The 914801-nt window shown below is 65.2% G+C and carries 808 protein-coding genes, 3 tRNA genes, 1 other RNA gene, 7 pseudogenes and 1 riboswitch (2 of these 820 only partly in view); of the genes and pseudogenes, 429 read left to right on the forward strand and 390 right to left on the reverse strand.

What is annotated here, in order from left to right; genetic code table 11:
- A protein-coding gene (locus DCM80_RS16055; protein WP_257192583.1) for a thiamine pyrophosphate-binding protein crosses the window boundary here: on the forward strand, positions 1–1054 show its 3' portion. The gene continues 608 nt to the left of window position 1, outside the view; the window shows 1054 of its 1662 coding nt (coding positions 609–1662); the start codon falls outside the window, past its left edge; its stop codon occupies positions 1052–1054.
- A gap of 147 nt (positions 1055–1201) precedes the next feature.
- Here DCM80_RS16055 and DCM80_RS16060 read toward each other — a convergent pair whose 3' ends face one another.
- Positions 1202–2581 carry an LLM class flavin-dependent oxidoreductase gene (locus DCM80_RS16060; RefSeq protein WP_257192585.1) on the reverse strand — a complete coding sequence of 460 codons (1380 nt, stop codon included), beginning with the start codon at positions 2579–2581 and terminating at the stop codon, positions 1202–1204.
- 303 nt (positions 2582–2884) lie between these two features.
- On the opposite strand from DCM80_RS16060, the gene DCM80_RS16065 reads away from it, so the two are divergent.
- The 6 genes from DCM80_RS16065 (at position 2885) to DCM80_RS16090 (ending at position 8805) form a co-directional block, all read left to right on the forward strand.
- Positions 2885–4282: a M20 family metallopeptidase gene (locus DCM80_RS16065; RefSeq protein WP_257192587.1), complete on the forward strand. Its 1398-nt coding sequence runs from the start codon at positions 2885–2887 to the stop codon at positions 4280–4282.
- Positions 4283–4367: 85 nt separating this feature from the next.
- Positions 4368–5279, forward strand: a complete 912-nt coding sequence (locus DCM80_RS16070; protein ID WP_257176396.1) for an amino acid ABC transporter substrate-binding protein — start codon at positions 4368–4370, stop codon at positions 5277–5279.
- 128 nt (positions 5280–5407) lie between these two features.
- Positions 5408–6139 carry an amino acid ABC transporter permease gene (locus DCM80_RS16075; protein WP_028134274.1) on the forward strand — a complete coding sequence of 244 codons (732 nt, stop codon included), beginning with the start codon at positions 5408–5410 and terminating at the stop codon, positions 6137–6139.
- 2 nt (positions 6140–6141) lie between these two features.
- Positions 6142–6834 carry an amino acid ABC transporter permease gene (locus DCM80_RS16080; protein WP_257176398.1) on the forward strand — a complete coding sequence of 231 codons (693 nt, stop codon included), beginning with the start codon at positions 6142–6144 and terminating at the stop codon, positions 6832–6834.
- A 192-nt stretch (positions 6835–7026) separates the two neighbouring features.
- Positions 7027–7758: an amino acid ABC transporter ATP-binding protein gene (locus DCM80_RS16085; protein WP_028134276.1), complete on the forward strand. Its 732-nt coding sequence runs from the start codon at positions 7027–7029 to the stop codon at positions 7756–7758.
- Positions 7759–7944: 186 nt separating this feature from the next.
- Entirely contained in the window at positions 7945–8805 is an 861-nt protein-coding gene (locus tag DCM80_RS16090) for a D-amino-acid transaminase (protein WP_257192589.1), read from the forward strand.
- Between the two features lie 133 nt (positions 8806–8938).
- Here DCM80_RS16090 and DCM80_RS16095 read toward each other — a convergent pair whose 3' ends face one another.
- The 3 genes from DCM80_RS16095 to DCM80_RS16105 are packed head-to-tail and all read right to left on the reverse strand — an operon-like array spanning position 8939 to position 12196.
- The gene (locus DCM80_RS16095; protein ID WP_257192591.1) at positions 8939–9400 is read right to left on the reverse strand and encodes a carboxymuconolactone decarboxylase family protein; all 462 of its coding nucleotides are present in this window, start codon (positions 9398–9400) and stop codon (positions 8939–8941) included.
- A gap of 26 nt (positions 9401–9426) precedes the next feature.
- A complete protein-coding gene (locus tag DCM80_RS16100; protein WP_257192592.1) occupies positions 9427–11040 on the reverse strand; it encodes an MDR family MFS transporter in 1614 nt (537 codons plus the stop codon).
- Between the two features lie 4 nt (positions 11041–11044).
- Positions 11045–12196, reverse strand: a complete 1152-nt coding sequence (locus DCM80_RS16105) for an HlyD family secretion protein (protein ID WP_257192593.1) — start codon at positions 12194–12196, stop codon at positions 11045–11047.
- 133 nt (positions 12197–12329) lie between these two features.
- Between DCM80_RS16105 and DCM80_RS16110 the strand changes: the two genes are divergently transcribed.
- A complete protein-coding gene (locus DCM80_RS16110; RefSeq protein WP_257176404.1) occupies positions 12330–13241 on the forward strand; it encodes a LysR family transcriptional regulator in 912 nt (303 codons plus the stop codon).
- Positions 13242–13250: 9 nt separating this feature from the next.
- On the opposite strand, the gene DCM80_RS16115 is transcribed toward DCM80_RS16110, so the two are convergent.
- Positions 13251–16682, reverse strand: a complete 3432-nt coding sequence (locus DCM80_RS16115) for an indolepyruvate ferredoxin oxidoreductase family protein (RefSeq protein ID WP_257192594.1) — start codon at positions 16680–16682, stop codon at positions 13251–13253.
- Between the two features lie 152 nt (positions 16683–16834).
- Between DCM80_RS16115 and DCM80_RS16120 the strand changes: the two genes are divergently transcribed.
- Positions 16835–17290 (forward strand): Lrp/AsnC family transcriptional regulator, encoded by a 456-nt coding sequence (locus DCM80_RS16120; protein WP_257192595.1) that lies wholly within the window; start codon positions 16835–16837, stop codon positions 17288–17290.
- Between the two features lie 111 nt (positions 17291–17401).
- Here the strand turns inward: DCM80_RS16120 and DCM80_RS16125 are convergent, their stop codons facing one another.
- Positions 17402–18760: an LLM class flavin-dependent oxidoreductase gene (locus tag DCM80_RS16125; protein ID WP_257192597.1), complete on the reverse strand. Its 1359-nt coding sequence runs from the start codon at positions 18758–18760 to the stop codon at positions 17402–17404.
- Between the two features lie 508 nt (positions 18761–19268).
- Here DCM80_RS16125 and DCM80_RS16130 point away from each other — a divergent pair.
- Complete coding sequence (locus DCM80_RS16130; protein WP_257192599.1) at positions 19269–23384, forward strand: GAF domain-containing protein; 4116 nt, start codon at positions 19269–19271, stop codon at positions 23382–23384.
- 80 nt (positions 23385–23464) lie between these two features.
- Here the strand turns inward: DCM80_RS16130 and galE are convergent, their stop codons facing one another.
- From galE to DCM80_RS16150, 4 genes are all read right to left on the reverse strand, one after another.
- Complete coding sequence (gene galE, locus DCM80_RS16135; protein WP_257192600.1) at positions 23465–24457, reverse strand: UDP-glucose 4-epimerase GalE; 993 nt, start codon at positions 24455–24457, stop codon at positions 23465–23467.
- A 19-nt stretch (positions 24458–24476) separates the two neighbouring features.
- Positions 24477–25280, reverse strand: a complete 804-nt coding sequence (locus DCM80_RS16140) for a WecB/TagA/CpsF family glycosyltransferase (RefSeq protein WP_257192601.1) — start codon at positions 25278–25280, stop codon at positions 24477–24479.
- Positions 25273–27645, reverse strand: a complete 2373-nt coding sequence (locus DCM80_RS16145; protein WP_257192602.1) for an exopolysaccharide transport family protein — start codon at positions 27643–27645, stop codon at positions 25273–25275. Before DCM80_RS16145 ends, DCM80_RS16140 begins: the two co-directional genes overlap by 8 nt.
- Before the next feature lie 291 nt (positions 27646–27936).
- Positions 27937–28734, reverse strand: a complete 798-nt coding sequence (locus DCM80_RS16150) for a bifunctional 2-polyprenyl-6-hydroxyphenol methylase/3-demethylubiquinol 3-O-methyltransferase UbiG (protein ID WP_257192603.1) — start codon at positions 28732–28734, stop codon at positions 27937–27939.
- Positions 28735–29127: 393 nt separating this feature from the next.
- Between DCM80_RS16150 and DCM80_RS16155 the strand changes: the two genes are divergently transcribed.
- Positions 29128–30156: a glycosyltransferase family 2 protein gene (locus DCM80_RS16155; protein WP_257192604.1), complete on the forward strand. Its 1029-nt coding sequence runs from the start codon at positions 29128–29130 to the stop codon at positions 30154–30156.
- Between the two features lie 3 nt (positions 30157–30159).
- On the opposite strand, the gene DCM80_RS16160 is transcribed toward DCM80_RS16155, so the two are convergent.
- A complete protein-coding gene (locus DCM80_RS16160; RefSeq protein WP_257192605.1) occupies positions 30160–31152 on the reverse strand; it encodes a glycosyltransferase in 993 nt (330 codons plus the stop codon).
- A 243-nt stretch (positions 31153–31395) separates the two neighbouring features.
- On the opposite strand from DCM80_RS16160, the gene DCM80_RS16165 reads away from it, so the two are divergent.
- The 3 genes from DCM80_RS16165 to DCM80_RS16175 are packed head-to-tail and all read left to right on the forward strand — an operon-like array spanning position 31396 to position 35006.
- Positions 31396–32496 carry a glycosyltransferase family 1 protein gene (locus DCM80_RS16165; protein ID WP_257192606.1) on the forward strand — a complete coding sequence of 367 codons (1101 nt, stop codon included), beginning with the start codon at positions 31396–31398 and terminating at the stop codon, positions 32494–32496.
- A gap of 15 nt (positions 32497–32511) precedes the next feature.
- Positions 32512–33864, forward strand: coding sequence for an O-antigen ligase (locus DCM80_RS16170; RefSeq protein WP_257192607.1), 1353 nt, complete (start codon positions 32512–32514; stop codon positions 33862–33864).
- Complete coding sequence (locus DCM80_RS16175; RefSeq protein WP_257192608.1) at positions 33861–35006, forward strand: GNAT family N-acetyltransferase; 1146 nt, start codon at positions 33861–33863, stop codon at positions 35004–35006. Before DCM80_RS16170 ends, DCM80_RS16175 begins: the two co-directional genes overlap by 4 nt.
- A 55-nt stretch (positions 35007–35061) precedes the next feature.
- Here DCM80_RS16175 and wrbA read toward each other — a convergent pair whose 3' ends face one another.
- From wrbA to DCM80_RS16190, 3 genes are read right to left on the reverse strand one after another with little or no spacing between them, the layout of a single operon-like run.
- Positions 35062–35661, reverse strand: a complete 600-nt coding sequence (gene wrbA, locus DCM80_RS16180) for an NAD(P)H:quinone oxidoreductase (RefSeq protein ID WP_257192609.1) — start codon at positions 35659–35661, stop codon at positions 35062–35064.
- 41 nt (positions 35662–35702) lie between these two features.
- Positions 35703–36401 carry a pirin family protein gene (locus DCM80_RS16185; protein ID WP_257192610.1) on the reverse strand — a complete coding sequence of 233 codons (699 nt, stop codon included), beginning with the start codon at positions 36399–36401 and terminating at the stop codon, positions 35703–35705.
- 37 nt (positions 36402–36438) lie between these two features.
- Entirely contained in the window at positions 36439–37191 is a 753-nt protein-coding gene (locus tag DCM80_RS16190; protein ID WP_257192611.1) for an SDR family NAD(P)-dependent oxidoreductase, read from the reverse strand.
- 120 nt (positions 37192–37311) lie between these two features.
- On the opposite strand from DCM80_RS16190, the gene DCM80_RS16195 reads away from it, so the two are divergent.
- Together DCM80_RS16195 and DCM80_RS16200 are read left to right on the forward strand one after the other, a co-directional pair.
- Positions 37312–38244, forward strand: a complete 933-nt coding sequence (locus tag DCM80_RS16195; RefSeq protein WP_257192613.1) for a LysR family transcriptional regulator — start codon at positions 37312–37314, stop codon at positions 38242–38244.
- A gap of 169 nt (positions 38245–38413) precedes the next feature.
- Positions 38414–38905, forward strand: coding sequence for a transposase (locus tag DCM80_RS16200; protein WP_274069669.1), 492 nt, complete (start codon positions 38414–38416; stop codon positions 38903–38905).
- Positions 38906–39301: 396 nt separating this feature from the next.
- On the opposite strand, the pseudogene DCM80_RS16205 reads toward DCM80_RS16200, so the two are convergent.
- Positions 39302–39478, reverse strand: a pseudogene (locus tag DCM80_RS16205) (IS5/IS1182 family transposase); the annotation flags it as partial.
- 219 nt (positions 39479–39697) lie between these two features.
- The gene (locus DCM80_RS16210) at positions 39698–40870 is read right to left on the reverse strand and encodes an ABC transporter substrate-binding protein (RefSeq protein WP_257192615.1); all 1173 of its coding nucleotides are present in this window, start codon (positions 40868–40870) and stop codon (positions 39698–39700) included.
- A 308-nt stretch (positions 40871–41178) separates the two neighbouring features.
- Between DCM80_RS16210 and DCM80_RS16215 the strand changes: the two genes are divergently transcribed.
- A complete protein-coding gene (locus tag DCM80_RS16215; protein ID WP_257192616.1) occupies positions 41179–42441 on the forward strand; it encodes an NAD(P)/FAD-dependent oxidoreductase in 1263 nt (420 codons plus the stop codon).
- Between the two features lie 122 nt (positions 42442–42563).
- Here the strand turns inward: DCM80_RS16215 and DCM80_RS16220 are convergent, their stop codons facing one another.
- The 3 genes from DCM80_RS16220 to DCM80_RS16230 form a co-directional block, all read right to left on the reverse strand.
- The gene (locus tag DCM80_RS16220; RefSeq protein ID WP_257192617.1) at positions 42564–43775 is read right to left on the reverse strand and encodes an ABC transporter substrate-binding protein; all 1212 of its coding nucleotides are present in this window, start codon (positions 43773–43775) and stop codon (positions 42564–42566) included.
- Positions 43776–43850: 75 nt separating this feature from the next.
- Positions 43851–44174, reverse strand: a complete 324-nt coding sequence (locus tag DCM80_RS16225; RefSeq protein WP_257192618.1) for a (2Fe-2S)-binding protein — start codon at positions 44172–44174, stop codon at positions 43851–43853.
- Positions 44175–44185: 11 nt separating this feature from the next.
- Positions 44186–45406: a cytochrome P450 gene (locus tag DCM80_RS16230; RefSeq protein ID WP_257192619.1), complete on the reverse strand. Its 1221-nt coding sequence runs from the start codon at positions 45404–45406 to the stop codon at positions 44186–44188.
- Positions 45407–45489: 83 nt separating this feature from the next.
- Between DCM80_RS16230 and DCM80_RS16235 the strand changes: the two genes are divergently transcribed.
- A complete protein-coding gene (locus tag DCM80_RS16235) occupies positions 45490–45996 on the forward strand; it encodes a MarR family winged helix-turn-helix transcriptional regulator (protein ID WP_257192620.1) in 507 nt (168 codons plus the stop codon).
- Between the two features lie 402 nt (positions 45997–46398).
- Here DCM80_RS16235 and DCM80_RS16240 read toward each other — a convergent pair whose 3' ends face one another.
- On the reverse strand, positions 46399–48255 hold the full coding sequence (locus DCM80_RS16240) for a feruloyl-CoA synthase (protein ID WP_257192621.1): 1857 nt from the start codon (positions 48253–48255) through the stop codon (positions 46399–46401).
- 151 nt (positions 48256–48406) lie between these two features.
- Here DCM80_RS16240 and DCM80_RS16245 point away from each other — a divergent pair, with 151 nt between their 5' ends.
- Complete coding sequence (locus tag DCM80_RS16245) at positions 48407–48901, forward strand: MarR family winged helix-turn-helix transcriptional regulator (protein WP_257192622.1); 495 nt, start codon at positions 48407–48409, stop codon at positions 48899–48901.
- Positions 48902–49095: 194 nt separating this feature from the next.
- Positions 49096–50904 carry an allophanate hydrolase gene (gene atzF / locus DCM80_RS16250; RefSeq protein ID WP_257192623.1) on the forward strand — a complete coding sequence of 603 codons (1809 nt, stop codon included), beginning with the start codon at positions 49096–49098 and terminating at the stop codon, positions 50902–50904.
- Positions 50905–51772: 868 nt separating this feature from the next.
- Here the strand turns inward: atzF and DCM80_RS16255 are convergent.
- Positions 51773–52030: a hypothetical protein gene (locus tag DCM80_RS16255; protein WP_257192624.1), complete on the reverse strand. Its 258-nt coding sequence runs from the start codon at positions 52028–52030 to the stop codon at positions 51773–51775.
- Between the two features lie 149 nt (positions 52031–52179).
- Here DCM80_RS16255 and DCM80_RS16260 point away from each other — a divergent pair, with 149 nt between their 5' ends.
- Both DCM80_RS16260 and DCM80_RS16265 read left to right on the forward strand, forming a co-directional pair.
- Positions 52180–53166 (forward strand): tripartite tricarboxylate transporter substrate binding protein, encoded by a 987-nt coding sequence (locus tag DCM80_RS16260; RefSeq protein ID WP_257192625.1) that lies wholly within the window; start codon positions 52180–52182, stop codon positions 53164–53166.
- A 95-nt stretch (positions 53167–53261) separates the two neighbouring features.
- A complete protein-coding gene (locus DCM80_RS16265; protein ID WP_257192626.1) occupies positions 53262–53612 on the forward strand; it encodes a hypothetical protein in 351 nt (116 codons plus the stop codon).
- A gap of 65 nt (positions 53613–53677) precedes the next feature.
- Here the strand turns inward: DCM80_RS16265 and DCM80_RS16270 are convergent, their stop codons facing one another.
- The 4 genes from DCM80_RS16270 to DCM80_RS16285 form a co-directional block, all read right to left on the reverse strand.
- Positions 53678–54505 (reverse strand): adenylate/guanylate cyclase domain-containing protein, encoded by an 828-nt coding sequence (locus DCM80_RS16270; protein ID WP_257197959.1) that lies wholly within the window; start codon positions 54503–54505, stop codon positions 53678–53680.
- Positions 54506–54540: 35 nt separating this feature from the next.
- Entirely contained in the window at positions 54541–55032 is a 492-nt protein-coding gene (locus tag DCM80_RS16275; protein WP_257192627.1) for a YbaK/EbsC family protein, read from the reverse strand.
- A 40-nt stretch (positions 55033–55072) separates the two neighbouring features.
- Positions 55073–55804 (reverse strand): haloacid dehalogenase type II, encoded by a 732-nt coding sequence (locus tag DCM80_RS16280; RefSeq protein ID WP_257192628.1) that lies wholly within the window; start codon positions 55802–55804, stop codon positions 55073–55075.
- A 154-nt stretch (positions 55805–55958) separates the two neighbouring features.
- A complete protein-coding gene (locus tag DCM80_RS16285) occupies positions 55959–56339 on the reverse strand; it encodes a DUF5413 family protein (RefSeq protein ID WP_257192629.1) in 381 nt (126 codons plus the stop codon).
- A 280-nt stretch (positions 56340–56619) separates the two neighbouring features.
- On the opposite strand from DCM80_RS16285, the gene DCM80_RS16290 reads away from it, so the two are divergent.
- On the forward strand, positions 56620–57156 hold the full coding sequence (locus tag DCM80_RS16290; protein WP_257192630.1) for a hypothetical protein: 537 nt from the start codon (positions 56620–56622) through the stop codon (positions 57154–57156).
- 273 nt (positions 57157–57429) lie between these two features.
- Positions 57430–57750: a hypothetical protein gene (locus tag DCM80_RS16295; RefSeq protein WP_257192631.1), complete on the forward strand. Its 321-nt coding sequence runs from the start codon at positions 57430–57432 to the stop codon at positions 57748–57750.
- A 110-nt stretch (positions 57751–57860) separates the two neighbouring features.
- On the opposite strand, the gene DCM80_RS16300 is transcribed toward DCM80_RS16295, so the two are convergent.
- Complete coding sequence (locus tag DCM80_RS16300; protein WP_257192632.1) at positions 57861–58295, reverse strand: helix-turn-helix domain-containing protein; 435 nt, start codon at positions 58293–58295, stop codon at positions 57861–57863.
- 84 nt (positions 58296–58379) lie between these two features.
- Here DCM80_RS16300 and DCM80_RS16305 point away from each other — a divergent pair, with 84 nt between their 5' ends.
- Both DCM80_RS16305 and DCM80_RS16310 read left to right on the forward strand, forming a co-directional pair.
- A complete protein-coding gene (locus DCM80_RS16305; protein WP_257192633.1) occupies positions 58380–59114 on the forward strand; it encodes an SDR family NAD(P)-dependent oxidoreductase in 735 nt (244 codons plus the stop codon).
- 241 nt (positions 59115–59355) lie between these two features.
- Positions 59356–62559, forward strand: coding sequence for an ABC transporter substrate-binding protein (locus DCM80_RS16310; protein WP_257192634.1), 3204 nt, complete (start codon positions 59356–59358; stop codon positions 62557–62559).
- Between the two features lie 87 nt (positions 62560–62646).
- Here the strand turns inward: DCM80_RS16310 and DCM80_RS16315 are convergent, their stop codons facing one another.
- Positions 62647–63531 (reverse strand): amidohydrolase family protein, encoded by an 885-nt coding sequence (locus DCM80_RS16315; RefSeq protein WP_257192635.1) that lies wholly within the window; start codon positions 63529–63531, stop codon positions 62647–62649.
- Between the two features lie 311 nt (positions 63532–63842).
- Between DCM80_RS16315 and ykgO the strand changes: the two genes are divergently transcribed.
- The 3 genes from ykgO (at position 63843) to DCM80_RS16330 (ending at position 65128) form a co-directional block, all read left to right on the forward strand.
- Positions 63843–63968, forward strand: coding sequence for a type B 50S ribosomal protein L36 (gene ykgO, locus DCM80_RS16320; RefSeq protein ID WP_006611362.1), 126 nt, complete (start codon positions 63843–63845; stop codon positions 63966–63968).
- A 132-nt stretch (positions 63969–64100) separates the two neighbouring features.
- Positions 64101–64742, forward strand: a complete 642-nt coding sequence (locus DCM80_RS16325; RefSeq protein ID WP_257192636.1) for a tetratricopeptide repeat protein — start codon at positions 64101–64103, stop codon at positions 64740–64742.
- 125 nt (positions 64743–64867) lie between these two features.
- The gene (locus DCM80_RS16330; protein ID WP_257192637.1) at positions 64868–65128 is read left to right on the forward strand and encodes a hypothetical protein; all 261 of its coding nucleotides are present in this window, start codon (positions 64868–64870) and stop codon (positions 65126–65128) included.
- A 7-nt stretch (positions 65129–65135) separates the two neighbouring features.
- On the opposite strand, the gene DCM80_RS16335 is transcribed toward DCM80_RS16330, so the two are convergent.
- On the reverse strand, positions 65136–65318 hold the full coding sequence (locus DCM80_RS16335; RefSeq protein ID WP_028134306.1) for a hypothetical protein: 183 nt from the start codon (positions 65316–65318) through the stop codon (positions 65136–65138).
- A 330-nt stretch (positions 65319–65648) separates the two neighbouring features.
- Here DCM80_RS16335 and DCM80_RS16340 point away from each other — a divergent pair, with 330 nt between their 5' ends.
- Positions 65649–66605 carry an alpha/beta fold hydrolase gene (locus DCM80_RS16340; RefSeq protein ID WP_257192638.1) on the forward strand — a complete coding sequence of 319 codons (957 nt, stop codon included), beginning with the start codon at positions 65649–65651 and terminating at the stop codon, positions 66603–66605.
- A gap of 1026 nt (positions 66606–67631) precedes the next feature.
- Here the strand turns inward: DCM80_RS16340 and cycA are convergent.
- Positions 67632–68027 carry a cytochrome c-550 CycA gene (gene cycA / locus DCM80_RS16345; protein ID WP_257192639.1) on the reverse strand — a complete coding sequence of 132 codons (396 nt, stop codon included), beginning with the start codon at positions 68025–68027 and terminating at the stop codon, positions 67632–67634.
- Between the two features lie 228 nt (positions 68028–68255).
- Between cycA and DCM80_RS16350 the strand changes: the two genes are divergently transcribed.
- From DCM80_RS16350 to DCM80_RS16370, 5 genes are all read left to right on the forward strand, one after another.
- Positions 68256–69749 carry an FAD-linked oxidase C-terminal domain-containing protein gene (locus tag DCM80_RS16350; RefSeq protein WP_257176437.1) on the forward strand — a complete coding sequence of 498 codons (1494 nt, stop codon included), beginning with the start codon at positions 68256–68258 and terminating at the stop codon, positions 69747–69749.
- A gap of 59 nt (positions 69750–69808) precedes the next feature.
- Positions 69809–71047, forward strand: coding sequence for an FAD-binding protein (locus DCM80_RS16355; protein ID WP_257192640.1), 1239 nt, complete (start codon positions 69809–69811; stop codon positions 71045–71047).
- The gene (glcF, locus tag DCM80_RS16360; protein ID WP_257192641.1) at positions 71044–72366 is read left to right on the forward strand and encodes a glycolate oxidase subunit GlcF; all 1323 of its coding nucleotides are present in this window, start codon (positions 71044–71046) and stop codon (positions 72364–72366) included. Before DCM80_RS16355 ends, glcF begins: the two co-directional genes overlap by 4 nt.
- Positions 72321–72833 carry a hypothetical protein gene (locus DCM80_RS16365; RefSeq protein ID WP_257192642.1) on the forward strand — a complete coding sequence of 171 codons (513 nt, stop codon included), beginning with the start codon at positions 72321–72323 and terminating at the stop codon, positions 72831–72833. The genes glcF and DCM80_RS16365 overlap by 46 nt, the downstream gene beginning before the upstream one ends.
- A gap of 384 nt (positions 72834–73217) precedes the next feature.
- The gene (locus DCM80_RS16370) at positions 73218–74213 is read left to right on the forward strand and encodes a TorF family putative porin (RefSeq protein ID WP_257192643.1); all 996 of its coding nucleotides are present in this window, start codon (positions 73218–73220) and stop codon (positions 74211–74213) included.
- A gap of 153 nt (positions 74214–74366) precedes the next feature.
- On the opposite strand, the gene DCM80_RS16375 is transcribed toward DCM80_RS16370, so the two are convergent.
- Positions 74367–76124 (reverse strand): ABC transporter ATP-binding protein/permease, encoded by a 1758-nt coding sequence (locus tag DCM80_RS16375; protein WP_257192644.1) that lies wholly within the window; start codon positions 76122–76124, stop codon positions 74367–74369.
- 311 nt (positions 76125–76435) lie between these two features.
- Here DCM80_RS16375 and DCM80_RS16380 point away from each other — a divergent pair, with 311 nt between their 5' ends.
- Together DCM80_RS16380 and DCM80_RS16385 are read left to right on the forward strand one after the other, a co-directional pair.
- The gene (locus tag DCM80_RS16380; RefSeq protein ID WP_257192645.1) at positions 76436–78100 is read left to right on the forward strand and encodes an L-lactate permease; all 1665 of its coding nucleotides are present in this window, start codon (positions 76436–76438) and stop codon (positions 78098–78100) included.
- 137 nt (positions 78101–78237) lie between these two features.
- The gene (locus DCM80_RS16385) at positions 78238–78636 is read left to right on the forward strand and encodes an META domain-containing protein (protein WP_257192646.1); all 399 of its coding nucleotides are present in this window, start codon (positions 78238–78240) and stop codon (positions 78634–78636) included.
- Between the two features lie 44 nt (positions 78637–78680).
- Here the strand turns inward: DCM80_RS16385 and DCM80_RS16390 are convergent, their stop codons facing one another.
- Complete coding sequence (locus DCM80_RS16390) at positions 78681–82742, reverse strand: helix-turn-helix transcriptional regulator (RefSeq protein WP_257192647.1); 4062 nt, start codon at positions 82740–82742, stop codon at positions 78681–78683.
- Positions 82743–82887: 145 nt separating this feature from the next.
- Between DCM80_RS16390 and DCM80_RS16395 the strand changes: the two genes are divergently transcribed.
- On the forward strand, positions 82888–83997 hold the full coding sequence (locus tag DCM80_RS16395) for a Fic family protein (RefSeq protein ID WP_257192648.1): 1110 nt from the start codon (positions 82888–82890) through the stop codon (positions 83995–83997).
- A 78-nt stretch (positions 83998–84075) separates the two neighbouring features.
- Here DCM80_RS16395 and DCM80_RS16400 read toward each other — a convergent pair whose 3' ends face one another.
- From DCM80_RS16400 to groES, 3 genes are all read right to left on the reverse strand, one after another.
- The gene (locus DCM80_RS16400; RefSeq protein ID WP_257192649.1) at positions 84076–85299 is read right to left on the reverse strand and encodes a hypothetical protein; all 1224 of its coding nucleotides are present in this window, start codon (positions 85297–85299) and stop codon (positions 84076–84078) included.
- A 141-nt stretch (positions 85300–85440) separates the two neighbouring features.
- A complete protein-coding gene (groL, locus tag DCM80_RS16405) occupies positions 85441–87072 on the reverse strand; it encodes a chaperonin GroEL (protein ID WP_028134319.1) in 1632 nt (543 codons plus the stop codon).
- Between the two features lie 139 nt (positions 87073–87211).
- Complete coding sequence (gene groES, locus DCM80_RS16410; RefSeq protein ID WP_028134320.1) at positions 87212–87508, reverse strand: co-chaperone GroES; 297 nt, start codon at positions 87506–87508, stop codon at positions 87212–87214.
- 316 nt (positions 87509–87824) lie between these two features.
- Between groES and DCM80_RS16415 the strand changes: the two genes are divergently transcribed.
- The gene (locus DCM80_RS16415) at positions 87825–88346 is read left to right on the forward strand and encodes a hypothetical protein (RefSeq protein ID WP_257192650.1); all 522 of its coding nucleotides are present in this window, start codon (positions 87825–87827) and stop codon (positions 88344–88346) included.
- Positions 88347–88533: 187 nt separating this feature from the next.
- Here the strand turns inward: DCM80_RS16415 and DCM80_RS16420 are convergent, their stop codons facing one another.
- Positions 88534–89319, reverse strand: a complete 786-nt coding sequence (locus tag DCM80_RS16420; protein WP_028134322.1) for a protein phosphatase CheZ — start codon at positions 89317–89319, stop codon at positions 88534–88536.
- Positions 89320–89635: 316 nt separating this feature from the next.
- On the opposite strand from DCM80_RS16420, the gene DCM80_RS16425 reads away from it, so the two are divergent.
- Positions 89636–90478 (forward strand): L,D-transpeptidase, encoded by an 843-nt coding sequence (locus DCM80_RS16425; RefSeq protein WP_257192651.1) that lies wholly within the window; start codon positions 89636–89638, stop codon positions 90476–90478.
- Between the two features lie 72 nt (positions 90479–90550).
- Here DCM80_RS16425 and DCM80_RS16430 read toward each other — a convergent pair whose 3' ends face one another.
- The 6 genes from DCM80_RS16430 to DCM80_RS16455 all read right to left on the reverse strand — a co-directional run bounded on the left by DCM80_RS16430 (position 90551) and on the right by DCM80_RS16455 (position 96045).
- Positions 90551–91363, reverse strand: coding sequence for a DUF2076 domain-containing protein (locus tag DCM80_RS16430; RefSeq protein WP_257192652.1), 813 nt, complete (start codon positions 91361–91363; stop codon positions 90551–90553).
- Between the two features lie 123 nt (positions 91364–91486).
- Complete coding sequence (locus DCM80_RS16435) at positions 91487–92332, reverse strand: ChbG/HpnK family deacetylase (protein WP_257192653.1); 846 nt, start codon at positions 92330–92332, stop codon at positions 91487–91489.
- On the reverse strand, positions 92329–93375 hold the full coding sequence (locus DCM80_RS16440) for a glycosyltransferase family 2 protein (protein WP_257192654.1): 1047 nt from the start codon (positions 93373–93375) through the stop codon (positions 92329–92331). Before DCM80_RS16440 ends, DCM80_RS16435 begins: the two co-directional genes overlap by 4 nt.
- Positions 93376–93476: 101 nt before the next feature.
- Positions 93477–94454 carry an ATP phosphoribosyltransferase gene (hisG, locus tag DCM80_RS16445; protein ID WP_257192657.1) on the reverse strand — a complete coding sequence of 326 codons (978 nt, stop codon included), beginning with the start codon at positions 94452–94454 and terminating at the stop codon, positions 93477–93479.
- Between the two features lie 2 nt (positions 94455–94456).
- On the reverse strand, positions 94457–95608 hold the full coding sequence (locus tag DCM80_RS16450; RefSeq protein ID WP_257192658.1) for an ATP phosphoribosyltransferase regulatory subunit: 1152 nt from the start codon (positions 95606–95608) through the stop codon (positions 94457–94459).
- A 224-nt stretch (positions 95609–95832) separates the two neighbouring features.
- Entirely contained in the window at positions 95833–96045 is a 213-nt protein-coding gene (locus DCM80_RS16455; protein WP_257192660.1) for a hypothetical protein, read from the reverse strand.
- Positions 96046–96255: 210 nt separating this feature from the next.
- On the opposite strand from DCM80_RS16455, the gene DCM80_RS16460 reads away from it, so the two are divergent.
- Together DCM80_RS16460 and DCM80_RS16465 are read left to right on the forward strand one after the other, a co-directional pair.
- Positions 96256–96759: a hypothetical protein gene (locus DCM80_RS16460; protein ID WP_257176453.1), complete on the forward strand. Its 504-nt coding sequence runs from the start codon at positions 96256–96258 to the stop codon at positions 96757–96759.
- Positions 96760–96769: 10 nt separating this feature from the next.
- Entirely contained in the window at positions 96770–97780 is a 1011-nt protein-coding gene (locus tag DCM80_RS16465; protein ID WP_257192661.1) for an AraC family transcriptional regulator, read from the forward strand.
- Between the two features lies 1 nt (position 97781).
- Here DCM80_RS16465 and DCM80_RS16470 read toward each other — a convergent pair whose 3' ends face one another.
- Positions 97782–98537: a 16S rRNA (uracil(1498)-N(3))-methyltransferase gene (locus DCM80_RS16470; RefSeq protein WP_257192662.1), complete on the reverse strand. Its 756-nt coding sequence runs from the start codon at positions 98535–98537 to the stop codon at positions 97782–97784.
- 210 nt (positions 98538–98747) lie between these two features.
- Here DCM80_RS16470 and DCM80_RS16475 point away from each other — a divergent pair, with 210 nt between their 5' ends.
- Both DCM80_RS16475 and ubiA read left to right on the forward strand, forming a co-directional pair.
- Positions 98748–99401, forward strand: coding sequence for a hypothetical protein (locus tag DCM80_RS16475; RefSeq protein ID WP_257192663.1), 654 nt, complete (start codon positions 98748–98750; stop codon positions 99399–99401).
- Positions 99398–100330 carry a 4-hydroxybenzoate octaprenyltransferase gene (gene ubiA / locus DCM80_RS16480; protein WP_257192664.1) on the forward strand — a complete coding sequence of 311 codons (933 nt, stop codon included), beginning with the start codon at positions 99398–99400 and terminating at the stop codon, positions 100328–100330. The genes DCM80_RS16475 and ubiA overlap by 4 nt, the downstream gene beginning before the upstream one ends.
- Before the next feature lie 399 nt (positions 100331–100729).
- Here the strand turns inward: ubiA and DCM80_RS16485 are convergent, their stop codons facing one another.
- Positions 100730–101248 (reverse strand): DUF6101 family protein, encoded by a 519-nt coding sequence (locus tag DCM80_RS16485; protein ID WP_257192665.1) that lies wholly within the window; start codon positions 101246–101248, stop codon positions 100730–100732.
- Positions 101249–101513: 265 nt separating this feature from the next.
- Here DCM80_RS16485 and DCM80_RS16490 point away from each other — a divergent pair, with 265 nt between their 5' ends.
- The 6 genes from DCM80_RS16490 to lpxK all read left to right on the forward strand — a co-directional run bounded on the left by DCM80_RS16490 (position 101514) and on the right by lpxK (position 107053).
- Positions 101514–102902, forward strand: coding sequence for a TldD/PmbA family protein (locus DCM80_RS16490; RefSeq protein WP_257192666.1), 1389 nt, complete (start codon positions 101514–101516; stop codon positions 102900–102902).
- The gene (locus DCM80_RS16495; protein ID WP_257192667.1) at positions 102889–103698 is read left to right on the forward strand and encodes a 3'(2'),5'-bisphosphate nucleotidase CysQ; all 810 of its coding nucleotides are present in this window, start codon (positions 102889–102891) and stop codon (positions 103696–103698) included. The genes DCM80_RS16490 and DCM80_RS16495 overlap by 14 nt, the downstream gene beginning before the upstream one ends.
- A 78-nt stretch (positions 103699–103776) precedes the next feature.
- Positions 103777–104019 carry a DUF4170 domain-containing protein gene (locus DCM80_RS16500; RefSeq protein WP_257192669.1) on the forward strand — a complete coding sequence of 81 codons (243 nt, stop codon included), beginning with the start codon at positions 103777–103779 and terminating at the stop codon, positions 104017–104019.
- Positions 104016–104735: a lysophospholipid acyltransferase family protein gene (locus DCM80_RS16505; RefSeq protein WP_257192670.1), complete on the forward strand. Its 720-nt coding sequence runs from the start codon at positions 104016–104018 to the stop codon at positions 104733–104735. The genes DCM80_RS16500 and DCM80_RS16505 overlap by 4 nt, the downstream gene beginning before the upstream one ends.
- Entirely contained in the window at positions 104698–106044 is a 1347-nt protein-coding gene (locus tag DCM80_RS16510; protein ID WP_257192671.1) for a 3-deoxy-D-manno-octulosonic acid transferase, read from the forward strand. Before DCM80_RS16505 ends, DCM80_RS16510 begins: the two co-directional genes overlap by 38 nt.
- Positions 106037–107053: a tetraacyldisaccharide 4'-kinase gene (gene lpxK, locus DCM80_RS16515; RefSeq protein WP_257192672.1), complete on the forward strand. Its 1017-nt coding sequence runs from the start codon at positions 106037–106039 to the stop codon at positions 107051–107053. Before DCM80_RS16510 ends, lpxK begins: the two co-directional genes overlap by 8 nt.
- Positions 107054–107252: 199 nt before the next feature.
- On the opposite strand, the gene DCM80_RS16520 is transcribed toward lpxK, so the two are convergent.
- Positions 107253–107483, reverse strand: a complete 231-nt coding sequence (locus DCM80_RS16520; RefSeq protein ID WP_257192674.1) for a DUF2093 domain-containing protein — start codon at positions 107481–107483, stop codon at positions 107253–107255.
- A gap of 196 nt (positions 107484–107679) precedes the next feature.
- Here DCM80_RS16520 and DCM80_RS16525 point away from each other — a divergent pair, with 196 nt between their 5' ends.
- Together DCM80_RS16525 and DCM80_RS16530 are read left to right on the forward strand one after the other, a co-directional pair.
- Positions 107680–108507 (forward strand): dienelactone hydrolase family protein, encoded by an 828-nt coding sequence (locus tag DCM80_RS16525; RefSeq protein WP_257192676.1) that lies wholly within the window; start codon positions 107680–107682, stop codon positions 108505–108507.
- A gap of 48 nt (positions 108508–108555) precedes the next feature.
- Positions 108556–108702, forward strand: a complete 147-nt coding sequence (locus tag DCM80_RS16530) for a hypothetical protein (protein WP_257192678.1) — start codon at positions 108556–108558, stop codon at positions 108700–108702.
- A 154-nt stretch (positions 108703–108856) separates the two neighbouring features.
- On the opposite strand, the gene xseA is transcribed toward DCM80_RS16530, so the two are convergent.
- Positions 108857–110479, reverse strand: a complete 1623-nt coding sequence (gene xseA, locus DCM80_RS16535) for an exodeoxyribonuclease VII large subunit (protein WP_257192680.1) — start codon at positions 110477–110479, stop codon at positions 108857–108859.
- A 264-nt stretch (positions 110480–110743) separates the two neighbouring features.
- Here xseA and DCM80_RS16540 point away from each other — a divergent pair, with 264 nt between their 5' ends.
- The 4 genes from DCM80_RS16540 to DCM80_RS16555 all read left to right on the forward strand — a co-directional run bounded on the left by DCM80_RS16540 (position 110744) and on the right by DCM80_RS16555 (position 114047).
- Positions 110744–110974, forward strand: coding sequence for a hypothetical protein (locus DCM80_RS16540; RefSeq protein WP_257192681.1), 231 nt, complete (start codon positions 110744–110746; stop codon positions 110972–110974).
- 185 nt (positions 110975–111159) lie between these two features.
- On the forward strand, positions 111160–111966 hold the full coding sequence (locus DCM80_RS16545) for an acetoacetate decarboxylase family protein (protein ID WP_257192682.1): 807 nt from the start codon (positions 111160–111162) through the stop codon (positions 111964–111966).
- 87 nt (positions 111967–112053) lie between these two features.
- The gene (locus DCM80_RS16550) at positions 112054–113292 is read left to right on the forward strand and encodes an ABC transporter substrate-binding protein (protein WP_373569359.1); all 1239 of its coding nucleotides are present in this window, start codon (positions 112054–112056) and stop codon (positions 113290–113292) included.
- Positions 113289–114047 carry an SDR family NAD(P)-dependent oxidoreductase gene (locus DCM80_RS16555; protein WP_257192684.1) on the forward strand — a complete coding sequence of 253 codons (759 nt, stop codon included), beginning with the start codon at positions 113289–113291 and terminating at the stop codon, positions 114045–114047. The genes DCM80_RS16550 and DCM80_RS16555 overlap by 4 nt, the downstream gene beginning before the upstream one ends.
- A gap of 221 nt (positions 114048–114268) precedes the next feature.
- Here the strand turns inward: DCM80_RS16555 and DCM80_RS16560 are convergent, their stop codons facing one another.
- From DCM80_RS16560 to DCM80_RS16575, 4 genes and pseudogenes are all read right to left on the reverse strand, one after another.
- Complete coding sequence (locus DCM80_RS16560; protein ID WP_257192685.1) at positions 114269–115036, reverse strand: IclR family transcriptional regulator; 768 nt, start codon at positions 115034–115036, stop codon at positions 114269–114271.
- 158 nt (positions 115037–115194) lie between these two features.
- Positions 115195–115728, reverse strand: a pseudogene (locus tag DCM80_RS16565) (transposase).
- A gap of 66 nt (positions 115729–115794) precedes the next feature.
- Entirely contained in the window at positions 115795–116763 is a 969-nt protein-coding gene (locus DCM80_RS16570) for a hypothetical protein (RefSeq protein WP_257192686.1), read from the reverse strand.
- Between the two features lie 838 nt (positions 116764–117601).
- A complete protein-coding gene (locus DCM80_RS16575) occupies positions 117602–118843 on the reverse strand; it encodes a hypothetical protein (RefSeq protein WP_257192687.1) in 1242 nt (413 codons plus the stop codon).
- Positions 118844–119194: 351 nt separating this feature from the next.
- Between DCM80_RS16575 and purD the strand changes: the two genes are divergently transcribed.
- Positions 119195–120478, forward strand: a complete 1284-nt coding sequence (gene purD / locus DCM80_RS16580; protein WP_257192689.1) for a phosphoribosylamine--glycine ligase — start codon at positions 119195–119197, stop codon at positions 120476–120478.
- Between the two features lie 198 nt (positions 120479–120676).
- Entirely contained in the window at positions 120677–121579 is a 903-nt protein-coding gene (locus DCM80_RS16585) for an alpha/beta fold hydrolase (protein WP_257192691.1), read from the forward strand.
- A 163-nt stretch (positions 121580–121742) separates the two neighbouring features.
- On the opposite strand, the gene DCM80_RS16590 is transcribed toward DCM80_RS16585, so the two are convergent.
- Positions 121743–122201 carry a nucleoside deaminase gene (locus DCM80_RS16590; RefSeq protein ID WP_257197961.1) on the reverse strand — a complete coding sequence of 153 codons (459 nt, stop codon included), beginning with the start codon at positions 122199–122201 and terminating at the stop codon, positions 121743–121745.
- 119 nt (positions 122202–122320) lie between these two features.
- Here DCM80_RS16590 and DCM80_RS16595 point away from each other — a divergent pair, with 119 nt between their 5' ends.
- Together DCM80_RS16595 and rsmD are read left to right on the forward strand one after the other, a co-directional pair.
- Positions 122321–124408 carry a pseudouridine synthase gene (locus DCM80_RS16595; RefSeq protein WP_257192692.1) on the forward strand — a complete coding sequence of 696 codons (2088 nt, stop codon included), beginning with the start codon at positions 122321–122323 and terminating at the stop codon, positions 124406–124408.
- Between the two features lie 282 nt (positions 124409–124690).
- On the forward strand, positions 124691–125245 hold the full coding sequence (gene rsmD / locus DCM80_RS16600; RefSeq protein WP_257192693.1) for a 16S rRNA (guanine(966)-N(2))-methyltransferase RsmD: 555 nt from the start codon (positions 124691–124693) through the stop codon (positions 125243–125245).
- Between the two features lie 120 nt (positions 125246–125365).
- On the opposite strand, the gene mutL is transcribed toward rsmD, so the two are convergent.
- A complete protein-coding gene (gene mutL, locus DCM80_RS16605) occupies positions 125366–127180 on the reverse strand; it encodes a DNA mismatch repair endonuclease MutL (protein WP_257192694.1) in 1815 nt (604 codons plus the stop codon).
- Positions 127181–127496: 316 nt separating this feature from the next.
- Between mutL and DCM80_RS16610 the strand changes: the two genes are divergently transcribed.
- Positions 127497–127802 (forward strand): hypothetical protein, encoded by a 306-nt coding sequence (locus tag DCM80_RS16610; RefSeq protein WP_257192695.1) that lies wholly within the window; start codon positions 127497–127499, stop codon positions 127800–127802.
- 176 nt (positions 127803–127978) lie between these two features.
- Here DCM80_RS16610 and arfB read toward each other — a convergent pair whose 3' ends face one another.
- The 7 genes from arfB to DCM80_RS16645 form a co-directional block, all read right to left on the reverse strand.
- Complete coding sequence (arfB, locus tag DCM80_RS16615) at positions 127979–128395, reverse strand: alternative ribosome rescue aminoacyl-tRNA hydrolase ArfB (protein ID WP_257192697.1); 417 nt, start codon at positions 128393–128395, stop codon at positions 127979–127981.
- A gap of 119 nt (positions 128396–128514) precedes the next feature.
- Positions 128515–129882 carry a pitrilysin family protein gene (locus tag DCM80_RS16620; protein WP_257192698.1) on the reverse strand — a complete coding sequence of 456 codons (1368 nt, stop codon included), beginning with the start codon at positions 129880–129882 and terminating at the stop codon, positions 128515–128517.
- Entirely contained in the window at positions 129879–131273 is a 1395-nt protein-coding gene (locus DCM80_RS16625) for a pitrilysin family protein (RefSeq protein ID WP_257192699.1), read from the reverse strand. Before DCM80_RS16625 ends, DCM80_RS16620 begins: the two co-directional genes overlap by 4 nt.
- A gap of 183 nt (positions 131274–131456) precedes the next feature.
- Positions 131457–132188 (reverse strand): hypothetical protein, encoded by a 732-nt coding sequence (locus DCM80_RS16630; RefSeq protein WP_257192700.1) that lies wholly within the window; start codon positions 132186–132188, stop codon positions 131457–131459.
- A gap of 95 nt (positions 132189–132283) precedes the next feature.
- On the reverse strand, positions 132284–132778 hold the full coding sequence (lspA, locus tag DCM80_RS16635) for a signal peptidase II (protein ID WP_257192701.1): 495 nt from the start codon (positions 132776–132778) through the stop codon (positions 132284–132286).
- Between the two features lie 8 nt (positions 132779–132786).
- The gene (gene ileS / locus DCM80_RS16640; RefSeq protein WP_257192702.1) at positions 132787–135831 is read right to left on the reverse strand and encodes an isoleucine--tRNA ligase; all 3045 of its coding nucleotides are present in this window, start codon (positions 135829–135831) and stop codon (positions 132787–132789) included.
- A 206-nt stretch (positions 135832–136037) separates the two neighbouring features.
- Positions 136038–137009 carry a bifunctional riboflavin kinase/FAD synthetase gene (locus tag DCM80_RS16645; RefSeq protein ID WP_257192703.1) on the reverse strand — a complete coding sequence of 324 codons (972 nt, stop codon included), beginning with the start codon at positions 137007–137009 and terminating at the stop codon, positions 136038–136040.
- 229 nt (positions 137010–137238) lie between these two features.
- On the opposite strand from DCM80_RS16645, the gene DCM80_RS16650 reads away from it, so the two are divergent.
- The gene (locus tag DCM80_RS16650) at positions 137239–137634 is read left to right on the forward strand and encodes a response regulator (RefSeq protein WP_008567674.1); all 396 of its coding nucleotides are present in this window, start codon (positions 137239–137241) and stop codon (positions 137632–137634) included.
- Positions 137635–137849: 215 nt separating this feature from the next.
- Here the strand turns inward: DCM80_RS16650 and DCM80_RS16655 are convergent, their stop codons facing one another.
- Complete coding sequence (locus DCM80_RS16655; protein ID WP_257192704.1) at positions 137850–138704, reverse strand: TIGR01459 family HAD-type hydrolase; 855 nt, start codon at positions 138702–138704, stop codon at positions 137850–137852.
- Between the two features lie 15 nt (positions 138705–138719).
- Positions 138720–140261, reverse strand: coding sequence for an EAL domain-containing protein (locus DCM80_RS16660; protein WP_257192705.1), 1542 nt, complete (start codon positions 140259–140261; stop codon positions 138720–138722).
- A 273-nt stretch (positions 140262–140534) separates the two neighbouring features.
- On the opposite strand from DCM80_RS16660, the gene DCM80_RS16665 reads away from it, so the two are divergent.
- Positions 140535–141374 carry a class I SAM-dependent methyltransferase gene (locus DCM80_RS16665; protein WP_257192706.1) on the forward strand — a complete coding sequence of 280 codons (840 nt, stop codon included), beginning with the start codon at positions 140535–140537 and terminating at the stop codon, positions 141372–141374.
- A gap of 65 nt (positions 141375–141439) precedes the next feature.
- On the opposite strand, the gene DCM80_RS16670 is transcribed toward DCM80_RS16665, so the two are convergent.
- The 7 genes from DCM80_RS16670 to uvrC all read right to left on the reverse strand — a co-directional run bounded on the left by DCM80_RS16670 (position 141440) and on the right by uvrC (position 147891).
- A complete protein-coding gene (locus tag DCM80_RS16670; RefSeq protein WP_257192707.1) occupies positions 141440–142570 on the reverse strand; it encodes a YihY/virulence factor BrkB family protein in 1131 nt (376 codons plus the stop codon).
- Positions 142570–143157, reverse strand: coding sequence for a phage holin family protein (locus DCM80_RS16675; RefSeq protein ID WP_257192708.1), 588 nt, complete (start codon positions 143155–143157; stop codon positions 142570–142572). Before DCM80_RS16675 ends, DCM80_RS16670 begins: the two co-directional genes overlap by 1 nt.
- Positions 143158–143249: 92 nt before the next feature.
- The gene (prmB, locus tag DCM80_RS16680) at positions 143250–144209 is read right to left on the reverse strand and encodes a 50S ribosomal protein L3 N(5)-glutamine methyltransferase (RefSeq protein WP_257192709.1); all 960 of its coding nucleotides are present in this window, start codon (positions 144207–144209) and stop codon (positions 143250–143252) included.
- The gene (locus DCM80_RS16685) at positions 144209–144676 is read right to left on the reverse strand and encodes a molybdenum cofactor biosynthesis protein MoaE (protein WP_257192710.1); all 468 of its coding nucleotides are present in this window, start codon (positions 144674–144676) and stop codon (positions 144209–144211) included. Before DCM80_RS16685 ends, prmB begins: the two co-directional genes overlap by 1 nt.
- A 180-nt stretch (positions 144677–144856) precedes the next feature.
- Positions 144857–145108: a molybdopterin converting factor subunit 1 gene (gene moaD / locus DCM80_RS16690; protein WP_257192711.1), complete on the reverse strand. Its 252-nt coding sequence runs from the start codon at positions 145106–145108 to the stop codon at positions 144857–144859.
- Positions 145105–145722, reverse strand: a complete 618-nt coding sequence (gene pgsA / locus DCM80_RS16695) for a CDP-diacylglycerol--glycerol-3-phosphate 3-phosphatidyltransferase (protein WP_028134375.1) — start codon at positions 145720–145722, stop codon at positions 145105–145107. Before pgsA ends, moaD begins: the two co-directional genes overlap by 4 nt.
- Before the next feature lie 108 nt (positions 145723–145830).
- Complete coding sequence (uvrC, locus tag DCM80_RS16700) at positions 145831–147891, reverse strand: excinuclease ABC subunit UvrC (protein WP_257192712.1); 2061 nt, start codon at positions 147889–147891, stop codon at positions 145831–145833.
- 241 nt (positions 147892–148132) lie between these two features.
- Between uvrC and DCM80_RS16705 the strand changes: the two genes are divergently transcribed.
- A complete protein-coding gene (locus DCM80_RS16705) occupies positions 148133–148756 on the forward strand; it encodes an outer membrane protein (protein WP_028134377.1) in 624 nt (207 codons plus the stop codon).
- Between the two features lie 98 nt (positions 148757–148854).
- Here DCM80_RS16705 and DCM80_RS16710 read toward each other — a convergent pair whose 3' ends face one another.
- The 4 genes from DCM80_RS16710 to DCM80_RS16725 form a co-directional block, all read right to left on the reverse strand.
- The gene (locus tag DCM80_RS16710; protein WP_008544396.1) at positions 148855–149070 is read right to left on the reverse strand and encodes a cold-shock protein; all 216 of its coding nucleotides are present in this window, start codon (positions 149068–149070) and stop codon (positions 148855–148857) included.
- A 266-nt stretch (positions 149071–149336) separates the two neighbouring features.
- Positions 149337–150197 carry a 23S rRNA (adenine(2030)-N(6))-methyltransferase RlmJ gene (locus DCM80_RS16715; protein WP_257192713.1) on the reverse strand — a complete coding sequence of 287 codons (861 nt, stop codon included), beginning with the start codon at positions 150195–150197 and terminating at the stop codon, positions 149337–149339.
- Between the two features lie 209 nt (positions 150198–150406).
- Positions 150407–151111: a ribonuclease T2 gene (locus DCM80_RS16720; RefSeq protein ID WP_028134379.1), complete on the reverse strand. Its 705-nt coding sequence runs from the start codon at positions 151109–151111 to the stop codon at positions 150407–150409.
- Between the two features lie 118 nt (positions 151112–151229).
- Positions 151230–151691 (reverse strand): hypothetical protein, encoded by a 462-nt coding sequence (locus DCM80_RS16725; protein WP_028134380.1) that lies wholly within the window; start codon positions 151689–151691, stop codon positions 151230–151232.
- 185 nt (positions 151692–151876) lie between these two features.
- Between DCM80_RS16725 and DCM80_RS16730 the strand changes: the two genes are divergently transcribed.
- Together DCM80_RS16730 and DCM80_RS16735 are read left to right on the forward strand one after the other, a co-directional pair.
- Positions 151877–152176: a hypothetical protein gene (locus tag DCM80_RS16730; protein ID WP_028134381.1), complete on the forward strand. Its 300-nt coding sequence runs from the start codon at positions 151877–151879 to the stop codon at positions 152174–152176.
- A gap of 41 nt (positions 152177–152217) precedes the next feature.
- Positions 152218–152748, forward strand: a complete 531-nt coding sequence (locus DCM80_RS16735; protein ID WP_257192714.1) for a DUF3617 family protein — start codon at positions 152218–152220, stop codon at positions 152746–152748.
- Between the two features lie 66 nt (positions 152749–152814).
- Here the strand turns inward: DCM80_RS16735 and DCM80_RS16740 are convergent, their stop codons facing one another.
- The 3 genes from DCM80_RS16740 to DCM80_RS16750 are packed head-to-tail and all read right to left on the reverse strand — an operon-like array spanning position 152815 to position 155492.
- Positions 152815–154203 (reverse strand): ATP-binding protein, encoded by a 1389-nt coding sequence (locus DCM80_RS16740; protein ID WP_257192715.1) that lies wholly within the window; start codon positions 154201–154203, stop codon positions 152815–152817.
- Positions 154204–154221: 18 nt separating this feature from the next.
- Positions 154222–154953, reverse strand: a complete 732-nt coding sequence (locus DCM80_RS16745) for a response regulator (RefSeq protein ID WP_257176499.1) — start codon at positions 154951–154953, stop codon at positions 154222–154224.
- Positions 154950–155492 carry a MarR family winged helix-turn-helix transcriptional regulator gene (locus DCM80_RS16750; protein ID WP_257192716.1) on the reverse strand — a complete coding sequence of 181 codons (543 nt, stop codon included), beginning with the start codon at positions 155490–155492 and terminating at the stop codon, positions 154950–154952. The genes DCM80_RS16745 and DCM80_RS16750 overlap by 4 nt, the downstream gene beginning before the upstream one ends.
- Positions 155493–155831: 339 nt before the next feature.
- On the opposite strand from DCM80_RS16750, the gene DCM80_RS16755 reads away from it, so the two are divergent.
- The 5 genes from DCM80_RS16755 to DCM80_RS16775 all read left to right on the forward strand — a co-directional run bounded on the left by DCM80_RS16755 (position 155832) and on the right by DCM80_RS16775 (position 160014).
- A complete protein-coding gene (locus DCM80_RS16755; protein WP_028134386.1) occupies positions 155832–156914 on the forward strand; it encodes a branched-chain amino acid aminotransferase in 1083 nt (360 codons plus the stop codon).
- A 206-nt stretch (positions 156915–157120) separates the two neighbouring features.
- Complete coding sequence (locus DCM80_RS16760) at positions 157121–157645, forward strand: YegJ family protein (RefSeq protein ID WP_257192718.1); 525 nt, start codon at positions 157121–157123, stop codon at positions 157643–157645.
- A 136-nt stretch (positions 157646–157781) separates the two neighbouring features.
- Positions 157782–159230 (forward strand): histidine--tRNA ligase, encoded by a 1449-nt coding sequence (gene hisS / locus DCM80_RS16765; protein WP_373569414.1) that lies wholly within the window; start codon positions 157782–157784, stop codon positions 159228–159230.
- Positions 159231–159285: 55 nt separating this feature from the next.
- Entirely contained in the window at positions 159286–159534 is a 249-nt protein-coding gene (locus tag DCM80_RS16770) for a 4-oxalocrotonate tautomerase family protein (protein WP_257176504.1), read from the forward strand.
- Between the two features lie 87 nt (positions 159535–159621).
- A complete protein-coding gene (locus DCM80_RS16775) occupies positions 159622–160014 on the forward strand; it encodes a thioesterase family protein (RefSeq protein WP_257192720.1) in 393 nt (130 codons plus the stop codon).
- Positions 160015–160124: 110 nt separating this feature from the next.
- Here the strand turns inward: DCM80_RS16775 and proC are convergent, their stop codons facing one another.
- Entirely contained in the window at positions 160125–160949 is an 825-nt protein-coding gene (gene proC / locus DCM80_RS16780; RefSeq protein WP_257192721.1) for a pyrroline-5-carboxylate reductase, read from the reverse strand.
- A gap of 197 nt (positions 160950–161146) precedes the next feature.
- A complete protein-coding gene (locus tag DCM80_RS16785) occupies positions 161147–161647 on the reverse strand; it encodes a YbjN domain-containing protein (protein WP_257176507.1) in 501 nt (166 codons plus the stop codon).
- Positions 161648–162108: 461 nt separating this feature from the next.
- Positions 162109–162266, forward strand: a riboswitch (FMN riboswitch).
- Between the two features lie 77 nt (positions 162267–162343).
- Between DCM80_RS16785 and DCM80_RS16790 the strand changes: the two genes are divergently transcribed.
- Positions 162344–162904, forward strand: a complete 561-nt coding sequence (locus DCM80_RS16790) for a 6,7-dimethyl-8-ribityllumazine synthase (RefSeq protein ID WP_257176508.1) — start codon at positions 162344–162346, stop codon at positions 162902–162904.
- Positions 162905–163023: 119 nt separating this feature from the next.
- Here the strand turns inward: DCM80_RS16790 and DCM80_RS16795 are convergent, their stop codons facing one another.
- From DCM80_RS16795 to lgt, 5 genes are all read right to left on the reverse strand, one after another.
- The gene (locus tag DCM80_RS16795; protein ID WP_257176509.1) at positions 163024–163977 is read right to left on the reverse strand and encodes a ribose-phosphate pyrophosphokinase; all 954 of its coding nucleotides are present in this window, start codon (positions 163975–163977) and stop codon (positions 163024–163026) included.
- Positions 163978–164169: 192 nt separating this feature from the next.
- Entirely contained in the window at positions 164170–164796 is a 627-nt protein-coding gene (locus DCM80_RS16800) for a hypothetical protein (RefSeq protein ID WP_257192723.1), read from the reverse strand.
- Positions 164797–164909: 113 nt separating this feature from the next.
- Positions 164910–165677 carry a peptidoglycan editing factor PgeF gene (gene pgeF, locus DCM80_RS16805; RefSeq protein ID WP_257192725.1) on the reverse strand — a complete coding sequence of 256 codons (768 nt, stop codon included), beginning with the start codon at positions 165675–165677 and terminating at the stop codon, positions 164910–164912.
- Positions 165677–166792 (reverse strand): class I SAM-dependent methyltransferase, encoded by a 1116-nt coding sequence (locus DCM80_RS16810; protein WP_257192726.1) that lies wholly within the window; start codon positions 166790–166792, stop codon positions 165677–165679. Before DCM80_RS16810 ends, pgeF begins: the two co-directional genes overlap by 1 nt.
- Positions 166793–166813: 21 nt before the next feature.
- A complete protein-coding gene (lgt, locus tag DCM80_RS16815; RefSeq protein ID WP_257192729.1) occupies positions 166814–167659 on the reverse strand; it encodes a prolipoprotein diacylglyceryl transferase in 846 nt (281 codons plus the stop codon).
- Between the two features lie 198 nt (positions 167660–167857).
- Here lgt and DCM80_RS16820 point away from each other — a divergent pair, with 198 nt between their 5' ends.
- From DCM80_RS16820 to ychF, 4 genes are all read left to right on the forward strand, one after another.
- On the forward strand, positions 167858–168109 hold the full coding sequence (locus DCM80_RS16820) for an accessory factor UbiK family protein (RefSeq protein WP_007596812.1): 252 nt from the start codon (positions 167858–167860) through the stop codon (positions 168107–168109).
- A gap of 256 nt (positions 168110–168365) precedes the next feature.
- Positions 168366–169082: a 50S ribosomal protein L25/general stress protein Ctc gene (locus DCM80_RS16825; protein WP_257176514.1), complete on the forward strand. Its 717-nt coding sequence runs from the start codon at positions 168366–168368 to the stop codon at positions 169080–169082.
- A 61-nt stretch (positions 169083–169143) separates the two neighbouring features.
- The gene (gene pth, locus DCM80_RS16830; protein ID WP_257192730.1) at positions 169144–169749 is read left to right on the forward strand and encodes an aminoacyl-tRNA hydrolase; all 606 of its coding nucleotides are present in this window, start codon (positions 169144–169146) and stop codon (positions 169747–169749) included.
- A 148-nt stretch (positions 169750–169897) separates the two neighbouring features.
- Positions 169898–170995 (forward strand): redox-regulated ATPase YchF, encoded by a 1098-nt coding sequence (gene ychF, locus DCM80_RS16835; RefSeq protein ID WP_257192731.1) that lies wholly within the window; start codon positions 169898–169900, stop codon positions 170993–170995.
- A 124-nt stretch (positions 170996–171119) separates the two neighbouring features.
- On the opposite strand, the gene DCM80_RS16840 is transcribed toward ychF, so the two are convergent.
- Entirely contained in the window at positions 171120–171416 is a 297-nt protein-coding gene (locus DCM80_RS16840) for a DUF4282 domain-containing protein (RefSeq protein WP_126259079.1), read from the reverse strand.
- Positions 171417–171582: 166 nt separating this feature from the next.
- Here DCM80_RS16840 and DCM80_RS16845 point away from each other — a divergent pair, with 166 nt between their 5' ends.
- The 3 genes from DCM80_RS16845 to DCM80_RS16855 all read left to right on the forward strand — a co-directional run bounded on the left by DCM80_RS16845 (position 171583) and on the right by DCM80_RS16855 (position 172859).
- On the forward strand, positions 171583–172035 hold the full coding sequence (locus DCM80_RS16845) for a MaoC family dehydratase (RefSeq protein ID WP_257192733.1): 453 nt from the start codon (positions 171583–171585) through the stop codon (positions 172033–172035).
- A complete protein-coding gene (locus DCM80_RS16850; RefSeq protein ID WP_257192735.1) occupies positions 172035–172514 on the forward strand; it encodes a MaoC family dehydratase in 480 nt (159 codons plus the stop codon). Before DCM80_RS16845 ends, DCM80_RS16850 begins: the two co-directional genes overlap by 1 nt.
- Before the next feature lie 198 nt (positions 172515–172712).
- The gene (locus DCM80_RS16855) at positions 172713–172859 is read left to right on the forward strand and encodes a hypothetical protein (RefSeq protein WP_028134406.1); all 147 of its coding nucleotides are present in this window, start codon (positions 172713–172715) and stop codon (positions 172857–172859) included.
- Between the two features lie 39 nt (positions 172860–172898).
- On the opposite strand, the gene DCM80_RS16860 is transcribed toward DCM80_RS16855, so the two are convergent.
- From DCM80_RS16860 to DCM80_RS16880, 5 genes are all read right to left on the reverse strand, one after another.
- Positions 172899–173036 (reverse strand): hypothetical protein, encoded by a 138-nt coding sequence (locus DCM80_RS16860; RefSeq protein WP_007614812.1) that lies wholly within the window; start codon positions 173034–173036, stop codon positions 172899–172901.
- A gap of 286 nt (positions 173037–173322) precedes the next feature.
- Positions 173323–173745, reverse strand: a complete 423-nt coding sequence (locus DCM80_RS16865; protein WP_097657569.1) for a hypothetical protein — start codon at positions 173743–173745, stop codon at positions 173323–173325.
- A gap of 242 nt (positions 173746–173987) precedes the next feature.
- Positions 173988–174911 carry a hypothetical protein gene (locus tag DCM80_RS16870; RefSeq protein WP_257192736.1) on the reverse strand — a complete coding sequence of 308 codons (924 nt, stop codon included), beginning with the start codon at positions 174909–174911 and terminating at the stop codon, positions 173988–173990.
- Between the two features lie 369 nt (positions 174912–175280).
- Positions 175281–175721 carry a nuclear transport factor 2 family protein gene (locus tag DCM80_RS16875; protein WP_257192737.1) on the reverse strand — a complete coding sequence of 147 codons (441 nt, stop codon included), beginning with the start codon at positions 175719–175721 and terminating at the stop codon, positions 175281–175283.
- A gap of 222 nt (positions 175722–175943) precedes the next feature.
- A complete protein-coding gene (locus DCM80_RS16880; protein ID WP_257192738.1) occupies positions 175944–176390 on the reverse strand; it encodes a nuclear transport factor 2 family protein in 447 nt (148 codons plus the stop codon).
- A 388-nt stretch (positions 176391–176778) separates the two neighbouring features.
- Between DCM80_RS16880 and DCM80_RS16885 the strand changes: the two genes are divergently transcribed.
- Entirely contained in the window at positions 176779–177165 is a 387-nt protein-coding gene (locus DCM80_RS16885) for a hypothetical protein (RefSeq protein WP_257192739.1), read from the forward strand.
- Between the two features lie 930 nt (positions 177166–178095).
- Here DCM80_RS16885 and DCM80_RS16890 read toward each other — a convergent pair.
- The 6 genes from DCM80_RS16890 to DCM80_RS16915 all read right to left on the reverse strand — a co-directional run bounded on the left by DCM80_RS16890 (position 178096) and on the right by DCM80_RS16915 (position 184794).
- Positions 178096–179181: a DGQHR domain-containing protein gene (locus DCM80_RS16890; RefSeq protein WP_257192740.1), complete on the reverse strand. Its 1086-nt coding sequence runs from the start codon at positions 179179–179181 to the stop codon at positions 178096–178098.
- A gap of 10 nt (positions 179182–179191) precedes the next feature.
- The gene (locus DCM80_RS16895) at positions 179192–180064 is read right to left on the reverse strand and encodes a HEPN domain-containing protein (RefSeq protein WP_257192741.1); all 873 of its coding nucleotides are present in this window, start codon (positions 180062–180064) and stop codon (positions 179192–179194) included.
- A 115-nt stretch (positions 180065–180179) separates the two neighbouring features.
- Complete coding sequence (uvrB, locus tag DCM80_RS16900) at positions 180180–183143, reverse strand: excinuclease ABC subunit UvrB (protein WP_257192742.1); 2964 nt, start codon at positions 183141–183143, stop codon at positions 180180–180182.
- A 93-nt stretch (positions 183144–183236) separates the two neighbouring features.
- The gene (locus tag DCM80_RS16905) at positions 183237–183467 is read right to left on the reverse strand and encodes a hypothetical protein (RefSeq protein ID WP_257197962.1); all 231 of its coding nucleotides are present in this window, start codon (positions 183465–183467) and stop codon (positions 183237–183239) included.
- A gap of 56 nt (positions 183468–183523) precedes the next feature.
- On the reverse strand, positions 183524–183748 hold the full coding sequence (locus DCM80_RS16910; RefSeq protein ID WP_028134417.1) for a hypothetical protein: 225 nt from the start codon (positions 183746–183748) through the stop codon (positions 183524–183526).
- A gap of 128 nt (positions 183749–183876) precedes the next feature.
- Positions 183877–184794: a LysR substrate-binding domain-containing protein gene (locus tag DCM80_RS16915; protein ID WP_257192744.1), complete on the reverse strand. Its 918-nt coding sequence runs from the start codon at positions 184792–184794 to the stop codon at positions 183877–183879.
- A 264-nt stretch (positions 184795–185058) separates the two neighbouring features.
- Here DCM80_RS16915 and DCM80_RS16920 point away from each other — a divergent pair, with 264 nt between their 5' ends.
- The 5 genes from DCM80_RS16920 (at position 185059) to DCM80_RS16940 (ending at position 189136) form a co-directional block, all read left to right on the forward strand.
- Complete coding sequence (locus DCM80_RS16920) at positions 185059–185838, forward strand: sulfite exporter TauE/SafE family protein (protein ID WP_257192746.1); 780 nt, start codon at positions 185059–185061, stop codon at positions 185836–185838.
- Positions 185835–186065, forward strand: coding sequence for a hypothetical protein (locus tag DCM80_RS16925; protein WP_257192747.1), 231 nt, complete (start codon positions 185835–185837; stop codon positions 186063–186065). The genes DCM80_RS16920 and DCM80_RS16925 overlap by 4 nt, the downstream gene beginning before the upstream one ends.
- 175 nt (positions 186066–186240) lie before the next feature.
- Positions 186241–186939 carry a glutathione S-transferase family protein gene (locus DCM80_RS16930; RefSeq protein WP_257192748.1) on the forward strand — a complete coding sequence of 233 codons (699 nt, stop codon included), beginning with the start codon at positions 186241–186243 and terminating at the stop codon, positions 186937–186939.
- A 370-nt stretch (positions 186940–187309) separates the two neighbouring features.
- Positions 187310–188779, forward strand: a complete 1470-nt coding sequence (locus tag DCM80_RS16935; RefSeq protein ID WP_257192749.1) for an AMP nucleosidase — start codon at positions 187310–187312, stop codon at positions 188777–188779.
- An 81-nt stretch (positions 188780–188860) separates the two neighbouring features.
- On the forward strand, positions 188861–189136 hold the full coding sequence (locus DCM80_RS16940) for a DUF1488 domain-containing protein (protein WP_257192750.1): 276 nt from the start codon (positions 188861–188863) through the stop codon (positions 189134–189136).
- A gap of 169 nt (positions 189137–189305) precedes the next feature.
- On the opposite strand, the gene DCM80_RS16945 is transcribed toward DCM80_RS16940, so the two are convergent.
- Entirely contained in the window at positions 189306–189788 is a 483-nt protein-coding gene (locus DCM80_RS16945) for a CinA family protein (RefSeq protein WP_257192751.1), read from the reverse strand.
- 144 nt (positions 189789–189932) lie between these two features.
- Between DCM80_RS16945 and DCM80_RS16950 the strand changes: the two genes are divergently transcribed.
- The 3 genes from DCM80_RS16950 to DCM80_RS16960 are packed head-to-tail and all read left to right on the forward strand — an operon-like array spanning position 189933 to position 192539.
- Positions 189933–190991 carry an amidohydrolase family protein gene (locus tag DCM80_RS16950; RefSeq protein ID WP_257192753.1) on the forward strand — a complete coding sequence of 353 codons (1059 nt, stop codon included), beginning with the start codon at positions 189933–189935 and terminating at the stop codon, positions 190989–190991.
- Positions 190992–191016: 25 nt separating this feature from the next.
- A complete protein-coding gene (locus DCM80_RS16955) occupies positions 191017–192126 on the forward strand; it encodes an amidohydrolase family protein (protein WP_257176230.1) in 1110 nt (369 codons plus the stop codon).
- The gene (locus DCM80_RS16960) at positions 192126–192539 is read left to right on the forward strand and encodes a Rieske (2Fe-2S) protein (protein ID WP_212372252.1); all 414 of its coding nucleotides are present in this window, start codon (positions 192126–192128) and stop codon (positions 192537–192539) included. Before DCM80_RS16955 ends, DCM80_RS16960 begins: the two co-directional genes overlap by 1 nt.
- Positions 192540–192696: 157 nt before the next feature.
- Here DCM80_RS16960 and DCM80_RS16965 read toward each other — a convergent pair whose 3' ends face one another.
- Positions 192697–193596: a transcriptional regulator GcvA gene (locus DCM80_RS16965; RefSeq protein WP_257192755.1), complete on the reverse strand. Its 900-nt coding sequence runs from the start codon at positions 193594–193596 to the stop codon at positions 192697–192699.
- A gap of 110 nt (positions 193597–193706) precedes the next feature.
- Between DCM80_RS16965 and DCM80_RS16970 the strand changes: the two genes are divergently transcribed.
- Both DCM80_RS16970 and DCM80_RS16975 read left to right on the forward strand, forming a co-directional pair.
- The gene (locus DCM80_RS16970) at positions 193707–193910 is read left to right on the forward strand and encodes a DUF1127 domain-containing protein (protein ID WP_257192756.1); all 204 of its coding nucleotides are present in this window, start codon (positions 193707–193709) and stop codon (positions 193908–193910) included.
- A gap of 68 nt (positions 193911–193978) precedes the next feature.
- A complete protein-coding gene (locus DCM80_RS16975; protein WP_257192757.1) occupies positions 193979–194602 on the forward strand; it encodes a GNAT family N-acetyltransferase in 624 nt (207 codons plus the stop codon).
- A gap of 193 nt (positions 194603–194795) precedes the next feature.
- Here the strand turns inward: DCM80_RS16975 and DCM80_RS16980 are convergent, their stop codons facing one another.
- Entirely contained in the window at positions 194796–195626 is an 831-nt protein-coding gene (locus tag DCM80_RS16980) for an enoyl-CoA hydratase (protein ID WP_257192758.1), read from the reverse strand.
- Between the two features lie 121 nt (positions 195627–195747).
- Entirely contained in the window at positions 195748–196449 is a 702-nt protein-coding gene (locus DCM80_RS16985) for an SDR family NAD(P)-dependent oxidoreductase (protein ID WP_257192759.1), read from the reverse strand.
- 229 nt (positions 196450–196678) lie between these two features.
- Here DCM80_RS16985 and DCM80_RS16990 point away from each other — a divergent pair, with 229 nt between their 5' ends.
- Positions 196679–198463, forward strand: coding sequence for an acyl-CoA dehydrogenase family protein (locus DCM80_RS16990; RefSeq protein ID WP_257192760.1), 1785 nt, complete (start codon positions 196679–196681; stop codon positions 198461–198463).
- 196 nt (positions 198464–198659) lie between these two features.
- The gene (locus DCM80_RS16995) at positions 198660–199748 is read left to right on the forward strand and encodes a Zn-dependent alcohol dehydrogenase (RefSeq protein ID WP_257176238.1); all 1089 of its coding nucleotides are present in this window, start codon (positions 198660–198662) and stop codon (positions 199746–199748) included.
- A gap of 21 nt (positions 199749–199769) precedes the next feature.
- Here the strand turns inward: DCM80_RS16995 and DCM80_RS17000 are convergent, their stop codons facing one another.
- The 8 genes from DCM80_RS17000 to DCM80_RS17035 all read right to left on the reverse strand — a co-directional run bounded on the left by DCM80_RS17000 (position 199770) and on the right by DCM80_RS17035 (position 209172).
- Complete coding sequence (locus tag DCM80_RS17000) at positions 199770–201113, reverse strand: hypothetical protein (protein ID WP_257192761.1); 1344 nt, start codon at positions 201111–201113, stop codon at positions 199770–199772.
- Between the two features lie 384 nt (positions 201114–201497).
- Positions 201498–202970, reverse strand: a complete 1473-nt coding sequence (locus tag DCM80_RS17005) for an amidase (protein WP_257192762.1) — start codon at positions 202968–202970, stop codon at positions 201498–201500.
- Between the two features lie 243 nt (positions 202971–203213).
- Positions 203214–204185 carry an iron exporter MbfA gene (gene mbfA, locus DCM80_RS17010; RefSeq protein ID WP_257176241.1) on the reverse strand — a complete coding sequence of 324 codons (972 nt, stop codon included), beginning with the start codon at positions 204183–204185 and terminating at the stop codon, positions 203214–203216.
- A 67-nt stretch (positions 204186–204252) separates the two neighbouring features.
- Positions 204253–205401 carry an alpha/beta hydrolase gene (locus tag DCM80_RS17015; RefSeq protein WP_257192763.1) on the reverse strand — a complete coding sequence of 383 codons (1149 nt, stop codon included), beginning with the start codon at positions 205399–205401 and terminating at the stop codon, positions 204253–204255.
- Positions 205402–205549: 148 nt separating this feature from the next.
- Positions 205550–206416, reverse strand: a complete 867-nt coding sequence (locus DCM80_RS17020; RefSeq protein ID WP_257192765.1) for an MBL fold metallo-hydrolase — start codon at positions 206414–206416, stop codon at positions 205550–205552.
- A 15-nt stretch (positions 206417–206431) separates the two neighbouring features.
- Positions 206432–207043 (reverse strand): glutathione S-transferase family protein, encoded by a 612-nt coding sequence (locus DCM80_RS17025; RefSeq protein WP_257192766.1) that lies wholly within the window; start codon positions 207041–207043, stop codon positions 206432–206434.
- Positions 207044–207226: 183 nt separating this feature from the next.
- A complete protein-coding gene (locus DCM80_RS17030) occupies positions 207227–208069 on the reverse strand; it encodes a fumarylacetoacetate hydrolase family protein (protein WP_257192767.1) in 843 nt (280 codons plus the stop codon).
- A gap of 254 nt (positions 208070–208323) precedes the next feature.
- Complete coding sequence (locus tag DCM80_RS17035) at positions 208324–209172, reverse strand: MBL fold metallo-hydrolase (protein WP_257192768.1); 849 nt, start codon at positions 209170–209172, stop codon at positions 208324–208326.
- Positions 209173–209466: 294 nt separating this feature from the next.
- Here DCM80_RS17035 and DCM80_RS31300 point away from each other — a divergent pair.
- Positions 209467–209622: pseudogene (locus DCM80_RS31300) on the forward strand (DUF3775 domain-containing protein); the annotation flags it as partial.
- Between the two features lie 249 nt (positions 209623–209871).
- Here DCM80_RS31300 and DCM80_RS17045 read toward each other — a convergent pair.
- The 4 genes from DCM80_RS17045 to DCM80_RS17060 form a co-directional block, all read right to left on the reverse strand.
- Complete coding sequence (locus DCM80_RS17045) at positions 209872–210654, reverse strand: SDR family oxidoreductase (protein ID WP_028138631.1); 783 nt, start codon at positions 210652–210654, stop codon at positions 209872–209874.
- A 213-nt stretch (positions 210655–210867) separates the two neighbouring features.
- Positions 210868–211380: a CvpA family protein gene (locus DCM80_RS17050; protein WP_257192770.1), complete on the reverse strand. Its 513-nt coding sequence runs from the start codon at positions 211378–211380 to the stop codon at positions 210868–210870.
- Positions 211381–211684: 304 nt separating this feature from the next.
- A complete protein-coding gene (locus tag DCM80_RS17055; RefSeq protein ID WP_257192771.1) occupies positions 211685–213283 on the reverse strand; it encodes a GMC family oxidoreductase in 1599 nt (532 codons plus the stop codon).
- 143 nt (positions 213284–213426) lie between these two features.
- A complete protein-coding gene (locus DCM80_RS17060; protein ID WP_373569415.1) occupies positions 213427–214803 on the reverse strand; it encodes a coniferyl aldehyde dehydrogenase in 1377 nt (458 codons plus the stop codon).
- Positions 214804–215168: 365 nt separating this feature from the next.
- Here DCM80_RS17060 and DCM80_RS17065 point away from each other — a divergent pair.
- Positions 215169–215245, forward strand: a tRNA-Met gene (locus DCM80_RS17065).
- A gap of 232 nt (positions 215246–215477) precedes the next feature.
- On the opposite strand, the gene DCM80_RS17070 is transcribed toward DCM80_RS17065, so the two are convergent.
- Positions 215478–215969 carry a hypothetical protein gene (locus DCM80_RS17070; protein WP_257192773.1) on the reverse strand — a complete coding sequence of 164 codons (492 nt, stop codon included), beginning with the start codon at positions 215967–215969 and terminating at the stop codon, positions 215478–215480.
- A 286-nt stretch (positions 215970–216255) separates the two neighbouring features.
- Here DCM80_RS17070 and DCM80_RS17075 point away from each other — a divergent pair, with 286 nt between their 5' ends.
- Positions 216256–219309 carry an AAA family ATPase gene (locus DCM80_RS17075; protein ID WP_257197963.1) on the forward strand — a complete coding sequence of 1018 codons (3054 nt, stop codon included), beginning with the start codon at positions 216256–216258 and terminating at the stop codon, positions 219307–219309.
- Positions 219310–219446: 137 nt separating this feature from the next.
- Here the strand turns inward: DCM80_RS17075 and DCM80_RS17080 are convergent, their stop codons facing one another.
- The 4 genes from DCM80_RS17080 to DCM80_RS17095 all read right to left on the reverse strand — a co-directional run bounded on the left by DCM80_RS17080 (position 219447) and on the right by DCM80_RS17095 (position 225837).
- The gene (locus DCM80_RS17080) at positions 219447–220559 is read right to left on the reverse strand and encodes an ABC transporter permease (RefSeq protein ID WP_257180813.1); all 1113 of its coding nucleotides are present in this window, start codon (positions 220557–220559) and stop codon (positions 219447–219449) included.
- 2 nt (positions 220560–220561) lie between these two features.
- Entirely contained in the window at positions 220562–223336 is a 2775-nt protein-coding gene (gene rbbA / locus DCM80_RS17085) for a ribosome-associated ATPase/putative transporter RbbA (protein ID WP_257192774.1), read from the reverse strand.
- Entirely contained in the window at positions 223333–224400 is a 1068-nt protein-coding gene (locus DCM80_RS17090; protein WP_257192775.1) for an HlyD family secretion protein, read from the reverse strand. Before DCM80_RS17090 ends, rbbA begins: the two co-directional genes overlap by 4 nt.
- Before the next feature lie 231 nt (positions 224401–224631).
- Positions 224632–225837, reverse strand: a complete 1206-nt coding sequence (locus tag DCM80_RS17095) for an ABC transporter substrate-binding protein (RefSeq protein WP_257192777.1) — start codon at positions 225835–225837, stop codon at positions 224632–224634.
- Between the two features lie 210 nt (positions 225838–226047).
- On the opposite strand from DCM80_RS17095, the gene DCM80_RS17100 reads away from it, so the two are divergent.
- Entirely contained in the window at positions 226048–227661 is a 1614-nt protein-coding gene (locus tag DCM80_RS17100) for an acyl-CoA synthetase (RefSeq protein ID WP_257192779.1), read from the forward strand.
- 73 nt (positions 227662–227734) lie between these two features.
- Here DCM80_RS17100 and DCM80_RS17105 read toward each other — a convergent pair whose 3' ends face one another.
- Positions 227735–228685 (reverse strand): AraC family transcriptional regulator, encoded by a 951-nt coding sequence (locus DCM80_RS17105; protein WP_257192780.1) that lies wholly within the window; start codon positions 228683–228685, stop codon positions 227735–227737.
- A 191-nt stretch (positions 228686–228876) separates the two neighbouring features.
- Positions 228877–230079, reverse strand: a complete 1203-nt coding sequence (locus DCM80_RS17110; protein ID WP_257192781.1) for an MFS transporter — start codon at positions 230077–230079, stop codon at positions 228877–228879.
- 173 nt (positions 230080–230252) lie between these two features.
- On the opposite strand from DCM80_RS17110, the gene DCM80_RS17115 reads away from it, so the two are divergent.
- From DCM80_RS17115 to DCM80_RS17130, 4 genes are all read left to right on the forward strand, one after another.
- The gene (locus tag DCM80_RS17115) at positions 230253–231056 is read left to right on the forward strand and encodes an MBL fold metallo-hydrolase (RefSeq protein WP_257192782.1); all 804 of its coding nucleotides are present in this window, start codon (positions 230253–230255) and stop codon (positions 231054–231056) included.
- A 138-nt stretch (positions 231057–231194) separates the two neighbouring features.
- A complete protein-coding gene (locus DCM80_RS17120) occupies positions 231195–232211 on the forward strand; it encodes an alpha/beta fold hydrolase (RefSeq protein ID WP_257192783.1) in 1017 nt (338 codons plus the stop codon).
- Positions 232212–232227: 16 nt separating this feature from the next.
- Positions 232228–233175, forward strand: coding sequence for a fatty acid desaturase (locus DCM80_RS17125; protein ID WP_257192784.1), 948 nt, complete (start codon positions 232228–232230; stop codon positions 233173–233175).
- 291 nt (positions 233176–233466) lie between these two features.
- On the forward strand, positions 233467–234699 hold the full coding sequence (locus tag DCM80_RS17130) for an EAL domain-containing protein (protein WP_257192785.1): 1233 nt from the start codon (positions 233467–233469) through the stop codon (positions 234697–234699).
- A 54-nt stretch (positions 234700–234753) separates the two neighbouring features.
- On the opposite strand, the gene DCM80_RS17135 is transcribed toward DCM80_RS17130, so the two are convergent.
- Both DCM80_RS17135 and DCM80_RS17140 read right to left on the reverse strand, forming a co-directional pair.
- Positions 234754–235002, reverse strand: a complete 249-nt coding sequence (locus tag DCM80_RS17135) for a hypothetical protein (protein ID WP_028138614.1) — start codon at positions 235000–235002, stop codon at positions 234754–234756.
- 98 nt (positions 235003–235100) lie between these two features.
- Entirely contained in the window at positions 235101–236120 is a 1020-nt protein-coding gene (locus tag DCM80_RS17140; protein WP_257192786.1) for a YafY family protein, read from the reverse strand.
- Positions 236121–236209: 89 nt separating this feature from the next.
- On the opposite strand from DCM80_RS17140, the gene DCM80_RS17145 reads away from it, so the two are divergent.
- Positions 236210–236854, forward strand: a complete 645-nt coding sequence (locus tag DCM80_RS17145; RefSeq protein ID WP_257192787.1) for a glutathione S-transferase family protein — start codon at positions 236210–236212, stop codon at positions 236852–236854.
- A gap of 76 nt (positions 236855–236930) precedes the next feature.
- Here DCM80_RS17145 and DCM80_RS17150 read toward each other — a convergent pair whose 3' ends face one another.
- Complete coding sequence (locus tag DCM80_RS17150; RefSeq protein ID WP_257192788.1) at positions 236931–237716, reverse strand: enoyl-CoA hydratase/isomerase family protein; 786 nt, start codon at positions 237714–237716, stop codon at positions 236931–236933.
- Here DCM80_RS17150 and DCM80_RS17155 point away from each other — a divergent pair.
- Positions 237703–237939, forward strand: coding sequence for a hypothetical protein (locus DCM80_RS17155; RefSeq protein WP_257192789.1), 237 nt, complete (start codon positions 237703–237705; stop codon positions 237937–237939). The two genes, DCM80_RS17150 and DCM80_RS17155, sit on opposite strands and share 14 nt — an antisense overlap.
- Here the strand turns inward: DCM80_RS17155 and DCM80_RS17160 are convergent.
- Both DCM80_RS17160 and DCM80_RS17165 read right to left on the reverse strand, forming a co-directional pair.
- Positions 237927–238139 (reverse strand): hypothetical protein, encoded by a 213-nt coding sequence (locus DCM80_RS17160; protein ID WP_257192791.1) that lies wholly within the window; start codon positions 238137–238139, stop codon positions 237927–237929. The genes DCM80_RS17155 and DCM80_RS17160 overlap by 13 nt on opposite strands.
- Before the next feature lie 154 nt (positions 238140–238293).
- The gene (locus DCM80_RS17165; protein WP_257192792.1) at positions 238294–239739 is read right to left on the reverse strand and encodes a TAXI family TRAP transporter solute-binding subunit; all 1446 of its coding nucleotides are present in this window, start codon (positions 239737–239739) and stop codon (positions 238294–238296) included.
- Positions 239740–240154: 415 nt separating this feature from the next.
- Between DCM80_RS17165 and DCM80_RS17170 the strand changes: the two genes are divergently transcribed.
- Together DCM80_RS17170 and DCM80_RS17175 are read left to right on the forward strand one after the other, a co-directional pair.
- Positions 240155–240502: a DUF3307 domain-containing protein gene (locus DCM80_RS17170; protein WP_049820470.1), complete on the forward strand. Its 348-nt coding sequence runs from the start codon at positions 240155–240157 to the stop codon at positions 240500–240502.
- A gap of 258 nt (positions 240503–240760) precedes the next feature.
- Complete coding sequence (locus DCM80_RS17175; RefSeq protein ID WP_257192793.1) at positions 240761–241159, forward strand: hypothetical protein; 399 nt, start codon at positions 240761–240763, stop codon at positions 241157–241159.
- On the opposite strand, the gene DCM80_RS17180 is transcribed toward DCM80_RS17175, so the two are convergent.
- Both DCM80_RS17180 and DCM80_RS17185 read right to left on the reverse strand, forming a co-directional pair.
- Positions 241156–241479 carry a YkgJ family cysteine cluster protein gene (locus tag DCM80_RS17180; protein WP_257192795.1) on the reverse strand — a complete coding sequence of 108 codons (324 nt, stop codon included), beginning with the start codon at positions 241477–241479 and terminating at the stop codon, positions 241156–241158. The two genes, DCM80_RS17175 and DCM80_RS17180, sit on opposite strands and share 4 nt — an antisense overlap.
- A 5-nt stretch (positions 241480–241484) precedes the next feature.
- Positions 241485–242183 carry a YafY family protein gene (locus DCM80_RS17185; protein WP_212087737.1) on the reverse strand — a complete coding sequence of 233 codons (699 nt, stop codon included), beginning with the start codon at positions 242181–242183 and terminating at the stop codon, positions 241485–241487.
- 113 nt (positions 242184–242296) lie between these two features.
- Here DCM80_RS17185 and DCM80_RS17190 point away from each other — a divergent pair, with 113 nt between their 5' ends.
- Both DCM80_RS17190 and DCM80_RS17195 read left to right on the forward strand, forming a co-directional pair.
- On the forward strand, positions 242297–242557 hold the full coding sequence (locus tag DCM80_RS17190) for a hypothetical protein (RefSeq protein WP_028138605.1): 261 nt from the start codon (positions 242297–242299) through the stop codon (positions 242555–242557).
- A 36-nt stretch (positions 242558–242593) separates the two neighbouring features.
- Positions 242594–243322 carry a glutathione S-transferase family protein gene (locus DCM80_RS17195; protein WP_028138604.1) on the forward strand — a complete coding sequence of 243 codons (729 nt, stop codon included), beginning with the start codon at positions 242594–242596 and terminating at the stop codon, positions 243320–243322.
- A gap of 189 nt (positions 243323–243511) precedes the next feature.
- Here DCM80_RS17195 and DCM80_RS17200 read toward each other — a convergent pair whose 3' ends face one another.
- The 9 genes from DCM80_RS17200 to DCM80_RS17240 form a co-directional block, all read right to left on the reverse strand.
- Positions 243512–244663 carry an ABC transporter substrate-binding protein gene (locus DCM80_RS17200; RefSeq protein WP_257192796.1) on the reverse strand — a complete coding sequence of 384 codons (1152 nt, stop codon included), beginning with the start codon at positions 244661–244663 and terminating at the stop codon, positions 243512–243514.
- Positions 244664–244741: 78 nt separating this feature from the next.
- Positions 244742–245161, reverse strand: a complete 420-nt coding sequence (locus DCM80_RS17205; RefSeq protein WP_257197964.1) for a thioesterase family protein — start codon at positions 245159–245161, stop codon at positions 244742–244744.
- 184 nt (positions 245162–245345) lie between these two features.
- Positions 245346–246107: an SDR family NAD(P)-dependent oxidoreductase gene (locus tag DCM80_RS17210; RefSeq protein ID WP_257192797.1), complete on the reverse strand. Its 762-nt coding sequence runs from the start codon at positions 246105–246107 to the stop codon at positions 245346–245348.
- Positions 246108–246132: 25 nt separating this feature from the next.
- Entirely contained in the window at positions 246133–248016 is a 1884-nt protein-coding gene (locus tag DCM80_RS17215; protein ID WP_257192798.1) for a feruloyl-CoA synthase, read from the reverse strand.
- The gene (locus DCM80_RS17220; protein WP_028138599.1) at positions 248013–248822 is read right to left on the reverse strand and encodes a crotonase/enoyl-CoA hydratase family protein; all 810 of its coding nucleotides are present in this window, start codon (positions 248820–248822) and stop codon (positions 248013–248015) included. Before DCM80_RS17220 ends, DCM80_RS17215 begins: the two co-directional genes overlap by 4 nt.
- A 254-nt stretch (positions 248823–249076) precedes the next feature.
- Positions 249077–249538, reverse strand: coding sequence for a DUF3237 domain-containing protein (locus DCM80_RS17225; protein WP_257192799.1), 462 nt, complete (start codon positions 249536–249538; stop codon positions 249077–249079).
- 11 nt (positions 249539–249549) lie between these two features.
- Positions 249550–250869, reverse strand: a complete 1320-nt coding sequence (locus DCM80_RS17230; protein WP_257192800.1) for a TRAP transporter large permease — start codon at positions 250867–250869, stop codon at positions 249550–249552.
- A 2-nt stretch (positions 250870–250871) separates the two neighbouring features.
- Positions 250872–251381 (reverse strand): TRAP transporter small permease, encoded by a 510-nt coding sequence (locus DCM80_RS17235; RefSeq protein WP_257176274.1) that lies wholly within the window; start codon positions 251379–251381, stop codon positions 250872–250874.
- A gap of 207 nt (positions 251382–251588) precedes the next feature.
- A complete protein-coding gene (locus DCM80_RS17240) occupies positions 251589–252605 on the reverse strand; it encodes a TRAP transporter substrate-binding protein (protein WP_257192801.1) in 1017 nt (338 codons plus the stop codon).
- Between the two features lie 252 nt (positions 252606–252857).
- On the opposite strand from DCM80_RS17240, the gene pobA reads away from it, so the two are divergent.
- Together pobA and DCM80_RS17250 are read left to right on the forward strand one after the other, a co-directional pair.
- Positions 252858–254027 (forward strand): 4-hydroxybenzoate 3-monooxygenase, encoded by a 1170-nt coding sequence (gene pobA / locus DCM80_RS17245; RefSeq protein WP_257192802.1) that lies wholly within the window; start codon positions 252858–252860, stop codon positions 254025–254027.
- Between the two features lie 218 nt (positions 254028–254245).
- The gene (locus DCM80_RS17250) at positions 254246–254665 is read left to right on the forward strand and encodes a PaaI family thioesterase (RefSeq protein WP_257192803.1); all 420 of its coding nucleotides are present in this window, start codon (positions 254246–254248) and stop codon (positions 254663–254665) included.
- A gap of 143 nt (positions 254666–254808) precedes the next feature.
- Here DCM80_RS17250 and DCM80_RS17255 read toward each other — a convergent pair whose 3' ends face one another.
- Entirely contained in the window at positions 254809–255693 is an 885-nt protein-coding gene (locus DCM80_RS17255; RefSeq protein ID WP_257192804.1) for a LysR family transcriptional regulator, read from the reverse strand.
- Positions 255694–255814: 121 nt separating this feature from the next.
- Here DCM80_RS17255 and DCM80_RS17260 point away from each other — a divergent pair, with 121 nt between their 5' ends.
- The gene (locus DCM80_RS17260) at positions 255815–256438 is read left to right on the forward strand and encodes a pyridoxamine 5'-phosphate oxidase family protein (RefSeq protein WP_257192805.1); all 624 of its coding nucleotides are present in this window, start codon (positions 255815–255817) and stop codon (positions 256436–256438) included.
- A gap of 154 nt (positions 256439–256592) precedes the next feature.
- Here the strand turns inward: DCM80_RS17260 and DCM80_RS17265 are convergent, their stop codons facing one another.
- The 3 genes from DCM80_RS17265 to DCM80_RS17275 are packed head-to-tail and all read right to left on the reverse strand — an operon-like array spanning position 256593 to position 260138.
- Positions 256593–257324 carry an ABC transporter ATP-binding protein gene (locus DCM80_RS17265; protein WP_257192806.1) on the reverse strand — a complete coding sequence of 244 codons (732 nt, stop codon included), beginning with the start codon at positions 257322–257324 and terminating at the stop codon, positions 256593–256595.
- Positions 257321–259090 carry an ATP-binding cassette domain-containing protein gene (locus tag DCM80_RS17270; RefSeq protein WP_257192807.1) on the reverse strand — a complete coding sequence of 590 codons (1770 nt, stop codon included), beginning with the start codon at positions 259088–259090 and terminating at the stop codon, positions 257321–257323. The genes DCM80_RS17265 and DCM80_RS17270 overlap by 4 nt, the downstream gene beginning before the upstream one ends.
- A gap of 7 nt (positions 259091–259097) precedes the next feature.
- The gene (locus tag DCM80_RS17275) at positions 259098–260138 is read right to left on the reverse strand and encodes a branched-chain amino acid ABC transporter permease (protein WP_257192809.1); all 1041 of its coding nucleotides are present in this window, start codon (positions 260136–260138) and stop codon (positions 259098–259100) included.
- 175 nt (positions 260139–260313) lie between these two features.
- Between DCM80_RS17275 and DCM80_RS17280 the strand changes: the two genes are divergently transcribed.
- The 8 genes from DCM80_RS17280 to DCM80_RS17315 all read left to right on the forward strand — a co-directional run bounded on the left by DCM80_RS17280 (position 260314) and on the right by DCM80_RS17315 (position 268466).
- Positions 260314–260859 carry a MarR family winged helix-turn-helix transcriptional regulator gene (locus DCM80_RS17280; protein WP_257192810.1) on the forward strand — a complete coding sequence of 182 codons (546 nt, stop codon included), beginning with the start codon at positions 260314–260316 and terminating at the stop codon, positions 260857–260859.
- Between the two features lie 221 nt (positions 260860–261080).
- The gene (locus DCM80_RS17285; RefSeq protein ID WP_028138585.1) at positions 261081–261353 is read left to right on the forward strand and encodes a helix-turn-helix transcriptional regulator; all 273 of its coding nucleotides are present in this window, start codon (positions 261081–261083) and stop codon (positions 261351–261353) included.
- A gap of 13 nt (positions 261354–261366) precedes the next feature.
- Complete coding sequence (gene hyfB, locus DCM80_RS17290) at positions 261367–263367, forward strand: hydrogenase 4 subunit B (protein ID WP_257192811.1); 2001 nt, start codon at positions 261367–261369, stop codon at positions 263365–263367.
- Positions 263364–264320 (forward strand): respiratory chain complex I subunit 1 family protein, encoded by a 957-nt coding sequence (locus DCM80_RS17295; protein ID WP_257192812.1) that lies wholly within the window; start codon positions 263364–263366, stop codon positions 264318–264320. The genes hyfB and DCM80_RS17295 overlap by 4 nt, the downstream gene beginning before the upstream one ends.
- 1 nt (position 264321) lies before the next feature.
- Complete coding sequence (locus DCM80_RS17300; RefSeq protein ID WP_257176582.1) at positions 264322–264984, forward strand: hydrogenase-4 component E; 663 nt, start codon at positions 264322–264324, stop codon at positions 264982–264984.
- On the forward strand, positions 264981–266420 hold the full coding sequence (locus DCM80_RS17305; protein WP_257192813.1) for a hydrogenase 4 subunit F: 1440 nt from the start codon (positions 264981–264983) through the stop codon (positions 266418–266420). Before DCM80_RS17300 ends, DCM80_RS17305 begins: the two co-directional genes overlap by 4 nt.
- Positions 266421–266423: 3 nt before the next feature.
- The gene (locus DCM80_RS17310) at positions 266424–267938 is read left to right on the forward strand and encodes a nickel-dependent hydrogenase large subunit (RefSeq protein WP_257192815.1); all 1515 of its coding nucleotides are present in this window, start codon (positions 266424–266426) and stop codon (positions 267936–267938) included.
- A gap of 3 nt (positions 267939–267941) precedes the next feature.
- A complete protein-coding gene (locus DCM80_RS17315; RefSeq protein ID WP_257192816.1) occupies positions 267942–268466 on the forward strand; it encodes an NADH-quinone oxidoreductase subunit B family protein in 525 nt (174 codons plus the stop codon).
- A gap of 50 nt (positions 268467–268516) precedes the next feature.
- Here DCM80_RS17315 and DCM80_RS17320 read toward each other — a convergent pair whose 3' ends face one another.
- The 10 genes from DCM80_RS17320 to DCM80_RS17365 form a co-directional block, all read right to left on the reverse strand.
- A complete protein-coding gene (locus tag DCM80_RS17320; RefSeq protein WP_257192817.1) occupies positions 268517–269800 on the reverse strand; it encodes a glycerate kinase in 1284 nt (427 codons plus the stop codon).
- Positions 269801–269993: 193 nt separating this feature from the next.
- Positions 269994–271223 (reverse strand): ABC transporter substrate-binding protein, encoded by a 1230-nt coding sequence (locus tag DCM80_RS17325; protein ID WP_257192818.1) that lies wholly within the window; start codon positions 271221–271223, stop codon positions 269994–269996.
- A 177-nt stretch (positions 271224–271400) separates the two neighbouring features.
- Positions 271401–272630, reverse strand: a complete 1230-nt coding sequence (locus tag DCM80_RS17330; protein ID WP_257192819.1) for an ABC transporter substrate-binding protein — start codon at positions 272628–272630, stop codon at positions 271401–271403.
- Between the two features lie 258 nt (positions 272631–272888).
- Positions 272889–274115 carry an ABC transporter substrate-binding protein gene (locus DCM80_RS17335; protein WP_257192820.1) on the reverse strand — a complete coding sequence of 409 codons (1227 nt, stop codon included), beginning with the start codon at positions 274113–274115 and terminating at the stop codon, positions 272889–272891.
- Positions 274116–274233: 118 nt separating this feature from the next.
- Complete coding sequence (locus tag DCM80_RS17340) at positions 274234–275469, reverse strand: ABC transporter substrate-binding protein (RefSeq protein WP_257176589.1); 1236 nt, start codon at positions 275467–275469, stop codon at positions 274234–274236.
- Between the two features lie 36 nt (positions 275470–275505).
- Positions 275506–276525: a branched-chain amino acid ABC transporter permease gene (locus tag DCM80_RS17345; protein ID WP_028138573.1), complete on the reverse strand. Its 1020-nt coding sequence runs from the start codon at positions 276523–276525 to the stop codon at positions 275506–275508.
- A gap of 2 nt (positions 276526–276527) precedes the next feature.
- Positions 276528–277406 (reverse strand): branched-chain amino acid ABC transporter permease, encoded by an 879-nt coding sequence (locus DCM80_RS17350; protein ID WP_028138572.1) that lies wholly within the window; start codon positions 277404–277406, stop codon positions 276528–276530.
- A gap of 219 nt (positions 277407–277625) precedes the next feature.
- The gene (locus DCM80_RS17355; protein ID WP_028138571.1) at positions 277626–278339 is read right to left on the reverse strand and encodes an ABC transporter ATP-binding protein; all 714 of its coding nucleotides are present in this window, start codon (positions 278337–278339) and stop codon (positions 277626–277628) included.
- Entirely contained in the window at positions 278336–279133 is a 798-nt protein-coding gene (locus DCM80_RS17360; RefSeq protein ID WP_257176593.1) for an ABC transporter ATP-binding protein, read from the reverse strand. Before DCM80_RS17360 ends, DCM80_RS17355 begins: the two co-directional genes overlap by 4 nt.
- Positions 279134–279199: 66 nt before the next feature.
- A complete protein-coding gene (locus tag DCM80_RS17365) occupies positions 279200–280066 on the reverse strand; it encodes an IclR family transcriptional regulator (RefSeq protein ID WP_028138569.1) in 867 nt (288 codons plus the stop codon).
- Between the two features lie 131 nt (positions 280067–280197).
- Between DCM80_RS17365 and DCM80_RS17370 the strand changes: the two genes are divergently transcribed.
- The 8 genes from DCM80_RS17370 to DCM80_RS17405 all read left to right on the forward strand — a co-directional run bounded on the left by DCM80_RS17370 (position 280198) and on the right by DCM80_RS17405 (position 291520).
- Complete coding sequence (locus tag DCM80_RS17370) at positions 280198–282294, forward strand: 3-hydroxyacyl-CoA dehydrogenase NAD-binding domain-containing protein (protein ID WP_257192821.1); 2097 nt, start codon at positions 280198–280200, stop codon at positions 282292–282294.
- 97 nt (positions 282295–282391) lie between these two features.
- Complete coding sequence (pimA, locus tag DCM80_RS17375; protein WP_257192822.1) at positions 282392–284074, forward strand: dicarboxylate--CoA ligase PimA; 1683 nt, start codon at positions 282392–282394, stop codon at positions 284072–284074.
- Positions 284071–285258 (forward strand): acetyl-CoA C-acyltransferase, encoded by a 1188-nt coding sequence (locus DCM80_RS17380; protein ID WP_257192823.1) that lies wholly within the window; start codon positions 284071–284073, stop codon positions 285256–285258. The genes pimA and DCM80_RS17380 overlap by 4 nt, the downstream gene beginning before the upstream one ends.
- A gap of 170 nt (positions 285259–285428) precedes the next feature.
- Positions 285429–286619, forward strand: coding sequence for a pimeloyl-CoA dehydrogenase large subunit (gene pimC, locus DCM80_RS17385; protein WP_257192824.1), 1191 nt, complete (start codon positions 285429–285431; stop codon positions 286617–286619).
- Positions 286620–286787: 168 nt separating this feature from the next.
- The gene (gene pimD / locus DCM80_RS17390) at positions 286788–287930 is read left to right on the forward strand and encodes a pimeloyl-CoA dehydrogenase small subunit (protein WP_257192825.1); all 1143 of its coding nucleotides are present in this window, start codon (positions 286788–286790) and stop codon (positions 287928–287930) included.
- Between the two features lie 157 nt (positions 287931–288087).
- On the forward strand, positions 288088–288861 hold the full coding sequence (locus DCM80_RS17395) for an SDR family NAD(P)-dependent oxidoreductase (protein WP_257192826.1): 774 nt from the start codon (positions 288088–288090) through the stop codon (positions 288859–288861).
- Positions 288862–289128: 267 nt separating this feature from the next.
- On the forward strand, positions 289129–290634 hold the full coding sequence (glpK, locus tag DCM80_RS17400) for a glycerol kinase GlpK (protein ID WP_257192827.1): 1506 nt from the start codon (positions 289129–289131) through the stop codon (positions 290632–290634).
- Between the two features lie 292 nt (positions 290635–290926).
- Complete coding sequence (locus tag DCM80_RS17405; RefSeq protein ID WP_257192828.1) at positions 290927–291520, forward strand: N-acetyltransferase; 594 nt, start codon at positions 290927–290929, stop codon at positions 291518–291520.
- 90 nt (positions 291521–291610) lie between these two features.
- Here the strand turns inward: DCM80_RS17405 and DCM80_RS17410 are convergent, their stop codons facing one another.
- Together DCM80_RS17410 and DCM80_RS17415 are read right to left on the reverse strand one after the other, a co-directional pair.
- On the reverse strand, positions 291611–292030 hold the full coding sequence (locus DCM80_RS17410; RefSeq protein ID WP_257192829.1) for a DUF6636 domain-containing protein: 420 nt from the start codon (positions 292028–292030) through the stop codon (positions 291611–291613).
- Between the two features lie 11 nt (positions 292031–292041).
- On the reverse strand, positions 292042–293025 hold the full coding sequence (locus DCM80_RS17415) for a threonine/serine dehydratase (protein WP_257192830.1): 984 nt from the start codon (positions 293023–293025) through the stop codon (positions 292042–292044).
- 27 nt (positions 293026–293052) lie between these two features.
- Between DCM80_RS17415 and DCM80_RS17420 the strand changes: the two genes are divergently transcribed.
- Together DCM80_RS17420 and DCM80_RS17425 are read left to right on the forward strand one after the other, a co-directional pair.
- Entirely contained in the window at positions 293053–293355 is a 303-nt protein-coding gene (locus DCM80_RS17420) for a helix-turn-helix transcriptional regulator (RefSeq protein ID WP_024340569.1), read from the forward strand.
- 140 nt (positions 293356–293495) lie between these two features.
- Complete coding sequence (locus DCM80_RS17425) at positions 293496–294125, forward strand: glutathione S-transferase family protein (protein WP_257192832.1); 630 nt, start codon at positions 293496–293498, stop codon at positions 294123–294125.
- Positions 294126–294453: 328 nt separating this feature from the next.
- On the opposite strand, the gene metH is transcribed toward DCM80_RS17425, so the two are convergent.
- Together metH and metF are read right to left on the reverse strand one after the other, a co-directional pair.
- Positions 294454–298299 carry a methionine synthase gene (gene metH / locus DCM80_RS17430; RefSeq protein ID WP_257192833.1) on the reverse strand — a complete coding sequence of 1282 codons (3846 nt, stop codon included), beginning with the start codon at positions 298297–298299 and terminating at the stop codon, positions 294454–294456.
- Between the two features lie 6 nt (positions 298300–298305).
- The gene (metF, locus tag DCM80_RS17435) at positions 298306–299226 is read right to left on the reverse strand and encodes a methylenetetrahydrofolate reductase [NAD(P)H] (protein WP_257176609.1); all 921 of its coding nucleotides are present in this window, start codon (positions 299224–299226) and stop codon (positions 298306–298308) included.
- Between the two features lie 410 nt (positions 299227–299636).
- Here metF and DCM80_RS17440 point away from each other — a divergent pair, with 410 nt between their 5' ends.
- Positions 299637–300653 carry an LLM class flavin-dependent oxidoreductase gene (locus DCM80_RS17440; protein ID WP_257192834.1) on the forward strand — a complete coding sequence of 339 codons (1017 nt, stop codon included), beginning with the start codon at positions 299637–299639 and terminating at the stop codon, positions 300651–300653.
- Between the two features lie 128 nt (positions 300654–300781).
- On the opposite strand, the gene DCM80_RS17445 is transcribed toward DCM80_RS17440, so the two are convergent.
- Together DCM80_RS17445 and DCM80_RS17450 are read right to left on the reverse strand one after the other, a co-directional pair.
- The gene (locus DCM80_RS17445; RefSeq protein WP_257192835.1) at positions 300782–301642 is read right to left on the reverse strand and encodes a prephenate dehydratase; all 861 of its coding nucleotides are present in this window, start codon (positions 301640–301642) and stop codon (positions 300782–300784) included.
- Positions 301643–301663: 21 nt separating this feature from the next.
- Entirely contained in the window at positions 301664–302404 is a 741-nt protein-coding gene (locus DCM80_RS17450; protein WP_257176613.1) for a 3-deoxy-manno-octulosonate cytidylyltransferase, read from the reverse strand.
- Between the two features lie 246 nt (positions 302405–302650).
- Between DCM80_RS17450 and DCM80_RS17455 the strand changes: the two genes are divergently transcribed.
- From DCM80_RS17455 to DCM80_RS17480, 6 genes are all read left to right on the forward strand, one after another.
- On the forward strand, positions 302651–303205 hold the full coding sequence (locus tag DCM80_RS17455; protein ID WP_257192836.1) for a cytochrome c family protein: 555 nt from the start codon (positions 302651–302653) through the stop codon (positions 303203–303205).
- A 212-nt stretch (positions 303206–303417) separates the two neighbouring features.
- Positions 303418–305319 carry an extracellular solute-binding protein gene (locus DCM80_RS17460; protein ID WP_257192837.1) on the forward strand — a complete coding sequence of 634 codons (1902 nt, stop codon included), beginning with the start codon at positions 303418–303420 and terminating at the stop codon, positions 305317–305319.
- A 14-nt stretch (positions 305320–305333) separates the two neighbouring features.
- A complete protein-coding gene (locus DCM80_RS17465) occupies positions 305334–307217 on the forward strand; it encodes an extracellular solute-binding protein (RefSeq protein ID WP_257192838.1) in 1884 nt (627 codons plus the stop codon).
- Between the two features lie 2 nt (positions 307218–307219).
- On the forward strand, positions 307220–308329 hold the full coding sequence (locus DCM80_RS17470; protein ID WP_028138547.1) for a microcin C ABC transporter permease YejB: 1110 nt from the start codon (positions 307220–307222) through the stop codon (positions 308327–308329).
- Complete coding sequence (locus DCM80_RS17475; protein ID WP_257192839.1) at positions 308329–309507, forward strand: ABC transporter permease; 1179 nt, start codon at positions 308329–308331, stop codon at positions 309505–309507. Before DCM80_RS17470 ends, DCM80_RS17475 begins: the two co-directional genes overlap by 1 nt.
- A 4-nt stretch (positions 309508–309511) precedes the next feature.
- The gene (locus tag DCM80_RS17480; RefSeq protein WP_257192840.1) at positions 309512–311149 is read left to right on the forward strand and encodes an ABC transporter ATP-binding protein; all 1638 of its coding nucleotides are present in this window, start codon (positions 309512–309514) and stop codon (positions 311147–311149) included.
- Between the two features lie 6 nt (positions 311150–311155).
- Here the strand turns inward: DCM80_RS17480 and DCM80_RS17485 are convergent, their stop codons facing one another.
- Together DCM80_RS17485 and DCM80_RS17490 are read right to left on the reverse strand one after the other, a co-directional pair.
- Positions 311156–311998, reverse strand: a complete 843-nt coding sequence (locus DCM80_RS17485) for a C40 family peptidase (protein WP_257192841.1) — start codon at positions 311996–311998, stop codon at positions 311156–311158.
- The gene (locus DCM80_RS17490) at positions 311991–313361 is read right to left on the reverse strand and encodes a M17 family metallopeptidase (protein ID WP_257192842.1); all 1371 of its coding nucleotides are present in this window, start codon (positions 313359–313361) and stop codon (positions 311991–311993) included. Before DCM80_RS17490 ends, DCM80_RS17485 begins: the two co-directional genes overlap by 8 nt.
- A gap of 199 nt (positions 313362–313560) precedes the next feature.
- On the opposite strand from DCM80_RS17490, the gene DCM80_RS17495 reads away from it, so the two are divergent.
- Together DCM80_RS17495 and DCM80_RS17500 are read left to right on the forward strand one after the other, a co-directional pair.
- Positions 313561–313764, forward strand: a complete 204-nt coding sequence (locus DCM80_RS17495) for a hypothetical protein (protein WP_257192843.1) — start codon at positions 313561–313563, stop codon at positions 313762–313764.
- 183 nt (positions 313765–313947) lie between these two features.
- Positions 313948–314763 (forward strand): tetratricopeptide repeat protein, encoded by an 816-nt coding sequence (locus DCM80_RS17500; RefSeq protein ID WP_257192844.1) that lies wholly within the window; start codon positions 313948–313950, stop codon positions 314761–314763.
- Positions 314764–314824: 61 nt separating this feature from the next.
- Here the strand turns inward: DCM80_RS17500 and DCM80_RS17505 are convergent, their stop codons facing one another.
- From DCM80_RS17505 to DCM80_RS17550, 10 genes are all read right to left on the reverse strand, one after another.
- Entirely contained in the window at positions 314825–315799 is a 975-nt protein-coding gene (locus DCM80_RS17505) for a type II secretion system F family protein (protein WP_028138540.1), read from the reverse strand.
- Between the two features lie 9 nt (positions 315800–315808).
- Entirely contained in the window at positions 315809–316786 is a 978-nt protein-coding gene (locus DCM80_RS17510; protein ID WP_257192845.1) for a type II secretion system F family protein, read from the reverse strand.
- A gap of 16 nt (positions 316787–316802) precedes the next feature.
- Positions 316803–318272: a CpaF family protein gene (locus DCM80_RS17515; protein WP_028138538.1), complete on the reverse strand. Its 1470-nt coding sequence runs from the start codon at positions 318270–318272 to the stop codon at positions 316803–316805.
- 20 nt (positions 318273–318292) lie between these two features.
- Positions 318293–319561, reverse strand: coding sequence for an AAA family ATPase (locus DCM80_RS17520; RefSeq protein WP_257192846.1), 1269 nt, complete (start codon positions 319559–319561; stop codon positions 318293–318295).
- Positions 319558–320292 (reverse strand): CpaD family pilus assembly protein, encoded by a 735-nt coding sequence (locus DCM80_RS17525; RefSeq protein WP_257192847.1) that lies wholly within the window; start codon positions 320290–320292, stop codon positions 319558–319560. The genes DCM80_RS17520 and DCM80_RS17525 overlap by 4 nt, the downstream gene beginning before the upstream one ends.
- A gap of 20 nt (positions 320293–320312) precedes the next feature.
- Positions 320313–321788 carry a type II and III secretion system protein family protein gene (locus tag DCM80_RS17530; protein WP_257197965.1) on the reverse strand — a complete coding sequence of 492 codons (1476 nt, stop codon included), beginning with the start codon at positions 321786–321788 and terminating at the stop codon, positions 320313–320315.
- A gap of 11 nt (positions 321789–321799) precedes the next feature.
- Positions 321800–322600 carry a Flp pilus assembly protein CpaB gene (gene cpaB / locus DCM80_RS17535; RefSeq protein WP_028138534.1) on the reverse strand — a complete coding sequence of 267 codons (801 nt, stop codon included), beginning with the start codon at positions 322598–322600 and terminating at the stop codon, positions 321800–321802.
- 128 nt (positions 322601–322728) lie between these two features.
- Positions 322729–323253, reverse strand: coding sequence for a prepilin peptidase (locus DCM80_RS17540; protein WP_257176625.1), 525 nt, complete (start codon positions 323251–323253; stop codon positions 322729–322731).
- A gap of 123 nt (positions 323254–323376) precedes the next feature.
- Positions 323377–323517, reverse strand: coding sequence for a hypothetical protein (locus DCM80_RS17545; protein WP_196236097.1), 141 nt, complete (start codon positions 323515–323517; stop codon positions 323377–323379).
- A gap of 76 nt (positions 323518–323593) precedes the next feature.
- Positions 323594–323758 (reverse strand): Flp family type IVb pilin, encoded by a 165-nt coding sequence (locus DCM80_RS17550; protein ID WP_028138532.1) that lies wholly within the window; start codon positions 323756–323758, stop codon positions 323594–323596.
- A 266-nt stretch (positions 323759–324024) separates the two neighbouring features.
- On the opposite strand from DCM80_RS17550, the gene DCM80_RS17555 reads away from it, so the two are divergent.
- The 4 genes from DCM80_RS17555 (at position 324025) to DCM80_RS17570 (ending at position 326949) form a co-directional block, all read left to right on the forward strand.
- Positions 324025–324852, forward strand: a complete 828-nt coding sequence (locus DCM80_RS17555; RefSeq protein ID WP_028138531.1) for a sterol desaturase family protein — start codon at positions 324025–324027, stop codon at positions 324850–324852.
- Between the two features lie 156 nt (positions 324853–325008).
- Positions 325009–325506: a pilus assembly protein N-terminal domain-containing protein gene (locus DCM80_RS17560; protein ID WP_257192848.1), complete on the forward strand. Its 498-nt coding sequence runs from the start codon at positions 325009–325011 to the stop codon at positions 325504–325506.
- 229 nt (positions 325507–325735) lie between these two features.
- On the forward strand, positions 325736–326311 hold the full coding sequence (locus DCM80_RS17565) for a TadE/TadG family type IV pilus assembly protein (RefSeq protein ID WP_257192849.1): 576 nt from the start codon (positions 325736–325738) through the stop codon (positions 326309–326311).
- Between the two features lie 23 nt (positions 326312–326334).
- The gene (locus DCM80_RS17570; RefSeq protein ID WP_257192850.1) at positions 326335–326949 is read left to right on the forward strand and encodes a TadE/TadG family type IV pilus assembly protein; all 615 of its coding nucleotides are present in this window, start codon (positions 326335–326337) and stop codon (positions 326947–326949) included.
- Between the two features lie 93 nt (positions 326950–327042).
- Here the strand turns inward: DCM80_RS17570 and DCM80_RS17575 are convergent, their stop codons facing one another.
- The 3 genes from DCM80_RS17575 to DCM80_RS17585 form a co-directional block, all read right to left on the reverse strand.
- A complete protein-coding gene (locus DCM80_RS17575; RefSeq protein WP_028138527.1) occupies positions 327043–327255 on the reverse strand; it encodes a cold-shock protein in 213 nt (70 codons plus the stop codon).
- A gap of 259 nt (positions 327256–327514) precedes the next feature.
- Positions 327515–327802 (reverse strand): translation initiation factor IF-1, encoded by a 288-nt coding sequence (infA, locus tag DCM80_RS17580; protein WP_008131890.1) that lies wholly within the window; start codon positions 327800–327802, stop codon positions 327515–327517.
- A gap of 24 nt (positions 327803–327826) precedes the next feature.
- Complete coding sequence (locus DCM80_RS17585; protein ID WP_257192851.1) at positions 327827–329389, reverse strand: DEAD/DEAH box helicase; 1563 nt, start codon at positions 329387–329389, stop codon at positions 327827–327829.
- Between the two features lie 504 nt (positions 329390–329893).
- On the opposite strand from DCM80_RS17585, the gene urtA reads away from it, so the two are divergent.
- The 15 genes from urtA to DCM80_RS17660 all read left to right on the forward strand — a co-directional run bounded on the left by urtA (position 329894) and on the right by DCM80_RS17660 (position 343959).
- The gene (gene urtA / locus DCM80_RS17590; protein WP_028138525.1) at positions 329894–331216 is read left to right on the forward strand and encodes an urea ABC transporter substrate-binding protein; all 1323 of its coding nucleotides are present in this window, start codon (positions 329894–329896) and stop codon (positions 331214–331216) included.
- 84 nt (positions 331217–331300) lie between these two features.
- Complete coding sequence (urtB, locus tag DCM80_RS17595) at positions 331301–332908, forward strand: urea ABC transporter permease subunit UrtB (RefSeq protein WP_257192852.1); 1608 nt, start codon at positions 331301–331303, stop codon at positions 332906–332908.
- Positions 332905–334074, forward strand: coding sequence for an urea ABC transporter permease subunit UrtC (gene urtC, locus DCM80_RS17600; protein WP_257176633.1), 1170 nt, complete (start codon positions 332905–332907; stop codon positions 334072–334074). Before urtB ends, urtC begins: the two co-directional genes overlap by 4 nt.
- A gap of 6 nt (positions 334075–334080) precedes the next feature.
- Complete coding sequence (gene urtD / locus DCM80_RS17605) at positions 334081–334842, forward strand: urea ABC transporter ATP-binding protein UrtD (protein WP_257192853.1); 762 nt, start codon at positions 334081–334083, stop codon at positions 334840–334842.
- Between the two features lie 3 nt (positions 334843–334845).
- Positions 334846–335541, forward strand: a complete 696-nt coding sequence (gene urtE, locus DCM80_RS17610) for an urea ABC transporter ATP-binding subunit UrtE (protein ID WP_257192854.1) — start codon at positions 334846–334848, stop codon at positions 335539–335541.
- A 31-nt stretch (positions 335542–335572) separates the two neighbouring features.
- The gene (locus tag DCM80_RS17615; protein WP_257192855.1) at positions 335573–336403 is read left to right on the forward strand and encodes an urease accessory protein UreD; all 831 of its coding nucleotides are present in this window, start codon (positions 335573–335575) and stop codon (positions 336401–336403) included.
- Positions 336404–336439: 36 nt separating this feature from the next.
- A complete protein-coding gene (locus DCM80_RS17620) occupies positions 336440–336742 on the forward strand; it encodes an urease subunit gamma (protein WP_007605424.1) in 303 nt (100 codons plus the stop codon).
- A 170-nt stretch (positions 336743–336912) separates the two neighbouring features.
- Positions 336913–337218 (forward strand): urease subunit beta, encoded by a 306-nt coding sequence (locus tag DCM80_RS17625; RefSeq protein WP_025576653.1) that lies wholly within the window; start codon positions 336913–336915, stop codon positions 337216–337218.
- Positions 337219–337275: 57 nt separating this feature from the next.
- Complete coding sequence (locus DCM80_RS17630; RefSeq protein ID WP_257192856.1) at positions 337276–337815, forward strand: HD domain-containing protein; 540 nt, start codon at positions 337276–337278, stop codon at positions 337813–337815.
- A gap of 34 nt (positions 337816–337849) precedes the next feature.
- Positions 337850–339565 (forward strand): urease subunit alpha, encoded by a 1716-nt coding sequence (ureC, locus tag DCM80_RS17635; protein WP_257192857.1) that lies wholly within the window; start codon positions 337850–337852, stop codon positions 339563–339565.
- A gap of 127 nt (positions 339566–339692) precedes the next feature.
- A complete protein-coding gene (locus DCM80_RS17640) occupies positions 339693–339992 on the forward strand; it encodes a putative quinol monooxygenase (protein ID WP_027573733.1) in 300 nt (99 codons plus the stop codon).
- A gap of 11 nt (positions 339993–340003) precedes the next feature.
- On the forward strand, positions 340004–340639 hold the full coding sequence (ureE, locus tag DCM80_RS17645) for an urease accessory protein UreE (RefSeq protein WP_257192858.1): 636 nt from the start codon (positions 340004–340006) through the stop codon (positions 340637–340639).
- Positions 340620–341348 (forward strand): urease accessory protein UreF, encoded by a 729-nt coding sequence (locus tag DCM80_RS17650; RefSeq protein WP_306594653.1) that lies wholly within the window; start codon positions 340620–340622, stop codon positions 341346–341348. Before ureE ends, DCM80_RS17650 begins: the two co-directional genes overlap by 20 nt.
- A 40-nt stretch (positions 341349–341388) precedes the next feature.
- Entirely contained in the window at positions 341389–342012 is a 624-nt protein-coding gene (ureG, locus tag DCM80_RS17655) for an urease accessory protein UreG (RefSeq protein WP_257192859.1), read from the forward strand.
- Positions 342013–342300: 288 nt separating this feature from the next.
- A complete protein-coding gene (locus DCM80_RS17660; protein WP_257176643.1) occupies positions 342301–343959 on the forward strand; it encodes an HWE histidine kinase domain-containing protein in 1659 nt (552 codons plus the stop codon).
- Here the strand turns inward: DCM80_RS17660 and DCM80_RS17665 are convergent.
- The 5 genes from DCM80_RS17665 to DCM80_RS17685 all read right to left on the reverse strand — a co-directional run bounded on the left by DCM80_RS17665 (position 343956) and on the right by DCM80_RS17685 (position 348122).
- Positions 343956–344570, reverse strand: coding sequence for a TetR/AcrR family transcriptional regulator (locus DCM80_RS17665; protein ID WP_257192860.1), 615 nt, complete (start codon positions 344568–344570; stop codon positions 343956–343958). The two genes, DCM80_RS17660 and DCM80_RS17665, sit on opposite strands and share 4 nt — an antisense overlap.
- 88 nt (positions 344571–344658) lie before the next feature.
- Positions 344659–345831 (reverse strand): OpgC domain-containing protein, encoded by a 1173-nt coding sequence (locus DCM80_RS17670; RefSeq protein WP_257192861.1) that lies wholly within the window; start codon positions 345829–345831, stop codon positions 344659–344661.
- Between the two features lie 176 nt (positions 345832–346007).
- A complete protein-coding gene (locus DCM80_RS17675) occupies positions 346008–346463 on the reverse strand; it encodes a hypothetical protein (protein WP_257192862.1) in 456 nt (151 codons plus the stop codon).
- A gap of 96 nt (positions 346464–346559) precedes the next feature.
- On the reverse strand, positions 346560–346931 hold the full coding sequence (locus tag DCM80_RS17680) for a YqjD family protein (protein ID WP_028138509.1): 372 nt from the start codon (positions 346929–346931) through the stop codon (positions 346560–346562).
- 78 nt (positions 346932–347009) lie between these two features.
- A complete protein-coding gene (locus DCM80_RS17685; protein WP_257192863.1) occupies positions 347010–348122 on the reverse strand; it encodes an AI-2E family transporter in 1113 nt (370 codons plus the stop codon).
- Positions 348123–348330: 208 nt separating this feature from the next.
- Here DCM80_RS17685 and DCM80_RS17690 point away from each other — a divergent pair, with 208 nt between their 5' ends.
- The 3 genes from DCM80_RS17690 to DCM80_RS17700 all read left to right on the forward strand — a co-directional run bounded on the left by DCM80_RS17690 (position 348331) and on the right by DCM80_RS17700 (position 350043).
- Complete coding sequence (locus DCM80_RS17690) at positions 348331–349110, forward strand: L,D-transpeptidase (RefSeq protein WP_257192864.1); 780 nt, start codon at positions 348331–348333, stop codon at positions 349108–349110.
- 17 nt (positions 349111–349127) lie between these two features.
- Positions 349128–349781, forward strand: a complete 654-nt coding sequence (locus DCM80_RS17695) for a DUF2865 domain-containing protein (protein WP_257192865.1) — start codon at positions 349128–349130, stop codon at positions 349779–349781.
- Positions 349782–349887: 106 nt separating this feature from the next.
- Positions 349888–350043 (forward strand): Thivi_2564 family membrane protein, encoded by a 156-nt coding sequence (locus tag DCM80_RS17700; RefSeq protein WP_008546817.1) that lies wholly within the window; start codon positions 349888–349890, stop codon positions 350041–350043.
- 66 nt (positions 350044–350109) lie between these two features.
- On the opposite strand, the gene DCM80_RS17705 is transcribed toward DCM80_RS17700, so the two are convergent.
- The 4 genes from DCM80_RS17705 to cysD all read right to left on the reverse strand — a co-directional run bounded on the left by DCM80_RS17705 (position 350110) and on the right by cysD (position 355625).
- Positions 350110–350310, reverse strand: a complete 201-nt coding sequence (locus DCM80_RS17705; RefSeq protein ID WP_257192866.1) for a CsbD family protein — start codon at positions 350308–350310, stop codon at positions 350110–350112.
- Between the two features lie 129 nt (positions 350311–350439).
- Positions 350440–352605, reverse strand: coding sequence for a malate synthase G (locus tag DCM80_RS17710; RefSeq protein WP_257192867.1), 2166 nt, complete (start codon positions 352603–352605; stop codon positions 350440–350442).
- Positions 352606–352892: 287 nt separating this feature from the next.
- Entirely contained in the window at positions 352893–354809 is a 1917-nt protein-coding gene (gene cysC / locus DCM80_RS17715) for an adenylyl-sulfate kinase (protein ID WP_257192868.1), read from the reverse strand.
- Positions 354810–354830: 21 nt separating this feature from the next.
- A complete protein-coding gene (gene cysD, locus DCM80_RS17720) occupies positions 354831–355625 on the reverse strand; it encodes a sulfate adenylyltransferase subunit CysD (RefSeq protein ID WP_126259757.1) in 795 nt (264 codons plus the stop codon).
- Positions 355626–355870: 245 nt separating this feature from the next.
- Between cysD and cysG the strand changes: the two genes are divergently transcribed.
- The 12 genes from cysG (at position 355871) to DCM80_RS17780 (ending at position 367112) form a co-directional block, all read left to right on the forward strand.
- Positions 355871–357295 carry a siroheme synthase CysG gene (gene cysG, locus DCM80_RS17725; protein WP_257192869.1) on the forward strand — a complete coding sequence of 475 codons (1425 nt, stop codon included), beginning with the start codon at positions 355871–355873 and terminating at the stop codon, positions 357293–357295.
- Entirely contained in the window at positions 357292–357609 is a 318-nt protein-coding gene (locus DCM80_RS17730; RefSeq protein WP_028138500.1) for a DUF2849 domain-containing protein, read from the forward strand. The genes cysG and DCM80_RS17730 overlap by 4 nt, the downstream gene beginning before the upstream one ends.
- A gap of 11 nt (positions 357610–357620) precedes the next feature.
- Positions 357621–359276, forward strand: coding sequence for a nitrite/sulfite reductase (locus DCM80_RS17735; protein ID WP_257192870.1), 1656 nt, complete (start codon positions 357621–357623; stop codon positions 359274–359276).
- On the forward strand, positions 359263–359778 hold the full coding sequence (locus DCM80_RS17740; RefSeq protein WP_257192871.1) for a DUF934 domain-containing protein: 516 nt from the start codon (positions 359263–359265) through the stop codon (positions 359776–359778). The genes DCM80_RS17735 and DCM80_RS17740 overlap by 14 nt, the downstream gene beginning before the upstream one ends.
- Positions 359775–360506, forward strand: a complete 732-nt coding sequence (locus tag DCM80_RS17745; RefSeq protein ID WP_257192872.1) for a phosphoadenylyl-sulfate reductase — start codon at positions 359775–359777, stop codon at positions 360504–360506. Before DCM80_RS17740 ends, DCM80_RS17745 begins: the two co-directional genes overlap by 4 nt.
- A 108-nt stretch (positions 360507–360614) precedes the next feature.
- Positions 360615–361628: a sulfate ABC transporter substrate-binding protein gene (locus DCM80_RS17750; protein WP_257197967.1), complete on the forward strand. Its 1014-nt coding sequence runs from the start codon at positions 360615–360617 to the stop codon at positions 361626–361628.
- 39 nt (positions 361629–361667) lie between these two features.
- Positions 361668–362504, forward strand: a complete 837-nt coding sequence (gene cysT, locus DCM80_RS17755) for a sulfate ABC transporter permease subunit CysT (RefSeq protein WP_257176658.1) — start codon at positions 361668–361670, stop codon at positions 362502–362504.
- Positions 362505–362512: 8 nt separating this feature from the next.
- The gene (cysW, locus tag DCM80_RS17760) at positions 362513–363421 is read left to right on the forward strand and encodes a sulfate ABC transporter permease subunit CysW (RefSeq protein ID WP_257192873.1); all 909 of its coding nucleotides are present in this window, start codon (positions 362513–362515) and stop codon (positions 363419–363421) included.
- Positions 363411–364445 carry a sulfate/molybdate ABC transporter ATP-binding protein gene (locus tag DCM80_RS17765; protein WP_257192874.1) on the forward strand — a complete coding sequence of 345 codons (1035 nt, stop codon included), beginning with the start codon at positions 363411–363413 and terminating at the stop codon, positions 364443–364445. The genes cysW and DCM80_RS17765 overlap by 11 nt, the downstream gene beginning before the upstream one ends.
- 123 nt (positions 364446–364568) lie before the next feature.
- Positions 364569–365069 carry a CAP domain-containing protein gene (locus DCM80_RS17770; RefSeq protein ID WP_028138492.1) on the forward strand — a complete coding sequence of 167 codons (501 nt, stop codon included), beginning with the start codon at positions 364569–364571 and terminating at the stop codon, positions 365067–365069.
- Between the two features lie 77 nt (positions 365070–365146).
- On the forward strand, positions 365147–366331 hold the full coding sequence (locus tag DCM80_RS17775) for a patatin-like phospholipase family protein (RefSeq protein ID WP_257192875.1): 1185 nt from the start codon (positions 365147–365149) through the stop codon (positions 366329–366331).
- On the forward strand, positions 366324–367112 hold the full coding sequence (locus tag DCM80_RS17780; RefSeq protein WP_257176663.1) for a 3-hydroxybutyrate dehydrogenase: 789 nt from the start codon (positions 366324–366326) through the stop codon (positions 367110–367112). Before DCM80_RS17775 ends, DCM80_RS17780 begins: the two co-directional genes overlap by 8 nt.
- Positions 367113–367267: 155 nt before the next feature.
- On the opposite strand, the gene DCM80_RS17785 is transcribed toward DCM80_RS17780, so the two are convergent.
- The 3 genes from DCM80_RS17785 to DCM80_RS17795 form a co-directional block, all read right to left on the reverse strand.
- Positions 367268–368092 carry a sulfite exporter TauE/SafE family protein gene (locus tag DCM80_RS17785; RefSeq protein WP_257192876.1) on the reverse strand — a complete coding sequence of 275 codons (825 nt, stop codon included), beginning with the start codon at positions 368090–368092 and terminating at the stop codon, positions 367268–367270.
- Between the two features lie 197 nt (positions 368093–368289).
- On the reverse strand, positions 368290–369657 hold the full coding sequence (locus DCM80_RS17790) for a flippase (protein WP_373569360.1): 1368 nt from the start codon (positions 369655–369657) through the stop codon (positions 368290–368292).
- Positions 369658–369761: 104 nt separating this feature from the next.
- Positions 369762–370601 carry a protein-disulfide reductase DsbD domain-containing protein gene (locus DCM80_RS17795; protein WP_257192879.1) on the reverse strand — a complete coding sequence of 280 codons (840 nt, stop codon included), beginning with the start codon at positions 370599–370601 and terminating at the stop codon, positions 369762–369764.
- A gap of 142 nt (positions 370602–370743) precedes the next feature.
- Here DCM80_RS17795 and DCM80_RS17800 point away from each other — a divergent pair, with 142 nt between their 5' ends.
- Positions 370744–371388, forward strand: a complete 645-nt coding sequence (locus DCM80_RS17800; RefSeq protein WP_028138486.1) for a YqgE/AlgH family protein — start codon at positions 370744–370746, stop codon at positions 371386–371388.
- A gap of 165 nt (positions 371389–371553) precedes the next feature.
- Here DCM80_RS17800 and DCM80_RS17805 read toward each other — a convergent pair whose 3' ends face one another.
- Positions 371554–372441, reverse strand: a complete 888-nt coding sequence (locus DCM80_RS17805; protein WP_257192880.1) for a TauD/TfdA family dioxygenase — start codon at positions 372439–372441, stop codon at positions 371554–371556.
- A 98-nt stretch (positions 372442–372539) separates the two neighbouring features.
- Positions 372540–373319 (reverse strand): SDR family NAD(P)-dependent oxidoreductase, encoded by a 780-nt coding sequence (locus DCM80_RS17810; protein ID WP_257192881.1) that lies wholly within the window; start codon positions 373317–373319, stop codon positions 372540–372542.
- A gap of 98 nt (positions 373320–373417) precedes the next feature.
- Here DCM80_RS17810 and DCM80_RS17815 point away from each other — a divergent pair, with 98 nt between their 5' ends.
- Positions 373418–374155 (forward strand): SDR family NAD(P)-dependent oxidoreductase, encoded by a 738-nt coding sequence (locus DCM80_RS17815; RefSeq protein ID WP_257192882.1) that lies wholly within the window; start codon positions 373418–373420, stop codon positions 374153–374155.
- Between the two features lie 83 nt (positions 374156–374238).
- Positions 374239–374607: a CsbD family protein gene (locus tag DCM80_RS17820; protein ID WP_028138482.1), complete on the forward strand. Its 369-nt coding sequence runs from the start codon at positions 374239–374241 to the stop codon at positions 374605–374607.
- A gap of 173 nt (positions 374608–374780) precedes the next feature.
- Here the strand turns inward: DCM80_RS17820 and DCM80_RS17825 are convergent, their stop codons facing one another.
- Together DCM80_RS17825 and DCM80_RS17830 are read right to left on the reverse strand one after the other, a co-directional pair.
- Positions 374781–376490, reverse strand: a complete 1710-nt coding sequence (locus tag DCM80_RS17825; RefSeq protein ID WP_257192883.1) for a DUF459 domain-containing protein — start codon at positions 376488–376490, stop codon at positions 374781–374783.
- Between the two features lie 170 nt (positions 376491–376660).
- The gene (locus DCM80_RS17830) at positions 376661–378055 is read right to left on the reverse strand and encodes a lytic murein transglycosylase (protein WP_257197969.1); all 1395 of its coding nucleotides are present in this window, start codon (positions 378053–378055) and stop codon (positions 376661–376663) included.
- A 222-nt stretch (positions 378056–378277) separates the two neighbouring features.
- Between DCM80_RS17830 and DCM80_RS17835 the strand changes: the two genes are divergently transcribed.
- Positions 378278–379153, forward strand: coding sequence for a UTP--glucose-1-phosphate uridylyltransferase (locus tag DCM80_RS17835; RefSeq protein WP_028138479.1), 876 nt, complete (start codon positions 378278–378280; stop codon positions 379151–379153).
- Between the two features lie 105 nt (positions 379154–379258).
- On the opposite strand, the gene DCM80_RS17840 is transcribed toward DCM80_RS17835, so the two are convergent.
- A complete protein-coding gene (locus DCM80_RS17840) occupies positions 379259–380755 on the reverse strand; it encodes a diguanylate cyclase (protein WP_257192885.1) in 1497 nt (498 codons plus the stop codon).
- A 154-nt stretch (positions 380756–380909) separates the two neighbouring features.
- On the opposite strand from DCM80_RS17840, the gene DCM80_RS17845 reads away from it, so the two are divergent.
- Positions 380910–381173: a hypothetical protein gene (locus DCM80_RS17845; RefSeq protein ID WP_028138477.1), complete on the forward strand. Its 264-nt coding sequence runs from the start codon at positions 380910–380912 to the stop codon at positions 381171–381173.
- Between the two features lie 127 nt (positions 381174–381300).
- Here the strand turns inward: DCM80_RS17845 and DCM80_RS17850 are convergent, their stop codons facing one another.
- Together DCM80_RS17850 and DCM80_RS17855 are read right to left on the reverse strand one after the other, a co-directional pair.
- Positions 381301–384177 carry an EAL domain-containing protein gene (locus DCM80_RS17850; RefSeq protein WP_257192887.1) on the reverse strand — a complete coding sequence of 959 codons (2877 nt, stop codon included), beginning with the start codon at positions 384175–384177 and terminating at the stop codon, positions 381301–381303.
- Positions 384178–384316: 139 nt separating this feature from the next.
- Entirely contained in the window at positions 384317–385315 is a 999-nt protein-coding gene (locus DCM80_RS17855) for an NAD(P)H-quinone oxidoreductase (RefSeq protein WP_257192888.1), read from the reverse strand.
- Between the two features lie 117 nt (positions 385316–385432).
- Between DCM80_RS17855 and DCM80_RS17860 the strand changes: the two genes are divergently transcribed.
- Complete coding sequence (locus DCM80_RS17860; RefSeq protein ID WP_257192889.1) at positions 385433–385624, forward strand: DUF1192 domain-containing protein; 192 nt, start codon at positions 385433–385435, stop codon at positions 385622–385624.
- Between the two features lie 500 nt (positions 385625–386124).
- Positions 386125–386634, forward strand: coding sequence for a DUF1465 family protein (locus tag DCM80_RS17865; protein ID WP_028138473.1), 510 nt, complete (start codon positions 386125–386127; stop codon positions 386632–386634).
- A gap of 190 nt (positions 386635–386824) precedes the next feature.
- Here the strand turns inward: DCM80_RS17865 and rpmE are convergent, their stop codons facing one another.
- Positions 386825–387052: a 50S ribosomal protein L31 gene (rpmE, locus tag DCM80_RS17870; RefSeq protein WP_011084323.1), complete on the reverse strand. Its 228-nt coding sequence runs from the start codon at positions 387050–387052 to the stop codon at positions 386825–386827.
- Positions 387053–387249: 197 nt separating this feature from the next.
- Between rpmE and DCM80_RS17875 the strand changes: the two genes are divergently transcribed.
- Positions 387250–389100: an ABC transporter ATP-binding protein/permease gene (locus DCM80_RS17875; RefSeq protein WP_257192891.1), complete on the forward strand. Its 1851-nt coding sequence runs from the start codon at positions 387250–387252 to the stop codon at positions 389098–389100.
- 166 nt (positions 389101–389266) lie between these two features.
- Here the strand turns inward: DCM80_RS17875 and DCM80_RS17880 are convergent, their stop codons facing one another.
- The 3 genes from DCM80_RS17880 to DCM80_RS17890 form a co-directional block, all read right to left on the reverse strand.
- Positions 389267–389713 carry a GNAT family N-acetyltransferase gene (locus DCM80_RS17880; RefSeq protein ID WP_257192892.1) on the reverse strand — a complete coding sequence of 149 codons (447 nt, stop codon included), beginning with the start codon at positions 389711–389713 and terminating at the stop codon, positions 389267–389269.
- Complete coding sequence (locus tag DCM80_RS17885) at positions 389713–390741, reverse strand: peptidoglycan -binding protein (protein ID WP_257192894.1); 1029 nt, start codon at positions 390739–390741, stop codon at positions 389713–389715. The genes DCM80_RS17880 and DCM80_RS17885 overlap by 1 nt, the downstream gene beginning before the upstream one ends.
- Before the next feature lie 158 nt (positions 390742–390899).
- The gene (locus DCM80_RS17890; protein WP_028138469.1) at positions 390900–391919 is read right to left on the reverse strand and encodes a hypothetical protein; all 1020 of its coding nucleotides are present in this window, start codon (positions 391917–391919) and stop codon (positions 390900–390902) included.
- Positions 391920–392086: 167 nt separating this feature from the next.
- Here DCM80_RS17890 and DCM80_RS17895 point away from each other — a divergent pair, with 167 nt between their 5' ends.
- The 3 genes from DCM80_RS17895 (at position 392087) to DCM80_RS17905 (ending at position 397839) form a co-directional block, all read left to right on the forward strand.
- Complete coding sequence (locus tag DCM80_RS17895; protein WP_257192895.1) at positions 392087–393106, forward strand: cyclopropane-fatty-acyl-phospholipid synthase family protein; 1020 nt, start codon at positions 392087–392089, stop codon at positions 393104–393106.
- Positions 393107–393325: 219 nt separating this feature from the next.
- Positions 393326–394519: an efflux RND transporter periplasmic adaptor subunit gene (locus tag DCM80_RS17900; protein ID WP_257192896.1), complete on the forward strand. Its 1194-nt coding sequence runs from the start codon at positions 393326–393328 to the stop codon at positions 394517–394519.
- Positions 394520–394677: 158 nt separating this feature from the next.
- The gene (locus DCM80_RS17905; protein ID WP_257192897.1) at positions 394678–397839 is read left to right on the forward strand and encodes a multidrug efflux RND transporter permease subunit; all 3162 of its coding nucleotides are present in this window, start codon (positions 394678–394680) and stop codon (positions 397837–397839) included.
- A 289-nt stretch (positions 397840–398128) separates the two neighbouring features.
- Here the strand turns inward: DCM80_RS17905 and DCM80_RS17910 are convergent, their stop codons facing one another.
- The 9 genes from DCM80_RS17910 to tkt (DCM80_RS17950) all read right to left on the reverse strand — a co-directional run bounded on the left by DCM80_RS17910 (position 398129) and on the right by tkt (DCM80_RS17950) (position 408398).
- Complete coding sequence (locus tag DCM80_RS17910) at positions 398129–398650, reverse strand: N-acetyltransferase (RefSeq protein WP_257192898.1); 522 nt, start codon at positions 398648–398650, stop codon at positions 398129–398131.
- Positions 398651–398787: 137 nt separating this feature from the next.
- On the reverse strand, positions 398788–399579 hold the full coding sequence (locus tag DCM80_RS17915; protein WP_257192899.1) for an inositol monophosphatase family protein: 792 nt from the start codon (positions 399577–399579) through the stop codon (positions 398788–398790).
- A gap of 129 nt (positions 399580–399708) precedes the next feature.
- Positions 399709–400782 carry a tetratricopeptide repeat protein gene (locus DCM80_RS17920; RefSeq protein WP_257192900.1) on the reverse strand — a complete coding sequence of 358 codons (1074 nt, stop codon included), beginning with the start codon at positions 400780–400782 and terminating at the stop codon, positions 399709–399711.
- A gap of 8 nt (positions 400783–400790) precedes the next feature.
- Positions 400791–401480, reverse strand: a complete 690-nt coding sequence (locus tag DCM80_RS17925) for a thiamine phosphate synthase (protein ID WP_257192901.1) — start codon at positions 401478–401480, stop codon at positions 400791–400793.
- 3 nt (positions 401481–401483) lie between these two features.
- On the reverse strand, positions 401484–402524 hold the full coding sequence (locus DCM80_RS17930; protein ID WP_257192902.1) for a class I fructose-bisphosphate aldolase: 1041 nt from the start codon (positions 402522–402524) through the stop codon (positions 401484–401486).
- 257 nt (positions 402525–402781) lie between these two features.
- The gene (gene fba, locus DCM80_RS17935) at positions 402782–403849 is read right to left on the reverse strand and encodes a class II fructose-bisphosphate aldolase (RefSeq protein WP_257176687.1); all 1068 of its coding nucleotides are present in this window, start codon (positions 403847–403849) and stop codon (positions 402782–402784) included.
- 54 nt (positions 403850–403903) lie between these two features.
- Positions 403904–405100, reverse strand: a complete 1197-nt coding sequence (gene pgk / locus DCM80_RS17940; protein ID WP_257192903.1) for a phosphoglycerate kinase — start codon at positions 405098–405100, stop codon at positions 403904–403906.
- A gap of 156 nt (positions 405101–405256) precedes the next feature.
- Complete coding sequence (gene gap, locus DCM80_RS17945) at positions 405257–406264, reverse strand: type I glyceraldehyde-3-phosphate dehydrogenase (RefSeq protein WP_257176688.1); 1008 nt, start codon at positions 406262–406264, stop codon at positions 405257–405259.
- A gap of 148 nt (positions 406265–406412) precedes the next feature.
- Entirely contained in the window at positions 406413–408398 is a 1986-nt protein-coding gene (tkt, locus tag DCM80_RS17950) for a transketolase (protein WP_257192904.1), read from the reverse strand.
- Positions 408399–408773: 375 nt separating this feature from the next.
- Between tkt (DCM80_RS17950) and DCM80_RS17955 the strand changes: the two genes are divergently transcribed.
- The 5 genes from DCM80_RS17955 to DCM80_RS17975 all read left to right on the forward strand — a co-directional run bounded on the left by DCM80_RS17955 (position 408774) and on the right by DCM80_RS17975 (position 411479).
- Entirely contained in the window at positions 408774–409094 is a 321-nt protein-coding gene (locus DCM80_RS17955) for a DUF4164 domain-containing protein (RefSeq protein ID WP_028138456.1), read from the forward strand.
- Positions 409091–409474, forward strand: a complete 384-nt coding sequence (locus DCM80_RS17960) for a cell division protein ZapA (protein ID WP_028138455.1) — start codon at positions 409091–409093, stop codon at positions 409472–409474. Before DCM80_RS17955 ends, DCM80_RS17960 begins: the two co-directional genes overlap by 4 nt.
- 255 nt (positions 409475–409729) lie before the next feature.
- Positions 409730–409890, forward strand: a non-coding RNA gene (gene ssrS, locus DCM80_RS17965) — 6S RNA.
- 190 nt (positions 409891–410080) lie between these two features.
- Positions 410081–410677: a 5-formyltetrahydrofolate cyclo-ligase gene (locus DCM80_RS17970; RefSeq protein ID WP_257192905.1), complete on the forward strand. Its 597-nt coding sequence runs from the start codon at positions 410081–410083 to the stop codon at positions 410675–410677.
- The gene (locus tag DCM80_RS17975) at positions 410655–411479 is read left to right on the forward strand and encodes a TIGR00282 family metallophosphoesterase (RefSeq protein WP_257192906.1); all 825 of its coding nucleotides are present in this window, start codon (positions 410655–410657) and stop codon (positions 411477–411479) included. Before DCM80_RS17970 ends, DCM80_RS17975 begins: the two co-directional genes overlap by 23 nt.
- A 170-nt stretch (positions 411480–411649) precedes the next feature.
- On the opposite strand, the gene DCM80_RS17980 is transcribed toward DCM80_RS17975, so the two are convergent.
- From DCM80_RS17980 to DCM80_RS17995, 4 genes are all read right to left on the reverse strand, one after another.
- Positions 411650–411835 carry a hypothetical protein gene (locus tag DCM80_RS17980; RefSeq protein WP_257192907.1) on the reverse strand — a complete coding sequence of 62 codons (186 nt, stop codon included), beginning with the start codon at positions 411833–411835 and terminating at the stop codon, positions 411650–411652.
- A gap of 321 nt (positions 411836–412156) precedes the next feature.
- On the reverse strand, positions 412157–413293 hold the full coding sequence (locus DCM80_RS17985) for a DSD1 family PLP-dependent enzyme (protein WP_257192908.1): 1137 nt from the start codon (positions 413291–413293) through the stop codon (positions 412157–412159).
- A 303-nt stretch (positions 413294–413596) separates the two neighbouring features.
- Positions 413597–415021: a methyl-accepting chemotaxis protein gene (locus DCM80_RS17990; RefSeq protein ID WP_257192909.1), complete on the reverse strand. Its 1425-nt coding sequence runs from the start codon at positions 415019–415021 to the stop codon at positions 413597–413599.
- 107 nt (positions 415022–415128) lie between these two features.
- Positions 415129–416877: a methyl-accepting chemotaxis protein gene (locus tag DCM80_RS17995; RefSeq protein ID WP_257192910.1), complete on the reverse strand. Its 1749-nt coding sequence runs from the start codon at positions 416875–416877 to the stop codon at positions 415129–415131.
- Positions 416878–417100: 223 nt separating this feature from the next.
- Here DCM80_RS17995 and DCM80_RS18000 point away from each other — a divergent pair, with 223 nt between their 5' ends.
- The 7 genes from DCM80_RS18000 (at position 417101) to DCM80_RS18030 (ending at position 422499) form a co-directional block, all read left to right on the forward strand.
- Positions 417101–417847 (forward strand): YebC/PmpR family DNA-binding transcriptional regulator, encoded by a 747-nt coding sequence (locus tag DCM80_RS18000; protein WP_028138448.1) that lies wholly within the window; start codon positions 417101–417103, stop codon positions 417845–417847.
- 211 nt (positions 417848–418058) lie between these two features.
- Entirely contained in the window at positions 418059–418586 is a 528-nt protein-coding gene (gene ruvC / locus DCM80_RS18005) for a crossover junction endodeoxyribonuclease RuvC (protein WP_257192911.1), read from the forward strand.
- On the forward strand, positions 418583–419200 hold the full coding sequence (gene ruvA / locus DCM80_RS18010; RefSeq protein ID WP_035998377.1) for a Holliday junction branch migration protein RuvA: 618 nt from the start codon (positions 418583–418585) through the stop codon (positions 419198–419200). Before ruvC ends, ruvA begins: the two co-directional genes overlap by 4 nt.
- Before the next feature lie 124 nt (positions 419201–419324).
- Entirely contained in the window at positions 419325–420383 is a 1059-nt protein-coding gene (ruvB, locus tag DCM80_RS18015) for a Holliday junction branch migration DNA helicase RuvB (protein WP_257192912.1), read from the forward strand.
- A gap of 129 nt (positions 420384–420512) precedes the next feature.
- Complete coding sequence (locus tag DCM80_RS18020; protein ID WP_257192913.1) at positions 420513–421433, forward strand: metallophosphoesterase; 921 nt, start codon at positions 420513–420515, stop codon at positions 421431–421433.
- 70 nt (positions 421434–421503) lie between these two features.
- Positions 421504–421953, forward strand: coding sequence for a tol-pal system-associated acyl-CoA thioesterase (gene ybgC / locus DCM80_RS18025; protein WP_028138443.1), 450 nt, complete (start codon positions 421504–421506; stop codon positions 421951–421953).
- Between the two features lie 78 nt (positions 421954–422031).
- Positions 422032–422499 (forward strand): nuclear transport factor 2 family protein, encoded by a 468-nt coding sequence (locus tag DCM80_RS18030; protein ID WP_257192914.1) that lies wholly within the window; start codon positions 422032–422034, stop codon positions 422497–422499.
- A gap of 410 nt (positions 422500–422909) precedes the next feature.
- Here DCM80_RS18030 and DCM80_RS18035 read toward each other — a convergent pair whose 3' ends face one another.
- Positions 422910–423617, reverse strand: a complete 708-nt coding sequence (locus DCM80_RS18035) for a type 1 glutamine amidotransferase (protein WP_257192915.1) — start codon at positions 423615–423617, stop codon at positions 422910–422912.
- 67 nt (positions 423618–423684) lie between these two features.
- Positions 423685–424611 carry a LysR substrate-binding domain-containing protein gene (locus DCM80_RS18040; RefSeq protein WP_028138440.1) on the reverse strand — a complete coding sequence of 309 codons (927 nt, stop codon included), beginning with the start codon at positions 424609–424611 and terminating at the stop codon, positions 423685–423687.
- Positions 424612–424882: 271 nt separating this feature from the next.
- On the opposite strand from DCM80_RS18040, the gene DCM80_RS18045 reads away from it, so the two are divergent.
- The 20 genes and pseudogenes from DCM80_RS18045 (at position 424883) to DCM80_RS18140 (ending at position 451119) form a co-directional block, all read left to right on the forward strand.
- Positions 424883–425917, forward strand: coding sequence for an ABC transporter substrate-binding protein (locus DCM80_RS18045; RefSeq protein ID WP_257176704.1), 1035 nt, complete (start codon positions 424883–424885; stop codon positions 425915–425917).
- 23 nt (positions 425918–425940) lie between these two features.
- Entirely contained in the window at positions 425941–426981 is a 1041-nt protein-coding gene (locus tag DCM80_RS18050) for an ABC transporter ATP-binding protein (RefSeq protein ID WP_257192916.1), read from the forward strand.
- Positions 426978–427853, forward strand: a complete 876-nt coding sequence (locus DCM80_RS18055) for an ABC transporter permease (protein WP_257192917.1) — start codon at positions 426978–426980, stop codon at positions 427851–427853. Before DCM80_RS18050 ends, DCM80_RS18055 begins: the two co-directional genes overlap by 4 nt.
- Positions 427850–428656, forward strand: a complete 807-nt coding sequence (locus tag DCM80_RS18060; protein ID WP_257192918.1) for an ABC transporter permease — start codon at positions 427850–427852, stop codon at positions 428654–428656. Before DCM80_RS18055 ends, DCM80_RS18060 begins: the two co-directional genes overlap by 4 nt.
- An 8-nt stretch (positions 428657–428664) precedes the next feature.
- A complete protein-coding gene (locus DCM80_RS18065; RefSeq protein ID WP_257192919.1) occupies positions 428665–429801 on the forward strand; it encodes an FAD-binding oxidoreductase in 1137 nt (378 codons plus the stop codon).
- A gap of 277 nt (positions 429802–430078) precedes the next feature.
- On the forward strand, positions 430079–430375 hold the full coding sequence (locus DCM80_RS18070) for a (2Fe-2S)-binding protein (protein ID WP_257176709.1): 297 nt from the start codon (positions 430079–430081) through the stop codon (positions 430373–430375).
- On the forward strand, positions 430372–431790 hold the full coding sequence (locus tag DCM80_RS18075) for an FAD-dependent oxidoreductase (protein ID WP_257192921.1): 1419 nt from the start codon (positions 430372–430374) through the stop codon (positions 431788–431790). Before DCM80_RS18070 ends, DCM80_RS18075 begins: the two co-directional genes overlap by 4 nt.
- Entirely contained in the window at positions 431787–432914 is a 1128-nt protein-coding gene (locus DCM80_RS18080; protein WP_257192922.1) for an FAD-binding oxidoreductase, read from the forward strand. The genes DCM80_RS18075 and DCM80_RS18080 overlap by 4 nt, the downstream gene beginning before the upstream one ends.
- A 247-nt stretch (positions 432915–433161) precedes the next feature.
- Positions 433162–433509, forward strand: coding sequence for a RidA family protein (locus DCM80_RS18085; RefSeq protein WP_257192923.1), 348 nt, complete (start codon positions 433162–433164; stop codon positions 433507–433509).
- Positions 433510–433679: 170 nt separating this feature from the next.
- Positions 433680–435293, forward strand: a complete 1614-nt coding sequence (locus DCM80_RS18090; protein WP_257192925.1) for an ABC-F family ATP-binding cassette domain-containing protein — start codon at positions 433680–433682, stop codon at positions 435291–435293.
- A 414-nt stretch (positions 435294–435707) separates the two neighbouring features.
- A complete protein-coding gene (locus DCM80_RS18095) occupies positions 435708–437027 on the forward strand; it encodes a solute carrier family 23 protein (protein ID WP_257192927.1) in 1320 nt (439 codons plus the stop codon).
- A 65-nt stretch (positions 437028–437092) separates the two neighbouring features.
- Entirely contained in the window at positions 437093–437929 is an 837-nt protein-coding gene (locus DCM80_RS18100; RefSeq protein WP_257192929.1) for an SDR family oxidoreductase, read from the forward strand.
- Between the two features lie 118 nt (positions 437930–438047).
- Positions 438048–439850: a cation:proton antiporter gene (locus DCM80_RS18105; RefSeq protein WP_257192930.1), complete on the forward strand. Its 1803-nt coding sequence runs from the start codon at positions 438048–438050 to the stop codon at positions 439848–439850.
- 37 nt (positions 439851–439887) lie between these two features.
- Positions 439888–440694, forward strand: coding sequence for an NAD-dependent protein deacetylase (locus DCM80_RS18110; protein ID WP_257192931.1), 807 nt, complete (start codon positions 439888–439890; stop codon positions 440692–440694).
- Between the two features lie 140 nt (positions 440695–440834).
- Positions 440835–442917 (forward strand): annotated as a pseudogene (locus tag DCM80_RS18115) (hydantoinase/oxoprolinase family protein).
- 2 nt (positions 442918–442919) lie between these two features.
- Positions 442920–444578: a hydantoinase B/oxoprolinase family protein gene (locus tag DCM80_RS18120; protein ID WP_257192932.1), complete on the forward strand. Its 1659-nt coding sequence runs from the start codon at positions 442920–442922 to the stop codon at positions 444576–444578.
- Between the two features lie 34 nt (positions 444579–444612).
- The gene (locus DCM80_RS18125; protein WP_257192933.1) at positions 444613–445614 is read left to right on the forward strand and encodes a TRAP transporter substrate-binding protein; all 1002 of its coding nucleotides are present in this window, start codon (positions 444613–444615) and stop codon (positions 445612–445614) included.
- 10 nt (positions 445615–445624) lie between these two features.
- The gene (locus DCM80_RS18130; protein ID WP_257192934.1) at positions 445625–446218 is read left to right on the forward strand and encodes a TRAP transporter small permease subunit; all 594 of its coding nucleotides are present in this window, start codon (positions 445625–445627) and stop codon (positions 446216–446218) included.
- Positions 446219–446249: 31 nt separating this feature from the next.
- On the forward strand, positions 446250–447554 hold the full coding sequence (locus tag DCM80_RS18135; RefSeq protein WP_257192935.1) for a TRAP transporter large permease: 1305 nt from the start codon (positions 446250–446252) through the stop codon (positions 447552–447554).
- 1414 nt (positions 447555–448968) lie between these two features.
- On the forward strand, positions 448969–451119 hold the full coding sequence (locus DCM80_RS18140; protein WP_257197970.1) for a methyl-accepting chemotaxis protein: 2151 nt from the start codon (positions 448969–448971) through the stop codon (positions 451117–451119).
- A gap of 113 nt (positions 451120–451232) precedes the next feature.
- On the opposite strand, the gene DCM80_RS18145 is transcribed toward DCM80_RS18140, so the two are convergent.
- The gene (locus DCM80_RS18145) at positions 451233–451877 is read right to left on the reverse strand and encodes a glutathione binding-like protein (protein ID WP_257192937.1); all 645 of its coding nucleotides are present in this window, start codon (positions 451875–451877) and stop codon (positions 451233–451235) included.
- A 103-nt stretch (positions 451878–451980) separates the two neighbouring features.
- Here DCM80_RS18145 and DCM80_RS18150 point away from each other — a divergent pair, with 103 nt between their 5' ends.
- Complete coding sequence (locus tag DCM80_RS18150) at positions 451981–452625, forward strand: TetR/AcrR family transcriptional regulator (protein WP_257192938.1); 645 nt, start codon at positions 451981–451983, stop codon at positions 452623–452625.
- A 177-nt stretch (positions 452626–452802) separates the two neighbouring features.
- Here DCM80_RS18150 and DCM80_RS18155 read toward each other — a convergent pair whose 3' ends face one another.
- Together DCM80_RS18155 and DCM80_RS18160 are read right to left on the reverse strand one after the other, a co-directional pair.
- Entirely contained in the window at positions 452803–454770 is a 1968-nt protein-coding gene (locus DCM80_RS18155) for a methyl-accepting chemotaxis protein (protein WP_257192939.1), read from the reverse strand.
- A 96-nt stretch (positions 454771–454866) separates the two neighbouring features.
- A complete protein-coding gene (locus DCM80_RS18160; protein ID WP_257192940.1) occupies positions 454867–455832 on the reverse strand; it encodes a glyoxylate/hydroxypyruvate reductase A in 966 nt (321 codons plus the stop codon).
- A gap of 141 nt (positions 455833–455973) precedes the next feature.
- Between DCM80_RS18160 and DCM80_RS18165 the strand changes: the two genes are divergently transcribed.
- From DCM80_RS18165 to DCM80_RS18180, 4 genes are all read left to right on the forward strand, one after another.
- Positions 455974–456342: a YciI family protein gene (locus DCM80_RS18165; RefSeq protein ID WP_028138414.1), complete on the forward strand. Its 369-nt coding sequence runs from the start codon at positions 455974–455976 to the stop codon at positions 456340–456342.
- Positions 456339–457613 carry an RNA polymerase sigma factor gene (locus DCM80_RS18170; RefSeq protein ID WP_257192941.1) on the forward strand — a complete coding sequence of 425 codons (1275 nt, stop codon included), beginning with the start codon at positions 456339–456341 and terminating at the stop codon, positions 457611–457613. The genes DCM80_RS18165 and DCM80_RS18170 overlap by 4 nt, the downstream gene beginning before the upstream one ends.
- A 96-nt stretch (positions 457614–457709) precedes the next feature.
- Positions 457710–458249 (forward strand): SRPBCC family protein, encoded by a 540-nt coding sequence (locus DCM80_RS18175; protein WP_257192943.1) that lies wholly within the window; start codon positions 457710–457712, stop codon positions 458247–458249.
- A gap of 30 nt (positions 458250–458279) precedes the next feature.
- A complete protein-coding gene (locus DCM80_RS18180) occupies positions 458280–458690 on the forward strand; it encodes a VOC family protein (protein WP_257192944.1) in 411 nt (136 codons plus the stop codon).
- Between the two features lie 106 nt (positions 458691–458796).
- Here DCM80_RS18180 and DCM80_RS18185 read toward each other — a convergent pair whose 3' ends face one another.
- From DCM80_RS18185 to DCM80_RS18200, 4 genes are all read right to left on the reverse strand, one after another.
- Positions 458797–459156: a hypothetical protein gene (locus tag DCM80_RS18185; RefSeq protein ID WP_257197971.1), complete on the reverse strand. Its 360-nt coding sequence runs from the start codon at positions 459154–459156 to the stop codon at positions 458797–458799.
- A gap of 537 nt (positions 459157–459693) precedes the next feature.
- Complete coding sequence (locus tag DCM80_RS18190) at positions 459694–460128, reverse strand: hypothetical protein (RefSeq protein WP_257192945.1); 435 nt, start codon at positions 460126–460128, stop codon at positions 459694–459696.
- Between the two features lie 126 nt (positions 460129–460254).
- Positions 460255–461043, reverse strand: coding sequence for an SDR family NAD(P)-dependent oxidoreductase (locus DCM80_RS18195; protein ID WP_257192947.1), 789 nt, complete (start codon positions 461041–461043; stop codon positions 460255–460257).
- 108 nt (positions 461044–461151) lie between these two features.
- Positions 461152–462816 (reverse strand): PAS domain-containing methyl-accepting chemotaxis protein, encoded by a 1665-nt coding sequence (locus DCM80_RS18200; RefSeq protein ID WP_257192948.1) that lies wholly within the window; start codon positions 462814–462816, stop codon positions 461152–461154.
- A gap of 550 nt (positions 462817–463366) precedes the next feature.
- On the opposite strand from DCM80_RS18200, the gene DCM80_RS18205 reads away from it, so the two are divergent.
- The 4 genes from DCM80_RS18205 to DCM80_RS18220 all read left to right on the forward strand — a co-directional run bounded on the left by DCM80_RS18205 (position 463367) and on the right by DCM80_RS18220 (position 465736).
- Positions 463367–463771, forward strand: coding sequence for a YciI family protein (locus DCM80_RS18205; RefSeq protein ID WP_257192949.1), 405 nt, complete (start codon positions 463367–463369; stop codon positions 463769–463771).
- 57 nt (positions 463772–463828) lie between these two features.
- Positions 463829–464194 (forward strand): YciI family protein, encoded by a 366-nt coding sequence (locus tag DCM80_RS18210; protein WP_257192950.1) that lies wholly within the window; start codon positions 463829–463831, stop codon positions 464192–464194.
- 189 nt (positions 464195–464383) lie between these two features.
- Positions 464384–465124 carry a TetR/AcrR family transcriptional regulator gene (locus DCM80_RS18215; RefSeq protein WP_028138405.1) on the forward strand — a complete coding sequence of 247 codons (741 nt, stop codon included), beginning with the start codon at positions 464384–464386 and terminating at the stop codon, positions 465122–465124.
- A gap of 120 nt (positions 465125–465244) precedes the next feature.
- Complete coding sequence (locus tag DCM80_RS18220; protein ID WP_257176734.1) at positions 465245–465736, forward strand: DUF2852 domain-containing protein; 492 nt, start codon at positions 465245–465247, stop codon at positions 465734–465736.
- A gap of 160 nt (positions 465737–465896) precedes the next feature.
- On the opposite strand, the gene DCM80_RS18225 is transcribed toward DCM80_RS18220, so the two are convergent.
- Positions 465897–467060: an acyl-CoA desaturase gene (locus tag DCM80_RS18225; protein ID WP_257192952.1), complete on the reverse strand. Its 1164-nt coding sequence runs from the start codon at positions 467058–467060 to the stop codon at positions 465897–465899.
- 305 nt (positions 467061–467365) lie between these two features.
- Between DCM80_RS18225 and DCM80_RS18230 the strand changes: the two genes are divergently transcribed.
- The 14 genes from DCM80_RS18230 to DCM80_RS18295 all read left to right on the forward strand — a co-directional run bounded on the left by DCM80_RS18230 (position 467366) and on the right by DCM80_RS18295 (position 485081).
- Positions 467366–468133, forward strand: coding sequence for a serine acetyltransferase (locus tag DCM80_RS18230; RefSeq protein ID WP_257192953.1), 768 nt, complete (start codon positions 467366–467368; stop codon positions 468131–468133).
- 598 nt (positions 468134–468731) lie between these two features.
- Positions 468732–469448 (forward strand): protein TolQ, encoded by a 717-nt coding sequence (gene tolQ / locus DCM80_RS18235; protein ID WP_028138400.1) that lies wholly within the window; start codon positions 468732–468734, stop codon positions 469446–469448.
- A 43-nt stretch (positions 469449–469491) separates the two neighbouring features.
- Complete coding sequence (gene tolR, locus DCM80_RS18240; RefSeq protein WP_014439796.1) at positions 469492–469941, forward strand: protein TolR; 450 nt, start codon at positions 469492–469494, stop codon at positions 469939–469941.
- Between the two features lie 3 nt (positions 469942–469944).
- Positions 469945–470904 carry a protein TolA gene (locus DCM80_RS18245; RefSeq protein WP_257192954.1) on the forward strand — a complete coding sequence of 320 codons (960 nt, stop codon included), beginning with the start codon at positions 469945–469947 and terminating at the stop codon, positions 470902–470904.
- Between the two features lie 41 nt (positions 470905–470945).
- Positions 470946–472295: a Tol-Pal system beta propeller repeat protein TolB gene (gene tolB / locus DCM80_RS18250; RefSeq protein ID WP_257197972.1), complete on the forward strand. Its 1350-nt coding sequence runs from the start codon at positions 470946–470948 to the stop codon at positions 472293–472295.
- Between the two features lie 239 nt (positions 472296–472534).
- Positions 472535–474865 (forward strand): bifunctional diguanylate cyclase/phosphodiesterase, encoded by a 2331-nt coding sequence (locus tag DCM80_RS18255; RefSeq protein ID WP_257192955.1) that lies wholly within the window; start codon positions 472535–472537, stop codon positions 474863–474865.
- A 143-nt stretch (positions 474866–475008) separates the two neighbouring features.
- Entirely contained in the window at positions 475009–475749 is a 741-nt protein-coding gene (locus DCM80_RS18260) for a hypothetical protein (protein ID WP_049820397.1), read from the forward strand.
- 270 nt (positions 475750–476019) lie between these two features.
- Positions 476020–476508 carry a peptidoglycan-associated lipoprotein Pal gene (pal, locus tag DCM80_RS18265; protein ID WP_018317777.1) on the forward strand — a complete coding sequence of 163 codons (489 nt, stop codon included), beginning with the start codon at positions 476020–476022 and terminating at the stop codon, positions 476506–476508.
- 216 nt (positions 476509–476724) lie between these two features.
- Positions 476725–477819, forward strand: a complete 1095-nt coding sequence (ybgF, locus tag DCM80_RS18270; protein ID WP_257192957.1) for a tol-pal system protein YbgF — start codon at positions 476725–476727, stop codon at positions 477817–477819.
- A gap of 82 nt (positions 477820–477901) precedes the next feature.
- Entirely contained in the window at positions 477902–478960 is a 1059-nt protein-coding gene (gene tilS, locus DCM80_RS18275) for a tRNA lysidine(34) synthetase TilS (RefSeq protein ID WP_257192958.1), read from the forward strand.
- Between the two features lie 275 nt (positions 478961–479235).
- Positions 479236–481161 carry an ATP-dependent zinc metalloprotease FtsH gene (gene ftsH / locus DCM80_RS18280; protein ID WP_097659839.1) on the forward strand — a complete coding sequence of 642 codons (1926 nt, stop codon included), beginning with the start codon at positions 479236–479238 and terminating at the stop codon, positions 481159–481161.
- 20 nt (positions 481162–481181) lie between these two features.
- Positions 481182–482258, forward strand: coding sequence for a universal stress protein (locus tag DCM80_RS18285; protein WP_306594393.1), 1077 nt, complete (start codon positions 481182–481184; stop codon positions 482256–482258).
- Between the two features lie 9 nt (positions 482259–482267).
- Complete coding sequence (locus DCM80_RS18290; protein WP_257192959.1) at positions 482268–483500, forward strand: APC family permease; 1233 nt, start codon at positions 482268–482270, stop codon at positions 483498–483500.
- 201 nt (positions 483501–483701) lie between these two features.
- A complete protein-coding gene (locus DCM80_RS18295) occupies positions 483702–485081 on the forward strand; it encodes a hypothetical protein (RefSeq protein ID WP_257192960.1) in 1380 nt (459 codons plus the stop codon).
- A gap of 2 nt (positions 485082–485083) precedes the next feature.
- Here the strand turns inward: DCM80_RS18295 and DCM80_RS18300 are convergent, their stop codons facing one another.
- From DCM80_RS18300 to DCM80_RS18315, 4 genes are all read right to left on the reverse strand, one after another.
- Positions 485084–485767, reverse strand: coding sequence for a class I SAM-dependent methyltransferase (locus DCM80_RS18300; RefSeq protein ID WP_257192961.1), 684 nt, complete (start codon positions 485765–485767; stop codon positions 485084–485086).
- Positions 485768–485775: 8 nt separating this feature from the next.
- On the reverse strand, positions 485776–486771 hold the full coding sequence (locus DCM80_RS18305; protein ID WP_028138388.1) for a glycosyltransferase family 2 protein: 996 nt from the start codon (positions 486769–486771) through the stop codon (positions 485776–485778).
- A gap of 158 nt (positions 486772–486929) precedes the next feature.
- Positions 486930–488432, reverse strand: coding sequence for a hypothetical protein (locus DCM80_RS18310; protein ID WP_257192962.1), 1503 nt, complete (start codon positions 488430–488432; stop codon positions 486930–486932).
- Between the two features lie 32 nt (positions 488433–488464).
- Positions 488465–489970, reverse strand: a complete 1506-nt coding sequence (locus DCM80_RS18315; protein WP_257192963.1) for a hypothetical protein — start codon at positions 489968–489970, stop codon at positions 488465–488467.
- Between the two features lie 415 nt (positions 489971–490385).
- Here DCM80_RS18315 and DCM80_RS18320 point away from each other — a divergent pair, with 415 nt between their 5' ends.
- Together DCM80_RS18320 and DCM80_RS18325 are read left to right on the forward strand one after the other, a co-directional pair.
- Positions 490386–490550: a Flp family type IVb pilin gene (locus DCM80_RS18320; RefSeq protein ID WP_126258786.1), complete on the forward strand. Its 165-nt coding sequence runs from the start codon at positions 490386–490388 to the stop codon at positions 490548–490550.
- A 507-nt stretch (positions 490551–491057) separates the two neighbouring features.
- Positions 491058–491738, forward strand: coding sequence for a TetR/AcrR family transcriptional regulator (locus DCM80_RS18325; protein WP_257192964.1), 681 nt, complete (start codon positions 491058–491060; stop codon positions 491736–491738).
- A gap of 150 nt (positions 491739–491888) precedes the next feature.
- Here the strand turns inward: DCM80_RS18325 and pyk are convergent, their stop codons facing one another.
- Together pyk and DCM80_RS18335 are read right to left on the reverse strand one after the other, a co-directional pair.
- A complete protein-coding gene (pyk, locus tag DCM80_RS18330; protein WP_028138382.1) occupies positions 491889–493325 on the reverse strand; it encodes a pyruvate kinase in 1437 nt (478 codons plus the stop codon).
- A complete protein-coding gene (locus tag DCM80_RS18335; RefSeq protein ID WP_257192965.1) occupies positions 493322–493912 on the reverse strand; it encodes a DUF1036 domain-containing protein in 591 nt (196 codons plus the stop codon). The genes pyk and DCM80_RS18335 overlap by 4 nt, the downstream gene beginning before the upstream one ends.
- A 174-nt stretch (positions 493913–494086) precedes the next feature.
- Here DCM80_RS18335 and DCM80_RS18340 point away from each other — a divergent pair, with 174 nt between their 5' ends.
- From DCM80_RS18340 to DCM80_RS18350, 3 genes are all read left to right on the forward strand, one after another.
- A complete protein-coding gene (locus DCM80_RS18340; RefSeq protein WP_257176750.1) occupies positions 494087–494392 on the forward strand; it encodes a DUF1244 domain-containing protein in 306 nt (101 codons plus the stop codon).
- 190 nt (positions 494393–494582) lie between these two features.
- Entirely contained in the window at positions 494583–494855 is a 273-nt protein-coding gene (locus DCM80_RS18345) for a DUF2312 domain-containing protein (protein WP_008546273.1), read from the forward strand.
- Between the two features lie 151 nt (positions 494856–495006).
- Positions 495007–495432: a DUF1801 domain-containing protein gene (locus tag DCM80_RS18350; RefSeq protein WP_257176751.1), complete on the forward strand. Its 426-nt coding sequence runs from the start codon at positions 495007–495009 to the stop codon at positions 495430–495432.
- 116 nt (positions 495433–495548) lie between these two features.
- On the opposite strand, the gene DCM80_RS18355 is transcribed toward DCM80_RS18350, so the two are convergent.
- The 3 genes from DCM80_RS18355 to DCM80_RS18365 all read right to left on the reverse strand — a co-directional run bounded on the left by DCM80_RS18355 (position 495549) and on the right by DCM80_RS18365 (position 501393).
- Complete coding sequence (locus tag DCM80_RS18355) at positions 495549–497171, reverse strand: DUF882 domain-containing protein (protein WP_257192966.1); 1623 nt, start codon at positions 497169–497171, stop codon at positions 495549–495551.
- A gap of 269 nt (positions 497172–497440) precedes the next feature.
- A complete protein-coding gene (locus DCM80_RS18360) occupies positions 497441–499564 on the reverse strand; it encodes a murein L,D-transpeptidase (RefSeq protein ID WP_257192967.1) in 2124 nt (707 codons plus the stop codon).
- Positions 499565–499896: 332 nt separating this feature from the next.
- Complete coding sequence (locus DCM80_RS18365) at positions 499897–501393, reverse strand: sigma-54 dependent transcriptional regulator (protein WP_257192968.1); 1497 nt, start codon at positions 501391–501393, stop codon at positions 499897–499899.
- Between the two features lie 127 nt (positions 501394–501520).
- Between DCM80_RS18365 and DCM80_RS18370 the strand changes: the two genes are divergently transcribed.
- The 13 genes from DCM80_RS18370 to DCM80_RS18430 all read left to right on the forward strand — a co-directional run bounded on the left by DCM80_RS18370 (position 501521) and on the right by DCM80_RS18430 (position 512411).
- Positions 501521–503446, forward strand: coding sequence for a M3 family oligoendopeptidase (locus DCM80_RS18370; RefSeq protein ID WP_257192969.1), 1926 nt, complete (start codon positions 501521–501523; stop codon positions 503444–503446).
- Between the two features lie 90 nt (positions 503447–503536).
- A complete protein-coding gene (locus DCM80_RS18375) occupies positions 503537–503761 on the forward strand; it encodes an AbrB family transcriptional regulator (RefSeq protein WP_257192970.1) in 225 nt (74 codons plus the stop codon).
- 12 nt (positions 503762–503773) lie between these two features.
- The gene (locus tag DCM80_RS18380; protein WP_257176756.1) at positions 503774–504169 is read left to right on the forward strand and encodes a type II toxin-antitoxin system death-on-curing family toxin; all 396 of its coding nucleotides are present in this window, start codon (positions 503774–503776) and stop codon (positions 504167–504169) included.
- A 97-nt stretch (positions 504170–504266) separates the two neighbouring features.
- Positions 504267–504419 carry an aa3-type cytochrome c oxidase subunit IV gene (locus DCM80_RS18385; protein ID WP_018317799.1) on the forward strand — a complete coding sequence of 51 codons (153 nt, stop codon included), beginning with the start codon at positions 504267–504269 and terminating at the stop codon, positions 504417–504419.
- Between the two features lie 138 nt (positions 504420–504557).
- The gene (locus tag DCM80_RS18390) at positions 504558–505685 is read left to right on the forward strand and encodes a Re/Si-specific NAD(P)(+) transhydrogenase subunit alpha (RefSeq protein WP_257192971.1); all 1128 of its coding nucleotides are present in this window, start codon (positions 504558–504560) and stop codon (positions 505683–505685) included.
- A gap of 12 nt (positions 505686–505697) precedes the next feature.
- Positions 505698–506015: a proton-translocating transhydrogenase family protein gene (locus tag DCM80_RS18395; protein ID WP_028138374.1), complete on the forward strand. Its 318-nt coding sequence runs from the start codon at positions 505698–505700 to the stop codon at positions 506013–506015.
- A gap of 39 nt (positions 506016–506054) precedes the next feature.
- Positions 506055–507452 carry an NAD(P)(+) transhydrogenase (Re/Si-specific) subunit beta gene (locus tag DCM80_RS18400; protein WP_028138373.1) on the forward strand — a complete coding sequence of 466 codons (1398 nt, stop codon included), beginning with the start codon at positions 506055–506057 and terminating at the stop codon, positions 507450–507452.
- Between the two features lie 20 nt (positions 507453–507472).
- Positions 507473–507613: a hypothetical protein gene (locus DCM80_RS18405; RefSeq protein ID WP_257192972.1), complete on the forward strand. Its 141-nt coding sequence runs from the start codon at positions 507473–507475 to the stop codon at positions 507611–507613.
- A 53-nt stretch (positions 507614–507666) separates the two neighbouring features.
- Positions 507667–508467, forward strand: coding sequence for an alpha/beta hydrolase (locus DCM80_RS18410; RefSeq protein WP_257192973.1), 801 nt, complete (start codon positions 507667–507669; stop codon positions 508465–508467).
- A gap of 97 nt (positions 508468–508564) precedes the next feature.
- Complete coding sequence (locus tag DCM80_RS18415) at positions 508565–509899, forward strand: sodium:proton antiporter (RefSeq protein WP_257197974.1); 1335 nt, start codon at positions 508565–508567, stop codon at positions 509897–509899.
- 49 nt (positions 509900–509948) lie between these two features.
- Positions 509949–511046: a calcium:proton antiporter gene (locus DCM80_RS18420; RefSeq protein ID WP_257192974.1), complete on the forward strand. Its 1098-nt coding sequence runs from the start codon at positions 509949–509951 to the stop codon at positions 511044–511046.
- 57 nt (positions 511047–511103) lie between these two features.
- Positions 511104–511388 carry a cupin domain-containing protein gene (locus tag DCM80_RS18425; RefSeq protein WP_257192975.1) on the forward strand — a complete coding sequence of 95 codons (285 nt, stop codon included), beginning with the start codon at positions 511104–511106 and terminating at the stop codon, positions 511386–511388.
- 93 nt (positions 511389–511481) lie between these two features.
- The gene (locus tag DCM80_RS18430; RefSeq protein ID WP_257192976.1) at positions 511482–512411 is read left to right on the forward strand and encodes a hypothetical protein; all 930 of its coding nucleotides are present in this window, start codon (positions 511482–511484) and stop codon (positions 512409–512411) included.
- A gap of 25 nt (positions 512412–512436) precedes the next feature.
- Here DCM80_RS18430 and DCM80_RS18435 read toward each other — a convergent pair whose 3' ends face one another.
- Both DCM80_RS18435 and rpsU read right to left on the reverse strand, forming a co-directional pair.
- A complete protein-coding gene (locus DCM80_RS18435; RefSeq protein WP_306594397.1) occupies positions 512437–513087 on the reverse strand; it encodes a tetratricopeptide repeat protein in 651 nt (216 codons plus the stop codon).
- Between the two features lie 173 nt (positions 513088–513260).
- Positions 513261–513557 (reverse strand): 30S ribosomal protein S21, encoded by a 297-nt coding sequence (rpsU, locus tag DCM80_RS18440; protein WP_008546194.1) that lies wholly within the window; start codon positions 513555–513557, stop codon positions 513261–513263.
- Positions 513558–513816: 259 nt separating this feature from the next.
- Between rpsU and aqpZ the strand changes: the two genes are divergently transcribed.
- The gene (aqpZ, locus tag DCM80_RS18445) at positions 513817–514539 is read left to right on the forward strand and encodes an aquaporin Z (protein WP_257192978.1); all 723 of its coding nucleotides are present in this window, start codon (positions 513817–513819) and stop codon (positions 514537–514539) included.
- A gap of 37 nt (positions 514540–514576) precedes the next feature.
- Here the strand turns inward: aqpZ and DCM80_RS18450 are convergent, their stop codons facing one another.
- Complete coding sequence (locus DCM80_RS18450; protein WP_257192979.1) at positions 514577–515683, reverse strand: 5-(carboxyamino)imidazole ribonucleotide synthase; 1107 nt, start codon at positions 515681–515683, stop codon at positions 514577–514579.
- Positions 515680–516168: a 5-(carboxyamino)imidazole ribonucleotide mutase gene (gene purE / locus DCM80_RS18455; RefSeq protein ID WP_257176763.1), complete on the reverse strand. Its 489-nt coding sequence runs from the start codon at positions 516166–516168 to the stop codon at positions 515680–515682. The genes DCM80_RS18450 and purE overlap by 4 nt, the downstream gene beginning before the upstream one ends.
- Positions 516169–516309: 141 nt before the next feature.
- On the opposite strand from purE, the gene DCM80_RS18460 reads away from it, so the two are divergent.
- Positions 516310–517035, forward strand: coding sequence for a GGDEF domain-containing protein (locus DCM80_RS18460; RefSeq protein ID WP_257192980.1), 726 nt, complete (start codon positions 516310–516312; stop codon positions 517033–517035).
- A gap of 3 nt (positions 517036–517038) precedes the next feature.
- Here DCM80_RS18460 and DCM80_RS18465 read toward each other — a convergent pair whose 3' ends face one another.
- The 3 genes from DCM80_RS18465 to DCM80_RS18475 form a co-directional block, all read right to left on the reverse strand.
- Positions 517039–517290 carry a hypothetical protein gene (locus DCM80_RS18465; protein WP_028138362.1) on the reverse strand — a complete coding sequence of 84 codons (252 nt, stop codon included), beginning with the start codon at positions 517288–517290 and terminating at the stop codon, positions 517039–517041.
- Between the two features lie 21 nt (positions 517291–517311).
- The gene (locus DCM80_RS18470) at positions 517312–517530 is read right to left on the reverse strand and encodes a hypothetical protein (protein WP_026201909.1); all 219 of its coding nucleotides are present in this window, start codon (positions 517528–517530) and stop codon (positions 517312–517314) included.
- A 114-nt stretch (positions 517531–517644) separates the two neighbouring features.
- Positions 517645–517851, reverse strand: a complete 207-nt coding sequence (locus DCM80_RS18475) for a YdcH family protein (protein ID WP_008546179.1) — start codon at positions 517849–517851, stop codon at positions 517645–517647.
- A 330-nt stretch (positions 517852–518181) separates the two neighbouring features.
- Here DCM80_RS18475 and DCM80_RS18480 point away from each other — a divergent pair, with 330 nt between their 5' ends.
- A complete protein-coding gene (locus tag DCM80_RS18480) occupies positions 518182–518361 on the forward strand; it encodes a YdcH family protein (RefSeq protein WP_028138361.1) in 180 nt (59 codons plus the stop codon).
- 128 nt (positions 518362–518489) lie between these two features.
- On the opposite strand, the gene DCM80_RS18485 is transcribed toward DCM80_RS18480, so the two are convergent.
- Complete coding sequence (locus DCM80_RS18485) at positions 518490–519593, reverse strand: NAD(P)/FAD-dependent oxidoreductase (RefSeq protein WP_257192982.1); 1104 nt, start codon at positions 519591–519593, stop codon at positions 518490–518492.
- A gap of 202 nt (positions 519594–519795) precedes the next feature.
- Here DCM80_RS18485 and DCM80_RS18490 point away from each other — a divergent pair, with 202 nt between their 5' ends.
- From DCM80_RS18490 to DCM80_RS18510, 5 genes are all read left to right on the forward strand, one after another.
- The gene (locus DCM80_RS18490; protein WP_257192984.1) at positions 519796–522480 is read left to right on the forward strand and encodes an EAL domain-containing protein; all 2685 of its coding nucleotides are present in this window, start codon (positions 519796–519798) and stop codon (positions 522478–522480) included.
- 36 nt (positions 522481–522516) lie between these two features.
- Positions 522517–523986, forward strand: a complete 1470-nt coding sequence (locus tag DCM80_RS18495; RefSeq protein ID WP_257192985.1) for a glycerol-3-phosphate dehydrogenase — start codon at positions 522517–522519, stop codon at positions 523984–523986.
- Between the two features lie 61 nt (positions 523987–524047).
- On the forward strand, positions 524048–525217 hold the full coding sequence (locus DCM80_RS18500) for an ABC transporter ATP-binding protein (RefSeq protein ID WP_257192986.1): 1170 nt from the start codon (positions 524048–524050) through the stop codon (positions 525215–525217).
- Entirely contained in the window at positions 525214–526128 is a 915-nt protein-coding gene (locus DCM80_RS18505) for an ABC transporter permease (protein WP_257192987.1), read from the forward strand. Before DCM80_RS18500 ends, DCM80_RS18505 begins: the two co-directional genes overlap by 4 nt.
- Before the next feature lie 4 nt (positions 526129–526132).
- Positions 526133–526945 carry an ABC transporter permease gene (locus tag DCM80_RS18510; protein ID WP_257192988.1) on the forward strand — a complete coding sequence of 271 codons (813 nt, stop codon included), beginning with the start codon at positions 526133–526135 and terminating at the stop codon, positions 526943–526945.
- A 135-nt stretch (positions 526946–527080) separates the two neighbouring features.
- Here the strand turns inward: DCM80_RS18510 and DCM80_RS18515 are convergent, their stop codons facing one another.
- From DCM80_RS18515 to DCM80_RS18530, 4 genes are all read right to left on the reverse strand, one after another.
- Complete coding sequence (locus DCM80_RS18515; RefSeq protein ID WP_257192989.1) at positions 527081–527932, reverse strand: carbohydrate ABC transporter permease; 852 nt, start codon at positions 527930–527932, stop codon at positions 527081–527083.
- Complete coding sequence (locus tag DCM80_RS18520; protein ID WP_028138353.1) at positions 527929–528801, reverse strand: carbohydrate ABC transporter permease; 873 nt, start codon at positions 528799–528801, stop codon at positions 527929–527931. The genes DCM80_RS18515 and DCM80_RS18520 overlap by 4 nt, the downstream gene beginning before the upstream one ends.
- 94 nt (positions 528802–528895) lie before the next feature.
- The gene (locus DCM80_RS18525) at positions 528896–530281 is read right to left on the reverse strand and encodes an ABC transporter substrate-binding protein (RefSeq protein WP_028138352.1); all 1386 of its coding nucleotides are present in this window, start codon (positions 530279–530281) and stop codon (positions 528896–528898) included.
- A 208-nt stretch (positions 530282–530489) separates the two neighbouring features.
- The gene (locus DCM80_RS18530; RefSeq protein WP_257192990.1) at positions 530490–532382 is read right to left on the reverse strand and encodes an AsmA family protein; all 1893 of its coding nucleotides are present in this window, start codon (positions 532380–532382) and stop codon (positions 530490–530492) included.
- A gap of 287 nt (positions 532383–532669) precedes the next feature.
- Here DCM80_RS18530 and DCM80_RS18535 point away from each other — a divergent pair, with 287 nt between their 5' ends.
- Genes DCM80_RS18535 through DCM80_RS18545 form a run of 3 tightly spaced genes read left to right on the forward strand, consistent with a single transcriptional unit; the run spans position 532670 to position 534705 of the window.
- Positions 532670–533377, forward strand: a complete 708-nt coding sequence (locus DCM80_RS18535; protein ID WP_018317833.1) for a CoA transferase subunit A — start codon at positions 532670–532672, stop codon at positions 533375–533377.
- A gap of 18 nt (positions 533378–533395) precedes the next feature.
- Positions 533396–534046 (forward strand): CoA transferase subunit B, encoded by a 651-nt coding sequence (locus DCM80_RS18540; protein WP_257176773.1) that lies wholly within the window; start codon positions 533396–533398, stop codon positions 534044–534046.
- 23 nt (positions 534047–534069) lie between these two features.
- Complete coding sequence (locus DCM80_RS18545) at positions 534070–534705, forward strand: GNAT family N-acetyltransferase (protein WP_257192993.1); 636 nt, start codon at positions 534070–534072, stop codon at positions 534703–534705.
- Between the two features lie 43 nt (positions 534706–534748).
- Here DCM80_RS18545 and DCM80_RS18550 read toward each other — a convergent pair whose 3' ends face one another.
- The 5 genes from DCM80_RS18550 to DCM80_RS18570 all read right to left on the reverse strand — a co-directional run bounded on the left by DCM80_RS18550 (position 534749) and on the right by DCM80_RS18570 (position 540338).
- Positions 534749–536395 (reverse strand): iron ABC transporter permease, encoded by a 1647-nt coding sequence (locus DCM80_RS18550; protein ID WP_257192995.1) that lies wholly within the window; start codon positions 536393–536395, stop codon positions 534749–534751.
- Positions 536396–536450: 55 nt separating this feature from the next.
- Complete coding sequence (locus DCM80_RS18555) at positions 536451–537476, reverse strand: Fe(3+) ABC transporter substrate-binding protein (RefSeq protein WP_257192997.1); 1026 nt, start codon at positions 537474–537476, stop codon at positions 536451–536453.
- 174 nt (positions 537477–537650) lie between these two features.
- Positions 537651–538529 (reverse strand): formylglycine-generating enzyme family protein, encoded by an 879-nt coding sequence (locus tag DCM80_RS18560; protein WP_257192998.1) that lies wholly within the window; start codon positions 538527–538529, stop codon positions 537651–537653.
- A 54-nt stretch (positions 538530–538583) separates the two neighbouring features.
- Positions 538584–539681 carry a copper-containing nitrite reductase gene (nirK, locus tag DCM80_RS18565; protein ID WP_257192999.1) on the reverse strand — a complete coding sequence of 366 codons (1098 nt, stop codon included), beginning with the start codon at positions 539679–539681 and terminating at the stop codon, positions 538584–538586.
- Positions 539682–540137: 456 nt separating this feature from the next.
- Entirely contained in the window at positions 540138–540338 is a 201-nt protein-coding gene (locus tag DCM80_RS18570; protein WP_257176779.1) for a hypothetical protein, read from the reverse strand.
- A 165-nt stretch (positions 540339–540503) separates the two neighbouring features.
- On the opposite strand from DCM80_RS18570, the gene hemN reads away from it, so the two are divergent.
- The gene (gene hemN / locus DCM80_RS18575; RefSeq protein WP_257193000.1) at positions 540504–541856 is read left to right on the forward strand and encodes an oxygen-independent coproporphyrinogen III oxidase; all 1353 of its coding nucleotides are present in this window, start codon (positions 540504–540506) and stop codon (positions 541854–541856) included.
- A 213-nt stretch (positions 541857–542069) separates the two neighbouring features.
- On the forward strand, positions 542070–542267 hold the full coding sequence (locus DCM80_RS18580) for a DUF1858 domain-containing protein (protein WP_028138343.1): 198 nt from the start codon (positions 542070–542072) through the stop codon (positions 542265–542267).
- A 117-nt stretch (positions 542268–542384) separates the two neighbouring features.
- On the opposite strand, the gene DCM80_RS18585 is transcribed toward DCM80_RS18580, so the two are convergent.
- The gene (locus DCM80_RS18585) at positions 542385–543095 is read right to left on the reverse strand and encodes a Crp/Fnr family transcriptional regulator (RefSeq protein WP_257193001.1); all 711 of its coding nucleotides are present in this window, start codon (positions 543093–543095) and stop codon (positions 542385–542387) included.
- A gap of 129 nt (positions 543096–543224) precedes the next feature.
- Between DCM80_RS18585 and DCM80_RS18590 the strand changes: the two genes are divergently transcribed.
- Positions 543225–544436 (forward strand): NnrS family protein, encoded by a 1212-nt coding sequence (locus tag DCM80_RS18590; RefSeq protein WP_257193002.1) that lies wholly within the window; start codon positions 543225–543227, stop codon positions 544434–544436.
- Positions 544437–544438: 2 nt separating this feature from the next.
- On the opposite strand, the gene DCM80_RS18595 is transcribed toward DCM80_RS18590, so the two are convergent.
- Positions 544439–545470 carry an AraC family transcriptional regulator gene (locus DCM80_RS18595; protein WP_257193003.1) on the reverse strand — a complete coding sequence of 344 codons (1032 nt, stop codon included), beginning with the start codon at positions 545468–545470 and terminating at the stop codon, positions 544439–544441.
- Between the two features lie 204 nt (positions 545471–545674).
- On the opposite strand from DCM80_RS18595, the gene DCM80_RS18600 reads away from it, so the two are divergent.
- Complete coding sequence (locus DCM80_RS18600; protein ID WP_257193004.1) at positions 545675–546295, forward strand: response regulator transcription factor; 621 nt, start codon at positions 545675–545677, stop codon at positions 546293–546295.
- Positions 546296–546460: 165 nt separating this feature from the next.
- Positions 546461–548140 (forward strand): mucoidy inhibitor MuiA family protein, encoded by a 1680-nt coding sequence (locus DCM80_RS18605; RefSeq protein ID WP_257193005.1) that lies wholly within the window; start codon positions 546461–546463, stop codon positions 548138–548140.
- Between the two features lie 166 nt (positions 548141–548306).
- Here DCM80_RS18605 and DCM80_RS18610 read toward each other — a convergent pair whose 3' ends face one another.
- Genes DCM80_RS18610 through DCM80_RS18625 form a run of 4 tightly spaced genes read right to left on the reverse strand, consistent with a single transcriptional unit; the run spans position 548307 to position 551358 of the window.
- Positions 548307–549107 (reverse strand): heme ABC transporter ATP-binding protein, encoded by an 801-nt coding sequence (locus DCM80_RS18610; protein ID WP_257193007.1) that lies wholly within the window; start codon positions 549105–549107, stop codon positions 548307–548309.
- Entirely contained in the window at positions 549104–550195 is a 1092-nt protein-coding gene (locus tag DCM80_RS18615) for an iron ABC transporter permease (protein ID WP_257193008.1), read from the reverse strand. Before DCM80_RS18615 ends, DCM80_RS18610 begins: the two co-directional genes overlap by 4 nt.
- Positions 550192–551145, reverse strand: a complete 954-nt coding sequence (locus DCM80_RS18620) for a hemin ABC transporter substrate-binding protein (RefSeq protein WP_257193009.1) — start codon at positions 551143–551145, stop codon at positions 550192–550194. Before DCM80_RS18620 ends, DCM80_RS18615 begins: the two co-directional genes overlap by 4 nt.
- A gap of 6 nt (positions 551146–551151) precedes the next feature.
- The gene (locus tag DCM80_RS18625; protein WP_257197975.1) at positions 551152–551358 is read right to left on the reverse strand and encodes a hemin uptake protein HemP; all 207 of its coding nucleotides are present in this window, start codon (positions 551356–551358) and stop codon (positions 551152–551154) included.
- A 270-nt stretch (positions 551359–551628) separates the two neighbouring features.
- Here DCM80_RS18625 and DCM80_RS18630 point away from each other — a divergent pair, with 270 nt between their 5' ends.
- The 6 genes from DCM80_RS18630 to DCM80_RS18655 all read left to right on the forward strand — a co-directional run bounded on the left by DCM80_RS18630 (position 551629) and on the right by DCM80_RS18655 (position 557097).
- Entirely contained in the window at positions 551629–554022 is a 2394-nt protein-coding gene (locus DCM80_RS18630) for a TonB-dependent hemoglobin/transferrin/lactoferrin family receptor (protein WP_257197976.1), read from the forward strand.
- 118 nt (positions 554023–554140) lie between these two features.
- The gene (locus tag DCM80_RS18635) at positions 554141–554476 is read left to right on the forward strand and encodes an antibiotic biosynthesis monooxygenase (RefSeq protein WP_035998838.1); all 336 of its coding nucleotides are present in this window, start codon (positions 554141–554143) and stop codon (positions 554474–554476) included.
- A 24-nt stretch (positions 554477–554500) separates the two neighbouring features.
- Complete coding sequence (gene hutX / locus DCM80_RS18640; protein ID WP_257193011.1) at positions 554501–555016, forward strand: heme utilization cystosolic carrier protein HutX; 516 nt, start codon at positions 554501–554503, stop codon at positions 555014–555016.
- Between the two features lie 23 nt (positions 555017–555039).
- Positions 555040–555816, forward strand: coding sequence for a tonB-system energizer ExbB (exbB, locus tag DCM80_RS18645; protein WP_257193013.1), 777 nt, complete (start codon positions 555040–555042; stop codon positions 555814–555816).
- A 4-nt stretch (positions 555817–555820) separates the two neighbouring features.
- The gene (exbD, locus tag DCM80_RS18650; protein ID WP_257193014.1) at positions 555821–556267 is read left to right on the forward strand and encodes a TonB system transport protein ExbD; all 447 of its coding nucleotides are present in this window, start codon (positions 555821–555823) and stop codon (positions 556265–556267) included.
- On the forward strand, positions 556267–557097 hold the full coding sequence (locus DCM80_RS18655; protein WP_257193015.1) for an energy transducer TonB: 831 nt from the start codon (positions 556267–556269) through the stop codon (positions 557095–557097). Before exbD ends, DCM80_RS18655 begins: the two co-directional genes overlap by 1 nt.
- Positions 557098–557297: 200 nt before the next feature.
- Here DCM80_RS18655 and DCM80_RS18660 read toward each other — a convergent pair whose 3' ends face one another.
- The 5 genes from DCM80_RS18660 to DCM80_RS18680 form a co-directional block, all read right to left on the reverse strand.
- Complete coding sequence (locus tag DCM80_RS18660; RefSeq protein ID WP_257193017.1) at positions 557298–558653, reverse strand: esterase-like activity of phytase family protein; 1356 nt, start codon at positions 558651–558653, stop codon at positions 557298–557300.
- Between the two features lie 129 nt (positions 558654–558782).
- A complete protein-coding gene (locus DCM80_RS18665; protein ID WP_373568113.1) occupies positions 558783–559682 on the reverse strand; it encodes a carbohydrate ABC transporter permease in 900 nt (299 codons plus the stop codon).
- Positions 559675–560631 (reverse strand): carbohydrate ABC transporter permease, encoded by a 957-nt coding sequence (locus tag DCM80_RS18670; RefSeq protein ID WP_257193018.1) that lies wholly within the window; start codon positions 560629–560631, stop codon positions 559675–559677. Before DCM80_RS18670 ends, DCM80_RS18665 begins: the two co-directional genes overlap by 8 nt.
- 139 nt (positions 560632–560770) lie before the next feature.
- On the reverse strand, positions 560771–562111 hold the full coding sequence (locus tag DCM80_RS18675) for an ABC transporter substrate-binding protein (RefSeq protein ID WP_257193019.1): 1341 nt from the start codon (positions 562109–562111) through the stop codon (positions 560771–560773).
- An 86-nt stretch (positions 562112–562197) separates the two neighbouring features.
- A complete protein-coding gene (locus tag DCM80_RS18680) occupies positions 562198–563241 on the reverse strand; it encodes a C-terminal binding protein (RefSeq protein WP_257193021.1) in 1044 nt (347 codons plus the stop codon).
- Between the two features lie 253 nt (positions 563242–563494).
- On the opposite strand from DCM80_RS18680, the pseudogene DCM80_RS18685 reads away from it, so the two are divergent.
- Positions 563495–565157: pseudogene (locus tag DCM80_RS18685) on the forward strand (methyl-accepting chemotaxis protein).
- 121 nt (positions 565158–565278) lie between these two features.
- On the opposite strand, the gene DCM80_RS18690 reads toward DCM80_RS18685, so the two are convergent.
- Both DCM80_RS18690 and DCM80_RS18695 read right to left on the reverse strand, forming a co-directional pair.
- Positions 565279–566256 (reverse strand): tripartite tricarboxylate transporter substrate binding protein, encoded by a 978-nt coding sequence (locus DCM80_RS18690; RefSeq protein ID WP_028138321.1) that lies wholly within the window; start codon positions 566254–566256, stop codon positions 565279–565281.
- 99 nt (positions 566257–566355) lie between these two features.
- A complete protein-coding gene (locus DCM80_RS18695; protein WP_028138320.1) occupies positions 566356–567291 on the reverse strand; it encodes a DMT family transporter in 936 nt (311 codons plus the stop codon).
- A gap of 104 nt (positions 567292–567395) precedes the next feature.
- Here DCM80_RS18695 and DCM80_RS18700 point away from each other — a divergent pair, with 104 nt between their 5' ends.
- Positions 567396–567785: a DUF1330 domain-containing protein gene (locus tag DCM80_RS18700; protein ID WP_257197977.1), complete on the forward strand. Its 390-nt coding sequence runs from the start codon at positions 567396–567398 to the stop codon at positions 567783–567785.
- Between the two features lie 57 nt (positions 567786–567842).
- Here DCM80_RS18700 and DCM80_RS18705 read toward each other — a convergent pair whose 3' ends face one another.
- Complete coding sequence (locus DCM80_RS18705; protein WP_257193023.1) at positions 567843–568775, reverse strand: DMT family transporter; 933 nt, start codon at positions 568773–568775, stop codon at positions 567843–567845.
- Positions 568776–569108: 333 nt separating this feature from the next.
- On the opposite strand from DCM80_RS18705, the gene DCM80_RS18710 reads away from it, so the two are divergent.
- From DCM80_RS18710 to DCM80_RS18730, 5 genes are all read left to right on the forward strand, one after another.
- Positions 569109–570377 (forward strand): efflux RND transporter periplasmic adaptor subunit, encoded by a 1269-nt coding sequence (locus tag DCM80_RS18710; RefSeq protein ID WP_257193024.1) that lies wholly within the window; start codon positions 569109–569111, stop codon positions 570375–570377.
- The gene (locus DCM80_RS18715; RefSeq protein ID WP_257193025.1) at positions 570374–571600 is read left to right on the forward strand and encodes an ABC transporter permease; all 1227 of its coding nucleotides are present in this window, start codon (positions 570374–570376) and stop codon (positions 571598–571600) included. Before DCM80_RS18710 ends, DCM80_RS18715 begins: the two co-directional genes overlap by 4 nt.
- The gene (locus tag DCM80_RS18720) at positions 571593–572276 is read left to right on the forward strand and encodes an ABC transporter ATP-binding protein (RefSeq protein WP_257193026.1); all 684 of its coding nucleotides are present in this window, start codon (positions 571593–571595) and stop codon (positions 572274–572276) included. Before DCM80_RS18715 ends, DCM80_RS18720 begins: the two co-directional genes overlap by 8 nt.
- Positions 572277–572516: 240 nt before the next feature.
- Positions 572517–573809, forward strand: a complete 1293-nt coding sequence (locus DCM80_RS18725) for an adenylosuccinate synthase (RefSeq protein ID WP_257193028.1) — start codon at positions 572517–572519, stop codon at positions 573807–573809.
- Between the two features lie 37 nt (positions 573810–573846).
- A complete protein-coding gene (locus DCM80_RS18730; RefSeq protein WP_257193029.1) occupies positions 573847–575451 on the forward strand; it encodes a hypothetical protein in 1605 nt (534 codons plus the stop codon).
- A gap of 131 nt (positions 575452–575582) precedes the next feature.
- On the opposite strand, the gene DCM80_RS18735 is transcribed toward DCM80_RS18730, so the two are convergent.
- The 3 genes from DCM80_RS18735 to DCM80_RS18745 all read right to left on the reverse strand — a co-directional run bounded on the left by DCM80_RS18735 (position 575583) and on the right by DCM80_RS18745 (position 576625).
- A complete protein-coding gene (locus DCM80_RS18735) occupies positions 575583–575870 on the reverse strand; it encodes a hypothetical protein (protein WP_257193031.1) in 288 nt (95 codons plus the stop codon).
- 247 nt (positions 575871–576117) lie between these two features.
- Complete coding sequence (locus DCM80_RS18740) at positions 576118–576348, reverse strand: hypothetical protein (protein WP_257176805.1); 231 nt, start codon at positions 576346–576348, stop codon at positions 576118–576120.
- A 37-nt stretch (positions 576349–576385) separates the two neighbouring features.
- Positions 576386–576625, reverse strand: a complete 240-nt coding sequence (locus DCM80_RS18745) for a hypothetical protein (RefSeq protein ID WP_257193033.1) — start codon at positions 576623–576625, stop codon at positions 576386–576388.
- A 143-nt stretch (positions 576626–576768) separates the two neighbouring features.
- On the opposite strand from DCM80_RS18745, the gene DCM80_RS18750 reads away from it, so the two are divergent.
- Both DCM80_RS18750 and DCM80_RS18755 read left to right on the forward strand, forming a co-directional pair.
- Positions 576769–577194, forward strand: a complete 426-nt coding sequence (locus DCM80_RS18750; RefSeq protein WP_257193034.1) for a DUF5413 family protein — start codon at positions 576769–576771, stop codon at positions 577192–577194.
- Between the two features lie 61 nt (positions 577195–577255).
- The gene (locus tag DCM80_RS18755) at positions 577256–577813 is read left to right on the forward strand and encodes a DUF4112 domain-containing protein (RefSeq protein WP_257193036.1); all 558 of its coding nucleotides are present in this window, start codon (positions 577256–577258) and stop codon (positions 577811–577813) included.
- A 125-nt stretch (positions 577814–577938) separates the two neighbouring features.
- On the opposite strand, the gene DCM80_RS18760 is transcribed toward DCM80_RS18755, so the two are convergent.
- From DCM80_RS18760 to msrA, 4 genes are all read right to left on the reverse strand, one after another.
- The gene (locus DCM80_RS18760; protein WP_027560969.1) at positions 577939–578232 is read right to left on the reverse strand and encodes a hypothetical protein; all 294 of its coding nucleotides are present in this window, start codon (positions 578230–578232) and stop codon (positions 577939–577941) included.
- 214 nt (positions 578233–578446) lie between these two features.
- Entirely contained in the window at positions 578447–578611 is a 165-nt protein-coding gene (locus tag DCM80_RS18765; RefSeq protein WP_257176809.1) for a DUF3309 family protein, read from the reverse strand.
- 108 nt (positions 578612–578719) lie between these two features.
- Positions 578720–579139 (reverse strand): peptide-methionine (R)-S-oxide reductase MsrB, encoded by a 420-nt coding sequence (gene msrB, locus DCM80_RS18770; RefSeq protein WP_257176810.1) that lies wholly within the window; start codon positions 579137–579139, stop codon positions 578720–578722.
- A 30-nt stretch (positions 579140–579169) separates the two neighbouring features.
- Entirely contained in the window at positions 579170–579874 is a 705-nt protein-coding gene (gene msrA, locus DCM80_RS18775) for a peptide-methionine (S)-S-oxide reductase MsrA (RefSeq protein WP_257193038.1), read from the reverse strand.
- 284 nt (positions 579875–580158) lie between these two features.
- Between msrA and DCM80_RS18780 the strand changes: the two genes are divergently transcribed.
- Positions 580159–581841: a caspase family protein gene (locus DCM80_RS18780; RefSeq protein WP_257193039.1), complete on the forward strand. Its 1683-nt coding sequence runs from the start codon at positions 580159–580161 to the stop codon at positions 581839–581841.
- Positions 581842–581856: 15 nt separating this feature from the next.
- On the opposite strand, the gene DCM80_RS18785 is transcribed toward DCM80_RS18780, so the two are convergent.
- Together DCM80_RS18785 and DCM80_RS18790 are read right to left on the reverse strand one after the other, a co-directional pair.
- Positions 581857–583233 (reverse strand): S9 family peptidase, encoded by a 1377-nt coding sequence (locus tag DCM80_RS18785; RefSeq protein ID WP_257193040.1) that lies wholly within the window; start codon positions 583231–583233, stop codon positions 581857–581859.
- A gap of 198 nt (positions 583234–583431) precedes the next feature.
- Entirely contained in the window at positions 583432–584547 is a 1116-nt protein-coding gene (locus DCM80_RS18790; protein ID WP_257193041.1) for an ATP-dependent RecD-like DNA helicase, read from the reverse strand.
- Positions 584548–585040: 493 nt separating this feature from the next.
- On the opposite strand from DCM80_RS18790, the gene DCM80_RS18795 reads away from it, so the two are divergent.
- From DCM80_RS18795 to DCM80_RS18870, 16 genes are all read left to right on the forward strand, one after another.
- Positions 585041–585295, forward strand: a complete 255-nt coding sequence (locus DCM80_RS18795; protein WP_257193042.1) for a 4Fe-4S dicluster domain-containing protein — start codon at positions 585041–585043, stop codon at positions 585293–585295.
- Positions 585288–585623 (forward strand): chaperone NapD, encoded by a 336-nt coding sequence (locus DCM80_RS18800; protein WP_257193043.1) that lies wholly within the window; start codon positions 585288–585290, stop codon positions 585621–585623. Before DCM80_RS18795 ends, DCM80_RS18800 begins: the two co-directional genes overlap by 8 nt.
- Before the next feature lie 26 nt (positions 585624–585649).
- Positions 585650–588199, forward strand: a complete 2550-nt coding sequence (gene napA, locus DCM80_RS18805; RefSeq protein WP_257193044.1) for a nitrate reductase catalytic subunit NapA — start codon at positions 585650–585652, stop codon at positions 588197–588199.
- Between the two features lie 19 nt (positions 588200–588218).
- Positions 588219–588983 carry a ferredoxin-type protein NapG gene (gene napG / locus DCM80_RS18810; RefSeq protein ID WP_257193046.1) on the forward strand — a complete coding sequence of 255 codons (765 nt, stop codon included), beginning with the start codon at positions 588219–588221 and terminating at the stop codon, positions 588981–588983.
- Positions 588980–589924, forward strand: a complete 945-nt coding sequence (napH, locus tag DCM80_RS18815; protein ID WP_257193047.1) for a quinol dehydrogenase ferredoxin subunit NapH — start codon at positions 588980–588982, stop codon at positions 589922–589924. Before napG ends, napH begins: the two co-directional genes overlap by 4 nt.
- Positions 589921–590388 carry a nitrate reductase cytochrome c-type subunit gene (locus tag DCM80_RS18820; protein WP_257193049.1) on the forward strand — a complete coding sequence of 156 codons (468 nt, stop codon included), beginning with the start codon at positions 589921–589923 and terminating at the stop codon, positions 590386–590388. The genes napH and DCM80_RS18820 overlap by 4 nt, the downstream gene beginning before the upstream one ends.
- A gap of 7 nt (positions 590389–590395) precedes the next feature.
- Positions 590396–591112 carry a NapC/NirT family cytochrome c gene (locus DCM80_RS18825; RefSeq protein ID WP_063831455.1) on the forward strand — a complete coding sequence of 239 codons (717 nt, stop codon included), beginning with the start codon at positions 590396–590398 and terminating at the stop codon, positions 591110–591112.
- Positions 591113–591117: 5 nt separating this feature from the next.
- Positions 591118–591660: a DUF2478 domain-containing protein gene (locus tag DCM80_RS18830; protein WP_257193050.1), complete on the forward strand. Its 543-nt coding sequence runs from the start codon at positions 591118–591120 to the stop codon at positions 591658–591660.
- 126 nt (positions 591661–591786) lie between these two features.
- Positions 591787–592989, forward strand: coding sequence for an LLM class flavin-dependent oxidoreductase (locus DCM80_RS18835; RefSeq protein WP_257193051.1), 1203 nt, complete (start codon positions 591787–591789; stop codon positions 592987–592989).
- Positions 592990–593215: 226 nt separating this feature from the next.
- Complete coding sequence (locus tag DCM80_RS18840) at positions 593216–593992, forward strand: LuxR C-terminal-related transcriptional regulator (protein WP_257193053.1); 777 nt, start codon at positions 593216–593218, stop codon at positions 593990–593992.
- A 602-nt stretch (positions 593993–594594) separates the two neighbouring features.
- A complete protein-coding gene (locus tag DCM80_RS18845; RefSeq protein WP_257193054.1) occupies positions 594595–596784 on the forward strand; it encodes a type I secretion system permease/ATPase in 2190 nt (729 codons plus the stop codon).
- A complete protein-coding gene (locus DCM80_RS18850) occupies positions 596781–598244 on the forward strand; it encodes an HlyD family type I secretion periplasmic adaptor subunit (protein WP_257193055.1) in 1464 nt (487 codons plus the stop codon). Before DCM80_RS18845 ends, DCM80_RS18850 begins: the two co-directional genes overlap by 4 nt.
- 9 nt (positions 598245–598253) lie before the next feature.
- Positions 598254–598661, forward strand: coding sequence for a hypothetical protein (locus DCM80_RS18855; RefSeq protein ID WP_257193056.1), 408 nt, complete (start codon positions 598254–598256; stop codon positions 598659–598661).
- A gap of 576 nt (positions 598662–599237) precedes the next feature.
- A complete protein-coding gene (locus DCM80_RS18860) occupies positions 599238–599846 on the forward strand; it encodes a toxin-activating lysine-acyltransferase (protein WP_257193057.1) in 609 nt (202 codons plus the stop codon).
- A gap of 100 nt (positions 599847–599946) precedes the next feature.
- Complete coding sequence (locus tag DCM80_RS18865; protein WP_257193059.1) at positions 599947–600354, forward strand: hypothetical protein; 408 nt, start codon at positions 599947–599949, stop codon at positions 600352–600354.
- A 287-nt stretch (positions 600355–600641) separates the two neighbouring features.
- Entirely contained in the window at positions 600642–633875 is a 33234-nt protein-coding gene (locus DCM80_RS18870) for a tandem-95 repeat protein (protein WP_257198120.1), read from the forward strand.
- Positions 633876–633938: 63 nt separating this feature from the next.
- Here the strand turns inward: DCM80_RS18870 and DCM80_RS18875 are convergent, their stop codons facing one another.
- The 13 genes from DCM80_RS18875 to DCM80_RS18935 form a co-directional block, all read right to left on the reverse strand.
- Positions 633939–635660: an SDR family NAD(P)-dependent oxidoreductase gene (locus tag DCM80_RS18875; RefSeq protein WP_257193060.1), complete on the reverse strand. Its 1722-nt coding sequence runs from the start codon at positions 635658–635660 to the stop codon at positions 633939–633941.
- A 92-nt stretch (positions 635661–635752) separates the two neighbouring features.
- Positions 635753–636514, reverse strand: a complete 762-nt coding sequence (locus DCM80_RS18880; RefSeq protein ID WP_257193061.1) for an ABC transporter permease — start codon at positions 636512–636514, stop codon at positions 635753–635755.
- Positions 636511–637203, reverse strand: a complete 693-nt coding sequence (locus DCM80_RS18885) for an ABC transporter permease (RefSeq protein WP_257193062.1) — start codon at positions 637201–637203, stop codon at positions 636511–636513. The genes DCM80_RS18880 and DCM80_RS18885 overlap by 4 nt, the downstream gene beginning before the upstream one ends.
- Positions 637204–637270: 67 nt before the next feature.
- Positions 637271–638074, reverse strand: a complete 804-nt coding sequence (locus DCM80_RS18890) for an ABC transporter ATP-binding protein (RefSeq protein WP_257193063.1) — start codon at positions 638072–638074, stop codon at positions 637271–637273.
- Positions 638071–639021, reverse strand: a complete 951-nt coding sequence (locus DCM80_RS18895) for an ABC transporter substrate-binding protein (protein ID WP_257193064.1) — start codon at positions 639019–639021, stop codon at positions 638071–638073. Before DCM80_RS18895 ends, DCM80_RS18890 begins: the two co-directional genes overlap by 4 nt.
- Before the next feature lie 130 nt (positions 639022–639151).
- Complete coding sequence (locus DCM80_RS18900) at positions 639152–639916, reverse strand: LuxR C-terminal-related transcriptional regulator (protein ID WP_257193065.1); 765 nt, start codon at positions 639914–639916, stop codon at positions 639152–639154.
- A gap of 297 nt (positions 639917–640213) precedes the next feature.
- Positions 640214–640660 carry a ribose 5-phosphate isomerase B gene (rpiB, locus tag DCM80_RS18905; RefSeq protein WP_257193066.1) on the reverse strand — a complete coding sequence of 149 codons (447 nt, stop codon included), beginning with the start codon at positions 640658–640660 and terminating at the stop codon, positions 640214–640216.
- Between the two features lie 70 nt (positions 640661–640730).
- Positions 640731–641525, reverse strand: a complete 795-nt coding sequence (locus DCM80_RS18910) for a transporter substrate-binding domain-containing protein (RefSeq protein WP_257193067.1) — start codon at positions 641523–641525, stop codon at positions 640731–640733.
- A 19-nt stretch (positions 641526–641544) separates the two neighbouring features.
- Entirely contained in the window at positions 641545–642300 is a 756-nt protein-coding gene (locus DCM80_RS18915; protein WP_257193068.1) for an amino acid ABC transporter ATP-binding protein, read from the reverse strand.
- A gap of 1 nt (position 642301) precedes the next feature.
- The gene (locus DCM80_RS18920; RefSeq protein WP_257193070.1) at positions 642302–642970 is read right to left on the reverse strand and encodes an amino acid ABC transporter permease; all 669 of its coding nucleotides are present in this window, start codon (positions 642968–642970) and stop codon (positions 642302–642304) included.
- A 7-nt stretch (positions 642971–642977) separates the two neighbouring features.
- On the reverse strand, positions 642978–643661 hold the full coding sequence (locus DCM80_RS18925) for an amino acid ABC transporter permease (protein WP_257193071.1): 684 nt from the start codon (positions 643659–643661) through the stop codon (positions 642978–642980).
- A 10-nt stretch (positions 643662–643671) separates the two neighbouring features.
- Complete coding sequence (locus tag DCM80_RS18930; protein ID WP_257193072.1) at positions 643672–644571, reverse strand: NAD(P)-dependent oxidoreductase; 900 nt, start codon at positions 644569–644571, stop codon at positions 643672–643674.
- A 42-nt stretch (positions 644572–644613) separates the two neighbouring features.
- Positions 644614–645354: a FadR/GntR family transcriptional regulator gene (locus tag DCM80_RS18935; RefSeq protein ID WP_257193073.1), complete on the reverse strand. Its 741-nt coding sequence runs from the start codon at positions 645352–645354 to the stop codon at positions 644614–644616.
- A 233-nt stretch (positions 645355–645587) separates the two neighbouring features.
- Here DCM80_RS18935 and dusA point away from each other — a divergent pair, with 233 nt between their 5' ends.
- The 3 genes from dusA (at position 645588) to DCM80_RS18950 (ending at position 648148) form a co-directional block, all read left to right on the forward strand.
- Positions 645588–646571: a tRNA dihydrouridine(20/20a) synthase DusA gene (gene dusA / locus DCM80_RS18940; RefSeq protein WP_257193074.1), complete on the forward strand. Its 984-nt coding sequence runs from the start codon at positions 645588–645590 to the stop codon at positions 646569–646571.
- Between the two features lie 133 nt (positions 646572–646704).
- Complete coding sequence (locus DCM80_RS18945) at positions 646705–647871, forward strand: cytochrome P450 (RefSeq protein ID WP_257193075.1); 1167 nt, start codon at positions 646705–646707, stop codon at positions 647869–647871.
- A 118-nt stretch (positions 647872–647989) separates the two neighbouring features.
- Entirely contained in the window at positions 647990–648148 is a 159-nt protein-coding gene (locus tag DCM80_RS18950; RefSeq protein WP_257176840.1) for a hypothetical protein, read from the forward strand.
- A gap of 123 nt (positions 648149–648271) precedes the next feature.
- Here DCM80_RS18950 and DCM80_RS18955 read toward each other — a convergent pair whose 3' ends face one another.
- From DCM80_RS18955 to DCM80_RS18995, 9 genes are all read right to left on the reverse strand, one after another.
- The gene (locus DCM80_RS18955) at positions 648272–649420 is read right to left on the reverse strand and encodes a M20 family metallopeptidase (RefSeq protein WP_257193076.1); all 1149 of its coding nucleotides are present in this window, start codon (positions 649418–649420) and stop codon (positions 648272–648274) included.
- 308 nt (positions 649421–649728) lie between these two features.
- The gene (locus tag DCM80_RS18960) at positions 649729–651114 is read right to left on the reverse strand and encodes a sigma-54-dependent Fis family transcriptional regulator (RefSeq protein ID WP_257193077.1); all 1386 of its coding nucleotides are present in this window, start codon (positions 651112–651114) and stop codon (positions 649729–649731) included.
- A gap of 56 nt (positions 651115–651170) precedes the next feature.
- Complete coding sequence (gene fliN, locus DCM80_RS18965; RefSeq protein ID WP_028138288.1) at positions 651171–651521, reverse strand: flagellar motor switch protein FliN; 351 nt, start codon at positions 651519–651521, stop codon at positions 651171–651173.
- A gap of 3 nt (positions 651522–651524) precedes the next feature.
- Positions 651525–652148, reverse strand: a complete 624-nt coding sequence (locus DCM80_RS18970) for a FliH/SctL family protein (protein WP_257193078.1) — start codon at positions 652146–652148, stop codon at positions 651525–651527.
- Positions 652148–653245, reverse strand: a complete 1098-nt coding sequence (gene fliG / locus DCM80_RS18975) for a flagellar motor switch protein FliG (protein ID WP_028138286.1) — start codon at positions 653243–653245, stop codon at positions 652148–652150. Before fliG ends, DCM80_RS18970 begins: the two co-directional genes overlap by 1 nt.
- A 32-nt stretch (positions 653246–653277) precedes the next feature.
- The gene (gene fliF / locus DCM80_RS18980) at positions 653278–654891 is read right to left on the reverse strand and encodes a flagellar basal-body MS-ring/collar protein FliF (protein ID WP_257193080.1); all 1614 of its coding nucleotides are present in this window, start codon (positions 654889–654891) and stop codon (positions 653278–653280) included.
- Between the two features lie 193 nt (positions 654892–655084).
- Entirely contained in the window at positions 655085–655360 is a 276-nt protein-coding gene (locus DCM80_RS18985; RefSeq protein ID WP_002714638.1) for a DUF1153 domain-containing protein, read from the reverse strand.
- Between the two features lie 393 nt (positions 655361–655753).
- Positions 655754–656458, reverse strand: coding sequence for a flagellar hook assembly protein FlgD (locus DCM80_RS18990; protein ID WP_028138284.1), 705 nt, complete (start codon positions 656456–656458; stop codon positions 655754–655756).
- A gap of 12 nt (positions 656459–656470) precedes the next feature.
- Positions 656471–658030, reverse strand: a complete 1560-nt coding sequence (locus DCM80_RS18995) for a flagellar hook-length control protein FliK (protein WP_306594417.1) — start codon at positions 658028–658030, stop codon at positions 656471–656473.
- A gap of 379 nt (positions 658031–658409) precedes the next feature.
- Here DCM80_RS18995 and mnmA point away from each other — a divergent pair, with 379 nt between their 5' ends.
- From mnmA to DCM80_RS19045, 10 genes are all read left to right on the forward strand, one after another.
- Positions 658410–659591: a tRNA 2-thiouridine(34) synthase MnmA gene (gene mnmA, locus DCM80_RS19000; protein ID WP_257193083.1), complete on the forward strand. Its 1182-nt coding sequence runs from the start codon at positions 658410–658412 to the stop codon at positions 659589–659591.
- 247 nt (positions 659592–659838) lie between these two features.
- Positions 659839–660477 carry a class I SAM-dependent methyltransferase gene (locus DCM80_RS19005; protein ID WP_257193085.1) on the forward strand — a complete coding sequence of 213 codons (639 nt, stop codon included), beginning with the start codon at positions 659839–659841 and terminating at the stop codon, positions 660475–660477.
- 44 nt (positions 660478–660521) lie between these two features.
- The gene (locus DCM80_RS19010) at positions 660522–660878 is read left to right on the forward strand and encodes a hypothetical protein (RefSeq protein WP_257176848.1); all 357 of its coding nucleotides are present in this window, start codon (positions 660522–660524) and stop codon (positions 660876–660878) included.
- A 241-nt stretch (positions 660879–661119) separates the two neighbouring features.
- A tRNA-Met gene (locus tag DCM80_RS19015) sits at positions 661120–661196 on the forward strand.
- Between the two features lie 1053 nt (positions 661197–662249).
- Positions 662250–663305, forward strand: a complete 1056-nt coding sequence (locus DCM80_RS19020) for a sugar phosphate isomerase/epimerase (protein WP_257193086.1) — start codon at positions 662250–662252, stop codon at positions 663303–663305.
- 15 nt (positions 663306–663320) lie between these two features.
- Positions 663321–664496 (forward strand): Gfo/Idh/MocA family protein, encoded by a 1176-nt coding sequence (locus DCM80_RS19025; RefSeq protein WP_257193087.1) that lies wholly within the window; start codon positions 663321–663323, stop codon positions 664494–664496.
- Positions 664497–664891: 395 nt separating this feature from the next.
- Entirely contained in the window at positions 664892–665719 is an 828-nt protein-coding gene (locus DCM80_RS19030) for a BTAD domain-containing putative transcriptional regulator (RefSeq protein WP_257193088.1), read from the forward strand.
- A 96-nt stretch (positions 665720–665815) separates the two neighbouring features.
- Positions 665816–666997 (forward strand): hypothetical protein, encoded by a 1182-nt coding sequence (locus tag DCM80_RS19035; protein WP_257193089.1) that lies wholly within the window; start codon positions 665816–665818, stop codon positions 666995–666997.
- A 62-nt stretch (positions 666998–667059) separates the two neighbouring features.
- Entirely contained in the window at positions 667060–667290 is a 231-nt protein-coding gene (locus DCM80_RS19040; protein WP_257176854.1) for a hypothetical protein, read from the forward strand.
- A gap of 47 nt (positions 667291–667337) precedes the next feature.
- Positions 667338–669284: a S8 family serine peptidase gene (locus DCM80_RS19045; RefSeq protein WP_257193090.1), complete on the forward strand. Its 1947-nt coding sequence runs from the start codon at positions 667338–667340 to the stop codon at positions 669282–669284.
- Positions 669285–670796: 1512 nt separating this feature from the next.
- Here the strand turns inward: DCM80_RS19045 and ppsA are convergent.
- Together ppsA and DCM80_RS19055 are read right to left on the reverse strand one after the other, a co-directional pair.
- A complete protein-coding gene (gene ppsA, locus DCM80_RS19050; protein ID WP_257193091.1) occupies positions 670797–673262 on the reverse strand; it encodes a phosphoenolpyruvate synthase in 2466 nt (821 codons plus the stop codon).
- Between the two features lie 108 nt (positions 673263–673370).
- The gene (locus DCM80_RS19055) at positions 673371–674312 is read right to left on the reverse strand and encodes a 1-phosphofructokinase family hexose kinase (protein WP_257193092.1); all 942 of its coding nucleotides are present in this window, start codon (positions 674310–674312) and stop codon (positions 673371–673373) included.
- 323 nt (positions 674313–674635) lie between these two features.
- On the opposite strand from DCM80_RS19055, the gene DCM80_RS19060 reads away from it, so the two are divergent.
- The 3 genes from DCM80_RS19060 to DCM80_RS19070 all read left to right on the forward strand — a co-directional run bounded on the left by DCM80_RS19060 (position 674636) and on the right by DCM80_RS19070 (position 675393).
- Complete coding sequence (locus DCM80_RS19060; RefSeq protein ID WP_257176858.1) at positions 674636–674797, forward strand: DUF2934 domain-containing protein; 162 nt, start codon at positions 674636–674638, stop codon at positions 674795–674797.
- Positions 674794–674979, forward strand: coding sequence for a hypothetical protein (locus tag DCM80_RS19065; protein WP_257193093.1), 186 nt, complete (start codon positions 674794–674796; stop codon positions 674977–674979). Before DCM80_RS19060 ends, DCM80_RS19065 begins: the two co-directional genes overlap by 4 nt.
- A 126-nt stretch (positions 674980–675105) precedes the next feature.
- Positions 675106–675393, forward strand: coding sequence for a DUF2934 domain-containing protein (locus DCM80_RS19070; protein WP_257193094.1), 288 nt, complete (start codon positions 675106–675108; stop codon positions 675391–675393).
- A gap of 493 nt (positions 675394–675886) precedes the next feature.
- Here DCM80_RS19070 and DCM80_RS19075 read toward each other — a convergent pair whose 3' ends face one another.
- On the reverse strand, positions 675887–677674 hold the full coding sequence (locus DCM80_RS19075) for a peptide ABC transporter substrate-binding protein (RefSeq protein WP_257193095.1): 1788 nt from the start codon (positions 677672–677674) through the stop codon (positions 675887–675889).
- Between the two features lie 405 nt (positions 677675–678079).
- Here DCM80_RS19075 and DCM80_RS19080 point away from each other — a divergent pair, with 405 nt between their 5' ends.
- Positions 678080–679114: a putative FMN-dependent luciferase-like monooxygenase gene (locus DCM80_RS19080; RefSeq protein ID WP_257193096.1), complete on the forward strand. Its 1035-nt coding sequence runs from the start codon at positions 678080–678082 to the stop codon at positions 679112–679114.
- 40 nt (positions 679115–679154) lie between these two features.
- Here the strand turns inward: DCM80_RS19080 and DCM80_RS19085 are convergent, their stop codons facing one another.
- Positions 679155–680666, reverse strand: coding sequence for an ATP-binding protein (locus DCM80_RS19085; RefSeq protein ID WP_257193097.1), 1512 nt, complete (start codon positions 680664–680666; stop codon positions 679155–679157).
- Positions 680667–680935: 269 nt separating this feature from the next.
- Between DCM80_RS19085 and DCM80_RS19090 the strand changes: the two genes are divergently transcribed.
- Complete coding sequence (locus DCM80_RS19090) at positions 680936–681520, forward strand: LysE family translocator (protein ID WP_257193098.1); 585 nt, start codon at positions 680936–680938, stop codon at positions 681518–681520.
- 29 nt (positions 681521–681549) lie between these two features.
- Here the strand turns inward: DCM80_RS19090 and DCM80_RS19095 are convergent, their stop codons facing one another.
- From DCM80_RS19095 to DCM80_RS19110, 4 genes are all read right to left on the reverse strand, one after another.
- The gene (locus DCM80_RS19095; protein WP_257193099.1) at positions 681550–682614 is read right to left on the reverse strand and encodes a ketopantoate reductase family protein; all 1065 of its coding nucleotides are present in this window, start codon (positions 682612–682614) and stop codon (positions 681550–681552) included.
- A 132-nt stretch (positions 682615–682746) separates the two neighbouring features.
- Positions 682747–683325 carry a MarR family winged helix-turn-helix transcriptional regulator gene (locus tag DCM80_RS19100; protein ID WP_257193100.1) on the reverse strand — a complete coding sequence of 193 codons (579 nt, stop codon included), beginning with the start codon at positions 683323–683325 and terminating at the stop codon, positions 682747–682749.
- A gap of 317 nt (positions 683326–683642) precedes the next feature.
- Positions 683643–684911, reverse strand: coding sequence for a serine hydrolase (locus tag DCM80_RS19105; protein WP_257193101.1), 1269 nt, complete (start codon positions 684909–684911; stop codon positions 683643–683645).
- Between the two features lie 118 nt (positions 684912–685029).
- Positions 685030–685878: an SDR family oxidoreductase gene (locus tag DCM80_RS19110; protein WP_257193102.1), complete on the reverse strand. Its 849-nt coding sequence runs from the start codon at positions 685876–685878 to the stop codon at positions 685030–685032.
- Between the two features lie 145 nt (positions 685879–686023).
- On the opposite strand from DCM80_RS19110, the gene DCM80_RS19115 reads away from it, so the two are divergent.
- Positions 686024–686824 (forward strand): HAD family hydrolase, encoded by an 801-nt coding sequence (locus tag DCM80_RS19115; protein WP_257193103.1) that lies wholly within the window; start codon positions 686024–686026, stop codon positions 686822–686824.
- Between the two features lie 82 nt (positions 686825–686906).
- Entirely contained in the window at positions 686907–687935 is a 1029-nt protein-coding gene (locus DCM80_RS19120; protein WP_257193104.1) for a lytic transglycosylase domain-containing protein, read from the forward strand.
- 509 nt (positions 687936–688444) lie between these two features.
- On the opposite strand, the gene DCM80_RS19125 is transcribed toward DCM80_RS19120, so the two are convergent.
- Positions 688445–688852: a nuclear transport factor 2 family protein gene (locus DCM80_RS19125; protein WP_257193105.1), complete on the reverse strand. Its 408-nt coding sequence runs from the start codon at positions 688850–688852 to the stop codon at positions 688445–688447.
- Positions 688853–688941: 89 nt separating this feature from the next.
- The gene (locus DCM80_RS19130; RefSeq protein WP_257193106.1) at positions 688942–690426 is read right to left on the reverse strand and encodes a mannitol dehydrogenase family protein; all 1485 of its coding nucleotides are present in this window, start codon (positions 690424–690426) and stop codon (positions 688942–688944) included.
- 157 nt (positions 690427–690583) lie between these two features.
- Between DCM80_RS19130 and DCM80_RS19135 the strand changes: the two genes are divergently transcribed.
- The 6 genes from DCM80_RS19135 to uxuA all read left to right on the forward strand — a co-directional run bounded on the left by DCM80_RS19135 (position 690584) and on the right by uxuA (position 696880).
- Positions 690584–691396 carry a FadR/GntR family transcriptional regulator gene (locus DCM80_RS19135; RefSeq protein ID WP_257193107.1) on the forward strand — a complete coding sequence of 271 codons (813 nt, stop codon included), beginning with the start codon at positions 690584–690586 and terminating at the stop codon, positions 691394–691396.
- A gap of 70 nt (positions 691397–691466) precedes the next feature.
- Positions 691467–692444, forward strand: coding sequence for a sialic acid TRAP transporter substrate-binding protein SiaP (locus DCM80_RS19140; RefSeq protein WP_257193108.1), 978 nt, complete (start codon positions 691467–691469; stop codon positions 692442–692444).
- A gap of 195 nt (positions 692445–692639) precedes the next feature.
- The gene (locus DCM80_RS19145) at positions 692640–693218 is read left to right on the forward strand and encodes a TRAP transporter small permease (protein WP_257176873.1); all 579 of its coding nucleotides are present in this window, start codon (positions 692640–692642) and stop codon (positions 693216–693218) included.
- A gap of 4 nt (positions 693219–693222) precedes the next feature.
- The gene (locus DCM80_RS19150; protein WP_257193109.1) at positions 693223–694629 is read left to right on the forward strand and encodes a TRAP transporter large permease; all 1407 of its coding nucleotides are present in this window, start codon (positions 693223–693225) and stop codon (positions 694627–694629) included.
- Complete coding sequence (locus DCM80_RS19155; protein WP_257193110.1) at positions 694626–695675, forward strand: L-idonate 5-dehydrogenase; 1050 nt, start codon at positions 694626–694628, stop codon at positions 695673–695675. The genes DCM80_RS19150 and DCM80_RS19155 overlap by 4 nt, the downstream gene beginning before the upstream one ends.
- 14 nt (positions 695676–695689) lie before the next feature.
- On the forward strand, positions 695690–696880 hold the full coding sequence (uxuA, locus tag DCM80_RS19160; protein WP_257193111.1) for a mannonate dehydratase: 1191 nt from the start codon (positions 695690–695692) through the stop codon (positions 696878–696880).
- Positions 696881–697128: 248 nt separating this feature from the next.
- Here the strand turns inward: uxuA and DCM80_RS19165 are convergent, their stop codons facing one another.
- Positions 697129–698067: a LysR family transcriptional regulator gene (locus DCM80_RS19165; protein ID WP_257193113.1), complete on the reverse strand. Its 939-nt coding sequence runs from the start codon at positions 698065–698067 to the stop codon at positions 697129–697131.
- A gap of 211 nt (positions 698068–698278) precedes the next feature.
- On the opposite strand from DCM80_RS19165, the gene DCM80_RS19170 reads away from it, so the two are divergent.
- From DCM80_RS19170 to DCM80_RS19195, 6 genes are all read left to right on the forward strand, one after another.
- Positions 698279–699358, forward strand: a complete 1080-nt coding sequence (locus tag DCM80_RS19170; RefSeq protein ID WP_257193114.1) for an ABC transporter ATP-binding protein — start codon at positions 698279–698281, stop codon at positions 699356–699358.
- 49 nt (positions 699359–699407) lie between these two features.
- The gene (locus DCM80_RS19175; protein WP_257193115.1) at positions 699408–700124 is read left to right on the forward strand and encodes an HAD family hydrolase; all 717 of its coding nucleotides are present in this window, start codon (positions 699408–699410) and stop codon (positions 700122–700124) included.
- Between the two features lie 16 nt (positions 700125–700140).
- Positions 700141–701448 carry an FAD-binding oxidoreductase gene (locus DCM80_RS19180; RefSeq protein WP_257193116.1) on the forward strand — a complete coding sequence of 436 codons (1308 nt, stop codon included), beginning with the start codon at positions 700141–700143 and terminating at the stop codon, positions 701446–701448.
- 22 nt (positions 701449–701470) lie between these two features.
- Positions 701471–702517, forward strand: coding sequence for an ABC transporter substrate-binding protein (locus DCM80_RS19185; RefSeq protein ID WP_257193117.1), 1047 nt, complete (start codon positions 701471–701473; stop codon positions 702515–702517).
- 69 nt (positions 702518–702586) lie between these two features.
- Positions 702587–703399: an ABC transporter permease gene (locus DCM80_RS19190; protein ID WP_257197978.1), complete on the forward strand. Its 813-nt coding sequence runs from the start codon at positions 702587–702589 to the stop codon at positions 703397–703399.
- Entirely contained in the window at positions 703396–704178 is a 783-nt protein-coding gene (locus DCM80_RS19195; protein ID WP_257193118.1) for an ABC transporter permease, read from the forward strand. Before DCM80_RS19190 ends, DCM80_RS19195 begins: the two co-directional genes overlap by 4 nt.
- Before the next feature lie 67 nt (positions 704179–704245).
- Here DCM80_RS19195 and DCM80_RS19200 read toward each other — a convergent pair whose 3' ends face one another.
- Positions 704246–704935: an aspartate/glutamate racemase family protein gene (locus tag DCM80_RS19200; RefSeq protein ID WP_257193119.1), complete on the reverse strand. Its 690-nt coding sequence runs from the start codon at positions 704933–704935 to the stop codon at positions 704246–704248.
- A gap of 241 nt (positions 704936–705176) precedes the next feature.
- On the opposite strand from DCM80_RS19200, the gene DCM80_RS19205 reads away from it, so the two are divergent.
- The 4 genes and pseudogenes from DCM80_RS19205 to DCM80_RS19220 all read left to right on the forward strand — a co-directional run bounded on the left by DCM80_RS19205 (position 705177) and on the right by DCM80_RS19220 (position 709685).
- Positions 705177–706838 carry a thiamine pyrophosphate-binding protein gene (locus DCM80_RS19205; RefSeq protein ID WP_257193120.1) on the forward strand — a complete coding sequence of 554 codons (1662 nt, stop codon included), beginning with the start codon at positions 705177–705179 and terminating at the stop codon, positions 706836–706838.
- A gap of 4 nt (positions 706839–706842) precedes the next feature.
- A pseudogene (locus DCM80_RS19210) lies at positions 706843–708113 on the forward strand (NAD(P)/FAD-dependent oxidoreductase).
- Between the two features lie 9 nt (positions 708114–708122).
- Positions 708123–708866: an aspartate/glutamate racemase family protein gene (locus tag DCM80_RS19215; RefSeq protein WP_257193121.1), complete on the forward strand. Its 744-nt coding sequence runs from the start codon at positions 708123–708125 to the stop codon at positions 708864–708866.
- A 39-nt stretch (positions 708867–708905) separates the two neighbouring features.
- Positions 708906–709685, forward strand: coding sequence for an SDR family NAD(P)-dependent oxidoreductase (locus tag DCM80_RS19220; RefSeq protein ID WP_257193122.1), 780 nt, complete (start codon positions 708906–708908; stop codon positions 709683–709685).
- Positions 709686–709858: 173 nt separating this feature from the next.
- Here the strand turns inward: DCM80_RS19220 and DCM80_RS19225 are convergent, their stop codons facing one another.
- The 3 genes from DCM80_RS19225 to DCM80_RS19235 are packed head-to-tail and all read right to left on the reverse strand — an operon-like array spanning position 709859 to position 713629.
- On the reverse strand, positions 709859–710653 hold the full coding sequence (locus DCM80_RS19225) for an IclR family transcriptional regulator (protein ID WP_257193123.1): 795 nt from the start codon (positions 710651–710653) through the stop codon (positions 709859–709861).
- A gap of 20 nt (positions 710654–710673) precedes the next feature.
- Positions 710674–712407, reverse strand: coding sequence for an FAD-dependent oxidoreductase (locus tag DCM80_RS19230; RefSeq protein WP_257193124.1), 1734 nt, complete (start codon positions 712405–712407; stop codon positions 710674–710676).
- Between the two features lie 7 nt (positions 712408–712414).
- The gene (locus DCM80_RS19235) at positions 712415–713629 is read right to left on the reverse strand and encodes an ABC transporter substrate-binding protein (protein WP_257193125.1); all 1215 of its coding nucleotides are present in this window, start codon (positions 713627–713629) and stop codon (positions 712415–712417) included.
- Positions 713630–714085: 456 nt separating this feature from the next.
- Between DCM80_RS19235 and DCM80_RS19240 the strand changes: the two genes are divergently transcribed.
- From DCM80_RS19240 to DCM80_RS19255, 4 genes are all read left to right on the forward strand, one after another.
- Positions 714086–714547 carry an Hsp20 family protein gene (locus DCM80_RS19240; RefSeq protein WP_257193126.1) on the forward strand — a complete coding sequence of 154 codons (462 nt, stop codon included), beginning with the start codon at positions 714086–714088 and terminating at the stop codon, positions 714545–714547.
- Between the two features lie 117 nt (positions 714548–714664).
- Complete coding sequence (locus DCM80_RS19245) at positions 714665–715000, forward strand: hypothetical protein (protein ID WP_257176892.1); 336 nt, start codon at positions 714665–714667, stop codon at positions 714998–715000.
- Between the two features lie 155 nt (positions 715001–715155).
- Entirely contained in the window at positions 715156–716262 is a 1107-nt protein-coding gene (locus tag DCM80_RS19250) for a trypsin-like peptidase domain-containing protein (protein WP_257193127.1), read from the forward strand.
- A gap of 183 nt (positions 716263–716445) precedes the next feature.
- The gene (locus tag DCM80_RS19255) at positions 716446–716829 is read left to right on the forward strand and encodes a hypothetical protein (protein ID WP_257193128.1); all 384 of its coding nucleotides are present in this window, start codon (positions 716446–716448) and stop codon (positions 716827–716829) included.
- A 49-nt stretch (positions 716830–716878) separates the two neighbouring features.
- Here the strand turns inward: DCM80_RS19255 and DCM80_RS19260 are convergent, their stop codons facing one another.
- Together DCM80_RS19260 and DCM80_RS19265 are read right to left on the reverse strand one after the other, a co-directional pair.
- Positions 716879–717730 carry a CoA ester lyase gene (locus DCM80_RS19260; RefSeq protein WP_257193129.1) on the reverse strand — a complete coding sequence of 284 codons (852 nt, stop codon included), beginning with the start codon at positions 717728–717730 and terminating at the stop codon, positions 716879–716881.
- Positions 717730–718182 (reverse strand): MaoC family dehydratase, encoded by a 453-nt coding sequence (locus DCM80_RS19265; protein WP_028138231.1) that lies wholly within the window; start codon positions 718180–718182, stop codon positions 717730–717732. Before DCM80_RS19265 ends, DCM80_RS19260 begins: the two co-directional genes overlap by 1 nt.
- Before the next feature lie 232 nt (positions 718183–718414).
- On the opposite strand from DCM80_RS19265, the gene DCM80_RS19270 reads away from it, so the two are divergent.
- Positions 718415–719581 carry an acyl-CoA dehydrogenase family protein gene (locus DCM80_RS19270; RefSeq protein WP_257193130.1) on the forward strand — a complete coding sequence of 389 codons (1167 nt, stop codon included), beginning with the start codon at positions 718415–718417 and terminating at the stop codon, positions 719579–719581.
- A 21-nt stretch (positions 719582–719602) separates the two neighbouring features.
- Here the strand turns inward: DCM80_RS19270 and DCM80_RS19275 are convergent, their stop codons facing one another.
- Positions 719603–721177 (reverse strand): AMP-binding protein, encoded by a 1575-nt coding sequence (locus DCM80_RS19275; RefSeq protein ID WP_257193131.1) that lies wholly within the window; start codon positions 721175–721177, stop codon positions 719603–719605.
- 33 nt (positions 721178–721210) lie between these two features.
- A complete protein-coding gene (gene upp / locus DCM80_RS19280) occupies positions 721211–721846 on the reverse strand; it encodes a uracil phosphoribosyltransferase (protein ID WP_257193132.1) in 636 nt (211 codons plus the stop codon).
- A 322-nt stretch (positions 721847–722168) separates the two neighbouring features.
- Between upp and DCM80_RS19285 the strand changes: the two genes are divergently transcribed.
- From DCM80_RS19285 to DCM80_RS19315, 7 genes and pseudogenes are all read left to right on the forward strand, one after another.
- Complete coding sequence (locus DCM80_RS19285) at positions 722169–722258, forward strand: K(+)-transporting ATPase subunit F (protein WP_007595755.1); 90 nt, start codon at positions 722169–722171, stop codon at positions 722256–722258.
- A gap of 112 nt (positions 722259–722370) precedes the next feature.
- Positions 722371–724074, forward strand: a complete 1704-nt coding sequence (gene kdpA / locus DCM80_RS19290) for a potassium-transporting ATPase subunit KdpA (RefSeq protein ID WP_257193133.1) — start codon at positions 722371–722373, stop codon at positions 724072–724074.
- Positions 724075–724098: 24 nt separating this feature from the next.
- Positions 724099–726216: a potassium-transporting ATPase subunit KdpB gene (kdpB, locus tag DCM80_RS19295; RefSeq protein ID WP_257193134.1), complete on the forward strand. Its 2118-nt coding sequence runs from the start codon at positions 724099–724101 to the stop codon at positions 726214–726216.
- 111 nt (positions 726217–726327) lie between these two features.
- Positions 726328–726933, forward strand: a complete 606-nt coding sequence (locus DCM80_RS19300; RefSeq protein ID WP_257193135.1) for a K(+)-transporting ATPase subunit C — start codon at positions 726328–726330, stop codon at positions 726931–726933.
- 40 nt (positions 726934–726973) lie between these two features.
- Positions 726974–729697 (forward strand): sensor histidine kinase KdpD, encoded by a 2724-nt coding sequence (locus DCM80_RS19305; protein ID WP_257193137.1) that lies wholly within the window; start codon positions 726974–726976, stop codon positions 729695–729697.
- Entirely contained in the window at positions 729694–730383 is a 690-nt protein-coding gene (locus tag DCM80_RS19310; protein WP_257193138.1) for a response regulator, read from the forward strand. Before DCM80_RS19305 ends, DCM80_RS19310 begins: the two co-directional genes overlap by 4 nt.
- Before the next feature lie 173 nt (positions 730384–730556).
- Positions 730557–730736, forward strand: a pseudogene (locus tag DCM80_RS19315) (IS5/IS1182 family transposase); the annotation flags it as partial.
- 154 nt (positions 730737–730890) lie between these two features.
- Here DCM80_RS19315 and DCM80_RS19320 read toward each other — a convergent pair.
- Positions 730891–731775 (reverse strand): Ku protein, encoded by an 885-nt coding sequence (locus DCM80_RS19320; protein ID WP_257193139.1) that lies wholly within the window; start codon positions 731773–731775, stop codon positions 730891–730893.
- A 116-nt stretch (positions 731776–731891) separates the two neighbouring features.
- On the opposite strand from DCM80_RS19320, the gene ligD reads away from it, so the two are divergent.
- On the forward strand, positions 731892–734573 hold the full coding sequence (ligD, locus tag DCM80_RS19325) for a DNA ligase D (protein ID WP_257193140.1): 2682 nt from the start codon (positions 731892–731894) through the stop codon (positions 734571–734573).
- 103 nt (positions 734574–734676) lie between these two features.
- On the opposite strand, the gene DCM80_RS19330 is transcribed toward ligD, so the two are convergent.
- A complete protein-coding gene (locus DCM80_RS19330) occupies positions 734677–734841 on the reverse strand; it encodes a DUF3309 family protein (RefSeq protein WP_008560028.1) in 165 nt (54 codons plus the stop codon).
- A 180-nt stretch (positions 734842–735021) separates the two neighbouring features.
- On the opposite strand from DCM80_RS19330, the gene DCM80_RS19335 reads away from it, so the two are divergent.
- Positions 735022–735339, forward strand: a complete 318-nt coding sequence (locus DCM80_RS19335; protein ID WP_126255122.1) for a polyhydroxyalkanoic acid system family protein — start codon at positions 735022–735024, stop codon at positions 735337–735339.
- 2 nt (positions 735340–735341) lie between these two features.
- On the opposite strand, the gene treY is transcribed toward DCM80_RS19335, so the two are convergent.
- The 6 genes from treY to DCM80_RS19365 are packed head-to-tail and all read right to left on the reverse strand — an operon-like array spanning position 735342 to position 749344.
- Positions 735342–738128, reverse strand: coding sequence for a malto-oligosyltrehalose synthase (gene treY / locus DCM80_RS19340; protein WP_257193141.1), 2787 nt, complete (start codon positions 738126–738128; stop codon positions 735342–735344).
- A gap of 1 nt (position 738129) precedes the next feature.
- Entirely contained in the window at positions 738130–739884 is a 1755-nt protein-coding gene (gene treZ / locus DCM80_RS19345; RefSeq protein ID WP_257193142.1) for a malto-oligosyltrehalose trehalohydrolase, read from the reverse strand.
- Positions 739881–741959, reverse strand: a complete 2079-nt coding sequence (glgX, locus tag DCM80_RS19350; RefSeq protein ID WP_257193144.1) for a glycogen debranching protein GlgX — start codon at positions 741957–741959, stop codon at positions 739881–739883. The genes treZ and glgX overlap by 4 nt, the downstream gene beginning before the upstream one ends.
- 3 nt (positions 741960–741962) lie before the next feature.
- Positions 741963–744101: a 1,4-alpha-glucan branching protein GlgB gene (gene glgB / locus DCM80_RS19355; protein WP_257193145.1), complete on the reverse strand. Its 2139-nt coding sequence runs from the start codon at positions 744099–744101 to the stop codon at positions 741963–741965.
- Entirely contained in the window at positions 744094–747387 is a 3294-nt protein-coding gene (gene treS, locus DCM80_RS19360; protein WP_257193146.1) for a maltose alpha-D-glucosyltransferase, read from the reverse strand. The genes glgB and treS overlap by 8 nt, the downstream gene beginning before the upstream one ends.
- Positions 747388–747397: 10 nt before the next feature.
- Positions 747398–749344 carry a maltotransferase domain-containing protein gene (locus DCM80_RS19365; RefSeq protein WP_257193147.1) on the reverse strand — a complete coding sequence of 649 codons (1947 nt, stop codon included), beginning with the start codon at positions 749342–749344 and terminating at the stop codon, positions 747398–747400.
- A 220-nt stretch (positions 749345–749564) separates the two neighbouring features.
- Between DCM80_RS19365 and malQ the strand changes: the two genes are divergently transcribed.
- Together malQ and DCM80_RS19375 are read left to right on the forward strand one after the other, a co-directional pair.
- Positions 749565–751526, forward strand: a complete 1962-nt coding sequence (gene malQ / locus DCM80_RS19370) for a 4-alpha-glucanotransferase (RefSeq protein WP_257193148.1) — start codon at positions 749565–749567, stop codon at positions 751524–751526.
- A gap of 30 nt (positions 751527–751556) precedes the next feature.
- Positions 751557–753356: a glycoside hydrolase family 15 protein gene (locus DCM80_RS19375; RefSeq protein ID WP_257193149.1), complete on the forward strand. Its 1800-nt coding sequence runs from the start codon at positions 751557–751559 to the stop codon at positions 753354–753356.
- 448 nt (positions 753357–753804) lie between these two features.
- On the opposite strand, the gene DCM80_RS19380 is transcribed toward DCM80_RS19375, so the two are convergent.
- From DCM80_RS19380 to DCM80_RS19405, 6 genes are read right to left on the reverse strand one after another with little or no spacing between them, the layout of a single operon-like run.
- On the reverse strand, positions 753805–754617 hold the full coding sequence (locus DCM80_RS19380; RefSeq protein ID WP_257193151.1) for an HAD family hydrolase: 813 nt from the start codon (positions 754615–754617) through the stop codon (positions 753805–753807).
- A 25-nt stretch (positions 754618–754642) separates the two neighbouring features.
- Positions 754643–755173 carry a gluconokinase gene (locus DCM80_RS19385; RefSeq protein WP_257193152.1) on the reverse strand — a complete coding sequence of 177 codons (531 nt, stop codon included), beginning with the start codon at positions 755171–755173 and terminating at the stop codon, positions 754643–754645.
- Positions 755160–755909 (reverse strand): 6-phosphogluconolactonase, encoded by a 750-nt coding sequence (gene pgl / locus DCM80_RS19390; RefSeq protein ID WP_257193153.1) that lies wholly within the window; start codon positions 755907–755909, stop codon positions 755160–755162. Before pgl ends, DCM80_RS19385 begins: the two co-directional genes overlap by 14 nt.
- Complete coding sequence (zwf, locus tag DCM80_RS19395) at positions 755909–757420, reverse strand: glucose-6-phosphate dehydrogenase (protein WP_257193154.1); 1512 nt, start codon at positions 757418–757420, stop codon at positions 755909–755911. Before zwf ends, pgl begins: the two co-directional genes overlap by 1 nt.
- A 27-nt stretch (positions 757421–757447) precedes the next feature.
- Complete coding sequence (gnd, locus tag DCM80_RS19400) at positions 757448–758443, reverse strand: phosphogluconate dehydrogenase (NAD(+)-dependent, decarboxylating) (protein ID WP_257193156.1); 996 nt, start codon at positions 758441–758443, stop codon at positions 757448–757450.
- 12 nt (positions 758444–758455) lie between these two features.
- Entirely contained in the window at positions 758456–761305 is a 2850-nt protein-coding gene (locus tag DCM80_RS19405) for a bifunctional transaldolase/phosoglucose isomerase (protein WP_257193158.1), read from the reverse strand.
- 785 nt (positions 761306–762090) lie between these two features.
- Here DCM80_RS19405 and DCM80_RS19410 point away from each other — a divergent pair.
- From DCM80_RS19410 to DCM80_RS19420, 3 genes are read left to right on the forward strand one after another with little or no spacing between them, the layout of a single operon-like run.
- Entirely contained in the window at positions 762091–764034 is a 1944-nt protein-coding gene (locus DCM80_RS19410) for a PrkA family serine protein kinase (protein ID WP_028138205.1), read from the forward strand.
- Positions 764035–764064: 30 nt separating this feature from the next.
- Positions 764065–765342 carry a YeaH/YhbH family protein gene (locus DCM80_RS19415; protein WP_257197979.1) on the forward strand — a complete coding sequence of 426 codons (1278 nt, stop codon included), beginning with the start codon at positions 764065–764067 and terminating at the stop codon, positions 765340–765342.
- Positions 765339–766877 carry a SpoVR family protein gene (locus DCM80_RS19420; RefSeq protein WP_257176923.1) on the forward strand — a complete coding sequence of 513 codons (1539 nt, stop codon included), beginning with the start codon at positions 765339–765341 and terminating at the stop codon, positions 766875–766877. Before DCM80_RS19415 ends, DCM80_RS19420 begins: the two co-directional genes overlap by 4 nt.
- A gap of 229 nt (positions 766878–767106) precedes the next feature.
- Here DCM80_RS19420 and DCM80_RS19425 read toward each other — a convergent pair whose 3' ends face one another.
- From DCM80_RS19425 to pqqA, 16 genes are all read right to left on the reverse strand, one after another.
- The gene (locus tag DCM80_RS19425; protein ID WP_257193160.1) at positions 767107–767547 is read right to left on the reverse strand and encodes a DUF1801 domain-containing protein; all 441 of its coding nucleotides are present in this window, start codon (positions 767545–767547) and stop codon (positions 767107–767109) included.
- A 7-nt stretch (positions 767548–767554) separates the two neighbouring features.
- Positions 767555–767758 (reverse strand): hypothetical protein, encoded by a 204-nt coding sequence (locus DCM80_RS19430; RefSeq protein ID WP_257193161.1) that lies wholly within the window; start codon positions 767756–767758, stop codon positions 767555–767557.
- Between the two features lie 45 nt (positions 767759–767803).
- Positions 767804–768235: an SRPBCC domain-containing protein gene (locus tag DCM80_RS19435; protein WP_257193162.1), complete on the reverse strand. Its 432-nt coding sequence runs from the start codon at positions 768233–768235 to the stop codon at positions 767804–767806.
- Positions 768232–768555 carry a helix-turn-helix transcriptional regulator gene (locus DCM80_RS19440; protein ID WP_126255144.1) on the reverse strand — a complete coding sequence of 108 codons (324 nt, stop codon included), beginning with the start codon at positions 768553–768555 and terminating at the stop codon, positions 768232–768234. Before DCM80_RS19440 ends, DCM80_RS19435 begins: the two co-directional genes overlap by 4 nt.
- A gap of 244 nt (positions 768556–768799) precedes the next feature.
- Positions 768800–769249, reverse strand: coding sequence for a DsrE family protein (locus DCM80_RS19445; RefSeq protein ID WP_257193163.1), 450 nt, complete (start codon positions 769247–769249; stop codon positions 768800–768802).
- A 35-nt stretch (positions 769250–769284) separates the two neighbouring features.
- A complete protein-coding gene (locus DCM80_RS19450) occupies positions 769285–769905 on the reverse strand; it encodes a hypothetical protein (protein WP_257193165.1) in 621 nt (206 codons plus the stop codon).
- Positions 769906–770011: 106 nt separating this feature from the next.
- On the reverse strand, positions 770012–771067 hold the full coding sequence (locus DCM80_RS19455) for a 2-oxoacid:ferredoxin oxidoreductase subunit beta (protein WP_257193166.1): 1056 nt from the start codon (positions 771065–771067) through the stop codon (positions 770012–770014).
- Positions 771064–772911, reverse strand: coding sequence for a 2-oxoacid:acceptor oxidoreductase subunit alpha (locus DCM80_RS19460; RefSeq protein WP_257193167.1), 1848 nt, complete (start codon positions 772909–772911; stop codon positions 771064–771066). The genes DCM80_RS19455 and DCM80_RS19460 overlap by 4 nt, the downstream gene beginning before the upstream one ends.
- A complete protein-coding gene (locus DCM80_RS19465; protein WP_257193169.1) occupies positions 772881–774680 on the reverse strand; it encodes an FAD-dependent oxidoreductase in 1800 nt (599 codons plus the stop codon). The genes DCM80_RS19460 and DCM80_RS19465 overlap by 31 nt, the downstream gene beginning before the upstream one ends.
- 239 nt (positions 774681–774919) lie before the next feature.
- A complete protein-coding gene (locus DCM80_RS19470; protein WP_257193170.1) occupies positions 774920–775597 on the reverse strand; it encodes a DUF4286 family protein in 678 nt (225 codons plus the stop codon).
- Between the two features lie 145 nt (positions 775598–775742).
- Complete coding sequence (gene pip, locus DCM80_RS19475) at positions 775743–776729, reverse strand: prolyl aminopeptidase (protein WP_257193171.1); 987 nt, start codon at positions 776727–776729, stop codon at positions 775743–775745.
- Positions 776719–777900: a pyrroloquinoline quinone biosynthesis protein PqqE gene (gene pqqE / locus DCM80_RS19480; protein WP_257193172.1), complete on the reverse strand. Its 1182-nt coding sequence runs from the start codon at positions 777898–777900 to the stop codon at positions 776719–776721. Before pqqE ends, pip begins: the two co-directional genes overlap by 11 nt.
- On the reverse strand, positions 777897–778208 hold the full coding sequence (gene pqqD, locus DCM80_RS19485; protein ID WP_257193173.1) for a pyrroloquinoline quinone biosynthesis peptide chaperone PqqD: 312 nt from the start codon (positions 778206–778208) through the stop codon (positions 777897–777899). The genes pqqE and pqqD overlap by 4 nt, the downstream gene beginning before the upstream one ends.
- Positions 778209–778219: 11 nt before the next feature.
- The gene (gene pqqC, locus DCM80_RS19490) at positions 778220–778975 is read right to left on the reverse strand and encodes a pyrroloquinoline-quinone synthase PqqC (protein ID WP_373569416.1); all 756 of its coding nucleotides are present in this window, start codon (positions 778973–778975) and stop codon (positions 778220–778222) included.
- A 20-nt stretch (positions 778976–778995) separates the two neighbouring features.
- Positions 778996–779925, reverse strand: a complete 930-nt coding sequence (gene pqqB / locus DCM80_RS19495) for a pyrroloquinoline quinone biosynthesis protein PqqB (RefSeq protein WP_257193175.1) — start codon at positions 779923–779925, stop codon at positions 778996–778998.
- Positions 779926–780056: 131 nt separating this feature from the next.
- Positions 780057–780137: a pyrroloquinoline quinone precursor peptide PqqA gene (gene pqqA, locus DCM80_RS19500; protein WP_007595659.1), complete on the reverse strand. Its 81-nt coding sequence runs from the start codon at positions 780135–780137 to the stop codon at positions 780057–780059.
- A gap of 265 nt (positions 780138–780402) precedes the next feature.
- On the opposite strand from pqqA, the gene DCM80_RS19505 reads away from it, so the two are divergent.
- The 5 genes from DCM80_RS19505 to tarD all read left to right on the forward strand — a co-directional run bounded on the left by DCM80_RS19505 (position 780403) and on the right by tarD (position 784371).
- Entirely contained in the window at positions 780403–780660 is a 258-nt protein-coding gene (locus DCM80_RS19505; protein WP_257193176.1) for a hypothetical protein, read from the forward strand.
- Between the two features lie 272 nt (positions 780661–780932).
- Positions 780933–782333, forward strand: coding sequence for an amidase family protein (locus DCM80_RS19510; RefSeq protein WP_257193178.1), 1401 nt, complete (start codon positions 780933–780935; stop codon positions 782331–782333).
- Positions 782334–782335: 2 nt separating this feature from the next.
- A complete protein-coding gene (locus DCM80_RS19515; protein ID WP_257193180.1) occupies positions 782336–782812 on the forward strand; it encodes a glutathione peroxidase in 477 nt (158 codons plus the stop codon).
- Positions 782813–782823: 11 nt separating this feature from the next.
- Positions 782824–783066 carry a DUF3297 family protein gene (locus DCM80_RS19520; protein WP_257193182.1) on the forward strand — a complete coding sequence of 81 codons (243 nt, stop codon included), beginning with the start codon at positions 782824–782826 and terminating at the stop codon, positions 783064–783066.
- 135 nt (positions 783067–783201) lie between these two features.
- The gene (gene tarD / locus DCM80_RS19525) at positions 783202–784371 is read left to right on the forward strand and encodes a D(-)-tartrate dehydratase (RefSeq protein WP_257193183.1); all 1170 of its coding nucleotides are present in this window, start codon (positions 783202–783204) and stop codon (positions 784369–784371) included.
- 129 nt (positions 784372–784500) lie between these two features.
- Here the strand turns inward: tarD and DCM80_RS19530 are convergent, their stop codons facing one another.
- Entirely contained in the window at positions 784501–785853 is a 1353-nt protein-coding gene (locus DCM80_RS19530; RefSeq protein WP_257193184.1) for a malonyl-CoA decarboxylase, read from the reverse strand.
- A 290-nt stretch (positions 785854–786143) separates the two neighbouring features.
- Positions 786144–786968: a helix-turn-helix transcriptional regulator gene (locus tag DCM80_RS19535; RefSeq protein WP_257193186.1), complete on the reverse strand. Its 825-nt coding sequence runs from the start codon at positions 786966–786968 to the stop codon at positions 786144–786146.
- 52 nt (positions 786969–787020) lie between these two features.
- Here DCM80_RS19535 and DCM80_RS19540 point away from each other — a divergent pair, with 52 nt between their 5' ends.
- Positions 787021–788193, forward strand: coding sequence for an MFS transporter (locus DCM80_RS19540; RefSeq protein ID WP_257193187.1), 1173 nt, complete (start codon positions 787021–787023; stop codon positions 788191–788193).
- Positions 788194–788721: 528 nt separating this feature from the next.
- The gene (locus DCM80_RS19545) at positions 788722–790989 is read left to right on the forward strand and encodes a cation:proton antiporter (RefSeq protein ID WP_257193190.1); all 2268 of its coding nucleotides are present in this window, start codon (positions 788722–788724) and stop codon (positions 790987–790989) included.
- 183 nt (positions 790990–791172) lie between these two features.
- Here DCM80_RS19545 and DCM80_RS19550 read toward each other — a convergent pair whose 3' ends face one another.
- Together DCM80_RS19550 and DCM80_RS19555 are read right to left on the reverse strand one after the other, a co-directional pair.
- Entirely contained in the window at positions 791173–794325 is a 3153-nt protein-coding gene (locus DCM80_RS19550) for an efflux RND transporter permease subunit (RefSeq protein WP_257193191.1), read from the reverse strand.
- 9 nt (positions 794326–794334) lie between these two features.
- Positions 794335–795528 (reverse strand): efflux RND transporter periplasmic adaptor subunit, encoded by a 1194-nt coding sequence (locus DCM80_RS19555; protein ID WP_257176948.1) that lies wholly within the window; start codon positions 795526–795528, stop codon positions 794335–794337.
- A 230-nt stretch (positions 795529–795758) separates the two neighbouring features.
- On the opposite strand from DCM80_RS19555, the gene DCM80_RS19560 reads away from it, so the two are divergent.
- Positions 795759–796493 (forward strand): ABC transporter substrate-binding protein, encoded by a 735-nt coding sequence (locus DCM80_RS19560; protein ID WP_257193194.1) that lies wholly within the window; start codon positions 795759–795761, stop codon positions 796491–796493.
- A 157-nt stretch (positions 796494–796650) separates the two neighbouring features.
- Here DCM80_RS19560 and DCM80_RS19565 read toward each other — a convergent pair whose 3' ends face one another.
- Positions 796651–797553: a hypothetical protein gene (locus DCM80_RS19565; protein ID WP_257193195.1), complete on the reverse strand. Its 903-nt coding sequence runs from the start codon at positions 797551–797553 to the stop codon at positions 796651–796653.
- Positions 797554–797703: 150 nt separating this feature from the next.
- Here DCM80_RS19565 and DCM80_RS19570 point away from each other — a divergent pair, with 150 nt between their 5' ends.
- Positions 797704–798474 (forward strand): outer membrane protein, encoded by a 771-nt coding sequence (locus tag DCM80_RS19570; protein WP_257193196.1) that lies wholly within the window; start codon positions 797704–797706, stop codon positions 798472–798474.
- Positions 798475–798632: 158 nt separating this feature from the next.
- Here the strand turns inward: DCM80_RS19570 and DCM80_RS19575 are convergent, their stop codons facing one another.
- The 3 genes from DCM80_RS19575 to DCM80_RS19585 all read right to left on the reverse strand — a co-directional run bounded on the left by DCM80_RS19575 (position 798633) and on the right by DCM80_RS19585 (position 801831).
- On the reverse strand, positions 798633–799700 hold the full coding sequence (locus DCM80_RS19575) for a hypothetical protein (protein WP_257193197.1): 1068 nt from the start codon (positions 799698–799700) through the stop codon (positions 798633–798635).
- 89 nt (positions 799701–799789) lie between these two features.
- Positions 799790–801280 carry an NAD(P)/FAD-dependent oxidoreductase gene (locus tag DCM80_RS19580; protein WP_257193198.1) on the reverse strand — a complete coding sequence of 497 codons (1491 nt, stop codon included), beginning with the start codon at positions 801278–801280 and terminating at the stop codon, positions 799790–799792.
- A 101-nt stretch (positions 801281–801381) separates the two neighbouring features.
- Complete coding sequence (locus tag DCM80_RS19585; RefSeq protein ID WP_061027189.1) at positions 801382–801831, reverse strand: cupin domain-containing protein; 450 nt, start codon at positions 801829–801831, stop codon at positions 801382–801384.
- 188 nt (positions 801832–802019) lie between these two features.
- Here DCM80_RS19585 and DCM80_RS19590 point away from each other — a divergent pair, with 188 nt between their 5' ends.
- On the forward strand, positions 802020–803045 hold the full coding sequence (locus tag DCM80_RS19590) for an AraC family transcriptional regulator (protein ID WP_257193200.1): 1026 nt from the start codon (positions 802020–802022) through the stop codon (positions 803043–803045).
- 142 nt (positions 803046–803187) lie between these two features.
- Here DCM80_RS19590 and DCM80_RS19595 read toward each other — a convergent pair whose 3' ends face one another.
- Positions 803188–803817, reverse strand: a complete 630-nt coding sequence (locus tag DCM80_RS19595) for a TetR/AcrR family transcriptional regulator (protein WP_257193201.1) — start codon at positions 803815–803817, stop codon at positions 803188–803190.
- A gap of 101 nt (positions 803818–803918) precedes the next feature.
- Here DCM80_RS19595 and DCM80_RS19600 point away from each other — a divergent pair, with 101 nt between their 5' ends.
- Together DCM80_RS19600 and DCM80_RS19605 are read left to right on the forward strand one after the other, a co-directional pair.
- Positions 803919–804854: an NAD(P)H-binding protein gene (locus DCM80_RS19600; protein ID WP_257193203.1), complete on the forward strand. Its 936-nt coding sequence runs from the start codon at positions 803919–803921 to the stop codon at positions 804852–804854.
- Positions 804855–804981: 127 nt separating this feature from the next.
- Complete coding sequence (locus DCM80_RS19605; RefSeq protein WP_257193205.1) at positions 804982–805986, forward strand: alpha/beta fold hydrolase; 1005 nt, start codon at positions 804982–804984, stop codon at positions 805984–805986.
- A 16-nt stretch (positions 805987–806002) separates the two neighbouring features.
- On the opposite strand, the gene DCM80_RS19610 is transcribed toward DCM80_RS19605, so the two are convergent.
- On the reverse strand, positions 806003–807226 hold the full coding sequence (locus DCM80_RS19610) for a polyhydroxyalkanoate depolymerase (RefSeq protein ID WP_257193206.1): 1224 nt from the start codon (positions 807224–807226) through the stop codon (positions 806003–806005).
- Between the two features lie 158 nt (positions 807227–807384).
- Between DCM80_RS19610 and DCM80_RS19615 the strand changes: the two genes are divergently transcribed.
- Positions 807385–808041 (forward strand): glutathione S-transferase family protein, encoded by a 657-nt coding sequence (locus tag DCM80_RS19615; protein ID WP_257193207.1) that lies wholly within the window; start codon positions 807385–807387, stop codon positions 808039–808041.
- A 280-nt stretch (positions 808042–808321) separates the two neighbouring features.
- Here the strand turns inward: DCM80_RS19615 and DCM80_RS19620 are convergent, their stop codons facing one another.
- Complete coding sequence (locus DCM80_RS19620; protein WP_257176967.1) at positions 808322–808546, reverse strand: hypothetical protein; 225 nt, start codon at positions 808544–808546, stop codon at positions 808322–808324.
- 184 nt (positions 808547–808730) lie between these two features.
- Here DCM80_RS19620 and DCM80_RS19625 point away from each other — a divergent pair, with 184 nt between their 5' ends.
- Complete coding sequence (locus tag DCM80_RS19625; RefSeq protein ID WP_257193208.1) at positions 808731–809084, forward strand: hypothetical protein; 354 nt, start codon at positions 808731–808733, stop codon at positions 809082–809084.
- 8 nt (positions 809085–809092) lie between these two features.
- Here DCM80_RS19625 and DCM80_RS19630 read toward each other — a convergent pair whose 3' ends face one another.
- Positions 809093–810196 (reverse strand): mandelate racemase/muconate lactonizing enzyme family protein, encoded by a 1104-nt coding sequence (locus DCM80_RS19630; RefSeq protein ID WP_257193209.1) that lies wholly within the window; start codon positions 810194–810196, stop codon positions 809093–809095.
- A 171-nt stretch (positions 810197–810367) separates the two neighbouring features.
- Here DCM80_RS19630 and DCM80_RS19635 point away from each other — a divergent pair, with 171 nt between their 5' ends.
- From DCM80_RS19635 to DCM80_RS19650, 4 genes are all read left to right on the forward strand, one after another.
- Complete coding sequence (locus DCM80_RS19635) at positions 810368–811225, forward strand: AraC family transcriptional regulator (RefSeq protein ID WP_257193211.1); 858 nt, start codon at positions 810368–810370, stop codon at positions 811223–811225.
- Between the two features lie 136 nt (positions 811226–811361).
- Positions 811362–812288, forward strand: a complete 927-nt coding sequence (locus DCM80_RS19640; protein ID WP_257193212.1) for an SMP-30/gluconolactonase/LRE family protein — start codon at positions 811362–811364, stop codon at positions 812286–812288.
- A gap of 158 nt (positions 812289–812446) precedes the next feature.
- Positions 812447–813040 (forward strand): GNAT family N-acetyltransferase, encoded by a 594-nt coding sequence (locus DCM80_RS19645; protein ID WP_257193213.1) that lies wholly within the window; start codon positions 812447–812449, stop codon positions 813038–813040.
- 222 nt (positions 813041–813262) lie between these two features.
- Positions 813263–814909 carry a GMC family oxidoreductase gene (locus DCM80_RS19650; protein WP_257193214.1) on the forward strand — a complete coding sequence of 549 codons (1647 nt, stop codon included), beginning with the start codon at positions 813263–813265 and terminating at the stop codon, positions 814907–814909.
- Between the two features lie 1053 nt (positions 814910–815962).
- On the opposite strand, the gene DCM80_RS19655 is transcribed toward DCM80_RS19650, so the two are convergent.
- On the reverse strand, positions 815963–816805 hold the full coding sequence (locus tag DCM80_RS19655) for a MoxR family ATPase (protein ID WP_028138153.1): 843 nt from the start codon (positions 816803–816805) through the stop codon (positions 815963–815965).
- 106 nt (positions 816806–816911) lie between these two features.
- Positions 816912–817157, reverse strand: a complete 246-nt coding sequence (locus tag DCM80_RS19660; RefSeq protein ID WP_027519717.1) for a GlsB/YeaQ/YmgE family stress response membrane protein — start codon at positions 817155–817157, stop codon at positions 816912–816914.
- Positions 817158–817410: 253 nt separating this feature from the next.
- Here DCM80_RS19660 and DCM80_RS19665 point away from each other — a divergent pair, with 253 nt between their 5' ends.
- From DCM80_RS19665 to sseA, 3 genes are all read left to right on the forward strand, one after another.
- Complete coding sequence (locus tag DCM80_RS19665) at positions 817411–818586, forward strand: VWA domain-containing protein (RefSeq protein WP_028138152.1); 1176 nt, start codon at positions 817411–817413, stop codon at positions 818584–818586.
- Positions 818587–818715: 129 nt separating this feature from the next.
- Complete coding sequence (locus tag DCM80_RS19670; protein WP_257193215.1) at positions 818716–819129, forward strand: rhodanese-like domain-containing protein; 414 nt, start codon at positions 818716–818718, stop codon at positions 819127–819129.
- Between the two features lie 190 nt (positions 819130–819319).
- Positions 819320–820174 (forward strand): 3-mercaptopyruvate sulfurtransferase, encoded by an 855-nt coding sequence (gene sseA / locus DCM80_RS19675; protein WP_257193216.1) that lies wholly within the window; start codon positions 819320–819322, stop codon positions 820172–820174.
- Positions 820175–820232: 58 nt separating this feature from the next.
- On the opposite strand, the gene DCM80_RS19680 is transcribed toward sseA, so the two are convergent.
- Positions 820233–821039 carry a hypothetical protein gene (locus tag DCM80_RS19680; protein WP_257193217.1) on the reverse strand — a complete coding sequence of 269 codons (807 nt, stop codon included), beginning with the start codon at positions 821037–821039 and terminating at the stop codon, positions 820233–820235.
- A 369-nt stretch (positions 821040–821408) separates the two neighbouring features.
- Here DCM80_RS19680 and DCM80_RS19685 point away from each other — a divergent pair, with 369 nt between their 5' ends.
- Positions 821409–822623: a L,D-transpeptidase gene (locus DCM80_RS19685; RefSeq protein ID WP_257193218.1), complete on the forward strand. Its 1215-nt coding sequence runs from the start codon at positions 821409–821411 to the stop codon at positions 822621–822623.
- Positions 822624–822680: 57 nt separating this feature from the next.
- On the opposite strand, the gene DCM80_RS19690 is transcribed toward DCM80_RS19685, so the two are convergent.
- A complete protein-coding gene (locus tag DCM80_RS19690; RefSeq protein WP_257176977.1) occupies positions 822681–823643 on the reverse strand; it encodes a D-2-hydroxyacid dehydrogenase family protein in 963 nt (320 codons plus the stop codon).
- Positions 823644–823771: 128 nt separating this feature from the next.
- Positions 823772–823987 carry a hypothetical protein gene (locus DCM80_RS19695; protein ID WP_063201904.1) on the reverse strand — a complete coding sequence of 72 codons (216 nt, stop codon included), beginning with the start codon at positions 823985–823987 and terminating at the stop codon, positions 823772–823774.
- A gap of 235 nt (positions 823988–824222) precedes the next feature.
- On the opposite strand from DCM80_RS19695, the gene ettA reads away from it, so the two are divergent.
- Positions 824223–825872 carry an energy-dependent translational throttle protein EttA gene (ettA, locus tag DCM80_RS19700; protein ID WP_257193219.1) on the forward strand — a complete coding sequence of 550 codons (1650 nt, stop codon included), beginning with the start codon at positions 824223–824225 and terminating at the stop codon, positions 825870–825872.
- Positions 825873–825879: 7 nt separating this feature from the next.
- Complete coding sequence (locus tag DCM80_RS19705; protein ID WP_257193220.1) at positions 825880–827106, forward strand: lytic murein transglycosylase; 1227 nt, start codon at positions 825880–825882, stop codon at positions 827104–827106.
- A 93-nt stretch (positions 827107–827199) separates the two neighbouring features.
- On the opposite strand, the gene DCM80_RS19710 is transcribed toward DCM80_RS19705, so the two are convergent.
- Positions 827200–827478 carry a hypothetical protein gene (locus DCM80_RS19710; protein WP_028138143.1) on the reverse strand — a complete coding sequence of 93 codons (279 nt, stop codon included), beginning with the start codon at positions 827476–827478 and terminating at the stop codon, positions 827200–827202.
- Positions 827479–827717: 239 nt separating this feature from the next.
- The gene (locus DCM80_RS19715; RefSeq protein ID WP_257193222.1) at positions 827718–828056 is read right to left on the reverse strand and encodes a hypothetical protein; all 339 of its coding nucleotides are present in this window, start codon (positions 828054–828056) and stop codon (positions 827718–827720) included.
- A 132-nt stretch (positions 828057–828188) separates the two neighbouring features.
- On the opposite strand from DCM80_RS19715, the gene DCM80_RS19720 reads away from it, so the two are divergent.
- The 3 genes from DCM80_RS19720 to bfr all read left to right on the forward strand — a co-directional run bounded on the left by DCM80_RS19720 (position 828189) and on the right by bfr (position 829562).
- Positions 828189–828506, forward strand: a complete 318-nt coding sequence (locus tag DCM80_RS19720; RefSeq protein ID WP_257193223.1) for a hypothetical protein — start codon at positions 828189–828191, stop codon at positions 828504–828506.
- A 161-nt stretch (positions 828507–828667) separates the two neighbouring features.
- A complete protein-coding gene (locus tag DCM80_RS19725; RefSeq protein WP_257176983.1) occupies positions 828668–828940 on the forward strand; it encodes a bacterioferritin-associated ferredoxin in 273 nt (90 codons plus the stop codon).
- Positions 828941–829073: 133 nt separating this feature from the next.
- Positions 829074–829562 (forward strand): bacterioferritin, encoded by a 489-nt coding sequence (gene bfr / locus DCM80_RS19730; RefSeq protein ID WP_024339472.1) that lies wholly within the window; start codon positions 829074–829076, stop codon positions 829560–829562.
- Between the two features lie 131 nt (positions 829563–829693).
- Here bfr and DCM80_RS19735 read toward each other — a convergent pair whose 3' ends face one another.
- From DCM80_RS19735 to DCM80_RS19745, 3 genes are all read right to left on the reverse strand, one after another.
- Positions 829694–830296 (reverse strand): MSMEG_1061 family FMN-dependent PPOX-type flavoprotein, encoded by a 603-nt coding sequence (locus DCM80_RS19735; RefSeq protein WP_257193224.1) that lies wholly within the window; start codon positions 830294–830296, stop codon positions 829694–829696.
- A gap of 77 nt (positions 830297–830373) precedes the next feature.
- Positions 830374–830727, reverse strand: a complete 354-nt coding sequence (locus DCM80_RS19740) for a hypothetical protein (RefSeq protein ID WP_028138138.1) — start codon at positions 830725–830727, stop codon at positions 830374–830376.
- 148 nt (positions 830728–830875) lie between these two features.
- Positions 830876–831952: an alpha/beta fold hydrolase gene (locus DCM80_RS19745; RefSeq protein WP_257197980.1), complete on the reverse strand. Its 1077-nt coding sequence runs from the start codon at positions 831950–831952 to the stop codon at positions 830876–830878.
- A 137-nt stretch (positions 831953–832089) separates the two neighbouring features.
- Between DCM80_RS19745 and DCM80_RS19750 the strand changes: the two genes are divergently transcribed.
- Together DCM80_RS19750 and DCM80_RS19755 are read left to right on the forward strand one after the other, a co-directional pair.
- On the forward strand, positions 832090–832356 hold the full coding sequence (locus DCM80_RS19750; protein WP_257193225.1) for a DUF2277 domain-containing protein: 267 nt from the start codon (positions 832090–832092) through the stop codon (positions 832354–832356).
- Positions 832357–832475: 119 nt separating this feature from the next.
- Entirely contained in the window at positions 832476–832697 is a 222-nt protein-coding gene (locus DCM80_RS19755) for a hypothetical protein (RefSeq protein WP_028138135.1), read from the forward strand.
- 41 nt (positions 832698–832738) lie between these two features.
- Here DCM80_RS19755 and DCM80_RS19760 read toward each other — a convergent pair whose 3' ends face one another.
- Complete coding sequence (locus DCM80_RS19760) at positions 832739–832987, reverse strand: helix-turn-helix domain-containing protein (RefSeq protein ID WP_028138133.1); 249 nt, start codon at positions 832985–832987, stop codon at positions 832739–832741.
- A 187-nt stretch (positions 832988–833174) separates the two neighbouring features.
- On the reverse strand, positions 833175–833942 hold the full coding sequence (locus DCM80_RS19765) for an SDR family NAD(P)-dependent oxidoreductase (RefSeq protein WP_257193226.1): 768 nt from the start codon (positions 833940–833942) through the stop codon (positions 833175–833177).
- 111 nt (positions 833943–834053) lie between these two features.
- Here DCM80_RS19765 and DCM80_RS19770 point away from each other — a divergent pair, with 111 nt between their 5' ends.
- A complete protein-coding gene (locus DCM80_RS19770) occupies positions 834054–834551 on the forward strand; it encodes a J domain-containing protein (protein ID WP_257193227.1) in 498 nt (165 codons plus the stop codon).
- 389 nt (positions 834552–834940) lie between these two features.
- Here DCM80_RS19770 and DCM80_RS19775 read toward each other — a convergent pair whose 3' ends face one another.
- Positions 834941–835747 carry a uracil-DNA glycosylase family protein gene (locus DCM80_RS19775; RefSeq protein WP_257193228.1) on the reverse strand — a complete coding sequence of 269 codons (807 nt, stop codon included), beginning with the start codon at positions 835745–835747 and terminating at the stop codon, positions 834941–834943.
- A 134-nt stretch (positions 835748–835881) separates the two neighbouring features.
- Here DCM80_RS19775 and DCM80_RS19780 point away from each other — a divergent pair, with 134 nt between their 5' ends.
- The 3 genes from DCM80_RS19780 (at position 835882) to DCM80_RS19790 (ending at position 840540) form a co-directional block, all read left to right on the forward strand.
- Complete coding sequence (locus DCM80_RS19780) at positions 835882–837543, forward strand: electron transfer flavoprotein-ubiquinone oxidoreductase (RefSeq protein ID WP_257193229.1); 1662 nt, start codon at positions 835882–835884, stop codon at positions 837541–837543.
- 288 nt (positions 837544–837831) lie between these two features.
- Positions 837832–839631 carry a tetratricopeptide repeat protein gene (locus DCM80_RS19785; RefSeq protein ID WP_257193230.1) on the forward strand — a complete coding sequence of 600 codons (1800 nt, stop codon included), beginning with the start codon at positions 837832–837834 and terminating at the stop codon, positions 839629–839631.
- Positions 839632–839655: 24 nt separating this feature from the next.
- The gene (locus DCM80_RS19790; RefSeq protein ID WP_257193231.1) at positions 839656–840540 is read left to right on the forward strand and encodes a 4-(cytidine 5'-diphospho)-2-C-methyl-D-erythritol kinase; all 885 of its coding nucleotides are present in this window, start codon (positions 839656–839658) and stop codon (positions 840538–840540) included.
- A gap of 122 nt (positions 840541–840662) precedes the next feature.
- Here DCM80_RS19790 and DCM80_RS19795 read toward each other — a convergent pair whose 3' ends face one another.
- The 5 genes from DCM80_RS19795 to DCM80_RS19815 form a co-directional block, all read right to left on the reverse strand.
- On the reverse strand, positions 840663–841541 hold the full coding sequence (locus DCM80_RS19795) for an alpha/beta fold hydrolase (protein WP_257193232.1): 879 nt from the start codon (positions 841539–841541) through the stop codon (positions 840663–840665).
- Positions 841534–842166, reverse strand: coding sequence for a LysE family translocator (locus tag DCM80_RS19800; RefSeq protein WP_257193233.1), 633 nt, complete (start codon positions 842164–842166; stop codon positions 841534–841536). The genes DCM80_RS19795 and DCM80_RS19800 overlap by 8 nt, the downstream gene beginning before the upstream one ends.
- Before the next feature lie 59 nt (positions 842167–842225).
- On the reverse strand, positions 842226–843488 hold the full coding sequence (fabF, locus tag DCM80_RS19805; protein ID WP_257193234.1) for a beta-ketoacyl-ACP synthase II: 1263 nt from the start codon (positions 843486–843488) through the stop codon (positions 842226–842228).
- A gap of 1 nt (position 843489) precedes the next feature.
- Complete coding sequence (locus DCM80_RS19810) at positions 843490–844005, reverse strand: helix-turn-helix domain-containing protein (protein WP_257193235.1); 516 nt, start codon at positions 844003–844005, stop codon at positions 843490–843492.
- Between the two features lie 552 nt (positions 844006–844557).
- A complete protein-coding gene (locus DCM80_RS19815) occupies positions 844558–845565 on the reverse strand; it encodes a polyprenyl synthetase family protein (RefSeq protein ID WP_257193236.1) in 1008 nt (335 codons plus the stop codon).
- A gap of 132 nt (positions 845566–845697) precedes the next feature.
- Between DCM80_RS19815 and DCM80_RS19820 the strand changes: the two genes are divergently transcribed.
- The 6 genes from DCM80_RS19820 to glyS all read left to right on the forward strand — a co-directional run bounded on the left by DCM80_RS19820 (position 845698) and on the right by glyS (position 851368).
- Positions 845698–845925 (forward strand): DUF2007 domain-containing protein, encoded by a 228-nt coding sequence (locus DCM80_RS19820; protein WP_028134904.1) that lies wholly within the window; start codon positions 845698–845700, stop codon positions 845923–845925.
- Positions 845918–846682: a tRNA1(Val) (adenine(37)-N6)-methyltransferase gene (locus tag DCM80_RS19825; RefSeq protein ID WP_257197981.1), complete on the forward strand. Its 765-nt coding sequence runs from the start codon at positions 845918–845920 to the stop codon at positions 846680–846682. The genes DCM80_RS19820 and DCM80_RS19825 overlap by 8 nt, the downstream gene beginning before the upstream one ends.
- Positions 846683–846896: 214 nt before the next feature.
- Positions 846897–847805, forward strand: coding sequence for a S49 family peptidase (locus DCM80_RS19830; protein ID WP_257193237.1), 909 nt, complete (start codon positions 846897–846899; stop codon positions 847803–847805).
- A gap of 104 nt (positions 847806–847909) precedes the next feature.
- Positions 847910–848101: a hypothetical protein gene (locus tag DCM80_RS19835; protein WP_028134907.1), complete on the forward strand. Its 192-nt coding sequence runs from the start codon at positions 847910–847912 to the stop codon at positions 848099–848101.
- 229 nt (positions 848102–848330) lie between these two features.
- Positions 848331–849269 (forward strand): glycine--tRNA ligase subunit alpha, encoded by a 939-nt coding sequence (locus DCM80_RS19840; protein ID WP_257176098.1) that lies wholly within the window; start codon positions 848331–848333, stop codon positions 849267–849269.
- Positions 849269–851368 carry a glycine--tRNA ligase subunit beta gene (glyS, locus tag DCM80_RS19845; protein WP_257193239.1) on the forward strand — a complete coding sequence of 700 codons (2100 nt, stop codon included), beginning with the start codon at positions 849269–849271 and terminating at the stop codon, positions 851366–851368. The genes DCM80_RS19840 and glyS overlap by 1 nt, the downstream gene beginning before the upstream one ends.
- Positions 851369–851660: 292 nt before the next feature.
- Here the strand turns inward: glyS and DCM80_RS19850 are convergent, their stop codons facing one another.
- The gene (locus tag DCM80_RS19850) at positions 851661–852014 is read right to left on the reverse strand and encodes a DUF1236 domain-containing protein (RefSeq protein WP_028134910.1); all 354 of its coding nucleotides are present in this window, start codon (positions 852012–852014) and stop codon (positions 851661–851663) included.
- A 222-nt stretch (positions 852015–852236) separates the two neighbouring features.
- Between DCM80_RS19850 and DCM80_RS19855 the strand changes: the two genes are divergently transcribed.
- From DCM80_RS19855 to DCM80_RS19865, 3 genes are all read left to right on the forward strand, one after another.
- Positions 852237–852392, forward strand: a complete 156-nt coding sequence (locus tag DCM80_RS19855; protein ID WP_008562090.1) for a DUF3096 domain-containing protein — start codon at positions 852237–852239, stop codon at positions 852390–852392.
- Between the two features lie 96 nt (positions 852393–852488).
- Positions 852489–855452, forward strand: a complete 2964-nt coding sequence (gene ppdK, locus DCM80_RS19860) for a pyruvate, phosphate dikinase (protein ID WP_257193241.1) — start codon at positions 852489–852491, stop codon at positions 855450–855452.
- A gap of 599 nt (positions 855453–856051) precedes the next feature.
- Positions 856052–857506, forward strand: a complete 1455-nt coding sequence (locus DCM80_RS19865; protein ID WP_257193243.1) for a cell wall hydrolase — start codon at positions 856052–856054, stop codon at positions 857504–857506.
- 56 nt (positions 857507–857562) lie between these two features.
- Here the strand turns inward: DCM80_RS19865 and nadC are convergent, their stop codons facing one another.
- From nadC to nadA, 3 genes are read right to left on the reverse strand one after another with little or no spacing between them, the layout of a single operon-like run.
- Positions 857563–858438, reverse strand: coding sequence for a carboxylating nicotinate-nucleotide diphosphorylase (gene nadC, locus DCM80_RS19870; RefSeq protein WP_257193245.1), 876 nt, complete (start codon positions 858436–858438; stop codon positions 857563–857565).
- Positions 858439–858449: 11 nt separating this feature from the next.
- Positions 858450–860054, reverse strand: coding sequence for an L-aspartate oxidase (locus DCM80_RS19875; RefSeq protein ID WP_257193246.1), 1605 nt, complete (start codon positions 860052–860054; stop codon positions 858450–858452).
- Positions 860055–860063: 9 nt separating this feature from the next.
- The gene (gene nadA / locus DCM80_RS19880) at positions 860064–861170 is read right to left on the reverse strand and encodes a quinolinate synthase NadA (RefSeq protein WP_257193247.1); all 1107 of its coding nucleotides are present in this window, start codon (positions 861168–861170) and stop codon (positions 860064–860066) included.
- A 334-nt stretch (positions 861171–861504) separates the two neighbouring features.
- Between nadA and DCM80_RS19885 the strand changes: the two genes are divergently transcribed.
- The 7 genes from DCM80_RS19885 to DCM80_RS19915 all read left to right on the forward strand — a co-directional run bounded on the left by DCM80_RS19885 (position 861505) and on the right by DCM80_RS19915 (position 870996).
- Entirely contained in the window at positions 861505–862758 is a 1254-nt protein-coding gene (locus DCM80_RS19885) for an MFS transporter (protein ID WP_257193248.1), read from the forward strand.
- Positions 862759–862799: 41 nt separating this feature from the next.
- Positions 862800–863786, forward strand: a complete 987-nt coding sequence (locus DCM80_RS19890; RefSeq protein ID WP_257193249.1) for an MDR family oxidoreductase — start codon at positions 862800–862802, stop codon at positions 863784–863786.
- Between the two features lie 113 nt (positions 863787–863899).
- A complete protein-coding gene (locus DCM80_RS19895; RefSeq protein ID WP_028134917.1) occupies positions 863900–864511 on the forward strand; it encodes a hypothetical protein in 612 nt (203 codons plus the stop codon).
- Between the two features lie 163 nt (positions 864512–864674).
- Positions 864675–864920, forward strand: coding sequence for a hypothetical protein (locus tag DCM80_RS19900; RefSeq protein WP_257193250.1), 246 nt, complete (start codon positions 864675–864677; stop codon positions 864918–864920).
- A gap of 206 nt (positions 864921–865126) precedes the next feature.
- Positions 865127–866863: a methyl-accepting chemotaxis protein gene (locus DCM80_RS19905; protein ID WP_257193251.1), complete on the forward strand. Its 1737-nt coding sequence runs from the start codon at positions 865127–865129 to the stop codon at positions 866861–866863.
- 193 nt (positions 866864–867056) lie between these two features.
- Positions 867057–869027 (forward strand): methyl-accepting chemotaxis protein, encoded by a 1971-nt coding sequence (locus tag DCM80_RS19910; RefSeq protein ID WP_257193252.1) that lies wholly within the window; start codon positions 867057–867059, stop codon positions 869025–869027.
- 280 nt (positions 869028–869307) lie between these two features.
- On the forward strand, positions 869308–870996 hold the full coding sequence (locus DCM80_RS19915; RefSeq protein ID WP_257193253.1) for a methyl-accepting chemotaxis protein: 1689 nt from the start codon (positions 869308–869310) through the stop codon (positions 870994–870996).
- A 6-nt stretch (positions 870997–871002) separates the two neighbouring features.
- Here DCM80_RS19915 and DCM80_RS19920 read toward each other — a convergent pair whose 3' ends face one another.
- From DCM80_RS19920 to DCM80_RS19945, 6 genes are all read right to left on the reverse strand, one after another.
- A complete protein-coding gene (locus tag DCM80_RS19920) occupies positions 871003–873720 on the reverse strand; it encodes a DUF2339 domain-containing protein (RefSeq protein WP_257193255.1) in 2718 nt (905 codons plus the stop codon).
- Positions 873721–873771: 51 nt separating this feature from the next.
- Positions 873772–874740: an NAD regulator gene (locus tag DCM80_RS19925; protein WP_257193257.1), complete on the reverse strand. Its 969-nt coding sequence runs from the start codon at positions 874738–874740 to the stop codon at positions 873772–873774.
- A 220-nt stretch (positions 874741–874960) separates the two neighbouring features.
- Positions 874961–875467 carry a tyrosine phosphatase family protein gene (locus DCM80_RS19930; RefSeq protein WP_028134924.1) on the reverse strand — a complete coding sequence of 169 codons (507 nt, stop codon included), beginning with the start codon at positions 875465–875467 and terminating at the stop codon, positions 874961–874963.
- Positions 875468–875633: 166 nt separating this feature from the next.
- Entirely contained in the window at positions 875634–876248 is a 615-nt protein-coding gene (locus DCM80_RS19935) for an HD family hydrolase (RefSeq protein ID WP_257193258.1), read from the reverse strand.
- Complete coding sequence (locus DCM80_RS19940; protein WP_257193260.1) at positions 876245–876871, reverse strand: DNA-3-methyladenine glycosylase I; 627 nt, start codon at positions 876869–876871, stop codon at positions 876245–876247. The genes DCM80_RS19935 and DCM80_RS19940 overlap by 4 nt, the downstream gene beginning before the upstream one ends.
- Positions 876868–877743 carry a folate-binding protein YgfZ gene (locus DCM80_RS19945; RefSeq protein WP_257193262.1) on the reverse strand — a complete coding sequence of 292 codons (876 nt, stop codon included), beginning with the start codon at positions 877741–877743 and terminating at the stop codon, positions 876868–876870. Before DCM80_RS19945 ends, DCM80_RS19940 begins: the two co-directional genes overlap by 4 nt.
- A 101-nt stretch (positions 877744–877844) precedes the next feature.
- Here DCM80_RS19945 and DCM80_RS19950 point away from each other — a divergent pair, with 101 nt between their 5' ends.
- From DCM80_RS19950 to DCM80_RS19970, 5 genes are all read left to right on the forward strand, one after another.
- Positions 877845–879179: a dihydroorotase gene (locus tag DCM80_RS19950; RefSeq protein ID WP_257193263.1), complete on the forward strand. Its 1335-nt coding sequence runs from the start codon at positions 877845–877847 to the stop codon at positions 879177–879179.
- Between the two features lie 166 nt (positions 879180–879345).
- Entirely contained in the window at positions 879346–880215 is an 870-nt protein-coding gene (locus tag DCM80_RS19955) for a sulfurtransferase (RefSeq protein ID WP_257193264.1), read from the forward strand.
- A gap of 98 nt (positions 880216–880313) precedes the next feature.
- Complete coding sequence (locus DCM80_RS19960; RefSeq protein WP_257193265.1) at positions 880314–881006, forward strand: RNA polymerase sigma factor; 693 nt, start codon at positions 880314–880316, stop codon at positions 881004–881006.
- Between the two features lie 85 nt (positions 881007–881091).
- The gene (locus DCM80_RS19965; RefSeq protein WP_257193267.1) at positions 881092–881625 is read left to right on the forward strand and encodes a DUF4142 domain-containing protein; all 534 of its coding nucleotides are present in this window, start codon (positions 881092–881094) and stop codon (positions 881623–881625) included.
- Positions 881626–881638: 13 nt separating this feature from the next.
- Positions 881639–881956 carry a cupredoxin domain-containing protein gene (locus DCM80_RS19970; RefSeq protein WP_257197982.1) on the forward strand — a complete coding sequence of 106 codons (318 nt, stop codon included), beginning with the start codon at positions 881639–881641 and terminating at the stop codon, positions 881954–881956.
- A 190-nt stretch (positions 881957–882146) separates the two neighbouring features.
- On the opposite strand, the gene DCM80_RS19975 is transcribed toward DCM80_RS19970, so the two are convergent.
- The 4 genes from DCM80_RS19975 to DCM80_RS19990 form a co-directional block, all read right to left on the reverse strand.
- Positions 882147–882413: a hypothetical protein gene (locus DCM80_RS19975; RefSeq protein WP_028134933.1), complete on the reverse strand. Its 267-nt coding sequence runs from the start codon at positions 882411–882413 to the stop codon at positions 882147–882149.
- A gap of 291 nt (positions 882414–882704) precedes the next feature.
- Positions 882705–883082 (reverse strand): TIGR02301 family protein, encoded by a 378-nt coding sequence (locus tag DCM80_RS19980; RefSeq protein ID WP_257193268.1) that lies wholly within the window; start codon positions 883080–883082, stop codon positions 882705–882707.
- 46 nt (positions 883083–883128) lie between these two features.
- A complete protein-coding gene (locus tag DCM80_RS19985; protein ID WP_257197983.1) occupies positions 883129–883572 on the reverse strand; it encodes an NUDIX hydrolase in 444 nt (147 codons plus the stop codon).
- 18 nt (positions 883573–883590) lie between these two features.
- Complete coding sequence (locus tag DCM80_RS19990) at positions 883591–884091, reverse strand: hypothetical protein (RefSeq protein WP_028134936.1); 501 nt, start codon at positions 884089–884091, stop codon at positions 883591–883593.
- 62 nt (positions 884092–884153) lie between these two features.
- Here DCM80_RS19990 and DCM80_RS19995 point away from each other — a divergent pair, with 62 nt between their 5' ends.
- Positions 884154–884912 carry an SOS response-associated peptidase gene (locus DCM80_RS19995; protein WP_257193269.1) on the forward strand — a complete coding sequence of 253 codons (759 nt, stop codon included), beginning with the start codon at positions 884154–884156 and terminating at the stop codon, positions 884910–884912.
- Between the two features lie 112 nt (positions 884913–885024).
- On the opposite strand, the gene DCM80_RS20000 is transcribed toward DCM80_RS19995, so the two are convergent.
- The 6 genes from DCM80_RS20000 to DCM80_RS20025 form a co-directional block, all read right to left on the reverse strand.
- A complete protein-coding gene (locus tag DCM80_RS20000) occupies positions 885025–886218 on the reverse strand; it encodes a CaiB/BaiF CoA-transferase family protein (protein ID WP_257193270.1) in 1194 nt (397 codons plus the stop codon).
- Between the two features lie 132 nt (positions 886219–886350).
- Complete coding sequence (locus DCM80_RS20005; protein ID WP_257193272.1) at positions 886351–887280, reverse strand: glycine/sarcosine/betaine reductase selenoprotein B family protein; 930 nt, start codon at positions 887278–887280, stop codon at positions 886351–886353.
- A 280-nt stretch (positions 887281–887560) separates the two neighbouring features.
- Positions 887561–888142 carry an NUDIX domain-containing protein gene (locus tag DCM80_RS20010; RefSeq protein ID WP_257193273.1) on the reverse strand — a complete coding sequence of 194 codons (582 nt, stop codon included), beginning with the start codon at positions 888140–888142 and terminating at the stop codon, positions 887561–887563.
- Between the two features lie 9 nt (positions 888143–888151).
- Entirely contained in the window at positions 888152–888595 is a 444-nt protein-coding gene (locus tag DCM80_RS20015) for a GNAT family acetyltransferase (RefSeq protein ID WP_257193274.1), read from the reverse strand.
- The gene (locus DCM80_RS20020) at positions 888592–890019 is read right to left on the reverse strand and encodes an FAD-binding oxidoreductase (RefSeq protein WP_257193275.1); all 1428 of its coding nucleotides are present in this window, start codon (positions 890017–890019) and stop codon (positions 888592–888594) included. Before DCM80_RS20020 ends, DCM80_RS20015 begins: the two co-directional genes overlap by 4 nt.
- A 23-nt stretch (positions 890020–890042) precedes the next feature.
- Positions 890043–891032, reverse strand: a complete 990-nt coding sequence (locus tag DCM80_RS20025; RefSeq protein WP_257193277.1) for an L-threonylcarbamoyladenylate synthase — start codon at positions 891030–891032, stop codon at positions 890043–890045.
- Between the two features lie 68 nt (positions 891033–891100).
- Between DCM80_RS20025 and DCM80_RS20030 the strand changes: the two genes are divergently transcribed.
- Positions 891101–891177 (forward strand) — tRNA-Pro (locus DCM80_RS20030).
- A 578-nt stretch (positions 891178–891755) separates the two neighbouring features.
- Here the strand turns inward: DCM80_RS20030 and DCM80_RS20035 are convergent.
- From DCM80_RS20035 to DCM80_RS20045, 3 genes are all read right to left on the reverse strand, one after another.
- Complete coding sequence (locus DCM80_RS20035) at positions 891756–892850, reverse strand: XRE family transcriptional regulator (protein ID WP_257193278.1); 1095 nt, start codon at positions 892848–892850, stop codon at positions 891756–891758.
- Between the two features lie 70 nt (positions 892851–892920).
- On the reverse strand, positions 892921–893517 hold the full coding sequence (locus DCM80_RS20040; RefSeq protein ID WP_257193279.1) for a hypothetical protein: 597 nt from the start codon (positions 893515–893517) through the stop codon (positions 892921–892923).
- A gap of 216 nt (positions 893518–893733) precedes the next feature.
- Positions 893734–894240 (reverse strand): hypothetical protein, encoded by a 507-nt coding sequence (locus DCM80_RS20045; protein WP_257193280.1) that lies wholly within the window; start codon positions 894238–894240, stop codon positions 893734–893736.
- Between the two features lie 76 nt (positions 894241–894316).
- On the opposite strand from DCM80_RS20045, the gene DCM80_RS20050 reads away from it, so the two are divergent.
- On the forward strand, positions 894317–894781 hold the full coding sequence (locus tag DCM80_RS20050; RefSeq protein WP_373569417.1) for a fasciclin domain-containing protein: 465 nt from the start codon (positions 894317–894319) through the stop codon (positions 894779–894781).
- Positions 894782–894877: 96 nt separating this feature from the next.
- On the opposite strand, the gene DCM80_RS20055 is transcribed toward DCM80_RS20050, so the two are convergent.
- Both DCM80_RS20055 and DCM80_RS20060 read right to left on the reverse strand, forming a co-directional pair.
- Positions 894878–895204 (reverse strand): hypothetical protein, encoded by a 327-nt coding sequence (locus DCM80_RS20055; RefSeq protein WP_257193282.1) that lies wholly within the window; start codon positions 895202–895204, stop codon positions 894878–894880.
- A 211-nt stretch (positions 895205–895415) separates the two neighbouring features.
- Positions 895416–895640 carry a hypothetical protein gene (locus DCM80_RS20060; RefSeq protein ID WP_257193283.1) on the reverse strand — a complete coding sequence of 75 codons (225 nt, stop codon included), beginning with the start codon at positions 895638–895640 and terminating at the stop codon, positions 895416–895418.
- 276 nt (positions 895641–895916) lie between these two features.
- On the opposite strand from DCM80_RS20060, the gene DCM80_RS20065 reads away from it, so the two are divergent.
- From DCM80_RS20065 to DCM80_RS20075, 3 genes are all read left to right on the forward strand, one after another.
- Positions 895917–896873 (forward strand): N-carbamoyl-D-amino-acid hydrolase, encoded by a 957-nt coding sequence (locus tag DCM80_RS20065; RefSeq protein WP_257193284.1) that lies wholly within the window; start codon positions 895917–895919, stop codon positions 896871–896873.
- Between the two features lie 1362 nt (positions 896874–898235).
- A complete protein-coding gene (locus DCM80_RS20070) occupies positions 898236–898655 on the forward strand; it encodes a DUF4118 domain-containing protein (RefSeq protein ID WP_257193285.1) in 420 nt (139 codons plus the stop codon).
- Positions 898656–898805: 150 nt separating this feature from the next.
- Complete coding sequence (locus tag DCM80_RS20075; protein WP_257193287.1) at positions 898806–899003, forward strand: hypothetical protein; 198 nt, start codon at positions 898806–898808, stop codon at positions 899001–899003.
- 242 nt (positions 899004–899245) lie between these two features.
- On the opposite strand, the gene DCM80_RS20080 is transcribed toward DCM80_RS20075, so the two are convergent.
- A complete protein-coding gene (locus DCM80_RS20080) occupies positions 899246–900223 on the reverse strand; it encodes a LysR family transcriptional regulator (protein WP_257193288.1) in 978 nt (325 codons plus the stop codon).
- Positions 900224–900344: 121 nt separating this feature from the next.
- Between DCM80_RS20080 and DCM80_RS20085 the strand changes: the two genes are divergently transcribed.
- The 11 genes from DCM80_RS20085 to DCM80_RS20135 all read left to right on the forward strand — a co-directional run bounded on the left by DCM80_RS20085 (position 900345) and on the right by DCM80_RS20135 (position 912737).
- Entirely contained in the window at positions 900345–901382 is a 1038-nt protein-coding gene (locus DCM80_RS20085) for a class 1 fructose-bisphosphatase (RefSeq protein WP_257193290.1), read from the forward strand.
- Between the two features lie 12 nt (positions 901383–901394).
- Complete coding sequence (locus tag DCM80_RS20090) at positions 901395–902270, forward strand: phosphoribulokinase (protein ID WP_135167820.1); 876 nt, start codon at positions 901395–901397, stop codon at positions 902268–902270.
- 28 nt (positions 902271–902298) lie between these two features.
- Positions 902299–904317, forward strand: coding sequence for a transketolase (gene tkt, locus DCM80_RS20095; RefSeq protein WP_257193291.1), 2019 nt, complete (start codon positions 902299–902301; stop codon positions 904315–904317).
- Between the two features lie 12 nt (positions 904318–904329).
- Positions 904330–905415: a class II fructose-bisphosphate aldolase gene (fba, locus tag DCM80_RS20100; RefSeq protein ID WP_257193292.1), complete on the forward strand. Its 1086-nt coding sequence runs from the start codon at positions 904330–904332 to the stop codon at positions 905413–905415.
- 37 nt (positions 905416–905452) lie between these two features.
- On the forward strand, positions 905453–906913 hold the full coding sequence (locus DCM80_RS20105; RefSeq protein WP_257193294.1) for a form I ribulose bisphosphate carboxylase large subunit: 1461 nt from the start codon (positions 905453–905455) through the stop codon (positions 906911–906913).
- An 11-nt stretch (positions 906914–906924) separates the two neighbouring features.
- Positions 906925–907332, forward strand: a complete 408-nt coding sequence (locus DCM80_RS20110) for a ribulose bisphosphate carboxylase small subunit (protein WP_257193295.1) — start codon at positions 906925–906927, stop codon at positions 907330–907332.
- Between the two features lie 98 nt (positions 907333–907430).
- A complete protein-coding gene (gene cbbX / locus DCM80_RS20115) occupies positions 907431–908363 on the forward strand; it encodes a CbbX protein (RefSeq protein WP_257193296.1) in 933 nt (310 codons plus the stop codon).
- Positions 908360–909097, forward strand: a complete 738-nt coding sequence (gene rpe / locus DCM80_RS20120; protein ID WP_257193297.1) for a ribulose-phosphate 3-epimerase — start codon at positions 908360–908362, stop codon at positions 909095–909097. The genes cbbX and rpe overlap by 4 nt, the downstream gene beginning before the upstream one ends.
- 187 nt (positions 909098–909284) lie before the next feature.
- Positions 909285–910436 carry an FIST signal transduction protein gene (locus tag DCM80_RS20125; protein WP_257193298.1) on the forward strand — a complete coding sequence of 384 codons (1152 nt, stop codon included), beginning with the start codon at positions 909285–909287 and terminating at the stop codon, positions 910434–910436.
- Positions 910433–912310 (forward strand): bifunctional diguanylate cyclase/phosphodiesterase, encoded by a 1878-nt coding sequence (locus DCM80_RS20130; protein ID WP_257193300.1) that lies wholly within the window; start codon positions 910433–910435, stop codon positions 912308–912310. Before DCM80_RS20125 ends, DCM80_RS20130 begins: the two co-directional genes overlap by 4 nt.
- 214 nt (positions 912311–912524) lie before the next feature.
- Positions 912525–912737, forward strand: coding sequence for a hypothetical protein (locus DCM80_RS20135; protein ID WP_126256719.1), 213 nt, complete (start codon positions 912525–912527; stop codon positions 912735–912737).
- Between the two features lie 14 nt (positions 912738–912751).
- Here the strand turns inward: DCM80_RS20135 and DCM80_RS20140 are convergent, their stop codons facing one another.
- Positions 912752–913588, reverse strand: a complete 837-nt coding sequence (locus DCM80_RS20140; protein WP_257193302.1) for a universal stress protein — start codon at positions 913586–913588, stop codon at positions 912752–912754.
- 206 nt (positions 913589–913794) lie between these two features.
- Here DCM80_RS20140 and DCM80_RS20145 point away from each other — a divergent pair, with 206 nt between their 5' ends.
- Positions 913795–914801, forward strand: partial view of a Do family serine endopeptidase gene (locus DCM80_RS20145; protein WP_257193304.1) — the 5' portion only. Its footprint extends 541 nt past the window's final position; the window shows 1007 of its 1548 coding nt (coding positions 1–1007); the start codon lies at positions 913795–913797; its stop codon lies off the right edge, out of view.

Raw genomic sequence — 914801 nt, forward strand, 5'->3', positions numbered from 1 at the left:
GCGCCCCGTCATCGTCACCATGGACGAGGTGGTCAAGAGCGATGCGCTGAAGGAGGCGGCCGAGCTCGCCGAGCTACTCGGCGCCGCCGCTTACCAGTCTTCGACGCCGTATGGATCGCACTTCCTCTCGGAGAGCCCGAGCTTCGTCGGCACGCTGGCGCGCGTGCAGAAGGTCGCGCGCGATACGCTGGCGCCGTACGACCTCCTGATCGCGCTCGGCGGCGATCCCCTGCGCATGTCGGTCTATAGCGAGGTCGATGCGCTGCCGGATGGCCTCGGCATCGTGCAGATCGGCCTGGTCGACTGGGAGATCGCCAAGAATTACGGCGCCGAGATCGCGCTGAAGGCCGATCTGAAGGAAACGCTGCGCGCGCTGATCCCGGTGCTGAAGGAGATGGGCGGCGCCACACTCGCGAGCCGGGCAAAGCAGCGCCTTGCCGAGCTCGCGCCGAACAACTGGGCCGCACGCCGCGCCGCGCTGGTCGAGCAGATCGGCAAGAGCGCCGGCCGCACGCCGATCGATCCCGACTTCCTGGTGCTGCAGATGGTCGAGGCCATGCCTGAGACTGCGATCCTGGTCGACGAAGGCCTCACCTCCAGCCGCCACGTCACGGCGCTGCGGCCGCACCGCGACCGCTACGGGTATCACGGCCTTGCCTCCGGCGGCATCGGCTGGGGCTTGCCGGCCTCGGTCGGCGCCAGCATCGCCAATCCGGATCGTCCCGTCGTCTGCTTCTCGGGCGATGGCAGCGCGATGTATTCGATCCAGTCGCTGTGGACGGCGGCGCATCACAAGCTGCCGCTCAACGTCGTCATCGCCAACAATGGCGGCTACCGCATCATCAAGCAGCGCCTGCTCGCCTTCCACGGTGACGACAATTACGTCGGCATGGATTTCGCCGATCCGCCGGTGGATTTCGCCGGCGTCGCACGAGCGCTCGGCTGCGAGGCGATCAAGGTCAGCGATCCCGGCGAGCTGAAGGCGACGCTGGCGTCGGCGTTTGGCCGGCCGGGGACCAAGCTGATCGAGGTGATGGTGGACGGGAAGGTGTAGGGCGGCGCTGTCTCCACGCACTCAACTGTCATCGCCCGACTTGATCGGGCGATCCAGTATTCCAGAGACGGTTGTGATTCCTCGATAGGCCGCGGCGTACTGGATGCCCCGGTCAAGCCGGGGCATGACAGCGAGTGTGTGGCGGCTCTACCCCTCCTTCCCCACCCGATGCCCTGCTGCCGGATGCGGCGCATCGAGCCTCGCACGCCCCTGGCCGAACAGCTTCTCCCGCAGCGTGCCCTTGGCATACTCGCTCTTGTAGCGCCCGCGCTTGGTCAGCTCCGGCACCAGCATGTCGGCGATGTCCTCGAAATCGCCGGGCGAGATCGCGAAGGCCACGTTGAGGCCGTCGACGTCGGTCTTCTCGAACCAGTCCTCGATCTTGTCGGCGACGCTTTCGGGCGTGCCGACCACGACCGGGCCGGCGCCGCCGATGCCGACATGCTCGATGACGTCGCGCACGGTCCAGACGCGGTCAGGGTCGCCGCGCGTGACGTTGTCGAGCGCGCTGCGACCGGCATCGTTCTGGACGTGACGCACCTGCTGGTCGAGCTCGTAGCCGGAGAAATCGATACCGGTCCATCCCGACATCAGCGCCAGCGCGCCTTCCGGATTGATGTGCGCGCGGTAGTCGGCATATTTCGCCGCCGCCTCGGCCTCGCTGTTGCCGAGGATGATCGTCATCATGCTGAACATCAGGATCTCCGCCGGGTTGCGGCCGAGTGCGGCGGCCTCCTGGCGGATCGCCGACACGCGCGGCGCGATGATCTTGGCCGACGGTCCCGACATGAACACGCATTCGGCATGCCTCGCGGCGAACTGCCGGCCGCGCGGCGAGGTGCCTGCCTGGTACAGCACCGGCGTGCGCTGCGGCGAGGGCTCGCTGAGATGGATGGTGTTGTTGATGCGGTAGTTCGCGCCGTCATGATTGACGCGATGCACCTTGCTGGGATCGGTGAAGATGCCGCGCTTGCGGTCACGCAGCACGGCGTCGTCCTCCCAGCTGCCTTCCCAGAGCTTGTAGACGACCTCCATGTATTCGTCGGCGATGTCGTAGCGGTCGTCGTGCCCGGTCTGCTTGTCCTTGCCGGCGCCGCGCGCGGCGCTGTCGAGATAGCCGGTGACGACGTTCCAGCCGATCCGCCCTTCGGTGAGGTGATCGAGCGTCGACATCCGCCGCGCGAACGGATATGGCGGCTCGAACGACAGGTTGCTGGTGACGCCGAAGCCGAGATTCTGCGTCACCGCGGCCATCGCCGAGAGCAGCAGCAGCGGCTCGTTCGACGGCGTCTGAGCCGCGTTGCGCAAGGCCGCGTCAGGGCTGTTGCCATAGACATCGTAGACCCCGAGCACGTCGGCCAGGAACAGCCCGTCGAAACGGCCGCGCTCCAGCGTCCTGGCCAGATCGATCCAGTAGGGCAGGCGGTTGTAGTCGGCGGTGCGGTCGCGTGGATGGGTCCACAGGCCGGGCGACTGATGAGCGACGCAATTCATCGCAAAGGCGTTGAGTCTGATCTGCTTTGCCATGCTGGCTCCCGGCGCACTGTACTGAGCGCTCTTCGAATGATAGAGGTGCGCCCGAACTTGACGCCTGACTTGGCGAAGTTCTTGCATATCGCTTGCGCTTGGCAAGGCCAAAATCAGCGGCACTGCTGGGCATGGCAAGCCAATCTCAAGCAAGCAAGGACGAAATCCCAACAGAAGTACAAGAGAATTGGAAGTACAAGAGAACTGCAAGCGAAGTACAAGAACTATCCAACTCCCTGCCACTTTCGGAGGCCAACCCGTATCGGGTAAGGTCCTTCGTCCTGAAGTCCCGAAAAGCAAGTCATGACCAGAGCCGACGCCATCGCCCGCGCCCGTGAGGATTTCAAATCCGGCGCATTCCTCGCCGAGCTCGACCGCCGCGTCGCCTTCAAGACCGAGAGCCAGAATACCTCCCGTGGACCCGAGCTGCGCGCCTATCTGGAGCAGGAGATGCAGCCGGCCTTCGCCGCGCTGGATTTCACCAGCCGTATCGTCGAGTCCCCCAGCGGCAAGGCGCCGTTCCTGCTCGCCGAGCATCACGAGAGTGCCTCCGCGCCGACCGTGCTGATCTACGGCCATGGCGACGTCGTCGACGGCATGGAAGGCGAGTGGCGCGACGGGCGCGATCCCTGGCGCACAACGGTTGCGGGCGCGCGGCTCTATGGCCGCGGCACCGCCGACAACAAGGGGCAGCACAGCATCAACATGGCGGCGCTCCGCGCCGTGCGCGATGCCCGCGGCGGCAAGCTCGGCTTCAACGCCAAGTTCATCGTCGAGATGGGCGAGGAGATCGGCTCGCCCGATCTCGGCAAGGTCTGCGACCTCAACCGCGACGCGCTCAGGGCGGATCTGTTCGTGGCCTCCGACGGGCCGCGCCTGTCTGCCGACCGTCCGACCCTGTTCCTCGGTTGCCGCGGCGGCATTCGCATTCATCTGGATGTGAACCTGCGCGACGGCGGCCATCATTCCGGCAATTGGGGCGGCGTGCTGGCCAATCCCGCCACCATTCTGGTCAACGCGATCTCGACGCTGGTCGATGGCCACGGCCGCCTGCAGCTCGAAGCGCTGAAGCCGCCGCGGCTCACCAACCAGATCCGCTCCTATCTGGCCGATGTGCAGGTGGTGCCGAGCGCGGACGAACCCGCACTGGCGGAGAACTGGGGCGAGGAGGGTCTTTCGGCCGCCGAGCGGCTCTACGCCTGGAATACGCTGGAAGTGCTGGCGATGTCGTCGGGCAACATCGAGAAGCCGGCCAACGCCATTCCGGGCCATGCCAATGCCGTGCTGCAACTGCGTTTCGTGGTCGGGACCAAGATCGAGGGCCTGGTCGAAGCCATCCGCGCGCATCTGGCCGCTAAGGGTTTTCCGATGGTCGAGGTGCGGGCGGCCCAGAGTTTTGCTGCATCGCGCACAGACTTCGATAGCCCCTGGATCAAATGGGCGGCGCATTCGGTGCAGGAGACCACCGGCAAGGCGCCGGCCGTGCTGCCGAATTTCGGCGGCTCGCTTCCCAATGACGTGTTCTCCGAAATCCTCGGCCTGCCGACGATCTGGGTCCCGCACTCCTATCCCGGCTGCTCCCAGCATGCGCCCAATGAGCACATTCTGCTGCCTCTGACCGAAGAGGCCTTGACGGTGATGGCCGGGCTGTTCTGGGATCTCGGCCAATTGCCAGGACCGTTAACTCGCCCGCTAAACTAAGTCTCGATCCAGCCAAAAGTCACATTCTAATCCCGGCCGATTTGTGCTTGCATCCGGCCGCATCATCCTGAAAGGGGACAAAAAAGTGAAACATTTCCGTAGCATCGGACTCGCGCTCGCCGCGACCTTCGTCGTCAGCCAGGCCGGCGCCCAGCAGCTGACCGGCACGCTGAAGAACATCAAGGACACCGGCGCCATCACGCTGGGCTTCCGCGACTCCTCGATCCCGTTCTCCTATCTCGACGACAACCAGAAGCCCGTCGGCTTCGCGATGGACATCTGCTACAAGATCGTCGACGCCGTGAAGAAGGAGCTCAAGCTCGACAAGCTCGAGGTCAAGCTCAACCCGGTGACCTCGGCGACGCGTATTCCGCTGATGGCCAACGGCACCATCGACCTCGAATGCGGCTCGACCACCAACAACGCCGAGCGCCAGAAGCAGGTCGCCTTCACCAACACCCACTACCTGACCGCCAGCCGCTACGTCTTCAAGAAGTCCAGCGGCCTGAAGTCGATCGACGATCTCAAGGGCAAGACGGTGGTCTCGACCGCCGGCACCACCAACATCAAGCAGCTCACCGAGGCCAATGTCGCCAAGAGCCTCGGCGCCAACATCATCCCCGCCAAGGACCACGCCGAGGCCTTCCTGATGGTCGAGACCGACCGCGCGGTCGCCTTCGTCATGGACGACATCCTGCTGGCGAGCCTCGTCGCCGGCTCGAAGTCGCCGGGCGACTACGAGATCTCCAAGGACGCCTTCTCCAAGCCCGAGCCCTACGGCATCATGCTGCGCAGGGACGATCCCGCCTTCAAGAAGGTGGTCGATGCGGCAACCGCCGCGCTCTATACCTCGGGCGAAGCCCAGAAGATCTACGACAAGTGGTTCACGCAGAAGATCCCGCCGAAGGGCCTGAACCTCAACACCCCGATCTCGGCCGAGCTGAAGAACGAGTTCGCCAAGCCGACGGACTCGCCGAATCCGGACGACTATAAATAAGCACAACCTCGATCTTTCGATCGGGATCATGTCCGGCCACTCTTGACACTGGAGTGGCCGGACATTTGCATAGGCGCCAGGACCTTCTCTTAAGGCATCCATAGCTGGCGCGTTCGCGCGGGGGACACGTGAACTACAACTGGAACTGGGGAATCTTTTTCCAGCCGAACCCGATGGGGACCGGCACCTATCTCGACATGCTCTTGTCGGGCCTGGTGCTGACCCTCAAGACCGCGGCGCTGGCCTGGGTCATCGCGCTGATCACCGGCTCGCTCGTCGGCGTGATGCGCACGCTGCCGTCGAAGGGGGCGAACTGGTTCGGCTTTGCCTATGTCGAATTCTTCCGCAACATGCCGCTGCTGGTGCAACTCTTCCTGTGGTACTTCGTGCTGCCGGAGTTGCTGCCGAAAGCCGCCGGCACCTGGCTGAAGCAGCTGCCCAACGCGCCGTTCTGGACGGCGGCGATCGGCGTCGGCTTCTTCATGTCGGCGCGCGTTGCCGTGCAACTGCAGGCCGGCATCAGCTCGCTGCCGCGCGGGCAGAAGATGGCCGCGACGGCGCTGGGCCTGACCACCGCGCAGGGCTATCGCTACGTGCTGCTGCCGATGGCATTCCGCATCATCCTGCCGCCGCTGACCTCTGAATTCCTCAATACCATCAAGAACACGGCGGTCGCGATCACCATCGGCCTGCTCGAGCTGACCGGACAGGCGCGCTCGATGCAGGAATTCTCGTTCCAGGTGTTCGAAGCGTTCACCGCCGCGACCATCCTGTATCTCCTCGTCAACGCCGTTGTCGTGACCGCGATGCGCTTCCTCGAGCGCTGGGTCGCGATCCCCGGCTACATCACGGGGAAATAGCGATGTTCGGCAATCTCGATTTCGACGTCATCCGCCGCGCGCTGCCCTATCTTTTCTTCGAGGGCATGACGTTCACGCTGACGCTGACGGGCCTCGCAGCGCTGGGCGGTCTCATCTTCGGCACGGCCCTCGCCATGATGCGGCTCTCGGGCTTCAAGATCCTCGGCCGGGCCGCCGGGATCTATGTCGACTTCATGCGCTCGCTGCCGCTGGTGCTGGTGATCTTCTGGTTCTACTTCCTGGTGCCCTATATCGGGCAGTGGGTGACCGGTGCCTCGCGTCCGATCAGCGTCGGTGCCTTCGCGTCCTCGCTCATCACCTTCATCATGTTCGAGGCGGCGTATTTCTCGGAGATCATGCGCGCCGGCATCCAGTCGATCTCGCGCGGCCAGCCGGCCGCCGCCAGTGCGCTGGGGCTGACCTACGCCCAGACCATGCGCTACGTCGTGCTGCCGCAGGCGTTCCGCAACATGCTGCCGGTCCTGATCACGCAGACCATCGTGCTGTTTCAGGACACCTCGCTGGTCTACGTCCTCTCGATCACGGACTTCCTGGGCGCGGCAAGCAAGGTCGCGCAGCGCGACGGGCGCCTCGTCGAGATGTACCTGTTCGCAGCCGTGGTCTACTTCACCATTTCCTGTATCGCGTCCTACGGCGTCCGCCGCCTGCAGGCGCGCATCGCCATCATTCGCTAGGTGTGACTTGGATTTGAGCTCGCGATACGTGGTGCCCCTTCACCTCTGCCATAGGGAGAGGTCGGATCGCTTCAGCGATCCGGGTGAGGGGTCTTGCGCCAACGATAGACCTGTACCCCTCACCCGGCGCTTCGCGCCGACCTCTCCCCAAGGGAGAGGTGAACCGAGCCAGCTGAGGCATTTGAGACGCTCATGATCGAAATCAGCCACGTCAACAAATGGTACACGCCGAGCTTCCAGGTGCTGACCGATTGCACGACCAGCGTCACCAAGGGCGAGGTCGTGGTGGTCTGCGGCCCCTCGGGCTCGGGCAAGTCGACGCTGATCAAATGCGTCAATGCGCTGGAGCCGTTCCAGAGCGGCGATATCCTGGTCGACGGCACCAAGGTCAACGATCCCAAGACCGATCTACCGAAGCTGCGCTCGCGCGTCGGCATGGTGTTCCAGCACTTCGAGCTGTTTCCGCACCTCAAGATCATCGACAATCTCTGCCTCGCGCAGGAGAAGGTGCTTGGGCGGCCGCATGACAAGTCGGTCACCAAGGGCATGCAGCTCTTGGAGCGTGTCGGCCTCAAGGAGCAGGCGCAGAAATTCCCGGCGCAGCTCTCCGGCGGCCAGCAGCAGCGCGTCGCGATCGCCCGTGCGCTGGCCATGGATCCGATCGTCATGCTGTTCGACGAGCCGACCTCGGCGCTCGATCCTGAAATGGTCAGCGAGGTGCTCGACGTCATGGTCGATCTCGCCCGCGAAGGTATGACCATGATGGTCGTCACCCACGAGATGGGCTTTGCCCGCAAGGTCGCCAACCGCGTGATCTTCATGGACCGCGGCGAGATCGTCGAGGATGCGGCCAAGGAGGACTTCTTCGGCAAGCCCCGCAGCGACCGCGCACAGAAGTTCTTGTCGAAGATTCTCTCCCACTGACCGATCGTCATCCCGGGGCGCGCGTAGCGCGAGCCCGGGATCCATCGGGCGGCAGTACCGGGGTGAGATGGATTCCGGGCTCATTCGCTGCGCGAATGCCCCGGAATGACGGATCGTGGGTTTATCCAGCCCGCCAAATCTCCTATATCGGTGGCCAATTCCCTTTCCCTCCCCAGGAGACCTGCCTTGGACCCGATCGCCTACGTCAATGGCTCATTCGTCCCGCTCTCCGAAGCCAAGATCTCGGTGCTCGATCGCGGCTTCCTGTTCGCCGACGGCATCTACGAGGTCTCGGCCGTGCTCGACGGCAAGCTGGTCGACAACGCCTCGCATCTGGCGCGGCTGGAGCGGTCGGTCGGCGAGATCAAGCTGAAGCTGCCGGAGACGATCGAGCGCATCACCGAGCTGCAGAAGGAGCTGATCGCGCGCAACAAGCTCGCGAACGGTCTCGTCTATCTCCAGGTGACGCGCGGCGCCGACAAGGGCCGTGACTTCGCCTTCCCCAAGGGCGACGTCAAATCGAGCCTGGTGATGTTCACCTCGGAAAAGGACATCATCAACGCTTCGTCGGCCAAGACCGGCATCAGCGTCATCACGGTGCCAGACATCCGCTGGGAGCGGCGCGACATCAAGAGCGTGGCGCTGCTGGCGCAGGTCTTGGCGAAGCAGGCCGCGGCCGAGGCCGGCGCGGGCGAGGCCTGGATGCTGGAAGATGGCTACGTCACCGAGGGCGGTTCGTCCTCGGCGTTCATCCTCACCAAGGACGACGTCATCGTGACCCGCAAGAACTCCAACGCGATCCTGCCGGGCTGCACCCGCAAGGCCGTGGTGGCGCTCGCCGAGGAACGCCAGCTCCGCGTCGAGGAGCGTTCGTTCACGGTCGCCGAGGCGCTTGCGGCCAAGGAGGCCTTTGCCACCTCGGCATCGCTGTTCGTCCAGCCGGTGGTCGCGATCGACGGCCAGAAGATCGGCGACGGCAAGCCGGGCCCGATGGCCACGCGCCTGCGCGAGATCTACGTGGAGTTCGCCAAGGCGACCGCGGTCTGAGCCACGCGCAGCTGTCGTAGCCATCGTAGGGTGGGCAAAGGCGCGAAGCGCCGTGCCCCCGTCCTCTCTCCTGTCAGCCACAGAACGTGGGCACGCTTCGCTTTGCCCACCCTACGAGACCTCTCCTTGCAGCCTACGCCACCGACGCCTTCACCTTCACCGGATGCACCGCGCGGAACGCGATCGCGATCCTGTTCCAGGCGTTGATGGCGCCGATCAGCATGGTCAGGTTCACCGTCTCTTCCTCGGAGAACTGCGCACGAACCTGCTCGTAGACATCATCGGGCGCGTGGGTCTGCGAGATCAGCGTTACCGATTCCGTCCAGGCCAGGGCCGCGCGCTCGCGGTCGGAATAGAGCGGGGATTCGTGCCAGGCATTGAGCAGGTAGATGCGCTGTTCGGTCTCGCCGCGCTTGCGGGCGTCCTCGGTGTGCATGTTGATGCAGAAGGCGCAGCCGTTGATCTGCGACGCCCGGATCTTGACCAACTCGATCAGCGATTTCTCGAGTCCGGTGGACTGGATCTGCGCCTCCAGCGCCATCAGCGCCTTCATCGTATCGGGCGCGGCCTGGAAGTAGTTCATGCGAGGCTTCATCTTCGGTCTCCTTTCTCGTGGTGAGGTCAGTGAGCGCCACCGGCCGTGGTCTGGCCGGACTTCTTCAGGAAGAGGACGGCGATCAGCGCCACGATCAGCGCCATGCCGAGCAGATAGAAGGTGTCGCTGAAGGCGAGGATATAGGCCTGCTTCTGCACGATACGGCCGATCGCGACATAGGCGCGATGCGCGGCGTCGGCATGGTCGAGGATGCCGTGATTGACGAAATACTGCGTCAGTTGCTCCAGCCGGGTGCGGGTGGCCTGCTCGAATACCGAGACCGACTGCATCAGCACGTTGGAATGATACTGCTCGCGCTTGGTCAGGACCGTTTGCAGCAGCGCGATGCCGACGGCGCCGCCGAGATTGCGCATCATGTTGAACAGGCCGGAGGCCGAGCCCGCGTTCTCCGGCTCGATGCCGGCGGTCGCGACGGCCGATAGCGGCGCCATCACCAGCGCCTGGCCGACGGCGCGAACGATGTTGGGCCACATCAGTTGATCGGCGGCGTAGTCGCTGGTCATATGGATGTTCATGAAGTTGGAGGCCGCGAACAGAACGAAGCCGATGCCGATGATGATCCGCGCGTCGAATTTCTGCATCAGGCGCGGCACCAGCGGGATCAGCACGAGTTGCGGCAATCCCGTCCAGGCCAGCACCATGCCGATCTGCTCGGCGTTGTAGCCCTGGATGCGTGCCAGATATTGCGGCAGGATGAAGACCGAGCCGTATAGCGCGATGCCCAGCAGGAAGTTCGCGAGCATGCCGAAGCCGAAATTGCGGCGGACGAGCAGGCGCAGATTGAGCAGCGGCTTCTTCACCGTCAATTCGATGATCAGGAAGGTGATCAGCGCAACGGCCGCGATCACCGAGAGCTTGACGATGAAAGGCGAGCCCAACCAGTCGTCCTTGTTGCCTTCCTCCAGCACGGTCTGCAACGCCGACAGGCCGATGGCCATGGTGACGATGCCGGCCCAGTCGCCCTCGCGCAGCAGCGAGAGCCTCATCGGCTTGGGCTCGAGCGCGTACCAGAGCATGCCGACCATGACCGCGCCGGGGACGAGGTTGACGTAGAAGATGTACTCCCAGCCGAAATTCTCGGTGAGATAGCCGCCGATGGTCGGGCCGATCGCAGGCGCGAACGTTGCCGACAGCGCGAACAACGCCAGGCCCACCGGCTGCTTGGCGCGCGGCAGCAACGTGATGATCAGCGTGAACGCCATCGGGATGAGCACGCCGCCGGTGAACCCTTGCACGGCGCGCAGCACGATCATCTGGGACAGGTCCTGCGCCAGCGCGCAAGCGGCCGACAGCAGCAGGAACAGGATCGCATTGGTGAGGAGATAGATGCGGATCGAGAACACCTGCGCGAGCCAGCCGGAGAGCGGGATCACGACGATCTCGGCCACGAGATAGGATGTCGAGATCCAGCCGCCGTCGTCGATGCCGGCGCCGATCGCGCCCTGGATGTCGGCGAGCGAGGCGTTGACGATCTGGATGTTCAGCACCGCCATGAACGCGCCGAGCGTGGCCCCGATCACCGCAATCCAGGTTTTTGCAGAGACTGCCGCCGCGGCGGGAGCAGCGGCAGCGGCGGGGAGGCGGGCGGCGTCGTTGACGGTCGGTTGCAGCGTGCTCATGGCTTCAGCCGCCGTTCGCGCGCGAGGTATTGCCGGCGAGGCGCTTTTCCGTCTCGCGCTCGGCAAGCACCGTAGCTTTCGTATCGACGGTCGGCACGGCCGACATGCCGGGGCGCAGCAGGCCGGTGAGGCTGTGGTCGTCGAGCACGATCTTCACGGGAACGCGCTGCACGATCTTGGTGAAATTGCCGGTCGCGTTGTCCGGCGGCAGCAGCGCGAATTCGAGCCCGCTCGCCGGCGACAGGCTGTCGACGTGGCCCCGCAGGGTCTTGTCACGGAAGCTGTCGACGCGCAGCTCGACCGGCTGTCCGGGGCGCATATGCGTGAGCTGGGTCTCCTTGAAGTTCGCAACGACGTAGACCGCATCGAGCGGCACCAGCGCCATCAATTGCGTCCCGGCCTGGACGTATTGGCCGACCCGCAAGCTGCGGGCGCCGACCGTGCCGTCGACCGGCGCGGTGATCTCGGTATAGGACAGGTTCAGCGCCGCCTGCTGCGCGGCCGCGCGTGCCCGCTCGAGCTGGGCCGCTGCCTGCGCGCGCTGGGTGGTGAGCACATCGACCTTGCGCTGCGCGGCGACGAGGCCGGACTTGGCGTGCTGCAATTGCGCGCTGCTGGCGCGCAGCGTCGCGTCGGTCTGCTGCGCACGCTGGATCGTGCCGGAGCCCGACTTCATCAGATCGTCGTAGCGGGCGCGCTCTTGCTGCGCGAATTTCAGATTGGCGTCCGCCGCGGCGACATCGGCCGTGCTCTGCTCGATGATCGGCTGCTGCAGTTCGAGCTGGGCATCGATGTTGCGCACCGAGGCTTCGGCGGCAGCGACGTCGGCTTTGGCCTGCTCGAGCGCCGTCTTGAAGTCGCGGTCGTCGATCTCCGCCAGCGTCTGGCCGGCCCTGACCCTCTCGTTGTCGCTGACGAGCACCTTGGCGATGTAGCCGGAGACCTTCGGCGCGATGATCGTGGAGTCCGCCTTCACATAGGCGTCGTCGGTGGATTCCAGGTAGCGGCCTGTTTTCAGGTAGTCGTAGCCATAATCGCCGGCCACCGCGACGCCGATCGCCAGCACTAGGCCGAATGCTGCGCGCCTGATCGCCTGCCGGGACGGGCGCAGGCCTATTTTTTCATTGTTTCCAGCGACATAAGAAGCGTTCGACATGGCATCCTCGGACTTTCCAGACGCCCCTTCGAAATGGTGCGCTGTGGGTACCGGTAAGATGCGCTGTCCCAGCGATTGTGATAATCGTTGGATTGATGGAAGCATTGTCCAGTGAAAGTGGATAATCTCGGCTGTGGATCGCTTTACCAGCCTGACCGCCTTTGTCCATGTGGTTGAAAATGGAGGCTTTTCGGCCGCCGGGCGCCGGCTCGACATGTCGACGACCATGGTCAGCAATCACGTCCAGGCGCTGGAGGACCGGCTCGGGGTGCGCCTGCTCAACCGCACCACGCGGAAGGTGAGCCTCACCGAAATCGGCAAGGCCTATTACGCTCGCTCCATCCAGATTCTCGCCGATCTCGAGCAGGCCGACGACATCGCGAGCGAACTGCAGTCGGTGCCTCGCGGCACGCTGCGCATTCACGTCGCCACCCATATGGTGCCGTTCGTCGCGCCGGTTGTGGCGAAGCTGCTCTCGACCTATCCGGAGCTCAAGGTCGATCTGCGCATGGGCGAGGCCGATGTCGATCTCATCGAGGAAGGCTACGACGTCGCCTTGCGTATGACCCCGCCGCCGGATTCGAGCCTGATCGTGCGGAGCCTTGCGACCTGGCGTCACGTGCTGTGTTGCTCCCACGATTACATCGAGAAGCATGGCAAAGTGCAGAAGCTCGACGAGCTCACGGGGCATAATTGCGGACGGCATTTGAACTATCCGTTCGGCGACGAATGGCGCTTCCTTGATCGCAAGGGCACGCCGGCCTCCGTCCGTGTTTCGGGCAGCTTCGTCACCAACAGCGGGGAAGCGCTGCGAAAGGTCGCGCTGGAGGGTGCGGCCGTCTGCCTGATGGCCGGGTTTCTCATTCAGGACGATCTGGAAGCCGGCCGCCTCGTGCGGCTCTTGCCGGAATATCGGACCGTCGAGCTGTCCATGAACGCAGTCTATCCGCACCGTCATCATCTCTCGGCGAAGGTCAGGACCTTCATCGACCTGATCGTGCATCACAGCGCCGAGCAGCAGAAGCTGATCAATCCCTATTCGTGAGGCCCGCGGTCAGGCCGCTCGCAGCGCCGTCGGCCGCGCCAACAGGGATTCGACCTCCGCCTTCACGGAAGCGATCGCGGTCTCTTTCACCGGCCCATAACCGCGGATCTCCAGGGGCGCCCTGGCAATCGCGACGAGATCGGGAAGCCGCGCCGCGTCGAGCTCGCCGAGCATCCGTTCGATCAGCATTTCATACCACGCAATCAGGTCGCGCTCGGTGCGCCGTTCCCGGGTGTAGCCGAACGGATCGAACGGCGTGCCGCGCAGCCCCTTCAAGCGCGCGAGGATGGCGAGCGGCATCTGGATCCACTGGCCGAAGACGCGTTTGCGCGGGCGTCCACGTGCGTCGCGCTCCGAGGGGAGGAATGGCGGGGCGAGGTGATATCGGACACTGAAGCCATCCTCGAACTCGCGCTTCAGCTCGTCGAGGAAGCCGCTCTGCATGTGCAGGCGCGCCACCTCGTATTCGTCCTTGTAGGCCATCAGCTTGAACAGGGCGCGTGCGATGGCCTCGGTCAGGGCTTCGCTGTTGAGGGCAGCCTCGGCGCGACGAACCCTCGCGATCGTCGTTCGGTAGCGCGCCGCATAGGCGCTGTCCTGATAGGCGGTGAGAAAGTCGGCGCGACGGTCGATGATCTGGTCGAGCGTCTCGGCCTCCGGCGCTTCCGTCGCCTTCGGCAGGAAATCGGGATCGGAAGCCGCGATCCGGCCCCAGGCAAAGGCCTGCTTGTTGCGCTCGACCGCGACGCCGTTGAGCTCGATCGCGCGTAGCAGCGCCTGCAACGAAATCGGGACCAGCCCGCCCTGCCAGGCAAAGCCGAGCATGATGATGTTGGCATAGACGGCATCGCCGAGCAGCCGTTCGGCCAGCGCGTTGGCGTTGACCGTGGCGAGATTGTGCTCGCCGACGACGCGGCCGATCGCGCCCAGCCGGGCGGCGGAGGCGAGATCGGCGTCGCGGAAGCGGACGACGTCGCCGGTCGGCATCTCCGCGGTGTTGACCGCGGCCCGCGTGCCGCGGCGGTAGGTGCCGGATGCCTTCGGCGAGGAGCTGACGACCAGATCGCAGCTCATCAGCGCATCGGCCGCGCCCTGGTCGATGCGCACCTGGTGCAAGGCCTCGGGATCCGGTGCGAGGCGAATATAGCTCAGCACGGGCCCGAACTTCTGCGCAAAGCCGGTGAAGTCCAGCACCGAGACGCCCAGGCGTTCGAGGTGCGCGGCCATGCCGATCAACGCGCCGACCGTGATCACCCCGGTGCCGCCGACACCGGTCACGAGCAGATCGTAGGGGCGGTCGAGCGGGGCAGCGGGGGGCAGGGCAAGCGTGGCCGCCCGGCCGACGGCGTCGATCTGGCTTGCGCTCTTCTTCCGGCGCGCCGCGCCTTCGACGGTGACGAAGCTCGGGCAAAAGCCGTTGAGACAGGAAAAATCCTTGTTGCAGGCCGACAGGTTGATCTGTCGCTTGCGGCCGAACGGTGTCTCCTTCGGCTCGACGCTGAGGCAGTTGGATTCCACCGAGCAGTCGCCGCAACCTTCGCAGACGAGATCGTTGATATAGGCGAAGCGCTTGGGATCGGTCATCTGCCCGCGCTTGCGCCGGCGCCGCTTCTCGGTGGCGCAGGTCTGCTGGTAGATCAGGACCGAGACGCCGGGGATGTCGCGCAGCTCGCGCTGCACGGCATCCATCGCCTCGCGCGGATGGATGGTGACGCCATCAGGCAGGTCGGCGGGCGAAAACTGTGCGGGATCATCCGATACCAGCGCGATACGCCCCACGCCTTCGGCGCGAACGCTGTGCGCGATCGCATGGACGCTGACGGGACCGTCGACCGGCTGGCCGCCGGTCATCGCGACGGCATCGTTGAATAGGATCTTGTAGGTGATGTTGGCCTTCGCCGCGATCGCCTGCCGGATCGCCATCGAGCCGGAATGGTAATAGGTGCCTTCGCCGAGGTTCTGGAACACGTGCTTGCGGCCGGTGAATCTCGACGAAGCCGCCCAGTTTACGCCTTCGCCGCCCATCTGGATCAGCGACGAGGTCTCCCGGTCCATCCAGCTCGCCATGAAATGGCAGCCGATGCCGGCCAGCGCCTTCGATCCCTCGGGCACTTTCGTCGAAATGTTGTGCGGGCAGCCCGAGCAGAAATAGGGCGTGCGCGTTGCGCCCGCGACATTGATGCTGCGCGCCGCCTCCGGCAGCAGCGCGGCTGCGCGGGCGGCGAGATTGAGGCCCGGAAACATCGGATCGAGCCGGCGGGCCAGCACGCCCGCGAGCGCGCGCGGCGACAATTCCCCGATCCACGAGATCAGCCTTGCCCCGGTTTCATCGTGCTTGCCGACCATGCGTTCGGGCTTGCTGCCGGGATAGTCGTAAAAATACTCCTTGAACTGGCTCTCGATGATGCCGCGCTTCTCCTCGACCACGAGGATCTCGCGCTTGCCTTTCACGAAGGCCATGGCGTCGTGCAGCGCCAGCGGCCAGACCATGCCGACCTTGTAGACGTCGATCCCGATGCTGCGGCAGGCGGCCTCATCGAGGCCCATCAACCGCAGTGCCTCCATCAGATCGAGATGCGCCTTGCCCGTGGTGACGATGCCGTAGGTGGCGTCCGGGATATCATAGATGTGACGATCGATCGGATTGGCCTTGGCGAAGGCATAGACCGCGTGCTTCTTCGCCTCCAGCCGCTCCTCGATCTGCGGGCCCGGCAAGTCCGGCCAGCGATAGTGCAGTCCATCGGGCGGCGGCGTGAAATCGGGCGTGCGGAAGGCGCGCGGCGGGCGCAGCGCGACCGATGCGCCCGCCTCCACGATCTCCGAGATCGCCTTGAAGCCGACCCACATGCCGGAGAAGCGGCTCAGCGCGTAACCATATTCGCCGAACGTGAGATACTCGCCGACGCTGGCCGGATGCAGCGTCGGCATGAACCAGCTCATGAAGGCGACGTCGGATTGGTGCGGCATCGAGGAGGAGACGCAGCCGTGATCGTCGCCGGCGACGACCAGCACGCCGCCATGGGGCGAGGAGCCGTAGGCATTGCCGTGCTTGAGCGCGTCGCCGGAACGATCGACGCCGGGGCCCTTGCCGTACCAGAGTCCGAACACGCCATCGACCTCGCGGTCGCGTTGCGTCTCGACCTGCTGCGAGCCGAGCACCGCGGTCGCAGCTAAGTCCTCGTTGACGGCCGGCAGAAACTCGATGCGGTCCCGCTTCAGGCGTTCCTGGATGCGCCAGAGTTCGAGATCGATGCCGCCGAGCGGCGAGCCGCGATAGCCGGAGATGAAGCCGGCGGTGTTGAGACCCGCGGCACGGTCGCGCCTCGCCTGGTCGAGCGCGATGCGGACGATGGCCTGCGTTCCCGTGAGGAAGACGCGGCCCTCGGCGCGGTCGTAGCGGTCGGAGAGCTCGTAGCTGTCGAGTGACGAAATGGCGTCCATGGCAGACCTCGCGCGGCACCCTGCCGAATAGTGGAAGGGTATGCCCGGAGCCTTGGTAGTTCTTACCTATTCATTCGCATGGAAGGCAATTTCTGGTACAATTTTTCATATGGATGCGGATGTTGGTAGGGTTGACTGAATTGTGAGGTTCCATGATTGAAGACCAGGACACCCGGATTCTCGCCCACCTCCAGAAGGACGGCCGCGCCACCAACCAGCAACTGGCGGACGAGGTCGGTATGTCCACCTCCGCATGCTGGCGCCGGGTGCGCGCGCTGGAGGAGGCTGGCGTCATTCAGGGTTATGCGGCCCTGGTCGCGCGCGAGCAGGCAGGGTTTGCGATGTCGGCCATCCTCCACGTCTCGCTGGAGCGGCACGACGCGAAGTTCGTCGACGAATTCGTCGCCAGGGTCACGAGGCGCCGCGAAGTGCTGGAGTGCTTTGCGACCACGGGCGATGCCGACTACCATCTGCGCGTCGTCGTGCAGGACATGGCAGCCTACAACCGCTTCCTCGACGAGTTCATGTTTCGCATCCCCGGCATCCGCTATGTCCGCAGCAACGTGGTGTTGAAGGAGATCAAGTCGAGCGTGGCGCTGCCGTTTTGAGAGTGGCTCGCACAGCTGTCGTAGGGTGGGCAAAGGCGCGTTCGCGCCGTGCCCACGTTCTCGCCTTGATTTGCGAAAGTGGTGGGCACGCTTCCGCCTTCCCTCTGCGAGCTAATCCCGCGGCTGGACCTTCCAGGCACCGACCGCCGGCCGCTCGAGCCCGAGATTCTCCCGGAGCGTCTTGCCACGATAGTCCTTCTGGAATAGGCCACGGCGCTGCAGCTCCGGCACGATATGCCGGACGAAATCGGCGTAGGAGCCGGGCACGCAGGTCGCGGCGATGACAAATCCGTCGCAGCCGCGCTCGACGAACATCTCCTCCAATTTGTCGGCGATCTCCTTGGGGCCGCCGACCATCGCATCCTGAACCTGGCCGCGGCCGGAGAAGGTGACGAAGTCGCGCGCGCTCGGATTGCTCTTGCCGGACGCCTTCAGCACGCCATCGCGGATGCCCAGAATGCCCTGCATGCTCTTCAATTCGTCCGTCGTCAGCGGCTCGTCGAGGTCCTTGGAGGCAAAGTCGTAGTTGAGCGCTTCGGCAAGCAGCGACAGGGCGTCGATCTCAAGCGGTAGCTTGTTGATGAGCGCCATCTTGTCCTCGGCCTCCGCCCTGGTCGCAGCGCAGACCGGCGTCGTCAGATTGCAGAGGAGTATCCGGTCGGGGTCGCGGCCGGCCTTGGCGGCTTCGTTGCGCACGGCAGCATAGCCCTCCTTGGCCGCGGCAAGATTTCGCGCGGCCGTGAAGATCACCTCGCCCCATCGGCCCGCAAAGCGCTGGCCGCGGCCGGAGGCGCCGGCCTGGATGATCACGGGATGGCCCTGTTGCGAGCGCGGCACCGTGAACGGTCCGCGCGACTTGAAGGCCGGTCCCTTGTGATCGAGCCGCTTCACCTTGCTCGGATCGGCAAAGCGGCCGCTTTGCTTGTCCATGATGAGCGCGCCGTCTTCCCAGGTGTCCCAGTGACCGAGCACCACCTCCATGAACTCGTCGGCGCGGTCGTAACGGGAATCGTGTTCGGGATGCGAATCCCGTCCCATGTTGAGGGCTTCGCCGTCATTGAGCGAAGTCACGACGTTCCAGCCCGCGCGCCCGCCGGACATCAGATCGAGCGTTGCGAAACGGCGCGCGACGTCGAAGGGTTCGTAGTAAGTTGTCGAGCAGGTCGCGCCAAGGCCGAGCTTGTCGGTGACCATGCCCATCGTGGTCAGAACGATCAGCGGATCCATCTTCACGCAGCGGATGCCGTATTCGACGGTGTGGGCGTGGTCGTTGCCGTAGCGGTCCGGCATGGCCAGGCGATCGTCGAAGAAGGCCATGTGGAATTTGCCGGCTTCGAGAATTCTGGCGATCTCCTGATAATAATCGGCCGACATCGAATCGTCGCGTGAGTCCGGATGCCGCCAGGAGCTCGGCAGGTTGGTGCAGTTCTGCGCCTGGAGGAAGCCGACCAGGACCATCTGTCGCGTCATGCTGTTCTCCCTTCCGTCATGCCAGACCGAGGACGGCGTCGAGCCGGCATTCCCTCGCCAGCGCGCAGCCTTTGCCACGTGGCACCCTCGATCTCGATCCTGTCGCGCAGGCGCTGTTGCACGCGCGGGCCTTCGATCTCGCCGGGATAGGGGACGCCCGGCGGAGCAGGGGCCGCGCTGATTTGCGTGAGACGATCGGCTTGGCGATCGGCATGGCGTTCCCGGAGATTCCTGCCCTTCGCGGGCAATGGTTGTTGAGGCCATCGTCTCAAAGCGCAGTTGCGATATCAACCGGCTGTAAACCAAGACAGGGCTGCAAATTCCAAGAGAGACCGCCTTCGGTGGAGGAATCGTCCACGCTGCGGTATTTTCCGGCAGTCTGGCGCGGTCGTTCGCAGCTCGTTCACTTTGATTGACAGTTTGCAGCGCGCAATAACGACCATTTAGGCGATGGGCCTTCATAAGGTCACCTGGGAAGAACAGGCAGAATGCCCCGGGAGCTGAGATCGTGACGACGACACTCGCGCGCACCTTTGCGGCGTTGAGCGCCATCAACGAAGCGATTCTCTATGCGACATCGCCGGACGAGCTGTACCAGAAGGTCTGCGACGCCGGGTTCTCCAGCGGGGATTTTTTGGCCGTCGCCGTGTTCCTGGTCGAACCGGACGGCCGCCGTTTGCGGTTCGCGGCCGGCTCCGGCGACGACATCCCGCGGCTGCGCTCGATCATGGTCACGACGGAAGCCGGCACGCCTGAAGGATCGGGCGTCGGGGGCGAGGCGTTTCGCGAGCAGAAGCTGTGCATCAGCAACGATTACCTCAACGATCCACGCTCGCTGGCGTGGCGCCAGGGCGCCGCTTCGGCCCATATCGGCGCGGCTGCCGCGCTGCCGCTGCTGTGCAACGGCAAGAGCGTCGGCGTGCTGTATGTGACCCGAAGCGAGGCCAATTCGCTGGACGACGAGATGGTGTCGCTGTTCGAGCGCATGTCGGCCAACATTTCCTATGCGCTCGACAACTTCGCGCGTGAGACCGCGCGGCAAACCAGCGAACGGGCGACGCGGCGGCTCAATCGCATGTTCGGCGCGCTCAGCGCCACCAACGAGGCCATCCTGCGTGCCAAGACCGAGCAGGAGCTCTATCAGCGCGTCTGCGATGCCTCCGTTCACGGCGGCAAATCCCTCTCGACCGTCATTTTGCTGAAGGAGCCGGATTCCGATTGGCTGAAGCCAGCTGCGGGTACCGGCCAGAACCTGGAATTGGTTGCTCGAACCCGGTACTCCGTCGATCCGGCAAATCCCTATGGCCGCGGCATTACAGGGGAAGTATTCCGCTCGCAGAAGCCGTGCCTGGAAGACGATCTGCCCGGTCGCACCAAGGGGACGCCGTGGGAGCAGGCCAATATCAATACCGGCGTCGCCGCCTGCGTCGCCGCTCCTCTGATCAAGCATGGTCAGAGCGTCGGCGTCATGCTGTCCTTCATCAGCCGGTCCTGGGCCAAGGACGAAGAAGTCGTCGCGCTGATGCTGCGGCTTGCGGAGAACGTCTGCTTTGCTCTCGACAATTTCGATCGTGAGTCCGAGAAGACCCGGATTGCGGTGGAGGAGGAGCGCCTGGCGCGCATGTATGCCGCGCTCAGCGCCACGAACGAAGCCATCCTCCGCGCTCATTCGCGTACCGAGCTGTTCGATCTCGTCTGCGAGGCGACCGCCAAGGGCGCCAAGTTCACCTCGGCCAATATCGCGCTGGTCGACCATGACGCCGAGCTGCTGCGCGTCGTCGCCTGTTACGGGCCGAATGCGAACGAGGTTCGCAACTTCAAGTTCTCCACCTCCGAGCAGGTGCCGGAAGGCCGCGGCCTGACCGGCACCGCCTACCGTACGCGCCGGCCCGCCGTCAGCAACGACGTGCTCGCGGACGAGCGCATCGCGCCGTGGCACGACCGCGCGCGCCGCACGGGAATCGCATCCTCCGCCGCCTTGCCGCTGTTCAGCGGCGACCGGGTCGAGGGCGTGTTCTTGTTCAACTCTCCGGAGATCGGCACCTTCACGGACGAATTCGTCGAGTTGCTGAGCAGGCTCCAGGCCAATGTCGCCTTCGCCCTGGAAAGCTTCGATCGCGCCGAGGAGAAGGCGCATACCGACAGGCAGCGCAATCGCCTGAGCGGGATGTTCGAGGCACTGAGCGCAACCAATGAGGCCATCATCCGCGCCAAGACGCGCGAGGAGCTGTTCGAGGCCGCCTGCCAGGCCGGCGTCCTCGGCGACGTGTTCGCCTCGGCCACGATCGGCATCATCGACAGGGACAACGAAGTGCTTCGTGTCGCCGCGGTCAAGGGACGTCTGAAGGAGCAGATGGTCGGGCGCACCTGCAACCTTGCCGCCGGCCATCCCGAGGGTCAGGGCATCATCGGGATGTCGATCCGGACCCGCCGGCCCAGCGTCATGAACGACTACCTCAACGACCCGCGCTCGATGCACTGGCGGACGAAGGCGATCGAGGACGGAACGCGGGCTGCCGCCAGCTTCCCGCTCCTGAAGGCAGGCCAGGAGCCGATCGGCATCCTGCTTTTCCTTGCGACCGAAGACAACACGTTCACGCCCGACCTGGTCGAATTGCTTGGACGCCTCGCCGAGAACGTGTCGTTCGCGCTCGACAACTTCGACCGGGCCGAGGAGAAGGCCCGCACCGAGGCGCAGAAGGAGCGGCTGACACGCATGTTCGCGGCCCTGAGCGCGACCAACGAGGCGATCATGCGGGCGAAGTCGCGGGCCGAGCTGTTCGATCTCGTGTGTCTCGCGGCCTCGAATGGCGCCAAGTTCACGTCGACGACCATCGCGCTGGCCAGCGCCGGGAGCGATCAGCTGGAAATCGTGGCGAGCGCGGGCCCGTCTGCCGATACCACGCGCAACGTCCGCCTCTCCATCGATCCGGAGCGGCCCGAAGGGCGCGGGATGAGCGGCACGGCGTTCCGCACGCGCCAGCCCTGCATCAGCAACGACTATCTGAACGATGATCGTGTCCGCGCCTTCCACGCCATCGTGCGCAGCGACGGCGCGCGCTCGGGCGCGGCGTTTCCGCTCATCGTGCACGACCAGGCCGTCGGCGTCATGATCTACATGTCGACCGAGCCCGGCACCTTCACGGCCGAGTTCGTCGAGCTGTTGCAGCGTCTCGCCGACAATGTCTCGTTTGCGATGGAGAACTTCGATCGCGCCGACGCCAAGAATCAGGCGGACGAACGGATCGAATACCTCGCCTCGCATGACAGCCTGACCGACCTTCCGAACCGCGAGACCTTCAACGGGCTCCTGCGCGAGGCGATCGCCACGGCAGAGCGTCACGATCACCGCTTTGCGGTGCTGTTCATCGATCTCGACCGCTTCAAGGTCATCAACGATTCGCTGGGGCACGAGGCCGGCGACCTGCTTCTGCTCGAAGTGGCGAACCGCCTCCGCGGCGCGCTGCGGGCAAGCGACGTGGTGGCGCGGCTCGGCGGCGACGAGTTCGTGGTGATCCTCGATCAGTGCGGCAGGATCGATGACGTCCAGCGCATCGCGACCGAGCTCTTGACTGCACTCGCCCAGCCCATGGAGCTGGCCGGGCACGAATGTCACACCACGGCGTCGATCGGCATCGCGATGTATCCGGCCAACGGTGCCGACGCGCAGACGCTGACCAAGAACGCCGACATGGCGATGTATCTCGCCAAGGAAGACGGCAAGAACGGCTATCGCTTCTTCTCCAAGGAAGTGAAGACCCAGTCGATCGAAAGGCTGTCGCTGGAGAGTGCGCTGCGCCGGGCGCTGGAGCGCGGGCAGTTCTCGCTGAACTACCAGCCCAAGGTGGAGATGGAGACCGGCCAGATCACCGGCGTGGAGGCGTTGCTGCGCTGGGCCCATCCCGATCTCGGCAACGTCTCGCCGGCGCAGTTCATTCCGCTCGCGGAAGAAACCGGACTGATCGTGCCGATCGGCCGCTGGGTGCTCAACGAGGCCTGCGCGCAGGCCATGGCCTGGCAGCGCAGCGGCCTGTTGCCGTTATCGATGGCGGTCAACCTGTCGCCGCGGCAGTTCGCCGACGAGCATCTGTTGCAGGACGTCGACGAGGCGTTGGCGGCCAGCGGCATGTCGCCGGTGCTGCTCCAGCTCGAAGTCACCGAGAGCATGATGATGCGCAATGTCGGCCGCGCGCTCAAGGTGCTCGACGCCATCCAAAGCCGCGGCATTCGCCTCGCCATCGACGATTTCGGCACCGGCTATTCGTCGATGTCGCTGATGAAGCACTTCCCGATCGACACCATCAAGATCGACCGCTCCTTCGTGCGCGACCTGCCGCAGGATTCCGAAGACCAGGCGATCGCGCAGGCGATCATCAGCATGGGCAAGGCGCTCGGCATGACCGTGGTCGCCGAAGGCGTCGAGAACGCCGAGCAGGAGGCGTTCCTGCGCTCCCATGGCTGCGACGAGATGCAGGGCTTCCTCGTCTCGAAACCCCTGCCGGCACGGCAGATGGCCGAGCTGCTGCGGCCGATGGTCCTGCCTGTCGCCCCGCCGCTCCAGCCGGAGCCGGACGCTGCCGCCACGGAAGCCGCGGCGTCACGGCTGAAACGCGCCGCCGTCTGACGGCTGCAGCTCGTTCACCTCTCCGCTTGCAGGAGAGGGAGCGCAGCTCCGATGTGTCGATCAGACCCGATCCAAAGGCCCTATCGCGCCCTGAACGGATGTGCCTTCTGGTGCCAGGCCCAGGCGGTGCGGATCACATTCGCCAGGTCGGAGTGACGCGGCGCGAAATTCAGCACCTTTCTCGCAGCCGACGGATCTGCGACCAGATACGTGGGATCGCCCGCGCGCCGCGGCTTGACGGTGTGCGGTACCTCGCGCCCGGTCTCCTGCCGGATGGCGTCGAGGATCTGGCGCACCGAGAATCCGGAGCCGGTGCCGAGATTGAAGCTGCCGCCGGCGTGTCCGCCTTCCAGAAGCTTCAGCGCCGCGACATGCGCCGCCGCGAGGTCGGTGACGTGGATGTAGTCGCGGATCGCGGTGCCGTCGGGCGTGGCGTAATCGTCGCCGAACACGGCGAAATCGACATGTCCCTGAAGCGCCATCATCGCGCGCGGAATGAGATGGGTTTCGTTGTCACGCAGTTCCCCGATGCCACCGCCCGGATCGGCGCCGCTGGCGTTGAAATAGCGCAGGCAGAACGCGCCGAAGCCATAGGCGGTGCGATAATCAGCGAGCATCCTCTCGATCATCAGCTTCGAGGCGCCGTAGGGATTGATCGGCACGCAGGGGAAGTCTTCCGGCAGTTCCTTGGAATCGGCGTTGCCATAGACCGCGCCGGTCGAGGAGAACACGATGCGATGGCAGTTCGCGTTGCGCATCGCCTGCAATAGCGACAGCGTTCCCTGCACGTTGTTGACATAGTATTTCTGCGGGTCGGTCATGGACTCGCCGACCAGGCTCGCCGCCGCGAAATGCATCACCGCCGTAATCTTGTGGTCGGCGAAGGCGCGCGCCAGCGTCGTGCCGTCCAGCAGATCGCCCGTGACCAGGGGGCCGGCGACGAAGCTGCGATGGCCTGTCGAGAGATTGTCATAAACGACGGGCTGATAGCCGGCGGCGGTCAATGCGCGGCAGGCATGCGAGCCAATATAGCCCGCGCCTCCTGTGACGAGGACAGTCGGTCGGTCGGTCATGTCGTCTTGTGCTCTTCTCTTAGCGGACGGGTCGGTTGCGGCTGAAGAGAAGATAGAGCGCGCGGGGGTTGGTGGTCAAATAGCGCCAGAGCAGGCGGCGTGGCTCGAGCAAGGTGCGCCAGGCCCATTCGAGTCCGACTTTCTGCATCCAACGCGGCGCGCGGGAACGGCTGCCTGACAAGAAATTGAAGAGGCCGCCGGATGTCTTGATAACGCCAACATTGGTGAGATGCGGCGTGAATTCCTTCACGAATGCCTGCTCGTTGGGCACGCCGAGCGCGACCCACAGATAATCCGGCGCAAGCGCGTTGATCTCCTCGACCTTCGCGCGCAGCTCTTCGCCGCGCAGATAGCCGTGGCTGTGCCCGACGATCTTCAGCTTTGGATACATCTTCCGGACGTTCTCGACCGCCGCGATGTTCTCGGCCTCGCTGGCGCCGAACATGTAGAAGGTGCGGCCCAGCGCTTCCGCCTTGCGCGCGACGACGTGGAACAGGTCGGTGGTCGCGACCCGCTCCGGCAGCGGAAACCAGGATTGCAGCTTCGAGGCGGCGACCAGCGGCTGGCCGTCGGCGTTGATCAGGTCGGCGGCACGGAACAGGCGCTCGGTCTGCGGCTCGGTCGAGCAGCGCGCCAGCACCTCGCCATTGGCCGAGGTCAGGAACAGCGGACGGCCGATGCGGCTGTCGGGATCGGTCGCCTCGATCATGAAATCGGCGGTCTCTTCCAGATCGATCGCGGCCATGCGAAGCCCGCCGACGGTGATCCGCGGCACGTCGGCAGTTGCTGCCCGTCCGTCGAGGTTGACGCGGCGCTCAAGCATATTGTCTGCCTCGCTGACGCGTTTCAATTGCAGGGGTGAGCTCGTCGAGCACGACGCCGACGAGCTTGCGCTCGGCGCGGCCGAGTGCGGTCAGGATCTCTTCGAGACTGTCGTTGATGTCGAGGCTGGTCGGCAGCACCGCCACCAGCGCGTCGGTGTCGTCGAGCAGCTTGCGGCTGCCGGCAAGAAGCGGCATTGCAGGGCCGTCGAGGATCACGAGGTCGTAGCCGCCTGCGGCGCGCGCCTGCGCGATCGCCTTGCGGATCGCGTCGGCGGCCTTGCCGGCATCGCCCTCGCCGGCCGGCAGCACCGAAATGCCGTTGACCGTCTTGAGCTCGCGTGCGGCCTTGCTGCCGATCGAGAGCCAGCCGAGCTTGCTCGGCTCGTTCCTGCCGGGGCGGGCGACCTTGTTCGACAGCGCGTGGGTCTGATGGTCGGCGTCGATCATGAGCACGCGGGCGCCATCGCGCGCAGCCGCGAGGGCGAAGTTCAGCGCACTCACGCTGCGCCCGGCGGTCTCGCCGCTGCCGATCAGCGCAATGACGGGCATCGGCTTGCCGCCGGCGCGACGGGCTGCGGCCGTCCGCATGTCGCGCCAGGCGTTGAGCAGCTTCGTCAGCGGAAAGCCGGGCCGCAGCGTCGGCCAGCCCAGCCGGGTGAGATCGACGCCGCCGCCGTTGGCGAGGATGGCGCCGAGCGTGTGAATGACGTCGGCCTCCTGAAGGCGCGCGATCAGCGGCTTCTCGATCAGGGGGTTTTCGACCATCGCGGGCTGCAGCGGTGGCGCGGCAAGCTCGGGCGGGAGCTGCGCGATCTCGGGGGCCCGCGACGGCTGTTCGGGCCGCGGAGCTTCCAGCGCCCGCGAAACCTCGGGAGCGCGCACTGTCTCGGGCGCCGGCTTGCGTTCGCGGCGGACTGGCGCGGGCACTGGCGCGTTTGCGCCGGCGAACAGAAGCTCGACCGCGACGAACCAGCTCGAGGCCGCAAGCGCGCCGAAGATGAAGCCGATCATGGCGAACAGGCTCATCGCGGGCGGGAACGAGCGCCGCTGCGGCACGGTCGCCTCGCCGATGACGCGGGCCGCCGAGGTGTTCAGGCTCTCCTGCTCCTCGGTCTCGCGGGAGCGCTTCAGGAAGGATTGGTAGACGTCGCGGCTGGCATCGGCTTCGCGCTCCAGCTCGCGCAGGCGCACGGCGGCCTGGCTGAGCTGGACGCTCTGCCGCTTCTGCGCCTCCAGCGCCCGGTTGAGCGAGGCTTCGTAATCGCGGGCGCGCGTCAGGTCGTTCCTGGCGGCCTGGGCGAAACGGTCGATCTCTTCGCTGATGGTGCGCTTGAGGTCCTCGACCTGCTTCTCGGTCTGGCGCAGCGCCGGATGGCGTGGTCCGAGCTCGCCGGCCTGCTCGGCGTATTTCTTGCGCGCATCGGCATATTGCGCGCGCAAATTTGCGATCGTCGGCGATTGCAGCGCTTCCGGAATCGCGCCGGCATCGGCAGCGGTCCGGCGGCTCGCCTCGATCTGGTCGAGCCGTGCCTGGGCATCCATCGTCGCCGCGCGCGCCGCGGAAAGCCGCTGGTTGCTGGCCGAGAGCTGCTGGTCGCTGATCAGCGCATCCTGGGTGCCGACAAAATTGTTCTGGGCCTTGTAGGTGGCGAGCGCCGTCTCGGCGTTGCGCAGCCGCTCGCGCAGCTCCTTGAGGCGGCCGGAGAGATCGCTGGTGGCGCGCCGTGCGGCCGAAGCCTGCGAATTGCGGGATTCGGCGAGATAGGCACTGGTCAGCGTGTTGGCGAGCATCGCCGCCTTCGCCGGATCGGTCGACCAGACCTCGATGTCGACGATGAAGCTCTTTTCGGTCTTGCGAATCGTGATGTGCCTGTTCAGCGCCTCGAGCGCCGCAAGCTGCACCTCGGTGTTGGCCGCAGCCGAAGGCGCCCGGGGCTGAAGGCCAATCAAGCTGAGCAGCGACGACATCAGGCTCCTGCCGTCGCTGCCGCCGAATTCCGGATCCTTGTCGAGACCGGCCTGCTCGATCACCTTGAGCAGGACACTGTTGGCGGTGATCAGGCGCGCCTGGCTCTCCACCACCATGGACATGCCGGAGACGTCCTGCGCGCGCGGCGTCAGCTCCCGGTCGACGAGCTGAAGCTCGCGCGGGTCGACATAGAGCTGGGCGGTGGCGGTGTAGCGGGGCGTCAGGCTCTTGCCGATGGTGACGGCAAGCGTTGCGCCGAGCAGGGCAGCCGCGGCAATCGCGACCTTGCGCCGCCACAGCAGATGGGCGAGCTCCACCACGTTGAAGCCGGCCTGAGATCTCAGATGCAGAGGCTCGGGTCTCGCCCGATCGATCGGCTGGTTATAGTCAAGCATGATCCCCAGCTTTCATTCCAAGTGCCGCAGGCTGAGGGGTTACTCTTCGCTCTACGCCACGCACCCGGGATATAGGTGCCCAATCAACGCAACAGGGAAAATTAACCATACTCATTGAGGGACTATTCACCGAAATGGCAAACAAAGCGTTTAAGCGCCCGCCGCTCCGCGCTGCGTCCGCGTGATGCCGGCCATGCGCTGGGCCCCTCGAGATTAACGGTTCGTTACCGCGCACGGCGCTGCCGCGCGACTCCGCTTGCTCCGTAATGGGCCGCGCGCGCGTCATGATGGTCAGCGCTTCCGCAGGATGACGTGATAGTCGCCGCGGCGGACGTCGACGCCGCGCGGAAGCACGGCGTTCAGCACCGCGGCGCCGGCGTCCACGACAGAAGCGAACAGCGGCTTGCGCCGGCGCATTTCGGGATAGCGCGGACTTTCCACCTCACGACGGTAGATCATCTCGAGCCCGTTGGCGGCCGCGAAGGCTTCCAGCCGGGGCAGTGTCACCAGCGGGTGAAAGAAGGTCGGGAATGGCGGCTCGCCGGGCAGACCGGCATCCTTGATGCCGCGAATGTGCCGGTAGAACCAGACGTGGAACCAGTGCGGCGAATATTTGGTGATGATTCCGGACAGCGAGCGGGGATTGGGGGCGCCGATCAGGATCAGGCCGCCGCGCTTGAGCGCGTCGCGGAAATTCAATAGCGCGGCGTCGACCTGGGGCAGATGCTCGATCACGTTGTAGCAGATCACGAGATCGAAGCTCTCGCGCCCGAAACGATAGGTTTGCACGTCGCCCAGGATCGCCTCGTCCGCGTAGCTGTTGTTGCGGACCTGGTCCTCGTCGATGTCGACGACGGTGACCTTGCTGCGGCGGAGCAATTCCGGCGGCATCACGCTGCACGAGCCGCCGCCGGCTTCGTAGATGGCGAGCTCAGTGTTCGGCAGTTCGCTGCGCAGCACCTCGTGCACGGCGAGCAGGCTGTCGCGGGCTTCGCCGGGGACGAGATCGTGCAGGGCCTTACCGGGTGCAGTGGCGGGGATACGGATCGCCGTGGCTGTCGCGAAATCGATCGTGGCTGGCTTGTTCATGTTTTTTGACCGCGCTTGTTCTAATCAAATTTACAGGAAAAGACTCGCTTGCCCGAAGAGCAAATCCGATGCCGCGACGGCTCACCGGTTGCGGTGCTTACGGTCGGGTTAATGCGCACACGCATTAACTACGGCATTGTTCATGTTGGGGCTCCGTCGGCGCGTGGACCGCGAATTGCAGTATCACGCACGCATCATTGCGCGGGAGAAGCAGGCGAAAGCGGTCAAGCGCGCGATGTTGCTTCAGCACGGCCGGCAGACCGGCGCGAGGCCGCGGCACGCGCCTTCGCGGGCTGCCCATTTTGGCACGCATCTGTCCCGCGGCGGTGTGCCGTCGCGGGATGCACGATTGAAGCAGGGCTTTTTCAACATATCTCGGACATCTAGAACGTCATGACATTGATCCCGACAGACCTGTCCGCCACGCACATCTCCGATGCCGTGCGCGATCCCAACCGGGAGATCGCGGCGAGCTCCCGCGTTCTCGACTTGTCGGTCGGCATTGTCGTCTGCATTCCCTGCTTCCGCCGGCCGCAGCACCTGCGGCTGACGCTGGAATCGCTGGCGAACCAGCGTACCCCGCGTTCTTTTGCCGTCGTCATGGTCGAGAACGACGCCGCGCGGCGCGAAAGCGCGCCGGTCGCCGCCGAGTTTCTCGCCGCCGGCAGGCTCCAGGGCGTGTGCCTTGTCGAGAAGCGGCAGGGCAATTGCCAGGCGATCAACGCTGCGTTCGAGACGGCGCAAGCGCTGTTTCCCGCCGCGACCCGCTTCCTGATGATCGACGACGACGAGATCGCCTCACCCGACTGGCTCGAGCTGATGGTCCGCACCGCGGAAGCGACCGGCGCCGACGTGGTCGGCGGGCCAGTGCTGCCGGTGTTTGAGGATGCCAGCAAGCCGTGGCTGTCGCGTCATCCCGCCTTCCGTCCCGCCTACGATTATTCCGGCGCGGTGCCGCTGATCTACGGCTGCGGCAATTGCCTGATCACGCGCGCGGTCTTCGAGCGGTTCGAGCGTCCCGCGTTCGACCTGCGGTTCAATTTCCTCGGCGGCGGCGATTGCGACTTCTTCGTGCGGTGCCGTGATGCCGGGATGACGTTCCACTGGACGGCGGAGGCCGTCATCACCGAGACCGTGCCGCACAGCCGCACCAGCCTCGGCTGGGTCGCAACGCGCGGCCTGCGCATCGGCGCGATCAATTATCGCGTGCAGTATAAGGCTGCTCGCAGCGCAGGGGCGCGCGCCTGGGTATTTGCGCGGATGCTCGGACGGCTGCCGCTGTCGTTGGTCCGGTCCGTTCGCCTGCTGGCGACGTCGAAGGCCGTCGTCGCCATGCATCCGGCGCTGGTGGCGCTCGGCTCCATGCTCGCGGCGTTCGGCTTCGCGCCGAAGCCCTATGAAGCCTCCAAGATCGTGTCGTGACGGCTAGATGCCGAAGCGGGCGAGGGCGGTCCTCGCCGCGGCGCGCGGCAGCGCCTTGAGCGAACGCCGGCCGATCATTCCGAGATAGCCGAAGGCCTGGCGATATCTGCCGAAGCGAACGGCCTGCATCGCCGCATAGGTGATGAGGTGCAGCTCGGCGGCAAGGCGCAGCGCAGGCGCGGTTCCCGCGGGCAATCTCGCCAGGATCAGTCCGTCGTCGAACACCCGCGCGATGGCGGGGAAGAAGTCCTTCGGCGTCCGGACCGCCGCGTTCATGGTGTTTGCGGTGTGCAGACGATAATCGAGCAGCAGCTTCGGCGCGAACTCGAACTCGCCGATCGCGGCAAGGCGGCACCAGCAATGCCAGTCCTCGCAATATTGCAGCGAGGTGTCGAAGCCACCGACGGCGCGGAACGCCTCCGCACGCGCGAGCGCGATGCCGCCGTTGACGATGAAATTGCCGGCTGCGAGCCGCGTCAGCACGTCGCCGGACGGCTTGCGGCGTCCCTTCAGAAGGCCGCGCCGGCCGATCTGGCGTCCGTCGCTGTCGATCGTGTTGTAGTCGCCATAGACCAGAACCGCCCGCGGCGCGCCGCGTGCCGCCGCCAGGAGCGCGGCCACCGCGCCGAGGCGGAGGCGGTCGTCGGCATCGAGGAAGAGCAGCCATTCGCCCCCGGCATATCGTGCGCCGAGATTGCGCGCGGCCGATACGCCGGCGCCTTCATTCGTCACCAGGCGCAGTCGCGGGTCGTGAATGGCGCGGACGATCGCCGTGGTGTCGTCAGTGGAACCGTCGTCGACGACGATCACCTCGCCCACCTCGCGCTGCGCCAGCGCGCTGGCCAAGGTCTCGCCGATATAGGTGGCAGCGTTCTTGGCGGGAATGACGACGGATACCGATGTGGTCGGGCTCGACGGCAGCGGCTGGCGCGTCGCCGGCACGATGCGGGTGGAGGCCGGCAAATCGAGAACCTGTTCGGCGGTGATCTGAACCACGGCACGCCCTTAAGAGTCTGTTAACCAGGGCGCAACTGCTGAACGGACGATGCGATCGGTCACAGCGTTGGCCCCTTGCGAATGATATCCGCATTACGGCCTGATCGTTGACGCGAAGGCATATGTCGGCGTGCTTTCGTCAATTAGCGTTAAGCCGCTGGCATTAAGCCTGTGGCAAATTTGGAAGAGGGCGTCAGCCGGTCCCATGCGAGAATGCGGGCACGGTTGCCGCGGATGGATCCAGTGCCCGCCAAGACGTTCGAACACGACCCCGATGCGATGATCCTCAACCTCTTCTACGAGGACAAGGACGATCGCTGGTTTCCCGGCGACCGGCATCTGCGGCGCACGGCGCGCCGCTTGCTGCTCGGCGAGCCGCGCATGAGCGGACAGCTTCGCGTGTTCCTCAATCTCTGCGCGGGGCTCGACCGGCTCGGGATCCGCTACCGCGTCAACGATTACCGTTACATCGCGCAGCATCCCGACGAGCTCGCCTGCATCATCGGACGGACCTTCCTGCTCGACAAGTTCGCGTGGAAGAATCCGATCCTGCTCGGTGTCGCCGCCCACAATCATCCGCTCGACGATCCTGATCTGTTCAAGCGTCTGCCGGTCAAGAAGGTCGTGGTGCCCGGTTCCTGGTACGTCGACATGTATCGGCCGTACTGGCCCGACACCGAGGCCTGGCCGGTCGGCATCGACACCGATCTGTGGGCGCCGTCGCAGGCCGCGCAGAAGTCCGTCGACGTGCTGATCTACGACAAGGTGCACTGGGATCGCGAGCGCTATGCGCCGGAATTGATCGAGCCGGTCCGTGCCCGGCTCGCCAGGGAGGGACGCTCGTTCACGGAGTTACGCTACGGCAGCTACAAGGAGGAAGACTATCGGGAGGCGCTGGCGGCCTCGCGCGCGATGATCTTTCTGTGCCAGAGCGAAAGCCAGGGCATCGCCTATCAGCAGGCCTTGGCTTGCGGCGTGCCGGTGTTCGCCTGGGATCCGGGCGGGCCGTGGCGAGACCCCGATTATTATCCGCACCGCGTGCAGTTCGCGCCGGTGTCCTCGGTGCCGTACTGGGACCAGCGCTGCGGCGCCAAGTTCGTCGACGTCGCGGGGTTCGAGGCGGGATGGGACGAGTTCTGGGCCGGCTGTGCCGCGGGCGCGTTCGACCCGCGCGGCTATATCCTGGACAACCTCACGCTCGAGCAGCGCGCGCTGCAATACTACGAGATCGCGCGCAGCATCGTGCGGCCGCACGCCGCGCAGAGCTCCGGCACGGCTGTTGACGGACGCTCGGCGGCGGTGAGCCAGGATCCGGAGCTCCACCGGCGTTACCAGATGTCTTGAGCGATGGACCGCAGCATGGACCGCAGCATCGCCGATATGACCGACCACGAGAGCCGATCGCTCGGCGACGTGCTGCGCGACGGCTTGGCGAAGCTGAACGCCGCGCAGGCCGGGCGCGGCGTCGTCGCGGTCGCGTCGCTGCTGCTGGTGCTGGTGACGCTCGATCCGTTCCCCGACCTGCGCAATCCCGACGTCACCACGGTCGTCGGCGGGCGAATGGCGCTGACCTATGTCTCATGGGGGCTCCTGGCCGCGGTCGCGGCGCTGTTCGCAGCTCGCACCGATGCCCCCGCGCTGAAGACTCTGGTGACGCCGCTTCATCTCTGTCTCGTGGGCTGGCTTCTGGTCAACATCGTCCTGTCCGAGAGCCGTGGCGTGTCGATGCAGCGCTTCGTGCTCCTCGTCAGCATGACGTCGCTCGCAGTCCTGCTGCCATTGCTGCCGCCGACGCAGCGCAGCTTCAACCTGTGCCTGGGTGCTGCCGCGCTGGTGTTGCTCGCGCTCTGCTATCTCGGCGTCCTGCTCGCGCCGCAATACTCGATTCACACCGCGCTCGACGTCACCGAGCCGCATCTCGCCGGCGACTGGCGCGGCAGTTTCGGCCACAAGAACGTCGCCTCGCCCGTGATGACGATCCTGGTCTATGTCGGCATCTATCTGTCCGCCGTCGGCTCGTTCGTGATGGGGCCCGCGATTGCCGGGCTGGCCGGCCTGTTCCTGATCTTCACCGGCGGCAAGACCTCGTCGGTGCTGTGTCTTGCGATCTACGCGCTCGCCTCGCTGGTCTATGTCACCCCCAGCCTGTGGCTGAAGCGGATCATCTGCTTCGTGCCGCTGATCGCGATGAACCTGCTGACAGTCGGCAGCGTCCTGAGTCCGGCGCTCGGGTCGATGACGCGGCTGCTTCCGCTCGATCCCACCTTCACCGGCCGTTCCGCGATCTGGGAGTTCGCGCTCGCGGCCGTCGCCGAGAAGCCGATCACCGGTCACGGCTATGCGGCTTTCTGGGACGACGTCACGGCACGGCAGACCGCGCAGGGCGCGGAATGGGCGACGTCCGCGGCGCACAGCCACAACGCTTATCTCGACCTTGCGGTCACCATCGGTCTGCCGGGCCTGCTGCTGGTGGTCCTGGTCTTCGTGCTCGCACCGCTCGGCAATTTCCAGTCGGCCCAGGCCCACAGCCGCAGTGGGGCCCTGGCAAAGCTGTTCCTGACCGTGTGGCTGTTCGGCCTGTATTACGGCACGACCGAGACCTTCCTGCTCGAACGGCAGAATCCGATCTGGTTCCTGTTCGCGCTGGCCGTGGCCGGCCTGCACTTCCTGGCCAGGTTCCAATGCGTTGCGCAAGCGGATCCGAAGCCATGACGTGTCTCGGCGTCGAGCAATTGGACGGCCTTGTCTCCACCACGTCGGGACTGGCGATCGATTTCGTGCGTGACTGGCGGCAGGCCGCTTCGCGCCTGAGCGCCGGGCGTCGCACCGCCTTTCAGCATGGCTACTGGCTCGAGGCCTGGTATCAGGCGTTCGATGACGTCGCGCCGTTGATTGCCGTGATCTGCGATGCCGCCACCGGCAAGGAGATCGCGATCGTGCCGATGATCAGCCACGTCAGGCGCGGCATCCGCATCGTCGAATTCGCCGATCTCGGCGTCTCCGACAAGAACGCGCCGATCGTGGCGCCCGATGCCGCATTGAATGCGGCGGCGGCGAATGCGATCGGCATGGCGCTGGTCGAGGCGTTGCGCGCCTTGCCGGACCGCTTCGATCTGCTGCGGCTGAGGAAGATGCCGGTCCAGGTCGGCGGCAAGCCGAACCCGCTGGTGGCGCTCGGGCGGATCGGATCCTGCTCGCTCAACGGCAACCTCGTGCTGTTGGGCGATGATTACGGGGCCTATCAGGCGTCGATCAAGCGCATGCAGATGCCGCGGTGCTGGCGCGTCTTCGACCGGCACCAGGGCGCGCGGTTCGAGATCGCTGCGGACGTTGCGCGCGCGCGTGAGCTGCTGGACGTGATGGACGTGCAGCAGCAGGCGCGCATGCAGAACCTCGGCTCGCCGTTCGTTCTCAACGACGAGACCCACGCGCGGTTCTATCGCGATGTCGTGCGCCAGGGCCTTGGCGAAGGCTATGCCGTGGTTTCGGCATTGGTCTGCGACGAGGGTGTCATCGGCACCTCGTTCGGCGTCAGGCAAGGCGCGACTTACTACTTGCTGCGCATCAGTCACGCCGGCGATTCCTGGTCGAGCTGCTCCCCCGGGCTGCTGATCATCGAGCGCACCATGGCGGCGCTGCATGCAAAGGGCGTGCGCCGCTTCGACCTCAGCATCGGCAATCAGGACTACAAGCGCCGTTTCGGCGCCGAGCGTATGCCGCTGACCGACGTCAGCGTCGCGCTGTCATGGCGAGGCTTGCCCTTTGCGTGGCGCGATCATGCCGCGCAGGGCCTGCGCCGCTATCCCGCGGCCGCTTCCCTTGCGGCGCGAGCCATGGGCAAAGGCATACGCTGAAGCGGCATTCCCGGCTGGGAATGCCGCGGGCGCATCGGCCTTGCGGCCGCGCAGCTCAACCATGGAGCTTCCTGGCCGTCTCCGCGATCTGGCGTCCCTGGTAGCGCGCGCCGGCGAGCTCGTTGGCGCTGGGCTGGCGGCTGCCGTCGCCGCCGGTGATGGTGGTGGCGCCGTAGGGCGCGCCGCCGGTGACCTCGTCGAGCTTCATCTGGCCGGCAAAGCCGTAGTTCATGCCGACCACGACCATGCCGAAATGCAGGAGGTTGGTGATGATCGAGAACAGCGTCGTCTCCTGGCCGCCATGCTGGGTCGCGGTCGAGGTGAAGGCGCCGCCGACCTTGCCGTGCAGCGCGCCCTTGGCCCAGAGCCCGCCGGCCTGGTCGAGGAAGTTCGCCATCTGCGAGGCCATGCGTCCGAAGCGTGTGCCGGTGCCGACGATGATCGCGTCGTAATTGGCGAGGTCATCGACCTTGGCAATGGGAGCGACCTGATCAAGCTTGTAGTGCGAAGCTTTCGCGACTTCGGCCGGCACCAGATCGGGCACACGCTTGATGTCGACGGTCGCGCCGGCCTCGCGCGCGCCTTCGGCGACGGCATTGGCCATAGCTTCGATATGGCCATAGGCGGAATAATAGAGGACGAGAACTTTGGTCATGATGGTCTCCGTTAATTGGATGAGATCGGTGTTGTCAGGTGTTACGCCGCGTCGACGAGCACGAGCTCGGAGTCTTCGAGCGCCGTGATCGTCAGCCGCTCCTCGTCGCGGATCGCGGCGCCGTCGCGGGCGTTGACGCGTACGCCGTTGACCTCGACGGCGCCTGCCGCGGGCACCAGGTAGATGTGCCGCGCTTGCTGCGGCGCGTATTCCGCGCTCTCGCCGGCTTTCAGCGTGGTGGCGAGCACCCGTGCGTCGGCGCGGATCGGCAGCGCGTCGGTATCGCCCTCGAGGCCGCTGGCAATGGTGACGAGCTTGCCGGAGCGATCGGCCTTCGGAAACGGCTTCGAGCCCCAGGTCGGCTGGCCGCCGCGTTGCGTCGGCTCGATCCAGATCTGGAAGATGCGCGTCCTGGTCGGCTCCAGATTGTACTCGGAGTGGCGAATGCCGCTGCCGGCGCTCATCACCTGCACGTCGCCCGCTTCGGTGCGGCCTTCGTTGCCGAGGCTGTCCTGGTGGGTGATCGCACCCTCGCGCACATAGGTGATGATTTCCATGTTGGCGTGGGGATGGGCGGGAAAGCCGGTGTTCGGCGCGATCTCGTCGTCGTTCCATACGCGCAAGGCGCCGTGGCCCATATTGTCGGGGTCATAATGGCTGGCGAAGGAGAAATGATGTTTCGCTTTCAGCCAGCCATGGTCGGCGCCGCCGAGCTTGTCGAAAGGTCTGAGTTCGATCATCTGCGTGATTCCTTGAGTTGAACGGTCGGCGCGTTGATCAGGCGCCAAATCCGCCGTCGACGTTGAGCACGGTGCCGGTGACGAAGGAGGCCTCGGGGCTTGCGAGGAAGACGATTCCGGCTGCAACTTCCTCGGGACGCCCGAAGCGTTGCAGCGCATGCTGCTTGCGCTGGGTCTCGGCGAACTCGCCGCCGTCCTTCGGGTTCATGTCGGTATCGATCGAGCCGGGCTGCACCACGTTGACAGTGATGCCGCGCGGGCCGAGGTCGCGGGCCGCGCCCTTGGTGTAGCCGACGACCGCGGCCTTGGTGGCGACGTAGTCGGCAAGACCGGGAAACGACGCGCGGTCGGCCAGCATCGATCCGACTGTGACGATGCGGCCACCTTCACCCATCAATTGCGAGGCAGCGCGGATCGCCGCGATCACGCCATGCACGTTGATCTGATCCTGGCGCGCCAGCGCTTCCGTGTCGGCCTTGGCATCGTCGATGCCGCCGCCGGCGGCGACGCCGGCATTGTTGACGAGGATGTCGAGATGGCCGAATTCCCTGGCGACGTCGGTCACGAGCTGCGTGACGTCCCTGGCCGAGGCCTGGTCGGCCCTGAAGGCGCGGGCCTTGACGCCCTTGGCCTTCAATTCAGTGACGACCGCTTCCGCCTTGTCCGGCGAGGCGACATAGCTGATGGCGACATCCGCGCCCTGGTCAGCGAGGGCGCGGGCAGAGGCCGCGCCGATGCCGCGCGAACCGCCGGTGACGAGAGCGACCTTGCCTGAGAGCTTCTTGGTCATTTGGATTTCTCCATTGCTTGGATCTGCGATTGCCCTCTTGGATAAGCCTCCGCCTGTGGTATAGAAATAGAAACTGTTGAAACGCATTGTTTCCCAAAAATAGCCCAGGCGGATTGCTCCATGGCGAAGCTCCCGGATTTCGAGGCGCTGGCGATTTTTGCAAAAGTCGTGGAATTGCGGTCGTTTGCAGGAGCCGCCAGCGAGCTGGCGACGTCCAAGGCGACGGTGTCCAAGGCGGTCACGCGGCTGGAGGAGCGGCTCGGCGCGCGCCTGTTCAACCGCACCTCGCGCCGGCTTGCGCTGACCGATGCCGGCCACAAGCTCGCCGAGCCCGCCACGCGCCTTCTGGCCGACGGCGAGGCGGCGGAGAACGAGGCCTTGGCGCAGTCGGTGGCGCCGCGCGGCCTGGTGCGGCTCGCCGTGCCCATGACGTTCGGCATCAAGGCGGTGGCGCCGCTGCTGCCGGAATTCTTCGCGGCCTATCCGGAAGTCTCGGTCGACCTGCACTTGAGCGATGCGACAATCGACCTGATCGGCGAAGGCTTCGACATGGCGGTGCGAATCGCACGGCTGCCGGACTCCTCACTGATCGCGCGGCGGCTCTTCACCATGCCGCGCTTCACCGTGGCCGCGCCGTCCTATCTCAAGCGCCATGGCCGGCCGACGCACCCGATGCATCTGGCCGCGCACAAATGCTTCAGCTACGCCTACATGTCGACGCCGAACGTCTGGCACTACACCAATTCAGCCGGCGAGCAGGCCAGCGTGCGGCCGGGCGGACAGCTCCGCGTCAACAACGGCGAAGCCGTGATGCCGGCGCTGATCGCCGGCCTCGGCATCGCCGAGCTGCCCGAGTTCATCGTCGGCGAGGCGATCTCCTCCGGCGCCGTCGAAGTGATCCTGAAGGACTGGAAACAGGCCGAAGGCGCAGTGCATCTGGTGACGCCGCCCGGCGGCCCCCGGCCGGCGCGCGTCGAGGCGCTCGGCGACTTCCTCGCGGCCAAGCTCCCGGGCACATGCAAGCGGCGGACGAAGAAGAGTGGCAAGGCGTGACGACGACCTTTGGTGGGCACGGCGCGCGAAGAGCGCGCCTTTGCCCACCCTACGCGATCCCGCTAGTCTATGGTTCGTGCAAGCTCTCGTAGGGTGGGCAAAGCGAAGCGTGCCCACGTCTTGCTTGAGAGGATCGCAAGTGTCTCGATATCGGCGCGCGCAAGGCGGCATGTTCTTCTTCACGGTCGTGCTCGAAGATCGGTCGAGCGCCTTGCTCGTAGATCATGTCGATCGCCTCAGGCGAATCTACCGGACTGTCCAGCAACGCCGCCCGTTCGAGACGGTCGCGATCTGTATCCTGCCGGACCACCTCCACGCGATTTGGACGTTGCCGGAGGGCGACGTCGATTTTTCATCGCGCTGGAATCTCATTAAAGGTGGATTCTCGCGTGGCTTGGAGGCCGGGCCGCCTTCAATGAGCAAATTGAAGAAGCGCGAGAAGGGCATTTGGCAGCGTCGCTATTGGGAGCACGCCATTCGCGATGATGCGGACCTGGAGCACCACGTGGACTACATCCATTTCAACCCGGTGAAGCACGGCCTCGTCAGGCGTGTGCGCGACTGGCCGTTTAGCAGCTTCCATCGCTGCGTGGAGAGCGGCATCCTGCCACTGGATTGGGGCGGTGATATGAGGGACATTGCGGGGCAATTCGGCGAGTGATCGTGGGCACGGCGCTTCGCGCCTTTGCCCACCCTACGAGATCTCATCAATCTATCGCTCGTGCACGCCATCGTAGGGTGGGCAAAGCGAAGCGTGCCCACGTCTTTGCTTGATAAGATCACAAATGTCCTGATATCGGCGCGCGTCAGGCAGCATGTTCTCCTTCGCCCCTTCATCGCTAGGTGGAGCAGGGCACTCTTCCTCTGGAAAGGGCGGAGCATGCGCGGCATCGTCGGACAATTCGGCGAGTGATCGTGGGCACGGCGCTTCGCGCCTTTGCCCACCCTCATATGGGGGTTTGTGAGTCAAGGCCTGTCGATTGGCTTGAGTGAGTTTGGCACGGTGCGAGGGCGGCGCGCGGAGCCATGCGTAGCGCAGCGCGACGACCGTGATCCGATAAGCCCAGATCACCCGCACCGGATGATCCTGCCCGATCAGGCTATCGATATCGACCGCTCGCAATTCGACCTGATCGCGCACCGGCTCTCGCAGCCGAGGTGCGCCCCGTGGCACCGCTTCGGCCTGCCGTGCCGACTGCTCCGGCAATTCGCCAAAACGTCCGTCGTCAGCCATCATTCTCTCCAGCAGATCAGTCTGCCCAGAGAATCACATTCGCCCGACGCGCGGTACAAAAGATTCACAGCCTCGTAGGGTGGGCAAAGGCGCGCTTGCGCCGTGCCCACCACCTCTCAATGATTGATAAGAATGGTGGGCACGCTTCGCTTTGCCCACCCTACGATACTTACAATTGAGGGGGCAGAAGAGCCCCCTCATCCGGTAGCTACACCATCCTCACTTCATCTTGCACTTGTCGTGGAAGCGATCCTGGTCGTTCTCCACGATGGTCGCCACCGTCTTCAGCGCGAGCTGGCCTTCGGAATCCTTGACCACGTCCTGCAGATAGAAGCTCTGCACCGGGATATGGTTGTTGCCGTACTTGAACGCGCCGCGCACCGACTTGAAGTTGGCCTTCTCCATCTCGGCCTTCATCGCGTCCTTCTTGCTGGTGTCGCCCTTCACCGCGACAACCGCGCTGTTGATGAGCTGTGCGGCGTCGTAGGATTGCGCGCCGTAATAGGTCGGGCGCAGGCCGGTGTACTTCTTGCGATAGTCGGCGACGAAGCGCTTGTTCTGCTCGTTGGGAAGGTCATTTACCCATTCCTGCGCGCCGGGAACGCCGAGCGCGTTCTCCTTCTGCAGCGGCAGCGACAGCTCGTCGATGGTGAAGGCGGTGTAGAGCGGCATCGTGCTCTTCAGGCCGGCTTGGGCGTATTGATTGAGGAACTGCACGCCGGCCGCGCCCGGATAGAACACGAAGATCGACTCGGCGCCCGAGGCGCGCGCCTTGGAGAGCTCGGCGGAGAAATCGAGCTGGCTCGGCCAGACCGTGTATTCCTCGCCCTTGATCTCGCCCTTGAACGTGCTCTTCAGGCCTGCGAGCATGTCCTTGCCGGCGGCGTAGTTCGGTCCGATCAGGAACACGCTCTTGACGCCCTTCTGGTTCATGTAGAGGCCCATCGCCTGCGGCGTCTGGTCATTCTGCCAGGAGGTCGAGAACACGTAAGGCGAGCACAGCTCGCCCGCGAGCTGCGACGGGCCGGCATTGGCCGAGATCAGGAAAGTCTGGGAATCGACGGCCGTCTTCAGCGAGGCCAGCAGCACGTTCGACCAGATATAGCCGACGATGAAATCGACCTTGTCCGACTGCACCAGCTTCTCGGTCTTCTGCTTGCCGACATCGGGCTTCTGGCCGTCGTCCTCGTAGATCACCTCGACCGGCTTGCCGTCCATCTTGCGGCCCAGATGATCCAGCGCGAGCTCGAAGGAGTTGCGCATGTCGTTGCCGATCACGGCGGTCGGACCGCTGAAGGTCGAGACGAAACCGATCTTGATGGTGTCGCCGGCGAACGCCGGGCTCGCCAGCACCAGCGCCGCTGCGCCCGCCAGCCAGAATGCCGTCCTCATAATCACTCCCCTCCTTATGATTGAGCCCGCAAGCGGGGTGATCGCCGCCCGGGCCTTCTCTATTGAACGCAAAATCTGTCGCGCCGCCAATGGCTCAGCGCCCGCCCCTGCACCATATTTCGCCCCGATCGCGGATGGCAAGAAATATAATGCTACTCCATCGGCCAATGCCCTCGTTAGGCTGCGGCGCTTTTTCGCCCCGGATCGATACACCCCGCCTATGCCGCGATTGATGGCCTCTATTGGACCGCGGCCCCCGATCCGCACTTAAATGAGCAGGAAGCATCAGCGAGATTCGAGGGCGTATCATGGCCGCACATCCCCATCGCGTCGTCATCGTCGGCGCCGGCTTCGGCGGGCTGGAGGCGACCTACCGGCTCGCGGACGCGGGCGTCGAGATCACGCTGATCGACCGCCGCAACCATCATCTGTTTCAGCCGCTGCTCTACCAGGTCGCGACCGCCTCGCTCGCGACCAGCGAGATCGCCTGGCCGATCCGCCATCTCATGCGCGACCGGCCCGAAGTGACGACGCTGTTTGCGACCGTCAGCGGCGTCGATGCGGCACGACGCTGCGTGCTGATCGACGACGGCAGCGAGGTACCCTACGACACGCTGGTGCTGGCGACCGGCGCGCGGCACGCCTATTTCGGCCACGACGAGTGGGAGCAATGGGCGCCCGGGCTGAAGACGCTGGAGGATGCGACCACCTTGCGCCGTCACATCCTGGTGGCGTTCGAGCGTGCCGAGCGCGAGACCGATCCGGCAAAGCGCGCGGCGCGGCTGACCTTCGTCATCGTCGGCGCCGGCCCGACCGGCGTCGAGCTCGCCGGCACCATCGCCGAAATGGCGCGCCATACGCTGCCCGGCGATTTCCGCAACATCGACACGACGACAGCACGGGTGGTGCTGATCGAGGCGGGGCCGCGCGTGCTCGCCGGCTTCGCCGACGACCTCTCGGCCTACGCGCAGGCGTCGCTGGAGAAGATCGGCGTCGAGGTCGTGCTGGGACAGGCGGTCACCGAGATCAACCGCGAGGGCGTCATGTTCGGCGGCAAGCTGCTCGAAGCCAAGACCAGGATCTGGGCCGCCGGCGTGCGCGCCTCGCCCGCCGCCGAATGGCTGGGGGCACCGCACGATCGCGCCGGACGCGTGCTGGTCGAGGCCGACCTCACCATATCAGGCCATCCCGAGATCTTTGCGATCGGCGACACCGTCAGCGTCAACGCCTGGGACGGCAAGCCGGTGCCGGGCATCGCGCCGGCGGCCAAGCAGCAGGGCCGTCACGTCGCCGCGACCATCAAGGCCCGCCTGCGGGGCGCTGCGACGGGCCCGTTCCGCTACAAGCACGCCGGCAGCCTGGCTCAGATCGGCAAGCGGGTCGCCGTCATCGATTTCGGCCGCTTCAAGCTGCGCGGCGCGATCGCGTGGTGGATCTGGGGCATCGCCCACATCTACTTCCTAATCGGCCTCCGCCACCGGCTCAGCGTCGCCTTGAGCTGGCTCTGGATCTACGCGCGCGACCAGCGCGCGGCGCGGCTGATCACGCAGGGATCAAGCAAGGTGGTGTAGGGCTCGTGTCCCGGACGCGGCGCGGCATGAAATGACGCGACGCAGGGCCGAGACCCAGGAGACTGTGGGCCCCGGCTCTGCGGCGCAACGCTTCGCGCTGCACCGCGTCCGGGGCACGAGACCTACTTCACCAGCTCGCACCCGCCCTCCGCCAGCGGACGGAAGGCCTGGTCGGCGGGAATTGTCGAGACCAGCTTGTAATAATCGTACGGATATTTCGACTCCTCCGGCTTCTTCACCTCGAACAAATACATGGGGTGCACGACGCGGCCGTCCTGGCGGATCGTGGTATCGCCGAACAATTTGTCCTTGCCCTTGAATTTCTTCATCTCGGGCACGGCATCCTTGGCATTGTCGCTGCCGGTCGCCGCGACGGCGTTGAGATAAGCCAGCGTCGAGGCATAGACGCCGGCCTGATTGCCGCTCGGCATCTTGCCGTTCATGCCGGGCCGCGCGGCGAAGCGCTTGGCGAAAGCGCGGGTGTCGTCGTTCATGTCCCAATAGAAGGCTTCCATGAGCTGCAAGCCCTGCGCGACCTTGATGCCCATGCCGTGAACGTCGTTGATGAAGAGCAGAAAGGCGACGAGCTTCTGGCCGCTCTGCTGGATGCCGAACTCGGCAGCCTGCTTCACGGCGTTGATGGTGTCGCCGCCGGCATTGGCCAGGCCGATCACCTTGGCCTTCGAGCTCTGCGCCTGCAACAGGAAGGATGCGAAGTCGGAGGTGCCGAGCGGATGCTTGGAGGAGCCCAGCACCTTGCCGCCGTGACCCTCGATGTATTTCTGCGCCTCGGCCTCGATGCCCTTGCCGAGGGCGTAATCGACCGTGAGGAAGTACCAGTCCTTGCCGCCGCGCGACATCATCGCGGCCGCCGTGGTGTTGCCGGTGGCCCAGGTGTCGTTGACCCATTGGATGGTGTTGGGCGAGCAGGCCTTGCCGGTGAGATCGGAGCTTGCGGTCGACGACGCCAGGAACGTCACCCGGCTGTCGCGCAGCAGCGTGTTGATGGAAAGACCGACCGCCGAGTTCGGCACGTCGACGATGGCATCGACGCCTTCGACATCGAGCCATTTGCGGGCGATGGCGTTGCCGACGTCGGCCTTGTTCTGGTGGTCGGCATAGACGATCTCGACCTTGATGTTCTTAGCCCCGCCGTTGAAATCCTCCGCCGCCATGCGTGCGGCTTCCACCGAGCCCATGCCGTTGGTGTCCTGGAAGATGCCGGAGATGTCGTTGAGCACGCCAATCCGCACGACATTGTCCGAGATTTCGGCGCTTGCCGCGCCGGCGACCAGGCTCGCGGCCAGCGCGAACGTCCACTTCAGATGTTTCATGTTTCCCTTCCCTGTTGATGCGTTGCCGCGCCGGTCGTTGCCGGGAGCGGTCGAAAGATCAGTTGGCTTTGCAGGTCAGACTTGCCGTTCCGGCAGCCTCACGATGAGCCCGTCGAGCTCCGGCGTGATCGTGATCTGGCAGGACAGCCGGCTGTTCGGCCGCCGCTCGCTCGCGGTGCCGTCGAGCAAAGCGTCCTCGTCGTCGGCCATCTCAGGCAGGTGCGCGAGCCAGCCTTCATCGACATAGACGTGACAGGTCGCGCACATGGCGTTGCCGCCGCATTCGGCCAGAATGCCGTCGAGGCCGTGACGGGTCGCCGCCTGCATGGCGCTCTCCTCACCTGAGGTCTCGACGCGCTGGGACTTGCCGTCGGCATGGATGAAAGTGATGGCGGGCATGAAGCTCCTCGTCAGGCCGGGGTGATGGTCACGGGCAGGCTGTCGAGCCCGCGCAGCGTGTTATTGAAGCGGCGTTTCGGCTCGCCCGTGATCTCGATTGTCGCGACACGGCGCGCCAGCGCGGTCAGCATCACCTCGCCTTCGAGGCGGGCGACGAGCTGGCCGACGCACATGTGGATGCCCGAGCCGAAGCCGACATGGCCGGAGGTGCGGCGGGTGATGTCGTAGCTGTCGGGCCGGTCCCAGCGCCTGGGATCGCGATTGGCGGCGGCGAGGAACATCAGCACCTTCTCGCCCTCGCCGATCGTGGCGCCCGAGAGCTCGACCTCGCGCGTGGTGGTCCGGAAGAAGGTCTGCACCGGGCTTTCGAACCGCACCGCCTCCTCGAAGGCGTTGCGCGCCAGCGTCGGATCATCACGCAGGCGCTGCCACTGGTCGGGAAAGCGCGCGAGGCAATAGACGGCGGCCCCGATGCCGTTGACCGTGGTGTCGAGGCCGGCCGACAGCAGCGAGCGCACCAGCAGCGGCGCCTCGGTGGCCGTGATCTCGCCATGGTCGACCCGGGCATGAATGCAGGCCCCGAAGCCGCCGGGCGCAAGGTTGTCGCGCTGGCACTGCTCGGCGACATAGGCCTGATGCGGCGCCGAGCGCGCGATCGCCTGCTGGCGCAGCTCATTCGGCGGGCCGAACGCGTTGAACACGACGCTGGCGTAGGGAATCAGATGCTCGCGTCCCTCCGGCTTCAGGCCCAGCGCATCCGGAAAGATCGAGAGCGGATAGGCCTCGGCGAGATCGGCGATCGCGTCGAAGCTGCGCTTCTCCAGCAGCGCGTCCACCCGCTGCTCCGCCGCGGCGGCGAAGCGGTCGCGCACCTGCTTCATCGCGGTCGGCGACAGCACTTTCGACAGCACGGCCCGGGTGCGGGTGTGCGCGGGCGGGTCGGCCTCGAGGATCAGGCTCGGCGGCCGCCACGGCGTCTCCTTCTTGAAGTCGGACAGGCCGACACCGCGGCTGGAGCAGAACGTCGCGGGATCGTTCAGCACCGCATGGACCTCGGCATAGCGCGCCAGGCCATAGACGTTCCATTTGTCGAGATAGACCACCGGCCCCGCCTCCCGCAGCCGCTGATGTGCGGGATATGGGTCGGCGAAGAACGTCATGTCGAACGGATCGACGTCGAGGTGCGGGACGGAAGCAGGGCCCGTCGAGGCCGGGGCGCCGGATGCGGTCATGGAAGACCTCCCTCATTTTGATCTTGTGAAAGGGCGGCGCATGCCATTAGGTCTTTGGGCCCACCGCGAGTCAGAACCCCGACATGCCCGCGCCTTCGACCAGATCCCGGCAAAAGCCTGCGCCCAATGATGCGGGGCCGACGCTCGATCTCGACCGGTACGTCCCCGCGTTCGTCACCTTCATCGCCAACAAGCTCTCGAACAGCGCGACCGCGTTCTATCAGCGCGAGTTCGGCGTCAACGTCACGGAATGGCGGATCATGTCGCTGCTGGCGATCGAGCCCGGCATTCCGGCCTCGCGCATCTGTCACGTCATCGGCTTCGACAAGGGGCCGGTGAGTCGGACGCTGGCCGGCCTCGAGAAGCGCGGCCTGGTCTCGATCCGCACCGACCCCAATGACGGCCGCACCCATTCGATCGCGCTGACGGCAAAGGGCCGCACCACGCATGACAGGGTGATCGTGGCGGCGCTCGAGCGCGAACGGCGGCTGTTGTCGTGCCTCAACAAGGACGAGCGCGAGGTGCTGATCAATCTGCTCCGCCGGCTGCACGACAATCTCGGCGCGGTCACCGGCGGCATCGGGCCCTGACGGGTCGCGCTTCAGGCGCCACCTTCCGTCACGTCCAGGCATGCGCCGACGCTTGCCGGCGGCACCGTTCGGGCCGAGCATTGTTTCCTCCAGGATCGGACGCGGCAGTTTCCCTGCCGTCATCGCTGCCTGGAATGGTTCGCACGAATTAGTTGCCTAGGCAACAAAATAATCGGCAATATATTGCGGCAGGCGGTTGGCGTAGTTGCGAGCCCGGATCTCGTGTCCCGGACGCGCCGCAGCGCGAAACGCTGCTGCGCAGAGCCGGGACCCAGCCGCCGCAGTGCATTGGGATAGATGGGCCCCGGCTCAGCAGCGCATCACACCGGACGATGCTTCGCATCGCCGGGAGTGCTGCGCTGCGTCCGGGGCACCGAGAGGAATATCCGTCGCAACAGTGTCTCAGCCGGCGCAGCCGACCCACGCGTCCGGCGCATCATCATTCAACCGCGCCACCGCGTCCGCACGCCGCGCCAGCACGGCGCGCTGGTTGATGTAGCCCTTGTCGGTGATCTCGCCGCCGTCGACCGACGGTGGCTCGGCGAGCAGCAGCGCGCGCGTGGCGTGACCAGAGGAGTTGGGGCCCTGCTGCTTCAGTCTTGCGAGGCCCTGCGCGATGGCGCGCCTGACCTTGTCATGGGCGAGCACCTCGCTCACATCGGCGGTCTCGCCCAGGCCGGCCTGGGCGCGGCAGGCCGCGACGTTGGGGAACACCAGAAAGCGCACCTCGTCGCCGCCATGGCCAGCGACCACGATGTCCTGCGCCAGCGGCGCCAGGGCAGCGATGCCGGCGACGCGCAGCGTGCCGACATTGACCCAGGTGCCGGAGTTGAGCTTGAAATCCTCGGCGACGCGGCCGTCGAAGAACAGGCCGCGCTCCGGCCGCGCATCGTCGGCGAGCTTGACGGCATCGCCGATCAGGTAAAAGCCCTCGTCGTCGAAGGCCTGCCGGGTCAGCTCCGGCGCCTTCCAATAGCCCGGCGTGACGTTGGGACCGCGCACGCGCACCTCCAGCTTGTCGCCGGAGGTGACGAGCTTCAATTCGGTGCCGGGAATGGGCACGCCGATATTGCCGGAGCGCTGGGCGAGGAAATGACAGTCGGTCGCCAGCGGCGACGTTTCCGTCGAGCCCCAGGCCGAAACCATCGGCAGCGCGCGGCCGACGGTCTTGATCGAAAGTTCCTCGAGCGCGTCCCAGAGATTCTGCGGCAGAGCGGCGCCGGCATAGAAGGCGAATTTCACCTCGCCGAAGAAGCGGCGGCGCAGCTCCTCGTCGCCGCGCAGCGCCGCGATCAGCATGTCGAAGCCGCGCGGCACGTTGAAATAGACCGTCGGCATCACACTGTTCAAATTGGCCAACGAGGTCGCGAACAGCCCAGGCGCGGGCTTGCCGCCGTCGATGTAGAGCGAGCCGCCGTTGCGCAGCACGAGATTGAAATTGTGGTTGGCGCCGAAAGTATGGCTCCAGGGCAGCCAGTCCAGGATGACGAGATCGCCGCGCGTCTGCTCGAGAAACGTCCAGGTCTGCGCCTTGGCCTGCTGGCTCGAGGTCAGCATGCGCTGGGTGTTGATGACGGCTTTCGGCGTGCCGGTCGAGCCTGACGTGAACAGGAACTTTGCGATCGTGTCCGGTGTCACCGCGGCGAAGGCAGTTGCGACGTCGGGGCTCTCCGGCGTTGCCGCGACGGCGCGGAAAGCGAGCGCGCCGGCGTCATCCTCATTGCCGCTGATGATCTGCGCATCGTGCAGCGGCGCGATAGCGGCCAGCGCGGCCGCGAAGGCCCTGGTCGCAGAGACGTAGATCGCGCCCGGCTCGAGCAGCGCGATCATGCTCTTGAGCTTCTCGAAATCCCGGGACATCAGCGAATAGGCGGGCGAGATCGCGGCCGAGGGCACGCCGACATGCTGGGCGGCGAGCGCGAGCAGCGCGTGATCGATGCTGTTGTCGGAGAGGATCGCGAGCGGGCGTTCCGCGCTGAGGCCCTGCGCCAGGATCCAGGACGCGGCCGCGCGCACCTGGCGCAGCGCCTGCGCATAGGTGACGGTGATCCAGGGCGCTTCGACATTGCCGCGCTCGGCGAGGAAGATCGCATCCGGCGTCTGCCGCGCAAAATGCTCCAGCCAGTCGCCGACGCAGCGCGCGCTATCGCCGAGCGGTTCGGGCGATCGCAACACGATGCTGCCGTCGGCGCGATGCTCTGCGACCGTCCGCGGGCTTGCGAACAGGCCCGCAACGTCACCACGTGGGGCGACTGTCATATGGGTCTCCTCCCTCCGTCCGGATACGGATCGGCCGCAACCTCGTTCGGGCTGCTTTGGGCATAATGTTGGGCATGACAATTGTTGTCGTCAACAACAATCTTTCGCTTACGGCCCTGGCGCGCTAAGGTTGCCGCACGGGAGACACGATGTGACAGCCAGCGCCCCCCAGACTGCCCCACGCAAGCGCGCCGGCAATGGCGCGACGCCTCGCGATGCCGCCGACGACATCGGGCTCGATGCGCTGGTCGGGCACGCCGGCTATGCGGTGCGGCGCTTCCAGATCTGGATTTTCCAGGACTTCATCAAGACGCTTCGCGCGGTCGACATCAGGCCGACGCAATATTCGGTGCTGACGCTGATCGGCGCCAATCCGGGCCTGTCGCAGATGGCGGTGGCCAAGCGTCTCGGCATCGAGCGCGCCCGGCTGGTGCACCTGCTCGACAGCCTTGAGCAGCGCAAGTACCTCAAGCGGATCAAGTCGAAGGCGGACCGCCGATCCCACGCGCTGCACCTCACCGCGCAGGGCGAGACGGCGCTGGCGAAATTCAAGCGGCTCGCGGCTGAGCACGAGCGGCACGTCGAAGAGAAGATCGGCAAGGAAAACCGGGCGCAGCTGCTCCGGATCCTCGCTGGCTTCACCTGATCCCCACTGCCCATGATTTGAGCAGATGCCTGTCGAAGGGCGGTGACGCCGGCGCCGATGCGCTTGACGAAATACCTCATAAGCATCTGATCACACGATAATTTTCTAGATCGATAGCGCCGTCCCGCCATTGTACACAATGGCACATCGCTTGCTTCGTGGCGGTGAGGATAGATTGCCGGAGTTTTGTCGCCATGGGGGCTGAGCAGCCTGAAACGATCGCCGCGATTGTGGCCGCGCATCGCGCCGGCACGCTGACGCCGGCAGAGACGGTCGCGCGGACCTATCAGCGCATTCGCGATCACGGCGATCCCGCCATCTTCATCAGCCTGCGCGACGAGAAGGATGCGGTCGTGGAGGCCGAGAGGCTCGCCGCGCGCGCGGATGCCGCCGGCCTGCCGCTGTACGGCGTGCCGGTCGCGGTGAAGGACAATATCGACGCGCTGGGCTTTGCGACCACCGCGGCCTGCCCCGCCTTCTCCACCGCGCCGACACATGATGCGACCGCGGTGGCGAGGCTGCGCGCTGCCGGTGCCATCATCATCGGCAAGACCAATCTCGACCAGTTCGCGACCGGCCTCGTCGGCGTACGCTCACCCTACGGCATTCCCCGGAATTCGGTGCGCGACGATCTCATTCCCGGCGGTTCGAGCTCCGGCTCCGCCGTGGCGGTCGGCGCCGGCCTCGTGCCGCTGTCGCTCGGCACCGATACTGCCGGCTCGGGGCGGGTGCCGGCGATGCTCAACAACATCGTCGGGCTGAAGCCAAGCCTCGGCATGATCTCGAATGCAGGCCTCGTGCCCGCCTGCCGCACCCTCGACTGCATCTCGGTATTCGCTCTGACGGTGGATGATGCTGCGCTCGCCCTGTCGGTGATGGCGGGACCGGACCCGGCCGATCCCTTCTCACGCGACCGGCCGCTTGGCGCGATGACGCCGCTCCCGGCAGATCTGCGCCTCGGCGTGCCGCGCAACGGACAGCTGATCTTCTTCGGCGACAAGGATGCCGAGACTGCCTACGCCGAGGCGCTGAAGCGCTGGACCGCGCTCGGCGCAACGCTGGTCGAGTTCGACCTCGAGCCGTTCTACGAGACGGCGCGGCTGCTCTATGAGGGCCCTTGGGTCGCCGAGCGCTATCTCGTGATCAAGGATCTGCTCGCCTCCGCGCCCGATGCGATCCATCCCGTGACGCGCGAGATCACCGCGGCCGGCGCGCGGCTGACGGCGGCCGAGACCTTTTCGGCGCTGTACCGCCTGCAAGGCCTGCGCAGGATCGCCGAGCGCACCTTCGCCAATATCGACGCGCTGGTGCTGCCGACGGCGCCGACGGCCTATACGACCGCGCAGGTGCTCGCCAATCCGATCGAGCTCAACAGCCGGCTCGGCACTTACACCAATTTCGTCAACCTGCTCGACCTCTGCGGCCTGGCGCTGCCGGCGTCGATGCGCGCCGACGGCATTCCGTTCGGCATCACGCTGCTCGCCCCCGCGGGGCATGACGCGCTGCTCGCGAGCATCGGCCGCGTCTTCCATGCGAATACCAAGCTCGATCTCGGCGCAAAGGGTGCGGCGCAAGCACCGCTCGCGCCGCTGCCGGCAAGCCGCAGTGAGGACATCCCGATCGCCGTGGTCGGCGCGCATCTGTCCGGCATGGTGCTGAATGGCGAGTTGAAAGCGCTGAACGGACGCCTGATCGAGGCAACCAGGACTGCGGCCGATTACAAGCTCTACGCGCTCAAGACCACCCCGCCGAAGCCCGGCATGCTGCGCGTCGCCGCCGGCACGGGCGCGGCGATCGAGCTGGAGATCTGGTCGCTGTCGCCAGCCGCCTTCGGCCAATTCGTCAACGCGATTCCGTCGCCGATGGCGATCGGCACGGTGCGCCTTGCCGATGGCCGCAGCGTGAAGGGATTTCTGGTCGAGCCGGAGGTGCTGGGCGATGCGCGTGATATCACGGCTTATGGGGGATGGCGCGCATATATGAAGGAAGCCACCAAGGCGTAGGTGTCGTAGGATGGGCAAAGGCGTGCTCTTTGCGCGCCGTGCCCACCTTCACCAAATCGTGGGCACGCTTCGCTTTGCCCACCCTGTACCCTTCTAGCGTTCGGAGGCCAGTCAGTTGGTGTAAGCTGGTCGGCCGGGCCGATCCGCCGGGAGCCGCCTTGCCCACCTGTGCCTTGAGCACCGACGTAGGACCCGCGCCGAAAATTGTGCCATTATGGTCGGTGGTGAGCGTGGCTGTCGATGCTTGCATCTGACTCTCCGTGGGTTCGAGTGTGGAAACCCAAACCTACCGGAAAGGCCACGCTCACCGCCCATGGAATCTACGAGATCTCATCAATCTATCGCTCGTGCACGCTATCGTAGAGTGGGCAAAGCGAAGCGTGCCCACGTCTTTGCCTGAGAAGATCACAAATGTCCTGATATCGGCGCGCGTCAGGCAGCATGTTCTCCTTCGCCCTTTCATCGCTAGGTGGAGCAGGGCACTCTTCCTCTGGAAAGAGCGGAGCATGCGCGGCATCTTCGGACAATTCGCGAGTAATCGTGGGCACGGCGCTTCGCGCCTTTGCCCACCCTACGAGATCTCATCAGTCCATCGCTCGTGCACGCCATCGTAGGGTGGGCAAAGCGGAGCGTGCCCACGTCTTTGCCTGAGAAGATCACAAATGTCCTGATATCGGCGCGCGTCAGGCAGCATGTTCTCCTTCGCCCCTTCATCGCTAGGTGGAGCAGGGCACTCTTCCTCTGGAAAGAGCGGAGCATGCGCGGCATCGTCGGACAATTCGGCGAGTGATCGTGGGCACGGCGCGCGAAGAGCGCGCCTTTGCCCACCCTACGGGATCTCATCAATCCATCGCTCATGCGTGCTCGACTACGACACCTTCACGCCGTCGATCGCGACGACGCGCAAGCTCGGCTTCAGCGTCTCGTCGAGCTGCGTCTTCAATTCGTGAACCCGCGGATCGCTCGATCGTGCGGCGCACACGCCGTATTGACGGACCGATTTCGTCAGGGCGCGCCGCGCCTCCGGCGTCCGCGTCAATTCGGGCTGTGCCAGCCGCAACACGATCGCCGCGAGATTCACCAGCATCTCGTCGAGCGCGACGTCGATGGTCGCCGGATTCCGCATCGCTCACTCTCCTCGATCGGGCAACGGCGGGTCCAGACATGCGTTCCAGACGGAGGCGGACATGGCTAACGCTTCGTAAACGTCTTGTTCTCGCCGCTCGGCGCGTTAGGCTGGCGGCCAAACAAGGAAGATCAGGGGGAGGCACCATCATGGATCGACGCGATCTCCTGCGCGCCGCCGCAGCATTGCCGTTGTTGCGCATTGCCTGGCCTGCTCCGGCCTTCGCGCAAGCCTATCCGGCGCGCAACTTCACCATGATCGTGCCGTTTCCGGCCGGAGGTCAGGCCGATCTCGCGGCGCGTCCGGTGGCGATGGCGCTGGAGCGGATCCTGGGCAAGCCCGTGATCGTCGACAACCGGGCCGGCGGCGGCGGCGGTTCGGTCGGCAATGCCGCGGCGGCGCGCGCGGAGCCCGACGGCTACACGCTGCTGATGACGCTGTCCTCGCTCGCGGTGCTGCCCGAGGCCGACCGGCTGTTCGACCGTCCCGCCGCCTACGAGGTCTCGCAGTTCATGCCGATCGCGCGGGTGCTCGCCGATCCCACGCTGCTGGCGGTGCCGGCGTCGGCCCCGTGGAAGACGGCGCAGGATTTCGTCGAGGATGCGAAGCGGCGCCCCGGCCAGATCCCCTACGGCTCGTCGGGGCCGTACGGCACGCTGCATGTGGCGATGGAGATGTTCGCATGCAGCGCCGGCATCAAGCTGCTGCACGTGCCGTTCCGCGGCGCAGGTCCCGCGCTCACCGCGATCCTCGGTGGCACCGTGCAGGCGATCGCCGCAGCGCCGGGGACGTTGAAGCCGCAGGTCGACGACGGCAAGCTGCGCGTGCTCGGCAATTGCGGCGCGCAGCGCATCGCGAGCTTTCCCGACCTGCCGACCTTCCAGGAGCTCGGCTACAAGGATGTCGAGTTTTACATCTGGGCCGGGCTGTTCGCACAGAGCTCACTTCCCGCGCCGATCGCGACCCGTCTGCGCGAGGCGATGGCGCAGGTGATGGCGAGTCCCGACGTGCTCAAGGTGTTCGAAACATCGGGCAGCCTCGTCGCCTATCAGGACGCACCCGCCTTCGCGCAGTTCGTCGCCGCGGACAGCGCGCGGCTGATCGCGGCGGTGAAGAAGATCGGCAAGGTGGAATAGGTTCCGAACCTGTTTTCACATTTTGTTGTTGGTCCAGAACCGGCTGCCGCCTCATTGATTGTTGAAAGTCGATGGCAACGCAGAAGGATCGGGACATGCGAACAGAGCGGATTGCGCTGGGTATGGCGCTCGCGATCGGCGGCATCCTCGCGCAGAGCGCGGCTTCCGCGCAAGAATACCGCGGCACGATGGAGCAGCAGATGGCCTGCACGCCGGATGTGTGGCGTCTGTGCAGCGACCAGATTCCGGACGTCGGCCGCATCACGGCCTGTCTGCAGCAGAACACACCGCAGCTCTCGAGCGGCTGCCGTGCCGTGTTCCAGGCCAACAACCAGATGCCGCCGCAGCAGCAGGTTCCGCGGGGTCGCGCCGCGCCGCCGCGCTACAATGCTCCGCCGCCCCCAGCTCCGCCGGCGCAGCCGGGTCCCTATGATGATGACGAATAGACTCGTGAAAGCTTGATCGGGAAACCGCGCGCGGCACGGGCCCGGATCCGGCCGCGCCGCCTCGTTCAGCGCTCTGTCCTGCTGTCCGATTCCGGTCGGTTTCCGAGCACCATCCGCATCACCATTCCGAAGAGAATGGCTGCCACAGGCCAATGGAACCAGATCGTACGGCTGGTGAGCAGATTGATCGCAATCAGTAAGGCCGACACCGTGAGGGCCGCTGCAACCGGGCGGGGCAGCCTTGCGAGCCAGGTCGAGACGACATTCGTCGCCGAAGTTGGCATACCCCTGTTTTCCATCCGCGCAGCGCGCGCACGCTCTGAGGGAGCCGCGCTCGCCTCGGTCGGGAAGCTCTGTTGTGCGGCTCGGCCGCCCAGGGTCAGGCGATAACTGGTCAGGGGAGCGATGTTCTTCATCGGGCGCTGGCCGAGACAGTCGAAGCCAACGGACAATTTGTTGTGGACCTGATCGTAGACGGAGCTCGAGATCACGACGCCGCCGGGCTCGGCGAGCTCCTGCAGCCGGGCCGCGATATTGACCCCGTCGCCATAGATGTCGGAGCCGTCCACCATCACGTCGCCGAGGTTGATGCCGATGCGAAACTGCATCGGGCTGGCCTGCGGCGCGTCCGAAGCCTGACTGGAAATTTCCTGCTGAATCTCGACCGCGCATTGCACGGCTTCGACGACGCTGGCGAACTCGGCGATCACCGCATCGCCCCAGGTATTGACGATGCGGCCGTCATGGCGCTCGACCAATCGCGCAATCGCCGCGCGGTAGCGGCGCAGCGTCTCCAACGTTCCGGTCTCGTCCGCTTCCATGAGGCGGGAATAGCCGTACACGTCAGCGCACAGCACGGTGGTCAGTCGTCGTTTCACCTTGTCGTCGGCCATGGTCGCCATGCTAGCCTCCCTGGCCGGCAAATGCATCAGGCATCCTGTCCGCTGCCGCCGTTCGCCCTGACCTCGCAGACATCGACCCATTCGGCCGCGGTGAGCTCGGCCATCCGCTCCGGCGTGATGCGCACGGCGCTGTGGGTCGAGCCTGCGGCCGGCACCACGACGTCGAATGCCTTCAGGGAGACGTCGCAATAGACCGGCAGCGGCGACTTCAGCCCGAACGGACAGACGCCGCCGACCTCGTGGCCGGTGATGGCGGCGACTTCCTCCAGCCCCAGCATCTTCGGCTTGCCGCCGAACTGCGCCTTGACCTTCTTGTTGTCCATCCGCGAGGTGCCGGCGGCCACGATCAGGATCACGCGTTCGCCGACGCGCAAGCTCAGGGTCTTGGCGATCATGCCGGGCTCGACGCCATAGGCTTCGGCGGCGAGCGGCACCGTGGCCGAGCTGATCGGCGATTCCATCACGGTGATGTCGGGGGCTTTTTCGGCGAAGAAGGCGCGAACGGATTCCAGGCTCATTCCAGTCAGCTCATTCCAGGCTTGCGGGCGGTTGGCGATGCTAAGCGATTCCCGGCAACTCAGAGAGCGAACGGACACGGTGGTCCGGTGCAAAGCCAAGCTCGTCCATCTGGGTGCGGATCGCCTTGAACATCGTCAGCGGTGCCACGAGTTCGGTCTCGACGCAAGCCAGCGCCATGGCTTCCGGCGTCACCCGCTCGATCCAGGCGACGTTGAGCCCGAACGACTTTGCCCCCGCCGCGTCCCAGGGATTGGAGGACACGAACAGAACCTCGTTCGGCGCGGTCCCGAGCACTTCCCCGATCAGCTCGTAGGCCGCCGGGCTCGGCTTGAAGATCTTCTTGGCGTCGACGCTGATGGTGGCATCGAGCAGGCGGTCGAGCCCGGAATTGCGCACCAGCGCATTCAGCATGTCCGGGCTGCCATTGGAGAGGATGGCCAGTCGCCGCGGCTTCAAGGCGGTGAGCGCGGCGGCTGCATCCGGATAGAGATCGAGATGCAGATATTTCTCGATCACCCGCTCGAACGCCTCGCTCTCATAGGCCAGTCCCAGCATCCGAAGCGTATAGGCGAGGGAGTCGCGGGTGACCGCGGCAAAATCCTGGTAGCGTCCCATCAGCGAGCGCAGCCAGGTGTATTCGAGCTGCTTGATGCGCCAGACCTGCGTGATGATCGCGCCATAGCCCGGAAACGCATCCTCGGTGACGTCGGCGACCGACTGGATGTCGTACAGCGTCCCGTAGGCGTCGAACACGACGGCTTTGATGCTCATGGGCTGTCCTTCCAGGCAGGTGTGGTCACAAGAACTCGGCTCGGGGGAGCGTGGAGTATCGTCAGCTTACCAGAGCAAAGCGGAAGTCTGCCACTGCAAGAGCGAACTGCGGCTTGTGACCCGAAGCGGACATCGTGAACACTGCCGATAACGTTCATGCAGTATTCTTTGACCATTCTGAGAGCCAGGAGCACGCCACGGCCGCGACTGCTCCAATAAGACCCATTCTGTAATCAAAAGGGAGCGGGTGCTCTGCGAAATAGTTGTTTAGAGCCAAGAGGTACGTTGCGAGGTATCCAATCACACCCGTTGCAAACCACCGTCCAACAGACATGACTCCGCTGCGTTCAAGCGCTAGATCGGCCACCGCCGCAATAAGAGCGGGGCCCAAGCCGAATATGAACGCAAAGGGCAAAAACAAGAGGAACCCAACACCAAAGATCACACTCATGCCCTTCAATCCATCAGACATGATCAACATGACGACGTATCCCAAGATAGGACCGACTATCAAAAAAATGGAAAAGCGCTTCATACGTGAGTCCGTACTGCAACAGGCGTTCGCAGTCTATGTCATGACGAAATCCCGCAGCGGGCTTTCCACTTCGATGGATAGGGGACAATGAACATTGACAATCAAACATGACGAGATCGACGTTCTTCCTCGAAGCTAAGGCGCATCTGCTCATGGCGCCATAGCCGACCAGATTTGCTCAACCTGAGTTCTTCGTGTTTTGACCCAAGGCGGACATCATCTGTTCAACTTCTCAGAATTGGATTAGGTTATCACTGCAACCTGTCGGTGTGGAGTGTAGATGAAATCTGTCAAGCGAAGTCTGGCTCTTGTCACTGCGATGTTGAGCGCAAGCATTGGCAGTCTGCCGCATTCTGCGGCGACGGAGAACAACACGCCTGTTGCGTATTTTTCAGAGGAGACGCCAGACAATCTCTCGGAGGCGCTGAACAATTTACCTCCCGATGGTAAGGATGTTGTCGTTGCGAAAGTTCGCTTGCAGGTACCCCCAATATGGATGGGCGGCCGTCACTGCGAGGGTTGTACCAACGATATATGGTTCACCCGTCTGAAGATCACTGAGGTTCTCAGAGGCAAAGCTGAAACCGGGCAGATGCTCGACGTTCTCCTAGGCCAGCGTAGCGAACACCGAAGGTACATCGCCCTTCCTTGTACGCCCCATCAACGCAGTCTTGAGTACACCGTGACCATCTATTCAGCGGACGATGGCAAACATCGGCTCGCTTCATTCCCGATCAGCAAATCTCGATATGATGGATTCTCCGCTGAGTGCCTTGCATATGAACGCGAGCGATCAAAGTCAGGATTTCGCGATTAGCGCGTGGGTCCGCTTCTGGCCCGGTGGCGAAGGCCCGTGTGGCTCAGATATGGTCTGCTGATCGGGGTAGACCGGAAGTGGCACGGCGCCAGGCAAACCGGCGCTGTTGACCCATAGCGGATTTGAGAGTGCGCGCTAATTGCGACCGTTCCAATGGCCCGTTCACGGATTGAACCACCCACGACGAGCGAGATCGACGCAGAACATTTACTTTGTGAGTACCAATTGCTGTGCACTGATCCAGGTCAACGAGCGCAATCGAAAGAAGTGACGATGTGGTACATCATTTGGTGCAACGCATTTGCATTTGCGTTTGCTGCTTTTGTTTTTCCACTTCTGGGTCGCAATCATCCAGTCTTGACCTGGGGCCTCGCGATCGGCGCTAATATCCCAGCGGTCTTCTTTCTCGCTTATCTTGATTTTTGGACCGCCAATTGGGCCAAGGCGCTTATTGCCGGTCTTCTCGTATTTTTCGGCTTTGGTGGCCTTGGCATTGGGGCGTTGGTAGGGCTCGCCATAGCGAGCTTCTTCGGGGACAGCATCGCACGGAGGTTTCATTCGATCCTACAAAAGATCGAGGAAGCTCGTGGATAATGCAGCAAGTTGCCCCTTTTCTGATATTGGCCCAAGCCGGACTCACGGCCAGTCCCGCCACTTCGCTGCAATCAGGGGCGGAGCAGACCTCGGACGAAGAGCAGCGCAAGCTAGGCACGCGGCGAACGTTCTCGCCGCGTCCAGGTCGCCCGCTCGGCGAACACCCGGCTGACTTCCGCCATGTGCTCCGTGCCCCATGAGCAGAGCGGCACGAGGGCCTGGGCGAGGCTGTGCCCCAGAGGCGTGAGGCTGTAGTCCACCCGCGGCGGCACCTCCTTGTAGTCGGTGCGCTTCACCAGGCCGTCGGCCTCCAATTCCTTGAGCTGCTGGATCAGCACCTTGTCGCTGACGTCGCGTATGGCGCGGCGGAGCTCGCCATAGCGGGTCGGGCCGTCCTGGGCGACGAAGTACAGGATCAGCGGCTTCCACTTGCCCGCGATGACCCGCAGGGTGGCATCCAGCCCGCAGGTGAATCCGGGCAGATTCGGCGTGCAACGCTGAACGGTTGAAGGCGTCTGGGTCGGCGGAAAGGTCGGGTCTGACATTTTTGGGTACTTACCTAAAGGTGCATACTTGTCGATAGGTGGGTACGCCGCCAGCTCAGTGCAACCTCAGTGAAGGAGCACATCATGAGCAGACTACAAGGCAAGACGGCAGTGGTGACCGGCGGTGGCACCGGCATCGGGTTTGGCGCGGCGAAGCGGTTCATCGACGAAGGCGCCTTCGTCTACATTTTCGCGCGGCGGCAGGAGCAGCTCGACGCCGCCGTGACGAAGCTCGGATCCCAGGCGCGCGCCGTCAGGGGTTCGGTGACCGATCTGTCCGATCTGGACCGGCTCTACGAGACAGTCAGGAAGGAACGAGGTACGCTCGACGTTCTCTTCGCCAATGCGGGGACCGGGCTGTTCGCCCCGCTCGGCGAGATCACGGTCGAGCACTACGATCATATCTTCGACGTCAACGTGAAAGGGCTGGTGTTCACCGTGCAGAAGGCTCTGCCGCTGATGACGAAGGGCGCCTCGATCATCCTGACCGGCTCGAGCACGGGCGTGATGGGGACGCCGCAGTTCAGCATCTACAGCGCGACCAAGGCCGCGATCCGCAATCTGGCGCGCAGTTGGGCGCAGGACCTGCGCGGCACCGGCATCCGCGTCAACGTGTTGTCGCCGGGGCCGACCAAGACCGAGCTGGCGCTCGAGATCGTCGGCGAGGAAGCATTCGACGCGCTCGGCAGCAGCACGCCGATCGGGCGGGTCGGCGATCCCTCCGAGACGGGCGCGGTGGCCGCGTTCCTGGCGTCGTCGGACAGCAGCTTCATGACCGGCGGCGAGGTCTTCGTGGACGGAGGCCTGGCGCAGGTGTGAGGTTTTGAGGGCTTCGATCGGGGATCGAGGCCCTCAATGCCCTGATTCAGAATGGTCGGCTTTCATCTTGCCTCATGGGGCGACCGGTGCCAGCGTCTTCCCGTCGATGAACTGCCGGAGTCCCTTGACCCAGATCAAACATCCGACGGTGCCGAAAATTAGCGTTTCGAGGCGCCGCCATGCCTGACTGAAACCCTCCCGGACACCGATGCCCTTTCCTGAGTGCCCGAAGCTCTTGCGAATGCGAAAGCGGGTCCCAGGCCCGCTCGCCGGCGCACTGTTCCGGATCCTCGCACTTGTGCCGTTCTGGATTGCGCCTGCGCAAGTTCACGCCCTCGAAAAGGTGTCTTTGCAGCTCAAATGGCTGCACCAGTTCCAGTTCGCCGGCTATTACGTTGCTCTCGAGAAGGGCTTCTATCGGGATGCCGGGCTTGAAGTCGAGATCAGACCAGGCGGCCCCGGCATCGATGCGACGATTGACGTCGGCTCGGGCAAGGCCGATTTCGGCGTATGCATGACCGGCGTCCTGCTGCCCCAACCCGGCCTCGCAAAGCTGACGGTGCTGGGCGTGATCTTTCAGCACTCCGCCGCGAACATTCTCGTGCCCAGCCGCGCCCGCATCAACGCCCCTTCGGAACTCACCGGCCGCCGCCTGATGGACGCGTCGGGCAGCGAGGATCTCGCCGCCATGCTCAAGCAGCAAGGCGTGGAGTACGCCGCGCTGCCGCGCGTCGAGCACACCGGCAACCCGCTCGACCTGGTGGCCGGCAAGGCGGATGCGATGGTGTCATATGTGACCAACGAGCCGTTCGTGCTCGAGCAGAACGGCATTCCCTACCGCTCGTTCACGCCGAGAACGTTCGGCTTCGACTTCTATGGCGACAATCTTTGCACCACTGAAGAGCTGTCGCGCCGCAAGCCGGAGATGGTGCGAGCGTTTCTCGCCGCGAGCCTGAAGGGCTGGGAGCAGGCCCTCGCCGAGAAGCAGGAGACGGTCGAGTTGATCCTGCGCAACTATCCGGTGATCAAGTCGCGCGAGGCTCTGATGTTCGAGGCCGTGCGGACCGAGGCGCTGATCCAGCCGGGATTGATCAAGCTCGGCAGCCAGACGGCCGAGCGCTGGAGGGCCATCGCAAAGATCTACCAGGATCTCGGCCTGCTTCCAAAAGGCAGGTTGCCGGCTCCGCCATTTCACGAGCCTCTATCCGACAGGCTGGATCGCTGGATGACTCTCGCCGCAATCGGCGCGATTCCGGTGTTGACCATCGCCGGGGCGCTTGTCGTGTATCGCCGGTTTGCCCGGTCGAAGTCCAGGCAATTGCGCTTGAGTCTCGTGATGGCCGGCTTGTTCGTCTGCCTCAGCATCCCGATTCTCATCTTTATTCTGGGCTTCAACCACCAGAAGAACAGCGAGGCGATCGTCTCGCTGCTGAAGGAGCAGACCGAGAAATCCCGCTTCGCCACGATCGAGAGCATCGAGAACCTGATGCGCGGCGTCAACGGCATGCTCGGGCTGCTCTCCGAAGCAGTGGCGGCGCAGCCTTCCTTCTTCCGAACGGAGGACAGTCGGGATGCGCTCTACCGTGTTCTCACCTCGTCGAGCCAGATTGATGCCGCTTACGTCAGCTTCGAGGACGGCTATCATCGCGTCGTGACGCGCGTCGACGCGGATCGCAAACGGTCGGACAAGCAGATACCGGCAGACGCCAACTGGCATTCGAGCTTCGTCGACCCGTTCTCCCTGGGAAGTGACCGGAAGCGACACCGTACGTTCTACGATATATGGCCGCACGCGATCGCGGCCTATGATGCACCATCCTCGCTCGACGTGCGGACTCTCCCGGGCTACGGCGCTGCGCGCGAGTCCAGAGCGCTCTACGTCACGGCGCCCTCCATCAACCCGGATACCGGTTATCCCATCATCTCGGCACGCTACCCGATCTACCGCGGAGACGGCCAATTCCTCGGCTGCGCGTCCGTCAACATCACTTTCGACGTCCTCTCGCGGTACCTCGCCAAGCAGCGGCCAAGCATCAACAGCATGACGATCATCGCCGATCCCAATGACGGCAAGGTCGTTGCCTCGTCGGAGCGCGAGAAGGTGATCAGCCTTGCGACCGGCTCGCTGCAGATCGCGACGCTGGCGAATATCGATGATCCCGACGTCCGTGAGGCCTACCGCCTGCACATCGAAACCAACCGGGACGACTTCGTGTTCAACTCCCGCAGGGACGGCCGCGAGATCAGCGCCTCGTTCGCCCGGTTTCCCGAAAGCTTCGGCAGCCCCTGGCAGTCGGTCATCCTGACGCCGACGGACGATTTCGTCGGGCAGTTGCGCGAGACGAACCAGAAGATCGTCCTCACGATCGTCGTTCTGACAGCGGTCGAGCTGATGCTCATTTTCCTGCTGGCGCGGCGGTTGACCCGTCCGCTGGAGAAGGTCACGCGCGAGTTGGAGGCGATCGAGGATCTCTCCTTCGAGAAGCGGAGTGCAACCTCCTCGAGGATCAAGGAGATCGCCCAGTTGCAGAGCGCGGCAACGCTGCTGCGGAGCTCACTGCAATCCTTCTCGTCCTTCGTTCCGGTCGAGGTGGTGAAGGGATTGGTCAAATCCGGCGTCCCCCTGGAACTCGGCGTAGAGCGCCGTTGCCTGACGATATTCTTCTCCGACATAGAGAACTTCTCGAGCCTCGCCGAGCAGAAGGACTCCGACGTCTTGCTGCAGCAGATGTCCGGCTATTTCGACGCCGTGTCCCGCGCGATCGGCGAAGAAGAGGGTACCGTGGACAAGTTCATCGGCGACGGAGTGATGGCATTCTGGGGCGCGCCTGCCGTGATGGCCGAGCCGGCCTTGAAAGCATGCCGTGGCGCGCTCCGCTCCCTGCGCCGGATCGAAGGGCTCAACGCAGGCTGGGTCGCGCAGGGGCTCCCGCCCTTTCGTGTGCGAATCGGCTTGAATACCGGCGAGGTGTTGGTGGGGAATGTCGGGTCGGCCGAACGTTTCAGCTATACGGCAATGGGTGATGGCGTGAATGTCGCTTCACGGCTGGAAGGGCTCAACAAGCAGTTCGGGACGAACATCTGCGTGAGCGAAAGCGTCGTCCGCGCGGCGGGTGAGGCCATCCTGGTGCGGCCGCTTCGCCGAGTGACCGTCAAGGGACGCGAGCAGCGCTTCATGATCTACGAATTGCTCGGCATCGCCGGAGCCGACGATCCCGAACTGAGCCCGCCGATGGACGCTGCCGAGCGGATCCAATTGACGTCGAAGGCGTCCGCCCTGTTTGAGGCTGGCAAGTTCGGCGACGCCATGACCGCCTATCAAGTGCTGCTCAAGCGATGTCCCGACGACCCAGTGGCCAAGGCGATGCTTTCGGCGCCCGAATTGCTTGCCGAAGCGCCCTTAGGACTGCCGGAGATTCAGCACGGCATGAACGATGCGGGATGATTGGTTGGCGACCGTCAAGTCGATGCTTTGCGCATGAGGGCTGCGGTGACCCGCGGCCCTCGCTGCGTTGCGGTGATCGAGGAGCGACTAGATCCCCAGCAGCTTCCTTGCGTTGGCCTTCAGCACCTTCGGCCGGATCTCGTCGCGGATGTCGATCTTGGCGAAATCCGACAGCCAGCGGTCGGGCGTGATCACGGGCCAGTCCGAGCCGAACAGCATCTTGTCCTGCAGGATCGAGTTGATGTAGCGCACCAGGATCGGCGGAAAGTATTTCGGCGACCAGCCGGAGAGGTCGATATAGACGTTGGGCTTGTGGGTCGCGACCGACAGCGCCTCTTCCTGCCAGGGGAAGGAGGGGTGCGCGAGGATGATCTTGAGGTCGGGGAAATCGGCCGCGACGTCGTCCATGTACATCGGGTTGGAATATTTCAGCCGCATCCCCATGCCGCCGGGCATGCCCGAGCCGACGCCGGTCTGGCCGGTGTGAAACAGCGCGATGGCGCCGCCATTGTTGATCTCTTCGTAGAGCGGATAGGCCATGCGGTCGTTGGCGTAGAAGCCCTGCATGGTCGGATGGAATTTGAAGCCGCGCACGCCGTATTCCTCGATCAGCTTGCGCGCCTCGCGCGCCCCGAGCTTGCCCTTGTGCGGGTCGATCGAGACGAAGGGGATGAGGACGTCGAGATGATCGGAGGCGACCTCCAGCATCTCGTAATTGTTGTAGCGGCGGAAGCCGGTCTCGCGCTCGGCATCGACGGGGAAGATCACCGCGGCGATGTTCTTGGAGCGGTAATAGGCCGCGGTCTCCGGCACCGTCGGCGGATGCTTGTTCGGCGACTTGAAATACTCCGCCATCTGCGCCTGGAAGTCGTCATAGCCGTCGTCGGGATGGCAGCCGCAGGGCTCCTCGGCGTGGGTATGGATGTCGATGGCGACGACCTTCTCGATATCAGGCAGCTTCAGCTTCGGCATGGGTGTCCTCCCGACGGGTTGCCGAATTGATTATATGATATAACGAATTTGGCAAGGCATCGTGGAAAGGTCCTGATTGGCCTGGTGATAAATCCGGCCGATCCGGCCGCTTTGACCGTGCATGGGGTTGTTTTCGAGAATTTGCCAGGCCGGAAGGCGGCAGTGAACATTGACATCACCTGCCGCCATGCCTTAAGAACCGCCCCGTCCCGGGCGGTCGTCCGCCAGCGGGAAAAATCTCATTTTGCCACATTCGCGCGTGCCGCAACGGTAGTGCCGAACACGGCCTTTCGAACGTTCAGGATTCCGCCATGAAGGTCCGTAACTCGCTGAAATCGCTGCGCGGTCGCCATCGCGCCAACCGCCTGGTCCGCCGCAAGGGCCGGGTCTATGTGATCAACAAGGTGCAGCGCCGCTTCAAGGCGCGCCAGGGTTGATCTGCCAAGGCTGATCTCAAGGCTGATATCAGTCCGGCCGGACGCTCTCGCGTTCCCGCAACACCACTGCTCACACGAGTTTGACGCCGCCTTTGCTTTGCAAGGGCGGCTTTGCGCGTTTAGACTTTCACCATGGCAGTGAGATTCCCGCATTCGCGCACTTTGTGTCTGGCTCTTGTGCTGGGAACCGTCGGGCTCGCTCCGGCGCTGGCGCAGCAGATCGAGCCGCCGAGTCCGCCCGGCAAGCAGAAGAAGCTGCCGGAGGCGCCGGCCAAGCTGCCCAAGGTCGACCGCACCAAGAATCTCGATTTCCTGTTCGGCGCGCTGAAGGCGGCGCCCGACGAGGTCAGCGCCAAGCATGTCGAAGCGCGGATCTGGGCGATCTGGCTCCAGACCCCCAGCGACACCGCGGCGCTGTTGATGGCGCGCGCCAAGACCGCGGTCGACGCCAAGAAGATCGAGGTCGCGATCAAGCTGCTGGACTCGGTCATCAAGCTGAGGCCCGACTACATCGAGGCCTGGAACCGGCGCGCCACGCTGTATTACATGCAGAACGATTATGGCCGCTCGCTTGCGGACATCCAGCAGGTGCTGATCCGGGAGCCGCGCCATTTCGGCGCGCTCGCAGGCCTCGGCATGATCATGCAGGAGGTTGGTGACGAGAAGCGCGCGCTCGACGCCTACCGCAAGGCACTCGCCGTCAATCCGCACCTCGAGAAGATCCCCGACCAGGTCAAGTCGCTGACCGAGAAGGTCGAAGGACGCGATATCTAGCCTCAAAATCGATCAACTCTTGAGGGAGCGTGGCGTCTTCGGGTTAACCACGATCCCAAGCGCGGCATCGTGCGGACTATTGCTCGCGCCGCCGCAGGCATACCTGCATGGCAGGAGCGAAAGCCATGAAGCGTTTGATCTTTGCAGGGTGCTTGCTGCTCGCATCGGGGACGGCGAGTCTGGCCGACGGATTGTTCTGGGTGGTCGGCAACCGCGCCACCGGAAAATGCAATATCGTGACCAGCAATCCGATCATCATCGGCGATATCTGGTTCGGCGACGGTCCCTACAAGTCGAGGGCCGATGCCAAGCTTGCCCGTTCGACGATCCGCGTCTGTCCCGCGCTCACGCCGGACGAGGAAAAGGACGAGGACGGCACGAACTAGCCTGCCTTCAATGCAGGACGCTGCCGCCGCGCTCGACCAGGCCGCGATCGGCCGCTGCCGCGTAGGCCCTTGCCAGCTCCGCTTCGAGATGCTCGTTGATCAGCAGCAGCGCCCGCACGGCGCCGCGCAGGTCGCCGTTGCAGCTGGCGACGATTTCGTCGATCGCAGTGTCGTTTGATCTGAAGCTCATCGAAAATCCTCCGGTTCAAACCAGGACAATTTCTGCCGGTCTTTCCCACATCCCCTGGGGCCTGCGAGGAGGATCGGCGCCCACCCGCGCCTAGATGGCGGAACCGACCATGGCGATTATATGGACGCCGCGATGACGGCTGCATGAAGCCGTTCCGGGCTTGCGTATGCCCGTGGAATATTGTTGATTCCATTGAGTTTTTACGTTCTGCAATTGTGCACATATCCACAGCCCCGGCATTTCGGTGGAACACGGAAAGCCGAAGGCAGCGAAACTGCCGCCCTCCAGACCCGTAACTGCCCTGTGCCCAGGATCACCCGGATTCTCCCCATGATCGTGATGTCAGTCGTGACGGCGCTGGTTGTGCTGGCGCTGGTCACGCAGGCCGGGATCGTCGCCGTGCAGCGCGCCTTTCCGCCGCAGGGCGAGATGGTGGACGTCGACGGCGCGACGCTTCACGTCGTCGACATCGGCAAGCGCGGTGCCGGCTTGCCGATCGTGATGCTGCACGGTGCGAGCTCCAATCTCGAAGCGATGCGGCGCCCGCTCGGCGACATCGTTGCCAGGGACCATCGCGTCATTCTGGTCGATCGCCCCGGCCATGGCTGGAGCACGCGTGCGCGGCGGCAGGATTCCACGCCGCAGATCCAGGCGCGGATGATCGACGAGGCGCTTGCAAAGCTCGGGATCGAGCGTGCGGTCTTCGTGGTGCATTCCTGGAGCGGCGCGCTCGGCGCGCGGCTTGCGCTCGATCATCCCGGCCGCGTTGCGGGCCTCGTCATGCTCGCGCCCGTCACCCATCCCTGGCGCGGCGGCGTCGGCCGTTACAACGAGATCATCGCGACGCCGGTGATCGGTCCGCTGCTCGCCTACACCATCACCCTGCCGCTCGGTTACTTTCTCGCCGAACCCGGCGCGCGCAGCGTATTCCTGCCGCAAATGATGCCCGATGGATTCGTGCGGGATTCCGCGACGCCGCTCTTGCTGCGCCCGCGCGAATTCATCGCCAACGCCTATGATCTGGTGACGCTGAAGGAGGCGGTTGCGGCGCAAGTCGCACGCTATGGCGAGATCGAGGCGCCGGTGACGGTCATCGCTGGCGAGCCCGACAAGACGGTGAAAACCAACATCCACGCCCGCCCGTTCGCGGCCACGGTGCCGAATGCGAAGCTGATCGTGCTGCCCGATCTCGGCCACATGGTGCAGAACGCCGTGCCCGACCGCGTGAAGGCGGAGATCGAGGCAATGATCGGGAGGATCGTCCCGGCACAGGCCGCAGCCGATTAGAATTTTTCGCGCTCTCGTAGGGTGGGCAAAGGCGCACTTGCGCCGTGCCCACGATCTGCGTGTGGTTGGCGAGAATTCGTGGGCACGTCGCGCAAGAGCGCGCCTTTGCCCAACCTACGGCACCTGGTGTGTCGCCCTCTGTCAATCCACCGGCACGAAAATATTCCACTTTACCGAAATTCGGTTTTGGCGTATGTGTCGTCCATCCCGGCTCATCCAGGAGGGGCGATCTCGAGGTCGTCTTGATCGCGAGCCGGGCTTGCGGTGGACGCGGCAGCGTCGGCATGAGAGGTGCGGGCAGGGCGGGTAGTCCCTGTGAGCCCGTGGCCGCGTGCGGACGAACGGCGCTGTTCAGTTCGTCGCGCCAACATTCGACGGCTACGTGCACGATGCCGTCGACCCTGTGGCGCTCACGAATGTGCGTACGGCAAAACCGTGTGGTCCTGGCCGTCGTTGCTACGGTCAAGCTTCCGCGAAGGTGCGAGCGAGCCCAACCGGGCAGGCTGCATCATCCAATTCGCGGGGCGAGGGAGGCCAGAAGGAAAGTTCGGCTCCCGGGAGAGCACGGCATAAGCCGTCCGACCATCGCGCAGGGAAGGCCGAGTGATCGGCACCACCTGTATGCTGCTGTGCGGTTCTTCCTGCGTGTGCATTTTCGCGCAGCGGACCGCGGGTGCGTAGTCAGCACCCGGCCTTCCCTGCGCCCTCCTGGATTTGAGGGCGGAGACGCAAGCAAAGCTCGGGCGAATTGCGCCGCGAGGTCGAAGAGGCGTGTCTGTGAGTCGAGCTGCGTGTCACAACCTCGATCTCGTAGGGTGGGCAAAGCGCAGCGTGCCCACGCGTCTATCTCCGCATTTGAAAGGTCGTGGGCACGGCGCCAGTGCGCCTTTGCCCACCCTACGACACCGCAGCCGGATGTGCACTGGAGTATCGCAATGCCATGCAGAAAACGTGTCGAAACAACAAGCGGCAGCTCCGGTCCTGATGCGATCGGAACCGGAGCTGCAGCGGCCGCATCAGGCGTTCTTACTGCTTGACCTTCCCGTCCTTGTCGTATTGGGCAATGAACGCCCAGAGATTGTTGATCTCGGTCTCGTTCTTGATGCCGGCGAACGCCATCTTGGTGCCGGGGATCTTGGCCTTGGGGTCCTTGATGTATTCCTTGAACACGGCCTCGTCCCAGGTGATGCCGGAATTCTTGTTCGCATCCGAGTAATTATAGCCCTCGACCGTGCCCGACTTGCGGCCGTTGAGGCCGTTGAGCTCGGGGCCGACCTTGTTCTTGGCGCCTTCGCCGATCGCGTGGCAGGCCAGGCATTTGTTGAACGATGTCTTGCCGGCTGCGACATCCTGCGCCATCGCGGCGGGTGCGGCGGCAATCATTGTGAGGATCGTCAGTGCGCCAAAGGTCAGTTTTGTCATAAGTGTGCTCTTCGTCTCTTCCCGGGTCAGATGGAGGGCCTTGTTTTGGCAGGTCCGATGCAATTGGACAAGCCGCGAAACCTTGACAGGTTTCCTGCTAGCAGGCTTGTCCCAGAGAGAACTTGCGCTGCAACAAAGCAATGCGACCTTCGGAGGACCTACCCAAAGCGGGCAAGACATGATTGATTTGCTGCGACTTTTTCATCTGGCGGACGAGAGCTTCTGAAAATGGCCATCATGATGCCCGCAAGCGACCAGGCCGTGCTCGCACGCCGCGCCGAGATCGTTGCTGCGCTGCGCGCCATCGTGCCCGGCGAGGGCGTGATCGATACGCCTGCCGAAATGCGCGCCTACGAGTCCGACGGGCTCACGGCCTATCGGCAGCCGCCGATGGTCGTTGTCCTGCCCGACACGACCGAGCAGGTCTCGCTCATCCTGAAATATTGTGCAGGGCAAGGCATCAAGGTGGTGCCGCGCGGCTCCGGCACGTCGCTGTCCGGCGGCGCGCTGCCGCTCGAGGACGGCGTGCTGCTCGGCCTCGGCAAGTTCAAGCGCATCCGCGAGATCGATTTCGACAATCGCGTCGTCGTCACCGAGCCTGGGGTCACCAATCTCGCCATCAGCCAGGCGGTGGCGCATGCCGGCTTCTACTACGCGCCCGACCCGTCCTCGCAGATCGCCTGCTCGATCGGCGGCAATGTCGCGGAAAATTCCGGCGGCGTGCACTGCCTGAAATACGGCATGACCACCAACAACGTGCTCGGCTGCGAGATCGTGCTGATGAGCGGGGAGATCCTGCGCATCGGCGGCAAGGGGTGCGAGAACCCGGGCTACGACCTGATGGGCGTCATCACCGGCTCCGAAGGCCTGCTCGGCGTCATCACGGAGATCACGGTGCGCATCCTGCAGAAGCCGGAGACGGCGCGCGCGCTGATGGTCGGCTTTGCCGAAGTCGAGGCCGCCGGCGAATGCGTGGCGCGCATCATCGGCGCCGGCATCATCCCCGGCGGCATGGAGATGATGGACAAGCCGGCGATCCACGCCGCGGAAGCCTTCGTCCATGCCGGCTATCCGCTCGACGTCGAGGCGCTGCTGATCATCGAGCTCGACGGTCCCAAGATCGAGGTCGACGAGCTGATCGTTCGTGTCGAAAGCATCGCACGAGGCTGCGGCTCGGTGACGCTGCAGATCTCCAATTCGGAGGCCGAGCGCAATCTGTTCTGGGCCGGCCGTAAGGCCGCATTCCCGGCGGTGGGGCGCATCTCGCCCGATTATCTCTGCATGGACGGCACCATTCCGCGCGGCGCGCTGCCGAAGGCACTGGCGCGCATCCGCGAGCTCGGCGAAAAATACCAGCTCGGCTGCGCCAACGTGTTCCACGCCGGCGACGGCAATCTACACCCGCTGATCCTCTACGATGCCAACAAGCCCGGCGAGATCGAGCGCGCCGAAGCCTTCGGTGCCGACATCCTGCGCGCCTGCGTCGAATTCGGCGGCGTGCTCACGGGCGAGCACGGCGTCGGCATCGAGAAGCGGGACCTGATGCCTGACATGTTCAGCGAGATCGACCTGAACCAGCAGCAGCGGCTGAAATGCGCGTTCGATTCCCAGGGCCTGCTCAATCCCGGAAAAGTGTTCCCGACCCTGCACCGCTGTGCCGAGCTCGGCCGCATGCATGTGCATGCCGGCAAGCTGGCGTTCCCCGACATCCCGCGGTTCTAGCGCGATCGTGGCAAGCGTCGAATTGCTTTTCGTTGTAAACTTGGATACCGCCTTTTCCCGTGGATACGCTCAAGGTCAGAGACGCCAAAGACGTCGAAGAAGTCGTGCGCGCGGCGATCGCGAACGAGCAGCCGCTCGAGATCGTCGGGCATGGCGGTAAGCGCAGCATCGGCCATGCCATGGCGACCAATGCGGTGCTCGACGTCTCCGCGCTCAACGCCGTCAGCTCCTACGAGCCCAACGAGCTCATCATCACGCTGCAGGCCGGCGCGCCGCTGGCCGACGTGCTGGCGCTGATCGACGCCAAGAACCAGCAATTCGCCTTCGAGCCGATGGATACGGCGCCGCTGCTCGGTACGCCCCCAGGCGGCACCATCGGCGGCATGATCGCGGCCGGGCTCGCCGGTCCGCGCCGGATCAGGGCGGGTGGGGCGCGTGATCACCTGCTCGGGGCGCACGCCGTCTCCGGCTTCGGCGACAGCTTCAAGACCGGCGGCAAGGTGGTGAAGAACGTCACCGGCTACGACCTCTGCAAGCTGCTGGCGGGATCCTGGGGCACGCTGTCGGTCATGACCGAGGTCACGCTGAAGGTGATGCCGAAACCCGAGGCGGAGCGGACACTGTTGTTCCGCGGCCTCGACGATGCCACGGCCAACAAGGCCATGACCGCGGCGCTCGGCTCGCCCTTCGACGTCTCCGCCGCCGCGCATCTGCCGTCTCAGACGTTCCGCGCCAAGGCCGACGGGCTTGGCGATCTCGCCGGCGATGGCGAGGCGCTGACCCTGCTGCGGCTCGAGGGCATCACGGCCTCCGCCGCCCACCGCGCCGGTTCGCTGGGCGAATTGCTGGCGCCGTTTGGAACCGCGACGCTGATCGAGGATGCCGCTTCGGCGGCGCTGTGGACCGCGATCCGCGACGTGCTGCCGTTCGCGGCTAGCGGCGCGCTCGGCGCCTGGCCGGTGTGGCGGATCGTCTGCCCGCCCGCCTCGGGTGCTGCGCTCGGCACGCAATTGGCGCGCGAGACCGGCGGCGAGGTGATCTACGATTGGGGCGGCGGCCTGATCTGGGCGGCGCTGCCGCCGAAGGACGACGCACACGGCCCGGCGGTGCGCGCGCGTGCCAACGCCCTCGGCGGGCACGCCACGCTGATCCGGGCGACCGAGGAGGTCAGGCGCAATGTCGACGTGTTCCATCCGCAGGCATCCGGCATCGCCGCCCTGAGCGAGCGGGTCCGCGCCAGCTTCGATCCGAAGACCATCCTGAACCGGGGACGGCTCACGCGGAGCGCTGCCGAATGAAGACCGAATTCTCCCTGTCGCAGCTCGCCGACCCCGACATCGCCGAAGCCGACAAGATCCTGCGCGCCTGCGTCCATTGCGGCTTCTGCACGGCAACTTGCCCGACCTATGTGCTGCTCGGTGACGAGCTCGATAGTCCGCGCGGCCGCATCTATCTGATCAAGGAGATGCTGGAGAAGGACCAGGCGCCGACCGCGGAGGTGGTCAAGCACGTCGACCGCTGCCTGTCGTGTCTGGCCTGTATGACGACCTGCCCCTCGGGGGTGAACTACATGCACCTCGTCGACCAGGCCCGGGTCAGGATCGAGCAGCGCTATCAGCGACCCCTGACTGAGCGGCTGCTGCGCCGGGTGCTGGCCTTCGTCCTGCCGGACCCGCAGCGATTTCGCATCAGCATGGTGCTGGCCCGGCTGGCCCGTCCGCTGGCCGTGTTCCTGCCGACTCCGCGCCCCTCGGCCACGCCCGGCCTGGTCCAGCGCCTCAAGGCGATGCTGGCGCTGGCCCCGCACCGGCTGCCGTCGCCGGGGCCTCTGCCGGGCAGCGTGTTCGCCGCGCTCGGCAAGAAGCGCGGCCGGGTCGCGCTGCTGCAGGGCTGTGCCCAGCAGGTTCTGGCGCCGCGCATCAACCAGGCCGCCATCAGCCTGCTCACCCGTCACGGCATCGAGGTCGTCCTGGTCAAGGACGAGCAGTGCTGCGGGGCGCTGACCCATCATCTCGGCGACGACCGCGACGCCTTGGCCCGCGCTCGCGCCAATGTCACGGCCTGGCAGAAGGAAGCGGCAGGCGAGGGGCTCGACGCGATCCTGGTGACCACGTCCGGCTGCGGCACCGTGATCAAGGACTACGGCTATCTGCTGCGGGAAGACAAAACGTTCGCGGCCGATGCGGCAAAGGTGTCTGCGCTCGCCAAGGACATCACCGAATATGTTGCCGGCCTCGGACTCGAACCGACCGCGCGCCAGGACAACATCGTCGTCGCCTATCACTCAGCATGTTCGCTGCAGCACGGGCAGAAAATCACGGCCCTTCCGAAAGAATTGCTTTCCAAGAATGGATTCGTGGTGAAAGATGTCCCGGAGAGCCATTTGTGTTGCGGTTCGGCGGGGACTTACAACATTCTCCAACCCGAGCTTGCGGGCCGGTTGCGCGATCGCAAGGTCGCCAACATCGCGAGCATCAAGCCGGACATGATTGCCGCGGGCAATATCGGCTGCATGGTGCAGATTGCCAGTGGCACGTCAGTTCCGGTCGTACACACGATTGAGCTTCTCGATTGGGCGACGGGCGGGTCGCGGCCGGCACTGAACGCGTCAGTTTGAGCTTTCAGAGCCTGAACTTTCCTCCCGAGGTGACGACTGAAGACGCCCGATCACCATTGTTCGGCGGCAACAGGAGGACCACGATGGCGAAAGCGAAGAAGAAGAAAAGCAAGAAGGCCAAAAAGGCCAAGAAGGTTGTAGCGGCGAAGAAGAGCGCCAGGAAGGCAACCAAGAAGTCCGCGAAGAAGTCGGCCAAGAAGTCTGCCAAGAAATCTGTCAAGAAATCGAAGAAGGCCGCTCCCAGGAAGGCCGGGAAGAAGGCTGCGAAGACGTCGGCCAAGAAGGCTGTGAAGAAGGCGGCCCCGAAGAAAGCCGCGAAGAAAGCGGCACCGAAGAAGGCGAAGGCAGCTCCCGCGCCGAAGCCGTCAGCACCGCCGGCCGCTCCGGCTCCCGAGCCGGCAGCGGAGACGAGTTGGGCGATGCCTTCGTCTTCTGCGGAAGCGGCCCCGGCCGAGGAGCAACGCTAAAGCACAATCCGGACAAGTGCTGCCAATGAAGGCCGCTGCGGTGACGCTGCGGCCTTTTTGCATCGCGACCAGCATCTCCGGCAAGGCGTTCCCCTTTGGGGCGGCTGATTCGTAGCCGGATTGCCACGCGAGCGGTCGTCCCCGTACTTGCACGGGCCGCTCTGTGCCCATTGGAATGCAAGTAATGTGATCAAGAAGACACACAGGCCGACAACCTTTCGTGGAATCGTCAAAACGCCCAAAAAGGCGGCAGATGCCCGTGATTTTTGCTTCACGGGCCCCATCCCACCATCCAGATTGTCGCAGTAACGTGATTTTGCACACAGGTCGTTCGCCGGGGGGCTTCCGGGATCCGACTGCGTAGAACTGGCGATGGGGATCGAAATGAAGAAAGTGGCTTTGTTAGCAACGGCGCTGGCAATCGTGACGACGGGATCGGCTTTCGCGGCGGACATGCACGTGAAGGCGCTGAGGGCCCCGCCGCCGCCGGCCTTCGATCCGTGGGATATCGCCTTCGGCGGCGCGATCATGAGCAACTACGTCTTCCGCGGTATCACGCAGTCGAACAACAAGCCGTCGGTCGCCGCGTATTTCGAGCCGCGCTACAACGTCACCAAGGACCTCCAGCTCTATATCGGCGTGGCCGGTGAGAGCATCTCCTTCCCGAACCGCGCCGCGGCCGAAATCGACATCTACGGCGGTATCCGCCCGACCTTCGGCGCCTTCGCCTTCGACATCGGTGTCTGGGGCTACCTCTATCCCGGCGGGACCTGCTACTACGGTGGCACCGGCGTTGATAATATCGGAGTCTTCCACGGCGCCGAGTGCGCCGCGAACGCCTTGCCGAATGGCAACGTGATGAAGAGGGACGTCAGCTTCTTCGAAGTCTACGGCAAGATGCTCTACACGGTGAACGACAATTGGGCGTTCGGCATCAACGAGTACTACTCGCCGAACTTCCTCAACACCGGCGCCTGGGGCAACTACACCTCGATCACGGGCAAGTGGACGGCGCCGAGCGCGACCTTCGGTGCGAGCGGTGTCGGCATGTATGTGTCGGGCGAATTCGGCCGTCAGTGGTTCGGCACCTCCGACAGCTTCTACGGCGTCCCGGCCTTCCCGAACGGCATCAAGTACGCCGACTACAACACCTGGAACATCGGTGTCGGCTTCACGTACAAGGTGATGACGCTGGACCTGCGTTACTCCGACACCGACTTGAGCAAGGGTGACTGTAACGCCTTCACCAGCGACTTCACCGCTGGCGGCACGACCAACGTGACCCCGATCAATCCGACCGGCGTCGGCTCCAAGTGGTGCGGCGCGACCGGCATTGCCAAGCTCTCGTTCGACCTGACGGCGATGACCAACCTGAAGTAAGTTTCTTCCCGGAACGACTTAGCGAGGGCGGCAGGGCAACCTGCCGCCCTTTTGCTTTGAGGGCCTGAGACAACGCGAGGGGGGCCGGAGGTTGCCGGGGGGCCGCTCGCAACGACGGACGCCGGAGCGAGCTGCTCCCTTTCCGGCCGGCCCTCAGCGCGCCGTGGTCGGCTCCGGCGCCGCCTCGCCGCGCGTCCCGAGCACGTGGATATTGCCATCCGGCACCAGCGCCACCTTGCGGGTATGGAAGGCGTCCAGCGTCGAGCGGTGGCCGATCGAGACGATGGTGGCCTGCGGCAGCTTCTCCGTCAGCAGCCGGTAGAGCCGGTCCTCGGACGGCTCGTCCAGCGAGGCGGTCGCCTCGTCGAGGAAGAGATAATCGGGCACGTGCAGCACCGCGCGGGCAAGGCCGAGGCGCTGCTGTTCACCCAGCGACAATGTCCGATTCCAGTGCGCGTCCTCGTCGAGCCGGTCCGCCAGGCGCGGCATGCCGACCGCAACCAGCGCGTCGCGGATCTTCTCGGGCGGGATCGAGCCGTGCCCGGCTGGATAGATAACGGCGTCGCCGAGCGGGCCGATCGGGAAATACGGTCGCTGCGGCAGCATCATCAGCTTCGCCTTCTCAGGGATCGCGATCGTGCCGGTGCCGAACGGCCAGATGCCGGCCATGGCCCGGAACAATGTCGATTTGCCGGAGCCCGACGCGCCGGTCACCAGCACCCGCTCCGATGGCTGGATCGTGAAGGCGTTGGCCGCGACCAGAGGCGCGCCGTTCGGCAGTTTGACGAGCAATTGCTCGAGCGTGATGGCCTCGGCCCTCGAAGGCACGACGTCGATAGCCGGTTCGAGCGTCGCGCCGCGGGCGGCGGCGCTGACCGACATCTCGAAGCCGTCGAGGCGGGCGATCACGGCACGCCACTCGGCGAGCGAGCGATAGGCCGTGACGAAGAACGACAGCGCGTCCTGCACGCTCCCGAACGCCGAGCCGGTCTGCATCATGTCGCCGAGCTGGATGCGCTTGGCGAAATAGGCAGGCGCCACCACTACATAGGGAAACAGCGTCGCGGCCTGGCCATAGCTGGCCGTGAACGCGGTCAGCCGCTTGGTCCGGCTCATGATCTCGTACCAATTGCCGATGACGAAGCCGAAGCGTTGCAGCAGCCGCCCGCGCTCGGCGTTCTCGCCCTTCAACAGGGCGATCTGCTCTGAATTCTCGCGCACGCGGATCAGGTTGAAGCGAAAATCGGCCTCGAAGCGCTGCTGCTCGAAATTCAGGTTGATGAGCGGGGCGCCGATCCAATGCGTCAGCGCGGTGCCCGCGATCGCGTAGGCCACCGCGCACCAGACCAGAAAACCGGGGACGACGATGTCGGTGCCGTAAATGTACAAGGGCGCCTTGTAGGACAGGCCCCAGAGGATGACGATGAACGAGGCCAGCGTCACGATGGAGGACAACAGGCCGAGGCCGATGCTCAGCGTCTGTTCGACGAAGGTCTTGACGTCCTCGGTGATGCGCTGGTCCGGGTTGTCGGCGGCGTCGCCCTTGAGCTGCATGCGGTAATGCGTGGCGCCGTCGAGCCATTCCCCGAGATAATGTCGCGTCAGCCATTGCCGCCAGCGGATCTGCAGCCATTGGTTCAGGTAGAGCTTGTAGACGGCCAGCGCGACGAAGGTGAAGGCAAGGCCCAGGAAGATCCAGACCTCCTTGACGAACTCGGGCAGATCGTAGGCCTGCAGCGCGCTGTAGAACCGGTTCTGCCATTGATTGAGCAGCACGTTGATCGCGACCAGCACCAGCTCCATCGCGACGATGACGGCGAGCAGGCCGCGGCCGGCCCATTTGTCCTCCGACCGGAAATAGGGAGCGGCGATTCGCCAGACGATCGCGAGCGTGGCGCTGATGTTGTTCACAGAGCGGGGTCTCCTCGGGGAATGTGGACAAATGGCCGGAGCCAAGGACTTGAAACCATGGCGGAAAGCGGCGCGCCTAGACTAAAGTCGCAGGTTCTGCAATTTGCGTTGTCTTGTCGCACCCCGCAACCCTAGCATGGCCTTCGACGGCGCGGGCCAGCGGCGCTCGGGGATTTCGCGACCTTGTGAGCGGACGGGAACCGCTGCATTCGCGAGGCATTCGCCCCCAGCGCGGGTGTATCGCTTCGAACATCAAGCAGGATCGGCTCTCCACGCGGGCCGCCTGCCGCAACATGCGTGGGGAGAAGACCATGTGGAATCAAATCTATGATCCATTGCACAGCCCGGTCCTGTCGACGATTGCGGCGGCAGTGCCCGTCGTCACGCTGCTGGTGCTGATCGCGAGCGGCCGCGTCCAGGCCCATATCGCGGCCATCATCGCCGTGATCGTGACCAACCTGATCACGATCTTCGTTTTCACCATGCCGGCGAACATGTCGATCCGCGCCTCGGTGCTGGGCATCGTCACCGGGTTTTTCCCGATCGGCTGGATCGTCCTCAACGTCATCTTCCTCTACCAGGTGACGGTGAGCACCGGCCGGTTCGAATTGCTCAAGCGCGCGGTCGGCGGCGTCACCGAGGACCGGCGGCTGCAATTGCTGCTGATCGCGTTCTCGTTCGGGGCGTTCTTCGAGGGCGCCTCGGGCTTCGGCACGCCGGTCGCGATCACCGGCGCCGTGCTGATCGGGCTCGGCTTCTCGCCGCTCGCGGCCTCCGGCCTGTCGCTGATCGCCAACACCGCGCCGGTCGCCTATGGCGCGCTGGGCACGCCGATCCAGGGCCTTGCCTCGGTCACCGGGCTCGATCCCTACATCCTCGGCGCGATGGTCGGACGGCAATTGCCGTTCTTCTCGCTGCTCGTGCCGTTCTGGGTGGTGTGGGCGTTCGCGGGCTGGAAGGGCATGAAGGATGTCTGGCCGGCGATCCTCGTCACCGGCGTGTCGTTCGCAATCCCGCAATTCGTGATCTCGAACTACATCAATCCCTGGATCGTCGACATCGGCGCATCGCTGATCTCGATGGGGGCGCTGATCCTGTTCCTGAAGGTCTGGCGGCCGAGGGAGCTCTGGCTGTCGCCGGCGCTGCGCGGCCGCGACGAATCGGCGGCGACCATGGCGGCCGCAAAGCCGATCGACAGGACGCCGCTGACGCAGAGTGAGCTGTTCAGCGCGCTGTTGCCGTGGGCCATCGTCTGCATCGTGATGCTGATTTGGGGCAACGGCGCCTTCAAGGGCTGGGCGAATTCGATTTTCGTCTGGAACTATCCCGTCCCCGAGCTGCATCAGATGATCAACAAGATGCCGCCGGTCGCGCCGGGGCCGACCAAAGAGAGCGCGGTGTTCGCCTTCACCTATCTCTCCTTCACCGGCACGGGCATGCTGATCGCGGCGATCATCTCCGGCGTCCTGATGGGGGTCGGTCCCGGCCGGCTCCTGACCGAATACGGCCGGACCATCCGGCTCTGCGCGATCTCGCTGGTGACGATCTCGGCGATGCTCGCGATCGGCACGCTGACGCGCCTGTCGGGCGTCGACGCGACGCTCGGTCTCGCCTTCGCGGCCACCGGCGTGCTCTATCCCTTCTTCGGCACGCTGCTCGGCTGGCTCGGCGTGGCGCTGACGGGATCGGATACGTCGTCCAATATCCTGTTCGGAAACCTGCAGAAGATCACCTCCGAGCAGCTCGGCCTGTCGCCGATCCTGATGAGCGCGGCGAACTCGTCCGGCGGCGTGATGGGCAAGATGATCGACGCCCAGTCGATCGTGGTCGCCTCCACCGCGACCAATTGGTACGGGCATGAGGGCACCATCCTGCGCTTCGTGTTCTGGCACTCGATCGTGCTGGCGTGCCTCGTCGGCGTGCTCGTGACGTTGCAGGCCTATGTCTGGCCGTTCACGGAGATGGTCCTGAAGTAGCGGGCCACCTCCGGCTTTCGACGCAGATCCCCGCGAGGTTCGCCCTCGCGGGGATTTTGCAGCTTGATTGAGCGAACCTTCTCAATGGCGCCGCCGTCTTATAGAAGGTGCGCAAATCAGGTCGGACGAGAGGTCTCATGGTCGGGTTCAAGCGGTTGGTGTGTGCGGCGGTTGCAATGCTCGCGATGTCCGCGCCCGCGCGTGCCGAGGACGGCTTTCCGTTCGGCACCGAGATGACGCTGGAAGCGCTGCCGCAAGCGGGCTCCAAGCGGATTCCGAACATCGAGATCGGCGACCACGGCGAGGTCGTGCTGGAGCTCTGGTGCAAGGGCGGCAAGGGCCAGTTCTCGGTCGCCGGCAATACCGTGATCTTCGTTCCCGGGCAGATCCAGGACCGCTCCTGCCCGCCGGCAAGAGCCCAGGCCGACGACGAACTCGTCGCAGCGCTGAGCAGTGTCGAGACCTGGAAGCGCCAGGGCGACGTGCTCACGCTGATCGGCCCGAAGTCGCTGCGCTTCAGGACGACGGGGAATTGATTAGCGTATGCTCGACCGTCCGAAGTTGCGAAGGCAAGCCAAGTTCATCGCCAATTCTGGCGCTCCGCATCGTCATCGTGCGCCTTTGCCTGACGCTCGTAGTTTTTTGCAAGACTTTCAAGAATTCCCGAGGTGCGCGGCCAATCGAAGGCTGCGGCCTTTGCCCAGTCCCGGTATTTCTTCACTTCCTGGCGTTCCAGATCGCCGCCGGCTCCTGATGGTCGCATGGTTACGCCACGGCGATTCATTTTTCCGATCTCTACGCCTGTTTCCAAATGAGGACTGCTAATCGCCTCGATGACTTCGCGGATGGGTTCGGCGGGCCAAATGCCGTCTGCATCAACCGTTGAAGCCGAAAGGAGCTCACCAATTTTCTGGTCCGCAACAACGCTTCGACCTCTCTCTTGCGCAAGCCTGCGTGCCTCTGTGATCCAAGTTTCAAGTGTGGAGCCGTCGATTGAGCCGTCGGGGGACGTACCCGGGATCACGTTCCAAAGCCGCAGCAGCCTATAGGCCTGAGAAGCGATGAGGCGAGCCTGCTCCTCGTTCTCAACCGGTGGATCAACCACGCCGCTGTCTTCGCTCGGCTTGAAAACTGCGCATATCAGCTGGACGAAAAGATCGGGGTTGGAAGCCAACTCCGTCATGATCGCGGTCGCTTTCCGTTCCGAATGCTCGAACATCGGCAGGTACTGCCATTCGAGCTGCGCAAGTTGTTTCGGGGATATGTCGTCAGCTTTGTCGAGCTGCTTGAAGATTTCCTGAGCGTAGTGCTGGAACATCGTTTGATCGTTTGAGTGCGGTTGGCTGTCGAACGGTTGTCTAACGGACTCCGTTAATGCCCTCGCGAGCAGGTCGGATTTGAAGTTCCTTCCGCCATGCAAATGGAGGCCAATCAGGTGCACGCTAGTGCGCGCTCGTCCGGCTTCAATGAATTTCTCTACTGCGTAAGCAGGATCTGAATCATCTTCCCTGTTCCATTGAAGGGGTAGCTTTTTCCAATAACGTTCTTCGACTGTCTCGCCAGCGCGTTTGGCAAGTTGCCACACCCAGCCAGCCGACGGGAGCGCCAGCAGGATTGTCAAAAGCGCGTCTTCTCCCCAGGTGTTTCGCAAAGCTTCATCGAACAGGGCTTCGACCCATTCGCGGCCGGCAGCAAAATGCCAGGCCCACACTATGCCACGCGCGAAGTCTTGGTCGGTTTTCCGTTCGCTGCGGAGTGCGCGGACGAGAAGCTCCTTGCGGATATTCTCAGGAAGGTTGGACTCGGCAATCGCCTGGCCAAGGTAGCCGGGTTCTCGGACGGTGCCGACGAGGTCGAAAAGTGCGTCGACCCCATTGCTCTCTAGGAACGTTTGTGCCGCGCTGGATCTTTCGGACTGAAGCAGACGCCGATCCTCCTCCCAATCCCCTGTTGGATCGGGTAAGGAAACAGAAGTCTCGAATAACCAGGCGATGCGTTCGATCGGGTCCAGCGGAGCGAGCGCGTCATAGATTGCTTGGAGTTGGGCCGTATCATTAGCTGGGAGCGCCCAATCAGCATCCTTGAAGCTGCGCTGGTGGTTCAGCACGCTCCTGAGCTTGTCGCGCAGCATCTCGCGATCTTCCCTGGTGAGGTTGCCTTGGACGACAAGCTCCAACTGCTCGGATGCTTTTTCGCGCTTGTCTCCAAGATCGCTCCACCGATCAAGTAAGGTGACCCAGCGCTCCGCATTCGAGCCAACATCCTCAAGAAGGCGATCCAGGACTGCTTCGGCGCCTTTGCCGATCAGCTGATAGGTGACGACTTCCTTCTTGTCGGTTGAGAAGTCGCGCCAGCGCGGGAGTGGGGTTGGTGAGAAAGAGTCATGGCCCGTGGGCAGGATACCCAGCATCAGCTTCCAGGCCGGGTTCGGATACCGTTTCCTGATGCGGTCCAGAACCTTCAGGCGTTGGCTGTACGTGGCGTTCGTCTGCGGGCTCCAGAGTAAGAACGCGGTGCGGAGGCTGGCGGCCGGCCGGTTCGCATAGCGCCCGCCACGGTCCAACTCATCAAGCCGCGCGAGCACCAGCGAAACGTGGGGCAGGTGTTGCGGCGCCCAGGCAAGCGACTCCAGCGCCCACAACAGGTCTGAGAGATGCTCAGAGCTGCCGAAGATTGGGTTCTCGTCGGGCTTGAATAGCTCCGCGATTGGAGGATTTTCGTTGTCGAGGCTGTCGTCCAGCGCCGAGAGGAATTCGTCGGGTGAAGCTTCGGCAAGCAGCTGGAAATCTCGCGACAGTGACCACCAGCGCTGGCTATCAGCGCCCCGAAGCACTTTACGGACAACGGCGTCGGGATAATGTTCCGCCTTGGGCACCATCGTTGCGCGGTCGCCAAACAGCGCCAGCAAGATCAGGGTATCGCCTAAGCCATGCCGTAGGTATCTCGAATATTCTGGCTCGATTCCCAGCACAGACGCATTCCAGCGATCTTCGGGGTTCATGGTGTAGCGCGGGTCGGCAGCGCTCAGTACGTCGATCGCCGCGGACCGGTACCGTTCGATATCTGCGACCGTAAAATGGGACGCCAAAAGAAACCAGGCATCGCGCGGCGAAGCGATCTTCCAGGCTGATCCGACCTTGCGCAGCGGGGTGTCAAACTCGCCGGCAAATGGCGCGATGCTGGCGATGAAGGCGTCGTAGGACATCTCTGACAGCCGCGCCATGATTTCCTTGTCGGAAGCTCGGCTCTCGTCCCACATCCCGGCCAGCAGCGCGGCAAGCAATGCGCGGGAGATCGTGCCCTGTGCCCATTGTGGCAACCGGATCGCCGCGGCCGGCATCAGCCGACGCAGGATAGCCAGGCTTCGCGCGGAGTCGCGCGCAAAAGCCTTTGCCCTGTCCTCCGGAACGCCGATCGTCATCAGGGCTGTCTCAATACCTTCGCGTGATGGCCTCTCCAGCTTCCGTATGGTGCCTTGCACGCCCGGGGTCTGACCAAATGCCGCCAAGACATGATGGCCATTGGCCGCGACCGTCTCCGCGACGCCGGTCTCGGGTTCGAGTATCACGATGATCAGACGCGAGCGGCTACCGGCCAGTTGTCGGGCCGCATCAGAATTCGCGGCGACGACGCAGCGCGCGGAATAGTGCTCAGCGATGTCGGGGGGCAGCTGATGGATCGTCGCGTAAACGAAGGCGGCAACCTCCTCCGAACTTTCGCTCTGGATGGCGATCGCCGAATGCTTGGCCCGCAACCAGCGGAGCAAGGCTGCGCTGTCTTCATCCCGATCGCTGAGGACAAGATCGGGAGGAAGCGGCCACTGCGTAGCAAGCGACCATTCTAACCACACTTCTTCTAGCTGGCGCACGCCTGGGGGACGCTTTCCTAGAGCGGTCGCTAACCATTGGCCTACGGATGGATAGAGCTCGATCCAGTGGAGCAGGTCGGTGCCGTCGTAGGCTTTGACATCTTTCCAGACGCCTTCAGCGCGCTTTTGCTTAGCCCATTCGTCCTTCTTTGGCCAGGGGCGGGGAGTGACGAAGACAAACGTCGTATCGCTTTGTGTAAGGGCCAGTGGGTCGCCGGTTCGCTTCGCGTAGTCTCCGTCTGCCTTCCCGGCAATGTCCTTGCGTTGCGTCCCGATCTCCCACCCGGTCGATCCGGCCGGGACATATTCGGAGGCGACCGTGGCCTGGGTGATGCCGTCCCAGCCTGCCATCTGGATGGCCTCGTCGGACGGGAAGTGCAGCGAGGCATTGCCGCTCGCGCGGATGAGCTTGGCGAGCAGGCTCGGCATCGAAGCTTGGCCATCGCGGCGTTCGGCCCATTGAGCGAGGTCAGTGCCGTTCACATATTGGATCGGCGCGCCAGTCTTCGTGACATCGGCGAGCTGCGGCAGCGGGGGGCCCTTAACGGCGCCGCCAGCCGGAAAGGAAATGCCGGCGCGCTCGAATGCCGCCCGCATGGCTTCTGCGTTCTGCGGGACCGGTGTCCGACGTCCCCGCTCAAAGTCAGCCACGGTCGAGGTGGCGATGTTGGCGTTGGTGGCAAGGTCCTGCTGTGACCACGCCAAAAGCGCACGTGCGGCGCGAGCCTGTGCTGGCGTAAGTTCGCGAGGGGGGGCGGAACCGGGCTTCTTCATGTCATATTATTTATATGACGTCCTATCTTTGCGCGCAAGTCTTTGCCAGTGAAGAGAAAAACGCCCTTATTCCAATCACCAAATGATCGGAATGTCTTGAAGATGAAGAGATTAGCCCCATACTCCCTGCTGAGGGGGCTGAGTTATGGTTTATATTCACGAAAGAGCGGAGTGGCCGGAATTCCAATGGAATGCCGAAAAGCTTTCTGAAATCCTGGCCCAGGTCCGTCACCAACAAGGCCGGCTTCTGGGTAGAATGGAGAGTCTGGGCTTTAAGCTGAAGGCGGAAGCCTCGCTTCAGTCGCTGACCGAGGAGATTGTCAAATCGAGCGAGATCGAGGGCGAGATTCTTGACCGCGATCAGGTCCGCTCGTCGATCGCCCAGCGGCTGGGCATGGACATTGGCGCTCTGACGCCCGCTGAACGGCACGTCGATGGCGTGGTCGAACTGATGCTCGATGCCACCCAGAAATACGACCAGGCTCTGACTGCCGAGCGATTGTTCGGCTGGCATGCTGCGCTCTTTCCAACAGGACGTAGCGGCATGCGCAAAATCACCACTGGCGGTTGGCGTACCGACGAAACTGGCCCCATGCAGGTGGTGTCGGGGGCTGTCGGCCGCGAAAAGGTGCACTTCGAAGCACCAGCCGCCAAGCGACTTCCGGCCGAGATGAGGGCGTTTCTAGACTGGTTCAACGCGGAGCGGGAGAAAGATCCCGTCATTAAAGCTGCGCTCGCGCACTTGTGGTTCGTGACCATCCATCCTTTCGAAGATGGCAACGGACGTATCGCGCGCGCCATCGCCGATCTGGCGCTTGCGCGGTCCGAGCACAGCCCGCAACGCTTCTACAGCATGTCCGCGCAAATACGGAAGGACCGCAAGGCCTATTACGACATCCTGGAGCGAACGCAGCGCGGGACGCTCGACATCACTAATTGGCTCGACTGGTTCCTGGGCTGTCTGGGTCGCGCTTTCGATGGCGCCGACGCAATCGTCGGCAACGTTCTGCAGAAGGCGGCATTTTGGGAGAAGCACGGCGCCAGTGATCTCAACGACCGCCAAAGACTTATGTTGAATCGCTTGCTCGAAGGTTTTGAGGGAAAACTTACTTCATCGAAGTGGGAAAAGATTGCCAAGACGTCGCAGCCAACCGCAACGCGCGACATCAATGATCTGATCAAGCGCGGCATTCTTCAAAAGGATGAAGCTGGAGGCCGCAGCACCAGCTATTCGCTTATTGTACCCGCCGAATAAGCCGGGTCGCGATTTTCGGTCTGAAGCCTCCGGGACGCTGCAGCGCTTCGCGCTGCGTCCGGGGCACGATAGCGCCGCTTACTTCCACACCGATTGGTCGGCGTCCCAGCGCTGGCCTTTGAGCTCCTTGGCGAGCGCCTCGATCGAACCGTTGTCGTCGGGCAGGTCGCCTTCCTCGTCGATCGAGGCGTCATCGGAGAGCTTGAGCTTGGCGCCGCCGCTCTCGTCGGCCGTCGTCGTCGCGGGGCTGCCGATCCAGAGCATGAGCTTGTCGGTGGTGCCCGGTCTGTCCGGCGAGACCAGCCCGGCGACCTCGATCGTGTCGGTCAGCTCGAGCGCCGGAAAATCCTGGTTCGGCCGCTTGAAGACCAGCATGAGCTTGCCCGTGGCGGCGTTGAAGCTCTGCGAGACCGGCTTTGCCGCGAGTGTCCGGCTCAAGACGTTCGAGACGGCCGCCGCCAGCTTGCTGCGGTTGATCCTGTCGCCCTCGCGCCAGTCGGCCGCGGGAAAGCGGATGGTGCGGTCCATCTCGGTCATGCCGGCGGTCCAGCCTGCGGCCGTGACGCCGGGCATCGCCTTGAACTTCGCCAGCAGCGCGGCGGCGCGCTCGGGATCGACCGACATGTTGAGGGTCTGCTCGCCCGCGCGCAGCGCGTCGCAGCCGACATTGAGGCTGGCCAGCGTCACCTCGACCTCCTGGCCCTTCAGGCTCTTCAGGAAGTCGGTCGCGGCCTCGAGCTTGACCTTGACCGCGATCGCCTCCGGCGAAACGTCGGTGAAATCCTTCGGCTGCGGCGTGATGCCGTCGTCGGAGGTCTGGTTCTCCAGGAATTCCCTCTCGCTGAGATCGGAATTGTCGGGCGATGTGACCTCGGTCACCGCCTGGCCGATGCTGATCTGGCCGCGAAACTCGAAGGTGTCTCCGCTCTGCTTGCGCAGCAGCTTGACGCTAACGGGCGCCTTCTCATTGACGCTCTGCGTGGTGCCGGTCAGCGTCTGGCCCGCGACCTGGAGATTGACGACGAAGCGGTCCTTGCGGTCGGAATTCCTCGCGATCGGGTAACAGACGTCGAGCACGGCCGCGGTGACCGTCTTGCCCTGGCGCGTCTCCTTCAGGATCACGTCGGCATTGCCGTCCATCAACCCGTCGAGGGAGGTGAAATAGCGCGTCTCCACGCCGCCGGGCGCCGTGGCCTTGGGCGACAGCTTCACCTGGGCGGAAGCGACCTCAGGCGCAGCCGCAAGCAGGGCCGCCAGCAGAGCCGTCAGGACAATCGTCAGACAAACCGGAAGCGCGCGCATCGCGAAAATCCCTGATCAAGAATCGGCGCGCCACCGTAGTGGGTTTTGGCCGTCGGTTGAATCGGAAAGCTGAAGGCAGGATCGGCAAAAAAGAAGGCCGCCCGGAGGCGGCCTTCACAACACTGTAATGGAAGGACGGAGTTAGAAGCCGCCCATGCCGCCGCCGGCGGGCATCGCGGGCGGGGCTTCCTTCTTCGGCGTCTCGGCGACCATGGCCTCGGTAGTCACCAGCAGGCCGGCCACGGAGGAGGCGTCCTGCAGCGCGGTGCGCACCACCTTGGCGGGATCGATGATGCCCTTCTCGACCATGTCGACATAGTCCTCGTTCTGGGCGTCGAAGCCGAAGGTCTCGGACTTGTTCTCCAGGATCTTGCCGACCACGATCGAGCCTTCCACGCCGGCATTCTCGGCGATCTGGCGGATCGGGGCTTCGAGCGCCTTCAGCACGATGTTGATGCCGGCCTGGACATCGTCATTGTCGTTGGAGAGGCGGCCGACGGCCTTCTTGGCGCGGAGCAGCGCGACGCCGCCGCCGGGGACGATGCCTTCCTGCACCGCGGCGCGGGTGGCGTTGAGCGCGTCCTCGACACGGTCCTTCTTCTCCTTGACCTCGATCTCGGTCGCGCCGCCGACGCGGATCACCGCGACGCCGCCCGCGAGCTTGGCGAGGCGCTCCTGGAGCTTCTCGCGGTCGTAGTCCGAGGTGGTCTCCTCGATCTGGGCCTTGATCTGGCCGACGCGGGCCTCGATGTCGGGCTTCTTGCCGGCGCCGTTCACGATGGTGGTGTTCTCCTTGTCGATCACCACCTTCTTGGCGCGGCCCAGCATCTTGACCGTGACGTTCTCGAGCTTCATGCCGAGGTCTTCGGAGATCAGCTGGCCGCCGGTCAGGATCGCGATATCCTCGAGCATGGCCTTGCGGCGGTCGCCGAAGCCCGGCGCCTTGACGGCGGCAACCTTGAGGCCGCCGCGCAGACGGTTGACGACCAGGGTGGCCAGCGCCTCGCCCTCGACGTCCTCCGCGATGATGACGAGCGGCTTGCCCGACTGCACCACCGCTTCCAGCACCGGCAGCATGGCCTGCAGGCCCGAGAGCTTCTTCTCGTGCAGGAGGATGTAGGCGTCCTCGAGCTCGGCGGTCATCTTCTCGGGGTTGGTGACGAAGTAGGGGCTGAGATAGCCGCGGTCGAACTTCATGCCTTCGACGATGTCGACTTCGGTATCGAGCGACTTGTTCTCCTCGACGGTGATGACGCCCTCGTTGCCGACCTTCTGCATCGCCTGGGCGATCATCTTGCCGATGGCGGCATCGCCGTTGGCCGAGATGGTGCCGACCTGGGCGACCTCGGAGGAGGCGGCGACCGGCTTGGCGCGCTTCTCGATGTCCTTGACGACGGCCGCCACGGCGCTGTCGATGCCGCGCTTGAGGTCCATCGGGTTCATGCCGGCGGCAACCGCCTTGGCGCCTTCGCGCACGATGGCCTGGGCCAGCACGGTCGCGGTGGTGGTGCCGTCGCCGGCGAGGTCGTTGGTCTTGGAAGCGACCTCGCGCACCATCTGGGCGCCCATGTTCTCGAACTTGTCCTCGAGCTCGATCTCCTTGGCGACGGTGACGCCGTCCTTGGTGATGCGGGGCGCGCCGAACGACTTCTCGATGACGACGTTGCGGCCCTTCGGGCCGAGCGTCACCTTGACGGCGTTGGCGAGAATGTCGACGCCGCGCAGCATGCGATCGCGCGCGTCTCCGGAAAACTTGACCTCTTTGGCAGCCATTTCTGCAATCCCTCGTTTTTCGTGATGTGTCTGCCGCTCGCTCGTCGCGTCGCTTCCGGGATCGAACCCGGCGGAATGATGGATGCCCGGATCGCGTGGATCCGGGCACGACATTCAGCGGCTGTTCAGTCGGATGGCCTTAGGCCAGCACGCCCATGATGTCCGACTCCTTCATGATCAGGAGCTCTTCGTTGTCGATCTTGACCTCGGTGCCCGACCACTTGCCGAACAGCACGCGGTCGCCGACCTTGAGGTCGATCGGGGTCAGCTTGCCGGTCTCGTCGCGGCCGCCCGGGCCGACGGCGACGACCTCGCCCTGGGACGGCTTTTCCTTGGCGGTGTCCGGAATGATGATGCCGCCCTTGGTCTTTTCCTCGGCGTCGATACGTTTGACCACGACACGGTCATGCAGCGGACGAAATTTGGATTTAGCCATGACGTTTCCCTTTGGAGGCTCGCTTCGGAAGGAGTGGAAGTGGGTGCGGCGGCGCTTCCGTCCATCCCCTATCCCGAAGATCGAACGGCGCGCTTAGCAATCGGGCTTTCCGAGTGCTAATAGTGGGCTCGGAAATATGGCTTGGCCGCGATCCTGTCAAGCAAAGGTGGTTAAGCGATTGGTGAGGCGGATATAGGATGGTGGCATTGGAAACTTGTTCGGGGCGCCGACGTATCAAAGGACGTCATTGCTCCGGCAGCTTTTTTGCGCTTGGCTGCAGGAGGGGTGCGGCCATGGTCTTGCTCGGGGGAATGCCATGATCAGTTCAGCTCACGCGCGCGCGGTTGCCAATCTGGCGGCTGCCTCTTGTCTGGCGCTGTTGCTGGGCGCCTGTGGCGGCGGCATGAGCCTGCCGTCCTTCTCGTCGTCCCCGCCGCCGCCCGAAGCGGAGCCGGGCGTCGCCCCGGAAATGCCTGCGACCATTCGCGCCGACGAGATCGTGGGCCGCTGGGGTCTGGCCTCGTTCCAGAACCCGGCCGACCGCGCCCGCACCGAGGCGGCCGCCCGGGCCCAGTGCAAGAATCCCTACGTGATCACCGCCGGTTCCTCCGGCGGCGTGATCATGCATCTGGCCGACCAGGCGACGCCCCAGGAGCTGCGGCTGAAGGGCTCGCCGAGCGGCAAGAACTACATCGGGCCGGCGGGGCCGACCCCGGGCGACCAGGACCGCGAAATCATCTCCTTCGACGGCCGCGTCCTGATCACCCGCTTCATCGACAAGGACGCCGCCACCCGTTACGGCAACATGGTCTACGTCCGTTGCGCACCGAGGGCGTAGTCACCACACTTTGTCATGCCCGCGCAGGCGGGCATCCAGTACGCCGCGGCTTCTCGGCTCGAGCCTCGCTGTCTCTGGAATACTGGATCGTCCGCCTTCGCGGACGATGACAGCGGAGTGTATGACCAAAAGCAAAAAAACGCCGGCCCCAGGGCCGGCGTTTTGCTATTCCGTAGTCCGCGTCCGCTCAGTCGAACAGCGCGTCGATGTCGTCCTGCGAGGCGTGACCGACGTCGCCGTTGAGCTTCGGACCGTTGAGCAGCTTTTCGTCCTCGCTGCGATTGTCCACATGCGCCGGCACGTGGGACTTGATCGCGTCGACGCCGCCCCAGATGTCCATCATCGCATTGATGTGCTGCTCGATGAACTTCATCGTCGTCATGACCTTGCTGATGCGCTGGCCGGTCAGGTCCTGGAAGTTGCAGGCTTCGAAGATCGAGATGACACGTTCCTGGATGTCGTCGGCGAGCCGCTTCTGCTGGTCGATCGAGTCCACCTTGGACATCGCGCTGGCGGCCTGGTCGATCGATTCCGCGGCTTCGAGGATCTGCTGCGTCGCCTGTTCGGTGCCGCCGACCACTGCGCCGAGCTCGCCATTGACCTTGGCCATCTCGCCGCCGTCGAAGCTCTTGCCGTGCAGCGTCGCGATCTCGCGCTTGGTGCGGTCGATGGCGTCATGGATCAGGTCGAGCTCGACCTTCAATTTCTCGCACTGCTCGATCTGGGCCCGATAGGTCTCGAGCATCGTGCGAGCCTCGGAAAGCTCGTGGGCGGTGGAGGCGTCGATCGCCGCCATGGCCGCGCTACCGGACAGCGGGGCCGCCGTGACGCCCTTCGCCATCTGCGCGCGGATCGCGCGTAGCTCGGCCATGATCTCGCTATGCATCGGGATTGCCTCTTCGGTTACGTCCAAAATCGGCATCTCGCCACCAGCGATATCCTCGACGCGAAAACGTTTGCGGTGAACAGCCATCAGGATACTCCCCCCACCTCACACACGCGTCTTTGTAGGCAGAAGCGATTTAACACGAAGTTCACAGCCGGAACTGTTGTGCGGCGTCGCGCGCCGCATTGCAAAGAAGCGATTAACCATGGCTGCGCCGCGTTCATCGAAAATAAACGCTGATCGCCAAATTGCCGCTGCGCTCGCGACGTGGTGAATCCAAACGCGCCTTCCGTTTACCAAACAAAACGGCTTTTGCCTTTTATTGACCACGTCGAAGGGTGCGGATCAGCCACCGGCTCTCCACGACGCATGTGATCTAGACGAAACAGTACAGAGTACGTCGATGTTCAAGAAAATGTCTGTCGCGCTGCTCGGCAGCGCCTGCACCTTCATGGCCGGCGCGAGCGACGCCGGCGCCTTCGACAACAGAGTGCCGAGCGATCCGCCTGCGGTGCTCTATGCGCCGCAACTGCCGCCGGCGCCGGTGCGCGTCGCCTCCAATTCGAACATGGGCGGCGGCTTCATCGAATTCCTGTTCGGCGACGGCCCCGGCCGCGGTCCGGCCTACGCGCCCGAGCGGCCGGTGTATCAGCAGCAGCCGGCCTATTACGATCAGCGCCGCCTGCCGCCGATGGGCGAGCCGCAGATGCAGGGCGGGTATCAACAGGGCGGGTATCAGCCGGGGGGCTATCAGCAAAGCGCGCTCCAGCAGGAGGCGGTCGATCCGCGGCAGCGTCCGCTCGATCCGAAATTCGAGAAACAACTCGTTGACTATAGCGGCAAGGAAAGTCCCGGGACGATCGTCGTCGATACCCCGAACAAGTTCCTCTACCTGGTCGAGGGCAACGGCCGGGCGATGCGCTACGGCATCGGTGTGGGGCGTCCCGGCTTCACCTGGTCCGGGGTGAAGTCGATCACGGCCAAGCGCGAATGGCCGGACTGGACGCCGCCGGCCGAGATGCTGGCGCGCCGGCCGGATCTGCCCCGGCACATGGAAGGCGGTCCGGAAAATCCGCTTGGCGCCCGCGCGATGTATCTGGGCTCGACGCTCTACCGCATCCACGGCTCCAACGAGCCCTGGACCATCGGCACCAACGTTTCCTCCGGCTGCATCCGCATGCGCAACGAGGACGTCATCGACCTCTATGGCCGCGTCAATGTCGGCACCAAGGTCGTGGTGTTGTGATCGCCTGAGTTGCGAAATGAAAACGGCCGCCATCCGGGCGGCCGTCTTTGCTTGTGCGGCTATCGGACGACGTCACGCGTAGTCGCTGCCGCCGTCGTCGTCGCCGCCGAAATCGCTGTCGTCGGCCATGTCCATGTTGTCGCCGTGATCATCGTAGCTGTGATCGCTGTTGCTCCGGTCGTCGTTCGACGCCTGGTCGAAGAAGCCCTGGCGGGAATCCCGGTTCGAGCCGATGTCGTTGAGGCCGGCATCGCGCGCGAGCGATCCGCCGGACTGGTCGCTGCCACCCCAAGGACTTCCACCGGCGCTGCGGTCGCCGAGCGAATTGCCGTCGCCGAAGCCCTGCTGGTGCGATCCGCCGCCCATCATGCCGCGGATGCTGGAGAGCAGTAGCGAGCCGCCGACGACGCCGGCCGCGGCCGCCGCGGCGGTGCCCAGGAACGAGCCGCCGCCACCGCCGCCCACGGGCGGGGCACCGTAACCTTGCCCCGGACCTTGTCCGTAAGGCGGCGCGCCGTAGCCGGGTTGGGTCTGCATCGCCTGTCCGGTGTTCCACGCCGGCCGCGAGTCGCGCGGCGGCACGTTCGGAACCGAGCCGCGCGAGGGGCCGCCGCCGAACAGCGTGTCACGCATGGTGTCGAGGAAGCCGCCGGACTGTGCCTGCTCGGGCGCATGCGCCGCTTCCAGCTCCTGGATGCGGGCATTCGCACGCTTCAGCGCCTCGTCCTGCACCAGCGTGGTCTGCACCAGCGCATAGACCGCGCCGGGCGCCTTGCGCAGGCCATCGGAGATCGCGGCGATCGCATCGGGATCGCGCGGTGCATTTTCCAGCTTTGAGAGCCGGGCGAAAAGGTCGTCGACGAGCTGGCGTTCCTGCGGCGTCATGATCAGTCTCCCTCGCGCAAAACAAGCGCGAGCCAGATGTAGGGTTCCATTGTGGCCCCAACAGTGCCGGCCGGATTAAATTTCGGTATGCGACAAGCTGCCCCGCGGCCTGCCTCCGCCGTTTCACCCCAGCGTGGCGCGGCTGTCCGCCAGCAGGCGCGCGAAGGCGTCGCTGGCGAGAAAAGCGTGCTCCCGCTCGCGGACATCCGTCATCGGGTCGAGGCCGGCAAGGACATCGTCGACGAAGCCGGGATGGCACATGACGAGGCCGCCGTCGGGGAGGCCTTGCAGGAATTGCCGCATCAGCGCGCCGAAATCGGCCGCCCGCGTGAAATCATAGGCGCCGGCAAAGGCGGGATTGAAGCTGAGGCCGGCGCTGCCGGCGCGGCGGCGGAACTGCGCGCTGAGACCGTCGAGCACCATGGCCTTTGGCGTGGCCAGCCGATGCCTCAGCGGAAGATTGCGGCCGCCCTGGCGGACCCAGGCGTTTGGCGCAGCCTCGGCCACCGCATCGACGAAGCCGTCGCGCACCTGCGGAAAGAGCTGCACATGCTGGTGACCGTCGACGAAGTCGGGAGCGCGGCCGAACGCGTCCATGAAGGCGGCGAGCTGCGCCTTCACCTCGTTGCGGACGAATTCCCGGTCGAGCCGCCGCAAGACGCCCGCGCGCAACAGCTTTGGAAACGGCATAAACATGTCGCCGTCCAAGGGGCGGAAATGCATGGTGAGCGGCCGGAACGGCGCCGACAGCGTCACGTGCAATCCAATCCCGCAGCGCGGGCTCGCAGTCGCGGCGTCCTGGAGCGCTGCGACCTCGCTGCGCGCGATCGCAGGTCCCACCACCATCACAGAGGTGGCGTTGAGGCGGCCGCGTTCGATCAGGTCGCGGATGGCGCGGTTGACGCCCGGGCTGATGCCGTAATCGTCGGCGCAGAGCCAGATCTGTCGCGCCGGCGCCGCCGCGCTCATTCGGCCGCCGTCCTCTTGGCATCGTCGTCCGCCTTGCCTGCCTCGAAGTGCTTCTCGCTGTGCTCGGCGACGAAGTAGATCGGGCGCGCCTTCAGCTCGGAGAGGATCTTGCCGATATACTCGCCGACGATGCCGATCATGATGAGCTGCACGCCGCCGATCGTCATCAGGCCGATCACGAGCGAAGGATAGCCGGGCACCTGCTTGCCGGTCGTGAGCACCTCCCAGAGGATCGAAAGGCCGAACAGGAAGGCGCCTCCGGCGAGAATGACGCCGAACAGGCTGGCGAAGCGCAAGGGCGCCACCGAAAACGAGGTCAGGCCCTCGATCGACAGGCCGAGCAGGCTTGCGGCGTTGAAGGTGGTGACGCCATGGGCGCGCGCCGCCGGCTCGTAATCGACCCGGATCTGGCGGAATCCGATCCAGCTGGCGAGGCCTTTGAAGAAGCGGTTGCGCTCGGGCAATTGCCGGAGCGCGGCGACAGCGCGCGGGGAGAGCAGGCGGAAGTCGCCGGCGTCCTCGGGAATCTTCTGCCGTGCGCCCCAATTGATCAGCGCATAGAAGCCGTGCACGGCGAGGCGGCGCAGGAAGGTCTCGTTGTCGCGATGCGCCTTGGCGGTGTAGACGACGTCATAGCCGTCTTCGATCCAGTGCCGCACCAGCTGCTCGATCAGGGCCGGCGGATGCTGGCCGTCACCGTCCATGAACATGACGGCGCCGAGCCGGGCATGGTCGAGGCCGGCCATCAGCGCCGCCTCCTTGCCGAAATTGCGCGACAGCGACACCACCTGGACGTCGATCGCATCGGCCGGCAGGCTACGGGCGATCGCCAAGGTCGCATCCTTGCTGCCGTCGTCGACATAGACGATCTCGCAAGACAGCCGATAGCGCTCCCGCAGGGTTTTCGCGAGATCGCAGATGCGCTGATGCAGGCCGGCGAGGCCTGCCGCCTCGTTGTAGACGGGGACGACAATCGACAGCCCCTTCGCGGCGGCGGTGCTCGCGGTGGTCGTCATGCCTGATACGTCAGAGCCCAGTATCATCGGTCGAGGTTCCAGAGGCGTTCAAAGTCATCTCAACAGCATATGGTAGCTGCCGCTTGCTGTCGCAAAGCTGAACGGAAAAGCCGAACCGGCCCTGGGGCTCACCGCCGCAGGAACGTCTCGAGCTTCGCGAACAGCGGGTTCTCCCGGTCGAACACGTAGTCCAGCGAGACCACCGAGACGGTCTCGGCGCCATGCTCGCGCAGGAAGCTCGCCAGCGCATAGAGCTGCCCTGGCGGGCAGTGCAACGTCAGCATGCCTGACGAGGTCGGCCCGCCGAACGGAGCTTCGACGCCGAACCGGCTATGGGCTTCGCCGAGCAGGGCGGCGTCGCATTGCCGGAAGCGGGTGCGGACCTCGCGGTATTTGTTGGCCCGCGCCCTTGCGGCGATGTGATCGAGGATGATCCGCGCGGTCTCCCGCGCCTGCGGCGACCAGTCGGCTTCCTTCGAGGCGACCAGATTGGCCTGGCTGCGCAGGATCACGCCGTCGTCGAGCACCCGCAAGCCGTTGGCGGCGAGCGTCGCGCCGGTCGTGGTGATGTCGACGATCAGCTCGGCGCTGCCGGCCGCAGGAGCGCCTTCGGTCGCGCCGGCGCTTTCGACGATGCGGTAATCGGTGATGCCGTGGCTCTGGAAGAACGCGCGGGTGAGATTGACGAACTTGGTCGCGACCCGCATCCGCATGTGATGCTGCTCGCGGAAGCCGGTGGTGACGTCGTCGAGGTCGGCCATGGTGCGGACATCGATCCAGGCCTGCGGCACCGCAACGACGACGTCGGCAAAGCCGAAGCCGAGTCCGTCGATCAGCGACACGCGCTTATCGGCATCGGCGATGTTCTCGCGCACCAGATCCTCGCCGGTGACGCCAAGATGCGCGAAGCCGCGCGACAATTGCGATGCGATCTCGCTCGCCGAGAGATAGGCGACCTCGACATCGTCGAGGCCGGCGATGATACCGCGATAGTCGCGGGCGCCACCGGCTTTCGATAGCTTGAGGCCGGCGCGGGCGAAGAAGGCCTCCGTGTTTTCCTGCAGGCGGCCCTTGGAGGGAACGGCCAGAACGAACGGCGCGCTCATGATCAAGCCTCCACCTTGCGGCCGATCCTGGTCAGCGCATCCACCCAGACCGAGAAGCCGACCGCGGCAATGGGTTCAGCCGACCCGAGCTGGGTCATCAGCCCGTCATAGCGGCCGCCGGCCACCAGCGGCTCGGCGCCGTTGCCCCGGTGATGCAGCTCGAACTCGAAGCCGGTGTAATAGTCGAGGCCGCGTCCGAACGCGGTCGAGAAACGCGTCTGCTTCACGTCGATGCCGCGCGCGGCCATGAAGCCGACCCGGCTCTCGAACTGGTCGATGGCCGCAGCAAGGTCGAGCTTTGCATCGGCGGTGAGCGCGCGCAGCGCGGCGATGGAATCGTCGGGATTGCCTGATATCGACAGGAAGCGCTTGAGCACGGTGATCGCCTCACGCGGCAGCGCGCCGCCCTTCAGCGTCGACTGCTCGAGGAAGCGATCGGCGATCTCGGCGGTGGTGCGTCCCCCGACATTGGTGGTGCCGGCAATCGACATCAGGTCGGTGACGAAGGCGAGCGCGGCCTTGCGGTCGGAGCCGGCGAGCGCGGCCAGCACGCCCTGATATTCGCTTGGGCTCGCGGTGGTCGCAGCCGCCAGCCGCTCCAGGTCCTGCTCGAGGCTGATCTTGCGGTTGAAATCCTTGACCAGGCGGCGGCGCCAGACCGGATAGAGGTCGAGCGCATCGAGCAGCGCGTTGAACAGCGCCACGTCGCCGGTGCGGATCTCGACATCGCGGACGCCGAAGGCCGCGGTCGCCTCCAGCGCCAGCGCCAGCGTCTCGGCGTCGGCCGCGGCACGGTCCTGGCGGCCGAACGATTCGATGCCGGCCTGCAGGAATTCGCTGGCCTGGCCGCTGCGGTAGCGAAACACCGGGCCGAGATAGCTGAACCCGGCCGGCTGGCCGGCGCGGCTGGAGGCGAGGTAGTCGCGGGCGACCGGAATGGTCAGGTCCGGACGCAGGCACAGCTCCTCGCCCGTGAGGTCGGTGGTCAGGTACAGGCTCTTGCGGATGTCCTCGCCGGAGAGGTCGAGGAACGGCTCGGCCGGTTGCAGGATCGCCGGCTCGGCCCTGACATAGCCGGCCTGCGCGAACGACAAGAGCAGCGTATCCGCCCAGGCGGCGGAGCCGGCAGCATTTGAGGTGGCAGTCGCGGTCATGACGGAGGTCCATCGTCCCGGTGGAACCGGGCAGGGCAGGGAAGGACAGGAATTGCGCAGCCCTTAGCATGGCCGATGCGCGGTTTCGACCTCCAAAGGATCAATCGCTTAACGAGTTTGGCGCGAAGCAGGCCGGTTGGTCAGGTCCGCAAAGAAGGTCTGCTTTCCATTCGACTTGAGTAATATAATACCGCAGCTCCTTTGTTGCGGCTGGCGAGCCGGCGTCATTCAGTCGGCCGAGCGACGTCTCTGACCGGCTCCGAGGCATCGGTCGCGGCAACGGCTGGTGTGGCCGCAGCGGACGGGGCTTCCTGAGCCAGCCGCTCTGCGCATTCGAGTACCTTCTGTCGTCTGCCGGAGTCGGTGAGGCGGAGAAAGGCTCTGATGAGGCGCAGCTCCTCGTACCGGCTCGCGTCCGGCACGACATCGTCATTCATCGCCATCTCTCTCCCATCGCGATCGTCACCTCGATGTGACCCGCGCTCTTCGCGAACGCATCGACGCACGATGGATCGATGCGGCCGACGCTCCGGCGTCACATTGAGAAACTGAGAACCGCTGGCAAGCCGCCGCATACTCATTTTGGGTATGGCGGGTGATCCGTTCGCCGCAGCCATCGTTTACAAGACAAATGCTGGTTTCGATTCATGCGCAATACTTCAGACATTATCCGGACGGTCTCGCGACACACGCTGGCCTACATGCTGTTCTCGATGAGCGAGCTGTTCCGGCACTATGACGAATTCGATCCGCTGGACCTTCTGATCATTCATGCGGTCCTGAACGCGAACGTCATTCATGTGATGAACGATCCGGTGCTGGACGAGAGGTTCTCCAGCATCCACGCGGTCGAGCCGGACGTGATCAAGCAAGGCGTCTCCCGTGCGGCACTGTCGCGCTTCCTCAGCCTGCCGCTCGAGACGGTTCGCCGCCGCGTCACGGGATTGAAGCGGCGAAAGATCCTCGAAGAGACCAAAGCCGGACTCATCGTGACCGAGCAGAACGCGTTCAGGTTCGGAAACAACCACGAACTGCAGAAGACCAACATGCTGCTGCTGACCAAGCTGCTGCGCGATCTCAGGCGTGCCGGCATCAACGGGCCGGATGATCTGCGCGCTTCCAAGGCGGCCGCGGCAAGGAAAGCAAAGTAAGCGGCACAACATGAATCAGGGCGATATCGATATCGCGCGCAAAGGAGCGGAAACGCCGGCGGGCAGCCGCTCGACATCCTTCCAGCGTCTCAAGCCCTCGTCGGCCCTCGAGCTGCGAGCCTATGACATCGACCATTTCGGCGAAACGGAGAGATATGCCGGCGCGTCCAGCATGCCCTTGTCGCCGGGAGCGACGGCCATCATGCGTGCGCGGCTCGACTTGCCGAGCCTGACCCTGTCCCTGGTGAAGACCTTTCCGCGGATCATTCGCGGCTATCAATTGACGAATGCCGCCGTCGTCGTGGTGCCGATGGATCACGTCACCTCGGCCCGTATCAACGGGCAATCGATAGGGCATTCCGTCGTGGTTCTGAGAGGCGTCTCCGATTGCCTGGTGCACGAGCCGGAGGGCCGGCTGATAGCCGTCGTGTCTTTTACCCCGCCCCGGCGCGAGCCCTGGACGCAACTGGGTGACGGCTACCATCTGGTGAACCCGGCCTCGGACGTCCTTGCCTCGTTGCGTCGTCTGGTCTGCGTCACGCTCGAAATCGCAGCGCATGATCCGGACTTTCTCAACGAGCCGATGTCGCTGACCGCCGTCGAGCAATCTCTGCTCAGCACGATGGAAGCTGCGCTGAGCAGCAGCGCAAAGGACAGACCCGTTTCGTCCACGACGGATGGCTATCGGCGCATCGTCGCAGACATGGAACGGCTGATCCGGCAGGATCTGACGATCTGGCACAAGACGCCCGAACTCGCGGAGCAGGTGGGCGTCTCCGTCCGCACGCTCCAGAGCGCGACCCAGGCCATCTGCGGCCTCAGCCCGCATCGCTATAGCCGGGTTCTGCGCCTCTGGTCGGTGCGCAAGCAGCTGGGCAACGGCGGGGGGCACCGCAGTGTGAAGGCCTGCGCGATTGCGCACGGCTTCGGGCATCTGGGCGAGTTCGCGGCGAGTTACAAGGCAGCCTTCGGAGAGCTGCCATCCGAGACCCTGCGTCGCGCCGTGCGGGACACGATCTAGGTTAGCCCCCTTTACTGCCCCAATCGCCCAATACCGCCTGGACCAGCGCCAGCGCCGCCACGGCGGCGGTGTCGGCCCGCATGATCCGGGGGCCGAGGGCGAGCCGGAGGATCTTGGGCTGCCGCAGCAGCAGGGCCCGCTCGTCCTCGGCAAAGCCGCCTTCCGGGCCGATCAGGACGTCGATACCTTGTCCGGCCGCGCGCACGGCTTGCAGGCTCTGAACCGGGTCTTCGACCTCCGCTGCCTCGTCGCAGAAGATCAGGAGGCGGTCGGCCGGGCGCTGGCTGAGGAAGCGCTCCAGGGCCACCGGTTCTGCGACGCTGGCGATGCTCAGGATGCCGCACTGCTCGGCTGCCTCGACGACATTGGCCCGCATCCGCTCGGTGTTGACGCGGGAGGCCTGGGTGAACCGTGTCAGAACCGGATGCAGCGCGGCGGCGCCCATCTCGATGGCCTTCTGGACCATGTAGTCGAGCCGGGCGTGCTTCAGCGGGGCGAAGACGTAGGCGAGGTCGGCAAGCCGGTCCTGGGGCCGGGTCTGCTGGAGGACGACGAGGCCGTCCGGCCGCTTGCGGCCTTCAATGGCGGCCTGCCACTCGCCGTCCCGGCCGTTGAACGCCAAGACCTCGGCCCCGGCGGAAAGCCGCAGCACGTTGCCGAGATAATTGCTCTGGTCGCGGTCGAGCGCGACCCTGGCGTCCTGGGCAAGGGGGGCATCGACGAACAGGCGGGGGGCTCGAAAATCGTGGGAGGGCATCGTTCAAAAGTCCAATTTGGCGCCGTTATTAACCGAAAGCGGCCATTTCGGGGGTAAATATTGCCAAGCAGCCGCGTCGGTGCGCCGCGCTCTTGCCCTATTCGGCGGGTTGTTAAGCGCCGGCGGGAATCGTAAAATCGCGAGCACGCTGGTTGCGCTTCGATTGGAAGACGCTGGACCCCGTAAGCTCCTGCCGGAGAGATTTTCTTGATGATCCGTCATTTGATGGTTCCGATCGCAGCCGCCATGGTCACCATGGGCGCCTCTTGTGCCTATGCGCAAAGCGCGTTCCCGGCTCCCCTGCCCAACCAGGCCCCCGCCAGTTCACCGTTTCCGCCGGTGAACGGTGCGGCGCCGACCGCGTCGGTCGGTACGACTCCGCAATCGTCATTTCCCGTGAACGGCGCGGCGCCGATCGGTGGCGCCGGTGCCTTCGGCGCGGCTCCGCCGACGCAAGCCGGTCCCGGCGAGGATTGCATGAAGGCCTTCATGCCCCTGCGCGAAGAAGCCGAGAAGCGCGGCAAGCTGATCAAGGCCGCGAGCGACCGTCACGCGCCGCCTGACGAGGCCTGCAAGCTGATCCGCAATTTCAGCCAGGCCGAGAGCAAGATGATCAAGTACATCGAGACTCACGCCGCCAAATGCGGAATTCCGGCGCAGGTCGGCGCGCAGATGAAGGATGGCCACAAGAACACCGAGGCCATGGCCAACAAGGTCTGCAACGTCGCGCAGCAACAGCAGGCGCGCCCGGCAGGCCCGTCGCTGAGCGAGGTGCTGGGGTCGGCCTCGGCGCCCGAGGCCAATGCCGGCAAGAAGGGCGGCAGCACCTTCGACACGCTCAACGGCAACGTCCTCACCCGATGAGCGACGCGTCCGCCCGCGTTGCCGATTCCACCGGCAACTGGGTCGATACGCTCGCGCCGCCTTGGGCACGGCCTTACCTCCGCTTGTCCCGCTTCGATCGTCCGATCGGCTCCTGGCTGCTGCTGATGCCATGCTGGTGGTCGGCGGCGCTCGCGAGCGGCATGGCGCATGACGTCCGCGGACTGCCGCTCACCATCGTGCTGTTCTTCATCGGCGCCTTCGTGATGCGCGGCGCGGGCTGCACCTGGAATGACATCACCGACCGCGATCTCGACGACAAGGTCGAGCGCACCCGCTCGCGGCCGCTGCCGTCGGGGCAGGTGAGCACGAAGCAGGCGCTGGCCTTCATGGTCCTGCAGGCGCTGGTCGGTCTCGTGGTGCTGCTGCAGTTCAACCGCTTCGCGATCGCGACCGGCATCGCATCGCTCCTGATCGTCGCGATCTATCCCTTCATGAAGCGGATCACCTGGTGGCCGCAGATCGTGCTCGGGCTTGCCTTCTCCTGGGGCGCGCTGATGGGGTTTGCCGTCACCTTCGGCCGCATCGACGTCACTGCGCTGGTGCTCTATGCCGGCGCGATCTCCTGGGTGATCGGCTATGACACGGTCTACGCGCATCAGGACGCCGAAGACGACGCGCTGATCGGCATCAAGTCGACCGCACGCCTGTTCGGCGCGCATACGCACCAGGCGCTGATCCTGTTCTACGGGCTGTCGGTGATGCTGATCGGCGTCGCGCTCGCCTCGGCCGATGCGCTCTGGCCGGCCTGGCTCGGCCTCGCCGCCTTCGCCGCGCATCTGGCGTGGCAGATCGTGCGCCTGCGGATCGAGGATCCGGAATTGTGTTTGCGCCTGTTCAAGTCGAACAAGCATGCGGGCTTGCTGCTGTTCGCGGGATTGCTCGCGGACGCGGTGATGCGGTCGGCGTAAATTCGTAGATTCCATGGGCGGTGAGCGTGGCCTTTCCGGTAGGTTTGGGTTTCCACACTCGAACCCACGGAGAGTCAGATGCAAGCATCGACAGCCACGCTCACCACCGACCATAATGGCACAATTTTCAGGTGATGCAGTGAGCTGCATAAATCTTCGGAAGCCAATCCTCGCCCGGATCACGGTCGTCGCGCTGCGCTACGCATGGCTCCGCGCGCCGCCCTCGCACCGTGCCAAACTCACTCAAGCCAATCGATAGGCCTTGACTCACAAATCCCCATATGAGGGTGGGCAAAGGCGCATTTGCGCCGTGCCCACGATCTCTCGATGATTGAAAAAGAAGGTGGGCACGCTTGCGCTTTGCCCACCCTACGGCACCTACGGCACCGTGATTGCCGCCTAATTCCGCGCGATGATCTCGCGCTCTTCGCGATGCACGGGCAACTCGCGCGCCATCGCAACACGGCGACGCATCAGGAATTTCGGACGACGGGCGCGGATCGCGTTGGCGCGGCGGCGGCGGGCTGCGGGCTTGCGGGCGCCCTCGTCGAGCTGGGGCAGCGCGAAGATTTCGCTCCAGACCGCCCAGGCTTCCGCGAGTTCTTCGCCATCGGCCCCGACCAGCAGCGGCACGGACAGCGAGGGATCGCGATGCACCAGCACGAGGGCCTGGGCCTCGTCGTTGCCGCGCAGCGCGACGCCGGTGAAGTCGCTGACGCGAACATTGATCGCCATCTGCATGCCGCGGACGGCACGGCGCAGCACGACACGTTCGCGATGAAGCTCGATCTGCCTCGTATATCCGTCGGCGCGCGGGTCGTGCGCATCGAAGCGGACCGGAAGGGAAAGAGGGTCGAGCCGCAGCGAGCGGCTCGACCCGGCGGGGTGGGCCCCGCATGTTGCTGTTTGACGCCTCACGGCTCTAGTTCTCCCCGCCGGGATTATGTTCCCGGTCGATGCGAGGACCTTAGCGCGCGCTCTTCCGAAACCGCTTAAAAAGGCTGGTTAACCCACCGTCACTGCTCCTCATGATTGACAAGACCTTGGCGCGCATGATTGACGAGACGTTGCGCCGACGGTGCGAATCTGAGCTTTTGGCGGGCTGAAAATGCTTGAAGTCCGCGCGATCAGGGCACATCTGTGGGTTCCGGTCCCCGCACCCCGCCCCAACAGGATTTCGTTCGTGAACTCTTCACCGTCCGCAAGCTCGACCACAGCCCATCGCGACCTGTTCGATCAGTCCGCGCTCTCCGATCTCGCGCAGCGGCTGGTCGAGGCGGCCAGGCGCGCGGGCGCGGATGCGGCCGATGCGGTCGCGGTGCGCGGCGTCTCGCAAGGCGTCGAGGTGCGCGACGGACGCGTCGAGGAATCCGAGCGGTCGGAGGGCGACGATGTCGGCCTGCGGGTGCTGGTCGGCCAGCGCCAGGCGGTGGTCTCGACCAACGACGTCAGCGGCGATGCCGTGACCAAGCTTGCCGAACGCGCGGTCGCGATGGCGCGCGTCGCGCCCGACGACAAATATGTCGGCCTCGCCGATCCCGCGCTGCTCGCGCGCGATTTCCCCGATCTCGACCTGCTCGATCCCGGCGTGCCCGCAACCAGCGAGCTCGAGCGCCGCGCGCTCGCGGCCGAAGCCGCGGCGCTCGCGGTGAAGGGCGTGACAAAATCCGGCGGCGCCTCGGCTTCGGCCGGCATCGGCGGCATGGTGCTCGTCACCTCGACCGGCTTCCACGGCTCCTACCTGCGCTCCAGCCAGGGCATCTCGGCCACCGCCATCTCGGGCGAGGGCACCGGCATGGAGCGCGACTACGACTTCACCTCGGCGCCGCATGCCGCCGATCTGTTGTCGCCGGAAGCCGTCGGCCGTTCCGCCGGAGAGCGCACCGTGGCGCGCTCCAATCCGCGCAAGGTCGAAACCTGCAAGGTCCCCGTCGTGTTCGATCCGCGCGTTGCCGGCTCGCTGGTCGGTCATCTCGTCGGCGCCATCAACGGCGCCTCGATCGCGCGCAAGACCAGCTTCCTGAAGGACAAGCTCGGCCAGCAGCTGTTCGCCAACAACATCCGCATCATCGACGATCCCCTGCGCAAGCGCGGCCTGCGCTCGCAGACCTTCGACGCCGAGGGCGTCGCGGTGAAGAGAACCGCGCTGGTCGACGAGGGCGTGCTGACGACCTGGCTGCTCGATTGCGCCACCGCGCGCGAGCTCGGCCTCGTCACCACCGGCCACGCCCATCGCGGCGTCTCCTCCTCGCCGTCGCCCGGACCGTACAATCTGCATCTCGAGCCCGGCACGCCGAGCCCGGCCGAGCTGATCTCCGACATCAGCCAAGGTTTCTACGTCACCGATCTGATCGGCTCCGGCGTCAACGGCGTGACCGGCGATTACAGCCGCGGCGCTTCCGGCTTCTGGATCGAGAACGGCGAGATCACCTATCCCGTCAGCGAAGTCACCATCGCCGGCCATCTGTTCGAGATCTTCAAGTCGATGCAGCCCGCGAACAATCTCGAATTCCGCTACGGCATCAATGCGCCGACGGTGCGCATCGAGGGTTTGACGCTTGGCGGACGCTGACGCGAACGACACGATCCTGACGCGCGACGCGGCGCTGCTGCAGGACGCGGTGCGGGAAGCTGGCACGCTGGCGCAGTCGATGTTCCGGACCGAGCTGAAGAAGTGGACCAAGGGCGCCTCCTCGCCGGTGTCGGAGGCCGACATCGCCGTCAACGATCTGCTCGAAACGCGCTTGCGCAGCGCGACGCCGGATTATGGCTGGCTGTCCGAGGAGAGCGCCGATGACGCTGACCGGCTGTCGCGACGGCTGACCTGGATCGTCGATCCCATCGACGGCACCCGCAACTATCTCGGCGGCCATGACGAATGGTGCGTCAGCGTCGCACTGGTCGCGGATGCTGCACCGGTGCTTGCCGCGGTGTTCGCGCCGACGACCGGCGAGTTCTTCTTCGCCGTGCGAGGCCAGGGCACGACGCTCAACGACAAGCCGGTGCGGGCGAGCTCCGGAGCCGAACTGGATTTCGCCCGCGTCGCGGGGCCGAAGCCGCTGGTCGAGCGGCTGAAGCCGTCGCTCGGCGAGATCAAGCTGCATCCGCGAATCGGCTCGCTGGCGTTGCGGCTGTGCCGGGTCGCCCATGGCGCGCTGGATGCGGCTTTTGCGGGGGGCAACAGCCACGATTGGGACCTTGCGGCGGCCGATTTGATCGTGCAGGAAGCCGATGGTAGGATGAGCGACCTCTCCGGAGAACCCATCCTCTATAACCGCCGGGAAGTGGCGCACGGGGTGCTGGTGGCAGCGGGACGCGATCGTCATGCGGGCATTGTCGCGCATTTTCGAAGCCGCCCCCTGGCCTGAAGCGCTCGTCGTCGTGCCTGTCAAACACTGTGCTTGTCGAACACTGCTTTGCCGGGCAGCCCGTTAGGAACAGAACTGATGCCAGATAGTGCCCCGCAGCAATTGCTTCACCTCGTCATCGGCGGCGAGCTCGTCGATCTCGAGCAGAATGTCTTCAAGAATCTCGACGACGTCGAGATCGTCGGCCTCTATCCGAATTACGCGAGCGCCCACGCCGCCTGGCGGGCCAAGGCGCAGTCGACGGTCGACAACGCGCAGATGCGCTATTTCATCGTCCATCTCCATCGGCTGCTCGACCCGAATCAAGAACCGGCACGTTGAAGAGACTGCTTCGCAATACGCTGCGGAGCAGCTGGTTTCAGCGTGCCGTCGGGGTTCTGGCGGCCGAATATCTGCGCCTGGTCTGGCGGACCAACAAGTTCACGCTGGATCCGCCCGACGTCTATGAACGCGTCGAGCCGCAGCTCCCGGCGATCTTCGCCTTCTGGCACGGCCAGCATTTCCTCACGCCCTTCATCAAGAACCAGAACAAGGCCTCCTATCGCGCCAAGGTCCTGATCTCCCGTCACCGCGACGGCGAGTTCAACGCCATCGCGGTGGAGCGGCTCGGCATCGGCCTGATCCGCGGTTCCGGCGATCATGGCGGCGCCTTCCACCGCAAGGGCGGAGTCGGCGCCTTCAAGGAAATGGTGCGGACGCTCCAGGACGGTTGTAATGTCGCGCTGACTGCCGATGTCCCCAAGCGCGCCCGCGTGGCCGGGCTCGGAATCATCATGCTGGCACGGGAATCGGGGCGGCCGATCATGCCTTTCGCGATGGCGACGAGCCGCTTCATCCGGCTGAAGAACTGGGACCGCACCACCATCAACCTGCCGTTCGGGCGCGGCGCCCTGGTCGGCATCAAGGAAATCCACGTTCCCGCAGATGCCGACGCCGCCACGATGGAAGCGTTGCGGCTGGAGCTGGAAGAGACGTTGAACGAGGCGACCCGCCGCGCCTATGCGCAGCTCGGCCGCCCGGGGCCGCAAGATGGCTAAATCGCTGCCCATTGCGCTGCCGATGACGTTGCGGATGTATCGGCGCCTGGCCGCGGGTCTGGTGCCGCTTGCGCCTGTGCTGATCAAGCGGCGGCTGAGGCAAGGCAAGGAAGACCCCGCGCGCGTCGGCGAGCGGCGCGGCATCTCACGCGACGTGCGGCCGCATGGCCCGCTGGTCTGGATCCACGGCGCCAGCGTCGGCGAGGTGCTGGCCGCGGCGGCGCTGATCGAGCGTTTGCGCGATCTCAACCTGCGCATCCTGCTCACCTCGGGCACCGTCACCTCGGCTGCCGTGGTCGCAAAGCGCTTTCCGCCCGATGTCATCCATCAATACGTGCCGTATGATTCGCCGCGCTACGTCGCGCGCTTCCTCGACCATTGGAAGCCGTCGCTGGCCTTGTTCACCGAATCCGATCTGTGGCCGAACCTGATCCTGGCCGGGGCGGCGCGCCGCGTGCCGATGGTGCTGATCAACGGCCGGATGTCGCCGCGCTCCTTCCCGCGCTGGCAGCGCATGCACGGCACCATCTCGGCGCTGCTGTCGCGGTTCGACATTTGCCTGGCGCAGTCGAAGATCGATGCCGAGCGCTTCTCCGCGCTGGGCGGCCGCGATGTCGTCACCACGGGCAATCTCAAGCTCGACGTGCCGGCGCCGCCGGCCGATCCCGCCAGGCTCGAGCGGCTGATGGCGATGACGCGCGGCCGGCCGATCATCGTCGCGGCTTCGACCCATCCGGGCGAGGACGAGATGCTGGTCGCGGCGCATCGCAGCCTGGTCGGCTTCTTCCCGCAGCTCCTCACCGTGATCGTGCCGCGGCATCCCGATCGCGGCTCTTCGATCGCCGGCCTGGTCACGGCCTCGGGCCTGACGCCGGCGTTGCGCTCGCGCGAGGAGCTGCCGACCGCGACCACCGACATCTATGTCGCCGACACCATGGGCGAGCTCGGCCTGTTCTACCGCCTCTCGCCGATCGTGTTCATGGGCGGATCGCTGATCCGCCACGGCGGGCAGAATCCGATCGAGGCGATCAAGCTCGGCGCCGCCGTCATCCATGGTCCGCACGTCTTCAACTTCGCCGAATTGTTTGAGACGCTCGATGCGAGCGGCGCGGCGCGGCAGGCCGATACGCAGGAGGCGCTGGTCAAGCAGCTCGGCCTGCTGCTGGCCGAGCCCACCGTCCGCGAGAAGATGCAGCGCGCCGGCGCCGGTGTGGTCGAGCAGCTCGGCGGCGCGCTGGATCGCACCATGACGGCGCTCGAGCCCTATCTGCTGCAATTGCGGATCGAGATGGGGGCCGCCAATGCGTGAGCCGGCCTTCTGGTACCGGCCACGTTCTCTTGCTTCATATGCGTTATGGCCGCTCGGGGCGCTCTATGGCACGATCGCCGAATGGCGCATGCTGCGCCAGAGCACCGACGCCGGCATTCCCGTGATCTGCGTCGGCAATTACCATGTCGGCGGCGCCGGCAAGACCCCGACCGTGCTGGCGCTGACGAAGCTGCTGCGCGCGCTCGGCGAGACGCCGGTGGTGCTCAGCCGCGGCTATGGCGGGCGCCTGAAAGGCCCCGTCATGGTCGACCGCGCCCGCCACAATGCGGCCGATGTCGGCGACGAGCCCTTGATGATGGCGCGCGACGTCCCGGTCGCGGTCGCGCGCGACCGCCTCGACGGTGTCGCGCTGGCGAAGTCGCAAGGCGCCACCATGATCCTGATGGACGACGGTTTTCAGAACCCGCGCCTGCTCAAGGACGCCTCGCTGATCGTGATCGACAGTGAGCGCGGCCTCGGCAATGGCGAGGTGTTTCCCGCCGGTCCCTTGCGCGCGCCGCTGCAGGCCCAGCTTGCGCGCACCGACGCGCTGGTGCTGATCGGCGACGGCCGTGCCGCCAACGACGTCGCCGCCGAGCTCGCCAAGCGCAACAAGCCCGAGCTGCGCGCGCGGCTGAAGCCGGATCCGGCTTCGCTCGCGCGGCTGCACGGAGGGAAGGTATTCGCCTTCGCCGGCATCGGCGATCCCGAACGCTTCTTCCGCACCCTCCGCGCCTGCGGCATCGAGGTCGCGCGCACGCGCGCCTTCGCCGATCATCACATGTTCTCGGGCGAGGAGATCGCAGCTCTCGCGGCGGAGGCCCGGCGCGAGCAGCTCACGCTGGTGACGACGGAGAAGGACCTCGCACGCCTCTATGGCAGCGAGGGCGTGCCTGACGACATCGTGGCGTTCGCCGTCACTCTCGAGTTCGACGATCCCGCCAAGCTGCGGAAATTGATCGGCGACCATCTCTACAAGGCGCGCGAGCGACGGTTTTCGCGGCGCTGATGATCTCGTAGGGTGGGCAAAGGCGCAACGCGCCGTGCCCACGATCTGCTGCGTTCGGAGACAGGTGGTGGGCACGCTGCGCTTTGCCCACCCTACGCCACTGCACTACCCACCATTCAGCCGACATTCATCGCAATCCTTCTATCGATCTTCCGACGAGGAGAGTTCGATGAGTTTGCCGTCAGCCGTCGCTGCGAGATCACGATTCCTGCGGTTTCGGCGCGCCGGGAAAATACCGCTGCAGGACGGCGGCGGGCGTGGCGTAGGCCTCCTGCAGGTCGACGCTCCAGTACTTCAGCTCGTCGAGCGGGATCCGGACGTCGGTGATCGCGCAGCGCACGAAGGTCCCCGGCGAGATCACGCGGAAATCGCCGTCGAGATATTGCACCTGCGCTTCGCCATGGCCCGAGGGGCCGAACTTGTTCAGCACGGTCGAAAGTCTCCGTGGAAGGCCGCTCGCAAAGGAAACCCCTGGAGGGCACGATGTGTTGGCCGGGATGTAGCATAGATAGGGCGGCTTGTCCGCCCGGTAAACCCACCGGCTTGTGATGTTTTGCCGCCGCTCCCGCGTGATCATGCCTTCCGCGAAGCAGCGCTGGTTCCGGCACCTCCGACGGCAGAGTCCGATGCGCCTTCGATTGACCGCCCTGTTCGCGATGCTGCTGATCTCGGCCGCGCGTGCTGCCCCGGCGCCGCTAGCAGTCGAGATTCCGCTGGCGTCAGGCATCCTCCATGCGCAGCTCTACAAGCCCGACGGCGCAGGCCCGTTTCCGACCGTGATCGCGCTGCATGGCTGTGGTGGGCTCAGTGGCCATTCCGACTCCGTCCTGCCGCGCTATCGCGACTGGGCCGAGCGTCTGCTCAAAGCCGGTAACGCCGTGCTGTGGCCCGACAGCTACGGCTCGCGCGAGCTCGGGCCGCAATGCCGCGTCAAGGAGATGCACGTCAAGGCGCGGCGTGAGCGCGTCGGCGACATCGCGGCGGCGCGGGCCTGGCTGATGAAGCAGAGTTGGGTGGCGCGCGACCGCGTCAGCCTGATGGGCTGGGCCAATGGCGCCAGCGCGCTGCTCTGGGCCGTGCGTCCGCAGAGTGCCGCGCGGGACCTGGGTCCGGATTTGGGTCCGGATTTCCGTGCCGCGATCGCGTTCTATCCCGACTGCCGGATCTCCGCCGGCCTCGGCTGGAGCACGCGGGTGCCCACACTGGTGCTGATCGGCGCCGATGACGACGTCTCGTCTCCGCCCGCCTGCCGCCAGATGGTCGAAGGCGCGCATGGCCGCAGCGCGCTCGCGCGCATCGTGGTCTATCCCGGCGCCGATCACGATTTCGACCGCGCCACCACGCCGCTGCACGCCAGCAACGATGCCGCAGCAATCGGGCGCGGCCATCCCGGCATGGAGGCACAAGCGCGCGCGGAGTCGCAGAAGGACGTCGTGAAGTGGCTGGCGCGGTAGCCGATGAAGCGCCTTGGTTCGGCCACGATATCGATTCAACGCAATGCCATGCGCAACCGCATCACCCTGCTCTCGGCATTCGCCGTCTTCACCGTCGCGCTCTGCCTCTACGAAGCCCACCCCGGCGCTCCCTTGCGCGCGCCGGACCATTGCGGCTTCTGGACCACGATCGACGCGGGATTGTCGTGTCGCTGAAGGCGCGGCTCGTCGTACATACTCGCTGTCATCGTCCGCGAAGGCGGACGATCCAGTACGCCGAGACGTCTGTGAGTCACCGCGAAGCCACGGCGTACTGGATTCCCCGCCTACGCGGGGAATGACATTGAGGGTGGAGCGCCGCCGTCGTGCCTCAGAACAAACTGCCCTGATCCACCGGCTTGGCCACGCGCCTCGGCGCGGGCTTGGCATCCTGCGCGGCCGACTTTGGCTGCGCCGGCGCGCGTTTTGCTGCTGGCGCCGGGCGATCCGCATCCGCGGTCGCGCCGACGCGGCCATCGGCGAACTCGATCTCGACGCGCGCGCCTGGACCGATCGCATCGGCCGCATGCACGGGATGGCCGGCCTCGTCGCGCACCAGCGCAAAGCCGCGCGCGAGCACGCTGCGGTAGGACAGCGCGGAGAGCAGCTTGCCGCTGTTCTCGACGCGGGCCTCCAGCCGCTGCATCAGCGTGACGAGCGCGCGGCCGGCGCGCTCGCCAAGGCGATGCGTGCGCTCGCGCTGGCGGGCAATGGCGTTGCGCTGCGCCTGCGCATTGGAGAGTTTTGAAGCGCGCAGGCGAATCTGGAGCCCGGCAAAGCGGTCGCGCCGCTGCCGCAGCAGCGAGCGCGCGGACAGGCCGAGCCGTTCGCCGCACACTGTCAGGCGATGGTCGGCCTGTGCGATCTGGCCGTGCAGCACCCGCAGCGTCAGCTTTGAGCTGGCCGCGGTGAACCTGCGGAAATGCGCGTGCGTGTTGGCCTTGAGACAGCGGGGCAGGGAGGCGCCCGCCGCATCCAGCCGTTGCCGGGGAATGGCGAGCAGATCGCCGGCCGCCGGCAGCGCGCGCACGGCGGCGCGCAGCTCGCTGCGGCGGCTTTCCTGGGCGCGTAGCCAATAGGCGCGGGTGCGGCGGCCGAGATCGGCGACCTCGACGAACAGATCGCTGCGCACCGGCACCGCCATCTCGGCCGCCGCCGTCGGCGTCGGCGCGCGCTTGTCGGCGACGAAGTCGATCAGCGTGATGTCGGTCTCGTGCCCCACCGCCGAGATCAGCGGGATCATGCTTTCGCTTGCTGCCCGCACCACGATCTCCTCGTTGAACGACCAGAGATCCTCAAGCGAGCCGCCGCCGCGCGCGACGATCAGCACGTCGGGCCGCGGAATCTTGCCGCCCTCGGGCAGCGCGTTGAAGCCGCGGATCGCCGCGGCGACCTGTTCGGCCGAGCCTTCGCCCTGCACCTTCACCGGCCACACCAGCACGCGGCGGGGGAAGCGGTCCTCCAGCCGGTGCAGGATGTCGCGGATCACGGCGCCGGTCGGCGAGGTCACGACGCCGATCACCTCCGGCAGCCAGGGCAGCAGCTGCTTGCGCGCCTCGTCGAACAGGCCTTCGGCGGCAAGCTTCTTCTTGCGCTCCTCCATCAGCGCCATCAGCGCGCCGATGCCGGCCGGCTCCAGCGCCTCGATCACGATCTGGTATTTCGAGGAGCCCGGATAGGTCGTCAGCTTGCCGGTGGCGATCACCTCGAGCCCCTCCTGGGGCTTGAAGCGCATCCGGCCGTGCACGCCCTTCCAGATCACCGCCTCGATCTTGGCGCTCTCGTCCTTGAGCGCGAAATAGCAATGGCCGGAGGAATGGGCGCCGCGAAAGCCGGAGATCTCGCCGCGGACCCGGACGTGACCGTAGGTGTCCTCCACCGTCCGCTTCAGGGACTGGGAGAGCTCGGAGACGGTGAATTCAAAGGCGTTGTTGAGTTGTTCCGCAGGCGGCATTGAGCAAACGATTCGGTGTTTCGGGGTCGAGGGGCGACGTTAAGGATTTTCGCCAGCCAGCGCCAGCCTCCGCCGTCATTCCGGGGCGCGCCCTCCTGGGCGCGAGCTATGGTGCGCACTTGCGCACCTGAGAATCCATCCCACCGCCGACGCTGCGGCACAATGGATTCTCGCACGTGCGCAAGTGCGCCCATAGTTCGTGCTGCGCGCGCCCCTCAAAATGCGATCTCAAGTGAGGCCGCGCACAGATGGGCCGACTTCTTCATGGCATTGCTGTCCCACTTCAAAGAGGGAACGGCAATGAGCCACAACTGGACGGTTCGCTGGAAGGGCCTGATCTTCGCCGGCTACGGCGTGCTGATCGCACTCGTCGCGAACAAGTTTGTCTTCGACGGGCCGGGCTGGAGCAAGTTCCTCGTGATGCTTGTCCTCGCGGGACTGCTTGGTGCGATTGGTCATCGCATCGGGCGCAAGCAAATGCGCGATGGAATCTGATGTCCGCGGGGTGAAGTTGTCTCCCTCCGCCGTGCCTCGCAGTCATTTGCGTGATCCCATCTGAGATCGTTCCGGCGCGCCACCCCGGTCGCCACCACGGCGGCGGGCGGGCGCGGCTTGACTCATCCATGATTTCATATATGCAATTACTAAATCATATATGAAAACAGAGGAAGCCAAGCCCGATGAGCGATGTGATCACCGATCCCGACGATCCGCGTCGACGCGTGTTTGGCGACTACCGGCTCAAGCCGGGTAGCGGGGTCAATCCCCCCTATTCGCCGGCCTATCCGGTGGAGTGGGGCTGCACCCTGCGTACTGTCGAGGTCATGACCCGGGTCGCGCCGGGCAAGGTCGCCGCGCTGCTTGCCGACACCCCGTTCGAGATCGCGAGCGATCGCGTCGCCTTCCGCTTCATGCGTTCGCCCGGGCATTCGCTGGCCGTGCACGCCGGCGAGATGTTCGACCTGATGATCTCCGTGCCGGTGCGCTACAAGGGGCTGTTCACCGAGACGCACATCTTCATGTATTGCAGCGATCCCATGGGGATCTGCGCGGGACGCGAGGTGTTCGGCTACACCAAGAAGGATACAAACTACGCCTTCGACGAGCATCCGGACGGATCGATCACTGGATGGGTCCGGCGCCGCGGCATTCCGCTGGCCGATTTCTCCTTCAAGCCGGATCAATCTGCGCCGGTCGTTCGAATCGTCGACGGCGACGAATTGCCGGCCGGTGAGATCCACGTGCGCCGCCTGCCGCATCCCGAGCGGCTCGGCACGGCCTATTCCGACATCGTCTATCGCCGTACCCCGTTGAAATATTCCACGCCGGTGCCGGGCCGCGCCACCATGACCCTTCATGCCAGCCCGTACGATCCGATCGCCGAGCTCGATCCGGAAATCCTCGGCGCGCACTTCATGGTGTCGGACGTCTATGGCGGCGGCTTCGAGGTCGAGGACCGCCGGCTCATCGAGCGGCTCGTTCCGTAACGAGGAGATAGGCCTGCGCGCGATGCGCGCGCGGGCGACAAAATAGACATGCGTGCAGAAGCACGAACCGGCAAGGGAGGTTTGGACATGGTGGGACGATATCGGGTGAGCCGCCGGCGGCTGCTGGCCGGCGCGGGTGGTCTTGCATTGGGCATGGCAGGGCTTGGCGCGCGGGCGCAGGAGACGAAGCCGCTTCGCATCGGCGTGCTGACGGACATGTCCAGCCTCTATGCCGACGTCACCGGTCCGGGCTCGGTGCTCGGCGCCAGGATGGCCGTCGAGGATTTCCAGGCGGCCCACAAGATCGCCCGCCCGATCGAGGTGATCAGCGGCGACCACATGAACAAGGCCGATGTCGGCGCCAACATCGCGCGCGAGTGGATCGATCGCCAGGGCGTCGACGTGATCGTCGACGCGCCCAATTCGGCCGTCGCGCTCGCGGTCCGCAACATCGTGCAGCAGAACAACAAGACATTGCTGGTCTCGGGCGCCTCGTCGTCGGACCTCACCGGCAAGTCCTGCTCGCCCAATCTCGTGCACTGGACCTACGACACTTACGCGCTCTCGTCCGGTGTCGCGCGCGCCGTGGTCGAGAGTGGCGGCAAGAGCTGGTTCCTGCTCACCGCCGACTACGCCTTCGGCCATGCCATGGAAGGCGACATCAAGAACGTCGTGCAGAAATTCGGCGGCAAGGTCCTCGGCGGGGTCCGCACGCCGATCAACACGCAGGACTTCTCCTCCTTCCTGCTGCAGGCCCAGGCCTCGAAGGCGGAGATCATCGCCCTGGTCAATGCCGGCGGCGACACCATCAATTCGATCAAGCAGGCGGTCGAGTTCGGCATCCCGCAAGGCGGCCAGCGCGTGGTGGCGACCGTGCTCTATCTCAGCGACGTGCACTCGCTCGGCCTCAAGATCGCGCAGGGCCTGCAGTTCACCGAATCCTTCTACTGGGACCTGAACGACGAGACCCGCGCCTGGACCAAGCGGTTCGCGCCGCGCAACAACGGCCGCTACCCCACCGCCTTGCACGCCGGCGCCTACGCAACGACGCTGCACTACCTCAAGGCGGTCGCCGCGCTCGGCGCCTCCGGCGACGGCAAGGCCGCGGTCGAGCAGATGAAGAAGCTGCCGACCAACGATCCCCTGTTCGGCAAGGGCAGCGTGCGCGCCGACGGCCGCAAGCTGCACAACATGTATCTGTTCGAGGTGAAGAAGCCCGAGGAATCCAAGCAGCCCTGGGATTACTACAAGCTGGTCAAGACCATCGGGCCGGCCGAGGCCTGGCGGCCCCTGGAGGACGGCGGCTGCGAGTTCCTGAAATCATGACCACAGATGACCGCCGGCCGGTGGCGCTCGTCACCGGCGGCGGCGGCGATATCGGACGCGCCATTGCGCTGAGGCTGGCGCGGATGAGCGCTGCGGTCGCGATCGTCGACCGCGATGACGCCGCGGCCAACGCCGTGGCGCGGCTCGTCGAGGACGCCGGCGGCAAGGCGCTCGCCATCGGCGCCGACGTCTCCAGCGCGCGCGAGACCGCCGCTTTCGTCGAGACGGTCGAGGCACGATTGGGGCCGATCGGCATCTTCGCCAACAACGCCGGCATCGAGGGTGTCGTCGCCCCACTGCACCAATACCCCGACGACACGTTCGATCGGGTGCTGCAGGTCAACGTGAAGGGGGTCTTCCTCGGCCTCAAGCACGTGCTCGCGCGAATGATCCCGCGCGGCGCGGGCACGATCGTCAACACAGCTTCGACGTCGGCGATCCGCGGCCGGGCCGGGCTCGCCGGCTACGTCGCCTCCAAGCACGCGGTGCTTGGATTGACGCGCACCGCGGCGCTGGAGGTCGGTGCAACGAAGATCCGGATCAATGCCGTCCTGCCCGGGCCGATCGAGTCGCGCATGATCCGGGAATTGGAGGGGCAGGCGCGCGACAACGCGGTGGCCTTGCGCCGAAACGGTGCGGCTGCCCATGGGCGGCCGCAGGACGTCGCCAACGTCGTGGCCTTTCTCGCGTCCGACGAGGCGGCGCATGTCAATGGTGCGGCCTGGGTCGTCGACGGCGGAATGACCGTGGCCTAAAGGTAAGGGCTGTCGCGTGTGAAGAAAACGTGGCTGCCAGTTTGCCCGCGGCGCATCCTTCGAGACGCACGCCTGCGGCGCGCCCTCAGGATGAGGTCGTGCATTGCTGCGAGATGTTAGACCCTCATGGTGAGGAGGCCGCCGCAGGCGGGGCGTCTCGAACCATGCAGGCCCGGCTCCGCCCGCAACATCCCGGTGCGACATGCGGCAGCCCTCGTTGCCTAGGCGATGCCGCCGATCTTCTCGGAGACGATCCTGGCCGCGCTGCGCAGCTCGGCGGCGATGGTGCTGGCCTCGTTCGCCGGGATCTGATCCTGCCTGACCAGCGGCACGGTCAATGCCGCCACCGCGCGGCCGGAGGCTTCGACGATTGGGCAGCTATAGGCGAGAATGCGGGTGTAGCCGTCGGCATTGGAGAAATTTCCCCCGTCCGAGGAAATGCGGTCGAGCGCCGCCAGCGCCTTCTTTGCGCTGATGCGATCATGCGCGGCGATGACCTGCGCCAGCTCCTCGCGCCGACCCTCGAGCTGAAAGGCCGCCAGGACCTTCGCCGAAGCGTATTGCTGGGTAAGCGGAAACACCGCGCCGACCTTGACCGACCAGCCCATCAGCCATTCCGGCTCGATGCGGGCAATCACCATGAACTGCTCGCCGTGCAGCACCGTGAGATGACAGGACAATTGCACGCGCGAGGCCAGCTGCTCCATCACCGGCAGCGCCGCCTTCAATAGCCGCTCGGTCGGCGGGAATTGCGAGGCGATCCGGAACAGCTTCAGCGTCAAGGTGTATTCGCCGGTCGCGGGATCCCGCGCGACATAGCCCCGCCGCTCCAGCGCCACCAACATGCGGAAAATCTCGCCGACGGAGCGCCCGACGGTCTCGGCGAGCTGCTTCTGCGTCAGCCCCCGCGACGCCCCCGCCAGCGCCTCCAGAAGGTCCAACCCCTTTTCCAGGGCGGGCGCGCCGGGCTGTAATTTCTCAGCGGTCATCCATCAGGCCTTGTCGATCCGGCCATATGTGCCGGGGAGCGGAATGGCCTTCGATGTACCCGATCGCTCGCGCCGCGAAAAGTCGTCCATCCGATGCGCGCCGGGCATGACTCGGAGCTCGTAGGATGGGTTGAGCCCTTGCGAAACCCATCACTGCTCTATCCCCGCTCTCCGTAATCGCGACCGTCATCCGACTGATCGCCGGCCCCATCGGCCGGGTAATTGCCGAGTTTCACGTGGCGATGAAACGAGGAGGGCGCCCAGTCACGGACTCTGGTGACGAGCCCGTGCTTGACCGGATTGATGTGACCATATTGACATGCCGCGCGAAATCGACCTCGTCGCGAATGGTATGCTCCCAATATCTGCGTTGCCAGATGCCCCGTTCACCTCTGGCCGCTCGGCTTTGCGATATCCTCTCGTTGCGCGCCAGACCGCGCGAAAAGGTGGACTTGATCAACTGCCAACGCATTGCAAAATCGGCATCGCCTTCCGGCAACGTCCACACCGTGTGAAGGTGATCAGGCAGCACCACGATGGCATCGATCGTGAACGGATGGCGCCGATGCGTTTCGCGAAACGCCGTGCGCAACAACCCTACGTGATCCGTCAGCAACGATAGCCTCCGCTCCGCCGGATTGACGGAAGAAGAAGCCCCCACCCCGAACGAAGTTGCGGCGGTACGCGGTCACGACGCGATCTTCTCACGAAACAAGCGCGATGGGTCTCGCAACGGCTCAATCCATCCTACGCGTTCATCATGATCTTGGCCTCAGGCGCGGCTCGACTTCATTGAAGCCCCTAGCATTCATGCCAGATGCGAAGCCCTTACCGGAAGATAGTTCGACATGGTGCTTTATTGCCAATGGTGAAAACTGTTGCGCGAAAGGAATAGCGTGCTGCTGCAGGTATTGATCAAAGAATGATTTATGAACAACGTCGATACCTAACGTTTGCATGCGGTCAAACCAAGACGCGGCTGGAGTCGCTTCGTGTCTTACCACGCGTACCCAGGGCGTTAGAGTAAGCGATTGTTGATCGCCTTCGATGCGGGCCGCGATCATCGGGGCATCAAGAACCGCTATCGCAAGGGGGATGTGACAGTCGAAGTAACGCGCCGTCTTTGGCGGCTCTTCTTGCTTCTTAAAATATCGCAATGCCTTTGCGAGCGGAAGAATCGTGTTTTGAAATGCGTCAGTGCCTGATAGCTCGATAGCTGATCCCTTTCGAGTACATTTTGAGAACGTCATGCACGGTTCGGCCGCGTTTAGAATAAACGGGTGATTGGAAAGGCTCAGCGCTCCCAAAATTGTCTCTGTGTATGTCGAACTATCATCGTCGGTCGTAAGAGCGATTTTGTCTTGAGCGAGCCCCGCGAAATAAGGAAATTCGGGAAGTCGTGGCCGTGTAGCAGAGATGAAGAAAACGTATGGAAGATCAGATTGTTTACACTCGATCAGCAGGTCTAGCGTCGGTCGAACAAAAGGTTGATCCTCGCTTTGTAGATCGAACATCCTTCGAGATGCCCAGATGTCAAGCGTCCGAAGTGCCCCGCTGTCGCCATCTACAAAACTCCACTCCTCCTGCACCCGAAAGTCTACACCAAGCTTGTTAGCAATAATCGTTTGAAGAGGGTAACCCGACTTCTGGACTGCTTGGAGAATTTGCTCATCGGTAACGCCGGCGCTCAAAGCGTTCTCGGGAGTGTTTTTAGGTTCACTTTGCATGTTATTTCCGGGTGGTTATGCAAAAGAAATACTGGGATTTCCAAAGCGAACGTTGCCTAAATTTTTGAATGTGGTCGGAAAGGTTCTTTAGAGCTCGAAGGATGGGTTGAGCCCTTGCGAAACCCATCGCTTTACTCCCGCTCTCCGTCATCGGGGCTCTCATGCAATCACAACTGAAGATGAATCGCAGTTGGCACTCGGTCGGCCAATTCTTTGGGCCCATCGAGAGACACGTAGGATGGGTTTCGCAAGGGCTCAACCCATCCTACGGGCTGAAAAAAATCTTCGCCAGCGGCCTTCCGGAGCATCTCGTGCACCGAAATATGTGGCGGGCGGCGGTTAAGATTCCTGCCTAACGCCTCAAAATTCACGTGTTAGATCAAGCACTAATCAACATAGTGAGCGACCGCGCTTTAAATACTCGTACCATGTTGCAGTCTAACTATCTGAGATTCCAACAATTCCACTTAATCTGTGCCGGCCTTTTTGCGCAGATTTGGCAGCACGTGCCTAAGTAGAAAAGTCCCCCTGAACGATTCGGCTCTCAAGAATTCAAATGGAGAGCTGTGTCATGTCGGACAAACTTCTGGTCAATCTCTGGGGTGCGAGTATCAGCGCCGATGGCGTCTGGGCGATCGGTGCCGCGGTTGCTATCGTGATTGTGGTCGCGCTAACGAGAAGGACTCGGTCGTAGAAGGCTACTTCTTCGAAGTGCTCGATGATGCGTCTATATCGATACCAGCTGCCTTGCTGTTTGATGATCTTGTGACGCCATCCGAAAGTCATGTGGAGTTGGGGTTGCATCATCACTCCCACAGTCCCAATTCGATCCACTCGCTTATCGCACCGTTCCCCCGGCCACCACGTCGACGGCGGACCGCTCGCCGAAATTTTTGTCGGCCGCAACGTGACCAGTTGGCTGCGCGCCTTCCGTCGCTCCGGCTGACGGCTCGGGTTTGACCTTTGTTACGTTGATGCCCCCGTTGCCGTCGGGAGACGGTACCCATTCATCCGACTTCGCGCCCAATAGGCCGCGGCCAAGCTGCACCTTTGCGAAATTATTGTGGACGACATCGAGTGGCAAAATGGGATCTTCGGAGCGGTCGGAAGACGACGCGATGATAGCCGAAACCCCGGCGTGCTCATTGTTGACGAACATTGAGGTCGGCACCGGGCTTCCATTTGCGCTCTTAATGGACCACTGGATTCCGATATACGGTTTTCCAAAAGCACCGGTCGCCTTGTCTATTGGGATTGCAACCGGGCCAGCCGGGTAGACTGCTTCAACGGCATAGGGGAGCCCAGAAATCCCGTGATCAACGGGAAGCGCACCGAGCTGGCAGCCATTTACCGCAATGATGTAGGCATCATTCCTTCCAACAATGCCTTTGGCGCGATATTTCTTGAGCTTCTTCGCCTTCTCATCGACGGCGGTAATCCACCGTCGCCGCACTTCCTCGTGCGGCACGTCCCCAACCTTGAATTCGCCGGGCTTTGGAAACTCCAAATAGTCTTCGGGGACTCCCATGGGCTCCGGCGAAACCGCCTCAATCCAATAGACCCTGCCTTCGTGCTCGAACCTGAAGTCTGGTCCTTTGGCAGCGGTTGTGATCTTGAAGCCGAGTGCATCGAGATGACGCGCTATCATCATTTCCCAGACGCGTTGCAAGATTTTGGCCTTGTTGCCGCTCAACAATTCTGTGACGAAGTGCTCTGACGCCAAATTGAGGGCAAGAAATTTCTCCCAGGCCAGAAGAACGCACGACTTGTAGTGCGGCGCCGCCGAATACTGTGTGTCAAGGAAAGTGCGGACACTCTGATCCCATCGCGCTTTCCGCTGGCCCACCGTTTCGCGCGCCTTTGGTGGACCGACAAATCTATTCTTGATGTCACGAGGAAATTTGCCACGGCGGTGCTTTCGCCACCAGCCTTCGACCATCCGTACGTATAGGGCAGCCCTGTGTTCGCGTCGCCGCAACTCTTCGAGCAGCGCTCGGGCACGAACTCGGTTCGGCGCTGCTGCGGACATTCTGTCGACGCGAATCTGCTGGCGCACGACGCGCTTTTTCGCCTGCGTCAAGCGTAGACGCGCTTCCGAAACGAAAGGAGGTTCGCTTTTTCGTGGCATGGACCATCAAAGGAAGAATGAAATGATACCGCAACTTAAACGATAGGTGGGAATCCCTATCCGCAACGACAATGGCTGAGCACGAGGACATTTTGCCGATGTACCGGCCCCCCCGAACCGCCCGTCCACTCTCGTACAATAGCTAGCGATTTCGGGCATTTTCGCTGTCCCACAACAAGGGGAGAAGGGGAGAGGAGCTTCGGTGCTCCCCGAAATGACGGGGAGTTCGGCCCGCATCCCCCTTCACACCCACCCCGATTCATGCGACCTCCGCCCCAGCAAACCCCTCATTCTGAGCCCCTTATGCACATCCTCCTGCTCGGTTCCGGCGGTCGCGAACATGCTCTCGCGTGGAAGATCGCGGCCTCTCCCCTGGTGACCAAATTCTGGTGCGCGCCCGGCAATGCCGGGATCGCCAGGGAGGCGGAGTGCGTGGCGCTGGATGTCGCCGACCACGCCGCGGTGATCGATTTCTGCAAGGCGAACAAGGTCGAGCTCGTGGTGGTCGGGCCGGAGACGCCGCTGGCGGCCGGCATCGTCGACGATCTCACCGCCGCCGGCATCAAGGCGTTCGGGCCGAGCAGGGCGGCGGCGCAGCTCGAAAGCTCCAAGGGGTTCACCAAGGCGCTGTGCACCGAATTCGGCATTCCCACGGGCGCCTACAAGCGGTTCACCAAGGCCAGTGACGCGCGCGCCTATGTGCAGAGCCAGGGCGCGCCGATCGTGGTGAAGGCCGACGGGCTTGCCGCCGGCAAGGGCGTCGTCGTCGCGAAAACCGTGCGCGAGGCGGAGGATGCCATCGCCATGATGTTCGAGGGCGCCTTCGGCGAGGCCGGCGCGGAGGTCGTGATCGAGGAGTTTCTGCCGGGACGCGAGATCAGCTTCTTTGCGCTGTGCGACGGCGAGACTGCGATCCCGCTGGCCTCCGCGCAGGACCACAAGCGCGTGTTCGACCACGACGTCGGCCCGAACACCGGCGGCATGGGCGCCTATTCGCCGACGCCGCTGGTGACGCCGGCGATCCACGATGCCATCATGGCCAAGATCATCCTGCCGACGGTCTCGGGCATGAAGAGCCGCGGCACGCCGTTCCGCGGCGTGCTCTATGCCGGCATCATGCTGACGACGCAGGGGCCAAAGCTGTTCGAGTTCAACGTCCGCTTCGGCGATCCTGAATGCCAGGTGCTGATGTTGCGCATGATGAGCGACCTCGTGCCGGCGCTCCTTGCGTCATGTGATGGCCAGCTGAAGAATTTCGATCTGCGCTGGCACAAGGAAAGCGCGCTCACCGTGGTGATGGCCGCACAAGGCTATCCCGGCGACTATCAAAAAGGGACTCGCATCGAGGGGCTCGACGACGCGGCCAAGGTGGACAAGGTCGAGATCTTCCACGCCGGCACGGTGGCGAAGGACGGCGCCATCCTCGCCAATGGCGGCCGCGTGCTCAATGTCTGCGCGCTGGGCGCGACCGTGACCGAAGCGCAGGCGCGCGCCTACCAGGCCGTCGACCGCATCCGCTGGCCGGAGGGCTTCTGCCGCCGCGACATCGGCTGGCAGGCGGTGGAGGCGGAGAAGGCCAAAGGCTGAGAATCGGCTGACAGGGGCCGCCAAGGCTTGGCTTTGCGGGCTCTCCGTCACCGGATCGCCACATGCGCACCCCAGAATGTGCAATCAGTCATTGGGCTTAGTGGCCCCGATGATGATACCGGTACTGTGCATGGGGTTGTTTTCGCACTTTTTGGTGTCGGGGGCCGACCCCGACTGGCCCCTCAAGGATGCAACAAGATGTCCGACCTCGCCGACCTCTATCCGGGCTTTGCCTCCGAGTGGATCGATACCTCCTTCGGCCGCGTCTTCGCCCGCGTCGGCGGCAAGGGCCCGCCGCTGCTGCTCCTGCACGGCTTCTCCGAGACCCACGTGATGTGGCACCAGGTGGCGCCTGAACTGGCCGAGCACTTCACGCTGATCATCGCCGATCTGCCGGGCTACGGCTGGTCCGACATGCCCGAGAGCGACGCGCTGCACATCCCCTACAGCAAGCGCGCGATGGCGAAGGCCATGGTCGAAATGATGGAGCGGCTCGGCCACGTGCACTTCGCGCTCGCCGGCCACGACCGCGGCGGCCGGGTCTCCTACCGCCTCGCGCTCGACCATCCCGGCCGGCTGTCGAAGCTCGCGGTGCTCGATATCCTGCCGACCTATAATTACTGGGAGCGGATGAACCGCGCCTACGCGCTGAAGATCTATCACTGGACCTTCCTGGCGCAGCCCTATCCGCTGCCGGAGACGCTGATCTCTGGCCAGGGCGAGTTCTTCCTGCGCTTCAAGATGGCGAGCCAGACCAAGTCGAAAACGTTAGAGGCGATCGATCCGCGGGCGCTCGACCATTACCTCGCCCCGTTCCGCGATCCCGCCCGCATCCATGCGATGTGCGAGGATTATCGCGCCGGCGCCTATTTCGACTACGACCTCGACAAGGCGGATTTCGAGGCCGGCAAGAAGATCACCATTCCCATGCTGGCGCTGTGGGGCAATGCCGGCGTGGCGCAAGCCGCCGCGACGCCGCTGGACACCTGGAAGCAATGGGCGACCAACGTTGCGGGGATGCCGGTGGATTCCGGCCACTTCCTCACAGAGGAAAATCCCGACGTGACCGCGAAGGCGCTGCGGGAGTTCTTCGCGGGCTGAGCGACGCTCCGCGCCCAACACTCAACTGTCATCGTCCGCGAAGGCGGACGATCCAGTACTCCGTGACGGTGGTGGTTGAAACGATGGGCCGCGACGTACTGGATGCCCCGCCTTCGTGCGCAATTGCGCACTACGCGGGGCATGACAGCGCAGGGTGGCGCCGTCACCGCCGCTCCCGGAAGAACGCCTTGAGCAGCCGCGCCGCTTCGGTCTCGCCGACGCCGGAATAGACGTCCGGCGCGTGATGGCAGGTCGGCGAGGCAAAGAAGCGCACGCCTGATTCCACCGCGCCGCCCTTGGGGTCGGCGGCGCCGTAATAGAGCCGCCTGACCCTTGCAAACGAGATCGCGCCCGCACACATGGTGCAGGGCTCCAGCGTCACGTAGAGGTCGCAGTCGACGAGGCGTTCGCTGCCGATCTTCTTTGCGGCTTCGCGCAGCGCGACCATCTCGGCATGGGCGGTCGGGTCGTAATCGGTCAGCGTCCGGTTGGCGGCGGTGGCGATCACCTCGTCATTGCGGACCACCACGCATCCGACCGGAACTTCGCCCGCCTTTCCGGCGTTTTCGGCCGTTTTGAGCGCCAAATCCATGAAAGAGGGGGCTTTCAAGCCTCGTATCATCGCCAGAAACCTGCTAGTAGCTCCGCCTTCAGCAAGAGTGGATACCGATTTTGCCTGAGCATGCGGCTCGGAACGAGCGCGCGCAATGCTCATCGCGCTACCCCCAAGTGAGATCATTCATGCCTCGCGACAGCGACAAAGACAACGATTCCCGCGGCCGGCGAGGCCCGCCCAAAGGCGGCCGCAGCGGCAAGGCGCGCGGCCCCGAGAAGAAGTTCGCCAAGCGCGGCTTCGAGGGCAAGAAAGAGGGAAGGAGCGAGGGGAGGGGCGATCGCGACAGCCGTCCATTCCGTCGCCGCGAGGAGGGCGATGCCCCGCGCCGGGATTCGTCCGACCGTCCGCGCTTCAAGCGCGACGATCGCAGCGGCGAAGGCCGCGGCGAGCGCAGCTTCAAGCCGCGTGGCGACCGGCCGTTCGCCGATCGTGGAGCGCGCGATGGCGACAAGCGCTCCTTCAAGCCGCGCGGCGACCGCCCGCCCCAAGGCCGTGACGACCGTCCGCCGCGCAGCCGCGATCGCGACGAGTCGCGTCCCGCCGGCCGGTTCGGCGACAAGAAGTTCGGCGACAAGCGGCCATATTCGCCGCGCGGCGACCGCCCCGAGCGCAAGTTCGACGGCGAGCGCAAGTTTTCGCGCGATGGCGACCGTCCGCGCGATCGTGGCGAGCGCGGCGAGTCGAAGCCCTGGCAGAAGCGCGACGACCGTCCGCGCGGCGATCGGCCGCCGCGCAAGGATTTTGGCAAGGATTTTGGCAAGGGTTTTAGCAAGGGTCCGCGCAAGGATTTCGGCGGCCGTGACCGCAGCGACGACAAGCCCTGGCAGAAGCGCGACGAAAATCGCGAGGGCGGCCGCGGCGAGGATCGCCCGCGGTTCTCGCGCTCACGCGACGATCGCGCCTCGGGCGATCGCCCGTTCCGCGAGCGGCCCAAATTCGACCGGCCGCGCGAGGATCGTCCAAAGTTCGACCGCCCCCGCCGTGACGGCGATGGCGACCGCGGAGGGCGCGGTGGCGACCGGCCGAAATTCAATCGTCCGCGCGAGCGCTCGGAAGGCCGTTCCGATTGGCACGAGCATCCGCGCAGCGAAGGCCGTTTCGGCGATCGTCCGCGCCGTGAAAACGAGGACGACAGCAGGATCTTCGAGAAACGTCCCGCCTTCGGCGGCCGCGGTGCCTATCGTGAGCGCGATCGTGATGCCGACCGGCGGCCGCGCCGGGACGAAGCGCCGAAGCCGAAGAAGGCCGGCGAGCGCATCGCCAAGGTGCTGGCGCGCGCGGGCCTCGCCTCGCGCCGCGACGCCGAGGAGATGGTCACGCAGGGCCGCGTCACCGTCAATGGCCGCGTCATCAACTCGCCCGCGCTGGACATCACCAGGAACGACGTCGTCATGGTCGACGGCAAGCCGTTGCCGGAGCGCGAGCGCACGCGGCTGTTCCTCTATCACAAGCCGCGCGGACTGATGACCACGCATGACGATCCCGAGGGGCGTCCGACCGTGTTCGACAATCTGCCGGAAGGTCTGCCGCGGCTGATCAGCGTCGGCCGGCTCGATTTCAATACCGAGGGCCTCTTGCTGCTCACCAATGACGGCGGGCTCGCCCGCACGCTGGAGCTGCCCGATACCGGCTGGCTGCGCCGCTACCGCGTTCGCGCCCACGGCGACGTCACCCAGGCGCAGCTCGACGAGCTCAAGGGTGGCATCGAGATCGAGGGCGTCAAATACGGTCCGATCGAGGCGACGCTGGAGCGCGATCAGGGCGCCAATGTCTGGCTGGTGTTCGCGATCCGCGAAGGCAAGAACCGCGAGGTGCGCAACATCTGCGCCCATCTCGGCCTCGAGGTGAACCGGCTGATCCGCGTCTCCTATGGCCCGTTCCAACTCGGCGAGGTCCCGGAAGGCCAGGTCGAGGAGATCAAGTCGCGGGTGCTGCGCGAGCAGCTCGGCGACAAAGTGATCGAGAAGTCGGGGGCGCAGTTCGACGTGCCCGCGAAGCCGGCCGCGCGCGAGGACGATGCGCCGCGCGAGACGAAGCCCGCCAGCAAGCGCGCCGTGATCAACGACCGCAAGGGCCGCCGCGTGCTGGTGCAGCGCACCGGCAGCGAGGAGGCGCGCGAGCGCAACGAGGAACAGGCCAGCGGCTACGGCCCGCCGCGCCGTCCCAAGCGCGGCTATCACGGCAAGCGCGACCTGACGCCGCGGGAGGATTGAGGTGGAGTCCGCCGCGTCACTCGGCTCCGTCTCATTCCCTCCCCCCTTGTGGGCAGGGGAATCGCATTTGCTTTCACGGGGGCGGCCTGCGGGCTTGCTGCGCCTCTCCCGTTTGCGGGAGAGGCCGACGCGCTCGCAGAGCGCGGCGGGTGAGGGTTCTCGCCGCGCAGGTACATACTTGGCAAATTCTCAACAACCCCACCGCGGAGACACCCTCTCCCCAACCCTCCCCCGCAAGCGGGGGAGGGAGCTCACTGTTTGCGTGGTCAAGAGGGCAACGTAATGCGCGTCGTTGGCGGTCGCTTGAAGGGGCGCAATCTGGCCTCGCCGTCCTCGCGCGACATTCGCCCGACGGCGGACCGCTTGCGCGAGTCCGTGTTCAACATCCTCGTGCACGCCTATGGCGATCCGATTGCCGATGCGCGCGTGCTCGACCTGTTCGCCGGCACCGGGGCGCTCGGCATCGAAGCGGTCTCGCGCGGGGCGAAGTTCACGCTGTTCGTCGACAATGGCGCGGAAGCGCGGGCGCTGTTGCGCAACAATGTCGAGACGCTGGGCCTGGGTGGCGTCACCAAGGTCTATCGGCGCGACGCGACCGATCTGGGCCCCGCGCATCCCGTCGAGCCGTTCTCGCTGGTGTTCCTCGATCCGCCCTATGGCAAGGGCTTTGCGGAGAAGGCGCTGGCGTCCTTGCGCGATGGCGGCTGGCTGACGCCGGGCGCGCTGCTGGTGGTGGAGGAAGCCAAGGCCGCGCAGTTCGTGACGCCGGAGGGGTTTGAGGAATTGGAGCGGCGCGCGTATGACGACACGGAGTTCGTGTTTCTGCGGAAGCCGTAGTCGAGTTCTCGTAGGGTGGGCAAAGGCGCAACGCGCCGTGCCCACGATCTCTGCATGATTGAGACAGGTGGTGGGCACGCTTCGCTTTGCCCACCCTACGGCGGCTCGACTACGGCACCGTCACCTTCGCCCGAACAGCTTCTCCACGTCGCTCAGCTTCAGCTCGACATAGGTCGGCCGGCCGTGATTGCACTGGCCGGAGTTCGGGGTCGCCTCCATCTCGCGCAGCAAGGCATTCATCTCTTCCGGCCGCAGCCTTCGGCCGGCGCGCACCGAGCCGTGGCAGGCCATGGTCGCCGCGACGTGCATCAGGCGGCGCTCCAGCGGCAGCGCCTCGTCCCATTCGGCCATGTGCTCGGAGAGATCGCGCAACAGGCCGCCGGCATTGGTCTTGCCGAGCAGCGAGGGCGTCTCGCGCACCGCGACTGCGCCGGGGCCGAAGGATTCGATGGCGAGGCCGAACGAGGCGAGCTCCTCGCTGCGCTCCAGCAGGCGCTCGACCGTGGCCTCGTCCATCTCGACGATCTCGGGAATGAGCAGGATCTGCCGCTGCACGCCGTTCGTAGCCAGCGACGCCTTCAGCCGCTCATAGACGATGCGCTCATGTGCAGCGTGCTGGTCGACGATGATGAGGCCGTCGCGGGTTTGCGAGACGATATAGGTCTCGTGGATCTGCGTGCGCGCCGCGCCGAGCGGCCGGTCGACGAGGTCCGCCACCGGCTGCGTCTCGAACCGCACATCCGCGCTGGGTGCACCGACATCGAACGCGGCCTGCGCGCGCTCGGCGAAAGCGGGCGCCGCAGAGCCCTCGAACGGCGGCATCGGCGAGACAGGCGCAGCGGGCGAGGCGCGCCAGTCCCAGCTCGCGGGACGCTGCGGCGTGAAAGCGGGCCGGAACGCGGACAGGGCGCTCTCGCCGCTGTTGGCGGCGGTACGGCGTCCCTCGCGCGCCAGGGCCTCCTTCAATCCGTGCACGATCAGCGCGCGGACGAGGCCGGCATTGCGGAACCGCACCTCGGTCTTGGCCGGATGCACGTTGGCGTCGACCTCGCGCGGATCGAGCGTGACGAACAGCGCCAGCACCGGATGGCGGTCACGCGGCAGATAGTCGGAATAGGCCGCGCGCACCGCGCCGAGAATCAGCTTGTCCCGCACCGGACGGCCGTTGACGAAAAGATACTGCCCGAGTGCGTTGGCCTTGGTCAGCGCCGGTGCCGCCGCATAGCCGGCGACGACGATGCCCTCGCGCTCGGCATGCACCTCGATGGCGTGGCTGCGAAACTCCGCGCCCAGGATGTCGCCGAGCCGGGTCAGCCGTCCGGCCGCGCCGGGCAGCGCGGCGGCCCAGGTCACCGGCGCGCGCTCCTCGCCGGCCAGCGTGAAGGCGATATCGGGTCGCGCCATGGCGAGACGCCGCACCACCTCGCGGATCGCCTCGGCTTCGGTGCGGTCGGTCTTGAGGAATTTCAGCCGCGCCGGCGTCGCATAGAAGAGGTCGCCGACCTCGACGCGCGTGCCGTGCGCCAGCGCCGCCGGCATGATCTCGGACTTTTCGCCGCCTTCGACCGTCAGTGCCCAGGCATGCGGCTCGCTGGCGTGGCGCGTGGTGATGGAGAGCCGCGCGACAGAGCCGATCGAGGGCAGCGCCTCGCCGCGGAAGCCGAGGGTCCGAATCTGGAGCAGGTCCTCGTCGTCGAGCTTGGAGGTGGCATGGCGCTCGACCGCGAGCGCGAGATCTTTCGCGGTCATGCCGCCGCCGTCATCGGTGATGCCGATCCGCCGCCGCCCGCCGCCATCGGTGAAGACGTCGATCCGGCTCGCGCCGGCATCGATCGCGTTTTCGACCAGCTCCTTGACCACACTCGCGGGGCGCTCGACCACCTCGCCGGCGGCGATGCGGTTGACGATCTGCTCTGGAAGTTGGCGGACGGGCATGAGCTCACTCGGCGAATGTCCCAATCTAACGCCACCTCGCAACAAATGCATGGGGAAGGTTGCGCTTCCCACATACCAGATGTGGGAATCTTCAGCATTCAACGGTCGTTGACGAATGCGGCGCGGGCTCGCGCGTTGCCGCATATGAGGAGTGCAATTCCGCGAAACCGCCGCGAAATCCCTAAACCATCAACACACGATACGGCTTGGATGAGCACCGCGCCGTTCGCACGCTTGACGCGATGTCACGGTCCAATCCAGGCGAACGGCGCTGTGAACCATTGGACTGTCATCGCGGAAAATCCAGGAGAAATGGATGAAGTTGGTCAAGACCTCGATGATCGCATGCGCTCTGTCGGCCTTCATTGCGACGCCCGTTCTCGCGCAAAGCGCGCCCCCCACCGCCAAGCCGGGCGGCACCGTGCAAAGCAAACCCATGCAGGGCAGCACGATGGGTAGCGGCGACGAGGAGATGAATGCGCAGCCGGGCGCTGCGGGCGAGAAGACCGGCATGAAGACGACCAAGGGCACCCGAGGCACGGCCGGCACCACGGGCAGCGCGACGCACAAGGGGACGGCCGACGATGCCGCGACCGGCGCCGCCCCGTCCAAGCGGTACTGAGATCACGGCGGATCGTTCAGCTCTTCCGCTTGCGCATGCGGGAGAAGACGGCGCGGAGCGCCGGGTGAGGGCTTTCTCGGCGTCGGGATTGTCCCGTTGCGGAGACACCCTCTCCCCGACCCTCCCCCGCAAGCGGGGGAGGGAGTTCACTGCCGATGCCGATGCATCCTCGCGCTTTAATCGTCGAAGCTCCGGCCGCGTCCGGCCTTGATGTCGCTGCGGCGCTTCTTGCCTTCGAGACGGCGCTGCTTCGAGCCGAAGGTCGGCTTTGTCGCGCGCCGCGGCTTTGGCCGCACCATCGCCTCGCTGAGGATTTCGACCAGCCGGTCGATGGCATCCTGGCGGTTGCGCTCCTGGGTGCGGAAGCGCTGTGCGTGGATCACGATGACGCCGTCCTTGGTCATGCGCTGGCCGGCGATGCGGGCGAGGCGTAGCGCCGCATCCTCCGGCAAGGTCAGCTTGCGCGTGTCGAAACGCAGTTGGGCCGAGGTCGCGACCTTGTTGACGTTCTGCCCGCCCGGGCCGGAGGCGCGGACAAAGCCGATCTCGATGTCGTCCTCGTCGATGACGAGATCGCGGGATATCCGCAGCATGATGGCACCATTCGTGATGTCCGGACATATCGCGGACGTCTACGTTCGGCAATGGTGCTTTCTGGAAACGCAAAATGGCCGGGCGGGCCCGGCCATTTTGGGAAGGCAAGAGAGCAACGTCAGTTCGACTTCGTCGCCGGTGCCGCCGCCGGTTGCGCTGCGGCCTGCGGGGCACGGCCGACGACGACGGTCAGCAGGCCCTGGCCCCAGAGCCGCCGGGCGGCCGCCTTGGCGTGGTCCAGCGTCACGGCATCGACGATGGCGTTACGCTTCTCGATATAGTCGATCGGCAGCTTGTCCTGCTGGTACTGCAGCAGCGCTTGCGCCAGCTTGGAGGAGGTGTCGAGCGCCAGCATCTGCGAGCCCTTGAGGTAGGACTTGGCCTCGTCGAGCTCCTTCTGCGTCGGACCTTCCTCGGCGATCCGGCGCACTTCCTTCTCGATGGCATCGATGGTGTCGCCGGCGCGGTCGGCGCGCGTGCCGGTATTGCCGATGAAGATCGCCGAATGCTCCATCCAGAGCAGCGATTCGAACACCGAATAGGCGAGGCCTCGCTTCTCGCGGACCTCGCGATAGAGGCGCGAGGATAATCCGCCGCCGCCGAGGATGTGGTTGACGACATAGGCCGCCATGAAGTTGGGATCGCTGCGCTTCACCCCGGGCCCGCCGAAGGTGATCACGGTCTGCGGCACGTCGAGGGTGACGAAGGCGCGTTGCGGCGGCTTTGCGGCCTCGACGTCGGGGACCGGCGTCAGGTTGGCCTTGGCGGGCAGGGCGCCGAAGGTGTGATCGAGCAGCTTGCCGAGGGCCACCGGATCGACGTCGCCGACGACTGCGATCTTCAGCCCATCCCTGGCCAGCACGCGGCCGACATAGTCCTTCATGTCGGCGACCGTGATGGTCGGCACGCTGTCGAGGTTGCCGTTGGTCTGCCGGCCGTAGGGATGATCGCCGAAGGCGACCTCCAGGAATTTGCGGCTCGCCAGCGAGGTCGGGTTGGTGGTCTCGCGGCGCAGGCCCGAGATGACCTGGGAGCGGATGCGTTCGACGTCGGCGGGGTTGAAATGCGGCGAGGTCAGCGCGCCCCGCAAGAGATCGAAGGCCTCGTCCTTGTTGTCGCGCAGCATGCGCAGGCTGCCGCGGAAGGTGTCGCGGGTGGCATTGAAGGACAGCTCGATGGCGCGGCGGTCGAGCCGCTCGTGGAAGGTCTTGGAATCGAGATCGGCGGAGCCTTCATCGAGCAGGTCGCCGACCAGATTGGCGACGCCAGGCTTGTCCTTGGGATCCTGGGCCGAGCCGCCGGCAAAGGAATATTCCATGGCGATTAGCGGCACGGTCGCGTCCTGCACGAACCAGGCCTCGATGCCGCCGGGCGAGACCAGGCGCTGGATCTTCGCGGCAGCCAGCGACGGCGACACCGCAGCCAGCGCGAGCGCGGCGCCGGCGACGAACGAGACTGCAACGCGTCGAAGGAAGGGATAGGTCACGAACGCTTCTCCTCGCGCTTGGCAGCACTGGTGTCCTTGATCAGATAGCCCGTGACCGAGCGCTTCTTCTCGAGCCATTTCTGCGCGACGGCACGGACCTGCTCGGCGGTGACCGCGCGGATGCGGTCGGGCCAGCTCCTGATGTCCTCGATCGACAGGCCGGTGGTCAGCGCGCCGCCATACCAGCGTGCCAGCACTGCCTGGTTGTCCTGGGCGTAGATCGCTTCCGCGATGAGCTGGGTCTTCACGCGCTCCAGATCCTCGGCGCGGATCGGGTTCTGCGCCACGTTGGCGATGACGCCGTCGACCGCCTGCTCGATCTCTGCGAAGCTGACGCCGGCTTTCGGCGCGGCCGAGATCGCGAACTGGGTCGGGTCGAGCGCGATGCTGGAATAGCTGGCGTTGGCTGAGACCGCGAGCGGCTTGTCGACGACGAGGGCGCGGTAGAGATAGGAATTGCTGCCGCTGCCCATCAGCTGCGCCAGCACGTCGAGGGCCGCGCTTTCGCCGGCCGCAGCCGTGGTTGCCGAGGGCACGAGATAATAGCGCCGCATGTTCGGCTGCTCGACGCGCGGATCGGCCAGCGTCACGGTGCGCGGGGCAGCGGGCTCTGGCTCCTGCGGACGGACGCGCCGTGCCGGGATGGCAGGCTGCGCCGGGATCGAGCCGAAATTGCGCTCGACCAGCGGGCGGATTTCGGCGGCGTCGACGTCGCCGGCGATCACCAGGATCGCGTTGTTCGGCGCATAGAAGCGGCGGTAGAAGGCGAGCGCGTCCTCGCGATCGAGCTTCTCGATCTCCTGATGCCAGCCGATCACAGGCCGGCCGTAGGGATGATTGAGATAGAGCGCTGCCATGATCTGCTCGTTCAACCGCGCGTCGGGATTGTTGGCGACGCGCATGTTGTACTCTTCGAGCACGACATCGCGCTCGGGCAGCACGTTCTCGTCCTTGAGGATCAGGCCGGTCATGCGGTCGGCCTCAAACTCCATCATGGTCGGCAGCTGCTCTTTCGGCACACGCTGGTAGTAATTGGTGTAGTCGACCGAGGTCGAGGCGTTCTCGTTGCCGCCGACGCGGAGCACGGTCTGGGAGAACTCGCCGGCGGGATGCTTCGAGGTGCCCTTGAACATCAGGTGCTCGAGGAAATGCGCGAGCCCGGATTTTCCCGGCGTCTCGTCGGCCGAGCCGACCTTGTACCAGATCATCTCCGTGACCACGGGCGTGCGGTGATCCGGGATCACCACGACCTGCATGCCGTTGTTGAGCGTGAAGCTGGCGGGCGGGGCCGATGTGACCGTGGTCTGGGCGAGGGCCGCACCTGATGTCAGGACAGGGGTGGACAGCAGCGCGGCAAGGAGGCAGGCAGCCGATCGGTAAGAGGGCATCATGATCCTTTTGGAACGCCGAGGTCCGGATCGCCGGCTCGGAGGCACCGCATGCTACACCGTGCGGCTGAGGCTTCGCGTCACGAAGCAGAGAACGCCATCAACGCGGGAGCAGCCAAGCCGAAGCCATGCCAATGGCCGGCAGCCAGCTCCACGGCCCAAAATGTCCGGGCCTGGACAGGAGTGCTATTGCACCTTCTCCTTGCCGGACAGGATGTCGAAATAGGTTCGCTTCGAGTTGTCCGGCCCGGAGCCGTAGGCGTAGTTCGGCGAGGGCGTCTGGTATCCCGGCGGCGGCTCCACCAGCGATTGGCGCGGCGGCTCCGACGTAAACTGCTTCGACTCGGGCTCGTTGCCCTTGAACAATTTGAACAGTCCACCGGTGTATCCGAGCTGGGCGGGGCTGAGAGTCGGATTGGCGGTGTTGGTGCCCGGCTGAACCGGATCATTGCTGGTCTTTCCGGCGGCGGCCGTCTTGTGGGCGTTCATCTCGGCGGGCGAGAGCGGCCGGGCATTCTTCAGATACTCCGCTGCCTTGTCCCCGCCCCCCTTCTTCCGCGCGGCAATGGCGTCCTTGCGACGCTTCTCGTCGGGGTCCTTCGGCCAGTTCGGCGCAACCGCGGCCTCCGCCGCGGCCGGCGGCGGCAGGTCGAGCTTGGGCGGCACGACCAGCGGCGAACGCTCACGGTATTCGATGCCGGGCTTCTCCATGCTCTTGGCGCCAAGGCCGGACATCAGATTGTCGATGAGCTTCTCTTCGAAGGTCATGTCGTCGTCCTCGTCGTCATCACCAGCGCGGGCGGCGCCGGTCGACATGACGAGGCCAATGCCGAGCGCGACAGCGGACAATTTCAAAGCCCGCCAGACCCCCCATTGGGAGTCTCGAACCATTGAACCGCTGGTCTTCGAGCTGCGCATTACGATACCTGTTCCATATTGTGGCAGATCGCCGCTCAAACGCGGCCAGTCCCTCGCAAAACCGGGTTCCGCCTGCCGGTCCGTATCGGCCGGGATCAGGGCGCTTTTGCGGCGGGTACCCCCAGGAAGGAATCATACAATAGCGCCGCCACCCCAGCAACGATCGCCACGTCCGCGAGGTTAAACACGTACCAATTATAGGTATTTCCGCCGATCTCGATGTGGAACAGCGCGAAATCGACCACCGCGCCATGGATCAGGCGGTCGATGCCGTTGCCGATGGCGCCACCGATGATCAGGCCCAGCGCAACCGTGACAAGCCTGGTGTGCGAGCGGGCCATCCAGATCGCCAAGGCGACCACGGCGAGCGCCTTGACCGCCATCAGCGCGAGCTGCGCCGCCTGGCTGTCGTGCTGCAGCCAGCCGAAGCTGATGCCGATATTCCAGGCCAGCACCAGGTCGAAGAACGGCGTCACCCTGACGACGCCGCGCCGGGCGAGGTCGAAGACGTTCAGCAGCCAGAGCTTCGAGGCCTGGTCGGCCACCAGCGTGACGATTGCCGCGAGGATGCCGGCGCCAAGCGGGGTCATGCGGGGAATCAGACCGCCACCCCCAACGCCTTCCATTCGCGCAGCGCCTTGGCGTCGCGCGGGGTGACGTCGGGGTACTCAGGATCGTCGCCGACAAACTGCGAGATCTTCCAGGATCGGGCGCATTTGGTGCCGACCGCCTTCTCCACCACCACCGCGACGCCGGGCACCGCATCGAGGCGGAACGCAGCGGCCGGCGCCTCGCCCTCACGCACCTCGTAATTCGAGGTGATGCAGACTTCGGCCAGATCGATGTCGAACAATTTCGCCAGCATGTCGCGGTCGGCGACATGGATCACCGGCGAGGCCTCCAGCGAGGAGCCGATGTTCTTGGCGGCGCGTTCGAGCTCGAGCGCGCCGGTGACGACGCGGCGAACGTTGCGGATCGTCTCCCACTTCGCGGCGAGCCTGTCGTCGCGCAAGCCTTCGAGATCGGTCGGGAACAGCGTCAGATGCACCGACGGCTCGGCGCCGGGGCGGTACATGCGCCAGGCTTCCTCCGCGGTGAAGCTGAGGATCGGCGCCAGCCATTTCAGCACCGAGGTGCACAACAGGTCGATCGTCGTGAGCGCCGCCTTGCGGGTCAGGGAGGACGGCGGATCGCAATACAGCGTGTCCTTGCGGATGTCGAAATAGAACGCCGAGAGCTCGCTGTTGAGGAAGGCGGAGAGGGTTGCGACCACGGTCTTGTAGTCGAACTCCCGATAGGCCTTGTCGATGGCGGCGGCGCGCACCGCCAGCTCGTGCAGCATCAGCCGCTCGAGCTCCGGCATCTCGGCGGGCGCGACCGCCTCGGCCGGCTTGTAATGATGCAGCGTGCCGAGCATCCAGCGCACCGTGTTGCGCAGCTTGCGATAGGTCTCGACCGTGTTCTTCAGAATCTCGGGACCGATGCGCTGGTCGTCGGTGTAGTCGCAGGACGCGACCCAGAGCCGGAGGATGTCGGCGCCGGATTCCTTGATGACGGCCTGCGGCTCGATGGTGTTGCCGAGCGACTTCGACATCTTGCGGCCGTCCTCGGCCTGAGTGAAGCCGTGGGTCAGCACGATGTCGTAAGGCGCGCGGCCGCGCGTGCCGCAGCTCTCCAGCAGCGACGAGTGGAACCAGCCGCGATGCTGGTCCGAGCCTTCCAGATACATCACCGTGTCGGCGCCGCCGTCGACCTTGCGCTTGATGCCGGCGAGCCCGGGAAACTGCTCGGGGTCTTCCAGCACGAAAGCGTGGGTCGAGCCGGAATCGAACCAGACGTCGAGAATGTCGTCGACCTTCTGCCAATCCTCGCTCGCGCGCTCCCCGAGGAAGCGCTCGCGCGCGCCTGTCGCGTACCAGGCGTCGGCGCCTTCTTTCTCGAACGCCTCGCCGATGCGGGTGTTGACCGCCTCGTCCTGTAGGATCTCGGCGGAGCCGTCGCCCTTCTCGCGCACGAATACGGCGATCGGCACGCCCCAGGCGCGCTGGCGCGAGATCACCCAGTCGGGCCGCGCCTCGATCATGCCGTTGATGCGGTTCTCGCCCGAGGGCGGCACCCATTGCGTCACAGAGATCGCGTGCAGCGCGCGGGCGCGCAGCGTGTCGCCGCTCTTGGTCTTGCCATTTGCCGCGACGTCCATAGCGCCGGGCTTGCCCGGCGCGTCCACGACAGGCTTGTCCATCGCGATGAACCATTGCGGCGTGTTGCGGAAGATCACCGGCTTCTTGGAGCGCCAGGAATGCGGATATTGATGCTTCAGCCGGCCGCGCGCGATCAGCATGCCTTTCTCGACCAGCGCCTTGATCACGGCCTCGTTGGCGTCGCCCTTCTCGCCCTTGTCCGTGATGACGCGCTTGCCGGTAAATCCGGGCGCATGATCGGTGTAGGCGCCGTTCTCGTCGACGGTGTAAGGGATGGCGGTGTTGATGCCGCGCGCATCGAGATCGCGTGCATGCGCCATCCAGACATCGAAGTCCTCGCGGCCGTGGCCAGGCGCCGTGTGCACGAAGCCGGTGCCGGTGTCGTCGGTGACGTGGTCGCCGGGCAATAGCGGCACGATGAAGTCGTAGCCGCCGCCAACGCCCTTCAGTGGATGGGCGCATTCGATCGCGTCCATGGTGTCGCCGGGGACGTCGCGGAGCTTCTCGTAGGCGGTCACGCGCGCCTGCTTGAAGACCTCTTCAGCGAGCGCGTCGGCGAGGATCAGGAGATCGCCGGTCTTGGTCCAATTGTCGGCGGGCGCGTCCGTCACCTTGTAAAGGCCGTAGGCGATCTTCGGCGAGAACGAGATGGCGCGGTTGCCGGGCAGGGTCCACGGCGTCGTGGTCCAGATCACGACGCTCGCGGAGGCGAGCGCGCCATGCGCGGGCGAGGTCACCGGGAATTTCACCCATACTGTATCGGAGGTGTGGTCCTCGTACTCGACCTCGGCCTCGGCCAGCGCCGTCTTCTCGACCACGCTCCACATCACCGGCTTGGAGCCGCGATAGAGCGTGCCGTTGGCGGCGAACTTCATCAGCTCGCGCGCGATCTGGGCTTCGGCCGGGAAGCTCATGGTGGCGTAGGGATGATCCCAGTCGCCGATGACGCCGAGGCGCTTGAACTCCTCGCGCTGCACGCCGAGCCAGTGCGTGGCATAGGCGCGGCACTCCCGGCGGAAGTCGATCATCGCGGCGGAGTCGCGGAAGTCGGGCTTCTGCTTGCCCTTCTTGCGATAATGCTCCTCCTCGACCTTCCACTCGATCGGCAGGCCGTGGCAGTCCCAGCCCGGCACGTAATTGGAATCGAAGCCGAGCATCTGCTGGCTCTTGGTGACGAGATCCTTGAGGATCTTGTTCAGCGCCGTGCCGATATGGATGTTGCCGTTGGCGTAGGGCGGGCCGTCATGCAGCACGAACTTGGCGCGGCCGCGGGCGCTCTCGCGCAGCTTCTCGTAGAGGCCGATCTCGTACCAGCGCTTGAGGATCTCCGGCTCGCGCTGCGGCAGGCCGGCGCGCATCGGGAATTCGGTCTGCGGCAGGAACAGGGTCTTCGAATAGTCTTTGGCTTCGGACTTTTGGGACTTTTGCGGCTTTTCGGACATGAGGCTGACTGGCTCGGAATGGCGCGGGAACGGATGGCGATGCGGAAATCGCGGGGGTGAAACGACCAAATCCCGGTCTTGCGCCGAGCCCGTGGGCTCAGGCGGAAGCCGGGCCGCTAATCCCTATGATGCGCCGCGCAAACATGGGCTCTCCATAGCAGGGGGCCAAAGGAAGCGCAAAGGTTCGGGAAGGCCGGATTCGGGGCTCAATCGACGGCGCCGAGCCGCGGAAACGCGTCCGGGGCGGCGGCCAGGATGGCGCGGGCGCGGGCGGAATCGTCGTCCATCTGCCGGATCAGGGCCTCGATGCCCTCGAACTTCAACTCCTCGCGGATGAAGCCGATGAAGGCGCAATCCAGCGCCTGCCCGTAGAGATCGCCCTTGAAGTCGAACAGGAATATCTCCAGCAGCGGGGCACCGTTGTCGAAGGTCGGGCGGCGGCCGAAGCTTGCCACCCCGTCCAGCCGCTCGGTGCCGCGGCCGACCCGGACCGCATAGATGCCGTGCTTCAGGCCGCAATTGGCATCGAGGCGGATGTTGGCGGTGGGATAGCCGAGATCGCGGCCGCGCTTCTCGCCGTGGATCACCTCGCCGGTGATGAACCAGGGTGCGCCCAGCATGGTTGTGGCCTCGTCGAGCTGGCCTTCGGCGAGGGCGATGCGGATCGCGCTGGAGGAGACCGGCCGCTCGTCGATATCGACATGCGGCTGCACGTCGACTTCGATGCCGAGCCGGGGCGCCTCGTTGACCAGCAGGCTCGGCGAGCCGACCCGTCCCTTGCCGAAATGGAAGTCGTAACCCACCGCGATGCCGCTGACGCCGAGCCGTCCGATTAGGTCTTGGTGAATGAAATCTTGCGCGCTGGTTCCGGCGCGTGCCTTGTCGAAGGTCATGACCACGGCGCCGGCAAGCCCGGTGCCGGCCAGAAGCCGCAGCTTGGCCGGTTCGTCCGTCAGGCGGAATTGCGGGGTGTTGGGGCTGAAGAACCGCCGCGGATGCGGCTCGAAGGTCAGTGCCAAAGCGGGGCGGCCATGGGTCCGGCCCATTTCCAGGGCGGCGGCGATCACGGCGCGGTGACCCAGATGAACCCCGTCGAAATTGCCCATGGCGACCACGGCGCCCCTTGGAATCGCGGAAACGGGCGTGGTGTCGCGGATAACGTTAAAATGCGGGGCCATCAGGGGAATTCTCGAACCGGCGGGACCGGCCGGGACCGTGGCGCGACCGGCCCGATGAAGTCAAGCGGCAGGGGGAGCGCCGAATCCCACGCAATTTCAGTTCTTTCGGGCCGCCCCCAATTAACGCGCTGTTTAACGCCTTGGTGCTAGTCCTTGCATCTGGAGCAGGCGGGCCCCGGCCCGGCAGGTCCGATCGTAATATTCCTGGGTATGCGTTGGGGGAGTCGAGATGGCGGTTGATTTGTCGATGCCGGTTCTGGTGGTGGATGACTACAGCACCATGATCCGCATCATCAGGAATCTGCTGAAGCAGCTTGGCTTCGAGAACATCGATGATGCCAGCGACGGTTCGGCAGCGCTGAACAAGATGCGCGGCAAGAAGTACGGGCTCGTGATCTCCGACTGGAACATGGAGCCGATGACGGGGTACGACCTCTTGCGCGAAGTGCGCGCGGATCCGAACCTCGCCACCACGCCGTTCATCATGATCACGGCGGAATCCAAGACCGAGAACGTGATCGCGGCCAAGAAGGCCGGCGTGAACAATTACATCGTCAAGCCGTTCAACGCGGCGACGCTGAAGACCAAGATCGAGGCGGTGTTCCCGGACATGGCAAGCGCGTAAGCGCGCACCTGACCGTAAAACAACCAGCCATAGATGTCGTCATGCCCGGCTTGTCCCGGGCATCCACGTTTTTGGATCTGCAAAGCAAGTCGTGGATGGCCGGGCCTTCGCCTCGCCGAAGCGGCTTCGGCCGCGCAGGCGGGTCAAGCCCGGCCATGACGCGTCCAGGGCTCAGCAATTGGTCTAAGCCCGCACCATTTGCGCGGACTTCGCCGTCACCACTTCAATTCGCGCATCAGCGCCTTCGGCGGGTGGCCGAACAATTCCAGCACCGATGCCGGGTCGAGCTGGTCGAGGCCCTCGAACTCCTCGGCATGGATGCCGCGGGTCACGAACAGGCAGTCGATGCCGAATTCGCGCGCGCCGGTTAAGTCGGTGCGGACGGAATCGCCGATCGCCAGCACCTTCTTCCGGTCGATTGGGTGGCCCTGGCGTTCACCGGCGAGCGCCATCGCGCGCTCGTAGATCGGACGGTGCGGCTTGCCGTAGAAGATCACCTCGCCGCCGAGCTCGCGATAGAGCTCCGCGATGGCGCCGGCGCAGTAGATCAGCCGGTCGCCGCGTTCCACCACGATGTCGGGATTGGCGCAGACCAGCGTCAGCTTGCGCTCGCGCGCCTTCAGCATCATGCCGCGATAGTCTTCCGCCGTCTCGGTCTCGTCGTCATAGAGCCCTGTGCAGACGATGTAGTCGGCCTCCTCCAGCGGCGCGGTCTTCGCGTCGAGGCCGCGGTAGATCGAATTGTCGCGTTCGGGCCCGAGCCAGAACATCTTGCGGCCGGGATGCTCGGCGACATAGAGCCGGGTCAGGTCGCCCGACGAGACGATCGCGTCGTAGGTCTCGTCGGCGACGCCGAGCTTGCGCAATTGCCGCTGCACGGAATCTGCCGGCCGCGGCGCGTTGGTGATCAGGATCACCGTACCGCCGTGGCTGCGATAAGTGTGCAGCGCCTCGCAGGCTTCAGGGAAGGATTCGAGGCCGTTGTGGACGACGCCCCAGATGTCGCTGAGAACGACCTCCACACCGCCCACGAGCTCGCGCAGGCTTTCGGCGAAATGCAGCGTGGTCATGATAGGTGCGGCCGATCAGATGCGGCGCGCCAGCGCCGCGTTGCCGGTGATGCGTTGTGCCGGAGCAGCGGCTGACGCCGCGCCAGATGTCGCGCCAGTTGTGGTACCTTGGCTGGGGGGAGCGGAGCCATTGGATCCTTGCGTGTCCTGCGCCTGGTTCGGCGCGGCCCCGCCGGTAGCAGATGCCCCTTCCGGCCGCAATGGTCGGGGCGGCGCGAACAGGAAGCCCTGGCCGAACCGCACGTCATAATCGAGCAGGTCCACGACCGCGCGCTCGCCCTCGATCCTTTCGGCGATCAGGTCGATGCCGAAGCGGCCGAGCAGGTCGGAGAGGTCGGAGGGATGGATGTCCGAGGTCGACGCCTGCCTGGGGTCGAGCAGCAGCGCGGCCGGCACCTTGATGAAGCGCACCCCGCGGTCGGCCAGCTCGCGCGGCTCGATGCGCAGGTCCGTGACGTGGTCCATCGAGAAGCGGAAGCCGCGCTGGGCGAGTGCGGCGAGATTCTCGGTCTCGGCCGTGCCAAGATTGCGGAACGTCGATTGCTTGAACTCCAGCACGAGCGAGGGCGCCAGTGCCCGGTTGGCTTCGAGGAAGTCGAGGCATTGTGCGAAGGTGGTGGAATTGCCGAGCGTGGACGCCGCGACGTTGCAGAACACGCCGACGTCCTTGTTGCGCACCATCAGGCGCCGCAGCACCTGCACACAGCGCAGCATCACCATGTTGTCGATGCGCCCGATCAGCCCCGAAGCCTCCGCGATGCTGATGAACTCCTCGGCTGCGATCAACTGGTCGCGTTCGTCGCGCAGGCGCGTCACCGCCTCGTAAAACCGCACCTTGCGCTGCGGCAGCGTCACCATCGGCTGCAGGAAGATGTCGATGCGGTTCTCGTCGATGGCATTGCGCAACGTCGCCAGCAATTGAGTCTGGTTGCGACCGGTGGCCGTCTGAACCGGGTTGGAGGTCGGGGTCTGGATCGCCGGCGCCGGCCGCGGCTGCGCCGAGGGAGGCGGAGGTGAAGGGGCTGCGGTGAGCGGGGGAGGGGCGGCCGGCCGCTCCTCGAACGGCGCAACCAGCTCGATCGACGCCTCCGGCTCGGACTTCAGCTTGGACCTGAGCTCGGACTTGGCGACCGGGGCGGGCGCCGCCGCGGCGCCGGCCAGCATGTCCTCATGAGCCGACACGGTGGTGGCGAGCTGTCTGACCAATCCGCCGAGCTCGTTGATCTCGCCGACCACCGACTGGATGCGGTCGGAGTTGGTCGAATTGGACGAGGCGATGCGTGCCTCGATCGCGGCCAGCCGGCGGCCGAACTCGGCCACCTGGCGGGCGAGGTCGGCGGTGCCGCGCGACAGATCGGTGATCTGGCCGCCGACGTCGCTGCGGTCACGCAGCCGCATCGACACGGCGTTGTAGAGGATCAGGAAGGTCAGCGCGGTGAGCGCCACGATCGCGGACTCGGTTCCGCTGATGCCGGCAACGGCGTAGAGCACAAGCCCGAGCGAGGCCGCGACCAGAACCATGCAGATGGCGATGAAAATCGTCGAAATGCGAATCATGCCGCGCGTTACGCCTCAAGAGCTGACTGCCTCACCCGGGAAAACACGGGTCGCGTTCGAACCCGTCGCGGCTCATGCTCCCCCAAGCAATGCATGACCCTAACATCATTGTTGATTCGAGGGGATAGTGACTGTCTGGCGGCCTGCATCAGGCTCGTCGCGGCTCCCATCAGCAAATCAAGGCGCTCTCAGCGCAAAATAACGCTGCTCTCAAGGCCAGCGGACCGCATGCGCCCTATCGTCCCGGCGTTTTCAACCCCAGGAGATTTGCCCATGTCGACATCCGCAGCCCTCAAACAGCCCACATCCCAGCCCGATCTTGCTGCCGTCAAGCAGCGCCAGCACGGTGCCTGGTCGTCGGGCGACTACGCCGTTGTCGGCACCACCTTGCAGATCGTCGGCGAACAGCTCTGTGAGGCCATCGACTTGCGCGCCGGCAGCAAGGTGCTGGACGTCGCCGCCGGCAACGGCAACGCGACACTGGCCGCGGCGCGGCGCTGGTGTGACGTCACATCCACCGACTATGTGCCGGCGCTGCTCAAGCGCGGCCAGGAGCGCGCGGCGGCGGACCATCTGACGGTCGAATTTCGCGAGGCTGACGCCGAAGCGCTGCCGTTTGCGGACGCGAGCTACGACGTCGTGCTCTCGACCTTCGGCGTGATGTTCACACCCGATCAGGAAAAGGCGGCCTCCGAGCTTGCGCGCGTCTGCAAATCCGGCGGCAAGATCGGCCTTGCCAACTGGACCCCACAGGGTTTCATCGGCCAGCTGTTCAGGACCATCGGCAAGCATCTGCCGCCGCCAGCCGGGGTGAAGTCTCCGGCCCTCTGGGGCACGCCGGCGCGGCTCGAGGAGATGTTCAAAAGCCAGGCCTCGGATATTTCGGCCGAACCGCGCATGTTCGTGTTCCGCTATCGCTCGCCCGAGCACTGGCTCGACGTCTTCAAGACCTTCTACGGGCCGACGCTGAAGGCGTTCGCCGCGCTCGACGAGAGCGGGCAGGCCGCGCTGAGGCGCGATCTCCTGGCGCTGCTCGGCGAGTTCAACCATGCCGATGACGGCACCATCGTCGTGCACAGCGAATATCTGGAAGCCGTCATCACCAAGCGCTGACATGCCGCTCGATCGGGCCGGGTGAGCTCCGGCCCGATCGTCGTCATGGCTAAAATGGCGCGGCGTCAGGCTGGCGCGGCGGCGCCGACTGTGTCGGCCGAAACCGCATCGCGGGTGCCGAGCGGCTTGGGCTGCCCCTCGGTCGTGTCCCTCAGCGTCTGCCGCTCGATCTCCGAATTCAGCTCGGCCCCGAACATGATGACGATCGCCGACATCCACATCCACGTCATCAGGCCGATCGCGGCGCCGAGAGAGCCATAGGTGGCGTTGTAATTGGCGAATTCGGAGAGATACCAGGACAGCAGTGCCGAACCGGCGATCCAGAGCAGGGCGGCTATCACCGCGCCGAGGCTCAGCCATTGCCAGCGTGGTGCATCGCGGCTGGGCGCGAAGCGGTAGAGGATCGCGAGCGCCACCAGCAGGACGAGGAACATGAGCGGCCATCGTGCCAGCGCCACGATCAGCTTGCTCTCGGGCGCCATGCCGAGATGAGTGAGTGCCAGCGGGAAGGCGACGACAACGCCCACCATCACCAGCAGCGCCACGATGCCGCCGATCGTGAAGGCGAGCGACACCATGTTGAGCTTGATGAAGCTGCGCTTCTCCCGCTCCTCATAAGCGACATTGAGGGCATCGAAGATCGACTTGACCCCGGCATTGGCGCTCCAGATCGCCAGTACGAGGCCGAACAGGAAAGTGGCGCCCAGCGTGGTATTGCCGTTCGACACCACGCGCGCCACCTGGTCCTCGACGATCTGGAAGGAACCCTCGGGCAGCATGGTTGCCAGCGTCTGCAGGTTGGCGCTGATCGTGGCGGGATCGGCGAACAGGCCGTAAGAGGAAACCAGCGCCGTGACCGCCGGAAAGATCGCGAGCAGCCCGAAGAACACGACGCCGCCCGCGGTCGCGAGCAGACGGTCCTCGTCGATGCGCTGATAGGTCCGCCAGAAGATATCCTTCCAGCCGGCCCACGGGATCGAGAACGGGCTCTTCGCATGGCGGCCGCGGCCGGGCTGCACGGCCGCGTGCGCCGGGTGTGTTTCCGGCGAATTCGCCTCGCCTTTGCGGTGGTCTGGCGGAGGGCCCGACCCGACGAGGCCCGAGCCCTGAAAGTAGCGCTCCGCCGTCAGCACGAACACGGCTGTCGCCGCCACCAGCAGCCAGGAATCGATCTGCTCGGAACGCCGCACCAGCATCAAGCGTCCAATCGGTGACCGTGCCGCCTGCGGCGCGCCGCCGTATACCCCGCCAGTCCAATCGCCGCGAGCATCAGGCCAAGCTGCACGGGCCGGTTGGTGCGAACCGGCCAGGCTCTTGCGCCATGGCGGCGCTCGCCCGGCGCCAGCGGCGCAAGGGGAATCGTGGTCGCGACCTCTTTCACGGCCTCCTTGACCGTTCCGCGGGGAATCCGCGGGGTCGCAATGGCAACGCGCAACCGGCTGGCAAGCGGCACGATCGGCTTGGATTTGCGCCTCATCTGCGCCATCGCCACGCCGGCGCAGACCGCCGCCAGCACCAGCAGCACGCCCGCGACGGCACCGAAACCCCAGAACTGCCCGTAGCTGATGGCAACCCAGCGGTACAAGGCGATCAGGCCGACGAAGAATGTCGCCATGACGAATAGGCCCGCGGCCGCGAACAGCCCGCCGGCCACCGCGTAAGACGTCACCTTGCCGGTGGCCTGGCTGGTCTGGTCGCGCAGATAGGATTGCGCGGCGCGTTTGACGTGATTGAGCTTCAGCGCCATGCCGGCGCGCAGCAATTCGCCCGATGGCGCGAGCATCTGGACATCCTCCGAGAGCGGCAAAATTCGTTCGGGGGATGAACGTGGCCGAATTTGACTTGTTCCGACGGCGCTCCGTCCGTTCTGATGAATCAGCGGAGATCGGCGGCCGCGATCCAGAACACCTCGCCCTCGGATTCCTCGGTGTCGAGCCAGAGCAGCGGCAGGTCCGGGAAAGCCTCGTCGACCAGCTCCCGGCCGCGGCCGATCTCGCAGAGCAGCCCGCCATCGGGCGTCAGGTGATCCGGCGCCTCGCGCAGGATGCGGCGCACCACGTCGAGGCCGTCGGCGCCGCCATCGAAGGCGAGCTTGGGCTCGGCCCGGCATTCCGGCGGCAGCGCGGCCATGCCTTCGGCATCGACGTAAGGCGGGTTGGTGATGATCAGATCGTACCTGCTGTCACCGAGGGGAGCGAACAGGTCGCCGCGATAGAGGCTGATCCGCGCCTCGAGCCCGTAGTCGCCGACATTTCGGGCGGCGACTTCGAGCGCCCCCTTGGAGATGTCGACGGCATCGACAACGGCGTTTGGGAAATGATGCGCGGCGAGGATGGCGAGGCAGCCCGACCCGGTGCAGAGATCGAGCACGCGCCCGACGGCGGTGGGATCGTCGATCAGCGATCCGGCCTCGCCGTCGCCGCCGAAATGCGAATCCAGGAGCTCGCCGATGAAGGAGCGCGGAACGATGACGCGCTCATCGACATAGAACGGCAGGCCGCGCATGTAGATCTTGTTGACGAGATAGGCGGCCGGTTTGCGCGTGGTCACGCGCTGGTGGACCAGATCGAGGACGGTCCCGCCTTCTGCGGCCGTGACGCGTGCGCTGGCGAAGCTCTCGAGCTGCTCGGGATGCAGATGCAGCGCCTCGCAGACCAGAAAGGCGGCTTCGGCGACCGGATCCGTCGTGCCGTGGGCAAAAGCGAGCTTGGCCTCGTTGAAGCGGCTCACCGCATAGCGGACGAAATCGAGCAGCGTGAGCAGCTCGCCGCGCCCCACTTTCGCGAGCTTTGGCGCGGCGCGGCCGCGCGCGGTCTTCTTGGATGCTCTTGCCATCAGGATTTGGTCCAGCGTGCGGCGGCTTCGTCGTCACGGGCCTGGGCTTCGACCCAGCCGGTGCCGGTCGCGCTCTCTTCCTTCTTCCAGAACGGCGCGTTGGTCTTGAGGTAATCCATCAGGAACTCGGCCGCCTGGAACGCGGCCTGGCGATGCTGCGAGGCGGTCAGCACCAGCACGATGTTCTGGCCCGGCATGAAGCGGCCGACACGGTGGATCACCGTGACGCCGTTGAGCGGCCAGCGCGAAACGGCTTCGTCGGCATGACGCCTGATCTCTTCCTCGGCCATGCCGGGATAATGCTCGAGCGTCAGCGCCGCGACCTTGGCGCTGTCGTCGTCGGCGCGGCAGATGCCGGAGAAGCTCACGACCGCGCCGATATCGGTGCGGCTACGGGTCAGCGCGGCGATCTCGCGGGCAATATCGAAATCGTCTTCCTGGATGCGAATGGTGACCGGGCAGCTCATGGCGTAGCTGCTCCCACACCTCTCCCATGGGGAGAGGTCGCGCCGAAGGCGCGGGTGAGGGGATTCGCTCTCTCGTGGGACTTGTGCCCCCTCACCCGATTTGCTGCGCAAATCGACCTCTCCCCGTTGGGGAGAGGTGAGGCGGCACCGTATGCTGGTTTGCCCGTCGACATTGCGACACTAGCCGCCGGTCATCGGCGGGAAGAACGCGATCTCCCGGGCGCCGGCGATCGCGGCGTCCGACGTGACGTGGGCGTGGTCGATGGCGGCGCGGATCACCTTCGGCTTCTCGAATGCGTAGGCATAGGCCTCGCTCTGGCCGGACAGCCAGGCGATCAGCTCCCCGACGGTGCGCACGCTCGGCGGCGGCTCGATGGTCTCCTCCGCCTTGCCGACGCGCTCGCGCACCCAGGCGAAATACTTCACCTTCATCCCTCGTCCTCCTTGATGAGGTGATGGATGCCGGCGCGGAAATAATCGTAGCCGGTGTAGATGGTCACGATCGCCGAGGCCCAGAGCAGCGCCAATCCGATCATCGAGACCACGGGCACCACCTCGTCGCCGGCAGGTCCGGCGAGCAGGAAACCGATCGCGACGAGCTGGACCGTGGTCTTCCACTTCGCAAGCTTGGTCACGGGTACGCTGACGCGGAGCGCGGCGAGGTATTCGCGCAGGCCCGAGACCAGGATCTCGCGGCACAGGATCACGATGGCGGCCCACAGCGACCAGCCGTGGATGATGCCGTCGGCGGCCAGCATCAAGAGGCAGGAGGCGACCAGCAGCTTGTCGGCGATCGGATCCAGCATCCGGCCGAAGGCCGATTGCTGATTCCAGATTCGCGCATAATAGCCGTCGAGGTAATCGGTGACCGCGGCCGCGATGAAGAGGGCGACCGCGACCCAGCGCAGCCACAGCGGCTGATCCAGAATCGACTGCGCATAGATGCACCCGACCACGACCGGGATCGCGGCGATCCGGCCATAGGTCAGGAGATTGGGGAGGGACATCGCGCGGCTGGTGGTCCCTCGTGTCGTGGCGATGTTCATCCGTCCTACCAATACCGCTGCAGCCTGAAGGTCAACCGTTCCGCTCCCCAGATGGGGTGCGGGATGCGACGACCATATGACCGAGGCTACCTTTGGGTCCCCTTTAGTTCATCCCGGCTGGGGATGGAAATACTCGAAAATCCTGCGCGCGCTCTCGGCACTCACCCCTGGAACCTTGCCGAGATCGGCGATCGACGCGCGCTCGATCTCCTTCAGGGTCCCGAAATGATGCAGCAAGGCACGTTTGCGTGACGGGCCGATGCCCGGAATCTCCTGCAAACCGGCCTCGCGGATGTCCTTCTTGCGCAGCTTGCGGTGCGAGCCGATGACGAAGCGGTGGGCCTCGTCGCGCAGGCGCTGGATGAAATAGAGCACGGGGTCGCGCGGCTCCAGCTTGATGGCCTCGCGTTCGGGCATGAACAGGGTCTCGCGGCCAGCATCCCGGTCCGGACCCTTGGCCACCGACATCAGCGACACCTGGCTCAGGCCGAGATTGGCGAAGATCTCGCGGACGGCGTTGAGCTGGCCGCGGCCGCCGTCGATGATGACGAGGTCGGGCCATTGCGGAAAATCGTCGTCCTTGGCCTTGGTGCCGGCATCCTCGGGCGGATTGATCAGGCGCTTGAAGCGCCGCTCCAGCACCTCGCGCATCATGGCGAAGTCGTCGCCGGGCGTGATCCCTTCCGACTTGATGTTGAACTTGCGATACTGGTTCTTCACGAAGCCGTCGGACCCGGCGACGATCATGGCGCCGACCGCATTGGTGCCCTGGATATGGCTGTTGTCGTAGACCTCGATGCGCTTCGGGACATGGGGCAGGCTCAGCGTCGCGGCCATGGCCTCCAGCAGCCGGCTCTGCGTGGCGGTGTCGGCGAGCTTGCGGCCGAGCGCCTCGCGCGCATTGGTCAGGGCGTGGATGACCAGCTCCTTCTTCTCGCCGCGCTTGGGCGCGGTGACCTCGACCTTGTGGCCGGCCTTGATCGCCAGCGCATTGGCGAGCAGCTCGCTCTCCTCGATCTCGTGCGAGAGCAGGATGTTCCTGGGCGGCGGCTTGTCGTCGTAGAACTGCGCGAGGAAGGAGCCGAGCACCTCTTCGGGGGTGAATGACTTCTCCGCGCGCGGAAAATAGGCGCGGTTGCCCCAGTTCTGGCCGGTGCGGAAGAAGAACACCTCGACGCAGGAGAACCCGCCCTCCTGGTGGATGGCGAACACGTCGGCTTCCTCGACCGTGCGCGGATTGATGCCCTGCTGCGACTGGATCGCCGACAGCGCGGCGAGGCGGTCGCGGTAGAGCGCGGCGCGCTCGAACTCGAGCTCACCCGCCGCCTTCTCCATCTCGCCGGCGAGCTCCTGCTTCACCGCGTGGCTCTTGCCGGACAGGAAGTCGCTCGCCTCGCGTACCAGCGTCGTATAGCCGCCGAAGTCGATCTCGCGGGTGCAGGGGCCGGCGCAGCGGCGGATCTGGTAGAGCAGGCAGGGCCGGGTTCGGCTCTCGAAGAAGGAATCGGTGCAAGAGCGGATCAGGAACGCGCGCTGCAGCGCCGTGATGGTGCGGTTGACCGCCCCGGCGGAGGCGAACGGACCGAAATAGCGGCCGGGCCGGCTCTGCGCGCCGCGATGTTTCAGGATCTGCGGCGCCCAATGGTCGCCGGTGATCAGGATATAGGGAAACGACTTGTCGTCGCGCAGCTGCACGTTGAAACGTGGCCGCAGCTGCTTGATGAGGTTGGCCTCCAGCAGCAGCGCTTCGGTCTCGGTGTTGGTCGAGACGATCTCCACCGTCACGGTGGCGGCGATCATGCGCAGGATACGCGCCGGCTGCGGCGCGCTCTGCCGCGCATAGCTCGACAGGCGCTTCTTGACGTTCTTGGCCTTGCCGACATAGAGCACGTCGGCATTGGCGTTGAGCATGCGATAGACACCGGGAGAGGTCGGGGCGAGGCGGACCGCGCGCTCGATCGCCTCATGGCCGGTCGCCAGCGGCTCCTCGCCGACCGCGCCGCTCTCCTCCAGGATATCAGGCAGCCGCGAATCATCCTCGTCGTCGCCGCCCGGGGCGGCGGGATCGACGTCCGGCGCCGTCAACGCCTCCGGCGGCACGTCGCTCGCGGCAGCGCGGGGCAATTTGCGCGCGCGATCGTCCGGATTGTCGGTGGAATCGTGAACCATGGGGCGAATTTAGGCGCTCGGGGTGCCGATTTGAAGTTCCGGCCGTGCGGCACGCACGGGACGGCGGCGGTAACGCTTCCTTAAGTCTGTTAACAGCGCGGTAACCCGGCTTAACAGCCCTTTAAGCTAAAACTCTCGATAAATCCTACGCGAAAAAGTGGTGGTTCCGTAACCATGCGGTTTGCCTCGCGCGGCAAGCGCAGGCGCCGCAGCGGCGACGGCAGTTGCGTTGGAGTGTGTGATGAAGAGGCTCGTTGTGGGCGCGGCCACGTTGGTTGCAGCCGGCTGGACAGCTTCGGCAGAGGCCGCCGATCTCAATTACGGGCAGCGCGCCCCCTATACCGTCAACCAGCCGCTCAATGCCTATAGCTGGGCGGGTCCCTATCTCGGCGGCAACATCGGCTACGAATGGGGCTCGGTCGACAACAATCCCTCGAAGCCGTCGGGCTTCGTCGGCGGCGTGCAGGCCGGCTACAATTTCCAGAACGGCCCTTGGGTGTTCGGGGTCGAGGGCGATATCCAGGCCAGCGGCGCCGACGATACTTTCGCGCCGTGGAAGTTCTCCAATCCGTGGTTCGGCACGCTGCGCGGCCGCGCCGGCTACGCCTTCAACAACGTGCTGTTCTACGGCACCGCGGGCCTTGCGTTCGGCGAGCTGCGTGGACAGACCTTCGGCTGGGCGGAATCGCACACCACCGCCGGCTGGACCATCGGCGGCGGCGCGGAAGTCGGCCTCACTTCGAACTGGAGCGCCAAGCTCGAATATCTCTACATCGACCTGTCGACCAGCCAGTTCGCGATTACGGGGGTGTCAAACGGCTATAGCGCCAGCGTCGTTCGCGCAGGCGTGAACTATCGTTTCTGATAGCTGAAGAAGAAAATACCGGACAACACCTTCCCGGCCGCTCGCGGCCGGGATTTTTTTGCGCGAAATATTGCGCCGCGTGCTTTGCGTCAGGCCCGCTAGGAGAGGATGACCAGGTTGACCGCCTTCGGCCCCTTCCCCTTCTTGTCCGGTTCGACTTCGAAAGTAATGCGCTGTCCTTCCGCAAGGTCCTTCAGTCCGGCCCGCTCCACAGCAGTAATGTGCACGAAGACGTCGCGGCCGCCGTCGTCAGGCTTGATGAAACCGTAGCCGCGTTCGCCGTTGAAAAACTTGACCGTTCCCGTCATGGCCATCGGGAAACTCCCCCTCATTGCTCCTCCGCCGCGACGCAGACTCACGTCGCGACATGACCGGGCCTTACGAAGCCCGGGAGAGCTGGCCATCCTTGGACGGACCCTGACGGTCCGGCCGGATCTTTCTTAGGCCTTCACTCCGCCGCAACCATTCGCGGAAGCGGAACGTAAAGCCAGTCACAGAAACAGCATAATACGGTTCTCTGCGGATTGACTACCGCTCCTGCATATTTTTCCCAAGAATGCCGGAGTGTTACGGCTTTGCTTTAGGGCTTGGGTACCTCCAATCGGAATCTGGCGGCGCCGCCTTGGCCGAGCGGCATTTCCAGCTCGGGCAGGATGGTCTTGAGCTCGCCCTGCAGCGTGTAGGGCGGGTTGACGATCAGCAGCCCGGCAGAGGAAAGAGCTCCGCCATCGAGCTGGGGCGCGACGCTGAATTCGAGGCGCAGGCATTTTCCGGGCGGTTTTGCTGCGGCTGCGAGCCGTGCCACCGTCTGGGCCAGCGTGTCGGTGGCACGGCGGGTCTTGGCCGGATACCAGATGACATAGATACCGGTCGGCCATTTCGCGAAGGCGGTGGAGAAGGCTTCGCCCAACCGCTCGAACTCGTCCTTGGCCTCGAACGGCGGATCGATCAGCACGAGGCCGCGCCGCTCCTTCGGCGGCACGAAGGCCGGCAGCGCCACCCAGCCGTCGAGGTCGACCACGCGGGCCTGTTCGTCGCGGCGCAGCACGCCGATCAGCGCCTTCCGCGCCTTCGGCTCGAGCTCGCAGGCCACCAGCCGGTCCTGCGGCCTGAGCAGGCCGCGCGCGATCAGCGGCGAGCCCGGATAGGCCTTGAGCTCCCCCTTCGGATTGTAGGCGCGCACGATGTCGAGATAGGGCTTGGTCAGCGCCGCGCTCTCGTTCGACAAACGGGCCTGCATCAGCCGCGCGATGCCGGTGAGCCATTCGCCGCTCCGGCGCGCCTCGTCGCCGTCGAGATCGTAGAGGCCGGCTCCGGCATGGGTATCGATGACGCGGAACGGACCCGGCTTGTCCTGCAGATAGGTGATGATGCGAGCCAGCACGATGTGCTTGATGACATCGGCGAAGTTGCCGGCGTGGAAGGCGTGGCGGTAGTTCATGCAACAGCACTACGCCACGCGGGCGCTTGAGCAAAGAGGCGCAATCATGTGTCCCGGACGCGTCGCAGCGTGCAGCGCTGCGACGCTGAGCCGGGACCCAGCGGCCACGGAGGCCAATGCAGCATGGGCCCCGGCTCTGCAGCGCACCGCCGAAGAGGCGCTGCGCTGCGTCCGGGGCACGAGAGAAGGGCGCTGCGCGCAATAATGGATCAACCGCCCCTGATCGGCGGCATCGTCACCTGCTCGCGGCGGCAGGCGCGGCGGTCGGTTTCCTCGCAGGCGCGGAATTGCAGGTCCTTGCTGAGGCAGATGCGGACCTCGGAGAGCCTGGTCCGGTTGCAGGTGACGGAGACGGCGGCATTGCTGAGACCGGGGTTGGCCTTGATGAAGGCCTCCTCGACCTCCGCCGGCGCCACCGTCTTGGCCTGCGAAAGATCGAGATATTCGGCCGGGATCTTGATCGCGGCGCGCGCTTTGCGGATCGTCTCGAAATAGCTGCGGCCCTCGAGCCCGGAGCAAGTGCCGTGCTTGTCCCATTCGTTGAAGATCAGGCCCGTCGCCGGCATCAGGTCGAGCATCGATGAGACGATGTTGCGATTCAGCCGCGGTGCCGGGCGCTGGCAATATTCCGGGAAGCCGGCTTCATATTGCGGCCACAGCCCATGCACCACGAACGCATAGGGCCGTCCGCCGCACTGCATCTGGGAACGGCCGCCGCGCTCTGCCGCTTCCTCGCAGAACGAGGGCGACCACGACAGCGCCAGCACATAGAAATCGAACTCGCCCGGTGCGTTCTGCCGCTTATCCTGCGCCATGGCGTCACCGGCGAACGAGGCGAGGCCGGCGGCCAGGATCAGGGAAAGGGCCAGCGAGATCACCAGGCGAGAGAAGGAATGCAATCCGGGATGAAACATGGCAACGCCCCTCAACTAGACTGTGCAAGGAAGCCTAGCAGGCGACAAGAACATTTCAAGAACAAAATTCCGGCGACCGCCGTTTGACCGGTGCTGGCCGACGCAGGGCGCCCCCGACTCAAGGCCTGGCGGCGCGGCAGGCCGGATTGTAGGCCCAGTTGCGGTCGAGCCCGACCACGCACCATTCGACGCCGCTGCCGTAGCCGGCGAAGCCGCCATCCTCGATGAGCGAGTAGTGCACCTTGCGAACCTTGCCGTCGGTGAGCATGGCGTCAGCGCTGCAATAGCGGCGCGGGATGTTGTCGGACTGCCAGGGCCGGAACGCGGTCTCGTGAACGGCTGAGAAGCCGGTGATCTTCAACGAGGAATTCCAGAACGTGCTTTCCTTTTCCCAGAACTGGGTCGCGATCGTCGGCAGCGCCCGGTCGCAACCGGCGACGGCGCCGTCATAGCGCGGTCCGCTGAGCCAGAAATTCATCTCCAGCGGATTGGCGGCCCTGGCCTCGCCGAGCGACACCGCCCCGAGCATGAGGCCGAGCACGGCGGCATAGCGGAATGATTTCAGGGAGGGCGCGCGCATGGACAATCCGGACAGCTAAGCTCTTGCGAAGGCCGGACGGTGCCGCGAAGGCCAGGGGAGGTCAAGTGCAGCGCGGCAACACTTCGCCAGGACTTGACCACAAGGTCGCGGTCGGCACGGCTTCGGTTCTTTCCACTTCCATCCCGGCACCGTAAACTGGAGGCCAGCCAATTGGAGTGACGGGAATGCGAATCATTGCGGCCGCGGGTCTTCTCGCCAGCCTGGTTGCCTCGGGTATGACGGCGAGCCAGTCGGCGCGTGCCGATTATGTGCCGCCGTTCAAGGGCAACGACACCGGCGGCATCATCGCCTATTCGATGGCCACCCAGGTCGATGCCCGGCAGGTCGCGGTCGATCACTGCGCGCGCTACGGCAAGGTGGTCAAATTCCTGGGCGTGCAGGCCTATGAGGGCGGCTACATCTCGTTCTCCTGCCGCTGGGTGCCCTACGGCGCCGCCGAGCAGCCGATCCGCACGCTCTACTGAGACGTTGTCGTAACGCCGCAATCTCTCAGTTCGGAGACCCCATGACGCGCAAACTCGCTTTGCTCGGCTCGATGCTTTGCTTTGCGGTGACGGCGGGCAGCGCCAGTGCCGACGATCTGCCGGTGCGCAAGGCCGGCCTCTGGGAAATGAAGCTGGCCACATCAGGCTCGCCCGTGCCCGAGATGACCATGCAGCACTGCACCGACGAGACCGTCGACAAGGAGATGAGCAACAACGTCTCCCCGATGGCCAAGCAGATCTGCGCCAAGCAGGAGATCAAGAAGACCGCCACCGGCTATGTCAGCGATTCCGAGTGCAGCGTCGCCGGCGTCAACACGACCTCGCACGCCGAGATCACGGGCGATTTCAACTCGGCCTACACGGTGAAGACCACATCGCATGCGAAAGGCGGCGCCGCCGGCGCTGCGGGGCGCGATACGACCATGACGCTGCAAGCGAAATGGCTGGGGGCGTGCAAGCCGGACCAGAAGCCCGGCGACATCGTGATGCCCGGCGGCTTCAAGATGAACGTGCGCGACATGGACAAGCTGAAGGCGCTGCTGCCGAAGTAGGGTGAGTAGTCGCTCGGAAGTTGGTGCGCTTCCTCGCCCCGTTCTTGCGGGGAGAGGTGAAGCGGCCTACACCGGGATCCGCACGCTCGCCCGCAATCCGCCCATCGGGCTGTCGCCGAGCGTGATGTCGCCGCCGTGGGAGCGGGCGATGTCGCGGGCGATGGCAAGGCCGAGGCCGGTGCCGCCTTCGTCCTGGTTGCGGGCGTTGTCCAGCCGCAGGAACGGCTTGAACACTTCTTCGCGCAAATGCGCGGGAATGCCCGGGCCGTCGTCGTCGATCGTCACGGTCAAATAACGGTGATCGCGCTGGCCGGTGATGGCGATGTTCTTGCCGTAGCGCGCCGCGTTGGTGACGAGGTTGGCGAGGCAGCGCTTGAACGAGGCCGGCTTCACCGTCACCACCGGCAGGCCGTGGAAGGCGACGGTCGCGGTGTGGCCATGGCGCTCGGCGTCGCTGCGCAGCTCCTCCAGCGCCTGCGCCATGTCGGTCGGCTGCGATTGCTCGCCGGAATCGCCGCGGGCGAAGGCGAGGTAATCCTCCAGCATCATCGACATCTCGTCGACGTCCTTGCGCATGCCTTCGAGCTCGGGGCTGTCGCCGATCAGCGCCAGCTCGAGCTTGAAGCGGGTCAGGATGGTGCGCAGATCGTGGCTGACGCCGGCGAGCATCGCCGTGCGCTGCTCCATGGTGCGCTCGATGCGCGATTTCATCTCGAGAAAGGCGACGGAGGCGCGCCGCACCTCGCGCGCGCCGCGCGGGCGGAAGTTCGGGGCTTCGCGGCCCTTGCCGAAGCTTTCGGCGGCATCGGCCAGCCGCAGGATCGGCTTGATCTGGTTGCGCAGGAACAGCACCGCGACGATCAGCAGGATCGAGGACGTGCCGACCATCCAGAACAGGAAGATCTCCGAGTTCGAGGCATAGGCGGCGCTGCGCTGCGCGAACACGCGCATCACCGCATCGTCGAGCTGGATGCGGATCTCGACGAGGTTGGAGCGGCCGACCGTGTCGATCCAGAACGAGCGTCCGATCTGGCGGCCGAGCTGCACCGACAGGGTCTGGTCGAGCAGCGAGAAGAACGGCTTCGGCCCCGGCGGCGGCATGTCGCCAGCGGGCAGGAAATCGACCACGAGGCCGAGCCGCTGCTGGGCGATGCGGCGGATCTGGTCGCGATCCCGGTCCTGCGGATAGCCCTTGTAGACGTCGATCAGGGCGGCGATGTCCTGCACCACCGCGGCCGAGAGGCGGCGCGTCACCGTGTTCCAGTGCCGCTCCATGAACACGAAGGCGACGACCGATTGTAGCACCACCATCGGCACGATCATGATGAGAAGCGCGCGGGCGTAGAGGCCGGTCGGCATCCAGCCCTTGAACGCATTGCCCATCCAGCCATTGGCGGCGGAGACGCGGCCGGCGGCGCTCTTCAGAAGCGTCAGGCCGGTATCGATCGTGCTCATCTGGCGCGCTTCACTTGATTATGGCGAGGCCACCAGCCGGTAGCCGATGCCGCGCACCGCCTGGAGGAACAGCGGATTGGCGGGGTCGGTCTCGATCTTGCGCCGGAGGCGGTTGATCTGCACGTCGACGGCGCGCTCGTTGACGCTGCCATTGCCGGTCAGCGCGCTGCGCGGCACGGTCTCGCCCGGCGTCTCCGAGAGAATGCGCAGCATCTCGCGCTCGCGGTCGGTGAGGTGGATGACCTCCTCGCCCTGGCGCAGCTCGCCGCGCTCGAGGTGGTAGATGTAGGGACCGAAGGCGATCTTCTCGATCGTCGTGGCCTGCGGCGGCGGAGCGGCGCGCTTGAGGATGTTGTTGATGCGCAGCGCCAGCTCGCGCGGCTCGAACGGTTTTGCCACGTAGTCGTCGGCGCCGATCTGCAGGCCCTCGATGCGGGCCTCCGCCTCGTGCCGCGCCGTGAGCATCACGATCGGCACCGAGGAGGATGTGCGGATGAAGCGGGCGAGGTCGAAGCCGGTCTCGCCGGGCATCATCACGTCGAGGATCAAGAGGTCGAAATGCAGACCCAGCAGTTTCGATCGTGCATCGCCGGCGCTCGCGGCCGTGGTGACGCGGTAGCCCTCGCCGGCAAGGAAGCGCGAGAGCAGATCGCGGATGCGGCGGTCGTCGTCGACCAGCAGCAGATGCGGCGCGTCGTCGGCAGGGCGCGCCGGCGGACGGGCGAGAGTGGCAGCGAGCGACACGGTCACTCCTTGGCGGTTTGATTGACGGAAGCGAAGATGGTCTCGAGCACCTTGTCCGGATCGTCCCGATCGATCATCGCGCGCAGGAAGCGCTTGACCGTCTCGGCGTCCTGCGGACCGATCTCGGCGAGCGCCTTGGTGATCCGCGTGGTCTGCAGTCCGGCGAGCTTCTGCACCAGCGCCTCGCCTTTCGGCGTCGCATAGAGCAGGCGCTGGCGGCGGTCGTTGTCACCGGTCTTCTGCACGATGTAGCCCTCGTCCAGGAGCTGCTTGAGCACGCGGCCGAGCGATTGCTTGGTGATGCGCAGGACGTCGAGCAGGTCGGCGACCTTGAGGCCGGGATAACGGTAGACGAAGTGCATGACCCGGTGATGGGCCCGGCCGAAACCGAAAGCCTCCAGCTCCTGGTCGGGATCGCCGACGAAATCGCGATAGGCGAAGAACAGCAGCTCGATGATATCCCAGCGCAAATTGCCTCCATCGCCTGCCGCCGGCCGGGGCTCGGCGGCGTCTTCAGCGGGACTCGCGAAATTTATGTCAGGCATATTGACGTATCTTGGGTTCAATGTTACAAAACGATCAGTCCGCACGAAATTTTAGGTCGTTTCGCGGCGGGCGGCATCGAAGCGGGACGGCGGAAAGAGCCGGACAGGCGACGACGGCCGGATCAGATCTACCGTGCGATTGTCGAGCGGCATTTCGGCAAAACATACTGGACTTCCGCCTCCCGCAAAAGCATGTCCTCAGCGACATGCTGGCCACGGGAAACCGGCCGTAACAAGGCTGGCGACGGGGTCCGGCCAGAAACCAATCGAGCCGGCCGGCCCCGACGGGGAGGGCGGGCGTGAGAAACAGCGCCGTTACCGGCAGCGGGAGCCAAGGACATGAGCATGACATTCGACATCCAGCCCGCAACCCATCCGACCCCCGAGAAGGACCGCGTCGCCAAGCTGGTCGACCCCGGCTTCGGGCGGGTCTTTACCGATCACATGGCGATTGTCCGCTACAACCAGGCCAAGGGCGGCTGGTACGAGGCGAAGATCGAAGCGCGCGCCAATTTCCAGCTCGATCCGGCCGGCGCGGTGCTGCACTACGCCCAGGAGATCTTCGAAGGCCTGAAGGCTTACAAGCGCGACGATGGCGGCGTGAACCTGTTCCGGCCCGACGCCAATGCGCGCCGCTTCAGGGATTCCGCCGACCGCATGGCGATGGCGCAGCTGCCCGAGGACGTCTTCATCGAGGCGGTCGAGCAGGTCGTGCGCATCGACCGCGCCTGGATGCCGGGCGGCGAGGGCAGTCTCTATCTGCGTCCCTTCATGATCGCGAGTGAGACCTTCCTCGGCGTCAAGCCGTCGTCGGAATACATCTTCTCGGTCATCGCCTCGCCGGTCGGCTCCTATTTCAAGGGCGGCCCTGCGCCGGTCTCGATCTGGGTGTCGGAGAACTACACGCGCGCCGCGGTCGGCGGCACCGGCGCGGTCAAATGCGGCGGCAATTATGCCGCCAGCCTGCGTGCGCAGGCGGAGGCGATGCAGCACGGCTGCGATCAGGTCGTCTTCCTCGATGCGATCGAGCGCCGCTACGTCGAGGAGCTCGGCGGCATGAACGTGTTCTTCGTGTTCGACGACGGCTCGCTCTCGACGCCGCCGCTCGGCACCATCCTGCCCGGCATCACCCGCGATTCCATCATCACGCTCGCCCGCGATGCCGGCAAGACCGTGCGCGAGGAGCCCTATTCGCTCGAGCAATGGCGCAAGGATGCCGCCAGCGGCAGGTTGAAGGAAGCCTTTGCCTGCGGCACCGCCGCCGTGATCTCGCCGATCGGCAAGGTGCGTTCGGTCAGCGGCGATTTCGAGATCTCGGGCGGCGCCGCCGGCCCCGTCGCCATGGGCCTGCGCAAGCAGCTCGTCGACATCCAGTACGGCCGCACCAACGATCCGCACAACTGGATCCGCAAGGTGTTTTGATCTCTCGTGTCCCGGACGCGCGAAGCGCGAGCCGGGACCCAGAGTGCCAGTGGCTGGACCCCGGATTAGCAGAGCACCGCGCCGCCAAGAGGCGTCACGCTGCGCAGCATCCGGGGAACGCCGGCCGGTATCTGACACCATGAACGCCCCGCCATGATCCCGCGACAAAGCCCAGGAAACATCAAGTCATCCTGGACATCGCGCTCATGGCAACCAGACTCCCCCAGCCCATCAAGTGGGTCGTTCTCGCCGCAATCACCGGCATCTCGGTGTTCGGCATCCTGACGATCGGCCCGACGCACGAGGTCGTCGCGCAAGACCGTTCGCCGATCGTCGACGTGCGCACTGGCGATCCCGAGATGAATGCGGCGATGGCGCGGGCCCGCGGCACGCTGCCGGCCTTCTGGGCCTCCTACGAGGCGCAGAAGCCGTCCGAGACCGGGCACGCCCTGAAGGTGCGCTTTGCGACCCGCAAGGGCGGCGAGCACATCTGGATCGGCGAGGTGAAGAAACAGCCCGGCGGGACCTTTATCGGCCTTTTTGCCAACCAGCCCCGCGATCTGCCGGGCAAGCACGCCGGCGACAAGGTTTCGTTCACTGAGGCCGACATCTCGGACTGGATGTTCATGCGCAACGGCAAGATCGTCGGTGGCGAAACCATCAAGCCGACGCTGAAATCGCTGCCGAAGGCGGACGCTGATGCGCTGCGGGCGCGGATGGAGCAGCCGTAGAGCAGTTGCCGCCTCGCGCCCCGGCTGGTAAACGCCGCGCATGGCCGAGAAACTCAAAAAACCCCAGAAACTGAAGGCGCGCCTGCCGCGCGGGCTCGAGGATCGCGATCCCTCAGCGATCCGGGCGACGCGCGAGATGGTCGAGACAATCCGTGCCGTCTACGAGCTCTACGGTTTCGAGCCGGTGGAGACGCCGGCGATGGAATATACCGACGCGCTCGGCAAGTTCCTGCCCGATCTGGACCGTCCGAACGAGGGCGTGTTCTCGTTCCAGGACGACGACGAGCAGTGGATCAGCCTGCGCTACGATTTGACGGCGCCACTCGCCCGCTATGTCGGCGAGCGCTACGGCACCGACGCGCTGGTCCTTCCCTATCGCAGCTACCGCGTCGGCTATGTCTTCCGCAACGAGAAGCCGGGCCCCGGCCGCTTCCGCCAGTTCATGCAGTTCGATGCCGACACGGTCGGCTCGGCGACACCGGCGGCGGACGCCGAGATCTGCATGATGGCGGCGGACACGATGGAGGCGCTCGGCATCGCGCGCGGCCAGTATGTCGTGAAGGTGAACAACCGAAAAGTGCTCGACGGCGTGCTGGAAATCATTGGGCTCGGCGGAGACGAGAATTCCGGCCGACGCCTCACCGTTCTAAGAGCTATTGATAAAGCCGACAAGTTCGAGTGGGCTGAGATAGAAAAGCTGCTTGGTCCTGGAAGAAAAGATCCGAGCGGTGACTTTACCAAAGGCGCTGGGTTGGACTCTGACCAGATCGAGGCCATTCGTCAGAGCTTACAATTCCGATTCAAGTTCGAACAACTTCCTGACGGCGCATGGCACAACCAGTTAGTCGGCGAACTGCCCCAGCGCTACTCTGCCATGGAAGGCAAAGGCCTTCTTGGAACTGGACTCGATGAGTTAGGCGAGATTGCAAAGCTCGTTATCGCAGCAGGCTATGGCGCAGACCGCATCAAGATCGACCCCTCCGTCGTGCGCGGTCTCGAATATTACACCGGCCCTGTCTATGAGGTCGAACTCCTGCTCGACACCAAGGACGAGAAGGGCCGTCCCGTGCGGTTCGGCTCGGTTGGCGGCGGCGGGCGCTATGACGGCCTCGTCTCGCGCTTCCGCGGCGAGCCGGTGCCGGCGACCGGCTTCTCGATCGGCGTGTCGCGCCTGCAGGCCGCGCTGACGCTGCTCGGCAAGCTCGACACCAAGCAGGACTTCGGTCCCGTCGTCGTTACCGTGTTCGACCGCGACCGCGTCGCCGACTATCAAAAGATGGTGGCGTCCTTGCGCACCGCCGGCATCCGGGCGGAGCTGTATCTCGGCAACCCCAAGAACATGGGCAACCAGCTCAAATATGCCGATCGCCGCAACTCGCCCTGTGTGATCATCCAGGGCTCCGACGAGAAGGCGCGCGGCGAGTTGCAGATCAAGGACCTGATCGAAGGCGCCAAGGCGGCCGCCGCGATCGCCTCCAACCAGGAATGGCGTGAGAGCCGCCCGGCGCAGTTCTCGTGCAGCGAAGCCGATCTCGTTGCGAAAGTGCGCGAGGTCCTGGCCCGCCATGACGTAAAGTGGGGATAGCCATTCCGGCTGGCCGCCACGCCCGGGCTTGTCCCGGGCATCCACGTCTTGTTTGATGGCGACCGTCAATGGCCGGCGTCCGGCCGCAAGGGAGAGAACAATGCCTGAGATCACCATCAGCATGGCCGAAGGCCGCACCGACGAGCAGAAGGCCGGCATGATGCGCGACATCACGCAGGCGCTGGTGAAGAATCTCGGCGTCGATGCCGATGCCGTCGTCATCCAGATCAACGAAGCCCCGCTCCGCCACAAGATGAAGGGTGGCAAGACCTTCGTGGAACGCGCGGCGGCGGCGAAGAAGTAGCCGCTTCTCAAGCGTCAATCACCACTGTCGTCCCGGATCGGCGCGCGCATAAGGCGCTCTTGTCCGGGACGACATCGAGCAAGACCCATGGACGCACGCGATTTCATCACGATCGGCATGAGCGCCGAGCGCACGCTGGTGGTGCCGGCCGAGCGCACGGTCGGGCATTTCGTGCCCGGCATGCCCTTTGCTTATGCGACGCCGATGATGATCCTGGAGATGGAGATGACCTCGGGCGATGCGATCCGCTCAGCGTTGCAGCCGGGCTGGGTCACTGTCGGCACCGAGGTCGACATCCGCCATCTCGCGGCCGCCCTCGTCGGCGCGACGGTGCGAACCACCGCGAAGGTGGTCGCCGTCGAGCGCCGCGTCATCCGCTTCGAGGTCGAGGCCTACGAGGGCACGCGCAAGCTCGGCGAAGGCCGCCACGCCCGCGGGCTCGTCAATGTCGAGACGTTCAACAAGCGGCTGGGCAAGTAGGGTGATCTCGTAGGGTGGGCAAAGGCGCCTTCGCCGTGCCCACCATCTGCAATTGTTGAGAGACGGTGGGCACGTCGCTTACGCTCCTTTGCCCACCCTACAGCACCGTCCTACTTCGCCAATTCCTTCGACCGCTTGGTCGCCGCAGCAATCGCGCGGATCATGAGATCGCGCAGGCCCGGCTCTGCCATCAGCACGCCGAGCGCCGCAGCCGTAGTGCCGCCGGGCGAGGTGACGTTCTGGCGCAGTGTTCCGGCGGGCAGCTCCGACTGGTGCAGCAGCTCGCCGGAGCCGGAGACGGTTTGGCGCGCGAGCCTCATTGCGAGCGCCTCGGGCAATCCGGCTTCGACGCCGGCGCGTGCCAGCTCCTCGGCGAGCAGGAACACATAGGCTGGCCCTGAGCCGGACACGGCCGTCACCGCGTCCATGAGGCCCTCGTCCTCGACCCATTCGACCGCGCCGGTGGCGCGCAGCAGCGCGTCGGCCAGTGCGCGCTGCGCGGTGCTGACGTCGTTGGCCGCGACGGCGACGGTGATGCCGCGGCCGATCGCGGCCGGCGTGTTCGGCATGGCGCGCACCACGGCGCCGCCACAGACCTCCTGGAGCGAGGCGATCGTGGTTCCCGCCATGATCGAGACCACCGAGGTCTTGTCCGAGACGAATGCTTTCAACCTGGTGCCGGCCTCGCGGAACATCTGCGGCTTCACCGCGACGACCAGCGTCTCGACGGGGCCTGCCGTCGTCGCATCGGGATTGAGCGCGACGCCCCTGGCGGCGAGCGCGGTGATCTCGGGCGACAGATGCGGATCGATCACGGCGACGCGGCGCGGGTCGAGCCCGCCCGAGAGCCATCCGGTCAGCATCGCGCCGCCCATCTTGCCGGCGCCAGCAAGCAGGATGGTGCCGGTGATGTTTTGGAGAGGATTGTTTGCCATCGCGGTTGCCACACACTCAGTGTCGTCCCCGCGAAAGCGGGGACCCCCGCGCGAGCGCTTGCTCGTCGCGTTACCACAGGCGATTCTAGTGGATCGAGGTGTTGGCAACAAGCCGCGTGCCACAAGGGGCATCACGCGGTATGGATCCCGGATCGGCGCGCGCTTGTCCGGGACGACAGCGGAGGGCGAGGAGCGCCCTACGCCTCTCCGACCGTGTCGAACATCGCGGCGTCCATGGCCTCGGTGGTGGTCTTGCCCGCCCACACCACGAACTGGAACGCCGGGAAATAGCGCTCGCAGGCATGGATGGCGCCGGCAAGCATGGCCTCGCATTGCGCGGTCGAGGCGGTGAGGCCGCCCGGCAGCACCAGGGCCTGGCGGTGCATCACCATGCCGGTGTTGGTCCACAGATCGAAATGACCGACCCACAGCTGCTCGTTGACGGCGGCGACGAGCCGCTGCACCTCGCCGCGGCGCGCGTGCGGAATCTTCATGTCGAAGGCGCAGGCCAGATGCAGCGCCTCGATCTCGCCCATCCAGGTGAAGGAGAGCTGGTAGTCGGTCCATTGTCCCTTCGAGACAATCGTGAGTTCGTCTTCGCCGGAGCGTTCGAACGGCCAGTTGTTGCTGGCAGCGATATCCTCGACCACCGCGAGCGGATGGCTTCTGGAATCGATAGTGCCTTCGAGCAGGGACATGCCGTCTCGACCTCTTGCCTTCTTGTTGTCCTTGATACGCACGCGGTCGGCCCGGCACGCTCTCCCTCAACGTCGCTGCTGCGATCCCTCAGGGTCGCTCATGCGATCCCCAGGTCGCTGTTGCGATCCCCTCGGATCAGCGCGGGCCTGTCGCGGATCAAGTGATGTGATTTGCGGAATCTGCGCAACGGGGTCCGGAGTCCGTCCACAAGCCAGGACTCGTTCGTCCACAGCTCATCTCCGCCACAATTCTTAACGTCGAAAGCCTCGGATCCCGATCGAGGAGAACAAACCGGAATCGGATTCGGGGGCGCCAATCGTCAATTCCGTCCCGCGAGGGCCGGACCGCCAACAGGACCCCTACGCCGGCATGGGACCATGCGATTTGCCCATGCGGAACGCGCTTGCCGCGCCGGCGGGCCGGCGGCATATTTCCGCCCAGGCCGTTCATCCCGAGCGGCCGATGTTCTCAGGGCGGGGTGAAAGTCCCCACCGGCGGTAAGGGCCGAAAGGCCCAAGCCCGCGAGCGCCTTCCCCAAGGGGATCCCGAAGGGAAGGGTCAGCAGATTCGGTGCAACTCCGAAGCCGACGGTCAAAGTCCGGATGAAAGAGAACGGTCGGTAGCAGACGCATCGCAAGGTGCGGCTGCTTGTCGTTCCGTGTGCCCTGATTCTGGTCCTTAAACCGAGGAAAGCCATGAATCAGATGTTGCAAGACCCCCAAGTCCAAAACTCAGACGTCCAACCGCCGCCGGTTCCGCAAGGACCCGCGACCGGGCATCCACGCTTTGCCAAACCGCAGCGGGTTGCTTTCGTACAGGCCTGCTGGCATCGCGACGTGGTCGAGGAGGCCCGCATCGCCTTCCTGAAGGAGGCGGAGGCAAGGCACCTCACCCATGTCGACGTGTTCGAGGTGCCGGGCTCGTTCGAGATCCCGCTGCACGCGCAGGTCCTCGCCAAGACGCGTCGCTACACCGCGATCGTCGCGGCCGGCCTCGTCGTCGATGGCGGCATCTATCGCCACGAATTCGTCGCCGACACCGTGATCAAGGCCTTGATGGACGTGCAGCTGCGCACCGAGGTGCCGGTGTTCTCGGCGGTGCTGACGCCGCAGCAATTCCACGAGACCGAGGTGCACTACGATTTCTTCCGCAAGCATTTCGCCATCAAGGGCGTGGAAGTCGCGGCAGCCTGTGCCGAGACCTTGCTCGGCCTGGAGCGCCTGCGCGGTCAGGTCGCCGCGGGGATCGTGGGGTAGGCAGGCTGCCGTAGGGTGGGCAAAGCGCAAGCGTGCCCACCTTCTCTCGCAAATGAAAAAAGGTGGGCACGGCGCTTTGCGCCTTTGCCCACCCTACGAGACCTCTCGGATCGAAAAAATCAGTCGAACAGGCTCGACACCGATTCTTCCGCGGCCGTGCGCGCGATCGCGTCCGAGATCAGGCTGCCGATCGGCAGCGTGCGGATGTTCGGCGCCTTGGTCACCGCCTCCGTCGGCAGGATCGAGTCGGTGATCACCAGCTCCTTCAGCTTGGAGCCGGAGATGCGGGCGGCCGCGCCGCCGGAGAGCACGCCGTGCGTGATGTAGGCGTAGACGTCCTTGGCGCCCTTGGCGAGCAGTGCGTCGGCCGCATTCACCAGCGTGCCGCCGGAATCGACGATGTCGTCGACGAGGATACAGGTGTAGCCGGCGACATCGCCGATCACGTTCATGACCTCGGATTCGCCCGGGCGCTCACGGCGCTTGTCGACGATCGCAAGCGGGGTGTTGATGCGCTTGGCGAGGCCGCGCGCGCGGGCCACGCCGCCGACGTCGGGCGAGATCACCATCACCTTGGAGAGGTCGAACTTGTCCTTGATGTCGCGCACCATCAGCGGCGCCGCATAGAGATTGTCGGTCGGAATGTCGAAGAAGCCCTGGATCTGGCCGGCATGCAGGTCGAGCGTCATGACGCGGTCGACGCCGGCCTGCGTGATCAGATTGGCGACGAGCTTGGCCGAGATCGGCGTGCGCGAGCCCGATTTGCGGTCCTGCCGGGCATAGCCGAAATAGGGCAGCACCGCGGTGATGCGGCGCGCCGAGGAGCGGCGCAGCGCGTCGGTGATGATCAGGAGCTCCATCAGATGGTCGTTCGCGGGAAACGAGGTCGACTGGATGACGAAGGCATCCGAGCCGCGGACGTTCTCCTGGATCTCGACGAAGATCTCCATGTCGGCGAAGCGCCGGACCACCGCCTTGGTCAGCGGCAGGTCGAGGCCTTGCGCGATCGCCTGCGCGAGGGCCGGATTGGAGTTGCCGGCGACGAGCTTGATGGAGCCGTTTTTGGCCGACATAGACGCTTCCTCCCGCGCTTTGCTGGATACGACGTTCAACATCTCAGATCCCACTGGAAGCACGGTTATGACGGGCGAGGAAATATCAGGCGGGAGGCTGCAATGGCAACCCGGAAGGCTACGTTTTCCCTTCGAAAATCCTGAGTCGGGCCAACGGTTTGGCCGCAACTTGAGGCCGTGGTTTAGCGGGGGTTATCGCTCGGCATAGCCGAGCGCGGAGGACGGCATGTCCGACGTCGGCGCCTCGGGAATCACGCTCGCCACCGCCGGTCCCCGCAAGCCGGGCGCTGCGCCAGGCGTGTCCGGCGAGCCGTTGATCATGTTGGAAAGTCCGCTGAATCCGGCCTGGGCGATCTTCCGCAGCACCAGATCGTCGGCGGCCGCCCAAGCATCACGTGTCGCGTCGCGGCCGGCCTTGACCGAGGTCGGTTCCTCGCCGGACAGGCGCAGCGCGCGCTGCTGATTGGCGTCGTAGACGTCCCAGACCCAGGCGATCACGGTCTTGCCGCGGACGATCTGGGCGGAGAGGTAGCTGCGCACGCGGTAGGCGGCCGAGCCCTCGCGGGAGACCACGGACAGGCTGCGCAGCTTGGATTCGCTGTCGAGCACGCCGACCATGCGGTCGAACACTTGCGGCGGCGGCCCGTCGATCGATTCGAACGCCACCGTCGCGCCCGAGCCGGTGCTCGGCGCCATCGCATAGGAATTGGCGGCGCCGCCACCGCCGGCACAGCCGCCAAGCGCGGTCGCCGCCGCCAGCAGCATGACCGCCAGCACGCGCGAACCCGCACGGCCCAGGATGAATGACGCGTCCCTCATTATGGAGGGCAGCGATATCGTTAAAATCGATTAAGGTCTAGGGCGGCGGTGGCACAGGCCAGTGTCATCGCCCCGGACCCTCGCCCCGGAATGACACGGAGTTGCCTGTGTGTTCACGCTTCGAGCGCGATGGCGTGGACGTGGCGGCCGTAATCCGGCTCCTTGCGATGCACCGAGCGGCGATAGCTGAAGAAGCGCTCGTCGGCATAGGTGTCGAGGCCGAGATCGTCGATCATCAGGATGCCGGCGGCCTCGAGCCGCTGGCGGATGAAGCCGGCGAGATCGAACATCGCGTGTCCCTCGCGCACCGAGGGGATGAAGAACATGGCGTTGTCCGCATCCGCCTCGATGAAGCGCGCCACGAACTCGTTGCCGACCTCGTAGCTCTCCTGCCGGATCAGCGGCCCGATCGCGGCGATGATGCCGCCGCGGGTGGCGCCGAGATCCTCCATCGCCGAGATCGTCGCCTCCAGCACGCCGGTGAGCGCGCCTTTCCAGCCGGCATGTGCGCCGCCGATCACGCGTGCATGGGGATCGACGAACAGCACCGGTCCGCAATCGGCTGTGGAGACGCCGAGCGCGATGCCGGGCGTTTTCGTCACCAGCGCATCACCCTTCGGCCGCGGCCCGCTCGGCCATGGTGTCTCGGCAACCAGCACGTCGGGCGAGTGGACCTGGTGCAGGCTGAGGAAGCGGTCCGCGCCGACACCAACATGTTCGGCCATGCGGCGGCGGTTCTCCGCAACGAGGCCCTGATCGTCGTTGGAGCCGAGCCCGCCGTTCAGCGCGGCATAGATGCCGCCGGAGACGCCGCCTTCACGCGTGAAGAAGGCATGGCGCAGGCCGGGCACCGCTGCCAGCAGCGAGGAGGTGAGCGTCATCAATTGCCTCCGGCCTGTTCGAAATCGCTGAGGCCGGCAATGCCCGTCAGCCGCGGCTCGGAGATGCCGAGCACCTTGAACATCGAGCCCATGCCGCTGCGCCCGGTGTCGGTCAGGCGCTTGAGCGCGATCGAAATGTCGGTGGCGACTTCCGGCGTGGCCTTCTGCATCAAAGCGGCGGCCCTGGTATCGATGCCGATGCGCTTGAGGAAGTCGCCTTGCGTCACCGGCCCGTGCACGCGCGCGCCGACGTCCTCGGCCGCGCGCGCCAGCGCCTGGAAGTCGACATGGGCAGTGACGTCGGCCTGGCCGGGCGCCTTGAGGGGATCGACGAAGGTGTGGCGGGCAATCGCCTGGAAGGTGTCGCCGGCGTCGCTGCGCAGATGGCCGTAGTCGATGATCAGCGCCGCGCCGTCCTGGTCGCGCACGCGGGTGGCGAGCTTCATGATCTCGCCGTCGGGCCGCCATTCGAACACGGCGCCGACGGGTGCGGCGCGCACCAGGGGCGGCAGCAGCACGTCGAAGCGCGGGGTCGGCTCCGGCGCTGCGCCGAACTGAAGTTTGCCGTTGCCGTCGATCTCGATCACGCGCTCGTGCCAGCCGTTCTCGAGGCGGACCATCTGGTGAATCGGCAGCACGTCGAAATATTCGTTGGCGAGGATGATGCTCGGGCCATCCGGCACGTCGTCGATGCCGTCGTGCCAGGAGATGTTGCGCACGGCGGACAGCGTCGCACCCTGCCGCTCGCGCAGGACCGGATTGACCTCGACCATGTGGATATGGAGCGCCTGGTACAGCGGCGGCAGCACGCGAAGCGCGCGCAGCGCATCCGCCATCATGGTGCCGCGGCCGGGGCCGAGCTCGATCAGCCGCAGGAATTGCGGCGAGCCCATCTGCTTCCACACCGAGGCGGTCCACAGGCCCAGCAACTCGCCGAACATCTGGCTGACCTCGGGCGCGGTGGTGAAGTCGCCCTCACGGCCGAGCGGATCGCGCGAGACGTAATAGCCATGGCGCGGATGCATCAGGCACAGTTCCATGTAGCGCCAGACCGGCATCGGGCCCGACGCCTTGATCAGCGCCTTGATCTCGTCGAGTAGCGGCTGGTCGGTCACGGCGTACTTTCTCGAAATGAATTAACGAATGGCCTGGGCTGGCTGCGGCGCACCGCGCCTGACTGCCAATACAATAAGGATGAGGCCGACGATAAGCATCGGGATCGACAGCAGCATGCCCATGGTTAACCCGCCCCAGAGGAAACCAAGCTGTGCGTCCGGCTCGCGGAAATGCTCGCCGGCGATGCGGGCCAGGCCGTAGATCAGGATGAAGGCGCCGAGGATCATGCCGGGCCGCTTCAGCGCGCCGAAGCGGATCATGACCGCGAGCACGGTGAACAGCAGGATGCCTTCCATGCCGGCCTGGTAGAGCTGGCTCGGATGGCGCGGCAATTGCGTCGGATCGTTGGGGAAGATCATGGCCCAGGGCAGGCTCGCATCGGTGACGCGGCCCCACAATTCGCCGTTGATGAAATTGGCGATCCGCCCGAGCAGCAGCCCGACCGGGGCGACCGCGGTGGTGATGTCGCCGAGCGACAGGATCGGGATCTTGTTGCGATGGGCAAACCACATCACCGCGACGACGCAGCCGAGGAAGCCGCCATGGAAGGACATGCCGCCCTCCCATAGCCTGAAGATCGCGGCGGGATGATCGATGAAGAAGGGCAGGTTGTAGAACAGCACGTAGCCGGTGCGGCCGCCGAGGATGATGCCGAGCGTCACCCAGAGGATGAAGTCGTCGATCTGGAGCAGCGAGATCGGCGCGGGTCCGCCCCACAGCCGCTTGTTCTTCAGCAGCGAGCGCGCATAGAGCCAGCCGAACACGATGCCGCAGATATAGGCCAGCGCATACCATCGGATCGCGAACGGGCCGATCTCGAGCGCGATCGGCTTGAAGGCGGGGAAGTCGATCAGAAGAAGCTGCATCGCGCCTTCTATGTCCAAGCGAAATCGCGGCGGTCGGCGCCTTCAGGCGCCCTGTGATTCTTCTTATGCAGGGACGTCGAGTACGATTGCAAGGATACCGGGGCATGACAAGGTTAGCACCCCGCGGCTCTTGAACCGCTCCGTTCGGATTGCCATTGTGTTTCGGAGAGTTCGCGCAAAGTTTATCGGAGGCCCGCCATGACCCAGACCAACAACCGGTTTTTCGACGAGATCGGCCGCCTGATGAACGACGCCGCCGGGGCCGCCCAGGGCGTCAAGCGCGAGTTCGACACGGTGATGCGGACCCAGGCGGAGAAATTCCTGCGCGACATGGATCTGGTCAAGCGCGAGGAGTTCGAGGCGGTCAAGGACATGGCGCGCCTGGCGCGCGAGGAGAACGAGGCGCTGAAGGCGCGCATCGCGGCGCTGGAGGCCAAGCTCGGCGGGTGACGACGGTCCCGTAGCCCGGATGGAGCGGTAGCGAAATCCGGGAGGGTCGTCCCGCAAGGTGAGAGCCCCGGATTGCGCTGCGCTCCATCCGGGCTACTCCGTGCGGGCCGGCAGCCCATTCTCCTTGTCATTTCCGCAGCTTCCGGGTAAAAGCCCGCCACGTTCGTGGCCCCCGCACCCCTGGAGGCTTGCTGCGAGCTATGCCATGGGCCGCGCTGCGGCCCATTAACTTTTGCAAAAACAAGGACTTAACGACATGGCGACGACCGTCAAGGAATTGAAGGCGACCGCACGTCCGAAGAGCGGCAAGGGGGCCGCCCGGGCTGAGCGTCGCGCCGGGCGCGTGCCCGGAGTGATCTATGGCAACAACCAGCCCCCGGTGACGATCTCGATCGAAGATCGCGAACTGCGCCAGCGCATCCTCGCCGGCCGGTTCCTGACCACGCTGGTGGACATCGATCTCGAGGGCAAGAAGCACCGCGTGATTCCGCGCGATTATCACCTCGATCCGGTCAAGGACTTCCCGATCCATGTCGACTTCATGCGGCTCGGCGAAGGCGCCACCATCCGCATCAGCGTGCCCTTGCACGTCGTGAAGGCGGAAAGCTCCCCGGGCGTGAAGCGCGGCGGCACCGTCAACATCGTCGCCCACGCGATCGAGCTCGAATGCGGCGTCGAGAGCATTCCGCAGTACATCGAGGCCGACGTCGGCGCGCTCGAAATCGGTCACTCGCTGCATCTGTCCGACGTCAAGCTGCCGGCCGGCGTGAAGGCGCTGACCCGCGAGGACGCGACCCTCGTCACCATCGTGCCGCCGTCCGGCTACGCCGAAGAGCAGAAGGCCGCGGCTGCGGCTGCGGCTCCGGGCGCTGCTGCGGCGGCTCCGGCCGCTGGCGCTGCGGCTCCGGCTGCGGGCGCTGCTGCACCGGCCGCTGCTGCCAAGGCTCCCGCCGGCGGCGACAAGAAGAAGTAATCTCTCAGATGAGCTGGCGCGCGGTCCCTGATCGCGCGCTGGCTGAGGGGCGCGCCGCGTCATGCGACTCTTTGTTGGGCTCGGCAATCCCGGCGCGAAGTACGCACGCAACCGGCACAATATCGGCTTCATGGCCGTCGACGAGATCGCGCGGCGTCATGGCTTTGCGCCCTGGCGCCGCAGGTTTCAGGGCGAGACCTCGGAAGGCACGCTCGGACCTGAGCGCGTGATCTTGCTCAAGCCGACGACCTACATGAACGAGTCCGGCCGCAGCGTTCAGGAGGCGGCGAGCTTCTTCAAGATCGCGCCCGGCGACGTCACGGTGTTCCATGACGAGCTCGAGCTGCCGCCGGGCAAGGTGCGGGTGAAGATCGGCGGCGGCATCGCCGGCCACAACGGCCTGCGGTCGATCTCGGCGCATATCGGCAACGACTATCGCCGCGTGCGCCTCGGCATCGGTCATCCCGGCGTCAAGGAACTGGTGCACGGCCACGTGCTGTCGGACTTTGCCAAGGCCGACAACGAGTGGGTGGCGACGCTGTGCGAGGCGGTGGCCGAGCACGCAGGCCTGGTTGCCAAGGGCACGGACGCGACCTTCGCCAACAGGGTGCATCTGGCCATGCAGGCCAAGGGGTTTTTGACCAAGGACGACAACGGCAAGGAATAAGGTCGCCGTTTTCTCCGTCATGCCCGGAAAGAAGCGCGAAGCGCGTCTTCGCGCTAGATGTTCCGGGCATCCACGTTCTTATTCCGCGCGTCAAGGCGTGGATGGCCGGGACGAAGCCCGGCCATGACGAATACGGATAGAGGATACCATGGGATTCAAATGCGGGATCGTCGGATTGCCCAATGTCGGCAAGTCGACCTTGTTCAACGCGCTGACCGAGACGGCCGCGGCGCAGGCCGCGAACTATCCGTTCTGCACCATCGAGCCGAATGTCGGCGAGGTCGCCGTGCCGGATCCGCGGCTGGAGAAGCTCGCCGCCATCGCCAAGTCCGGCCAGATCATCCCGACCCGGCTGACCTTCGTCGACATCGCGGGCCTGGTGCGCGGCGCCTCCAAGGGCGAGGGCCTCGGCAACCAGTTCCTCGCCAACATCCGCGAGGTCGACGCCATCGCGCATGTGGTGCGCTGCTTCGAGGATTCCGACGTCACCCATGTCGAGGGCAAGATCGCCCCGCTCGCCGACATCGAGACCATCGAGACCGAGCTGATGCTCGCCGACCTCGACAGCCTCGAGAAGCGCGTCGACAACCTCACCAAGAAGGCCAAGGGCAACGACAAGGACGCCAAGGAGCAGCTCGACCTGGTCAACCGCACCCTGGTGCTGCTGCGCGAGGGCAAGCCCGCGCGCCTCGTCGAGCGCAAGGCGGAGGAGGAGCGCGCCTTCGCCATGCTCGGCCTGCTGTCCTCCAAGCCGGTGCTCTATGTCTGCAACGTCGAGGAAGGCTCGGCCGCCACCGGCAACGCCTTCTCCAAGGCGGTCGAAGAGCAGGCGGCCAAGGAAGGCGCGGTCGCCGTCGTCATCTCCGCCAAGATCGAATCCGAGATCGCCACCATCTCGCGCGAGGAGCGCGCCGAGTTCCTGGAGACGCTCGGCCTGGACGAGGCCGGTCTCGATCGCCTGATCCGCGCCGGCTACAGGCTGCTCGACCTCATCACCTATTTCACCGTCGGCCCGAAGGAGGCGCGCGCCTGGACCATCCATCGCGGCACCAAGGCCCCGGCGGCGGCCGGTGTGATTCACACCGACTTCGAGAAAGGCTTCATCCGCGCCGAGACCATCGCGTTTGACGACTACGTTGCGCTCGGCGGCGAGGCTGGCGCGCGCGATGCCGGCAAGCTCCGCCTCGAGGGCAAGGAATACGTCGTCGCCGATGGCGACGTGATGCATTTCAGGTTCAATAATTAAGCTGCGAACATCGGTGCTGTAGGGTGGGCAAAGCGTAGCGTGCCCACGCATTTTTCACGATCGAGAGAGATGGTGGGCACGGCGCAAACGCGCCTTTGCCCACCCTACCGCACCTGCATGATCCTTATCGCATCCCGCCGCCCTGGTCGCGGATCGCGCCGAGATGCTCGTTGATGCGGAAGACGATCAGGATCAGCTCCGCGAGGATGCGCGAGAACACGATTCCGACGACGACGCTGGCGATCGAGGACAGCAGCACCAGGAAGCCGCCGAACGGGCTGATCGCCATCGCGGCGAGCCCGGAGAAGATGCCGGAGAGACCGAACAGGCAGATCAGCGCGATCACCAGCCAATAGAAGGTCTTGATGATCGTCGGCGTGATGAAGCGGTCCCATTGGAAAAGGTCGCTGAATGAAAACATTGTTCTCCCCAGGGCACTGGGCCTTGATAAACCGATCGCGGCCCTCGGTCGATCCGACTCGGATCAACGCCGCCAGGCGGTATGTAGCACGAGCCATGCGGGCCGGCGGGTTGAGATTGCCGCAAAGTGCGGCCACAATCTGTCATTCCTGCAAAGCTTTCCCCAGATGACCCTGACCTTCGAAGATTTCCCGCCCGGCCGGTTCGGCACGTTCGGCCCGCGCCATGTCACCCGCGACGAAATTTTGGCCTTTGCCGCCGAGTTCGATCCGCAGCCGATGCACCTGGACGAGGAGGCTGCCAGCAAAAGCATGCTGCGCGGCCTGTCCGGCTCGGGCTGGCATCTCTGCTCGCTGATGATGCGGATGATGGCCGACGGCTTCATCACCCGCGCCGCATCGCTGGGATCGCCCGGCGTCGACGAAGTGCGTTGGCTCTCGCCGCTGCGGCCCGGCGACGACCTCATGCTCGAGGTCGATGTGCTGGAGGCGCGCACCTCGAAGAGCCGGCCCGAGCTCGGCATCGTCAAGTTCAAATGCACCGTGCACAACGCCAAGGGGGAGGCGCTCGCCGAGATGACGTCGCCGATCCTGATCAAGCGGCGCGAGGGAGCGGTCTGATGCGGTTCTTCGACGACATCGAGATCGGCCAGCGCCGCGAGATCGGCAGCTATACGTTCACGGCCGAGGCCATCAAGACATTCGCCGCCAAGTTCGATCCGCAGCGTTTTCATCTCGACGAGGAGGAGGGCAAGAACTCGCTGTTCGGCGGGCTTGCCGCGTCGGGCTGGCATGTCGGCTCGGCCTGCATGAGCCTGCTCGTCGCCGACGGCCAGCGTCTGGCGCGCGAGGCCGCCTCGCGCGGCGAGGAGGTCGCGGTATGGGGCCCGTCGCCGGGCTTTCGCGACCTGCGCTGGATCAGGCCGGTGCTCGCCGGCGACACCGTCGCTTATGTCAACGTCGTCACCGACAAGCGCATCTCGGCCTCGCGCCCCGGCTGGGGCATCCTGACCGCCCGCACCACCGGCACCAACCAGCGCGGTGAAGACGTCTATTCCATCACCGCTTCAGCCTTCGTGCCCAAGCGGAAGTGCGGTTAGATCTGTTCCAAGATGAACGGTCCAAATGATGCGCGAGTGTTGCCCGCGCGCTATGGACGCGATTCGGGACGGCTGCCATAAGCCTGCGCAACATGGTTACCGCGAAGCGTTTTTGCGGAACCAGTGAGTTGCTAACTAATTATGAACCTGTCGCTGTCTATTTGAAACGAATTGGGCAGACGACAGGGGACGAGGACCATGGCAGATCGCGGCGCACTCAAGTTTGTTGGATTTATCTTCGCGACCGCGACTCTCGCAGTGATGCTGGTCGCCGGCATGGTGGTGAAGGGCTATGCTGATGGCGCCTACACCCTGGAAGCCTCGGTCGCCGAGGCGAGCCGGTAACACTTCGTTCATCTTTCGCGGCCGGCATCCGGCCGCGCCTCAACGGCTATAGACGAACGCCAGGATGGCGATCGCAACCGCCAGCAGCCCGACAAAGCGCAGCATGATCGTGCCGAATTGATTCGGCGCGGGCCGCAACGGTATCGGGTCCGTGGTGTCGGGCCGAATGCTTTCCATCTGAAATGTCCCCCAGCCCGGCCACGGCGGCACGGGCGCTTGGCGTTGGTCGTCGGGCAAGGGCGGAGGGTTCAACGCGCACGTCGTGTCCCGGACGCGCTGCAGCGCTGTTGCGCTGCTGCGCAGAGCCGGGACCCATCTGAGGCCATTCGACTGAGCCATGGGCCCCGGCTCTGCGGCGCGTCACTGCGTGCCGCACCGCGTCCGGGGCACGAAACCTTCGGGAATCAAAACCGCCGCGCTCTCTTTCGAGAACGCGGCGGTTCGGTGATGCTTCGGTGAACGATCAGCTGTTGCGCAGGCCGTCGGCGGCGCGCTTCCACTGCGCGACGTTGTCGGCGATCATGCGGGTCGACTTCATCGCGGCCTGGCTGAGCTGGGCATAGCCGGAGATCTCGCGCTGGACGCGCTGGCCTTCGGCATGGAGCAGGTCGCGCAGGCTCTCGAGCTCGGAGATCAGGTTCTCGATCTCGGCGAGCGAGGTGCCGGCGACGCGCTGGATCAGCGAGTTGACGTTGTTGACGGTGGCCTCCGCGCTCGGGTCGAGCGGCGGCGCGTCGGTGGTGGTCGACGCCGGGCGGCGCAGATAGGCGATATCGTTGCGGACGAAGTCGCGGATGCCGGCCTCGACCTCGGTCACGGCGGCGAGGTTGGTGTCGACCGTCTCGGTCTCGGTGGCTTCGATCTTTTCCGGACGCATGGCGTTCATCGTTGTTCCCCTGTTCGCGTTGAGCGCAGCGCGAGTGTCCCCCGCACGACGACGTCTGTGAGGCTTCCTTATCAGGGCGTCCGATTTTGACCGCAAATGGGCCGAGATGCGGCAAGGGCGGACCATTCGGGGGTTTTGCCGTGGCGTATGGTTAGGAGAGTGTGAACGCCGGTGCGGGGATGCGAAGCTCTAGCCAGGTCGGCGGCCTGCTCCCTCGCCCCGCGTGCGGGGAGAGGCGAAAGTCACCAGCTCTTCTTGAAGCCGGCCGTCACGCTCTTGTTGACCGCGCCTTGCGAGGTCTCGCCGACCGAGCCGGAGACGGTGACGTTGTCGAACAGCTTTTGCTCGGCGCCGACCTTGCGCAGCCATTTGTCGTCGGTGGTCGACAGCGTCTGGCCGGCGGTGATGCTGGTGCCGGTGTCGCTGAGGGTGACCCTGGCGGACTGGTCGGTCTCGTAATTGCGGATGATGTGGCCGCCGATGCCGGGCACCGCGCCGCTGCCCTGCTGGTTGACGCTGTAGCCGTTCTGAAGTGTCAGCGAGGTGTCGCCCGACAGCGGCACCGCTTTGGTCAGCGAGGCCCCGATCCTGCTCTGCTCGGCGCCGGGATCGACGCGGGCTTCCACCGCGGTCTTGTCCCAGATCGCGCCCGCGCCGGGTGCGGTTGCCGTCGCCCAGGCGCTGCCGGAGGATTGCGGCAGGTTGCCGCCGTTGCCGGCCTTCTGCGCCAGCAGCTCGGACATCGTCCGCGGCTCGCTCGCCACCGTCATGTCGGCGCCGACCCGCGTGTCCCAGAACGGGGACACGGACTGCTTCACCGTCACCGCCGAGGAGCCGTTCGCGTTGGCATTGGACGACCAATCCAGCCCGTCCCTGGCGGCGGCCTGGGCGCGCTTCTTGGCGGCCATGGGATCGATGCCGGTGCCGGCATCGATCGCGAGCTGGCTCCAGTCGAGCTTGTCGACGTCGATGTCCTTCATCACGTCGGGGTCGCTGACGTCGGGGGCCTCCGCCACGGCCTCTGGCTCGGCCTCGTCGTCAGCTGCGTTCGCCGGAGGGGAGAAGGGCGGAATGATCTGCGCCTGTAACGTCAGGACCGAGCCCAAAATGAATGCGGCCACCAGCAATGGCAGCCTGGTCCAGCCAAACCCTGTCGAGAATTCCATCGTCCTGCCCGCAAACCCCAGCGCATGCTGCCGATAACATATATCGGCCCCAGGCCCTGCGCCATTCCGCACCCGGACATGATGGTTCATCGTCGCGAAATTGTGACGAATATTCGAGGCGGCGAACCAACGGGCCGCGCGAGAGGCGCGCGCCCGATGACGAGCTTCTGGCGCGACGGCATCCGGCGGGGCTGGAGGCCAGGACGTCGCAGCCGGCATCGTCATCGGTCCCGAACGGCGGGGCCCGTTGGTGTCCCCCCTAGAGCGCGACGATCATCATCGCGCTTCAGGTTGTCGCTTGCGCATGATCTTTTCGGAAAACCGCTGCGCACTTTGCGCTAACGCGGCCCTTCGGGTCCGGATCATGCGTCAGCCGACGCGGGTCATCTTCGGCAGATGAATGGCGCGGCCGAGCGCCTGCTCGACCAGGTCGAACGTGTCGATCAGGACGCGCATGCTGACGAGCTTGCCTGCCCTGAACTGGGCGAACTGCGCGACCCGCAGGCTGATCGGCTTGTTGGAATCCAGGGCCGTGAGCGAATAGCGCACCATCGAGGCGGCGGAATCGACGCCGAGCATGATGCTCTCGCGGTCGAAGCGGTGGACACTAAAATTGTCGGCGAGCTGGTGGATGACATCGAGCACGGCCGCCTTGCCCCGGCGTGCGCCGAGGAAGGGAAACATGTCGATCGGGCCGTAGAGCGCCCACTCGACGTCCTCGTCGATCAGGGCCTCGATATCCTCGAAATGCCGGTCGTTGATCGCGCGGTGCAACGCGCGCGAGAAACGCCAGAGGCTGTGCTCTGTCATTTTGGGCAGTCCTGAAGCTGGCTTGCGAAAGGAAACGAAAAACATCCCCACGCGCAGTCAGGCGCCGGGGATCAACTCATTTGTATACGAACAATGTAGCGGGCTTCGGCCAGAACGCAATTCACGTTTTTGCAATGCACCATTGAACGGGATTTTGTGAAATTTACAATAGACCCCCGTAATCTTCCGGGTTCGGATCCGGGTTCCAGGCAAGCAGGGCGATCAATCCGCCTGCATGCCCGTGATCAGCGGTCCGATCTCGCGCTCCAGCACCTGCTGCACCAGATCGTAGGAATCGATGATCTCGCGGATCTCGGCCACCAGCCCGCCCCGGAAAGTGTAGAACACCGCCATGTCGAACTGCACGATGCGGTCGTTGCTGCGCTTCCTGAAATAGGTCTGCATGTAGGTCGCGACCGCCTCGCCCTCGGCGACGATGTGCGGCGCCTTGTAGCGGATTTCGGAATAGCGCGACCAGATCGTCTGCCACAGCTCGCGCAGTTCGGCCTTGCCGTGGCGCGGCACCATGTGCGGCAGCACGTCGATCGGCGCGTGGGTGAGGAAGTCGACGTCGTCGGTGCAGCAGGCCAGCGCCGTCTCGATGTCCCCGCGGGCGAAGGCGTCGAGCAGATGCACGATACGCTGGCGATTGAGCTTCTCGATCGACATTCCGCCCATCCTTTTTCTTGGCCGTTGTGCAACGCTAGCGCGTGGTGCCGCGGACCGGCAATCCACGAAATCACAGGGATGTTCCAGACCTTATGACGCGCCGGCGCAATGCCAGGTTCATGGCGTGCAATTGAAAGTTGCGTGATGGGCCGGCTGCACGAATTCGTGCCGGATCAGTTGCGTGGTTCGCCACGGCCCAGTGCGTAATGCGCAACTCGGCTCCGCGCAGCCGCCCGGAACCGCCAGTTGTAGTCTGTCATTCCGGGGCGCCGCGGAGCGGCGAGCCCGGAATCCATCGTGGGACAGTCGGCTATGGGGCGTGACCCGCCTCACATCACCCCCTGGCCGGTAGGGGTAGCGTCCTCCCATGTCACCAGGGAGACGTGCCATGGCTGCCATCGCCAGAGTCCGAAAGTCCCGCCTGCACAACGCGCTCGAAGGCCTCGCGCTGACCGCGATCCTGCAGAGCTTTCCGACCTTCGCCCTGGCCGCCTTCCTGCTCAAGCTCTGCGGCGACCACGACCTCGCCGGCGATCCCGGCGTCGCCATCTTCGTCGCCATCGCCTCGCTCGCCCACGCGCTGCTGGCCGTGACGTTCGGCCCGAGCCTCCCGCATTTGTTCAAGACCGTCTACGAGCCGAAATTCTTCGAGGCCCATCTGTCGCTGTCCGACAAGATCACCGCATGGCGAACCCAGCCGGTCGCCTCGCTGCAACTCGTCACCATCGTGCTGCTGCTGTCGGTGATGGCGGTGGTGACGGCGAGCGTGGGGTGAGGGTGTGTTTGCTGTCTCGATCGTCATTGCGAGCGCAGCGAAGCAACCCTGAGCCCCGCCGCGGAGACATTCCTGGATTGCTTCGCTGCGCTCGCAATGACGAATGTGTCGTGAGGAGATCGCTCGATTCCTTGCATTTTTCATGGCACGCACACCTCCGCATTCCCGCGGCGCGTTTCGCCCGAGCTTTGCCTGGTCGCGCGCCCCGTTTGGAAGAGAAGGCGCAGGGAAGGCCGGGAGCCGATTGGCTCCCGTGGCCGCCTGTGCAGATGGTAGTCTGCGTGTGCAGGCACAGGCGGAAAGACCACAGGGCAACCGGGACATCCCGGCCTTCCCTGCGCGATGGTTGGAACGGCTTATGTCGCGCTCTCCCCGGGGAGCGTTGCACTATTGCCCCCGTCACCTCGCGGATCACGACACGCCGGCCCGGTTGGGCCGCTCGTGTCACCGCAAGGCTTGGCGCCAGAACCCCGGGCGCCAGGACCACACGATTTTGCCGTACACGCATCCCACCTGTCGAAAGCGCGCCGTCCTGCTCACGGTTGCCCGCCCTGCAAAACCTCTCGCGCCAATGGGACCCGTGTCCACCGCCGTCCGGCCCCATGTCGTGACGATCGCGATACGCCCTCTCCGTGGGCCGGAGTGAGCGAGACATACGATAATTCCGAATTTCGGTAAAGTGAAATACTTTCGCGTGGAGCTGTTGACGCGTCGGGCAAAACAGTGCGTGGGGTGGGGCCAGGCTCCTGCGGCGTCATTGCGAGGGGCCCTTGCGACGAAGCAATCGAGGCTGTCGACGAAGACGATGGAGCTCTGCCAGACTCCGTCTGAAGCACCCACCCGGTTGCCTCGCTCTAGCGCGTGACTATAGTGTTGCTGCTTTCGGTGTGGCAGTGGTTACGGCGAGTGCAAGTTAAGAAGCGAAGAGGGCTATCTGTCAGCCATGATCTTCTGGAAGAGAGATTTAACGGAAACTCCTGACTCATCTGCAAACTCACCAACCACCGCATCTCGAATCCGAACTGCACCACCGCGGCCGCTGAAGCCTTTGAAGTCACCGTCGTTGCTCCAATCCCATCGCTTTCCGGACTTCAAAATTTTGAGCATGTCCTCTGTTTTGTATTTCCCCTGGCCGAGAGTTCGATCGATGACCTCCGCGCCAATGAAGCATGCACCCCAAAGTCCGGCACCTCGCAAGAGCAAGTAGCTTCCCGGAGTAGTCCAAGCTTCAGGCTGATAGCGCTTAAGCGCGAGAAAATAGTTCTTAATCGTCTTATACTGAGCATCAACATCGTTGAGTGCGTTTAGCTTAGTTGGGCGAGAGAACATATATTCTATGCCCGATTTCAGTGTTCTAAGTGGAATAAACGTGCCGGCAGATCGTTTACCACCTTCATAGACCAATCTGTGAAATGGGCTTTCTTCGTCGCTAGCAAGCTGTTCCGCAATATAGAGAGCAGGCGACGTCCGTTTTATTGTCTGTTGGCCAGCGAGCCGGGCGTCTATTTTGTCCAAATGACTCGTGTTCATTCGTCTCTGGTTGTTATTGATGTCCCTGAAGATGATCAGCTCTTTCTTTAGGTCGATATTTCCCGCAATGCAGAATGACACTATTCGGTCGATTGGCTCGTATCCCTCAACGCTGCCGTCGCCAAAATAAAGACGATGATTGCCATCCACCCGAGAGATGATGATTCGCTTCGAACGCTCTGCGAGATTGTCATCAATCTGCAGAACGCCGTACCCTGATGCCTTGTCCTTGAACGTAAACTTGATCGCTTTGGAGTCGCGGGCGCATAAAAAAACCTCGGGCCAATACCCAAACTCGCTATTGCGGACATACTCGTAAGCTTCGCGCGCATGTTTGGGGCTAAGGTCACGCTGCGTGCCTGTGGGGTTCGAATCTGCGTCGTAAACGTCTGGCCTTGAGATTCTAGACAGATCCGAGAGCTTCGCGAAGCCTCGATAAACTTTCACGCCTAGAACTTCGCCGGAAATGGCAGGGATCTTCAGCATCTGCGTGATCCTATACGATAGGTTGAGCCGAGCCGAGCACGAGCCCAAGGCAATGCTTCGACCAATCTCGCGGAGGCGGCTGATTTAAGAAGGTGTAGTAGTAGAGCATGGCCGCTTTCGAATACTTTAAAATGTCGGGCATGCGCTGTTCTATATCCCCGATCGCTCTCTGCGCTCTTTGCTGATGGGCGCTACCGTGTACGATGCGGCTTCTTACGTCGTATAGAGTCTTGAACATCTCGTATGCCACTTCTTTGTCTTGTTGGCAGGCAAAGGCGAGATAGAGTGACAACCGAAACGATATTTCTGTTGTTTCATCTAGCATCGTTTCGAGAGCGACGGCGAGGTCGATTATTTTGTCTTCGACGCGATCGCGGCGAAGAGCCGAGTTGAAGCGATCCATCATGATGCTGACGCGAGCATCCGCACTGATTGCCTGCGATGTAAGATGGAAAACCTTCTGCAAATCGGCAGCCCCAGTTCCCTCAATCAAACGATACTGTTGCGATAAAGACGAGGGCCCGGGCAATTGGTTGTGTTTTCCGGCCTTAAATTTTGCCGTCTTCTTTCTACCGGTTTCTTGGATCACTACCGAGAAGGGAAATGACAGCGCGTCAAGGCCGCAGAAGAAGTTCAAAGTTAAGGCAAGCAGTTGGCCGTTTGCAAAGATCGTTTCATCTGAGACGTCGTCGTCCGCTTCAAAGTAGATACAGCGGAAACGCGATGTTAGAGGTCCTTGATAGTCGTTCGGACAGAATCGAAGTATTGTCCCGTGATCAGTCTCATTCACGTGGGACAAGTAGTGTCTATCGGAAAAGTTGAAAACCGGCCCGCGCAAAAAAGTAAAAGACCGCGCAAGCACGGGAAAAATCACTTTTGCCATGCTCCCCCCAACCCAATCAAATAATCACCTAAGGAAGACGTGGGTCAAGTCCAGAGGTTGAGAGCAAAGGTCTGCTCATTCGACGCGCGCGTCGCTAGAGCCGGTTGATCTTTCGCTACCTCTTCTTCCACCCCCCGCGCCGTCCCGGCATTCCACCCGTCGACTTCGGCGCCGGCCCGAACTCAGGCCCCGACTGTCGCGAGTCCGTCGGCTGGATGATCCGGCTGGTGCTGCCGAACGGCTTTGACGGCAGTGCGCGATTTTCACGGAAGGGCAGCGACTCCGGCCCGTGCATCTCGTCGAGATGCGGCTTGTGCACCTTCGAGCCGCTGCCGCCGCCGCTGGCTTTCAGTGCGGAGCTCACGGTCTTTTTCTTCATCGCGCTGACCGGCAAATTCGCCGCGTCGCCGTATTTCCTCGTGCCCGCATAGGCGCCGGCCTTGCCGGCGACGGTGCGCTGCTTGGCGGTGGGATCGTCGACCACCGCGAGCTCCGTGGCGCGCAGGCGCTTGACCTCGTCGCGCAGGCGCGCGGCTTCCTCGAAGTTCAGGTCGGCGGCGGCTTCGCGCATCCTGGTTTCGAGATCGGCGAGCACGGCCTCGAAATTGTGGCCGATCGAGATGACGTCGTCGGTCATGTCGTGGCCGCCGACCTCGACCAGCACGTGGTCGCGCTCGTAGACGGAGTTGAGGATGTCGCCGATCTGCTTCTTGACGCTCTCCGGCGTGATGCCGTTGGCGTTGTTGTACTCGACCTGCTTCTCGCGGCGGCGGTTGGTCTCGGCGATGGCGCGCTCCATCGAGCCGGTCATCTGGTCGGCGTAGAGGATCACCTTGCCGTCGACGTTGCGCGCGGCGCGGCCGATGGTCTGGATCAGCGAGGTCTCGCTGCGCAGAAAACCTTCCTTGTCGGCGTCGAGGATGGCGACCAGCGCGCATTCGGGAATGTCGAGGCCCTCGCGCAACAGGTTGATGCCGACCAGCGCGTCGAAGGCACCGAGGCGTAGATCGCGGATGATCTCGATGCGCTCGATGGTGTCGATGTCCGAGTGCATGTAGCGGACGCGGATGCCCTGCTCGTGCAGATATTCGGTGAGGTCCTCCGCCATCCGCTTGGTCAGCACCGTGATCAGCGAGCGATAGCCGGCCTGCGCGGTCGCACGCACCTCGCCGACGAGATCGTCGACCTGGGTACGGGCCGGGCGAATGTCGACCGGCGGATCGATCAGTCCGGTCGGGCGAATGACCTGCTCGACGAACACGCCGCCGCTCTCGTTCAGCTCCCAGCCGCTCGGGGTCGCCGACACCGCGACGGTCTGCGGCCGCATCATGTCCCATTCCTCGAAGCGCAAGGGGCGGTTGTCCATGCAGGAGGGCAGGCGGAAGCCGTATTCGGCCAGCGTCGCCTTGCGGCGGAAGTCGCCGCGGAACATGGCGCCGATCTGCGGGATGGTGACGTGGCTCTCGTCGGCGAAGATCAGCGCATTGTCGGGCACGTATTCGAACAGCGTCGGCGGCGGCTCGCCGGGGCGGCGCCCGGTGAGGTAGCGCGAATAGTTCTCGATGCCGGCGCAGCTTCCCGTCGCCTCCATCATCTCGAGGTCGAAGGTGGTGCGCTGCTCCAGCCGCTGCGCCTCCAGCAGCCGCCCCTGGTTGTGGAGCTGGTCGAGCCGCTGCTTCAGCTCCGACTTGATCGACTTGATCGCCTGCACCAGCGTCGGCCGCGGCGTCACATAATGCGAGTTGGCGTACATCTTGATGAATTCGAGCTCGTCCTGCTTGTGGCCGGTGAGCGGATCGAACTCCTCGATGCTCTCGATGGTGTCGCCGAACAGGTTCACGCGCCAGGCGCGATCCTCATAGTGGGCCGGGAAGATGTCGATGACGTCGCCGCGCACGCGGAAGGTGCCGCGGGTGAAGTCGGCCTGGGTGCGCTTGTACTGCAATGCGACGAGGTCGGCGATCAGCTGGCGCTGGTCGATGCGCTCGCCCTTCTTCAGCGCGAAGGTCATCGCGGTGTAAGTCTCGACCGAGCCGATACCGTAGATGCACGACACCGACGCCACGATGATGACGTCGTCGCGTTCGAGCAGCGCGCGCGTCGCCGAGTGGCGCATGCGGTCGATCTGCTCGTTGATCGAGGAATCCTTCTCGATATAGGTGTCGGTGCGCGGGACGTAGGCTTCGGGCTGGTAGTAATCGTAATACGAGACGAAATACTCGACCGCGTTATCAGGGAAGAAGTTCTTGAACTCGCCGTAGAGCTGGGCGGCCAGCGTCTTGTTCGGCGCCAGGATCAGGGCCGGGCGCTGCGTCTTCTCGATGACCTGCGCCATGGTGTAGGTCTTGCCCGAGCCGGTGACGCCGAGCAGCACCTGGGTGCGGTCGTTGCGATTGATGCCCTCGACCAGCTCGGCGATCGCGGTCGGCTGGTCGCCGCGGGGCTCGTAGGACGACTTGATCTCGAAGCGCACGCCGCCTTCGGACTTTTCCGGGCGCGGCGGCCGGTGCGGCGTCCACACCTTGGCGGAGCCGTCGTCCTTGCGGAATTCCGGCCGGCCCTCGCGGATCAGCGATTCCAGCGCATCGGCGGTGGCCTTGACGCCGAGCGCTTCCATCTTGCTGCGCGGCGGCCGCGCCAGCGCCTCGGCATCGTCCTCCTCGGTGGGAAGCCCGAGCTGCCGCGCCAGTTCCGGATCGAGCGTCGGGATCGTGGCCGCCGTGCCGTAATTGGCCTGCGGCGCCTCATCAAAGCCTTCGGCCGACGCGCGGGCGCCTGCTGGCTGCGGATTTGGGCGCAGCGGCATCGGGCGGGCGGTATCTTGCGGAAACTCCTTCGGTGTCGAGGCGCGCGCGCGATGTGCGGCGGCCTCGCCGCCGGAGCGGCGGTCGCGCGAATTGTCCGGCGGCGGCTGCAATCCGGTGCCCGATCCGAGCCCGGCGTCGCCGCGATTGATGGCGGGATTGAGCAATTCGGCCAGCGCCGGCCCGATCGGCTGCACGTCGGGCCGGTGCGCCTTCGAGTTCGGGGTCTTGGGGGATTTGCCGGATTTTTCGGAGGATGCAGGTTTCTTCGCCATGAGGCGAATATGGGACGAGTCCGCCTCCCGATAAAGGGCGAATGGCCGTCGCCATGCAGGCTGCTGACAGCAGGTTGGCAGCAGCAGGGAACCTTACGCCGCCGGCAGCGGGCCCTCGCCGTCCTCGTTCGCCTGATAGGGTTCGAGGATGTCGAGATGGAGGCCGCCGCAATCGGTGCAGCGCATGGCCCAGTACTCGCATCCGGCCCGCCCGCCGATGACCCGGAGCACGGTGAGCTCGCCGTTGCATTCCGGGCAGTTGGACAGCACGGCGCGGGCGTAGATCCTCGGCCGCGACGGGTCTTCGAATTCGATGACTGACATGACCATTTGCCCCTTCTTGACCCGCGCTGTCCCTGGTTGCCTGCCGTCTGCCGCGCTCATTCGTCGTCGCTGTCGGTCCGCCGGCGGAAGCGGTCGATGTGGTGCTTGGCGTCGGCGATCGCGGCGTTCTGATCCGGCCAGGCGAAACCGACTTCCATGGCCGGAAACAGCACGCCGTCGATGGCGAGGGGGCTGAGATCGGCGCGGCGGATGCGGGCGTGCCAGAGGCCTTTGCCAGCCTCGAAGGATTCGATGTCAAAGCCGTCGTAGAGGGTCGTCATGGTCGTCCCCGAAAGTGTTCCGTACGTGTCTTGTTGGAGGGTCAGGGGACCACGATTGCGATTTTCGGGATGTGAAGCCGTTCACAAGCGGGCGGCTTTTTTGCCGCTGGACGTCAGTTCTTGGGGCGTCAGTTCCGCGCCGCCGTACGGCCGCTCCGCTTGCCCGGGCGGGCCGCGGGTTCCGCCGCCGCCCGCATGATCCAGCGGCGGAACGCGGCGAAGTCGCGCTGCTCGGTCTGGAAGCTGCGATAGAGCAGATACCAGCGCATGCCCTTGGGTACCGAGAGGTCGAACGGCGCCACCAGCCGGCCGGCGGCGAGGTCGTCGTCGATATAGGGGCGGATGCCCATGGCGATGCCGAGCCCGTCGGCGGCGGCCTGCAGCGCCTGGCCGTAGAACTGAAACTCCGGCCCGCGCGCGTTGATGCGGGTGACACCCGCGGCCTTCAGCCAGATCGGCCAGTCCTCGGGCGAGTGCGCGACCCGGATCAGGCTCGGTCCCTTCAAATCGGCCGGGCGCTTCAGCCCGCTCGCAAGTCGCGGCACGCAGACCGGCGTGAGGTCACCGGCGAACAGCGGCTCGGCGACGAGGCCGGGCCAGTCGCCGGTGCCGAGCTTGATGCCGCAGTTCCAGTCTTCGCCGAACGGCACCGAGGCGCCGCCGGTGGTGAAGCGCACCTCGATATCCGGCTCCTCGCTGCGAAACTCCGACAGGCGCGGGATCAGCCAGCGCATCGCAAAGGTGTGGCCGACGCCGATGGTGAGCACGCGGACGCTCGCCGGCGCCGTCACCTGCGCGGTGAGGCTGGCCAGCGCATCGAAGATCGGCGTCAGCCCGCTCTGATAGGCGCGGCCGGCCTGCGTCATCACCAGGCGATTGGCCTTGCGCTCGAACAGCGCGACGCCGAGCCGCTCTTCCAGCAGATGCACCATGCGGCTGACCGCGGCCGCCGACACGCTCAGCTCGAGCCCGGCCGCGGCAAAGCTGCCGGTCCGCGCCGCCGCCTCGAATGCCTTGATGCCGTTGAGAAACAACAGCCGCCGCAAATGACTACCCTCAGGAAAGCTGATGCCAGGGCAAGATAACTCAGTTTGCGGGGCAGCGGCAAGCGAGGCACGCTCTCCTTCGCCTCTCCCCGCCTGCGGGGAGAGGCCGACGCGCGGAACGCGCGGCGGGTGAGGGGGAGTCTCCGCGAGTCCAACTGCCACCTCCCTTGCGGAGACTCCCCCTCACCCCAACCCTCTCCCCGCAAGCGGGGCGAGGGAGTGAAACAGTTTGCGTCGCTCACTCGCCCTCAGGAGATTCTCGTCGTGACGCCCCTCATGATCGCTGCCCTCGGATTGCTGATGGTCGCCACTGCGTTCCTGTCGGGGCTGTTCGGCATGGCGGGCGGGCTGATCCTGATCGGCGTGCTGTTGGCCTTGATGCCGCTGCCGACCGCGATGGTGCTGCACGCGATCACGCAGATGGCCTCGAACGGCTGGCGCGCGTTGCTGTGGCGGGCGCATATCCGCTGGCGGCCGGTCGCGAATTACATGGTCGGCGCCGCCGTCGCGCTCGCAGCGTGGTCGCTCACGCGCTACGTGCCGGACAAGCCGATTGCGCTGCTGCTGCTCGGCATCACCCCGTTCATGGCGCGGCTCCTGCCTGCGAACATCAAGCCGGACCCTGATCGTCTCTGGCAGGGCACGGTCTACGGCACGATCTGCATGGGCCTGATGCTGATGACCGGCGTCTCCGGCCCGCTGCTCGACACCTTCTTCCTCGGCGGCAATTTCGGCCGGCGCGAGAAGGTGGCGACCAAAGCGATGTGCCAGGTGGTCAGCCATTTCACCAAGCTGATCTATTTCGGCGGCATCATCGATCAGGCCGCAAGCCTCGATCCCGTGCTCGCCGGCGTCGCGATCGCCGCCTCGATGCTCGGCACCACGCTGGCGCGGCGCATCCTGGAGGCGATGACCGATCAGCAGTTCATCGCCTGGTCGAACAAGCTGATCACCACCATTGCCTGCTACTACATCGCCTATGGCGGCTGGCTTTTGCTTCGCGCCCCCGTGCTGGCCGCCTTCGACAAGGGAGGTTTGCAATGAGCGAGACTGCCGATCCGCTGGTGCTGGACTTCGTCGAATGGGTCGCGCGCGAGCCGCGCGCCTATGCCGAGGTGATCTCGACCTGGAAGACCTCGTGCCCGCGCCTCACCATCTGGGAAGACGCCGCTGAGCGCGGCTATGTCGCGCGCGAGACGATTGCCGGCCTCGGGCTGGTGATCGCGGTGACGGAGAGCGGCGAGAGGTTGCTGCGCGCGAACGGCCGGTGATGCCTCCACATCGTCATTGCGAGCGCCGGCGAAGCAATCCAGAATGGGAGACCCTCACCCTGAGGAGCGCGCATCTTGCGCGCGTCTCGAAGGGCGAGGCCGAGCTCAGGCCTTCATCCTTCGAGACGCGCGTTCCGCGCTCCTCAGGATGAGGAGCTGACAGGAAAGGCCTTTCATGCCACTCAAGCTCTACGAACTCGTCGGCACCGACCCCTCGCGCCCGTTCAGCCCGTATTGCTGGCGCACGCGGATGGCACTGGCGCACAAGGGATTGGCGGCGGAATCGCTGCCCTGGCGCTTCACCGAAAAGAGCACGCTGGTGCCGCACGGCTCGGAGAAGGTGCCGGTGCTGCTGCACGTAGACAAGCCGATCGTCGATTCCTGGACCATCGCGACCTATCTCGAGGATAAATTTCCGGATCGTCCGTCGCTGTTCGGCGGCGAGGGCGGCCGCGCCATGGCGCGCATGATCAATGCATGGGGCGATATCGCCATCGTCGGCGGCATCTTCCCGCTGATCGTCGCCGACATTCCGAACAATCTCGGCGAGACCGACGCGGCCTATTTCCGCCAATCGCGCGAGGCGCGCTTCGGCGGCAAGAGCCTGGAAGATGTCATGTCGAGCCGCGACACCGGCGTGGTCGCCTTCCGCAAATCGCTCGAGGTGATGCGCCAGACGCTGAAGAAGCAGCCCTTCATCGGCGGCGGCGCGCCGAACTATGCCGACTACATCGTGTTCGGCGGCTTCCAATGGGCGCGCGTGGTCAGCCCATTCAAGCTGCTCGAGGCGGACGATCCGATCCATGCCTGGCGCGAAAAACTGCTCGACGCGTTCGACGGCATGGCGCGGACATCGCCGGGACATCAAGTGTAGGTTTCGTAGAGTGGGCAAAGGCGCAAAGCGCCGTGCCCACCACTCTCTCGATCGAAAAAATGCGTGGGCACGCTGCGCTTTGCCCACCCTACGAGGCTGTGAATCTTTTGTACCGCGCGTCGGGCGAATGTGATTCTCTGGGCAGACTGATCTGCTGGAGAGAATGATGGCTGACGACGGACTTTTTGGCCAGATGCTGTCCAGGATGCCGAAGGCACCGGCAACGCCGGCGCAACGCGTCCTGGACTGCATCGAGCACGGCGCTACCATATCGCTCAAGGGCGATCTCCCCTTGACCACGGGTAGGAGGTCCTACGGCACCTTCTTTGCTATAGTTCGACTCGAAGCCTCAATAGCCACCGGTCGACCCATGCAGTCTCTTCCCTCCATCGCCACCGAAACCTTCTCCGACGCATCTCTCGCCGTCGCCCGTCTCGAAGAGATCTACGAGCGCAACACAAAATTCCTGCGCGAGCGGTTCGAGGCCTATGTCGGTGGCGAGGCCGTTACCACGCGGGTGCGGGCCTATTATCCCTTCGTGCGCATCACCACCGCAACGCATGCACGGCTGGATTCGCGCCTTGCCTACGGCTTCGTCGCCGGGCCCGGCGTGCATGAAACCAGCGTGACGCGGCCGGATCTGTTCCGCAGCTATCTCGTCGAGCAGATCGGATTGCTGATCCAGAATCACGGCGTGCCCGTCGAGATCGGCGAGTCGGCCGAGCCGATCCCGATCCATTTCGCTTATCGCCGCGACATCAATATCGAGGCCGCCATCACCACCAGCGAGAATTCGGTCGCGACGCGATCGCTGCGCGATGCGTTCGACGTGCCGGATCTCGCCGCCATCGACGATTCCATCGCCGACGGCACCTTCGAGCTTCGGCCCGGTGCGGCCGAGCCGCTGTCGCTGTTCCGCGCCGCCCGCGTCGACTATTCGCTGCGTCGGCTCTATCACTACACCGGCACCGATCCCGAATATTTCCAGAACTTCGTGATCTTCACCAATTACCAGTTCTACGTCGACGCTTTCGCGCAGCTCTGTCAGCAGCGCCTTCAGTCGGGCGAGGCGGGCCTCGATGCCTTTGTCGCGCCGGGCAACGTCATCACGCAGAGCGGCGGCGCGGTCAGCGGCATCGCGCCCGCGCGCATGCCGCAGATGCCGGCCTTCCATCTGGTCGTATCGGGCTATCGCGGCATCACCCTGATCAATATCGGCACCGGCCCGTCGAACGCGCGCAACGTCACCGACCACGTCGCCGTGCTGCGCCCGCACGCCTGGCTGATGCTCGGCCATTGCGCGGGCCTGCGCAACACGCAGCGGCTCGGCGATTACGTGCTCGCGCATGGCTATGTGCGCGAGGACCACGTGCTCGACCGCGAGCTGCCGCCGTGGGTGCCGATTCCGGCGCTGGCCGAGATGCAGGTCGCGCTCGAAGAGGCGGTCGAGGACGTCACCGGCCTCGAAGGTTTCGAGCTCAAGCGCCTGATGCGGACGGGGACGGTGGCGAGCGTCGACAACCGCAATTGGGAGATCTCCGGGCCCGCGGTGATCCGCCGCCTGTCGCAATCGCGCGCCGTTGCGCTCGACATGGAATCGGCCGCGATCGCCGCCAACGGCTACCGCTTCCGCGTGCCTTACGGCACGTTGCTGTGCGTCTCCGACAAGCCGCTGCACGGCGAGATCAAGCTCGCCGGCATGGCCAGCGAATTCTACCGCCGCCGCGTCGGCCAACATCTCGAGATCGGCCTGAAGGCGCTGGAACGGCTCAAGCAGCAGGAAACGGAGCGGCTGCATTCGCGAAAGCTTCGCAGCTTTGCCGAGGTGGCGTTCCAGTAGGGCGAAGTTGCTCTTTGCTGCTGACAACCGGAGCGATTTTCAGCATTGTCCGTCGCGGGGGTGCTCGACCGGGACGACTTGATGCCACTGACGCGCGACAGGATCATCGGCCACGACCATGAACGGCTGGCCTTTCGCTTCACCATGCTGAACGACGGCGAGGTCGTGCATTGCCAGATCAGCGACGCCGCGATGGACGAGCTCGCGGGCATGCAGGGCACCGAAAGCAGCGCGCGGCAGGCGCAGTTCCTGTCGCTGCGCGAGTCCATCGAGCGGATCGCGTCGGATGTCTATGATGAAGCGCCGCGAGTGCAGGGATATGTGGTGCGGATCTTCATGCGGCATCTGGGACGGTAGCCGTAGCGCTTTCTCCGCCGTCATGCCCGCGCAGGCGGGCATCCAGTACTCCGCGGCTTCTCGATTCCAGCCGCGCCGTCTCGGAGTACTGGATCGCCCGGTCGAGGCCGGGCGACGACAGTGGTGTTGGTGGCGAGGCCGCCCCGGCTCATTCAAGGCGAGTAGCAGCTTAGCCCTCCAATTTCCGCAACAGCAGCTTCAGCGTCGCCGCAGCGAACATTTGCATGTTGCCGAACCGGTCATTGCTCCCCGTCTCCAGCGTCATCACCTCCGACGCAGGGCCTGCAACCGCCATGCAGCTATGACCCGCCGCGTCGCCGTAACGGTTGCCGGTGGGGCCGGCTGCGCCGGTCTCCGACAAGCCCCAGTCGCTGCCGAAGCGCGTTCGCATCTGTCCGGCCAGCAGCTGTGCGTAGGGCTCAGACGAGGAGCGGAAGCCCCTCATTCCTTCGTCCGAAATATCCATCAGCACGCGCCTGGCGTCTCGGGTGTAGACCACCGCGCCGCCGAGGAAATAGGCGGACGCGCCGGGTACCGCGAGCAGGCTCGCGGCGATCAGGCCGCCGGTGGAGGATTCGGCGACGGCAATGGTCTGTTTGCGCGCGATCAGTTTGGCGGCGATCTGTTCCGCAATGCCGACGAGTTCTTTCATTCCCTGAACCTCTCGTTTCCCGCAACCGAGCTGCGCCTTCCTAGCATATGCCGGAAGCCTTGGCCGAGTTGCGGGCGACCGGCAGGCCTGATTGAATGGCGGGGACAGAAAAGACAAGCGAGGAAACGTGAGAAGGGAGACGTCATGGCGTCCCTGATCGCCGGCGGGGTGGATTGCGATGTGCATCCGGCCGTGCCGCATCTGACCAGCCTGCTGCCCTACCTGAACGATTATTGGCGCGATCAGGTGACGACGCGCGGCATGGTCGACCTCATCTCGCAATCCTATCCCGAGAGGTCGCCGATCACGGCGCGGCCCGACTGGCGTCCCGAGAGCGGCAAACCCGGCGAGAGCCTGGAGGACATGCAGCGTCACGTGCTCGATCCCTTCCAGCTCAAGCATGCCATCTGCAATCCGCTCTACGGCGTGCAGATGGTGTTCTCCGAGGACATGCAGGCGGCCTTCTGCCGTGCGTTGAACGACTGGCTCGTGACGGAGTGGCTCGATCGCGATCCGCGGCTGCGCGGCTCGATTGTGATTCCCACCCAAAGCGTCGAGAAAGCCGTGGCCGAGATCGAGCGCTGTGCGCAGGACAGGCGCTTCGTGCAGGTGCTGATGCTGGTGATGGGCGACACGCTGCTCGGCAAGCGCGCGCTGTGGCCGATCTACGAGGCCGCGGAGCGGCTGGAACTACCCGTCGGCATCCACGCCGGTTCCGCCTATCACAATCCGCCGACCGCGGTGGGATGGGGTTCCTATCACATCGAGGATTATGTCGGTCAGGCCCAGGCGTTCCAGACCCAGCTCACCAGCCTGATCGTCGAGGGCGTCTTCGCCAAATATCCGCGCCTGAAAATGGTGATGCTGGAATCGGGCGTCTCCTGGATCTCGCCCTATCTCTGGCGGTTGCACAAGTTCTGGCGCGGGGTGCGGATGGAGACGCCGTGGGTCGATCGCGCGCCGCTGGACATTGTGCGCAGCAACATCCGCTTCTCGTTACAGCCATTTGATGCACCGCCGGATGAGGCGACATTAAATCGCCTGTTTGAGCATATGCAGTCCGACGAATTGGTCCTATTCTCCACGGACTATCCGCACTGGCAATTCGACGGCCAGGACGCGCTGCCCGAAGGTCTGTCCCCCGATCTCGTGCGCAAGATCATGATCGACAATCCGCATGCAACCTATCCCCGCCTGAAATGAGCCCGCTGCCAGAGGAGGCAAGGCGATGAATATCCAGTTCCGCGAGAACCAAGAAGCCGCGTCCCCCCTGACCGCCAAGACCGCGATCGCGGACTGCGACATCCATCCGGCCCGCGCCACCCGCACCGAGCTCTATCCCTATCTCGCCAAACGCTGGCAGCATCATCTCGAAGTCTACGGCGTCCATGCCTATCAGGGCATGATGGAAGGCCCGCCTTACCCCAAGGCGCAGCCCAACGCCTCGCGCCGCGACGCCTATCCGCCCGAGGGCGGGCCGCAGGGATCTTCGCTGTCCTTCATGCAGAAGCAGCTGCTCGATCCCAACAACGTGCAGCTGGGCGTGCTCAATCCGCTCAACACCGGGCAGGGCATCCGCAATCACGAGCTGTCGGCCGCCTTGTGCTCGGCGATCAACGACTGGCAGATCGACAAATGGACCAGCAAGGACAAGCGGCTGAAGGCGTCCATCGTCGTCGGCAATGAGGACGGCCTCGCGGCCGCCGCCGAGATCCGCGAGCGCGCCGGCGACAAGAACTTCGTGCAGGTGCTGCTGCTCAGCCGCAATGTCGAGCCACTTGGCCAGCGCCGCTACTGGCCGATCTACCAGGCCGCGGAAGAAGCGGGGCTCCCTGTCGGCGTGCATGCCTTTGGCTTCGGCGGCAATCCGATCACGCCGTCGGGCTGGCCTTCCTATTACATCGAGGAGATGGTCGGGCATTCGCAGTGCCAGCAATCGGCGCTGGCGAGCCTCGTGCTGGAAGGCGTGTTCGAACGTTTCCCGAAGCTGAAGATGGTGATGATCGAGGCCGGATTCGGCTGGGCGCCGTCGCTGGCGTGGCGGCTCGACAAGGCCTGGCAGCGCCTGCGCAGCGAGGTGCCACATGTGAAGCGGCCGCCCTCGGAATATATCCGCGAGCAGGTGTGGTGGACCACGCAGCCGATGGAGGATCCTGAAAGGCGCGAGGATCTGTTCGACGTCATCAACTGGATCGGCTGGGACCGGCTCTTGTTCGCGACCGACTATCCGCATTGGGACTACGACGAGCCCTCGCGCGTCTTGCCGGCGGGCGTCAGCGAGGCCAATCGCGAGGCGTTCTATCTCGGCAATGCCAAGAAGCTGTACGGCATTTCCTGATGGCGAGACACGTCATCGCACCGGTCGACGAGCTTCCGCCGGGCACGCGAAAATTCCTCGAGATCGACGGACGGCCGATCGCGGTCTTCAACATCAAGGGCGAATATTTCGGCCTGATGAACCGCTGCCCGCATCAGGGCGCGGCGCTGTGCGAGGGTCCGCTGATCGGCCTCGCGCAGTCCAGCAATCCCGGCGAGATCGAGTACACCAAGCTCGGCGAGATCATCCGCTGCCCCTGGCACGGCTGGGAGTTCGACATCCGCACCGGCCAGTCCTATTGCGACCCCCGCCGCTTCCGCGTGAAGGCCTATCCGGCCCATGTCGAGCCCGGCGCGAGCGTGGTCAAGGGGCCGTATGTCGCCGAGACGATCCCGGTGAGCGTCGAGAGCGATTACGTGGTGGTGGAGCTGTAACTCTCGCCGTCATTCCGGGGCAGCCCGCAGGGCTGAACCCGGAATCCATCGTACAGCGGAACGGCGGCAAAAATGGATTCTCTGATGCGCAATTGCGCATCGTAGCTCGCGCTACGCGCGCCCCGGAATGACAGCAAAGCGGGCAAGCCGCTGCTTTTCAGGCCTTGTTCTGCGTCGCAGCAATCAGCCACTGCCTGAACGCGGTCAGCTTCGGCGCCTCGCGGCGGCCCTCCGGGGCGACCAGGTAGAAACCGGCATCGGCCGGCAGTGCGATCTTGAAGGGCACCACCAGCCGGCCCTTGGCGATGTCGTCTTGCACATAGGAGGTCCGCCCCATCGCCACGCCGATGCCGTCGATCGCGGCCTGGATGGTCATGAAGATCATGTCGAACGTGATGCCGGGATGCCTGGCGATGTCGGCCGGCAGGCCCGCCGCGGTCAGCCATAGCCGCCAGTCGTCGCTGTTGGTGCTCGAAGTGTGCAGCAGCGCATGGTTGCGCAGATCCTCCGGCCGGCGCAGCGGCTTGTCGCCGTGCAGCAGCGAAGGGCTGCACACCGGAAACAGCTCGTCCGCCATCAGCCAATCGGCGCGCAGGCCCGGCCACTGGCCGCGGCCGTAGCGGATCGCCGCATCGACATTGTCGCGCTGGAAGTCGACGAGGCTGGTCGAGGTGGTGATGCGCACATCAAGGCCGGGATGCTGCTCCTGGAAATCGCTCAGCCGCGGCAGCAGCCATTTCGCGGCGAGCGAAGCCAGCGTCGACACCGTCAGCACCTTGTCGTCGTCCTTGCGCAGCAACCGGTCGGTCGCAAGCCGCAGGTCGTTGAAGGCGGCGCGGACGCCCGGCAGGTAGTCGCGCGCTTCCGGCGTCAGGGCCAGCGCGCGGTTCTGCCGGATGAACAGGCGAATGCCGAGCTCCTCCTCGAGCCTGCGGATCTGATGGCTGATCGCGGTCTGCGTCACGTTCAGCTCGCTGGCTGCCAGCGTGAAGCTGAGATGGCGCGCGGCAGCCTCGAACGCCCGCAATCCGTTGAGGGACGGCAATCTGGCAGTCATTTGGCAGCAGGATACATGACGTTATTTCATGCGAAAAGGTACAAATTGTCGTTTGTCGCAGTGCACCAGGAAGCAGATATTAGCGGTCAAGTTAGCTCTAGGAGCTCGAAATGTCTACTTTGACCCACAACTCGATGACAAATCATCATGCGCCTGGCTTGATCGAGCAGATCGGCGAGACGCTCCACGTCTGGCATGAGCGCTACCGTAACAGGCGCGAGCTCGCGCAATGGACCGCACGCGATCTCCAGGACGTCGGACTGTCCTGGTCCGATATCGCCTTCGAGGCCGAGAAACCCTTCTGGCGGGCCTGATTGGCCGCCAAGCCGGCGCCGCCTGACCGCAGGGGCGCCGGCGCTCCCTTTCCCGGATGGCATGTGTCATGGGCACCCTTCGCCTCGAAGACCTGAAGCAATATTCGGACACGCTGCGCACCCGGCACGGCGAGGCGCTCAACGTCCGCTTCGTCGAGCCGCGCGACACCGAGGAACTCCAGCACTATTTCCGCTCGCTCTCGACCCGCGCGCGCTACAACCGTTTCTTCGGCGCCGTCAGCGAATTGCCGGAAGGGTTGCTGCGCGACTTCCTCCAGATCGGCGATCGCGAGCGCTTCACGATCGTGGCAACCATGCTGGTCGACGGCTTCGAGACCATCGTCGCCGAGGCGCGCTACGCGCTGCATGTCGAAACCGCGACGCTCGAATTCGGCCTGTCGGTCCATGACCGCTGGCAGGGCCACGGCATCGCCACCGCGCTGATGAAGAACCTGGAATGCCGCGCCGCCGCGCTTGGTGCCGAGCAGATGTTCGGCGAGACGCTGCGCTCCAACGAGTCCATGGTGTCGCTCGCGCGCAAGTCCGGCTTCGCATTCGTCAATCATCCCGACGATTGGAAGCTGGTTCGCTTCGGCAAGGAGATCTCGGTCGCGCCGAAAGACATCCCCTGCGCGAGCTGGCGCCTCGCCGCCCTTTCCCGTCAGGCCGAACGCCCCTCAGCCTCGGCCTGACACCACTGAGAAGCCCGGCCTGGTCTCCAGCGCCGGGCTCTTTTTCTGCCTCCTCGTCCCTCTCTCCATCGTCATTCCGGGGCGCGCGAAGCGCGAGCCCGGAATCCATTTCACCGCGCGCTCTGCAGAAAAATGGATTCCGGGCTCGATGCTGCGCATCGCCCCGGAATGACCTCGTGGAGAGGTTGAGCTCCTACTTCCCCGTAAACACCGCTTTCCTCTTCTCGATGAACGCCTGCACCGCCTCCTTGTGGTCGGCGGTCGTGGTGAGGCGCACCAGCCGCTCGGCCTCGTGGTCGCGCGCGGTCTCGAAGTCAAACAGCACGGCCTCGTCGAGATTGTCCTTCATGTAGCGCAGCGCGAGGCGCGGACCTTCGGCGAGCGATTTGGCCAGCGCGAACGCCTCCGTCTGCAACTTGTCGTCGGGCACGACACGGTTGACGAGCCCGATCGCTTCGGCCCGTGCGGCATCGACGCGGTCGCCGGTGAACATCAATTCGCGTGCCCGCGCGGTGCCGACCAGCCGCGTCAGCAGCCAGGCGATGCCGTAATCGCCCGACAGCGCGATGCGGGCATAGCCGGTGGCGACGAAGGCCGATCGCGCGGCAATGCGGATGTCGCAGGCCATGGCGATGGCAAGGCCGGCGCCGACCGCGGGGCCGGGCAGGGCGGCGATGGTCGGCTTGCGCACCGACACCAGCGCGCCGGTCAGCAGCCGCTGCCGCTCCTGCAGATCGGCGACCTTGTCGTCGAAGGACATTTCGAGCTTCTTGGGATCGCGATGCGCGCCCATGCCCTTGACGTTGCCGCCGGCGCAGAAGGCCTCGCCCGCGCCGGTGAGCAGCAGCGCGCCGACCTCGCGATCCTCGCCACAGGTCCGGATCATCGTGCGCAGCGCCGGCGTCAGCGCGTCCGACAGCGAATTGCGCGCCTCCGGCCGATTCAGCGTGATGACGGCGACGCGGTCGCGGATGACGCAGAGGAGCTCGTTGGTGCCGGTGTCGATACTGGTCTCCGTGGTCATGTTCGCTCTCTCCCTTCTCTCGCAGGGTGGGCAAAGCGGAGCGTGCCCACGTCTTTTGCGCAATTTCGCCGAGATCGTGGGCGCGGCGCTTTGCGCCTTGCCCACCCAACGGCAGCTCGCCTCAAAAATTCTCCACCCAGGGCCGCAGCTCCAGCTCCCAGCTCCAGGCGCTGCGCGGCTGCTGCAAGACGTTCCAATAGCTCTGCGCGATCGCATCGGGGTCGAGCATCGAATCCGGTCTGTCCGCGGCCTCCGTCCGCGCCGCGCTGCGAATGCCGCCGTCGATCACGAAATGCGCGACATGAATGCCCTGCGGCGACAGCTCGCGCGCCAGGCTTTGTGCCAGTCCGCGCAGCGCGAACTTGCCCATCGCGAACGAGGCCGACAGCGCATAGCCCTTGACGCTGGCCGAAGCGCCGGTGAACAGGATCGCACCGTGCCTGTCCGGCAGCATGCGTTTTGCGGCCTGTTGCGCCACCAGGAAACCGCCATAGGCGCTGACCGCCATCGCGTTGGCGACGTCGGCCGGAATGAGGTCGACGAACGGCCCGCGCGTGCGGCCGCTGGCATTGTAGACCACGAGGTCGGGCGTGCCGATCTCGCGCTCGACCAGGCCGAACAGCCGCCCGACCTCCTCCGGATCCGCCGCGTTGCAGGCATAGGCCTTCGCGCCGGTCTCGCTGCAGAGCGCGCCAAGCTTCTCGATCTTGCGCGCGGCCAGCGCCACGCGAATATTCTGCGCGGAGAGCAGCCGCGCCAGCGACGCGCTCAGGCCTTCGCCGGCGCCGACGATGAGGGCGATCTTGTATTTTGGATGTTCCATGGCGTGATCTCTTGGGATGGGAGCCGTAGATCTATGCACGCCGACGCGAACAACCAGCCGGCGCGATCACAATTCCGCAGAGCGAATTGCTCCTTCACGGCGATCATGCCTCCCTGACAATTTGCGGCTTTATCGCTTTCCGCGGCTGGAGCATGATCGACATCATCCCAAGCGGCAAGCGCCAAATCAGCGCAAAATGTCCGCACGGCGGAAACGAGTGAGGACGATCATGCACAAGCCGGCCCCAGCACAGCCGAACAACGTCGCGGCCGAGCCATCCGGCCTGCTGGCGCCAGATACCACAGGCATGAATTTCTACCGCGCCGATCCTGCGCTGAGAGATCTCTTGCGCATCCATCTGCCGGAGTCCTTGTTTCGCCACATCGAGCCGCATCTCGACCGGCTCGGCGAGCTCGCCGGCGGCCGGCTCGACGAATGCGCGCGGCTTGCCGACCGGCACACGCCCATTCTGCACCAGCGCGACAAGTTCGGCCGCGACGTGCAGTCGATCGAATATCACCCGGCCTACCGCGAGCTGGAGAACGCCGCCTTCGGCGAGTTCGGAATTCACGCGCTCTCGATCCGCAAGGGCATCATGGGCTGGCCGGATAAATATCCCGTGGTGGCCAAGCATGCCTTCACCTTTCTGTTCAACCAGACCGAATTCGGCATGGGCTGCCCGATCAACGTCACCGACGGCTGCGCCAAGCTATTGGCGAACTTCGGCAGCGAGGCGCTGAAGGCGAAATATCTGGACGGCCTGACCTCGACCGACATGAGCAAGCTGACGCAGGGCGGCCAGTTCATGACCGAGAAGGAGGGCGGCTCCGACGTCGGCACGCTCACCACGCGCGCGGTGCAGGAGGGCGATCATTGGCGCCTCTATGGTGAAAAATGGTTCTGCTCGAACGCGGACGCCAAGGTCGTGATGCTGCTGGCGCGTCCTGAAGGCGCCGGCCCCGGCACGCGCGGCGTCGGCCTGTTCCTGATGCCGCGCTTCCTCGACGACGGCGCGCAGAACAATTACCGGATCGTGCGTCTCAAGGACAAGCTCGGCACCCGTTCGATGGCCTCGGGCGAGATCAAGCTGGAAGGCGCGATCGCCTACGCGGTCGGCAAGCTCGACCGCGGCTTCGTGCAGATGGCCGAGATGGTGAACTCCTCGCGGCTCTCCAACGGCGTCAAGTCCACCGCGCTGATGCGGCGTGCCTATCACGATGCCATGACGGTCGCGAAAAACCGCGTGGTGTTCGGCAGCCGCATCATCGACCTGCCGCTCGGCCGCCGCCAGATGCTGAAGATCATGCTGCCGGTCGAGCAGGCGCTGTCGATGAGCTTCCTCACCGCAGACGCGCTCGACCGCGCGGAAGCCGGCAGCCAGGACGCGGCGGCGCTGCTGCGCATCCTCACGCCGACGCTGAAATTCCGCGCCACCCGCGATGCGCGCAAGGTCTGCGGCGATTCGCTCGAGATGCGCGGCGGCATCGGCTATATTGAGGAGTTCGCCACCGCGCGGCTGCTGCGCGATGCCCATCTCGGCTCGGTCTGGGAAGGCACCGGCAACATCGTGGCCATCGATGCGCTCCGGCGCGCGGTCGGCCGGCACGGCGCGGAGTCCGCGCTCGCGGCCGATCTGCAGGCCCGGCTCGACGACAGCGCCTCGGTGCCACAGGCCTGGCGCGACCGTTTGCGCGACCTCACCGATCGCGCCGTCAGCTTCGCGCGCGAGGTCGCGAGCAAGTCCGAGAACGAGGCGGATGCCCGCCGCGCCACCAGCCTGCTCTATCATGTCGCCAGCGCGGTTGCGCTCGCCTGGGAAGCGCACCGCATCCACGACATGCGCGGCGATGCGCGCCGCCTGTTGCTCTCGCGCCTCGTCATCGACCACAGGGTGTCGCCGAGTGATCCGTTCCGGCTGACGGAAAATGCCGCGCAAGCGAAGATCGCCGCGTTGCTGCTCGGCGATCGCGATGCCGGCATGAGCGAGGTTGGCGAACTGGTTCTGGCGGCGTAGGCTTCTTCACCTCTCCCATAGGGAGAGGTCGGATCGCGCCAGCGATCCGGGTGAGGGGTTACGTTCTCACGTGAAACCAGAACCCCTCACCCGGAATCGCATCTTGCGATGCGCTTCCGACCTCTCCCTATGGGAGAGGTGAAGAGCCGACGCCGTATAAGCGATACTCAACGAAACAAACACTGAGGAAACACCGATGAAGGCCGCCGTCCTCCATGAAGTCAACCAGCCGCTCGTCATCGAGGATGTCAGCCTGCCGAAGCCGGGTCCGCGCGAGGTCCTGATCCGCACGGCGGTCGCCGGTCTCTGCCATTCCGACCTGCACTTCATGGAAGGACTCTATCCGCATCCGCTGCCCGCAGTGCTCGGGCACGAATCCGCAGGGGTCGTCGAGCAGGTCGGCTCCGATGTGACCTACGTCAAGCCGGGCGACCACGTCGTCACCTGCCTGTCAGTGTTTTGCGGCACCTGCGACAATTGCACCACCGGCCGCACCGTGCTCTGCACCGACACCACGGTGAAGATGCTGCCGGGCGTCTCGAACCGGATGCAATGGTCGAAGCCGGAGAAGCTGCACCAGTTCCTGAATCTCTCCTCCTTCGCCGAGCAGATGCTGGTGCACGAGAACGCCATCGTCAAAATCAGGAGAGAAATGCCGCTCGATCTCGCCGCGCTGATCGGCTGCGGCGTCATCACCGGCTACGGCGCGGTGGTGAACACGGCGAAGGTGACGGCGGGCGAGACGGTCGCCGTGATCGGCTGCGGCGGCGTCGGCATGGCCGCGATCAACGGCGCGCAGATCGCCGGCGCCGGCCGCATCATCGCCATCGACACCAATCCGGCCAAGCTGCAGCTCGCCACCAAGCTGGGCGCGACCGACATCATCAACCCCGCCGACGGCGACGTCGTGAAGCAGGTGCGCGACCTCACCAATGGCGGCGTGCATCATTCCTTCGAGGTGCTCGGCCGCAAGGAGACCGCCGAGCAGGCCTTCGGCATGCTCGCTTCCGGCGGCACCGCCACCATCGTCGGCATGATTCCGTTCGGCCAGAAGATCGAGCTGCACGGCTTCGACTTCCTGCGCGAGCGCAGGATCCAGGGCTCGTCGATGGGCTCGAACCATTTTCGCGTCGACATGCCGCGGTTGGTGGATTTCTACCTGCGCGGTCGCCTGCACCTGGAGGACTGGATCTCGGCGAAATTGAAGCTGAACGAGATCAACGAAGGCTTTGCCAACATGAAAGCCGGCAAGACGCTGCGCAGCGTGATCATGTTCGACAGCTAGCACGGCTGATGCCGCGCCCGATCAGGCGCGCGACTCCTTTATGAGCAGCAGCGTCATGAGCGCGGCAAGGCCGGCGGCGAGCATATAGGCAGGGGATATGTTCAGGCCGGCACCTGCGAACAGCAAATAGGAGAACAATCCTGCCGTCGACGCAATGAAGCCGAGCCAGGCCAGTTTGGGAAGGCGAAATCCACGTTCGCCCTGGCGGAGATCGAGCGCGAGGTAGAACACCAGGAAGCTGTTGCAGAGCGCCGCCGGCAACAGGCCCATGACGATCTCGCTCTCGAATGCAAGATAGGACAGCACGCCGTCGACCTGGGCAATCACCGCGAACGGCAGATAGCGCAGGTTGATGCAGGCCAGGGCGATGCTCGCAAGCTCGAACGCGTAGAAGTAGCGCTCATGCATCTTCGGAAGCAGGTACGGCATCAGAATGAGCGACGCGCATGCGACGAGCAGGATGAATTCCGGCCCGGTCCGCTTGGACTGTGCGATGAAGATCGATAGGGCAAGCCCGCTCGCTGCCGCGAGCACCAGACCAATGGCGACTCCGACCGTGTAGGGCGTTGCTCCCGCGAACACCCAGACGTTCGCTGCATTCATGGTCAGGTGATGAAATGTGCTGGCTTGGCCGAGATAGACGCCGAGCACGGAGACCAGAGATCGGCCTGCAACGAGAACGGGAATGGCGAGGATCGCATAGGCTCCCGGAATGGCGGCAAGCCACGCCAGGTGAATCTTGCGGCGCAAGATCATGCCGAGCACGAACGGTCCCAGGAATACGCCCTGCGCTTTCACCGAGCAGCCTATTGCGAAATGCAGAACGCCATTTCGGTTGCGCATGAACATCGCCACGGACAGCAGCGTGAAGAAGGTCCAGATCGAATCGGCCTGCCCCCACATCGCTCCATTGAAGAGCACCGTCGGTGCAAGCCAGACCGAGCAGAAGGCCAGGGACGCGCGCAATGGTACCCTTGTCGCTCGCCACACCATCTGCGCGGCGACGATCGCGCAACCGAGCTCGAATATCGCCGAGATTGTCTTCACCAGCGAAAGGGGCCGGCCGAGCCAATCAAAGCCGGTGGCGATCAGCAGGAGGTAGCTGTAGAATGGGGTGTAGTTGGTGAAAGGCTCGGCCAGCGCGCCAATGCCGTGATCCCGAGCAAAGGTGTACCACGGGATCAGGAATTGAACGGCGTCGCTGTTGGTGTGCTCCCGGGCGAGGTATCGAAATGCAAGGCCCGCAAATCCACACGCCAGCATGAGGACGATCGGAATGCGCCATCTCTCGGGCAACGATCGGTCTGCATTGACGCGACGATAGGAATTGCGGAGCGCGCCTATCTCGATTGTGTCATTCGTCACGCAATCATTCCAGGATTCGAGCGGTACGCTTCGCCAGGTTCACGAGCACTTCGAGCTTCGCAGCGCGTTTGTCGCGACGCCCTCGCGGTCGAAGACTCCTGACGGTACTTCGCGGCTTACAGTCTTGACGGGCGAACAATTGCCAGTTGTATAAATCTCAGATGTGCAGTTTGCCCGATGCTTGGGAAAAGATTGTTTGGTTAGCGATTGCTTTACAGATGTTCATCGAATCCCGCCCTGTCATTTCCGGGGCGCGCGGAGCGCGAACCCGGAATCCTGATATTGTCTTCTCCGTCATCGCGAGCGACTTCTCCGCCGTAACTCGAAGAGCGAAGGCGGAGCTGAAGCCGTCCAACCGGAAGAGCTTCTCGCCATGACGGGCGACTAATCGTCGAACATCTTCGGCGGCACGAACCCGCCGAACTCGCGCTCGATCAGCTCGGCGAGCCTGAGCGGCGTGCGGTCTTCCAACCACGGGCCGACGATCTGCACGCCGACAGGCAGGCCGCCCTTCGACAGGCCCAACGGAACGGCCGTCGAAGGCAGGCCGGGCAAGGTCGCAATCCCCGGCCAAGCCAGCTGGTCGGAATAGGGGTAATCCTTGCCGTCGATGCTAATGCGCCGCAGGTTCTGGTCCGGCGAATGGTCATGCGGAAAGGCCGGCGTCGGCATGATCGGGCAGATCACCGCGTCGAAGCTCTTGAACAGCGCGCGCCATTGTGCACGCAGCCCGGCGCGGGCGCCGGCGTCGAGTACCCAGGCGCGGTGGCTTGCGGTGATGCCGCGCAGTCGCTCCGCACCGAGGCTGCGATCCTCGGGCGAAAGCTGGCTCGCCCGTGCCTGCGCATCCGCAAGCTCTTCGGGCGGGAAGAAGGCGCCGAGAAAGCTCATGAGCATGCGCATGTAGAGCCGCGATGCCTCCGTGAAGTCCGGGAGCTGGCCGCTCTCGCGTGCGATCTTCGTGCCGGCCTTCGCCAGATCAGTTGCGAGCCTGTCGATCGCGCCGCGGACGTCCCCGTCGGTCGGCAACAGCGGGTGGCTGTCGATCACCAGGACGCGAAAGTCGCGCAACGAATGATGCCGTGCAGCGGGCAGGTCGAGCTTGTAGGCGACACCGGCGTCCAGCGGTTCCGGCCCGGCCATGACGTCGAGCAGCAGGGTAAGATCAGCCGCCGTTCGCGCCATCGGCCCGATGACGGCGAGGTCGCCCTCGCGCGGAATCGCCGGAAATGGCGGCGGGGTCTCACCGCGCGACGGACAGAGATTGAGAGTCGGCTTGTGCGCGAAGATGCCGCAATGAAACGCCGGCACCCGCAGCGAGCCGCCGATGTCGGAGCCGGTGGCGAGCGCGCAATAACCTGCGGCGAGGGCTGCCGACGATCCTCCGGACGATCCACCCGGGGTGCGGCCGAGATCATAGGGGTTGTTCGTGGTGCCGTAGATGTCGTTGTAGCTCTGCCAGTCGCCGAGGCCTACCGGCACGTTGGTCTTGCCGAGGATCACGCCGCCAGCCTGTTTGATGCGTGCGACCGGCAACGCGTCTTCGGCAGGCTTGAAATTCCTCTGCGGCGGGAATCCCCAGGTCGTCGGCAGGCCGGCGATGTTGAAGGATTCCTTCACCGTCACGGGCAGGCCGAGCAGCGGCTTGCGCTCACCGCGTGCCAGGGCGTCGTCCGCCTCGCGCGCGGCACCGAGAGCGCGATCGAAATCCCGGACGCAGATCGCGTTGATCTTGCCGTCGTGCCGCTCGATACGGGCGATCGCGTCCTGGGTGAGTTCGACCGCGGAGACCTTCTTCGCGCTCAATGCGGCCGACAGCTCGACCGCGCTCTTGAAACTCCATTCCGATTTGGCCACCGCGCGTCTCCTGTTCCGGTTGTTGAAGGATGGTGCGCAGTTTGGCCGGATCTCGCAACGGCTGTTTGATGGAGATTGCCATGCCGGCTGCTGGTTATCGGGCAGATCCAACGACAGAGTCGGTGTCATCGCCCGGCTTGACCGGGCGATCCAGTACTCCGTGACAGCAGTGATAGCGTCGATGGGCCGCGGCGTACTGGATCGCCCGCCTTCGCGGGCGATGACAGGGGAATGTGAGGCGGCTTACGCCGCCCCGATCAATATCCCGACCGCGAGCACGATGGCGCCGCCGAGCACGATCTGGAACACGGCCTGGAGGAACGGCGTATCCATGTAGCGCGAGCGGATGAAGGCGATCGCCCACAATTCGAAGAACACCACGACGCAGGCGATCGCCGTTGCGATCCAGAACGCGTTGGCCCAAGTGTCGGGCACCAGATAGGGCGCGGTGTGGCCGAGCCCGCCGAGCGTGGTCATCGCGCCGCAGGTGACGCCGCGCAGCCAGGGCGAGCCGCGCCCCGTCAGCGAGCCGTCGTCGGACAGCGCTTCCGCAAAGCCCATGCTGATGCCGGCACCGATCGAGGCGGCAAGGCCGACGAGAAACGTCTGCCAGTTCTGGTGGGTGGCGAAGGCGGCCGCGAACAGCGGCGCCAGCGTCGAGACCGAGCCGTCCATCAGGCCGGCAAGGCCGGGCTGGACATATTGCAGCACGAACATGCGGCGGTTGGTGCGATCCTCCTCGGCGCGGACGTCGGAACTCAGGATCTCCCCGGTCAACTTGGCGGCGGTCTCCTCGTGACCTTTCTCGGCTTCGGCGAGGTCGCCGAGCAGGCGGCGCACGCCGACGTCCTGGGCCTGTTCGGCGGCCTTCACGTAGAAGCGCTCCGCCTGCATCTCCATGGTCTCGACTTCCCTGCGGATGGCATCGAGCGACAGGTTCTTGGTGAGCCAGACCGGACGGCGACGCAGGAACCCCTTGACGTCCTCGCGGCGGATTGGCGGCAGATGCGGGCCGAAGCGTTGCTCGTACAATTCCAGCAACATGTGCCGGTGGCCGCGCTCCTCCTCGGCCATCTGCTCGAACAATTTCGCCGAGTCCGGATAGCGCTCCTTCAAGTCCTCGGCGAAAGTCATGTAGATGCGGCTATCCTCCTCCTCGGAGGAGATCGCGACCGCCAGCACCTCGCGCTCGGTCAGATCGGCAAAATTCTTCACGGCGGCCCTGTCATCTCAGTTTAGAATTATTCTAAACTATATAGGAGGCCGCTGTTCCCAGGTCAAATCAGGCCGTGCGCGCTCTTGCGAGGAAGTCGAGCAGCAGTCGGTTAACTTCGGCCGGTTGCTCCTGCTGCACCCAATGGCCGGCGCCGTCGACGAGATGGCAGCCGAGCATGTTCGTGCAAGCGCGCGCCTGCATCGCCTCGAACACGCCGGGGCGCTGGTAAGTGCCCCAATCCTGCCTGCCCGAGATGAAGCACGAGGGCACGTCGATACTGCGGCCAGAGAACAATTGCATCTCATTGTTCAACATGCCTGAGGTGCCGTAGCGATACCATTGCAGCCCGCCCTGGAATCCGGTGCGGCCATATTCGGCGCTGTAATAGGCGAGCTCGCTGTCCGGCAGCCATTGGTTGGCGGCGATCGCCGCGGGCGAGGGCATCTCCTTCGCGACGGTTTCCGCCATGGTCTCGTCGGCGTCCATCACGTAGTAGGTCGGCAGCTTCGCAAGCTCACCTGCCGACCACGACTCGAGCGGGTAGGGCTTGTTGCCGGTCCAGTCCGCGCTCTTGTGATGGTAATAGGCGCGCAGGAAATCGTGCACGCCCTGTGGCGCGCGGAGCATGTCGGCGTTGGCCTCGCGCGTCGAATAGTACCATTGATAGTGCTTGCGCGGACGCGGCTGCGCGGCGAGCTCGCGATGCACGGGGTCTTCGACTGGAGGCTTTGCGTGAGCATCAACCGTGTTGAATGGCAGCGGCGGCGCTCCGCCGAACGGCGCGCTCATCAGCGTCACCGAACGAAACACGTCGGGCCTGATCAGCGCGCACCAGGCCGCGACCGGGCTGCCGAAATCATGTCCGACCACATCGACCTGCCGGTAGCCGAACGCCGACACCAGAGCGAGCGCATCGCGCACCAGGTTGAGCAGCGAGAACGGCGCAAGATCGCCGTCGTAATCCGCGCTCCAGCCCATGGTGCGGCCATAGCCGCGCTGGTCCGGCGCGATGACGTGATAGCCGGCCGCGGCGAGCGCCGGCATCACCTTGCGCCAGGAGAACGCTAGTTCAGGAAAACCGTGCAGCAGGAGAATGCAAGGACGCCCCCTGGTCTCGAAGCCGGCTTCGAGCACGTGCATGCGCAAGCCGTTGATGTTGTCGATGGCGCGCGAGCGAATGCCGGCGGGGAGGGGAATGTCAGGGAGTGTTGTCATGATATTCTCCACACGAGCAGTATCGTAGGGTGGGCAAAGGCGCAAAGCGCCGTGCCCACCATTTCTCATAATGCACGGAATCGTGGGCACGCTTCCGCCTTCGCTCTTCGAGCTACGGCGGAAGCTTTACCCACCCTACGGCATCTCGCTAAACCGACTCACACACGAACGCGTTGCCCTTGCGCCGAATCTTCCCCACCGACGGCGAGGGAAAATGCGCGGTGCAGCACAGCGTGTCGGTGTCGCAATAGCGCTCCAGAAAGCCCCGGCGCGTCGTTGCCGCCTTGGCCGGATCGACGTCGAACTTGATCGACAGCTCCGGATAGAGCGTCTGCAGCGGCGAGTGCATGAGATCGCCGGAGAACACCGCATCGTCCTTGCCGCGCCCCATCGTGATCGCGATATGGCCGGGCGTGTGGCCCGGCGTCGGCAGGATGCGAACGTGATCGCCGATCTCGTGGTCGTTGCCGACCAGCTCGTGCCTGTTGGCCGCGACCACCGGCAGCACGCTGTCGGCGAAGGGTGGGACTTCCGCCTTCGCGTTCTGCGCGGACCAATGGTCGAATTCCTGCTTGGCGAAGACATAGCGTGCCTTCGGGAAGGTCGGTACCCAGCGGCCGTTCTCCAGCCGCGTATTCCAGCCGACGTGGTCGACATGGAGATGTGTGCACATCACGACGTCGATGTCGTCAGGCGAGAACCCGGCGGCACCCAGCGCCCGCAAATAGGTGTCGTCCGTCTTCATGTTCCATTTCGGCCGCGGCCGCGGCTTGTCGTTGCCGATGCAGCTGTCGACCAAAACGGTGTGATGCGGTGTCTTCACCACGTAGGACTGGAAGCACAGCAGCAGAACATCCTGTTCGTCCAGCGCCCTGGCTTCGCGCATCCAGGCCCGGTTCTCGGCCAGCACCTCCGCCGTCAATCCCGGCTGCATCTCCAGCGCCGGGACGAACGAGGTCTCCTGCTCGACGATGCGATGGATGGTGAGATCGCCGACTGAGAACTTCAGGCTCATGAGAACTCCCAAGATTTACGCGGCCGGCGGCACGGAGATCTTCACGGAAGGTCGCTCCAGCATCTTCTGGTGGAAAGCGTCGAGCTTCGGATAGGCCTTGCGCCAGCCGCAATCGGCGAAGCGGAAATCGGCATAACCGAGCACGCAGACGAGACCGATCTGCGAGATATCGAACGGGCCGTTCAGCACCTCCGGCATGTTCTCGAAGCGCGCCATGCCGGTCCAGGCCCGGTTCCAATGATCGTCCGACCAGGCCTGCCATTGCAGGCCCTGCGGCCGCACCATCTTCTCGTAGCGGCACAGCAGCATGGAATCGAGCATGCCGTTGATCAGGGAGTGATTGGTCTTGGCCTTCCAGCGCCGCGGACCGTAATCCGGGATCAGGCTGCCGCCGGCCATCTCGTTGAGATATTCGACGATGACGTAGGAGTCCAAGATGACGTCGCCGTCATTGGTGATCAGCACCGGCAGCTTCTTCAGCGGCGTGATCTTCGAATAATCCTCGTTGGCCGTGCCCGGCGCCACGCTCGCGGGCGTGAATTCGATCTTGTCGATCAGCCCGAGCTCGATCGCGGCGATGCGGACCTTGCGGGCGAAGGGCGAGGCGGGGGAGAAGGTGAGCTTCATGGGAAATACCTCTATCCAGACACACAGTCCTCATCCCGAGGAGCGCGCCCCCTGGCGCGCGTCTCGAAGGATGGACAACGAGGGATGGTCTCTCGTCACCCGGCGCGAACGTCGGGCAACCGTGCTTGTGGCGCATCCTTCGAGACGCGCGCGTTGCGCGCTCCTCAGGATGAGGGCGGAGGCTTACGCCGCGATGATCTCCTGCCTCTGCTCGCCGAGGCCCTCGATGCCGAGCGTGACGACGTCGCCGACATTGAGGAAGGTCGGCGGCTTCATGCCGAGGCCGACGCCGGGCGGGGTGCCGGTCGTGATGACGTCGCCGGGCAGCAGCGTCATGAACTGCGAGACGTAGGAGATGCACTTGGCCATGGAGAAGATCATGGTCTTGGTCGAGCCGGTCTGGCGGCGTTGGCCGTTGACATCCAGCCACATCGACAGATTCTGCACGTCCTTGATCTCGTCCTTGGTCGCGAGCCACGGTCCGAGCGGGCCGAACGTGTCGTGCGACTTGCCCTTGGTCCACTGGCCCAGGCGCTCGATCTGGAAGGCGCGCTCGGAGACGTCGTTGCAGACGCAATAGCCGGCGACATGGTTCAGCGCGTCGGCTTCCGAGACGTATTTGGCGCGGGTGCCGATGATGGCGGCGATCTCGACCTCCCAGTCGAGCTTGGTCGAGCCGCGCGGCTTCTCGACCGGATCGTTCGGGCCGGACAACGAGGTGTTGGCCTTCATGAAGATGATCGGCTCGCTCGGGATGTCGGCGCCGGTCTCCTTGGCATGGTCGGAATAGTTGAGGCCGATCGCGACGAATTTCGAGATGCCGGTTACTGGCGCGCCGAACCGCGGCTTGCCGGAGATTGCGGGCAGCGAGGCGGGATCGAGGCCTGCCAGCTTCTTCAGGCTCTCCGGCGAATAGGCCTCACCCGTGAGGTCCTTCACATGCGCGGAGAGGTCGCGCAACTGGCCGGATTTGTCGATCAGGCCGGGCTTTTCCGCACCCTTCTCGCCGTAACGAACAAGCTTCATTCTCGTTTCTCCCTGGAGATTGGACCGATCGGTTAATAGCTTCATGGAACAGGGCGGCTGGAAATTCAACCGCCGAAAGGCGGCGCATTGCAGGCTTCTGGATTCGGTGGGCGCGATCGTGTCCCGGACGCGGTGCAGCGTGAAACGCTGCTCCGCGGAGCCGGGACCCGGATCACGTTCGCCGCAAGCGCGCAGCATGGGCCCCGGCTTGGCAGCGCATCACTTCGTGCTGCGCAGCATCCGGGGCACGAGACCTAGCCCAGCGCCACGAACCGGAATGCGTCTCCGTCTCGCCTGATGCGGCCGGCCGCGAAATGGCCGCCGATCACCAATGTCGGCGTGTCGGCAAAGCGGCCGAACAGCGCTGCCCTCGTTTCGGCCGATTGCGCCTGGTCGGAATCCGCGGTCGAGGACCAGTCGAGATGCGCCATCTGGCAGGGGTGATGGGCGACGTCGCCGGTGAGCAGGCCCTGTTCGCCGTCCGACGTGATCAGGATGCTCATATGGCCGGGACTGTGCCCCGGGGTCGGGATCATGCTGATCTCCTCGCAGAGCCGGTGGTCGCTTGCGATCAGATCGGCCCGGCCGGCATCGACGATCGGCTGCACGGAATCGTTGAACACCGCCGCCTTGTCCGGCTCGGTGGAGTGGTCGCGCCAGTGCTCGTATTCGGTCTTGCCGAACACATAGCGCGCGTTTGCAAAGGCCGGCACCCATTTGCCGTCCACCAGCTTCGTATTCCAGCCGACGTGGTCGACGTGAAGATGCGTGCACAGCACGGTATCGATGCTCTCAGGCGCAAAGCCGGCCGCGCTCATCGTCTCCAGGAACGGCGTGCTGCGGTTGTTCCAGGTCGGGACGTTGCGGCCCTGCTTGTCGTTGCCGAGCCCGGTATCGACCACGATGCGGCGCGAAGGCGTCTCCACCACCAGCGAATGGATCGACATCTTCAGCCGGCCTTCGTCGGTGGCAAAATGCGGGATCAGCCAGGGCAGCTTCTGGATCTCCTCGTTGGTCGCGAGCGGCAGGATGAAGCGGGTCGAGCCGACCGTCTCCAATTCCACCACCTTGGTGATCTTCACCCGACCGACCTTCCATTGCATCCGGCACCTCCCCATGGTCTTGTTTTGGTGCCGAAACATGCGCCGTTTCCGCCATGATGCGCAATGGATCATCTGACGCGATGCGGCGTTATCGCCGGAACCGGAGGAGGAGCCATGCCAGAGCTTGCAATATCGGCTGACAAAGTCGCCTTCATCATCGAGAAGGCGCGCGAATTCGACGTCAAGGAGGGCGATTCTGATCCGGATTCCGGCTCGAATCCGAGCGATGACGATGCGCTCGACGTTCTCGAGGACGACGGCTCCGATCCCGTCGTCCAGGAACTCGGCAGCTTCATGATCGCCTTGAACGAGGACGAGCAGCTCGATCTCGTCGCGTTGACTTGGCTCGGTCGCGGCGACGGCACGATCGATGATTGGGACGATCTGCGCGCCCGCGCGGCGGAGGCTCGCACCGAATATCGCAGCCCGCGCCGCGAAACGGTGCATTATCTGCTCGGCGAGCCCATGCTCGGCGACCTGCTCGCCGACGGGCTCGATGCATTCGGCATCGACTGGACCGACGAGCGCACGACGGCCGATTCCTCCGGCCCCAGCCAGCAGGACGAGGACGAGCCGACCAAACAGCGGTGAGTTCTTACGCGCGGACCAGCCTCGCCAACAACTGCCAGCGAACGACCATCATGGCCGGGACAAGCCCGGCCATGACGACGTGGATGCTTCGGCGTCCTACAACGCCAACTACAGCGTCCCCGGGAACGCGCCGCCATCGAGCAGGATGTTCTGCCCGGTGATGAAGCCGGCCTTGGCGCCGCACAGGAAGGCGCAGGCATAGCCGAACTCGTCGGGCTGGCCGAAGCGGCCGGCGGGATTGAGCTTGGCGCGCTCGGCCAGAATCTGCTGCGGCGTGACGCCACGCTTGTCGGCTTCGCCCTTCGCAGTGCTGGTCAGGCGGTCGGTCTCGAACGGGCCCGGCAACAGGCCGTTGATGGTGACGTTGTTGATCACGGTCTTGCGCGACAGGCCGGCGATGAAGCCGGTGAGGCCGGCGCGCGCGCCGTTGGAGAGGCCGAGGATGTCGATCGGCGCCTTCACTGCGGCCGAGGTGATGTTGACGATGCGGCCGAACTTGCGCGCCATCATGCCGTCCACGGTCGCCTTGATCAGCTCGATCGGGGTCAGCATGTTGGCGTCGATCGCCTTGATCCAGTCGTCGCGGGTCCAGTTGCGGAAATCGCCGGGCGGCGGGCCGCCGGCATTGTTGATCAGGATGTCGGGCTCCGGGCATGCCTTCAGCACGGCTTCGCGGCCAGCCGGCGTCGTGATGTCGCCGACGATCTCGGTCACCGTGACCTCGGGATAGGCCTTGCGGATCTCGTCGGCCGTCTTCTTCAGCGCCTCGGCGCCGCGCGCGGTCAGCGTGACGTGAACGCCGGCGTCCGCCAGCGAGATGGCGCAGGCACGGCCGAGGCCCTTGCTGGATGCGCAGACAATGGCGCGGCGGCCTTTGATCCCAAGATCCACTGTTTCACTCCCGTAAATGTCAGGCAGGTTTTGGATAGCGGACACTTTAGCCAATCGTGGCGCCGCTGATAAGGCATGGGCTCGCACCAAAATGCATGCGCCCGGCGCCAGCGATGCAAATGCGCCGACCGAGCATGATCCGGAAAAGTGTGTGACGATTTTCCGAAAAGATCATGCTCAAAGAAATGATCTGGAGCGCGATTATATCGCGCTCTAGATCCGCCGCTCCTGCTTGAGGCGGTCGATCGCGGAGGCCGCTTCCGGCGGCAGCGATTTGAAGCCCATCTGCCCCGCCATCGAGAATAGCGGCCGCAGATGCGAGCCGGCCAGAAACGGCGGCTGGCGATTGGTCGGCACGAGCTGGTCGAACACCAGGACCAAAGTGGTGGCGACGAGACCGACCCTGACGGCGCCGAGCGCGGCGCCGCCGAGCCGGTCGCCGATGCCGGCCTCGCCGATGGTGTCGTTCAGCGCGATGCGGCCGATATGCCCGAACAGCATGCCGACCACGACGAAGATGCCGAAGAACCAGATCCAGTTCTGCAGCATCGGCGAATTCGGGTTACCTGCGATCTGCGGCGCGATCAGCGGCATCAGCGCGACCGCGATCGGCGCGGCGAGGAGATAGGCGAGGATGGTCATGGCGCTGCGTAAGAGGCCGGTCCTGAAACCGAAGCCGACCGCGACGGCGAGCGCGGCGTAGACGGCGAGATCGAAACTGTTCATGCGCGCAACCCTGCCTTGACGGAGCAAGTGAACGCAAGTCCGATCATTCCGGTTTCAGATCGTTAAAATCGTCTGCATTTTTGGCGAGCGCTACGCGCAGGAACCCGCCGCGCTGCAAATGAACTTCACTCCGCTGTCGTCCCGGACAAGCGCGCCCTCAGTCGCGCGCAGATCCGGGACCCAACCACAGGACGTGATTTGACGAAGACTCGGAGTTGCCATCGCGTCCCACACTTCTCCCTGTGGTTATGGGTCCCCGCGTGCGCGGGAACGACAGCGGAAGATGACGCGGCGGCATCGTCTCTCAACTCGTCCGCATCTCTGCCCGGATCATATCCGCCGCCTTCTCCCCGATCATGATGGTCGGTGCATTGGTGTTGCCGCCGATCAGGGTCGGCATGATCGAGGCATCGACGACGCGCAATCGCTCGACGCCGTGCACCTTCAGCGCGGGATCGACCACGGCCATCGCATCCGTCCCCATCTTGCAGGTGCCGACGGGGTGATAGACGGTGTCGACGCGCTCGCGCAGGATGGCGCGGATGTCGTCGTCGGTCTTCACGTTCGCCGTGAACATGTCCTGCTTCTGCAGCGCGCGCAGCGCCGGCGTCTCCATCAGCCGCCGCGTGGCCTTGAAGCCCGCGACCAGGGTCTCCAGATCGTCGTCCTCGCCGAGAAAGTTCGGATCGATCATCGGCGCCGCGAGCGGGTCGGCGCTTTTCAGCCAGACGCTGCCGCGGCTCTTCGGCCTGAGCAGGCAGACATGGCATGAGAAACCCGCCTGCTTGTGCTTCTTGCGGCCATGGTCGTCGAGCATCGCGATGACGAAGTGGAGCTGGATGTCCGGTATGTCGAGGTCGGGCCGCGTCTTCAGGAAGCCGCCGCACTCGGCGAAATTGGTCGTCATCAGGCCGCGCCGCTCGCGGCGGTATTGCTGGATGCCGCGGAGCAGGGACGGCAGCCGGCCGAGCGAAGCGTGAACGAAATGCGGATAGTCGGAGGCGTAGACGAACACGAAATCCGGATGGTCCTGCAGATTGCGCCCGACGCCCGGCAGATGATGCACGACGCCGATGCCGTGCGCACGGAGCGAATCGCCGTCGCCGACACCCGACAGCATCAGCAATTGCGGGGACTGGAAGGCGCCGGAGGCGAGGATCACCTCGCGGCGGGCGCGCAGCTGCTTTGTCTGCCTGCCCTGCACATATTCGATGCCGACCGCGCGGTTGCCTTCGAACAGGATCTTCGTGGCGTGCGCGCCGGTCTCGACGCGCAGATTGGCGCGCTTGCCCATGTGGGGTTGCACATAGGCGCGCGCCGCGCTCCAGCGCTCGCCGTTGTGCTGCGTCGCCTGGTAGCTGCCGAGGCCTTCCTGGTCCTCGCCGTTGAAGTCCTCGCGGATGCGAAACTGCGCCTCGCGCGCGGCCTGATGGAAGACCTCGTGGATCGGATTGTCCGAGCGCAGCCTGTTGACATGCAGCGGGCCGCCCTTGCCGTGATACTCGCCGTCGAAGTCGGAATTGTCCTCCGAGCGCTTGAAATAGGGCAGCACGTCGGCATACGACCAGCCGGCATTGCCGAGCGAGGCCCAATGGTCGTAGTCCCGCTTGTGGCCGCGGATGTAGACCATGGCGTTAATCGCCGAGGAGCCGCCGAGGCCCTTGCCGCGCGGCTGATATCCGATGCGGCCGTTCAATCCCTTCTGCGGAACGGTATCGAAAGCCCAGTTGGCTGGGCTGTATGGCAGGGCGAGCCCGAACGGCGTGGTGATCCGCCAGCTGTCGTTGCGTCCGCCGGCATCGAGCAGCGCGACGGATGTCCCCGAATCCTCCGACAGCCGCCCCGCGACGGTGCAGCCGCCCGAGCCCGCGCCCACGACGATGAAATCGAATGTGTCAGTCACTTGTTTCCCCCTGTCTCTCGTCATTCCGGGGCGCGCGGAGCGCGAGCCCGGAATCCATTGATCCGCATGACGTGCTGCGAAATGGATTCTCAGGTGCGCAATTGCGCACCATAGTTCGCTTCGCGCCCCGGAATGACTGATACCTACGACATGAACCGCATCAGCTTCTCCAGCCGCGCGATCTTGCCGCCATAAGGCGGATAGAGGTCGGCGAGGCGGTTGAACTTGGAGCGATAGAACACCGGCTTCAGCTTGCTGAAGGTGCGAAAGCCCCATTCGCCGTGATAGGCCCCGGTGCCGGATGCGCCGACGCCGCCCATCGGCTGATTGATCTGGGTGAAGTGGAACAGGCAGTCGTTGATGGTGACGCCGCCGGAGACGGTGCGCGCCAGCACCTCGTCGCGCGCGGCCCCGTCCTTGCCGAACCAGTACAGCGCCAGCGGCCGGTCGCGATGGTTGATGAAGGCGATGGCATCGGCCGGATTGCGGGTGCCAAGCAGCGGCAGCACCGGCCCGAAAATCTCCTCCTGCATCACCGCCATCGCTGCGGTCGCGCCGACGATCAGCGTCGGCGGGAATTTGCGGTGCGCCTTCCAGTTCGGATCGTCCGCCGTGGCCGGCTGCAGGATTTTTGCGCCGTGCTGCGCCGCATCGGCGACCAGGCTTTCGAGCCGCGCATAATGCCGGTCCGAGATGATCGAGGTGTAGTCCTTGTTGGAAGGATCGGTGCCGAACATCCGCCGCATCTGGGCCCGCACCTTCTCGGCAAAGGCCTGCAGCGATGGCTCCGGCACCAGCACGTAATCCGGCGCGATGCAGGTCTGTCCCGCATTGAGCAGCTTGCCGTAGGCGATGCGCTCGGCCGCTTCATCGAGGTCGGCCGAGGCGTCGATGATCGCCGGCGACTTGCCGCCGAGCTCGAGCGTGACAGGCGTCAGGTTGCGCCCCGCGGCCTCCGCGACCAGCCGCCCGACCCGGGTCGAGCCGGTGAAGACGAGATGATCGAACGGCAGGCGCGCAAAGCCTTGCGCGATTTCGCCCTCGATGCCGGTGACGAGCAACTCGGTCGCATCGAACCTCGCGGCGATCGTCTGCTTCAGCAGGGCTGCGAAGTGCGGCGTCAGCTCGCTCGGCTTGATCAGCACGCGGTTGCCGGCGGCGAGCGCGCCGATCGCGGGCGCGAGCGTGAGCTGGAGCGGATAATTCCAGGGCGCGATGATGCCGACGACGCCGAGCGGCTGCGGCATCAGCCGGTTGCGGGCGGGGAGGAATTGCAGCGCGGTCGCGACCCGCTGCGGCGCCATCCAGGCCTTCAGGTGCTTGGTGGCGTGCCGGATCTCGGAGAACAGCAGCATGGTCTCGGCGATGGTCGTCTCGACCGCCGAGCGGTGGCCGAAATCGGCCGAGATCGCCTGCCGGAAGCGCTCCTCGTTGTCGGCGACGACGGCGCGCAGCCGCGCCAGCCGGTCGAGCCGCTCGGCAAGGCCGGGCGCGGCCTCGTCCCGCGACCGCGCGACCATGGCGTGGAAGGCCTCTTCCAGAGCCCGCAGCGGGGCGCTCGTCAGGGATTTGTCCACGGCGTTCCTCCCTTCAGCTGCGTTTCAGCTGAATCTTGTTGCCGCAAGCTGTCCCTTTGTGGAACTTCTGGCAAGACCTCAGGGAAAGCAGCGGAAATCGGTCGATTCCCCTGTCATAAAGTCGAAAAAAACGTGCCCGCAGCCCTTTCCAAAGCCGGCCCGCCTTGATACATACGCCCCGCACCCGATGGGCACTGCCCCGGGGTTGCCTTCCAAGGAAGCCTTTGGGACGGACTGGAAAAGCCACGCGAGCAGCGCCGGCCTCAACCGACCGTCCCGGCATTTACCGAAGGCATGCAGGTGTTTAACGCGGGGTGGAGCAGCCCGGTAGCTCGTCAGGCTCATAACCTGAAGGTCATAGGTTCAAATCCTATCCCCGCAACCAAATTCGGATTTAACCGGATCCGATACGAAAATGGCCCGCTTGATGCGGGCCATTTTTGTTTTTGCAGCTGATCGCTGATTGGAGAGTTGCGTGCTGTCCGTCGCGCACATGCAAGTCAGTAGCGTGATTCGGAATTACCGACGCTGCCGGTCTGACGGGGAATGCAGCCGGCACGATCCCTCTTCATCGAGTTGAGTGCACGTCACAGTAATGCCGAAGGCTGGGATAGTGCTCAAGACCTGTACGGGCAGACCATGGTCAGCTTCAGCAGCGTCGGCTTGTCCGAGCCCTTTTTGTACTCCCACTCCAGCCGGATCTCGTGGCGATGGGCATAGGCGTCGTTCGGCGCGTGGACGATGATGTTGGTCTTCATCGGGATCGGCGGCTCGGAGTTGAAGCACTTCCGCACGCAGGCATCGAGCAGGTCGCATCGCGTCAGCGGGATGACGCCGGGCTCGTCCCTGGATAGCGGCACCGTGTTCGGCTGGGTGCTGAGATCGACGCGGGCCCGGCCCTTCTCCTTGTGCCAGTACTTGGCGCTTCCCTGCGGCCACCTCGATGGCGGGTTCAGGATCAAATGGTATTGGCCGTATTCCAGGGTCGGCAGATCGATGTCATCCGACGCCTTGAGCTTGGCCACGCTCTTCTTCATGTTCGCCAAGGGATAGTAATTGCTGTTCATCAAGTCTCGAAATGCCTTGCCGCTATATGTCTTGCCGCCCATCGCCTTGTCCTTTGATTTGATCCAATCAACCAGGGTGGCCCGCAGCCCGGCACAGCTCGTTGGCCAGAACGACAGCCCTCGGCGCCCCCAGAACGCGCGGCCCCACGTTCGCGCGCGCAAACGCTATCACCCGAAATTGTGCGTCGTCCAGAGAGATACCGGCTGGTGAGGCCGCCATGCGTGCGTGCAAGTTCGATTGCCACGAATCTTCCGATAGGTAATCTTGCGTCAGGCTCCTCGCGAGCGCCGACCGAAGGACGGTGCTGCGACTTTTGAAGGCACGGAAATGTATTGTGCCGCGTGTCAGTCGGCGATCGACCCAGGCGATAGCTGGTGCTCCAAATGCGGGGTGGCCGTGCGGCGCTCCGAACCGGAGAGCGAACGGCGGTTCGTAACGATTCTCCGTGCCGACGTCGTGGACTCGACCGGGCTCGTTGCAGATCTCGATCCGGAGGAGGCGGTCTCGCGCCTGGAGCCGGCGTTGGCTGCGATGAGAGGCGCGGTTCGTCAGTTCGGAGGCATCGTCAGCAAGGAATTGGGCGACGGGCTCTCTGCGGTGTTCGGTGCTCCGATCGCGGACGACAATCATGCGCCGCTGGCCTGCCATGCGGCGATCGAGTTGGTCCGGCGCGTTGCAAGCCTGGGTGACCCCGACCTTAAGGTTCGCGTGGGTCTCCACTCCGGCCATGTCGTTGCCTATATGGTCGCCAGCGAGTTTTCCAAGGTTTACGAGATTGGCGGAGCGGCCCAGCACCTGGCCGCCCGGCTGGAGGCGGCGGCCGAGGCGAATCAGATCTATGTGTCGCAGGCCTGCCAGGAGCTTGCCGAAGGGCACGTCCGATTCGAGTTTCTGGGTGGCAAGCCGCTACGCGGCTTCAATCAGTCCGTGCCGGTCTATCGGATCGTTGGGGCCAGCGATCTGTCGAGTTGGCGGGTGCGGCGTGCGCGCAGCGTCTCGCGATTCGTCGATCGGACGACCGAGCGGGCGTTGCTGGCTCGTGCGGTCGAGGGCGCCGGAACGGGCCGGCAGACGGTTCTGCTGCTGGGCGATGCCGGCATCGGCAAATCGCGGCTCGCGCACGAATTTGTCCAGGAGCTCAGGCCCCACGGCTGGCGCCTGATCGACGCCGAGTGCAGCCCGAACCTCCAGGGGGCGCCATTCAGCACGCTCAAGCGTCTGCTGCTCTCGGCTCTGGAGGCGGCCGCCAAGGACCCCGGCAGCCCCTCGGATCCCCGCAACGATCTGGGCGAGATTGAGCGTTGCGCCCTCGACGCCGTGCTCGATCTGCCGATTACCAATCCGCAGTGGAATCAGCTCGAGCCTCACGCCCGGGGACGCGCAATCTCCGAGGTCAGCTGTGCCATCGTCGAGCGCCTCGCCCGTCGCCAGCCGACGGTCCTGCTGCTCGAGGATCTGCACTGGATCGACCGGGCCAGCGATACGATCGTGGCGACGATGGCTTCGCTTCAGGTGCCGGGTCTGCTCGTCCTCCTCACGTCCAGGCCAAACGGCATGCCGGTCTGGATTGCGCGCTGCCGCGCCGAGATCGTCGCGATGCAGGCTCTCGACGATGACTCGGGGTTGGCCATGCTGGCCGACATGCTCGGTCCCTCCACGGCGAACGACGATCTGAAGAACCGGATCATCTCGCACACGGCCAATGTCCCCCTGTTCATCGAGGAGGTGTGCCGCGGGCTTCGGGACAGCGGAACGCTCCACGGCCAATGGGGCGATCTCGCGCTGATGCGGCCGATCGAGGAGCTCGGCATTCCCTCGAGCATTCAGGGGGTCATTGCCGCGCGGCTCGATCGGGTGTCGCGGCCGGAACGCTCCATTCTGCAGGTCGCGGCCGCGCTTGGCCCGCGATCGAGCGTCGCCATGCTTCGCACGCTGCTCGAGCTGCCCGAGGACAGCCTGCAGGATTGCCTCGCCTCGCTCGATCGCGCCGAACTGCTGGTCAGGATCGACAGCGAGTTGGGCGACGTGCTCGAGTTTCGGCACGAGATGGTCCGCCAGGTGACCTATGATTCCATGGTCGAAAAGGTGCGCGAAGGCATTCACGCGCGCATTCTTGCGAGGCTGGAGAGCGACGGGGCGGGCGCGGATGAGCCCGACGCGCTGTGCTATCACGCGGTGCGCGCCCGCGATTGGCCCAAGGCGTTCAGCCACGGCAGAAGCGCGGGCCGAAAATGCTTGAGCCGCTCGGCATTTTTGGACGCGGCCAGCTATTTCGAGATTGCGATGGGCTCGCTGGACAAGACGCCCATGACGCCTTTGCGGGAGATGGACGCCATCGACTTGCGGACGGAAGCGCGAGCGGCGTTCATTGCGTCCGGTCAGGTGACCGAGTGGCTAGATCTCGGAAAGGACGCCGAGCGCCGGGCGGGGGCGATCGACGACATCGGACGCAAGGTCGCCGCCATGACGGTCAGAGCGGGCGCGCAGAACTTCTTCGGAGCGCCGGTCGAAGCCGTCGCCGTTTCGGAAGAGGTGGCTCGTCTCGCAGAACAATGGGGCAATGCGGGTTGGCTCAATCTCGCTCGATACAGTCTCGGACAGGCGTATTTCCTCGCCGGCCGCTTTCGCGAGGCAGCGCTGACATTGACCGAGGCTCACGCGCAGTTGGAGGGGCCGCAAGCCATCGCCCCGACCGGCACGACGCCGCGCTCCCTCCTCCTCCTCTGCTGCATGATGAAGAGCTTCACCCATACCGTCATGGGTGAGTTCGCCGCCGCCGAGCAGCTCCAGCAGCAGGCCGCCGCGATCGCCGAGGAGACGGGCCGTCCCTACGACCGCGTCGCCGCCGCCTATAGCGGCGGCTGGCTCATGCTCGGCCGGGGCGAGCCGGCGGCGGCCGCCGCCATGCTCGAAGATGGCTTCGTCCTGGCGCAGAAGCATGGCATCCGGCTGTTCGTGCCGGTGCTCGCCTGCCACCTCGGCATGGCCTATCTGGAGCAGGGGCTGCTGGACCGGGCGCGCGGCATGCTGACCGAGGCGCGCGAGGAGGCGAAGGCGGTCGGCTATACCTCCGCGGTGCTGCGCAGCTCGATCTACCTGGCGCTCGCGACCTGGCGTCTCGGCGATGGTCAGGCGGCGCAGAACATGCTGCGCGAGGCGCGCAACACCGCGCGACAGCAGGGGTTTTCCGGGCTCGAGGCCGAGGCCCTGTTCGGCGAGGCCGTGGTGACGCCCGTCACCAGCGAGAACGGCAAGGCCGCCGTCCTCGCGTCTTTGCGCGGGGCCATCGCGATCGCGTCCGAAAGCGGCGCGCGGCCGCTGCAGCGCAAGGCCGAGGCGATGCTGACCGGGATGCTGGCCCGGGGCAATGAGCTGAGCTGACTCCGTTTCCCGCTCCGGTCAGCCCGCGCAACGTGCCTGAGCTGCCCGACAAGCCAAGTAAATACTGTAGGCAAACCAATGGCTTGGCTACTGTGCATGGGGTTGTTTTCGCGCTTTTTGCAGCGCGGCCCCGTGTCTCACGCCAGGAACGCGCGGAACCGGCGCAGCGCGATCGCGAAGAAGACGCCGCCGATCACGGCGAGCGCGAGAAGCTGCGGCCACACCGATTCCAGGCCCGCGCCGCGGAACAGGATGGCCTGGGCCAGCATCACAAAATGCGTGTTGGGCGCCGCCAGCATGATGTCCTGGACGAATTGCGGCATGCTCTCCCGCGGCGTCATGCTGCCGGACAGAGTCTGCAGCGGCAGAAGGGTCATCATCAGCAGCAATCCGAACTGCGGCATCGATCCGGTGACGGTGGCGAGAAAGATGCCCATGCTGGTGGTGGCAAACAGCTGCAGCGCCGCCCCCAGCAGAAAGAGTGCGACGGAGCCGTCGATCGTGATCGCCAGCCAGCCCTTGATCACGAAGACGATCGACAGCGCGGAGGCCGCGAGCACCGCCAGCCCCATCGACCACACCTTGCTGACCATGATCTCCAGCGGCGTGACCGGCATCACCAGCAAATGCTCGATCGTCCCGTGCTCGCGCTCGCGGATCAGCGCCGCGCCGGTCAGGATGATCGAGAGCATGGTGATCGAGGTGATGAGCTCGTCGACGGCGCCGAACCAGGATTTCTTCAGCTCGGGGTTGAAGCGTGCCCGCAGGGTCAGCTCGATCGGCACGCTCTGCGCATTGCGCGTCCGCGCCAGGAACTCCGCAATCTCCGCGCTGACGATCTGCTCGACATAGCCGCCGCCGTTGAACGCCTGCGAAATCCGCGTTGCGTCGACGTTCAGCTGAATGGCCGGCGACTTCCGCGCCAGCAGGTCGCGCTGGAATTCCGGCGGGATGTTCAGCGCAAACGTGTCGAGCCCGGCGTCCATCCGCCGGTCCATTTCATATTGCGAGATCAGCCGCGGCTCGGAGAAGTACGGCGCCGTGAATGCCAGGTCGATGCGGTTGGAGACTGGCGAACGGTCCTCGTCGACGATGGCGATCGCGGCTCGGTTCAGCGTCTCCGGCAGCGCCTTGGCCCCGGCATAGATTGCGAGCGTGAAGGAATAGACGATGAGCACGAGCAGCATGGGGTCGCGCACCAGGCCGCGCAGTTCCTTGACCCCGAGCTGAAATACGTGGTCGAGCCGCATGATCACCGGGCCTGTTTCTTCAGCAGCATTGCGCCGGCGGTCATCAGAACCGGTATCATGACGGCGAGCGCCAGCAGGTCGTTGTGGAGCGTGTCGAAGCCGAGGCCCTTGGAGAAGGTGCCGCGCGAGATCGTAACGAAATAGGTGGTGGGATAGAGCTGCCCGATCGCGGCCCCCAGGCCCTGGAGCGAGGAGACCGGATCGATCAGGCCGGAATATTGGATGGCCGGGATCAACGTGATCAGGACGGTGCCGAACAGCGCGGCGATCTGGCTTTTCATGAAGGCCGAGATCACCAGTCCCATGCTGGTCGTCGCCGTGACATACAACAGGGCGGCAAGGGCATAGGTCGCAAAGCTTCCCGTGAAGGGAACGCCGAAGACGGTGAGCGCGAAGCCGACCAGGAGGAGGAAATTGGCGAAGGCGAGCACGACATAGGGCAGTTGCGTGCCGAGCAGGAATTCCAGCCGCGTCACCGGGGTGACGTAGAAATTGACGATCGAGCCGAGCTCCTTCTCGCGCACGACGGCGAGCGCAGCGAGCACCGCCGGAATCAGGACCAGCAGCAGCGGGATGATGCCCGGCGCCATGGCGACGACGCTGATGACGTCGGGATTGTAGCGATAGCGCAGCTGGAGCTGGTAGGCGCCGGCGATCGCCGCCTCGCCATAGAGCTCGCGTCCCTTCTGCGCGAGCCAGTTGGCGTGGATCGCCTGGGCGTAGGAGCGCAGCGTCTCGGCTCGCGTCGGATTGGCGCCGTCGACCCAGGCGCCGATCTCGACATGGCGGCCGCGGCTGACGTCGCGGCCAAAGCCCGGCGGCAGCTCGATGGCGAGGCCGATCTCGCCGGCACGCATGCGGCGGTCGAGATCGGCGTAGTCGGTGATCGGAGGTTTCTCGGTGAAGTAGCGCGAGCCCGAGATCTGAAGGCTGTAGTCGCGGCTGATCGCGCTGTCGTCGCGGTCGAGCACGGCGAAGGTCAGGTTCTCGACGTCCATGCTGATGCCGTAGCCGAGCACGAACAGCAGCAGCACGCTGCCGAGAATCGCGAGCGTGGCCCGGATCGGGTCGCGCCGCAGCTCGAGCGTCTCCCGCCGGGAATAGGCGAGCATGCGCGTCAAACTGAATGCGGCGTTGCTCCGGGCCGGCGGCGCGGCGGTTGCCGGTGCAGGCGCTGGCAAGGCGGCCGCCGGCTGGCCGGCCGGCTCGGTCGCGTCCGCGATCGCCTGTTCCAGGCAGGCGATGAAGGCCTGCTCCAGCGTCGCGGTACCGTGCGCAGCCACGATCGCCGCAGGCGTGTCCGACGTCAGCACCTTGCCGGCATGCATCAGCGAGATCCGGTCGCAACGCTCCGCCTCGTTCATGAAATGGGTGGAGACGAAGATGGTGACGTTGTCCTTGCGGGAGAGTTCGGCGAGGATCTGCCAGAAGCGGTCGCGAGCGACCGGATCGACGCCCGAGGTCGGCTCGTCGAGGATGAGGATGTCGGGCGCATGGATCATGGCGACCGCCAGCGACAAGCGCTGCCGCAGTCCGAGCGGCAACGCATCGGGCAGAGAATCGGCGACCTCGGCGAGATCGAACCGGGCGATCATCTCCTCGATGCGCGGGGCGATGGTGTCCGCCGGCAGCTGGAACAGCCGCGCATGCAGGTCGAGATTTTGCGCGACCGTGAGCTCGGAATAGAGCGAGAAGCCCTGCGACATGTAGCCGATGCGTCGCCGCACCGACATGTCGCCGGCATCAATGGCGTTGCCGAACAGCCGCGCGGTGCCTTCGCTGACCGGCAGCAGGCCGGTGAGCATCTTCATGGTCGTGGTCTTGCCGCACCCATTGGAGCCGAGGAAGCCGAAGATCTCGCCCTTCCTGATGCGGAAACTGACGTCGTCGACGGCCACGAAGCCGTTGAACCGCCGCGTCAGGTGGTCGGCCTCGATCGCGATCTCGTCATGGTCCTCGCCGCGCGGCGGGATGACGACATCGGTATGATTGCCGCGATCGGCTTCGGGCAAGAGGCGGATGAAGGCTTCATCGAGCGTGTCGGCGCCGGTCTGCTGCTTGAGCGCGGCCGGCGTTCCGGTCGCCAGCACGCGGCCGGCATTCATCGCGATCAGAAAATCGAACTGAGCGGCCTCTTCCATATAGGCGGTCGAGACGATCACGCTCATGCCGGGCCGGCCAGCGCGGATCGAGGCGATCAATTCCCAGAACTGGCGGCGCGACAGCGGATCGACGCCGGTGGTCGGCTCGTCCAGGATCAAGAGGTCGGGATCGTGGATCAAAGCGCAGCACAGGCCGACCTTCTGCTTCATGCCGCCGGACAGCTTAGCCGCCGGCCGGTCGGCGAAGGGCGCGAGGCCGGTGTCGCGCAGCAGACCGGCGATCCGTCTGTTGCGCTCCGCCTTTTCGTGCCCGAACAGGCGGCCGAAGAAGTCGATGTTCTCGAACACCGACAGCGTCGGATACAGGTTCTTGCCGAGCCCCTGCGGCATGTAGGCGATGTCGGGACATACGTTGCGGCGGTGGCGCGCGCTCGCCATGTCGCCGCCGAGCACGTGGACATGCCCCTGCTGGATGGCGCGGGCCCCGGCGATCAGCGAGAGCAGGCTGGATTTGCCGACGCCGTCGGGGCCGATCAGTCCCACCATGCAGCCGGACGGAAGGTCGAGCGTGATCGCTTCCAGTGCGCGGGTCTTGCCGTAGCTCAAGCCCACGTCGTCGAGATGCACCACGCTGCCGGGCGCGGCAGGCAGCTCGGCTGCGGCCCCGGTGCTCATCTCGTCAGCTTGACGTTGAGATTGCCTGGCCATTGCGCGACCGGATCGAGCTGCACATAGGCCATGCCCGGCAGGCCGGTCTTCACCTGCTCGATGTGCTGGCGCAGCAGCTCGGGCGCGATATGCGCCTTGATGCGGAACATCAGCTTCTGGCGCTCCTCCTCGGTCTCGACGGTCTTTGGCGTGAATTGCGCGACGTCGGCGACGAAAGTGGCCTTGGCGGGGATGACGTATTGCGGGATGGCGTCGAGCACCAGACGCACCTCGGCACCGATCGCGACCCGGCCGGCGGCGGCCGTCGGCAGGAAGAACGTCATGTAGACGTCGCCGAGATCGACCATGTTGAGGACGCGGCCGCCGGCGGCGAGCACTTCGCCGGGCTGCGACACGCGATACTGCACGCGGCCGTCGCGCGGCGCCTTCAGCACGCTGTCATTGAGGTCGGCATTGATGCTTTCGATCGCGGCCTTTGCCGCGTCGACGGCAGCGCCGGCGTCGATCACCATGGCGCGGGCGGAGCTGATCGCAGCCTCGGATGCCGCGACCTGGGCGTGGGAGGCGGCGAGCGCCGCCTTTGCCGTGGCGTTGGCGGAGCGGTCGTCGTCCAGGACCTGCTGCGCCACCGCGCTGGACTTGATCAATTGTTCGGAGCGATCGAGCTTGCGGCTCGTGGTGTCGAGCTGCGCGACGCGCTGGTCGACCACGGCCTCCGCAGCCTTGCGTTCGGCCTCGCGCTGGTTCACCAGGCTCTTCGCGGTCTCGACATTGATCGCGGCGCGCTGCAGCTGCGCCTCGGCCTGGCGGCGCTGCGCCTGCAATTGCTCGGTGTCCATGCGCGCCAGCACCTGGCCGGCGCGGACGAAGTCGCCTTCGCCAACCAGGATGTCGCGGATCCGGCCCGGCGTCTTGGTCGCGATGTCGATCTCGACCGCTTCGATGCGGCCGTTGCCGCGGGCGAAGCCTGCCGGCAGCGTGTTGGTATCGCGGTGCTGCCAATAATAGTAGCCGCCACCTGCAACGAGGACGGCGATCGCGGCGATGACGCGACCCGAAGTGAAGTTCATCTGTTCAAAACGCCGTGAGGCGGCGCCCATTGTTGAGAGACGTGCGCCCGGCCGCTGATCGCGGCAGGGCGACCTCAACATCGCAGCGAATTTTGCATCGCAGCTTGACGCAGATCAGACGGTGGCGTGAAGCGTGTGCCTCTAATTTGGGCTGCGCGTCGTCCTCGCCGTCGTCCGCTTGATGGGTCAAGCGGACGAGAGAAGCTTGCTGTCGGCGCGATCCAGGCCGGATCACTTCACCAGTGGGCAGCCGCCATCTTTCAGCGGGCGGAATGCCTGGTCGGCAGGAACCTCGGCGAGGAGCTTGTAATAATCCCACGGCCCCTTCGATTCCTCGGGCTTCTTCACCTGGAACAGGTACATGCTGTGCACCATGCGGCCGTCCTCGCGCAGCACGCCATTGTCGGTGAAGGCATCCTTCACCGGCAGCTCGCGCATCTTCGCCATCACCGTCTTGGTGTCCCTGGTGCCGGCCGCCTGCACGGCTTTGAGATAATGCAGCGTAGCGCTGTAGGTCGCCGCCTGGTTCATCGTCGGCATGCGCTTGACGCGTTCCAGGAAGCGCTTGCCGAAGGCGCGGGTCTTGTCGTTGAGGTCCCAGTAATAGGCCTCGGTGACGATCAGGCCCTGCGCCATCTTGAGCCCGAGGCTGTGCACGTCGGAGATGAACATCACGATCGCGGCCAGGTTCTGGCCGCCGGCCACGATGCCGAATTCGCCGGCCTGCTTGATCGCGTTGATGGTGTCGCCGCCGCCATTGGCGAGGCCGATGATCTTGGCCTTGGACGCCTGGGCCTGGAGCAGGAACGAGGAGAAATCCGCCGTATTGAGCGGATGCTTGACGCTGCCCAGCACCTTGCCGCCCGCCGCCTTCACGACGTCGCCGGTATCGCGCTCAACCGAATGGCCGAACAGGTAGTCGGCGGTGAGGAAGAACCAGGTGTCGCCGCCGTTCTTGACGATGGCGCCGCCGACGGTGTGCGCGTTGGCGTAGGTGTCGTAGGTCCAGTGCGCGGTATAGGGCGAGCAGGACTTTCCCGTGATGTCGGAGCTCGCCGCGTCCGTCACGATCATGATCTTCTCGTATTGCTTCGACAGCTCCATCACCGCGAGCGCGGTCGCCGAGGTCGGCAGGTCGATGATCATGTCGACGCCCTCGGTCTCCCACCATTTGCGGGCGATGGTGGAGGCGACGTCGGGCTTGTTGAGCACGTCGGCCGAGACCATGTCGATCGGCTTGCCGAACATCTGGCCGCCGAAATCCTCGATCGCCATCTTGGTCGCCTCGACATTTCCCATGCCGCCGATGTCGGAATAGACCGAGGAGAAGTCGGAGAGCACTCCGATCTTGAGTGGGGCCTGCTGGGCGAAGGATGGATTGATTGCGAACGATGCGAGCCCTGCCGCGAAGGCGGCACGCATAATAATCCGGCACATGGTATTTCCTCTGATTTTATAGTTGGTGCGCCGGTTCAGATTGCCTCGGCGAAGCGGCAATTCTTGCGTAACGACGCCGCGCATGCGAGCCGAATTGACGCGGCCCATCGCGCCGACTACGGTTTGCGCAAACATCGGAATCCCGCGAATGCAACGGCGTCGTCCCATGCTCCGCGGATATCCGGCAGATTGCCAATTCAGGGGACGGGAATGACCGGAGACATTGCAGCCACCATCTCGAAAGCGCGCGAGCATTCCATCGGCGATCTGCTGCGCCGTTCGGCGGGGCGCGAGCCGAGCAAGCTCGCGGTGAGCTGCGGCGAGGTGCGCTGGAGCTTTGCCGAGATGGATGCGATCTGCAACCGGCTCGGCCGCGGCCTGCTCGGCCTCGGCGTCAGGAAGGGCGATCGCATCGCGGTGCTGTCACGCAATTCGCACGCCTTCGCCGCGCTGCGCTTTGCGGCGGCGCGGATCGGCGCCGTGCTGGTGCCGGTCAATTTCATGCTCAATCCCGAGGAGATCAATTTCATCCTGAAAAGCTCTGGGGCAAGATTGCTCGCAACCGGGCCGGACTTCGTCGAGTCCGCGCGCGCAGCCAGCGCCAAGGATTGCGCGGTCGAGAACATGATCTGGCTGCCGGGCGAGGATCCCGCGACCGCGCCCGCTGGCCTCACCACCTTCGACGACCTGCTTGATGCCGACGGCTCGTTCCTGGAAGCGTCGGTCGACAGCCGGGATCTCGCCCAGATCGTCTACACCTCGGGCACGGAATCCCTGCCCAAGGGCGCGATGCTGACCCATGAAGCCGTGATGTGGCAGTATGTCAGCTGCATCATCGACGGCGGCATGAGCGTTGAGGACAGGTTCCTGCACGCGTTGCCGCTCTATCATTGCGCCCAGCTCGACGTGTTCCTGGGACCGCAAGTCTATCTCGGTGCCTCCGGCGTGATCACGGGCAAGCCGACCGCCGACAACATCCTGGCGCTGATCCAGGCGCACGAGATCACCTCGTTCTTCGCGCCGCCGACGATCTGGATCGCGATGTTGCGCTCGCCGAACTTCGACAAGACCGATCTGTCGACCCTGCAGAAGGGCTATTACGGCGCCTCGATCATGCCGGTGGAGGTCCTGCTCGAGCTTCAGCGTCGACTGCCCGCCGTCAAATTCTGGAACTTCTACGGCCAGACCGAGATCGCGCCGCTCGCGACCGTGCTGCGGCCGGAGGACCAGCTGCGGAAAGCGGGCTCGGCCGGCAAGCCCGTGCTCAACGTCGAGACGCGCGTGGTCAACAATGCGATGGAGGACGTCAAGGTCGGCGAGGTCGGCGAGATCGTGCACCGCTCGCCGCATCTGCTCTCCGGCTATTACAACGATCCCGTGAAGACCGCGGCGGCGTTCTCGGGCGGCTGGTTTCACTCCGGCGATCTCGCCACCGTCGACGACGAGGGCCACATCACCGTGGTCGACCGCGTCAAGGACATGATCAAGACCGGCGGCGAGAACGTCGCGAGCCGCGAGGTCGAGGAGATGGTCTATCGCATTCCCGCCGTGTCGGAGGTCGCCGTGGTCGGCCTGCCAGATCCGCGCTGGATCGAAGCGGTCACGGCGATCGTGGTGGTCAAGAGCGGCGAGAAGCTCGACGAAGAGACCGTCATCAAGCATTGCGCCGGCCAGATGGCGCATTTCAAGGTACCCAAGCGCGTCATCTTCGTCGAGGCCCTGCCGAAGAATCCGAGCGGCAAGCTGCTCAAGCGCGAGCTGCGCCAGCGTTTCGTCGGCGGCGAGACGCTCGACAAGGCGGTGCAGAAGAGCTTTGGCACCTAAGCGGGAGCGCTTCCGCACGCGCTGCGCCGATGCCGCAGGGCAGCCATTTCGGCAAGATCGTGCTTGAGTTCGCTTAGCCGGCCTCGCCGGAAAGCTTCCTGACGTCGTCCGGGGTCTGTCCGAAGCGGCGGCGAAACGCGCGATGGAAATAGGAGACGTCGTGGAAGCCCGCGAGCTGCGCGATCTCGATGATCTTACGGGTGCGCATGGCGGGATTTCGGAGCAACCGCTCGGCGCGCAGCAAGCGTTGCTCCAGCACGAAGCCGCTATAGGTGATGCCGGCCTGCTCGAACAGCAGCTGGATCGTCCGTGGGCTGATGCGATGCGCGGCCGAAAGACCGGTCAGCGACAGCCCGGGGCTGTCCAGCCGCGCCAGGATGTCGGACTTGAGCGTTTCGAAACGCGCTGCCGCAAGGCCGCGCATGCGCGCCTCCTCGGCGGCATCGCCGCGGGCTCCGATCATCAGCACGGCGAGGTCGAACAGGTGCTGCGAGACCGCGTCGAGCTCGGCCGGGGCGAGCTTGTCCGAATGCGTGTGCGCGAGGTCATAATACCGCAGGAACATCGATGTGATCGGCCTGGTGCCAGGGATCGGCTGCGCGATCAGGTCCTCGGCATTCGGGCACGCGCGCAGCAGCGCCTTGCGGGGCAACAATGCGGTTTGAAAGTTGCCGTAGGCCATTTGACTGACTCTGGCCCCCCTGATCGACGGATCTCCGATCGTGAGGTCGCCGGCCGCGACGTTCAGCGGGCGCCTGCCCATGGTGCCGCTCAGATCCGAATTCGGTGACATGACGACGACCAATTCGTCGTTGGTGCCCATGGACACGAAGCTCATCGGCGTCCCGTAGGAGGCGGACAGCCTCAGGCGCGGAAGGATGGCCGGCGTGATCGTACGGTGCACTGGGCCGTCCCCGATCGGAACGAAATCGGTCCCCATCACCTTCCGGCAGAACTGCTCGCGCCACCCCTCATAGGCCGGCCCAGTCGGATCGCCGCTGAATGAGAGCTGTGGCTGTGTCATCGATCGGAAGGTGCAGGTTCGTCGGTGATTTGGAGCAAGGTTGTACCGTCAGGCCGGTGCACCGCAACGGCAAAAGCGCAGGATTGCGTGATAAGCCACTCGCGATGACGCGCGAAGACCGCGACGCGGTGCCGCAGCTCGGTGCGCCGGATCGCACGAGCGGTTCGGCGGTGTTCGCGCGATGGCGAAGCTCAGTACTTCTTCACCGCCGCCCCGAGCGCGAACCACAGCAGCATCGATGCGAGGCCAAAGCCGCCGAGCAGCAGGAAGGTCGGCCCGTAGCCGATCCATTGTGCGATCCAGCCGCCGAGCGCGGGACTGAGGCTGGCGCCGACGCCCTGCACCGTGATCACGGCGCCCTGGCCGAGATTGATGCGACCGGTCCCGTTGAGTGCGCGCGCGACCATGCCGGGAACGGCGACCGTCTGCAGTCCTGTGCCGATGCCGTCGAGTACCTGCATCGGCACCACGCCCCACCATCCCGTGACGAAGAACGCCAGCACGCCGCGGATTGGCAGGAACATGAAGGAGATCAGGATGATCGGCCAGTAATTGCGCTTGCTCGCCGCCTTCATTGCGATCAGCGAGGTCACGACCATGACGCCCTGCGCGATCACCACGGTGGTCGCGACGAAGCTCGGGCCGTTGGCCTGTCCCTCGGCGACCGCCGCAAGTCCGTAGAGCGGGACGATCGCAGCGTTGCCGAGATGAAACGTCGCGAGCGCCAGCGCCAGCACCAGCAGAGCGCGGTGCTTTAGCAGCATCGTGAACGCGTCCGGCGCGCTGTCCGGATCGTCCTCCTTGCAGCCGCGCGCGGCGCGATCGTCGATCGCCTTCGCCGGGATCATCATCACGCAGGCGATCGCGATGGCGCCGAACAGGGCGGCCAGTGCGAACACGGCAAAATAGCCGTACTTGTAGCCGAGATAGCCCGAGAGCGCAGCGCCAACCATGTTGCCGGCGTGGTTGTAGGCCTGGTTGCGGCCGTTGAGCGCGTTGAAGCCCTTCTGCTTGGCGATGCCGAGCGTGATGCCCGTGACGGCCGGCACGATCGCGGCGCTCGCCAGCGATTGCGCCACTTGCGAAAACGTCACCGCCCAGAAATTCTGCGAGATCAGGATGATCGCAGAGGCCGAGACCACGCAGATGCCGGGAATCACGACCCACATCCGCTTGTTGCGGCTGGCATCGATGAAGCCGCCGATCGGCGTCGTGACCAGCATGCCGGCGACGTTGCCGATCGTCATCGCGGTGCCGATCAGTCCGGTCGCCCAGCCGCGCTCCTGAAGGAAGACGCCGACGAAAGGCCCGATGCCCGACTGCATGTCGGCCATGAAGAAGTTGAGCGCGAACAGGGGCCAGATACGGGACGGGGAGGGAGGCCGCGATGTCATCGATACCCAAGCATGCTGTTCGTCTGTCGTGATCCTCTTGGCCAATCGATCTGGCGTTGACCCGAACGTAACGGACGCTCGCTGCGTTGGTTCCCGTCACTGCTGATGCTCACCGACCTTGCCGAAGGCGCGTTCGCAATGTCATCCTGCAATCTTCCTGCGGAGCTCGAGCCATGCCTCTCTGGACCTGCGAAACCTGCGGCGCGCAATTCCCGAGCGGCGGAAATCCGCCCGCCTCCTGCGTGATCTGCGAGGACGAGCGGCAGTTCGTGAACTGGAACGGACAGACCTTTCTCACGCGCGAGCAGCTCGCGCGGGGACATCGCGTGGTGGGCCGCGACGATCTTGGCCTCACCGGCATCGGCCTGGAACCGAGCTTCGCCATCGGGCAGCGCGCGCTGCTGGTGCCTCAAGGCGACGGCTGCGTGATGTGGGATTGCATTCCACTCGCAACCGATGAAGCCATCCAATACGTCGCAGCGCTCGGCGGACTGAAGGCAATCGCGATCTCGCACCCGCACTATTACGGCGCGGTCGCCGACTGGAGCGACACCTTTGGTGGCGTGCCGGTCTATCTGCATGCGGACGATCGCGCTTTCGTGACGCGACCGCATTCTTCGATCGTGCACTGGACCGGCGAAAGCCACCGGATCTCCGACGATGTGCTGCTGCTGCGAACCGGCGGTCATTTCGCCGGCGCCACCATGCTGCACTCGGCGCTCAGTGCGGACGGCAGGGGTGCGCTGCTCACCGGCGACATCGCTCAAGTGACGATGGACCGCCGCTTCGTCAGCTTCATGTACTCCTATCCCAACTACATGCCGCTCAATGCAGCCGCGGTACGGCGGATCGCGGCAGCCGTCGAGCCGCTCGCCTTCGATCGCATCTATGGCGCGTGGTGGGGGCGCAACATCGCCGGCGGTGCCAAGGCCGCCTTCGCGGCGTCGGTCGCGCGCTATATGGCGGCCATCGCCTGAGACGGATCTATCTTGCTTGTCTTGAATAACTGTACTATAAGTACAGTATAGACTGCAATGATGCAGATGCGGTCCGGCATGATCGATGCATCGTGCAAGTCGCGGCACTCTGTGGCCGCGTGAGCGGGAGTTGGACGCATGACGGGGCCGCGGGACTACGAGATTTTCGACGCCGGTGACGTCACGCTGCAATCCGGGGCCGTCCTCCCCTCGTTGAAGCTCGCCTACAAGACCTATGGCACGCTGACCCCGGCCAGGGACAACGTCATCCTCTATCCGACCTCGTTCAGCGCGCAGCACATCGACACCGAATGGCTGATCGGGCCCGACGGTGTGCTGGACCCCACGCGCTACTTCATCGTCATCCCGAACCTCTTGGGCAACGGCCTGTCATCCTCGCCGTCGAATACCCCGGCGCCGTTTCCCGAGGTGAGCTATCACGATGCCGTCGCGGTCCAGCACCGGCTTCTCACCGAGCGCCTTGGCATTTCGAAGCTGGCCCTCGTCTACGGCTGGTCGATGGGCGGCATGCAGGCCTATCACTGGGCGGCGCTGCATCCCGACATGGTTGCGCGCGCGGCCGTGGTCTGCGGCAGTGCGCGTTGCGCACCCTACAATTACGTCTTCCTCGAAAGCGTGAAGGCCGCGCTCACCGCCGATCCCGCTTTCCGCAAAGGCCGCTTCGCCGAGAAGCCGGTCGCCGGTTATCGCGCCATGGGGCGCGTCTATGCCGGCTGGGCGATGTCGCACGGCTTCTATCGCGACGAGCTCTGGCGCGAGGCTGGCTTCACCTCGCTCGAGGACTATCTCGTCCGCACCTGGGACGCGACATTTGCCCGGCGCGACGCCAATGATCTTCTGGCGCAGATCGGCATCTGGCAGAACGGCGATATCAGCCGCTGCGCGAGGTTCGCAGGCGATTTCGATCGCGCGCTGGCGGCCGTCAAGGCTCACATGCTGCTGATGCCGGGCGCGACCGATCGTTATTTCGACGTTCGCGACAACGAGGACGAACTCGGCCGGCTGGTGAACGCGAAATCGGCCGTGCTGCATCCGATCCCGTCGCTGCATGGCCATCGCGCCGGCAACCCATTCAACAATCCGCGCGACCTGGCTTTCCTCAAGGCCGAGGTCGCGGCGCTTCTCGGCAAGTAGGACAGGCATTTCGATCATGACCGACACGACCGTTTCAGAGCCCGGCCACCGCCTGAAGCCGCTGACGCCGACGATGCTGCGCGATCTGTCGGTCCGCTCCGATCTCAAGGGCGCTATGCAGACCACTGGCCATTATGGCGCGATCGTGCTGGTGGGCGCGGCGATCTCTGTGGTTTCCTCGAGATGGGGCGTGATCTGGGCGTTGCCGTTGATGGCGGTGCAGGGTTATATCGTCGCCTTCCTGTTCATGGCGGTGCACGAGACCGCGCACAAGACCGCGTTCAGGAGTCGCGGCCTCAATCTTGCCGTGGGCCACGTCTCGGCCTTCATCATCGGATTGCCTTACGAATATTACTGCCTGTTTCACTGGGATCATCACCGCTACACCCAGGATCCTGACAAGGATCCCGAGCTGATCGTCGGGGTGAAACCGGCATCCGACACGCAGCTCGCGATCGCCTATAGCGGCCTGCTCCAGGTCGCCGGCCGTCTCCGGCTGATGCTCGGCCATGCAGTCACCGGCAACGTCACCGTGCCCTGGATCCCCGAGAGCAAGCGCGCCGTCATCGTCAGAGAGGCGCGGGTCTATGTCGCGCTCTATGCTCTGCTGCTGGCGCTCTCGCTGTGGTTCACGTCAGCGCTACTGCTCTGGGCCTGGATCGTCCCGCTCATCATCGGGCAGTTCTTCCTGCGACCCTATCTCTATGCCGAGCACACCGGCTGCGAGCGCACCCGCAGCGCTTTTGAGAACACGCGCACCACCTACACCGCCGCGATCGTCAAATGGTTCGCATGGAACATGCCATACCATGTCGAGCACCACGCCTATCCCTCGATCCCGTTTCACGCGCTGCCGAAGCTGAACGCAATCGTCGACGACGAGATCGTCCATCGCGGCCACGGCTACATCCGAACGACGCGCGAGACCTGGACCTGGTTTCGCCAGCAGCGGCAGGCCGGCTAGGCGGACGAGCGCCCATGGAGATTCCCGTAGTTTGTCGTGGGTTTGCCGGCTTCCGATAGCGAGCTTTACGACGTGTTCATGCACTTGCTCGATGGCCCGGAGCATTCCGGTACCGTGCCGTCGCGCTCGGCATAAACCTGATCAAAATCAATCGCTTGGCGCCTCGAAGAAGATGCCTAACGAATTCCTCCGGATCGGGAAAGTTTTAGCCGTGTTGTATTCATGACCAGGCGAGACCGCTGCTGTAAGCGTTGTGGGCATCAACGCCGCCGACGTCTGGAGAGTTTGGTGATGAGTGCGACGAGAGGCCGTCTTCTTGTGGTCGACGACGACCTGGTGCAGCGAGTCCTGATCGGCAAGATCGGGGCGAAACTCGGCTACGAGACGGTCGTTGCGTCCTCCTATGAGGCCGCAACCGAGCTGCTGGGCCGCGAGGCCTTCGAGATCATGGCGCTCGACCTGTCGCTCGGAGAGCGGGACGGGGTGGAGCTGTTGCACTTCGTCGCCGAGCGAGGCCTCCGCGAGATGTCGATCGTCATCATCAGCGGCTGCGACGATCGTATCATGAAGGCCACGCGACGGGTCGCGAACGGGTTGAAGCTGTCGGTCGGCGGATGCCTGACAAAGCCGCTCGATCTGAACCGCTTGCGCAGCGCACTCGAATCTCCGCGGCGTGCGCCGCTGGCCGCGGCATCGACCTCGCCGCAGCTCCCGATCACGCCGGCGAGAATCATGCGCGGCCTCGCCGACCGCGAATTCTTCGTCGAGTTTCAGCCGAAGATCTCGCTTGAGACCGGAAGGGTCGTCGGCGCCGAGGCGCTCGCACGCTGGCGCACCGCCGAATTCGGCATGATCTCGCCCATGGTCTTCATTCCGATCGCCGAGGAGGCCGGCCTCATGCGCGAGGTGACCGATTGCATCCTGTCATCGGCGATGTCGCAGGGCCGCAAGCTGATCGAGCGCAATCCCGGCTTCACCATTGCCGTCAACATTTCGGGCTCGCTGATGTCCGATCTGGCCTTGCCCGACCGGATCGAGGAGATCCTGCGCCGCGAGAACATCTCGCCGACCTCGCTGACGGTGGAGATCACCGAGACTTCGGCCATGGCCGACGTCGAGCGTGCCAACGACATCCTGGTGCGGCTGCGGCTCAAGAAGATCGGGACGGCCATCGACGATTTCGGTACCGGCTATTCGTCGCTCGCGGCCCTGGCGCGGCTGCCGTTCAGCGAGCTGAAGATCGACCAGTCGTTCATCAAGGGCTGCGAATCCGACGATGACATGATGAAGATCGTCGATGCCTCGGTGGCGCTGGCGAAAGCGTTCAACATGAAGGTCGTGGCCGAGGGCGTCGAGAGCTCCGAAGCGCTCGAGATCATCCGCCGGATCGGCTGCGATGTCGCCCAGGGCTACTTCTTTGCGCCCTCGCTGCGGCGATCGCGCGCCGAACGGTGGATCTCCGAGCGCAATGCTCTCGCCGACGGGCACGGGGCATCGGCGACGCCGGTAGCTCTCGCAGGCTGAGATGGCGAACCCCGGTCGCCGGGCGACCGGGATTCGTCAACAGATGCAGGCGGCTCAGTAGATCCCGTAGGCGCAGACATTGACGACGCGCACGCGCAGGCCGTGACGGGTCCGGACCAGGCGTTCCTGGTAGCAATTGCTGACGCCGGTGTTGAGGTAGATGCCGCCGAAGCCCCAACCGGGACCCCAGTGGTGATGACCGTGATGGTGATGGAAGCCGCCGGCCGAAGCGGCGGTCGGGGCCAGAGCGGCAACGCCGAGCGAACCGGCGGCGATCAGACCGAGAGCAAGCTTACGAAACATCTTCATTCTCCATTTGGCGCTAGGGCCGTTGTTGTGTCCCTGCATCTCGGTCGGGCCGAGATGCGATCGCGTTCACGCGGGATCAGGAGAATCGTGTTTCAGGATTGTTTCGTGGCCTGCGGCTTAATGTGCCGGTGTGATGTTTTCCGCGCCGCGCGGTAGCGCGCGGCCATCGCCTGCGTCAGTTCCGTCATCTTGTCGCGGAGATCGGCGGGCTCCAGCACTTCGGCCTCGGGGCCGAGCCGCAACAATTCGGCCGCGGCGTGCCAGGATGTCTTGCCGACAGGGACGCGCGCAATGCGCCAGCCATCGGCATCACCGGCCTCTGCTAGCTGCGTACGCGCCTTGACGTAAGGCTGGCTCATTGCGTCGAGCAGCTTGACGCCGAACGGCGACAGCCGCACCACCGCGACATTGGGGTGCATCTCGGCCTCGAGGCGAAGTGTCGCGGCCTGCCAATAGGCAGCAAGATCGAAATCGGTGGGGCGCTCGAAGTTTTCGTCGAGCGCCGTGCAGTCGAGCACGCGCGCGACACGATAGGTGCGCACGCTGGCGTCGACCTGGCCCGCGAGGTACCAGTTCCCGCCCTTCAGCACGAGGCCGAGCGGCGCGAGACGGCGCTGCTTCTCGGAACGCCAGCTCCGGTAGCGGATTTTTATCAATATCCCGCGCAGCACCGCGCCGGCAATCGTGCGTAGATGTTTCGGTTCTTCCGCCTCGCCAAACCAGCCGGGCGCATCCAGGTGAAAGCGCCCCTGCATACGACTGGCGTCCTCGCGCAGATGGGCGGGCAGCGCCGCCATCAGCTTGTTCTGCGCGGCGATCATCGCCGCATCGAGGCCGAGGGCCGCCGCAGGACCGGGCAATCCGGTCAGGAACAGCGCGCCTGCCTCGCTCTGCGACAGGCCGTTCAGTCGCACGCGGTAGCCGTCGAGCAGGCGATAGCCGCCCTCCGCGCCGCGGTCGGCGTAGACGGGGACGCCCGACGCCGCGAGCGCGTCAATGTCGCGATAGATCGTGCGCACCGAGACCTCGCAGGACTCCGCAAGCTCGGGCGCAGTGACCTGCCCCCTGGCTTGGAGGGTGGTGAGGATCGACAGCATCCGGCTCGCGCGCATGATTTCCTTAAACCATACCTGACAGAGGATGTCAGGTATGGGTCTCTACAAGATGCGCCTTGCCAGAGAGCGCCCCAGGAGAGCCTGCCATGACCGATCCGAACCGCATCACGCTATATTATTCACCGCAAAGCCGCGCCACCGGCACGCGGGTGCTGCTGGAGGAGCTGGGGGCGCCTTATGATCTCCACGTCCTCAACATGAAGTCCGGCGAGCAACGGAAGCCGGCCTATCTCGCCATCAATCCGCTCGGCAAGGTCCCGGCGATCCGCCACGGCGAGGCCCTAGTGACCGAGCAGGTCGCGATCACCATTCATCTCGCTGATCTCTTCCCGCAGGCGGGTCTGACACCTGCCCGGAACGATCCTCTGCGCGGTCCATATCTACGCTGGATCGCCTATTACGGCTCATCCTTCGAGCCGGCGCTGATCGACAAGTTCATGCAGCGCGAGCCGGCGCCCATCACGCAGTCGCCCTATGCCGACTACGACACCATGCTCGGCGCGCTCGAAGCGCAACTGTCGAGGGGGCCGTATCTGCTCGGCGAACGCATGACGGCTTCCGATGTGTTGTGGGGCGTGGCGTTCAGCTGGACCATGATGTTCGGCATCGTTCCGAAGAAGGACGTCTTCGTCCGCTACGCCGAGCGCATGACCTCGCGACCGGCATTCCAGCGCATCAACGCGGCCGATGAGGAGATGGCCGCGCAGCATGCCAAGGCGGCGGGAGCGTAAAGGCTTTCGTTCTGATGGCGGGAAACGGGACGACAATGCAGTATGAAGCGTCTCCTCGTGCTCCCCGACCCGTCCCTCAAAACCTCGGCGCTCTCTTCTCTGCGAATGCCTTGATGCCTTCCTTGATCTCCTCGCCGCGCATGCTGTCGCGGTGGCGCTGGTCGGCGGCACCATCATCGAGCTCGCCGCGGGCGAATTCGTTGATGGCGCGCTTCATGCCGGCCATCGCCTGCGGCGCGTTGCCGGCGAGAACCGTCGCGAGCTGGTCGACCTCCTCGTCCAGGTACTCCACCGGCACCATGGCGGTGAGATAGCCGATCCGCAGCATCTCCGGGGCGCCGATCTTTTGCGCGGTCAGGAACAGTCGCTTCGCGTTGTCGATGCCGAGCCGGGTGACGTAGCGCTTGATGCCGCTCCGGTAATAATGCAGCCCGAGCCGTGCGGCCGGCATGAACATCTCGGCGGTGTCGACGCCGATGCGGAAATCGCAGGCGAGCGCGAGATCGGTCGAGCCGCCATAGACGCCGCCGTTGAGCCGGCAGATCGTCGGCACGCCGAGATCCTCCAGCCGGTTGACGACGAGTTCGAAGGCAGAGCCCGCGCTCTCCTGCTCGTTTGCGCTGACGGCGCGCTCGGCGACCGAGTTGAGGTCATACCCGGCGGAGAAGGCGCGGCCGGTGCCGGTGAGCACCAGTACGCGGATGGCTGGATCGGCCTCGATCAGGTCGAACAGCCTGACGAGTTCGTCGAGGTCTTCCGCCTGGAGCCGGTTGAGATGCTTCGGCCGGTTGAGGCGGATGGTGGCGCGTGCGCCGTCGCATTGGAGCAGGGGGCTGGTCGCTGCGTCGGTGACGTCCGACATTCTTGTCTCCATCCTATTTGTTGTCGAGGGCGCGGCGTTTGGCCTCAGCGTCGACGGTGTCGGCGAGGGGGGCCGTGCCATCTCGAAGCTGTCGGAGGCCGCAGCGTCCGGCACCACCTCGCGCACCCAGAGCACGCCGCTGCTCCGACAGCAAGACCCTGCTGAGTGCGCCGAAGGTGACCGCGACACCGGCCGCCTTGGTCGCGGGGTCTACCTGAAATGAGGCGGCTCGTCGTAACCGCGCCGGCTGCTGAAGAACAGCAACACCATCAGCCCGACGCCGACGATGATGGAAAACCCCGCGCCCAGCGCCACATAGCCTTCCGTCGGAATCGGCTCGCCTTCGACCGCTATTGCGGAATAGGCGAAGTACCCGGCCGCCGCCAGCATTCCCAGGAGGAGGATGATGAGAAGTGCACGCATGCGGCGGTTTCCGGTTGCAGCAGAACCAACGGTTGCAGATCACGCTGGTTCCAGACTACCGACAGCGCGGAGGTCACAGCCCCAAGCCGCGTGCCCGGACGCAGTGCAGCACGTCGTGATGCGCTGCAGCCGCGGCCCCGAACGACCTGGCTGCTCAGGCGCTCTGGGCGGTCTTCACGACCACGACATTGCTGTCGTCGTGCGGGGCGGGGCCGGCGCCCGGCGCCGACTTCTCGGTCTCGCTGGCATGACGTTTCAGATAGTCGCGGCGCATGCCGATCTCGTCGCGGACGAACTCGTAGCCCAGCTTGAAGGTGTCGAGCCCATCGGTACTGATCGTGCCGTCTCGCAGGCCGATGACGGCGCCGCGCAGGATGCCCTCGAGCTCGTCCTGAAGACATTCGAGCTGATCCAGCGAGTGGGCGTGCTCGATCCGCTCGCCGATGTCGAGGATGGCGGTGGAGAGTTCGCTGGCCTTCTCCGGCGCGATGCGGGTGATCTTGGCGTAGATCGCGGCGAAGATCGAGCCGATGACGCTGAGCGCGGCGGCGCCCACATACATCAAGTCGCTGTACTTATCCATGAACGACTTGGTGTCGTCGTTGATGTAATCGGCCGCGCCCTGGTGCGCCATCACGAAGGCATCCTTCTCGACGGAGGCCGGCTCGATCCTGGTGGCAAAGCCGTTGTCGAGCCCGAGCGCGGATTTGTTCTCGTAGACGATGCGGGCGAGCTCGCCTGCCGTGCTCGGGGACATCCTGGATTGCGCCACCAGCAGCCATTCCAGCCCGATCGTGTCGAGGTCGTCATCGGGAATTTGCGGGGATGTCGACAGCGTGCCTGCCGTGAGCGTCTCGCTGGAAATGCCGGGAAGCCTGCGCGCCAGCGCCTTGGCCTCGTCGATCGCGTTGAGCGTGAAGCCGCCGCGCCGGGCGACCTGCTCATAGGCCTTGTCCCTGACAGCCCTGGAGGCATGGACGACGGCGACGACCGCGCCAAAGCCGTTTGCCGGTGCGAACAGCTTGTCGAGCGTTGCGCCCTGCGGCGCCATCTGGATCTCCGCCGCGTCCGGACGGTCGGGGATGTCGAGAATGCTGCGCACGAAGGCGAGGGAGGATTCGCTCTCGGCGAGAACCGCGACCTTCTTCTTCTTCAGCTCGGCGATCGATTTGATCTTCCTGTTGCCGGGACCGAGCAGGAGCACGAGATCGTGCTCGAGGATCGCGAGCGTGCGCGCCCGCAGCGGGACCTTGGCGTCGGTGCGCAAGACGGCGAGGTCGGCCTGCTTGCGGTCGAACTGTGCGAGCGCCTTGGCGCTGTCGGCGCTGTTGACGATCTTGATCCGCAAGCGCGAGGCGTTGGACGTCAGCACGCTGGCAAGCTTGGCCGCGAACAGCGCCTCGTCGGTGTTGGGAGCGCCGACGGCAAAGGTCAGCGTTTCCGAATTGTGCAGCATCACGCGGCCGGCCCAGACCGTGGCCAGCGACAACAGCAGGGTCAGCACGACGTAGAGGAAGACCTGCTGCTGATTGGTCTTGATCACCTTGGGGCGCCGGGGCGGCGGTTCGGTGAGTGACGAAGTCGGGCCTTCAGTACTCATGGCAGCACTCTGGCCTTATTGTCTCGGTGGCGGGCAGCTCGCCGATGCGATCGCGGGGGGCGCCCCAAAATTCGTAAACGTCTGAAAAAAGAACGATATTCTCTGTCTGGAATGATAGCGCGAAGGCCGCGGAAAGCAAATTTCGAGCCGACGGTAACCTTACGCGAGGCTGCCGAGGCTATGGCTCGCCCTATGCCCAGTTAGCCACACTTGGCGAATTTCCGGTTCCCCCGGCTGCATTCCGCCGCGGGAGATGTCATAAATCGCGCCTCCCGGCGATTTGACCGGTCCAGACCTGGTTCAAGAATAAGTTGCGCTGAACGCTCCAATTTTCCTTGTCACGTCAATGAGGGCGTCAGCCTTGTCGTTTCCACCCATGTCATCGGCGGTTCCGGTCGAAGCGCTCATTGGCTGGATGTTGCTGCTCACTTTCAAGCACATCATCGCCGACTTCGTCCTCCAGACCGCCTGGATGGCGCACGGCAAGGACCAGAAGCACGGCTGGGCCCTGCCGCTTCTGGTGCACTGCCTCGTTCACCTTGCGGTTGCACTGCCGCTGATCCTGATCGTGGCGCCGAAATTCTGGTTCGTGGCCTTCATCGACTTCGTGATCCACATCACGATCGACCGCGCCAAGGGGTTCGTCTCGGCGAATTTCGGGGTCGACCTGGCGCATCCCTGGTTCTGGACCCTGATCGGCGTCGACCAGGCGCTGCATCATCTGACCGGCTTCGGGCTTTCCATCTTCATGGCGGCGAACTGAAACCAGCGATTGATCCCGTAGCCCGGACGGAGCGAAGCGCAATCCGGGATTCGTTCCAGACGGCGCAACCGAGCGATGCGGTTAGTCTGGCCCCGGATTACGCTTGCGCTCCATCCGGGCTACGCAGCTCCTCACGAGCTTCTTCCTGCGGTCCTGATTCGTCCACAGGCGCAAGCACCCCGGGTGACTACCGGCCGGCGTGGTTAACCTTTCATTAGAGAATTGCGCTGCATCTTCCTCACACGAGGGAGAACTGCAATGTTTTCAAGCCGCGACGCCTTTGAAAGCGATTTCTGCCCGGTTCGCGACGAACTCCTTGGCGAGATGTACCGCGCCAGCGAGAGTGGCCTGCCGAGGTTGGTTGAGAGTGTTTCCCCTGACGCACGCGCCAGGCTGGCGCTGTTCTGCTATCGCCGCAACCATTTGCATTCGCTGGCGGTCGTGATCGCAGCGAGCTGCAGCGAGCGCGACCTGATCGAGAACGGCGGCCGTGTCGGCTCGACGCTCTATGCGCTGTCGCGGGAGGGCGCTGCGAAAGCCTCGCCTTCGCTGTCGGGCGGCCGCAAGCCGATCACGCTGTCGACCAAGCCGCTGTCGGTGCTCGCCCCGCTCGATGACGAGCTCGACGACGAGATCGGCGAAGCCGTTCCCGCCTAAACGATTGCGATCACCGGCAATCCGAACTTCCGCCGCGCCATCGCGCATTCGGCATCGCCCGGCATGCAGGTGCGGCACACCTCCGGCCGCGTCGCATAGATGCCGCACGCGGTGGCTTTCCCGATGTCCCCCTGCAGGGCCGAGCAGCGATCGCCCTCGCAGCGCATGCCGGACTGGCGTTCGTTGACCAGCGTCTCCGGAATCGCAGCGAGCTCCTCGTCGCTCTCGATCGAGAAGCGCGGCCAGTTGGCCGAATAGGCGCAGCACGCACCGCAACTCTGGCAGCAACTCGACGGATCGATGGGGGAGCTCTCCTGCATCCTCGTCACGTGTCCTTTGGCGGGCCCCAGACCAGGCTCTGCCGCCATCTTGCGCGCAGCACGTCGCGTCGTTCCGGATATTTCTCGTCGAGATAGTTCGCCTCCACGACGCGGTCGGTGCGGAAGCTGCGGAAGTCGCCGCGCAGCTCGCACCAGGCGGCAAGCAGCCGCACCGCTTCGAGATAGCCGACCGAGATCGGCCAGATCATGCGCTCGCTGGCGCGGCCCTGCTCGTCGCGATAGCGCAGCATGATCTTCTTGCCTTCGTGGATCTGGGTGCGGGTGCGCGCCATGTCCAGGCGGTCCGGCTCCCTGTTCCAGCTTGGGCGCGCGCGGCTCGCCGGCTCCAGCACGAAGGGGCGCAAGCGTTCGGGCACGGTGTCTGCGATCTTGGCCATCAGATCTTCGGCCGCGCGCGCCAGCGCCGAATCGGCATGGCCGGCGACCCATTGCGCGCCCAGCACGGCCGCCTCGATCTCGTCGGGCGTCAGCATCAAGGGCGGCAAGTCGAATCCCTTCTCCAGGATGTAGCCCATGCCGGCTTCGCCGCGGATCGGCACGCGCTGGCCGATCAGCGTTGCGATGTCGCGATAGATCGTGCGCTTCGAGGTCTCGAGCTCGGCCGCGATGGCGTCCGCCGTCAGCGGCTTACGCGTGCGCCGGAGCACCTGGATGATCTGAAACAGCCGGTCGGCGCGTCTCATGACAATTCTCTTATCGGTGGTTTTTCAGCAAGCGGCGCGCGGCTGCTGACAGGATGTTGGCAGCAGGGGGGTTCTATACCGGGGACAACACATCGACTGAAGGGGATTTGTCCATGATCATTCCAACCCATTTCGGCCCGGCGATTCCGATGCTGCGGGCACAGGCGTGGTCCGTATCGGCATTCGGCCGCCTCGTTTCGCTCGATCTCATGGCCGTCGATCTCCGGTTTGCTCTCGCAAGCGTGGTGGCACGCTCGCTGACCCAGGCCGCGGACGCGCTGGTCCGCCACGTGATGGGCCGCGCCTGGCGGGGAGCCCGCTTCGCAGAACATATCACGGCTGCTGCCACCATGGTGGCAGCAGCCGGTCGCTAGGTTCCGTCGACTTTCGAGAGGTTCAGGAGAGTTCGCATGATCACGCTTTACGGCTTCGGCACCGGCTTCGGCCTGCCGGAAATCAGCCCCTTCGTCACCAAGACGGAGGTGCAGCTCAAGATGGCGGGACTGCCCTACCGGAAGGAGCGGGCGATGCCGCCGGCCTCACCCAAGGGGCAATTGCCGTTCATCGACGACGGCGGTGAGGCGGTGGCTGATTCCACCTTCATCCGCGCCCATATCGAGCGTCGCTACGGCTTCGATTTCGATGCCGGCCTGTCGCTGGCCGAGCGTGCGCAGGCCTGGGCGTTCGAACGGATGGTCGAGCACCATGTCTACTGGGGGCTGGTCGGGGCGCGCTGGGTCGATCCGGTGAATTTCGCCAAGGGACCCGCGCACTTCTTCGACGGCGCACCGGAGCACAACCGCGAGAAGCTGCGCGAGGATGCGCAGTTCCGCGTCGCCGAGAACTATCTGCTCTCCGGCCTCGGCCGCCACGCCCCCGATGACGACGTCGACCTCGCCGTGCGCTCGTTGTTTGCGCTCTCGGTGCAGCTCGGCGACAAGGCGTACCTGATGGGCAGCAAGCCCTGCGGCGTCGACGCCACCGCCTTCGGTATGCTCGCCGGCGTCCTGACGCCGTTTTTCGAATCGACCTTGCGCGAGCGCGCCGAGTCCTTTCCGAACCTCACCGCCTTTGTCGACCGCATGATGGAGACGTACTACCCCGAATTCGCCTGGGCCCCGCTGCGGCAGGCGGCGTAGCGCTGATGTCGCCACACCGTCATGGCCGGGCTTGTCCCGGCCATCCACGCCTTGCCGCACGGCACGAAGAGCGTGGATGCCCGGGACAAGCCCGGGCGTGACGACCTCAGGGCGGTTTCGAACCAGAAGCCAAAAACAAAAGAGCCGGCCCATCGGCCGGCTCTCGTCGTCTTGACGTGTTCGTCGCGCCTACTTCACCAGCGTGTACTTGCCGTCCTTCACCGTGAGCAGGATGCGGGCGCGTTCGTCGACGCCATAACGGTCCTTTTCGGTGAAGTTGTAGACGCCCTGGCTTGCCGCGAGGTCCTTCTCCGACAGCAGCGCCTGACGGATGGCTTCGCGGAATTCCGGCGTGCCGGGCTTGGCCGTCTTCAGCGCCACCGGGACGACGCGCTTCAGGATCTCGAACGCATCGTAGGAATGGCCGGCGAACTGGCTTCGGCTGTTCGGGCCGTACTTGGCCTCATAGGCCGCGTTCAGCGCGAGGCCCGGCTTCTTGGTCAGCGCGCTGTCCGGCTGTTCCTCGGGGGCCATGACGGGGCCAGACGCCATCAGCACGCCTTCCGCCGCTTTGCCGGCGATGCGGATGAAGTCCATGCTGGCGGCACCGTGGGTCTGGTAGATCAGGCCCTTGTAGCCGCGTTCACGCAGCTCGGTCTGCGGCAGCGCGGCCGCGGTGCCGGATGCGCCGACCAGGATGGCGTCGGGATTGGCGGCGACCAGTTTCAGCACCTGTCCGGTCACCGAGGTGTCGGGACGGGCGAAACGCTCCTCGTCGACGATGGTCATGCCCATCGGCACGGCCTGCGCCTTCAGATCGTTGAACCAGAGATCGCCGTAGGAGTCGGAATAGCCGATATAGCCGAGCGTCTTCACGCCCTTGGCCTTCATGTGGTCGTACAGCACCTTGCCGACGATCGGAATCGGCTGCGGCATTGCGACCGACCACTTCATGCGCTCCGGCGTGATCGGGAACGGCGCCAGGCCGAAATGCGGAATGCCGGCTTCGTTGGCGACGTTGGAGACGGCGATCGTCGGCGGCGTCAGCGCCGAGCCCATGATGACGTCGGCCTTGGATTCGGTCACGAAGCGGCGGGCGTTCGTGGTCGCGGTGGTGGGATCGCCGCCGTCGTCGAGCACGATCACCTTCAGCGGCACTCCGCCGATCTCCTTCGGCACGAACTCCAGCGCGTTGCGCTCGGGAATGCCGAGCGCCGCGCCCGGCCCGGTCGTGGTTGTGGTGATGCCGATGGTGACTTCGGCGGTCTGGGCGAGTGCGGGCAGCACTGGCAGCGCCAGCGCGGCCGCGGTGACGGCAGCGGTCAAATAAAAGCGTTTCATGTATTCCTCCCTTGACGTGGTTCTTTGAAAGCAGAAATCGGGGGGTATTTCAGCCCCCTCTTTTGGTGATGCGGCGATTTAGCTTCCCGTGAACTTGGCTACCATTTCCGCCGGGAATGGTGCCGATTTCAGCTTGTCGGGGTTACCGGGATCGCGGCCGACCAGCACGCGGGTCTCGAACCCCTCGAGCGCCAGCGCCTCGCCCTTGTAGACGTTGTGCTTCACCTCGAAGCTCGAGCGCTTGATGCTCTCGATTCTCGTTTCAATGGTGATCCAGTCGCCATAGGTCGAGGGGATGTAGAACTTGGCCCGCGTGTCGACCATGGGGATGCCCACCAGGCCGTATTTGCGGACCAAATCCTGCTTGGAGAAGCCGGCGACCTCGAACAGGGTCGAGGTCGAATCGTCGAACATCGCGAAATAGCGCGGGTAGTAGACGATGTTGGCGGGGTCGCAGTCGCCCCACTGGATCTGGACCTCGCGCCGGTTCACGAACATGCGGTTGGTGCTCACTGGTGCCGGTCCTCACCTCTCCCGCAGGGAGAGGTCGAATTGCGCAGCAATTCGGGTGAGGGAGTACGCTCTCTCGATGGGGCAAGGCCCCTCACCCGGCGCTGCGCGCCGACCTCTCCCAATGGGAGAGGTAAGGTCGAGGTCGCTGTTGCAATCTCGCTCATCAATTTTACTTCGGCGCCATGCGCAGCGAGCCGTCAAGGCGCACCACCTCGCCGTTTAGGTACGCGTTCTCGACCATGTGCAGCGCGAGCGCGGCGAATTCGTCGGCATTGCCGAGCCGGCGCGGGAAGGGGATGGCGGCGGCCAGCGAATCCTGGGCTTCCTGCGGCAGGTTGGCGAGCAGCGGCGTCAGGAACAGGCCGGGGGCGATCGTCAGCACGCGGACGCCGAATTGCGCCAGCTCACGCGCGATCGGCAGCGTCATGCCGACGATGCCGCCCTTGGACGCCGAATAGGCGGATTGCCCGATCTGACCGTCATAGGCGGCGACGGAGGCGGTGTTGATGATGACGCCGCGCTCGCCGGTCGCCTGCGGCTCCAGCTTGGACATCTCGGTGGCGGCAAGGCGCAGCATGTTGAAGGTGCCGATCAGGTTGACCTTGATCACCTTGTCGAAATCGGCGAGCGCCATCGGGCCGTCGCGGCCGACCACGCGCTTGGCAACGCCGATGCCGGCGCAATTGACCAGCACGCGCGCCGGGCCGTGGGCCTTCGCAGCCTGCGCCACCGCGGCTTCGGCGGAGGCGGCATCGGACACGTCGCAGGTCACGGCCACGCCCTTGATCTCGGCGGCAACCGTCTCGGCGAGCTTGGTGTTGAGATCGCACACCGCGACCTTGGCGCCCTGGGCCGCCAGCTTTCGCGCGGTCGCCGCGCCCAGTCCCGATGCGCCGCCGGTGACGATGGCTGCCTGATCCTTCAACAACATGGCGTTCTCCTGTAGCGTTGATTTCTCATCCGACCGATATCACACGGCCCGACGGATTGGCAGCGTAGAGCTCCTCGATCAATTCGGTGCGGTGCTCCAGCACGGCGCGCTGGTTGATCGAGCCCTTGTCGGTGACCTCGCCCTTGTCGATCGACAGCGGCGTGTCCATCAGGATGGCGCGCGTGATGCGTGTCGAGGATCCCGTGGCCTGGCTGAGGAAACCGGTCAGGCGCTCGCGGAAAGCTTCGCGGACCAGACGGTCGCGCGTCGCGACGACGAGGTCATCGGCCGGCAGCGTCGGATTGATCAGCCGGCAACCGTCGAGGTCGAGCACCACCAGCGCGGAAATCTCGTCGCGGTTGATGCCGGCGATGACGACGTCGCGCACCAGCGGTGCGCAGGCCGCGGTGAGGCGCGCGCGTAAGGGGCCGACGCTGACCCAGGTGCCGCTGGCAAGCTTGAAGTCTTCGCCGACACGGCCGTCGAAATCGAAGCCGGCGTTGAGATCGTCGGGATCGGCGGGCTTGAGCGCATCGCCCATCTTGTAAAATCCTTCCTCGTCGAAGGACTTCGCGCTGATGTCGGGCTGGCGCCAGTAGCCGGGCATGACGTTCGGCCCCTTGGCCCTCACCTCCAGCTTGCCGTTGTTCGGCACCAGCTTGGCGTCGTTGCCCGAAACGGGCAGGCCGACATGGCCGGAGCGGCTGGTGCGCGGATTGACCGACATGAAGAACGGCGCGGTCTCGGTCGCGCCCAGCCCGGTCAGCATCGGCACGCGATAACCTTTTTCCTTCACCGCGAGCTCGTCGAGGCTGTCCCAGATGAACGGCGAGAGCGCCGCGCCCGAGAAGAACATCGCGTGCAGGCGGTCGAAGAATTTTGCGCGCAGGCCCTGATCCTCGCGCAAATAGGGCAGCAGCGATTCATAGCCTTTGGGCACGTTGAAATAGACCGTCGGCGAGATTTCCTGGAGATTGCGCACGGTCTCCTCGATGCCCCCAGGCATCGGCTTGCCGGCGTCCAGATACATCGAGCCGCCATTGTAGAGCGTCAGTCCGATATTGTGGTTGCCGCCGAAAGTGTGATTCCAGGGCAGCCAGTCGACGATGACCGGCGGCTCGTCCTTCAGGAAAGCGAGCGTCTCACGCAGCATCACCTGGTTGGCGCAGATCATGCGCTGGGTGTTGATGACGGCCTTCGGATTGCCGGTCGAGCCCGAGGTCAGCAGGAATTTCGCGATGGTATCGGGGCCGATCCTGCCATGGACGTCGTCGAGATCGCTGCGGGTCGGCGTCGCCATGAGGTCGGCGAGCAGCGTGACGTCGCGGCCCGGCACGCGGCCATAGGAGGCCGCGATCTCGGTGCCGAGCGAGACATTGGCGGCGAGCGCATCGGCGAACTTGTCGGCATCCTCGGCGAAGACGAGGCCGGGCGTCAGCAGCTTCATCAGATAGGACAGCTTGCCGTAGTCCTTCGACACCAACGAATAGGCCGGCGATACCGGGCAGAACGGAATGCCGGCGTAGAACGCGCCGAACGCGACCAAGGCGTGGTCGATCGAGTTGCCGGAGAGGATCACGACCGGCCGCTCCGCCGACAGGCCGCGCGCAATCAGGCTCGAAGCGATGTGCCGGCTCGCGACGAGCAGCTCGGCGTAAGTGATCTTGCGCCAGCCGCGGCCGCCTTCGCGCTCCGCCATGAAGACGCGATCCGGCGTGGTCGCCGCCCAATGATGCAGGCGGTCGGTGAGGCGGACGGGATAGTCGCCGAGCGGCTGCTTCGGCCTGAGGTAGATCGTGCCGTCGTCGCGCCGTTCGATATTGACGGCGGGATCGCCGAACGAGATGGGCCGCAGCGGGAAAGCACTCGCGCCGCGCTCCATGCTGGAAGAGGACGGCTGCGCGCTCATGGCTTCGGCTTTACCTTTGCGGTCTTGTGCTCGAGGAATTCACGGATCCGGCGTTTTGCCTCCTTGTCGCTCTGCGCCACGGTCGCCATCAGCGATTCCATCAACAGACCGGTCTGCGGATTGGCCTCCGCGATCATCGGCAGCGCCTGAAGCACGGCGAAATTGGTCAGCGGCGCGTTGGAGGCAACCTTGGTCGCAAGCTCCATGGCCTTGCCGAGCGCGTTGCCGGCTTCCGTCACATATTGCGCGAAGCCGTAGGATGCGCCTTCGGTCGCGCTATAGACGCGCCCCGTCAGCATCATGTCCATCATCCGGGCGACGCCGATCAGCCGCGGCAGCCGCACCGAGCCGCCGCCGCCGACGAAGATGCCGCGTTGTCCTTCCGGCAGCGCGAAATAGGTCGAGGGCTCGGCGACGCGGATATGCGCCGAGCAGGCGAGTTCCAGCCCGCCGCCGATCACGGCGCCCTTCAGGGCCGCGATCACGGGCACGCGGCTGTACTGGATGCGGTCGAATACCCGGTGCCACATCTGGGAATGCAGCAGGCCGCCGGTCGCGTCATGCTCGGTCAGCTCGGAGAGGTCGAGGCCGGAGGAGAAATGGTCGCCGATGCCGTGGATGACGACGGCGCCGATGTCCTCGGGCAGGGACGCAAAACACTCGCCGATTTCCAGGATGATGCCGTCATTGAGCGCATTGCGCTTGGCCGGCCGGTTCAGACCCACGGTCAGAACCCGGTCCACCCTCTCGATCCGGAGTAGCCCGGAGCCACCCGCGGCAGCGGTCTCGGCGTTTCCCTGTGTCATTTGCGTCCTTGTCAGAATAGTTATGTTGTATAACGAATTCTGGGGGAGTCAAGGTCAAGGAGGGCAGGACGATATCAACCCCAGGCAGGGATCGGTTGCCGGGGTCTGACGCCGCGGCCAGAGGCTCGGGGCGTTTTGACGCGCTGCTGCTGCCTCCCCCTCCGTCATTGCGAGCGCAGCGAAGCAATCCAGAATCTTTCCACGGAGGGACTCTGGATTGCTTCGCTGCGCTCGCAATGACGAGGTAGTAGCTCTTACAGCACCTGATGCACGTCGATCACGACGCGGTCCGCGTGCCGCGCCGCGGAGCCGACGAAAATGTGCTCCATCAACCAGCGATACTTCTCGTGCCCGGTCTCGAACTTCGGCACGGTGCGGAAATAGATGAGTTTGGGATCGACCGGCTCGCCGCGCTTGAGTTTCTGCAGCAGCTCGACCGGGCCAAAGCGCATGCCCTTGTTCTCGACATAGACCACGGCGCCGTCGTCGGTCTCGAAGGCGTATTTCGCTTCGAGATCGATCAGCTCGTTGGGGCGGATGGTCTGGAAGTCGGCGCCGAACGGCAGCACCTTGCCTGATATCGCACCTTTCACCTCGCCGCCGATGATCGGGATGATGCGACGAACGCCGATCCCGGTCTCGCCGGCGGTGACGACGTCGCCGATGCGCGCGGTGATGGTGAAGGCGTATTTGGTCTGGAGGGTGGGTGTGGTCATCGCGTCGCCTCTCAATTCGCCATCATCCGGGTTGGCAGCCAAGTCGCCAGCAGCGGGAAGGCGATCAGGATCACGAGGCGGATGAGGTCGGTTGCCACAAACGGGATCACGCCCCTGAAGATGGTGGTGAAGGAGACGTCCTTCACCACGCTTTTTATGACGAAGACGTTCATGCCGACCGGCGGATGGATCAGGCCGAGCTCGACGGTCATGACGATGATGACGCCAAACCAGATCGGGTCGAAGCCGAGATGCATGATGACGGGGAAGATGATCGGCACGGTCAGGATGATCATCGCCATGGCGTCCATCAGGCAGCCGAGCACGAGATACATCACCATGATCAGCGCCAGCACGCCGTAGGGGCCGAGGCCGAGGCCAGTGAGGAATTCCGTGACCTTCTGCGGCGTCTGCGTCATCGTCAGGAAATAGCCGAAGATCAGGGCGCCGATCAGCACGGTGAACACGGCGGCCGCGGTGCGGGTTGCCTGCAGCAGAGAGGCCAGCACCTTCTCGCGATCGAGACGGCCGGTCAGCACGCCGATGATGAAGGCGCCGGTGGCGCCGACGCCGCCGGCTTCGGTCGGGGTGAAGCGCGGCAGGAAGGGCAGGCCGTAGAGGCCGCCGATCACGAATATGAACAGCAGCACCGGCGCCCAGATGTCCTTCAGCCCGGCGAAGCGTTCGCGCCACGACGTCGCCTTGCCCTTGGGCAGGAAATCGGGACGGAAATAGCCGATCAGGAAAATCGTGATCATGTACATGCTCATCGCCAGAAGGCCGGGAATGATGCCGGCGATGAACAGCTTTCCGATATCCTGCTCGGTGATGATGCCGTAGACCGCGAGCACGGTGGACGGCGGCAGCATCGCGCCCAGCGTGCCGCCGGCCGCGATCACGCCGGTGGCGAAGGATTGCGGATAGCCGAACCGGCGCATCTCGGGATAGGCGACGGCGGAGAAGGTCGCGGCGGTCGCGACCGAGGAGCCGCAGATCGCGGCAAAGCCGCCGCAGGCGCCGACGGTGGCGATGCCGAGCCCGCCGCGCAAATGGCCGACAAAGCCGTTGGCGGCGCGGAACAGCTCGCGGCTCATGCCGGAATTGCTGACGAATGAGCCCATCAGCAGGAACATCGGGATCACGCCGAAGGTGTAATCGGTCACCGTCCGCATGGTGACCTGGCCCACCATCTTCAGGGCCGGCGTCGAACCGACGAGGTAGCTGAAGCCGGTCACGCCGACGAGGCCCATCGCCATGCCGACGGGCACGCGCAGCAGCATCAGGGCGAACAGGGATACGAAGCCGATGACGGCGACGGCGTCGGTACTCATCGTCACTCCGTCACCTTGATCTTCGGTTCTTGCATGTCTTCGGGGTGAAAGATCAGCCGGTACGTGCGGATCGCGATCAGCAGCACGGCGCAGACGTCGCCGATCCAGGCGACGAGGAAGAATGGCCAGGTCGGCATGTGCAGGTCGAAGGTCTGGACATTGTCGTTGTAGGTCAGCCGGACCTTGTCGAACAGCGTCCAGGTCTGCACCGTCACGACGAACAGCAGCACCAGCGTCGCGAACACGTCGATCATGCGCTGGTAGCGCGGCCCGACATTGGCCCAGATCAGGTCCACGGTGATGTGGGTGCCGCGATAGGAGGTCGCGGCGATGCCCCAGAAGATGAGGATGCCGAGCAGCATGCGGCCGATGTCGAAGCTGTCGGGAATCGAATAGTTCAGCGTGTTGCGCAGCAGCACCGACAGGAAGATGTCGAGCGCGACGATGCCGACGAAGCCGGCCGCGATCCATTCGATCGAGTCGATCACGCGATCCATCCAGGAGCGCTTCATGAGGAAGAATCCTATCCAGTCCAGCGAAGCCGGTTCAGGTTTTCCGCGAGGGAGACGCGCTCCCTCCCCCGCTTGCGGGGGAGCGTTGGGGAGAGGGTGCTTCTGCAAATCGAGAGCCCCCAAGAGGAGAGAGCCCTCACCCGCGCCTTCGGCGCGACCTCTCCCGCGAACGGGAGAGGTGCAGCAAGCGTCTGATCGGCCGCGGCGTCACTCCGCCAGTGCGTTGTACTTCTTCAGCGAGGCCTTGAGGTCCGCGAGCGCGGCATCCGGATCGGCGCCGGCCTTCTTGGCGCCTTCGCTCCAGGTCTTCACCAAGGGCTCGGCGGCCTTCTTCCAGGCGGCTGTCTGCTCGGCCGTCAGCTTGTAGACCTCGTGGCTGGATTCCGCTTTCACCTTGGCGATGCCGGCATCCTCGAACTTGCCCCAGTGCTCGCCGACGACGCCTGCCATCTCGACCGAGCAGTTCTTGTCGATCGCGGCCTTCTGCTTGTCGGACATCGCATTGTACTTGTCCTTGTTGATCACGAACACGAAGGTCGTGGTGTAGAGCGGCGCCTCCATGTCGTACTTGGTCACCTTGTCGATGCCGAACAGTACCAGCGAGCCCCAGGGGAAGGTGACGCCGTCGGCGACGCCGCGCTCGATGATGTCGCGCACTTCCGGCGCCGAGGATTGCACGTTGGTGCCGCCGAGCGAAGTGACGAAGTTCGCCATGGTGGCGTGCGCCGGGCGGATCTTCATGCCCTTCACGTCTTCGGGCATCACGATCTTCTTGGTCTTGGAATGGAAGGACGAGGGCGAGTGGACGAAGGCGAGACAGTATTTGACGTCCTTCATCTCCTTCTCGGCATGTTTGCGATACCAGGCGTCCAGGCCCATCGAGCCGCCCTTGGCGTCCGAGATCAGGAACGGCAGCTCGCCGGCGCCGATGATCGGGAAGCGGCCGGGCTGATAACCGGGATTGACGTAGGTGACGTCGGCGATGCCGTCGCGCGCCATGTCGTAATGGTCGAACGCCTTGCCGAGCTGCTGGGCCGGAAAAACCTTGCCCTTGATGGTGCCGCCGGAATCCTTCTCCACCGCCGCGGCCCAGTCTTCCAGCGACTTCTGCAGCGGATGTGAAGCCGGTACCCAGTGCGAGATCTTCAGATCGAAGGTCTTGTCCTGCGCCAAGGCAGGCGTCACGCTCGCGGCCAGCAGCAATGCCAGACAGGCTCTTCTCATCACGCGTCTCTCCCTGTTGTCGACGGCGGGCTTCGACGGCCCGGTCTGATTAATTAACATGTTATCTAGATGGCGGACGGGTTCAAGCCGGAATTGGCGCGCATCCACCGTCAGCCCTGTTGCATGGACTTGTCGCCTTCGCGGCGACCGCGCTCCCCTTTTGCCCAACGATTATATGGTATAATTATCCTGAGCATCTTGAAGCGACAAGCAGGCCGCTACGAAAGCCTACAGGATCGGGAGGAGCAAGTATTGCGGACAAAAGTCGCAATCATCGGGGCCGGGCCGGCCGGATTGTTGCTTGGGCAACTGCTGCACGCTTACGGCATCGACAATGTCATTCTGGAGCGGCAGAGCCCGGACTACGTGCTCGGCCGTATCCGCGCCGGCCTGCTGGAGGAGGGAACCGTCGCGCTGCTCGACCAGGTCGGGGCGGGCACCCGGGCGCATGCCGAGGGTCTGGTGCACGAGGGCATCGAGCTCGCATTTTCCGGGCGCCGTCATCGCATCGACATGAAGGGTGCGACCGGCAAGACGGTCATGATCTACGGGCAGACCGAGGTCACGCTCGATCTGATGAATGCGCGCAAGACCACCGGTCTCGTCTCGGTCTATGAGGCCAAAGACGTCCAGGTGCACGATTTCGACGGCAGTCACCCGCGCGTAACTTACGTCAAGGACGGCGTCACCCACACGCTCGATTGCGACTTCATCGCCGGCTGCGACGGTTTCCACGGCGTCAGCCGGGCCAGTGTTCCGGCCTCTGCGATCGAGGAGTTCGAGCGGGTCTATCCGTTCGGCTGGCTCGGCATTCTCTCGGACACGCCGCCGGTCAGCCACGAGCTGATCTACTCCAACCACGCCCGCGGCTTTGCGCTCTGCACGATGCGCTCGACCAGGCGCAGCCGCTATTACGTGCAATGTTCGCTCGACGACCATGTCGACCAATGGCCGGACGACCGCTTCTGGGACGAATTGAAGCGCCGGCTGGATCAGGAGGCGGCCGACAGCCTCGTCACGGGCCCCTCGATCGAGAAGAGCATCGCGCCGCTACGCAGCTTCGTCGCCGAGCCGATGCGCTTCGGCAGGATGTTCCTGTGCGGCGACGCCGCCCACATCGTGCCGCCGACCGGCGCCAAGGGCCTCAACCTCGCCGCCAGCGACGCGCATTATCTGGCGGGCGCGCTGCGCGAATTCTACGACGAGAAGTCCAGCGCCGGCATCGACGCCTATTCCGGCAAGGCGCTGGCCCGGGTCTGGAAAGCGGTGCGCTTCTCCTGGTGGATGACCTCGATGCTGCACAAATTCCCCGACACCGGCAGCATCGGCGCGCGCATCCAGCTCGCCGAGCTTGATTACGTCACCCAGTCGCAGGCGGCCATGACGTCGCTCTCGGAGAATTACGTCGGGCTGCCGTTTTAAGGACGGTGCCGTAGGGTGGGCAAAGCGTAAGCGTGCCCACCAATTTTCTCAATTGTGCAGAGATCGTGGGCACGGCGCTACGCGCCTTTGACCACCCTACGCGATCTGTGCCCTCGCGCGTTTCAAACACGCGCGCAAATCCCGTTTGAAACTTTGTAATTGATGCGCCCACCGCGTCCGTCGTGTTGAATGTTGCCGACACGCAACGCGAGACAGCCATGACCCTCACCGACATCCCCGCCGGCTTCGAGCCGCATTTCCGCAAGGCGCCGCTCACCGATCCCTGGGAGCCGCTTTACTCCAAGAAGACCGGGAAAGGCGTCACCGTGGGATTGCGGCTGGCGACGCCGCACACCAACGCGCGCGGGCTGATCCATGGCGGGTTGATTGCCGCGCTGGCCGATGCCGCCATGGGCTATAGCTGTGCCCAGGCGACGGGCTGGTCGACCTCGTTGGTCACCATCTCGCTGTCGGTCGACTATGCCGGGGCCGCCGAGATCGGCCAATGGCTCGCTGTCGAGGGCGAGGCGATCAAGACCGGCACCACAGTCTGTTTCGCGCAATGCCTGGCGAAAGCCGACGATGCCGTGATCGCGCGGGCGAGCGGGACGTTCCGCGTGGTGCCGAAGAAGGGGTGATACTCTCCGTGTCCCGGACGCGCTGCAGCGTGCAACGCTGCTGCGCAGAGCCGGGACCCATACTCGCATGGGACCGTACTGCTTTCTGGAGCCCGGCTCTGCGGAGCGGCACTTCGCGCCGCACCGCGTCCGGGACACGCGACCTACCCAAACCTCCATTCCGCCGTCTCTACCACGAGATCGATCAACGCGCGCACCTTGGCCGAGAGCAGGCGCGAGGTCGGGTAGACGATGTGGATCGGCAGCGCCGGCTGCTCGTATGCCGCCAGCACGATCTTCAGCCGCCCGCGCTTCAGCCCCTCCGCGGCCTGATAGGCCAGCACCCGTGTCACGCCGCCGCCGGCCTCGGCATATTGCAGGGCGGCGTCGGCGCTGTTGCTGGTGAAGCGCGGCGCGACCGTCACCTCGATGTCGCGGCCGTCCTGCATGAAATGCCAGCTCGCGGACGGGCCGAACTGGATGGTCTGGTGCTCGCGCAGCGCCTCCGGCGTCCTCGGCTCGCCATGGCGCTTGAGATAGGCGGGCGCGGCCACCACGATCCGCCGCATCTCGCCGACCTGACGCGCCACCAGCGAGGAATCGGCGAGGTGGCCGATGCGCACCGCGGCGTCGACGGCGTCCTCGACCAGGTTGACGAGATGGTCGGAGAGCCGCAATTCGCAGGCAACCTCGGGATAGCGCTTGAGATAGGCGGTCATGACCGGCCCGACATGCAGCCGGCCGAAGCCGACCGGGGCCGAGACCACCAGCCGCCCGCTCGGCCGGTTGCGCTCCTCCCGCGCGGAGCCGTCGGCTTCCTCGACATCGGCGAGGATCCGCCGCGCCCGCTCCAGATAGCGCGTGCCGACATCGGTCAGCGTCACCTGCCGCGTGGTCCGCTGCAGCAGCCGCGCGCCGAGATGCTCCTCCAGCGCCGCGATCAGCCGCGTCACCGCCGAGGGTGACAGCCGCAGCTTGCGCGCCGCCGGCGCAAAGCCGCCGAGATCGGCGACGGTGACGAAGACATGCATGGCTTCGAGGCGGTCCATGGGATTATTGCATATATTGCAATGATGAAGTGTCAAGTGGATCGATTGTTTGGGCCTTTGGAAGGTCCATCTTGACCCGTGACAGACGCACCGATGCGCCGGAAATCCAGGAGTTATCCCGATGACGGCAACCCACACCTATGCCAGCGACGTCGCCTTTTCGCCGGCGGTGAAATCGATCCAGACCCGAAAGGGATCGCGCGAGGGCTATGCCCATGCCGAGCAGCGAGGATGGCGCACCGAGGTCGACGAGAACCTCGCCGCGTTCCTCGCCGACGCCAGCAGTTTCTATTTCGCCACTGCATCGGCCGACGGCCAGCCCTATATCCAGCACCGCGGCGGTCCGAAGGGATTCCTGAAGGTCTTGGACAAGCAGACGCTGGCCTTCACCGACTACGCCGGCAACCGGCAATACATCACGCAGGGAAACCTCTCGGAGAATCCCAAGGCCTACATCTTCGTGATGGACTACGCCCATCGCCGCCGGGTGAAGATCTGGGGCGAGGCGCGCGTCGTCGAGGACGACGAGGCGCTGACGGCCTCGTTGATGCCGAAGGGTTACCGCGCCCGGCCGGAGCAGGTGATCCTGTTCAGGATCGCGGCCTGGGACTCCAACTGCCCGCAGCACATCCCGCAGAAGTTCGACGCGCCCGATGTCGCAGCCGCGCTCGCGGCGCGAGATGCGAGGATCGCAGAGCTGGAAGCGGAGGTTGCGGCGCTACGGGGGAAGAAGGGGGCGGGTTGAGGCTGACCTCTGCAGTTCTCACGCTCCGGTGTCATGCCCCGCGAAGGCGGGGCATCCAGTACGCCGAGGCGTGTCGATCAATCACTAACGCCGCCGCGTACTGGATCGCCCGCCTTCGCGGGCGATGACAGTGAGTGCGTCGGGGCGCCTTGATCTAAATCGCGCTCGCGCCTTCGTGCTGGAAGCCGAGATAGCTCGCCGCCACCCGCTCGTTCGCGGCAATGTCGCTGGCCTTGCCGCTGAGCACGAACTCGCCGAGCTCCATCACGTAAGCCTGGTCCGCGATCTTCAGCGCCGCCTGCGCGTTCTGCTCGACCAGCAGCACGGAGACGCCGGCGGCGCGGAGCTCGGCGACGATACGGAAGATGTCGGCGACGATGATCGGGGCGAGGCCGAGGCTCGGCTCGTCCAGCATCAGCAGCTTCGGCTCGCCCATCAGGGCGCGGCCCATCGCGAGCATCTGCTGCTCGCCGCCCGAGAGCGTGCCGGCGAGCTGCTTGCGCCGCTCCTTGAGCCGCGGAAACAGCGTGTAGACCCGCTCCATCGAGGCCCTCGCCTTGGACCTCTCGATACGGAAGGCGCCAAGCTCGAGATTGTCCTCGACATTCATGGTCACGAACAATTCGCGGTGCTCGGGAACGAGGCCTAGCCCCATCGCGACGCGGTCCTCGATGTCGAGCCGGGCGAGATCCTCACCCGCAAAGACGACGCGGCCTTTCAGCGGCAGGATGCCCATGATGGCGGACAGCAGCGTGGTCTTGCCGGCACCGTTGGCGCCGACGATGGTGACGATCTGGTTGGCCCCGACCTCGAGCGAGACCGAGCGCACTGCCTCGACCTTGCCGTAGGCGACATGGGCGTCGGTGACGGACAACAGCGCGCTCATGCCGCCACTCCGAGATAGGCCTTGATCACTTCGGGATTGGTCTTGATCGTGGCGGGGGTGCCCTCGGCGATCTTGGTGCCGAAATCGAGCACCACGATGCGGTCGGCAAGGTTCATGACGAAGCCCATGTCGTGCTCGACCAGAAGCACGCTCATGCCGCCGTCGCGCAAGTCACGCAGCAGCGTCGCCAGCCGCTGCTTCTCCATGTGGCGCAGGCCTGCGGCGGGCTCGTCGAGCAGCAGCAGCATCGGATCGACGCAGAGCGCCCGCGCGATCTCGACGATGCGCTGCTGTCCCAGCGACAGCGAGCCTGCGAGCTGGTGCATCTGCTCGGTGAGGCCGACGCGCTCGATCTGGCGGGCGGCCTCCGCAAGCAGCTTTGCCTCGTCGGCGCGATCGAGCCGCAGCATCGAGGAGATCGGCCCGGAATGGCCGCGCAGATGCGCGCCGATCGCGACGTTCTCCAGCACGGTCATGTCGGGGACGAGCTTCACGTGCTGGAAGGTCCTGCTGATGCCGAGCTTGACGATCTCCTGCGGCGGCGCGTTGTCGACCTTCTTGCCGAGCACCGAGATCGAGCCTGACGTCGCCGACAGCACGCCGGTGATCAGGTTGAAGGTCGTGCTCTTGCCGGCGCCGTTCGGGCCGATCAGCGCGACGATCTCGCGGGCCTGGACGTCGAACGAGACGTTGTTGACCGCGACCACGCCGCCGAACTGTTTCCGTGCCTTGTCGACCTGGAGCAGGACGCCGGACTCGCCGGCCGCACGGGCGCGATGTTCCAGCTTCTGCGAGGTGTCGGGCTTCCTGCCGCTCGTGCGCTCCGGCAGGAACGACATCAGCCAGGGCCAGAGACCGCCGGGCGCGAGCTGCAGCAGCGCCACCAGCATGATGCCGAATACGATGGTCTCGACCTGGCCGGAGCCCGGCAGGATCAGCGGCAGATAGCTTTGCAGCACCTCCTTCAGGACCACGACGATCGCGGCGCCCAGAACGCCGCCCCAGACGTAGCCGGCGCCGCCGACCACGGCGATGAAGAGATATTCGATGCCCATATGCGCGCCGAACGGGGTCGGGTTCACCGCGCGCTGGAGATGGGCGTAGAGCCATCCCGAGAGGCCGGCGAGCACCGCTGCATGGATGAACACCAGCAGCTTGGCGCGCGGCGTGTGCACGCCGAAGGCTTCCGCCGCGACATGGCCGCGCCTGAGCGCGCGGATGGCACGGCCGGTGCGGGAGTCCAGCAGATTCATCGTCAGCAGTGCCGAAATGATCACGGCGATCCAGATCGCGTAATAGATCGAGCCGGGCGAGAGCATCTTGAAGGTGCCGATCGACAGCGGCGGGATCGCCGAGATGCCGTCGTTCCGTCCCAGGAATTCCAGCTTGCTGAATAGATAGAACAGGCCGAGCCCCCAGGCGATCGTGCCGAGCGGCAGATAATGGCCGGACAGGCGGACGGTGATCAGGCCGAGCAGCACCGCGAACAGACCGCTGACGAGGAGCGAGAGCGGCAGCGTCAGCCATGGCGACACGCCGTAGGCCGTCGACAGCACCGCGGTGGTGTAGGCCCCGAAGCCGACGAAGGCGGCTTGGCCGAACGAGGTGAGACCGCCGACGCCGGTCAGCAGCACGAGGCCCATCGCGACCAGGGCGGCGAGGCCGATATTGTCGAGCAGCACGATCCAGAATGGGGGCATTCCCGGGACGAACGGGATCGCCGCCATCACGAGCGCGAAGACAATGATGGGAAGCCGGCTCTGCATCTTGGCCTCAGTCCTTCTCTTCCTCGACCGCCGGCGCGGCGAGCGAGCGCAGCAGCAGCACGGGGATCAAGAGCATGAAAACGATCACTTCCTTGTAGTTGGAGGCATAGAAGGACGAGAACGCCTCGACGATGCCGACCACCAGCGCCGCGACGGCGGTCAAGGGGTAGCTGACGAGACCGCCGATGATCGCGGCGACGAAGCCCTTCAGGCCGATCAGGAAGCCGGAGTCGTAATAGAGCGTCGTGATCGGCACGATCATGATGCCCGACAGCGCACCGATGACGGAGGCCAGCAGGAAAGCGATCTGCCCCGACAAGGTGGTGCGGATGCCGGCGAGCCGCGCCCCGAGACGGTTCACGGCGGTCGCGCGCAGCGCCTTGCCGTAGAGCGTCAGGCCGAAGAACAGCCAGAGCCCGACGATGAAGGCGACGGTGATGGCGTAGACGGTGATGCTCTGGCCGGTGAAGCGCAACGCGCCGGCGGTAAAGGCGCCGGACAGCACGGCCGGTCCGCGCTGACCTTCGGCGCCGAAGAACAGAAGGCCGAGGCCCTGCAGCGCGAGGTGGACGCCCACGGAGGCGATCAGCAACACTAGCACCGAGGTGTGCGCCAGCGGCTGGAACGCGATCCGGTAGAGATAAAGGCCGATCATCGCGACGATCACCAGCGACAGCGCGATGCAGATTGCGACCGGCGGCTTCTGGGCGGCGAAGTACACGGTCAGCGCCAGCACGATGGAAGGCAGCACGATGTTCGTGATGAGGCTGCGCACGACCAGCCGCCCGTGCAGCGCCTTGCGCGCCACGAACAGGTCGAAGGCGAAGGCACCGATGCCGAGCGCCAGCGCGAGCTTGGCCGTCCCCGGCATCTGGCCGGCGGCCAGCGAGGCATAGGTCAGCGCACCGTAGGTGACGAATTCGCCCTGGGGGATGAGGATGACGCGGGTGACGGCGAATACCAGCACCAGCGCCAGGCCGAGCAGCGCATAGATCGCGCCATTGGTGATGCCGTCCTGCACCAGGAACAGCATGATTGTGGTATTCAAGACCGGACGCTCCCCTCATATTACGAACCGGTCCGCTCGATTGCGGTGGACGGTCCGCTCACAGCCGTTGAAACACGCATGCGATATTTGATATGGTCCATAACAATTATCAAATATAACATCAAGGGTGGGGAACGACCCGTCCCGAATTTAACGGGATTACGAGCACGAGGCGATGACCGTTTCCAAGGCCGTTGAAAAGTCCGCTGAAAAGACCTCCGAAAAGCCGGCCGATCCGGCCAAGGGCCGCAAGGACGCGGTCGAATCGCAGGGGCAGGGGGCCGCCGAGGCACTCCAGCTCGGCGGGCTTTCCGAGCAGCTGGGCTATGTCTTGAAGCGGGCGCAGCTCAAGGTGTTCGAGAATTTCCTGCGCTGCATGGCTTCGCTCCAGCTCACGCCGGCGCAGTTCTCGGTGCTGCTGCTGGTCGAGAAAAATCCCGGCCGTAACCAGACCGAGATCGCATCCACCCTCGGCATCCTCAGGCCGAACTTCGTGGCGATGCTCGACAACCTCGAGAGCCGCGACCTCTGCGCGCGGATCCGCTCCACCAACGACCGCCGCTCGCACATCCTGGTGCTGACCGACAAGGGCAAGGCCGTGCTGGCCCGCGCCAAGAAGCTGGTCGCCACCAAGCACGAGGCCCGGCTGAACGATCTGCTCGGGCAAAGCAACCGCGAAGCGCTGATCGCGATGCTCTCGAAGATCGCCAACGAGTTTTGAGGCGGGCGGTCACTCCTCAAGTGCGCGAGAGCGCCCCTGGAATCTTTCGGCGCATTTCCGTGGTTGCCATGCCACCGGCTTTATTGGCCTCCGGCACGGGCGTCCGCGTCCCCTCGACCGGATATGACGCGCTGCATATATAAAATGATGCTTGAAACATCATTTCATGGGCCATAAGCTCGGCAAATCAATCATTGTAGCCGCCACGGACATTCTGCCCCGTGATCACCGCCGCGCAGCTTCGAGCCGCCCGTGCCTTGCTCAGGATCGATCAGCGCGAACTCGCGCAGCGCTGTTCGCTGTCGCTGCCGACGATCCAGCGCATGGAGGCCTCCGAAGGGGTGATCCGCGGCAATGTCGATTCCCTGGTGAAGCTGGTTGAGGCGCTGTCGGTTGCCGGCATCGAGCTGATCGCCGAGGGAGCGGTGTCAACCGCCGGGGGCCGCGGGGTGCGGTTGAGATCTCCACCTCCCGGCGCGGACGACAAGCCATGATCGAGGCCCCGCCATGATCGCCGTCGCGCTATGGTCGGTGGCGGCTCTGCTGGCGCTGGCGCCTGCGGGAATCCTGCTGTCGACGCACCGGCGCGGCTCGATCATCCTTTACGGCGGCTGCCTGATCGCGACAGCGACGCTCTGCGTCACGGCGCTGTCCGGTCTGCTCCATTCCCCTCAGCCGGCGCCGAGCGCGGTGCTGCCGATCGGCCTGCCCTGGCTCGGTGCTCATTTCCGGCTCGATGCGCTGTCCGCCTTCTTCCTCGTCGTCGTCAATCTCGGCGGCGTCGCGGCGAGCCTGTTCGCGCTCGGTTACTCCAGGCACGAGGACTCCTCCGGCCGCGTGCTGCCGTTCTATCCCGCCTACCTCGCAGCGATGAACGTCGTCGTGCTGGCAAACGATGCCTTCAGCTTCCTGGTCGCCTGGGAATTCATGTCGCTGACCTCCTGGGCGATGGTCGTGTCGCATCACCGGGACCCGGAGAATGTCCGCGCCGGCTTCGTCTATATCCTGATGGCAAGTTTCGGCACGCTGGCGCTGCTGCTCGCCTTCGGCCTGCTCGCGAGCGACGCCGGTTACGATTTCGATGCGATCCGAGCCTCGCATCCTTCCGCTACGCTGACCGGCACGGTCATCATCCTCGTGCTGCTGGGCGCCGGTTCCAAGGCCGGCCTGGTGCCGCTGCATGCCTGGCTGCCGCTCGCCCATCCCGCCGCGCCCAGCCACGTCTCCGCGCTCATGAGCGGCGTCATGACCAAGGTCGCCGTCTACGGCTTCGTGCGCATCGTCTTTGATCTCGTGCCCGAACCGGTGTGGTGGTGGAGCATGGTGGTGCTGCTGGTCGGCGCTCCGACGGCGACGCTCGGCGTGCTCTATGCGCTGATGCAGCGCGACATCAAGCGCGTGCTCGCCTATTCCACGATCGAGAACATCGGCATCATCTTCACCGGCCTCGGGCTGGCGCTGGCTTTCAAGGCGGAAGGGCTCGACTGGGTGGCGGCGCTCGCCTTCACCGCGGCGATGCTGCACGTCTTCAATCATGCGCTGTTCAAGAGCCTGTTGTTCTTCGGCGCCGGCGCGGTGCTGGGAGCGACCGGCGAGCGCGACATGGAGAAGCTCGGCGGACTGATCCATCGCATGCCGAAGACGGCGTTCGCGGTGCTAGTCGGCTGCGTCGCGATCTCGGCATTGCCGCCGTTCAACGGCTTCGTTTCGGAATGGCTGACCTTTCAGGCGATCCTGCTTTCGCCGCAACTGCCCTCCTGGGGCCTCAAGCTCGTCATCCCGGCGGTCGGAGGTCTGCTGGCGCTCGCGGCCGCCTTTGCCGCAGCCTGCTTCGTCAAGCTCTATGGCATCAGCTTCCTCGGTCGGCCGCGTTCGGATGTCGCGGCGGCGGCGCACGAGACCGACCGCTTCTCGCTGACCGCGATGTTCGGGCTTGCCGCCCTCTGCCTCATTGCCGGAATCCTGCCGGGACTGTTCATCGACGTACTGGCGCCGGTGAGCAAGGATATGGTCGGCAACGTGATGCCGCATCAGGTCGGGTTGCAATGGCTCACCATCGTGCCGATCGCGGAAAGCCGCAGTTCCTATAACGGCCTTCTGGTGTTCCTGTTCGTGGCACTGTGCGGCACGGCGGCGGCGTCAGCCATTCACCGTCTCGCCTCCGACCGCGTACGCCGCGCGCCGGCCTGGGATTGCGGCTATCCCGACGCGGATCCGGCGATCCAGTACTCGGCCTCCAGCTTCTCGCAGCCGATCCGCCGCGTGTTCGGCAGCGTCATCTTTGGCGCACGCGAGATCGGCGAGATGCCGCCGCCGTCCTCGCCGCTTCCCGCGCGGCTCACGGTCGAACTGCACGATCTGATCTGGGAGGGGCTGTACGCGCCGGTCGCGAAGGCCATCGGCTATGCGACGGACCGCATCAATATCCTGCAGTTCTTCAGCATCCGCCGCTACCTGACGCTGGTGTTCGTGGCGCTGATCGTGCTGTTGCTGGTGGTGGCCCTATGAGCGGGCTGCGCGACATCCTCTCCCAGGGCGCGCAGATGTCGCTGGTGCTGGGACTCGCGCCACTGCTGACGGGATTCGTGCGGAAGGTGAAAGCACGGCTGCTACGCCGGCGCGGGCCGCCGCTGCTCCAACCTTATCGCGACCTCATCCGCCTGATGCGCAAGGACGTCGTGCTCGCGGACAACGCATCCTGGCTGTTCCGCGTCATTCCCTACCTGATGTTCGCGGGCACCTGGGTCGCCGCGTCGCTGGTGCCGACCTTCGGCAATGGTCTGTTGTTCTCCTGGACCGCCGATCTCATCGCCATCACTGCGCTGCTCGGCAGCGCCCGTTTCTTCCAGGCGCTCGCCGGCATGGATGTCGGAACCGCCTTCGGCGGCATCGGCTCCAGCCGTGAGGTGATGATCGCCTCCCTCGCCGAGCCCGCGATGCTGATCACCGCGTTCTCGGTCGCAATGATCGCCGGCTCGACGCAGCTTTCCACGGTAGCCGAGTTCATGGGCTCGGACGCGGTCGGCCTGCGTGTGTCGTTGGGGATGGCGTTCGTGGCGCTGACCATCGTGGCGCTGGCGGAGAATGCCCGCATCCCGGTCGATAACCCCGCCACCCATCTCGAGCTCACCATGGTGCACGAGGCCATGGTGCTGGAATATTCAGGGCGGCATCTCGCGCTGATCGACTTGTCCTCGCAGCTCAAGCTTCTGCTCTATGTCTCGCTGATCGCCTGCGTGTTCCTGCCATGGGGCACGGCGACCGCGGATGCGAGCCTTGCAAGGCTCGCATCCGGCGCGCTGGTCTATCTCGGCAAGCTCATGGCCCTCGGCTTCCTGCTTGCGCTGTTCGAGACCGCGATCGCCAAGATGCGCGTGTTCCGGATTCCGGAGTTCCTGGGTGCGGCGCTGATGCTGGCATTGCTTGCCACGCTGTTGCGCTTCGTGTCGGGGAGCCTCTGAGATGAGCAGCCTGCAATTCGACATCGCCCATCTGCTCGCCGGCTCCCTCGTGCTGGCGAGCTTCATGATGCTCTACCAGGATCGGCTCTATGCGCTGCTCAACGTCTATGCGCTGCATGCCGGCGTGCTGGCGCTGTCGGTGGGCTGGCAGGCCTATGTGCAGCACGCGCCGCATCTCTATATCACGGCGCTGATCGCGCTGGTCTTCAAGGCCATCATCATCCCCGTGGCGCTGCACCGGATCATCAAGCGGCTCGGGATCCACCGCGAGATCGAGAACGTGATCGGCATCGGGCTGACGATGATGGCCGGGATCGGCCTCGTCGCGCTGTCGATGGTGGTGATGTTGCGGGTGACGCCGGGCGCCGACGCGCTTGCGCGCGAGGACCTCGCCTTCGCGCTGTCGGTGGTGCTACTGGGGCTCTTGATCATGGTTACGCGACGCAACGCCGTGAGCCAGGTCGTCGGCTTCATGTCGCTGGAGAACGGGCTGGTGCTGGCGGCAACCGGCGCCAAGGGCATGCCGCTGGTGGTCGAGATCAGCGTCGCCTTCTCGGTGCTGATCGCCTTCATCGTGATCGGGATATTCCTGTTCCGCATCCGCGAGCGCTTCGACAGCGTGGACGTACAGGCGCTCGATCGCTTCCGGGGAGAGCGGCGATGACGATCGATGCGCTCGGTGCGATCCTGCTGATCCCGTCCGTCTCCGCCGCTCTGCTCGCGGTTCTGCCCGGCTACATGCTGGCGGCGAAGCTCAACATCGTCGCGGCGCTCGCGACCTTCCTCACTTCGGTGTCCCTGTTCGTGATCGAGCCGACGTCCGGGCAATATCTGCTGCTCGACGACCTCAACAAGGTCTTCATCGTTCTGACGACCTTCATCGGCTTCACGACATCGGTCTTCAGCGCGAGCTACATTAACCACGAGATCGAGATCGGGCGGCTGACGCCGGCCTTCCTGCGCTTCTATCACGCGATGTATCAGATGCTGATGTTCGCGATGAACCTCGCGCTGGTCGCCAACAATATCGGCCTGATGTGGGTCGCGGTCGAGGTGGCGACGCTGACGACCGTGCTGATGGTCGGTATCTACCGCACCCATGAGGCGCTGGAAGCCGCATGGAAATACTTCATCCTCGGCAGCGTCGGCATCGCGCTGGCGCTGTTCGGCACCATCCTGGTCTATATGGCGGCGCGCCCGGCGGTGGGCGAGGGGCTCGACGGCATGGTGTGGACGGTGCTGGTGAAGCACGCCGCACAGTTCGATCCGGCGTTGCTCAACGTCGCCTTCGTCTTCCTCCTGCTTGGCTACGGCACCAAGGTCGGCCTGGCGCCGTTGCACGCCTGGCTGCCGGATGCGCATGCGGAGGGCCCGACGCCGATCTCGGCGGTGCTGTCAGGTCTGCTGCTCAATGTCGCGCTCTATGCGCTGCTGCGATTCAAGATGATGCTCGCGGTCAACTCCGAGGCGATCACGCCGGGTCCGCTGATGGTGACCATGGGCCTGACCTCGGTGATCTTCGCCGCGCTGATGCTGTACCGTCGACGCGACATCAAGCGGATGTTCGCCTATTCCTCGATCGAGCATATGGGCATCATCGTCTTCGCCTTCGGCATGGGCGGCCCGCTCGCCAATTTCGCGGCCCTGTTGCACATGGCCATGCATTCGCTGACCAAGTCGGCGATCTTCTTCGCCGTCGGCCATATCGCGCAGGTCAAGGGCACACAGAAGATCGCCGATATCGGCGGCCTCACGACGACCAACCCCGTGCTCGGCTGGGGCCTGATGCTCGGCGTGGTCGCCATCGTCGGGCTGCCGCCGTTCGGCATCTTCATGAGCGAGTTTCTGGTGGTGAGCTCGACATTCGCACGCGCGCCCTGGCTGACGGTGATCCTGGTGCTCGGCATCATCATCGCGCTGGGCGGGCTTTTCCTGCGGGTCGGCGTGGTGATGTTCGGCGAGCCCAAGGGCAAGACCGCCCCCGCTGAAGCCTCCTACGTGCCGATGTTCACGCACCTCGGATTGGTGCTGATGGCCGGCATCTATCTGCCGCCGGTGCTGGTCACCGGCTTCCAGAACGTCGCGAAGCTGCTGGGATAGGCGATGGGCATCCTCGACAGCATCCCCCATGTCAAAGCGGTGCCGTCGCACCGGCCCTGGCCGCGCGCGATCGTGACGGAGGAGGGCTGGCGGGTGGCGATCGATCGGCTCGCCGAAGGGGAACTCACACTGCTCGGCTTCTGGGGCGAGCCGACCGCGGTGCATATGGCGATGCTCGATGCAGGGTCGGCCGCGATCGCGGTCGTTACCCACGAGTGTACGGACGGCACATTTCCGAGCGTCGCCAGCCGTCATCCGCCGGCGCTTCGGCTGGAGCGGTGCATCCATGACCTGCTCGGGCTTGTTCCGACCTCAGCCAACGATCTGAGGCCATGGCTCGATCACGGTGCCTGGGGCCAATCCGACCCGCTCTCCGGCCGCAACGCATCGCGCGACGTGCGGCCGTACCAGTTCCTGCCGGCCGAGGGCAAGGCGTTGCACCAGGTGGCGGTCGGCCCGGTCCATGCCGGGATCATCGAGCCCGGCCATTTCCGCTTCACCGCCAACGGCGAGCATGTGGTGCGGCTGGAGCAGCGGCTCGGCTACACCCACAAGGGTATCGAGTCGCTGATGCAGGGTGCGAGCCTCGAGGCCGCCGCGAAGCTCGCCGGCCGCGCCTCCGGCGACAGCACCGTCGCCTACGCCTTTGCTTTCGCACGTGCCGTGGAGGCGGCACTGCAGATCGAGGCGCCGAGGCGCGCAAACCTCTTGCGAGCGCTGATGGCGGAGCTGGAGCGGCTCGCCAATCATCTGGGCGACATCGGGGCCATCTGCAACGACGCTTCGTTCGCGATGATGCATGCCCAGACCGGCGTCTTGCGTGAGCGCTGCCTGCGCGCTGCGGACACAGCGTTCGGCCATCGCTTGATGATGGACGTCATCGTGCCCGGGGGCGTGAGGCGTGACATTGCGCCGGACGGCGTGTCCGCGCTACGCGCGTTGGTCGCCGAGCTGCGCAAGGTGTTCCCGCGCTTGATCGAGCTCTATGACAATACGGCGTCCCTGCAGGACCGCACCGTCACCACAGGCATCGTGAAGGCGGAATATGCGCGCCAGTTTGGCGCCGGCGGTTATGTCGGCCGCGCCTCGGGCCGCGATTTTGATGCGCGGCGGGCGCTGGCCTACGGGCCTTACGAGGCGCTGTCGTTCGAGGTGCCGGTCCTGGAGGCCGGTGACGTGAATGCGCGGGTCTGGATCCGAATCCGCGAGGTCGAGCAGAGCGTCGCGTTGATCGAGCAGATTCTCGACCGGCTTGGGCCGGGCGGGCTCGAGACCGCGCTGCCGGCCCGGAGCGGCGGGGGTGCCTGTGAAGGCTTGGCGCTCACCGAGGCCTTCCGCGGTGACGTTCTGGTGTGGCTGCGGCTCGATGGCGAGTTGCGTATCGATCGCTGCCACCTGCGCGACGCCTCCTGGTTCCAGTGGCCGCTGCTGGAAACCGCGATCGAAGGCAACATCATCGCCGACTTCCCGCTGTGCAACAAGTCGTTCAACTGTTCCTATTCGGGCGTGGACCTCTAAGCCATGCGCAACACCCTGTTCGAAAGCCTCACCCATGGTTCGCTGACGGAGCCCGCTCCGGCGCCGGATGGTTCGGCGCTGGCCGAGCTTGCAGCGAAAGTCGACCGCGCTGCCCAGGCCCGGCTGGGGCGTTCCCTCGCCATTCGCGAGGTCGATGCCGGATCCTGCAACGGCTGCGAGCTGGAGATCCACGCGCTGTCCAACGCCTTCTACGACGTCGAACGCTTCGGCCTGCGCTTCGTCGCCTCGCCGCGCCATGCCGACGTGCTGCTGGTCACGGGGCCCGTGACGAAGAACATGCGGGAAGCCCTGGAGCGGACCTACAACGCGACGCCGGATCCGAAATGGGTCGTCGCGGTCGGCGCTTGCGCGGTCGATGGCGGCATGTTCAGAGGCAGCTACGCCTGCGTCGGCGGCGTATCCGAGACCGTCCCGGTGGATCTGCACATCAGGGGTTGCCCGCCGTCACCGACGGACTTGTTGAAGGGCCTGCTCGCGCTGCTGGAGCATGTCGGCGGCAAACGCTAACGGTCCACGCTCCCTCGTTGCGAACGCGATCGCGTCGAACGGGGCGAGCCCTAGTCCACCAGGATGACCCTGATGTCGTTGACGTTCGTCAGCGTCGGGCCCGGTAGCAGCAGGTCGCCGGTGGCCTCGAAGAACGCGGTGGCATCGTTGTTGTCGAGATATTGCTGCGGTTGCAGCCCCTGCGCCTTCATCCTGGCGAACGTCGCCGCGTCGATCAGCGCGCCGGCGGGGTCGGTAGGGTGGCCGCCACCGCCGTCGGCGCCGTCGGTATCGCCTGCCAGCGCCGAAATGTCCGGCGTGTCCTTGAGCAGGTTGGCGAGCGCCAGTGCGTATTCCTGGTTCGGTCCGCCGCGCCCCTGGCCACGCACGGTCACCGTGAGCTCACCGCCGGAGAGGATCGCAAGGCGCTTGCCTTGCGCGCGCGCCTCCAGCGCCAGCCTGGCATGCGCGGCGGCAACCTCGCGCGCCTCGCCTTCGAGGTCGGCGCCGAGGTCGATGGTCTCGTAGCCGGATTCGCGCGCGAGCTTCACCGCGGCATCGAGCGACTGCTTGGGCCGTGCGATCAGTTCGAAACGCGCGCGCGCGAAGGCGGCATCGTCGGGCTTGCAGCTTTCGTTGGCGGGATCCTCAAGCGCGCGGCGGACGGCGTCGTCGATGTCGAGCTGGTATTTCGCGACGATGGCGCGTGCGTCCGCCAGCGTGGTCGGATCGGGCACGGTCGGGCCGGAGGCGATTGCGGAGGGGTCGTCATGCGGCACGTCCGAGATCGCGAGCGTCACGATCTCGGCGGCATCCTTGCCGGCGCGGGCGAGACGTCCGCCCTTGATCCGCGAGAGATGCTTGCGCACGACGTTCATCTCGCCGATCGGCGCGCCCGAGCGCAGCAGCGCCTTGTTGACCGCCTGCTTCTGCGCGAAGCTGATGCCCTCGCTCGGCGCGATCCAGTTGGCCGAGCCGCCGCCGGTGAGCAGCACCAGGAGCAGATCGTCCGGCCCGGCCTCGCCTGCGAGCGCCAGCGTGTCGGCGGCGCCCTTCAGGCCGGCCTCGTCCGGCACGGGATGACCGGCTTCGACCACGCGGATCCGGCGCGTCGGCACGCCGTAGCCATGGCGCGTGGTGGCGATGCCGACGAGGCGCTCCGGTGCGAGTTGGATCGTGTCGAGATAATGCCGCTCGGCCGCCGCAGCCATGGCGCCGGCGCCCTTGCCGGCGGCGAGGCAGATCACGCGTCCTGTGGGCGCGGGCGGCAAGTGCGGCGCCAGCACCACATTGGGATGGGCCGCGGCGACGGCGGCGTCGTAGATTGCGCGGAGCAGGGGGCGTCGATCGGTCATCACGAAAGGCCTTGAGCAGACGGAACAAGCTGGCGGGTCACGCGCCGCTCACATGCCTATCGCATCGGGGGCCAGAGCGTAAGCGGCCACCGTCATTATTCGATTGTGCAATCGCGTCATCGGGATCGGCGCGCAAGCAAAAACCCCCTGCGCGGTCGGCGCAGGGGGCGTGGCATTTGCAAGTGGCGCGGGGCTAGCCGCCGGCGTCGGCGCTGATCACGTCGCCGAACAGGTCCCACTTCTCGCCCTTGAACTTCATGAGCTGAAGCGAGCTGATCGGTGCGAAGTCGCTCGGGCCGGTGTTGATCTTGATGCCGGGCAGCAGCACCTCGGTGCGGAAGTCCTTCAGGCTCGCCGCCTGCTTCATGACGTTCGCGCGCGTGAGGTCGTCGCCGCACTTCTTCAACACCTCCACCAGGGTCTGGGCCACGCCGTAGCCGACGACGGTGCCGCCGTCGAGCTTGTCGCCTTCAGGGAAGTACTTGGTCATGAACTCCAGGAAGGCCTTCATGCCGGCGTCGTCCTTCCACTGCGGATCGGATACGTCCTTCAGATAGGCGGCCGAGATGATGTCCTGCGAATTCTCGAAGCCGGCGGGCTTGATCACGCTGCCGACCGAGGCCGAGACGTTGTTGAGGAAGTGGGTCGGCTTCCAGCCGATCTCGGAGATCTTCTTGATCGCCTGCGCCGCGAACTTCGGCGTGGTGATGTTGACGAAGACGTCGGCGCCGGACGCCTTCAGCTTGACGATGTGATTGTCGATCGTCGGCTCCGACGTCTCGTAGCTCTCCTCGAGCACGATCATGCTGGCGGCCTTGGCGCCGAGTCCGTCCTTCAAGCCCTTCAGGTAGTCCTTGCCGTAATCGTCGTTCTGGAAGAGCACACCGATCTTGGCGTTCGGCATCGCCTTCATGATGTATTTCGCGTAGATCTGCGTCTCGCTCTGGTAGTTGGGTTGCCAGCCCATCGTCCAGGGGAAATTCTGCGCATCGTTCCACTTGGTGGCGCCGGTGGCGACGAACAGTTGCGGCACCTTCTTCGAGTTCATGTATTTCTGGATCGCCGAGTTCGGCGGCGTGCCGAGCGAGTTGAAGATGAGCAGCACTTCATCGCTCTCGACCAGCTTGCGCGCCTGCTCCACCGTCTTGGGCGGCGAATAGGCGTCGTCGTAGGAGACGAAATTGATCTTGCGGCCGTTGATGCCGCCCTCATCGTTGACCTTCTTGAAATAGGCGGCCTCGGTCCGCCCGATGACGCCGTAGGCGGAGGCCGGTCCGCTGTAGGGCATGATGTTGCCGATCTTGATCTCGGTGTCGGTCGCGCCGGTATCGTATTTCTTCTGGGCCGATGCGGTGGATGTCGTAGCCGCAAAGAGCGCAAGCGCCAGTGACGCAGCGGCAATCTTGCCGGTAACAGCAGGCATTCCAATCTCCCTATTTTTCTTGATGTGCGCGTCCTTGTTCTTGGCTTGACGGTTCTTGGTGACGCGGCCGTAATTCAATACGATTTGCTCGAAAGCTTCAAGGAAAAGCCCTGCGGCAAAGCCGCAGGGGCTGAGTCTTTCGTCGATAGAGACGACATCTTTAGCGGCTGGTTAAGATCAGCCGCCGACGTCCCCGCTCAGGATCTCGCCAAATCGCTCCCAATGCTCGCCCTTGAAGCGGATCAGTTGCACCTGCGAGAGCGGCGCGAAGTCCGTGGCCGAGGTGTTGACCTTGATGCCGGGCAGCAGGCCGGCCGGCTCGTAGTCCTTGATGCTGGCGGCCTGCTTCATGACGTTCTCGCGGGTCAGATTGTCGCCGCAGGCCTTGAGCACGTGAACGAGACCCTGGCTTACGATGTAGGCGTACATCACCGAGGCGTCGGCGCGGTTCGCTTCCGGATAGTACTTGTCCAGGAATTGGTTCCAGGCGGTCATTGCCGCGTCGGTCTTCCATTGGGCGTCCGTCGGGTCCTTGAAATATTGCGAGGAGATGATGTCCTGCGCGTTCTCGAAGCCGGCGGGCTTGATCACGCTGCCGATCGAGGCCGAGACGTTGTTGAGGAAATGCAGCGGCTTCCAGCCGAGCTCGGCGTTCTTCTTGATCGCCTGCGCCGCGAATTTCGGCGTGGTGATGTTGATGAAGACGTCGGCGCCCGTGGCCTTCAATCTCACGATGTGCGAGTCGATGGTCGGTTCGGAGACCTCATAGCTGTCCTCGATCACGATCATCGAGGCTGCCTTGGCTCCGAGCCCGTCCTTGAAGCCCTTCAGATAGTCCTTGCCGTAATCGTCGTTCTGATAGAGCACCGCGATCTTGGCGTCGGGCTTGTTCTTCAGGATATACTTCGCGTAGATGGTCGTCTCGCTCTGGTAGTTCGGCTGCCAGCCCATCGTCCACGGAAAGTTCTGCGGGTCGTTCCACTTGGTGGCGCCGGTCGCGACGAACAGCTGAGGCACCTTCTTCTGGTTCAGGTATTTCTGAATCGCCGAGTTCGGCGGCGTGCCGAGCGGATTGAAGATCATCAGCACCTCGTCGCTCTCGACCAGCTTGCGAGCCTGCTCCACCGTCTTCGGCGGCGAATAGGCGTCGTCATAGGAGACGAAGTTGATCTTGCGGCCGTTGATGCCGCCTTCCGCGTTGATCTTGCGGAAATACGCCTCCTCGGTCTTGCCGATCACCCCGTAGGCGGAGGCCGGTCCGCTGTAGGGCATGATGTTGCCGATCTTGATTTCGGTGTCGGATGCGCCGGTGTCGTATTTCTTCTGCGCGAACGCTGTCGTGGACAGGGTGGCAGCCAGTACGAGGGCGGCCGAAAAGGCCCCCAATCGCACATGCATTGCAGGCATCTTGCTCTCCCTAGCTCGGTTTGAATGTGTCGATTGTTCTTGTTGGGAGCGATCATTGCGCGCCGCTCCGGTACGCATTGAATACCCTTCTCGGGCGCCCAGCAAGGAGAACGCCCGCCGGCGCCGTCGCGGCGAGGTGCTTCTTTTTCGAGGGGATACGGAATATTCCGGCGCGCGAGATGAGGTAGGCCGTCACTCAGCTGCGCAGAGGTTGTCTTTTGAAATGCAGGCTATTTTCAATTGCGCCCGGGTGCGGCTTCAATGCCCCATCTCGCTGGAGATGACGTCGCCGAACAGCTCCCATTTCCGGCCCTTGAAGCGCATCATTTGCAGCTGCTCGATCGGGGCGAAATTATCAGGCGCGGTGTTGATCTTGATGCCGGGCAGCAGCGTGTCGGGTTCGAAATCCTTCAGGGAAGCCGCCTGCTTCATGACGTTCTCGCGGGTGAGATCGTCGCCGCACATCTGCAGCACCTTCACCATCGTCTGCGCGGCGGCATAGCCGTACACCACGCCGGCTTCGAGCTTGTTGGCCTTGGGATCGTACTTCGCGAGGAAGTCATAGAACCTCTTCATGCCGTCGTCGGCACTCCATTGCGGATCGGAGCTGTCCTTGGTGTAGGTCGCCGATAGGATGCCCTGGGATATCTCGATGCCGGCCGGTTCGATCACACCGCCGACGGAGGCCGAAACGTTGGAGATGATGTGGACCGGATGCCAGTTGATCTCCGCCGCCTTCTTGATCGCTTGCGCGGCAAACTTCGGGGTGGTGATGCTGATGAAGACGTCTGCGCCCGAGGCCTTCAGCTTCACGACACGCTCGTCGATCGCGGGCTCGGAGGTGTCGTAGGACTCCTGCAGCACGATCATCGAGGCCTTGGCGCCGAGGCCGTCCTTCAACCCCTTCAGATAGTCCTTGCCGAAATCATCGTTCTGGTAGAGCACGCCGATCTTTCCGTCCGGCTTCTCCTTCATGATGTACTTGGCGTAGATGCGCGCCTCGCTGGCGTAGCTCGGCTGCCAGCCCATGGTCCAAGGATATTGCTTCGGGTCGTTCCACTTCGAGGCTCCGCTCGCGACGAACAATTGCGGCACCTTCTTCTCGTTCATGTATTTGCGGATGGCGTTGTTGGTGGAGGTGCCGAGCGAGCCGAAGATCAGGAGCACCCCGTCGCTCTCGACCAGCTTGCGCGCCTGTTCCACCGTCTTCGGCGGCGAATAGGCGTCGTCGTAGGAGATGAACTTGATCTTGCGGCCGTTGATGCCGCCTTCGGCGTTGATCTTGTTGAAATAGGCTTCCTCGACCTTGCCGATCGCGGCATAGGCCGAAGCCGGGCCGCTATAGGGCATGATGTTCCCGATTCTGATCTCGGTATCGGAGGCGCCGCTGTCGTACTTCTTCTGCGCCAGTGCAGGATTGTCCATTGCAGTGCACAAAGCGAGGGCGGTCCAGAGGGCCGCAACCTGAAAACGAACGGCGGTCATTGTTCTCCTGCCCCGAGTTGCGTAGGCGCTGCATTGAACAAGATTGAAGCCGGCCGTCAACAAAAAGCCCCCGCGATCGCTCGCGGGGGCTTCTCGGGTTCGAACTCTTGGCTCAGCGTCACTCGGTCTTGACGTCGCCGCTGATGATCTCGCCGAACAGTTCCCATTTCTCGCCCTTGAAGCGCATCATTTGAAGTTGGGCGATCGGAGCAAAGTCGGTCGGGCTGGTGTTGATCTTGACGCCGGGCAGGAGCGTATCCGGCGCAAAATCCTTCAACGAAGCCGCCTGTTTCATGATGTTGGCGCGGGTGAGATCGTCACCGCACATCTCGAGCACCTTGGCGAGGGTCGAAGCAGCGCCGTAGCCGTAGACCATGCTGGTGTCGGACTTGTCGGCGCCGGGCATGTACTTGTCGACGAATTCATTCCACTTCTTCATGCCGGGGTCGTTGGCCCACTGCGGATCGGTGGAGTCCTTGGCGTAGGCCGCCGACAGCACGCCTTGCGCATTCTCGAAGCCGGCCGGCTTCATCACGCTGCCGACCGAGATCGACACGTTGGTGAGGATCTGCAGCGGCTTCCAGCTGAGCTCGGCTGTCTTTTTGATGGTCTGCGCCGCGAACTTGGGCGTCGTATAGATCAGGAGCACGTCGGGATTGGCCGCCTTGATCTTGACGATGTGGCCGTCGATCGAAGGCTCCGAGACCTCATAGCTCTCTTCCATGATGATCATGGACGAAGCTTTGGCGCCGAGGCCGTCCTTGGTGCCCTTGAGGTAGTCTTTGCCGAAATCGTCGTTCTGATAGAGGATCGCGATCTTGGCGTCGGGCTTCTCCTTCATCAGCCATTTGGCGTAGATCTGGGCTTCGCTCTGGTAGGAGGGCTGCCAGCCCATGGTCCAGGGGAAGTTCTTCGGATCGTTCCACTTGGTAGCGCCGGTAGCGACGAACAGCTGCGGGATCTTCTTGGAGTTGAGATATTTCTGGATCGCGCTGTTCGAGGGCGTGCCGAGCGGATTGAAGACGACCAGAACCTCGTCGCTCTCGACCAGCTTGCGCACCTGCTCGACGGCTTTCGGCGGCGAATAGCCGTCGTCATAAGTGACGAAGTTGACCTTGCGGCCGTTGATGCCGCCCTTGTCGTTGATCATCTTGAAATAGGCTTCTTCGGTCTTGCCGATGATGCCATAGGCCGATGCCGGACCGCTGTACGGCATGATGTTGCCGATCTTGATCTCGGTATCGGACGCGCCGGTGTCGTATTTCTTTTGGGCGAGTGCAGCGCCAGAGGTGAGGGCAGTGGCCGCCGTTGCCGTGACCAGCGCGGCGGCTCGCAGTGTTCTTCCAAATCGCAATTCGGTCTCCTTCGTTTAAACAACAGTCTTCGAGTTTCAGTTTCTTCTGAGCTTGCCGGCGAGTTGCTGGCCCAGGATCGCGATCTGCCTTGAGCCATGGGGCACGAGGTAGATGACCAGGAACAGCAGCACGCCGAACACCGCGCCGGAAAGGCCCTTGGAGATGCTTTCCGCCATGTTCGGCACGAAGATGATGAAGGCCGCACCGACGAACGAGCCGGGCAGCCAGCCGACGCCGCCGACCACCATGCCGAGGAACAACGAGATCGCCAGCGTGATGGTGTAGCTGTCGGGTGCGACGAACTGCACCGCGATGGCGCCGAGCGAGCCGGCGACGCCGGTGATGCCGGCGGACACGCCGAAGGCCAGCGTCTTGTACAAGGCGACGTTGACACCCATCGAGGAGGCCGCGATCTCGTTGTCGCGGATCGCCATGAAGGCGCGTCCGGAGCGGGAGCGCAGCAGGTTGACCGAGAAGATGTAGATCGCGATCGTCACGGCGAGCGTGAAGTAGTACAGCCACATGTCCTGCGACATCGGCAGCCCGAACGGCGCGTCCGGCTTGGTGACGACGAGGCCCTGCACGCCGCCGGTCCAGTGCTCGAGGAAGTTCAGCTTGAGCAGTTGCGGCATCGCGGTCGCGAGCGCAAAAGTCGCGAGTGCCAGGTAGATGCCCGACAGCCGCAGCGCCGGCTTGCCGAACAGGTAACCGAATCCGAAGCAGATCGCCGCGGAAACCGGAATTGTCAGCGCGTAGTTGACGTTGAAGTACTCCATCAGCACCGCCGACGTATAGGCGCCGACGGCGTAGAATGCGCTCTGGCCGAGCGAGAACTGGCCGGAGCCGCCGGTCAGGATGTTCAGCGCCAGCACCGCGAGCCCGTAGATCAGGAGCATCGTCATCTGGAAGATGACGAAGTTCTTGACGAACATCGGCACGAGCAACAGCGCCAACAGCACCACCAGCGAGGTGCCGGTGCCAAGCGTCATGGCCCGCTTCGGAACCGCCTCGACCGCCTCGTGGCCTTCGGCGACGACTTCTTCTGCTGCGCTCATGATCAAACTCGCTTGACGATGTGCCGGCCGAACAGGCCAGCGGGTTTGACAACCAGGACGGAGATGATCAGCGCGAGCGCGATCGGGAGCTTCAGCTCATTGCCGACGCCGGGGATGTAGGTGCCGGCGAGGTTCTCGAACACTCCGACCAGGAAGCCGCCAACCACGGCGCCGAACGGGCTCGAGAGCCCGCCGAGCACCGCGGCGGCGAAGCCGTAGATCAGCACGCCGCCCATCATGTTGGGCTCCAGGAACACCACCGGTGCGATCAGCATGCCGGCGATCGAGCCGATCGCGGTCGCCATGCCCCAGCCGAGCGCGATCATCCAGCTCGTGTTGATGCCGACGAGGCGGGCCGATTCGGGCACCGATGCCGCGGCGCGCATCGCAAGACCGATCCGCGTGTACTGGAAGAAGAAATACAGCGCGAGCAGCAGCGCTATCGTGACGCCGATCATGCCGGCCTGGTGGGTCGAGATCAGCTGGCTGCCCAGGAACGGCGAGGAGCCGAACGGGGTCGGATATTGCTTGATGGTGAAGTCCCAGATCAGGCCGGCCGAGGAGTTGATGATGGCGAACAGCGCGATGAAGCCGGCGACGTTGGTCAGCACCGGCGCTTTGGCGAGCGGCTTGAACAGGATTCGTTCGATCGCGATGCCGGCGACGAAGGAGAATGCCAGCGTGATCAGGAAGGCGGCCCAGTAGGACACGCCCCATTGCATCAGCTGCCAGGAGATGAAGGTCGAGAACATCGCCATCTCGCCTTGCGCGAAGTTGAGATGGTCGATGGCCTGGTAGATCATGACCACGGCGAGCGCCATGCAGGCATAGATCGCGCCCGTGGCGATGCCGGCCAGGACCTGGTTGGTGAACAGCTCCATTGTCCCGGCTCCCTAAAACTTGCTCGATTGGATTTGAACTGCAACGGCGTCGGAGGTCCACCTCTCCCCAGCGGGGAGAGGTCGATTTTCGCAGCAAATCGGGTGAGGGGCCGCAGCTCCAACGTGAAATCTTAACCCCTCACCCGGCGCTTTGCGCCGACCTCTCCCAAAGGGAGAGGTGTACGGAGTGCGCGGATAGATCATTGCCATCATCGCCCCTCAGTAACCCAGATAGGATTTGCGGATTTCTTCGTTGTTCGCGATGTCCTTGGCCTTGCCGGACATCACGATGCGGCCGGTCTCGATCACGTAGGCCTGATCGGCGAGCTCGAGCGCGAGCTGCGCGTTCTGCTCGACCACCAGGATCGACACCTTGTCCTCGCGGTTGATCTTGCTGAGGATGCCGAACAGGTCGCGCACCACCAGCGGGGCGAGCCCGAAGGAGGGCTCGTCCAGCAGCATCAGCCGCGGCCGCAGCATCAGGGCGCGGGCGACCGCGAGCATCTGCTGCTCGCCGCCGGAGAGCGTGCCGGCCTGCTGGGTGTGGCGCTGCTTCAACACCGGGAAATGCGCATACATGCGCTCGATGTCGGAGACGATGCCGGCGCTGTCCTTGCGGGTGATGGCCCCGAGCTGGAGGTTCTCTTCCACGGTCATGTTGGTGAAGGTGCCGCGGCCCTGCGGCACGTGGGCGATGCCGAACCGCACGATGCTCTCGGTGGAGCGGTTGTTGAGCGGCTTGCCTTCAAACTCGACTCCGCCGGTGGAGCGCACCATGTTGCAGATCGCGCGCAGCGTGGTGGTCTTGCCGGCGCCGTTGGCGCCCAGCAGCGTCGTCAGCGAGCCCTCGTTGAGCGAGAAGGACAGGCCGTGGAGCGCCTGGACCTGGCCGTAATAGGCGCGCAGGTCCTTGACGTTGAGAAGTGGCGTCATTGGTCCTTGCTCCCGAGATAGGCCTTGATGACGTCGGGGTCGGCCTGCACCTGGGCGGGGGTGCCTTCCGCGAGCTTCTTGCCGAAATTCAGCGCGACGACGTGGTCGGCGATCGACATCACGAGGCCCATGTGGTGCTCGACCAGCAGCACGGTCATGTGGCGCTCGTCGCGGATTTTGCGGATGAGGTCCCCGAGCACGTAGACTTCCTCGTGGTTGAGGCCGCCGGCCGGCTCGTCGAGCAGCAGGATCTTCGGATCCGCCGCCAGCGCGCGCGCCAGTTCGACGCGCTTCTGCGTGCCGAACGGCAGGCCGGACACGACGGTATGGGCGACATCCTCGAGGCCGAGGTATGCGAGGATCTCCTGCACCTTCCTGTTAATGCTGGCCTCGCTGCGCCGGACCCAGGCAAGCCTCAAGGAGTCGCTGATGATGTCGCTGGAGGTCTTCGCATGGGCGCCGACGCGAACGTTGTCCATCACCGAGAGGTTCGGAAACAGCGCCACGTTCTGGAACGTACGGCCGATGCCGATCTCGGCAATCCGGTGCGGCGGGCGCGTCAGGATGCTGACGCCCTCCATCAGGATGTCGCCCGACGAGGGCTGATACAGCCGGGACAGGCAGTTGAACAGCGTGGTCTTGCCGGCGCCATTGGGGCCGATCAAGCCGAGGATCTGGCCCTTGTGCATGTCGAATGACACACCGTTGAGCGCGACGATGCCGCCGAACACGACGCTGACGTCGCGAACGGCGAGCAGGGGCGATGTCCCCTGCGCGAGCTGTGCCTGCGTCATCTCGTCTCGCTCACGTCGTTCAATGAGCGCAGGGGCGATGCGTACCGCTCCCGACGATGACAAAGGCTATCTGATCCCCTCGGCCAAACGAGCAACTTTCCCTCCTGATTTCAGCTTTTTGCTGACGTCTTTTTTTGAATGCGGCATCAGACCACCGAGTGCCGCTTCGATGTTCCTTACCATCGCCAAGAGACGCGGTCCAATGTCGTTGATCAAACGCTCTTCCGTGAAGCGGAATGCGGGCGCGCCGCAATTGAATGCGTAAGGTCCGGTTCCGTCGTTGAGCTTGAGCGCGACGCCGGCAGCGCCGATGTCGTCGTGCCAGTCGCCGACCGAAATCGCAAAACCGTATTTCGCGACGGTTTCGCCGGAACGTTCCAACCCGTCGCGCATCTTCGGCCAGCGGCTGCCGTAATGCTCGCGCAACAGGCGCGACAACTCCGCGCGATCGGTGTCGTCGAGCGCCCAGAAATAGGCGCGGCCCATCGCACTGGTTGCGATCGGCACACGGGCGCCGACGTCAAGTTGAACGCCGACCGTCTCGCTGCCGCGGCTTTGCCCGAAATAGATCATGCTGTGACGGTCGCGGCCGCCGACCGCGACGGCGCCGCCGGTCGCGCGCATCACCTCCTCGCGGAACGGCTCGGACAAATGCCGAACGCCGAGATTGGCAAGCGCGGCGTAGCCGAGCGACATCGCCGCAGGGGTGAGCTGGTACTTCTCGAAGCGGGGAACCGGCGCGAGATAACCCAGCTTGGTCAGCGTGTAAGTCAGCCGCGACACCGTCGGCTTCGGCAGATTGGTGCGCGCCGCAATCTCCTGATTGCCCAGAAGGCCGTCATTGGGGTGGAATGCTCGCAATACGTCCAGTCCGCGGGAAAGCGCGACGACGAAATTCCGATCGGTCGCTGGCTTCTTTCCTGTACGCTTCATCCCTGATCTGCTTCTTGCGCGGAGTCGTTGACAAGCCACGTGCTTCAAAATAACCCTGCCGTCAAGATGCGGAATTAAATTCCGCACCGCGAAATCGAACAAAAGTTAATCCCCACCAAGGAGGGAACACCGTGAGCGAAGTGGTCAAGCTTGAGCGTCATGACGAGGTCGGGATCGTCACGGTCAACAGCCCTCCGGTCAACGCGCTGAGCGCCGCGGTCCGCGGTGGCATCCTGGAGTGCATCAAGGCCGCAATCGCCGATCCCGCCATCAAGGGCATCGTGCTGACCTGCGCCGGTCGCACCTTCATCGCGGGCGCCGACATCACCGAGTTCGGCAAGCCGCCGAAGCCGCCGGCGCTCAACGACGTGCTGTCCGAGATCGAGAATTCGCCCAAGCCCGTCGTCGCCGCGATCCACGGCACGGCGCTCGGCGGCGGCCTCGAGGTCGCGCTCGCCTGTCATTTCCGCGTCGCGGTGAAAGAGGCGAAGCTCGGCCTGCCCGAGGTGAAGCTCGGCCTGCTGCCGGGCGCCGGCGGCACCCAGCGCCTGCCGCGCGCGGTCGGTCCTGAGCTCGCGGTCAAGATGATCGTCGGCGGCGATCCCATCGGTGCGGCGGAAGCGCTCAAGAACGGCTTGATCGAGGAGATCGTCGAGGGGCCGGCATCGGGCGGCGAAGTCTTCGTGCGCAAGCTGATCGCGGAGAAGCGTCCGCTGCGGCGTCTGCGCGACGACGATTCCAAGATCGCGGCAGCCAAGGCCGACCGCTCGATCTTCACCAACGCGGTCGCCGCCATGACCAAGAAGTCGCGCGGCCTGGAGGCGCCGTTCGCCGCCGCCGACGCGGTCGGCTACGCCATCGACCTGCCCTTCGACGAGGGTCTCAAGAAAGAGCGCGAGGGCTTCCTGAAGCTCGTCGCCAGCGACCAGTCCAAGGCGCAGCGCTACGCCTTCTTCGCCGAGCGCGAAGCCGCCAAGATCGCCGGCGTCCCTGAAGGCACCAAGTCGCGTGCCGTGAACCGCGTCGCCATCCTCGGCGCCGGCACCATGGGCGGCGGCATCGCGATGTCCTTTGCCAATGCCGGCATCCCCGTCACACTGATCGAGACCGGCGAGGAGCAGCTCAAGCGCGGCATGGGCATCATGCAGAAGAACTGGGAAGCGACCGCGGCGCGCGGCGGCATTCCGGCCGATGCGCCCGCCAAGCGCATGGCGCTGATCAACGGCGTCGTCGGCATCGAGAATGTCGGCGATGCCGACCTCGTCATCGAAGCCGTGTTCGAGACCATGGCGGTGAAGAAGGAAGTGTTCGGCAAGCTCGACCAATACGCCAAGCAGGGCGCCGTGCTCGCTTCCAACACCTCGTACCTCAACATCGACGAGATCGCGAAGTCGACCAAGCGTCCGCAGGACGTGCTCGGCATGCACTTCTTCTCGCCGGCCAACGTCATGAAGCTGTGCGAGATCGTGCGCGCCGACAAGACCGCGCCGGACGCCCTCGTGACGGCCGTCAATATCGCGCGCAAGATCGCAAAGGTGCCGGCCGTGGTCGGCGTCTGCGACGGCTTCGTCGGCAACCGCATGCTCGCCCAGCGCGGCAAGCAGTCCGAAAAGCTCTTGTTCGAGGGCGCCTTGCCGCAGCAGGTCGATGCCGTCGTCACCAAGTTCGGCATGCCGATGGGACCGTTCGCGATGGGCGACCTCGCCGGCCTCGATATCGGCTGGCGCTCGCGCAAGGACCGCGGCATCAAGTCGGAGATCGCGGACGCGCTGTGCGAAGCCGGCCGCTTCGGCCAGAAGACCGGCAAGGGCTACTACAAGTACGAGGCCGGCTCCCGCGCGCCGCTGCCCGACCCTGATGTCGAGAAGCTGATCGACGAGACGCTTGCCCGCCTCGGCCGCAAGAAGCGCGTCGTCAGCGACGACGAGATCCTCGAGCGCATGATGTATCCGATGATCAACGAGGGCGCGAAGATCCTGGAAGAGGGCATCGCGGCTCGTCCCTCCGACATCGACGTGGTCTGGCTCTACGGCTATGGTTGGCCGATCTACCGCGGCGGCCCGATGTTCTGGGCCGACAGCGTCGGCCTCAAGCACATCGCCGATCGGCTCTCCTACTACGCCAAGGAGACCAACGATCCGAGCCTCGAGCCCGCGCCGCTGTTGAAAAAGCTCGCGGCGGAAGGCAAGACCTTCGCCTCGCTCGCGGCGGCGTCGAAGGCGGCCTGATGGGGGCTTTGTCCCAACCCTCGTCATTCCGGGCTCGCGACTTCGTCGCGCCCCGGAATGACGGTCTGTGTTAGTTGCTCGCTCAAGCAATCCTAAAATGACCCATCCCGGCGAACAGTTTTACCCTGAGGGCGTGCATTGGGACGATCCGATCGTCCAGGGCACGTTGCCCGACCTGCTGTCGAAGGCTGCTGCCGATTACGGTCCGCGCACCGCGCTGGAATTCCGCGATCGCGCCATCACCTATACCGAGCTCGCCGCGTTGGCCGAGCGCGCCGCCGCGGCGTTTCTCCGCGCCGGCTGCGGCAAGGGCACGTCGATTGCGCTGTTCCTCGGCAATTCGCCCGACCATCCCGTCAACTTCTTCGGCGCGCTGAAGGCGGGCGCCCGTGTCGCGCATCTCTCGCCGCTCGACGGCGAGATCGCGCTGACGCACAAGGTGTCGGATTCCGGCGCGCGTCTGCTCGTCACCTCGAACCTCCAGGCCTTGTTGCCGACCGCGCTCAAATTCCTGGACAAGGGACTGATCGACCGCCTGGTCGTCTGCGAGGACGACACTTGGGGCAAGGTCGGCACGCCGCAGGCGGCGATCCCCGACGATCCCCGCATCGTCACCTTCAGGGCCTTCGTCGAGGGCGCCACCGCGCCGGCGCAATGGCCGTCCGTGACGGCCGACGACGTCGCGCTGCTGCAATATACCGGCGGCACCACCGGCCTGCCCAAGGGCGCCATGCTGACCCACGGCAACCTCACCTCCGCGGTGTCGATCTACGATGTCTGGGGCAAGCCTGGACGCGCCACGCGCGGCGACGTGATCGAGCGCGTGATCTGCGTGCTGCCGCTGTTCCATATCTACGCGCTCACCGTGGTGCTGTTGTCCTCGCTCAGCCGCGGCAACCTGATCTCGCTGCACCAGCGCTTCGACGTCGAAGCCGTGATGCGCGACATCGAGGTCAAGCGCGCGACCTACTTTCCGGGCGTGCCGACGATGTGGATCGCGATCGCGGCGCTTCCCGACCTCGACAAGCGCGACTTCTCCTCGCTCGTCACCATCGGCTCCGGCGGCGCGCCGCTGCCGGTAGAGATCGCGAGCTTCTTCGAGCGCAAGGTCGGCAAGAAGCTGAAGAGCGGCTGGGGCATGACCGAGACCTGCTCGCCCGGCACCGGCCATCCGCCCACGGGGCCGGAGAAGCCCGGCTCGATCGGCCTGATGCTGCCCGGCATCGAGCTCGACGTCGTCGCGCTGGACGATCCCAGGCGCGTGCTTCCGCCCGGCGAGGTCGGCGAGATCCGCATCAAGGGCCCGAACGTCACCAGGGGCTATTGGAACAAGCCGGAGGGCTCGGCGGACGCCTTCGTCGACGGCCGTTTCCTCACCGGCGACATCGGCTACGTCGATGCCGACGGCTATTTCTTCCTGGTCGACCGCAAGAAGGACATGATCATCTCCGGCGGCTTCAACGTCTATCCGCAGATGATCGAGCAGGCGATCTACACCGTTCCAGGCGTGCACGAGGTGATCGTGCTCGGCATTCCCGATCCCTATCGGGGCGAGGCGGCCAAGGCCTTCATCAAGCTGAAGCCGGGCGCAAAGCCGTTCTCGCTCGACGAGCTGCGCACCCAGCTGGCCGGCAAGCTCGGCAAGCACGAAGTCCCGGCCGCCGTCGAGTTCGTCGACGATCTGCCGCGCACGCCGGTCGGAAAATTGTCGCGCCACGAATTGCGCCAGCAGCAGAAACCGTCACAATCCGTTCAACAAGCATCAGGAGGTCGTTCTTGACCGACGCCGTCATCGTTTCCACCGCCCGCACCCCGATCGGCAAGGCCTATCGCGGCGCGCTCAACGCCACCGAGGGCGCCACGCTGCTCGGCCACGCCATTGGCGAAGCCGTCGCGCGCGCCAAGGTCGATCCCAAGGAGATCGAGGACGTCGTGATGGGCGCCGCGCTCCAGCAGGGCGCGACCGGCGGCAACATCGCGCGCAAGGCGCTGCTGCGCGCCGGTCTGCCCGTCACCGTCGCCGGCACCACAATCGACCGCCAATGCGCCTCGGGCCTGCAGGCGATCGCGCTCGCCGCGCGCTCGGTGATCTTCGACGGCGTCGAGATCGCGGTTGGCGGCGGCGGCGAGTCGATCTCGCTGGTGCAGAACGACAAGATGAATGGCTTCCATGCCCAGGACCCGGCGCTGCTCAAGATCAAGGGTGAGGTCTACATGCCCATGATCGACACGGCGGAGGTCGTCGCCAAGCGCTACGGCATCTCGCGCGAGAAGCAGGACGAATATTCGCTGGAGAGCCAGCGCCGCACCGCGGCGGCGCAGCAGGGCGGCAAGTTCAAGGAGGAGATCGCGCCGATCACGACGCAGATGGCGGTCACCGACAAGGCGACCGGCGCTGTCACGATGAAGGAGATCACGCTGTCGCAGGACGAAGGCCCGCGTCCCGAGACCACGATCGAAGGCCTTGCCGGCCTCAAGCCGGTGCGCGGCGAAGGTTTCTCGATCACCGCCGGCAATGCCAGCCAGCTCTCCGACGGCGCCAGCGCCTCGGTGATCATGAGCGACAAGGAAGCCTCCAAGCGCGGCCTCAAGCCGCTCGGCATCTTCCGCGGCTTCGTCTCGGCCGGCTGCGAGCCGGACGAGATGGGCATCGGTCCGGTCTTCGCCGTGCCGCGCCTGCTCAAGCGCCACGGCCTCACCGTCGACGACATCGGCCTGTGGGAGCTCAACGAGGCCTTCGCGGTGCAGGTGCTGTATTGCCGCGACAAGCTCGGCATCGACCCCGACAAGATCAACGTCGACGGCGGCGCGATCGCGGTCGGCCATCCCTACGGCATGTCGGGCGCGCGCCTGACCGGCCACGCTTTGATCGAAGGCCGCCGCCGCAAGGCCAAATACGCGGTCGTCACCATGTGCGTCGGCGGCGGCATGGGCGCGGCCGGGCTATTCGAGGTGCTGCAGTAAATGTTTCTGTCATTCCGGGGCGCCGCGAAGCGGCGAGCTACGATGCGCAATTGCGCATCTGAGAATCCATAACCACCATCTGGGGATATGGATTCCGGGCCTGCGCCTTACGGCGCATCCTGGAATGACGGCGGGTTGAATAGGAAAAAAGTCGCTCACAGGAGGATCCGATGGATCTCGCATTCACGAAGGAAGAGCAGGCGTTTCGCGAGGAGGTACGGCAGTTCTTCCGCGACAACGTGCCGCCGGATACGCGGCGCAAGATGGTCGAGGGCCGTCACCTCTCCAAGGACGAGATGGTGACTTGGTGGCGCATCCTCAACAAGAAGGGCTGGGGCGTCAGCCACTGGCCGAAGCAATATGGCGGCACCGGCTGGACCGCCGTGCAGCACTATATCTTCAACGAGGAGCTTCAGGCCCATCCGGCGCCGCAGCCGCTCGCCTTCGGCGTCAGCATGGTCGGCCCGGTCATCTACACCTTCGGCAACGAGGAGCAGAAGCAGAAGTACCTGCCGCGCATCGCCAATGTCGACGATTGGTGGTGCCAGGGCTTCTCCGAGCCCGGCTCCGGCTCGGACCTCGCCTCGCTCAAGACCAAGGCCGAGCGCCGTGGCGACAAGTGGATCATCAACGGCCAGAAGACCTGGACCACGCTGGCCCAGCACGCCGACATGATCTTCTGCCTCTGCCGCACCGACAACAACGCCAAGAAGCAGATGGGCATCTCCTTCATCGTGTTCTCGATGAAGTCCAAGGGCGTCACCGTGCGCCCGATCCAGACCATCGACGGCGGCCATGAGGTCAACGAAGTCTTCTTCGACGACGTCGAGGTGCCCGTCGAGAATTTGATCGGCGAGGAGAACAAGGGCTGGGACTACGCCAAATTCCTGCTCGGCAACGAGCGCACCGGCATCGCCCGTGTCGGCGTCTCCAAGGAGCGGCTGCGCCGCATCCGCGATCTCGCCGGCAAGGTCGAATCCGGCGGCAAGCCGATCATCCAGGATGCCGCGTTCCGCGAGAAGCTGGCGGCCTGCGAGATCGAGCTGAAGGCGCTCGAGCTGACCCAGCTCCGCGTCGTCGCCGACGAGGGCAAGCACGGCAAGGGCAAGCCAAATCCGGCGTCGTCCGTGCTGAAGATCAAGGGCTCCGAGATCCAGCAGACCACCACCGAGCTGCTCATGGAAGTGATCGGCCCGTTCGCCGCGCCCTACGACGTGCACGGCGACGACGGCTCGAACGAAGCCATGGACTGGACCGCCCAGATCGCGCCGAGCTACTTCAACAACCGCAAGGTCTCGATCTACGGCGGCTCCAACGAAATCCAGCGCAACATCATCGCCAAGGCGGTGCTGGGGCTGTGATTGACTGAATACAGGACGCTGTCGTCCCCCGCGAAGGCGGGGGACCCAGTACGCCGCGGCGATCGTGAGTCCCGCCAGCGCTTGCGTTTACTGGATCCCCGCCTTCGCGGGGATGACATCCGAGGGTGAGACGACGGCAGGGCAATTCCCGCCGATTTGGAGAGAAACATGGATTTTGATCTGAACGAGGAGCAGCGGCTTCTCAAGGAAAGCATCGACGGCCTCTTGACCGATTCCTACGATTTCGAGCAGCGCAAGAAATACATGGCGGAGAAGGGCGGCTGGAGCAAGACGGTGTGGCTCAAGCTCGCCGAGCAGGGCCTGCTCGGTCTGCCCTTCAGCGAGGCCGAGGGCGGCTTCGGCGGCGGCGGTGTCGAGACCATGATCGTGATGGAGGCGCTCGGTAAGGCGCTGGTGCTCGAGCCGTATCTGGCGACCGTGGTGATCGGCGGCGGCTTCCTGCGCCATGCCGGCACCGATGCGCAGAAGGCCGCGCACTTGCCTTCGATCATCGATGGCAGCAAGACGCTCGCCTTCGCCCAGCTCGAGAAGAACTCGCGCTACGATCTGTTCGACGTCACCACGACCGCGAAGAAGAAGGGCGACGGCTGGGTGATCGACGGCGAGAAGTTCGTCGTGCTCAACGGCGAGAATGCCGATACGCTCATCGTCACCGCGCGCACCAAGGGCGAGCGCCGCGACAGGTCCGGCATCGGGGTGTTCCTGGTGCCGGCGAATGCCAAGGGCGTCGCCAGGAAGGGCTATCCGACCCAGGACGGCCTGCACGCCGCCGACATCACCTTCACCGGCGTCGAGGTCGGCGCGGACGCCGTGCTCGGCAATCCCGAGGATTCGCTCGCGCTGATCGAACGCGTGGTGGACGAGGCTCGCGTCGCGCTCTGCGCCGAGGCGGTCGGGCTGATGGACGAATCGCTCAAGACCACCGTCGAGTACATCAAGACGCGCAAGCAGTTCGGCGTCGCGATCGGCTCCTTCCAGTCGCTGCAGCACCGCGCCTCCGACATGTTCGTCGCGGCCGAGCAGGCGCGCTCGATGTCGATGTTCGCCACCATGGCGAACGATTTCGAGAACGCCAAGGAGCGCAGCAACGCGATCGCCGCGGCCAAGGTGCAGATCGGCAAGTCGGCCAAATTCGTCGGCCAGCAATCGATCCAGCTTCACGGCGGCATCGGCATGACCATGGAGGCGAAGATCGGCCACTACTTCAAGCGCCTCACCATGATCGAGAACACCTTCGGCGACACCGACTACCACCAGCGCCGCGTCGCCGACGCGGGCGGGTTGGTCTGACTTGATCTGAACCACAGCGCGACTGTCATCCCCCGCGAAGGCGGGGGATCCAGTACGCCGCGGCTGCTCGATTCCAGTCGCGCCGTCTCTGGAATACTGGATCGCCCGCCTTCGCGGGCGATGACACCGAACAAGCGGAATGAGCGAGGCAACAACAATGAAAAACACCCCGTTCGATCGCACCGGCAAGGTCGCCGTCGTCACCGGCTCCAGCCGCGGCATTGGCCGCTCCTCCGCCGAACTGCTCGCAAAGCTTGGCGCCAAGGTGGTCGTCTCCTCGCGCAAGGCCGAGGCCTGCAAGGAGGTCGCCGACGGCATCATTGCGGCCGGCGGTGACGCCATCGTCATCCCCTGCAACATCGCCCGCAAGGCCGAGGTCGAAGCGCTGATCTCCGGCGCCACCAAGCACTACGGCAAGATCGACATCCTGGTCTGCAACGCCGCGGTGAATCCGTATTACGGCCCGCTGCTCGACATCACGGATGAGGCCTTTGACAAGATCATGGGCTCGAACGTCAAGAGCAACATCTGGCTCTCCGCGCTCGCGGTCCCGCAAATGGCCGAGCGCGGCAACGGCTCTGTGATCATCATCTCCTCGATCGGCGGCCTGCGCGGCTCCACCGTGATCGGCGCCTACGGCATCTCCAAGGCCGCCGATTTCGCGCTGTGCCGTTCGCTCGCCGGCGAATGGGGCCCGAAAGGCGTCCGCGTCAACTGCATCGCGCCAGGCCTCGTCAAGACCGACTTCGCTCGCGCCCTGTGGGAGGACGAAGCCAACCTCAAGCGCCGCACCGCCACCACCCCGCTGCGCCGCATCGGCGAACCCGACGAAATCGCCGGCGCCGTCGCCTACCTCGCCTCCGATGCGTCGAGCTTCATGACCGGCCAGACCATCGTCATCGACGGCGGCGTGACCACGGCCGCGGTTTAGCTGTCTCTTCCCTCTCCTTTTGTGGGAGAGGGTGGATCGCCGCAAAGCGGCGAGACGGGTGAGGGGTTTCTCTCCGCCCGTGACCCTCTCTCGCAATATTCTTTGCGGATAGAACCCCTCATCCGGCGCTTCGCGCCACCTTCTCCCACAAGGGGAGAAGGGAAGGGCGCCGCGGCACCGCATCCAAACTTGACCTTCCGCCTCCAATCCGCTCCCTTTGGCCCGACAATGATCCCCTCCAGGGAAAAACCGCCAAGGTAAGCCGCCATGTCTTTCGTCCTCGCCATCGACCAGGGCACCACCTCATCGCGCGCGATCGTGTTTCGCGGCGATATTTCCATTGCCGCCAAGGCGCAGCAGGAGTTTCCGCAGCATTTTCCGGCCTCCGGCTGGGTCGAGCACGAGCCGGAGGATATCTGGACCTCGACCGTGATGGTGTGCCGCGAGGCGATCGCGCAGGCCGGCATCGGCGCAAAGGACATCGCCGCGATCGGTATCACCAACCAGCGCGAGACCACGGTGGTGTGGGACCGCGCGACGGGGCAGGCCGTGCACCGCGCCATCGTCTGGCAGGACCGCCGCACCGCCGACATCTGCGCGAAACTCAAGGCCGATGGCCGCGAGCCGGTGATCTCGCAGAAGACCGGCCTGATCATCGATCCCTATTTCTCCGGCACCAAGGTCGCCTGGATCCTCGACCACGTCCCCGGCGCCCGCGCCCGCGCGGCGCGCGGCGAATTGATGTTCGGCACCGTCGATTGCTACCTGCTGTGGCGCCTCACCGGCGGCAAGGTGCACGCCACCGACGCCACCAACGCCTCGCGCACGCTGCTGTTCAATATCCACACCGGGCAGTGGGACGACGAGCTGCTCGAGATCATCGGCGTGCCGCGTTCGATGCTGCCCGAGGTGAAGGATTCTTCCGCCCGCTTCGGCGAGAGCACGCCCGATCTGTTCGGCGGCGCGATCGCCATCTCCGGCATTGCCGGCGACCAGCAGGCCGCCACCATCGGCCAGGCCTGCTTCCGCCCGGGCATGATGAAGTCCACCTACGGCACCGGCTGCTTTGCCCTGCTCAACACCGGCACCACGCCGGTCGTCTCCAAGAACAAGCTGCTCACCACCGTCGCCTACCAGCTCGAGGGAAAACGCACCTACGCGCTGGAAGGCTCGATCTTCGTCGCAGGATCGGCGGTGCAATGGCTGCGCGATGGCCTCGGCATCATCAAGCACGCCGCCGAGACCGGTCCGCTTGCCGATCAGTCCGACTCCATGCAGAGCGTCTATCTCGTCCCCGCCTTCGTCGGCATGGGCGCGCCCTATTGGAATCCTAGGGTGCGCGGCGCGCTGTTCGGCCTCACTCGCAACACCGGCCCGGCCGAGCTCGCCCACGCCGCGCTGGAGAGCGTCTGCTACCAGACCTTCGATCTCTGGGCCGCGATGCGCGCGGACTGGCCGAGCTCGGAAACCGCCAGCGTCGTGCTCCGCGTCGACGGCGGCATGACGGCGTCGGACTGGACCATGCAGCGCCTCGCTGATCTGCTCGACGCGCCGGTCGATCGCCCGGTGATCCAGGAGACGACGGCACTCGGCGCCGCCTACCTCGCCGGCCTCAACGCCGGCGTCTATCCTGAGCCGACCAAATTCGCCGACAACTGGCGGTTGGAGCATCGCTTCAAGCCGAACATGAGCCAGGCGACACGCGAGCGGAAGCTCGCGGGCTGGGCGAGGGCAGTGAAGGGCGTGCTGGCGAGCGACGAAGGGGAGGGGTAGCGGCCTCCTCAGCTCTCGCTACTTGCAGCAGGGGTATCGAATATGGGTTTTGGCGCAGCCGGTGCGCACGCCTCGTCCTTCGAGACGGAGCTTACGCGCCTCCTCAGGATGAGGCTAATCAGCGCCAGTGCCCTTTGAAATTGCAGCCACGCACTCCGTCCTCATCCTGAGGAGCCCGCCCAAAGCGGGCGTCTCGAAGGATGGCCGCAGGGAAAAGCTCACAAATGCGATAGCCCTGCCGCTTGCAGGGAGAGGTCGCCTCAGCCGCTAGTTTACCCCATAGGAATTCGCCATGATCCTCCCCGACGGCTATTCCGACGTCCCCGCCGGCAAGATCGTCGCCGTCGTGACCCATCTGGAAATGACGGCACTTCCCGCGCGCCGCGCCGATCCGCCCGGCAATTGGTCGCTGCGCAGGGTCGATGCGCCCGCACTTCCCTGGTACCGCGACATCTTCCGCCGCGTCGGCGAGGACTGGCTGTGGTTCTCGCGCGCCCGCATGACCGACGCCGAGCTTGCCGCGATCATCCACGCGCCTGGCATCGAGGTCTATGCCCTGGTTGCCGACGGCCGCGACGAAGGCCTGCTCGAACTCGACTTCCGCGAACCCGGCCAGTGCGAGCTGTCCTATTTCGGCGTCACCGCACCCTTGATCGGCACCGGCGCCGCCCGCTTCCTGATGAACCGCGCGCTGGAGATGGCGTGGTCACGCGACGTCCGCCGCGTCTGGGTCCACACCTGCACCCTCGACCATCCCTCCGCCGTCGCCTTCTACCAGCGCTCCGGCTTCCGCGCGTTCCGCCGCCAGATCGAAATCGCCGACGATCCACGCCTCGATGGCACGGCGCCGCGGACGGCGGCGAAGCATGTGCCGATCATCGAATAGTGCGCGGCCGTAGCCCGGATGAGCGAAGCGACATCCGGGAAAGCGCTCAAAAAGATCGCCGCATGTCGCTCCGCTCGTGCGGGCTACTTCTTAAAACACCTCCTGCTTCCCCCGCGCCAGCGAAAACCCCCGCTGCATCGCGTTGAAGCACGTCAGCCCGGTCTGCTCCGACCTGCACGTGAATCCCGCGCGCTGCCACACCTCGCCATAGGCCAGCACCGGCAGCGACGGGTCCATCACGGTGTCGCCGGCGCAGATGCGGCCCGCAGCGCCCTTCGCGCTCATCTCGAAAGCGTGGCCCCAGTCGAGGTCGCAATCGGCCGGCCGCCGCGGACGGCTCTCCATGTTCATGATGTCGCAGCGGAGCACGCCCTGGCCGTTATCGGTGAAGAACTGGCAGGCGATGTTCTTCGAGGGCGTCAGGAAGCCGATCGGGCGGTCCTGGGCCTGGGCGGCAGCGATCATCGGCAGCAGGATCGATATCAGCATCAGTCCGCGCGGTCCCGTCATGTCATTCCCGATCAGCTGTCGAAATTCACCGCATTGGTGTTGGCGCCGCAGACCAGAACCGCGATGCGCTCGGCCGGCGAGGGACGATAGCGGCCGGAGAGAACCGCGGCAAATGCGGCTGCGCCGCCGGGCTCGGCGACGAGGCGTAGGTGCGACCACAGGGCGGCCTGGGCTTGCCGGATCGCATCGTCGCTGACCAGGACGACGCGCTCGACATGGGCGCGCGCGACCGGAAACATCAATTCGCCGACGCGTCGCGGCGCAAGACTGTCGGCGGCGATGCCTCCGGCCGGCGCATCGACCGGGGCGCCCGCCTCGAACGCGCTGTGCAGGGTTGGCGATTGCTCGGGCTCCACCGCGACGATGCGCGTCCGGCCGCCGTACCAGGCCGCAATGCCGCCGATCAGTCCGCCGCCGCCGACCGCCACCAGCAGCGTGTCGATGCCGGGCGCATCCTGCTCCAGCTCCAGTCCGACGCTGCCCTGGCCGAGCAGGGTCTCGGCCTGATCGTAGGCATGAACCGCCAGCGCGCCGGTCTGCGCGACATGCGCCTCGCTCGCGGCGAGCGCATCGGCGTAGCGGCTACCCGCGATCACGAGCTTCGCGCCATAATTCCTGATCCGCTCGGCCTTGGCCGGCGAGGTGATGTCGGGCACGAAGATCGTGGCGGGAAGGCCGAGCCGCTGCGCTGCATAGGCGACGGCCGCACCGTGATTGCCGCCGGATGCGGCGACCACGCCGGCCCGCGGCACCGGCCGCAGCAACAGATTGGCGAAGGCGCCGCGCGCCTTGAACGATCCGGAATGCTGCAGCATCTCGAGCTTGAACTTAACAGGCACGGCCGGCAGGCCGAAATCGGCGAGATCGGCCTGAACAAGCGGCGTGCGCCTGATATGCGGGCGTATGACCGGCTCGGTCGCCGCGATCCGCTCCCGCGTGATGTCCATTGTCGCTGTCATGATGCCACGCAGAATAGCGCATCGACGAGTTGACATCAATTAGGTAATTAGCAAAATGGCTAAATGAAATTCGCCGTCGCCTTGCGCGCGCTCGCCAACGAACGTCGCCTGCAGATCCTGGAATGGCTGCGCGATCCGCGGAAGCATTTTCGCGAGCAGGCTGATGGCGACCTGGTCGAGGACGGCGTCTGCGGGTTGCTGATCGCCGAAAAGCTCGGCGTCAGTGCCCCGACTGTGAGCGAGCACATGCGGGTGCTGACATCAGCCAAGCTGGTGCGCGCCAAGCGGATCAAGCAGTGGACGATGTACAAGCGCAACGAGACCGCCATCGCCGCGATCAAGCGCTCGATCCAGGACGGTCTTTGACGGATAGCGCGTGAGGGCATCGCGGGCGTCGTTGCGGCCGGCGCAATGCTCCGTTTCCGAGATAATTGTTGCGCCGCACCGATCCGGTCGTGGAGACTGATCGGCCCTGCAGTGTCCAACGATCGAGAAGAGCGCGAACCATGTTCCTGATCGGCCAATATGATTCCCCCTTCGTCCGCCGCGTCGCGATTGCGCTGAAGCTTTACGGGCTTCCCTTCGAGCACCGGCCGTGGTCGACCTTCGGCGATGCCGACAAGATCGCGCCGTACAATCCGCTGCGCCGGGTGCCGACCCTGGTGCTCGACGACGGCGAGGCGCTGATCGAGAGCACGATCATTCTCGATTATCTCGACGACCTCGTCGGGCCTGAGAAGGCGATGCTGCCGCGCGGTGGCACCGAGCGGCGCAGGCATCTGCGCATCTGCGCGCTGGCCTCCGGTCTCGGCGACAAGGCGGTGAGCCTGCTCTACGAGCGCGTGCTGCGAAAGGAGCAGCTCGCGCTCTGGGTCGAGCGCTGCCAAGCGCAGATCGGCGACGTGCTCGGCGTGCTGGAATCCGAGCGCGCCAAGGTGGCAACGCCGTACTGGCTGGGCGATCGCATCGGCCACGCCGACGTCGCGGTCGCCTGCGTCGTCCGCTTCACCCGCGAGGCGCATCCCCAGCTGTTCGACGCCTCGCGCTATCCGGCGCTAACGGCACATGCGGAGCGCTGCGAGGCATTGGCACCGTTCAAGGAGATCGTGCAGCCGCTGGCGCCGCCGAAAGGGTGAGGGACCCCGTCTCCCGACGCGGCGCAGCGTGCAACGCTGCGCTGCAGAGCCGGACCCAGAGGCACGGATTGCTGGGAGACGTGGGCCCCGGCTCTGCAGCGCATCACTTCGTGCTGCGCAGCGACCGGGGCACGAGATCGAGAAGAGGCGAAAGGCACCTGCATCCGTGGGAGTCGCCAGGGCCCCACAGCAGCCGATGATGCCATCCTGCCCCTGTTTTGCCCGACGCCGCAAACGCGGCTTCGGCACGGCCGAAATTCGTCAATCTTTTCAACCCCATTCTACTGTGCATGGGGTTGTTTTCGCACTTTTTGTTTGGCGGGCAGGCCTACCCCGCCCCGGCGCGCTTCTTCTGCCAGACGAGGTGCACCGCGCAGGTGCAGCCCGGAGGATGCGAGGCGAGGTCGTTCGACGGTTCGTCGTTCGCCGGCTTTGCCGCGAAGGCCTTGTCCTCTCGTGACGGAATGTAGTTCAGCACCGGCGCCAGCCAGCGCTCGGCTTCCGCGACGCTAATGCCCTTGCGCGCGGCATAGTCCTCGACCTGGTCGCGCTCGATCTTGCCGACGCCGAAATAATAGCTCTCGGGGCTGGCAAAATAGAGCCCGGAGACAGACGAGCCCGGCCACATCGCAAAGCTCTCGGTCAGCTTCACGCCGGCCGTCGCCTCCGCATCGAGCAGCTCGAACAGCGTCGCCTTCTCGGTGTGGTCGGGCTGGGCAGGATAGCCCGGCGCCGGGCGGATGCCCTGGTACTTCTCCAGGATCAGCTCCTCGCTGGAGAGCGCCTCATCCGGGGCATAGGCCCAGAACTCGCGGCGCACGCGGGCATGCATGCGCTCGGCGAAGGCTTCAGCGAGGCGGTCGGCCAGCGCCTTGCACAGGATCGAGGAGTAATCGTCGTTGGCCATCTTGAAGCGGTCGGCGACCGCGTCCTCGCCGATCCCGGCGGTGACCACGAAGCCGCCGATATAGTCGGGCACGCCCGCGGGGGCAACGAAGTCGGCGAGCGCCGCGTTGAAGCGGCCTTCGCGCTTCTCCAGCTGCTGGCGCAGCGTGTGCAGCGTCGCGATGCTTTTGGTCCTGTTCTCGTCGGCATAGAGCACGATGTCGTCGCCATCTGCATTGGCCGGCCAGAAGCCGATCGTCGCGCGGGCCCGGAACCATTTCTGCTTGACGATGGTGTCGAGCATCTTGCGTGCGTCGTCATAGAGCGAGCGCGCGACCTCGCCGACCTTGGCATCGTCGAGGATGGCGGGGAAGCGTCCCGCGAGCTCCCAGGTCTGGAAGAACGGCGTCCAGTCGATGTAGTCGATCAGCTCGGCGAGATCGTAGTCGTCGAAGCTGCGGATGCCGAGGAAGGTCGGCTTCACCGGCTTGTTGGCGGTGAAATCGACCGGCACGCGGTTGGCGCGGGCGTCAGCCAGCTTCAGCCGCTTCTTGTCGGCCTGCGCGCGCAGATGCGCCTCCGAGATCTTGGCGTATTCGGCGCGCACCTCGGCGGCATAGGCCTCGCGCTTCTCGGGCGAGAGCAGCGAGGAGGCGACGCCGACGGCGCGGCTGGCGTCGTTGACGTGGACGACGGGGCCGGCGCGGTAGCTCGGGTCGATCTTGACCGCGGTATGCACGCGGCTGGTGGTGGCGCCGCCGATCAGGAGCGGCAGCTTCAGGCCTTCGCGCTGCAATTCGCCGGCGAAGAACGCCATTTCGTCGAGCGAGGGCGTGATCAGGCCCGAGAGGCCGACGATGTCGGCCTTCTCCGCCTTCACGGTCTCGACGATCTTGGCCGCGGGCACCATCACGCCGAGATCGATGACCTCGAAATTGTTGCACTGGAGCACGATGCCGACGATGTTCTTGCCGATGTCGTGGACGTCGCCCTTCACCGTCGCAAGCACGATCTTGCCGGCGGATGAGGAACCCTCGGTGCCGATGCCATTGGCGAGGTTGCGCGCCTTCTCCTCCTCCATGAACGGCATCAGCCAGGCCACCGCCTGCTTCATCACGCGCGCGGACTTGACGACTTGCGGCAGGAACATCTTGCCGTCGCCGAAGAGGTCGCCGACCACGTTCATGCCGGCCATCAGCGGCCCCTCGATCACGTCGAGCGGACGCGAGGACGTCTTGCGGGCTTCCTCGGTGTCCTGCTCGATGAATTCGGTGATGCCGTGCACCAGCGAATGCGACAGTCGCTTCTCCACCGGCCACTCGCGCCAGGCGAGATCGGCTTCCCTGCTTTCCGTCTTCTTGCCGCGGAATTTTTCGGCGAGTGCCAGCAGCCGCTCGGACGCGCCCGCGTCGCGGTTGAGGACGACGTCCTCGCAGGTCTGGCGCAGCTCCGGATCGATGTCGTCATAGACGATCATCTGCCCGGCATTGACGATGCCCATGTCCATGCCGGCCTTGATGGCGTGATACAGGAACACCGAGTGCATGGCCTCGCGCACCGGCTCGTTGCCACGGAACGAGAAGGAGAGATTGGAGACGCCGCCCGAGACATGCGCGCCCGGCAGGTTCTGCCGGATCCAGCGCGTCGCCTCGATGAAGTCGACGCCGTAATTGTTGTGCTCCTCGATGCCGGTCGCGATCGCGAACACGTTCGGATCGAAGATGATGTCCTCAGGCGGGAAGCCGACCTTGTTCACCAGGATGTCGTAGGCGCGCTTGCAGATCTCGGTCTTGCGCGCGAACGTGTCGGCCTGCCCGACCTCGTCGAACGCCATCACCACGACGGCCGCGCCATGACGCCGCGCGATCTTGGCCTCGTGAATGAACTTCTCCACGCCCTCCTTCATCGAGATCGAGTTGACCACCGGCTTGCCCTGCACGCATTTCAGGCCGGCCTCGATCACCGAGAATTTCGAGGAATCGACCATCACTGGGACCCGGGCGATGTCGGGCTCGGCGGCGACGAGGTTGAGGAAGGTCACCATCGCCGCTTCGGAATCGAGCAGGCCCTCGTCCATGTTGACGTCGATGATCTGCGCGCCGTTCTCGACCTGGTCGCGCGCGACCTGGAGCGCGGCGGTGTAGTCGCCGGCGGTGATCAGCTTGCGGAAGCGGGCGGAGCCCGTGACGTTGGTGCGCTCGCCGACGTTGACGAACGGAATCGCGTCCGTCAGCACGAACGGCTCGAGGCCGGACAGCCGCAAGCGCGGTTCGATCTCGGGAACGATGCGCGGCTTGTGCGGGGCGACGGCCGCTGCAATCGCCGCGATATGGTCCGGCGTGGTGCCGCAGCAGCCGCCGACGATGTTGACGAGGCCGTCGCGCGCGAACTCGCCGATCAGCCGCGCCATGTATTCCGGGCTCTCGTCATACTGGCCGAACTCGTTGGGCAGGCCGGCGTTGGGATAGGCACAGACCAGCGTATCGGCGACGCGGCCGATGTCTGCGATATGCGCGCGCAGATCCTCGGCGCCGAGCGCGCAGTTGAAGCCGATGGTGACGGGCTTGGCGTGCCGCACCGAATTCCAGAACGCCTCCGGCATCTGGCCCGAGAGCAGGCGGCCGGACTTGTCGGTGATGGTGCCCGACACCATCACGGGCATATCGATGCCGCGCTCTTCCGTGATCTCGGCGATCGCATAGAGCGCCGCCTTGGCGTTCAGCGTGTCGAAGATTGTCTCGACCAGCAGGAGGTCGACGCCGCCGTCGAGCATGCCGCGGATCTGCTCGCCATAGGACTTGCGCAAATCGTCGAAGGTGACGGCGCGGTAGCCGGGATTGGAGACATCAGGCGAGATGGAGGCGGTGCGGTTGGTCGGGCCGATGGCGCCGGCGACGAAGCGCGGCTTGCCGTCCTCGGCCTCGACGCGCCGTGCGGCGTTGCCGGCGAGGCGGGCGCCTTCACGCGCCATCTCGTAGACGATGTCGGCGAGGTCGTAGTCGGCCTGCGCGATCGACGTGGTGGAGAACGTGTTGGTCGCGACGATGTCGGCGCCGGCGCGCAAATAGGCGGCGTGGATGTCCTCGATCGCCTGCGGCTGGGTCAGGATCAAGAGATCGTTGTTGCCGCGCAGGTCGCGATGGAAGTCCTTGAAGCGCTCGCCGCGGAAGGCTTGCTCGTCGAGCTGCAGATTCTGGATCATCGTGCCCATGGCGCCGTCGAGCACCAGGATGCGCTCGCGGGCGGCGTTGAGCAGGGCAGTTCGCTTGGCGGAAACGGGGACGGTCATTTTCTCTCACGCAGCCTTCTGGACGCTCTTGGCGCGGATGCCGAGCAAATGGCAGATCGCGAACACGAGATCGGCGCGGTTCATGGTGTAGAAATGGAAGGTGTCGACGCCGTGCTTGGCGAGCTTCTGCACCTGGCCGGCCGCAACGGTCGCGGCCACCAGCTTGCGGGTCTCGGCATCGTCGTCGAGGCCCTCGAATTTCGCGGCGAACCAGTCCGGCACCGTGGTGCCGGCGCGGGTGACGAAATTCCGGGCCTGCTTGAAATTGTGCATGGGCATGATGCCCGGCACGATCGGAATATCGATGCCGCGGGCGCGGACGCGGTCGAGATAGCGGAAGTAGAGATCGTTGTCGAAGAACACCTGGGTGATCGCGCGGGTCGCGCCGGCGTCCACCTTGGCCTTCAGCGTGTCGATGTCGGCGTCGAAGTCGCGCGCCTCGGGATGCTTCTCGGGATAGGCCGAGACGGACACTTCGATATCGGCGTGCCGCTTCTTGATCCCGGCGACGAGCTCGGCCGAGCTCTGGTAGCCGTCGGGATGGCTGGCATAGGGCGTGCCGATGCCGCCGGCGGGATCGCCGCGCAGGCCGACGATGTGGCGGACGCCGACCTCGTGATAGCGGTCGACGATCTCGTCGATCTCGCCGCGCGAGGCGCCGACGCAGGTCAGGTGCGCCGCCGGCAGCAGCGCGGTTTCCTTCAGGATCCGGGCGATGGTCGCATGGGTGCGCTCGCGGGTGGAGCCGCCGGCGCCGTAGGTCACCGAGACGAATTTCGGGTCGAGCAGGGCGAGCCGGTTGATGGTCTCCCAGAGATTGCGCTCCATCTCCTCGGTCTTGGGTGGAAAGAACTCGAAGGAGATCGCAGGCCGCTTCAGGTGCCCGTCTTGCCCGTCGGCCCGGGCAGGAATCGTCAGATCGGTCATGGCCCCACTCACTCCAGCTTTGCCGCCGCCAAAGTCTCGGCGCCGGATTCGGCGGCCGACGGTCAGCTCACATGGCGCCCAAGATAAGCCAAAGGCGACTTGATCGACAGCCCATCGGGAATGGGAAATGGCCCACTTCTGTCAGATTTTTTGGAATTATCGGTCGCGAATGGATTCTAGTGGGATGATCCGTCTTCCAGAAGATTTATTAAATATCAATTAGTTGTGTAAGTGAGGAGCCGAGATGTGGTTAGTTCTAGCCGGTGGGCAAATCCACACGATCGTTACCTAGATGTTAATTGGCCCATCGCTTCGCCCCCGGGCTGCCGCATCTGCTCGCGGCCGGCACACGCCAGACCTGCGCAGCCGCCCCATTGCCGCGGCGCGGCCGTCCACTACGTTAGGCCGCCATGATCCCGCTCTCCGTTCTCGACCTCTCCGTCGTCACCACCGGCACCAAGCCAGCCGCGGCGCTACGCAACAGCATCGATCTGGCGCGCCATGTCGACGGCCTCGGCTATGTCCGCTATTGGCTCGCCGAGCATCACAACCTCGCCTCCGTCGCGAGCCCTGCGCCCGACCTCATGATCGGCCAGATCGCGGCGGTGACGAAGCATATCCGCGTCGGCTCCGGCGGGGTGATGCTGCCCAACCACGCCCCGTTGGTGGTAGCCGAGCGCTTCAAGATGCTGGAGGCGCTGTTTCCCGGCCGCATCGACCTTGGCCTCGGCCGCGCGCCCGGCACCGACGGTGCGACGGCTTACGCGCTGCGCAGCCGGCTCGATCGCCGCGAGGGTGATGATTTTCTGGAGCGGCTGCACGAACTGATCCTGTGGCAGACGCGCGAATTCCCCGCCGGGCACCCCTACAACAACGTCGTCGCGATGCCCGACGATACGGCCCTGCCGCCGATCTGGCTGCTCGGCTCCAGCGACTATTCCTCGGAGCTATCAGCGCAGATCGGCATGGGCTTCGCCTTCGCCCATCACTTCGCCTCCCACGATGCTGTCGATGCGATGGTGCATTACCGCAATCGCTTCCAGCCCTCGGCCTGGCGCGCGAGCCCGCACGCGATCCTCGCGGTCGCCGCCATCGCAGCCGATACCGACGAGGAGGCTGAACGGCTCGCCAGCTCCTTCGACCTCAACAGGCTGCGCCGCGACCGCGGTCAGTATTTGCCGCTACCGAGCGTCGAGGAGGCGCAGGCCTATCCCTATTCCGACGCCGAGCGCACCTCTATCCTGCGCAACCGTTCCCGCCTGTTCGTCGGCAGCCCCGCGACCGTGCAGAAGAAGCTGCAGCCGCTGATCGAGGCGAGCAAGCCGGACGAATTGATGGTCATCACCGCCGTTTATGATCACGAGGCGCGGAAAAGGTCGTATTCGCTGCTGGCGGAGGCGTTCGGGCTGGCGAAGAGCGCGGCGTAAGCGGTCTCGTGCCCCGGACGCAGCGCAGCGCTTCTTCAGCGGTGCGCTGCAGAGCCGGGGCCCATCGCAACCCGGTGTCTCGCAGCCTCTGGGTCCCGGCTCGCGCTGCGCGCGTCCGGGACATGCGGCTAGTCCTGCCGCGATTCGCTGAAGGTCGCGCGGAACGGATGGCCGGGATAGACACCGACGATGCGGAATTCGCGCGAGAAGAATTTCAGCTCCTCGATGGCGAAGGCGAGCCCCTTGTCCTCGGGGTGGCCGTCGACGTCGGCGTAGAACTGCGTGGCGAAGAAATTGCCGTCGACCATGTAGCTTTCGAGCTTGGTCATGTTGACGCCGTTGGTGGCAAAGCCGCCGAGCGCCTTGTAGAGCGCGGCCGGCAAATTGCGCACCCGGAAAACGAACGTCGTGACCAGCGGGCCGGAGCCCTGCGCGGCCCATTTCGGCTCGCGCGCCAGCACCACGAAGCGCGTGGTGTTGTGGGCCTCGTCCTCGATGTCCTCGGCGAGGATGTCGAGGCCATAGATCTTTGCGGCGAGGCGCGAGGCGATCGCGGCCACCGTCTTGTCCTTGCGCTCGGAAATGTCGCGGGCGCTGCCGGCGGTATCGGCGTGAACGATCGGCTTGATGCCGAGCTTGCGGATGATGCGGCGGCACTGGCCGAGCGCATGCACATGGCTCTCGACGCTCTTGATGTCCTCGAGCCTGGTCCCCTTCACCGCCATCAGCTGATGCCGAACGGGGAGAAACCATTCGCCGATGATGAAGAGACCGGAGGCCGGCAGGAGATGATGGATGTCGGCGACGCGGCCCGCCACCGAATTCTCGATCGGGATCATGCCGAGATCGGCCTCGCCGGACGAGATCGCCGACAGCGCGTCCTCGAAGGTGGCGCAGGGCATCGGCTCGGCGTCCGGATAGGCCTCGACGATGGCGATGTGGGAATTGGCTCCGGGTTCGCCCTGGAATGCGATCTTCATCTTGCTCATGATCGGCCTTGTAACAGCGGCTCAGGATTTGGAAAGGATGCTGCGGGCGGTTTCCAGGTCCGCCGGCGTATCAACTCCGCGGGGCACTGTATCCACGATGGTGAAGTCGATGCGCATTCCGGCCTCCAGCGCGCGGAGCTGCTCGAGCTTCTCCTGCAATTCCAGCGGAGACGGCGGAAGCGAGACGTAGCGCTCCAGCGCGGCGCGGCGGTAGGCATAGAGCCCGATATGGTGGTACCGCGGTCCGTCGCCGTAGGGGGCCGTCGCGCGGGTAAAGTAAAGTGCGCGCATCCGCCTGCCGCCAAGCGAGGTTCCGATCGCCTTCACCACGCTCGGCGCGAGGTCCTCTTCCTCGGTGTGGATCTGCGAGGCCAGGGTCGCGATGTCCACGGCCGGGTCTTGCAGGGGAGGCAGCACCTCACGGATGTTGTCGATCGTGATGGTTGGGAAATCCCCTTGCAGATTGACCACGATCTCGGCCCTTCCTTCCGGATCGAGCTTCTGCATGGCCTCATGGATGCGGTCGGAGCCGGAGGGGTGATCGGGGCGGGTCATCACCGCCTCGCCGCCATGGGCGGTGACGACCGAGGCGATCTCCGGCGTGTCGGTTGCGACCGCGACCCGGCCGATGGCAGCGGCCTCGGCCCGGCGCAGCACGTGCACGATCATCGGCAGGCCCGCGATATCGGCGAGCGGCTTGCCGGGCAGGCGGGTGGCGGCCATGCGGGCCGGGATCAGCACCAGGATGCGAGGGTCGATCATGGGGTCAAGTTCTTGGGGCAAGTTCTTGGAGGCAAGGGTCTGGAAATGGGGCGTTTTTCGCGCCGAGCACGGGGGTGGGGACGAGCCTGAAGCCGGCTCGCTTATACGGGTTGCCAGACCCCGGGCAAACCGATATCTCAATGGCAAAACTCGGGGAAACGATAGCGAAGTGTTGATTCTCCCGAGGCTCGTCCTGGCGGCCGCCCGGCCGCTCGATCCTTCTTGCGGTGTGGGGCCTGGCCGGAAATGGACTCTTTCGAACTAAATAAAATTCTCGGTGCCGTGCTCGGCACCTGTCTCTTCTTGCTGGTGACGAGCTTCACCGCGAATGCGCTGTTCTCGCCCAAAGTGCCGGAAAAGCCGGGCTTCGAGATTGCGGTGAAGGAAGATGCCGGCCACGGCAAGGAAGGCGCCGCCGCGGCCGCACCGTCCGAGCCGATCGAAAAGCTGCTCCAGACCGCCTCCATCGAGAAGGGCGCCGCCGCCGCCAAGAAGTGCGGCGCCTGCCACACCTTCGAGAAGGGCGGCCCGAATCGCGTCGGGCCGAACCTCTATGGCGTCGTCGGCGAGCCGAAGGGCCAGGGTCGTGGTGGCTTCAACTTCTCGGCCGCCATCAAGGCCAAGGGCGGCAACTGGACGTTCGACGATCTCAACAAGTTCATCGCCAATCCGAAGGGCTTTATCCCGGGCACCGCGATGGGCTTCGCCGGTATTGCCAAGGATACCGAGCGCGCCGACGTCATCGCCTATCTGAATTCGCTGTCGGAGCATCCGCAGCCGCTGCCGACGGCCTCGAAGTAAGGCCTCAACAATCTGTCTTGGAAGAGGCGGCCAGGCTTAAGAAGCCTGGCCGTTTTCGTACCCGGGCCTCCCGGTGAATTTATCGGGGCGTTTGGCCGCATCTGGCGGGCCATCCGGCCCTTCAAGATGAGGAAAAAGCAACATATTCGGTCGAAACCTCGCCTATATTGGGAACTTAAAGGAGTAGCCTCCTTCAAGACAGGGATGTTGATTTGGCCATTACCCGACGCGATCTCCTGCTCACAGGCACTGCGGCCGCAGCGCTTCCCGTCCTCGGTTCCGCGGCCGGCGTTCCCGCCATCGGCCCAGCGCAGGCGCAATCCGCAACTGAGCTGCCTTGGCGTCATGCCCTGTCGCTGTTCGGGAAGGTCAAGTACCCCGCTGACTTCAAGCGCTTCGACTACGTCAATCCGGAAGCGCCCAAGGGCGGCGTCGCCCGCCAGATCGCCGTCGGCACCTTCGACAATTTCAACATCGTCGTGTCGGGCGTGAAGGGGCAGGTCGCAGGTGCCGTCGCATTCATCTACGAATCCCTGATGACGGCCTCGCTCGACGAGGTCTCGACCGAGTACGGTGCGCTGGCCGAGGCCGTCAGCCATCCCGACGATTTCTCCTTCGTCACCTACCGCTTGCGGCCGCAGGCCAAATGGCACGACGGCAAGCCGGTGACGGCGGACGACGTGATCTTCTCGCTCGATTCCTTCAAGAAGCACCACCCGATGTACTCGGCCTATTACAGCCATGTGGTCCGGGCGGAGAAGGTGGGCGAGCGCGAGGTGAAATTCGTGTTCGACGCGCCGGGCAACCGCGAGCTGCCGCAGATCGTCGGCCAGCTCACGGTCCTGCCGAAGCATTGGTGGGAGGGGACCGACGCGCAGGGCCGCAAGCGGGACGTTTCGGCGACGACGCTCGAAGTGCCGCTCGGCTCCGGTCCCTACCGGGTCAAGGACTTCGTTGCAGGACGGTCGATCGCACTTGAACGGGTCAAGGATTATTGGGGCCGCGACTTGCCTGCCAATGTCGGCCGCAACAATTTCGACGAGCTGCGCTACGAATATTTCCGCGACGCCACCGTGGCGATCGAGGCCTTCAAGGCCGACCAGGTCGACTGGCGCACCGAGAACAGCGCGAAGAATTGGGCGACCGCCTACGACTTCCCGGCCGTGACCGACAAGCGTGTGATCCTCGAGGAGTTCGTCAATCGCAGCTCAGGCGTGATGCAGGCCTTCGTGCCGAACCTGCGCCGCGGCAAGTTCAGCGACCCGCGCGTGCGCCGTGCGCTCAACTTCGCGTTCGACTTCGAGGAGATGAACAAGCAGATCTTCTACGGCCAGTACAAGCGCGTCAGCAGCTATTTCGACGGTATCGAGGAGCTCATGGCGACCGGCTTGCCGCAGGGCAAGGAGCTCGAGATCCTCGAGACCGTGCGCGCCCAGGTCCCAGCCGAAGTCTTCACGACGGCCTACAGCAATCCAGTGGGGGGCAGTCCGGAGGCTGTGCGCGAGAATCTGCGCGAGGCGCTGCGCCTGTTCAAGGAAGCAGGCTACGAGGTGCGCGACCGCAAGCTGGTCGACGTCAAGACCGGCGCCCAGTTCACCCTGGAACTGCTGAACTCGGATCCGAGCTTCGAGCGGATCACCCTGTTCTACAAGCCGTCATTGGAGCGGCTCGGCATTGCCGTCAGCGTGCGGACAGTCGATCCGACCCAGTACGAGAACAGGACGCGCGAGTGGGATTTCGACATCGTCACCAACTCGTGGGGCGAGTCGCAGTCGCCGGGTAACGAGCAGCGCGAGTTCTGGTCGTCCAAGTCGGCCGATATCGCGGGGTCGCGCAATATCGCGGGCATCAAGAATCCGGCCATCGACAAGCTGATCGAGCGCTTGATCTACGCCACCGATCGCGATGATCTCGTCGCAGCCACCAAGGCTCTCGACCGCGTGCTGCTGTGGAATCACTACGTCGTGCCGCAGTGGACCTACAACAAGATCCGTACGGCGCGCTGGGACCGCTTCGGCCGGCCGGCGGAATTGCCGAGATACGGTCAGTCCGGCTTCCCGTTCATCTGGTGGTACGACGCAGACAAGGCGGCGCGGATCGCAAAGAAGTCGTGAAGGATATTCCCCGCATGACGCAGATGTCACGCCGCCACGTGCTGGCCTTGGGTGTTGGCGGCGCCCTCGGGGCGTCCATGGGGGCGCCGTTGCGCCGTGCGGGTGCAACGGAAGCCGGGACCGAGGCGCACGGCATCTCGGCGTTCGGCGATCTCAAATATCCCGCCGATTTCCACCATTTCGACTACGTCAACGTCGATGCGCCGAAGGGCGGCACGTTCTCGCTGATTCCGTCGGTGCGGGCCTATAACCAGTCCTACCAGACCTTCAACTCGCTCAACGCCTTCATCCTGAAGGGCGATGGCGCGCAAGGCATGGACATGACATTCGCGCCGCTGATGGTGCGCGCGAGCGACGAGCCCGATGCGATGTATGGGCTCGCCGCCAGATCCGTGCAGATCTCGCCGGACAGGTTGGTCTACCGCTTCACGATGCGGCCGGAGGCGAAATTCCACGACGGCACCAAGCTCACGGCGCACGATGCGGCGTTTTCGCTGATGGCGCTGAAGACCAAGGGGCATCCCCTGATCCTGGTGCAGCTCCGCGACATGGTCGGCGCGGAAGCGGTCGACGATGCAACGCTCGTCGTCACCTTTGCCAAGGGGCGGGCGCGCGACGTGCCGCTCTATGCCGCGAGCCTGCCGATCTTCTCGAAGGCCTATTACGCCTCTCGCCCGTTCGATGAATCGTCTCTGGAGATTCCACTGGGATCGGGTCCGTACAAGGTGAGCAAGTTCGAGGTCAATCGCTACATCGAGTACGAGCGGGTGAAGGACTGGTGGGCTGCTGATCTGCCGCCCTGCCGCGGCACCTATAATTTCGATGTCGTGCGCTATGAGTTCTATCGCGACCGCGACGTCGCCTTCGAGGGATTCACCGGCAAGAACTATCTCTACCGCGAGGAATTCACCTCGCGCATCTGGGCGACGCGCTACGATTTCGCCGCCGTCAAGGAGGGGCGCGTCAAGCTCGAGGTCGTGCCCGACGACACGCCGTCCGGCGCGCAGGGCTGGTTCATCAATACAAGGCGCGACAAGTTCAAGGACCCGCGCGTGCGCGAGGCCCTGATCGATGCTTTTGACTTCGAATGGACCAACAAGACCATCATGTACGGCGCCTATGCGCGTACGGTGTCACCGTTCCAGAACTCCGATCTCATGGCGAGCAACGGGCCGCCGTCGCCGGAAGAGCTGAAGCTGCTGGAGCCGTTCCGGGGCCAGGTTCCCGGCGAAGTGTTCGCTGCGCCCTTCGCGCCGCCGGTTTCCGACGGATCGGGGCAGGACCGCGCTCTCTTGCGCAAGTCGCAGCAGCTGCTCAACGAAGCCGGCTATCCGATCAAGGATGGCAAGCGAATGCTGCCGAGCGGAGAGGTATTCAAGATCGAATTCCTGGCGGAGGAGCCCTCGCTCCAGCCGCATCACGCGCCGTATATCAAGAATTTGGCAACGCTCGGCATCGAAGCAAGCCTCCGCCTCGTCGATGCCGTGCAATATCGCGCGCGCGTGGAGGATTTCGACTTCGACATGACGATCCAGCGCTTCAGCATGTCGGCGACGCCTGGCGATGCCATGCGCGCGTTCTTCTCCTCGCAGGTCGCGAATACCAAGGGCTCGTACAATCTTGCGGGCGTCGCCAGCCCGGCCATCGACGCCATGATCGAGAAGATCATGGCGGCCGACAGCCGCGAGGAGCTGACCGTCGCTTGCCGCGCGTTCGATCGTCTGTTCCGCGCCGGCCGCTATTGGGTGCCGCAATGGTACAACAAGACGCATCGGCTGGCTTACTGGGACCAGTTCGGTCATCCGCCGAAGCTGCCGCGTTACGCCAACGGCGTGGGCGCGCCCGATATCTGGTGGCATGAACCGGCCAAGGCCGCCAAGCTGGAGCAGGCGAAATAATCATGAGCGCCTATATCGCCCGCCGTCTCCTCCTGATGATTCCGACCCTGCTCGGCATCCTCTTCGTCTCCTTCGTCGTGGTACAGTTCGCGCCGGGCGGCCCGGTCGAGCGCGTGATCGCGCAACTTTCGGGGGCCGATACCGGCGGCACCTCGCGCATTTCGGGCGGCAGTGACTTTGCACAGCGCGCGCCGGGGCAAGTCGGTGCCGGCGGCGATGCCATCAACTCGAAATACCGCGGCGCGCAGGGCCTCGATCCCGATTTCATCAAGAAGCTCGAGGCACAGTTCGGCTTCGACAAGCCGGCCCCTGAACGCTTCGCGCTGATGGTGTGGAATTTCGCCCGCTTCGATTTCGGCAAGAGCTATTTCCGCGACGTCAGCGTGCTCCAGCTCATCAAGGAAAAGCTGCCGGTCTCGATCTCGCTCGGGATCTGGCTGACGTTGATCACCTACCTGATCTCGATCCCGCTCGGCATCCGCAAGGCGGTCAAGGACGGCACGCGCTTCGACACCTGGACGTCGACCATTCTCGTGCTGGGCTATGCGATTCCCGGCTTTCTGTTCGCGATCCTGCTCATCATCCTGTTTGCCGGCGGCTCCTTCTTCAATTGGTTCCCGCTGCGCGGACTGACCTCGGACGGCTGGTCGCAGTTTCCCTGGTACTGGAAGATCATCGATTATTTCTGGCATCTGACGCTGCCGCTGATCGCGATGGGATTGGGCGCGTTCACCACCATGACGTTCCTGACCAAGAACTCGTTCCTGGACGAGATCCGCAAGCAATACGTCATGACTGCGCGCGCCAAGGGTTGCAGCGAGGGCCGGGTGCTTTACGGCCATGTCTTCCGCAACGCGATGCTGATCGTGATCGCGGGCTTCCCCGGCACCTTCATCCACGCCTTCTTTTCGGGCTCGCTGCTGATCGAGACCATCTTCTCGCTGGACGGGCTCGGGCTGCTCAGCTTCGAGAGCGTGCTCAACCGCGACTATCCCGTGGTGTTCGGCACGCTCTACATCTTTTCGCTGGTCGGCCTCGTGATCAATTTGGTCTCCGACCTCACCTATATGTGGATCGACCCCCGGATCGACTTCGAGGCGCGGGAGGTCTGATGACGCTGACCGCGCCGACGCCGATCGAAACCACAGCGAAGTCGCCCCTCGGCGACGCCGTTCCGATCACGCGCAAGCCGTTTGCGCCTTCGCCGCTCAACCGGCGGCGCTGGCAGAACTTCAAGGCCAACCGGCGCGGCTACTGGTCGTTTGGGATCTTCATCGCCTTGTTCGTGGTCTCGCTGTTCGCCGAGCTGATCGCCAACGACCGCCCCTTCCTGATCAAGTTCGACGGCCGGCTCTATTGGCCCGCTTTCGTGACCTATTCGGAAACCACCTTCGGCGGTGACTTCGAGACGGCGGCCGACTATCGCGATCCGTACTTGCAGAAGCTGATCAAGGACAAGAACGGCAGCATCGTCTGGCCGCTGATCCGCTATTCCTACGACACGCACAATCTCGACCTGCCGACGCCGGCGCCGTCGCCGCCGACCTGGATGCTGACCGAGAAGCAGTGCCAGCCGGTGGTGGAGAAGAAGGGGCTGAAGAGCTGCCGCGACCTCGAATACAACTGGCTCGGCACGGACGATCAGGGCCGCGACGTCGTCGCGCGGCTGATCTATGGCTTCCGCATCTCGGTGCTGTTCGGCCTTTGCCTCACCATCGTCTCGTCCGTCATCGGCATCGCCGCGGGCGCGGTGCAGGGGTATTTCGGCGGTCGGGTCGATCTGATCTTCCAGCGCTTCATCGAGATCTGGACGGCGATTCCCTCGCTCTATCTTCTCCTGATCCTGTCCTCGGTGCTCGTGCCCGGCTTCTTCGTGCTGCTCGGCATCCTCCTGTTGTTCTCCTGGGTCTCGCTGGTCGGTCTCGTGCGGGCCGAGTTCCTGCGCGGGCGCAACTTCGAATACATCCAGGCGGCGCGGGCGCTCGGCGTGTCCAATCCGGTCATCATGTTCCGCCACCTGCTGCCGAATGCGATGGTTGCGACCATGACGTTCCTGCCCTTCATCGTGTCGAGCTCGGTGATGACGCTGACGGCGCTCGATTTCCTGGGCTTCGGCCTGCCGCCCGGATCGCCTTCGCTCGGCGAATTGCTGTCGCAGGCCAAGTCCAACGTGCAGGCGCCCTGGCTCGGCTTCTCCGGCTTCTTCTCGGTCGCGATCATGCTGTCGCTCCTGATCTTCATCGGCGAAGCGGTGCGCGACGCCTTCGATCCGCGCAAGACGTTCAGGTAAGGTCATGGACGCGATCAACCAGCCCCTGCTTGCCGTTCGCGACCTCTCGGTGGCTTTCCACCAGGGCGGCGCCACCACGCTCGCGGTCGACAAGGTCTCGTTCCAGATCAAGCGCGGCGAATGCCTGGCGCTGGTCGGCGAATCCGGCTCCGGCAAGTCGGTCAGCGCGCTTTCGATCCTCAAGCTGCTGCCCTATCCGAACGCCTCGCATCCCTCGGGCAGCATCCGCTTCAAGGGGCAGGAGCTGATCGATCGCTCCGAGCAGGAGATGCGGGAGATTCGTGGCAGCGATATCTCCATCATCTTCCAGGAGCCGATGACCTCGCTCAATCCGCTGCACACGATCGAGGCGCAGATCGGCGAGATCATCCAGCTGCATAATCCGACCAGCAACGCGGAGGCCCGCAGGCGAACGCTGGAGCTGCTGACGCAGGTCGGCATTCCCGAGCCCGAGACGCGGCTGAACAGCTATCCGCATCAGCTTTCCGGCGGCCAGCGCCAGCGCGTGATGATCGCGATGGCGCTCGCCAACGAGCCGGATCTGTTGATCGCGGACGAGCCGACCACGGCGCTCGACGTCACCGTGCAGGCGCAGATCCTGGCCCTGCTCGCCGACATCCGCTCGCGGCTCGGCATGAGCCTGCTGTTCATCACCCACGATCTCGGCATCGTGCGCCGCATCGCCGACACCGTCTGTGTCATGAAGGGCGGTCAGATCGTCGAGCAGGGGCCGGTCGAGCAGGTCTTCAAGACGCCGAAGCATCCCTATACCCGCGACCTGCTCGCAGCGGAGCCGAAGCCGGATCCGGCGCCGCCGCAGCCGGACGCACCGGTGGTGATGTCGGTCAACGATCTGAAAGTGTGGTTTCCGATCAAGCGCGGCCTGATGCGCAAAACGGTCGGCCACATCAAGGCGGTCGACGGTGTCAGCGTCGCCGTGCGCAAGGGCGAGACGCTCGGTGTGGTCGGCGAATCCGGCTCGGGCAAGACCACGCTGGGTCTGGCTCTGCTGCGGCTGATCTCCTCGAACGGACGCATCGTGTTCCTGGGCAAGGATATCCAGGGCCTGCGCTTCAAGGAGATGCGTCCGTTCCGGCGCGACATGCAGATCGTGTTTCAGGACCCGTTCGGCTCGCTCTCGCCGCGCATGTCGATCGCCGACATCATCGCCGAAGGCCTCTCCGTGCATCAGCCGAAGCTGTCGCGTGAGGAGCGTGAGGCGCGCGTCGTCAAGGCGCTGGAAGACGTCGGGCTGAAGCCCGATACCCGCTTCCGCTACCCCCACGAATTCTCCGGCGGCCAGCGCCAGCGCATCAGCATCGCACGCGCGGTGGTGCTGGAGCCGGATTTCGTCGTGCTGGACGAGCCGACCAGCGCGCTCGACATGCTGTTCCAGGCGCAGATGGTCGATCTGTTGCGCGAGCTGCAGCGCAAGCGCGAGCTCACCTACATGTTCATCTCGCACGATCTGCGCGTCGTCGCCTCGCTTGCGAGCCATTTGATCGTGATGCGCGGCGGCAAGGTCGTCGAGGAGGGACAGGCCGCCGAGCTGTTCAAGAACCCGAAGACGGATTACACGCGCGCGCTGTTCGCGGCGGCCTTCCGCCTGGAGACGGCGGGGAACGGCTCGGTGGCGACGTAAGCCCCGTCAGAGCCGCTTGATCGCAACGACCTCGCTGCCGGCCTGCCTGATTCGCGCAATGGCCGGCTCGATCGGCTCGATCATTGTCGCCATGTGATACGCGTTGGCGTGAACCATGGTGCTGCCGTCGCGGGCGATCGCGACATGCCCCTTCCAGAAGATCAGATCGCCGCGCCGCAATTGGCTTTGCTCATGCGGCTCCAGTGCGCGGCCGAGACCGGCGAGCTGCATGTCGCTGTCGCGCGGGCAGCCGAGCCCCGCCGCGGTCAGCGAGACCTGAACGAGGCCGGAGCAGTCGATGCCGAGACTGCTCTTGCCGCCCCAGAGATAGGGCGTGCCGACGAAGCGCTCGGCGATTGCGACGAAATCCGGCTCGCGATGATCGAGCGCAGCGAGATGCGTTCTCGGCAGGTATCTGCCGTCGTGCGTCACGGCAAAGCTGCCGTCCTCGCGGGCCACGGCGAGTCTGGATCCCATCACGAGCGTCTCGGCCGGCGGTAGCTTGATCGACGGGCCGGGGAAGGCGAACGTCCGCAATGCGCTGACCACGTGGGTCGGGGTGGCCGACGGCTTCACGAGCGCGGCATCCGGCAGCCAGCCGACATAGCCATCGCCATTGAGCTGTCCCCACGCCCAACCCTCGCCGTTGCGGTCATAGATCGTGACGCGTTCGCCGCGCAGGGCCTCCGTCATCAGCATCGCGCTCGAGGACGGCTGCTCGCGCACCGGCGCGACCGGCTCAATCACCTCGAATTCCTCGCCCGCGACGAAGCGATCCGCCTGCACCTTGCCTTCGAGATATTTCGCGGCGAGGTCGCCCCGCGCCGGTGTTATTCGCGGATCATGCATAGCGCTCGCTCAGCAAGGTGTAGACGGCGCGCGCGGCCTGGCACTCGCCGCCTTCGGGGCGTGCCGGCTTGGCCGACGGCGTCCAGCCGTAGATGTCGACGTGCAGCCAGCTCCCGGCGTGCTCGACGAAGCGTTGCAGGAACAGCGCGCAGGTGATCGAGCCGGCAAAGCCGCCCGATGGCGCGTTGGTGACCGTGGCCGTCTTGGAGTCCAGCCACTGATCGTAAGGCGGCCACAGCGGCATGCGCCACAACGGATCGTTCTCCTTCACCGCGCAGCGCGCAAGGTCGGCGGCGAGGGTCTCGTCATTGGTGTAGAAGGGCGGCAGATCCGGCCCGAGCGCGACCCGCGCCGCGCCGGTCAGCGTGCCCAGGTCGATCAGCAGGTCGGGCTTCTCCTCGTCGGCAAGCGCCAGCGCGTCGGCGAGCACCAGGCGTCCCTCGGCGTCGGTGTTGCCGATCTCGACCGTGATGCCCTTGCGCGAGGTGAAGATATCGAGTGGGCGGAAGGCATTGCCCGCAACCGCGTTCTCCACCGCCGGAATCAGCACGCGCAGGCGCACCTTCAGCTTCGCATCCATCACCATGCGCGCCAGCGCCAGCACGTTGGCGGCGCCGCCCATGTCCTTCTTCATGATCAGCATGCCGCTCGACGGCTTCAGGTCGAGCCCGCCGGTGTCGAAACACACGCCCTTGCCGACCAGCGTCACCTTGGGATGATCGGGATCGCCCCAACCGATGTCGATCAGCCGCGGCGCGCGGCTGGAAGCCATGCCGACGGCGTGGATCAGCGGGAAGTGCTTCTCCAACTCCTCGCCGATGGTGCAGGCGAAGCTCGCGCCGAACTCGGCGGCGAGGGCTTGCGCGGCGGCGGCGAGCTCGTCCGGCCCCATGTCGTTGGACGGCGTGTTGATGAGGTCGCGCGCGAGAATTGCGGCATCGGCAATCCGCTCGATCTCGGCCGGGTCGACGCCGTCAGGCGGCACCAGCCGGACCTCGGGCCTGTCAGCGTTGCGGTAGCGCGCGAAGCGGTAGGTGCCGAGCGCAAAGGCGAGCGCCGCCAGCCGTGTATCGTGCGGCGCATTGGCAAAGCGATAGATGCCCGGCGGCAAGAGGCCGGGCAGCGCGCCGGGCCGGAACAGGTCGCGCGATCTTGCACCCTCATCCTCGAGGCCGAACAACACCTGTGCGATCGCGCCATCGGGCGCGGGCAGGGCGAGATAACCGCCGGGCTTGGCGGCAAAGGCGCATGAAGCGGCGAACTGGCGTTGCGGCGGCGGCAGCGCCTCGGCGACCTGATCCCAGCTCGATTTGGTGACGAACGTGATCGGGATGGCGGTGGATGGCGTCTCGAAGAAGGGCATTGGCGGGTCCGGATCGTCGGATCAAACGGGTGATGCGAACGAACGAGACTTCGCAGAGTTTCGTCGCGGCTGCAATCGGCATTGCTGACACCGTTTCGGCGAGCGCTACTCGCGGCAAGGGGGCCATGCTAGGTTCCGGCAAGGGTCGCCAGGGCTGGAGATCGGGCGGGCGACGACGAACGCGCCGGGAGGACATGCAATGGAATTTGTGTGGAGCGTGGTCATGTTCATCGGCCATGCCGTCGAGGCGATCTTTGGCTATGTCGAGCACCACCATTGGATCTTTGCGCTCCTGGCCGGCGGTTACGTCTTCTATCTCCACGACCGCTCGGTCCACGCGCGGTTCGATGCGCTCGACAAGCGCGTCGACGAAATCCGCAAGCGGCTTGCGATCGAATATTGAGACGCGGCAATGGCTGCGGGATCCGGACCGGCAGGTGAGGGCGCTCGGCTTTGGGCCTTGGCGCAGGCATCCCGCAGATGTCGGCGAGGTGCGGCCTGCGAAGCGGCGTTAACCCGCCGTTAGGGTTAACAGCCTATTGCTGACGCGTTCGGCTCGATCAATCGGCTCGAGAGTGAAGGCGTCATGCGTCAACGGTTCAGTCTCGCCCGGCTTCTTGCGTCCACCTCGCTGGTCGCGGCGGTCGCCATGGGCCTCGGCGGCTGCTCGGGCATGTCGAAGCTCTCCGACGTGACAGGCTCGCTCGGCGGACCACGGGCAGAGGCGGCGCCCACCGATCCCGCGCGCGCCGTCGAGGTCTATGGCGAGCGCTACCGCGCCAATCCCAAGGACGCCGAGGCTGCGCTGGCCTATGGCCAGGCCTTGCGCGCCAACGGCCAACGCGCCCAGGCCGCCGCCGTGCTGGAGCAGGCGACCATCGCCAATCCCGGCAACAAGGCGCTGCTCGCGCAGTATGGCCGCGCGCTCGCCGACAACGGCAATTTCCAGCAGGCCTACGACGTCTTGTCGAAAGCGCATTCGCCTGACAATCCGGACTGGCGCCTGCTCTCGGTGCAAGGCACCGCGCTGGACCAGATGGGCCGTCACGGGGAGGCGCGCTCCTATTATGCGAGCGCGCTCAAGCTCGCGCCGGGTGACCCCGGCGTGCTTTCCAATCTCGGCCTGTCCTACATGCTGTCGAAGGATCTGCCCAAGGCCGAAGAGGCGTTGCGGCAAGCCTACGCCTCGCCGCGCGCCAGCAGCCGGGTGCGGCAGAATCTCGGCCTCGTCGTCGGTCTGCAGGGCCGTTTCGCCGAGGCCGAGACCATCGTGAAGGCGGATCTGCCGCCGGATCAGGCCGCGGCCAATGTCGCCTATCTCAAGGACATGCTGAGCCGCAGCGACCATCATCGCGGCGGGCCGAAGCGGACCCCGGTCGCCGCGCTCAACCAGCCCGACTGATCAAAGCTCTGATCTTCAGCATTCGCAGCCGTCCCGCGGACCGCGCCGTTGACGGCTCGTGTCACTGCATCTCGGTGATCTTGATGCCGGTCGGTCCGAGAATGACGACGAACAGCACCGGCAGGAAGAACAGGATCATCGGCACCGTCAGCTTCGGCGGCAACGCGGCGGCCTTCTTCTCGGCCTCGGTCATCCGCATGTCGCGGTTTTCCTGGGCCATGACGCGCAGGGACTGACCGAGCGGGGTGCCGTAGCGTTCCGCCTGCTGAAGCGCGAGACAGACCGACTTGACGCCCTCGAGCCCGGTGCGTCGCGCCAAATTCTCATAGGCGACCTTGCGGTCCTGCAGGTAGGACAACTCGGCCGTGGTCAGCGTGAACTCCTCCGACAGCGCGATCGACTGTCCCACGATCTCGGTGGCGACCTTCCGGAACGCCATTTCGACCGACATGCCGGATTCGATACAGATCAGGAGCAGGTCGAGCGCATCGGGAAAGGCGCGCTTGATGGAGAGCTGGCGCTTGGAGATCGCATTCTTGAGGAACAGCATCGGCGCCTGGAGACCGAGATAGGCCGCGCCGATGCAGATGCCGATCTTGATCGGCACCGGCTTGTCCATGTGCGCGATCACGAAGACGTAGAGAAGCGAGCCGACGAAGAGCACGATCGGCGTGACCAGGCGGGCAAACAGGAAGGTGATATAGGGCGCCTGGCCGCGGTAACCGGCCATGATCAGCTTGTCTCGCGCCGCCTCTTGCGCCAGCCATTTGGTGAGGTTGAAGTCCTCCACGACCTTGGAGACGAGCTGCTTCGGGGTCTGACGCAGAGAGACCTTTTCGTTCTTGTGAAGGCGCTCTCGCTCGCGCTGCCGAATGCGCTCACGTTCGCTCGCGACCGCCTTCATGCGCTTGGAGAGTCCCTCGCCGGCGAACAGCGGCATCACCAGCGTATAGACGGTGGCGCTGGCGGCGATGGCCGCCAGCAGCATCGTCATGAAGCGGACGTCATGCAGTTTCGAAACGAGGAACTCGACCATGCATCACCGTCAGAAGTCGAAATTGATCATCTTCTTCATCACCATGATGCCGATCGACATCCAGATGACGCAGCCGACCAGCATCAGCTGGCCGGTGGGATGAGTCCAAAGCAGCGAGATGTAGTGCGGCGTCGTGAGATAGACGAGGAACATCACGATCGGCGGCAACGAGCCGATGATGCCGGCGGAGGCCTTGGCTTCCATCGACATCGCCTGGATCTTCTCTTTCATCTTCTTGCGCTCGCGCAGCACCTTGGAGAGGTTGCCCAGCGCCTCGGAGAGGTTGCCGCCCGATTTCTGCTGGATCGAGATGACGATGCCGAAGAAGTTGGCTTCGGGCAGCGGCATGCGCTCATAGAGGCGGGAGCAAGCCTCGCCCAGCGGCATGCCGATCGCCTGCGTCTCGATGATGGCGAGGAACTCGCTGCGCAGCGGCTCGGGCGAATCGGCCGCGACGACCTTGATCGATTCGAACAGCGGCAGGCCGGCTTTGATGCCGCGGACGATGACGTCGACCGCGTCGGGCAGTGCCTTCAAGAACTTGTCTTCCCGGCGCTTCTTCAGGAAGCCGAGGGCCCAGCGCGGCAGGCCAAAACCTCCGGCGAACGCGAGACCGGCGGCGCCGAGCAGGCCGCCGCCGACGAACAGGGCCGCCGCGAACAGCACGCCCGCCACGACTGCGGACACGATCCAGAACTTCTGCGGCGTCCAGTCCAGGCCGGCCTGGGAAAGGCGGATGTTGAGCGGAACGCTCTTCTCCTGCTGACGCCGTGCTTCGAGATCCTTCAGCGACGTTTCGACCTGCTCGCGGCGCGAACGCTGGCTCTTTTCGCTCTGCTTCGCCATCGGCGCATCGGCACGCGCGATGGAGGCGCGCCGGCTTTCCGCCTTCCGTTCCCCGGAGAGCAGCGGATAGAGGAAGACCCAGGCGATGCCGCCGACCGCGGCGGTGGCGAGAAATGCGAGGGCGAGGACCTGTATGTTCATGGCGTCGCTGACCTGCTCACGTCGTCGGCGCCACTTCCGCGGCGTCGAGAGCCGCGGCAAGGCGCTTCTCCTCGCCGTAATAGCGGGCGCGTTCCCAGAACTTCGGACGGCCGATGCCGGTCGAGCGGTGGCGGCCGATGATCTTGCCGTTGGCGTCCTCGCCGATCATGTCGTAGAGGAAGATGTCCTGGGTGATGATGGTGTCGCCTTCCATGCCCATCACCTCGGTGATGTGGGTGATGCGGCGCGAGCCGTCGCGCAGGCGCGCGGCCTGGACGATGACGTCGATCGAGGCGCAGATCATCTCGCGGATCGTTCGCGAGGGCAGCGAAAAGCCGCCCATCGTGATCATGGATTCGCAGCGCGACAGTGCTTCGCGCGGATTGTTGGCATGCAGCGTGCCCATCGACCCGTCATGGCCGGTGTTCATGGCCTGGAGCAGGTCGAACGCCTCGGGTCCGCGGACTTCGCCGACGATGATGCGTTCGGGCCGCATACGCAGGCAGTTGCGCACCAATTCGCGCATGGTGACCTGGCCCTCGCCCTCGATGTTGGGCGGGCGGGTCTCCAGCCGCACCACATGGGGCTGCTGGAGCTGGAGCTCGGCGGCGTCCTCGCAGGTGATGACGCGCTCGTCGTGCTCGATGTAATTGGTCAGGCAGTTGAGCAGCGTCGTCTTGCCCGAGCCCGTACCGCCGGAGATCAGCACGTTGCAGCGGACGCGGCCGATGATCTGGAGGATCTCGGCGCCCTCCGGCGAGATCGCGCCGAACTTGACGAGCTGATCCAGCGTCAGCTTGTCCTTCTTGAACTTGCGGATGGTGAGCGTCGGGCCGTCGATCGACAGCGGCGGCACGATGGCGTTGACGCGGGAGCCGTCGGCGAGGCGCGCGTCGCAGATCGGCGAGGATTCGTCGACGCGCCGGCCGACCTGGCTGACGATGCGCTGGCAGATGTTGAGGAGCTGCTGGTTGTCGCGAAAGCGGATGCCGGTGCGCTGGATCTTGCCGGCGACCTCGATGTAGACGGTGTTGGCGCCGTTGACCATGATGTCGGCGATGTCGTCGCGCGACAGCAGCGGCTCGAGCGGGCCGTAGCCGAGAACGTCGTTGCAGATGTCGTCGAGCAGTTCCTCCTGCTCGGCGATCGACATCACGATGTTCTTGATCGCGATGATCTCGTTGACGATGTCGCGGATTTCCTCGCGGGCGGATTCCGAATCCAGCTTGGCCAGCTGGGCGAGGTCGATCGCCTCGATCAGCGCGCCGAAGATGGTCGCCTTGACCTCGTAATAATTGTCGGAACGCCGGCTCTCCATGGCCGGGGGCGGCGGGGCCTTGGCGGGAGCAAGCGGCGGCGAGGCGACGGCCGGCGGCGGCGGGGCGCGCGACACCGTCGGCGCCGGAGCCTGGGCAGGCTCGAGCGACACGGCGCCGGGCTTGGGCGCCCGAAGGTCGGTGTCTGTTCCGCTACGCTTACCGAACACTTAACAACTCCATGCGGCGGCTATTTTCCCCGCAACTTGTCAATCAGGGGTGAAAACAGGGACGACTTTTGCTTCTTGGTTTCGCTGCGGCCGGTCAGGCGCTGGGCGATCTGAAGAAACATCTCGATCGACTTGTGGTTGGCGGAGATCTCCGCGATCATCTGGCCGTTGTTGGCCGCCGAACCGAAGATCTGCGGCTCGAACGGGATCGAGACGATCGGCTGGCTCTCGATCGCCTTGGCGAACTCCGCGGCGGCGATTTCGGGCCTTTTCGGCACGCCGACCTGGTTCAGGCAGTAGAGCGGCGGCCGGTCGTTGGGCCGCGCGGCCTTCAGCAGGTCGAACAGGTTCTTGGTATTGCGCAGATTGGCAAGGTCGGGGGCGGCCACGATCAGAATGTCGTCCGCTCCGATCAAGGCGCGCTTGGTCCAGCCCGACCATTGGTGCGGAATGTCGAGCACGATGCACGGCATGGTGGAGCGCAGCGTGTCGAACACGGAGTCGAAGGCGTCGGTGCCGAAATCATAGACCCGGTCCAGCGTCGCCGGCGCCGCCAGCAGGCTGAGATGGTCGGTGCATTTCGACAGCAGGCGGTCGATAAAGGCGGTGTCGACGCGATCGGGCGAGAACACGGCGTCGGCAATGCCCTGCGGCGGATCCTGGTTGTAGTCGAGCCCGGCGGTCCCGAAGGCCAGGTCGAGATCGGCGACGACGGCATCCATTGCGAGGTTGCGCGCGATCGCCCAGGCGACGTTGTGCGAGATGGTGGAAGCCCCGACGCCCCCCTTGGCGCCGACCACGGCGATGATGCGGCCGACCGCCTTGGCTTCCGGCGCCGAGAACAGGTTGCAGATCGATCGTACGACGTCGATCGCGCCGACCGGCGCGAGCACATAGTCGCTGACGCCGCGGCGCACCAGCTCGCGGTAGAGCGTGACGTCGTTGATGCGGCCGATCACGACCACGCGGGTGCCGGCATCGCAGACGGTGGCGAGCTGATCGAGCCCTCCCAGGAGGTCGTTGCGGCCGTCGCTCTCGAGCACGATCACGTTCGGCGTGGGGGCCGAGCGGTAGGCTTCGATCGCGGCCGCCATGCCGCCCATCTGGATCTTCAGATGGGCTTTGCCGAGGCGGCGATCCTCGCCGGCCGACTGCACCGCGGCCGCGGTCTCGACCGTCTCGCAGAAGGCCTGGACCGAGACGCGCGGCGAGGGCGCAATATGCTCCTCGACCGGCGGAGGCGGGGCTTCCGGCTGCTCTTCGTGTGTCTGGCGAGCGTAGCTGATCATTTGCCGGTGTCGCTGAGTTTGGCCTTGTCGGCTTCGGGATAGGTGGTCGCGCTCGTCAGTCCCTTGCGATACTTCTCGAGACCGGTGATGCGCCGGGGCGTGTAGGACGGCGTTTCAGGCCGCGGCTGCTCGAGGTCCGACGGATTGTCGACCATCGCTGCGAGGTTGCGCTGATAGGCGCAGCCGTAATTGTAATATTCCTTGTTCTCGAACCAGCCCTTGTTCTTCATCGAAGGGCCGATGTCGTCCGGCCACAGGCCACAGGGGCCTGCGATCGCTGCGATCTTGGAATAGGTGAGACGGATCGGCGGCAGGAAGCGCCTGTCCTCGGGCTGGTAGGGACGTACGCTGACCCCCCGCGGCGGAACGCCCGCCGCGGCCAGCATCGCCTGGATTTCGCGCATCGTGTCCGCCACCGGTCGTGCATTGGGCGTGCCGGACGGCACGTCGATGCGGATGGCGCCGGTGCCTTCGCGCAGCCATGCCGAGGCGACGCCCATCACGTCGGCGCGCTGGGCCGCGGTCAGTCCGCCGCGGGCATGGCCGACGAAGACGACGATCGAGCGATTCTGCTCCTCGATCGCGATCGGGTGGCGCTGCTTGTAGTCGCCGGGAATCGAGGCGGTGACGACCTCGTCGTGTTGGCAGCCACTGAGCGCGAGCGCCATTGCGACCAGCGCGCCACCGAGACGGATGGCGCGCTTGCGAAGCTGGGGTGGTCTTGTGATCATCGTGAAGTCCCCGTTCCGCCTCAGTCGGTAATGAAGCCGTAGGTGCCGCGGTAGTTCTTGGCCGGTTCGGTCCGGCCCGGCACGCCGTAGATGCGGTTGATGTTGCCGAGCAGCTGGGCCTGTGGATCCGCGGGCGGGGCGAAGCCGTCATCCGGCCGCGACAGATCCTTTGGCGCCACCGCGCGAACGACATAGGGCGTCACGATCACGACCAGCTCGGTGGCGTTGTTGACGAAGTCGCGGCTGCGGAACAGCGTGCCGAGGATCGGGAGCTGCATCAGCCCCGGCAGTCCGCTGATGGCCTGCTTGGTCTGTTGCTGGATCAGGCCCGCCATCGCCATCGCGCCGCCGGAGGGAATTTCCAGCGAGGTCTCCGCGCGGCGGGTCCTGATCGAGGGCACCGTCAGCGAGTTCACCGAGGTCGAGGTCACGGCCTGCGACAGCGTGATCGCGTTTTCGTTCGAGAGCTCCGAGACCTCCGTCATCACGCGCAGGCTGATCTTGCCTTCGCTCAGCACCACGGGGGTGAAGTTGAGCGAGATACCGAACTTCTTGAAGCTGATCTGGGTGGTACAGACGTGGGTGGTGGGATCGCACGCATAGCCTGCCGGGACCGGGAATTCGCCGCCGGCGATGAACGTGGCCGATTCACCGGAGATTGCGGTCAGGTTCGGTTCGGCCAGCGTGCGGATCACGCCCGCGGTCTCCATCGCGCGCAGAGTGGCCTGCACCGAGGACGAGCCGCCGAACTTCGTCGTCAAATTGTTGCCGTCCACGAGGTTCTTGCCGAGCGCCGTGAACGGATTGGAATTGGTGAAGCTCACCACCGACGTGCCGTAGTTGAGGCTGGCGGAGAGGTCGATGCCGAGCTGCTTGACGATGGTGCGCTGGACCTCGGCCACCGTCACCTTGAGCATGACCTGGTCGCGGCCGCGCACCACGATCGAGTTCACCACCTTGTCGACGCCGCCGGCCAGGCGCGCGGCGAGCTCGTTGGCCTGCTGCGCTTCCATCGGATTCGCCGCCGTGCCGGTCAGGACAATGCCGTCGCCGAGCCCGTCGATCTGAATGTCCGAATTCGGCAGTATTTGCTTCAGCGCGGCCCGCACGCCGTTGAGGTCGCGCTTGACTGCGATGTCATAGGCCGCGATCTGCTGGCCGGCGGAATCGAAGAACACGATATTGGTCTGGCCGACCGTGGCACCGATGATATAGGCGCGCTGCGCCGAGCGGACCACCGCGTTGGCGATCTTGGGATCGGCGACCAGCACGTCCTTGATGTCGCGCGGCAGGTCGATCACGACGGATTTGCCGACGCCGAGCGAGAGGAAGCGCGCGTTCATCTGGCCATCCGCCGCGGCCAAGGCCCCGGGACGGTAATCGGCGGCGACCGCGGGGGTCAGCACCGGGTTGAGCGCCAGCGCCAGCGCGGCCGAAAACGACAGGGCGCGAACCGCCGAGGTTCGCATCGTCGCCAAATCCACCCTGCGGTTCATATCGACTGTCTTCATCGTACTTTCGCCGTCTGACTTGGAATGCCGTAGCGAATGATCGAAACACCGTCCCGCTTCTGCGCGGAATCATCGAGCGTGATTTCGCTCATCTTGACGTCGACGATGCTGCGCAGCGCCAGCGACAGCGTGCCGCTCTGGCGGGCTGCGGAGAGTGTTGCGGTCTGCGCCGGATTGAGCTCGAGGGTGACGGTCTTGCCGACCACCGCGTTCTGGCCGTCCTTCTCCTTTGGCGCCTGGTCGATGGCGAGGACTCGGATATTGGCCAGGATGATCTCGGAGGTGACGATGTCGGGGGCGCCGTTGTTCTGGTCCGGGTTCTTCAGCCGGCGGGTCAAGAGGACGTCGACGCGATCGTTGGGCAGGATGAAACCGCCTGCGCCGGTCTCCGGCGAGATCTCGGTCGAGATCGCCCGCATGCCGGTGGGCAGGATTGCAGCCATGAAACCGGAGCCTTCGGCCTTGACCAGCTTCTGGTCGCGGATCGGCTCACCCTGAATGAACGGGGCGCGCGCGATCGAACCGGTGACCTGGGTCGCGCCCTCGGGCCGCTCGTTGCGGCGGATGAAGGTGGCGCTGGCGGTCGCGGCCGGCCAGGTCTGCCATTGCACGTCTTCCGGCTTCACGGTCTGGCCGAGGCCGATGTCGTTCTTGGCCACGAGGACGTCGACGGTCGGAAGCTGGGCGACCGGAGCCGCCGGAGGCGGCGCAGATTGGTCCGAGCCGCTCGCCAGGTACGCGGCGACGCCGCCGGCGCTGATGGCGACCGCCAGGACGACAATGCGTGCCCTATTCATACGCTTCACTTTCCAACAAGACGCCGCGACGCTGCCGCCGCCGTAATCGGCAGTTGACCAGCTATTCGTCAAAGCATGGTTAATGAGGCGTATCTAAATCGCCTTAACGCCGGGTTTACCCGGTGCGTTCAGCGCAGTGCGAGGTGGGCGAGGTCGATCGCCTTCACCCATTCGGTCTCGGGGTAGACCATCAGTGCGCTCAGCGCGAGCGCGATGCCGTAGGGGATTCCGCTCTCCTTGGCGTGCAGCCGCGCGAGCCAGGCCTGACCCGCCAGCCCGTAGGGCAGCGGCCATTGCCGGAACTGGAGCAGGAGCAGCGTCAGCGCGCCGCCGAACAGCGAGGCGTAGAGCAGGAAGTTCATCAGCTGCGCGAACCCGAACCAGAGCGCGACGGAGGCCGCGACCTTGGCATCGCCGCCGCCGACCCAGCCCATCGCAAAGCAGGCGAAGGCTATGACGAGCAGGAGCGCGCCGGCGCCGACATGGCTCAGCATCTCGTAAGGTGCCATGCCGCCGGCGAGGGCGAGCGCGAAGAAGCCTGCGACCAGCGCCAGCGACACGCGATTGGAGATCGTCATCGTGAACAGATCGCTCGCGGCGGCGAACGCCATCAGGGCAGGGAAGAGCAGAAGGCGCGCAAGGTCGAGGATCATGGGCTGCGTCTTGAGGCCTGGGTTTGCCGCGGAAACTGGCGTCGCCGGATTCTAGCCGGCAGTGCTAAACAAACCGACAACGGCCGCGAGGGTCACGCAAGGCCGAAGCTGCGGAACGCATGCCTACCAGAGGCTGGCAATGCGCGCGGCGAGCGCGACTGTCGCAAGCAGCAGCGCAAGGCAGACCCAATAGACCGGCGAGCCGGCCTGCGCCGCAGCTGCCTCGTCTGCCGCGACCGCGGCACCGGTTCTGGACTCACGCAACGCCACTGGAACTCGCCGTCCTTGGAAAAACAAAGGCCCCGGAGGTCCGGGGCTTTTGCCGTCGTTCGTCTGTTGCTTACTTCAGCCCGGTGCTGATCGAGGTGAACTTGGTGTTGAGCGTGCTGCCGAGGCTGTTGACGACGGTGATGATGGCCAGCGCAATGCCGGCGGCGATCAGACCGTATTCGATGGCGGTTGCGCCGGATTCATCCTTTGCGAAACGCGCAATCAAGCTCTTCATGAACAAAACTCCATTCGGGTGGGATCGCCTCGTTCGGCGCTGTCTTTGACCCGATGACCATGTGAGCCGAGCTCTTTCGGTAGAGTTAATCCGATCGCGTAAACCCGCGTCCGGCGCGATGCTTTCGTCCAGAGTGAATTTCGCCTTAAAGCCGCGGCCTCAATTTCGGTTCCAGATGCGTCGCCGGCACGACGGCCGCTTCACCCTCCCTTAAATCTCACAGAGTAGGCGTAAGCGAGGACCGGAATTCGCGGAGAGAGGCGATGATGTCGAGCCTGCCCATGCAAGTCGCCCTGATGCTCGGCGAGACCATCGCGAAGTTGCTCCCCGTCACCTTCGTGCTCGCGGCGGTCTTCACCGTGCTCGAGCATTTCTGGGCCTGCAACCCCGGCGCCCCGTGGTGGCGCAAGCGGGAGATCATCACCGACATCTGCTATTGGTTCTTCGTTCCGGTGTTCGCCCGCACCATGCGGATCGGACTTCTGATCGTCGGCGCCGCCGTCGTCTTCAACATCCACGACGCCGACGAGCTCATCGCCTTCTACGACAACGGCCATGGGCCGCTGGCGCAGCTGCCTCTGTGGGTGCAGGCGCTACTGTTCCTGGTGCTGTCCGATTTCATGCTGTACTGGATCCACCGCTTCTTCCATGACGGCGGCTTCTGGAAGTATCACGCCATCCACCATTCGTCCGAGGAAATCGGGTGGATTTCGGCGGCCCGCTTCCATCCCATCAATCTCCTGCTCGGCACGATCAGCGTCGACGTCGTGTTGCTGATGGCCGGCATTTCCCCGAACATCATGCTCTGGGTTGGCCCATTCACCACCTTCCATTCGGCGTTCGTGCACGCCAACCTGAACTGGACCTTCGGACCGTTCAAATATCTGCTGGCAACGCCGGTGTTCCACCGCTGGCACCACACGTCGCTCGACGAAGGCGGCAACACGAATTTCGCCGGGACGTTCCCGGTCTGGGACGTGCTGTTCGGCACGTTCCGCATGCCGGAGGGGCGGCTGCCGCAGGATTACGGCAAGGACGAAGCGGCCATACCAAAGGAGATCGGGGGCCAATTGGCCTATCCGTTCCGCCAGTAGGGTGGGAAAATCGGCGGCAAATCTCGACTACGTTCAAACAATCGTCGGCGAGTTTGCGGAACGTTCACAAATTAAAGGCAGGTTAGCCGGGTCGGGCACCGGCTCCGCTGTTAGCTGTTCGCTTCTGCCGGTTTGTGACGTCCCGGGAGTATGAGTATGCGTAAGGAATTGCTGCGCCGTCATGCGCGGGTCTGTCTTCTGGTTGCTGCCGCAGCGCTGGCATCGCCGGCTGCCGGCCTCGCCGAACCGACCGCCGACACCATCGCCGTCAACGTCGACCAGGCCAAGCTGGTGCGGCTGCCCGGCAAGGTGGCGACCATCGTGGTCGGAAATCCCCTGATCGCCGACGTCACGCTCCAGCCCGGCGGCATGATCGTCGTGACCGGCAAAGGCTACGGTGCCACCAATTTCATTGCGCTCGACCGGGGCGGCGAGATTCTGGTCGACCGTCAGATTCAGGTCGAAGGCCCGAGCGACCGGCTCGTCACCGTCTATCGCGGGATCGAGCGCGAGTCCTACAGCTGCATGCCGCTCTGCCAGCGTCGCGTGACGCTTGGGGACAGCGACACCTACTTCAACAACACCATGAACCAGGCCGGGTCGCTGAGCAGCAGTGCCAGCGGTAACGCCGGTGCGGCCACCAAGTCCAACTAGCCGGAGCGATTGGCGGGTTCGCGCCGGGGTGGATCGCCTGATCCTGCCGCGCCGCTTCTGCATGCCAGCGGCGTCCCTCTGCGCGTCATCCTTGGCCGCCGCCGGCGCGCGGGGTTAACGCATCCTTAACCGACCGCTTCGCGCAGCGTGAATCGCCTGCAACACTTAAACAATCAGTTTTAGCTATTGAACGAAGCAGATGATCGCCGCTGCTGGGGAATTTGACGCGATGCCTGCGCCTACGAGATTCACGCTCCGGAAAGCGCTATGCCGGTTTCGAGGCAGCCGCCGCGGCTCCGCCGCGGTCGAGTTCGCGCTGGTCGCTCCGGTCTTCTTCGGACTGCTGTTCGCCATCATCGAGACCGCGTTGGTGTTCTTCGCGGGGCAGGTGCTCGAGACCATCACCCAGAATTCGGCGCGTGCGATCCTGACCGGTCAGGCGCAAGCACAGGGCGGCTCGGTGGCGGCCTGTCAGACGGTGCCCAACGCGGTCTCGGCATGCAATCAGACCACGTTCAAGGCCTATGTCTGCACCCAGATCCCGGCGCTGTTCGATTGCAGCAAGCTTTACGTCGACGTGGTCAGCACCAGCTCCTTCACGACGCTGAGCCTCACCAATTACGGCGATTCCTGCACCTTCAATCCGGCCGGCGTGCAATACAATCCCGGCAGCTCCAGCCAGGTCGTCGTGGTGCGGCTGTTCTATCAATGGCCGCTCTTCGTCACCGGCCTCGGCTACAACATCGGCTGCAGCAACAAGCGGCTGCTGGTGGCGACCGCGGCCTTCAAGAACGAACCCTTCTGAGGCAGATGGATCTGGGCGGGCCAATGCAGGCGATTGCGAACTTCCTGGGGAATGCCCGCTGCTCGGCGCGTGACTTCGTCGCCGACACGCGCGCGCTCGCGGCGACCGAATTCGCCGTCATCGTCCCGCTGATGCTGGTGATGTTCTTCGGGACCGTCGAATTCTCGTCGGCGGTGGCGATCGATCGCAAGGTCACGTTGATCGCACGGACGCTGTCCGATCTGACGTCGCAATCCACGACGCTTGCCGATGCCGACATGCAGAACACGTTCACGGCGAGCATCTCGATCGTGATGCCTTACGACGCCACGCTCGTGAAAGGCTCGATCTCCCAGATCTATATCGATGCGGACAGCATTGCCACGGTGCAGTGGAGCAAGGCCGGAACCATCGCGAGCGGCGCGACGCAAGCGACGCTGGCGACGTCGGGCCGGAAGGCCGGCGACAAGGTGACCAACGAGATTCCGCCGACGCTGCTGATTCCGTCGACCTACCTCATCCTCAGCGAGGCGAGCTACACTTACACGCCGTCGGTAGGCTACGTGTTGAAGTCGAACATACCGCTGAAAGATCTGTCCTACACGCGGCCGCGGCAGGCCACTTGCGTTCAATACAACAACGTGCCGTCCTCGTGCTGACGCGCCCGAGGGGGGCCTGAAAATGAAAAAGGCCGTGCGTTGCGCACGGCCTTCTTTGCTTCTTGCGAGCCGATCGGGCGGGGCCCGGCGGGTTCAGCCTGCGGCGCGGAGGTTGTCCGCAGCCGACTTGCCGGAACGGCGGTCGGCCACGATCTCGTAGGAGATCTTCTGACCTTCACGCAGCGTGCCGAGGCCCGCACGTTCCACAGCGCTGATGTGGACGAACACGTCCTGGCCGCCGTCGTCGGGCTGAATGAAGCCGAAGCCTTTGGTCGCGTTAAACCACTTCACGGTTCCCATGCTCACGGGGGTAGTCCCTTCTCAGATAACACAATGTGACAGCCTGCTCGCGCAGGCCAGTTAGATCGAATTTTTGGAAGGGTCGTCAGCGTGTCTGAACCGGCTGTACCGGTGGATGCTAATGTCGTCCGGCCGAAAATCGATAAATTCCTTTTATCGGAATTCCAGCGTCAAAACAATCCAGCCGCGCACGATTTTTTGATCCGCCGTGGTGTTCACGGCGGACCAATGGAAACTCGGAATTTTACTGCCGCGCCGTCGCCGGCTAGCGGCGCCGGAACTGGCCGCCGCGCTGTCCGGGACGAGGCGGTCCGCCCACGCCGCTGGGGCGTTCGTCCTTGTGGCGGAAAATCAACCGGCCCTTCTCAAGGTCATAGGGCGACATCTCCACCGTCACGCGGTCGCCCGCCAGAGTCTTGATGCGGTTCTTCTTCATCTTGCCGGCGGTATAGGCGACGATCTCGTGTCCGGCGTCGAGCTGCACGCGGTAGCGGGCGTCGGGGAGGATTTCGGTGACCAGTCCTTCGAACTGGATCAGCTCTTCCTTAGCCATGTGGGTGTCTCCAGTCGTAGACTGCTAGTTCGAATGAGGATTGCGGTTCGGTCGGCCGTTGGGGCGACTCTCGCGACGCAAAAAGGCAACGCCTTGTATTCCATCAGGCTTGCCGGCGCTATGCGCGGGACGCTGTTCCGACCGATCGGCGGGTGAGGAATTCATCTTACCACCAGGACCACGGCGGCGGCGAGACCCCTTGGAGGCCTTGCGGCCTTCTCCGGGCCTGCCATCAACAGGTCTGCCCTCGCCATGACGTCCTTCGCCGGGCCGTCCGTCGGCCGGCCTGCCGGCGCTGTGATGACGTCCGTCAGCATGCCGTTCGTCGCCACGCCGTCCGTCGCCGTGCCGGGCGCCCTGAGGACGCTGGCCCGGGCGGCCGCCCGGCCGGCCCTGCCGTTGCTGCGGCGGGGGAGGACCGGCGTCGCGGCGGCCCGCATCGGTGCGGTGATCTTCGCGCGGCAGCGCCACGCGGATCAGCCGCTCGATGTCGCGGAGATAGCTGAGCTCCTCGCCGCCGGCCACCAGCGAGATCGCGGTGCCGTCGGCGCCGGCGCGCGCGGTGCGGCCGATGCGGTGGACGTAGGTTTCCGGCACGTTGGGCAGGTCGAAATTGATGACGTGGCTGATGCCGTCGACGTCGATGCCGCGGGCGGCGATGTCGGTGGCGACCAGGGTCCGGATCTCGCCCGAGCGGAACTGGGCCAGCGTGCGCTCGCGATGGTTCTGCGACTTGTTGCCATGGATGGCGCTGGCAGGGATGCCGGCCTTCTCGAGCGACTTCACCACCTTGTCGGCGCCATGCTTGGTGCGGGTGAAGACCAGGGCGCGGTTGACCGGCTCATCCTTCAGAAGCTTGGTCAGGAAGGCCGGCTTGGCGGAGAAGTCGACCTGGACGATGCGCTGGTTGATCCGCTCGGCGGTCGAGGACACCGGGGTCACCGCGACCCGTGCGGGGTCACGCAGCATGGCGTCGGCGAGCTCGGCGATGTCCTTCGGCATGGTGGCCGAGAAGAACAGCGTCTGCCGCTTGATCGGCAGCTTGGCGACGATTTTGCGGATGTCGTTGATGAAGCCCATGTCGAGCATGCGGTCGGCCTCGTCGAGCACGAGGAACGCGACGCTCGAGAGCTTCAACCCGTTGCTCTGCACGAGGTCGAGCAGGCGGCCGGGGGTGGCGACCAGCACATCGACGCCCTGCATCAGGGCGCGGACCTGGCGGCCCATCGGCACGCCGCCAATGGCCAGTGTCGAGGCGAGGCGCAGGTGGCGGCCATAGGCGTTGAAGCTGTCGAGGATCTGGCCGGACAGCTCGCGGGTGGGAGACAGCACCAGCACCCGGCAGGTCTTGGGCTGCGGCTTGATGCGATGCTCGAGCAGGCGGTGCAGGATCGGCAGCGCGAACGAGGCGGTCTTGCCGGTGCCGGTCTGGGCGATGCCGACGACGTCGCGCCCGGTCAGCGCGATCGGGATGGTCTGGGCCTGGATGGGGGTGGGAGTGACGTAGTTCTCTTCCGCGAGAGCACGCGCGATCGGTTCGGCGAGGCCGAAATCCTGAAACGAAGTCAAAAGATGGGTTCTTTCCATGTCAAAAGCGGGCGCCCGGCGCAATCGGCGCGGCGCGCGCAAAAGGGTGTCGAGAAGACACCTGCGTGTTTAGGGTGTCGGATGGCTTGGGAGATATGGGGCAAGCCAGAGGCCCGGAGGGGCTTAAGAACACGCGGCTCGCAACGACCTCTTGATTCGCAAGAGGTCTCGGCTGCTCATATGGAACATCCAAGGGGCGCTTTCAAGGCAGGCCCGCGCGAAATGGCGATTGCAGTGCAGAAATAGTTATGCCGGAAATTTAGCCAGAGCAAAGAATTTGCTCAAAGAATGACCAGCCTGCCGCTTTGGCATACATTCTCGTTGCTCAAGATTTAAGCGCCCCCTTCGCCCCAAGACTCCGATTTCTCAAAATTTTGACAGTAAAATCAATAAGTTGAATGGTGTTCAGCCCATGGCACGGTTCTTGCGAATCCGTTAATCGCAGGCGGCCGTGGGGCCGTTTCGCAGCGTTTTTCACGTCTGCGTCAGGGAGATGAGACACTCATGCTTAGCAAATCTACTCACGATATAGCGGCATCATTTAGCCGCCGCGGTGTGCTCGCCGCGACCGCTGGACTGGTGCTCGGTCTGGCTTCATTGACTGGCGCGAAGGCCGCGGACGACACCATCAAGGTCGGCGTGCTGCACTCTCTGTCCGGCACCATGGCGATCAGCGAAACCACGCTGAAGGACACCATCCTTTTCCTGATCGACGAGCAGAACAAGAAGGGCGGCGTTCTCGGCAAGAAGCTCGAAGCCGTCGTCGTCGACCCCGCGTCGAACTGGCCGCTGTTCGCCGAGAAGGCGCGCGAGCTGATCACCAAGGACAAGGTCTCGGTCGTGTTCGGCTGCTGGACCTCGGTGTCGCGCAAGTCGGTGCTTCCGGTGTTCAAGGAGCTCAACAGCATCCTGTTCTACCCCGTGCAGTACGAGGGCGAGGAGAGCGAGCGCAACGTGTTCTACACGGGGGCGGCGCCGAACCAGCAGGCGATCCCCGCCGTCGACTATCTGATGAAGGAAGAGAAGGTGAAGCGCTGGGTGCTCGCGGGCACCGACTACGTCTATCCGCGCACCACCAACAAGATCCTGGAAGCCTATCTCAAGTCCAAGGGTGTCGCCCAGGACGACATCATGATCAACTACACGCCGTTCGGTCACTCCGACTGGCAGACGATCGTGGCCGACATCAAGAAGTTCGGCTCGGCCGGCAAGAAGACCGCGGTGGTCTCGACCATCAACGGCGACGCCAACGTTCCCTTCTACAAGGAGCTCGGCAACCAGGGCATCAAGGCGAAGGACATCCCGGTGGTCGCGTTCTCGGTCGGTGAGGAAGAACTCGCCGGCATCGACACCAAGCCGCTGGTCGGCCATCTCGCCGCCTGGAACTACTTCCAGTCGATCAAGTCGCCGGAGAACGAGAAGTTCATCAAGGCGTGGCAAGCCTACACCAAGAATCCGAAGCGCGTGACCAACGATCCGATGGAAGCGCACGTGATCGGCTTCGACATGTGGGTCAAGGCGGTCGAGAAGGTGAAGTCGACCGATCCCGACAAGGTCATCGACGCTCTCCCGGGCATCGAAGCCAAGAACCTGACCGGCGGCACCTCCAAGATGCTCCCGAACCACCACATCACCAAGCCGGTGTTCATCGGCGAGATCAAGGGCAACGGCCAGTTCGACGTGGTCTGGAAGACCCCGAGCCTCGTCGCGGGCGATGCCTGGTCGAAGGAACTCGATGGCTCCAAGGACCTGATCGGCGACTGGGTCGGCAAGAAGTGCGGCAACTTCAACACCAAGACCAACAAGTGCCTCGGTTCCGGCTCCTGATCCGGATCTGACACGCCATTGCGCGACCGGAGAAGGCGGCGATCCCGCCGCCTTCTCCACCCATTCCCGCCGGGGTCATTCACAGTGCCAGCCTATTTGTCCGCGCGCCTCTGCTCGCTTGCGCTCTCGCTATTGCTGATCGCGTTCGCGCTGCCGGCCTTCGCCGGCCCGTTCGAGGACGGAGTCGCCAAGTTCGCCAATGACGATTTCTCCGACACGGAAGAAGCGATCGGCGCGGTCGCGAGCAGCGGCAACAAGCTGGCCTTCCCCATCATCAGCGCGCTCCAGGACGGCCGGTTGATGGCCGATCCGGACAGCAAGAAGGTTTACGTCACCGGTACCGACGGCAAGTCGATCGACGCCGCGACCGGCGAGGCGGTGGCCAGCGTTCCCGATAGTGCGAGCGCGGTGCGCCTCAACAACCGTCTGCGCCGCAGCGTCGATGCCGCGATCGGCAGCCTGACGCTGCAATCGCCGGATGTCGGAACGCGCCTGCAGGCCGCGCAATCGGTCTTCAAGTCGCATGAGGAGACGGCGCTCGATGCGGTCGATGCCGCGCTCGCCAAGGAAGGCAACAGAGCGGTCAAGACGGCCCTCGGCGAGGCCCGCGCCGCCATCCTGCTGTTCAAGTCCGATGCGACCGAGGTCGAGAAGCTCGAGGCCGTGGCCACGCTCAAGGCGCGCGGCGACCAGGACGCGCTGGCGCTGCTCACCGGCATGGGCGACCAGCCGGCCTCGGTGACCAAGGCGGCCGCGAGCGCGATCGGCTCGATCCAGAGTTCGCTCGCGGTTTGGTCCATGGTGCAGAACGCCTGGTACGGCCTCTCGCTGGGCTCGGTGCTGCTGCTCGCTGCGATCGGACTCGCCATCACCTTCGGCGTGATGGGCGTGATCAACATGGCGCATGGCGAGATGGTGATGCTCGGGGCCTACACCACCTTCGTGGTGCAGGAGGTGATCCGCACCCGCTATCCTGGCCTGTTCGACTATTCGCTGCTGATCGCCGTGCCGCTCGCCTTCCTCGTCGCCGGCGCGATCGGCGTCCTAATCGAGCGCAGCATCATCCGCTTCCTCTACGGCCGTCCGCTGGAGACGCTGCTGGCGACCTGGGGTCTCTCGCTGGTGCTGCAGCAGGCGGTGCGCACCATGTTCGGCCCGACCAACCGCGAGGTCGGCAATCCCTCCTGGATGAGCGGCGCGTTCGAACTCGGCCAGATCACCATCACCTATAACCGGCTCTGGATCCTGCTGTTCACGCTTGCCGTGTTCGCGATCCTGCTCGCGATGCTGCGCTACACCGCGCTCGGCCTCGAGATGCGCGCGGTGACGCAGAACCGACGCATGGCGGCCTCGATGGGCATCGCGACCTCGCGCGTGGACGCACTGACCTTCGGTCTCGGTTCGGGCATCGCTGGCATCGCCGGCGTGGCGCTGTCGCAGATCGACAATGTCAGCCCCAATCTCGGCCAGAGCTACATCATCGACAGCTTCATGGTCGTGGTGTTCGGCGGGGTCGGCAATCTCTGGGGCACGCTGGTCGGCGCCTTCACGCTCGGCATCGCCAACAAGTTCCTCGAGCCGGTCGCCGGCGCCGTGCTCGGCAAGATCGCCATCCTGGTCCTCATCATCCTGTTCATTCAAAAGCGGCCGCGCGGTCTGTTCGCGCTCAAGGGCCGTGCGGTGGAAGCATGACCCCTCACATGCTGACGCGATCGCTGGACCGCAGCGCGACGATCTTCCTTGCCGTCGTCGCGGCCTGCGGCATCCTCATCCCGCTCTCCAACCTGCTGCTGCCCGCGGGCTCGTTCCTGCAGGTGCCGACCTATCTGGTCGCGCTCTGGGGCAAGTATGTCTGCTACGCGATCCTGGCGCTGTCGATCGACCTGATCTGGGGCTATTGCGGCATCCTATCGCTCGGTCACGGCGCTTTCTTTGCGCTCGGCGGCTATGCGATGGGCATGTACCTGATGCGGCAGATCGGCACCCGCGGCGTCTACGGCAATCCGATCCTGCCCGATTTCATGGTGTTCCTGAACTATTCGAAGCTGCCCTGGTACTGGTACGGCTTCGACATGTTCTGGTTCGCCGCCCTGATGGTGCTGGTCGTGCCGGGGCTGCTCGCCTTCTGCTTCGGCTGGCTCGCCTTCCGCTCCCGCGTCACCGGCGTGTACCTGTCGATCATCACGCAGGCGATGACCTATGCGTTGCTGCTCGCCTTCTTCCGCAACGATTTCGGCTTCGGCGGCAACAACGGCCTGACCGACTTCAAGGACATCCTCGGCTTCAACGTCCAGGCCGAAGGGACGCGCGCTGCCTTGTTTGCGTTGAGCTGCCTGGCGTTGATCGCCGGCTTCCTGATCTGCCGTGCCATCGTCTCGTCGAAGCTCGGCAAGGTGCTGATCGCGGTGCGCGATGCGGAATCGCGCACGCGCTTCCTCGGCTACCGCGTCGAATCCTACAAGCTGTTCGTGTTCACGGTGTCGGCCTGCATGGCCGGCGTCGCCGGCGCGCTCTACGTCCCGCAGGTCGGCATCATCAATCCATCCGAGTTCGCGCCGGGCAATTCGATCGAGGCGGTGATCTGGGTCGCGGTCGGCGGCCGCGGCACATTGGTCGGCGCCGCGCTCGGCGCCGTCGTCGTCAACTATGCCAAGACCTTCTTCACTTCGGGCGTGCTCGCACCGTACTGGCTGTTCATGCTGGGCGCGTTGTTCATCCTGGTGACGCTGCTGCTGCCCAAGGGCATCGTCGGCACCTTCAACGCCTGGTGGGACCAGTCCAAGGAAAAACGTAACGCCGCGACCATGGCGAGTGCCGCGGCCGAGGACGGTGTTACCGAACCCAAGATGGCGGAGTAGGCGCACATGAACGTCATGGACGGCCGCACCACATCCGCAATGCTCTATCTCGACGGCGTGCACGTCTCGTTCGACGGCTTCCACGCCATCAACAATCTTTCGCTGACGCTCGAGCCCGGCGAGATGCGGGCCATCATCGGCCCGAACGGCGCCGGCAAGACCACGATGATGGACATCATCACCGGCAAGACCAAGCCTGACGAGGGGACGGTTCTGTTCGACGGCGTCACCGATCTGACGCGGCTCGACGAGACCCGCATCGCCGAACTCGGCATCGGCCGCAAATTCCAGAAACCGACCGTGTTCGAGAGCCAGACCGTGCAGGACAACCTGCTGCTCGCGCTCAATGTCGACCACAGTGTCAAGGGCACGTTGTTCTGGCGCGGCAGCAAGGCCGAGTCCGAGCGCATCGACAAGGTTCTGGAGACGATCCGCCTCACCGACGCTCGCAACCGCCTTGCCGGCAGCCTCAGCCACGGCCAGAAGCAATGGCTGGAGATCGGCATGCTGCTGGCGCAGGATCCCAAGCTGCTGCTCGTCGACGAGCCCGTCGCTGGGATGACCGACGTCGAGACGCATCTGACCGCCGAGCTGCTGAAAGAGATCAACAAGACCCATACCGTGATGGTGGTCGAGCACGACATGACGTTCGTGCGCGAACTCGGCGTCAAGGTCACCTGCCTGCATGAAGGCACGGTGCTCGCGGAAGGAACCATCGACCAGGTCTCGTCCAACGAGCGGGTCATCGAAGTCTATCTGGGGCGCTGAGCGATGCTTGAGGTCAAGGACATCAACCTGTTCTACGGCGCCGCCCAGGCGCTGCGCGGCGTCTCGATCTCGGCCGAGCCCGGCAAGGTCACCTGCGTGCTAGGTCGCAACGGCGTCGGCAAGACCTCCCTGCTGCGTGCCATGGTCGGGCAATATCCGATCTCGTCGGGTGCCATCGTGCTCGACGGCAGTGACATCACCGGCTTGAAGCCCTATGAGCGCGCCCGCAAGGGCATCGGCTTCGTGCCGCAGGGCCGCGAGATCTTCCCGCTGCTGACGGTCGAGGAGAACCTCAAGACCGGCTTCGGCCCGCTCAAGCGCGAGGACAGGCACATTCCTGATGACGTGTTCTCGCTGTTCCCCGTGCTGCAATCGATGCTCGGCCGGCGCGGTGGCGATCTCTCCGGCGGCCAGCAGCAGCAGCTCGCAATCGGCCGAGCGCTGGTGATGCGGCCGAAGCTGCTGCTGCTCGACGAGCCCACCGAGGGCATCCAGCCCTCGATCATCAAGGACATCGGCCGCGCCATCTCGTATCTGCGCAACCTCGGCAACATCGCCATCGTGCTGGTCGAACAATATCTCGACTTTGCCTGCGAACTCGGCGACAGTTTCGCGGTGATGGATCGCGGCGCGGTGAAGTTCACCTGCGACCGCGCCAACCTCGACGCGAGCGAGATCAGCCGCCAGATGGCGCTGTAGATCATCCTGCCGCGACCGGCTGGGGAGACGGATGCGCAGCGACACTTTGGCGACATCTTCTGTGTTCGAGGCCAACCGCGCCCGCGGCGCCGTGCGCTTCGACGTGCACGCCCGCGAGGGCGTGACGCGGCGCGGCGCCTTGCATGAATCCGGCTCGCTCCGCGTCCGCTTTCCCTCGCCGGAGGATCATGGCCTCTCCGGCGTGTTCGTCAACACGGCCGGCGGGGTTGCCGGCGGCGACAGTTTCGATATCGACGTCACGGCAGGCCAAGGCTCGCGCCTGACGCTGACGACGGCGGCCGCCGAAAAGGTCTATCGCGCACCGGGGCCGGCAGCGCAGCTCAACATCGCTTTGCAGGTTGGCGCAGGGGCGCATCTGTCGTGGCTGCCGCAGGAGACCATCCTGTTCGACCGCGCCCGGGTGCAGCGCCGTTTCGACATCGCGCTCGACGAGGTCGCCTCGCTCCTGCTCTGCGAGATCGTCGTGTTCGGCCGCACTGCCATGGGGGAGCGGATGGAGACGGGCGAGTTCGTCGACCGCTGGCGGTTGTCCCGCGGCGGCAGGCTGGTGTTCGCCGAGACTGTCCGGCTTGACGGTAACATCGGCGCAAAGCTCGCGCGATCGGCCGTTGCCAAAGGCGGCGCCGCGATCGGCACGGCCCTGATTGTGCCCGGCGACGAGGCCCTGGTCGAGCGCATCCGCGAGGCCTCTGATTCGTTCGCCGGCGAGGTCGGAATCTCGGCCTGGAATGGCTTTGCAATGGCGCGGTTCTGTGCCCAAGATGCGGCGCGTTTGCGCGCCGACATGACGGCCGTGCTGGCACGCACCGGCGCGGCCTTGCCGCGGCTCTGGCTGAATTGACTGCTGAACTGACGAGTTGAACGGAAGAGATTCTGCATGAACCTGTCTCCCCGCGAAAAGGACAAGCTTCTGATCTCGATGGCGGCGATCGTGGCGCGCCGCAGGCTGGACCGCGGCGTCAAGCTCAACCATCCCGAGGCGATCGCCATCATCTCCGACTTCATCCTCGAAGGCGCGCGCGACGGCCGCACCGTGGCCGAGCTGATGCAATCCGGTGCGCAGGTGCTCACCCGCGATCAGGTGATGCCCGGAATTCCCGAGATGATCCACGACATCCAGGTCGAGGCGACCTTTCCTGACGGGACGAAGCTGGTCACCGTGCACGAGCCGATCCGTTGAGACACGACGCCATATCAACACCGTCATGCCCGGGCTCGTCCCGCCTGCGCGGCCGAAGCCGCTTCGGCGCGGCGAAGGCCCGGGCATCCACGACCTTCGAACCAGATGGCTCCACGTGGATGGCCGGGACAAGCCCGGCCATGACGCAGCAGAGCAAGACGAGGTAGCACATGATCCCCGGCGAACTCTTCATCCAGGACGGCGAAATCGAGCTCAATGCCGGCCGCAAGACGGTGACGCTGACGGTGGCCAACACCGGCGACCGCCCGATCCAGGTCGGCTCGCACTACCATTTCTTCGAGACCAACCCGGCGCTGAAGTTCGACCGCAAGAAGGCGCGCGGCATGCGCCTCGACATCGCAGCCGGCACCGCCGTCCGCTTCGAACCCGGCCAGACCCGCGACGTCCAGCTCGTCGCCTTGGCGGGAAAGAAGACCATCTACGGCTTCCGCGGCGACGTGATGGGGAAGCTGTGACCTCCGCAGGAACGAGCACGACGCGACATGGTTGAGGCGGAAACGGAGGCCCTTTCCATGCTCTCGCCAATCCGCCTCGTCTCCGAAGCTGCCGAGTTCGCCGCGCAGCGCCACAACGGCATGGCGCGCAAGGGGCGTGGCAACGAGCCCTACATCAATCATCTCGCCGAGGTCGCGAACCTGCTTGCAACCGCAACTGATGGTGCCGACGCGGAGCTCGTGGCGGCCGGCTGGCTGCATGACACCATCGAGGACACCGACGCCACACGCGCGGAGCTTGTACAGAGATTTTCCGAGCGAGTCGCTTCACTCGTCGTTGAATGCACCGATGACATGAGCCTGCCGAAAGCGAAGCGGCGGCAGAAGCAGATCGAGGACGCGCCGCACAAATCGCCGGGCGCCAAGCTGATCAAGATTGCCGATAAGATCAGCAACACGGGCGCGCGCATTCAAACCGATCCGAGTGCCGCTGAGCGCGAGGATCTCGCCGACTACGTCGAATGGGCGACGCAAGTCGTGGCGGGTTGCCGCGGCGGCAATGCGTGGCTCGACGAAAGATTCGATGATGCCGTCAAAGCAGCGAGGGCGTTGCTGTGACCACCCAAACATTCAAAAGCAAGCGGGGCTCGTGATGTCCGTCAAGATGAAGCGTTCCGTCTATGCCGACATGTTCGGCCCAACTACCGGCGACAGGGTGCGGCTCGCCGATACCGACCTCATCATCGAGGTCGAGAAGGATTTCACCACCTATGGCGAGGAGGTGAAATTCGGCGGCGGCAAGGTGATCCGCGACGGCATGGGGCAGTCACAGGTCACCAACAAACAGGGCGCGGCCGACACCGTCATCACCAATGCGCTGATCGTCGATCATTGGGGCATCGTCAAGGCCGACGTCGCCATCAAGGACGGCCTGATCGCAGGCATCGGCAAGGCCGGAAATCCCGACATCCAGCCCGCCGTCACCATCATCATCGGCCCGGGCACCGACGTGATCGCGGGCGAAGGAAAGATCCTCACCGCCGGCGGCTTCGACAGTCACATCCATTTCATCTGCCCGCAGCAGATCGAGCACGCGCTGATGTCGGGCGTCACCTCGATGCTGGGCGGCGGCACCGGTCCCTCACACGGCACCTTCGCCACCACCTGCACGCCGGGACCGTGGCATATCGCACGGATGATCCAGTCGTTCGACGCCTTCCCGGTCAATCTCGGTATTTCCGGCAAGGGCAACGCCTCGCGGCCCGCAGCCCTGGTGGAGATGATCAAGGCCGGCGCCTGCGCACTCAAGCTGCACGAGGACTGGGGCACAACGCCGGCTGCGATCGACAATTGCCTGTCGGTTGCCGACGCTCACGACATCCAGGTGATGATCCACACCGACACGCTGAACGAATCCGGCTTCGTCGAGGACACCATCAAGGCCTTCAAGGGCCGCACCATCCACGCCTTCCACACCGAAGGCGCCGGCGGCGGCCATGCGCCCGACATCATCAAGGTAGCGGGGCTCAAGAACGTGCTGCCGTCGTCGACCAACCCGACGCGGCCATTCACCCGCAACACGATCGACGAGCATCTCGACATGCTGATGGTGTGCCACCACCTCGATCCCTCGATCGCGGAAGACCTGGCGTTTGCCGAAAGCCGTATCCGCAAGGAGACCATCGCAGCCGAGGACATCCTGCACGATCTCGGCGCGCTCTCGATGATGTCCTCGGACTCGCAGGCGATGGGCCGCCTCGGCGAGGTCATCATCCGGACCTGGCAGACCGCCGACAAGATGAAGAAGCAGCGTGGCTCCCTGCCGCAGGACAAGGGCAAGGACAACGATAATTTCCGCGTCAAGCGCTACATCGCCAAGTACACGATCAATCCGGCGATCGCGCACGGCGTGTCGAAGCTGATCGGCTCGGTGGAGAAGGGCAAGCTCGCCGATCTCGTGCTGTGGTCGCCGGCCTTCTTCGGCGTCAAGCCGGACTGCATCGTCAAGGGCGGCAGCATCGTCGCGGCGCCCATGGGCGATCCCAACGCTTCGATCCCGACGCCGCAGCCGGTGCACTACCAGCCGATGTTCGGCGCCTTCGGCAAGGCGCGCACGGCCTCGTCTGTGGTCTTCACCTCGAAGGCCGCCGTGACCGGCGGCCTGGCGCGCAAGCTCGGCATCGAGAAGAAGCTCTATGCCGTCCAGAATACCCGGGGCAAGATCTCGAAAAAGAGTATGATCCACAACGACGCCACGCCCGACATCGAGGTCGATCCGGAGACCTACGAGGTGCGCGCCGACGGCGAGCTGCTCACCTGTGCACCCGCCGAGGTGCTGCCCATGGCGCAGCGTTATTTCATGTACTGAAATAGCGCCTCGACGCATGTCCCCGGCGGGTGTCCGGGGACGGCTTTTTGCGGTTTTGCGTTCGGTCCCGCCTGGTCTAATGTCCGCCCGGTATTGAACCCTAGAAGAAAAGCCGGGAGGATTTCTCGTGATCTATGTCGTCGCCACCCTGACCATCAAGCCCGAGACGCGCGCCGAATTCATTGCAGCGGCCACCGCCTGCATCAAGGAGACGCGGAAGGAGCCCGGCAATATCGCCTACGATCTGCATGAAAGCGTCACCGATCCCAGCAAGATGGTGTTCGTCGAGCAGTGGGAGAACGCCGAGGCGCTGGTGCCGCATCGTGGCATGGAGCATATGAAGACGTTCGGCCGCGTCGCTGTGAAGTGCTTCACGGCGCCGCCGAAGATCGAGGTGATCACGCCCGAGAAGGTCGAGACACGGTAAAGAGGTAGAGTATGATCCGGGCGACGCAGGTTAGGGGGCAGCACCGCTTCACGGAAGCGCCGGCGGACACGGTCGTGCTCGATTTCGACGATCGGCACCGCCGTCGCATGGCGATGACGGGCACGCGGGGGCTCGAATTCCTGCTCGACCTCGAGCACGCCACAGCGCTCCGCGGGGGCGATGCGCTGGTGCTCGAGGACGGCCGCCTGGTCGAGGTGGTCGCGGCGCCCGAGCCGCTGCTGGAAATCCGCGGCCGCGATCCGCATCACCTCATTCGTGTCGGCTGGCATCTCGGCAACCGCCATCTGCCGACTCAGATCATGGCGAAGGCCTTGCGCATTCGCCGCGATCACGTCATCGAGGCCATGGTGAAGGGCCTCGGCGCGCGTGTGATCGAGATCGAAGCGCCGTTCGATCCCGAAGGCGGTGCCTATGCAGATGCCGGTCACGCGCATGGTCACGACGACCACGCGCATCACGATCACGGCCATCATCATGATCATGGCCATGATCACCATGGCCATGATCACCACGACCACCATGGTCATGCCTCACATGACCACGGTCACGACCACCACCATCACCACGACGAGCATTGCGACCACCCTCAGCACCACGGCCACAAGCATGCTCATGACCACAAATGAGCCGATCAGCGCCGGTGGCCTTGACGAGGGCGAGGCGGCGGCGCTGTATCGGCTGATGACCTGGCTGTCGCCGGCATTCCCGGTCGGCGGCTTTTCCTATTCCAGCGGCATCGAATGGGCGGTCGAGGCGGGCGATATCGTCGATGCCGCAACGCTGGCGGACTGGCTCGACGCGATGCTCCGTGACGGCTCCGGCTTTTGCGACGCGACGTTCCTGGTCCATGCCTATCGCGCCGCGGAGGCGGATGAGAAGGCCGCTTTGAACGACATCGCCGAGCTGGCCGCGGCCTTCGTGCCCTCGCGTGAGCGACAGCTGGAGACGAGCTCGCAAGGCCGTGCCTTCATCGACATCGCCCGCGCCGCGTGGGATGCCGACGGGCTGGATGCCATGGTTGCAGGATGTCGAACGCCGATGGTCTATCCTGTCGCCGTCGGCGTCGTCGCGGCTCAGCACGGCGTTCCGCTGGCGCCGACGCTGCACGCGTTCCTGCATGCGCTGGTCTCGAACTGGATTTCCGCGGCCAGCCGCCTCGTTCCGCTCGGCCAGACCGACAGCCAGCGCGTGCTGGTGCGGCTGGAAGCCGCCGTGGCCGCGACTGCGAATCGCGCGCTGAACGCGACCTTGGACGACCTCGGCAGCGCGACCTTCCGCGCCGACCTCGCCAGCTTGCGGCACGAGACACAATATACGCGGCTGTTCCGGTCGTGAGCGTGCTGCGCCTTCAACCCTTCGAGAGAGAGCGAGTTGCATGTCGAAATCTCACGGCCCCTTGCGAGTCGGCGTCGGCGGTCCAGTCGGATCGGGCAAAACCCAGCTGATGGACCTGCTCTGCAAGGCCATGCGCGAGCGCTATGACATCGCCGCCATCACCAACGACATTTACACCAAATGGGATGCGGAATTCCTGGTGCGATCGGGCTCGCTGACGCCGGACCGCATCGCCGGCGTCGAGACCGGTGGCTGTCCGCACACCGCGATCCGCGAAGATGCCTCGATGAATCTGGCTGCTGTCGCGGACATGCGCGCCAAATTTCCCGGGCTCGATCTCGTGCTGATCGAGTCCGGCGGCGACAATCTCGCTGCCACCTTTTCCCCGGAGCTGGCCGACCTCACCATTTACGTGATCGACGTCGCCGCCGGGGACAAGATCCCCTCCAAGGGCGGCCCCGGCATCACCCGGTCCGATCTCCTGGTCATCAACAAGATCGACCTCGCCCCCCATGTCGGCGCCTCCCTGGAGAAGATGGACACGGACGCCAGGCGCATGCGCGGCGAGCGTCCTTTCGTCATGACCAACCTGAAGAAGAGCCAGGGGCTCGAGCGCATCGTCGGTTTCATCGAGACCAAGGGCGGCTTGAACCGGGCAGGCTGACGGCGCGACCACTTGGCGTACGCTCATTTCGCCGTTAACCTCGCCGTCGAGCCGCAACGACGGAACAAATTTCGGACACGGCGATTGATTACCTCCGGCGCCCCGGGCATTCCGTCATGGCCGGACCGGACGGATTAAGCTTTTCAGGCGACCTACGTTGCGTACCGATGTCTCCTCCTTCATTATCTCCGCCACTGGAGTCCATCCTGTTTCGGCACATGGCCGTTCGATCGGCGTTCATATGCTCCCTGTTTGTTGCCGACCTCCTGCATTGGCCTGAGTAGTCGCGTGGTCCGGCTGGGTTTCATCATCGGTTTCATCGCGCTGCTTGGAGCCCTGCTCTCCGGGCTTGCAGCCTATCGCGTCCACGACCAGGAATTGGCGCTGGACCGGATCGCGCTCGCGCGTGCGATCGACGTTCATGCCAGCCTGGTCCAGGACCGGCTCACCGAGCGCGAGCTGCTCGCGCGCGTTGCCTCGGGCCTGTTCCGCAGGCCGTCCGTGATCAATCCGAACATGCTGGAGCCGCTGCGCTCGGCCATCTACGCCTTCAAGACGGATTTCGTCGTGGCCGGCTGGATCGCGCGGCTGAAGCCGGACGAGCTGACCGCGGCGCAGGATGCCATTGCCGGCGCCGGCTTCCCGAATCCGAAAATCCGCAGCTTTGACGACAAGCCGATCAATCCGGCCGAGATCACCTCGCCGATCGACGTGCTGCTGGATCTCGAGCCGCGCAGTGACGAGACCAAGGCCCTGCCGGGCCGCAGTTACGACCAGGACCCGGTTCGCAGCGCCATGCTGACGCGCGCCAGGACCGAGAAGAAGTCTGTGGCTTCGGACCCGGTTCCGCTGTTGCACGCAAACGGTCCCGTGGGCGTCATTGTGGCTGCGCCCGTCATTCCCGAAGGGGCGACCGAGCCGGCCGGTTTCATCACGTTCTCCTACGAGCTGGCCACGCTGATGTTGACCAACGACGACATGTCGTTGTTCTCGGTCGCGCTCAGGGATCCGCGCAAGGAAGGCGGCGAGCTGATCTCCAACGACCAAGGCGTGGTCTCGACGCGCAGCGTGGCGGACGGACCGGCACCGTCGGCGATGCGCACGGTGAGCTTCGGTGGCCGCGATTGGCAGCTCGGCTATTACGCCAAGACCAACTCGGTGCGCCGTGCCGAGCAGACCGCGATCATCGTGGCGGCCATCGGCTTTGCGATCACTGCGATGGTGTGCGGTCTGTTCGGCTATGTTGCCTACAACAATCTGCGGCTCAGTCGGGAAATCCAGGTCAGGATCGGCTTCGAGCGCCGGCTGACCGCGGTGATCGACGAGCTCAACCACCGGGTCAAGAACATCCTGGCGGTGATCCAGTCGATCGTGACGCGCACCTTGCGCCATGGTGCGGACATCGACGTCGCCCGCGAGCTCCTGATCGGGCGCATCCACGCCATGTCCAATGTGGTCTCGCTGCTCAGCGAAAGCCAGTGGCAGGGCGTGAAGCTCAAGGGCCTGTTCGAGGCTCGTGCGATCCCGCATGCCGACCGCATCGCCGTCACCGGTCCCGATATCGCGGTCAGCGCGCGCGCGGCGCAGAGCCTGTCGCTGCTGTTCTTCGAGCTCGCCTCGCATTCCGACGAAGGCCTGTCGCTGGTTGGAAAGCATCCGCACATCACCGCGAATTGGACGGTGACGGGCGAGGGCAGCGAGGAGATCTTCAATTTTCGCTGGGAGGAGTTCAATACCAGCGAAGCGACCCGCCGCCCCGATTCCGATTTCGGCCTGATCCTGCTCGACCGTGTCGCCCCCGAGGCGCTCGGCGGCACCGCCAAGCGCTATTTCACCGACGTCTCCTACGTCTATGAGCTCACCGCCCCGATGGAAACGGTGGTCGACATGACCGAACGCGATCGCACGGACAAGATCTCGGCCCCGGTGCGGCCTGCTCGCGGCTAAGCTTTCGGCCGCAAGATCAGATCGACCAGATTGCGCGCGTAGCCGGGCGTGATCGGCGCGATGCCGAAGACGTAGCGGTAGAACAGGCTGCCGTAGATCGCGTCGTAGAGGTCCTCAGCCGGGCCTTCGGCCAGGATGCTGCCGTCGTGCTGGCCCGCCGCGATCATCTCCACCAGCGCGTCGCGACGGAATTGCAGATAGCGGGCATAGAACAGTTCGGCGGAGCCGGTCTTGGAAATGCATTCGGAGATGACGGCGAGCTGCACCTTGCCGAACTCGCCCTGGAGCGCCTCGGCATAGGCCGCGGCGTGACGGCGCGCGCGGGCGGCGGGGCTGCCGGAGCTCACCGGCGGCAGCGGCAGCATCTGCGCCGCATGTCGAAGAAAGGCGTCGATCAGGAGCGCCTCGCGCGACGGCCACCATTTGTAGATCGTCATCTTGGAGACGCCGGAATGGCGGGCGACGGCGTCGATGGTGGTGGCCGCAAGGCCGGTGGACGCCATCAACGCATAGGCGCTTTCGAGAATGGCGTTGCTGGTCTCGATCGATCGCGGCCGGCCGCGCCGGGGGGCGCCGTCGGCCCCGTCACCCCCGCCATTCGCCGTCACCACGCCCGGTCTCCTCGCGCACCCGCTCTTGCTCCGGGATAGCGCAGCCGCGGCGGCCGGCCTAGGGAAATCGCGCTAAAGCGCGATGCGATCAGGCTGCGCGCCTTTGCGGATCATACTCTAGGCCCCCCTGCCGCAACGCCTCGGGCAGATCCTGCCACTTCGACCAGGCGACGTAATAGGCCACCGCGGTCATTGCGGCGAATCCGGCGAGGCTCACCACGATCTGCATCGCGACCAGATTGGCGCTGGTGATCAGGATGAGATGCCCGGCAAAGGACAGGAACACTCCGACGCAGAACACGGCAAGCCATTCCTCGCCAGATCTGATGACCGCTTGGAGCGGTTTCAAACTCAGGCCGGGGTGATCGGCCGGAATGAGATGGGTCGCGAGGAAGGCGAGTGCGAGGAAGTGAACCACGCGATAGGGCGCGAGATTTTCCTTGTCGGTCGGCGCGATGCCGGCGAGGAGAAGGTCCGGCAGGTAATGGGACAATTGCGGCGAATGGCGCAACAAGGTGACGGCCATCGCGAAGACCAGATAGGTCCCGGCGAGTATCCGTAGCCAGGGCATGTCGCGTAGCGTCCGCCCCGATGCGCCAGTCACGGCGAACCAGCCTCCGAGCACCATCAGCATCTGCCAGCACAGCGGGTTGAAGGTCCATTCCTGATCCGGATAGACCCGAAAATTCCAGTCGAACCAGCGCGCGGCAAGATACAGCGCGACCGATGCCGCCAGCGTCACGTTCGGCCTCCGCAACAACCCCCACAGGGCCAAGGGGAAGAAGGCCATCAGCGGGATCATCAATTGCAGGAGATCGAGGTTCCGCGGCTCCTCCTGGAGCACGAGGCCGCGGACCAGGATGCGCAGCGGGTGCTCAAGGATTCCCGAGATGTTGTATTGGTGGATGATCTCCGGCGCCATCGACTGCGAGGCGACGTAGGCGATGGTGGCGATGTAGATCACGAACAGCACGACATAGGCGGCATAGAGCCGCCAGACGCGACGGAAGATGCGCGTTGCAGCGACGAGATAGCCGCGCTCCAGCGCGATCCGGCCGTGGATGATCGCGACGCCATAACCGACCACGAAGACGAACAGGTCGGCGGCGCCGCTGAAACCGAAATTGCGCAGCGTCAGCAGGTTGACGATGTTGTTCGGGATATGGTCGACGAAAACCGACCAATTGGCGATGCCGAGCGTCAGATACAACCTGGCGTCATGACGGAATGCGGCAAGGTTTGCCTGGACGGACGGTTTCATTGAGTAAATTAGCTTTGAGAATCAGGGTGACGCTTTTAGCGGCAACCGGCGGCCCGTCCGAGTAGCGTTTGCGTGAGTGACGGTCGGGCGCTCAAAAGGACGCAGAATCGGGCGAATGAATGCCGCCGCGGGCCCACCCTCGTCCTCGACGAAATTTTCTCAACGTGGTGCCGTCCTTACTCGGCCGGTTCGGCCGCCGCCTCGTCGGGCATGCCGGCGCGGCTCGCGAGGATGCCGAGCGCGACGCCGCCGATTGCCAGGATCGGCAACAGCCGCTTGACGCCGATGGCGCGAACGATCTGGAGCCCGGTGGCGAGCAGCATGGGGTCTGCGAGCATGCTCGAGGCCGCCGTCTTCGCGGCGCGCTCGGCCGCGATCTGGGCTTGCTTGCGCAATTCGCGCTTGTAGGCCCAGTAGCTCACTGCTGCGGCCAGGGACAGGAGGAAGAAAACGCCGGCTCCCGCGAGGCAGGCTTGCACCGGACCGTAATTGTTGAGCACGGAGATGAATGCAGCCGCGCACAGGAAGCACGTGGTGATGAACAGCGCGAACGCCGCACCCGCGGCCAGGGAGGTCAGCCGCACGGTCGTGCCGGTGGATGCACTGATCCCGTCGATGATGCGCTGAAACATGGCCTTGCTCCTCAAATCCCCAACAGCCTGTCCGTCCGTCCACAAGCCGGCATCGGCGGCGCGGTAACGCCGCCGTTCCATGTCCGCTCGCGTGTTCTACCGGCGCCAGGCGGCCCCGATCAGGAAGCCGATCCCGAGCGCGAGTCCGACGGTCGCGAGCGGCCGCTGCGTGATCGCGTCTTCGAGCGTCTCCTCGATCGATCCATAGGCCTCCTGGGCCGCGCCCATCATCGCACTGCCGCGCTCCGACATGTCGTCCATCGCGGTGTCGACATTCTCGCGCGCCTGGCGGTAGCCGCGGCGGGCCTGCTTGCTGGTGGAATTGGCGAAGGTGTTGAGCGCGTCGGTGATCTGGTCGGTCAGGGCGGCGATATCGCTTTTCACGGCTGCTACATCCTTTTCGAGGCGTTCTCTGGTGGCTTTGTCGGTCCAGTCTTTCATCCCGGCTTCGGCACTGGTCGTGGACATCGGGAGCTCCGAACTGTTGACGGCTGCGATAGCCGGAAAACGTTTCGTCACCGGGGAAGTTCCGTTCGCGGAAACCGGTCAGTCCCGCGGCAGCTGCGGCGAATCCGCCGGCAACAGGTGCTCCTTGAGGATCAGCGCCACGATCAGGAGCGGCGACGACAGGAACGCGCCCATCGGACCCCACATCCAGGTCCAAAATGCCAGCGCAAGCAGGACTGCAAGGGCATTCAACGCGAGCCGCCTGCCGATGATGGTCGGAGTGATGAAATGCCCTTCCAGAAAGGTGAGACCGCCGAAGGCCAAGGCCGCCATCAGGCCGCCGCTGATGGTCGGAAAGGCAACCAACCCGACCACGACCAGCACAACGAACATGGCGACCGGCCCGATGATCGGGATGAAGTTGAGCGTTGCTGCGAGCGCACCCAGCCCGGCGGGATTGGGCATGCCGGTGAGCGCGCAGATGAGACCGGTGGCGACGCCGACGCCGACGTTGATGAGCGTCACCGTCAGGAGATAATTGCCGAGATGCTCCTCGATCTCGTTGAGGATCCGGAGCGTGCGAAGCCGTGCGTCATGGCCGCCGAAGTTCATGATCATGGCGCGCCGCAGGTCGCGCCAGCTGGCGATGAACAGGATCAGGGTGACGAAGAACAGCAGGAATTCGGTAAAGGTCGGTGACAGGAATTCCAGCGTCGGCTGCACCCACTCGACCTTCGGCATGTGGATGCTCGGCAATCCTTCGGAGCCGCCGAGCATGGCTTGCGTCTCCCGCCACAGCGAAAGCGGCCGGTCGAACACGTGCAACTTGTCCTTCAGCCGCGCGCCGAGCTCCGGCAGACGCGTGCTCCACTCGATTGCCGGCGAGGCGATCAGCGCCACGACGAAGGCGACCACGGCGGTCCCGGCAGCCACGATCAGAACGGCCCCGACCGCACGCGGGACCTTGTACCGCTCCAGGAAGCCCGCCGCCGGCGACAGCATGGTGCCGGTGACGAAGGCCATCACCACAGGCAGGAAGAAAGCCCTTCCGACGTAGAGCACGGTGACGACGGCAATCAGCAACAGGCCGGCGAGCGCAAAGGCGACGAACTCCGTGCGGCGGATCACCGGCGGCAGCTCGGCACGGCTGTCGGGAAGCGGGTCGCCTGCGCTGTTGCCGGGAATCAAACTCTCGCTCGGAAGGACGCGCACGATCTCTCTCCCGCACGGAAGCCTCGCACCGCGCGCCCATTGATGACGGATAATGCGCGAGCCGGACCGCGGTTCCATCGCGGCTTCGTGAAGTGCTGCTCGCTTGACTGTGACAGGGATGCCGCGCGCCGCGCCGGAACTTGGATCGCCCCCGCGGAGTTCATGGGACAACGCATCACCCTGATGCACACATCCCACGGGGCAGCACATGACAAAGTTCTCTGCAGTCCGTCGCAGCTCGTCGCCGCGCGTCGTCACCGCATTCGCCTTCGCAACGCTTCTGATCGGCGTGCCGTGCGGCGGCGCGAGCGCGCAAACGTACGGTTACAGCCCGATGCAGCCGCAATCCTACGTACAGGATCAAGGCTACTCGCAAGGCTACCTGAACGAGGCGCCGCAGGCGGCCGAGGACGAAGATGCTCAGCTGCCCGATCGCCTGCGCAGGCAGATCGTCGGCTTCGACCGCAGCGAGCCCGCCGGCACCATCGTGATCGACACCAACAACACCTATCTCTACTACGTGCTCGGCAACGGCCGCGCCATTCGCTACGGCGTCGGCGTCGGCCGCGAAGGTTTTACCTGGTCCGGCGTGCAGAGCGTCAGCCGCAAGGCGGAGTGGCCGGACTGGCACCCGCCGGCGGAGATGATCGCGCGTCAGCCCTATCTGCCGCGCTTCGTCGCCGGCGGCCCCGGCAACCCGCTTGGCGCGCGTGCGATGTATCTCGGCTCCAGCCAATACCGCATCCACGGCACCAACGATCCCTCCACGATCGGCAAGTTCGTCTCCTCCGGCTGCATCCGCATGACCAACGAGGACGTTGTCGACCTGTTCGGCCGCGTCAATGTTGGCGCCAAGGTCGTGGTGCTGCCGAAGAATGCGCCGCTGATGGCAAGGGACGGCGACCCCGTGCGCAAGCGTCCGGCCGTGACGACGCTGCCTTCGGGCAGGCACGCGCTGAATATCTCGGCGTCCTCGGCCGTGAACTAAGGCTTGAGTGAGGTGACATGAGCAGAGGTATCAACGGCAAGCTGGCTGCCGGTTTGGCAATCCTGGCGATTGCTGCCGGCGGCGTGGCGCAAACGCCATCGGCGCATGCGGAGGATTTCTTCTCGGCCCTGTTCGGTGGCTTCCGGCGGCCGCCGCCCGAGATCCGGATGCCGTTCTCCCACGACGACACGCCACGCTATGAGGCGGCCCCGCGCCAGCGCGCCGCCTATGGTGGCGGCACGGCCTATTGCGTGCGCGGTTGCGATGGCCGCTACTTCCCGGCGCAAGGCAATGATGCCGAGAGCAAGGCGCAATCCTGCAAGAGCTTCTGCCCGGCGTCCGAGACCTCACTGGTCTATGGCGGCAACATCGACGACGCTACCACCGACAAGGGGAAATCCTATTCCGAATTGCCCAATGCCTACCGCTATCGCAACGAGATCGTCTCGGGCTGCACTTGCAACGGCAAGGATTCCGTCGGGCTGGCGCAGGTCAAGGTCGAGGACGATCCGACGCTGCGCAAGGGCGACATCGTCGCCGGCGCCGATGGTCTTGTGGTTGCCAGCCGCAATGCCAACGACCGCCGCGGCGGCGTCGCGATGAACTTCTCGCCGCTGCCGGACTCGGTGCGCGCCAGATTCCGCCAGGTGCCGGTTGTGGCGAAGGAGTAGGCGGAGTACATATTTGCTAGAAATGACAATGGGTTGCAGTGCTGGAACCAGCGCAACCGTCAGGCGTTAGGATAGTGGTCGCAATTTGCCTGAAGGGGGTCCCGCGATGCTGGTGGGCGTGCTCGTCACTTTTCTCGTCGTCATTCTCGTCCTTTATCTCATCAACATGCTGCCGATGGACGGTCGCGCCAAGCAGATCGCGCGCGTGATCGTCATCATCATCGGCATCGTGTCCTTGTTGAAGTATCTCGCGGTGTTCTAGCCAGGGTACGGGCTACACATCAAAACAAAAGCCCCGGCGTGAGCCGGGGCTTCTTTTGCGTCCGCTTCAGTGCAGCCCTTTGAGCCAGTCGTCGACGTCCTGACGAACCTGGTCCTTGGCCTTGCCGTAGCGCTCCTGGAGCCGGCCCTCGAGCTGCTCGCGCCGACCCTCGATCAGCGTGAGGTCGTCATCGGTGAGCTTGCCCCATTTCTCCTTGGCCGAGCCCTTGAACTGCTTCCAGTTGCCTTCGATTCGATTCCAATCCATGACCATCTCCCGTGGGTTGATGGCCTGACAACGCAAGCGCCGCGCGGCCTGTTCCGCGGCCTGCCGCGGCGTTTCGCCCACAAAAAAGCCCCGGCGTAAGCCGGGGCTTTTGAAGCTCTCTGGTGGAGCTCAGCCCGCCGCCTTCGCTTCGCGGCGGCGCGCGGTGAGGATGTATTCGGTGTAGCCGTTCGGCTGCTCGCGCCCCTTGAAGATGAGATCGCATGCTGCCTTGAAGGCGACGCCGTCGAAGGCGGGCGCCATCGGCCTGTAGATCGGATCGCCGGCGTTCTGCTTGTCGACGACGACTGCCATGCGCTTCAGCGATTCCATCACCTGCGCCTCGGTGATGACGCCCTGGTGCAGCCAGTTGGCGAGATGCTGGCTGGAGATGCGCAAGGTGGCGCGGTCCTCCATCAGGCCGACATCGTGGATGTCGGGGACCTTGGAGCAGCCGACGCCCTGGTCGATCCAGCGCACGACGTAGCCGAGAATGCCCTGGCAGTTGTTGTCGATCTCCTGCTTGACGTCGTCGGGCGCCCAGTTCGACTTCGACACCGGAATGGTGAGGATGTCCGAGAGCTTGGCGCGTGGCCCGCCCTTGGCGAGCTCCTCTTGCCGCACGGTCACGTTGACCTGGTGGTAGTGCAGCGCGTGCAGCGTCGCCGCGGTCGGCGAGGGCACCCAAGCGGTGGTGGCGCCGGCCTGCGGATGGCCAAGCTTCTGCGCCAGCATGTCCGCCATCTTGTCGGGCGCGGCCCACATGCCCTTGCCGATCTGGGCGTGGCCGGGCAGGCCGCAGGTCAGGCCCATGTCGACGTTCCAATCCTCATAGGACTTGATCCAGGCCTGCGCCTTCATCTCGTTCTTGCGGATCATCGGGCCCGCTTCCATCGAGGTGTGGATCTCATCGCCAGTGCGGTCGAGGAAGCCGGTGTTGATGAACATGATGCGCTTGGAGGCGCGCTGGATGCAGGCCTTGAGGTTGACAGTGGTGCGCCGCTCCTCGTCCATGATGCCGACCTTGAGCGTGTTCTCGGGCAGGCCCAGCATCTTCTCGACGCGGTCGAAGATCTCGCAGGTCAGCGACACCTCGTCCGGGCCGTGCATCTTCGGCTTGACGATATAGGCCGAGCCGGTGCGGCTGTTCTTGACCTTGGAATTGCCCTTGAGGTCGTGGATGGCGAGCAGGCCGGAGACGGCGGCATCGAGCAGCCCTTCGGGAATCTCCTCGCCCTTTTCGTCCAGCACCGCGTCGGTGAACATGTGGTGACCGCAATTGCGCATCAACAGCAGGCTGCGGCCGTGCAGCTTGAGCTCACCCTTGCCGTCGGGCGTCTTGTAGAGGCGGTCGGCGTTGAGCGAGCGCGTCAGCGTCTTGCCGCCCTTCTCGAAGTCGGCCGACAGCGTGCCGTTCATCAGGCCCAGCGTGTTGCGGTAGACCAGCACCTTGTCCTCGGCATCGACCGCGGCAACCGAGTCCTCCATGTCGAGGATGGTGGAGACCGCGGCCTCCATCATCATATCGGCGACGCCGGCCGGATCGTCCTTGCCGATCGCGCTGCTGCGATCGATCTTGACCTCGACATGCAGGCCGTTGTTGACGAGCAGCACCGCGCTCGGGGAAGCCGCATCGCCCTGGAAGCCGGCGAACTGCGCGGCGTTCTTCAGCGCGGTGGCGTTGCCGCTCTTCAGCTTCACCGCGAGCTGGCCCGCGACGACGCTGTAGGCGGTGACGTCGGTGTGGCTGCCGGTTGCGAGCGGCACGGCGGCATCGAGGAACGCCTTGGCCTTGGCGATCACCTTGTCGCCGCGCGCCTTGTTGTAGCCCTTGCCGCTTTCGGACGGATCGTGCGGAATGGCGTCGGTGCCGTAAAAGGCGTCATAGAGCGAGCCCCAGCGCGCGTTTGCCGCGTTCAGCGCGTAGCGCGCATTGGTGAGCGGCACGACGAGCTGCGGGCCGCAGATCTTGCCGATCTCCTCGTCGACATTGGCGGTCTCGACCTTCTGGGTCGCCGGCTCCGGGACGAGATAGCCGATCTCCTTCAGGAAGGCGGTATAGGCGTTGAGGTCGAACGCCTTGCCCTTGTTGGCACGGTGCCAGTCGTCGATCTTGGCCTGCAGATTGTCGCGGAAAGCCAGCAGCGCACGGTTCTTCGGCCCCAGGTCCCTGACGATGGCCGCAACCCCGGCCCAGAACGCATCCGGTGCGATCCCCGTTTTCGGGGTCGCTTCCTTGGCGATGAAGTCAAACAGGACGGGGGCGATCTTCAATCCGTGGGCGTCGACGCGTTTCATGATGGGCTTTCTTGTTGGAAATGGCTGTTTTTTGGCTGCTTTTGACCCGACAGCAGCAAAATGCGCCCACCAGGGGCGGCTTTCGGGGCCCTATTAGCCCCAAAACCGGGGCGGTGAGAAGACCTCCATAAGTTGTCAAAATGTCAAGCAGAGGTAAGGCCCAGGCACCGCTGTCATTCCCCGCGAAGGCGGGAATCCAGTACGCCGCGGCTTCTCCGTATCCCAACGCTGTCTCTGGAATACTGGGTCGCCCGGTCAAGCCGGGCGACGACAGCGGTGGGGCGCCTTCAAATATTCGCAGCGAGGTCCACGGCCTCGTCGAACAGCACGCCTGATGTCTTCAGCATGCGCTCGATCTCGTCGGCGGCCTCGGCGACCGTCCGTGTCGAGGTGTCGATCACGAGCTCGGCCGCTTGCGGCGCTTCGTAGTCGTTGCCGATGCCGGTGAACGAGGCCAGCGCGCCGGCGCGCGCCTTCTTGTAGTGGCCCTTGGGATCGCGCTCCTCGCAGACTTCAGCCGGCGTCGCGACGTGGATCTCGCGGAACAAGGTGTCGGCGATGCGGCGCGCACTCGCGCGGTCCTCGCGGGCCGGCGAGACGGCGGCGACGATGGCGATGTGGCCGTTGCGGGCGAGATGCGTCGCGACTTCGGCGAGGCGCCGGATGTTCTCGCTGCGGTCCGCGGCGGAGAAGCCGAGATCGCTGTTGAGGCCGGCGCGCAGCGTGTCGCCGTCGAGCAAGATCGGCGAGCCGCCGTTGCTGAACAGCCGCCGCTCCAATGCCTTGGCGAGCGTCGATTTGCCGGAAGCGGGCAGGCCGGTGAGCCAGACCACGGCACCGTTGTGCCGATAGCGCGCAGAGCGCTCGTCGGGACGCAGGGCCGATTCCACCGGTACGATGTCGACGGGCACGGCGCGCTGGCCGGCATCGACCGACAGCACCAGACCACCGCCGGCGATGCGGCCGGACACCTCGATCACGAGCCGCCCGGTGCGCGGGTTCTCGGCGTAGGGATCGGTCGCAATCGGATTCGAAAGAGAGATATCGATTTCGCCGACATGGTTGCGACCGATCGCCTTGTTCTCGGTGCTTTCGAGCTCGCCCGGATCGACCGCCTTCTCGATCGCCACCACGGTGGCGCGGCTTTCCTTCGGCCCGCAACGAACCAGCAGCTGGTCGCCCTTGGCGAGCGGCTTGTCGTGCAGCCAGAAGATGCGTGCACGCAAGCGCCGCGTCTCGCGCGGAGCGCTGCCGGCATGCGCGACGATGTCGCCGCGCTCGATGAACAATTCGCGGTCGAGCGTGATGCCGACCGAACGGCCGGCGCCTTGCCGCCCCGCGACCGGCGTCGCCGGCCAGCTCTCGACCGTCCTGATCCGGGCGATCTTGCCGGCGGGCATGATCACGATCTCGTCGCCGGCCTTGAGGCTGCCGGACTCGATGCGGCCCGCCACGATGCGGCGGTCGTCGAACTTGTAGATCGCCTGCACCGGCAGCCGCAGCGCCAGCGCTTCCAGCGCCCGCGCCGGCTCGAGCCTGTCAAGCGCCTCGACCACGGTCGGGCCCTTGTACCAGCCGATCCGGCCGGTCCGCTCGGCGACGCCGTCGCCATCGCGGGCGGAAATCGGAATCACCGCCGTGGGCGTCACGCCGAGGCCGCTCAGATGCGCGGAAATCTCGTCGCTGATCTCCTTGAAGCGATCGGCGGAAAACTCGACGCGGTCCATCTTGTTGACGACGATCGCGACCTGCTTCACGCCGAGCAGATGCAGCAGGTAACCGTGCCGCCGTGTCTGGTCGCGCACGCCTTCGAGCGCGTCGATGATCAGCACCGCGCCGTCGGCTTGCGAGGCGCCGGTGATCATGTTGCGCAGGAATTCGGCGTGGCCGGGCGCGTCGATCAGCACGATGTCGCGCGAATTGGTGCGGAAGCGGATCTGCGTGGTGTCGATGGTGATGCCCTGGTCGCGCTCGGTCTGCAGCGCATCGAGCAGGAACGACCATTCGAACGGCATGCCGCGCCGCGCGCTGACGGCTTTCAGCATGTCGAGCTTGCCGTCGGGGAGGCTTCCGGTCTCGTGCAAGAGGCGGCCGACCAGCGTCGACTTGCCGTGGTCGACATGGCCGACGATGACGATGCGCACCTGCGGACGGGTGGTGCCGTTCGGGGTCGCAGGCGAAGCGGGGGTGACGAGCATGTTCATGACCGCGATGCGTCCTTGGGGTCAGAGATAGCCGGCGACACGAAGGCGCTCGAAGGCGTCCTCGGTCTCGTGGTCGAGCGCGCGTCCCGAGCGCTCCGGGACCTTGGTCTGCTCGAGCTCGATCAGGATCTCGTCGATGGTCGACGCCGTCGAGTTCACGGGGTTGGTGATGTCCTGATCGCCCAGCGAGCGGTAGCGCTTGCCGTCTTTCGACAGATAGAGCGGGATGATCGGGATGTTCTCACGCTTGGTGTAAGCCCAGATGTCGGCCTCGGTCCAATGCAGGATCGGATGGATGCGCAGATGCGCGCCTTGCGGCGGCGAGGCATTGAAATGATCCCAGAACTCGGGGGGCTGATCGCGCACGTCCCAATTGCCTTCAAGGCCGCGCGGCGAGAACACGCGTTCCTTGGCGCGGGTCGCTTCCTCGTCGCGGCGGATGCCGGCGATCAGGCCGTCGAAGCCATACTTGGCGAGCGCCATCTTGAGGCCTTCGGTCTTGCGTGCGGCGGAGCGGGCAGCCGGCGGCAATGTTGGATCGACGGCATCGATGGGCGGGCAGGGCTCGACGCGCAGATCGAGATCCCACTCTTTGCCGTAATGATCGCGGAAGCGGTACATCTCGGGAAACTTCTTGCCGGTGTCGACATGAAGGGCCGGGAACGGCATCTTGCCGAAGAACGCTTTGCGCGCCAGCCAGATCATGACGTTGGAGTCCTTCCCGAGCGACCACAGCAGCGCGATCTTCTTCAGCCGGGCGAAGGCCTCGCGGAAGATGTAGATGCTCTGCGCCTCGAGCTGGTCGAGATGGTCCATGCTCGGCGCAACATCGGCAGAAAATTGTTGCGAGCCCGGGTGTGCGAGGGGGGCTTTGCTGCTCACTCCGATCGAAGCGGAATTGTCGTTGAGAAGATGCATCTCTGCCACTTTGCGTTTGGAGGCGAAAATTCTATAGTTGCGATGCAGAAGAGAAGAAAAAATTTTCTCTTTGCGCGCTCGAAACGACACATATATAGAAAATAATTCCAGTCAACCCCGGAAGTGGGGGAAGCGAGTATCGTATGCGGTTCTTGCCGGTATTCCTCGATCTCAAGGCCGGTCCGGTGGTTCTCATCGGCGCGGGCGAGCTTTTGCGCGCCAAGCTGCGCGTGCTCGCTGCGGCCGGCGCGCGCATCCGTGTGCACGCGATCGACGGCAATCAGGATCTCGGCCTCGGCGCGGACGACGCCGCGCGTATCGAAGCCCGGACGGGCGATCCGCTCACCGCCGATCTCGCGGGCGTCATTGCCGTCGTCTGCGCAGGCGCCGGCGATGTCGGGGTGGCGATGTCAATTCGCGCCAAGGCGCTTGGGCTCCCCGTCAACGTCATGGACGATCTCGAGCATTCCAGCTTCATCTTTCCGGCGATCGTCGATCGCGGCGACGTCGTGGTCGCGGTCGGCACTGGCGGCACCTCCCCCGTGGTGGCACGGCGCGTGCGCGAGAAGATCGAGGCGCTGCTGCCGGCGCGTATCGGTGAACTCGCCGAGTTCATCGGCGGCTTCCGCAAATCCATCAATGAACGCATCGCCGAGTTTCCGCTGCGCCGCCGCTTCTGGGAGCGGGTGATCGACGGTCCGATCGGTGCCGCCGTGCTCGCCGGTCGCAAGGCAGACGCAGACGCCGCCCTCAATGCGATTTCAGATCTCTCCGAATTCGCACGCGCGGACAAGCCGCAAGGCTCTGTCGCGCTGGTCGGCGCCGGTCCCGGCGATCCCGATCTTCTCACCATCAAGGCGCTGCGCGCGTTGCAGGACGCCGACATCGTCTTCCATGACGAACTGGTCTCGGGCGAAATTCTCGACCGCATCCGCCGCGACACCACGCGCGTTGCGGTCGGCCGCCGCGTCGGCAAGCCCGGCATCGGCCAGGACGCCATCAACAAGCGCATGATCGAGGCCGCGCAAGCCGGCCAGCGCGTGGTGCGGCTGAAGGGCGGCGATCCCTTCGTGTTCGGGCGCGGCGGCGAAGAGATCGAAGCACTGCGCGCCGCAGGCGTTCCCTATTCGATCGTTCCCGGCATCACCGCGGGCCTCGGCGGCGCCGCCGATTTCGAGGTGCCGCTCACCTACCGTCATGAAGCGACCCGCATCACCTTCCTCACCGCGCACAAGGCGCGCGATGCGGAAGTCGTGGACTGGTCGGCGCTGACCGACACCAGGATGACCGTCGTCGTCTACATGGGCGTGTCCGCGGCAGCTGCCGTGCGCGCGGGCCTGCTCGCTGCGGGCCGTTCGCCGGAGACGCCGGTCGGCGTGTTCGCCCGCGTCACGCGTCCCGACGCGCAAGGCGCGATCGGCACGCTTCGCGAACTTCCCGACCTCGCACGGCGAGCCGATAGCGGTCCTGCCATTCTCATCATCGGCGAGGTGGTCCGGCATGCCGGTTCGCTTCGCCGCCAGACACCCAACCAAATCATCTCTGACCTATTGGATGCAGCCGAATGACCTCTCCGCTCGAACAGAAGAAGATCAAGATCGCCGGCCCCTCGATCGTGACCGCCAACCGCACCTGGGACGGCATCGTGGTTTACCGCACCGCCGCCAAGAGCTGGTCCGCGGACCTGTCGGAAGCCGCGATCGTGCGCAACTCCGACGAGGCCAAGGCGTTGCTTGCGGAGTCCATCGCCGATGACGTCGGCGCGATCGGCCCCTATATCGCCCCGGTGCAGGTCGGCGCGGACGGCAAGATCGAACCCGGCAACTTACGCGAACTGATTCGCCGTACCGGTGTGACCATCGGACAGTCGGCCCAGGCTTAAGGCATCTTCTTATGTATGCTTACGACGAAATCGACCGCACGCTCGTCAACGAGCGCGTCTCGGAGTTCCGCGACCAGGTGAAGCGGCGCCTGTCCGGTGAGCTCACCGAGGACGAGTTCAAGATCCTACGCCTGCAGAACGGCGTTTATCTGCAATTGCACGCCTACATGTTCCGCGTGGCGATCCCCTACGGCACGCTGGCGACCAACCAGCTGCGGGCGCTGGCGCATGTCGCGCGGAAATACGACCGCGGCTACGGCCATTTCACGACGCGGCAGAACATCCAGTTCAACTGGATCAAGCTCGCCGAATTGCCGGACGCGCTGGAAGATCTCGCCAAGGTCGGCATCCATGCGATGCAGACCTCCGGCAACAACATGCGCAACGTCACCTCGGACCAATGGGCCGGCGTCGCGCCTGGCGAGATCGAGGACCCGCGCATCTGGTCGGAGCTGATCCGCCAGCACACCACGCTGCATCCGGAATTCTCGTTCCTGCCGCGCAAGTTCAAGATCGCGATCACCGCGTCGGACCATGACCGCGCCGCGATCAAGATCCACGACATCGGCCTGCGCCTGATCAAGAACGAGAAGGGCGAGACCGGCTTCGAGGTGCTGGTCGGCGGCGGTCTCGGCCGCACGCCGTTCATCGCCAAGACCATCAAGCACTTCGTGCACGGCCGCGACATCCTCAGCTATATCGAGGCGATCCTGCGCGTCTACAACCAGTACGGCCGCCGCGACAACATCTACAAGGCGCGCATCAAGATCCTGGTGCACGAGCTCGGCATCGAGAAGTTCTCCCGCGAGGTCGAGGACGAGTGGCAGCACATCCGCAACTCCTCGCTCCAGATCGACGACGAGGTGATCGAGGACATCCGCTCGCGTTTCACCTATCCGGCTTACGAGAAGCTGCCGCACATGCCGGACGAGCTGCGCCAGGCCGCGGCCGATCCCGATTTCGAGGCGTGGCGCAAGAACTCGGTGGCCCCGCACAAGGTGCAGGGCTATTCCATCGTCACCATCTCGCTGAAGCCGACCGGCGGGCCTCCGGGCGATGCCACCGCCGAGCAGATGGATGCGCTCGCCGATCTCGCCGACAAATATTCCTTCGGCGAGATCCGCGTCGGCCATGAGCAGAATCTGGCTTTGCCGCATGTCGCCAAGCGCGACCTGCCGGCGCTGTGGAAGGCGCTCGACAAGCTCGGGCTCGCGACGCCGAACGTCAATCTGATCACCGACATCATCGCCTGCCCCGGGCTCGATTATTGCTCGCTGGCGAATGCGCGCTCGATCCCAATCGCGCAGGAGCTGACGCGGCGCTTCGCCAATCACGAGCTCGCCAATTTGATCGGCCGGCTCCACATCAACATCTCCGGCTGCATCAATGCCTGCGGCCATCACCATGTCGGCCATATCGGCATTCTCGGCGTCGAGAAGAACGGCGAGGAAGTCTATCAGATCACCATCGGCGGCCGTGCCGACGAAAGCGCCGCGCTCGGCACCTTGATCGGGCCGGGCGTCAAGTTCGACGAGGTCGCCGACGTCGTCGAGGACATCGTGGAAGCCTATCTGGCGCTGCGCGAGCGGCCCGAAGAGCTGTTCATGGACACCGTGAAGCGCCTCGGCGTCGAACCTTTCAAGGAGCGCGTCTATGCCACTCGTTAAGGGCGGAAAGATCACGGGCGACAGCTTCGCCAAGCTCGCCGTCGACACGCCGCTGCCCGAGAGCGGCGACATTCTGGTGCCGGCCGAGCGCTTCCTGGCCGAGGCCGACACGCTGCTCAACCGTTCGGGCAAGGTCGGCGTGATCTGGCCCAATAGCCGCGACATCAGTGAGCTCGTGCCCTATCTCGGCAAGGTCGCCGCCGTCGCGCTGGTGTTTCCGACCTTCCGCGACGGCCGCGCCTACAGCCAGGCCCGCCTGCTGCGCGAGCGCTACGATTATCGCGGCGAACTGCGTGCCACCGGCCAGGTCTTGCGCGACCAGTTCGTGTTCATGCTGCGCGCCGGCTTCGACGCCTTCGAGGTCAAGAAGCAGGCCGACGCGGAAGCCTTCATGGAGACCGCCAAGCGCTATTCGGTGTTCTACCAGCCGACCGGCGACGGCCGTATCACCGCGCTGCACCGGCGCATGCAGCTGCGTCATTCCGAGGGTGTCGGCACGTGAACGTCGTTCCCTCTCAGCTGGCTCGGCTCTCCGTTTCCGCGCTGCCTTCCGCGCAGGAGCTCGATCGCGCCTTGCGCGATGCCTCGCCCGCGGAGATCGTCGCCGCGGCGCTGAAGACGGTCGGGCGCGACAAGCTGGCGCTGGTGTCGTCCTTCGGCACCGAATCGGCGACGCTGCTGAAGGTCATGGCGGATGTCGACCCGGCGATCCCCGTGATCTTCCTCGACACCGGCTGGCTGTTCGAGGAGACGCTGGCCTATCGCGACACGCTGATCGCGACGCTGGGTCTGAAGGATGTCCGCTCGATCAAGCCGGCCGAGGCGACCCTGTCGCGCGAGGATCCCGACCGCGATCTCTGGTTCTCCGATCCGGACGCCTGCTGCCGCATCCGCAAGGTGGAGCCGCTGGCGCGCGCGCTGAAGCCCTTTGATGCCTGGCTCAACGGCCGCAAGCGCTTCCAGGGCAACGCGCGCACCGACATTCCGGTCGTCGAGGACGACGGTGTGCGATTGAAGTTCAATCCGTTCGCCAACGTCTCACGCGAGGACCTCGAGGCGATCTTCGTCCGCGCCAAATTGCCGCGTCATCCCCTGGTTGCCTCCGGTTTCCGGTCGGTCGGGTGTATGCCTTGCACGAGCAGAACGGCCGAAGGCGAGGATGAACGCGCCGGTCGCTGGCGCGGCCGAGCCAAGACAGAATGCGGCATCCACACGATGAAGACTTCGTAGCACAGCAACATTGCCACGCCGCGAACAAGAAAATCCGGTTTCGTTGACTTGAGCGCGTTTCGCCGCGAGTTTCGCCTGCCTTCGCCGACACCGATGTCAGTGAAGCGAATGGAGATGGACATGATGCGCCGTATCGTTCCGCTCGCTGCAGGTCTCGTCTTGACGGGTTTCTTGGCAAGCGCAGCTATTGCCGCTGACATCAACCTGTTGAACGTGTCGTACGATCCGACCCGCGAGCTCTATGCCGAGTTCAACAAGGCATTTGCGAATGCCTATCAGAAGGAGACCGGCAAGAGTGTCGAGATCAAGCAGTCGCATGGCGGCAGCGGCTCGCAGGCCCGCGCCGTGATCGACGGCTTGCAGGCCGACGTGGTGACGCTCGCGCTCGCCTACGACATCGATGCAATCGCAGCCAAGCGCCTTACCGCGGTCGACTGGCAGAAGCGGCTGCCGCAGAATTCATCACCGTACACCTCGACCATCGTATTCCTGGTGCGCAAGGGCAATCCAAAGGCCGTCAAGGACTGGGACGATCTGATCAAGCCGGGGGTCGCGGTGATCACGCCGAACCCGAAGACATCGGGCGGTGCGCGCTGGAATTATCTTGCGGCCTGGGGTTTTGCGCAGAAGAAATACGGGTCTGCCGACAAGGCCAAGGATTTCATCGGAAAGCTCTACCAGCAGGTGCCGGTACTGGATACCGGCGCGCGCGGCGCCACCGTGACCTTCGTCGAGCGCGGCGTCGGCGACGTGCTGCTCGCCTGGGAGAACGAGGCGTTCCTCGCGCTGAAGGAATTCGGCGCGAACAAGTTCGAGATCGTAGCGCCGCCGCAGTCGATCCTGGCCGAGCCGCCGGTCGCGATCGTCGACAAGGTGGCCGACAGGAAGGGCACGCGCAATGCCGCCGACGCGTACCTGCAATATTGGTACACGAGGGAGGGTCAGGAGATCGCCGCGCGCAACTTCTACCGCCCGCGCGATGCCGAGATCGCAAAGAAATATGAAAGCGCCTTCGCCAAGCTCGAACTATTTACGATCGACGACGTTTTCGGTGGTTGGACCAAGGCGCAGAAGGAACATTTCGCCGACGGCGGCATCTTTGACCAGATCTACAAGAACTGATCGGCTGCTGTCTTAAGAGGCTTTTTTGCAGGGGGCCTGGTGAGCGCAATCGCAGCACGACGCCGGACGTTGCCGGGCTTCGGTCTCACGATGGGGCTGACGCTGTCCTGGCTGTCCGTCATCATCCTCATTCCGCTCGCCGGGCTGTTCCTGAAATCGCTCGAGCTTAGTCCCGAACAGTTCTGGAATATCCTCTCCAGCCGCCGCACCCTGAATGCCCTGCGCGTCTCCTTCGGCCTCGCCTTCGCCGCGGCCTGCGTCAATCTCGTCATGGGCAGCATCATCGTCTGGGCGCTGGTGCGCTACCGCTTTCCCGGCCGCCGGCTGTTCGACGCCATCGTCGACGTGCCCTTCGCGCTGCCGACGGCGGTGGCGGGCGTCGCGCTGACCGCGCTGTTCGCCGAGCAGGGCTGGCTGGGGGCGCCGCTTGCGGCGCTCGGCATCAAGGTGGCGTTCACGCCGGTCGGCATCTTCGTCGCCATGATCTTCATCGGTATTCCCTTCGTGGTGCGCACGGTGCAGCCGGTGCTGCAGGACCTCGATCCCGAAATCGAGGAAGCCGCCGGCAGCCTGGGGGCCAACCGCTGGCAGACCATCACGCGCGTGATCCTGCCCTCGCTGGCGCCGGCGCTGCTCACCGGGCTCGCGCTCGCCTTCGCCCGCGCGGTCGGCGAATACGGCTCGGTGATCTTCATTGCCGGCAATCTGCCCAACGTCTCCGAGATCGCGCCGCTCCTGATCGTGATCCGCCTGTCCGAGTTCCGCTATGCCGACGCGACTGCCATCGCGGTGGTCATGCTCGTCGTCTCCTTTGTCGTCATCCTGGCCGTCAACCGGCTCCAGCGCTGGGCGCAGAGCCGGATCCCGGCGCGCTGAGTCGGACCATGACGATGCAGATCGCCCATTCAGGTCCCGTCACCTCGTCCGACGAGAAGGCCCGTGCACGTGAAGCCCTCGCGCGGGACAATCTTCGCACCGAGCCGAAGGCAGTGCGCATTGTCATCATCGTTGTCGCGGTCGCGTTTCTCGGCATTTTCGTCGTGCTGCCGCTGGTGGTGGTGTTCGCGCATGCGTTCTCGAAGGGAATCGCCGCCTATTTTGCCGCGCTGGCCGATCCGGAGGCGCTGGCTGCGATCCGGCTGACGCTGCTGGTCGCAGCGATCTCGGTGGGCCTCAATCTGGTGTTCGGCCTCGTCGCCGCCTGGGCCACCGCCAAATTTGACTTCCCGGGTAAGACGTTCCTGATCACGCTGATCGACCTGCCGTTCTCGGTGAGTCCGGTGATCTCCGGGCTCGTCTTCGTGCTGCTGTTCGGCGCGCAGGGCTATCTCGGCAGCTGGCTGAGGGATCACGACATCCAGATCCTGTTCGCGGTGCCCGGCATCGCGCTCGCCACCACCTTCGTGACCTTCCCGTTCGTGGCGCGTGCGCTGATTCCCCTGATGCAGGAGCAGGGCACGCAGGAGGAGGAGGCCGCGATCTCCCTCGGCGCCTCGGGCCTGCAGACCTTCTTCCGCGTCACGCTGCCCAACATCAAATGGGGCGTGCTCTACGGCGTCCTGCTCTGCAACGCGCGGGCGATGGGCGAGTTCGGCGCGGTCTCGGTCGTCTCCGGCCATATCCGCGGCGAGACCAACACGATGCCGCTGCTGGTCGAGATCCTCTACAACGAATACCACTTCGTCGCCGCCTTCGCGATTGCCTCCTTGCTCGCGATGCTGGCGCTGATTACGCTGATCGCCAAGACGGTACTGGAACGCCATCTGGACCAGGGACAGGCAAGTGACCATTGAAGTCAGAGATCTCGTCAAGACGTTCGGCAGCTTCAAGGCCCTCGACGGCGTCGACCTCAAGGTCGACGGCGGCGAGCTGGTGGCGCTGCTCGGACCGTCGGGATCGGGAAAGACCACGCTGCTCAGGATCGTCGCCGGCCTCGATTGGCCCGACGCCGGTGAAGTCCTCATCAACGGCGAGGACGCGCTGGCGCAGGGCGCGCGCGAGCGGCATGTCGGCTTCGTGTTCCAGCACTACGCGCTGTTCCGCCACATGACGGTGTTCGAGAATGTCGCCTTCGGCTTGCGCGTGCAGCCGCGCGCGGTCCGCAAGGACGAAGCGACCATCCGCGCGCGCGTCAAGGAGCTGCTGGACCTCGTGCAGCTCGATTGGCTTTCCGGCCGCTATCCGAGCCAGCTCTCCGGCGGCCAGCGCCAGCGCATCGCGCTCGCCCGCGCGCTCGCGATCGAGCCGCGCATCCTGTTGCTCGACGAGCCGTTCGGCGCGCTCGACGCCAAGGTGCGCAAGGAGCTGCGCAGGTGGCTGCGCTCGCTCCACCACGAGATCAACGTCACCTCGATCTTCGTCACCCATGACCAGGAGGAGGCGCTGGAAGTCGCCAACCGCGTCGTGGTCATGGACAAGGGCAGGATCGAGCAGATCGGCTCGCCTGACGACGTCTATGACAGCCCGGCAAGCGCCTTCGTCCACGGCTTCATCGGCGAATCGATCGAGTTGCCGGTGCAGGTCGAGGGCGGCGTTGTCAGGCTCGGCGACCGGCCGCTCGCTCTTGCGGCGGACGGGCTCGCGCCCGGCGCGTCGAGACTGTTCGTGCGTCGACATGACATGGTGGTCGGCCCGCCGGGCAGCGGCGCCTTCGAGGGCTCGGTGCAGCATGTCCGCAATTTCGGCCCCGTGCAGCGGGCCGAGATCGCATTGTCAGGCGGCAAGACCATCGAGATCGATGCCCCCCGCGACAAGGAACTGCGCGCCGGCGACACGATCGGCCTCGAGCCGCGCCGTTACCGGATATTTGCGGGCTAAGGCCCCGTGATTGCGGGTTCGATGCTTCGCACTGCCCCGGAATGACGGCTCAAATTTTCCTCAAAATTCACCTTTCAGCCATTGTTGATATGCAACAACGGCCCCTCATACGGGGGCACCTTCATGCGCGCTGCGGCCGCAATTCTCATCACTTTGCTGCTCGCCGGCTGTGCCGGCAACGAGGCACCGGTCCAGCAGCCGTCGATGTATACGGACATGGCGGTGCCGGGCTCCAAGCTCGATGCGCAGGCGGCCGCGATCATGATCTCGCAATACCGCCAGAACAACATGCTCGGCACGGTCGTGGTCGACCCCGATCTGATGCGGCTTGCGGAATCCCAGTCCCAGGCCATGGCCGCCGCCAACAAGATGGACCATGACGTCCGCGCGCCTCTGGCCAAGCGGCTCGCCGCCGGCGGCTATCCCGCCACCGTCGCGGTCGAGAACATCTCGGCCGGCTATCATACGCTGGCGGAAGCCTTTTCCGGCTGGCGCGACTCGCCTCCGCACCGCGCCAACATGCTCAAGAGCGGTGTCACAAAATTGGGCATCGCGGCGAGCTATGCCCCCGGCACCAAGTACAAGGTGTTCTGGACCATGATTCTGGCCTCGACGGAGCGATGAGCCAGACTTGATCCCGACATGCATTGACGCCGTCGCGAAGTGTCGCCACGGTGGCGCGCCATTGCTAATGGTCCCCGATGACAGATCGTAGCCCGGAATCCGCCCGCATCCCCGCGCATGCGCAACGCGTCCTGGTCCTGCAGGGCGGCGGCGCGCTCGGCTCTTACCAGGCGGGGGCCTATCAGGCGCTGTGCGGCGCCGGCTTCGAGCCGGAATGGGTCGCCGGCATCTCGATCGGCGCGGTCAACGCCGCCATCATCGCCGGCAACGAGGGACCGACCCGCGTCAAGCGGCTCAAGGAATTTTGGGAGATGGTCTCCGCGCCGGTGCCGTGGAAGCCGATCGGCAAGAGCGATCACAGCCGCGAGCTGTTCAACTCGACCAGTGCCGCGCTGATCGCCACCTTCGGCGTGCCCGGCTTCTTCGTCCCGCGCGTCCCTCCGGCGCCGCTGTGGCCGCCGGGGCATCCCGAAGCCCAGAGCTATTACGACACCGCGCCCTTGAAGAAGACGCTGGAGCGCCTGGTCGATTTCGACCGCATCAACGACCTGAAGACCCGTCTGTCGGTCGGCGCGGTCGGCGTCACCTCCGGCAACTTCAAGTATTTCGACAATTACGAGCTCAAGAAGCTCGGCAAGAAAATAGGCCCGGAGCACATCATGGCCTCCGGCGCGCTGCCGCCCGGCTTTCCCTCGGTGATCATCGACGGCGAGCATTATTGGGACGGCGGCATCGCCTCCAACACCCCGCTCGACTACGTGCTCGATGCCGAGGTCGATCGCGACATGCTGATCTTCCAGGTCGATCTCTTTTCGGCGCGCGGCGATCTGCCGACGTCGCTGCTGGAGGCCGCCGAGCGCGAGAAGGACATCCGCTATTCCAGCCGCACGCGGATGAACACCGACAAGAACAAGCAGCTGCACAACGCCCGCAAGGCCGTGAGAGACCTGATCGGCAAATTGCCGGACTACCTGAAGAACGATCCGTCCGTCGAATTCCTCGCGAAAGTGTCGCGCGAAAGCACCGTCACCGTGGTGCACCTGATCTACCGCAGCAAGAATTACGAATCCTCGTCGAAGGATTACGATTTCTCGCACGTCGCCATGGTCGAGCATTGGGAGGCCGGCGTGAACGACGTGCACCTGTCGATGCGCCACAAGGATTGGCTCGAGCGGCCGCAGTCCGGCGAGACCATGGTGACCTACGATCTCACGGGGGACGTCTCCGCGCCCCCGGCAAAATGGAGCGAATCAAATGGGTAGTCTGTCAGGCAAGAACGCCGTCGTGACCGGATCCACCAGCGGCATCGGGCTCGCTTATGCGCGTGCGTTCGCCGGCGCCGGCGCCAACGTCGTCATCAACGGCTTCGGCACGCCGGAGGACATCGAGAAGGAACGCGCCAGGATCGAGCAGGAGTTCAAGGTGAAGGCGATCTATTCGCCCGCCGACATGACCAAGCCCGCCGAGATCGCCGGGATGATCGCGCTCGGCGAGACGACCTTCGGCTCGGTCGACATCCTCGTCAACAATGCCGGCATCCAGTTCGTCTCGCCGGTCGAGGAGTTTCCGATCGAGAAGTGGGACCAGATCATCGCGATCAACCTGTCCTCCGCCTTCCACGGCATCCGCGCCGCGGTGCCCGGCATGAAGAAGAAGGGCTGGGGCCGCATCATCAACACGGCGTCCGCGCACTCGCTGGTGGCCTCGCCCTTCAAGTCGGCCTACGTCTCGGCCAAGCACGGCATCGCCGGTCTCACCAAGACCGTGGCGCTGGAGGTCGCGACCCACAAGATCACCTGCAACTGCATCAGCCCGGGTTATGTCTGGACGCCGCTGGTGGAGAAACAGATCCCCGACACGATGAAGGCACGCAATCTGACGCGCGAGCAGGTCATCAACGACGTGCTGCTCGCGGCGCAGCCGACCAAGGAATTCGTCACCTCCGAGCAGGTCGCAGCGCTGGCACTGTTCCTGTGCAGCGACGACGCCGCGCAGATCACCGGCACCAATCTCTCGATCGACGGCGGCTGGACCGCGGCGTAGCAGCGCGGTGCGTAGGGTGGGTTAGCCATACAGGTGCGCGAAGCGCATCTGTATGGCGTAACCCACCAATTCTGTGACTGCGGAAACAAAAGAGGTGGGTTACGCCTTCGGCTAACCCACCCTACGGCACCTCGATCGGGGCGCCGCTCCTGTCTTCAATGCGTCCAGGCCAGGGCGGTGACGAACGCCGAGGACAGGTTCAGCTCGGCAAACATGATCTTGCCGGAGACGACGAACAGCACGCTGGCAAGCGTCAGCCGCAACACCGTCTCGGGCACGCGCGTCGCGCTGTAGCTGCCCACCACGATGCCGGGCAGCGAGCCCATCAGCAGCACGCCCATCAAGGCCCAATCCACGTCGCCGAGCGCCCAGTGCCCCATGCCGGCGACCAGCGTCAGCGGCACCGCATGGGCGATGTCGGAGCCGACGATGGTCACCATCGGCAGCCGCGGATAGAGCAGCAGCAGCACGGTGACGCCGACCGCACCGGCGCCGACCGACGAGATCGAGACCAGCACGCCGAGCACGATGCCGGTCACGACGGTCGCGATCGCGGTGTTGCGATCGTCGACGCGCTCCAGCCGGCTGCGATAGCGCTCCATGATCGACTTGCGGAAGATCAGCGAGGTCGCGGTCAGCAGCAGCGCGAAGCACAGCACGAGATTGACCAGGCTGCGCTCGGAATCGTTCTCGAGGTCGAGCTTCCACAGCACCAGCAGCGTCAGCGCGCTCGCGGGAATGCTGCCGCAGGCGAGCCGCAGCACCGCCGGCCAGTGCACGCTGCGCGACCAGCCATGCACCACGCTGCCGCCGGCCTTGGTCGCGGCGGCATAGAGCAGGTCGGTTCCGACCGCCGTGGAGGGATGAACACCGAACAGCAGGATCAGGAGCGGCGTCATCAACGAGCCGCCGCCCACGCCGGTCATCCCGACAAGGAGGCCGACGCCGAAGCCAGAGGCGACGTAGAGTGGATCAAGCATATCAGGATAATCTTAGGTTGATCTGGTCGGTTACGCAATACGACGTAGGATAAGGTTCCCCTGATGCGCAACCACCTCGGCAGAATAAGAAAAATATTGCCTCGCGTTGAAAAAGCGGAGGCGTTTTGCCTCGTCCGCGTGCGTGCGCTGACTGTGCCGTTCCCCGACAAAGCAGCAGGCATCGAGGCGTGCAGCGCCTATTTCCCGAACGCCAGCACGTGCAGGCCAAGGCGTTGCCGCACGATCCAGAACAACAGCACGGTCTCGAAGGTGAGGGAGATCGAGGTCGCAGCAGCAGCGCCGTGGCCGCCATAGCGCGGGACCAGCGCGATGCAGAGCACGAGGTTCATCACGAAGGCCAGCGCGTAAGCGAGTGCGCAGATCTTCTGCTGACCGAGCATGTTGAGCAGCCGCTCGACCGGCCCGATCGCGGCGCGCACCACGAGCCCGATCGCGGCGACGAACATGATGTCGTAGCCGACCACGAATTGCGGCCCGAACAACCAGAGCAGCGGCTTGCCGAGCGCGAGCAGCACGATGGTCGCCGCCAGCGACGGCCAGAACGTCCAGTTGATCGCATGCGCCACATAGGCCGACAGCCGCGCCTTGTCGCCGCTTGCGTTGTATTCGGCGAAGCGATGCGCCGTCGTCGCCGACATCGCGTAGTGGATGAAGGAGACCAGCGCCAGCGTCTTCACCACCGCAAAGTAGACGCCGACCTCGTCGGAAGGACGGAACTGCTGCAGCACCAGCACGTCGGTATAGGACAGCAGCAAGTAGAAGCTCTCGACCAGCAGGATCGGCAGCGAGACCGCGAGCCAGCCGCTTATGTCGTAAGTCTTGGGTCCGGGCTCGATGTGGTCGGCGAGCTTGCGGTTCAGCACCACCATCTGCCCGGTCATCGCGATCCACACCGCGCCTGCGCTCGCCACCATCGCGGCGACGGCGCCGAGATGATAGCCGAGCAAGAAGGCCGCGCCGGTGATGCCTATGATCAGCGCCTGGCGGATGATGAATTGCGGCATCAGCCCGAGCTGCATCCAGTCATGCGAGCGCGCGATGCCGTCCTGGGTGTTGGCGACCACAAAGGCGGGCAGGGTCATGCAGCCGATATAGAGCGGCAGCTGTTCGGCCGGATCGATCCAGGGCGACAGCAGCCTGACGATGCCGGCAAGGCCGAGCGACACCAGGGTCGACACGGCAAAAGTCAGCCAGCGACTGCCGGAGAGAAAGCCGCGCAGCAACGCCTGGTCGTTGCTGGCGCGATATTCCGGAATGATCTTCTGTGCCGAAGCGGAGATGCCGAAGTCCATCATGCTGCCGAGCAGCAGCACCCAGGTCCAGACATAGACGTAGATGCCGTAGTCGGACGTGCCCATCCAGCGCGCCAGCAGCACCTGAGAGACATAGGCAAGGCCCGCGCTGATGACGCGGATGATGAAGATGGTGCCGGCGAGCCGTCGCGTCAGCGAGGCCTCGCTCGGCCCGCCCGTCAGCCTGGCCCGCAGCCGCGCGATCAGCCCGGCCGGTCCGGTCGTTGCGGGTTCTGCATCCATCACGGCCAATTCGAAAATCCCTCAGGTCGCCCAGCGTGAGGGATTAGCAACCATTCGTTAAGATTGGGTTGGGTGGCGTTCCATCCTCGGTGTCGTCCCGGACAGCGCGGCACTCATTCCAAGTTCGTATTGAACTCGTAGGCCTTCTCCGGCCCGACCAGCGTGAATTTCAACGCCGCACCATCCGGCTTGGCCCCCGGCGGCAGGCCGTCGAGCTCGAAGGAAAACCGCATCACGCCGGGCGGGCCGTGCTGCACCGGCGCCGGAATCGGCAGCGCCCAATCGGGCGTCGGGCCTTCCACGAACAGATTGACGTTGCGGCTGTCGGGCGTGACCACGTCGACGACGACGTTCTTCGGCCCGTCGCGCTTGACGTCGCGGATGGTGAGCGGATTGAGATCGCCGATACTGGCAGGCTTGGGCACGGCGTCGAGCGCGGCGCGCAAATTGGCGTCCTCGGTTGAGGCGACGTTGTTGAAGCCGAGCTCGAGCTTGGCGTCGACCGGAATGCAGAGCTTCTCGCACACGGCGTAATTGATCTCCGCACGCAAGGTCACGGGCTTGTCGGCGGCCTTGGCGACGATGCGCAAGGGCAGCACGATCTGATCGTGATAGCCGATCGAATGGCCGCCGGCGCCGTCGGCGAATTTTTGCGGCGCCGGCCACATCACCGTCACCGCCTCGACATTGTCCGACTTCGAGAAGTCGAACCGCGGCGGAACGCCGGAATCGCCGGGGTTGCGCCAGTAGGTCTTCCACCCCTGCTGGAGCTGGAAGGCGATACCGCCGAGCAGGACGGCGCCGCTGCGCGATCCCGCCAATAGCCGCACCGCGGAATGTCCGTCGCGCTGCCACGGCGAAGCGTCATCGGCGCGGGCTGCGATGGCCAGCGACGACGCAAGCAGGGTTGTCGCGACGCCAATCGCCGCACGCAGGGGAACTCTCGTCAGCATGGCACGTCTTTACAGGGTCGTCCCGGGGCAAACCATTGAATTGCTTGTGATGGATGCAGCCGAATCGCGTCCCTGCAAGCCTTGATTTGACAGCGGCTCGGGCCGACATCAGGATAGGAATTGAAACCGGAGTGCTTCACCGATGGCTCCCACAGGAAAGAGAACGGGCGAAAGCACCCGCCGCGCGGGTCCGGCGCTTCCCAATTCGGCCGGTTATCTCGACGGCCGGCTGCTGATCGCGATGCCCGTGATGGGCGATTCCCGTTTCGAGCGCTCGGTGATCTATCTCTGCGCCCATTCGGCGGAAGGGGCGATGGGCATCATCGTGAACCACCCGGCCGGCAGCATCGACTTCCCCGAGCTGTTGCAGCAGCTCGGCATCATCAAGAAGGGCGAGCACATCAAGCTGCCGGAGAATGCCGAAAGCATGAAGGTGCTGCGTGGCGGCCCGGTCGATACCGGACGCGGCTTCGTGCTGCATTCCAGCGACTTCTACATCGAGAACGCGACGCTGCGGATCGACGACGGCGTCTGCCTCACGGCGACCGTCGACATCCTGCGCGCCATCGCCAGCGGCTCCGGCCCCAAGCACGCCATTCTCGCGCTCGGCTATGCCGGCTGGGCGCCGGGCCAGCTCGAGACCGAGATCCAGAGCAACGGCTGGCTGCATTGCGATGCCGATGCGGATCTGATCTTCGGCGACGACGTCGACGACAAATACACCCGCGCTTTGCAGAAGATCGGCATCGATCCCGGGATGCTCTCGAACGAGGCCGGACACGCGTAGCATCAGGGTCCGCTATATTGGTTCCACTTACCGCAGTCGTCGCCCGGCTTGACCGGGCGACCCAGTACGCCGTAGCAGATGTGGTGAGAACGCTTCCTTCAACGCAGGCCTCTGGAATACTGGATCGCCCGCCTTCGCGGGCGATGACACCGGTTGCAGACTATATTACTCCGCCGCCTGCTGCTGTACCGTCGGCTCCGTCCCCGCGACCGTCGCGCGGCGCATGTCGCGGGGCTGCGACTGGTCGTAGCGGCGGACGCGATGCATGGTCTGGCGGTTGTCCCACATCACGAGGTCATGCAGCTTCCATTTGTGGACGTAGACGAATTCTGCTTGCGTCGCGTGCTCGTTGAGATCGCGCAGCAGCAAGCGGCCTTCAGGCACGCTCATGCCGACGATCTTGCCGGCATGCGACGACAGATACAGCGACTTGCGACGGTGCACGGGATGGGTCCGCACCAGCCGCTGCAGCACCGGCTTGAACATCTCCTTCTCCTCGTCGGTGTATTCGGTGAAGCCGAGCGACCCCCGCGAATACATCAGCGAGTGCTCGCAGACGAGGTCTTCGATCTCCGCCTTGGTCTCGTCGTCGAGCGCGTCATAGGCGGCGCGCATGTCGGCGAACTCGGTGTTGCCGCCCTTCGGGTTCACCACGCGCGCCGACAGCAGTGAGAATTTTGCCGGGATCGGGCGGAACGAGCTGTCGGAGTGCCACAGGCAATTGCCGAGATTGAACAGATTGGCGCGGCTGTCCTTCGGCAGCGGCTTGCCGTCCTTGCCGAGGTTGGAGACGTCGTTGAGGCCCGAGGTGAGGCGGTATTCATCGGCCTTGGTGATGTTGCCGCCGCGGGCCTCCTCGCGCTGACCGAAGTTCAGGGCGAAGGCCATCTGCTGCTCGTCTGTGATGTCCTGGTCGTGGAACACCAGCACCGCGTATTTGTCCATGGCGGCCTCGACCTCGCGTGCTTCGGCCTCGGTGAGAGGCTTGCGCAGATCGAGGCCGGACACCTCGCCGACGAAATGTTTCTGCAGCTGCCGGATGGCGATCGTCATGACGTTCTCTCCCGCGTATCGCGAGCGGTTGGTCCCGCTCTGTCGACGAAAAAGCTACTCCCGCGCTCGGACTTGTCAACGCGCGGCGCGCATGCCTCTCACGCGTTCCGCGCCATCAGCCCGCCGTCGACCGGGATCACCACGCCGGTGAGGAAGGACGCCGCCGGCAGGCACAGGCTCAAGGTCATATGCGCGACCTCCTCGGGATCGCCGTAACGGCCGAGTGCGGTGCGGCGCTTGGCGTAGATCGTCTTGTGCTCCTCGGAGATGCGATCGGTGATGGCGGTGCGGATCGGGCCGGGGCAGATGCAGTTGACGGTGATGCCCTCGCGGCCGAGCTCCACGGCGAGCGAGCGGGTCAGGCTGGCAACGCCGCCCTTCGCCGCCGAATAGGGGCTGTGCAACGCGGTGGCGCCGAGCGCCTCGGTCGAGGCGATGTTGACGATGCGCGGGCATCTCGACTTGCGCAGATGCGGCAGCGCGGCGCGGATGATGCGCGGATGCGCCGTCAGCATCACGGCGATGCCCCTCGCCCAGGCGTCCTCATAGCTCTCGTCGTCGATCGCAACACGGACGGAGATGCCGGCGTTGTTGACGACGATGTCGAGCCCGCCGAAATGCGCGGCGACCTCATTCACCACGCGCTTGATCTCGCCGCCGTCGGCAACGTCGAGCTTCCACGCTTGTCCTGCGCCACCGCTCGCGGCGATCTCCGCGGCCACCGCCTGCGCGCCCTGCGCGTCGTAATCGGTGACGGCGACATTGGCGCCCTCGGCGGCGAACACGCGCGCGGTGGCACGCCCCATGCCGCTGGCCGCGCCGGTGACGAGAACGGTCAGGCCCTTGACGGACCGGCTGAGCTCCTTGAACCCGGACATGTTGTTTCCTCGGAACGCTGCTTGTTCTTGTTATGATTGACAAGGCTGGCATCGATCCGCAGACAGGTCAAACAAAGCAAGACAAAAGGGAGGCCGCCATGGCGAACGAGCTCGATTTCTCAGGCAAGCAGGTGCTGGTCGTCGGCGGCTCGAGCGGGATCGGCAACGGCATCGCGCAGGCTTTTCGCACGCGGGGCGCGCAGGTCGCGGTGTGCGGCACGCGGGCTCGTGCAGCGGAATATTCTGCGGAAGAAGGCTCCGATCTCACGGGCCTTTCCTACGCGCAGCTCGATGTCAGCAATCCCGGCGCGATCGAGGCGTTCAAGCCGTCGTTCGACAGGCTCGACGTGCTCGTGCTGGCGCAAGGCGCGGTGCTCTATCGCCGCGGCGAGTTCGAGATGGCCGGCTTCCGCAAGGTGGTCGAGGTCAACCTGATGAGCCTGATGGCCTGTGCGACGCGGTTTCATTCCATGTTGCGGGATGCCAAGGGCGCGCTGATCATGGTGTCCTCGACCGCGGCCTATCATTCCACCATGGGCAATCCCGCCTACAACGCGTCGAAGACCGGCGCGGTCGGATTGACGCGAACCCTCGGCGAGGCCTGGGCCGAGGACGGCATCCGCGTCAACGGCATCGCTCCGGGCCTCGTCGACACCAAGATGACGAAGGTGACGACCGACAATCCCAAGCGGCTCGAAGGCGCGCTCGCGCGCATCCCGCTGCGGCGATTGGGCACGCCGGCCGACATGGCGGGCGCGGCGCTGTTCCTGGCCTCGCCGCTGTCGTCCTACATCATCGGCCAGACTCTGGTCGTCGATGGCGGGCTGATTCTGTAGCCGTCCGGGCAACACTTTCGTCATCGCTTGGAACTGCGCTGCTCCTGATCGGTTACTTGGGCTGACCCCCGAGGAGGAGCATCATGGACACGGATCGGATTGTTGGATCGGCCAAGGAATATGCCGGGCGCGCGGAAGGCGCGATCGGAGACCTGGCAGGCGATGCCAAGACGCAGGCATCGGGCAAGGCGCGGGAGGCTGCGGGTACGGTGCAGAATCTCTACGGCCAGGCCAAGGATGCCGTGCGCGATGCCGCGGACACCGCGACCAGCTACGCCAAGGACGCCTATGAGAACAGCGGCGACACCTTCCGCGACGGCACGCAGGCGCTGTCGAAGAAGGTGCAGGACAATCCGCTCGGCGCCCTGATGGTAGCCGGCGGCATCGGTTTTGCGCTCGCGCTGCTGATGTCGCGCCCCGCCCGCCGTCCGCCGCCGCGCTGGCGCTACTAACGGCTGGGCCAAGAGCTCAACGTTCTCGTGCCCCGGACGCAGCGCATCACGCAGTGGTGCGCTGCTGAGCCGGGGCCCATTCTTTTTTTGGATGCCTTGAGAGGAGCCGGGTCCCGGCTCTGCGACGCATCACCAAGGGGTGCTGCGTCGCGTCCGGCACAAGAGACCTTCGCTTACCGGAACATCTCGGCGGAGCGGCCGACGTTGCCCGGTGGACGCGGGATGCCCGGATTGGGAGCCGGATTGCGCGGCCCGGGCGCCGGCGCCAGTTGACGCGGCGGCCCTGGCTGCGGCGAGCCGAAGCCGAAGAAATCGCGGAACGAGGGCGGCGCCTGCGCCGGCTGCTGCGGTGGTACCGGCGGCTTCTTCGGCGCCAGTTTCGGCGGCCCGATCGCGGCTGCGGCGCCCGCCGCGGTCGGATTGGCGGCGCTCCCCTCAGGGGTCGTCGCGGCCATCGGCGTATCGCCCTTAGCCTGCTCGCGGCCGACTTCGCGGCGCGGCCAGGCATAATCGTCGGCGCGGCCGGCCGGCGCTGCCAGCGGCTCACCCTTCACCATCGTCCTGGCAGCGAGCGCATCGACGGCGGCGGGACGCGAGCCCGGGCCGCCCAGCAATTGATCGGTCGAGATCGAGGCCGCGACCAGCGGCACGATCGGCCCGGCCAGCGGCCGCGGCGCGGGCTTGCCGGGCTCGGCACTGGTGTCGGGGGTCGCGGGCTCGCTCGGCAGCGCGATCGGGCCGGAGCGTCCGGCCAACAGGCGCGTGATCTCGCGCTCGACATAATGCGCGAGCTTGCGCGCGCCGGCCTTGGTGAAATAGACGCCGTCAGAGCTGCGCAGCTGGCGAATCTGGCCTTCGAAGTCCGGGCCCTTCTGCAGGAAGCGGCCGGCTTCGTCGACGAAACCGTCCCAGACGTCGACATAGGTGATGCCGGCCTTGGCCGCGCCTTCGCGATAGAGCGAATCCAGGAACAGCGTATCCGCGGTGCCCTTGGGTCCGCGAACCGCCGGCAGGCCGACCCACAGCACCGGCACGCCCTTGGATTTGAGGACGGCCGCGAGCTCCTCGATCTTCTTGCTGTAGAGCTCGATCCAGCGCTCGTCGCGGAATTCGTAGAGGCCGTTCGGATTGCGCGCGGTCTTTTCCGGCGCGGCCGCAGGCGTGTCGGCGTTGTCGGCGTCATCCTGCGGCAGGTCGGCATCGGCAGGCTTGTCGTCGGGCTTGGCGGCGCTGTCGGTGCCCGGCTTCGTCTCGCCCGGCTTTGCCGGCGGCTTGCCGCGCGCGCCCTTGTCGTTTTTCTTGTCCTTGTCCGCGGCGGGCTTGTCCGTCTTCTCGGCCGCAGGCTCGCGGATCGCGGCGCGGTCGTTGAGGCCGAGCATGACGACGATGACGTCGGGCTTTTCGGTCTCGAGGATGCCCCTTGCCGCCGCCGCCCAGTCCGAGGGCTCGCCCTTGGGCTGGTACCTGATCAGGCCGGAAACGGTCTTGTGCTTGCGGATCACGCCCATGTCGGGCTGTTCGGCGTAGGCATCTTCCAGGCCGTAGGCGAGCCAGTCGGCCATGGCATCGCCGAGCACCAGCACGTTCTTCTCGGGGATGGTGTCGCGCTTGGCCGGCGCCGGGGCCCGCGAAAAATCCTGCCGCGGCGCCTGCTGCTGTTGCTGCTGGAACGGTGCGAAGAAGTCGCCGCCGAACCAGCCGCCGCCTCCACCACCTCGGGGTGGCGGCGGCGCCGAGCGCTGCGGCGGGCCGCCGAAGCCGGGGAAGTTGAAGAACTGCGCCGAGGCAGGTCCTGCGACCACCACCAGGATCGCAAGCGCCGTCCCCAGCGCGATCAACGGGCCGGTCTCGGTCAGTGCCTTGAACAGGGACTTCTTCGACATGCGATCTCGGGCACCCGCAACGGGGATCGGAAGTGGCTCAATATAGTAACGGAATCGGGCGCGAAACGGGCAAATTCCGTTGCAGATTCTTGTCCCATACACCGGGGAACAGCCGCCTGCGTCAAGCGCGGCGGGCGAAATCCCTGTTCAGGGTTACTTTCGGGGCGATTCTACCGTCCGCGCAGCCGATCCAGCGCCTCGGAGGAGGCAAAGCCGTCGGCGGGCACCCCGATCGAGGCCTGGAAATTGCGCAGCGCCTCCCGGGTCTGGCCGCCGAATTGGCCGTCCGGAGTACCCTTGTAGAAGCCGCGCTGGGCCAGCAGCTGCTGCAGCTCCAGCCGCTCGGTGCGCGACAGCTCCCGCTCCTGGCGCGGCCAGGGCTGCACGAAGGGCTGCCCGCCACGCAGGCGGTCGGCGAAATGGCCGATCGCCAGCGCATAGGCCTCGGCCGGGTTGTACTTCATGATGACGCGATAGTTCTGCAGCATCAGGAAGCCGGGTCCTTGCGCGCCCGCCGGCGCCAGCAGGTAGGCCTTCTCCGCCGGATGCGGGAACGCCTGCCCGGTCGCCCGCCTCAGCCCGAGCTTCTCCCATTGCGCGATCGGCATCGCCTTGGCGCGGTCGGCCAGCATGTAGTTGAAGCCTTGGGGCACCACGACCTCGTAGCCCCAGGTCTGGCCGGCCTGCCAGCCATCCTTCTTCAGATTGTTGGCGGTCGATGCGATCAGATCGGTGGGATTGTCGACGACGTCGCGCCGTCCGTCACCGTCGCCATCGACGGCAAAGCGCTTGAACGCGGTCGGCATGAACTGGGTCGGGCCGAAGGCGCCGGCCCAGGAGCCGCGCATCTGCTCCGGCCTGAGGTCGCCGCGGTTGAGGATCTCCAGCGCCGACAGGAACTCGTCCTTGAAATAGGCCTGGCGGCGGCCGATGCAGGCCAGCGTCGCGGTCGATTGCAGCACGCTGCGGTCGCCCATCTGCGTCGAGTAATTGGACTCGATGCCCCAGATCGAGGCGATGATGTAGCGATCGACGCCGGTGGCCTTCTCGGTGGCGTCGAACTGCGCCTTGTATGTGGTGAGAATCTCGCGGCCCTTGGCGAGGCGGTTGTCGTTCACGAGGATGTCGAGATAGGCCCAGATCGATTTGGTGAACTCGGGCTGCGAATCCATGAGGTCCATGATGCGCAGATCGGGGCTGAGGCCGGCCGTGAAGCGCTGGAAGTTTTCCTGGGTGACGCCGCGCCGTGCGGCATCGGGCCACATCCCGGCGACGCAATTGTTGAAATTGGAGGCCGCCTCGCGGATCGCTGCCGCCGTCATCAAGGGATGGCCGGAGGCGCCGTCCTCGCCGGTCCAGGGCAATGCTCCCGTTTGACCGCCGCCGGGACCCGGCGCAGGCTGAGAGGGCGCCGCGTTGGAGCCGGAGAAGATGCCGCCGAACAGGTTGGACAGGCCGTTCTGCGCCTGAGCGTGCGCGCCGGCGGGCAGGAGCAAAGCGGCCGCAACCATCATCGCGCCGGTCGCGGATACCGTCCGTCTTGCCTGTCCTGCTACCGATCGCATCATGTCCCACCCATCGGGCTTTTCAAAAATCCGCCATCAGGAGGCCTGGTTACGGTTGCCAATAGCTTAACAAAGGTGAAATTTTGGTGGCGGCCTTTTTCTTAACTCTGCGCGGGTGAGGCCCCACATCCGCCTTTGTTGGCGGCTGCAAACAGGTTAGCAAATGCCATTGCTCCGTTCCCAGCTCCGTTCCCATGGGCTCTCAGGTATTCGATCAATCACATGAAAATTCGCAAAGCCGTATTCCCCGTTGCCGGCCTCGGCACCCGTGTCCTGCCCGCCACCAAGGCGATGCCGAAGGAGATGCTGACCATCGTCGACAAGCCGCTGATCCAGTACGTCTATGACGAGGCGAGGGAGGCCGGCATCGAGCACTTCGTCTTCGTCACTGGCCGCAACAAGAACGTCATCGAAGATCATTTCGACCGGATGTACGAACTCGACGCGACGCTGGCGGCGCGCGGCAAGAAGGCCGAGCAGGACATCCTGGCACAGAACCAGCCCGACGCGGGCGCGGTCAGCTTCACGCGCCAGCAGGCGCCGCTCGGGCTCGGTCACGCGGTCTGGTGCGCGCGCGACATCGTCGGCAACGAGCCGTTCGCCGTCGTGCTGCCCGACGAGCTCGTGCTCAACACGCCCGGCTGCCTCAAGCAGATGATCGAGATGGCATCATCGCTCGGCGAGAAATCCAATCTGGTCGCGGTCGAGGCGGTGCCCGACCATCTCACCCATCAATACGGCATCTGCGGCGTCGGCAAGCGCAGCGGCAAGATGTTCGAGGTCGACGGCATGGTCGAGAAGCCGGCCAAGGGCACCGCGCCCTCGAACCTCTCGATCACCGGCCGCTACATCCTGCAGCCCGAGATCTTCAAGATCCTGGAAACGCAGGAGCGCGGTGCCGGCGGCGAGATCCAGCTTACCGACGCCATGATCGGCCTTGCCAGATCGCAGAAGTTCTACGGCGTCGAGTTCGAGGGCGAGCGCCACGATTGCGGCTCCAAGCCCGGCTTCCTGCGCGCCAACATCGCCTACGGCCTGAAGCGCCCCGAGCTGCGCGACGGCTTGATCGCGGAGATGAAGAAGTATCTGGGACAGTAGCGCGCCGTCATTGCGAGCGAAGCGAAACAATCCAGAATTTTTCCACGGAGAATGCCTGGATTGCTTCGTCGCAAGAGCTCCTGGCAATGACGAGGAGAGAGCTCGTCACGCCACCAGCGACAGCTTCGGCAGGCTCGCGACCACCGACTGGTTGCGGCCGCCAGCCTTCGCGGCGTAGAGCGCCTTGTCGGCGGCGGCGACCAGGATCGACCAGTCCATGCCGGCGGTGGGAACCAGGCTGGCGACGCCGCAGGACACCGTCGAAATCACCTGCTCATCGGACCAGCCCTGCACCTTGGTCCGGATCGCCTCGGCAACCTTGAAGGCATCTGTGGCGGACGTATTCGGCAGCAGCACGGCGAATTCCTCGCCGCCATAGCGCGCGGCACAATCGCCGGCCCGGCTCACCGAATCGGAAATGCAAATGGCGATGCCGACCAGCACCTGGTCCCCTGCCTGATGACCGAAGCTGTCGTTGTAGGCCTTGAAGTGATCGGCATCGATCATCACCAGCGCGATCGGCGCCTTCTGGCGCATGGCGCGCCGCCATTCGACGTCGATGACGGAATCGAACTTGCGGCGGTTCTTCAGGCCGGTGAGCGCGTCGGTCGTCGCCATCTCCTCCAGCTTGCGCTCGGCCTCGGCGCGCCGGCCGATCTCGCGCGCCAGCACGAGCGTCGATCCCAGCACGAACAGCGCGAGCGCCAGCACCACGGCGCCGATGCGGAACGCCTCCTTCTCCCAGAGCGCGAAGACGGCGGTCAGGGGTTTGCCCGCCACCACGAACAGCGGTCCGCTGTCGCCGCCGCGGACATAGAGCCGCGGCGTCGGGTCGACCGGACCCTGTCCCGAATAGGCGGCCCCGATCCGGAGATTGTCGGCCCTCCAGCTGCGGCGATCGTTCAGGTTGGTGCCGATGATGTCGAGATCGAATGGCCGCCGCATCATGATGGTGCGGTCGCGCTTGAGGACGGTGATGGTGTCTTCGGGATCGAGCTTCAGCTGCTCGAACAATTGGTGGAAATAGCTGAAGCGGATCGAGCCGGCGACGACGCCGAGGAACCCGCCGTCGGTGTCGCTGATGCGCCGGCTCAGCACGATCGCATAGGTGCCGCGAAACAACATGGGACGGCTGATGAACAGCCCGACCTCTGGATTGTCGCGATGGACCCTGAAGTAATCCTCCTCGCTCCGGTTCTCGGGGAGGGGATCGAGCGTGGAGGCGTCGATGGTCAGCCGGCCCTCGGCATCGAACACCTGGATGGCGCCGAAATGCTTGGCCGTCGTGGCGTGGTCGAACAGGATGAGGTGACGGATCGGCTTCGATACCGTCGCGAGCTCCGGCAGCAGCATGTTGCTGGCGACCGCCTTCAGCGACAAATCGTAGATATCGAAGTTGCGGCTGACGTCGGACTGAATGGTGGTCGCGAGGTTCTCCAGCGTCTGGCGGGCGAGCGCCTCCTCGCCGCGGCGCATGTCGAGCATCACGTTGACGCAAACGGCGGAAAAGCCGATCACCGTCACGATGGACGAGATGATCAGCAGTTTCGCCGAAATCCGCCACGGCCGGCGGGCCATGGCGTCGCGCCATCCAGACAGCATCGTTTGCTCCCGACATAAGTGGATGCGCTCGAAAGCTTGCGCGATGTTTAAGGCGGGACGGCGCTGCCGTACTGAGTTAAGAATCGGTTTACGCAGGCCACGGTTTTGGGCAGACCCGGCGTGAGCAGGCCCGCTTTCGGACGAGAGGACGATTGTGAACGACTACGACGCGTTGCGCGACTATCTGATGCGGCAGAAGCAGGACGAGCTGGTGCTGAGCTTCGAGCAGATCGAGGAGATCATCGGCGCGGCCCTGCCGCGCGCGGCCAATCGTGCCTCGTGGTGGGACAGCCTGCGCAGCCCCGACATCCAGATGCCGCAGCGCGAAGCCTGCCTCGCCGCGGGCTTCGTCGCGACACGGATGCCGGATGGTGCGAGCGTGCGGTTCAGGAAGCAGAAGTCGCAGAGGCGGTGGTAGTGCAGCGGCATCCCAACAGTATCGTAGGGTGGGCAAAGCGAAAGCGTGCCCACCACCTCTGAATGGTGGGCACGGCGCAAGGGCGCCTTTGCCCACCCTACGATACCGGTTTCAGAGGTGCGAGCGATCAGCTCGCCGCTTCGAGCCGCACTTCGGTCAAAAGCCGCATCGCGGCGTCGGCGTCCATCGGCTCGCCGAAGGCGAAGCCTTGGGCGTATTCGCAGCCCATCTGGTAGAGCTCGACTGCGTCGGAATCGGTCTCGGCACCCTCGGCCACCACGTCCATGCCGAGGTCGTGCGCGAGCGCGATGATCGACTTCAGGATCACCGGCCGGGTGCCGCGGTTGGTGGTGCGCACGAAGGACTGGTCGATCTTGATGGTGTCGAACGGGAATCGCTGCAGGTAGGCCAGCGAGGAATGGCCGGTGCCGAAATCGTCGAGCGAGAGCCCGGTGCCGAGCTCGCGGATCCGCGTCAGCATCTGCGCGGCGTGCTCCGGGTTCTCCATCACCAGCGATTCCGTCAATTCGAGCTTGAGCGTGCCGCGCGCCACCGAGGAGCGCGACAGCACGGTGCGGATGTCGTGGATCAGGTCGTGGCGCAGCAATTGCCGCGACGAGACGTTGACGGAGGCGAAGATCGGCTCGCGCGAGCGCATCGCGCGCTGCCACACCGAGAGCTGCTTGGCGGTCTGGTCGAGCACGAACATGCCGAGGTCGACGATCAGGCCGGTCTCTTCCGCGATGCTGATGAATTCCGACGGCGCCATGCGCCCGAGCTTGGGGTGATCCCAGCGCACCAGCGCCTCGAAGCCGGCGACCGAACGATCCTCCAGCCGCACGATCGGCTGGTACAGGATCGTCAGCTCCTGGCGCTCGATGGCGCGGCGCAGCTCGCTCTCCAGGGTCAGGCGATCGGTCTTCCGCGCCCGCATCGCCGGCTTGTAGACGTCGATGCGGTCGCCGCCGATGCGCTTGGAATGATACATCGCCAGCTCGGCGTCCTTGATGATCTCGTCGGTGAGCTGGGTTTGCGGATCGGACAGCGCGAGGCCGATCGACGCCGTGAGGAAGATCTCGCGGTCGTTGAAGGCGATCGGCGCGCGGATGGTCTTGCGGATGGTCTCGGCGAAGGCGGTGATGCGGGCGGGGTCCTGCTCCGACAGCAGGATCAGGCCGAACTGGTCGCCGGCCATGCGGGCCAGCGTGTCCTGCGGCTTCAGGATGCGGGTGAGGCGGCGCGCCAGCGTCAACAGAATGGAATCTCCGACCGCGATGCCGACGGAATCGTTGACCTGCTTGAAGCGGTCGAGGTCGATCACCATCAGCGTCGGCCGCAGCGTCGGCATGGTCTTGGCGAAGTTCGCGACCGCACCCAGCCGGTCCATGAACAGCTTGCGGTTGGGCAGGCCGGTGAGGTTGTCGTGCACGGAATCGTGCAGCAGGCGCTCCTCGGCGTTGCGCAGCTCGGTGACGTCGGTGAGCGTGCCGACGACGCGCGAGACCTCGCCGTCCGAGCCGACCACCGGGCGGGCCTTCAGCGCGAACCACATGAAATGGCCGTCCGGGGTACGCAGGCGGAAATCCTGCACCAGGCGGCCGCGGCGCTGGTCGAGCACGCTGTCGAGCGCGGCGCGGAAGCGGTCCTGGTCGAGCGGATGCAGCACCTCTAACCAGGAGGCCGCGGGCCCTTCCAGCGTGCCGCGCTTGAGGCCGAGCAGGGCCTCGGTCTCGGGGCTGGTGAAGACCTTGTCGGCGGACACATCCCAGTCCCAGATCAGATCGCCCGAGCCGGCCAGCGCCAGCGCGCGCCGCTCGATGTCGGAGACGACGCCGGTGGTGGCGCCGCCGCCTGCGAAGGCGTGCTGCATCACCGTGAAGCCGATCAGCATCACGATCAGCACGAGGCCGCCGAGCAGGGCCGGGCCGACGATGTCGTTGGTGACGGAGCCGGCTACGGTCATGCCGGCCGCGACTACCCAGACGACGAGCAGGAACCAGGTCGGAATCAACAGAACGGCGCGGTCGAAGCCGTGGGTGGAGAGATAGACGATCAGCGCAAAGCCCGCGAAGGCGATCAGCACCAGCGAGATGCGGGCGATGCCCGAGGCCACCGCCGGATCGAACAGCGCGAGTGCCACCAGCGATCCCAGGAAGGCGAGCCAGCCGATCGTGATGTGGGAATAGCGCACATGCCAGCGGCTGAGATTGAGGTAGGCGAACAGGAACACCAGGAGCGTCGCCGCCAGGATCGCCTCGCCCGCCGCGCGCCAGATGCGCTCGGCGTTGTTCGACATGTCGAGCACCTTGCCCCAGAAGCCGAAATCGACGCCGATATAGACCAGCACCGCCCAGGCCAGCGCCGCGGCGGCCGGGAACATGATGCTGCCCTTGACCACGAACAGGATGGTCAGCACCAGCGCGAGCAGGCCCGAGATGCCGATCACGATGCCCTGGTACAGCGTGAACGAGTTGACCTTGTCCTTGTAGGCTTCCGGCTCCCACAGATAGAGCTGCGGCAGCTTGTCGGTGCGCAGCTCCGCGACGAAGGTGACGACGGCGCCGGGGTCGAGGGTGATGCGGAATACGTCCGCAGTTGCACTTTCCTGCCGTTCGGGCCGGTCGCCGATCGAAGGCGTGATGGTGGCGATGCGCGACAGGCCGAGGTCGGGCCACAACAGGCCTGAGGAGACGATGCGGTAATGCGGCGCGACGATCAGGCGGTCGAGCTGGTCGTCGGTGTTGTTGGCGAGCGCGAACACCACCCAGTTCTGGCCGCCTTCGCGGGCGCGTACCTCGATGCGGCGGACGATGCCGTCGGTGCCGGGCGCGGTGGAGACCTGGATGCGGTCGGCATCGCTGCGCTGATGATCGAGCACGCCGGTGAGGTCGATCGCGGGCGCGTCACTGCGGACGCTGACGGCGTCGAGCGCGCGCGCGGGATACGCGGCGACGAGAATCATGAGGCCCAGCGCGATGGGCGCGAGGCACCTGATCAGACGCAAGGTCAGTTCTCCGCGTTCGACGCAAACTCTGAGTAAGAGCTGATTTCAGACCGGACCGAAGTGGTCCGGTGCGTCGCGATAGATGCCACGAAAGCGAGGAAAATCAAAGGGTTTCCGGCCCGCCCTGTGGGTCAGCGGCCTAGACCTCCAACACAATTTTGCCAATATGTGCGCTGGTTTCCATGCGCCGATGCGCGTCGGCGGCCTTTTCCAGCGGGAAAGTGCTGTCCATCAGCGGTTTGACGCGGCCTTCGCGCAAGAGCGGCATCACTTTCTGCTCGATTGCGGCCACCATCGCCGCCTTATCCGCATTCGTACGGGGGCGCAGGGTCGAGCCGGTATGGGTGAGGCGCTTGACCATTACTTTGGCGATGTTGACGCTGACCTTGGGCCCGTTGAGGGTTGCGATCTGCACGATCCGGCCATCGACCGCGGCGGCGTCGTAGTTGCGGTCGACATAGTCGCCGGCGACCATGTCGAGGATCAGGTTGACGCCTTCCTTGTTGGTCGCTTCCTTGACCACGGCGACGAAGTCCTCGGTCTTGTAGTTGATGGCGCGGTCGGCACCCAATTTGAGGCAGGCATCACACTTGTCCTGCGATCCCACGGTGACGAACACCTTGGCGCCGAACGCCTTCGCCAGCTGGATCGCCATGGTGCCGATGCCGGAGGAGCCGCCATGGATCAGCAGCGTCTCGCCGGCCTTGAGGCCGCCGCGCTCGAACACGTTGTGCCAGACCGTCATCAGGGTCTCCGGCAGCGCGCCGGCTTCCTTGATCGACAGCGCCGGCGGCACGCTCATGGCCTGGGCGTCCTGGGCGATGCAGTACTGCGCATAGCCGCCGCCGGCGACCAGCGACATCACCTTGTCGCCGACCTTGTGCCGCTTGGCGTTGCTGCCGACCGCGACCACCTCACCGGCGATCTCGAGGCCGGGCAGGTCGCTGGCGCCGGGCGGCGGCGGATAGGCGCCGGAGCGCTGTGCGACGTCGGGCCGGTTGACGCCGGCGGCCATCACCTTGACCAGGATCTCGTCCGGGCCGGGCTGCGGCAGGCTGCGCTGTTCCGGGATCAGCACCTCCGGTCCGCCGGGCTTGGAGATGGCGACCACGGTCATTTGCGCGGGCAGCTTGTCCATGATGTGTCCTTGAGCAAAGGTGCGGGGATGAACCAGGCCTTTGATTAGCCAGCGCAGTCCGGACTGGCAACCGCCTCAGCGTTGCGGTCCGGTCCGCGGACGAGAGGAGGAGCGAGAATGGCGACGGAAGACGACGACCGCCCGCGCAGGAAGATCACGCACGAGATCGGACAGGATCTGTCACTGTTGTCGGTCGAGGAACTGACCGAGCGCGTGACCTTGCTCAAGACCGAGATCGCAAGACTGGAGGAAGCCGCCACCAAGAAGCGCGCCTCGCGCGATGCGGCGGATCATTTTTTCAAGAAGTAGGCTATCGAGACTCACCTCTCGTGTCCCGGGCGCGCCGCAGCGCTTAAGCGCTGCTGCGCAGAACCGGGACCCATACCTCTCCCGACACATCGGCCAAAGGACTGGGCCCCGGCTCAGCAGTGCAGCACTTCGTGCCGCACTGCGTCCGGGGCACGAGACCTCGGCTCGGCCGCTGGCCGACATGGCTAACGAACTCTCAAAAAATTAGCTCGTTTACTCCAGATTAAGCTTTCGGGTTTATGACTGGAACTGTCCTCGTTTGGACACCGAGTGGCTCCTGTCCACTCTGTTTGACGCCTCCCTGTTATCAACTTTCAAAGCCGCCGGTCTCCGGCGGCTCTTTTTTTGCGTCTATTCCCGGTTGAATTCCTGGGAATGACCCGCGGAAACCATATCCGCGCTTGTCACTGGACTCCGCGTCTCGCCCGCGCAATGATTTGTTCATCATAAAGCCGGCGCCAAAGCCGGACAGTCAAACAGTTGCGTATGAGGCGTTAACCATGGAACGTTTGCAGGCCGACGGCGCGCTCGTTCAACTGAGCGAGCGGTTCACCAATTCCGCGGCGTTTGGCGTTCTGTTCCGCGAGGGCATGGATCTGGTCGAGGAGACCGCCGCCTATCTCGACGGCGCCGGACGCACCGAGGCCAAGGCGCTCGACCGTGCCGTCAGCCTCACCTACGCGACCGAGAGCATGCGTCTCACCACCCGCCTGATGCAGCTCGCCTCGTGGCTGCTGCTGCACCGCGCGGTGAAGGAAGGCGAGATGACGCTTGTTCAGGCCAATCGCGAGAAGACCAAGGTCAAGCTCAGCGCCGCCGATCCCGGCCCCGCCGACACCATCGAGAAGCTGCCCGCGCAGCTCCAGGACCTGATCCATCGCTCGATGAGCCTGCAGACCCGCGTCCGCCGCCTCGACACCACCATCCACACCCCGCCGGCCGAGCACGTCGCAATCGGCAATCCGCTGGTGCCGCACCTCAACGCGCTGAAGGCCGCGTTCGAGCGGTAAGGTCGATCAACCATCTCGGTCGTCATTCCGGGACGCGCCTCTTGGCGCGGGCCCGGAATCCATACTCCCGATCGTGGTTATGGATTCCGGGCTCGCGACTTTGTCGCGCCCCGGAATGACACCGCCCGATAAACAAAAACGCCCCCGGTTTCGCCGGGGGCGTTTTTCGTCTCCAGCCCTGCGGGCCGGATCAGTCCTTCTTGAGGAAGCCCGAAAACTTCTTCTGGAAGCGCGAGACGCGGCCGCCGCGGTCCATGATCTGGGCGTTGCCGCCGGTCCAGGCCGGGTGCGACTTTGGGTCGATGTCGAGGTTCAGCGTGTCGCCTTCCTTGCCCCAGGTGGAGCGGGTCAGGTACTCGGTTCCGTCGGTCATCACGACTTTAATCGTATGATAATCCGGATGAATTTCGGCTTTCATGACAAATTCCTCGGCGCCCGGCGCCTGTTCTGGTGGCTCGCGAATGACGGATTTGGCCGGCTCTATACCTCACGATATCAGCCAAAACAAGCGGGCTTGCGCGGCTGAACCGGGTTTGCCCCTAAGGGACATCCCGGATTTGCCACTACCCTTGCACCGGCCTATTGGGAGCAAACGAATGCAATGGGCCAGATCTCATGAGCGCAGTGGAACGGCTTGATGACCAATATGTCGATCAGCCCGGAATGAACGCCGCGGACACAACCTCGATCGAAGCCGAGCTGATCGAAGCGCCGGCCAAGGGCCGCGCCAGGCTGCGGCCGCTGCTCGCGCTGGCGCCCTATGTCGGCCGCTATCGCGGCCGGGCGGCGCTGGCCTTCGTCGCGCTCACGGTCGCGGCCCTGACCACGCTGTTGGTGCCCATCGCGGTGCGCCGGATGATCGATTTCGGCCTGACGCCCGAGGGCATCGAGCTGATCAACAGCTACTTCTCGGTGATGCTCGCGGTGGTCGGCGTGCTCGCGCTCGCCAGCGCCGCGCGCTACTACCTCGTGATGACGATCGGCGAGCGCATCGTCGCCGACCTCAGGCGCGACGTCTTCGCTCATCTGCTCTCGCTCTCCCCCGCCTTCTTCGATTCCGCGCGCAGCGGCGAATTGATCTCGCGGCTCACCGCCGACACCACCCAGCTCAAATCGGCCGTCGGCGCCTCCGTGTCGATCGCGCTGCGCAATCTGATGATGTTCCTGGGCGCCACGGCGATGATGGTGATCACGAGCCCGAAGCTGTCGGGCTTCGTGCTGCTGGCCATTCCCTTGATCGTGCTGCCGCTGGTTGCCTTCGGGCGCTGGGTGCGGCGGCTGTCGCGCAACGCGCAGGACACGCTCGCCGAGGCCTCGGCCTATGCGGGCGAGCTGGTCGGCGCGATCCGCACCGTGCAGGCCTATACCAGCGAAGGGTTCGCCGAGAAGCGTTTCGGCGGCGAGGTCGAGCACGCCTATGAGGCCGCGCGCACCTCGACCCAGGCGCGCGCCGTGCTCACAGCCATCATCATCTTCATCGTGTTCGCCAGCGTGGTCGCGATCCTCTGGATCGGCTCGCATGACGTCCTCACCGGCGCGATTTCGCCGGGCCGGCTCGGTCAGTTCGTGCTGTATGCGGTGTTCGCCGCGGCGGGCCTCGGCCAGCTCAGCGAGGTCTGGGGCGAGGTCTCGGCGGCATCCGGCGCGGCCGAGCGCCTGTTCGAGATCCTGCACGTGAAGCCCGACATCACCGCACCCGCCTCAGTGCGCGCGCTGCCGGTGCCGGCACGCGGCGAGGTCGGGTTCGATCGGGTCAGCTTTGCCTATCCGGCGCGGCGCGACGTCAATGTGCTCGATGCCGTGTCGTTCACCGTGCGCCCCGGCGAGAAGGTTGCGATCGTCGGCCCATCCGGCGCCGGCAAGAGCACGATCTTTCACCTCTTGCTGCGCTTCTACGACCCGCGCAGCGGCACGATCTCGCTCGACGGCGTGCCGGTCAAGTCCGCCGACCCCAGGGATTTCCGTGCGCGCATCGCACTGGTGCCGCAGGAATCCGTGGTGTTCGCCGCGAGCGCCCGCGAGAACATCCGCTTCGGCCGGCCCGATGCCACCGATGCCGAGGTCGAACGCGCCGCCGAGCTCGCCCATGCCGCCGAATTCATCCGCCGCCTGCCCGAAGGTTTCCAGACCCCGCTCGGCGAGCGCGGCGTGACGCTGTCGGGCGGCCAGCGCCAGCGCATCGCGATCGCCCGCGCCATCCTGCGCGATGCGCCGCTGCTGCTGCTCGACGAGGCCACCTCCGCGCTTGATGCCGAGAGCGAGACGCTGGTGCAGACCGCGCTGGAAGAGCTGATGCGCCACCGCACCACGCTGGTGATCGCGCACCGCCTCGCCACCGTGCTGTCCTGCGACCGCATCCTGGTGATGGACCAGGGCAGTATCGTCGAGCAGGGCACGCATGCCGAGCTGGTGGCCGCGAACGGGCTTTACGCCCGGCTGGCAAGGTTGCAGTTCGAGGGGGCGTGAGGGGCAGAGCGGCGTGAGGTCTCGGTCGCCGTTCCAGTCACGGTGTCATTCCCAGCGAAGGCGGGGAATCCAGTACGCCCCGGCGTCTCGGTTCAATCACTGCCGTCTCTGGAATACTGGATCACCCGCCTTCGCGGGTGATGACAGCTCAGTTTGCGTTTGGCGATCACGCCCGCCACACCATCTTCAGCACCGGCCGCCCCGAGGTCGGGTTCACGTCGTCGCCGGCATGGGCAAAGCCGTTGCGCTCGTAGAAGCGGATGGCGCGGGCATTGTCCTTGTTGACGAGCAGCGTCACGCCCGAGGGTGACAAGCGCTTGGCTTCCTCGACGAGCAGCCGCGCGGCATCAGAGCCCCAATGCGCGGGGTCGACCACGAGCTGGTCGAGATAGCCCTCGCCGTCGATGGTGACGAACCCGGTCAGCGCGCCGTCTTGTTCCGCCACCACGATCGAGGCCTTCGGCACCAGATCCCTGCGCCAGCGCTCGCGCCACCACGCCAAGCGCGCCGCGAAGTCGATCTGCGGATAGGCCGCTTGCCAGGTGCGGTGCCAGAGCTCGATCGCGGCGGCTTCGTCTTCGGGGCGGTAGGGGCGGAGGTGAAGCGCGCTCACTACCGCTCCGTCAGCTTCAGCTCGATGCGGCGGTTGCGCTTGTAGGCTTCCTCGGTGTTGCCGGGATCGAGCGGCTGGAATTCGCCGAAGCCGGCCGCGACGAGGCGCTGGGCGGGCACGCCGAGCGAGACCAGATATTGCACCACCGAGATCGAGCGTGCCGCCGACAGGTCCCAGTTCGATTTGAAGTTCGCTCCGCTCACCGGCCGCACGTCGGTATGGCCGTCGACGCGCAGCACCCAGGGGATCTCGCTCGGGATCTTCTTGTCGAGCTCGATCAGCGCGGTCGCCAGCGTGTCGAGCTCGGCGCGGCCCTCGGGCAGCAGCATCGCCTGTCCGGTGTCGAAGAACACTTCGGACTGGAACACGAAGCGGTCGCCGACGATGCGGATGTCGGGCCGGTTGCCGAGGATGGCGCGCAGGCGGCCGAAGAATTCGGAGCGGTAGCGCGACAATTCCTGCACCCGCTGCGCCAGGGCGACATTCAGGCGCGACCCCAGATCCGCAATGCGGTTCTGCGATTCCTTGTCGCGCTTCTCGCTGGCGTCGAGCGCCTCTTCCAGCGCCGCCAATTGCCGCCGGAGCGCGCTGATCTGCTGGTTCAGCACCTCGATCTGCGCCAGCGCCCGCGCCGAGACCGCCTTCTCCGAATCCAGCGCCTTGCCGAGCTCGGAGGTCTTGCCTTGCGCGTCGTTGCCGGCGGCAGCTAAGCCGTCATAGAGGCCCTTGATGCGGTCGCGCTCGCTCTCGGCCGAGGCGAGGCCGGCTTTCAGCTGCGAGACCTGGTCGTCGAGCGTGAGCTTGCCGAGCTTCTCCAGCGACAATAGCTCGTTGAGCTGGGCGATCTTGGCGTTGAGCTGCTCCAGCGCCTTGTCCTTGCCGGTGACCTCCTGCGACAGGAAGAACTGCACCACCAGGAACACCGACAGCAGGAACACGATCGACAGCACCAGCGTCGACAGCGCGTCGACGAAGCCGGGCCAGTAGTTGAGGCCGCCTTCGCTGCGGCGGGCGCGGGCAAGAGCCATTTACGTCTCCACTTCCGTGTCCCGGACAAGCTGCAAGGCGTCAGCGTTGCGGCGCAGAGCCGCGACCCATTCTGTACGCAGAAGGTGCTGGGCCCCGGCTCAGCAACACATCACTTCGTGCTGCGTCGCGTCCGGGGCACGAACCTTTCGTCCTGTCCTCAACTCTTCTCCGGCTGGCGCGCGAGGCGCTCCAGCAGGCGCCGGATCTCGCGGTTCTGCTCGCCCTGGCCGTCGGCCCATTCGCGGATCATCTGCTGCTCGGTGCGCATGTGCGAGACCAGCGCCTGGATCGCTTCGGCAAGGCTCGCCATCGCCGCCGTGGTGCCGCGGCTGCCACTGCCTTCCTCGAGCACGGAGCGCAAGCGCTCGACCGCGGCCTGCAGCTCGCCGCTGGCGACCCCGCCGCCGCCGGAGGCGACCGCAACCTCGCCGCTGCCATATTCGCGCACGGTGGTGGCCAGCCAGTCCTCGAGGTCGGTGTAGAAGCGGTTCTGGGCCTGGCTCGATTGCAGGTCGAGGAAGCCGAGGACCAGCGAGCCGGCGAGGCCGAACAGGGAGCTCGAGAACGAGATGCCCATGCCGCCGAGCGGGGCGGCGAGGCCTTCCTTCAGCGTGTCGAACAGCGCCCCCGAATCGCTCCCGACCTTGAGCCCGTCGATCACCTTGCCAACCGAGCCGACCGTCTCGATCAGGCCCCAGAAGGTGCCGAGCAGGCCGAGGAAGACCAAAAGGCCGGTCATGTAGCGCGAGATGTCGCGGGCCTCGTCCAGGCGGGTCGCGATCGAATCGAGCAGGTGCCGCATGGTGGTCTGGGTGATCGACATCCGCCCGGAGCGCTCGCCGCCGAGGATCGCCGCCATCGGCGCCAGCAGCTTCGGGTGCCGGGCCGGCGCCAGGCCGGGGTCGGCGATGCGGAAATTGTTGACCCAGGAGACTTCGGGATAGAGCCGGATGACCTGGCGGAACGCCAGGATGATGCCGATGAACAGCACCCCTCCGATCAGGGCATTGAGCCCCGGATTGGCGAAGAAGGCCTGGATGATCTGCTTGTAGAGCACCACGCCCACCAGCGTGCACAGCACCAGGAAGACCAGCATCCGCACCAGGAAGACGCTGGGCGAGGACAGTTTGGTGTACTCGATATCCATGGTGGAGCGGGACGAAGTGCCTGACGGCATGGCCATTATCATCCATTACGTAGCCTGCTTGCGGGGCGCACTATGGCACAGCGCCGGCCCAAAAAAAGCGCCGGATACGCCGATTTCGGTGACGGCTCGGGGAACCCGCGCCGGAAGCGGTGCTTTGATAGCCAGATATCTGCAGAAGTTCGCTATTCAGGAGACGCATGAGCGTCGTTTCCGCGATCATCGGGACTGCCGAACGCGTGCCGCTGCCGGACCTCGTGGTCCGCGCCGCGATCCAGCGCCTGTGCTCCCGCACCGCAACGCGCCTCGCCGGCCATGATGCGGCCACTGACGCCGCCCTCGCTGGTCGGATGATGCTGCGGCCGATCGCCGAGGGTGCCGCAGCCGGGCGCGACGAGGTGCCCGCGGCGGTCTTCGCGGACGTGCTCGGCCCGAGCCGCAAATATTCCTGCTGTTTCTACAAGACCGACGCGACCACCCTGCAGGAGGCGGAGGAGGAGGCGCTGCGCCAGACCGTCGAGCATGCCGGCCTTGCCGATGGCCAGACCATCCTCGAGCTCGGCTGCGGCTGGGGCTCGCTGTCGCTGTGGATGGCGCGGCAATTTCCGCACGCCAAGGTGACGGCGGTGTCGACCTCGCAGGCGGAGCGCGCCCATGTCGAGGAGCAGGCACAGCAGCGCGGCCTGCTGAACCTGCGCGTGGTCACCGCGGACATGAACGTGTTCGCGCCCGACGGCCAGTTCGACCGCATCGTCTCGGTCGAGATGTTCGAGCAGATGATGAATTGGCGCAAGCTGATGACCCGCCTGCGGTCATGGCTCGCCCCCGAGGGGCGGTTCTTCATGCAAATCGTCACCCATCGCTCCGGCTCGCAGCTGTTCGACCGGCTCGATCGTGACGACTGGATTGCGCAGCATGTCTTCACGGGCGGGCTGATGCCAAGCCATCACCTCGTCAGGCAGTTCGACGACATCTTCACGGTGGAGAAGGAATGGTGCTGGAGCGGCACGCATTATCAGCGCACCGCGAACGACTGGCTCGTCAATTTCGACAGGCATCGCGACGCGACCGAGGCATCGTTGCGCAAGGTCTATGGCGAGGAGACCGCACTCTGGCTGCGGCGCTGGCGCTGGTTCCTGCTCGCGACGTCGGGCCTGTTCGGCTACGCCGATGGAACCGAGTGGGGCGTCAGCCAATACCGGATGAAAGCCGCCGGGTAATTGCGATCTTCTGTCGCGGCACGTCGGGATGGAACCTGACTCACGATCAGGTGATTCTCAAAATATATCGTTTGGTCAATTGGTTAGCTCGTGTGACAATGAGCCGCCAATCCTTTCATTGCGTCGCAGCAAGCACCCATTATTTTCTTTTTCAAATCAGACTGTCCGGAATTTCCTGGAAGCCTGAGAGCAATGCGATTGAACGGGGCAACTACCCTTATGCCAGTACTTCATGCGCGATCCGCCTGCATGGTCTTGATGCTCGCGGTCGCGGCGCCGCTGCTTGCGGGCTGCGACGAGTCAAACTCTGCGATCGTCCAGGCCCAACCGACCGAGCCGGATGTCAGCGTCGTCACGGTCAAGCCGCAGCCGCGTGCCATCGTGCGGGAACTCCCTGGCCGTATCGCGCCGACTCGTGTCTCCGAGGTGCGGCCCCGCGTGTCCGGCATCGTGGTCGAACGCCTGTTCCGCCAGGGCAGCGAGGTCAAGGCGGGCGATGCGCTCTACCGCATCGATCCGCGCCCGTTCGAGGTCGAGGTCATGGCCAACGAAGCTGCGCTGGCCAAGGCCGAGGCCGCCTTGATGCAGGCGAAGCAGCAGGCGCATCGTATCGCCACCCTCACCAAGGATCGTGCCGCCCCAGAGGCCGAGAACGAGAAGGCGATTGCGGCCGAACGCCAGGCCCATGCCGACGTCGAAGGCCGCAAGGCCGACCTGGCACGGGCCAAACTCAATCTCGACTACGCGACCGTGCGCGCGCCGATCGACGGCGTGGTCGGTGCGGCCCTGGTCAGCGAAGGTGCCCTCGCGGTGCAGAACGAGACCAATCTCGCCACCATCCAGCAGCTCGACCCGATCTATGCCGACTTCACCCAGTCGGTGAACGAACTCAACCAGCTCCGCCGCGCCTTCGAAACCGGTGATCTCGAGCGTATTGCGTCCGACACCGCCAAGGTCCGCCTCGTGCTCGACGACAACACCATCTATTCGCTCGAGGGCAAGCTGCTGTTCTCCGACGCCAAGGTCGACGCCCACACCGGACAGGTGACGTTGCGCGGCGAGTTCCGAAATCCCAAGCGCGAATTGCTGCCGGGCATGTACGTCCGGGTCCGTATCGACCAGGGTCTCGATTCCGACGCGATCGCGGTGCCTCAGCAGGCGGTCCAGCGCAACGGCGGCGGCGGCAGCGAGGTGTTCGTCGTCAAGGGCGACAACCACATCGCGGTGCAGGCGGTGCGCACCGGATCGGTGCAGGACGGAATCTGGTTCGTCACCGAAGGCCTGAAGGCCGGCGACAAGGTCGTGGTCGAAGGGTTCCAGAAGTTCGCGGCAGGCGACAAGGTCAAGCCGCAATCCTGGGTCGAGGCCGAAGCGACCGCGGACAACCGGCACGCCCAGCAGCTCACGCGGTAGCGCTCGCGCGGCAAGTGTGGTCCTCATCCTGAGGAGCCCGCTGAAAGCGGGCGTCTCGAAGGATGGCCGCGGGCGAGAGCCCGCCTTCATGGTTCGAGACGCGCGTTCCGCGCTCCTCACCATGAGGGACTCACGAAACAACGAGGGTAAAACGGCCAATGGCCAGTTTCTTTATCGACAGGCCCATCTTCGCCTGGGTGGTCGCGCTGTTCATCTGCTTGATCGGTGCGATCGCCGTGCCGCTGCTGCCGATCGCGCAATATCCGATCATCGCACCGCCCTCGATCTCGATCTCGACCAGCTATCCCGGTGCCTCGCCGGAAAACCTCTACAACAGCGTCACGCGTCTGATCGAGGAGGAGCTCAACGGCGCCTCCGGCATCCTCAATTTCGAATCGACCAGCGATTCGCTCGGCCAGGTCGAAATCATCGCCAATTTCCAGCCGGGCACCGACACCAACGACGCCTCCGTGGAAGTCCAGAACCGCATCAAGCGCGTCGAGGCACGTCTGCCGCGCGCGGTGATGCAGCAGGGCATCCTGATCGAGGAAGCCTCCAGCGCGGTGCTCCAGATCATCACGCTGAGCTCGACCGACGGCAGCCTGGATGAGGTTGGCCTCGGCGACTTCATGATCCGCAACGTGCTCGGTGAGGTTCGCCGCATTCCAGGCGTCGGCCGCGCTACGCTCTATTCGACCGAGCGCTCGCTTCGCGTCTGGGTCGATCCAGCCAAGCTCGTCGGCTATGGTCTCACGGCCGACGACGTCAACAAGGCGATCGCCGCGCAGAACGCGCAGGTTGCCTCCGGCAGTATCGGCGCCGAACCTTCGACGTCCAACCAGCGCACCTCCGCGCTGGTGCTGGTCAAGGGGCAGCTCTCCTCGCCGGACGAATTCGGCGCCATCATCCTGCGCGCCAATGCCGACGGCTCGACCGTGCGCCTGCGCGATGTCGCGCGCGTCGAGGTCGGCGGCCTCAGCTACCAGTTCAACACGCGCCTCAACGGCAAGCCGACTGCGGGTCTGTCGGTGCTGATGTCGCCCACCGGCAATGCGCTGGCGACCGCGAGCGCGGTCGAAGCCAAGATGAAGGAGCTGTCGCGCTTCTTCCCGGCCAACATCACCTACGAGATTCCCTACAACATCACGCCCGTGGTCGAGGCTTCGATCAAGAAGGTGCTGACGACACTCGTCGAAGCCGTGGTGCTGGTGTTCGTGGTGATGTTCCTGTTCCTCCAGAACATCCGCTACACCATCATTCCGACCATCGTGGTGCCCGTGGCGCTTCTGGGCGCCTGCACCGTGCTGCTGCTCGCCGGTTATTCCATCAACATGCTCTCGATGTTCGGCATGGTGCTCGCGGTCGGCATCCTCGTCGACGACGCCATCGTCGTGGTCGAGAACGTCGAGCGCATCATGGCCGAGGAAGGCCTGTCGCCGAAGGAAGCGACGCGAAAAGCCATGTCGCAGATCACCGGCGCCATCATCGGCATCACGCTGGTGCTGATGGCGGTGTTCGTGCCGATGGCATTCTTCCCGGGCTCGGTCGGCATCATCTACCGCCAGTTCTCGGTCACCATGGTCGCGGCGATCGGCTTCTCCGCCTTCCTGGCGCTGTCGCTGACGCCGGCGCTTTGCGCGACGCTGCTGAAGCCGATCGCCAAGGGGCACGGCCATTCCACCAACTTCGTGTTCAGCCGGTTCAATCATCTGCTCGAGGCCTTCCGGTTTCGCTACGCCAGCACCGTCGGCTTCTCGCTGAAACGCACGGGCCGCCTGATGCTGGTCTATGTCGCGCTGCTGGTCGGGCTGTCCTGGGCCTTCGTCAATCTGCCCGGCGGCTTCCTGCCGGTCGACGACCAGGGCTTCGTCACCACAGACGTGCAGACGCCGTCGGATTCGTCCTATGCCCGGACCGAGGCCGTGATCGAGAAGGTCGAGAAATATCTGGCCGCGCGGCCGGGTGTCGACAACGTCACCTTCCTCACCGGCTTCAGCTTCTCCGGCCAGGGCATGAACACCGCGCAGGCCTTCATCACCCTGAAGGACTGGTCGGAGCGCGGGCCGAAGGATTCCGCCGCCGCGATCGTCAACGACGTCAATCGCGACCTCGGCTCGTCGATCCGCGATGCGAAGATCTCGGCGCTGCAGCCGCCGCCGATCGACAATCTCGGCAACTCCTCCGGTTTCTCGTTCCGTCTCCAGGACCGCGGCCAGAAGGGCTATCCGGCCTTGATGCGCGCTGCCGACCAGCTGATCGCGGCGGCCAATGCGAGCCCGGTGCTCCAGAAGGTCTATATCGAAGGCCTGCCCGAGGCAGGCGTGGTCAATCTCATGATCGACCGCGAGAAGGCCGGCGCGTTCGGCGTCACCTTCGAGGACATCAACAACACGATCTCGACCAATCTCGGCTCGAACTACATCAACGACTTCCCGAACCGCGGCCGCATGCAGCGCGTCGTGGTGCAGGCGGACGCCCGCGACCGCATGCGGACCGAGGACATCCTCAACTACAACGTCAAGAACAGCCGCGGCCAGCTGGTGCCGTTCTCGTCCTTCGCCACGGTCGAATGGGCGCGCGGGCCGACGCAGATCGCCGGCTTCAACTATTATCCGGCGGTGCGCATCTCCGGCGAAGCCAGGCCCGGCTTCACCTCGGGCGACGCCATCGCCGAGATGGAGCAGCTTGCCGACAGATTGCCGCGCGGCTTCGGCTATGAATGGACCGGGCAGTCGCTGCAGGAGAAGCTGTCCGGCTCGCAGGCGCCGTTCCTGCTGGCGCTGTCGGTGTTCGTTGTGTTCCTGTGTCTCGCCGCGCTCTACGAGAGCTGGACCATTCCGCTCGCGGTGCTGCTCACCGTGCCGCTCGGCATCGTCGGCGCGGTCGCCGCGGCGATGCTGCGCGGCCTGCCCAACGACGTCTATTTCACCGTCGGCCTGATCACCATCATCGGCCTTGCCGCCAAGGACGCGATCCTGATCATCGAGTTCGCCAAGGATCTGCGCAAGGAAGGCAAGCCGCTGGTGGAGGCCACCATCGAAGCCTGCCGCCTGCGCTTCCGCCCGATCCTGATGACCGGCCTTGCCTTCATCTGCGGCGTGCTGCCGATGGCGATTGCCCACGGCGCCGGCGGCGCCAGCCAGCAGGCGCTCGGCTCAGTCGTGATGGGCGGCATGATCGCGGTGGTGATCCTGGCGCTGTTGATGGTGCCGGTGTTCTTCGTCTCGGTGCAGCGCGTGCTGGGCGGGGACCGGGAGCCGGCGGCGGCGAAGGAACGCGAGCCTCACGGTTCGCCGGCGCGGGCTCATACCGGGCACTGACAGTGCTTTCCGTCATGCCCCGCGCAGGCGGGGCATCCAGTACGCCGCGGCTTCTCGGTATCCGACTGACGTCTCTGGAATACTGGATCATCCGCCTTCGCGGATGATGACGGTGGAGTGCGAAGCGCGGGCTTCCGCCTTACGTCGGCTTCCGCAAGATCTTCACCAGATACCCGTGCGCGAACTCGTTGCCGCGCACGACGTCGCCCGTCACCAGCACGTCGTCAGGCGTCTCAGGCGGGTTCGAGCCGGAGAACGGGGCGCTGGCGTCAGCATCGGCGTCTCTCGCTTACATGATCTTTTCGAACAAGAATCCTTCGCTACCCGCAGGATCGTCCGGAACAGCGGGGTGATTCGGATCGGTATGCCGGTCGTTGAAGAATTCGATGATCTTGAAACCACACTTGTTGACGTAGAAGTGGATGTTTCTCTTCTCGAAATATGGAGTGTAAGTCCGCCACGCCACCGTCTTTGGGTACCGGTGTTCCAAGGCAAGCCACGCTTTGTGGCCCAAACCACGCCCCTCCTGGCCAACCTTCAGAAAGAAGAGATCCAGCGAGTTACGGTGAGTTTGTTCGTTGATGGTCACCACCGCGCCGCCAACCTTTAGGCCTTCGCAAATGATGCGCAGTGTCACCGCCCCCTTGGCGTTGATTGATTTGTCCAGGTCGTCGTCTGAAGGAATGGGCCCGTCCGGCAGATTCTCGTATTCCTCCGCAACGGCTATGGAGAAGGCGTCCTGCAGTTCTTTTTTGAAATCGCCGATATCGGTTGCGTCAACCTTCACCAAGCTGATTTGAGTGTCGGACATATCGTCCTCGTAGACGTGCTGCCCAATCGGGCAATGTTCACGGTAAGAGGCCGGGCAACCGCCGCTTGGTCAAAAACCTCGCGCGCGCGTCGAATATCCCCGGCCCGGCGATAAGTCCTGGGCGTCGAGCTTCCGCCTTACGCCGCCTTCCGCAAGATCTTCACCAACTCCCCGTGCACGAACTCGTTGCCGCACACGACGTCCCCGGTCACCAGCGCATCGCCGGGCGTTGCGATGTCGCTCACCGTCCCGCCGGCTTCGCGCACCATCAGCATGCCGGCCGCGATGTCCCAGGATTGCAGATTGCGCTCCCAATAGCCGTCGAGGCGGCCGGCGGCGACGAAGGCGAGGTCGAGCGAGGCGGCGCCGAAGCGGCGCAGGCCCGCGACGCGGTCCTGGATCGCCGTCATCTCGCGGCGGAATTCCTCGTGATCGCCGCGGCCGATATGGGGCAGGCCGCAGGCCACCACGCATTCGTTCAGCTGGCGGCGGCCGGCCACCCGCAGGCGCTGGTCGTTGAGGAAGGCGCCCTTGCCGCGCTCGGCGATGTAGAGCTCGTCATTGGCGGGGTTGTAGATCACGCCCGCGATGATCGTGCCCTCGCGCGACAGCCCGATCGAGATCGCAAATTGCGGGATGCCGTGCAGGAAGTTGGTGGTGCCGTCGAGCGGATCGACGATCCAGGTATGGCTCTTGTCGCTGCCTTCCCGCGTGCCGCCTTCCTCGCCGATGAAGCCGTAGCCGGGGCGGGCCTTGGCGAGGTCCTGGTACAGCATCTCCTCGGCGCGCTTGTCGGCAAGCGAGACGAAATTCGCCGGCCCCTTCAGCGAGACCTGGAGATGCTCGATCTCGCCGAGATCGCGCTTGAGGCTGCGACCGGCACGGCGCGCGGCCTTGACCATGACGTTGATAGTGGCGGAATACAGCATGAGCTTTCGGTCTTGATCGGGGGAGAAGGGCGGGACATCGCGCCTGTTTGACGCCTTGGGTGCCCTGCAGGGGCGCTGGCGTCAAGTCATTGGATCAGGTCATTTCGGATCAGGTCATTTGGGGTCAAGTCATTTGTTGCCGAGCCACTTCTTGGCGGCGGCCTCCGCCTTGGTCCGCTCCTCGGCGGGCAGGTCGGACAATTGCTTGTCGAGCTCGGGGTCGCCCTTGCCGGCGGTCTTGGCCACCAGGTGCCATTTGAAGCCCTCGACCTTGTCCATGGTGGTGCCGACGCCGTTGATCAGCACCCACGCCAGCCGGTTCTGTGCGATCGCGCTGCCCTGGCGGGAGGCCTTGCGGAGCAGGGCGACGGCGGCCGGCTGGTTCTTCGGCGTGCCGGTGCCGTTGAACATGGCGATCGCATATTCGACCTCGGCGTCGACATTGTCGGCGAGCGAGGCGGCCTGCAGCAGCCGCACCGCGCGTTCCGGATCCTTCGGAACGCCGGTGCCTTCCTTGTAGAAGGTCGCGAGCGCGTACTGCGCCTCGGGCAGGCCGGCATCGGCGGCCTGGCGCAGCAGCTCGGCCGAGCGCTTGACGTCCTGCGGCAGGGTCTGGCCATCGAGATAGAGCAGAGCGAGATTATAGGCCGCCCTGGGCTCGCCGAGCTTGGCGGCGGACGCCATCAGCTTGACGGCCTCGCCCTTGTCGACCGCGCCGCCGCGGCCGGAAATGCGCAGCATGGCGAGCGCGAACATCGCCTCGCGGTCGCCGGCGTCTGCGGCGCGCTTGTACCATTCGGCCGCCTTGGCATAATCGCGGCGAATGCCCATGGCGTTGGAATAGAGCTCGCCGAGCATGGTCATCGCCTTGGGATCGCCGGCTTGCGCGCGGGCGGTGGCGAGCTCGAACGCCGTCTTGTACTGGCCGCGCTGATAGGCGCCGTACACCAGATCGGCGTTGGAATTGTCGGTCGGCGGCGCCGGGATCACGGTCGGGGCCGGCGTCGGCTTGGCGGAGGGGGCCGGCTTGGGCGAGGCCGCAGGCTTCGGCGCAGCCTCCTTCTTGGCCGGCGCGGGGGGCTTGGGCTTCTGCTTCTCAGGCGGCGTGCTCGGTATGGTGGCCGGCGGGGCGATCTGAAGCTGCGCGGCCGCCGGTGCCGTGAGCAGCAGCGCAGCCAGCATGGTGATGCAGGGGAGCTTCATGTCGGGCGCTAGCCGTGCTCGTCGCCGGCAGTATTCTGGCTCGCCGTCGCCGTCGCGTGCGCCTTCTTGATCGCGGCATCCGCCTCGACCAGCGCGGCCTTGGGCCCGCGCGGATCGGACCAGATGAAGTCGCCGACCAGCACGAAATCGGCGCCGCTGAGGGCGAAGTCGTGGGCTTCCTCGAGCGAGGTGGCAAAGCCGACGCAGGGCGGCTCGAACAGCTCGGCCCACCAGTCCAGCCGCTCGGCGATCGCCTGCGCCTGGGGACGCTGGCCATTCGCATCGGGTTCGCCGAACAGCACGTAATCCGCGCCCATTTCGCCCGCATCCATGGAATGGTGCCGCGTCGTCAGCCCGCCGACGCCGGCGATGCGATCGGGCTTGAGCGATGGCAGCGCCTCCTTCAGCGCGGCGATGCCGGGCAGGTGCGCGCCGTCGGCGCCGCCGCGCGCGACCAGCTCGGCATGGCCCTCGACCAGCAGCGCTGCGCCAGCCTTCTGCACCGGCGGCGCCAGCGCCTTGATGCGCGAGATCATGGTGCGGTGGTCGGTCTCCTTCAGCCGCAGCAGCACGGCCGCGATGTCGGCGACCGCGAGCAGGCCCGGGAGCTCGGCGACAAGCGCAGCGGGATCATCCACGACGGGCGTCGCAAGGTAGAGGCGCGGCGCCGGACGCGGCGGAGGCGGTTTGTTCGACAAGATCTAGGCTGCCTTCTGTTCCAGGCTGCTTTGCCACTCACCCTTGGCGGCAAGGCCGTTCATTCGCGCGCGATGGCTGAAGGCGCGCTGGCCGGCCGCGACATTCTCAGGCCTCCCGGACCAGGCCTTCTGCGGCGCGGCCTGCAGCGCGCGGCCATAGGAGAAGGTCAGGCCCCAGGGCAGCGGACCGAGCCTGTGCATGGCGTTGAGATGCGCGGTTGCCTCCTCGTCCGACTGGCCGCCGGAGAGGAAGGCGATGCCGGGCACGGCCGCCGGCACGCAGGCCTTCAGCAGCCGGATCGTCTTCTCCGCGACCTCCTCGACGGAAGCCTGCTTCGCGCACTTCTTGCCTGAGATCGCCATGTTGGGCTTCAGCACCATGCCTTCGAGCGCGACGCGCTGGACGCGCAATTCCTGGAACGTCTTGTTGAGCACGCGCCCCGTCACTTCATAGCAGCGGTCGATGTCGTGGTCGCCGTCCATCAGCACCTCCGGCTCCACGATCGGCACGATCTGTGCGGCCTGGCACAGCGCGGCATAGCGAGCCAGCGCGTGGGCGTTGACGCTGATCGCGGTCATGGAGGGAATGCCCCGGCCGTCAGCGCCGCTGCCGATGTCGATCACCGCGCGCCATTTGGCGAAGCGCGCGCCGCGCTCGTAATATTTCTTCAGCCGCTCGGCGAGCTTGTCGAGCCCGACGGTGACGAGCTCGCCCGGACACATCGGCAGGGCCTGCGTGCCCTCGTCGACCTTGATGCCGGGAATGGCACCGCTGCTCTCGATCAGCTTGATCAGCGGCGTGCCGTCCGCAGCATTCTGCCAGATCGTCTCGTCATAGAGGATCACGCCGGAGATGTACTGGCTCATGGCGTCCTTGGAGCGGAACAGCATCTCGCGATAGTCGCGGCGGTTCTCTTCGGTCGAGGCGACGCCGATCGCGTCGAAGCGCTTCTTGATGGTGCCGGAGGATTCGTCGGCGGCGAGGATACCCTTGCCGGGTGCCACCATGGCGGTCGCGATCCTGTTGAGCTCAGTCAGATTCATCGAGAGGTCCTCCCAAAACGATTCTGCCCTTGCCCGTGAAAATAGACCGTTCTCGGGCAATTGCCGAGTTAACGTTCGTCGCAGGGGGAGGGGGCCGACCTCCACAGCGTCATGGCCGGGCTTGTCCCGGCCGTCCACGCCTTGCTCCGGCCACCCAAGAACGTGGATGCCCGGGACAAGCCCGGGCATGACGACTTCTCGTGGATCTCTACCTATGACAGCCCTGCTGCAAGTGGAGCTGCGCGCGGTGTCGGCTTTTACGCGACCTTCGGATCCAGCTCGCCCTTGGCGTAGCGCTTGGCCATCTCGGCGGTGGTCAGGACGCGCTTGATCTTGGCGGCCTGGCCTGCGGTGTTGAACTCCTGCAGGCGCTGCTTGCACAGCTTGGTCATGGCTTCCATCGCCGGCTTCAGGTACTTGCGCGGATCGAACTCTTCCGGGCTGTCCTTCAGCACCTTGCGGATCTGGCCTGTCATCGCCATGCGGTTGTCGGTGTCGATGTTGATCTTGCGCACGCCGTTCTTGATGCCGCGCTGGATCTCGCTCACGGGCACGCCCCAGGTCGGCTTCATCTTGCCGCCATAGGCGTTGATGATGTCCTGGAGATCCTGCGGCACCGAGGAGGAGCCGTGCATGACGAGGTGCGTGTTCGGCAGCTTGCGGTGGATCTCCTCGATCACGTTCATGGCGAGGATGTCGCCGTCGGGCTTGCGGGTAAATTTGTAGGCGCCGTGGGACGTCCCCATAGCGATCGCGAGCGCGTCGACCTTGGTTTCCTTGACGAACTTCACGGCCTCGTCCGGATTGGTCAGGAGCTGGTCGTGGCTGAGCTTGCCTTCGGCGCCGTGGCCGTCTTCCTTGTCGCCCATGCCGGTCTCGAGCGAGCCGAGCACGCCGAGCTCGCCCTCGACCGAGATGCCGCCGAGATGGGCCATGTCGGTCACGGTCTTGGTGACGTCGACATTGTAGGCCCAGTCGCCGGGCGTCTTGCCGTCGGCCTTGAGCGAGCCGTCCATCATGACGGAGGTGAAACCGGCCTGGATCGCGGTCATGCAGGTCGCCGGCTCGTTGCCGTGGTCGAGATGCACGCAGACCGGAATGTGCGGATAGATCTCGGTCACCGCGTCCATCATGTGCTTGAGCATGACGTCGTTGGCGTAGGAGCGCGCGCCGCGCGAGGCCTGGATGATGACGGGCGCGTCGACCTGGTTGGCCGCGTCCATGATCGCCAGCGCCTGCTCCATGTTGTTGATGTTGAAGGCCGGTACGCCGTAATCGTTCTCCGCCGCGTGGTCGAGCAGTTGACGTAACGTGATCCGAGCCATCTGTCTTTTTCTCCCGTTGGGGCCTTTCAAGGCCGCGATGTTTGCCGACTTGAGTTACTTGACGCGCAGCACCTCGACGCCGGGCAGGGGCTTGCCTTCCATCCACTCGAGGAACGCGCCACCGGCGGTCGAGACATAGGTGAAGTCACCGGCCACATGGGCCTGGTTGAGCGCTGCGACGGTGTCGCCGCCGCCCGCGATCGAGATCAGCTTCTTGGCCTTGGTGCGCTCGGCAGCGTGCTTGGCGGCCGCGACCGTGCCGCGGTCGAACGGCTGCATCTCGAACGCGCCCAGCGGGCCGTTCCAGACCAGCGTCGCCGCGTCGTCGATCGCGGCGTGGACGCGGGCGATCGATTGCGGGCCGACGTCGAGGATCATGCCGTCGGCCGGGATCGCGTCGAGCCCATAGGCGTGCGAGGGCGCGTTGGCGGCGAAGTGATAGGCAACAATGGCGTCCACGGGCAGGATGATCGCACAATTGGCGGCGTCCGCCTTCTCCATGATGCGCAGCGCGGTGGCGCTCAGATCCTTCTCGGCCAGCGACTTGCCGACCGCAACGCCCTGGGCGTGCAGGAAGGTGTTGGCCATGCCGCCGCCGATCACCAGCGCGTCGACCTTGGTCACGAGGTTTTCGAGCAGGTCGATCTTGGTCGAGACCTTGGCGCCGCCGATGATGGCGATGACGGGCTTGGTCGGCGAGCCCAGCGCCTTCTCCAGCGCGTTGAGCTCGGCCTGCATGGTGCGGCCGGCATAGGCCGGCAGCTTGTGGCCGAGGCCTTCGGTCGAGGCGTGGGCGCGGTGCGCGGCCGAGAACGCGTCGTTGACCCAGATGTCGCCGAGCTTCGCCAGCTCCGCGACGAAGGCCGGATCGTTCTTTTCCTCTTCCTTGTGGAAGCGGGTGTTCTCGAGACAGAGAATGTCGCCGTCCTTCAGAGCGGCAACGGCCTTGGCCGCGGGCTCGCCGATGCAATCGTCGGCGAAGGCGACCGGCTTCTTCACCACCTTCGACAGCGCCTCGGCGACCGGCTTGAGCGAGTCCTTGGCATCGCGCCCCTTCGGCCGGCCGAAATGCGCGAGCAGGATGACCTTGCCGCCCTTGTCCGAGATTTCGGCGATGGTCGGCGCGACGCGCTCGAGCCGGGTCGCGTCGCTGACGCGGCCATTGTCCATGGGCACGTTGAGGTCGACGCGCAGCAGCACGCGCTTGCCCTTCACGTCGACGTCGTCGAGGGTGCGGAATTTGTTGGTCATCGGACGCTCTCTCTTGTCCCGGGCGCTGCGCTAGCCGCGGAGCGGTGCGCTGCAGAACCGGGACCCGCATCACAAGCGAGTCCCGCGGTTGAATGGGTCCCGGCTCTGCGGAGCAGCGCTATGCGCTGCACCGCGTCCGGGACACGAGACCGTGGCTCAGATCACCTTCGCCATCGCGGCGGCGGTGTCCGCCATGCGGTTCGAGAAGCCCCACTCGTTGTCGTACCAGGACATCACGCGCACCAGCGTGCCGTTCTGCACCTTGGTCTGGTCTTCGTGGAAGGTCGAGGAGTGCGGGTCGTGGTTGAAGTCGATCGAGACGTTCGGCGCATTGGTGTAGCCGAGGATGCCCTTGAGCTGCTGCTCGCTGGCGCGCTTCATCGCCGCGTTGATCTCCTTGGCGTCGGTGGCGCGCTTGGCGACGATCTTGAGGTCGACCACCGAGACGTTCGGGGTCGGCACGCGGATCGCGACGCCGTCGAGCTTGCCCTTCAGCTCGGGCAGCACGAGGCCGATCGCCTTCGCCGCACCGGTCGAGGTCGGGATCATCGACATCGCGGCCGCGCGGCCGCGGTAGAGATCCTTGTGCATCGTATCGAGCGTCGGCTGGTCGCCGGTATAGGCGTGGATCGTGGTCATGAAGCCGGTCTCGATGCCGACGAGGTCGTTCAGCACCTTGGCAACCGGCGCCAGGCAATTGGTGGTGCAGCTTCCGTTGGAGACGACGAGGTGATCCCGGGTCAGCGTCTCGTGGTTGACGCCGTAGACGATGGTGGCGTCGGCGCCGTCGGCGGGCGCGGAGACCAGCACGCGCTTGGCGCCGGCGGTCAGATGCGCGGATGCCTTGTCCTTCGAGGTGAAGATGCCGGTGCATTCCATCGCGATGTCGACGCCGAGATCCTTCCACGGCAGCTTCGAAGGATCGCGCTCGGCGGTCACCTTGATCTTGCCGCCTCCGAGGTTGATCGAGTCGCCGTCGACGGTGACGGTGCCGGGGAAACGGCCATGGACGCTGTCGAAACGGAGCAGATGGGCGTTGGTCTCGACCGGACCGAGGTCGTTGATGCCGACGACCTCGATGTCCTTGCGGCCTGACTCGGCGATAGCCCGCAGGATGTTGCGGCCGATGCGGCCAAAGCCGTTAATTCCGACGCGGACTGCCATGTTTCGTCTCCTTCAATGACCGTTGTCATCCCGCACAACGCGCTGTGCGCGCCTGCGAGGGTTTTTTAGGGGCGGGCGCCCGGTTCGGCCGGGCGGTGCTTGATCATATGAGGGATTACGTAGTCCTTTTTTGCGACAAGCTCAACTCTCAGGTAACGCGCTTCAGCACAGCGTTAACCGCAGCCTCGGCGGTAATACCGAAGTGCTTGTAAAGCTCCTTTGCAGGGCCGCTTTCGCCGAAGGAATGCATGCCGATGAATTCGCCATCCTGGCCGATCACGGCATCCCAGCCCCAGCGCACGGCAGCCTCGATCGCCACCTTCACCGGCGCATTGCCGATGATGGCGGCGCGCTTGGCCTCTGGTTGCGCTAACAACAGCTCCAGTGACGGAACGGAGACAACGCGCGACGCGATGCCGCGTTCCGCGAGCTGCTTCTGGGCAGCGACCGCGATCTCGACCTCGGAGCCGGAGGCGAACAGCGTCGCCTTGGCTTCGCCCTGGGCAGCGACCAGCTCGTAGGCGCCGGCCGCACAGGGATTGTCGTTCGGTGCGGTGGTGCGCAGCTGCGGCAGGTTCTGGCGCGTCAGCGCCAGCACGGTCGGACCGTCCACGCGGTTGAGCGCGAGCTCCCAGCACTCGGCGACCTCCATGGCATCGCAGGGACGGAATACGCGCATGTTGGGAATGGCGCGCAGCGCGGCGAGGTGCTCGACCGGCTGATGGGTCGGACCGTCTTCGCCGAGGCCGATGGAATCGTGCGTCATCACATAGACCACCCCGGCGCCCATGAGCGCGGCGAGGCGCATCGCGGGACGGGCGTAGTCGGTGAACACCAGGAAGGTCGCCCCGTTCGGCGCGAAGCCGCCGTGCAGGAAGATGCCGTTCATCGCGGCGGCCATGCCGTGCTCGCGGATGCCGTAATGGATGAAGCGGCCCTTCGGCGTCTTGGCCGAGAACGCGGTCGCCGACTTCGCCTTGTTGTTGTTCGAGCCGGTGAGGTCGGCCGAGCCTGCCAGGAATTCCATCGGCATCGCGCCGGCAATCACTTCGATGACGGCTTCCGAGGATTTCCGGGTCGCCGCATTCATCGGCTTTTCCAGCAGCTCCTTCTTGTAGGCGCGCACGGCCTTGGCGAGAGAAGCGGGACGCTCATGGCGCAGACGGCGCTCGAACTCGGCGCGCTTGCGGCTGCCGAGCTCGCCGAGCCGCGTTTCCCATTCCTGGCGTGCGGCTGCGCCGCGGCTGCCGGCCGCGCGCCACGCCTTCAGCACGTCCTCGGCGACCGCGAACGGCTCGAGCGAGAGGCCGAGCTTCTCCTTGGCGGCCTTGAGCTCGTCGGCGCCCAGCGCCTCGCCGTGCACCTTCGAGGTACCGGCCTTGTTCGGCGCGCCGAAGCCGATGGTGGTGCGGCAGGCGATCAGCGTCGGCTTGTTCGACTTCTTCGCGCGCATGATCGCCTCGGCAATCGCCGCCTGGTCATGGCCGTCGATCCTCTCGGCGGCCCAGCCCGCCGACTTGAAGCGCTTCACCTGGTCGACCGAATCGGCGATCGAGGTCGGACCATCGATCGAGATGCCGTTGTCGTCGTAGAGCACGATCAGCTTGTTGAGCTTCCAGTGCCCCGCCATCGCGATCGCTTCCTGCGACACGCCTTCCATCAGGTCGCCGTCGGAGGCGAGCACGTAGGTGTGATGGTCGACGATCTTCTTGCCGAACTCGGCGGCGAGCATCTTCTCGGCCAGCGCCATGCCGACCGCGGTCGAGATGCCCTGGCCGAGCGGACCGGTCGTGGTCTCGATGCCCTTGGTGCGGAAGTTCTCCGGGTGTCCGGGGGTGAGCGAGTCGACCTGGCGGAACTGCTTGATCTGGTCCAGCGTCATCTCGGCATTGCCGGTCAGATACAGCAGCGAATAGAGCAGCATCGAGCCGTGGCCGGCCGACAGCACGAAGCGGTCGCGGTCCGGCCAGGCCGGCGCCGCGGCGTCGAATTTCAGGAATTGCGTGAACAGCACCGTGGCGATGTCGGCGGCACCCATCGGCAGGCCGGGATGACCCGATTTCGCCTTCTCGACGGCGTCCATCGAAAGGCCGCGGATCGCGTTGGCCATACGGGTGTGATCGACCTGCGTCATGTCTGAAATCCGTCTGAAATGAGGCGCTTGGAGGCGATGTACGCCCGCGCGGGAGGAGCCTGGCGGCCACTGAAGGTCGGGGCTGGGATAGCACCTCGGTTCCGGGAGTCCAAGGCAGTCAAACGCCGATTTGGCCGCAAAAGTTGCCTCTGTGGAGATCGGTTTTCCGCTGGACGCTTTCGCGGCGGAACTCACGGATCGGGATGACGTCCGTCCCTGATTGATCGGTGCATAGTTTCGCGGCGGCGTTGCGCTGGGCTAGCTTGCCACGTAAATTTCTGCTTCTAACCGCTTGCCGAACCGAGTCTTTTGCCGGGCGGCAAGCCCCAGGAAAAGGCCACTGGGCAAAGGCCGCCAGGTTCCGCCGCTGACTACATGAACGATCGCGTGTCCAACAGTGCCGCCATGACGGAATCCTCCGCGGTCGAGATCGAGATCGCGACCCGCAGGCTGACGGCGGCGCTCGACGCGCTCGAAAGCGCGGTGGAGCGGCGGCGCGATGCCGATCGCGACGAGAACGAGCTCGCGGCGCGCATTCAGGCGCTGGGTGCGGACCGTTCGCGGCTTGCCGACGAGCTCGATGGCGCGCTGGTGAAAGCGCGCAAGCTCGAGCGCACCAACCGCGAGATCTCCGACCGGCTGGATTCGGCCATCGTCACGATACGCTCGGTGCTCGATACCGGAGAGGATGGATGAGCCACATCAACGTCACCATCAATGGCCGGCAATACCGCATGGCCTGCGAGGAGGGCCAGGAGGTGCGGCTGCTCAAGCTCGCCGAGAGCCTGGAGACGCGCATCCAGTCGCTGCGCGGAAAGTTCGGCGAGATCGGCGATGCCCGCCTCACCGTGATGGCGGCGCTGACGGTCTGCGACGAGCTGGTCGACGCCGGCAACCGTGTTCGTACCATGGAGCAGGAGCTGACCGAGCTCAGGGATTTCCGCAACGCCGCCGTCGAGCGTGCCCGGCTGACCCAGACCGCCGTGGTCAACGCGCTGAACGCCGCGGCCGAGCGCATCGAGAAGTCGACCCAGGTCCTGAACCGCACCGTCGGCAATGGGATTGCGATCGGCTGATCATGGTCAAAACGAAGTCTTGCAAGCCGGGGACGGTGCTCACCTCTCCCGCAGGGAGAGGTCGGATCGCATCGTAAGATGCGATCCGGGTGAGGGGTTACGGTCCCACCGCATATTGCGGCCCCTCACCCGGATCGCTTCGGACGATGCTTCGCATCGCCGAGCGCAATCCGACCTCTCCCCGCTGCGGAGAGGTGGAAATCGAGGCCGCTCGCTGGGCTGGCGATTCGTCAGTATCGTTGTTACATTGCCCAGGCGAGGCTGCGACGCGCGTCAGGAGCCATATATCCCCGGGGCCTTATCGATCCTTTAGGGAACTGTCCCTGTCCGGGCCCGTGGGCCCGGACATATGGTGCCCACCTACTTTCGTAGGGAACTCCGGGATCGAGTGCTTCAACGGCGTACGCGGCTTCGCACTTTCGTTTGCTTGCAGTGCGTTCTTGTCGGGTGAGGTCTACGACAAACCGGCAGTGTCATGCCCCGGCTTGACCGGGGCATCCAGTACGCCGCGGCGTCGATGTTAGATCACTTGCGTCTCTGGAATACTGGATCGTCCGCCTTCGCGGACGATGACGGCAGCTAGCTTTGCCTTCGGAGAAAACGCGCATGCCCAACACCAAAGCCGAGCTCCGCGCCAAAGCCCTGGCGGCGCGCGATGCGCTGAGCGAGAAGAAGCGCAGCGCCGCCGCCGCAAAGCTCGCCAAGCGCGGACTGCCGTTCGAGCTGCTGCCCGGCAGCATCGTCTCGGGCTATTCGCCGATCCGCAGCGAGATCGATCCGATGCCGCTGATGAAGGCGCTTGCGGAGCAGGGCGCAAAGCTGGCGCTGCCTTGCGTCACCGCACGTGGCCAGGCGCTGATCTTCCGCATCTTCCATCCGAATGATCGCCTGATGCTCGGCCCGCTCGGCATTCCCGAGCCGTCGCCGGCGGCCGCCGAAGTCATTCCGGACGTGATGCTGACGCCGCTCGCGGCATTCGATCGTCTCGGCCATCGCATCGGCTACGGTGCCGGGCATTACGATTTCACCTTCGCGCATTTGCGCAAAGCCAAGCAGATCGTCGCCATCGGGCTGGCTTTCGCAGCGCAGGAGATCAAGGCGGTTCCGGCACTATCGCACGACGTCGCGCTGGATTATGTGCTAACGGAATCGGACGTGTTCGATTTCCGGAGTTCTGAAGTTGCGCATTCTCTTCGTGGGTGATGTGGTCGGCCGTAGCGGCCGCGAGGCCGTCGCCGAATATCTGCCCGGCATGGTCAAGGACTGGTCGCTCGATCTCGTCGTGGTCAACGGCGAGAATTCCGCCGGCGGCTTCGGCATCACGGAAGCGATCTACCAGGAGTTTCTCGAGGCCGGCGCCGACGCAGTGACGCTCGGCAACCATTCCTGGGACCAGCGCGAGGCTCTGGTGTTCATCGAGCGCGCCGACCGCCTGGTGCGACCTGCGAACTATCCGCGCGGCACGCCGGGCCGCGGCGCTGCGCTGGTCGAGACCAAGAACGGCAAGCATGCGCTCGTCGTCAACGCGCTCGGCCGCGTCTTCATGACCCCGTTCGACGATCCCTTTGCCGCGCTGGAGCGCGAGCTAGGGGCCTGCCCGCTCGGCGTTGCCGCCGACGCCATCGTCGTCGATTTCCATTGCGAGGCCTCGAGCGAGAAACAGGGCATCGGCTTCTTCTGCGACGGCCGCGCCAGCCTCGTCGTCGGCACCCACACCCACGTGCCGACCGCCGACCACCAGATCCTCACCGGCGGCACCGCCTACATGACCGACGCCGGCATGACCGGCGACTACGATTCCATCATCGGCATGCAGAAGGAGGAGCCGCTGCGGAGGTTCACGTTGGGCATCCCGTCAGGCCGCTTCGAGCCCGCCGCAGGCGCGGCCACGCTCAGCGGGGTCGCGGTGCAGACGGACGACGCGACGGGGCTTGCGCTGAAGATTGCGCCGGTGCGCGTGGGCGGCCGGCTGGAGCCGGCGACGCCGAAATTCTGGTTGAGTTGAAGAACGTCGCAACATCCCGGTGTCGTCCCGACCTGGAGCGCGTGCTCACAGATTGGCGCCCCCGGACGGCTACATCAGCTTTGCTCTTAACAGCGGACATTGGCGGACAACCAAGGGAGGCCTGCTGAGGGCCATAAGCGTCACTCTCTCAGGAGAGCACGCTCCAGGGGTCAGCTGGGTGGACGATCAAAGCCCTCGAAGGCGACGAAAAGCAATCCGAACATGATTGCCACGATGAGACCTGAGCCGAGAACGACGATCAGGGCAGCCTTCCAGCCGGCCAAACCTCGCTTCTGGAGCCGAACCGCGTAGAGGATCAGGGCGATGAACAGGATAGGACCAACGAGCACGAGCATGGCTGATCCTAAATCCTTGCCCGAAGCTTCGTCTACTATTCAGGTCGCAATTCGCTTCCCCCCTTCAAGCCAGGTCTATCGTATATAGGCTTTTCGGAGGGGCCTGAGCAGGCGCCTCGTCCTTCGAGACGACCGATTCGCGGTCTCCTCAGGATGAGGCTAAGCGCCACCGCGCTCGCTGAAGCTGCTGCTGCGCAAACGGTCCTCATCCTGAGGGCCCGCCGGAGGCGGGCGTCTCGAAGGATGGCCGCAGGCGTGCTTCGAACTCCCGCTGCTTGTCCGTTGCGAGGCGGAGACTGACGCGCGCACTACGCGTCAATCTCAGGTGACCGCGCCGCGCGCCGCGACTGGCCAAAGTGCCTCCACGCGGGCATCCGGCGTGTTGAAGCCGCGCACGCCGACATACCAGTCGTAGAGATTGACGGTCGGGTCGCAATGGCCGGGGATCAGCGTCACCTTGTCGCCGATCGCAAGTCGCGACGACGCGCCGTCGAAATCGAGCAGGCCGTGCTCGTCGGAGGGCCGGTGATAGCGCAAATCGGGCCGGCCGAGCACGACCGGAAATCCGCTATCGTTCGACAGCGCCTTGTGGCCGGCATCGATGACCGCGCGCTCGCCGGCGCCGGTGCTCATCACGGTCGCGATCACGAACAGCGCATGCTCGAACGGATTGGCGTTGCGCGTCCCGTCGGCGAGGTTCTTGGCGTAGTCGGCGTCCATGAAGATATAGGAGCCGGCCTGCAATTCGTTCCAGATGCCGCTCGCGCCTTCGAGCTCGAAGGTTCCGGTGCCCGCGCCGCCAATCGTCCGGCATTCAAAGCCCGCGTCCTTGAGGACACGCAGTGTCTCCACGGTCGCGTTCGCGGCGCCGGCGATGGCCGCGCGCCGCTCCTCCGGCGTGCGCAAATGCTGGGCAGAGCCGTGATAGGCCTGCAAGCCGCCGAACGACAGGAAGCGTGACCCCGCGACCTGCCGCGCCAAGGTGGCCGCCGCCGGCCCCGGCCTGACGCCGCAGCGACCCGCGCCGACGTCGATCTCGACCAGGACTTCGATGTGCGATCCAGCGCGCTCCGCGGCCTGCGCCAGTTGCTCGACGCCCAGGGCATCGTCGACGCACACGCTGATGCGCGCATGGCGCGCCAGCGCGGCGAGCCGTTCCAGCTTCCGCAGGCCCACCACCTCGTTGCTGACCAGCACGTCGCTGACCCCGCCCGCCACCAGGATCTCGGCCTCGGCGACCTTCTGGCAGCATAGGCCGATTGCGCCGCGCGCGATCTGCTTGGCCGCAATGATCGGCGATTTGTGGGTCTTCGCGTGCGGACGCAGGCGAACGCCGAGCTTGCTGACCTGTGCCGCCATCGTGTCGAGATTGCGCTCGAAGGCGTCGAGGTCGATGATCAGCGCCGGTGTATCGATCTCGGCAAACGGCGCGCCGATTTGGGCGGGTGGAAGGGACATCGAAAACCAGCTTGTTGTGTTCGGGGGCGTGCCTCTAATGCGTGGCGGCCTTTCTATGGCAACGACGACAGGGGCACCAGTGTTGGCGGCTCAAAGCTCCAAAGCCGGGAAGACGGCAACGCCTCTCACAGTTCGGAATATTAGCAGTCTACCCCCGTTTTGCCCGACAAGCCAAATCGCCTCGCCCACATCCCATCGCAAAGCCGTTCTGCCCCATTGCAAGCCGTTGATTCCATTGACCCCGCCTACTGTGCATGGGGTTGTTTTCGCGCTTTTTAGTAGGAGCTGTCCCGCGGGCCGCCGTCAGCCCTGGCGAAAACCCATCCGGAACGCGCCCCAGTGCTTGCCGCGGATCATGATCGGCGAGGACAGGTCCTTCATCAGCACGAACTGTCCGCCGCCCATGTCGCGGCGGTAGGTCTGGAGCAGGAACGGCTTGGTGCTGCCTGCGACCTTCTTCACGGTGCGGTCGTTGAACAGGCGGCGGTTGCGGCAATTGGCGTTATTCCAGACCGGGTCCTTGCCCTGCGGCAGGCGGTAGTTCGGATTATGGGTCGGCAGGTAGCCGCTCCGCGCCCAGGCGACGCAATAGACGATGCGCGGATCCGATTTCTGGATCGGGTCCTGGATCGCGGGCAGCACGCGGTCGGTGAACTCGACGTAGCCAGTGAGATATTGCTTCGGATCGGTGCCGGGAATTTCCCGATAGGTCTCGTCGAGCAGCTGGTCGAGCGTGATGTCGCCGCGATCGATCGCGGCTTCGAACTCGGCCGAGATTCGCTTGGCGGTATCGACCACGATCCGGATCAGCGGCGTGTCCGAGGTCTCCACGCCGCTGTCGGCGATCAGCGCGATCAGGCCTTCGGATGTGTCGAGCAGCTTGGCCACCCGCTCGTCGGCGTTCTTGAGGTCGTGCGAGGAGAGGTCGACGCCCTTGGCGAGCTCGTTGAGCTCGCTGATGACGGTGTCGCAATGTCCGAGATTGGAGGTCGCCGCGCGCGTGACGCTGCCGATCTCCGCTTCCACGGAGGCGAATCCCTGCTGCACGCGGGAGATGATGCCGGAGATCGCTTGCGCGCCTTCGCCCGCCGTCTTGGCGCGCTGGGAGGCGTCGCTGCTTTCGCCGATCAGGCCTTCGATCTGGCCGTCGAGATCGCGCACGGTGTCGGAGATCTCGTGCGTGGCCTGGCGGGTGGCTTCCGCGAGGTTCTTCACTTCGCTTGCGACCACCGCGAAGCCGCGGCCGGCATTGCCGGCGCGGGCGGCCTCGATGGTCGCGTTCAGCGCCAGCAGATTGGTCTGCTTGGCGATCGCCTCGATCGAGCCGGACACTTTCGCGACCTGCGCCAGCGCCGAGCCGACCGCGCTGAGGCGCGCCTCGATCCGCTCCACCGCGGCGACGAGCTCGGAGATGTGGCTGACCGCGGTGTCGACGGCGCTGCGCGACTGCGCGATCTCGCCGACCGCAGCTGACGTCGTGGTTTGCACCGCCTGCGATGCATTGGCGATGTCGTGGTTGGCCGAGACCATCGTCTCGGCCGTCTTCTGCAGATGATGGAACCGTTCCGACTGGTTGGCGACGCGGTTTGCGACTTCCTGGACGTTGCCGGCGATGTCAGCGAGTTCCACGCCGAGGCCGCCGATGCGGTCGGCGAGCTGATCGATCAGCCGTTCGGCGAGCGTGCGGTTGGATGCGGTGTCCATGACGGCAAGTTGTGCGGCGGACATGTCCTGGGCTTCCTCCAATCAGGGCCGTTCGCCGGCCCTCCGCGGCATTCCCATTCCAGCGGCGACTTAGAGGATGATTCGCCGACAGCGTCTTGCCTGAGCGTGCACTAGAGTTTGTAGGCGGTGCGGAATCCGCCCCAGTGCCGGCCTTGTACGCGGATCGGGACGTCGATCTCGCGCATCATCACCGTGTTTCCGTTGCCCATGTCGCGCGCATAGGTTTGGACCAGATACGATCGCAGGTTGCGCGCGGCGGCCAGCCCCGCCGGATCGTTGAACATCCGCCGGTTGCGGCTGTTGGCCGTATTCCAGGCGACGTCGCCCGGCCGCTGCGGATGCGAATAGATCTTGTTGTGCACCGGCAGGAAGCCGTTGCGGTCGACCATTGCGCAGAACGCCATGCGTTTGTCTTTTGCCAGAAAGGCTTCCTGGAACGGCGGCAGGGCGCGGTCGGCCCAATCGAGATATTTCGTGCGGTATTGCTGCGGATTGGTTCCGGCGATCTCGGCATAGTCGGTGTCGAAGAGGTCGTCGATCCTGACCTCGCCGCGGGCCACCGCCTGCTCGAAGATCTTGGCCAGCGCGTTGCCCGCCTCCATCGCGCGGGTGACGAACTCGGTGTTCTCCTCGTGGATCGACCAGAGCTTGTCCTCGATCTTTTCGCGGAGCTCGGCATTGGGGCTGGCGAACTGCGCGCGGGCGCCGGCCTTGGATTGCTCGACCACGCGCAGGCGACAGGCGCCGACCTCTTCGAGGGTGCCCTCGATCATCGCTTGCGATGCGAGCCGGCCGGCGTCCGCGCCGCCGATCAGCACGCCGTCCATCGAGATCTCGTAGACCGGCATCGCGCCGCGCGCGCTCTCGAAGTTGAGATGGCAGGGCAGCCGCTCGGTCTTGCGGCGGTCGTCGTGCTCGCTCTGGCGCAGCAGCACGGCGCAACGCGACTTCAGCTTCTGTGCGAAGGTGGTGACGGCTTTGCCGGCGCTGGCGACGTTCTCGCCGTGGCTCTCGGCCGCCTTGGTCGCGGCATCGATCTCGGCGGCGCTCTCGCCGACCGAGACGATGAACTCCGAGGCGCTCGCGGCATTGCCGGAGACTTCGCTGGTGGTCGCGTTCTGTTCGGCGACCGCCCCGTTGACGGTCTCGAACACCGGGCGGATCGCCTCGATCGCCTGCGAAATGCGGTGCACGGCATCCGCAGAGCCGGCGGCGTCGCGCTGCAGCGCGTCGATCTTCTTCGTGATCTCTTCGGTCGCGCCTTGCGTCTGCACCGCGAGCGCCTTGACCTCGGTTGCGACGACCGCAAAGCCCTTTCCCGCCGCGCCCGCGCGTGCGGCCTCGATGGTCGAATTGAGTGCGAGCAGCGTGGTCTGGCGCGCGATCTGCGCGATCAGATTGACGACGTTGCCGATGGCGGCGGAGGATTCCCGCAAGCGGTCGACATTGGCGCGGGCTTCCTGCGCCGCGGCACTGGCCGCGTCGGCGAGCTTGCCGGCCTCGCGAACCTGCGCCCCGATTCCGAGCGCAGACTGGGTGAACTTGTCGGCGGCATGGGCGAAGGTGGATGCGGTCGATTGCGCGGCGTTGGTCCGGCCGGTCAGGGCGTCGGTGCGGTCGCGGATGGCCGCCAGCGTCGCCGCGGTCGCCTCGGCGCCGCCGGCCACCGAATTGGCGGCGCGTTCGAGCTGCCGGATCATGGCGCCGAGCTCGAGTTCCAGCAGCTCCAGGATTTCCCGTGCCGAATCAGTCTCGGCCGCGGCAGCGGGCTCGGAATGGGCCGCCGGCTGCGGCGCCGCCGGGGCGGCCGCAGGCGCAGCCTGGTCCGGTAGACGCTTCCGAAATAGTCCGAACGCCATCGGCTCTCTCGTGTCGGGGAATGGTCGGACGCTATTTTCGCAGTCCGGAATGAAATCAGGGTTAACAATGCCCGATCCTTGGGCACCCGGCCGTACCCAGGGCCACCTTTAGGGTGCTACCTTAGGAGTAGGAGATCCCTTTGATTCCGGCGGGTTGGCGGCCTATAAGGCCGCGCTTCCCACGCTCCACCTTTGGCTGACGATTTCCTAGAGAAGACCACGCATGGCCGGACATTCCCAATTCAAGAACATCATGCACCGCAAGGGGCGGCAGGATGCCCAGAAGTCGAAGCTGTTCGGCAAGCTGGCGCGGGAAATCACGGTCGCCGCCAAGCTCGGCACGCCCGACCCGGCCATGAACCCCCGTCTGCGCGCCGCCGTGATCGCGGCGCGCCAGGAGAACATGCCGAAGGACAATATCGAGCGCGCCATCAAGAAGGCGCTCGGCAGCGATGGCGAGAATTATGACGAGATCCGCTACGAGGGTTACGGCCCCGGCGGCGTCGCCGTCATCGTCGAGGCGCTGACCGACAACCGCAACCGCGCCGCCTCCGACATCCGCTCCTTCTTCACCAAATCCGGCGGCAATCTCGGCGAAACCGGCTCGGTCTCCTTCATGTTCGATCGCACCGGCGTCATCGAATACGACCGCAGCGTCGCCTCCGACGACGCGGTGCTGGATGCCGCGATCGAGGCCGGCGCCGACGACGTCGTCTCGGGTGAAGGCGGCCACGAGATCTACGCCTCGACCGAAGGCTATCGCGACGTCGCCAAAGCGCTGGAAGCCAAGTTCGGCGAGCCGCGCAAGGCCGCGCTGATCTGGAAGCCGCAAAACACGGTCGCGGTCGACGACGAGACCGGCGAGAAGCTGCTCAAGCTGATGGATCTGCTCAACGAGCACGACGACGTCCAGAACGTCTACGCCAATTTCGAGGTGTCGGACGCGCTGATGGCGAAGATGGGCGGGTAGGGTACTCCCGTGTCCCGGACGCGCTGCAGCGTGAAACGCTGTTGCGCAGAGCCGGGACCCATCGTTTTCCGAGTCCGGACGCCTGCTGGGCCCCGGTTCAGCAGCGCAGCACTTCGTGCCGCGCTGCGCCCGGGGCACGGGACCGGCTTTCCCCTGTTACTTCTGTTCTGTTTCTGTTTCGCTTCCGGCGGCCAGCCGCTATCACTGGCCCATGACTGCGCTCCCGATTCGTGGCCCCGTTCGCATCATCGGCATCGACCCCGGCCTGCGCCGCACCGGCTGGGGCGTGATCGAGGCCGAAGGCAACCGCCTGATCTACGTCGCCTGCGGTTCGGTGGAGCCGCCGGACGATTTGCCGCTGTCGAGCCGCCTGCTCGCGATCCATGAAGGGCTCGCGGCCGTTCTCTCCAGCCACCAGCCGATGGAAGCGGCGGTCGAGCAGACCTTCGTCAACAAGGACGGCGTTGCCACGCTGAAGCTCGGCCAGGCCCGCGGCGTCGCCATGTTGGCGCCCGCAATGTTCGGCATCCCGGTCGCCGAATATGCGCCGAACCAGGTCAAGAAGACCGTGGTCGGCGCCGGTCATGCCGAGAAGGCCCAGATCGCGATGATGCTGAAGATCCTGTTGCCGAAGGCCGCGCCGCCGTCGGCGGACGCCGCCGACGCGCTCGCCATCGCCATCACCCACGCCCATCACCGCCAGAGCGCGGCGCTGCGGCTGAAGGTGGCGGGCCTATGATCGGCAAGCTCAAGGGCCTGATCGATTCCTACGGCGAGGATTTCGTCATTCTCGACGTCGGCGGTGTCGGTTATCAAGTGCACTGCTCCTCGCGCACGCTGCAGCATCTGCCCTCGCCGGGCGAGGCCGCCGTGCTGTCGATCGAGACCTATGTCCGCGAGGACCAGATCAAACTGTTCGGCTTCCGCACCGATCAGGAGCGCGAATGGTTTCGCCTGCTCCAGACGGTGCAGGGCGTTGGCGCCAAGGTCGCGCTCGCGGTGCTCGGCACGCTCTCGCCGGCCGATCTCGCCAATGCGATCGCGCTGCGCGACAAGGCGGCGGTGGCGCGCACGCCCGGCGTCGGCCCCAAGGTCGCCGAGCGCATCGTCACCGAACTGAAGGACAAGGCGCCGGCTTTCGCCAATGTCGACCCGGCCGTGGTGCATCTCGCCGGTGCCGTCGACGACCAGCGCGCGCCGCGCCCGGTGGCGGATGCGATCTCCGCACTGGTCAATCTCGGCTACGGCCAGCCGCAGGCGGCTGCTGCGATCGCATCGGCCTCGCGCAGCGCGGGTGAGGGCGCGGAGACGGCGCAGCTCATCCGCCTCGGCCTGAAGGAGCTGGCGAAGTGAGCGCGGCAATGGTCAGTCCCGTAGGGTGGGCAAAGGCGCCCTTCGCGCCGCGCCCACCAGAGGTCCGGTCGCTCGAAAGACGTGGGCACGCTTCGCTCTGCCCACCCTACGAGGAGTTCACTAGGTGAGCGATCCCAAGACCAGCCGCATGGTCTCGCCTGAGCGCCGCAGCGACGATGTCGGCGACACCGCGCTGCGCCCGCAATCGCTGTCCGATTTCGTCGGCCAGCAGCAGGCGCGCAAGAACCTCTCGATCTTCATCGAGGCCGCGCGCAAGCGCGGCGAGGCGCTGGATCACGTGCTGTTCGTCGGCCCACCTGGGCTCGGCAAGACCACGCTGGCGCAGATCGTCGCCAAGGAGCTCGGCGTCGGCTTTCGCGCCACCTCGGGGCCTGTCATCGCCAAGGCCGGCGATCTCGCCGCACTCCTCACCAATCTCGAAGAGCGCGACGTGCTCTTCATCGACGAGATCCATCGCCTCAGCCCGGCGGTGGAAGAGGTGCTTTATCCCGCGATGGAGGACTTTCAGCTCGATCTCATCATCGGCGAGGGACCGGCGGCGCGCTCGGTGAAGATCGAGCTGTCGAAATTCACGCTCGTCGGCGCCACCACGCGCGCCGGCCTGCTCACCAATCCGCTGCGCGATCGCTTCGGCATTCCGGTCCGGCTCAATTTCTACACGATCGAGGAACTGGAGAGCATCGTCAGCCGCGGCGCCCGCGTGCTCAATGTCGGCATGACCTCTGATGGCGCCAACGAGATCGCGCGCCGCGCCCGCGGCACGCCGCGCATCGCGGGGCGGCTGCTCAGGCGCGTGCGCGACTTCGCCTCCGCGGCAGATGCCGACAAGATCGACCGCAAGATTGCCGACCACGCGCTGAGCGCGCTCGAGGTCGATGCCGCTGGGCTCGACGCCATGGACCGCCGCTATCTCACGACTATCGCGCTCAACTATGGCGGCGGCCCGGTCGGCGTCGAGACCATGGCCGCGGCACTGTCCGAGCCGCGCGACGCGATCGAGGACATCATCGAGCCCTATCTGATCCAGTGCGGCTATCTCCAGCGCACCCCGCGTGGCCGCTTGCTCACCTCGCATGCCTTCCGCCATCTCGGCATCGCCGAGCCCTCGCGCGATGCTGCGGCGCAGTTCGGTCTGTTCGGGACGGACGAGAGCGACGACTGATCCGCGCAATCGCGGCGCGCTGCTTCGGTCATGAATTTCTGGTGATCTCGTGCAGGCGATCTGCACGAGAACACCCCAATTCCGCTCCAATCGGACCGCATCAAGAGCGCGCATCCCGATCGGGCTTTCATGATCACGCGACGTCATTTCATCCGTTCCATCGGCGCCCTGTCTGCCCTCGGCGTCTCCACCGCGGCCTATGGCGTCGGCGTCGAGCCGGTGCTGCGGCTCCGCGTCACCCGCTATCATCCGAGGCCGCGGCAATGGCCGGCGGATCTTTCGCTGAAGATCGCCGCCATCGCCGACATCCATGCCTGCGATCCCTGGATGTCGCTGGAGCGGATCGAGGGCATCGTCGAGCGCACCAACGCGCTGAAGCCCGATATCGTCGTGCTACTCGGCGACTATGTCGCCGGTCTGCACCATGTCACGCGCATCATTCCGTCGAGGGAATGGGCGAGGGTGCTCGCCGGCCTCAAGGCGCCGCTCGGCGTCCACGCCGTCATGGGCAATCACGATTACTGGGACGACAGGACCGTGCAGCGCACGGGGCGCGGGCCGACGATGGCGCATCGTGCGCTCGAGGCCGCCGGCATTGCTGTCTACGAGAACGACGCGGTGCGCCTCACCAAGGACGGCCGCCCATTCTGGCTCGCCGGCTTGGGTGATCAGCTGGCCTTCCTGCCGGCGCGGCGCTTGCGCAGCATGGCGCACTTCGGCGCCGACGATCTCAACGCCACGCTCGCCAAGGTCACTGACGATGCGCCCGTGATCCTGCTCGCGCACGAGCCCAACATTGCGCCGCGCGTTCCCGCGCGCGTCGCGCTGCAATTGTCCGGCCATACCCATGGCGGCCAGGTTCGCCTGCTCGGCTGGTCGCCCGCCGTCGCAAAGCAGCGGGGCATCCGGCTCGCCTATGGCCATATCAGGCTGAAATGCGATCTCATCGTCTCAGGCGGCCTCGGTTGCAGCATCATGCCGGTCCGCGTCGGCGTGCCGCCCGAGATCGTCGAGGTGACGCTGGGAAGGACAGGGCCGGTTGTGTCCTAGCTCCGCTTGCGCCGGCGGCAGTTTTTGCGCAAAAACGGGCCGATAAGCGACAAGCGAAGAGGCTCGCGACGTGACAGCTCATCTCGACGGCGAGATCCGCGACGGCCGCCATCACATGCAGGTCCGCGTCTATTACGAGGACACGGATTTTTCCGGCATCGTCTATCACGCCAATTATCTGCGCTACATGGAGCGTGGACGCACCAATCATCTGCGCTTGATGGGCGCCGAGCAGCAGGCGCTGTTCGAGCAGGCCGAGACGGAAGGCACAGGCTACGCCTTCGTGGTGCGCTCGATGCATCTGGACTTTCTCAAGCCCGCGCGTATGGACGACGTGCTCGACGTCGTGACCTGGCCTGTCGCGGTGAAGGGCGCCTCGATCATGCTGGCGCAGGAGGTGCGGCGCGGGGACGACGTGCTGGTGAAGGCCGAGGTCCGCGTCGCCTTCATCAGCGGCGGCCGCGCCCAGCCAATCCCGAAATCGATCCGCACGCTGATGAAGGCCGATTTGATTTCGTGATCGCCCGATAGGTTGTGGCCTATCGACTCCGTCCAATGCGGCGATAGATTGCGGCCCCGATCAACCGATGAGGCCAACATGTCGCGCCCGCCGCTTCCGCCCTTTACCCGTGAGACCGCCGCGCAGAAAGCGCGCATGGCCGAGGACGCCTGGAATTCACGCGATCCGGTGCGCGTGTCGCTCGCCTACACCGAGGACAGCCGCTGGCGCAATCGCTCCGAGGTGTTTCAGGGCCGCGAAGCGATCGTCGCCTTCCTGACCCGCAAATGGGAGAAGGAGCAGGATTATCGCCTGATCAAGGACCTCTGGGCCTTCGACGGCAACCGCATCGCGGTACGCTTCCAGTACGAGTGGCACGATGGAAAAGGCCAGTGGTATCGCTCCTACGGCAACGAGCAGTGGGAGTTCGACGAGCACGGCCTGATGAAGCGGCGCGAGGCGTCGATCAACGACATCATGATCGCCGAGAAAGACCGCCGGTTTCACTGGTCCGCGCCGGGGCCGCGACCGGCCGATGTGCCGGGATTGGGAAGCGATCCGTTCTGAGGTTCGCGAGATAGCGCGGCGCGCTTGCTGAAGTCTCTCCCCTTGTGAGAGCGGGTGGCTTCGCGAAGCGAAGACGGGTGAGGGGTCTCTCTCCGCGAGTCCGGCATCGTAGGGTGGGCAAAGGCGCACTTGCGCCGTGCCCACGTCGTCTCACCAAATAGGCAGGACGTGGGCACGCTTCGCTTTGCCCACCCTACGGTACTGAGCTGTCGAAAGTGTCCACGATGTCTCCGAACACCCGTCCACCATCTCCCCGGTCTGAACAGTGGGAGAGGGTGGCTTCGCGAAGCGAAGACGGGTGAGGGGTTTGTCTCCTCGCGAGCAGTCTAACGAGCGGATAGAACCCCTCATCCGGCGCTTCGCGCCACCTTCTCCCACAAGGGGAGAAGGAAGGGGGACGTCTCGTCTAGCTAGGCGCGTCGCGCCAAGAACCTCGTAATCGCCGCACCGAGCTTCGCGTTATCCATCGGCTGCGCCAGCGATGCCCGTGCCGTCGCGACGACATGGTCCGGCGCCTTGCCGTCGCGCAGATCGCAGCAGACTTGCGCGAACGCGACGTCGAATTCGGGGTGCGGCTGCACGCTCAGCGTCGTGCCGTTGGCGTAGAGCAGGCCGGCGTGCGGGGTGAACGCCGACGACAGGATCGTCAGCGCATCGCTCGGGGGCTCGATCACCTGGTCCTGATGCGAGGCGGCGATCGCGACCGCTTCGCCTTCGATGATTCCGTTCCCCGGCAGCACCCGATAAACGTGCCGGCCGATGCCCCAGCCGTTCTCCGACTTGCGCACGGTGCCGCCGAGCGCCTGCGCGATCAGCTGATGGCCGAAGCAGACGCCGACCATCGGCGTCTTGCTGACGTGGGCCGTGCGCACGAAATCTTCCAGCGGTGCGATCCAGTCGAGCCCGTCATAGACGCCAGCGGCCGCGCCGGTGATCAGGACCGCCTCGAGCTCGCCCGGATCGGGAAGCGCATCGCCATTCGGGATGCTGACGACCTCGATCTTGGCGGTGGGGTCTTCGGCGCGGATCATGCGCTCGAACATATCGGGAAATGAACCGTGGCGCTCGCGGTGCTCTTGCGGGACCGCTCCGGTCTCGATGATGGTGATGCGTGCCATGTGCCCTCGCGAAGACAGGGAGACTACAGCAGGCGCCGTGCGGCGTCCAAATCAGCCGCCGGCAAGGTCAGCCGCTCGCAACATCCTGCGCGGCCTCGTCCTCGAATTCTGCCAGCGCCTTGCGCATGGTCTCGACCAGATCCAGCGCCACCGGCGACGGGCTGCGCTGGGCCGGAAAGACGGCGGAGAATTCGAAGTCGATGCGCGGCAGGAAGCGACGCGCGACCACGCCGCGGGTGGCGAATTCCCGCGCGGTGAAGGGGTCGCAGATCGCGACGCCGAGCCCTGACGATACCATGCCGCACATGATCTCCGACAACGTCGTCTCGACCCTGAGCACCCGGCGGACCTCGTGGCGATTGAAGACCTGGTCGACGAGATGCCGGCTCGAAGATCCCGCCGACAGCGAGATGAACGTCTCGCCTTCGAAATCGCGCGGCTCCAGCACTTCCTTCTCCGCGAGGCGATGACCGCTCGGCAGCACCGCGACGCGCGCCGGCGCCGGCAGCCGCAGGCTCGGCAGGCCGGAATGGGCGATCGGCACCTCGGCGAAGCCGATGTCGCATTGATTGTTCAGAACCCAGTCGACCACGATCGGCGAGATTACGCCGAAGAAGGCGAGGTTGAGGTTCGGCCGCTCCTGAAGGAAGTGCCCGGCCAGGCGCGGCAAGAAGCCGTTCGCAAGCGCCGGCAGCGCGGCGATGCGCAGCGAGCCGGTGCGGCGGCCGCGGATTTCCTCGGCGGCCGCCGTGATGCGCTCGAGGCCGACGAACGAGCGCTCGACCTCGGTGTAGAGCGCCATCGCCGCCGCAGTCGGCACCAGGCCGGTGCCGCGCCGCTCGAACAGCTCCATCTTCAACAGCGCCTGGAAGTCGCGCAGCAAGCGGCTGACCGCTGGCTGCGTCACCACCATCAGCTTGGCAGCCTCGGTGACGCTGCCGGTCAGCATCATCGCGCGGAAGGCCTCCACCTGCCGCGAATTGATCCGCGCCATCCCGTCGTCCAATCATAATATTTCGGCATGCAGAGGGTGCCATTATTCATTGGACGATGGAAGCTTGGGTTTGCGATCTTTTTCATCAGAGCTGGAGCCAGCTCGCTTTTTCGGCAGATTGGAGGCGTTCAAACCTCCAAATCGCGCCAAAACCCGCCGAACAGGGGCCGGAGCCCTGATCTCAAGGGAATTTGCGCGGAAGGAAATGCGGAAGGCGCTCCAGCCGGATTTGTCGGCACGTCACCTCATTCCGGTATGGAGATCGGTCCACATGAAGACTTTTCGCCTTCTGACCGCGGTCAGCATCGCAGCGCTCATTGCCGCCCCGTCAGCCGCCTCGGCCCAGCAAAAGACGCTTTATATCGCCGGCTACGGCGGTTCGTTCGAGAAGACCATCCGTGACGAGGTGATCCCGGCTTTCGAGAAGGAGAACGGCGTCAAGGTCGAGTACGTCGCCGGCAACTCCACCGACACGCTGGCCAAGCTCCAGGCGCAGAAGGGCAACCAGCAGATCGACGTCGCCATCGTCGACGACGGCCCGATGTACCAGGCGATCCAGCTCGGCTTCTGCAGCAAGCTCGAGGGACTGCCGGCCGATCTCTACGATACCGCCCGCTTCAAGGACGACCGTGCGGTCGCGATCGGCATCGTCGCGACCGGCCTGATGTACAACACCAAGGTGTTCAAGGAGAAAGGCTGGGCGCCGCCGACCTCCTGGAACGACCTGAAGGACACCAAATACGCCAAGCAGCTCGTGATCCCGCCGATCAACAACACCTACGGCCTCGAGGCGCTGGTGATGCTGTCGAAGATGAACGGCGGCGGCGAGACCAACGTCGAGTCCGGCTTCAAGATTTTCAAGGAGCAGATCAATCCGAACGTGCTCGCCTACGAGCCGTCGCCGGGCAAGATGACCGAGCTGTTCCAGTCCGGCCAGGCCGTGATCGCGGTGTGGGGCACCGGCCGCGTGCAGAGCTTTGCCAATACCGGCTTCCCCGTCGACTTCGTCTATCCGAAGGAAGGTGCGGCGACGCTGCTGACCACGGCGTGTCCGATCAATAAGCCCAACGCCTCGCCGCTCGCCGCGAGCTTCGTCAAGATGCTGCTCGATCCGAAGATCCAGCTCGTGCTGCTGAAGGACTACGGTTACGGCCCGGTGCTGAAATCGCTGGTGATCCCGCCCGAGCTCGGCAAGATGGCGCCGATCGGGGAGCGTGCGGCCAAGCTCTATAATCCGGACTGGACCGTCATTAACGAGAAGCGCGAGGAATGGACCAAGCGCTGGAATCGCGAGGTCGAGCGCTGATCGGTCGCGGCGGAGACAGCGTCATGGCCTATCTCGAGCTCGATCGGGTCGCAAAGCAGTTTGGCGCGCAGACCGTGGTCGACGACTTCAGCCTGTCGGTGGGGAAGGGGGAGTTCATCTCCTTCCTCGGCCCGTCCGGCTGCGGCAAGACCACGACGCTGCAGATGATCGCGGGCTTCCTTGATCCCACGCGTGGCACCATTCGCCTCGAAGGCAAGGACCTGACCGCGATCCATCCGGCCAAGCGCGGGCTCGGCATCGTGTTCCAGAGCTACGCGCTGTTTCCGCACATGACGGCGGCGGAGAACGTCGCCTTCGGCCTCGAGATGCGCAACGTGCCGCGCGGCGAGCGGGCCGAGCGCGTTCGCTCCGCGCTCGCGATGGTCGGCCTTGCCGGCTTTGAGGACCGTCATCCCCGCCGCATGTCCGGCGGCCAGCAGCAGCGCGTGGCGCTGGCGCGCGCGCTGGTGATCAAGCCGAGCGTGCTGCTGCTCGACGAGCCGCTGTCGAACCTCGACGCCAAGCTGCGTGAGGAAATGCAGATCGAGCTGCGCCAGATCCAGCGCACCGTCGGCACCACGACGATCCTGGTCACCCATGACCAGAACGAGGCGATGTCGCTGTCCGACCGCATCGTGGTGATGAGCCAGGGCAAGATCGAGCAGATCGGCACGCCGCAGGAGACCTATGAGAAGCCGGCCTCCGCCTTCGTCTCGCAGTTCCTCGGCAAGACCAACGACTTTGCCGGGACGATCGACCGCACCGCGGCGCCCGCGCAGCTGGTGGCGGGCTCCTGGAGCGCGCCGGCGCCGGTGGGCTTTAACGGCCCCGTGACGGTCAGCATTCGCCCCGAGAGGATCGGTTTTGGCGATGCCGGTCTTGGTGCAAAGATCATCACGCGGATTTTCCAGGGCAATCACTGGCTATTCCAGTGCGAGAGCGAGTGCGGCCCGGCGATCGTGATCCGCCAGAACGACGGCAAGGCGCAACCGGCCGAAGGCGAGGCCGTTCGCCTCACCTGGCGGCCCGAGGACATGAGCGTGCGCGCGAGGACTGCCGCATGAGCATGGCCGCCGAGGAGCGCAGCACGCGCGCGCCATGGGCGCTGACGGCGCCTGCCTTGATGCTGTTCGTCGGCGTGCTCTTGATCCCGCTGGCGATGACCGTGATGCTGTCGTTCCACGATTGGGGCCAGTACAAGGGCATCGAGCCGGTCTTCATCCTCAAGAACTGGCACGAGATCGCGACCGATCCCTATTACGCGGAAATGTTCTGGCGGACGTTTCGCGTCGCGATCCTGACGACACTCCTCACTGCCGTGTTGGGCGCGCCCGAAGCCTATATCCTCAACCGCATGAGCGGCCGGTGGAAAAGCTTCTTCCTGCTGGTCATCCTCGGGCCGCTCTTGATCTCCGTGGTGGCGCGTACGCTCGGCTGGGCGCTGCTGTTCGGCGGCAACAACGGCCTCGTCAACAAGCTCTTGATGTCGCTCGGGGTGATGCGTTCCCCCATTCCCTTCATGTTCACCGAAACCGGCATGGTGATCGCGCTCGCGCATGTCATGATGCCGTTCATGGTGCTGTCGGTGTGGGCGGCGCTGCAGCGGCTCGATCCGCAGATCGAGAACGCGGCGATGTCGCTCGGCGCCGGTCCCGTCACCACCATCCGCCGCATCATCATGCCGCAGATCATGCCGGGCGTGCTGTCGGGGGCCATCATCGTGTTCTCGCTCTCGGCCAGCGCGTTTGCGACGCCCGCGATCATCGGCGGCCGCCGGCTCAAGGTTGCCGCGACGCTGGCCTATGACGAATTCCTCAACACGCTGAACTGGCCGCTCGGAGCCGCGGTCGCAACGCTGTTGCTGGCTGCACTGGTGCTGATCGTCGTCGGCAGCAACGCGCTGATCGAGCGGCGCTATGCGGAGGTGTTCCGATGAGGCGGAACGGCCCCCTCGCGTTGATCTTCCACACCATCTTCGTCGTCATCATGGTGGCGCCGATCCTTGTGGTCTGCCTCGTCGCGTTCACGCCCGAGGGATATTTGTCGCTGCCGACCAACGGCTTCTCGCTGCGCTGGTTCAGGACCATCGCGAATTATCCCGAGTTCATCCACGCCTTCTGGGTCAGCCTCGGGTTAGGGGCGCTGTCCTCCTTGGTGGCGTTGTTGTTCGCGGTGCCGGCGGCGCTCGCGATTGCGCGTTATCGTTTCCGCGGCCGCGATGCGCTGGCGGCGCTGTTCCTGTCGCCGCTGATGATCCCGCATGTCGTGCTCGGCATCGCCTTTCTGCGCTTCTTCACCTCGGCCGGCCTCGGCGGCAGCTTTGCCGCGCTGATCATCGCCCATGTCATCATCGTGTTTCCGTTCGCGCTGCGGCTGACGCTCGCGGCGGCGACCGGGATGGACCGCACGGTCGAGATGGCCGCGGTCTCGCTCGGCGCCGGCGGCTGGACCCTGTTCCGGCGCGTGACGTTGCCGCTGATCCTGCCCGGCGTCATCAGTGGTTGGGCGCTGGCCTTCATCCAGTCCTTCGACGATCTCACCATGACCGTCTTCCTCGCCGCGCCCGGCACCGAGACATTGCCGGTGCGCATGTTCCTTTACATCCAGGACAACATCGATCCGCTGGTAACGTCGGTCTCGGCCTGCGTGATCGCTGTTACCATGACCGCCCTCATTCTGCTCGACCGCTTCTACGGGCTCGACCGCGTGCTCGCCGGCAAGGGCGATACGGGGCGATAGGAGAACCTATGCGAACGGACTACGACGTCGCCGTCGTCGGCGGCGGACTGCTCGGCTCCGCCATTGCCTGGGGCCTTGGCCGGCTCGGCAAGACGGTCGCCGTGCTCGACGAAGGCGACATCACCAAGCGCGCCTCGCGCGCGAACTTCGCGCTGGTGTGGGTGCAGAGCAAGGGGCTCGGCATGCCCGCCTATACGGTGTGGACCGTGCGGGCGTCGCAGGCCTGGAGCCGGCTGGCGTCCGAGCTGAAGCAGCAGACCGGGCTCGACGTCTGCCTCCAGCAGAATGGCGGCTTTCACCTCACCCTCGGCGAGGACGAATTCGGTCAGCGCACCGAGCTGGTCGCGCGCATGCACAACCAGACGGGCGCGGCCGATTACAAGATGGAGATGCTCTCGGCGTCCGAGGTGAAGAAGTCGCTGCCGCTGATCGGCCCCGAGGTCTCCGGCGGCAGCTATTGTCCCCTTGATGGACATGTGAACTCGCTGCGCACGTTTCGCGCGTTCCACACCGGCTTCAAGGCGTTCGGCATCGACTATCTGCCGGAGCGGCCGGTCTCCGCAATCGGCAAGAGCGGCGGCGAATTCCGCCTGACCACGCCGAAGGGCGAGCTGCGCGCCGCCAAGGTGGTGCTGGCCGCGGGCAACGCCAACCAGACGCTGGCGCCGATGGTCGGCCTCCATGCCCCGATGGGCCCGACCCGCGGCCAGATCGTGGTGACCGAGCGCACCATGCCGTTCCTGCCGCACCCGCTGACGACGATCCGCCAGACCGACGAAGGCACGGTGATGATCGGCGACAGCAAGGAGGACGAGCTCGATGATCGCGCGCTGAAGCATTCGATCAGCGCGGTGATGACCGATCGCGCCCAGCGCATGTTCCCGCATCTGTCGCGCCTCAACGTGGTCAGGAGCTGGGCCGGCATCCGCGTGATGCCGCAGGACGGCTTTCCGATCTACGACCAGTCAAAGACGCATCCCGGCGCCTTCGTCGCCTGCTGCCATTCCGGCGTGACGCTCGCCTCCAACCACGCTTTCGAGATCGCGCGCATGGTGGTGCAGGGCGCGCTCGAGCCCGAACTGGTCGGCGCATTCTCGGCCAGCCGTTTTGGCGGAGCGGGCGCGGCGAACAACAGCGGCTACTAGAGGTGCGAATGGCTTTGATTGGAGCGATGGCAGCAGCAGCCAGGAACTCATATCACCTCTCCCGTAGGGAGAGGTCGGAGCGCATCGCAAGATGCGCTCCGGGTGAGGGGTTACACGCTCAACTCGTGCCGCGGCCCCTCACCCGGATTGCTCAGGCGCGCAATTGCGCGCCAAAGCAATCCGACCTCTCCCCGTCGGGGAGAGGTGAAGCCATCGCCGCCGCACCTGACTTTCTTACGCTCCACCAGTTCAGATAAAGGAGCCACGAGGCATCCCGATGTTCAAGAGATCCGAACAGGACAAGCGTCCGCCAGTGCAGATCTTCGTCGACGGCGTTGCGGTCGCGGCGCGCCAGGGCGACACGGTCTCCGCCGCGCTGCTGGCCTCCGGCGTCGACGCACGCCGCTCCACCGCGGTGAGCGGCGCGCCGCGGTTGCCCTATTGCATGATGGGCGTGTGCTTCGATTGCCTCGTCACCATCGACGGCGTCGGCAACCGGCAGGGCTGCCTGGTGCCCGTGGCCGAAGGCATGCAGATCGAGATCCAGAAGGGCAAGCGGGAGATCGGAAGATGAGTGTGGCTCCCAGGCGTGAAGACTATGACGTCGTGGTGATCGGCGCCGGGCCCGCCGGCCTTGCTGCTGCTGCGACCTCGGCCGAAGCCGGCCTCTCGACGCTGCTGCTCGACGAGAACATGGGTCCCGGCGGCCAGGTGTTTCGCGCGATTGCATCCACGCCCGTGACCGACCGCAGCCAGCTCGGCGCCGATTATTGGGTCGGTGCCGATCTCGTGCAGGCGCTGCGCGCGAGCGGCGCGGAGGTCATTCATCGTGCCACCGTCTGGAGCCTCGACCGCAACCTCGACATCGCCGTCTCGATCGGCGGCGCATCCGCCTTCGTCAAGGCGAAGCGCGTGATCCTGGCGACCGGCGCACTGGAGCGGCCGTTTCCGATTCCCGGCTGGACGCTGCCGGGCGTGATGACCGCAGGCGCGGCGCAGACCATGCTGAAATCCTCGGCGCTGGTGCCCGACGGCCGCACGGTGATCGCCGGGCAGGGCCCGCTGCTCTGGCTGCTCGCTGCACAAATCCTGCGGCTCGGAGGCCGCATCGACCGCATCCTCGATACCACCGAGCGCAGCAACTATTTCGCGGCGCTTCCGCATGCCTTTGCCTTCCTGACCTCGCCCTATTTCGCCAAGGGCCTCGCAATGATGCGCGAGGTCAAGGCGAAGGTGCAGGTCGTCTCCGGCGTCACCGAACTCTCGGCAGCCGGTGAGGGCCAGCTTGCCAGCGTCAGCTATGTCGCGGGCGGCAAGCGCGAGACCATTCCCGCCGATCTGCTCCTGCTGCATCAAGGCGTCGTGCCCAACGTCAATCTGGCGATGGCCGCCGGCGTCGAGCATCGCTGGGATGACCTGCAGCTGTGCTGGTCGCCGGTGCTCGATGCGAGCGGCGGTTCGTCGGTCGCCGGCATCGCGATCGCCGGCGACGGGGCCGGCATCGGTGGCGCGAATGCGGCCGTGGTGCGTGGCCGGATCGCGGCGCGCGCGGCCGTGGAAGCCTTGTCGCCTGCAGTTGCGGCGAAGCTCCCAGCGATGGCAACGCTCCGTTCCGATCTCGCCAGGGCCGAGCGCGGCCGCCTCTTCCTCGACACACTGTTCCGCCCGGCGCCGCAGTTCCGGATTCCCTCGGGCGATACCATCGTCTGCCGCTGCGAAGAGGTCACCGCAAAGGACGTTCTCGATTCCGTCGCGATCGGCGCGACCGGGCCGAACCAGCTCAAGGCCTATCGCCGCACCGGCATGGGCCCGTGCCAGGGCCGGCTCTGCGGCCTCACCGTCACCGAGCTGATGGCGCAGGCGCGCGGAAAGACGCCGCAGGAGATCGGCTATTACCGGCTGCGCGCGCCGGTGAAGCCGATCACGCTCGCCGAGCTCGCCGCCGTTCCCAAGAGCGAGGCGGACGTCAAGGCCGTGGTTCGCGGATGACCCAAAACGTGGATGCGATCGTCGTCGGCGGCGGCATCCACGGATGCTCGACTGCGCTGCATCTGTGCCTCGCCGGCCTGAAGCCGGTGCTGATCGAGAAGGACTATGCCGGCCGCCACGCCTCGGGCGTCAATGCCGGCGGCGTGCGCCAGCTCGCGCGGCACATCCCCGAGATTCCGCTCTCGATCCGCTCGATGGGAATCTGGGAGAAGATCGCAGATCTCGTCGACGACGATTGCAGCTTTGAGAGCTACGGCCAGGTGCTGGTCGCGGAAAACGAGGAGGAGTTGGCGGCCTGCCGCGCCCGCGTCGCCGAGCTCAACGCGCTGGGCTTCACCCACGAGGAGCTGATCGGCGCTGCTGAACTACGTCGTCTGGTGCCCGCGGTTGCCGAGACCTGCCCCGGCGGAATCGTGTCGCGCCGTGACGGCGCGGCCAATCCGGCGCAGACGACGACGGCGTTTCGCCGCAAGGCCGAGCGGCTGGGCGCGACCGTGCGCGAGGGTGTCGCGGCCGGCAACATCCGGCACCGTGACGGGCTCTGGCATGTCGATGTCGGTCCTGAAACCTTCGCCGCGCCGGTGCTGGTCAATGCCGCCGGCGCCTGGGCCGGCAGGATCGCCGCCGATCTCGGCGAGCCCGTTCCGGTCGAGACCGTGGCGCCGATGCTGATGATCACCTCGCGCGTGCCGCACTTCATCGATCCCGTCGTGATCCTGCGCGGGCGAAAGCTCTCGTTCAAACAATTCAAGAACGGCACCGTGCTGATCGGCGGCGGCCATCTGGCGAGGCCCTATCAGGACCGCAACGAGACGGTGCTCGACTGGAAGAGCCTCGCGACCAGCGCGCAGACCGTGTTCGAGCTGTTTCCAGTGATGCGCAGCGCCTCCATCGTCCGCGCCTGGGCCGGCATCGAGGCCAAGATGAAGGACGATATTCCGGTATTCGGTCCGAGCAGCCGTCACAAGGGCCTCTATCACCAGTTCGGCTTCTCGCTGCACGGCTTCCAACTCGGCCCCGGCGCCGGCGCCGTGATGGCCGAGCTGATCGTCAGCGGCGGCACCCAGACCCGGATCAGCGATCTCGGCATCGACCGCTTCCATCCTTCCACGCTCCAGGGATGAGGTGTTGTCGAATCCGATCAGTTGCTCCGAACTCGCTCAATCTCTCCCGCTTGCGGAGAGGTCGGCGCGTCCGGGCGATGCGAAGCATCGTCCCGCGCGCCGGGTGAGGGCTTCCTCCTCTGGGGGAGTGCCCCATTGTGGCGACACCCTCTCCCCGACCCTCTCCCGCAAGCGGGAGAGGGGGCTCACCGGCTTCGCCAATTCAGACTTACTGAATATCGTCACGCTCTAGCATCAAGAGGACATCATGAGCATCACCCGCAGCATCCGTACGCCCATCATGCACCGCGCCGTCGAGGTCAACGGCTTCGTCTTCCTCGGCGGCACCATCGCCGACGACACCTCGGTCTCGATGGGCGAGCAGACCCGAAACATTCTGGGTAAGATCGCCGGCTATCTGAAGGAGGCGGGCACCGACAAGTCGCGCGTGGTCAGCGCCTCGATCTTCGTCACCGATCTATCCAAGAAGAAGGAGATGGATGCGGCCTGGACCGAGTTCTTCGGCGACAATCTGCCGACCCGCGCCACCGTCGGCGTTGCCGATCTCGGCGGCGGCGCGCTGATCGAGGTCGTGGTCACCGCGCTGAAGGGCTGATCGCGCTTGCCAAAAGAGGGCGACAGCGCCTCTCACGCTGTCGCCTCATCGCGCCGTGCCTTGATATCGCCCTTCGAAGGGAATACTCAGAGGGCTCTCAAACAGGAAATTCGCAGCCATGGATTCGACCCCGACCGCAAAGCCCATCCGCCTTGCCCACGGGGATTTCCATGCCTGCTTCCATCATCCTGTCGAACCTGTCGCTGGCCACGCCTGACGGCCGTTCTCTTGTCTCCAACCTCGATCTGACATTCGCGGCCGAGCGGACCGGTCTCGTCGGCCGCAACGGCATCGGGAAGACGACGCTGCTTGCGTCGATCTCAGGGGAGCATCTTCCTCATTCCGGACGCGTTCTGGTCAATGGCAGCATTGGCTTGCTGCGCCAGGATGCGCAATTGCCCGCAGGGGCGAACGTGGTCGATCTGTTCGGCGTCGGGCCGGCGCTCGGGCTGCTGCGCCGTGCCGAGCGGGGCGACGCGTCGATCGACGATCTCGCCGCGATCGACTGGACGCTCGAAGCTCGGCTGGCGGCCGCGCTGGCGCGCCTCGGCTTCGATCTGTCTCCCGATACGGAGCTGTCGCGTCTGTCCGGCGGTCAGATCACGAGGGTCCGGCTGGCGGCCTTGATCTTCGCCGAACCGGACTTCCTGCTGCTGGACGAGCCCACCAACAATCTCGATCGGGCTGGACGCGAGGCCCTGACCGGTCTCCTGGCCGCGTGGCGCGGCGGTGCGATCGTGGTCAGCCATGATCGGAGCCTGCTCGAGACCATGGATGCGATCGTCGAGCTGACGTCGCTTGGGGCTGCGCGCTACGGCGGCAATTGGAGCAGGTTTCGCGAACAGAAATCCGTCGAGCTTGCTGCCGTCAGGCACGATCTCGCGCACGCCGAGAAGCGCCTGTCCGAGATCGACGGGAAGGCGCAGCAGGCGGCGGAGAAGAAAGCGCGCAAGGACAGCGGCGGGCGAAACAAGCGCGCCAAGGGCGACATGCCGCGCATCCTGGCCGGCGCGCGGAAGGATCGCAGCGAGGATAGTGGCGGCAAGACGGCGCAAATCGCCGAGCGGCAGCGCGCGGAAGCGCTTGAGGCCGCCGCCGCGGCGCGCCGGCGCATCGAGATTCTTCAGCCGCTCTCCGTCAAGTTGCCCGCGACCGGCCTGCCGGCGGGCAGGGAGGTGCTTTGGCTCGACGGCGTCAGCGCCGGCTACCGACCTGAGCAGCCGGTCCTGCGCGATCTCTCGTTCGCTGTCGTTGGGCCAGAGCGTGTCGCGCTGGTCGGGCCCAACGGCTCCGGCAAGACGACGCTGCTGAAACTCATCGCGGGCGAGCTGCGCCCGCTCTCGGGGATCGTGCGGGTCAGGCCGGATTTCGCGCTGTTCGATCAGAAAGTCAGTCTGCTCGACCCGGGGCTCTCCATTCTGGATAATTTTCGCCGTCTCAACCCGAAGGCGGGCGCGAACGAGTGCCATGCCGCACTGGCCCGGTTCATGTTCCGCGCCGATGCCGCCTTGCAGGTCGTCGGAAGTTTGAGTGGCGGGCAGATGTTTCGCGCGGGCCTGGCCTGCGTGCTCGGCGGGCCGCGGCCGCCGTCGCTGCTGATCCTTGACGAGCCGACCAATCATCTCGACCTCGAATCCATCGAAGCCGTGGAAGCGGGCTTGCAGGCCTATGATGGCGCGCTGCTCGTCGTCAGCCATGACGAAGCGTTCCTGCAGGCGATCGCGATCACACGACGGATCGATGTCGCCGCCAGGGCGCTGCGCATCGATGGCGGAATCGTCTGATCCCGCTCGGCGGTCTGGATTTGTCAGTGATTCTCAAAAACCCGACGCCCTGCCCCCAGCGCGTCGGGTGGAAAAAATGAGTATCAATCCGTGATCTCAATGCGATTGTTGTGACGCGTGCCGCACCAATTTTCTACTCCGGGAAACTATCGCGTGGGAACCGGTCGTCCTCGCCAGAGCAGCGTCGCCGGCGATCGCGATCAGCACCTGGGCGAGAGAATCCTGGATCGGGGCTGGTGCCGGTGGCCGCTGGCTGGCTGGATCGCGACTTGTGTCATAGAGTGGCCCCGGGACGCATTCTTGCAGGATCTGGATCTTGCATGACCTGCACGATGTGATGGCCGCCGCAGGAGTGACAATCACATTCGTGTCTGTCTGCACGATGATCGATCGCTGCACCGCAATGGGGGAAACATGGCGACTGCAACTGACCCCGACCGGCAAGCGCAAGGCTATTTTCCGCGGTGGAAACTCAAGACCTCGGGCGTGATCATGCCGGAGGAGCGGTTGGCCTGGGGGCAGACCATTGTCTCCGGTCTCCAGCATTGCGTCGCGATGTCCGGCTCCACGATCATCGCCCCGCTGCTGATGGGGTTCGATCCCAACGTTGCGGTACTGTTCTCGGGTATCGGCACGCTGATCTTCTTCGTCATCGTCGCCGGGCGCGTGCCGAGCTATCTCGGTTCGAGCTTCGCGTTCATCGCCGTCGTCATCGCCGCCAGCGGCTATGCCGGGCAGGGGCCGAATCCCAATATTTCGGTCGCGCTCGGCGGCATCATCGGCGCCGGCGTCCTGTACGGGGTGATCGCGCTGATCGTGATGTGGTCGGGCGTCGGCTGGATCGAGCGCCTGATGCCGCCGGTCGTCACCGGCGCGGTGGTCGCCGCCATCGGCCTTAACCTCGCGCCCGTTGCGGTCAAGTCGGTGAGCGCCGGCGCCTTCGACACGGCCATCGGGCTCGCCACGGTTCTGATCATCGGCGTGGTGGCCGTTGCAGCTCCAGGCCTTTGGCGAAGGCTGCCGATCATCCTCGGGGCGATCGGCGGATATGTCTTGTATCTGCTGTTCGCGAACGGGCTCGGCTTCGGAAAGCCGATCGATTTCACGCAGCTTGCGGCCGCGTCGTGGCTCGGCCTGCCGAACTTCACCGCGCCGACGTTCCAGGCCGATGCCATCTTCTTGATCGCGCCGGTCGCGATCATCCTCGTCGCCGAGAACCTCGGCCATATCAAGGCCGTCGGCGCCATGACGGGCCGCAGTCTCGATGCCTATCTCGGCCGCGCCCTGTTCGCCGACAGCCTCGCGACGATCGTCGCCGCCTCCGGCGGCGGCACCGGCGTCACCACCTATGCCGAGAATATCGGCGTCATGGCGGCGACGAAGGTCTATTCGACCTTGCTGTTCGCCTTCGCGGCCCTCGTGTCTATCCTGCTCGGCTTCTCGCCGAAATTCGGCGCGCTGATCCTGTCGATCCCGGGTCCCGTCATCGGCGGCCTCTCGATCGTGCTGTTCGGACTGATCGCGGCGATGGCGGGCCGGATCTGGGTCGAGAACAAGGTCGACTTTGCAGATCCTGCAAACCTGATCACCGTCGCCGTGGCATTGACCGCGGGCGCAGGCGATCTCACGCTCAAGTTCGGCGCGTTCACGATCGGCGGGATCGGCACCGCAACCTTCGGCGCCATCATCCTTTATCAGATCCTGACGTCGCCACTCGCGCGCCGTGCGGAATGAAATGCGTGGTCGGGATGGAACAAAAAGCGCCTCCCGTCGATGATGAGGCATTCCGGAGAGAACCCATGCCGCAACCCGATCGCTCGACCTCGTTTCCCTCGCGCCTTGTCGGCCAATATGCGCTGGTGACCGGCGCCTCACAGGGCATCGGCCGCGCCGTCGCCGTCAGGTTCGCGCAGGAAGGTGCGACCGTCGCCATCAACTATTTCGAGAACGACGAGCGGGCGGAGGAGACGCTCGCCCTCGCGCGGGCAGCTTCGAGCGACCGCGGCCACGGCGAGCCCGATCATTGCATCGTCAGGGCCAATGTCGGCGACGAGCGGGACATTGCGGCGATGTTCGAGACGATCCTTTCGCGCTGGAAGCGTCTGGATTGTCTCGTCAACAACGCCGGCTTCCAGCAGGAATCGCCGAGCGAGGCGCTCGACGTCGAAACCTATCGCCGCATCATCGACGTCAACCTGAACGGCGCCGTGCTCTGCGCGCAGCAGGCACTTGCGCATTTCGTCAAGCGCGGCGGCGGCGGCAGCATCATCAACTGCTCCAGCGTGCACCAGATCATTCCGAAGCCCTTCTATCTCGCCTATTCGATCAGCAAGGGCGGCATGGCCAATTTGACGCGCACGCTGGCGCTCGAATTTGCCGGCCGCGGCATTCGCGTCAATGCCGTCGGGCCCGGCGCGATCGATACGCCGATCAATGCGGCCTGGACCGGCGACCCCGAAAAGCGCGGCGTCGTCACCAGCCACATTCCGATGGGGCGCGTCGGCACGCCGGAGGAGATCGCCGCCGTCTTCGCCTTCCTCGCCTCGGACGATGCGAGCTACATCACCGGACAGACCCTCTATGCGTGCGGAGGCCTGACATTGTACTCGGAATTCCGGGAGAATTGGGCAAGCTGAACGGCGGCTTCGAACCATCCGGGATGGCGATCGCGACCGGATAGAGGTCTGCGGCGCCATGTGCTATCGACCGTCGACGAAGCGACCGCTATTGCGAGCGCCGACACATGAAGGGCTCGTGACCGCAACCATCAACATCAACGCCTACAGTGACGCACTGGTGGTCCTCGGGACCGCCGGCGTCGTGGTGCCAATCGTCCGCCATTGGGGCATCAATCCCGTGCTGGGCTACCTCGGCGCCGGCGCCATACTCGGTCCGCTCGGGCTCGGCTCGCTGGTTCGTGAAATCCCGTTCCTGTACTGGTTTACGGTGACGGACGCGCAGAACGTCGAGGGTATCGCCAATCTCGGCATCGTCTTCCTGCTCTTCCTGATCGGCCTCGAGCTGTCTTTCCGGCGGCTCGTCACGATGCGGCGTCTGGTGTTCGGGCTCGGTGGCCTGCAGGTGCTGGTGACGTCCGCGATGATTTCCGGCGTGGCGCTTCTCTTCGGGCAGAGCTCCGATATGGCCGTCGTCCTCGGCGCCAGCCTTGCGCTGTCCTCGACCGCGATCGTGCTCGAGCTTCTGTCCGGTGAGAAGCGGCTTGCGACCACGACCGGGCGCGCCAGCTTCGCGGTGCTGATTGCCCAGGATCTCGCGGTGGTTCCCATTCTGGTTTTCGTCTCGGTGCTGGGCGCAGACAGCGGCGGCTCCGTCCTGGCGCACATCTCCAGCGCGATCCTGAAGGCCGCGCTGGCGGTCACTGTCCTCATCCTGCTCGGACGGCTGCTGATGCGTCCGCTGTTCCAGATGGTTGCGGGCACCCATTCGACCGAGTTGTTTGTCGCCGCGACCTTGTTCGTCATCGTCGGTGCGGGACTGGCCGCGCACCAGGCCGGCCTGTCGATGGCGCTCGGAGCCTTCGTTGCAGGACTGATGCTGGCGGAAACGGAGTATGGCAAGGCCATCGAGGCCACCGTCGAGCCGTTCAAGGGCCTGCTGCTTGGCATCTTCTTCTTCACCGTCGGCATGGCCATCGACTTTCGCGTGTTCTTGCGCGAGCCGGGTTGGCTGCTGGCCGCCGTTGTCGGTATTCTCGTCGGCAAGGCGATCGTGCTCATCGCCCTCGGCCGCCTCTTCAGGCTGTCATGGCCGGCAGCGATCGAGATCGGATTTCTGCTCAGTCCAGTCGGCGAATTCGCCTTCGTCAGCATCGGAATGGCCGCGGCCGGAGGCATGATCGAGCCCCGCGTGTCGAGCTTCGCCGTGGCCGTCACCGCTGTGACGATGGCGTTGACGCCGCTTCTGGGCATGCTCGGGCGACGATTGGCCGCGAGGCTGAGCAGCGAACGCACGCCCGATCCTGAACTGGCGGTTCGCCCGCCCGGCGACCGGGCGCAGGCGATCGTGATCGGCCATGGTCGCGTCGGCAAGGTCGTCTGTTCGCTGCTGACCGGCCACGGCCTGAACTACATCGCGGTTGATCACGAGGCGGTCGCCGTGGCACGCGATCGCCGCGACGGCCACAAGGTCTATTTCGGCGATGCGACGGAGCCGGGCTTCCTCGAAGCTTGCGGCCTGATGCAGACGACCGGCGTGATCATCACCATCCAGTCGCGGCCGGCGATCGATGCCGTCGTCGAGCGAATCCGCGCGGTGCGCCCGGACGTGCTGATCGTCTCACGCGCGCGGGACGCCGAGCATGCCCGCCACCTCTACGCGATCGGCGCAACCGATGCGGTGCCCGAAACCATCGAAGCGAGCCTGCAGCTTTCCGAAGCCGCGCTGGTCGGCCTCGGCGTTGCGGTCGGGCATGCGATCGCCTCGGTGCACGAGAAGCGGGACGAATTCCGGCAGACGTTGCAGCAGGCCGCGCGCAAGGCGGACCCGGACGGATCCCGCCCATCGGCCATCGCAGGCCGCCACGATCGGCGGCGTTGATCTGGCAACACCGTATCGCGCAGACTACATAGGGGCCATGTCAAACCCGCCGCTCCAGCACTTCATCGACCGGCACGAAAGACTGTTCGTGCTGACCGGCGCCGGCTGCAGCACCAATTCGGGCATTCCTGATTATCGCGACAGCCACGGCAATTGGAAGCGGACCCAGCCGGTCAACTTCCAGTCTTTCATGTCGGACGAGCAGACACGGCAGCGCTATTGGGCGCGCAGCCTGATCGGCTGGCGGCGGTTCGGTCAGGCCAGGCCGAACGATGCGCATCACGCGCTGGCCCGGCTCGAGGCGAACGGGCGCTGCGGGATGCTGCTGACCCAGAACGTCGACCGGCTGCATCAATCCGCCGGCCACCGCCAGGTGATCGACCTGCACGGCCGGCTCGATCTGGTTCGCTGCATGGGCTGCGGCCGCAAGACGCCGCGGAGCGAATTTCAGGATGCGCTCGGCCGCGCCAATGCGCAATGGCTGACGCTCGATGCGGCCGATGCTCCCGATGGCGACGCCGATCTGGAGCATGAGGATTTCTCGTCCTTCCAGGTGCCTGCTTGCGAAGCCTGCGGCGGCATTCTCAAGCCCGACGTCGTGTTCTTCGGCGAGAACGTGCCGCGCGACGTGGTGGCGACAGCGCAGGATCACCTGGCGCAGGCCGACGCCATGCTCATCGTCGGCTCGTCGCTGATGGTCTATTCCGGCTTTCGCTTCGTGCAGGCTGCAGCGCAGCGCAACATTCCGATCGCGGCCATCAATCTCGGCCGCACCCGCGCCGATGATCTGCTGACGCTCAAGGTCGAGGAGCGCTGCGAGACGGCGCTTGCATTCCTGCTCTGATCTCACGCGCGGCGAACACGCCTTGCCTATTGCATAGGTGCCGCGCAAAATAGCCGGGCGCGCGTTCCTGCATGCCTCATGGCACGGGAATTGCTGCGTTTTCGCTCGCAATCTTTGACGACCAGCACGGAGAATTTGGAATGCTTGAGGGAGCCGAGGTGCGGCTTGCCGTCGATATCGGTGGGACGTTCACGGATATCGTGCTGGACGTGGGTCACGACCGCAAGACACGCAAGCTGCTGACGACGCCGCAGCGGCCTGAGCAGGCGGTGCTCGACGGCATGCGTCTCATTCTCGCCGATGCGCGTGCCCATATCAGCGACATCGATGTCTTCATTCACGGCACCACGCTGGCGACCAATGCGATCATCGAGCGCCGCGGTGCCAAGACCGCGTTGATCGCGACCGAAGGCTTTCGCGACGTGCTCGATATCGGCACCGAGAGCCGCTACGACCAGTACGACCTCAGCATCGACAAGCCGAGGCCGCTGGCGCCGCGATCCCTCCGCTTCACCGTGCCCGAGCGCGTCGACGCCCACGGCACCGTCCGCCTCGCGCTCGACGAAGCTTCGGTGCGCGCGCTCGCCCCGAAATTGCGCGAGCTCGGCGTCGAGAGCATCGCGATCGCCTTCCTGCACTCCTACGCCAATCCCGAGCACGAGCGGCGTGCCGCCGCGATCCTGGCCGAGGAGATGCCCGGCGTCTCCGTCACCGTGTCCTCCGCCGTCTGTCCCGAGATCCGCGAGTATGAGCGCACGTCGACTGCGGTCGCGAATGCCTATGTGCAACCCCTGATCGACGGCTATCTCGCCCGTATGGCCGACGCCTTGCAGGTCGAGCAGTTCCGCGGCGCGATCTACCTCGTCACCTCCGGTGGCGGCGTCACGTCGATCGAGACCGCGCGGCGCTTTCCGGTGCGCCTCGTCGAATCCGGCCCGGCCGGCGGCGCGATCTTCGCGGCGCAGATCGCGGCAAGGCTCGGCGAGAGCAAGGTTCTGTCCTTCGACATGGGCGGCACCACCGCAAAGATCTGCCTGATCGAGAAGTACCAGCCCGAGACGTCGCGCGTGTTCGAGGTCGATCGCGCCGCGCGCTTTCTCAAGGGCTCCGGTCTGCCGGTGCGCATTCCCGTGATCGAGATGGTCGAGATCGGCGCCGGCGGCGGTTCGATCGCCCATGTCGATGCCATGAAGCGCGTCACTATCGGCCCGGAGAGCGCCTCGTCGGAGCCTGGCCCCGCCTGTTACGGCCGTGGCGGCCAGCGTCCGGCGGTGACGGATGCGGATGTTGCGCTGGGCATGATCGATCCCGACGCGTTCGCGGCCGGCACCATCAAGCTCGACCCCGAGCTTTCGAAGCAGGCGCTGCTGCGCCATGTCGGCGAGCCGCTCGGCCTGTCCGCGGAAACCGCGGCCTATGCCGTGCACGAGGTCGTCTGCGAGAACATGGCGAGTGCGGCGCGCGTTCATGCGGTCGAGCGCGGCGAGATCGTCGGCCAGCACACGTTGATCGCCTTCGGCGGTGCTGCGCCGCTGCATGCGGCGCGTGTTGCCGAGAAGATCGGCGTCTCCCGGGTGATCGTGCCGTCGAATGCCGGCGTCGGCTCGGCCGTCGGCTTCCTGGCCGCGCCGATCGCCTATGAGCTGGTGCGCAGCCGCCATGTCCGGCTCGACGATTTCGACACCGAGGCGGTCTCCGAGCTGTTGCAGGAGATGGTGACCGAAGCGCGCGCTGGTCGAGCCTGGCGCGGCGGGTGCGCCGGTGCGCGAGCGTCGGGCCGCCTTCATGCGTTATGTCGGTCAGGGCCATGAGATCTCGGTCGAGCTGCCGAACCGGCGGCTGACGGTGACCGATCTCGCCGGCCTGCGCCGGAAGTTCGAGGCCGATTATGCGGCGATGTTCGAGCGGTCGATTCCGGGCGCCGCGATCGAGGTGCTGAGCTGGTCGGTGCTGGCGACCACGGAGGCGCGCAATCCGCCCGCAGTCGCAGCCGTCGCGCGCAAGCCGGCGGGCAAGGCCGTCGGCAGCCGGAAGTTCTTCGACGGCCGGGCAGGCGAGGTGATCGAGATTCCGCTCTATCGCCGCGAGGACATGGCGCCGGGCGCGACCATCGCAGGTCCGGCCGTGATCGCGGAGGACGAGACCTCCACCTTCGTCTCCACCAATTTTGACGCCCATATCGACGGTGCCGGCAGCATCGTCATGGAACGAAAGGCGGCCTGATCATGAGCAAGGCAAATGGCGCGAGCCTGATCGACCTTCAGATCATGTGGCACCGGCTGATCGCCGTGGTCGAGGAGCAGGCCCAGGTGCTGCTCCGCACCGCCTTCAGCCCGATCGTGCGCGAATGCGGCGACCTCTCGGCCGGCGTGTTCGATCTCGAGGGCCGCATGCTGGCGCAGGCGGTGACCGGCACGCCCGGCCACGTCAACTCGATGGCGGAATCGGTCAAGCACTTCATCGCCCACTTCCCGATCGAGACGATGAAGGAGGGCGATGCCTATATCACCAACGATCCCTGGATGGGGACCGGCCATCTCAACGACTTCGTCGTCACCACGCCCTGCTTCAAGGACGGCAAGCCGGTGGCGCTGTTCTCCTGCACCAGCCATCTCATGGACATCGGCGGCATCGGCTTCGGCCCCGATGCCACCGACGTGTTCATGGAGGGGCTCTACATTCCCATGCTGAAGCTGATCGACCAGGGCGTCGTCAACGAGACGCTGATGGCGATGATCCGCACCAACACGCGGCTGCCGATCGACACCGAGGGCGACACCTATTCGCTCGCCGGCTGCAACGACGTCGGCTGCGAGCGCCTTGTCGAGATGATGACCGAGTTCGGCATCGACACGCTCGACGAGCTCGGCGACTATATCTGCGATCGCTCGCGCGAGGCCGTGCTGGCCGAGATCGCGAAGCTGCCGAAGGGCAGCTGGCGCAACACCATGGTGGTCGACGGCTATGATGCCCCGGTGACGCTGGCGGCGACGCTGACGATCTCGGATGCGGGCATCCACGTCGATTTCGACGGTACATCCGCGGCTTCGAAGTTCGGCATCAACGTGCCGTTGTCCTATACCACCGCCTACACGGTGTTCGGCCTTGGCTGCGTGGTCGCCTCGCAGATTCCGAACAATGCCGGCTCGCTTTCGCCGCTGACGGTGTCGGCGCCGGCGGGTGCGATCCTCAATGCGCCCAAGCCCGCGCCGGTCGCCTCGCGCCACATCATCGGCCAGATGCTGCCCGACGTGGTGTTCGGCTGCCTGCGCCAGATCATTCCGGAGCGCGTGCCGGCGGAAGGCACCTCGTGCCTGTGGAATCTCAACGTTCGCGGCCAGACGCGCAGCGGCGTCGGCGGCAATTACGGGTTCTCGATGGCGGTGACCTCCAATGGCGGCACCGGTGCGCGCTTCGGCAAGGACGGATTGTCGGCGACCGCTTATCCCAGCGGCGTGCGCGGCACCCCGGTCGAGATCGCGGAGACGCAGACGCCGCTGATCTTCTGGCGCAAGGAGCTGCGCCCGGATTCCGGCGGGGCGGGGCGCACCCGCGGCGGTCTCGGTCAGATCATCGAGGTCGGCAGCGGCGTCGACGCGCCGTTCGACATCCTGGCGGCATTCGACCGCATCGATCATCCGCCGCGCGGACGCGACGGCGGCAAGAACGGCGAGGCCGGCTATGTCGGCCTCAAGTCCGGCAAGAAGCTGCGCGGCAAGGGCTTCCAGCAGGTGCCGCCGGACGATCGCCTCGTGGTGCTGACGCCCGGCGGCGCCGGGATCGGCGATCCCGCAACGCGCGAGCGAGCGGCGGTCAAGGACGATATCGAAAGCGGGCTCGTGTCCGCCGCGAATGCGGCTGCAGTTTATGGGTACGCGCGCTGACGTGTCAGCGCGCTTGGATCAACGGAGGGGTGCAATGATCACGCGACGGAACTTCACCGCGGGCGCAGCGACGCTGCTCGCCGCAGGCCACATCTCGACCCGGGCACGGGCGGCGACGACGAGCTGGGACATGTCGACGGTCTGGCCCGACGGCAATTTCCACACCCAGAACGCGATGGCCTTCGCCGAAGAGGTGAAGAAGCAGACGGGCGGCGCGGTCGCGATCACCGTGAAGGCCGGCGGCCAGCTCGGCTTCAAGGGGCCCGAGCATTTGCGCGCCGTGCGCGACGGTCTGGTGCCGCTCGCCGACGTCCTCAACATCCAGCAGGTCGGCGACGAGCCCTTCATGGGCGTCGAGAGCATCCCGTTCCTGTGCGGCTCGGTGGATGAGCTCAAGGTGCTGCACAAATACGTGCGGCCCGAATACGAGAAGATCGCCGCGCGCAACAACCAGAAGATCCTCTACATCGTGCCGTGGCCGACGCAATATCTGCACCTCAAGGCCAAGGTCACCGACGTCGAGGGCCTGAAGAACATCAAGATCCGCGTGCCCGACAAGAATGCGGTCGACATGCTGAATGCGATCGGCATGGCGGCGGTGATGATCCCCTGGGGCGAAACCATTCCCGCGCTGGCCTCCGGCGCGGTTGCCGGCGTCTCCACCTCGTCGGTGTCGGGCGTCGACGGCAAGTTCTGGGAATTCCTCAAATACGTCTACCCGACCAACCACGTCTGGTCGTCGCAGATGCTCACCGTCAATCTCGATTCCTGGAAGGCGCTTCCCGCTGATCAGCAGAAGCTCGTCGCCGACATCGCCGCGAAGATGGAGCCGGGCTTCTGGGCGAACTCGCTCAAGGCCGACGTCGACAGCCTCAACCGCCTGAAGGAAGGCGGCATGGAGGTGGTGCCGGTCTCGAACGTGATGATGACGGACATCCGCGCCAAGACCGCGCCGCAGCTCGATGCCTTCCTCAAGCGCGTGCCGGCGGCCGACAAGCCGGTGCGGGCCTATCTCGCCGACATGAAGCGCGGCTGAGGGCGGAGGCGTGGTGAGCGTTTCGTCCGAAGCACCGCAGAGCCTCAACGCAGCGGCACCAGCGCCGCTGCGCATCCTGCTCGACGGCATCGACCGCCTCGGCCGGCTCGACGGCTGGATCGGCGGCTTCTGCCTGTTGATGCTGACCCTGCTGATGCTGTGCGAGGTCGCCACCCGTTTCCTGTCGAACTTCCTGCCGTTCTTCCCGCCGAGCATCTCGATCGCGTGGGAATATTCGTCCTATCTGATGGCGGCGTCGTTCACCTTCGGCGCGGCCATGACCTTGCGTGTCGGCGGGCACATCCGCGTCGTGCTGCTGCTGAAGAACGTACCGGTGCCGGTGCAGCGCGCGCTCGAGATCCTCTCTGCCGCGGCCGGCTTCGCCTTCATGGCGTTCCTGACCTCGGCCATGGCGAAGTTCGCCTTTGCCGCCTACACGCGCGGCCAGGTCTCGACTTCCAGCGATACGCCGCTGTGGTTTCCGGAAGCCGTCGTCACCTTCGGCATGCTGCTGCTCACGCTCCAGTTCCTGGCGCGCGCGATCCAGGCCGCGCTGGGGCTGCCGCTGGAGGATCATCGCATGAAGGCCTCGCCCGTCGAATGACCGCTTTGCTCCTTCCCGGATCCAAGATCGCATGACCATCGAAGTCGTTGCCCTGTTCGCGATCTTGTTTGCGCTGCTGGCCTGCGGCGTCTGGATCGGCCTGACGCTCGCGCTCACCGCGACGCTGCTGCTCGCGACGTTCCGTTCGATCCCGCTCGACAAGCTGCTGCCGCAATACGCCTGGAACATCCTGACCACGCAGGAGCTGCTGGCGCTGCCGCTGTTCATCCTGATGGGCGAATTGTTGTTTCGCACCCGCCTGTCGCGCTCGCTGTTCCAGGGGCTGGCGCCATGGGCCGGTCTGCTGCCCGGCCGCCTGCTGCATGTCAACGTGATCGGCTGCACCATCTTTGCGGCGATCTCCGGCTCCTCGGCTGCGACCACGCAGGTGATCGGCCGCATGTCGCTCAACGAGCTCTTGCGCCGCGGCTATTCGCGCGACATCGCGATCGGCTCGCTCGCCGGCGCCGGCACGCTCGGCTTCCTGATTCCGCCCTCCAACATCATGATCATTTACGGCGTGCTCGGCGACGTCTCGATCCTGAAGCTGTTCACGGCCGGCGTGCTGCCGGGCTTCCTGCTCGCCGCCACCTTCATGGCCTGGGTGATGCTGCACACCAGTCTCAATCGCAAGATGGTGCCGGACACCGAGGCCAGGCTTTCGCAGGTGCCCTGGAGCGAGCGCTTCGCGGCGTTGAAGGATCTCGCGCCGGCGCTGTTCCTGATCGCCTGCGTGCTCGGCTCGATGTATGGCGGGCTCGCCACGCCGTCGGAAGCCGCCGCCGTCGGCGTGCTCGGCGCGGCGCTGGTGGCCTGGGCGCAGGGCGCGATGTCGCATCAAGTGATGCGCGACGTCTTGATCGGCTCGGTCGTGACCTGCTCGATGATCGCGCTGATCGTGCTCGGTGCCTCCATTCTCGGCAATGCCGCAGCTTTCCTCGGCATTCCGCAGGCGGTCGCCGCCTTCGTCAAGGGGCTTGGCCTGTCGCCCTTCATGCTGATCGTGGTGCTGATCGCCTTCTATCTCGTTCTCGGCTGCTTCCTCGACGGCTTCTCGATGATCGTGATGACGCTCCCGATCGTGCTGCCGATCGTCAAGGGCGCCGGCTTCGACGAGGTCTGGTTCGGCGTATTCCTCGTGCTCGCCGTCGAGATGGCGCAGATCACGCCGCCTGTCGGCTTCAACCTGTTCGTGATCCAGGGCCTGACCGACGACGGCCTCGGCTACATCGCGCGGGTCACGATGCCGTACCTGATGATCATGATCGGCTTCGTGCTGCTGCTGACGCTGTGGCCCGGCATCGTCACGATCCTGCCGCGGGTGCTGTACGGGTGAATTGCAGTGCAATCGCATTTGAGGAAAAGCGTGGCGGGAATTTCGTCTGTGGCCACCCTTCGAGACGCCCGCCTGCGGCGGGCCCTCAGGATGAGGACGGAGTACGCGATCGCAGTTTCACCGGGCAAGAGTGCCGCTTAGCCTCACCCTGAGGAGACCGCATAGCGGTCGTCTCGAAGGGCGAGGCGCGTGCGCAGGCGCCGCCAAACGCCATGTGCGATGACCGTGGCCGGAATTGGCCCGTCCTACCCACCATCCGTTGTGGTGCCCGACGGGCGAAACACGCCAGTGCTGGGTCCAGAGCTAGCAGCAAAAATATTCGAATTTACAGAAGTTCGGTTTTGCCGTACAAGCCGGGACATCCCGCCCGCCACGAGGGGCGTTTCGCGATCGTCACGAGACGCGGGCCGGGATGCGGTGGCCGCGACGGCGTCGGCGCGCGATGGTGGCTTGCAGGGCGGGAAACCGTGAGCAGCGGCAGGCGCGATACGACACGGCGCTGACAGCGTCCTTGTTCGGTCTCGGCAGTGAGCGCACGCCAGCTGTCGGGAAGGCGGACGGGGATGTGCGCGGACGGAGAAGTCGTGTGGTCCTGACGCCCGGGGTTCTGGCGTCAAGTCTTGCGGTGATGTGGCGGCCGACCGGCGCGCGCATCGACCAGCCGCAAGGCGACGGGGGCAATAGTGCAACGCTCCCCGAGGAGAGCACGAAGGACACCGTGAAAACCATCGCGCAGGGAAGGCCGGGCGACCGGCATCACCTGTCGTCCACCCCGTGCGCGTTTTTCGCACACGCGGGACTTCGGGTGCCAGGCGGCGCCCGGCCTTCCCTGCGCCCTTGCTTTCGAAGAGGGCGGAAGAAGACAGCATAGCTCGGGCGAAACGCGCCGCGAGGATGAGCAGTCATGTCCATCGCCATAAATCGGTCGCGTGCCCCGGACGCGGCGCCTCTTCGACGGTGCGCTGCAGAGCCGGGGCCCATGTCGCAGAGCGCGATCATCGGAAAGATGGATCCCGGCTCTGTGCCGCAACGTGAAGAACGTTGCAGCGCGTCCGGGACACGAGAGACGCGTGCTAAGGCAATGTCATCTCCCCACGGAGTCCCAGTTCATCCTCACGACTCTCCCGCGCGTGCTGGACGGCTAGCTGCGAACGAGAAGCGGCTGCAATGTTGGTGCGATCAGAGTTGCGACGCGCGATCGGGAACGCGCGTGACAATGCGAGATCATCTTGACCATCCAGCGGTTGCTGCCGTTCTGCGGCTTCGCGCATTGGATGCGTTTTTGCCGAAAACCGTGCTTCAAAAGCGATTTCATCGAGCGGATCGTTGCTCTGCATTTAGGCAAATTAAATCCTTCGGCGCTTACTTGAAGTTTACAGGTTCGATTTTTGCGAATGCCATTTTGGAGGCTCCCATGCGGACCAATCTTCCGGTCACGGCCATCGAATATCCAATTACCGACGAAACCCTCATCGTCTCTCACACCGATACGAAAGGGAAGCTGACCTACTTCAACGACCAGTTCGTCGAAGCCTCCGGATTTTCTGAAGCCGAGTTGATGGGGCAGCCTCACAACATTATCCGCCATCCGGATATGCCGTCCGCGGCCTTCGAAAATCTGTGGGCCACGCTCCAGCAGGGCAAGCCTTGGTCGGGCGCCGTGAAGAACCGGCGCAAGAACGGCGACTTCTACTGGGTGTTGGCGACCGCCTCTCCCATTCGGCAGAACGGACAGATCGTCGGATACAGCTCCATCCGCACCAAGCTGCCCGCCGACCAGCGCGCCGAGGCGGAGCAGGTGTATGCGATGATCCGCGAGAACAAGCCGCACGATTACAGGCTGGATGCCGGCATGCTTCGCCGGCGTTCCCTTCTCGATCGATTGGACATCTTCACCGGCACGCTCAACGCGCGCCTGGTTACGCTCGTCACCATCCTCTCGCTGTTTCTGCTGGCGATCGGCGTCATGGGCCTGCAGGGCACGCGGCAGAGCAATTCGCGGCTGAAATCGATCTACGAAGACCGTGCGGTGCCGCTGGCACAGCTCTTTGAGATCAATGACCGGATGAGAGACAACACAGTGCTGCTGTTCGAGGCGGCCGCCAACGGGCGGGCTGGAAAGCCGGTCGAGGAGATTGCAGCCAAGGTCAATGCCAACCTGGAGAAGGTCGGAAAGTCCTGGGCCGAATACATGGCGACCTATCTGACGCCGGAGGAAAAGAGCGTCGCCGACAGCTTCACGCCCAAGCGCGTGAATTACGTCGAGCAAGGCCTGAAGCCGGCGCTGACGCTCTCGGCCGAGCGCAAGTATGATGAGCTCGCTATTCTGCTGGCCGGACGGGCGCGCGAACTGTACCAGGCGGCGAAGGCCGACCTCGACAGGCTTGTGGCGATCCAGGTCAGGGAAGCCAAGGCGGAATACGATGTGGCCGAGTACGAATATGGCTGGCTGGTCGGCACTGCGCTTGCGCTCCTGGTGGCGAGCATCGCCTTGGGCGTCCTCGTCAGCCGGCAAACCATCCGTGCCATCGTCCGCCCGCTTCAGCGCCTGAACGATGCCATGCTCAGCATCAACCAGGGCAAGCTCGACAACCGCATCGTCGTCGAGCGAGACGACGAGCTCGGCGTGGCACTTCGAAACCTGCAGACGTTGCAGGCCATCGTTCGATTTGATCGCGACGAGCTGAAGGCGACCGAGAAGCGGGCGGCTACCCAGCGCAAGATAGAGATGAACAAGCTCGCCGGCAGTTTCGAAAGCGCGGTGGGCGAGATCATCGAGACCGTCTCGTCGGCCTCGACGGAGCTGGAGGCCTCGGCGAACACGCTGACCTCGACCGCGGAGCACGGAGAGAAGCTCGCAACGATGGTCGCGGCGGCTTCCGAGGAAGCCTCCACCAACGTACAATCCGTCGCGAGCGCGACGGAGGAGCTGTCATCCTCCGTCAACGAGATCGGCCGGCAGGTCCAGGAATCCGCGCGGATGGCCAATGAAGCGGTCGAGCAGGCCCGCCTCACCGATCAAAAGATCGGTGAGCTCTCCAAGGCCGCGGCGCGGATCGGAGACGTCGTCGAGCTCATCACCACGATCGCAGGCCAGACCAACCTGCTCGCCTTGAACGCGACGATCGAGGCCGCGCAGGCCGGCGAAGCCGGCCGCGGCTTTGCCGTGGTCGCTTCCGAGGTCAAGGCCCTGGCCGAGCAGACCGCCAAGGCCACCGGCGAGATCTCCCAGCAGATTTCCGGCATTCAGGGCGCGACCCAGGACTCGGTCAACGCCATCAAGACGATCGGAAGCACGATCAAGTCGCTGTCGGAGATCTCGTCGACCATCGCGGCGGCGGTCGAGGAGCAGGGCGCGGCGACCCAGGAGATCGCGCGCAACGTCCAGCAGGCTGCGCAAGGCACGCACCAGGTCTCGTCGAACATCGCCGACGTCCAGCGTGGAGCGACCGAAACCGGCTCGGCCTCCACGCAGGTGCTCAGCGCGGCGCAAGCGCTTTCAACCGACAGCAATCGGTTGCGAACGGAGGTCGGCCGCTTTCTCGACAGCGTCCGCGCCGCTTGAACGAACGCCGCTCTTCCCGGCCGCCGGGAAAAGCGGCGATCTCGAAGAAATCGTTGTCCCCGCCTCGTGGGGACAACGATCAGATCGGCATGGCCATGCGGCGTTCGATCGGATTATGCCGCCGCCTTCTTGCGCGCCAGCTCGGCCTTGTACAGCTCGAACTCCTCGGCGATCGCCTTTGCGACCGAGGGGCGCTGGCGCAGGCGCTCGTAATAGGCCTTCACGTTCGGCCATTTCGCCAGCTCGATCGGCGGCGTCGCCATGGTCCAGTTGATGATGGTGACGAGATAGGCGTCAGCCACGCTGAAATGATCGAGCAGGAAGTCGCGCCCCTTCAGGTAATTGTCGAGATAGTCGAGCCGCGACAGGTTCTTCTCCAGGGCATAGGCCTTGGCGTCCTGCGGCGCCTTGCGGTCGAGCAGGGTGACGAAGAGACCCTTGTGCAACTCGGTGCCGACGAAGCAAAGCCATTGATGCAGCCGCGTGCGCTCGATGCCGGCGCTCGCGCCGAGGCCGGATTGCGGGAAGCGGTCGGCGACGTATTGCAGGATCGCCGCATTCTCGGTCAGCACCAGACCCTCGTCGGTGCGCAGTGTCGGCACCAGGCCGATCGGATTGACGGCACGGAAGTCGGAGCCGTCGCTCAGCACGGTCTTGGTCGGCGGGTCGACCTCGAGATAGTTCGCCTGGGCGCCGGCTTCGTACAGCGCGACGCGCGTCGCCATCGAGCAGGCGAGCGGCGAGAAATAGAGATCCATCTGTAGCCTCCTTGGGCAATTCTTGAGGTTTCGCTCAACCTGGCCAGATTGATTTTTGTACCATCTTGCATAATATATGGTTGGTCAAGGATTATTTTGCGAGATGGTACAAAAATCAGAGCCGCCGATTGCGGCCAACAAGCCGAAGCGCCGCGGCCGTCCGCGCGCTTACGAGCCCGATGTCGCGCTCGGCAAGGCGCTGGACCTGTTCCGCAGGCAAGGTTTTGCCGCCACCTCGCTCGACGAATTGAGCGAAGCGACCGGCATGAACCGCCCGAGCCTCTATGGCGCCTTCGGCGACAAGCGGGAGCTCTACATCAAGAGTTATCAGCGCTACCGCGAGGAAGCGCGGACATCCATGGCCGCGATCTTTCGCGAGGAAATGCCGGTGCGCCAGCGGCTGGAGCGCATCTTCGCTTCGGCGCTGAACATCTATCTGTCCGGCGAGACCGGCCCGCGCGGCTGCTTCACGGTGGTGACGGCGGCGTCGGAAGCCGTCGGCGATCCCGAGATCCGCGCCATGGTGCTCGACGGGCTCAGCGAGCTCGACAAGGCCTTTGCGAGCTGCTTCCGCCGCGCCAAGGAGAAGGGCGAGCTGCCGGAAAATGCCGATCCGCTCGTGCTGGCACAGATCGCATCAGCCACCGTCCACAGCATCGCCATCCGCTCCCGCGCCCGCGTCCCGCGCAAGGAGCTGGAGGCCATCATCAAAGGCGCGATCGATCTGATGCTGGGCGCCAAGGCCTGAGCTGTCGTCCCGGGCAAGCGTAAGCGCAGATCCGGGACCCATACGCCGCAGCAGAAGTTTGGCGAGGACTCGGAGTTGAGTGGCTTCGGTACGACGAGCGCGCTAACGATGGATCACGCGCTATGGGTCCCCGCGTTCGCGAGGACGACAGCGAGATTGCTGCACGATCCCGTCCAGCTACGCCGCGCGGATCTGCGCGAGGAAGCGGTCCACCTCGTCCCGCAGCCGCTGCGACTGCTTCGACAGTTCGACCGCCGAACCCAGCACTTCCTCCGCCGCCGTGCCGGTGGCTGCGATGCCGTCGGTGACGCCCGCGATGTTCTGCGAGACCTCGCCGGTGCGGGCGGCCGCCTGCTGGACGTTCTGCGCGATCTCCTGCGTCGCCGTGCCTTGCTGGCCGACGGCAGCGGCAATCGCGGCGGAGATCTCGTCGACCTGCTGTATCGTCGCGCAGATCGACTGGATGCCATCGACCGCGCCCGATGTTTCGCCCTGCACTGCGGTGACCTGAGCGCCGATCTCCTCGGTCGCCTTCGCCGTCTGCGTCGCCAACGCCTTGACCTCGGACGCGACCACGGCAAAGCCGCGGCCGGCTTCGCCCGCGCGCGCCGCTTCGATCGTCGCGTTCAGCGCCAGCAGATTGGTCTGGCCGGCGATGCCGTTGATGAAGGAGACGACGTCGCCGATCTTCTGTGCGGCTTCCGCCAGGCTCTGCACGCGTGCATTCGACTGCCGACCGTCGCTGGCGGCCTTGCCGACCACCTCGGTCGCATGGGCGAGGCGGCGGCTGATCTCGGTCATGGACGAGGACAGCTCCTCCGCTGCGGCCGCGACGGTCTGCACATTCTCCGAAGCCAGCGCCGAGGCCGACGACACCGCGCGCGTCTGCTGCCGGGACTGCTCGACGATGGCCGACATCGAACGCGCGGTATGCTCCATCTCGACCGCAGCCGAGGACACCGTGGTGACGACGTCGCGGATGCTGGCCTCGAAATTGTCGGCAAGGGCGGCGAAGGTCCGCCGCTTCTCCGCTTCGGATTGCTCCTTGGCCTTCAGCTGCTCGGCCTGAAGCTCGTTGAAGCGCAGTGCATTGTCGCGGAACACCGCCACCGCCTTCACCATCGCGCCGACCTCGTCATTGGCCTTGCTGGCCGGAATGGCGACGTCGAGGTGTCCATCGGCCAGCTCGCGCATGACGGACGTGATGGAGATGATCGGACGCGAGATGCCGCGGGCAATGAGATAGCCGACGATCGCGGCCAGCACGAGGCCGAGCGCGGCGATGCCGATGGCGAGCAGCCAGGCGCGGTCGGCCGAAGCTTCGTAATCGGAATTGTCCATCACCAGCTCGACGGCGCCGAGCGGCTTTCCGGAGAAGTCCTTGATTGGCCCCAGCAGCGCCGCGACCGGGGTGTTGTCGAGCTTGGCCTGCCTCACGGTGAAGTCGCCAGCGGCGGCGCGGCCATAATCGGCCGCGTCGAAGAAGCTCTTGCCCTTCAGCGTGCCGCCGAACAATTTGAAGCCGGAGCCGTCGGCAAGGTGGAAGGCGACGTCGACGCGGCGATTCGCCTTGAAATCATCGAGGAAGGACTGGCCGAAGGTCAGGCCGAATTCGACCGTGCCGAGATGCTTGGCCCCCTGCGCGATCGGCACCACACCGCGGATGCCAAGCCCGGCGACTCCGCCTTCGAGCCCAACCACGACCTTATGCTCCTGATTGGCGAGCAGGACGGTCTTGCGGAAGCCGGAGAGGTCGTCGCCGAATTTCGCCGGCTGATGCACGCGCAGGAACGATGTCGCCGGCGCCACATGGAACTGGAACTGATCGACGCCGTATTCGGACTTGGTGGCGGCAAACACCGGTCCGAACAGGCCGACCAGGGCGTTACGGTCCTGTTTGGCCATCGCGTCCTGCGTCGCCGGCATCGCGGCCACGACGGCGCTCATGGCGGCGGCGCGGCGGGATTCCTCGGCAATGCGCGACTGAAGGGCATCATAATGGCTGCGCAGCTCGCGCTGATCGGCGCGGTCGATGATCCCGGCGATGATCCACATCGCCCCGACCACGGCAAACAGGGCCGTTGCCGCCGCCGTCACCGCCAGGGCAACCGTGATCCGCATCCTGAGGCCGAGGCTCGCGCGCATGTCCGACTCGTACGTTGACCGTTGGTTAAGAACGCATATCAAGTTCTCGCTAAGAGAGGGTGAACGGGATACCGGCGGAGCGCGGAGGTTGTGGGCCTAATATCCCCGCGCCCGGTCCACCACGTTCTCCAGCACACCGCCCGCCTCGAACCGCGCGATCTGCTCGGCGACATAGGCCGAGATCGCGTCCGCATCGGTGTCGGCTGCGTTGTGCGGCGTCAGCACCACCTTGGGGTGGATCCAGAACCGGCTATCCGCTGCGAGCGGCTCCTCCACGAAGACGTCGAGCGAGGCGGCGCCCAGCGTGCCGTCGTCGAGGCAGGCCAGGATGTCGGCTTCGTTCTGCAGGCCGCCGCGGCCGGCATTGATCAGCACGGGCGCGCCGAGCGGGCTGTTGCGGTTGAGCTTTGCGAAGGCGTCGCGGTTGAGGATGCCGTGCGTCTCCGGCGTCAGCGGCAGCAGGCAGACCAGGATGTCGGTCTTGCGCAGGAAGGCATCCATGCCTGCAGTACCATGGAAGCAGTCGACACCGTCGATCGTGCGCGGGCTGCGGCTCCAGCCGGCGACACGGAAGCCGAGCCGCCGCAGCACGTCGGCGGCGTCGGCACCCAGCGTTCCCAGCCCCATGACGCCGACCGTCACCGCGCTCGCCGGCCACTGATATTTCGGCTCCCAGCGCTTCTCGCGCTGTGATTGCCTGAGATAAAGCTCCTGGCGGTGGTGCATCAGCACGTGAAGCACGACATATTCGGTCATGCGGTTGGTGAGGTCGGGTACCGCGACGCGGACCAGCGGCACGTCAGGCAGGCTCTGGTCCGCCATCAGTGCGTCGACGCCGGCGCCGAGATTGAAGATCGCGCGCAGATTGGTGAAGGCGGCCAGATCGCCCGGCACCGGCTTCCATACCGCGGCATAGTGCACCTCGGCCGGATCGAGCCCGGCATCGGGCAGCAGCACCACGGGGCGACCATCGCAGACCGTGTCGAACCGGGCCTTCCAGCGCTCCGGCAGCCAGTTCTGCTGCGTGCTGTTGATCAGGACGGCCAGTGTGCCCATGGTCATTCGAAGTGCCTCGTCAAGGTTCCGCTGAAGAAGGCCCTCCTTGCCACGATCTGCCGGATTTTTCTTGCAAATTTTTTCCGCAGTGCTGTCGGAGCGGGGCATATTGGCGCGTCTTCAGAACAGACGAGGAAAGTGCCGCCCATGCTCTATGCCATCCTTTGCTATCACGATGAGGACTTCGTCGGCTCCTGGAGCAAGGAGCAGGACGAGGCCGTGATGAAGAAGCTCGCGGTGGTGCAGGAGAAGCTCACGAGCCAAGGTCGGCTCGGGCCCGTGGCGCGGCTGTTGCCCACCACGGCGGCGGCGACCTTGCGCAAGGAGGACCCGCCCTTGGTGCTCGACGGCCCCTATGCCGAGACCAAGGAGCAGCTGCTCGGCTTCTACATCGTCGATTGCAAGAATCTCGACGAGGCCCTCGACGTCGCGCGCGATCTCGGCGCCGCCAATCCCGGCGGTGCCTATGAGGTGCGCCCCGTCGGCGTATTCCGGCCCGGAGGAAACCTGACGTGAGCGAGGCCGACACCGCCTGGATCGAGACTGCGCTGACCTCGGCGCGACCCCAGGCGGTCGGCGCGCTGCTGCGCTATTTCCGCGACCTCGACACGGCCGAGGAGGCCTTCCAGAACGCGTGTCTGCGCGCGCTGAAGACTTGGCCGCAGAATGGTCCGCCGCGCGATCCTGCGGCCTGGCTGATCATGGTCGGCCGCAACGTCGCCATCGACGAGGTGCGGCGCACGCGCAGGCAGCAGCCGCTGCCGGAGGACGACCAGGCGATCTCCGATCTCGACGACGCCGAGGGCGCGCTGGCCGAGCGGCTCGACGGCTCGCACTACCGCGACGACATCCTGCGGCTGATGTTCATCTGCTGCCATCCGCAATTGCCGGCGACGCAGCAGATCGCGCTGGCGCTGCGCATCGTCTCGGGCCTGACCGTGAAGCAGATCGCGCGCGCCTTCCTGGTCTCGGAGGCGGCGATGGAGCAGCGCATCACCCGTGCCAAGGCGAAGGTCGCCGAGGCGGGGACGCCGTTCGAGGCGCCCGGCGCGGTCGAGCGCTCAGAGCGCCTCGCCGGCGTCGCGGCGATGATCTATTTGATCTTCAACGAGGGCTATTCGGCGAGCGGCGACACCGCCGAGATCAGAAAGCCGCTCTGCGAGGAGGCGATCCGGCTGGCTCGGCTGCTGCTGCGGCTGTTTCCGAGCGAGCCGGAGATCATGGGGCTGACCGCGCTCATCCTGCTGCAGCATGCGCGTAGCGCCGCGCGCTTCGCCGGGGATGGCACGCTGATCCTGCTCGACGATCAGGACCGTTCATTGTGGAACGGCACCATGATCGCGGAGGGACTTGCCTTGATCGACAAGGCGATGCGCCATCGCCGCAGCGGGCCCTACCAGATCCAGGCCGCGATCGCCGCGCTGCATGCCCGCGCGTCGGCACCGGAGGAGACCGACTGGGCGCAGATCGACCTGCTCTATGGCGCGCTCGAAGTCGTGCAGCCCTCTCCCGTGGTCACCCTCAACCGCGCGGTCGCGGTCTCCAAGGTGCGGGGGCCGCAAGCCGCGCTCGATCTGATCGAGCCGCTGGCTCCGAAGCTCGCCAATTACTTCCATTTCTACGGCGTGCGCGGCGCCTTCCTGATGCAGCTCGGCCGCAACGACGAAGCCCGCATTGCCTTCGACCGCGCCATTGCGCTGGCCAACACGTCGGCGGAAGCCGCCCATATCCGCATGCATCTCGATCGCCTGATCCGGGACAGCCAGCCGAAGGCGAAGGGGGCGTGAAGGCGAAGTGACGCGGCACGGTCGAAAATTCGTTTCGGCAATGTGTCGGCCCTTGCCATTCCCGTTCGTCCTAGGCCCGTATCCACGGAGCCCCCCATGTTAAAAGCCATTGCCATCATCGCCATCCTGCTCGTCGCCGGACTTGCGGGCATCCTCGTCTTCGCGCTGACAAAACCCGACACCCTCCGCGTCGAGCGCAGCCTCGCCGTGAAGGCGCCGGCCGGTGCGATCTATCTCGAGGTCGCCGATTTCCGCCGCTGGACCGGCTGGTCCCCCTATGAGAACCGCGACCCCGCCATGAAGCGCAGCTTCGGTGGAGCTGCGGAAGGCAAGGGCGCGACCTATGCCTGGGACGGCAACAACAATGTCGGCGCCGGCCGTATGGAGATCCTCGAGGCGAACGGGCCGTCCAAGCTTCGCATCAAGCTCGATTTCGAACGGCCGTTCGAGGGGCACAATACCGCCGAGTTCACCTTTGTGCCGCAAGGCGATGCCACTCTGGTCACATGGGCGATGTACGGTCCGGCCCCGTTCATATCCAAGATCATGCAAGTCTTCATCAACATGGACAGCATGATCGGCAAGGATTTCGAGACCGGTCTCGCCAGCCTGAAGCAGCTGACCGAGAAGCACTAAGCCTCACCGCAAACGAAGAGGAGAGAAACAATGCTCAATCCGTATCTGTTCTATCAAGACACTTGCGAAGCGGCGTTCAATCACTACGCCAAGGTTCTCGGCGGCAAGGTCGACGCGATGATGCGCTCGTCGGACGCGCCGCCGGACATGCCCGCGGCGCCCGGCCGCGAGAACATGATCATGCATGCACGGATGTCGCTGCCCGACGGCAGCGTGCTGATGGCGTCCGACGTGCCGCCGGAGCATTTCAGCAAGCCGCAAGGCTTTTCGATCTCGTTCACGGTCAAGGATCCCGCCGATGGCGAGCGCAAGTTCAACGCGCTCGCCGAGGGCGGCACCGTCACCATGCCGTTCAGCAAGACCTTCTGGGCCAAGGGCTTCGGCATGTGCGTCGACAAGTTCGGCATTCCCTGGATGGTGAATTGTCCGGAAGAAATGTGACGCCCGCGACCGCATGCCTGATCGGTCGAGCCGCGATCCCCTCTCTCCATCTCTGCGTGAGAGGGGACGCACGGGCCCGTCATGATCGAACCCGTCGTGATCTCGCTCAGCGGGTCGATCCGGTCACGTCTTCGTCCTGCCGCGGCTGAACACAGCGGGGGCAGATCACGAGCTTGGTGCTGAGCTGCCTGTCGTTCTCCGCTTCGATCTCGTCGTGAACCGCCCACCACGCCTCGGAGTATGGCTGCAAGGTGTCGAGCACACGTTGCCGCTCCTGATTGGGATCGCTTGCCGCGGGCGCGGGATTTGTGGCGCGCGGCTTCGCGATATGAGGGCGTCTGGCCCTCTTGTTCGGATCTTGGCCGAGGCCATCCCTTGCGATCGGACGACGCTCCTGCGCCGGCGCGACTGCACACCCCAGCAGCGCTGTGCAGAAAGTGAGCAAGATAAAGCCGTTTCGCATCAATGCCGGACCCAGATTTCGTCGCGCAATGCGCAAGCGCGCACAGGAAACTTGCACAGCGTCGGTCAAGTGGAACTTAAGGCAAACGAGTGGGCCGGCATGGCCGAGCAATGAACTCACGATTCGCATGACTTTGCGCGAGCAGTGAGGCCGCTTCGTGAAACCAGACGAACTGCATCGCACAACAATTGACGCAATATTGGGCTGTGATCTGCCCGTCAGAATCGCTATTGGTGATTCATAAAATCTAAAAAGCTGGGGTGGACGTCACTTGAAGGGGAGCGACCGATGGCGGCGGCGCTACAGATCAATTTTGCCCTATGGGGAATGCTTATCTGCGTCAGCATGAAGCTGGTGCCGGTGATTCAGACGCTTTATTGAAGGCAGCCCAAGCGTGATGGCGCAGAGACCCCGTGCGCACATGGGTGCGAGCACAGGGAACCTGCCGTATGGCCTTGGGCCAGCCCCGCCAATGCCTTTGATGTGACGCGGTTCACATAAGAGCTCATTCATGTCGCCTTCGTGCTTCTGGCGAATTCGTCAGCGGCAGCGCGGATAGATCGCGGCGAGATCACGGCCCTTGAGCAGAAGCAATCGCGAGCTGAGCCCGCCGCGGCGGCTGATCCAGTCGCGGACCGGGCCGGGATAGGCAGCAAGCACCGCGACCGATGCTTCCGGTTCGGCATAAAGGCGCCCGCGCCGGTCGACCGAACGCGCCGCATGGAAGCCGAGCACGGCACGCTTGGTGACGCAGATGCGCGCTTCCGGCACGACGCTCAGCACCAGTGTGCAGGCAGACAGGCAAGGGCCGTCGATCACCACGCGCTCACCGCTGTCGCGCACCTTCTCGAACAAATCGAGGAACGGCCCTACTTGTCCGCCCGGCGACTGGATGATGCGGATTTCAGCGGCGGCGGGCGTGATCGCAAGGAGTGCCGATGTGAGCATCAGGGCTTTGACGAAAGCGCGTCGCATGGAGCACTCCAACAGCTCGGTTTCGTAGTTTCGTAGGGTGGGCAAAGCGCAGCGTGCCCACCGCAGCGATGTGGTGGGCACGGCGCTCGCGCGCCTTTGCCCACCCTACAACTACAACATCTGTACCTACCCGTTCCGCCTCTGACCGCGCAGCGTCGGCAGGCCGATGCCGGCTGCATCGAAGCCGCCATCAACGGCCAAAATTTGGCCGGTGATGTAGCTCGCACTTGCCGAGCACAGGAAGTAGATCGCTTCCGCAAGCTCCTCCTCCAGGCCGTAGCGGTTGAGCGGAATCGCGTCATGATAGTCGGCGCGGATCTCCCTGGTGTGCACCTGCTTGGCCATCGCCGTGTCGACCGGCCCCGGCGCGACCGCGTTGACGCGGATGTTGAGCGAGGCAAGCTCGACCGCGAGCTGCTTGGTCAGGTGCGCGAGCCCGGCCTTGCTGGTGCCGTAGGCCGAGCGCAGCGTCGAGGCGCGTACCGCCGAGATCGAGGTGATGTTGACGATGGCGCCGCCATGGCCCTCGCGCATCAAGGGCACTGCGGCCTGGGTGCAGAGGAAGGGGCCGGTGAGGTTGACGTCGAGCACGCGGCGCCAATCGGTCTCGGACGTCTCCATCAGCGGTGCGAACACCGCGATGCCGGCATTGTTGACGAGCGCATCGAGCCGGCCGAACCGGCGCTCGACCTCCGCCATCGCCGCGGCGACCGCGGCTGCGTCCGAGACGTCGCAGGTCAGCGCCAGCGTCGCCTCGCTCTGGTCGATCTCGGCGACCGTCCGGCCGAGCAACTCGCCCTCGATGTCGAGCAGCGCCACGCGCCAGCCCTCGGCCAGGAACTTTTTCGCGGTCGCAAGCCCGATGCCGCGCGCGGCTCCGGTGACGAGGGCGACTTTTTGCGGAGAGGCAGGCATGGGCGAATCTTGTCCTTCTGTCGGAAACGGAAGCCGCACGGGCGGCCAGCGCCTTTTACTGCGCTTTCATGCCGGCAAGAAGGACGGAGATCGATAACGGTCGTTTTCCTACGAAAGCTCCGCCGAGGCGCGCTGCATATTGGCCGACATATCCGACGTCACGATGCTCTGCTCCTCGACCGCGGCGGCGGTGGAGGCAATGAACTCGTTGACGCCGGCGATCGCGACCTTGATCGCGGTCAGGGAGCTGGCGACGTCGCCGGAAATGGTATTCAGCGCGTCGATTTCGGACGTGATCGTATCCGTCGCCTGCTTGGCTTGACTTGCAAGATTCTTCACCTCGGAGGCGACCACGGCAAAACCGCGGCCGGCTTCACCCGCTCGGGCCGATTCGATCGTGGCGTTGAGCGCGAGCAAATTGATCTGGCTGGTGATGCCGGAGATCATCTCGACGATGCCGCTCATGGCCTGTGCGGCCGCGGTCAGCTTCTGGGCCTGGCCGTCGGCGGATTCGACGCGGGTGGTCGCGACTTTGGAATTTTCGCGTGACTTCGCCATGGTCTCCGAGATCTCGCGGATCGAGGCGCTCATCTGCTCGCTGCCGGCCGCGACCGCCTCGATCAGCCCGCGCGCGTTGTCGGCCTTCTTGCGGCCGATCGCCTGCGCGGTGATGTCGGTGGCGTATTTCACCACCTTGTAGGGCTTACCGTTGAGATCGAAGATCGGGTTGTACGACGCCTGTATCCAGATCTCCCGGCCGCCCTTGGCGATGCGCTTGTACTCTGCGGCCTGGTATTCGCCCCGGCTAAGGGTCTCCCAGAACTGGCGATAAGCCGGCGAATTCTTCTCGCTCGGCTCTACGAACATGGAATGGTGCTGGCCCTTGATCTCGGCCAGCGAATAGCCCATCGCCTTGAGGAAATTCTCGTTGGCGGTGCGGATCGTTCCGTCCATGTTGAACTCGATCACTGCCTGCGATTTCTGGATCGCGGCGAGTTGGCCGTCATTGTCGGCCGCCTTCATCTTCTGCGCAGTGACATCGGTTGCGAACTTGACCACCTTGAACGGCTTGCCGTTCTCGTCGAGGATGGGATTGTAGGTGGCGATGATCCAGATCTCCTTGCCGCCCTTGCCCAGCCGCTTGTATTCGGCGGCCTCGAACTCGCCGCGGTTCAGCTTGGCCCAGAACGCGGCATAGCCGGCACTCGCGCGATCCTCGGGCGTCACGAACATGCTGTGATGCTTGCCCTTGATCTCGTCGAGCGAATAGCCCATCGCATTCAGGAAGTTCTCGTTGGCGCTGATGATGGTGCCGTCCATCTGGAACTCGATCACGGCCTGCGCGCGGTTCACCGCGGCGATCTTGCCGGAATCCTCCATGGTCTTGATCTTGTACGCCGTGATGTCAGTGGCGAACTTGATGAAGCTGACCACCTTGCCGTTCTCGTCGCGCAGCGGCGCATAGGACGCATGGACCCAGATTTCCTTGCCGCCCTTGCCGAAACGCTTGTATTGCGTGGTCTGGAACTCGCCGCGGTTCAGGCTGGCCCAAAAGTCGCGGTAGCGCGCGCTCTCGCGCTCGGCGGGGCTGACGAAGATGCTGTGGTGCTTGCCTTTGATCTCGGCCAGCGTGTAGCCGCTCATCTTGAGCAGGTTTTCATTGGCATCGAGGATGGTGCCGTCAAGACCGAATTCGATCACGGCCTGCGACCGATCGAGCGCCTCGACCTCCGCGATCGCGTGCCTGACCTTCTTACTCTGGAAATTGAACACGTAAGTCCCCCGCAATGATCAAAGTGAATCGACAGCGCCATATCGTCCCCTGAGACCAAAAGTTGCATGGGCCTGTTGATCAATTGTAAACCCTTGCTGCCTCTCCGTAATTCCACGTGCATGGGCTATCTATTTCAACCTGTTGGCATTCTCGCTCCATATGCACGGCGCAGTTCATAAGACGGGCCGCAATTGTACGGGAATGCACGGCATTATTTTTCACACGCAATTGCGTCGTGGCGGGTGATGTTGGCTCGGTAGGGTGCAAGTAATCTTCCAGGGAACGTTACGGAGGAGACCCGCAATCTCCGACGACTGGGAGTCGCCACCCATCTTGCCAGCGGCGGGCAGCGGGTCGCCAACGCATTGGCCGACGATCGGAGCCGCGCTAGGCCCCCGGCGCCGGGCCTTCCGGATTATTCCGCGGGGCATGTCGGTCCCGCGCGAGTTCATTCGTCTTGAAGGCAAGCGGGCCTGCGCCTCCCGGAACCACGCAGAAGCCAGGCCACCACCCAGGCCACGATCCAGGACACGACCCAGGACACGACCCATGCGATTCATGATGCTGATGATCCCGCTCGGTTACGAAACCGCGCCGCCGGACGTCCAGCTCGATCCCGAGCGGGTCGCGGCGATGATGCGCTACAACGAGGCGCTGAAGGATGCAGGCGTGCTGATCACGCTCGACGGCCTGCATCCGCCGTCGATGGGCGCACGGGTTTCGTTTGCGACCGGCAAGCCCATCGTCACCGACGGCCCGTTCGCCGAGGCCAAGGAAGTCCTGGGCGGATATTGGATGATCGAGGTTGCCTCGCGGGCCGAGGCGATTGCCTGGGCAAAGCAGTGCCCGGCCTCGCCGAACGAAATCATCGAGATCCGGCAGGTGCAGGAGCTGGCCGACTTTCCGCCTGACGTGCAGGCCGCCGCGGCCGGTTTCGGCGACCTGAAGACATAGCGGCGGTGTCGCGATCGGATCGCGGCCGTCAGCAACACATCACCAAAGGAGAGACCGATGAGCACCGAACACAAATTCCTCGCCGTCTATCTCGGCGACACGAGCGGCGGAAAGATGAAGGCCTGGAACGCGATGCCAGAGGCCGAACGGAAGGCCAGAGAGCGCGAGGGCATGGCCGCCTGGCATGGCTGGGTCGAGAAGCACAAGGACGTCATCGTCGAGCTGGGCGGCCCGCTCGGCAAGACCCGCAGGATCGACGGAAGCGGCATCACCGAGATCAGCAACGCACTGACCGGCTTCACGGTGGTGCGCGCTGCCTCGCAAGAGGAGGCTGCCAAGCTGTTCGAGAACCATCCGCACTTTGCGATCTTCCCGGGCGAGGCGATCGAGGTCATGCCTGTCTTGCCGATTCCGCAGATGTAGGTTCGAGTGGATCGACATTCCGCGGCGGTCCGCAGGACCGAACAGGGGATCTCGAGATTCTCAGGTGCGCGAACGCGCACCGGAGTTCGATGCTGGCGCATCGCCCCGGAATGACTGCGGAGGATACGGTTAATCAAACTCGGCCGCCGCTAGTGACCTTCGCGCCCGCCTCATGTAAAGCTCGTTCACATGAGCTGGCGCAAGGAACAGCGCCGCGCCGAGCGCGGCTATCACCACGGCAATCTGAAGGAGGCCCTGCTGCAGGCCGCTCTCGGGCTGATCGCCGAGAAGGGCGCGGCCGGCTTCACCTTCGCCGATGCCGCACGCATGGCCGGCGTCAGCGCGGCGGCGCCCTACCGGCATTTCCGCGACCGTGACGAGCTGCTGTCCTCGATTGCGCAGCGCGGCTTCGAGCAATTCGAGGCGCGCCTGACCGCGGCCTGGGACGACGGCCGTCCCGACACGGTCACCGCGTTCGAACGCGTCGGCAAGGCCTATCTCGCCTTCGCCCGCGAGGAGCCGGCCTTCTACAACGCGATGTTCGAGTCCGGTCTGCCGGTCGACGCCAATCCGGCGCTGCAGGCCGCGAGCGAGCGGGCGTTCAACATCATTCGCGCCGCGGCCGAGCGGCTTGCAGCGCTTGCGCCTCCCGGCATGCCGCGGCCGCCGGCGATGATGATGGCGCTGCACATCTGGACCATGGCGCATGGCGTGGCTTCGCTGTTCTCCCGCGGCGACGCGGCACGGCGAAAACTGCCGATGTCTCCGGACGAGCTGCTCGAGGCCGAGGTTCTGATCTATCTGCGCGGTCTCGGCTTCCCGACCGATCGCCGCCCGCCGGCAAAAGGCGCCGAGCCGCCGCCGGTGCCACCGGAGGCATCCTCCGGTTCCGGAGTGCCGCCCGGGGGGCCCTGGGGCAAGCCGAAATAGACTGACGCAATCATCACGCGGGCGTGTCTGGCGCCCAGCTTGACAAAATCGATGGATGGTTTAGCTATGTAAATGTTATTTACATTCACAACGGCGCTGGTGCCGTGATGGAGATGGGAAATGGCCTACACCGCTGACGTCAATCGCTGGCGCGGCCCTTCGGACCAATACCAACGGTACGAGCGTCCCCGCATGCTCGATACGCCCTGGCATCCCGGCTGGATCGCCGTGACCATCCTCGGCTTCATCATCTGGTGGCCGATCGGACTTGCCCTTCTCTTTTTCACACTCGGGAGCAGAAGAATGTCGTGCTGGAGCAACCAGGATCGCTGGCAGAACAAGATGGAGCGGATGCAGTACAAGATGGACCGCATGCGCGGCCGCATGGAGCGCAGCGGCTTCGGCTTTGGCTTCGGCCCGCCGTCCTCCGGCAACCGCGCCTTCGACGAGTACCGCTCTGAAACGCTGCGCCGGCTCGAGGAAGAGCAGGTCGAGTTCAGGAACTTCCTCGACCGTCTGCGTCACGCCAAGGACAAGGAAGAGTTTGACCAGTTCATGGCACAGCACAAGACCCGTCCGACCCCGCCGCCGACCGACCAGCAGCAGGGCTGACCTTCAAGGCCTGACACCTCTCAAAGCCCTCAGGCGCATGCCCCCAAAGTCCTGATGGCCCCGAGCCGTCCGTCTGCGCAACCCGCAGGCGGGCGGTTTGGCTTTGGGAACGTGGGCACGGCCCCGATCCGTTTGATCGAAGGCGCATGACCCCGAGCGTTCAGCGCACTGTCACGAGCTGGGCCTGCACCGAAGCCAGGAAGTGCGCGTAGGCGTGATCCACGATCTCGTTGAGCGATCGTGTTCGCGCGAAGATCGCCCTGGCTTCAGTGAGAAACTCATCGCGGGTCGGTATCTTCGGCAGATGCAGGTGTGTCAGTGCGTCCACGCCGTCATGCGCGCGATTGAGGATCTCGTGCAGCGTCGGCAGTTGCAGCTGGGCGAGATCGGCCCGACGCCGCGCCGAGGAGATCGCATGCGCCAGCTTCTGGGCATCGAACCGTTCGGCGAGCTCGATGGCAGCCCGCTTGATGACCCGGGCGCCGAGCGGCTGCTCGTTGCGCAGCACCTGTTCGGGCGGCGCTTTCATGTTCCAGACGATCCCGAGCCAGGACAGCACTTTGAGCACGTAATAGGTGATGTCGATCTCCCACCAGCGGAAGCCCTGACGCACGCTGCTCTGGTAGGCGTGGTGATTGTTGTGCCAGCCTTCACCCAGGGTGAACAGCGCCAGCAGCCAGTTGTTGCGGGAATCATCGCCGGTCACGTAGCGCTTGCGTCCATGCACATGGGCGAGCGAATTGATGCAGAAGGTGGCGTGATAGAGCAGCACCGTGCTCCACAGGAAGCCGACCACCAGACCCGACCATCCCGCGACCAGGAAGCAGAGCGCCGCAAGCACGATCGCCGGCAGCAGCTCGAGCCGATGCAGCCACATCAGCTCCGGATAGGCCGAGAGATCGCCGACCTTGACGAGGTCGGTCGCATCGTGCCGGCGGTAGAAGATCCAGCCGAGATGGCTGTACAGGAAGCCGCGATGACGCGGCGAGTGCACGTCGCTCTCGGTGTCCGAATGCAGATGATGGTGCCGGTGCTTGGCAGCCCACCACAGCACGCTCTTTTGCGCGCTGCTTTGCGCCAGGCACGCCAGCATGAACTGGAACGTCCGGCTGGTCGCGTACGCCCGATGCGAGAAATAGCGATGGTAGCCGGCGCAGACGCCGAACATCCGCGCGATGTACAACGAGACGCAGATTGCGACGGCCTGCCATGTGACGCCCGACCAGATCGCTGCAACGCAGCCGAGATGGACCAGCAGGAACGGCACGGCGGAGGGATACATGATGTCGTCGTGGTGGTCGTCGGCGGGCGCGTTGGGCGACATGTCTTGGCGTGACCTCAGGTATTGGGATGCGGGATTCGTGTCGGCAGCAGTGAGGGCCGCCGGATACGAAAACCCCGCGGATGGCGGACCACCGCGGGGCTTGCACGAGCTGCTTTGCATGGACATTTCGGCCAAGGCAGCATCGGCCGACGATTCGACTGACTATATGGTTGCGAATGCCTGGCATGCAAGCTCGTAGCCTCACGGGGAGCTGCGGCATGCTGCTCAGGTTGCCGCGGCCTGGTGCGGAGGGGGCGCGCGGACTATGTTTGAGACCTGCAGGAAGCCCCACATCGGAGGCGGCGATGACGGCAGCTGTGAACGCGACGAACGATCGCCTGTGGCAGCAGATTCGTGGTGAGGCGCAGCGTGCGGCTGCGTCCGATCCGGTCTTCGGCAGATCGCTCGCCGAGGCCGTCCTCGCGCATGACGGTCTTGCGGTTGCTCTGGCCGATCTCATCGGGCGCAGGCTCGGCGGTAATCCCGCAGGGCAGGCGCGCTTCGCTGGCTTTTCCCGCGACGCTTTTCACTTTTCGCCGGAGCTGACCGAAGCGGCCGGCCGCGACTTGCAGGCCATCGTGCGCAACGATCCGGCCATCGCCGGCCTGTTGGCGCCGCTGCTGCACTTCAAGGGTTATGTCGCGCTGCAAGCCTGGCGCGTCTCGAACTGGCTCTGGCATCGCGACCAACGCGATGCGGCGCTGCTGTTTCAGAATGAGGCGTCGAACGTCCTGCAAGTCAGCATTCATCCGGCGGCCAGCATCGGCGCGTCCGTCTATCTCGATCATGCCACTGGCATTGTGATCGGCGCCAACGTCGTGATCGGCGACGAGGTCACCATCCTCCAGAATGTCAGCATCGGCCGCAGCAATGAGCTGCCGACACGCTCGCCGCGCATCGGCCATGGCGTGTTCATCGGTGCAGGCGCGACCATTTTGGGCGATGTCCGGATTGGCGATGGCGCCAGGATCGGCGCCGACACGGTCGTGACCTCGGACGTTCCCGCCTGCTGCACCGCGGTCGGAAATCCCGCACGATTGACCAACTGCCCCGAGCCCGCGCCGGCGGCTTGAGACGCGAACACATCAAGCGGCGTGGCGAGCGGCCCGACCGGAGCCAAGGCATGGTCGCCGAGGCCTGCCCCGACGATTTGTCGTTGATTCAGGCCGCGCGGCGGCGGCCCTCGCCGCCGTGCTGCGGCGTGACCGGCTCCGAGCTGGTCTGGCCCGGCGCATCCAGCACCGCGACGTGATGCCGGTAGACCATCTCCCCCTGGGTCCGGGTTCAGCACCGCAATTCAGGGGCGTTGCGGTGCATCCAGGTACGGACAGAGCTCGTCCGGACGCCAACCGCCTGCGCGGTCTGCCTTTTCCGCCGCCCAATTCACCCCTGGTAACCTCGCATTAACCAACGCCGGGCTCTGGTAAGGGCGGGCAGTCGCGCCCAAAGCCCGAAGCCGAGGCCCGTCAAGGCCCGGGGCCAAAGGCCCATAGTTTTGACATCTTGGCAGGGAATGCAGGCGGCCGGCTTTGGACGAGCCCCTGCACCCCCGAAAGACAAGGCTTTGAGCGGGCTTGCCGGCCGCGCCGGTTGGTGCGCGGTCATTGGGGAACCGGCAGCCATTTGCTGGCCGGCACATCGGGTAACGATCGCCTTGAGAGGATGCTGCTTATGAATCCGGCCGACGTGGCTCAGTCAGCCCTTCCGGTTGCCGCTTCCGCGGACGTGTCGCTGATCGCGCTGTTCTGGCAGGCTCACTGGATCGTGAAAGCGGTGATGCTGGGGCTTCTGGCCTGCTCGGTCTGGGTCTGGGCCATCGCCATCGACAAGATCTTCCTGTTTGCCCGCACCCGCCGCTCGATGGACCGCTTCGAGCAGGCGTTCTGGTCCGGCGAATCGATCGAGGAGCTCTATCGCACGCTCTCGGCCAAGCCGACGCATTCGATGGCGGCGTGCTTCGTCGCGGCGATGCGCGAGTGGAAACGGTCGTTCGAGAGCCATGCCCGCTCGGTCGCGGGCCTGCAGATGCGCATCGACAAGGTCATGAACGTCTCGATCGCCCGCGAGGTCGAGCGGCTGGAACGCCGCCTGCTGGTGCTCGCCACCGTCGGCTCCGCCGGCCCCTTCGTCGGCCTGTTCGGCACGGTCTGGGGCATCATGTCGAGCTTCCAGTCGATCGCGGCGTCGAAAAATACCTCTCTGGCGGTGGTGGCGCCGGGCATCGCGGAGGCGCTGTTTGCGACCGCGGTCGGCCTTATCGCCGCCATTCCCGCCACTATCTTCTACAATAAGTTCACGTCCGAGGTAAACCGGCAGGCCCAGCGGCTGGAAGGCTTCGCCGATGAATTTTCCGCCATTCTGTCGCGTCAGATCGACGAGCGGGGCTGACCGGCGGCATGTATAGTGTGAAGGGCAATTTGGGCACGCGATCATGGCGATGAACGTTGCGAGTTCGTCCGGCGGCGGCGGGCGCCGAGGCCGGCGCAAGCCCGTCGTGGCCGAGATCAACGTCACGCCGATGGTCGACGTGATGCTGGTGCTGCTCATCATCTTCATGGTGTCGGCGCCGATGCTCACGGTCGGCGTGCCGCTCGACCTGCCGCAGACCCAGGCCAAGAGCCTCGAGAACAACGACCAGAAGCCGATCCAGATGTCGGTCGACATCAAGGGCAAGGTGTTCATCAACGATTCCGAGATCGCCATCAACGAGCTGATTCCCAAGCTGAAGGCGATCACGGAGGCGCGCGGCGGGCTCGAGGAACGCATCTATCTGCGCGCCGACAAGAAGGCGGATTACGGCACGGTGGCCAAGGTGATGGGCCTGTTGTCCGGCGCCGGATTCAAGAAGCTCGCCCTCGTCACGGAAGCGGATCAGGGGTAAGCGGTGAAGGTGAACGTCGACAAGACACTCGTTGCGTCGATTGCCCTCCACGTCCTCGTGCTGGGATGGGGGCTCGTCACCTTCAGCAGCAAGGCCTACATCGCGCCTGAGGAGTCGCTGCCGGTCGACATCATCTCCACCGATCAACTCGCCAAGATGATGGCCGGGCAGAAGACCGGCAAGAAGGAAGAGCCGAAGCCGAAGGTCGAGAAGATCGCGGAGCCCAAGCCGGAGGACGACGCCGTCGGCAAGGTCACCGAGAAGAAAGAGCTGATCAAGACCAATTCGCAGCCGGAGCCGCCACCAAAGCCTGTCGAGAAGCCGGTCGAGAAGAAGCCCGAGCCACCCAAGCCCGTGGCCGAGGCGAAGCCGAAGGAAGAGCCGAAGCCGCAGGAGAAAAAGCCTGATCCGGCCAAGGAAGATCCGATCGCCGAACTGCAGAAGAAGCTGGACACCAAGAAGCCGCCGCCCAAGCCCGTGGAGCAGAAGGTCGCGGCGGTGCAGCCGCAGCAGCAGCCGAAGCCGAAGGAGCGCACCTTCGATCCCGCCCAGATCCAGCGTGATCTCGACAAGCGCGCCGCGACCCGGCACGAGCAGACCGGCTCGGCGCTGAATGCATCGGCCTCGCTGGGAGCTGCGACAGGGACCGCCGCCAACAATGTCGCGACGTGGCGCGGTGCGTTCCAGGGCGCAGTCAAGCGCTGCTTCACGCCCACCTATAACGGCCAGGATGCCGATCAGTACGAGGCCGACATCGACATTCCCATGAAGATCGACGGATCGCTGGCTTCGGAGCCGATCGTCGTCGCCGTGCGTGGACCGTCCCGCTCGATTGCTCAGGCCATTGCCGAGAGTGCCAAGCGCGCCATCGTGCAGTGTCAGGTCTATTCGTTCATGCCGAAGCAGCAGTACGAGAGCTGGAAGCTCATTCCGATGACTTTCGGCCTGAAAGACATGTTGTGACATCCGAACAAAAGAATTTTCCAATGAATGACGTCCGATCGATGAACCGCCGCCGCTTCATGACGCTGACCGGATCGACGCTTGCGATGCTCGGAAGCGGACGCGCCTTCGCTCAAGGGCAGGAGGGGCGCCTGCGCATCGATCCCACGGCATTCCAGCCGATTCCGATCGCGATCACCAACTTCCTGCCCGGCTCACCCTCCGACGGCGACGTCGGCAACGGCGTCACGCAGGTCATCACCAACAATCTCAAGCGCTCGGGCCTGTTCGCGCCGATCGATCAGGCCGCCTTCATCGAGCGCATCAGCAACATGGACGTCGCGCCGCAATTCCAGAACTGGAAGACGCTGAACGCGCAGGCCCTCGTCACCGGCCGCATGACGCGGCAGCCCGACGGCCGGCTGAAAGCCGAATTCCGCCTGTGGGACGTGATCTCCGGCCAGCAGCTCGCCGGCCAGCAATATTTCACCTCGCCGGAATATTGGCGCCGTATCGCCCACATCATCTCCGACCAGATCTACGAGCGGATGACCGGCGAGAAGGGCTATTTCGACAGCCGCGTGGTGTTCGTGGACGAAAGCGGCCCGAAGGAGCGCCGCGTCAAGCGACTGGCGATGATGGACCAGGACGGCGCCAACGTGCGCTATCTGACCCGCGGCTCCGACCTCGTGCTGACGCCGCGCTTCTCGCCGAACTCGCAAGAGATCACCTATATGGAGTTCGGCCAGGGCGATCCGAAGGTCTATCTCTTCAACATCGAGACCGGCCAGCGCGAGATCGTCGGCAACTTCCCGGGCATGACCTTTGCGCCGCGCTTCTCGCCGGACGGCCAGCGCGTCATCATGAGCCTGCAGCAGGGCGGCAATTCCAACCTGTTCGTGATGGATCTGCGCTCGCGCTCGACCACCCGCCTCACCGACACGCCGGCGATCGACACCTCGCCGTCCTATTCACCGGACGGCACCCGCATCTGCTTCGAGTCCGATCGCGGCGGCCGGTCGCAGATCTACGTGATGGCGGCGGGCGGCGGGCAGGCGCAGCGCATCTCCTTCTCCAAGGACGACACCAACGCCAGCTATTCGACGCCGGTGTGGTCGCCGAAGGGCGACTACATCGCCTTCACCCGGCAAGGCGGCGGGCAGTTCGCGATCGGCGTCATGAAGCCCGACGGCTCCGGCGAGCGGCTGCTGACTTCCGGCTTCCACAATGAAGGTCCGACCTTCTCCCCGAACGGCCGCGTGCTGATGTTCTTCCGCGACCCCGGCGGCAATGGCGGGCCCTCGCTGTACAGCGTCGACATCTCCGGTCGCAACGAACTCAAGGTGCCGACGCCGGGCTTCGCGTCCGACCCGGCCTGGTCGCCGTTGCTGTCCTCGACGGCGGGTCAATAGGGCGCGGGTTCGGAACGCGCGATCTTTTCGAAAATCGCGCCGATTTTCTCACTTTCGACGAGGCGGGTAAGCCTTTCTTCACCTTGTGCCCGGCAAGGCTTGCCTAATTGCTTGATTTTTAAGCTGGAATTTGTTCGGCATTACCGAAAAACAACTCGACTTTAACGATGTTCCCTCAGAAAGACTTCACCTGAGCCGGGTAAAAGTACGCGCCAAACAGGACGCGCGTACAAACACCAATGCAGTTCGCAAGCCAGAGCGGAGAACCTGAGCCGGCGTCGCCGAGGATTTCGGCCGCGCTGATCGATTCGCTGTTCGAAACGCCAGCTCCCTTGCTGACGGGGCTTGTCTTCGGCGTCGTTGCGGCGGCCGCGACCGCGCTGAAGACGGGAGAACCTTTGATCTGGGCGTGTGTGGCGCTCCTGATCCTCGCCGGCGCTATCCGGGCGTTCGACTTGCGGCGGTACCAGATGCGCAAGTCGACGCTGACCACCGACGAAGCGGCGCGATGGAAGAACCGGCATCAGATCGGGGCGATGATCCAGGCCGCCGCCGTCGGCATCTGGAGCACCACCACGCTGTTGGTCAGCGACGATGCCGTCGCCCATATGATCTCTCTCTCCACGACCACGGGCTTCGTGGCGGGTGGTGCAGGCCGCGCGTACGGACGGCAATGGATATATCAGCTGCAGGCCACGCTTTGCTTCGGTTCGACGGTGGTCGCGCTGGCGTGGCGTGGCACGCCCTATTACATCGTCATGTCGGTCCTGTGCGCCGCGTTTCTGGTGGCCGTCATACAAATCTCGGCCAATCTGCACAGGATATTCATGCGCGCGCTCGTGGCGCGCGAACGCGAAGCGGCCCTGGCGGGCCAGTTCGACAGCGCGTTGAACAACATGCCCCATGGCCTGTGCATGTTCCGTGTCGACGGGCAGCTTGCGGTGATGAATCATCGTTTCAGCGAAATGATGAATCTGCCCGACGATCTCGTCCAGCGCGGCCCCAATGCATCCGAAATCATCGCGGCGTGCGTCAGCGGCGGCTCCATCTCGGCCGAGAACGGCAACCTGATCCTCCGGGAGATCGAGGACGGACGGGTCCGCGAGCTCCTGACCTCGGATCCGGATATCGCGCGCGGACGCGCGCTGTCCTGGACCTTCCAGCCAATGGCCGATGGCGGCACGGTCATGCTGATCGAGGACATCACCGAGCGTAAGAACGCCGAGGCGAGGATCACCCATCTTGCCCGCTACGACGAGCTCACGGCATTGCCCAACCGGGTCAGCTTCCACGACGAGATCGAGCGGCTGCTGGCGAATTCGCATCATGCCGAGCGCCTCTCCGCACTGCTGTTCGTCGACCTCGACCAGTTCAAGCAGGTCAACGACACGCTTGGCCATCCCTGCGGCGACCAGCTGCTGTGCGCGGTTGCCAATCGCCTGCGCGAGATGCTGCGGCCCGACGATTTCGTCGCCCGCTTCGGCGGCGACGAATTCGTCGTGTTCCAGCAGAACATCTCTTCGCCGGAGGACGCCGCCAGCCTCGCCCGCCGCATCGTCGAGCGCCTCAGCGAGCGCTATCGCATCGACAACCACCTCGTCGAGATCGGCGCGAGCGTCGGCATTGCGCTGACCTCCCCGGACGGCAGCGCCAGCGCCGACACGCTGCTCAAGAACGCCGACATGGCGCTGTACCGGGCCAAGGCCGACGGCCGCGGTACCTTCTGCTTCTTCCGCGACGAGATGGCGGCGACCGTCGAGGCCCGCCGCATCCTGGAGCTGGACTTGCGCAAGGCGCTCGCCAACGAGGAATTCGAGCTGTTCTATCAGCCGCTGGTCAACCTCAAGACCGGCAAGATCACCACCTGCGAGGCGCTGCTGCGCTGGAACCATCCGGTGCGCGGCACGGTCTCGCCGGCCGACATCATCCCGGTTGCCGAGGACATGGGCCTGATCGTCGATCTCGGCCGCTGGATCCTGCGGCGGGCCTGCATGGAATGCATGAAGTGGCCGGACGGCGTCAGCGTCGCAGTCAACTTCTCGCCTCAGCAATTCCACCAGCGCGACGTGCTGAGCGAGATCCGCTATGCGCTCGAAGTCTCGGGCCTGCCGACGCATCGGCTGGAGATCGAGATCACCGAGTCCTCGCTGCTGCGCAACACCCAGCTCACGCACGACATCCTCTCGCAGCTTCATGCGCTCGGCGTGCGCATCTCGCTCGACGATTTCGGCACGGGCTATTCCAGCCTGAGCTATCTGCACAATTTCCCGATGCAGAAGGTCAAGATCGACCGCTCCTTCCTCGAAGGCATCGATACCGATCGGCCGCTGACGCTGTTGCGCGGGGTGGCGCGGCTGGCCGCCGATCTCGGCATGTCGGTGGTGGTCGAGGGCATCGAGACCAACGAGCAGCTCGAACTGATCAGCGCCGACGGGACCATCACCGAAGGGCAGGGCTATCTCTTCAGCCGGCCGGTGCCCGCCATCAGGGTTCGGCAATTGCTGAATGCCTCGCACGGCCGCCGCTTGCCCGACGATCAGCTGACCGTCGCCTCGCGATCGATCGCCTGACACCTCCGTAAAACTGCGGGAAATCCCTGGTTTTCTGCAACTGGCAGGGTTAACCCTAACCGGGTGCTTCAATTGCGCCGGCGTTAAGAAGGTGTTAATCCTGTTCCACCCGCGAGGGTTGTTTGTCAGTCGAGGAATGCTGGATGAAGCCCGAAGCCGAACCGCGCGCTTCGCTCTCTGTGCGGGGGGGAGCGCTGTTCGACCGCGTCGACTACCGATCCATCGAGACTCCTGAGGAGAAAGATCAGCTCTATCAGATGCGCTATCGGGCCTATACGCGTGGCGGATTGATTCCGCCGTCGGAGTCCGAGCGCTACAGCGATAGCTACGACGATGCACCCAATGCCCGGATCTTCGGAGTGTATGTCGACGGAGAGCTCTGCAGCTCTATCCGTCTTCACGTGCTGACGTCAGAACAGCGGGCGTCCTGCACCACCGACTTGTTCGGCGACGTTCTTCACCCCCGCCTCGATCGCGGCGAAGTCTTCATCGATCCGGCCCGCTTCGTCGCAAGCCCGGAAAAAGCCAAGTGTTTTCCGGAGCTGCCTTATGTGACGGTGCGGCTCGTCTTCCTGGCCTGCGAGCACTTCAATGCCGATACCGGGCTCGCGCTCGTCCGTCCCGCGCACGAGGCGTTCTATCGCCGGGTCTTTCTCAACGAGACCATCGCAGAACCGCGCTTGTTCCCGAATGCCTTGGCAAAGGTCGCGTTGATGGCGTCTGACTTCCGCGCCGTGCGGGAAAGGGTGTTGACGCGTTTTCCGATCATGCGCTCGAGCGCCTTCGAGCGACGCATGCTGTTTGGGCCCAGCAGTGCGTCATCGCTGAGCGGCGTCTCGCCGAAACTGGCCTCCGAACGTCCAAAGCTGGTCGTCTATTCCTGAGAGCCCGTCGGGGCGCATGCCCTCGAACCGAGCTGCCGTCCAGCGCCAGGCCCGGACCGGGCTTAATTTTAGCCGGTTTTCGCCGCCGCGGACGCTTGCCTTCACCCTCGCGCCACATTTACAACCCATTAACCATGACGGGTGCTTTTCGCCGGTTGGGGGCATTTGATCGGCTGAGGCAAGGTTCCGTCAAGGTTGACGGAACGTTCGCTTAACCAACCCCCTGTAGACCGGACAGCAGTGGACTAACGTGAGCGTGGAGGCTCCGGAATGAAACATCCTATGCGTATCCTCCAGGGATTGAAGCTGGTCGCGGTGCTCGCCGTCGCGCTGTCGATGGGCGCCTGCGCCAACAAGAATGCCGCGACGGATGCGATGGCCAATGCGGCGACGCCGGGCAGCCAGCAGGATTTCGTCGTGAACGTCGGCGACCGCGTGTTCTTCGAAAGCGACCAGACCGATCTGACCCCGCAGGCGATCGTGACCCTGGAAAAGCAGGCGCAGTGGCTCCAGACCTATCCGCGCTACAGCTTCACCGTCGAAGGTCATGCCGACGAGCGTGGCACCCGCGAATACAACATCGCGCTCGGCGCCCGCCGTGCCCAGTCGGTGCGTTCGTTCCTCGCCTCGCGCGGCATCGATCCGAACCGCATGCGCACGATCTCCTACGGCAAGGAGCGGCCGGTCGCCGTCTGTAACGACATCTCATGCTGGTCGCAGAACCGTCGCGCCGTCACCGTGCTGAACGCGAGCTCCTGACGCCGAGATCCTGACGCCAAGGCTGACGCTCGGTCAGGCGCCGTTCATCTTCAGAAACCGATTATGCCGGCGCCCTCTCGGGCGCCGGTTTCGTATCAGCAATCCGTGACCTAAAACCTCTTGGTGGCAGGCACAGTTTTGGCGTACTCCCTTTCTCATAGTGTGGCACGGCGAATGGTCCGCCGCGCGCCACGTCGCTTTCGTCGTCAGGGCAAGATGTCATCGAAATTCAAGGCAATTACCGGCACCGTGGCGACCGCCGCGCTGCTCTCTTTGTGCTCGCCCGCACTCGCGCAATCGATCTTCGCGCAATCGGATGATGCCGATCCCGAGATGCGGATCGAGCGGCTGGAGAACCAGCTGCGCCAGCTCACCGGCCAGAACGAAGAGCTGCAATACCGCAACCGCCAGCTTGAGGAGCGGCTGCGGGCGCTCGAGGGCGGCGCGCAGGCCGCGCCCGGACAGGCGCCCAGTGCCGCGGCGATGCCGCCCGCCCAGATCGCACCAAGTCAGGTCGCGCCGGGCTATCGCCAGCCGCAGCAGCAGGCCGTGCAGCCGCATTACGAGCAGCCGCAGATCGCATCTCCCGCGCCGATCGTTCAGGAGCAGCCGGCGCCCGGCGCCCCCGGCACACGCCGCCGCGGCGATGCCTTCGATCCCAACCAGAACCCGAACGCGCCCGGCGCGCCGCGCGCGCTCGGCGGCGGGCAGCAACCGATGCCGGCAGGTAGCCAGGCCGGAGCGCCCGGCGGCCAGATTGGCTCGCCCGGCGGCCAGATCGGCTCGCCCGGCGGCCGCGGCGCCGGAGAGCCGCTCGATCTCGCCAACACCAGCCCGCGCTACCAGCCGCAGGCGGCCCCCCCGGCGGCCCAGCCCGGTTATCCGGCGCCTGCGGGCGCGCCCGGTTTGACCACGCTGCCGCCCTCGGCCACGCCGCGCGACGAGTTCGACCTCGGCATCGGCTACATGCAGCGCAAGGACTATGCGCTCGCCGAGCAGACCATGAAGAACTTTGCGCAGAAATATCCGAGCGATCCGCTGCTCGGAGACGCGCAATATTGGCTCGGCGAGAGCTACTTCCAGCGCCAGCAATATCGCGATTCCGCCGAAGCCTTCCTCGCCGTCACCACCAAATACGAAAAATCGGCCAAGGCCCCGGATGCGCTGCTCCGGCTCGGCCAGTCGCTCGCCGCCCTGAAGGAGAAGGAGGCCGCCTGCGCCGCCTTCGGCGAGGTCGGCCGTAAATATCCGCGCGCCTCCGCCGGCGTCAAAGCGGCCGTGGACCGTGAGCAGAAGCGGGTGAAGTGCTGATCCACCGCGCGGATCGCTGACAAAACGGATGGCGCTGCGCTAGATTGCGCCCGCCATTCGCTGGCGATTGCCGGGCAGCGCCATGTCAGACGATGACAATTCTCCGATCTCCACCCGCGAGGCGAGTCGCCTCTTCGCCGGCCTGAAGAGCGCGCCGGCGCTGGTGCTCGCCGTCTCCGGCGGCCCCGATTCGGTCGCGCTGATGTGGCTTGCGGCGCGCTGGCAGCGCAGCCTTCCGCGCGCGCCGCTGCTCACCGTCGTCACGGTCGATCACGGCCTGCGGCAAGAGGCGGGGCGCGAGGCGCGCGAGGTCAAGCGGCTCGCCGCCGAGCTCGGGCTGCCGCACCGGACCCTGCGCTGGCGTGGCGTCAAGCCGAAGACGGGGCTGCCGGCGGCCGCGCGCGAGGCGCGCTACCGCCTGCTCGCGGAAGCCGCCCGTGCCGTCGGCGCGAGCCACGTGCTGACCGCCCATACCCGCGACGACCAGGCCGAGACGTTGTTGATGCGCCTGTTGCGCGGCAGCGGACTTGCGGGACTGTCGGCCATGGCCCCTCTCAGCGAGCGCGACGGCATCGTGCTGGCGCGGCCGCTGCTCGACGTCCCGAAGTCGCAGCTGGTCGCAACCTTGAAGCGGGCCAAGATCGGCTTTGCCGACGACCCCACCAACCGCGACACCGCCTTCACCCGGCCGCGGCTGCGCGCGCTGCTGCCGCTTCTGGCGGCCGAGGGCGGCGACAGCAGGAATCTGGCGCGGCTTGCGGCCAGGCTGGCGCGGGCCAATGCGGCGGTCGAGGTGCTCGCCGACGGCGCCGAGCGCTTCCTCCGTTTGCGGGATCGCGGCGAAGCGCCGCAGTCGGGAGCGCGAAGCTTCGAGGCTGCGGCCTTTGCCGCCCTGCCGGATGAAGTCCGGCTGCGGCTCCTGCTGCGGGCCATCAACGCGCTCGGGCATGAAGGGCCTGCGGAACTCGGCAAGGTCGAAACCTTGATGTCCGTGCTGGATCAGGCCATTGCGGCAAGTCTCCGCGCCCGCGCCGGTCGCCAGCCGGTTCTGAAGCAGACCCTTGCGGGAGCCTTGATCAGCCTTGCCGGCGGGCGTATCCACATCGCACCGGCGCCGGCCCGGCGCCGCAAGGGCGGATAGGCGTGGGCGAGGGCGGATCATGACACCAGCCATTTCGGCCCCGCACCCTCAGGACACCTTAACCAGGCAGGAAGAACCCCGCTCCGGGCGCCATTTTTTCAGCGGGAATCGCTCTAAGATGGGCTAAATAGTCCCATCTCATTCCCTTGGCAGCGACCCGGGCGGCACCTAGATTGTATGCGTAACCGAGAGGATTCCTTGGGGATTTTCTCTAGCTCGCCCAAGTAACTCCTGAAGGACCAGGCCGCGATCCGCGCGACCACGAAGGAAGATCGATGAACGCCAATCTGCGCAATTTCGCCCTCTGGGTCATCATTGTTTTGCTGCTGTTGGCGTTGTTCACGCTCTTCCAGAATCCGGGCCAGCGAGCCTCCTCGCAGGACATCGCCTTCTCGCAGCTCCTGAGCGAGGTTGACCGCGGCAATGTGCGCGACGTCGTGATCCAGGGGCCGGACATCCACGGCACCTTCACCAACGGCTCCAGCTTCCAGACCTATGCGCCGAACGACCCGACGCTGGTGAAGCGCCTGTACGACAGCAAGGTGCAGATCACCGCGAAGCCGCCGGGCGACAACGTGCCGTGGTTCGTCTCGCTGCTGGTCTCCTGGCTGCCCTTCATCGCGCTGATCGGCGTGTGGATCTTCCTGTCGCGGCAGATGCAGGGCGGCGCCGGCAAGGCGATGGGCTTCGGCAAGTCGCGCGCCAAGATGCTGACTGAAGCGCATGGCCGCGTCACCTTCGAGGACGTCGCCGGCGTCGACGAAGCCAAGCAGGACCTGCAGGAGATCGTCGAATTCCTGCGCGATCCCGGCAAATTCCAGCGCCTCGGCGGCCGCATTCCGCGCGGCGTGCTGCTGGTCGGCCCTCCCGGCACCGGTAAGACCCTGATCGCACGCGCGGTCGCGGGCGAAGCCAACGTGCCGTTCTTCACCATTTCGGGTTCGGACTTCGTCGAGATGTTCGTCGGTGTCGGCGCGAGCCGCGTCCGTGACATGTTCGAGCAGGCCAAGAAGAACGCGCCCTGCATCATCTTCATCGACGAAATCGACGCCGTCGGTCGTCACCGCGGTGCCGGCCTCGGCGGCGGCAATGACGAGCGCGAGCAGACGCTGAACCAGCTGCTGGTCGAGATGGACGGCTTCGAGGCGAACGAGGGCGTGATCCTGATCGCAGCGACCAACCGCCCCGACGTGCTCGATCCCGCGCTGCTGCGTCCTGGCCGCTTCGACCGCCAGGTCGTGGTGCCCAATCCCGACGTCGTCGGCCGCGAGCAGATCCTCAAGGTCCACGTCCGCAAGGTGCCCCTGGCGCCGGATATCAACCTCAAGACCATCGCGCGCGGCACCCCCGGCTTCTCCGGCGCCGACCTGATGAACCTCGTCAACGAGGCCGCGCTCACCGCCGCCCGCCGCAACAAGCGGATGGTGACGCAGGCCGAGTTCGAGGAGGCCAAGGACAAGGTGATGATGGGCGCCGAGCGCAAGTCGCTCGTCATGACCGAGGAAGAGAAGCTGCTCACGGCCTATCACGAGGGCGGCCACGCCATCGTCGGCCTCAACGTGCCCGCGACCGATCCGATTCACAAGGCGACCATCATCCCGCGCGGCCGCGCGCTCGGCATGGTCATGCAGCTGCCCGAGCGCGACAAGCTGTCGATGTCTCTGGAGCAGATGACCTCGCGCCTCGCCATCATGATGGGCGGCCGCGTCGCCGAAGAGCTGATCTTCGGCCGCGAGAAGGTGACCTCGGGCGCCGCCTCCGACATCGAGCAGGCCACGCGGCTGGCTCGCATGATGGTGACGCGCTGGGGCCTGTCGGAAGAGCTCGGCACGGTCTCCTACGGAGAGAACCAGGACGAAGTGTTTCTGGGCATGTCGGTGTCGCGGACGCAGAACGCCTCCGAGGCCACGGTGCAGAAGATCGACTCCGAGATCCGCCGTCTGGTCGAGGAAGGCTACAAGGAAGCGACCCGCATCCTCACCGAGAAGCATGCCGACCTCGAGGCGCTGGCCAAGGGTCTGCTCGAGTTCGAGACGCTGAGCGGCGACGAGATCGTCGATCTGCTCAAGGGCAAGAAGCCGAACCGCGAATCCGTGCTCGAACCGACCACGCCGCGCGCCTCCGCGGTGCCTCCGGCCGGCAAGTCGCCGCGCCCGCGGCCCGATGCGGATCCCGGCCTGGAGCCGCAGCCGCAGGCGTAATCGAGCAGCGGCACACCGAATTGAAGAACGCGGCGGAAACGCCGCGTTTTTTTCTGTTCTCTGAGTCCGCGTTCGCGAGCCGGCATCCTGCTGGCTGCTTCCGGCAAAGCGAGCACCGCCGAACCAGGGCGCTCTGTTCCGGTCGTCGCCGTCCGCGCCTAGGCCGTTTTGCCACAGCCATCCCGGCTGAATCGCTGCGGTCGATCAATAAAGAGCGCCTCCTCGGCGTTAGGCTCCGACTCGTCAAAGGAGGATACATGGCTTTCAAGGATATTCTGCTGACCCTGGCGAGCTATCCGGAACCGACGCCGGTTTCGGTGATCGACGATGCCGTTTCGGTAGCCGCCGTCCTGGATGCGCACCTCGCAGCCATTTCCTGCGAAGTCCATGCGGAAGTGCGCGCAAGCCTGCTCGGGGATGTCATCCTGGACATACCCGCGCTTGTTGCGCGCGAGGCGACCAAGAGCCGCGAGAATGCGCAAGCGCTGCTCGCAGCATTCGAAGCCTCGGCCGCGAAATCCGGCGTTCGGCACGAGACCATCTTCGAGCAATGTGCATCCGCCGGCGAGGCCGCACTGCTGGCAGATTATGCAAGGCTCCGCGATCTCACGATCATGGCGGCGCCGGACTCCCATGATCGATGGTACGCAGAAGAGGTGATCTTCGAATCCGGCAGGCCGACGCTGATCCTGCCCGCCGCTCCCCGCTCGCGTCCATTCCGGCTCGATGCCGTTTGCGTGGCCTGGGACTTCAGCCGTACCGCTGCGCGAGCGGTTTCCGCTGCGCTTCCTTTGCTCGAAGGCGCAGGACGTGTGCGCGTCGTGACCGTCACGAACGAAAAGGCCCTGGATTCCAAACATTCGGGCGAACAGCTGGCGAAGAACCTCGCTCGTCACGGCATCGAGGTCGTGCGCGACGAGATCGATGCCGAGGGCAAGCCGATCGACGAGGTCCTGACGTCTCACGTGCTGTCCCACGGCATCGACGTCCTCGTGATGGGCGCGTACGGAACGCCGAGATGGCGGGAGTTCGTGCTCGGCGGCGCCACCAGGGGCCTGCTGTCCAAGCCGCCGATCCCGATTCTGTTCTCGCATTGACGATTAGACATGCAGGAGGTGGCGCCGCCCGGGTCTACAAGACTGATCAGATCGCTGACGCTGACGCACGCGGTGCTGTACGGGCTCGGCGTGACGATCGGTGCCGGAATCTACGTCCTGGTGGGAGCGGCCGCCGCGCGGAGCGGAATGCATGCACCCCTGGCGTTCCTCGCTGCGGCGGTCGTGATGGGCGTGACGGCCGGGAGCTTTGCCGAGCTGGGCACGCGACTGCCGGTTGCTGCGAGCGAGGCCGCCTATGTCCAGGCCGCGTTTCATCGAAAATGGCTCAGCGGTGCCACGGGGCTGCTCGTGGTGGCCGCCGCGACGATCTCCGGCGCGACCATCACCGTTGGCAGCGCCGGCTACATCAGCGTGTTCCTGCCGCTGCCTGCCAGCTGGATCATCGCCGGCGTCGTGCTTGCGATGGGAGCGGTCGCCTGCCTGTCCGCGGTTCAGTCCATCAGCTTCGCCGGCTTGATGACGGTCGTGGAGATCGGAGGATTGGTGCTCATTGTCGGCGCCGGACTGTTTCAGGGCGACGCCCTGGTCTCCCGGCTGCCCGAACTGTTGGTGCCCCTGAGCGATAAAGCGGCGTGGACCGGGATCGCACAGACGTCGCTGCTCGCCGTATTTGCATTCATCGGGTTCGAGCACCTCGTGAACATCTCCGAGGAAATGAAGAATCCGCCCCGGACGCTGCCTTGGGCGCTCTTCATCACCTTGGGCGTGACGGCGTTCCTCTACATGACCGTCGTCTGGGTTGCGGTGGTCGCGGTGCCCCCGGCCGAGCTCGCGCACTCCTCGGCTCCGCTTGCACTGGTCTTTCAGCGGTTGACCGGTCTTCCGCTCTCGGTGCTCAGCGTCATCGCCATCGTTGCGACGGTCAACGGAATCATCGTTCACATGCTGATGATCGGACGTGTGCTGTACGGGCTTGCGGACCAAGGCAGCCTTCCGGCCTTTCTCGCCAGGGTGAACGCCAGAAGCGGCTCCCCGGTGGTTGCAACCCTGTTCGGCGTGGGCGCCATCCTGATCCTCGCCCTCGGCATTCCCCTGACCGGATTGGCCGAATGGACCTCACGTCTGACCCTCGGGGCTTTCGTCCTGGTCAACCTGGCGCTCCTGCGCATCAAGACGAGAGAATCCAAGCCTCCCGCCGGCGTGTTCCTCGTGCCCATCTGGGTGCCGATTGCAGGACTGTTTACGAGCGCCGCATTGCTCCTGATCGATCTCCTCGCATAGTGCGAGCTTGGGTTCGGCGAACGAAGTACGCGGCGGCTGAAGCGGGGGGTAGACGCGGCGCTCCTGACCGCGCGTTGGAGCAATGCCTGAAACATTAAAGAAGAACTTAACGCTTGCGGCCTACTTTGGCCCGCCATGACTGATCAGGTCGTTCACAGCGCGGTTCAACCGCTTTCGGCACGAGCAACGCTCCCTTGGGTCGTGGGGCTCGCCGTTTATGCTGTGTTGCTGGTGGCCGGGCCGCGGCTGCTCGGTGACCCCGACAGCTATTCTCACATTGAGCTCGGACGCTGGATCATCGCACACGGCACCCTGCCGACGAGCGACCCGTTTTCGCTTTCCAGGCATGGCGCGCCCTGGATCACCTTCGAATGGCTGTCCGAGGTCGTCTATGCCGGGATATACGCGCTGTCCAGCTGGCCAGGCGTCGTCGCCATCGCGGCCGCGGCGATCGCGCTCGCCTTCGCCCTTCTCACGTTCTTCCTGCTGCGCGAGCTTTCGCCAGCCCTGACGCTGCTCATGGTGATCGCGGCCGTCGTCCTGCTGGCGCCGCACATGCTGGCACGGCCACATGTGCTGGTGCTGCCGTTGATGGTGACCTGGGCGGCTGCGCTGGTCCGCTGCATGGACCGCCGCGGCCCTCCGCCATATTGGGCGCTGCCGCTTCTGGTGCTGTGGAGCAATCTGCACGGCAGCGTGGTGCTGGCGCTCGGCCTGATCGGACCGGCGGTGCTCGAGGCATTGCTGCGCGAAGAGCGCGCCCAATGGCCGCGCGTGCTGCTGCGGTGGCTGCCGTTTGTGGCCCTTGCCGTCGCCGCGTCCTGCCTGACGCCGCATGGGCCGGAACCGCTGCTGATGCCGCTGACGACGCTCGGCCTCGGCTCCGCGCTCGCCTGGATCGGAGAATGGCGGCCGCAGGACTTCAGCCACGTCAGTGGCTTCGAATTGCTGCTGCTCGCCGGTATCTTTGCGCTCTCGCGCGGCGTCACGCTGCCGGTCGTGCGGACCTTGGTGGTGATCGGCCTGCTGCATTTCGCGCTGGCGCAAATCCGCAATGCGGATCTGCTGGCCCTGCTGGCGCCGCTCTATCTGGCGGCGCCGCTGGGGCGCAGGTTCGGCGGAGCGACCGAGGATGGTGCAACGGTCGCGCCGCGCGGCCTGAATTGGGTTGGGCTCGGTGTGTTGATCGCAATCAGCGGATTGGCCTTGGCGCGTGACATCAGGCCGGCTCCGGCCATCACCCCCGAGGCCGCCGTCGCCCAGGCCAAACTCGCCGAGGCGGGGCCCGTGCTCAACGATTACTCCTTCGGCGGCTATCTGATCTTTGCCGGCATTCCCACCTTCATCGACGGTCGCGGCGAGCTGTACGGGGGACCGTTCATCAACCGTTACAATCGTGCCCTGGCGCTGATCGACCTCGACGACTTTCTCAAGCTGCTCGACGAGTACAAGATCGGTGCGACGCTGCTCGCACCGCGTACGCCGGCGGTCGCACTGCTCGACCGGCTGCCGCAGTGGCAGCGCGTCTACAGCGACGATGTGGCAGTCGTGCACAAGCGGCGGGATACGCCGCAGCGCTAGGTTCAGGCAGTCCCGAAGGCGGCGTATTGGCCTCCGAGCCAGACGCCGCTGAGGGCGTCTTCGAGGCGCCGTGCCGGCTTGCTGTCCCAGGGCAGCAGCAGGAAGTGCCGCGCGCCGATCTCGCGCAGGCCGCTGGCTGCCATCAGCTTCCGGGTCGTGCCGGCCCCGAGCAAGACGGCGTCCCGGTCGAACTCACAGCGCGCGACGGCAAGCCGCGTCAGCGGGTTGTACGGATTGTGCTCGATCACGCAGACGAGTCCCCCGGGACGCGTCACGCGGCGCATCTCGGCGATGAACTGCGCCCATTGCGCCGGCACGATGTGGTGCATCACGCAGACGGTCGTGACCAGATCGAAGCTGGCATCGGCAAACGGAAAAGTGCGGCCGTCAAACTCGCGGTAGTCGACCCCGCCATTGCGGGCGCGCGCCTGCGCCAGGCTGGCCGAGGAGACGTCGATGCCGCTGAGGCGGCCGACCATGCCGTGCAGCAGCGGGTGAAGACTGCCGACGCCGCAGCCGACGTCCAGCATGTCGGGCTTCTCGACGTCCAGCCGCTCTGTGATCAGATCGCGCAGCAGGTCGGCCTTTGCGCGCATGAAGAAATCATGCGGCAGGCCCGAGAAGTCGATCGAGGACTGGACCACGTCACGGTAATTGTCGTGATACCCGTCGAAGAGCTCGGTCATGTGCTGGACTACTCGTTGACGGCGTGGATCGCCGGCGTCGCCGCCGTCTCGTCGCGATCGAAGCCGATTCGTGCCTGCACCACGTAGAGCGGGCGGCGTTTCACCTCGGCATGGATGCGGCCGACATAGAGCCCCACGATGCCCGTCATCAGCATGTTGATGCCGCACAGCAGCGAGACGACGACGATCGTCGACGACCAGCCGGTCACGAGATGACTGTCCTTGCCCAGCCACAACAGCACAACCCAGCCGCCGTAGAGCAGCGCGAGCCCGGACACCGTCAATCCGCACCAGATGGCAAGCCGCAAGGGCAGATCCGAAAAGCCGAGCGCGGCGTTCACCGCCAGCCGGACCATCTTGAACAGCGGGTATTTGGTTTCGCCGGCGGCGCGCTCGAGGCGATGGAAGGCCACCTCGGCCTGGCGGAAGCCGAGCCAGGCGATCATGCCGCGCACGAAGCGATCCTGCTCCGGCATCTGCCGGAGTGCCTCCAGCACCTTGCGATCGATCAGGCGGAAGTCGCCGACATCGGCGGGGATGCCGACCGAGGACATCCTGCCGAGCAGCCGGTAGAACAGATGCGCGGTCGCACGCTTGAAGCGGCTTTCGCCCTCGCGCGACAGGCGGCGGGCGTGGACGATGTCGTTGCCTTCCTTCCACTTCGCGATCAATTGCTCGATCACTTCGGGCGGATCCTGCAGATCGGCATCCATGACGATGATCGCGTCGCCTTGCGCGGCGTCCATGCCGGCGGTGATCGCGATCTGATGACCGAAATTCCTGGACAGGCCGATGTAGCGAAAGCGCGAGTCGCGCGCGGCGAGTGCCCGCAGCACGATCGAGCTGGAATCGCTGCTGCCGTCGTCGACGAAGATCGCTTCTGCCGGCCCGTCGAGCCGGAACATGACCTGGTCGAGCCGGCGCAGCAGGACCGGCAGCACGGCTTCCTCGTTGAACACGGGGATGACGAGGCTGTAGCGGATCGATCTGGAATTGGCCGCCATGCGAGGGATTCCGACTGGGTTGCAGGGGCGGGAGTCTATAAGCCGGTGGTTAAGGTCGCCTTGCCGCAAATGTTAAGGGTCTAGCGCCCTGGACATCGGCGGAGGACGGACCGAGAGCCGGAAGCCGGTTAACCACGCTTGGGGGCGCCGGCTCGGCTCTAGGATTTGCGGCGGATCCTGTAGAGAGCAAATCGCTGCGAGCTCTCCAGCAACTCCAGCCGATCCGGCAGCGGATTGGCGGCCGGCGATCCCAGCACATAGAGGTAGTCGAAATCCCGGTACCAGGTGTGGACAAATGGCGGAACGTCCGCAGGTGGCTGGCCCGTCGCGATCGCGGCCAGCAGGCCCGCCGGCACCGGCCCTCCATAGGGAATGGATATATTGCGCACGGCCTCGCGCGGCCGCACGGGTTGCTTGCCCACCTCGGTGAACAGGTTGGGCACGAACGCGCCTGCGTAGTGCACGGCCAGCGTCGGCGCATAATACATCGGATACGAGGTGAGGTCGGCGAAGGGCGGGTCTCCATGATCGTCCGCGCTGCCGACCAGGATGCGCGAGCCGTGATCGATCTTCTGGAACGAGGCGATGATCGCCGCGTAATCGGCGCGGTAAGGTAGCCACACCGACAGAACGACGGCGAGATTGAGCAGGATGATGCCGCTGATCCCGGCGAGTGCAGCCATCCTCCAGGCACGGCTCGGCAGCGACAGCGAGCAGAAGGCGGGCAGGATCAGAGCCGCGGCGGGAATCACGCGAAGATCGACGAACGAGGTTCCGAACAGCTTCGAAGGAATGACGAAATAGAGCAGCGCAAAACCGACCGCGAGCCAGATGCCTGACGGCTCGAGCCTGAGGACGCCGCGTCTTGCGGCGATAAACACGCCGATCGCCAGCGCCAGCCCGGTCGCTGCCGCCGTCGTCAAATTGTAGCCGTTCATGATGCGGAGCGGCCAGACCGGCTTGAATGCCAGGAACCAGCTCGTGCCTTCGCTTCCGACCGAACCTGCAGTGACGTGCATGATCGCAAGCAGCGCCAGCGCGGGAAGCGCCAACGCGCCAAGGCGCGCGGCCGCGACGGGATAGGCGACCTGCCGTTGGCGGATGCGCGACAGCTCGAAAAGGCCAAGCGTCGCGCCGTAGATGCCGAGCGAAAAGAAATGCGCCACATAGAGCGCAGCGACGAAGATCAAGTTGGCGACAAAACGCGCCGGCCATGGGCCTTCCGCCAGCAGCAGATAGACGGCGATGCCCCAGAGCGCGAGGCCGAGGCCGAACTCGAAGTTCACGAAGCCCCAGCTGAACGGCAGGCAGTAGAGGAAAGCCAGCGCAGCGAAGCCGGCAAGCTGCACCCGTCCCTTCCGGACCCATTCGAGCAGCAGCGCGCCGGAAACGATCAGCACCTGGCTCAGCAGCAGAAACAGCCGTGTGGCGCTTTCGACGCTGATCAGTCGCGCCATCTGCGGGACCAGCAGATCCATTCCGAGGTTGGGATAGAATGCCCAGGCCACCTCGTAATGCGGATTGGCATCGGGGGTGCCGCTTTGGCTCAGAATGTACATGCGGGCGAGGTGATTGGGATAATCGACCATCGCGGGGATGGGGGTCAGCAGCACTGGAAGAAACGAGACGGCCGCCAGCATGGCAAGCACGGCAATCGCCACCGATCGGTCCGAGCCGGGAGCAGCCGGAATGGTCAAGGCCGGCCTGTCAGATTCGAAGGTGTCGCCGCCGCGCCCTCCGCATGGTCTCGGACATGGATCACGGCAATGTCGTCCGCATAGATACGCTTCCAGCCCTTGAGCTGGTCGAGGATCTGCGGGCCCGGCGCGTCGGCGACCAGGAGCGTGGCGTCGATCTTGTACTCGTCGAGCAGGCGCGGCAGCAATTCGGGCTTCTTGCCCTCCGTCGCCTTGAAGAAGTCCACCACGAATTTCTCGCCGTAGAGCTCGGCGCGGCCGTCGACGAAGACCGGAATATCGCGGGAGATCAGATAGCCGCCGAACTGATAGGCATTGAAGATGCGCTGCACCTTGCGTTGCTCGAGCAGGTCGACCGCCGCAACCGGGGTGTGCGTCATCGTGAAGCTGAAGCGGTGGTGCGCCATGTAGAGCGACGTCGAGGTCCAACTGGCCGCCACGATCATCAGCGCGCCTGTCGCGGTGACATAGCGGGCCGGCCAGCGATCGGCACCCGCGCCGTCAGCCGCCGCGCGCGGGAACATCTCGCCGAGCGGCTTTGCCAGCACCAGCGGCACCAGGAACGCAAATGCCTCGATGCTCCTGACATGGGTCAGCGCGCTCCAGGTCAGGAACAGGATCAGGAAGATCCGGGGCGCCGACAGCACGAGACCGCGATAATAGCCGAATGCGATCAGGGCGAGCAGGGCGCCTTCGAACGGGGTGAAGGTGGCGAAGTTCGCCGGCATCCATTCGAAGATCAGCGACAGCAGCTCGCCGAGGCCGAGGATGCTGGTCGCGCCCTGGAGCGTGCGCCAGCCGTAGGGCGTGCAGCAGCTCGCGATCAGCGCGCCGATTCCGAACAGCACCCAGCGCATGAATAGTCGAAGCCGCCGTCCCTTCTCGGCATGCTCGACGGCCTCGAGCGAGATCGGGCCGATCAGCGCCAGGCCCAGCACGAAGCCGCCGTGCAGATTGGCCCAGAGTGCCATCAGCGGCAGCCAGTACCAGGACGGCGCGCTCCTGCGGTCGGCAGCCGCCATCAGCAGGCCGATCCACGCCACCATGACGGGCAGCGCCAGGATATGCGGACGCGCCAGCACGTGGTGGGCCGACAGCAGCAGCGCCAGCATCGCGAACAGCACGGCGCGTGGGGCCTCGATCTGCGTGCCGAGAAGATGGACGAAGATCGCTACCGCGAGCGCGACGCCCAGCGCCGTGAGGATGACGGGACCTGCCCAGTCCCATTGCGCATAGGAGGAGGCGAACAGCACCTGCGACAGCCACGACGTCGAGATCCACGGCGCGCCCGTCCGCGTGAAGGAATAGAGGTCGATGGTGGGCATGGCGCGGTGATCGAGGATCCACTGCCCGATCTTGATCTGCCAGAACGTGTCGGAATCCTGCAGCCGCGTGTCGCCGAGATAGAGGAAGAGCAGATAGGCGCCGGCACCGGCGCACAGCGGCACGAGAGCTCTCGCGCGGCTCTGCACCGCGATGCCGTCGGCAAAGGAAAGGGACATGCCGCCTCGTCGTCCTGTTGTCCTTGTCGGTCGAGCATGATCCGGACCCGCAGCGCCGCGTTCGCGCAAAGTGTGGTGCGGTTTTCCGAGAGATCACGCCCGAGCAACGACGGTGAAACGCGACGAAGGCTTCGGCTCGTCGCGCTTCAGTTCGAGCGGGTGGCATTGGATCACGGCGGTCATAACTTCGGGTAAATCCGCAGCGCTCTGCCGGTCTCAGGTCCCGACAATTTAACAGATTGTTTTAGATTTGATTTTACCATCGGCCGACACACGCAATCCGCCCGGTGTTTACGCAGTCGAATTAACTGCGGCGCAATTCTTTGCCTCTACGTTCGGTTTCATGGTCGGCGGCGCTGGGAAGCCGGAAAGACCAGATCAGTTGTAAGCCTCGTGTACTCATTTGGAGCACTCCATGAAGAACCTCGTTGCGCGTTTCGTGAAGGATGAATCCGGCGCCACCGCCATTGAATACGGCCTGATCGCCGCCGGCATCGCGCTGGCGATTATCACCGTCGTCAACAATCTCGGCAGCACGCTGAACACCAAGTTCACCGCGATCTCGACCGGCCTCAAGTAAGCCGGACGACCTCGGAATTTCGGAGAGCCCTGTCCTTGACGGGGCTCCTTCCTTTTTTGGCGGGACTGTGCGTCGGGCCTGCCAGTTGCATGGCCTCCGCACTGGTGCGAGCCCGCTTCATGAGCTCGGTAACGAGTGCAGTTATCGATCTGACAACCCTGCACGGGCCTTTATGTGTTTGCGGCGGCCGCTTGGGGAGCGTCCCACGCGTTTGTTTCGGACTGGCGCGCCAGGCATCTCGTCCTGCGAATCCCAGGGAGCCCGCGGGCTGCATCTTGGCTACTTTCTGGAAGCAGGATCCGCAGCGAGCTAGAGCGAGCAAGGCCTGATCGGCCTTCGCCTTCAGGGCTGGCGCTACAGTCCGGTCGCCATGACGCTCCACGCATTTCCCATCTTGTCATCTCCCCTGAATAGTTGTTCAGTCCTTGCGGGACGATTTGCATCTTTGACGTGACGACGCGTTCGGCCGCAGGGCGTGTGGCTGGCGTGTGGGACAGGAAGCGCGCCATGGTTTATCGGCGGACGCATCAAGTGGTGAAGCGCCTCGCGGCGCGGCGCAGCGCGATTTTGGCGGCGGCGCGGGAGACCGCGGCGGAAGGCGGCATGGCGGCGGTGCAGATCGCGCCGGTCGCGGTCCGGGCCAATGTCGCGGCCGGGACGGTCTACCGCTACTTCCCCTCCAAGGCCGAGCTGATCTCTGAACTCATTGCCGAGGTCTCCCGCGACGAACTCGCGGCGATCCGGCGGGCGGCCGACGCCGCCCCGGGCCCGTCCTCGGCGCTGGCCGCGGCCGTGACGACCGTGGCGGTCCACACCCTGTCGCAGCGCCGGCTGGCCTGGGGCATCCTGGCCGAGCCCGTCGATGTCGATGTCAGCGCCTCGCGCCTCGCCAGCCGGCGCGAGATCGCGGGCGAGATGGCCGCCCGGATCGACGCCGCAGTGCGGGCCGGTCACCTGCCGGCGCAGGACACCGCGCTCGCCGCCACCGCTTTGCTCGGCGCGCTGCACGAGGCGCTGGTCGGCCCGCTGGCGCCCGACAATCTCGACGATCCCGCCAAGTTGCGCGATGCGGTGCAGACCGTGACGCTGCTGGCGCTGCGCGCGGTCGGCGTCATGGACGCCCGCGCCCGCGGCCTGGTGGTGCAGCAGACGCTGCTTCCGACGGCGAAGGCGCTGGTTGGCGCGTAAAATCGCCGCGTGAGGCAGGCGGCGGCCTGATTCCGCTCAAGCCGCTGACGTGGCAAGTCTTTTCGTGAAACCATAGCAAGCGCGCCGAAGGCTCCGGCTACTGTGCATGGGGTTGTTTTTCGATTTTTTGCTTGGCGGGCCCAAGCGGACCTACATATTCGCGTCGCCTTCGGGGCCGACCGAGGCGATGCGCACCATGTTGGTGGTACCGGGAATGCCGAGCGGCACGCCGGCGACGATGATCACGCGCTGGCCGGCGCGGACGAAGCCGTCGCGGAACGCGATCTGGCCGGCGCGGGCGACCATGTCGTCCTGATCGCGCGCGTCCTCGGCCACCACGCAGTGCACGCCCCAGACCACCGCGAGCCGGCGGCCGGCGGTGATGTTCGGGGTGATCGCCACGATCGGCGGCTTCGGCCGCTCGCGCGCCACGCGCACCGCGGTCGAGCCCGACGAGGTCCAACAGATCAAGGCGGGCAGGTCGAGCGTCTCGGCGATCTGCCGCGCGGCATCGGCGATGGCATCGCCCGCGGTGGCTTCCGGCGCCGGGCGCTGGGCCATGATCACCGACCGGTAGGTCGGGTCGCGCTCGACCTCCTCGCCGATGCGGTTCATGGTCGAGACCGCTTCGACCGGGAATTTTCCGGCGGCCGATTCTGCCGACAGCATGATGGCGTCGGCGCCTTCATAGACGGCGGTGGCGACGTCGGAGACTTCGGCGCGGGTCGGGACCGGCGACTGGATCATCGATTCCAGCATCTGGGTCGCGATCACCACCGGCTTGCCGGCGCGGCGCGCCATGCGCGTCATCTGCTTCTGCAGGCTCGGCACGCGCTCCAGCGGCAGCTCGACGCCGAGGTCGCCGCGCGCGACCATCAGAGCATCGGAGGCTTCGATGATGTCGGCGAGGCGGTCGATCGCCTGCGGTTTCTCGATCTTGGCCATCACGGCGGCGCGGCCGCGGATCATCTTCTTGGCTTCGAGCACGTCGTCGGCGCGCTGCACGAAGGACAGCGCGATCCAGTCGACGCCGGTGACGAGGGCGGCCTCGAGGTCGGCGCGGTCCTTCGGCGTCATGGCGGAGACCGGCAGGTCGGTGTCGGGCAGGCTGACGCCCTTGCGGTCGCTCATCTTGCCGCCGACCACGACACGCGTCACCGCGTGCTCCTTCGAGGTCTCCTCCGCGATCAGGCGCACCTTGCCGTCGTCGAGCAGCAGCGCGTGGCCGGGCCTGAGCGCGGCCAGGATCTCGGGATGAGGCAATTGGACGCGCGTGGCATCGCCCGGCGCCTTGTCGGAATCGAGCGTGAAGGTCTGGCCGTTCTGGAGCTGGACCGAGCCTTCGGCGAAGGCACCCAGCCTGAGCTTCGGGCCCTGGAGATCGACCAGGATGCCGATCGGCCGGCCGTAGCTCGACTCGACGTTGCGGATCGTCGCCACCAGCTCGCGCATCTTGTCATGCGGGGTGTGGCTCATGTTGATGCGAAACAAGTCGGCGCCGGCCTCGAACAGGCGGCGGATCATGGCGAGGTCTGACGACGCCGGTCCCAGGGTCGCGAGAATCTTGATACGGCGAAGACGCCTCATGGCTTATTTCCAGACGGGGGTGGCAGGCCGGGCGAGGCGGGGGGCGTAGCACGCGTAGCACCGGGAGGGCCATTGGGCAAACCGGGAACCCCGCCCGGGCCGACCGGGCCGGGCAGGCCGGGCACGCGCTGTTGCGCCGGCTGTTCGTTGGCGTCGGTCAGCTGCACCGTCCAGGCCCGCTGCTCGCCGGTGTCGACCTCGAAATAGCCGGTCCGGTCGTAGCCGCGCGCCAAGCAATCCTCGGTGCCGCGGATGGTGAACTCCTTGTCGCGCGAGCACATGAAGGCCTGCCCCGACCACTCGCCGCCGCGATCATAATCGATCGCGTAGATGTAATAGTAACGGGCCACCAGCGTTCCGCGCAGCAGGGTCTCGCAGGAGCGGGAGGAGATGTTCCACCAGCCCTCGGTGGTCCAGCCCTCGGCGTCCTTGTAGCCGAGCGCAATGCCGACCCGGCTCGACGTGTTGTTGCAGAGGCGGAAATCGGCGGCGGCCGGGCTGGCCCAAAGGCATAGCCAGGCGACCATCAGCACCGGGACCAACCGGGCGAGCAGGCGAAGCGGGGAGCGGGGAGATTCGGCAATCATTGTCGCGGTAGCTATACCAGATCATTGACGATTTGGCGTAGGGCCGGGAACGGCCCCCAAAGAGCGGCAGGCCAGCTTCGGGCCGGTTTGCGCCGGGATATGGCAAAATCTGTGACAGTGCCCACCTGATCCCGTAAGGGTGACCGATCGGGGCAGGCCCAAGGGGATACAGCCATGGCAATCGACGACAAAACCAGGACCGAGCTCGAGGCGGCCGCTTTCCGGCGCCTGGTCGATCACCTGAAGACGCGGACGGATGTTCAGAACATCGACCTGATGAATCTGGCGGGCTTCTGCCGCAACTGCCTGTCCAACTGGCTTAAGGAAGCCGCCGACGCCCAGGGCGTCGCCTTGAGCAAGGACGAGAGCCGGGAGGCGGTCTACGGCATGCCCTATGAGACCTGGAAAGCAAAATACCAGGGCACGGCGACGCCGCAGCAGCTCGAGACGATGAAGAAGGTCCATCCGCACGGCCACTGAGTTCGCGAAACACCTGAGTCGCACCACACAACAGCTTTCTGCGCCCCGCAGCAGGAAGGTGTGGGCGCGCTGTGGACGAGCGCGATGCTGCCTTGAACGCCGTTGGCACCGACCCTAAGGGTTCTAGCCAGCACGCGCGGTGAGGATGCCGGCGTCACCTCGTTTTGCCAGTTCCATTGGGAGTACCTAGATGGCCACCTCCGCCGCCGTCCGCGACGACGAGCCCGCGACGAAATTTGCCAAGGACCAGCTCAAGTCCATCATCGAGCGCATCGAGCGGCTGGAGGAAGAGAAGAAGGCGATCTCCGACGACATCCGCGACGTCTATGCCGAGAGCAAGGGCAACGGCTACGACGTCAAGGCGCTGCGCACGATCGTGCGCCTGCGCAAGCAGGACCCCAACGAGCGCGCCGAGGCCGAGACGATTCTCGAGACCTACATGCAGGCGCTCGGCATGATATGAGGCGTGTCGCCTCGAGCACCACTGCCCTAGCCCGGATGGAGCGCAAGCGAAATCAGGGTTCTTGCAGTACAGGACGCATTCCCCGGGATGCTTGCGCTCCATCCGGGCTACAAGACTGGCGTGTTGCACTTCGTCGTGAACGGAGACCGCCGTGACTGCGCCACCGCTGCCGCGCGAATTGAACCGTGCCTTCGGCGCTCTTCCGGCGCCGATCGGCAAGCGGCTGCTGCAGGTGCGCGACCTGATCTTCGCGACTGCCGCTGCGGACGAGCATATCGGCCGCCTTACCGAGACCCTGAAATGGGGCGAGCCGGCTTATCTGACCGATGAGACCGGCAGCGGATCGACGATCCGGCTTGGCCGCGTCAAGGACTCTGATGCAGCCGCCATTCTCTTCAACTGCAAGACGACCCTGATCGACACGTTCCGCGAACGCTTTCCCGACCGGTTCGAATATCGGCAGACCAGGGCGCTGTTGCTGCCGGTGTCGGGCAAGCTGCCGAAACGGGAGCTATCGATCTGTCTGTCGCTGGCGCTGACCTATCATCGGGACCGGCGGGGGAAGAAGGCGCGGTAGCACCATCCGTAGCCCGGATGGACCGCAGCGAAATCCGGGCCGTCGTTGCATGCAGCATGATTCCCGGATTGCGCTTCCGGGCTACGAGAGCGAAATTCCGGAAACAGCAGCGGCGCTCAGCGCAGCGCGGCGGTGCGCACGACGAATGACGTCGTCTGGAGCTTCGCGGTGGCGCTGCCGGAGAACGTATCGCAGGACAGGCCCTGCATCGGATCCTCGGCAAAACCCATCGCGATCACGGCGCGCGGCTTGACGAAATAGGCGCGCAGCGCCGCCGTATCGAGCTCGCCCATCAGTGTCACCGACATTGCATGGCTGGCGCTCGGCGACAGCATCACGACCTTGAGCCAGACGCTCTCGCCCTTGGCGGCGGAGAGGCGCGTCGCGGTCGCGACCATGCCGTCGATGCTCTTGCCGACCACCGTGTTGATTTCCGTTGCCTGAGCAAGGCTGCGCGATGCGGGGCGGGCCGAACGCGGGATCGGCGCGGAGGCGGCGACGACATTGGCGCGGTCGACCGGGGAGGCGGCCGGCGCGTAAGCCAGTGCCTGAAGAGCTGTGTTGGGCAGGCTCGCGGTTGGTTGCGGATCGGTGGCGGCGGCAAGAGCCTGGCGGGCCTTCAGTGCGGCGACCTGGGCCGGCGTCGCCTGCTGCGGCGTGGCCGGGACATCATCCCAGAAGCCGCGGGCATTGATGATGTCGGCCGGGGTCTCCGGCTTGCCGTCGACGGATTTGGCGGCAGCGGGCTTGTCAGCCACCGGCGCGGGCTTCGGCTTGGGTGGCGCAACGAGCTGCGCATCGGCCGAGGCGAGCTGGATCATGGCCATTTGCGGCTTGGCGCGCGGCGTCGGCACCGGCTCGGCGGGCTTGGCTGCCGCTGCGACGACGGTCGGTGCCGCCGGCTTCGCGGCCGGGGTGGGTGCGCCCTCGTCATCCTCGTCGCTAGCGGCCGGAGCTGCCGACTTGCCCTTGAACAGCGCCGCGAAGAAGCTCGGCTTGCTGCCGGCATCGTCGCCGCTGCCGCGGCGCTCGATCTCGGCCTTTGCGACCTCATAACCCTTCAGCGGCACGCCGTCGGTCGGCAGGTGCACCGTCTTGCCGTCCGGGAAGACGCGGGCGAGCTGGTCATGCGTCATGCGCGGCCAGTGCCGGACGCTGCCGGTGTCCAGATGCACGAAGGGCGAGCCGGAGGTCGGATAGAAGCCGACGCCGCCACGCTGCAGGCGCAGGCCGGCAAAGCGGATCTGCTCCAGCGGCACGCCTGGGATGTAGAAGTCCATCGCATGTCCCAGCATGTGCTGGCTGGAGCGCGCCACGCCGGATGAGCGGCGGCGGAGCATGGCGTTGGTGGCGGGCGAGCGATAGGAGGAGATGATCTGGATCGGCTGCTTGCCGTCGACGTCGCGATAGACTTCCCAGAGGATGTCGAACAGGCGACGGTCCATGACCGTCGCCTCCTGCGTGCGCCAGTCGCGCAGGAAGTGGTTGAGCTGCTTCAGCGCGGCTTCGTCGTAGCGCCCGTCACGCTTGAAGGTGACGGTGAGGTCTTCGCCGGAATGGGTGTGGTGGAAAGAAAGCGTCTTGGTCTCGTTCAGCGCGGCGGCGTCATGAACCGAGCCTGCGCCTGCAAGCAGCAATGCGGCAGTGAGGCCGATCCGCGAACCGGCCTTCACTCCCGCATGGGACAACGACAGCACAGCAAATTGGCGTGCGAGACCAGTCAGCACGTATGAGCCCACCCAGTCGACGAGCGTTCAATGGACTCTCCCGCCAACCCCGTTAGCAGTGCGAAAGAGGATGAACGCTTTCTTAAAGCGAGAAGGTTAATTCGAGGTTGACCTTCCCGCCCCCAAACCAAGTCAGAATACGATCCTAACCGGTTGACTGTGGCAAAAAAACGCCCGCTGCCAGGATGCAGGTGGAGAATGGTTAACGTTAAACGGCCCCGTCGCTGGGACAGGGCCGTTGATATCGTTGCAGGATTCGAAAAATAGCCGCCGAAACGGGCTCAGCGGGTGAACACCCGCTGCTGCTGGGGCCGGCGCCCGACCGGCGCCGGTGGCGCGGCCTGGGTCGGCGCCCCGAACAGCCGCTCGAAGAAATTCGGCCCGGACGAGCCGAAGCCCCCGCCATTGTTGGCCACCGCCACGCCCGAGGGCAGCGTCGTCGCCGGGCGCGAATAGCTCGGCTGGGAATGGGCCACGACGGCCTCGAGGTCCTTGCCGCGGTTGTTCTTCAGGACGTTGATCATGGCCGCGTCGCGGCCATAGATGTCCTTGCGGAATTGCAGCTTGCCGGCGTCGTCCACGAACGCGGTCTGATAGGTGATGTTGACCGGGATCGGGGTCGGGAATTTCAGGTCGATCTCGCTCTTGCCGTACATGCTGCGGATGCGCTCGGGCGTGTACTTCTCGTTCGGCATGACGATGTTGAGCAGCACGGAGGCGTACTGATCCGGATTCTGCACCCGCATGCAGCCATGGCTGAAGGCGCGCTCCTCCTTGGCGAACAAATGCTTGTCCGGCGTGTCGTGCTGATAGACCAGGAACTTGTTCGGGAAGTTGAAGCGGACACGGCCGAGCGCATTGGCTTCACCGGGCGGCTGCGAGATGTGCACCGAGCCGTCGCGGTTCTGCTCGAGCCTGAGGCCCATGCGCTGAAGCACGGTCGGGTCCTGCTGCAAGGCCGGCAGGTATTCGTTGTAGACGATCGAGGGAGGCACGTTCCAGGTCGGATTGACCGTGATGTACTTCATCGTCTCGGTCAGCAGCGGCGTGGCATGCTTGCCCGGCTTGCCGGTGACGACGCGCGTGGTCCAGACTTGCTGGCCGCGCTGCATCACCTTCAGCGTGAAATCGGGAATGTTGAGGATGACATAGGCATCGGCCAGCGCGGGTGCGCCGAGGTCGCGCGGCAGCCAGCGCCAGCGCTCCATGTTCACCAGCACCACGTCGATCTGCTTGTCGCGCTTCGGGGTGTTGAGCGCGCTGACGGTCTTGTCGTCGAGGATGCCGGTCGGCTTCATCTCGGCGCTGCTCTGGAATTTGCGCACCGCGTCGGCGACGGCGGCATCGTAGCGAGTGTCGTTGGCATTCTCGGCGAGGCCGAGCTTGGCGCGCAGCTGCGGCACGCGCGGATCTTCCACGACGATCTCGGCATGCTTCTTGGTGGCCGCCGTATACTTCAGCGCCGGACCATCGGCGATCTCGATCACCGGGCCGTTGCCCTGACCGCGAAGCTCCGCGAGCTTGGCCTTCAGCTGCTTGTAGAGCTTGTGCGGCGGGTTGTAGCTGTCGAGCGCTGCGGAAGCGTCCGCCGCGGTCGTGACCTTGGCGAGCACCTCGTTGGGGTCGACCGGATGCTCGGGATAAAGAATGTCGCCGCTGACCTGCGACCAATGCATGCGGCCGCTCTGGGCATGGCGCGCATAGTCGAACATGCTGGCGGTGAGCTTGAGCTCGGCATCGGCCAGCGCATCGGGCGTGGTGGCGGCCGCAAAATCCGGCACCGGATAATCGGCGGGATTGAGACCGTCGGAGGCCGCGTCCTTGAGCCGCGCGACCACGCCCTTGGCCGCAGCGGTGAGAGTGCCGCCTTGAGTCCAGACCGGCGCGAAATCGCGTGCGCCGTAGAACTTCTCGACCGCGGCGCGCTCGTTCTTGCGGTCAAAGTGCCGCGAGGTCTTGGCGCCGATGATATCCTTGAGCCTGTCGGCGACCGGCTGGTCGGCGGCGGGAACGTTGCTCGCGGCCTTGACCGGTTCGGCGGCCGGAGCCGCAGCGGGTGCCGCAGTTGCAGCCGGCGTTGCGGTGGCGGGCGAGTTGGCGAGCTCGGAAGGCTTGGTCTCGACCTTGTCCGGCGCGGGGGCGACGTCAGCCTTCACCGGCTCGTTCGGCTCCTTGGCGGAATCCTGAACGGTGGCGGTGGTGTCGAGCTTGATGTCGGCTGCGGTCGGGGGCGGGACGTTGGCCGGCTCGGGCCGCGGGATCGCGGCTTCGATCGCGAGCTCGGCCGCGCTGCTGCGCGCCTGGTCCTGCGCCAGGGCCGAGCTGGCCGACACCGTGAGGAAGGTGGCCGCGACCGTCATCAGGACGCGGTCAAAGCCCGCACGGTGGTTCAAACAGTTCCGCATTGTGTCGCACCCCTCGGGTGAACTGTCCCTCATGGAACAGCTTCGTTATCGCCTATTGAGCTTCGGCTAAATCGCGCCGGCCTCTCGAAAGTTGCACGCCTGCACGCAACGATTCCCACGCAGACGATATACAGGCCCCGGTTTTGCAGCCAGCGCTACCCGGGACAATTCACGCCAAACTGACTTCAAGGCAGCCTCTTGGCAACGGATTGTGCGCTGGCCCCACGCGCTTTTCCCTGTGTCTGTCACTTCCAAGTCACGGTTCAACAAGCAGTCGAATTCTGTCGTCGTGGGAACGGCTTACAGCCGCCCCTCGCATTGCCCAGCGAGGCTCAGTGCGTCTCCTCGCCGCTTTTCCCGCCATGGCCGGGAACCCCGGCCTCGTCGAGTTTGCGGTAGAGGGTGGACCGGCCGATTTTGAGGCGGCGGGCCACCTCGGACATCTGGCCGCGATAATGCGAGATCGCGAAGCGGATGATCTCGTTCTCCATGTCCTCGAGCGGGCGGACCTCGCCGGTCGGGGTCAGCATGGCGAGAGTTCCGGCGGCCGGAAGCGGCGCGATTGGTATTTCATTGCCCGACACGACAGAAGGAGTGGCCGCCGGCTCGAGCATCAGCGGGGCGGTCGGAATCTCCGTGATGGGCTGCGGCTGCGAAGCGAGCAGGGGGAAATCGCTGAGGCCGAGCTGGTCGCCGTCGCTCATCACCACGGCACGGTAGACCGCGTTCTCGAGCTGGCGGATGTTGCCGGGCCAGTCGAGCTGGGCCAGATGCGCCATCGCCTCGCCGCTGATGCCGGCGATCTGACGATTCTCCTCGGCGGCAAAGCGCGCCAGGAAATGCCGGAGCAGATGCGGGATGTCCTCGCGCCGGGCCCGGAGCGAGGGGATCGTCAGCGGCAGCACGTGCAGACGATAGAACAGGTCTTCCCGGAAGTGTCCCTGCTTCACCCGCTCCAGCAGCTTGCGATTGGTGGCCGAGACGATGCGGACGTCGACCTTGACCGGCTTGCGGCCGCCGACCGCCTCGACCGCACCCTCCTGGAGCGCGCGCAACAGCTTGACCTGAGCGGTCAGCGGCAGCTCGCTGACCTCGTCCAGAAACAGCGTACCGCCATGGGCCTCGACGAACTTGCCCATGTGCCGCTCGGTGGCGCCGGTGAAGGCACCCTTCTCATGGCCGAACAGGATGGATTCGACGAGGTTGTCGGGAATGGCGCCGCAATTGACGGCAACGAACGGCTTTGCCTTGCGCTCGCCGCTGCCATGGATTGCGCGCGCGAACATTTCCTTGCCGACGCCGGACTCGCCTTCGATCAGAACCGGGATCGAGGAGTTCGCCGCCTTCTGCGCGGCGCGCATGACCGGGGCCATCGCCTCGGCGCGGGTGATGATATCGGAGAAGGTCAGCCGGCCCTCGCGGCTGTGCCGGATGCGCTGCAATTCGCCCTTGAGCGCGGAGACGTTGAGAGCGTTGCGCAGCGAAACCTGAAGTCGCTCCAGGCCGACCGGCTTGACCACGAAGTCGGCCGCACCAGCGCGCATCGCCGAGATCACGTTGTCGATGCCGCCATGCGCAGTCTGCACGATGACGGGGACGCTGAGGCCCGCTTCACGCATCTTGGCCAGCACGCCCATGCCGTCGAGGCCGGGCATCACGAGATCGAGGATGACGGCGTCGATGGCCGGAGCATCGGGAGCGGTGAGGGCGGCGATCGCGGCATCGCCGGAATCCACGACGACCGTCTCATAGCCGCATTTCTGCACCATGTTCTCGACCAGCCGGCGGGCTACGGCGTCGTCGTCGGCGATCAAAATACTGGCAGCCATGGTGTTCCCCGCACGCTACTACTATCTGTCTCGAATCGGGGCACTCTGGCCGAAGCCGATTAACGCACTCTTAAACCTTGATGCCCCCGCCCGCCGCCGCGATTGTTGAACACAGGTTTCCCACACAATGAATTCGCGCTCCAACTCTGCTCTCAAGAAGTCTGCTCTCCGCAAGCCTGCCGCCAAGACATCTTCCGTCGCCGCCGAGAAATCCGTCGCCAAGAAATCCGCCAAGGCAAAGCCCTCCAAGACGTCACGCGCAAAGCCCGCGAGCAAGACCGGCAAGCTTCCGGAGTGGAACCTGGCCGATCTCTATTCCGGGATCGATGCGCCGGAAGTGACGCGCGATCTCGAAAAGATGGCTGCCGACTGCGTCGCGTTCGAGACCGACTACAAGGGCAAGCTGGCGACAGGGACAGCAAACGAAGATGGCGGAAAATGGCTCGCGGAGGCCGTGCGTCGCTATGAGGCGATCGACGATCTCGCCGGCCGCCTCGGCTCCTATGCCGGGCTCGTCCATGCCGGCGACAGCATGGATCCTGAGATTTCAAAGTTTTACGGCGATGTCTCCGAGCGGCTGACGGCGGCATCGACGCATCTGCTGTTCTTTGCGCTCGAGCTCAATCGCGTCGATGACGATATTTTGAACCGCGCCATGCAGGCTCCCGAGCTCGCGTACTACCGTCCGTGGATCGAGGATCTGCGCAAGGAGAAGCCTTATCAGCTCGACGACAAGCTGGAGCAGCTTTTCCTGGAGAAAGCCCAGACCGGCTATTCCGCCTTCAACCGGCTGTTCGACCAGACCATCTCCAGCCTGCGGTTCAAGGTCGGGTCCAAGGAGCTCGCGATCGAGCCGACGCTGAACCTGCTGCAGGACCGCGATGGCGCGAAGCGCAAGAGCGCGGCGGAAGCGCTGGCGAAGACGTTCAAGGCCAATGAGCGCACCTTTGCGCTGATCACCAACACGCTCGCCAAGGACAAGGACATCTCCGACCGCTGGCGCGGTTTCAAGGACGTCGCGGATTCCCGGCACCTCAACAACCGGGTCGAGCGCGAGGTGGTGGACGCGCTGGTCGCCTCGGTGCGCGCGGCCTATCCGAAGCTGTCGCATCGCTATTATGCGCTGAAGGCGAAGTGGTTCGGCAAGAAGCGGCTGACCTATTGGGACCGCAACGCGCCGCTGCCGTTTGCCGCGACCGACGTCATCGCCTGGCCGGAGGCGCGAAGCATGGTGCTGACGGCCTATCGCGGCTTCTCGCCGAAAATGGCTGACATCGCCGAGCGCTTCTTCACCGATCGCTGGATCGACGCGCCGGTGCGGCCGGGCAAGGCCCCGGGTGCGTTCTCGCATCCGACCACGCCGTCCGCGCACCCCTACGTGCTCATGAACTACCAGGGCAAGCCGCGCGACGTGATGACGCTCGCCCACGAACTCGGCCATGGCGTGCATCAGGTGCTCGCCGCGAAGAACGGCGCGCTGATGGCGCCGACCCCGCTGACGCTGGCGGAGACGGCGAGCGTGTTCGGCGAGATGCTGACCTTCCGGCGGCTGCTGGCGCAGACCAAGAGCGCCAAGCAGCGCCAGGCGCTGCTCGCCGGCAAGGTCGAGGACATGATCAACACCGTGGTGCGGCAGATCGCGTTCTATTCCTTCGAGCGCGCGGTCCACACCGAGCGCAAGAACGGCGAACTCACCGCGACGCGGCTCGGCGAAATCTGGCTGTCGGTGCAGGGCGAGAGCCTCGGGCCGGCGATCGAGATCAAGGCGGGCTACGAGAACTACTGGATGTACATCCCGCACTTCATCCACTCGCCGTTCTACGTCTACGCCTACGCCTTCGGCGATTGCCTCGTGAACTCGCTCTATGCCGTCTACGAGAACGCGGCCGAGGGCTTTGCCGAGCGCTACCTCGACATGCTCGCCGCCGGCGGCACCAAGCATTATTCCGAGCTGCTGCGACCGTTCGGACTCGATGCCAAGGATCCCAAATTCTGGGATGGCGGCCTCTCGGTCATCGCCGGGATGATCGACGAGCTGGAGGCGATGGGCTGAGGCATTCGCCGTCCTTGGGGTGCGTAAAACATCCGTTGAACCAGCCTTCTTGTGGTGTTATACACGTGTATAACATGCTGGAGGTCAGCCATGAAAATCGAGATCAAGAAGATCGGCAACTCGGACGGTTTGCTGCTGCCACGCGAACTAATGCAGCGGCTCGATCTCAAGCGCGGCCAGCAATTGAATGTGGTGGAATTGCCTGGCGGTGGTTTTCAGTTGTTGCCCTACGACCCCGATTTCGAGCGGACTATGGAGATGGCCGACGAGATCATGGATAAGTATCGCGACACGCTCACCGCGCTCGCAAAATAGTTGGCGATACGCATGAGCGATCCTCAGGAGCCGCTCTGGGTTACCTACGAGCAGGCTGTAGCAATTCACGGTCGACAGCTCCGGCGCTTCGGCGGTGCGCCGGGGTTGCGCGACGAAGGCATGCTGCGCTCGGCGCTGGAGCGCCCGATCAACAAATGGCGCTACGAACAGGCGCCGTTGGACGAACTCGCTGCAGCCTACGCATTCGGCCTTGCGAAAAATCATGCATTCGTCGACGGAAACAAGCGCATCGCCTTCATGGCCATGATGGTCTTTCTTCACAAGAATGGCGTAGCTTTCAGCCCCGATCCCGCGGAAGCGACAACGATCATCCTCTCTCTCGCCGCCGGCGAAGTCAGTGAGGAGAGTCTGACGCGCTGGATTCGGGACAATTGGAATTCCAAATGACCCGATTTGCGGGAAAACCCCGCCTCGGTGCCGTTGCCCTGTCCAATTCTTTAAGGTATCCCAGCCCGAGAATTGAACTTTCGACTGGGGACATTCCATGGCTGACCATAGCGAAGTGGCATACAGCACCGCCGACGGCAACGACTACGTTGCTCACGAGCAGACCTACGAGGGCTTCATCAAGCTGGTGAAGTACGGCACGGCCTCGGTCGCGCTCATCGTGATCCTGATGGCGATCTTCCTGACCTGATCGATCGGCGGCTGCACACGCCAGCGGCAGCAGCTGCCCAGAATATTTGCATTCAAGCCGGTGCCAAAACCGGTATCGAACGCCGCGGGAGTAACGCTCAAGTTTGCGCGCGCGCTGTCCCGCGCCGCCGGAGGACCTATGAAGATCGCCGTTGCCAAGGAAATCGATCCATCGGAGCCGCGTGTCGCCGCTTCGCCTGATACGGTGAAGAAGTTCAAGGCGTTAGGCGCAGAGATCGCCGTCGAGCCGGGCGCCGGCATCAAATCGGGCCTGCCGGATTCCGAATTCACCGCCGCAGGTGCCATTGTCGGCGCCGACGCGCTGAAAGATGCCGACATCATCATCAAGGTGAAGCGCCCCGAGGCCTCGGAGCTGTCGCAGTACAAGCGCGGTGCGCTCGTCATCGCCATCATGGATCCCTATGGCAACGAGGCCGCGCTGAAGACGATTGCCGATGCCGGCGTCTCCGCCTTCGCAATGGAGCTGATGCCGCGCATCACCCGTGCGCAGGTGATGGACGTATTGTCCTCCCAGGCGAACCTTGCCGGCTACCGCGCCGTGATCGAGGGCGCCGAGGCCTTCGGCCGCGCCTTCCCGATGATGATGACCGCGGCGGGCACCGTGCCCGCGGCCAAGGTGTTCGTGATGGGTGTCGGCGTCGCCGGCCTCCAGGCCATCGCGACCGCCCGCCGCCTGGGTGCCGTCGTGACCGCGACCGACGTGCGTCCCGCCACGAAGGAACAGGTCGAATCGCTCGGCGCAAAATTCCTCGCCGTCGAGGACGAGGAGTTCAAGAACGCGCAGACCGCCGGCGGCTATGCCAAGGAAATGTCCAAGGAATATCAGGCCAAGCAGGCCGCGCTCACCGCCGAGCACATCAAGAAGCAGGACATCGTGATCACCACCGCGCTGATCCCGGGCCGGCCGGCGCCGAAGCTGGTCAGTGCCGAGATGGTGAAGTCGATGAAGCCGGGCTCGGTGCTGGTCGATCTCGCCGTCGAGCGCGGCGGCAATGTCGAGGGCGCGAAGCCGGGCGAGGTCGTCGACCTCGATGGCATCAAGATCGTCGGCTACACCAACGTCGCCGGCCGAGTCGCGGCCTCGGCCTCCAGCCTCTACGCGCGCAATTTGTTCTCCTTCATCGAGACCATGGTCGACAAGAAAGAGAAGAAGCTCGCCGTCAACTGGGACGACGAGCTGGTCAAGGCGACCGCGCTCACGAAAGACGGCGCCGTCATCCACCCGAACTTCCAGCCGAAGGCATAAGGAGAGATCGCCATGGAGCATGTTGCACAGGTCGTCGACCCCTTCGTCTTCCGGCTGTCGATCTTCGTCCTCGCCGTCTTCGTCGGTTATTTCGTGGTGTGGTCGGTGACCCCGGCGCTGCACACCCCGCTGATGAGCGTGACCAACGCGATCTCCTCGGTGATCGTGGTCGGCGCGCTGCTCGCGGTCGGCGTCGGCATGGTTTCGAGCGGTTCGGGCTGGGCGCGCGGCTTCGGCTTCGTCGCGCTCATCTTCGCCTGCGTCAACATCTTTGGCGGCTTCCTTGTCACCCAGCGCATGCTGGCGATGTACAAGAAGAAAGCCAAGTAAGCGGCCACCTCGGGCTGAAGGGATCAATGGGGACCTGAGATGAGCGCCAATCTCTCTGCATTCTTGTATCTCGTGGCGGGGGTGCTGTTCATCCTGTCGCTGCGCGGGCTGTCGAGCCCGGCGACGTCGCGCCAGGGCAATTTGTTCGGCATGATCGGCATGGGCATCGCGGTCGCGACTACGCTCGCCAGTCATCCGCCGGCGGACGGCGTCGCCTGGATCCTGGTGATCCTTGGTATCGCCATCGGCGGCGGCATCGGTGCGGTGATCGCCCGCCGCGTGCCGATGACCTCGATGCCGGAACTGGTCGCCGCCTTCCACTCGCTGGTCGGCATGGCCGCGGTGCTGGTTGCCGCCGGCGCGTTCTATGCGCCCGAGGCGTTCGACATCGGCAAGCCCGGCGCCATTCATGCATCGAGCCTGGTCGAGATGTCGCTCGGCGTCGCCATCGGCGCACTGACGTTCACCGGCTCGGTGATCGCGTTCCTGAAGCTGTCCGCGCGCATGAGCGGTGCGCCGATCATCCTGCCCGGCCGCCACATCATCAACATCGCGCTCGCCGTCGCGCTGGTGTTCTTCATCGTCCGTCTCGTCCTCACCGGCGGGGCGTTCGACTTCTGGATGATCACAATCCTGGCGCTGGCGCTCGGCGTGCTCATGATCATCCCGATCGGCGGCGCCGACATGCCGGTCGTGATCTCGATGCTGAACTCCTACTCGGGCTGGGCTGCGGCCGGCATCGGCTTCACGCTCGGCAATTCCGCGCTGATCATCACCGGCGCGTTGGTTGGCTCCTCCGGCGCGATCCTGTCCTACATCATGTGCCACGCGATGAACCGGTCCTTCATCTCGGTCATCCTCGGCGGCTTCGGCGGCGAGACGGCTGCGGCCGGCGGCGGGACGGGCGAGCAGAAGCCCGCCAAGCTCGGCTCGGCGGACGATGCGGCCTTCATCATGAAGAACGCGCAGAAGGTCATCATCGTGCCCGGCTACGGCATGGCGGTGGCGCAGGCCCAGCACGCGCTGCGCGAGATGGGCGACATCCTGAAGAAGGAAGGCGTCGAGGTGAAATACGCCATTCACCCGGTGGCAGGCCGTATGCCCGGCCACATGAACGTGCTGCTCGCCGAAGCCAACGTGCCCTATGACGAGGTGTTCGAACTCGAGGACATCAACTCCGAATTCGCGCAGGCCGACATCGCCTTCGTGATCGGCGCCAACGACGTCACCAACCCGGCGGCCGAAGAGGACAAGACCTCGCCGATCTACGGCATGCCGGTGCTGCAGGTCTGGAAGGCCGGCACCGTGATGTTCATCAAGCGCTCGCTGGCCTCCGGCTACGCCGGCATCGACAATCCGCTGTTCTACCGCGACAACACCATGATGCTGCTCGGCGACGCCAAGAAGGTCACCGAGAACATCGTCAAGGCGATGTAGGCGCGCGAAGGAAGCGGACCGTGGCCATCAACAAGGAATGGCACCGGTCCCATCGGATGCCGCTCAAGGCCACGCGCGAGCAGCGCGTCAAGTGGCACGCCGCCCAAAGGCGGCGTGCGGCTGTCGCGACGTACCGGCAAGCCTTCGGCCCGACGTCATGAAATTGCTGCGGAGCCGTCGCAAGCCCTGAGTTCAAACCGGGGCCGGACGTGCCATGATCGCCATCGCCAAGTGGACTGTCATCCTGCTCGTGACCGTCTATCTCGCCGGGCTCGTCGTGCTGTATGTCCGGCAGCGCGAGATGCTGTTTCCGATCCCGCCGGTCGGTCGCGCTGCACCCGGTGCGGCAGGTCTGCCCGAGGCAGAAGAGCATGTCCTGACCACCCCGGATGGCGAGAAGGTCATCGTCTGGCACGTGCCGGCGAGGCCCGGTCGGCCCGTGATCCTGTATTTCCCTGGCAACGGCGATTTCCTCGCGGGCCGCACCGATCGCTTCAAGGCCATGATTGCCGACGGCACCGGTCTCATCGCGCTGTCCTATCGCGGCTATGCCGGCTCGAGCGGCGCGCCGAGCGAGCAGGGCCTGCTGCGCGACGCGGCCACCGCCTACACTTTCACCAGCGCGCGCTATGGAGCGGAACGAATCGTCGCCTGGGGCTTTTCGCTGGGGACGGGCGTGGCGGTCGCGCTCGCCTCCGAACACGCCATCGGAAAGTTGATCCTGGAGGCGCCGTATACCTCGACGGCCGACGTTGCGGCATTGGCCTTCCGGTACGTGCCGGTGCGCCTGCTCATGCGCGACCAGTTTCGCTCCGACGAACGGATCGCACGCGTCACGGTGCCGCTGTTGGTGATGCATGGCACCAATGACCTTGCCATTTCGATCCTGTTCGGGGAGCGTCTGTTCGCGCTCGCGCATGAACCGAAGCGGTTCGTGCGCTTTGCGGGCGGCGGACATGACAATCTCGACAGTTTCGGTGCGGTCGAAACGGCAAGGCGCTTCATTGGATATTGAACGATCCGTCACGCGGCTCAGGGGCGCATTCCTCCTCGCCATCCTCACCTTGTTGCCGCAGCCGGCCTGGGCCGCGACCGGGCTCGATGGCGCGGCGATGCGCTGGCCCTATGCGCTGCCCTTTGCCGGTCTGTTGCTGTCGATCGCGCTCGGACCGCTGCTGTATCCGAAGATCTGGCATCATCATTACGGCAAGATCACCGCCGCCTGGTCGCTCCTGGCGCTCGTCTCGCTCCTGGTCTTTGCCGGCAGCACGGCGACGCTGGCGGCGCTCGTGCACGCCATGCTCATCGAATATCTCGGCTTCATCGTGCTGCTGTTCTCGCTCTATGTCGTGGCCGGCGGCATTCTCATCACCGGCGACATCAAGGCCACGCCGGCGATGAATGCCGGCATCCTCGCGCTCGGCACGCTGGGGGCGAGCATCGTCGGCACCACGGGTGCCGCGATGATCCTGATCCGTCCGCTGATCCGAGCCAACCGGCCGCGGCGCCACAACGCTCACGTCATCGTCTTCTTCATCATCCTGGTTGCCAATGTCGGCGGCGCGTTGAGCCCGCTCGGCGATCCGCCGCTGTTCGTCGGTTTCCTTCATGGCGTCGACTTCTTCTGGACCACACGGACCATCTGGCTGCAGACCGCGCTCGTCGCCGGATTGCTGCTCGCGATTTTCGTCGCCATCGACGTCTGGTGGTTCCGCAGCGAGCCTTTGCGCGAGGAGGCCGTTTCCGCCGAGCCGGTCCGCATCCGCGGCCTCGTCAATCTCGTGCTGATAGCTGCCATCGTCGCCTGCCTGCTGATGTCGGCGATGTGGAAGCCCGGCATCGCCTTCGACATTCTCGGCACCAAGCTTGAGCTGGAAGACGTCGCTCGCAATCTGGCACTGCTGGCCATTGCGGCGCTGTCGGTGTGGCTGACGCCGGATGAGCACAGGCAGGCCAATGGCTTCACCTGGGAGCCGATCCGCGAGGTCGCAAAGCTGTTCGCGGGCATCTTCGTCGCCATCATCCCGGTCATCGCCATGCTCAATGCCGGTCATCACGGCGCGTTCGCCTGGGTGCTGTCGGCCGTAACGGGGCCGGACGGAGCGCCGCGCGAGGTTGCTTATTTCTGGTTCACCGGCCTGATGTCCGCGTTCCTCGACAATGCGCCGACCTATCTGTTGTTCTTCCAGCTCGCCGGCGGCGACCCGCAGGTGCTGATGAATCAGCTCTCGGGCACGCTCGCCTCGATCTCCATGGGCGCGGTCTACATGGGTGCGCTCACCTATATCGGCAATGCACCGAACTTCATGGTGAGCAGCATCGCCAGCGAGAACGGCATCAAGATGCCGAGCTTCTTCGGCTATTTCTTGCGCGCCGGCGCAGTGTTGATCCCGCTGTTCGTGCTGCTGACGCTGCTGCCGGTCTCGCCGATCCTGCACTGGCATTGAATCTCGTGCCTGATTTGCTACTGCTCATCCGAGCAGATGGAATTGGTGGATGAGCGCGCATAACCCGATGCCCCGGTCGGCCTGGATCTTTCCGGCGCTGGCCGTGCTGTTGTTCGCAGCCGTCAGCGCGACGGACTACGTGTTCACGCTGTCGCTGGGCGGGCTCGTCTTCGCGACCGTGCTGCTCGTCATCCTGTTCGGCACGGTGTTCGCCGCGGTTCATCATGCCGAAGTGATCGCCGAACGGGTCGGCGAGCCCTATGGCACGCTGGTGCTGACGCTCTCGGTGACCATCATCGAGGTGGCGCTGATCACCACGATCATGCTCGGCGACAAGCCCGCGCCGGCGCTGGCGCGCGACACCGTGTTCGCCGTGGTCATGATCGTCTGCAACGGCCTCGTCGGGCTCTGCATCTTCATCGGCGGCCTGCGCTATCGCGAGCAGGGTTTCCAGCTCTCCGGCGCCAACGTCTATCTCAGCGTCCTGTTCGCGCTCGCGACCATCACGCTGATCCTGCCGAACTACACGACCAGCACGCCGGGGCCGGTCTATTCGGCAGCTCAGCTCGGTTTCGTCGACGTCGTCACGCTCGCGCTGTACGGGGTGTTCCTCTACACCCAGATGGTGCTGCACAAGGACTACTTCGTCCATGATCGGGGAGACGGCGGCAGCGGCGAGGCGCATCTGTCGGGCAGGATGCTGGCGCTCAGCGTCGTGCTGCTGCTGGTCGCGCTGCTGGCGGTGGTGCTGCTCGCCAAGAAATTCTCGCTGGTCGTCGACGCCGTCGCAGCCAGGATCGGTGCGCCGCCGGCCTTCGCCGGACTTCTGGTCGCGCTGCTGATTCTGATGCCGGAAGGCGTCGCGGCGGTAACTGCGGCCCGCAAGAACGACCTGCAGAAGAGCATCAACCTCGCGCTCGGCTCCTCGCTCGCCACCATCGGGCTGACGATTCCGGCCGTCGGCATTGCCACCTATGCGCTCGACAAGGAGCTCGAGCTCGGCCTCAGCGCCCAGGGCAGCGTGCTCCTGCTCCTGACCTTCTTCCTGAGCATGCTGACCTTCGGCACGGGCAGAACAAACGTCCTGTTCGGGCTGGTCCATATGGTGGTATTTGCCGTCTACGTCTTCATGGTTTTCGTGCCCTGAACCCATTTTGCGCGTCCGCCGCCCTCACGGGCCGGATCGCGTCCCAGGAGAGTCCCGATGCTTGCCGCCAGATCCGAGGTTCAGGTCGATAACGAAGAGGTGCGGGTGACCGAATGGCGGCTCGATCCGGGCAGCGCCACCGGCCATCACACCCACGGCATGGATTACGTGATTGTTCCCGTGGTCGCCGGTGAAATGACTATCGTGGCGCCCAACGGCGAGCGGTCCAAGGCGCAGCTTGCGGCCGGGAAATCCTATTTCCGCAAGGCGGGCGTCCAACATGACGTACTTAACGAAACCTCAACTGAGATCGTGTTCCTTGAGATCGAGCTCAAGCCGTAAGTCCGGGCCTTAACACTTGCCATCGATCCGTCGCAGTTGATCCCTTACAATGCCCCAAAGTTCCCGCATCAGATCGCGCGGGGAGTGGCCGGAATGCTGAAATACCTCGCTAAAATTTCGATGGATATTTTCCCCTCGGTGCTCGCGACGATCATCGGGGCGTACATCGTTAACCACTACATCAACGCCAAGCCGGCGGCTGATGCCCCTGCGGCCGTGGTGGCCCCTTCCCAGGCCGGCAGCGACGGCAAGCCGACCGACACCGCCAACCTTCCTGCGCCCGGCGTCAAGGCCAGGGGCATCTCGGAGAAGAGCATTTCCGACAGGGGTGCGGCGGACAAGGGTGTAGCGGACAAGGCTGCGGCCGAGAAGCCCGCCGACAAGCATGAGACCAAGGCTGCAGACGTCGCGCCTGCCGACACCCCCTCGCACGGCCGTTCCCCTGCGCGCGAGAAGGCTGCCGCGAAGGCGACCCCGCCAGCCGCTGCACCGGTCGCGGAGGCCAATGCCGCGTCGGCTGGAGCATCCCAGCCTGCGACCCCCGATGCCAACGATCTGGCGCGCGCCGCCATCGAGCGTCTTCGCAAGTCGCCTGAGGGCAAAGCTGCCGAAGCCAAATCTGCCGAGACCAAGTCTGCTGAGACCAAGCCGGTCGAGCGGACTCCGGAGCCAGCGGTGCGCGAAGCTACCCGCGTCCCCGAGGCCCCGCGCGTCATCGCGACGGAGTCCTCGGCGGTCAGGCCGCTGCCACCGCCGATCACGGTGTCCACGCCCTCGCCCGAGAGCTATGGCAATGGCGGTTCCTCGCCGTCCTATACGGCCTCGGTCGGCAACGACGACCCGAATCGGATGACGCCGCCGGCGGACATTCCCGTGCCGGTGATCGCGCCGCCGCTCGATCTGCGCGCCGATGCCGGCGCCGCCCTGCCGCGGCCGAAGAAGACGAATGTGGCTGACGAGATGCTGTCGGGCATGAAGTCGATGTTCCACTCCGTTCTGCCGAAGAGCGCCACCCCCGACTGAGATAACGCCTGCGCTGCGCCCGGCGTCAGCCGCCGACGCGGGCAAGGCCGCTGCGTGCGGTGTCGTCGCGTGGCCGAAGCGCGACGGCCCTGGTGTAGGAGGCCGCCGCCTTGGCCTTGTCGCCGAGCCGTTCATAGGCCTGTCCGCGCGTGGTCCAGACCTGCGCGTTGTGCGGATCCGCCTCGGAGGCCTCATCGAGATCGGCTGCGGCCTCCTTGATCTTGCCGAGCGCCAGATAGCTGGTGGCGCGGCCGAGCAGCGGCTCGGCCTTCTGGGGGTTGAGCCCGCTCGCGGCGCTGAAATCGGCGATCGCGAAGTCGTGCTGATGGTTGGCCTGGTAGATCAGGGCGCGGCCATAAAGCGCCTGCGCGTTGTAGGGATCGAGACCGACCGCGCGATTGAACTCCTCGAGCGCTGCCGCGGTCTCGCCTGACTTCGCCAGGGATTGGGCTTTTGCGGTATGGGCCTGCGCTTCGGCGACGTTGCCGGGGCTCACCGCGCTCTCAGCGGGTGCGGCCGACTTCGGCGCCTCCTGCGGCTTGTCCTTCTCCGGCATCAACGATCCCAGATCGAAGGAGCAGCCGCACAGCGCAATCCCCATCAAAGCCAGCGCGAACGGCTGCCGCCAGATCAGGCGTCGCCGCGTCAAGCCGCGCTCGGGGCAAGGGGAAGCCATCTACGGTTCGCTCGCGCTCGTGCCGCACTGGTAGTGCCCCGTCCCAGAAAGGCACCGCTCACAAACAATAACGCGGGCCAGGGGCCCGCGTCATCGGAAACTGAAGTCTTGGGTAATTGAAGACTTGGGAAATTGAAGACTTCGGAAACTGAAGTCTTGCGGGGTCCAGTAGATCAGCGCGGTCCGCGCGGACCTGCACCGGGGCCGCCACGGCCGCCGCGATCACCGCCGGGACCGGCGCCGAACACCGGCTTCGGCTTCATCGGCAGCAGGCCTTCGCGCTGCAGCTTCTTGCGGGCCAGCTTGCGCGCGCGGCGCACGGCTTCGGCCTTTTCGCGGGCCTTCTTCTCGGAGGGCTTTTCGTAGTGACCGCGGAGCTTCATCTCGCGGAAAATTCCCTCGCGCTGCATCTTCTTCTTCAGCGCCTTGAGGGCTTGATCGACATTGTTATCGCGAACGAGAACCTGCACGCGGCATCCTCTTGAGTGGATCGGATTTGAATTCTGGTAAGACGAAGGGGATGGCGAAACGCGCAAGCCCTTAACCTTGAGGGCGCGGATGTATCAGACAAAACCCGGGATGTCCACCGGCCAAGCGGGGATTCGGGCCAAGTTCAGCCATTAAATAAGGCAAAATATCTCCGCGCGGCCCTGATTTGGGAGATTTGACGCCAATGATGGGGCCGTTTCCGGGGCTTTGTTCCGGAATCTTGAAAGCAGGGGACTACATATGGATATCAAGAAATACGCTGCAGAAGCCATCGGGACCTTTTGGCTCACATTCGCAGGCTGCGGGAGTGCGGTGATCGCTGCCGGCTTTCCGCAGGTCGGAATCGGACTGGTCGGTGTCTCCCTCGCGTTCGGACTCAGCGTCGTCACCATGGCCTATGCGATCGGCCATATCTCGGGTTGCCATCTCAACCCGGCGGTCACCGTCGGTCTTGCTGCCGGCGGCCGTTTTCCGGCCGGGCAGATCCTGCCCTATGTGATCGCCCAGGTGGCTGGTGCGATCGTGGCTGCATGGCTGCTCTATGTCATCGCGAGCGGGGCTCCCGGATTCGACGTCGGCAAGGGCTTCGCATCCAACGGCTATGGCGCGCATTCGCCCGGCCAGTACAGCATGATCGTGTGCTTCCTCACCGAGGTGGTGATGACCATGATGTTCCTGTTCATCATCATGGGCGCCACCCATGGCCGCGCGCCCGCGGGCTTCGCACCGCTCGCGATCGGGCTCGCGCTGGTGATGATCCATCTTGTCAGCATTCCCGTCACCAACACGTCGGTGAACCCGGCGCGCAGCACGGGCCCCGCGCTGTTCGTCGGCGGCTGGGCGACCGCGCAGCTCTGGCTGTTCTGGATCGCACCGTTGATCGGCGGCGCGCTGGGCGGGGTGATCTATCGCTGGCTGAGCGAGGAGCCCACCGGCGTCGTCGCGGGCGTGAAGACGGCCTGAGCGCTTGGCGGGATCGCTGGTTGGAGCCGCGATCCCGTTACTTGCCTGTGGTGGGGCGCACTTCGGTGACGTGGCCCATCTTGCGGCCGGGGCGCGGCGCGCCCTTGCCATAGATGTGCACGGTCGCGCCGGGCACGCTTAGCCACTTTTCGTAGTCGTTGATCTCGTCGCCGATCAAATTGGTCATGGTGACGACCTCGCCGTGGCGCACCGGCTTGCCGAGCGGCCAGCCGGCGATGGCGCGGATGTGCTGCTCGAACTGCGAGACGGACGCGCCGTCGAGCGTCCAGTGCCCGGAATTATGCACGCGCGGGGCGATCTCGTTGACCAGCACCTTCGGTCCGGTGCCATTGGCCAGCACGAACATCTCGACGGCGAGTACGCCGACATAGTCGAGCGCGCTCGCGATCTTTCCGGCAATGCTGCGCGCTTCCTCGGCGAGCGCGTCGGGGATCGGGGCTGGCGCGCGCGATATCTTCAGGATGTGGTCGCGGTGCTCGTTCTCGGTGACGTCGAAACACTCGACCTCGCCTGTGACCGAGCGTGCGGCGATCACGGAGATCTCGCGCTCGAACGGCACGAAGGCTTCCAGGATCGCCGATTTGGTGGCGAGGCTGGTCCACACCTTGGCGATGTCGTCGCCCTCGCGGATGATGGCCTGGCCCTTGCCGTCATAGCCGAAGCGGCGGGTCTTGAGCACGGCCGGAAGGCCGATCCTGGCGATCGCCTCGCGCAACGAGGCGACGGACGTGACATCGGCGTAGGCTGCGGTGCCGATCCCGAGGCGGGTGACAAAATCCTTCTCGGCGAGCCGGTCCTGGGTCGTCTCGAGGATCTTGCGATTGGGCAGCACCGGGCGGCGCGCATCCAGCACCATCGCAGCGGCCGAGGGGACGTTCTCGAATTCGTAGGTGATGACGTCGACGTCGCCCGCGAACAGCTCGAGCGCTTCGACATCGGCATATTCGGCGCAGGTCGCGTTCAACACGACGTCGAAAGCCGGCGAGTCCGGATCGGGCGAGAACACCTGGCAGCGCAGACCGAGCCGCGCCGCAGCCATCGCCAGCATCCGGCCCAATTGTCCGCCGCCGAGGATTCCGATGGTGTCACCGGGCTTCAGCTTCACGTGCCGGGTGTCAGTCACGCCTTGCCCTCCGGGCGCTCAGCGACCGCCTCGGTCTGAGCCTTGCGCCAGGCGGCGAGGCGGTCGGACAAGGCGGGGTCGGACAGTGCCAGGACGGAGGCTGCCAGCAGCGCGGCGTTGGTCGCGCCGGCCTTGCCGATGGCGAGGGTGCCGACCGGGATGCCGGCGGGCATCTGGACGATCGAATAGAGCGAATCGAGGCCCTTGAGGGTCTTGGATTCGACGGGAACGCCGAATACCGGCAGCTCGGTCAGAGCCGCCGCCATGCCAGGCAGGTGCGCAGCGCCTCCAGCGCCGGCGATGATGACCTTGTACCCCGCGGCCTTGGCGCCCTTGGCGAAAGCAAACAGCCGGTCGGGGGTGCGGTGGGCCGAAACGATGCGGCTGTCGACTGCAACGCCGAGCGCGGCGAGCGTGTCGGCGGCATGCCGCATCGTGTCCCAGTCCGACTGGCTTCCCATGATGATGGCGATCGGCGCGGTCATGGCGTTGATTGTGCCCGAAAAACAGAAGGATAGGCCAGATTAACGGTTCCGGCCGGCGGCTCGCAAGGCGGTGGCAAGGAGAAGGGAATCCACTATCCTGTCTTGGTGAATCCCCGCAAGCCTTCATTGAGCAGGATGCCCATGAAGAAACCGAAAAGGGCGAGTGCTGCGAAGGCCAAGGCGGGCCGGAAGACCAGCGCCGGCCGTTCCAAAGCCGCCCCGAAGCGGCCGACCAGGCGTCCGGCGAAACCGCCGCGGCGCGGCGCGCCTGGCAGCGATGGAGCCAAGGAAACCGTCAGGGCGACGATCCGGGACTTGCGGGCCAAGCTCAAGCAGGCGCAGCGCCGGGTCGCCGAGCTGGAAGCTGCGGCCGATACCGATTTCCTGCTCGGGATTCCCAACCGGCGCGGTTTCGAGCGCGAGCTTGCGCGCGCCATCGCCTACATGAAGCGCTACCGCGCCAGCGGGGCGCTGATCGTGCTCGACGTCGATCGGCTGAAACCGATCAACGATTCGTTTGGTCACGGCGCTGGCGACGAGGTGCTCAAGGCGATTGTCGCAGCGCTGATGCGGCAGGTCCGTGCCTCCGACGTGGTCGGGCGGCTCGGAGGCGACGAGTTCGCGCTGCTGCTCTGGAACCTGAGCGAGACCGATGCCAAGGCGAAGGCCGCCGCCTTCGAACAGGCGATCGACGAATTGTCTTTCGTTTTTCGCGGCCAGCACGTGACCGCGGGAGCCTCCGCCGGTGTCGCGCTGCTGGGGGCGCAATCCGATGCAGGCCGTGCCCTGGAGGAGGCGGATGCCGCCATGTATGTGCGCAAGGCGCACCGGCGGCACGAGCCGCGGATCAGGCTGGTCGGCAGCTGATCCTCACAGCGTGGCGAGATCTTCCGGCACGTTGCCGAATCTGCGCAGCAGCGTGGCGTCCCCGAATTCGCCGGTCATGGGATCGCCGCTGCGGCTGAACGCGACCGCACCGATGTGGCCGGCGCCGCGCGACAAGGCCTCGGCGCGCCGCAACGCGGCCGTCGAACTCTGGCATTCTTCCGCTGCGCCTGCGACAGGCGAGCCGTCGGCATCGATCAAGAAGGGCATTGCAACGTAATAGGTCACGTCCGACATGGCGTTGCTCCGACGTTGAACTCAGGCGGCGCTGCTCTTGCTCCGCATCTTGCTGCGTGAGGTCTCGGGGATGCAGCCGGCGGAGATTGCCGCCTGCAATTCCTCCAGCTCGGCCTCCAGGTATTCGTTGGCCATGATCAGCGCCTTGATGGTGCTGCGCAGATTGCCGTCGCACATCGCGATGGCCTGGTCGCAGGCCTGTTCATAGTGGCTGTTGTCGAGAAGGGCGGCTGTCGACATCTGCGTGTCCTCGGGTGTTCCTGGGGGCGTTGCTGCACCTCGAATGTTCTTATTTTGTTCTTTTCGAGTCAAGCGGATTCGATCTCAGGTGAGCTTTGTCGCGCAGCCTCTGGATCAGGCGATGATGTCGGGCGTGATCTGGTCTTCGATGAACGCGATGCGGTCGCGCAACAACAACTTGCGCTTCTTCAGCCGCTGCAACCGCAACAGGTCGGGGGCGGGCGATTGATGCAGTGCATCGATCGCCGCATCGAGATCTCGGTGTTCCTGCTGCAACCGGGTGAGCTCGGCTTCGAGCTCACGCTCGTCTTCATTGGTCATGTCTGCGGTGGCCGAAAACCGATAGGCGTGAGACTCTGGGCTGTGGATGCCCTGTGGAAATTATCGTCCTTGCGCGGCTTGATCGCAAGCGATCTGCGCCCTCTGCTCGCCGATCTCCCGCAACATATTTCCTGCGGGGGCGTAGCGGCCGTGCAAGCGCATTGATATCACGGATTTTTCCGGCGCGGTTCCTTTACTCACGCTTCGTTACATATGAATTTTCAAAAATGAAGCTGCGACGACGGATACCCATCGACAGAACGAATCGGTGATGTAGACTTCGTTGTCCGGATCGAATCCTGAGGTTCAACCCTACCGAGGAGGTTTCGAATGACAATTCAGGCACATCTCGTTGAATTGGAACGGAAGCACAAACTTCTCGAAAACGAATTGCACGACGCTCTCGTGCACCTTTCAACAGACGACCTGCAAATTGTTGAGTTGAAGCGCCGGAAGTTGATGGTCAAGGATCAGATCGAGCGCCTGAAGCACGGCGACACGCTCCACTAGTAACCCCCATAACAGCGTAGAGTTGATCGTACCCTTCATCATGCAGGGATGAGAGTTTTTGCCCTCGTCCCTGCTGCGGGGTAAGCATCGCGCAGGGTGCTTGCGCGATGCTTGGATTTGCCTGCGCTCTAGACCTCTGCGAGCTCGGCGACGTGATCTGCGATCGCGAGCGACGACGTCAGTCCAGGCGACTCGATCCCGAACAAATTCACAAGGCCTGCGACGCCGTGGTCGCGCGGTCCCTGCATCAGGAAGTCCTGCGTGGCCACCGCGGGCGGGACGATCTTCGGCCGGATGCCTGAATAGCTCGGCATCAGCGCGCCGTCGGGCAGCGTCGGCCAATATCTGCGGATCGCCGGATAGAAGCGCTCGGCGCGTGACGGATCGACCTCGTAATCGATCGTCTCGATCCATTCGACATCAGGCCCGAACCGCGCCTGGCCGGCCATGTCCAGCGTCAGGTGCACCCCCAAACCGCCGGGTTCGGGCACCGGGTAGATCAGGCGCGAGAACGGCGCCTTGGCGTTGCAGCTGAAGTAGTTTCCCTTGGCGAGATAGGCCGGAGGAATGCGGTCCAGCGGCATGCCGTCGATATTGCGCGCCACATTCGTCGCCGACAGCCCGGCGGCATTGACGAGCAGGCTGCATTGCAGCGTCATCGGCGCCTCGCCGCCGGCCTCGATCTCGATGATGCCACCAGCCGCCTTGGCGCGGATCAGCGGGGTGTGAAACGCGAAGGCGGCGCCGGCGTCCTCGGCTTCGCCTCGCAGTGACAGCATGTAGGCGTGGCTGTCGATGATGCCCGTCGACGGCGACAGCAGCGCGGCGTCACAGGCTAGCGCCGGCTCCAGCGCGCGTGCGGCCTCCCCCGAGAGCAGCTGCATGTCGAGCACGCCATTGGCCTCGGCATGCGCCTTGATCGATTGCAGCTTCGCGGTCTCCTGCGGGTTGGTTGCGACGATCAGCTTGCCGCAATTCCTGTGCGGGATGCCGCGCTCGGCGCAGTAGCGGTAGAGCGCGTGCTTGCCGGCGACGCACATGCGCGCCATCCAGCTCCCGGCGCGGTAATAGATGCCGGCATGGATCACCTCACTGTTGCGCGAGGAGGTGATGGTGCCGATCGCCTCGGCCTCCTCGAGCACGATCACCTCGTGCCCGGCCTGCGCGAGCCTTCGGGCCACCGCGAGCCCGACCACGCCGGCTCCGATGACGACGCAATCGACCCTATCCATGGTTGTGCAGCATGTCCGTTGGGAGCGCCGGTCGCATCAGACCTGGAAAGAACGGCGCGGGGGCGTTTTCCGTTAAGGAAGAATTTATCATGTCAGGGCAATTGCCGTATTTCACGTCACATTTTTCTGTTGTGCGTACAGGCGTTTACCCGATCCAAACCCGTGAGGCCAGACAATCCGACGTTGAAATCGCGGGTGGCTGATGGCTGAGAAGAACTGGCACGAGGGCAGCACGCTTCCGATTGCTGTGCAGGCCGTTGTGTGCCTCGCCGGCACGGTTGCGCCCGCGCGCGCCTTTGCGCTGTCGGACAATTTTGCCGCGCCGAGCTATCTCGGCCAGCTGGATCCCAACGTGGTCTGGGAAGTCCTGATCGCGGGCATTGTCGTCTGCGCGTTCCTCGCTGCGATCGCGCTGTGGATCCATTCCTCGCTGCGCCGGACCAGGCGTTTGCAGTTGCGGCGCAACGCCTTCGTCTCCTCCGCCATGAACAATCTCAATCAGGGCGTGGTGATGACGGATGCGCAGCGGCGCATCATCTTTTGCAACGACCGCTATCTCGAGATCTACGGCCTGACGCGGTCGGATGTCTGGGCCAACATGAACGGCTACGAGCTCCTTGAGCTGCGCCGCAAGCGCGGGGTGCTCGGCGTTTCCGACGACGAGTTCTACGACAAGGCGGCAAGCACCAACGGTCTGATCACCGAGCTACCGGACGGACGGGCCATCCTGGTGAAATATTTCGTGCTGCCGAACGGCGGCTCGGTGGCGACGCATCTCGACGTCAGCGAGCAGCGCAGGCTGTCGCGACAGCTCGCCTCGACCAAGCAGTTCCTCGAAACGGTGCTGGACAACGTGCCGGCCTGCGTGGCCGCCAAGAACATCGAGGACGGCCGCTACATCTTCGCCAACAGCGCCTATGAGCGGTTCTGGGGCTTCTCGCGCGATCATGTCGTCGGCAAGAATGCGCGCGAGCTGTTCGCATCGGCCTCGGCTGACAGCATCGAGGCGACCGACCGGGCGGCGCTCAATTCGCCGGACGGCCAATTCCGCAACGAATTCGAGGTCGATCGCGGCGGCGAGCGGCGCATGGTCGCCTCGGTCCGGATCGTGGTCCGCAACGAGAGCAACAAGCCCGAATTCCTGATGCTGGTGTTCGAGGACATCACCGACCGCCGCTCGCTGTCGAAGGAGCTGGAGAGCACCAAGAAGTTCCTCGAGCTGGTGGTCGACAACATCCCGGTGGCCCTGATCGTCGAGCAGGTCAAGGACGGCCGCTATCTGCTCGCCAACCGCAGCGCGGAGACGATCCTCAATCGCCGGCGCGAGGAAGCCACGGGCCTGACGGCGTCCGACATCTTCAACCCCAAGGAAGCCAAGCTGATCATCGCGCGCGACGAGGCCGCGATCAAGAAACGCGGGATGATCACCGAGGAGCATCCGATCTCCACCAAGGACGGCCTGCGGCTGTTCCTGACCCGCCGCGCCACCGTGCTCGGCGAGGCCGGCGAGCCGCAATATCTGATCAAGACCCACGAGGACGTCACCGACCGCCGGCAGACCGAGTCGCGCATGGCCCACATGGCCTATCACGACGGCCTCACCGACCTGCCGAACCGTGCGGCCTTCCTTCAGGCGTTGACCCAGATGATCGAGGCCTGCGAAGGCACCGACGAGGAGTTCGCCGTCCTCTGCGTCGACCTCGACGGCCTCAAGGAGGTCAACGACGTCTTCGGCCACGCACTCGGCGACAAGCTCCTGATCGAGGTGGCCCAGCGGCTTCAGGACTCCGCCCGCGGCGGCGTGGTCGCGCGCCTGTCCGGCGATGAATTCGGCCTCATCATCGACGGCAAGCAGCCGGATTCCGGCCTTGCGCTGGCGCAGCACCTCGGCGAGGCCGTCGCGAAGGAATTCCAGATCGACGGCCGGGCGGTCCGCGCCGGCGCCACCACCGGCATGGCGGTCTTCCCGCGCAATGGCACCGACGGCGCTTCGCTGCTCGCCAATGCCGGTGCGGCGCTGTTCCGCGCCAAGCAGAAGTCCCGCGGCACGATCAGCCTCTACCAGCCGGAGATGGACCAGCAGATCCGCGATCGGCGCGTGCTGCACCAGGACCTGTCGATGGCGATCAAGAACGGCGAGCTCTCGCTTGCCTTCCAGCCGCAGGGGGCCGCGGGTGACAGCGTCGCCGAGAGCGAGATCATCGGCTTCGAGGCACTGGCGCGCTGGCAGCATCCGGTGCGCGGCCAGGTCTCGCCGGCCGAATTCATCCCGATCGCGGAGGAAAGCGGCCTGATCGTCGAAATGGGCGAGTGGATCCTGCGCGAGACTTGCCGCGAGGCGGCGTCCTGGCCGAAACCGCTTCAGGTCGCGGTCAATCTGTCGCCGGCGCAGTTCATGCACGGCGACGTGGTCGGCCTCGTCCATTCGATCCTGCTCGAGACCGGCCTTGCGCCCGGCCGGCTCGAGCTTGAGATCACCGAGGGCGTGCTGATCGAGGATTTCGACCGGGGCCTCGCGCTGCTGCGACGCCTCAAGGCGCTCGGCGTCCGCATCTCCATGGACGATTTCGGCAGCGGATATTCCTCGCTGAGCTACCTCCAGGCGTTCCCGTTCGACAAGATCAAGATCGACCGCGCCTTCATCGTCAATCTCGGCCGCAATCCGCAATCGGCGGCGATCGTCCGTGCCGTGATCGATCTCGGCCACGGCCTCGACATGTCGATCATCGCCGAGGGCGTCGAGACGATCGAGCAGCTCGCCTTCCTCGCCAAGGAGGGCTGCGACGGCGTGCAAGGCTATCTGCTCGGCAAGCCGTTGCCGATCGGCAAATATGCCGGCCTCGTCGGCCGCGCCGAGGTCATGGAGCTTGCGCTCAAGACCGGCTAGAGATGATGGGGCGCTTCGCTCCTTCTCGACGGCCCCATGGCGGATTACGACCTTGCGATCATCGGCGGCGGTCTGAACGGTGTCAGCCTCGCGCGCGATGCGGCCGGCCGCGGTCTGCGGGTCGTCCTGTTCGAGCAGGGCGATCTCGGCGGCGCGGCGTCCTCCGCGACACCGCGGCTGATCCACGGCGATCTGTCGGTGTTGGAGCGGCGCGGGTTCTGGCGGGTGCGCCGGGCGCTTGCCGAGCGCCGGGTCTGGCTCGCCATCGCGCCGCATCTGGTCCGGCCGATGCGCTTCGTGATCCCCGCGCACTCCGACGAGCGTCCGCCCTGGCTGCTGCGGGCCGGCCTGTATGTTTACGACGTGCTCACGAACCGCGGCGGCCTGCCGCCATCAGCCACCATCGACATCACGCATCATCCGGTCGGCAACGCGCTGAAGCGCCCGTTCGGCACGGCCTTCGAATATTCGGACTGCGTCGTCGACGATTCCCGCCTGGTGGTGCTCACGGCGCTGGATGCGGCCGAACGCGGCGCTGCGATCCGCACCGGCGCGCGCTGCGTGCGGGCCGATAGAACGGACATCTGGCGGCTCGCGGTGGTCGATCGCGGCCATCGCCGCACGATCACGGCCCGGGCGCTGGCCGACACCACCGGGGCGTGGGCGGCGATGGTCGCGGATACCGTGCTGCGCCAGCCGCAACCTGCCGCAGTGCCCATGCAGATGAGCCAGATCATCGTGCCCCGGCTGTTCGATTCCGACAACGTCTACGTCTTCCAGAACAGCGACGGACGCCTGATCTTCGCCTCTCCTTTCGAGCGGGAGTTCACGCTGATCGGCACCGTCACGAACGAGTTCACCGGCGATCCCGCCATCGTCGCGATGCGAGGGGCCGATGTCAGCTATCTCTGCGAGGCGGCCAGCCGCTATTTCCGCGAGCGCATCGCCCCGGCCGACGTGGTCCGGGCGGTCTCCGGCGTCAATCTGAAGCCGGCGTCCGCACCGCGAGGTGACGGCACGACCTTGTTCCACGCGCGCCGGCGCAAGGCGCCGCTGATCACGATGTTCGGCGGCGACGTCACCACCTCGCGCCTGCGCGCCGAGCGGGCGGTGACGAAGCTGACGCCGTTCTATCCGATGTCGCCGCCCTGGACTGCAGGCGCGGCGCTGCCCGGCGGCGATTTCGGCTGGGATCGTTTCGACACCGAAGTCGATCTTGCGCGCGAGCGCTGGCGCTTTCTCTCCGAAGCGCAGGCGCAGCGCCTGGTCGCCGCCTATGGCTCGCGCTTGGCCGCCGTGCTGGGGGAGGCCAAGACCCGCGGCGAGCTCGGGCCCGCCTTCGGTTCCGAACTGACCGGGGCCGAGGTGCGCCATCTCATGACCCGCGAATGGGCGCGCTTTCCGGATGATGTGCTGTGGCGCCGCTCCAAGCTCGGCCTCACCATGCCGGCCGCGGATCTTGAGGCGCTGGCCGCATTTATGGCGGGTGTGAACGATCCACCGTGACCCGGTTGAGCAAAAGCCGATCGGCCGCTAGCGTGCGGCGGAATCGGGGTTTGCAGGAAACATGACGGACGAATTGCCGAAAACGCACGCCGCGACAGGTGCTGCCGATGGAGACGCGGCCGCAGCCGGACAGCCGTTGCTGCGCATCGAGGCCGTCGCCAAGACATTTGGGACGTTCCGCGCCGTTGACGGCGTCTCGCTCGATATCAAGGCCGGGGAGTTCTTCGCGCTGCTGGGCCCAAGCGGTTGCGGCAAGACCACGCTGCTGCGCATGCTCGCGGGCTTCGAGGCGCCGGACGAGGGCCGCATCCTGCTCGGGGGTCAGGACATCGCGCAGGCGTTGCCGCATGAGCGGCCGATCAACATGATGTTCCAGAATTACGCGCTGTTTCCGCATTTGTCGGTGCGCGACAACATCGCCTTCGGCCTGAAGCGCGCCGGCATGGCGCGTGCGGACATCGCCACCCGTGTGGCCGAGATGGTCGCACTGGTGAAGCTCGAAGGGCTCGAGAAGCGCAAGCCCGACCAGCTCTCGGGCGGCCAGCGCCAGCGCGTCGCGCTCGCGCGCGCGCTGGCGCGCCGCCCGCAATTGCTGCTGCTCGACGAGCCGCTCGCGGCGCTCGACAAGAAGCTGCGGGAGAGCACGCAAGGCGAGCTGATGGAGCTGCAGCGCCGGCTCGGCATGACCTTCATCATCGTCACCCACGACCAGGAGGAGGCGATGACGATGGCTGATAGAATCGGCGTGATGAACGCCGGAAAGCTCGTTCAGGTCGCGAGCCCGCGCGAGCTCTACGAGGCGCCGCGCTCGCGCTGGATCGCGGAGTTCGTCGGCGACGTCAATCTGTTCGACGGCGAGTCCAAATTGCGCGACGGTCATCGTCTGGTCATCGGCACGCGCGATGCGGGAGCGCTGGTGGTGGCCGAGCCGCGCGAGCCGGTCGGCGCGGGTAAATTGGCGGTGGCGGTCCGCCCCGAGAAGGTCAAGCTGTCGCGGCATGGCCCGGTAGCCGAGGCCGGACGTGAGACGGCGATCAACCGGCTCGACGGCGTGATCGCCGACATCTGCTATCTCGGCGGCACCACCACCTACAAGGTGAAGCTCGACACCGGCGGAACGGTGCAGGCGTCCGTCGCCAACAGTGCGCGCACCGACGTCGATGCCTACAGCCTGAACCAGCATGTCGTCGCCTGGTTCACGCCCGACGATTGCGTGGTGCTGCAATCATGAGCGCCCGCCGCATCTTCGCGAGGCCGGCGCGTTTCGCCGCGATCGCTCCCTATGTCTGGATGGTGCTGTTCTTCCTGGTGCCGTTCGCCTTTGTGCTGAAGATCAGCCTGTCGCAGACGGCGATCGCGCAGCCGCCCTACGAGCCGGTGTTCGACCTCACGGCCGGGTGGGATGAGCTCAGGGCTGCGTTCGCTGCGCTCTCGATCGACAATTTCAGGCTGCTCGCCTCCGACGACATCTACCTGTTCGCCTATGTGCGCAGCCTCACCGTTGCGGTGACGGCGACCGCACTGTTGCTCCTGATCGGCTATCCCATCGCCTATGGCATGGCGCGGCTGCCGAAGCGCTGGCAGGCGGTGGCGATGGTGCTGGTGATCGTGCCGTTCTGGACCTCGTTCCTGATCCGCATCTATGCCTGGATCAACATCCTCCAACATGACGGCCTGCTCAACCAGATCCTGCTGGCGCTGCACCTGGTCAGCCAGCCCGTGGTCTGGCTCTCCACCGACAGCGCGATGTATATCGGCATCGTCTATTCCTATTTGCCGTTCATGATCCTGCCGCTCTACGCCACGCTCGCCAAGATGGAGCCGGCGCTGGAGGAGGCGGCCAGCGATCTCGGTGCGCCGCCCTGGCAGGTGTTCTGGCTCGTCACCTTCCCGTTGTCGCTGCCCGGCGTCGGTGCCGGTGTGCTTTTGTGCTTCATTCCCATCGTCGGGGAGTTCGTCATCCCGGACCTTCTGGCCGGCTCCAATTCACTGATGATCGGCCAGACCCTGTGGCTCGAATTCTTCACCAACAAGGACTGGCCGGTCGCCTCTGCTGCGGCCATCGTGCTGCTGGCCGTGCTCCTGGTGCCGCTGTTGCTGTATGAGCGGCTGCAGAAGCGGCAGCTGGAACAAGGGCGCTGAGACCATGCGCAAGCTCTCCCGTCTCTCCCGCTTCAACATCGTCTCGCTCGCGCTGGGGCTCGCGTTCCTTTATCTGCCGATCCTCATCCTCGTCATCTATTCCTTCAACGCCTCGCGCCTGGTGACCGTCTGGGGCGGCTGGTCGCTGCGCTGGTATCACGAGTTCTTCAATGACCGCGCCATGATCGAGGCGGCCTGGATGAGCCTGCGGGTCGCGGTCTCCTCCGCCACCATCGCCACCCTGCTCGGCACGCTCGCCGCGGTCGCGCTGTCGCGCGGCGAGCGGTTTCGCGGCCGCACGCTGTTCTCCGGCATGCTCTACGCGCCGCTGGTGATGCCCGAGGTGATCACGGGATTGTCGCTGCTGCTGCTGTTCGTGGCGCTCAACGCCGAGCGCGGTTTCTGGACCGTGACGATCGCCCATACCACGCTGACGATGTGCTTCGTCGCCGTGGTGGTGCAATCCCGCCTCGGCTCGCTCGATCGTTCGCTGGAGGAGGCGGCGATGGACCTCGGCTGCGACCCGGTCCGCGCGTTCGTGGCCGTCACGCTGCCGCTGATCGCGCCCTCGATCGTCGCCGGCTGGATGCTCGCCTTCACGCTGTCGCTGGACGATCTCGTCATCGCGAGCTTCACCACCGGTCCCGGCTCGGCGACGCTGCCGATCCGGATCTACTCCGAAGTGCGGCTGGGTGTGAAGCCGGAGATCAACGCGATCTGCACGCTGGTGATCGCCCTGATCGCGGTCGTCATCGTGCTCGCCTCGCTCGCCTCGAAACTGTCGAGCTCGCAGGGCGAGAGCGCAGCGCCGCTGTAGCCTCTGCTATCATTGCGAGGAGCTCTTGCGACGAAGCAATCCAGTCTGTCTCTGCGGAAATAGTCCGGATTGCCTCCGCCTTCGCCAAAGGCTTCGGCGGACAAGTCGCTGCGCTCGCAATGACGAAGGAAAAGTCTACGACTTCACCGCCCCCGCGGTGAGCCCGCCCACCATGTAGCGGCGGAAGGCGTAATAGACCGCGGCCGGCGGCAGTGCATAGATGAAGCCGGTGGTCATCAGCAGCTCCCATGGCGAATCGTCGGCGGCGAGGAAGTTGCCGAGCGCGACGGGGAGGGTGATCTCGCGGTCGTTGGAGAGCAGCAGGAACGCGTAGAGATATTCGTTCCAGGCCAGCAGCACCGCATAGGTGCCGATCGCGACCAGCGAGGGCATCATCAGCGGCAAATAGACCAGGCGGAAGATCTGCAGCGTCGTCGCGCCGTCCATTACGGCGGCCTCGTCCAGCTCGACCGGCAGCTTGTCCGAGGCCTGCTTCAGCACCCAGATCGCGTAGGGCGAGGCGATCGTCACCATCGCCAGAATCAGCGACCAGTGATTGTTGAGCAGGCCGTAATTGCCCATGGTCCGGTACATCGGCACGGCGAGGAACGCCGCGGGAATGAAATAGGTGAACAGCGCAAGGTTCAGCACGGTGCGTCCGCCCGGCACCTTCAATCGCGAGATCGCGAACGCTGCGGATGTCGCGATGAACAGCGTCAGCACGCCGACGGAGACGGCGATCACGGTCGAATTCCAGAACTGGATGTAGAAGTCGCGCAGGAAGTAATGCTGCTGCTTGAACACGATCTGAAAGTTGTGCAGCGTCGGATGATCCGGCCACAGCTTGCCCGAGAACGCGTCCTCCTTCGGGGAGATCGCGAACAGGAACATGTGATAGATCGGGATCATCGTCCACAGGAAGACGGGAATGCCGATCAGCAGCAGCCGCGCTTCGGTCGCGACATCACGGAGAGAGGGGAGCTTCATCGCGACAACCGTTTCATCATGAAGTACACGAGCGGCAGGACGAACGGCATCGCGCAGACGATGGATGCCATCGCCAGCGAGAGCTGGTCGAGGCGGAGATAGCGGATGCCGAGCGTCGCCAGCACGTGCGTGAGATCTGCCGGGCCGCCGCCGGTGAGCAGATAGACGCTGTTGAAGTCGCCGAGCGTCCAGATCATCGAGAGCAGCGTGCAGGTGACGTAGAGCGTCTGCATCGACGGCCAGGTGATGTAGCGGAACTTCTGCCACCAGCTCGCACCGTCGACCTCGGCGGCCTCGAACAGATCGTGCGAGATCGCAAGGCGCCCGGTGATCAGGATCAGCGTCCAGAACGGCAGCGACTTCCAGATGTGCACGGCGATCGCCATGCTGAGCGCCACGGTCGGATCGTTCAGCCAGTTCGGGCCGTCATCGCCGGTGAGGGAGAAGATGTAGTGGTTGATCATGCCCCATTCGGGATTGAGCATGAAGCGCACCGACAGGATGGTCGGGATCGACGGCACCGCCCACGGCAGGATGAAGATCACCGACAGCCATTTGATCCAGGTGCGCTGCTGCACGAAGAAGCCGGACAGGAACAGCGCGATCAGCATCTTGATGTTGATGCCGATGACCAGGAAGATCAGCGTGTTGATCGCGGCGCGCGCGAAAATCGGGTCGTTGTAGAGCGCGACGTAATTTTCCGGCGCGCGCGCCAGCCACAGCCCGTAGCAGACGGGATAGACGACGAAAGCGAGGAAAACGAGCAGATAGGGCGCGAGCAGCACGATGCCCCAGACCTGCGCCGGGGTCAGCCGCGACGACAGGGGCGGGCCGGGCATAGCCTGATCGCCAGAGAGGGTGATCGCCATTCTTCAGGACTCATCAAAGAGAAGCCGGCCGCGAAACGCGGCCGGTGTTGTTCTTACACCTCTTCCCGCAACGCGGGGAGAGGTGAGGATGACATCAACCCGCGACCTGCTTGATGCGGGCGATCATCTCGTCGACGGCCTTCTCGACCGGAACCTTCTCGCTGACGACGCGATTCATCGCCTTGGCCCAGATGTTCTCGTTGTTGAGAATCGTGAACTTCCAGTTCTTGGTGAAGTCGAACTGAGAGGTGCCGCCCTTGAACTGCGTGTAGACGGCCTTGCGGTGCTTGTCGGCCTGCCAGAACGGGCTTTCCTGGCTTTCCTTGGTCACCGGGAACCAGCGGCCGAGCGCGCCCTCGATGTAGGGACGGACGTTCTCTTCCTGGAGCAGGAAGCTGATGAACTGCTTGGCCTCGGCCTTGTTCTTGGCCGCGGTGAACACCAGTCCGGTCTTGACGTCGGAGCGGTACTTGATGGTCGAACCATCCGGCGCCTTGGGGAAGGACGCCGTGATGATGTCCTGCTCGTAGGCCTTCTTGCCGGCGTCGCGCTGTTCCTGAGTGAGCGCCTGGTTCTGCGAGTCCTCGAACCACTTCGCCGCGATCGAGATCGTGAAGTTGTGGGTCATCACGATGGTCTTGTTATGGAAGGCGACGTTGTTGTCGGGATCCTTCCAGGTCGTGGAGGACGGCGGCGTGCAGCCCTTGATGTAGGTGTCGGTGTAATCCTTCATCGCCTTGATCAGGTTCTCGCGAACCTTGGGATCGTCGACCGTGAGCTTGCCGTCGTCGTCGACCAGCTTGACATGATAGGCGTCCATGAAGGTGTAGAACGACTGGAAGGAATCGGTCGATTCCACGCCCATCGGCTGTCCGACGGCATAGAGGCGCTGGCCCGTGGCCTTGCGGATCGCCGGCTGCACCTTGTCGCACCAGAACGTCCAATACCCCGTCCAGTCGTTCGGGATATCGGCCAGCTTGAAGCCGGCCTTCTCCAGCATGTCGTTCCAGATCTGGACGTGCATGCTCTGCTGCTTCAGCGGAAAGCCGTAATAGGCCTTCTTCTTGGCGACGTCGTTGTAGAGGATCGAGGCATCCAGCGTGTTCTGCACGAACCGGCCCTTGATCGGCTCCATGACGTCGGAGAGATCCTCGAGCTTGCCCTCATAGGCCCATTTGCCCTGGGCCTGGACGTCATAGGAATCGGAATAGGCGACATCGGGCACGGTGCCGGCATCGAGCGCGGCGACCGTCTTCGGAATCATGTCCTGGATCGCGTATTGCGACAGCTCGACCTTGATGCCGGTCTTGGCTTCGAACTTCTTGATCGTCTCGATCAGCGCGTCGTCTTCGGAGCGATAGAAGCCCTTGCCCCACCAGACCGTGATCGTCTTCTGCTGCGCAAATGCGGGTGCAGCGGCTGCAAACAGCCCGGCCGCAGCGACCGCCAGTGATACTGCGCCAATAACCTTGGATTTCACGTTTTTCTCCCTCAAACGGCCGGTGTTTTTAACCGGTCGAAAAAACACTAGCGCATGATGGTAGCGCAATCAACGCAGCATGTTGTCAGACCTAGGTCGCGGGTGTCGGTCTGTGGCGATGCTTAGCGCGCGCATCGATCCAATCGCCGCATCAATTCGCCCCGATCAATTCGCGAAGTCCGGGCAGCGGCAGAGAATCGCGCGATCCTCAGTTGGACTTCGCATTCTCCTTGGCATTCTCCGCCGTCGGCGATCCGTCCTGTGCGGGGCGCTTGCCGCCCCCGGTGATGCGCTGCTTCAACAGATCGAGGAAGGGCGAGGCCGCGGGCGACTGCCGGATCAGGCTTTCAGGGTCGGGGAAAATCAGCGGATCGTCCCACGGGCCCTGCACCATGAAGGGCAATTGAAAGCCGGACGCCGTATTGAGGCTCGCCACGCCCTTCATGTCGTATTCGCGCGTCGGCACCGAGGCGGTGCCGGTCAGCGTGATCTTCGCCGCCGGCCCTTCGATGCGGATGTCCTCCGCGGTGGCGATCCCGTCGGAGAATTTCACCGCGATGGTGAGATTGTTGTACGGCGTCGAACCGTTGCGGAAATTGCCGCCGCCCGAGAGCGGCCGCCGCTCCAGGCGCTTCAGGAGCTGCTCGGCGTTGAAGCCCGAGATCGCGCCGTCATGCCCGGTGACGGTGGCGCTGCCGTCGAGCGACTGCACGAGGCCGAACGGGCTCGAGCCAGAGGCGAACAGCGACACGTTGATGTTGCCGCGTCCGGACAGCTTGTTGAGGCCGAACAATTCGGTGGCGCAGGCCTGAAGATCGACGTCGGTGAACTGGAACTGCGCCTTGATGTCGGCGACCGTGTCGGAGCGTGCGATGCCGAACGAGCCCTTGGCGATGCCGCCATAGACCTGGGCCTCGCCGACCGAGAGCGCCAGCGTGCCGTTGCGCAGATTGGCACCGATCGCGGTGCGGCCGAGCTTGGTTGGCCCGACCGTCAGCTTGGCCGCCGACAGGCGCATGTCGAGGTCGGTGGTCGACAATCCCTGGAGATCGAACAGCTGCCTGTTCCAGTCGCGCGCCCCGCTCGCGAGCAGGCGGAAGGTCGAGATATAGGGCGTGAAGTCGAGCGCGTCGGCGGCAAGCGTCGCCTGCAGCGTCTGCCGGCCGTTATTGGCGTAGGTCATGACGCCCTCGGCGGCGTTGCCGTCGAGCTCGACATTGACATTGGTGAGCGCGATCGACGGGCCGACGACATTGGCGCGCGCCTTCAGCGCGAAACGGCCGAAGCCGCCGCTGGCGGGCTGCGGCTGCCCGGTCCAGCGCAGCGCGTTGCGCAAGGAGGGGCTGTCGATCGTCAGCGTGCCCTCCATCATCGGGCTGGTGCGGTTGGCGACGCTGCCGTCGAAGGCGAGCTTGAGCGGCGCGCTGGCGATCCGCGCCTTCAACCCCGAGCGATCGCCGGAGAGGGCGGCGACGAAATCGGAAAAGCTGATCGAGCCGTCGACACGCTCGCCGCGCCAGTCGAACTGTCCCGTCGCGGCGAAGGAGCGCGAGATCGAGGGCCAGGCCAGCGATAGGTCGATGTCGCCGAGCCGCTCGGTGGCGTGGGTGGCTGCGTCCTCGTAGTCGAGCACGCCATCCTGGATCCGGATTTCGGAGAACGAGACCTGATTCTCGGCCCCGGGCTTCATGGTGCGCGCGATGGTCTGGATGAACGGCGTCCAGTTGCTCTCACCGTCCGGCTTCAGGCTGACATGGATGCGCGGCCGCAGCAGCATCAGGTCGGCGATCTCGAACCGCTGCAGCAGGAGCGGTAGCAGCCGCAGATTGGCGGTGAGCACGTCGACATGGAGCGCGGAATCGGTGGTGCCGCCGCCCTTCAGGCCGACGTCGCGGAAGGAGATGTAGCTCGCCGGCAGCAGCGAGATGTCGATGCTGCCTGCGACGCTGAGCTCGAGCCCGGTGACGTCGCGGATCTGCGCTTCGACCGCCTTGCGCAGCGCGTCGCGGTTGATGAGCCAGGAGGTCGCGATCAGGGCGATCAGCGCCACGCCGAGCAGCGCCGCGATCGGCGTCCCGAGGCGCTTCATTCCTTGGGCCATGGTCAATGGCGTGTCCTGATCGGGTTGGTCGTTGGAGCCGGAAGGGCGGGTCGGAAAACCTGCGTGGCCACGCCCAAGCCCTATGATGTTAAGTCCCGCAACTTGATGGGTTTTCTTGTCGCTTTCAAGGCCGTGGACGGTTCTGCCCACGGCCTGGGCAGCTTCTATCACCCGGGCGAGGTGCGGAGAACCCCGTATCATTGACGGCTTTGGAGGATTTCGCCTAATAATCGCCGCCAATACGGCGCGACGCCTCCAAACCGAAGGTTCAGTCGAAGGTCATTTGCATGAACAAGGTCTATCCCGACGCCAAGTCGGCTCTGTCAGGCATCTTAAAAGACAACATGATGATCATGTCGGGAGGTTTCGGCCTCTGCGGCATCGCCGAGGAGCTGTCGGATGCGATCCGCGAGTCCGGCGTCAAGGGCCTGACGGTGGTCTCCAACAATGCAGGCGTCGACGGCATCGGGCTCAGCCGCCTGTTGGAAACGCGGCAGATCAAGAAGATGATCTCGTCCTATGTCGGCGAGAACAAGCTGTTCGCCCAGCAATTCCTCGCCGGCGAGCTGGAACTCGAATTCAATCCGCAGGGCACGCTGGCCGAGCGCATCCGCGCCGGCGGCGCCGGCATTCCGGCCTTCTACACCAAGACCGGCGTCGGCACGCTGATCGCCGAAGGCAAGGAAGTGAAGGAATTCGACGGCGAGAAGTATCTGATGGAACGCGGGCTGTTCGCCGACCTCGCCATCGTGCATGCCTGGAAGGGCGACACCGCCGGCAACCTCATCTACCGCAAGACCGCGCGCAACTTTAACCCGATGATGGCGACCGCCGCCAAGATCACGGTGGCCGAGGTCGAGCATCTGGTTCCGGCCGGTGAACTGAATCCCGACCACATCCACACGCCCGGCATCTTCGTGAAGCGCATCGTCGAGGTCGGCACGGCCAAGAAACGCATCGAATTCCGCAACACCCGCCCGCGCACCGCCGCCTAGGCGTATCAGGAGACTCACATGGCCTGGACCCGTGAACAGATGGCCGCGCGCGCTGCGAAAGAACTGCGCGACGGTTATTACGTCAATCTCGGCATCGGCATCCCGACGCTGGTCTCGAACTACATCCCCGACGGCATGGACGTCTCCTTGCAGAGCGAGAACGGCATGCTCGGCATGGGTCCATTCCCCTTTGAGGGCGAAGAGGATCCCGATCTCATCAACGCCGGCAAGCAGACCGTCAGCGAGCTGCCCTCGACCTCCTATTTCTCGAGCGCCGATTCCTTCGGAATGATCCGCGGCGGCCACATGGATCTCTCCATCCTTGGCGCCATGCAGGTGGCCCAGAACGGCGATCTCGCCAACTGGATGATCCCCGGCAAGATGGTCAAGGGCATGGGCGGCGCGATGGATCTCGTCGCCGGTGTCAAGCGCGTGATCGTGGTCATGGAGCATTCGGCCAAGGACGGCCCGAAGCTCTTGAAAAAGTGCAATCTGCCGCTGACGGGCGAGCGCGTGGTCGACATGGTCGTGACGGATCTCGCCGTCTTCACCATCGACAAGCATGGCAATGGCGGCATGGCGCTGATCGAGCTCGCCGACGGCGTTTCGCTCGACGAGGTCAAGTCCAAGACCGAAGCCGAATTCCGTGTGGCACTGAAGAACACGTAAGGTCGCCGTCGCAGAGGGCGCGCATGGCGATAAGGTCGGCGCGTCCCGAAGACGCCCAATTCATCGTCCAGACCATCCTGTCATCGCAGCGCGGCTACCGGTCGCGCGGCTGGTTCGACGTCGCGCTCGGCTGGCCCGATGCGCGGTGTCGCGACTTCATCGCGCGCATCGTCGTCGCGGACGCGGTGTCGATGTGGCACATCTCGCAATTCCTGGTCGCCGAGATCGACGGCAGGCCGGCGGCGGCGCTCGGTGCTTTCCCGGCAGCAGGCACGGGGCCTGCGGCCTGGCGCGCGATCGAGGAAGTCGCGGCCGCGATCGGGCTCGCGGCGCCGGAGCTGGAATCCATCCGCCGACGCGCCGCCTATACGCGCGCCTGCTGGGTCCAGGGCGGCGAGGGCGATTGGATGATCGAATACGTCGCGACCGATCCCGCCTATCGCGGCCGCGGCCTCGTGCAGGCGTTGATCGCGCATGCGCTGGACAAGGGCCGGGCAGCTGGCTTTAGGCGGGCGACGATCTCGTTCCTGATCGGCAACGAGCCCGCCGAGCGCGCCTATGCCAAGGCGGGTTTTGTCTTTGCGGAGGAGAAGCGCGATCCCGGGTTCGAGGCGATCATCGGCGCTCCCGGCTTTCGCATGTTCGCGCGAGCGATTTGATTGTCCCTGATGGCTTGAATGCGCAGACGATGTGTCCATGCCTTCACGCGGGGCCGCTCGGCACCTCGGAGAACCGGGTTAGCCAGACCACCGGGCCGATGCTGGCGGCGATGATCAGGAGGGCCGCGAGCGCGCCGTCCTCGAAATTGCCGCGGCTTGCGAACTGGTAGATCGACGTCGACAGCGTCTCGACGTTGAGGGGCCGCAACAGCAGCGTTGCCGGCAGCTCCTTCAGGCAGTCGACGAACATGATGATGACGGCGCCAAGCATCGCGGGCCGGAGCAACGGCAGATAGATCTGCCTCAACATGACCGCCTGGCCCGCGCCGACCGTGCGCGCGCTCTCGTCATAGTCGCGCGGAATGCTGTCGAACCCGGCCTTGATCATGCCGACCGGCACGGCCAGAAAACGAATCGTGTAGGCAATGACGACGGCCGTCCCCGAGCCGACCAGGATCAGCCCGGGCAGCGAACGTCCCGTCCAGGTCGCGACCGCGCTCAGCGCGCTGTCGACCGCCAGCACGGGGGTCAGCAGGCCGAGGGCAATCACGAGACCCGGCAGCGCGTACCCGGCCTGCGCGATGCTCATCGCCAGATATCGCAGGGGATCCGGCCGAAAGCGGTGCGCGATCGTCGTGGCGAGTGCAAGCATCAGCGCCATCAGCGTCGCGAGCGCTGCATAGGCAAACGAATGGAAGGTGTGGCGCCACAGCAGCGGATCGAAATTTGCAAGCAGTCCGCGACCGAGAGCCTGATGCGCCAGATAGAACAGCGGCACGACGAAGCCGATCAGCACCGGCAGCGCGCAGACCGCGAACGCGATCCACGCCCTTGCGCCCGAAAGCGGGGTTCGCTGCCTCACATGCGGGCTTTCGGCCGAGAACTCGGCGTCGGCGTTGCGACGGCCGTAGCGCTCCATCGCGATCAGGCCGGCGACGATCGCAAGCATCAGGCATGCGAGTTGCGCCGCGCCAGCAAGGCTGCCGCGGTTGAGCCAGGTGGTGAAGATCGAGACCGTCAGCGTGCGGATGCCGAGATACTCGCTGGCGCCGATGTCGTTGAGCGTTTCCAGCGCGACCAGCGCCACGCCGACCGCGAGCGCCGGCCGCGCCATCGGCAGTGAAACGCGCCAGAAGACAGTCCATCGGCCGGCCCCCAGCGTCGTAGCCGCCTCGGCGAATTCGGCAGACTGAACCTGAAACGTCGCGCGCGCCGACAGATAGACGTAAGGATACAGCACGAGCCCGATCACGAAGATGGCGCCCGGCAGCGAGCGCAGGTTGGGCAGAAGGCCGAGGGCATCGCGCAGCGGCAGCCAGATCGCCAGGGTGCGATGCACCAGGCCGAGCGGTTCGAACAGGTCGGCATAGACGTAGGCCGCAAGATAGGTCGGAATCGCCAGCGGCAGCGGCATCAGCCACAGGAGCATGCCCCGGCCGGGAAAATCGTGGCGCGATATCACCCATGCGGTGCCGGCGCCAACCAGAAGTGTCAGCGCGCCAACTCCGACGAGCAGAAGGGCGGTGTCCAGGAGCGCGGCCGGCAGCACGTAGTTGATCAGGTCGTGCCACACATCGGTCGCCGGCTGCAAAGCCAACGAAACGATCGAGATCACGGGCGCCGCGACCAGGATCGCGGTTGCGATCGCGATTGCGGTTGCGGCGCGCCCGGCGTGGGCGCGGCCTCTCAAGCGAGGCCGCGCGCCCGAAGGTTCTGCCAGTTCGAGGGACGAGGGCCGCCAGAGATCAGTTGTCAAAGCCGACCTTGTCCACCAGCGAGGCCGCAGCCTTGCGGTTGGCGGCGATCTTTGCAATCGGCAACGGATCTGGGGCGAGCTTGCCGTAGCCCGCGATGGTGGCGTTGATGGGGACGCCGCTCCGAACCGGATATTCGTAGTTCTGGTCGGCGTACATCTGCTGCGCCTGCTCGCTGACGAGCCACTCGATCAGCTTGATGCCGTTGGCCTTGTTGGGCGCGTGCTTGGCGAGCAGTACGCCGGAGAGGTTGACGTGGGTGCCGCCGCCCTCGAAGGTCGGCAGGATGACGCGGGTCGCCTCCGCCCACGGCTTCTTCTCGGGATCGTTGTTCATCATCAGCGCCCAGTAATAGGTGTTGCCGATGCCAATGTCGCACTTGCCGGCGGCCACGTCACGCGCGGCTTCGCGATCGCCGCCCGACGGCTTCTGCGCGAGATTGGCCTTCACGCCGCGCAACCATTCCTCGGCCTTGGCCTCGCCGTGCTTGGCCGTGTAGGCCGCGAACAGGGCGTTGTTGTAGATGTGCTGGCCCGAGCGAATGCAGATCTTGCCCTTCCACTTGGGATCGGCGAGCTCCTCATAGGTAATTTTGTCCTGCTTGACGCGATCCTTCGAGGCATAGATCACGCGCGCGCGCATGGAGATGCCGGCCCAGTGTCCGTCCGGATCGCGATACTGCGCCGGCACGACCTTGTCGACCACGTCCGACTTGATCGGCTGGGTGACGCCCGCTTGCACGGCCTCGTCGATGCGGCCGATGTCCACCGTCAGCAGCACGTCGGCCGGACCGTTGGCGCCTTCCGCCTTCATACGCTGCTCCAGACCTGAGCTTGCGGAGACGACATTGACCTTGATGCCCGTATCCTTGCTGAAGGCGTCGAACAGGGGCTGGATCAGCTTGGTCTCGCGATAGGTATAGACGTTGACCTCGCCATTGGCGGCTGCTTTCGAGGCAAAGGATAGGGTCAGGCTCAACACCGCCGCGGAGGCGGCGAGGACGCGAAGATTGATCATAAGGGCTGCTCCAGGCGGGCGATTGACGCCGGATTGAGTAGCGCAGGCAGTGCGGCAAAGTCAGCGACGCGATGTCGCGAAGAGCGTGACTTAGAGCGATTCCAATATCTCCTACTTTAGATCGATTCTAATCGATGGAGACGTCGACGGAAAAACGTATGTGCGCCGCGACGATCATGATCTTGCCGCCCACACCTTGCTCCAGCGCGCCGATACGCTCGCGACCCACGACGTCTCCTCGCGCACCAGGCGGAAGCCGAGATTGGCGGGCGGCACGCCCTGGGCGCAGCCCCCGGCGCGGGCGTCGCGGATGAAATCGGTGACATAGGCGCGGTGCGCGCCCTCGGCGACGCGCACGCCGCAGTTCACGGTCGGGCGGCCGGCATTGCCTGAAGCGTCGAAGCGCGAGCGCACGAAGCAGGTCGAAGTCCACTCCCAGACATTGCCGGCGAGATCTTCGATGCCGTGCTCGTTCGGGCCGAACTTGCCGAACGGATAGGCCTTGGTGTCGGAGAGGTCGCGTTCGGATTCGCGCTCATAGCGGCTGATCCAGCGCTTTGAAGGATCATTCGCATCGACCGCGAGACCGTCGTCCTTGAATCTGGAGCCGGCGGCAAAGGCCCATTCCTCATCGCTCGGCAGCCGGTAATGATGGCCGGTCTTGCGCGACAGCCAGCCCGCATAGGCCTCGGCGTCGTGCCAGCTCACCTGCACCGCAGGGCGGTCGGGGGCGATCGCCACGTCGCGATCGAAGGCGCGGCAGGCGCCATCCTGGACGCAAAGCTGATAGTCGGACGACGAGACCTGGTTTCGCATGATGTGCAGCGGGCGGTCGACGCGCATCGTGCGCAGCGGCGCTTCCGCCTGCTGCCCGCCGCGCGTGAAATCGCCGGCCTCGCGATAGGACAGGATGCCCGGTGCGACCCTGACGATCGCGGGCTCCGTCGCCGTGCCGCGGACCGTCATGGTCGAGACCAGCGGCGCCATCGCGATCGGACCTGCGAGCCCGGCGGCGCAGGCGAGTGCCAGTTTGAGCTTGAATGCGATCAGCATGGTCGTTCCTCGAAAGGAAGAAGGGGCCGGTGATGACCGGCCCCCTTGTCGCGTCTAGTGGGTCTTGGGCGCCGGGATCTCGGCAGGTGCCTTCACCTGGGTCATCAGATCGTCGTTCCACTTGCCTTCGACCTTGAAGTGCGCGGTCGCGCCGAGATTGGCCGCCTCGATCAGATTGTGCGTGACATAGGCGTAAATGCCGGGCTGCTGGAATTGATACAGCGCAGCTCCCGCCGACCCGCCGCGGATGAACCATGTCTCGAGCCCGACCTCCGGTGCATTGCCGAACTTTCCGGTCTCCCAGACATAATCGCCATGCCCGCCGATCAGATGCGGACGGCTGTCGCGATTGGCCTGCGAATGCACGATCAGCACGTTCTCCCCAACCTTGGCGGTGAGCGCGTTCTTGCCGGTGAGCGCGCCGGCCTTGCCGTTGAAGACGACATGGGTGGGGATCAGCTTGTTCATCACCTCTTCGGTCTCGGTAAAGGCTTCGCCGGGCGATTCGTAGGACTTGAAATTGCCCTTCGCGTCACGCGGCACGTACATGTCCTGCTCGCCGATATAGTAGACCTTGTCGTACTTCAGGGCGTGGCCCTTGCCGTCGTTCAGTCCGTCGCGCGGCAGCACCATCACGGCGCCGTTCATGCCGGAGACGACGTGCCAGGGGATCATCGGGCCTCCCGGTGCGCAGTGATAGACGAACACGCCGGTCTTGGTCGCCTTCCAGCGCAGCACGACCTGCTCGCCGGGATTGACGAGCGTGAGCTCGCCGCCACCGAGCGCGCCGGTCGCGGAGTGGAAGTCGATGTTGTGCGGCATGGTGTTGGTGGCGGGATTGACCAGCGTCAGCTCGACATAGTCGCCCTCATGCACGACCATGAGCGGTCCCGGCATCGAGCCGTTGAACGTCATCGCCTGGAAGGTGGTGCCCTTGTCGTCGATGACGACCTTCTTTTCCTCGACGGTCATCGTGAATTCGACGATCTTGGGGCCCTGGGTCGTGGCCTGCTCGTGCGCGTGCACGAAGGGCGGAGCGACCAGCTCCACCTTCTGACGCGGCAGCTTGAGATCGCTGGCGGCGAAAGCCGGGGCCGCCAGCATCAGGGCAGTCGCGGCGGCGCTGATCAATGCGGCTCTGCGGGTGAACATCGGAAGCATCCTTCATGTGAATAGATCTGATAACGGATGCAGTGTGCGCCGATCCCGGCAAGCGTATTTGCGCTGCAACAAGCTTTCGCCGTGATTCACCTCCGCAATGGTACTTAGGCGTCCTCGTGAAGTAGTATCGTCGATACCGCATTGATCGATTCCGACGTCGTCATGGCGGATGTCGAGGCTCAGCGAACAGACGCCGGACAGCGGTGTCGATATTCTGACACGCGACTGATCGCCGCCGATGCGTCAGGCGTCGCAATTATCGATGTCGTGCGGTGCGCAGAATTGCTGAGCGTGAGCACCGCGTCTGTGCTCAGCGGCGACTCGTTCGCATCTTCAAGTGGGATAATTATTCAACCGGTGACGTGGCCGTCACCTTTCGCAGGGGCGGCCGATACGACCCGCGACCGTCGCGCTGCGCGGTCCATGCGATCGATCGTCGGATCGCAACTAGATGAGCTGCACGGCAAGCCAGACAGTTGCCCAGACCGCCAGCGACAGCACGGCGAAGACAGCGATGATGGCGGCCAGAGCGCGCGCGGTGCCGGCCGGAGCCGGTGCGACCGGGGTCGGCCGGAAGTCGTCGAAGCGCGGGATATGGCCGCGGACGTCGAGCAGGGAAAGGATCAGTTCGAGTGCGAGAAGCCTCATGGCAAACGCTCCGGATGGCCGCGCGAATGTTCTCATCATTGCCGGGAACCGGTCGCCCGGCTTTGCGCGAGCGCAAAGTCGCCTCGGCGCATCCGGGTTAATTGAAGTCATTCCGTGATTTGCCGTGATGTCTGCACACGGCCTAGATTTACGAATGGGTAAGACATGAGAGCTGATCTTGCGGCAAGCTACGGCGAAGAGCGATTGCCGCGCTACACGAGCTACCCGACCGCACCCCATTTCTCGACGGCGATCGGTCCGGACACCTACGCCCGGTGGCTGGCGGAACTGCCGGCGGGCGCCAGCGCGTCGCTCTATCTCCACGTGCCGTTCTGCCGCGAGATGTGCTGGTATTGCGGCTGCCACACCCAGATCGCCCGCCGGGACGAGCTCATCGCCGGCTATCAGCGAACCCTGCGCAACGAGATCGCGCAGATCGCCGAAACCATCGGCCGCCGCATCAAGGTGGAGCACATCCATTTCGGCGGCGGCACGCCGACGATCATGGCGCCGGAGGCTTTCGTCGAGCTGATGGCGACGATGCGCCAGAAGTTCTTCGTGCTGCCCTCGGCCGAGATCGCGGTCGAGATCGATCCCCGCACCTTGACGGCCGACATGGTCGAGGCGATGCGGCTCTCCGGCGTCAACCGCGCGAGCCTGGGCGTGCAGAGCTTCGATCCCGTGGTGCAGCGGGCGATCAATCGCGTGCAGAGCTTCGAGCAGACGGCGTCCGTGGTCGACATGCTCAGGCGCGCCGGAATCGCGGGAATCAATTTCGACCTGATCTACGGGTTGCCGCACCAGACCGTCGCATCGTGCCTCGATACGGTTCGGCGCAGCCTCACCCTCGCGCCCGACCGCCTCTCCGTATTCGGCTACGCCCATGTGCCGCAGTTCAAGAAGCACCAGCGCATGATCAACGAAGCCGTGCTGCCTGACGGCCTCGCGCGCCACGACCAAGCTTGCGCGATCGCCAATGCGCTGAAGGAGGCCGGCTACGTGCAGATCGGGCTCGATCATTTCGCCCGGCCCGGCGACGCCATGGCGGTGGCCTTCGAGGAAGGGACCCTGCGGCGCAATTTTCAGGGCTACACCACCGACCAGAGTGAAGTCCTGCTGGGCTTTGGCGCCAGCGCGATCGGTCATTTGCCGCAGGGTTACGTCCAGAACGAGGTGCAGATCGGCGCCTATGCGCAGAGCATCGTCGCCGGCCGTCCCGCGACCGCGAAGGGCTATCGTCTCACCGAAGACGACCGGCTGCGCGCCGACATCATCGAACGCATCATGTGCGAGTTCAGTGCCGATCTCGGCGACATCTGCGCGCGCCATGGCGCCGAGGCCGCGACGATGCTGCGCTCCGCGGCGCGTCTGAGCCCGCTGATCTCCGACGGCGTCGTGAGGCTGGAGGGCAATCGCCTCGCAGTCGCAAAAGACTCGCGCTTCCTGGTCCGCAGCGTCGCCGCCGCGTTCGACGCGCATCTCAACCCGGCAAAGCAGCTGCACAGCCGGGCGGTGTAATTCGTCATTCCGGGGCGCGCGCAGCGCGAGCCCGGAACCCATTTCTGTACGTCATCCGCCGCCCGATCGATTCTCAGGTGCGCAATTGCGCATCGAAGTTCGCGCCAAACGGCGCGCCCCGGCATGACGAGCTGCGGGAAACGGCAACTGCTTGCGCTTGCACAAAGAAACTCCGCGCTCCTCCGTTATCGTCGTCTCCGAACGGAGTTGTCCATGTCCTTTGGATCCGACGATCTGGTCGATGACATCATGCGTACGGCGCCGCACACCATCCGCGTGTTTCTAGCCTTTAAACTGGCTTGTGTCGGTTGCCCGATCGCAACCTTCCACACGGTGGATGATGCCTGCCGCGAGCATGGCATCGACCGCGAAAAATTCCTTGCCGCACTGGTCGATTGCGTGCCGGCGTGAAACGGTCTGGAATTCGTGCGGGCGCGCGCGGATTCTCGGGTGAGGGGCGGCTTTCGCCGTAAGCGGAGGCGCCCTCACTCCTATCTCGTCTTGGCCGCAGACGCCTTGGTACGGCCGTTACGACGCCCCGCTGTCTGCGCTCCGCTCCGCCAGCACGACGATCCCGTGCGGATCGCGCAGGATGATGCGCTGACGGCCGCTTTCGACGAGGCCCTGGCTTTCCCAGCCGCTCAGGATGCGGCTGACGGTGTGCAGCGTCGTGCCGGTCATCTGCGCGATGTCCTGACGGCTGATCGGGAAGTCGATCTCGATGCCGCGGTCGAGCTTCTTGCCGGACTGCTTGGCGAGACGCAGCAGCGCATGCGCGACGCGCTGCTCGACCTGCTGAGTCGACATTTCCAGGATGCGGGTGTGGCTCTCCTGAAGGCGGGTGCCGACGGTCTGAAGCGTGTTGGCGGCAAGCGAGGGAAATCGCTCGACCAGCCGCGGCCAGGCCGAGGTCGGCCAGATCAGCACCACGCTATCGTCGACTGCGGTCGCGGTCGCCGGGTATCGCGAGGCGCCGATCGCCATGGCGAGCCCGAACGTTTCGCCGGGCGCGACGTAGCGCACTACGATCTGCTCGCCGGTCGGCGTGGTCTTGGCCGCGCGGACGTGGCCATGCAGCAGCAGGAAGAACGACTGTGCGTCCGCACCCTGCTCGAAGATGGCACTGTTCTTGGGATATCGCGCCGAACGGGCCTCACGCAGGATCTCGTCCAGAGCTTCTGGCGTGACCCCGGCAAACAGCGGCAAATGCGCAACCAGCGATGTGTCGACCTTGGCCATTCTGCCTCCTTGGCGTCCGGGAGTGTGATGGCACCTGCAATCGTCCGATAGTTTGCGATAGCGCAAAACGGAACGGTCGGCTGGCAGTATTTTTCCAGACAACGGACTGAAATTCATTGGAGTTGACCCATGGCTGGCGCCCGATCCCGCAATTATCAGGGCTGGCCGCTGTTTGCGAACAGTTTTCGGCCTTTCTTCCTGCTGGCCGCGATCCAGGCCGGATTGTCGATCCTGGCCTGGCTGCCGATGTTCTATGGCGAATTGTCGGTGAGTTCCGCATTCGCGGCGCGCGACTGGCACGTCCATGAGATGCTCTACGGCTTCCTCCCCGCCGTGATCACCGGGTTCCTGTTCACGGCCATTCCGAACTGGACCGGCCGGCTGCCGATCCAAGGCACCTCGCTCGGGGCGCTGGTGATGGTCTGGCTGGCCGGGCGGGTCGTGGTGACGCTGTCGGCCGATACCGGCTGGGCGTTCGCGTTGACCGTCGACGCCGCCTTCCTGGCGCTGGTCGTCGCCGCCGCGGCGCGCGAGATCATCGCTGGCGGCAACTGGCGCAACCTGCCGGTGGTGGGGCTGGTGTCCGTTCTGCTCGCCGGCAACGTCGCTTTCCATCTCGAGGCGCATTCCCAGGGCGCGGCCGATGTCAGCATCCGCGTCGGCATCGGCGTGGTCATACTGCTGATCGCACTGATCGGCGGCCGCATCATTCCGAGCTTCACGCGCAACTGGCTGGTCAAGTTCAATCCCGGCCGGCTGCCGGTGCCGTTCGGACGTTTCGACGGCGCAGTGATCGGATGCAGCGCGCTCGCGCTCGTCTCGTGGGTCGTGGCGCCGCTGAATGTCGTCACCGGTGTGCTGATGGCGCTTGCCGGCGGGCTGCATCTGGTGCGGCTTGCGCGCTGGGCCGGCGATCGCACCTTGCGCGAGCGGCTGCTCGTGATCCTGCATGTCGGTTACGTGTTCGTGCCGTTCGGCTTCATCCTGCACGCCGTTGCGGTGTTCGGAGCGCTGCCGCCGAGCGCCGGCATCCACGCCTGGATGACCGGTGCGGCGGGAACCATGACGCTCGCGGTGATGACCCGTGCCAGCCTCGGGCATACCGGACAGGCCTTGACGGCTTCGCCCGCGATCCAGGGCATCTATGCCGCAATCATCATCGCGGCTCTGGCCCGGATTGCTGCGGTGGTATTTCCCGCGCATGATTATGTGTTGTTGCACCTCGCTGCCTGCGGCTGGCTGGTCGCGTTCCTCGGATTTGCCGTCGCGTTCGGGCCGCTGCTCGCCGGCAGCCGGCGGCGGGCCCTCGCCATCATGGGCGTGCCGGCCCCGGCGCGCTGAACTCAGGCCGCGCTCGCCGACCGCGCATCGGCCGCCGGTGGTCGCACGCCCTTGCGCCAGTCGGTGATGGTGCAGCCGAAGCGACCGCGGAACCAGCGCGCCATGGCGCTCTGCGCGGAGAAGCCAAGCTGCAGCGCAATGTCACCCAGCGGCCGCCCGGGGTCGTCGATCAGCTGAGTGACGAGATCGGCGCGTTGCGCATCCAGGATGGCCGAGAAGCTGGTGCCTGCTGCGGCGAGATGGCGGTGGATGGTGCGGCGGGTGCAGGCAAGATGCTCGGCGACGCGCTCGACGGTGCAGTCGCCGGTAGCGAGCAGGGTCCGCACGACCTCGTCGACCTTCCCCTCCCAACTTGCCGGCCGGGTCTCGATTGCCTCGATGCGCTTGCGCAGATAAGTCGCGACCAGGGGGTGCGCGCCCGGGATCCGGCGCTCCATGTCGTGTGCCGACAGCAGGATCGCGTCGTCCTCGGCGTTGAAGGTCACGCGGCAGCCGAAAAAGTCGCGATAGCGCTTGCGGTCCTTCGGCGGCGGATAATGCAGATGCACTTCCTGCGGCCGCCAGTCATGGCCGAACAGCGATTGGATGATGCGGTGGACGCTGCCGAGGGCCATGTCGATCGACTGCCGCGGCGCGCTCGGCTGCCGGCCGCGCAGATGCAGCCTCACGGTCACGGTCTGCCTGCCGCGCGTCACATCCAACCGCATGCCGTCATGATGGATATGGATGAAGTGCGAGAAGGCTTCGATCGCTTCGCCCACGGTCGCCTGCTCGCGCACGATCAGGCCGACCGCGCCGAAATTGGTCAGGCCGCCGCGCTCGGCGAGGCGCAAGCCGAAATCTTCGGCGCCGGACGCCGCTGCCGACAATTCGAGCAGACGGCGCAGGCCGGCGACGGCGATGGGAGTGTCGGGCTTGTTGAGACAGGCCAGCGGCAGCCTGGCCTTGCGCATCATCTGTTTGGGATCGAGCCCCACCGACCGGGCGATTTCCGGGTAATAGCTCAAGCCTGCGCTGCGAACGAGGTCGGTCATGCGAACCGTTCCTGCCAGCCATTCCCGCAGATGTCCCGAAATGTAAAGTTTCTGTCTCGGTCCGTCAAATCCGGGAACCGGGCGGGACATACATAGGGGAAACCGAGGCACTGGCGGGAATACCGTGCTCATGACGGCGCGGCGCGGCGATGGGGCCTGCCTTCCGTCTCGGACCATTTGACCAAGACATTGCTGGATCGGGATATGCCGGGAAACACGCTTTCCAAGGGTGAGGTATTCGTCATCGAGACCGATGCGGCCTCCCGCGAACAACTTTCAGCCGCGCTCCAACAGAGCGCCTATGACGTGATCTGCTTCGCCGACGGTGCGTCTCTGTTGTCCGAGGCAAAGGCGCGGATGCCGGCCTGCGTGCTGATGGAGTTGCCGCCCGATCGCTCCGGCCTCGACATGCTCAGGCGGCTGCGCCAGGAAAACTGCATGGCGCCGGTGCTGGTGACCTCGGCGAACGGTAGCATCGCCCTGGCGGTCGACGCCATCAAGAGCGGCGCGGCGGACTTCATCGAAAAGCCGTTCCGCACCCATGACATCGTCGGCCGGATCGATGCCGCCATCGATGAATTCGCGCAGCCCCGCACGAGCCGACAGGGCTGGCTGCCCGGCTGCGAGCCGCTGACTGCGCGCGAAGCCGACGTGCTCGAACACCTTGCCGCCGGCCTGACCAACAAGGAGATCGCCCGCCGCATGCATCTGAGTGCGCGGACGGTCGAAGGTTACCGCGCCGGCATCTTGAAGAAGGCTGGGGCCAAGAACGTGACCGATCTGCTCCGCCGCATCTTCGGCCAGGGTTCGCCGACCTTGGCTTGAGACCCGCGGGATCGCCACACGTTCCGGAGCCTTGGTGCCGCCGCAGCGATGCCCAACGGAAACCCCAATCGAACCGGTTCCTTCCCTGCCGCGTCCAATCATCTTGGCAAGGCATCTTTCGCGCGTCCGGGTGGTGACGCGTCGATATCGGCAGGGAGGAATTTCATGCGCATCACCGCAAAATGTCTGGCAACGACGAGCCTGGTCCTGGTGACCGCGGCCCTCGCGGTGCCGTCATGGGCCGCCGAATTGGACGCCAAGTCGGCGATCGACGCCGTGACCGTCTATCCTGATGGTGCCACCGTCACCCGCATCATCGCGCTGGACCTCGCCTCCGGCGATTCGACGCTGGTCGCCAGGGATTTTCCGCTCTCGCTCGATCCGTCCTCGCTCCGCGTCGAAGGCGAGGCGGGCGCCAAGCTCACCATCGGCACGATCGATGCCCGGCCGCCGCGGGCCGTGCCGCCCGTCAACCTCTCCGAGCTCGACAAGCGCATCGAAGCGCTGAAGGATCAGCGCGCCGACCTGCAAGGTGCGATCGATTCGGCAAACGCAAGGCGCAGCTTTGCCCAGCGCTTTGCCGAAGCCTCGCCCGCAGGGCTCGGCGACAAGGGCGAGGCCCGGCCGATCACCGAATGGCGCGCGGCCTTCGCCGCGGTTGCCGAGGAGACCGCGACCGCCGATACCACGATCCGTGACGCCACGCGAAAGCAGCGCGAGATCGACCGCCAGATCGCACAGCTCGAGGCCGAGCGCTCGGCCAAGCCGCCGAGCAAGCTGGAGGTGCGGATCGATGTCGCCTCCGCCGCTGCGACCAAGGCGACGCTGCGGGTGACCTACGCCGTGCGCAACGCGCGCTGGGTGCCGCTCTACGACGCCAGGCTCGACACCGGCGCCAAGGATCGCAAGCCGCAGCTCGAACTCGTTCGTCGCGCCGAGATCACGCAGTCGACCGGCGAAGACTGGTCGAATGTCGCGCTCGGTGTCTCCACGGTGCGTATCGGCCGTGGCGGCAGCGCGCCGGAGCTCGGCTCCCTGGTGGCGCAATATCCGCAGCCGCCCAAGCCGCTGGCCCTCGGTACGGCCTCGGACCTGGCGCGGCCCGCACCCATGACGCGCCAGGCACATTCGCCGGCGATGGCCAAGATCGCGGAGGCGTCCGAGCCGCGCGAACGCGCCGATGAGCAGCAGGCTTTGGCCGAGATCGGCGGCTTCCAGGCCACGTTCAAGATTCCCGGCCGCGTCAGCCTCGGCGCCCAGGAGGGAGCCAAGAGCATGCGCATTGCGGCCATGACCGTCCCTGCCGAACTCGCTGTCCGCGCCGCGCCCGTGCTGGACCCGACCGCCTTCCTCGAAGCCAGCTTCAAGCAGACCGACGACACGACCCTGCTGCCTGGCAAGGTTGCGATCTATCGCGACGGCGTCTTTGTCGGTCGCGGCAAGATCTCGGCGTCGGCCAAGGACGACGTCGTCCGGCTCGGCTTCGGCGCCGACGACAAGGTCAGGATCGAGCGCGCCGTGCTCAAGCGCAATGAGGGTTCGGCCGGCCTGCTGGTCACGACGTCCAAGACCGACGAACGTACGTTCAAGACCACGATCCGCAACGGTCACGATTTCCCGATCCGCGTGGCGATCGAGGATCAGTTGCCGGTCAGCGAGAGCGAGGACATCGTCGTCGAGATGCTGCCGTCGACCACGCCGCCGACCGCGAACAACATCCGCGACAAGCGCGGCGTGCTGGAATGGTCGTTCGAGGCCAAGCCCGGCGAAGTCCGCGACATCAACTTCGCCTGGCGCATCCGCTGGCCGAAGGACAAGAGCATGGTGATCGTTCCGGCGGGGTAGGCTCGGTCGCGCCACAAAGGAGGTACGCTCCCTCTCCCGCTTGCGGGAGAGGGTGGGGTGAGGGCTCTCTCCTCTAAGGGATTGTCCCGTTGTGGAGACACCCTCTCCCCAACCCTCTCCCGCAAGCGGGAGAGGGAGCGCGCTTCCTTTGCAGAAACAGGATTGGCTAGATTCCGGTCGCAACAGCCCGCATCGACTGCGGCAGCACATAGGGCACGCCTTCTGCCTGATGCACGACCGCGTCGATCTCGAAGATATCCCGTATCCTCTCCCGCGTGACGACATCCGCGCGCGAGCCGTCTGCGACGAGCTTGCCGCCAGCCAGCACGATCAGCCGGTCGGCGAAGCGGATGGCGAGATTGAGGTCGTGCAGGATCGCGATCACCGCCGTGCCGGTGCCGGCGCGGCGGCGCGCGGCCTCGACGAGGTCGATCTGATGGCGCAGATCGAGGCTCGAGGTCGGCTCGTCCAGCAGCAGAAGTCCCGGGCCATGCTCGGCCTCGCCGCAGGCGAGTTGGACCAGCACGCGGGCGAAATGAGCGCGCTGCTGCTCGCCGCCCGAGAGCGTCGGCAATTGCCGTTCGCGGAAATGCGCAAGCCCAACCTCCTCGAGGGCGGCATCGACGAGCGGGCGCGCGTCACGCTCGCTGCGCTCGCCCGCGCCCATCTGCACGATCTCCTCGACGGTGAAGGGAAAGGTGACGTTGATGTGCTGGGACAGCATGGCGCGCCGCGCGGCGAGCTCGCGCGGCGTGAAGCTGCCGATGTCGCGCCGCTTCAGGCGCACTTCGCCTGCGCTCGGCCGGAGATCGCCGGAGAGCAGCCGCAGCAACGTCGATTTGCCTGCGCCGTTCGGGCCGATCACGGCGACCATCTCGCCGGCCTTGACCGTCAGGCCGACGCCATCGAGCAGCTGCGCGCGGCCGGCGCGCTTGCTTAGGGCGCGGGCCTCGATCACGGCACTCATAGTGAGGCGAGCCCGCACTGCCGTAGCAGGATGAAGAGGAAGACCGGCGCGCCGACCGCCGCGGTCAGGATGCCGATCGGCATCTCCGCCGGCGCCACGATCGTGCGCGCCAGCGTATCGGCGCCGACCATCAGGATCGCGCCAAGCAGGACCGAGGCCGGCAGCAACAGCCGATGCGCGGGCCCGATGACGAGGCGCAGCAGATGCGGCACGACGATGCCGACGAAGCCGATGACGCCGCTGATCGACACGGCGACGCCGGTCATGGCGGAGACCATGACGATCGAGATCCGCTTGAGGCGCTCGACATCGACCCCACCGTGAAAGGCGTCGGCCTCGCCGAGCACCAGGAGATCGAGGCCGCGCGCGATGAACGTGCAGACGCCGAGTCCGACGACGAGGACCGGTGCGAGCACGGCAGCTTTAGCCCAGGTCACGCCGCTCATCGAGCCCATCATCCAGAACGTGATGTCGCGAAGCTGGCGGTCGTCGGCGATGAACACCAAAAGGCCGATGCCCGCATTGGCGATCGCGGTGATGGCGACGCCGGCAAGCAGGAAGATTGCAATCGAGGTGCGCCCCGAACGGCTCGAGATGCCGTAGAGGATTGCGGTCGTCGCCAACGATCCCGCGAATGCCGCGAGCGGAAGCAGCTCGGTCTGGAGGAAGCGCAGCGTCTCGCCGAAGCGAGAATCGGTGAAGACGATCGCGCTTGCGGCTGCGAGCGCGCCGCCACTGGAGACGCCGACCAGGGCGGGATCGGCGAGCGGGTTACGAAACAATCCTTGCATGATCGCGCCGGCCGCGGCGAGCAGGCCGCCGATCATCGCGGCCGCCGCGATCCGGGGGACGCGGATCGACCACAGCACGAGCTGGTCGCGGGCGGTCATGGCCGTGCTTTCGCCTGACAGTCCGAGTGCGGCAGGCAGGCGAGAGAGGGGGATGCCGGCGGCGCCCAGCGTCAGCGCGACGATCGCGGTGACCGTGAGCACCGCGATCAGGACGACGATCGCCAAGGACGCGGACCGTCGTCCGGTCCCGGTGCGTCGTTCCGGGGTGCGCGCTCCAGTCCCGATCGCAACGCTCATTGCCGGCAGTTCGCCGCCGGCAGCGCCGACGTGAATCCGACGCTCTGTTCGGCCAGTGCCGGATAGAGTCTTGCGGAAAGATCGCGCGCTGCTGCCGCCGTCCGGGGTCCGAAGCCGAGCAAATAGAGCCCGTCCATGGCGATGAAGCTCTTGTTGGCCGCGACCGGCGTCAGCGCAAAGCCGGGATGGGCATAGATCGCCTCGGCCTGGACCTGGTCCTTACCGCGTTCGATCGACAGCGCGACGTCGGGCCTTGCCGCCGCGATCGCCTCGTCGCCGATGATCTTGTAGCCGTCGAAATCGTCGATGGCATTGGCGGCGCCGGCGAGCTTAATGATCTCCTCGGCCGCGGTCTTGCGGCCCGCCACCAGCGCTCTGCCGTTCTGCAGCGACATCACGAACATCACGCGCACCGGCTTTGCCACCTTGGCACGCAGGGCGCGGAGCTGCGCAAAATCGGCGCTGACCGCCGCGCTCAGGCACGCGGCGCGCGCGTCGACGCCCATGGCGTGACCGACCAGCCTGATCTTCTCGATCAAGCCGGCCTCGGTGAAGGTGTCGGGCACCAGCACCAACGGCACTTTCGCGGTTTCCAGGACGTCCATGGTCTCGCGCGGACCCGAGCCCTGGATCGCCAGAATCAGGGTGGGATTGAGGCCCAGCACGCCTTCGGCGGAGATCTGGCGCATGTAGCCGACATTGGGCTTGTCGTGCAGCGCCGCCGCCGGATAAAGGCTCGTGGTGTCGACGCCGACCAGCCGGTCCTCGAGCCCCAGCGCATAGAGGATCTCGGTGATAGCGCCGCCGATCGAGACCGTGCGCGCGAAATCGGTCACGGCGATCTCGCGATTGCGCGCGTCATGCACGGTGATGCCGGCGGCGTGCGCGGCCGGCGCGAGCGCGATTGCGCTGCAGAGCAGGAGATTGGCGAGGGTGCGACAAAATGCCATTGCGGATTACTTCGTCAGGATCAGCTTGTTCTGCGCTGTCAGGCGAAGCCGATAGCTGTCTCCGCCATGCGCAATGATGATCTCGCGGGCGGCCGCGAACAACTCGCGGCTGTCGATCTGGCTTCCACGCATGGTCAGGGTTCTTGTCGTCGCAGAAGAGCCTTCTGCTGTCCCCGCGGCGTCGCCGTTGTTGCTTGCGGACGTTGCTGACATATGAAGTGTGATGCGCCTTCGAAACCTTGGAGTGCTGCCTGTTTGTACAGGCGGCACCGAGCGCATTCCAACGGCTGCGATTTACAATCGATATAAACTGTAACCTGATGTCATTGACCGTCCGGGTCTTGCCACGTAACCATTTATGACGGGCGGGGGAACCTGTCCGCGACTCGAGCAAGTCAGCCAGCCAGCCGTTCGCGTTGCGAACGCACGCCAGCCAGCCAGAAGATTCCAAATTTTTGAAGTGAAGTGCAGGCTGGGGCTGATATGGCTGACGGGGCTAGGTATTCGCGCGCCCTGATTTTGGGCGCGTCGGTGGTTTCAATTGCGGCAGTGATGACGGAGAGCGGTCTCGCGCAGACTGCATCGCCGCAGGCCGAAAACGCGTCCTCCGAACGAGCGAAGCAATCGAAGCGCAAGCCCGGGAAGCCGCAGGTCGCAGAGGCAACGCCTGACGCCCTCAATGCCCGCGCCCAGGCCGGCGGGACGGCACCCGTTCAGGTGCTCGACACCATCACGGCTGCAGCGACCAAGACGGAAGAGCGAGCCGTCGACGCGCTGGCGCCGGTGAGTGTCGTCACGTCCGAGCAGATCCAAGCCCGCCAGGCCAGCACCGTCGGCGATCTCATCTACAACTTGCCCGGCGTCTGGGTCCAGAATCGCGGCGATGATCCGGCCACCTCGATCAACATCCGGGGCCTCCAGGATTTCGGCCGTGTTGCCGTCGTGGTCGACGGCGCGCGGCAGAACTACCAGCGCACCGGTCATTTCGCCAATGGCTCGTTCTTCCTCAATCCGGAACTGATCAGCGGCATCGATATCGTGCGCGGCCCGACCGCGAACATCTACGGCTCCGGCGCGATCGGCGGCGTGGCCTCGTTCCGCACCAAGGACATCGAGGACGTGGTCCGCGCGGGAGAGCGCTGGGGCGTCGACGTAAAGACCATCCTAGGCAGCAATTACGGACGTGCGCTCGGATCCGCCTTTGGCGGCGTTCGCGTCAATCCCAATGTCGACGTATTCGCAGGCGGCACCTATTCGACTCAGGAGAGCTACAAGGACGGTACCGGCTACGAAGTCGCAAACACAGGCAACCGTCTGAGCAGCGGCATCGCCAAGCTGACGGTTCGTCCGGCCGACGGCCACGAAGTCAAGCTCGGGACCATCTTCCAGGAGGATATTTTCAGCGTAGGCCAGCCACCGCGGCGTGCCGGCGATCCCAATTCCACCAATGCGAACGGCACCAATAACCTGAACGGCACGTCGGTCTACGCTTCCAACGTGAAGAACTACACAACCACGCTGGGATGGAAATACTCCCAGCCCGACGATCAGTGGTTCGACTGGGATGCCAAGATCTACTGGAATCGCACCGAGAACGACCAGATCAAGACCGGGCATACCAGCGCGACGCCATCGGTCTATTGTGGCGGCGTGCCCGGCAATGCCGTGTCCGGCTGTATCGGCAGCAACCGCGGATATCTGCTCGATACAATCGGTGTCGACGTGCACAACACGACGCGGTTCGAAACGGGAAGCTGGCGTCACGCGGTGACTTACGGTCTGGATGCGTTCCAGGACAAGGTGTCGTCTCGTGACAGGACCGGTACATCCGAGGTCACGACGCCCGGCGGTCAGCGCACAGTATCGGGCGGCTTCGTACAGTGGAAGGCGAACTACACCTCGATGCTCGAGGTGATCGGTGCGCTCCGTTACGACAATTATCAGCTTTCCTCGGCGTCCTCGTCGTCGGGCGGGGATCGCCTCTCGCCGAAGATCACCGTTGCTCTCGTTCCGACCGCGGTCGTGACCCCCTATGCCAGCTACGCGGAAGGCTATCGAGCGCCCTCGATCACGGAGACGCTGGTGAGCGGGCCGCATGCCGGGGCGACGGTCAACGATTCGTTCTTCCGCTGTCCGTCGGGCACGCCGGGGCCGGGGGCGGATTCGACCTTCTGCTTCGTACCGAACCCGAACCTGCGCCCCGAGATCGGCAAGAACAAGGAGATCGGCTTCAACATCAAGAAGAACGATCTGTTCACGGCGGGCGACACGCTGCGCGGCAAGATCAACGTGTTCCGCAACGACATCAGCGACTTCATCGATCAGGTCGCCTACGGAAATCCGCTCGTGGTCCCGACCGGGCCGCCGCCGGCACCATCCATCACGGTGCTCCCGTTCCTGCAGTATCAGAACGTGGCATCCGCGCGCATTCAAGGCTTCGAGGCAGAGGCAATGTATGACGCGAACCTGTGGTTCTTCGGCGTGTCCGGGACCTATCAGAGCGGAAAGAATCTCCAGACCGGATTCGGCCTCTACAGCATTCCGCCGCAGAAGATCACGACGACGGCCGGCGTGCGTCTGCTCGACCGCACCCTCATCCTCTCGATGATGTGGACGTCGGCGATTGCCAACTACGACATCCCCAGGACCTACACGCCGGCGACGTCGTACGATCTCGTCAATCTTTACGCGCAGTATCACCCGACGCCCGATCTCACCCTCAACTTCTCTGTCGAGAACCTCTTCAACAGCTACTATCGCCCGTACGCCATTCCGGTCGGTAGCACGGGCGACACGCAGAACGACGTGAAGTGGGCGAGCGCCGGTGCCGGGCTCGTGATCAAGGGAGGCCTCAAATACCACTTTGGCGGCACCTGAGCTCTGCCGGGGTGCCCTAGCCATCTCCGGAGCCACGCTGATGCGTCAGCGTGGCTTCGGCCCGTTCTGAAATATCCGATCGGCAATGCCGATTCAAAAGACACAGGAGAGAAGTGCAATGTTCATTGCGATGAATCGTTTTCAGGTGAAGCCCGGCTCGGAAGCCGCTTTCGAGACCGTCTGGCGCACACGGGAGTCCTATCTCGGCAGCATGGCGGGGTTCGTCGAATTCCATCTGCTCAAGGGACCCGTCGCCGAGGATCACACGCTGTACTCCTCGCATACCGTGTGGGTCGACAAGGCGGCTTTCGAGGCCTGGACGCGCTCGGAGGAATTTCGCCGTGCTCATGCGCGCGCCGACAACAAGACCGGCGAAAGCCTCTATCTCGGCCACCCCAAGTTCGAAGGGTTCGAGGTCATCATGACCGAGCGCAAGGCGAGCGCGGCGGCCTGAGGCGGCTGGTTGAGGAGGCCGGACATGCTAAGCACAGATCTTGCCGATCTCAGGGCGCATATGGCGGACAATCCCGGCGCGGTGATCGAGGACGTTGCGCGCGAGCGCAGCGTCACGCCGCGCGCGGTGATCGAGGCGCTGCCGCCGTCCATGGTTCGCATGGGGAGCGGCGAACATTTTGCCGCAGCGATGCAGGACATCGCGGAATGGGGCGAGGTCACCCTGATCGTCCACACCGATGATGCGATCTTCGAGTTCACCGGGACCGTTCCGAGGGGCGAGATTGGCCGCGGCTATTTCAACCTGATGCAGCCGAAGGGCCTGCACGGCCATCTCCGCCACGAGCGCTGCGCAGGAATCGCCTTTGTCGAACGGCCCTTCATGGGCAAGTCCTCGGCCTTCGTCGCGTTCGTCAACGCCGACGGCGGCATCATGTTCAAGGTCTTCGTCGGCCGCGACGAGACCCGGGCGTTGCGCGCGGATCAGCTGGCGCGGTTCCGGGGACTTGCTGACCGTATCGCGGCGAAGCCTTCGGCGTAACTTCCATCTGTCGGGAGATCAGGATGCAGGGCACTTCCAGGCTTCGGCACGTGATCCTCACAATCGCGCTGACGATCGCGCCGGCACCCGCCTTCGCGATCGACCAAGCGCTGTTGCCGCGCAATCTGTCACCGTGGGGCATGTTCGTCGGCGCCGACATCATCGTGAAGATCGTGATGGTCGGGCTCGCTATCGCCTCGCTGGCGACATGGACGGTATGGCTTGCCAAGACCATTGAGCTCCGCCGCAAGAGCGCTCTTGCCCTGCGGCGGACGCGCGCACTCGAGGGGAACATGACTCTCGCCGAGGCATCCGCACGGGCCGGTGACGCAAGCGACGCCGTCGCCCAGCTGATCCAGTCCTGCGCCAGGGAGGCCGAACTCTCCGGCGGCGTGCTCGACGACGGCCTTCAGGAGCGCGTCGCGCTGCGGCTCGAGCGGGTCGAGGCGGCGATGTCCAGGCAGATCGCGCGCGGCACCGGCCTGCTGGCGACCATCGGTGCCATCGCGCCGTTCGTCGGCCTGTTCGGCACGGTCTGGGGCATCATGAACTCTTTCATCGGCATTTCCGAGAGCCACACCACGAGCCTCGCCGTGGTCGCGCCCGGCATCGCGGAGGCGCTGCTCGCCACCGCGCTTGGTCTCGTCGCGGCGATCCCGGCGGTCGTGATCTACAACCACCTCGTGCGCGGCATCGCCAACTACCGCGCCCTGCTCGGCGACGCCTCGGCCCAGCTCATGCTGCTGGTCAGCCGCCAACGCGACCACAGAGAGTTCCGATTGGCGCGGGCGGCGGAGTAGAGCCATGGCCGCCAAGCTCGGTACGCCCTCCGGATCGCCGCGCAGGCGCGGCGACCTTGATGATCTCGACGTCACTCATGAGATCAACGTCACGCCGTTCATCGACGTGATGCTGGTGCTCCTCATCATCTTCATGGTGGCCGCTCCGCTCGCCACCGTCGACATCGGCGTCGATCTGCCGGCCACCGCGGCCGAGCCGGCGCCACGGCCGGACAAGCCGGTGTTCGTCACCGTCAAGCCGGACCTGTCCGTTGCGGTCGGAGAAGATGTCGTCGCCCGCGAGGTGCTCAGCACCTCGCTCGACGCCGCCACCAAAGGCCGCAAGGACGAGCGCATCTATCTGCGCGCCGACAAGGCCGTCTCCTATGGCGACCTGATGGAGGTGATGAACACCTTGCGCAATGCCGGCTATCTCAAGGTCGCGCTGGTCGGCCTCGACGGACGCAGCTGATGGCCGCGAACGCCTTTGCCCTGCACCAGCCGCTCGGCGAGCGTGAAACGGCGCGCTGGGGTCTCTCGGCGGCGGCGATCGTGACGTTGCATGTGGCTGCCGCGCTGCTTGCGATGACTTGGCAGAGGTCGCAACCGGAGCAGGGCGTCAGCTTGCCGGCAATCATGGTCGATATGGCGCCGCTGACCTCGGCGCCGCAATCGACGCAGGATGACGTCGCACCGGGGCCGGTGATGCAGGAAGCCGACGCCTCGCCGCCGGAGCCAGTGCAGCAGCAGGCCGTCGAGGAGACCATTGCGCCGACACCGCCGCAGGAGAAGCCGGAGGTGATTGCGCCTCCGGAGCAGAAGCTGGAGGCGACCCCAGCAAAGCCTGAACCGGCAAAGATCGTGCCCGTCGAAAAACAAGCACTTGAAAAGCCGAAAGTGGTCCGCCGCGAGGCGAAGAAGCCGTCGGAGGCGATGCCTGCACCGCGAACCAGCGCTCCGCCGCGCGCCGAGCGTGAGGCGCCAATGGCATCGGCGCAGAGCGCCGGCGCGGTGGCCTCAGCCATTGCGTCCTACAATCAGCGGGTCCGCGCCCACTTGATGCGCTTCCACTCATACCCGTCCGCCGGGGGCGGCCAGCGCGGCGTGGCAAGGCTGAGCTTCACCGTCAGCCGCAGCGGACAGGTCACGTCGAGTCGCCTTGCCGGCTCGTCCGGCGTCGCTGCCTTCGACGCCCAGGCCATGTCGATGGTGCGCCAGGCCTCGCCATTTCCGCCGGTGCCGGACGAGATCAAGAATGGGTCGATGAGCTTCACGATCCCGGTTCAGTTTACGGTGAGGTAGGGAGCCGTCACCACGACCTCAGTCGTCGTCCCGGACAAGCGCAGCGAAGCAAAGCGCTGATCCGGGACCCATAGCCACAGTATCAAGTTTGACGAAGGCCGTCACCACCATCACGTGCCACAACTCCTCCCTGTGGTTATGGGTCCCTGCTGTCGCAGGGGCGACGGCGGAGCTTGTGGCGGCTGAGAAGGCTCGATGCGCTACTTCGCCTTCAGGAAATCCGCGACTTCGAGCAGCATGAACTCGTTGTCGTCGGCCTTGTTGGGGTCGCGGCTGGACGAGAACGGCAGGTTGTTGTCGTTGCCGACGATGATGTGGGTGTCGTCGACGCGATCGACGTTCTCGATGGTGAAGAACGGGAAGGTGTAGACGCCGTCATTCAGCGGCTTCTTTGCCTTCTTGTCGGGATCCCTGATCTTCATCAGGTCGATATAGCCGATCTTGCGCACGGGCTTGCCGACATTGGCGTCGGTCAGGTCGATCTTGTAGACGCGCTTGAACTTGGCGAGGTCAGGAAAGCAGCTTTCCCCGCGCTGGCCCCGCGGGCAGGCCTTGTCGGCGGTGCCTTCGCCGTTGTCGCGTTCGATGATCAGGCCCGAGGCCTGATCGATCATGTTGAAGTCGCCGATGGCGTTGCCGTTCTGCTCGAACACATATTGCCAATAGCGGCCGGTGAACTTCTCCGCGGCGACGTCGAATTCGAGAATGCGGGCGGCTTCCTTGCCGTCGACCTTCTCCCAGTCCTTCTTCTCGGCATCCCACAGCGGTCCTTCGAGCAGGCCGTAGAGGAACTTGCCGTCCTTCGACGCGGCGAAGCCCTCATAGCCCTTGGAGCGGCGGAGATTGACGTTGGTGTAGGTCGCGCCCGGCGCGGCCGGCGTCCCCACAGCCCAATTGTCGGGCGAGCGCACCGGCTTGCCGTCGGCAACCGTCTCGAACACGCCGAGAATCTTGCCGGTCTTGTCGGCCTTCAGGACATAGGGGCCGAACTCGTCGCCGATCCAGAACGTGTCGCCGATGATCTGGAATCCTTCGGTGTCGAAATCGGAGCCGGTGAGATAGCGCTTCTGGCTATCCTCATGCACGATGCGGAAGGGCACCTTCTTGTCGGGATCGTGCAGGAAAATGGTCTCCAGCCGCTCGATCTTGCCGCTGGCCCAGTCCATCTTGTAGCGGTTGAGGTACAGCATCGAGTCCGGCGAGTTGGCGCGGGCGCCCATGCCGTTGTCGGTGATGACCCAGAAGCTGCCGTCGGGCATGGTCTTGATGCCCGAATGCCCCTGGAGCGGCTGGCCCTTGAACGGCAGCGACACGCCGGTCGCTCGCTCATAGGATTTGCCCATGACGGTGCCGAGCGCCTCGACGCGCTTGCCGGTGGTGTATTTGCCTGCGGATTTGAGGTCGGCGGGTGCATCGGCCGGCGGGTCGACGAACGATTCGGCCGGCATCACGACGTGGCCAGCGAGCTTGGCCGGGAATTCGCCTTCGCTCTGGGCGAGCGCGGAGCTCGCGGTGAGAATGATCGTTGCGACGGTGCTGAGAAAAGTCGCGCGCATGTGCGTCTCCTGTTGGCGGACGCACGCCTTATGCGGACGGCACGTTGCAGTTTTGTGAAGCCGGGCCAAACGCCGCAGCTTGCTTCGCCTCTCCCCGTCAAGACGAGGAGAGGGGACGAGAGATCGAGGCTACTCCTTCACCGCGCCGGTCAGCGACGACACGTAGTAATCCACGAACAGCGAGTAGAAGATCGCAACCGGCAGCGAGCCGAGCAGCGAGCCCGCCATCAGCGCGCCCCACTGGTAGACGTCGCCGGTGACGAGCTCGGTCAGGATCGCAACCGGCACGGTCTTGTTGGCGCCGCTCTGGATGAAGGCGAGCGCATAGATGAACTCGTTCCAGGACAGCGTGAAGGAGAAGATGCCGGCCGAGATCAGCCCGGGCACCGCCAGCGGCAGCGTGATCCGGCGCAGAATCTGCAGCCGCGTCGCGCCGTCGACCAGCGCGCACTCCTCGAGCTCATAGGGGATCGACTTGAAATAGCCGATCAGGAGCCAGGTGCAGAACGGCACCAGGAAGGTCGGATAGACCAGGATCAACGCAAGAGGGCTGTCGAACAGGCCGAATTGCACCACGACGGTGGCCAGCGGAATGAACAGGATCGACGGCGGCACGAGATAGGCAAGGTAGATGCCGAGCCCGACATAGGGGCTGCCGCGGAAGCGCAGGCGCTCGATGGCATAAGCGGCGAGCGTCGATGCGACCAGGGACAGCGTGGTCGAGCCGATCGCGACCAGCATCGTCGTCTTCAACCAGTGCGGATAGGCTGTGTCGAACAGAAGATGCTTGATGTGGGCGAGCGTCGGCGAGGAGATCCAGAACGGATTATGCGCCTTGTAGTTCATCAGCTCCGCGTTCGGCTTGAACGAGGTGATCGCCATCCAGTAGAACGGGAACAGGAGGATCAGCACGAAGCAGCCGAGCGGCAGGTAGATCATCATCAGCCGCCGCAGGCCGGAATCCCAGGCCATGGTGTCGGGCGCGGCTTTGGCGTCGGCGGTGCCGTTTTGCGCGACGGTGTCAGTCATTGTCCTCTCCCTGCTGCCATTTGCGGCGCGCCAGGCCGAAATAGGAAAACAGCGTCGCGAACACCAGGAATGGGATCATCGACACCGCGATCGCCGCACCTTCGCCGAGCTCGCCGCCGGCGATGCCGCGCTGGAAGGCCAGCGTCGCCAGCAGATGCGTCGAGTTGCCCGGCCCGCCGCGGGTGATGGCGTAGACCAGCTGGAAGTCGGTGAAGGTGAAGATGATGGAGAAGGTCATGACGATGGCGAGGATCGGCATCATCATCGGGAAGGTGATGTAGCGGAAGCGCTGCCAGGCGCTGGCCCCGTCGAGCATCGCGGCCTCGTAGAGCGAAGGCGAGATGGTCTGCAGCCCCGCCAGCAGCGAGATCGCGACGAAGGGGATGCCGCGCCAGATGTTGGCGGCGATCAGCGAGAAGCGCGCCGGCCAGGGCGAACCGAGGAAGTCGATATTGCTCGACCGCCAGTGCAGCACGTCGACGAGCAGGTAGGAGATGATCGAGAATTGCGGATCGTAGATCCACCAGAACGCCAGCGCCGACAGCACGGTCGGCACGATCCAGGGCAACAGGATGATCGCACGCAACAGGCTCTTGAACGGAAAATGGTTATTGAGCAGCAGCGCGAGCCAGAAGCCGAGCGCGAACTTCCCGAAGGTCGCGATCCCGGTATAGACCACGCTGTAGAACACGGCGTTCCACCACAGCGGATCGGTGAGCAGATACTGGAAGTTTTCGAGGCCGACATAGATGCCGCGTCGGCCGATCGTGGTGTCGGTGAAGGCGAGCCAGATGCCGAGACCGAGCGGATAGGTCAGGAACACCGTGAGCAGCCCGATCGCGGGAGCAAGGCACATCACGATCAGGAACGGCTTGTAGTCGAACAGCCGCACCAGCCAGGAGGGCTGACGATGCGCCAGGGCGGAGGAGGAAAGTGTCGTCACGGACATCGGTATCGGCGTCCTGTTCTATGCTGTCGCTACGATCGTCATTGCGAGCGAAGCGAAGCAATCCAGTCTGTCTCGGAGTGATCGCCTGGATTGCTTCGTCGCAAGTGCTCCTTGCAATGACGAGGGCTCGCTCGTCGCGTTACCTCTGCCGCCGGAAGTACCGCTTGCAGCGCTGCTCGGCTTCCGCGGCCGCGGCCTCCGGCGTGGACGCGCCGGTCGCAACGGCAGAGCACATCTGAATCAGCACGTAGTCGGCACTCACCGCGCCCGTGGCCGTGGAGATCGGCCCCTTGTAGCCGTCGTAGTAGGTGCTCTTCATCGTATCCTTGAAGATCGACACCTTCGGATCGCCCTTCCAGACGGCGGCCTCGGCATAGGAGGCCAGTGGCTGCGACCAATAGCCGGAATTGGCATTGAGCCAGGGCTCGTATTGGTCTTTCTCCAGCATGAACTGCAGGAAGGCCTTCGCCGCGTTGGGGTACTGGCTGTGCTTGAACACCATCGCGTTCAGTGTCAGGCCCGCCATCGGCGAGACCTTGGCGAGGCCCTTCGGCAGCAGCTGGTGCTCGCTGTCGTCGGCGATTGCCTTGGTCGCCGGATCGTTCTTCAGCGAGAAATACAGCGAGACGCCGTTCGCGGTCAGGGAAATTTCCTGTGAGGAATAGGCGCGGTTGTTGCTGACGTCGTTCCACGACGTCGTGCCGGCGATGAAGGTCGGGTAGATCTGCTTGACCCAGTTCAGGGCGGCGATCGTCTCCTTGCTGTTGATAATGACGTTGCCCTCCTCGTCGAGCAGGGAGGCATTGTGCGACCACAGCGCCCAGTTCGCAAAGCCGTTGCCGTCGCCCTTGGCATTGCCCAGCGCGAAGCCGGCCGGCTTGCCGGCCTTGTGCAGCTTCTGGCAGAGGTCGAGGATCCCGGCATGGTCTTCCGGCACCTTGTCGAAGCCGACCGATTGCAGGATCGACTTGCGGTAGATCAGGGGCCCCGCGGTGGCGCCGAACGGAAGCCCGATCCAGGCGTCGCTCTTGTTCTTCTTGCCGTAGCGCTGCGCCAGCGGCAGCCAGCCGCCATACCTCTTGCCGAGATAGTCCGCGACGTCGGTCAGCTCGATCAGCTTGTCGATGTAGATGTGGGGGGCGTCGGAGAAGCCGATGATGATGTCGGGGCCGGCGCCGGAGTTCGAGGTGACCGCGGTCTGCTGGTTGATGTCCTCCCAGCCGACGAAGTCGACCTTGACCTCGACCCCGGTCTCCTTGGTGAACTTCGCCGCATTGGCGCGGAACACGTCCTCGTCGGCCTGGACGAAGCGCACCGGGCGCAGCATGCGCAAGGATGCACCCTTCTCGATCTCGCGCTTGGGTGCCGGAACGTCGGCAGCCTTGATATTGGATGTTTGCGCTGCAGCACCGGTAGCGGCGAAGGTTGCAGCGGATAGGCCCAGCGCCAAGGCATCACGACGGGTGATGTCGTTCCTCATCAGTACCTCCCTATATGTTTTCCCTTCCCGGCGTTGACCGCCGGTGAAGGGTCGTTTCGGTCCTTTGGCGCCTTTGCGCCGGCCGCCTAGCTGTTCGGCCCGCGATCCATGCTGACGGGTTGCCAGCGGCGGAGCGCGGTGTTCTGCAGCACCGACGGATTGACGCAGCTTACCGGCCACATGCCCTGCAACACCAGTGACAATTCGTAGCCCACCCGGCGCTTGCGCGCCTCGTCAAACCGTGCCGAGGCCGAGGCGACGTGGGCGGTCAGGGTCACGTTCTCCATGCCGAGCAGGGGATTGTTGTGCGACGGCGGTTCCTTCTCCAGCACGTCGAGCGCGGCGTGCGCGATCCAGCCCTCCTGCAGCGCCTTGATCAGGCTCTCCTCGTCCACGGTGGCGCCGCGCCCGGTGTTGATGAAGATCGAGCCCTTCTTCATCTGCCGGAAGTGCTTCTCGGTCAGCATGTGATGCACTTCGGGCCTTGCCGGGGCATGCATCGAGACGAAGTCGGATTGTGAGAGCACCTCGTTCAGCGTCGCGGGGATTACGCCATGGTCGTACATCAGCGTTTCCTGGATGAAGGGATCGTAGGCCATCATGCGCAGGCCGAACGGCGCTGCGCGCTTGGCGACTGCACGCGCGACGCGCCCGAACGAGACGAAGCCGAGCGTCTGGCCCATCAGGCGTGGGACCTTGAGCAGCGCCGGCCGGCCTTCGGCCCAGCGGCCGTCGCGCACCATGCGGTCCTGCTCGACCAGGCGGCGGAAGCCCGCGAGCAGCAGCATCATGGCGTGGTCGGCGACCTCCTCGATGAAGGTGTCGGGAATGTTGGTCACCGGGATTCCGCGGGCGGTGGCGGCCTTGACGTCGACGCTGTCGACGCCGACCGAGCCGAGCGTGATGACCTTGCAAGTGTCCAGGGCGTCGATGATCGACTTGGTGATGGGAATGCCCTTGGCATAGATCGCGTCGGCATTCTTCGCGGCGGCGATGAATCCGGCCTCGTCGGCGGGCGCCTCGACGATTTCGGCATCGATTGGATCGAGCGCCTCGCGCTCATAGGAATAATCGCTGCCCGCGACCGTGAAACTGGCGCCCTTCGGCGTCACCACCCTGTATTTCGGCATTTTCTCGCTCCCGATTTGGTTTGTCGGTTCTTGTTGCGACCCGCCTCCGCGGGCGGGCCTTTGCGTCTTTTACGCGAAATCGGGGCGCATGCGTACAATCCCCGGTTGTTGGCAAGGAGATAAGTTGCGGGATTTCGTAGCCGCGTCCGGGCTTCTACGGAGGCACGTAAGTAACTTGCTAAGGGGTGTCCTACTAAAAGTTGATTCAAATCGAAGAGTTTGCGGTGTGTCCGCGCCATCCGAGGGGCCTATGGTGAAGTTGAGCAATCTGAAGATCGCATCGAAGCTGGGCATCCTCGTCGCCGTTGCCATGCTCGGCCTGTGCGTCGCGGGGGCATTGGCGGGCTATTTGATGCAGCAGCAACTGCTCGAGGCTCGTTTCGAGCAGACCAAGGCCATGGTCGAAATGTCGCGCAACATGGCGCTGGGTCTGCAGAAGCAGGTCGATGCCGGGCAGCTGACCAAGGAAGCCGCCGTCGCGGAGTTCGTCCGCCGCGGCGCCTCGATGACCTATGACAAGGGATCGGGCTACATATTTGCCTATACGATGGACGGCGTCGCCGTCCTGACGCCCGACCCGAAGCAGTTCGGCTCCAACCGGCTCGACATCGAGACCAACGGCCGCAAGCTGACACGCGAGCTGCGTGACGGCATCGCCGCCAAGGGCGACGTCACGCTGCGCTATGAATATTATCGGCCCGGCGAGAAGCAAGTCACCCGCAAGCTGTCCTACGCCGTGGCGATTCCGGGCTGGAATATGTTCGTCGGCACCGGGGTGTACCTCGACGACCTGGATGCCAAGCTGGCGCCCGTGGCCTGGCTGCTCGGCCTCTCCCTGCTCGGCATCATGGTCGTGGCTGGTGGCGTCGCCTGGCTGATCGGTCGCAGTATCAGCCGTCCGCTGAGCGTCCTCGGCGCCCGCATGAAGGACCTCGCCGACGGCAAGCTCGAAGGCGACATTCCCGGCGTCGGCCGCGGCGACGAGGTCGGCGCAATGGCCGCGACCGTCCAGATCTTCAAGACCAATGCGGAGAAGATTCGCGAGCTCGAGCAGACCGAGGCGGCCGCGCAGCAGCGCGCCGCGGCGGAACGTCGCCATGCGATGGAAGAGCTGGCGGACGACTTCGAACGCAGCGTCAACGGCATCGTCCGCTCGGTCTCCACGGCCGCGGCCGGCATGCAGACGACGGCGCAGTCGATGACCGCGACCGCCAGCGACGCCTCCTCGCGTGCAGAAGGCCTCCGGCAATGTCGGCACGGTCGCGGCCGCCGCCGAAGAGCTGTCGAGCTCGGTTGCGGAGATCTCGCGCCAGGTGACGCGCTCGACCGAAGTTGCGAGCCGCGCCGTCAGCGATGCAGAGCGCACCAACGCCACGGTGCAGGAGCTCTCCACCGGCGCCGAGAAGATCGGCGAGGTGGTCAAGCTCATTCACTCGATCGCGGCGCAGACCAACCTGCTCGCGCTCAACGCCACCATCGAGGCGGCACGCGCCGGCGAGTCCGGCCGCGGCTTCGCCGTGGTCGCCTCCGAGGTCAAGGCGCTCGCCAACCAGACCGCCAAGGCTACCGAGGAGATCTCGGCCCAGGTTGCGGCGATGCAGACCTCGACCAGCGATGCGGTGGCGGCGATCGGCGGCATCACGCAGACGATCGCGGAAATGAGCGAGATCACCGCGGGCATCTCCGCCTCGATCGAGCAGCAGGGCGAGGCCACCCGCGAGATCGCCCGCAACATCCAGTCGGTCGCGGCCGGATCGGGCGAGATCAACGCCCATATCGGCAGCGTCACCTCGGCCGCGGAAGCGACCGGCGCGGCGGCAGGCGATGTGCTGACCAACGCCCGCGAGCTGGACACCCAGTCCGGCGCGCTGCGCAGCGCGGTGGACGGCTTCCTCGCCAAGGTGCGCGCGGCGTAAATTCTTGCGCTGAATTCGTAGGGTGGGCAAAGACGCGCAAGCGTCGTGCCCACCTTTTCTTTTTGAGTTCGGTGCAACTCATGGTGGGCACGCTTCGCTTTGCCCACCCTACGAGACCGGCTTACTGCTTCTCGATCTTCGCGTTCGTGATCAGCTTGTCCCACAGCACGAGCTGATCCTTCACGAACGCCTCGAGCTGTTCCGGCGTGCCGGAGAAGGCGTCCATGCCGAGCGTGGCGAGCTTGGCCTTGATCTCCGGATTCTCGATGATCTTCCTGATTTCCGCATTGAGCCGCGTCACGATCTCCTTGGGCAGGCCGGCCGGGCCGAAATAACCCTGCCAGGACGAGATGTCGAAGTCCGGTACGCCGGCCTCCTGCATCGAGGGCAGATGCGGCACCAGCGGCGAACGGTCCTTGGTGGTGACGGCGAGCGCGCGCAGCGCGTTGCCGTTGACGTGCGGCAGGCCGGTCAGGATGTCGACGAACATCATCGAGACGCGTCCGCCCATGACATCGTTGAGCGCCGGCGGCGAGCTCTTGTAGGGCACGTGCAGGAGGTCGAGCCCGGCATTGTGCGCAAAGGTGGCGCCCGAGACGATCGCCGAGGACGATCCCGAGGCGTAGCTCAGCTTGCCCGGATTGGCCTTGCCATAGGCGACGAGCTCGGCGACCGTCTTGGCCGGCACCTCCGGATTGACCACCAGCATGAAGGGCAGATCGCCGGTGCGCGCGATCGGCGTGAAGTCCTTGACGGGATCGTAGGTGAGGCTCTTGAGCAGATAGGGATTGGCCGAATGCGTGGTGTTGGTGGTCACCAGCAGCGTGTAGCCGTCGGGGGCGGCCTTCGCGACATAGGTCGCCGCGAGCATGCCGTTGGCGCCCGCCTTGTTCTCGATCACGATGCCGACGCCGAGCGCCTGCGACAGATGCTGCGAGATCAGTCGTGTCGTGGTGTCGGTGCCGCTGCCGGCCGCGAACGGCAGCACCAGCGTGATGTTGCGGCTCGGATAATTGTCGGCCTGGGCCGTGGATGCTGTGGCGAAGCACAATGCGGCTGCAGCCACGGCGCGCAAGTTTCGAATCAGCCCTGAAATCATCTTGAGACGTTCCCTCTTTTTGGTTGGTGGGGAACCTAGCGTGTTCATGCAAAAATCAAAAGACGCGAATTCACTCGGTCGTTCGTCCGCCGTGCGGAATTACTTCACGGCCGACCCTTGCCGCGAGGCGATCACGACGCCGGCGAGCACCAGGGCGTAGCCGATCAAATGGAACGGCTGCAGTTTTTCGCCGAGCAGCAGGATCGCCATCGCCGAGCCGAATACCGGCACAAGATGGAAGAACGGCGCAGCCCGGTTCGGCCCGATCAGCGCCACGCCGCGGTTGAAGAACAGATAGGCCAGCGTCGAGGGAAAGATCAGGATGTAGCCCAGCGTCGCCAGCGTGATCCCGTCGAGTTGCAGGACGCGGCCGCTTGCGGCCTCCCAGATCGCCGTCGGCAGCAGCATCGTCGCCCCGCAGCAGGTGGTGAAAGACAGGAAGGACAGCTGATGGATCTTCGGCCGCCGCGGGATGAAGGCGGAGTAGATCCCGAACGCCACCAGCGAGGAGGCGAACATGATGTCGCCCCTGTTGAAGCTGATGCCGGCCAGCGCAGCGAGATCGCCGCGCAGGATGATGATCAGTACGCCAACGAGCGAAATCGCGATGCCGGCGAATTGCGCACCCGTCAGCCGCACACCGAACAGCACCAGCGACCACAGCGCCACGAACAGCGGACCTGCCGACTGGATCAGCAGCGCGTTCAGCGCCTCCGTATATTGCATCGCCCAGTACGAGATCGCGTTGTTATAGGCAAAGCCCACCAGCGACAGGAACAGCATCAAGGGCAGGCTGCTGCGCAAGGCAGGCCAGTCCCGCTTCAGATGCGGCCAGGCAAACGGCAGCAGGATCAGGAACACGCCGAACCAGCGGATCGTGGTCACCGTCAGCGGAGGCACATGCGCGCCGACATGACGCGCGAGCACGATGTTGCCGGCCCAGAACAGCGAGCTCAGGCTGAGCAGCAGATAAGGCTGGTTGTTGAGCCAACCGGCCGGATTGGAGGCCTTTGGCGCGGGCGAAGCGATCGTCATTGGCGTTGCATAGGAGCTTGCGCCGGATCGGCGTCGTGGCACAAGTCACAGGGTCGCAATGCTACAATGCAGGCATGATCGGGGAGGTGCCCTTGGCGGTCAACATGTTGAACATCGAAGGCCTGGAGCGGCTCGATCCGCAGGCGCCGGTGGTGATGCTGAACCTGATGCGTTTCCACGCGCGCTCGCGCGACGGCGACGGATCCGGCTGGGACGCTTATTTGCGCTACAGCGCCATCACGGTGCCGATGATCAAGGCGCGCGGCGGCACGCTACTCTGGACGGGCGAGGCCACGGCGGTCGCACTCGGTCCGCACGCCGGCAACGGCTGGGATTTCGTCGCACTGGTCTATTATCCGACCGTCGCGGCTTTCCTGGACATGATGACGTCGGAAGCCTACGAGCACGAGGCCGATCCGCATCGCGTCAACGGCTGCGCCGATCACGTCATCATCGCGACGAGCGAGGCCTACAGCAAGTTCAAGGTGAAGTAAGACGGTCGGTCGCGCGGCGCGCGCCTTCCCTTCTCCCACCAAGGACAGGGAAGAAACTCAGCTCGCCTGTTTCCTTGACGCCACGAACACGCCCGACAGCACCAGCGCAAAGCCGATGAAATGGAATGCCTGCGGGTGCTCGCCGAGGAACGCCATCGCCATGATCGAGCCGAATACCGGTACGACGTGGAAGAACGGCGCGGCGCGGTTGGCGCCGATCAGGCGCACGCCGCGATTGAAGCAGAGATAGGCGAGCGTCGAGGGGAACACCGCGACGTAGAACAGCGTCAGCAGGTTCGGCCCGTCGAGCTTCATCACGGGCCGCGCGGACAATTCCCAGATCTCCAGCGGAACGAGGCAGGCGGCGCCGACCCCGAAGGTGAAGGCGAGGAACGACAGGCCGTGCATTGGCGGCCGCTTCAGCGTCAGCACCGAATACAGCGCGAAGATGACGAGCGCGACGATGAAGATGAGGTCGCCCTTGTTGAAATCGATGTTCGACAGGGTGGTGAAATCGCCATGCAGCAGGATCGTGAGCACGCCGCACATCGACAGCAGCACGCCGAACGCCTGTGCCGCGGTGAGACGGATGCCGAGGATGGCGAGGGACCACAGCGCCACGACCAGCGGCGCGGCCGACTGCAGCAGCAGCGTGTTGAGGGCCTGGGTGTGCTCCAGCGCCCAATATTGCAGGGTGTTGAAGGCGCCGATGCCGGTGATCGAGAGCGTCACCATCAGGCCGAGCTTGCCGCGGATCGCCGGCCAGTCCTGGGCCAGGTGCTTCCAGGCGAACGGCAGCACCAGCAGGAAGGCAAAGAACCAGCGCAGGAACGACAGCGTGACCGGCGGGATATGGCCGGCGGCGAGCCGCCCGACGATGGCGTTGCCGGCCCAGCACAAGGCGGTGATGCTGAGCAGCAGGTAAGGCTGATTGGCGATCCAGCTGTGACCGGACTGTTCCGCGCTCGTGGTCTGACCGGTGGCGGACATTGTGATGGGTTTGGCCCCCGCGTCATGCACCGGGGCCCGGCCCGGTGGCGGGCCGCTTTGTCGCCCGGCCCGTCTCAAAGACACGGAAACGCCCCGAATATCAATGGGGCTGGTGCATCACGCCTATGCACTTCATTACGGGGAACCTGGTCCTGCGGCCCGACGGGGAGGCGAAACCACGCGCGCCCCTAAATTCGGCGTAACCTCTTGACCTAGAACAACCTCGACTTCCCGGCGCCCCGCTAGCGTCTCGGTATCGGCCGGATCCTCACGGCCAGCAATCGAAGCGAGACGTCGGTCGCGTGGCTTTCGCGCGAGCCGCATGGCAGTGGTATGGTCGAGCAAACAATCTTCCTGCGGCAGCCCAAGGGCCGGACCTCCATCGCGGCGCTGTGGTCGGGATTCCTTGCTTACAAATGGTTCATCCTCCTCGTAATCGTGCTGCTCGGCCTTGGCGTCTGGCAGAGCGTCCGCATGCTCCTGGGGCCGGCGATCGTTGTCGATCAGGTCAGGCAGGGCCGGCTGGTTGAGACGGTGGTGGCGAGCGGCCACGTCGAAACGCCTTACCGGGTCGAGATCGGCAGCCAGATCACCGCCACTGTGCGGGAGGTGCTGGTTCGGGCAGGCGAACGGGTCAGCAAGGGCCAGCCGCTGATCTCGCTGGAGGCACGCGAATTGAAGGCGGCCGTCGTCCAGTCGGAAGGCGCGGTGGCGCAGGCCGAGGCGCGCATCAGACAACTCGAGGAACTGACGCTGCCCTCCGCCAAGGAGGCATTGGCCCAGGCGCAGGCCACGCTGCTCAATGCCCAGCAGACCTATGACCGCACCGCCCAGCTCGAGCGCAACGGCTATGCGACCCGCGCCGCACTTGATGACGCCCAGAAGACGCTCGACGTGGCACGCGCCGCAATGCGCGCCGCGCAATTCCAGGTCTATACCGCGAGCCCCGGCGGCAGCGATTACGTGATGGCGCAGACGCAGGCCAACCAGGCCCGCGCCAATCTCGATACGGCCGAGTCTCGGCTCGGCTACGCAACGATTACAGCACCGCGCGACGGCGTCCTGATCACGCGCAATGTCGAGCGCGGCACGGTGGTGCAGCCCGGCAAGGCCCTGCTGGTGCTGGCGCCGGACGGGGACGTGCAGCTCGTGCTGCAGATCGATGAGCGCAATCTCGGCAAGATTGCTCTCGGGCAGAACGCGCTCGCCTCGGCCGACGCCTATCCGGACCGGAGGTTTGCCTCCACCATCAGCTATATCAATCCCGGCATCGACATTTCGCGCGCCTCGGTCGAGGTGAAGCTGACGGTTGCCGACCCTCCGGACTATCTGCGCCAGGACATGACGGTCTCGGTCGACATCGAGATTGCCGCCCGGGACGATGCGCTGATCCTGCCCTTGCGTTCGGTGCACGACGCGCTGTCCAGCAAGCCCTGGGTGCTCGGAATCAAGGACGCTCGCGCCAGTCAGCGGGTGGTCAAGCTCGGGCTGCGCGGCAACAGCCATGTCGAGATTACCGAAGGTGTCGCCGCCGGCGATGTCGCGATTCCTCAAAGCTCCGGCGTTCTGGCCGGCCAGCGTCTCCGGCCCGTTCTGCAATGAACCATTGGCTGCCGATCGAATGGACCATGGCGGTCCGGTTCCTGCGCGAGGGCCGGCTCCAGACCATCTTCATCGTTGGCGGCATATCGATCGGCGTCGGCGTCATCGTGTTCATGTCGGCGATGCTTGCCGGACTTCAGGCGAATTTCATCAAGCGCGTACTGACCTCACAGCCCCAGATCCAGCTGCTCGCGCCCGATCAGATCGCGCGTCCTCTGCGTAACGGAGCAGGCGAGATTGAGGACGCAGTGGTGCAGCGTCCGAGCCAGCGGGTGCTCTCGATCGATCAATGGCCGAAGATCAGAGCACAGATGCAGGCGATGCCCGAGGTCGTCACGGCCGCGCCGACCATCCTCGGCTCGGTGCTTGCGGTCCGGGGCGATGCCAGCCGATCGGTCAGCCTGTCGGGCGTCGAACCAGACTCCTATTTCAAGATCGTCAAGGTGCCGGACTATATCGTCGCCGGCGAGCCCCGACTCACCAGCGAGGACGTCATCATCGGGATCGAGCTCGCAAAGGAGCTGGGCGCCACCGTTGGCGATAAGCTCAACATCCGCGCCGCCTCCGGAGCAACTCGCGTCCTGACGATCTCCGGGCTCGTCGATCTCGGCAACAAGGGCGTCAACCAGCGGGTATGTTACGTCGCCCTGCGGACCGCACAATCCTTGCTGGGGATGATCGGCGGAGTCACCACCATCGATCTGACGGTCAATGACATCTATGCGGCTGAGCAAATCGCCCAGCGCATCCAGGCGGCCAACGTGGTCGAGGCCGACAGCTGGATCAAGACCAATGCGCAGTTCTTCGCCGCCGTGCAGGCCCAGCAGAACTCGAACACGCTCATTCGCCTCTTCGTCGGTCTCTCCGTCGCATTCGGCATCGCGGCCGTGCTGATCGTGTCGGTGATCCAGCGCTCGAAGGATATCGGCATCTTGCGTGCGATGGGCACGACGCGCGGCCAGATCTTGCGGGTCTTCCTGGTGCAGGGCGGCCTGCTCGGCTTCGTCGGTTCGCTGCTCGGGGCGGCGATGGGCGCGTTCGCGCTGGTCTATTGGCACTCGGTCGCGCGCCAGGCCGACGGTAGCGAGCTGTTTCCCCTGGTCCTGGAGCGCAGCCTGTTCGTTTATACGACGCTGCTGGCCACCGCCACCGGTCTCCTCGCCGCGATGGCACCGGCGGTGCGGGCCGCCAAACTCGATCCGGTGGTGGCGATCCGTGGCTGACCAGATCCTCCGTCTCGAGCGCGTGTGCAAGAGCTACAATGTCGGGCTGCCGACCGAAACCGAGGTGCTGCACGACATCGACCTCGAGCTCGATCACGGCGAGTTCCTCGCCCTCATAGGTCCGTCCGGTTCGGGCAAGAGTACGCTGCTCAACATCGTCGGGCTGCTCGACCGGCCGACCTCCGGCCGCCTGCTGATCAAGGGCCAGGACACCGCAGCTCTCGACGATGCCGAGATCACCCGCCTGCGCGGCCGGACCATCGGCTTCGTCTTTCAATACCATCTGCTGATCTCGGCGTTCACGGCGCGGGAAAACGTCATGATGCCGATGCTGGTGGACCGCGGCTTCCCGTCTGCGGACGTCGAGGCGCGAGCCAACCGGCTGCTGGCTCAGGTCGGGCTGGAGAAACTGGCCGGCAACCTCGCCAACAACATGTCCGGCGGCCAGCAGCAGCGCGTCGCGGTGGCTCGTGCGCTCGCCATGAGCCCCGATCTCGTGCTGGCCGACGAGCCGACCGGAAATCTCGACACGAGCTCGGCTGAAGCCGTGTTCAGGCTGATGCGGCAGGTCAACCGCGACAGCGGTACGAGCTTCCTTCTGGTGACCCACAATATGGACTTGGCGCGGCGCTGCGACCGGATCATCGAAGTGATCGACGGCCGCATTCGGGCCTGAGGTCCCCGCAAGGCGGATTTTTCGGGGATATCAAAGGCTTGGGCCGGGCGTTGGGCCGCGAAAAAGCCTCGTTCTTGCTTGCCTAGAGGAGCTGCTTCCTTTATCCGGTGGGCTGCCTTGCGTGCGGGCGGCTGCGGCCGCCGAGAGGGCTGGGCGCTGGCATGATCCCGGAAGAGTGGGCACCGGTTTTCCGCGAGGATCATGCCTCCTAGAGACAGATTGAATAGGGATTACCCGCGAATGGCCAATGTTGTCGTCGTCGGCGCCCAGTGGGGCGACGAAGGGAAGGGCAAGATCGTCGACTGGTTGTCGGAGCAGGCGGACATCGTCGTCCGCTTCCAGGGCGGCCATAACGCCGGCCACACGCTGGTCATCAACGGCAAGACCTACAAGCTCGCGCTCCTGCCCTCGGGCGTGCTGCGCGAGGGCAAGCTGTCGGTGATCGGCAATGGCGTGGTGTTCGACCCCGCCGCCTTCCTCGACGAGGTCACCAAGCTGCGCTCGCAGGGCGTCGCGGTCTCTCCGGACAATCTGCGGGTGGCCGAGAACGTCACCCTGATCCTGCCGCTGCACCGCGAGCTCGACGCGCACCGCGAATCCGCCAATGCGGCGACTGCGATTGGCACCACCCGCCGCGGCATCGGCCCGGCCTATGAGGACAAGGTCGGCCGTCGCGCCATCCGCCTGATGGACCTCGCCGACCTCGACACGCTCCCGCACAAGATCGACCGACTGCTGGCCCACCACAATGCGCTCCGCCGCGGCCTCAATCTGCCGGAGTTCGACGGCAAGCAGATCCTGAAGGAATTGAGCGCGCTGGCGCCGCAATTGCTGCCCTACGCCGAGACGGTGTGGCGGCTGCTCGACATCAGGCGCCGCGAAGGCAAGCGCATGCTGTTCGAGGGCGCGCAAGGCGCGCTGCTCGACGTCGACCACGGCACCTACCCTTACGTCACTTCGTCCAACACGGTGGCGGCGCAGGCCGCGACCGGTGCCGGCCTCGGGCCGGGCGCGGTCGGCTACGTGCTCGGCCTGTGCAAGGCCTACACGACCCGCGTCGGCCAGGGCCCGTTCCCGACCGAGCAGGACAACGAGATCGGCCGCAAGATCGGCGAGCGCGGCCGCGAGTTCGGCACCAATACCGGACGTCCGCGCCGCTGCGGCTGGTTCGACGCCGTGCTGGTCCGACAGGCGGTCCGGACCTGCGGCATCAATGGCTTGGCGCTGACCAAGCTCGACATCCTCGACGGCTTCGATTCGATCGAGGTCTGCACCGGCTACAGGCTCGACGGCAAGGAGATCGACCATTTCCCGGCCGGCGAGGGCGCCCAGGCCCGGGTCGAGCCGATCTACGAGACCATCGAGGGCTGGAAGGAGCCGACTGCGAGTGCGCGGTCTTGGGCCGACCTGCCGGCCCAGGCCATCAAATACGTCCGGCGGATCGAGGAATTGGTGGGGTGCCCGGTCGCACTGCTTTCCACCAGCCCCGAACGCGAAGATACTATTCTCGTGCAAAACCCGTTTGAGGCTTAACGATCTCTTACCAGGACGCGCGTATAGTTGAGTAGAAATGGCTGATTACTATCCGCTGATCGCCCGCGCTATTGCCGCCCTGGACCCCAATGCTCCCGGCGAAAGCCGTCGCGCGCTCTATGAACGGGCGCGCACGGCGCTGATCGCGCAGCTGCGCAGCGTGCAGCCGCCGCTCTCCGAATCCGAGATCACCCGCGAAAGGTTGTCGCTGGAGGAAGCTGTCCGCAAGGTCGAATCGGAGGCGGCCCAGCGCGCCCGCGAGGCTTCGCGCCCCGGTGGCGGCGGGCGCAGCGGCGGCAGCGGAGACGCCTTTCGCCGCGCCAGCACGAGAGCCGCTGAAGGCAACGCGGCTGCGGGTTCGCCGGCTCAGCCGCGGACGCGCCCGGCTCCGCCGCCGCGGGCCGACCGTCCGTCCGCCAATGTCGATGACCAGGGCGATGCCCAGCGCCCGCCGCGCGCTCCGCGGTTCGATGCCTCGCGCCAAGCCGGACCGGCCGCGCCGCCAGCGATGCCGGAGCCGCCGGCGGCTGGACGCGATCGCGCCGGTCCCCGCCGTCCGCCCGATCTCGGACCGCCGTCGCCGCCGCCCGCCCCGGGCGTGCGCGGCTTCCGCGACATCACGGCCGATGTCAATGATCTCGGCGGTGCGGCCGCGCAGGCCAGCCGCGCCGCGCGCCGCACCTACGCCAACGTGCCTTCGCCCTCGCCGGAATTCGACCGGCTCGAGCCGAGCCTGGAAAACCGCGCCGGCGAGCAGGACGCGCCCTATTCCTACGACGAGTCGATCGAGGAGGCCGAGCGCTACGCGCCGCAGCCGCCTTCGCCGCGTCCGCGCATCGCGCCCGAGCGCGACGCCAAGAAGCGCGTCCGCACCGGCTCCGCCTTCCCGTTCAAGAGCGCGATCGCCGTCGGCATCGTGCTGATTCTGGTCGGAGCCGGTATCCTCTGGGGCAAGCCGCTGCTTCAGATCGCGACCAACCTGTTCAAGCCCTCGCCGACCCAGGTGGTGGAGACGCCCAACACTGCCGCGCAGCCGCAGACCAAGCCGAAGATCCCCGATCGCGTCGGCCAGCCTTCGGCGAGCGATCAGCCGGTCGCGCCGGTGGCGCAGAAGGTCGTGCTCTATGACGAGGATCCGTCCGATCCGAAGGGCAAGCAATACGTCGGCTCGGTGGTGTGGCGGTTGGAGCCGATCAAGGCCTCCGGCAACCAGAAGGCCGATGTCGCCGTGCGCGCCGACATCGAGATTCCCGACCGCAAGTTCAAGATGACGATGTCGTTCCGCCGCAATACCGACTCCTCGCTGCCGGCGAGCCACACGGCGGAGCTGACCTTCATCCTGCCGCCGGACTTTCCGGGCGGCAGCGTCTCCAACGTGCCGGGCATCCTGATGAAGTCGAACGAGCAGGCGCGCGGCACGCCGCTCGCCGGGCTTGCGGTCAAGGTCACCGAAGGCTTCTTCCTGGTCGGCCTGTCCAATGTCGACGCCGACCGCGCCCGCAACGTCCAGCTCCTGAAGGAGCGTTCGTGGTTCGACGTGCCGCTGGTCTATGCCAACCAGCGCCGCGCCATCATCGCGATCGAGAAGGGCGCCCCGGGCGAGCGCGCCTTCAACGACGCCTTCGCGCAGTGGGGCGATTAGGTCGAGCCAATCCCTCTTCCGTCATTCCGGGGCGCGGCAGCGCGAACCCGGAATCCACCTCCCAGCATGCCGCGCAGCACGATGGATTCCGGGCTCGACGCCGACGCGTCGCCCCGGAATGACGACTGCAGCTACTGCGCCGCCGCTTCCCGCTTGCGCGAGGCGACCGCCTCGCGGTCCATCACGGCGCGGCAGCCGGAGCTGACCTGCGCCTTGTTCCGCACCATGCAAGCCCTGACCCGCGGGATGTCCGGGATTTCACTGGAGCACAGCCGCATCGCATCGCCGGTACACAGCTGCTGCGCTTCGGACGAGAAGGCGAGGCTGGGCGAGGTCTGGAGCGCGATGGCGGCGGTTGCGACGGCCAACAGCGAAGCGGTGGTCCTAAACAGCGAAGCGATGGTCTGAGTGCGTGTCATGCAGAATGGATCCCCGAATCCTTAGGCTTGAGCCACTTGGTTTTGGGGCGCCGCACGCGACTTGATCTGCCGCATGTCACAGCCTTCACGCTGGGAGCTCACTCCCGCATGTGGTCGCTCGATTTCTTGATTGCTCGAATCGAAAAGTGCTGCGCCGCCCGAGCGAAGTATGCGCCATTACCACCAGCCTGCAATGGTCAGCGCAAAGGAATTCGCAATTGTTGCACGCGAGTCACGTCGCGCGCGATCAGATTAGCCGATCGGAGGATGCGCTCGCTTGTTCCACATCGCTCGCGCCGAGCGCGGCGGCGTGTTCCTCGACGGCGGTGACGCCTTTGGCGGTGAGCTCGAACAGGTCACCGTCCTTCATCACGTAGCCGTCGGCGATCAATTGCCCCATCTTGCCTTGCCGGTCGTCGGCGAAGGCAACGGACTGGCTGATGTCCCGCAGGATCGAGAGTTCTTCGTCGTGCAACATGGCTTCACTCTCCGTTCGCTGGGGATGGTGTTCGTCCTCACATGCCGTGGCTCTGAAACACCTTGCTGCACGACTTCGACAGCTTGGCCCGGTTGGCTTGCAGGCAGCCTTGGACCGCCATGTCATTGCCGAGATCCTTGCGGCAGAAGCGGGAGGCGTCGCGCGAGCAGGCCTTCTGCTCCTGGGGCGTACCCATATGGCCTTGAGCGAAAGCGGGCCCGTCGAACAGGCTCAACGCTGCCAGCGCGATCGTCGCCAGGAGAACTTTGCGGGCCATCGGCACTCCAATCTGTCAGGGTCGAATTCAGGTCCTGTCTGAACTCGTCGCCGTGCCACTTGTTCCCCCGATGAGGCCTGCGCCCCGCTGTTCAAGGTTCCCGCGGCACTGCTATAATCGCCGGGGAAGTGTGAGGGTGTTTGATGAAACGCTATCTGGTGTTTGCGCTGGTTGGCCCGTTCGTCGGCGGGTTTCTGCTGCTGCTGACGACGACCTATCAGTCCGGCTATTGGACCCAGACCAGTCTCGGCGAGGTCGGCAAACTGTTCGCGGTGTTCTTCAAGACCCTGCAATACAGCTATCTGTTCGGCCTGCTGCCCTCGCTGATGATCGGCGCGGTGGACGACATCCTGCTCCACATCAGGCGAATCGGCCCGGTCTTGCGCATGCTGCTGGTCGGCCTGTTCGCCTTCGTGCTGGCCTCGCTCACCTACAGCTCGCGGGGGCCGGATTCCGGCGCGGTGCAGTTCATCCTGTACGGCCTCGTCGGCTTCGTGCCGGCGGCGATTTCGTCCTTCCTCGTGCATAGATACGTCAAGGAGCCGCAGGCTGTGGCGGCGCCGACCTGAGCTCGCGACGTTCGGGCGCGGCGCAGCAACTTCCGCCGCGCCGGCGCGTTCCTTCGAGACCATGACCATGTCCGACGACGATATTATCGCGCCGCGCAGGCCCCGTTCCGGGAGCGGCCCGCGCGCGCCCTTTTCGCGCTCCGAGGGGCGCGGGCCGATCATCGATCAGGACGGCCGGGAGATCCGCCCCGAAACGCTGGAGCAGGGATTTCGCGAGTTCCGCGTCGAGTTTGGCAAGGATAATCCGTTCTCGGGGAGCCCGTTCGGCAATCTGACACGCGAGCAGCGGATCGCGCGGCTGGAGGCGATCGCAAAGCTGCTCGACATCGCCTTCATCCTGCCCGGCACCAACATCCGCTACGGCATCGACGGGCTGATCGGTCTGATCCCCGTGGTCGGCGACATCATCACCACGGCGGTCTCGCTGTGGCTGGTGCGCGAGGCCCGCGCGCTGGGCGCGCCCTGGCACGTCACCGCGCGCATGCTCGGCAATGTCGCGCTCGATGGCGCGGTCGGCCTGGTGCCGTTCGCGGGCGACGCTTTCGACGTCATGTTCCGCGCCAACATGCGCAATATGCGCCTGCTCCGTCGCTGGCTCGACAAGCAGCCGCGGATGTGAGGCGAGCTATTTCCTTTGCTCTCACCGCAAAGGGGGCAGCGATGGACAGAGGCCCAAAACGCAAAAAGCGCGACGACCTCCAGGTCATCGCGCTTTTCGCGCACATCGTAAGGCTCAGCGAAAGCTTACGCCGCGTCGGCGTCGGTCTCGGCGGCCGGCGCCGGCTTGGGACGGCGGGGCAGCGGGAAGGCCTCGCTCTCATAGAGCGAGCGGATGCCGTTCTGGTCGAAGCGCGCTTCCTCGACCTGGAGATAGGCGCCGTTCAGCGAATCCGTCGGCAACTGCTCCATCGCGAACTGCACGGCTTCGGCCGCGGTGCCGAAGCGGCGATAGGTGAAGCCCGCACGCTTCTTCTTGCGGATCGCGGCGGGGAAGAGTTCGGCGGAGGTGTTGAAGTTGAACGGACGCAATGGACGCATGGTCAAAGACCTCGTGATCTTCTCTGGGGCTTTAAGCGCGTGGGGTTTGGGAGGGCAGGGGCCGCAATCGAGCAAGCCCGCCGCACATGCCATTTTCGTCCCCTAATATAAGCCGATCTGACAAAAATGCGACCCCTGCGATAGGAGATGATGAATCCGCGCATGGCAGGTCCGCAGCCGGAATAAAGCTTATAATTTCAATGTGTTAAATGGTTTACAGCTTGCCGAGAAGGAGCAGGACGACCAGCACCACCAGCACGACGCCGCCGATCCCCATGCCGGAATGGCCGAGGCCGTAGCCGTAACCGCCCAGGCGGCCAGACAGGCCCCCGAGCAGATAAATGATCACCAGGATGATCAGAACGGTCCCGAGTGACATGGCTTCCTCCCTGGCGGCCGCCAAAATGCGATGATCGGCCGCACCGCCAGAGAAGAAAAGCACATCGTGCGGTCGGGTTCCATGAAGGAACCCGGGCGCGCAGGCCGATTATTTGGGCTCCAGCTTCAGCGCCGCCGAGTTGATGCAATAGCGCAAGCCGGTCGGCCCGGGGCCGTCGGGGAAGACGTGGCCGAGATGGCCGCTGCATTTCGAGCAGAGCACCTCGGTGCGGATCATGCCGTGGCTGACGTCCCGCTCCTCGTCGATATGGCTCTCGACCGCGGGCTGGGTGAAGCTCGGCCAGCCGCAGCCAGAATCGAACTTGGCGTCCGACTCGAACAGCACATTTCCGCAGCCGGCGCAGACGTAAGTGCCGGCGCGGTGGTCATGCTCATATTCGCCCGAGAAGGGACGCTCGGTCGCCTTCTCGCGCAGCACCGCATACTGCATCGGCGACAGTTCGCGCCGCCACTGCTCTTCGCTCTTGATGACCTTGTCGTCGGTGGTCTTCGTTCTGGTGTCGGGCATGGCTCTCCCGTTCTTGAGACGATGTTGCGATCAGTTGGTAGCCTTGCTGGCACTCACCAGCGTCGGCTTTTCAATGTAGTTATCCGCGAACAGCTTTTTCAGGTTCTCGACCTTGGGCAGGTCGTTATAGGCGATGTAGGGCTGGTTCGGGTGCAGGGTCAGATAGTCCTGGTGATAGGCCTCCGCCGGGTAGAACGCCTCCAGCGCGCCGACCTTGGTCACGATCGGCTTCCTGAACACCTTGGCGCCGTTGAGCTGGGCGATATAGGCTTCCGCCACCTTCTTCTGCTCGTCCGAGGTGGTGAAGATCGCCGAGCGATATTGCGGACCGGTGTCCGGGCCCTGGCGGTTGAGCTGGGTCGGATCGTGCACCACCGAGAAGAAGATCTGGAGGATCTTGCCGTAGGAGATCTTCTTCGGGTCATACTTGATCTCGACGGACTCGGCGTGGCCGGTCCGGCCGCTCGAGACGGCCTGGTAGTCGGCGGTCGCCTTGGTGCCGCCTGCATAGCCGGAGACCGCGTTGACGACACCGGCGGTGTGCTGGAAGACGCCCTGGACGCCCCAGAAGCAGCCGCCGGCGACGACGGCGGTCTGGATCCCGCTCGCGGGCGCCGCATCCATGGCGGGGGCCGGGATTACGACCGCATCCTCCGCTGCCCGGGACGGCATGGCAAAGCCCAGCGTCAGGGCGGCAGTTGCGGCGAGCAGGGAAGCGAGGGCAGGTCGGCGCATGGCGGATCCTCTTTCGGAAGGTCTGACAGTCTAGGACGATGGGAGCCGAACGAACAGTTGCCGGACGGCCTTTCCGCATCATCCGAGGTACGGACACCACCGCCGATTGTTACGACGGGACGGACACGAGTCCGTGAAATGAGCCGCACGGGACGGCCGGGCGAGCGCCCGCCTTGGCGGGACCGGGAACTCCGCGCTAAAGCATGATCCGGAAAAGTGCGCAGCGGTTCTCCCAAAAATCATGCGTAAACGACAACCCAAGCGCGATGCTGGAGCAGGCCAATATGTGGCGCGTCGTTTCCCTGACCCTCGTCATCCTGGCCGCCGGCGTGTCGAACGCGGCGGCCGATCCGCAAGCCGACGAGCTCGCCATCTGCCGTGACCGCCAGGCCGAGGCCCAGGCCCGCGCGAGCGCCTGCGACAATCTGCTGAAGGCCGACCAGCTCGGCGGCAAGGACAAGGCGATCGCGCTCTCCGTGCGCGGCAACACGCTGATCAGCAAGCGCGATTACGACCGCGCGATCGAGACCCTGTCGATCGCGATCGATCTCGATCCCGACTACGTCGTTGCTCTCAACCTGCGCGGCCTCGCCTATGAGCGCAAGGGTCAGGACGACCTCGCCATGGCGGACTACAACCTCGCGCTCCAGAAGCGCCCGGCCTATGGCGTGCCCTACAACAACCGGGGCGTCATTCACGCCCGCCGCGGCGCGCTGCAAAGCGCGATCGACGATTTCACCCTGTCGATCAAGTACACGCCGAAATTCCTGCTTGCCTGGACCAATCGCGCCCGCGCGCGCACGCTGCTCAAGGATTTCGACGGCGCGCTCGCCGATTTCGCGGAGGCCGAGAAGATCGACCCGTCCGCGCCGCAGATCGCAAGCAACCGCTGCATCACCTATGGCATGATGGGCAAGTTCAATCAGGCCTTCGCCGACTGCAATGGCCTGATCGAGCGGCAGCCGAAAAACGTGTACGCGATCAACAACCGCGCCGATGTCAGCATGATGAAGGGCGATCTCGATGCCGCGCTGAAGGATTACAACATGGCAATCCAGATCAACCCCAACAACATCCGCGCGCATTCCGGCCGCGGCCAGATCTACGAGCGGAAGAAGGATCTCGCGCAGGCGCGCGCTGATTACCGCGCCGCCGCCTATTCGCTGACGAAGTTCGACGAGCCCGACGTCGCCCGCGCCCGCGCCATCGCGCAGGAGCGGCTCGCCGCGCTGACGCTGCAGGCGCCGGCCGCGGCGACTGGGCGCCGGGTGGCGCTGGTGATCGGCAACGGCGCCTACAAGAACGTCCACGCCTTGCCCAATCCGCCGCGCGATTCCAAGCTGATCGCGAGCGTGCTGCGCGAGGTCGGCTTCCAGTCCGTGATCTCCGTCAACGACCTCACCCGCGACAAGTTCTTCGAGGCGTTGCAGGCCTTCGCCAACGAGGCGGAAAAGGCCGACTGGGCCGTGGTCTATTACGCCGGCCACGGCTTCGAGATCGGCGGGGTCAACTATCTCGTTCCCGTCGACGCCAAGCTGGCCGCCGACAAGGACGCCGAGACGCAGGCGGTCGCCCTCGAGCAGGTGATCGCCGCGGTCGGTGCCGCGCGGAAAATGCGTCTCGTGGTGCTCGATGCCTGCCGCGACAATCCGTTCGCGCCGACCATGCAGCGCACATTGTCGCTGAAGCTGGTCGACAGGGGCTTTTCCAACATCGAGCCCGGTGCCGGCTTCATGGTGGTTTACGCCGCCAAACACGGTGAGACCGCGATGGATGGCGACGGCAGCGCCAACAGCCCATTTGCGACCGCGCTGGCCCGCGAGATCAAGCAGCCCCGCGTCGAGATCAGGAAACTGTTCGACATCATCCGCGACGACGTCTGGGCCGCGACCAAGCACGGGCAGCAGCCGTTCACCTACGGCTCGCCGCCGGGACGGGAAGATTTCTACTTCGTCGCCGGCAAGTAAGGGCCGGCGCCGCCTTCACATCAGCGTATTGAACCAGTCGAATGCGGTCGATTGCCCGTTCAGGACGGTGCCGTCGCCATAGAGACTTGCCAGAAACGTGACGCGATGGCTTGCGCCGGCAACCGGTACGCCGGCCGCGAAACGTCCACCCGCGGCAATCGCGGGCTTGACCAGTCGCGGATGCAGCGCCTCATCGGTCAATCCGTAATAGAACCGGATCGGGGAATCGTAGTCCCAGAAAGTCGCGCCGTTGCGACCGAGCTGGCGCAGCAACCTGCTGTTGGTGTCATGGGTGAAGCGGTCGAAAAACCCGTCCACCAGGAAATCCCCAGCCGGCGGCACGGCCTTGGCGGTGTCGCCTGCCAGGCTGTAGTCGGCCCAGTATTTCTCCGCGAACGCCTGGTGTTGCGGCTTGATGGCGGTCTTGAACAGATCGCTCAGCCCATAATACTGGCGATAGCTTCCGAGCAGCACCACCAGGCAGGGCGTGATCCAGGCCGGCGGCATCGGGTAGGACGTCTCTGTGGACGGAATATAGGCGGTCGGGTTGACCCAGTAATGGAAGCTCTCGGCGAGATTGTTGAATGGGCTCTGGGTCGCACTTGCCGTCACCTTCATGCCGCGGCGTTGCATCTCCTGCGTGAGCCATTGCGTGTTCAGCGCGCCTTGCGACCAGCCGTTCAGAAACAGCGCCGATTGGCGAAGGCCGAGCCTCTTCAACTCGATGAGGCCGGCATCGAGCACGTCGAGGCAGCATTGCACCGTGGCGCCTTTCACCGCATAGGCCTCGCCGCGGCCGTTGCGAAGAGGGCCCTTGCCGATGTAGTCGGCGGCGATGACGGCATAGCCGTTGCCGGCGAAGCGCTGGATGTTGAACAGCGTCTCCAGCGAATCGACGTTGTCGCGAAGCTGGTAGCCTTCGTCGGCAAGTCGCAGCAGGTTCGAAGGAACCTGATCGAACGACAGGATCGTGCCGTGTTGCCACGACACCACCGGCAATGCCCCGCGCGCACCGACGGGGAGCGCAACGAGCGCAGAGACCTTCACGCGCTCTCCCGTCTCGGGTACGCGGGTCATGGTGGTGATGCGGCGCAGCTCGACGTCGTAGCGCGCCTCGTTCTTCCCGGAGAAGCCCTTGGGCAGGACGTCGTGCTCGTTGAACACGGCATAGAATTGCGCCGCCAGCGCGTTGAGGCGTTGCTTCGAGACCCGCACCGGCCTGTCCGGCCGCGCATCGACGTCACGCAGCGGAGCGGAATGCGCAAGTCTCGGCGCGGCGATCGATGCGGCGAGCGTGCCGGCCGCGATGCCTGCCGACTTCAGAAACCCGCGACGACTCGCGCTATCGGTATCATCACGCGTATCGAGGTAATCGGGTCTGCGTTCAGCCATGCGAGTCCTCCTGCCGACGGCAGTCATACATCGCAATGCCTAGCGCTTGGTGAATGCGTCGGAGCGGTCCGGATAACGGCATCACACCATGGCGCTCGGTGCCGTAGGGTGGGAAAAGCGAAGCGCGCCCACGAACTCTTGTTGCGGAGAGAGACGGTGGGCACGGCGCTTTGCGCCTTTGCCCACCCTACGGCAGCCTTACACCACGATACTCAATCTTTTCGCCGCCCGCGTGATCCCGGTGTACAGCCACCTGGCGCGGCTCTCCTGAAACGCAAAGCTCTCGTCGAACAGCACGACATCGTCCCATTGCGAGCCCTGCGACTTGTGCACGGTGAGCACATAGCCGTAGTCGAACTCGTCATAGGGCTTGCGCTGCTCCCAGGCGATCTGCTCGACGCCGCCCTCGAAGCAATCGGCGCGCACCGAGACCTTCGTCACCTTGTGGCCGAAATCCTCGTCCGGCGACAACCGCATGCTGAGGATGCGGGACTTCGAGCGCGAGGAGTTGCGCGACTTCACCCGCCACAGGCCGCCGTTGAACAGGCCCTTCTTGCGGTTGTTGCGCAGGCACACCAGCTTGTCGCCGGCGACCGGAAAGACGTCCTCGATGTTCTGGCGCTGACGCACTCGCATGTTGTACGCGCGGCGGGTGTTGTTGCGGCCGACCAGGACCTGGTCGGCGCCCATGACCCTGTCGGGGTCGAGCTCCTTGCGCGAGACCACCTCGCTCTCGCCATAGCGGCCGATGTCGAGCTCGCGGCCTTCGCGCACGTCCATCGACATCCGCACGATCGGATCGTCCTGCGCCTGGCGGTGCACCTCGGTCAGCATCGCGTCCGGTTCTGAATTGGTGAAAAACCCGCCGCCCTGGATCGGCGGCAGCTGCGCGGGATCTCCCAGCACGAGCAGCGGGCAGTCGAAGGACATCAGGTCGCGGCCCAATTCGGCGTCGACCATCGAGCATTCGTCGATCACGATCAGCTTCGCCTTCGAGGCGGGCGCGTCGTCCCACAATTCGAAGCTCGGCTGCTCCTCGCCGGATTCGCGGGCGCGGTAGATCAGCGAGTGGATGGTGGAGGCGTCGTCGCAGCCCTTGTTGCGCATGACGAGGGCGGCCTTGCCGGTGAACGCGGCGAACTTCACATCGCCGTCGACGCCGTCGGCGATGTGCCGGGCCAGCGTCGTCTTGCCGGTACCGGCGAAGCCGAACAGGCGGAATACCTGCGGCGTGCCGCTACGGCCGGGTTTTGCTTTGAGCCAGTCGCCGACGGCTTTGAGCGCGGCATCCTGATGCGGGGTGAAAGTTGGCATTGCTGTCTTGAGAAAGGGCGACGCGCGGCGATTCGCCGCCCTCCAAAGTAACCATTCGACCCGTCCATTCAAGGCGGATGCGGCACCGGCGCTCGAGGCCGCCAACGGCGCCTGTCGGCTGACGTCTCACCCGCATGAAGCGGCTTGGTCGGCTCAAACATGAAGGCCGGGTAAATGCCTTGAGCGATTGGCGCAATTTCCCGCCACGGTGGCGGTGCGGGTCATTGTTGCCTGCGCGGCTCGGCTTGGCCGCTTGATCTAGCGCAATGCGATCTGGACCGCCGGAACCTATGGTTCGCAGCGGTGACAACGGCGTCGACCGAGGTGTGCCCGATGGGGCGCTCCTAGACAAATTCCTGAACGCGGGTTTGCCCGTGGGGATTCGGATATGCCGAGACCAATGTCACGACGCTCATTATTTTCTGCCGTTCTGCCTTTCGCATCCGGCCGCGACGCGTATGCGCCGCGCCTGGATGAGACGCGCCTCGAACAGGTGGCGACCGTCTCCAGCGCGAGCGCCTGCGTCGAACGGCATGGCGTGGTCTGTCGCCGTTGCGTCGAGGCCTGTGAGCATTCCGCCATCCGCATCCTCGGGCGCGAGAAGCTCGGCGCCGTGATCGATGCTGCGGCCTGCACCGGCTGCGGCGATTGCATCCCGGTCTGCCCGGTCGAAGCCATCGCACTCGCGCCGCGGGATCGCATCTCGCTCGTATCCGAACTTGCAAACCTGGTCGTGCACAATGGCTGAAGCCACCAACATCTGCGGCGTTGCCGTCTATCTCGCACCGGATGCGGAGCGCGATCTGACCGACCGGATCCTGGCGCTGCCCGGCGTCGAGCTGGAGGCCGCCTCCGGCGCCAACAGGCTCGCGCTGACCGTCATCGATACGCCGGCCTCGCTGGCGATCGAGCAGATCGCCGCCATGCATCGCCTGCCCGGCGTGGTCAGTGCCTCGCTGATCTTTCACGCATTCGACACGCACGACGACGAGAGCGCAGTCGAGACCGGAGAAGCCGCGTGCTGCGGCGGCGCCTGCCAGAATTCCGGCGCGCATGTGCGCGCTTCCGCAATTTGAGATTCGTTGAGCCGGAGAGACCGACGATGGTTACGAAATTGACGAACGGGAACGAAGCCAGTGCGACGCGCCGCGATGCGCTGAAGGCGGCGGCAGCGGTTGCTGCGGCCTCGACCATCGGCGTGACGTTGCCGCAAGCGGCGAGCGCGCAGCCTGGCAAGACCGACGGCATTCGCTGGGACAAGGGCGTGTGCCGCTTCTGCGGCACCGGCTGCGGCGTGATCGTCGGCACCAAGAACGGCAAGGTCGTGGCGACCCAGGGCGATCCCGATGCGCCGGTCAATCGCGGCCTCAACTGCATCAAGGGCTACTTCCTGTCCAAGATCATGTACGGCGAGGACCGGCTGACCCAGCCGATGCTGCGCATGAAGAACGGCAAGTTCGACAAGAACGGCGAGTTCACGCCGATTTCCTGGGACGATGCCTTCAAGCTCATGGCCGAGAAATGGAAGGCGGCGCTGAAGGCGGGCGGGCCGTCGACCGTCGGCATGTTTGGCTCGGGCCAATGGACCATCTGGGAAGGCTATGCCGCCGCCAAGCTCTACAAGGCGGGCTTCCGCACCAACAATCTCGATCCGAATGCGCGCCATTGCATGGCCTCGGCGGTCGCCGGCTTCATGCGCACCTTCGGCATCGACGAGCCGATGGGCTGTTACGACGATATCGAGCAGACCGACGCCTTCGTGCTCTGGGGCTCGAACATGGCGGAGATGCACCCGATCTTGTGGTCGCGCATCACCGATCGCCGGCTGACGCATGAAGGCTGCGAGGTGCACGTGCTTTCGACCTTCGAGCACCGCTCGTTCGAGCTCGCCGACAATCCGCTGGTGTTCACGCCGCAGAGCGACATGGCGATCCTCAATTACATCCAGAACTACATCGTCAATTCCGGGGCGATGAACAGGGATTTCGTCGAGAAGCACGTCGAGTTCGCATCGACCGTGACCGACATCGGCTACGGCCTGCGCCCGACCCACGCGCTCGAGGTGAAGGCGGTCAACGCCTCGCACAAGGCCGGCAAGGACGGCGCGCTCGATCCGGCCGGCTTCAAGGACAAGATCGGCTTCGAGGAATACAAGAAGCTGCTCGAGCCCTACACGCTCGACTATGCCCACAAGGCCTCGGGCGTCCCGAAGGAGAATCTCGAGCGGCTCGCCAAGCTCTATGCCGATCCCAAGAAGAAGATCATCTCCTACTGGACGATGGGCTTCAACCAGCACGCGCGCGGCACGTGGGTCAACAACATGATCTACAACGTGCACCTCTTGACGGGCAAGATCTCCGAGCCGGGCAACGGCCCGTTCTCGCTGACCGGCCAGCCCTCGGCCTGCGGTACCGCCCGCGAGGTCGGCACATTCTCGCACCGCCTGCCGGCCGACATGGTCGTCACCAATCCGAAGCATCGCGAAGCGACCGAGAAGCTGTGGCAGGTGCCGGAAGGCACCATCCCCGCCAACATCGGCTACCACGCCGTGCTGCAGAACCGGATGCTGAAGGACGGCAAGCTGAATGCCTATTGGGTCCAGTGCAACAACAACATGCAGACGGCCCCGAACATGAACGAGGAGGGCTATCCCGGTTATCGCAATCCGGCCGCCTTCGTCGTCGTCTCCGATCCCTATCCGACCGTGACCACCCTGGCCGCGGACCTCATCCTGCCCACGGCGATGTGGATGGAGAAGGAAGGTGCCTATGGCAATGCCGAGCGGCGTACGCAGTTCTGGCGTCAGCAGGTGAAGGCGCCGGGCGAGGCGCGTTCCGATCTCTGGCAGATGATGGAGTTCTCGAAATACTTCAAGATCGAGGAGGTCTGGCCGGAAGACCTGATTGCCAAGAAGCCGGAGGTTCGCGGCAAGACCCTGTTCGACGTGCTCTACGGTAACGGCGAGGTCAACAAGTTCCCGATCACCGAATGCCAGAAGGGCTTTGAGAATTCCGAGAGCGCGGCGTTCGGCTTCTATGTGCAGAAGGGCCTGTTCGAGGAGTATGCCAAGTTCGGTCGCGGCCATGGCCACGATCTGGCGGACTTCGAGCAATATCACCAGGCGCGCGGCCTGCGCTGGCCCGTCGTCAATAACAAGGAGACGCTCTGGCGCTTCCGCGAGGGCTACGATCCCTACGTCAAGCCGGGCGAAGGCGTGTCGTTCTATGGCAAGCCGGACAAGAAGGCGCGCATCATCTTCTGTCCGTTCGAGCCAGCGGCCGAAACGCCCGACAAGGAGTTCGATCTGTGGCTGTGCACCGGCCGCGTGCTGGAGCACTGGCATTCCGGGTCGATGACGCGCCGCGTGCCCGAGCTGCACCGTGCCGTGCCGGCCGCGACGCTGTTCATGCATCCGGATGACGCCGCCGAGCGCAAGCTGCTGCGCGGACAGCCCGTGAAGATCCAGACGCGCCGCGGCGAGGTGGTCACGCGGGTCGAGACCAAGGGGCGCAACAAGCCGCCGCGCGGCCTCGTCTACTTCCCGTTCTTCGACGAAAGCCAGCTCGCCAACCAGCTCACGCTTGATGCGACCTGTCCGATCTCGAAGGAGACCGACTTCAAGAAGTGCGCCTGCCGCGTGACGTCGGCCTAAACCCCTCGATGGACGAGCCATGTCGGACTCCAGCTCAGGCATCCCGCGCGATCCGCGCCGCCGCAAGGCGCTGCAGGATATGACGCGTTTCGGCGGCGGCGCAGCCGTCGCCGCAACGATGCTGACGGCGTTCGGGGTGTCCTCGCGGGCCAAGCCCGCACAGGCGCTGCGGCCTCCGGGCGCGTTGCCCGAGAAGGATTTCCTGGCAGCCTGCGTCCGTTGCGGTCTATGCGTCCGCGACTGCCCCTACGACACCCTGAAGCTTGCGGACTGGGCCGACGGCCCCGCCGTGGGCACGCCGTTCTTCCAGGCCCGCAATATTCCCTGCGAAATGTGCGACACCATTCCCTGCGTCAAGGCCTGCCCGACCGGCGCCCTCCAGCACGCGCTGACGGACATCGCCAAGGCCAAGATGGGCGTCGCGGTGATCACCAGCCGCGAGACCTGCCTCAATCTGCAGGGGCTGCGCTGCGACGTCTGCTATCGCGTCTGTCCGGTCATCGACAAGGCGATCACGCTCGAAGTCTCGCACAATGCGCGCACGACCAAGCATGCGATCTTCGAGCCCGTCGTCCACGCCGAGTACTGCACCGGCTGCGGCAAGTGCGAGAAGTCCTGCGTGCTGACCGAGTCCGCGATCAAGGTGCTGCCGATCGAGGTCGCCGCGCTGAAGCAGGACGAGCATTACAAGCGCGGCTGGGAAGAGAAGACCAGGGCCGGCGGAGCCCTGGTCGATGCGCCGCTCAAGCTGCCGGTGCGCAGACCTGAGGGAGGCGCGCCATGACGGCCAATACAAGGCCCTATGTCGAAGCGCGGGCACAGAAGGGGCTTTGGGCTGCCTCGCGGTTTCTGGTGCTGCGCCGGACCAGCCAGCTGCTCTTCCTCGCGCTGTTCCTGTCGGGGCCGCTTCTGGGCGTCTGGATCGCCAAGGGTACGCTGGCTTCGTCCATGACGCTCGGCGTGCTGCCGCTGACCGATCCTTTCGTTCTGCTGCAGTCGCTCGCGGCGCGGCATTGGCCCGAGGGGCTGTCAGTGATCGGCGCGGCCATCGTGCTCGCCGCCTATCTCCTGTTCGGCGGCCGGACCTATTGCTCCTGGGTCTGCCCGATCAATCCGGCGACCGATCTCGCCGCCTGGCTGCGGCGTCGGCTCAACATCACCTTCACCGCCAAGATCCGCCCGGAGCTCAGGCTCTATTTCATCGGCGCGGTGCTCGCGGCGTCAGTGCTGTCGGGCTCGATCGCCTGGGAGCTGATCAACCCGGTGACGGCGCTGCATCGCGCGCTGGTGTTCGGTCTCTGGTTCGGCGCCGGCGGCACCGCGGCGATCTTCGTGTTCGACCTCCTGGTCGCAAGGCACGGCTGGTGCGGTCATCTTTGCCCGGTCGGCGCGTTCTACGGCCAGATCGGCAGGGTCGCGCTGCTGCGCGTCACCGCCGACAACCGGGCCGCCTGCAACGACTGCATGGATTGCTACGCGGTCTGTCCGGAGCCGCACGTCATCAGCCCCGCGCTCAGGGGCGAGCGGAGCGGCGCCACGCCTGTCATCACCGCGGGCGACTGCACGGTCTGCGGCGCCTGCATCGACGTCTGCTCCAAGCAGGTCTTCCATCTCGGTCTGCGCGGCCGCAATGCGGTGCATCCCGACCCCTCCATGACCGCGCCAGCGCCACTGGCACGCGTCGTCTCTTCCCAGCCGGCCGTCCTTGAAAGGGACCTCCCATGACGTTTGTTCGACTGATTCCGTTGATTGCGGCGGCGGCCGTGGCCGTCGCGCTTGTCGTTCCGTTCGCGGCGTCGGGGCCGCTCGCGCAGGAGGCCAAGCAGCACAAGGCGCTGCGCGAGGCGCCGTTGACCGAGATGTCGCCGCCGCCCGAGGTGACCAAGCAATCGGTGCCGGCGAGCGGCTTCGAGCGCGCGTATCGCCAGCAGCCGCCGCTGATCCCTCACAAGGTCGACGGCTACCAGATCACCACGGACAACAACGCGTGCATGGGTTGCCACGACTGGCCCGGCAACACGCGCGTGAACGCGCCGAAGATCTCCGAGACGCATTACGTCGACCGCCAGGGCGTGCGGCTCGATAAGGTCGCCGGCACGCGCTATTTCTGCCAGCAATGCCACGTGCCGCAGGCCGATGCGAAGCCGCTGGTCGGCAACATCTTCAAGAACGCGACACAGGCGAAGTGAGGGGGACATGCAGGACACCAGCACTTCTGCCGCCATGGCAGCCGAGCGGCCGGGTCGCCTGAAGCGGCTATGGCGATGGTTCTTCTCGCCGACCGCGCGCTATGCCTGGGGACTGATCGTCGTCGTCGGATTCGGCGCCGGCGTGCTGTTCTGGGGCGGCTTCAACTGGGCGATGGAGATGACGAACACCGAACAATTCTGCATCTCCTGCCACGAGATGAAGGAGAACGTCTATCTCGAATACCGCAACACCGTGCACTATTCCAACCGCACCGGCGTCCGCGCCAGCTGTCCGGATTGCCACGTGCCGAAGGAATGGGGACACAAGGTGGTCCGTAAGATCCAGGCCTCGAACGAGGTTCTGCACAAGATCCTCGGCACCATCGACACGCCCGAGAAGTTCAACGCGCACCGTATCGACCTCGCCAAGAACGTCTGGCGCGCCATGAAGACCACCGACTCGCGCGAGTGCCGCAACTGCCACAAGTTCGACCACATGGAGTATGCGGTGCAGGAGCCGCGCGCCTCCAAGCTGCACCAGACCGCGTTCGCCCAAGGCAAGACCTGCATCGATTGCCACCAGGGCATCGCGCATAAATTGCCGCCCAAGGCGCAGGAGGGATATCGCGACATGCTCGACCATATCGACGAGGTCAGCCCCATGCAGCGGATGATCGACTTCCTGCAGGATGCCGACGTCGCCAAGGCGAAGGCGGCGAGGTGATGGACATGCTTCAGCAATCCCGCGACACCGCGGACAGTGCGGCAAGGCCTTCCGCCGCCCTCAGCGTAGCCCTGGTCTATGACTCGGGTCCCGCCGTGAATCGTTGGTTCACAGGTCTCGTCGCCGAGCTTCGCCGCTCCGGCAAGAGCCTGGCCGGCTTGATCCAGGAGGACGTGCCCCGGCCGGGACGCACACGCTGCGACATGGTTCTGCACGAGCTCGCCACCGGCCGGTCGATCTCGATCTCGGAGGATCTCGGGGCGGGCGCGACCTCCTGCCGTCTCTCCACGCCGCGCCTGCTCGAAGCGGCGCAATTAGTCGAAGCCCAACTCGCCGACGCCGAGATCGTCTTTCTCAACAAATTCGGCAAGGCTGAGGCGGAAGGCGGCGGCCTGCGCGATCTGATTGCCCATTGCATCGAGTCCGGCAAGAGCCTCGTGATCGGCGTCCCCCGCAGCAACCTCGAGGCCTGGACCGATTTCTGCGGCGCGCGGCGCTTGCGGCCCTGCTTGGCCAGCCCAGGGTCGGCACCGAGCATCTGCACCTGATCTGAAGCCGCGCTCCGGCGCGCGATCCCTGTTCTTCCACGCCGTGGAATTGACGGCGTGGTGGACAGGATCGCCTCGCTCAATACAATGCCCGCAACAATAAGACAGTAGCGGGAGAGCGACGCCATGAAGTTCGGCATCTTCTACGAGCTGCAATTGCCGCGGCCCTGGGTGGCCGGTGACGAGCTCGCCCTCTATCAGAACGCGCTGACGCAGATGGCGCTCGCCGACGGGCTCGGCTACGACCATGCCTGGGTGGTCGAGCATCATTTCCTCGAGGAATATTCGCACTCGCCCTCGCCGGAATCCTTTCTCGCCGCGGCGAGCCAGCGCACCAGGAACATCCGGCTCGGCCACGGCATCCTCCAGCTCACCACCAACCATCCGGCGCGCATCGCCGAGCGTGTTGCCGTGCTCGATCTGCTCTCGAACGGCCGCTGCGAGTTCGGCATGGGCGAGAGCGCGTCCATCACCGAGCTGACGCCGTTCGGCCGCGACATGGAGACCAAGAAGGAGGTGTTCGAGGAGGCGGTCGCGGCGATCTTCCCGATGTTCAAGGACGCCGGCAGCGAGCACCACGGCAAGTACTTCGACATTCCCTTGCGCAACGTCGTGCCCAAGCCGGTGCAGAAGCCGCACCCGCCGCTGTGGATGGCCTGCTCGCAGCTGCCGACCATCGAGCGCGCCGGCCGCCACGGCTTTGGCGCGCTCGGCTTTCAGTTCGTCAGCGCCGACGCCGCCCACGCCTGGGTGCACGCCTATTACAACGCCATGACCAAGCGACTGCACAAGCTCGCCGACTACGAGATCAACCCGAACATGGCGCTGGTCTCGTTCTTCATGTGCGCCAGGACCGACGAGGAGGCGCGGGCGCGCGCCGACGGCGCCACCTTCTTCCAGTTCGCGCTGCGGTTCTACGGCGCCTCGCAGAACCGCCAGCGGCCCGCGCCCTACACCGTCAACATGTGGGACGAGTACAACAAGTGGAAACGCGACAATCCCGAGGCGCAGGAGGCGGCGTTGCGCGGCGGCCTGATCGGCTCGCCGGAGACGATCCGCAGGAAATTGAAACGCTTCCAGTCCTCGCACATCGACCAGGTCATCCTGCTCAACCAGGCCGGCAAGAACAGCCACGAGCACATCTGCGAATCGCTCGAGTTGTTCGGCCGCGAGGTGATGCCGGAGTTCCAGAACGATCCGGCGCAGGCCGAGTGGAAACGGGGCGTGATGAGCGGCGAGATCGAGCTGGAAGAGATCGACACGCAAGCCTTCACCGACCGCTACGGCAAGCTTGCCATCAACGTGGCCCCGGTGAAGGCGGTGGGGTAGGGAGCTCCGCATCCGGCATGGGCCCCGGCTCGGCAGCGCATCACCAGGGTGCTGCGCTGCGTCCGGGGCACGAGACGGCCGATCAACACACCCGCTCTCATGTCCCGGACCAGCAGCAACGCGCAAAGCGTTGCTGCGCCGAGCCGGGACCGAGAGGCGCCGCCGGCTTTCGGCGCATCATCGTTGCTGCTATCCTTCCGCAAAACAGCGTCTGACGGAGGAAGCGATGCGGCCCAACGGGAGGCCCGTGAATCAAGCGACTGGCGATGTCACGCCTGCGGTGCTCGCCATCGGTCGCCCGGATTTCCCGGACATTCTGATCGACACGCTACGCCGCCACGCCGGTGTCGGCCATTGCATGGTGTTCGCGCTGAATCGCGCCGGCGCCGCGACCTGCCTGCTCGATGCCGGCAACATCCCGATCGGCGGCGATCTCGGCGCGGCCTATGCCGGTCAGTTCCACGAATCCGACCCCAATCGCGATGCGCTGTTCGAAGGCGAGGGCGGTGGGCCGATCATGTTGCCCGCGTTCGCGCCGCGCATGTACGGTACGCGCTACCGAAAGATCTTCTTCCACGATTCCGGCATCGTCGACAAATGCGCCAGCGCGATCTGGGCCGGCGACACTTGCTTCTACGTCAATTTCTATCGCATCGCCGCTCAGGGCCGCTTCAACGCTGCGCAGCGCGAACGGCTTCAGGCGATCGCACCGGCGATCAGCGCGAGCGTCGCCCGCCATTTTCAGGAGAAGGCGACGCCCGAGCGGTCTCTCGCCGAACTGTTTGCGACCCGCGCGCCGCTCGCCGGTCTCACGCCGCGCGAACAGGAGGTCTGCCGGCGCATCCTTGCGGGCTTCAGCTCGGAAGCGATCTCGCAGGCGCTCGGCATCAGCCTGCATTCGACGCTGACTTATCGCAAGCGCGCCTATCAGCGGCTCGGCATCTCCTCGCAGAGCGAGCTGTTTGCGATCGTGCTGCAGTTGCTCACGCGCAGCCTGAACTGAGGCTGCCGTCGAGAACGGGCCGACCCTCGCGATCATGTCGTGCAGGCCCTCGCCGCGGCGAGGATCCGGCTTGGACTCGGGTCGCCGCTTCGGCGTCATCGGCAGCCAGAACGGCCCACTCCAACTGCCTGATGCGGGCGCCCTTCGTGAACGGCTGCGTCCATTTCGTAGGCGAGCGCTTGCCCCATCAAACAACGTTAGGTACAACCGATCGTGCAATCCGTTGTCAGGTTGTTCCGATCCAGATGCGACGATAGTTGCATATGAGGTCGCGCCGGATTGCCGACGTAATCTGGGGTAGTGCTCCGTGGCGGCGGCGTGCGGATTGTACGTCTCGGCAATTCGAACCTGGTATTTCCTTTGTTTAAGCGCGTCTTTGTACTTATTGGCGAATTTGAAACGGGGCCGCCCCACAGGTCGGACCTGGCTTCTCCTGGGTCATCGGCTTTGAGCTGCGGAGTCCTGATCCGCATCCCGGCGGACTTTCGCGGCGTTGCTCTGCGGCCAATGTGGACCTTGCCGATGATGCCCCGCGCAGCGCGGTCGCCAGTCTTCGCGCTTGGCAGCGACGTGCGTATTCGACCGGGTATGAAGTCGAGATCATGACGATTGCTGTTGTCGAAGCGCGTGACGAGGCTGCGGACGCGACGGGTGGCAATGGTTCCTCGTTTCCGGCGTCACTCCTCGCATTCGTCCTGGTCTCGAAGTTCCTTGGCGTGCCGGCCGATGCCGGTCAGATCGCCCACGAGTACGGCTCTCCCGGTGCCGGATACCGCCTGGAGGATATGGCCCGGATCGCCAAGCGGCTGAAAATCGTCGCCAAGGTCAAGCCCGTCGCGCTGGCCGAACTTCACAAGGTGCCTCTGCCCGCGCTCGCTGAATTGAAAGACGGCGAGGCAATCATCCTGCTCAAGGTCGACGAGCGGCCGGACGGAACGCGCTTTCTGATCCAGCGCGGCGATGGCGAGCGGCCCGAAGTGTGGTCGGTGGACGATTTCGACGGGCAATATGCCGGGCGTCTGCTGCTGATGACGACCCGTGAGCTGATGGCGGGGGCGGCGCGCCCCTTCGACGTCAGCTGGTTCATTCCCGCGCTCGTGAAATACCGTGGGCCGTTGCGCGACGTCCTGATTGGATCGTTTTTCCTGCAGCTGATGGGGCTGATCTCGCCGATTTTCTTCCAGCTCGTCATCGACAAGGTGCTGGTCCACCAGTCGCTGACGACGCTCGACGTGCTGGCGGTGGGGCTCTCGGCGGTGCTGATCTTCGAGACCGGTCTGTCGGCGCTACGCAACTGGCTGTTCGCTCACACCACCAATCGGGTCGACAGCGAGCTTTCGGCCCAGCTGTTCCGGCACCTTCTCAACCTGCCGCTGTCGTATTTCGAGGCGCGCCGTGTCGGTGACAGCGTTGCCCGCGTGCGCGAGCTCGATCGTATCCGAGAGTTCCTCACCTCGAATGCCGTCACGGTGGTGATCGATCTGTTCTTCACCATCGTCTTCTTCGGCGTCATGTACGCCTATAGTCCGCTATTGACCCTGATCGTCACGCTGTCGATCCCCCTCTATGTCGCGATCTCGGTGATCGTGACGCCGCCGCTGCGCGCGCGTCTCGACGAGAAGTTCCGTCGCGGCGCGGAGAACCAGTCCTTCCTGGTCGAAAGCGTCACGGGCATCGGCACGCTGAAGGCGATGGCGGTCGAACCGCAGATGCGGGCGAAATGGGAGAAGCAGTTCGCGGGCTACACCAGCACCGGATTTCAGGTCGCGACGCTCGCGAATTGGGGCAGCCATCTGATCCAGCTGGTGTCCAAGCTGACCACGGTTGCGATCCTGTTCTTCGGCGCGAAGGCGGTCATTACCGGCGACCTCTCGGTCGGGTCGCTCGTCGCCTTCAACATGCTCTCCGGGCGCGTCGCCCAACCGATCCTGCGCCTCTCCCAGCTCTGGCAGGATTTTCAGCAGGTGCGCATCTCGGTCGACCGGCTCGGCGACGTCTTGAACTCGCCGGCCGAGCCCGATCACAATCCGAACCGGGCGAGCCTTCCCCCGATCAAGGGTGCTGTGAACTTCGATCGGGTTCGTTTCCGCTATCGTCCCGATGCGCCGGAGGCCCTGCGCGGCATCTCGCTCGCGATCCAGCCCGGCGAGATGATCGGTATCGTCGGCCCCTCCGGCTCGGGCAAGTCGACCCTGACCAAGCTCGTGCAGCGTCTTTACGTTCCGGAGCAGGGCAGGGTGCTGGTCGACGGCGTCGATCTCGCCCTGGTCGACCCGGCATGGCTGCGCCGGCAGATCGGCGTCGTGCTGCAGGAGAACATCCTGTTCAACCGCTCGGTGCGCGAGAACATCGCGCTGGCCGACACCACGATGCCGATGGAGCGCGTCATCGCCGCCGCTCAGCTCGCCGGCGCCCACGAGTTCATCCTCGCGCTTTCACACGGCTATGACACGGTGATCGACGAGCGGGGCGGCAACCTCTCGGGCGGCCAGCGCCAGCGGATCGCGATCGCGAGGGCGCTGATCGGCAATCCGCGCATCCTGATCCTCGACGAGGCGACCAGCGCGCTCGACGCCGAGAGCGAGGAGATCATCCAGCACAATCTCGCCGGCATCGCCCGTGGCCGCACCGTCATCATCATCGCGCACCGCCTCTCCGCCGTGCGCCAGTGCGACCGGATCGTCACGGTCGAAGCCGGCGAGATCACCGAAACCGGCGATCACCAGACGCTGCTGCGCTCGGGCGGCCGCTATGCCCAGCTCTACACCAAGCAGATGGGGCGCAGCACGTGACGGCATGGGTCGCCGAGCGCTTTCCGACGCTCGCCAGGCACTGGGCCGTGCTGCGGGCGAGCTGGAGCATGCAGAACGAGGCCAGCCGCAACCGGAAGCCGCTCTCCGATCACGAGTTCCTGCCGGCCGCCCTCGAGATCATGGAGAAGCCGCCGAGCCCGGGGCTGCGCATGCTGCTGCTGATGACCTGCGGCTTCTTCACGGCCGCGCTGGTCTGGTCGGTCCTCGGCACGGTCGACGTCGTGGCGGTGGCGAGCGGGAAGATCATCCCGTCGAGTAAGGTCAAGACCATCCAGCCGATGGAGATCGGCTCGGTGCGCGCCATCCATGTCGCCAATGGCCAGCATGTCGAGGAAGGGCAGCTTCTGGTCGAGCTCGACCCGACGCTCGCGACCGCCGACGAGGCGCAGGCGCGCCAGAACCTGCAGGCTTCAAAGCTCATCCAGGCCCGCAACGCGGCTCTGCTCGCCTATCTCGACGGCCGGCCGACCGGCTTCGTCGCGCCGGACGACACGCCGGCAGCGACGGTCGCGGTGGAGGAGCAATATGTCCGCGCGAGCATCGCCGAATACGAGGCGCAGGTCGCGAGCCTGCAGCAGCAGATCGCGCAGCGCGCGGCCGAGCTGACCTCCGCCGAGGTCGAGATCAACAAGCTGCGCCTCACCCTCCCGCTCGTCGAGCAGTCGCTCGAGGCGCGCCGGCAGCTCACCGAGCAGGGCAATTTCGCGCGGCTGCGGCTGCTCGAATACGAGCAGCAGCGCATCGAGCACGTCCAGAACGTCGACGTGCAGCTCGCCAATGCGGCGCGGGCGCGCGCGGCGATGACGGCGCTCGAGGCCGAGATCCGCAAGCTGCGCGAGACCTTCGGCAAGACCGCCGTGACCGAGATGGTCCAGGCCCGCGACAAGGCACAGCTTGCGGCTGAAGATTTGCGCAAGACCACGCGGCGGCGCGAATTTCTGGCCTTGCGCGCGCCCGTCGCCGGAACGGTGCAGCAACTCGCGGTCGCGACGATCGGCGGGGTGGTGCAGCCGGCCCAGCCTCTGATGACCATCGTCCCTGATGGGGTCGAGATCGAGGTCGAGGCCCAGGTCCTCAACAAGGACATCGGCTTCGTCCGCGAGGGCCAGCCGGTCCGGGTCAAGCTGGAAGCCTTTCCCTTCACCGATTACGGGCTGGTGCCGGGCATCGTCGAGAGCATCAGCCGCGATGCGATCGACCTGTCGCAATCGAGCGGCCAGCCGCAGCGCGACGACAAGGGCCGGCCGGTCCAGCCCGGCCTCGTCTACGCCGCGCGCATCCGCCTGTTGCAAACCAGCATCCGCGTCCGCGACCGCCAGCAGACGCTCGGCCCCGGCCTCTCCGTGCAGGCCGAGATCAAGACCGGCGAGCGGCGGATTATCCAATATCTGCTGTCACCGATCACGCAGTCGCTGGATGAAGCCGGGCGGGAGCGGTGAGGGGACTGCATGACGATCAGATTTGATCCCGACCAGCGACGTTCAACTCATGTGGAAAGTGGTCTGGCGGTTCAGTGGGTGCGCGACGAGCCTCCTATGGAGCGTTCTACCCACTTCAACTTGATTGTCGACGGGATCGAAGTGCCGTTTGTCGCTTCCTACGACTACGGCGAGGACAAGAAGGCAAATCCGGGTATTGGCGCGCTTGAGCTCGACCGTCTTCCACCGCGCTGTGGGAGAAGAATTACAGGGCAGCCAATATCAATGCCAATTTCGACAAGCAGATATTTGTTGAGGTATGGCAAGACTTGGTTGCGCAAGGACACAGCAGCTATCGCATTTCGACCTACTACGCCGAATTTCGGACAGCTGGCCCCAGCGGCAGGACTGAGTGGGAGCGCCAAGGATGAGCGCTGACCCACTTTGGACCTTCTTCTCGGGAATTGCGGTGACAGTGCACACAACTCGCGCTGACTTGGCAGCTAGTAGCTACCGTCAAATGCGCGTGAGCGAGTAGCTGGATCGGCTCATCGACAGCGCGCTGTCGAGCTCCTTTTGTATGACGATAAGGTGACGTCACCGCTTCTTCGCGGCCGCATCAAGTTGCTCTGAGCCTCGTTGCGTTCACTGAACGGCTCGCGCCGCTCTCCTGAAGCCGCCGAGTTCCTTTCTCTCCAATCGCAACGGTTGGACACATCACGAAACATTTTTTTGGGCGTATCGCGGTTTCGTCTTGAAGTTGTATGCGAGTTAACGTTCTATGAACGCCGAAGGAGGGGCAGTGGGGCTGCGTCCGAACACCTGCGACAGAACTATACATCCGCTACTGCGGTAGCCATCGATGCAACCGGGGCGGGTATTGTGCAGATGATGGATTTTTTTCTCGTCGGCAGGCGTGCGGCCCGGATGGGCTGCCGGCCGCCGCAGCAGGCTCACGTCCCCAGGGATCACGATAGGCCCCGTCGAGCGGGCTGAATGCGGGGAGCGAGAGCCATGGCAAAAGGCGCGAACGAGACGGCAACAGCCGGCAAGACGGCATTGAACGGGATCAAGGGCGGAGCCGCGGCCGAGGCCGCGAATGCGAAAGAACGCGCGCTCGATCCGCAGGTGCTGGCGCAGATCGCCGCGTTCAAGATGCGGATCCAGGCCGGCGTCGGCGAGGTCGTCCTCGCCATGCTCAACCTGCCGCGCTACCGCAACCAGACTCTGGCCGACGTCATGCATCTCGTCGTCGAGCCGATGACGCGCGACCGTATCGCCATCGCCAAGGCAGGCGGCGAGGGCAAGGTCGAGGAGACCGCCGGCATCGCGATCTGGGCCAGCGTCTCCGACGAGGTCGACGCCAAGATCCGCGAGCAGATCCAGGCGCGCGTGTTCCCGATACGGCTGAAGGCGGAAGACTGGACCAGCGGCGAGACCACCTGGCTGCTCGACGTCATCGCCCCCTCGCAAAAAGTCGCCACCGCCGTGCTCGCCAATTTCAAGCAGGTCGTGAAGGACAAGCCGGTGCGCATCCATCCGATCGTGAGCCAGCTGGTCGATCCGGCCGTGCTGGAGAAGATGAAGGTGCGGCCGGTGGGGGAGGCGGGGGAGACGACGTAAGAAAATCGTCGAGCGGATTGCGACAATTTGTAACTTTGTCGTTCAGAAGATTCGGCGGTCGATCGATGAGGCCGCTGAAGAGCTTGAGAAGGATGGCGGAATGACGATCACGTTCGATCCAATCCAGCAGCGTTCCACGCACGTGGAAAGCGGCTTGGCTGTTCAATGGGTCCGGAACGAGCCTCCGATGGAATGCCGAACGCATTTCAAGTTGATTGTCGAGGGGAGTGAGATCCCATTTGAAGGCACCTTCGACAACGGCTGGAGCAAGATTCAGAAGGAGTTTCCGGATGCCGATGCGGTTGAGCTGCATCGGAAAGTGAGTGCTCTTCACCAACTGGACTACAGCGCGTCGAATATACGCGCCAGCTTCGACCCGGACCTCTTCGTTGAGGTCTGGCAAGACCTCGTGGCCCAACGTCTGCCAGGATATCGCATTTCGACCCATTACGTCGAGTTTCGGGGAGGCGATCCCAGCAATAAGAAAGAGTGGAGCTGCGAAGGATGAGCGCCAACCCGCTTCTCGATGCGCTTCGCGCCTCCATACCTGAAGGGGGAAAGCTAACGCTCGATGCCCTGAATAATTTCCTCAACACTGCGATGGGAGCGAGCGACAATTACTTCGGCTTCAACGAAGCAACAGAAGCGGTCAACCGAGCTTATAAGTCGACAATTTTCTATTCGGGCTCTTTGGGCCCTGAAGCGGGAGGCGTTTATTCCGGTGAAATCGCCCGCGGCTTAGCCGACCGTAGCGATGGCCAAGTCCGGATACTGGACAACACCAAGATCGGCCGCTTGCTGATCAGCATCACGCAGAACAATGGTCTTGCCGGAATCCCGCTCGACGGAGCTGCAAGCGTTTTCGAGCAGGCGGCCGTCGACGCATTCAACCCGGTTTCGAAAACTTTTACGGCACTCACCGAAGGCCCGATCACGACAATTATCGGCCGCACGGCTTCCCCAGCTGGTGTGCATGCCGCCGTGGAAATTCCGGAAATCCTCAAGAGCGCCAAGATCTCGACGATCAACGGCGAAAGCTTTGCCAGCGTGAAAGCAGCGCTGCCCAGCACTGCCGGCCTGAATGACTATGCAAGAAGCGCTTTTTATCTTTCCAAGTTTGCGAACGATTTCAGTTCAAAGATCTACAATTCCGGCGCGGAGCTATTCTACGACACAGTAAACGGCCGCACAGTTCGAGCCTCAGCTACGTTCAGTCAGGAGGCTCTGGCCAGAGTTGGCCTGGAAGCCGTAACGGCGCCGCCGGTTACTGAAGGATTTGCCAATCACATTGGCGCAAGTGCGTTCAATGATGAAATCGGCTACATTCGCGCGAAAGGCCTTTCCAACAAGGAAATTGTCCTGCGCTACAACAATGCAGGCGAGGACTACTACAAGAACCTGCTGTTAGAAGACAACGTCGTCCGGACGTATCGCAATCAACTGCTGGCAGACGAATTCAAACGACTTGCGACGGCGGGTGGCCAAGGCATCAACACGCCGGAGTCTTCGATCAGTGAGGCTTGGCGCAAATTCATCGCGGGGGCTTCCGCCGTCGGCGAAAGCGTCGCCGAAACGGTTACGAAACAACTCGGCAGATGGCAGAACTCCTTCCTGACCACCTTCTCCGACTACTTCGAAGGACTCCCCGAGCAACTGGTAAAGACCGGCAAATCCATCCTGGGTTATTACAAGCAGGCTTGGAACGACACGGTCGGCCTGCTTCACTTTGATGGCAATCCCGCAAGCTACTCCTTGAAGCTGACCGGCGCTGCGATCGGCGCCTTGCTAGGCGTCCTTGATGGCGTTGCCGAATACAAGAAGGCCGGCGGATTTACGGCACCGTTCTTTGCCTGGGCCGCGAAGACGGCGCTGATAACGGCGGTTGCTATCCCCGTCGTTGGCGGCTTGGCGAGCCTTGCGATCTCGACTTCTCCGGTGTGGGGGACCGCCGGAGTCGTCGCCTTCATGGGGGCGGGCCTCTATCTGGGCGTGCGCAGCGTCGCCACCAATCTCGTTGAAGCGTACGCCGACCAGCAGGATTCGATCCTCTATAAATCTGCGTCGACCGTCCTCGGCTATATGAAGAGCTTTGAGGGAGCCGCGGCCTCTTACCTCAAGGAGGCGGCAAGTCTTCTGCCAACCGCAACGCAAGCGAAACAGCTTCTGGCCGGCATTACTCAGATCGCCATCGATACGTTCCAGGTCGTCGGCGCCGGCGGGGCGGGCTACACTTACAATGAGAAAAACGCGGCCCTATGGGGATCAGACGACGCCATTCTGCTCGGCGGTGATCAGAACGACTGGTTGTTTCACTCCGGATATGGCGCGGGATTCGGCGGAAAAGGCGACGACGTCCTCGTAGGAGTGTTCCCAACGATCCTCCACGCTGGCGAGAAGATCGGATCGCCTCCCCCGGCGGGCCAGCCAGACACGCGGCAGGTTGCGCAAAGCGATCTAAATCTTACTCTCGACGGCGGGGTTGGAAACGATTGGGTCATTGTTGCCGGAGGTGAGAAGGCGACGACAGCCGGTGGCCTTGGTCGCGATTGGATCTACAACACCTCGAACGGCGGCATCATCTGGGGCGACACGATCGGGGGTCTTTCGGATCAGCCCGTCCTCGATGCAGACGGCAATCCCGTTCTCAATCCGGACGGTACGCCCAAGACGATCCCGCTCAAGGTCGAGGACACCAAGGAGAACTCCGACAACATCTGGTACTCGGCCAACACCATCGTCAAGGACGCGCAGCACCACGATATCCTCAAGTTCTATGGTCTGACCCTCACCGGCGGCAACGCCGAGGGCGGCATCGCTGGTCTCGCGGCGTTCGGCGGCGTAGGTGCCGTCGTCGGCTACACCAATTTCCTGGCCACGGCTGCCGCGAACGGCGGCAAATACGATCCGGCGAAGTCGATCTATTTCGATCATCTGCTGCCGTGGATGACCTACGCGTTCCGGCCCAATTCCCGCGGCGGGCTGGATATGTACGTCACCAACCAGTTCGACCAGTTGTTCACGGCCGTCATCGGCGGCACCGCGAGCGACGCTTACAAGGCGCAGCAGGCGCTGGATGCGCAAGGCATCCTGAAGGGCTGGATGAAGATCGAGAACTTCGATCTCGTCGGCAGCTACATCGGATTCCAGCAGGCAGAGCTCACCGGCCAAGGCACCTTCGGCATGGTGTTCAAGGCGCCCAATCCGATCGCCGATCTGATGACGCTGCTCGAGCCGCTGCTCGGGGTGTACGGCATTGCCATTGCCGCCCAATATGGCGGCAATACCCTGATCGATCAGGCCGTGACCCTGAGCGCCGCCGCAGCGCGTTTTGCGAAGGGCATGAAATGGGCCGACGGCGCCGATCCGCTGGTAATCGACCTCGATGGCAACGGCATCGAGACGACCGACCTCGGAGTCAGCCAGGTCTATTTCGATGTCGACCACGACCTGTTTGCCGAGCGCACCGGCTGGCTCAGCGGGAACGACGGTTTCCTGGTCCGCGACCTCAATGGCAATGGCGGGATCGACGATATCTCGGAAATGTTCGGCGGCGTCGGGCAGTCCGGATTTGCGCAGCTCACCACCCTCGATTCCAACGGCGACGGCAGGATCACGACCGCAGACGTGCTCTGGTCCGAACTCAGGGTATGGCAGGATCTCGACGGTGATGGCTTCACCGATGCCGGTGAGCTGAAGACGCTCGATCAGCTCGGCATCGTCAGCATCGATCTCGGCGCCACCGCGATCGACATCACGACGCCCGACGGCGCGCGGCTGACCGGCGTCGGCGACATCACCTTCCAGAGCGGTGCCGTCAGGCGCATGTACGATGCCATCCTGGCCTCGAACGACACCGACACCCGATATGCGGGCGAGGCAGGCCGGGCGGTCTGGCAGTCGGGCTCGACGCTCGACGTCAAGGGCTTTGGGCGGGTGACCAACCTCGCGGTCGCCGCCGCCAACGACATCGCGCTCGGCGAGCTCGTGACCTCCACGGCCGCGGCGATGACGACGCCCAAGCTGCGCACGTTGGTGGCGCAGGTCGGCGAGGTGCTCGGCGCCTGGGGCGCGGCGCTGGAGCAGACGCGCGAGCTGACGCCGGTGCTGGTCGGCACCGACGCGAACGGCAAGGCCGTGCTGCTTGACCGCGGCGTCTATGTCGAAGACGGCCAGGGCGGCTATTGGACGCTCGCCTCCGGCGCGCCGGTGCTCGATGCGCAGGGCCAGCCGATCCCGCGCGTCACCATGCAGGACGTGCTGGCGCAGGCGGCGGCGTCCGGCGCGGGCTGGCGTCTGGAGCAGACCTGGTCGCCGTCCGACCGCGACGCCGCGCTGACCGATCGCGATGCCGCGCCCTATCTGATGAGCGTCGTCAACGGGCGCGCCGTGGTCCTCGACTACGGCATCAAGCAGGCCGACGGCAGCTGGAAGCTCGCCTCCGATGCCGCCACCAGCTACGCCAGCAAGGACGCCATTCTCGCGCTCGCCCATCCCACCGGCACCGAATGGCGGACCGAGCAGCTCGGCTTCAACCCCTATGCCGACCTTCCCGTCGACAAGATCGGCGTCCGCTTCACCGACGGCATCGCCGTCGACTACACCGTCGAGGTGACCGACCAGGACGGCACCTTCTACGTCTGGGCGCGCAATCTCGACCGCGCCTTGCAGCTGGAATGGAAGACCGGCGATTCCCGCGAATTCAACCTGCGCAATTACGCGGTCGACTTCGATACGCTCGACGAGGTGAACTCGACCGACGATTCCACCTACCGCGTCGAGATGCTGACGCCGGCGCAATTCCATTTCGCGACCTCGCTCGGCGGCATCGATTTCCGTCCCGAAATGCTGACGGCGCAGCTCGACAATGCGACCGGGCACATCGCCTATGCCGTCGGCCCCGGCGGCAGCGCCAATTTGTCGACCGATCCGGCGCATTACGTCTCCGGCATCGCGACCATGATCGACATGCTGCAGCCGGTCATGACCGAGTACATCGCGACCTCGCGCCGCTATGCGGTGCGCATCGCGATGCAGGGCGGCCTCAAGGACTTCTTCCGCGGCGTCACCTACGATCTCGGCTCCGACAGCTACAAGCCGACGACCAACCGCGAGCTCGCCCCGATGTTCGAGGCGATCTTCGCCGGCGCGCCGGCCGCCAACACTGACGATGCCGTGTTCGACTATCTGGCGCAGTGGAACGGAATTCTGGCGCAGGTCTATCCAGACTATCACCCGTCCGGCGAGGGCAATCTCGGCGGCTCCACGCTCGCGGTCAACCAGGCCTTCATCATGCAGATGATGCTGCCGGCCTTCGAGACCGTCGGCGTCGACCTCGACATCCGCGGCGTCGCGCACGCGCTCGGCATCAGCGACGAGCGCGTCATCACCCACGCGGCCGGCGACGTCATCGTCGACGGCACCGATGCGACCGACTATTTCTACATGACCGCGGGCAACCAGACCCTGCGCGGCGGCAAAGGCGCCGACTACTATTTCGTCGGGCGCAATTCGGGCGACGACCTCATCGACGACAAGGACTTTGGCGACAGCGACGAGCTGCGCCTCACCGACGTGCTCTCGACCGACGTCAAGGCGATCCGAGACGGCGAAGATTTGATCCTGCAGATCCGTGGCCGCACCAACACCATTCGCCTGACCGACCAGTTCCTCGGCGAGAACAACGAGCTCCTCAGCAACGGCAAGCGGGTCGATTCCGGCGTCAGCGCCATCGTGTTCGCGGACGGCGTGGCCTGGGACCGCTTCCGCATGTCGATGGAGGTGCTCGACCGGGAGCGTGCCGCCGGACAGTTCAACGACAATCTGATGGGCTCGGGCTCGGCCGACATCCTCTGGGGCGGCAAGGGCAACGATTACATGAGCGGCGGCGCCGGCGGGGACATCTACGTCTTCCAGGCCGGCGACGGGCAGGACGTCATCGACGACCTCGGCAATTTCTCGTTCGGGCCGGTCAAGGCGGGCATCGATGTCCTCAGTTTCAAGAACGGCATCAAGCTCGAAAATCTGAAGCTGATCCGCGACGGCGAAAGCCCCGATCTGCAGATCGTCTTCCTCGACGACGACGGCCAACCGACCGGTGACACGCTCGTCATCAAGGGCCAGTTCGCGGGCATCAAGACCGGCCTCGGCCTGTTCTCCGACGCGCTCGGCTCGAGCGACGGGCTCGACTATGTCGCGCCGAATCTGATCGAGCGTTTCGTCTTCGACGACGGCTCCAGCGTCGATTTCACGCAGATCGTGCAGAAGGTGCTGGAGAACGCCAAGACCGCGAACGACGACGCGATCTACGGCATGATCAATGCCAACACGCTCGACGGCGGCGCCGGCAACGACTTCCTGTCCGGCAAGGAGGGCGACGACACCTATGTCTTCGGCCGCGGCTACGGCCGCGACGTGGTGCTCGATAATTCCATTCCCGGACTGTTCGATCCGCCGCAGCACGACAAGCTGCAATTCGTCGACGAGATCCGCTGGACCGATCTCGACTTCCTGCGCGACGGCGCCAGCGATACGCTGCGCATGCGCATCAAGGGCACGACCGACGAAGTCGTGCTGCAAGACTTCCTCGCCACGGTTCCGATCCTCGGCTTCGTCAACGTCATCGAGGACATTCAGTTCGGCGACGGCACGGTCTGGACCGGGTTCAAGCTGGCCCAGCACTACATCGACATCGCCAAGACCGCCGGCAGCGACACCATCTACGGCTATGAGGAGCTGTCGGATTCGATCGACGGCGGCGCCGGCGACGACCGCCTCGTCGGCTTCGGCGGCAACGACGTCTATTACGTGGCGCTGGGGGAGGGCAACGACACCATCCTCGACAGCTCGGGCAACGATCAGGTCATTCTCTCCGGCATCGCGTCGACCGACGTCGACTTCTCCCGCACCGCACTCGATCTGATCATCACGGTCCGCGCCACCGGCCAGCGCTTCGTGCTGGAGAACCAGTATGTCCGCGACGACGGCCAGACCTATGCGGTCGAGAACCTCGTCTTCACCGACCGCACGGTGTCGTTCCTCGACGTCAATCCGGAGGACATCGATCTCGTCGGGACCGACGGCGACGAGGCCATCACCGGCTCGAATTTCGCCGAAACGCTCGACGGGCGCGGCGGCAACGACACGCTGACGGGCGGCGACGGCGGCGACACCTACAAGTTCGACGCCGGATACGGCCAGGATGTCATCGTCGACCGCCGGGTGCGCGCGAGCTGGTCGGACCGGCGCGGCGTACGCGTGCCGGTTGACGACGTCGTGCAGTTCGGCGGCGGCATCACCCGCGACAACGTCGTCTTCACCAAGGACGGTGACGACCTCCTGATCTCGATCACGGGCCGTACCGACACGCTGCGCATCCGCAATCAGTTCCGCGACGCCGAGGACGGCGTCGAGCTGTTCCGCTTCTTCGACGGCTCCACCATCAAGATCTCGGACGTCGAGCAATTGCTGCAGATCGCCGGCGGCAACCGCGGCGACAACGTCATTACGGGCCTGCTCGACCAGGAGAACGTGCTGGACGGGCGCCAGGGCGACGACACGCTTTACGGCGGCAACCGCGCCGACACCTACGCGTTCTCGGCCGGCTACGGCTTCGACCGCATCATCGAGCGGCCGGACACGGCGGGCATCGTCGATCGCGTGGTGTTCGGCGCCTCCGTTCGCTTCGAGGACATCGTCGCCAGCCGCAATGGCAATGATCTCCTCATCGACCTCGGCAGCGGCCTCGACGTCCTGACCATCGTCAACGGCTTGTCGACCAGCCGCGTCGAGCAATTCGAATTCGCCGACGGGCGAATTCTGTCCATTGAAGCCATCATCGACCGCATGCTGACCGGCACCGCCGCCGACGACCATCTGATCGGTTTCGACAACCGCGACGATGTGCTGTCCGGCGGGGCGGGTCAGGACGCCCTCGAAGGCGGGTTCGGTAACGACAGCTACAAGTTCGGCATCGGTGACGGCAGCGACAGCGTGTCCGATACCGGCGGTATCGACAAGATCGTGTTCGGCGAAGGCGTAACCTCCGATCTCCTCCATTTCAGCAATATCGGCGGCGATCTGCTGATCTCGATCGGCAACGGCACCGACCGGCTCGCCATCCTGTCCGGCTATAGCGCAAGGCCTGTCGAGAGCTTCGTCTTCGCCGACGGCACCACGCTGTCGATCGAGGACGTGCGCGGCATCATCCGCGACGGCCTGTCGAATGCCAGCCAGGATGTTGTCGATCTCAGGGAGTTGCCCGCCGCCAGCACGCTGCGTCCCGGTGCCGGCCATGACCGCCTCATCCTGGCCCAGGATTCGCGCGTCCTCATCGGCGCCTCCGAAGGCATCGACAGCGTCGAGATGCCCGCCGGCGTGACCAGCGCCACGGTCGTGCTCGAGGCGTACGCCTCGAGCGACGCGATGGTCAGGCTCGTCGCGACCGACTCGACGGACCTCATCGTCTCTTTCTCGTCGGGAAGCCAACTGATCGTCAGGGGCGCGCTCGGCAACGGCAGCGTGCCAAACATCGAATTCGCCAACGGCGTCACCTGGAACGGCGCGGCGCTGGTGCAGGCGGCGATTGCCGGGCAGTCGAGCACGGGAAGCGACATTATCATCGGCAGCGGCCGCGCAGACGTCATCGCCGGCGATGCCGGGGACGATCTCCTGAGCGGCGGGTCAGGCGACGACACCTACAATTTCACGCGCGGCGCCGGCCGCGACGTGATAGACGACAGCTCCGGCAACGACCCGCTCACCATCACCGGCTATCGGCCCGACGAGCTGCGCGTCTCGCAGATCGACCCGGCGCGCAACGAGCTGGTGCTGTCCTTTGCCGATTCGACCGACCAGATCGTGCTGCGCTACGTCTGGGGCTGGAACGGCGTCGACGCGGTTCGTTTCGGGGACGGCACGACGTTCACGCTCGACCAGCTTCGCGACATGGCGGCTGATTTCGGGACCTGGCAGGACGATCGCATCGTCGGTTCCGCGCGCAGCGAGACGTTCAGCGGCGGCGCAGGCGACGACGTCGTCATCGGCGGCGGCGGTGATGACATCTACCGGTTCGGACGCGGCGACGGTCAGGATCGGATCGAGAGCAACGGCGCGGCCGACGGCAAGGGCACGCTCGTCTTCGGTGCGGGTATTGCTCTGGAAGACATCGTCGCGACGCGGGATGCCGACGGCAACATCGTGCTGTCGATCGGCGGCACCGACGATCGCGTCACGCTGGTCGATCCCGCCGGCGACATCGATCCGGTCATCGCCAGGATCGTCTTCGCCGACGGCCGCAGCCTCAGCTACCGCGACATTGCCGCCTCGATCGGATCGACCGAAGGCGACGATCACATCATCGTTCCCGCCGATCTCGTCAATCCCGACATCGGTTCGGTGATCTCCGGCGGCCTCGGCAACGATCATGTCGAAGGCGGAAGGGGCGCCGACGTCGTCACCGGGGGCAAGGGCGACGATCTGCTGGAAGGCGGCAGTGGCACCGATACCTATTATTTCGGGCGCGGCGATGGGCAGGACACGATCGCCGATGTCGAGATCACCGATGCGTCCAAGGTCGACAAGGTCCAATTCGCGGCCGGCATCCTGCCGAGCGACATCCGCTTCCTCTCGGTCGGACCGAACGACCTCGTGGTCGGCCTTGTCGGCAGCGACGATCGTCTGACGCTCAAGGACATGTTCCGGGCCGGGACCGGCACGACCGACTACGGGGTTGAGCGGTTCGAATTCGCCGACGGCACGGTCTGGCAGCTCGACGACATCGTCTCGCACGCAGCCGCGTCGACCGGCGCGGGCGCCGACGCGATCGATTTCGGTCCGCAGCTCGATGCCGCCATCACCCTCGACGGTGGCGCGGGCGACGATGTGCTCGCCGGCGGTATCGGCGACACCACCTACGTGTTCGGCCGCGGCTATGGCCGCGACACGATCCGCGAGGCCGCGAACGCGACCGGCTCCAGCGACACGCTGCGCCTGAACAGCGGGATCGTGCCGAGCGACGTCGTGGTCGTCAGGGACGGCAACGATCTCGTGCTGCGTTTCGTCGGCAGTGACGACCGGTTGACGATCGTCGGCCAGGCCACGGCGAGTGCGCCGCCGATCGACGTCGTGCGCTTCAACGACGGCACGCAATGGAGCGCGGCGACGCTGCTCTCGCGCGCGCTGACGCCGGATGCGGCCGAGCAGGTGCTGCATCCGAGCAATCCGTCGGCCGATCCGTTCTCCGCCCCGGTCTTCGCGGGCGCGGGGCCCGGATCCGGCGGGGGAGGAACGCAGGGATCCTCGACCATCGGCCTTGCCCGCTACGATTCCGTCTCGCAGTCCGTCACCGGCCTCGCCGTGGTCGGTTCGGCCACGGAGATCGGCAACGGCACCTATCAATTGACGCCGGAAGCCGGCAGCAGGGCCGGCGCGGTCTGGGGCAGCATCGACCTCTCGCAGAACGTGGTCTGGACCACCAAGATGCTCTTCGGTGCCAACGAGGGTGGCGCCGACGGCTTGTCCTTCGCAGTTCAGAACAAGAGTGCAGGCGAGCTGACGGCGTCGGGCGGCGGCGGGATGGGCGCGCTGGTCTCCGGCTCGTTCGGCATCATCTTCGATACCTGGGGGCAGGCGACCGACTTCAGCCAGTTCGTCGTCAACGGCCAGACCGGCGACGATAATTTCGATCCGCGGCACGACTTCAGCCAGCTCGAGGATGCCGCCTGGCACGATGTCGTCATCAGCTGGGATGCGGCGAGCAAGACCTTCAGCTACAGCGTCGACGGAACGCCGATCGGAAGCAAGACTTACGATGTCGTCGGCAGTCTCTTCGGCGGCGATGCAGACGTCTGGTACGGCTTCGGCGCGGCCACGGGCGGCGCAACCAACGACCAGCGAGTCCAGATCCTCTCGGTCACCACCTTGCAAGGGACCGGGGTCGACCCTGACACGGTCGGCACCGTCGAGCAGATCGGCTCCGGCCTGTTTGCGCGCGAGCTCGCCGGTGCTGCCGCACAGAACAGATATGACTTGTTCGTGCCGCTTTCGCGCTGGGGCGACCGTGTCGACGTCGTCACGAATTTCAAGAGCGGCGATGCCGGCGACAGTCTCAACATCGCGATTGCCGAAGGATTGTCCGGCACGTTGCTGGCGTGCGCGGTCGGCTCCGACACGCTGATCTATTTTGCGGAGCAGGGCACGCAGCGCTTGGCCGATGCACGGCTGCTGTTGCGGCTGGACAACGTCTCGCCGACCAGCCTCACCAGCGTCAATTTTGCCGGCGCCGCGTTCACGGTGGTTGCCAACCAGATATTGACCGCGAGCGGCGCTACCCCGCTTCAGGGCGGTTGGGGCGACGACACGATTAACGGCGACAACGCGGCCAACACGCTGTCAGGCGGGGCCGGCAACGACACATTCGCGGATGCCCGTGACGGCAACGACATTCTGACCGGCGGGACCGGCAACGACTGGTTGCGTGGCGGCGGCGGCAACGACACCTATGTGTTCAACCGCGGTGACGGCCAAGACATTATCAGCGATTGGGGTTCCGGGACCGACACCATCCAGTTCGGTGCCGGCATTACGGCTGCCGATGTCGTGGTGACGCAGGGCAGTAACGGCCAGGACCTCGTCATCGCCATCGCAGGGACCGACGACAGGATCACGGTTCAGCGGAGCCTCGATGCCGACTGGACTCGAGTAGAGCAGCTGCGCTTTGCCGACGGCAGCACGCTCAGCTATACCCAGATGGTCGACCGGTCGCTGACGCCGACGGTCGGCAATGACACGTTCGCCGGAGACCAGTTTGCCAATACGCTGTCGGGCGGCGTCGGCAACGACACCATCTCGGATGCCCGCGACGGCGACGATACCCTGATCGGCGGGGCCGGTAACGATTGGCTGCGCGGCGGCAACGGCAACGACACCTACATCTTCAATCGCGGTGATGGTCAGGACGTTATCAGCGACTGGAATTATGGGAATGACGTCATCCAGTTCGGCGCCGGCATCACGGCCGCGGATGTGGTGGTGACGCAAGGCAATAGCGGCCAGGACCTCATCATTGCCCTCGCGGGAACCGAAGACAGGATCACTGTCCAGCGAAGCATCGATACCGACTGGAGTCGGATCGAACTGGTGCGCTTCAGCGACGGCAGCACGCTCAGCTATGCGCAGCTGCTCGATCGTTCGCTGGCACCGACCACCGGCGACGACACCTTTGCCGGCGACCAGTCCGCCAATACGATATCGGGCGGCGCCGGCAACGATACGATCCTCGATGGCCGCGACGGCGACGATATCCTGATCGGCGGCACTGGCAACGACTGGCTGCGTGGTGGCAACGGCAACGATACCTATGTGTTCAACCGGGGCGACGGCCAGGACATCATCAGCGATTGGAACTCCGGCAACGACACGATTCTGTTCGGGGCCGGAATCACCGCCGCCGACCTCTCGCTGACGCGCGCCAGCAACGGCCAGGATCTGATCATTGCCATTATCGGAACCGAGGACCGGATCACCATCCAGCGGGATATCGACACCGACTGGAGCCGGATCGAGCAGCTGCGCTTCGCCGACGGCAGCACGCTCAACTATGCCGACATGCTCGCGCTGGCGGACGCCAACGACCGCAGCGGCCTCACTCAGATCGGAGCGGCATCCACCAACGGCATCGTCGGGACCGATGCTGCCGAACTCCTCAATGCGTCCGCCTATGCGACTGGCGCCATATTGGATGGTCGCGGCGGCTACGATCAGCTGACGGGCAGCGCCTATGACGACGCCCTGACCGGTGGTACCGGCAACGATTCGCTGACGGGCGGCGCCGGCGCGGACACCTACCGGTTCTCCGCGGGCTTCGGTCAGGACACGATTCAGGAATCGACGTCGAACGGCAGCAACAACATCATCGTGTTCGATGCCTCGCTCTCGATCGATGATTTCGTGCTGGAAGCCTACGTCTCGACCGACGGCAACGGCAATTCCGATTTCGGTCAGGCCCGGCTGCGCTTCGCCGGCACCGACGACCGGATCACGATCGCCGACCTCGACACGATCCAGCAGATCCGCTTCGCCGCCGGCACCGTGCTCGACCGCCAGCAGATGCTGGCCCGCGTTGTCGATCTCTACGGCAACGATAGATCCATCTCCCCGTCGGATATCCCGATTCCGAATCCGCTGAGCGGATCGGCGAAGGACGACCTGCTCGAAGGCCGTGGCACCGACGATACCCTGCTCGGCGGCGCGGGTAACGATCGCCTCGACGGAGGCGACGGCACCGACATCCTGAGCGGTGAGACCGGCAACGACGCCCTGTCCGGTGGCGCTGGAGCCGACGTCTATCGGTTCTCGGCGGGTTTTGGCCACGACAGGATCGACACAGGCGACACCGGGCTCGACTGGATCGAGTTCGATTCCAGCCTGACGCCAGCCGACATCGAGCTGCTGCGTCCCTATGACCGGTATGAGGGCGGTGGCCTCACCGACGACCTGCTCGTGCACGTGAAGGGCACCGAGGACGTCATCGAAGTCCGCTATACCCTGGGCGAGGATCCTTACCAGAGCATTGCCGGCATTCGCTTCGCGGATGGAACGACCTGGACGCTGGCCGACATCGTCAACGCCGCGGCGCCGACGCCGGGCATCAACGTGCAAGGCGCCATCTCGGACGACACGCTGACCGGCACGGCGCACAACGATTCCCTCAATGGCGGTGGCGGCAACGATACGTTGACCGGCGGTGCCGGCGACGATTTCCTCTGGGGCGCGGAAGGCGACGACATCTTCGATGGCGGCGGAGGCAGCGATGCCCTGATCGGCGATTCCGGCTCGGACCTTTATCGCTTCTCCAACGGTTTCGGCAACGATTTCATCGATGATTTCCGTGACGCCGGCGCGACCAATGCGATCGTCTTCGATTCGACCATCGCGGTCTCCGACATTGCCGTCTACTTCTCGCAGTACGGCGACCTGATCCTGAGATCCGTCAACTCGGACGATTCCATCACGATCGGCAGCGCCTATGCCGATGAAACCGCCGGTGTCGATGAAGTCCGTTTCGACGACGGGACGATCTGGACCCGCGACCAGCTCGTTGCGGCTGCAATGGCCCTGCCGGGCAGCGCGATCCAGGGGGATGCGACCGATCAGACGCTGACAGGCACCGCCTTCGACGACAGCATCGACGGTGATGCCGGAAACGAAACCATCATCGGCGGTGCGGGCAACGATATCCTGTACGGTGGAGACGGCGCCGACATCCTGATCGGCGGCGCCGGCCACGACGAGCTGGACGGGGGATACGGTAACGACATCTATCAATTCTCGGCAGGATTCGGCTCGGACACGGTTTACGTCACGCCGTACTATGCGGACGACACCGATATCATCGAATTCGACGCGACGATTGCCGCTGCGGATGTTCATCTCACTTTCGAAGGAGATGGATACCCGCCGAGCATGTTGTTGACGATCGACGGCAGCACCGACCAGATCATGCTGAACGGGCTGCACGAGTCCACCGAGATCCATTTCGCGGACGGCACGATCTGGACTTATGACGACATGGCCTCGCTCGCCGCGCCGTGGCTGGGCGTCAACCTGCAGGGCGACCAGGGCACCGACGTTCTCGGGACCAGCGGCTGGGACAAGCTCGAGGCCAACGACGGTGTCGCATCTACCATCATTGGCTTTGCCGGCGACGACATCCTCAACGGCTCCACCGGCGACGACATCCTCGTCGGCGGCACCGGCGACGACCAGATGCAGGGCAACCAGGGAGCCGACACCTACCGCTTCTCGGCCGGATTCGGCCAGGACGAGATCTACGAGTGGGGTTCCGAGGTCAACCACATCGTCTTCGACTCTTCGATCTCGTCCGGCGACATCATCATCGAGCACGAGGCCGGCTATAACGGCGACATCACCTATGCCGACGTGATCCTGCGCGTCGCGGGCACCGAACACCGTATCACATGGGGCGGCGGCTTCGGCTCCGGCGATTTCGACATCCGGTTTGCCGACGGCACGGTCTGGAATTCCGACGATATCAGGGCGCGCTGGAGCTCGATCGAGCATCCCTATCAAGGCGGCACCCCGATGGTCGGAGGCGCCACCAACGACAGCATCTACGGCTCGACCGTCGCCGACGTCATCGAAGGCGGCGGCGGCAACGACTATCTGGACAGCAATTCCGGTGGCGACATCCTGGTCGGAGGAACCGGGTCCGATCGGCTGTATGGCGGTCTCGGCAGCGATACCTATCGCTTCTCTGCCGGCTTTGGCGAGGACTGGATCAACGACTCCGAGAACGGCTCGGACGTCAACGTCATCGAGTTCGACGCGACGATCGACCCGGCGCAGGTCAGCGTCCTGTCTGACGCCTCCGATCTCCAGGGCAATTACTATCTGTCCATTGCCGGCACCGAGGATCGCGTCTGGGTCTCGCGCTACGGCCACGACGCCGTGATCTCGCAAGTCCGTTTCGCCAATGGCACGGTATGGAGCGCCGCCGATATCGAGGCGCGCCTGACCTATTCGAACCGGCCGACGCTGGTGAGTTCGGCTGGTGGCGCACAGATGGTCGGTACCGCCGGCAGCGACACCCTGACCGGCACGGCCGCCGCGGACGACATCAACGGCGGTGGATCGGTCCAATGGCGGCCGGTCGGTCCCAACCTCATCGTCAACGGCAGCTTCGAGCAGCTTGCCGCGGATGCCAGCCCGCAAAGCTGGGGCTACTCGGCAACGACGTTGCCGGGCTGGAGCCGGATCAACAGCACGCAGCCGGCGACGACGCTCGGCATCGAGCAGATCACCTCCGGCTACAATGGCGTCGCCGCAACCAATGGCAATTACTGGCTCGATCTCGACGGGGCAGGCACCGGCGGCAGCAATGTGCAGATCGCCCAGGACGTGACCGGACTCACCGAGGGCGAGACGTTCCTGGTGCAGTTCGACCATGCCAACCGCACCTGGGACTGGAACGGCTCGTTCGACGTGCTGTGGAACGGCACGGTGGTCGCGAGCTTCAACAATACCGGCACGGCGATGGTGCGCTCCAGCGTGCTGGTGACGGCAGCCGCCGGCACCAACCAGCTCAGCTTCCGCGGCACCGGCAACCAGGACGGCGTCGGCGCCTCCCTCGACAATGTGAGCCTGACGCGTGCGGAAGCCGTCCCGAGCTCGGCGGTCGGCAACGACGTCCTGTCCGGCCTCGACGGCAACGATCTCGTCCAGGGCGGTGCCGGAGACGATGTCATCTCCGGCGGCAACGGCAACGACACGCTCAATGGCAATGGCGGCAACGACACCATCAACGGCGATGCCGGCATCGACATCCTGATCGGCGGCAAGGGCAACGACAACCTGGTCGACGGCCAGGGCAACGACGTCTATCGCTTCGCGGCAGGCGATGGTCAGGACATCATCACCGACGCAAATGGAATCGACCAGATCGAATTCGGCGCCGGCATCGATCCGGCAGACGTCAGGGTCGCACTGGCCGGCAATTCCTCGACGCTCGTCGTCACATTCGGCAACAGCGACGACCGCATCACCATCAACAACGGCTCGGTCACCGACGGCAGGGCCATCGAGAAGTTCATCTTCGCCAACGGCACCGTTTGGAGCTTCGCCGACATCGCGGCGCGATGGAAGACGCCGACCGCGGGCGCCGACATCATTCTCGGCACCACCAACGGCGAGACCCTCGCGGGCGGCGCGGGCAACGACAGCCTGATCGCCTTCGGCGCGGCCACGCTGCTCGGCGAAGCCGGCGATGACACCCTGACCGGCGCGAACGGCGCCGATATCCTGGTCGGCGGCACCGGCAACGACACGCTGCTTGGCGGGCAAGGCGACGACGTCTACCGCTGGGGCCGCGGCGACGGCAGCGACACGCTCACCGACACCGGCGGGATCGATCGCGTCGAGATCGGCGCCGGCGTCGCGCCCGGCGACGTCAAGGTCACCTCGCTCGACGGGCGCAGCCTCGTCCTGCGGATTCGCGACACCGGCGAAGAGCTCAAGCTCACCGATGTGATCGCGAATGCGAGCAATTTGATCGAGAGCATCGCCTTCGCCGACGGCACCGTCTGGACGATGAACGATCTGAGGGATCAGTCGTATATCGGCGAGGATGGCGCCGACACCATGGTCGGCAGCAGCGACGCCAACCGCCTCGATGGGCGCGGCGGCAGCGACAATCTCTCCGGCCTCGGCGGCAACGACGTGCTGCTCGGCGGCGGCGGTGACGACACGCTCAATGGTGGGACGGGAGACGACGGTCTGGTCGGCGGTCTCGGCAACGATGCGCTGTCGGGCGGAGCCGGTGCCGATACCTACGTGTTCGCGGCCGGTGACGGCAACGACACGATCACCGAAGGCGGCGATGCCACGAACGATACGGTGCGGATCGAAGGCTATGGCCTGTCGCAGATCCGCTTCGGCGCGCTCGGTCAGGACCTGATCATCCGCTTCGCGGGGAGCGCCGATCGCATCATCGTCCGCAACGGTCTCGGCAGCAGCGCAAACGATCTTGTCGATGCCTTCGAGATCGCGGCCGACGGAATGACGTTGTCGCTTGCCGACGTGCGTGGCCGCCTGGTCGAGGACGTCGCCGTCACGGGCGAGTTCCTGGCCGGGAGTGCCGCCGATGACGTGCTGACCGGCGGTACGGGCGACGATTATCTGAAAGGCGGCGAGGGGGCCGACATCCTGTCCGGCGGTGCCGGCAACGATCAGTTCGGCGACATCTCCGCCGACGGTTCGGTCGACAGGCTGACCGGCGGCGCCGGTCGCGACACCTATTACTATCTGCCGGTGCGGCAGGGTGCGTCGCCCATCGTCGCCGACGTCATCACCGACTTCCAGGCGGGCGCCGGCGGCGACGTCATCCGCCTGATGACTAGCAATCCGAATCCGTTCGAGGGCGGCAGCATCTTCCTGGCGCAATCGGGCAGCGATGCGCTGGTCATGATGCGGGCAGGTTCAGGGCCTGACCAGGAGCTGGTGCGCCTGCTCGGCGTCGATGTTGCCACGCTGACCTCGGCCAATTTCGACGGCGTCCCGATCGCGATCGACAATTCGATCAGCATCAATGACGACGATGCCGGCCACGTCCTCAACGGCAGCGCCCTCGATGACCGCATTTACGGCAATGGCGGCAACGACGTCATCAATGGCTTCGGCGGCAACGACCGGCTGGCCGGCGGCGCCGACAACGACGTGATCGACGGCGGCCTCGGCAACGACCTGATCGCTGGCCAGGAAGGCAACGACGTCATGGTCGGCGGCGGCGGCAGCGACATCATGTCGGGCGGCTCGGGCGATGACGTCATCAGCGGTTACGGCGACGGCAGCTTCGCCACCGACACGGATGTGTTCGAAGGTGGCCAGGGCGACGATCAGCTGTCCGGCGGCATCGGCACGGACGTCTACCGCTTCGCGCGCGGCGACGGCCGCGACACCATCGCCGATCTCGACGGCAGCGATCGCCTGGAATTCGCTGCTGGAATCGCAGCCGCCGATGTCGGCGTCGTGCAAATCGGCCGCGACGTCGAATTGCGGATCAACAACGAAGGCGGCCGGGTGCGCGTCATCGGCGCGCTCGACGGCGCCAGCGCCATCGAGACGATCGCCTTTGCCGACGGCACCACGTGGACCTGGAACGACGTGCTGACCCGTTCCCTGCAGGGATCGAGCGGCGACGACGTGCTTGCGGTTCCCGCGAGCTTCCAGGGCGATCTCGTCACCCTCGACGGCAAGGCGGGCAATGACACGCTGAAAGGCAGCGCGGGGGCCGATACGTTGATCGGCGGCACCGGCAACGATGTGCTGCAGGGTGCAGGCGGCGACGACACCTATGTGTTCGCCCGCGGCGACGGCCAGGACGTCATCCTCGACACGTCAGGGATCAACACGTTGAGCTTCGCGGCCGGTATCCTGTCGACCGATATCCGCGTCGTGCGCGGCGCCACCAATCTGGTGCTCGAAATCATCGGCACCGGTGATCGGGTCGATTTCGGCGCTCCGGCGACGGCGGACATGGGCGTCTCGCGCGTCACCTTCGCCGATGACACGGTCTGGACCGCGTCGACCCTGATCGCGCTCGCCCGTACCGCGACCGACGGCGACGACGTCATTCGCGCAGACGATCTCGATAATTCGCTGGCCGGCGGCGCCGGCGATGACCGACTGATCGGCAATGGCGGGGCTGACGACCTCGACGGCGGCACCGGAAACGATCGCCTCGAAGGCGGCACCGGCGACGACACCTACCGGTTCGCAGCCCATGGCGGCCACGACCGCATCGCCGACGCCGCCGGTAATGACACGCTGCTGCTGGCGGCGGATATCGCGCCTGACGACATCACCGTCTCGCAGAGCGAGGATGGCGCCAACTTCACGCTGATCGTCAAGTCGACCGGCGCGCGCGTCACCATCGAGGGCGCGCTCGGCGCAGGCGGCATCGAGACGATCCGCTTTGCCGACGGCACGGTGTGGGGAACGTCTGATCTGATCGCGCGCGCGCCGAGCTTCGCCGACGACGCGCTGACCGGCGATGCCGGCAGCAACGTCATGATCGGCGGTCTCGGCAACGATCATCTGTCCGGTGCTGCCGGCAACGACACCTACAGCTTTGCCCGCGGCGACGGCAGCGACGTCATCAACGACAAGGCCTCGTCCGCGGCCGATCGGCTCGAGATCAGCGGCTACACCGCGGCCGAGATCAGCTTCCACCGCATCGCCGCCGACAGCGACGATGTCGCGATCCGCTTTGCCGGGACCACCGACCAGATCGTCATCGTCGATGCGCTCGGCGCCAACTCCGCCGGGGTCGAGACGATCGCGCTCGCCGACGGCACGCAGTACACCGTCGCCGATATGAAGCTCGCGATCCTCGCCAGCCTCACCACCGACGGCAACGACATCATCATCGGCACCGACGGCGCCGACACGCTGATGGGCGGCAAGGGCAACGACCTGATCGACGGCGGTTACGGCAACGATACCTATCTCTATCGCCGCGGCGACGGCGACGACCGGATCAACGCGGTCGGCAAGGGTACCGACGTCCTGAGCCTGACCGACTACAACGTCGCAGGCGTCGTCTCCGCCGTTCGCGCCGGCCCTGACAGCAACGATCTCGTGCTCTCGTTCTCGGGCGCGGGCGATCGTGTGGTGCTGATCGACGCCCTCAGTCCGTCGAACAATCCGTCGTTCGGCCTGTCGATCCGTTTCGCCGACGGCACGGTCTGGAACCGCGACGCGATGCGGGTCCGCGCGCTGTCGGATATCGACGGCACCGGCAACGACAATGTCTACGGCTTCGACGGCAACGACACCTTCGCCGCGCGGGCGGGCAACGATCTGCTCTCGGGCGCTGCCGGCGACGATCTCTATCTGTTCGGGCGCGGGGCCGGCAACGACACGGTCGTCGATTCCGGAACCAATGGCACCGACCGCGTCCAGATCGCGGACTTCGCCTCGACGGAAGCCCAGGTCGAGCAGCTCTATCGTGGATCGGATGCCGTCGTCATCCGCTTCACCGGCAACAGCGCCGACAGCCTCACCGTGTTCGATGCGCTCTCGACCGATGCCAAGGGCATCGAGAGCTACGTCTTCGCCGACGGCGTGACCTGGACCAAGGAGACGCTGCGGGAGCTGCTGGGCAACCGCGCCCCGACGGCCCTGGGTGACGGCTTCTTCTCGGTCACCACCGGCGTCGAGCTCGTCATCAAGGCGACCGATCTGCTGCGCAACGATTTCGACGCGGACGGCGATGCGCTGACGATCGTCGGCGTCGATGCTGGCGATTCCGGCGTTGCCACGATCGATAGCCAGGGCAACATCCACTACACCGCGACCAACGGCTATTACGGCTCCGCCTCGATCAGCTATACGATTTCAGACGGCCACAACGGCTTCGCCACGGCCTCGATCGATCTCAAGGTGCGTCCGGTCGCAACGGCCTATCCGGACACGGGCTTCACTGTCGCGGAGGATGGCTCGCTGGTGATCCGCGTCGAGCGGCTCTTGGCCAACGACCTCGACGGCGACCGCATGATCGTCGGCCAGGTCTATCAGGCCGTCAACGGTACGGTCGCGTTGGCGAGCGACGGCAACATCACCTTCACGCCGAACGCCGATTTCAACGGCATCGCCGAATTCAGCTACGTGGCGAACACGCCCGAAGGAGGCCGGGCCGAAGCCAAGGTGACGATCCAGGTCACCGCGGTCAACGATGCGCCGGTCGCGCATGACGATACGGTCGATGCGACGCCCGAAAGCACGGGCTTCACCCTCGATCCGGCCACGCTCAGCGTCAACGACACCGATATCGACCACGACGGGCTCACGGTGCAGTCGGTGATCTCCAACGCCGATGTCACCGTCACGATCGGCGACGATGGCCTAATCCATGTGACCCCCCGCGCCTATTTCTGGGGCAACGCCCACTTCGACTACGTCGTCGCGGACCCGAGCGGGGCGACCTCGACAGGCCGGGTCAATTTCACCGTCACCCCCGTGAATGATCCGCCGGAGCTGCACGACGATCGCTTCGAGACGACCGACAACGGCGATCCGATCCGCGAGGACAATCCGATCGTGGTCGGGGCCGATCGGCTGCTCGCCAACGATATCGAGCACGACGGCGAGACGATGACGGTCACCGCCGTCCGCAACAGCCATGGCGGCAACGCCGTGCTGCTCGAGAACAACACCGTCCTGTTCACGCCCGCGGCCAATTTCAACGGCGATGCCTGGTTCGAATATCAGGTTGACGACGGCCACGGCGGTATCGCCTGGGCTCGCGCCACGTTGGCCTATCAGCCGGTCAACGACCTGCCGGATGCCCGCAACGACAGCTACACCGACCAAGCCCTGCCGATCCTGCGCGGCACGGAAGACCACGCGATCGAGATCCCGATCATCGAGCTGCTCAAGAACGACGGCGATATCGAAGGTTTCGCGGTTCAGTTCGAGAGCGCCGGCAACGCGGTGCATGGCGACATCGAAGTCACCGACCACGGCACGATCATCTTCACGCCGGATGCCGACTTCTGGGGTGAGGCGACTTTCAGCTACCTCGTCCGCGACAATGAAGGCGCGGTCGACGGCGCCACCGTCACGATGTGGTTCGACAACGTCGGCGACGCCCCGCCGGTCGCGCATCGCGACGTGATCTACGTGAACGAGGACATCCCCACCGTCATTCCGATCGCGTCGCTGCTCGCCAACGACACGGATCTGGATCGCGATCCGCTCCGCTTCCTGGGCTGGCGGCTGTCGACGACCGCGGATGCGCTGGTGTTCGGCGGCGATGCCGGCCAGAAGCTGAACGGCACGATCGAGTTCGACGCCGATGGCAATCTGGTGTTCACGCCGAACCGGGATGCGAGCCAGGGCTCTGGCTTCGTCTACGGGGTGACCGACGATGCCGACGGTTCGGCGGAGGGCTATGTCGACATCGTCATCGTTCCCACCAACGACGATCCGACTGTCGGCCAGGACGAAGGATTCGTCACGCCGCTCGACGCGCCGCTGGTGCTGCGCGTCACGGATCTGTTGAAGAACGACTACGACATCGAGCAGGCCGACCATGACGGCGACGGCGTGATCGATGACGATCTCGACAACCCGAACCGTGCCCGCCCGACCTTCGTCGGCGTCGATGGCGTCTACGACGCGGATGCGCTTGCGCTCGGCCAGCGCGTACCGCGCGGCACGGCCGAGCTGGTCGAATGGAACGGCGGGACGTTCATCGTCGTACGCTTCCCGGCCGGCTTTACCGGCCAGGTCGCGGTCGAGTACCGCATTGCCGACGCCGATGGCGCGACCGACACCGGCTTTGCGATGGCGTCGGTGGCCGACAGCTATAACGGCCTGCTGCGCGGCACGGCGAAGGCCGACTACCTCGTCGGCACCGAGGGCGCGGATCTGATCCAGGCGCTCGGCGGCAACGACTTCGTGCTGGGCGGCGGCGGCAACGACCGGATCGAGGCCGGCAATGGCGACGATCAGATCGATGCAGGCGCCGGCGACGACTGGATCGACGCCGGCGATGGCGCCGACCGCATCACGGGCGGCGACGGCTATGATACCGTCAGCTTCGAGAACTCCGATTTCCTCGTGCGCGCCGACCTCGAATCGCGCGTCGGCCAGGGCGGCTACGCGCAAGGCGACACCTATATCGGCATCGAGGCGCTGATCGGCTCGCAATATGCCGATCAGCTCGGCGGCGATGCCGGCGACAACCGGCTCGAAGGCCGCGACGGCAACGACCTCCTCGAGGGGCGCGGCGGCAACGACGTCCTGCTGGGCGGCGCGGGCGACGACGTCCTGAACGGCGGAGCAGGGGCCGACATGCTCGACGGCGGCCTTGGCAGCAACACGGCCGATTACAGCTTCGGCGCCACCGGTGTGTCGATCTCGCTGGCATCAGGCACGGCCCATGGCGGCGATGCCGAAGGCGATGTTCTGACCAACATCCAGAACCTGACCGGTAGCGATGCCGACGACACGCTGGAAGGCGATGTACTCGCCAACATCCTGTCGGGAGGTCGCGGCAACGATATTCTGGTCGGTAATGCCGGCGACGACACCCTGATCGGCGGCCGTGGCGCCGACCAGTTGACCGGCGGCGAGGGCATCGATACGGCCGACTACACGCTGTCGACCGAAGGGGTCACCGTCGACATGGCCGACGGTGCGGCCGGCGGCGGCGATGCGCTCGGCGATACCTTCTCCGGGATCGAGATCATTCAGGGCTCGTATCAGGACGATACGATCAGAGGCGACGCCGGCGACAACCGCATCCGCGGCGGACGCGGCGCCGATGTCATCGATGGACGCGGCGGCTTCGACATCGCCGATTACAGCAAGGCCGACGAGGGCGTCGCGGTCAATCTGGCGGCCGGCCTCGGCACCGCCGGCGAAGCGGCCGGCGACCAGCTCACCTCGATCGAGATGCTGGTCGGCTCGCTTTGGAACGACCAGTTCACCGGCAGCGCCGGCGACGACCGGTTCCAGGGACTTCGCGGCGATGACGCCATCGGCGGCGGGGCCGGCTCGGATACCTATGTGTTCGGCTTCGACGACGGCCAGGACGTCATCACCGAGCAGGGCGCGGAGACCGACACCGACCGCCTGGTGCTGTCGTCGGCGATCGCGCCGAAGGACTTGTCCGTCGTCCGCGAGGGCAATGACCTCCTCCTCGAATTCGAGCGGCAGGATGGCTTCCTGATCGACACCGTGCGCGTCACCGACCACTTCGTCGGGGCCGAGAGCGGCATCGAGGAGATCGTGTTCGCCAACGGCACGGTCTGGACCCGCGACCGGATCGATCAACTGCAGCAGCTCGGGCGCTTCAATGCAGCCGACGACATCGTGCATCTCGGCGTCGAGGACGAGCCGGTCGTGATCGACCCGGCGACTCTGTTCGCCAACGACGCCGACAGCGCAGTCAACCTGACGCTCGCCGGCGTCGGCAATGCCGTGAACGGCACGGTGCGTGTCCGCGAGGACGGACAGATCGAATTCCTCGGCGCGCCGAACTACAACGGCGATGCCTTCTTCAGTTACACCGTGCGCGACCAGTTCGGCCGCGAATCCACCGCGCGGGTCGAGGTCGATCTCGCGGCGATCAACGACGCGCCGACGGCGGTGGATGATGCGCTGGTCTACGCCGTCGAGGACCAGATCCTGCGGATCCGGATCGATACCCTGCTCGCCAACGATTTCGACATCGATGGCGACGCCGATTTGGAAGAGTTGCACATCGTTTCGATCGCGCCGCTGACCAACGCGTCCGGACAGGCGATCGACAGTTACAAGGATCCCGACTACCGCTTCGAGGGCAGCAACGTCACCGCGCAGCTGGATGGCGACTACATCCAGTTCAAGCTGCGTCCGGACTATTTCGGTGCGGCAGGCTTCGTCTACACGCTGGCCGACGCCAGCGGCGCGACCTCGACCGCCAGGGTCGAGATCTCGATCTCGCCGGTCAACGACGCGCCGCGTGATCGCGACACCTATCGCTGGATCCGTCTCGGCCAGGATACCACCGTTACGGTCGCCGACCTCTTGGCCAACACCTACGACATCGAGGGCGACAGTTTCACCTTCGTCGGCCTGCATGGCGGTCTCGACGACAACCCCGCCAACAATGGCAGCCTGGTGTTCGACCAGGCGACCGGCACCATCACCTTCACGCCGGCCTCGCTCGGCCCGGCAAGCATCGAATATGACGTGATCGACGCGCGCGGCGCGGCGGCGACCCTGACCTACGACTTCAAGGTCAAGCCGCTCAACGACGCGCCGAAGGCCTACAACGACTATGGCTCCCGGACGCTCGAGGACCAGATCCTCCTGATCGACCCGGCGACGATCCTGGCCAACGACACCGACGAGAACGGCGATACGCTGGTGCTCGACAGCATCGCCCGGTTCGCCGACGGCGGTAAGGTCCGCCTGCGCGACGACGGCATGATCGAGTTCCGGCCGACGCCGGATTACAACGGCGCCGCCGGCTTCCAGTACACGATCAGCGACGGCCGTGGCGGCACTTCGTCCGCCTATGTCGCGATCACGGTGCTGCCGCGCAACGAAGCTCCGATTCTGCGCAACGACTATGTCAGCGGCCTGGAAGACGGTCCGCTGTTCGTGATCCCCGCCGAGGCGTTCGGCAACGATATCGACGCTGACGGCGACGTGCTGTTCTTCAAGCGCTCGCCCGTGCTCGGCGTGATCGATCACCGCTATCTGTCGGACGGTTACGAGGTCAGCGCGGCCCTGGCCGACGGCTCGGCGCTGCCGGCCTGGCTGCAGTTCGATCCCGCCACCATGCGGTTTGCGGGATCGCCGCCGGCCGGAATGGACCCGCTCTCCGTCGACGTCTGGGTGCGCGATCCCTCGAACGGACGGATCTTCAACACGCGGTTCGAGCTGACGGAAGGCGATATTTCGGGCGGCTTCGATGCCAGGACCGATGTCCTCGAGGGCTACGAGATCCGTTCCGCCTTCGCGGTCGACTACGAATTCGATGCGTCCGATCTCGATGCGGGCACGACCGTCACGGCCGGGCTTGCCGATGGCTCCGTGCTGCCGTCCTGGCTCAGCTTCAACGCCCAGACGCTGCAGTTCACGGGCACGCCACCGGAAGGGACGACGGATCCGATCAGCGTTCAGCTCACCTTTACTTATACCGCAGCAGGCGGCGGCGATCCGACGACCTTCACCGACAGCATGATGCTGGATCCGGCCGCGCTGCCGGCCGGCGTCAGCTATGACAGCCAGATCGCGCTGCTCGACACCAAGGGCGGGACGGTTTCGGCCTCGATCATCGGCGGCCGCCCGTTGCCGGATTGGCTGGCCTTCGACGCAGCGACGCGCACGGTCGGCCTCAGCGGCTTCGCGGTGGATGCGGATGCCCAGCTGGCGCGCCTGCAGGTCGTGTTCACGCCGCCGCCGCGCGTGCTTCCCGACGGGACCTACGCCTCGAGCAATCGCGGCTTCACGCTGGAATTCGTCGTCGATCCGCACGGCGATCTCGCGAGCCAGATGACGGCGATCAACCAGGCGCTGGAGGGCGATTCCTATTTCGCGGGCCAAGGCCTGTTCGCGATCGACCTGAAGGGTGCCGGTGCGATCACCGCGACGCGCGAGAGCGGGGCGCCGCTGCCGGACTGGCTGAGCTTCGACCCCGCCACCTTCACCTTCTCCGGCATGCCGCCGGCCAACTGGGTCGGCGCGGTGCCGGTCCGCCTCGATATCGCCGCGGGCAACGGCCATCCGGCGATGTCGATCATCACCGAAGCCGTGGTCGACGATACCTTCAAGATTGTGCCGTTCCCGGCCTCCACCGTCGTCTCGCCCGAGCAGATCAACCTCCTGGTTCCGACCGACTTCAACGGCACGGTCGTGCTGAGCTACGACGGCACCGACGAGAAGGGTGGCGTCTCCGGCAATCCGGCGCTGATCTTCTATGACGTGAAGCCGACGCGCGAGTGGCCGGACGCAGCGGTCGACAATCTGACGGGACGCGAGGGCCAGTCCACGCGCTTCGCGGTGACCGATCTGCTGCGCAACGACTTCGATCGCGACCGCGATGCGTTGCGGATTCTGTCGCTGGGCCAGCCGGCGGGCGCCTCGCTCGTCGTCGAGCTCGCCCATGCCAGCATCGCGCCGCCGGCCGGGCTCGGCCAGCTCGATGGCGCGGTCTGGAGCGCGACGCTCGCGGACGGCTCGGCGCTGCCGAGCTGGCTCACCATCGACAGCGCGACCGGCGCGCTCTCGGGCGACGTGCCGCTGGCGTTCGCCTCGAACCTCGACATCCGCTTCACGCGGACGCTCGGTGGCGACAGCCAGAGCGCAACGCTGACCCAGCACTTCGACGGCAATGCCGGAGCCTATGCCGTCTATACGCCGGCGGACGCCTTCTCCGGCGATGACGGCTTCAGCTATGTCGTGACCGACGATCGCGAAGGCCCGTCCACCGGCTCGGCCATCGTGCATGTCGCCGCCGTCAACGATCCGCCGACCACGGTCGAGGATACGGTCGCGGCGATCGAGGACACGCCGCTGCTGATCGACCCGGCGACGCTGCTCGCCAACGACTACGACGTCGACAACAACCCGATCCGCTTCGTCGGCGTCGCCAACGCCACGCATGGCACCGTCAGCTTCGACGGCACTCACATCGTGTTCACGCCCGACCACAATTTCGAGGGTGTCGCCTCGTTCGAGTACATCGTGACCGACGACACCAATGGCTCGAGCACGGGCAAGGTCAAGGTCAACGTCGCCTCGACCAACCGCGCGCCGATCGCTGCGACCGACGTGTTCGCGACCGACGAGGACACGCCGTTCGAGTTCACCACCGCCGACCTGCTCGGCAACGACAGTGATGCCGACGGCGACACCATCACCTTCCAGTCGCTGTCGCGCAGCGCCGGCAACGGCCGCATCGTAGAGCTGCCCGACGGACGATGGCAGTTCGTGCCGAACGAGAACATCAGCGGCGCGGTCAGTTTCAGCTACACGATCTCCGACGGACGCAGGACCTCGACCGGGACCGTGACCTTCAATGTCGCGGCCGTGAACGATGCGCCGATCGCCAATCCGGACGGAGCGGGGACGGCCAACGATCCCCAGGGTGTGTTCAGGACGACCCAGGACCAGGCGATCACGATCGACTTTGCCGCGCTGATCGCCAACGACCGTGACGTCGAAGGCGACAGCTTCGAAATCGTCGAGGTGTTCGACGGCGACCAGGGCACGGTGGTTCGCGTCGGCTCGACCGCCGTCTTCACGCCGAACGCCGGCTATATCGGCGATGCCGGCTTCCACTATCGTGTCACCGACAGTCATGGCGTCTCGAGCGTCGGCTTCGTGACGCTGCTGGTCGCGCCCGACGTGCCGCTGCCGATTCCGGTGTCGGATGCCGGCTTCGAGGTGCTCGAAGACGATTTCATCGACATCGATCCCGCCGCGCTGATGGCGAACGACGTCACGCCCGAGGGATCGACCCTGATCTTCGTCGGGCTCGAGGGCGCCGAGCTGCTCGCGAACGGCAAGTATCGCGTCACGCCGGCCGGCGACTTCAACGGCGAATTGGTGCTGCGTTACTCCGTCAAGAACGAGCAGGATTTCGCGGTCTCGACCACCGTCACCATCAACGTGCTGCCGGTCGCCGACGCCCCGGTCGCGCGCCCCGATACGCTGGACGTGCGCGAGGACTCGCCGCTGACACTGTTCGCGAGCCAGCTTCTGGCCAACGACAGCGATGCCGACCGGCAGGCGTTCGTGCTCACCCGGGTCGTCGCAACATCGGGTGTCACGGTCACCGATCTCGGCTTCGGCCAGCTCCAGATCACGCCGAACGTCGATTTCAACGGGCCGGCGTGGTTCGATTACGAGATCGAGGATTCGACCGGCCTGACTGCGACGACGCGGGTCAATATCAGCGTGGCGGCGGTCAACGACGCCCCCGTCATCTCCGCGGTTCCCGTGCTCAAGGGAATCGAGGATCGGCACTTCAGCGTGGTCTTGCCGGCCGGCTTCGTCAGCGACGTCGATGGTGACGCGCTGCTGGTCGAGATCCGGGGCAAGGACGGCGCGGCGCTGCCGGCATGGCTCACATATGATGCGCAGACGCGGCTGCTGAGCGGTGATCCGCCCGCCAATTTCAATGGCATGATCCAGCTCGAGATCGCGGCGTCTGACGGCACCGCGCAGACCGTGCGGGAGCTGCTGGTGTCGATCGCTCCGGCCAATGATGCGCCGGTCCTGTCGGTGCCGCTGGCCGACGTCTCCTCGTCCGAGGACGCGCCACTCTCGATCGCGATCCCGGCCGGCAGCTTCACGGACCCCAATGGCGATCCGCTGACCTATTCGGCGACGCTCGCCGACGGCAGCGCGCTGCCGTCCTGGCTCGGCTTCGACGGCGCGACTTTCACCGGAACGCCACCGGCGGACTTCAATGGCAGCTTCGATATCCTGGTCACGGCCAGCGACGGCGAACGCACGGCGAGCGACGTGTTCCGCGTGACCGTCATGCCGGCGAACGATGCGCCGGTCGTGGCGCAGCCGCTGGCGGACGTCTCGTCGCCGGAAGACGCCCCGGTCTCGATCACGATCCCGGCTGGCAGCTTTACCGATGTCGACGGCGATGCGCTGACCTATGTCGCGACACAGGCCGACGGCAGCGCGCTGCCGTCCTGGCTCAGCTTCGACGGCACGACGTTCACCGGCACCCCGCCGGCGAACTACAACGGAGCGATCGACATCGAGATCGTCGCCACCGACGGCACGCTCACCGCGAGCGACGTCTTCCGCCTGACGATCACCCCGGTGAACGACGTGCCGGTGCTGGCGCAGCCGCTGGCCGATATCGTCTCGCCGAAGAACGTCCGCGTCACGATCCCGGTTCCGGCCGGCAGCTTCACCGATCTCGACGGCGACACGCTGACGCTCACCGCAACACTGGCCGACGGCAGCGCGCTGCCCTCGTGGCTGGTCTTTGATGGTGCGACATTCGACGGCACGCCGCCGACCAACTATACCGGCACGATCGACATCCTGGTCACGGCGAGCGACGGTTCGCTCTCGGCGAGCGATGTGTTCCGCCTGACGATCCCGTCCGTGAACAATGCGCCCGTGGTGTCGGTCCCGCTGCCCGACGTCTCCTCGCCGGAAGACACCGCGGTGTCGGTCGCGATCCCCGCGGGCAGCTTCACCGACGTCAACGGCAACCGGCTGACCTACACGGCGACGCTCTCCAGCGGAGCCGCGCTGCCGGCCTGGCTCTCCTTCGACGGCATCACGTTCACCGGCACGCCGCCGGCGAACTATAACGGCACGGTCAGTATCAGGGTCACGGCCAGTGACGGTGCGTCGTCGGCCAGCGACATCTTCGTGCTGACGATCACGCCGGTGAACGACGCGCCGGTGCTGTCGGTGCCGCTGTCCGATGTCAATTCGGCCGAGGACGCCGCGATCTCCTATACGATCCCGGCCGGCCGCTTCACCGATGTCGACGGCAATACGTTGACCTATTCGGCGACGCTGGCTGATGGCAGCCCGCTGCCGTCCTGGCTGACGCTGACCGGCGCCCGGTTTACCGGCACGCCGCCGCTCAATTTCAACGGCGCCATCGACATCCTGGTCACCGCCAGCGAGGGCGCGTTCTCGGCCAGCGACGTCTTCACCCTGACGATCACGCCGAAGAACGATGCGCCGGTGATTTCCGTGCCGCTCCCCGACGTGACGTCGCCGGAAGATGCGCCGCTGTCGATCGCGCTTCCCGCCGGCAGCTTCACCGATCTCGATGGCGATACGCTGACCTACACGGCGACGCTCTCCAGTGGTGCCGCATTGCCGGCCTGGCTGAGCTTCGACGGCACCACCTTCACCGGCACGCCGCCTGCGAACTATAACGGCGCGCTCAGCATCAAGGTCACCGCCCGCGACGGCGCATTGTCGGCCAGCGATATCTTTACGCTGACGATCACCCCGGTGAACGATGCGCCGGTGCTGTCGGTGCCGCTGTCCGACGTCAATTCGGCCGAGGACGCCGCGATCTCCTATACGATCCCGGCCGGCCGCTTCACCGATGTCGACGGCAATACGTTGACCTATTCGGCGACGCTGGCCGATGGCAGCCCGCTGCCGTCCTGGCTGACGCTGACCGGCATCCGGTTTACCGGCGCGCCGCCGCTCAATTTCAACGGCGCCATCGACATCCTGGTCACCGCCAGCGACGGCACACTCTCGGCCTCCGACGTCTTCACGCTGACGATCACGCCGAAGAACGACGCGCCGGTGCTGTCGGTGCCGCTCCCCGACGTATCGTCTCCGGAAGATGCGCCGCTGTCGATCGCGCTTCCCGCCGGCAGCTTCACCGATCTCGACGGCGATACGCTGACCTACACGGCGACGCTCTCCACCGGTGCCGCATTGCCGGCCTGGCTGAGCTTCGACGGCACCACGTTCACCGGCACGCCGCCGGCGAATTACAAGGGCACGCTCAGCATCAAGGTCACCGCCCGCGACGGCGCATTGTCGGCCAGCGATATCTTTACGCTGACGATCACGCCGGTGAACGATGCGCCGGTGCTGTCGGTGCCGCTGTCCGACGTCAATTCGGCCGACGACGTCGCGATCTCCTATACGATCCCGACCGGTCGCTTCACCGACGTCGATGGCGATGCCTTGACCTATTCGGCGACGCTGCCGGATGGCAGCCCGCTGCCGTCCTGGCTGACGCTGACCGGCGCCCGGTTTACCGGCACCCCGCCGCTCAACTTCAACGGCGCCATCGACATCCTGGTCACCGCCAGCGACGGCACACTCTCGGCCTCCGACGTCTTCACGCTGACGATCACGCCGAAGAACGACGCGCCGGTGCTGTCGGTGCCGCTCCCCGACGTATCGTCTCCGGAAGATGCGCCGTTGTCGATCGTGCTTCCCGCCGGCAGCTTCACCGATCTCGACGGCGATACGCTGACCTACACGGCGACGCTCTCCACCGGCGCCGCATTGCCGGCCTGGCTGAGCTTCGACGGCACCACGTTCACCGGCACGCCGCCGGCGAATTACAAGGGCACGCTCAGCATCAAGGTCACCGCCCGCGACGGCGCATTGTCGGCCAGCGATATCTTTACGCTGACGATCACGCCGGTGAACGATGCGCCGGTGCTGTCGGTGCCGCTGTCCGACGTCAATTCGGCCGAGGACGTCGCGATCTCCTACACGATCCCGACCGGTCGCTTCACCGACGTCGATGGCGATGCCTTGACCTATTCGGCGACGCTGGCGGATGGCAGCCCGCTGCCGTCCTGGCTGACGCTGACCGGCGCCCGGTTTACCGGCACCCCGCCGCTCAATTTCAACGGCGCCATCGACATCCTGGTCACGGCCAGTGACGGCGCGCTCACGGCCAGCGACGTCTTCGCCCTGACGATCACGCCTGTCAACGACAGGCCGGTCGCAGCCACCGACGGTCCGTTCTCCGTCACCCATGGCGACACGCTCGCAATCGAGCATGCGAGCCTGCTCGCCAACGACATGGATATCGACGGCGACAATTTGACGATCGTCTCCGTCGGCGTGGCGCCCAAGGGCACCGTCGTGATCGACGGGCTAAGCGTCAACTACACGCCCGATTTCGGTTACGAAGGATCCGACAGCTTCACCTATACGGTCAGCGACGGCGTCGCGACGGCGACCGCGACCGTCAGCCTCACCGTCTCGAACGCCTTCGAGGGCTGGGTCGTGGGAACCACGAGCGCCGATACGCTGGTCGGTGACGCCGTTGCGCCGAACAGCATCTACGGCGGCGCTGGAAACGACGTCATCACCGGCGGCGCTGCTGCGGATCGGCTTGCCGGCGGCGCTGGGACCGACACGCTCAACGGCAATGATGGCGATGATTCGTTCTGGGGCATGGCCGGCAACGACACCATCAATGGCGGCACCGGCATCGACACCGCCTATTATAACGGCGTGATGTCGACCTATTCGATCGTCACGTCGGCGGGGTCGGTTCAGGTCACCGACAATTCTTCGGCGAATGGCAGCGACGGCGTCGACATGCTCACGAGCATCGAACGGCTCATCTTCCGCAATGGCGAGGCGGTCACGCTGGCGGCGCCGATCATCCTCGATCTCGACGGTCTGGGGGTGGAGACCACGACCGCCAGCCAGTCCTCGGCGACGTTCGACATCGATGGCGACGGGACGGCCGACGACACCAGCTGGATCGGGACCACGGAAGCGTTCCTGTTCCTGGATCGCGATCGCAACGGAACCGTGAGCGGCATCTCGGAGCTGAGCTTTGCCGACGATGTGGCGGGCGCCCGCTCCGATCTCGAAGGGCTGCGCGCGTTCGACAGCAACCGCGACGGAATGCTGTCGGCGGACGACATTCGCTTCTCGGACTTCAATCTCTGGCAGGATCGCAACGGCGACGGCTCTGCCCAGAACGGGGAGATATTGTCGCTTTCGGCCGCCGCTGTGCGGTCGATCAATCTGGTGGCATCCGCGACGGAAGCGGCCTGGGAGTTCGGCAGCACCGTGATCGTCAATCGCGGAAGCTACACCCGCACCGATGAGCGCACGATGGACTATGTCGATGCCGCATTGACGCGGGCGACGGCGCCGCAATTGATCGCGGCCTCGGACGCAACTCTGGCTTCGGCGCTGGAGATCCTGTCCGCGAATCCAGCACTCTCGATCGACGAACAGTTCCGGCGCGCGATGGATGCCATGGCAGAGCCGGCATCGACGAACAAGCCGGACGCAACGCGTGATAGAGCAGACGCCGCTGTTCCTTCGTACCCTGGCGTCAACGCGGACACTTGGGTTGGGCGCTTGGCGAGCGGTGAGGGTGCAGCGGATCAGCCGCCCACGCTCCTCGCGCTGATGCGACAGGAGATGTCGGCGTTCGGCGCCAACGCCGGTGCGGCCGATTGCGCTTGGCGCAAGGACACGGCAGCGCATCCGGTGGATTTCTTCGCCGGCTGACCCTGCCCTGTGCCTGCCGTATCAACAAACCCGCCGGATTCCCGATCGGCCTACCTCCCGTTCTCAGACGAGCTCGATGTCGGCTGGATAGCCGGCATCGCTCAGCTTTTCAAAGAAGGCTCCGGTCAGGATATGCCGGGGCTCCGGCAATCCCCCTGGTGTTCCCCAGGCGCAGCCGGTGCTCCGACATGCTTTCATGTCGTACACGAAGGCGGCGGCGAGATCGATCAGGATCTCCCGCCAGGTGACGACATAGACGTCGTCGCGGATCTTCCAATAGCTTGCTTCGTCCGTCCCGCAATCGCCCCTGCGCATGCCCTTCAGGCATTGATAGGAGTACCAGCGCGTGTTCAGGTAGATGTGCTCATAGACCGTGTCCTCGCTGTAGCGGTAGATCGCTCGTGTTCCGATCAGATCGCGCGTCGGCTCGGGGACAGGGAGTTGCGGACGCGACGGGGAGCCGCCAAGCCGTCCCTTCGTGAACCGCTGGGTCACGCGCGTCTTTCTCGCGAAGGGCTGCCGATCGTCGGCGAGTTGCGATGCGATGAACAGCACATGATGAGTGCTCAAGTCCAGGATGATGGCCATCGTCTCTCGGGTGCGCGGTGGCAGCATCGCCACGATGAGAAGCACGTCTGGCGCGGCCTCGACCACATCGACAGGACACAGGCCGCTCCGACCGAGCGCAAGGCCGGGTAGCCCGCTCCACCGCAACGCTCCATCGGACAGGAATTCGAGCGCTGCCTTCCCGTCGGCTTCGAGCGATATTTCCAGGGCCTGCCCCACCAGGCGATCCGTGCTTGCCTGGCGATTGACCGAGAGCCCGCTCGCCACAGCATTGGAGGACGGCGGAGCACCGGATGCCGGGCCCCCGCCGGCCACGGCGTCGACCGGAAAGCTTTCGCCGATGAGACGCTCCGACAAGGCCCAAACGGCCTCGGCGTGGACGTGATCGAGGGCCCACGGCATGATCCCGTTCGGCAGACGCGGATCCGGGTTCACCTCGGAGAAGCCGCAATCTTCCAGAAAGCGGCCGCCTTGCCCGTTCAGCTCGGGATGAACCAGCGCCCAGACCATCGTCGCGGCTCCGGCGGCAAGACTTTTGCGCGGAAGGTTGGAAACCTCCGGCTGGCGGGCACGTAGCGGCGCGAAATCGTCCTGGGTCAGATGGTGGTGAAGGTTGGTGTCGGTGATGATCCCAGGCGCCACCGTGAACGCACGAACGCCTTCGTTGCGATGGCGCGCGTCGAAGGCCAAGGCGAACAGAGCATTGGCCGATTTCGATTGACCGTAGGCGTCCCAGCGGTCGTAGGGCTTGTGATGGAAGTTCGGGTCGTCGAGGTCGACATTGTGCAGCCGATGGGCGCCTGAGGTCATGACGACCAGCCGCGATGGAGCCCGCGCCTTGAGCAGCGGCGCCAGTCGATTGACGAGCAGGAAATGCCCGAGATGATTGGCCCCGAATTGCATCTCGAAGCCGTCCGAGGTGAGGGCGTGGTCGATCGCCATCACACCTGCATTTGCGACGATCCCGTCGAGTCCGCTGTAGCCGGCTGCCACACCTTCCGTAAACCCCCGCACGCTCGCCAACGAAGCGAGGTCGACTTGGCGGATATCGAGCTTGGCGCCAGGAATGGTCGACTTGATCGCGGCAGCGGCGGCCTCTCCCTTCTCGAGTGAGCGCACCGCCATGATGATGGTTGCGCCGCGTGATGCCAGGACGCGAGCGGTTTCCCGGCCGAGACCCGACGATGCGCCGGTGACGAGATAGACCTTGCCGGACAAGTCGATGTCGGCAAGGACCTCTTCGGCCGTCGTTTCGCGGCTGAAGCCAAAGATCCTGTTCATTGACGGGTTCCTCCTGGAGATGTCTCATGTCATGAGCGAACGGCGCGCCAGGGCGTGAGCGCGCGTTCGATGAAGCCGAGCAGGGTATTGTTGATGGCGCCGACGACCCCGAGCAGGATGATCCCGGCATAGAGATCGGTGCTGCGAAAGGAGCGCGCAGCCATCATGATGGTCGCGCCGAGCCCCTCCTGTGCCGTGATCATTTCGCCGACCACCGTGATGATCAGGCAGCCGGTCAGTGACAGCCGCATTCCCGCGATTGCGTCCGGTAGCGCGTTAGGCAGGCCGAATTTGATGGCGAAGCCGAGCGGTCCAATGCCGAGGTTCCTGGCGACCTCACGCAGGCGCGGATCGATCGCGCTGAAGCCATGAATGGTCGGCAAGAGCACAGGCCAGACCGCACCAAAGGCGATAATGCCGAGCAACATGCCCGGTTGAAGGCCGAACAAGGCGATGCCGACGGGCAGAAGCGTTGAAGCCGGGAGCGGACGCAGCAGTTCGAGCGTCGGCATCAGCCAGTAGCGTGCGCGCGGCGACAAGCCGATCAGGGCGCCGAGCAAGATGCCGCCGAGTGAGGCCAGCATCCAGCCATAGATCATCCGCTCCATTGTGGAGACTGTGAGAGCAAAGAGATCGCCGCGGGTCAGACCCTGCCAGAGATTGGTGAAGGTCGATGAGGGCGAGGGCAGGAAGATCGGTCGTACCAGGCCGCTCGCCGTCGTCAGCTGCCACAGCAGAAAGATTGCGAACGTCACGAGAACCGAGCCGGCTCGCAGAGACCGGTTGCTCATGCAACGTCTCCATAGGCGGCGCCGAACAGGCGATGATGCAGCGCGATCAGGCCGGCATTGAGCAACCAGCCGAGGATAGCAAGCCAAGTCAGGAAGGCGTACATCACCTCGGGACGCAGGCTCAGCCCGGCCGAAATGATCGCATAGCCGAGCCCGAACGGGTTAGCCGCGATCTCGGTTGTCACCGCCACGATCAGGGCAATGCCCAGCGTCAGCCGTACCGCGGTGAATATTCTCGGAAGCGCCGCCGGAAGCGCAATCTTCGTGATCTGTTTGCGATAGGGCATACCGAGCATCCGGGCGACTTCGACGAGGCGCGGCTCGACGCCCAACACTGCGTCGCGGCTCAGCAGCAGCATCGGCCAGAAGCATGCAAAGGCAATGATCGCGGCCTCCATCCGGATGCCGAGGCCGTAAATCAGCATCATCAGGGGAATGACGGCAACCGGCGGGATCGGGCGGAACAACTCGATGGACAATGAAGCGAGCTGTCCCGCTCGGGGGGACAGGCCAAGCCATACGCCGAGCAACAGACCCAGCATTCCCCCTGCGGGAACGCCGATGGCGATCGCGCCCATCGTCTCGGCGGTGCGGACGAAGATCTCGCCGTCGGCAATGGCGGCGACCAGAGCGGCTGCAATCTGCGTCGGCAACGCGAGGCCGTCGCTCTGAATGCCGGAGGCGCGCATCGCGATCTCGATCCCCGCGAGGAGACCGAGCGGCACCAGCCATGCCGGGAGGGCATGCAGCAGGATCTCAATGCGACTTCTGGACATGGTCGAACAGGACGTGACGAAGCCGAAGGAATTCCGGATGCTCGCGCGTCTGCAGCTGATCGCGCGGCCTTGCCAATCCGACGTCGATGACGTCGGCCAGGCGGCCTGGATTGGCTTCGAGCGCAAACACGCGATCGCCGAGATAGATCGCCTCGTCGAGATCATGCGTGACGAAGAGCGCGGTCGCTCCGCTGTCGCTGACGAGCCCCGCGATCTCGTCCTGGAGGGCCTGTCGGGTGAGTGCGTCGAGCGCGCCGAACGGCTCATCCATCAGAAGAATGCGCGGCTCCTGGGCCAGGCAGCGCGCGATCTGCACGCGCTGCTGCATGCCGCCGGACAATTGAGCGGGATATTTGTCGCCATGCCCGCCGAGGCCGACCTTGTCGAGCAGGGTGGCGATGCGCCCGGCGCGCTCTTGGCGCGGCGTGCCCATGGCTTCCAGGGCAAGACCTATGTTTCCGGCCGCCGTCCGCCAGGGCAGGAGAGCGCGCCCATAATCCTGAAACACGATCGCAACCTCGCGCGATGGACCGTGCACCGCGTTGCCGAGGCGTCGAACCTCGCCTCGGCTGGGCGACAACAGCCCGGTTACCAGTCGCAGCAACGTTGTCTTGCCGCAGCCGGACGGGCCGACAACGCAGGCGAATTCGCCCTGCGCGACCGTGAACGAGAGCCCTTCGATGATGCACTTGCCGCCGAGATCGAGGCGGATATCGTCGAATGCAATGGCAGGGGCTGCGCGGGTCGCGTTGACCGGCGCAAGGAGAGGACCGACGTGATTCATTTCCGAAAGAGCGCGTCAGGTGACTTGAAGTTTCGCAGCATGTCCTGCTTCTCCATCATGTCGGCCCAGAGCTGGACCTGCTGCGGCGTGACATTCGTGTCCAGCTTGTTGATGGTCAGCGTCTTCAGCACCTCCGGCGGCATCTTCACGTACTTGCCGAAGATCTCGAGGGTGGCAGGCAAGTCGCCTTGCTCAAAGGCAACCGCCTTGTCCATGGCGAGCTTGAAGCCGGCGGCCGCCTCGCGATGCGCGTCGGCCCAGGCTCTGCTGCTGGCATAGACGAACGGCGGCAGGCGATCCGGCAGATCGGCGGCGATATGGAAGACCTTGCCGCCAATCCCGGGCGCAGCGGCGCGCTGCAGGAAGGGATTTGTCGAGAGCACGGCGTCCACCGTACGCGCCTTCAGGAGATCGGCGAGTTGCGGAAACGTGCTTTCGACGAACGTGATCTTCCGCCAGTCGACGCCCTTCCGGCGAAACCATTCGCGAGCCATGATGTGGAAGAAGGTCCCCAGGCCCGGAGTTCCGATCTTCTTGCCGATGAAATCCTCCGGCTTCTCGATGCCGGAATTTGCGCCAGCGACGATCCCGTAATTGGTGTCGTCGACCGAAGCGATCGCGCCTCCCGAAACGACGACGAGATCGAGGCCGCTGTCGGTGACTTGAATCAGGGACGCCGTGCTCAGCGCCGCGATCTGAAGCGAGTCGGACTGAAGCGCCGCCGGCATCGATTGTCCGCCCGGAATGATCCTGATCGTCGCGTCGATGCCTTGGTCTTTGAAATAGCCCTTCTCGACCGCGATCATCGGTAGAACGAATTCGGGCACGGGCGGCACGCCGATAGTGATCTTGGTTTGCGCTGCTGCAATACCTGCAAACGCAAGTTGAATGGCCAATGCCGCCAAAGAGGTCCTGGCTAAACTAGAAAGGGCGCTACGTTTCTGCATCTGCTTTTCCCGGAGATGCCGAGAGGATAGCAGGGCGCGGCCGTCCGACCATCTCCCCAAGATTGGGGAGGCGATGCTGCCTCGATAAGTCGAGCAGATCGAAAAGCGCTATGGAGAAACCGCGAGATCCTCAATGCGTCGTGCGAGGTTGGCGCAATGCCTCCACGGCGTGGAGCAAAGACGCGAGCTGGGTGCGATTGCGAACACCCAGCTTTGCAAAGGCGTTGTCCAGATGGGTCCTGACCGTGCCAAAACTCACATTGAGACGTTGGGCGATTTGTTTGTCGGCCAGGCCTTTCGCGGCCAGCTCGGCCACGGCCGCCTCGCGCGGTGACAATTTGGCCGGCTCTCTCGCCCGTGTTGCGGGCGTCCCGGAGAGGGCGGTGCGCTTCAAGGCCTGGGTGAACCCGGGTTCGATCAACCTGAGAAGCTCGACCTCCGCATTGCCGAAGTCGGGCCGCCCCTTTCGCCGCCAGATTCTGACATCGCCGATACTGTCGGCACCGTCGAACGCAAACAGATTGATGCCGTAATAGTGCCCGAAGGGGCGCAGGAATTCATTGTAGATTTCCGTCCGCATCAGCTCGCGGTGTGAAATGAGCGCGCTGACGGGATGGACGCCCCGGAGCAGCCAGTGCGGCAGCCGCTCCTTGTGGCGGTGCTGAAAATAGCGCTCGTAGGTCTGAACACACGCTGCGTCCAGATTGACGGAGACGCCCAACTCGAAGGCCTGTTTTTGCGCGTTCCACGCGTAGGATGCGTAGAAATCGGCATCGAGCAGGTCCAGCAGCAAGGGGCCAATGACCGTTCTCAGTTCGCGGCCAGTTTCATGCGTGGCCGAAAGCAGCCCTATGATTCCGGACAAGGTGCGCTGCTTCCTCGTGCTGATCTGCATTTGAGGTCCTCCCTCGCCAAGAATAGGCTCCCACCGACTCGGCTGTCCAGCACCCCCAGATGTCCTCGGCCCGCCTCAGGGGGCGGTCAAACCGGGAGGATCCGGGGGATCTTGGGGGGCGGCTTTGCCGACTTTTCCGCTCGGCTTGCCGTCGAGGGTGTCGCCATTTGCGCTAGGGACGAAGAATAGCATCTGGGGCCGAGTAGCTACCCGGTGCCAGCCTCATGCGTGGGGCGTGGGCATACAGGCGGACGCCATCGGCGCTGACCGCGAGTGCGCCTCGGCACCCGCGAGCCGTCAGCCTTGCTCGTCCATGACGCGCAGCTTTTCCACCCGGCGGCGAAAATCCTCGTCGGTGGAGAATTCGGCGGAGAGGTATGAGGAGACGAGATCGACGGCAAGCCAGGCGCCGACGATCTGCGCGCCGATGCACATGACGTTGACGTCGTCATGCTCGACGCTCTGATGGGCGGAATGGACGTCGTGGCAGACCGCGGCGCGGATGCCCTTCATCTTGTTGGCGGCGATCGAGGCGCCGACGCCGGTGCCGCACACCATGATGCCGCGTGTGGCTTCGCCCGACGTCACCTTCGCCGCCACGGCCCGCGCGATATCGGGAAAATCCACCGGCTTGTCGTCATAGGAGCCGACGTCGATGACCTCGTGGCCGAGCTTGCGGATGTGGTCGATGACCGTCTGCTTGAGCGGCCAGCCGGCGTGGTCGGATCCGATGACGAGACGCATGTAATGTCCTTCTTGATCTTGCATTGATCGTGACAGCCGCGTGCGGCTGTCACGATGTCTTTCCTGTGGTTCAGCTACGCATGTCCGCCGGAAGATCGACCCCGTGGAATTTCTTGTAGATCGCGTTGAGCTTGCCGTTCTTGACGTTCTCGGTGATCCAGGCGTTGAGCTTGTCCATCAGGGGCTGCTCGCCCTTCTTCAGGCCGATGGCGAGATCGAAGGTCGCCAGCGGAATCCTGGATTCGAACACGCGCGAAGGATTCTTCACGCCGATCTGGTTGATGATCGTCGCGGACGAGCCGACGCAGTCGACTTGGCCCGAGACCGCCGCCGTAACCATGGTGGCGTCGTCGTCATAGCGCGCGATCTTGAGGTCCTTATCCTTCATGTTGGACAGGGTGGTGTCCTGCGTGGTGCCGCGTGAGACGCCGATCGATTTGTCCTTCAGATCGGGCCAGTCCTTCACCGTCGAGGATTTCAGGCAGCCGACATCGGACTGCAGCGTCGCATAGCGCTTGGTGAAGTCGATCACCTTGGCGCGGTCAGGCGTCACCGACAGGGTCGAGATGATGATGTCGGCCTTGCCGGTCAGGACGTTGGGAATGCGGGTTGCACCGGTGGTCTGGATGAATTCGAGCTCGAGCCCCCAGTCCTTGGCGAGCAGCTGGGCCACCTCGACGTCGGAGCCTGTCGGTTTCATGGTGGAGTCCATCATGCCCGAGGGCGGAATGGCGAGGTCCGTCGAGATGCGGATCTTCTTCGCCTTCATGATGTCGTCGAGCAGGTCGGCCGATGCCGGCGTTGCCACCATCATGATGAGGCCGCACAACGCGGCGGCAGTTCCCAGCATTATCTTGTTTGTCATCCCTGGTTCTCCTCTCTTGTTATGATTTTAGATTTCCCGTCCCCACGAATTGCGTGAGCTCGGGCGTGGTCGGCGACGTCAGGATCGAGGCAGGTCCGGTCTCATGGACCTTGCCGCGATGCATGAACACGATCCGGTCGGCGATGCCCTTGGCGAAACCCATCTCGTGGGTGACCATCACCATGGTCATGCCGTCCGCCGCGAGCTGCTCGATCACCTTCAGCACCTCGCCGGTGAGCTCGGGATCGAGCGCGGAGGTGACCTCGTCGAACAGCATCACCTTGGGCTGCATCGCGAGCGAGCGGGCGATCGCGGCGCGCTGCTGCTGGCCGCCCGAGAGCTGCTCGGGATAGGCGTGCAGCTTCTCCTCGAGCCCGACCTGCGCCAGCACTTTTCGTGCGAGATCCCTGGCCTGGGCTGTCGCCATGCCCTTCACCGCGCAAGGCGCGAGCGTGATGTTCTGCTCGATCGTGAGATGGGGAAACAGGTTGTAGCTCTGGAACACGATGCCGACGTCCTGGCGCAATGCGCGCAAGTTCACGTCGGGGCGGTCCACGCGATGCCCGCAAACGACGATCTCGCCGCCGTCGACCTTTTCGAAGCGGTCGATGCAGCGCAGCGCGGTGCTCTTGCCGGAGCCGGAGCGGCCGATCAGCGCCAGCACTTCGCCGCGCGCGACGGCGAAGGAGACGCCGTCGAGCACGCGGAGCTGGCCAAAACTCTTCTGCACGTTGCTGAGCGACACGATGGGATCGGAGGAGAGGTTCTGCTGCATGTCAGGCCGGTGCGAGGTTGGATCTGCCGCGCCCCATCCGCCGTTCCAGCCTCTGGCTGAGCAACGACAGCGGATAGCACATGGCAAAATAGGTGACGGCGATGATGGCGTAGATGGCGAACGGCTCGAACAGCGAGTTGTTGACGATCTGACCCGAGCGCATCAGCTCGACGAAGCCGACGACGGAAGCGAGCGAGGTGTTCTTGATGATCTGTACCGTGAAGCCGACGGTCGGCGGCGTCGCGATGCGGATCGCCTGCGGCAGGATCACCTTGATCATGCGCTGGGTCCGGCTCAGCGCCAGCCCCTCGGCAGCCTCCCATTGCGGCTTCGGCACGGACTCGATGCAGCCGCGCCAGATCTCGCCGAGATAGGCGGCCACGTAGAGCGTGAGCGAGGCGCCGGCGGCGACGAGCGGCGAGACCTTGAGGCCGATGGCGGCGAGGCCGAAATAGCCGAGGAACAGGATGACGAGCAGCGGCGTGCCCTGGATGAGCTGGACATAGACGGCGCTGGCGATCCGGACCGATTTGAGCGGCGAGATCCGCGCCAGCGCGATCACGAAGCCGACGATGCCGCCGCCGACCAGCGCGATCAGCGACAGGCCGATGGTCCACAGCGCGCCCTGGCCGAGGAACATGAGATGATTGATGTTGAGATGTCCGCCCATGGTCATCTCACAGCGGCGTGCCGAGCCGGCGCCGGCGCGGGAACAGCACGAGGCCGAGGCCCCAGAAGCCGGCGCGCATCACCAACGAGAGGATGACGTAGAGCACGGCAACGATGATGTAGGTCTCGAAGGCGCGATAGGTGTCCGACTGGATGTAGTTGGCGACCGCAGTGAGCTCCTCGGCCGAGATCTGGGAGCAGACCGAGGACGCCAGCATCAAGAGCACGAACTGGCTGGTCAGCGCCGGATAGACCTTCTCGATCGCCGGCAGCAGGATGATGTGCCAGTAGATCTGCAGACGCGAGAGCGCCAGCCCTTCGGCGGCTTCGATCTGGCCGCGCGGGATCGCCTCGAAGCCGGCGCGCATGATCTCGGCGGTGTAGGCGCCGACATTGATCGTCAGCGCGGCCACGGCCACCGCGAAAGCGGACAATTTCAGCCCGAGGCTGGCGAGGCCGAAATAGACCAGGAAGATCTGCACCAGAAGCGGCGTGTTGCGGATGGTCTCGACATAGGCCTTGCAGGCGCCCGCGATCAACGCATTGTGCGTGCCGCGACCGACCGCCGCGAGGGTGCCGAGCAAGGCGCCCAGCACCGTCGCGAACGCCGCCAGCTCCAGCGTGAGGACGGCGCCGGCGAGAAAGCTCGGCCAACGCTCCAGCACTGCGGGAAAGTCGAGTTGCAGGCTCATCGCCGTGTCTTCAGCCGGTGGTCTGGTTGGTCATGCGGTCATAGACGCGGAACAGCGCCTGGTTGCCGTTGCTGCCTTCGCCGTGGGCGCGCGCGTCGACATATTGGCTGGTGACGAGCGCGGTGCCGGGCAGGGGCACATTCAGCGCCTGGGCTTGTTCCTGCACCAAGCGGAGGTCCTTGAGCTGGAGATCGATCCTGAAGCCGGCGGAGACATCGCCCGCAATCATCGCAGGGCCGAGCTTGTCGAGCATCCAAGAGGCGGCGGAGCCGCCGAGCAGGACACGACGCAGTAGGTTGAGGTCGAGCCCGGAAGCTCGGCCGAGCGCCAGCGCCTCGCAGATCGCCTGGATGTTGATGCTGCAGATCAGCTGATTGCAGAGCTTGACCGTTTGTCCGGCGCCGGATGCGCCGACATGGGTGATGGTCGTGCCCATCGCGCGGAAAAATGGCTCGGCCTTGGCGAACGCATCCGCATCGCCGCCAGCCATGATCGAGAGCGCGGCGTTCTTGGCGCCGACCGGCCCGCCCGAGACCGGCGCGTCCACGAATCCGACGCCAATCTTCTGCAGGTCGGCATGGATGCGGCGGACCGCGACCGGCGAGATCGTGCTCATATCGACGACCAGCTTGCCGGGCGGTGGCGACTTGAGCAGGCCCTCCTCGCCGTAAACGGTTGCCTCGACATGGGGCGTGTCGGGCAGCATGGTGATGACGAGATCGGCACCTTCAGCAGCATCCGCAGGGCTGCTGGCACGCCTCGCGCCTTCCTTGACGCTGTCGGCCAGGGCAGCCTCGTCGAGATCGAAGGCGTGCACCCTATGCCCGGCTTTCAGCAGGTTGCGCACCATCTCGCGGCCCATCGTGCCGATGCCGATGAAGCCGACGCTTCCCTTGTCGTCCCGTCCCATGTTGTCGATCCGCTTCTTGGTCAGTTTCTTGTTCGTCAGCGATCAGCGTGAGGTGCTGGTCTTGTCGATGTCGCCGACGACGGCGCGCCTGCGGTATTCGTCGCCGATGGCGAAATGCTTGCGCAACGTCGCATCCGCGCGCTCGGGATCACGCGCGATGACGGCTTCGAAGATGCGGCGGTGGTCGTCGATCAGATAATTCTTCATCGACGGGAAGGCCTGCACCAGTTCGCGACGACTGCGATGCGAATGCGTCAAGAGGCCCGCCAATGAACCGTGCAGGACTGTCAGCGTCTCCGAATGCGAGGCGACCACGATGGTGCGATGGAATTCGAAGTCGGCCATGCCTCCGGCGTCGGGTTCGTCGATGGTCTCGCCGATCCTGGCGAGGGCGCGCTGCAGCCGTTCGAAATCGGCGATGTTGGCGCGTTCGCAGGCGAGGCGGATTGCCTGACATTCGATTGCAACGCGCGCCTGCATGACGTCGTCGAGCATGTCCGCCTGCTGGGCGAGGGCGAAGGTGAAGAAGTCGTTCAACACCGAGACGTCCGGCCGTGTCACCACGGTGCCGATGCGGTCCCGGATCTCGACGATACCGAGCACGGTGAGGGCGCGTAGCGCCTCGCGTACGATCGGGCGGCTGACGCCGAGCAGGGTTGCCAGCTCGCGCTCGGAAATCAGGCGGTCGCCCGGCTTGAGCGAGCCCGCGAGCAGGCGTTCGCGCAGGAAGGCGAACACCTTTTCGAATCCTTTTTCGCCCTCCGTAGCCCGCTTGAGCTCCATCACGCTCCCTTTTGGTCTTGTTGTGGTCAGACCAGTAGGATGACCAGGTGGTTACGTCAAGCCGTATCCGTCATAAGAGCTGATCGAAATCCCTCGTTGCTGACCCTCTTGGCGAGCTCAGCTACGTGTGCACCGGGAGATCAAATGCGGTACAAACATGCAATTCTGGCTAGTTTGGAGTGCACACGTGTGCACTTGTTCCTATCTAGTCTGCTGAAATGACAGGTAAGTAATTGGAATATAAAGACTATCGTTTCTCCGTCGCCCCCATGATGGATTGGACCGACCGGCATTGCCGGGTGTTCCACCGCCAGCTGACGCGGCGGGCGCTGCTCTATACCGAGATGCTGACGACCGGCGCCATCATTCATGGCGACCGCGAGCGGCTGCTTGGGTTCGACGCGGTCGAGCATCCGGTCGCGCTTCAGCTTGGCGGGTCGGATCCGCACGAGCTGGCGCAGGCTGCGCGGATCGGCGAGGCGTCCGGCTACGACGAGATCAACCTCAACGTCGGCTGCCCGTCGGACCGCGTCAAGGACGGCCGCTTCGGCGCCTGCCTGATGGCGGAGCCGGAGCTGGTGGCGAGATGCGTCGAGGCGATGAAGGGTGCGGTCGCGATTCCCGTCACGGTGAAATGCCGCATCGGGATCGACGACCAGGATCCCGAAGTGGCGCTCGATGCGCTTGCGCGCGCGGTGGTCGGCTCCGGCTGCGATGCGCTGATCGTGCATGCCCGCAAGGCCTGGCTCAACGGCCTGTCGCCGAAGGAGAATCGCGACATCCCGCCGCTCGATTACGACCGCGTCTATCGGCTCAAGCGTGCGATGCCCGACGTGCCCGTCATCATCAACGGCGGCATCCCCGGAATCGAGGAAGCGAAAGCGCATCTCGAGCACGTTGATGGCGCAATGCTCGGCCGCGCCGCCTATCAGGAACCGTGGCGGCTGCTCTCCGTCGACCGGGAGATCTTCGGAGAAGCGGCCCCGCATCAGTCCATGCAGGCGGCGCTCGAGGCGATGATGCCCTATATCGAGCGGCAGCTCGCGCGCGGCACGCGGCTGCATGCGATCACGCGGCATTTCGTCGGCGCATTTCATGCCGTGCCCGGCGCGCGGGCCTTCCGCCGCCATCTCGCCGAGCAGGGTACCCGGCCCGGCGCTGGCTTCGATGTGCTGAGCGATGCGATCGCCAAGGTCGCATTCGGACAGGCTGCCTAACGGATGCGCCGGGGAGGCCGCCTTGTCCCAATCGCTGGGGACAGACGGCGGGGCCTGAACGCGCTAAGAGCTGATCCGGACCCGAAGCGCGGCGTGAGCGCAGAGCGTCGGGGATGCAGCAAGGGAGCGAAGCTTGAGCACGGCGCCGCGCATCGACATCGATCCTGCCGCCTTCTGGGCCGATCCCTATCCGATGCTGGCAAGGATGCGCAAGGAGGCGCCGATCGCCTTCGTGCCGCAGCTCGGCTCGACGCTGCTCACCAGCCGCGACGACATCTCGATCTCCGAGAAGCAGATCGACGTGTTCTCTTCGCACCAGCCCGCCGGCCTGATGAACCGGCTGATGGGCCACAACATGATGCGCAAGGACGGCGAGGCGCACCAGGTCGAGCGCCGCGCGATGTTCCCGACGGTGTCGCCGAAGACGGTGAAGGCGCACTGGACCGCGCAGTTCCAGGCCCATGCCGACCGCATCCTCGCTTCGATTAATCCCGGCCGGGTCGACTTCATGCGCGATTTCGCGTTGCCCTACTCGGGCGAATGCCTGAAGTCGATCACCGGCCTCACCAATATCGGCTTTGAGGATATGGACGCCTGGTCGCAAGGCATGATCGAGGGCATCGCCAATTATGCCGGCGATCCCGCGGTCGAGGCGCGCTGCCATGCCGCGACGTCGGGCATCGACGCTGCGATCGACGACATCCTGCCGGTGATGCGCAAGCATCCCGACCAGAGCATCCTCGGGGTTCTCCTTGCCTCGGGCATGCCGATGGAAAGCGTGCGCGCCAACGTCAAGCTCGCGATCTCGGGCGGGCAGAACGAACCGCGCAAGGCGATCGCGGGCACGATATGGGCGCTCCTGACCCATCCCGAGCAGCTCGATCTGGTTCTGAAGGGCGAGGTGACCTGGCTGCAGGCGTTCGAGGAATACGCCCGCTGGATCTCGCCGATCGGCATGTCGCCGCGCCGTATCGCAAAGCCCTGGAGCATCCGCGACGTCGCCTTCGAAACCGACGAGCGCGTGTTCCTGATGTTCGGCTCCGCCAATCGCGACGAGAAGCACTTCGACCGCGCCGACGCGTTCGACGTGCGCCGCGACGTGACCAAGAGCGTCGCGTTCGGTGCCGGCCCGCATTTCTGCGCCGGCGCCTTCGCCTCCCGCGCCATGATCGCCGACGTCGCGCTGCCGACGGTATTCGCGCGGGCGAAGGAGCTGGAGCTTGCCGACGACGAGCCCGTGCGCATCGGCGGCTGGGCATTCCGGGGCTTGCAGAACTTGCCGGTGAGGTGGCTGCATTAAGGCGGCAGGCGGCGCTTGATCGCCGCCTGAAGCGGGCGCGCGGGCTGGCCTTTTCCGCCTCATCGCTCTAGAAGCGGCGAGAAGCCATCCCGTTTCGGGCCGGCCATGGAGCGGATCGATGAAGCGCATCGCGACCTTCGCCTTCTACGCCGTCGGCGCGCTCGCGATCGTCTACCTCGCGCTCTACGCCTACGCGATGTTCTCGGGCCAGCCGGTGATCATCCCCGGCGATCCCATCCACATCTTCCGCAAGCCGGATGCACCGAGCTATTCGTAGGGCCTGGCCGGTCTCGTAGTCTCGTAGGGTGGGCAAAGGCGCACTTGCGCCGTGCCCACGATCTTTCTCAGAAGCAACAGGTGGTGGGCACGCTACGCTTTGCCCACCCTACAATAGCTGCATTCATCCCCTTGAGATCGCCAGCGCGAGCGCCTGCGCGCGCGGCACGATGCTGTCGACCTCGAGATATTCCTCCGGCGTGTGCGCGAGGCCGCCGACCGGGCCGAGGCCGCAGATGGTCGGCGTGCCGACCGCGGCGGTGAAGCCGGAATCGGCGCAGCCGCCGGAGAACTCGCCCTGCAGCGTGGCGAGGCCGACCTGCCGTGCGGCCGCCTGATAGCTCTCGAACAGCGTCTTGGATTCCGCGCTCTGCACCACCGGCACGAACTCGCCCTTGATCGTCAGCGTTGCGCTGGTGCCCGGCACGTAGGAGGTCGCGACGATCTGCTCGATCGCTGCCATCACCTTCGCACGATCCGCCGGATCGACATAGCGCAGGTCGATCTGCCCCTCGGCGTAGGGCGCCGTGGTGTTGACGGACTGCCCGCCCGAGACCAGGCCGACATTCAGCGTGATGCCCTTGTCGAGATCGGTCAGCGCGTGGATCTGCACGATCTTGTGCGCGAGCTCGCCAACCGCGCTGATGCCCGCGGCGAAGTTGGCGCCGGAATGCGCGGCCTTGCCGGTGATGCCGAGATGCATGAAGATGCCGCCCTTGCGTCCCGTGACGACGTTGCCGGTGGGGCGGCCCGGCTCGGAATTGAACACGGCGCGGGCGGAGCGGCCTTCGCGCTCGATCACGGGGCGCGACGAGGGCGAGCCGATCTCCTCGTCCGAGGTGATCAGCAGCTTGATCGGATGCGGGTTGCCGCCGAATTTGTGGAAGGCGGTTGCAACGAACACGTTCATGACGAGACCGGATTTCATGTCGGCGACGCCGGGTCCGTAGGCGCGGCCATCCCGGATGGTGAAGGGACGGCGGCCGGCCTCGCCCTTGCCGAACACGGTGTCGCGATGCCCCATCAACAGCACCGGCTTCTCGTTGCTGCCGGGCTTTGCCACCTCGGCATGGATCGCATCGCCGAAGGTGGCGTTGGCCTCGCGGCGGCACGGAATGCCGTGCTCGGCAAAATGCCGCTCGAACCGCGCACCGACCGCATCGACGCCGTCCTTGTCATAGGACCCGGAATCGATGTTCACGACATCGCGAAGCAGATCGATCATTGCCTGCTTCTGCGACGCCAGCCAGTCCGTGATTTGAGCTTCAGACATGTGGTTCCTCGCGTGGTTTTTCAGGCGGGTTTATAGAGCCTGGCGCCGCCGCCACCTAGTCGCGGAATGCGGTGCCGCCATGTCCACCGCCGTCGTCCCTGCGAACGCAGGGACCCATACCGCGGAATCTATCGATGTGGCCGGTCTGAGTACCGAACGACGAGTCTTCGCCAAACGTCTCCCTGGGGTTATGGGTCCCTGCGTTCGCAGGGACGACACCGAGGGCGTGGCGCCTATTTGTCTTATCGCGAAAACAAATTGCCCGGGACCAAGCCCGGGCATTTGCATTCTCAATCGGCGTGCAGCGCCTACGCCCCCATCGCCGGCATCCGCGGATATTCGCCGGGGGTGCCCGCCGGCGGGATCGGGATGCCGCCGTCGGAATATTCGTTGAGCTTGTTGCGCAGCGTGCGGATCGAGATGCCGAGGATGTTGGCGGCATGTGTCCGGTTGCCGAGGCAGTGCTTGAGCGTCTCCAGGATCAGGTCGCGCTCGACATCGGCCACGGTGCGTCCCACCAGCGCGCGCGTCACCTGTTCGGCGGCCATCGTGGCGTGGGCCACGGCGGGGGGCGTCTTGGCGAGGTCGAGGCGGTCGCCGTCCGGCGTGATGATGGCGTCGGCACCGATCTCGTCGCCCTGCGCCATCAGCACCGCGCGGTGCATGGTGTTCTCGAGCTCGCGGACGTTGCCCTGCCAGCGGTTGGCCGAGAGCACGCGGCGCGCTTCCGCCGAGATCGGGCGCAGCGGCACGCCGTTGGCCTCGGCGTATTTCTTCACGAAATGCTGGGCCAGCTCCAGAATGTCGGCGGGGCGCTCGCGCAGCGGAGGGATCTTCAGGTTCACGACGTTGAGGCGGAACAGCAGGTCTTCGCGGAACGTACCCTCGCGCACCGCCTCCGCGAGGTTGCGGTTCGAGGTCGCGATGATGCGGATGTCCACCGGCACCGGCTTGGTGCCGCCGACGCGGTCGATCATGCGCTCCTGGATGGCGCGCAGCAGTTTCGATTGCAGGCGGACGTCCATCTCCGAGATTTCGTCGAGCAGCAGCGTGCCGCCGGTGGCCTCCTCGAACTTGCCGATGCGGCGCGCGATCGCGCCGGTGAAGGCGCCCTTCTCGTGGCCGAACAGCTCCGATTCCAGGAGATGCTCGGGGATCGCCGCGCAGTTGATCGAGATGAAGGGACGCTTGGCGCGCGCCGAGCGGGTGTGGACGTAGCGGGCCAGCACTTCCTTGCCGGTGCCGGACTCGCCGGTGATCATCACCGAGGCGTCGGAGCCCGCGATCTGCTGCGCCAGCTTGATCACCTTCGCCATCGCCTCGTCGCGATAGACCAGCTCGCGGGAATCGTTGGCGACGGCGGCCAGCACCGCGGCGATCAGCTCGGGGTCGGGCGGCAGCGGGATGTATTCCTTGGCGCCGGCATGGATCGCCGCGACCGCGGCGCGGGCGTCGTTGGTGATGCCGCAGGCGACGATCGGAGCGTGGATGTGCTCGGCCTCGAGCCGCAGCACGAGGTCGCGGATGTCGAGGGCGACGTCGACCAGCAGCAGATCGGCGCCCTTGCCGCCGCGCAGCACCCGCATCGCCTGCTCGTGATCCTCGGCATGGGTCACGGTGGCGCCGTTCTCCATCGCGATCTTGGTGGCGGTGGTGAGCTGGCCCTTCAATGTGCCAACGATGAGAAGCCGCATGTCAGTCTCCTGTCCGTCTGGTCGCGCTGCCGCGCGTCATGTCCTTGCGTGTCGTGTCAGCCGCGTTCGGCCTTGATGATTTCCGTCATGGTGACGCCGAGCTTGTCCTCGACCAGGACGACTTCGCCGCGGGCGACCAGCTTGTTGTTGACGTAGATGTCGATGGCTTCGCCGACGCGGCGGTCGAGCTCGAGCACGGTGCCGGGCCCGAGCTTCAACAGCTCGCTGACGTCCATCTTGGAGCGGCCGAGCACGGCCGAGACCTGTACCGGCACGTCGAACACGGCCTCGAGGTCGGCGGCGGCACGCGCCGCATATTCGTCCTCGTTGTAGCCGACGTCCGTGCCGGTGGGCGGCATCGGGCCGTTGAGATCGGGCAGCGGGACCTGTCCGTCGGTGTCGCTCATGGGTTAACTCCCCCTGCGGGACGCGACATAGCGTCCGACCATTTCGTCGATCTTGGCCGCGATGGCGCCGCGCTCCAGCACGACGCCGCCATCGGCCCATTCGATCCGGCAGTCGCTGGTGGCAATCTCCGGCTCGGCCAGGATCACCAGCCGGCCCTCGAAGCCGCTCTGCTTGGCGAGCCGCTCGATCTTCTCGCGGGCGGCGTCGTAGAGCGCATCGTTGATGCGGACGACGAGATGCGGCGTGGCGACCAAATGCGAGAAGCAGTCCTTGACCAGCGCCACGATCTCCCCGAGCGGCTCGGCGGCGACGAGGTCGGCGCAGAGCTTGCGCGCGACCGCCACCGCGACGTCGACGGCCTCGGTCTCCATCTTGGTTTCGATGTTGCCGATACCGGCGGCGATGCCGCGGATACCGATGTTGATCTCTTCCATGGCGAGCGCGACGCGGCGGTCGCTCTCGGCCTTGGCTTCGCGCTGGCCGGCGGCGAAGCCTTCCTGATAGGCGCGCGCCTCGGCTTCCGCGACTTTCTGGGCGATCTCGGCCGCGGTCGCAGCCTTCTCGCGCGTCGCCCGCTCGGGCGCCGCGAAGTCGGTGTCGAACAGGAATTTCGCCGGAGCGGCCATCAATACACCAGCTCGTCGTCGGCGCGGTTCTTGGTCAGCATGATCTCGCCCTTGGCGGCGAGGTCCTTGGCGAGGTTGACCAGAAGCGCCTGGGCCTCGTCGACGTCGCGCAGGCGGACCGGGCCCATCGCCGCCATGTCGTCCTGGAGCATCTTGGCCGCGCGCGAGGACATGTTGCCGAAGAAGAAGTTGCGGACGTCCTCGTTGGCGCTCTTGAGCGCGACGCCGAGCTTGTCCTTGTCGACGTTGCGCATCAGGGTCTGGGCCGATCCGGAATCGAGCTTGACGAGGTCGTCGAAGGTGAACATCAGCGCCTTGATGCGCTCGGCGGATTCCCGGTTGTCCTCCTCCAGCGAGGTGATGAAGCGGGTTTCGGTCTGGCGGTCGAAATTGTTGAAGATCTCGGCCATCACCTCGTGGGCGTCGCGGCGGCGGGTCTGGGACAGGTTGGACATGAATTCGGTGCGCAGCGTCTTCTCCACGCTCTCGATCACCTCCTTCTGAACCGCCTCCATCTTCAGCATGCGATTGACGACGTCGAGTGCGAGCTCCTCGGGGAAGATGCCGAGCACGCGCGCGGCGTGCTCCGGCTTCAGCTTCGACAGCACCACCGCGATGGTCTGCGGATATTCGTTCTTGAGGTAGTTGGCGAGAACCTCTTCCTGCACGTTGGAGAGCTTCTCCCACATGTTGCGCCCGGCCGGGCCGCGGATCTCGTCCATGATGCCGTTGACGCGCTCCGGCGGCAGGTATTGCTGCAGCAGGCGCTCGGTGGCGTCGAAATTGCCCATCAGCGCGCCCGAGGCCGACATGCGCGAGACGAATTCGAGCAGCATGTCCTCGACGGTGTCGACCTCGACGGTGCCGAGCGTCGACATTTCCAGCGAGAGCTGGCGCACCTCGTCGTCGTCGAGCAGGCCCCAGATCTTGCCGCCATATTGCTCGCCGAGAGCGAGCATCAGGATCGCGGCGCGGCGGGGGCCGGTCAGTTGCGCCGCGCCCTTGCCTTCGGCGGCGCGGCTGCCGGCACGCTGGCCGAGCGTGGAGATCACGCTGGTGATGTCGTTGGAGTTGGCGTTCTGCAGACTGGCGGCCATGTCAGATCACTTCTTGATGCACTTGGCGTGGGTTACTTGGTTGGCTCGGTGAGCCACTGGCGGATGATGGCGACGGTTTCGTTGGGGTTGCGCTCGGCGAGCTCGCCGACGCGGTGAACGGACTGGGCGTGGACCTGGCCCTGGATGGTCGCGACGTCGATGGCGCTGGCGGCGCCGCTCGGCAGCATCGCCTGGCCGCCGGCCGGTGCCGCCTCTTCCGAAGCCGCGGGACCGGTGAGGACGCCGGAGATGGCGGCGGCGACGTCGTCGGAGGCGAGGATGCGCTTGACCAGCGGGCGGATCACCAGGAACAGCACGACCAGGCCGAGCAGCATCATCACGCCGAGCTCGACGAAGTACATGACGTCGTCCTTGGTGAACTGCAGCATGCCGAGAAGGCCGCCGGGCTCGCCGATCGGAGCGGTGGAGGGCGCATCGGCAAAGCGCAGATTGACGACCTCGACCTGGTCGCCGCGCTTCTGGTCGAAGCCGATGGCCGAGCGCACCAGCGCGGCGATGCGGTCGAGCTGCTCCTTGTTGCGGTCCTGATAGGCCAGCTCGCCCTTGTCGTTCTTGGAATAGATGCCGTCGACCAGCACCGCTACCGAGATGCGGTTGACCCGGCCGGCCTCGGTCACCTCGGTCTTGGTGGTGCGGGAGATCTCGTAATTGTTGGTTTCTTCGGTTTTCTTGCTCTGGTCCTTGGCCGTAGGGCCGCTGTTCTGCTGGTTGCCGGGCAGCTCGTTGTTGACGGTGACCTGGCCGTTGTTGTCGGCGGTCATGCTCTGCTCTTCGCGGGTCTGGCTGGAGCGCAGCACCCGGCCTTCGGGGTCGTACTTGTCCGAGGTCTGGGTAACCTTGTTGAAGTCGAAATCGGCGGAGAGCTGCACGCGGGCGCGGCCCGAGCCGACCACGGAGGAGACGATGTCCTCGACCTGCTTGCGCATCCGCTTTTCGAAGTTGATGCGGCGCTCGTCGCCGACCGCCTGCTCCGGATCGGTCGCCGCGCCGTCGGCGAGCAGCTGGCCGGCCTCGTCGACGATCGAGACCCGCTGCGGCTTCAGGCCGTTGACGGCGGAGGCGACGAGGTGGCGGATGGCGCGAATCTGCTGGGCTTCCAGCGAGCCGCGGACGCGCACCACGATCGAGGCCGACGGCTCCGGCGCCTCGCGTGCGAACAGCGGGCGCTCCGGCAGCACCAGGTGGACGCGGGCGGCCTGGATGCGGTCGATGGCGCGGATGGTGCGGGCGAGCTCGCCTTCCAGCGCGCGAAGGTGATTGATGTTCTGGACGAAAGAGGTGGTGCCGAGCGCGTCGGACTTGTCGAACACCTCGTAGCCGACGCCGCCGCCCTTGGGCAGGCCGCCCTCGGCGAGCTTCATCCTGAGACGCGTGACCTTGTCCTTGGGCACCATGATGATGGAGCCCTCGTTGCGGATCTCGAACTGGATGCCCTGGCGTTCCAGGTCCTTGATGATGCCGGAGGAATCCTCGACGCTGAGGTCGGTGAACAGCGTCGTCATCTGCGGCGTGGTGACGCGCATGATGACGAACGCGAAGAAGCCGATGAGCGCGGCGGTGACCGCGATCATCGCCCCGAATCGGGCGGCGCCGATACTCTTCAGAAAGTCCGCAAGACCTTGCAAGCAACCGCCCCAACAGATTCGGCCGCTTTCACTGGAAGGGCCGACTGGGCAATTATTGCCTAGGGGATGGTTTCGATATGGTTAACGAAGGTTAAGAGGTCGGACAAAAGTCGCGCCAAAGTGCGATATGAAAAAAATCGGCCTCGCTTTGCGAGGCCGATTTTCGTCAAAAGCCGCAGATTTCCGGGATCGCCTACTGGCGATATTGCTGGATACGGGTGGTGCGAAGCCCCGCCAGACCATGCTGGTCGATGGAAAACTGCCAGGAGAGGAATTCGTCGACCGTCAGGGTATAACGGCTGCAGGCCTCCTCGAGCGAGAGAAGTCCACCACGGACAGCGGCGACGACTTCGGCCTTGCGGCGGATGACCCAGCGTTTGGTGCCGGGTGCAGGCAGATCCGCGATCGTCAACGGACTGCCGTCCGGCCCGATGACGTATTTTACCCTCGGGCGATGGGGTTCTGTCATGGCGTACTCACAAACTCTCAACCACTGAACTCACATCCGTAACCCTACGCCCGGCGGCTTAAAAATCCGCTAAGCCTAAGGCTTCAATACAATTCTCGTTGAAAATGCCGAAACGACGCCGTGTCGGCCGGCGGGACGGTGGCATCCGGGCCGGTCGAGGGGGTCTTGTTAATACTTTACTAACGAATGAGACCCTCAAGGGGCTCTCTCAGCTGTCGTCCCGGGGCGCGCGGAACGCGAGCTATGATGCGCAATTGCGCATCTGAGGATCCATAATCCCAGGAAGTGGTTTGACGACGACCAGGGGTTACGACTTCACGCGAAAACGACGTCCTGGGGTTATGGATCTCCGCGTTCGCGGGGATGACATCGTGTTTGGCGGGCGGACCTTCCTCAATTGCCAGTCGCGATGATGCTCTTGACCTGGCTGAGCGTGTAGCTGGCGCCGTCGATGGTGAGCAGCGGCGGCGACTGGGTCAGGTCGACCGACGACACTACGCCCTGCACCTGCGCGGCGATGCCGACATTGTTGTTCGCGACGTCCTTGCCCGTGGCCGAGATGGTGTACTTGCCGTCGGGCCATTGGGTACCGTCATTGCCCATGCCGTTCCAGGTGAAGGGGATGTCGTTGCCGGCGGCCGCGGTGTACTTGCCGTTGAACACGGTCTGGCCGCTCGAATTGGCGATGGAGATTTCGACCGTGGAGTCGGTCGGCACGTTGAGATGCCAGACAGCCGTGGAGTTGGTCATGCTCGCGGTCGAGCCGTCGACCAGGGCGGTCTTGCCGACGAAGCCCAGCGCCTGGGTCGCCTGCGTGGTCTGCTGCAGAGCGACGAGCTGGGCCAGCGCATCGTTGGTCTTGAGCTGCTGCTCGACGCCGGCGAACTGCACCAGCTGCTGGGTGAACTGATTGGTGTCGAGCGGATCGAGCGGGTTCTGGTTCTGCAGCTGCGTCGTCAGCAGCGTCAGGAAGGTCTGGAAGTTGCCGGCGAGCGTCGATCCCGTGGTCGAGCTCAGCGTGTTCGACGAGGAGGATTTCGGCAGCTCGGTCGTCCCGGAGACGACGCTGGGGGCCGTGGCGCCAGTCGTGGTGGTCATGTCGAATACTCCTTACACTCTGATATCGACGCCGCTGCTCGGCCCGTACATGCGGCCATAGCTGCGGCCGACGGGCGCGGCGGCGGTGTCGTCCTCGCTGATGATCAGCCGGCGGGCATTGCCGCCATTGTCGTTGTTCTGGCCGGAGTTCTGGCCCGACGAATTCTGGTCGCGCAGGCTGAAGGACAGCCCGTTGCTGCCGGTCTTGAGGCCGGCATCGTCGAGCGCGCGCTGCAATTGCGGCGCGTCCTGGCGCAGCATCTGCAGCGTCTCCGGCTTCTCCACCGTGAGATGCGAGGTGACGTTGCCGGCGCGGTCGACATTGATGCGCACGTCGATGCGGCCGAGCTCGGCCGGATCGAGGCTGATGTCGAACCGGGACTTGCCGGAGCGGATCGCGGCCGCGATCTCGACCGGCACGCCGTTGATCGGCACTGCCGCAGAGCTGGCCGCGGTCGCGGTCAGCGTCGCGGTCGATGCGGACGCGATCGAGGTCGTGTTGGTCAGCGGTGCCTGCACGGCGGAGGCGGCTTGCGCGCTCGCGTCAGTGGTGTTGAAGGCGGCGTGCGCATTGGCATGGGCATGGGCGGCCGGCGCGGCCGGGATCGCGTCGGCCGGCCGGTCCGCGGCGCCGGGCTTGGCCTCGGTCGCGGCGCCGTCTGCCTGCGGCTTCGGGTCTTGCGGATGCGCGGCATTGGCGGCCGTCGGGCCCGTTGCCTGCGTCGGGGCGGCGGTGCCGGTGCCCTGGCCGATATTGGAGACGTTGGACTGCCCCTGCGCGGTGACGACGGCCTCGAACGAGGTCTTCGGCGTGCCCTGATGGACGGGGATCAGTCCGCCATTCGGCTTGGCTTCGGCCGTAACCTCGCCGGTGGCGCCGGTCGCGGCATCGGCCAGCGTCGCCGAGGTGTCGGCATCGACCTGGGCGCCGGCGGTCTTGGCGCTCTTGTCGCCCGGCGTTGCGGTGTCGGTCGTGGTGCCCGCGATCTGCGCCGCGGTCGAGGCGCTGGCGGCAAGGCCGGCGGCGGCGATCGTCAGCGGCGAGGAGGTGGCGGCCTGGTTCGCCGCCGCGTTCGGATCGGTGGGGACCACCGGCGCGGCAACCGCGATCGCGTTCGGATCCGGCAGGGCCGCCTGCGCTGTATCGGCCGGCGCGGCCTCGACGTTGGCCGCGACCGCATCGCTTGCCTCGGTCTTGTCGCCCTTGGTCTGCTCGGACGCATCGGCTGACTTGGCGTCGGAGGTCTCGGACTTGTCCTTGACCTTGCCGGTGTCCTCGGGCGCATCGGCGGGGGTGTCGCTCGCCTCGTCGGCCCTGGTGGACGCCGGCGCATCGGCGTCGTCGCTCGACTTGCTCTGCGAGGCTTGATCGGCCGATGAGGGCTCGCGCGGGCCCTTGTCCGCGGTGGACGACTCGCTTCGCCGCGGCGCGCTGTCCGCGACCTGCGCGGCCGCGTTGGCGTTGACCGCCTGGGTGTTGCTGTCGACCAGCGAGCCGAAGGAATCGTGGGCGGACGCCTCCTTGCCGCTCTGCGACCGGGCAGGCTTTTGCTGCGCGCTCGAAACTTGCACGCTTGCCGCGACTTCTGACGTACGACCGACCACAGGCAACCCCTTGGAAACATCTGCGGCATCAGGGGAGCAAGGAGCGGGCCAGCGTCGCTGTCTGCATCTTTATACAATATAATCAATATCTTAGTGGTTTGCGGGCGCTGCTGCCGCACCCGCCGCAGCCCCGCCATTTCTGCCTCCCCGGCAAGAATTGCCCTAAGCCGGCCGCCCGCGTGATTGCTTCACCGGAATGCCGCCTATATTAAAGAGGTTACTCTCAGCCGCTTTCGACCGGGCAATCGTGCCTTTCGGGAACTCGAGTTCCCGGGGATTGCCGATGTCCCGCGAGGAGCAAGAAATCGCGGATCGCCGCGCGCCGCCGTCACAACCCCTGAAGGCCATGCTCAACAGTCTGGATCTCGAAGGCCGTCCCGAGGACACCAGGGTCGTCGTCGCCATGTCGGGCGGCGTCGATTCCTCGACGACGGCTGCGCTTCTGAAGGCGGAAGGCTACGACGTCGTCGGCATCACGCTGCAGCTCTACGACCATGGAGCGGCGACCCACCGGAAGGGCGCCTGCTGCGCCGGCCAGGACATCCACGACGCCCGCGACGTCGCCGCCAAGCTCGGCATTCCCCATTACGTGCTCGATTACGAGGACCGCTTCCGCGAATCCGTCATCGACAATTTCGCCGATAGCTACGCGCTCGGTGAGACGCCGGTGCCGTGCATCGAGTGCAACCGCAGCGTCAAGTTCCGCGACCTGCTGAAGACCGCGCGCGAGCTCGGGGCACAGGCGCTCGCCACCGGCCATTACGTCGCCTCGCGCCGCCGCCAGGACGGCTCGCGCGCGCTGGTCTGCGCCGCCGACCCCGACCGCGACCAGAGCTACTTCCTGTTCGCGACCACGCAGGAGCAGCTGGACTTCCTGCGCTTCCCGCTCGGCGACATGACCAAGCCGGAGACGCGCGAGCTCGCGCGCCGCTTCGGCCTTAGCGTCGCCGACAAGCACGACAGCCAGGACATCTGCTTCGTGCCGACCGGGCGCTACACCGACATCATCACGCGCCTGCGGCCGAACGCGATGGATCCCGGCGAGATCGTCGATCTCGATGGACACGTGCTCGGCCGCCACAACGGCATCGCCAATTTCACCGTCGGCCAGCGCCGCGGCCTCGGCATCGCCGCATCCGCACCGCTGTACGTGGTGCGGCTGGAGGCCGCGACCCGCCGCGTCGTCGTCGGCCCGCGCGATGCGCTGAAGATGCACCGCATCGCACTTCGCGACGTCAACTGGATCGGCGACGGCGACATCGACCGCGCCATCGGCGGCGGTCTCGAACTGTTCGTGCGCGTGCGCTCGACCCGCAGCCCGCAGCCGGCCTGGCTGCGCGGCGCAGGCGGCCATTACGAGGTCGAGCTCGTCGCCGGCGAGGAGGGCGTCTCGCCCGGCCAGGCCTGCGTGTTCTACGACGCAGCCAGCGGCCAGGCGCGCGTGCTCGGCGGCGGCTTCATCCAGAGCGCCGCCGCGAAGCAGGGCGCCGCGACATCGCGCCCGCTCGCGGAAGCGGTGCGCGGCTGAGCAGCATGATCCGGAAAAGTGTGAGCGGTTTTCCGGCAAGATCATGCGCAAGACAATGACGAGATCTTGCGCAGCTGGTCGGGCTGGGTTCACCTCTCCCGCAGGGAGAGGTCGGATCGCATCGATAGATGCGATCCGGGTGAGGGGTTATGGTCCTAGCGTACGCCACCCGGCCCCTCACCCGGATTGCTGCGCAATCCGACCTCTCCCCGTCGGGGAGAGGTGAAGTAAGACAGGGCAGGGGGGCATGGCAGCAGACATCTCGCGGGCCGGGGTCGAGAAGGCCTATGGCCGCTGGGCGCCGGTCTATGATCTCGTGTTCGGCAAGGTGTTCGACGCCGGACGGCAGTCGACCATCGCCGAGGCCGATCGCATCGGCGGCCGCGTCCTCGACGTCGGCGTCGGCACCGGGCTGTCGCTGTCCGATTATTCGCGCACCACCAGGATCTGCGGCGTCGACATTTCCGAGCCGATGCTGCGCAAGGCGCAGGCGCGCGTGCGCACGCTTCGGCTCTCCAACGTCGAGGTGCTCTCGGTGATGGATGCGAAGAACCTCGCCTTCCCATCAGACTTCTTCGACGCTGTGGTGGCGCAATACGTCATCACCGCCGTGCCCGATCCCGAAGGCACGCTCGACGAGTTCGTGCGTGTGCTCAAGCCCGGCGGCGAGCTGATCCTGGTCAACCACATCGGTGCCGAGAGCGGTCCGCGCAAATTGTTCGAGCTCGCCTTCGCGCCGATCGCCCGCCGTCTCGGCTGGCGCCCGGAATTCCCGTGGGCCCGGCTCGAGGGCTGGGCGGCGAGGCACGGCGGCATCACGCTGGCCGAGCGCCGCCCGATGCCGCCGATGGGGCACTTCTCGCTGATCCGCTACCGCAAATCGTGATCATGCCGCGGGAACACGCGCCGAGGCCGGCGCGTTCCCTTCCCATGCGCACGACATCAAACATCATCCTGGCCAGCCTCCTGATCGCCGCCTCTGCGCCAGCGATCGCGCAGGCTCCGCCCGCCCCGGCGACGCCGCCGCAAGCGACCGCGCCGCCGTCCCCGCAACGTGCCGCCGGCTGTGCCCCATCCGACCGGCTCGCCACCACCCCGGACGGCACCACCACCGGCCAGTCCCGGGAACCGCTCGGCGACAAGCTCGCCAAGACCGACGGCGTGCTCTGCCCGCCCTCTGGCGTCGACCCCGACATGCACGCCCCCGCGCCCAGCACCGGAGCCAACACCCCGGTCATCCCGCCTCCGGGCAGCCCGGGCGGCGATCCGAACGTGCGGCCGAAATAGGCCGCATCCTTTGCCTCTCCCCACCGGGGAGAGGCCGGAATCCGCGCCAAGCGCGGATTCCGGGTGAGGGGGCCTCTCCGCGAGTCTACTCGGCGAAAACAGCCGAGTTCGGCTTCAAACAGGGCGCTTTCGCCGGCAATTCATCCCGCCCATCGCCCGACCTTTGCTTGACTTCGCCCCGCCCCCTTCCTTATATGCCGCGCGTTCGCGAGATCGGCCGTCTGCCGTTCGCGATCCCTGTGGCGGGGTAGCTCAGCTGGTTAGAGCACGGGAATCATAATCCTGGGGTCGGGGGTTCGAGTCCCTCCCCCGCTACCAAAAATCTCGCTAAGCAGCTGATGATTTTTCAGAGTATCGCGCGCACTCGGCTCGATGCTAGCGGGTAGCGCTATGCTGGCCCGATCGCTCTGATGGCAGCTGCTGGCGGGCGGCGTCGCGCGCGCCGCATTTGGTTGGCAAACGGGCCCAGAGCGATAAGACGTGTCTGACTAGCTTCAACTTGTAGTGCTCCATCGCAGCGGTGGCGGAAGCCCCGCGAAAAAGGAGCGGTACACGTTCGATTTTATCGTCAATGGCCAATCTCTCTTTGCCGCCACCGGTGCCTCCAGCTTTGATTTGTCCGGTTGTCTTTCGGTCCCTCAACGAGAGCCCGAGCTTGCCATTCGCCTCAACGATGGACTTGCGCGACTTCTGACATCAGCCGTTGGGGTCGGCGGCAGTCGCCGCGTGGCCCTGTATGTTTGTCCGGAATGTGGAGACCTTGCCTGCGGAGCTATCACCGCGCTCCTGTCGCGGAGCGACGGCGTCGTGCATTGGTCCCGAGTTTGCGCACGAGAACGGAGATGACAGCGAGGCTAAAATCTCAACGGTCGGCCCCTTCGCGTTCCGCTGGACATCGTACGTGGCTGAAATAGAACGGGCTTGCGCTGCACGATAACGGGTAAAACACTTGCGAAACCCATCACGCTTTACGTCGGGTGGGGTCGATGGGTCTCGCTTCACTCTACCCATCCTGCGAACTCGTGGTTATGCAGATAGCAGACCCAATTCGGTGACTGGTCAACCATAGGGAGCGGGGCACTCTTCCCCGCTCATGCGGGGCTGGCCGCTCTCCATCTGTTGATGCGCAAGATCATCCGTGCTGCGGCGGAATGGAGCTCCCGTCGCACAGTCCGCTATTGCTCTCTGCCTTGATGGCCGGCATCCTCGGATCAATCGCGCGGAAAAGCGACCCCGACGAAGGTCCGGCGCGTGGGGAGGTGTGGGCCATGTTGGCGTTGCGGATCGTCGGGCAACCCAGTGCGCCCGAATTGATCCTCGCTCCCACCGTGGAGGCGTTCGCCCCAAAATGTCCAAGGAAGGAAGCACGCGATGAGGATGATCAAAGGGCCTGCGATATTTCTCGCTCAGTTCGCGGGCGATGCGGCGCCGTTCAATTCGCTCGATGCGATCTGCGGATGGGCGGCCTCGCTGGGCTACAAGGGGATTCAGATTCCGAGCTGGGACGGGCGGTTGTTCGACCTGACCAAGGCCTCGGAGTCCCAGACCTATGCCGACGAGGTGAAGGGGATTGCGGCGCGACACGGCCTTGCCATCACCGAGCTGTCGACCCATTTGCAAGGCCAGCTCGTCGCCGTTCACCCGGCCTATGATGCGGCCTTCGACGGCTTCGCCGCGCCGGAGGTGCGTGGCAACCCCAAGGCCCGCACCGAATGGGCGGTGGATCAGGTCAAGCGCGCCATCCTGGCGTCGCGGCGGCTCGGGCTCAGCGCCCAAGCGACGTTCTCCGGCGCGCTGGCCTGGCCCTACGTCTATCCCTGGCCGCAGCGTCCCGCCGGCCTGATCGAGACCGCCTTCGACGAACTCGCGAGGCGCTGGCGGCCCATCCTCGATCATGCCGATGAGAACGGTGTCGATCTCGCCTACGAGATCCATCCTGGCGAGGACCTTCACGACGGCATCACTTACGAGATGTTCCTCGAACGGGTGAACCACCATCCGCGCGCGAACCTGCTCTACGATCCCTCGCACTTCGTGCTGCAACAGCTCGACTATCTCGACTACATCGACATCTACCACCAGCGCATCAAGGCGTTTCACGTCAAGGACGCCGAGTTCAATCCGACCGGCCGTCAGGGCGTCTATGGCGGGTTCCAGAGCTGGGTCGACCGCGCCGGCCGCTTCCGCTCGCTCGGCGACGGCCAGGTCGATTTCGGCGCCATCTTCTCCAAACTCACGCAATACGATTACGGCAGCTGGGCGGTGCTCGAGTGGGAGTGTGCCCTGAAACACCCCGAGCAAGGCGCGCGCGAGGGCGCCGAGTTCATCCGCAACCACATCATCGAGGTGACGGACAAGGCCTTCGACGATTTCGCCGGCAGCGGTACCGATGCGGCCGCCAACCGCAAGATGCTCGGCATCTCGTGAACGAAAGGCTGCAACATGGCGATTGAAGCAAGCGGTGAAACCGGCGGCCATCGCCGCATCCGTCTCGGCATGGTCGGCGGCGGCCAGGGCGCGTTCATCGGTGCCGTCCACCGCATCGCCGCGCGCATCGACGACCAGTTCGAGCTGGTAGCCGGCGCGCTGTCGTCGGATCCAATTCGCGCCAAGACCTCCGCAAAGGAGCTCGGCATCGCCGACGGCCGGGCCTATGGCTCGTTCGAGGAGATGGCGCAGGCCGAAGCGGCGAGGGCGGACGGCATCGAGGCGGTCGCGATCGTGACGCCCAATCATATGCATAGTCCGGTCGCGAAAGCCTTCCTGGAAGCCGGCATCCACGTTATCTGCGACAAGCCGCTGACCACGACCGTTGCCGAGGCCGAGCAACTGGTGGCGCTGGTCAGGAAGACGGGCCGGATCTTCGTCGTCACGCACAACTACACCGGCTATCCCATGATCCGGCAGGCCCGCGCCATGGTCGCCAACGGCGATCTCGGCGAGATCCGTCTCGTCCAGGCCGAGTATCTGCAGGATTGGCTGACCGAGCCATTGGAGGCCACCGGCCAGAAGCAGGCGGCATGGCGCACGGACCCGTCCCGGTCCGGCGCCGGCGGGTGCATCGGCGACATCGGTACCCACGCCTACAATCTCGCCTGCTTCGTCACCGGGCTCGAGCTCGACGCGCTGCTCGCCCAATTGTCGACCTTCGTCGAGGGCCGGCGGCTCGACGATGACGTGCAGATCTTCCTCAAGTGGAAGGGCGGCGCCAAGGGCATGCTGTGGGCGAGCCAAATTGCCGTCGGCAACGAGAACGGGCTCAAGCTGCGCGTCTACGGCAGCAAGGGCGGCCTCGAATGGGCGCAGGAGAATCCGAACCAACTCTGGTTCACGCCTTACGGCAAGCCCAAACAGCTACTGACCCGCGGCGGCGCCGGTGCATCGGGCGCGGCGGCGAGGGTCACCCGCATCCCATCGGGGCACCCCGAGGGCTACCTCGAGGGCTTCGCGACGATCTATGCCGAGGCGGCGCGCGCCATCCGCGCGGCCGCGGCCGGTGAAAAGCCGCCGCCCGACGTTATCTTTCCGACGGTCGAGGATGGCCTCGCAGGCGTGAAGTTGATCGATGCCGCGGTGAAATCGTCTGAGGGCAACGGCGTCTGGGTTCGGATGACCTAAGGCGGTCGCGATGACTTCGCTTCGTCGAGGACCGCCGAGTGAGGACAACTTGCACGGCATTGGCGTGTCGCGTCATGCGACCTCTCGCGGCGTTCTGGCTCCGCACGAACGATACATCAAATGCGAGCAATCGTGGCGCCCTACAATTCGCATTCTGCCTATGGGCTACTTCACACATCCGAAATTTGCGGTCTCACAAATTGCTGACACGGCGCCAAGCGAGTTCCGTTGCTTTGTCTAACTCAGATTGTATGGTGGCCATAAGAGCATTCGGCCTGATCGACGATGTGCGGCCAATCGGCGCTGTCCGCATCTTTGGTGATCATGATCACAGGAAGAGTGTTCGCCCCTGGGTAGAATGAGGGACAGAGGACAATGACCGAAGGATTAGGACAATGTCGCTGCTCCAGATCAATCTCTTCGGCGGTGTCGAGGTCATGCGTGCCTCCGGCGAGTCGGTGTTGATCCCCAGTCGCAAGGCTGCAACTCTCCTTGGCTATGTGGCGCTCAGTTCCCCTCGGGCCATTTCTCGCGGCAAGCTCGCGACCCTGTTGTGGGACGGTCAGTTCGGCGATCGCGCCCGCGCCAGCCTTCGACAGGCTCTGCTCACATTGCGGCGTGAACTGCCGCAATATTCCGACGTGATCGCGGCCGATCGCGACGACATCCGCATCTGCCCGAACGCCATAAGCACCGATGTCGGGGAATTCGAGCGGCTCCTGTCGGATGGAGATCCCGAACGATTGTCTCGCGCGGCGATGCTGTATCGGGGTGACCTTCTCGAGGGCATCAGTTCGACCTCATGCCAATTCGAAGCCTGGCTGTCTGCCGAGCGCCAGCGACTGAGGACAAAGGCGATGCAGGCGCTTGCGGGCCTGCTGGACACCGACGGGCGCGAGCACATGGACATCGCGATCGCGCTCGCGCTGCGTATCGTCGCAATCGACCCGCTTCAGGAGCAGGTCCATCGTATCTTGATGCGTTGCTACGCGCAGCAAGGTCGCCGTACCGACGCGCTACGTCAGTACGATCTTTGCCGCTCCGTGCTGTGGCGGGACGTTCGCGCGGTGCCGGAGCAGGAGACCGAACAGCTGCAGCGCGACATCCGCCGCATGTTCCACGCTGCGCCCCTGAGACCTGCCTCGGTCAAATTGCAGCGGGCCAAGAACTTTGACGCAACTTTCACGCTCGGCGTGACGCCTGCATCACGATCCTGGTCGTAGCCTTAGCCGCTCGCACAATCGTGCGTAGTGATCCCGACTCCCTTCAGGGAACGCGTGTCGCTCGCGGGTCAGGCACTTCATCAGGAGACTTTGATCATGACTGGAACACAGCAAGGATATGAGGACTACGGCCAATTGGATCCGCAGGGGATATTCGGCTCCATCCTCGGCGGTGCGGCCGGACGCGTTATCGGCAACCTGCTCGGCGGCAAAAGGGGAAAGAATATCGGCGGCGCCATAGGTAACATCGGCGGAGGTTTCCTGCCGTTTTCCGCCGGTCCGGAAACGCCGCAAGGTTCTGTGCAAAATTCTGTGCAGGTCTCCGACATGGAGCTGCAGAGCTTCTGGAGCGTGCTGAAGAAGATCGGCCAGGGCGTGCAGACCGGCCTCGATGTCGGCAAGCAGCTCGGCGTGTTCAACGCCGGCCAGCCCGGACTTCAATCCGCGACGGAGCAGGTCTCCGACATGGAGCTGCAGAGCTTCTGGAGCGTGCTGAAGAAGCTCGGGCGGGGCGTGCAGACCGGCCTCGACGTCGGCAAGCAGCTCGGCGTGTTCAACGCCGGCCAGCCTGGCCTGCAACCCGCGACGGAGCAGGTCTCCGACATGGAGCTGCAGAGCTTCTGGAGCGTGCTGAAGAAGATCGGCAGGGGCGCCCAGACCGGCCTCGACATCGGTCGCCAGCTCGGCGTGTTCAACGCCGGCCAGCCCGGATTTCAACCCGCAACGGAGCAGGTCTCCGACATGGAGCTGCAGAGCTTCTGGAGCGTGCTGAAGAAGATCGGCAAGGGCGTGCAGACCGGCCTCGATGTCGGCAAGCAGATCGGCGTGTTCAGCGCCGGCCAGCCCGGCCTGCAACCCGCGCAGGAGCAGGTCTCCGACATGGAGCTGCAGGGCTTCTGGAGCGTGCTGAAGAAGATCGGCAAGGGCGTGCAGACCGGCATCGATGTCGGCAAGCAGATCGGCGTGTTCAGCGCCGGCCAGCCCGGATTTCAACCCGCGCCGGAGCAGGTCTCCGACATGGAGCTGCAGAGCTTCTGGAGCGTGCTGAAGAAGATCGGCCAGGGCGCCCAGACCGGCCTCGACATCGGTCGCCAGCTCGGCGTGTTCAACGCCGGCCAGCCCGGCCTGCAGCCGGCTGCGGCGCAGGTCTCCGACATCGAGCTGCAGAGCTTCTGGAGCGTGCTGAAGAAGATCGGCCAGGGTGCCCAGACCGGCCTCGATATCGGTCGGCAGCTCGGCGTCTTCAACGCCGGCCAGCCCGGTGGCACGATGCACTAGAGCCAACGCGTGGAGGGCGGGCGAACGCCCGCCCTCCACGCACAGATGACAAGGGAAAACAGATGGCGGATTCAAACACGTCGCAGCAATTCATCGTGCAGGGAGACCCGGTCCAATCCGGTGAGCTCAACGACCACTTGCAGCGTGAACCCGACGTGAAGCGAGTCGCGCAGGTCGCACCCGACGTCGTCATTCTTGCGATGACGAAGACACAGGCCGACCGCCTGAAATCGAGGTTTGCCACGCTCGTGGTTGAACCGGATTCGGCGCTGAAGCCGTTCGATGCCGACTGATTTCTGTGGGCAAACATTGGACACGCAAAACATCAAGGAGGCCGCAGATGGCCACGAGAGGAAAATCAGGACCTTCCGCACAGGGCGAGCACGGTGCGAACGAAGCGGCGACAAACGGCAACGGCGCGATTCCCGAGCATGGCGACAGCCCGTCACCGGCACGCGGGCAGGGGGCCGCAACGATCGCACCGCGCCCGGCGCAATTCATGATCGCGCCGCAACAGCAACCCGGGCTTGCGACCTTCAGCATCGATTTTCTGACCCAGCAGCTCACCAGCAGCCCCGACATCGAAGTGGTGAAGACGGTGCCTGCGCCGCGCCTGTTCGGATTTCAGAGCGCGGATCTCGGGCAAGTGCCGCTCAGTCCGCTGGTCCTCGCCAAGATGACTCCCGACAAGGCCAGGGTGCTGCAGACCCAGGCAGGAGAGCGTTGCGCGGTGGAGCGTGACGAGCGGCTGACCTACATGCTCGACCCGACGACGCCGCAGCTTCCCAATCCGGGGGTGCTGACGCCGCTGGCCGACGGCTTCACTGCGACCATCGAAGTCCTGGGCCAGGACGGCCCGCTGCCCGGCGCCGAAGTCTACGTGTTCGGCAGCATGTGGCCCGCACAGGCCATCACCGACGCCACGGGCCGCGCCACGGTGACGCTCCAAGGCGAAACTCCCGAGACCATCCGCTCGATCCTGGTCAAGCCGAAGATCGACTACTGGACCTTCTGGCTCGATCGTCCGCAGCTCGTTCCCAACAATGTCAACCGGATCGTCGTGAGGGCGCTCGGCGCGGTCCTGCGGAGCTTCCCCGGCCAGCAATTGACCGGTTGGGGTGAGCGCGCCATGGGCCTCGATCGCGTGCCGCCGTCCTTTGATGGCGCCGGTATCAAGATCGCGGTCATCGATTCCGGCCTGGCGCCGACCCATCGCAACCTGCGCGGCATCACGGAAGGCACCAGCATCGTCGGCAATGACAAGGCGGCCTGGACCGTCGACACGATCGGCCATGGCTCGCATTGCGCCGGAATCATCGCCGGCGGCCCCATCGGCTCCGGCGGCGGAATCCGCGGCTTCGCTCCCGCGGCGGAAATCCATGTCTGCCGCATCTTCCCGGGCGGCCGGTTCAGCGATCTCGTATCGGCGCTCGATTATTGCATGGAGCATGGCATCGACGTCGCCAATATGAGCCTCGGTGGCGGCGAGCCCTCGCGGATCATCGAGGAACGAATCGTCCGCGCCAAGGAAAGGGGCATGGCCTGTATCATTGCTGCGGGGAATTCCTCGGGGCCGGTGCAGTTTCCGGCTTCGACGCCGCATTGCCTGGCGGTCGCCGCGTTGGGCAAGTGGGGCGAGTTTCCCGAGGATAGCTATCATGCGCAGCAAGCCCTCGACGGTTTCCAGAGCCGCGATGGATATTTTCCGGCCAAGTTCTCCTGCTTCGGCCCGGAGATCGACGTCTGCGCGCCGGGTGTGGCGATCGTCTCATCGCTTCCCGCCGACGGTTTCGGTGCATGGGACGGTACCTCGATGGCGACGCCGCATGTCACCGGCCTGGCCGCGCTTGTGCTGGCGCACCATCCGGACTTCACCAAAGGCAGCTTCCAGAATCGCGATGCACGCCGGGTCGAGCGGCTGTTCCAGATTCTGAAGGAAACCGCGACGCCGCTGCAATTCGGTGACCCGAATCGTGCCGGCGCGGGACTGCCGAACGCGATGCGGGCGCTCGGCCTGGAAACCGGAATCGCTCCGGTTGCCGCCGCTGCGTCTGGAACCGATCCCTCGCTGGCAGCGCTGCGTCGCCTGCTTGGATTGCGGCCGGTCGAAGCGCCGAGCATGATTCCGGCGGGCGCGATGACGCCACAGTCCATTGGTCCCATGCCGAACGGTTCGAGCCACGTCGCGCGCGGTCCGGCCCAGGTCGCCAATGGAATCGCCCCCATGATGATGGATCCCGATCCAGCTCAGATCCGGCAGCTCATGCACAAGGTCGGATTGCTGTAACGCGCGTCCTTGTGGCCTTGAACGCGGGGCACGGCACCAGCTGTGCCCCGCGCGTTTTCTGACGCGGAGCGATCATTGCGACAGCTTCACGAAATCTGAAAATTTCAGATTTCGTACCAGCGAGGCTGACATGGCGAGTATGCTTCGTTGGTGCTTTGGGCGACACCAAATGCCCTGTGTCGCCACGCCGTCAACCCCTCGCCGCAAAAATATTCCTCTTTACCGAAATTCGGAAATGGCGTATGTGTCGGCCATCCCGGCTCACCAGGAGGGGCGATCTCGAGGTCGTCTTGATCGCGAGCCGGGCTTGCGGTGGACGCGGCAGCGTCGGCATGAGAGGTGCGGGCAGGGCGGGTAGTCCCTGTGAGCCCGTGGCCGCGTGTAGACGAACGGCGCTGCCAGGCTTCGTCTCGTCTGTAAGTTTCGCAGCTTCGTCGACAGGGCTGGGAATACTGCAGGTGAAATGGCGGGCCGTGCGTACGGCAAAACCGTGTGGTCCTGGCCGTCGTTGCTACGGTCAAGCCGGATCGAAGATGTGCGCGAGCCCAACCGGGCGGACGGCATCGTCAATTCGAACGGCGAGGGAGGCCAGAAGGACATTCGGCTCCCGGGAGAGCGCGGCATAAGCCGTCCGACCATCGCGCAGGGAAGGCCGAGTGATCGGCACCACCTGTATGCTGCTGTGCGGTTCTTCTGCGTGTGCATTTTGCGCAGCAGACCGCGGGTGCGTTGTCAGCACCCGGCCTTCCCTGCGCCCTCTTGGATATAAGGGTGCGAAGATGAAGCAAAGCTCGGGCGAATTCAGCCGCGAGAACGAGAAGGCGTGTCTATGAGTCGAGGTATCTGCCACAAACGCGATCTCGTAGGGTGGGCAAAGCGCAGCGTGCCCACGCGCCTATCGCCGCATCGGACAGATCGTGGGCACGGCGCAAGGGCGCCTTTGCCCACCCTGTACCCTTCTAGCGTTCGGAGGCCAGTCAGTTGGTGTAAGCTGGTCGGCCGGGCCGATCCGCCGGGAGCCGCCTTGCCCACCTGTGCCTTGAGCACCGACGTAGGACCCGCGCCCTCATTCCTTTGTTCGGCCGCTTGTGACCATTCCTTCGTCCCGACCTGCCGAGCCCAACAGCGCGGCGCGCAGCCGCTGTCCAGGATGCCATCGGCACCGGCGTAGCCGGCGCGAAGCGTCCTGGACTGCGGTGAGCACCGCGCTACCCTGGTCCACCAAGGCACGAAAGCTCTTGACCAAGGCTAGGAGGTCCTACGGCCTGCGTGTCACAACCTCGATCTCGTAGGGTGGGCAAAGCGCAGCGTGCCCACGCGTCTATCGCCGCATCGGACAGATCGTGGGCACGGCGCAAGGGCGCCTTTGCCCACGCTACGGCTGTGCGGTTCTTCTGCGTGTGCATTTGCCTCTTGAACGAGAGGGTGAAGTGGTCAAGCAAAGCTCGGGCGAAAATCGTCGCGAGGCTGCGAAGTCGTGCCCCAATCCCTGAATTCCCCACACAGCCATGATCAGCGTCCGAGGGACGCGTGATTCAGCACGTCTCCTTGGCCGCTTCGGCTCATGTCTTCAACTTTGCCGGCATTCTGTTCGGCCTCGTACACGACGCCGATGGTCCGGAGGATGCTGGACGGATTGACGCTGATCGAGTCGATCCCAAGCTCGGCCAGAAACCGTGCGATCTCTGGATAGTTCGCCGGCGCCTCGCCGCAGATGCCGATATGGCGGCGGTTGCGCTTGGCGCCGTCGACGGCGAGTCTCAGCATTTCCAGCATGCCGGGATCGCGCTCGTCGAAGTCGAAGGCGACGATGTCGGAATCCCTGTCGACCCCAAGCGTGAGCTGGGTCAAATCGTTCGAGCCGATCGAGAAACCGTCGAACAGCTCCGCGAACCGGTCGATCAGGATGACGTTGTTGGGAATCTCGCACATCACGTAGATCTCGAGCCCGTTCTCGCCCTGCTTCAACCCATGCTGGGCCATGGTCTGGATGACATTGCGGGCTTCCTCGACGCGCCGGCAGAACGGAATCATGACCTTCAGGTTGATCAGGCCCATGTCGTTGCGGACCCGCCGCAATGCGGCGCATTCCAATGCAAAGCCCGCGGCATAGGCCGGGTGGGCGTAGCGGGCCGCGCCGCGGAAGCCGAGCATCGGGTTCTCCTCCCGCGGCTCGAAATCGGCGCCGGCTGTGAGATTGGCATATTCATTGGTCTTGAAATCGGACAGGCGAACGATGACCGGACGTGGGAAGAACGCAGCAGCGATCGTACCCACGCCCTCCGAGAGGCGCTCGACGAAGAAGTCCGAGGGCTTCTTGTAGCGCCGGGTGATCTGCTCGATCAATCGCCGGTCCTTGGCGGATTTCACCTGCTTCGGCTTGGCCAGCGCCATGGGGTGAATGCCGATGTGCTGGTTGATGATGAATTCCATGCGCGCCAGGCCGACGCCGTCGTTCGGCATCATGGCGGTCTTGAAGGCGAGCTCCGGATTGCCGAGATTGACCATGATCCCAGTGCGCGGTTTCTTCAGCGCACCGGTCGCGACTCGCTCGACGTCGAAGGGCAGGCGGCCGGCATAGACATGGCCGATATCGCCCTCGGCACAGGATACGGTCACGTTGGTGCCGGTCTTCACCTTTCTGGTGATGCCTTCGATCCCGACCACGGCGGGAACGCCGAGCTCGCGGGCAACGATGGCGGCATGGCAGGTTCGGCCGCCATGCTCGGTGACGATCGCGGCAGCGATCTTCATGACCGGCTCCCAGTCCGGGCTGGTGGCCGGCGCGACCAGGACCTCGCCCGGCTTGAAGGCGCGCAGATCCTGCCTCTTTCTAATCAGCCGGACCTTGCCGGCCGCGATCTTCTCGCCGACGGCGCGGCCTTCGCCGAGCACCGCCGCGGCATTCGGCTTGAGCACATAGTTCTCCAGCGCCTCGGACGTGCGGCGGGATGCAACCGTCTCGGGCCGGGCCTGGATGATGTAGAGCTTGCCGTCGGTGCCGTCCTTGGCCCATTCGACGTCCATCGGCCGCGGATGTCCCGCCTTGTCCGAGTAATGGCTCTCGATGACGATCGCGCTCTCGGCGAGGCTGAGGACATCATCGTCCGAAATGCAAAGGCTCTCGCGCTCGCGGCGCGACGTCGGCACGTTGCGGGTGGTGGTGCGACCTCGCGCGTAGATCATCTTCTTGTCCTTGGCGCCGATCCGGCGCGACAAGACCGCGCGGAAGCCTGCGTTGAAGGTCGGCTTATGGACATAGAACTCGTCCGGCTCGACGGCGCCCTGCACGATGTTCTCGCCCAACCCGTAGGCGCCGGTCACGAACACCACGTCGCGAAAGCCGGATTCCGTATCGAGCGTGAAGATGACGCCGCTGGAGGCGAGGTCCGACCGGACCATCTTCATCACGGCGACCGAAAGCGCGACCTTGAAATGATCGAAGCCGTTGTCGATGCGGTAGGAGATCGCGCGGTCCGTGAAGATCGAGGCAAAGCAGCGGCGGCAGGCCTCGAACAGCGCGCGTGCGCCGCGGACGTTGAGAAAGCTGTCGTGCTGTCCGGCGAAGCTCGCGTTCGGCAGGTCCTCGGCGGTGGCCGAGCTGCGGACCGCCACCGCAACGTTCGGCCCGTATTCCTGCTCGAGCTGCCGATAGGCCTCCGCAACTTTCTGCCTGAGGTCGGCGAGGTCCGTCGCGGCGTACACGATGTCCCGCGCCGCGGCACCCCGCCGGGCGAGGTCCGCGATATGCCGCTTGTCGAGGCCCGCAAGCAGCTTGCGCAACTCTTCCCAGGCGCCTTGCTGCAGGAGAGCGGCGCGATAGGCGGCAGCCGTCAGCGCAAAGCCGTTCGGCACCGAGATGCCGCGCCGCGACAGCATCGAATAGAGCTCGCCGAGCGAGGCGGTCTTGCCGCCGACCATGCCGACATCGTCCAGGCCGAGATCCTCGAACCAGCGAACATAGGGGTTGCTGCTCATCTGTTTGCTCCGCATTGCAGTCGAGGGTGCCGTCGGGACGCGATCCTCATCGGCAATGTGGCGGGAGGCGGGGCGTACGGTGTTGCGAAAGATCAATGGCGGCGCCAGCTAGGTTTCCTCGATCACCACCTGCTCGGCCAGCCGTTCGACATCCGCGGTCCGGCACAGCTCGGTGCCGGGATGGAGCAGGGCAGCCGCGCCCGCTGCCATGGCGTAGCGGAAGGCGGCGCCCAGATCGGTGCCGGAGGCGAGCCGCAGCACCAGCGCGCCGAGAAAGCTGTCACCGGCTCCGACCGCGCTCAGCGGCTTGATCGGCAGGGACTTCGCTTGCCATGTGCGGTCCCGGGTCACCAGCGCCGCGCCGAGATGTCCCATGGTCAGCGCGACGATCGACGCTTGTCGCGTCTCGACGATGCGTCGGGCGGCCGCCACCCATTCACCGGCGTCCTGAGGTTCCGTTCCCGTCAGTTCGCGCATCTCGCGCAAATTCGGCTTGATCAGGTCGACGCCTTCGGCGACTGCTGCGGCAAGCGCCGCGCCCGACGTATCGAGAATGATCTGGGACCTGTGCCGCTTGGTGATCGCCGCCAGGCGTGCATAAAAATCGTCGGGCACTCCGCCCGGCAAGCTGCCGCTTGCGACCACTATTCGGGGAAAAGGATCGAGCGAGGCGACCAGCTGCAGGAACTCAGACCATTCGCGGTCAGTGAGTGTCGGCCCCGGAAGGATGAAGCGGTATTGCAAAGCAGTTGACTGCTCGTGGACAAAGAAATCCTCCCGCGTCTCCCCCGCGATCCGGAAGGTCTGGCTGTCAACGCCCTCCGCGTCGAGCAGGCGGCGCAGCAGATCGCCCGTCCCGCCGCCCACCGGATAGATCGCGCGCACGCCGCGGCCGCCGAGCCGCTTGATCACGCGCGCGACATTGATGCCGCCGCCGCCAGGGTCGCGCCGCTGCGAGGTACCACGCAGCTTCGCGACGGGAACGATCTTTTCGACCGAAGTCGACACATCGACCGCGGGATTGATCGTGACGGTGGCGATGTCCGGCATGACCTTGTCTGTATCCACTTGGAGTCAGAATATCGTCCCGCAATGATGGGCCAGCCTGGAGCGCTCATCTGCCTTCGATTAGCTTCGCAGGATATCCCGGCACGGCAGCGCCAGTTTAATCTGGATCAAGGCCGATGTTGCGCCGTCGGTCGGTTGAAGAATCGAACCGAGGAGTCTTTGCCGCAAGGCGCGACTAGGAACTCCGGGCGCGCCCGGCGCTTGAATCGGCGGGCCAGAGTCGCCGTCGATTGCTGGCCTGCACGGCCCGCCTCCAAAGCCCCCATGCCCCCCAGGGTGGGCCGTGCGTCACCAGAGGAGACATCATGTCCGACCCGACCGAGCAAGAGATCAGAGAACGTGCGCATCGCCTGTGGGAGCAGGCCGGCAAGCCTGAGGGCCGCGACGACGAGTTTTGGCAGGCCGCCGAGCAGGAGCTGCGCAACGAGGACAAGTCCAATACGTTGCGGACGCCGGATACGTTGTGACCGACAAGACCTGCCCATTCTGCGGGGGTCTGGGATGGGTCTGCGAAAATCATCCGCTCCGGGCCTGGAGCGAACAGCTCGGCGGCTGCCGCTGCGGCGAGGGCATGCCCTGCACCTGCAACACGACCGAAGATCCGGAGATACGCGTGGTGATCGTCGAAGCGGACACGACGTGGCACTGAACCGGGTCGGCCCGTTTCCCGTGCGATGCGAGCTGCCGCTCGGGGAACAGAGCATCCAGGACGGGCATTCAGTGTCTGAACAGCACGGGCTCCAAAAAATATCCCTTTCCCACGGCAGTGTCGGCGGTGGACGAGCAGAAGAAACTAGAGCACCAGATCGAATTCGCAACGCGAGCGGCCGCGCTCGTCAAGGACGAAACCACCGGGCAGCGCTTCCGAAGCTTTGCCGAGGAGCTGAAGCGAAAGCTCCGTCGCATGATGCGGCGCGGCAAGGTGCGCGCGCGCGCCTACGAGCTTTGGGAGCAGGCTGGCCGGCCGGCCGGTCGAGAGCTGGAGTTCTGGCTCCAAGCGGAACGGCAGATCGAGGACGAGCGCGAGGAGCGGAAGAGTTCCGACGCGTCCTCGAAGCGATAGCAGCGCGCCCAATCCGGCTCGATCACCGGATTCTTGCGAAGTCGTCAGGCCTGGACTTGACTGGTGTCCGCATTTTCGGTGCTGCGTCGCAATAGTGCGGCGCTGCAACGAAGAAAAGGCCGCCGGGCTCCTCACCCTGGCGGCCTCGAAAAGTTCGTAGCTGTTGATTGCCTCCGCAGCCTCACGCGTACCGCCGTTACCTTGTTTGCGGCCATGCACGATATTTGTAGGCCATGGCGCATGATTCGCCTGTGACCTGAAGCACACAATGGAAAAAGTATGTGGCTGCCAGCGGCGGCAATATGGCTTGCTTCGCAACGACGATGTGGAGGCGGCGAGCGCTACATCCTGCTCTCGTGCCCCGGACGCAGCGCAGCGTCACTTCGACGGTGCGCTGCTGAGCCGGGGCCCATGTCACGGTGCCGCAGCGCCATAAGCGCGTTCACGCGTCATCGACGCGCTATGCGCGTTGCAGCTTGTCCGTGACAACGGACTACACCCGATACCACGCCGCCAGATTCCACGTCGTGACGTCCCAGCCCGACATGTCGACCATGAGGTTGTTGACGTGGGCGTTGACGACGTTGCGGGACAGCAGCGGCAGGAACACATGCGCCTCGCAGAAGGTCTCGTCGACCTTGATCAGCAGCGCGGCGCGCTTGGCCGGATCGAGCTCGTTCTGCGCGGCCTTGTAGGCCTTGTCGGCTTCGGGATCCGACCAGCGCGAGATGTTGCGGCCGAGCCATTTGTTCTCCTTGCTGGCGATCTCCCAGGAGACGCACTGGTTCAGGAAGCGCTCCGGATCGGGCTGCGGCTGCGTGGTGTTGTACATCTCCATGTCGGCATAGAATTTCGAGTAGGTGTCGGGGTTGCCGACGTCCGAGGAGAAGAACACCGAGGCGGTGACCGCCTTGATCTCGATCTCGATGCCGGCCTTGTCGCAGGCCTGCTTGATGATGGCCTGAGTCTTCTGGCGCGGCGCGTTGGTCGAGGTCTGGAACACGTATTTGAGCCTCTTGCCGTCCTTCTCGCGGATGCCGTCCGCGCCTTTCTTCCAGCCGGCCTCGTCGAGCACCTTGTTGGCCTTGTCGATGCTGAACTCGTATTTCAGCTTGGGCGACTTGAACTGCTTGGGTGCGTTGACGAAGCTTGCGGTGGCGATGCCGCCGCGGCCGTAGATGTATTTCTGGATCGAATCGCGGTCGATCAGCAGGTTGATCGCCCGGCGCACGGCCGGGTCGGACAGCGTCGGATGCTTGGTCTTGGCGTTCGAACGCTCGCCGTCGACCTCGGTCCACGGGTCGGTCGTGTTGAGGATGATGAACTCGACGTTGCCGGACGGCGTGATGTCGAGCTTGCCCTTGCCGCTCGCCTCCATGCGCTTGAGGACCTCCTCCTCGACCTGCATGTTCCAGGCGAAGTCATATTCGCCGGTCTGCAGCACGGCGCGCGCCGCCGACACCGCATCGCCGCCGCCCTTGATCTCGAGCGTGTCGAAATGCGGCTGGTTCTTGATGTGATAGTCGGGATTGCGTTCGGCGCGGATCAGGTCGCCGGGCTTGAACTCGACGAATTTGTAGGGGCCGGTGCCGACCGGTTTCAGATTGGCCGGCGCCTCGCGCGACTTGGCGCCGGTATAGTCGCCGAAATGATGTTTTGGCAGGATCGGGCCGACCGAGCCGACGAACGGGTCGGCCCAGAACGGCGTCGGCGCCTTGAAGGTCACCTTGACCGTATGGTCGTCGATCTTGTCGACCTTGATGTCCTTGTAGGATCCCGTGGTGTAGGCCGCCGTCGCGAGATCGGCGGCGTAAACCCAGGTGAAGACGACGTCGTCGGCGGTGAAGGGCTTGCCGTCATGCCATTTGACGCCCTGCTTCAGCTTCCAGATCACGCTCGTGCCGTCGGCGGCAAGGCCGCCGTTCTGCTTGGTCGGGACTTCGGCGGCGAGGCAGGGGACCAAATTGCCCTCCCTGTCCCAGCCGGCGAGCGGCTCGAAGAACACGCGCGAGGCCATCTGGTCCTTGGTGCCGATCGCGAAATGCGGATTGAGCAGGGTCGGAGCCTGCCAGAACAGCAGCTTCAGCGGGCCGCCGCCGCCGGCCTTGGTTGGCTTGTACGGCAGCGTGGCATTCGCCATCGCGACGTCGTGCCAGACCAGGATCTGGCTCGCGATCGGGGCCGCGATTCCGAGCGCGGCCACCTTTTGCATGAACGATCGCCGCGACAGCGTGCCTTGCTTTACCTGTCCGACCAGACCCCGGATTTCGTTCTCGTTCATCAGATGACCCCTCCAGCTCGAAGACAAATCGTCGCTGGCAACCATCATGTTGCATCGGGCGTCAGGCGGCAATGCCGGCAGAGCTGCCCTGCGACGAAATGACGACGTGGAGGGCCGGGATCTGGACCGGCGCCTGAGAAACCAGGCGACGATCTAGTGCGAACTCATGTGAACCTGGGGAAATTCCAAGGCCGCGCCGCAGCCCTAACGCGGTCACTCCCGGCGCGGTGCTGCCGAGCTAGTAGGCGTTCTGCCGAAAGCCCGGCGCACGGCGATCCCGGCGGGCAGGCTTTATGGATGCGCCTCGCGGATGAGCCTTACATTTGAGTGCTGCGCAATGTCCGCTTGTCTCGAGCCGCGGCTACCGACATCATCGGGCGGCCATCCTCGTCCGACAGGGGTCGCATGAAACGTTTTGCAAACCTGAAACGCCTGGGATTTTTCACGCGGCTGCTCGACGAGGCTCCGCCGGCGGACCGCTACCGCTTCGCGGCCGAGCAGATCGTGCACGCTGAAAAGGCGGGCCTCGATTCCGCGTGGATTGCACAGCATCATTTCCACGAACGTGAGGGCGGCCTGCCGTCGCCCTTCACCTTCCTCGGCTACGTCGCTGCGCAGACCTCGCGCATCCGCCTCGGCACCGGCATCGTCACGCTGCCGCTGGAGAATGCGGTGCGGGTGGCGGAGGACGCCGCGGTGCTCGATCTCCTCTGCAACGGCCGCTTCGAGCTCGGCGTCGGCACCGGCGGCAATCCCTCGGCGTTCGCCGCCTTCGGCCTCGACAGCGCCCAGCGCAACGAGATCTTTGCCCGCAATCTCGAGGTCGTCCGCACCGCGCTGGTCGGCAAGCCGCTCGCGGGCGGCGACACGATCTATCCGCAGCGGCCGCAACTGGACAAGCGGATCTGGCAGGCGACCTTCTCGGTGGCCGGCGGGGCGCGCGCCGGCAAGGCCGGCGATGGCCTGTTGCTCTCGCGCACCCAGCCGCGAACCAAGGAGGCGCCAAACGCGACCCTCGCCGAGATCCAGAACCCGGTGATCGATGCCTATCTGGACGCGCTGCCCCAGGGGGCCGAGCCGCGCATCATGGCCTCACGCAGCGTCTTCGTCGCCGACGATCATCGAGAAGCAATGCGGCTCGCGGACATTGGTCTGCGCCGCGCGCTGCCGCAATTCCTGCAGGGCGGTCACGCCAAGCCGGGCGAGACACTGGAGGAGATGATCGCGGCGTTCGACACCCATGTCGGCAATGCCGATCACGTCATCGCCTCGCTGCGGGCCGATGTGACGCTGGAGCGGGTGACCGATCTCGTATTCCAGGTGCATTCGGTCGATGCGCCGCACCCTCACGTCCTGCGCTCGATCGAGCTGGTCGCCGAGAAGGTCGCGCCGGCGCTGGGCTGGACCCGGCCGGCGGGCGAAGTGGCGCTGGCGCTCTAGCCGGAATGGATGTGCTCGCGTTGCACCAAATTATCTCGTATCAGGCCGACGCTGCGCGCGCGACCGGCGCGGCCGGCAGATCATCGCCGTTGGGGTCGCCCGGCGCGGTGGCCCAGGCCAGCTCCACCAGCGTCACGATGCGGCGGCCGCCGCCGTCGAGCTGGACCACGATCAGGCCCTGCTCCTCCATGTAGCCGAGCAGCCGCTGCGCCCGGCGCAGCGAATGCGAGCCGTAGGCCCGCGCGATCGCGGCGTCGCCGGGACAGGGCCAGCTCTCCTTGGCCGCGCGTGCGATCATCATGAACACGCCCTGCATGTCCTCGGGCAGAATCGACGCGCGCAGTGACACGTCCTGCCAGGCGTCGTCTTCGGTGAGATCGGTACCAAGCCCGGCGCGCGCATGCGTCAGCATGCGGCGAAATTCATTGAGGTCGGGCACCGCCGAGCCGAGGCCCTCGATGCGGCAGCGGACCACGAACTCCTGGTAGAGCACGCCGATGGCGCGGAAGCCCGCGTCGGGCGCAGCGAGCACGGCCCGCAGCGTACGGTCCACGCGCTCGCGCCGCTCGGCGAGCTCCTCGGCGCTGACCGGCACCTCGACCACTTCCGGCTGGATCACCGGGGCGGCGGCCTTCGCGGCACGAAGCTGCTCCAGCAGATCGGGCGCCGGCCGGCGCTGCGGCCGGCTGGCATCGGGCGGCGGCGCGGCCAGGATCACGGCGCGCGCATCCTCCAGCGTCGCTTCGGGCAGCGGCATCAGGCGTGGCGTCGAGTTGCGCGGAGAGGTGTCGGTCGGGCCGATGTTGAGACGCAGCGGACGGCGCGACAGCGCAGGTCCGAGCGCCATGAACTGTCCGCGCTCGAGATCGCGAAACGCTTCGGCCTGCCGCCGCTCCATGCCGAGCAGGTCGGCGGCGCGCGCCATGTCGATGTCGAGGAAGGTCCGGCCCATCAGGAAATTGGAGGCTTCCGCCGCGACGTTCTTGGCGAGCTTTGCCAAGCGTTGCGTCGCGATGATGCCGGCGAGGCCACGCTTGCGGCCGCGGCACATCAGGTTGGTCATCGCGCCGAGCGAGAGCTTTCGCGCTTCGTCCGAGACTTCACCCGCCACCGCCGGCGCGAACAGCTGCGCCTCGTCGACGACCACGAGCATCGGATACCAATGGTCGCGGTCGACGTCGAACAGGCCGCCGAGAAAGGCGGCGGCGCGCCGCATCTGGTTCTCGGCGTCGAGACCTTCGAGATTGAGCACGGTGGAGACGCGGTGCAGTCGCGCGCGTTCGCCGGCAACCTGAAGGCCGCGCTCGGTGTGATCCTCGGCCTCGATCACCAGATGGCCGAAGCGCTCGGCCAGCGTGACGAAATCGCCTTCGGGATCGATGATGGCCTGCTGCACCCAGGGCGCACTCTGTTCCAACAGCCGCCGCAGCAAATGCGATTTGCCGGAACCGGAATTGCCCTGCACGAGGAGGCGGGTCGCCAAGAGTTCCTCGAGGTCCATGGCGGCCACGGCGCCCGCCGTGGTCTGCCCCATCCCGATCGCAACCGTCATGTCCCCGACTCAAGTCCTCGTCATTCGCGGACAGCGGCTTATCAATCCCATCGCGGCGCGTCGAGCGGCACGGGCTTGATCATTCGCGTTGCCCACGACGGCGTTCCGGTCCGATTCGATGTGCCGTAGAAGTGCGGGACGATAGGGGATTTGCGGATCGTCCTCGTTCGCGGGCATTTCGGCGGCTTAGGCACCGATTCCGGGCTTTGACGACCGGATTCGATGATGAAGATCAAACCAGCCTGGCCGCAAGCCTGTTAGTCAGGCGCATGAGCTTCCTGACCTTCCTCGCAGCGACCTATTTCCTGCTCGCCGTACCGGGGCCGACCAACACCTTGCTCGCGACATCGGGCGCGGGAATCGGCATTGCGCGCTCGCTTCATCTGCTCGTTGCAGAGCTGTGCGGCTATCTGCTCGCGATTGCCCTGTTGTGGCTCACGCTCGGCCCCATCGTCGGCGACATCCCGGTCGCGGCGCTCGTGCTTCGCGTCGCAGTGACCTGCTATATCCTCTGCCTCGCCTTCATGCTCTGGCGGGTCAACACACGCGAGCTGCGCGATGGTGCACCGGTGACGTTCGGCCAGGTGCTGCTTGCGACGCTGCTGAACCCGAAAGCGCTCGTGTTCGCTTTCCTGCTCCTGTCGCTCGAGGCTGCGCCGCTCGAATTGCTGCCCTGGTTCGGCGCGATCGCGCTTCAGATTGTCACCGCCGGTGCCGCGTGGATCGCTCTCGGCGCGACGCTCGGCCGTGGCGCCCGTCGTCTCGGGCATCCCCATTTGGTCACGCGCATCGGCGCGGTCACGCTGGTCGCCGTGACCGGCCTGCTCTGGCTTCAACCCTTCCTGACGGCCTGAAGCGCCACGCCCCGCTCGTGAGCGCTCGCTTACTGCGCGCCGGAGCCGCCCTGCACGATCTTCTCGTTCAGCTTCTGGTCCACGGTGTCGACCGTGCGGTCGATCTCGGCGTTGGGCACGCCGAGTTGATGCGAGATCAGCTTCACCAGGAGGTCGACGCGTTCGATGAAGGGCGCGCCGCTTGCGACCGCCCGTGCGGCCGATGACGGCTTGAGCAGGCTCTCGGCGGCCTTGGCGTATTTTGCGAACGGCACCTGGTCCTGCGGATCGGCGCCGAGGCGGCGCGCGATCGCGTCGACATGCTCGTAGATCGTCTGCGAGCGCTTGAGGTCGCCGTGCACGGCATCGCGGATCGACTGCGGCTCGTTCGGGGTGATGCAGCGGTAATTGCCCGTCAGCAGCATCGACCATTTCGCCAGCGGCACGAACAGGGAATCGAATACTTTCAGCTTCACCGGAACGTCGTGGCCGTCGAGCGTTACCGCATCGATGTCGGCTTCGAGTTCGCGCAGCACCTTGTTGTGCTTCTCATCGGCAAAGACCGATGCCTTGAAGTTGGTGGGCAGGCCGACATGCAGCACGTTGGCGGCTTCTTCCGGCGGGCGGAATGCCTGCGGGTCGGGCGAGCACAGCGTCACCAGCCCCGGCTCGAACCGCTCCCACACCTGCGCGTTGGTGTAGGCCTCTTCCAGATCCATGTCGGCGAGCGCCGGAATCCGCTTCAGATAGGGCAGCGGCGGCATGTTCATGATCGACAGGCACGGCAGCTTGGCCGCGGCGATCTTGACCATGAGAACGCGCACGGTGTGGTTGGTGTATTGCGGCTCCTGCATCGCAAGGCCGACCAGATCGTAGCGGGAGAGATCGACGTTCTGCGGGGTCACCGCGTCGAGCTTGCCCGGAAGGTCGCGCGAGAAGATCGCCCGGTGCACCGCCTCGTCACGCAACTTGATGCGCACCTCGGTACCTTCGCGATTGATCAGCTCCGCGGTCTTGGCGCGGCAGACCAGGGTCACGTTATGCCCGGCCATGAGCAGCTTCGTGCCCAGCAGCGAGCCGTAAGAAGCCCCGAGAATCAATATGTTGCGCGCCATGCTCCGTCCCTTTGACAATTTTGTGCGATTTTCAGCCCCGGCCGTCGTCCGCGGGCGTTTGCCGGCATGTAAAGCGAAGTGCGTGGGGATGGCAACTGGGATAATGCATACAAGGCCGACTGAGGCCGGCTTCTATTGGCGGTGATGCTCGAAGCTGGTGCAGAGCAGATCGACCTCCGCCTCCGCGATCGGCGAGCGGAACAGGCGGCAGCTGAGCCCGGCCGCCGCCTTGCTGTCCGAGGCGGTGCGCTCCTCCCGGAGGAAGATGCATCGCCTGCAAACGGCGGTGTGGTGCCGCTGCTCGGCCGAGTCCGACTGGTCCAGCACCTGCCGGAACGTGTCGCGGAAGCGGATCTTGATCTCGTCGTCGAGCCCGGCAATCGCCTCGACCAGAACGTTGACGGGATCGCGCACCAGGAATTTCTTACCCTGCTGCGTCACGCTCAACATCACCGAGCGCTTGTCAGTGGCGGAGCGCTTCCGCTCGAGGTAGCCGAGCCGCTCGAGCTCTCCGATGATGAAGGATGCGGTGCCGCGCGTGGTGCCGACATAAGTTGCGAGTGCCGAAGGCGTTCGGGAGAAGCGGTTGGCGCGGGAGAGGAATCGCAGCGCCATCCACTCGCGGTCGCGCAGGCCATGCCTGGTGCCTTCGAACCACAGGATGTTTGCGGCCTGCTCCAGCAGTGCAATCGATTCGCGAGCCAAATTCATTTCGATTCCAAGCCGGATAAAGCTCTATTCAATTGAGCCTATTGGAGCGCAATCTGAGTGGACGAGATGAAGTCCCGCCTCGCCGTTCGTCCGTCGCCGGATGCGTACCGCGCGTGGGGAAGAAGCTCGCCATTGGAACTTCCGGCCGTGGAACTAGGAGGTCACACAGAAAGTTCGAGTAAATCGCACAGCTCAAATTCTTTGAAACTTTCAATCAAATGACGGCGGCTCGCACGTGATTGGGCACACGTGCGGCACTGGCAGCGCGGGCAATATGCCCGAGCTCTACGGCTTCGCTGCCGGCAGCTTTCTCGCTCTCACTTCGTCATCGCGCCATAGACGATGTCCTGGACCTGCTCGCGGTAGTATTTCCGGAGCTCGCCCGGCGCCGCCGTTCCGACCACGACGACGAGACGCTCCCTGGGATCGCAGAAGAATTGCGTTCCGTAGGCACCGTTCCAGGTGAACTCGCCGGGGTTGCCGGGGACCGCTGACAGCCCCTCGCTGGTCCGGACCGCGACCGAAAGGCCGAAGCCGAAGCCGGCGCGATGCGGCTCGACCTTGGCCACGTTGTTCTTGATCTCGGGACCGAGATGGTTGGCCGTCATGTGATGCACGGTCTTCGGGGAAAGGATGCGCTGGCCGTCGAGTTCGCCCCCGTTGAGCAGCATCTGGCCGAAGCGGAGGTAGTCGCCGATCGTGGCGAACGCGCAGGCGCCGCCGCAGTCGAACTTGGTCGGCGTGTCCAGCAGCTTGATGGCTTGCGGCTTGCCGGTCAGCGGATCCTTGGCGAAGGGGCGGGCAAGGCGAGGGCGCTGCGCGTCGGTCGGGTGGAAGGTCGCGTCCTTCATACCGAGCGGCTGCCAGACATTGGCGGCGAGATAGTCGCCGAGCTTCTGCTCGCTCACCTTCTCGACGACCGCGCCGAGCACGTCGATCGAAAAACCGTACTCGAACACGGTCGAGGGCTGGTGCGCCAGCGGCAGCTTGGTGATGCGGTCGATGAAGGCCTGGGTGTCGCATTCGATCGCCGGAGCAATGCCGTCAGGGTATTGCCGCGCCACCGGGCTCGACGAGTCCGGCCGGCCGCCATACATCAAGCCCGACGTGTGCCGGTAGAGATCGTGGACGAAGATCGGCGAGGCCTGGGGCTCGAGCTTGAGCGAACCGTCGGCCTCGGTCACGCCGACCTTCATGTCGGCAAAACCGGGATAGTAATTGGACAGCTTGGCCTGGAGCGGCAGCCGTCCCTGCTCCATCAGCGTCAGGCCCGCGACCGCCGCCATCGGCTTGGTCATCGAGGCCAGCGCGAAGATCGCATCGACCGGCATCGGCGTGCCCTTGTCCGGATCGAGCAGGCCGTAGGCCTTGTAGTGCACCAGCTTGCCGTCCCGCGCGACGGCGACGACCGCGCCGGGCACGCGCTTGGCGGCGATCTCGCGCGCGAAGAAATTGTCGAGGCGTGCCAGGCCCTGCTTGGAAAAGCCGACGTCGTCGGGATTGGCTTCGGGCAGCGGCGCGGCGCTGGCCGTGCCGAAGGCGATGACGGCAGCCGCCGTCGCGATCATGGCGATCGTCTTGATCATTGCGTCCTCCCAGGCGAGCTCGTTATGCGGTGGCCCACTCGAGGCCTAGATCACGTCCGCATCGACGCGAAGTCAAGCACGGGCGGGGCATGACTGGGTCGCCGGGAATGCCGGTACCCTATCGTGCTTCGCCCGCGCGCCACAGCGCATCGAGGCCATGCCGATAAGTCGGATGGGCCAGCGCGACGCCGAGCTCGCGCTTCAATTTCGCATTGGAGACGCGGGCGCTGCTGGCATAGAAGCTGCGGGCCATCGGCGACATCTCGGCCGTTGCAAACGCCTCTTCCGGTGGTGGCGCCACGCCCATCAGCGTCGCGGCATAGGCGATCACGTCCTGCGGCGGCGCAGGCTCGTCGTCGCAGACGTTCCAGATGCCGCCGCTTTCGTGGCGGATGGCGGCCATGATCGCGCTGGCGATATCGTCGACATGGATGCGGTTGAAGACCTGGCCGGGCTTGATGATGCGCCGCGCCGTTCCCGCGCGCAGCGTCGCCAGCGCATTGCGGCCGGGACCATAGATGCCGGCAAGCCGCAGGATCGCGGCATTGCCGTGCGCAACGTCCATCCAGGCCTGCTCGGCGGCAATCCGCAGGCGCGCGCGATCGAGCGTGGCCTGCGGCGGGGTGCTCTCGTCGACCCATCCGCCGCCATGGTCGCCATAGACGCCGATGGTGGAGAGATAGACGATCTTGCGGCGGCCCGCCGCCAGCACGTCGCCGAACGCGGCGATGGCGGGATCGCCGCTGCTGCCGGGCGGGATCGACACCAGAAGCACGTCGGCCTCGCGCACCCGCTCGACCGTCTCGCGCGACGGAGGGCTGCCGGAAAAGGCGTGGACCTCGATGCCGGCGAGGTCGTTCCGCTGCGCCGGATCGCGTACGGTGCCGGCGCGATGCGTGAAGCTGTCGCCGTGCTTGCGGACGAAGTGCAAGGCGCTGTAGCCGAGGCCGAGAATGAAGAGGCGCATGGGTCTCCCTGAAAGCTCGAAGTTCCCGTCCGCGCCGTCGCGCGCCTTTCGCTCATAAGAGATTTTTGGGTCCGGCAAAAGATATTGCGATTTGTCTCGCCTCCGGCCTCGGGCGATGTTCGGCTGTCACAGGGAGGCACCGATCATGCAGGCAGAAGCGCTCGCCTTGGCGCCGGCGAATGCCAGCGAGCTGATCCGGCGCGCGGCCGCGCTGATCTTCGACGTCGACGGCACCTTGGCCGAGACCGAGGAGCTGCATCGGCAGGCCTTCAACCATGCCTTCGCCCGCCACGGTCTCGACTGGCAGTGGGACCGCGCCGTCTACAAGGAGCTGCTGCGGGTGACCGGCGGCAAGGAGCGCATGCTTGCCTACCACGCCCGGCTGGCGACCGCCCCGCCGCTGCCGGATGCGGACATCGCCGCGCTTCACCGCATCAAGACCGCGCATTATGCCGAACTGGTCGAGACCGGCTGCTGTCGCTTGAGGCCTGGCGTGATCGAGCTGCTCGCCGCGGCGAAGGCACGCGGCCAGCGGCTCGCGATCGCGACCACGACCTCGCATGTCAACATCGATGCGCTGTTGTCGCAGGCGCTGGGGGCGCGCTGGGCTGCGGAGTTCGATGCCATCGTCGCCGGCGACGACGTCGGGCACAAGAAACCCGCGCCGGACGTCTATCTCGAAACGCTGGCGCGGCTGAAGCTGGACGCGGCCGGCTGCGTCGCCATCGAGGATTCCGCCAACGGCCTGATCGCGGCCTCACGGGCGAATATCCCTGTCATCATCACCCGCAGCATGTTCTTTGCGGATGATGATTTTGCAGCGGCGCAGTGCGTGCTGGACGATTTGTCAGAACTGGTCGCCGGGCAAAAAACGGGAACTCGCAAGGGGGATACATCGAGCCGCGAGGCAGAAAGCCTGCTCTCGTTCACCACATTTAAACCTTAAGATTCTACGAAGAGTACTCAGCCGCAGGCCGCAGGAACATGCAAACAGCCTTCCTACAGGAGCCATCCGTGGACTTCGGGCAATGAAGGCTTGGCAGACCCTCTGCATCGTGGCTGTTATCGCATCCGCGGGACTTTATCTGGCCGCCGGTAACAGACCGGCCGCGATGGCGCCGGACCTCATGCCGAAAGCGGCGGCGAGCATGGCGGCGCCTGCGAACATGGTGACGCCCGCCTTATACGCAGAGGCATCCGCCAGACTTGCGGCGGCGCTTCGGTCGGAAAGAGCAGCGCCTGGCCCGGAGACGTCAGCGGGTTCCAGCCCGTTGAGCGCCGAGGCGGAGCTTGTCGGTGAACCCGCCGCGCCAAAATTGGCGTCGTTGGGACCGGATGTCGTCCAACCGCTGCCGCCGGAACGCGATGCGTCCTTTGAGACTCCGAAAGCGGCGTCGACGCAGGATTTTCGTTATCTGGTCTACTATGTCTGGTCCGAACTGCCGCCCGCCGAGAAGCCGGCGGAGATCGTCTTGCGTGCGTTCAAGGACATTCCGGTCGGAACGCCGGCCGAAGAGATCAAGCGCGCCGCCGACGCGTTCGGGCTCGATTTCAATTTCATGATGGCGGTCGCCAAGATCGAGTCCGGCTTCAATCCCAATCAACGCACCGGATCGTATATCGGGCTTTTTCAGCTCAGCCACTATGAGTTCGGCAAATTCGGCTTCGGGCAGATTCGCAGTCCGCGGGATAATGCCGTCGCGGCCGCTTACAAGATCCTGAGCGAAGGCGTCCAGTTCGGGTGGATCACGCACCGGACGCCGGACATGAGCGATCTTTACCTGATCCACCAGCAGGGCTGGGAAGGCGCCGCCGAGCACATCAGCAAGCCCGCTCGCCTCGCCTGGAAATCCATGTGCGCCAGCAGCGAAGGCAAGGAGAAGGGCGAGCGGTGGTGCAAGCGCGCGATCTGGGGCAATGTCCTTCCCGCCTTCAAGCGCAGCTGGAAATCGGTCGAAAACGTGACGTCAGAGGCGTTCGTCGGCATGTGGCGCGGCCGCGTCGCCGAATTCTACGGGAAGTACGTGGCGACTGCTGCCGCGGCGGCAAGCCAATAATTCAGTTGTCGGCGGGGTTAGCTGAAAAGGGTAAGCCGGTCTGGACGTCCGCTGTCGGCAGTAGACCGGACGCGGTGCCGCGCCGGCCCGGACCGCCGCTTGTGGCCCACAGCCGACGTGCGCCAAGGCCCTTGTAGTATGCACCTCTGGCCCTTATGCAGTCGGAAGTCTCGGAATTCATTTCGGATACGACGATGAGGCTGGAGGCAGCCTAATCGAGCGCCAAGCAGTGTACGAACGGTGGCGCAGTATTTGGATTTCAAATGGAATGCAATGGTTCAGCAGAGGGCGTCGTCCGAGCCCTGATTGGGACGCGAACGAGCAGTTGAAGCGCTTTAGCTCTTAGGCCGTAGCCTCAGCTGGAGGTTCCTATTCATTTGGCTGATGTCGCCTTCTGGCCCTTAGCGGTCATCGGCCTACGACGCTTCGAGGTCTACCTTCAAAGGTGAAACAGACTCGTGCCGGAAATGTGAGCACGCGACTTGGAGCGCGCCGCCCGCTTTGCCCGTTCAGTGGACCCGGTGGCTCGTCCTATCGTCCTCAGCTTGCTCGACAATCTGCGCGATCGGGCTCGACTGGTGATGCACCAGGCGCCAATCGTCGCCGACGCGGCGGAAATGGTTCGCGGCGGCCAAGGCGGTGCCGTCGACGATCTCGATGCAGAGCACGCGGGCGCTGTCGCCGTCGACGATCGCCTGCGGCTCGGCGCAGACGATCTGCGGCCGCTCTGGATTTTGCAGGATGTCGCGCCAGCTTCCGATCACCGTGGCGCGGCCGACGATGGCGGGCCAGCCGGGATGGATGCAGGAAATGCCATCGTCATCCGCCCACATCCGTTCCATGCCGGCGAAGTCGCCTGCCGAAAACGCGGCGTAGAAGGCCGCGTTGGCGGCGATGATCTTGCTGTCGTTTGCCATCGCTCCCGGGTGGGGCAACGACAGACAAAAATCAAGCGCGACTTCCGTTCGATGGCGCGTTCAATTTGGACTGCAGTGCAGCATTGCGGTCAGGCCGAGACCAGCGACTCCACCGCCCGCCGCGCGCCATCCTGGTAGAGACGGCCGAGCGCCGCGGTGACTGCCTCGCGCAGGCGCGGCTCCGCGCCGAGCGGCCCGAACACCTTGTCCACCCCGAGCAGCGCCGGCGCGAGCCGCTCCGCGACGGGCCCCGCCTCGCGTGCCAACTGTGCGAACTCGGCGGCGAGGGGATCGCGCACGTCGATGGCGCGGCCCTGCTCGTCCGTTGCGCTGACGTAGCGCATCCAGCCGGCGACCGCGAGCGCATGCGTTGCGATCGGCAGGTTCCTCGCGAGGCGGTCCCGCATCGTGCCGAGCAGGCGCTGCGGCAGCTTCTGCGAGCCGTCCATCGCGATCTGCCAGGTGCGGTGATGCAGCGCCGGATTGGAGAAGCGCTTCAGCAGCGAGGCGCGATAGGCGGCGAGATCCGAGCCTGATGGCATCGTCAGCGTCACCGCGGCCTGCTCCATCACCTGCGCGGCCAAACGCGCGAAATGCGGATCCTGCATGGTGTCGGCGATGGTCTCGTAGCCCGCGAGATAGCCGAGATAGGCCAGCGCCGAATGGCTGGCGTTGAGCAGCCGCAGCTTCATCAGCTCGAACGGCTTGACGTCGCTGACGAGCTCGACGCCGGCCGCGGCAAGATCGGGCCGGCCCGCCGTGAAGCGGTCCTCCACCACCCATTGCGTGAAGGGCTCGGTCATGACGGGCCAGGCGTCGCGCAGGCCCAGCGCGGAGGACACGGCGTCCCGGTCGGCAGCCGTGGTTTCAGGAACGATACGGTCGACCATGGTCGAGGGGAATGCGGCATTGTCCGCGATCCACTTGCCGAGATCCTTGGAGCGCAGCGCGGCAAACTGCGTCACGATCCGCTGTGTAGTGTGGCCATTGGCGGCGAGATTGTCGCAGCACAGCACGGTGAAGGGCTTGGCTCCGAGCGCGCGCCGCCGCGCCAGCGCCGCGACGATGAAGCCGGGTGCCGATCGCGGCGCGTCCAGATTGTTCAGGTCATGCACGACGTCAGGGTGCCGCTCGTCGAGATCGCCGGTCTGCGGCGTGTGGCAATAGCCCTTCTCGGTGACGGTGAGCGAGACGATGCGCGTGGCGGGATCGGCCATCCGTTCGACCAGGGCCGCCGGCTTCTCGCGTGCGACGACACTGTCGAGCAGCGCGCCGATGACGCGATGCTCGGTGCCCTCCGCGGCGCGTACCGCAACCGTGTAGAGATGATCCTGCGGGGCGAGGGCGTCGCGCGTGTCCGGGCTGCGCAGGCTCGCCCCGACAATGCCCCAGGACGCGCTGCCGGTGGCAAGGCAATCGTCAATGACGACGGCCTGATGGGCGCGATGAAACGCGCCGAGACCCAGATGCACGATGCCGGGCGTGACGCGCGAGAGGTCGTAGGCCGGGCGGCGGACGGCCGGCGGCAGCTGGTCGAGATTGGCCCTGGCAAGACGCGCTGAACCTGGGCGCATGGACGTCTCCCCTTTGCTTTGCCGCTGCTTGAGCTTTGCCGCTGCTTGACATGGCGCCCGGACCGGGTCAATGCTCTGGTCAATTGGTAAGGCCAATTCTCCAAAATTGGCGGGCCGCGGGCGGAAAGTCCGGCGTGACCCTTTCGGGAGGACCAGCGTGCCGCTGGAAGCTGTGGAGGCGAGACGGCTCTATCGCCAGGTCGCCGATCAATTGCGAAACCTGATCGACAGCGGCGAGTACGCGGTCGGCAGCCGCTTGCCGACCGAACGGGAGCTCGCCGAGCAGCTCAAGGTGTCCAGGCCCACGGTGCGCGAAGCCCTGATTGCGCTCGAGGTCGAGGGGCGGCTGCGCATTCGCGTCGGCTCCGGCATCTATGTGATCGAGCCTGCCGCAATCGCCGCGCCGGCAGCCGCGTCCGTCATCGAGGGGCCGTTCGAGCTGCTGCGCGCCCGCGAATTCCTGGAAAGCGCGATCGCCGAAGAGGCCGCGCGCGTGGCGACGAAGGACGACATCGCCCGCATCGACGCCTCGCTGCTCGCGATGGAGAAGGTCGAGCATCCCGGCGAAGCCTCCATGGTTCACGACCGCGCATTCCACGTCGCGATCGCCGGCAGCCTCGGCAATGCCGTGCTGGTGCGCGTGGTTGGCGAGCTGTTCGACCAGCGCCTCAATCCCTATTTCGCGCAGCTCGCGCATTATTTCGAGAACCCGGGCACCTGGCGCACCGCGCTGGACGAGCATCGCGCCGTGCGCGAGGCGATCGCGGCGCATGATCCGCCAGCCGCGCGCGAGGCGATGCGGGTCCACCTGGCGAGATCGCAGGAGCGCTTCGCGCAGAATTTCGGTGCCGTGAACGCGGACGCGTCGTCGCCGGGAGCGAGCCGGACCGTGCGCGCCGCGGCGAAGTCGTCAAAGCCAAAATCTGCGCCGAGGAAGCGCGCCACGGGCCGCAGCACGCCGCGGCGATGAGATTGTGCGGCCCGCATCCGTGCCGGGGCGGGCGAACAAGAAGCAGACTTGAACGATGGAGGAAAAGTCGATGTTGAAGAAGATGACGATTGCAGCAATGATGTCCGCCGCTGCGCTGCTGGCTGCGACCAGTGCCAGCATGGCGCAGACCAAGCTCAAATGGGCCCATGTCTACGAGACCTCGGAGCCGTTCCACACCGCGTCGGTCTGGGCCGCGCAGGAGATCGGCAAGCGCACCAACGGGCGCTACCAGATCGACGTCTATCCGGCCTCCCAGCTCGGCAAGGAGACCGACATCAACCAGGGCCTCTCGCTCGGCTCGGTCGACCTCATCATCTCCGGTTCGAGCTTCGCGGCCAAGAGCTTTGCGCCGATCGGCGTGACCTATTATCCCTACACGTTCCGCGATGCCGATCATCTGCTCGCCTATACCAAGAGCGACATCTTCAAGGAGCTCGTCAAGGGCTACGAGGACAAGAGCGGCCACCACATCGTCGCGGTGACCTATTACGGCGTGCGGCAGACCTCGTCGAACAAGCCGATCAAGACCTGCGCCGACATGAAGGGCCTGAAGATACGCGTGCCCGACGTGCCCGCCTATCTGGCGATGCCGCGCGCCTGCGGCGCTAACACCGCGCCGATCGCGTTCGCCGAAGTCTATCTCGCGCTTCAGAACGGCACCGTCGAGGCGCAGGAGAATCCCCTGACCACGATCGAGGCCAAGAAGTTCTACGAGGTGCAGAAGCACATCGTGCTGACCGGCCACATCGTCGATCACCTCAACACCGTGGTCGCCGGCGCCCTGTGGAAGAAGCTCAGCGACGAAGACAAGAAGATCTTCACCGACGTGGCGCAGGAAGCCGCCGCCAAGGCCACCGGCGAGATCAAGCAGAACGAGGCCAAGCTGGTCGCGTTCTTCAAGGACAAGGGCCTGAGCGTTACCGAGGTCGACAAGAACGAGTTCCGCGACACCGTGCTGAAGAACGTCGCGTTCGAGACCTTCGGCTATCGCAAGGCCGACTGGGAGAAGATCCAGGCGGTCAAGTAAGCAAGACCCTCATGGTGAGGAGCGCGGAACGCGCGTCTCGAACCATGAAGGCCCCAATGTCGCCCGCGGCCATCCTTTCGAGGCGCTTGCTTCGCAAGCTCCTCAGGATGAGGAGCGGCGATCGCAGAGCAAAGACGTCGTTCCGGGTTCTCGCTACGCGAGCCCCGGAACGACGATCTGGAGAGAGGTAAACCCATGTCCACCGCCGAAATCCACCGCCAGATCACCGCGGAGGAAATCGCCCATACTTTCGAGGAGGAGGCGACGCCGAAGGTCGATCTCGGCATCTACGCGTTCGAGGATTGGGTGGCGCTCGCGGTCTTCTGGGTGATGGCGCTCGCCGTCTTCCTGCAGTTCTTCACCCGCTACGTGCTCAACGACAGCTACGCCTGGACCGAGGAGATCGCGACCTACTGCCTGATCGGCGTGGTCTTCATCGGCGCTTCGATGTGCGTGCGGCTGTCCCGGCACATCCAGGTCGACCTTCTCTACCGCTATCTGCCGCCGCGCGTGGGGCGCGCGCTGTCGACGATGATCGACCTGATCCGGATCGCCTTCTTCGGCTACGCCATCAAGCTGGTCTGGGTCTACATCCAGATCATCGGCGACGAGCAGATGACCACGATCAACTTCCCCAAGAACTACGTCTATTACTTCGTGCTGCTCGGCTTCGTGCTGATGTTCCTGCGTTCCGTGCAGGCGGCGCTGCAACATTGGCGGCAGGGTTACTCGGTCCTCGAACGCCCCGGTGCCTACGACGGGTCGGAGATATAACGTCATGCTGCTGTTGCTCGGAGGCTTTCTCCTTCTGATGCTGCTCGGCGTCCCCGTGGCGATCGCCATGGCCGCCTCGTCGCTGCTCTACATCCTGGTCAGCGGGGTGACGCCCGACGTCACGCTGGCGCAGCGCATGATCGCCGGTGTCGAGAGCTTTCCGCTGCTCGCCGTGCCGTTCTTCATCCTCGCCGGCAACCTCATGAACATCGCCGGCGTCACCGGGCGCATCTACAAATTCGCCGTCGCGCTGGTGGGGTGGATGCGCGGCGGCCTCGGCCACGTCAACATCATCGGCTCGGTGATCTTCTCCGGCATGTCCGGCACCGCGATTGCGGATGCCGCCGGCCTCGGCACCATCGAGATCAAGGCGATGAAGGACCACGGCTACTCGACCGAGTTCTCGGTCGGCGTCACCGCGGCCTCGGCGACGCTCGGGCCCATCATCCCGCCGTCGCTGCCTTTCGTGATCTACGGCATGATGGCGAACGTCTCGATCGGCGCGCTGTTTCTCGGCGGCGTCATTCCGGGCGTCGTCCTGACTTTGTTCATGATGATCACCGTCACCTATTTCGCCCACAAGAACAAATGGGGCAGCGACACCCCGTTCTCCTGGCCGCAGCTCGGCTCGGCCGGCCTCGAGATCTTGATCGTGCTGTCGTTCCCGATGGCGATCTGGCTGATGGTGATGGCCGGCCTCTCGATCAACGTGGCGGTCGTCATCGGCCTCGGCACGCTGCTGGCGATCGACTGGTATTTCGACTTCTCGGCGGTGATGGCGCTGATGGCGCCGGTGATCCTGATCGGCGGCATGACGCTGGGCTGGTTCACGCCGACGGAAGCTGCCGTTGCGGCGGTGATCTGGTCGCTGTTTCTTGGCCTCGTCCGCTACCGCACCATGACGCTGCAGACGGTGGCGAAGGCGACGTTCGACACGATCGAGACCACGGCCTCCGTACTGTTCATCGTCACCGCCGCCTCGATCTTCGCCTGGCTGCTCACGGTGTCGCAGGCCGCGCAGACGCTCTCGGACTGGATGCTCAGCGTCACCCAGAACAAATGGGTGTTCCTGGCGCTCGCCAACGTGCTGATCCTGTTCGTCGGCTGCTTCATCGATACCACGGCAGCGATCACCATCCTGGTGCCGATCCTGCTGCCGATCGTGCTCAAGCTCGGCATCGATCCCATTCACTTCGGCCTGATCATGACGCTGAACCTGATGATCGGCCTGTTGCACCCGCCGCTCGGCATGGTGCTGTTCGTGCTCGCGCGTGTCGCAAAACTCTCGGTCGAGCGCACGACCGTGGCGATCCTGCCCTGGCTGGTGCCGCTGATGCTGGGGCTGATCGCGATCACCTTCATTCCCGAACTGACCCTCTGGCTGCCAAAATACATGGGACTCTCCAAATGACCTCGACTGCTCTCGCCGCAACCCTGTTCGGTCCCGAAGATCTGCGCATGGTCGAGCAGCCGCTCGACAGGCTTACTGAGGGCATGGTGCGCATCCGCTTCGGCGCCGGCGGCATCTGCGGCTCGGACATGCACTATTTCCGCTATGCCCGGACCGGCGATTTCGTGGTGAAGTCGCCGCTGGTGCTCGGCCACGAGATCTCGGGCGAGGTCTTGGAGATCGCAGGCACTGCCGCCAATCTGAAGGTCGGCGACCGCGTCGCCGTCAACCCGTCGCGCTGGTGCGGCCATTGCGTCGCCTGCCGCGAGGGCCGGCCGAACCTGTGCGAGAACATCTACTTCATGGGCTCGGCCTCGAAGACGCCGCACATGCAGGGCGGCTTTGCCAATTGTTTCGACGCGATCCCCGCGCAGTGCGTGAAGATCCCGGATCACGTGTCATACCAGGCTGCCGCGCTGGCCGAGCCGCTCGCGGTCTGCCTGCACGCGGTCGCGCGCGCCGGCAATATCGAGGGCAAGCGCGGCATCATCTTCGGTGCCGGCCCGATCGGGCTGTTGACCATGCTGGCCGCGCGCCGCGCCGGCATGGCCGACATCACGGTGGCCGACATCGCACCGGCGCCGCTGGCGTTTGCAACCCGGCTGGGCGCTTCGCATGTCGAGAATGTCTCGGGCGGGGAAGAGGGCCTGAAGGCGCAGGCGGCCTTGCGCCCATACGACGTCGCCTTCGAGGTGTCGGGCACCGCCGCCGGCCTTGCCAGCGCCATCGGCATCGTCAGGCGCGGCGGCATCGTGGTGCAGATCGGCAATCTGCCGGGCGGCCAGATCCCGACGCCGTCGAATGCGGTGATGGCCAAGGAGATCGACCTGCGCGGCTCGTTCCGCTTCGGCTTTGAGTTCATGACCGCAGTGGAGCTGATCTCAAACGGCAGCGTCGACGTGCTGTCGCTGGTCACCGCCGAGCGGCCGCTGGCGACCGCGCCCGATGCGCTGCGGCTGGCGCTCGATCGCTCGCAGAGCGTTAAGGTCGTGCTGACCGCGACCTGATTGGGAGGAGACCCGTGATGCTAGAGGGATGGCGCTGGTACGGGCCCGATGATCCCGTGTCGCTCGACGACGTCAGGCAGGCCGGGGCGAGCGACATCGTCTCGGCGCTGCATCAGGTCCCGATTGGGGAGGCCTGGACGCGCAAGGCGGTCGAAGAGCGCAAGAATTTCATCGAGAACGGTCAACCGGGCCGATCGCAGCTGGCCTGGTCGGTGGTGGAATCGATTCCGGTGCCCGACGACGTCAAGCGTCTGGGCGGGAAGGCGACCAAGTCGATCGAGGCGTGGATCGCGAGCATGGAGGCTGTCGCGGCCTCGGGCATCAAGATCATCTGCTACAATTTCATGCCTGTGGTCGATTGGTGCCGCACCGATCTCGAATGGGAGCTGCCGAACGGCGCCCGCGCCATGCGCTTCGACCAGGATCGTTTCGCCGCCTTCGAGCTGCATATTCTCAAGCGTCCCGCGGCCGTGCAGGAGTACTCGCCGGAACAGCAGGCGCGCGCGAAATCGCTGTTCGAGCAGATGAGCCAGGCCGATATCGACTATCTCGTGATGGTGATTGCCAGCGCGCTGCCGGGCTCGACCACCGAGCCGATGACCATCCCGCAATTCCGCGACCGGCTGGAGAGCTATCGCGACATCACGCCAAGGATCCTGCGGCAGCATCTCGCCGAGTTCCTGGCGCGGGTGACGCCGGTGGCCGAGCAGCTCGGGGCGTCGCTGACCCTGCATCCGGACGATCCGCCGCGGCCGTTGTTCGGCCTGCCGCGCATTGCTTCCTCGGCTGACGATTATCAGGCGCTGTTCGACGCGGTGCCGTCCAAGGCCAACGGCATCTGCCTGTGCACGGGCTCGCTCGGCGTGCGCGCGGAAAACAACCTGCCTGAAATGGCCGAGCGCTTCGGCCCGCGCATCGCCTTTGCCCATCTGCGCGCCACCAAGCGCGAGGTTGACGGGCTGTCGTTCTACGAGTCCGATCATCTCGACGGCGACGTCGACATGGTCGCGGTGCTCAAGGCGCTGCTCAAGGAGAACGCGCGGCGTACGCCCGACAAGAGGATTGTGTTCCGTCCCGATCACGGCCACCGCATGCTCGACGACCTCGCCGCCACCAAGCGCACCAACCCCGGCTACACCGCCATCGGCCGCCTCCGCGGCCTCGCCGAGCTGCGCGGCGCGATCCGCGCGATCGAGCATCGGTGAGGGATGGTGCGCCTCTCCCTGCTTGCGGCAGAGCATCGCATTTGGGAGTCTTCCCTGCGGCCATCCTTCGAGACGCCCGCTTTGGGCGGGCTCCTCAGGATGAGGGCGGAGTGCGCGGTAGCATTTTCAACGAGCACTGATGCTGATTAGCCTCATCCTGAGGAGGCGCGTCAGCGCCGTCTCGAAGGACGAGGCGTGCGCGAAGGCCGCCGCCGTAAGTCATATGCGATAGACGGGGAGAGGGCGCGCTAGTAGCACGCCGCCATCGCGCCCAGCTTCGGATAGAGCCGGTCGATGGCGGCGATCTCGCTTGCCATCTGAGCGATGATCCAGTCGCGGATCTCGGCGGCGATCGGACGCATCGGGCGGTTGCGCGGCGGCAGGAATTCGCAGACGCGGCGCGTGGTGGTGAGCCGGTCGGAGGCCGGCACCAGCGCGCCGGTGAGCAGCCAGTGCGAGGCGACCGTCAGCCAGCCGAGCGCGATGCCTTGGCCGAGCAGGGCGGCCTGCACCACGACGGCATAATCGGTGAAGCTCAGGGCCTTGGCCGCGCCGCGGCGCCCGGTGAGGAGCGAGGCGTAATCCGCGGCCCAGTCGCCCGGCGTCTCGGCAAGGCGGATGATGGTGTTGCCCTCGGTGGGATCGGTTTCGCCGAGATAGGAGGGGCTGCACATCGGCAGCATGACTTCCCTCATCACCAGCGTGCCGCCCGACGGCGGCTCGTCGCGATCGCGGAAGCGCATGCCCAGGTCGACATTCTCCACCGGCCCGCGCAACGCGCCGGAGATGAGCTGGAAGCGCAGATCGACCTGCGGAAACTGCTTCTGCAGCTTGTCGATGCGCGGCATCAGCCAATGCGTGGTGAAGGCCGACGAGACCGACAGCGTCACCGTCTCGGTGCCCTTGCGGCGCCGCTCGATCTCGACCAGCCCGCTCTCGATGCTGCGAAAGCCGTCGAGCACGCGGCGATAGAGCAGCTCGCCCTCTTCGGTGAGCACCGCGCGTCCCGCCTTGCGATCGAACAGGCGCACGCCGAGATGCTCCTCGAATTGGCCGAGCATCCGGCTCACCGCCGGCTGCGTGACGTTCAATTCGGCGGCCGCGGCCGTGAAGCTGCCATTGCGCGCCGCGGCGTCGAAAACGAACAGGGCGTTGCTCGACGGCAGCATGCGGCGAAGCTCAGGCATAACGCCATGTTATGAGCCGCGTGAGAATTTGGCAATTGCCGAGTTTTGCCAAGTCTGTTGTCATCGCGATCACAGCCTAAAGACAGGGGCTGGCGAGCAAGGATTTGGTGCGGCGCACGCTTCGATCCCGAGTGCTCGGATTCCCTGTCTATAAAGCAGGCTTATGGCGCGCAGTGAGGCACGCCATTGCAGGGACGGGCGAGGTCGATCGTTGGACAAACGAGCGGAAAGCGTCGAGATCAGATCCGCGAGCAAGGCCTATGGCCCCGTCCGCGCCCTCGACGACGTCTCCCTCAATGTCGGCGCCGGCGAGTTCGTCTCGCTGCTCGGCCCCTCCGGCTCGGGCAAGACCACGCTGCTTGGAATTCTGGGCGGCTTCATCCTGCCCTCGGCGGGCACGATCCTGTTCGGCGGCCGCGACGTCACCTACATGCCGCCGCACAAGCGCGATATCGGCGTCGTGTTCCAGAACTACGCGCTGTTCCCGCATATGAGCGTCGGCGAGAACGTCGCCTTCCCCTTGCGTGCGCGGCGCCTGCCGAAGGCGTCCTGGCCCGACAAGGTGCGCGCGGCGCTCGGCACGGTCGGGCTCGCCGGCTATGAGGAGCGCGGCATTGCACAGCTCTCCGGCGGCCAGCGCCAGCGCGTGGCGCTGGCGCGTGCCATGATCTTCGAGCCGCGGCTGATCCTGATGGACGAGCCGCTGTCGGCGCTCGACAAGCAGCTGCGCGAATCCATGCAGATCGAGCTGCGCGCGCTGCACCGGCGCATCCAGGCCACCATCATCTATGTCACCCATGACCAGCGCGAAGCCTTGACCATGAGCGACCGCGTCGCGGTCATGAAGGACGGCCGGCTGATCCAGATCGACGTGCCCGAGCGCCTGCACGATCATCCCGCCGATTCCTTCGTGGCGAGCTTCATCGGGGAAGCGACCATGCTCCCGGTTCGCCGCGTCGATGCCTCCAGCGTCGCGCTCGGCAATGCGCTGCTGCGCAGCGCCCGCGTCATTCCCGATGGCGATGCGCTGATGCTGGCCGTGCACAGCGAAAAGCTCCTGATCGACGACGGCGCGCAGGATGCCGCCTGCAACCGGCTGACCGGCACGGTCACCGACATCGTCTATCAGGGCGAGAGCCTGCGCATCTTCCTGGCGCTCGAAAACGGCGTTGCGCTCAGCCTGCGCCAGCCGAGCTATCACCAGGCCTATAGCCGCATTCCGCCGCTCGGCGGCCGCCTCACCGTCACCCTTCACCCCGAGGACACCATCGTCGTGCCGAGAGTGGACTGAAGTGGGTGGCCTGACCTCAAGCCCTGTCCAACCGAAAGAAGAAACCGACATGTCGACCCAAGCCGCGTTCAGCAATTTCAAGGTTCTCACCTTCGACGTCGTCGGCACCTTGATCGATTTCGAGGCCGGCGTGCTCTCCGCGGTGCGCAGGATCTCGGGCAAGACGCCGGCCGAGCTCAGCGACGACCAGATCTTCGAGCCCTACAAGCGCGGCCGCGACAAGCATTATGGGCGCTCCAGCGAGGCGATGTTCCACGTCTATCGTCACCTCGCCACCGAGCTCGGACTGCCCGCCGATGATGCGGCCTGCGACATGTTCCAGCTCGCCGTGCTGCGCTGGGGGCCGTTCGCGGATTCGGTCGAGGCGCTGAAGCGCCTGCGCACGAAATTCCGGCTGGTGGCGATGACCAACGCGGACCGCGTCGCGCTGTCCTGCTACGCCCACGCGCTCGGCGATCCCTTCGACGACACGGTGTGTGCCGACGACACCGGCGTAGCCAAGCCGAATCCGGAGTTCTTCGCCTACAACAAGGGCCGCCAGTCCGCTTTCGGCTACAAGCAGTCCGACATCCTGCATGTGGCGCAGAGCCAGTACCACGACATCGGGATTGCGCGGAAGCTCGGCTACAAGGTGTGCTGGATCGAGCGTCGCCAGGGCATCGCCGGCTTCGGCGGCACGCCGGCGGTGGAGACGCTGACCAAGCCGGACTTCCATTTCCCGACGCTGAAGGCGCTCGCCGACGCCGCCGTCGGGCCCGCGGCGTAACATCGTGAGCGCGGGCATGACACGGGACTGGAGCGCGCTGCCATCAGTCAACTCGCTGTGGGAAGCCACGGCGGCGCCAGCGCGCGATTTTCCCGTGCTGTCGGGCGAGCAGCAGGCCGATGTGGTGATCATCGGTGCGGGCTACACGGGGCTCTCGGCGGCGCACCACATCGCCAGGAGCGGCCTCTCGCCGATCGTGCTCGAGGCCAACCGCCCCGGCTGGGGCGCGAGCGGCCGCAACGGCGGGGTCATCAGCGCAAAGTTCCGGCTGTCGTTTCGCGAGATCGACGCCGCGCATGGCCGCGCCATGGCGAAGCGGATGTACGAGATCGCGCATGAATCGACCGACATGGTCGAAGAGCTGGTGTCGGAGTACGGCATCACCGGCGCGAACCTGACGCGCACCGGCCAGGTCAAGGCCGCGCATAACGAGACGACGCTCCGGGCCGCGATCGACGAAGCCAACTGGATGACGCGCGAGATGGGCTCTGCCGAGGTCCGCATCCTCGACAAGAACGGGGTGCGCGAGGAGACCGGCTCGGACATCTTCGTTGGCGGCGTGCTCAATCCCGGCTCCGGCGGTATCCATCCGCTGAACTACCTGCGCGGCCTCGCCGACGGCGTGGCGCGCCGCGGCGTCTCGGTGTTCCAGGAGTCGCCCGTCGTGAGGCTGCGGCGCGAGAAGGACGGCATCGTCGCCGAGACGCCGCAAGGCGCCGTGCGCGCAAGACAGGCGATCATCGCCACCAACAGCTATTCCGACCTCACCGGCGCCACAGCGCATCTGCAGCGCACGCTGGTCCCGTTCCGCAGCGCCATGGTCGCGACCGCGCAGCTGCCGCGCAATCTTGCGGGAAAGCTGATGCCGTCGGGGCGCACCTATACCGAGACCAAGCGCATGATGCGCTGGTTCCGCATGGTCGATCACCGCGTGATCTTCGGCGGCCGCGGCGCCTTCGGCAAGCAGGACTCGCAAGCCGCGTTCGACGCACTTCGCAAGGCGATGGTCGGCATCTTCCCCGATCTCGCCGACGTCCCGCTCGACTACAAATGGTCGGGCCTGGTCGCGATGACGTTGGACTCGGTGCCCCATATCGGCCGGCTCGACGACCGCACGCTGGTCTCGCTGGGCTACAACGGCGCCGGCGTTGCGATGTCGAGCCTGATGGGCCGCTATCTCGCCGCTTTGGTGCGCGGCGAAAGCCCCGATGTCGGCCTGCTCGACGTCAGGCGGATGAAGACGATTCCGCTCTACCCGCTGCGCGAGCCCGCGGTGCGCATGGTCGCCGGCTGGTACCAGTTTCTCGATGCGATCGGTCGGTGAGTTCTCTTTGGAGGAGGCGAGGATGACGATGAAGCAGAGTTTTGGACTGAGCTGCGCGCTGTTGAGCGCAATCGGATTGAGCACGGCCGCCGGTGCGGCCGAGCAGATCACCTTCGTCTCGCAGGGCGGGGCCTATCAGCAGGCGCAGACGGTGGCGATCCTCGATCCCTCCGCCAAGAAGCTCGGCATCACCATCAACCAGGATTCGATTCCCGACGCCTGGCCGGCGATCAAGACCCAGGTCGGCAGCGGCAAGCCGATCTGGGACGTGGTCGACACACCCACCGGCAACTGCCTGCGCGGCGGCGAGCAGGGCCTGATCGAGAAACTGGACTTCTCGAAGATTCCGAACGGCGCGGCGATGCCGGAGGCCTATCGCAGTCCGTATTCGGTGTCTTACGAATTCTATTCCAGCGTGCTGGCCTACAGCCAAAAGACATTTCCGAAGGACGCGCCGAACAGCTGGGCCGATTTCTGGGACGTGAAGAAATTTCCTGGCCGTCGCGCGCTGCGCAACCACCCGTTCGCGACGCTCGAGGCGGCGCTGATGGCCGACGGCGTCGCGCCCGACAAGCTCTACCCGCTCGACGTCGACCGGGCCTTCAAGAAGCTGGAGGAGATCAAGCCGCACATCACGGTATGGTGGACCTCGGGCGCGCAATCGGCGCAGCTGCTCAACGACGGCGAGGTCGACATGGAGATGGCCTGGAACGGCCGCGTCAGCGCGGTCGCCAAGGAAGGCGCCAAGGTCGCCTTCACCTACAACCAGGGCGTCCTGCAGAGCACCTCGCTCTGTATCCTCAAGGGCGCGCCCAATCTCGCCACCGCGGTGAAATTCCTCAACGAGGCCGTCGATCCCGTGCACCAGGCCAATCTGCCGCTACATATCGACTACGGCCCGGGCAATCCCAAGGCGTTCGAGGCCGGCGTGATCAAGCCCGATCGCGCCGCGCAGTTGCCGAGCGAGCCGGCCAATGCGGCCAAGCAGGCGCTGATGTCCTATGCCTGGTGGTCCTCGCCCGCCGGCGAAGCCGCCGAGAAGCGCTGGGCGTCGTTCATGCAGAAGTGAGGCGAGGCAACGTTGACGACATCAGTCTCAGATCCATCGCAGAAGCATCAGCGCCGCGAGCACGGCCTGATGCTGGCGCTGGTGTCGCCGGCGTTGCTCGTGATCCTGGCTCTGATCGTGCTGCCGGTCGGTTGGCTCGCCTGGCAGTCGATCTACCATGACGGCTTCACGCTGGAGAATTATCGCCGCGTCTTCACCGAGGACATCTACTGGCGCAGCTTTGCGCTGACCTTCGAGATCAGCCTCGCGGTCACGCTGATTGCGCTGCTGCTCGGCTATCCCGTCGCCTATCTCGCCAACGCGCTGCCGAAAGGCTGGAGCATCCTCATCCTGTCGCTGGTCGTGCTGCCGTTCTGGACCAGCGTGCTGGTGCGCGCCTATGCCTGGCTGGTGCTGCTGCAGCGCAGCGGCGTGATCAACCAGTTCCTGCGCCATCTCGAATGGGTCTCCGAGCCGCTCGCGCTGGTCCACAACACCTTCGGCACGGTCGTCGCGACGGTGCACATCCTGCTGCCCTTCATGGTGCTGCCGCTCTATGCGACCATGCAGAAGATCCCGAACGAGCTGATGCAGGCCGGCGCCAGCCTGGGCGCGAGCCCGTCGCTGACGTTCGTCCGCGTCTTCCTGCCGCTGTCGCTGCCGGGTGTGCTCGCAGGCTGCACCATGGTGTTCGTGCTCTGCCTCGGCTTCTACATCACGCCGGAATTGCTGGGCGGCGGCCGCACCGTGATGGTATCGATGCTGGTGAGCCGCAACGTCGAGCTCTACAACCAGTTCGGCGCCGCCAGCGCCGTTGCGGTGGTGCTGCTCCTCAGCGTGCTCGCGATCTTCTTCATCGTCAGCCGCTTCATCTCGCTCGATCGCGTGTTGGGGCAGAAATGAACCGCCTCTCGCCCGCACGCATCGTCCTCTACGTGTTCAGCGCGCTGGTGCTGGTCTACCTGATCCTGCCGGTCCTGATCATCGTGCCGATCTCGTTCTCCAGCGCGCGCTTCCTGACCTTCCCGCCGCCGTCGTTCTCGCTGCGCTGGTACCAGCAATATTTCGCCAGCTCCGCCTGGATGCAGGCGACGCAGGTGACGCTGACGGTCGCGGCCCTGACCGTCCTGGTCGCGACGCCGTGTGGGGTGGCCGCCGCCTACGCCATCAGCCAATCGAAGCTGCGCATCATGCGCGTGATCCACATGGCGCTGCTGCTGCCGCTGGTTGTGCCGATCATCATTACCGCGGTCGGCATCTTCTTCGTCTATGCCAAGGTCGGCCTGGTCGCGACCATGCCCGGCCTTGTGCTGGCGAATGTGATGCTGGGATTGCCTTACGTCGTCATCTCGGTGCTGGCAGGCCTGCAGAGCTTCGATCCGGCGCAGGAGATGGTGGCGCGCAGCCTCGGCATGAACCGCCTCCGCAGCTTCTTTGCGGTGACGCTGCCGCAGATCAAGTCCAGCGTGGTTGCCGGCGGCATCTTCGCCTTCATCTCGGCGATGGACGAGACCATCGTCGCGCTGTTCATCTCGGGCGGCCAGTATCAGCCGCTGACCAAGCGCATGTTCACCGCGTTGCGCGACGAGATCGACCCGACCATCGCCGCGATCTCGACGCTGATGACGGCCGCCTCGTTCATGCTGGTGCTGCTGGCGAGCGCGCGCAAGAAGGACGGCTGAGGGATGGCGTTGCCGTGGCGGCGCGCCGGACGCCGTTGCACGAGGCGTCGCGAGCCCTTGTTCACGATCACCCGATCGCGAAATCCGCGGCGGTCTCGGCGTGAATGGCCGTGGTGTCGAACGTCTCGACCGACGTGTCATCGGGGCCGACCAGCATCGTGATCTCGGTGCAGCCGAGGATGATGCATTCCGCGCCTGCAGCGACGAGTGCTGCCATCACGTCCTGATAACGACGACGCGAAGCATCGGCGACGATTCCGAGGCACAGCTCGTCGTAGATGATGCGGTTGACGTCGGCGCGCGCCTCCGCGGGAGGAACCAGCACGTCGAGATCATGCGCGCGCAGCCGGTCGATGTAGAAGTCCTCCTCCATCGTGAACCTGGTGCCGAGCAGCCCGACCCGCCGGTAGCCTTTCGCCCGAATCCGCTGCGCCGTCGCATCGCCAAGGTGGATGAATGGGATGGTCACGCTGGAGACGATCTCGGGCGCCAGCTTGTGCATCGTATTGGTGCACAACACGATCGCCCGCGCGCCGGCACTTTCGAGACGCCGCGCGACCTCGGCCAGGCTGGCGGCCGCCTCGCTCCAGCGGCCCGCGTACTGCATCTGCTTGATCTCCTCGAAATCGTAGGAATACAGCAGCAGCGGGGCGGAATGCAGCTTGCCCATGCGATCGCGGACGCGCTCGTTGATCAGCTTGTAATAGAGCGCCGTGCTCTCCCAGCTCATGCCGCCGATCAGGCCGATGGTCTGCATTCCAGTTGCTCCCGACTTTGGTTCAACCGGATCGTAGCCGAAGATGTCGAAGCTCGGTAGCCGTTGCTTGATTGCAGGGCCTGTTACGGCCGAAGGTCGCGAACAGGCCGTCGTGCAAACGGCACGGACCGGCATGACGCCCGTGCAGGCGATCAGGGCCTTTCGACCTTGCGCGCGCTCTCGGCCTGTCTTACGCAGTTGCCGAATAATGGCGCATTGCCAGAGCCTTGAGGGAGCCGTCATGACCATCCGCAACACCCGCACCGGCGGCCAGATCCTGATCGATCAGCTCGTCGCGCAAGGCGTCGAGCGCGTCACCTGCGTGCCGGGCGAGAGCTATCTGGCAGCGCTCGATGCGCTGCATGACAGCCCGATCGACGTCGTGATCTGCCGCGCCGAGGGCGGCGCGGCCATGATGGCGGAAGCCTATGGCAAGCTCACCGGGCGACCTGGAATCTGCTTCGTCACCCGCGGCCCCGGCGCCACCAATGCCAGCCACGGCGTCCACATCGCGATGCAGGATTCGACGCCGATGATCCTGTTCGTCGGCCAGGTCGACACCGGCATGCGCGAGCGCGAGGCGTTTCAGGAGCTCGACTACAAGGCGGTATTCGGCTCCATGGCGAAATGGGCGGTCGAGATCGATCGTCCCGACCGCATTCCGGAGCTGGTGGCGCGCGCCTTCCGCGTCGCCATGCAGGGCCGTCCCGGTCCCGTCGTGATCGCGCTGCCGGAGAACATGCTGACCGAGACCGCCGCCGTGGCCGATGCCATGCGCATCGAGCCGGCGGTGAGCTGGCCGGCGCCGGCCGACCTCGACAAGCTCAGTGCCATGCTCGCGGGCGCCCAGGCGCCGCTGGTGATCCTCGGCGGCTCGCGCTGGACCGATGAAGCGACCAAGAGCATTGCGCGCTTTGCCGAGCGCTTCGACCTGCCGGTCGCGACCTCGTTCCGCCGGGCCTCGCTGATCGACGCCGACCATTCGCACTACGCCGGCGATCTCGGCATCGGCCCGAGCCCGGGCCTGAAGGCGCGTGTCGATAACGCCGACGTCGTCCTGCTCATCGGCGGCCGCATGTCGGAGATGCCGTCCTCGTCCTACACGCTGTTCGACATTCCATCGCCGAAGCAGAAACTGGTCCATGTGCATCCGGGCTCCGAAGAGCTCGGTCGCGTCTATCAGCCTGATCTGGCGATCCAGGCAACGCCTGCGGCCTTCGCGGCCGCCGTCGAGACGCTGAAGCCCTCGGGCGCAGTGGCCTGGAGGGGCGAGGCCACCAAGGCCCATGCCGATTACCTCGCCTGGACCGACAAGGCGCGCGAGCTGCCGGGCACGTTCCAGTATGGCCAAGTCATGACCTGGCTGCGCGACCGGCTGCCGAAGGACGCCATCGTCTGCAACGGCGCCGGCAACTACGCTGGCTGGATCCACCGCCATCACCGCTTCCACAGCTTTGCCGCGCAGCTGGCGCCGACCTCGGGTTCGATGGGCTATGGCGTGCCGGCGGGCGTGCTCGCCAAGCGGCAATATCCGGATCGAATCGTCGTCGCCTTTGCCGGTGACGGCTGCTTCCTGATGAACGGCCAGGAGTTCGCCACCGCCGTTCAGTACGACGCAGCCCTGATCGTGATCGTCGTCGACAATTCGCAATACGGCACCATCCGCATGCACCAGGAGCGCGATTATCCCGGCCGCGTCGTCGGCACCCAGCTCAAGAACCCCGACTTCGCAATGTACGCGAAGGCGTTCGGGGGCCATGGCGAGCGGGTCGAGCGCACCGAGGAATTCGCGCCGGCGTTCGAGCGTGCGCTCGCCTCCGGCAAGCCGTCGATCCTCCACTGCATCATCGATCCCCGCGCGATCTCGGTCGGCAAGGATTTCATGCCCGCGGTGAAGGCTTAAAGCGATGGCGGCCGGCCGCCACGTCGCGATCATCGGAGCCGGCGCGGTCGGGGTCGTCAGCGCCATCGAGGCGCTGCGCGAAGGCCATCGCGTCACGCTGATCGATCCGGGCGAGCCCGGCGGCGAACAGGCGGCGAGCTATGGCAATGCCGGTTGGCTGTCGTCGCATTCGGTAATCCCGCCGGCGGAGCCTGGCATCTGGAGGAAGGTGCCGTTCTATCTGATGGATCCGCTCGGGCCGCTCGCGATCCGCTGGTCCTATTTGCCGAAGGCGCTGCCCTGGCTGGTCAAATACCTGCTCTCGGGCTGGACCGCGGCGCGGGTCGAGACGACGGCGTTCGCGCTGCGCGATCTCTTGAAGGACGCACCGCTGCTGCACCGGAAACTGGCCGAAGAGGCAGGCGTCCCCGAGCTGATCGAGCGCAACGGCGTGATGCATGTGTTTCCGTCACGCGGCAATTTCGACGACGATCTCGGCTGGCGCCTGCGCAGGAAGGTCGGCGTCGAATGGCTCGAGCTTTCCGCCGACGAGATGCGCCAGCGCGAGCCGGATCTGCATCCGCGCTACACCTTCGGCGTGGTGGTGGAAGAGGCCGGACGCTGCCGTGATCCCGGCGCCTATGTCGCCGCGCTCGCCGCTCATGCGATCGCCAGCGGCGCCAAGCACGTGCGGGCCAAGGCGACCGGCTTGAGGCTGAACGGCGGCAGGCTCGTGGCCGTCGTCACCGAGACCGGCGAGATCGCTTGCGATGCCGCTGTGATCGCCGCGGGCGCGCGGTCAAAGCAACTGACGACATCGGTCGGCGATCCGCTGCCGCTGGAGACCGAGCGCGGCTATCACGTCATGATCGAGAATCCGGAAGTGGGTCCGCGCAGCTCGATGATGGCGTCCGACGCCAAGATGGTGGTGAACTGGACCAACAAGGGCTTGCGCGCCGCGGGCACGGTCGAGATCGCCGGCCTCGAGGCCGCGCCGAACTGGAAGCGCGCCGAGATCCTGCGCGATCATCTTCTCGGCATGTTCCCGAAACTGCCGAGGGATATTCCGGCCTCGCGCATCAAGACCTGGTTCGGCCATCGCCCGAGCATGCCCGATGGACGGCCCTGCATCGGCTATGCGCGCGCCTCGCGCGATATCGTCTACGCTTTCGGTCATGGCCATGTCGGCCTGGTCGGCTCGGCTCGGCCCGGACCGGCCGCCTCGTCGCGCAGCTCCTCAGCGGCAAGCAGCCTGAAATTCCGCTTCGTCCCTTCGCGCCCGAACGTTTCCTCTGAGGTCGCAGCATGACCAACTCGGCTCATTCGTCCTCCCGCATCGCCCGTGGCGGCAAGGCCATCTACGGCGCGCCGCTCGGCATTCTGATGCTGGAAGCGCGCTTTCCCCGCATTCCCGGCGACATGGGCAACGGCACCACCTGGCCGTTCCCGGTGCTCTATCGCGTGGTGAGCGGGGCTTCGCCGGAGAAGGTGGTGCTGAAGGGCGCGGCCGGCCTGCTGCCCGACTTCATCGATGCGGCCAAGGACCTGGTGCGGTTAGGGGCTGAGGCCATCACCACCAATTGCGGCTTCCTCTCGCTGTTCCAGAAGGAGATCGCTTCCGCGGTCGGCGTTCCCGTCGCAACCTCCTCGCTGATGCAGGTGCCGTGGGTGCAGGCGACCCTGCCGCCGGGCAAGCGCGTCGGTCTCGTCACCGTGTCGGGCTCGACGCTGACGCCGGCCCATCTCGAAGGCGCAGGCGTGCCGCTCGACACGCCGCTGGTCGGCACCGAGAATGGCAAGGAGTTCTTTCGCGTCCTGATCAAGGCCGAGAAGGACGATATGGACATCGCGCAGGCCGAGCGTGACGTGGTCGAGGCCGGCAAGCAGCTCGTCGCCGGGAATCCCGATGTCGGCGCAATCGTGCTCGAATGCACCAACATGCCGCCTTACGCCGCGGCGCTTCAGGCCGAGGTGGGATTGCCGGTCTACGACATCTATTCCATGATCACCTGGTTTCACGCCGGACTGCGCCCGCGCGTCTTTGCGTGAATGCGTCCGAGAGGTCGTCACTAGTCCTGGAGTGAAGTCATGAAATTATCCGGCAAGGTCGCCGCCATCACCGGCGCAGCGCGCGGCATCGGCAAGGCCTGCGCGAAGAGGTTTTTGGACGACGGCGTCAAGGTCGTCATCTCGGATGTCGACGCCGAGGGCCTCGCCGCGACGGCCGCCGAGCTGGGCCGCCCGGATGCCCTGCGCACCGTCGTCGGCAATGTCGCCAAGCGCGCCGATGTCGACCAACTCGTCGGCACGGCGGTGAAGGAGTTTGGCCGGCTCGACATCATGGTCAACAATGCCGGTGTCGCCCGCAACCGGGACATCCTCGACATCACCGAAGAGGAGTTCGACGAGATCATCGGCATCAACTTGAAGGGCGCGTTCTTCGGCGTGCAGGCGGCGGCGAGGCAGATGATCGCGCAAGGCGGTGGCGGCGTCATCATCAACATGTCCTCGGTGAATGCACTGCTGGCGATCCCGGCGCTGGCGACCTATGCGATGTCCAAGGGCGGCATGAAACAGCTGACGTCGGTTGCCGCCGTTGCGCTCGCCCCGCACAACATCCGCGTCGTCGCGGTCGGACCGGGCACGATTTTGACCGACATGGTGAAGTCGTCGATCTATACGTCGGACGATGCCCGCAGGACCGTGATGTCGCGCACGCCAGCCGGCCGCGGCGGCGAGCCGAGCGAGGTGGCCTCGGTGGTGGCGTTCCTGGCGAGCGACGATGCGTCCTACATCACCGGACAGACGATCTATCCGGATGGCGGAAGGCTGGTCCTGAACTACACGGTGCCGGTGAAGGAGAAGTAGGGGAACGAAGTCGCCCCACACTCGCTGTCATCGCCCGCGAAGGCGGGCGATCCAGTACTCCGAGACAGTAGTGATAGAACCGATGGGCCGCGGCGTACTGGATGCCCCGCCTCTGTGCGCAATTGCGCACTAGGCGGGGCATGACACCCGTTGCAAGGCGGCCAGTCGGCCCTTCACTCCGCCGCCACCGTCATGCCGTGACCGAGCCGCTTCGAGATGCCGCCGGCGCAATCGCGCAGCGCATGCGCGATCGGGCTGTCCCAGCGCGCATCGAACGTGCCTTCGGGGCCCATCGCGGTGATGACCAGCGCGACGTGGCCGGAATGGTCGAACACCGGGGCCGAGAAGGCGTTGACGCCGGGCAGGGGATCGCCGAGGGCGCGGGCGAGGCCGTGCTTGCGGACCTCCGCGAGCATCTCGGTGAGTTCGGCGCCCTTCACGGCGCGCTTGGGATTGTAGCCGACGCCGTGACGGTCGAGGCCGCTCTCGAGCGCGGCGTTGATGGTTTTCTCGGGCAGGAAGGCTGCAAACGCCCGGCCGGTCGCGGTCTCCAGCAGCGCCATCACGGAGCCTACGCGCATCACGATGTGGACCGGCTGGGCCGGCTCCTCGAGCTGGACCACGGTCGGGCCGTGCGTGCCCCAGACGGCGAGCGAGACGGCATGTCCGATCTGGCTCGCCAGCGCGGCGATCTTGGGGCGCGCGATGCGGACGCCGGAGAGCCGGCGCAGGCTGATCAGCCCGAGCTCCAGCGCCAGCGCGCCGATCTCGTAGCGACCGGTGCTCTCGTCCTGCTCGATCAGGCCGATGCGCGAGAAGCTGGCGAGATAGGGGTGCGCCTTGGCCGGCGCCATGCCGGCCTCGCGCGCGAGATCGCGCAGCATCATCGGCTCGCCGCACCTTGCGAGCGCGCGGAGCAGCTCTCCGCCGACCTCGATGGACTGGATGCCGCGGCTTTCTCTCTTCATGCGCCTCCGGTGCGCCTGGCTTAGGCCGCCTCGCGCTTGGCGGCGCTGTCGGCGAGATGACGGCCGGCAATGTAGCCGAAGGTCAGCGCCGGCCCAAGCGTGATGCCGGCCCCGGGATAATTGCCGCCCATGATGCTCGCCATGTCGTTGCCGGCGGCGTAAAGCCCGGGAATCACCCGTCCCTCGGCATCGAGCGCCCGCGCATTCGCGTCGGTGACGATGCCCGCATAGGTGCCGAGATCGCCGATCACCATCTTGATGGCATAGAACGGCCCGTTCTCGATCGGTGCGACGCAGGGATTCGGGCCGTGCAGCGCATCGCCCTGGTAGCGGTTATAGGCCTTCGAGCCCTTGCCGAACGCGGCATCGTGTCCGAGCGGGGCCGTCGCATTGAACTGCTTGACCGTCTCCGTGAACGCCTTGGCATCGATGCCTGCTTTCGCCGCCAGCGCCTCCAGCGTGTCGCCGCGCATCAGGTAGCCGGTCTTGAGGTGATGACCCAGCGGCATCGGGAAGGGCGGCACGCAACCGAGGCCGTATTTGCGCAACGTCCTGTGATCGCAGACGAGGAACGCTGCGATCTCCTCGCCGGGCTTCGCGGCCTTGACCATGGCCTGGACGAAGTCGTGATAGGAATTGCCTTCGTTGGCAAAGCGCTTACCGTCGCGCATCACCGCGATCACGCCGGGCTTGGCGCGGTCGATGAAATGCGGCATCACACCCTTCGAGCCGTCCTTGCGCGTCGTCAGCGACACCGGCACCCACGCCGCTGCGTTCGGCAGGCGGTCCTCGACATGCCCGCCTGCGCGCTCCGCAAGACGTAAGCCGTCGCCGGTGTTGCCGGTTGGCCCCGGCGAAAAATGCTCATTGCCGGTCGGTGCGTGCGGAAACATTTTTCTGCGCCGCTCCGCATCGTGCGGGAAGCCGCCGCAGGCGAGCACGACGCCCTGGCGGGCGCGGATGCGGACCTCGCGTCCCTCGCGCGACACGATGGCGCCGGTGACAGTGCCGTTCTCGACCGTCAGCTCGCGCACCGGCGAGGACAGCCACATCGGAATCTTCAGGTCGAGCGCGGATTTGGCGAGGCGCCCGGCGAGCGCATTGCCGTTGGTCAAGGTCATGCCGCGGCCGTAGCGCAGCACGTCCATCAGGTGCCGCGACAGGCGCTTGGCGACATAGAGCGCCGAGGTCAGCGACTTCGTCACCCGCATGAAGTGGATGATCTCCTTGCCGCTTCCCAGCATCATGCCGAACACGGTGAGCTCGGGCAGCGGCATGCCCAGCGACTTGATGAGGTCGCCGAGCTCGCGGCCGTCGAACGGACGCGTCACCATGGAGCGGCCGCCCTGCGCGCCGCCCTGCGCCTCGGCGTGATAATCCGGAAACACCAGCGGCATGTCGAAGCGCAATGCGGTCTTGGTGGTGAAGAAATCGACCGCCTCGGGGCCGGCCGCCAGAAACGCATCGACGCGCGCGGCATCAAAGTTGTTGCCGGCCTCGTGCCGCAGATAGGTGCGGGCCTGCTCCGGCGTCTCCTCGATGCCGTAGGCTTTCGCCAGCGACGTCCCGGGAATCCAGAGCCAGCCGCCGGAGCGGGCGGTGGTGCCGCCGAAGCGCGGCTCCTTCTCGACGATCAACACGTCGAGGCCGCGGGACCGGGCGGTGATCGCGGCCGACATGCCGGAGCAGCCCGATCCGGCCACGAGCACATCGCACTCGTAAGTTTCGCTTGCGCCATGCTCGTTGCCGGTCATCTGGGCCTCACTTCTTCAGCAGCGGACATTTGGACTCCGAGACCGGCCGGAAGGCGTCTTCGCCCTTCACGGTCTTGACGATGTCCAGATAGTCCCAGGGCTCCTTCGATTGCTCGGGCGTCTTCACCTTGGCGAGATACATGTCGCGGATGACGCGGCCGTCCTCGCGCAGCTTGCCGCCATGGACGAAGATATCCTCAATCGGCAGCTCGCGCATCTTCGCCATCACCTTGGCGGACTCGTCGGTGCCGGCGGCCTTGATGGCCTTCAGATAATGCAGAACCGCGCCATAGACGCCGGTCTGGATCATGGTCGGCATCACCTTGGTGCGCTCGTAGAACTTCTTCGACCAGGCGCGCGTGGCCTCGTCCATGGCCCAGTAGGAGGCCGTGGTCATGTAGGTGCCCTGCGCGGCCCTCAGGCCGATCGCGTGAACGTCGGTGTCGAACATCAACAGGCCGACCAGCTTCTGGCCGCCCTGGACGAGGCCGAACTCGCCGGACTGCTTGATGGCGTTGTCGGTGTCCTGGCCGGCATTGGCGAAGGCGACGACGTCGGACTTGGAGCTCTGCGCCTGCAGCGCGAAGGAGGAGAAGTCCGCGGTGTTGGTCGGATGCTTGACGCCACCGAGCACCTTGCCGCCCATCTCGTTGATGAAGCGGGTTGCGTCCTTCTCGAGCTGCTGGCCGAAGGCGTAATCGGCCGTGATGAAGTACCAGGACTTGCCGCCTTCCTTGATCACGGCGGAGGCCGTCACCTTCGACAGCGCATAGGTGTCGTAGGTGAAGTGCACGGTGTTCGGGCTGCACAGCTCGTCGGTCAGTGAGCTGGCGCCGGGGCCGGAGAGCAGTGCGACCTTGCCTCGCTCTCGCACCATGTTGTGCACGGCGATCGCGATGCCGGAATTGGGGATGTCGACCACGGCATCCACCTTGCCGTTGTCGAACCAGCCGCGCACGATCTGCACGCCGACGTCCGTCTTCATCTGGTGGTCGGCGCTGATGATCTCGATCGGCTTGCCGAGCACGGTCGGCCCGAATTCTTCCACGGCCATCTTGGCGGCTTCGACCGAGCCCGGCCCTGAATTGTCGCGGCCCCAGCTCGACAGATCCGTCAGCACGCCGATCCGCACCGCATCGTCGGAGACTTGCGCGGTCGCCGGTGTGGTCACGGCAGCCGACGTCATGGCCGCAAGCATGGCGCAGGCGAGATACCCTCTCATGGTTGTTTCCTCTCTTTTATTGGCCGCAGGCCGCGGGTGGAGGTAAATTAGATATGAGCGAATTAGTTTGTCAATATTGAAGTGTGGCTGCTGAGCGGATGGCGAGGGGAAAGCGGAAATGCCTCAACGCCCGTCATTGCGAGCGCAGCGAAGCAATCCAGAATCTTGCCGTGGAGTAGTCTGGATTGCTTCGTCGCAAGGGCTCCTCGCAATGACGGGGCTGGCAGCGGTGGGCTTCGTGACGGGCCTGGGCCCGGTTGCCGAAGGGGCCCCAAAAATATTTCGGTCAGCCCCTTGAAACGGATGTCCGATTTTCTAAGTCGTTTTTCGCCGCGAGAGCGGTGTGCCGGATGCCAGATCGGGTCCGGTACGGGCGCCGGGCCGGTCTTCGGACCTCGTCCGAAGACCCTGTCCTGCGCTCCTTCGTATCCATCTTGCTCTCAGGAGGACTTGGTTATGAGGACCAGTTTCGACTTCGCGCCCCTGTGGCGTTCCACCATCGGCTTCGATCACCTGGCCGACCTCGTCGACAGCACGCTGCGCCAAGCGACCGAGGATAATTATCCCCCCTACAACATCGAACGCTCCGGTGAGGACCATTACCGGATCAGCCTTGCGGTGGCGGGCTTCGGCGCCAGCGACATCGCGGTGACGGCCGAGCAGAATGCGCTCACGATCGAGGGCAGGAAACCCGAGACCGCCGCGCGGGAATATCTGTACCAGGGCATCGCCGCGCGGCCGTTCCGGCGCGTGTTCAATCTCGCCGACTACGTCCAGGTGAAGCAGGCCTCGTTCCAGGACGGGCTGTTGATCATCGACCTCGTCCGCGAGGTTCCGGAAGCGATGAAGCCGCGCCGGATTCCGATCTCGGGCGCCGCGCCTGCGGCATCGCAGATCGAGCAGAAGAAAGCGGCTTGAGCTTTCGCTGCTGCGTTCGACACACACTAGCATCAAGCGGGACGGTGGCGGTCAGCCGCCGCCGTCCAGGAGTCAACCAGCCCGTCCCTTGGAAAGGAGCATGAGGGAGGTCCAGAAATGACCAACGTCAATACCAATACCGGCACGCTCAATCCGCTGTTTCACCCCGCGGCCCATTACGACTCGCCTGCCGACGTTCTCAATGCGACGGAGCTTTCTCCGCCGGAGAAGCGCATCATCCTGTCGTCCTGGGCGTCCGACATGTACGCGGTCGAATCCTGTCCCGCCTTGCGCGAGATTCCCGGGATGAGCCATACGGTCCGGCTCGCCGACATCCTGGCCGCCCTGCGCAAGCTCGACGGCGACAACGACAATGACGATCCGCCGCGCGGCGGCGGCGTGCCGATGCGGCTGCGGCGGCCTTGGGCCGCCGCAGAGGGGGCAAGCCGATGATGCTCACGCAGACCGTTCTGGGCCTCGTGTTGCTCGGTCAGGCCTCGGCGGCCTTCGCCGCTCCGTTGCTGGCCATGCAAGGCTGGATTGTCGCCTCACGTGAGGCGTGAAGCCACTCCACTCTCCGATCTCCATACAAGGCGGCAGGAAAGAACATGAACGCTGTGCGTCCGCTCTTGCTGGCGATGCTGGTGCTGACGCTCACGGCGTCACAGCCTGCCGCCGGCCAGATTCCCGACATGAAGACCGGCGGCCCGGTGCCGACGCTGGCGCCGCTGGTGCGCCGGGTGACACCCGCCGTGGTCAATATTTCCGTCCACGGCCGCGTCCGCGAGGACAACCCGCTCTATCGCGACCCGTTGTTCCGCGAGTTCTTCGACGTTCCCCGGCAGATCGAAAAGGAGGTCAACGCGACCGGCTCCGGCGTGATCGTCGATGCCGAGCGCGGCTACGTGCTGACCAACAATCACGTGGTCGAGGGCACCTCCGCCGTCCAGATCACGACCAAGGACGGCCGGCAGTTCTCCGCCAAGGTGGTCGGACGCGATCCGCCCACGGACGTCGCGGTGCTCCAGGTCCAGAACCCGGTCGGACTCAAGGCGCTTCCGTTCGGCGACAGCGACGGGCTCGACGTCGGCGATTTCGTGCTGGCGATCGGCAATCCTTTCGGCCTCGGCCAGACCGTGACATCCGGCCTCGTCAGCGCGCTGGGCCGCACCGGTCTCGGCAAGCAGGGCTTTGAGGATTTCATCCAGACCGATGCTGCGATCAACCCAGGCAATTCCGGCGGGGCGCTGGTGAGCCTGCGCGGCGAGCTGGTCGGCATCAACTCGGCGATCATCTCGCCGGCCGGCGGCAATGTCGGCATCGGCTTCGCCATTCCGGTCAACATGGCGCGCAAGGTGATGGAGCAGATCATCGTCAGCGGCCGCGTCGAGCGCGGCCGCATCGGCGTCTCGCTGAAGGATCTGCATCCGTCGATCAACAAGGGACTGAATCAAGGCGCCGTCGTCGCCGAGATCGCTGCGGACTCGCCCGCGGAAAGGGCCGGCCTGCGCAAGGGCGATATCGTGACCGCAGCCGACGAGCGTCCGATCCGCACCGCCGCCCAGCTCCGCAACACGATCGGCCTCGCGCGCGTCGGGGAGGAGGTGAGGCTCACTCTGCTGCGCAACGGTGCGCCGCTGACCACCACGGTGCGCGTGGCGCCGGCGAACCAATCGAGCAGTGCGCTTGCAGGCCCCAATCGCCTCGTTCGCTGAAGCATGGGCGTGCCGGACATGTCGACGAGGATCGCGTAGCCACCACGCCGCCGCCGCAACCGTCGGTTGGCGGCGGCCCCTGCGACGGTCGGTTCCGCAGCCGATTGCCTTTTGTTGGCCGGCAAGCGAACCTCGTGGCGCCATATTTGAGCAGGAGTGGTTTCTCGTGAGGGAGGCGCTCCGATGACCAAAGCTCTGATCAGTGCTGTCGCAATGCTGGCCTGTGTGCCCGTCAGCGCGGTTGCGCAGGAGCGCGCGGGCGATGCGGCGCTCGGCGCGGTATCCGGCGCAGTCGTGCTGGGACCGGTCGGGGCAGTCGCCGGGGCTTTGATCGGTTACACCGCGGGACCGTCGATCGCCCGCTCCTGGGGCATCAGAGGGTCGCACTCGGCAGGACATCGGCCGCCGCCGCGCCGCGCGGCCGCGACCAGGAGCCCGCCGCCCACGCGCCAGGCCATGAATGCCAATGGCCAGATGCGAGCTGCCGCCAATCCGGCTCCGCCGGTTCAAGCCGCGCCCGCAGCGCCAGCGCAGAGCTCGACGCCGCCCGTTCAGGGCTTCGACTGAACCGTCTCTTCAAGCCGATGCCTCCGGTTGCAGCCGCTTGCGCCCCGACCTAGGGCTGGCCAAGGATCTTCTTCGCGGCGCGAAGATGCGGCCTATCGATCATCTGGCCGTCGAGCCGCAGCGTGCCGGAACTGGGATTGTCGGCAAACGCCGCGATCACCTTCTCGGCCCAGGCCCGCTCCGCGTCCGTCGGCGCGAACGCCGCATTGACGATGTCGACATGCTTGGGATGGATCAGCGCCTTGGCGGAAAAACCGTCGCGCCGCGCGGCGCGCGTCTCCTGCTCGAGGCCGGCGAGGTTGTCGATGTCGGTATAGACGGTATCGATCGGCGCGACCTCGGCCGCGGCCGCCGCCATCAGGCATAGATCCCGCGCGAGGCGATAGGGGCTGTGGAACAAGCCGCCCGACGCTTTCTCGGTGGCGCCGAGCGACGCCGAGAGGTCTTCCGCGCCCCACATCAGTCCAGTGAGACGGGGGGAGCAACCCTTGTAGCTGCCGAGGCCGAAGATCGAGCTTGCTGTCTCCGTCGCGACGCAGACGATCCGCGTCGTGCCGATCGCAATGCCGGCCGCAGCTTCCAGCGCTTCGAGCCAGGTCGCGACCTGGCGCACGTCGTCGCCCCCTTGCGATTTCGGCAGCACGATGCCGTCGGGCCTGCCCGGCAGCACCGCCGCGAGGTCGGCCAGCGTCATGCCGGTGTCGAGCGCGTTGACGCGGACATAGAGCTGGTGCGGGCCGGGACGGCGCTTCAGCATCGCAAGCGTCAGGGTGCGCGCCTCCGGTTTCTTCTCGGTGACGACGGAATCCTCGAGATCGATGATCAGCGCGTCGGCCCTGCCTTCGCTCGCCTTCTCGAATTTGCGCGGGGAATCGCCCGGCACGAACAGCATCGAACGCATCAGACCGGCCTCTTGTGCATCATCGCCATGCGGCGGCATTTGCCGACGATCTCGTCGTTCTGGTTCAAGGCATGGTGCTCGAACTCGACGATGCCCGCTCTCGGGCGCGATTTGGATTCCCTCAACGCAAGCACCTTCGTCGTCGCCCGCAGGGTGTCGCCATGGAAGACCGGTTTTGGAAACGTGACGTCGGTCATGCCGAGATTGGCGACGGTTGTGCCCATGGTCGTATCATAGACCGTCATGCCGATCATGATGCCGAGGGTGTAAAGGCTGTTGAAAATGCGCTGGCCGAACTCGGTCTTTTCGGCGAAATGCGCGTCGATATGCAGCGGCTGCGGGTTGAGCGTCAGCAGGCTGAACATGGTGTTGTCCATCTCCGTGACGGTTCGCGTCAGCGGATGCCTGAACTCCTGGCCCACGGAAAAGTCTTCGAAGTAAAGTCCGGCCATCGCGGTTTCCTCCATGCGAAATAACGGCGCGCTCTTTGCGTCGCGCCGCATGAGCCCATGCATGGTAGACACAGTTGACAGGTAAATTCACGTATCTGCACCCGGGATTTCGAGCTAAACAACGCAGGCGAGGGCACGTCGGGGCGCGGCAAGTCGCGATGGCCTTTGCGCAGGGAACGCGAAGAGACGGGAGATGGCGTGGCCGCGGCTCCCAAGAAGGAGGCCGACACCCATGGATTTCGCGCTTACCGATCAGCAGGAAGCCATTCGCGATGCCATCGCCAGGATCTGCGAAGGCTTCCCGGATGCCTATTGGCTGAAGAAGGACCACGACGGTGGCTTCCCGCACGACTTCCACAAGGCCTTGGCGGACGCCGGCTGGCTCGGTATCTGCGTGCCGGAAGCCTACGGCGGCTCGGGGCTCGGTATCACCGAAGCTGCGATCATGATGCGCACCATTGCGGAATCGGGCGCCGGCATGTCCGGGGCATCCGCCGTGCACATCAACGTGTTCGGGCTCAATCCCGTCGTGGTGTTCGGCACCGAGGAGCAGCGCAAGCGCATGCTGCCCCCGATGGTCGAGGGCCGCGAGAAAGCCTGCTTCGCCGTCACCGAGCCCAACACCGGCCTCAACACCACGCAGCTCAAGACCCGCGCCGTCGCCAAGAACGACCGCTACATCGTCAACGGCCAGAAGGTGTGGATATCGACCGCGCAGGTCGCACACAAGATCCTGCTGCTGGCGCGTACCACGCCGCTGGAGGAGGTGCGCTCGCCGACCCACGGCCTCAGCCTGTTCTACACCGATTTCGACCGCAGCAGGATCAAGGTCCACGAGATCGAGAAGATGGGCCGCAAGGTGGTCGATTCCAACGAGCTGTTCTTCGAGGATTTCGAGATCCCGATGGAAGACCGTATCGGCGAGGAAGGCAAAGGCTTCGAGTACATCCTCGAAGGCATGAACCCGGAGCGTATCCTGATCGCGGCGGAGGCGGTTGGCCTCGGCAAGCTGGCGCTGTCGCGCGCGACCGAATACGCCAAGACACGCATCGTGTTCAACCGTCCGATCGGCAAGAACCAGGGCATCCAGCACCCGCTCGCGGTGAACTGGGTCGAGCTCGAGGCGGCCTGGCTGATGGTGATGTCGGCGGCCTGGCAATACGACAAGGGCATGCCGTGCGGCGCTGCGGCCAACGCCGCAAAGTACCTCGCAGGCGAGGCGGGTTTCTCGGCCTGCGAGCAGGCCGTGATGACCCATGGCGGCTTCGGCTATGCCAAGGAATTCCACGTCGAGCGATATCTGCGAGAAGTCCTGATCCCGCGCATCGCGCCGGTCAGCCCGCAACTCGCGCTCAGCTTCATCGCCGAGAAGGTGCTGGGGCTCGCCAAGTCGTATTGAACGCGCCTTGGCGCAAGCGGCCTATTCGGCGGCGATCCGCTCCATCGCCACGGCGCGCAGCCTGGCGCGCTGGATCTTGACCCCGTTGGCGCTGTCGGTGACCGGGAAGGCCTGCACGACATAGATCCGGGCCGGGACCTTGTAGCCGGCGAGCCGCTCGCGCAGATGGGTGGTCAGCGAGTCCTGTCGCGGCGGCTCTCCGGCCGGGATCACGAACGCGACGCAGCGCGCCTGCCCTTTGAGATCGACCGCGACGACCTGGGCATCGCTCACGCCGGCACAGGATTTCAGCTCATCCTCGATCTCGCCGGGCGCAACGAGGAAGCCGCCCAGCCGCATGGCATCGCCGGCGCGGGTCTCGTAGACGAAGGAGCCGTCGCCGCGCAGCCGGCCGATGTCGCCGGTGCGGAAGAACCCGTCCGCGGTGATCGCCTCGCGTGTCGCATCCGGGTTGTGGAAATAGCCAAGGAAGCGTGACGGCGCGCTGATCTCGATCTCGCCGGAAATGCCGCTGGCTGCAAGCTCGCCGGTCTCGGTGTCGCGCACGCGCACGCTTGCGTCGGGTGACATCGGCCAGCCGCCGCCCTCGATGCGATCGGCGAAGGCATCGCTAGCTTGCGCGATCGCGAACAGGGCCTGGACCTCGCTCGAGCCATAGAGGCCGAACAGCGGCAGGCCACGGGATTCAGCCTCTGCCGCAAGCTCGCGCCAACCGGGCTGGAACGCGGCGAAACCGCAGAGCTCGAGGTGCGGGAACGGGCGCGGCGCATCGGTGAGGGCGAGAATGCGCCGAAACATCTCGTCGGAGCCGAAGGAATGCGTGATCCTGTGCTCGCGCAGAATCTCGAAGGCCGGTGCTGCCTCGAAGGCATCGAGCACATGAATGGTTGCACCGGCCGCGACGAAGCCGAGCAGGCTGGTCATGCCGAAGGTGCCGCAGAATGGCAGCATGGCCAGCAGCGCGTGACGCTGTGGATCGAGCCGAAGCGCCTTGGCGACGGAGACGGCATGGCCCGCCAGCGTCCGCTGCGAATGCGCCACCAGCTTCGGCCCCTTGGTGGTGCCCGATGTGGTGTAGAGCAGCACCGGCAGGTCGATATCGTCCTCAGTCGGCGGAGCGGGCGGATAGAAGCTGTCGAAGGCGTCGAAGCGCACGCAGGGCCAGTGCGCCGGGATCGCATCCGCGCCGACCACCGCGAGCCGTTGCAGCGCGGGGACTTCGTGTTCGGCAATCCCGGCAAGGATCGCGGCAAAATCGATCGAGCGGAATGCGGCCTCCACCACCATCAGCCTGGCGCCGGACAAGCGAAGCAGATGCGCGACTTCCGCACTCCGGTCGCGCGTATTGACGGCGGCGACGGTCGCACCGCATCGGGCGGCGGCAAACAGCAGGGCGATCCATTCGATCCGGTTGACCAGCCAGACCGCGACGACGTCCCCCTTGCCGATGCCTTGCGCTGCGAGCCAGGCGGCGGTCTGCTCTACTCTTGTTGCGAAATCCGCGCGCGAGACTGGCGTGCCGTCGCATACGAAGGCGGGATCGGCGGCGGCTTCGGCCCGGATCAGCGATTGCAGCGACAGCGTATTGGCACTCATGGCAACGGGAGTAACGCGATCATGGAGAGCTGTCTACTTGGTGCCGAACATCCGGTCGCCGGCATCGCCCAGACCCGGCACGATGTAGCCGTGGTCGTTGAGCCGCTCATCGATTGCCGCGGTCCAGATCGGCACGTCCGGATGCTCGCTCTGGAATTGCGCGATGCCCTCGGGCGCGGCCAGAAGGCAGACGAAGCGGATGTCGCGGGCGCCGCGCGCCTTGAGCAGGGAGGCGCCGGCGCAGGCCGAGTTGCCGGTCGCCAGCATCGGGTCCATCAGGATCACGGTGCGGTCGGACAGGTCCTGCGGCGCCTTGAAGTAATATTCCACGGCCTGCAACGTCTCGGGGTCGCGGTAGAGCCCGATATGGGCGATGCGCGCCGACGGCATCAGGGCGAGCATGCCGTCGAGGAAGCCGACGCCGGCGCGCAGGATCGGCGCCAGCGTGAGCTTCTTGCCGGCGATCTTGGGCGCCCGCATCGGCGCGATCGGCGTCTCGATCTCGACCAGCTCCAGCGGCAAATCGCGCGTCACCTCGTAGGCCACCAGCATCCCGATCTCGTTCAGGATCTCGCGAAAGCTCTTGGTCGAGCGGTCCTTCTCCCGCATCAGGGAGAGCTTGTGCTGGACCAGGGGGTGGATGACGACGTTGACATTGCCGGTGCTCATGGAACCGCTCTACACCGTTCCATGAAATTGCGCCAGATCGCTCCACCCGGCCTTTATGAGATTCCTATAATTTCGCCGTCGCGATCGTCTCGAAAACCTATGCCTGCGGTGGCACCTCAGCACGGTCAAGAGCGCGGGTCGGTCGTGAAAGCACTCCCCTCCTTGCGCTCACCGGAGTCCCGGGAAAGCGGTTGCGCCGCACATGAGGCGCAACGAGGAGTATCGCCATGATGGACCTTCTGATGCTGGCGCTCGCCATCGCCTTCTTCGCCCTCGCGATCGGCTACACCTATGCCTGCGAACGGCTTTGAGGGAGCGGCCCATGATCTTCGATTATTCGCTCGCCGGAGTCGTCTCGCTCGGCCTGCTATTCTACCTCACCTACGCGCTGCTGCGGCCCGAGCGGTTCTGAATCGTGCTGCTGCTCGTTCAATTGCTGCTGGCCGACGCTGTGCTCGTCGCGGCTCTGCTCGCGCTGCTCCTGCCGCTGTTGCGCCGGTCCCAAAGCCTGAAGGTTTAATGCCATGACTATGATCGGTTGGCTCCAGATCATTCTTTTCTGCGTTATCATCGTCTCGCTGGCCAAGCCGCTCGGCTGGTACATGACCCGCGTGTTCAACGGCGAGCGGACGTTCCTGTCGCCCGTTCTGCGCCCGGTCGAAGCCGGCATCTATTGGATCTCCGGCGTCGATGAGAAGCGCGAGCAGCACTGGATGACCTACACGGTCGCCATGCTGCTGTTCCATGTCGGCGGCTTCCTCATCATCTACGGCCTGATGCGGCTCCAGGCCATGCTGCCCTTCAATCCGGCCGACATGTCGGCGGTCGCGGAAGATCTGTCCTTCAACACCGCGATCTCCTTCATCACCAACACCAACTGGCAGAACTACGGCGGCGAGAGCACGCTGTCCTATCTGACCCAGATGGTCGGCCTCACGCACCAGAATTTCCTGTCGGCGGCGACCGGTATCGTGCTCGCGGTCGCGCTGATCCGCGGCTTTGCGCGCGCCTCGATGCGCACCGTCGGCAATTTCTGGATCGATGTGACCCGCTGCACCCTCTATGTCCTGCTGCCGATCTGCATCGTCTACGCGCTGTTCCTGGTGTCGCAGGGCATGCCGCAGACGCTCGGGGCCTATGTCGAGGCGACCACGCTCGAAGGCGCCAAGCAGACCATCGCGGTCGGCCCGGTCGCCTCGCAGGTCGCGATCAAGATGCTCGGCACCAATGGCGGCGGCTTCTTCAACGCCAATGCATCGCACCCCTTCGAGAACCCGACCGCGTTGTCGAACTTCGTGCAGATGCTGTCGATCTTCGTGCTCGGCGCGGCGCTCACCAACGTGTTCGGCCGCATGGTCGGCAACCAGCGCCAGGGCTGGGCGATTCTCGCCGTGATGGGCGTGCTGTTCGTCGCCGGCGTCGCCGTCTGCTACTGGGCGGAAGCCAACGGCACTGCGACAATGCATGCGCTCGGCCTGACCGGGGGCAACATGGAAGGCAAGGAGGTCCGCTTCGGCATCGTCGCGTCCTCGCTGTTCGCCGTGATCACCACGGCCGCCTCCTGCGGCGCCGTCAACGCCATGCACGACAGCTTCACCGCGCTTGGCGGCATGATCCCGCTGATCAACATGCAGCTCGGCGAGATCATCGTCGGCGGCGTCGGCGCCGGCATGTACGGCATGCTGCTGTTCGTCATCCTCGCGATCTTCGTCGCGGGCCTGATGGTCGGCCGCACTCCGGAATATGTCGGCAAGAAGATCGAGGCGCGCGAGGTCAAGATGGCGATGCTCGCGATCCTGATCCTGCCGCTGATGATCCTCGGCTGGACCGCCGTCGGCGTGGTCTATCCGGCGGCAGTCGCCTCCATGGCGAATGCCGGACCGCACGGCTTTACCGAAGTGCTGTACGCCTTCACTTCGGGGACGGGCAACAACGGCTCGGCCTTCGCGGGCCTCACCGGCAACACCTTCTTCTACAATCTCACGCTCGCCAGCGCGATGTTCGTCGGCCGCTTCTTCATGATCGTGCCGGCGATGGCGATCGCGGGCTCGCTCGCGGCGAAGAAGTCGATCCCGCCGTCGATGGGCACGTTCCCGACCACGGGGGGCCTGTTCGTCGGTCTCGTCGTCGGCGTCATCCTGATCATGGGTGGCCTGACGTTCTTCCCGGCGCTCGCGCTCGGCCCCATCGTCGAGCACCTCGCGATGAACGCCGGCAACCTGTTCTGATCCAGCTCTTTCGGAGTGACCTCCATGGAACCCGTCCATAAACCCAACAAGCGCATGCCGGTCTCGGCGATGCTGGATTCAAAGATCGTGATGCCGGCGATCGGCGCGGCCTTCTCCAAGCTCGATCCGCGCGCCATCATCAAGAACCCGGTCATGTTCGTGGTCGAGATCGTCGCCGGGCTCACCACCGTGATCTTCCTGCGCGATCTCCTGACCGGCGGGGAAAACCTCGCCTTCACCTTCCAGATCATCCTCTGGCTTTGGTTCACCGTGCTGTTCGCCAACCTTGCCGAAGCCGTGGCCGAGGGCCGCGGCAAGGCGCAGGCCGAGACGCTGCGCAAGACCCGCACCGAAAGCCAGGCCAAGCTCCTGAGCGGCGCGGGCCGCGACTACAAGCTCGTATCAGGCACGAGCCTGAAGGTCGGCGATCTCGTGCTGGTCGAGGCGGGCGACACGATCCCCTCGGACGGTGAGGTGATCGAGGGCGTCGCCTCCGTCAACGAGGCCGCCATCACTGGTGAATCCGCGCCCGTGATCCGAGAGTCCGGCGGCGACCGTTCGGCGGTGACCGGCGGCACGCAGGTGCTGTCGGACTGGATCCGCGTCCGCATCACGGCAGCCCAGGGCTCGACCTTCATCGACCGCATGATCAAGCTGGTCGAAGGTGCCGAGCGGGCGAAGACGCCGAACGAGATCGCGCTCAACATCCTGCTCGCCGGCCTCACGATCATCTTCGTGTTCGCCACCGTCACCATCCCGAGCTACGCGGCTTACGCCGGCGGCTCGATCTCGGTGATCGTGCTCGTGGCCCTGTTCGTGACGCTGATCCCGACCACCATCGGCGCGCTGCTGTCGGCGATCGGCATCGCCGGCATGGACCGCCTGGTGCGCTTCAACGTGCTTGCGATGTCGGGCCGCGCGGTCGAAGCCGCCGGCGACGTCGACACGCTGCTGCTCGACAAGACCGGAACCATCACGCTCGGCAACCGGCAGGCGACCGCGTTCCGTCCCGTGCGCGGCGTCACCGAGCAGGAGCTGGCGGACGCCGCCCAGCTCGCTTCGCTCGCCGACGAGACGCCGGAAGGCCGCTCCATCGTCGTGCTGGCGAAGGAGAAGTACGGCATCCGCGGCCGCGACATGGCCGAACTCGGCGCCACCTTCGTTCCGTTCACGGCGCAGACCCGCATGAGCGGCGTCGATGCCGGCAGCTCGTCCGTGCGCAAGGGTGCGGTCGATGCCATGCTGAACTATGTCGGCGGCGGCGCTCCGACCGCGGTCGCTTCCGGCAACATGGCGCGGGCGATGCAGCCTGCCGCGCTTTCCGAGCTGGGCCGCGAGATCCAGGCCATTGCCGATGAGGTGTCGAAGTCCGGCGGCACGCCGCTGGCTGTCGCCAAAGACGGCAGGCTGCTCGGGATCGTCCAGCTGAAGGACATCGTCAAGGGCGGCATTCGCGAGCGATTCGCGGAGCTGCGTCGCATGGGCATCCGCACCATCATGATTACCGGCGACAATCCGATGACCGCGGCCGCCATCGCGGCCGAGGCGGGCGTCGACGACTTCCTGGCGCAGGCCACCCCCGAGGACAAGCTCAAGCTGATCCGCGACGAGCAGGCCAAGGGCAAGCTGGTGGCGATGTGCGGCGACGGCACCAACGATGCGCCGGCGCTCGCCCAGGCCGACGTCGGCGTCGCCATGAACACCGGCACCCAGGCCGCCCGCGAGGCCGGCAACATGGTCGACCTCGACTCCAACCCGACCAAGCTGATCGAGGTGGTCGAGATCGGCAAGCAGCTCCTGATGACGCGCGGCGCGCTGACGACGTTCTCGATCGCCAACGACGTCGCCAAGTATTTCGCGATCATCCCGGCGATGTTCCTGGCTTTCTACCCGCAGCTTGGCGTGCTCAACGTCATGAACCTGTCGAGCCCGCAGAGCGCCATCCTGTCGGCGATCATCTTCAACGCGCTGATCATCATCGGCTTGATCCCGCTCGCGCTGAAGGGCGTCGCCTATCGCGCCGTCGGTGCCGGTGCGTTGCTCCGGCGCAACCTCTTGATCTACGGCCTCGGCGGCATCGTCATTCCCTTCGTCGGCATCAAGGCGATCGACCTCGTCGTGACTGCCTTGCACCTGGCTTGAACTCGTCATTGCGAGCGCAGCGAAGCAATCCAGAAGTGCCTCCGCGGTTGACAGCCTGGATTGCTCCGTCGCTTCGCTCCTCGCAATGACGAGAGAAATTGGAGAAAGCACATGCTCAGAGAAATCCGCCCCGCCATCGTCCTCTTGCTGGCGCTCACCGCCATCACCGGCCTGGCCTATCCGCTGGCAATGACCGCCATCGCCGGCACCTTGTTTCCCGTGCAGGCGCAGGGCAGCCTGATCGAAAAGGACGGCAAGGTGATCGGCTCCGCCCTGATCGGGCAGGAGTTCAAGGACGACAAATATTTCCATGGCCGACCCTCCGCGACGCTTGCGCCGGATCGGAATGATCCGACCAAGACGGTGTCGGCCCCCTACAATGCCGCCAATTCCGGCGGCTCCAATCTCGGCCCGACCAGCAAGGCGCTGGCCGACCGGTTGAGGGAGGACGTGGACAAGCTCAGGGGCGAGAATCCGAACGCGGCCGTGCCGGTCGATCTGGTGACGACTTCGTCCAGCGGCCTCGACCCGAACATCTCGCCGGAAGCGGCGCAATTCCAGGTACCGCGCGTGGCCAAGGCGCGGAATCTGCCGGAAGATCAGGTCAGGCAGCTCGTGGCTGCCAGTACCGAAGGCCGTCTGCTTGGCCTGCTTGGCGAACCCAGGGTTAACGTTCTGGCGCTGAATCTCGCACTGGATCGCATGGCCGCGAAGTAGCAGTCTAGGCTCGCGGCGCACAGATGAATATATTGGTGAGATGGTCCGAGAGAGCCGCGATCCCGAACAACGTCCTTCTCCCGAAGCGCTGCTGGAAGCTGCGCGCCGGGAGGAGGGTGCGGGCGGCAAGCTGAAGATCTTCGTCGGCGCCGCCCCCGGCGTCGGCAAGACCTATGAGATGCTGCAAAGCGCCCACGCCAAGCGCAAGGCGGGCGTCGATGTCGTGGTCGGGTTCGTCGAGACCCATGGCCGGGCCGAGACCGAGGCGCTGGTGCGCGGCCTCGAAGTGGTCCCGCGCAAGAGGCTGGACTACCGCGGCCAGATCGTCGAGGAGATGGATCTCGATGCCGTGATCGCGCGGCGACCGCAGATCGCGCTGGTCGACGAGCTCGCCCACACCAATGCGGCCGGCAGCCGCCATCCCAAGCGCTACATGGATGTCGAGGAGCTGCTCTCACACGGCATCAACGTCTACACCGCCGTCAACATCCAGCACATCGAGAGCCTCAACGACGTCGTCGCCCAGATCACCCATGTCCGGGTCCGCGAGACCGTGCCGGACTCGGTCTTCGACCGCGCCGATGCGATCGAGCTGATCGATCTCACGCCCGACGATCTGATCCAGCGGCTGAAGGAGGGCAAGGTCTATGTGCCCAAGCAGGCCGAGCGGGCACTGGAGCACTATTTCTCTCCGGGCAATCTCACCGCGCTGCGCGAGCTGGCGCTGCGGCGCACCGCCGAGCGGGTCGACGAGCAGCTCCTCACCCACATGCAGGCGAACGCCATTGCCGGGCCCTGGGCCGCGGGGGAGCGCATCCTGGTCTGCGTCAGCGAGGATCCACGCGCCGCTGGCCTCGTGCGCTATACCAAGCGCCTGGCCGATCGGCTGCATGCGCCGTTCACCGCGCTGTCGATCGAGACGCGGCGCTCGCTCCAGCTTTCCGACGAGGAGCGCGACCGGCTTGCCGATACGCTGCGGCTCGCGGAATCGCTCGGCGGGGAGGCTTTGACCATCCCGGGCGTCGGCCGCCGCATCGCCGACGACGTGATCAACTTCGCGCACGGCAACAACGTCACCCAGATCGTGATCGGTAAGTCGACGCGTTCGCGCTGGTTCGAGATGACGCGCGGTTCCGTCGTGCATGATCTCGTGCGGCGTGCCGGCAATATCAGCGTTCACGTCATCCCCGGCGACGAGCTCTCCGGAGAGGCGGCGCCCAGGACGGCGGTGCCAACCGCGGCGCGATCCGAGCCGTTCGACCCGCTCCCTTATGTCAAGGCGCTCGGGATCACGGCGGTTGGCCTTGCGGCCGCGATGGGCATCAAGCCGTATGTCGGCGTCGAGAACGTCGACCTGATGTTCCTCACCGCGGTGGTGGCCGTGGCCGTGCGCTATGGGCTGTGGCCCTCACTGCTTGCGAGTGTCGCTGGGTCGCTGGCCTACAATTTCTTCTTCCTGCCGCCGGTCTACACGTTCACCATCACCGATCCGACCAACGTCGCGGCCTTCTTCTTTTTCATGCTGATTGCGTTCGTGGTGTCGAACGTTGCGGGTCGCGTGCGCACGCAGGCCGATGCCGCGATCGGCCGGATCAGGATGACCGAGCAGCTCTATGCCTTCAGCCGCAAGCTCGCGGGCACCGCCACGCTCGACGATGTCTTGTGGGCGAGCGCCTATCAGATCGCGTTGATGCTGAAGGTGCGCGTCGTGCTGCTGCTGCCGGAGGAGGGGCTGCTCACGGTGAAATCCGGCTATCCGCCGGAAGACCAGCTCGATCAGGCCGACCTTGCCGCCGCCAACTGGGCGTGGAGCAACGACCGCCCCGCCGGGCGCGGGTCCGATACGTTGCCGGGTGCAAAGCGGTTGTTCCTGCCGATGCGCACCGGGCGCGGTCCGATCGGCGTCATCGGCATCGACAACGACCGCACCGGCCCGCTGTTGACGCCGGACCAGCGCCGGCTGCTCGATGCGCTGGTCGACCAGGGCGCGCTCGCGATCGAGCGGGTGCTGCTGGTCGAGGACATGGACCGGGTCAAGCGCACCGTCGAATCCGAGCGCTTGCGCTCCGCGCTGCTGACCTCGATCTCGCACGATCTGAAGACGCCGCTCGCCTCGGTGCTGGGAGCGGCCTCGACCATGCGCGATCTCGCCGGTGCCCTCTCTGACACCGAGAAGCGCGACCTGCTGGCCACCGTCATCGACGAATCCGAGCGGCTCAACCGGTTTATCGCCAATCTGCTCGACATGACCAAGCTCGAATCCGGCGCCATCGTCCCCAACTCGGCGCTGCACGATCTCGGCGAGATCGTGGGCAGCGCGCTGCGGCGCGCAGCCAAGATCCTTGGCGGCCACAAGGTCGAGCTGGTGCTGGCCGCCGATCTGCCGATGCTCCAGCTCGATGCCGTGCTGTTCGAGCAGGTGCTGTTCAACCTGCTCGACAATGCCGCGAAATATTCGCCGCCCGAGACCACGATCTCGATCCGCGGCCGGCGCGAGAGTAGGCATGTCGTCCTTGAGATTGCGGACGAGGGAGCCGGCATTCCGCCTGACGAGCTCGAGAGCGTATTCGACAAGTTCTATCGCGTGCAGAAGGGCGATCACGTCCGTCCCGGCACCGGCCTCGGGCTCGCCATCTCCCGCGGCTTCGTCGAGGCGATGCGCGGCACGATCTCCGCTGCCAATCGCAGCGAGCGGAGTGGCGCGATCCTCACCATTCGCCTGCCCATTCCGGCAGAGATCCACGCATTGGATACCGCCGCATGAGCGCTGCTCCGATCAAGGTCCTTGTCATCGACGACCAGCCGCCGATCCGTAAATTGCTGCGGATGGGGCTGACGACGCAAGGCTACGACATCCTGGAGGCATCGAATGGCAAGATCGCGCTGGAGAAGCTCGGCGAAGAGCCGGCGCTGATCATCCTCGATCTCGGCCTGCCCGACATTCAGGGACACGAACTGCTGCGCACCATCCGCGCCCGCAACGAAGGCGTGCCGATCGTGGTGCTGTCGAGCCGCGGCGACGAAGCCGGCAAGGTACAGGCGCTCGATCTCGGCGCCGACGATTATCTGACCAAGCCGTTCGGCATGGACGAGCTGTTGGCCCGCCTGCGCGCCGCGCTGCGCCACCAGCTCCAGGTCAAGGGCGAACGCCCGGTATTCCGCACCGGCGATCTCTCGGTCGATCTCGTCCGCCGCATTGTCAAGGTCGGCGAGCGGGATGTGAAGCTCTCGCCCAAGGAGTATGACCTGTTGCGCGTGCTGGTGCAGCATGCCGGCAAGGTGCTGACCCATCGCTTCCTGCTGAAAGAACTCTGGGACGAACTGACCGACGCGCAATATCTGCGCGTCTATGTCCGCCAGCTCCGCCAGAAGATCGAAGCCGACCCGGAGCGGCCGCAATACGTACTGACCGAGACGGGGATCGGGTACAGGCTGAAGGCGGGGGATTGATTTCCACTGTGCCGTAGGGTGGGCCAAGGCGCAAAAGCGCCGTGCCCACCATCTTTCGATTTCGACAAAGGTGGTGGGCACGCTTCGCTTTGCCCACCCTACGAGGCTGTGAATCTTTTGTACCGCGCGTCGGGCGAATGTGATTCTCTGGGCAGACTGATCTGCTGGAGAGAATGATGGCTGACGACGGAATTTTTGGCAAATTGCCGGAGCAGTCGGCACGGCGGGCCGAAGCGGTGCCACGGGGCGCACCTCGGCTGCGAGAGCCGGTGCGCGATCAGGTCGAATTGCGAGCGGTCGATATCGATAGCCTGATCGGGCAGGATCATCCGGTGCGGGTGATCTGGGCTTATACACCGGCTCGCAAAAGCATAGGCAGCACAGCCATACCCGACATCCGATACCGATGTCCTGACATCAACGGGACCGGCGCTCACCCCACTTTGATGTCAAATGCCCAAATGGCTCACAGGCTCTACGATATCGAGCCCTGGGCGAGCGGTCTCCTCAGCCCGCCTTCCTGTGCCGCGCCGTCGACCGATGAGTCTTTCTCGCCGCGCGTTGCCGTCCGGTCGCGCGGCGCGCATGAGGTTTCGCCGCCGCCTTCTTGCCGCCGCGTCCCTTCAGGCTCTGCTTCAGCGCGTCCATCAGGTTGACGACGTTGCTCGGCCGCTCCTCGGGCTCGGGCAATTCAATCTTCTTGCCGCTGGCCTTGCGCTTTACCAGCGCCTTCAGCGCGGTCTCGTAGTCGTCCCTAAACTTGCCGGGGTCGAAATGCGCGGCCTTGGTGTGCAGGATGTGGCCGGCGAGCTCGACCATGTCCTTGGTGATCTTCGGGCTCTTGATGTCGTCGAAGAACTGGTCCTCATCGCGCAGCTCGTAGGGAAAGCGCAGCGTGGTGCCGAGCAGGCCCTTGCCGAGCGGCTCGATCGCGATGACGTGTTCGCGGTTGGTGAGCACGATCTTGGCGAGCGCCACGCGGTCCTGGTCCTTCATGGCGTCGCGGATCACCGCGAAGGCGTCGACCGCGGCCTTGCCGTCGGGCGCGATGTAGTAGGGATGGTTGAGGTAGCGCTGGTCGATCTCCTCGCTCGGCACGAAGCTCTCGATGTCGATGGTGTGGTTGCTCTCGATCCGGACTGCGTCGAGCTCCTCCGGCTCGATCTCGACATATTTGCCCTTGCGCAGCTCGTAGCCTCGCCCCTTCTGGTCGCTCTCGACGACGTCGCCGGTCTCGGAATCGATCATCTGCTGCTTGAGCCGGTTGCCGGTCTCGCGGTTGATCAGGTGAAACCGCGTCTTCTCCGCCGCTGTGGTCGCGGGGTAGAGCACGACCGGGCAACTGACCAGCGACAGCTTCAACGTTCCCTTCCAATAGGCGCGCGGGGCCATTCCATTCTCCAGCGTTTTCAAGGCGTTTTGGAACCCCAACCCTCCCACAGGGTTTTGGTTCCGGGCGGGACTTTGGTCGTGATAGGCTCGATGCCGAAAGAGAAGCGGGACCGGTCGTGCTGCAAAAACTCTCCACTTACCGACAAAAGCGTGACTTCGAGAAGACGCCCGAGCCGTCGGGCAAGGCCGCGGTCGCGCCATCGAAGCAGCGGCGCTTCGTGATCCAGAAGCACGATGCGAGCCGGCTGCACTACGACCTCAGGCTCGAATTCGACGGCGTGTTCAAGTCGTGGGCCGTAACGAAGGGCCCCTCGCTCGATCCGCACGACAAGCGGCTGGCGGTGGAGGTGGAGGATCATCCGCTCGACTACGGCGATTTCGAAGGCACGATTCCGGAAGGCCAGTATGGCGGCGGCACGGTGATGCTGTGGGATCGCGGCTACTGGGAGGCCGAGGATCCGGACGCCGGATTTAGAAAGGGCGATCTGAAGTTCACCCTGCATGGCGACAAGCTGCACGGCAGCTGGGTGCTGGTGCGCATGCGCAACCGCGGCGGCGAGAAGCGCACCAACTGGCTTCTGATCAAGCATCGCGACGAATATGTTCGCGAGGGCAAGGACAACGACATTCTCGACGAGGACAGATCGGTCGCCTCCGGCCGCGCGATGGAGCAGATCGCCGCGGGCAAGGGGCGCGCGCCAAAGCCGTTCATGCTGGCGAAGGGTGCCAAGGGCAAGGCCGACGCCGTCTGGCAGTCCAACCGTGCCGAGGATACAAAGGGGCGCACCGTCAAGCCGGCGCCGCGCGCGGCGTTGAAGGCCGGCAAGACCCCCAAGACCAAGACGGCGAAGAAGAAAGCCACCACGGCGAGCAGCGCGAAGAAGGTCGCTGAGATGCCGGACTTCGTGGCGCCACAACTCTGCACGCTGGTCGAGCGGCCGCCGGCCGGAGAGGGCTGGTGCCACGAGATCAAGTTCGATGGCTATCGCGTGCAGCTCCGGGTCGAGGACAGTGAGGCGACGCTGAAGACGCGCAAGGGTCTCGACTGGACCGGCAAGTTCGGCGCCATCGCCAAGGAGGCGGCCGCGCTGCCGGACGGGATGATCGACGGCGAGATCGTCGCGCTCGACCACAACGGCGCACCGAATTTCTCCTCGCTCCAGGCTGCGCTGTCCGATGGCAAGACCGAAGAGCTGATCTTCTTTGCCTTCGACCTGCTGTTCGCCGAGGGACAGGATTACCGGCGGCTGCCGCTCGGCGAGCGCAAAGCGCGGCTGAAGGAGCTGCTGGAAGCCCGCAAGCGGAAATCGAACCAAATCCGCTATGTCGAGCATTTCGAGAGCGGCGGCGATGCGGTGCTGCAATCGGCTTGCAAGCTCGAGCTCGAAGGCGTGGTGTCGAAGAAGCTGGATGCGCCGTATCGTTCGGGGCGCACCGAGAGCTGGGTCAAGTCGAAATGTCGCGCCGGCCACGAAGTGGTGATCGGCGGCTACAAGACCACGAACGGCAAATTCCGCTCGCTGATGGCAGGCGTGCAGCGCGGCGATCATCTCGCCTTCGTCGGCATGGTCGGCACCGGCTTCGGCGCCGACAAGGTCAAGCGCCTCATGCCGTCGTTGAAGGCGATGGCGGCCAAGGAAAGCCCTTTCGGCGGCAAGAATGCGCCGAAGAAGACGCGCGAGGTGCACTGGCTGAAGCCGGAGCTGGTCGCCGAGATCGAGTTCGCAGGCTTCACCGCCGACGGCAATATCCGCCAGGCCGCGTTCAAGGGCCTGCGGCAGGACAAGCCGGCCGAGGAGGTGGAGGCGGAGAGGCCCGTCGACACGAAGCTTGCCGAACCTGCACCCCGGAAGCGGGCTGCGAAAGCGGCCAAGCGTCCCAAGGACGGCGGCACCGCGGAGGTGATGGGCGTCATCATCTCCAAGCCGGACAAGGAGCTCTGGCCTGAAGACGGCGAGGGTGCTCCTGTCACCAAGCTCGATCTCGCGCGCTATCTCGAAGCCGTCGGCGCGTGGATGATCGTGCATCTCAAGGGCCGGCCCTGCTCGCTGATCCGCGCGCCCGACGGCATCAAGGGCGAATGCTTCTTCCAGCGCCACGCCATGCAGGGCACCTCGAACCTCTTGGAGCTCGCGCGCGTCTCCGGCGACCGCAAGCCTTATCTGCAGATCGACCGCATCGAGGGACTCGCGGCCGTTGCGCAGATCGGCGGCGTCGAGCTGCATCCCTGGAATTGCGCGCCCTATGCCTATGACACGCCGGGCCGGCTCGTGTTCGATCTCGATCCGGCGCCGGACGTCGAATTCGCCGACGTGGTCGAGGCGGCCAAGGAGATGCGGCAGCGGCTCGCCGATCTCGGCATGGAGAGCTTCTGCAAGACCACCGGCGGCAAGGGCCTGCACGTGGTGGTGCCGCTGCTTCACGGCGCGCGCGACAAGGTGAGCTGGAAGGAGGCGAAGGCCTTTGCGCAGGGCGTCTGCCAGTGGATGGCCGACGACAACCCCGAGCGCTATCTGCTCAACATGTCGAAGAAGCTGCGCGAGGGAAAGATCTTCCTCGACTATCTCCGCAACGACCGGATGTCGACGGCGGTGGCCCCGCTGTCGCCGCGGGCGCGCGCAGGTGCCACGGTCTCGATGCCGCTGACCTGGGTGCAGGTGAAGAGCGATCTCGACCCGAAGCGCTATACGCTGCGGACCGTGCCGGGCCTGCTGTCGCGGTCGAAGGCTTGGCAAGGTTACGACGACGCGGCGACATCGATCAAGGCCGCGATCAAGAAGCTGGCGGGGAAGATGTAGGGTGGGCAAAGCGAAGCGTGCCCACGATCTTTCTCGCTACGACGAAGAGGTGGGCACGGCGCAACAGCGCCTTTGCCCACCCTACGAGATTCTCGCTGTGTCGCTAGATTCTGCCCATCAACAGCAGGATCAGCAGGATGACGATGACGAGCCCGAGGCCGCCGCCGCCGTAATAACCGGTGCCGTAGAACGGGCCGCCGCCGATGCCGCTGAAGCCGCCGAGCAGGGCGATGATTAGAATGATCAGAATGATCGTGCCGATAGACATGCGAATTTCCTCCAGCCCTTCCTTGAAGGGTCCTTTGCAACCTGTCCCGTTGTGCGAAGGCAACTTGCCGCAGGTTCTAAAGTTCCCGCATTGAAACACGGCGGGCGGATCAACTTGAATGGAACCTTTGTGCAGGCCGTCGGCATGACTATGTGAGTTCAGTCAATTCGGGGGAGGGCTATGTCAGCACCGCTTGTCGTTTCAATTCCGCATCGTCTCGGCCGCGAGGAGGCGGTGCGCCGGCTCAAGACCGGGCTCGGCCGCGCCGCAGCCAGCATTCCCGTGATGCAGGTCGAGGAGGAGCGCTGGACCGGCGACAGCATGGCGTTCCGCATTCGCGCACTCGGCCAGATTGCGACGGGACAGGTCGACGTCGGCGACGATCAGGTCCGGGTCGAGGTGGTGCTGCCCTGGCTGTTGCAGCGCTTTGCCGAGATGGCGCAGGCCACGATCAAGAAGCGTGGGCAGTTGCTGCTGACCAAGGATGGGGGAAAGTAATTTCAGGCGCGTCCGCGCCGTCGCGCCGGCCTGACGGCGCCTGCCGTGCGGGCTTCGACGACGAACGCGGGAAAGTCCCGGAACGCCTGCGCCAGCGGCAGTTCACCACCGGCGAGGCCCGGCGCGGTGTAGCCGGTCAGGTCGATGGTGGCGTCAAAGCTCTCCGGCGCTGGCCAGTCCCGGCCCGCTTGTGTGAGCGGCGCGAAGTGACGTCCGACCACGACGATCGCCGCGCTGCGGCCGTGACGACGGGCGAAGGCGAGGACATGGTCCGCATGCGTGCCGTGCACCGCCAGCGGCTGGTAATCGCCTTGAGTAAAGACGTCGGCGAGGGCATTGCGCAGCTTGAGAAGACGCCGTGTCCAGGCCAGCTTGATCAGGCCGTCCGGCCAGCGCGCCATGAGGCCGTTCCAGTCCGGCTCGTCCAGCGCGTTCAGCGCCGCGTGCCGCGCGCCAAAGTCGATCGGGCGGCGGTTGTCGGGGTCGACCAGTGACAGGTCCCAGAACTCGGTGCCCTGATAGAAATCGGGCACGCCGGGCAGCGTCGCCTTGAGGGTGAGCTGGCTCAGCGAATTCAACATGCCGAGCAGTGCGACGCGGCGGGCCAGCGTTTGCAGCGCCTCCAGGAATTCGCCTGACAATGCGGGGTCGAGGATCTTGTCGATGAAGCTCTTGATGCCGCTCTCATAGGCTTCATGCGGGTTGAGCCAGCTGGTCTCTTCCTTGCCCTCGCGCGCGGCCTTCAGCGCGTAGGCCTGGATGCGCTCGACGAAGCCGGCGTCAATCGTCTCTTCGAGCGGGCAGGCACCGAGCAGCGTCTGGTAGAGCATGTACTCGAATGTCGCCGAAGGCGCGCGGAAGTTGCCCTGGAGCGTGAGGTGCGGCGCGTTCAACACCTTCCAGCGCGAAACCGCGCCGGTCCATTCGCCCGGAATTTCGCCGAGAGCCGCGATCCGCGTGCGGGCATCCTCGCCGCGCTTGGTGTCGTGCGTGGCGGTGGCCGTCATTCCCAGCGGCCATTCCCTGGCGCGGGCCTGCATGGTCTGGTGGAAGGCGGAAATCGCAAGACCGTTGCTGGCGGGATCGCCACCGACCTCGTTGAGCGCGAGCAGCCGGTGGAATTGATAGAACGCGGTGTCCTCCAGCGATTTCGCCATCATCGGCCCGGTGAATTGCTGCACCTTCAGCGCGAAGCGGCGCACGCGCGGGGCGCTGTGCGGAGGGCGCCCGGGCTTGAGCAGGTCCATGGTCAGGGCGTCGCGCAGGAAATCGAAGATGCCTTCGTCCGCGGCGAACCATTCGCTGCGGGCGCGGGCGATGGTGTCGTCGATCAGCTTGCGGTCGGGCGCGGTCGGGCCGCTGTTGGTCAGATAGGTGCGGTACACCGGGAAATGCAGCACATAGAGCTCCAGTGCCTGCCGCAGGCTGTCGGCAGAAAAATCGCGGGTGGAGTAATGCCCGTTGGCGATACGCGCGAGCAGGCGCGTCAGCACGGTGAATTCACTGGTGAGCAGCGTCTCCAGCACGCGCCGCTTGGCGTCCTTCACATAAGGCGCAAGCCGTGGTGAACGGTTGCTGATCTGCCGCCAAGTCTCGTCAAGCGCCGCCATGCCCTTGGTGTCGACCAGGACCTGGGAAATTACGTTCATCCATTCATAGCCGGTGGTGCCCTGAACGCCGGCGAAATGCGGCAGGCGTTCGTGCTCGCACAGGATTTTTTCGATTACCGTGTAGAATGGCTTGGTGTTGCCCTGCGCGTCGCGCACCAGGCGGCGCAGCCGCTGGCAATATTGCGCGGGGTCGCGCAGGCCGTCGATGTGGTCGAGCCGGATGCCCTGCAGCTTGCCCTCGGCGATCAGCTGCTTCACCAGCCGGTGCGTGGCGGCAAATGTGCTCGCGTCCTCGACGCGCAGACCAGCGAGTCCATTGACGTCGAAGAAGCGGCGATAATTGATGTCGCTGGAGGCGAGCCGCCAGTGCCCGAGCTTGTAGTGCTGGCGCTCGAGCAGGTGATGCAACGCCAGCGTCTGCGTGGGACGATCCTTGGCGGCACGATAAGCGGCAAGACCGTGCGCGATGATCTCGGCGGCGCCCGCGATCTCCTTGAGCTCGGCCTTGAACGCGGGGGCTTCCTTGCGGTTGGGGCGGCGCAGCCCGGTGTAGCGCGCCGCGAGCGAGAGCAGGCGTTTGCCGGCCTCCGTCTCCGCGGCATCCGCGTCCTTCACGATCATGCGCAAGATTTCGCCGTAACGCTCCGGTGCGATGGGCAGGCGATGCTCGAAATACCAGGCGGAGAAGCTGCCCTCGTCGGCATCGTAGCGCAGCTCGATCTCGCCGCTCTCCAGTGCTTCACCGTAGGACTTGCCGAGGATCGGCAGCAGCACGCCGCCGCGAGCGCGGTAGGGTAGCAGGTCCCAGTCGATGTCGAAGGACACCGCGTGGGGCGAGGCCTGGCCCCATTCCAGCACGTCGAGCCACCACGGATTGTCGGCGAAATGCACGCCGACATGGTTCGGCACGAAGTCGATGATGAGTCCGAGGTCGTGCGCCCTGAGTGCCTCGCTCAGTCGCGCGAAGCCGGCTTCACCGCCGAGCTCCGGATTGAACTGGCCGTGATCGACAGTGTCGTAGCCGTGGGTCGAGCCCTTGCGCGCCTTCATCACCGGCGATGCGTAGAGATGGGTGATCCCCAGTGCCTTGAGGTAGGGCACGATGGCGGCGGCCTTGTCGAAGCCGAAATCCGCGGTGAGCTGGAGCCGATAGGTCGCAAGGGGAATGGCAGGAGGCATGCTAACCCCCGAGATGCCAGATCACCGACCAGGGCGGCAGCCGGTCGCCCGCTGCTTCTCCCCAGATCGGCGTGCCCATGGCGGCTTCGGGACGCGCGATGTCCTTGTCCGAGAGATTGGCGAGGAGCCGCAGCGTCGTGCTGTCGCCCATGCGCCAATGCGCAGTGAGCAGGCCGTTGTCCGCCGCCTCGGCCCCGCCGAAGCTGGCCCCCTTCAGCCGCGGCATGATCTGCTTGCGGCGCAGGGTGAGCAGCTCGCGGACCAGCGCCAGCCGCGCGTCTTGCTGCGGCGTGCGGTCGGTCCAGTCGAGCACCGCCGATTGCAGCGTCGCCGGATCGAGCGGGTCGGGCACTTCGTCGCCGAACGTTTCGTAGGCCCACGCATATTCCCGCTTGCGCCCCTGGCGGACGGCGTCGGCGAGCCCGCCCTGGAAATCGCAGAAGAACGGGAAGGGCACGGTCGAGCCCCATTCCTCGCCCTGAAACAGCATCGGCACCATCGGCGCCAGCAGGGTCACCGCGAGCGCGGCTTCGATCTGCTGCGGCGACGCCAGGCTTTCGAGCCGGTCGCCGAGCGGGCGGTTGCCGATCTGGTCGTGGTTTTGCAGGAAGTTGACGAAGGTCGCCGGCGGCAGCGCACCGCTCGGCTCGCCGCGCGGCTTCTTGCCCCAGAACTCGGAGACCTCGCCCTGGTAGACGAAGCCGGACGCCAGCGCGCGCGCCAGATCGAGGCGCGGCGTTTGATAATCCGCGTAATATCCGGCGAGCTCGCCGGTCAGCATCACGTGCCAGACGTGGTGGTAATCGTCGTTCCACTGCGCGCGATATTTGCCGTTCGGCGGCTCCTGTGCGGCGTCGAGCAGGCTGGCGCGATTATCGCCGTTCTCCAGCACGAGATGGATGTGGCGTCCCGTCGCCCTGGCGAGCTCGCCGGCGGCGACGCTGAGATCCTGCAGCATCGACTGCTCGCCGGGCATCGTCATGATGTGATTGGCGGCATCCAGCCTCAGACCGTCGAAACGGTAGTCGCTGAGCCAGCACAGCGCATTCTCGACCGCGAAGGCGCGCACCTGCGGCACGCGATAATCGATCGCGCTGCCCCACGGCGTGTGCGCATCGGTGAAGAAGGCCGGCGCATAGCGGCCGAGGTAATTCCCCTCGGGACCGAAATGATTGTAGACGACGTCGAGGAACACCATCAGGCCGCGCAGATGCGCCTCGTCGATCAGCGTCTTCAGGTCTTCGGGGCGGCCATAGGCGCTGTCGGGCGCATACCACAGCACGCCGTCATAGCCCCAGCCGCGGCGTCCCGCGAAATCCGCCAGCGGCATCAATTCCAGCGCGGTGATGCCGGTTGCGGCGAGATGATCGAGCTTGTCGATCATGGCGCGGTAGGTGCCTTCGGAGGTGAAGGTGCCGACATGGGTTTCGATCAGCACCGTCTCTTCCCAAGGACGGCCGCGCCAATCGCGCGCACGCCAGGAAAAGGCGTCGTGGTCGATCACCTCGCTCGGGCCGAACACGTCGTCGGGCTGGAAAGCCGACGCCGGATCGGGCACGTCGATCGCGTCGTCGATCCTGAACTTGTAGGGGGTGCCGGCGGTGAGACCGGCAATGTCGGCCACGTACCAGCCCTCCTGGCGGCGCTGCATCGCGTGTCGTCGGTCGAGCAGGAGGTCGACGCGGCGTGCAGCAGGCGCCCACAGGCGGAACGACACACCGTCCTTCGTCGGCTTCGCCCCGAAGGATGGCCTCATAGCGCCCCCGCGAAGGCGAGCACGGAGCGCGGCGGCGCCTTGCTGTCGCTTCCGGGCGGGAAGTCGATCGTATTCAGCTTGGCATCGGTCGTGTTCAGGATCTGCTGCCAGCTCTTGTATTCGGTCATTTTTGGCAATTTGAATGCGATCTCTTCGGGGGCGGCGTTCAGTACGATAAAGATCGCAGCTCCGCCCGGTTCCATCGGCCCCATCACGTAGGAAAGGAATCTTCCCTCCGGGAATTTCCAGTCGCTCTCCGTCATCTCGTCGCCGGCAGGCGTCAGCCACAACGCGCCGTAGGATACGCCGTCCGCGGGGCGGCCGTCGAGCCAGCGGTGGCTGCGAAGCTGCGAGAAACGGCGGCGGATCTCGGCGAGATGGGCGACGAAATCGACCATGTCGTCATCCTCCTTGCCGAGATTGTCCCATCCGACCCAGCCGATCTCGTTGTCCTGGCAATAGGCGTTGTTGTTGCCCGATTGCGAGTTGCCGACCTCGTCGCCGGCGAGGAGCAGCGGAACGCCCTGCGCCAGCATCAGGCAGGCAAGCACGTTCTTGCGAAGCTGGCGGCGCAGGCCGAGGATCTGAGGATCGTCGGTCGGCCCCTCGACACCGCAATTGTTGCTGTGGTTGTCGTTGGAGCCGTCGCGGTTGTCCTCGCCGTTGGCCTCGTTGTGCTTCTCGTTGTAGCTGAAGAGGTCGGCGAGGGTGAAGCCGTCGTGCACGGTGATGTGGTTGATGCTGGCGCGCGGCCGCCGTCCGTCATGGTTGAACAGGTCGGACGATGCCGTCATCCGGCTGGAGATGTCGCCGATCAGGCTGCCTTCACCGCTCCAGTAGCGGCGCATGGCGCTGCGATAGCGATCATTCCATTCCGACCATTGCGAGGGGAAGGCGCCGACCTGATAGCCGCCGAGGCCGAGGTCCCAGGGCTCGGCGACGAGCTTGACGGTCGCCAGCACCGGATCCTGGCGAATTGCGGTCAAGAACGAAATGCCGCGATCGAAGCCGTTGGGCCCGCGCGCCAGCGTGGTGGCGAGATCGAAGCGGAAGCCGTCGACATGGCAGACTTCGACCCAGTAGCGCAAGCTATCCATCACCATCTGCAGCACGCGCGGGTGGGTCAGGTTCACCGACGAGCCGCAGCCGGTGAAGTCGTCGTAATAGCGCGGGTTCTCGCGGTTCAGCCAATAATAGGAGGCGTTGTCGATGCCGCGATAGCAAAGCGTCGGGCCGAGGTGATTGCCCTCGGCGGTGTGATTGTAGACCACGTCGAGCATCACCTCGATGCCGGCATCGTGCAGGCGCGCCACGGTGGTGCGGAAGGAATCGAGCGCATTGTCCTGGGCGTAGCGCGGCTCGGGCGCGAAGAAGGACAGCGTGTTGTAGCCCCAGTAATTGGCGAGCTTCTTCTCCACCAGGATGCGGTCGTCGACGAAGCTGTGCACCGGCAATAGCTCGACCGTGGTGACGCCGAGCTTCTTCAGATGCTCGATCATCGCCGGCGAGGACAGGCCGCCATAGGTGCCGCGCAAATTCGGCGGCACGTCGTCGCGCTTCTGCGTCAGCCCCTTGACGTGGGCCTCGTAGATGATCGTGTCTTCCCAGGGGATGTTGGGACGGATCTCGCGGCGGCCCCAGTTGAAGGTCTCGTCGACCACCACGGCCTTGGGCATGCCGCGCGCATTGTCGCGCCGGTCGAAGGAGAGGTCCTCGCGCGGGCTTCCGGTGCGATAGGCGAAATGCGCATCGCTCCAGACCAAGCGTCCGGCGAGCCGCTTGGCATAGGGATCGAGCAGCAGCTTGTTGGCATTGAAGCGATGGCCGTGCTCGGGCTCGTAGGGGCCGTGCACGCGATAGCCGTAGAGCTGGCCGGGCGAGACGTCGTTGAGATAGCCGTGCCAGACGTCCTCGGTCTTCTCGGGCAGCTCGATGCGCTCGAGCTCGCGGCGGCCTTGCGTGTCGAACAGGCAGAGCTCGACCTTCTGCGCGTTGGCGGAGAACAGCGCGAAATTGGTGCCGCGTCCGTCCCAGCTTGCGCCGAGGCGTGCGGGCGATCCGGCAGTCAGGCGCATGTGTCAGCTTTCCGGAACGAGGAAGATCGCGGCGAGCGGCGGAATGGTGAGGCGGAGCTCGCCGCCCTCGGCATGGACTTCACCGATATTGCCGACATTGCTGCCGCCATAATGGGCGGAATCCGAGTTGAGCACTTCCTTCCATTTGCCGGCAAACGGCACGCGAACGCGATAGTTCTGATAGACGTTCGGCGAGAAGTTGACGATCACGAGACAGCGCGCGTGCTCGTCAAATCCCTTGCGCAGCCAGGCGAACACGTTGCGGTTGGCGTCATCCGTGATCAGCCATTCGAAGCCGGCCTGGTCGCAGTCCATCTGGTGCAGCGCCGGCACCGCACGGTAGAGACGGTTGAGGTCGCGGATCAGCGCCTGGGTGCCGGAATGGTACTTGTATTCGAGCAGGTGCCAGTCGAGCGACTGATCGTGATTCCATTCGCGGCTCTGCGCGATCTCCGCGCCCATGAACAGAAGCTTCTTGCCGGGATGACCGAACATGAAGCTGTAATAGGCGCGCAGATTTGCAAAGCGCTGCCACTCGTCGCCGGGCATGCGACCGAGGATCGATCGCTTGCCGTGCACGACCTCGTCATGCGAGAGCGGCAGGATGAAGTTCTCCGAGAAGGCGTAGTGCAGGCCGAACAGGATCTCGTCGTGATGGTATTTGCGGTGGATCGGATCCTTGCTGATGTAGCTCAGCGTGTCGTGCATCCAGCCCATGTTCCACTTGTAGCCGAAGCCGAGCCCGCCGAATTCGACCGGACGCGAGACCTGCGGCCAGGCGGTGGATTCCTCCGCGGCCGTGGTCGCCTGCGGGAAGCGGGCGAAGACCTCGGTGTTGAAGCGGCGCAGGAAGTTGATCGCCTCGATGTTTTCGCGGCCGCCATACTGGTTCGGGATCCAAGCGCCGGGGGGCCGGCTGTAGTCGAGATAGAGCATGGACGCGACGGCATCGACACGCAGCCCGTCGATGGCATAGCGCTCCATCCAGAACAGCGCGTTCGACACCAGGAAGTTGGTCACTTCGGTGCGTCCGTAATTGTAGATCAGCGTTCCCCAGTCGAGGTGGCGGCCCTGGAGCGGGTTGGCGTGCTCGTACAGCGCGGTGCCGTCGAAACTGCCGAGCCCGTGCGGATCGTCGGGGAAGTGACCCGGCACCCAGTCGAGCAGCACGCCGACGCCCTCGCGGTGGCAGGCATCGACCAGAGCGGCGAAATCCTCGGGGCTCCCGAAGCGGCTGGTCGGCGCATAGAGGCCGGTCGGCTGATAACCCCACGAGCCGTCGAACGGATGCTCGCTCACGGGCAGGAATTCGAGATGGGTGAAGCCCATGTCGCGGGCGTAGGCCGGCAGCTGCTCGGCCAGCTCGCGATAGGTCAGCCATTCATCGCCGTTCTTGCGCCGCCACGAGCCGAGATGGACCTCGTAGATCGACATCGGCGCCGACAGCGCGTTGATGCCGTCCGGCGCCGGACGCGGCCGCGGCAGATGGGCTCCGTCGAACACGATGGAGGCCGTCTTCGGACGGACTTCGCTCGCAAACGCCATCGGATCGGATTTCAGCGGCAGCAGGTGGCCATGTGGCCCGATGATCTCGAACTTGTAGTGATCGCCGGCCTTGGCGTGCGGGATGAACAATTCCCAATAGCCGGCGCCGCGCACCCGCATCGGATGGCGCCGCCCGTCCCAGAAATTGAAATCGCCGACCACGGAAACGCGCCGTGCATTCGGCGCCAGCACCACGAAGCCGATGCCGTCGATGCCCTCGAGCCGCATCGGATGGGCGCCGAGCTTGTCATAGAGCCGCTGGTGGGTACCCTCGCCGAGCAGATAGAGGTCGAAATCGGTCAGGATCGGCGGAAAGCGGTAGGCATCCTCGAATTCGACGACGCTGTTGCCGAATTTCGCGCGCAACTGGTAGTGCTTCGAGCCGTTGGGCAGGGCGCCGATGAACAGCCCGGCGTCGTGCACGCGGTCGAGCGGCGCGACCTCGCCATGGTCGCCGACCGCCTCGACATTGGAGGCCTCGGGCAGAAACGCGCGCACCACGCTCTTGCCGCCCTCGGGATGCAGCCCGAGATAGTGGAAGGGGTCGGAGTGGCGGCCCTCGATGATGGCATAGGCCTCGGCAGGAAGTTTAGGCATGGGCTTCGCTCTCGGTCTTGAACAGAATGCGAAGCAGTCCGGTCAGCGGCGCATGCAGCCCCTCAGGCCGGTGGGACAGCTCGTACTCTACGTCATTGAAGGCTTGATCAAGCAGGAAGAACCGCAGCAGTCTCTCGCTGGATTGCGCATCTGCCGGCCACAGCCGTTGATCGGTCATGGCTTCGCGGTAAGCGGACAGGAAGGTTGCGGTGGCACGCTCGCGCCATTCGTCGAGCGCGGCCGCGAGCCGGTCGTGCTCCTCGGAGGCGCCGGTCGGTGCGTGGTTGAGGGCGGCATTGACCGAAACATGAATCGAATGGATCAGGCCAGCGACATCGCGGGCGGCAGGCGCCTTGCGCCGCTTGGCGGCCAGGGGCACGCGCGGATCTCCGTCGAAGTCGATGATGAAGATATCGTCCTTCACGATCAAAGTTTGCCCGAGCCGGAAGTCGCCATGATGACGGATGTTCAACCCACCGATCTCGGATGGCAAGAGCCCGCTCAGATGGTCGGAGAGGAGCGTACGCGCCTCCGTGAGCCGATCAACCAGCGGCCGGTCCGCCTCCCGTAGGCCCTCGCGGCTTTCGGCCAGCCTGTCGAAGACGCGTTCGGCGCGCTCCTTGAGCTCGGATACGAGCCGCTTGACGTAAGCGGAGTCGATCGGCTCAGGAGCGAGATCGACCGGCTCTGCCGCGGCCAGGGCGACATGCAGTTCGCCGAGGCGCCGGCCGATCTGCGCGACGAAGTGCAGATAAAGCGCCTGCTCCTGGGTCTCGCGCAGCGCTTCGCCGATCGGGACGACGCGTTGGTCGTCGATATAGCGATCGAGATAGCCCGTGGTCACGGTCCAGCCGTCGCCCTGGTTCTCGACATAGGCATGCAGCACGCCGAGCGCGCTGCGCTGGTCGCCTTCGACCAGCTCGACGCTGCCGAGCAGCGCCGGCGTGTTGGCGAAGCGCGCGACCTCGGTGAGATATTGGCCGATCTCGATCTCGGGGCTGACACCGCCTTCTAGCCGGCGGTAGATCTTGGCGACGTACTGGTTGTCGACCAGAGCGGTGCTGTTCGACTGTTCGATCGCGCGGATGCGCTCGGGCTCCTTGATGGTGTAGTCGGCGAACCGGCTGGTCGCCTTGAACTCGAGCCGCAGATTGTTCTCCTCCACGACCAGATTCTGCGACAGATTGCGCAGGAACAGGCCGATGAAGATCTGGTCGGTCGCGACGTCCAGCAGCGTGCCCTCGCGCGCGCCCTGGCGCACGGCGGCCAGCGCCTTCGGGTTGAAGCGCTCGCGGTCGAAGCGCACCCATTCGATCTGCATCGGCAGCACGTAGCGCGAGCCGGCGTCTTGGTCCGTCTTCTCGAAGAACGCGATCCAAGGCCTGTTGTCGCCGATATCGCAGAACGGCACGGCCGAGGTCAGCGTGGTCTTGATCTTCTTGGGATTGTGCTCGGGATACCACCTCGTGCGTGACAGGAATCCGGGCAGCACGTCGCGCTCGAAAACCCCGCGCTCGCGGGCCAGCGACACCCAGTTCGAATTCACCGGCACCACCAGCGTCTCAAATTCCGGCACCGCGCGCGGCGTCACCGGCTCGGACTTGTCGCGCTCCTGAAGCTGGAACCAGTAGAAGCCGTATGGCCCCAGCGTGATCATGTAGGGGAGTTCGCCGATCGCCGGGAAGCGGGTGCGGCCGAGCATCTCCTGCGGGATGCGGTCCTTCCACGGTGACAGGTCGAGCTCGGTGGCTTGCGCCGCGCGCGACAAATTGGCGACGCAGAGGATCACCTCGTCGCGATATTGCCGGACATAGGCCAGCACGGCGCGGTTGGCCGGGCGGATGAAGGTCATGGTGCCGCGGCCGAAGGCGAGCGTCGACTTGCGGACCGAGATCAGCCGCTTGGTGGCGCTGAGCAGCGACGACAGGCTGCGCGACTGCGCCTCCACGTTGACGGACTCATAGCCGTAGACGGGATCCATGATCAGCGGCGCGTAGAGGCGCGCCGGGTCGCAGCGCGAGAAGCCGCCGTTGCGGTCCGGGCTCCACTGCATCGGCGTGCGCACGCCGTTGCGGTCGCCGAGATAGATGTTGTCGCCCATCCCGATCTCGTCGCCGTAATAGATGATCGGCGTGCCGGGGAAGGACAGCAGCAGCGAGTTCATCAGCTCGATCTTGCGGCGGTCGTTGTCCATCAGCGGCGCAAGGCGCCGGCGGATGCCGACATTGATGCGGGCGCGGGGATCGTTGGCGTAGGTGGTCCAGAGATAGTCGCGCTCGACGTCGGTCACCATCTCCAGCGTCAGCTCGTCATGATTGCGCAGGAAAAGCGCCCATTGGCAGCTCGCCGGAATGTCCGGCGTCTGGCGCAGGATGTCGGTGATCGGGAAACGGTCCTCCTGCGCGATCGCCATGTAGATGCGCGGCATCAGGGGGAAGTGATAGGCCATGTGGCACTCGTCGCCGCGGCCGAAATATTCCTGCACGTCTTCGGGCCATTGATTGGCCTCGGCCAGCAGCAGCTTGCCCTTGGAGTAGGAATCGAGCTCCTGGCGCAGGCGCTTGATGATGGCGTGCGTCTCGGGGAGGTTCTCGTTGTTGGTGCCGTCGCGTTCGCAGAGGTAGGGAATGGCGTCCAAGCGGAAGCCGTCGACGCCGGCATCCAGCCAGCGCTTCATCACCTGGATGAGCGCGCTGACCACGCGCGGATTGTCGAAATTGAGGTCGGGCTGGTGCGAGAAGAAGCGGTGCCAGTAGAACGCGCCGGCCTCGTGGTCCCAGGTCCAGTTCGACTTCTCGGTGTCGGTGAAGATGATGCGCGTGCCCTGGTACTTTTGGTCGGTGTCGCTCCAGACATACCAGTTGCGGGCGCTCGAGCCCGGATGGCTGCGGCGCGCGCGCTTGAACCATTTGTGCTGGTCCGAGGTGTGGTTGACCACGAGCTCGGTGATGACGCGCAAGCCGCGCTTCTGCGCCTCCTGGATGAAGCGCTTGAAGTCTTTCATGGTCCCGAAATCGGGATTGACCGAGCCGTAATCGGCGATGTCGTAGCCGTCGTCGCGGCCGGGCGAGGGATAGAACGGCAACAGCCACAGCGCGGTGACGCCGAGCTCCTGCAGATAGGGCAGCTTCTCCGTCAGTCCGGCGAAGTCGCCGATGCCGTCGTTGTTGCTGTCGGCGAAGGCCTTGACGTGCAGCTGATAGATGATGGCGTCCTTATACCACAGCTCGTCCACGATCTCGGCAGCCTCGGCTTTCTTGGTGTCGACGGAAGACAGAACATTCATGGCGTGCCCCTTACGCCAGGCAGCGGAACAAGAGCGCCGGATCGCGGTCAGGATCGATACGCACCCTGATCCCGCCCCATTCGATGCGGGATTGTTCGCCGCTGAGGAGGTTTTCGAGTGTCGTCACATGGTGACGCTGCCCGCCGGCGTCAACCGTGACGTCGCCGAGCGGCAGCCAGCATTCGCGCGACCGGCCGGAAAGTGCGATCACGATCACGACGGTGTTGGCGGGCTCGGCCGCCTCCTTGACGAAGGCGATGGTTTCGCCGTCGTCGACGCCCAGAAAACGCAGATTCGCCGTTTGCTGGAGCGCGGCATTGTCGTTGCGGACGCGGTTGAGGTCGGCAATGTAGGACTTGATGTTGCCGGGCTGATCCCAGTCGCGCTGCTTGATCTGGTACTTCTCGGAATCCAGATATTCCTCACGGCCGGGAGTCGCTTCGTGTTCGAGCAGCTCGAACCCGCTGTAAAGGCCGTAACTGCCCGACAACGTGGCCGCCAGCGCAAGGCGAGACTTGAACGCCCAGGCTTCTCCGCTCTGGAGATGATAGGGCAGCAGGTCGGGCGTGTTGACGAACAGGTTCGGACGATAGAAGTCGCGCTCGGGATGGCGCGTCAGCTCGCCGAGATATTGCTCCAGCTCCCACCGGGAGGTGCGCCAGGGGAAATAGGTGAAGGACTGCGCAAAGCCGAGCTTGGCGAGGCCCTTCATCAGCTTGGGCCGCGCAAACGTCTTGGAGAACAGGATCACCTCGGGATGCCGGCGGCGGATGTCGCCGATCAGCCAGTCCCAGAACGCAAGTGGCGCGGTGTCGTGATTGTCGATCGCGAAGATGGTGACGCCGTGGTCGATCCAGAACAGCATGGCGTCGCGAAAGGCGTTCCATAGGCCGACGCGGTCGACCGAGGCGAAATCGGGGATCACGATGTCCGAATAGGGGCCGTCCGCCGTCCGCACCGAGCGGTCCGGCCGCCATTTGAACCATTCGGGATGCTGCGTCAGCCAGGGATGGTCCGGCGAGCATTGCACGGCGAAGTCGAGCGCCAGCTCGAGGCCGTATTCGAGACAGGTCGCAACCAGCGCGCGGAAGTCCTCGATGGTGCCGAGCTCGGGATGCAGCGCGTCGTGGCCGCCCTCGGCGGCGCCGATCGCATAGGGCGAGCCGGGTTCGCCTTCGCGCGCCACCGGCGCATTGTTGCGGCCTTTGCGGCGACTGCGGCCGATCGGGTGGATCGGCGTGAAATAGAGCACGTCAAATCCCATCGCCGCGATATCGGGCACGCGTGCGATGCAGTCGCGGAGCGTGCCGTGCCGGCCGGGAATCCGGCTCTGGCTGCGCGGCATCATCTGATACCAGGCGCCGAACCGCGCTCTGTCGCGGTCGACGACAAGCGGGAAGGATTGTGAGCGGGTCAGGTCGGGCCGGGACTGGCTCTCGGCCATGGCATCGCCGAGCTCGCTCGCCAGCAGCGAGGTGACATCGCCGGTCTGAAGATAATCCTCGCATTGTCGGACGATGATTGCCGCCGCGGCCTGCGGCGCGCCGTGGGCCTTGGTCAGCAGGCTGGCACCCTCGAGCGCGTCGAGGTTGACATCGGCGCCCGTTCGCTGCTTGCGCGCCATCCCGTGGGACCAGGTGGCGAACTCGTCGGTCCAGGCCTCGATCGCATAGAAATATCGGCCGGGCTCCACCGGTGTGAAAGCGCCGGACCAGCGGTCATTGCCGTGCTGGCTCATCGGCTCGCGCCGCCAATCCCGGTCCTGCTCGGGGCGCCAGAGCAGCGCGGCCCCGATCACGGCGTTGCCGTCGCGGTAGACATCGGCCCACACCTCGACGCGATCGCCCGCGATCCGCTTCACGGCGAAGCGGCCGCCATCGATCGCGGGATAGACGTCTTCGATGAGGAAAGCGCTGCCGGCTGCGGCACTTTCGACAGTTTGAATTGTCTTGTTCACGGTGATGCCATTGACAAGAAAGCAGGTGACAAGAGAGCAGGGCCCGTTTCCCTTGTCGGGAACCTACGCTTGATACCCTATATAGAAAGCCGCTTGTGTGTCATTAGTTCCCCCTGGGAACGGCAGGCATGGTTTGTGAGTTGACCCAGACTAACGTCTTCCGCTGCCTCGTTAAAATCGATGCCCCTGGCCGAAGAATGGCCTGCAAGCTGCGTGCCGTATGGATCTTTTAGCTCAAGCCCGGATCAAGGGCGTTCAATCCGAATTCATTGATGCGCTTGGGAAGCTGCGGGTCACCGACCCCGTGGCCCTGAAGTCCATCCTCGACGCCCTGCCGGAAAAGCGGGTTTACCGCTTCGTCAACGGGCCGGTCGTGGTCCGCGCGCTCGGACATCCGCGCACGGAATTGGCCGCCATCGGCGCGCCGCCGCTGCAATGGAAATTGACTGCAAACGGCAAATCGACGGCCCAGGGCGAGACACGCGAGCCCGTGATCGCCTGGCCCGCCGGCCTGCCGCTGGGCTATCACCGGTTGACGCTGACCGATGCCGAAGGCGTGACCGAAGAGGTGCCGATGATCGTGGCGCCGGAGCGGGCTTTCGGCGGCGATTTCGACCGCGGCTGGCTGCTCGCCGTGCAGCTCTACAGCGTCCGTTCGGACCGCAATTGGGGCATCGGCGACTTCACCGACCTCGCCGATCTGGTCCGGCTCGCCCAGCAGCTCGGGGCCGACGGCGTCGGGCTCAATCCGCTGCACGTTTTGTTCGACGACCAGCCGTCCGACTGCAGTCCGTATTCGCCGAACAGCCGGCTGTTCCTCAATCCGCTCTATATCGACGTCGAGGCCATTCCCGAATTCTCGGCGGACCTCGTGCCCGACGCGGCGGCGACCGCTGCCCGCCTGCGCCAGGGCGATCGCGTGCCTTACGCCGACATGGCGGCGTTGAAATGGCTGGCCTTGCGCGCGGCGTTCAACAGCTTCGTGGCGAGCGCGAGCCAAGCGCGCCGAAAGGCGTTCGACGCCTTCCGTGCCGCCCGCGCGCCGTTGCTGTCCCGCTTCGCCTGCTTCGAGGTACTGCGCCATCGCTTCGCCGCGCCGTGGTGGGAATGGCCGGCGGAATGGCGGCAACCGGACGAGGCCAAGTGCGCCGAACTGCGCAATGGACCCGACAAGCGCGAGGTCGAATTCGTCGAATTCGTGCAATGGACCGCGGACATTCAGCTGCATGACGCCAAGGAGCTCGCCAGCCAGCTCGGCATGCGCGTCGGGCTCTATCTCGACGTCGCGGTCGGCGTGCAGTCCAACGGCTTCGATGCCTGGAACGAGCAGATGGCGATCTCCCGCCATCTCGCCGTCGGCGCCCCGCCCGACGTGCTCAACACCATCGGCCAGGACTGGGGCCTTGCGGGCTTCAACGCCGGCGGCCTGGAGGCGCAATCCTTCGTGCCGTTCGCCGACATGCTGGCGGCCTCGATGCGCCATGCCGGCGCGATCAGGCTCGATCACGTGCTCGGCCTGAAGCGGCTCTATCTCGTGCCGCGCGGCTTCAAGCCGGACAACGGCGCCTATGTGCAGATGCCGTTCGAGGCGCTGCTCGGCGTCGTGGCGCGGGAGAGCGCCGCCCACAAATGCATCGTGATCGGCGAGGATCTCGGCACCGTGCCGGAAGGTTTCCGCGAGATGATGCAGGATTTCGGCATCTGGTCCTACCTCGTCATGATGTTCGAGCGCGACGAGACCGGCCGCTTCCGCAACGTCGAGCATTACCGGCCCAATGCGCTCGTCACGCTGAACACGCATGACCTGTCGACCTATGCCGGCTGGCGCTCCTTCGGCGACCTCAAGATGAAGCGCTCGCTCGGGCTCGATCCCGGCGAGAACGATCAGGCGCGCTGGGATGCGCTCGGCAGGCTCGACGAGATCCTGCGCCAGAACGGCATCAAGGCCAACGACCTCTATTCGGTGCTCGCCTTCCTGTCGCGCACGCCGTCGCGGCTGCTCGCGGTGTCGATGGAGGATCTGCTCGGCGTGATCGACCAGCCCAACATTCCCGGCACGATCGACGAACATCCGAACTGGCGCCAGCGCCTTCCCGTCGCACTCGACAAGATCGCCTCGAAGGTCGACCTCACGGCCTTGCGAGCGGCAACGCGGGAACGTTCGTTGAACGGCGGGAGTTGATCGGCCGGGGCGTCTCAGGCTCGCACGACATTGTCTCAGAGGATCGAGGACTACGCGCTGATCGGCGATTGCGAGACCGCGGCGCTGGTCGGGCGCAACGGTTCGATCGATTGGCTGTGCTGGCCGGCCTTCGATTCCGACGCCTGCTTTGCCGCCATCCTCGGCACCCACAAGAACGGCCGCTGGCTGATCGCACCGAGCGGCGACGTCACCAAGATATCGCGACGTTATCTCGGCGACACCCTCATCCTCGAAACCCGCTTCGAGACGAAGAGCGGCACCGTTGCGCTGATCGACTTCATGCCGCCGCGCGGCAAGGCGTCCGACGTCGTGCGGCTGGTGCGCGGCATCAAGGGCACGGTGAAGATGCGGATGGAGCTCGTCATCCGTTTCGGCTTCGGCATCGATATTCCCTGGGTGCGGCGGATCGACCATTCCCTGATGGCCATCGCCGGCCAGGACATGACGGTGCTGCGCACGCCGGTCGAGACCCGCGGCGAGGATCTGACGACGGTCTCCGACTTCGAGGTGAGCGCGGGCGAGACCGTACCCTTCGTGCTGACCTATGGCCCCTCGCATCTGCCGCCGCCCGCGCCGATCGATCCGGAAATTGCGCTCCAGGAGACCGAGACATTCTGGCGGGATTGGTGCAGCCATTGCACCCGCGACGGCGAGTATCGCGATCTCATCATGCGCTCGCTGATCACGCTGAAGGCGCTGACCTTCGCCCCGACCGGCGGCATCGTCGCGGCGCCGACCACGTCGTTGCCGGAGAAGCTCGGCGGCACCAGGAACTGGGATTACCGCTTCTGCTGGCTGCGCGATGCCACCTTCACCCTGCTGGCGCTGATGAACTCGGGCTACACCGAGGAAGCCCTGGCCTGGCACAATTGGCTGCTGCGCGCCGCCGCCGGCTCGCCGGCGAACATGCAGATCATGTACGGCATCTGGGGCCAGCGCAGGCTCCTGGAATGGGAGGCCGGCTGGCTCGACGGCTACGAGGGCGCAAAGCCGGTGCGCGTCGGCAACGCCGCGCATGCGCAGCTCCAGCTCGACGTCTACGGCGAGTTGATCGACGCCTTCCATCAGTCGCGCATGGCCAAGCTCAAGCTCGACGAGGAGACCTGGGCGCTGGAATGCGCGGTGCTCAATCATCTCGCCGAAGTCTGGGACCGGCCCGATCACGGCATCTGGGAGCGGCGCGGCGAGCCCAAGCATTATGTATTCTCCAAGGTGATGACCTGGGTCGCCTTCGATCGCGGCATCAAGAGCGCCGAGACCTTCGGCTTCAAGGCGCCACTCTTGCACTGGCGCACCTTGCGAGAAGCGATTCATCGCGACGTCTGCCGCAGGGGATTTGACGCGGAGGAAAACGCCTTCGTCGAATGCTACGGCTCGAAACTGCTCGATGCCAGCGTGCTGCTGCTGCCGTGTGTCGGTTTTCTGCCGGCGGAAGATCCGCGCATCCGCGGCACCATTGCGGCGGTCGAGAAACGCCTGATGCGCGACGGCTTCGTGCTGCGGCACGATCCGCGCGAACTGCCTGAGGGCCAGCCGCCGCTCGAAGGCGCGTTCCTGGCCTGCAGCTTGTGGCTGGCCGATGCCCATGTGCTGGCGGGCGATCTCGACAAGGCGCAAAGCTTGCTCGACCGCGTAGCCGGCATCGCGAACGACGTCGGCCTCTTGGCCGAAGAATACGATTCAGACGCCCGGCGCCAGACCGGAAATTTCCCGCAGGCGCTGACCCACATCGCGCTGATCAACACCGCGCAAAATCTGTCGGCGGCAAGGCAGAAGAGCGAGAAGCCGGCGATGCAGCGGTCGAAGTGAATCGGCGCGGCAGAGGTTTCTTCACCTCTCCCGTAGGGCTACGGCATTCACACATCGTTGTTGAAGACCGAAAGGATGTCTGATTCCGTGTCCATCCTGGACAGGAGGATGGCATGGAGCTCGGACTGGGACGGTTTGGCGACCGTCGCCTGGAAAAAGGGGGGCTATTACGGCAAGCCGGGTCCGGTCGTCATGCTTCAGGGTTGGCTCGAGTTCCAAGCCATGAAACGCGGCGCCCACCTCATGCTCCCCCCACGGGATAACCAGAGTGATGTGTGAATCCAGTAGCCCGTAGGGAGAGGTCGGATCGCATCGAAGATGCGTTCCGGGTGAGGGGTTACAGTCTCGCCGACCGCTGCGGCCCCTCATCCGGATTGCTGCGCAGTCCGACCTCTCCCCGCTGGGGAGAGGTGAACAGCGAGCGCTCTGCTCGAACTGGCGACAAGGCTCAGCCCACCCCGTTCCGCTTCAGGATCATCTCCATGGCCTCGGCAAAGCCGTCCTGCTCGTTGGTCGCGGTGACGTGCGTGGCTTGGTCCTTGACGTTGTCGGCGGCGTTGCCCATGGCGATCGAGGTGCCGCTGACGGCGAACATCGCGAGGTCGTTCTGCATGTCGCCGATGGTGGCGATGGCAGCGGTCGCGATGCCGAGGCGCCTGGCTATCGCCGAGACGAACGTGCCCTTGTCGAAGCCGGGCGGGGTGACGTCGAGATAATAAGTCTGCGACCGCACGGCGTTGGCTTCGCTGCCGAGCGCCTGCTGCATCGCCTTCTCGCAAGCTTCGAGGCGGGCAGCATCGGCGCTGGCGCCGACGATCTTGCAGGCGCTTGCGAGATAGGGCGAGAAATCCGTCACGATCGTCGGGTCCGAGCGGATCGTGTGCCGCTCATGCGCAACGTATTGTCCGCTCGGGTTGTCGATCAGCCATTCGTCGGTGGTGAACAGCCAGATGTCGGCGCCGAACTCGCGAAGGATCTGCAAGGCGCGCTCGGCGGCGCCGGCGGGGATGAGATGCTGCTCGACCGGCCGCATCTCCGGATCGACGATCGAGGAGCCGTTGAACGGGCCGACCGGCAGCCACAACGCCAGCGGTTCGATCAGAAACCGCATGCCGATCGCGGGACGGCTGGACGTGATGGTGAAGCCGATGCCGGCTCTGTGCAACCGCTGCACCGCACTCCTCGCGCGGTCCGTCAGCGTCTTGTCTTTCGTCAGCAGCGTGCCGTCGACGTCGGATACCACGAGTGAGATTTGCGTCATGACAGGACCTAACGTTGCTCGCGCCTCAGCGGTTCGTGCCGCCCAGTTTGAGTTGCCGGACGATGCCGTCCACGATCGCCTCGACGGTTTCGTCGATCGAGACGGTGATGACGTGCTCGCTCTCCTCCGGCAGCTCCAGCGTCTCGAATTGGCTCGTCAGCAGCCCGGGTGGCATGAAGTGGCCTTTGCGGTGCGCGAGCCGTTCGGCGATCAGCTCCCTGGTGCCTTTCAGGAAGACGAAGCGGACATCGTCGCGCCCGCGCAACAGCACGTCACGGTAGGCATGCTTCAGCGCCGAGCAGGCGATGATGATGTGCTCGCCGCGTCCGCAGACCCGCCCGATCTCGTCGGCGATGGCATTGAGCCAGGGCCAGCGGTCCTCGTCGGTGAGCGGGTGGCCGGCCCGCATCTTCTCGACATTGCTGGCGGGATGGAAGCTGTCGCCGTCCTCGAAGCGCCAGCCGAGCCGCTGGCCGAGCGCTTCGGCGATCGTGCTCTTGCCCGACCCCGACACGCCCATCACGATCAACGCACAAGGTGCTTCAACGCGGCCCACGAATGCCCTCCGGAAGCGCGGCCCTGTCGACCAGCCAGACGGTCTCGCCAGCGGAGCGCGCGCGCAAGGCCGGCAAGGTCTCGCCATTGAGGAGGCGCGTCAAGATCGGTTGCTTGTCGTGCCCGGCAATCTCGAACAACATTTCGCGGCAGGACGCCAAAGCGGGCAGGGTGAGCGAGACCCGCGGCACGAAAGGCGCGACATTGGCCCTGGGCACGCCAACGACCCAGCGCTCGGTCTCCTCGATTTCGGGGAAGCCGGGAAACAGCGAAGCGGTGTGGCCGTCCGGTCCCGCGCCCATCAGGACCAAATCGAACAGCGGGCGCGAGGGATCGAGGCGGTCGGAGCCGTAGAAAGCTTGCAGCTCGCGCGCATAGGCGTCGGCGCTTTGCTCGGGAGTCTCGGTCGCGGTCGGAATCGGGTGAATGTGGCTCGAGGCTGCGTTGCGGTCGAGAAACGTCGCGCGCGCGACCGCCATGTTGTTGAGGGGATCGCTTGCGGGGACAAAGCGCTCGTCACCGATGAACCAGTGCACGCGTTGCCACGGGATCCTGCCGCGCCAGGCCTCGCTGCCGAGCAATTGATAGAGCTTCTTCGGGCTGGAGCCGCCGGTCAGGCAGATCGCGATGCGGCCGGGATTGGCCGCGATCCGCGCCATCACCCGCTCGGCCGCGGCGCGGGCGAGGGCCTCGGCGTCGTCCTCCACGATCAGCTTCGGCAGGGCCGCCGCGGCCATCACGAGAACTTCCGCCAGCTTCGCCCGTCGCGCCGCAGCAGCTCGTCGGCGCATTTCGGCCCGTCGCTGCCGGCTTCATAGGTCTCGATGCCGTTGGTGCCCGCGTTTTTCCAGGCATCCAGGAACGGCTGCACCGCCTGCCATCCGGCCTCGATGCCATCGGCGCGCTGGAACAGGATGTTGTCGCCGATCATGCAGTCGTAGATCAGCGTCTCATAGCCGGTCGAGGGATCGGCCCGGAAATAGTCGCCATAGCGAAACTTCATCTCGACACCGTCGATGGTGACGCTCGGCCCCGGGATCTTGGCGTTGAACTGCAGCTCGATGGTCTCGGTCGGCGCGATGCCGATGGTGAGGAAGTTCTGCGACAGGCGATCGATCGCCGTGCCTGAGAACATCGACAGCGGGGCCTGCTTGAACTTGATCGCAACTTCCGTGCGCTTGTGCGCCAGCGCCTTGCCGGTGCGCAAGTAGAACGGCACGCCGGCCCAGCGCCAATTGTCGATCATCAGCTTCAGCGCGACATAGGTCTCGGTGGTGCTGTCGGGCTTGACCTCCTCGGTCTTGCGGTAGTCCGGGATCTCCTCGTCGCCGATCTGCCCTGCGAGGTATTGCGCGCGCACCGAATTCCTCAAGGCCTCTTCCATGCTCGGCTGCTGAATCGAGGTGAGCACCTCGGCCTTCTCGGAGCGCACGGAATGCGCATCGAAACGCGCCGGCGGCTCCATCGCGACCAGCGACATCAGTTGGAAAAGATGGTTCGGCACCATGTCGCGGAGCGCGCCGGTCGAATCGTAGAAGCCGCCGCGATGGCCGACGCCGAGCTTCTCCTCCACCGTGATCTGGATGTGGTCGATGTGGTTGCGATTCCAGATCGGCTCGAACATGCCGTTGGCAAAGCGCAGCACCAGGATGTTCTGCACCGTCTCCTTGCCGAGATAATGATCGATCCGGTAGATCTGGTGCTCGTCCATGATCTTCAGGAGCTCGGCGTTGAGCGCGCGCGCCGAAGCAAGGTCGGTGCCGAACGGCTTTTCGATCACCAGCCGCCGCCAGGCGCCGTTCTCTTTCGTCAGACCGGTGCGACCGAGCTCGCGCGCGGTCGGCGCGAACGCGGCGGGCGGGGTGGCAAGGTAGAACAGGCGGTTGCCGCCGGTGCCTTGTGAGCACTCCAGCGAGTCCAGATGCTCGCGCAGGCGGTCGAATGAGGGCGGGTCCTTCGGATCGGCCTCGACGAAAGTGACGCATTGCAGCAGCTGTGTTGCGACGTCGTCGTCGACCGGCCGCGTCGCGAACTCGCGCAAGCCCTTCATCAGGCTGTGGCGCAGCTCGTCATCCGACTGATTCTTGCGGCCGACGCCGACGACGCAGAACTTTTCCGGCAACAGGTTCTCGGCGGCGAGATTGTAGAGCGACGGCATCACCAGCCGATGGGTGAGGTCGCCGGTCACGCCAAAGATGACGAAGGCGCAATTTTCCGGCTTGCGCTTGGGCTGCGGGTCTTTTGTCACGAATTGTCGGCCTTCGCTTGTTGCGTCTTATTTCGGCTTGGTGCCCGGCTGCTTCGGCTCCTTGTGGCCGCCGAATCCCGCGCGCATCGCGGAGAGAATTTTCTCGGCGAAGGTGTGTTCCCGACGGGAACGGAAACGTGTGTAGAGCGCCGCGGTCAGGACTTCGGCCGGTACGGCCTCGTCGATCGCGGCGTTCACGGTCCAGCGTCCTTCGCCGGAATCCTCGACGTAGCCGGAATATTCCGAGAGCTGCGGGCTGTCGGCGAGTGCCGTGGCGGTGAGATCGAGCAGCCAGGACGGGATCACGCTGCCGCGCCGCCACACCTCCGCGATGTCGGCGAGGTCGAAATCGTAGCGGTGATCCGCCGGCAGGGCCTCGACGTTGGCGTTCTTGAGGATGTCGAACCCTTCGGCATAGGCCTGCATCAGGCCGTATTCGATGCCGTTGTGGATCATCTTGACGAAATGGCCGGCGCCGACGGGGCCGGCGTGGATATAGCCCTGCTCGATGCGGGGATCGCGGCCCTCGCGCCCCTCCGTGCGCGGAATGTCGCCGGCACCGGGCGCGAGCGCGGCGAAGATCGGATCGAGCCGGTCGACCACGGTCTTCTCGCCGCCGATCATCATGCAATAGCCGCGGTCGAGACCCCAGACGCCGCCCGAGGTGCCGACGTCGACATAGTGGATGCCGCGGGCCTTCAGCGCTTTGCCGCGGCGGACGTCGTCCTGCCAGAAGGTGTTGCCGCCGTCGATGATGACGTCGCCCGCCTGCATTACGCCTGCGATCGTCTCGATCGTCGTCTCGGTGATGTGCCCCGCAGGCAGCATCACCCAGGCCGTCCGCGGCCGCTCCAGTTTCGAAACGAACTCTTCGAGCGTTGCCGAGCCGACTGCGCCGTCGGCGGCAAGGCCCGCGACCGCCTTGGCGTCTTTGTCGTAGACCACGGTCGAATGTCCCTGGCGCATCAGGCGGCGAACGATGTTGCCGCCCATCCGGCCGAGGCCGATCATGCCGAGTTGCATTGGCAATATTCCTTAAGTGAGCGCGTCGTTGAGCGCCGCATTGAGCGCGGCGAGGCCCTTCGTGAGCCCGCCCTTCAGGTGCACGCGCAGCGCGCGCCTTCCGCGTTCGGTGAGCACGTCGAAATCGCCGCGCGCCTGGGCCGCCTTGATCACGCCGAAGCTCGCCTTCTGGCCGGGCACCTTGAGATCCTTGGCGTCGTCGGCGGTGATCTGGAGGAACACGCCGCTGTCAGGTCCGCCCTTGTAGGCCTGCCCGGTCGAGTGCAGGAAGCGCGGTCCGAACTCGGCGCAGGTCGCGACATGCCGCTTCTCGCGCACCTCCAGCCGCATCGCCTGCAGCGCATCGATCGTCGCCTTGTCCCGCGCGATGTAGCCGAGCAGCGCGACGTAGTCGCCATCGCTGGATCGCGACAGATGCGCCTTCAGCCAGGAGCTGAGATCGCCATTGGCGCCGGCGGCGCGCAGCGCCGTGGCGTTGGCCTCGTCGGTGTAGAGATCGGCCTCGTCGGTGCTGACGACCGGCTGCTCTTCCGGCAGCGCGCCGGTCTTCTCGAACGCGGCGGTGAGCTCGCGGGTCTTGATCTTGGCCGCTTCCACGTCCGGCTGGTCGAACGGGTTGATGCCGAGGATCGAGCCCGCCACGGCGGTGGCCATCTCGAAGCGGAAGAACTCCTGGCCGAGATGGTCGATCGACTTCATGACGATGCGCACCACGGGATGGCCGGCCGCTTCGATCGCGGCGAGCTTGGAATCGTGGGCGGCATCCGCTTCGCCCTCGACGCGGATGTCGATGAAGAAGCGGTCGTTGCCGTAGACGCTGGGATCGCCCAGCGTCTCGCCCTCGATCGGGATCAGGCCCTTGCCCTCCTTGCCGGTCGATTCCGCGATCAGCTGTTCGGCCCAGGCGCCGAAATCGGCAATCTTGTTCGAGGCCAGGATCGTCACCTTGTCGCGGCCCTCGAGGCCGGCGAGACCCATGGCAAGGCCGAGCTGCACGCCCGGGTTTTCGCTCGGCGGCACGTCCGGGCCGCAGGAGCGGGCCATCGAGAGCGCATGCTTGACGAAGGTCTTGACGTCGATGCCGGCGGTTGCCGCCGGCACCAGGCCGAACGGCGACAGCACCGAATAGCGGCCGCCGATCGAGGGCTCGCCGTGGAAGATGCGGGCGTAGTTCAGCTTCTTCGCCGCCTTCTCCAGCGACGAGCCGGGATCGGTGACCGCGATGAAGCGGTGGCCGGTCTTGACCTTCGCACCCACCGCCTTGGCAACCTGCTGATGGAAATAATCCTTCATCGCGTTCGGCTCGGTGGTGCCGCCGGACTTGCTCGAGACGATGAACACGGTGTTGGCGATGTCGATCTTCGCCTCCATCGCGCGGACCTCGGCCGGATCGGTGGAGTCAAGCACATGCAGCTTCGGAAAGCCGGGCTTCTTGCCGAAGGTCTCGGCCAGCACCTCGGGCCCGAGGCTCGATCCGCCCATGCCGAGCACGACGGCGTCAGAGAATTTCTGCCCCTTCACGCGGCCCGCATAATCCTCGTAATCGGCGACATCGGCCTTGGCGGGGCTGTCGAGCCAGCCGAGCCATTTGTCCTCATCAATGCCGGTCCAGACCGACTTGTCGCGCTGCCACAGCCTGCGGATCTTGGCGGACGCCCGCCATTCCTCGGTGCTCTCAGCCACCGCCTTGCCGAGGCCGTCGCCAAGCGAGAGAAGCTGCCGATCGAGTGCGGGAGCGAGCACGGTGGCGCGCTTGTGGGCGACCGCGCCGTAGAGCTTGTCGGCGGCGTCCGCGAACAGCTTGACGCCGTCCTTGACCAGCTCCTCGGTGATGGCGTCGAGCGAGATGCCGGAGCGCTCCAGCTCCTCCAGCACGCGCCTGGCGTCATCGACGTTCTCTTCCAGGCTATCGCGCGGCTTGCCGTGGTCGCGGAACGCGTCCAACGTCGCCGGCGGCACCGTGTTGATGGTGTCCGGGCCGATCAGCTCCTCGACATAGAGGACGTCGCTGTAATCCTTGTTCTTGGTGCCGGTCGAGGCCCACAGCATGCGCTGCGGCTTGGCGCCCTTGGCGGCGAGCTTGTCCCAGCGGGGACCTGCGAACAGGCGCTTGTAGTCCTGGTAGGCGACCTTGGCGTTGGCGATCGCGACCTTGCCCTTCAGCGCGGCGAGCCGCTCCTTCTCGGACGGATCGTTGGCGCGTGCGATCTTGTCGTCGAGCTGCTTGTCGACCACGGAATCGATACGGCTGACGAAGAAGCTCGCCACGCTCGCGACATGCGCAGGGTCGCCGCCGCCGGCGACGTATTTCTCCAGACCGGCGATGTAGGCTTCGGCCACCTGGAGGTAGACCGCCCTGGAGAACAGCAGCGTGATGTTGATGCTGATGCCGTCGCCGATCAGCGTCTCGATCGCCGGCAGGCCCTCGGGCGTCGCCGGCACCTTCACCATCAGGTTCTTGCGGCCGACGTCCTTCCACAGCCGCCGCGCTTCGGCGACCGTGCCCGATGTGTCCATGGCGAGATAGGGCGAGACCTCGAGGCTGACATAGCCGTCGCCTCCCTCGAGGCGGTCATAGACCGGGCGCAGCACGTCGGCGGCGTTCTGGATATCCTCGACCGCCACAGTCTCGAACAAATCGGCCACCGTCCGGTCGCCGCGCTTCAGCGCCTTGCCGATCGGCGCATCGTATTCGTCCGAGCTACCGATCGCCTTCTCGAAGATCGAGGGATTGGAGGTGACGCCCTTGACGCCGTCGGTGTCGATCAGCCGCTTCAGGTCGCCCTTGGCGATGAAGCCACGGGCCAAAAAGTCCAGCCAGACCGCTTGTCCGTGCTTTTCCAGTTCTTTGACGGGATTCATGATGCTTTTTATCTCCAAGCCTGCGGGCGAGGGGTTTCCGCGCCAGTCCTGACGCGCTATCCTCTAGCTTACATGCTCCCGGGAGGGAACCAATCAAGGGTACAGGCGTCCTACCCTCCGGTGTAACTCCGTCGCGATCATGGCGATCCCGGCGACAGTAGCCCTGTTGCGTAAAAAGTCGTCGGCCGAAAGCTCGGCCGAGTCCAGTCGGCAACGTCAATTCGCCCTGAATTCGATTGCCCAAAATTCTGCTGACCGGCGCCGCGGGCACGAGATGATCGCGCTGACGCCGACGTCCGACTTGAAGCGGCCATTCCGCCGTATCCTCAACTTGATCCGCGCAGAACGATCGGAGCGTCCATCCGGTCTTGGCAGTCGACTTGATACAGTGCTGCGTGGCGACGCGCACTCTGTGCACCGCATTGCAGCAGGAAGATGAACGCGGCTCTCAAAGCTGCGCTCAAGGCTTCGCCCTACGAGCGTCATAAGATCGCCGCTGGCGGCTCGCTATGCTGCAACGCCGGATGAACGCATCCCCGGTAAGGCCCGGATGTTGCGACCAAGTGACATTTTCTGGAAATGAGCCAATATAGACGGAGATTCGCACAAAATACGGGCAGGTGCCTGTTCGTAACTCAACGAGTGCCTACGTTGTGCGTTGCGTCGTGTCGGCACCCGGGTGTCCAATGATCGTCATGTGCTCACGCTGATTCGAAACGGCCTGAGGAACGGTCCGGTAACTGCTTTCGTTTCAGCTTGTAGCGGAACTCACGCGGAGAGGGATCATGTACAACGATTCTCTATTCAACGCTTTCGCTCGGTCGTTCGAGGCGAGAAGCCAGCACGACATGTCGATGGCGGAATATCTGGAATCGTGTCGAAGCGATCCCATGAAATACGCGAACGCGGCCGAACGATTGCTAGCGGCGATCGGTGAACCTCAAACGATTGACACGGCCAAGGACCCACGCCTTGGCCGTATTTTTTTGAACCGCACGATCCGGACCTATCCGGCCTTCGCCGGCTTCTATGGCATGGAAGAAACCATCGAGCGCATCGTTGGTTTCTTCCGCCATGCGGCGCAGGGCCTCGAGGAGCGCAAGCAGATCCTGTACCTGCTCGGGCCCGTCGGCGGCGGCAAGTCTTCGCTCGCCGAGCGGCTGAAGTCGCTGATGGAAGTGCATCCGATCTACGTGCTCAAGGCCGGCGATGAACTCTCGCCGGTGTTCGAGAGTCCGCTCAGCCTGTTCGATCCCGATCAGCTCGGCCCGATGCTGGAAGAGAAATACGGCATTCCGCGCCGGCGTCTCACCGGGTTGATGAGCCCGTGGTGCTACAAGCGCCTGGAAGCCTTCGGCGGCGACATTTCCCAGTTCCGGGTCGCCAAGATCCAGCCGTCGCGGCTGCGCCAGATCGCCATCGCCAAGACCGAGCCCGGCGACGAGAACAATCAGGACATCTCCTCGCTGGTCGGCAAGGTCGACATCCGCAAGCTCGAGACCTACGCCCAGAACGATCCCGACGCCTACAGCTATTCTGGCGGCCTCAACCGCGCCAACCAGGGCGTGCTCGAGTTCGTCGAGATGTTCAAGGCGCCGATCAAGATGCTGCACCCGCTGCTCACCGCGACGCAGGAAGGCAATTACATCGGCACCGAGAACATCGGCGCGATCCCGTTCACCGGCGTGATCCTGGCGCACTCCAACGAGGCGGAGTGGGCGAGCTTCAAGGCGAACAAGAACAACGAGGCCTTCATCGACCGCATCTGCGTGATCAAGGTGCCGTACTGCCTGCGCGTCACCGAAGAGCAGAAGATCTACGAGAAGCTGATCCAGGGCTCCGAGCTCGCCGCGGCGCCGTGCGCGCCCTCGACGCTGGAGACGCTGGCGCGGTTCTCGGTGATGTCGCGCCTGCGCAAGCACGAGAATTCCACCCTGTTCGGCAAGATGCGGGTCTATGACGGCGAGAGCCTGAAGGAATCCGACCCGAAGGCGCGCAGCGTCCAGGAATATCGCGACGCTGCCGGCGTCGACGAGGGCATGGACGGCGTTTCCACCCGCTTCGCCTTCAAGATCCTGGCTGCGACGTTCAACCACGACCCGCAGGAAGTTGCAGCCGACGCGGTTCATCTCATGTACGCGCTGGAGCAGGCGATCCGCAGGGAGCAGCTGCCGGAGGAAGTCGAGAAGCGCTATCTCGAATTCATCAAGGCGGATCTGGCGCCGCGCTATGCCGAGTTCATCGGCAATGAGATCCAGAAGGCGTATCTGGAATCCTACTCGGATTACGGTCAGAACCTGTTCGATCGCTACGTCGACTATGCCGACGCCTGGATCGAGGACCAGGACTTCAAGGATCCCGACACCGGCCAGCTGCTCGATCGCGAGCTTTTGAACCAGGAGCTGACGAAGATCGAGAAGCCGGCGGGCATCGCCAACCCCAAGGACTTCCGCAACGAGGTCGTCAAATTCTCGTTACGGTCGCGGGCCCAGAACGGCGGCAAGAATCCGGCCTGGACCTCCTACGAGAAGATTCGCGATGTGATCGAAAAGCGGATATTCTCCCAAGTCGAGGACCTGCTTCCGGTCATCTCCTTCGGGTCGAAGAAGGACGGCGAGACGGAGAAGAAGCATGGCGAGTTCGTCGCACGCATGGTGGAGCGTGGCTACACCGAGCGTCAGGTTCGCCGGCTCGTCGAATGGTACATGCGCGTGAAGCAGGCCGGTTGAGGCGGATGGGAGGCGAATGGTAAAGTGCCCATTCACATTATTGACAGGCGCCTGAATCCAGGCGGCAAGAGTCTTGAGAACCGCCAGCGGTTCTTGCGTCGGGCCAAGTCCCTGGTGCAGGGCGCCGTCAAGAAGACCTCGCAGGAGCGCGACATCAAGGACGTCCTGGAGGGGGGCGAGGTCACGATCCCCCTCGACGGCATGCACGAGCCGCGCTTCCGCCGCGAGGGTGGCACGCGCGACATGGTGCTGCCCGGCAACAAGAAGTTCATCGAGGGCGACTATCTACAGCGCTCCGGCCAGGGCCGCGCCAAGGATTCCGGCCCGGGCGAAGGCGACAGCGAGGACGCGTTCCGCTTCGTGCTGTCCCGCGACGAATTCGTCGACCTGTTCCTGGACGATCTCGAGTTGCCAGATCTTGCCAAGCGCAAGATCGCGCAGACCGAGAGCGAGGGCATCCAGCGTGCCGGCTACACCACGTCGGGCTCGCCCGCCAACATCTCGGTGAGCCGGACAGTGAAGCTCGCGCTGGCCCGCCGCATCGCGCTGAAGCGTCCCCGCAAGGACGAGATCGAGGAGCTCGAAGCTACGATCGCGGCCTGCACCGACGAGGACGAGCGTGAGGTGCTGCTCGCCCAGCTCGAGAAACTCAAGGCGAAATCCAAGCGCATCCCCTTCATCGACCCGCTCGACATCCGCTACCGCCGCTTCGAGACGGTGCCGCGGCCGGTGGCGCAGGCGGTGATGTTCTGCCTGATGGACGTCTCGGGCTCGATGTCCGAGCACATGAAGGATCTCGCCAAGCGCTTCTACATGCTGCTCTACGTGTTCCTGAAGCGCCGGTACAAGCACGTCGAGATCGTCTTCATCCGCCACACCGACCGCGCCGAGGAGGTCGACGAGCAAACCTTTTTCTACGGCCCGGCCTCGGGCGGCACGCTGGTCTCCAGCGCCTTGCAGGCGATGCACGAGATCGTGCGCGAGCGCTTCAACCCGTCGGACTGGAATATCTACGCCGCGCAAGCCTCCGACGGCGACAATTCCTATTCCGACGGCGAGCTCACCGGCATGCTGCTGACCGACAAGATCCTGCCGGTCTGCCAGTTCTTTGCCTATCTCGAGGTCGGGGAGTCCGGCGGCAGCGCCTTCGATCTCTCCGACTCCTCGCTCTGGAGCCTCTATGAGCGCCTGCGCAACGGTGGCGCGCCGCTCTCGATGCGCAAGGTCTCGGAGCGCAGCGAGATCTTTCCGGTGTTCCACGATCTGTTCCAGCGCCGCGAAACGTCCCAGGAGAAGGCCGCTCCATGACGGAACGATTGTTTGAAGGCGCCGATTGGGACTTCCACACCTTGCAGCGCATCACCGATGCCTGCGAGGAGGTGGCGCTGAAGGATCTCGGGCTCGACGTCTATCCGAACCAGATCGAGGTCATCACCGCCGAGCAGATGCTGGACGCCTATTCGTCGGTCGGCATGCCCCTGTTCTACAAGCACTGGTCGTTCGGCAAGCATTTCGCCTTCCACGAGGCGTCCTACCGCAAGGGTCTGATGGGGCTCGCCTACGAGATCGTGATCAACTCCTCGCCCTGCATCTCCTATCTGATGGAGGAGAACACGGCGACGATGCAGACCCTGGTGATCGCGCACGCCGCCTTCGGCCACAATCACTTCTTCAAGAACAATTACCTGTTCAAGCAGTGGACCGATGCCGACGGCATCCTGGACTATCTCGACTTCGCCAAGAACTACGTCATGCAGTGCGAGGAGCGTTACGGCCGCATCGAGGTCGAACGCACCCTGGACGCCGCGCACGCGCTGATGTCGCACGGCATCGACCGCTATCCCGGCAAGAAGAAGCTCGACCTGCGCGCCGAGGAGAAGCGGGCCGGGCGGCGTCGTCAGCACGAGGAAGAGGTCTTCAACGACCTCTGGCGCACCGTGCCGGCCGGCAAGAGCAAGACCCGCTCTGCGCTCAGCATCGAGCGCCGCCGCAAGCTGCTCGGTCTGCCGCAGGAGAATTTGCTCTACTTCCTGGAGAAGAGCGCGCCGCGGCTGGCGCCGTGGCAGCGCGAGCTGCTCCGCATCGTCCGCCACATCGCGCAATATTTCTATCCGCAGAGCCAGACCAAGGTGATGAACGAGGGGACGGCGACCTACGTCCACTATCGCATCATGACCCAGCTGCACCAGCAGGGCCGCATCACCGACGGCAATTTCCTCGAATTCCTGGGCTCGCACACCAATGTGGTGTTCCAGCCCGAGTTCGACGATCCGCGCTTCTCCGGCTTCAACCCTTACGCGCTCGGCTTTGCCGTGATGCAGGACATCGAGCGTATCGTCACCAGGCCGGAGGACGAGGACCGCGAATGGTTCCCCGACATCGCCGGCAAGAATGACGTGATGGGCGTGCTGCGCGACGTCTGGGCCAATTACCGCGATGAAAGTTTCATCGCGCAGTTCCTGAGCCCCAAATTGATGCGGCACTTCCGCATGTTCCACCTGCACGACGATCCCGAGGAGCGTGCCGGCATCAGGGTCGACGCCATCCACGACGAGCGCGGCTTCCGCCGCGTCCGCCGCGAGCTGGCTCGGCAGCATGATGTCGGCTACATCGACGCCAACATCGAGGTGGTCGACGTCGATCTCTCAGGCGACCGCCGCCTGATCCTGCATCACCACGTCATCAAGGGCGCGCAGCTCAACGAGACCGATGCCAAGCGCGTGCTGCAGCACCTCGCCGATCTCTGGACCTACGACGTCGCGCTGATCGAGGTCGATTCCAACGACAAGGTCCTGCGCGAATACGTCGTGAGCCCGCGCCCGATCCCCGCCGCGGTGGCGTGACGGCGACTGATTGTGCGGAGCCATGGGCGAGATGCGCGTTGATGTGCCCTCTCCCCTTGCGGGAGAGGGCAGCGACTCCGGCAGACACACACTCGCTGGGGTGAGGGGTATCTCTCCGCGGATCCAAATCTCATCGGAATGAGCGGAAACAACCCCTCATCCGGCGCTTCGCGCCACCTTCTCCCACAAGGGGAGAAGGAAGGCTCTCGTGGCTCGCACAGCGGCTGCGCTAGGTCGATCGTTTCCTTGCCGGCTTCTTCTTCGCTGCATTCAGCTCCACCGCAGCGCGGATCAATGCCTTCAGCGCCTTCTCGTTGATTGTCTCGCCGTCGCGAATGTCGATCGCGCGCCGCACGTTGCCGTCGAGGCTGGAATTGAACAGGCCTGAGGGGTCGTCGAGTGCCGCGCCCTTGGCAAAGGTCAGCTTCACCACTTGCTTGTAAGTCTCGCCGGTGCAGATGATGCCGTCGTGCTCCCACACGGGAACGCCGCGCCATTTCCACGCTTCCGCGACGTCAGGGTCGGCTTCCTTGATCAGGGCGCGGATCCGCTTCAGCATGTCTCCGCGCCAGTCGCCCAGCTCCTTGATCCTGCCGTCGATCAGCTTGGCGGGTGAAAGCCCGTTCGCTTCCGTCGTGTCGACCTTCTTTGCTGTCACGGATTTTTTCATCCTCGCCTCAAGCGTTGCTGCGGCCGAGATAGGGCAGCGCGAACAGATACAGTCCGGTCGCGAGCAACGGAATCAGCGGCACGAGTGCCAGGATTCCGGTCCACACCGCCTGGAGCTGCATGATCATCGCGACGATGTTGGCGATGACGGCCAGCGTGAAAGCCATCGACAGCCAACGATGAATTTGCCGAATCCACATCTGCGTGCTCATCGGATCCTCCCTTGCGAATGTTTGGTGATCGACACGGCGGACGAGCTAGTCCCCACGCGCCAGCACCTCGTCCAGCTTTGCCAGGAACTGCTTCCAGCCGGCATGCGCGCCGCCGAACGCCTGCTTCTGCGTCGGGCTGAAGCCGGCCTGCTCGACGCGCAGATGCGTGCCCGCGCTGGTCGGCGTCAGCGTGAAGGTCACCACGCTCCTGAGGTCGAAGGCGGCATCCTCATGCGAGAAGTTCCAGGTATAGGCGAGGCTCTTCTGCGGCTCGATGGTGAGAACCTCGCAGTCCAGCACGCCGCCCCATTCGCCGCGCAGGTTGAAGCGATGGCCGACATCAGGCTTGAAGTCGTTCTTCATCAGCCATTCCTCGATCAGGTGCGGCTGCGTCAGCGCGCGCCAGAGCCGCTCGGCGGGATAGGCAAATTCGCGCTCGACCACCACGGAGCGCGTCTGGCCTGAGGTTTCGGTCATTGGTCCATCCTCTTCAGGAGATCGTCGAGCGCGTCGAGCCGCCGCTGCCAGAACGACGACATCTGGCTGGTCCAGTCGATCAGCGGATTGAGCGCGCCGGGCTGCGCGCTGTAATGGGTCTGGCGTCCCTCATGGCGGTCGCGCACGAGGCCAGCCTGCTTCAGCGCGCCGAGATGCTTCGAGACCGCCGGCTGCGAAACCCCGGATCGCACCGTCAGCGCCCCGACCGTCTGCTCGCCCTCGCGGCACAGCCGCTCGAAGATCGCCCGCCTCGTGGGGTCGGCGAGGGTCCGGAACAGGATATCGGGGGCAGGGGACATGGCGATCCATAACTAGAAGGTTATGAATAAATCTATAACTGCTGAGTTATGGGTAAGTCAAGTACGGGGGAGGCTGCGGCGATGGCTGGCGCAGCCCTCTCCGCGTCATTGCGAGGAGCCCTTGCGACGAAGCAATCCAGTCTGTCTCCGCGGAGAAAAGTCTGGATTGCTTCCGCCTTCGCCAAGGCGTCGGCGGACAAGTCGCTGCGCTCGCAATTATGGAGAATGTGGCGCCGAGCCCGGCCTACGGCCGCAAATAAAGATACCCCTGCGACTGCAGCTCGGCGATGCGAACCACGCCGCCCTTCTCCAGGTTGACGAAGCCCGGCAAAAGATCCGCCAACGTGACGTTCTGCGCCTTCATCGTGTTGCCGCAGGCGGCGAGCTCGACGCCGTCCTTGGAGAAATCACTGACGCGCCTGCTGATGTCGGGATTGGCCTGCGCCGAATGAAACGCCTTCAGCGCCGGTCCGTGGATCACCAGTGCGATCGTGACATGCTCGGGGCCGCCGACGCCGTCGATATGGTTCTGGATGTTGCCGAGCACGAAATTGACCTTCTCGGCGTCGCTGAGGTGATAGACCACCTTGAGCTTGTTGCCTGGGCCGGCTTCGCTGGCTGCTTGCGCACGTGAGGCGCCGAACGCGGCGCCAAGTGCCGAGACGGCGCTCCACAAGATGTTGCGGCGATTCATGGCGGCCTCCCCGAAAGCGACGATGCCGGACAGTATCACTTGCGGCGCAGCGCGGCGAGCTCCTTGCGGTCGGTCACCAGCGAAGCGCATTCGCTAGTCTCGGTGCGATCGAGCCGGAAGATCCTGTCGTCGGCGCCGCCGACCAGCGCATGTTCGGCCTCATCGTCCGGCTTGTTATTTTGCCAGACGCGCACCCGCTCGAGCCGCACGATTGTCGCCTTGTCGTCCTTGGAGAGCGCAACGCCGATGCCGCCGCCGTCGCAATCGACGCCGCAGCCGAGGCGCACCTCGCTGCCATTCCTGGTGAACACGGCGTGGTTACACGATCCGCTGGAGTCGAAATTGCCGCTACGGTGACGGTACCCGAAGCCGAGGCGGAAGGAATGGTGCAGTTCCTTGTCCTCCCTGTCCAGTTCCGACGAGACCAGCAGCTTCATCGCGGCGACCTTCTGCTTGGGATGGCGTGCCAGGTGGTCGGCGTCGTAGCGGCGGACGAAGCAGGCATAGGCCTTGTCGCCCGGCTTGCCCGCATACATGCGCACATTGAAGGCCTCCGATTCAGCCTTGCTGGCCTCGCGGATGTCGTCGCCTTCCTCGGCTTGGGCGGCGCCGATGAATGCGGCAAGGGCAAGCGGAAGGACAAGAGCAAGCTTCATGATCGCACCGGGCGCTTGGCGGCAATGGCCCGCCGCGGCAGGGCGGCAAAGGCCGGTCTGCCATTAGTCGCGGCGCCGGCGCAGCGCGTTCAAGCGTTCCGCCCGGTCACCGCAGGCTGGCGTTGATCTTGTCCAGCACCGCCGAGCCCGGGCACAGCGTGTCCGCTTCCAGCGCGTTGAGTGGGGTCTCGACCGTGTTGAGGTGCTCGTGCAGGTCTTCCGCCTCGGGGTCGACGTAGAGGAGCCCGGTGACGATCTGCCCCTTGGCGGCGTGCCTAGCCAGGAAGGTCTGGGCGCCCAGCCGGTCATGCGGATCGTAGTCCGCGTCGATCTTGCGCAGCGCGATCTTGCTGCCGTCGTGCTGCTCGACCACCTGCACCGTCCCGGGCGCGTAATCGACCGCGATCGGGTCGCGTCCGACCAGCACGTCGAGCCGGTTCACCGCGTCGTTGTGCTCGCGGACATAGTCGAAACTCTTGGTCGAGCCGGCGTGGTTGTTGAAGGCGATGCAGGGGCTGATGACGTCGATGAAGGACGCGCCCTTGTGGCGGATCGCGGCCGCGATCAGCGGCACCAGCTGGGTCTTGTCGCCGGAGAAGGAACGCGCGACGAAGGTGGCCCCTAACTGCAGCGCGATGGCGACGAGGTCGATAGCGTTGTCAGTGTTGGTGACGCCCTTCTTGCTCTTCGAGCCGCGATCGGCGGTCGCGGAGAACTGGCCCTTGGTCAGGCCGTAGACGCCGTTGTTCTCGACGATATAGGTCATGTTGACGCCGCGCCGGATCGAATGCGCGAATTGGCCGAAGCCGATCGAGGCGGAATCGCCGTCGCCGGAAACGCCGAGATAGATCAAATCGCGGTTGGCGAGGTTGGCGCCTGTGAGCACCGAGGGCATGCGGCCGTGCACGGAGTTGAAGCCGTGCGAATTGCCGAGGAAATAGTCCGGCGTCTTCGAGGAGCACCCGATACCGGAGATCTTCGCCACCCGGTGCGGCTCGATCGACAGCTCGTAGCAGGCCTCGATGATCGAGGCTGTGATCGAGTCATGGCCGCAGCCGGCGCACAGCGTCGAGATCTTGCCCTCGTAATCGCGGCGCGTGTAGCCGAGCTCGTTCGGCTTCAGCGCGGGATGATGGAATTTCGGCTTGGCGATGTAGGTCATGACACGGCCTTGCGGAGCGGGGTCACCTTGAGGTGATCCTGGTGGTCGCCGATGGCTTTGGCGATGAAGCGTGCGGTGATCGGGGTGCCGTCGTAGTGCACGATCGGCACGAGGCGAACGGGATCGATGCCGTTCTCGTTGACGATGAGCTGGCGCAGCTGGCTGTCGCGGTTCTGCTCGACCACGTAGACGAAGTCGTGCTCGGCGAGGAAGCTCGCGACGCTCGAATGGAACGGGAAGGCGCGGATGCGCAGCCGGTCGAGCTGATGGCCGCGCGCCTCCAGCAGGCCGATCGCCTCGTCCATGGCCGGCGAAGTCGAGCCGAAATAGATCACGCCATATTTGGTCGGCCGTTCCGCATTGGCCTGCAGCGGCCGCGGCACCAGGTCCTGCGCGGTCTCGAATTTGCGCATCAGGCGCTGCATGTTGTCGGCGTAGACCGAGCCCTCCTCGGAATAGCGCGCATAGCGGTCGCGCGAGGTGCCGCGGGTGAAATAGGAGCCCTTGGTCGGGTGTGTGCCGGGATAGGTGCGATAGGGAATGCCGTCGCCGTCGACGTCGAGATAGCGGCCGAAGTCGCGGCCCTCATCCAGCATCTCCGCGGTCATCACCTTGCCGCGGTCATACTGCTTGGAATCGTCCCATTTCAGCGGGCGGGAGAGCCGGTGGTTCATGCCGATGTCGAGGTCGAGCATCAGGAAGATCGTGGTCTGCAGCCGCTCGGCGAGATCGAACGCGGCGGCCGCGAACTCGAACGCTTCGGCCGGGTCTTCCGGGAACAGCAGCACATGCTTGGTGTCGCCGTGCGAAGCATAGGCGCAGGCGATGATGTCGCATTGCTGGGTGCGCGTCGGCATGCCCGTCGAGGGGCCGGCGCGCTGGATGTTCATGATCACGGCCGGGATCTCGGCGAAATACGACAGGCCGATGAACTCGGTCATCAGCGAGATGCCGGGACCTGAGGTCGCGGTGAAGGCGCGGGCGCCGTTCCAGGACGCGCCGATCACGATGCCGATCGAGGCCAGCTCGTCCTCGCCCTGCACGATGGCGTATTTCGCCTTGCCCGTTTCAGGGTCGTGCCGGTACTTCTTGCAATGGGCGGTAAAGGCCTCGGCCACCGACGAGGACGGCGTGATCGGATACCAGGCGCACACGGTGGCGCCGCCATAGACGGCGCCCAGCGCGGCGGCGCTGTTGCCTTCGATGAAGATGCGGTCGCCGACCTTGTCGGATTTTTTGACGCGAAGCCCGATCGGGCATTTCAGGTTCGAGAGCGCCCAGTCGCGGCCGAGATGCAGCGCGTGGACGTTGGAGGAGAGCAGCTTCTCCTTGCCCTTGTACTGCTCGCCAATCAGCTGCTCGATCAGCTTCGGGTCCATGTCGAGCAGGGCCGAGAGCGCGCCGAGATAAATGATGTTCTTGAACAGCTGGCGCTGGCGCGGATCGGTGTAGGTCGAGTTGGTGATCGCGGTGAGCGGCACGCCGATCACGGTGATGTCGTCGCGGAACTTGGTCGACGGCATCGGCTTGGTGGAATCGTAGAACAGATAGCCGCCGGGCTCGATGCCGGCGACGTCCTTGTCCCAGGTCTGCGGGTTCATCGCCACCATCATGTCGACGCCGCCGCGGGCGCCGAGATGGCCGTCCTCCGTCACCCGCACCTCGTACCAGGTCGGCAGGCCCTGGATGTTGGAGGGGAAGATGTTGCGGGGCGACACCGGAACGCCGTGGCGCAGGATCGCGCGCGCGAACATCTCGTTGGCGCTGGCCGAGCCCGAGCCGTTGACGTTGGCGAAGCGGACGACGAAGTCGTTTACGCTGCTGATCGGCTTTTTGTCGGACATGTCGAACCTGCGTGGGTCATCTCGATGAAGTATTTCTGCATGTCCCAGGCGCCGGTGGGACAACGCTCGGCGCACAGCCCGCAATGCAGGCAGACGTCCTCGTCCTTGACCATCACGCGCCCGGTCTTGAGGTCGCTGGAGACGTAGAGATCCTGGTCGGGATGGAGTGATGGCGCCTTCAGGCGCTGGCGCAGGTCGCTTTCCTCGCCGTTACCCGTGAAGGTGATGCAATCCATCGGGCAGATGTCGACGCAGGCGTCGCACTCGATGCAGAGCGAGGTCGAGAACACGGTCTGCACGTCGCAGTTCAGGCAGCGATGCGCTTCGCCGAGCGCGAGCTTGACGTCGTAACCGAGCTCGACCTCGGCGCGGATGTCCCTCAGCGCGATCACCTTGTCGCGATGCGGCACCTTGTAGCGCTTGTCGACCGAGATGTCGTTGTCATAGCTCCATTCGTGGATGCCCATCTTCTGCGACGAGACCTGCACGTCGGGCAGCGGACGCTCGGTGATGTCCTCGCCGGAGAGCATCTTGTGGATCGACAGCGCGGCGTCATGGCCGTGCGCGACCGCCCAGATGATGTTCTTCGGCCCGAACGCGGCGTCGCCGCCGAAGAACACTCTTGGATTGGTCGAGACGAAGGTCTTGGGATCGACCTTGGGCATGTGCCATTTGTCGAACTCGATGCCGCAATCCTGCTCGATCCAGGGGAAGGCGTTCTCCTGGCCGACCGCGACCAGCACGTCGTCGCATGCGATGGTCTGGTCCGGCTCGCCCGAGGGAACGAGGTTGCGGCGGCCCTTGGCGTCGTACTCGGCCTTCACCTTCTGGAAGGTGATGCCGCTGAGCTTGCCGTTGTCATGGATGAAGGCGACGGGGACCATGAAATTGAGGATCGGAATGTCCTCGTGGAGCGCATCCTCCTTCTCCCAGGGCGAGGCCTTCATCTCCTCGAAGCCGGAGCGGACGATCACCTTGACGTCCTCGCCGCCGAGCCGGCGCGCGGTGCGGCAGCAATCCATCGCGGTGTTGCCGCCGCCGAGCACGATGACGCGCTTGCCGATCTTGTCGGTATGGCCGAACGAGACCGAGGCCAGCCATTCGATGCCGATGTGGATGTTGCTGGCCGCTTCCTTCCTGCCGGGAATGTCGAGCTCGCGGCCGCGCGGGGCGCCCGAGCCGACGAAGATCGCATCATATTTTTCCGCGAGCAGCGCCTTCATGCTCTCGATGCGGTGACCGCCTTTGAACTCGACGCCGAGGCCCAGGATATAGCCGGTCTCTTCGTCGATCACGGAATTGGGCAGGCGGAATTTCGGGATCTGCGTGCGCATCATGCCGCCGGCTTCCGGATCGGCATCGAACACGGTGCAGTGATAGCCGAGCGGCGCCAGATCGCGCGCCACTGTCAGCGACGCGGGGCCGCCGCCGACCAGCGCGACGCGCTTGCCGTTCTTCGGCGATGGCCGCGGTAGGCGCTGCGTGATGTCGTCCTTGAAGTCCGCCGCGACGCGCTTGAGGCGGCAGATCGCGACGGGATTTTCCTCGACGCGTCCGCGCCGGCACGCCGGCTCGCACGGACGATCGCAGGTGCGTCCCAGGATTCCGGGAAACACGTTCGATTTCCAATTGATCATGTAGGCGTCGCTGTAGCGGCCCTGGGCGATCAGTCGGATGTATTCGGGAACCGGGGTGTGCGCAGGACAGGCCCATTGGCAATCGACCACTTTGTGAAAGTAGTCGGGGGCCGCAATATCGGTCGGTTTCATTCCTACCCTGTCCGCGCAGGCTCAAAGACCCGGCGGCCTCTTTTGTTGAGCCTGGCGGACGCTTAACGCGCCTCGATCTGGTTTCTGAATGACGTCATTGGGTTAGCTTATTAGAACCGTTCCGAAGTACAACGGCAAAATTGCGCGCACCCACGCTTTCATGGGAGCTACGCGCGCACAGCATTAACGGCGCACGCAACATGCGTGCGTTGCAGCATGTTGCGGTGCGTGCGAGTGCGTCAGCCGCGCGCGATGTCACTCTTCGCGAGATCCCACATCAGGCAGTAGGTGCCGACCGAGACGGGAAACGGGAAGGGCGCCGCCGCCGGGCCTGTAAAGCGCTCGGCGATGACGGCGGAGACCGCACCGATTTGCGTGCCGTCGATCAGCACGAACCAGTCGCGCGCGCCTTCGTTGGCTGTCGCCGGAATTCCTGCTTTTGCACCCGACAATTCGGGCTCGCTTTCGAGCAGGTGCATCGAGATGATGCCGTCGCGCTTGTCCGGCGCCAGTTTTTCTTGCAGCGCATCACGCCATGCCGCGGCATTGTCCGGCGTCGGCCGCAGCCGGACCAGGCCGAGTGCGGCCCCGCGTCCGGTGCCGTTGCTGACGGTGATCCGCGCGACCACGCGGAGCATGTCCTTGAAGCGCGCCATGGTCTGCCGCGACCATTCGGTCTGGTTCGCCAGCCGCGCCTTGTAGGCGGGGCTGTCGAGCACCTCGAGCGTCGCGGTCGAGTACAGGCTGAGATATTTGGGATTGGCGGCATGCGCGACATAGCGCCGCGCTTCGATAAATCCGTCGATCGCGACGCGTTCTTCCAGATGCTCGCGATCGTACCAGCGGTTGAAATCGGCCTCGTCCGCAGCGTCGATGTTCATCGACGTCAGCAGCATGCCCTTTCCGGCGAGCGGCATTGTTCTTGTCCTTCCATGCTCACCCCTCATGGTGAGGAGCGCGTCTTCGCGCGTCTCGAACCATGAAGGCCCGGCTGCTGCATCTCGGCCTTCATCCTTCGAGACGCGCGCGAAGGGCGCGCTCCTCAGGATGAGGAGATAGACCCTAGTGAGCGATCTTCGACGCGAGGTCCGCGATCGACTTCATGACCGCATCCCTCACGCCGGGATCATAGAGCGAATGTCCGGCTTCTTCCACGATGCGAAGCTCGGAACCGGGCCATACTTTCGCAAGGGCCTGTGAGGTCTGCGGCGGACAGAGCAGATCGTAGCGGCCCTGCACGATCATGCCGGGAATGCCGGTGAGCCGATGCGCGTTCCGCAACAGCTGGTCTTCGCTCATGAAGGAATTGTTGACGAAATAATGCGCCTCCATGAACGGCGTTGCCGGCAGCGTGCGCCAGACGTTCAGCGAGGCGAGGTCGAGCCGCGTTTTCGCTGCCTTGTGCTCGGACAGCGCGCGCTCGGTGTCGTGCCAGGCCCTCGCCGCAGGGCCGTGCACGGCCGGATCGGCATCGAGGATGCGGCGCCAATAGGCGTCCGCCGGTTGCTCGCGCTCGTCAGGCGGCAGAACGCTCAGGAAATCCTCGTAGAGCGCAGGATAGAACTGGGACAGGCGCAAGGTGAAGGCGGTCTCGACCTCGGCCCGCGTGCCGAGGAACGTCGCGCGCAGGGCAATGCCGGAGACGCGCTCGGGATGCGCCTCGGCGTAAGCCAGCGCCAGCGTGGCGCCCCAGGAGCCGCCGACCACCATCCATCGATCAAAGCCGAACCTTCCGCGGATCGTCTCCATGTCCGCGATCAGATGCGCGGTGGTGTTGTGCGCGCGCGAGCCCTTCGGCCTGCTGCGGCCGCAGCCGCGCTGGTCGAACAATACGGCGCAGAAACGATCAGGATCGAACAGCCGGCGATGGTCCGGCTGGCAGCCGCTGCCGGGTCCGCCGTGCAGGTAGACCGCAGGGATTCCGTCGGCGCGGCCGACGCTCTCGACGTAGAGCTCATGGCCGTCGCCGACGTCGAGCATTTCGGAAGTCAGCGGCGCAAAGGGATCGGCGCGTCGCGCCGCCGTGCCTGCGTCGGCGTCAGGTCCCATTCTCGGATTCCAGGGTGCCGCCGGCGAAATTGCGATAGAGGAAGCGGCTGGTCTCGCCCTCGGCCTCGGCTTCCGCCTGCTTGAAGATGGTCTCATGCAGCGGCGACAGCGCACAGGCGGGATCGGTGTTGGCGGCGTCCCCGGTCAGCGCAAAGGCCTGACAGCGGCAGCCGCCGAAATCGATCTCGCGGAACTCGCAGGACTTGCACGGCTCCTTCATCCAGCCGGTGCCGCGATAGCGGTTGAAGGCCTCGGAATTCTGCCAGATCCAGGCGATCGAATGATTGGAGCGCACCGACTCGAATTCGAGCCCGGTGATGCTCTCGGCGGCGTGGCAGGGCAGCACCTTGCCGGCGGGCGAGATGTTGAAGAACTGCCGGCCCCAGCCGCCCATGCATTTCTTCGGCCGCAGCGCGTAGTAATCGGGAACGACATAGTCGATCGTCAGCCGCCCCTTCAGCCGCTCGCGCGCCGCCTCGACGATTTCAGTGCACTCGTCCAGTTGCGCCACTGTCGGCATCAAGGCTGCGCGGTTCTTCAGCGCCCAGCCGTAATATTGCACGTTGGCGACCTCTAGCCGGTCGGCGTCGAGATCGAGCGACATCTGGATGATGTCAGGCAGCTGGTGCAAATTCTGCCGGTGCATCACCGCGTTGACGGTGAGCGGCAAATCGAGCTCGCGCGTCCATTTGGCGACCTCGAGCTTCTTGCGATGGCCGCCCTTGTAGCCGGCGACGCGGTCGGCGAGGCCTTCCTCGATGCCCTGGAAGGAGATCTGCACATGGCATAGCCCGGCATCGGCAAGCTCACTCAAACGCTCGCGCGTCAGCAGCACGGCCGAGGTGATCAGATTGCTGTAGAGCCCGACATCGCTGGCGTGCTTCACCAGCTCGACGAGATCCTTCCGCGCGGTCGGCTCGCCGCCGGAGAAATGCACCTGGAGCACGCCGATCTCGGCGAGCTCGCTCAAGACCTTCTTCCATTCCTCGGTGGTCAGCTCCTTGCCCGAGCGGTCCAGCTCGACCGGGTTGGAGCAATAGGGGCATTGCAGCGGGCAGCGATGCGTGATCTCGAGCAGCACCGCGAGCGGGATGCCGAAGGTCTCCGCGGTCGAGCGCTGCTTCTCCAGCACCGTCAGGCTGTCGCTGGGTGGGATGGTCACGTCGCTCATGACGTCTTCTCCCTGATCTCGGTGAGAAAGCCCTTGTCGGCGAGATCCTGCAGCATGACGATGACGTCGGCCAGGATCGCCTCGCGGGGAGCTGCGTATTTCGCCGCCAGCTGATCGGAGACGTCGCCGACGCTGCGCTTGCCGTCGCAGAGCTGCAGCACCTCGACCGCGATCTCGTCCGGGGCCAGCACGCGCTCCGGCGCCAGGATCACCCAGACCTTTCGGGTCTGGTCATATTTCAGCTTGGCATGCCGCGGCAGCACGGGGCGGCTCGCCTCGCTGACGCTGATGTGACGCGGCCCGGCCATCAATCTTCCTCTCAGCTTGCTTTGGGCACGAACGCGCCCGGCGGAATGTGGCCCTCGACATAGGCATGCTGGAGCGCGTCGAGCTGCACCCACAGCACGTTGGTCTTGAAGATCAGCGCGTTGCATACCTGTGCGCGCTGCTCCGGCGTCGTGGCGTGCCTCTTGACGTAGTCGAGCGCGAAATTGGCATCGCGCGGCGCCTGCGTCAGGCGGCGCTTGAAGTAGCTCATGGTGTCGGGATTGACGAAATCGTAGTGCTGCAGCATGCCGGCGATGCGTTCTTCGTGGATGCTCGGCGCGAACAGCTCGGTCAGCGAGGAGGCGATCGCCTCCAGCGGGCTCTTCTCACGGCAGTAATGGACATAGGCTTCCACCGCGAAGCGCGTCGCCGGCAAGATGCCTTCGGTGGATTCCACGTAGGCGGTGTCGAGGCCGAGACCCTCGGTCAGCTTGATCCAGCGCTCGATGCCGCCTTCGGCGCCGAGATCGCCGTCATGGTCCTCGATGCGGTGGCGCCATTCCAGACGGGTGACGCGGTCGCGGAAGCGCGAGATCACCACCGCGTCCTTGATCGGGATCGTGCTCTGGTAATAGTAGCGGTTGAGCGCCCAGGCCTGCACCTGGCCCTTGTTCAGCTTGCCGCCGTGGAGCAGCTTATGGAACGGATGCAGGCTGTGATAGCGGGTCGCGCCGATGTGGCGCAGCGTCGCCTCGAGCTCCTCGGCCGAGTTGAGCCTGATATCCCTGCCGATCGAGAGCGCAGTCATTCCAGTCATTGATGCCGTAGTCACAGCATGATCTCCGTTCCATCCGCCGGTATCTGCCAGCCCGCCGCTTCAGCTTGCTTGCGCTCGGGCGAGGCAGGCAGCAGCGCCGGGTTCGAGTTATTGATATGCAGAAATATCTTCCTGTCGATATCGAGATCGGCGAGGCGCGCGATCGCGCCGTCATCGCCGGACATGGCGACATGTCCCATGCTCTTGCCGGTCTTGTGGCCGAGGCCGGCCCTGATCATCTCGTCGTCCCGCCAGACGGTGCCGTCGAAGAACACCAGCGAGGCGCCGTCGATCTCGGCCTTGAGCGCGTCGGTCACGTCGGCACAGGCCGCGATGAAGTAGAAATATTTGCCGGTCGACTTGTCGGTGATCTTCAGGCCCAGCGTATCGCCGTCGCCGCTGCTCCCGCCGGGATGCGCCTTGCCTTCCAGATACCAGGCCGACTTGCCCGAGACCGCGAAGGGCAGCACCTCGAGTCCGGAACGTGCGCCGTCCGCGAGGCGCGGCTCAAAAGGTTCATTGATGCCGATCGGCTGGCGCCGCACGTGCTTCTCGTTCAACACGTTGAAGATGCTGTTGCTGGCGAGGATCGCCAGCACTTTGTCATGCGCATAGATCGTGAACGGCGAACTCTCGCGCATCGAGAGCAGGCCCGCCACCGCGTCCACTTCGCTGTTGGTCAGGATCACGCCCGCAATCGGGGTATGACGCAGCGCCCCGGGCCTGGGGTGCAGTTGCGGCGTGGCGGTCAATTGCTGACGCAGGTCGGGGGAGGCGTTGATCAGGAACCAGTTCTCGCCGTCGCCGCTGAAGGCGACCGAGGCCTGCGTCCGGTGCAATTCAGGCCCGCCTTTGCGAGCCGCCCGGCAGCCCCCGCAGCCGCAATTCCACTGGGGAACTCCGCCGCCGGCTGCGGCGCCCAGGACGACGACGCGAAGCATGATCCGTCTCCTGGAAGGGAACACGCGCGGTGGATCTCAGGCCGACGCAGATGCCGACACGGATTTTTTCCTTCGGAAACGGCTCGTGACCGAAAGATCCACCGCCGCAGAACGCGAGTTCGCCAACCGGCTTACTTGCGGGTGGCGCTCACATACATGTTGATTTCCATGCCACAGGGCACTTCGACGATCTTCGGGGCTTTCCAAGCCATTTTGGCTCTCCATTTTCGATGAATTCGGACGTATCCGCCCATTGGCTAAGTTAATGCGGGCTGGGAAGTTCGCTAGTGAAATTTTCCCGGACCTAGGTAGTAGGCCTGCGGAATTGTTGCACTGCGAAGCGAGCGCATTGCCGCAGTAGAGATCCGCAATGGACATTCGCAAAAACCGCCGATAGGTCGTGATCCCTGCCGGGATAAACGAGTTGTGAGTTAGAACGGCTTCCAATCATCTGCAGGCGACCCCATTGGATCAGGCATGCCCAGATATTTCTTCAACACCCGTATTGGCGACGAACTGATCGTGGATCCTGACGGCGAGGAACTGCGCAATCCCGACCGCGCCTGGGAGGTCGCCCGCCAGATGATCCTGGAGGTGGTGAAGTCGGAAGGCACCCAACGGGCCCTGCTCGAGGCGGTGATCGAGGTGACCGACACCGACGGCGAGGTCGTGCTGGAGTTCCCCTTCACCGAGGCGCTGCTGGACCTGCCGGACAAGTCGGCGACAAGGCATTAGCTGTCGGCATCAGACAAACGCAGCCGCGGCGGCGGTGGCCACCTCTCCCCGACGGGGAGAGGTCGGATTGCTCGGGCGCGCGATTGCGCGCCATGGCAATCCGGTTGAGGGGCCGCAGCAGACGGGGAGACCGCAACCCCTCACCCGGAACGCATCTTCGATGCGCTCCGACCTCTCCCTACGGGAGAGGTGAACCCCCCTCAACCCCCGCCAAATCCGCATGGCTTTGCTGCGTTCCCGGCGCTAAAAGACGCCGATACACGGAGCAAGCCATGCAAGATCTCTGGCGCCTGTCGGCCGCCGACCTCGCCACCCTCGTCAAATCCAGGAAAGTCTCCGCCAGGGAGGCGGCCAAGGCCGGGCTTTCCCGGCTCGATGCCGTCAATCCCCAGCTCAATGCGGTGATCGACCACCGGCCGGACGACGTGCTCAAGCAGGCCGACGCCGTCGATGCCGCCATCGCGCGAGGCGAGGACCCCGGCGTGCTCGCCGGCGTGCCCGTCACCATCAAGGCCAATGTCGACCAGGAAGGCTTTGCCACCACCAACGGCCTGAAGCTGCAGCGCGACGTGATCGCGCGCGAGGACAATCCCGTCGTCGCCAATTTCCGCAAAGCCGGCGCCATTCTGCTCGGCCGCACCAATTGCCCGGCCTTCTCCTATCGCTGGTTCACCACCAATCTGATCCACGGCGACACCAAAAACCCGCGCGATGCATCGCTGACGCCGGGCGGCTCCTCCGGCGGCGCCGGTTCCGCGGTCGCGGCCGGCATTGGCCACATCGCCCACGGCACCGACATTGCCGGCTCGATCCGCTATCCCGCCTATGCCTGCGGCGTGCACGGCCTGCGTCCGACCCTGGGCCGCATCCCCGCCTTCAACCCCGCGCTGCCGGAGCGCCCGATCGGGCCGCAGATCATGGCGGTGTCGGGTCCGTTGGCGCGCACTGTCAACGACCTCCGAATTTCGCTCGAAGCCATGGCGGCCCGCGACATCCGCGATCCCTGGTTCGTGCCGGTGCCGCTGCAAGGCCCGGCGCGGGACAAGCGCGCCGCGCTTTGCCTCAATCCCGGCGGCCTTGCCACCACACCGGAGGTGAAGGCGGCGGTGAGCGATGCCGGCAAGCGGCTGGAGCGCGCCGGTTGGACCGTCGACGTGATCGAGGATACGCCGCCGATGCGCGAGGCGGTGGAGTGGCAGATCAAGCTCTGGCTCGGCGACGGCTACGAGGCGCAGCTCGAGATGGCCGAGCGCGAGGGCGATCCCGGCGCGCTGGCGTGCCTGCGCGGCAACCGCGCCAGGGTGACGCCGATGGACCAGGCCAATTACGCCAAGGCGCTGACCCGACGCGCCACGCTGACGCGCGAGTGGATGCTGTTCTTCGAAAAGTATGCCGTGCTGCTGACGCCGGTCTCGGGCGAGCTGCCGTTCCCGGATCACCTCGACCGCAAGGACGACGAATCCTTCAAGCGGGTGTGGGAAGCGCAGCTGCCGCAGATCGCCATCCCCTTCATGGGATTGCCGGGCCTCGTGGTCTCCACCGGCCTCGTCGGCAAGGCGCCGGTCGGCGTGCACGTCGTGTCCGGCCGCTATCGCGAGGATCTCTGCCTGCTCGCGGGCGAAGCGATCGAGGCCGGCGGCGTGCCGCCGTCGCCGATCGACCCCGTGGGCTAGCGATGTCCGCCATCTACGACTTCAAGGCCAACTCGCTTGCCGGCGAGGAGGTCGCTCTGAGGCGTTTCGCGGGGCAGGTGCTGCTGATCGTCAACACCGCGAGCAAATGCGGCTTCACGCCGCAATATCGCGGCCTGGAGGATCTGCATCGCGATCTGTCGCCGCGCGGCTTCTTCGTGCTCGGCTTTCCCTGCAACCAGTTCGGTGCGCAGGAGCCGGGCCAGGCGAGCGAGATCCAGGCGTTCTGCTTGGCCAATTACGCCGTCACCTTCCCGCTGTTCGAGAAGGTGGACGTCAACGGCGCAAATGCGCACCCTCTGTATGCGTACCTGAAACGCCAACAATCGGGCCTGTTGGGCGCCTCCATCAAATGGAATTTCACCAAATTCCTGGTGGACCGTGACGGCCGCGTGGTCGCGCGCTATGCGCCGACCGCCCGGCCCGAAGCATTGCGGACTCGAATCGAAACACTGTTGTGAGCGAGACAATCATGAGCGACGAATTTCCGGACCGCCTGTCGGTCGATCCGAACAGCCCCTATTACAACGCGGATATCCTGTCGCGCGACGTCGGCATCCGCTTCAAGGGCATCGAGAAGACCAATGTCGAGGAGTACTGCATCAGCGAAGGCTGGGTCCGCGTCACCGCCGGCAACGCCAAGGACCGCCACGGCAACCCGCTGACCATCAAGGTGCACGGGCCCGTCGAGCCGTATTTCAGGGATAAGAGGTAGCTGTCGCGCGGCGCGCGCCGCGCTCTCTCCACGTCATTGCGAGCGAAGCGAAGCAATCCAGAATCTCACCGTTGAGGCAGTCTGGATTGCTTCGTCGCTTCGCTCCTCGCAATGACGAAAGTGAAAGGCCATCCCATGTCCGTCCGCATCGTCGACGTCCGCGAGATCACCAAGCCGATCTCGTCCCCGATCCGCAACGCCTATATCGACTTCACCAGGATGACGACCAGCCTCGTCGCCGTCGTCACCGATGTGGTGCGCGACGGCAAGCGCGTCGTCGGCTACGGCTTCAACTCCAACGGCCGCTACGGCCAGGGCGGCCTGATCCGCGAGCGGTTCGCCGCGCGCATCCTGGAGGCCGATCCGAGATCGTTGCTCGATGAAGCCGGCGGCAATCTCGATCCCGACAGGGTCTGGGCCGCGATGATGACCAACGAGAAGCCCGGCGGCCATGGCGAGCGCTCGGTCGCGGTCGGCACCATCGACATGGCGGTGTGGGACGCGGTGGCGAAGATCGCGGGCAAGCCGCTGTTCCGCCTGCTCGCCGAACGCCACGGCGTCACCGCCAATCCGCGCGTCTTCGTCTACGCCGCCGGCGGCTATTACTATCCGGGCAAGGGCCTGTCGATGCTGCGCGGCGAGATGCGCGGCTATCTCGATCGCGGCTACAACGTCGTGAAGATGAAGATCGGCGGTGCCGATATCGGCGAGGACCGCAAGCGCATCGAGGCCGTGCTGGAAGAGATCGGCAAGGACGCGCAGCTCGCCGTCGACGCCAACGGCCGCTTCAACTTGGAGACCGGCATCGCCTACGCCAAGATGCTGCGCGACTATCCGCTGTTCTGGTACGAGGAGGCCGGCGATCCCCTCGACTATGCGCTGCAGGCTGCGCTCGCCGAATTCTATCCCGGCCCGATGGCCACCGGCGAGAATCTCTTCAGCCATCAGGACGCCCGCAACCTGATCCGCTACGGCGGCATGCGCCCGGACCGCGACTGGCTGCAATTCGATTGCGCGCTGTCCTACGGCCTGTGCGAATACCTGCGCACGCTGCAGGTGCTGAAGACCCACGGCTGGTCCCCCAGCCGCTGCATCCCCCACGGCGGCCACCAGATGTCGCTCAACATCGCCGCAGGCTTGGGCCTCGGCGGCAACGAGAGCTATCCCGACCTGTTCCAGCCCTATGGCGGCTTTCCGGATGGCGTCCGCGTCGAGAACGGCCACATCACCATGCCGGATTTGCCGGGCATCGGCTTCGAAGGCAAATCCGATCTCTACAAGGAGATGAAGGCGCTGGCGGAGTAGCCCGACTGTCGCCACACACACCGTCATTGCGAGCGTAGCGAAGCAATCCAGGGTCGTTCTGCGGCGGCGGTCTGGATTGCTTCGTCGCTACGCTCCTCGCAATGACGATGTGGTGCGAGTCGACCGCTCCTACGACAACCGCATGTCCAGCAGCCTTCGTCCTTCGCTCTTCAGCAGCTTCTTCACCGCGCTCGACGCCACCACCTCGCCGTCATTGGCGTAAGCCTCGTGGTTCTTCTCGATGTCGTCGAGGCGGTAGAGGTAGTTGACCATCACGCCGGCGGATTCGCGCAGCCCCTTCGGCGAGAGGTCACCCAGCCAGTTGATGCGCTCGAGCCGGGCGCCGTTGCCGAGATGGAAGCGGGCGACGGAATCGATCAGCTTGCCCTTCGGCGTGCGCGCCTTGAGGAAGTAATGCGCGGCCAGCGGCTCGATCACGGCGCGGAGCAGCGACGTCGTCTCCGGGCTCTCGAACCATTTGGGATCGTCCAGGCGCTTCAGTACCTCGCGGTCCTCGTCCGACAGCGGCAGATCCTTGTCCTGCTTCACCCATGCCATGAAGCCGGGTACCGGCGACAGCGTCACGAAGGTGTCGAGCTTCGGCGTCTCGCGCCGCAGCTCCTCCACCACCTGCTTGATCAGGAAGCTGCCGAAGGAGATGCCGCCGAGGCCGCGCTGGGTGTTGGAGATCGAATAGAACACGGCGGTGCGCGCACGCTCGATCGGCAGATGCTGGCGGTCGACCGCAAGCAGCGGCGCGATCGCGCCCGGGATGGTCTCGGTCAGCGCCACCTCGACGAAGATCAGGGGCTCGTCCACCATCGCGGGGTGGAAGAAGGCGTAGCAGCGGCGGTCGACCGGATCGATGCGGCGGCGCAGATCGTCCCAGTCCGAGATCTCGTGCACGGCCTCGTAACGGATGATCTTTTCGAGGATGTTGGCCGGGGTCGACCAGTCGATCCTGCGCAGCACGAGAAACCCCCTGTTGAACCACGAAGAAAGAAGATGCGAGACGTCGCGGTCGAGCGCGGCGAGATCGGTGTGCCCGTTCATCATGTCGAGCAGATCGGCGCGCATGGCGACGAGGTCGCCGGTGCCGCCGGGCGCGCGGTTGAGCCTTCGGATCAGCTCCTGCCGCCGCGGCTCCGAGGCGAAATGCAGCGAGCTCGCGTCTTCGTCGCTCGGCGCGGCGCGCCATGTCTCGATCGCCCTGGAGAGGCGCTCCCGGTCCGGACCGAAGTCGCGCACCAGCCCTTCGAAGAAGGCGCGCCGTCCCGCCGCATCGAGCTCGCGGTAGATGTCGAGCACCTCGCGCGCGATGGCGATACCCGATGCTTCGCCCCGGCCCGACAGCAGCGCATCGCACAGCTCGAGCAACCCGTCGGCATCCCGTCCGGTGTCGGCGGATTCGCCGCGACGAAGCAGCGTGCGGCCGCGCTCGGAGATGGTGGCGAGCAGGTCGGAGAAGAAGGCATTGGCCATAGGGGCTTTCGTATCAGGTTTGTGCGTTGCGGAAGCTTACACGGGATTTGGGTGGAAGCCGATCACAATCAAGCGGAGGAATGCGGCAACTTTAGTCGGGCCGTGCGTTTGGAGAATGCGGTCATGCCGGGCGAAGGCGGGGTGATATGGGGGCGCGTCCTCGCCCCAAACACGATGTCATGCCCCGCGAAGGCGGGGCATCCAGTACGCCGCAGCCCATCTGTTTTATCACCGCCGCCGGTGGAATACTGGATTGCCCGCCTTCGCGGGCAATGACACCGAGCGAGTGGCTAACCCTTCCCCGCAAACTCCGTCGGCGTGCGTCCCGTCACCTGCCGGAACGCGGCCGAGAATGCCGGCACGCTGGCATAGCCGAGCTGGGTCGCGAGCTGCTTCACCGACACGCTGGCATCGGTCGACAGGCGCTGGATCGCCGCGGCGATCCGCGCGCGCTGGCACCAGCTCTTGAAGCTGAGCTGCGTCTCCGTCGAGAACAGCCGCGACAGCGTCCGCGCCGAGGTTCCGACCGCCCGCGCCAGCGTGTCGATGTCGTGCAGGGCGGTGGGATCGTCGAGCACGATCAGCGCGGCGCGCCGGCAGCGCACTTCGCGCGGCAGCGGCACGAACGTCGTGGAATCCTCGGCCTGGTGCAATTCCAGCATCACCAGGCGAACCAGGAGCTCGGTGCGCTCTTCCGTATTGCGCACGTCGAACAGCGCCAGGATGGCCTGGTTGAGCAGCGGCGACACCCGCACCACGAATTCCCTGGTCAGGCCGTCGTAGCGCTGCTCGCGCTTCAACCAGGCGAGATCGAAATACAGCGTGCGCATCTCGATGTCGGCAAGCAGGTCAATGGCGTGCTCGAGCCCGGCCGGGACCCATACCGCCCGGTCCGGCGGCACCAGCCAGCGCCCCCCAGGCGTCGTCACCTGCATGGTGCCCCTGGCAGCATAGATCAGCTGCGCCTCGCGGTGTAAATGCGGATCGATCCGCATGCCCCTGGGATAGTCGCGCGCGACCAGATGCACACCCGCGGGGGAGCGATGATTGCTGCGGACCTCACGCAGGACTGGCGTTTCCAAAATTGGCGTTTCAAAGACAGTCATTGGCGGCATCCCGTCATGGGGAGGACATATAACTCATTTCGGAGCAGGAGAGGATTCGGGAATGAACAGCCCCAGTCGGGTCATCAGTTTCGTCAACGCAGGCCATTTCATCGACCATTATTCGATGCTGATCTTCGCCGCCGCCGTCATCATCATGGGCCCGGCGCTCGGCATGGCCTATTCGGAACTTTTGCCCTACGCGACACCTGGCTTCGTGGCGTTCGGCGCGGGCTCGCTGCTCACCGGCTGGCTCGGCGACCGCTGGAGCCGCCGCCACATGATGCTGATCTTCTTCGTCGGCATCGGGGCGTCCATGGTCGCTGTCGGCTTCGTGCAGACCCCGGCGCAGCTCGGCGCCACGCTGCTGGCGATCGGCATCTTTGCGTCGATCTATCATCCCGTCGGCACCGCCATGATCGTGTCCTATGCCGATCGGCTCGGCCGCGAGATGGGCATCAACGGCGTCTGGGGCAATCTCGGCGTGGCGTCCTCGGCGCTCGTCACCGGCGTGATCGGCCAATATCTCGGCTGGCGCTTCGCCTTCATCATTCCCGGCGCGGTCACGATCCTGATCGGCATCGCCTTTGCGATCATGGTCGTGCACGAGGACCGCAAGGGCTCGAAACAGGCGGCGGCGCAGGCGCGGGTGGCCAGGCAGGACATGTGGCGCGTGGTGCTGTCGCTGCTGATCGTGGTGATCGCGATCTCCACGACGTTCAACGCCGTCACCGTGGCGCTGCCAAAATTGTTCGCCGAGCGTCTCGCGGACTTGACCAAGAGCCCGGCGCTGCTCGGGGCCATCGCCGCCTGCGTCTATGTATTCGGCGCGATGACGCAGTACACGATCGGCCGGCTGCTCGACCGCTATTCGCTGAAGACGGTGGCATTGCCGCTGTCCTTCATGCTGGCGCCGTTCCTGTATCTGGCCGCGAGCCTGGAGAATCTGCCGCTGATCCTGGTTTCGATCGGCATCGTCATGGGGGCGTTCGGGCAGGTCACGGTCAACGACGCCATGGTCGGCAAATACACTAGCGAGGAATGGCGCTCGCGCGCCTATGCCGTGCGTTACTTCATCGGCTTCACCGCGGCCGGCGCCTCGGTCGGCCTGGTCGCCTGGCTCTACGAGCAGGGCGGCTTCGTCACCATGCTGCACGCCTTCGCCGGCCTCTGCCTGCTCGCGATCGCAGCCGCGATCATCCTGCCGCGAGAGATCCGGACCCCCCACGCGGTGTGAGCTGCCGTGTCCCGGACAAGCTGCAGCGCTCCCGGCGATGCGAAGCATCGTCCGGTGCGCTGCTGCGCAGAGCCGGGACCCAGAGGCCGCGAGTGTCCCGTGTCGCAGGGCGCCCCGGCTCAGCAGCGCACCGCCGAAGTGGCGCTGCGCTGCGTCCGGGGCACGAGTCTCTCGACCGTCATTGCGAGCGTAGCGAAGCAATCCAGAATGTTTCCGCGGAGAGATTCTGGATTGCTTCGTCGCAAGGGCTCCTCGCAATGACGGAGGATGAGGCAGCAGCTGTGCAATTCTCTCCCATCGCTCGCGCCGTCCATCATCCCGCCCAACTCCTGTTTTGCCCGACGGCGCAAACCGCTTCGGCAAGGCCGAAATTTTCCCGAGCCTTTTCAACCCGATCCCTACTGTGCATGGGGTTGTTTTCGACTTTTTGCCCTCGTCGGCCGCCTCACGCCTCTGGAACCGGCTCCACCTGCTGCGGGTTCTATCTCCATGGCCCCGACGCCGGGGGTGAAGGGGGAAATTATCTGCATGCTCTCGCGCCTGCTCCGATCGGCCGGCCTTGTCCCGGCGGCGCTCGTCCTCACCACCATTGCGGCCGGCGCTGAAGCGGGCAAAGCGGCCGGCCCGTCCGAATTCCTGCTGGTGGCGCAGATCGTGCTGCTGATCGCGGTCGGCCGCGGCCTCGGCGAGATCATGCAGCGGATCGGCCAGCCCTCGGTGATCGGCGAATTGCTCGCCGGCATCATTCTCGGGCCGTCGCTGTTCGGCTGGATCTGGCCGGAGGCGCAAGCAGCGCTCTTCCCCAAGTCGCCCGAGCAGAAGGCGATGCTCGACGGCATCGCGCAGGTCGGCATCCTGCTGCTTTTGCTGCTCACCGGCATGGAGACCGATCTCAAGCTGGTCCGGAAGGTCGGCAGGGCCGCGGTCGCGATCTCGATCGCAGGCATCGTCGTGCCGTTTGCCTGCGGCTTCGCGCTCGGCGAGTTCCTGCCCGATGCGCTGCTGCCCAATCCGGAACAGCGCCTGGTGGCCTCGCTGTTCATGGGCACGGCGCTGTCGATCTCCTCGGTCAAGATCGTCGCGGTGGTCGTGCGCGAGATGAACTTCATGCGCCGCAATGTCGGCCAGGTCATCGTCGCGACCGCCGTCATCGACGACACCATCGGCTGGATCATCATCGCCGTCATCTTCAGCCTGGCTTCGCACGGCACGCTGGACATCGCCTCGGTGGCGAAGGCGGTGCTGGGGACGCTGCTGTTCCTCGCGGTCAGCTTCACGATCGGCCGCCGCCTGGTGTTTCAGCTGATCCGCTGGGCCAACGACAACCTCGTCAGCGCCGCGGCGGTCATCACGGTGATCCTGCTGCTGATGTGCGTGATGGCGATGATCACGCATGCCATCGGCGTCCACACCGTGCTTGGCGCCTTCGTCGCCGGCATCCTGGTCGGGGAGTCGCCGATCCTGACACGGCAGATCGACGAGCGCCTGCGCGGCCTGATCTCCAGCTTCTTCATGCCGGTGTTCTTCGGCCTTGCCGGCCTCGCCGCCGATCTCTCCGTGCTGCGCGATCCCGGTCTGCTGATGCTCACCGGCCTCCTGGTCCTGATCGCCAGCGTCGGCAAGTTCGGCGGCGCCTTCGTCGGCGGCGCATTGGGCGGCCTCAGCAAGCGGGAATCGCTGGCGCTGGCGAGCGGCATGAACGCGCGCGGCTCGACCGAGGTGATCATCGCCACCATCGGCCTGTCGATCGGCGTGCTCAGCCAGAACCTGTTCACGATGATCGTGACCATGGCGATCGTGACCACGATGGCGATGCCCCCGATGCTGCGCGCAGCGTTGGCGAGGCTGCCGATGAACAAGGAGGAGAAGGAGCGGCTGGAGCGGGAGGAATTCGAGAAGCGCGGCTTCCTCGCCAATCTCGAGCGGCCTCTGCTGGCGGTGGACGAAAGCGTCAACGCCACCTTTGCCGCCCACCTCGCGGGCCTGATCGCCGGCATGCGCGGCCTGCCGATTACCGTGCTGCACATCGGCCGAAACGCCAAGGAGCAGGAGAAGAGCCGCGAGGAGGAGAAGAGCCACGAAGCCGTGGTGAAGAAGGCGGCCGAGGTAGTGGCGGCCAGCAAGGAAGAGGACACCGGCAGCATCGATGTCGTCACCCGCGCAAGGCGTGCCGAGCTCGGCGAGACCATCATCGAGGAGGCGCGCAAGGGCTTTGATCTCCTCGTCGTCGGCATCGACAAGGTCGCCGCGACCAAGGATCGCTTCGACCGCAAGATCGAGGACATCGCCGCGACGTTCGAGGGACCGCTCGCGATCGCCGCGGCGAAGGGCAAGCACCTGAAGCAGCCGAATCCCGACGGGCTCAACATGCTCATTCCGGTCTCCGGCAGCGCCATCTCCAAGCGCGGCGCCGAGGTCGCGGTCGCGCTGGCGCAAGGAGGATCGGGCTCGCTCCGCATGATCTACGTCGCGACCACGCGCGACAAGGGCGCGCAGCGCGGCACCTCCCGCGGCCTCGGCCAGGAGGCCGGCATCCTCAAGGACGCCAGCGATCTTGCCGCCCGCTACGACGTCGACTTCACCACCACGCTGCGGGTGAACCGGGCGCCGGAAGTCGCGATCCTGCGCGAGATCGACACCACCGACGTCGATCTCGTCGTCATGGGCGTTGACCGCATCCAGGGCGACCACCTCTCCTTCGGCGGCGTCGCCGATGCCGTGCTCAGGCAGTCGAAGGTCTCGGTGCTGCTGGTGTCGAGCGGCGAGGCGCGGCCGGCTGCGGTGGAGAAGGGTTGAACTGATCGACTTATTTGCTGCGGCCGGAGCGCTTCACCTCTCCCCAGCGGGGAGAGGTCGGATTGCGCAGCAATCCGGGTGAGGGGCCGCAGTATTCGGTGCGACTGTAACCCCTCACCCGGAACGCATCTTCGATGCGCTCCGACCTCTCCCTTCGGGAGAGGTGACCCGAAGCAGCGGCTCCTAAGGCTTCAGCTCCGCCACCACCTTCGGCGCCTTCTTGCTCGCCCGCCAGTTCTCGAAGCGCTGCACCACGACGAAGAAGGCCGGCACGAACAGCACCGCGAGGCAGGTCGAGGCCAGCATGCCCGAGAACACGGTGATGCCGATCGACTTGCGCGCGCTGGCGCCGGCGCCGGTGGCGAGCACCAGCGGCACCACGCCGAGGATGAAGGCGAACGAGGTCATCAGGATCGGGCGGAAGCGCGCGCGGGCCGCTTCGATCGCGGCTTCCAGCACCGGCTTGCCGTCGCGGCCGTGCAGCTCGAGCCCGACCTCGACGATCAGGATCGCGTTCTTGGCCGACAGCGCGATCAGCAGGATCAGGCCGATCTGGCAGTAGAGATTGTTGTCAATCTTGAGCCCGGAGAGGATCAGCATCGGCCCGAGCAGCGACAGCGGCACCGCGAGGATCACCGAGATCGGCGCGTACCAGCTCTCGTACTGGCCAGCGAGCACGAGATAGACCAGCAGCATGGCAAGGCCGAACACCCAGTAGATCTGGTTCGAGACCGCCTTCTCCTGGTAGGACATCGCGGTCCATTCATAGCCGGTGCCCGGCGGCAGCGTCTTGTCCGCGATCTCCTCCATCAGCTTCAGGGATTGGCCGGAGGAGTAGCCCTGTGCCGGCAGGCCGATCACGGTCGAGGACGGATAGAGGTTGTAGAGGCTGATCAGCGATGGGCCGGTGGCCGGCGTGATCTTGGCGACGGTGCCGATCGGGATCATGTCGCCGTTGGAGTTGCGCACCATCATGTTGGCGATGTCGCGCTCGGTGACGCGGAAGGCGGGATCGGCCTGGGTGTAGACCTGGAACACGCGGCCGAACTTGTTGAACTGGTTGACATAGGACGAGCCGAGATAGGTCGACAGCGCTGCGAACACCTGATCGGTGGTGACGTGCAGCGTCTGGGTCTTGACCCGGTCGATCTCGACGTTGAACTGCGGCACCGAGGAGCGGAACGATGACTGCACGCGCTGCAGTGCGCTCTGGCTCTGGCCGTTCGCGACCACCGCCGCAGTGATGGCCTGCAGCTTGGCGAAATCGCTGTTGCCGTCGCGCAGCTCGACCTGCATCGAGAAGCCGGCGGCGTTGCCGATGCCCTGGATCGGCGGCGGCGGCAGCACGATGGTGCGCGCTTCCATGATGGTCGCGAGCTTGTCGTTGAGGCCGTAGACCAGCGAGCGCAGATCCTCGCCGGGCCCCTTGCGGGCGTCCCAATCCTTCAGGATGATGTAGGCGACCCCGGCATTGGCGAGGCTGGCGCTGTTGTCGAGCGCCGAGATGCCGGCGATGGTGATGACCTGCGCCACGCCAGGCGTGTCCTTGATGATCTCGCTGGCGCGATCGAGCACGTTCTGGGTCCGCTCCAAGGCGGCGCCGTCGGGCAGCTGGACGGCGGCGATCAGATAGCCCTGGTCCTCGATCGGCAGGAAGCCGGTCGGCACCCGCGACAGGCCGTAGCCGCTGGCGCCGATGACCAGCAGCGCGAACGCGACCGAGATCGTGGCGTGCTTGACGAGGAAAGTGATCAGCCTCGTATAGCCGCGCTCGACGCGGTCATAGACCGCGTTGAAGCCGCGGTAGAAGAAATTGCGTTGCTCCGGCGGCACCGCCGGCCGCAGCCACAGCGCGCATTGCGTCGGCTTCAAGGTCGCCGCGTTGATGGCGGACAGCAGCGCGGTCGCCGCGATTACCAGCGCGAACTGCGAGTAGATCCGTCCGGTGAGGCCGGCAAGGAAAGAGGCCGGCAGGAACACCGAGATCAGCACCAGGGTGATGCCGACGATCGGCGCGAACAGCTGGTCCATCGCCTTGATCGCGGCGTCGTGGCCGTTCATGCCCTGCTCGATGTTGTGCGCGGCGCCTTCGACCACGACGATGGCGTCGTCGACTACGATGCCGATCGCCAGCACGATCGCGAACAGCGTCGACATGTTGATGGTGAAGCCGAGCGCCGCCATCGCGGCGAAGGCGCCGATGATGGTGACGGGCACGGTGGTGGCCGGCACCAGCATCGCGCGCCAGTCCTGCAGGAACACCAGGATCACGACCAGCACCAGAAGGCCGGCCTCGATCAGCGTCATGTAGACCTCGTGCACCGAGGCCTCGACGAACTTGGTGGTGTCGAACGGCGTGTCGTATTTGATGCCTTCCGGAAACCGCTTGGCGAGCTCGGCCATCTTCTTCTCGACGGCCTTCTCAACCTGGAGCGCGTTGGCGCCGGGTGACTGGAATACGCCGATGCCGACCGCCGGCTGCTTGTTCAGCGAGAAGATCTGGCTGTAGGTCTGCGCCCCCAGCTCGACCCAGCCGACGTCGCGCACGCGCGTGACGTCGCCGCTCGAGCCCGATTTGACGATGATGTTCTCGAACTGGCCGGTGTCGTCGAGCCGTCCGTTGACGTTGAGCGTGTACTGGAACGCCTGTCCCGGCGGCGTCGGCGGCGCGCCGACCTGGCCGGCGGCGACCTGCTGGCTCTGCTGCTGGATCGCCTGGATGACGTCCTGCGGCACCAGGCCACGGACCTGCAGCTTGTTGGGATCGAGCCAGACCCGCATCGAATACTGGCCGGCGCCGAACACGGTGACGTTGCCGACGCCGGGCAGGCGCGAGAGCTCGTCGCGGATGTTGATGGTGGCGTAGTTGCTCAGATAGAGGCTGTCGTAGCGCGAATCCGGCGAGGTCAGCGTCACGAACAGAAGGATCGAGGTCGACCGCTTCTGCACGGTGACGCCCTGGTTCTGCACCGCCTGCGGCAATTGCGACAGCGCGCTGGAGACGCGGTTCTGCACCAGCACCTGCGCGAAGTTGAGGTCGGTGCCGATCTTGAAGGTCACCGTCAGCGTGTAGGTGCCGTCGGAGCCGCTGTAGGACTGCATGTAGAGCATGTCCTCGACACCGTTGACCTGCTGCTCGATCGGCAGCGCCACGGTGTCGATCACGGTCTTGGCGCTGGCGCCGGGATAGCGCGTGGTGACCTGCACGGTCGGCGGCACCACGTCGGGATATTGCGCGACGGCGAGGTTGAACAGCGCGACGCCGCCGATGAGGATCATCAACAGCGCGATGACGTTCGAGAGGACCGGCCGCTCGATGAAGAATTTTGAGATCATGGCTGGCCCTTACTTGCTCGAGGCCTGCGGCTGCTCGATCTTCGTCACCTGGGGATCGATCTTCTGGCCTGGGATCACCCGCAGCAATCCCGCGATCACCACGCGATCGTCCGGCTTCAGGCCGCTTTCGATCACGCGCAGCCCGTTGTCGACCGGCCCGATCTGCACCTTGCGCTGCTCGACGACATTGTCGCCGTTGACCACCAGCAGATAGCGGCCGCCCTGGTCGCTGCCCAGCGCGGCGTCGGGGACGAGCAGAGAGCTCTTCTCCTGCTCGAACGGCACGCGGACGCGGACGAAATAGCCGGGCAGCAGCAAGCGCTTGTCGTTGGCGATGAGGCCGCGCACCGCCAGCGTGCCGGTGGATTGATTGAGCGTCGGCGAGACGTAGTCGAGATGACCTTCGTGGGGATAGCCGCTCTCGGTTTGGAGGCCGATCTGGATCGGAAATTGCTTGAGGTTGGCGGGGGTATATCCCCGGCGGGCAGCTTCTGCGCGGATGCGCAGCACGTCCTGCTCGTTGATGGTGAAGTTCACATAGATCGGGTCCATCGCGACGATGGTGGCGAGCTGGGTCGGCGAGGAGACGCCGACGAGCTCGCCGACCGAGACCATGTGGGCGCTGACGATGCCGTCGAACGGCGCCGTCACCTTGGTGTAGCCGTAATTGACCTGGGCCAGCCTGGTGTTGACTTGCGCCTGCTGCAGATTGGCCTGGGCGTTGTCGCGCGCGGACGTGGAATTGTCGAGCGTGGCTTGCGAGACCGCCTGACGCTGCACCAGCTCGGCCTGCCGCTTGTAGTCGGCGTCGGTCTGCCGCACCGAAGCCTGCGCGCCGATCTCCGCCGCCTGCGCCTGTTCGAGCTTGAGCTTGTAGGTCTCCGGCTCGATCGTGAACAGCTGGGTACCCTGTTTCACGAAAGTGCCGTCCTGGTAGTCGATCGATTGCAGGAAGCCCTGCACCCGCGCCACCAGATCGACGCTCTTGATCGGCGCGGTGTTGCCGGTGGCCTCGATGTAGCGCGTCACCGGACGCTGCACGGGCGTTGCGACGTCCACCTTGGGCGGCGGCGGGGCGACATACGCGTTCTTGTCCTCGCAGCCGGCGAGCACGGCCATGGACGCCGCAGCGGAAAGGACCCGCCCGATATGCCTCCACGCTTCATTACGGCGCGCGGGAGTGGCGGGATTCGGCGCGGTCATTCGGTAGCCCCCGATTGCTGTCTGTCGGTGCGGCAGGCTAGCAATAAACGAATGGCCGTGGAACACCATAGCCATGGCAGTCGCCGGCCTTGCCCCGCAACGAGCGATGTGGCCTTTGGCAGGTTTATCACGACAAACCGCTTTTCATCGGCGGCGCGATCGACCGGAATTGTATCAAAGGCCGCGCGAGCCAAACGGAGCGGTCGGAAAGAAGAATGAGTGAGGAGACCATGAACATGCTAGCAGACGGCTTGAAGGACGAGATCGCGCCGACCGGCAAGCTGCGGGTCGCGATCGCCATCAGCCCCGCAGGCGGCGCGTTCTGGTCGACCAGGACCGAAGCCGGCTATGCCGGCGTCCCGGTCGATCTCGGCAAGGCGATGGCCGCGCAGCTCGGCGTCCCCGTCGAATATGTCGTGCACCAGAATTCCGGGCAGATCACCGACGCTGCGTCGACAGGGACGTGGGACGTCACCTGGCTGCCCAAAGATCCCGAGCGCGAGACCAGGATGCTGTTTGGCCCGATCTATGAGGTCGCGGACGCCACCTACATCGTCAAGCCCGGCTCGGCGGTCACCAACTTCGCAACGCTGGACCGACCCGGCATCAAGGTCGCCGCCGTCAATGCCACCACGACCATGCGCGGCGCGATCGCGCATCTGAAGCATGCCAAGGTCACGGGCTATCAGACCTATGACGAGATCTTCGGCCGGCTCAGGAGCGGCGAGATCGACGCCTTCGCATTGTCGCGCGACCAGCTCAACAAGATGGCGCAGAAGATCCCGGGCACGCGCGTGCTGGACGAGACGTTCAAGAAGACCGTGACCGCCGTCGCCGTGCCGCTCGGCCACAACCGGGCGCTGGCGTTCGTCACGACGTTCATGACGGACGCGACGAGCAACGGCACCCTGCGCAGGGCCTATGACGAGAATGGCCTGAAGGATTCGCCGATCAGGACGGAGTAGCGTCCGTCAGCCTGGTTTTCCGCGATCGGGCTAAGTCCCGGTCGCAGCTGCCTCGCGCGCGTGCCACGCTGAGAGGACCGCACGTTCTTCATCGGCGGTCAGCCCGACGACCGGGCCGTCGCTGCTACGAAGCCATTGCAGCGTATCGCGCGCGGTGTCAGCCGGTGGTCGTGAGATTAGGCCGGCCTCGCAGGCCGGTGTGGTGTCGCGCGTCATGAAGCCGGCGAAGTCGCGCGGGGGCAGCCACAGCGGCAATGATCGCGGGCCCGCCCAGCGCCGCGACCGCGCGGCCGACCTGGCCGGGATGACGCGAGACGTCGACCACAGCATCGAACGTCTCGCCCGCGAGCGGCGCAAGACCGTCGGCCACATCGCGGTCGATCCGGATCAAGCGCGCGCCCGCCGCAATCGGCCCGGCAAGGCCGCGGGCGGCGCAGGTCACATCGTGATCGGCAGCGCAAGCATGGCTTGCAATCGCCCGGCCGAGAAACTGGCTGCCGCCGAGAACGAGAATGCGCATGGAATAGTCCGTGTGGTCGATGTCCGCGAGACTACAACCTGCGCTAGCAGTTGCAACCCGCCTCGCCGCGCTCTGATTGCCCGCCACGCCCGATCGCACGCGGTGGGAAGCATACGACGACAGTGACCGGAGGACGCCTCGAATAGGAACGGAGTACGGTGCGTGAGTATTGAGACGCCTGATCTCGGTCGCGCTGCTCTTTGCGGCCATCGCAGACTCGTTGCGCCCCGGCTTTCTTCTCTCGAGTTGGAGGTGATCCAAGACCGACTTCCTCTCGTTCCAATCCCCGAGGGAAGCTTTGCTATGAACCGAACGCTTGCGAAGATCTGTCAGGAAATGGCCGGCCGGGTGCTCGAACTTCAGCGCGGCCTCAACACGCCTGAGCGGCGGTTGGAATTGGCCGGTGAACTTCAGGCCACGATTGAAAAGTACCTCGCGTTCGAAAAGCGAAAGAACCGTTTTTCGGTGCGGAAAGACAGGTAGCACCGCTTCAATCAGGTTGAGTTCCGCAATGTTCGCACGTCGGCGCCGTGCTTTCATTGATTTCTTTGGGCTTTTCGTCCTGAACGTTCGAAAGCGGGAGGAACTCTCCTGGCTGAACGTCCAGCATACCCGTGTTTTCACGGTTACAGCGAAGCACCGCTCAATGGTGTCTAGTTGTTACGGCATTTCAGCCCAAGGGGACTACAGATGAAAAAAACAATGCTAGCCGGTGTCGCAATGGCGGCACTGGCGTTGAGTACCCATGCGCAGGCCGCTGATATGGCGGCAAGGCCGTACGTCAAAGCGCCGCCGCCCGCTGTGGCGTCGGTTTACGATTGGAGCGGCTTCTACATCGGCGGCAACGGCGGATGGGGCACCACCCGCAACTGCTGGGACTTTGTGAGCTTCGCAGGCGCAGCCTTTACGGCAGGCGAGGGATGTCACAACGCAGACGGTGCCGTCGCTGGCGGTCAGATCGGATATCGCTGGCAGTCGGCGTCCTGGGTGTTCGGACTGGAGGCGCAAGGGGATTGGGCCGACTTGAACGGATCGCGGGTGTCGTCGCCTGCCTTCGTGTTCGCGCCAGGTGACCTCACCATTAATTCTCAGGTGCGCGCCTTCGGTCTTTTCACGGGCCAGGTCGGATGGGCCTGGAACAACGTGCTGCTCTATGCCAAGGGCGGTGCGGCCGTGGTGGATAATCGCTACACCCACACGTTCACGGCGACCAGTGCGTTGATCAACAGCAGCAGCGATACGCGTTGGGGAGCCACCGTCGGCGCCGGTATGGAGTTCGGCTTCGCTCCCAATTGGTCGGTCGGCGTGGAGTACGATCACATTTTCCTCGATCGTCGGACTCTGAGCTTTGCGGCTGCGCCTGGAGGTGTTGCGACGACCAATAGCATCGGTCAGGACGTTGATATCGTGACGGCACGCATCAATTATCGCTTCGGCGGACCGGGCTTGACGCGTTACTGAGGACCCCGGTACGGCCGCGGATTGTCACCATTGATCCCGCGATTTGAAGAATGAAGAGAAGGACGATCGGTCACCCGGTCGCCCTTTTCACGCGAGAATGATCGTCTGGTTCGAGTTCGCACGCACCCCAATAAGAAGGGATACCGCTCGCGCGCGACCTACCGCCCCTTGATCTCCGCATACTTCGCCATCGCCTTCTCGAACTTCCGGTTGAACAGCCACATCGCGGCGAAGATCTCGCGATAGCTTGCCGAAGTTCGCGCCCGGTCGGCCTGTCCGAACGCGAAAATGCTGTTGTTGCGCAGGTACCTCATGATCCTGGGGCTGGACACCCGGTAGTTCAGGAGATCGCCCGATCTCAGCGCGGACTGCGTCGGGGTGGGAACGATCTGGATCAGTTGAAACAGCTTCATCTGGTCGATCGGGTCGGGCAGCGTCTTCGCGATGCCCGGGATCTCCCGGAACAGGTCGGCGTGCGCGTTCATCAGTCCGTTGCGCACATTGGTCCAGTGGTTGAAGCGGTGGTCGGTGCCGCGGGCGCGCGCCTCCTCCCTGTCGTCGCGCGCGCTCAAGCCCGGGTCGATCGCAGCGACGTCGCCCTTGATCTTCTCCCATTTCCGCCTGCCGTTGCGATCCTCGGAGGGGCCGGTCTGGAAGCTGCCCATGTAGGTGTTCGAGCGTCCGTTGCGGACGTTCTGCTTGCCGTTGGTCTCGGCGAAGAACAAGCCGAGGCTGATGCGTCCCGCGGCGTCGGCATGCTCGGGCGCGAGCCCCTTGGCGCGCGCGATCACTGTGGCGAGGTCGACGACGTCCCTGAACGGCGTCGGCGAGTTCTGCGCGCCCGCAGGCGGCGCCTCCATGACGTCGAACAGCCTGCTGTATTCCTCGATCAGCGGCTCGATATCGGCGTCGAAATAGGCCGGGGGAATTTCGAACTTGTTGGGCCGGCCGATCCGCGACGGCACGGCGTCGGTGAGATCCTTGTAGGTGCTGATCACGGCGACGCGCGCCAGATACAGCGCTTGTCCCGGCAGGTTCGGCAGCGGCTCCTTGGCGTCGATCTGGCGCCGCCGCTCGGCAAGGATCGATTTGAACTCGCCGAGCGCCCGGTCATAGGCGGCGACCGCCTCCGATTGCCGGGAAGTGAGTGCGCCCTTTTGCGCGAGGGCAGGGCCCATGATGAAGAAGGCAACAGCTACAAAGACTGCGAGACGTCTGAATCCCATGGCCGGTTCCCGTCGATTCGCTGGCCAGGGAGATCGTAAGCAACAGAGGTGAGGGCTGGCGAGACGCAAATCCCGCTCAGCCGGATTTCTTATGCAGCCCGATAGTCCGGCGCCGTCGCCAGGAATTTGGCATAGGCGTCCGCGTCCGGCGGCTGGAAGCGGCCGGCAAGCCCGCCACGCTTCTGGTTCTTCGCGCCGATATCGGCCATCAGCTCGTCGAAATGGCGGTAGTGATAAGGCGCGACGCACAGGCCGCCATAGACGCCGGCGGCCGGCCGCTCGACGCGCTTGAAGTGCAGCATCATCTCGATGTTGTCGCGCATCGCTTGCGCCGTCGGCTGGTTGGCGAGCTGGCCGTCGGCATAGCGCACCAGCCAGTTGGCGGCGAGGTCTGCGCAGAGCACGGTGCAGAACGAGGAGTTGAAGCCGACGAAGCCGAGCTCGGGCAGATCGGGGTTGGCGATCAGGCGATAGAGCCGGTACTGGCCGTCGGCATCGACCAGCTTCTGCCTGTAGGCCTCGGGCAGGAACGGCACGCCGAGCTTGTAGCCGATCGCGAGCACCGCGACGTCGGCGCCAATGCGTTCGCCGCCGCTCATCACGATGCTGTCGCCGTCGTAATGGTCGAAGGTGCCGAACACCGCCTTGATGCGGCCGTCGGCGACCATCGGATAGAAGCCGGGCGTTGCGATCGGCACCGAGCAATTGACGCCGTCCTCGATCCGCTCCTTCGGCACCATGTTGCAGCGGCCGAGCTTGAGCTGCGCCTTCAACAGGCTTTCCAGCCCGCGCCAATTGGCCCAGACCAGCGGCGCGGCGATGCGATGCGCCATCCGTCCCATCGCGCTCATGCCCCAGCCCGGAAACATCTCCTCCTGCGCGCGGATGTAAAGGATGCGCTTGAAGTTCACGAGCCCGCCGATGAAATAGGGGATGCGCCAGACCGGCTCGCGCATCACGATGGTGACCTCGCGGGCGCCTGACTTCACCGCGTTGACCGCGATGTCGGTCGCCGATTTCGAGCCGCCGAGCACGACGATGGGGCGGCCTTTCGCCAGCGAGGGATCGCCGTATTTGGAGGAATGCAGGATCTGGCCGCCCTGTGCGAGGAACGCGTCCTCGCCGGGGCAGTGCAGCTCACGCGGCTCGTTGAATTGCCCGGTGCAGACCGCGACGAAGTCGAAATCTTCGCTCGTCGTCGCGCCATCCTTGCTCTTCAGCGCGAGCGTCCAGCCCGGTCTGCCGTCGGCGCGCCGCGCCATGCCGGCGACCTCGGTGTCGAGGCGCAGCATGCGGTCGAGGCCAAAGCTGCTGGCGTAGTCGGCGAGATAGGCATGGACCTGCGGCCCGGTCGGCCATTCCGGATAGCCTTCCGGCATGGCGCGGTCGGTGTAGCGATAGAGCTCCTTCGGGCTCTGCGTCTGCACCTCGGGATAGGAGCGCGCCGGCTCCCAGACGCCGCCGAGATCCGAGCTGCGCTCGACGATGGCGACGTGGTGGCCGCGGGCAGAGAACGCCTTGGCGGCGGCAAGGCCGGAGACGCCGGCGCCGATCACGCAGACATGCTTGGGACTGACCATGGGTTTGCTCGCAACGTGTTTTGGGCGCAAGCGGCCACGTTCGGCCGCAAGGCGCGGCCGGCGGTGCTGCATGCAGATGAAATTGGACGGAGAGCTTTCGCCTAGTCGTTGGCCTCGGGCGGCAGGAAATCGACCTCGTGCAGCGCCGAGATGCGCACGACTTCCGCGGGGTCGGTCAGATTGTGCAGCTGCTCGAACAGCGCCTCCAGCTTCTGCATCGGCGAGACCCAGAACAGCGCGCGGCACGGCTTGTCGGACTTGTTGAAATAGCCGTGCGGGATGCCGCGCGGCATGCGCACGAGATCGCCGGCATGGGCCTTGACCCATTGTCCGTCGAGCTTGAGGTCGAGCGTGCCCTCCTGCACCAGGATGAACTCGTCCTGGGTCGGATGGATGTGCACCGGCACGAACTGACCGGGATCGCTGTTGGTCTCGAACGCGAAGGTGGAGTCGGTGACAGCCTTGGGGAAATAGACCTGGCCAAGGATATTCCAGCTCTTGCCGCCATAGCCTGTGCCGTTCGCGGTGATGCCCTTTTCGAGTGCAGTCATGGCTTGCTCCTCATGGATTCCGGCGGGGACGGAGCATCGTCCGAGGAAGGACCGCCTGTCTATCCGCTAAACGAATCCGGATGAACCTATTGCCATGCAGCACGACGAATTTGCGAGCTACGGCCCTTTTCGCCCCCACGGAACTATTATAGGCTTAAAGGAATTCCGGGCGCGAAGCATGGTCGACGATGTCCGCAGCCGAGCTGGAAATGAGCGCAACTGCTTCTGCAGCCGAACGGCTTGCGGCGTTCGCCCGTGTCACCACGGATGACGTTGACGAGGCGGCCGAACAGATCGGGCGCATCTTCTGTCCGCACTATCTGAAGCCGACACAGGCGCGCGCGGCCGGCTTCTCGGCCCGGCACAATTGCGCGGCGTTCGAGGGCTTCTCCATCAATTACGTCGCCTACGGCGGATCGGTCTGCATCGATCCCGGTTGCCTCGAGCGCTTCTTCCTGGTGCAGATTCCGCTCGCGGGCACCGCCCAGATCCGCGCTGGCATCACCGAGCTCGATGTCGCGCCGGACCGGGCGGCGTCGCTGCTGTCGCCGACCATCCCGACCCGGATGACGTGGCGCGATTGCGCGCAGGCGATCCTGCTGCTCGACCGCCGCATGGTCGAGCAACGCGCCGCGGCGCTGTCGGGCAGAGCGACCGGGGTGGTCGAGTTCGATCCCGTGATTGACCTGGAGGCGCCGTCCGGGCGCACCTTGCAGGCGAGCCTCGCCAGGCTGATGACGCTCGCCGAGCGTCTTGGTCCCTCGGGCCGGCTTTCGCCGGTGGCGATGGCGGATTGGCGCGAAGCGCTGCTCGATCATCTCCTCAATCGCCAGCGGCACGGCCTGTCGGATGCCATTGCAGCGTTTTCGGGGCAGGCCGAGCGCCTGCCGCGCGCGCTCCGCACTGCGCGCGACCACCTGGCCGACAATGCCGGCGAGCCGCTCGATCTCGCGCAACTCGCCTGCGCGGCCGGCATCGGCATTCGCGCGCTCCAGCTCGGCTTCCGCCGCCACTTCGGCGTGTCGATCTCGCAGATGCTGCTCGACATGCGCCTTGCCGGCCTCAACGCGCGGCTCGCGCGGGCCGCGCCCGATGCCTCCATCACCGACATCGCCTTCGACCTCGGCTTCACCCATCTCGGCCGCATGGCCGGCGCCTACCGCGAGAAATTCGGCGAGACGCCGTCGGCCACGCTGCGGCGAAGGATGAGCTGACTTATCGATCTTGTGACTGCGTCCCGCCGTCCTCGCGCAGGGTCGTCACCCAGATCGCGCGCGCCACCTGCTGGGTCGGGTTGTCGAACATGTGCGGCACGGTGCTCGGAAAACGAAAGAATTGTCTGCAGACAGGCGCGTCTCAGGCTTTGTGAAGTTCGATCAGTCCGGCCGTCGCCTTGCTTGCCCGTGTTGCGATGTTGACGGCACTGGGCCGATCGGTCGTCTGAAGCATTAGACCTGTCATCAGGTCGCCCCAGAGAAGTCCAAGGAAGGTATCGGCCATCGCTTCGGGATCGCCGGCAACCAGTCCGGCCGACGCAGCGTTCGCCAATATTGTTCGCAGGGCTTCGCGAATGGGCTTTCGCGCCGCGGATTCCAGAGTCTGAGCGACTTTCGGCGCGTTGACGGTTTCGGATATCGCCAGCCGGAACACGGCGACGACCATCGGGTCGGTCGTTTCTGTCAAGAGCTTCGTTCCAAACGCGGTCAGCACGCCCCTGAGCGTTTTCGTGTCGCGCAGCACCGGCAGATCGATCGGGACCTGAAGCCGCTGGGCACGCTCGGAGATGCACGCGACGAGCATCGCTTCCTTGTTGCCGAACAGCGTGTAGAGATCCCGCTTCGAGACGCGGGCGCGCGTCGCGATTTCGAGCGTGCTGGTCTGCGCGTAGCCTGCCTCCATGAAGGCCGAAAGGGCTGCACCGAGGATTCGTTTTCGGATCTCGGGCCCATCCGCTTCCTTCTCGGCCGGCTTGGTCTTGGAGGCCATCCTACACTTTCCGCTTGACTTGGTACCCGATAGTACCATATCCCTCATCACTAGGTACTTATCAGTACCAAGGTTGCTAACAGCGGTAAAGGACCATTGCGATGTCGAACACAGTTCTCGTCACCTCCGCCGCCGGTGGGCTTCAGGGAAGGACAGGCCGATATGTTGCGGAAATGCTGCTGCAGCGAAGTGTTGGCGTTCGCGCCTTTGTCCGCCTGCTCGACGAGCGGTCCGATCGCCTGAAGGAGCTGGGTGCCGACGTCTTCGTCGGCGACTTCCTCGACGCAAGATCGGTCGATGCGGCCGTCGAGGGTGTGTCGTCGATCTATTTTGCCTATCCCGTGCAGGAGGGGCTGGCGGACGCGACCGCGGGCATGGCGCTCGCCGCGCGCAGGCACGGCGTGTCTCGCCTCGTCAATCTTGTGATGTATCAATCCTCGCTCGATGCCCCGACGCCGCGGATGCGGCAGAACTATCTGTCCGAACAGGTGTTCGAGTGGGCTGGCGTCGGCCCGGCCCATGTCCGCGCCACGGTCTTCTATGAAAACGTCGCTCGTCTCGTCGCCGCGAACCTGCCTGCGAAGGGAGCGATCCGGCTCCCGCTCGGTGATCAGAACACGCGCCTTCCGCTGATCGCAGCCGAGGACGTCTCGCGCGTTGCCGTTGGCTTGCTGACAGCGTCCACAGTGCCGGCCGGGGCCGCGTATCCCCTGATCGGAAGCGTGAATTCCATCCGCGACATCGTCGAGACGTTCGCACGCGTTCTCGAAAGGGACACGCATTACGAGGAGATCACCGACGAGCAGTGGCGGAGCGAGGCTCTCGCGCGGGGCTGGAACGCGCACGCGGTCGAGCATCTCTCCTCGCTCTGGAGGTCGCTGCGTGCTGCGAGCGCAACGGCGGAGGCGGGACGCTTCAGTGCAACGGACACGATTGAGACGATCGGCGGCGCCAAGCCGAAGACGTTCGAGCAATTCGTTCGCGAACGAGCGACCGAACTTGTGCGGCCGCTATCGGCTGCAAGCGCAACGGCCTGACCGGTGGGCAGAGCTCATGAACAGACGACAACTGCTGACCGGGGCATTGGGGTCACTCGCACTGAAGGCGATGCCCGAAACTTTCTCGTCGAACGCATTCGCTGCAAATTCGGATCAAGGTGGAGAAATGAGCAAGACGACGCAACGGATCATCGCCTGCAACGGCATCCGCATCAACATCGCCGAACAGGGCGAGGGGCCGTTGGTGCTTCTGGTGCACGGCTTCCCCGAATCCTGGTATTCCTGGCGGCGCCAGATCGACGATCTCGCGGCCGCCGGCTTCCGCGTGGTCGCACCCGACATGCGCGGCTACGGCAAGAGCGACGCGCCGCAGGCAATCGATCATTACACGATCCTGCATCTCGTCGGTGACATGGTCGGCATTCTCGATGCCCTGGGCGCGCCGGACGCAGTCATCGTCGGCCATGATTGGGGCGCCAGCGTCGCCTGGCAGGCGGCGCTGACGCGGCCCGACCGGTTCAGGGCCATCGCCGCGCTGAGCGTCCCTTTCCGTCCGCGCGGCAAGACGTTGCCGACCAGCCTCATGCCACGGACCGACAGCGCACAATTCTATCAGCTCTACTTCCAGGAGCCGGGACCGGCGGAGGCCGAGTTGGGGCGCGATCCGCGTGCTACCATTCGCAACATGTTGTTCGGTGCGTCAGGAGATGGCGTCACCGCAGCGCGTGCGGCCGTCGCAGCGGGAGGATCCGCGCCGAACCTCGGCATGGTCCCGAAGGGCGGCGGACTCCTGCAAGGTCCCGGCGCACCGGCAACCTTGCCGTCCTGGATCACCGAAGCGGACATCGACTTCTACGGAGCAGAGTTCAAGCGCAGCGGCTTTCGCGGGGCGCTCAATTACTATCGCAACATCGATCGCAATTGGGAGATCACGGGTGCGTTGGCCGGCCTGCAAGTGTCGGTGCCCGCGCTGTACGTCGCCGGCGACCGCGATTTCATCGTGGGCTTTCCCGGTACCGAGCAATTGCTCGCGAACATGAAAGCTCTGGTCCCCGGCTTGCGTGGGATCAGGATGCTTCCGGGGTGCGGGCACTGGACCCAGCAGGAGCGTCCCAACGAGGTCAGCGCGGCGCTGATCGAGTTCATTCGGGCGCTGCCCAGCCGGTCGTGACGGCGCGGCCCCCGTCTCACGAATTGACGTGCACGAAATCCCGCAGCAGCGGATAGATCTCGTTGTTCCAGCGCCGGCCTGAGAACACGCCGTAATGGCCGACGCCGGCCTGCATGTGGTGGACGCGCCGATAGGCGCGCACGCCGGTGCAGAGGTCCTGGGCGGCGAGGGTCTGGCCGATCGAGCAGATGTCGTCCTTCTCGCCTTCGACCGTCATCAGCCCCATGCGGCTGACGGCCTTGGTGTTCACCGGGCGGCCGCGATGCATCAGCCTGCCCTGCGGCAACAAATGCTCCTGGAACACGTCGCGCACGGTCTCGATGTAGAACTCGGCCGGCAGATCCATCACGGCGAAATATTCGTCGTAGAAGGTCTTGATGGTCGCCGCCTTGTCCTTCTCGCCCTTGGCGATATGGTTGGCGAGGTCGAGATGCTGCTTGATATGGCGCTCGAGATTCATCGAGACGAACGCGGTGAGCTGCACGAAGCCGGGATAGACCTTGCGCAGGGCGCCGCGGCACTGCACCGGCACGTAGTTGATCAGGTTCTGCTCGAACCATTCGATCGGCTTGCTCTTGGCGAAGTCGTTGACCCGGGTCGGCTGGATCCGGGTGTCGATCGGGCCGGCCATCAGCGTCAGCGTCGCCGGGCGCGAGGGATGGTTGTCCTCGCACATGATCGCGGCGGCCGCGAGCGCCGAGACCGAGGGTTGGCAGATCGCGACCATGTGCGGGCGCGGCCCGAGCTGGCCGAGGAAATCGATCAGGTGCCCGGTGTAGTCGTCGAGCCCGAAGCGGCCTTCGCTGCGCGGAATGTCGCGCGGATTGTGCCAGTCGGTGATGTAGACGTCGTGGTCCTGCAGCAACGTCTGCACGGTGCCTCGCAACAGCGTCGCGAAATGGCCGGACATCGGCGCCACCAGCAGCATGCGCGGCTGCTCGCCGACGCCGTCTTTCTTGAAGTGCAGCAGCGAGCCGAACGGTGTCGCGTAGGCGATCTCCTCGGTGACGGCCACCTCGCGATTTCCCACCGTCACGCGCTCGATGCCGTAGGCGGGGCGGTGATAGGTCAAGGTCGAGCGTGAGATCAGCTCCAGCGCGGCCGCGAGCCGGCCAATGAGCTGATCCGACATGCCCTGCGGCACCAGATTGAGAAACTTGAGCGCGGACGAGGCCCCCGCGCGCCACGGCGCCGTCAGGTCCATGTGGTTCTGAAAGGCCTGATAATTCATCGACATCATAACTGGAACGTCCACCCGTCCCGCATTGCTATGCAATAACGACGCCAAACCGGGCGGCCGGACCGCCTGCAAAATTGGCACGTGGCTTGCTGCTCACGTCACGGCAGGCACGGGCACATCCGCGAGCCGGCGGAGAGGCGGGATCAGGGAAGGGCCATATGGCGAAGGCGACACTGACCATCAGCAGCAAGAATTATTCGTCCTGGTCGCTGCGCGGCTGGCTGCTGGCGAAATTCTCCGGGCTCGATTTCGAGGAGATCGTCACCGCGCCGGACGATCCGTCGGCGCGCGCGGAGATCCTGTTGCTGTCCTCGTCGATCCTGGTGCCGTGCCTGCGGCACGAGGGCGCCGTGGTCTGGGATACGTTGGCGATCGCCGAATATCTCAACGAGGTGATGCCGGCGGCCGGCCTGTTGCCCGATGACCGCATCCAGCGCGCCCATTGCCGCTCGATCTGCGGCGAAATCCATTCCGGCTTCACCACGCTGCGCGCCTCGCTGCCGGTGAATCTGAAGGGACGTTTTCCCGGCTTCAAGATCTGGTCGCGCGCGCAGGCCGACATCGACCGCGTCTGGTCGATCTGGCGCGACTGCCTGGAGCGGTCGGGCGGCCCCTTCCTGTTCGGCGCACAGCGCACCATGGCGGATGCGATGTACGCGCCGGTGGTGACGCGCTTCGTCACCTACGACGTCAAGCTGGAGCCGCGGCTGAAGGCCTATGCCGACACCATCATGGCGATGCCCGAGATGGCCGAATGGATCGTAGCGGCGCGGGAGGAGCCCGCCGAGATCGAGGAGCTCGAGGTTGAATATTAGGCAGGCTTGGCACGGCTTGCCTGTTTCGGGGGCGGCGGCGGTCGCGGCAGCCTGAGCGGTCTATGCCCTTGCCAGCATTAACCTTTGGCGCTTCCGCGCGGCCGAGGCCGTGCGCCGCGCCGCACAGATATTGTACGCGGTGCCCTCACTGCATCGACATCTAGCCGTGAACAGCTGCGTACACAGCCATTCGGCTGATTCGGGCGCGATTCGTTCGGGCCGCGTTCCGTTCGTTAAAGCGGAGCGCGGCGCCGTTGCATTTTGGAACAGATATGGGGCTTCAGGCGGCCCCTCGATGCTTCACGCGCGGCAGGCGCCAGCCGATCACGGTGGCTTCGACCGCGATGCCGGCCTCGTGGTTCTGCCAGCGTCCCTCGACATAGCGGCACGCGAACGGCAATTGATACGTTCCGCTGTGGTCCTCGCACAGCACTTCGAGCGCCAGGCCCGGCGGCGGTTCTCCGGCGCCGTCGAATTCCGCCAGTCGTCTATCGCGCGTTGCCATTCCGAAATTCTCCCCTAAACAAAGCCGCGGAAAGAGCGCCCACTTCCTCCGCGTGCGGATCATCGTTCCCCGTCCCAGGGAACGGCGCAAGCTCAACGCGAGAATGCGGTACGAGTGTGGTAGCCTTTACCGGCTATGCGCAACCAGCGCACATTGCCGTGATCGATCGGACGAGGAACCCTTCATGCTGCTTCGAAACGCCGGCATTTGTTTCGCGATGTTGCCGCTCGCAACGCTGGCGCATGCGCCGGTGCACGCGCAGGACGTGCCCGGCATCGAGATCTGCACCGTCGAGAAGACCATGGAGCGGCGCACCTCCTGCCTGCAGAGCAATGTCGACTTCCTGCAGAAGACGATCACCAAGCTCAATCTCGATCATCAGCAAAAGCTGGACGCCGCCAACCGCCAGATCGACGCGCTGAAGACGAACCTCGCCGGCCTGCAGAAGATGCTTCTCGACTTCCAGGCCGCCCAAGCGAAGACGGCCGAGGATCTCAAGAAGAAGCAGGACTCGCCGCCGGCCAAGGACGCGAAATAGCGCGCCGTTCACGCCACGCGGTAGCGCTCCATCACGCCGCGATCGGGCTCGTAGCCGAGCCCGGGGCCGGAGGGCACTGCGACATGGCCGGTGGCATCGGCATCGATGCGGCCGCCCCAGAGGCAGGCTTCGCGCTTGAGATGAAACATCTCGACCAGCCCGTCGTCGCGTATCGCCAGCAGATGCAGCGTCGCGAGCAGGCCGGGGCCGAAATAAGGCGAGTGCGGCACGATCTTCACCCCGAGCTGATCGGCGAGCGCGGCGACCTTCACGAATTCCGTGATGCCGCCGACCTTGGTCACCGACGGCTGGGCGTGGCTCACCGCACCCGCCTCCATCATCTGGCGGAATTGATACTCCGTGCAGGCATTCTCGCCGGCGGCAATGTCGAGCCCGCCTTCGCTGCGGACCTTGGCCAGCGCGGCAAAGTCTTCCGGCGGCCACACCGGCTCCTCCAGGAACGTCGGCCGCGCGTCGCGGCACGCCGTCGCGAACGCGATCGCCTGCGCGGCCGTGAGCGGGCAGTTCATGTCGACCATCAGCGGAATGCCGGGCCCGATCGCCTCGCGTGCGGCGAACACCGCAGGCGCCGTGGTCTCGTGCAGCTTGATCGCGCCATAGCCGAGCGCGAGCGCCTTCCTGCATTCGGCGGCGATGTCGCCGGGCGTACCGATCCGCAGCAGGCTCGCGTAAGCCGGAATCGCCGTGCGCCTGGTCTCGCCGAGCAGGCGATGCACCGGCACGCCCTCGATCTTGGCGGCAAGGTCCCACAGCGCGATGTCGAGGCCGGAGATCGCGAACATGGTGATGCCGTAGCGGCCGAACAGATGCAGATTGCGCTGGATCTGCTCCATGAATGCGGGGATGCCGGCGGCATCGGGCACCTTCAGGCCGCGGGCTTGCGGCGCGATCATCTCCTCGACCGCGCTGCGCGTGGTGCGCGGGCAGACATAGGCGAAGGCATCGCCCCAGCCGGTCAGCCCGGCATCGGTCGAGACCTCGACCAGCACCATGTCGAGCGCGGTGATTGCGGAAGCACCCTGTCGGAAGCTGGCGACACCGGCATCATAAGGAATGCGGATATGGTGTGCCCGCACATCGGTGATTTCCATGACCCGGTTCCTCTTTCTCGTGAGCGGTTTCACCGAGTGTAGCCAAGAACAGCAGGGCGTTGCCAGTAGCCTTTGCCGGACTATTCTCGTGCGAAGGACAGCAATGCCGATCAAGCAGAGCGGCAGAGACCGGCGCATCATCGCCGCGCTTCGAACGAGGGTTGAGCCGCCATGAATCCAGCGCAGCGCGCGCTCTGGTATATCGAGAGTCATCTGGCCGAGCCGATGACGCTGGACGACATCGCTGCGGTCTCGGGCGTGTCGCGGTTCCACATCGTGCGTGCGTTTGCCGCAGCGACGGGTCTTCCGGTGATCCGCTACGTGCGCGCGCGCCGGCTGACGGAGGCCGCACGCAGCCTCGCGAACGGCGCGCCCGACATCCTGTCGCTGGCGCTGGAGGCGGATTACGGCTCGCACGAAGCATTCACCCGCGCGTTCCGCGACCAGTTCGGTGTCACGCCCGAAGCGGTGAGGGCGGCAACGTGCGTCAGCCATCTCCAGCTCCAGGAGCCGATCCTGATGGATTCCACCATGCTCGACCATCTCGCCCCGCCGCGTTTCGAAACCGCAAAGGCCTTCCTCGTCGCCGGTCCCGCCGAGCGCATCGCCTGCGACAACGGCGCCATGATCCCGGGCCTGTGGCGGCGCTTCCATCAGGAAGTCGCCGACATTCCCGCACGTGTCGGCCAAGGGACTAATCAAGGGAAAGATCAAGTCGCTTACGGCGTCTGCTGCAATGGCGACGATGCCGGCAATTTCGACTACATCGCCGGCGTCGAGGTCGCCGATTTCTCCGATCTGCCGCGCCGCTTCGCCCGCATCCGCATTCCCGGGCAGCGCTATGCCGTGTTCACCCATGCCGATCATGTCGCCTCGGTCCGCCGCACCGTCAACACGATCTGGAATCAGTGGCTGCCGGCATCGGGTCTCGAGGCCGCGGATGCGCCGAATTTCGAGCGCTACGGCGCGGCGTTCGATCCCGTAACCGGCAATGGCGGCTTCGAGATCTGGGTGCCGGTGAGGGAATAGAGCTTCCGCAACGCTGGCATACCGTCCCGCTTGCTTGGCAAGCCGCGGTGACTTTGCCATAACCGCAGGCAAAGCTTGCGTGCGGAGCCGTGCCGGACATCCCGTGCAAGTCACAACAAGCCGGGAGGATCTCACGATGCCTGACGTCCGCGTTCTCGCCACCGACCTCGAATTTCCCGAAGGGCCGGTCGTGATGCCGGACGGCTCGGTGGTGCTGGTGGAAATCCGCGGCCAGCGCCTGACCCGCGTCCATCCCGACGGCCGCAAGGAGATCGTCGCGAAGATTCCCGGCGGCCCGAACGGCGCCGCGCTCGGCCCCGACGGCAAGATCTACATCTGCAACAATGGCGGCTTCTCCTGGATCCCGACCCGCAACATGATCATGCCGGGCCCGCAGCCGGACGACTATCTCGGCGGCTCGATCCAGCGGGTCGATCTGCAATCCGGCAAGATCGAGACCCTCGTGACCAAATGCGGCGCGCACGAGCTGCGCGGGCCGAACGATCTGGTGTTCGACAAGCAGGGCGGCCTGTGGTTCTCCGATCTCGGCAAGCGCCGCGCGCGCGACATGGACGTCGGCGGCATGTATTATCTCAAGCCCGGCATGACCGAACTCGTCGAGATCGTGCACGGCATCCTGCCGGCGAACGGCATCGGGCTGTCGCCGGATGAGAATACCGTCTATATCGCGGAGACGCCGACCGGCCGTCTCTGGGCCTACGAGCTTTCCGCGCCCGGCACGCTGAAGCCGCGCGATGTGATCTATCGCGGCGAGCGCGGCAAGCCGATCTGCGGCCTCGGCGGCTACCAGATGTTCGATTCGCTCGCGGTGGAGGCCGGCGGCAATGTCTGCGTCGCCACCCTCGTGTCCGGCTGCATCTCGGTGATCGCGCCCGACGGCACGCTGGTGGAGCAGGTCCCGACCGGCGACCGCGTCACCACCAACATCGCCTTCGGCGGCCCCGAGCTGAAGACCGCCTACATTACGCTGTCAGGCAAGGGCGAGCTGGTCGCCATGGACTGGCCGCGCGGCGGTTTGCCGTTGAATTTTTTGAACAAGTGAATGTATCTGGACGAAGTGTGCCAATACGTCGGTCGTCATTCCGGGATGCGTGCGTGGGCACGCAGGCCCGGAATCCATAACCCCGAACCGTGATTATGGATTCCGGGCTCGCGACTTCGTCGCGCCCCGGAATGACGGCAGTCATTATGGAGTGAGAAATGCCCTGGCCCGATCCCATCACCCTGCGCGGACAGCACGCCCGTCTGGAGCCGCTGTCGCATCAGCATCGCGAGGGGCTGGTCGAGGCCGTCAAGGACGGCGAGCTCTCGAAGCTCTGGTACACGGCGGTCCCGACGCCAGAGGGCATGGCGAAGGAGATCGACCGCCGCCTCTCCCTGCAGGCCGCGGGCTCGATGCTGCCCTTCACCGTGTTCGATGCCGCCGGCAACATTGTCGGCATGACGACCTACATGAACATCGATGCCGCCAACCGCCGCGTCGAGATCGGCTCGACCTGGTATGGCAAGAGCGCGCAGCGCGGCCCGCTCAACACGCAGTGCAAGCTGCTGCTGCTGCGCCACGCCTTCGAGGCGTTGAACTGCATCGCGGTCGAGTTCCGCACGCATTTCTTCAACCACCAGAGCCGCCGCGCCATCGAGCGTCTCGGCGCCAAGCAGGACGGCATTTTGCGCAGCCACCAGATCGCGCCGAACGGCACGCTGCGCGACACCGTGGTCTACAGCATCACCGCCGCCGAATGGCCGACGGTGCAGGCGCATCTGGAATTTCAACTCAACGACAAGCCGCGCTAGGGATCATGTCTGCTTGTCGTAACGATGTCGCCGCGAGCTCGATCACCTCTCCCATAGGGAGAGGTCGCGCCGAAGGCGCGGGTGAGGGGACCGGTCTCTCGTGGGACCTGAATCCCTCACCCGATTTGCTGCGCAAATCGACCTCTCCCGCCGGGAGAGGTGTCGGACCCCGCGGCTGCAATTCATTCAATCTCACGACACGCTAAGGGCGGCCGAGGCACCATGGACAGATTTGATTATGTGATCATCGGCGCCGGCTCCGCCGGTTGCGTGCTCACCAATAGGCTCAGCGAAGACCCCAACACCAGCGTCTGCGTGCTCGAAGCCGGGCCTTCCGACTGGCATCCCTACATCCATCTGCCGGCCGGCTTCATCAAGACCTTCCACATGAAGAGCATCAACTGGGCCTACCAGCAGGAGCCGGGGCCCTGGACCGGCGGGCGCAGCATCTATGCGCCGCGCGGCAAGACGCTGGGCGGCTCGTCCTCGATCAACGGCCACATCTACAATCGCGGCCAGCGCATGGATTTCGACACCTGGGCGCAGATGGGCAATCGCGGCTGGGGCTACGCCGACGTGCTGCCTTACTTCCGCCGGCTGGAGAGGCGCGTCGGCGAGGGCGAGGACACCTATCGCGGCCGCGAGGGCAGCCTTACCGTCACCACCATGGACTGGCGCGATCCGCTCTGCGAAGCCTTCATGGAAGGCGCGGTCTCGCTCGGCATTCCCCGCAATCCCGACTACAACGGCAAGAGCCAGGAAGGCGTCTCCTACTGCCAGCGCACCATCGAGAGGGGCCTGCGGGTCTCCGGCGCGACCGCGTTCCTGAAGCCGGCGATGAAGCGGCCGAACGTGCATGTGCACACCCATGCGCATGCGACGGAGATCATCTTCGAGGGCAAGCGCGCCGTCGGCGTCCGCTACATGAAGGGCGGTCGCGGCGGCACGCCGGTGGAGGTGCGCGCCAACAAGGAGGTGATCCTGTCCGGCGGCACCTATAATTCGCCGCAGCTGTTGCAGCTCTCCGGCATCGGCTCGCCCGACCTGCTGCAGCAGCACGGCATCGCCGTGCGCCACGCGCTGCCGGTCGGCGAGGGCCTGCAGGACCATTACGCGCCGCGCACGGTGGCGCGCGTCAAGGACATCAAGACCATCAACGAGCTTCGCCGCGGCCTCTCGCTGTGGATCGAGGCGCTGAAATGGGCGACCGCGCGCCGCGGCCTGCTCTCGCTGTCGCCGACCATGGTCTACTGCTTCTGGCACTCCGGCGAGAGCGCGGAGAGCTCCGATCTGCAGCTCACCTTCACGCCGGCAAGCTACAAGGAAGGCGTGCAGGGCCAGCTCGAGGACGAGCCCGGCATGACGGTGGCCTCCTGGCAGCAGCGCCCGGAGAGCCGCGGCTATGTCCGCATCCGCTCCTCCGATCCGTTCGCGCCGCCTGTTATCCAGACCAATTATCTCGACGCCGAGCTCGACCGCCGCGTCATCGTCGGCGGCATGAAGCTCGCGCGCCGCCTGCTGAAATCAGCGCCGCTGGCGCCCTATTACGCCTACGAGGATTTCCCCGGCCCCAACGTCAACACCGATGACGAATTCCTCAAAGCCGCGACCGAGCGCGGCACCACCACCTTCCACCCCGGCTGCACCTGCCGCATGGGCCCGGCGGATTCCACCTGGGCGGTGGTCGACGATCAGCTCCGCGTCCACGGCCTGGAGGGCCTCCGCGTCATCGACGCCTCGGTGATGCCGCGCATGATCTCGGCGAACCTCAACGCCTCCACCATGATGATCGCCGACCGTGCCTCGGATTTGATCCGTGGCAAGACGCCGATGGAAGCCGCACGGATCCCGGACGCAGCGGTGGCGTAGGAGGTTGCGGTGCCCCGGACGCAGCGCAGCGCCACTTCGGCGGTGCGCTGCAGAGCCGGGGCCCATCTATCCACGATCTCCACGTGACGTCTGGATCCCGGCTCTGCGCAGCAGCGTTGCACGCTGCAGCGCGTCCGGGACACGCGCGTTCGCTCGGAAGGCTTGCGAGTATCGTAGGGTGGGCAAAGCGAAGCGTGCCCACGCTTCTGTTGCGATGTTGTAGAGATGGTGGGCACGGCGCAAGTGCGCCTTTGCCCACCCGGCAAGCTTGCTGTGTCGTTCGGCAGTCAACCCCTTCGCGCGAAAATATTCCACTTTACCGAATTTCGGAATTGCGGCATAACCCAAAACAGCCCGGCCCGACGAAGAGGGGCGGTTCGCGAGTCGTTCGAAACGCGGGCCGGGTGGCGGTGGACGCGGCAGCGTCGGCACGAAAGGTGCAGGCAGGGCGGGTAGTCCCTGTGAGCCCGTGGCCGCGTGCAGACGAACGGCGCCGAAGTCCGGCAAAGCCTCTTGGCGAAGCCGGATGAGCTGCGTACGGCAAAACCGTGTGGTCCTGGCCGTCGTTGCTACGGTCAAGCCTTTGCGGAGATGTGCGCGAGCCCAACCGGGCAGACGGCATCGTCAATTCGCGGGGCGAGGGAGGCCAAAGGGAAAGTTCGGCTCCCGGGAGAGCACGGCATAAGCCGTCCGACCATCGCGCAGGGAAGGCCGAGTGATCGGCGACACCTGTATGCTGCTGTGCGGTTTTTCTGCGCGTGCGTTTCGCGCAGCAGACCGCGGGTGCACGTCGGCACCCGGCCTTCCCTGCGCCCTCTTCATTTTGGGGCGAGGAATGAGAGCAAAGCTCGGGTGATTCAAGCCGCGAGGCTGCGAAGGCGTGTCTGCATCTACACACTCACTGTCATCGCCCGGCTTGACCGGGCGATCCAGTATTCCAGAGGCGCTTGTAATCGAGCCGAGAAGCCGCGGCGTACTGGATTCCCCGCCTTCGCGGGGAATGACAGTGCTGATTGGAGTGACAGCGGAGCGTTCTCGCAAGCGAACGCGCGCTCACACTTCCCGTCGGCTCAAGAACGCCAGCCGCTCGAACAGATGCACGTCCTGCTCGTTCTTGAGCAGCGCGCCGTGCAGCGGGGGGATCAGCTTGCGCGGGTCGCGCTCGCGCAATTGCTCGACGCTCATGTCCTCGTTGAGCAGCAGCTTGAGCCAGTCCAAAAGCTCCGAGGTCGACGGCTTCTTCTTCAGGCCGGGCACCTCGCGCACCTCGAAGAAGATGCGCAGCGCCTCTTCCACCAGGCGCTTCTTGATGCCGGGAAAGTGCACGTCGACGATGCGGCCCATCGTGTCGGCGTCGGGGAACTTGATGTAGTGGAAGAAGCAGCGGCGCAGGAAGGCGTCCGGCAGCTCCTTCTCGTTGTTGGAGGTGATCATCATGATCGGGCGCTGCTTGGCCTTGATCGTCTCGCCGGTCTCGTAGACATGGAACTCCATGCGGTCGAGCTCGAGCAGCAAATCGTTCGGGAATTCGATGTCGGCCTTGTCGATCTCGTCGATCAGCAGCACCGGGCGCTGCTCGGCGCTGAACGCCTCCCACAGCTTGCCGCGCTTGATGTAGTTCCTGATGTCGGACACCCGCGCATCGCCGAGCTGGCTGTCGCGCAGGCGCGAGACCGCGTCATATTCGTAGAGGCCTTGCTGCGCCTTGGTGGTGGACTTGATGTGCCAGGTCAGAAGCGGCGCGTTCAGCGCCTTCGCCACTTCCTCCGCCAGCACCGTCTTGCCGGTGCCGGGCTCGCCCTTGATGAGGAGCGGGCGCTCCAGCACGATCGAGGCATTGACGGCGACCTTGAGATCGTCGGTCGCAACATAGTCCTTGGTGCCGGTAAATTTCATCGCGCGTCCTTGTTGGTCGTCGTCGTCAGGCAATGCCAATGTCGCTGCCTTGGTCACGACAAGCGAACGGCCGCACATGGCGGCCGTTCCTGGTTCGGTCAGGCTTTCAGACCCGTTTTATCAGCGAAAGGATGACCAGCACAATCACCGCGCCGATGGTGGCGTCCACGATCGCGCCGACCGTGCCGGTGGCGAGCTGGATGTGCAGCTGCGGCAGCACCCAGCTCGCAACCAGCGCGCCGATGATGCCGACGACGATGTTGCCGATCAGCCCAAATCCCGCCCCGTGGACAATCTTGCCCGCGAGCCAGCCTGCGATCGCGCCGATGATGAGCGCTGCGAGAATACCCATTGCATACGTCCCCAAGACAACCCCGTGAGGGCGCCAATTCTAGAGCAAAATGCGCTTGGGTCCACGCTGAATCGCCGCGCTCGCGCTTCACCTCCCGGCGATGCGAAGCGTCGTCCGGAGCAAATCGGGTGTGGGGGCGATGGGGCAGGAGAGACCGAAACTCCTCACCCGCGCCTTCGGCGCGACCTCTTCCGGTGGGAGAGGTGAAGCGGCGCCCCTTGACGTTCGCCCCCCGACGGGCAATCTGTCACCCATGTTCCTGCAATTCTTCACCTCTCTGCGCGACGCGCAGGTCCCTGTGACGCTGCGCGAATACCTCACGCTGGTGGAGGCGCTCGACGCCGACCTTGCGGACTACTCGGTCGAGAACTTCTATTACCTGTCGCGCGCCTCGCTGGTGAAGGACGAGCGCAATCTCGACAAGTTCGATCGCGTCTTCGGCACGGTGTTCAAGGGGCTGGAAAATCTCCTCGACGCCATGGAGAAGGCCGAGATCCCCGAGGAATGGCTGAAGAAGCTCGCCGAGAAATACCTGACGGAAGAAGAGAAGAAGCAGATCGAGGCCATGGGCTGGGACAAGCTCATGGAGACCTTGAAGAAGCGGCTGGAGGAGCAGAAGGGCCGGCATCAGGGCGGCTCGAAATGGATCGGCACGGCAGGCACCTCGCCGTTCGGCGCCCACGGCTACAATCCCGAAGGCGTGCGCATCGGCCAGGAGAAGAACCGCAACAACCGCGCCGTCAAGGTGTGGGACAAGCGCGAGTTCAAGGACCTCGACGGCAATGTCGAGCTCGGCATCCGCAACATCAAGGTGGCGCTGCGCCGCCTGCGCAAATTCGCCCGCACCGGCGCGCCGGACGAGCTCGACCTCGACACCACGATCCGCGAGACCGCCAATCACGGCTACCTCGACGTCCACATGCGCCCCGAGCGGCGCAATGCGGTGAAGCTGCTGGTGTTCTTCGACATCGGCGGCTCCATGGACATGCATATCGAGCAGGTCGAAGAGCTGTTCTCGGCGGCGAAGAGCGAGTTCAAGCACATGGAATATTTCTACTTCCACAATTGCCTCTATGAAGGCGTGTGGAAGCAGAACAAGCGCCGCTTCACCGACCGAACGCCGACCTGGGACGTGCTGCACAAATACCCGCACGACTACAAGATCGTGTTCGTCGGCGACGCCTCGATGAGCCCTTACGAGATCATGGTGCCCGGCGGCTCGGTCGAGCACGTCAACGAGGAGCCCGGCTCGGTCTGGCTGGACCGCATCATCCGCACCTATCCGCATGCGGTGTGGCTGAACCCGGTGCAGCAGAAGCACTGGGATTATTCGGAATCCACCACCATCATCAAGCGCATCTTCGCGGGCCGGATGTATCCGATCACGATCGAGGGGCTGGAAGCCGCGATGAAGGAATTGACGCACTGACGCTTTCCGTCGTCATTCCGGGCGCCCGAAGGGCGAAGCCGGAATCCATCGGGCCGCAGCGCATGTAGAGGAATGGATTCCGGGCTCGCGCTGCGCGCGCCCCGGAATGACAACAAGAGGGAGACATATATGCCCCAGACCATCACCCGCGGCATCAAGGCGCTGATCGACGAGGCCAATGCCGAGATCGAGACGCTCACCGCCAAGGACGCCATCGAAATCTCCAAGAACGGCGACGTCGTCATCGTCGACATCCGCGATCCCCGCGAGATCGAGCGCGACGGCCGCATCCCCGGCGCCTTTGCCTGCACCCGCGGCATGCTCGAATTCTGGATCGATCCGCAGAGCCCCTACGCCAAGCCGGTCTTCCAGGAAGACAAGAAGTTCGTGTTCCACTGCGCCGGCGGCCTGCGCTCCGCGCTCGCCGCCAAGACCGCGCAGGACATGGGCCTGAAGCCCGTCGCCCACATCGCCGGCGGCTACGCCGCCTGGCGCGATGCCGGCGGCCCGACGGAGAAGTGGGAGCCGAAGAAGAAGGGGTGAGGTGATGTTGCCGTCGCTCCAACCTCCGGTGTCATTCCCCGCGAAAGCGGGGAATCCAGTACGCGGCGGCCTCTCGGCTCAATCACAATCGCCTCGGAGTACTGGATCGCCCGGTCAAGCCGGGCGATGACAGCGGAGCGCGATCTCGCGCCCCGCGCTGCTCGCTCCGGAATGACAAGGAAGAAATTGCATGACCGCCACCGACCCCCTCGTCTCCACCGAATGGCTCGCCGCCCATATCGGCGATGCCAACGTCAAGGTCCTCGACGCCAGCTTCAAGCTGCCGGGCGTGCTGCCGCTGCCGAAGGACGATTATCTCGCCGCGCATCTGCCGGGCGCTGCGTTCTTCGACGTCGATGCAGTGTCGGACCATTCCAACCCGCTGCCGCACATGTATCCGAGCGCCGAGCAGTTCGGCCGCGATGTCGGCAATCTCGGCATCTCCAACGCCGACACCGTCGTGCTTTACGATTCCGGCGGCTGGGTCGCCGCGCCGCGCGCGTGGTGGATGTTCCTGGCATTCGGCCACGACAAGGTGCGCATTCTCAACGGCGGCCTGAAGAAATGGCGCGCCGAGGGCCGGCCCGTGGAGACCGGCGAGGTGAAGCCGAAGCCGGCGACGTTCAAGGCGAGCTTTGACGGCAAGCGCGTGCGCAGCATGCAGCAGCTGGTCGCCAATGTCGAAAGCCGTGCCGAGCAGGTGATCGACGCCCGCGCCGCCGACCGTTTCGAGGGCCGCGCGCCCGAGCCGCGTCCGGGCATCCGCTCCGGCCACATCCCGGGCGCCCGCAACGTGCCGTATAATTTGCTGTTCGACGCCGCGACCGGCACGATGAAGCCGCTCGAGGAACTGCGCGCTGCCTTCACGGGCGCCGGCGTCAAGCTCGATGCGCCGATCGTCACCAGCTGCGGCTCCGGCGTCTCCGCCGGCGTGCTGACGCTCGCGCTCTACCGCCTCGGGATCGCCGACACCGCGCTCTATGACGGCTCCTGGTCGGAATGGGGCCAGGAGGGCGGCCCGGCCATCGCGACCGGTCCGGCGTAGTGCCACGATGACGGTGCGCTCCCTCGCCCCGCTTGCGGGGAGAGGCGAAGCAAGAGCGTCACCGCGTGCGCGCGGTCGTCGTCGCGAAGGTTGGCTGCTGCTGGCCGAACGGATCGAGCTGCTGCTGCAATTGCTGAGGTGGCGGGCGCCGCACCACGCGCTGCCGCTTCTTGGCCTTCGCCTTGCGCTTGGTCGCCTTATCGTCGGCCTTGCTCTCGGGCTTGCTTTCGGCCTTGGCCTTCGCCGGCGCATCCTTCACGGCCGTCGTCGCCGGGTCGTTCAGCGCGGCCAGCTTCCCGGAAGCGACCTCGGGCGCCGAGGCGGCGGGGGCGGCATGGGCATCGACCGGTGCCGGCTCGCTGGCGGTCGCGGCGGCGGCAGGCTGGACGTCAGGCTTGGCGTCCAGCTTGGCGTCGGGAATCGACGCCGTGGCGTCGGCTGGAGTGAGCGTGTCGGCGGCAGCCGGCGCAGCGGCTTCCGTCGTCGTCTCGGCCTCGGCCGGCTCGATGGCCGCCGCTTCCGCCGCAGGCGCGGCGACCTGGGCCGGGACGTCAGCCTCGGTCAGCGCGGCGACCTCCTCCGGCTCGGGCTCGGTTGCCGGCAGTCCAATGGTCGGCACTTGGTCGCGCAACGACGGCTCGGGGGCGGCCGTGACCTCCGGCTCGGCACGGAGGATCGCGAGCACCGGCTGGGCGGGCTCGGAAGCCCGCGCGAACATCTGCTCCTGCGGGCCGTTCCGCCAGGAGGGGTTGCTGACATACTGCTGGTGGCTCGCGCGCAGCAGCGCGGCGGCGCCCAGGCCGAACACCAGGAGGGAGGTTGACAGCAGGATCGCGGCAAACAGGAAGCGAAAGCCGGGAAGCATCGAAGGATTGCGGATTTCCGCCCCGGCAGCGTGGGGTGCCAGGGCCCAAGAGCCATCTGAACGCGGTGACGGTACTGTTTGCCGCGTTCGCCGCGCGGGAATCGGAGCTCAAATCGGCGGCGAATCAGGCTGATTCGAACATACCGCAACGATTCCGACCCGTTCCGTTAAATTCGGAGCCGACATGTCGGGCAATCCGCGGCGCGATCCGATTTCCGCCCCGTGATGCAACGAGGCAACGGTAGTCTTGCGGATCACAAAACGGCAAATCCGGCTCAAATAAGCCTGATATGTCTTGAATGTGCCGCTATCTTCCGTCATCTGGCCGTTAACGGTCCGATCGGGCTTGGGGACTATACAAGAGCGATGATGATCAAACATTTTCTGACGATATGCGCTGCCGCAACGCTCGCTGCGGCCGGAACCTCGCTCGCGCAGGCTCAGAGCTATCCGGTCCAGCAGGTGCCGTCCTACGGCGCACCGTCGGAGTATCGCCCCGGCGATCGCACGCCGAATTTCGATGCGCTGGACGATGACGACGACGGGATGCCGCATGCATCGTTGCCGCCGCCCGGCCCGGCTGACGATCCGCGCTATAGCCGCCCTCTCGGCGCGCCCCCGGTCTATTCGGCAGCCCCGCCCCAGGGGCCGGTGATGTCGCCGGACGATCCGCGTTATGGCCGTCCGGCAGGCGCTCCGCCGGTCTATTCGGCCGCGCCGCCGCAGGGCCCGGTGATGTCGCCCGATGATCCCCGTTACGGCCGCCCCGCCGGTCCGCCGGCGGTGATCTACGCCGACCGTCCTCCCCAGCAGGCTCCTGCCAATGATGGCCTCCGTCCGCCGGAAGCTGTTGGCGGTCCCGCCGCGACCGGAACGGTTCAGGCCGGGCAGCCGCCCGTCGGCACCGATGGCCGCCCCGTGACCTTGGCTGCGCTACCGCCCGAGGAGCAGCCGGACGCTGCGCCGGTGCAGCTGCCGCCGAACCTGCGCCGCCAGGAGGTTTCGTTCCAGACCAAGGAGCCGGCCGGCACGCTCGTGGTCGATACGCCCAACACTTACCTCTATTACGTGCTCGGCAATGGCCGCGCGATCCGCTACGGCGTCCGCGTCGGCCGCGACGGCTTCACTTGGACCGGCGTGCAGAAGATCACCCGCAAGGCCGAGTGGCCGGATTGGCATCCGCCGACCGAGATGATCGAGCGCCAGCCCTATCTGCCGCGCTTCATGGCCGGCGGCCCCGGCAATCCGCTCGGCGCCCGCGCGATGTATCTCGGCTCGACCGTCTACCGCATCCACGGCACCAACCAGCCCTCGACCATCGGCAAGTTCGTCTCGTCGGGCTGTATCGGCATGCTGAACGAGGACGTCTCCGACCTGTTCGATCGCGTCAAGGTCGGCACCCGCGTCGTCGTGCTCCCCGGTGGCCCACCGCCGGGAACGGCGACCGCCTCGGCTGCGCCGACGCCCGGCGCTGGCACATCCGGTGCAGCTGGTCCGGCTCCGATGTCGGCCCAGGCTGGTCCGGTCCCCGGGACGCAGCCGACGGTGGTGCCGCCGCTGCCTGCCCCGGTTACCGTACGCTAAGCGCTACAAGAAATCTGATAGAGCGAAGGGCGTGCCATCGGCACGCCCTTCATCGTTTCAGGCCAGCCTACGCGGCAGCTCGCTGCCTTTGGTGAAGGCATCGACCGCCTCGACCATCTGGCCGTAATGGATGCCAAGACCATCCTTGGTGGCGTAGCCGAGATGCGGCGTCAGCACGAGGTTGTCGAGCTTGCGGAAGGGATGCTCGACCGGCAGCGGCTCGACTGAGAACACGTCGAGGCCGGCGCCTGCGATCCTGCGCTGTTGCAACGCCTCGAGCAGCGCCTGCTCGTCCACGATCGGCCCGCGGGCGGTGTTGACGAGGAACGCCGTCGGCTTCATCCGGGCCAGGTCCTCGCGGCCGACGAGACCGCGCGAGCGCTCGCTCAGCACCACATGGATGGTGACGATGTCGGCCCTGGCGAACAGCTCCTCCTTGGTGGCGTAGCCGACGCCGGCGCCCGCGCATTTCTCCGGCGTCAGGTTCGGACTCCAGGCGATCACGTTCATCCCGAACGCCTTGGCGATCCCGGCCATCTTGCTGCCGAGCTTGCCGAGCCCGACGATGCCGAGCGTCATGCCCTCGATCTCGACGCCGGCAAAGGTCTGCCAGGGCTCGCCGGCATGCATGCGCGCATTTTCGCGGCCAATGCCGCGGGTCAGCTCCAGGATCAGGCCCATGGCCAGCGGCGCGGTAGGATCGCGGGAATATTGCGTGCCGCCGACGGCGACGCCGCGCGCTTTCGCAGCTTCCATGTCGATCGCGGCGTTGCGCATGCCGGAGGTCAGGAGCAGCTTCAGCTTCGGCAGGCTCTCGAACAGGCTCTTGGGGAAAGCGGTGCGCTCGCGCATCGCGCAGATGATCTCGAAGTCGGCCAGCGCGCTGGCCGCGGCCTGCTCCGAAGCGAAGGGGTGGCTGAACACGGTGACGTCGATGCGGTCGGACAGTCTCTGCCAGTCGGCAACATCGAGCGCGAGGTTGAAATAATCGTCGAGAATTGCACAGCGCAGCCGGCTCATCAGCGTTCATCCATGGCGAGGGGTGAGGGCGCTGGACGAGCGCCATCGTCGGACCGGGCCATGGTTGCGCGCAATCGCAGCAGCGCGCAAGCCGCCTGCGTCTTCAAAAATCCAACAGCAGAGCGGCCTTAGAGGTCGCGGGGCTTCAGGCGGAACGGCGCATCCATGCCGTGCTTGGCGCGCCAGGCGGGTCCGGGGCCGCGCATGTAGTGCAATTCGGGCCGGTAGGGATTGAAGGCGGTGGCGAAGAAGCGCTTCCAGAATCCCTTGATCTCCGAGGCGAAGTCGGAGACGTGGCCGGCTTCTGCCGGAACAGGAAGAGAATGGGTCTCGATCAGAGCCATGATGCGGCCTCGCTGTGCTCCCGTTCGTTCTGAGCGGTGGCGCTGTTTCCGCGCGCGAAACCGAGCTTTCGGCCTGATTTATTAAAAGATGGTTTCAATTGTCCGGATCGGTGGCCGGATGGTGTCCGGTCCGTAATCACCCGTGGTGAACGGACGGAAAACGTTGCCCTTTTGGGACGGGGTCGCTACATCGCTGGCAAAGCAAATTTCCTCAAATCGAAGGTTTTCGGGACCGATGGCGCGCCAGTTCATCTACTTCATGCAGGGCCTGACCAAGAGCTACCCGACCCGCAAGGTGCTCGATAACATCCATCTGTCGTTCTACCCGGACGCCAAGATCGGCGTGCTCGGCGTCAACGGCTCGGGCAAGTCGACCCTGCTCAGGATCATGGCCGGCCTCGACAAGGAATACACCGGCGAGGCCTGGGTCGCCGAGGGCGCCCGCGTCGGCTATCTCGAGCAGGAGCCGCAGCTCGACCCTGCGCTCTCGGTGCGCGAGAACGTCATGCTGGGCGTCGCCAAGAAGAAGGCGATCCTCGACCGCTACAACGAGCTCGCGGTCAACTACTCGGAGGAGACCGCCGACGAGATGACCAAGCTGCAGGACGAGATCGAGGCCCAGGGCCTCTGGGATCTCGACAGCAAGGTCGACCAGGCCATGGACGCGCTGCGCTGCCCGCCCGACGATGCCGACGTCGCCAAGCTCTCGGGCGGTGAGCGCCGCCGCGTCGCGCTGTGCCGGCTGCTGCTCGATCAGCCCGAGCTCCTGTTGCTGGACGAGCCCACCAACCATCTCGACGCCGAGTCGGTGTCGTGGCTGGAAGGGCACCTGCGCAACTATCCCGGCGCGATCCTGATCGTGACCCACGACCGCTACTTCCTCGACAACGTGACGGGCTGGATCCTCGAGCTCGACCGCGGCCGCGGCATTCCCTATGAGGGCAATTACTCGTCCTGGCTGGTGCAGAAGCAGAAGCGCCTGGAGCAGGAGGGACGCGAGGACGTAGCGCACCAGAAGACGCTGGCCCGCGAGCAGGAATGGGTCGCGTCCTCGCCGAAAGCGCGCCAGGCCAAGTCCAAGGCGCGCTACCAGCGCTACGAGGAACTGCTCAAGAAGGCGAGCGAAAAGCAGACCCAGACCGCGCAGATCATCATTCCCGTCGCCGAGCGGCTCGGCGCCAACGTGGTCGATTTCGATGGGCTCAGCAAAGGCTTCGGCGATCGCCTCCTGATCGACAACCTCACGTTCAAGCTGCCGCCCGGCGGCATCGTCGGCGTGATCGGTCCGAACGGCGCCGGCAAGACCACGTTGTTCAGGATGATCACGGGTCAGGAGAAGCCGGACGCTGGGACCATCACGGTCGGCGAGACCGTGCATCTCGGCTATGTCGACCAGTCGCGCGATGCGCTCGACGGCAAGAAGACCGTGTGGGAGGAAATCTCCGGCGGCAACGAGCTGATCCTGCTCGGCAAGAAGGAAGTGAATTCGCGCGGTTATTGCTCGTCGTTCAACTTCAAGGGCGCGGACCAGCAGAAGAAGGTCGGTGCGCTCTCCGGCGGTGAACGCAATCGCGTGCATCTGGCCAAGATGTTGAAGTCCGGCGCCAACGTGCTGCTGCTCGACGAGCCGACCAACGACCTCGACGTCGACACGCTGCGCGCGCTCGAAGAGGCGCTGGAGGATTTTGCCGGCTGCGCCGTCATCATCAGCCATGATCGCTGGTTCCTCGACCGCATCGCGACCCACATCCTGGCCTTCGAAGGCGACAGCCACGTCGAATGGTTCGAGGGCAACTTCCAGGACTACGAGAAGGACAAGATGCGCCGGCTCGGCCAGGACAGCATCATCCCGCACCGCATGAAGTACAAGAAGCTGACGCGGTGACGGCGGCATGATGCGGCGGGCGCTCATCGCTGCGGTGATCGCGGTCACCTGCGGCTGGTCGACCGCCCGCGCCGCTGACGCAGCCTTCACCCAGTTCATCGCTTCGCTCTGGCCGGAGGCGCAGGCCGAAGGCGTCTCGCGCAAGACATTCGACGAGCAGATGCGCGGGCTCGAGCCGGACTACAAGCTGCCCGACCTGATCCTGCCCGGGCGCCCCGCGACGGGCGCGCCGTCGCAGGCCGAGTTCGTGCAGGTGCCGGCGGATTATGTCAGGGAATCCTCGATCGCGCGGCTGGCCGGCGAGGGGCAGCGGTTGCTGCAAAAGCATCGTGCCGTGCTGAGCGAGATCGAAAACAAGTCCGGCGTGCCGGCCACCGTGATGCTGGCGATCTGGGGCCGCGAGACCGATTATGGCCGCTACACGCTGCCTTACGATCTGGTCCGCGTGCTGGCGACCCAGGCCTATGTGGGACGGCGCAAGGATCAATACCGCACCGAGTTCATCCTGGCGCTGAAGCTCCTCGGCGAGGGCGTGGTGACGCGCAAGGACATGCGCTCGTCCTGGGCGGGCGCCACCGGGCTCACGCAGTTCCTGCCGTCCGAATTTTACAAGCACGGCGTCGATTTCGACGGCGACGGCCGCATCGACATCTGGCACTCGGTGCCGGATGCGCTGGCCTCGGCCGCGCAGCAGCTCGCCAACAAGGGCTGGCAGAGCGGCGTGCGCTGGGCCTATGAAGTGCAGGCGCCCGCGAAGGTCGATTGCACCACTGGCGTACCGGAGGTGACGAAGCCGATCGGCCAGTGGCTGCGCGAAGGCTTCGTGCCGGTGCGCGGCCAGCGCCTGAGCGCGGCGGAGCAGGCCCAGCCGGCCTCGCTGCTGCAGCCCGAGGGCATCTACGGCCCGTCATTCCTGACCACCAAGAACTACTTCGTCATCAAGGAATACAATTTCTCCGACCTCTATGTGCTGTTCGTCGGCCATCTCAGCGACCGCATGACCAGCCCGCTGCCGTTCGCAACGCCCTGGTCGGCCTCGAAGCAGTTGCGCACCAAGGATGTCGAGACCATGCAGCGCGGGCTGACGCGGATCGGGCTCTACAAGGACAAGATCGACGGCAAGGCCGGCATGCAGACGCGCGCGGCGCTGGGCGCTTATCAGAAATCGGCGGGGCTCAAGGTCGATTGCTGGCCGAGCGAGGAGGTCCTCCGCTCGATCCAGACGTCGCGCTAGCGAAGCGGCAAGAAAAAAGCCCGGCCGATGCTCTCGGCCGGGCTTCCCGATCGCGGCGCGCATGCGCCAATGCGATCAGATCAGGCAATCAGATCAGTAGCAGACGCGAACCGGACGGCTGACCCAGCCGTAGCCATCCCAATAGCGCTCACGACGCCAGTAGCAGGGCGCGGGCGGCGGGGGCTCGGCGATATAGACGGGACCGCCATAGGCCGGACGGCTCGAGGCGATCGCGCCGCCGACAATGGCGCCACCGATCAGGCCGGCCGCGATGCCGGCGCCGACGTCGCCGGCTTTCGCGGACGGCGTGGCGGTGACCAGCGAACCGGCGACCGTCGCGACCGTGAGGGCGGCAACTAAAGTCTTCTTCATGCTCAGGGCTCTCCTGGGAGATGGGTTCCTCTGGTTAGAGGCGCCCGGGTTTCAAAGGTTCACGCACACTCTGATGGAATTGGCCGTCCGGCTAGGAAGCGCGCAAATGGTCAATCCACGGTAAACGCACACGGAGCTGTGACGAGAAAAAGCGGTGTTTTTCAGGCCCCGAGATGAACAGCGCATCCGTAGTGAACCGGTGCAGCAGAAGCCGTCGCAGTGAGCCAGTTCGAGGCGGCTCAGCCACAGACCCTGACGCGGCGGATACGCCAGGCATAGCCGTCCCAGAAGCGCTGCTTCTGCCAGACGCAGCCGCCGCCATAATATCCGCGGCCATAATAACCGTCGGAGACATAGCCGGGACCCGGCGCATAATAGCGGGGCGGGTAGTAGCCGGGTTCGTAATAGCCCGGACCGGGTCCGTAATAATACGGAGAGGCCAGCGCGCCGCCGACAATGGCGCCGCCGATGATGCCCGCGGCTACGCCCACGGCGACACCGCGCTGGGCGTGAGCCGGAGTTCCGGCCGCCACGGCCAGGGTCGCGACCGCTGCGACCGCCAGGAGCAATTTCTTCATTGGCTTGACCTTTCGTACAAACACGCTGGAACCCTTTGGGGCAGAGTTCCATACTTCGCTTGAATGATCAATGAACGGCCCCTTTGCCGGGCGCGACCAATTCATGTGAACCGGGTCTGCCAGGAAGCGACGATGGGCAACGCGATGATGAACGCACTGATCGCAGCGGGGGTGGTCTCTGCGATCGGCTACGGCTGGCTGGTCCACCTCCAGAATCGCCGCCGACGCTCGCGCGCCGGAGCCGGTGGTGACGGCGGGAGCAGCAGCGAGACCTCCTCCAGCGGGACAAATGACGGCTTCTCACTGGGAAGCTGGTTTTCCGGCGACAGCACCGGGAGCACCACCGACAGCGGCAGTTGTTCCAGCAGCGACAACGGCGGCGGCGGCGGCGGGGATTGTGGAGGGGATTGTGGAGGTGGCGGCGACGGTGGTGGGGGCGGCGGCGACTAGATCCGCTCTAATCTTGATCCACCGCAACGCCGGGTTTTGAAACCCTTCTAGGCTGTCCGTGGGCCAGTTTGGAATAGCTTAAAATACCGGTTTTTCCTTTTGCATCCGGCCGGCCCGTTAAATATCGATGATGACGCATCACCGAAGGGCCTGCCGCTTCCATGATCGTTTGTTCCTGTAACGTGCTGAGCGATGACGACATCCGCGCCGCCGTCGCCGAGTCCGACGACGCCGTGCGCCATGCCAAGCAGGTCTATGGGTGCCTTGGCTGCAGCGCCGAATGCGGTCGCTGTGCGCGGACCATCAAGACCATCATCGACGAAGCCCTCGGCCCCTGCGCGCAATCCTGCTGTGCCGGCTGCCCCCACAGCCACACCGTCGCCGCCAACGACGAGACGGCCGCGCCCGCCCAGTTCGCCCTCGCGGCCTGCTGACGTCTTCCCGCCGGATCGGCAGAGCTTTCCCCGGTTGCGTCTCGGTAACCGGTTGCCCTCATCCGCAAATTGACTTAGAAACGTTCTAAATTCGGCTTAGGGCCGATTTGGAATGCAAGAGCTGGAGTGAACCATGCAGGGCGACGCAAAAGTCATCGACTATCTCAACAAGGCGCTGCGTCACGAACTGACTGCGATCAACCAGTACTGGCTGCACTACCGCTTCCTCGACAATTGGGGCCTGCTCGACATGGCCAAGGTCTGGCGCAAGGAATCCATCGAGGAGATGGAGCATGCCGACAAGCTCACCGCGCGCATCCTGTTCCTCGACGGTTTCCCGAACATGCAGGTGCTCGATCCGCTGCGCATCGGCCAGAACGTCAAGGAGATCATCGAGTGCGACCTCGCCGCCGAAATGAGCGCGCGGGCGCTCTATCAGGAAGCGGCGACCTACTGCCACGGCGCCAAGGACTACGTCACGCGCGACCTGTTCGAGAAGCTGATGAGCGACGAGGAGCACCACATCGACTTCCTCGAAACCCAGCTCGACCTGATCGGCCGCATCGGCCTCGAACTCTACACCCAGAAGCACGTCGGCGGGCTCGAGGGCGAGGGGCATTAGGCCCTGGCTCCGGCCCATCCATTCGTCATGGCCGGGCTTGACCCGGCCATCCACATGTTGCCGCGCGACTCAGACGTGGATGCCCGGGACAAGCTTGGGCATGACGGTTCGTTTGCGGAACCACGCCCCAACTACAACTGCGTTTTGTAGAGTTCTTCCACGCTCTCCTGGCTGGCCGGTTCGCCGAGGCCGGTCTGGTCGTGAATGACCGTGACGATGCTCGGCATCACCGAGCGCTGCACCTTGTCCGACGACCATAGCTTCGAGCGCATCAGCGCCTTGCCGCAGTGGAAATAGACTTCGCTGACGGCGACGTTCAGCACCGCGCGCGGCGGCTTGCCGAACTCGATCATGGACGCGAGCAGGTCCGGATCGGCCGAGAGCGTGCCGCGTCCGCCGACGCGCAGCGTCTCGTCGATGCCGGGAACGAAGAACAACAGCTGCACGAAGCCCGAGCCCTCGACGACGTTGCGAAAACTGTCGATCCGATTGTTGCCGGAGCGGTCGGGCATCAACAGCTGGTTGGGACCGGCGACGTGGACGAAGCCGATGCCCCCGCCGCGCGGCGAGGCGTCGACGCTGCCGTCGGCTCCCGACGTCGCGAGCACGCAGAACGGCGACATCTCGATGAACTTCTTCGCATGCGCGTCGATCGCGGGACGCGCTTTCGCGATCACGCGCGGGCTCGGCTTGGCATAGATGGTGGCGAGGTCTTCGGCGCAAAGATGGGTCAACGGCGTGCCTCCGCATCGGATTGGCGGCAACCTACCCGATCGGGCCGTTGCCAGCCAATGGAATCGATCAAGGCGCGCTAAACCGCATCCGCCGGCACGAAGCAGCTGATGATGATGGCGCCGCGGTGGTGGACGTACCACACGACGGCCTGGCCGACCGGATTGCCCTGATCGCGGATCACCGCGCGCCCGGGCACCTCCATCCATTGTCCTTCGATCGGCACCCAATAGACGCCGCCGCGCACGTCGTACTCGGTACGATGGCCGTCGGAGATGTCGCAGCAGGGCACGCCGTTCGGCGCGATGACGCTCTTGAACCAAGCGCGGATGTCGGGCGGAACATGGTCGTATTGACCGTTGTCGCGCGCGAATGCGGCGCTCGTCAGCGCCGTCATCGCGGCCAGCCAAACGCACAATGCGAGGCTGCGCATGCGGTCCTCCTCGTCGCGTGTCGTGCGATCGGCGCAATGGTCTCGCGCGTCGATTCGCATCGTTGGCGCGATTAAGCCCGAGCTCCCCGCGCATTGCATGCTCAAATAATATGCGGCGCCGACGCGTCGCACATGATGCGTTGCAAAATCAGCGGCGCGCCGATTCCATGGTTTGCTGGGGCGTGCTCTCCAGCCATTGCCTGATCTGCTCGCGGTAGAACTTCGCATTGCCGGTGGTGCCGTGGCCGCGCGTCTCGGCGCTGGCGGGGATCAGGTACAGCTTGCCGTTCTTGACCCGCTTCATGGCCGCGTCGGTGATGCCGGTCTCGGGCGGATTGCGCTCGTCGTCGGCGGAATTGATCAGGAGCAGCGCCGCTTCAATGGCCTCCAGCTTCTCGCCCGCATTGTAGTCGTGTGAGGACTCCCACTGGTAGACGAAGTCGTTGGCATCCGCCGTGATAGGCGTCGCGAGCCGGTCGTCGACCATCTTGTCGGCCTTGGCCGCGGTCGGCGCCTGCGCTTGATAGGCGAGCGTGCCGCCGATGCTGGCGATGCCGTAGGCCGTGACGGCGTACTTCATCATGCGCGGCTGGCTGGTGTAGTTGCCGCCATTGTAGTCGGGATCGTTGCGGATGGTGTCGAGCATGATCCGCCGCATCATCCAGTTGCGCGAGGCCATCTCGGTCGGCTGCGAGGCCATCGGAATCAGCGCGTCCATCGCCTTCGGATATTTCTCGCCCCACAGCCAGGTGTGCATGCCGCCCATCGAATTGCCGATGACGAGCCGCAAATGCTTGACGCCGAGGCCCTCCGTCACCAGCCGGTACTGCGCCTCGACCATGTCGTCGTAATTGTATTTCGGAAACCTCGTCTTCATGCCGTCGGACGGCTTCGACGATTTGCCGTGGCCGATGCTGTCTGGAAGGATGATGTAGTACTTGGCGGTGTCGAGCGGTTGCCCAGGGCCGAACAGCTCGCCGCCGAAGGAAGGTCCCAGCATGCCGGTGCCCGAGCCGCCCGTGCCGTGCAGCACCAGCACCGGCTGGCCTGAGGGCTCGCCGACCGTGGTGTAATGCAGCTTCAGCTCAGGCATGACCTCGCCGGTGTGGAACTTGAAATCCTTGGCGATCCAGTCGCCCTGCCTGGGGGCGGGGCGATCGGCGGCCGTCGCCGACATCGAAAAGGACAACAGGACGGTCGATAGCGCGGCGCAAAGCACCTTCATGTATCTCATGTCTCTCTCCCCGTTGCGGCTCGTCGTCAGCGGCCGCGTTGCGATGGAACTTAGCAGAAATGCGGGGAAGGATGTAGGATTTCGGCTGCGCCGATCGTCTTCATGGAAACATCCGGAGAGAGGCCTGCATGTGCCGCAACATCAAGACGCTGTTCAACTTCGAGCCGCCGGCCACGGAGGACGAGATCCATGCCAGCGCACTGCAATTCGTGCGAAAATTGTCCGGCTTCAACAAGCCGTCGCAGGCCAATGAGGCGGCGTTCGACCGTGCGGTGGCGGAAGTCTCGGAGGCCGCGCGAAGATTGCTGAGCTCGCTGCACACCCATGCGCCGGCGCGCGACCGCGAGGTCGAGGCGGAGCGGGCCAGGGAGCGCTCGCGGCTGCGCTTCAGCTAAAGCAAGATCCGGAAACGGCGCAGCGCCGGCCACTCCTTCCGTGATCTGGCTCACGGTATGGGCGGCCCGGCCTTGCCATGATGTCCGCCGTGGGTTTTTGACAGCCCGGGAGCACGATCATGAGCCGCCCCCTTCTTCCTCTGAAAGCAGGTGCCATCGTTCTCACGCTGTTATGGACGGCGTGGATGATGTGGTGGAGCGGCTCGTTCTCGAGCGCCCAGGTGATCATCCTTGCCCTGTGCGGCGCGGCGGTCGGCTATCTCTGGTATCGCGCCATGCGCTGGCAGTTCGAGCGCATGGGCTTGCTGCCGCACAAGGACGATGCGTCCGGCGCGTCCTGATCGGCCCGTGTCCCGGACGCGGAGCGCTGCTTCGCCGCGCGCTAGTCCTGATAGGCCGGCACCTCGATGCCGGATGCGGCATAGAGCTTGATCTTGTTGCGCAGCGTGCGCACCGACAGGCCGAGCACGCGTGAGGCGCGGGTGCGGTTGCCGTCGCAGCGCGCCAGCGTCTGCAGCACGAGCTCGCGTTCGACCTCGTCGACGGTGGCGCCGATCAGAAGTGGAACGATCTGGTTGGGGGCAAGAAATTGGGCGCCCGGTTCGGACGCAGCGACGTGAACAGTGGTCATCGATACACTCCCCGATCAACGCCCGCTTCCATCGTTGGAAGCGGATCGAGAACAAACGACCCCCAAGCCGTAGATCTACGGTGATCGGGTTTGGTTAATGAAAGGTTAATTGCGGGGCGCCGCACCAGATGACCTCAGGAATGCCGCGAAGCCGCCGCGATTGGCGGCGGCTTCGCGATGAATCCGGTCATACCGTCCGATAGCCGCCGTCCACCATCACGATCGTTCCGGTGACATAGGCCGACAGGTCCGAGGCGAGGAAGAGCGCGGGCCCGACGATATCCTCGGGCTTGCCGGTGCGTGCCAGCGGGGTGTGGTCGACGAAGGCCTGCACCAGCGCCGGATTGGTCGCGCGCACGTTGGCGTTGATGTTGGTCTCGATGAAGCCCGGTCCGATCGCGTTGACGCGCACGCCCTCCTTGCCGAGCTCGACCGCGAGCGCCTTGGTGAAGCCGAGCACGCCGTGCTTCGAGGTGGTGTAGGCCGCCGAGCTCGGCGTGCGCAGATGCACGAAGGACTGGATCGAGCCGATGTTGACGATGCGGCCCTTGCTGGCGCGCAAGGGAGCGAGGAAGGCCTGCGTCACGTTGAAGACGCCGTTGAGGTTGAGCGAGATGATGTCGTTCCAGTCCTTCGCCACCGTCTCGGTCTCGGCGGTGAAGGCGTTGCGGCGGGTGATGCCGGCATTGTTGACGAGGATCGAGACTTGCCCGACCTTGTCGGCGACTTGGCTAGCCAGCGCGAAGCAATCCTCGCGCCGGGTGACGTCCAGCGCAAAGCTCTCGGCCTTGCCGCCCGAATTCCGGATCTCCTGCGCGGCCTCCGCAGCGGTGTCGGCATTGACGTCGAGCAGCACCACCTGGGCGCCCTCGCGCGCATAGCCGGCGGCGATCGCGCGGCCGATGCCGGAACCGGCGCCCGTGACGACGGCGATGTGGTTTGCGAGCAAGGCCATGACCTATTCCTCCCGATTTCGTTTCGAAGTTTCACGAAACGCTAACTCGAAATTAAGGGGCCGGAAACGGCAGCCTTGGCATACTGATCGTGATTGCTAAACGTTGCGCGCATGATGGAACGGCTCGACTCCCGGCTGGACTCTTGGAAACTCGCCCTCGAACGGCTGCGGTCGGCGCCATCCGCCGACTTCGCCGAGGCGGGCCGGCTCGTGGCCGAGATCGCGCGGTCGAGCGTCGACGTCACGCTGCGCCAGGCGGCAGAGCAGGCGCTTCCGGTGCTGCGCCAGGCGGCAGGCAACGACGATCACGGCGTGACGCTGGCGGCGCAGCGCCGCCTCGGCGTGGTGCTCGAGGTCGTCCATGATCTGACCGCGCCGCGCTTCGGCCGCCGCAATGCCATGCCGAAGAAGCTCTCCCGCGAGGATCACGCCCGCCAGATGCTCGGCCTGCCGCTCGCGGTGCAGCTGACCTGCGAGGACATCAACCAGGCCTATCGCCGCGCGGCCAAGGGCATGCATCCCGACCGGGGCGGCAGCGCGCAAGGCTTCATCGACCTCGCCGCCGCGCGCGATCTCCTGATCCATCCCGGCGCGCACAAGGACGCGTGAGCGGGCTTGGCGATGTCTCGTAGGGTGGGCAAAGGCGCGATGCGCCGTGCCCACCATCTCTCTCGGTCTCAAAAAGATACGTGGGCACGCTTCCGCCTTCGCTCTTCGAGCTACGGCGGACAAGTCGCTTTGCCCACCCTGTACCCTTCTAGCGTTCGGAGGCCAGTCAGTTGGTGTAAGCTGGTCGGCCGGGCCGATCCGCCGGGAGCCGCCTTGCCCACCTGTGCCTTGAGCACCGACGTAGGACCCGCGCCACACCGGCTCGCAAAAGCATAGGCAGCACAGCCATACCCGACATCCGATACCGATGTCCTGACATCAACGGGACCGGCGCTCACCCCACTTTGATGTCAAATGCCCAAATGGCTCACAGGCTCTACGAGAGCTCGCTAACCCGCCAGCACCTTCGCGATCGCCCGCAGGTCCTGCCACGCCAATCGCTTATAGGACGGCGAGCGCAACAGATAGGCCGGATGGAACGTCGGCAGCGCCCGGATGGTGCGCGCGCCCGTCTCGTAGTCGAACCAGCGCCCGCGGGTGCGCATGATGCCCTCGCGCGTTCCCAGCAGCGTCTGGGTCGAGGGGTTGCCGAGCGTCACCAGCACGTCCGGATTCACCAGCTCGATCTGGCGCTGGATGAAGGGCAGGCAGATCTGCGTCTCCTGCGGCGTCGGCGTGCGGTTGCCGGGCGGCCGCCACGGAATCACGTTGGCGATGTAGGCGGTGCTGCGGTTGAGGCCGATGGCGCCGATCATCAGATCGAGCAGCTTGCCGCTGCGCCCGACGAAGGGCAGGCCCTCGATGTCCTCGTCGCGGCCCGGCGCCTCGCCGACGAACATGATGCGTGCCTGCGGATTGCCGTCGGCGAACACCAGCCGCGTCGCGGTGTGCTTCAGCGCGCAGCCCTCGAAGTTCTGCATCAGCTCGCGCAGCGCTTCCAGCGTCGGCGCGGTGCGCGCGGCCTCGCGCGCGGAGGCGATGGCGATGTCGGGAGCCGGCGCGGCCTCGCCGCGCATCACCGCCGGCGCGGCGAGCGGCCGCGGCACCTCGATCGCAGGTGCGATGCGCGGGGCCGCCGGGGGAGCATCCAATTCCGCCAGGCGGTCGATCGGTTCCTCGGCGAGCGCGCAGTCGACACCGGCCTCCAGATAGAAGGCAAGAAGCTCTCGGGCGGTGGGTGCGGGTTCGGGGATCATGGAAAGTCAGACTTTTATATCAGTTTGGGGCGCCTTGCATCCCAGCGAAATGCATTTCCGCTGTTGTCCTGCCCGGAAAAATCGGAAACAAGAGGGCGCAAACGACCGAGGACCGTCTCGAGGGCTGAGATCAGATGAGCACCGAAGAACTTCCCCCGCGCGAATCCATGGAATTCGACGTCGTCATCGTCGGCGCCGGCCCCTCGGGCCTGGCGGCCGCGATCCGGTTGAAGCAGCTCAACGCCGACCTCAACGTCGTCGTGGTGGAGAAGGGCTCCGAGGTCGGCGCGCATATTCTCTCCGGTGCTGTGATCGATCCGGCCGGGCTCGACAAGCTGCTCCCGGACTGGCGCGAGGATTCCGACTGCCCGCTCAAGACTCAGGTCAAGGACGACCGTTTCTACTGGATGACGGGCGCCGGCGCGATCAAGCTGCCGAACTTCCTGATGCCGCCGCTCATGAACAACCATCACTGCTATATCGGCTCGCTCGGCAATGTCTGCCGCTGGCTGGCGCGCAGGGCCGAGGCGCTCGGCGTCGAGATTTATCCGGGCTTTGCCGCGGCCGAGGTGCTCTACGACGAGGCGGGCAACGTCAAGGGTATCGCCACCGGCGACATGGGCATCGGCCGCGACGGCAAGCCGAAGGACTCCTTCACCCGCGGCATGGAATTGCTCGGCAAGTACACGCTGTTCGCGGAAGGCGCCCGCGGCAGCCTGACCAAGCAGCTCATCAACAAGTTCGCGCTGGACGCCAACAGCGAGCCGCCGAAATTCGGCATCGGCCTCAAGGAAGTCTGGCAGATTGACCCCGCCAAGCATCAGAAGGGCCTGATCCAGCATTCCTTCGGCTGGCCGCTCGACATGAAGACCGGCGGCGGCTCGTTCCTCTATCATTACGACGAGAATCTCGTGGCCGTCGGCTTCGTCGTTCACCTCAACTACGACGATCCCTATCTCTCGCCGTTCGACGAGTTTCAGCGCTTCAAGACCCATCCCTCGATCCGTGGCACTTTCGAAGGCGCCAAGCGGCTCGCTTACGGCGCGCGCGCCATCACCGAGGGCGGTTATCAGTCGGTGCCGAAGCTCAGCTTCCCAGGCGGCGCGCTGATCGGCTGCGCGGCCGGTTTCGTCAACGTGCCGCGCATCAAGGGCGTGCACAATGCCATGGGCACCGGCATGCTCGCGGCCGAGCATGCCGCAGCCGCGCTTGCCGCCGATCGGGCCAATGACGAGCTCGTCGAATACGAGAACGCCTGGCGGTCCTCCTCGGTCGGCAAGGACCTCTTCCTGGTCCGCAACGTCAAGCCGCTGTGGTCGAAGTTCGGCACGGTGATCGGCGTCGCGCTCGGCGGTTTCGACATGTGGTGCAACACGCTGTTCGGCGCTTCGCTGTTCGGCACCCAGTCACACGTCAAGCATGACCGCGCCACGCTCGATCCGGCCAAGCAGCACGCGCCCAGGAACTACCCGAAGCCCGACGGGAAGATCTCCTTCGACAAGCTGTCCTCGGTGTTCCTGTCCAACACCAACCATGAGGAGGACCAGCCGGTCCATCTCAAGGTGACCGACATGAACCTGCAGAAGACCTCCGAGCACGACGTCTTCGCCGGTCCCTCGAATCGCTATTGCCCCGCCGGCGTCTATGAGTGGATCGAGGAGGGATCGGGTCCGCGTTTCCAGATCAACGCCCAGAACTGCGTCCACTGCAAAACCTGCGACGTGAAGGATCCCAACGGCAACATCACCTGGGTTCCCCCGGAGGGCGGCGGCGGCCCGAATTACGAGGCGATGTAAGGTAGGTCATTGCCAGGGATCTGCCGCACGTTCGCGTGAGGAGCCGGCTGCGGCCACCCGCCGCGGCCACGATAAGGCCATAGTGGCGGCGTCTTGGGGCGCTGTTGGCGGATTTACTTGCCGATTTGGCCCGCGTGGCGGGGATCGCCGGGTCCGAATCCTTGCGGCGAAGCGCCAAAAGCGGCATTGTCGGCCCAACAATTCCGGGTCCGGATGCCTCCGGCAGCGTCCGCATGCGATATGGCCATTGCTGCAAACCCAGGCACTACCAACTCAAGGCGAGCCCTGATGTTTTCAAATCGTTTCAACCGCTGGACTGTTGCCGCCATTGCCCTCGTGGGCACAGCGATCGCGGCCGTCCCCGGCAGGGTGCTGGCGCAGACGCCGGACCATCCCTCCGACACGGCGGCGCAGTTTCCGACCCGAAACGACCTGAAGTCGCTGACGGGTGCCGGCAGCTATCTTGCCGCCCGTCACGCCAGCGTCGAGCGCGACGCGGCCTCCGCCGCCGCATTCTACCGTTCGGCCCTGCGCACCGATCCGAAGAACAACGAGCTGCTCGACCGCGCCTTCATCTCGTCGGTCGCCGACGGTGACATCGACGAAGCGGTCAAGCTCGCCGAGCGCATCCTCACCATCGACAAGACCAACCGCGTCGCGCGTCTCGTCGTCGGCGTCCACGATCTCAAGGTGAAGAAGTACGCGGCCGCGCAGACCAACATCAGCCAGTCGATCCGCGGTCCGATCACCGACCTCGTCGCCACGCTGCTGTCGGGGTGGGCCGCCTATGGCGCCGGCGATGCCAAGGGCGGCGTCGCCACCATCGACAAGCTGGCAGGTCCCGAATGGTATCCGCTGTTCAAGGACCTTCACGCCGGCATGATCCTCGAACTCTCCGGCAAGGAGAAGGACGCCGGCACCCGCTTCGAGCGCGCCTACAAGCTCGACGATTCCATGCTGCGCGTGACCGAGGCCTATGCGCGCTGGCTGTCGCGCAACAACAAGGACTCGGCTGCCGCGACCAACGTCTATCAGGCCTTCGACAAGAAGCTCGCGCGCCATCCGCTGATCCAGGAAGGCCTGCGCGAGACCAGGGCCGGCAAGAAGATGCCGCCGCTGGTCGATTCCGCGCAGGCCGGCGCCGCCGAAGCCCTCTACGGCATCGGCGCCACGCTGACCCGCCGCGGCGGCGAGGATCTGGCGCTGGTCTATCTCCAGCTTTCGCTCTACCTGCAGCCGACGCACCCGCTGGCGCTGCTCTCGCTCGCCGATCTCTATGAATCGGTGAAGCGGCCGAAGATGGCGATCAAGGTCTATGAGCGCGTGCCCGCGACCTCCCCGCTCAAGCGCAACGCGCAGATCCAGCTCGCCATTGATCTCGATTCCGCCGACCGCACCGAGGAGGCGATCAAGATCCTCAAGGGCGTCACCGCGGAGGATGCCAAGGATCTCGAAGCCATCATGGCGCTCGGCAACATCGAGCGCGGCCGCAAGCGGTTCAGCGACTGCGGCGCAACCTATTCGCGAGGCATCGATGCCCTGACGCCCGGCAACGACAAGGCCAACAGCGTCTGGTACTATTATCGCGGCATCTGCGAGGAGCGCTCCAAGCAGTGGGCCAAGGCCGAAGCCGACATGAAGAAGGCGCTCGAGCTGCAGCCCGACCAGCCGCACGTCCTCAACTATCTCGGCTATTCCTGGATCGACCAGGGCATCAACCTCGACGAAGGCATGAAGATGATCAAGCGTGCCGTCGAGCAGCGCCCCGACGACGGCTATATCGTCGATTCCCTCGGCTGGGCTTATTACCGCATCGGCAATTACGAGGAGGCGGTGAAGAACCTCGAGCGCGCGATCGACCTCAAGCCCGAGGATCCCACCATCAACGATCACCTTGGCGATGCCTATTGGCGGGTCGGGCGCACGCTCGAAGCCAAATTCCAGTGGTCGCACGCGCGCGACCTCAAGCCCGAGCCGGAAGAGCTTCCGAAGATCGAGGCCAAGATCGCCAATGGTCTCGCCGACGACAATTCAAACTCTTCGGCCGCGCAGGCGGACAAGAAGAAGGACGACGGCAGGGGCGGCTGAGGTTTTGTTGGGGGCGTGTCGCCGATGCCGGCGTTGATCGAACAAGGACGGGCGAAGGTCAATCTGAGCCTTCGCGTGGTGGGCCGTCGTGCCGATGGCTATCATGATCTCGAAAGCGTGGTCGCGTTCGCCGACTGCGCCGACCGGCTCACGCTGGAGCCGGGGGGCGAGCTGAAGCTCACCACCACCGGGCCGCTGGCCGCGGCCTGCGGCGATACCGCCGACAATCTCGTGCTCAAGGCCGCCAGGCTGCTCGCCGAAGCGGTGCCGGGCCTGAAGCTCGGCGCGTTTGCGCTCGACAAGGTGCTGCCGGTGGCCGCCGGCATCGGCGGCGGCTCGGCCGACGCCGCCGCGGCGCTACGACTGCTCGCGCGTCTCAACGATCTCTCGCTCGACGATCCCAGGCTGCAGAAGGTCGCGCTTGCGACCGGCGCCGACGTGCCGGTGTGCCTCGTCTCGCGCGCCTGCGACATGACCGGCGTCGGCGAGCAGCTGCTGCCGCTGAGCCTGCCGAGCATGCCCTGCGTCATGGTCAATCCGCGCGTGCCCGTCGCCACTAAGGACGTGTTTCAGGAGCTCGGCCTGCGCAACGGTGAGTTGCTGGTCGGCGTCACCGACGTCATCCGTGCTCCGGCCTGGCCGGACGAGGGCGGATCGACGGCCGATTGGGTCGCAGTGCTCGAACGCGTTCCCAACGATCTCGAAGCGCCTGCGCTGCGCATCCAGCCGGTGATCGGCGAGGTGCTGGAGGCCTTGCGCGGCACCGCCGGCGTCCAGCTCGCCCGCATGTCCGGCTCGGGCGCGACGTGCTTTGCGATCTTTGGCGCGGCAAACGAAGCGCATGCCGCCGCCGAAAGGATTCGTCGCGATCACCCCGGCTGGTGGGTGCATGCGGGGACGTTGAGCTAGGTCTCTCCGCGGAGACGGTGCTGTAGGGTGGGCAAAGGCGCGACAGCGCCGTGCCCACGAACTTTCAGATACTGCGACGATGCGTGGGCACGCTTCGCTTTGCCCACCCTACGCCAGTCGAGCTAACCGCTGTCTTCTTCAGCCAGCCCGAGAAACCGCCTGATCTCGCCCAGCACCTCCTGGGGCTTGTCGTGCTGCAGCCAATGGCCCGCGCCGGCGATGGTCTCGACCCGCGCCTCCCGGAAATAGCGCTCCAGGCCTGCGGCCCTGGCGCCGGCGAGAAAGCTTTCGCCGGCGTTGAGCAGCAAGGTCGGGCAGGCGATGCGCGACCACAGCGCGAGATGATCGTCCGGCCAGAGCCGGTGCGGCGCCGATACGCGCTGATACGGATCGAACTTCCAGCTGTAGCTGCCGTCCTCATTCTGCCGCGCGCCGTGGGTGGCGAGATGCAGCGCGAGGTCGCGGGCGAGGCGCTTGTTGTGAAGCATCATCTGCGCCGCTGCGTCTTCGAGGGTCGTATAGCGGCGCGGCGTGCGCTCGTGCAGGCTGTCGAGCTGGCCGACCCATTTGCCGATGCGCTCATGCGCCGGCGGTTTCGGCGCGTCCGGCAGCATGGTCACGCCGTCGAGCACGACAAGCTTTGCGACCTGTTCGGGGAACGATCCTGAAAAGATCAGGCTCACCATGCCGCCCATCGAATGGCCGATCAGGGTGACCCGAGGCGCAGCGATGACGCGGACGAGCTGGGTGAGATCGTAGACATATTCGGTCAGGGCGTAGCTGCCGCCTCGGGTCCAGTCGGAATCGCCGTGGCCGCGCAGGTCCGGTGCGATCACGTGGAAATGGCGTTGCAACGACCGGGCGATGACGTCCCAGCTCCGGCAATGATCGCGGCCGCCATGAACCAGGATGAGGGGCGGCGCACTCTCATTGCCCCAATCGGCGTAATGCAGCCGCAGACCGTGCGATTCATAGAAGCGGCTCTGCGGAATGCTAACCATTTGCCGGCCGCCGCGCCAATGCCAGCGACAGGCCGAGACCCGCGATGAAGACGCCGGAGCCCTGGGCGAGACGCCGCATCAGATGCGGCCGTCCGATCAGCTGCGTACGGGTTGCGGAGGCCATCAGCACCACGACGATGTCGGCCAACGTGTTCAACGCCACCGAGATCGCACCCAACATGATGAACTGCAGCGTGGGGCTCGATCCCGCGGGATCGATGAATTGCGGAATGAAGGCGAGAAAGAACGCCGCGGTCTTCGGATTCAGCGCCTCGACCAGCACGTCGTCGCGGAACGCGCGATCGTCGCCGGCAGCTTCACTCTCGAGCGACAATACGTAGCTGGCGCTCCGAAACGTCTTGATGCCGAGCCAGACCAGATACAGCGCACCGACGAATTTGACGGCGGCGAACAATTCGGCGCTGGCGAGGATGATTGCGGAGATGCCGAGGCTGCCCGCCACCACATGAACCAGCCCGCCCAGCGCGGTGCCCGCGGTCGATGCAAAGCCGCTGGCGCGCCCATCGGACAAGGTCCGTGCCGCGACGTAGAAGATGCCGGGACCGGGCACGGCGGCGATGAGACAGGCTGCGGCCAGGAACAGCCAGATGTTGGTTTCAATCATCCTGTTTTCGTAGCGCAGCGGACCGCGATTGCAAGTCTTCAGGTTCGAAGAGCCCTCGTTTAATCCATGCGGCGGAAGATCACGCTGGCATTCACCCCGCCGAAGCCAAAGCCGTTGGAGATGGCATGCTGCATCGGCATCGGCCGCGCGGTGCCGGCGACGATGTCGATGCCATCGGCGCCCGCATCGGGGTCTTCGAGATTGAGCGTCGGCGGCGCGATCTGGTCGCGCAAGGCGAGCACGGTGAAGATCGCTTCCAGGCCACCGGCGGCGCCGAGCAGATGACCGGTGGCCGATTTGGTCGCGCTGACGGCAATGCCGCGGTTGCGGCCGAACAGTGCGGCGATCGCGCCGAGCTCGCTCTCGTCGCCGGCGGGCGTCGAGGTCGCGTGCGCATTCAGGTGCTGCAGGTCCGTGGGCGCTAGCCTTGCCTGCCGCAGCGCGATCTCCATGGCGCGGCGGGCGCCCTCGCCATCGGGCGGACCTGATGTCATGTGGTAAGCGTCCGCCGTCGTGCCGTAGCCGACGATCTCCGCGATCGGCCTCGCGCCGCGCGCAAGCGCATGCTCGAGCGCCTCGATCACCAGGATGCCGGCGCCTTCGCCCATCACGAAACCGTCGCGCCTTCGGTCGAACGGGCGCGAGGCACGCGCGGGCTCGTCGTTGAAGCCGCTCGACAGCGCGCGGGCCGCGGCAAAGCCGCCGAGGCTGACGATGTCGATGCAGGCCTCCGCGCCGCCGCAGATCGCGACATCGGCCTCGCCCAATCGGATCATGCGCGCGGCATCGCCGATCGCCTGCACGCCGGCGGCGCAGGCGGTGACCGGCGTGCCCAGCGGACCCTTGTAGCCGTATTTGATCGAGACGTGGCCGGCGGCGAGGTTGGCCAGGAAGGAGGGGATCGTGAACGGCGACAGCCGGCGCGCGCCGCGCTGCTCGGTGATGCGCACCGCCTCCGCCATCGCCGGGAAGCCGCCGACGCCGGAGCCGATGATCGTCGCGGTGCGCTCCAGCGCGCCTGCGTCCTGCGGCATCCATTTCGCCTGCGCCACGGCTTCTGCCGTGGCGAGCAGCGCGAACAGGATGAAGCGGTCCATCTTGCGCTGGTCTTTTAGCGCGGCAGCTTGCGCGGGATCGAAGCCGCCTTCTGCATCGTCGACCATGTCAGGCACGAGCCCGGCAATGCGTGCCGGCAGCACCTGCGCCCATTCGGGCAGCGGGCGCAAACCGCTTTGGCCGGCGAGCAGCCGGCGCCAGGACAGCTCGACGCTGCAAGCCAGCGGCGACACCGCGCCCATTCCCGTCACGACGATACGACGCATGTCAGTCTCCAGCCGGCGCGACAGCCGGGTTCATGGCCTTGAGCGAAGCGAGCCGTGTGCGCATCCCGCGGCTGGCGCGGGGCCCTGCGATCACGACCGCATTGGCGAGCGTGATGGGCCGCATGTCGGCGACGTCGACCACGACCGGATCAAGCGGGCGACGGTCGTTGCGGTTCGCCAGCACGATGGATTCGCCTTTCGGCGCGAGGTGCCTGTTGCCCCAGGCCAGCAGCGCCACGATCACGGGAAAGAAGTCCCGCGCCTTGTCCGTCAGCACATATTCGTAACGCGGCGGCCGCTCATGATAGCGGCGGCGGACGAACATGCCCGATGCGGTGAGATGGGCGAGGCGCCGCGACAGGATGTTCGGCGCGATGCCAAGGCTCTGCGCGAATTCGTCGAATTTCGTCACGCCCTGGAACGCATCCCGCAGGATCAGGATGCTCCACCACTCGCCGACCGTCTCCACGGCACGGCCGACCGGGCATTCCTGGATGGAGGGGGATTTTGGCTGCATGGGCGGAAGCTAGGCAAGTAGCTTGCAAAATGCAAGTCACTAGACAGGCTGGGCCGAGGCTGCGCCGCTCTCGTGCCCGGACGCAGCGCAGCGCTTCCCCGGCGATGCGAAGCATCGTCCGGTGCAGCGCTGCGCTGCAGAGCCGGGGCCATGTTGCCGATCACTGGGTGTCGCGTGGGTCCCGGCTCTGCGCAGCAGCCTTTCACGCTGTCGCGCGTCCGGGACACGAGAAGGAGCGGTGCTGGTGCATCTTGCTCCGTCATTGCGAGCGTAGCGAAGCAATCCAGGCTGTTTCCGCGGCGGCAGTCTGGATTGCTTCGCTATGCTCGCAATGACGATGTTGATGCAGCGCGCTGCAGTCCATCACCGTCACCCTGAGGCGGCCGCTTCTTCGGCGGCCCTCGCAGGGCGACAGCCCGGCTGCAGCTCGGGCGTGCATCCTTCGAGGCGCGAGCGACGCGATGCAATGCATCGCGTCGCTCGCGCCTCAGGATGACGGGTCAACAATTGTGCCGCGATGATATGTGCCGCGATGATAGGAGCTCTAGCCGCCTAGTGCGACCGTGCCAGGCAGAACGCCACAACCTGCTCCAGCGCGCTCTTCATCGGCGAGGACGGGAACAGCGCGAGCGCGTCCACCGCCATGGCGCCGTAGTGCTGGGCGCGGCTCAGCGTGTCTTCCAGCGCGCGGTGCTTGTTCATCAATCCGATGGCGTGATCGAGATCGGAATCGCCGATCTCGCCGCGCTCCAGCGCCCGGATCCAGAAGGCGCGCTCGGTGTCGTTGCCGCGGCGGAAGGCGAGCACGACGGGCAGGGTGATCTTGCCCTCGCGGAAATCGTCGCCGGTGTTCTTGCCGAGCTTGGCGCTCTTGCCGCCATAGTCGAGCACGTCGTCGACGAGCTGGAAGGCGATGCCGAGATTCATGCCGACCGAGCGGCAGGCGGTCTGCTCGGCCTTCGGGCGGTTGGCGATGACCGGGCCGACCTCGCAGGCGGCGGCGAACAGCTCGGCGGTCTTGCCGCGGATCACGGCGAGATATTCGTCCTCGGTGGTCGCGGTGTTCTTGGCGACGGCGAGCTGCATCACCTCGCCCTCGGCGATGGTGGCGGCCGCCGCGGAGAGGATGTCGAGCGCGCGGAGCGAGCCGACCTCGACCATCATGCGGAAGGCCTGGCCGAGCAGGAAGTCGCCGACCAGGACGCTGGCCTCGTTGCCCCAGAGCATGCGCGCCGACAGCTTGCCGCGGCGCATCTCGCTCTCGTCCACGACGTCGTCGTGCAGCAGCGTGGCGGTATGCATGAACTCGACGGAGGCTGCGAGCTTGATGTGGCCGTCGCCGGTGTAGCCGGCGAGGTTGGCCATGGCGAGCGTCAGCATCGGCCGCAGCCGCTTGCCCCCGGACGAGATCAGATGGTTGGCGACCTCCGGGATCATGGTCACGTCGGAGCCGGTCCGCGACAGGATCGTGGCGTTGACGCGCTCCATGTCAGGGGCGACAAGGGCAACGAGCTGTTCGATCGACGCGCCGGGAGTTTCGAAAGGTACGATGACGGCCACGCCGGTCTCCAATATTTGCCCCGGAAGGGCTATTCTGACGGAAAGACAATAGAAACTGGCGGCGGGTGCGGCAAGTGCCGTGGAACCATTGACATTTGCCGCTGCCCCGTTTTCAGGCAGGAGACCTGGGATTTGCGTGAACTGGTTCGGACCAACGACATGGTGCTGGTGTCGGCGATCGGCGCGCTGCTCGACGGCGCCAATATCCATCATCTGGTGCTCGACCAGAACATGAGCATCATCGAGGGCTCGCTCGGAATCCTGCCACGGCGCATCCTCGTCCATGAGGACGATGTCCAGGAGGCAAGGGAACTCCTCACCCAAGCCGGCCTCAGCCACGAACTGCGCGGCGATGAGTGAGGCTGCAGATGTTACCGAGGACGCCTTTCTCGGCGGCCGGTTACGCCTGAGGCAGAAGCGGTCCGGCCATCGCGCCGGGCATGACGCCATCCTGCTCGCGGCGGCAACCGAGGCGCGCAGCGGAGACCGCGTGGTCGATTTCGGAGCCGGCGTCGGGACGGCCGGGCTGGCGCTCGCCAGCCGCGTCCCCGGTCTCGCCCTCAGCCTGGTCGAGATCGATCCGGAGCTGGCCGGGCTCGCGCGCGGCAACGCGGCGGCGAATGCGATTGCCGCCGAGACGATCGTGCTCGACGTCACTTCCGGCGCCGAGGCCTTTGCCGCGAATGGGCTGCCGCCGGACAGCGTCGACGTGGTGCTGATGAATCCGCCGTTCAACGATCCGGCCCGGCATCGCGGCTCGCCGGATCAGGCGCGTCACATCGCGCATGTGGCGACGGAGGAGACTCTGCATGCGTGGGTGCATGCAGCGCGGCGCATCCTCCGATCGAACGGTGTGCTGACGTTGATCTGGCGTGCGGACGGCATTGCCGACGTTCTGGCGGCATTGTCGCGCGGCTTCGGCAGCCTCGCGATCCTGCCGGTTCACGGCGAGGCGGGGCGGCCCGCGATCCGCGTGCTGGTGCGCGCGGTCAAAGGTGGCCGGGCCCCGACGCGATTGCTGCCGGGCCTCATGCTCAACGACGAGACGCGCGTATCAAACAGCGGGATGACGGAGATTTTGGAGGGGAGAGCGGCCTTGCCGCTGGTGGAACCTTGAGGGCTTATCGCGGAAGCGATTCCGATCGCTGCTCGTGCGGAGAGGTCAGGCGGATCGCCATGAACAGCGCGCCGATCAGCAGCATCAGAAGATAGATTTTCATGGTGTTCTCCGCCGCCTCATTGCAGCCTCCCAAGGGAAAATCTGCAAAACACGTTCCAGGCACTTCCAATGACAGTCGCGTGATAAAAAATGGTTAATCAGAGGTAACGGCATGGCCGAACAAGTGAACGATCGTGAGAGTTCCGGCCTGGCCGACAAGCTCATGCAATATCTGCCGGCGCGCTTCCGCCCCGGCACCGCGGTGGTGCCGGTGGTGCGGCTATCGGGCGTGATCGGCGCGGTGACGCCGCTGCGACCCGGTCTGACGCTTGCAGGAGTCGCGCGCGTGCTGGAGCGCGCGTTCTCGTATCGTCACGCCAAGGCGGTGGCGCTGGTGATCAATTCGCCCGGCGGCTCGCCGGTGCAGTCGCGCCAGATCTATCTGCGCATCAAGCAGCTCGCGGCGGAGAAGAAGCTGCCGGTGCTGGTGTTCGTCGAGGACGTTGCGGCCTCCGGCGGCTACATGATCGCCTGCGCCGGCGACGAGATCATCTGCGATCCCTCATCGATCCTCGGCTCGATCGGCGTGGTCGGCGGCAGCTTCGGCTTCCAGGAGGCGATTAAGCGGCTCGGCATCGAGCGGCGGCTCTATACGTCGGGTGAGCACAAGGCGATGCTCGACCCGTTCCTGCCCGAAAATCCGGAAGACGTCGCCAAGCTGAAGGCGATCCAGCGCGAGATCCACCAGATCTTCATTTCGCTGGTGAAGGAAAGCCGGGGGGCGCGCCTGAAGGGCTCGGACGATACGCTGTTCACGGGCGAGTACTGGGCCGGCGACAGTTCGGTCGCGCTGGGGCTTGCCGACAGCATCGGCGATCTGCGCTCAACTCTTCGTGCCCGCTATGGCGAGAAGGTTCTCACCCCCGTGATCGCGCAGCCGACCGGGCTGCTGTCCGGCCTTCTGGGGCGGAAATCGCCCGGCGCAGGGCAGCTTTCGGCGTTGGAATCGATGGCCGGGTTGCCGGACGATCTGATCTCGGCCGTCGAGACGCGGGCGATCTGGGCAAAATTCGGGTTCTAGCCGGCGCCGTCCCGCGCCATTTCGCCCTCGCCATGCCAATTGCGGCGCGGCCCGGACTGCGCAAGAATGCACGTGGGGGCTGAGCACTAGACAAGGATCGACCGATGCCGCCGTTCGTCGCTTTCGCGGGCGTGCTGGGTGGGCTTGCCGTGGTCCGCTGGGCCTACAAGACCGCCGTCAAGATCAACCAGGAGCTGGAGGAGATGCGCCTGTCGCGCGTCGCCGAGACCGCCCGCATGGGGGATATCCAGAAGCTAAAGCGTGACCCCGTGACGGGCGCGTACAGGCCGGGTTAGCCGCTCCACACACCGCTGCCATAGGGTGGGCAAAGGCGCTCTTGCGCCGTGCCCACCAATTCCCCCGGTGGCGACAGGCGGTGGGCACGCTTCGCTTTGCCCACCCTATGGCGCCGTCCCCGGGGGATAGGCCGTTGAGCCCGAATCCGCCCCCTTTGCCTTGATTCCCACCCCCGCCGTCGATACGGTCCCGCGCGATTCAAAACCCCCGCGAGAGCCTGATCTGACGATGGACGCCTCCTTGCCCGCCCATATGCGCCCGGAACGCTCGTTCCAGGGCTTCATCCTCGCGCTCCAGCGGTTCTGGGCCGAGCAGGGCTGCGTGATCCTGCAGCCCTACGACATGGAGATGGGCGCGGGCACCTTCCATCCGGCGACCACGCTGCGCGCGCTCGGGCCGAAGCCCTGGAACGCGGCCTATGTGCAGCCCTCGCGCCGGCCCAAGGACGGCCGCTACGGCGAGAATCCGAACCGGATGCAGCATTACTATCAGTTCCAGGTGATCATGAAGCCGTCGCCGCCGAACCTTCAGGAGCTGTACCTGAAGTCGCTCGCCGCGATCGGCATCGATTCCGCCGTGCACGATATCCGCTTTGTCGAGGACGATTGGGAGAGCCCGACGCTGGGCGCCTGGGGCCTCGGTTGGGAGTGCTGGTGCGACGGCATGGAGGTGAGCCAGTTCACCTATTTCCAGCAGGTCGCGGGCTTCGAATGCGCGCCGGTCGCGGGCGAGCTCACCTATGGCCTCGAGCGCCTCGCGATGTATGTGCAGGGCGTCGACCGTGTCTACGACCTCAATTTCAATGGCCGCGATGGCGATCAGAAGGTCACTTATGGCGACGTCTTCCTGCAGGCCGAGCAGGAATATTCGCGGCACAATTTCGAACATGCCGACACCGCGATGCTGTTCGAGCAGTTCAAGATGGCGGAAGCGGCCTGCAGGAAATATCTCGACGCCGGCTGGCGCGACGGCGGCAACAAGAAGCAGCACCTGATGGCGCTGCCGGCCTACGACCAGTGCATCAAGGCGAGCCACGTCTTCAACCTGCTCGACGCGCGCGGCGTGATCTCGGTAACCGAGCGGCAGAGCTACATTCTTCGCGTGCGCGAGCTGGCGAAAGCCTGCGGCGAGGCCTGGATCCATACTGAAGCGGGCGGAGCGGCCTGATGCCCGATCTTTTGCTTGAACTGTTCTCCGAAGAGATTCCCGCGCGCATGCAGGCGAAGGCGGCGGACGATCTGCGCCGCATGGTCACCGACAAGCTCGTCGCCGAAGGCCTCGTCTACGAGGGCGCGAAAGCCTTCGCGACGCCGCGCCGCCTCGCGCTCACCGTGCACGGCATCCCGGCGCGTCAGCCGGATCTGAAGACCGAGCGACGCGGCCCGAAAGTCGGCGCGCCCGATGCGGCCGTGCAGGGCTTCCTGAAAGCGACGGGATTGAAGTCGCTGGATGAGGCAAAAATCCAGCGCGATCCCAAGGGCGACTTCTACATCGGCTTGATCGAGAAGCCCGGCCGCGATGCGATCGACGTGCTCGCCGAAATCCTGCCCGTCATCATCCGCACCTTCCCCTGGCCGAAATCGATGCGCTGGGGCGCGCGCTCGGGCAAACCGGGCTCGCTGAACTGGGTGCGGCCGCTGCACGCGATCACCGCGACCTTCGGGCTCGAGACCGAAGAGCCTGATGTCGTGAAATTCGAGGTCGACGGCGTCGAAGCCGGCCAGACTACCTACGGTCACCGCTTCCTCGCGCCGGCGCCGATTCAGGTGCGCCGCTTCGAGGATTACGAAGCAAAGCTGCTGGATGCCAAGGTCGTTCTCGACCCCGAGCGCCGCAAGGACGCGATCCTCACCGACGCCAAGCAGCTTGCGTTTGCGCAGGGCTTCGAGCTGGTCGAGGACCAGAACCTGCTTGACGAGGTCGCCGGACTCGTCGAATGGCCGGTGGTGCTGATGGGCTCGTTCGAACAGGAATTCCTGTCAACGCCTGCGGAAGTGATCCGCGCCACCATCCGCAACAACCAGAAGTGCTTCGTGGTGCGCGACCCCAAGACGGGCAAGCTCGCGAGCAAGTTCATCCTGGTGGCCAACATCGAGGCGAGCGATGGCGGTGCGACCATCATCGCCGGCAACGAGCGCGTGATCCGCGCGCGGTTGAGCGATGCGAAGTTCTTCTACGAAACGGATCTAAAGACCAAGCTCGAGGAGCGGCTGCCGAAGTTCGAGCAGATCGTGTTCCACGAGAAGCTCGGCACCCAGGCTGCACGCATCAAGCGCATCGAGCGCCTCGCCGCCGAGATCGCGCCGCTGGTCGGCGCCGATGTCGCCAAGACCACGCGTGCCGCGCGCCTGGCGAAGACGGATTTGCTGACTGAGGTCGTCGGCGAATTTCCGGAAGTCCAGGGCCTGATGGGCAAGTACTACGCGCTGGCGCAGGGCGAGGATGCATCCGTCGCCGCAGCCTGCGAGGAGCACTACAAGCCGCAAGGCCCCGCGGATCGCGTGCCGACCGACCCGATCAGCGTTGCAGTGGCGCTTGCCGACAAGATCGATACGCTGGTCGGTTTCTGGGCCATCGATGAGAAACCGACGGGCAGCAAGGACCCGTATGCGCTACGCCGCGCGGCGCTGGGCGTGATCAGGCTGATCGCCGAGAACGCGTTGCGTCTCTCGCTCATGAAGGTGGCGGCGTCCGCGTTCGCTGGCTTATCGGCGCAGCCGGCCGACGCCTCCAAGCTCCCGATCGATCTCCTCGCCTTCTTCGCCGATCGCCTCAAAGTCCAGCTCCGCGAGCAGGGCGCGCGGCACGATCTCGTCGACGCCGTGTTCGCGCTTGGCGGCCAGGACGACCTGCTGATGATCGTCCGCCGCGTCGAGGCGCTCGGCAAATTCCTCGACACTGACGACGGCAAGAACCTGCTCGCCGGCACCAAGCGCGCCAGCAACATCCTGTCGATCGAGGAAAAGAAGGACAAGCGCAGCTTCGACGGCGCGCCCGACGCCGCGCTCTACAGCCTTGCCGAGGAGAAGGCGTTGGCCAAGGCGATCGATGAAGTGCAGGCGGAAGCCGGCGCTGCGGTCGCCAAGGAGGACTTTGCTGCCGCGATGAGCGCGATGGCGAAGCTGCGTCCGCCGGTCGATGCGTTCTTCGACAAGGTTCGCGTCAACGACGACGATGCCAAGGTGCGCGAGAACCGGCTGAAGCTCCTGAACGAGATCCGCAGCGCCACGCGCGCGGTCGCGGATTTTTCGAAGATCCAGGATTGAGGCGCGGGTATTGCGGTCTCGTGCCCCGGACGCAGTGCAGCGCGCCGCCTCTTCGCGGCGTGATGCGCTGCAGAGCCGGGGCCCAGGCAGGCCGCGCGCTGGTGGCTTCTGGGTCCCGGCTCTGCGTCGCAATGCGGCGCATTGCGCCTTGTCCGGGACATGCGCTCAAACACGAAGCGCAAAAGGCGCCCCGCCCGGCGGGGGGAAGACCGGGCGGGGCCTGATGTCCGATTGAACTGCTCGCCAGCCTGATGTGACGCGCCGGACATCTAGTCGGTCTCACTTGTCCGTCTCAGTCCAGCACCTCGACGATGCGGCGCGAGCGCGGCTCGACCAGCACGGTCTCCCCGTTCACGACGGTGTAGCGATAGGTGGTGGCGCCAAAACGTTGCGGCACGTCGTAATAGGTGACACCCGCCTCGGGTAAGGTGGTGCCGACCACGACGCGATCGGGGATGCTGAAGGCCGGCACACGCTGTTCGACGACGTAGTCGCGGAAAGCCGGCCGCTGCTCGACGGCGATGGTTGGGCCGCTGTCGACCACGGCGGGCGCGCGTCCGACGGTGACACTGGTTTGCGCCTGCGCCGCCAGAGGCGAGCCGATCGCGGCCGCGAGCGCTGCAAGAGCAAGAATCCTGTTCCGCATGGACAACTCCTTCGACGTGATGGTTCGGACGCGCCACAGGCGCGACCGGTTGCCAATGCATGCGTGTCGGCAATGTTCCGGGAAAAACCCTGCCGTATCAGCGGCAATTTCAGGCAGTTTTCGTGGGCGGCGGAACCTGCTCGCCCGTTGCGCGTCTCTACTCGCGGAACCGGGAGGGCTATGATCCGCCCGCGATTCGCCCCCTCCACAGAAAGATAGTTCATGCACATCACCGTCGCCCACATTTCGCCGATCCTGTCGTTGATTGCGGGTGTGCTCATCCTGATCATGCCGCGGCTGCTGAACCTGATCGTCGCGATCTTCCTGATCGTGAACGGCGCGATCGGGCTCGGGCTCCTGAAGTGGCTCCGCTTCTAGGCGTTCACTTTTCGGAACTGTTCGACTTGCGCGGGCCCGCCCAAAATGGTGTAAGGCCCGCGATTTCCCATTCCTCTCGCAGGTTGTGTGCAAGCTATGGCCAAAGCCGCCTCGAAGCCTAAAAAAATGCCAGCGAAATCAAAGTCCTCGGCCGCCGCCAAGGCCGCGCCGCCGGCCCGCAAGGCGCTGGCCAAGAGCGCGCCGAAGCCGGTCGCCAAAGCCGTTGCCAAGTCCCTTGCCAAGTCCGCTGCAAAGTCCGCTGCAAAGCCCGCTGCAAAGCCGGCGGCCAAGGCCGTGACCAAGGCGGCTCTGCCGAAGGTTGCTGCCAAGCCCGCAGCGAAGAAGGCTGCGCCGGCGAAGGCGGCCCCGAGCGCGATCAAGGCCGGCAAATGGGTTTACACATTCGGTGACGGCAAGGCCGAAGGCCGGACGGAGATGCGCGACCTGCTCGGCGGCAAGGGCGCCAACCTCGCCGAGATGGCCAATCTCGGCCTGCCGGTGCCTCCCGGCTTCACCATCCCGACCTCGGTCTGCACCTACTTCTACGCGCACGGCAAGACCTATCCGAAGGAACTGCAGGCACAGGTCGAGAAGGCGCTCGACCATGTCGGCAAGCTGACCGGCAAGATCTTCGGCGACACCAAGAACCCGCTGCTCGTCTCGGTGCGTTCCGGTGCGCGCGCCTCGATGCCGGGCATGATGGACACCGTGCTCAACCTCGGCCTCAACGACCAGACCGTGGAAGCGCTGGCCGATTTGTCGGGCGACCGCCGCTTCGCCTATGACAGCTATCGCCGCTTCATCACGATGTATTCCGACGTGGTGCTCGGCTTCGAGCATCATCACTTCGAAGAGATCCTCGACACCTTCAAGGACAGCCAGGGCTACACGCTCGACACCGATCTGTCCGCCGACGACTGGGTCGAGCTGGTCGGCAAGTACAAGGACGCGGTCGCGCGCGAGACCGGCAAGGATTTTCCGCAGGATCCGCACGACCAGCTCTGGGGCGCGATCGGCGCGGTGTTCTCATCCTGGATGAACGCGCGCGCGGTGACCTATCGCAAGCTGCACGACATTCCGGAATCCTGGGGCACCGCGGTCAACGTGCAGGCCATGGTGTTCGGCAACATGGGCGAGACTTCGGCCACCGGCGTTGCCTTCACCCGCAATCCCTCGACCGGCGAGAGCAAGCTCTACGGCGAGTTCCTGATCAATGCGCAGGGCGAGGACGTGGTGGCGGGCATCCGCACGCCGCAGGACATCACCGAGGAAGCGCGCAAGGAATCGGGCTCCGACAAGGCGTCGATGGAATCGGCGATGCCGGAGGCCTTCAAGGAGCTGACGCGGATCTACACGCTGCTCGAGAAGCACTACCGCGACATGCAGGACATGGAGTTCACGGTCGAGCAGGGTAAGCTCTGGATGCTGCAGACCCGCGGCGGCAAGCGCACCGCCAAGGCCGCGCTGCGCATCGCGGTCGAACTCGCCAACGAAGGCCTGATCTCGAAGAAGGAAGCGGTGACGCGGATCGATCCGGCTTCGCTCGATCAGCTCTTGCATCCGACCATCGATCCCCACGCCAAGCGCGACGTGATCGCGACCGGCTTGCCGGCTTCGCCGGGAGCAGCCTCCGGCGAGATCGTGTTCTCCTCGGATGAAGCGGCCAAGCTTCAGGCCGACGGACGCAAGGTGATCCTGGTCCGTATCGAGACCAGCCCGGAAGACATCCACGGCATGCACGCCGCCGAAGGCATCCTGACCACGCGCGGCGGCATGACCTCGCACGCGGCGGTGGTCGCCCGCGGCATGGGCAAGCCCTGCGTCTCCGGCTGCGGCACCATCCGCGTCGATTACGGCCGCGGCACCATGAGCATCGGCTCGCGCACCTTCAAGACCGGCGACGTCATCACCATCGACGGCTCGCTCGGCCAGGTGCTCGCCGGCCGCATGCCGATGATCGAGCCGGAGCTGTCCGGCGAGTTCGGCACGCTGATGAACTGGGCCGATCAGGTCCGCAAGATCGGCGTCCGCGTCAACGGCGACACGCCGGACGATGCGCGCACCGCAATCAAGTTCGGCGCCGAAGGCATCGGCCTCTGCCGCACCGAGCACATGTTCTTCGAGGAGACCCGCATCCGCACGGTGCGCGAGATGATCCTCTCCGAGGACGAGCAGTCGCGCCGCGCCGCGCTCGCCAAGCTGCTGCCGATGCAGCGCGCCGACTTCGTCGAGCTGTTCGAGATCATGAAGGGCCTGCCCGTCACAATCCGCCTGCTCGACCCGCCGCTGCACGAGTTCTTGCCGCACACCCACGCCGAGGTCGAGGAAGTGGCGCGGGCCATGAACACCGATCCGCGGCGCCTCGCCGACCGTGCGCGCGAACTCTCGGAGTTCAATCCAATGCTCGGCTTCCGCGGCTGCCGTATCGCGATCGCCTATCCGGAGATCGCCGAGATGCAGGCGCGTGCGATCTTCGAGGCGGCGGTCGAGGCCGAGAAGCGCACCGGCAAGGCCGTCGGCCTCGAGGTGATGGTGCCGCTGATCGCGACCAAGGCCGAGCTCGATCTCGTCAAGGCGCGGATCGATGCGACCGCGCAGGCGGTGATGCGCGAGACCAACACCAAGCTGGCCTATCAGGTCGGCACCATGATCGAGCTGCCGCGCGCCTGTCTGCTCGCGGGCGAGATCGCGCAGTCGGCCGAGTTCTTCTCGTTCGGCACCAACGACCTCACGCAGACCACCTACGGCATCAGCCGCGACGACGCGGCGAGCTTCCTCGGTCCCTACGTGGCCAAGGGCATCCTGTCGGTCGATCCCTTCATCGCGCTCGACCAGGAGGGCGTCGGCGAGCTGGTCAAGATCGGCGTCGCGCGCGGCCGCAAGACGCGGGCGAAGCTCAAGGTCGGCATCTGCGGCGAGCACGGCGGCGATCCAGCCTCGGTCGCCTTCTGCCACAATATCGGTCTCGACTACGTCTCCTGCTCGCCCTACCGCGTGCCGATCGCGCGCCTTGCCGCCGCACAAGCGGCGCTCGGCAAGGAGATCGCGAGCCAGGCGTAGGCAGAGTTAAGATGCTGGAATGCAGAGAGGCGGGGGCAACCCCGCCTCTTTGCGTTTGAGGCGGCACTCTCTCCTCTCGTCATTGCGAGGAGCCCTTGCGACGAAGCAATCCAGAATCCCTCCGCGGAATGATTCTGGATTGCTTCGCTGCGCTCGCAATGACGGAGATCGTTGAACGCGCTCCCACACACGCGCTGTCATCGCCCGGCTTGACCGGGCGATCCAGTACGCCGCGGCGTTCGTGGTTGATCCAAGAAGCTGCGGCGTACTGGATGCCCCGATCAAGTCGGGGCATGACATTCGTGTATGTCGCGATACCTCCTGCAATACCGGGAACTATCCTGCGCCCCGTATTGCTACGCGCCGTCAAGAGTTCCTTCACCATTCGCGTTGACCGGTTGTTTACCGCTTGGCGTGACGACGCATTTACCAACGCGCAGCATCGCTCCGTGAAAACACCTGTGTTCGCTTGAGTGTGCTGCACGCGCAACGCCGATTAACGCCCCGGCAACCTAAATTGGATACTTACGATAAAGATCGAATTGCACGGATGTACTGCGGTTCGGTTTGTCTGGCGTAAGCGTAGCGTGAGCGTGTTGATGTCAGTGTTGCGTAACCATCCGAAGGGCGCGCGGTTCGCGTCCTTCGGCATCGGTCTCTGCATCTTCGCATTGATGCCGAGAGAGACCGGCTATCAGGACATTGCCTCCTTGCTGGCGCGCCAACCGGGCGTCGCCGAGCGTTGGCAGAAGCAGGTGTTCTCCGCGGCGTCCTCGATCCAGCTCGCCACCTACAGTTTTTCTCGCCCCATCGGCACCTCGGTTCCGCAGAGCGCGATGGTGCGCCTCGCGAGCCTCGACGGCCGCGACGTCACCGGCGCGATCCGCCGCAATCCGGCGCTGCAGACGGTGCCGCGCTATCAGGCATCCGACTTTCCCAAGGTCGATCGCTCCATGAAGGGTGATCGCCTCGCAATCGTTACACCGGGCCAGGCTCCAGAGACGGCCGCGCCCGCTGCGGCACCGGCGCAGGAAGATCCCGCGACCTCGAACAGCTCGGTGTTCGGCGCCAAGACCGCCGCCCTGCCACTGCCGATGTCGCCGGAATTCGCGGCCGCGCTCGACCCCGAGCTCCAGGAAGCGCTGCGCGCGCCGCCGCTGCCGCAATACACCAACGCGCCGCAGGCCAGCGACGCCGCGCGCGCGCTCGCGACCGCACCGCTCGAGGCGCTCAAGCGGACCACCGCGCCGACGACGCCGGTGCGCGATCCCTTCAGCGTCAAGACCTCCAGCCTGTTCTTCGGCAGCTCCTCGCTCGGCGGCAATCTGGAGAGCATCGAGAGCTGGCAGCCCGGCGCCGAGCCGCTGATCGTGGTGCCCGATCCCGACATGAAGGCGACGGCCTCGCTGACGCCGCCGACGGTGGAGATCGCCAAGGGCATCGAGAGCGGCGAGAGCGTTGCGCCGAAGGGCGAGGTCAATGCCGACAATCAGCGCACGAGGTCGCCGGCGGAACGGCTCGCGCTCGACGACAAGTCGCGCTCCAAGTCCGAAAAGTGCCTTGCCGAAGCGGTCTATTTCGAAGCCCGCGGCGAGGCGGTCCGCGGCCAGATGGCCGTCGCGCAAGTCGTGATGAACCGCGTGTTCTCCGGCAAGTATCCGGACACGGTGTGCGGCGCGGTCTATCAGAACAAGCATCGTCATCTCGCCTGCCAGTTCACCTTCGCCTGCGACAACAATACCGACGTGATCCGCGAGCCCGAGATGTGGGAGCGCGCCAAGAAGATCGCCAAGGCCATGCTCGACGGCCAGATCTGGCTGCCCGAGGTCGGTAAGTCCACGCACTATCATGCCTATTGGGTGCGTCCGTCCTGGGTCGCCGAGATGAAGAAGATGTACAAGACCGGCGTGCACACCTTCTACCGCCCGCGCGCCTGGGGCGACGGCAGCGAAGAGCCGAGCTGGGGCACGCCGGCCCAGACCGCCGCGCTCTCCGCCGAGCTCGCCCAGGAAGCCAAGAGCTCCGCCGAGATGGGTGCGAGCGAGCGGAGGTGACTGTCCTTTACCTCTCCCCGGTCTGAACAAAGAACGGGGAGAGGGAGAAGACCACCTCACATCTCGATATCCAGCGCGCAGTCGAAGTTCGGCGCGGAATGCGTCAGTGCGCCGGCCGAGGCGTAATCAACGCCGGTCGCGGCAATGGCGGCGATCGACTCGCGCGTGACCCCGCCGGACGCCTCCAGCTCGAGGCGGCCCTCGTTGATCCGCACCGCCTCCCGCAGCGTCGCAAGATCCATGTTGTCGAGCAGCACGGCGTCGGCCAGCCCGCTGTTGAGCACCTCCCGCAATTGCGACAACGTATCGACCTCGATCTCGATCTTGACGAGATGGCCGGCATGGGCGCGGGCGCGCTCCAGCACCGGACGGATGCCGCCGGCGACCGCGATGTGGTTGTCCTTGATCAGGATCGCATCGTCGAGACCGAAGCGGTGGTTGAAGCCGCCGCCGCAGCGCACCGCGTATTTCTCCAGCGCCCTCAGCCCCGGCGTGGTCTTGCGCGTGCAGCAGATGCGCATCTTCGTGCCTTCGGTGCGCGCGACATAATCCGCCGTCAGCGTCGCAACGCCCGACAGGCGGCCGACGAAGTTCAGCGCGGTTCGCTCCGCGGTGAGGATGGCGCGCGCGGGGCCCGAGATCGTCAGCACCTGCTGTCCGCGGGCGACGCGTGCGGCGTCGCGGACATGGGCGCGCACCTCGATATCGGCCGAGAGCTTTTGCAGCGTCGCCAGCGCGAGCGGCAGGCCGGCGATCACGCCGGACTGGCGCGCGACCAGGACCGCCTCGGCTCTGGTCGCTTCCGGGATCGTCGCAAGCGAGGTGATGTCGCCGGCGCGGCCGAGGTCCTCGTCGAGCGCGCGCTGCACGGCCGCGTCGATTGCGAGCGGCGAGAGGAAGGCATCGGGATAGAGCAGTGAGGTCGGGGTCATCGGGGCTTCCTTCAGGCAGTCAGGGATTGGGCGCGGCGCGGGACTGGCCGCTCGCTCAGGCTCCCGGCGGCCTCGCGCACCGCGGCGAGGGTGGTCCTCGTTCGCTGCGCCAGCGCGGGTACCTCCGTCGGCTGATCGATGCGGAAATGCGCGCCGCGGCTTTCGCGCCGGCTCCACGCCGAGGCGGCGACAAGCAGGGCCGATGTCGCCATGTTGTGCAGCGTGGTGCTCGTCGCCTCGCGTTCGAGCGCGGCGAAGTGGTGCACGGCTTTCGCCAGGCCGTCGTCGTCGCGCATCACGCCGACGCAGGAGCTCATCGTCGCCCGCAACCGCCGCACGGCCGCGGCATCCGGCGCGCCGCCGCGCGGTGTCACCAATGCCTCGGGAAGCCGGGCGGGGGAGGGAAGAATACGGCCGGCGATGTCGTCGGCGATGCGCGCGGCATAGACCACCGCCTCCAGCAGCGAATTCGAGGCTAGCCGGTTGGCGCCGTGCGCGCCGGTCGACGACACCTCGCCGCCGGCCCAGAGCCCCTCGATCGAGCTGCGGCCGCGGCCGTCCACCGCAATGCCGCCCATATGGTAGTGCGCGGCGGGCGCGATCGGGATCGCCTGCCTCGCCGGATCGATGCCGGCGGCGATGCAGCTCGCATGCACGGTCGGGAATCTGTCGGCGAAGCGCGCGCCGAGCGCCGTCCGTGCGTCGAGGAAGGCACCGCGCCCGGCCGCGATCTCGGCGAATACGCCGCGGGCCACGATGTCGCGTGGCGCGAGCTCGGCGAGCGGATGGCGCGCCGCCATGAAGCGCTCGCCGTTGCCGTTGATCAGCGTCGCGCCTTCGCCGCGCAGGGCTTCGGTGGCGAGCGGTGCCGGATCGCCACCGGCCATGATGGCGGTCGGGTGGAACTGGACGAATTCGGGGTCGGCGATCACGGCACCGGCGCGGGCCGCGATGGCAAGGCCCGAGCCGCTGGCCTCGAGCGGATTGGTGGTGACGGCATAGAGATGTCCGATCCCGCCGGTGGCAAGCACCACCGCGCGCGCGGCGAGCAGGAGCGGCCGTGCCGCGGGATTGCCGGCTTCGCGCAACTGAAGCCCGGAGACGACGCCATCCTCGGTCAAGAGGGCTTCGGCGACGAGGCCTTCGATGACGCGGATCGACGGCGTCCGGCGCACCGCATCGCTCAAGGCCGCAATGATCGCGGCGCCCGCCCCGTCGCCGCGCACATGCACGATGCGCCGGGCCGAGTGCGCAGCTTCCCGCCCGACCGCAAGCTTTCCTTCGAGATCGCGATCGAACGGCACGCCATAGGCGAGCAGGTCGTGGATGCGCGGCGCCGCCTCGCGGGCGATCCCGAGTGCGACCGCCTCGTCGACCAGGCCGCCACCGACCGCGATCGTGTCGGCAGCATGCGCCTCCGGCGTGTCGCCCTCGGCCACCGCGGCGGCGATGCCGCCCTGCGCCCATGCGGATGATGCGCCCTGTCCGAGCGGTGCGGCGCAGATCAGCGTCACCGGGCGCGGCGCAAGCTTGAGCGCGCAGAACAGACCGGCGAGACCGGCACCGACGATGACGATTTCGTCGGTGCGGATGAGGTCGTGGACCTTGTGTTGCATGCTGTGCTCTCAGTTCTTCAGATTGATCATCCGCTCGACCGATCGCCTTGCCCTCTCCGCGAGCGCGGGATCGATCGTCACCTCCTCACGGAGCGTCAGCAGGCTGTCCAGGATGTTGGCGAGCGTGATGCGCTTCATATGCGGGCAGAGATTGCAGGGGCGCAGCATCTCGACGTCGGGCAGCTCGGCGCGCACATTGTCGGCCATCGAGCATTCCGTGATCATCACCAGCCGCCGCGGCCGCCGCTCACGCACCCAGTTGATCATGTGCGCTGTCGAGCCGGTGAAGTCGGCTTCCGCCAGCACGTCCGGCGGACATTCGGGATGCGCGATGATCTGCACCGAGGGATCGGCCTCGCGGAACGCGCGCAGCTCTTCGCCCTTGAAACGCTCGTGCACTTCGCAGGCGCCTTTCCAGGCGATGATTTTCACGTCGGTCTTCGAGGCCACGTAAGTTGCGAGATAGCGATCCGGCAAGAAGATCACGCTTGGAGCGCCAAGGCTCTCGACCACCTGTACCGCGTTCGAGGAGGTGCAGCAGATGTCGACCTCGGCCTTCACCTCGGCCGAGGTGTTGACGTAAGCGACGACCGGCACACCGGGAAATCTCTCGCGCAACAGGCGGACGTCGGCGCCGGTGATGCTGGCGGCGAGCGAGCAACCGGCGCTTGCGTCGGGAATCAGCACCGTCTTGTCGGGGTTGAGCAGTTTCGAGGTCTCCGCCATGAAATGCACGCCGCATTGGACGATGATGTCGGCCTTCACCTTGGTGGCTTCGACGGCGAGCTGCAGCGAATCGCCGCCGATATCGGCGACGCAGTGGAAGATCTCGGGGGACTGGTAATTGTGCGCGAGGATCACCGCGCCGCGGGCGCGCTTCAGCTCGTTGATCGCCAGGATCGTCGGCGCCATCAGCGGCCACTCGATCGGCGGGATGACATGCTTCACGCGCTCATAAAGCGGCGCGGTGGCGCGGGCGACCTCCGGCGTCCAGGTCAGCGAGGGCGTCGGCAGCCTGACTTCCGTTCGTGCGGGTGCAGCCCGGGGGAAGGCGCTGACTTGGCCCTGGGGCCGGTTGGCAAAATCGTCGGGGCCGTAAATTCCAGCGATCGGCATCGAAGCCTCCCTTGCAGAGTAATTATGCTCAATTTGAGTATATACCGGGTCCGAAAATGCCGGCCGAGAGGCCAGCACGGATGTCTTCGGGCTGCATATACTCATTATGAGCAAATCTAACATAACATGCTCTACCGGGGATTGCCAGATCCAGCCGCACACATTTCCGTCAGGGTCCGGAGGGGCAGGTGAGGCCACATTGAAATGCAAGGCTCCCGCGGCAGCTCCTCGTGGAATGCAACCGTTTTTGACTTGGGATTTTCATGCAAGTGCATTAAATGGCACGTTCGCGGCGGCCGCTTCGCCACTCCGCCAATGACAAACGAGGAGCACCATGTCGACATCAGTGAGCGAACTTGCTCCGGCCCCACGTTCCTCCAACTGGCGCACCCCGGCCATCATCATTCTGTGCGGCTGTGCGATCGGCATGCTCGGCTTCGGTCCGCGCTCGGCGCTCGGCTTCTTCGTGCAGCCGATGAGCCACGAATTCTCCTGGGGCCGCGACGTGTTTGGCCTCGCGATCGCCGTGCAGAACCTGCTGTGGGGTCTGGGCCAGCCCTTCGCTGGAGCCGTGGCCGATCGCTTCGGCCTGTTCCGGGTGATGTGCGTCGGCGCGCTGCTCTATGCCGGCGGGCTGCTCCTGATGCGCTATTCCTCAACGCCGCTGTCGCTCAACATGGGGGCCGGCGTGATGATCGGCTTAGGTCTGGCCGGCTGCTCGTTCAACCTGGTGCTGTCGGCCTTCACCAAGCTCTTGCCCGCGGAGAAGCGCGGCCTTGCGCTCGGCGCCGGCACGGCCGCAGGCTCGTTCGGGCAGTTCCTGTTCGCGCCGATCGGCGTCGCGCTGATCGACAATTTCGGCTGGCAGCAGGCGCTCTCCGTGTTCGGCTTCCTGATGCTGCTGATCATCCCGCTGTCGCTGGCGCTCTCGACGCCGCGTGTCGCAAACGCGGCCAATACGGCGCCTGCCGATGAGCAGACCATTACAAAGGCGCTCGCGGAGGCCTTCGGCCACCGCTCCTATGTGCTGTTGGTGCTCGGCTTCTTCACCTGCGGCTTCCAACTCGCCTTCATCACCGTGCATTTGCCGGCCTTCCTGGTCGATCGCGGCATCACTGCACAAACCGGCGGCTGGGTGATCGCGGCGATCGGCCTGTTCAACATCGTGGGTTCGCTCAGCGTCGGCTATCTCCAGAACTCGTTGCCCAAGCGCTACATCCTCTCGACCATCTACTTCACGCGCGCGCTGGCGACACTCGCCTTCATCTCGTTCCCGATCACGCCGTTCTCGGCGATTGCGTTCGGTGCGATCTCCGGCCTGACCTGGCTCTCCACGGTGCCGCCGACCTCAGCGTTGGTGGCGCTGATGTTCGGCACGCGCTGGCTTGCCACGCTCTACGGCTTCGCCTTCGTCAGCCATCAGGTCGGTGGCTTCCTCGGCGTCTGGCTCGGAGGCATCGTGTTCGAGAAATTCGGTTCCTACACGCCGATCTGGTGGCTTTCGATCCTGTTCGGCGTGCTCTCCGCGCTGATCAATCTTCCGATCGTGGAGAAACCCGTGGCACGGGCGGTTGCGCAGCCCGCCTGATCGGCTAAACATCCCGGACAGACAAGTCAGGGAGTTCAGTCGTGGCCACATTCAAGGCGATCCGGATCGACAAGGCGGACAAGGGCACAATTGCCGCGCTCACGCAGTTCGATGAAGCCGAGCTGATGGACGGCGAGGTCACCGTCCGGGTCGAATGGTCGACGCTGAACTACAAGGACGGCCTTGCGCTCACCGGCAAGGCGCCGGTGGTCCGCCGCTTCCCGATGATCGCCGGCATCGACTTCGCCGGTACGGTCGAGGCCTCCTCGCATCCGCAATGGAAGGCCGGCGACAAGGTGGTCTGCACCGGATGGGGCATGGGCGAGACCCATCTCGGCGCCTATGCCGAGAAGGCACGGGTGAAGGGCGACTGGCTGGTCGCCTTGCCGGAAGGGCTCTCGGCGCGCGATGCCATGGCGATCGGCACCGCCGGCTTCACCGCGATGCTCGCGGTGCTGGCACTGGAGAAGCACGGTCTGTCGCCGAAGAGCGGCCCGGTGGTGGTGACCGGCGCCGCCGGCGGCGTCGGCTCGGTCGCGATCGCCGTGCTCTCCAAGCTCGGCTACCACGTCATCGCCTCGACCGGCCGGGCCTCTGAGACCGACTATCTGAAGCACCTGGGCGCTGCCGAAATCATCGACCGTAACGAACTGTCCGGTTCGGCCAAACCTCTCGCCAAGGAGAGCTGGGCCGGTGGCGTCGACAGCGTCGGCTCGACCACCCTCGCCAATCTGCTCTCGATGACGCGATATGGCGGAGCGATCGCGGCGTGCGGCCTGGCGGCGGGCATGGACCTGCCGTCCTCGGTGGCACCGTTTATTTTGCGCGGAGTGTGCCTTCTCGGCATCGATTCGGTGATGTGTCCGATCGAGCCCAGAAAGGCCGCCTGGCAGCGCCTCGCATCCGATCTCGATCGGACAAAACTAGCTGAAATCACTAAGGAAATTTCGCTTGCTGAGGTTTCGGATTGGGGCGCCAAGATTCTGGCCGGTGCGGTGCGCGGCCGTATCGTGGTAAAAATTGTCTAATGGCGTTCAGACTTTACCAACCAAGCTGCTTCAATGTCGCCATGGTTCGTATGGTAAGCAGCGGGTAAAGAGATAAGGCATCGCCCGCTGCGGGGTTGGGTTCGGAGTTGAGCATGCTTGCGCGTTTTGTGTTGGGGGCTGTCACGGCGGCAGCAACGTTTGCGCCGGCCGTTGCCGGAAGCATGAACGCCGACGAGGCGCGCCGCTTCGTCGCCGGCAAAGTGTTTGCCTTCACCTGTTTCGACGGCACCCGCGGTGCAGGCCGCATCCTCGACGATCTCGGCGCCGCTGGTGCGGTGCAGTTCTCGGGTGCGGGCCCGGTCAAGCATCTCCGCCTGCCCGGCAATACGCTCCAGATCCGCGGCCAGAATGTCTGCGCCTCGATCAAGGGGATTCCGTTCGAGCCCTGTTTCAACCTGGAAAAGACCGACGATCGCAGCTTCCGCGGCTCCGTGTCGGGCATGGGCTTCGCCTATTGCGACTTCCGTCACCAGGGCGGCAACCAGATGCTGATGGCCCGCGCTGCAGCGCGGCCGCGCTCGCTGCACAGGCCGGAGCACACCGGTTCGGTCAGCCCGGCCAACACCGAGGTTGCCGCGCGCGTGGAGACGCCGCGGGTCGAGAGCAGCCGGCTCGAGCCGGTGAAGGCTGAGGCCAAGGCCGAAGTGAGGTCCGAGCCCGCCAAGAACGAGGCCCCGCTGGAGCTGCGCCGCTCGACCCAGTGAGACGGCCCGGCGGGACGCCCACACACTTTTTCATTGAAGACCTCCTTCGAACATGAAGCTGCCGTGCCGTAGTCATACGGACGGCGGCTTTCATGCGTTGGTAGCGGTTCGCGCTTCAGTTTGCGTACGGCCGGGGGGCGCGGCCCGATAAAAGGGTTCAACGATGTCGCTGTACTTCTTCCGCATCAGTACCGGTCGCTATTCCGGCGCCGCCGACCAGCCATATGAGTTCGAGGATCGCGCGGCCGCCTGGACCGAGATGACGGAGGTCTGCGCCAATTTGCTCGGCGGCATCGCGCGCAGCCTGAAGCCGAACGCCGAGTGGTGCATGGAGTTGCTCGACGAGAACAAGAAGCCGGTCTTCCGCATCAGCCTCGTCGGCGAGAGCGCCGAATGCAAGGCCACCTGAACCCAACCTTCAGCTGCAATTGACAACCAAGGCGAGAGAAATTGTGCTCCCGCTCAACCGCTTGGCGTAAAGATCAGTATTTCTGCGAGGGGTCTGGTTAACCGAATCGGAATGTGAGGCGCTCAATTTTTGGGCAAGGGCGCAATCAACGCCAAGGGCAGCCGGCAAGGACTCGGCTGCGCATTTCCTTCGGGGGAAATATACCCATGTTGAGCCTTGCTCGAAATTTGAGGATCGGGACCAAGCTGGCGATCGCTTCGGCGCTCGGGGTGTTCCTGGTCGGCGCCATGATCGCAAGTCAGATGCTCGGCAATGCGAGCATCCGGGAGAGCAGCCAGAGCGCGCTTGCGCAGCAGCAGATCGCGCGCGACGCAGTTGAGGCCGAGGTGACAGTTCGCGGCATGCAGCTCGCCGTACGCGACCTTCGTCTCGCCAATAGCTCGGCCGACATTCAAAAGGCCACCACGAGCCTGGGCGACCAGCAGAAATCGACGAACCTGCTGGTCGATCAGATGCTGAAGCTTTCTCAAGAGCCCGAGAATCGCGCTCGCATGGAGAAACTGAGATCGCTGGCCGCCAACTACGCAAAGGCGGCGCAGCAGATCGCGGGCGTGCGCGGCGAAGCCTTGGCCGCCGGCGGTACGGACGGGCCGGCGCGTGCTGCCAAGCTCAATGAAGACGTCATTCGCATCGCACGCGAGGTGACCCTGCCGATCGCCGGCGAGCTCGATGTGCTGATCGGTCAGATTGCCGATTACGCGAGACACAAATCCGACGAGAAAAATGCTGCGTCCGCTGCCCAGATGAAATCGAGCGAGCAGCTTGCGATCCTGGTCGGCGCACTCGCCATGCTCGTCCTCGTCGGCTCCTGGCTGATGTCGTTCGTGACCATCGCCCGCCCCATTCGGGCACTCACCGTGGCCATGGACAGGCTCGCCGGCGGCGATTTCTCGGTGGTGCTGCCCGGGCTCGGCCGCAAGGACGAGGTCGGCGGCGTCGCTGCGGCCGTCGAGAAATTCAAGATCGTCTCGGAACAGAAGGCGCGCGAAGAGGCCGAGGCCAAGATCAGGCAGGATCAGATCGCGGCCGCGCAGCGCACGGCCGAGATGCACAAGCTTGCTGACGGCTTCGAAGCCGCGATCGGCGAGATCGTCGATACAGTGTCCTCGGCGGCGACCGAACTGGAAGCCTCGGCCTCGACGCTCACATCGACCGCGGCGCGTGGCCAGCAGCTCACCACGATGGTTGCTTCCGCCTCCGAGGAAGCGTCAACCAACGTGCAGTCGGTGGCCTCGGCGACCGAAGAGCTGTCGTCGTCGATCACCGAGATCAGCCGCCAGGTGCAGGAATCCGCTCGCGTCGCGGGCGAAGCGGTGAGCCAGGCCCGCACCACGACCGACCGCGTCGGGGAGCTCTCCGCGGCTGCGGCGCGGATCGGCGACGTGGTCGAGCTGATCAACACCATCGCCGGTCAGACCAATCTCCTGGCGCTCAATGCAACCATCGAGGCCGCGCGCGCCGGCGAGGCCGGCCGCGGCTTTGCCGTCGTCGCCTCCGAGGTCAAGGCGCTCGCCGAGCAGACCGCGAAGGCGACCGGCGAGATCGGCCAGCAGATTGCCAGCATCCAGACCGCCACCGAGCATTCCGTCGGCGCGATCAAGGACATCAGTCACACCATCGAGAAACTGTCGGAGATCTCCTCGACGATCGCGGCTGCCGTCGAAGAGCAGGGCGCGGCGACGCAGGAGATTTCCCGCAACGTGCAGCAGGCGGCGGCAGGCACCCATCAGGTGTCGTCCAACATCACCGACGTGCAGCACGGCGCGAGCGAGACCGGCTCGGCCTCCTCGCAGGTGCTGTCCGCCGCCCAGATGCTGTCCGGCGACAGCAACCGGCTCAAGCTCGAGGTCGAGAAGTTTCTCCGTACCGTACGCGCCGCCTGACGGCGATATTCCTCGGCAGATCTGGTTGCAGCCGCCGTGCGTGATTGTGCGGCGGTTGTGCGCTCGCATGTCCACGCCGCGATCCCGCACTCACGGTTAACCTTCCGGAAAAGCGGCGCAGTCATGATGCCCGCAATTTCCCGGGCGCTGAGTCGCCCTTCGCGTATTGCGTCTTAATCGTTGGAGCACATTCATGAGTGGCATTTCCATTCGCCTCACCCACAAGGTGATGGCGATCGGACTGTTCGGCCTCGTCGGGCTCGCCGCCTTCGGCGCGATCTATCAGATCGGCAGCCTCTCCCAGGACACGTCCCGCGACGCTGCCGAGGACGCGCGCAGGATGTCCGACATGAACCAGCGGATTTCGCAGCAATTGCTCGAAGCGCGCCGCGCCGAGAAGGATTTTCAGCTCCGTCGCGATCAATCCTACACCAAACGTCATGCCGAACTTGCGTCCGAGATCGTCCGCAGCCTCGATAGCCTGGGCAATGCGACGCGTGCGGCCGGATACGCGGACATTGGCGGGAAGGTGTCGCAGGCTCGCGCCGGGTTCGAAAGATACGTGAAGGAGTTTGCGGCCCTCGAGAAGGCGGAGGTCAAGCTTGGGTTGAACGAAACCCTGGGCCTGTCGGGTTCGCTCCGCTCCGCGGTCCACGACATCGAGACCAAGCTCAAGGAAGTCGACGATCCCAGGCTCACCAGCGGCATGCTCATGATGCGCCGCCACGAGAAGGACTTCATGCTGCGCCGGGACGGGAAATATCTCGAGGCGCACAAGAAGACCGCCGCGGAGTTCGCCAAGCAAGTCGAGGCACCGACGATTCCTTCGGCGCTCAAGGCGGACATCGGCAAGAAGCTCGCCAAGTACGAGGCTGACTTCATGGCATGGGCAGCCGGCGCGCAGGACCTGGCCCTGCACGGCTCTGCCATGTCCAAGGAATTCCGCACCATCGAACCGGTCCTCGAAGATATCGAAAAGAACGTCGGGCAGCGCTATGTCACGGCGCAGGCCGCCGAAGCATCGACGCGAGCCTCGATCAAGCTATGGATGTGGGTCGCGCTCGGATGCTCGATCCTGCTGGTGGGAGGTGTGGCCTTCTTCGTCGGCCGCTCGATCTCGACCGCACTGATCACCATGGTACGGGCGATGACCGGCCTGGCGAATGGCGACACCTCCGTCGTGATTCCCGGCCTCGGCCGCAAGGACGAGATCGGCGAGATGGCAGGCGCCGTCGCGGTCTTCAAGACCAACATGGCGGAGGCGGAGCGCCTCCGCGCCGAACAGGCCGAGGCTGATGCGCGCATCCGGCAGCAGCGCAAGGCCGACATGCAGCGGCTCGCCGATACGTTCGAGGGCGCGGTCGGCGAGATCATCGAGACGGTGTCTTCGGCGGCGACCGAACTCGAGGCGTCGTCGAACACGCTGACCCACACCGCCGAGCGCGGCAACGGGCTTGCCACCGCCGTGGCGGCGGCCTCGGAGGAGGCGTCCGCCAACGTGCAGTCGGTGTCGTCCGCGAGCGAGGAGCTGACCTCTTCCGTCACCGAGATCGGCCGTCAGGTGCAGGAATCCGCACGCGTCGCCGACGTCGCCGTCGAGCAGGCCCAGCGTACCAATTCGCGGGTCGCCGAGCTGACGAAAGCCGCCTCCCGCATCGGCGACGTGGTCGAACTGATCAACACCATCGCCGCACAGACCAATCTCCTGGCCCTCAACGCAACCATCGAGGCGGCGCGGGCGGGCGAGGCCGGCAAGGGTTTTGCGGTGGTCGCGACCGAAGTGAAGGCGCTCGCCGAGCAGACCGCGAAAGCGACCGGCGAGATCGGTCAGCACATCGGCGCGATCCAGGCTGCGACGGAAGAGTCCGTCGGCGCAATCAAGGAGATCGGCGACACCATCGCGAAGATGTCGGAGATCTCGTCGACCATCGCAGCCGCGGTGGAGGAGCAGGGCGCCGCCACGCAGGAGATTTCGCGCAACATCCAGCACGCCGCGCAGGGGACCTCCGCCGTCTCGTCGAACATCGCCGAGGTCCAGCGAGGCGCCGGCGAGACCGGAGCCGCCTCGGCGCAGGTGCATTCGGCCGCGAAGTCGCTGTCGCAGGAGAGCAACCGGCTCAAGAGCGAGGTCGCGCGCTTCCTGGAGACGGTGCGGGCGGCCTGAGCCGCCGGCCATCCTTGCTCGAAACGGCCGGGGCGGTGCCGTGGTATGGCGCTGCGCGATCGCTGCCGTCCCGCACAGATGGTTGCGGAACATATAAAGGCGGCGCTGCCGAATTCCGTAATTCAACGTAGCTTCCTGTTAACGCCTGTTTGCAAGTATGGGCGCAATCTTACGGGATAAGAACCAGCCAGCATTGTTGAACTGACCTCCGCGGTCGTCCATCGGGACGCTTGTGGCGCAGGTGACGTGTGCGTTGCCAGGCTTCGTTAGGATTTGTGTGATGTCGAAACTGTCGATCGTGTTCAAGCTCTTGACCGTGTTGTCGGTCCTCGTTCTCTCGCTCGCCGGCGTCGGCGTGACGGCGATCGGCACCATGCAGAACATCAACGCCCACACGGTCGAGATCGCGGAGAGCTGGCTGCCGAGCGTGCGCGCGCTCGGCTCCATGCGCGCCGACATCAACGAGCTGCGCGTCGTCCTGCGCCTGCACCTGATGCAGGAGAGCATTGAAGGCAAGGACGCCGCCGAGAAGCGCATGGCCCCGCTACGCGAGCGCATCGAGAAGACGCGCAAGGTCTACGAAGGCCTGATTACGTTGCCGGAGGAACGCCAGATCTATGAACAATGGACCAAGGCCTGGGCCGACTACCTGAACGGGGTTCAGGAGACGATGGCGCTGTCGCGCAAGACTCCCGGCCGCTTTCCGACGGAGGCCAACGAACTGTTGCAGACCAAGGTCGCGAAGATGGCTCAGGCGGCGGATCCCCTGCTCCTGAAGAGCATCGAGCTCAACAACAGCGGCGCCGAAGCTGAAACGAAGGAGGCGGCCGACAGCTACGCCACCATCTTCCGCGTGCTCGTCGGCATCATCGTTGCAGCCGTCGTGATCGCGATCGCCGCCGCCTACTATCTCGTGCGTGACGTCTCTCGCGGCATCGCCTCCATCATCCGTCCGATGCAGTCTCTCGGCGAGGGCGACCTCTCGGCCGAGGTGCCGCATCGTGGCGAGAAGACCGAGATCGGTTCGATGGCGGATGCGCTGCAGATCTTCAAGGAGGCGCTGATCGCCAAGAAGGCCGCCGACGAGGCTGCCGCGCGCGACGCCGAGGCCAAGATCGAGCGCGGCCGCCGCGTCGATGCCATCACGCGCAATTTCGAGGTCATGATCGGCGAGGTCGTCGAGACCGTGTCGTCGGCCTCGACCGAGCTCGAGGCTTCGGCGGCCACGCTGAGCGGTACGGCGCAGCGCGGCCAGCAGCTCGCAACCGTCGTTGCGGCCGCGTCCGAGGAAGCCTCCACCAACGTCCAGGCCGTGGCGTCCGCCTCGGAAGAGCTGTCGTCCTCCATCACCGAGATCAGCCGCCGCGTGCAGGATTCGGCGCGGATGGCTGCGGAAGCGGTCGAGCAGGCGGCGCGGACCAACGACCGCGTCAACGCGCTGTCGCAGGCGGCCTCCCGCATCGGCGACGTCGTCGAGCTCATCAACACCATCGCGGGCCAGACCAACCTGCTGGCGCTGAACGCGACCATCGAGGCGGCGCGCGCCGGCGAAGCCGGCCGCGGCTTTGCCGTCGTCGCATCCGAGGTCAAGGCGCTGGCCGAGCAGACCGCCAAGGCGACCGGCGAGATCGGGGCGCAGGTCGCGGGGATTCAGACCGCGACGCAGGAATCCGTCAGCGCCATCCAGGAGATCGGCGGCACCATCGAGCGGCTGTCCGAGGTGGCCTCGGCCATCGCCGCCGCTGTCGAGGAGCAGGGCGCCGCGACGCAGGAGATTTCGCGCAACGTCCAGCAGGCCGCTCTCGGCACCCAGGAGGTCTCCTCCAACATCACCAACGTGCAGCGCGGCGCGATCGACACGGGATCGGCCTCGGGCGAGGTGCTTTCGGCTGCGAAGTCACTGGCGACCGACAGCACCCGCCTCAAGGTCGAGGTCGCGCAGTTCCTGGAATCGGTCCGCGCGGCCTGAAACGGTTCAGCTGCTGGTCGGCGCGGCCGGCGGCGGCACCACCTGCCGCCGGAACAGGATGCGCTGGTACAGCCAGCCGATCGCCACCAGCACGACGCCGAGGCCCATGAACGACAGCGCGCGGTAGACGCCTGTCAGCGTCCACACGTCGATGGCGAAGGCCTTGAGGATGGTCAGGGCGATGACGGCGGCAGAGGCCAGCCGCGCACGCTCCGAATTGAACAGGATCCCCGCGCCGAGCAGCACCACCCCGAACGCCAGCCAGCCGATCGAATAGGTATATTGCTCCGCGCTCGTGGTGCCGCCGTAGAGCAGCACCGGGCCGTGATAGAAGCGGCGGATCTCCAGCGTCACGTAGCTGAGCGCGAACACCAGCGCGCCGCCGGCGATCGTGTTGGCGTAGGCGACGGAGCGGTGGCCCGCCACCGCATAGGACAGCAGCAGCATTAGCACCGCCGGCAGCGCGTAGCCGAGCAGCAGCAGGTTGAAGACGAGGCCGCCGACATTGACGCTGGAGAGCACCATCGGATTCTCTAGGATCAAGAGACCGAACAATGCGATGAATCCGGCAATCGCCGTGAGCACGACGGCGCCGACATTGTGCACGATGCTCTGGCTCCTCAGCCGCAAGCGCTCCAGTCCGATCGCCATCGCGAGCGTGACGCAGACCTGCAGCGCGAATTCGAGCAGCGAGGGGCCGGCCGTCATGCGGCCACCGGTCGCAAAGTGCCGGATCTCCATGAAGGCGAGCAGCGCGGTGAACAGGATCGCGGCCGTCTCGACCATGCGCAGCGGCGGATCGTCGGCGCGGCGGCGCAGGAAGATGCTCGCGCCCCAGAACGAGGCCGCCGGCAGGCCGTAGCCCCAGAGCAGCCAGTTGAAGATCGGCGTGGTGCCGACGGCATCGCCGACGATGCGTGGGTCATAGGCGATGCGCGCGGTGACGAGCGCGGCGAAAATGGCTGCGAGCCAGCGCAGGAACGGGATCGGCCGCTGCAGCGAGATCCAGGCGGTGCCGAGCGACATCAGCGCCAGCGCGATCGTCAGCCAGCCCTTTTCCAGCGCGAAGGTCAGCGCCAGCGCCAGCGCACCGAGCGTGCCGGTCGCGAATAAGGCGGTCGAGATCATGCTGCCCGGCCGGGTCTCGCGGCGCGTCAGCGCCTCGGTCGCCGCGCCAAAGCTTGCTGCCAGCAGCACCGCGAGGATCGCAAACGGGATCGAGCGGTCGAGATGGGCGATACGCGCGTAGAGCGCGACCAGGATCGCGATCGGTGTTGCGACCGCAGCAGCCGACCACACCACGGGGATGATCGCCGAGTTCGAGCGGCCCTGCGCCAGGAAGCCGGCAATTCCGAAGCCGGCCGCGAACAGCGCGGCCGTCACCAGATGCAGCGTCACCGAGCTGTCGGTCGCGGCGGGACCGATGCCGGCGATGGGGCCGCCCGGCAGCACCAGCATGTCGGGATTGGCGCGCACCGCCCATTCGGCGAACACGATGAAGACTGTCGCCGCGGCCGCACCGAGCGCGCCGGTCGCCGCCGGCGCGCGCCAGGCGACGAGTAGCGTGCCGCCGACCAGCAGCGCAAACGCGATCAGCGCCAGGTCCGCATGCGCACTCGACAGCACGATCAGCATCGCGCCGAACAGATAGGCACCGAGCGAACCCGACGAGATCGGCTCGATCTCGCCGTCCTCGATTGCAGGCCCGAACATGAAGCCGCAGACGACGAGCAGCGCGGCGAGCACGAAGCCGGCGATGACATGGAAGGCGTGCGGCGCGACCTGGGGCTGCTCGGCGTCGAGACCGGGCAAGAGCCAGAGCACGGCGAAGGCGATCGTGGTGACCGCAAGCCAGCGCCACAGCCGGATGCGGGCGAGGCCGAAGCTCGCGGCGGTGACGACGGCGAGATAGATGTAGAGCGCCCAATAATCGGGCTTGCCGCTGGAGACCAGCACCGGCGTCACGAAGGCGCCGACCACGCCGAGGCCGGCGAGCGCCGGTCCGTGCAGCAGCGCGGCAGCGAGCGTGCACATCGCCACGATGCCGAGCAGCACGAAGGCGGTGGCGGGTACCAGGAAGCCGTAGAGCGCGTAGGCGGCATAGATGGTGGCGAACGCCACTGCCGTTCCGGCCGCGGTGAGGATCGCCGGGATGTTGGCGATCGGCAGCGCTGCGATGTTGGAGATGCTCTCCTTGCGCCGGGTCCATTCGCCGGCGCCCAGCAGCGCGGCGGCGAACAGGCCGCCCAGGAACACGCGCACGCCGGGGCCGAGAAGACCGGCCTCGATCGAATAGCGCACCATGAAGAAGCCGCCGAGCGCGAGCGCAAGGCCGCCGATCCACACCACCCAGCGCGTGCCGAGCTGCTCCTCGAAGCCGGGTTCTCGAATATCGGGCGCGGGCGCAGGCAGGGGAGGCGGTGCCTCGGCGGAGACGCTCGCCGCGAGCGGCGGCGGGGAGGCCTGTTCGGTGTCGAGCGGAGGCGGCGCCGGCTCGGCTTCAGGCGCAAGCGGCCGCTCGGCCGCCATCGCCGCAGGAGCAGGCGCCTGCTCCTGCACCGGCATCAGCGGCGGCGGCTGCACCGGCCGTTGCGCGTAAGACATCGCTTCGAGTGCGTTCAATCGCCGGCGCAGCTCGGCCGCCTGGCTGGAGGCCTTGATGGCGATCAGGAAGGCGACGATCGCGATGATCAGCGCAAAGACGTCAAACGGGCCGTCGAACATGAAGCCTCCAGGCGACCGGCGGGCAGGGGCCGATCGCGCAAATCTCAGGATCTAGCGCCGGGAGCGTACGCGCAAGCCCGGTGCGGGCCGCTCCTGAAGCACATCGCGGCGGAAGCGGTAGAGCGCCGCCGGCCGTCCGCCCGTCTGTGTCGACATCACCCCGGTCGGTTCGACCAAGGCCTCCATTTCGACCAGGCGGCGGAAATTCTGCTTGTGCAGATGCCGGCCGGAGATCGCCTCCACCGTATGCTGCAGTTCGGTAAGTGTGAATTCGGGCGGCAAAAGTTCAAACACGACAGGACGATACTTCAGTTTTGCACGCAGCCGCGCGATCGCCGTGGCGAGAATCCGGCGATGGTCGAACCGCATCGAGGTCCCGAGCGGAGGCAGCGTCTTGCGCGCTAATGCCGCAGGGCGGCCGTCGCGCCGCGCTTCCTCGACCAGCCCGGCCTCGTACAGCAGCTCGTAGCGGTCGAGCACGCGCTCTTCGTCCCAGGCCGCTCCCTCGAGGCCGAAACAGAACCGCACGCGATCCTTGCGCGGCAGCGTGCGAATCGTCTCCGGCGTCTCCTCCGCGGCCCACTCGGTCAGCGCAGGGATGATGTCGCGGGCGATGATCGCCGGCGGCTCTTCGCGCCAGTCTTCCCAGGGGAAGAAGCGATACCATGGCGCGAAGCTCGCCGCGTTGGCCGCGAGCTCGCCATCCACCGCACGCGTCAGCGCGAGATAGCCGATCGACACCATATGCGCCCCGGTGTCGCCGGCCTCGGCATGACGGCCGCGATCGCCGAAGGTGTAGAGCTGCTCGACATAGCCAAGCCGCAGGCCGGCCTGCTCCTCGACCCAGGCGCGCAGGCCGATCTCGAAGGTGCGGTGCGCGAGCGCGTCGAACGGGCCGAACGGCAGGCCGGCCAGCCCGTCACTGCCGCGCGCGGTCAGGATCAGCGGCTCATGGCCCTCGATCGCGACGATCGCCGCGGTCAGGCCGATCTCGATCGGCGTCAGGAGCGTCTCGCTCATGCGGGGATGATCGCAGGTGATGAGGGAGAGATATGCCAATCGATTACGGCGGGTTCTCCGCGGGCACGCTGCAACTTCTCCCGCTTGCGGTAGAGGTCGGCGCGTAGCGCCGGGAGAGGGCTTTCTCCTCTAGGGGGCTGTCCCGATGCGGAGACACCCTCTCCCCAGCCCTCTCCCGCTAGCGGGAGAGGGGGCGCACCTATCTTGTGGCGCCCCACGCTCATTCGAGCTCGATCACGAAGGGGCGGCCCTCGACCATCATCGCGCCCGGGCCGATCTCGTCGAGCGCGCGCAGCATGCGGCCGTTGCGGCCGAGGGCGCGGTCGGCAAGGCCGACGATGCGCCGGTTCGGCGAGGCGATCGGCGAGGCCGCGCGGATCTTCCTGGCGATCTCGAGTTCGTCGCGGTTTGGATTGAGCGCGCAGACCGCCGCAAACGCGCTCGCAGTGGAGCGGCTGATGCCGGCATAGCAATGGACCACGAGCGGTGCGCTGCGGTCCCAGCCACGGACGAAGTTCAGCACCAGATCGATATGCGCCTCGGACGGTGCGACGAACCCGTCCAGCTCCTCGGTGATGTCGTCCATCGACACCTTGAGATGATTGGCCGGCAGCACCGAGACCGGCCGCGCCACCTGCTCGACATTGGCCATCACGGTCAGCACATGGCTGGCCCCGGTGAGACGGACGGTTTCGGGAAGCGCGGCGAGGGAACAGACGTGGATCATGGCGGCCCTTTTTCTTGATTATAGCCGCGGCCCGTAGAGTGGGCAAAGGCGCGTGGCGCCGTGCCCACGACCTTTCTCAATCGCAAGAGGTGGTGGGCACGCTTCCGCCTTCGCTCTTCGAGCTACGGCGGACAAGTCACTTTGCCCACCTACGAAGGGAGGACGCCTACGCAAACACCGCGCCAAACCGCTCCAGAAACTGCTTCTCGGCCCGGGCCGCGGTCCAGGGCGTCAGGTAGTCGCGCCGGACGCTGTCGGTGAGGCCGGGATCCCTGCCGAACAGGCGCCTTGCCTCGCTTTCGCTGAAGCCGGCAAGCTCGGTCGCTTCCAGATAGGCCGCGCCGCGATCGGCGGCCTTGATGGCCTGCGTGATCTCCTCCGGTAGCACCGGCGGCAGTCCGAAGCGGATATGGATGGCGCCGAGCAGGCGTTTCTCCACGGCCTTGTAATGGCCGTCGAGCACCGCCTTGAACGGCGAGATCATGTCGCCGATCACATATTCCGGCGCATCGTGCAGCAATGCGGCGAGCCGCATGCGCTGATCGGCGCGCGGCATCTCGTGCCGCAGCACGGTCTCCACCAGCAGCGTGTGCTGTGCCACCGAGAAGATTTGCGCGCCGATGGTCTGCCCGTTCCAGCGCGCGACGCGCGCCAGCCCGTGCGCGATGTCGGCGATCTCGATATCGAGCGGGGAGGGATCGAGCAGATCGAGCCGCCGGCCCGACAGCATGCGCTGCCAGGCGCGGGACTGCGCTTCGCGCGCGGTCTTCTTCGCGGTCATCTGGCCTTGAGGCGCGGCTTGCGCTGCGTCCTGCCGCAGGTCGCGTGGCAATGGCAGTCGACGAGATGGTCGTTGACCATGCCGGTCGCCTGCATGAAGGCATAGACGATGGTCGGGCCGACGAACTTGAAGCCGCGCGAGGACAGCTCCTTGGAGATCTGCACCGACAGCGGCGTCGAGGTGGGCACGCTCGCGGTGGTCTTGAACTTGTTGACCAGCGGCCTTCCGTCCATGAAGTCCCACAGCAGCTTCGAGAAGCCCGGGCCTTTCTCCATGATGTCGAGATACGACTTGGCGCTGAGGATCGCGCCGTCGATCTTGGCCTTGTTGCGCACGATGCCGGCATCGTTCATCAGTGCGTGGACCTTCTTGGCGTTGTATCGCGCGATCTTCTCCGGCTGGAAATCGTCGAAGGCTTTGCGGAAATTGTCGCGCTTGCGCAGGATCGTGATCCAGGACAGGCCGGCCTGAAAACCGTCGAGCATCAGCTTCTCGTACAGCGCGCGGTCGTCATATTCCGGCACGCCCCATTCGGTGTCGTGATAGGCGACATAGAGCGGATCATCGCCCGGCCAGGGGCAACGTGTCAGGCCGTCGGGATGCAGGCGGGGAGCGCGGCTCATGCGATGGGGTGCTTGGCTGGAATGCGCACGACGTCGGGATCTGCGAGTTTCAAGGCGAGCCCGCCGGCGGTGAGGGGCTGGCCGGCATCGAGCGCGTCCGCGACACGGTCGATGCGCACCAGGGCGATGCCCTTGCCGCCGGACGTCGAGCCGATGGTGCCGACCGGCTTGTCGCCGGCGAGGATGGTCGCGCCGGCTTCGGGCGAGGCGCCGTCGAGCAGCACCTGCACGCTGCGGGTGCGCGCGGTGCCACGGTGCTGCATGCGCGAGACGACCTCCTGGCCGACATAGCAGCCTTTGTCGAAATCGACGCCGGCGAGACGGTCCATGTTGGTCTCGTGCGGAAAGGCGTCGCCGTACATGAAATCGAGCCCGCCGCGCGGCACACCGAGCGCGATGCGGTGCGCCTCGTATTCGGCGACGTCGACCAGGTCGGCGCCGATGAGGTCCGACAGCTTCTGCTTGAGATCCTCGGGAATCAGGATGCGAAGGCCGAGCGCATCGTTGCGCGGGTCGGCGAAGGCAAGGTCCGGCTGCGCCGCAGGCTGGCCGTCCCAGGCCGCGAGCACGCCGAGATCGAGATTTTCCACCGTCACCTTGGCGCGCAGCTTGTAGAATTTCAGCTTGGTGGCGAGGCTATCTGCCAGCGCCTTCGGGCAGTCGATCAGGAACCCGCCGCCATGGCCCGCGGGGACCTCGGTGATCAGAAAATCGACGATGATCTTGCCCTGCGGCGTCAGCAGCGCGCCGAATCGCCCCAGGCCCGGCTTCAGCCTGTCGAGATCGGTCGTGACCAGGCCGTTGAGGAAGTTGCGCGCATCCTCGCCCGCGACCTTGACCACGCCCCGGTCGGGAAGAAACGCTGATTTCATGCGAAAATCTCTTGCGACATGTTGCTCCGGAACGTAAGCCCGCGAGGCATAAACGACAAGACCTCGAGCCCTGCGCTTGGGGACGAGAGAGGCCTTCAGCCATGACCCAGCGCTTCGATGTGATCCTCAAGAATGGCACCGTCGTCAACCAGGACGGCGAGGGTGTTCGCGATATCGGCATCGCCGGTGGCCGCATTGCCGAGCTGGGTCCTTTGTCGCACGCCTCCGCCGCCGAAACGATCGACTGCAAGGGCCTGCACATCCTGCCCGGCGTGATGGACACGCAAGTGCATTTCCGCGAGCCCGGCCTGACGCACAAGGAAGACCTCGAGACCGGTTCGCGCAGCGCCGTGATGGGCGGCGTGACCGCGGTGTTCGAGATGCCGAACACGGCGCCGCTGACGGTGACGGAGGCCGAGTTCACCGACAAGGTGAAGCGCGCCCATCACCGCATGCATTGCGATTTCGCCTTCTTCATCGGCGGCACCCGCGAGAACGTGCAGGATCTGCCGGTGCTGGAGCGCGCGCCCGGCTGTGCCGGCGTCAAGGTGTTCATCGGCTCCTCGACCGGCGCGCTGCTGGTGGAGGACGACGAAAGCCTGCGCCGCATCTTCCAGGTGATCCGCCGCCGCGCCGCGTTCCATGCCGAGGACGAGTACCGCCTCAACGACCGCAAGCCGCTGCGCATCGAGGGCGACGCCCGCTCGCATCCGGTGTGGCGCGACGAAACCGCGGCGCTGATGGCGACGCAGCGTCTGGTCAAGCTCGCGCACGAGACCGGAAGGCGCATTCATGTGCTGCACATCTCCACCAAGGAAGAGATCGAGTTCCTGCGCGACCACAAGGACGTCGCATCCTGCGAGGCGACGCCGCACCATCTCACGCTGGCCGCGCCCGAATGCTATGAGCGGCTCGGCACGCTGGCGCAGATGAATCCGCCCGTGCGCGGCGCCGATCACCGCGCCGGGATCTGGCGCGGCATCGAGCAGGGCATCATCGACGTGCTCGGCTCCGACCACGCCCCGCATACGCTGGAGGAGAAGCAGAAGACCTATCCGGCCTCGCCCTCCGGCATGACCGGCGTGCAGACGCTGGTGCCGCTGATGCTCGACCACGTCAACGCGGGCCGGCTCTCGCTGGCGCGCTTCGTCGACCTCACCAGCGCCGGTCCCGCGCGCCTCTACAACATGGCCTGCAAGGGCCGCATCGCCGCCGGCTACGACGCCGACTTCACCATCGTCGACCTCAAGCGCAGCGAGACCATCACCAATCAATGGGTGGCGTCGAAGGCCGGCTGGACGCCTTATGACGGGTTGCGCGTCACCGGCTGGCCCGTCGGCACCTTCATCCGCGGCCGCCGCGTGATGTGGCAGGGCGAGCTGGTGACGCCCGCGCAGGGCGAGGCGGTGCGGTTTCTGGAGACGCTGAAGCCGTAAGGCAAGAATTGCGCCGCTCCATCGCTGTCATGCCCCGCGTAGGCGGGGCATCCAGTACGCCGCGGCCTCTCGATTCAAGCTCTGCCACCTCTGGAATACTGGATTGCCCGCCTTCGCGGGCAATGACAGTGTGCCACGAAGCACAAGCGCAAATTGGGAGAGAACAATGTCCCAGCCAACGGCCCTCATCACTACTGAGCAGCTCGCCGCCATTCTCGGCGATCCCAACCTGCGCCTGTACGACTGCACGACCTACAACGAGCCGGTACCGCCCGGCAGCGACGTGCCGTACCGCGCGGTGCCAGGCGATAAGACGTTTGCGGCTGGCCACATTCCGGGCGCCGATTTCCTCGATTTGCAAGGCGAGTTCTCCGACACCTCGTCGCAACAATTCTTCATGATGCCCGATGTCGTCCAGCTGGAGGCCGCCTTCGGCCGGCACGGCCTCGATGCGGGCAAGACCGTCGTGCTCTACAGCATCGGCACCACGATGTGGGCGACACGGTTCTGGTGGATGCTGCGCTCGCTCGGCGTCGATGCGCTGGTGCTCGACGGCGGCTTCGACAAATGGAAGCAGGAGGGACGGCCGGTCGCAACAGGCGCACCGGAAGGCTATCCGGCCACGACCTTCAAGGCCGCGCCGCGCGCCGGCTTCTTCGTCGACAAGGATGTGGTGAAGGCGCGGATCGGCGATCCCTCGACCATGATCGTCAATGCGCTTGGGCCGCAGTTTCATCGCGGCCTCGAGCCGAGCCGCTACGGCCGGCCCGGCCGTATTCCCGGCAGCGTCAACGTGTCGGCTGCGACGCTCGTCAATGCCGACAAGACGTTGACGACGCTTGCCGATGCCGAAGCCAAGTTCACTGCGGCGGGCCTCACGCGCGACAAGAATGTGATTCTGTATTGCGGCGGCGGCATCTCGGCGACGATCGATTTGTTTCTGCTGACGCAGCTCGGCTACGACAAGCTGACGCTCTACGACGCCTCGATGGGCGAATGGGCGCGGGATCCGGCGCTGCCGATCGAGACGGATTAGCTCCAGGAGAGGGGTGAGAGCCGTGGCTCAGAAATCCGGGAACCTTTTCCTTTCGCCTGCATCCAACGTCCGGAACCAATGGAGATAGGTTACCCGCCATGCCAGGGACCGCAGCCGGCCTGACCACCGGCATCAGGACGTCGGAAGCCGAGCTGATCGAGCGCGCGCGGCGCCGCGAGGAGGCCGCGCTCCGCGAGATCATGCAGGCCAACAACCGCAGGCTCTACCGCCTCGCCCGCGGCATCCTGCGCAGTGACAGCGAAACCGAGGACGTGGTGCAGGAGACCTATGTCCGCGCCTTCACGCATCTCGACGGTTTTCTCGGTGACGCCGCGCTGTCGACCTGGTTGTCGCGCATCGCGATTAACGAAGCGCTCGGGCGCCTGCGCAGTCGGAGGCCGCAGGTCGAACTGGGATCGGTGCCGGAGGCAACGCTCGAAGCCCAGATCATCAAGTTTCCCGTTTCGACCGCCGCCACCGATCCGGAAAAATCCATGGCCCAACGCGAGATCCAGCGCGTCGTCGAACATGCGATCGATGAATTGCCCGATGCCTTCCGCATGGTCTTCATCGCGCGCGTGATGGAGGGGATGAGCATGGAGGAGACCGCCGAGCTGCTCGGCATCAAGCCGGAAACCGTCAAGACGCGGTTGCACCGTGCGCGCGCATTGCTGCGCGAGAACGTCGAGAAGAAGATCGGCCCCGTCGTGATGGACGCATTTCCGTTCGCCGGGCAGCGCTGCGAGCGCCTGACCGAGGCCGTGCTCAGGCGCCTCGGTGTCGGCGCATGATTTTTCGGGAACGTTTGCGCAAAATGCCCATCCAATCCCTGTGAAGCAACGCCGGCCCACGCCGGCACCACAGGAGCATCAAGCCATGTTCACCCGAACGAGCGCGGCGATCGCCGCGGCATTTCTGTTGTCCAGTCCCGCGCTGTTGCAAAGCGCCGGCGCAGCCGACAAGCCCACCGATCCGCAGATCGCTCACATCGCCTACACCGCGGGCGTGATCGACATCAACGCCGCCAAGCAGGCGCAGAAGAAGGCCAAGAACAAGGACGTCAAGGCGTTTGCCGAGGACATGCTGCGCGACCACGAGGCCGTCAACCAGCAGGCGCTCGCGCTGGTGAAGAAGCTGAACGTCACCCCCGAAGACAACGACACCAGCAAGGCGCTGTCCAAGCAGGCCAGCGACAAGCTCGCCGAGCTCGACAAGCTGAGCGGTGCTGCTTTCGACAAGGCCTATGTCGCCAACGAGGTCGCCTTCCACAAGCAGGTCAACGGCGCGCTGGAGGCCCAGCTGATTCCGTCGGCCGGCAATGCCGAGCTGAAGAGCCTGCTGCAGACCGGCCTGAAGATTTTTCAGGGCCATCAGCAGCACGCCGAGCATGTCGCGGCCGAGCTGAAATAAGGAGGATGCGATGATGTCGGGGCAGCCGTGTTCGCTTCCTGTCGCGCTCGTCTTGGCGGCGATGGTCGTCCCGGCGCACGCCGCGACGATCGAGATCACGATGGAGAACCTCGTGATCTCGCCGGCCGAGATATCAGCCAAGGTCGGCGATACCGTCACCTGGATCAACAAGGACGTCTTCGCCCATACCGCCACCGCGAAGAACGGTGACTTCGACGTGACGCTGCCGCCGAAGAGATCGGCGACATCGGTTCTGAAGAAGACGGGAACGGTCGAATATTACTGCCGCTATCATCCCAACATGAAAGCGACGCTCAAGGTCGAGCCGTGAGGAGGGAGCGCGTTCCCGAGCCCGGCAGGAACATCTCCCGGCCGTTGCGAGACTAATGCTTGTCGGGGGGAAGCGGCTTCCGTGCGACAATGCCTGCAGACTTCGCGAAGCTATTCGCCAATCCGCTTTGCAAAGTCATTCATCCGTTGACTGGCCCCGCCCGCGTGGCGGGGTCATTTTCGGCAGGGCCCTATTGCCTGCAGATGTCGACCGAGAACTCGCCGTTGCGGATGCGGCCGGGAAAGCCTTCGACGAACTTGGCGACCGCGTCCTCGCCATAGGTGCCGACCAGTTCGGCAAAGGCTGCAAACAGGCTCGCCTGTGCCAGGCAGTCGCCGTCGACGCCATCATGGCGCGCCTCGGCCCAGGCCTCGTTGAGATAGCTCAGTGCGGCCTGCTTCTGCTCGTGGTCGGGCAGCGGCGCGCGGGCGGGGGCGTAGGAAATCGGCTGGCTCATGAAACTCGATCAGGGCTGGGGCGCGATCCACGGCGATGCGCTGTGCAAAAAGGTTTAGCACGGTCGTTAACGACCGCTAGGCCACATCTTTAAGAACGGTTAACGGCTGTGAACAAAGTCGATGAGAGGGGTCCCGTGCCCGACAGCCAAACCCTCATGGTGAGGAGGCGCGTAAGCGCCGTCTCGAACCATGGAGGCCCCGCTGCCGCAGCCGGGCCTTTCATCCTTCGAGACGCCGCTTCGCGACTCCTCGGGATGAGGAATTCACAGCGCAGACGTGATTGAATGAATCTAGTTCGCGTAGCGCGCCGTCAGATCCCGCGAGATCTTCGAGCCTTCCTCGATATAGCGGCGGATTGCCACCGTCGCGGCCGGCGTGCAGCTCCGGTAGGTCTGCTGAAAGCCGTTATAGCCGCGGTTGAAACCGGCGATCATGCGGGTGCGGCGCTCGCCGGAGGGGGTTTCGGCATCGATCAGCGCCTGCATCTCGTTGCGCCATCTGTTGCCCTCATTGGCCCCGCAGATGCCGCGCAGATAGTGCAGCCCGCCGAGGATCTCGGCCAGCCGCTGCAAATCGGCGTCGAACGGCGCCGCCACGTCCTGAGCCCTGGCGGGTCCGCAGGCGCAGGCGAGGATCAGGACAGAAATGGCCAGAAATCGCGTGGACATCGGCGGGGTGTATGCCGCGTCGAGGCCGGAGACGCAAGGCGAGCCGTCAGGCGGCGATCAGCCGCGCGGCGGACTGGATCACCTCGTCCAGCCCCCCGGTCAGCTTGAGGCCATCCAGGCTCGCCAGGGCGTCCGGGGCGATCCAGCGGTAGTCGTCGAGCTCGTCGTTCAGGACCGGCTCCTGGGCCACCCAGCGGGCCGCAAACGACATGATGAGGTAATGGCCGGCGCCGGGCGCGGCGGGCAGCACCTCGCGCCAGCCGGCAAGGCCGACGATCGCGATGTCGAGCCCGGTTTCCTCCGCGACCTCGCGGCTCAGGGCCTGGTGCAGCGATTCGCCGAACTCAACCCGGCCGCCGGGCAGCGAATAGAACCCCTTCGCCGGCGAGCGGGCGCGGCGGGTCAGCAGCACCTTGCCATCGCGGAAGATCGCGGCACTGACGGCGAGCTGGGGGTGGGGGGGGTGGGCGGGCTGAACGGGCGAAGCCATTTTCTTCAAGCACCCGGCTCAGTTCGCCATGATGGTGTCGACGTCGGCCTCGGCCCCGCCATGGATGATGCCGCCGCAGGCCGCGATCAGCGGCTTGACCCAGAGCGCGGCCTGCTCGGCGAGGCGGATTCGTGTCGTATCCTTCTCGACCTCGCGCATGGCCGAGCCGACCGCGGTCAGGATCGAGGTCATGGTATCGGTGATGTGGTCGAACTGGGCGCGCACGTTGGGATCGGCCTTCTCATAGGCCTCGATGGCGAGGTCGCGCGCCTTGAAGTTGGAGGCCGTGAAATGCTCGGCGTAGGATAGCGGCGTCCAGGTCAAGAAATCGTCCGCGCATTCCGGCATGTCCGGAACCATTTCCAGCAGCATCACCGCTTCATTGAAATGGTTGAGATAGTCGGTGGCAAGCCCGGTCCGCGGGTTGATATTGGCCACGCGCAGCCGCTCGGCCCAGGCGGCGGCCTCGGGGCCCGTCTGTACATGCGTCCGCGCGGGTTGGGAGGCCGTTGAGCTCATCCGCCGCAGTGTTAACGTTCGGGGTTAAAAGGACCTGAACGGACCCTATATAGACACCTCGGATGTGTGGACGCTTCGTCATAACTTCGGCCCCCGCGGCCTTGCGGCAATTGTTCGGCTATGTCGAGCAGCCGAATTTCCCGCCTCGGTACAACGTGGCGCCGACACAACCTGTTCCGGTCGTTCTGATCGAGAACGGCGCGCGGCATTTCCGCTTGATGCGCTGGGGCCTGTTGCCGACCTGGGTCAAGGATCCCCGCGGGTTTACGCTGCTGATCAACGCCCGCTCCGAAACCGTGCTGGAGAAGCCCGCCTTCAAGAATGCGATTCGCCGCCGGCGCGGCCTGATCCCGGCCGACGGCTATTATGAGTGGAAGACGGAGGGCGGCCGCAAGCAACCGTTCTTCATCCACCGCGCCGACGGCGCGCCGCTTGGTTTTGCCGCCTTGTTCGAGACCTGGGCCGGGCCGAACGGCGAGGAGCTCGACACCGTCGCGATCGTCACGGCCGCGGCAGGCGAGGATCTCGCGGCGCTGCATGATCGCGTTCCCGTCACCGTCAGCGAGCGCGATTTCGAGCGCTGGCTCGACGTCAGCCGTGACGAGGTCGATGCGATCCTGCCGCTGATGACCGCCCCGCGCGTCGGCGAATTCGCCTGGCACCCGGTCTCCACCCGCGTCAACCGCGTCGCCAATGACGACGAGCAGCTCGTGTTGCCGATCAGCGCGGAGCAGATGGAGGCGGAGGCGCCGAAGCCGAAGAAGGCGACGCGGAGGGTCGCCGCTGCTTCATCGGATGACGGGCAGGGGTCGTTGTTCTAAGCCGCAGTGCCGGAGGGTGAGCAAAGGCGCTCTTGCGCCGTGCCCACGATCTCTCGCTTCAACGCGCGATGGTGGGCACGCTTCTCTTTGCCCACCTTACGAGAGCGGAGTCTTAAACGACCTCCTTCGCCCGCAACGCCGCGATCTCCCCTGCACCGAATCCGAGCTCGCCCAGCACCGCATCCGTATCCGCGCCGAGCTCCGGCGCCATCCGGTCCAGCCGGCCGCCGCCATGGGCGAGCTTGAAGCCGCTGCCGGCGAAGCGCAGCCGGCCGTAGGGCGTGTCCAGCTCCTGGATCGCGCCGCGCGCCTTGATTTGCGGATGGTCGATCACGTCCTCGACCTTCCAGATGCTGGCGCAGGGCGCGCCGGCGTCCTCCAGAATGCTCTCCCATTCGCGCGCCGGCCGTGCCGCCAGCGCCGTCTCGATGATGGCGCGTAGCGCCGCCTCGTTCTCGTTGCGCGAGAACCAATCGGCAAAGCGGGGATCAGACAGCGTGTCCTCGCGGCCGAGCGCAGCCATCAGCGCGCGGTACTGTTTCTCGTTGTTCACGGCGAGCAGGATGTGGCCGTCGCCGCACTTGAACAGGTTGGCCGTGGTCCTGCGGCTCACCGCCTGGTTGCCGGAGAGCGTCTGGCGATGGCCGGCGACCGACCAGTCCGCGATCTGCCCCGACAGGAACGCCAGCGTCGCCTCCAGCATGGAGACGTCGATCAGCTGCCCCTTGCCGGTGCGGTCGCGCTGGTACAGCGCGCTCGAGACACCGAACGCAGCCGTGGCGCCCGACAGCACGTCGCAGACCGCAAAGCCGGCGCGCGTCGGTCCGGTCTCGGGATGGCCTGATATCGCCATGATGCCCGAGAGCGCCTGCATCTTGCCGTCATAGCCGGGCCGCAGCCGGTCCGGGCCGGTCTGGCCGAAACCCGATACGGCGCAATAGATCAGTTTCGGATTGATGGCGGACAGCGCCTCATAGCCGATGCCGAGCTTGTCCATCACGCCGGGGCGGAAATTCTCCATGACGACATCGACGCTCGCGGCGAGCTTGTTCACGATCGCGATCGCCTCCGGCTTCTGCAGATCGAGCGTCAGGCTGCGCTTGTTGCCGTTGACGGCCTGGAACGCCGGCGCCAGCCCGCGCTCGGCCCATTCCCGGGAGAGTGGCGTGCGGCGCATGTCCTCGCCCTCGCGCCGCTCGACCTTGATGATTTCGGCACCGAGCAGCGCGAGCTGGTAGCTGGCATAGGGGCCGGCCAGCACTTGCGTGAAGTCCAGGATCTTCACGCCCTCGAACGGTCGCGTCACGTCGCTCTCCCATCCTATTGTTATCGGACGACGTCAAGCATGATCCGGAAAAGTGCGAAGCGGTTTTCCGGAAAGATCATGCGCAAAGACAATCTAAAGCGCGATGACGATCCAACCGAATCTCATCGCGCTTTAGGCGGCGCGGTTGCCGCGCGCGATCTCCTTCTGCTTGTCGAATTCGGCGCGGCGGCGCGCCAGCTCCTCCGGCGAAAGCTGGGCGACGTTGTTGTAGTCGAGCTTCCAGGAGGCGTCCTCGCTCCAGCGCAGCGGCGACTGCATCGTCGTCTGCGGGCCGCTCGCGGTCTCCAGCAGCTTGAGTGCCAGCTCCAGCGTCTGCGCCTGCGAGGCCACGTCGTGCGGCTTGCCGGCGGAATTGCCGAGCGGGAAATCGGAGAACAAAAAGCGCGGCACCGCCGCGTGCTCGATGATGTCCTTGGCGCAGCCCATGATCACGGTCGGAATGCCGCCTGCTTCGAGATGCCGCGCCACCAGCGCCGTGGTCTGGTGGCACACCGGGCAGTTCGGCACCAGCACCGCGACGTCGACCTCGTCGGCAAGGCAGCGCGCCAAAATTTCCCGCGCGTCGGTGTCGAGCGTGACGCGGTGGCTGCGATTGGTCGGCGCGCCGAAGAAGCGCTGGCTCACCTCGCCGATGCGGCCCGCAGCACTCGCCTTCAACAGCTGCGGCAGCGGAAACCAGGTGCCGTTGTCGGTCGCGCTCGTGTGCTTGCGGTCGTAGCCGATGTGCGAAATGCGCAAATCGTGCTGCTTTGAGGTGTCGCCGTCATAGACCTGGTAGAACTTCGCAGCGCCGTTATACGCCGCGCCCGGTCCCTGGTCGCCCTTGGCGGGATCGTAGGGCGCGGCGGTGGTGATGATGGTGACGCGCGACTTCGCCAGCGGCTTCTTCAGCGGCTGGAACGGCGCTGCGGTGTAATGTGCCCAGCGATACGGCGTGGGGTAGCCGATCGCCGCGTAATAGTCCCGCGTGCGCTGCATGTAGGGGACGGGAGAATCATGATCGGGCGCAAAGCCGAATTCGTCGTCGCGCGGAGCGGACATGGGCGCGTCTCCTGGTTCTTGGTTGGAGACAGACTAGAGGGAGTTTTGCGGTTGCTCAACGGGGGGAGGGAGGATGCAGGACAGAATTGCAAATCAAGGTGGGGCCAGTGCTGCGCTTGCCCTCTCCCCTTGTGGGAGAGGGTGGCTCGCCGCGTGAGCGGCGAGACGGGTGAGGGGTCTGGCTCCGCGAGTCCAACTCTCAGAGAGCTCGTGGACAGATACCCCTCATCCGGCGCTTCGCGCCACCTTCTCCCACAAGGGGAGAAGGAGGAAAGCACACCTACCTGAACACATGCAGCGCCGCATATTGCAGCAGCATGATCGCCTTGGCGTCGATGATGCGGCCATCATTGATCATCGCCAGCGCCTCGTCGATGGAGAGCTCCAGCACCTCGATGTCCTCGCCCTCATGCTCCAGGCCGCCGCCGTCGCCGACCCGCATCTCGGGCTCGTACTCGGCGACGAAGAAATGCAGCTTCTCGGTGATGGCGCCCGGGCTCATGAAGGCCTCGAACACCTTGTGGACGTGGTGCAGGCGATAGCCGGTTTCCTCCTCGGCCTCGGCGCGGATGCGCTCCTCGGGCTCGGCATTGTCCAGCACGCCGGCGGCCGCCTCGATCAGCAGGTCGTCGTAGCCGCGGATGAAGGCCGGCAGGCGGAATTGCTTCACCAGGATCACGGTCCGCCGCGCGAGATTGTACGGCAGCACGGCGGCGGCGTTGTCGCGCTCATAGGTCTCGCGCTTCTGCGTCTGCCACTCGCCGCTGGCGCGCCGGTACTCGAACGTCGTGGTCTTCAGCGTGGTCCAGCCGTTCGAGAGCACGCGGACGTCCTTGATGCGGACGCGGTCGGAAATGGTCATGGCGGGATCTCAGGTGATTGGCGTCGTGGCGCGGCCGTCGAGCCACTTCTGGAACATCACGGAGGTCGAGAGCTCGAAGCCGAGCGAGCCGTAGAACGCGTTGGCCGGCGCGTTCTCGCGCCGGACCAGCAGCTGCAGCTTCGGGATTCCGGCCGCGCGCAGCCAGTCCTCGGCCGCCGCCATGATGACGCGGCCGAAGCCGCGCTTCCGGCTATCAGGGTCGACCGCGACGTAATAGACCCAGCCGCGATGGCCGTCATGGCCGACCATGATTGTCGCCGCGATCACGCCATTGGCGCGGCCGATCAGCACGGTGGAATTGTCGCGCCGCCGCGCCAGGGCGATGTCGGCATGGGGATCGTTCCACGGCCGCGTCAGGCCGCAGCGCCGCCACAGCGCGACGACCTCCTCGACATCGGCATCGGTGATGGCGTCGATCGCGAGCGCGCTCACAGCACCTTCCCCGGGTTCATGATGCCGTGCGGGTCGAGCATCGCCTTGATCGCGCGCATCAGCTCGATCGCGGTCTTGTCCTTGACGTCGGGCAGCTCGTCGCGCTTGAGCACGCCGATGCCGTGCTCGGCGGAGATCGAGCCGCCCATGCGCAGCACGATCTCGAACACCACCGCGTTCACCTCGTGCCAGCGCGCGAGGTAATCGGCCGTGTTGGCGCCGATCGGCTGGCTGACATTGTAGTGCAGATTGCCGTCGCCGAGATGGCCGAACGGCACCGGCCGCGCACCGGGGATCAGCTTCACCACCGCGGCGTCGGCCTCGGCGATGAAGGCGGGCACGGCGGCGACGGGAACGGAGATGTCGTGCTTGATCGAGCCGCCCTCCGGCTTCTGCGCCGCCGACATCTCCTCGCGCAGCTTCCAGAAATTGTTGCGCTGGGCAAGGCTCGACGCGATCACGGCGTCGTCGACGATCTCCTCCTCCATGGCGCGGCCGAGGATCGTCTCCAGCGGCGTGCGGGCATCGTCGCCGGGAGAAGACAATTCCATCAGCACGTACCAGGGATGTTTTTCTGCGAGCGGGTCGCGCACGTCGATGCCGTGGCGGACCGAGAAGTCCACCGCCATCTCCGAGAGCAATTCGAAACTCGTCAGCGCATTGGCGGCTTCGCCTTGCGCGATCGTCAGCAGCTTCAAGGCCGCGTCCGGCGATTTCAGGCCGACATAGGCGGTCTCGACCGCCCGCGGCTTCGGAAACAGTTTCAAGCTCGCCGCCGTGATGATGCCGAGCGTGCCTTCGGCGCCGATGAAGAGGTTGTGCAGATTGTAACCGGTGTTGTCCTTCTTCAGCTTCGACAGCGTGTTGAGCACGCGTCCGTCGGCAAGCACGACCTCGAGCCCCAGGGCCATCTCGCGCGCGACGCCATAGGCGAGCGCGGCGGTGCCGCCGGCATTGGTGGAGAGATTGCCGCCGATGGTGCAGCTGCCTTCGGCGCCCAGCGACAGCGGAAACAGCCGGTCGACGTCGGAGGCCTTCTGCTGCGCCACCTGCAGCACCACGCCGGCCTCACACGTCATGGTGTTGGAGGCGGTGTCGACCTCGCGGATCTTGTCCAGCCGCCGCAGCGACACCACGACCTCGCCGTTGTGCGGGGTCTGGCCGCCGACCAGCCCGGTGTTGCCGCCCTGCGGCACCAGCGCGATCTTGTGCGCGGAGGCGAGCTTGCAGATCGCCGAGACCTCCGCCGTCGAGCCCGGGCGCAGCACCAGCGGCGAGCGGCCGTGGAACAGATTGCGCTCCTCGGTGACGTAAGGCTGGATGTCGTTGGCGTCGGTGATGGCGTGGCGCTCGCCGACGATGTTGCGGAATTGCTCGATCAGCTCGGGCGCAAGCGGCGGAATAGCGGGTGTATTGACGTTCATTCTGGTGTCTCTTCTCAAGCTTCTTATCGCGCCACCGCCGCCCGGCGGAGCCGGTCGTTGATCGCCTCGCCAAGGTCCTCTTCGGGAATTGCCATCACCGCGATCGCCCGGGGACCCTTCGCATCGAGCGCGCGAAGATAGCCGAACAAATTGGCGGCGGCTTCATCGAGATCACCGCTGGGCGACAAATTCATGACGGCCGACGCGGTATCGACGCCAGGCAGGCGCGCGGAGCCGAACGCCAGCAGCGCTTCGCCCGGCGCCACCTCGCGCGCGTTGAGCCGCACGGAAGCGCGCGGCGCGTAATGCGAGGCCAGCATGCCCGGCGCCAGCGGCTGGCTGTCGTCGCTGCCCGTTTCCGCAGGCGGCCGCGCCAGGCTCGCGCCTAGCACCGCCTCGATCCGCTCGCGCGATAGGCCGCCGGGCCGCAGCAGCATGGGCGTCTCGAAGCAGCCGACGATGGTCGATTCGACGCCGACCGTCACCGGCCCGCCGTCGATGATCAGGTCGATCCGCCCCGAAAGGTCGCTCTCGACATGGGCGGCCAGCGTCGGCGAGACGTGGCCGGAGATGTTGGCCGACGGCGCCACCACGGCCCCGCCGAAGGCGCGCAGGATCGCCTGCGCGACGGGATGGGCGGGAATCCGGATCGCGACGGTGTCGAGGCCGGCGGTGGCGAGATCCGCCACCGGGCAGCCCTCGGCCTTCGGCACCACCAGCGTCAGCGGCCCCGGCCAGAACGCTTCCGCCAGCTTCAGGGCGCGCGCGTCGAACCGCCCGATCCGCCGCGCCGCCGGGATATCGGCGACATGCGCAATCAGCGGATTGAACGCCGGCCGCCCCTTGGCGGCGTAGAGATGGGCGATCGCGCCTGCGTTGGCGGCGTCCGCGCCGAGCCCATAGACCGTCTCGGTCGGAAACGCGACCAGCCCGCCGGCCGCCAAAGTCCTGGCGGCAGCCTCCGCGCCGGCCGCGCCGGCCGGTAAAATCAGCGTTTCAAGGCCCGTTTTCACAGGGACAAAATTCCTCATCTCGGCCGCTTGCGGTGCGTCAAACCCGACGCTATAAGCCGCCTTCTTGTCGGAGTGTGGCTCAGCCCGGTAGAGCACTGCGTTCGGGACGCAGGGGTCGCAGGTTCGAATCCTGCCACTCCGACCAACAACTTCAATGACTTAAGCCTGTAGCATTTTTTAGGGCCCAAGGAAGGGCCCAAGAAATAATTACAGTGGGTCGGAATGATCCGTCGCCCGCGATCGTTTTAGATGCCGCAGCGTTCCGCAAAGCGCGGATCCTATCGCTCGTCGGGTCCGAGCACCTCAACGGGCCAACCAAAATACGAATATAGGAATTCGCCGCCGCCCCCCCGATCGGTCAGCTTGACCCGAAGCCGGAAGCGCGTCCCTACGGGATGGATCCTTGGGTTCATTAGGTCCTTGCTGCACTCGACGCGCAAGTGCGTCGGGAATTCCTCGCCTGGGACCGGCCTAATGTGGACAGGGCCGTGCAGCCCCGCGGTGCTGTCAGGATAGTAGCTTTCCACAATACAGTATCGGTACGGCTCGTTCGGCTTCGCCATGATAGACACCAAAGGTTGGAGTCAGCGCCATACTGGCTGGACCTCTGGCACATTTCCATAGCTTTCGACAATCCAAAGTTGCCGCGGGCGGTGCAGCGCGACCGTCGCTATCGCCGCTTGTCGGCCTGCCCGCTGCTGTCGTTGTGCCTACGTTCCTGCGTCACTGAATGATCCGCAGGTGCCCCCCGCGCGCCTTGCCACCTTCGCCCGGCAGGTTGATGTCGTAGGTCTTGGCGACCTCGACCTCGTTCATCTTCAACATCTTCGACAGATCGGCCAGTGTGTAGCCCATGTCGTTGAGGTGCAACGAGACGAGATCGCTGACCGTGTGGGGCTGCTCCGGGGCGAAGTCGAGTTCGGGTGGCTCGCGAAGCCGGATCTTGTGAATATTGAACTGCTTCCAGATGTACTGCGACTGGGTCTTGTTGAGGGCACCGGCGCGCTCGGCCGCGAACACCAGCGAACCCATCGACACCTTCCACTCGGGCTTCAGCGCAGCGAGCGTACGCAGGTCGACGCGGCGGCCCGCGATAGACTGCTTGAAGTCCTCCGTCGGCACCAAGAGGCACGACGCGAACGTGTCGGCCTCGTCCTCCATGTTCCGGGTCGGGAACGCATGCATCACGATATGCCCGAGTTCGTGGGCGAGGGTGAAGCGCATACGGTCGGAGGGATGCGCGCGGTTGAGCACGATGAGGTGCGGCATGCCGGGCACGGAGAAGCGCACGCCGGAGACGGACGACCCCCCCAGGTCCGAGTGCGCGACCAAGATACCGGCGTCCTCGACGAGCGCGGTCAGATCCTGGATCGGTCCATCCGGCACCTGCCAGAAGCGGCGGACCAGGCCCGCGATCTTCTCGGCGTCGTTGTCGTACTCGTCGGCGTCGAAGCGCGGTAGCTTATTGACTGGCTCGAGATCGGTCGCATCTAGAAGTTTGCGCAGGTGCATGACGCGCACGTTGAGTTCGGCGACGATCCGGTGAAGCTCGGTTGCCGACACGTTCGACTTCTTGCGCCACATGGGCGCATGGACGCTCACAGGCGCGCCGTAGACCGCGTCGGTCTGCGCGAAGAACTCCTGGGGCACCGAGAAGATCTCGGCGGCCGCCGCCAGCAGTTTCTCGCTCGGCTCCTTCAATCCGTTCTCGATGCGGGACAGTTCGGCGTTGGGCACGCGCAGGCATTCCGCAGCCTCGTTCTGCGGGAATCCGCGTAGCTGCCGCGCCAAGCGCAGCATGGTCCCAGTCTTCGGCATGCAGCAGTCCTTCACTCCCGAGTCGGCGACGATTCTCGTTTACGCCCAGTTAACCGCCCAAAAGGGGCGGTCAGGACGCTTCGCCGCCCTTCTTCTTGTTCTTGGCCGTGTCCTTGAGCTTGGCGACGCTGCGGCGCCGCGGCTGCTGCGGAACGGCGGTCTTCTGCGGAAACTCGATGATGCCCTGCTGGCCGCCGGGCAGTTCGTAACTCCAGAGCTGGCCGTCGCCGTTGCGGGCCGTCACATGAACGGAGTCGTAGCCGGTGCCGAGCGAGTTCACTTGCCAGCAGATCTCGACCTTCATCGCCGACGGCACGTCCGCGAACGGGATCGCTGGATCCAGGAAGTTGTCGTTGGCGCCGGTCCGGATGTTGCTGCCCTTGCCGCGTTTGACGGCCTTCTTGAAGCGCGCCAGCACCTTGCCGTCGAACAGGAAGCGCGCCGTCGAGCCGGTCGCGAACACCACCGCACCCGGCTTGTTGTTGAACTCCGCGATCGCCGCCCGGATGACGCTGTCGAATACGTCGACGGAGTCGGTGCGCTTGTAAATGTTGCCGGCGCCGCGCTTTGCGAGAAAGTCTTTGAAGGCCTTGTCCAAGACCTTGCGGATCCGCTTGTTGTACGGCTCGAGGACCACGCGGACTTCCTTCTCGATCGGCAGCGACATGTGGGCACGGCTCCAAGGTGAATCGGTCCGACAACCCTATCAGTTTCGTGCCAAAATCAAAGAATTATTTTCAAGTTCTTTGCAAGATCCTATTAATTCATTGATTTTATTAATCTTTATACTTTTCAATTGGAGTATGGAGATTCCACTTAGGGGCTATTGTGTGTCTCGGGAAAAGGATTCGACTGACCGGCACTAGACCGCTCCATGTGGATATTAAGGAGACGCCGTTGAAGGGAACGCTGATCCAATTCGATGCCGAGGGTGACTGCGACGACCTGATCGCCGACCTGCGCCGGCGGCTGAAGGCGGAAACATCCAGGCGGTGGTCCGCCGCAGCCCGGCCGCCGGGTTCTTGTCGAGGGGTCTCACGGCGCAGGACGCCTCGACCTTCATGCACCTTATGTCGAGCCAGAACATGTTGCCGGCTTCCATGACGTCGAACAGCTGGACTTCGATCTGCTCGAAGATCGTAAACGTGACGTTTACATGCTTGGTCAGCACGAAATGGTCGCGCGCATCAATTTCTGACGTCGCCTTGATGCGTGGGTAGAATGAGGCGAAATCCATCGAAGTTATAAACGGGGAGCCCTCGATGCTCTCTCGATCGTCCGCCCCCGCGGATTTCTCGTGATGTGGTGATCCAGCCGTCGCGACGTTTCGTTTCCTCCGGGTCGATCGCAACTGATCGGACGATGGATGTGCGGCATCGCGTGCATCCATTGCTTCGTCATGGCCTCACTCACATCTGGAGAATTTGATGACGCCCGCAATTCGTTCGTTCGTGGCCGGAGCGGCCATGGTCGCTGGCCTGCTTGGTCCATCCGTGGCGCGCGCTGCCGACATCGTGGACACCGCGGTGTCTGCCGGTTCGTTCACCACATTGGTGACAGCCGTGAAAGCGGCCGGCCTCGTGAAGACGCTCAAGAGCAAGGGCCCCTTCACCGTGTTCGCGCCCAGCGATGCGGCGTTCGCCAAGTTGCCGCCCGGCACGGTCGAATCGCTGTTGAAGAACAAGGCCAAGCTGGCGGCCATTCTGAAGTATCATGTCGTTCCGGGCCGCGTGAAGGCCGCCGACATCGCCGGCAAGTCGCTGCAAGTCGCCACCGTTCAGGGCCAGCCCGTCAGCGTCGATGGACGTTTCGGTGTCCGCGTCAATGACGCGCACGTCATCCAGCCCGATATCGAAGCGTCGAACGGCGTCATTCACGTCATCGACACGGTGCTGATGCCGCCCGCGCGCGCAAAGAAGATGCATCACTGAGACGCTTGACCGTCACCGGCCTGGCCGCTGCGGCGGCCAGGAATGGTGGCCTTGATGGTGGTCTTGGGAAGCGGATCGCGGTCGGCGCGAGCAGCCTTATCGCCGCGCTACCAGCACGCCGACCAGAAACGCCACCATTAGCGCCGGCAGCGGCGCCTCGCGCACCATGCCGCGCACGACGTCGGGCCAGTGCTGCTCGGGGACCAGTCGCGGCGACCGCACCTTCGGCGCCGGTTCGATGCCCCAGTGTGAGGCGAGGTCGGCGACTTCGCTTTCCGCCAGTCGCACGCCGTCGCGGACGCGGAAGATCGCGGCCTCCGCGCGCTCGCGCGGTGCGAGCTGCATCAGCGTCGCGACCGCCGTGCGCAACGTCATCTCGCCAAAACCTTGCAGCCGCACCTGCTCCTCGGGCTCGGACGTCATGCGAAATCCCTCACGGCGCTAAACCCTCACAGTGGCGCGCGCGGCGAACGCCGCCGTCGCGCGCAGCACCAGCATGGACACCGCGCCGGCCACCTCGCGCGAGATGGGCTCGCGTCAGGTGCCCGGCCATGACCGTGCTCCATCCTCTCATGGAAATGGCGGCGGTGGAGCTTGGTTCCCTTGCGAAGGGCGCGGATCGCGAAAGGCCTGATTACTTCCGCAGCAGCTCGCTCAAGGCCGCGGTCGCCTCGGCGCAGCGGATGTCGTCGATCTCGCGCGAGAGGCTGAGCGCGCTCGCTTTCAGCTCCTCGATCTTCCAGGTGTCCGGATGCTGGCTTTCAAGCTGACCCAGCCGCTTGTTCAGATCATCCAGTCTGGATTGGAGGTGCCCGATGCTGGCATCCCCATTCACTTTCCAAACGCGTTGTGCACGCATCGTCGTTCCCCTGATCGTCTCACGGCTTGTGAGAGCGGTTCGTGGCCGGAATGGGAGTTTGTTTTGTCCGGCTTCAGATCGTGGGGAACCGTTGCATATCCGCAACGAAGTTCCAGGATTCTTCCGCATGGTCGGGCGGCTCCGCACGATGATACCCGCAAGGCATGGAATTTGATTGTGTCCCGTCGCGAAGATGGGACGACCCGACCTGTGCGCGCGGTGCGCCGCTCGATAGGCTCGGGGCTCGAGGCACTCCGGACAACGAAGGAATGAGGCGTGGCGAGATTTGTGACTGTTGCGGCCGGCCAGCTTGGCCCGATCGCCAGGACCGAGAGCAGGACTGAAGTCGTGGCCCGGCTGATGGCCTTGATGCGCGAGGCGAAGGCGTGCGGATGCGACCTGATCGTCTATCCCGAGCTCGCGCTGACGACCTTCTTCCCGCGCTGGTATTTCGAGGATCAGGCCGAGATCGACCAATTCTTCGAGCGCGAGATGCCGGGCCCGGAGACGCGAGGCCTGTTCGATCTCGGCCGCGAGCTCGGCATCGGCTTCACCCTCGGCTATGCCGAGCTGACGGTCGCGGCCGGCGTCGTCAGGCGCTACAACACGTCCATTCTCGTCGACAAGAGCGGCGCGATCGTCTCGAAATACCGCAAGGTCCATCTGCCCGGCCATGCCGAGCACGAGCCGTGGCGGAAGTTTCAGCATCTGGAGAAGCGCTATTTCGAGCCGGGCGGCGGCTTCGGCGTCGCCAGCGCCTTCGGCGGCGTGATGGGCATGGCGATCTGCAACGACCGCCGCTGGAGCGAGACCTATCGGGTGATGGGCCTGCAGGGCGTCGAGATGGTGATGATCGGCTACAACACGCCGGTGCACAATCCGCCCGCGCCCGAGCATGACGATCTCTCGCTGTTCCACAATCATCTGGTGATGCAGGCCGGCGCCTACCAGAACGGCACCTTCGTGGTCGGCGTCGCCAAGGCCGGCATCGAGGAGGGCGTCGACCATATCGGCGGCAGCTGCATCATCGCGCCCTCGGGCGAGATAATCGCGCGATGCACGACCAAGGGCGACGAGCTCGCGCTGGCGCGCTGCGATCTCGATCTCTGCAATTCCTACAAGCGCACCACCTTCAATTTCGACGTCCATCGCCAGCCGCACGCCTATGGGATGATCGTCGAGCGCAAGGGCGTCACGACCATGGCGGATGGCGCGCCGGTGCAAGCGAAGTGATGCGTTCTCTCTTGTAGCCCGGATGGAGCCAACGGGTCGGCGCGAAGCGCCGCCCGATGACAGGCTCCGCGCAATCCGGGACCGTTCGCCCGGCATCTCGCACCGTCCCGGATTACGCTGGCGCTCCATCCGGGCTACGGCACCGTGCCTGTGTCGGCCTCTGTCAATCCATCCGCGTGAAAATATTCCACTTTACCGAAATTCGGTTTTGACGTATGTGTCGCCCATCCCGGCTCATCCAGGAGGGGCGATCTCGAGGTCGTCTTGATCGCGAGCCGGGCTTGCGGTGGACGCGGCAGCGTCGGCACGAGAGGTGCGGGCAGGGCGGGTAGTCCCTGTGAGCCCGTAACCGCGTGCGGACGAACGGCGCTGTTCAGTTCGTCGCGCCAACATTCGATGGCTACGTGCACGATGCCGTCGACCCTGTGGTGCGAACGAATGCGCGTACGGCAAAACCGTGTGGTCCTGGCCGTCGTTGCTACGGTCAAGCCGGATCGAAGATGTGCGCGAGCCCAACCGGGTGGACGGCATCATCAATTCGACCGGCGAGGGAGGCCAGAAGGAAAGTTCGGCTCCCGGGAGAGCACGGCATAAGCCGTCCGACCATCGCGCAGGGAAGGCCGAGTGATCGGCACCACCTGTATGCTGCTGTGCGGTTCTTCTGCGTGTGCATTTTGCGCAGCAGACCGCGGGTGCGTTGTCAGCACCCGGCCTTCCCTGCGCCCTTCTGGATTGAGGGCGGAGACGCAAGCAAAGCTCGGGCGATTCAAGTCGCGAGAGCGAGAAGGCATGTCTGCGATTTGCGCTGCGCGTACCACAAACGCGATCTCGTAGGGTGGGCAAAGCGCAGCGTGCCCACGCGTTTATCTCCGCATTTGAAAGGTCGTGGGCACGGCGCCAGTGCGCCTTTGCCCACCCTAAGACACTGTCACTTCATACTCCGTCATTGCGAGGAGCCCTTGCGACGAAGCAATCCAGAATCTCTCGGCGCAAAGATTCTGGATTGCTTCGCTGCGCTCGCAATGACGGCGAGAGATCGCCCGCCATCCACCGCTCTCGTGCCCCGGACGCAGCGCAGCGTCCCCGGCGATGCGAAGCATCGTCCGGTGCGGTGCGCTGCAGAGCCGGGGCCCATCTCGCGGCATTGGACCGTGTCGCCCTGGGTCCCGGCTCTGCGCTGCAACGCTTGCGCGTTGCAGCTTGTCCGGGACGCGCACCCCAGCCAGCCGGCAAGCCTCCAGAGCGGTGCTTCGCGGCTCGTTGACCAGTCCCGGGGCGCTGTCGTTTCCATCTCGCGGTTTGCCTGCGGCTGTAGTATTTTCGTCTCAATCAAGCCGGTTAACGGGCGGCAGGGGGAGGCTGATGAGGCGCGCGGGGCTGCTTGGCGTACCCTGGGTGCGGCCGTGGTCGTGGCAGGCGTTGCTGCTCGCCTGCATCGTGATCGCGATGTCGGCTGTGCTTCAGGCCATCTGCGTTGCGCTCGGCGCGCAATACTATTTTGCGGCGTTCCTGCCCAGCCTGTTCGTGCTCGGCCTCGTCGCGGGCGCGCCGGCGGCGGGGTTCGCTGCTTTGTTCACCATTCCGCTGGTGTGGTGGGCGTTCATTCCGCCCGCCTTCGAGTTCAACGCGTTATCCAGCGCGAATGCCGATTCCATCAACCTGTTCTGCCTGCTGGCCGTGCTGCTGATCGGCCTTGCCGATCTCTGCCGCGAGACGATGAAGATCGTCAGCCGCGGCGGGCTGAAGCCCCCGGGCGAGAGCGCGGCAACGAATCCGCAATAAATCGCTGTCCGGACCGTCCCGTCAGCGCGTTGGGCGTTGCGTGCGCGCAACAATCCGGCAACCATCCGCGCGCTTGCCGTGCGCCGCTAACTTTTCGAAAAAGATTTGGCCGCAATTTCTCCCCCGGGAACGACGAGGGAGCTTTCGGACATGAACGGTCACGCCATCCTGGAGAACGTGCGGCGCTATCGCGGCATCGCATCGCTCTATCGCCAGACCGCGGCATTCCGCCCGGGCCAGAGCTGGTCGCTGCTGGAGCAGGCCGGGGAGTGGGAGGCGCGGGCGCTGTCGGAGCTGGAAGCCTATTTCGCGACGTGCCTGGACCACGCCGCGCCGCTCGCGGCCTGATCGCCAGCGGCCGGCGCGGCCGTGAACTGGCCCGCCGCAGGCGCCATCGCCCTCGTGGCCATTACGGTGTTGTGTCGCCGCCCGCCTGTGCTAGCAACGGGCCGCTCAAAATCTCCTCCACGCCGGCCGGGGCAAGCAATGACCACCTTCAACCGCATCTTCACGACGCAGCGCCTGCTCCAGATCATCGCGATCCTGGCGGCCACCGTTGCCATGAAGCTGATGAGCTGAGCGGCGGCGGCTCAGCGCTCGCCGAGCTCGGGCAGGTCCGGCAGGTAGTTCGACCCTTCCGAGCCGAGAAAATCGAACATCGCCTGCGCCGGCGGCAGCAGCACCTTGTCGCTGCGGCGGATCACGTACCATTGCCGTACGATCGGCAGGCCCGCAACGTCGAGCACGACGAGCCGGCCCTCGGCGAGCTCATGCGCCACGGTGTGAGCCGAGATGAAAGCGATGCCGAGCCCGGCGATCACCGCCTGCTTGATGGTCTCGTTGCTGCTCATCTCCATGCCGATGATCGGCTCGAGGTCGGACTTCTGGAACATGCCCTCCATCAGCGTCCGCGTGCCCGAGCCGGGCTCGCGGGTGAGGAAGGTCTCGTGCACGAGATCGGTCAGGCTGAGGCCGGAATCCTGCTCGAGCCAGTGCCCCTTGCGCGCGACGATGATGTGCGGATTGCGCCCGAGCTGGCGGACGTCGACCGAGACGTCGGCCGGTGGCCGACCCATCACCGCGAAATCGAGCTCGTAGCCGTGCATGGTCTCGCGGATCTCCTTGCGATTGCCGATGGTCAGCTTGATCTCGATCTTGGGATAGCGCTTGGAGAACGCCGCGATCGCGTGCGGCACGAAATATTTCGCGGTCGAGACCGCGCCGAGATGCACGGTGCCGCCGGTCCGCCCCGCCAGCAGGTCGAGCGCGCCCTGGCAGTCCGTGATGGCGGCCTCGACCCGCTCGGCCAGCGTCAGCACCTCCTTGCCCGCCTCCGTCAGCAGCATGCCGTCGCCGGTTCGCTGCACCAGCGGCAGGCCGGCAAGGTCCTGAAGCTGCCGGAGCTGCTGGGTCACGGCCGGCTGGGTCAGCCCGAGATGGCCGGACGCCGCCGTCACACTGCCCTTGGCCGAGAGCGCCGCAAGCGACCGCAGCTGCCGGATCGTCAGATGCCGGAGCTGAGCCGCTGCATGGCCGGGGCTATTATAAGAAAATTCTTTGAGGCTCATTATGAATAGAAATTTTCCTTATTAAGCCGCCCCTGTCAATCTCCTGATGCCGGGACTGACCGCACCGACCTCCACCGGGGAGGCAATCGGAGGCGGCGCCGGCAAAGGGGATGGACGCGAGATGACCGGGCAAATCAGGCTGGACGATCACCTTCAACGGTACTCCGAGACCGCGCCGCACGCGCTGGCCGTGGCAGCCGCGGTCGATGCCATCGCGGCGGCGGCCATCGAGATCGCCGACCTCATCGCGTCAGGCGATCTCGCGGACGCCTCCGGCCTCACCACCGGCCGCAACAGCGACGGCGACCTCCAGCGCAATCTCGATGTGCAGGCGGATGCGATCCTGCGCCGCTGCCTCGGCCGGCTGCCGGTCGCGGCGCTCGCCTCGGAAGAGATGCGCGAGGCCCAGATCGGCGACCGGCAGGGGCGCATCTGCATCGCCATCGATCCGCTCGACGGCTCCTCCAACATCGACATCAACATGACGGTGGGCACGATCTTCTCGATCCTGCCCGCCCCGGACGACCTCACGCTCGCCTTCCACCAGCGCGGCTCGGCGCAGCTCGCGGCGGGCTTCGTCACCTACGGTCCGCAGACCTCCCTGGTGCTGACGCTCGGCGAGGGCGTCGACATCTTCACGCTCGACCGCAAGGCGGGCTGCTTCCGCCTCGCGCGCCGCGGTGTGCAGATCGCCGAGACCGGCGAGGAGTTCGCGATCAACGCCTCGAACCGGCGGCACTGGGATCCGCCGGTGCGCGCCTTCATCGACGAATGTCTCGCCGGTGTCGAAGGGCACGCCAACCACGATTTCAACATGCGCTGGGTCGGCTCGCTGGTCGCCGAGGCCTATCGCATCCTCACCCGCGGCGGCGTCTTCCTCTACCCTTCCGACGCGCGTCCCGGCTACGGCGACGGCCGCCTGCGCCTGGTTTACGAGGCGCACCCGATGGCCATGATCGTCGAGCAGGCCGGTGGCTCCGCCACGACGGGACGCGAGCGCATCCTCGACCTCTCGGCGCAGAGCCTGCATCAGCGCGTGCCGCTGATCATGGGCTCGAGCAACGAGGTGCGCCGCGTCGAGGAGCTGCATTGCGATCCGCTGCTGGTCGCCAGCGTCTCCGCACCGCTGTTCGCGCGGCGCGGTTTCTTCCGGCTCTGAGCGAGGCGCGCCATGTCCAGGAAGCATCCGATCATCTCCATCACCGGCTCCTCCGGCGCCGGCACCACCTCGGTGAAGAAGACGTTCGAGCAGATATTCTTCCGCGAGAAGGTCAACGCCGCCTATATCGAAGGCGACGCGTTTCATCGCTACGACCGCGCCGAGATGCGCGCGCAGATGGCGAAGGAAGCCGATCGCGGCAACAAGCATTTCAGCCATTTCAGCCCCGAGACCAATTTGTTCGAGGAGCTGGAGCGCGCCTTCCGCGACTACGGCGAGACCGGCACGGCGGTGACGCGGCACTACGTCCACGACGCCGAGGAATCGGCGCTGCACGGCGCGGCGCCCGGCACCTTCACCGATTGGGAGAAGCTGCCGGAGAACTCCGACCTGTTGTTCTACGAGGGCCTGCACGGCGCCGTGGTCACCGACAAGGTCAATGTCGCGCGCTATGCCGACCTCAAGATCGGGGTCGTGCCCGTCATCAATCTCGAATGGATCCAGAAGCTGCACCGCGATCGCAGCGCGCGCGGCTACTCCACCGAGGCGGTCACCGACACCATCCTGCGGCGGATGCCCGACTACATCCACTACATCTGCCCGCAATTCACCGAGACCGACATCAACTTCCAGCGCGTGCCGACGGTGGACACCTCCAATCCGTTCGTCGCGCGCTGGATCCCGACGCCGGACGAATCGATGGTGGTGATCCGCTTCAAGAATCCGCGCGGCATCGACTTCCCCTATCTGCTGTCGATGCTGCCGCAGAGCTGGATGTCGCGCGCCAATTCCATCGTCTGCCCCGGCGCGAAGCTCGACCTTGCGATGCAGCTGATCCTGACGCCGCTGATCATGCAGCTCATCGAGCGCAAGCGGAACCTGAAGTGACGTCCACCAACGATAATGGGAGGATCCGATGAACATCTCGGTTCATGCCGAAGCCGATCTCAATGCGGTCTCGCACAATGATCTCGCCAACGCCGTCCGCTTCCTCGCGGTCGATGCCATCGAGACGTCGCAGTCGGGCCATCCCGGCCTGCCCATGGGCATGGCCGACGTCGCCACCGTGCTGTTCTCGCGCTTCCTGAAATTCGACTCGGCGCATCCCAACTGGCCGGACCGCGATCGCTTCGTGCTGTCGGCCGGCCATGGCTCGATGCTGCTCTACGCATTGCTGCATCTGACCGGCGGCGACGTCAGCCTCGACGACATCAAGGCGTTCCGGCAATGGGGCTCGAAGACGCCGGGCCATCCGGAATACGGCCATACGCCGGGCGTGGAGACCACGACGGGGCCGCTCGGGCAGGGGATCGCGACCGCGGTCGGCATGGCGCTCGCCGAGCGGATGGCCAATGCGCGGCATGGCGACGGGCTCGTCGATCACTTCACCTACGTGGTCGCGGGCGATGGTTGCCTGATGGAAGGTCTCAGCCAGGAGGCTATCTCGCTCGCCGGCCATCTCGGGCTCGGTCGATTGATCGTGCTGTTCGACGACAACGGCATCTCGATCGACGGACCGACCTCGCTGGCCACGTCCGACGATCAGCTCGCGCGTTTCGCCGCCTCCGGCTGGTCGGTGCGCAGCATCGACGGGCACGATCCGGAAGCGATCGCGCAGGCCATCGCCGAGGAGCGGGAGACCGCAAGGCCGTCGCTGATCGCCTGCCGCACCATCATCGGCTACGGCGCGCCGGATCGGCAAGGCACGGAGAAGGCGCATGGCGCGCCGCTCGGCACCGAGCAGACGGCGGCGGCGCGGCGGGCTCTCGGTTGGGACTACCAACCCTTCGTGGTGCCGATGCCGGTGCTCAAGGCATGGCGGATGATCGGGCAGCGCGGGCAGGTCGATCGGCTCGCCTGGCTCGATCGCTATGAGCGCGCGACGCCGGAGCAGCGCGATCTGTTCGTCGAGGGCAAGGCGGTCGCCTTGCCGGCCGAGTACGCGCTGGCTGCGGCGAAATTGCGCGAGCGCTTCGCATCCGAGCGTCCCAAGCTCGCGACGCGGCAGGCTTCGCAACAGGTGCTCGACGGCATCGCCGGGACCATCCCCGGCCTGATCGGCGGCTCCGCGGACCTCACCCATTCGAACCTCACGCATGCCAAGGCGCAGGCTCCCGTCAAGCGCGGGGCGTATGCCGGCGACTACATCCACTACGGCATCCGCGAGCACGGCATGGCCGCCGCGATGAACGGCCTCGCGCTGCATGGCGGCTTCATCCCCTATGGCGGCACGTTCCTGGCGTTCTCCGACTACAGCCGGCCCGCGATCCGCCTTGCGGCGCTGATGCGGCTGCGCGCCATCCACGTGATGACGCACGATTCCATCGGCCTCGGCGAGGATGGCCCGACCCACCAGCCCGTCGAACACCTTGCCGCGCTGCGGGTGATCCCGAACCTGCTGGTGTTCCGTCCCGCCGATGCGGTGGAGACCCTGGAGGCCTGGGACTGCGCACTCGGCTCCGAGAACCGTCCATCGGTGCTGTGCCTGTCGCGGCAGGCGCTGCCGACCTTCCGCAGCGATGCGCGCGGCAAGAACCGCGTCTCACGCGGCGCCTATCTCGTCGTCTCGCCGGACGGCGGCCGCGACGTGACGCTGATCGCAACCGGATCGGAAGTGTCGATCGCCCTGGAAGCCGCCCGCCTGCTTGCGACCGAGCACGTCCGTGCAGCCGTGGTCTCCGCGCCCTGCTTCGCCCTGTTCGAGGCGCAGCCGGACGATTACCGCGCCACCGTGCTCGGCACCGCGCCGCGCGTCGGTGTCGAGGCAGCCGTCGCCGGCGACTGGCATCGCTGGATCGGCCCGGAGGGCGAATTCGTCGGCATGCGCGGCTTCGGCGCCTCGGCGCCGGCACCGGTCCTGTACCGGGAGTTCGGCATCACGCCGCAAAGCATTGCGGAAGCGGCCCGCCGGGCGATCGCCCGCAAGCGTCAATAAGGAGGATCAATCGTGGCTCGTATCACCCTTCGCCAATTGCTCGATCACGCGGCCAGCCACGGCTACGCAGTGCCGGCATTCAACATCAACAATATGGAGCAGGGCATCGCGATCATGCAGGCGGCGGCCGAGGTCGACGCGCCCGTCATCATCCAGGCCTCGCGCGGCGCGCGCAGCTATGCCGGCGATCTCATGCTCTCGCACATGATCGACGCGCTGGAGCGGACCTATCCGGACATCCCGCTCTGCATGCACCAGGACCACGGCAATGACGAGGCAACCTGTGCTTCCGCGATCGCCCATGGCTTCACCTCCGTCATGATGGACGGCTCGCTCAAGGCCGATGCAAAGACGGCGGCCGACTACGACTACAATGTCGCGATCACCCGGCGCGTCGTCGATCTCGCGCACTGGGTCGGCGCCTCCGTCGAAGGCGAACTCGGCGTGCTCGGCTCGCTGGAGCACGGCGGCGGCGAGCAGGAAGACGGCCACGGCGTCGAGGGCAAGGTCAGCCACGACCAGCTGTTGACCGATCCCGACCAGGCGGTCGACTTCGTCCGGGCCACCAAGGTCGATGCGCTCGCCATCGCGATGGGCACCTCGCATGGCGCCTACAAGTTCAGCCGCAAGCCGGACGGCGACATCCTGGCGATGCGCGTGGTCGAGGAGATCCACCGCCGGCTGCCGAACACGCATCTGGTGATGCACGGCTCCTCCTCGGTGCCGCAGCCGCTGCAGGACATGTTCAACCAGTTCGGCGGCGAGATGCCGCAGACCTGGGGCGTGCCGGTCGAGGAGATCGTCCGCGGCATCAAGAGCGGCGTGCGCAAGGTCAATATCGACACCGACTGCCGGCTGGCGATGACCGCGATATTCCGCAAGGTTGCGGCCGAGAGCCGCAATGAGTTCGATCCTCGCAAATTCCTCAAGCCCGCGATGGACGCGATGCGCGAGCTCTGCCGCGACCGGTTCGAGCAGTTCGGCACCGCAGGCCATGCCAGCGAGATCAAGGTCGTTCCCTTGAGCGAGATGGCGCGGCGCTACCGCGCCGGCGAGCTGGATCCGCGCGTCGATGCCCGCGAGCCGGTTGCGGCCTGATCAATCAGAAGAGCAGAGAAAATAGCAGGAGAGAGACATGAACGCACATGCAGGCACGGTCCGCGGCAAAGAGCGCTATCGCTCAGGCGTGATGGAATACAAGCGCATGGGCTATTGGGAGCCCGACTACACGCCGAAGGACACCGACGTCATCGCGCTGTTCCGCGTGACGCCGCAGGAAGGTGTCGATCCGATCGAGGCCTCTGCGGCGGTGGCCGGTGAATCCTCGACCGCGACCTGGACCGTGGTCTGGACCGATCGCCTCACGGCTGCCGAGAAATATCGCGCGAAATGCTACCGCGTCGATCCGGTGCCGGGCACGCCGGGTTCGTACTTCGCCTATATCGCCTATGATCTCGACCTGTTCGAGCCTGGTTCGATCGCGAACCTCTCGGCCTCGATCATCGGCAACGTGTTCGGCTTCAAGCCGCTCAAGGCATTGCGGCTGGAGGACATGCGCTTTCCCGTCGCTTATGTGAAGACGTTCCAGGGACCCGCGACCGGCATCGTGGTCGAGCGCGAACGCCTCGACAAGTTCGGCCGGCCGCTGCTCGGCGCGACGGTGAAGCCGAAGCTCGGGCTTTCGGGCCGCAATTATGGCCGCGTGGTCTATGAGGCGCTGAAGGGCGGGCTCGACTTCACCAAGGACGACGAGAACATCAACTCGCAGCCCTTCATGCATTGGCGCGATCGTTTCCTCTATTGCATGGAGGCCGTGAACCGTGCGCAGGCCGCCTCCGGCGAGGTGAAGGGCACGTACCTGAACATCACCGCGGGCACGATGGAGGACATGTACGAGCGCGCCGAGTTCGCCAAGGAGCTGGGGTCGTGCATCGTCATGATCGACCTCGTGATCGGTTATACCGCGATCCAGTCGATGGCGAAATGGGCGCGGCGCAACGACATGATCTTGCATCTGCACCGCGCCGGCCATTCGACCTATACACGGCAGAAGAGCCACGGCGTGTCGTTCCGCGTCATTGCGAAGTGGATGCGGCTTGCCGGCGTCGACCATATCCACGCCGGCACGGTGGTCGGCAAGCTCGAAGGCGACCCCAACACCACGCGCGGCTATTACGACGTCTGCCGCGAGGACTTCAATCCGGCCAAGCTCGAGCACGGCCTGTTCTTCGACCAGCATTGGGCAAGCCTCAACAAGATGATGCCGGTCGCCTCCGGCGGCATCCATGCCGGCCAGATGCATCAGCTGCTCGACCTCCTGGGCGAGGACGTGGTGCTGCAGTTCGGCGGCGGCACCATCGGCCACCCCATGGGCATCGCGGCCGGCGCGATCGCCAACCGCGTGGCGCTGGAAGCGATGATCCTCGCGCGCAACGAGGGTCGCGATTACGTCCACGAGGGCCCGGAGATCCTGGCCAGGGCGGCCGAGACCTGCACGCCGCTGAAAGCGGCGCTCGAGGTCTGGAAGGACGTGACCTTCAATTATCAATCCACCGACACGCCGGACTTCGTGCCGACCGCGCTCGAAACCGTCTAAGGAGATTTGACATGAAGCTCACTCAAGGCTGCTTCTCGTTTCTGCCCGATCTCACCGACGATCAGATCACCAGGCAGGTGCAATATTGCCTGACCAAGGGTTGGGCGGTGAACATCGAGTTCACCGACGATCCGCATCCCCGCAACACCTATTGGGAGATGTGGGGGCTGCCGATGTTCGACCTTCAGGACGCCGCCGGCGTGATGATGGAGCTCGCCGAATGCCGCAGGGTGTACGGCGACCGCTACATCCGCATCAGCGGCTTCGATGCCAGCCATGGCTGGGAATCGGTGCGGATCTCCTTCCTCGTCAACCGGCCACCGAAGGAAGCCGAATTCGAGCTGGTGCGGCAGGAGGTCGGCGGCCGCGCGATCCGTTACACGACGGTACGCAAGCCGCCCGCCCACGCCGCTCAATAACCGTTCTCCTCCGCGCGGAGCTCTCCCTGCTCCGCATCCTTGGCGGACCACTGCTTCGCCGCTCCCCCGCGGCGAAGCTCCTTTCTTCGAGGGTAGCCATGCTGGACGTTCCCCACGCAGCCACGACCGAGCCCGGTGAGACCCATTTCGATCTCCGCAAGGAGGCCGAAGCGGCCGGCATCACCGAGACGCTGCAACAGCTCGATCGGGAGCTGATCGGATTGAAGCCCGTCAAAAGCCGCGTGCGCCAGATCGCGTCACTGCTGCTGATCGAGCGGATCCGGCAGCGCGCGGGGCTGGCGTCCGCACCACCGACGCTGCACATGTCGTTCACCGGCAATCCCGGTACCGGCAAGACCACGGTGGCGCTGCGCATGGCCAAGATCCTGCACGGTCTCGGCTTCGTGCGGCGCGGGCAGGTAATCTCCGTGACGCGCGACGATCTCGTCGGCCAATATATCGGCCACACCGCGCCGAAGACCAAGGAGATCCTGAAGAAGGCGATGGGCGGCGTGCTGTTCATCGACGAAGCCTATTACCTGCATCGGCCCGACAACGAGCGCGACTACGGTCAGGAAGCCATCGAGATCCTGCTCCAGGTGATGGAGAACCAGCGCGAGGACCTCGTCGTGATCCTCGCTGGCTACGGCGAGCGCATGACGAGCTTCTTCGCCTCCAATCCCGGCTTCCGTTCCCGCATCGCCCACCACATCGAATTCCCCGACTATGCCGAGGCCGAGCTGCTCGTCATCGCCGAGCTGATGCTGAAGGAGCGGGGTTATCGCTTTTCGGCGCCAGCGCGCGAGGCATTCGAGAAATACATCGCGCTGCGCCGGACCCAGCCGTTCTTCTCCAATGCCCGCTCGATCCGCAACGCCGTCGACCGCATCCGGCTGCGTCAGGCCGATCGCCTGGTGTCCGATCTCGACCGCATGCTCGATGTCGCCGATCTCGAAACCATCGATCCCCTGGACGTCCTGGCCAGCCGCGTCTTCAACGGCGGCACTGAAGCGCGGAGTGCAAAGCCATGACGGCAGAGATCGTCATCGCTCCTTCGATCCTGGCTGCGGATTTCGCGCGTCTCGGCGAGGAGGTCGCGGCAATCGACACGGCCGGCGCCGACTGGATCCATTGCGACGTCATGGATGGACACTTCGTGCCGAACATCAGCTTTGGCGCCGATGTCATCAAGGCGATCCGGCCGGCGACGAAAAAGATCTTCGACGTGCATCTCATGATCGCGCCTGTCGACCCATATCTCGAAGCGTTCGCCAAGGCCGGAGCGGATGTCATCACGGTGCACGCCGAGGCCGGCCCGCATCTCGATCGCTCACTCCAGGCGATCCGTGCGCTTGGCAAGAAGGCCGGCGTCAGCCTGTGTCCGGCGACGCCCGAGAGCGCCATCACCTACGTGCTCGATCGGGTCGATCTCGTGCTGGTGATGACGGTCAATCCGGGATTTGGCGGCCAGTCGTTCCTTCAATCCCAGCTCGGGAAGATCGAGCGGATCAAGGCCATGATCGGCGACCGGCCGATCCGGCTCGAGGTCGACGGCGGTATCACGCGCGACAATGCCGCTGCCGTGGCGGCGGCGGGCGCCGATACGCTGGTTGCGGGTTCCGCGGTGTTTCGCGGCAAGAGTGTTGCCGACTATGCCGCAAATATCCAGGCCATTCGCATCGCCGCCGAGACGGGCCGGGTTCCAGATCGGCTAGATCATGCTGTGCAGCCAATGCGCCTCGGCGAAGGCGCGCGCACCCGGTAGATTACGGTCCGGAACAGAAGTCGACGGCTCGGCGCGGGAACTTCCCGGAGTCTTACGGAGAATGTTGGCACGACTCGGCAATACCTTCATGCCGGGGTAACCAACGGTGTCGAAGTCCGCATGCGATTAACGGCGACACAATGCGCCGCCTCACAATCTGTGGTTCAAGGACTGCAGAGGGCGTGGGATGCAGATTCAATATCGTCACTGGAATGCTGCCCATGGCTGGCGCGGAGCGGAGGCCCTGCGCGAGCCTCCGCAGCTCGTGCTTTATTTCGGCAGCCGTGAGCAGCTGCTGGACGGCGAACGTTATCGCGAGCTGCGCGATCTCTATCCCGATAGCCATATCGTCGGCTGTAGCACCGGCGGACAAATCCATGGCGACGACATCTGCGATGATGAAGTGGTCGCGGTCGCCTTGCGCTTCGCGCACACGCAGGTCCGGCTGGTGCAGAACGTCGTCGAAGCTCGCGATGCGTCGCGGACCTGCGGCGCGCGCCTCGCCCGCCAGGTCCTGGCGGCGGATTTGGCAGGCCTGTTCGTCCTGTCGGACGGACTGGCGGTGAACGGGGGCGAGCTGCTTGCCGGACTCACTGAAGTCCTGGGGCCGGATTTGCCTGTCACCGGCGGGCTCGCCGGCGATGGAGCCCGATTTCAACAGACGATCGTCGGAGCCGACGCGGAGCCGTCGCCGAACCGCGTCGCCGCAATCGCATTCTACGGCGCCGCGTTCCGCTTCGCGCATGGCTGCGCCGGCGGCTGGGATGTGTTCGGGCCCCGTCGCAAGGTCACGAAGGCGTCGGGGTCTGTGGTCGTCGAGCTCGACGGCGAGCCGTCGCTGGACCTCTACACCCGCTATCTCGGCGAGGAGGAGGCCGAGGCGATGCCGGGTTCGGGTCTGGCATTCCCCTTGCGCATTCACGACGAGGCTGAGCCGAACCGGCAGATCGTGCGCTCGGTGTTCGCGGTGGACCGCGATGCCCGCACTCTGACATTCGCCGCCGACATTCCGGAAGGATGCACCGCGCAATTGATGCGCGCCAATTTCGACAGTCTCGCCGCCGGTGCGGGCGAGGCGGGCAGGCAGGCGCGCAGCGCACTCTCGGACGGGGTCGACGGCGACAAGCTCGCCATCCTGGTGAGCTGCACCGGCCGCCGCAGGGTGATGGGACAGCGCACGCAGGACGAGCTGGATGCCGTTGCCGCCGAGCTCGGCGAGGACGTCGTCCGGATCGGATTCTACTCCTACGGTGAGTTCGCGCCGCCGGCCGCGTCCGGCCGCTGCGAACTGCACAACCAGACCATGACGGTCACCGTCATCGGGGAGGCGGCAGCTTGACCACGCATCGGTTGCTCGCAAGACAGATCCGCCAGGCGACGGACGAATCCGGACAGGTCGATCTGACCAGGCTCGGTGAACTCGTCAGCGCGGCCTATGAGGAAAGCGACCGCGATCGCCGCCGCACCGACCGGGCGATCAAGCTGATGATCGAGGAGCTCGAGCAGACGCATAAACGCGCCGAACAGGATCTGCTGCGGGCGCGCGAATTCCTCGACAGCATCATCGAGAATATCCCGATCGCGGTATTCGCCAAGGATGCCAAGGACTCCCGCTACGTTCTGCTCAACCGCGCCGGCGAAGAATATTACGGAGTGCCGCGCGAGGAGATGCTGGGCAAGACTCCGGCCGAGATCTTTCCGGAGAATGTCGCCCGCGTCGTCAACGAGCAGGATCGCCGCGTCGTCGATAGCGGCACACCGATGATCCTGGAGGGGCATCTGCTCGATGTCGGCGTCAAGGGCCGCGATCGTCTCGTCAATTCGCGCAAGCTGCTGATCAGGGACGGTGATGGCGCGCCGCAATATCTGGTCGGCGTGATTGAGGACGTTACCGAGAGGATCACGAACGAGGCGCGGATCAGCCATCTTGCGCACCATGACGCGTTGACCGACCTGCCGAACCGCAGCGCCTTCAACGCCGCGCTCGGCGAGCGACTGGAGCTGGCCCAGGAGGCGGCGACCAGCTTTGCCGTGCTCAGCCTCGACCTCGACCGCTTCAAGGAGGTCAACGACGTGTTCGGCCATCCCGTCGGCGACATGTTGATGCGGGCGGCGGCGGACCGGCTCGCCGCGGAAGCCGACGACGCCTTCGTCGCCCGTATCGGCGGCGACGAGTTCATGATCCTGATGCCCGACCACGTCAGCCGAGAGGACGTTCAGGCGCTCGCCGAACGCCTGGTCGAGACGATCGGCAAGGAGCTCGAGGTCGACGATTATCTCCTCCCCGTCGGTCTCAGCGTCGGCATTGCGTTCTATCCGGACGACGGCGTCAATGCCGCCACGCTGCTCGCCAACGCCGATTCAGCCCTCCATCGTGCCAAGCGCGAGGGCAGGGGGCGGGTCCGCTTCTTCGAATCCGATATGGACCAGGAGCTGCGCGACCGCAGGCTGTTGCAGCACGATCTGCGGCAGGCGCTGGAGCAGAACCAGTTCCTGGTCTACTTCCAGCCGCAGGCGCGGATCGATGGCGAGGTCATCGGCTTCGAGGCTCTGCTGCGCTGGAATCATCCGACGCGCGGCTTCGTGCCGCCGGACCGGTTCATTCCGCTTGCAGAGGAGAACGGGCTGATCGTCGAGATCGGCGAATGGGTCTTGCGCGAAGCGTGCCGCGAGGCGGCGTCCTGGCCGCGGCCGCTGCAGGTTGCGGTCAATCTGTCGCCGGTCCAGTTTCAGGCCGGCGATCTCGAGCGTTCGATTCATCAAATCCTGCTGGAAACGGGGCTGACGCCGACACGGCTCGAGGTCGAGATCACCGAGGGGGTGCTGATCGGCGATTTCACCGGCGCGCTCCACCTGCTGCGGCGGCTGAAGGCGCTCGGCATCCGCATCGCGATGGACGATTTCGGCACCGGCTATTCCTCGCTGTCCTATCTCCAGTCGTTCCCGTTCGACAAGATCAAGATCGATCGCGGTTTCATCTCCAATCTGGACGCCTCGCCGCAATCGGCCGAGATCGTCCGCGCGGTCCTGAGCCTTGCGCACGCCCTGAACATGCCGGTCATTGCCGAAGGGGTCGAGACGGAAGCGCAGCGTACCTTCCTGGCGCGCGAGGCCTGCGAGGAGATGCAGGGCTACCTGGTCGGCCGGCCCGACCTGATCGAGCGCTATCTCGACCTGGTCGGAATGAATGTGCAGCGCCGGCACTATGCCTAGAGCGCGAGGTCATCGCGCCTCAGCGGATCATGCTTTGGGCCCTGAGGTCCGGCGACGCGGTGCCGGCGTCTGCCAGCACCGTTTGGAACTTTGGCCCGGACATATATTTCCTACCAGCGAGCCGAAGTCAGGCGCGCAGCAAATCTTTTGCACCACCGCCATCGGCCTGACGCAAATGAGGGCAATAAGCTCTGCAAATGCGAGGGAGGGTCTCATGGAGAACGTACGTCGCTACCGGGCGCTGGCGTCCCTCTGTCGTCAGCAGGCAGCCTACCGGCCGCTTCAGAACTGGGAACTCCTCGGCCAGGCCGAACATTTCGAATATCTCGCCGAGGTCGAGCTCAAGGCGCATTTCGACGCCTGCAACGTGCAACACGACGAGGGCGCCGCAACGCCCCCGACGTGGGAGACCCCCGTCGCGGCGTGACGGCGCCTGTCGTCTCAGTGCGACATCAGCGTCGGGACCGTCATGGCTTCCAGCATGGCGCGGGTGACGCCGCCGAGAACGCGTTCCTGCAGTCGCGAATGGCCGTAGCCGCCCATCACCAGGAGATCGAGCCCCTCGTCGGCCGCGAGCGACAGGATGGTCGGCTGGATGTCGGCGCGCGTCGCCGACAGGCCGACCGTGCGGGTCGACAGTCCACGCCGGCCGAGATGCTTTGCCAGGTTGCTCGCTGAAGCTTCGTCGGAGACCGCGTTCGACTCGTTGATGGTGATGATCACGATCTCATCGGCGCGCGCCAGGAACGGTGCTGCGTCGTGCACGGCGCGGGCGGCGACGCGGCTGCCGTCCCAGCAGATGCCGATCCGCCCCGCCTTGAACGCTCCATGGAACGTGTAAGGCAGGAACAACACCGGGCCGCCCGACTGGAACAGGATCTCGCCCGGAATGTCGTTGTCGAATGAGCCTTGCGCCGGATCGGGCTGCAGCACGACGCTGAGGTCGTGCAGCCGCGCCATCTCGCCGATCGCGCCGGCTGCGTCCGCCGGGATCGCGCCGAGCGGGCGGCAGGCGTAGGAGACGCCGGCGTTCGCCGCTTCGATCTCGAAGACTGAGAGCGCGGCCTCGGCCCGCTCCACGGCGCGCTCGCGTTCCAGCTCGAACACGGCCGCCACAGCGGCGCCGCCCTCCATCACATAAGCCGCACTTGTCGCGACATAGCCGACCGCGACCGCGTCGAGATGGGCGTTGAACTGCGCCGCGAGCGAAACCGAGCCATCGATCGCGGCACGCATGGGGCGTTCGGTGGGAATGTGGACGAGAATGTCTTTGTACATGGGGTGCCTCCGATGGACATCATCCGGTGGCCGCAGTCTTTCACTGCCCGGCGGACCCGCGTTGAGCTGCATCAAATGCGCGGGACGACCTCGCGGCAGCCATCGCTCGTTCTTTGCCAAGATTTAATCGGATGGACGGGACGCCGTAAGGTGACGATGTCCATGTTGGTTTCAAGGCGACACCCATCCAACATGGACATTCCGACATGAACGATCGCGCCAATTTCGACACCCCGACTTCCCGCAAGATTTTGAGGCCGCGCCGGCTCGCGCTGCTTGGCACCGTGGCCGCGCTCGGCGTGGCCGTGCTGGCGGCTTCACCCGGCGCCCCAAAGTTCGGCCCGATCTCCTTCGTCGCGCCGGCCCAGGCCGCCGAGACCGCCGCGACGCCGCCGGGCTTCGGCGACCTCGTCAGCAAGGTCAAGCCGGCCGTCATCTCGGTGCGGGTCAGGATCGACCAGGACAACGACAAGAGCGCCATGCTGCAACAGAACCGGATGGATTCCGACGGGGAGACGCCGTTCGACCAGTTCTCGCGGCAGTTCGGCTTCCGCTTCCCGGGCGAGCCGAACGGCATGCCGCGCCAGCGCCATCAGATGATCACCGGCGAAGGCTCCGGCTTCTTCATCTCCGCCGACGGCTATGCCGTGACCAACAACCACGTCGTCGACCACGCCGCCTCGGTGCAGGTGACGATGGATGACGGCACCAGCTACACCGCGAAGGTCGTCGGCACCGACCCGAAGACGGATCTCGCGCTGATCAAGGTCGACGGCAAAAGGGACTTTCCGTTCGTCACATTCTCCGACCAGAAGCCGCGCATCGGCGACTGGGTGGTCGCGGTCGGCAATCCCTTCGGCCTCGGCGGCACCGTGACCGCCGGCATCGTCTCGGCCAGCGGCCGCGACATCGGCAACGGGCCCTATGACGACTTCATCCAGATCGACGCGCCCATCAACAAGGGCAATTCCGGGGGCCCGGCCTTCGACATGAACGGCAACGTGATCGGCGTGAACACCGCGATCTTTTCGCCCTCCGGCGGCTCGGTCGGCATCGGCTTCGACATTCCGGCCTCGACCGCAAAGCTCGTCGTCGCGCAGCTCAAGGACAAGGGCGCGGTCACCCGCGGCTGGCTCGGCGTGCAGGTGCAGCCGGTGACCGCCGACATCGCCGACAGCCTCGGCCTGAAGGAGGCGCGCGGCGCCATCGTCGA

Origin of the sequence: Bradyrhizobium sp. WBOS08, from assembly GCF_024585125.1 — a bacterium.
In the GTDB taxonomy this organism is placed as follows: Bacteria; Pseudomonadota; Alphaproteobacteria; order Rhizobiales; family Xanthobacteraceae; genus Bradyrhizobium; species Bradyrhizobium japonicum_B.

Coding starts and splice junctions, on each gene's coding strand:
- DCM80_RS19565 (WP_257193195.1), bottom strand. CDS start 797,553: ATGAAAGCACGGCGCCGACGTGCGAACATTGCGGAACTCAACCTGATT.
- DCM80_RS16595 (WP_257192692.1), top strand. CDS start 122,321: ATGCCTCGCGACAGCGACAAAGACAACGATTCCCGCGGCCGGCGAGGC.
- DCM80_RS20040 (WP_257193279.1), bottom strand. CDS start 893,517: ATGTCGCTGCCGATCGAGAAGGAAGTCCGCGTGGTCCTCGAGCCGTAC.
- DCM80_RS19585 (WP_061027189.1), bottom strand. CDS start 801,831: ATGACTGCACTCGAAAAGGGCATCACCGCGAACGGCACAGGCTATGGC.
- DCM80_RS18260 (WP_049820397.1), top strand. CDS start 475,009: ATGAAGCCCGAAGCCGAACCGCGCGCTTCGCTCTCTGTGCGGGGGGGA.
- DCM80_RS16525 (WP_257192676.1), top strand. CDS start 107,680: ATGCGCCTTCGATTGACCGCCCTGTTCGCGATGCTGCTGATCTCGGCC.
- DCM80_RS16335 (WP_028134306.1), bottom strand. CDS start 65,318: ATGAGCTTCAGATCAAACGACACTGCGATCGACGAAATCGTCGCCAGC.
- DCM80_RS18585 (WP_257193001.1), bottom strand. CDS start 543,095: ATGGCCAAGGTCGACACATCGCTGGTTGCGCATTTGCCGCTGTTTGCC.
- DCM80_RS17125 (WP_257192784.1), top strand. CDS start 232,228: ATGACCGACACGACCGTTTCAGAGCCCGGCCACCGCCTGAAGCCGCTG.
- DCM80_RS19470 (WP_257193170.1), bottom strand. CDS start 775,597: ATGCCGCTCGCCGGAAAGGGCATGCTGCTGACGTCGATGAACATCGAC.
- DCM80_RS19165 (WP_257193113.1), bottom strand. CDS start 698,067: ATGCCTGAGCTTCGCCGCATGCTGCCGTCGAGCAACGCCCTGTTCGTT.
- DCM80_RS19615 (WP_257193207.1), top strand. CDS start 807,385: ATGGCGAAGGCGACACTGACCATCAGCAGCAAGAATTATTCGTCCTGG.
- DCM80_RS17700 (WP_008546817.1), top strand. CDS start 349,888: ATGCTGGTGGGCGTGCTCGTCACTTTTCTCGTCGTCATTCTCGTCCTT.
- DCM80_RS19970 (WP_257197982.1), top strand. CDS start 881,639: ATGTCGGGGCAGCCGTGTTCGCTTCCTGTCGCGCTCGTCTTGGCGGCG.
- DCM80_RS17030 (WP_257192767.1), bottom strand. CDS start 208,069: ATGAAGCTTGTTCGTTACGGCGAGAAGGGTGCGGAAAAGCCCGGCCTG.
- DCM80_RS18970 (WP_257193078.1), bottom strand. CDS start 652,148: ATGGCCGCTCCGGCGAAATTCCTGTTCGACACCGACTTCGCGGCGCCC.
- DCM80_RS17265 (WP_257192806.1), bottom strand. CDS start 257,324: ATGAGCGCGCTGTTGTCCGTCACCGACGCCCATGTCGCCTACGGCAAG.
- DCM80_RS19115 (WP_257193103.1), top strand. CDS start 686,024: ATGCAGGCAGAAGCGCTCGCCTTGGCGCCGGCGAATGCCAGCGAGCTG.
- DCM80_RS19810 (WP_257193235.1), bottom strand. CDS start 844,005: ATGCAGCCAAAATCCCCCTCCATCCAGGAATGCCCGGTCGGCCGTGCC.
- DCM80_RS19440 (WP_126255144.1), bottom strand. CDS start 768,555: ATGTCCCCTGCCCCCGATATCCTGTTCCGGACCCTCGCCGACCCCACG.
- DCM80_RS18030 (WP_257192914.1), top strand. CDS start 422,032: ATGTCGCGCCCGCCGCTTCCGCCCTTTACCCGTGAGACCGCCGCGCAG.
- DCM80_RS18610 (WP_257193007.1), bottom strand. CDS start 549,107: ATGAGTGCCGTGATCGAGGCCCGCGCCCTAAGCAAGCGCGCCGGCCGC.
- ykgO (WP_006611362.1), top strand. CDS start 63,843: ATGAAGGTCCGTAACTCGCTGAAATCGCTGCGCGGTCGCCATCGCGCC.
- DCM80_RS17165 (WP_257192792.1), bottom strand. CDS start 239,739: ATGAGTACTGAAGGCCCGACTTCGTCACTCACCGAACCGCCGCCCCGG.
- DCM80_RS16910 (WP_028134417.1), bottom strand. CDS start 183,748: ATGACGACCCTCTACGACGGCTTTGACATCGAATCCTTCGAGGCTGGC.
- DCM80_RS19505 (WP_257193176.1), top strand. CDS start 780,403: ATGCCCAGATATTTCTTCAACACCCGTATTGGCGACGAACTGATCGTG.
- DCM80_RS16930 (WP_257192748.1), top strand. CDS start 186,241: ATGCCACTCAAGCTCTACGAACTCGTCGGCACCGACCCCTCGCGCCCG.
- DCM80_RS19990 (WP_028134936.1), bottom strand. CDS start 884,091: ATGAGCTCAACGGCCTCCCAACCCGCGCGGACGCATGTACAGACGGGC.
- DCM80_RS17740 (WP_257192871.1), top strand. CDS start 359,263: ATGCCACTCGTTAAGGGCGGAAAGATCACGGGCGACAGCTTCGCCAAG.
- DCM80_RS19630 (WP_257193209.1), bottom strand. CDS start 810,196: ATGGAAATCACCGATGTGCGGGCACACCATATCCGCATTCCTTATGAT.
- DCM80_RS16225 (WP_257192618.1), bottom strand. CDS start 44,174: ATGCCCGCCATCACTTTCATCCATGCCGACGGCAAGTCCCAGCGCGTC.
- DCM80_RS19620 (WP_257176967.1), bottom strand. CDS start 808,546: ATGGCAACGCGCGATAGACGACTGGCGGAATTCGACGGCGCCGGAGAA.
- DCM80_RS18735 (WP_257193031.1), bottom strand. CDS start 575,870: ATGACACGCACTCAGACCATCGCTTCGCTGTTTAGGACCACCGCTTCG.
- DCM80_RS18780 (WP_257193039.1), top strand. CDS start 580,159: ATGTGGCGCGTCGTTTCCCTGACCCTCGTCATCCTGGCCGCCGGCGTG.
- DCM80_RS18840 (WP_257193053.1), top strand. CDS start 593,216: ATGCGGCCCAACGGGAGGCCCGTGAATCAAGCGACTGGCGATGTCACG.
- DCM80_RS18725 (WP_257193028.1), top strand. CDS start 572,517: ATGGCCAATGTTGTCGTCGTCGGCGCCCAGTGGGGCGACGAAGGGAAG.
- ileS (WP_257192702.1), bottom strand. CDS start 135,831: ATGTCCGAAAAGCCGCAAAAGTCCCAAAAGTCCGAAGCCAAAGACTAT.
- DCM80_RS18830 (WP_257193050.1), top strand. CDS start 591,118: ATGCTTCAGCAATCCCGCGACACCGCGGACAGTGCGGCAAGGCCTTCC.
- DCM80_RS17770 (WP_028138492.1), top strand. CDS start 364,569: ATGCGCGCTGCGGCCGCAATTCTCATCACTTTGCTGCTCGCCGGCTGT.
- DCM80_RS18915 (WP_257193068.1), bottom strand. CDS start 642,300: ATGCAGCAGAACCTCTCCTCCGATCCCATCGTGTCGCTCAGCAACGTG.
- DCM80_RS19930 (WP_028134924.1), bottom strand. CDS start 875,467: ATGATCCACGTCTGTTCCCTCGCCGCGCTTCCCGAAACCGTCCGTCTC.
- DCM80_RS19110 (WP_257193102.1), bottom strand. CDS start 685,878: ATGCGCCTCTTCATTCTCGGCCTCGGCTACAGCGCCTTGCACTTCGTC.
- DCM80_RS18895 (WP_257193064.1), bottom strand. CDS start 639,021: ATGCAGAAACGTAGCGCCCTTTCTAGTTTAGCCAGGACCTCTTTGGCG.
- DCM80_RS16400 (WP_257192649.1), bottom strand. CDS start 85,299: ATGCGCGCGCTTCCGGTTTGTCTGACGATTGTCCTGACGGCTCTGCTG.
- DCM80_RS18865 (WP_257193059.1), top strand. CDS start 599,947: ATGACGATCACGTTCGATCCAATCCAGCAGCGTTCCACGCACGTGGAA.
- DCM80_RS17360 (WP_257176593.1), bottom strand. CDS start 279,133: ATGACGCAGGCACAGCTCGCGCAGGGGACATCGCCCCTGCTCGCCGTT.
- DCM80_RS16975 (WP_257192757.1), top strand. CDS start 193,979: ATGGGCACCCTTCGCCTCGAAGACCTGAAGCAATATTCGGACACGCTG.
- DCM80_RS18620 (WP_257193009.1), bottom strand. CDS start 551,145: ATGGCATTTTGTCGCACCCTCGCCAATCTCCTGCTCTGCAGCGCAATC.
- glgB (WP_257193145.1), bottom strand. CDS start 744,101: ATGCCTAAACTTCCTGCCGAGGCCTATGCCATCATCGAGGGCCGCCAC.
- DCM80_RS17230 (WP_257192800.1), bottom strand. CDS start 250,869: ATGAGTACCGACGCCGTCGCCGTCATCGGCTTCGTATCCCTGTTCGCC.
- DCM80_RS18425 (WP_257192975.1), top strand. CDS start 511,104: ATGCTTGCCGCCAGATCCGAGGTTCAGGTCGATAACGAAGAGGTGCGG.
- DCM80_RS17705 (WP_257192866.1), bottom strand. CDS start 350,310: ATGGATTGGAATCGAATCGAAGGCAACTGGAAGCAGTTCAAGGGCTCG.
- DCM80_RS18785 (WP_257193040.1), bottom strand. CDS start 583,233: ATGGCTGAACGCAGACCCGATTACCTCGATACGCGTGATGATACCGAT.
- DCM80_RS17800 (WP_028138486.1), top strand. CDS start 370,744: ATGGCTCCCACAGGAAAGAGAACGGGCGAAAGCACCCGCCGCGCGGGT.
- DCM80_RS16855 (WP_028134406.1), top strand. CDS start 172,713: ATGGCAGATCGCGGCGCACTCAAGTTTGTTGGATTTATCTTCGCGACC.
- DCM80_RS16970 (WP_257192756.1), top strand. CDS start 193,707: ATGTCTACTTTGACCCACAACTCGATGACAAATCATCATGCGCCTGGC.
- DCM80_RS16950 (WP_257192753.1), top strand. CDS start 189,933: ATGGCGTCCCTGATCGCCGGCGGGGTGGATTGCGATGTGCATCCGGCC.
- DCM80_RS17910 (WP_257192898.1), bottom strand. CDS start 398,650: ATGTCCGACACTCAAATCAGCTTGGTGAAGGTTGACGCAACCGATATC.
- DCM80_RS19760 (WP_028138133.1), bottom strand. CDS start 832,987: ATGACCACTGTTCACGTCGCTGCGTCCGAACCGGGCGCCCAATTTCTT.
- DCM80_RS18080 (WP_257192922.1), top strand. CDS start 431,787: ATGACCCAAAACGTGGATGCGATCGTCGTCGGCGGCGGCATCCACGGA.
- DCM80_RS16095 (WP_257192591.1), bottom strand. CDS start 9,400: ATGAAGCCTCGCATGAACTACTTCCAGGCCGCGCCCGATACGATGAAG.
- DCM80_RS16185 (WP_257192610.1), bottom strand. CDS start 36,401: ATGATCGAACTCAGACCTTTCGACAAGCTCGGCGGCGCCGACCATGGC.
- DCM80_RS16230 (WP_257192619.1), bottom strand. CDS start 45,406: ATGACCGCATCCGGCGCCCCGGCCTCGACGGGCCCTGCTTCCGTCCCG.
- DCM80_RS16430 (WP_257192652.1), bottom strand. CDS start 91,363: ATGACGCCGCAGGAACGCCAGCTCGTCGACGACCTTTTCGCCCGGCTC.
- DCM80_RS19435 (WP_257193162.1), bottom strand. CDS start 768,235: ATGACCGAAACCTCAGGCCAGACGCGCTCCGTGGTGGTCGAGCGCGAA.
- DCM80_RS17650 (WP_306594653.1), top strand. CDS start 340,620: ATGCTCATGACCACAAATGAGCCGATCAGCGCCGGTGGCCTTGACGAG.
- DCM80_RS17035 (WP_257192768.1), bottom strand. CDS start 209,172: ATGCAATGGAAGGTCGGTCGGGTGAAGATCACCAAGGTGGTGGAATTG.
- DCM80_RS17235 (WP_257176274.1), bottom strand. CDS start 251,381: ATGAAGCGCTCCTGGATGGATCGCGTGATCGACTCGATCGAATGGATC.
- DCM80_RS18095 (WP_257192927.1), top strand. CDS start 435,708: ATGGCGACTGCAACTGACCCCGACCGGCAAGCGCAAGGCTATTTTCCG.
- DCM80_RS19310 (WP_257193138.1), top strand. CDS start 729,694: ATGAGCGCTGCTCCGATCAAGGTCCTTGTCATCGACGACCAGCCGCCG.
- DCM80_RS19240 (WP_257193126.1), top strand. CDS start 714,086: ATGAGGACCAGTTTCGACTTCGCGCCCCTGTGGCGTTCCACCATCGGC.
- DCM80_RS18075 (WP_257192921.1), top strand. CDS start 430,372: ATGAGTGTGGCTCCCAGGCGTGAAGACTATGACGTCGTGGTGATCGGC.
- DCM80_RS16530 (WP_257192678.1), top strand. CDS start 108,556: ATGCGCAACCGCATCACCCTGCTCTCGGCATTCGCCGTCTTCACCGTC.
- DCM80_RS19965 (WP_257193267.1), top strand. CDS start 881,092: ATGTTCACCCGAACGAGCGCGGCGATCGCCGCGGCATTTCTGTTGTCC.
- DCM80_RS18660 (WP_257193017.1), bottom strand. CDS start 558,653: ATGCGCGCGACTTTTCTCAGCACCGTCGCAACGATCATTCTCACCGCG.
- DCM80_RS16685 (WP_257192710.1), bottom strand. CDS start 144,676: ATGAGCTGCCCGGTCACCATTCGCATCCAGGAAGACGATTTCGATATT.
- DCM80_RS19600 (WP_257193203.1), top strand. CDS start 803,919: ATGTCGAACACAGTTCTCGTCACCTCCGCCGCCGGTGGGCTTCAGGGA.
- DCM80_RS17300 (WP_257176582.1), top strand. CDS start 264,322: ATGAGCAGCCTGCAATTCGACATCGCCCATCTGCTCGCCGGCTCCCTC.
- DCM80_RS16330 (WP_257192637.1), top strand. CDS start 64,868: ATGAAGCGTTTGATCTTTGCAGGGTGCTTGCTGCTCGCATCGGGGACG.
- ychF (WP_257192731.1), top strand. CDS start 169,898: ATGGGATTCAAATGCGGGATCGTCGGATTGCCCAATGTCGGCAAGTCG.
- DCM80_RS17855 (WP_257192888.1), bottom strand. CDS start 385,315: ATGGACAAGCTGCCCGCGCAAATGACCGTGGTCGCCATCTCCAAGCCC.
- DCM80_RS18435 (WP_306594397.1), bottom strand. CDS start 513,087: ATGGCTTCCCCTTGCCCCGAGCGCGGCTTGACGCGGCGACGCCTGATC.
- DCM80_RS20070 (WP_257193285.1), top strand. CDS start 898,236: ATGAGGCGCGCGGGGCTGCTTGGCGTACCCTGGGTGCGGCCGTGGTCG.
- DCM80_RS19020 (WP_257193086.1), top strand. CDS start 662,250: ATGAGGATGATCAAAGGGCCTGCGATATTTCTCGCTCAGTTCGCGGGC.
- treY (WP_257193141.1), bottom strand. CDS start 738,128: ATGCCTCCTGCCATTCCCCTTGCGACCTATCGGCTCCAGCTCACCGCG.
- ubiA (WP_257192664.1), top strand. CDS start 99,398: ATGAGCGACGCGTCCGCCCGCGTTGCCGATTCCACCGGCAACTGGGTC.
- DCM80_RS17835 (WP_028138479.1), top strand. CDS start 378,278: ATGAAAATTCGCAAAGCCGTATTCCCCGTTGCCGGCCTCGGCACCCGT.
- DCM80_RS19030 (WP_257193088.1), top strand. CDS start 664,892: ATGTCGCTGCTCCAGATCAATCTCTTCGGCGGTGTCGAGGTCATGCGT.
- DCM80_RS19855 (WP_008562090.1), top strand. CDS start 852,237: ATGCACATCACCGTCGCCCACATTTCGCCGATCCTGTCGTTGATTGCG.
- DCM80_RS17475 (WP_257192839.1), top strand. CDS start 308,329: ATGACGCTGACCGCGCCGACGCCGATCGAAACCACAGCGAAGTCGCCC.
- aqpZ (WP_257192978.1), top strand. CDS start 513,817: ATGGATATCAAGAAATACGCTGCAGAAGCCATCGGGACCTTTTGGCTC.
- DCM80_RS19105 (WP_257193101.1), bottom strand. CDS start 684,911: ATGATCAAGACGATCGCCATGATCGCGACGGCGGCTGCCGTCATCGCC.
- DCM80_RS17180 (WP_257192795.1), bottom strand. CDS start 241,479: ATGCAGGAGAGCTCCCCCATCGATCCGTCGAGTTGCTGCCAGAGTTGC.
- DCM80_RS17815 (WP_257192882.1), top strand. CDS start 373,418: ATGGCGAACGAGCTCGATTTCTCAGGCAAGCAGGTGCTGGTCGTCGGC.
- DCM80_RS19650 (WP_257193214.1), top strand. CDS start 813,263: ATGGACAGATTTGATTATGTGATCATCGGCGCCGGCTCCGCCGGTTGC.
- DCM80_RS17980 (WP_257192907.1), bottom strand. CDS start 411,835: ATGCTCGTGCTCGTTGGTCCTATCCTGTTCATCGCCCTGATCCTCTAC.
- xseA (WP_257192680.1), bottom strand. CDS start 110,479: ATGCCGCCTGCGGAACAACTCAACAACGCCTTTGAATTCACCGTCTCC.
- DCM80_RS17495 (WP_257192843.1), top strand. CDS start 313,561: ATGGAATTTGTGTGGAGCGTGGTCATGTTCATCGGCCATGCCGTCGAG.
- DCM80_RS19130 (WP_257193106.1), bottom strand. CDS start 690,426: ATGCGCCCAGGTTCAGCGCGTCTTGCCAGGGCCAATCTCGACCAGCTG.
- pyk (WP_028138382.1), bottom strand. CDS start 493,325: ATGAGGCGTCTTCGCCGTATCAAGATTCTCGCGACCCTGGGACCGGCG.
- pqqE (WP_257193172.1), bottom strand. CDS start 777,900: ATGAGCGACGTGACCATCCCACCCAGCGACAGCCTGACGGTGCTGGAG.
- nadC (WP_257193245.1), bottom strand. CDS start 858,438: ATGACCCCGACCTCACTGCTCTATCCCGATGCCTTCCTCTCGCCGCTC.
- DCM80_RS17415 (WP_257192830.1), bottom strand. CDS start 293,025: ATGTCAACTCGTCGATGCGCTATTCTGCGTGGCATCATGACAGCGACA.
- hutX (WP_257193011.1), top strand. CDS start 554,501: ATGCTAAGCACAGATCTTGCCGATCTCAGGGCGCATATGGCGGACAAT.
- DCM80_RS18750 (WP_257193034.1), top strand. CDS start 576,769: ATGAAACGCTATCTGGTGTTTGCGCTGGTTGGCCCGTTCGTCGGCGGG.
- DCM80_RS19685 (WP_257193218.1), top strand. CDS start 821,409: ATGATCAAACATTTTCTGACGATATGCGCTGCCGCAACGCTCGCTGCG.
- DCM80_RS17215 (WP_257192798.1), bottom strand. CDS start 248,016: ATGAGCGCGCAGCCGTCCTCTTCCAGCATGGAGCGCGGCGCGAGTGCT.
- DCM80_RS18460 (WP_257192980.1), top strand. CDS start 516,310: ATGAAGAAACCGAAAAGGGCGAGTGCTGCGAAGGCCAAGGCGGGCCGG.
- DCM80_RS18545 (WP_257192993.1), top strand. CDS start 534,070: ATGGCGATAAGGTCGGCGCGTCCCGAAGACGCCCAATTCATCGTCCAG.
- DCM80_RS18925 (WP_257193071.1), bottom strand. CDS start 643,661: ATGAGCCTGCAACTCGACTTTCCCGCAGTGCTGGAGCGTTGGCCGAGC.
- DCM80_RS18760 (WP_027560969.1), bottom strand. CDS start 578,232: ATGCGTCCATTGCGTCCGTTCAACTTCAACACCTCCGCCGAACTCTTC.
- DCM80_RS16450 (WP_257192658.1), bottom strand. CDS start 95,608: ATGACCGCGACTGCCACCTCAAATGCTGCCGGCTCCGCCGCCTGGGCG.
- DCM80_RS19570 (WP_257193196.1), top strand. CDS start 797,704: ATGAAAAAAACAATGCTAGCCGGTGTCGCAATGGCGGCACTGGCGTTG.
- DCM80_RS17110 (WP_257192781.1), bottom strand. CDS start 230,079: ATGACATCGCGGCCTCCCTCCCCGTCCCGTATCTGGCCCCTGTTCGCG.
- DCM80_RS17350 (WP_028138572.1), bottom strand. CDS start 277,406: ATGGAGCTGTTCACCAACCAGGTCCTGGCCGGCATCGCCACGGGCGCG.
- DCM80_RS16955 (WP_257176230.1), top strand. CDS start 191,017: ATGAATATCCAGTTCCGCGAGAACCAAGAAGCCGCGTCCCCCCTGACC.
- cpaB (WP_028138534.1), bottom strand. CDS start 322,600: ATGAATAGGGCACGCATTGTCGTCCTGGCGGTCGCCATCAGCGCCGGC.
- DCM80_RS18540 (WP_257176773.1), top strand. CDS start 533,396: ATGGCCTGGACCCGTGAACAGATGGCCGCGCGCGCTGCGAAAGAACTG.
- DCM80_RS17915 (WP_257192899.1), bottom strand. CDS start 399,579: ATGCTGTATTCCGCCACTATCAACGTCATGGTCAAGGCCGCGCGCCGT.
- DCM80_RS19575 (WP_257193197.1), bottom strand. CDS start 799,700: ATGGGATTCAGACGTCTCGCAGTCTTTGTAGCTGTTGCCTTCTTCATC.
- malQ (WP_257193148.1), top strand. CDS start 749,565: ATGGATCTTTTAGCTCAAGCCCGGATCAAGGGCGTTCAATCCGAATTC.
- DCM80_RS16965 (WP_257192755.1), bottom strand. CDS start 193,596: ATGACTGCCAGATTGCCGTCCCTCAACGGATTGCGGGCGTTCGAGGCT.
- DCM80_RS19985 (WP_257197983.1), bottom strand. CDS start 883,572: ATGGCTTCGCCCGTTCAGCCCGCCCACCCCCCCCACCCCCAGCTCGCC.
- DCM80_RS16925 (WP_257192747.1), top strand. CDS start 185,835: ATGAGCGAGACTGCCGATCCGCTGGTGCTGGACTTCGTCGAATGGGTC.
- DCM80_RS17315 (WP_257192816.1), top strand. CDS start 267,942: ATGCGCAACACCCTGTTCGAAAGCCTCACCCATGGTTCGCTGACGGAG.
- DCM80_RS16660 (WP_257192705.1), bottom strand. CDS start 140,261: ATGATTCGCATTTCGACGATTTTCATCGCCATCTGCATGGTTCTGGTC.
- DCM80_RS16145 (WP_257192602.1), bottom strand. CDS start 27,645: ATGCTTGACTATAACCAGCCGATCGATCGGGCGAGACCCGAGCCTCTG.
- DCM80_RS18465 (WP_028138362.1), bottom strand. CDS start 517,290: ATGTCGGACGTGACCTATTACGTTGCAATGCCCTTCTTGATCGATGCC.
- ruvA (WP_035998377.1), top strand. CDS start 418,583: ATGATCGGCAAGCTCAAGGGCCTGATCGATTCCTACGGCGAGGATTTC.
- DCM80_RS17080 (WP_257180813.1), bottom strand. CDS start 220,559: ATGCGGCTCGACCACGTATTTCAGCTCGGGGTCAAGGAACTGCGCGGC.
- DCM80_RS18745 (WP_257193033.1), bottom strand. CDS start 576,625: ATGGCCCGCAAAGTTCTCCTGGCGACGATCGCGCTGGCAGCGTTGAGC.
- DCM80_RS17410 (WP_257192829.1), bottom strand. CDS start 292,030: ATGACGGGACCGCGCGGACTGATGCTGATATCGATCCTGCTGCCGATG.
- ppsA (WP_257193091.1), bottom strand. CDS start 673,262: ATGAGCAGCAACCCCTATGTTCGCTGGTTCGAGGATCTCGGCCTGGAC.
- DCM80_RS17455 (WP_257192836.1), top strand. CDS start 302,651: ATGGACTCTTTCGAACTAAATAAAATTCTCGGTGCCGTGCTCGGCACC.
- glpK (WP_257192827.1), top strand. CDS start 289,129: ATGTCTTTCGTCCTCGCCATCGACCAGGGCACCACCTCATCGCGCGCG.
- DCM80_RS19795 (WP_257193232.1), bottom strand. CDS start 841,541: ATGGTTAGCATTCCGCAGAGCCGCTTCTATGAATCGCACGGTCTGCGG.
- rsmD (WP_257192693.1), top strand. CDS start 124,691: ATGCGCGTCGTTGGCGGTCGCTTGAAGGGGCGCAATCTGGCCTCGCCG.
- DCM80_RS17150 (WP_257192788.1), bottom strand. CDS start 237,716: ATGTCGGACGTCACCGACGCAGCGACCAGCCCCCTGCTCCAATGCGAC.
- DCM80_RS16570 (WP_257192686.1), bottom strand. CDS start 116,763: ATGCAAAGTGAACCTAAAAACACTCCCGAGAACGCTTTGAGCGCCGGC.
- DCM80_RS18700 (WP_257197977.1), top strand. CDS start 567,396: ATGTTGAACATCGAAGGCCTGGAGCGGCTCGATCCGCAGGCGCCGGTG.
- DCM80_RS18705 (WP_257193023.1), bottom strand. CDS start 568,775: ATGTCCGCCACCGGTCAGACCACGAGCGCGGAACAGTCCGGTCACAGC.
- DCM80_RS17820 (WP_028138482.1), top strand. CDS start 374,239: ATGGACACGGATCGGATTGTTGGATCGGCCAAGGAATATGCCGGGCGC.
- DCM80_RS19660 (WP_027519717.1), bottom strand. CDS start 817,157: ATGGGTATTCTCGCAGCGCTCATCATCGGCGCGATCGCAGGCTGGCTC.
- DCM80_RS16215 (WP_257192616.1), top strand. CDS start 41,179: ATGGCCGCACATCCCCATCGCGTCGTCATCGTCGGCGCCGGCTTCGGC.
- DCM80_RS19645 (WP_257193213.1), top strand. CDS start 812,447: ATGCCCTGGCCCGATCCCATCACCCTGCGCGGACAGCACGCCCGTCTG.
- DCM80_RS18150 (WP_257192938.1), top strand. CDS start 451,981: ATGGTACAAAAATCAGAGCCGCCGATTGCGGCCAACAAGCCGAAGCGC.
- DCM80_RS17730 (WP_028138500.1), top strand. CDS start 357,292: ATGACCTCTCCGCTCGAACAGAAGAAGATCAAGATCGCCGGCCCCTCG.
- DCM80_RS19145 (WP_257176873.1), top strand. CDS start 692,640: ATGTCCACCGCCGAAATCCACCGCCAGATCACCGCGGAGGAAATCGCC.
- gap (WP_257176688.1), bottom strand. CDS start 406,264: ATGGCAGTCCGCGTCGGAATTAACGGCTTTGGCCGCATCGGCCGCAAC.
- fba (WP_257176687.1), bottom strand. CDS start 403,849: ATGGCTCGGATCACGTTACGTCAACTGCTCGACCACGCGGCGGAGAAC.
- DCM80_RS19035 (WP_257193089.1), top strand. CDS start 665,816: ATGACTGGAACACAGCAAGGATATGAGGACTACGGCCAATTGGATCCG.
- infA (WP_008131890.1), bottom strand. CDS start 327,802: ATGGCTAAGGAAGAGCTGATCCAGTTCGAAGGACTGGTCACCGAAATC.
- DCM80_RS16655 (WP_257192704.1), bottom strand. CDS start 138,704: ATGACCACGCTGCATTTCGCCGAAAGCCTGCGCGAGCTCGTGGGCGGT.
- DCM80_RS18060 (WP_257192918.1), top strand. CDS start 427,850: ATGAGGCGGAACGGCCCCCTCGCGTTGATCTTCCACACCATCTTCGTC.
- DCM80_RS16150 (WP_257192603.1), bottom strand. CDS start 28,734: ATGAACAAGCCAGCCACGATCGATTTCGCGACAGCCACGGCGATCCGT.
- DCM80_RS18255 (WP_257192955.1), top strand. CDS start 472,535: ATGCAGTTCGCAAGCCAGAGCGGAGAACCTGAGCCGGCGTCGCCGAGG.
- DCM80_RS19045 (WP_257193090.1), top strand. CDS start 667,338: ATGGCCACGAGAGGAAAATCAGGACCTTCCGCACAGGGCGAGCACGGT.
- DCM80_RS19900 (WP_257193250.1), top strand. CDS start 864,675: ATGTCGCTGTACTTCTTCCGCATCAGTACCGGTCGCTATTCCGGCGCC.
- DCM80_RS18190 (WP_257192945.1), bottom strand. CDS start 460,128: ATGCGACGCGCTTTCGTCAAAGCCCTGATGCTCACATCGGCACTCCTT.
- DCM80_RS19100 (WP_257193100.1), bottom strand. CDS start 683,325: ATGAATTTGGCTCGCGAATCGATTGCACTGCTGGAGCAGGCCGCAAAC.
- DCM80_RS19680 (WP_257193217.1), bottom strand. CDS start 821,039: ATGCTTCCCGGCTTTCGCTTCCTGTTTGCCGCGATCCTGCTGTCAACC.
- DCM80_RS18515 (WP_257192989.1), bottom strand. CDS start 527,932: ATGAAGCTCCCCTCTCTCCGTGATGTCGCGACCGAAGCGCGGCTGCTG.
- DCM80_RS16370 (WP_257192643.1), top strand. CDS start 73,218: ATGAAGAAAGTGGCTTTGTTAGCAACGGCGCTGGCAATCGTGACGACG.
- DCM80_RS17565 (WP_257192849.1), top strand. CDS start 325,736: ATGCCTGCGCCTACGAGATTCACGCTCCGGAAAGCGCTATGCCGGTTT.
- DCM80_RS19770 (WP_257193227.1), top strand. CDS start 834,054: ATGATGGAACGGCTCGACTCCCGGCTGGACTCTTGGAAACTCGCCCTC.
- pal (WP_018317777.1), top strand. CDS start 476,020: ATGAAACATCCTATGCGTATCCTCCAGGGATTGAAGCTGGTCGCGGTG.
- fabF (WP_257193234.1), bottom strand. CDS start 843,488: ATGCGTCGTATCGTCGTGACGGGAATGGGCGCGGTGTCGCCGCTGGCT.
- pqqD (WP_257193173.1), bottom strand. CDS start 778,208: ATGGCCGGGCCGCGTCACATCAGCGTCAGCGAGGCGAGCCGCCCCGTG.
- DCM80_RS17295 (WP_257192812.1), top strand. CDS start 263,364: ATGAGCGGGCTGCGCGACATCCTCTCCCAGGGCGCGCAGATGTCGCTG.
- DCM80_RS19185 (WP_257193117.1), top strand. CDS start 701,471: ATGACGATGAAGCAGAGTTTTGGACTGAGCTGCGCGCTGTTGAGCGCA.
- DCM80_RS17735 (WP_257192870.1), top strand. CDS start 357,621: ATGTATGCTTACGACGAAATCGACCGCACGCTCGTCAACGAGCGCGTC.
- DCM80_RS17750 (WP_257197967.1), top strand. CDS start 360,615: ATGGAGATGGACATGATGCGCCGTATCGTTCCGCTCGCTGCAGGTCTC.
- DCM80_RS17785 (WP_257192876.1), bottom strand. CDS start 368,092: ATGCTTGATCCACTCTACGTCGCCTCTGGCTTCGGCGTCGGCCTCCTT.
- DCM80_RS18670 (WP_257193018.1), bottom strand. CDS start 560,631: ATGTCCGTGACGACACTTTCCTCCTCCGCCCTGGCGCATCGTCAGCCC.
- pqqA (WP_007595659.1), bottom strand. CDS start 780,137: ATGGCTTGGAAAGCCCCGAAGATCGTCGAAGTGCCCTGTGGCATGGAA.
- DCM80_RS17615 (WP_257192855.1), top strand. CDS start 335,573: ATGCGCAGCGACACTTTGGCGACATCTTCTGTGTTCGAGGCCAACCGC.
- DCM80_RS20005 (WP_257193272.1), bottom strand. CDS start 887,280: ATGTCCGCTCCGCGCGACGACGAATTCGGCTTTGCGCCCGATCATGAT.
- DCM80_RS17570 (WP_257192850.1), top strand. CDS start 326,335: ATGCAGGCGATTGCGAACTTCCTGGGGAATGCCCGCTGCTCGGCGCGT.
- DCM80_RS17500 (WP_257192844.1), top strand. CDS start 313,948: ATGCGTCAACGGTTCAGTCTCGCCCGGCTTCTTGCGTCCACCTCGCTG.
- DCM80_RS18710 (WP_257193024.1), top strand. CDS start 569,109: ATGGTCGAGCAAACAATCTTCCTGCGGCAGCCCAAGGGCCGGACCTCC.
- napG (WP_257193046.1), top strand. CDS start 588,219: ATGTCGGACTCCAGCTCAGGCATCCCGCGCGATCCGCGCCGCCGCAAG.
- exbB (WP_257193013.1), top strand. CDS start 555,040: ATGCAGGGCACTTCCAGGCTTCGGCACGTGATCCTCACAATCGCGCTG.
- DCM80_RS18985 (WP_002714638.1), bottom strand. CDS start 655,360: ATGACAGAACCCCATCGCCCGAGGGTAAAATACGTCATCGGGCCGGAC.
- DCM80_RS19640 (WP_257193212.1), top strand. CDS start 811,362: ATGCCTGACGTCCGCGTTCTCGCCACCGACCTCGAATTTCCCGAAGGG.
- DCM80_RS18300 (WP_257192961.1), bottom strand. CDS start 485,767: ATGACCGAGCTCTTCGACGGGTATCACGACAATTACCGTGACGTGGTC.
- DCM80_RS16875 (WP_257192737.1), bottom strand. CDS start 175,721: ATGACAGAGCACAGCCTCTGGCGTTTCTCGCGCGCGTTGCACCGCGCG.
- DCM80_RS16980 (WP_257192758.1), bottom strand. CDS start 195,626: ATGACCACGGAGACCAGTATCGACACCGGCACCAACGAGCTCCTCTGC.
- DCM80_RS19550 (WP_257193191.1), bottom strand. CDS start 794,325: ATGATCTCAAAATTCTTCATCGAGCGGCCGGTCCTCTCGAACGTCATC.
- lspA (WP_257192701.1), bottom strand. CDS start 132,778: ATGACCCCGCTTGGCGCCGGCATCCTCGCGGCAATCGTCACGCTGGTG.
- DCM80_RS16085 (WP_028134276.1), top strand. CDS start 7,027: ATGATCGAAATCAGCCACGTCAACAAATGGTACACGCCGAGCTTCCAG.
- DCM80_RS16455 (WP_257192660.1), bottom strand. CDS start 96,045: ATGAATGACGATGTCGTGCCGGACGCGAGCCGGTACGAGGAGCTGCGC.
- DCM80_RS16300 (WP_257192632.1), bottom strand. CDS start 58,295: ATGTCAGACCCGACCTTTCCGCCGACCCAGACGCCTTCAACCGTTCAG.
- gnd (WP_257193156.1), bottom strand. CDS start 758,443: ATGCAACTCGGCATGATCGGCCTCGGCCGGATGGGCGGCAACATCGTT.
- DCM80_RS16545 (WP_257192682.1), top strand. CDS start 111,160: ATGAGCGATGTGATCACCGATCCCGACGATCCGCGTCGACGCGTGTTT.
- DCM80_RS16865 (WP_097657569.1), bottom strand. CDS start 173,745: ATGAACGCCATGCGTCCGGAAAAGATCGAAGCCACCGAGACCGAGACG.
- DCM80_RS19285 (WP_007595755.1), top strand. CDS start 722,169: ATGATCTTCGATTATTCGCTCGCCGGAGTCGTCTCGCTCGGCCTGCTA.
- DCM80_RS17025 (WP_257192766.1), bottom strand. CDS start 207,043: ATGAAGCTCACCTTCTCCCCCGCCTCGCCCTTCGCCCGCAAGGTCCGC.
- DCM80_RS16895 (WP_257192741.1), bottom strand. CDS start 180,064: ATGGCAAAAGTGATTTTTCCCGTGCTTGCGCGGTCTTTTACTTTTTTG.
- DCM80_RS17020 (WP_257192765.1), bottom strand. CDS start 206,416: ATGAGCCTGAAGTTCTCAGTCGGCGATCTCACCATCCATCGCATCGTC.
- DCM80_RS19945 (WP_257193262.1), bottom strand. CDS start 877,743: ATGAAATCAGCGTTTCTTCCCGACCGGGGCGTGGTCAAGGTCGCGGGC.
- DCM80_RS19520 (WP_257193182.1), top strand. CDS start 782,824: ATGAGCGACGAATTTCCGGACCGCCTGTCGGTCGATCCGAACAGCCCC.
- DCM80_RS17480 (WP_257192840.1), top strand. CDS start 309,512: ATGGACGCGATCAACCAGCCCCTGCTTGCCGTTCGCGACCTCTCGGTG.
- DCM80_RS17255 (WP_257192804.1), bottom strand. CDS start 255,693: ATGGACCGCCTCGAAGCCATGCATGTCTTCGTCACCGTCGCCGATCTC.
- DCM80_RS19725 (WP_257176983.1), top strand. CDS start 828,668: ATGATCGTTTGTTCCTGTAACGTGCTGAGCGATGACGACATCCGCGCC.
- wrbA (WP_257192609.1), bottom strand. CDS start 35,661: ATGACCAAAGTTCTCGTCCTCTATTATTCCGCCTATGGCCATATCGAA.
- groL (WP_028134319.1), bottom strand. CDS start 87,072: ATGGCTGCCAAAGAGGTCAAGTTTTCCGGAGACGCGCGCGATCGCATG.
- DCM80_RS19955 (WP_257193264.1), top strand. CDS start 879,346: ATGTCCCAGCCAACGGCCCTCATCACTACTGAGCAGCTCGCCGCCATT.
- DCM80_RS17825 (WP_257192883.1), bottom strand. CDS start 376,490: ATGTCGAAGAAGTCCCTGTTCAAGGCACTGACCGAGACCGGCCCGTTG.
- DCM80_RS18885 (WP_257193062.1), bottom strand. CDS start 637,203: ATGCGCGCCTCCGGCATTCAGAGCGACGGCCTCGCGTTGCCGACGCAG.
- DCM80_RS16630 (WP_257192700.1), bottom strand. CDS start 132,188: ATGCGCAGCTCGAAGACCAGCGGTTCAATGGTTCGAGACTCCCAATGG.
- DCM80_RS17115 (WP_257192782.1), top strand. CDS start 230,253: ATGCCTCTCTGGACCTGCGAAACCTGCGGCGCGCAATTCCCGAGCGGC.
- DCM80_RS16255 (WP_257192624.1), bottom strand. CDS start 52,030: ATGCGGAATCCGGCGACCATCGACGTCGCGCTCGACGAGATGCTGGTG.
- DCM80_RS17220 (WP_028138599.1), bottom strand. CDS start 248,822: ATGACACAGGGAAACGCCGAGACCGCTGCCGCGGGTGGCTCCGGGCTA.
- DCM80_RS19775 (WP_257193228.1), bottom strand. CDS start 835,747: ATGATCCCCGAACCCGCACCCACCGCCCGAGAGCTTCTTGCCTTCTAT.
- DCM80_RS17520 (WP_257192846.1), bottom strand. CDS start 319,561: ATGATCAGCTACGCTCGCCAGACACACGAAGAGCAGCCGGAAGCCCCG.
- DCM80_RS19180 (WP_257193116.1), top strand. CDS start 700,141: ATGACACGGGACTGGAGCGCGCTGCCATCAGTCAACTCGCTGTGGGAA.
- DCM80_RS16610 (WP_257192695.1), top strand. CDS start 127,497: ATGAAGTTGGTCAAGACCTCGATGATCGCATGCGCTCTGTCGGCCTTC.
- DCM80_RS17310 (WP_257192815.1), top strand. CDS start 266,424: ATGGGCATCCTCGACAGCATCCCCCATGTCAAAGCGGTGCCGTCGCAC.
- DCM80_RS17670 (WP_257192861.1), bottom strand. CDS start 345,831: ATGAAACCGTCCGTCCAGGCAAACCTTGCCGCATTCCGTCATGACGCC.
- DCM80_RS17675 (WP_257192862.1), bottom strand. CDS start 346,463: ATGTTTCAGCGCATCATCGACGGGATCAGTGCATCCACCGGCACGACC.
- DCM80_RS19140 (WP_257193108.1), top strand. CDS start 691,467: ATGTTGAAGAAGATGACGATTGCAGCAATGATGTCCGCCGCTGCGCTG.
- DCM80_RS19545 (WP_257193190.1), top strand. CDS start 788,722: ATGCTCTCGCGCCTGCTCCGATCGGCCGGCCTTGTCCCGGCGGCGCTC.
- DCM80_RS18085 (WP_257192923.1), top strand. CDS start 433,162: ATGAGCATCACCCGCAGCATCCGTACGCCCATCATGCACCGCGCCGTC.
- DCM80_RS16760 (WP_257192718.1), top strand. CDS start 157,121: ATGGCAACCAGACTCCCCCAGCCCATCAAGTGGGTCGTTCTCGCCGCA.
- DCM80_RS17355 (WP_028138571.1), bottom strand. CDS start 278,339: ATGACGCCACTTCTCAACGTCAAGGACCTGCGCGCCTATTACGGCCAG.
- DCM80_RS18635 (WP_035998838.1), top strand. CDS start 554,141: ATGTTCATTGCGATGAATCGTTTTCAGGTGAAGCCCGGCTCGGAAGCC.
- DCM80_RS16200 (WP_274069669.1), top strand. CDS start 38,414: ATGTTCTTCTTCACGGTCGTGCTCGAAGATCGGTCGAGCGCCTTGCTC.
- pgl (WP_257193153.1), bottom strand. CDS start 755,909: ATGGCCGCGGCGGCCCTGCCGAAGCTGATCGTGGAGGACGACGCCGAG.
- DCM80_RS16730 (WP_028134381.1), top strand. CDS start 151,877: ATGCGAATCATTGCGGCCGCGGGTCTTCTCGCCAGCCTGGTTGCCTCG.
- DCM80_RS18320 (WP_126258786.1), top strand. CDS start 490,386: ATGAAGAACCTCGTTGCGCGTTTCGTGAAGGATGAATCCGGCGCCACC.
- DCM80_RS17510 (WP_257192845.1), bottom strand. CDS start 316,786: ATGAACATACAGGTCCTCGCCCTCGCATTTCTCGCCACCGCCGCGGTC.
- DCM80_RS16550 (WP_373569359.1), top strand. CDS start 112,054: ATGGTGGGACGATATCGGGTGAGCCGCCGGCGGCTGCTGGCCGGCGCG.
- DCM80_RS16415 (WP_257192650.1), top strand. CDS start 87,825: ATGATCAGTTCAGCTCACGCGCGCGCGGTTGCCAATCTGGCGGCTGCC.
- msrA (WP_257193038.1), bottom strand. CDS start 579,874: ATGCGCCGACCTGCCCTCGCTTCCCTGCTCGCCGCAACTGCCGCCCTG.
- DCM80_RS16460 (WP_257176453.1), top strand. CDS start 96,256: ATGCGCAATACTTCAGACATTATCCGGACGGTCTCGCGACACACGCTG.
- DCM80_RS19235 (WP_257193125.1), bottom strand. CDS start 713,629: ATGAGAGGGTATCTCGCCTGCGCCATGCTTGCGGCCATGACGTCGGCT.
- DCM80_RS18180 (WP_257192944.1), top strand. CDS start 458,280: ATGCTCAATCCGTATCTGTTCTATCAAGACACTTGCGAAGCGGCGTTC.
- DCM80_RS18220 (WP_257176734.1), top strand. CDS start 465,245: ATGGCCTACACCGCTGACGTCAATCGCTGGCGCGGCCCTTCGGACCAA.
- DCM80_RS17260 (WP_257192805.1), top strand. CDS start 255,815: ATGACGGCAACCCACACCTATGCCAGCGACGTCGCCTTTTCGCCGGCG.
- DCM80_RS17955 (WP_028138456.1), top strand. CDS start 408,774: ATGAACGATCGCGTGTCCAACAGTGCCGCCATGACGGAATCCTCCGCG.
- DCM80_RS18960 (WP_257193077.1), bottom strand. CDS start 651,114: ATGCGGCTTCTCATCGTTGGCACATTGAAGGGCCAGCTCACCACCGCC.
- ureC (WP_257192857.1), top strand. CDS start 337,850: ATGTCCGTCAAGATGAAGCGTTCCGTCTATGCCGACATGTTCGGCCCA.
- uvrB (WP_257192742.1), bottom strand. CDS start 183,143: ATGGCGAAGAAACCTGCATCCTCCGAAAAATCCGGCAAATCCCCCAAG.
- DCM80_RS17895 (WP_257192895.1), top strand. CDS start 392,087: ATGAGCGTCGTTTCCGCGATCATCGGGACTGCCGAACGCGTGCCGCTG.
- DCM80_RS17365 (WP_028138569.1), bottom strand. CDS start 280,066: ATGAAGCGTACAGGAAAGAAGCCAGCGACCGATCGGAATTTCGTCGTC.
- DCM80_RS17120 (WP_257192783.1), top strand. CDS start 231,195: ATGACGGGGCCGCGGGACTACGAGATTTTCGACGCCGGTGACGTCACG.
- DCM80_RS19450 (WP_257193165.1), bottom strand. CDS start 769,905: ATGAAGCTTGCTCTTGTCCTTCCGCTTGCCCTTGCCGCATTCATCGGC.
- DCM80_RS16990 (WP_257192760.1), top strand. CDS start 196,679: ATGCACAAGCCGGCCCCAGCACAGCCGAACAACGTCGCGGCCGAGCCA.
- DCM80_RS19745 (WP_257197980.1), bottom strand. CDS start 831,952: ATGAAGGTGCTTTGCGCCGCGCTATCGACCGTCCTGTTGTCCTTTTCG.
- DCM80_RS18390 (WP_257192971.1), top strand. CDS start 504,558: ATGAAGATCGCCGTTGCCAAGGAAATCGATCCATCGGAGCCGCGTGTC.
- DCM80_RS18880 (WP_257193061.1), bottom strand. CDS start 636,514: ATGAGCAACCGGTCTCTGCGAGCCGGCTCGGTTCTCGTGACGTTCGCA.
- DCM80_RS17305 (WP_257192813.1), top strand. CDS start 264,981: ATGACGATCGATGCGCTCGGTGCGATCCTGCTGATCCCGTCCGTCTCC.
- tolR (WP_014439796.1), top strand. CDS start 469,492: ATGGCGATGAACGTTGCGAGTTCGTCCGGCGGCGGCGGGCGCCGAGGC.
- msrB (WP_257176810.1), bottom strand. CDS start 579,139: ATGCCCGACACCAGAACGAAGACCACCGACGACAAGGTCATCAAGAGC.
- DCM80_RS19195 (WP_257193118.1), top strand. CDS start 703,396: ATGAACCGCCTCTCGCCCGCACGCATCGTCCTCTACGTGTTCAGCGCG.
- tolB (WP_257197972.1), top strand. CDS start 470,946: ATGAACCGCCGCCGCTTCATGACGCTGACCGGATCGACGCTTGCGATG.
- DCM80_RS18530 (WP_257192990.1), bottom strand. CDS start 532,382: ATGGCCCAAGGAATGAAGCGCCTCGGGACGCCGATCGCGGCGCTGCTC.
- DCM80_RS16470 (WP_257192662.1), bottom strand. CDS start 98,537: ATGCCCTCCCACGATTTTCGAGCCCCCCGCCTGTTCGTCGATGCCCCC.
- DCM80_RS19785 (WP_257193230.1), top strand. CDS start 837,832: ATGTTTTCAAATCGTTTCAACCGCTGGACTGTTGCCGCCATTGCCCTC.
- DCM80_RS19670 (WP_257193215.1), top strand. CDS start 818,716: ATGCCCCAGACCATCACCCGCGGCATCAAGGCGCTGATCGACGAGGCC.
- tkt (WP_257192904.1), bottom strand. CDS start 408,398: ATGACGCAGGTCGATCACACCCGTATGGCCAACGCGATCCGCGGCCTT.
- DCM80_RS16880 (WP_257192738.1), bottom strand. CDS start 176,390: ATGTCGATCGAGAAGCTCAATCGCCAGCGTATCGTGCATCTGCTCGAC.
- DCM80_RS19265 (WP_028138231.1), bottom strand. CDS start 718,182: ATGGCCGGACTTTACTTCGAAGACTTTTCCGTGGGCCAGGAGTTCAGG.
- DCM80_RS17470 (WP_028138547.1), top strand. CDS start 307,220: ATGAGCGCCTATATCGCCCGCCGTCTCCTCCTGATGATTCCGACCCTG.
- rbbA (WP_257192774.1), bottom strand. CDS start 223,336: ATGAGCACCGGGGCCGCAGCCGAGCTGCCTGCCGCGCCCGGCAGCGTG.
- DCM80_RS16285 (WP_257192629.1), bottom strand. CDS start 56,339: ATGAAGCGCTTTTCCATTTTTTTGATAGTCGGTCCTATCTTGGGATAC.
- DCM80_RS16240 (WP_257192621.1), bottom strand. CDS start 48,255: ATGACAGTCGCCCCACGTGGTGACGTTGCGGGCCTGTTCGCAAGCCCG.
- DCM80_RS16715 (WP_257192713.1), bottom strand. CDS start 150,197: ATGAACTACCGCCACGCCTTCCACGCCGGCAACTTCGCCGATGTCATC.
- DCM80_RS16870 (WP_257192736.1), bottom strand. CDS start 174,911: ATGGAATTCTCGACAGGGTTTGGCTGGACCAGGCTGCCATTGCTGGTG.
- DCM80_RS16125 (WP_257192597.1), bottom strand. CDS start 18,760: ATGACGCGACAGATGGTCCTGGTCGGCTTCCTCCAGGCGCAGAACTGC.
- DCM80_RS17075 (WP_257197963.1), top strand. CDS start 216,256: ATGTATTGTGCCGCGTGTCAGTCGGCGATCGACCCAGGCGATAGCTGG.
- DCM80_RS18155 (WP_257192939.1), bottom strand. CDS start 454,770: ATGCGCGCGAGCCTCGGCCTCAGGATGCGGATCACGGTTGCCCTGGCG.
- DCM80_RS16590 (WP_257197961.1), bottom strand. CDS start 122,201: ATGATACGAGGCTTGAAAGCCCCCTCTTTCATGGATTTGGCGCTCAAA.
- DCM80_RS16790 (WP_257176508.1), top strand. CDS start 162,344: ATGAATCAGATGTTGCAAGACCCCCAAGTCCAAAACTCAGACGTCCAA.
- DCM80_RS16270 (WP_257197959.1), bottom strand. CDS start 54,505: ATGGCCGACGACAAGGTGAAACGACGACTGACCACCGTGCTGTGCGCT.
- DCM80_RS18430 (WP_257192976.1), top strand. CDS start 511,482: ATGCTGAAATACCTCGCTAAAATTTCGATGGATATTTTCCCCTCGGTG.
- DCM80_RS16750 (WP_257192716.1), bottom strand. CDS start 155,492: ATGCCTGACATAAATTTCGCGAGTCCCGCTGAAGACGCCGCCGAGCCC.
- DCM80_RS18370 (WP_257192969.1), top strand. CDS start 501,521: ATGAATTCGCGCTCCAACTCTGCTCTCAAGAAGTCTGCTCTCCGCAAG.
- DCM80_RS19260 (WP_257193129.1), bottom strand. CDS start 717,730: ATGCGTTCGATGCTGTTCGTGCCGGGCGATTCCCCGCGCAAATTCGAG.
- DCM80_RS19530 (WP_257193184.1), bottom strand. CDS start 785,853: ATGGCCAATGCCTTCTTCTCCGACCTGCTCGCCACCATCTCCGAGCGC.
- DCM80_RS17840 (WP_257192885.1), bottom strand. CDS start 380,755: ATGCTGTCTGGATGGCGCGACGCCATGGCCCGCCGGCCGTGGCGGATT.
- DCM80_RS17890 (WP_028138469.1), bottom strand. CDS start 391,919: ATGCCGTCAGGCACTTCGTCCCGCTCCACCATGGATATCGAGTACACC.
- DCM80_RS16195 (WP_257192613.1), top strand. CDS start 37,312: ATGGCGAAGCTCCCGGATTTCGAGGCGCTGGCGATTTTTGCAAAAGTC.
- DCM80_RS18715 (WP_257193025.1), top strand. CDS start 570,374: ATGAACCATTGGCTGCCGATCGAATGGACCATGGCGGTCCGGTTCCTG.
- DCM80_RS18385 (WP_018317799.1), top strand. CDS start 504,267: ATGGCTGACCATAGCGAAGTGGCATACAGCACCGCCGACGGCAACGAC.
- DCM80_RS17560 (WP_257192848.1), top strand. CDS start 325,009: ATGCGTAAGGAATTGCTGCGCCGTCATGCGCGGGTCTGTCTTCTGGTT.
- mnmA (WP_257193083.1), top strand. CDS start 658,410: ATGCTCAACAGTCTGGATCTCGAAGGCCGTCCCGAGGACACCAGGGTC.
- DCM80_RS16705 (WP_028134377.1), top strand. CDS start 148,133: ATGAAGAGGCTCGTTGTGGGCGCGGCCACGTTGGTTGCAGCCGGCTGG.
- DCM80_RS17205 (WP_257197964.1), bottom strand. CDS start 245,161: ATGTTCGTGAACCGGCGCGAGGTCCAGATCCAGTGGGGCGACTGCGAC.
- proC (WP_257192721.1), bottom strand. CDS start 160,949: ATGGCAAACAATCCTCTCCAAAACATCACCGGCACCATCCTGCTTGCT.
- DCM80_RS19850 (WP_028134910.1), bottom strand. CDS start 852,014: ATGCGGAACAGGATTCTTGCTCTTGCAGCGCTCGCGGCCGCGATCGGC.
- DCM80_RS19455 (WP_257193166.1), bottom strand. CDS start 771,067: ATGACCTACATCGCCAAGCCGAAATTCCATCATCCCGCGCTGAAGCCG.
- sseA (WP_257193216.1), top strand. CDS start 819,320: ATGACCGCCACCGACCCCCTCGTCTCCACCGAATGGCTCGCCGCCCAT.
- DCM80_RS19665 (WP_028138152.1), top strand. CDS start 817,411: ATGTTCCTGCAATTCTTCACCTCTCTGCGCGACGCGCAGGTCCCTGTG.
- DCM80_RS18630 (WP_257197976.1), top strand. CDS start 551,629: ATGGCTGACGGGGCTAGGTATTCGCGCGCCCTGATTTTGGGCGCGTCG.
- DCM80_RS16350 (WP_257176437.1), top strand. CDS start 68,256: ATGGCCATCATGATGCCCGCAAGCGACCAGGCCGTGCTCGCACGCCGC.
- DCM80_RS16170 (WP_257192607.1), top strand. CDS start 32,512: ATGGACCGCAGCATCGCCGATATGACCGACCACGAGAGCCGATCGCTC.
- DCM80_RS18825 (WP_063831455.1), top strand. CDS start 590,396: ATGCAGGACACCAGCACTTCTGCCGCCATGGCAGCCGAGCGGCCGGGT.
- DCM80_RS19910 (WP_257193252.1), top strand. CDS start 867,057: ATGAGTGGCATTTCCATTCGCCTCACCCACAAGGTGATGGCGATCGGA.
- DCM80_RS16995 (WP_257176238.1), top strand. CDS start 198,660: ATGAAGGCCGCCGTCCTCCATGAAGTCAACCAGCCGCTCGTCATCGAG.
- DCM80_RS16380 (WP_257192645.1), top strand. CDS start 76,436: ATGTGGAATCAAATCTATGATCCATTGCACAGCCCGGTCCTGTCGACG.
- DCM80_RS16325 (WP_257192636.1), top strand. CDS start 64,101: ATGGCAGTGAGATTCCCGCATTCGCGCACTTTGTGTCTGGCTCTTGTG.
- DCM80_RS18845 (WP_257193054.1), top strand. CDS start 594,595: ATGACGATTGCTGTTGTCGAAGCGCGTGACGAGGCTGCGGACGCGACG.
- DCM80_RS19255 (WP_257193128.1), top strand. CDS start 716,446: ATGACCAAAGCTCTGATCAGTGCTGTCGCAATGCTGGCCTGTGTGCCC.
- DCM80_RS18400 (WP_028138373.1), top strand. CDS start 506,055: ATGAGCGCCAATCTCTCTGCATTCTTGTATCTCGTGGCGGGGGTGCTG.
- DCM80_RS18690 (WP_028138321.1), bottom strand. CDS start 566,256: ATGATTTCAGGGCTGATTCGAAACTTGCGCGCCGTGGCTGCAGCCGCA.
- DCM80_RS18100 (WP_257192929.1), top strand. CDS start 437,093: ATGCCGCAACCCGATCGCTCGACCTCGTTTCCCTCGCGCCTTGTCGGC.
- DCM80_RS19465 (WP_257193169.1), bottom strand. CDS start 774,680: ATGAAACCGACCGATATTGCGGCCCCCGACTACTTTCACAAAGTGGTC.
- DCM80_RS18335 (WP_257192965.1), bottom strand. CDS start 493,912: ATGATTGCCGAATCTCCCCGCTCCCCGCTTCGCCTGCTCGCCCGGTTG.
- DCM80_RS17345 (WP_028138573.1), bottom strand. CDS start 276,525: ATGAGCGCAGCAGAAGAAGTCGTCGCCGAAGGCCACGAGGCGGTCGAG.
- hemN (WP_257193000.1), top strand. CDS start 540,504: ATGAGAGCTGATCTTGCGGCAAGCTACGGCGAAGAGCGATTGCCGCGC.
- DCM80_RS16385 (WP_257192646.1), top strand. CDS start 78,238: ATGGTCGGGTTCAAGCGGTTGGTGTGTGCGGCGGTTGCAATGCTCGCG.
- DCM80_RS18210 (WP_257192950.1), top strand. CDS start 463,829: ATGAGCACCGAACACAAATTCCTCGCCGTCTATCTCGGCGACACGAGC.
- DCM80_RS17135 (WP_028138614.1), bottom strand. CDS start 235,002: ATGTTTCGTAAGCTTGCTCTCGGTCTGATCGCCGCCGGTTCGCTCGGC.
- DCM80_RS20045 (WP_257193280.1), bottom strand. CDS start 894,240: ATGGATGCACGCGATGCCGCACATCCATCGTCCGATCAGTTGCGATCG.
- rpe (WP_257193297.1), top strand. CDS start 908,360: ATGACGGCAGAGATCGTCATCGCTCCTTCGATCCTGGCTGCGGATTTC.
- lpxK (WP_257192672.1), top strand. CDS start 106,037: ATGCGTGAGCCGGCCTTCTGGTACCGGCCACGTTCTCTTGCTTCATAT.
- DCM80_RS20085 (WP_257193290.1), top strand. CDS start 900,345: ATGACCGGGCAAATCAGGCTGGACGATCACCTTCAACGGTACTCCGAG.
- DCM80_RS18485 (WP_257192982.1), bottom strand. CDS start 519,593: ATGGATAGGGTCGATTGCGTCGTCATCGGAGCCGGCGTGGTCGGGCTC.
- tilS (WP_257192958.1), top strand. CDS start 477,902: ATGTCAGACGATGACAATTCTCCGATCTCCACCCGCGAGGCGAGTCGC.
- arfB (WP_257192697.1), bottom strand. CDS start 128,395: ATGCTGCGGATATCCCGCGATCTCGTCATCGACGAGGACGACATCGAG.
- DCM80_RS19095 (WP_257193099.1), bottom strand. CDS start 682,614: ATGGCGCGCAACATATTGATTCTCGGGGCTTCTTACGGCTCGCTGCTG.
- DCM80_RS18920 (WP_257193070.1), bottom strand. CDS start 642,970: ATGGGCGGACATCTCAACATCAATCATCTCATGTTCCTCGGCCAGGGC.
- exbD (WP_257193014.1), top strand. CDS start 555,821: ATGGCCGCCAAGCTCGGTACGCCCTCCGGATCGCCGCGCAGGCGCGGC.
- DCM80_RS19320 (WP_257193139.1), bottom strand. CDS start 731,775: ATGGCCCCGCGCGCCTATTGGAAGGGAACGTTGAAGCTGTCGCTGGTC.
- DCM80_RS19060 (WP_257176858.1), top strand. CDS start 674,636: ATGTCCGACCCGACCGAGCAAGAGATCAGAGAACGTGCGCATCGCCTG.
- DCM80_RS18510 (WP_257192988.1), top strand. CDS start 526,133: ATGCGCAAGCTCTCCCGTCTCTCCCGCTTCAACATCGTCTCGCTCGCG.
- urtD (WP_257192853.1), top strand. CDS start 334,081: ATGAACGTCATGGACGGCCGCACCACATCCGCAATGCTCTATCTCGAC.
- DCM80_RS19905 (WP_257193251.1), top strand. CDS start 865,127: ATGTTGAGCCTTGCTCGAAATTTGAGGATCGGGACCAAGCTGGCGATC.
- kdpA (WP_257193133.1), top strand. CDS start 722,371: ATGACTATGATCGGTTGGCTCCAGATCATTCTTTTCTGCGTTATCATC.
- DCM80_RS19510 (WP_257193178.1), top strand. CDS start 780,933: ATGCAAGATCTCTGGCGCCTGTCGGCCGCCGACCTCGCCACCCTCGTC.
- DCM80_RS19275 (WP_257193131.1), bottom strand. CDS start 721,177: ATGAGTGCCAATACGCTGTCGCTGCAATCGCTGATCCGGGCCGAAGCC.
- hisG (WP_257192657.1), bottom strand. CDS start 94,454: ATGAGCGCGCCGTTCGTTCTGGCCGTTCCCTCCAAGGGCCGCCTGCAG.
- DCM80_RS17420 (WP_024340569.1), top strand. CDS start 293,053: ATGAAATTCGCCGTCGCCTTGCGCGCGCTCGCCAACGAACGTCGCCTG.
- DCM80_RS19800 (WP_257193233.1), bottom strand. CDS start 842,166: ATGATTGAAACCAACATCTGGCTGTTCCTGGCCGCAGCCTGTCTCATC.
- DCM80_RS17145 (WP_257192787.1), top strand. CDS start 236,210: ATGACCGATCCGAACCGCATCACGCTATATTATTCACCGCAAAGCCGC.
- DCM80_RS19690 (WP_257176977.1), bottom strand. CDS start 823,643: ATGAGCCGGCTGCGCTGTGCAATTCTCGACGATTATTTCAACCTCGCG.
- DCM80_RS17210 (WP_257192797.1), bottom strand. CDS start 246,107: ATGTTGTTGAAGGATCAGGCAGCCATCGTCACCGGCGGCGCATCGGGA.
- glcF (WP_257192641.1), top strand. CDS start 71,044: ATGAAGACCGAATTCTCCCTGTCGCAGCTCGCCGACCCCGACATCGCC.
- DCM80_RS16310 (WP_257192634.1), top strand. CDS start 59,356: ATGCGAAAGCGGGTCCCAGGCCCGCTCGCCGGCGCACTGTTCCGGATC.
- rpiB (WP_257193066.1), bottom strand. CDS start 640,660: ATGCGTCTCGTCATCGGATCCGACCACGCCGGCTGGCCGCTCAAGCAG.
- DCM80_RS19875 (WP_257193246.1), bottom strand. CDS start 860,054: ATGCAACACAAGGTCCACGACCTCATCCGCACCGACGAAATCGTCATC.
- DCM80_RS16820 (WP_007596812.1), top strand. CDS start 167,858: ATGACCCAGACCAACAACCGGTTTTTCGACGAGATCGGCCGCCTGATG.
- DCM80_RS16710 (WP_008544396.1), bottom strand. CDS start 149,070: ATGGCCATGACGGGAACGGTCAAGTTTTTCAACGGCGAACGCGGCTAC.
- DCM80_RS19755 (WP_028138135.1), top strand. CDS start 832,476: ATGAGCCGCCCCCTTCTTCCTCTGAAAGCAGGTGCCATCGTTCTCACG.
- DCM80_RS17805 (WP_257192880.1), bottom strand. CDS start 372,441: ATGACGATCGCCATCCGGCAGCTGCAGAAACATTTCGTCGGCGAGGTG.
- DCM80_RS18205 (WP_257192949.1), top strand. CDS start 463,367: ATGCGATTCATGATGCTGATGATCCCGCTCGGTTACGAAACCGCGCCG.
- pth (WP_257192730.1), top strand. CDS start 169,144: ATGCGACTCTTTGTTGGGCTCGGCAATCCCGGCGCGAAGTACGCACGC.
- DCM80_RS20075 (WP_257193287.1), top strand. CDS start 898,806: ATGAACGGTCACGCCATCCTGGAGAACGTGCGGCGCTATCGCGGCATC.
- DCM80_RS16560 (WP_257192685.1), bottom strand. CDS start 115,036: ATGACCGCTGAGAAATTACAGCCCGGCGCGCCCGCCCTGGAAAAGGGG.
- DCM80_RS16500 (WP_257192669.1), top strand. CDS start 103,777: ATGCCAGATAGTGCCCCGCAGCAATTGCTTCACCTCGTCATCGGCGGC.
- DCM80_RS16945 (WP_257192751.1), bottom strand. CDS start 189,788: ATGAAAGAACTCGTCGGCATTGCGGAACAGATCGCCGCCAAACTGATC.
- DCM80_RS18680 (WP_257193021.1), bottom strand. CDS start 563,241: ATGCCGAAATACAGGGTGGTGACGCCGAAGGGCGCCAGTTTCACGGTC.
- DCM80_RS18580 (WP_028138343.1), top strand. CDS start 542,070: ATGTCCTTTGGATCCGACGATCTGGTCGATGACATCATGCGTACGGCG.
- DCM80_RS19205 (WP_257193120.1), top strand. CDS start 705,177: ATGACCATCCGCAACACCCGCACCGGCGGCCAGATCCTGATCGATCAG.
- DCM80_RS19425 (WP_257193160.1), bottom strand. CDS start 767,547: ATGAAAAAATCCGTGACAGCAAAGAAGGTCGACACGACGGAAGCGAAC.
- DCM80_RS19980 (WP_257193268.1), bottom strand. CDS start 883,082: ATGTCCACGCGATTTCTGGCCATTTCTGTCCTGATCCTCGCCTGCGCC.
- DCM80_RS19155 (WP_257193110.1), top strand. CDS start 694,626: ATGACCTCGACTGCTCTCGCCGCAACCCTGTTCGGTCCCGAAGATCTG.
- DCM80_RS18475 (WP_008546179.1), bottom strand. CDS start 517,851: ATGACCAATGAAGACGAGCGTGAGCTCGAAGCCGAGCTCACCCGGTTG.
- DCM80_RS18395 (WP_028138374.1), top strand. CDS start 505,698: ATGGAGCATGTTGCACAGGTCGTCGACCCCTTCGTCTTCCGGCTGTCG.
- DCM80_RS18365 (WP_257192968.1), bottom strand. CDS start 501,393: ATGGCTGCCAGTATTTTGATCGCCGACGACGACGCCGTAGCCCGCCGG.
- DCM80_RS18090 (WP_257192925.1), top strand. CDS start 433,680: ATGCCTGCTTCCATCATCCTGTCGAACCTGTCGCTGGCCACGCCTGAC.
- DCM80_RS16065 (WP_257192587.1), top strand. CDS start 2,885: ATGACCAGAGCCGACGCCATCGCCCGCGCCCGTGAGGATTTCAAATCC.
- DCM80_RS19420 (WP_257176923.1), top strand. CDS start 765,339: ATGACGGAACGATTGTTTGAAGGCGCCGATTGGGACTTCCACACCTTG.
- DCM80_RS16060 (WP_257192585.1), bottom strand. CDS start 2,581: ATGGCAAAGCAGATCAGACTCAACGCCTTTGCGATGAATTGCGTCGCT.
- DCM80_RS18165 (WP_028138414.1), top strand. CDS start 455,974: ATGCTCTATGCCATCCTTTGCTATCACGATGAGGACTTCGTCGGCTCC.
- DCM80_RS18675 (WP_257193019.1), bottom strand. CDS start 562,111: ATGAGGAACGACATCACCCGTCGTGATGCCTTGGCGCTGGGCCTATCC.
- glyS (WP_257193239.1), top strand. CDS start 849,269: ATGCCCGATCTTTTGCTTGAACTGTTCTCCGAAGAGATTCCCGCGCGC.
- DCM80_RS16115 (WP_257192594.1), bottom strand. CDS start 16,682: ATGGACGCCATTTCGTCACTCGACAGCTACGAGCTCTCCGACCGCTAC.
- DCM80_RS17335 (WP_257192820.1), bottom strand. CDS start 274,115: ATGACCGCCGTTCGTTTTCAGGTTGCGGCCCTCTGGACCGCCCTCGCT.
- DCM80_RS19830 (WP_257193237.1), top strand. CDS start 846,897: ATGGCCGAACAAGTGAACGATCGTGAGAGTTCCGGCCTGGCCGACAAG.
- purD (WP_257192689.1), top strand. CDS start 119,195: ATGCACATCCTCCTGCTCGGTTCCGGCGGTCGCGAACATGCTCTCGCG.
- DCM80_RS16675 (WP_257192708.1), bottom strand. CDS start 143,157: ATGCTCGCGCCATCGGGCGAATTGCTGCGCGCCGGCATGGCGCTGAAG.
- DCM80_RS16175 (WP_257192608.1), top strand. CDS start 33,861: ATGACGTGTCTCGGCGTCGAGCAATTGGACGGCCTTGTCTCCACCACG.
- cysG (WP_257192869.1), top strand. CDS start 355,871: ATGCGGTTCTTGCCGGTATTCCTCGATCTCAAGGCCGGTCCGGTGGTT.
- DCM80_RS18035 (WP_257192915.1), bottom strand. CDS start 423,617: ATGGCACGCATCACCATCATCGAGACCGGAGCGGTCCCGCAAGAGCAC.
- DCM80_RS19925 (WP_257193257.1), bottom strand. CDS start 874,740: ATGAGCGAGACGCTCCTGACGCCGATCGAGATCGGCCTGACCGCGGCG.
- DCM80_RS19825 (WP_257197981.1), top strand. CDS start 845,918: ATGAGTGAGGCTGCAGATGTTACCGAGGACGCCTTTCTCGGCGGCCGG.
- cycA (WP_257192639.1), bottom strand. CDS start 68,027: ATGACAAAACTGACCTTTGGCGCACTGACGATCCTCACAATGATTGCC.
- DCM80_RS17920 (WP_257192900.1), bottom strand. CDS start 400,782: ATGAAGCTCCCCTGCATCACCATGCTGGCTGCGCTGCTGCTCACGGCA.
- DCM80_RS16265 (WP_257192626.1), top strand. CDS start 53,262: ATGCGAACAGAGCGGATTGCGCTGGGTATGGCGCTCGCGATCGGCGGC.
- groES (WP_028134320.1), bottom strand. CDS start 87,508: ATGGCTAAATCCAAATTTCGTCCGCTGCATGACCGTGTCGTGGTCAAA.
- DCM80_RS17325 (WP_257192818.1), bottom strand. CDS start 271,223: ATGCCTGCTGTTACCGGCAAGATTGCCGCTGCGTCACTGGCGCTTGCG.
- DCM80_RS20140 (WP_257193302.1), bottom strand. CDS start 913,588: ATGTACAAAGACATTCTCGTCCACATTCCCACCGAACGCCCCATGCGT.
- DCM80_RS19865 (WP_257193243.1), top strand. CDS start 856,052: ATGTCAGTGTTGCGTAACCATCCGAAGGGCGCGCGGTTCGCGTCCTTC.
- DCM80_RS16235 (WP_257192620.1), top strand. CDS start 45,490: ATGCCCGCGCCTTCGACCAGATCCCGGCAAAAGCCTGCGCCCAATGAT.
- DCM80_RS19590 (WP_257193200.1), top strand. CDS start 802,020: ATGTCCGCAGCCGAGCTGGAAATGAGCGCAACTGCTTCTGCAGCCGAA.
- DCM80_RS18730 (WP_257193029.1), top strand. CDS start 573,847: ATGGCTGATTACTATCCGCTGATCGCCCGCGCTATTGCCGCCCTGGAC.
- DCM80_RS17810 (WP_257192881.1), bottom strand. CDS start 373,319: ATGTCCGGGTTCAAGGAGCTCAGCCGGTCCGTCAAGGGCCTGACCGTT.
- DCM80_RS16295 (WP_257192631.1), top strand. CDS start 57,430: ATGTGGTACATCATTTGGTGCAACGCATTTGCATTTGCGTTTGCTGCT.
- DCM80_RS18800 (WP_257193043.1), top strand. CDS start 585,288: ATGGCTGAAGCCACCAACATCTGCGGCGTTGCCGTCTATCTCGCACCG.
- DCM80_RS19005 (WP_257193085.1), top strand. CDS start 659,839: ATGGCAGCAGACATCTCGCGGGCCGGGGTCGAGAAGGCCTATGGCCGC.
- DCM80_RS17900 (WP_257192896.1), top strand. CDS start 393,326: ATGCCAGTACTTCATGCGCGATCCGCCTGCATGGTCTTGATGCTCGCG.
- DCM80_RS16210 (WP_257192615.1), bottom strand. CDS start 40,870: ATGAGGACGGCATTCTGGCTGGCGGGCGCAGCGGCGCTGGTGCTGGCG.
- DCM80_RS17695 (WP_257192865.1), top strand. CDS start 349,128: ATGAGCAGAGGTATCAACGGCAAGCTGGCTGCCGGTTTGGCAATCCTG.
- DCM80_RS16825 (WP_257176514.1), top strand. CDS start 168,366: ATGGCGACGACCGTCAAGGAATTGAAGGCGACCGCACGTCCGAAGAGC.
- DCM80_RS16540 (WP_257192681.1), top strand. CDS start 110,744: ATGGCATTGCTGTCCCACTTCAAAGAGGGAACGGCAATGAGCCACAAC.
- DCM80_RS19055 (WP_257193092.1), bottom strand. CDS start 674,312: ATGCCGGACATCGCCACCGTCACGATCAATCCCGCGGTCGATGTGTCG.
- DCM80_RS18560 (WP_257192998.1), bottom strand. CDS start 538,529: ATGCTGATCGCATTCAAGCTCAAACTGGCACTCGCCTGCGCCGCCGGG.
- DCM80_RS18120 (WP_257192932.1), top strand. CDS start 442,920: ATGAGCAAGGCAAATGGCGCGAGCCTGATCGACCTTCAGATCATGTGG.
- DCM80_RS16860 (WP_007614812.1), bottom strand. CDS start 173,036: ATGGAAAGCATTCGGCCCGACACCACGGACCCGATACCGTTGCGGCCC.
- DCM80_RS20060 (WP_257193283.1), bottom strand. CDS start 895,640: ATGCGTGCACAACGCGTTTGGAAAGTGAATGGGGATGCCAGCATCGGG.
- DCM80_RS17485 (WP_257192841.1), bottom strand. CDS start 311,998: ATGCATGATCCGCGAATAACACCGGCGCGGGGCGACCTCGCCGCGAAA.
- DCM80_RS16740 (WP_257192715.1), bottom strand. CDS start 154,203: ATGAGCACGATCGATACCGGCCTGACGCTTCTGAAGAGCGCCGCCGGC.
- DCM80_RS17830 (WP_257197969.1), bottom strand. CDS start 378,055: ATGCGATCGGTAGCAGGACAGGCAAGACGGACGGTATCCGCGACCGGC.
- DCM80_RS16465 (WP_257192661.1), top strand. CDS start 96,770: ATGAATCAGGGCGATATCGATATCGCGCGCAAAGGAGCGGAAACGCCG.
- DCM80_RS17250 (WP_257192803.1), top strand. CDS start 254,246: ATGACCCTCACCGACATCCCCGCCGGCTTCGAGCCGCATTTCCGCAAG.
- DCM80_RS18125 (WP_257192933.1), top strand. CDS start 444,613: ATGATCACGCGACGGAACTTCACCGCGGGCGCAGCGACGCTGCTCGCC.
- hisS (WP_373569414.1), top strand. CDS start 157,782: ATGGTCGAGACAATCCGTGCCGTCTACGAGCTCTACGGTTTCGAGCCG.
- napA (WP_257193044.1), top strand. CDS start 585,650: ATGGTTACGAAATTGACGAACGGGAACGAAGCCAGTGCGACGCGCCGC.
- DCM80_RS18755 (WP_257193036.1), top strand. CDS start 577,256: ATGACCATGTCCGACGACGATATTATCGCGCCGCGCAGGCCCCGTTCC.
- DCM80_RS18375 (WP_257192970.1), top strand. CDS start 503,537: ATGAAAATCGAGATCAAGAAGATCGGCAACTCGGACGGTTTGCTGCTG.
- DCM80_RS19535 (WP_257193186.1), bottom strand. CDS start 786,968: ATGCCGCCAATGACTGTCTTTGAAACGCCAATTTTGGAAACGCCAGTC.
- DCM80_RS16840 (WP_126259079.1), bottom strand. CDS start 171,416: ATGTTTTCATTCAGCGACCTTTTCCAATGGGACCGCTTCATCACGCCG.
- DCM80_RS16800 (WP_257192723.1), bottom strand. CDS start 164,796: ATGAGGGACGCGTCATTCATCCTGGGCCGTGCGGGTTCGCGCGTGCTG.
- DCM80_RS16475 (WP_257192663.1), top strand. CDS start 98,748: ATGATCCGTCATTTGATGGTTCCGATCGCAGCCGCCATGGTCACCATG.
- DCM80_RS19230 (WP_257193124.1), bottom strand. CDS start 712,407: ATGACCGGCAACGAGCATGGCGCAAGCGAAACTTACGAGTGCGATGTG.
- DCM80_RS16390 (WP_257192647.1), bottom strand. CDS start 82,742: ATGAAGAAGCCCGGTTCCGCCCCCCCTCGCGAACTTACGCCAGCACAG.
- glgX (WP_257193144.1), bottom strand. CDS start 741,959: ATGCGCCTGACTGCCGGATCGCCCGCACGCCTCGGCGCAAGCTGGGAC.
- DCM80_RS17195 (WP_028138604.1), top strand. CDS start 242,594: ATGATCACGCTTTACGGCTTCGGCACCGGCTTCGGCCTGCCGGAAATC.
- DCM80_RS16940 (WP_257192750.1), top strand. CDS start 188,861: ATGCCACTGACGCGCGACAGGATCATCGGCCACGACCATGAACGGCTG.
- DCM80_RS18930 (WP_257193072.1), bottom strand. CDS start 644,571: ATGGGACGGGACGACAAGGGAAGCGTCGGCTTCATCGGCATCGGCACG.
- DCM80_RS16775 (WP_257192720.1), top strand. CDS start 159,622: ATGGACGCACGCGATTTCATCACGATCGGCATGAGCGCCGAGCGCACG.
- urtC (WP_257176633.1), top strand. CDS start 332,905: ATGACCCCTCACATGCTGACGCGATCGCTGGACCGCAGCGCGACGATC.
- DCM80_RS17930 (WP_257192902.1), bottom strand. CDS start 402,524: ATGAATCTGACTGAGCTCAACAGGATCGCGACCGCCATGGTGGCACCC.
- DCM80_RS19405 (WP_257193158.1), bottom strand. CDS start 761,305: ATGAATCCCGTCAAAGAACTGGAAAAGCACGGACAAGCGGTCTGGCTG.
- uvrC (WP_257192712.1), bottom strand. CDS start 147,891: ATGGTTCACGATTCCACCGACAATCCGGACGATCGCGCGCGCAAATTG.
- DCM80_RS18600 (WP_257193004.1), top strand. CDS start 545,675: ATGCCGGGAAACACGCTTTCCAAGGGTGAGGTATTCGTCATCGAGACC.
- fliN (WP_028138288.1), bottom strand. CDS start 651,521: ATGAGCGACACCGACGGACAGGTCCCGCTGCCCGATCTCAACGGCCCG.
- DCM80_RS18505 (WP_257192987.1), top strand. CDS start 525,214: ATGAGCGCCCGCCGCATCTTCGCGAGGCCGGCGCGTTTCGCCGCGATC.
- DCM80_RS18695 (WP_028138320.1), bottom strand. CDS start 567,291: ATGACGATCGCTTCGCCCGCGCCAAAGGCCTCCAATCCGGCCGGTTGG.
- DCM80_RS16845 (WP_257192733.1), top strand. CDS start 171,583: ATGACCCTGACCTTCGAAGATTTCCCGCCCGGCCGGTTCGGCACGTTC.
- DCM80_RS19125 (WP_257193105.1), bottom strand. CDS start 688,852: ATGGCAAACGACAGCAAGATCATCGCCGCCAACGCGGCCTTCTACGCC.
- DCM80_RS19655 (WP_028138153.1), bottom strand. CDS start 816,805: ATGAAATTTACCGGCACCAAGGACTATGTTGCGACCGACGATCTCAAG.
- DCM80_RS17270 (WP_257192807.1), bottom strand. CDS start 259,090: ATGCAGAGCCGGCTTCCCATCATTGTCTTCGCGCTCGTGATGGCGGCG.
- DCM80_RS17540 (WP_257176625.1), bottom strand. CDS start 323,253: ATGATCCTCGACCTTGCGCGCCTTCTGCTCTTCCCTGCCCTGATGGCG.
- DCM80_RS16305 (WP_257192633.1), top strand. CDS start 58,380: ATGAGCAGACTACAAGGCAAGACGGCAGTGGTGACCGGCGGTGGCACC.
- DCM80_RS16795 (WP_257176509.1), bottom strand. CDS start 163,977: ATGTCGGCCAAAAACGGCTCCATCAAGCTCGTCGCCGGCAACTCCAAT.
- DCM80_RS16100 (WP_257192592.1), bottom strand. CDS start 11,040: ATGAGCACGCTGCAACCGACCGTCAACGACGCCGCCCGCCTCCCCGCC.
- DCM80_RS18000 (WP_028138448.1), top strand. CDS start 417,101: ATGGCCGGACATTCCCAATTCAAGAACATCATGCACCGCAAGGGGCGG.
- pgeF (WP_257192725.1), bottom strand. CDS start 165,677: ATGACGCTCACCTCCTCGCTGCTGGCAGCGGTGCCCGGCCTGCGCCAT.
- DCM80_RS20035 (WP_257193278.1), bottom strand. CDS start 892,850: ATGCCGAAGACTGGGACCATGCTGCGCTTGGCGCGGCAGCTACGCGGA.
- DCM80_RS18555 (WP_257192997.1), bottom strand. CDS start 537,476: ATGATCAATCTTCGCGTCCTCGCCGCCTCCGCGGCGGTGTTGAGCCTG.
- DCM80_RS16555 (WP_257192684.1), top strand. CDS start 113,289: ATGACCACAGATGACCGCCGGCCGGTGGCGCTCGTCACCGGCGGCGGC.
- DCM80_RS19885 (WP_257193248.1), top strand. CDS start 861,505: ATGTCGACATCAGTGAGCGAACTTGCTCCGGCCCCACGTTCCTCCAAC.
- DCM80_RS17620 (WP_007605424.1), top strand. CDS start 336,440: ATGAACCTGTCTCCCCGCGAAAAGGACAAGCTTCTGATCTCGATGGCG.
- DCM80_RS19190 (WP_257197978.1), top strand. CDS start 702,587: ATGCTGGCGCTGGTGTCGCCGGCGTTGCTCGTGATCCTGGCTCTGATC.
- DCM80_RS19430 (WP_257193161.1), bottom strand. CDS start 767,758: ATGAGCACGCAGATGTGGATTCGGCAAATTCATCGTTGGCTGTCGATG.
- DCM80_RS19715 (WP_257193222.1), bottom strand. CDS start 828,056: ATGAAGAAATTGCTCCTGGCGGTCGCAGCGGTCGCGACCCTGGCCGTG.
- DCM80_RS19940 (WP_257193260.1), bottom strand. CDS start 876,871: ATGAGCCGCGCTCCCCGCCTGCATCCCGACGGCCTGACACGTTGCCCC.
- DCM80_RS17160 (WP_257192791.1), bottom strand. CDS start 238,139: ATGCGTGCACTTCTCATCATCCTCCTCCTGGGAATGCTGGCGGCGGCC.
- DCM80_RS19720 (WP_257193223.1), top strand. CDS start 828,189: ATGGGCAACGCGATGATGAACGCACTGATCGCAGCGGGGGTGGTCTCT.
- DCM80_RS19560 (WP_257193194.1), top strand. CDS start 795,759: ATGAACATGCTAGCAGACGGCTTGAAGGACGAGATCGCGCCGACCGGC.
- DCM80_RS17690 (WP_257192864.1), top strand. CDS start 348,331: ATGACAAAGTTCTCTGCAGTCCGTCGCAGCTCGTCGCCGCGCGTCGTC.
- DCM80_RS19080 (WP_257193096.1), top strand. CDS start 678,080: ATGAAACGTTTTGCAAACCTGAAACGCCTGGGATTTTTCACGCGGCTG.
- metF (WP_257176609.1), bottom strand. CDS start 299,226: ATGACCGATCTGACGATTCCTGCCCGGGCCGACGGGCAAGACGGGCAC.
- DCM80_RS17875 (WP_257192891.1), top strand. CDS start 387,250: ATGAGCGCAGTGGAACGGCTTGATGACCAATATGTCGATCAGCCCGGA.
- cysC (WP_257192868.1), bottom strand. CDS start 354,809: ATGAACATGCTCGTCACCCCCGCTTCGCCTGCGACCCCGAACGGCACC.
- napH (WP_257193047.1), top strand. CDS start 588,980: ATGACGGCCAATACAAGGCCCTATGTCGAAGCGCGGGCACAGAAGGGG.
- DCM80_RS18175 (WP_257192943.1), top strand. CDS start 457,710: ATGTTAAAAGCCATTGCCATCATCGCCATCCTGCTCGTCGCCGGACTT.
- DCM80_RS19445 (WP_257193163.1), bottom strand. CDS start 769,249: ATGAATCGCCGCAACATCTTGTGGAGCGCCGTCTCGGCACTTGGCGCC.
- DCM80_RS18535 (WP_018317833.1), top strand. CDS start 532,670: ATGAACAAGGTCTATCCCGACGCCAAGTCGGCTCTGTCAGGCATCTTA.
- DCM80_RS19090 (WP_257193098.1), top strand. CDS start 680,936: ATGAGCTTCCTGACCTTCCTCGCAGCGACCTATTTCCTGCTCGCCGTA.
- DCM80_RS16395 (WP_257192648.1), top strand. CDS start 82,888: ATGGTTTATATTCACGAAAGAGCGGAGTGGCCGGAATTCCAATGGAAT.
- DCM80_RS18570 (WP_257176779.1), bottom strand. CDS start 540,338: ATGAGGCTTCTCGCACTCGAACTGATCCTTTCCCTGCTCGACGTCCGC.
- metH (WP_257192833.1), bottom strand. CDS start 298,299: ATGACCGTCCCCGTTTCCGCCAAGCGAACTGCCCTGCTCAACGCCGCC.
- DCM80_RS16510 (WP_257192671.1), top strand. CDS start 104,698: ATGCGCAGCTCGGCCGCCCGGGGCCGCAAGATGGCTAAATCGCTGCCC.
- DCM80_RS16190 (WP_257192611.1), bottom strand. CDS start 37,191: ATGACCAAGAAGCTCTCAGGCAAGGTCGCTCTCGTCACCGGCGGTTCG.
- DCM80_RS17625 (WP_025576653.1), top strand. CDS start 336,913: ATGATCCCCGGCGAACTCTTCATCCAGGACGGCGAAATCGAGCTCAAT.
- DCM80_RS17555 (WP_028138531.1), top strand. CDS start 324,025: ATGTCGAGCCTGCCCATGCAAGTCGCCCTGATGCTCGGCGAGACCATC.
- DCM80_RS18500 (WP_257192986.1), top strand. CDS start 524,048: ATGACGGACGAATTGCCGAAAACGCACGCCGCGACAGGTGCTGCCGAT.
- DCM80_RS17585 (WP_257192851.1), bottom strand. CDS start 329,389: ATGGAAAGAACCCATCTTTTGACTTCGTTTCAGGATTTCGGCCTCGCC.
- DCM80_RS16985 (WP_257192759.1), bottom strand. CDS start 196,449: ATGGAACATCCAAAATACAAGATCGCCCTCATCGTCGGCGCCGGCGAA.
- DCM80_RS16440 (WP_257192654.1), bottom strand. CDS start 93,375: ATGATACTGGGCTCTGACGTATCAGGCATGACGACCACCGCGAGCACC.
- DCM80_RS17090 (WP_257192775.1), bottom strand. CDS start 224,400: ATGAACTTCACTTCGGGTCGCGTCATCGCCGCGATCGCCGTCCTCGTT.
- DCM80_RS18160 (WP_257192940.1), bottom strand. CDS start 455,832: ATGACCATGGGCACACTGGCCGTCCTGATCAACAGCACGCAGCAGAAC.
- DCM80_RS17630 (WP_257192856.1), top strand. CDS start 337,276: ATGCTCTCGCCAATCCGCCTCGTCTCCGAAGCTGCCGAGTTCGCCGCG.
- DCM80_RS16905 (WP_257197962.1), bottom strand. CDS start 183,467: ATGTCAGTCATCGAATTCGAAGACCCGTCGCGGCCGAGGATCTACGCC.
- DCM80_RS18790 (WP_257193041.1), bottom strand. CDS start 584,547: ATGCCAACTTTCACCCCGCATCAGGATGCCGCGCTCAAAGCCGTCGGC.
- nirK (WP_257192999.1), bottom strand. CDS start 539,681: ATGTTCACCCGCAGAGCCGCATTGATCAGCGCCGCCGCGACTGCCCTG.
- DCM80_RS16260 (WP_257192625.1), top strand. CDS start 52,180: ATGGATCGACGCGATCTCCTGCGCGCCGCCGCAGCATTGCCGTTGTTG.
- DCM80_RS19895 (WP_028134917.1), top strand. CDS start 863,900: ATGCTTGCGCGTTTTGTGTTGGGGGCTGTCACGGCGGCAGCAACGTTT.
- urtA (WP_028138525.1), top strand. CDS start 329,894: ATGCTTAGCAAATCTACTCACGATATAGCGGCATCATTTAGCCGCCGC.
- cysW (WP_257192873.1), top strand. CDS start 362,513: ATGACGATGCAGATCGCCCATTCAGGTCCCGTCACCTCGTCCGACGAG.
- DCM80_RS16315 (WP_257192635.1), bottom strand. CDS start 63,531: ATGCCGAAGCTGAAGCTGCCTGATATCGAGAAGGTCGTCGCCATCGAC.
- DCM80_RS18615 (WP_257193008.1), bottom strand. CDS start 550,195: ATGAGCGTTGCGATCGGGACTGGAGCGCGCACCCCGGAACGACGCACC.
- DCM80_RS20055 (WP_257193282.1), bottom strand. CDS start 895,204: ATGACGTCCGAGCCCGAGGAGCAGGTGCGGCTGCAAGGTTTTGGCGAG.
- nadA (WP_257193247.1), bottom strand. CDS start 861,170: ATGCCGATCGCTGGAATTTACGGCCCCGACGATTTTGCCAACCGGCCC.
- ureG (WP_257192859.1), top strand. CDS start 341,389: ATGTCGAAATCTCACGGCCCCTTGCGAGTCGGCGTCGGCGGTCCAGTC.
- lgt (WP_257192729.1), bottom strand. CDS start 167,659: ATGCAGCTTCTTCTGATCGACTTCCCCGCCTTCAAGCCGATCGCGCTC.
- DCM80_RS17985 (WP_257192908.1), bottom strand. CDS start 413,293: ATGTCCCTTCCACCCGCCCAAATCGGCGCGCCGTTTGCCGAGATCGAT.
- prmB (WP_257192709.1), bottom strand. CDS start 144,209: ATGGCAAGAGCATCCAAGAAGACCGCGCGCGGCCGCGCCGCGCCAAAG.
- DCM80_RS19330 (WP_008560028.1), bottom strand. CDS start 734,841: ATGTCTATCGGCACGATCATTCTGATCATTCTAATCATCGCCCTGCTC.
- DCM80_RS16720 (WP_028134379.1), bottom strand. CDS start 151,111: ATGTTTCATCCCGGATTGCATTCCTTCTCTCGCCTGGTGATCTCGCTG.
- pimC (WP_257192824.1), top strand. CDS start 285,429: ATGGATCTCGCATTCACGAAGGAAGAGCAGGCGTTTCGCGAGGAGGTA.
- DCM80_RS18765 (WP_257176809.1), bottom strand. CDS start 578,611: ATGTCACTCGGGACCGTTCTGATCATCCTGGTGATCATTTATCTGCTC.
- DCM80_RS18055 (WP_257192917.1), top strand. CDS start 426,978: ATGAGCATGGCCGCCGAGGAGCGCAGCACGCGCGCGCCATGGGCGCTG.
- DCM80_RS17505 (WP_028138540.1), bottom strand. CDS start 315,799: ATGGTCGAGTTCCTCGTTTCGAAACTGCATGACGTCCGCTTCATGACG.
- DCM80_RS19920 (WP_257193255.1), bottom strand. CDS start 873,720: ATGTTCGACGGCCCGTTTGACGTCTTTGCGCTGATCATCGCGATCGTC.
- DCM80_RS18655 (WP_257193015.1), top strand. CDS start 556,267: ATGGCCGCGAACGCCTTTGCCCTGCACCAGCCGCTCGGCGAGCGTGAA.
- DCM80_RS16935 (WP_257192749.1), top strand. CDS start 187,310: ATGCAGTCTCTTCCCTCCATCGCCACCGAAACCTTCTCCGACGCATCT.
- DCM80_RS18345 (WP_008546273.1), top strand. CDS start 494,583: ATGGCCACCTCCGCCGCCGTCCGCGACGACGAGCCCGCGACGAAATTT.
- DCM80_RS18050 (WP_257192916.1), top strand. CDS start 425,941: ATGGCCTATCTCGAGCTCGATCGGGTCGCAAAGCAGTTTGGCGCGCAG.
- DCM80_RS18020 (WP_257192913.1), top strand. CDS start 420,513: ATGATCACGCGACGTCATTTCATCCGTTCCATCGGCGCCCTGTCTGCC.
- DCM80_RS19460 (WP_257193167.1), bottom strand. CDS start 772,911: ATGTCCGACAAAAAGCCGATCAGCAGCGTAAACGACTTCGTCGTCCGC.
- DCM80_RS18315 (WP_257192963.1), bottom strand. CDS start 489,970: ATGTCCCTTTCCTTTGCCGACGGCATCGCGGTGCAGAGCCGCGCGAGA.
- DCM80_RS16585 (WP_257192691.1), top strand. CDS start 120,677: ATGTCCGACCTCGCCGACCTCTATCCGGGCTTTGCCTCCGAGTGGATC.
- DCM80_RS17530 (WP_257197965.1), bottom strand. CDS start 321,788: ATGAACCGCAGGGTGGATTTGGCGACGATGCGAACCTCGGCGGTTCGC.
- DCM80_RS20050 (WP_373569417.1), top strand. CDS start 894,317: ATGGTCGCTGGCCTGCTTGGTCCATCCGTGGCGCGCGCTGCCGACATC.
- DCM80_RS20110 (WP_257193295.1), top strand. CDS start 906,925: ATGAAGCTCACTCAAGGCTGCTTCTCGTTTCTGCCCGATCTCACCGAC.
- DCM80_RS18290 (WP_257192959.1), top strand. CDS start 482,268: ATGCAGGAGGTGGCGCCGCCCGGGTCTACAAGACTGATCAGATCGCTG.
- DCM80_RS17440 (WP_257192834.1), top strand. CDS start 299,637: ATGATCCCGCTCTCCGTTCTCGACCTCTCCGTCGTCACCACCGGCACC.
- DCM80_RS19740 (WP_028138138.1), bottom strand. CDS start 830,727: ATGCGCAGCCTCGCATTGTGCGTTTGGCTGGCCGCGATGACGGCGCTG.
- DCM80_RS16770 (WP_257176504.1), top strand. CDS start 159,286: ATGGCGACCGTCAATGGCCGGCGTCCGGCCGCAAGGGAGAGAACAATG.
- DCM80_RS16220 (WP_257192617.1), bottom strand. CDS start 43,775: ATGAAACATCTGAAGTGGACGTTCGCGCTGGCCGCGAGCCTGGTCGCC.
- cysD (WP_126259757.1), bottom strand. CDS start 355,625: ATGGACCATCTCGACCAGCTCGAGGCGCAGAGCATCTACATCTTCCGC.
- DCM80_RS16290 (WP_257192630.1), top strand. CDS start 56,620: ATGAAATCTGTCAAGCGAAGTCTGGCTCTTGTCACTGCGATGTTGAGC.
- DCM80_RS17995 (WP_257192910.1), bottom strand. CDS start 416,877: ATGGCGTTCGGACTATTTCGGAAGCGTCTACCGGACCAGGCTGCGCCT.
- DCM80_RS17395 (WP_257192826.1), top strand. CDS start 288,088: ATGAAAAACACCCCGTTCGATCGCACCGGCAAGGTCGCCGTCGTCACC.
- DCM80_RS18855 (WP_257193056.1), top strand. CDS start 598,254: ATGACGATCAGATTTGATCCCGACCAGCGACGTTCAACTCATGTGGAA.
- ybgF (WP_257192957.1), top strand. CDS start 476,725: ATGTCATCGAAATTCAAGGCAATTACCGGCACCGTGGCGACCGCCGCG.
- DCM80_RS17550 (WP_028138532.1), bottom strand. CDS start 323,758: ATGAAGAGCTTGATTGCGCGTTTCGCAAAGGATGAATCCGGCGCAACC.
- DCM80_RS18070 (WP_257176709.1), top strand. CDS start 430,079: ATGTTCAAGAGATCCGAACAGGACAAGCGTCCGCCAGTGCAGATCTTC.
- DCM80_RS16420 (WP_028134322.1), bottom strand. CDS start 89,319: ATGGCTGTTCACCGCAAACGTTTTCGCGTCGAGGATATCGCTGGTGGC.
- DCM80_RS19270 (WP_257193130.1), top strand. CDS start 718,415: ATGGATTTCGCGCTTACCGATCAGCAGGAAGCCATTCGCGATGCCATC.
- DCM80_RS19950 (WP_257193263.1), top strand. CDS start 877,845: ATGACCCAGCGCTTCGATGTGATCCTCAAGAATGGCACCGTCGTCAAC.
- tarD (WP_257193183.1), top strand. CDS start 783,202: ATGTCCGTCCGCATCGTCGACGTCCGCGAGATCACCAAGCCGATCTCG.
- DCM80_RS19075 (WP_257193095.1), bottom strand. CDS start 677,674: ATGAACGAGAACGAAATCCGGGGTCTGGTCGGACAGGTAAAGCAAGGC.
- pgsA (WP_028134375.1), bottom strand. CDS start 145,722: ATGAACATCGCCACGACACGAGGGACCACCAGCCGCGCGATGTCCCTC.
- DCM80_RS18145 (WP_257192937.1), bottom strand. CDS start 451,877: ATGGATCTCTATTTCTCGCCGCTCGCCTGCTCGATGGCGACGCGCGTC.
- DCM80_RS19780 (WP_257193229.1), top strand. CDS start 835,882: ATGAGCACCGAAGAACTTCCCCCGCGCGAATCCATGGAATTCGACGTC.
- DCM80_RS19995 (WP_257193269.1), top strand. CDS start 884,154: ATGTGTGGACGCTTCGTCATAACTTCGGCCCCCGCGGCCTTGCGGCAA.
- galE (WP_257192600.1), bottom strand. CDS start 24,457: ATGACCGACCGACCGACTGTCCTCGTCACAGGAGGCGCGGGCTATATT.
- DCM80_RS19790 (WP_257193231.1), top strand. CDS start 839,656: ATGCCGGCGTTGATCGAACAAGGACGGGCGAAGGTCAATCTGAGCCTT.
- DCM80_RS18480 (WP_028138361.1), top strand. CDS start 518,182: ATGACAATTCAGGCACATCTCGTTGAATTGGAACGGAAGCACAAACTT.
- tolQ (WP_028138400.1), top strand. CDS start 468,732: ATGAATCCGGCCGACGTGGCTCAGTCAGCCCTTCCGGTTGCCGCTTCC.
- DCM80_RS16650 (WP_008567674.1), top strand. CDS start 137,239: ATGGCGGTTGATTTGTCGATGCCGGTTCTGGTGGTGGATGACTACAGC.
- DCM80_RS20020 (WP_257193275.1), bottom strand. CDS start 890,019: ATGAACGTCAATACACCCGCTATTCCGCCGCTTGCGCCCGAGCTGATC.
- DCM80_RS19595 (WP_257193201.1), bottom strand. CDS start 803,817: ATGGCCTCCAAGACCAAGCCGGCCGAGAAGGAAGCGGATGGGCCCGAG.
- DCM80_RS20010 (WP_257193273.1), bottom strand. CDS start 888,142: ATGACCATTTCCGACCGCGTCCGCATCAAGGACGTCCGCGTGCTCTCG.
- DCM80_RS20090 (WP_135167820.1), top strand. CDS start 901,395: ATGTCCAGGAAGCATCCGATCATCTCCATCACCGGCTCCTCCGGCGCC.
- pqqC (WP_373569416.1), bottom strand. CDS start 778,975: ATGACTGCGCTCTCGATCGGCAGGGATATCAGGCTCAACTCGGCCGAG.
- DCM80_RS19625 (WP_257193208.1), top strand. CDS start 808,731: ATGCTGCTTCGAAACGCCGGCATTTGTTTCGCGATGTTGCCGCTCGCA.
- pqqB (WP_257193175.1), bottom strand. CDS start 779,925: ATGCTTCGCGTCGTCGTCCTGGGCGCCGCAGCCGGCGGCGGAGTTCCC.
- DCM80_RS19835 (WP_028134907.1), top strand. CDS start 847,910: ATGCCGCCGTTCGTCGCTTTCGCGGGCGTGCTGGGTGGGCTTGCCGTG.
- mutL (WP_257192694.1), bottom strand. CDS start 127,180: ATGCCCGTCCGCCAACTTCCAGAGCAGATCGTCAACCGCATCGCCGCC.
- pgk (WP_257192903.1), bottom strand. CDS start 405,100: ATGACCAACAAATTCCGCACCCTCGACGACGTCGACGTGAAGGGCAAG.
- DCM80_RS19250 (WP_257193127.1), top strand. CDS start 715,156: ATGAACGCTGTGCGTCCGCTCTTGCTGGCGATGCTGGTGCTGACGCTC.
- DCM80_RS16340 (WP_257192638.1), top strand. CDS start 65,649: ATGATCGTGATGTCAGTCGTGACGGCGCTGGTTGTGCTGGCGCTGGTC.
- DCM80_RS20125 (WP_257193298.1), top strand. CDS start 909,285: ATGCAGATTCAATATCGTCACTGGAATGCTGCCCATGGCTGGCGCGGA.
- DCM80_RS18065 (WP_257192919.1), top strand. CDS start 428,665: ATGCGAACGGACTACGACGTCGCCGTCGTCGGCGGCGGACTGCTCGGC.
- DCM80_RS17425 (WP_257192832.1), top strand. CDS start 293,496: ATGTTCCTGATCGGCCAATATGATTCCCCCTTCGTCCGCCGCGTCGCG.
- DCM80_RS17200 (WP_257192796.1), bottom strand. CDS start 244,663: ATGAAACGCTTTTATTTGACCGCTGCCGTCACCGCGGCCGCGCTGGCG.
- ureE (WP_257192858.1), top strand. CDS start 340,004: ATGATCCGGGCGACGCAGGTTAGGGGGCAGCACCGCTTCACGGAAGCG.
- DCM80_RS19635 (WP_257193211.1), top strand. CDS start 810,368: ATGAATCCAGCGCAGCGCGCGCTCTGGTATATCGAGAGTCATCTGGCC.
- DCM80_RS19765 (WP_257193226.1), bottom strand. CDS start 833,942: ATGGCCTTGCTCGCAAACCACATCGCCGTCGTCACGGGCGCCGGTTCC.
- DCM80_RS18820 (WP_257193049.1), top strand. CDS start 589,921: ATGACGTTTGTTCGACTGATTCCGTTGATTGCGGCGGCGGCCGTGGCC.
- DCM80_RS17095 (WP_257192777.1), bottom strand. CDS start 225,837: ATGTGCCGGATTATTATGCGTGCCGCCTTCGCGGCAGGGCTCGCATCG.
- DCM80_RS17320 (WP_257192817.1), bottom strand. CDS start 269,800: ATGACCGATCGACGCCCCCTGCTCCGCGCAATCTACGACGCCGCCGTC.
- DCM80_RS19200 (WP_257193119.1), bottom strand. CDS start 704,935: ATGCAGACCATCGGCCTGATCGGCGGCATGAGCTGGGAGAGCACGGCG.
- DCM80_RS17105 (WP_257192780.1), bottom strand. CDS start 228,685: ATGACACAGCCACAGCTCTCATTCAGCGGCGATCCGACTGGGCCGGCC.
- DCM80_RS16850 (WP_257192735.1), top strand. CDS start 172,035: ATGCGGTTCTTCGACGACATCGAGATCGGCCAGCGCCGCGAGATCGGC.
- treZ (WP_257193142.1), bottom strand. CDS start 739,884: ATGAGGCCATCCTTCGGGGCGAAGCCGACGAAGGACGGTGTGTCGTTC.
- DCM80_RS18520 (WP_028138353.1), bottom strand. CDS start 528,801: ATGGCGATCACCCTCTCTGGCGATCAGGCTATGCCCGGCCCGCCCCTG.
- DCM80_RS19245 (WP_257176892.1), top strand. CDS start 714,665: ATGACCAACGTCAATACCAATACCGGCACGCTCAATCCGCTGTTTCAC.
- DCM80_RS20080 (WP_257193288.1), bottom strand. CDS start 900,223: ATGAGCCTCAAAGAATTTTCTTATAATAGCCCCGGCCATGCAGCGGCT.
- pip (WP_257193171.1), bottom strand. CDS start 776,729: ATGGGACCTGACGCCGACGCAGGCACGGCGGCGCGACGCGCCGATCCC.
- DCM80_RS19215 (WP_257193121.1), top strand. CDS start 708,123: ATGACCAACTCGGCTCATTCGTCCTCCCGCATCGCCCGTGGCGGCAAG.
- DCM80_RS18665 (WP_373568113.1), bottom strand. CDS start 559,682: ATGACTGACACCGTCGCGCAAAACGGCACCGCCGACGCCAAAGCCGCG.
- DCM80_RS17970 (WP_257192905.1), top strand. CDS start 410,081: ATGCCCAACACCAAAGCCGAGCTCCGCGCCAAAGCCCTGGCGGCGCGC.
- treS (WP_257193146.1), bottom strand. CDS start 747,387: ATGAATGTTCTGTCTTCCGTCGACACCAAGAAAGCCGAGGCTGCCGAG.
- DCM80_RS18990 (WP_028138284.1), bottom strand. CDS start 656,458: ATGACCACCACGACTGGCGCCACGGCCCCCAGCGTCGTCTCCGGGACG.
- DCM80_RS17060 (WP_373569415.1), bottom strand. CDS start 214,803: ATGGTCGCGCGGTCGCGGGACGAGGCCGCGCCCGGCCTTGCCGAGCGG.
- DCM80_RS17490 (WP_257192842.1), bottom strand. CDS start 313,361: ATGCCCTTCTTCGAGACGCCATCCACCGCCATCCCGATCACGTTCGTC.
- DCM80_RS17450 (WP_257176613.1), bottom strand. CDS start 302,404: ATGATCGACCCTCGCATCCTGGTGCTGATCCCGGCCCGCATGGCCGCC.
- DCM80_RS18140 (WP_257197970.1), top strand. CDS start 448,969: ATGCGGACCAATCTTCCGGTCACGGCCATCGAATATCCAATTACCGAC.
- DCM80_RS18625 (WP_257197975.1), bottom strand. CDS start 551,358: ATGTCAGCAACGTCCGCAAGCAACAACGGCGACGCCGCGGGGACAGCA.
- DCM80_RS17525 (WP_257192847.1), bottom strand. CDS start 320,292: ATGATCACAAGACCACCCCAGCTTCGCAAGCGCGCCATCCGTCTCGGT.
- DCM80_RS19300 (WP_257193135.1), top strand. CDS start 726,328: ATGCTCAGAGAAATCCGCCCCGCCATCGTCCTCTTGCTGGCGCTCACC.
- DCM80_RS19605 (WP_257193205.1), top strand. CDS start 804,982: ATGAGCAAGACGACGCAACGGATCATCGCCTGCAACGGCATCCGCATC.
- DCM80_RS19695 (WP_063201904.1), bottom strand. CDS start 823,987: ATGGCTCTGATCGAGACCCATTCTCTTCCTGTTCCGGCAGAAGCCGGC.
- DCM80_RS18325 (WP_257192964.1), top strand. CDS start 491,058: ATGGTTTATCGGCGGACGCATCAAGTGGTGAAGCGCCTCGCGGCGCGG.
- kdpB (WP_257193134.1), top strand. CDS start 724,099: ATGGAACCCGTCCATAAACCCAACAAGCGCATGCCGGTCTCGGCGATG.
- DCM80_RS16435 (WP_257192653.1), bottom strand. CDS start 92,332: ATGAGCGCGGCGGCGCCGGCGCGACAGATCTGGCTCTGCGCCGACGAT.
- DCM80_RS19150 (WP_257193109.1), top strand. CDS start 693,223: ATGCTGCTGTTGCTCGGAGGCTTTCTCCTTCTGATGCTGCTCGGCGTC.
- DCM80_RS16120 (WP_257192595.1), top strand. CDS start 16,835: ATGATTGAAGACCAGGACACCCGGATTCTCGCCCACCTCCAGAAGGAC.
- pimD (WP_257192825.1), top strand. CDS start 286,788: ATGGATTTTGATCTGAACGAGGAGCAGCGGCTTCTCAAGGAAAGCATC.
- DCM80_RS17860 (WP_257192889.1), top strand. CDS start 385,433: ATGGCGACGGAAGACGACGACCGCCCGCGCAGGAAGATCACGCACGAG.
- DCM80_RS18835 (WP_257193051.1), top strand. CDS start 591,787: ATGAAGTTCGGCATCTTCTACGAGCTGCAATTGCCGCGGCCCTGGGTG.
- DCM80_RS18935 (WP_257193073.1), bottom strand. CDS start 645,354: ATGGAGCTCAAGCGGGCTACGGAGGGCGAAAAAGGATTCGAAAAGGTG.
- DCM80_RS17130 (WP_257192785.1), top strand. CDS start 233,467: ATGAGTGCGACGAGAGGCCGTCTTCTTGTGGTCGACGACGACCTGGTG.
- DCM80_RS17960 (WP_028138455.1), top strand. CDS start 409,091: ATGAGCCACATCAACGTCACCATCAATGGCCGGCAATACCGCATGGCC.
- moaD (WP_257192711.1), bottom strand. CDS start 145,108: ATGAAGGTGAAGTATTTCGCCTGGGTGCGCGAGCGCGTCGGCAAGGCG.
- atzF (WP_257192623.1), top strand. CDS start 49,096: ATGGGGGCTGAGCAGCCTGAAACGATCGCCGCGATTGTGGCCGCGCAT.
- purE (WP_257176763.1), bottom strand. CDS start 516,168: ATGACCGCGCCGATCGCCATCATCATGGGAAGCCAGTCGGACTGGGAC.
- DCM80_RS17015 (WP_257192763.1), bottom strand. CDS start 205,401: ATGACAACACTCCCTGACATTCCCCTCCCCGCCGGCATTCGCTCGCGC.
- DCM80_RS17185 (WP_212087737.1), bottom strand. CDS start 242,183: ATGAGACGCGCCGACCGGCTGTTTCAGATCATCCAGGTGCTCCGGCGC.
- DCM80_RS16155 (WP_257192604.1), top strand. CDS start 29,128: ATGACATTGATCCCGACAGACCTGTCCGCCACGCACATCTCCGATGCC.
- DCM80_RS18225 (WP_257192952.1), bottom strand. CDS start 467,060: ATGTCGCCCAACGCGCCCGCCGACGACCACCACGACGACATCATGTAT.
- DCM80_RS18230 (WP_257192953.1), top strand. CDS start 467,366: ATGACGGCAGCTGTGAACGCGACGAACGATCGCCTGTGGCAGCAGATT.
- DCM80_RS18470 (WP_026201909.1), bottom strand. CDS start 517,530: ATGTCGACAGCCGCCCTTCTCGACAACAGCCACTATGAACAGGCCTGC.
- DCM80_RS19580 (WP_257193198.1), bottom strand. CDS start 801,280: ATGGTCAGTCCCAAGCATGTCTGCGTGATCGGCGCCGGCGTCTCCGGC.
- urtE (WP_257192854.1), top strand. CDS start 334,846: ATGCTTGAGGTCAAGGACATCAACCTGTTCTACGGCGCCGCCCAGGCG.
- ftsH (WP_097659839.1), top strand. CDS start 479,236: ATGAACGCCAATCTGCGCAATTTCGCCCTCTGGGTCATCATTGTTTTG.
- DCM80_RS18890 (WP_257193063.1), bottom strand. CDS start 638,074: ATGAATCACGTCGGTCCTCTCCTTGCGCCGGTCAACGCGACCCGCGCA.
- DCM80_RS16105 (WP_257192593.1), bottom strand. CDS start 12,196: ATGTCGAACGCTTCTTATGTCGCTGGAAACAATGAAAAAATAGGCCTG.
- DCM80_RS18950 (WP_257176840.1), top strand. CDS start 647,990: ATGAAGCGCATCGCGACCTTCGCCTTCTACGCCGTCGGCGCGCTCGCG.
- DCM80_RS18045 (WP_257176704.1), top strand. CDS start 424,883: ATGAAGACTTTTCGCCTTCTGACCGCGGTCAGCATCGCAGCGCTCATT.
- DCM80_RS18110 (WP_257192931.1), top strand. CDS start 439,888: ATGTCAAACCCGCCGCTCCAGCACTTCATCGACCGGCACGAAAGACTG.
- ettA (WP_257193219.1), top strand. CDS start 824,223: ATGGCGCGCCAGTTCATCTACTTCATGCAGGGCCTGACCAAGAGCTAC.
- DCM80_RS16890 (WP_257192740.1), bottom strand. CDS start 179,181: ATGCTGAAGATCCCTGCCATTTCCGGCGAAGTTCTAGGCGTGAAAGTT.
- DCM80_RS16960 (WP_212372252.1), top strand. CDS start 192,126: ATGGCGAGACACGTCATCGCACCGGTCGACGAGCTTCCGCCGGGCACG.
- DCM80_RS17240 (WP_257192801.1), bottom strand. CDS start 252,605: ATGAGAAGAGCCTGTCTGGCATTGCTGCTGGCCGCGAGCGTGACGCCT.
- DCM80_RS18910 (WP_257193067.1), bottom strand. CDS start 641,525: ATGACAAACAAGATAATGCTGGGAACTGCCGCCGCGTTGTGCGGCCTC.
- DCM80_RS17885 (WP_257192894.1), bottom strand. CDS start 390,741: ATGGCTCTTGCCCGCGCCCGCCGCAGCGAAGGCGGCCTCAACTACTGG.
- DCM80_RS16625 (WP_257192699.1), bottom strand. CDS start 131,273: ATGATGCCCTCTTACCGATCGGCTGCCTGCCTCCTTGCCGCGCTGCTG.
- DCM80_RS17445 (WP_257192835.1), bottom strand. CDS start 301,642: ATGAGCAAGATGAAGATCGCATTCCAGGGCGAACCCGGAGCCAATTCC.
- DCM80_RS18860 (WP_257193057.1), top strand. CDS start 599,238: ATGGCAAAAGGCGCGAACGAGACGGCAACAGCCGGCAAGACGGCATTG.
- DCM80_RS18380 (WP_257176756.1), top strand. CDS start 503,774: ATGAGCGATCCTCAGGAGCCGCTCTGGGTTACCTACGAGCAGGCTGTA.
- bfr (WP_024339472.1), top strand. CDS start 829,074: ATGCAGGGCGACGCAAAAGTCATCGACTATCTCAACAAGGCGCTGCGT.
- DCM80_RS18490 (WP_257192984.1), top strand. CDS start 519,796: ATGGCTGAGAAGAACTGGCACGAGGGCAGCACGCTTCCGATTGCTGTG.
- DCM80_RS19960 (WP_257193265.1), top strand. CDS start 880,314: ATGCCAGGGACCGCAGCCGGCCTGACCACCGGCATCAGGACGTCGGAA.
- DCM80_RS17280 (WP_257192810.1), top strand. CDS start 260,314: ATGACCGTTTCCAAGGCCGTTGAAAAGTCCGCTGAAAAGACCTCCGAA.
- DCM80_RS16670 (WP_257192707.1), bottom strand. CDS start 142,570: ATGCTGGTGCGGCGTTCCGAGCAGATCGATTCCTGGCTGCTGGTGGCG.
- DCM80_RS17140 (WP_257192786.1), bottom strand. CDS start 236,120: ATGCGCGCGAGCCGGATGCTGTCGATCCTCACCACCCTCCAAGCCAGG.
- rpmE (WP_011084323.1), bottom strand. CDS start 387,052: ATGAAAGCCGAAATTCATCCGGATTATCATACGATTAAAGTCGTGATG.
- DCM80_RS17865 (WP_028138473.1), top strand. CDS start 386,125: ATGGAACGTTTGCAGGCCGACGGCGCGCTCGTTCAACTGAGCGAGCGG.
- tkt (WP_257193291.1), top strand. CDS start 902,299: ATGAACATCTCGGTTCATGCCGAAGCCGATCTCAATGCGGTCTCGCAC.
- DCM80_RS18410 (WP_257192973.1), top strand. CDS start 507,667: ATGATCGCCATCGCCAAGTGGACTGTCATCCTGCTCGTGACCGTCTAT.
- DCM80_RS18420 (WP_257192974.1), top strand. CDS start 509,949: ATGAGCGCGCATAACCCGATGCCCCGGTCGGCCTGGATCTTTCCGGCG.
- DCM80_RS19305 (WP_257193137.1), top strand. CDS start 726,974: ATGGTCCGAGAGAGCCGCGATCCCGAACAACGTCCTTCTCCCGAAGCG.
- DCM80_RS19710 (WP_028138143.1), bottom strand. CDS start 827,478: ATGAAGAAGACTTTAGTTGCCGCCCTCACGGTCGCGACGGTCGCCGGT.
- DCM80_RS18340 (WP_257176750.1), top strand. CDS start 494,087: ATGGCAATCGACGACAAAACCAGGACCGAGCTCGAGGCGGCCGCTTTC.
- DCM80_RS16735 (WP_257192714.1), top strand. CDS start 152,218: ATGACGCGCAAACTCGCTTTGCTCGGCTCGATGCTTTGCTTTGCGGTG.
- DCM80_RS19410 (WP_028138205.1), top strand. CDS start 762,091: ATGTACAACGATTCTCTATTCAACGCTTTCGCTCGGTCGTTCGAGGCG.
- DCM80_RS18955 (WP_257193076.1), bottom strand. CDS start 649,420: ATGTCTGAAGCTCAAATCACGGACTGGCTGGCGTCGCAGAAGCAGGCA.
- DCM80_RS17170 (WP_049820470.1), top strand. CDS start 240,155: ATGTTGCTGCTCACTTTCAAGCACATCATCGCCGACTTCGTCCTCCAG.
- DCM80_RS18305 (WP_028138388.1), bottom strand. CDS start 486,771: ATGGCGGCCAATTCCAGATCGATCCGCTACAGCCTCGTCATCCCCGTG.
- DCM80_RS19915 (WP_257193253.1), top strand. CDS start 869,308: ATGTCGAAACTGTCGATCGTGTTCAAGCTCTTGACCGTGTTGTCGGTC.
- DCM80_RS17405 (WP_257192828.1), top strand. CDS start 290,927: ATGATCCTCCCCGACGGCTATTCCGACGTCCCCGCCGGCAAGATCGTC.
- DCM80_RS17050 (WP_257192770.1), bottom strand. CDS start 211,380: ATGAACAGTTTCGATCTCGCCGTCTACGCCGCGCTCGCCGTCGCGGTC.
- DCM80_RS16785 (WP_257176507.1), bottom strand. CDS start 161,647: ATGTCCCTGCTCGAAGGCACTATCGATTCCAGAAGCCATCCGCTCGCG.
- DCM80_RS17175 (WP_257192793.1), top strand. CDS start 240,761: ATGTTTTCAAGCCGCGACGCCTTTGAAAGCGATTTCTGCCCGGTTCGC.
- DCM80_RS19225 (WP_257193123.1), bottom strand. CDS start 710,653: ATGAAGAGAGAAAGCCGCGGCATCCAGTCCATCGAGGTCGGCGGAGAG.
- ruvC (WP_257192911.1), top strand. CDS start 418,059: ATGACTGCGCTCCCGATTCGTGGCCCCGTTCGCATCATCGGCATCGAC.
- DCM80_RS18135 (WP_257192935.1), top strand. CDS start 446,250: ATGACCATCGAAGTCGTTGCCCTGTTCGCGATCTTGTTTGCGCTGCTG.
- DCM80_RS19175 (WP_257193115.1), top strand. CDS start 699,408: ATGTCGACCCAAGCCGCGTTCAGCAATTTCAAGGTTCTCACCTTCGAC.
- DCM80_RS16275 (WP_257192627.1), bottom strand. CDS start 55,032: ATGAGCCTGGAATCCGTTCGCGCCTTCTTCGCCGAAAAAGCCCCCGAC.
- DCM80_RS16755 (WP_028134386.1), top strand. CDS start 155,832: ATGAGCATGACATTCGACATCCAGCCCGCAACCCATCCGACCCCCGAG.
- DCM80_RS19025 (WP_257193087.1), top strand. CDS start 663,321: ATGGCGATTGAAGCAAGCGGTGAAACCGGCGGCCATCGCCGCATCCGT.
- DCM80_RS18740 (WP_257176805.1), bottom strand. CDS start 576,348: ATGTTGCACGACGAAGAACTCTCGATCCTGCGGGACATCAGCCAGTCC.
- DCM80_RS19540 (WP_257193187.1), top strand. CDS start 787,021: ATGAACAGCCCCAGTCGGGTCATCAGTTTCGTCAACGCAGGCCATTTC.
- DCM80_RS19220 (WP_257193122.1), top strand. CDS start 708,906: ATGAAATTATCCGGCAAGGTCGCCGCCATCACCGGCGCAGCGCGCGGC.
- DCM80_RS16885 (WP_257192739.1), top strand. CDS start 176,779: ATGGCTGCCATCGCCAGAGTCCGAAAGTCCCGCCTGCACAACGCGCTC.
- DCM80_RS17775 (WP_257192875.1), top strand. CDS start 365,147: ATGACAGATCGTAGCCCGGAATCCGCCCGCATCCCCGCGCATGCGCAA.
- DCM80_RS19120 (WP_257193104.1), top strand. CDS start 686,907: ATGAAGGCTTGGCAGACCCTCTGCATCGTGGCTGTTATCGCATCCGCG.
- DCM80_RS17680 (WP_028138509.1), bottom strand. CDS start 346,931: ATGTCCACGACCAGTGCCGAAGCCGGGATGAAAGACTGGACCGACAAA.
- DCM80_RS16425 (WP_257192651.1), top strand. CDS start 89,636: ATGTTCAAGAAAATGTCTGTCGCGCTGCTCGGCAGCGCCTGCACCTTC.
- DCM80_RS19610 (WP_257193206.1), bottom strand. CDS start 807,226: ATGATGTCGATGAATTATCAGGCCTTTCAGAACCACATGGACCTGACG.
- DCM80_RS18595 (WP_257193003.1), bottom strand. CDS start 545,470: ATGACCGACCTCGTTCGCAGCGCAGGCTTGAGCTATTACCCGGAAATC.
- DCM80_RS17905 (WP_257192897.1), top strand. CDS start 394,678: ATGGCCAGTTTCTTTATCGACAGGCCCATCTTCGCCTGGGTGGTCGCG.
- DCM80_RS16645 (WP_257192703.1), bottom strand. CDS start 137,009: ATGGCCCCGCATTTTAACGTTATCCGCGACACCACGCCCGTTTCCGCG.
- DCM80_RS18590 (WP_257193002.1), top strand. CDS start 543,225: ATGGCTGGCGCCCGATCCCGCAATTATCAGGGCTGGCCGCTGTTTGCG.
- DCM80_RS19840 (WP_257176098.1), top strand. CDS start 848,331: ATGGACGCCTCCTTGCCCGCCCATATGCGCCCGGAACGCTCGTTCCAG.
- DCM80_RS19705 (WP_257193220.1), top strand. CDS start 825,880: ATGATGCGGCGGGCGCTCATCGCTGCGGTGATCGCGGTCACCTGCGGC.
- DCM80_RS17990 (WP_257192909.1), bottom strand. CDS start 415,021: ATGTCCGCCGCACAACTTGCCGTCATGGACACCGCATCCAACCGCACG.
- DCM80_RS17100 (WP_257192779.1), top strand. CDS start 226,048: ATGACCGGAGACATTGCAGCCACCATCTCGAAAGCGCGCGAGCATTCC.
- DCM80_RS18360 (WP_257192967.1), bottom strand. CDS start 499,564: ATGCGGAACTGTTTGAACCACCGTGCGGGCTTTGACCGCGTCCTGATG.
- DCM80_RS17190 (WP_028138605.1), top strand. CDS start 242,297: ATGATCATTCCAACCCATTTCGGCCCGGCGATTCCGATGCTGCGGGCA.
- DCM80_RS17070 (WP_257192773.1), bottom strand. CDS start 215,969: ATGGGCGGCAAGACATATAGCGGCAAGGCATTTCGAGACTTGATGAAC.
- ppdK (WP_257193241.1), top strand. CDS start 852,489: ATGGCCAAAGCCGCCTCGAAGCCTAAAAAAATGCCAGCGAAATCAAAG.
- DCM80_RS19515 (WP_257193180.1), top strand. CDS start 782,336: ATGTCCGCCATCTACGACTTCAAGGCCAACTCGCTTGCCGGCGAGGAG.
- DCM80_RS18495 (WP_257192985.1), top strand. CDS start 522,517: ATGGCGGATTACGACCTTGCGATCATCGGCGGCGGTCTGAACGGTGTC.
- DCM80_RS19085 (WP_257193097.1), bottom strand. CDS start 680,666: ATGACGGTTGCGATCGGGATGGGGCAGACCACGGCGGGCGCCGTGGCC.
- DCM80_RS19975 (WP_028134933.1), bottom strand. CDS start 882,413: ATGAGCCAGCCGATTTCCTACGCCCCCGCCCGCGCGCCGCTGCCCGAC.
- DCM80_RS18195 (WP_257192947.1), bottom strand. CDS start 461,043: ATGCCTGCCTCTCCGCAAAAAGTCGCCCTCGTCACCGGAGCCGCGCGC.
- DCM80_RS17780 (WP_257176663.1), top strand. CDS start 366,324: ATGGGTAGTCTGTCAGGCAAGAACGCCGTCGTGACCGGATCCACCAGC.
- DCM80_RS18215 (WP_028138405.1), top strand. CDS start 464,384: ATGAGCTGGCGCAAGGAACAGCGCCGCGCCGAGCGCGGCTATCACCAC.
- DCM80_RS19750 (WP_257193225.1), top strand. CDS start 832,090: ATGTGCCGCAACATCAAGACGCTGTTCAACTTCGAGCCGCCGGCCACG.
- DCM80_RS16080 (WP_257176398.1), top strand. CDS start 6,142: ATGTTCGGCAATCTCGATTTCGACGTCATCCGCCGCGCGCTGCCCTAT.
- pimA (WP_257192822.1), top strand. CDS start 282,392: ATGACCCATCCCGGCGAACAGTTTTACCCTGAGGGCGTGCATTGGGAC.
- DCM80_RS20105 (WP_257193294.1), top strand. CDS start 905,453: ATGAACGCACATGCAGGCACGGTCCGCGGCAAAGAGCGCTATCGCTCA.
- DCM80_RS16665 (WP_257192706.1), top strand. CDS start 140,535: ATGTCGACATCCGCAGCCCTCAAACAGCCCACATCCCAGCCCGATCTT.
- DCM80_RS16140 (WP_257192601.1), bottom strand. CDS start 25,280: ATGCTTGAGCGCCGCGTCAACCTCGACGGACGGGCAGCAACTGCCGAC.
- fliG (WP_028138286.1), bottom strand. CDS start 653,245: ATGGCCGCCAGTCTGCAGAACGCCAACTCCAACGACATCACCAGCGTG.
- DCM80_RS19555 (WP_257176948.1), bottom strand. CDS start 795,528: ATGACCGCGCCGAATCCCGCCACTCCCGCGCGCCGTAATGAAGCGTGG.
- cbbX (WP_257193296.1), top strand. CDS start 907,431: ATGCTGGACGTTCCCCACGCAGCCACGACCGAGCCCGGTGAGACCCAT.
- DCM80_RS19380 (WP_257193151.1), bottom strand. CDS start 754,617: ATGACGCAAATCTCACTCGTGGTATCCGACGTCGACGGCACGCTGCTG.
- DCM80_RS19935 (WP_257193258.1), bottom strand. CDS start 876,248: ATGACCGCGAAGAAGACCGCGCGCGAAGCGCAGTCCCGCGCCTGGCAG.
- DCM80_RS17710 (WP_257192867.1), bottom strand. CDS start 352,605: ATGAAACGCGTCGACGCCCACGGATTGAAGATCGCCCCCGTCCTGTTT.
- DCM80_RS18040 (WP_028138440.1), bottom strand. CDS start 424,611: ATGGCGCGGATCAATTCGCGGCAGGTGGAGGCCTTCCGCGCGATGATG.
- DCM80_RS19040 (WP_257176854.1), top strand. CDS start 667,060: ATGGCGGATTCAAACACGTCGCAGCAATTCATCGTGCAGGGAGACCCG.
- DCM80_RS17225 (WP_257192799.1), bottom strand. CDS start 249,538: ATGACCACACCCACCCTCCAGACCAAATACGCCTTCACCATCACCGCG.
- DCM80_RS19335 (WP_126255122.1), top strand. CDS start 735,022: ATGTCAGCACCGCTTGTCGTTTCAATTCCGCATCGTCTCGGCCGCGAG.
- upp (WP_257193132.1), bottom strand. CDS start 721,846: ATGAGCACCGGCAATGTCAACGTCGTCATCCACCCCCTGGTCCAGCAC.
- DCM80_RS16280 (WP_257192628.1), bottom strand. CDS start 55,804: ATGAGCATCAAAGCCGTCGTGTTCGACGCCTACGGGACGCTGTACGAC.
- DCM80_RS20135 (WP_126256719.1), top strand. CDS start 912,525: ATGGAGAACGTACGTCGCTACCGGGCGCTGGCGTCCCTCTGTCGTCAG.
- DCM80_RS19010 (WP_257176848.1), top strand. CDS start 660,522: ATGCGCACGACATCAAACATCATCCTGGCCAGCCTCCTGATCGCCGCC.
- DCM80_RS18415 (WP_257197974.1), top strand. CDS start 508,565: ATGCGCTGGCCCTATGCGCTGCCCTTTGCCGGTCTGTTGCTGTCGATC.
- DCM80_RS18605 (WP_257193005.1), top strand. CDS start 546,461: ATGCGCATCACCGCAAAATGTCTGGCAACGACGAGCCTGGTCCTGGTG.
- DCM80_RS17465 (WP_257192838.1), top strand. CDS start 305,334: ATGACGCAGATGTCACGCCGCCACGTGCTGGCCTTGGGTGTTGGCGGC.
- hyfB (WP_257192811.1), top strand. CDS start 261,367: ATGATCGCCGTCGCGCTATGGTCGGTGGCGGCTCTGCTGGCGCTGGCG.
- DCM80_RS18900 (WP_257193065.1), bottom strand. CDS start 639,916: ATGCAGATCAGCACGAGGAAGCAGCGCACCTTGTCCGGAATCATAGGG.
- DCM80_RS17330 (WP_257192819.1), bottom strand. CDS start 272,630: ATGCCTGCAATGCATGTGCGATTGGGGGCCTTTTCGGCCGCCCTCGTA.
- DCM80_RS17795 (WP_257192879.1), bottom strand. CDS start 370,601: ATGCTGACGAGAGTTCCCCTGCGTGCGGCGATTGGCGTCGCGACAACC.
- DCM80_RS16725 (WP_028134380.1), bottom strand. CDS start 151,691: ATGCGCGCGCCCTCCCTGAAATCATTCCGCTATGCCGCCGTGCTCGGC.